At 67.4% G+C, this 922,746-nt stretch carries 801 protein-coding genes, 7 tRNA genes, 22 pseudogenes, 2 riboswitches and 1 other annotated feature (2 of these 833 running past the window's edge); of the genes and pseudogenes, 368 read left to right on the forward strand and 462 right to left on the reverse strand.

Going from position 1 to position 922,746, the window contains the following annotated elements; translation table 11 throughout:
- The 5 genes from mftE to mftA all read right to left on the reverse strand — a co-directional run.
- Positions 1 to 688 carry the 5' portion of a mycofactocin biosynthesis peptidyl-dipeptidase MftE gene (gene mftE / locus QXH22_RS08530; RefSeq protein WP_306242247.1) on the reverse strand. The gene continues 41 nt to the left of window position 1, outside the view, so 688 of the gene's 729 nt are visible here — the first part of the coding sequence; its start codon is at positions 686 to 688; its stop codon lies off the left edge, out of view.
- A gap of 219 nt (positions 689 to 907) precedes the next feature.
- Positions 908 to 2,083, reverse strand: a complete 1,176-nt coding sequence (gene mftD, locus QXH22_RS08535) for a pre-mycofactocin synthase MftD (RefSeq protein ID WP_306242248.1) — start codon at positions 2,081 to 2,083, stop codon at positions 908 to 910.
- A 2-nt stretch (positions 2,084 to 2,085) separates the two neighbouring features.
- Entirely contained in the window at positions 2,086 to 3,279 is a 1,194-nt protein-coding gene (gene mftC, locus QXH22_RS08540; protein WP_306275357.1) for a mycofactocin radical SAM maturase, read from the reverse strand.
- The gene (gene mftB, locus QXH22_RS08545; RefSeq protein WP_306242250.1) at positions 3,276 to 3,599 is read right to left on the reverse strand and encodes a mycofactocin biosynthesis chaperone MftB; all 324 of its coding nucleotides are present in this window, start codon (positions 3,597 to 3,599) and stop codon (positions 3,276 to 3,278) included. The genes mftC and mftB overlap by 4 nt, the downstream gene beginning before the upstream one ends.
- Positions 3,584 to 3,673: a mycofactocin precursor MftA gene (mftA, locus tag QXH22_RS08550; RefSeq protein WP_036352637.1), complete on the reverse strand. Its 90-nt coding sequence runs from the start codon at positions 3,671 to 3,673 to the stop codon at positions 3,584 to 3,586. Before mftA ends, mftB begins: the two co-directional genes overlap by 16 nt.
- Positions 3,674 to 3,783: 110 nt before the next feature.
- On the opposite strand from mftA, the gene mftR reads away from it, so the two are divergent.
- The 4 genes from mftR (at position 3,784) to QXH22_RS08570 (ending at position 7,280) form a co-directional block, all read left to right on the forward strand.
- A complete protein-coding gene (gene mftR / locus QXH22_RS08555; protein ID WP_306244434.1) occupies positions 3,784 to 4,377 on the forward strand; it encodes a mycofactocin system transcriptional regulator in 594 nt (197 codons plus the stop codon).
- Positions 4,374 to 5,423: a DUF2332 domain-containing protein gene (locus QXH22_RS08560; protein ID WP_306275359.1), complete on the forward strand. Its 1,050-nt coding sequence runs from the start codon at positions 4,374 to 4,376 to the stop codon at positions 5,421 to 5,423. The genes mftR and QXH22_RS08560 overlap by 4 nt, the downstream gene beginning before the upstream one ends.
- 67 nt (positions 5,424 to 5,490) lie before the next feature.
- A complete protein-coding gene (locus tag QXH22_RS08565) occupies positions 5,491 to 6,030 on the forward strand; it encodes an RNA polymerase sigma factor (RefSeq protein ID WP_306275360.1) in 540 nt (179 codons plus the stop codon).
- Positions 6,027 to 7,280 carry a VOC family protein gene (locus QXH22_RS08570; RefSeq protein WP_306275361.1) on the forward strand — a complete coding sequence of 418 codons (1,254 nt, stop codon included), beginning with the start codon at positions 6,027 to 6,029 and terminating at the stop codon, positions 7,278 to 7,280. The genes QXH22_RS08565 and QXH22_RS08570 overlap by 4 nt, the downstream gene beginning before the upstream one ends.
- On the opposite strand, the gene QXH22_RS08575 is transcribed toward QXH22_RS08570, so the two are convergent.
- The 8 genes from QXH22_RS08575 to QXH22_RS08610 form a co-directional block, all read right to left on the reverse strand.
- Positions 7,277 to 8,458 carry an NAD(P)/FAD-dependent oxidoreductase gene (locus QXH22_RS08575; RefSeq protein WP_306275362.1) on the reverse strand — a complete coding sequence of 394 codons (1,182 nt, stop codon included), beginning with the start codon at positions 8,456 to 8,458 and terminating at the stop codon, positions 7,277 to 7,279. The two genes, QXH22_RS08570 and QXH22_RS08575, sit on opposite strands and share 4 nt — an antisense overlap.
- A 25-nt stretch (positions 8,459 to 8,483) precedes the next feature.
- Positions 8,484 to 9,302 (reverse strand): mycofactocin-coupled SDR family oxidoreductase, encoded by an 819-nt coding sequence (locus QXH22_RS08580; protein ID WP_306242255.1) that lies wholly within the window; start codon positions 9,300 to 9,302, stop codon positions 8,484 to 8,486.
- 104 nt (positions 9,303 to 9,406) lie between these two features.
- Complete coding sequence (locus tag QXH22_RS08585) at positions 9,407 to 10,210, reverse strand: SHOCT domain-containing protein (RefSeq protein ID WP_306242256.1); 804 nt, start codon at positions 10,208 to 10,210, stop codon at positions 9,407 to 9,409.
- Positions 10,211 to 10,373: 163 nt separating this feature from the next.
- Entirely contained in the window at positions 10,374 to 11,564 is a 1,191-nt protein-coding gene (gene tuf / locus QXH22_RS08590) for an elongation factor Tu (RefSeq protein ID WP_055578873.1), read from the reverse strand.
- Positions 11,565 to 11,666: 102 nt separating this feature from the next.
- Positions 11,667 to 13,772 carry an elongation factor G gene (fusA, locus tag QXH22_RS08595; protein ID WP_306275363.1) on the reverse strand — a complete coding sequence of 702 codons (2,106 nt, stop codon included), beginning with the start codon at positions 13,770 to 13,772 and terminating at the stop codon, positions 11,667 to 11,669.
- 68 nt (positions 13,773 to 13,840) lie between these two features.
- Positions 13,841 to 14,311, reverse strand: a complete 471-nt coding sequence (rpsG, locus tag QXH22_RS08600) for a 30S ribosomal protein S7 (protein ID WP_036352615.1) — start codon at positions 14,309 to 14,311, stop codon at positions 13,841 to 13,843.
- Positions 14,311 to 14,685 (reverse strand): 30S ribosomal protein S12, encoded by a 375-nt coding sequence (gene rpsL / locus QXH22_RS08605; protein ID WP_007167812.1) that lies wholly within the window; start codon positions 14,683 to 14,685, stop codon positions 14,311 to 14,313. Before rpsL ends, rpsG begins: the two co-directional genes overlap by 1 nt.
- Positions 14,686 to 15,054: 369 nt before the next feature.
- The gene (locus tag QXH22_RS08610; protein WP_306242259.1) at positions 15,055 to 15,699 is read right to left on the reverse strand and encodes a TetR/AcrR family transcriptional regulator; all 645 of its coding nucleotides are present in this window, start codon (positions 15,697 to 15,699) and stop codon (positions 15,055 to 15,057) included.
- 231 nt (positions 15,700 to 15,930) lie between these two features.
- On the opposite strand from QXH22_RS08610, the gene QXH22_RS08615 reads away from it, so the two are divergent.
- Complete coding sequence (locus tag QXH22_RS08615) at positions 15,931 to 16,308, forward strand: DUF3060 domain-containing protein (RefSeq protein ID WP_371934172.1); 378 nt, start codon at positions 15,931 to 15,933, stop codon at positions 16,306 to 16,308.
- 42 nt (positions 16,309 to 16,350) lie between these two features.
- Positions 16,351 to 16,845, forward strand: coding sequence for a DUF3060 domain-containing protein (locus QXH22_RS08620; protein ID WP_306242260.1), 495 nt, complete (start codon positions 16,351 to 16,353; stop codon positions 16,843 to 16,845).
- On the opposite strand, the gene QXH22_RS08625 is transcribed toward QXH22_RS08620, so the two are convergent.
- The 5 genes from QXH22_RS08625 to QXH22_RS08645 are packed head-to-tail and all read right to left on the reverse strand — an operon-like array spanning position 16,842 to position 21,892.
- Positions 16,842 to 17,609 (reverse strand): crotonase/enoyl-CoA hydratase family protein, encoded by a 768-nt coding sequence (locus QXH22_RS08625; RefSeq protein WP_306275364.1) that lies wholly within the window; start codon positions 17,607 to 17,609, stop codon positions 16,842 to 16,844. The genes QXH22_RS08620 and QXH22_RS08625 overlap by 4 nt on opposite strands.
- Positions 17,606 to 18,328, reverse strand: coding sequence for a PaaX family transcriptional regulator C-terminal domain-containing protein (locus QXH22_RS08630; RefSeq protein WP_306275366.1), 723 nt, complete (start codon positions 18,326 to 18,328; stop codon positions 17,606 to 17,608). Before QXH22_RS08630 ends, QXH22_RS08625 begins: the two co-directional genes overlap by 4 nt.
- A gap of 4 nt (positions 18,329 to 18,332) precedes the next feature.
- Complete coding sequence (locus QXH22_RS08635; protein WP_306242263.1) at positions 18,333 to 19,271, reverse strand: crotonase/enoyl-CoA hydratase family protein; 939 nt, start codon at positions 19,269 to 19,271, stop codon at positions 18,333 to 18,335.
- Positions 19,268 to 20,896, reverse strand: coding sequence for an acyl-CoA dehydrogenase family protein (locus QXH22_RS08640; RefSeq protein WP_306275367.1), 1,629 nt, complete (start codon positions 20,894 to 20,896; stop codon positions 19,268 to 19,270). The genes QXH22_RS08635 and QXH22_RS08640 overlap by 4 nt, the downstream gene beginning before the upstream one ends.
- 60 nt (positions 20,897 to 20,956) lie before the next feature.
- Entirely contained in the window at positions 20,957 to 21,892 is a 936-nt protein-coding gene (locus tag QXH22_RS08645) for an alpha/beta fold hydrolase (protein ID WP_306275368.1), read from the reverse strand.
- A 261-nt stretch (positions 21,893 to 22,153) separates the two neighbouring features.
- Between QXH22_RS08645 and QXH22_RS08650 the strand changes: the two genes are divergently transcribed.
- A complete protein-coding gene (locus QXH22_RS08650; protein WP_306275369.1) occupies positions 22,154 to 22,819 on the forward strand; it encodes a TetR/AcrR family transcriptional regulator in 666 nt (221 codons plus the stop codon).
- A gap of 14 nt (positions 22,820 to 22,833) precedes the next feature.
- Here the strand turns inward: QXH22_RS08650 and QXH22_RS08655 are convergent, their stop codons facing one another.
- On the reverse strand, positions 22,834 to 23,589 hold the full coding sequence (locus QXH22_RS08655; protein ID WP_306275371.1) for a deoxyribonuclease IV: 756 nt from the start codon (positions 23,587 to 23,589) through the stop codon (positions 22,834 to 22,836).
- A 53-nt stretch (positions 23,590 to 23,642) separates the two neighbouring features.
- On the opposite strand from QXH22_RS08655, the gene QXH22_RS08660 reads away from it, so the two are divergent.
- On the forward strand, positions 23,643 to 25,595 hold the full coding sequence (locus tag QXH22_RS08660) for a neutral ceramidase (protein ID WP_306275372.1): 1,953 nt from the start codon (positions 23,643 to 23,645) through the stop codon (positions 25,593 to 25,595).
- A gap of 94 nt (positions 25,596 to 25,689) precedes the next feature.
- Here the strand turns inward: QXH22_RS08660 and QXH22_RS08665 are convergent, their stop codons facing one another.
- The 4 genes from QXH22_RS08665 to QXH22_RS08680 form a co-directional block, all read right to left on the reverse strand.
- Complete coding sequence (locus QXH22_RS08665; RefSeq protein WP_306242269.1) at positions 25,690 to 29,640, reverse strand: DNA-directed RNA polymerase subunit beta'; 3,951 nt, start codon at positions 29,638 to 29,640, stop codon at positions 25,690 to 25,692.
- A 53-nt stretch (positions 29,641 to 29,693) separates the two neighbouring features.
- Positions 29,694 to 33,179: a DNA-directed RNA polymerase subunit beta gene (locus QXH22_RS08670; protein ID WP_371934173.1), complete on the reverse strand. Its 3,486-nt coding sequence runs from the start codon at positions 33,177 to 33,179 to the stop codon at positions 29,694 to 29,696.
- 576 nt (positions 33,180 to 33,755) lie between these two features.
- Positions 33,756 to 34,760 (reverse strand): ABC transporter ATP-binding protein, encoded by a 1,005-nt coding sequence (locus tag QXH22_RS08675; RefSeq protein ID WP_306242271.1) that lies wholly within the window; start codon positions 34,758 to 34,760, stop codon positions 33,756 to 33,758.
- A 130-nt stretch (positions 34,761 to 34,890) separates the two neighbouring features.
- Positions 34,891 to 36,408, reverse strand: a complete 1,518-nt coding sequence (locus QXH22_RS08680; protein WP_306275373.1) for a carotenoid oxygenase family protein — start codon at positions 36,406 to 36,408, stop codon at positions 34,891 to 34,893.
- Positions 36,409 to 36,491: 83 nt separating this feature from the next.
- Here QXH22_RS08680 and QXH22_RS08685 point away from each other — a divergent pair, with 83 nt between their 5' ends.
- Complete coding sequence (locus QXH22_RS08685) at positions 36,492 to 37,172, forward strand: TetR/AcrR family transcriptional regulator (protein ID WP_306242273.1); 681 nt, start codon at positions 36,492 to 36,494, stop codon at positions 37,170 to 37,172.
- A gap of 75 nt (positions 37,173 to 37,247) precedes the next feature.
- On the opposite strand, the gene rplL is transcribed toward QXH22_RS08685, so the two are convergent.
- From rplL to QXH22_RS08715, 6 genes are all read right to left on the reverse strand, one after another.
- A complete protein-coding gene (rplL, locus tag QXH22_RS08690; protein WP_306242274.1) occupies positions 37,248 to 37,640 on the reverse strand; it encodes a 50S ribosomal protein L7/L12 in 393 nt (130 codons plus the stop codon).
- Positions 37,641 to 37,682: 42 nt separating this feature from the next.
- A complete protein-coding gene (rplJ, locus tag QXH22_RS08695) occupies positions 37,683 to 38,264 on the reverse strand; it encodes a 50S ribosomal protein L10 (protein ID WP_306242275.1) in 582 nt (193 codons plus the stop codon).
- A 235-nt stretch (positions 38,265 to 38,499) separates the two neighbouring features.
- The gene (locus QXH22_RS08700; RefSeq protein WP_306275374.1) at positions 38,500 to 39,423 is read right to left on the reverse strand and encodes an ROK family protein; all 924 of its coding nucleotides are present in this window, start codon (positions 39,421 to 39,423) and stop codon (positions 38,500 to 38,502) included.
- Positions 39,423 to 40,034: a malonyl CoA-ACP transacylase gene (locus tag QXH22_RS08705; RefSeq protein WP_306242277.1), complete on the reverse strand. Its 612-nt coding sequence runs from the start codon at positions 40,032 to 40,034 to the stop codon at positions 39,423 to 39,425. The genes QXH22_RS08700 and QXH22_RS08705 overlap by 1 nt, the downstream gene beginning before the upstream one ends.
- Complete coding sequence (locus QXH22_RS08710) at positions 40,022 to 44,200, reverse strand: NEW3 domain-containing protein (protein ID WP_306275375.1); 4,179 nt, start codon at positions 44,198 to 44,200, stop codon at positions 40,022 to 40,024. Before QXH22_RS08710 ends, QXH22_RS08705 begins: the two co-directional genes overlap by 13 nt.
- 9 nt (positions 44,201 to 44,209) lie before the next feature.
- Entirely contained in the window at positions 44,210 to 45,169 is a 960-nt protein-coding gene (locus QXH22_RS08715; RefSeq protein WP_306275376.1) for a YafY family protein, read from the reverse strand.
- 63 nt (positions 45,170 to 45,232) lie between these two features.
- Here QXH22_RS08715 and QXH22_RS08720 point away from each other — a divergent pair, with 63 nt between their 5' ends.
- The 10 genes from QXH22_RS08720 (at position 45,233) to QXH22_RS08765 (ending at position 54,727) form a co-directional block, all read left to right on the forward strand.
- Positions 45,233 to 45,754: a DinB family protein gene (locus QXH22_RS08720; protein WP_306275377.1), complete on the forward strand. Its 522-nt coding sequence runs from the start codon at positions 45,233 to 45,235 to the stop codon at positions 45,752 to 45,754.
- Positions 45,755 to 45,756: 2 nt separating this feature from the next.
- Positions 45,757 to 46,350 carry a DinB family protein gene (locus QXH22_RS08725; protein ID WP_306275378.1) on the forward strand — a complete coding sequence of 198 codons (594 nt, stop codon included), beginning with the start codon at positions 45,757 to 45,759 and terminating at the stop codon, positions 46,348 to 46,350.
- A 95-nt stretch (positions 46,351 to 46,445) separates the two neighbouring features.
- Positions 46,446 to 47,801: an AarF/ABC1/UbiB kinase family protein gene (locus QXH22_RS08730; protein WP_306242282.1), complete on the forward strand. Its 1,356-nt coding sequence runs from the start codon at positions 46,446 to 46,448 to the stop codon at positions 47,799 to 47,801.
- Between the two features lie 4 nt (positions 47,802 to 47,805).
- Entirely contained in the window at positions 47,806 to 48,711 is a 906-nt protein-coding gene (locus QXH22_RS08735) for an alpha/beta fold hydrolase (RefSeq protein WP_306242284.1), read from the forward strand.
- Positions 48,712 to 48,798: 87 nt separating this feature from the next.
- Positions 48,799 to 49,659 carry a cyclopropane mycolic acid synthase family methyltransferase gene (locus QXH22_RS08740; protein ID WP_306242286.1) on the forward strand — a complete coding sequence of 287 codons (861 nt, stop codon included), beginning with the start codon at positions 48,799 to 48,801 and terminating at the stop codon, positions 49,657 to 49,659.
- A gap of 141 nt (positions 49,660 to 49,800) precedes the next feature.
- Entirely contained in the window at positions 49,801 to 50,664 is an 864-nt protein-coding gene (gene mmaA2 / locus QXH22_RS08745; protein WP_306242288.1) for a cyclopropane mycolic acid synthase MmaA2, read from the forward strand.
- A gap of 149 nt (positions 50,665 to 50,813) precedes the next feature.
- Complete coding sequence (locus tag QXH22_RS08750) at positions 50,814 to 51,695, forward strand: cyclopropane mycolic acid synthase family methyltransferase (protein WP_306275379.1); 882 nt, start codon at positions 50,814 to 50,816, stop codon at positions 51,693 to 51,695.
- 132 nt (positions 51,696 to 51,827) lie between these two features.
- On the forward strand, positions 51,828 to 52,724 hold the full coding sequence (gene mmaA4 / locus QXH22_RS08755) for a hydroxymycolate synthase MmaA4 (RefSeq protein WP_306242291.1): 897 nt from the start codon (positions 51,828 to 51,830) through the stop codon (positions 52,722 to 52,724).
- A gap of 100 nt (positions 52,725 to 52,824) precedes the next feature.
- Positions 52,825 to 53,517, forward strand: a complete 693-nt coding sequence (locus QXH22_RS08760; protein WP_306275380.1) for a YciI family protein — start codon at positions 52,825 to 52,827, stop codon at positions 53,515 to 53,517.
- Positions 53,518 to 53,524: 7 nt separating this feature from the next.
- Positions 53,525 to 54,727 (forward strand): RNA polymerase sigma factor, encoded by a 1,203-nt coding sequence (locus QXH22_RS08765; protein ID WP_306275381.1) that lies wholly within the window; start codon positions 53,525 to 53,527, stop codon positions 54,725 to 54,727.
- Positions 54,728 to 54,861: 134 nt separating this feature from the next.
- On the opposite strand, the gene rplA is transcribed toward QXH22_RS08765, so the two are convergent.
- From rplA to QXH22_RS08825, 12 genes are all read right to left on the reverse strand, one after another.
- Complete coding sequence (gene rplA, locus QXH22_RS08770; protein WP_306242295.1) at positions 54,862 to 55,575, reverse strand: 50S ribosomal protein L1; 714 nt, start codon at positions 55,573 to 55,575, stop codon at positions 54,862 to 54,864.
- Between the two features lie 131 nt (positions 55,576 to 55,706).
- Entirely contained in the window at positions 55,707 to 56,138 is a 432-nt protein-coding gene (gene rplK, locus QXH22_RS08775; RefSeq protein WP_306242297.1) for a 50S ribosomal protein L11, read from the reverse strand.
- 68 nt (positions 56,139 to 56,206) lie between these two features.
- Positions 56,207 to 56,926, reverse strand: coding sequence for a transcription termination/antitermination protein NusG (nusG, locus tag QXH22_RS08780; protein ID WP_306242299.1), 720 nt, complete (start codon positions 56,924 to 56,926; stop codon positions 56,207 to 56,209).
- A gap of 31 nt (positions 56,927 to 56,957) precedes the next feature.
- Positions 56,958 to 57,419: a preprotein translocase subunit SecE gene (gene secE / locus QXH22_RS08785; protein ID WP_306242301.1), complete on the reverse strand. Its 462-nt coding sequence runs from the start codon at positions 57,417 to 57,419 to the stop codon at positions 56,958 to 56,960.
- A 121-nt stretch (positions 57,420 to 57,540) separates the two neighbouring features.
- Positions 57,541 to 57,613: transfer RNA gene (locus QXH22_RS08790), tRNA-Trp, on the reverse strand.
- A 123-nt stretch (positions 57,614 to 57,736) separates the two neighbouring features.
- Complete coding sequence (gene hadC / locus QXH22_RS08795) at positions 57,737 to 58,237, reverse strand: (3R)-hydroxyacyl-ACP dehydratase subunit HadC (RefSeq protein ID WP_306242303.1); 501 nt, start codon at positions 58,235 to 58,237, stop codon at positions 57,737 to 57,739.
- A 3-nt stretch (positions 58,238 to 58,240) separates the two neighbouring features.
- The gene (gene hadB, locus QXH22_RS08800; protein ID WP_306242305.1) at positions 58,241 to 58,669 is read right to left on the reverse strand and encodes a (3R)-hydroxyacyl-ACP dehydratase subunit HadB; all 429 of its coding nucleotides are present in this window, start codon (positions 58,667 to 58,669) and stop codon (positions 58,241 to 58,243) included.
- Entirely contained in the window at positions 58,656 to 59,135 is a 480-nt protein-coding gene (gene hadA, locus QXH22_RS08805; RefSeq protein WP_306242307.1) for a (3R)-hydroxyacyl-ACP dehydratase subunit HadA, read from the reverse strand. Before hadA ends, hadB begins: the two co-directional genes overlap by 14 nt.
- Before the next feature lie 48 nt (positions 59,136 to 59,183).
- Positions 59,184 to 59,351 (reverse strand): 50S ribosomal protein L33, encoded by a 168-nt coding sequence (gene rpmG / locus QXH22_RS08810; protein ID WP_036352522.1) that lies wholly within the window; start codon positions 59,349 to 59,351, stop codon positions 59,184 to 59,186.
- Positions 59,352 to 59,448: 97 nt separating this feature from the next.
- Positions 59,449 to 59,525 (reverse strand) — tRNA-Met (locus tag QXH22_RS08815).
- 32 nt (positions 59,526 to 59,557) lie between these two features.
- Positions 59,558 to 59,630: transfer RNA gene (locus QXH22_RS08820), tRNA-Thr, on the reverse strand.
- Positions 59,631 to 59,730: 100 nt separating this feature from the next.
- Positions 59,731 to 59,946 (reverse strand): type II toxin-antitoxin system VapB family antitoxin, encoded by a 216-nt coding sequence (locus QXH22_RS08825; protein ID WP_306242309.1) that lies wholly within the window; start codon positions 59,944 to 59,946, stop codon positions 59,731 to 59,733.
- Positions 59,947 to 60,031: 85 nt separating this feature from the next.
- Here QXH22_RS08825 and QXH22_RS08830 point away from each other — a divergent pair, with 85 nt between their 5' ends.
- The 3 genes from QXH22_RS08830 (at position 60,032) to QXH22_RS08840 (ending at position 62,491) form a co-directional block, all read left to right on the forward strand.
- Positions 60,032 to 60,748, forward strand: coding sequence for an MBL fold metallo-hydrolase (locus tag QXH22_RS08830; protein ID WP_306242311.1), 717 nt, complete (start codon positions 60,032 to 60,034; stop codon positions 60,746 to 60,748).
- 125 nt (positions 60,749 to 60,873) lie between these two features.
- Positions 60,874 to 61,743 (forward strand): hypothetical protein, encoded by an 870-nt coding sequence (locus QXH22_RS08835; protein ID WP_306242312.1) that lies wholly within the window; start codon positions 60,874 to 60,876, stop codon positions 61,741 to 61,743.
- Positions 61,744 to 61,795: 52 nt separating this feature from the next.
- Positions 61,796 to 62,491, forward strand: coding sequence for a crotonase/enoyl-CoA hydratase family protein (locus tag QXH22_RS08840; RefSeq protein WP_306275382.1), 696 nt, complete (start codon positions 61,796 to 61,798; stop codon positions 62,489 to 62,491).
- Between the two features lie 118 nt (positions 62,492 to 62,609).
- Here QXH22_RS08840 and QXH22_RS08845 read toward each other — a convergent pair whose 3' ends face one another.
- The 5 genes from QXH22_RS08845 to QXH22_RS08865 are packed head-to-tail and all read right to left on the reverse strand — an operon-like array spanning position 62,610 to position 65,978.
- The gene (locus tag QXH22_RS08845) at positions 62,610 to 63,644 is read right to left on the reverse strand and encodes a patatin-like phospholipase family protein (RefSeq protein ID WP_306275383.1); all 1,035 of its coding nucleotides are present in this window, start codon (positions 63,642 to 63,644) and stop codon (positions 62,610 to 62,612) included.
- Positions 63,645 to 63,654: 10 nt separating this feature from the next.
- The gene (cynS, locus tag QXH22_RS08850; protein ID WP_306242315.1) at positions 63,655 to 64,110 is read right to left on the reverse strand and encodes a cyanase; all 456 of its coding nucleotides are present in this window, start codon (positions 64,108 to 64,110) and stop codon (positions 63,655 to 63,657) included.
- A gap of 53 nt (positions 64,111 to 64,163) precedes the next feature.
- Complete coding sequence (locus QXH22_RS08855; protein WP_306275384.1) at positions 64,164 to 64,595, reverse strand: SRPBCC family protein; 432 nt, start codon at positions 64,593 to 64,595, stop codon at positions 64,164 to 64,166.
- Positions 64,595 to 65,428 (reverse strand): lysophospholipid acyltransferase family protein, encoded by an 834-nt coding sequence (locus tag QXH22_RS08860; RefSeq protein ID WP_306275385.1) that lies wholly within the window; start codon positions 65,426 to 65,428, stop codon positions 64,595 to 64,597. The genes QXH22_RS08855 and QXH22_RS08860 overlap by 1 nt, the downstream gene beginning before the upstream one ends.
- A 34-nt stretch (positions 65,429 to 65,462) precedes the next feature.
- Positions 65,463 to 65,978, reverse strand: coding sequence for a nitroreductase family protein (locus QXH22_RS08865; protein WP_306275386.1), 516 nt, complete (start codon positions 65,976 to 65,978; stop codon positions 65,463 to 65,465).
- Between the two features lie 97 nt (positions 65,979 to 66,075).
- Between QXH22_RS08865 and recC the strand changes: the two genes are divergently transcribed.
- The 3 genes from recC to recD are packed head-to-tail and all read left to right on the forward strand — an operon-like array spanning position 66,076 to position 74,431.
- A complete protein-coding gene (gene recC, locus QXH22_RS08870; protein ID WP_306275387.1) occupies positions 66,076 to 69,372 on the forward strand; it encodes an exodeoxyribonuclease V subunit gamma in 3,297 nt (1,098 codons plus the stop codon).
- Positions 69,372 to 72,674, forward strand: a complete 3,303-nt coding sequence (gene recB, locus QXH22_RS08875) for an exodeoxyribonuclease V subunit beta (protein WP_306276001.1) — start codon at positions 69,372 to 69,374, stop codon at positions 72,672 to 72,674. The genes recC and recB overlap by 1 nt, the downstream gene beginning before the upstream one ends.
- Positions 72,671 to 74,431 carry an exodeoxyribonuclease V subunit alpha gene (gene recD / locus QXH22_RS08880; RefSeq protein WP_306275388.1) on the forward strand — a complete coding sequence of 587 codons (1,761 nt, stop codon included), beginning with the start codon at positions 72,671 to 72,673 and terminating at the stop codon, positions 74,429 to 74,431. Before recB ends, recD begins: the two co-directional genes overlap by 4 nt.
- A 17-nt stretch (positions 74,432 to 74,448) precedes the next feature.
- Here recD and QXH22_RS08885 read toward each other — a convergent pair whose 3' ends face one another.
- The 5 genes from QXH22_RS08885 to QXH22_RS08905 all read right to left on the reverse strand — a co-directional run bounded on the left by QXH22_RS08885 (position 74,449) and on the right by QXH22_RS08905 (position 80,663).
- Positions 74,449 to 75,585 (reverse strand): MFS transporter, encoded by a 1,137-nt coding sequence (locus QXH22_RS08885; RefSeq protein ID WP_306275389.1) that lies wholly within the window; start codon positions 75,583 to 75,585, stop codon positions 74,449 to 74,451.
- Between the two features lie 110 nt (positions 75,586 to 75,695).
- Entirely contained in the window at positions 75,696 to 77,660 is a 1,965-nt protein-coding gene (locus tag QXH22_RS08890) for a choline/carnitine O-acyltransferase (protein WP_306275390.1), read from the reverse strand.
- Positions 77,657 to 78,796 carry a TauD/TfdA family dioxygenase gene (locus QXH22_RS08895; RefSeq protein WP_306242331.1) on the reverse strand — a complete coding sequence of 380 codons (1,140 nt, stop codon included), beginning with the start codon at positions 78,794 to 78,796 and terminating at the stop codon, positions 77,657 to 77,659. The genes QXH22_RS08890 and QXH22_RS08895 overlap by 4 nt, the downstream gene beginning before the upstream one ends.
- A 2-nt stretch (positions 78,797 to 78,798) precedes the next feature.
- Positions 78,799 to 79,284 (reverse strand): aspartate 1-decarboxylase, encoded by a 486-nt coding sequence (locus QXH22_RS08900; protein ID WP_306275391.1) that lies wholly within the window; start codon positions 79,282 to 79,284, stop codon positions 78,799 to 78,801.
- Positions 79,284 to 80,663: a methyltransferase domain-containing protein gene (locus QXH22_RS08905; RefSeq protein WP_306242335.1), complete on the reverse strand. Its 1,380-nt coding sequence runs from the start codon at positions 80,661 to 80,663 to the stop codon at positions 79,284 to 79,286. Before QXH22_RS08905 ends, QXH22_RS08900 begins: the two co-directional genes overlap by 1 nt.
- Before the next feature lie 862 nt (positions 80,664 to 81,525).
- Between QXH22_RS08905 and QXH22_RS08910 the strand changes: the two genes are divergently transcribed.
- From QXH22_RS08910 to QXH22_RS08930, 5 genes are all read left to right on the forward strand, one after another.
- Positions 81,526 to 82,890 carry a PPE family protein gene (locus QXH22_RS08910; RefSeq protein WP_306275392.1) on the forward strand — a complete coding sequence of 455 codons (1,365 nt, stop codon included), beginning with the start codon at positions 81,526 to 81,528 and terminating at the stop codon, positions 82,888 to 82,890.
- Positions 82,887 to 84,305: a PPE family protein gene (locus tag QXH22_RS08915; RefSeq protein WP_306242338.1), complete on the forward strand. Its 1,419-nt coding sequence runs from the start codon at positions 82,887 to 82,889 to the stop codon at positions 84,303 to 84,305. Before QXH22_RS08910 ends, QXH22_RS08915 begins: the two co-directional genes overlap by 4 nt.
- A 19-nt stretch (positions 84,306 to 84,324) precedes the next feature.
- Positions 84,325 to 85,398, forward strand: coding sequence for a hypothetical protein (locus QXH22_RS08920; RefSeq protein ID WP_306275393.1), 1,074 nt, complete (start codon positions 84,325 to 84,327; stop codon positions 85,396 to 85,398).
- 168 nt (positions 85,399 to 85,566) lie between these two features.
- Positions 85,567 to 86,295: a TVP38/TMEM64 family protein gene (locus tag QXH22_RS08925; protein ID WP_306242342.1), complete on the forward strand. Its 729-nt coding sequence runs from the start codon at positions 85,567 to 85,569 to the stop codon at positions 86,293 to 86,295.
- 56 nt (positions 86,296 to 86,351) lie between these two features.
- Entirely contained in the window at positions 86,352 to 87,623 is a 1,272-nt protein-coding gene (locus QXH22_RS08930; RefSeq protein ID WP_306242344.1) for an amidohydrolase family protein, read from the forward strand.
- On the opposite strand, the gene QXH22_RS08935 is transcribed toward QXH22_RS08930, so the two are convergent.
- Entirely contained in the window at positions 87,616 to 88,563 is a 948-nt protein-coding gene (locus tag QXH22_RS08935) for a class I SAM-dependent methyltransferase (RefSeq protein WP_306242346.1), read from the reverse strand. The two genes, QXH22_RS08930 and QXH22_RS08935, sit on opposite strands and share 8 nt — an antisense overlap.
- A gap of 142 nt (positions 88,564 to 88,705) precedes the next feature.
- On the opposite strand from QXH22_RS08935, the gene QXH22_RS08940 reads away from it, so the two are divergent.
- A complete protein-coding gene (locus QXH22_RS08940; protein ID WP_306275394.1) occupies positions 88,706 to 91,081 on the forward strand; it encodes a lysylphosphatidylglycerol synthase transmembrane domain-containing protein in 2,376 nt (791 codons plus the stop codon).
- Between the two features lie 9 nt (positions 91,082 to 91,090).
- On the opposite strand, the gene QXH22_RS08945 is transcribed toward QXH22_RS08940, so the two are convergent.
- Complete coding sequence (locus QXH22_RS08945; protein WP_306275395.1) at positions 91,091 to 93,721, reverse strand: GH92 family glycosyl hydrolase; 2,631 nt, start codon at positions 93,719 to 93,721, stop codon at positions 91,091 to 91,093.
- A gap of 161 nt (positions 93,722 to 93,882) precedes the next feature.
- Between QXH22_RS08945 and QXH22_RS08950 the strand changes: the two genes are divergently transcribed.
- The 4 genes from QXH22_RS08950 (at position 93,883) to QXH22_RS08965 (ending at position 99,034) form a co-directional block, all read left to right on the forward strand.
- Positions 93,883 to 94,572: an LpqN/LpqT family lipoprotein gene (locus QXH22_RS08950; protein ID WP_306242352.1), complete on the forward strand. Its 690-nt coding sequence runs from the start codon at positions 93,883 to 93,885 to the stop codon at positions 94,570 to 94,572.
- 181 nt (positions 94,573 to 94,753) lie between these two features.
- Positions 94,754 to 95,239, forward strand: coding sequence for a hypothetical protein (locus QXH22_RS08955; RefSeq protein ID WP_306242354.1), 486 nt, complete (start codon positions 94,754 to 94,756; stop codon positions 95,237 to 95,239).
- 157 nt (positions 95,240 to 95,396) lie between these two features.
- A complete protein-coding gene (locus QXH22_RS08960; RefSeq protein ID WP_306275396.1) occupies positions 95,397 to 96,800 on the forward strand; it encodes an alpha/beta fold hydrolase in 1,404 nt (467 codons plus the stop codon).
- 23 nt (positions 96,801 to 96,823) lie between these two features.
- On the forward strand, positions 96,824 to 99,034 hold the full coding sequence (locus tag QXH22_RS08965) for an FUSC family protein (protein ID WP_306276002.1): 2,211 nt from the start codon (positions 96,824 to 96,826) through the stop codon (positions 99,032 to 99,034).
- 2 nt (positions 99,035 to 99,036) lie between these two features.
- On the opposite strand, the gene QXH22_RS08970 is transcribed toward QXH22_RS08965, so the two are convergent.
- Positions 99,037 to 99,345, reverse strand: coding sequence for a hypothetical protein (locus tag QXH22_RS08970; protein WP_306242357.1), 309 nt, complete (start codon positions 99,343 to 99,345; stop codon positions 99,037 to 99,039).
- Positions 99,346 to 99,474: 129 nt separating this feature from the next.
- Here QXH22_RS08970 and QXH22_RS08975 point away from each other — a divergent pair, with 129 nt between their 5' ends.
- Both QXH22_RS08975 and QXH22_RS08980 read left to right on the forward strand, forming a co-directional pair.
- Positions 99,475 to 100,737: a cytochrome P450 gene (locus QXH22_RS08975; RefSeq protein ID WP_306242359.1), complete on the forward strand. Its 1,263-nt coding sequence runs from the start codon at positions 99,475 to 99,477 to the stop codon at positions 100,735 to 100,737.
- A 202-nt stretch (positions 100,738 to 100,939) separates the two neighbouring features.
- A complete protein-coding gene (locus QXH22_RS08980; protein ID WP_306275397.1) occupies positions 100,940 to 101,734 on the forward strand; it encodes a GAF and ANTAR domain-containing protein in 795 nt (264 codons plus the stop codon).
- On the opposite strand, the gene QXH22_RS08985 is transcribed toward QXH22_RS08980, so the two are convergent.
- The 9 genes from QXH22_RS08985 to QXH22_RS09025 form a co-directional block, all read right to left on the reverse strand.
- The gene (locus QXH22_RS08985; protein WP_306275398.1) at positions 101,698 to 102,651 is read right to left on the reverse strand and encodes an AraC family transcriptional regulator; all 954 of its coding nucleotides are present in this window, start codon (positions 102,649 to 102,651) and stop codon (positions 101,698 to 101,700) included. The genes QXH22_RS08980 and QXH22_RS08985 overlap by 37 nt on opposite strands.
- An 83-nt stretch (positions 102,652 to 102,734) precedes the next feature.
- Entirely contained in the window at positions 102,735 to 104,315 is a 1,581-nt protein-coding gene (fadD1, locus tag QXH22_RS08990; protein ID WP_306242364.1) for a fatty-acid--CoA ligase FadD1, read from the reverse strand.
- A complete protein-coding gene (locus QXH22_RS08995) occupies positions 104,315 to 104,731 on the reverse strand; it encodes a Zn-ribbon domain-containing OB-fold protein (protein WP_306242366.1) in 417 nt (138 codons plus the stop codon). The genes fadD1 and QXH22_RS08995 overlap by 1 nt, the downstream gene beginning before the upstream one ends.
- Position 104,732: 1 nt before the next feature.
- Positions 104,733 to 105,935: a thiolase family protein gene (locus QXH22_RS09000; RefSeq protein WP_306275399.1), complete on the reverse strand. Its 1,203-nt coding sequence runs from the start codon at positions 105,933 to 105,935 to the stop codon at positions 104,733 to 104,735.
- Positions 105,932 to 106,357: a MaoC/PaaZ C-terminal domain-containing protein gene (locus QXH22_RS09005; protein WP_306275400.1), complete on the reverse strand. Its 426-nt coding sequence runs from the start codon at positions 106,355 to 106,357 to the stop codon at positions 105,932 to 105,934. The genes QXH22_RS09000 and QXH22_RS09005 overlap by 4 nt, the downstream gene beginning before the upstream one ends.
- Positions 106,354 to 106,851 (reverse strand): MaoC family dehydratase N-terminal domain-containing protein, encoded by a 498-nt coding sequence (locus tag QXH22_RS09010; RefSeq protein WP_306275401.1) that lies wholly within the window; start codon positions 106,849 to 106,851, stop codon positions 106,354 to 106,356. The genes QXH22_RS09005 and QXH22_RS09010 overlap by 4 nt, the downstream gene beginning before the upstream one ends.
- Complete coding sequence (locus QXH22_RS09015) at positions 106,835 to 107,941, reverse strand: acyl-CoA dehydrogenase family protein (protein WP_306275402.1); 1,107 nt, start codon at positions 107,939 to 107,941, stop codon at positions 106,835 to 106,837. Before QXH22_RS09015 ends, QXH22_RS09010 begins: the two co-directional genes overlap by 17 nt.
- A 4-nt stretch (positions 107,942 to 107,945) precedes the next feature.
- A complete protein-coding gene (locus QXH22_RS09020) occupies positions 107,946 to 109,124 on the reverse strand; it encodes an acyl-CoA dehydrogenase family protein (protein WP_306275403.1) in 1,179 nt (392 codons plus the stop codon).
- Positions 109,125 to 109,227: 103 nt separating this feature from the next.
- The gene (locus QXH22_RS09025; RefSeq protein WP_306275404.1) at positions 109,228 to 110,253 is read right to left on the reverse strand and encodes a 1-aminocyclopropane-1-carboxylate deaminase/D-cysteine desulfhydrase; all 1,026 of its coding nucleotides are present in this window, start codon (positions 110,251 to 110,253) and stop codon (positions 109,228 to 109,230) included.
- 355 nt (positions 110,254 to 110,608) lie between these two features.
- On the opposite strand from QXH22_RS09025, the gene QXH22_RS09030 reads away from it, so the two are divergent.
- Together QXH22_RS09030 and QXH22_RS09035 are read left to right on the forward strand one after the other, a co-directional pair.
- Positions 110,609 to 110,812, forward strand: a complete 204-nt coding sequence (locus tag QXH22_RS09030; protein WP_055578804.1) for a cold-shock protein — start codon at positions 110,609 to 110,611, stop codon at positions 110,810 to 110,812.
- A gap of 313 nt (positions 110,813 to 111,125) precedes the next feature.
- A complete protein-coding gene (locus QXH22_RS09035; RefSeq protein ID WP_306276003.1) occupies positions 111,126 to 112,355 on the forward strand; it encodes a cytochrome P450 in 1,230 nt (409 codons plus the stop codon).
- Here the strand turns inward: QXH22_RS09035 and QXH22_RS09040 are convergent.
- A complete protein-coding gene (locus QXH22_RS09040) occupies positions 112,336 to 112,683 on the reverse strand; it encodes a hypothetical protein (protein ID WP_306275405.1) in 348 nt (115 codons plus the stop codon). The genes QXH22_RS09035 and QXH22_RS09040 overlap by 20 nt on opposite strands.
- Complete coding sequence (locus QXH22_RS09045) at positions 112,680 to 114,122, reverse strand: amidase (RefSeq protein ID WP_306275406.1); 1,443 nt, start codon at positions 114,120 to 114,122, stop codon at positions 112,680 to 112,682. The genes QXH22_RS09040 and QXH22_RS09045 overlap by 4 nt, the downstream gene beginning before the upstream one ends.
- A gap of 110 nt (positions 114,123 to 114,232) precedes the next feature.
- On the opposite strand from QXH22_RS09045, the gene QXH22_RS09050 reads away from it, so the two are divergent.
- The gene (locus QXH22_RS09050; protein ID WP_306275407.1) at positions 114,233 to 115,576 is read left to right on the forward strand and encodes a hypothetical protein; all 1,344 of its coding nucleotides are present in this window, start codon (positions 114,233 to 114,235) and stop codon (positions 115,574 to 115,576) included.
- Here the strand turns inward: QXH22_RS09050 and QXH22_RS09055 are convergent.
- The 3 genes from QXH22_RS09055 to QXH22_RS09065 form a co-directional block, all read right to left on the reverse strand.
- Positions 115,555 to 116,493: a carbohydrate kinase family protein gene (locus tag QXH22_RS09055; protein ID WP_306275408.1), complete on the reverse strand. Its 939-nt coding sequence runs from the start codon at positions 116,491 to 116,493 to the stop codon at positions 115,555 to 115,557. The two genes, QXH22_RS09050 and QXH22_RS09055, sit on opposite strands and share 22 nt — an antisense overlap.
- 23 nt (positions 116,494 to 116,516) lie before the next feature.
- On the reverse strand, positions 116,517 to 117,476 hold the full coding sequence (locus QXH22_RS09060) for a DNA polymerase domain-containing protein (protein ID WP_306275409.1): 960 nt from the start codon (positions 117,474 to 117,476) through the stop codon (positions 116,517 to 116,519).
- A 92-nt stretch (positions 117,477 to 117,568) separates the two neighbouring features.
- A complete protein-coding gene (locus tag QXH22_RS09065; RefSeq protein WP_306275410.1) occupies positions 117,569 to 117,757 on the reverse strand; it encodes a hypothetical protein in 189 nt (62 codons plus the stop codon).
- A gap of 88 nt (positions 117,758 to 117,845) precedes the next feature.
- On the opposite strand from QXH22_RS09065, the gene QXH22_RS09070 reads away from it, so the two are divergent.
- Entirely contained in the window at positions 117,846 to 118,649 is an 804-nt protein-coding gene (locus QXH22_RS09070; RefSeq protein WP_306242391.1) for a mycofactocin-coupled SDR family oxidoreductase, read from the forward strand.
- Positions 118,650 to 118,710: 61 nt separating this feature from the next.
- Entirely contained in the window at positions 118,711 to 120,279 is a 1,569-nt protein-coding gene (locus QXH22_RS09075; RefSeq protein ID WP_306242393.1) for a long-chain-fatty-acid--CoA ligase, read from the forward strand.
- A gap of 2 nt (positions 120,280 to 120,281) precedes the next feature.
- On the opposite strand, the gene QXH22_RS09080 is transcribed toward QXH22_RS09075, so the two are convergent.
- On the reverse strand, positions 120,282 to 122,393 hold the full coding sequence (locus tag QXH22_RS09080; protein ID WP_306275411.1) for a catalase: 2,112 nt from the start codon (positions 122,391 to 122,393) through the stop codon (positions 120,282 to 120,284).
- A 146-nt stretch (positions 122,394 to 122,539) separates the two neighbouring features.
- Here QXH22_RS09080 and QXH22_RS09085 point away from each other — a divergent pair, with 146 nt between their 5' ends.
- Positions 122,540 to 123,517 carry a YihY/virulence factor BrkB family protein gene (locus QXH22_RS09085; protein WP_306275412.1) on the forward strand — a complete coding sequence of 326 codons (978 nt, stop codon included), beginning with the start codon at positions 122,540 to 122,542 and terminating at the stop codon, positions 123,515 to 123,517.
- Positions 123,518 to 123,568: 51 nt separating this feature from the next.
- On the forward strand, positions 123,569 to 124,501 hold the full coding sequence (locus QXH22_RS09090) for an LLM class F420-dependent oxidoreductase (RefSeq protein WP_306275413.1): 933 nt from the start codon (positions 123,569 to 123,571) through the stop codon (positions 124,499 to 124,501).
- 15 nt (positions 124,502 to 124,516) lie between these two features.
- Here QXH22_RS09090 and QXH22_RS09095 read toward each other — a convergent pair whose 3' ends face one another.
- On the reverse strand, positions 124,517 to 125,938 hold the full coding sequence (locus QXH22_RS09095) for an NAD(P)/FAD-dependent oxidoreductase (RefSeq protein ID WP_306275414.1): 1,422 nt from the start codon (positions 125,936 to 125,938) through the stop codon (positions 124,517 to 124,519).
- A gap of 410 nt (positions 125,939 to 126,348) precedes the next feature.
- Here QXH22_RS09095 and QXH22_RS09100 point away from each other — a divergent pair, with 410 nt between their 5' ends.
- From QXH22_RS09100 to QXH22_RS09120, 5 genes are all read left to right on the forward strand, one after another.
- Positions 126,349 to 126,675, forward strand: a complete 327-nt coding sequence (locus QXH22_RS09100) for a hypothetical protein (RefSeq protein WP_306242404.1) — start codon at positions 126,349 to 126,351, stop codon at positions 126,673 to 126,675.
- An 11-nt stretch (positions 126,676 to 126,686) separates the two neighbouring features.
- Positions 126,687 to 128,030: a hypothetical protein gene (locus tag QXH22_RS09105; RefSeq protein WP_306275415.1), complete on the forward strand. Its 1,344-nt coding sequence runs from the start codon at positions 126,687 to 126,689 to the stop codon at positions 128,028 to 128,030.
- Positions 128,030 to 128,500, forward strand: a complete 471-nt coding sequence (locus QXH22_RS09110) for a hypothetical protein (RefSeq protein WP_306242408.1) — start codon at positions 128,030 to 128,032, stop codon at positions 128,498 to 128,500. The genes QXH22_RS09105 and QXH22_RS09110 overlap by 1 nt, the downstream gene beginning before the upstream one ends.
- Positions 128,501 to 128,677: 177 nt before the next feature.
- The gene (locus QXH22_RS09115) at positions 128,678 to 128,965 is read left to right on the forward strand and encodes a hypothetical protein (RefSeq protein ID WP_371934174.1); all 288 of its coding nucleotides are present in this window, start codon (positions 128,678 to 128,680) and stop codon (positions 128,963 to 128,965) included.
- Between the two features lie 55 nt (positions 128,966 to 129,020).
- Entirely contained in the window at positions 129,021 to 129,497 is a 477-nt protein-coding gene (locus tag QXH22_RS09120) for a hypothetical protein (RefSeq protein ID WP_306275416.1), read from the forward strand.
- A 21-nt stretch (positions 129,498 to 129,518) separates the two neighbouring features.
- Here QXH22_RS09120 and QXH22_RS09125 read toward each other — a convergent pair whose 3' ends face one another.
- A complete protein-coding gene (locus tag QXH22_RS09125; RefSeq protein ID WP_371934175.1) occupies positions 129,519 to 131,330 on the reverse strand; it encodes a long-chain fatty acid--CoA ligase in 1,812 nt (603 codons plus the stop codon).
- A gap of 108 nt (positions 131,331 to 131,438) precedes the next feature.
- On the reverse strand, positions 131,439 to 132,158 hold the full coding sequence (locus tag QXH22_RS09130) for a TetR/AcrR family transcriptional regulator (protein ID WP_306275418.1): 720 nt from the start codon (positions 132,156 to 132,158) through the stop codon (positions 131,439 to 131,441).
- Between the two features lie 155 nt (positions 132,159 to 132,313).
- Here QXH22_RS09130 and QXH22_RS09135 point away from each other — a divergent pair, with 155 nt between their 5' ends.
- The 4 genes and pseudogenes from QXH22_RS09135 to QXH22_RS30460 all read left to right on the forward strand — a co-directional run.
- Positions 132,314 to 133,144 carry a lysophospholipid acyltransferase family protein gene (locus tag QXH22_RS09135; protein WP_371934176.1) on the forward strand — a complete coding sequence of 277 codons (831 nt, stop codon included), beginning with the start codon at positions 132,314 to 132,316 and terminating at the stop codon, positions 133,142 to 133,144.
- A 70-nt stretch (positions 133,145 to 133,214) separates the two neighbouring features.
- Positions 133,215 to 133,979 carry a hypothetical protein gene (locus QXH22_RS09140; RefSeq protein ID WP_306275420.1) on the forward strand — a complete coding sequence of 255 codons (765 nt, stop codon included), beginning with the start codon at positions 133,215 to 133,217 and terminating at the stop codon, positions 133,977 to 133,979.
- A gap of 2 nt (positions 133,980 to 133,981) precedes the next feature.
- Entirely contained in the window at positions 133,982 to 134,605 is a 624-nt protein-coding gene (locus QXH22_RS09145; protein WP_306275421.1) for a TetR/AcrR family transcriptional regulator, read from the forward strand.
- Positions 134,606 to 134,619: 14 nt separating this feature from the next.
- A pseudogene (locus QXH22_RS30460) lies at positions 134,620 to 134,724 on the forward strand (tyrosine-type recombinase/integrase); the annotation flags it as partial.
- A 128-nt stretch (positions 134,725 to 134,852) separates the two neighbouring features.
- On the opposite strand, the gene QXH22_RS09150 reads toward QXH22_RS30460, so the two are convergent.
- Positions 134,853 to 134,936: transfer RNA gene (locus tag QXH22_RS09150), tRNA-Tyr, on the reverse strand.
- A gap of 68 nt (positions 134,937 to 135,004) precedes the next feature.
- Here QXH22_RS09150 and QXH22_RS09155 point away from each other — a divergent pair.
- Together QXH22_RS09155 and QXH22_RS09160 are read left to right on the forward strand one after the other, a co-directional pair.
- On the forward strand, positions 135,005 to 135,496 hold the full coding sequence (locus tag QXH22_RS09155; RefSeq protein WP_065131784.1) for a YajQ family cyclic di-GMP-binding protein: 492 nt from the start codon (positions 135,005 to 135,007) through the stop codon (positions 135,494 to 135,496).
- Positions 135,497 to 135,667: 171 nt separating this feature from the next.
- Positions 135,668 to 137,176 carry an NAD(P)/FAD-dependent oxidoreductase gene (locus QXH22_RS09160; protein ID WP_306275422.1) on the forward strand — a complete coding sequence of 503 codons (1,509 nt, stop codon included), beginning with the start codon at positions 135,668 to 135,670 and terminating at the stop codon, positions 137,174 to 137,176.
- On the opposite strand, the gene QXH22_RS09165 is transcribed toward QXH22_RS09160, so the two are convergent.
- Entirely contained in the window at positions 137,173 to 138,573 is a 1,401-nt protein-coding gene (locus QXH22_RS09165) for a trypsin-like peptidase domain-containing protein (protein WP_306242425.1), read from the reverse strand. The genes QXH22_RS09160 and QXH22_RS09165 overlap by 4 nt on opposite strands.
- Before the next feature lie 103 nt (positions 138,574 to 138,676).
- Between QXH22_RS09165 and QXH22_RS09170 the strand changes: the two genes are divergently transcribed.
- Both QXH22_RS09170 and QXH22_RS09175 read left to right on the forward strand, forming a co-directional pair.
- Complete coding sequence (locus tag QXH22_RS09170; protein WP_306242427.1) at positions 138,677 to 139,702, forward strand: NAD(P)H-dependent glycerol-3-phosphate dehydrogenase; 1,026 nt, start codon at positions 138,677 to 138,679, stop codon at positions 139,700 to 139,702.
- A 256-nt stretch (positions 139,703 to 139,958) separates the two neighbouring features.
- Entirely contained in the window at positions 139,959 to 141,476 is a 1,518-nt protein-coding gene (locus tag QXH22_RS09175) for a SulP family inorganic anion transporter (protein WP_306275423.1), read from the forward strand.
- On the opposite strand, the gene htpX is transcribed toward QXH22_RS09175, so the two are convergent.
- Both htpX and grcC1 read right to left on the reverse strand, forming a co-directional pair.
- Positions 141,477 to 142,340 (reverse strand): zinc metalloprotease HtpX, encoded by an 864-nt coding sequence (gene htpX, locus QXH22_RS09180; RefSeq protein ID WP_306242430.1) that lies wholly within the window; start codon positions 142,338 to 142,340, stop codon positions 141,477 to 141,479.
- An 81-nt stretch (positions 142,341 to 142,421) separates the two neighbouring features.
- Complete coding sequence (gene grcC1 / locus QXH22_RS09185; RefSeq protein WP_306242432.1) at positions 142,422 to 143,429, reverse strand: nonaprenyl/(2E,6E)-farnesyl/geranylgeranyl diphosphat synthase; 1,008 nt, start codon at positions 143,427 to 143,429, stop codon at positions 142,422 to 142,424.
- Between the two features lie 45 nt (positions 143,430 to 143,474).
- On the opposite strand from grcC1, the gene menJ reads away from it, so the two are divergent.
- The 3 genes from menJ (at position 143,475) to QXH22_RS09200 (ending at position 145,904) form a co-directional block, all read left to right on the forward strand.
- Positions 143,475 to 144,689 carry a menaquinone reductase gene (gene menJ, locus QXH22_RS09190; RefSeq protein ID WP_306244440.1) on the forward strand — a complete coding sequence of 405 codons (1,215 nt, stop codon included), beginning with the start codon at positions 143,475 to 143,477 and terminating at the stop codon, positions 144,687 to 144,689.
- 146 nt (positions 144,690 to 144,835) lie between these two features.
- The gene (locus QXH22_RS09195; RefSeq protein WP_306275424.1) at positions 144,836 to 145,522 is read left to right on the forward strand and encodes a class I SAM-dependent methyltransferase; all 687 of its coding nucleotides are present in this window, start codon (positions 144,836 to 144,838) and stop codon (positions 145,520 to 145,522) included.
- 46 nt (positions 145,523 to 145,568) lie between these two features.
- Positions 145,569 to 145,904: a DUF732 domain-containing protein gene (locus QXH22_RS09200; protein WP_065044621.1), complete on the forward strand. Its 336-nt coding sequence runs from the start codon at positions 145,569 to 145,571 to the stop codon at positions 145,902 to 145,904.
- A 121-nt stretch (positions 145,905 to 146,025) separates the two neighbouring features.
- On the opposite strand, the gene QXH22_RS09205 is transcribed toward QXH22_RS09200, so the two are convergent.
- Entirely contained in the window at positions 146,026 to 146,715 is a 690-nt protein-coding gene (locus tag QXH22_RS09205; RefSeq protein WP_306242436.1) for a demethylmenaquinone methyltransferase, read from the reverse strand.
- A gap of 65 nt (positions 146,716 to 146,780) precedes the next feature.
- Here QXH22_RS09205 and QXH22_RS09210 point away from each other — a divergent pair, with 65 nt between their 5' ends.
- Positions 146,781 to 147,605 (forward strand): SDR family oxidoreductase, encoded by an 825-nt coding sequence (locus tag QXH22_RS09210; RefSeq protein ID WP_306242439.1) that lies wholly within the window; start codon positions 146,781 to 146,783, stop codon positions 147,603 to 147,605.
- A 6-nt stretch (positions 147,606 to 147,611) separates the two neighbouring features.
- Here QXH22_RS09210 and QXH22_RS09215 read toward each other — a convergent pair whose 3' ends face one another.
- The 6 genes from QXH22_RS09215 to QXH22_RS09240 form a co-directional block, all read right to left on the reverse strand.
- Positions 147,612 to 148,757, reverse strand: a complete 1,146-nt coding sequence (locus tag QXH22_RS09215; protein ID WP_306275425.1) for a glycosyltransferase family 1 protein — start codon at positions 148,755 to 148,757, stop codon at positions 147,612 to 147,614.
- Between the two features lie 71 nt (positions 148,758 to 148,828).
- A complete protein-coding gene (locus QXH22_RS09220; RefSeq protein WP_306244441.1) occupies positions 148,829 to 149,308 on the reverse strand; it encodes a DUF3592 domain-containing protein in 480 nt (159 codons plus the stop codon).
- Between the two features lie 26 nt (positions 149,309 to 149,334).
- Positions 149,335 to 150,984 carry a 2-succinyl-5-enolpyruvyl-6-hydroxy-3-cyclohexene-1-carboxylic-acid synthase gene (menD, locus tag QXH22_RS09225; RefSeq protein WP_306275426.1) on the reverse strand — a complete coding sequence of 550 codons (1,650 nt, stop codon included), beginning with the start codon at positions 150,982 to 150,984 and terminating at the stop codon, positions 149,335 to 149,337.
- A 182-nt stretch (positions 150,985 to 151,166) separates the two neighbouring features.
- Complete coding sequence (locus QXH22_RS09230) at positions 151,167 to 151,955, reverse strand: alpha/beta fold hydrolase (protein ID WP_306242445.1); 789 nt, start codon at positions 151,953 to 151,955, stop codon at positions 151,167 to 151,169.
- On the reverse strand, positions 151,952 to 152,920 hold the full coding sequence (locus QXH22_RS09235) for an o-succinylbenzoate synthase (RefSeq protein ID WP_306242447.1): 969 nt from the start codon (positions 152,918 to 152,920) through the stop codon (positions 151,952 to 151,954). The genes QXH22_RS09230 and QXH22_RS09235 overlap by 4 nt, the downstream gene beginning before the upstream one ends.
- Positions 152,920 to 154,524, reverse strand: coding sequence for an amidohydrolase (locus tag QXH22_RS09240; RefSeq protein WP_306242449.1), 1,605 nt, complete (start codon positions 154,522 to 154,524; stop codon positions 152,920 to 152,922). The genes QXH22_RS09235 and QXH22_RS09240 overlap by 1 nt, the downstream gene beginning before the upstream one ends.
- A gap of 65 nt (positions 154,525 to 154,589) precedes the next feature.
- Between QXH22_RS09240 and fadD8 the strand changes: the two genes are divergently transcribed.
- The 4 genes from fadD8 (at position 154,590) to QXH22_RS09260 (ending at position 158,315) form a co-directional block, all read left to right on the forward strand.
- A complete protein-coding gene (gene fadD8 / locus QXH22_RS09245) occupies positions 154,590 to 156,191 on the forward strand; it encodes a fatty-acid--CoA ligase FadD8 (protein WP_306242451.1) in 1,602 nt (533 codons plus the stop codon).
- Positions 156,192 to 156,286: 95 nt separating this feature from the next.
- Positions 156,287 to 156,733, forward strand: a complete 447-nt coding sequence (locus tag QXH22_RS09250; RefSeq protein WP_306242453.1) for a nitroreductase family deazaflavin-dependent oxidoreductase — start codon at positions 156,287 to 156,289, stop codon at positions 156,731 to 156,733.
- On the forward strand, positions 156,730 to 157,416 hold the full coding sequence (locus QXH22_RS09255) for a hypothetical protein (protein WP_306242455.1): 687 nt from the start codon (positions 156,730 to 156,732) through the stop codon (positions 157,414 to 157,416). The genes QXH22_RS09250 and QXH22_RS09255 overlap by 4 nt, the downstream gene beginning before the upstream one ends.
- Positions 157,413 to 158,315: a 1,4-dihydroxy-2-naphthoyl-CoA synthase gene (locus tag QXH22_RS09260; RefSeq protein ID WP_306275427.1), complete on the forward strand. Its 903-nt coding sequence runs from the start codon at positions 157,413 to 157,415 to the stop codon at positions 158,313 to 158,315. Before QXH22_RS09255 ends, QXH22_RS09260 begins: the two co-directional genes overlap by 4 nt.
- Positions 158,316 to 158,348: 33 nt before the next feature.
- On the opposite strand, the pseudogene QXH22_RS09265 reads toward QXH22_RS09260, so the two are convergent.
- Positions 158,349 to 159,713 (reverse strand): annotated as a pseudogene (locus tag QXH22_RS09265) (HNH endonuclease signature motif containing protein); the annotation flags it as partial.
- 152 nt (positions 159,714 to 159,865) lie between these two features.
- Here QXH22_RS09265 and QXH22_RS09270 point away from each other — a divergent pair.
- From QXH22_RS09270 to QXH22_RS09305, 8 genes are all read left to right on the forward strand, one after another.
- Positions 159,866 to 160,747: an SDR family oxidoreductase gene (locus QXH22_RS09270; protein WP_306242461.1), complete on the forward strand. Its 882-nt coding sequence runs from the start codon at positions 159,866 to 159,868 to the stop codon at positions 160,745 to 160,747.
- A 15-nt stretch (positions 160,748 to 160,762) separates the two neighbouring features.
- A complete protein-coding gene (locus QXH22_RS09275) occupies positions 160,763 to 161,383 on the forward strand; it encodes a maleylpyruvate isomerase family mycothiol-dependent enzyme (protein ID WP_306275428.1) in 621 nt (206 codons plus the stop codon).
- A gap of 9 nt (positions 161,384 to 161,392) precedes the next feature.
- Positions 161,393 to 161,779: a VOC family protein gene (locus QXH22_RS09280; protein WP_306242465.1), complete on the forward strand. Its 387-nt coding sequence runs from the start codon at positions 161,393 to 161,395 to the stop codon at positions 161,777 to 161,779.
- Between the two features lie 118 nt (positions 161,780 to 161,897).
- A complete protein-coding gene (locus QXH22_RS09285) occupies positions 161,898 to 163,160 on the forward strand; it encodes an inorganic phosphate transporter (RefSeq protein ID WP_306242466.1) in 1,263 nt (420 codons plus the stop codon).
- Entirely contained in the window at positions 163,157 to 163,444 is a 288-nt protein-coding gene (locus QXH22_RS09290; protein ID WP_306242468.1) for a hypothetical protein, read from the forward strand. Before QXH22_RS09285 ends, QXH22_RS09290 begins: the two co-directional genes overlap by 4 nt.
- A gap of 60 nt (positions 163,445 to 163,504) precedes the next feature.
- Complete coding sequence (locus tag QXH22_RS09295) at positions 163,505 to 163,813, forward strand: DUF3349 domain-containing protein (RefSeq protein ID WP_306242470.1); 309 nt, start codon at positions 163,505 to 163,507, stop codon at positions 163,811 to 163,813.
- A 68-nt stretch (positions 163,814 to 163,881) separates the two neighbouring features.
- Positions 163,882 to 164,952 carry an o-succinylbenzoate--CoA ligase gene (menE, locus tag QXH22_RS09300; protein ID WP_306242472.1) on the forward strand — a complete coding sequence of 357 codons (1,071 nt, stop codon included), beginning with the start codon at positions 163,882 to 163,884 and terminating at the stop codon, positions 164,950 to 164,952.
- 27 nt (positions 164,953 to 164,979) lie between these two features.
- Positions 164,980 to 166,332, forward strand: a complete 1,353-nt coding sequence (locus QXH22_RS09305) for a hypothetical protein (protein ID WP_306242474.1) — start codon at positions 164,980 to 164,982, stop codon at positions 166,330 to 166,332.
- Here QXH22_RS09305 and QXH22_RS09310 read toward each other — a convergent pair.
- The 3 genes from QXH22_RS09310 to QXH22_RS09320 are packed head-to-tail and all read right to left on the reverse strand — an operon-like array spanning position 166,319 to position 169,899.
- A complete protein-coding gene (locus QXH22_RS09310; protein WP_306242476.1) occupies positions 166,319 to 166,987 on the reverse strand; it encodes a DUF2064 domain-containing protein in 669 nt (222 codons plus the stop codon). The genes QXH22_RS09305 and QXH22_RS09310 overlap by 14 nt on opposite strands.
- The gene (locus QXH22_RS09315; protein ID WP_306242478.1) at positions 166,984 to 167,634 is read right to left on the reverse strand and encodes a glycosyltransferase family 2 protein; all 651 of its coding nucleotides are present in this window, start codon (positions 167,632 to 167,634) and stop codon (positions 166,984 to 166,986) included. The genes QXH22_RS09310 and QXH22_RS09315 overlap by 4 nt, the downstream gene beginning before the upstream one ends.
- A 27-nt stretch (positions 167,635 to 167,661) precedes the next feature.
- The gene (locus QXH22_RS09320; protein ID WP_306275429.1) at positions 167,662 to 169,899 is read right to left on the reverse strand and encodes a hypothetical protein; all 2,238 of its coding nucleotides are present in this window, start codon (positions 169,897 to 169,899) and stop codon (positions 167,662 to 167,664) included.
- A gap of 456 nt (positions 169,900 to 170,355) precedes the next feature.
- Between QXH22_RS09320 and QXH22_RS09325 the strand changes: the two genes are divergently transcribed.
- The gene (locus QXH22_RS09325; RefSeq protein WP_306244443.1) at positions 170,356 to 171,873 is read left to right on the forward strand and encodes a hypothetical protein; all 1,518 of its coding nucleotides are present in this window, start codon (positions 170,356 to 170,358) and stop codon (positions 171,871 to 171,873) included.
- 4 nt (positions 171,874 to 171,877) lie between these two features.
- Here QXH22_RS09325 and QXH22_RS09330 read toward each other — a convergent pair whose 3' ends face one another.
- Both QXH22_RS09330 and QXH22_RS09335 read right to left on the reverse strand, forming a co-directional pair.
- Entirely contained in the window at positions 171,878 to 172,909 is a 1,032-nt protein-coding gene (locus QXH22_RS09330) for an NAD(P)-dependent oxidoreductase (RefSeq protein WP_306275430.1), read from the reverse strand.
- The gene (locus QXH22_RS09335; RefSeq protein ID WP_306242483.1) at positions 172,906 to 173,682 is read right to left on the reverse strand and encodes an S-methyl-5'-thioadenosine phosphorylase; all 777 of its coding nucleotides are present in this window, start codon (positions 173,680 to 173,682) and stop codon (positions 172,906 to 172,908) included. Before QXH22_RS09335 ends, QXH22_RS09330 begins: the two co-directional genes overlap by 4 nt.
- A gap of 34 nt (positions 173,683 to 173,716) precedes the next feature.
- On the opposite strand from QXH22_RS09335, the gene QXH22_RS09340 reads away from it, so the two are divergent.
- Both QXH22_RS09340 and fabH read left to right on the forward strand, forming a co-directional pair.
- The gene (locus tag QXH22_RS09340) at positions 173,717 to 174,595 is read left to right on the forward strand and encodes a 1,4-dihydroxy-2-naphthoate polyprenyltransferase (RefSeq protein WP_306275431.1); all 879 of its coding nucleotides are present in this window, start codon (positions 173,717 to 173,719) and stop codon (positions 174,593 to 174,595) included.
- A 61-nt stretch (positions 174,596 to 174,656) separates the two neighbouring features.
- On the forward strand, positions 174,657 to 175,670 hold the full coding sequence (gene fabH, locus QXH22_RS09345; RefSeq protein WP_306242487.1) for a beta-ketoacyl-ACP synthase III: 1,014 nt from the start codon (positions 174,657 to 174,659) through the stop codon (positions 175,668 to 175,670).
- 3 nt (positions 175,671 to 175,673) lie between these two features.
- Here fabH and QXH22_RS09350 read toward each other — a convergent pair whose 3' ends face one another.
- Entirely contained in the window at positions 175,674 to 176,009 is a 336-nt protein-coding gene (locus tag QXH22_RS09350) for a DUF4229 domain-containing protein (RefSeq protein ID WP_306242489.1), read from the reverse strand.
- Between the two features lie 46 nt (positions 176,010 to 176,055).
- Here QXH22_RS09350 and QXH22_RS09355 point away from each other — a divergent pair, with 46 nt between their 5' ends.
- A complete protein-coding gene (locus QXH22_RS09355) occupies positions 176,056 to 176,211 on the forward strand; it encodes a hypothetical protein (RefSeq protein ID WP_120791670.1) in 156 nt (51 codons plus the stop codon).
- Here QXH22_RS09355 and QXH22_RS09360 read toward each other — a convergent pair.
- From QXH22_RS09360 to hemL, 7 genes are all read right to left on the reverse strand, one after another.
- On the reverse strand, positions 176,208 to 177,518 hold the full coding sequence (locus QXH22_RS09360; protein ID WP_306242491.1) for a MinD/ParA family protein: 1,311 nt from the start codon (positions 177,516 to 177,518) through the stop codon (positions 176,208 to 176,210). The two genes, QXH22_RS09355 and QXH22_RS09360, sit on opposite strands and share 4 nt — an antisense overlap.
- Before the next feature lie 27 nt (positions 177,519 to 177,545).
- Positions 177,546 to 178,520, reverse strand: coding sequence for a c-type cytochrome biogenesis protein CcsB (gene ccsB, locus QXH22_RS09365; RefSeq protein ID WP_306242493.1), 975 nt, complete (start codon positions 178,518 to 178,520; stop codon positions 177,546 to 177,548).
- Positions 178,517 to 180,064 (reverse strand): cytochrome c biogenesis protein ResB, encoded by a 1,548-nt coding sequence (locus tag QXH22_RS09370; protein ID WP_306244444.1) that lies wholly within the window; start codon positions 180,062 to 180,064, stop codon positions 178,517 to 178,519. The genes ccsB and QXH22_RS09370 overlap by 4 nt, the downstream gene beginning before the upstream one ends.
- A gap of 101 nt (positions 180,065 to 180,165) precedes the next feature.
- On the reverse strand, positions 180,166 to 180,957 hold the full coding sequence (locus QXH22_RS09375; protein WP_306242495.1) for a cytochrome c biogenesis CcdA family protein: 792 nt from the start codon (positions 180,955 to 180,957) through the stop codon (positions 180,166 to 180,168).
- Positions 180,954 to 181,565: a TlpA disulfide reductase family protein gene (locus tag QXH22_RS09380; protein WP_306242497.1), complete on the reverse strand. Its 612-nt coding sequence runs from the start codon at positions 181,563 to 181,565 to the stop codon at positions 180,954 to 180,956. The genes QXH22_RS09375 and QXH22_RS09380 overlap by 4 nt, the downstream gene beginning before the upstream one ends.
- The gene (locus QXH22_RS09385) at positions 181,562 to 182,170 is read right to left on the reverse strand and encodes a histidine phosphatase family protein (protein WP_306242499.1); all 609 of its coding nucleotides are present in this window, start codon (positions 182,168 to 182,170) and stop codon (positions 181,562 to 181,564) included. Before QXH22_RS09385 ends, QXH22_RS09380 begins: the two co-directional genes overlap by 4 nt.
- Positions 182,170 to 183,489 carry a glutamate-1-semialdehyde 2,1-aminomutase gene (gene hemL, locus QXH22_RS09390; RefSeq protein ID WP_306275432.1) on the reverse strand — a complete coding sequence of 440 codons (1,320 nt, stop codon included), beginning with the start codon at positions 183,487 to 183,489 and terminating at the stop codon, positions 182,170 to 182,172. The genes QXH22_RS09385 and hemL overlap by 1 nt, the downstream gene beginning before the upstream one ends.
- 58 nt (positions 183,490 to 183,547) lie before the next feature.
- On the opposite strand from hemL, the gene QXH22_RS09395 reads away from it, so the two are divergent.
- The 3 genes from QXH22_RS09395 to QXH22_RS09405 are packed head-to-tail and all read left to right on the forward strand — an operon-like array spanning position 183,548 to position 186,031.
- Positions 183,548 to 183,943 carry a nitroreductase family deazaflavin-dependent oxidoreductase gene (locus QXH22_RS09395; RefSeq protein ID WP_306242502.1) on the forward strand — a complete coding sequence of 132 codons (396 nt, stop codon included), beginning with the start codon at positions 183,548 to 183,550 and terminating at the stop codon, positions 183,941 to 183,943.
- Positions 183,940 to 185,097 (forward strand): enolase C-terminal domain-like protein, encoded by a 1,158-nt coding sequence (locus tag QXH22_RS09400; RefSeq protein WP_306242505.1) that lies wholly within the window; start codon positions 183,940 to 183,942, stop codon positions 185,095 to 185,097. The genes QXH22_RS09395 and QXH22_RS09400 overlap by 4 nt, the downstream gene beginning before the upstream one ends.
- A gap of 10 nt (positions 185,098 to 185,107) precedes the next feature.
- On the forward strand, positions 185,108 to 186,031 hold the full coding sequence (locus QXH22_RS09405) for a ketopantoate reductase family protein (protein ID WP_306275433.1): 924 nt from the start codon (positions 185,108 to 185,110) through the stop codon (positions 186,029 to 186,031).
- Positions 186,032 to 186,167: 136 nt separating this feature from the next.
- Here QXH22_RS09405 and QXH22_RS09410 read toward each other — a convergent pair whose 3' ends face one another.
- Positions 186,168 to 187,697, reverse strand: a complete 1,530-nt coding sequence (locus QXH22_RS09410) for an FAD-dependent oxidoreductase (protein ID WP_306242509.1) — start codon at positions 187,695 to 187,697, stop codon at positions 186,168 to 186,170.
- Positions 187,698 to 187,958: 261 nt separating this feature from the next.
- Between QXH22_RS09410 and QXH22_RS09415 the strand changes: the two genes are divergently transcribed.
- Positions 187,959 to 188,228 (forward strand): WGxxGxxG family protein, encoded by a 270-nt coding sequence (locus QXH22_RS09415; protein WP_306275434.1) that lies wholly within the window; start codon positions 187,959 to 187,961, stop codon positions 188,226 to 188,228.
- A gap of 127 nt (positions 188,229 to 188,355) precedes the next feature.
- Here the strand turns inward: QXH22_RS09415 and QXH22_RS09420 are convergent, their stop codons facing one another.
- The gene (locus QXH22_RS09420) at positions 188,356 to 189,750 is read right to left on the reverse strand and encodes an amino acid permease (RefSeq protein WP_306275436.1); all 1,395 of its coding nucleotides are present in this window, start codon (positions 189,748 to 189,750) and stop codon (positions 188,356 to 188,358) included.
- Positions 189,751 to 189,895: 145 nt separating this feature from the next.
- Between QXH22_RS09420 and QXH22_RS09425 the strand changes: the two genes are divergently transcribed.
- Together QXH22_RS09425 and QXH22_RS09430 are read left to right on the forward strand one after the other, a co-directional pair.
- The gene (locus tag QXH22_RS09425; protein ID WP_306244446.1) at positions 189,896 to 190,723 is read left to right on the forward strand and encodes an alpha/beta hydrolase family protein; all 828 of its coding nucleotides are present in this window, start codon (positions 189,896 to 189,898) and stop codon (positions 190,721 to 190,723) included.
- 3 nt (positions 190,724 to 190,726) lie between these two features.
- Positions 190,727 to 192,859, forward strand: a complete 2,133-nt coding sequence (locus QXH22_RS09430) for an acyltransferase family protein (protein ID WP_306275437.1) — start codon at positions 190,727 to 190,729, stop codon at positions 192,857 to 192,859.
- Positions 192,860 to 193,116: 257 nt separating this feature from the next.
- Here the strand turns inward: QXH22_RS09430 and QXH22_RS09435 are convergent, their stop codons facing one another.
- The 3 genes from QXH22_RS09435 to QXH22_RS09445 all read right to left on the reverse strand — a co-directional run bounded on the left by QXH22_RS09435 (position 193,117) and on the right by QXH22_RS09445 (position 200,080).
- Entirely contained in the window at positions 193,117 to 193,812 is a 696-nt protein-coding gene (locus tag QXH22_RS09435) for an Rv0518 family GDSL lipase (protein WP_306244448.1), read from the reverse strand.
- A 214-nt stretch (positions 193,813 to 194,026) separates the two neighbouring features.
- A complete protein-coding gene (locus QXH22_RS09440) occupies positions 194,027 to 198,550 on the reverse strand; it encodes a PE family protein (protein ID WP_306275438.1) in 4,524 nt (1,507 codons plus the stop codon).
- Positions 198,551 to 198,850: 300 nt separating this feature from the next.
- Positions 198,851 to 200,080, reverse strand: a complete 1,230-nt coding sequence (locus tag QXH22_RS09445; RefSeq protein WP_306244450.1) for an acyltransferase — start codon at positions 200,078 to 200,080, stop codon at positions 198,851 to 198,853.
- 275 nt (positions 200,081 to 200,355) lie between these two features.
- On the opposite strand from QXH22_RS09445, the gene QXH22_RS09450 reads away from it, so the two are divergent.
- Positions 200,356 to 200,814, forward strand: coding sequence for an STAS domain-containing protein (locus QXH22_RS09450; protein ID WP_306275439.1), 459 nt, complete (start codon positions 200,356 to 200,358; stop codon positions 200,812 to 200,814).
- Here QXH22_RS09450 and QXH22_RS09455 read toward each other — a convergent pair.
- From QXH22_RS09455 to QXH22_RS09485, 7 genes are all read right to left on the reverse strand, one after another.
- Positions 200,798 to 201,040, reverse strand: coding sequence for a hypothetical protein (locus QXH22_RS09455; protein WP_306242523.1), 243 nt, complete (start codon positions 201,038 to 201,040; stop codon positions 200,798 to 200,800). The two genes, QXH22_RS09450 and QXH22_RS09455, sit on opposite strands and share 17 nt — an antisense overlap.
- Complete coding sequence (locus QXH22_RS09460) at positions 201,037 to 201,606, reverse strand: DUF3093 domain-containing protein (RefSeq protein WP_306242525.1); 570 nt, start codon at positions 201,604 to 201,606, stop codon at positions 201,037 to 201,039. The genes QXH22_RS09455 and QXH22_RS09460 overlap by 4 nt, the downstream gene beginning before the upstream one ends.
- A gap of 11 nt (positions 201,607 to 201,617) precedes the next feature.
- Positions 201,618 to 202,589 (reverse strand): porphobilinogen synthase, encoded by a 972-nt coding sequence (hemB, locus tag QXH22_RS09465; RefSeq protein WP_306242527.1) that lies wholly within the window; start codon positions 202,587 to 202,589, stop codon positions 201,618 to 201,620.
- A 79-nt stretch (positions 202,590 to 202,668) separates the two neighbouring features.
- Positions 202,669 to 204,333 (reverse strand): bifunctional uroporphyrinogen-III C-methyltransferase/uroporphyrinogen-III synthase, encoded by a 1,665-nt coding sequence (locus QXH22_RS09470; RefSeq protein WP_306275441.1) that lies wholly within the window; start codon positions 204,331 to 204,333, stop codon positions 202,669 to 202,671.
- 22 nt (positions 204,334 to 204,355) lie between these two features.
- Positions 204,356 to 205,303, reverse strand: a complete 948-nt coding sequence (gene hemC, locus QXH22_RS09475; protein WP_306244451.1) for a hydroxymethylbilane synthase — start codon at positions 205,301 to 205,303, stop codon at positions 204,356 to 204,358.
- Positions 205,304 to 205,316: 13 nt separating this feature from the next.
- Positions 205,317 to 206,678, reverse strand: a complete 1,362-nt coding sequence (locus tag QXH22_RS09480; RefSeq protein WP_306242529.1) for a glutamyl-tRNA reductase — start codon at positions 206,676 to 206,678, stop codon at positions 205,317 to 205,319.
- 100 nt (positions 206,679 to 206,778) lie between these two features.
- On the reverse strand, positions 206,779 to 207,051 hold the full coding sequence (locus QXH22_RS09485) for a glutaredoxin family protein (RefSeq protein ID WP_306242530.1): 273 nt from the start codon (positions 207,049 to 207,051) through the stop codon (positions 206,779 to 206,781).
- A 95-nt stretch (positions 207,052 to 207,146) separates the two neighbouring features.
- On the opposite strand from QXH22_RS09485, the gene QXH22_RS09490 reads away from it, so the two are divergent.
- Genes QXH22_RS09490 through QXH22_RS09500 form a run of 3 tightly spaced genes read left to right on the forward strand, consistent with a single transcriptional unit; the run spans position 207,147 to position 209,532 of the window.
- On the forward strand, positions 207,147 to 208,040 hold the full coding sequence (locus tag QXH22_RS09490) for an HAD family hydrolase (protein ID WP_371934214.1): 894 nt from the start codon (positions 207,147 to 207,149) through the stop codon (positions 208,038 to 208,040).
- Positions 208,041 to 208,084: 44 nt separating this feature from the next.
- A complete protein-coding gene (locus tag QXH22_RS09495) occupies positions 208,085 to 208,588 on the forward strand; it encodes a MaoC family dehydratase N-terminal domain-containing protein (protein WP_306242535.1) in 504 nt (167 codons plus the stop codon).
- Between the two features lie 20 nt (positions 208,589 to 208,608).
- Positions 208,609 to 209,532 carry a cyclopropane mycolic acid synthase family methyltransferase gene (locus QXH22_RS09500; protein WP_306242537.1) on the forward strand — a complete coding sequence of 308 codons (924 nt, stop codon included), beginning with the start codon at positions 208,609 to 208,611 and terminating at the stop codon, positions 209,530 to 209,532.
- An 88-nt stretch (positions 209,533 to 209,620) separates the two neighbouring features.
- On the opposite strand, the gene QXH22_RS09505 is transcribed toward QXH22_RS09500, so the two are convergent.
- The 9 genes from QXH22_RS09505 to QXH22_RS09545 form a co-directional block, all read right to left on the reverse strand.
- On the reverse strand, positions 209,621 to 210,703 hold the full coding sequence (locus tag QXH22_RS09505; RefSeq protein ID WP_306244452.1) for a lysophospholipid acyltransferase family protein: 1,083 nt from the start codon (positions 210,701 to 210,703) through the stop codon (positions 209,621 to 209,623).
- A complete protein-coding gene (locus QXH22_RS09510; RefSeq protein WP_306242539.1) occupies positions 210,690 to 211,835 on the reverse strand; it encodes an SDR family oxidoreductase in 1,146 nt (381 codons plus the stop codon). Before QXH22_RS09510 ends, QXH22_RS09505 begins: the two co-directional genes overlap by 14 nt.
- A gap of 67 nt (positions 211,836 to 211,902) precedes the next feature.
- Positions 211,903 to 212,004 carry a 30S ribosomal protein bS22 gene (locus QXH22_RS09515; RefSeq protein WP_003402602.1) on the reverse strand — a complete coding sequence of 34 codons (102 nt, stop codon included), beginning with the start codon at positions 212,002 to 212,004 and terminating at the stop codon, positions 211,903 to 211,905.
- A 178-nt stretch (positions 212,005 to 212,182) separates the two neighbouring features.
- Positions 212,183 to 212,434, reverse strand: coding sequence for a cell division/environmental response transcriptional regulator (locus tag QXH22_RS09520; protein WP_065044559.1), 252 nt, complete (start codon positions 212,432 to 212,434; stop codon positions 212,183 to 212,185).
- A gap of 139 nt (positions 212,435 to 212,573) precedes the next feature.
- Entirely contained in the window at positions 212,574 to 213,452 is an 879-nt protein-coding gene (proC, locus tag QXH22_RS09525; RefSeq protein WP_306242544.1) for a pyrroline-5-carboxylate reductase, read from the reverse strand.
- 31 nt (positions 213,453 to 213,483) lie between these two features.
- Positions 213,484 to 214,326, reverse strand: coding sequence for a thioesterase family protein (locus QXH22_RS09530; protein ID WP_306275442.1), 843 nt, complete (start codon positions 214,324 to 214,326; stop codon positions 213,484 to 213,486).
- Position 214,327: 1 nt separating this feature from the next.
- Positions 214,328 to 215,170, reverse strand: coding sequence for a sugar phosphate isomerase/epimerase (locus tag QXH22_RS09535; protein WP_306242548.1), 843 nt, complete (start codon positions 215,168 to 215,170; stop codon positions 214,328 to 214,330).
- Between the two features lie 16 nt (positions 215,171 to 215,186).
- A complete protein-coding gene (locus QXH22_RS09540) occupies positions 215,187 to 216,230 on the reverse strand; it encodes a hypothetical protein (RefSeq protein ID WP_306242550.1) in 1,044 nt (347 codons plus the stop codon).
- Positions 216,227 to 217,246 carry a Ppx/GppA phosphatase family protein gene (locus QXH22_RS09545; RefSeq protein WP_306242552.1) on the reverse strand — a complete coding sequence of 340 codons (1,020 nt, stop codon included), beginning with the start codon at positions 217,244 to 217,246 and terminating at the stop codon, positions 216,227 to 216,229. Before QXH22_RS09545 ends, QXH22_RS09540 begins: the two co-directional genes overlap by 4 nt.
- A 105-nt stretch (positions 217,247 to 217,351) precedes the next feature.
- Between QXH22_RS09545 and QXH22_RS09550 the strand changes: the two genes are divergently transcribed.
- Positions 217,352 to 218,131, forward strand: coding sequence for a hypothetical protein (locus tag QXH22_RS09550; protein WP_306242554.1), 780 nt, complete (start codon positions 217,352 to 217,354; stop codon positions 218,129 to 218,131).
- Positions 218,132 to 218,266: 135 nt separating this feature from the next.
- Complete coding sequence (locus QXH22_RS09555) at positions 218,267 to 220,075, forward strand: PE family protein (protein ID WP_306242556.1); 1,809 nt, start codon at positions 218,267 to 218,269, stop codon at positions 220,073 to 220,075.
- Between the two features lie 15 nt (positions 220,076 to 220,090).
- Here the strand turns inward: QXH22_RS09555 and QXH22_RS09560 are convergent, their stop codons facing one another.
- Positions 220,091 to 220,804: a FadR/GntR family transcriptional regulator gene (locus QXH22_RS09560; RefSeq protein ID WP_306242558.1), complete on the reverse strand. Its 714-nt coding sequence runs from the start codon at positions 220,802 to 220,804 to the stop codon at positions 220,091 to 220,093.
- A gap of 75 nt (positions 220,805 to 220,879) precedes the next feature.
- On the opposite strand from QXH22_RS09560, the gene QXH22_RS09565 reads away from it, so the two are divergent.
- From QXH22_RS09565 to QXH22_RS09575, 3 genes are read left to right on the forward strand one after another with little or no spacing between them, the layout of a single operon-like run.
- Complete coding sequence (locus tag QXH22_RS09565; RefSeq protein ID WP_306242560.1) at positions 220,880 to 221,830, forward strand: hypothetical protein; 951 nt, start codon at positions 220,880 to 220,882, stop codon at positions 221,828 to 221,830.
- Positions 221,827 to 222,168 carry a hypothetical protein gene (locus QXH22_RS09570; RefSeq protein ID WP_306242562.1) on the forward strand — a complete coding sequence of 114 codons (342 nt, stop codon included), beginning with the start codon at positions 221,827 to 221,829 and terminating at the stop codon, positions 222,166 to 222,168. The genes QXH22_RS09565 and QXH22_RS09570 overlap by 4 nt, the downstream gene beginning before the upstream one ends.
- Positions 222,165 to 224,042, forward strand: coding sequence for a GMC family oxidoreductase (locus QXH22_RS09575; protein WP_306242563.1), 1,878 nt, complete (start codon positions 222,165 to 222,167; stop codon positions 224,040 to 224,042). The genes QXH22_RS09570 and QXH22_RS09575 overlap by 4 nt, the downstream gene beginning before the upstream one ends.
- Here the strand turns inward: QXH22_RS09575 and regX are convergent.
- The 6 genes from regX to QXH22_RS09605 all read right to left on the reverse strand — a co-directional run bounded on the left by regX (position 224,039) and on the right by QXH22_RS09605 (position 230,086).
- Entirely contained in the window at positions 224,039 to 224,722 is a 684-nt protein-coding gene (regX, locus tag QXH22_RS09580) for a two-component sensory transduction protein RegX (protein WP_306242565.1), read from the reverse strand. The two genes, QXH22_RS09575 and regX, sit on opposite strands and share 4 nt — an antisense overlap.
- Positions 224,722 to 225,951, reverse strand: coding sequence for a cell wall metabolism sensor histidine kinase WalK (locus QXH22_RS09585; RefSeq protein WP_306275446.1), 1,230 nt, complete (start codon positions 225,949 to 225,951; stop codon positions 224,722 to 224,724). The genes regX and QXH22_RS09585 overlap by 1 nt, the downstream gene beginning before the upstream one ends.
- 134 nt (positions 225,952 to 226,085) lie before the next feature.
- Entirely contained in the window at positions 226,086 to 226,841 is a 756-nt protein-coding gene (locus QXH22_RS09590; RefSeq protein WP_306275448.1) for a phosphoglyceromutase, read from the reverse strand.
- Between the two features lie 22 nt (positions 226,842 to 226,863).
- A complete protein-coding gene (locus QXH22_RS09595; protein WP_306242572.1) occupies positions 226,864 to 227,388 on the reverse strand; it encodes a YbjN domain-containing protein in 525 nt (174 codons plus the stop codon).
- Positions 227,385 to 228,704 (reverse strand): D-inositol-3-phosphate glycosyltransferase, encoded by a 1,320-nt coding sequence (mshA, locus tag QXH22_RS09600; protein WP_306242574.1) that lies wholly within the window; start codon positions 228,702 to 228,704, stop codon positions 227,385 to 227,387. Before mshA ends, QXH22_RS09595 begins: the two co-directional genes overlap by 4 nt.
- A gap of 65 nt (positions 228,705 to 228,769) precedes the next feature.
- A complete protein-coding gene (locus tag QXH22_RS09605; protein WP_306242575.1) occupies positions 228,770 to 230,086 on the reverse strand; it encodes an ROK family transcriptional regulator in 1,317 nt (438 codons plus the stop codon).
- Between the two features lie 181 nt (positions 230,087 to 230,267).
- Here QXH22_RS09605 and QXH22_RS09610 point away from each other — a divergent pair, with 181 nt between their 5' ends.
- The gene (locus tag QXH22_RS09610; RefSeq protein WP_306242577.1) at positions 230,268 to 231,026 is read left to right on the forward strand and encodes an SDR family oxidoreductase; all 759 of its coding nucleotides are present in this window, start codon (positions 230,268 to 230,270) and stop codon (positions 231,024 to 231,026) included.
- Here the strand turns inward: QXH22_RS09610 and QXH22_RS09615 are convergent.
- Entirely contained in the window at positions 231,004 to 232,401 is a 1,398-nt protein-coding gene (locus QXH22_RS09615) for an Ig-like domain-containing protein (protein WP_306275450.1), read from the reverse strand. The two genes, QXH22_RS09610 and QXH22_RS09615, sit on opposite strands and share 23 nt — an antisense overlap.
- Before the next feature lie 43 nt (positions 232,402 to 232,444).
- Positions 232,445 to 233,539, reverse strand: coding sequence for a UDP-N-acetylmuramate dehydrogenase (locus QXH22_RS09620; protein WP_306242581.1), 1,095 nt, complete (start codon positions 233,537 to 233,539; stop codon positions 232,445 to 232,447).
- A 41-nt stretch (positions 233,540 to 233,580) separates the two neighbouring features.
- Between QXH22_RS09620 and QXH22_RS09625 the strand changes: the two genes are divergently transcribed.
- From QXH22_RS09625 to QXH22_RS09635, 3 genes are read left to right on the forward strand one after another with little or no spacing between them, the layout of a single operon-like run.
- Positions 233,581 to 234,132 (forward strand): DUF2505 domain-containing protein, encoded by a 552-nt coding sequence (locus tag QXH22_RS09625; RefSeq protein WP_306242583.1) that lies wholly within the window; start codon positions 233,581 to 233,583, stop codon positions 234,130 to 234,132.
- Between the two features lie 29 nt (positions 234,133 to 234,161).
- Positions 234,162 to 234,992: a carbon-nitrogen hydrolase family protein gene (locus QXH22_RS09630; protein ID WP_306275451.1), complete on the forward strand. Its 831-nt coding sequence runs from the start codon at positions 234,162 to 234,164 to the stop codon at positions 234,990 to 234,992.
- Positions 234,989 to 236,050, forward strand: a complete 1,062-nt coding sequence (locus QXH22_RS09635) for an LmeA family phospholipid-binding protein (protein WP_306242588.1) — start codon at positions 234,989 to 234,991, stop codon at positions 236,048 to 236,050. The genes QXH22_RS09630 and QXH22_RS09635 overlap by 4 nt, the downstream gene beginning before the upstream one ends.
- 1 nt (position 236,051) lies before the next feature.
- Here QXH22_RS09635 and deoC read toward each other — a convergent pair whose 3' ends face one another.
- The 6 genes from deoC to QXH22_RS09665 all read right to left on the reverse strand — a co-directional run bounded on the left by deoC (position 236,052) and on the right by QXH22_RS09665 (position 240,243).
- Complete coding sequence (gene deoC / locus QXH22_RS09640) at positions 236,052 to 236,723, reverse strand: deoxyribose-phosphate aldolase (RefSeq protein WP_306242590.1); 672 nt, start codon at positions 236,721 to 236,723, stop codon at positions 236,052 to 236,054.
- A complete protein-coding gene (locus QXH22_RS09645; RefSeq protein ID WP_306242591.1) occupies positions 236,723 to 237,166 on the reverse strand; it encodes a DUF2599 domain-containing protein in 444 nt (147 codons plus the stop codon). The genes deoC and QXH22_RS09645 overlap by 1 nt, the downstream gene beginning before the upstream one ends.
- A 3-nt stretch (positions 237,167 to 237,169) precedes the next feature.
- Positions 237,170 to 237,460 carry a DUF2516 family protein gene (locus tag QXH22_RS09650; protein WP_306242593.1) on the reverse strand — a complete coding sequence of 97 codons (291 nt, stop codon included), beginning with the start codon at positions 237,458 to 237,460 and terminating at the stop codon, positions 237,170 to 237,172.
- A gap of 147 nt (positions 237,461 to 237,607) precedes the next feature.
- Positions 237,608 to 238,246, reverse strand: coding sequence for a heparin-binding hemagglutinin HbhA (gene hbhA / locus QXH22_RS09655; protein ID WP_306242594.1), 639 nt, complete (start codon positions 238,244 to 238,246; stop codon positions 237,608 to 237,610).
- Between the two features lie 185 nt (positions 238,247 to 238,431).
- Positions 238,432 to 238,848 (reverse strand): helix-turn-helix domain-containing protein, encoded by a 417-nt coding sequence (locus QXH22_RS09660; RefSeq protein WP_306242596.1) that lies wholly within the window; start codon positions 238,846 to 238,848, stop codon positions 238,432 to 238,434.
- Between the two features lie 87 nt (positions 238,849 to 238,935).
- Positions 238,936 to 240,243 carry a DUF445 domain-containing protein gene (locus QXH22_RS09665; RefSeq protein WP_306244454.1) on the reverse strand — a complete coding sequence of 436 codons (1,308 nt, stop codon included), beginning with the start codon at positions 240,241 to 240,243 and terminating at the stop codon, positions 238,936 to 238,938.
- Positions 240,244 to 240,442: 199 nt separating this feature from the next.
- Here QXH22_RS09665 and QXH22_RS09670 point away from each other — a divergent pair, with 199 nt between their 5' ends.
- Together QXH22_RS09670 and pcaA are read left to right on the forward strand one after the other, a co-directional pair.
- Complete coding sequence (locus QXH22_RS09670; protein WP_306244455.1) at positions 240,443 to 241,156, forward strand: TetR/AcrR family transcriptional regulator; 714 nt, start codon at positions 240,443 to 240,445, stop codon at positions 241,154 to 241,156.
- Between the two features lie 164 nt (positions 241,157 to 241,320).
- Entirely contained in the window at positions 241,321 to 242,184 is an 864-nt protein-coding gene (pcaA, locus tag QXH22_RS09675; protein ID WP_306242598.1) for a cyclopropane mycolic acid synthase PcaA, read from the forward strand.
- A 51-nt stretch (positions 242,185 to 242,235) separates the two neighbouring features.
- Here the strand turns inward: pcaA and QXH22_RS09680 are convergent, their stop codons facing one another.
- The 4 genes from QXH22_RS09680 to QXH22_RS09695 all read right to left on the reverse strand — a co-directional run bounded on the left by QXH22_RS09680 (position 242,236) and on the right by QXH22_RS09695 (position 246,604).
- Positions 242,236 to 243,096 (reverse strand): cyclopropane mycolic acid synthase family methyltransferase, encoded by an 861-nt coding sequence (locus QXH22_RS09680; protein WP_306242600.1) that lies wholly within the window; start codon positions 243,094 to 243,096, stop codon positions 242,236 to 242,238.
- A 97-nt stretch (positions 243,097 to 243,193) separates the two neighbouring features.
- Positions 243,194 to 244,057: a 3-hydroxybutyryl-CoA dehydrogenase gene (locus QXH22_RS09685; RefSeq protein WP_306242602.1), complete on the reverse strand. Its 864-nt coding sequence runs from the start codon at positions 244,055 to 244,057 to the stop codon at positions 243,194 to 243,196.
- A gap of 159 nt (positions 244,058 to 244,216) precedes the next feature.
- Entirely contained in the window at positions 244,217 to 245,503 is a 1,287-nt protein-coding gene (gene aceA, locus QXH22_RS09690; protein ID WP_306242604.1) for an isocitrate lyase, read from the reverse strand.
- A 306-nt stretch (positions 245,504 to 245,809) separates the two neighbouring features.
- Positions 245,810 to 246,604: an acyl-[acyl-carrier-protein] thioesterase gene (locus tag QXH22_RS09695; RefSeq protein ID WP_306242605.1), complete on the reverse strand. Its 795-nt coding sequence runs from the start codon at positions 246,602 to 246,604 to the stop codon at positions 245,810 to 245,812.
- Positions 246,605 to 246,781: 177 nt separating this feature from the next.
- On the opposite strand from QXH22_RS09695, the gene ramB reads away from it, so the two are divergent.
- A complete protein-coding gene (gene ramB, locus QXH22_RS09700; protein WP_306242606.1) occupies positions 246,782 to 248,209 on the forward strand; it encodes an acetate metabolism transcriptional regulator RamB in 1,428 nt (475 codons plus the stop codon).
- On the forward strand, positions 248,206 to 248,772 hold the full coding sequence (locus QXH22_RS09705; protein ID WP_306242608.1) for a carboxymuconolactone decarboxylase family protein: 567 nt from the start codon (positions 248,206 to 248,208) through the stop codon (positions 248,770 to 248,772). The genes ramB and QXH22_RS09705 overlap by 4 nt, the downstream gene beginning before the upstream one ends.
- 2 nt (positions 248,773 to 248,774) lie before the next feature.
- Here QXH22_RS09705 and QXH22_RS09710 read toward each other — a convergent pair whose 3' ends face one another.
- From QXH22_RS09710 to QXH22_RS09740, 7 genes are all read right to left on the reverse strand, one after another.
- Entirely contained in the window at positions 248,775 to 249,068 is a 294-nt protein-coding gene (locus QXH22_RS09710) for a hypothetical protein (protein WP_306244457.1), read from the reverse strand.
- Between the two features lie 58 nt (positions 249,069 to 249,126).
- The gene (locus QXH22_RS09715) at positions 249,127 to 249,573 is read right to left on the reverse strand and encodes a hypothetical protein (protein ID WP_306242610.1); all 447 of its coding nucleotides are present in this window, start codon (positions 249,571 to 249,573) and stop codon (positions 249,127 to 249,129) included.
- Between the two features lie 271 nt (positions 249,574 to 249,844).
- Entirely contained in the window at positions 249,845 to 251,239 is a 1,395-nt protein-coding gene (gene lpdA, locus QXH22_RS09720) for a dihydrolipoyl dehydrogenase (RefSeq protein ID WP_306275453.1), read from the reverse strand.
- Positions 251,240 to 251,261: 22 nt separating this feature from the next.
- The gene (locus QXH22_RS09725; protein ID WP_306275454.1) at positions 251,262 to 251,909 is read right to left on the reverse strand and encodes a hypothetical protein; all 648 of its coding nucleotides are present in this window, start codon (positions 251,907 to 251,909) and stop codon (positions 251,262 to 251,264) included.
- Entirely contained in the window at positions 251,902 to 252,180 is a 279-nt protein-coding gene (locus tag QXH22_RS09730; RefSeq protein ID WP_306242616.1) for a putative holin, read from the reverse strand. Before QXH22_RS09730 ends, QXH22_RS09725 begins: the two co-directional genes overlap by 8 nt.
- Positions 252,181 to 252,199: 19 nt before the next feature.
- A complete protein-coding gene (locus QXH22_RS09735; protein WP_306275455.1) occupies positions 252,200 to 252,673 on the reverse strand; it encodes a DUF779 domain-containing protein in 474 nt (157 codons plus the stop codon).
- Positions 252,673 to 254,196 carry an aldehyde dehydrogenase family protein gene (locus tag QXH22_RS09740; protein WP_306242620.1) on the reverse strand — a complete coding sequence of 508 codons (1,524 nt, stop codon included), beginning with the start codon at positions 254,194 to 254,196 and terminating at the stop codon, positions 252,673 to 252,675. Before QXH22_RS09740 ends, QXH22_RS09735 begins: the two co-directional genes overlap by 1 nt.
- Before the next feature lie 55 nt (positions 254,197 to 254,251).
- On the opposite strand from QXH22_RS09740, the gene QXH22_RS09745 reads away from it, so the two are divergent.
- The 6 genes from QXH22_RS09745 to QXH22_RS09770 all read left to right on the forward strand — a co-directional run bounded on the left by QXH22_RS09745 (position 254,252) and on the right by QXH22_RS09770 (position 259,370).
- Complete coding sequence (locus tag QXH22_RS09745; RefSeq protein ID WP_306275456.1) at positions 254,252 to 256,282, forward strand: prolyl oligopeptidase family protein; 2,031 nt, start codon at positions 254,252 to 254,254, stop codon at positions 256,280 to 256,282.
- Positions 256,283 to 256,334: 52 nt separating this feature from the next.
- On the forward strand, positions 256,335 to 256,955 hold the full coding sequence (locus QXH22_RS09750; RefSeq protein ID WP_306242623.1) for a DedA family protein: 621 nt from the start codon (positions 256,335 to 256,337) through the stop codon (positions 256,953 to 256,955).
- A gap of 44 nt (positions 256,956 to 256,999) precedes the next feature.
- Positions 257,000 to 257,920 (forward strand): crotonase/enoyl-CoA hydratase family protein, encoded by a 921-nt coding sequence (locus tag QXH22_RS09755; RefSeq protein ID WP_306244460.1) that lies wholly within the window; start codon positions 257,000 to 257,002, stop codon positions 257,918 to 257,920.
- Positions 257,921 to 257,995: 75 nt separating this feature from the next.
- Entirely contained in the window at positions 257,996 to 258,454 is a 459-nt protein-coding gene (locus QXH22_RS09760) for a DUF5078 domain-containing protein (RefSeq protein ID WP_306275457.1), read from the forward strand.
- 35 nt (positions 258,455 to 258,489) lie between these two features.
- Entirely contained in the window at positions 258,490 to 258,702 is a 213-nt protein-coding gene (locus QXH22_RS09765; RefSeq protein ID WP_371934215.1) for a hypothetical protein, read from the forward strand.
- A gap of 344 nt (positions 258,703 to 259,046) precedes the next feature.
- A complete protein-coding gene (locus QXH22_RS09770; protein ID WP_065132712.1) occupies positions 259,047 to 259,370 on the forward strand; it encodes a hypothetical protein in 324 nt (107 codons plus the stop codon).
- Between the two features lie 36 nt (positions 259,371 to 259,406).
- On the opposite strand, the gene QXH22_RS09775 is transcribed toward QXH22_RS09770, so the two are convergent.
- From QXH22_RS09775 to QXH22_RS09785, 3 genes are all read right to left on the reverse strand, one after another.
- Entirely contained in the window at positions 259,407 to 262,340 is a 2,934-nt protein-coding gene (locus tag QXH22_RS09775) for an RND family transporter (RefSeq protein WP_306275458.1), read from the reverse strand.
- Positions 262,337 to 262,894 (reverse strand): MmpS family transport accessory protein, encoded by a 558-nt coding sequence (locus tag QXH22_RS09780; protein WP_306242633.1) that lies wholly within the window; start codon positions 262,892 to 262,894, stop codon positions 262,337 to 262,339. Before QXH22_RS09780 ends, QXH22_RS09775 begins: the two co-directional genes overlap by 4 nt.
- A 117-nt stretch (positions 262,895 to 263,011) precedes the next feature.
- The gene (locus QXH22_RS09785; protein WP_306275459.1) at positions 263,012 to 263,698 is read right to left on the reverse strand and encodes a TetR family transcriptional regulator; all 687 of its coding nucleotides are present in this window, start codon (positions 263,696 to 263,698) and stop codon (positions 263,012 to 263,014) included.
- Between the two features lie 250 nt (positions 263,699 to 263,948).
- On the opposite strand from QXH22_RS09785, the gene QXH22_RS09790 reads away from it, so the two are divergent.
- The 8 genes from QXH22_RS09790 (at position 263,949) to QXH22_RS09825 (ending at position 271,869) form a co-directional block, all read left to right on the forward strand.
- Complete coding sequence (locus QXH22_RS09790; RefSeq protein WP_306275460.1) at positions 263,949 to 264,371, forward strand: MmpS family protein; 423 nt, start codon at positions 263,949 to 263,951, stop codon at positions 264,369 to 264,371.
- An 83-nt stretch (positions 264,372 to 264,454) separates the two neighbouring features.
- Positions 264,455 to 267,283 (forward strand): RND family transporter, encoded by a 2,829-nt coding sequence (locus QXH22_RS09795; protein ID WP_306276004.1) that lies wholly within the window; start codon positions 264,455 to 264,457, stop codon positions 267,281 to 267,283.
- Between the two features lie 49 nt (positions 267,284 to 267,332).
- Positions 267,333 to 268,628, forward strand: a complete 1,296-nt coding sequence (locus QXH22_RS09800; protein WP_306275461.1) for an NAD(P)/FAD-dependent oxidoreductase — start codon at positions 267,333 to 267,335, stop codon at positions 268,626 to 268,628.
- Positions 268,622 to 269,329 carry a DUF1365 domain-containing protein gene (locus QXH22_RS09805; protein ID WP_306242642.1) on the forward strand — a complete coding sequence of 236 codons (708 nt, stop codon included), beginning with the start codon at positions 268,622 to 268,624 and terminating at the stop codon, positions 269,327 to 269,329. The genes QXH22_RS09800 and QXH22_RS09805 overlap by 7 nt, the downstream gene beginning before the upstream one ends.
- On the forward strand, positions 269,326 to 269,703 hold the full coding sequence (locus QXH22_RS09810; protein WP_371934177.1) for a class I SAM-dependent methyltransferase: 378 nt from the start codon (positions 269,326 to 269,328) through the stop codon (positions 269,701 to 269,703). The genes QXH22_RS09805 and QXH22_RS09810 overlap by 4 nt, the downstream gene beginning before the upstream one ends.
- A 20-nt stretch (positions 269,704 to 269,723) precedes the next feature.
- Positions 269,724 to 270,494 carry a DUF1295 domain-containing protein gene (locus QXH22_RS09815; protein ID WP_306244465.1) on the forward strand — a complete coding sequence of 257 codons (771 nt, stop codon included), beginning with the start codon at positions 269,724 to 269,726 and terminating at the stop codon, positions 270,492 to 270,494.
- Positions 270,495 to 270,539: 45 nt separating this feature from the next.
- Positions 270,540 to 271,103, forward strand: a complete 564-nt coding sequence (locus QXH22_RS09820; protein ID WP_306242643.1) for a sigma-70 family RNA polymerase sigma factor — start codon at positions 270,540 to 270,542, stop codon at positions 271,101 to 271,103.
- A 64-nt stretch (positions 271,104 to 271,167) separates the two neighbouring features.
- Complete coding sequence (locus tag QXH22_RS09825) at positions 271,168 to 271,869, forward strand: anti-sigma factor (RefSeq protein WP_306242645.1); 702 nt, start codon at positions 271,168 to 271,170, stop codon at positions 271,867 to 271,869.
- On the opposite strand, the gene QXH22_RS09830 is transcribed toward QXH22_RS09825, so the two are convergent.
- From QXH22_RS09830 to QXH22_RS09840, 3 genes are read right to left on the reverse strand one after another with little or no spacing between them, the layout of a single operon-like run.
- A complete protein-coding gene (locus QXH22_RS09830) occupies positions 271,851 to 272,714 on the reverse strand; it encodes a hypothetical protein (RefSeq protein WP_306242648.1) in 864 nt (287 codons plus the stop codon). The genes QXH22_RS09825 and QXH22_RS09830 overlap by 19 nt on opposite strands.
- An 11-nt stretch (positions 272,715 to 272,725) precedes the next feature.
- Positions 272,726 to 273,241 (reverse strand): mycothiol transferase, encoded by a 516-nt coding sequence (locus QXH22_RS09835; protein ID WP_306242650.1) that lies wholly within the window; start codon positions 273,239 to 273,241, stop codon positions 272,726 to 272,728.
- A gap of 9 nt (positions 273,242 to 273,250) precedes the next feature.
- Positions 273,251 to 273,625, reverse strand: a complete 375-nt coding sequence (locus QXH22_RS09840; RefSeq protein ID WP_306242652.1) for a VOC family protein — start codon at positions 273,623 to 273,625, stop codon at positions 273,251 to 273,253.
- Positions 273,626 to 273,672: 47 nt separating this feature from the next.
- Here QXH22_RS09840 and QXH22_RS09845 point away from each other — a divergent pair, with 47 nt between their 5' ends.
- The 3 genes from QXH22_RS09845 to QXH22_RS09855 all read left to right on the forward strand — a co-directional run bounded on the left by QXH22_RS09845 (position 273,673) and on the right by QXH22_RS09855 (position 277,414).
- Positions 273,673 to 275,406, forward strand: a complete 1,734-nt coding sequence (locus tag QXH22_RS09845) for an amidohydrolase family protein (protein WP_306242654.1) — start codon at positions 273,673 to 273,675, stop codon at positions 275,404 to 275,406.
- Between the two features lie 76 nt (positions 275,407 to 275,482).
- On the forward strand, positions 275,483 to 276,979 hold the full coding sequence (locus QXH22_RS09850; RefSeq protein ID WP_306242656.1) for a PPE family protein: 1,497 nt from the start codon (positions 275,483 to 275,485) through the stop codon (positions 276,977 to 276,979).
- Positions 276,980 to 277,000: 21 nt separating this feature from the next.
- The gene (locus QXH22_RS09855) at positions 277,001 to 277,414 is read left to right on the forward strand and encodes a pyridoxamine 5'-phosphate oxidase family protein (RefSeq protein ID WP_306242660.1); all 414 of its coding nucleotides are present in this window, start codon (positions 277,001 to 277,003) and stop codon (positions 277,412 to 277,414) included.
- 1 nt (position 277,415) lies between these two features.
- Here the strand turns inward: QXH22_RS09855 and QXH22_RS09860 are convergent, their stop codons facing one another.
- The gene (locus QXH22_RS09860) at positions 277,416 to 278,645 is read right to left on the reverse strand and encodes a TerC family protein (protein WP_306242666.1); all 1,230 of its coding nucleotides are present in this window, start codon (positions 278,643 to 278,645) and stop codon (positions 277,416 to 277,418) included.
- A 64-nt stretch (positions 278,646 to 278,709) separates the two neighbouring features.
- A complete protein-coding gene (groL, locus tag QXH22_RS09865) occupies positions 278,710 to 280,335 on the reverse strand; it encodes a chaperonin GroEL (RefSeq protein ID WP_306242669.1) in 1,626 nt (541 codons plus the stop codon).
- A 338-nt stretch (positions 280,336 to 280,673) separates the two neighbouring features.
- Here groL and QXH22_RS09870 point away from each other — a divergent pair, with 338 nt between their 5' ends.
- On the forward strand, positions 280,674 to 281,168 hold the full coding sequence (locus tag QXH22_RS09870) for a cupin domain-containing protein (RefSeq protein ID WP_306242671.1): 495 nt from the start codon (positions 280,674 to 280,676) through the stop codon (positions 281,166 to 281,168).
- Between the two features lie 17 nt (positions 281,169 to 281,185).
- On the opposite strand, the gene QXH22_RS09875 is transcribed toward QXH22_RS09870, so the two are convergent.
- Positions 281,186 to 282,649, reverse strand: a complete 1,464-nt coding sequence (locus QXH22_RS09875; protein WP_306242673.1) for an NAD(P)/FAD-dependent oxidoreductase — start codon at positions 282,647 to 282,649, stop codon at positions 281,186 to 281,188.
- A 54-nt stretch (positions 282,650 to 282,703) separates the two neighbouring features.
- On the opposite strand from QXH22_RS09875, the gene QXH22_RS09880 reads away from it, so the two are divergent.
- On the forward strand, positions 282,704 to 283,648 hold the full coding sequence (locus QXH22_RS09880) for an SDR family NAD(P)-dependent oxidoreductase (protein WP_306275463.1): 945 nt from the start codon (positions 282,704 to 282,706) through the stop codon (positions 283,646 to 283,648).
- Between the two features lies 1 nt (position 283,649).
- Positions 283,650 to 284,864: a gephyrin-like molybdotransferase Glp gene (glp, locus tag QXH22_RS09885; protein WP_306275464.1), complete on the forward strand. Its 1,215-nt coding sequence runs from the start codon at positions 283,650 to 283,652 to the stop codon at positions 284,862 to 284,864.
- On the opposite strand, the gene QXH22_RS09890 is transcribed toward glp, so the two are convergent.
- Positions 284,861 to 286,006, reverse strand: coding sequence for an MFS transporter (locus QXH22_RS09890; protein ID WP_306242679.1), 1,146 nt, complete (start codon positions 286,004 to 286,006; stop codon positions 284,861 to 284,863). The two genes, glp and QXH22_RS09890, sit on opposite strands and share 4 nt — an antisense overlap.
- Positions 286,007 to 286,133: 127 nt before the next feature.
- Between QXH22_RS09890 and QXH22_RS09895 the strand changes: the two genes are divergently transcribed.
- From QXH22_RS09895 to QXH22_RS09915, 5 genes and pseudogenes are all read left to right on the forward strand, one after another.
- A complete protein-coding gene (locus tag QXH22_RS09895) occupies positions 286,134 to 286,832 on the forward strand; it encodes a phosphatidylserine decarboxylase (RefSeq protein ID WP_306242680.1) in 699 nt (232 codons plus the stop codon).
- On the forward strand, positions 286,829 to 287,683 hold the full coding sequence (gene pssA / locus QXH22_RS09900) for a CDP-diacylglycerol--serine O-phosphatidyltransferase (RefSeq protein WP_306242681.1): 855 nt from the start codon (positions 286,829 to 286,831) through the stop codon (positions 287,681 to 287,683). Before QXH22_RS09895 ends, pssA begins: the two co-directional genes overlap by 4 nt.
- 1 nt (position 287,684) lies before the next feature.
- Complete coding sequence (locus QXH22_RS09905) at positions 287,685 to 289,847, forward strand: AAA family ATPase (RefSeq protein WP_306242683.1); 2,163 nt, start codon at positions 287,685 to 287,687, stop codon at positions 289,845 to 289,847.
- 83 nt (positions 289,848 to 289,930) lie between these two features.
- Positions 289,931 to 291,682: pseudogene (locus QXH22_RS09910) on the forward strand (PE family protein); the annotation flags it as partial.
- Positions 291,683 to 293,251: 1,569 nt separating this feature from the next.
- Positions 293,252 to 294,094 (forward strand): annotated as a pseudogene (locus QXH22_RS09915) (alkaline phosphatase family protein); the annotation flags it as partial.
- Positions 294,095 to 294,119: 25 nt separating this feature from the next.
- On the opposite strand, the gene QXH22_RS09920 reads toward QXH22_RS09915, so the two are convergent.
- Both QXH22_RS09920 and QXH22_RS09925 read right to left on the reverse strand, forming a co-directional pair.
- A complete protein-coding gene (locus QXH22_RS09920; protein WP_371934178.1) occupies positions 294,120 to 294,767 on the reverse strand; it encodes an LON peptidase substrate-binding domain-containing protein in 648 nt (215 codons plus the stop codon).
- Entirely contained in the window at positions 294,745 to 295,362 is a 618-nt protein-coding gene (locus QXH22_RS09925; protein ID WP_306275465.1) for a TetR/AcrR family transcriptional regulator, read from the reverse strand. Before QXH22_RS09925 ends, QXH22_RS09920 begins: the two co-directional genes overlap by 23 nt.
- A gap of 21 nt (positions 295,363 to 295,383) precedes the next feature.
- Here QXH22_RS09925 and QXH22_RS09930 point away from each other — a divergent pair, with 21 nt between their 5' ends.
- Positions 295,384 to 295,770 carry a hypothetical protein gene (locus tag QXH22_RS09930; protein WP_306242688.1) on the forward strand — a complete coding sequence of 129 codons (387 nt, stop codon included), beginning with the start codon at positions 295,384 to 295,386 and terminating at the stop codon, positions 295,768 to 295,770.
- Between the two features lie 21 nt (positions 295,771 to 295,791).
- Here the strand turns inward: QXH22_RS09930 and QXH22_RS09935 are convergent, their stop codons facing one another.
- From QXH22_RS09935 to QXH22_RS09950, 4 genes are read right to left on the reverse strand one after another with little or no spacing between them, the layout of a single operon-like run.
- Positions 295,792 to 296,922: a glutamate--cysteine ligase gene (locus QXH22_RS09935; RefSeq protein ID WP_306244467.1), complete on the reverse strand. Its 1,131-nt coding sequence runs from the start codon at positions 296,920 to 296,922 to the stop codon at positions 295,792 to 295,794.
- 25 nt (positions 296,923 to 296,947) lie between these two features.
- Entirely contained in the window at positions 296,948 to 297,649 is a 702-nt protein-coding gene (locus tag QXH22_RS09940) for a superoxide dismutase family protein (protein WP_306242690.1), read from the reverse strand.
- Positions 297,650 to 297,687: 38 nt separating this feature from the next.
- Positions 297,688 to 298,161, reverse strand: a complete 474-nt coding sequence (locus tag QXH22_RS09945; RefSeq protein WP_306242692.1) for a LytR C-terminal domain-containing protein — start codon at positions 298,159 to 298,161, stop codon at positions 297,688 to 297,690.
- A gap of 25 nt (positions 298,162 to 298,186) precedes the next feature.
- A complete protein-coding gene (locus QXH22_RS09950; protein WP_306242694.1) occupies positions 298,187 to 298,495 on the reverse strand; it encodes a DUF3263 domain-containing protein in 309 nt (102 codons plus the stop codon).
- Between the two features lie 276 nt (positions 298,496 to 298,771).
- Between QXH22_RS09950 and QXH22_RS09955 the strand changes: the two genes are divergently transcribed.
- From QXH22_RS09955 to QXH22_RS09970, 4 genes and pseudogenes are all read left to right on the forward strand, one after another.
- Entirely contained in the window at positions 298,772 to 299,368 is a 597-nt protein-coding gene (locus QXH22_RS09955; protein ID WP_306242696.1) for a peptide deformylase, read from the forward strand.
- Positions 299,368 to 299,865 (forward strand): annotated as a pseudogene (locus QXH22_RS09960) (GNAT family N-acetyltransferase); the annotation flags it as partial. The gene QXH22_RS09955 and the pseudogene QXH22_RS09960, both read left to right, overlap by 1 nt.
- A 139-nt stretch (positions 299,866 to 300,004) precedes the next feature.
- Positions 300,005 to 300,811, forward strand: coding sequence for an exodeoxyribonuclease III (locus QXH22_RS09965; RefSeq protein ID WP_306244469.1), 807 nt, complete (start codon positions 300,005 to 300,007; stop codon positions 300,809 to 300,811).
- 66 nt (positions 300,812 to 300,877) lie between these two features.
- A complete protein-coding gene (locus tag QXH22_RS09970) occupies positions 300,878 to 301,318 on the forward strand; it encodes a hypothetical protein (RefSeq protein ID WP_306242698.1) in 441 nt (146 codons plus the stop codon).
- A gap of 60 nt (positions 301,319 to 301,378) precedes the next feature.
- Here QXH22_RS09970 and QXH22_RS09975 read toward each other — a convergent pair whose 3' ends face one another.
- Positions 301,379 to 301,651: an Rv1535 domain-containing protein gene (locus tag QXH22_RS09975; protein ID WP_306242700.1), complete on the reverse strand. Its 273-nt coding sequence runs from the start codon at positions 301,649 to 301,651 to the stop codon at positions 301,379 to 301,381.
- Here QXH22_RS09975 and QXH22_RS09980 point away from each other — a divergent pair.
- On the forward strand, positions 301,622 to 301,903 hold the full coding sequence (locus QXH22_RS09980) for a hypothetical protein (RefSeq protein WP_306242702.1): 282 nt from the start codon (positions 301,622 to 301,624) through the stop codon (positions 301,901 to 301,903). The two genes, QXH22_RS09975 and QXH22_RS09980, sit on opposite strands and share 30 nt — an antisense overlap.
- Here QXH22_RS09980 and QXH22_RS09985 read toward each other — a convergent pair whose 3' ends face one another.
- The 3 genes from QXH22_RS09985 to QXH22_RS09995 form a co-directional block, all read right to left on the reverse strand.
- Positions 301,904 to 304,030, reverse strand: a complete 2,127-nt coding sequence (locus QXH22_RS09985; RefSeq protein ID WP_306275466.1) for a SpoIIE family protein phosphatase — start codon at positions 304,028 to 304,030, stop codon at positions 301,904 to 301,906.
- Positions 304,027 to 304,377 carry an STAS domain-containing protein gene (locus QXH22_RS09990; protein ID WP_306275467.1) on the reverse strand — a complete coding sequence of 117 codons (351 nt, stop codon included), beginning with the start codon at positions 304,375 to 304,377 and terminating at the stop codon, positions 304,027 to 304,029. The genes QXH22_RS09985 and QXH22_RS09990 overlap by 4 nt, the downstream gene beginning before the upstream one ends.
- A gap of 102 nt (positions 304,378 to 304,479) precedes the next feature.
- Positions 304,480 to 305,127 carry a PAS and ANTAR domain-containing protein gene (locus QXH22_RS09995; protein WP_306276006.1) on the reverse strand — a complete coding sequence of 216 codons (648 nt, stop codon included), beginning with the start codon at positions 305,125 to 305,127 and terminating at the stop codon, positions 304,480 to 304,482.
- 278 nt (positions 305,128 to 305,405) lie between these two features.
- Positions 305,406 to 305,515, forward strand: a riboswitch (TPP riboswitch).
- Between QXH22_RS09995 and thiC the strand changes: the two genes are divergently transcribed.
- The 3 genes from thiC (at position 305,506) to QXH22_RS10010 (ending at position 308,617) form a co-directional block, all read left to right on the forward strand.
- Complete coding sequence (thiC, locus tag QXH22_RS10000) at positions 305,506 to 307,158, forward strand: phosphomethylpyrimidine synthase ThiC (RefSeq protein WP_306242707.1); 1,653 nt, start codon at positions 305,506 to 305,508, stop codon at positions 307,156 to 307,158. Its footprint overlaps the riboswitch before it by 10 nt.
- A complete protein-coding gene (gene thiD / locus QXH22_RS10005; protein WP_306275469.1) occupies positions 307,155 to 307,985 on the forward strand; it encodes a bifunctional hydroxymethylpyrimidine kinase/phosphomethylpyrimidine kinase in 831 nt (276 codons plus the stop codon). Before thiC ends, thiD begins: the two co-directional genes overlap by 4 nt.
- Entirely contained in the window at positions 307,982 to 308,617 is a 636-nt protein-coding gene (locus tag QXH22_RS10010) for an alpha/beta family hydrolase (RefSeq protein WP_306242711.1), read from the forward strand. The genes thiD and QXH22_RS10010 overlap by 4 nt, the downstream gene beginning before the upstream one ends.
- On the opposite strand, the gene QXH22_RS10015 is transcribed toward QXH22_RS10010, so the two are convergent.
- Positions 308,514 to 309,794 (reverse strand): TetR/AcrR family transcriptional regulator, encoded by a 1,281-nt coding sequence (locus tag QXH22_RS10015; protein ID WP_306275470.1) that lies wholly within the window; start codon positions 309,792 to 309,794, stop codon positions 308,514 to 308,516. The two genes, QXH22_RS10010 and QXH22_RS10015, sit on opposite strands and share 104 nt — an antisense overlap.
- 188 nt (positions 309,795 to 309,982) lie before the next feature.
- Here QXH22_RS10015 and QXH22_RS10020 point away from each other — a divergent pair, with 188 nt between their 5' ends.
- The gene (locus QXH22_RS10020) at positions 309,983 to 310,330 is read left to right on the forward strand and encodes a hypothetical protein (protein WP_306275471.1); all 348 of its coding nucleotides are present in this window, start codon (positions 309,983 to 309,985) and stop codon (positions 310,328 to 310,330) included.
- A 6-nt stretch (positions 310,331 to 310,336) separates the two neighbouring features.
- On the opposite strand, the gene QXH22_RS10025 is transcribed toward QXH22_RS10020, so the two are convergent.
- From QXH22_RS10025 to QXH22_RS10050, 6 genes are all read right to left on the reverse strand, one after another.
- Positions 310,337 to 311,803: a peptidase gene (locus QXH22_RS10025; RefSeq protein WP_306242717.1), complete on the reverse strand. Its 1,467-nt coding sequence runs from the start codon at positions 311,801 to 311,803 to the stop codon at positions 310,337 to 310,339.
- Between the two features lie 86 nt (positions 311,804 to 311,889).
- Positions 311,890 to 312,354, reverse strand: coding sequence for a DUF4190 domain-containing protein (locus tag QXH22_RS10030; protein ID WP_306275472.1), 465 nt, complete (start codon positions 312,352 to 312,354; stop codon positions 311,890 to 311,892).
- 69 nt (positions 312,355 to 312,423) lie between these two features.
- Positions 312,424 to 313,896 carry a M28 family peptidase gene (locus tag QXH22_RS10035; protein ID WP_306275473.1) on the reverse strand — a complete coding sequence of 491 codons (1,473 nt, stop codon included), beginning with the start codon at positions 313,894 to 313,896 and terminating at the stop codon, positions 312,424 to 312,426.
- Complete coding sequence (locus QXH22_RS10040; RefSeq protein ID WP_306275474.1) at positions 313,893 to 315,395, reverse strand: M28 family metallopeptidase; 1,503 nt, start codon at positions 315,393 to 315,395, stop codon at positions 313,893 to 313,895. The genes QXH22_RS10035 and QXH22_RS10040 overlap by 4 nt, the downstream gene beginning before the upstream one ends.
- Positions 315,396 to 315,431: 36 nt before the next feature.
- Positions 315,432 to 315,869, reverse strand: a complete 438-nt coding sequence (locus QXH22_RS10045; protein ID WP_306242726.1) for a DUF2752 domain-containing protein — start codon at positions 315,867 to 315,869, stop codon at positions 315,432 to 315,434.
- Between the two features lie 4 nt (positions 315,870 to 315,873).
- Positions 315,874 to 316,215, reverse strand: a complete 342-nt coding sequence (locus QXH22_RS10050) for a CD225/dispanin family protein (RefSeq protein ID WP_055580426.1) — start codon at positions 316,213 to 316,215, stop codon at positions 315,874 to 315,876.
- 411 nt (positions 316,216 to 316,626) lie between these two features.
- On the opposite strand from QXH22_RS10050, the gene QXH22_RS10055 reads away from it, so the two are divergent.
- Both QXH22_RS10055 and QXH22_RS10060 read left to right on the forward strand, forming a co-directional pair.
- A complete protein-coding gene (locus QXH22_RS10055; RefSeq protein ID WP_306242729.1) occupies positions 316,627 to 317,130 on the forward strand; it encodes a serine/threonine protein kinase in 504 nt (167 codons plus the stop codon).
- Positions 317,131 to 317,200: 70 nt separating this feature from the next.
- Positions 317,201 to 317,719 (forward strand): serine/threonine protein kinase, encoded by a 519-nt coding sequence (locus QXH22_RS10060; RefSeq protein ID WP_306242730.1) that lies wholly within the window; start codon positions 317,201 to 317,203, stop codon positions 317,717 to 317,719.
- A gap of 6 nt (positions 317,720 to 317,725) precedes the next feature.
- Here QXH22_RS10060 and QXH22_RS10065 read toward each other — a convergent pair whose 3' ends face one another.
- From QXH22_RS10065 to thiO, 4 genes are all read right to left on the reverse strand, one after another.
- On the reverse strand, positions 317,726 to 318,484 hold the full coding sequence (locus tag QXH22_RS10065) for an SGNH/GDSL hydrolase family protein (protein ID WP_306242731.1): 759 nt from the start codon (positions 318,482 to 318,484) through the stop codon (positions 317,726 to 317,728).
- Positions 318,481 to 319,239 carry a thiazole synthase gene (locus QXH22_RS10070; protein ID WP_306275475.1) on the reverse strand — a complete coding sequence of 253 codons (759 nt, stop codon included), beginning with the start codon at positions 319,237 to 319,239 and terminating at the stop codon, positions 318,481 to 318,483. Before QXH22_RS10070 ends, QXH22_RS10065 begins: the two co-directional genes overlap by 4 nt.
- Entirely contained in the window at positions 319,232 to 319,429 is a 198-nt protein-coding gene (gene thiS, locus QXH22_RS10075) for a sulfur carrier protein ThiS (protein ID WP_306242734.1), read from the reverse strand. Before thiS ends, QXH22_RS10070 begins: the two co-directional genes overlap by 8 nt.
- Positions 319,426 to 320,430 (reverse strand): glycine oxidase ThiO, encoded by a 1,005-nt coding sequence (thiO, locus tag QXH22_RS10080; RefSeq protein WP_306275477.1) that lies wholly within the window; start codon positions 320,428 to 320,430, stop codon positions 319,426 to 319,428. The genes thiS and thiO overlap by 4 nt, the downstream gene beginning before the upstream one ends.
- Positions 320,421 to 320,538: riboswitch (TPP riboswitch) on the reverse strand. It overlaps the preceding gene by 10 nt.
- Before the next feature lie 30 nt (positions 320,539 to 320,568).
- On the opposite strand from thiO, the gene thiE reads away from it, so the two are divergent.
- Complete coding sequence (gene thiE / locus QXH22_RS10085) at positions 320,569 to 321,243, forward strand: thiamine phosphate synthase (protein WP_306275478.1); 675 nt, start codon at positions 320,569 to 320,571, stop codon at positions 321,241 to 321,243.
- A 44-nt stretch (positions 321,244 to 321,287) separates the two neighbouring features.
- Here thiE and QXH22_RS10090 read toward each other — a convergent pair whose 3' ends face one another.
- A complete protein-coding gene (locus tag QXH22_RS10090) occupies positions 321,288 to 321,782 on the reverse strand; it encodes an NUDIX hydrolase (protein WP_306275479.1) in 495 nt (164 codons plus the stop codon).
- 125 nt (positions 321,783 to 321,907) lie between these two features.
- On the opposite strand from QXH22_RS10090, the gene glnX reads away from it, so the two are divergent.
- From glnX to QXH22_RS10115, 5 genes are all read left to right on the forward strand, one after another.
- Positions 321,908 to 323,227: a protein kinase G-activating protein GlnX gene (gene glnX / locus QXH22_RS10095; protein ID WP_306242742.1), complete on the forward strand. Its 1,320-nt coding sequence runs from the start codon at positions 321,908 to 321,910 to the stop codon at positions 323,225 to 323,227.
- A complete protein-coding gene (locus QXH22_RS10100; RefSeq protein ID WP_306275480.1) occupies positions 323,224 to 324,189 on the forward strand; it encodes a glutamate ABC transporter substrate-binding protein in 966 nt (321 codons plus the stop codon). Before glnX ends, QXH22_RS10100 begins: the two co-directional genes overlap by 4 nt.
- The gene (locus QXH22_RS10105; RefSeq protein ID WP_306242746.1) at positions 324,189 to 326,489 is read left to right on the forward strand and encodes a serine/threonine-protein kinase PknG; all 2,301 of its coding nucleotides are present in this window, start codon (positions 324,189 to 324,191) and stop codon (positions 326,487 to 326,489) included. The genes QXH22_RS10100 and QXH22_RS10105 overlap by 1 nt, the downstream gene beginning before the upstream one ends.
- 149 nt (positions 326,490 to 326,638) lie before the next feature.
- Entirely contained in the window at positions 326,639 to 327,058 is a 420-nt protein-coding gene (locus QXH22_RS10110) for an Hsp20/alpha crystallin family protein (protein WP_306244473.1), read from the forward strand.
- An 11-nt stretch (positions 327,059 to 327,069) separates the two neighbouring features.
- Positions 327,070 to 327,288 (forward strand): hypothetical protein, encoded by a 219-nt coding sequence (locus QXH22_RS10115; RefSeq protein WP_306242748.1) that lies wholly within the window; start codon positions 327,070 to 327,072, stop codon positions 327,286 to 327,288.
- Positions 327,289 to 327,541: 253 nt separating this feature from the next.
- Here the strand turns inward: QXH22_RS10115 and QXH22_RS10120 are convergent, their stop codons facing one another.
- On the reverse strand, positions 327,542 to 328,405 hold the full coding sequence (locus QXH22_RS10120) for a hypothetical protein (protein WP_306275481.1): 864 nt from the start codon (positions 328,403 to 328,405) through the stop codon (positions 327,542 to 327,544).
- Between the two features lie 95 nt (positions 328,406 to 328,500).
- Between QXH22_RS10120 and QXH22_RS10125 the strand changes: the two genes are divergently transcribed.
- Entirely contained in the window at positions 328,501 to 329,805 is a 1,305-nt protein-coding gene (locus QXH22_RS10125) for a DUF1800 domain-containing protein (RefSeq protein WP_306275482.1), read from the forward strand.
- On the forward strand, positions 329,802 to 330,980 hold the full coding sequence (locus QXH22_RS10130) for a DUF1501 domain-containing protein (protein ID WP_306275483.1): 1,179 nt from the start codon (positions 329,802 to 329,804) through the stop codon (positions 330,978 to 330,980). The genes QXH22_RS10125 and QXH22_RS10130 overlap by 4 nt, the downstream gene beginning before the upstream one ends.
- Here QXH22_RS10130 and QXH22_RS10135 read toward each other — a convergent pair.
- The 3 genes from QXH22_RS10135 to fgd are packed head-to-tail and all read right to left on the reverse strand — an operon-like array spanning position 330,975 to position 335,206.
- Positions 330,975 to 332,120, reverse strand: coding sequence for an acetate kinase (locus tag QXH22_RS10135; RefSeq protein WP_306242756.1), 1,146 nt, complete (start codon positions 332,118 to 332,120; stop codon positions 330,975 to 330,977). The two genes, QXH22_RS10130 and QXH22_RS10135, sit on opposite strands and share 6 nt — an antisense overlap.
- Positions 332,113 to 334,185 (reverse strand): phosphate acetyltransferase, encoded by a 2,073-nt coding sequence (gene pta / locus QXH22_RS10140; protein WP_306275484.1) that lies wholly within the window; start codon positions 334,183 to 334,185, stop codon positions 332,113 to 332,115. Before pta ends, QXH22_RS10135 begins: the two co-directional genes overlap by 8 nt.
- Positions 334,186 to 334,195: 10 nt before the next feature.
- A complete protein-coding gene (gene fgd / locus QXH22_RS10145; protein ID WP_306242760.1) occupies positions 334,196 to 335,206 on the reverse strand; it encodes a glucose-6-phosphate dehydrogenase (coenzyme-F420) in 1,011 nt (336 codons plus the stop codon).
- A gap of 39 nt (positions 335,207 to 335,245) precedes the next feature.
- Here fgd and QXH22_RS10150 point away from each other — a divergent pair, with 39 nt between their 5' ends.
- Both QXH22_RS10150 and QXH22_RS10155 read left to right on the forward strand, forming a co-directional pair.
- Complete coding sequence (locus QXH22_RS10150; protein WP_306242762.1) at positions 335,246 to 335,998, forward strand: MBL fold metallo-hydrolase; 753 nt, start codon at positions 335,246 to 335,248, stop codon at positions 335,996 to 335,998.
- A 132-nt stretch (positions 335,999 to 336,130) separates the two neighbouring features.
- Entirely contained in the window at positions 336,131 to 336,439 is a 309-nt protein-coding gene (locus QXH22_RS10155) for a hypothetical protein (protein WP_306275485.1), read from the forward strand.
- 215 nt (positions 336,440 to 336,654) lie between these two features.
- On the opposite strand, the gene QXH22_RS10160 is transcribed toward QXH22_RS10155, so the two are convergent.
- The 6 genes and pseudogenes from QXH22_RS10160 to QXH22_RS10185 all read right to left on the reverse strand — a co-directional run bounded on the left by QXH22_RS10160 (position 336,655) and on the right by QXH22_RS10185 (position 341,918).
- Positions 336,655 to 337,974, reverse strand: coding sequence for an NtaA/DmoA family FMN-dependent monooxygenase (locus tag QXH22_RS10160; RefSeq protein WP_306275486.1), 1,320 nt, complete (start codon positions 337,972 to 337,974; stop codon positions 336,655 to 336,657).
- Positions 337,975 to 337,978: 4 nt separating this feature from the next.
- Positions 337,979 to 339,085 (reverse strand): LLM class flavin-dependent oxidoreductase, encoded by a 1,107-nt coding sequence (locus QXH22_RS10165; protein ID WP_306242765.1) that lies wholly within the window; start codon positions 339,083 to 339,085, stop codon positions 337,979 to 337,981.
- Positions 339,082 to 340,155, reverse strand: coding sequence for an LLM class flavin-dependent oxidoreductase (locus QXH22_RS10170; RefSeq protein WP_306242766.1), 1,074 nt, complete (start codon positions 340,153 to 340,155; stop codon positions 339,082 to 339,084). Before QXH22_RS10170 ends, QXH22_RS10165 begins: the two co-directional genes overlap by 4 nt.
- Complete coding sequence (locus QXH22_RS10175; protein WP_306242767.1) at positions 340,152 to 340,631, reverse strand: GNAT family N-acetyltransferase; 480 nt, start codon at positions 340,629 to 340,631, stop codon at positions 340,152 to 340,154. Before QXH22_RS10175 ends, QXH22_RS10170 begins: the two co-directional genes overlap by 4 nt.
- Positions 340,628 to 341,536: pseudogene (locus tag QXH22_RS10180) on the reverse strand (SAM-dependent methyltransferase). The gene QXH22_RS10175 and the pseudogene QXH22_RS10180 overlap by 4 nt, the downstream one beginning before the upstream one ends.
- A 10-nt stretch (positions 341,537 to 341,546) precedes the next feature.
- A complete protein-coding gene (locus tag QXH22_RS10185) occupies positions 341,547 to 341,918 on the reverse strand; it encodes a DUF3054 domain-containing protein (protein ID WP_306242769.1) in 372 nt (123 codons plus the stop codon).
- Positions 341,919 to 341,953: 35 nt separating this feature from the next.
- Here QXH22_RS10185 and QXH22_RS10190 point away from each other — a divergent pair, with 35 nt between their 5' ends.
- Genes QXH22_RS10190 through QXH22_RS10200 form a run of 3 tightly spaced genes read left to right on the forward strand, consistent with a single transcriptional unit; the run spans position 341,954 to position 344,988 of the window.
- Positions 341,954 to 343,153 carry an acyl-CoA dehydrogenase gene (locus QXH22_RS10190; RefSeq protein ID WP_306275487.1) on the forward strand — a complete coding sequence of 400 codons (1,200 nt, stop codon included), beginning with the start codon at positions 341,954 to 341,956 and terminating at the stop codon, positions 343,151 to 343,153.
- Complete coding sequence (locus tag QXH22_RS10195; protein ID WP_306275488.1) at positions 343,153 to 344,379, forward strand: serine hydrolase domain-containing protein; 1,227 nt, start codon at positions 343,153 to 343,155, stop codon at positions 344,377 to 344,379. The genes QXH22_RS10190 and QXH22_RS10195 overlap by 1 nt, the downstream gene beginning before the upstream one ends.
- 3 nt (positions 344,380 to 344,382) lie before the next feature.
- Positions 344,383 to 344,988, forward strand: a complete 606-nt coding sequence (locus tag QXH22_RS10200) for a hypothetical protein (protein ID WP_306242772.1) — start codon at positions 344,383 to 344,385, stop codon at positions 344,986 to 344,988.
- Here the strand turns inward: QXH22_RS10200 and QXH22_RS10205 are convergent.
- The 4 genes from QXH22_RS10205 to QXH22_RS10220 all read right to left on the reverse strand — a co-directional run bounded on the left by QXH22_RS10205 (position 344,985) and on the right by QXH22_RS10220 (position 348,956).
- Positions 344,985 to 346,451, reverse strand: a complete 1,467-nt coding sequence (locus QXH22_RS10205) for an HNH endonuclease signature motif containing protein (RefSeq protein WP_371934216.1) — start codon at positions 346,449 to 346,451, stop codon at positions 344,985 to 344,987. The two genes, QXH22_RS10200 and QXH22_RS10205, sit on opposite strands and share 4 nt — an antisense overlap.
- 201 nt (positions 346,452 to 346,652) lie before the next feature.
- Positions 346,653 to 347,540 carry a sucrase ferredoxin gene (locus tag QXH22_RS10210; protein ID WP_306275489.1) on the reverse strand — a complete coding sequence of 296 codons (888 nt, stop codon included), beginning with the start codon at positions 347,538 to 347,540 and terminating at the stop codon, positions 346,653 to 346,655.
- Positions 347,537 to 348,754 (reverse strand): cupin domain-containing protein, encoded by a 1,218-nt coding sequence (locus QXH22_RS10215; protein WP_306275490.1) that lies wholly within the window; start codon positions 348,752 to 348,754, stop codon positions 347,537 to 347,539. Before QXH22_RS10215 ends, QXH22_RS10210 begins: the two co-directional genes overlap by 4 nt.
- 10 nt (positions 348,755 to 348,764) lie before the next feature.
- Positions 348,765 to 348,956 carry a hypothetical protein gene (locus QXH22_RS10220; protein ID WP_306242776.1) on the reverse strand — a complete coding sequence of 64 codons (192 nt, stop codon included), beginning with the start codon at positions 348,954 to 348,956 and terminating at the stop codon, positions 348,765 to 348,767.
- Between the two features lie 237 nt (positions 348,957 to 349,193).
- Between QXH22_RS10220 and QXH22_RS10225 the strand changes: the two genes are divergently transcribed.
- On the forward strand, positions 349,194 to 350,402 hold the full coding sequence (locus QXH22_RS10225) for an IS110 family transposase (protein ID WP_371934179.1): 1,209 nt from the start codon (positions 349,194 to 349,196) through the stop codon (positions 350,400 to 350,402).
- A gap of 162 nt (positions 350,403 to 350,564) precedes the next feature.
- A complete protein-coding gene (locus tag QXH22_RS10230) occupies positions 350,565 to 351,980 on the forward strand; it encodes an NAD(P)/FAD-dependent oxidoreductase (protein ID WP_306242777.1) in 1,416 nt (471 codons plus the stop codon).
- Here the strand turns inward: QXH22_RS10230 and QXH22_RS10235 are convergent.
- Genes QXH22_RS10235 through purT form a run of 3 tightly spaced genes read right to left on the reverse strand, consistent with a single transcriptional unit; the run spans position 351,977 to position 354,896 of the window.
- Positions 351,977 to 353,170 carry an O-succinylhomoserine sulfhydrylase gene (locus tag QXH22_RS10235; RefSeq protein ID WP_306275491.1) on the reverse strand — a complete coding sequence of 398 codons (1,194 nt, stop codon included), beginning with the start codon at positions 353,168 to 353,170 and terminating at the stop codon, positions 351,977 to 351,979. The genes QXH22_RS10230 and QXH22_RS10235 overlap by 4 nt on opposite strands.
- A 56-nt stretch (positions 353,171 to 353,226) precedes the next feature.
- Entirely contained in the window at positions 353,227 to 353,646 is a 420-nt protein-coding gene (locus QXH22_RS10240; RefSeq protein WP_306242779.1) for a rhodanese-like domain-containing protein, read from the reverse strand.
- Entirely contained in the window at positions 353,643 to 354,896 is a 1,254-nt protein-coding gene (gene purT, locus QXH22_RS10245; RefSeq protein WP_306242781.1) for a formate-dependent phosphoribosylglycinamide formyltransferase, read from the reverse strand. The genes QXH22_RS10240 and purT overlap by 4 nt, the downstream gene beginning before the upstream one ends.
- Positions 354,897 to 355,089: 193 nt before the next feature.
- Here purT and QXH22_RS10250 point away from each other — a divergent pair, with 193 nt between their 5' ends.
- A complete protein-coding gene (locus QXH22_RS10250) occupies positions 355,090 to 356,418 on the forward strand; it encodes a PPE family protein (RefSeq protein WP_306276008.1) in 1,329 nt (442 codons plus the stop codon).
- Here QXH22_RS10250 and QXH22_RS10255 read toward each other — a convergent pair.
- Together QXH22_RS10255 and QXH22_RS10260 are read right to left on the reverse strand one after the other, a co-directional pair.
- Complete coding sequence (locus QXH22_RS10255) at positions 356,415 to 357,086, reverse strand: PaaI family thioesterase (RefSeq protein ID WP_306275492.1); 672 nt, start codon at positions 357,084 to 357,086, stop codon at positions 356,415 to 356,417. The genes QXH22_RS10250 and QXH22_RS10255 overlap by 4 nt on opposite strands.
- Complete coding sequence (locus QXH22_RS10260) at positions 357,083 to 358,381, reverse strand: adenylosuccinate synthase (protein ID WP_306275493.1); 1,299 nt, start codon at positions 358,379 to 358,381, stop codon at positions 357,083 to 357,085. The genes QXH22_RS10255 and QXH22_RS10260 overlap by 4 nt, the downstream gene beginning before the upstream one ends.
- Before the next feature lie 88 nt (positions 358,382 to 358,469).
- Here QXH22_RS10260 and QXH22_RS10265 point away from each other — a divergent pair, with 88 nt between their 5' ends.
- From QXH22_RS10265 to QXH22_RS10275, 3 genes are all read left to right on the forward strand, one after another.
- The gene (locus QXH22_RS10265) at positions 358,470 to 359,102 is read left to right on the forward strand and encodes a peptidase M50 (RefSeq protein ID WP_306275494.1); all 633 of its coding nucleotides are present in this window, start codon (positions 358,470 to 358,472) and stop codon (positions 359,100 to 359,102) included.
- 19 nt (positions 359,103 to 359,121) lie between these two features.
- Positions 359,122 to 359,874 carry a site-2 protease family protein gene (locus QXH22_RS10270; protein WP_306275495.1) on the forward strand — a complete coding sequence of 251 codons (753 nt, stop codon included), beginning with the start codon at positions 359,122 to 359,124 and terminating at the stop codon, positions 359,872 to 359,874.
- A gap of 65 nt (positions 359,875 to 359,939) precedes the next feature.
- The gene (locus QXH22_RS10275; protein ID WP_306275496.1) at positions 359,940 to 360,833 is read left to right on the forward strand and encodes a cation diffusion facilitator family transporter; all 894 of its coding nucleotides are present in this window, start codon (positions 359,940 to 359,942) and stop codon (positions 360,831 to 360,833) included.
- Here the strand turns inward: QXH22_RS10275 and QXH22_RS10280 are convergent.
- On the reverse strand, positions 360,830 to 361,243 hold the full coding sequence (locus QXH22_RS10280; RefSeq protein ID WP_306275497.1) for a DUF3151 domain-containing protein: 414 nt from the start codon (positions 361,241 to 361,243) through the stop codon (positions 360,830 to 360,832). The genes QXH22_RS10275 and QXH22_RS10280 overlap by 4 nt on opposite strands.
- 40 nt (positions 361,244 to 361,283) lie before the next feature.
- On the opposite strand from QXH22_RS10280, the gene QXH22_RS10285 reads away from it, so the two are divergent.
- Positions 361,284 to 362,111, forward strand: a complete 828-nt coding sequence (locus QXH22_RS10285; RefSeq protein ID WP_306242795.1) for a hypothetical protein — start codon at positions 361,284 to 361,286, stop codon at positions 362,109 to 362,111.
- A gap of 104 nt (positions 362,112 to 362,215) precedes the next feature.
- Here QXH22_RS10285 and fbaA read toward each other — a convergent pair whose 3' ends face one another.
- Positions 362,216 to 363,250 carry a class II fructose-bisphosphate aldolase gene (gene fbaA / locus QXH22_RS10290; RefSeq protein ID WP_306242797.1) on the reverse strand — a complete coding sequence of 345 codons (1,035 nt, stop codon included), beginning with the start codon at positions 363,248 to 363,250 and terminating at the stop codon, positions 362,216 to 362,218.
- A gap of 62 nt (positions 363,251 to 363,312) precedes the next feature.
- Here fbaA and QXH22_RS10295 point away from each other — a divergent pair, with 62 nt between their 5' ends.
- Positions 363,313 to 363,990, forward strand: a complete 678-nt coding sequence (locus QXH22_RS10295; protein WP_306242799.1) for a DedA family protein — start codon at positions 363,313 to 363,315, stop codon at positions 363,988 to 363,990.
- Here QXH22_RS10295 and QXH22_RS10300 read toward each other — a convergent pair.
- Positions 363,979 to 365,094: a glycoside hydrolase family 76 protein gene (locus QXH22_RS10300; protein ID WP_306242801.1), complete on the reverse strand. Its 1,116-nt coding sequence runs from the start codon at positions 365,092 to 365,094 to the stop codon at positions 363,979 to 363,981. The genes QXH22_RS10295 and QXH22_RS10300 overlap by 12 nt on opposite strands.
- Before the next feature lie 44 nt (positions 365,095 to 365,138).
- Between QXH22_RS10300 and eat the strand changes: the two genes are divergently transcribed.
- On the forward strand, positions 365,139 to 366,512 hold the full coding sequence (gene eat, locus QXH22_RS10305) for an ethanolamine permease (RefSeq protein ID WP_306275498.1): 1,374 nt from the start codon (positions 365,139 to 365,141) through the stop codon (positions 366,510 to 366,512).
- On the opposite strand, the gene QXH22_RS10310 is transcribed toward eat, so the two are convergent.
- The 9 genes and pseudogenes from QXH22_RS10310 to QXH22_RS10350 all read right to left on the reverse strand — a co-directional run bounded on the left by QXH22_RS10310 (position 366,478) and on the right by QXH22_RS10350 (position 375,672).
- Positions 366,478 to 367,692 carry a VWA domain-containing protein gene (locus tag QXH22_RS10310; RefSeq protein WP_306275499.1) on the reverse strand — a complete coding sequence of 405 codons (1,215 nt, stop codon included), beginning with the start codon at positions 367,690 to 367,692 and terminating at the stop codon, positions 366,478 to 366,480. The genes eat and QXH22_RS10310 overlap by 35 nt on opposite strands.
- The gene (locus QXH22_RS10315) at positions 367,689 to 368,351 is read right to left on the reverse strand and encodes an SRPBCC family protein (RefSeq protein WP_306275500.1); all 663 of its coding nucleotides are present in this window, start codon (positions 368,349 to 368,351) and stop codon (positions 367,689 to 367,691) included. Before QXH22_RS10315 ends, QXH22_RS10310 begins: the two co-directional genes overlap by 4 nt.
- Positions 368,352 to 368,364: 13 nt before the next feature.
- Positions 368,365 to 369,234 (reverse strand): MoxR family ATPase, encoded by an 870-nt coding sequence (locus tag QXH22_RS10320; RefSeq protein WP_306275501.1) that lies wholly within the window; start codon positions 369,232 to 369,234, stop codon positions 368,365 to 368,367.
- On the reverse strand, positions 369,231 to 369,815 hold the full coding sequence (locus QXH22_RS10325) for an NTP transferase domain-containing protein (RefSeq protein ID WP_306275502.1): 585 nt from the start codon (positions 369,813 to 369,815) through the stop codon (positions 369,231 to 369,233). Before QXH22_RS10325 ends, QXH22_RS10320 begins: the two co-directional genes overlap by 4 nt.
- A gap of 170 nt (positions 369,816 to 369,985) precedes the next feature.
- A pseudogene (locus QXH22_RS10330) lies at positions 369,986 to 370,681 on the reverse strand (XdhC family protein); the annotation flags it as partial.
- A gap of 8 nt (positions 370,682 to 370,689) precedes the next feature.
- Positions 370,690 to 373,098 carry an aerobic carbon-monoxide dehydrogenase large subunit gene (locus QXH22_RS10335; RefSeq protein WP_306275503.1) on the reverse strand — a complete coding sequence of 803 codons (2,409 nt, stop codon included), beginning with the start codon at positions 373,096 to 373,098 and terminating at the stop codon, positions 370,690 to 370,692.
- Positions 373,095 to 373,577, reverse strand: a complete 483-nt coding sequence (locus tag QXH22_RS10340; protein ID WP_306275504.1) for a (2Fe-2S)-binding protein — start codon at positions 373,575 to 373,577, stop codon at positions 373,095 to 373,097. The genes QXH22_RS10335 and QXH22_RS10340 overlap by 4 nt, the downstream gene beginning before the upstream one ends.
- A 5-nt stretch (positions 373,578 to 373,582) precedes the next feature.
- A complete protein-coding gene (locus tag QXH22_RS10345) occupies positions 373,583 to 374,473 on the reverse strand; it encodes a xanthine dehydrogenase family protein subunit M (RefSeq protein ID WP_306242815.1) in 891 nt (296 codons plus the stop codon).
- A gap of 32 nt (positions 374,474 to 374,505) precedes the next feature.
- Positions 374,506 to 375,672, reverse strand: coding sequence for an XdhC/CoxI family protein (locus tag QXH22_RS10350; protein ID WP_306242817.1), 1,167 nt, complete (start codon positions 375,670 to 375,672; stop codon positions 374,506 to 374,508).
- Between the two features lie 23 nt (positions 375,673 to 375,695).
- Between QXH22_RS10350 and QXH22_RS10355 the strand changes: the two genes are divergently transcribed.
- Both QXH22_RS10355 and QXH22_RS10360 read left to right on the forward strand, forming a co-directional pair.
- Positions 375,696 to 376,655 (forward strand): LysR family transcriptional regulator, encoded by a 960-nt coding sequence (locus QXH22_RS10355; protein ID WP_306275505.1) that lies wholly within the window; start codon positions 375,696 to 375,698, stop codon positions 376,653 to 376,655.
- Between the two features lie 144 nt (positions 376,656 to 376,799).
- Positions 376,800 to 377,015 carry a dodecin family protein gene (locus tag QXH22_RS10360; RefSeq protein WP_306242821.1) on the forward strand — a complete coding sequence of 72 codons (216 nt, stop codon included), beginning with the start codon at positions 376,800 to 376,802 and terminating at the stop codon, positions 377,013 to 377,015.
- A gap of 50 nt (positions 377,016 to 377,065) precedes the next feature.
- Here the strand turns inward: QXH22_RS10360 and QXH22_RS10365 are convergent, their stop codons facing one another.
- From QXH22_RS10365 to ttfA, 5 genes are read right to left on the reverse strand one after another with little or no spacing between them, the layout of a single operon-like run.
- Positions 377,066 to 377,710, reverse strand: coding sequence for a TrmH family RNA methyltransferase (locus QXH22_RS10365; protein WP_306275506.1), 645 nt, complete (start codon positions 377,708 to 377,710; stop codon positions 377,066 to 377,068).
- A complete protein-coding gene (locus QXH22_RS10370; protein ID WP_306242824.1) occupies positions 377,707 to 378,609 on the reverse strand; it encodes a hypothetical protein in 903 nt (300 codons plus the stop codon). The genes QXH22_RS10365 and QXH22_RS10370 overlap by 4 nt, the downstream gene beginning before the upstream one ends.
- Positions 378,610 to 378,614: 5 nt before the next feature.
- Entirely contained in the window at positions 378,615 to 379,163 is a 549-nt protein-coding gene (gene pyrE, locus QXH22_RS10375) for an orotate phosphoribosyltransferase (RefSeq protein WP_055580398.1), read from the reverse strand.
- Complete coding sequence (locus QXH22_RS10380; protein ID WP_306275507.1) at positions 379,150 to 379,923, reverse strand: SDR family oxidoreductase; 774 nt, start codon at positions 379,921 to 379,923, stop codon at positions 379,150 to 379,152. Before QXH22_RS10380 ends, pyrE begins: the two co-directional genes overlap by 14 nt.
- 6 nt (positions 379,924 to 379,929) lie before the next feature.
- Complete coding sequence (gene ttfA / locus QXH22_RS10385; RefSeq protein ID WP_306242827.1) at positions 379,930 to 380,790, reverse strand: trehalose monomycolate transport factor TtfA; 861 nt, start codon at positions 380,788 to 380,790, stop codon at positions 379,930 to 379,932.
- Positions 380,791 to 380,959: 169 nt separating this feature from the next.
- On the opposite strand from ttfA, the gene QXH22_RS10390 reads away from it, so the two are divergent.
- From QXH22_RS10390 to QXH22_RS10400, 3 genes are read left to right on the forward strand one after another with little or no spacing between them, the layout of a single operon-like run.
- On the forward strand, positions 380,960 to 383,860 hold the full coding sequence (locus QXH22_RS10390; RefSeq protein WP_371934180.1) for a PE family protein: 2,901 nt from the start codon (positions 380,960 to 380,962) through the stop codon (positions 383,858 to 383,860).
- A gap of 15 nt (positions 383,861 to 383,875) precedes the next feature.
- Positions 383,876 to 384,310 (forward strand): DsrE family protein, encoded by a 435-nt coding sequence (locus QXH22_RS10395; protein ID WP_306242830.1) that lies wholly within the window; start codon positions 383,876 to 383,878, stop codon positions 384,308 to 384,310.
- 17 nt (positions 384,311 to 384,327) lie between these two features.
- Positions 384,328 to 385,158, forward strand: coding sequence for an enoyl-CoA hydratase/isomerase family protein (locus QXH22_RS10400; RefSeq protein ID WP_306275509.1), 831 nt, complete (start codon positions 384,328 to 384,330; stop codon positions 385,156 to 385,158).
- Positions 385,159 to 385,163: 5 nt separating this feature from the next.
- Here QXH22_RS10400 and clpB read toward each other — a convergent pair whose 3' ends face one another.
- Entirely contained in the window at positions 385,164 to 387,710 is a 2,547-nt protein-coding gene (clpB, locus tag QXH22_RS10405) for an ATP-dependent chaperone ClpB (protein WP_306242832.1), read from the reverse strand.
- Between the two features lie 136 nt (positions 387,711 to 387,846).
- Between clpB and QXH22_RS10410 the strand changes: the two genes are divergently transcribed.
- The 3 genes from QXH22_RS10410 to QXH22_RS10420 all read left to right on the forward strand — a co-directional run bounded on the left by QXH22_RS10410 (position 387,847) and on the right by QXH22_RS10420 (position 400,540).
- Positions 387,847 to 389,007, forward strand: coding sequence for an FAD-binding oxidoreductase (locus QXH22_RS10410; RefSeq protein ID WP_306275510.1), 1,161 nt, complete (start codon positions 387,847 to 387,849; stop codon positions 389,005 to 389,007).
- A gap of 17 nt (positions 389,008 to 389,024) precedes the next feature.
- Complete coding sequence (locus QXH22_RS10415) at positions 389,025 to 389,915, forward strand: aldose 1-epimerase (protein ID WP_306242837.1); 891 nt, start codon at positions 389,025 to 389,027, stop codon at positions 389,913 to 389,915.
- Positions 389,916 to 390,034: 119 nt separating this feature from the next.
- Positions 390,035 to 400,540: a PPE family protein gene (locus QXH22_RS10420; protein WP_306275511.1), complete on the forward strand. Its 10,506-nt coding sequence runs from the start codon at positions 390,035 to 390,037 to the stop codon at positions 400,538 to 400,540.
- A 54-nt stretch (positions 400,541 to 400,594) separates the two neighbouring features.
- Here QXH22_RS10420 and QXH22_RS10425 read toward each other — a convergent pair whose 3' ends face one another.
- From QXH22_RS10425 to dnaK, 4 genes are read right to left on the reverse strand one after another with little or no spacing between them, the layout of a single operon-like run.
- Complete coding sequence (locus tag QXH22_RS10425) at positions 400,595 to 400,984, reverse strand: heat shock protein transcriptional repressor HspR (RefSeq protein ID WP_306242841.1); 390 nt, start codon at positions 400,982 to 400,984, stop codon at positions 400,595 to 400,597.
- Entirely contained in the window at positions 400,984 to 402,153 is a 1,170-nt protein-coding gene (dnaJ, locus tag QXH22_RS10430; protein ID WP_287039084.1) for a molecular chaperone DnaJ, read from the reverse strand. Before dnaJ ends, QXH22_RS10425 begins: the two co-directional genes overlap by 1 nt.
- A gap of 51 nt (positions 402,154 to 402,204) precedes the next feature.
- Positions 402,205 to 402,840 carry a nucleotide exchange factor GrpE gene (grpE, locus tag QXH22_RS10435; RefSeq protein WP_306275512.1) on the reverse strand — a complete coding sequence of 212 codons (636 nt, stop codon included), beginning with the start codon at positions 402,838 to 402,840 and terminating at the stop codon, positions 402,205 to 402,207.
- Positions 402,837 to 404,705 (reverse strand): molecular chaperone DnaK, encoded by a 1,869-nt coding sequence (dnaK, locus tag QXH22_RS10440; protein ID WP_306242846.1) that lies wholly within the window; start codon positions 404,703 to 404,705, stop codon positions 402,837 to 402,839. Before dnaK ends, grpE begins: the two co-directional genes overlap by 4 nt.
- A gap of 262 nt (positions 404,706 to 404,967) precedes the next feature.
- On the opposite strand from dnaK, the gene QXH22_RS10445 reads away from it, so the two are divergent.
- Positions 404,968 to 405,687: a YoaK family protein gene (locus QXH22_RS10445; RefSeq protein WP_306275513.1), complete on the forward strand. Its 720-nt coding sequence runs from the start codon at positions 404,968 to 404,970 to the stop codon at positions 405,685 to 405,687.
- Here the strand turns inward: QXH22_RS10445 and ngg are convergent.
- Positions 405,684 to 407,462, reverse strand: coding sequence for an N-acetylglutaminylglutamine synthetase (gene ngg, locus QXH22_RS10450; protein WP_306275515.1), 1,779 nt, complete (start codon positions 407,460 to 407,462; stop codon positions 405,684 to 405,686). The genes QXH22_RS10445 and ngg overlap by 4 nt on opposite strands.
- Positions 407,463 to 407,631: 169 nt before the next feature.
- Between ngg and QXH22_RS10455 the strand changes: the two genes are divergently transcribed.
- Together QXH22_RS10455 and QXH22_RS10460 are read left to right on the forward strand one after the other, a co-directional pair.
- The gene (locus QXH22_RS10455; protein ID WP_306275517.1) at positions 407,632 to 408,282 is read left to right on the forward strand and encodes a TetR/AcrR family transcriptional regulator; all 651 of its coding nucleotides are present in this window, start codon (positions 407,632 to 407,634) and stop codon (positions 408,280 to 408,282) included.
- Positions 408,282 to 408,941: an enoyl-CoA hydratase-related protein gene (locus QXH22_RS10460; RefSeq protein WP_306276009.1), complete on the forward strand. Its 660-nt coding sequence runs from the start codon at positions 408,282 to 408,284 to the stop codon at positions 408,939 to 408,941. The genes QXH22_RS10455 and QXH22_RS10460 overlap by 1 nt, the downstream gene beginning before the upstream one ends.
- Here the strand turns inward: QXH22_RS10460 and QXH22_RS10465 are convergent.
- Entirely contained in the window at positions 408,919 to 409,929 is a 1,011-nt protein-coding gene (locus QXH22_RS10465) for a DUF4185 domain-containing protein (RefSeq protein WP_306275519.1), read from the reverse strand. The genes QXH22_RS10460 and QXH22_RS10465 overlap by 23 nt on opposite strands.
- Before the next feature lie 18 nt (positions 409,930 to 409,947).
- The gene (locus QXH22_RS10470) at positions 409,948 to 410,835 is read right to left on the reverse strand and encodes a LysR family transcriptional regulator (protein WP_306242856.1); all 888 of its coding nucleotides are present in this window, start codon (positions 410,833 to 410,835) and stop codon (positions 409,948 to 409,950) included.
- Positions 410,836 to 411,037: 202 nt separating this feature from the next.
- Here QXH22_RS10470 and QXH22_RS10475 point away from each other — a divergent pair, with 202 nt between their 5' ends.
- The 3 genes and pseudogenes from QXH22_RS10475 to QXH22_RS10485 all read left to right on the forward strand — a co-directional run bounded on the left by QXH22_RS10475 (position 411,038) and on the right by QXH22_RS10485 (position 414,131).
- The gene (locus QXH22_RS10475; protein ID WP_306242858.1) at positions 411,038 to 411,985 is read left to right on the forward strand and encodes an amidohydrolase family protein; all 948 of its coding nucleotides are present in this window, start codon (positions 411,038 to 411,040) and stop codon (positions 411,983 to 411,985) included.
- A gap of 36 nt (positions 411,986 to 412,021) precedes the next feature.
- Positions 412,022 to 413,461 (forward strand): annotated as a pseudogene (locus QXH22_RS10480) (amino acid permease).
- Positions 413,462 to 413,564: 103 nt separating this feature from the next.
- Complete coding sequence (locus tag QXH22_RS10485) at positions 413,565 to 414,131, forward strand: hypothetical protein (protein WP_306242863.1); 567 nt, start codon at positions 413,565 to 413,567, stop codon at positions 414,129 to 414,131.
- 10 nt (positions 414,132 to 414,141) lie between these two features.
- Here QXH22_RS10485 and QXH22_RS10490 read toward each other — a convergent pair whose 3' ends face one another.
- The 4 genes and pseudogenes from QXH22_RS10490 to QXH22_RS10505 form a co-directional block, all read right to left on the reverse strand.
- Complete coding sequence (locus tag QXH22_RS10490; protein ID WP_306242865.1) at positions 414,142 to 414,891, reverse strand: alpha/beta hydrolase; 750 nt, start codon at positions 414,889 to 414,891, stop codon at positions 414,142 to 414,144.
- 370 nt (positions 414,892 to 415,261) lie between these two features.
- Positions 415,262 to 416,272 (reverse strand): annotated as a pseudogene (locus QXH22_RS10495) (dynamin family protein); the annotation flags it as partial.
- A 104-nt stretch (positions 416,273 to 416,376) separates the two neighbouring features.
- Complete coding sequence (locus QXH22_RS10500) at positions 416,377 to 420,114, reverse strand: IniB N-terminal domain-containing protein (RefSeq protein ID WP_306275522.1); 3,738 nt, start codon at positions 420,112 to 420,114, stop codon at positions 416,377 to 416,379.
- 277 nt (positions 420,115 to 420,391) lie between these two features.
- Positions 420,392 to 420,949, reverse strand: a complete 558-nt coding sequence (locus QXH22_RS10505; RefSeq protein ID WP_306242879.1) for an Rv0340 family IniB-related protein — start codon at positions 420,947 to 420,949, stop codon at positions 420,392 to 420,394.
- 211 nt (positions 420,950 to 421,160) lie between these two features.
- On the opposite strand from QXH22_RS10505, the gene iniR reads away from it, so the two are divergent.
- The 4 genes from iniR to QXH22_RS10525 all read left to right on the forward strand — a co-directional run bounded on the left by iniR (position 421,161) and on the right by QXH22_RS10525 (position 429,448).
- Positions 421,161 to 423,542, forward strand: a complete 2,382-nt coding sequence (iniR, locus tag QXH22_RS10510; RefSeq protein WP_306242881.1) for an isoniazid response ATPase/transcriptional regulator IniR — start codon at positions 421,161 to 421,163, stop codon at positions 423,540 to 423,542.
- Between the two features lie 168 nt (positions 423,543 to 423,710).
- Positions 423,711 to 426,734, forward strand: coding sequence for a (Fe-S)-binding protein (locus tag QXH22_RS10515; RefSeq protein ID WP_306275524.1), 3,024 nt, complete (start codon positions 423,711 to 423,713; stop codon positions 426,732 to 426,734).
- A 30-nt stretch (positions 426,735 to 426,764) separates the two neighbouring features.
- Positions 426,765 to 428,054: a pyridoxal phosphate-dependent aminotransferase gene (locus QXH22_RS10520; protein ID WP_306275526.1), complete on the forward strand. Its 1,290-nt coding sequence runs from the start codon at positions 426,765 to 426,767 to the stop codon at positions 428,052 to 428,054.
- 122 nt (positions 428,055 to 428,176) lie between these two features.
- Complete coding sequence (locus QXH22_RS10525) at positions 428,177 to 429,448, forward strand: PE family protein (protein ID WP_306242886.1); 1,272 nt, start codon at positions 428,177 to 428,179, stop codon at positions 429,446 to 429,448.
- Here the strand turns inward: QXH22_RS10525 and rfbA are convergent.
- From rfbA to QXH22_RS10540, 3 genes are read right to left on the reverse strand one after another with little or no spacing between them, the layout of a single operon-like run.
- Positions 429,445 to 430,311 (reverse strand): glucose-1-phosphate thymidylyltransferase RfbA, encoded by an 867-nt coding sequence (rfbA, locus tag QXH22_RS10530; protein ID WP_306242888.1) that lies wholly within the window; start codon positions 430,309 to 430,311, stop codon positions 429,445 to 429,447. The genes QXH22_RS10525 and rfbA overlap by 4 nt on opposite strands.
- Positions 430,312 to 430,326: 15 nt before the next feature.
- Entirely contained in the window at positions 430,327 to 430,701 is a 375-nt protein-coding gene (locus QXH22_RS10535; protein WP_306242890.1) for a nuclear transport factor 2 family protein, read from the reverse strand.
- 11 nt (positions 430,702 to 430,712) lie between these two features.
- Positions 430,713 to 431,468 carry a maleylpyruvate isomerase family mycothiol-dependent enzyme gene (locus QXH22_RS10540; protein ID WP_306275529.1) on the reverse strand — a complete coding sequence of 252 codons (756 nt, stop codon included), beginning with the start codon at positions 431,466 to 431,468 and terminating at the stop codon, positions 430,713 to 430,715.
- 152 nt (positions 431,469 to 431,620) lie between these two features.
- Here QXH22_RS10540 and QXH22_RS10545 point away from each other — a divergent pair, with 152 nt between their 5' ends.
- Positions 431,621 to 433,591: a PE domain-containing protein gene (locus QXH22_RS10545; RefSeq protein ID WP_306242895.1), complete on the forward strand. Its 1,971-nt coding sequence runs from the start codon at positions 431,621 to 431,623 to the stop codon at positions 433,589 to 433,591.
- A 49-nt stretch (positions 433,592 to 433,640) separates the two neighbouring features.
- On the opposite strand, the gene QXH22_RS10550 is transcribed toward QXH22_RS10545, so the two are convergent.
- Both QXH22_RS10550 and QXH22_RS10555 read right to left on the reverse strand, forming a co-directional pair.
- Positions 433,641 to 434,066: a tautomerase family protein gene (locus QXH22_RS10550; RefSeq protein WP_306242897.1), complete on the reverse strand. Its 426-nt coding sequence runs from the start codon at positions 434,064 to 434,066 to the stop codon at positions 433,641 to 433,643.
- 8 nt (positions 434,067 to 434,074) lie between these two features.
- On the reverse strand, positions 434,075 to 434,776 hold the full coding sequence (locus tag QXH22_RS10555) for an SDR family oxidoreductase (RefSeq protein ID WP_306275532.1): 702 nt from the start codon (positions 434,774 to 434,776) through the stop codon (positions 434,075 to 434,077).
- Between the two features lie 98 nt (positions 434,777 to 434,874).
- Here QXH22_RS10555 and QXH22_RS10560 point away from each other — a divergent pair, with 98 nt between their 5' ends.
- Together QXH22_RS10560 and QXH22_RS10565 are read left to right on the forward strand one after the other, a co-directional pair.
- A complete protein-coding gene (locus QXH22_RS10560; protein ID WP_306275533.1) occupies positions 434,875 to 435,360 on the forward strand; it encodes a helix-turn-helix domain-containing protein in 486 nt (161 codons plus the stop codon).
- A gap of 110 nt (positions 435,361 to 435,470) precedes the next feature.
- Positions 435,471 to 437,444: a PE domain-containing protein gene (locus tag QXH22_RS10565; RefSeq protein WP_306276010.1), complete on the forward strand. Its 1,974-nt coding sequence runs from the start codon at positions 435,471 to 435,473 to the stop codon at positions 437,442 to 437,444.
- A gap of 81 nt (positions 437,445 to 437,525) precedes the next feature.
- Here QXH22_RS10565 and QXH22_RS10570 read toward each other — a convergent pair whose 3' ends face one another.
- Positions 437,526 to 438,152: a ribonuclease T(2) gene (locus QXH22_RS10570; RefSeq protein WP_306276011.1), complete on the reverse strand. Its 627-nt coding sequence runs from the start codon at positions 438,150 to 438,152 to the stop codon at positions 437,526 to 437,528.
- Here QXH22_RS10570 and QXH22_RS10575 point away from each other — a divergent pair.
- The 5 genes from QXH22_RS10575 to QXH22_RS10595 all read left to right on the forward strand — a co-directional run bounded on the left by QXH22_RS10575 (position 438,070) and on the right by QXH22_RS10595 (position 444,565).
- A complete protein-coding gene (locus QXH22_RS10575; protein ID WP_306244556.1) occupies positions 438,070 to 438,354 on the forward strand; it encodes a hypothetical protein in 285 nt (94 codons plus the stop codon). The genes QXH22_RS10570 and QXH22_RS10575 overlap by 83 nt on opposite strands.
- Positions 438,355 to 438,465: 111 nt before the next feature.
- Positions 438,466 to 440,577 carry a hypothetical protein gene (locus QXH22_RS10580; RefSeq protein WP_306275534.1) on the forward strand — a complete coding sequence of 704 codons (2,112 nt, stop codon included), beginning with the start codon at positions 438,466 to 438,468 and terminating at the stop codon, positions 440,575 to 440,577.
- A 205-nt stretch (positions 440,578 to 440,782) separates the two neighbouring features.
- A complete protein-coding gene (locus QXH22_RS10585; RefSeq protein WP_306242905.1) occupies positions 440,783 to 441,901 on the forward strand; it encodes a hypothetical protein in 1,119 nt (372 codons plus the stop codon).
- A gap of 223 nt (positions 441,902 to 442,124) precedes the next feature.
- On the forward strand, positions 442,125 to 442,751 hold the full coding sequence (locus QXH22_RS10590; RefSeq protein ID WP_306275535.1) for a TetR/AcrR family transcriptional regulator: 627 nt from the start codon (positions 442,125 to 442,127) through the stop codon (positions 442,749 to 442,751).
- A 38-nt stretch (positions 442,752 to 442,789) separates the two neighbouring features.
- Positions 442,790 to 444,565 (forward strand): amidohydrolase family protein, encoded by a 1,776-nt coding sequence (locus tag QXH22_RS10595; RefSeq protein WP_306275536.1) that lies wholly within the window; start codon positions 442,790 to 442,792, stop codon positions 444,563 to 444,565.
- On the opposite strand, the gene QXH22_RS10600 is transcribed toward QXH22_RS10595, so the two are convergent.
- The 6 genes from QXH22_RS10600 to QXH22_RS10625 form a co-directional block, all read right to left on the reverse strand.
- Complete coding sequence (locus tag QXH22_RS10600; RefSeq protein ID WP_306275537.1) at positions 444,555 to 445,886, reverse strand: UDP-glucose/GDP-mannose dehydrogenase family protein; 1,332 nt, start codon at positions 445,884 to 445,886, stop codon at positions 444,555 to 444,557. The two genes, QXH22_RS10595 and QXH22_RS10600, sit on opposite strands and share 11 nt — an antisense overlap.
- A 76-nt stretch (positions 445,887 to 445,962) precedes the next feature.
- Positions 445,963 to 447,378 carry a hypothetical protein gene (locus QXH22_RS10605; RefSeq protein WP_306276012.1) on the reverse strand — a complete coding sequence of 472 codons (1,416 nt, stop codon included), beginning with the start codon at positions 447,376 to 447,378 and terminating at the stop codon, positions 445,963 to 445,965.
- Positions 447,379 to 447,520: 142 nt separating this feature from the next.
- Positions 447,521 to 449,281, reverse strand: coding sequence for a hypothetical protein (locus QXH22_RS10610; protein ID WP_306275538.1), 1,761 nt, complete (start codon positions 449,279 to 449,281; stop codon positions 447,521 to 447,523).
- 111 nt (positions 449,282 to 449,392) lie between these two features.
- The gene (dcd, locus tag QXH22_RS10615) at positions 449,393 to 449,965 is read right to left on the reverse strand and encodes a dCTP deaminase (RefSeq protein WP_306242912.1); all 573 of its coding nucleotides are present in this window, start codon (positions 449,963 to 449,965) and stop codon (positions 449,393 to 449,395) included.
- Positions 449,966 to 449,988: 23 nt separating this feature from the next.
- Entirely contained in the window at positions 449,989 to 450,660 is a 672-nt protein-coding gene (locus tag QXH22_RS10620) for a hypothetical protein (protein WP_306242914.1), read from the reverse strand.
- Between the two features lie 128 nt (positions 450,661 to 450,788).
- Positions 450,789 to 451,268 (reverse strand): SRPBCC family protein, encoded by a 480-nt coding sequence (locus QXH22_RS10625; protein WP_306275539.1) that lies wholly within the window; start codon positions 451,266 to 451,268, stop codon positions 450,789 to 450,791.
- Positions 451,269 to 451,298: 30 nt separating this feature from the next.
- Here QXH22_RS10625 and QXH22_RS10630 point away from each other — a divergent pair.
- Positions 451,299 to 451,372 (forward strand) — tRNA-Gly (locus QXH22_RS10630).
- A 250-nt stretch (positions 451,373 to 451,622) separates the two neighbouring features.
- Here the strand turns inward: QXH22_RS10630 and QXH22_RS10635 are convergent.
- On the reverse strand, positions 451,623 to 452,108 hold the full coding sequence (locus QXH22_RS10635; RefSeq protein ID WP_306275540.1) for a DUF456 domain-containing protein: 486 nt from the start codon (positions 452,106 to 452,108) through the stop codon (positions 451,623 to 451,625).
- 72 nt (positions 452,109 to 452,180) lie between these two features.
- On the opposite strand from QXH22_RS10635, the gene QXH22_RS10640 reads away from it, so the two are divergent.
- Positions 452,181 to 452,951, forward strand: coding sequence for an endonuclease/exonuclease/phosphatase family protein (locus QXH22_RS10640; protein WP_306275541.1), 771 nt, complete (start codon positions 452,181 to 452,183; stop codon positions 452,949 to 452,951).
- Between the two features lie 260 nt (positions 452,952 to 453,211).
- On the opposite strand, the gene QXH22_RS10645 is transcribed toward QXH22_RS10640, so the two are convergent.
- From QXH22_RS10645 to adhE, 3 genes are all read right to left on the reverse strand, one after another.
- Entirely contained in the window at positions 453,212 to 455,362 is a 2,151-nt protein-coding gene (locus QXH22_RS10645) for a serine/threonine-protein kinase (RefSeq protein WP_306275542.1), read from the reverse strand.
- Between the two features lie 309 nt (positions 455,363 to 455,671).
- Positions 455,672 to 456,895: a hypothetical protein gene (locus tag QXH22_RS10650; RefSeq protein ID WP_306275543.1), complete on the reverse strand. Its 1,224-nt coding sequence runs from the start codon at positions 456,893 to 456,895 to the stop codon at positions 455,672 to 455,674.
- 107 nt (positions 456,896 to 457,002) lie between these two features.
- Positions 457,003 to 459,639, reverse strand: coding sequence for a bifunctional acetaldehyde-CoA/alcohol dehydrogenase (adhE, locus tag QXH22_RS10655; RefSeq protein ID WP_306275544.1), 2,637 nt, complete (start codon positions 459,637 to 459,639; stop codon positions 457,003 to 457,005).
- A 124-nt stretch (positions 459,640 to 459,763) separates the two neighbouring features.
- Here adhE and mtnA point away from each other — a divergent pair, with 124 nt between their 5' ends.
- From mtnA to mug, 3 genes are read left to right on the forward strand one after another with little or no spacing between them, the layout of a single operon-like run.
- Entirely contained in the window at positions 459,764 to 460,729 is a 966-nt protein-coding gene (gene mtnA / locus QXH22_RS10660; RefSeq protein ID WP_306275545.1) for an S-methyl-5-thioribose-1-phosphate isomerase, read from the forward strand.
- A 33-nt stretch (positions 460,730 to 460,762) separates the two neighbouring features.
- Positions 460,763 to 463,360, forward strand: a complete 2,598-nt coding sequence (locus QXH22_RS10665; RefSeq protein ID WP_306275547.1) for an FAD-dependent oxidoreductase — start codon at positions 460,763 to 460,765, stop codon at positions 463,358 to 463,360.
- Positions 463,357 to 463,863 carry a G/U mismatch-specific DNA glycosylase gene (gene mug, locus QXH22_RS10670; protein WP_306242940.1) on the forward strand — a complete coding sequence of 169 codons (507 nt, stop codon included), beginning with the start codon at positions 463,357 to 463,359 and terminating at the stop codon, positions 463,861 to 463,863. The genes QXH22_RS10665 and mug overlap by 4 nt, the downstream gene beginning before the upstream one ends.
- On the opposite strand, the gene QXH22_RS10675 is transcribed toward mug, so the two are convergent.
- The 3 genes from QXH22_RS10675 to QXH22_RS10685 all read right to left on the reverse strand — a co-directional run bounded on the left by QXH22_RS10675 (position 463,864) and on the right by QXH22_RS10685 (position 468,100).
- Positions 463,864 to 464,964, reverse strand: coding sequence for a ferritin-like domain-containing protein (locus QXH22_RS10675; RefSeq protein ID WP_306242942.1), 1,101 nt, complete (start codon positions 464,962 to 464,964; stop codon positions 463,864 to 463,866).
- 183 nt (positions 464,965 to 465,147) lie between these two features.
- Positions 465,148 to 467,304 carry a hypothetical protein gene (locus QXH22_RS10680; RefSeq protein ID WP_306275548.1) on the reverse strand — a complete coding sequence of 719 codons (2,157 nt, stop codon included), beginning with the start codon at positions 467,302 to 467,304 and terminating at the stop codon, positions 465,148 to 465,150.
- 157 nt (positions 467,305 to 467,461) lie between these two features.
- Positions 467,462 to 468,100: a cutinase family protein gene (locus tag QXH22_RS10685; protein WP_306275549.1), complete on the reverse strand. Its 639-nt coding sequence runs from the start codon at positions 468,098 to 468,100 to the stop codon at positions 467,462 to 467,464.
- Positions 468,101 to 468,171: 71 nt separating this feature from the next.
- Between QXH22_RS10685 and QXH22_RS10690 the strand changes: the two genes are divergently transcribed.
- The 3 genes from QXH22_RS10690 to QXH22_RS10700 all read left to right on the forward strand — a co-directional run bounded on the left by QXH22_RS10690 (position 468,172) and on the right by QXH22_RS10700 (position 471,527).
- Positions 468,172 to 468,933, forward strand: coding sequence for a S9 family peptidase (locus QXH22_RS10690; RefSeq protein WP_306275550.1), 762 nt, complete (start codon positions 468,172 to 468,174; stop codon positions 468,931 to 468,933).
- A gap of 66 nt (positions 468,934 to 468,999) precedes the next feature.
- Positions 469,000 to 469,608: a TetR/AcrR family transcriptional regulator gene (locus tag QXH22_RS10695; protein WP_306242950.1), complete on the forward strand. Its 609-nt coding sequence runs from the start codon at positions 469,000 to 469,002 to the stop codon at positions 469,606 to 469,608.
- 38 nt (positions 469,609 to 469,646) lie between these two features.
- Positions 469,647 to 471,527, forward strand: coding sequence for a S9 family peptidase (locus QXH22_RS10700; RefSeq protein WP_306275551.1), 1,881 nt, complete (start codon positions 469,647 to 469,649; stop codon positions 471,525 to 471,527).
- On the opposite strand, the gene QXH22_RS10705 is transcribed toward QXH22_RS10700, so the two are convergent.
- The 4 genes from QXH22_RS10705 to QXH22_RS10720 all read right to left on the reverse strand — a co-directional run bounded on the left by QXH22_RS10705 (position 471,524) and on the right by QXH22_RS10720 (position 475,828).
- On the reverse strand, positions 471,524 to 472,621 hold the full coding sequence (locus tag QXH22_RS10705) for a helix-turn-helix transcriptional regulator (protein ID WP_306275552.1): 1,098 nt from the start codon (positions 472,619 to 472,621) through the stop codon (positions 471,524 to 471,526). The two genes, QXH22_RS10700 and QXH22_RS10705, sit on opposite strands and share 4 nt — an antisense overlap.
- On the reverse strand, positions 472,573 to 474,135 hold the full coding sequence (locus tag QXH22_RS10710) for an AAA family ATPase (RefSeq protein WP_306275553.1): 1,563 nt from the start codon (positions 474,133 to 474,135) through the stop codon (positions 472,573 to 472,575). The genes QXH22_RS10705 and QXH22_RS10710 overlap by 49 nt, the downstream gene beginning before the upstream one ends.
- Positions 474,136 to 474,247: 112 nt before the next feature.
- Positions 474,248 to 475,627 carry a cytochrome P450 gene (locus QXH22_RS10715; protein ID WP_306275554.1) on the reverse strand — a complete coding sequence of 460 codons (1,380 nt, stop codon included), beginning with the start codon at positions 475,625 to 475,627 and terminating at the stop codon, positions 474,248 to 474,250.
- A 12-nt stretch (positions 475,628 to 475,639) separates the two neighbouring features.
- Positions 475,640 to 475,828 (reverse strand): hypothetical protein, encoded by a 189-nt coding sequence (locus tag QXH22_RS10720; RefSeq protein ID WP_306242958.1) that lies wholly within the window; start codon positions 475,826 to 475,828, stop codon positions 475,640 to 475,642.
- 117 nt (positions 475,829 to 475,945) lie between these two features.
- Here QXH22_RS10720 and QXH22_RS10725 point away from each other — a divergent pair, with 117 nt between their 5' ends.
- The 5 genes from QXH22_RS10725 to QXH22_RS10740 all read left to right on the forward strand — a co-directional run bounded on the left by QXH22_RS10725 (position 475,946) and on the right by QXH22_RS10740 (position 482,519).
- The gene (locus tag QXH22_RS10725; RefSeq protein WP_306275555.1) at positions 475,946 to 476,971 is read left to right on the forward strand and encodes an AbrB family transcriptional regulator; all 1,026 of its coding nucleotides are present in this window, start codon (positions 475,946 to 475,948) and stop codon (positions 476,969 to 476,971) included.
- Between the two features lie 11 nt (positions 476,972 to 476,982).
- On the forward strand, positions 476,983 to 477,165 hold the full coding sequence (locus QXH22_RS30465; RefSeq protein ID WP_371934181.1) for a hypothetical protein: 183 nt from the start codon (positions 476,983 to 476,985) through the stop codon (positions 477,163 to 477,165).
- A 111-nt stretch (positions 477,166 to 477,276) separates the two neighbouring features.
- Positions 477,277 to 478,260: a TauD/TfdA family dioxygenase gene (locus QXH22_RS10730; RefSeq protein ID WP_306275556.1), complete on the forward strand. Its 984-nt coding sequence runs from the start codon at positions 477,277 to 477,279 to the stop codon at positions 478,258 to 478,260.
- Positions 478,261 to 478,332: 72 nt separating this feature from the next.
- Positions 478,333 to 481,560: an MMPL family transporter gene (locus QXH22_RS10735; protein WP_306275558.1), complete on the forward strand. Its 3,228-nt coding sequence runs from the start codon at positions 478,333 to 478,335 to the stop codon at positions 481,558 to 481,560.
- A 74-nt stretch (positions 481,561 to 481,634) separates the two neighbouring features.
- Complete coding sequence (locus tag QXH22_RS10740) at positions 481,635 to 482,519, forward strand: cyclopropane mycolic acid synthase family methyltransferase (RefSeq protein WP_306242963.1); 885 nt, start codon at positions 481,635 to 481,637, stop codon at positions 482,517 to 482,519.
- A gap of 6 nt (positions 482,520 to 482,525) precedes the next feature.
- Here the strand turns inward: QXH22_RS10740 and QXH22_RS10745 are convergent, their stop codons facing one another.
- Both QXH22_RS10745 and QXH22_RS10750 read right to left on the reverse strand, forming a co-directional pair.
- Positions 482,526 to 483,605, reverse strand: a complete 1,080-nt coding sequence (locus QXH22_RS10745) for a hypothetical protein (protein WP_306242965.1) — start codon at positions 483,603 to 483,605, stop codon at positions 482,526 to 482,528.
- A 9-nt stretch (positions 483,606 to 483,614) separates the two neighbouring features.
- Positions 483,615 to 484,295 carry a class I SAM-dependent methyltransferase gene (locus QXH22_RS10750; RefSeq protein ID WP_306275559.1) on the reverse strand — a complete coding sequence of 227 codons (681 nt, stop codon included), beginning with the start codon at positions 484,293 to 484,295 and terminating at the stop codon, positions 483,615 to 483,617.
- Positions 484,296 to 484,322: 27 nt separating this feature from the next.
- Here QXH22_RS10750 and QXH22_RS10755 point away from each other — a divergent pair, with 27 nt between their 5' ends.
- The 3 genes from QXH22_RS10755 to xylB are packed head-to-tail and all read left to right on the forward strand — an operon-like array spanning position 484,323 to position 487,926.
- Positions 484,323 to 485,156 carry an AraC family transcriptional regulator gene (locus QXH22_RS10755; RefSeq protein WP_306275560.1) on the forward strand — a complete coding sequence of 278 codons (834 nt, stop codon included), beginning with the start codon at positions 484,323 to 484,325 and terminating at the stop codon, positions 485,154 to 485,156.
- Entirely contained in the window at positions 485,153 to 486,547 is a 1,395-nt protein-coding gene (locus QXH22_RS10760; protein WP_306242971.1) for a mannitol dehydrogenase family protein, read from the forward strand. The genes QXH22_RS10755 and QXH22_RS10760 overlap by 4 nt, the downstream gene beginning before the upstream one ends.
- On the forward strand, positions 486,544 to 487,926 hold the full coding sequence (gene xylB / locus QXH22_RS10765) for a xylulokinase (RefSeq protein WP_306275561.1): 1,383 nt from the start codon (positions 486,544 to 486,546) through the stop codon (positions 487,924 to 487,926). Before QXH22_RS10760 ends, xylB begins: the two co-directional genes overlap by 4 nt.
- On the opposite strand, the gene QXH22_RS10770 is transcribed toward xylB, so the two are convergent.
- Positions 487,916 to 489,415 carry a bifunctional phosphatase PAP2/diacylglycerol kinase family protein gene (locus QXH22_RS10770; RefSeq protein WP_306275562.1) on the reverse strand — a complete coding sequence of 500 codons (1,500 nt, stop codon included), beginning with the start codon at positions 489,413 to 489,415 and terminating at the stop codon, positions 487,916 to 487,918. The genes xylB and QXH22_RS10770 overlap by 11 nt on opposite strands.
- Positions 489,416 to 489,449: 34 nt before the next feature.
- Positions 489,450 to 489,764 (reverse strand): hypothetical protein, encoded by a 315-nt coding sequence (locus QXH22_RS10775; RefSeq protein ID WP_306275563.1) that lies wholly within the window; start codon positions 489,762 to 489,764, stop codon positions 489,450 to 489,452.
- A gap of 95 nt (positions 489,765 to 489,859) precedes the next feature.
- Between QXH22_RS10775 and QXH22_RS10780 the strand changes: the two genes are divergently transcribed.
- On the forward strand, positions 489,860 to 490,090 hold the full coding sequence (locus QXH22_RS10780) for a hypothetical protein (protein WP_306242980.1): 231 nt from the start codon (positions 489,860 to 489,862) through the stop codon (positions 490,088 to 490,090).
- Positions 490,091 to 490,114: 24 nt separating this feature from the next.
- Here QXH22_RS10780 and QXH22_RS10785 read toward each other — a convergent pair whose 3' ends face one another.
- Positions 490,115 to 490,999: a family 16 glycosylhydrolase gene (locus QXH22_RS10785; protein WP_306242982.1), complete on the reverse strand. Its 885-nt coding sequence runs from the start codon at positions 490,997 to 490,999 to the stop codon at positions 490,115 to 490,117.
- A 132-nt stretch (positions 491,000 to 491,131) separates the two neighbouring features.
- Complete coding sequence (locus tag QXH22_RS10790; protein WP_306242984.1) at positions 491,132 to 492,145, reverse strand: NADP-dependent oxidoreductase; 1,014 nt, start codon at positions 492,143 to 492,145, stop codon at positions 491,132 to 491,134.
- Between the two features lie 48 nt (positions 492,146 to 492,193).
- On the opposite strand from QXH22_RS10790, the gene QXH22_RS10795 reads away from it, so the two are divergent.
- The gene (locus QXH22_RS10795) at positions 492,194 to 492,919 is read left to right on the forward strand and encodes a DUF3060 domain-containing protein (RefSeq protein WP_306242986.1); all 726 of its coding nucleotides are present in this window, start codon (positions 492,194 to 492,196) and stop codon (positions 492,917 to 492,919) included.
- A gap of 128 nt (positions 492,920 to 493,047) precedes the next feature.
- Here the strand turns inward: QXH22_RS10795 and QXH22_RS10800 are convergent.
- The 4 genes and pseudogenes from QXH22_RS10800 to QXH22_RS10815 form a co-directional block, all read right to left on the reverse strand.
- Positions 493,048 to 494,293, reverse strand: a pseudogene (locus tag QXH22_RS10800) (DUF222 domain-containing protein).
- Between the two features lie 177 nt (positions 494,294 to 494,470).
- Positions 494,471 to 494,893: a hypothetical protein gene (locus QXH22_RS10805; protein ID WP_306242990.1), complete on the reverse strand. Its 423-nt coding sequence runs from the start codon at positions 494,891 to 494,893 to the stop codon at positions 494,471 to 494,473.
- Between the two features lie 32 nt (positions 494,894 to 494,925).
- Positions 494,926 to 496,362 (reverse strand): hypothetical protein, encoded by a 1,437-nt coding sequence (locus QXH22_RS10810; protein ID WP_306242992.1) that lies wholly within the window; start codon positions 496,360 to 496,362, stop codon positions 494,926 to 494,928.
- 198 nt (positions 496,363 to 496,560) lie between these two features.
- Positions 496,561 to 498,471, reverse strand: a complete 1,911-nt coding sequence (locus tag QXH22_RS10815) for an Hsp70 family protein (RefSeq protein ID WP_306275564.1) — start codon at positions 498,469 to 498,471, stop codon at positions 496,561 to 496,563.
- Between the two features lie 194 nt (positions 498,472 to 498,665).
- On the opposite strand from QXH22_RS10815, the gene QXH22_RS10820 reads away from it, so the two are divergent.
- A complete protein-coding gene (locus QXH22_RS10820; RefSeq protein WP_306275565.1) occupies positions 498,666 to 499,172 on the forward strand; it encodes a nuclear transport factor 2 family protein in 507 nt (168 codons plus the stop codon).
- Positions 499,173 to 499,179: 7 nt separating this feature from the next.
- Here QXH22_RS10820 and QXH22_RS10825 read toward each other — a convergent pair whose 3' ends face one another.
- Positions 499,180 to 499,836: a L,D-transpeptidase gene (locus tag QXH22_RS10825; RefSeq protein WP_306242997.1), complete on the reverse strand. Its 657-nt coding sequence runs from the start codon at positions 499,834 to 499,836 to the stop codon at positions 499,180 to 499,182.
- Between the two features lie 43 nt (positions 499,837 to 499,879).
- Positions 499,880 to 500,545, reverse strand: coding sequence for a phosphatase PAP2 family protein (locus tag QXH22_RS10830; RefSeq protein WP_306242999.1), 666 nt, complete (start codon positions 500,543 to 500,545; stop codon positions 499,880 to 499,882).
- Positions 500,546 to 500,602: 57 nt separating this feature from the next.
- Here QXH22_RS10830 and QXH22_RS10835 point away from each other — a divergent pair, with 57 nt between their 5' ends.
- Genes QXH22_RS10835 through QXH22_RS10845 form a run of 3 tightly spaced genes read left to right on the forward strand, consistent with a single transcriptional unit; the run spans position 500,603 to position 503,179 of the window.
- A complete protein-coding gene (locus tag QXH22_RS10835) occupies positions 500,603 to 501,085 on the forward strand; it encodes a hypothetical protein (RefSeq protein WP_306243001.1) in 483 nt (160 codons plus the stop codon).
- A gap of 24 nt (positions 501,086 to 501,109) precedes the next feature.
- Positions 501,110 to 501,778: a 5,6-dimethylbenzimidazole synthase gene (gene bluB / locus QXH22_RS10840; RefSeq protein WP_306243003.1), complete on the forward strand. Its 669-nt coding sequence runs from the start codon at positions 501,110 to 501,112 to the stop codon at positions 501,776 to 501,778.
- Positions 501,779 to 503,179, forward strand: coding sequence for a sulfatase (locus QXH22_RS10845; RefSeq protein WP_306243004.1), 1,401 nt, complete (start codon positions 501,779 to 501,781; stop codon positions 503,177 to 503,179).
- Here the strand turns inward: QXH22_RS10845 and QXH22_RS10850 are convergent.
- Positions 503,168 to 503,950, reverse strand: a complete 783-nt coding sequence (locus tag QXH22_RS10850; RefSeq protein WP_306243006.1) for a trans-aconitate 2-methyltransferase — start codon at positions 503,948 to 503,950, stop codon at positions 503,168 to 503,170. The genes QXH22_RS10845 and QXH22_RS10850 overlap by 12 nt on opposite strands.
- 154 nt (positions 503,951 to 504,104) lie before the next feature.
- Here QXH22_RS10850 and QXH22_RS10855 point away from each other — a divergent pair, with 154 nt between their 5' ends.
- Positions 504,105 to 505,319 carry a S9 family peptidase gene (locus tag QXH22_RS10855; protein WP_306243008.1) on the forward strand — a complete coding sequence of 405 codons (1,215 nt, stop codon included), beginning with the start codon at positions 504,105 to 504,107 and terminating at the stop codon, positions 505,317 to 505,319.
- A 26-nt stretch (positions 505,320 to 505,345) separates the two neighbouring features.
- On the opposite strand, the gene eccE is transcribed toward QXH22_RS10855, so the two are convergent.
- The 14 genes and pseudogenes from eccE to QXH22_RS10925 all read right to left on the reverse strand — a co-directional run bounded on the left by eccE (position 505,346) and on the right by QXH22_RS10925 (position 523,346).
- Complete coding sequence (gene eccE / locus QXH22_RS10860; protein WP_306275566.1) at positions 505,346 to 506,323, reverse strand: type VII secretion protein EccE; 978 nt, start codon at positions 506,321 to 506,323, stop codon at positions 505,346 to 505,348.
- Positions 506,320 to 507,687 (reverse strand): type VII secretion-associated serine protease mycosin, encoded by a 1,368-nt coding sequence (mycP, locus tag QXH22_RS10865; protein WP_306244482.1) that lies wholly within the window; start codon positions 507,685 to 507,687, stop codon positions 506,320 to 506,322. The genes eccE and mycP overlap by 4 nt, the downstream gene beginning before the upstream one ends.
- Positions 507,688 to 507,731: 44 nt before the next feature.
- Positions 507,732 to 509,126, reverse strand: coding sequence for a type VII secretion integral membrane protein EccD (gene eccD, locus QXH22_RS10870; protein WP_306276013.1), 1,395 nt, complete (start codon positions 509,124 to 509,126; stop codon positions 507,732 to 507,734).
- 90 nt (positions 509,127 to 509,216) lie between these two features.
- The gene (locus tag QXH22_RS10875; RefSeq protein ID WP_306243012.1) at positions 509,217 to 510,080 is read right to left on the reverse strand and encodes an ESX secretion-associated protein EspG; all 864 of its coding nucleotides are present in this window, start codon (positions 510,078 to 510,080) and stop codon (positions 509,217 to 509,219) included.
- A 10-nt stretch (positions 510,081 to 510,090) separates the two neighbouring features.
- Positions 510,091 to 510,381, reverse strand: coding sequence for a WXG100 family type VII secretion target (locus QXH22_RS10880; protein WP_055580201.1), 291 nt, complete (start codon positions 510,379 to 510,381; stop codon positions 510,091 to 510,093).
- 26 nt (positions 510,382 to 510,407) lie between these two features.
- Entirely contained in the window at positions 510,408 to 510,701 is a 294-nt protein-coding gene (gene esxG, locus QXH22_RS10885) for a type VII secretion system protein EsxG (RefSeq protein WP_055580202.1), read from the reverse strand.
- Between the two features lie 104 nt (positions 510,702 to 510,805).
- Positions 510,806 to 511,114, reverse strand: coding sequence for a PE family protein (locus QXH22_RS10890; RefSeq protein WP_306243014.1), 309 nt, complete (start codon positions 511,112 to 511,114; stop codon positions 510,806 to 510,808).
- Positions 511,111 to 515,097, reverse strand: coding sequence for a type VII secretion protein EccCa (gene eccCa, locus QXH22_RS10895; protein WP_306243015.1), 3,987 nt, complete (start codon positions 515,095 to 515,097; stop codon positions 511,111 to 511,113). Before eccCa (QXH22_RS10895) ends, QXH22_RS10890 begins: the two co-directional genes overlap by 4 nt.
- Complete coding sequence (gene eccB, locus QXH22_RS10900; RefSeq protein WP_306275567.1) at positions 515,094 to 516,692, reverse strand: type VII secretion protein EccB; 1,599 nt, start codon at positions 516,690 to 516,692, stop codon at positions 515,094 to 515,096. Before eccB (QXH22_RS10900) ends, eccCa (QXH22_RS10895) begins: the two co-directional genes overlap by 4 nt.
- Positions 516,689 to 518,542 (reverse strand): type VII secretion AAA-ATPase EccA, encoded by a 1,854-nt coding sequence (gene eccA, locus QXH22_RS10905; protein ID WP_306276014.1) that lies wholly within the window; start codon positions 518,540 to 518,542, stop codon positions 516,689 to 516,691. Before eccA ends, eccB (QXH22_RS10900) begins: the two co-directional genes overlap by 4 nt.
- Before the next feature lie 195 nt (positions 518,543 to 518,737).
- Positions 518,738 to 519,785 (reverse strand): annotated as a pseudogene (locus tag QXH22_RS10910) (PPE family protein).
- A 38-nt stretch (positions 519,786 to 519,823) separates the two neighbouring features.
- The gene (locus QXH22_RS10915) at positions 519,824 to 520,720 is read right to left on the reverse strand and encodes a class I SAM-dependent methyltransferase (RefSeq protein ID WP_306243019.1); all 897 of its coding nucleotides are present in this window, start codon (positions 520,718 to 520,720) and stop codon (positions 519,824 to 519,826) included.
- 21 nt (positions 520,721 to 520,741) lie between these two features.
- Positions 520,742 to 522,367 carry a PPE family protein gene (locus QXH22_RS10920; RefSeq protein WP_306275569.1) on the reverse strand — a complete coding sequence of 542 codons (1,626 nt, stop codon included), beginning with the start codon at positions 522,365 to 522,367 and terminating at the stop codon, positions 520,742 to 520,744.
- A 73-nt stretch (positions 522,368 to 522,440) separates the two neighbouring features.
- Positions 522,441 to 523,346: an oxygenase MpaB family protein gene (locus QXH22_RS10925; RefSeq protein ID WP_306243023.1), complete on the reverse strand. Its 906-nt coding sequence runs from the start codon at positions 523,344 to 523,346 to the stop codon at positions 522,441 to 522,443.
- Between the two features lie 88 nt (positions 523,347 to 523,434).
- On the opposite strand from QXH22_RS10925, the gene QXH22_RS10930 reads away from it, so the two are divergent.
- Complete coding sequence (locus QXH22_RS10930; RefSeq protein WP_306243025.1) at positions 523,435 to 524,130, forward strand: TetR/AcrR family transcriptional regulator; 696 nt, start codon at positions 523,435 to 523,437, stop codon at positions 524,128 to 524,130.
- Here the strand turns inward: QXH22_RS10930 and QXH22_RS10935 are convergent.
- Both QXH22_RS10935 and QXH22_RS10940 read right to left on the reverse strand, forming a co-directional pair.
- Complete coding sequence (locus QXH22_RS10935; protein ID WP_306243026.1) at positions 524,057 to 524,602, reverse strand: hypothetical protein; 546 nt, start codon at positions 524,600 to 524,602, stop codon at positions 524,057 to 524,059. The two genes, QXH22_RS10930 and QXH22_RS10935, sit on opposite strands and share 74 nt — an antisense overlap.
- Before the next feature lie 17 nt (positions 524,603 to 524,619).
- On the reverse strand, positions 524,620 to 525,201 hold the full coding sequence (locus QXH22_RS10940) for a VOC family protein (RefSeq protein ID WP_306243029.1): 582 nt from the start codon (positions 525,199 to 525,201) through the stop codon (positions 524,620 to 524,622).
- Positions 525,202 to 525,269: 68 nt separating this feature from the next.
- Between QXH22_RS10940 and QXH22_RS10945 the strand changes: the two genes are divergently transcribed.
- From QXH22_RS10945 to QXH22_RS10955, 3 genes are all read left to right on the forward strand, one after another.
- Entirely contained in the window at positions 525,270 to 525,896 is a 627-nt protein-coding gene (locus QXH22_RS10945; RefSeq protein ID WP_306243030.1) for a TetR/AcrR family transcriptional regulator, read from the forward strand.
- Positions 525,833 to 527,008, forward strand: a complete 1,176-nt coding sequence (locus QXH22_RS10950) for an alpha/beta hydrolase (RefSeq protein ID WP_306276015.1) — start codon at positions 525,833 to 525,835, stop codon at positions 527,006 to 527,008. The genes QXH22_RS10945 and QXH22_RS10950 overlap by 64 nt, the downstream gene beginning before the upstream one ends.
- Before the next feature lie 83 nt (positions 527,009 to 527,091).
- Positions 527,092 to 529,281, forward strand: a complete 2,190-nt coding sequence (locus QXH22_RS10955) for an acyl-CoA dehydrogenase (RefSeq protein WP_306275571.1) — start codon at positions 527,092 to 527,094, stop codon at positions 529,279 to 529,281.
- 74 nt (positions 529,282 to 529,355) lie between these two features.
- Here the strand turns inward: QXH22_RS10955 and fadD2 are convergent, their stop codons facing one another.
- Entirely contained in the window at positions 529,356 to 531,107 is a 1,752-nt protein-coding gene (gene fadD2 / locus QXH22_RS10960; RefSeq protein WP_306243034.1) for a long-chain-fatty-acid--CoA ligase FadD2, read from the reverse strand.
- 69 nt (positions 531,108 to 531,176) lie between these two features.
- Between fadD2 and ligD the strand changes: the two genes are divergently transcribed.
- From ligD to QXH22_RS10990, 6 genes are all read left to right on the forward strand, one after another.
- On the forward strand, positions 531,177 to 532,412 hold the full coding sequence (gene ligD, locus QXH22_RS10965; protein ID WP_306275572.1) for a non-homologous end-joining DNA ligase: 1,236 nt from the start codon (positions 531,177 to 531,179) through the stop codon (positions 532,410 to 532,412).
- A 32-nt stretch (positions 532,413 to 532,444) separates the two neighbouring features.
- Positions 532,445 to 533,428: an ABC transporter substrate-binding protein gene (locus tag QXH22_RS10970; RefSeq protein ID WP_306243038.1), complete on the forward strand. Its 984-nt coding sequence runs from the start codon at positions 532,445 to 532,447 to the stop codon at positions 533,426 to 533,428.
- Positions 533,429 to 533,513: 85 nt separating this feature from the next.
- Positions 533,514 to 534,182 carry an allophanate hydrolase subunit 1 gene (locus QXH22_RS10975; RefSeq protein WP_306275573.1) on the forward strand — a complete coding sequence of 223 codons (669 nt, stop codon included), beginning with the start codon at positions 533,514 to 533,516 and terminating at the stop codon, positions 534,180 to 534,182.
- 10 nt (positions 534,183 to 534,192) lie between these two features.
- On the forward strand, positions 534,193 to 535,071 hold the full coding sequence (locus tag QXH22_RS10980) for a 5-oxoprolinase/urea amidolyase family protein (protein ID WP_306275574.1): 879 nt from the start codon (positions 534,193 to 534,195) through the stop codon (positions 535,069 to 535,071).
- Positions 535,072 to 535,095: 24 nt separating this feature from the next.
- Complete coding sequence (locus QXH22_RS10985) at positions 535,096 to 535,629, forward strand: GNAT family N-acetyltransferase (RefSeq protein ID WP_306243043.1); 534 nt, start codon at positions 535,096 to 535,098, stop codon at positions 535,627 to 535,629.
- A gap of 123 nt (positions 535,630 to 535,752) precedes the next feature.
- Entirely contained in the window at positions 535,753 to 537,150 is a 1,398-nt protein-coding gene (locus QXH22_RS10990) for a NarK/NasA family nitrate transporter (protein ID WP_306243045.1), read from the forward strand.
- Position 537,151: 1 nt separating this feature from the next.
- Here QXH22_RS10990 and QXH22_RS10995 read toward each other — a convergent pair whose 3' ends face one another.
- Entirely contained in the window at positions 537,152 to 538,963 is a 1,812-nt protein-coding gene (locus QXH22_RS10995) for a PE family protein (RefSeq protein WP_306243047.1), read from the reverse strand.
- Positions 538,964 to 539,376: 413 nt separating this feature from the next.
- On the opposite strand from QXH22_RS10995, the gene QXH22_RS11000 reads away from it, so the two are divergent.
- From QXH22_RS11000 to QXH22_RS11015, 4 genes are read left to right on the forward strand one after another with little or no spacing between them, the layout of a single operon-like run.
- A complete protein-coding gene (locus QXH22_RS11000) occupies positions 539,377 to 540,774 on the forward strand; it encodes a NarK/NasA family nitrate transporter (RefSeq protein WP_306244489.1) in 1,398 nt (465 codons plus the stop codon).
- 34 nt (positions 540,775 to 540,808) lie between these two features.
- Positions 540,809 to 541,954, forward strand: a complete 1,146-nt coding sequence (locus tag QXH22_RS11005; protein WP_306243049.1) for a uroporphyrinogen-III synthase — start codon at positions 540,809 to 540,811, stop codon at positions 541,952 to 541,954.
- Positions 541,951 to 542,655 (forward strand): sirohydrochlorin chelatase, encoded by a 705-nt coding sequence (locus QXH22_RS11010; protein WP_306275575.1) that lies wholly within the window; start codon positions 541,951 to 541,953, stop codon positions 542,653 to 542,655. Before QXH22_RS11005 ends, QXH22_RS11010 begins: the two co-directional genes overlap by 4 nt.
- Before the next feature lie 46 nt (positions 542,656 to 542,701).
- Positions 542,702 to 543,151: a hypothetical protein gene (locus QXH22_RS11015; protein WP_306243052.1), complete on the forward strand. Its 450-nt coding sequence runs from the start codon at positions 542,702 to 542,704 to the stop codon at positions 543,149 to 543,151.
- On the opposite strand, the gene nirD is transcribed toward QXH22_RS11015, so the two are convergent.
- Together nirD and nirB are read right to left on the reverse strand one after the other, a co-directional pair.
- Complete coding sequence (nirD, locus tag QXH22_RS11020; protein WP_306243054.1) at positions 543,148 to 543,516, reverse strand: nitrite reductase small subunit NirD; 369 nt, start codon at positions 543,514 to 543,516, stop codon at positions 543,148 to 543,150. The genes QXH22_RS11015 and nirD overlap by 4 nt on opposite strands.
- 24 nt (positions 543,517 to 543,540) lie before the next feature.
- The gene (nirB, locus tag QXH22_RS11025) at positions 543,541 to 546,102 is read right to left on the reverse strand and encodes a nitrite reductase large subunit NirB (protein WP_306243056.1); all 2,562 of its coding nucleotides are present in this window, start codon (positions 546,100 to 546,102) and stop codon (positions 543,541 to 543,543) included.
- A gap of 215 nt (positions 546,103 to 546,317) precedes the next feature.
- Between nirB and QXH22_RS11030 the strand changes: the two genes are divergently transcribed.
- Positions 546,318 to 546,767: an Hsp20/alpha crystallin family protein gene (locus QXH22_RS11030; protein ID WP_306243058.1), complete on the forward strand. Its 450-nt coding sequence runs from the start codon at positions 546,318 to 546,320 to the stop codon at positions 546,765 to 546,767.
- A 63-nt stretch (positions 546,768 to 546,830) separates the two neighbouring features.
- On the opposite strand, the gene QXH22_RS11035 is transcribed toward QXH22_RS11030, so the two are convergent.
- Positions 546,831 to 547,586: an isocitrate lyase/phosphoenolpyruvate mutase family protein gene (locus QXH22_RS11035; RefSeq protein WP_306243060.1), complete on the reverse strand. Its 756-nt coding sequence runs from the start codon at positions 547,584 to 547,586 to the stop codon at positions 546,831 to 546,833.
- A gap of 118 nt (positions 547,587 to 547,704) precedes the next feature.
- Between QXH22_RS11035 and QXH22_RS11040 the strand changes: the two genes are divergently transcribed.
- From QXH22_RS11040 to QXH22_RS11060, 5 genes are all read left to right on the forward strand, one after another.
- Positions 547,705 to 548,001, forward strand: coding sequence for a hypothetical protein (locus QXH22_RS11040; RefSeq protein ID WP_306243062.1), 297 nt, complete (start codon positions 547,705 to 547,707; stop codon positions 547,999 to 548,001).
- Positions 548,002 to 548,105: 104 nt separating this feature from the next.
- Positions 548,106 to 548,936, forward strand: a complete 831-nt coding sequence (locus QXH22_RS11045; RefSeq protein ID WP_306243064.1) for a hypothetical protein — start codon at positions 548,106 to 548,108, stop codon at positions 548,934 to 548,936.
- A 63-nt stretch (positions 548,937 to 548,999) separates the two neighbouring features.
- Complete coding sequence (locus QXH22_RS11050; RefSeq protein WP_306243066.1) at positions 549,000 to 550,925, forward strand: fumarate reductase/succinate dehydrogenase flavoprotein subunit; 1,926 nt, start codon at positions 549,000 to 549,002, stop codon at positions 550,923 to 550,925.
- On the forward strand, positions 550,925 to 551,671 hold the full coding sequence (locus QXH22_RS11055; protein WP_306243068.1) for a succinate dehydrogenase/fumarate reductase iron-sulfur subunit: 747 nt from the start codon (positions 550,925 to 550,927) through the stop codon (positions 551,669 to 551,671). Before QXH22_RS11050 ends, QXH22_RS11055 begins: the two co-directional genes overlap by 1 nt.
- Before the next feature lie 92 nt (positions 551,672 to 551,763).
- Positions 551,764 to 551,919, forward strand: a complete 156-nt coding sequence (locus QXH22_RS11060) for a hypothetical protein (protein ID WP_306243069.1) — start codon at positions 551,764 to 551,766, stop codon at positions 551,917 to 551,919.
- Positions 551,920 to 551,940: 21 nt separating this feature from the next.
- Here the strand turns inward: QXH22_RS11060 and QXH22_RS11065 are convergent, their stop codons facing one another.
- Both QXH22_RS11065 and QXH22_RS11070 read right to left on the reverse strand, forming a co-directional pair.
- Positions 551,941 to 552,429 carry a flavin reductase family protein gene (locus QXH22_RS11065; protein WP_306243071.1) on the reverse strand — a complete coding sequence of 163 codons (489 nt, stop codon included), beginning with the start codon at positions 552,427 to 552,429 and terminating at the stop codon, positions 551,941 to 551,943.
- Positions 552,430 to 552,435: 6 nt separating this feature from the next.
- Complete coding sequence (locus tag QXH22_RS11070) at positions 552,436 to 553,473, reverse strand: isopenicillin N synthase family oxygenase (protein WP_306243074.1); 1,038 nt, start codon at positions 553,471 to 553,473, stop codon at positions 552,436 to 552,438.
- Positions 553,474 to 553,676: 203 nt separating this feature from the next.
- On the opposite strand from QXH22_RS11070, the gene QXH22_RS11075 reads away from it, so the two are divergent.
- The gene (locus QXH22_RS11075) at positions 553,677 to 555,512 is read left to right on the forward strand and encodes an acyl-CoA dehydrogenase (RefSeq protein ID WP_306243076.1); all 1,836 of its coding nucleotides are present in this window, start codon (positions 553,677 to 553,679) and stop codon (positions 555,510 to 555,512) included.
- A gap of 399 nt (positions 555,513 to 555,911) precedes the next feature.
- Here QXH22_RS11075 and QXH22_RS11080 read toward each other — a convergent pair whose 3' ends face one another.
- Complete coding sequence (locus QXH22_RS11080; protein ID WP_306243078.1) at positions 555,912 to 557,219, reverse strand: acetyl-CoA C-acetyltransferase; 1,308 nt, start codon at positions 557,217 to 557,219, stop codon at positions 555,912 to 555,914.
- Positions 557,220 to 557,344: 125 nt separating this feature from the next.
- On the opposite strand from QXH22_RS11080, the gene QXH22_RS11085 reads away from it, so the two are divergent.
- Positions 557,345 to 558,709: a 3-oxoacyl-ACP reductase gene (locus tag QXH22_RS11085; RefSeq protein WP_306243080.1), complete on the forward strand. Its 1,365-nt coding sequence runs from the start codon at positions 557,345 to 557,347 to the stop codon at positions 558,707 to 558,709.
- Positions 558,710 to 558,711: 2 nt separating this feature from the next.
- Complete coding sequence (locus tag QXH22_RS11090) at positions 558,712 to 559,566, forward strand: MaoC/PaaZ C-terminal domain-containing protein (RefSeq protein ID WP_306243081.1); 855 nt, start codon at positions 558,712 to 558,714, stop codon at positions 559,564 to 559,566.
- On the opposite strand, the gene QXH22_RS11095 is transcribed toward QXH22_RS11090, so the two are convergent.
- Positions 559,563 to 560,828 carry a chloride channel protein gene (locus QXH22_RS11095; protein WP_306275576.1) on the reverse strand — a complete coding sequence of 422 codons (1,266 nt, stop codon included), beginning with the start codon at positions 560,826 to 560,828 and terminating at the stop codon, positions 559,563 to 559,565. The two genes, QXH22_RS11090 and QXH22_RS11095, sit on opposite strands and share 4 nt — an antisense overlap.
- Positions 560,829 to 560,942: 114 nt before the next feature.
- Here QXH22_RS11095 and QXH22_RS11100 point away from each other — a divergent pair, with 114 nt between their 5' ends.
- Positions 560,943 to 561,662 (forward strand): M15 family metallopeptidase, encoded by a 720-nt coding sequence (locus tag QXH22_RS11100; RefSeq protein WP_306275577.1) that lies wholly within the window; start codon positions 560,943 to 560,945, stop codon positions 561,660 to 561,662.
- Here QXH22_RS11100 and QXH22_RS11105 read toward each other — a convergent pair.
- Both QXH22_RS11105 and QXH22_RS11110 read right to left on the reverse strand, forming a co-directional pair.
- Positions 561,659 to 562,282 carry a TetR/AcrR family transcriptional regulator gene (locus QXH22_RS11105; protein WP_306243087.1) on the reverse strand — a complete coding sequence of 208 codons (624 nt, stop codon included), beginning with the start codon at positions 562,280 to 562,282 and terminating at the stop codon, positions 561,659 to 561,661. The genes QXH22_RS11100 and QXH22_RS11105 overlap by 4 nt on opposite strands.
- 42 nt (positions 562,283 to 562,324) lie before the next feature.
- Positions 562,325 to 563,506 (reverse strand): glycoside hydrolase family 3 N-terminal domain-containing protein, encoded by a 1,182-nt coding sequence (locus QXH22_RS11110; RefSeq protein WP_306243088.1) that lies wholly within the window; start codon positions 563,504 to 563,506, stop codon positions 562,325 to 562,327.
- Positions 563,507 to 563,680: 174 nt separating this feature from the next.
- Here QXH22_RS11110 and QXH22_RS11115 point away from each other — a divergent pair, with 174 nt between their 5' ends.
- Both QXH22_RS11115 and QXH22_RS11120 read left to right on the forward strand, forming a co-directional pair.
- The gene (locus tag QXH22_RS11115; RefSeq protein WP_306243089.1) at positions 563,681 to 563,854 is read left to right on the forward strand and encodes a DUF2613 domain-containing protein; all 174 of its coding nucleotides are present in this window, start codon (positions 563,681 to 563,683) and stop codon (positions 563,852 to 563,854) included.
- A 25-nt stretch (positions 563,855 to 563,879) separates the two neighbouring features.
- Positions 563,880 to 568,064, forward strand: a complete 4,185-nt coding sequence (locus QXH22_RS11120) for an alpha-(1->3)-arabinofuranosyltransferase (protein ID WP_306276016.1) — start codon at positions 563,880 to 563,882, stop codon at positions 568,062 to 568,064.
- Here QXH22_RS11120 and QXH22_RS11125 read toward each other — a convergent pair.
- On the reverse strand, positions 568,032 to 568,523 hold the full coding sequence (locus tag QXH22_RS11125) for a carbonic anhydrase (RefSeq protein WP_306243090.1): 492 nt from the start codon (positions 568,521 to 568,523) through the stop codon (positions 568,032 to 568,034). The two genes, QXH22_RS11120 and QXH22_RS11125, sit on opposite strands and share 33 nt — an antisense overlap.
- Before the next feature lie 177 nt (positions 568,524 to 568,700).
- Here QXH22_RS11125 and QXH22_RS11130 point away from each other — a divergent pair, with 177 nt between their 5' ends.
- Positions 568,701 to 570,140, forward strand: a complete 1,440-nt coding sequence (locus QXH22_RS11130) for a lipase maturation factor family protein (RefSeq protein ID WP_306275578.1) — start codon at positions 568,701 to 568,703, stop codon at positions 570,138 to 570,140.
- Here the strand turns inward: QXH22_RS11130 and QXH22_RS11135 are convergent.
- Positions 570,123 to 571,346 carry a PE-PPE domain-containing protein gene (locus tag QXH22_RS11135; protein ID WP_306275579.1) on the reverse strand — a complete coding sequence of 408 codons (1,224 nt, stop codon included), beginning with the start codon at positions 571,344 to 571,346 and terminating at the stop codon, positions 570,123 to 570,125. The genes QXH22_RS11130 and QXH22_RS11135 overlap by 18 nt on opposite strands.
- 413 nt (positions 571,347 to 571,759) lie before the next feature.
- Here QXH22_RS11135 and QXH22_RS11140 point away from each other — a divergent pair, with 413 nt between their 5' ends.
- Complete coding sequence (locus tag QXH22_RS11140; RefSeq protein WP_306243097.1) at positions 571,760 to 572,206, forward strand: hypothetical protein; 447 nt, start codon at positions 571,760 to 571,762, stop codon at positions 572,204 to 572,206.
- Here QXH22_RS11140 and QXH22_RS11145 read toward each other — a convergent pair whose 3' ends face one another.
- Complete coding sequence (locus QXH22_RS11145) at positions 572,207 to 573,853, reverse strand: acetolactate synthase large subunit (protein ID WP_306243100.1); 1,647 nt, start codon at positions 573,851 to 573,853, stop codon at positions 572,207 to 572,209.
- 77 nt (positions 573,854 to 573,930) lie between these two features.
- Here QXH22_RS11145 and QXH22_RS11150 point away from each other — a divergent pair, with 77 nt between their 5' ends.
- Positions 573,931 to 575,307 carry an NADP-dependent succinic semialdehyde dehydrogenase gene (locus tag QXH22_RS11150; RefSeq protein ID WP_306275580.1) on the forward strand — a complete coding sequence of 459 codons (1,377 nt, stop codon included), beginning with the start codon at positions 573,931 to 573,933 and terminating at the stop codon, positions 575,305 to 575,307.
- Positions 575,308 to 575,313: 6 nt separating this feature from the next.
- Here the strand turns inward: QXH22_RS11150 and QXH22_RS11155 are convergent, their stop codons facing one another.
- The 5 genes and pseudogenes from QXH22_RS11155 to QXH22_RS30475 form a co-directional block, all read right to left on the reverse strand.
- Positions 575,314 to 575,436, reverse strand: a complete 123-nt coding sequence (locus QXH22_RS11155) for a hypothetical protein (RefSeq protein WP_306276044.1) — start codon at positions 575,434 to 575,436, stop codon at positions 575,314 to 575,316.
- Positions 575,433 to 576,128: a TetR/AcrR family transcriptional regulator gene (locus tag QXH22_RS11160; protein WP_306275581.1), complete on the reverse strand. Its 696-nt coding sequence runs from the start codon at positions 576,126 to 576,128 to the stop codon at positions 575,433 to 575,435. The genes QXH22_RS11155 and QXH22_RS11160 overlap by 4 nt, the downstream gene beginning before the upstream one ends.
- Positions 576,129 to 576,204: 76 nt before the next feature.
- Positions 576,205 to 577,911, reverse strand: coding sequence for an acyl-CoA dehydrogenase (locus QXH22_RS11165; protein WP_306275582.1), 1,707 nt, complete (start codon positions 577,909 to 577,911; stop codon positions 576,205 to 576,207).
- 129 nt (positions 577,912 to 578,040) lie between these two features.
- A pseudogene (locus QXH22_RS30470) lies at positions 578,041 to 578,211 on the reverse strand (hypothetical protein); the annotation flags it as partial.
- A 927-nt stretch (positions 578,212 to 579,138) separates the two neighbouring features.
- Positions 579,139 to 581,114, reverse strand: a pseudogene (locus QXH22_RS30475) (PE family protein); the annotation flags it as partial.
- A gap of 258 nt (positions 581,115 to 581,372) precedes the next feature.
- Between QXH22_RS30475 and QXH22_RS11175 the strand changes: the two are divergent.
- The 4 genes from QXH22_RS11175 to QXH22_RS11190 are packed head-to-tail and all read left to right on the forward strand — an operon-like array spanning position 581,373 to position 586,310.
- On the forward strand, positions 581,373 to 582,353 hold the full coding sequence (locus QXH22_RS11175) for a phosphotriesterase-related protein (RefSeq protein WP_306243110.1): 981 nt from the start codon (positions 581,373 to 581,375) through the stop codon (positions 582,351 to 582,353).
- Positions 582,350 to 583,807 (forward strand): AMP-binding protein, encoded by a 1,458-nt coding sequence (locus tag QXH22_RS11180; RefSeq protein ID WP_306243111.1) that lies wholly within the window; start codon positions 582,350 to 582,352, stop codon positions 583,805 to 583,807. Before QXH22_RS11175 ends, QXH22_RS11180 begins: the two co-directional genes overlap by 4 nt.
- Entirely contained in the window at positions 583,807 to 584,550 is a 744-nt protein-coding gene (locus QXH22_RS11185; RefSeq protein ID WP_306243112.1) for a PP2C family serine/threonine-protein phosphatase, read from the forward strand. Before QXH22_RS11180 ends, QXH22_RS11185 begins: the two co-directional genes overlap by 1 nt.
- A gap of 5 nt (positions 584,551 to 584,555) precedes the next feature.
- Positions 584,556 to 586,310 (forward strand): DUF3488 domain-containing protein, encoded by a 1,755-nt coding sequence (locus tag QXH22_RS11190; RefSeq protein ID WP_306275583.1) that lies wholly within the window; start codon positions 584,556 to 584,558, stop codon positions 586,308 to 586,310.
- Between the two features lie 4 nt (positions 586,311 to 586,314).
- Here the strand turns inward: QXH22_RS11190 and QXH22_RS11195 are convergent, their stop codons facing one another.
- Positions 586,315 to 587,559, reverse strand: a complete 1,245-nt coding sequence (locus QXH22_RS11195; protein WP_371934182.1) for an acyltransferase family protein — start codon at positions 587,557 to 587,559, stop codon at positions 586,315 to 586,317.
- Between the two features lie 150 nt (positions 587,560 to 587,709).
- On the opposite strand from QXH22_RS11195, the gene QXH22_RS11200 reads away from it, so the two are divergent.
- The 4 genes from QXH22_RS11200 to QXH22_RS11215 all read left to right on the forward strand — a co-directional run bounded on the left by QXH22_RS11200 (position 587,710) and on the right by QXH22_RS11215 (position 597,250).
- Positions 587,710 to 588,975 (forward strand): DUF3068 domain-containing protein, encoded by a 1,266-nt coding sequence (locus tag QXH22_RS11200; protein ID WP_306243116.1) that lies wholly within the window; start codon positions 587,710 to 587,712, stop codon positions 588,973 to 588,975.
- Between the two features lie 51 nt (positions 588,976 to 589,026).
- Positions 589,027 to 590,730: a hypothetical protein gene (locus QXH22_RS11205; RefSeq protein WP_306244492.1), complete on the forward strand. Its 1,704-nt coding sequence runs from the start codon at positions 589,027 to 589,029 to the stop codon at positions 590,728 to 590,730.
- Positions 590,731 to 590,870: 140 nt separating this feature from the next.
- Positions 590,871 to 591,656: a YoaK family protein gene (locus tag QXH22_RS11210; protein ID WP_306243118.1), complete on the forward strand. Its 786-nt coding sequence runs from the start codon at positions 590,871 to 590,873 to the stop codon at positions 591,654 to 591,656.
- A gap of 368 nt (positions 591,657 to 592,024) precedes the next feature.
- Complete coding sequence (locus QXH22_RS11215; RefSeq protein WP_306275584.1) at positions 592,025 to 597,250, forward strand: PE family protein; 5,226 nt, start codon at positions 592,025 to 592,027, stop codon at positions 597,248 to 597,250.
- Between the two features lie 31 nt (positions 597,251 to 597,281).
- Here the strand turns inward: QXH22_RS11215 and QXH22_RS11220 are convergent, their stop codons facing one another.
- On the reverse strand, positions 597,282 to 598,436 hold the full coding sequence (locus QXH22_RS11220) for a glycosyltransferase family 4 protein (RefSeq protein ID WP_306243122.1): 1,155 nt from the start codon (positions 598,434 to 598,436) through the stop codon (positions 597,282 to 597,284).
- Positions 598,437 to 598,590: 154 nt separating this feature from the next.
- On the opposite strand from QXH22_RS11220, the gene QXH22_RS11225 reads away from it, so the two are divergent.
- Positions 598,591 to 598,947, forward strand: coding sequence for a WhiB family transcriptional regulator (locus QXH22_RS11225; RefSeq protein ID WP_306244493.1), 357 nt, complete (start codon positions 598,591 to 598,593; stop codon positions 598,945 to 598,947).
- Between the two features lie 5 nt (positions 598,948 to 598,952).
- On the forward strand, positions 598,953 to 599,441 hold the full coding sequence (locus QXH22_RS11230; protein ID WP_306244494.1) for a lipoprotein LpqH: 489 nt from the start codon (positions 598,953 to 598,955) through the stop codon (positions 599,439 to 599,441).
- 114 nt (positions 599,442 to 599,555) lie between these two features.
- Here the strand turns inward: QXH22_RS11230 and QXH22_RS11235 are convergent, their stop codons facing one another.
- Positions 599,556 to 599,936 carry a hypothetical protein gene (locus QXH22_RS11235; protein ID WP_306275585.1) on the reverse strand — a complete coding sequence of 127 codons (381 nt, stop codon included), beginning with the start codon at positions 599,934 to 599,936 and terminating at the stop codon, positions 599,556 to 599,558.
- Between the two features lie 20 nt (positions 599,937 to 599,956).
- On the reverse strand, positions 599,957 to 601,093 hold the full coding sequence (locus tag QXH22_RS11240) for a GTP-binding protein (RefSeq protein ID WP_306244496.1): 1,137 nt from the start codon (positions 601,091 to 601,093) through the stop codon (positions 599,957 to 599,959).
- 67 nt (positions 601,094 to 601,160) lie between these two features.
- On the opposite strand from QXH22_RS11240, the gene QXH22_RS11245 reads away from it, so the two are divergent.
- Both QXH22_RS11245 and QXH22_RS11250 read left to right on the forward strand, forming a co-directional pair.
- Positions 601,161 to 601,940: a class I SAM-dependent methyltransferase gene (locus QXH22_RS11245; protein ID WP_306275586.1), complete on the forward strand. Its 780-nt coding sequence runs from the start codon at positions 601,161 to 601,163 to the stop codon at positions 601,938 to 601,940.
- Between the two features lie 98 nt (positions 601,941 to 602,038).
- Positions 602,039 to 603,535 carry an aldehyde dehydrogenase gene (locus QXH22_RS11250; protein WP_306275587.1) on the forward strand — a complete coding sequence of 499 codons (1,497 nt, stop codon included), beginning with the start codon at positions 602,039 to 602,041 and terminating at the stop codon, positions 603,533 to 603,535.
- Positions 603,536 to 603,652: 117 nt separating this feature from the next.
- Here QXH22_RS11250 and QXH22_RS11255 read toward each other — a convergent pair whose 3' ends face one another.
- On the reverse strand, positions 603,653 to 604,435 hold the full coding sequence (locus tag QXH22_RS11255; protein WP_306275588.1) for a crotonase/enoyl-CoA hydratase family protein: 783 nt from the start codon (positions 604,433 to 604,435) through the stop codon (positions 603,653 to 603,655).
- A gap of 175 nt (positions 604,436 to 604,610) precedes the next feature.
- Here QXH22_RS11255 and QXH22_RS11260 point away from each other — a divergent pair, with 175 nt between their 5' ends.
- From QXH22_RS11260 to QXH22_RS11270, 3 genes are all read left to right on the forward strand, one after another.
- A complete protein-coding gene (locus tag QXH22_RS11260; RefSeq protein WP_306275590.1) occupies positions 604,611 to 604,754 on the forward strand; it encodes a hypothetical protein in 144 nt (47 codons plus the stop codon).
- Positions 604,751 to 605,371 carry a TetR/AcrR family transcriptional regulator gene (locus QXH22_RS11265; RefSeq protein ID WP_306243132.1) on the forward strand — a complete coding sequence of 207 codons (621 nt, stop codon included), beginning with the start codon at positions 604,751 to 604,753 and terminating at the stop codon, positions 605,369 to 605,371. Before QXH22_RS11260 ends, QXH22_RS11265 begins: the two co-directional genes overlap by 4 nt.
- Positions 605,372 to 605,540: 169 nt before the next feature.
- Positions 605,541 to 607,493: a PE family protein gene (locus QXH22_RS11270; RefSeq protein ID WP_306275592.1), complete on the forward strand. Its 1,953-nt coding sequence runs from the start codon at positions 605,541 to 605,543 to the stop codon at positions 607,491 to 607,493.
- Here the strand turns inward: QXH22_RS11270 and QXH22_RS11275 are convergent, their stop codons facing one another.
- The 8 genes from QXH22_RS11275 to QXH22_RS11310 form a co-directional block, all read right to left on the reverse strand.
- The gene (locus QXH22_RS11275) at positions 607,494 to 607,790 is read right to left on the reverse strand and encodes a hypothetical protein (protein WP_306275594.1); all 297 of its coding nucleotides are present in this window, start codon (positions 607,788 to 607,790) and stop codon (positions 607,494 to 607,496) included. It abuts the gene before it with no gap.
- Positions 607,787 to 609,274, reverse strand: a complete 1,488-nt coding sequence (locus tag QXH22_RS11280; RefSeq protein ID WP_306275596.1) for a class I adenylate-forming enzyme family protein — start codon at positions 609,272 to 609,274, stop codon at positions 607,787 to 607,789. Before QXH22_RS11280 ends, QXH22_RS11275 begins: the two co-directional genes overlap by 4 nt.
- 94 nt (positions 609,275 to 609,368) lie before the next feature.
- Positions 609,369 to 610,148: a crotonase/enoyl-CoA hydratase family protein gene (locus QXH22_RS11285; RefSeq protein WP_306243139.1), complete on the reverse strand. Its 780-nt coding sequence runs from the start codon at positions 610,146 to 610,148 to the stop codon at positions 609,369 to 609,371.
- 57 nt (positions 610,149 to 610,205) lie between these two features.
- Complete coding sequence (locus QXH22_RS11290) at positions 610,206 to 611,615, reverse strand: wax ester/triacylglycerol synthase family O-acyltransferase (RefSeq protein ID WP_306243140.1); 1,410 nt, start codon at positions 611,613 to 611,615, stop codon at positions 610,206 to 610,208.
- Between the two features lie 43 nt (positions 611,616 to 611,658).
- Positions 611,659 to 612,858 carry an alpha/beta hydrolase gene (locus QXH22_RS11295; protein WP_306275599.1) on the reverse strand — a complete coding sequence of 400 codons (1,200 nt, stop codon included), beginning with the start codon at positions 612,856 to 612,858 and terminating at the stop codon, positions 611,659 to 611,661.
- Positions 612,859 to 612,898: 40 nt separating this feature from the next.
- The gene (locus QXH22_RS11300) at positions 612,899 to 613,414 is read right to left on the reverse strand and encodes a hypothetical protein (protein WP_306243144.1); all 516 of its coding nucleotides are present in this window, start codon (positions 613,412 to 613,414) and stop codon (positions 612,899 to 612,901) included.
- The gene (locus QXH22_RS11305; protein ID WP_306243146.1) at positions 613,411 to 614,640 is read right to left on the reverse strand and encodes a molybdopterin-dependent oxidoreductase; all 1,230 of its coding nucleotides are present in this window, start codon (positions 614,638 to 614,640) and stop codon (positions 613,411 to 613,413) included. The genes QXH22_RS11300 and QXH22_RS11305 overlap by 4 nt, the downstream gene beginning before the upstream one ends.
- Entirely contained in the window at positions 614,637 to 615,299 is a 663-nt protein-coding gene (locus tag QXH22_RS11310; RefSeq protein WP_306243149.1) for an SAM-dependent methyltransferase, read from the reverse strand. Before QXH22_RS11310 ends, QXH22_RS11305 begins: the two co-directional genes overlap by 4 nt.
- A 212-nt stretch (positions 615,300 to 615,511) precedes the next feature.
- On the opposite strand from QXH22_RS11310, the gene QXH22_RS11315 reads away from it, so the two are divergent.
- Entirely contained in the window at positions 615,512 to 616,414 is a 903-nt protein-coding gene (locus QXH22_RS11315; protein ID WP_306275601.1) for an alpha/beta hydrolase, read from the forward strand.
- Here the strand turns inward: QXH22_RS11315 and QXH22_RS11320 are convergent.
- Both QXH22_RS11320 and QXH22_RS11325 read right to left on the reverse strand, forming a co-directional pair.
- Entirely contained in the window at positions 616,399 to 617,700 is a 1,302-nt protein-coding gene (locus tag QXH22_RS11320) for an amidohydrolase family protein (RefSeq protein WP_306243153.1), read from the reverse strand. The two genes, QXH22_RS11315 and QXH22_RS11320, sit on opposite strands and share 16 nt — an antisense overlap.
- The gene (locus QXH22_RS11325; protein ID WP_306275603.1) at positions 617,694 to 618,866 is read right to left on the reverse strand and encodes a CoA transferase; all 1,173 of its coding nucleotides are present in this window, start codon (positions 618,864 to 618,866) and stop codon (positions 617,694 to 617,696) included. The genes QXH22_RS11320 and QXH22_RS11325 overlap by 7 nt, the downstream gene beginning before the upstream one ends.
- A gap of 241 nt (positions 618,867 to 619,107) precedes the next feature.
- Between QXH22_RS11325 and QXH22_RS11330 the strand changes: the two genes are divergently transcribed.
- Both QXH22_RS11330 and QXH22_RS11335 read left to right on the forward strand, forming a co-directional pair.
- Positions 619,108 to 621,843, forward strand: coding sequence for a PE family protein (locus tag QXH22_RS11330; protein ID WP_306243156.1), 2,736 nt, complete (start codon positions 619,108 to 619,110; stop codon positions 621,841 to 621,843).
- 303 nt (positions 621,844 to 622,146) lie between these two features.
- Complete coding sequence (locus QXH22_RS11335) at positions 622,147 to 641,103, forward strand: PE family protein (protein WP_306275604.1); 18,957 nt, start codon at positions 622,147 to 622,149, stop codon at positions 641,101 to 641,103.
- 14 nt (positions 641,104 to 641,117) lie between these two features.
- On the opposite strand, the gene QXH22_RS11340 is transcribed toward QXH22_RS11335, so the two are convergent.
- Positions 641,118 to 642,107 (reverse strand): MaoC family dehydratase, encoded by a 990-nt coding sequence (locus QXH22_RS11340; RefSeq protein WP_306275606.1) that lies wholly within the window; start codon positions 642,105 to 642,107, stop codon positions 641,118 to 641,120.
- Positions 642,108 to 642,115: 8 nt separating this feature from the next.
- Here QXH22_RS11340 and QXH22_RS11345 point away from each other — a divergent pair, with 8 nt between their 5' ends.
- Both QXH22_RS11345 and QXH22_RS11350 read left to right on the forward strand, forming a co-directional pair.
- A complete protein-coding gene (locus QXH22_RS11345; RefSeq protein ID WP_306275607.1) occupies positions 642,116 to 643,336 on the forward strand; it encodes an acyl-CoA dehydrogenase family protein in 1,221 nt (406 codons plus the stop codon).
- Between the two features lie 111 nt (positions 643,337 to 643,447).
- The gene (locus QXH22_RS11350) at positions 643,448 to 643,834 is read left to right on the forward strand and encodes a CD225/dispanin family protein (RefSeq protein ID WP_306243165.1); all 387 of its coding nucleotides are present in this window, start codon (positions 643,448 to 643,450) and stop codon (positions 643,832 to 643,834) included.
- Here the strand turns inward: QXH22_RS11350 and QXH22_RS11355 are convergent.
- The 8 genes from QXH22_RS11355 to QXH22_RS11390 form a co-directional block, all read right to left on the reverse strand.
- The gene (locus QXH22_RS11355) at positions 643,819 to 644,766 is read right to left on the reverse strand and encodes an enoyl-CoA hydratase/isomerase family protein (RefSeq protein WP_306276018.1); all 948 of its coding nucleotides are present in this window, start codon (positions 644,764 to 644,766) and stop codon (positions 643,819 to 643,821) included. The genes QXH22_RS11350 and QXH22_RS11355 overlap by 16 nt on opposite strands.
- Positions 644,767 to 644,768: 2 nt before the next feature.
- Positions 644,769 to 646,292 carry a fatty-acid--CoA ligase FadD4 gene (gene fadD4 / locus QXH22_RS11360; RefSeq protein ID WP_306275608.1) on the reverse strand — a complete coding sequence of 508 codons (1,524 nt, stop codon included), beginning with the start codon at positions 646,290 to 646,292 and terminating at the stop codon, positions 644,769 to 644,771.
- 16 nt (positions 646,293 to 646,308) lie between these two features.
- Positions 646,309 to 647,529, reverse strand: coding sequence for a sodium:proton exchanger (locus QXH22_RS11365; protein ID WP_306275609.1), 1,221 nt, complete (start codon positions 647,527 to 647,529; stop codon positions 646,309 to 646,311).
- A 343-nt stretch (positions 647,530 to 647,872) separates the two neighbouring features.
- Complete coding sequence (locus QXH22_RS11370) at positions 647,873 to 648,772, reverse strand: PPE family protein (RefSeq protein WP_306243171.1); 900 nt, start codon at positions 648,770 to 648,772, stop codon at positions 647,873 to 647,875.
- 172 nt (positions 648,773 to 648,944) lie between these two features.
- Entirely contained in the window at positions 648,945 to 650,075 is a 1,131-nt protein-coding gene (locus tag QXH22_RS11375) for a PPE family protein (RefSeq protein WP_306275610.1), read from the reverse strand.
- A gap of 96 nt (positions 650,076 to 650,171) precedes the next feature.
- On the reverse strand, positions 650,172 to 652,001 hold the full coding sequence (locus QXH22_RS11380) for a phosphoenolpyruvate carboxykinase (GTP) (RefSeq protein WP_306275611.1): 1,830 nt from the start codon (positions 651,999 to 652,001) through the stop codon (positions 650,172 to 650,174).
- Positions 652,002 to 652,146: 145 nt separating this feature from the next.
- Positions 652,147 to 653,655 (reverse strand): hypothetical protein, encoded by a 1,509-nt coding sequence (locus QXH22_RS11385; RefSeq protein WP_306275612.1) that lies wholly within the window; start codon positions 653,653 to 653,655, stop codon positions 652,147 to 652,149.
- Positions 653,652 to 654,554 (reverse strand): hypothetical protein, encoded by a 903-nt coding sequence (locus QXH22_RS11390; protein ID WP_306244500.1) that lies wholly within the window; start codon positions 654,552 to 654,554, stop codon positions 653,652 to 653,654. The genes QXH22_RS11385 and QXH22_RS11390 overlap by 4 nt, the downstream gene beginning before the upstream one ends.
- A 145-nt stretch (positions 654,555 to 654,699) precedes the next feature.
- Here QXH22_RS11390 and trmB point away from each other — a divergent pair, with 145 nt between their 5' ends.
- Genes trmB through QXH22_RS11410 form a run of 4 tightly spaced genes read left to right on the forward strand, consistent with a single transcriptional unit; the run spans position 654,700 to position 659,594 of the window.
- Positions 654,700 to 655,461 carry a tRNA (guanosine(46)-N7)-methyltransferase TrmB gene (gene trmB / locus QXH22_RS11395; protein ID WP_306243178.1) on the forward strand — a complete coding sequence of 254 codons (762 nt, stop codon included), beginning with the start codon at positions 654,700 to 654,702 and terminating at the stop codon, positions 655,459 to 655,461.
- 4 nt (positions 655,462 to 655,465) lie between these two features.
- Positions 655,466 to 656,227, forward strand: coding sequence for an NYN domain-containing protein (locus QXH22_RS11400; protein ID WP_306243179.1), 762 nt, complete (start codon positions 655,466 to 655,468; stop codon positions 656,225 to 656,227).
- Positions 656,228 to 656,285: 58 nt separating this feature from the next.
- Positions 656,286 to 659,105, forward strand: a complete 2,820-nt coding sequence (locus QXH22_RS11405) for an MMPL family transporter (RefSeq protein ID WP_306243181.1) — start codon at positions 656,286 to 656,288, stop codon at positions 659,103 to 659,105.
- A 15-nt stretch (positions 659,106 to 659,120) separates the two neighbouring features.
- Positions 659,121 to 659,594: an RICIN domain-containing protein gene (locus tag QXH22_RS11410; RefSeq protein WP_371934183.1), complete on the forward strand. Its 474-nt coding sequence runs from the start codon at positions 659,121 to 659,123 to the stop codon at positions 659,592 to 659,594.
- Here the strand turns inward: QXH22_RS11410 and QXH22_RS11415 are convergent.
- Entirely contained in the window at positions 659,591 to 660,736 is a 1,146-nt protein-coding gene (locus tag QXH22_RS11415) for an AI-2E family transporter (RefSeq protein ID WP_306243183.1), read from the reverse strand. The genes QXH22_RS11410 and QXH22_RS11415 overlap by 4 nt on opposite strands.
- 126 nt (positions 660,737 to 660,862) lie before the next feature.
- Between QXH22_RS11415 and QXH22_RS11420 the strand changes: the two genes are divergently transcribed.
- On the forward strand, positions 660,863 to 662,038 hold the full coding sequence (locus QXH22_RS11420; protein WP_306243185.1) for a YbhN family protein: 1,176 nt from the start codon (positions 660,863 to 660,865) through the stop codon (positions 662,036 to 662,038).
- Here QXH22_RS11420 and QXH22_RS11425 read toward each other — a convergent pair.
- Entirely contained in the window at positions 662,035 to 662,595 is a 561-nt protein-coding gene (locus QXH22_RS11425) for a hemophore (protein WP_306275614.1), read from the reverse strand. The two genes, QXH22_RS11420 and QXH22_RS11425, sit on opposite strands and share 4 nt — an antisense overlap.
- Before the next feature lie 248 nt (positions 662,596 to 662,843).
- On the opposite strand from QXH22_RS11425, the gene QXH22_RS11430 reads away from it, so the two are divergent.
- Both QXH22_RS11430 and QXH22_RS11435 read left to right on the forward strand, forming a co-directional pair.
- Positions 662,844 to 665,777: an efflux RND transporter permease subunit gene (locus QXH22_RS11430; RefSeq protein ID WP_306275615.1), complete on the forward strand. Its 2,934-nt coding sequence runs from the start codon at positions 662,844 to 662,846 to the stop codon at positions 665,775 to 665,777.
- Positions 665,774 to 666,271, forward strand: coding sequence for an XRE family transcriptional regulator (locus QXH22_RS11435; protein WP_306243192.1), 498 nt, complete (start codon positions 665,774 to 665,776; stop codon positions 666,269 to 666,271). The genes QXH22_RS11430 and QXH22_RS11435 overlap by 4 nt, the downstream gene beginning before the upstream one ends.
- Here the strand turns inward: QXH22_RS11435 and QXH22_RS11440 are convergent, their stop codons facing one another.
- Both QXH22_RS11440 and QXH22_RS11445 read right to left on the reverse strand, forming a co-directional pair.
- Positions 666,272 to 666,961 carry a hypothetical protein gene (locus QXH22_RS11440; RefSeq protein WP_306243194.1) on the reverse strand — a complete coding sequence of 230 codons (690 nt, stop codon included), beginning with the start codon at positions 666,959 to 666,961 and terminating at the stop codon, positions 666,272 to 666,274.
- Positions 666,958 to 667,596, reverse strand: coding sequence for a hypothetical protein (locus QXH22_RS11445; RefSeq protein WP_306243195.1), 639 nt, complete (start codon positions 667,594 to 667,596; stop codon positions 666,958 to 666,960). The genes QXH22_RS11440 and QXH22_RS11445 overlap by 4 nt, the downstream gene beginning before the upstream one ends.
- 42 nt (positions 667,597 to 667,638) lie before the next feature.
- Between QXH22_RS11445 and QXH22_RS11450 the strand changes: the two genes are divergently transcribed.
- Positions 667,639 to 669,630, forward strand: a complete 1,992-nt coding sequence (locus QXH22_RS11450; RefSeq protein ID WP_306275616.1) for a M13 family metallopeptidase — start codon at positions 667,639 to 667,641, stop codon at positions 669,628 to 669,630.
- An 88-nt stretch (positions 669,631 to 669,718) separates the two neighbouring features.
- Here QXH22_RS11450 and QXH22_RS11455 read toward each other — a convergent pair whose 3' ends face one another.
- From QXH22_RS11455 to QXH22_RS11475, 5 genes are all read right to left on the reverse strand, one after another.
- Complete coding sequence (locus QXH22_RS11455; protein WP_306243199.1) at positions 669,719 to 671,974, reverse strand: molybdopterin-dependent oxidoreductase; 2,256 nt, start codon at positions 671,972 to 671,974, stop codon at positions 669,719 to 669,721.
- On the reverse strand, positions 671,967 to 672,548 hold the full coding sequence (locus tag QXH22_RS11460) for a TetR/AcrR family transcriptional regulator (protein ID WP_306275617.1): 582 nt from the start codon (positions 672,546 to 672,548) through the stop codon (positions 671,967 to 671,969). The genes QXH22_RS11455 and QXH22_RS11460 overlap by 8 nt, the downstream gene beginning before the upstream one ends.
- Before the next feature lie 96 nt (positions 672,549 to 672,644).
- Positions 672,645 to 673,640 (reverse strand): L,D-transpeptidase, encoded by a 996-nt coding sequence (locus QXH22_RS11465; protein WP_306243203.1) that lies wholly within the window; start codon positions 673,638 to 673,640, stop codon positions 672,645 to 672,647.
- A 132-nt stretch (positions 673,641 to 673,772) separates the two neighbouring features.
- Positions 673,773 to 675,029 carry an MFS transporter gene (locus tag QXH22_RS11470; protein WP_306243205.1) on the reverse strand — a complete coding sequence of 419 codons (1,257 nt, stop codon included), beginning with the start codon at positions 675,027 to 675,029 and terminating at the stop codon, positions 673,773 to 673,775.
- A gap of 115 nt (positions 675,030 to 675,144) precedes the next feature.
- Complete coding sequence (locus QXH22_RS11475; RefSeq protein WP_306243206.1) at positions 675,145 to 675,435, reverse strand: metal-sensitive transcriptional regulator; 291 nt, start codon at positions 675,433 to 675,435, stop codon at positions 675,145 to 675,147.
- A gap of 95 nt (positions 675,436 to 675,530) precedes the next feature.
- On the opposite strand from QXH22_RS11475, the gene ilvD reads away from it, so the two are divergent.
- Entirely contained in the window at positions 675,531 to 677,225 is a 1,695-nt protein-coding gene (gene ilvD, locus QXH22_RS11480; protein ID WP_306243208.1) for a dihydroxy-acid dehydratase, read from the forward strand.
- Positions 677,226 to 677,362: 137 nt separating this feature from the next.
- Here the strand turns inward: ilvD and QXH22_RS11485 are convergent, their stop codons facing one another.
- Positions 677,363 to 678,019 carry an O-methyltransferase gene (locus tag QXH22_RS11485; protein WP_306243210.1) on the reverse strand — a complete coding sequence of 219 codons (657 nt, stop codon included), beginning with the start codon at positions 678,017 to 678,019 and terminating at the stop codon, positions 677,363 to 677,365.
- Positions 678,020 to 678,146: 127 nt separating this feature from the next.
- Between QXH22_RS11485 and QXH22_RS11490 the strand changes: the two genes are divergently transcribed.
- Complete coding sequence (locus QXH22_RS11490) at positions 678,147 to 678,293, forward strand: metallothionein (protein WP_082658441.1); 147 nt, start codon at positions 678,147 to 678,149, stop codon at positions 678,291 to 678,293.
- Between the two features lie 34 nt (positions 678,294 to 678,327).
- Here the strand turns inward: QXH22_RS11490 and QXH22_RS11495 are convergent, their stop codons facing one another.
- Genes QXH22_RS11495 through QXH22_RS11510 form a run of 4 tightly spaced genes read right to left on the reverse strand, consistent with a single transcriptional unit; the run spans position 678,328 to position 682,541 of the window.
- On the reverse strand, positions 678,328 to 680,421 hold the full coding sequence (locus QXH22_RS11495; RefSeq protein ID WP_306275618.1) for a beta-glucosidase: 2,094 nt from the start codon (positions 680,419 to 680,421) through the stop codon (positions 678,328 to 678,330).
- Positions 680,418 to 680,912, reverse strand: coding sequence for a TIGR04338 family metallohydrolase (locus QXH22_RS11500; protein WP_306243214.1), 495 nt, complete (start codon positions 680,910 to 680,912; stop codon positions 680,418 to 680,420). Before QXH22_RS11500 ends, QXH22_RS11495 begins: the two co-directional genes overlap by 4 nt.
- Positions 680,909 to 681,658 (reverse strand): DUF2786 domain-containing protein, encoded by a 750-nt coding sequence (locus QXH22_RS11505; protein WP_306243216.1) that lies wholly within the window; start codon positions 681,656 to 681,658, stop codon positions 680,909 to 680,911. Before QXH22_RS11505 ends, QXH22_RS11500 begins: the two co-directional genes overlap by 4 nt.
- Positions 681,659 to 681,701: 43 nt before the next feature.
- A complete protein-coding gene (locus QXH22_RS11510) occupies positions 681,702 to 682,541 on the reverse strand; it encodes an alpha/beta hydrolase (RefSeq protein ID WP_306275619.1) in 840 nt (279 codons plus the stop codon).
- Here QXH22_RS11510 and QXH22_RS11515 point away from each other — a divergent pair.
- The 5 genes and pseudogenes from QXH22_RS11515 (at position 682,489) to QXH22_RS11535 (ending at position 688,435) form a co-directional block, all read left to right on the forward strand.
- Positions 682,489 to 683,597 (forward strand): annotated as a pseudogene (locus tag QXH22_RS11515) (sigma-70 family RNA polymerase sigma factor). The gene QXH22_RS11510 and the pseudogene QXH22_RS11515 sit on opposite strands and share 53 nt — an antisense overlap.
- A complete protein-coding gene (locus tag QXH22_RS11520; RefSeq protein WP_306275620.1) occupies positions 683,594 to 684,994 on the forward strand; it encodes an alpha/beta hydrolase domain-containing protein in 1,401 nt (466 codons plus the stop codon). The pseudogene QXH22_RS11515 and the gene QXH22_RS11520 overlap by 4 nt, the downstream one beginning before the upstream one ends.
- Before the next feature lie 21 nt (positions 684,995 to 685,015).
- On the forward strand, positions 685,016 to 685,741 hold the full coding sequence (locus QXH22_RS11525; protein ID WP_306275621.1) for a pirin-like bicupin family protein: 726 nt from the start codon (positions 685,016 to 685,018) through the stop codon (positions 685,739 to 685,741).
- 38 nt (positions 685,742 to 685,779) lie between these two features.
- A complete protein-coding gene (locus QXH22_RS11530) occupies positions 685,780 to 687,249 on the forward strand; it encodes a YhgE/Pip domain-containing protein (protein ID WP_306275622.1) in 1,470 nt (489 codons plus the stop codon).
- Positions 687,250 to 687,385: 136 nt separating this feature from the next.
- The gene (locus QXH22_RS11535) at positions 687,386 to 688,435 is read left to right on the forward strand and encodes a phosphodiester glycosidase family protein (RefSeq protein ID WP_306244503.1); all 1,050 of its coding nucleotides are present in this window, start codon (positions 687,386 to 687,388) and stop codon (positions 688,433 to 688,435) included.
- On the opposite strand, the gene QXH22_RS11540 is transcribed toward QXH22_RS11535, so the two are convergent.
- The 14 genes from QXH22_RS11540 to fadD5 all read right to left on the reverse strand — a co-directional run bounded on the left by QXH22_RS11540 (position 688,428) and on the right by fadD5 (position 703,900).
- Positions 688,428 to 689,105 carry a YoaK family protein gene (locus tag QXH22_RS11540; protein WP_306243225.1) on the reverse strand — a complete coding sequence of 226 codons (678 nt, stop codon included), beginning with the start codon at positions 689,103 to 689,105 and terminating at the stop codon, positions 688,428 to 688,430. The two genes, QXH22_RS11535 and QXH22_RS11540, sit on opposite strands and share 8 nt — an antisense overlap.
- Before the next feature lie 4 nt (positions 689,106 to 689,109).
- Positions 689,110 to 689,904: a mammalian cell entry protein gene (locus QXH22_RS11545; protein ID WP_306243227.1), complete on the reverse strand. Its 795-nt coding sequence runs from the start codon at positions 689,902 to 689,904 to the stop codon at positions 689,110 to 689,112.
- Positions 689,871 to 690,422, reverse strand: coding sequence for a mammalian cell entry protein (locus tag QXH22_RS11550; protein ID WP_306243229.1), 552 nt, complete (start codon positions 690,420 to 690,422; stop codon positions 689,871 to 689,873). The genes QXH22_RS11545 and QXH22_RS11550 overlap by 34 nt, the downstream gene beginning before the upstream one ends.
- A complete protein-coding gene (locus tag QXH22_RS11555) occupies positions 690,419 to 691,390 on the reverse strand; it encodes an RDD family protein (RefSeq protein WP_306243231.1) in 972 nt (323 codons plus the stop codon). Before QXH22_RS11555 ends, QXH22_RS11550 begins: the two co-directional genes overlap by 4 nt.
- Positions 691,387 to 692,148 carry an Mce protein gene (locus QXH22_RS11560; RefSeq protein ID WP_306275623.1) on the reverse strand — a complete coding sequence of 254 codons (762 nt, stop codon included), beginning with the start codon at positions 692,146 to 692,148 and terminating at the stop codon, positions 691,387 to 691,389. The genes QXH22_RS11555 and QXH22_RS11560 overlap by 4 nt, the downstream gene beginning before the upstream one ends.
- The gene (locus tag QXH22_RS11565) at positions 692,118 to 693,674 is read right to left on the reverse strand and encodes a virulence factor Mce family protein (protein WP_306243235.1); all 1,557 of its coding nucleotides are present in this window, start codon (positions 693,672 to 693,674) and stop codon (positions 692,118 to 692,120) included. The genes QXH22_RS11560 and QXH22_RS11565 overlap by 31 nt, the downstream gene beginning before the upstream one ends.
- Positions 693,668 to 694,822 carry a virulence factor Mce family protein gene (locus tag QXH22_RS11570; RefSeq protein WP_371934217.1) on the reverse strand — a complete coding sequence of 385 codons (1,155 nt, stop codon included), beginning with the start codon at positions 694,820 to 694,822 and terminating at the stop codon, positions 693,668 to 693,670. Before QXH22_RS11570 ends, QXH22_RS11565 begins: the two co-directional genes overlap by 7 nt.
- A 5-nt stretch (positions 694,823 to 694,827) precedes the next feature.
- A complete protein-coding gene (locus QXH22_RS11575) occupies positions 694,828 to 696,432 on the reverse strand; it encodes a virulence factor Mce family protein (protein ID WP_306275624.1) in 1,605 nt (534 codons plus the stop codon).
- Entirely contained in the window at positions 696,429 to 697,991 is a 1,563-nt protein-coding gene (locus tag QXH22_RS11580) for a virulence factor Mce family protein (protein WP_306275625.1), read from the reverse strand. The genes QXH22_RS11575 and QXH22_RS11580 overlap by 4 nt, the downstream gene beginning before the upstream one ends.
- Positions 697,988 to 699,028, reverse strand: coding sequence for a virulence factor Mce family protein (locus QXH22_RS11585; RefSeq protein WP_306243241.1), 1,041 nt, complete (start codon positions 699,026 to 699,028; stop codon positions 697,988 to 697,990). Before QXH22_RS11585 ends, QXH22_RS11580 begins: the two co-directional genes overlap by 4 nt.
- On the reverse strand, positions 699,025 to 700,353 hold the full coding sequence (locus QXH22_RS11590) for an MCE family protein (RefSeq protein ID WP_306243243.1): 1,329 nt from the start codon (positions 700,351 to 700,353) through the stop codon (positions 699,025 to 699,027). Before QXH22_RS11590 ends, QXH22_RS11585 begins: the two co-directional genes overlap by 4 nt.
- Before the next feature lie 4 nt (positions 700,354 to 700,357).
- Entirely contained in the window at positions 700,358 to 701,227 is an 870-nt protein-coding gene (locus QXH22_RS11595; protein WP_306243245.1) for an ABC transporter permease, read from the reverse strand.
- A 2-nt stretch (positions 701,228 to 701,229) separates the two neighbouring features.
- On the reverse strand, positions 701,230 to 702,033 hold the full coding sequence (locus QXH22_RS11600; RefSeq protein WP_306243247.1) for an ABC transporter permease: 804 nt from the start codon (positions 702,031 to 702,033) through the stop codon (positions 701,230 to 701,232).
- 214 nt (positions 702,034 to 702,247) lie between these two features.
- The gene (gene fadD5, locus QXH22_RS11605) at positions 702,248 to 703,900 is read right to left on the reverse strand and encodes a fatty-acid--CoA ligase FadD5 (protein ID WP_306275626.1); all 1,653 of its coding nucleotides are present in this window, start codon (positions 703,898 to 703,900) and stop codon (positions 702,248 to 702,250) included.
- Positions 703,901 to 704,058: 158 nt separating this feature from the next.
- On the opposite strand from fadD5, the gene QXH22_RS11610 reads away from it, so the two are divergent.
- Positions 704,059 to 704,754, forward strand: coding sequence for a GntR family transcriptional regulator (locus QXH22_RS11610; RefSeq protein ID WP_371934184.1), 696 nt, complete (start codon positions 704,059 to 704,061; stop codon positions 704,752 to 704,754).
- A gap of 5 nt (positions 704,755 to 704,759) precedes the next feature.
- On the opposite strand, the gene QXH22_RS11615 is transcribed toward QXH22_RS11610, so the two are convergent.
- Together QXH22_RS11615 and QXH22_RS11620 are read right to left on the reverse strand one after the other, a co-directional pair.
- Positions 704,760 to 705,197: an SRPBCC family protein gene (locus tag QXH22_RS11615; protein ID WP_306243253.1), complete on the reverse strand. Its 438-nt coding sequence runs from the start codon at positions 705,195 to 705,197 to the stop codon at positions 704,760 to 704,762.
- A 29-nt stretch (positions 705,198 to 705,226) separates the two neighbouring features.
- Entirely contained in the window at positions 705,227 to 705,694 is a 468-nt protein-coding gene (locus tag QXH22_RS11620; RefSeq protein WP_306275629.1) for a thioesterase family protein, read from the reverse strand.
- Positions 705,695 to 705,708: 14 nt separating this feature from the next.
- Here QXH22_RS11620 and QXH22_RS11625 point away from each other — a divergent pair, with 14 nt between their 5' ends.
- The gene (locus QXH22_RS11625) at positions 705,709 to 706,809 is read left to right on the forward strand and encodes an alcohol dehydrogenase catalytic domain-containing protein (RefSeq protein ID WP_306275630.1); all 1,101 of its coding nucleotides are present in this window, start codon (positions 705,709 to 705,711) and stop codon (positions 706,807 to 706,809) included.
- Here the strand turns inward: QXH22_RS11625 and QXH22_RS11630 are convergent.
- The 10 genes from QXH22_RS11630 to QXH22_RS11675 all read right to left on the reverse strand — a co-directional run bounded on the left by QXH22_RS11630 (position 706,799) and on the right by QXH22_RS11675 (position 716,989).
- Positions 706,799 to 707,719 carry an alpha/beta hydrolase gene (locus QXH22_RS11630; RefSeq protein WP_306275631.1) on the reverse strand — a complete coding sequence of 307 codons (921 nt, stop codon included), beginning with the start codon at positions 707,717 to 707,719 and terminating at the stop codon, positions 706,799 to 706,801. The two genes, QXH22_RS11625 and QXH22_RS11630, sit on opposite strands and share 11 nt — an antisense overlap.
- Positions 707,701 to 708,423: an SDR family NAD(P)-dependent oxidoreductase gene (locus tag QXH22_RS11635; protein WP_306275632.1), complete on the reverse strand. Its 723-nt coding sequence runs from the start codon at positions 708,421 to 708,423 to the stop codon at positions 707,701 to 707,703. The genes QXH22_RS11630 and QXH22_RS11635 overlap by 19 nt, the downstream gene beginning before the upstream one ends.
- Positions 708,420 to 709,160 carry an HpcH/HpaI aldolase/citrate lyase family protein gene (locus QXH22_RS11640; protein ID WP_306275633.1) on the reverse strand — a complete coding sequence of 247 codons (741 nt, stop codon included), beginning with the start codon at positions 709,158 to 709,160 and terminating at the stop codon, positions 708,420 to 708,422. Before QXH22_RS11640 ends, QXH22_RS11635 begins: the two co-directional genes overlap by 4 nt.
- The gene (locus QXH22_RS11645; RefSeq protein WP_306275634.1) at positions 709,157 to 710,125 is read right to left on the reverse strand and encodes a zinc-binding dehydrogenase; all 969 of its coding nucleotides are present in this window, start codon (positions 710,123 to 710,125) and stop codon (positions 709,157 to 709,159) included. Before QXH22_RS11645 ends, QXH22_RS11640 begins: the two co-directional genes overlap by 4 nt.
- Position 710,126: 1 nt before the next feature.
- Positions 710,127 to 711,299 (reverse strand): cytochrome P450, encoded by a 1,173-nt coding sequence (locus QXH22_RS11650; RefSeq protein WP_306276021.1) that lies wholly within the window; start codon positions 711,297 to 711,299, stop codon positions 710,127 to 710,129.
- A gap of 38 nt (positions 711,300 to 711,337) precedes the next feature.
- Positions 711,338 to 712,042 carry an NIPSNAP family protein gene (locus QXH22_RS11655; RefSeq protein WP_306275635.1) on the reverse strand — a complete coding sequence of 235 codons (705 nt, stop codon included), beginning with the start codon at positions 712,040 to 712,042 and terminating at the stop codon, positions 711,338 to 711,340.
- Positions 712,043 to 712,051: 9 nt separating this feature from the next.
- A complete protein-coding gene (locus QXH22_RS11660) occupies positions 712,052 to 712,588 on the reverse strand; it encodes a hypothetical protein (protein WP_306243266.1) in 537 nt (178 codons plus the stop codon).
- Between the two features lie 112 nt (positions 712,589 to 712,700).
- Complete coding sequence (locus QXH22_RS11665; protein WP_306243268.1) at positions 712,701 to 713,870, reverse strand: CaiB/BaiF CoA-transferase family protein; 1,170 nt, start codon at positions 713,868 to 713,870, stop codon at positions 712,701 to 712,703.
- 14 nt (positions 713,871 to 713,884) lie between these two features.
- Entirely contained in the window at positions 713,885 to 715,618 is a 1,734-nt protein-coding gene (locus QXH22_RS11670; RefSeq protein ID WP_306275636.1) for a PPE family protein, read from the reverse strand.
- 90 nt (positions 715,619 to 715,708) lie between these two features.
- Positions 715,709 to 716,989, reverse strand: coding sequence for an HNH endonuclease signature motif containing protein (locus QXH22_RS11675; RefSeq protein ID WP_306275637.1), 1,281 nt, complete (start codon positions 716,987 to 716,989; stop codon positions 715,709 to 715,711).
- Between the two features lie 48 nt (positions 716,990 to 717,037).
- On the opposite strand from QXH22_RS11675, the gene QXH22_RS11680 reads away from it, so the two are divergent.
- Positions 717,038 to 717,700, forward strand: coding sequence for a DUF427 domain-containing protein (locus QXH22_RS11680; protein ID WP_306243278.1), 663 nt, complete (start codon positions 717,038 to 717,040; stop codon positions 717,698 to 717,700).
- On the opposite strand, the gene QXH22_RS11685 is transcribed toward QXH22_RS11680, so the two are convergent.
- Genes QXH22_RS11685 through QXH22_RS11695 form a run of 3 tightly spaced genes read right to left on the reverse strand, consistent with a single transcriptional unit; the run spans position 717,676 to position 720,653 of the window.
- Positions 717,676 to 718,836, reverse strand: a complete 1,161-nt coding sequence (locus QXH22_RS11685; protein WP_306275638.1) for an acyl-CoA dehydrogenase family protein — start codon at positions 718,834 to 718,836, stop codon at positions 717,676 to 717,678. The two genes, QXH22_RS11680 and QXH22_RS11685, sit on opposite strands and share 25 nt — an antisense overlap.
- Positions 718,837 to 719,757, reverse strand: coding sequence for an LLM class F420-dependent oxidoreductase (locus QXH22_RS11690; RefSeq protein WP_306243280.1), 921 nt, complete (start codon positions 719,755 to 719,757; stop codon positions 718,837 to 718,839).
- A gap of 5 nt (positions 719,758 to 719,762) precedes the next feature.
- The gene (locus QXH22_RS11695; RefSeq protein WP_306243282.1) at positions 719,763 to 720,653 is read right to left on the reverse strand and encodes an acyl-CoA thioesterase II; all 891 of its coding nucleotides are present in this window, start codon (positions 720,651 to 720,653) and stop codon (positions 719,763 to 719,765) included.
- 131 nt (positions 720,654 to 720,784) lie between these two features.
- On the opposite strand from QXH22_RS11695, the gene QXH22_RS11700 reads away from it, so the two are divergent.
- Genes QXH22_RS11700 through QXH22_RS11710 form a run of 3 tightly spaced genes read left to right on the forward strand, consistent with a single transcriptional unit; the run spans position 720,785 to position 723,021 of the window.
- Entirely contained in the window at positions 720,785 to 721,603 is an 819-nt protein-coding gene (locus QXH22_RS11700; protein ID WP_306244506.1) for an SMP-30/gluconolactonase/LRE family protein, read from the forward strand.
- Between the two features lie 15 nt (positions 721,604 to 721,618).
- On the forward strand, positions 721,619 to 722,473 hold the full coding sequence (locus QXH22_RS11705) for a thioesterase family protein (RefSeq protein ID WP_306243284.1): 855 nt from the start codon (positions 721,619 to 721,621) through the stop codon (positions 722,471 to 722,473).
- Positions 722,470 to 723,021 (forward strand): TetR/AcrR family transcriptional regulator, encoded by a 552-nt coding sequence (locus QXH22_RS11710; RefSeq protein WP_306243286.1) that lies wholly within the window; start codon positions 722,470 to 722,472, stop codon positions 723,019 to 723,021. Before QXH22_RS11705 ends, QXH22_RS11710 begins: the two co-directional genes overlap by 4 nt.
- On the opposite strand, the gene QXH22_RS11715 is transcribed toward QXH22_RS11710, so the two are convergent.
- The 3 genes from QXH22_RS11715 to QXH22_RS11725 are packed head-to-tail and all read right to left on the reverse strand — an operon-like array spanning position 723,011 to position 726,230.
- A complete protein-coding gene (locus tag QXH22_RS11715; protein ID WP_306243288.1) occupies positions 723,011 to 724,366 on the reverse strand; it encodes an FAD-binding oxidoreductase in 1,356 nt (451 codons plus the stop codon). The two genes, QXH22_RS11710 and QXH22_RS11715, sit on opposite strands and share 11 nt — an antisense overlap.
- Before the next feature lie 2 nt (positions 724,367 to 724,368).
- Positions 724,369 to 725,118: a glucose 1-dehydrogenase gene (locus tag QXH22_RS11720; protein WP_306243290.1), complete on the reverse strand. Its 750-nt coding sequence runs from the start codon at positions 725,116 to 725,118 to the stop codon at positions 724,369 to 724,371.
- Positions 725,119 to 725,144: 26 nt separating this feature from the next.
- Positions 725,145 to 726,230 carry a diacylglycerol kinase gene (locus tag QXH22_RS11725; RefSeq protein WP_306243292.1) on the reverse strand — a complete coding sequence of 362 codons (1,086 nt, stop codon included), beginning with the start codon at positions 726,228 to 726,230 and terminating at the stop codon, positions 725,145 to 725,147.
- A gap of 87 nt (positions 726,231 to 726,317) precedes the next feature.
- Between QXH22_RS11725 and QXH22_RS11730 the strand changes: the two genes are divergently transcribed.
- The 3 genes from QXH22_RS11730 to QXH22_RS11740 all read left to right on the forward strand — a co-directional run bounded on the left by QXH22_RS11730 (position 726,318) and on the right by QXH22_RS11740 (position 730,277).
- On the forward strand, positions 726,318 to 727,214 hold the full coding sequence (locus QXH22_RS11730) for an alpha/beta hydrolase (protein ID WP_306243294.1): 897 nt from the start codon (positions 726,318 to 726,320) through the stop codon (positions 727,212 to 727,214).
- Positions 727,215 to 727,334: 120 nt separating this feature from the next.
- Complete coding sequence (locus QXH22_RS11735) at positions 727,335 to 728,768, forward strand: PE-PPE domain-containing protein (protein ID WP_306243296.1); 1,434 nt, start codon at positions 727,335 to 727,337, stop codon at positions 728,766 to 728,768.
- Positions 728,769 to 728,822: 54 nt separating this feature from the next.
- The gene (locus QXH22_RS11740; protein ID WP_306243298.1) at positions 728,823 to 730,277 is read left to right on the forward strand and encodes a PE-PPE domain-containing protein; all 1,455 of its coding nucleotides are present in this window, start codon (positions 728,823 to 728,825) and stop codon (positions 730,275 to 730,277) included.
- A 4-nt stretch (positions 730,278 to 730,281) separates the two neighbouring features.
- On the opposite strand, the gene QXH22_RS11745 is transcribed toward QXH22_RS11740, so the two are convergent.
- Positions 730,282 to 730,905, reverse strand: a complete 624-nt coding sequence (locus QXH22_RS11745) for a TetR/AcrR family transcriptional regulator (protein WP_306243299.1) — start codon at positions 730,903 to 730,905, stop codon at positions 730,282 to 730,284.
- Positions 730,906 to 731,079: 174 nt separating this feature from the next.
- On the opposite strand from QXH22_RS11745, the gene QXH22_RS11750 reads away from it, so the two are divergent.
- Positions 731,080 to 731,208 (forward strand): hypothetical protein, encoded by a 129-nt coding sequence (locus QXH22_RS11750; protein ID WP_197419735.1) that lies wholly within the window; start codon positions 731,080 to 731,082, stop codon positions 731,206 to 731,208.
- Positions 731,209 to 731,215: 7 nt separating this feature from the next.
- On the opposite strand, the gene QXH22_RS11755 is transcribed toward QXH22_RS11750, so the two are convergent.
- Positions 731,216 to 731,677 (reverse strand): nuclear transport factor 2 family protein, encoded by a 462-nt coding sequence (locus tag QXH22_RS11755; protein ID WP_306243301.1) that lies wholly within the window; start codon positions 731,675 to 731,677, stop codon positions 731,216 to 731,218.
- Positions 731,678 to 731,713: 36 nt separating this feature from the next.
- On the opposite strand from QXH22_RS11755, the gene QXH22_RS11760 reads away from it, so the two are divergent.
- The 8 genes from QXH22_RS11760 (at position 731,714) to QXH22_RS11795 (ending at position 744,680) form a co-directional block, all read left to right on the forward strand.
- Positions 731,714 to 732,934, forward strand: coding sequence for an acyl-CoA dehydrogenase family protein (locus tag QXH22_RS11760; RefSeq protein ID WP_306244507.1), 1,221 nt, complete (start codon positions 731,714 to 731,716; stop codon positions 732,932 to 732,934).
- Entirely contained in the window at positions 732,927 to 733,757 is an 831-nt protein-coding gene (locus tag QXH22_RS11765) for a tyrosine-protein phosphatase (protein ID WP_306243303.1), read from the forward strand. The genes QXH22_RS11760 and QXH22_RS11765 overlap by 8 nt, the downstream gene beginning before the upstream one ends.
- 65 nt (positions 733,758 to 733,822) lie before the next feature.
- Positions 733,823 to 735,475, forward strand: a complete 1,653-nt coding sequence (locus tag QXH22_RS11770; protein WP_306243305.1) for a PE-PPE domain-containing protein — start codon at positions 733,823 to 733,825, stop codon at positions 735,473 to 735,475.
- Between the two features lie 162 nt (positions 735,476 to 735,637).
- Entirely contained in the window at positions 735,638 to 737,308 is a 1,671-nt protein-coding gene (locus tag QXH22_RS11775; RefSeq protein ID WP_306243307.1) for a PE-PPE domain-containing protein, read from the forward strand.
- Positions 737,309 to 737,418: 110 nt separating this feature from the next.
- Entirely contained in the window at positions 737,419 to 739,008 is a 1,590-nt protein-coding gene (locus tag QXH22_RS11780) for a PE-PPE domain-containing protein (protein WP_306275640.1), read from the forward strand.
- A 97-nt stretch (positions 739,009 to 739,105) separates the two neighbouring features.
- Positions 739,106 to 740,752 carry a PE-PPE domain-containing protein gene (locus tag QXH22_RS11785; RefSeq protein ID WP_306275641.1) on the forward strand — a complete coding sequence of 549 codons (1,647 nt, stop codon included), beginning with the start codon at positions 739,106 to 739,108 and terminating at the stop codon, positions 740,750 to 740,752.
- Positions 740,753 to 740,858: 106 nt separating this feature from the next.
- Positions 740,859 to 742,703, forward strand: a complete 1,845-nt coding sequence (locus tag QXH22_RS11790) for a PE-PPE domain-containing protein (RefSeq protein ID WP_306243313.1) — start codon at positions 740,859 to 740,861, stop codon at positions 742,701 to 742,703.
- Positions 742,704 to 742,895: 192 nt separating this feature from the next.
- Entirely contained in the window at positions 742,896 to 744,680 is a 1,785-nt protein-coding gene (locus QXH22_RS11795; RefSeq protein WP_306243315.1) for a PE-PPE domain-containing protein, read from the forward strand.
- Positions 744,681 to 744,716: 36 nt separating this feature from the next.
- On the opposite strand, the gene QXH22_RS11800 is transcribed toward QXH22_RS11795, so the two are convergent.
- From QXH22_RS11800 to QXH22_RS11845, 10 genes are all read right to left on the reverse strand, one after another.
- Positions 744,717 to 745,010, reverse strand: a complete 294-nt coding sequence (locus QXH22_RS11800; protein ID WP_306243317.1) for a DUF427 domain-containing protein — start codon at positions 745,008 to 745,010, stop codon at positions 744,717 to 744,719.
- 16 nt (positions 745,011 to 745,026) lie between these two features.
- On the reverse strand, positions 745,027 to 745,407 hold the full coding sequence (locus QXH22_RS11805) for a PPOX class F420-dependent oxidoreductase (RefSeq protein ID WP_306243319.1): 381 nt from the start codon (positions 745,405 to 745,407) through the stop codon (positions 745,027 to 745,029).
- 78 nt (positions 745,408 to 745,485) lie between these two features.
- Positions 745,486 to 745,902 (reverse strand): cupin domain-containing protein, encoded by a 417-nt coding sequence (locus tag QXH22_RS11810; RefSeq protein ID WP_306243321.1) that lies wholly within the window; start codon positions 745,900 to 745,902, stop codon positions 745,486 to 745,488.
- A 53-nt stretch (positions 745,903 to 745,955) separates the two neighbouring features.
- Positions 745,956 to 746,924 carry an NADPH:quinone oxidoreductase family protein gene (locus tag QXH22_RS11815; RefSeq protein WP_306243323.1) on the reverse strand — a complete coding sequence of 323 codons (969 nt, stop codon included), beginning with the start codon at positions 746,922 to 746,924 and terminating at the stop codon, positions 745,956 to 745,958.
- Positions 746,925 to 746,929: 5 nt separating this feature from the next.
- Positions 746,930 to 747,790, reverse strand: a complete 861-nt coding sequence (locus tag QXH22_RS11820; RefSeq protein ID WP_306243325.1) for an SDR family NAD(P)-dependent oxidoreductase — start codon at positions 747,788 to 747,790, stop codon at positions 746,930 to 746,932.
- A 77-nt stretch (positions 747,791 to 747,867) separates the two neighbouring features.
- The gene (locus QXH22_RS11825) at positions 747,868 to 749,310 is read right to left on the reverse strand and encodes an aldehyde dehydrogenase family protein (protein ID WP_306275642.1); all 1,443 of its coding nucleotides are present in this window, start codon (positions 749,308 to 749,310) and stop codon (positions 747,868 to 747,870) included.
- Between the two features lie 278 nt (positions 749,311 to 749,588).
- Entirely contained in the window at positions 749,589 to 750,521 is a 933-nt protein-coding gene (locus QXH22_RS11830; protein ID WP_306244509.1) for a class I SAM-dependent methyltransferase, read from the reverse strand.
- A gap of 5 nt (positions 750,522 to 750,526) precedes the next feature.
- Positions 750,527 to 751,456, reverse strand: coding sequence for a class I SAM-dependent methyltransferase (locus QXH22_RS11835; RefSeq protein WP_306275643.1), 930 nt, complete (start codon positions 751,454 to 751,456; stop codon positions 750,527 to 750,529).
- Positions 751,457 to 751,519: 63 nt separating this feature from the next.
- The gene (locus QXH22_RS11840; RefSeq protein WP_306243331.1) at positions 751,520 to 752,155 is read right to left on the reverse strand and encodes a TetR/AcrR family transcriptional regulator; all 636 of its coding nucleotides are present in this window, start codon (positions 752,153 to 752,155) and stop codon (positions 751,520 to 751,522) included.
- A 2-nt stretch (positions 752,156 to 752,157) separates the two neighbouring features.
- On the reverse strand, positions 752,158 to 753,129 hold the full coding sequence (locus QXH22_RS11845) for a pirin family protein (RefSeq protein ID WP_306275644.1): 972 nt from the start codon (positions 753,127 to 753,129) through the stop codon (positions 752,158 to 752,160).
- Between the two features lie 86 nt (positions 753,130 to 753,215).
- Here QXH22_RS11845 and QXH22_RS11850 point away from each other — a divergent pair, with 86 nt between their 5' ends.
- Complete coding sequence (locus QXH22_RS11850) at positions 753,216 to 754,643, forward strand: chloride channel protein (RefSeq protein ID WP_306275645.1); 1,428 nt, start codon at positions 753,216 to 753,218, stop codon at positions 754,641 to 754,643.
- A gap of 59 nt (positions 754,644 to 754,702) precedes the next feature.
- On the opposite strand, the gene dps is transcribed toward QXH22_RS11850, so the two are convergent.
- Positions 754,703 to 755,242: a DNA starvation/stationary phase protection protein Dps gene (gene dps / locus QXH22_RS11855; RefSeq protein WP_306243336.1), complete on the reverse strand. Its 540-nt coding sequence runs from the start codon at positions 755,240 to 755,242 to the stop codon at positions 754,703 to 754,705.
- Between the two features lie 78 nt (positions 755,243 to 755,320).
- Positions 755,321 to 756,232 carry a DNA-3-methyladenine glycosylase gene (locus tag QXH22_RS11860; protein WP_306275646.1) on the reverse strand — a complete coding sequence of 304 codons (912 nt, stop codon included), beginning with the start codon at positions 756,230 to 756,232 and terminating at the stop codon, positions 755,321 to 755,323.
- A gap of 97 nt (positions 756,233 to 756,329) precedes the next feature.
- On the opposite strand from QXH22_RS11860, the gene QXH22_RS11865 reads away from it, so the two are divergent.
- A complete protein-coding gene (locus QXH22_RS11865; protein WP_306275647.1) occupies positions 756,330 to 756,713 on the forward strand; it encodes a nuclear transport factor 2 family protein in 384 nt (127 codons plus the stop codon).
- Positions 756,714 to 756,717: 4 nt separating this feature from the next.
- On the opposite strand, the gene QXH22_RS11870 is transcribed toward QXH22_RS11865, so the two are convergent.
- From QXH22_RS11870 to QXH22_RS11885, 4 genes are read right to left on the reverse strand one after another with little or no spacing between them, the layout of a single operon-like run.
- On the reverse strand, positions 756,718 to 757,092 hold the full coding sequence (locus tag QXH22_RS11870; RefSeq protein ID WP_306243341.1) for a DUF427 domain-containing protein: 375 nt from the start codon (positions 757,090 to 757,092) through the stop codon (positions 756,718 to 756,720).
- A 36-nt stretch (positions 757,093 to 757,128) separates the two neighbouring features.
- Positions 757,129 to 757,944: a class I SAM-dependent methyltransferase gene (locus QXH22_RS11875; protein WP_306275648.1), complete on the reverse strand. Its 816-nt coding sequence runs from the start codon at positions 757,942 to 757,944 to the stop codon at positions 757,129 to 757,131.
- 10 nt (positions 757,945 to 757,954) lie between these two features.
- A complete protein-coding gene (locus tag QXH22_RS11880; protein ID WP_306243345.1) occupies positions 757,955 to 758,971 on the reverse strand; it encodes an NAD-dependent epimerase/dehydratase family protein in 1,017 nt (338 codons plus the stop codon).
- The gene (locus QXH22_RS11885) at positions 758,968 to 759,474 is read right to left on the reverse strand and encodes a nuclear transport factor 2 family protein (RefSeq protein WP_306243347.1); all 507 of its coding nucleotides are present in this window, start codon (positions 759,472 to 759,474) and stop codon (positions 758,968 to 758,970) included. The genes QXH22_RS11880 and QXH22_RS11885 overlap by 4 nt, the downstream gene beginning before the upstream one ends.
- Positions 759,475 to 759,546: 72 nt before the next feature.
- Here QXH22_RS11885 and msrA point away from each other — a divergent pair, with 72 nt between their 5' ends.
- Positions 759,547 to 760,062 carry a peptide-methionine (S)-S-oxide reductase MsrA gene (msrA, locus tag QXH22_RS11890; protein ID WP_306243349.1) on the forward strand — a complete coding sequence of 172 codons (516 nt, stop codon included), beginning with the start codon at positions 759,547 to 759,549 and terminating at the stop codon, positions 760,060 to 760,062.
- On the opposite strand, the gene QXH22_RS11895 is transcribed toward msrA, so the two are convergent.
- Entirely contained in the window at positions 760,052 to 761,392 is a 1,341-nt protein-coding gene (locus tag QXH22_RS11895; RefSeq protein ID WP_306243351.1) for a cytochrome P450, read from the reverse strand. The genes msrA and QXH22_RS11895 overlap by 11 nt on opposite strands.
- 117 nt (positions 761,393 to 761,509) lie before the next feature.
- Here QXH22_RS11895 and QXH22_RS11900 point away from each other — a divergent pair, with 117 nt between their 5' ends.
- The 3 genes from QXH22_RS11900 (at position 761,510) to QXH22_RS11910 (ending at position 763,485) form a co-directional block, all read left to right on the forward strand.
- On the forward strand, positions 761,510 to 762,106 hold the full coding sequence (locus tag QXH22_RS11900) for a TetR/AcrR family transcriptional regulator (protein ID WP_306275649.1): 597 nt from the start codon (positions 761,510 to 761,512) through the stop codon (positions 762,104 to 762,106).
- Positions 762,107 to 762,232: 126 nt separating this feature from the next.
- The gene (locus QXH22_RS11905) at positions 762,233 to 762,445 is read left to right on the forward strand and encodes a molybdopterin-binding protein (RefSeq protein ID WP_306243355.1); all 213 of its coding nucleotides are present in this window, start codon (positions 762,233 to 762,235) and stop codon (positions 762,443 to 762,445) included.
- Complete coding sequence (locus QXH22_RS11910) at positions 762,442 to 763,485, forward strand: zinc-binding dehydrogenase (RefSeq protein WP_306275650.1); 1,044 nt, start codon at positions 762,442 to 762,444, stop codon at positions 763,483 to 763,485. The genes QXH22_RS11905 and QXH22_RS11910 overlap by 4 nt, the downstream gene beginning before the upstream one ends.
- Here the strand turns inward: QXH22_RS11910 and QXH22_RS11915 are convergent.
- On the reverse strand, positions 763,475 to 764,362 hold the full coding sequence (locus QXH22_RS11915) for an alpha/beta fold hydrolase (RefSeq protein ID WP_306243358.1): 888 nt from the start codon (positions 764,360 to 764,362) through the stop codon (positions 763,475 to 763,477). The genes QXH22_RS11910 and QXH22_RS11915 overlap by 11 nt on opposite strands.
- An 11-nt stretch (positions 764,363 to 764,373) precedes the next feature.
- Entirely contained in the window at positions 764,374 to 765,537 is a 1,164-nt protein-coding gene (locus QXH22_RS11920; RefSeq protein ID WP_371934218.1) for a sulfotransferase, read from the reverse strand.
- A gap of 100 nt (positions 765,538 to 765,637) precedes the next feature.
- Between QXH22_RS11920 and QXH22_RS11925 the strand changes: the two genes are divergently transcribed.
- Positions 765,638 to 766,210, forward strand: coding sequence for a TetR/AcrR family transcriptional regulator (locus QXH22_RS11925; RefSeq protein WP_306243361.1), 573 nt, complete (start codon positions 765,638 to 765,640; stop codon positions 766,208 to 766,210).
- Positions 766,207 to 767,310, forward strand: a complete 1,104-nt coding sequence (locus QXH22_RS11930) for a DUF1214 domain-containing protein (protein WP_306275652.1) — start codon at positions 766,207 to 766,209, stop codon at positions 767,308 to 767,310. The genes QXH22_RS11925 and QXH22_RS11930 overlap by 4 nt, the downstream gene beginning before the upstream one ends.
- A gap of 67 nt (positions 767,311 to 767,377) precedes the next feature.
- Here the strand turns inward: QXH22_RS11930 and QXH22_RS11935 are convergent, their stop codons facing one another.
- The 4 genes from QXH22_RS11935 to QXH22_RS11950 all read right to left on the reverse strand — a co-directional run bounded on the left by QXH22_RS11935 (position 767,378) and on the right by QXH22_RS11950 (position 771,296).
- The gene (locus QXH22_RS11935; protein ID WP_306243364.1) at positions 767,378 to 768,430 is read right to left on the reverse strand and encodes an LLM class flavin-dependent oxidoreductase; all 1,053 of its coding nucleotides are present in this window, start codon (positions 768,428 to 768,430) and stop codon (positions 767,378 to 767,380) included.
- The gene (locus tag QXH22_RS11940; RefSeq protein WP_306243366.1) at positions 768,430 to 768,945 is read right to left on the reverse strand and encodes an SRPBCC family protein; all 516 of its coding nucleotides are present in this window, start codon (positions 768,943 to 768,945) and stop codon (positions 768,430 to 768,432) included. Before QXH22_RS11940 ends, QXH22_RS11935 begins: the two co-directional genes overlap by 1 nt.
- Before the next feature lie 120 nt (positions 768,946 to 769,065).
- Positions 769,066 to 770,172 (reverse strand): acyl-CoA desaturase, encoded by a 1,107-nt coding sequence (locus QXH22_RS11945; RefSeq protein WP_306243368.1) that lies wholly within the window; start codon positions 770,170 to 770,172, stop codon positions 769,066 to 769,068.
- A 50-nt stretch (positions 770,173 to 770,222) separates the two neighbouring features.
- Complete coding sequence (locus QXH22_RS11950) at positions 770,223 to 771,296, reverse strand: ferredoxin reductase (protein WP_306243370.1); 1,074 nt, start codon at positions 771,294 to 771,296, stop codon at positions 770,223 to 770,225.
- A 70-nt stretch (positions 771,297 to 771,366) separates the two neighbouring features.
- Here QXH22_RS11950 and QXH22_RS11955 point away from each other — a divergent pair, with 70 nt between their 5' ends.
- Complete coding sequence (locus tag QXH22_RS11955; protein ID WP_306243372.1) at positions 771,367 to 772,053, forward strand: TetR family transcriptional regulator; 687 nt, start codon at positions 771,367 to 771,369, stop codon at positions 772,051 to 772,053.
- Here the strand turns inward: QXH22_RS11955 and QXH22_RS11960 are convergent, their stop codons facing one another.
- Genes QXH22_RS11960 through QXH22_RS11970 form a run of 3 tightly spaced genes read right to left on the reverse strand, consistent with a single transcriptional unit; the run spans position 772,054 to position 773,758 of the window.
- Entirely contained in the window at positions 772,054 to 772,365 is a 312-nt protein-coding gene (locus QXH22_RS11960; protein WP_306275655.1) for a hypothetical protein, read from the reverse strand.
- A 29-nt stretch (positions 772,366 to 772,394) separates the two neighbouring features.
- The gene (locus QXH22_RS11965; RefSeq protein ID WP_306243375.1) at positions 772,395 to 773,171 is read right to left on the reverse strand and encodes an SDR family NAD(P)-dependent oxidoreductase; all 777 of its coding nucleotides are present in this window, start codon (positions 773,169 to 773,171) and stop codon (positions 772,395 to 772,397) included.
- Positions 773,153 to 773,758 (reverse strand): GNAT family N-acetyltransferase, encoded by a 606-nt coding sequence (locus tag QXH22_RS11970; protein ID WP_306244510.1) that lies wholly within the window; start codon positions 773,756 to 773,758, stop codon positions 773,153 to 773,155. The genes QXH22_RS11965 and QXH22_RS11970 overlap by 19 nt, the downstream gene beginning before the upstream one ends.
- Before the next feature lie 85 nt (positions 773,759 to 773,843).
- Here QXH22_RS11970 and QXH22_RS11975 point away from each other — a divergent pair, with 85 nt between their 5' ends.
- Together QXH22_RS11975 and QXH22_RS11980 are read left to right on the forward strand one after the other, a co-directional pair.
- Complete coding sequence (locus QXH22_RS11975; protein ID WP_306275658.1) at positions 773,844 to 774,917, forward strand: F420-dependent hydroxymycolic acid dehydrogenase; 1,074 nt, start codon at positions 773,844 to 773,846, stop codon at positions 774,915 to 774,917.
- 62 nt (positions 774,918 to 774,979) lie between these two features.
- Positions 774,980 to 776,275: an acyl-CoA dehydrogenase family protein gene (locus QXH22_RS11980; RefSeq protein ID WP_306275660.1), complete on the forward strand. Its 1,296-nt coding sequence runs from the start codon at positions 774,980 to 774,982 to the stop codon at positions 776,273 to 776,275.
- A gap of 81 nt (positions 776,276 to 776,356) precedes the next feature.
- Here QXH22_RS11980 and QXH22_RS11985 read toward each other — a convergent pair whose 3' ends face one another.
- Entirely contained in the window at positions 776,357 to 776,812 is a 456-nt protein-coding gene (locus tag QXH22_RS11985) for a MaoC family dehydratase (RefSeq protein ID WP_306243381.1), read from the reverse strand.
- Between the two features lie 45 nt (positions 776,813 to 776,857).
- Between QXH22_RS11985 and QXH22_RS11990 the strand changes: the two genes are divergently transcribed.
- From QXH22_RS11990 to ag85C, 5 genes and pseudogenes are all read left to right on the forward strand, one after another.
- Positions 776,858 to 777,370: a metallophosphoesterase family protein gene (locus QXH22_RS11990; protein ID WP_306275663.1), complete on the forward strand. Its 513-nt coding sequence runs from the start codon at positions 776,858 to 776,860 to the stop codon at positions 777,368 to 777,370.
- A gap of 32 nt (positions 777,371 to 777,402) precedes the next feature.
- Positions 777,403 to 777,855 carry a MarR family winged helix-turn-helix transcriptional regulator gene (locus tag QXH22_RS11995; protein ID WP_306243385.1) on the forward strand — a complete coding sequence of 151 codons (453 nt, stop codon included), beginning with the start codon at positions 777,403 to 777,405 and terminating at the stop codon, positions 777,853 to 777,855.
- Complete coding sequence (locus tag QXH22_RS12000; protein WP_371934185.1) at positions 777,852 to 778,652, forward strand: ATP-binding cassette domain-containing protein; 801 nt, start codon at positions 777,852 to 777,854, stop codon at positions 778,650 to 778,652. Before QXH22_RS11995 ends, QXH22_RS12000 begins: the two co-directional genes overlap by 4 nt.
- Positions 778,642 to 779,467: pseudogene (locus QXH22_RS12005) on the forward strand (ABC transporter permease). Before QXH22_RS12000 ends, QXH22_RS12005 begins: the two are co-directional and overlap by 11 nt.
- Before the next feature lie 220 nt (positions 779,468 to 779,687).
- A complete protein-coding gene (gene ag85C, locus QXH22_RS12010; protein WP_306275666.1) occupies positions 779,688 to 780,728 on the forward strand; it encodes a diacylglycerol acyltransferase/mycolyltransferase Ag85C in 1,041 nt (346 codons plus the stop codon).
- An 87-nt stretch (positions 780,729 to 780,815) separates the two neighbouring features.
- Here the strand turns inward: ag85C and QXH22_RS12015 are convergent, their stop codons facing one another.
- The 3 genes and pseudogenes from QXH22_RS12015 to QXH22_RS12025 form a co-directional block, all read right to left on the reverse strand.
- Positions 780,816 to 781,496: a YoaK family protein gene (locus tag QXH22_RS12015; protein ID WP_306243393.1), complete on the reverse strand. Its 681-nt coding sequence runs from the start codon at positions 781,494 to 781,496 to the stop codon at positions 780,816 to 780,818.
- A gap of 60 nt (positions 781,497 to 781,556) precedes the next feature.
- Complete coding sequence (locus QXH22_RS12020; RefSeq protein WP_306243395.1) at positions 781,557 to 782,918, reverse strand: maltokinase; 1,362 nt, start codon at positions 782,916 to 782,918, stop codon at positions 781,557 to 781,559.
- A pseudogene (locus QXH22_RS12025) lies at positions 782,915 to 783,070 on the reverse strand (alpha-glucosidase C-terminal domain-containing protein); the annotation flags it as partial. The pseudogene QXH22_RS12025 and the gene QXH22_RS12020, both read right to left, overlap by 4 nt.
- Positions 783,071 to 783,141: 71 nt before the next feature.
- Here QXH22_RS12025 and QXH22_RS12030 point away from each other — a divergent pair.
- Positions 783,142 to 783,212 (forward strand) — tRNA-Ala (locus QXH22_RS12030).
- Between the two features lie 28 nt (positions 783,213 to 783,240).
- On the opposite strand, the gene QXH22_RS12035 is transcribed toward QXH22_RS12030, so the two are convergent.
- Together QXH22_RS12035 and QXH22_RS12040 are read right to left on the reverse strand one after the other, a co-directional pair.
- A complete protein-coding gene (locus tag QXH22_RS12035; protein ID WP_016895219.1) occupies positions 783,241 to 783,855 on the reverse strand; it encodes an isoprenylcysteine carboxylmethyltransferase family protein in 615 nt (204 codons plus the stop codon).
- 34 nt (positions 783,856 to 783,889) lie between these two features.
- Positions 783,890 to 784,486, reverse strand: coding sequence for a bifunctional 2-polyprenyl-6-hydroxyphenol methylase/3-demethylubiquinol 3-O-methyltransferase UbiG (locus QXH22_RS12040; RefSeq protein WP_016895220.1), 597 nt, complete (start codon positions 784,484 to 784,486; stop codon positions 783,890 to 783,892).
- Between the two features lie 82 nt (positions 784,487 to 784,568).
- Here QXH22_RS12040 and QXH22_RS12045 point away from each other — a divergent pair, with 82 nt between their 5' ends.
- Together QXH22_RS12045 and QXH22_RS12050 are read left to right on the forward strand one after the other, a co-directional pair.
- Positions 784,569 to 784,949 (forward strand): metalloregulator ArsR/SmtB family transcription factor, encoded by a 381-nt coding sequence (locus tag QXH22_RS12045; RefSeq protein ID WP_082658790.1) that lies wholly within the window; start codon positions 784,569 to 784,571, stop codon positions 784,947 to 784,949.
- Positions 784,946 to 785,671, forward strand: a pseudogene (locus QXH22_RS12050) (cation-transporting P-type ATPase); the annotation flags it as partial. The gene QXH22_RS12045 and the pseudogene QXH22_RS12050, both read left to right, overlap by 4 nt.
- A gap of 293 nt (positions 785,672 to 785,964) precedes the next feature.
- Here QXH22_RS12050 and QXH22_RS12055 read toward each other — a convergent pair.
- Both QXH22_RS12055 and QXH22_RS12060 read right to left on the reverse strand, forming a co-directional pair.
- The gene (locus QXH22_RS12055; protein ID WP_306275669.1) at positions 785,965 to 787,062 is read right to left on the reverse strand and encodes a tyrosine-type recombinase/integrase; all 1,098 of its coding nucleotides are present in this window, start codon (positions 787,060 to 787,062) and stop codon (positions 785,965 to 785,967) included.
- 11 nt (positions 787,063 to 787,073) lie between these two features.
- Entirely contained in the window at positions 787,074 to 787,775 is a 702-nt protein-coding gene (locus QXH22_RS12060; RefSeq protein WP_306275671.1) for a hypothetical protein, read from the reverse strand.
- A gap of 270 nt (positions 787,776 to 788,045) precedes the next feature.
- On the opposite strand from QXH22_RS12060, the gene QXH22_RS12065 reads away from it, so the two are divergent.
- Together QXH22_RS12065 and QXH22_RS12070 are read left to right on the forward strand one after the other, a co-directional pair.
- Positions 788,046 to 789,143 (forward strand): XRE family transcriptional regulator, encoded by a 1,098-nt coding sequence (locus tag QXH22_RS12065; protein WP_016895225.1) that lies wholly within the window; start codon positions 788,046 to 788,048, stop codon positions 789,141 to 789,143.
- 15 nt (positions 789,144 to 789,158) lie between these two features.
- Positions 789,159 to 789,488 (forward strand): hypothetical protein, encoded by a 330-nt coding sequence (locus QXH22_RS12070; RefSeq protein ID WP_016895224.1) that lies wholly within the window; start codon positions 789,159 to 789,161, stop codon positions 789,486 to 789,488.
- Positions 789,489 to 789,560: 72 nt separating this feature from the next.
- Here QXH22_RS12070 and QXH22_RS12075 read toward each other — a convergent pair.
- The 3 genes and pseudogenes from QXH22_RS12075 to cwsA all read right to left on the reverse strand — a co-directional run.
- Positions 789,561 to 790,796: pseudogene (locus QXH22_RS12075) on the reverse strand (heavy metal translocating P-type ATPase); the annotation flags it as partial.
- 115 nt (positions 790,797 to 790,911) lie between these two features.
- Positions 790,912 to 793,704: a PE family protein gene (locus tag QXH22_RS12080; RefSeq protein WP_371934186.1), complete on the reverse strand. Its 2,793-nt coding sequence runs from the start codon at positions 793,702 to 793,704 to the stop codon at positions 790,912 to 790,914.
- A gap of 151 nt (positions 793,705 to 793,855) precedes the next feature.
- Positions 793,856 to 794,284: a cell wall synthesis protein CwsA gene (cwsA, locus tag QXH22_RS12085; RefSeq protein WP_306275673.1), complete on the reverse strand. Its 429-nt coding sequence runs from the start codon at positions 794,282 to 794,284 to the stop codon at positions 793,856 to 793,858.
- A 125-nt stretch (positions 794,285 to 794,409) separates the two neighbouring features.
- On the opposite strand from cwsA, the gene QXH22_RS12090 reads away from it, so the two are divergent.
- A complete protein-coding gene (locus tag QXH22_RS12090; RefSeq protein WP_306244037.1) occupies positions 794,410 to 794,958 on the forward strand; it encodes a peptidylprolyl isomerase in 549 nt (182 codons plus the stop codon).
- A gap of 38 nt (positions 794,959 to 794,996) precedes the next feature.
- Here the strand turns inward: QXH22_RS12090 and QXH22_RS12095 are convergent, their stop codons facing one another.
- Positions 794,997 to 795,410 carry a PH domain-containing protein gene (locus QXH22_RS12095; RefSeq protein WP_306244035.1) on the reverse strand — a complete coding sequence of 138 codons (414 nt, stop codon included), beginning with the start codon at positions 795,408 to 795,410 and terminating at the stop codon, positions 794,997 to 794,999.
- 168 nt (positions 795,411 to 795,578) lie between these two features.
- Entirely contained in the window at positions 795,579 to 795,860 is a 282-nt protein-coding gene (gene crgA, locus QXH22_RS12100; RefSeq protein ID WP_306244033.1) for a cell division protein CrgA, read from the reverse strand.
- A 98-nt stretch (positions 795,861 to 795,958) separates the two neighbouring features.
- On the opposite strand from crgA, the gene QXH22_RS12105 reads away from it, so the two are divergent.
- Positions 795,959 to 796,702, forward strand: coding sequence for a DUF881 domain-containing protein (locus QXH22_RS12105; protein ID WP_306275674.1), 744 nt, complete (start codon positions 795,959 to 795,961; stop codon positions 796,700 to 796,702).
- A 35-nt stretch (positions 796,703 to 796,737) separates the two neighbouring features.
- On the forward strand, positions 796,738 to 797,424 hold the full coding sequence (locus QXH22_RS12110; RefSeq protein ID WP_306275675.1) for an aminodeoxychorismate/anthranilate synthase component II: 687 nt from the start codon (positions 796,738 to 796,740) through the stop codon (positions 797,422 to 797,424).
- Here the strand turns inward: QXH22_RS12110 and pknB are convergent.
- The 7 genes from pknB to QXH22_RS12145 all read right to left on the reverse strand — a co-directional run bounded on the left by pknB (position 797,402) and on the right by QXH22_RS12145 (position 807,395).
- Entirely contained in the window at positions 797,402 to 799,282 is a 1,881-nt protein-coding gene (gene pknB, locus QXH22_RS12115) for a Stk1 family PASTA domain-containing Ser/Thr kinase (protein ID WP_306275676.1), read from the reverse strand. The genes QXH22_RS12110 and pknB overlap by 23 nt on opposite strands.
- On the reverse strand, positions 799,279 to 800,517 hold the full coding sequence (locus QXH22_RS12120) for a serine/threonine-protein kinase (protein ID WP_371934187.1): 1,239 nt from the start codon (positions 800,515 to 800,517) through the stop codon (positions 799,279 to 799,281). The genes pknB and QXH22_RS12120 overlap by 4 nt, the downstream gene beginning before the upstream one ends.
- 115 nt (positions 800,518 to 800,632) lie before the next feature.
- On the reverse strand, positions 800,633 to 802,111 hold the full coding sequence (gene pbpA / locus QXH22_RS12125) for a D,D-transpeptidase PbpA (protein WP_306244025.1): 1,479 nt from the start codon (positions 802,109 to 802,111) through the stop codon (positions 800,633 to 800,635).
- Positions 802,108 to 803,520 carry an FtsW/RodA/SpoVE family cell cycle protein gene (locus QXH22_RS12130; protein WP_306244023.1) on the reverse strand — a complete coding sequence of 471 codons (1,413 nt, stop codon included), beginning with the start codon at positions 803,518 to 803,520 and terminating at the stop codon, positions 802,108 to 802,110. The genes pbpA and QXH22_RS12130 overlap by 4 nt, the downstream gene beginning before the upstream one ends.
- The gene (locus QXH22_RS12135) at positions 803,517 to 805,076 is read right to left on the reverse strand and encodes a PP2C family serine/threonine-protein phosphatase (protein WP_306244021.1); all 1,560 of its coding nucleotides are present in this window, start codon (positions 805,074 to 805,076) and stop codon (positions 803,517 to 803,519) included. The genes QXH22_RS12130 and QXH22_RS12135 overlap by 4 nt, the downstream gene beginning before the upstream one ends.
- Positions 805,077 to 805,155: 79 nt before the next feature.
- The gene (locus tag QXH22_RS12140) at positions 805,156 to 805,623 is read right to left on the reverse strand and encodes an FHA domain-containing protein (protein WP_055578126.1); all 468 of its coding nucleotides are present in this window, start codon (positions 805,621 to 805,623) and stop codon (positions 805,156 to 805,158) included.
- 125 nt (positions 805,624 to 805,748) lie between these two features.
- Complete coding sequence (locus QXH22_RS12145) at positions 805,749 to 807,395, reverse strand: DUF3662 and FHA domain-containing protein (protein ID WP_306275677.1); 1,647 nt, start codon at positions 807,393 to 807,395, stop codon at positions 805,749 to 805,751.
- A gap of 236 nt (positions 807,396 to 807,631) precedes the next feature.
- Here QXH22_RS12145 and QXH22_RS12150 point away from each other — a divergent pair.
- A tRNA-Leu gene (locus QXH22_RS12150) sits at positions 807,632 to 807,714 on the forward strand.
- 241 nt (positions 807,715 to 807,955) lie between these two features.
- Here the strand turns inward: QXH22_RS12150 and QXH22_RS12155 are convergent.
- A protein-coding gene (locus QXH22_RS12155; protein ID WP_142283916.1) for an IS3 family transposase occupies positions 807,956 to 809,217 on the reverse strand; the annotation gives its coding sequence in 2 pieces (ribosomal slippage) (positions 807,956 to 808,914 and positions 808,914 to 809,217; 1,263 coding nt in all).
- Positions 808,787 to 808,918 (reverse strand) — a sequence feature (AL1L pseudoknot). Its footprint overlaps the gene before it by 132 nt.
- Before the next feature lie 222 nt (positions 809,218 to 809,439).
- Here QXH22_RS12155 and QXH22_RS12160 point away from each other — a divergent pair.
- The 6 genes and pseudogenes from QXH22_RS12160 to QXH22_RS12185 all read left to right on the forward strand — a co-directional run.
- Positions 809,440 to 810,990 carry a class I SAM-dependent DNA methyltransferase gene (locus QXH22_RS12160; protein ID WP_306275678.1) on the forward strand — a complete coding sequence of 517 codons (1,551 nt, stop codon included), beginning with the start codon at positions 809,440 to 809,442 and terminating at the stop codon, positions 810,988 to 810,990.
- Positions 810,987 to 812,303, forward strand: coding sequence for a restriction endonuclease subunit S (locus tag QXH22_RS12165; RefSeq protein WP_306275679.1), 1,317 nt, complete (start codon positions 810,987 to 810,989; stop codon positions 812,301 to 812,303). Before QXH22_RS12160 ends, QXH22_RS12165 begins: the two co-directional genes overlap by 4 nt.
- A 44-nt stretch (positions 812,304 to 812,347) precedes the next feature.
- Positions 812,348 to 815,629 carry a type I restriction endonuclease subunit R gene (locus QXH22_RS12170; protein ID WP_371934188.1) on the forward strand — a complete coding sequence of 1,094 codons (3,282 nt, stop codon included), beginning with the start codon at positions 812,348 to 812,350 and terminating at the stop codon, positions 815,627 to 815,629.
- Positions 815,630 to 815,769: 140 nt separating this feature from the next.
- Positions 815,770 to 816,927: a hypothetical protein gene (locus tag QXH22_RS12175; RefSeq protein ID WP_306275680.1), complete on the forward strand. Its 1,158-nt coding sequence runs from the start codon at positions 815,770 to 815,772 to the stop codon at positions 816,925 to 816,927.
- A gap of 2 nt (positions 816,928 to 816,929) precedes the next feature.
- The gene (locus tag QXH22_RS12180; protein ID WP_306275681.1) at positions 816,930 to 817,781 is read left to right on the forward strand and encodes a hypothetical protein; all 852 of its coding nucleotides are present in this window, start codon (positions 816,930 to 816,932) and stop codon (positions 817,779 to 817,781) included.
- 189 nt (positions 817,782 to 817,970) lie between these two features.
- A pseudogene (locus tag QXH22_RS12185) lies at positions 817,971 to 818,768 on the forward strand (IS256 family transposase); the annotation flags it as partial.
- A gap of 6 nt (positions 818,769 to 818,774) precedes the next feature.
- Here QXH22_RS12185 and QXH22_RS12190 read toward each other — a convergent pair.
- Entirely contained in the window at positions 818,775 to 820,763 is a 1,989-nt protein-coding gene (locus QXH22_RS12190; protein WP_142283785.1) for a tyrosine-type recombinase/integrase, read from the reverse strand.
- The gene (locus tag QXH22_RS12195; protein ID WP_069435145.1) at positions 820,760 to 821,824 is read right to left on the reverse strand and encodes a tyrosine-type recombinase/integrase; all 1,065 of its coding nucleotides are present in this window, start codon (positions 821,822 to 821,824) and stop codon (positions 820,760 to 820,762) included. The genes QXH22_RS12190 and QXH22_RS12195 overlap by 4 nt, the downstream gene beginning before the upstream one ends.
- 113 nt (positions 821,825 to 821,937) lie before the next feature.
- On the opposite strand from QXH22_RS12195, the pseudogene QXH22_RS12200 reads away from it, so the two are divergent.
- A pseudogene (locus tag QXH22_RS12200) lies at positions 821,938 to 822,393 on the forward strand (transposase); the annotation flags it as partial.
- A gap of 4 nt (positions 822,394 to 822,397) precedes the next feature.
- On the opposite strand, the gene istB reads toward QXH22_RS12200, so the two are convergent.
- The 7 genes from istB to QXH22_RS12235 all read right to left on the reverse strand — a co-directional run bounded on the left by istB (position 822,398) and on the right by QXH22_RS12235 (position 828,546).
- The gene (gene istB / locus QXH22_RS12205) at positions 822,398 to 823,285 is read right to left on the reverse strand and encodes an IS21-like element helper ATPase IstB (protein WP_306275682.1); all 888 of its coding nucleotides are present in this window, start codon (positions 823,283 to 823,285) and stop codon (positions 822,398 to 822,400) included.
- Positions 823,282 to 824,958: an IS21 family transposase gene (gene istA / locus QXH22_RS12210; RefSeq protein WP_055578112.1), complete on the reverse strand. Its 1,677-nt coding sequence runs from the start codon at positions 824,956 to 824,958 to the stop codon at positions 823,282 to 823,284. The genes istB and istA overlap by 4 nt, the downstream gene beginning before the upstream one ends.
- Before the next feature lie 60 nt (positions 824,959 to 825,018).
- Entirely contained in the window at positions 825,019 to 825,141 is a 123-nt protein-coding gene (locus QXH22_RS12215) for a hypothetical protein (protein ID WP_306275683.1), read from the reverse strand.
- Between the two features lie 300 nt (positions 825,142 to 825,441).
- Positions 825,442 to 826,947: a hypothetical protein gene (locus QXH22_RS12220; protein WP_306275684.1), complete on the reverse strand. Its 1,506-nt coding sequence runs from the start codon at positions 826,945 to 826,947 to the stop codon at positions 825,442 to 825,444.
- A gap of 15 nt (positions 826,948 to 826,962) precedes the next feature.
- Positions 826,963 to 827,139, reverse strand: a complete 177-nt coding sequence (locus QXH22_RS12225) for a hypothetical protein (RefSeq protein ID WP_175364515.1) — start codon at positions 827,137 to 827,139, stop codon at positions 826,963 to 826,965.
- Positions 827,140 to 827,282: 143 nt separating this feature from the next.
- Positions 827,283 to 828,179, reverse strand: coding sequence for an ImmA/IrrE family metallo-endopeptidase (locus QXH22_RS12230; protein WP_306275685.1), 897 nt, complete (start codon positions 828,177 to 828,179; stop codon positions 827,283 to 827,285).
- Positions 828,180 to 828,207: 28 nt separating this feature from the next.
- On the reverse strand, positions 828,208 to 828,546 hold the full coding sequence (locus QXH22_RS12235; RefSeq protein WP_306275686.1) for a helix-turn-helix domain-containing protein: 339 nt from the start codon (positions 828,544 to 828,546) through the stop codon (positions 828,208 to 828,210).
- 131 nt (positions 828,547 to 828,677) lie between these two features.
- On the opposite strand from QXH22_RS12235, the gene QXH22_RS12240 reads away from it, so the two are divergent.
- From QXH22_RS12240 to QXH22_RS12250, 3 genes are read left to right on the forward strand one after another with little or no spacing between them, the layout of a single operon-like run.
- Positions 828,678 to 829,103: a hypothetical protein gene (locus QXH22_RS12240; RefSeq protein WP_306275687.1), complete on the forward strand. Its 426-nt coding sequence runs from the start codon at positions 828,678 to 828,680 to the stop codon at positions 829,101 to 829,103.
- Between the two features lie 2 nt (positions 829,104 to 829,105).
- Complete coding sequence (locus QXH22_RS12245; RefSeq protein WP_306275688.1) at positions 829,106 to 829,474, forward strand: hypothetical protein; 369 nt, start codon at positions 829,106 to 829,108, stop codon at positions 829,472 to 829,474.
- Between the two features lie 3 nt (positions 829,475 to 829,477).
- A complete protein-coding gene (locus QXH22_RS12250; RefSeq protein ID WP_306275689.1) occupies positions 829,478 to 830,980 on the forward strand; it encodes a ThiF family adenylyltransferase in 1,503 nt (500 codons plus the stop codon).
- 1,181 nt (positions 830,981 to 832,161) lie between these two features.
- Here the strand turns inward: QXH22_RS12250 and QXH22_RS12255 are convergent.
- Positions 832,162 to 834,291, reverse strand: a complete 2,130-nt coding sequence (locus QXH22_RS12255) for a helix-turn-helix domain-containing protein (RefSeq protein WP_306275690.1) — start codon at positions 834,289 to 834,291, stop codon at positions 832,162 to 832,164.
- Between the two features lie 639 nt (positions 834,292 to 834,930).
- On the opposite strand from QXH22_RS12255, the gene QXH22_RS12260 reads away from it, so the two are divergent.
- The 3 genes from QXH22_RS12260 to QXH22_RS12270 all read left to right on the forward strand — a co-directional run bounded on the left by QXH22_RS12260 (position 834,931) and on the right by QXH22_RS12270 (position 838,964).
- The gene (locus tag QXH22_RS12260) at positions 834,931 to 835,215 is read left to right on the forward strand and encodes a hypothetical protein (RefSeq protein WP_306275691.1); all 285 of its coding nucleotides are present in this window, start codon (positions 834,931 to 834,933) and stop codon (positions 835,213 to 835,215) included.
- Between the two features lie 849 nt (positions 835,216 to 836,064).
- Positions 836,065 to 837,183, forward strand: coding sequence for a hypothetical protein (locus QXH22_RS12265; protein ID WP_306275692.1), 1,119 nt, complete (start codon positions 836,065 to 836,067; stop codon positions 837,181 to 837,183).
- The gene (locus tag QXH22_RS12270; protein WP_306275693.1) at positions 837,180 to 838,964 is read left to right on the forward strand and encodes a hypothetical protein; all 1,785 of its coding nucleotides are present in this window, start codon (positions 837,180 to 837,182) and stop codon (positions 838,962 to 838,964) included. The genes QXH22_RS12265 and QXH22_RS12270 overlap by 4 nt, the downstream gene beginning before the upstream one ends.
- 361 nt (positions 838,965 to 839,325) lie before the next feature.
- On the opposite strand, the gene QXH22_RS12275 is transcribed toward QXH22_RS12270, so the two are convergent.
- The gene (locus tag QXH22_RS12275; RefSeq protein ID WP_306275694.1) at positions 839,326 to 840,357 is read right to left on the reverse strand and encodes a lipopolysaccharide assembly protein LapB; all 1,032 of its coding nucleotides are present in this window, start codon (positions 840,355 to 840,357) and stop codon (positions 839,326 to 839,328) included.
- A 311-nt stretch (positions 840,358 to 840,668) separates the two neighbouring features.
- Between QXH22_RS12275 and QXH22_RS12280 the strand changes: the two genes are divergently transcribed.
- The 3 genes from QXH22_RS12280 to QXH22_RS12290 all read left to right on the forward strand — a co-directional run bounded on the left by QXH22_RS12280 (position 840,669) and on the right by QXH22_RS12290 (position 843,942).
- On the forward strand, positions 840,669 to 841,976 hold the full coding sequence (locus QXH22_RS12280; protein WP_306243993.1) for an ammonium transporter: 1,308 nt from the start codon (positions 840,669 to 840,671) through the stop codon (positions 841,974 to 841,976).
- A gap of 58 nt (positions 841,977 to 842,034) precedes the next feature.
- Complete coding sequence (locus QXH22_RS12285) at positions 842,035 to 842,262, forward strand: YdeI/OmpD-associated family protein (protein ID WP_371934219.1); 228 nt, start codon at positions 842,035 to 842,037, stop codon at positions 842,260 to 842,262.
- Between the two features lie 198 nt (positions 842,263 to 842,460).
- Positions 842,461 to 843,942 carry a PPE family protein gene (locus QXH22_RS12290; protein WP_306275696.1) on the forward strand — a complete coding sequence of 494 codons (1,482 nt, stop codon included), beginning with the start codon at positions 842,461 to 842,463 and terminating at the stop codon, positions 843,940 to 843,942.
- Positions 843,943 to 843,945: 3 nt separating this feature from the next.
- On the opposite strand, the gene QXH22_RS12295 is transcribed toward QXH22_RS12290, so the two are convergent.
- The 4 genes and pseudogenes from QXH22_RS12295 to QXH22_RS12310 all read right to left on the reverse strand — a co-directional run bounded on the left by QXH22_RS12295 (position 843,946) and on the right by QXH22_RS12310 (position 846,611).
- Entirely contained in the window at positions 843,946 to 844,287 is a 342-nt protein-coding gene (locus QXH22_RS12295) for a GNAT family N-acetyltransferase (RefSeq protein WP_306275697.1), read from the reverse strand.
- Positions 844,284 to 845,273 carry a pirin family protein gene (locus QXH22_RS12300; RefSeq protein ID WP_306275698.1) on the reverse strand — a complete coding sequence of 330 codons (990 nt, stop codon included), beginning with the start codon at positions 845,271 to 845,273 and terminating at the stop codon, positions 844,284 to 844,286. Before QXH22_RS12300 ends, QXH22_RS12295 begins: the two co-directional genes overlap by 4 nt.
- Positions 845,274 to 845,295: 22 nt before the next feature.
- A pseudogene (locus QXH22_RS12305) lies at positions 845,296 to 846,082 on the reverse strand (acyl-CoA dehydrogenase family protein).
- Positions 846,083 to 846,182: 100 nt separating this feature from the next.
- A complete protein-coding gene (locus QXH22_RS12310; protein WP_306275699.1) occupies positions 846,183 to 846,611 on the reverse strand; it encodes a WhiB family transcriptional regulator in 429 nt (142 codons plus the stop codon).
- Between the two features lie 145 nt (positions 846,612 to 846,756).
- Between QXH22_RS12310 and QXH22_RS12315 the strand changes: the two genes are divergently transcribed.
- Genes QXH22_RS12315 through QXH22_RS12340 form a run of 6 tightly spaced genes read left to right on the forward strand, consistent with a single transcriptional unit; the run spans position 846,757 to position 850,779 of the window.
- On the forward strand, positions 846,757 to 847,533 hold the full coding sequence (locus QXH22_RS12315; protein WP_306275700.1) for a helix-turn-helix domain-containing protein: 777 nt from the start codon (positions 846,757 to 846,759) through the stop codon (positions 847,531 to 847,533).
- Complete coding sequence (locus tag QXH22_RS12320; protein WP_306275701.1) at positions 847,526 to 848,317, forward strand: C40 family peptidase; 792 nt, start codon at positions 847,526 to 847,528, stop codon at positions 848,315 to 848,317. The genes QXH22_RS12315 and QXH22_RS12320 overlap by 8 nt, the downstream gene beginning before the upstream one ends.
- A 15-nt stretch (positions 848,318 to 848,332) precedes the next feature.
- On the forward strand, positions 848,333 to 848,686 hold the full coding sequence (locus QXH22_RS12325) for a DUF4226 domain-containing protein (RefSeq protein WP_306275702.1): 354 nt from the start codon (positions 848,333 to 848,335) through the stop codon (positions 848,684 to 848,686).
- 49 nt (positions 848,687 to 848,735) lie between these two features.
- Positions 848,736 to 850,130 (forward strand): DUF4226 domain-containing protein, encoded by a 1,395-nt coding sequence (locus tag QXH22_RS12330; protein WP_306275703.1) that lies wholly within the window; start codon positions 848,736 to 848,738, stop codon positions 850,128 to 850,130.
- Positions 850,131 to 850,151: 21 nt separating this feature from the next.
- On the forward strand, positions 850,152 to 850,463 hold the full coding sequence (locus QXH22_RS12335) for an ESX-1 secretion-associated protein (RefSeq protein WP_306275704.1): 312 nt from the start codon (positions 850,152 to 850,154) through the stop codon (positions 850,461 to 850,463).
- Positions 850,464 to 850,473: 10 nt separating this feature from the next.
- On the forward strand, positions 850,474 to 850,779 hold the full coding sequence (locus QXH22_RS12340) for a DUF2694 family protein (RefSeq protein WP_306275705.1): 306 nt from the start codon (positions 850,474 to 850,476) through the stop codon (positions 850,777 to 850,779).
- Between the two features lie 3 nt (positions 850,780 to 850,782).
- Here QXH22_RS12340 and QXH22_RS12345 read toward each other — a convergent pair whose 3' ends face one another.
- Positions 850,783 to 850,926: a hypothetical protein gene (locus QXH22_RS12345; protein WP_306275706.1), complete on the reverse strand. Its 144-nt coding sequence runs from the start codon at positions 850,924 to 850,926 to the stop codon at positions 850,783 to 850,785.
- 91 nt (positions 850,927 to 851,017) lie between these two features.
- Here QXH22_RS12345 and QXH22_RS12350 point away from each other — a divergent pair, with 91 nt between their 5' ends.
- From QXH22_RS12350 to QXH22_RS12375, 6 genes are all read left to right on the forward strand, one after another.
- Positions 851,018 to 852,235, forward strand: coding sequence for a DUF5631 domain-containing protein (locus QXH22_RS12350; protein ID WP_306275707.1), 1,218 nt, complete (start codon positions 851,018 to 851,020; stop codon positions 852,233 to 852,235).
- 39 nt (positions 852,236 to 852,274) lie between these two features.
- Entirely contained in the window at positions 852,275 to 852,616 is a 342-nt protein-coding gene (locus QXH22_RS12355; protein WP_306275708.1) for a DUF2710 family protein, read from the forward strand.
- Between the two features lie 45 nt (positions 852,617 to 852,661).
- Entirely contained in the window at positions 852,662 to 854,152 is a 1,491-nt protein-coding gene (eccB, locus tag QXH22_RS12360) for a type VII secretion protein EccB (protein ID WP_306275709.1), read from the forward strand.
- 2 nt (positions 854,153 to 854,154) lie between these two features.
- The gene (eccCa, locus tag QXH22_RS12365; protein WP_371934189.1) at positions 854,155 to 858,249 is read left to right on the forward strand and encodes a type VII secretion protein EccCa; all 4,095 of its coding nucleotides are present in this window, start codon (positions 854,155 to 854,157) and stop codon (positions 858,247 to 858,249) included.
- Positions 858,250 to 858,330: 81 nt separating this feature from the next.
- On the forward strand, positions 858,331 to 858,636 hold the full coding sequence (locus tag QXH22_RS12370; protein ID WP_306275712.1) for a PE family protein: 306 nt from the start codon (positions 858,331 to 858,333) through the stop codon (positions 858,634 to 858,636).
- A 7-nt stretch (positions 858,637 to 858,643) separates the two neighbouring features.
- Complete coding sequence (locus QXH22_RS12375; RefSeq protein WP_306275713.1) at positions 858,644 to 859,801, forward strand: PPE domain-containing protein; 1,158 nt, start codon at positions 858,644 to 858,646, stop codon at positions 859,799 to 859,801.
- 136 nt (positions 859,802 to 859,937) lie between these two features.
- Here QXH22_RS12375 and QXH22_RS12380 read toward each other — a convergent pair whose 3' ends face one another.
- Positions 859,938 to 860,711, reverse strand: a complete 774-nt coding sequence (locus tag QXH22_RS12380) for a TIGR03084 family metal-binding protein (protein WP_306275714.1) — start codon at positions 860,709 to 860,711, stop codon at positions 859,938 to 859,940.
- Positions 860,708 to 862,036: an MFS transporter gene (locus QXH22_RS12385; protein WP_306244546.1), complete on the reverse strand. Its 1,329-nt coding sequence runs from the start codon at positions 862,034 to 862,036 to the stop codon at positions 860,708 to 860,710. The genes QXH22_RS12380 and QXH22_RS12385 overlap by 4 nt, the downstream gene beginning before the upstream one ends.
- Positions 862,037 to 862,137: 101 nt before the next feature.
- On the opposite strand from QXH22_RS12385, the gene QXH22_RS12390 reads away from it, so the two are divergent.
- Positions 862,138 to 862,746, forward strand: a complete 609-nt coding sequence (locus QXH22_RS12390; RefSeq protein WP_306244545.1) for a YqgE/AlgH family protein — start codon at positions 862,138 to 862,140, stop codon at positions 862,744 to 862,746.
- 26 nt (positions 862,747 to 862,772) lie between these two features.
- On the opposite strand, the gene QXH22_RS12395 is transcribed toward QXH22_RS12390, so the two are convergent.
- On the reverse strand, positions 862,773 to 863,123 hold the full coding sequence (locus QXH22_RS12395) for a hypothetical protein (protein WP_306243980.1): 351 nt from the start codon (positions 863,121 to 863,123) through the stop codon (positions 862,773 to 862,775).
- A 53-nt stretch (positions 863,124 to 863,176) separates the two neighbouring features.
- Positions 863,177 to 864,346: an LpqN/LpqT family lipoprotein gene (locus tag QXH22_RS12400; protein WP_306244544.1), complete on the reverse strand. Its 1,170-nt coding sequence runs from the start codon at positions 864,344 to 864,346 to the stop codon at positions 863,177 to 863,179.
- Between the two features lie 199 nt (positions 864,347 to 864,545).
- Here QXH22_RS12400 and leuS point away from each other — a divergent pair, with 199 nt between their 5' ends.
- The gene (gene leuS, locus QXH22_RS12405) at positions 864,546 to 867,419 is read left to right on the forward strand and encodes a leucine--tRNA ligase (protein ID WP_306275715.1); all 2,874 of its coding nucleotides are present in this window, start codon (positions 864,546 to 864,548) and stop codon (positions 867,417 to 867,419) included.
- Positions 867,420 to 867,424: 5 nt separating this feature from the next.
- On the opposite strand, the gene QXH22_RS12410 is transcribed toward leuS, so the two are convergent.
- From QXH22_RS12410 to QXH22_RS12455, 10 genes are all read right to left on the reverse strand, one after another.
- Positions 867,425 to 868,093: an SDR family oxidoreductase gene (locus QXH22_RS12410; protein ID WP_306243978.1), complete on the reverse strand. Its 669-nt coding sequence runs from the start codon at positions 868,091 to 868,093 to the stop codon at positions 867,425 to 867,427.
- Between the two features lie 39 nt (positions 868,094 to 868,132).
- The gene (locus QXH22_RS12415) at positions 868,133 to 868,627 is read right to left on the reverse strand and encodes a MarR family winged helix-turn-helix transcriptional regulator (protein WP_306243977.1); all 495 of its coding nucleotides are present in this window, start codon (positions 868,625 to 868,627) and stop codon (positions 868,133 to 868,135) included.
- Between the two features lie 79 nt (positions 868,628 to 868,706).
- Positions 868,707 to 869,447, reverse strand: coding sequence for an amino acid ABC transporter ATP-binding protein (locus QXH22_RS12420; RefSeq protein ID WP_306243976.1), 741 nt, complete (start codon positions 869,445 to 869,447; stop codon positions 868,707 to 868,709).
- Complete coding sequence (locus QXH22_RS12425) at positions 869,444 to 871,228, reverse strand: ABC transporter substrate-binding protein/permease (protein WP_306275716.1); 1,785 nt, start codon at positions 871,226 to 871,228, stop codon at positions 869,444 to 869,446. The genes QXH22_RS12420 and QXH22_RS12425 overlap by 4 nt, the downstream gene beginning before the upstream one ends.
- A 38-nt stretch (positions 871,229 to 871,266) precedes the next feature.
- A complete protein-coding gene (locus tag QXH22_RS12430) occupies positions 871,267 to 872,007 on the reverse strand; it encodes a GntR family transcriptional regulator (protein ID WP_306275717.1) in 741 nt (246 codons plus the stop codon).
- A gap of 102 nt (positions 872,008 to 872,109) precedes the next feature.
- On the reverse strand, positions 872,110 to 872,910 hold the full coding sequence (locus tag QXH22_RS12435) for an LLM class F420-dependent oxidoreductase (RefSeq protein ID WP_306275718.1): 801 nt from the start codon (positions 872,908 to 872,910) through the stop codon (positions 872,110 to 872,112).
- A 17-nt stretch (positions 872,911 to 872,927) separates the two neighbouring features.
- A complete protein-coding gene (locus QXH22_RS12440; RefSeq protein ID WP_306275719.1) occupies positions 872,928 to 873,845 on the reverse strand; it encodes an alpha/beta fold hydrolase in 918 nt (305 codons plus the stop codon).
- 227 nt (positions 873,846 to 874,072) lie between these two features.
- Positions 874,073 to 875,176 carry an inositol-3-phosphate synthase gene (locus tag QXH22_RS12445; protein WP_306243969.1) on the reverse strand — a complete coding sequence of 368 codons (1,104 nt, stop codon included), beginning with the start codon at positions 875,174 to 875,176 and terminating at the stop codon, positions 874,073 to 874,075.
- Between the two features lie 57 nt (positions 875,177 to 875,233).
- Positions 875,234 to 875,776, reverse strand: coding sequence for a PadR family transcriptional regulator (locus QXH22_RS12450; RefSeq protein ID WP_306243968.1), 543 nt, complete (start codon positions 875,774 to 875,776; stop codon positions 875,234 to 875,236).
- Between the two features lie 123 nt (positions 875,777 to 875,899).
- On the reverse strand, positions 875,900 to 876,775 hold the full coding sequence (locus tag QXH22_RS12455; protein WP_306275720.1) for a DUF1707 domain-containing protein: 876 nt from the start codon (positions 876,773 to 876,775) through the stop codon (positions 875,900 to 875,902).
- Positions 876,776 to 876,899: 124 nt separating this feature from the next.
- Between QXH22_RS12455 and QXH22_RS12460 the strand changes: the two genes are divergently transcribed.
- From QXH22_RS12460 to QXH22_RS12505, 10 genes and pseudogenes are all read left to right on the forward strand, one after another.
- On the forward strand, positions 876,900 to 877,334 hold the full coding sequence (locus QXH22_RS12460) for a DUF5318 family protein (protein ID WP_306243964.1): 435 nt from the start codon (positions 876,900 to 876,902) through the stop codon (positions 877,332 to 877,334).
- Positions 877,327 to 879,828: a transglycosylase domain-containing protein gene (locus QXH22_RS12465; protein ID WP_371934190.1), complete on the forward strand. Its 2,502-nt coding sequence runs from the start codon at positions 877,327 to 877,329 to the stop codon at positions 879,826 to 879,828. Before QXH22_RS12460 ends, QXH22_RS12465 begins: the two co-directional genes overlap by 8 nt.
- A complete protein-coding gene (locus QXH22_RS12470; protein ID WP_306275721.1) occupies positions 879,825 to 881,432 on the forward strand; it encodes a glycosyltransferase family 87 protein in 1,608 nt (535 codons plus the stop codon). Before QXH22_RS12465 ends, QXH22_RS12470 begins: the two co-directional genes overlap by 4 nt.
- On the forward strand, positions 881,432 to 882,070 hold the full coding sequence (locus tag QXH22_RS12475) for a DJ-1/PfpI family protein (RefSeq protein ID WP_306243960.1): 639 nt from the start codon (positions 881,432 to 881,434) through the stop codon (positions 882,068 to 882,070). The genes QXH22_RS12470 and QXH22_RS12475 overlap by 1 nt, the downstream gene beginning before the upstream one ends.
- A gap of 111 nt (positions 882,071 to 882,181) precedes the next feature.
- Complete coding sequence (gene rpsF, locus QXH22_RS12480) at positions 882,182 to 882,472, forward strand: 30S ribosomal protein S6 (protein ID WP_055578152.1); 291 nt, start codon at positions 882,182 to 882,184, stop codon at positions 882,470 to 882,472.
- A 69-nt stretch (positions 882,473 to 882,541) separates the two neighbouring features.
- Positions 882,542 to 883,060: a single-stranded DNA-binding protein gene (locus QXH22_RS12485; protein ID WP_306275722.1), complete on the forward strand. Its 519-nt coding sequence runs from the start codon at positions 882,542 to 882,544 to the stop codon at positions 883,058 to 883,060.
- Positions 883,061 to 883,103: 43 nt separating this feature from the next.
- Entirely contained in the window at positions 883,104 to 883,358 is a 255-nt protein-coding gene (gene rpsR, locus QXH22_RS12490; protein ID WP_065046023.1) for a 30S ribosomal protein S18, read from the forward strand.
- Positions 883,359 to 883,389: 31 nt separating this feature from the next.
- Positions 883,390 to 883,848 carry a 50S ribosomal protein L9 gene (gene rplI / locus QXH22_RS12495; RefSeq protein WP_306243955.1) on the forward strand — a complete coding sequence of 153 codons (459 nt, stop codon included), beginning with the start codon at positions 883,390 to 883,392 and terminating at the stop codon, positions 883,846 to 883,848.
- A 591-nt stretch (positions 883,849 to 884,439) separates the two neighbouring features.
- Positions 884,440 to 885,819, forward strand: coding sequence for a replicative DNA helicase (gene dnaB, locus QXH22_RS12500; RefSeq protein WP_306243953.1), 1,380 nt, complete (start codon positions 884,440 to 884,442; stop codon positions 885,817 to 885,819).
- Between the two features lie 377 nt (positions 885,820 to 886,196).
- Positions 886,197 to 886,657: pseudogene (locus QXH22_RS12505) on the forward strand (transposase); the annotation flags it as partial.
- Between the two features lie 78 nt (positions 886,658 to 886,735).
- Here QXH22_RS12505 and QXH22_RS12510 read toward each other — a convergent pair.
- Positions 886,736 to 887,170: a hypothetical protein gene (locus QXH22_RS12510; protein WP_306275723.1), complete on the reverse strand. Its 435-nt coding sequence runs from the start codon at positions 887,168 to 887,170 to the stop codon at positions 886,736 to 886,738.
- Between the two features lie 996 nt (positions 887,171 to 888,166).
- Here QXH22_RS12510 and QXH22_RS12515 point away from each other — a divergent pair.
- Positions 888,167 to 890,383 carry a glycoside hydrolase domain-containing protein gene (locus tag QXH22_RS12515; protein WP_371934220.1) on the forward strand — a complete coding sequence of 739 codons (2,217 nt, stop codon included), beginning with the start codon at positions 888,167 to 888,169 and terminating at the stop codon, positions 890,381 to 890,383.
- On the forward strand, positions 890,380 to 891,678 hold the full coding sequence (locus QXH22_RS12520; RefSeq protein WP_306275725.1) for a glycosyltransferase: 1,299 nt from the start codon (positions 890,380 to 890,382) through the stop codon (positions 891,676 to 891,678). Before QXH22_RS12515 ends, QXH22_RS12520 begins: the two co-directional genes overlap by 4 nt.
- Before the next feature lie 599 nt (positions 891,679 to 892,277).
- Here the strand turns inward: QXH22_RS12520 and QXH22_RS12525 are convergent.
- The 5 genes from QXH22_RS12525 to QXH22_RS12545 form a co-directional block, all read right to left on the reverse strand.
- Entirely contained in the window at positions 892,278 to 892,646 is a 369-nt protein-coding gene (locus QXH22_RS12525) for a hypothetical protein (protein WP_306275727.1), read from the reverse strand.
- A gap of 92 nt (positions 892,647 to 892,738) precedes the next feature.
- Positions 892,739 to 893,887, reverse strand: coding sequence for a CdaR family transcriptional regulator (locus QXH22_RS12530; RefSeq protein ID WP_306275728.1), 1,149 nt, complete (start codon positions 893,885 to 893,887; stop codon positions 892,739 to 892,741).
- Between the two features lie 125 nt (positions 893,888 to 894,012).
- Entirely contained in the window at positions 894,013 to 895,401 is a 1,389-nt protein-coding gene (locus tag QXH22_RS12535; protein WP_306275730.1) for a flavin monoamine oxidase family protein, read from the reverse strand.
- Positions 895,385 to 896,308: an alpha/beta fold hydrolase gene (locus QXH22_RS12540; protein ID WP_306275731.1), complete on the reverse strand. Its 924-nt coding sequence runs from the start codon at positions 896,306 to 896,308 to the stop codon at positions 895,385 to 895,387. The genes QXH22_RS12535 and QXH22_RS12540 overlap by 17 nt, the downstream gene beginning before the upstream one ends.
- Positions 896,301 to 897,845, reverse strand: coding sequence for an NAD(P)/FAD-dependent oxidoreductase (locus QXH22_RS12545; protein ID WP_306275732.1), 1,545 nt, complete (start codon positions 897,843 to 897,845; stop codon positions 896,301 to 896,303). The genes QXH22_RS12540 and QXH22_RS12545 overlap by 8 nt, the downstream gene beginning before the upstream one ends.
- A 245-nt stretch (positions 897,846 to 898,090) precedes the next feature.
- Here QXH22_RS12545 and QXH22_RS12550 point away from each other — a divergent pair, with 245 nt between their 5' ends.
- Positions 898,091 to 898,774: a transporter gene (locus QXH22_RS12550; protein ID WP_306275734.1), complete on the forward strand. Its 684-nt coding sequence runs from the start codon at positions 898,091 to 898,093 to the stop codon at positions 898,772 to 898,774.
- Positions 898,771 to 900,189 carry an FAD-binding oxidoreductase gene (locus tag QXH22_RS12555; protein WP_306275736.1) on the forward strand — a complete coding sequence of 473 codons (1,419 nt, stop codon included), beginning with the start codon at positions 898,771 to 898,773 and terminating at the stop codon, positions 900,187 to 900,189. Before QXH22_RS12550 ends, QXH22_RS12555 begins: the two co-directional genes overlap by 4 nt.
- A 48-nt stretch (positions 900,190 to 900,237) precedes the next feature.
- On the opposite strand, the gene QXH22_RS12560 is transcribed toward QXH22_RS12555, so the two are convergent.
- Positions 900,238 to 901,992, reverse strand: coding sequence for a PPE family protein (locus QXH22_RS12560; RefSeq protein WP_306275738.1), 1,755 nt, complete (start codon positions 901,990 to 901,992; stop codon positions 900,238 to 900,240).
- Between the two features lie 284 nt (positions 901,993 to 902,276).
- On the opposite strand from QXH22_RS12560, the gene QXH22_RS12565 reads away from it, so the two are divergent.
- Positions 902,277 to 902,792, forward strand: a complete 516-nt coding sequence (locus QXH22_RS12565; protein WP_306243927.1) for a hypothetical protein — start codon at positions 902,277 to 902,279, stop codon at positions 902,790 to 902,792.
- Here the strand turns inward: QXH22_RS12565 and QXH22_RS12570 are convergent.
- Positions 902,782 to 903,276 (reverse strand): TspO/MBR family protein, encoded by a 495-nt coding sequence (locus QXH22_RS12570; RefSeq protein ID WP_306275740.1) that lies wholly within the window; start codon positions 903,274 to 903,276, stop codon positions 902,782 to 902,784. The two genes, QXH22_RS12565 and QXH22_RS12570, sit on opposite strands and share 11 nt — an antisense overlap.
- Positions 903,277 to 903,384: 108 nt before the next feature.
- Here QXH22_RS12570 and QXH22_RS12575 point away from each other — a divergent pair, with 108 nt between their 5' ends.
- A complete protein-coding gene (locus QXH22_RS12575) occupies positions 903,385 to 904,113 on the forward strand; it encodes a hypothetical protein (RefSeq protein ID WP_306243923.1) in 729 nt (242 codons plus the stop codon).
- A 103-nt stretch (positions 904,114 to 904,216) separates the two neighbouring features.
- Positions 904,217 to 905,431 (forward strand): cytochrome P450, encoded by a 1,215-nt coding sequence (locus QXH22_RS12580; RefSeq protein ID WP_306275742.1) that lies wholly within the window; start codon positions 904,217 to 904,219, stop codon positions 905,429 to 905,431.
- A 22-nt stretch (positions 905,432 to 905,453) separates the two neighbouring features.
- Here QXH22_RS12580 and QXH22_RS12585 read toward each other — a convergent pair whose 3' ends face one another.
- On the reverse strand, positions 905,454 to 906,488 hold the full coding sequence (locus QXH22_RS12585) for a zinc-binding dehydrogenase (protein ID WP_306275744.1): 1,035 nt from the start codon (positions 906,486 to 906,488) through the stop codon (positions 905,454 to 905,456).
- Between the two features lie 105 nt (positions 906,489 to 906,593).
- Here QXH22_RS12585 and QXH22_RS12590 point away from each other — a divergent pair, with 105 nt between their 5' ends.
- A complete protein-coding gene (locus QXH22_RS12590; protein WP_306243917.1) occupies positions 906,594 to 907,370 on the forward strand; it encodes an SDR family NAD(P)-dependent oxidoreductase in 777 nt (258 codons plus the stop codon).
- Here QXH22_RS12590 and QXH22_RS12595 read toward each other — a convergent pair.
- On the reverse strand, positions 907,351 to 908,571 hold the full coding sequence (locus QXH22_RS12595) for a cytochrome P450 (RefSeq protein WP_306275746.1): 1,221 nt from the start codon (positions 908,569 to 908,571) through the stop codon (positions 907,351 to 907,353). The two genes, QXH22_RS12590 and QXH22_RS12595, sit on opposite strands and share 20 nt — an antisense overlap.
- A 154-nt stretch (positions 908,572 to 908,725) precedes the next feature.
- On the opposite strand from QXH22_RS12595, the gene QXH22_RS12600 reads away from it, so the two are divergent.
- A complete protein-coding gene (locus tag QXH22_RS12600) occupies positions 908,726 to 912,004 on the forward strand; it encodes a LuxR C-terminal-related transcriptional regulator (RefSeq protein WP_371934191.1) in 3,279 nt (1,092 codons plus the stop codon).
- Here the strand turns inward: QXH22_RS12600 and QXH22_RS12605 are convergent.
- Positions 912,001 to 913,092, reverse strand: a complete 1,092-nt coding sequence (locus tag QXH22_RS12605) for an aldehyde reductase (RefSeq protein WP_306243913.1) — start codon at positions 913,090 to 913,092, stop codon at positions 912,001 to 912,003. The genes QXH22_RS12600 and QXH22_RS12605 overlap by 4 nt on opposite strands.
- Before the next feature lie 134 nt (positions 913,093 to 913,226).
- Between QXH22_RS12605 and QXH22_RS12610 the strand changes: the two genes are divergently transcribed.
- A complete protein-coding gene (locus QXH22_RS12610; RefSeq protein WP_306275749.1) occupies positions 913,227 to 913,418 on the forward strand; it encodes a DUF4262 domain-containing protein in 192 nt (63 codons plus the stop codon).
- Positions 913,419 to 913,428: 10 nt separating this feature from the next.
- Here QXH22_RS12610 and QXH22_RS12615 read toward each other — a convergent pair whose 3' ends face one another.
- Together QXH22_RS12615 and QXH22_RS12620 are read right to left on the reverse strand one after the other, a co-directional pair.
- Positions 913,429 to 914,457: a fused (3R)-hydroxyacyl-ACP dehydratase subunits HadA/HadB gene (locus QXH22_RS12615; RefSeq protein WP_306243909.1), complete on the reverse strand. Its 1,029-nt coding sequence runs from the start codon at positions 914,455 to 914,457 to the stop codon at positions 913,429 to 913,431.
- An 86-nt stretch (positions 914,458 to 914,543) separates the two neighbouring features.
- Positions 914,544 to 915,212 carry a DUF998 domain-containing protein gene (locus tag QXH22_RS12620; protein ID WP_306275751.1) on the reverse strand — a complete coding sequence of 223 codons (669 nt, stop codon included), beginning with the start codon at positions 915,210 to 915,212 and terminating at the stop codon, positions 914,544 to 914,546.
- 78 nt (positions 915,213 to 915,290) lie between these two features.
- Here QXH22_RS12620 and QXH22_RS12625 point away from each other — a divergent pair, with 78 nt between their 5' ends.
- Positions 915,291 to 915,920 carry a TetR/AcrR family transcriptional regulator gene (locus QXH22_RS12625; protein ID WP_306275752.1) on the forward strand — a complete coding sequence of 210 codons (630 nt, stop codon included), beginning with the start codon at positions 915,291 to 915,293 and terminating at the stop codon, positions 915,918 to 915,920.
- Here QXH22_RS12625 and QXH22_RS12630 read toward each other — a convergent pair.
- Complete coding sequence (locus QXH22_RS12630; protein WP_306275753.1) at positions 915,902 to 916,528, reverse strand: dihydrofolate reductase family protein; 627 nt, start codon at positions 916,526 to 916,528, stop codon at positions 915,902 to 915,904. The genes QXH22_RS12625 and QXH22_RS12630 overlap by 19 nt on opposite strands.
- Positions 916,529 to 916,670: 142 nt before the next feature.
- On the opposite strand from QXH22_RS12630, the gene QXH22_RS12635 reads away from it, so the two are divergent.
- Positions 916,671 to 917,486 (forward strand): SDR family NAD(P)-dependent oxidoreductase, encoded by an 816-nt coding sequence (locus tag QXH22_RS12635; protein ID WP_306275754.1) that lies wholly within the window; start codon positions 916,671 to 916,673, stop codon positions 917,484 to 917,486.
- A 59-nt stretch (positions 917,487 to 917,545) separates the two neighbouring features.
- Positions 917,546 to 918,547, forward strand: coding sequence for a glycoside hydrolase family 6 protein (locus tag QXH22_RS12640; protein WP_306243900.1), 1,002 nt, complete (start codon positions 917,546 to 917,548; stop codon positions 918,545 to 918,547).
- A 19-nt stretch (positions 918,548 to 918,566) separates the two neighbouring features.
- Here the strand turns inward: QXH22_RS12640 and QXH22_RS12645 are convergent, their stop codons facing one another.
- The 4 genes from QXH22_RS12645 to QXH22_RS12660 form a co-directional block, all read right to left on the reverse strand.
- On the reverse strand, positions 918,567 to 919,928 hold the full coding sequence (locus QXH22_RS12645; protein WP_306243896.1) for a PE family protein: 1,362 nt from the start codon (positions 919,926 to 919,928) through the stop codon (positions 918,567 to 918,569).
- Positions 919,929 to 920,022: 94 nt separating this feature from the next.
- Positions 920,023 to 920,799: an SDR family oxidoreductase gene (locus QXH22_RS12650; protein WP_306275755.1), complete on the reverse strand. Its 777-nt coding sequence runs from the start codon at positions 920,797 to 920,799 to the stop codon at positions 920,023 to 920,025.
- Positions 920,796 to 922,352 carry an MFS transporter gene (locus QXH22_RS12655; protein ID WP_306275756.1) on the reverse strand — a complete coding sequence of 519 codons (1,557 nt, stop codon included), beginning with the start codon at positions 922,350 to 922,352 and terminating at the stop codon, positions 920,796 to 920,798. The genes QXH22_RS12650 and QXH22_RS12655 overlap by 4 nt, the downstream gene beginning before the upstream one ends.
- A gap of 76 nt (positions 922,353 to 922,428) precedes the next feature.
- A protein-coding gene (locus QXH22_RS12660) for a TetR/AcrR family transcriptional regulator (protein WP_306275757.1) crosses the window boundary here: on the reverse strand, positions 922,429 to 922,746 show its 3' portion. It continues 294 nt past the right edge of the window; only the last 318 of its 612 coding nucleotides appear in the window; its start codon lies off the right edge, out of view — the gene reads right to left on this strand; it ends in the stop codon at positions 922,429 to 922,431.

The raw sequence follows: 922,746 nt of genomic DNA on the forward strand, positions 1-922,746 counted from the left end.
TGCGCCGGACACAGTCGTCGACCATCTCGGCGAAGATCCGCTTCCCCTCGGCCGCGGTGGCCGTGGTCGGATCCCCCAGCACTCCGATGCGACTGACCGCGGCGACCCCGCCCCGTTGCATGGACGGCAACAACTCGCGCAGCGGCGCTTCGTTTCCGGCGAGCATGCGGTCGGTGTGCACGGCGCCCGGCGAGATGTGGAGCAACACGGAGGTTTCGGTGTGGCCGGCATGCGCATCGCCGCCAGCGCAGGCGCAGGCGCACCAACCGGCATCGCGGCCCTCGGCACGCAACCGGCCGACCGCCGTCCGCAACGCACTGACGTTGCCACCGTGACCGTTGACGAACACCAGCCGCTGGGCCCAGCAGGTGGCCGACCTTCCGTACTCCAGCAACAGCATGGTCAAGGCGTCGGTGCCGATCGAAATCGTTCCGGCGAAACTCTGGTGCTCACCGCTGGCGCCGTAAGCGATCGCGGGAGCCAACAGCCAGTCGAGACACTCACCCACGGCGCGGGCGACAGCCGCGGCGATCCGAGTGTCGGTGTCCAAAGGCAGGTGCGGACCATGCTGTTCGGTAGCCCCTAGCGGAATCAATATTGACGGCGATGCGGATATGGATAGTTGGCTCGACGTCGAATCCCCCAGTTCGCCGTGTACAGGCACCCGCCGATGGTAAGACGAATTCACCTGGCGTGCACCGATTGTTGCCCTATCTATCGATTTTTTTTTCCGCGATGTTGATCGATAGGCGAAATCGCTGCTCGTTTGCCACGACTGCAACGCCAGCACCAGATTCGGGCAACTGACCATTCCCGGGGCGCCGTCTCTGTGGTAGAGCGCAGCGCACGGAAAAGGCGGCTTCGCAATACGGCCAGACAATGCGTAATCCGGCCGATTACGGCGCGGTCAGCGCACGCCCAACTCCCGGGTGAACCCGGACGGGATCAAGATGTCGTCGGCGGTGAGGTCATGAATGGAGGAATGCCCGAGGCCCATCAGCGCGGAGTCGATACCGCCGCGCAGGATGTCTAGCACGTTCTCGACGCCGGCCTGGCCGGCCGCCGCCAGACCCCACAGGTAGGCCCGCCCGATCATCACCGCTCGGGCGCCCAGCGCCACGGCCTTGACGACATCACTCCCCCGGCGGATGCCGCCGTCGAGCAGCACCTCGACCTGGTCGCCGACGGCCTCGGCCACAGCGGGCAGCGCGCGGATCGACGCGGGCGTGCCGTCCAGGTTGTTGCCGCCGTGGTTGGAGACCGAAATCGCCGAAACACCGGCGTCCACCGCTCTTTTGGCGTCGTCGACGCGCATCACGCCTTTGAGCATGAAGGGACCGCCCCACAGTTCCCGCAGCCAGGCGATGTCCTCCCAGGTGGGCGGGGGTGTGCCCATCCATTCGCCGTACGCGGCGAAGAACGGTGGGCCCGGCTCGCCGCGGCGGCCCTGGTTGGGCACCCGCAGGTCCGGCGGCCGCATGGTCTTGCCGAAGTTCCACAGCCAGCGCGGTTTCGTGATCGCCTCCGGCGACAGCTTCAGGATGGTCTTCAGGTTCATCTCTTCGGGGATCTTGGGGCTGCCCCAATCACGCCCGTGCGAGAACGTCCAGTCGGTGGTGACGATCAATCCGACCGCACCCGCCGCCCGCGCCCGCTCCGCGCGCTCGGCGATCGCGTCCCGGCCGCCGAGCCAGTAGATCTGGAAGAAGATCTTGGGATTGGCGGCCACCACCTCCTCGATCGGCTTGCTGGCAAACGAGGACAGCCCCATTGCCGTGCCCCGGGCCGCGGCGGCGCGCGCGACGGCGACCTCGCCGTCCGGATCGACCGCTTGCACGCCGGTCGGTGAAATAAGCACCGGCATCGAAATGTCCTGGCCCATAACCGTGGTGGAGAGGTCGCGTTTCGCGCTCGCCCCGATGACGTGCGGGGCGAATCCGAGTTCACTGAATGCCGCCACATTGTCGGCAACAGTCACGCCTTTTTCGCTGGCGGAAATAAGCGACGAATAGACGGATTTCGGCAGCCGTCGCTTAGCGCGTTGTTGGGCAATCGCGACGGTTTCAAACCATTGGTCTGCCATGGTTATACGGGGCTTTCATTGCACAGCCGCGATGGCGGCCTCATGGACAGGGTCAACGGCACCGGGGCGCTGAGCCGCTTGCCGCGGGAGTGGTCGACGCGCGGCCGTGGCGTCTCACGCTCGGCTTCCAGCGCCGGCGCACCGTGGCCCTGTACGCACTCCGGGTCCGGGCCGTCCAGCGGCAGGCCGGTGAAGAACTTGGCAGCCATGCAGCCGCCGCGGCAGCTGTCGTAGTGCCCGCAACTGCCGCACGCTCCGGCGGACTGCGGCTCGCGCAGCTCCCGGAACAGTGGGGCGTTCTTCCAGACGTTTTCGAAACCCGTCCCAAACCCTGAGTCGGACAACACGTTTCCGGCCAGGAAGCGGTCATGGATGGCGAACGGGCAGGCGTACACGTCGCCCACCGGATCGATGAGGCACACCACCCGACCGGCCCCGCACATGTTCAGTCCGGCCAGCGCGCCCGGCGAGCCCAGCGGTGCCAGATGGAAGAAGGAGTCGCCGGTCAGCACCCCCTCGCCCTTGGCCACCAGCCAGTCGTACAGCTGCACCTGCTGGTCGGACGTGGGGTGCAGGTCCTCCCAGACGTCAGCGCCCCGCCCTGACGGCCGCAGTCGCGTGATGCGCAAAGTGGCACCGTAACGGCTTGCCAGCGCGGCAAACTCGTCGAGCTGATCGACATTGTGCCGGGTCACCACCACCGAGATCTTCGCGTCGCGGAACCCGGCGGCGGCGAGATTCTCCAGCGCCCGCACCGCCATGGCGAACGAGCCCGGACCCCGGACGGCGTCGTTGACTTCGGCAGTGGCGCCGTCCAGAGATATCTGGACATCCACGTAGTCGCTGGCCGCCAGCCGCGCCGCCACCTCCGGGGTGATGCGCACCCCGTTGGTGGAGAACTTCACCCCGACCTGGTGTTCGGTGGCGTAATCCACCAGCTCCCAAAAGTCCGGCCGCACAGTGGGTTCGCCGCCGCCGATGTTTACATAGAACACCTGCATGCGCTCGAGCTCGTCGATGATGTCCTTGCACTGACGCGTGGACAGCTCACCCGGGTCGCGCTTGCCTGACGAAGACAGGCAGTGCACACACGCCAGGTTGCAGGCGTACGTCAGCTCCCAGGTCAGGCAGATCGGCGCGTCGAGCCCGCGCTCGAACTGCTCGATCAGTGCGGGGACTCTGGCTGCGGTGGTCATTGTGCCTCCCGGGGTACCAACATGGTCGAACGGGCCAGCACGTCCAGTGCGTGCAGGTACGGGCCCTGGTCGGGGTCGTCCACTCCGGCGGCACGGCAAGCGGACCGCACGTCCGGGTGGTCGGCCAGTGACCGCACCACGGTCAGAATGGTGCGGTTCTTCAGGAACGACAGTTTGCGGGTGCCGAAGTGATACAGCAGCGCCCCAAAGGGTTCCGGCCGGATCGCCACCTGCGGATGCAGGCGCCAGCCAGTGTCCGGGTCGAACTGCGCGCTCTCCCGGGCCGGCGCGGGCGCGGCCACCGTCAGTAGACCCCGCACATGCCGTCGATGGAAACCTCTTCCACCAGCGTCTCGGTGACGAGTTCGGTCTCAGTCTGGTTTTCGTTGTCCATGACGATTGCCTTTCATCGAAGGGGTTCGACAATGATGGGTGGTGCCGGTCACAATCACGATCGTGGGTCAGAATATGGCATCGAGTGCCGAAACGGAAGGGCAGGGTCTGATGCTGCAGGGAACGCGAGTGGGCAGGCGCCGCTCGACGACACCGCTGCACATCACCGACGTCGCGATCGACCTGTTCGCCGCGCGCGGATTTGCCGAAGTCAGCGTCGACGACGTCGCCCATGCCGCCGGGATCGCACGCCGGACCCTGTTCCGCTACTACGCCTCCAAGAACGCGATCCCGTGGGGCGACTTCGACGCCCACCTCGAACAGCTGCAGGAACTGCTCGATGGCGTGGATCCACAGGTGCCGTTACGTGAGGCGTTGCGGGGGGCGCTGCTCGCGTTCAACACCTTCGACGAATGCGAGTCGGTCCGCCATCGCCAGCGCATGCGGGTGATCCTGGAAACTGCTGAACTGCAAGCATATTCGATGACAATGTATGCCGGTTGGCGGGAAGTGATCGCCGGCTTCGTGGCGCGCAGGTCGGGTGCCAGAGCGACGGACCTGATGCCGCAGACCGTCGCCTGGACGATGCTCGGAGTCGCGTTGAGTGCCTACGAACACTGGCTTCGGGACGAATCGGTTTCGCTGCCGCAGGCCCTCGGGAACGCGTTCGACGTGGTCGGCGCGGGCCTGGACTCACTCGAGTGAGCAACTCCGAACACCTGCTGCACACCCTGCGGTCGCAGGGCAGATTCTGCGCGCGATCCGGTTCGGCGATGTACGGCGAACTCTTCGACCTGGTGGCCGGCGACGTCGAAAGCGGCGGAGTGTTCGCGACGATCCTGGCCGGCCACGAGGACGCCTCATCGGGTCAGGCGGTGCCACTGCGGTTGCTCGGCGGGTTGCACCGGATGGTGCTCGACGGCCGGGCAGGGCAGCTGCGGCGCTGGTATCCCAGTGCGGGCGGAAGCTGGGACGCGCAGCGGGCCTGGCCCGAGATCCTGCTCGTCGCGGCTGAGCGAGCCGTGGAATTGCGTGCGGCGCTGCAGCACCCGCCGCAGACCAACGAGGTGGGCCGCTCAGCGGTGCTGATCGGCGGGCTGCTGCACCTCAACGGCGAGTCACGGCTTCCGATAAGGCTTTTCGAGATCGGCACCAGCGCGGGACTCAATCTGCGCGCCGACCACTACCACTACCGGTATGCCGGCAACCGCTGGGGACCGTCCGACTCTCCGGTGCTCATCGACGACGCCTGGCACGGCCAGCTTCCCCCTGGTGGCGCGCTGCAGATCGTCGAGCGGCGCGGGTACGACATCGCGCCTATCGACGTGACCGAATCCGGCGGGGAGCTGACCGTGCTGAGCTATGTGTGGCCCGACCAGCACGCCCGGTTGAAACGGTTGCGCGGCGCCATCGCGGTGGCCCGCCAGGTACCGGCCCAGGTGGAACGCCGGACGGCGGCCGACGCCGTCACCGGGCTCACCCTCGCCGACGGAGCGCTGACCGTGCTGTGGCACTCGATCGTCTGGCAGTACCTCTCCCCGGACGAACGCGCGACGGTGCGGGCCGGAATCGATGCGCTGGCGGCGCAGGCCGACACGCGCAGACCGTTGGCGCACCTCACACTCGAGCCGGCGCGCCAGGGTCCGGAGGGCACGCTGAAGTTCCTGGTGCGGGCCACCACATGGCCGGATGGCGAGGAACGGGTGCTGGCCGAGTGCCACGCCCACGGCGCACCGGTGCACTGGCAGTGATGGCAGTGCGGAAAAAATCTTCGGTCAGCCCGTCGGAGTTCGGTCCGCCACAACGACGTATAAGGATGTGAGCGCCCAACAGCACCGCCAGCGCGACGCCGCGAGCGCGCTGCTGGAGTTGTACGACGAGGCGCTGCCGGTGGTCTTCGGGTACTTTCTTCGCCGCTGCGGCGATCGCGGAACCGCGGAGGATCTGACCTCGGAGACCTTTCTGTCCGGGCTGCAAACAGCGCGCGCCGCGGCACGTGACGGTGACCCGTCGCCGATCGCCATGCCCTGGCTGATGGGGGTGGCGCGGCACAAACTGGCCGACCACTATCGGCGCCGGCGTGACCCGGTGCCGCTCGCCGATCCGGCGGAGCCGCTGGATTCAGCCGCGGTGAACAGCGGGGACTGGGACGCCGAACTGGACAGGTTGGTCGCCGAGAGCGTGCTGAGCAGGCTGAGCGACTCACATCGCGCGGTGCTCGTCCTGCGCTACATGGACGACTGCAGCGTCGGCGAATGCGCCGCACTGCTCGGGCGCACCGTGCACGCCACCGAGGCGCTGCTGGTTCGCGCCAAGAAGGCGTTCCGCAAAGAGTATCCGGAAGGGGGCACGTCATGAGTCAGCGCGATCCGCTCGACGTGCTGCACACCGAAGACCTTCCGGTGCAACCCGATCCGGGCTTCGCCGCGCGGCTGCGCAGACGGCTGGAGTCCGCACTGTCACTACCCGAAGGAGTTCTGATGAGTGGCACCACCACAACCGTTTCCGGATTGAACCAAGACTCCGCCGCGCCGCCTCGTCCGGCCGCACTCCCCTACCTGAGCGTGCGGGACGCCCGCGCCGCGATCGACTGGTACGCCGCGGCATTCGGCGCCGTGCTGGTCGGTGAAGCAATCGTGATGGACGACGGGCGGATCGGGCACGCCGAACTCGAAATTGGCGACGGTGTGCTGTACCTGGCCGACGAGTATCCCGAGTTGGGCCTGCGGGGTCCCGCGCCGGGAGCGGTGTCGGTCAGCCTGATGCTGCATGTCGGCGACACCGATGCGGCGTTGCGGCGCGCTCGCGAGCACGGCGCGACGGTGCAGCGGGAGATCTATGAAGGCCACGGCGCGCGCAACGCGACCATCGTCGACCCGTTCGGCCACCGCTGGATGCTGAGCGGACCGATGAGCACCCCCGGTATCAGGCAGGGTGACCTCGGCTTCATCTCGCTGTCGGTTCCCGACGTCGAGCGCGCCGCTGCCTTCTACTCCCACGTGCTGGGGTGGACCGTCGACGCCGCCTCGCACCGGGTGACCAACACCGAGTTGCCAACCGACATCCGCGCCGGCTCCGCGCCGGGCTTGTTCTGCTGCTACGCCGTCACCGACCTGGCGGCCGCGCGCGAGGCGATCACCGGCGCGGGCGGCAGCGTCGGCGAAACCCGTCGCACCGAGCACGGCACCACCCTGGACGCCACCGACCCGCAGGGCGCGTCTTTCGCGGTGTACGAGCCGGTCGCGGGCCGGGAACGCCCGGCGCTCAACGGATCTGGCCCTGGCGAGCTCTCCTACGTGACCTACGACGTGACCGACTCCGCCGGCTTCCGCGACTTCTACGGGCGGGTGCTGGGCTGGACCTTCGAGCCGGGCCGCGTCGCCGACGGATGGCAGGTGCAGGACGCCCATCCGATGTCGGGCGCGGCGGGCGGCAGTCCGCGACGCGTCACGGTGCCGATGTGGACCGTGGACGACATCGACGCCGCGGTGGCCCGGGTTCGCGAAGCCGGCGGCACCGTGCTGGACGAACCGTCACGTCAGCCCTACGGCCTGTCCGCCGAATGCACCGATGACCAGGGTTCCCGGTTCTATCTGGGGCAGTTCTAACCCTCTGCGCCCAGCATCTCCGAAATCGGCACCGCTGCGGCCACTTTGGCCCGCACCTTCATCACCTTGCCGGGCAACCCGCCACCGACAACTCCGACCAGGGCGCCGTCGCGTTCGTAGTACGCCAGGAACTTGCGGCCGTCGTCCTCGACGATGTGCACGGTGTCGTCGGCTTCGGGCTCGCCGAGGCACTGGATCTTGACGTCGTACTGGTCGCTCCAGAAGTACGGAACCACGACCGCCGAGGGCACCTCGCGGCCCAGCAGTGCGGGCACCACGACCCGGGTCTGGTCGGCCACGTTGCTCCAATGTTCCACGCGCACTTGGTGTCCCGTGGCATCACGCCAGGAGGCGACGTCACCGAGCGCCCAGACGTGCGGCGCGCTGGTACGCCCGGCCTCGTCACAGACGACGCCGTTGTCGACCTCGATACCGCTGCCTTCGAGCCAGCTCGTGGCCGGGTGCGAGCCGATGCCGACCACCACCAGGTCGGCCGACAGTTCCGTGCCGTCGGTGAGGACCACAGTCTGGACATGGCCGTCGCCGCGGACCTCGGCCACCCCGACGCCGGTGCGCACGTCGACGCCCTCGTCCCGGTGCAACCGGGTGACCAGCGCGCCGATCTGCTCGCCGAGCACCGACGCCAGCGGTGTCGGCTGCGGTTCCACCAGGACCACGTCCACACCGAGACCACGCAGGCTGGCCGCCACCTCGCAGCCGATGAAGCCCGCACCGATCACCACCGCCTTCTTGGCGGAGGACGCGTGGCTGCGCAACGCCATGCACTCGTCGAAGGAACGCAGCACCCGGATGCCCTCCAGGTCCGGAAGGCTCGGGATCCGCCGCGGCACCAGACCGGTAGCGATGACGAGTTCGTCGTAACCCAACGAGGTTCCGTCAGCCAGCGTCACCGTCTGTGCCGCGGTGTCGACACCGGTGGCCGCTTGGCCCAGACGCAGGGTGATGTCCTTCTCGTCGTACCACTCGCGTGGCTTGAGGGCCGTGTCGTCGATCTCGCTGCGCAACACCTCTTTGGACAGCGGCGGCCGGTCGTAGGGCAGGTGCACCTCGTCGCTGACGATGGTGACGGGGCCGGCGTACTCCGCGCGGCGTAGTTGCTCGGCAGTCCGGGCGGCAGCCAGCCCGCCGCCGACGATCACGATTCCGTGTGTGCTCACGTGGAGTTCATAGCACGGACGACAATCAGTACTTCAACGCGCCCTTGTCGACCGGGATTTGAGTGCCGGACAGGGTGCCCGACCCGTCACCGGCCAACCAGACGACGACGTCGGATACCTCGTCGGGTGACATAAAACCCTTGTACTGCATGGGCATTGGCGGGAAGGCGTGCACGAATCGGGGATGCTTGGCGAACACCTGCATCATCGCCTCGGGCTCGATCATCGGGGTGTCGACCGAATACGGGTGGATGGAGTTCACCCTGATGCCGTATTCGCCCAATTCGAGCGCCAAGGTATTGGTCAGGGCGGTCAGGCCGAACTTGCTTGCCGCGTAGTGGCCGTTGCCGGGCGTCGCCTTGAGGCCGGCGGCGGAACTGACCACCACGATCGAGCCGCCGTTGCCGGCCTCGATGATGGCGGGGATGGTGGCCCGCAGGGTGCGCCAGGTGCCGGTCAGGTTGACTCCGATGACGGTGTCCCACTGCTCGTCGGTGAGTTCCCAGACCCGGCCCCAGCCCAGCACCCCGGCGTTGGCGACCACGATGTCGAGGCGGCCGAACTGTTCGACCCCGTCGGCCACCAACTGGCGCACCGCCGCGTCGTCGCGCACATCGACCTGGCGGGCCAGCACTTTGCGACCTTCGGCCTCGACCGCGCGGACGGTCTCGGCAAGATCCTCCGGCGTCGCCGGCGGGTAGGTCAGGGTGCCTGACACCGGCCCGCAGATGTCGGAGGCGATGATGTCGGCCCCCTCCCGGGCGAGCCGGATCGCATGCGAACGTCCCTGGGCACGCGCGGCTCCGGTGATGAAAGCCACCCGCCCTTGAAGTGAATCAGCCACTGGTCCCCTTTCGCCGCTTGCCAGGCTAGCAGCGAAACTGAAACGTGTTCTAGTTAGGTAGCCCGATGGCTCGGTGCCGATCGGCGCTCGGTCAGATCTCGGCGTCAGATCTCGGCGATGATCTGGGCGCGCCGGCTGGCGTACTCCTGGTCGTTCACCACGCCGCTGGCGCGCAGCGAGTCAAGCTCCTGCAGCCGGTCGGCGATCGAGGCCTGCGGCGCCGCGGACGGGGCGGCCTGGCCCGCCTGCTGCTGACCGGCCCTGCGCACGACGGCGTGAATCTGCTGACGCAGACCCGGATTAGACCTGATGTCGACGATGCGGTTGAGGGGAATCCCGTTCGCCTTGAGCAGTTGCAGGATCTCCATCAACGGGCCCGCCTGGCCGCTCAGGTCGTAAGTGCGGTTGTCCTCCTCGACGGTGAACTGAGCCGGCACCAGCCCGTTGACCAAAGCGCTTCGCTCCCAATCGATTCGGTATTCGTTGGTGGTGGGGTCGACCAGGACGACAAGCTTGCGGGCCGTCAGGTTGCCCAGCCGCGTCACGCTCGCGATCACCCGGTCCTCGCTGTCGAACGGCGCGATCCCGGGCCCCGATACGTGCAGCTGCACCTTGACCACCGGCTGCTCGTTGATCCGGGTGCCCGTCTCGGCCAGACCGGTGATCTGGGCCAGGGCCAGCACCCCGGACTGTTCGAGCGCTTCGTTCTTGGCGGCGTTGTTGACGCTCCAATACGTCAACGCGATCGCCACCAGCACGTCGGCGACGGTGATCAGCAGGCCGACGTAGAACATCCACGACAGCAACTGACCGAAACCGAGGGTGAAGTAGACGACGAGGAAGATCGGTCCGACCAGGCCGCCGCACAACAGCACCAGCAGCTGCATCTTGATGTACCGCGCGAGCATGTGCATTCTCCCCTCACTGTGCTCGGGTCAGGCGCCCGAAAAGGTGATGACAGAGTAGCGCCGCGCGGCCTATACCGATCACAAGTTAGCGCGCCCAAAAGACGCAAAATCCCCCGAAAACCGCGGTTTTCGGGGGATTTTGCGTCTGGTTGCGCGGTGAGCGCTACTTGATGATCTTGGTGACCCGGCCGGCGCCGACGGTGCGGCCACCCTCACGGATCGCGAACCGCAGACCGTCGTCCATGGCGACGGGCTGGATCAGCTTCACCGAGATGTTGGTGTTGTCACCGGGCATCACCATTTCGGTGCCCTCCGGCAGCGTCACCACACCGGTCACGTCAGTGGTGCGGAAGTAGAACTGCGGACGGTAGTTGTTGAAGAACGGCGTGTGCCGACCGCCCTCGTCCTTGGACAGGATGTAGACCTGGCCCTCGAACTCGGTGTGCGGGGTGGTGGTGCCGGGCTTGATGACGACCTGGCCGCGCTCGACGTCCTCACGCTTGACACCACGCAGCAGCAGACCGACGTTGTCACCGGCCTGACCCTGGTCGAGCAGCTTGCGGAACATCTCCACACCGGTGACCGTGGTCTTTGTGCTGGTGGGCTTGATGCCGACGATCTCGACTTCCTCGTTCACGTTGACCACGCCGCGCTCCACACGACCGGTGACGACGGTGCCACGGCCGGTGATGGTGAAGACGTCCTCAACGGGCATCAGGAACGGCTTGTCGGTGTCGCGCACCGGGTCCGGGATCGACTCGTCAACCGCGTCCATCAGGTCCTCGACCGACTTCACCCAGGTCGCGTCGCCCTCGAGCGCCTTCAGCGCCGAGACCCGGACCACCGGGGCTTCCTCGTCGAAGTCCTGGGCGGCCAGCAATTCGCGGACCTCCAGCTCGACGAGCTCGAGCAGCTCCTCGTCGTCGACGGCGTCGGACTTGTTCAGCGCCACGAGGATGTAGGGCACGCCCACCTGACGGGCGAGCAGCACGTGCTCACGCGTCTGCGGCATCGGGCCGTCCGTCGCGGCGACCACCAGGATCGCGCCGTCCATCTGGGCGGCACCGGTGATCATGTTCTTGATGTAGTCGGCGTGGCCGGGGGCGTCGACGTGCGCGTAGTGACGCTTCTCGGTCTGGTACTCGACGTGCGCGATGTTGATCGTGATACCGCGCTGACGCTCCTCAGGCGCGTTGTCGATCTGGTCGAACGCCTTGGACTCGTTCAGGTCCGGGTACTTGTCGTGCAGGACCTTGGTGATAGCCGCGGTCAGGGTGGTCTTGCCGTGGTCAACGTGACCGATGGTCCCGATGTTGACGTGGGGCTTGGTCCGCTGGAACTTCGCCTTCGCCACTTTGTTGTCCTCCTGGACTGTTGGTGCTTAAAAAAGCAGTGTTGATTTTTCTTTGGTTTGCCGCGGTGCTAACCGCGTCAGCTTACTCGTCGGGGTTTTCGCTTATTCGCCGGTTGCCTTGGCGATGATTTCCTTCGACACGTTCGCCGGAACTTCGGCGTAGGAGTCGAACACCATGGAGTAGTTCGCCCGGCCTTGCGTCTTGGACCGCAGGTCGCCGACATAGCCGAACATCTCCGACAACGGCACGTGCGCCTTGACGACACGCGCCCCTGCCCGCTCCTCCATGGCCTGGATCTGGCCACGGCGGGAGTTCAGGTCGCCGATCACATCACCCATGTAGTCCTCGGGTGTGGTGACCTCGACGGCCATGATCGGTTCCAGGATCACCGGCTGTGCTTGTGCCGCAGCCTTTTTCAGCACCTGGGAACCGGCGATCTTGAACGCCATCTCGGACGAGTCGACCTCGTGGAAGGCGCCGTCCAGCAGGGTGAGCTTCAGGTTCACCAGCGGGTAGCCGGCCAGCACGCCGTACTGCATGGCGTCCTGCGCACCGGCGTCCACCGACGGGATGTACTCCCGCGGGATGCGTCCACCGGTGACCTTGCTCTCGAACTCGTAGGTCGCGCCGTCCTCGCTGACGAACGGCTCCAGGCTGACCTGGACCTTGGCGAACTGACCGGAGCCACCCGTCTGCTTCTTGTGGGTGAACTCGACGTTCTCCACCTTGCGGCGGATGGTCTCCTTGTAGGCCACCTGCGGCTTGCCGACGTTGGCCTCGACCTTGAACTCGCGGCGCATGCGGTCCACCAGGATGTCCAAGTGCAGCTCGCCCATGCCGCCGATGACGGTCTGGCCGGTCTCCTGATCCAGGTGCACCTTGAAGGTGGGGTCCTCTTCGGCGAGCTTCTGGATCGACAGGCTCAGCTTCTCCTGGTCGCTCTTGGTCTTGGGCTCGATGGCCACCTCGATGACCGGGTCCGGGAACGTCATGGACTCGAGCACGATCTGGTTGTTCGGGTCGGCCAGCGTGTCACCGGTGGTGGTGTCCTTGAGACCGATCACCGCGTAGATGTGGCCCGCCGACGCCGTCTCCACCGGGTTTTCCTTGTTGGAGTGCATCTGGAAGAGCTTGCCCAGACGCTCCTTCTTGCCCTTGGTGGCGTTGATGACCTGCGAACCCGAGTCGACCTTGCCCGAGTACACCCGGACATAGGTGAGCTTGCCGAAGAACGGGTGCGTGGCGACCTTGAACGCCAGCGCGGAGAAAGGCTCGTCGGTCGACGGCTTGCGCACGATCTCCTCGTCCTCTTTGCCGGGCGGGTGGCCGACGGCCGGCGGCACGTCCAGCGGCGAGGGGAGGTAGTCGATGACGGCGTCGAGCATCGGCTGCACGCCCTTGTTCTTGAACGCGCTGCCGCACAGCACCGGGTAGGCCTCGGAGTTGATCGTCAGCTTGCGGATCGCGCCCTTGATCTCGGCGACCGTGAGCTCTTCTCCGCCGAGGTACTTCTCCAGCAGCTCCTCGTCGGTCTCGGCGACCGCCTCGATCAGCTTGGTGCGGTACTCCTCTGCCTTCTCCTGCAGATCGGCGGGGATGTCGACCACGTCGTACTTCTCGCCCAGCTTGGCCTCGGCGCTCCACACCTTGGCCTTCATCTCGACCAGGTCGACGACGCCCTCGAAGTCACCCTCGGAGCCGACCGGCAGCTGGATCGGGATGACGTTGGCGCCGAGGCGCTCCTCCATGGTGCGCACGGAGAAGTAGAAGTCGGCGCCGATCTTGTCCATCTTGTTGACGAAGCAGATGCGCGGGACGTCGTATTTGTCGGCCTGCCGCCACACCTGCTCGGACTGGGGCTCGACGCCCTCCTTGCCGTCGAACACCGCGACGGCGCCGTCCAGGACACGCAGCGAGCGCTCCACCTCGACGGTGAAGTCGACGTGGCCGGGGGTGTCGATGATGTTGATCTGGTTGTCGTTCCAGAAGCAGGTGGTTGCCGCGGAGGTGATGGTGATCCCGCGTTCCTGCTCCTGCTCCATCCAGTCCATCGTGGCCGCGCCGTCGTGCACTTCACCGATCTTGTAGCTGATACCGGTGTAGTACAGGATGCGCTCAGTCGTCGTGGTCTTGCCGGCGTCGATGTGCGCCATGATGCCGATGTTGCGGACCTTCGTCAGGTCGGTCAGCACGTCCTTCTGTGCCACAGAAGTCTTCCCACTCTTTCGTTGCTCAGTTAGCTATCGGATGCGCCAGCGGGTTCCGCTGGAAGCCGTCACCAGCGATAGTGCGCGAAGGCGCGGTTGGCCTCGGCCATCTTGTGGGTGTCCTCGCGCCGCTTGACGGAGGCCCCCAAGCCGTTGCTGGCGTCCAGGATCTCGTTGGCCAGACGCTCGACCATCGTCTTCTCCCGGCGCTGCCGCGAGAAGCTGACGAGCCAGCGCAGTGCCAGCGTGGTGGACCGGTCCGGGCGCACCTCGACGGGCACCTGGTAGGTGGCGCCACCGACGCGGCGGCTACGCACCTCAAGGGCGGGCTTGACGTTGTCGAGCGCGCGCTTGAGGGTGATGACGGGGTCGGTGCCGGTCTTGTCGCGGGCCTGCTCGAGCGCACCATAAACAATGCGCTCAGCCAGCGATTTCTTCCCCTTCAGCAGAACTTTGTTCACCAACTGGGTGACCAGCTGCGACCCGTAGACCGGGTCGTTGACCAGCGGACGCTTGGGCGCGGGCCCCTTGCGCGGCATTAGCTCTTCTCCTTCTTGGCGCCGTAACGGCTGCGAGCCTGCTTGCGGTTCTTGACACCCTGGGTGTCCAGCGAACCGCGGATGATCTTGTAACGCACACCGGGCAGGTCCTTCACCCGGCCGCCACGCACCAGGACCATCGAGTGCTCCTGGAGGTTGTGGCCCTCGCCCGGAATGTAGGCCGTGACCTCAACCTGACTCGTCAGCTTCACACGGGCAACCTTCCGAAGCGCCGAGTTCGGCTTCTTCGGAGTGGTGGTGTACACGCGGGTGCATACGCCACGACGCTGCGGGCTGCCTTTCAGAGCCGCGGTTTTGACCTTGGCGATCTTGTCGCGACGACCCTTGCGGACCAGCTGCTGGATGGTTGGCATCTACCGGCTTTCTGTGTTGCTGTTCTTGTGGTGCTTGTCGAGTGCGCTGTTCAAAAGTTCCTGTACTGCAGTTATGCCCCTCCGCGGACTAACGTCATTACCCCGCGGCCGGGCGTGTCGCATGCGCTTGCCCGGAAAACATCATCCGTCGCATTGTGGACACGCGAATTGGCCCGGCATTTACGCCCGCTACTTCAGGCGCCGTTAGCCGCCAGGCACGAGGTCCCACAATACCCGCCCGGAGTCTGGCAGGTCAAAAACGGTGGCATCGCCCGCGCGAGCCGCACAGGTCCCCCAGGTGGCGCGACTGTGAAGCTGGCCGCACAGTCGCGTCCGAGCGTGAAGCTGGCCTCACGCTCGCGCCGCCGGCTAGGGCGTCTCCGCTGCCTGGACGGTGCGCCGATCCATGCCCGCCGCCAGCCGCAGCACCATGTCGGTGAACACGGCGTCGGTGTCGATCTCGTCCATGACTCCGGTCATTTCCAGCAGCACGAACCCGTGCATGGCCGACCAGAACTCCAGAGCGGCGTAGAAAGCCTCCTCGCCCTGCAGGCCGTAGGACGACAGCACCGCGATGACGGGGGCTGCCGCTCCCCGCGTCACGGCCGTGTACTCGGGATCGTCGCCGCCGAGCGGCATCCGGGTGAACGCGGAGTACCGACCGGGGTGATGGTGGGCATAGCTGCGGTAGGCGCCGGCCATCACCAGGACGGCGTCGTCGCGGGACCGTCCCTCCCCCACCCGGTTGAGCATCGTGATGATGTCGTCGATGACCCGGATGCGTACGGCACGGCGCAGATCCTCGAGGCTGTCGACGTGGTTGTACAGCGACGGTCCCTTGGTGCCCAGCTGGGTGGCCAGGGCGTTGATGGTCAGCGAATCCCAGCCCTCCCGGTCCAGGAAGGTCAGCGCGCCGTCGACGATGCCCTCGCGGCTCAGCTTTGCTTGACGGGCTCCCGGCTTGCCGGCGCGCGCACGGCCACCACCCGACGGTGGTTCCGGCTGAGCTGCCATGGCGATTCACCCTTCGGTTGGGATGGCCGGCCCCGCGCGCGCGGCGTCAGAGCTAACTAATGACTCTAGTTGACTGCGCCGTAGTCATCGGGTGCGGCGCTCCGTGGTCGCGCCGGCGCCGCGGCTTTGGCGAATAAATGCCCACGGGGCTGTCGTCACGCAGTTAAATGCACGTAATCTCAATCGAGGTCTGATCGAGCAGACCACCCACCCAACGAAGGGGGGCCCGCAGTGAAATGGACAGCCGCCGTGGGGACGCTGGCAGCCTGCGCCGCGACCGTGGTCGCCCTACCGGCCGCGCCGGCTCCGGTTGCGCACGCGAAGAACGGCGACACCCATATCACCGGGCAGGGCGTTGAGACGACGATCGACTGCGGCGACGCCACGCTCTTCGTCAACGGCACCAACAACATCGTCACCGCAAAAGGCAGCTGCTGGGCGGTCACGATGATGGGGACGGGCAACACGGTCATCGCCGACACCGTCGTCAACGACATCACCGTGTACGGGTACGACGGGACCGTGTTCTACAAGAACGGTGACCCGGTCGTCTGGGATCGCGGCCGCGAACTGGGCATGGTCAACCGAATCCAGCGTGTTGGGCCCTGAGCGAGTGTGACAGTTCTTTTTCACGGGAGGAATCGAGTAACCATGCGCGCCAAGGGAACTGCCAAGACATTCCGGGTGGCCGGACTTGCCCTGTCGGCGGCGGCGATCGCCGCGGCCGTCGGGTTGGCCGGCTGCAGTTCGACCGCCGGGCCGCCCGCGAGCAGCAGTTCGTCCTCGACGAAGTCGTCGACGACCACCAGCAGCGGGAGCGCGGAGACGACGTCGACCACCGGTGGCGGCCCCACCATCAGCACCTCGGTGCAGGTGGGCGACACCGTTGTCTACGCCTACGTGGGGCAGACCGCCACCATCTCCTGCGAAGAGGGCAAGTCACTGAACGTGACCGGCTCTGACAACACGCTGACCGTCAACGGCAACTGCGAGACGGTGAGCGTCGGCGGCACCAAGAACAAAATCACCCTCGACAAGGTCAACAAGCGCATCACGGTGCTGGGGATGGACAACACCGTCACCTACAAAGACGGCGACCCGGAGATCAACAAGATCGGCCCGAACAACACCGTCACCAAGGGTTAACTCGCCGGGGCGCCGTGCCGGCCGGCTCCGCCGGCGAAGCGCCCGGCGCCCTCCAGCGCCTCGGCGGAGACCCGGGAGATGCTCGCGAACTCCAGGTCCATCGCCGCAGACTCGGGCAGGCCCCACTGGTGCAGCGCCGACAGCCGGTCCGACCGCAGACACTGCTGCGGCAGCGCGGCGAGTTCGGCCGCCAACTCCTGGGCGGCCTGGCGCGCTTGGCCTTTGGGCACCACCCGGTTGGCCAGACCGATCGCCAGCGCCTCGTCGGCCTTGACGCCGCGGCCGGTCAGGATCATGTCCATCGCGCGGCTGTGCCCGATCAGGCGCGGCAACCGCACCGTTCCGCCGTCGATCAGCGGAACGCCCCAGCGCCGGCAGAACACCCCGAACACGGCGTCCTCCTCGGCGACCCGCAGGTCGCACCACAGGGCGAGCTCCAGGCCGCCGGCCACCGCGTAGCCGTCGACGGCGGCGATCACCGGTTTGGACAGCATCATGCGCGACGGTCCCATGGGGCCCGGGCCGGTGCGGTGCACCGAGTTGGCCTGCGGTGTGCCGAAGGCTTTCAAATCGGCTCCGGCGCAGAACGTTCCGCCCTCGCCGCACAAGACCGCCACCGAAGCGCTGTCGTCGCGATCGAACCGTTCGAACGCGGCGTACAGCGCGGCCGCCGTCGGGCCGTTGACGGCGTTGCGCGCCTCGGGCCGGTTGATGCAGACCGTGGTCACCGGGCCGTCGCGCTCCACCCGCACCACATCGCTCATGTCGCCTCCTGGAGTTGGGTCGTGTCACGCAGTTCCGCCAGTTCGGTGGCGAAGTCGTGGTAGGCCGCCCGCAATTGGGCACCGGGCCAGTCCGCGGGCAGCAGTTCGTCGGGCAGGATGGGGTCGGTATTGAGGTGACGCACGATGGCGGCGGCCACAACGAACCGCCCGGGCACGTCGGTCGCACGGTCCATCTCCGCCAGCAACCCGCGGCCCACGTCGGCCCACTGCGTCAGGTCCCACAATTGCCGGGCCAGCGCGGCCGGCGCGTCGTCGCGCGCCCGCAGCACCCGCACCCGGGCGGCGACATCGGGCGTCAAGTCCAGGCCGAGGTTGTCCGGACGCATCCAGACACCTTCCCGCAACTCGCTGAACCGCTTGTCGTGCATGGTGTTTCGCAAAGCCGCCCGGGTTCGCGGGTCGGTGCCGACACTGGTGACGACGACCACGTGCCAGTGCCCGCGCCAAGCGCGGGTACGCGGGCGCATCGCCTCGTCCTGCCGCCGCTGCCGGGCCAGCAGGCGGTCGGAGAGCCGATACCCGTCGGCTGACCGAATCAAGTCACCGGCGCTGACCATCCGGGTCAGCGCCACCCGTATCGTCGCCTCTTTGATACCGAAATCTGTTGTCAGCCTTATCAAGTCGCTGGCGGTGGCCCACGCGGGGTGGGCACCCAGCAGCACGCTGAGCACCACGGACCGGGCGGTCATCTTGCGCACGGCGCTACACCTGGGACGCTTTCCGGCCGTAATCACCGAAGGGTTCGTCGCGGTGTTTGACCGCGTCACGGAAGCCGTGCTCGACCGCATCCGCGACGAACGCGTGCCCTTCCGGCGTGTGCCGCGCCACCCCGTCGAAGACGGTGCTGACCATCCGGCTGGTGGCGACGCCCTGCTGCAGGAGCGGGGCATTGAGCGCGAGCTTGATCATGATCAGCTGATTGACCGGCAGGGCGGCGATCCTGGCCACCAGGCGTTCGGTGCGTTCGTCGAGCTCTGCCGGATCGGGCGCCTCGACCGCCAGTCCCCATTCGGCGGCCTGCGCGCCGGTGATGCAGTCACCGGTGAACAGCAGCCGTTTGGCCCGCTGGTCACCCAGGCGGTGCGCCCACAGGCCCGCAGCCGGAACACCCCAGACCCGGGTCGGCGGATAGCCGATCTTCGCGTCGGCGGCGGCGATCACCTGATCGGCGTGCAGCGCGATGTCGGTGCCGCCGGCCACACAGTAGCCGTGGATCTTCACCACCGTCGGCTTGTCGGCGTGCATCAGACTGGCGAACCCGCGCACGAACCGGCTCATCATCTGGTAGTCGATCATCGGGTCCCACGGCTGGTTCGGCAGGTGGTTGACCGCCTGCGTCTTCCCGTCCAGGACCGTGCCGTGATACCCGCCTTCCTGGCCCGACGAGCCGGTCCGGTCGGCGTAAGCGGACAGATCGAAACCGGCACAGAAGCCTTCGCCGCGACCGGAGACCAGGATGACGTGGACGTTCGGGTCGAGGTCGGCGCGTTCGACCAACGCCGAGAGCTCCAGCGGAGTGTCGGCGACGATCGCGTTGCCCTTCTCCGGCCGGTTGAAGGTGATGCGCGCAACCCGGTCGGTGACCTCGTAGGTCATCGTCTTCAGGTTGTCGAAGTCGACCGGCCTGATCGAGTGGGTCATCCCTTGACCAGCGCGCGCTCGATGATCGGCGCCAGGTCAAGGCCGCTCGGCATGGTGCCGAACGCGCCACCCCACTGGCCGCCCAGTCGGGTGGCCAGGAAGGCTTCGGCGACGGCCGGGTGGCCATGGCGCACCAGCAGCGATCCCTGCAGCGCCAGGCAGATGTCCTCGGCCACCTTGCGGGCCCGGTACTGGATGGTCTCCAGGTCGGCCAACTGCTCGCGCAACCGTTCGACGTGGGCGTCCTGCCTGGCGTCCTGGCCCGCCGTCTGGGCCAGTTCGTCGAACAGCACCTCGACCGACTCGGGCCGAGTTGCCATGGCGCGCAACGTGTCCAGTGCGCTGACGTTGCCCGAGCCCTCCCAGATGCCCATCAGCGGGGCCTCCCGGTAGAGCCGCGGCATGCCGGAATCCTCGACGTAGCCATTGCCGCCCAGGCATTCCAGCGCTTCCGCGGCGTGGGGGGTGGAGCGCTTGCAGACCCAGTACTTGCTGGCCGCCAGTCCGATGCGGCGTAACAGCGCCTCCCGCTCGTCACCCCGGACGGCCTTGTCGGTGGCGCCGGCCATGCGCATCGCCACCATGGTGGCAGCCTCGGCCTCCACCGCCAGGTCGGCCAGCACGTTGCGCATCAAGGGCTGGTCAATCAGATAGGCGCCGAACGCCTTTCGGTGTTGCGCGTGGTAGGTGGCGCGGGTCAGCCCGGTGCGCATGCTGGTGGCGCTGCCCAACGTACAGTCCAGCCGGGTGAGGTTGACCATTTCGATGATCGTCGGGACGCCGCGCCCCTCCTCGCCGACCAGCCACGCTGTGGCGTCGTCGTACTCGACCTCACTGGACGCGTTGGCATGGTTGCCGAGCTTGTCCTTGAGCCGCTGCAGGAACATCCGGTTGCGGGACCCGTCGGGCAGGATGCGCGGCAGCATGAAGCAGGACAGGCCGCCCGGCGCCTGGGCCAGCACCAGGAAGATGTCGCACATCGGCGCCGAGGTGAACCACTTGTGGCCCCGCAGACTGTAGGTGCCGTCCCCGTTGGGCGACGCCTGGGTGGTGCCGGCGCGCACGTCCGAACCGCCCTGCTTCTCAGTCATCGACATGCCCGCGGTGATGCCGGCCTTAGTGGCGGCGAGCTTCAGCTCCGGGTCGTACTCGCGGCTGGTCAGCAACGGCTCGTACACCGCCGCCAGTTCGGGGTTGAACCGCAGCGCGGGCACCACGGCGTACGTCATCGAGATCGGGCAGATGTGACCCGCTTCCACCGTCCAGACGGACGTCTTGGCGGCCCGCACCACGTGAGCGCCGGGCCGTTCGTCCGCCCATGGGGCGGCATGCAGTCCATGGGCGATCGCGGTGCGCATCAGTTCGTGATAGGCGGGGTCGTACTCCACCTCATCGACCCGGTGCCCCACCGTGTCGTGGGTGTGCAGGACGGGTCGGTTGCGGTCGGCCAGCTCACCCCAGCGCTGTGCCTCGCGGCTACCGGAGATGGCTCCCAGCTCGTTGACCTCGTCCAGACCCCACTGGCCGCCCTCCCGGATCAGCGCCTCGATGAGGACGGGAGAGGAAGCCGGGTTATGATTCTCGAGTGGCGGAACCTGGTTGGTGACGACGTGCGTGTCTGGCATGGCACCAATGTTACATTTCTCCGACAACCGCACAAGACCTGTAACGCCGTGTCGTCCCGGCTAGGCGACCCGGTCGCAGAACGCGCCCACCACCTCCACCGTTTCGCGCGGGGCCTCGAAGGGCCAGAAGTGCCCGGTGTCGAACAGATGCAGGCCGCTGCCGGGTGGCAGCATGGCCAAAATGGCTGGGTCTTCGTAGAATTCGCGCGGCTGCAGGGGGTCGTGGGCGCCCTGGAGCAGCAGCACCGGAGTGGTCCAGGACCGAATCAGCCGGGTGCGCCGGTCCACCCATTCCTGGCGAAACGACGACGAGTGGAAGTAACGGGGCACCGCGATCGCGATGCCGGGGTGGCTGAATTCTGCGAAGGTGCGCAGCAGGTCCTCCCGGGCGACCGGCCGTTCGGTGAGCCACTCATAGGCGGTTGCGGCGAAGCGGCGGGCCTCGCCGAGCATTGCCGGCGCATCGGGCGACTGCATCATCGACTGCTGCGGGTGCAGACTCGGATGCAGATGCCAGAAGTGTTGCTGCCCACGGGCATATCCGCGTACTCGATCGCCCATCGCCGCGACGAGATGGTCGCCGACCGGAGTACCCCGGTCATGCGTGACGAGGGTGAATTCGCCGACGCGCAGGGTGTCGAGCAGCGCGCCGAGCTGCTCGGCGACGCCGGCCTGCCGGTAGTCACCGCTGCGTTTGTCCGACTGCCCATAGCCTTTGAGGTCGATGGCCAGACAGTGGTAGCGCGTGCTGAGACCTTCCAGCGCGTAGTGCCATTGCCACCACGAGTCGGGCAGACCGTGCAGGAACACCACGGTATGCGCGGACGGTGCACCGGCTTCCACGACGTGCCATCGCACCGTTTCGCTGTCACCCGGCGCGTCGACGAACCTGTGTACGACAGTCACCTCGCCGAGCCGTTCCGTCTCGCCGTCGTCATTGGACCGGGCAGGTGGCATCTCGCCAAGCTCCGTGACGAGTTGCTCGGCAGCGAGCACCGCGGCGGTCAGTCCGTCTTGGATGTGCGTAACCCGTTGCGGCGGTTCGGTATACGCCAGATCCGCGATCGCCGTCATGATGCCGCGGATGGGGTTTGCCTGGAAACAGGTCGTTGCGCGTCGTCGAACATCATCGTTGCGCCTCCTTTATTGAAGATATCTTCACTTGCGAGGGATTTGTCAGTCAAGCGATAACTGAATAAATATTCAGATTCGAGGTAAGATTCGACCGAAACCCTCTCAGGACTGGAGCACAACGCGTTGGAGCCCGCTGGCACGCCGCCCAATCGCATTGAACGGCGCAAGCAGCGCACCCGCGCGGCGCTCATCTCCGCCGCGCAGGGCTTCATCGCCGACGGCACTCTGCAGGTGCCGATCCAGGACATCTGTCAGGCCGCCGATGTCGGGGTGGGTTCGTTCTACAACCACTTCGAGAGCAAAGAGCAGTTGTTCGACGCCGCCATCGACGCCGCCCTCGACGCGCATGGCGCACTGCTCGATGCGCTGACGGCGTCGATCGACGATCCCGCGGAAGTATTCGCTGTCAGTTTCCGGATCACCGGGCGCATGTTCCGCCGTCCGGAGAGCCGTATGGTTCTCAATCACGGGCTGGAACTGATCACCGCGGACCGGGGGCTGGCGCCGCGTGCCAGGCGCGACATCGCCGCGGCGACCGAGTCCGGAAGATTTCAGGTGGCCGACCCCAGACTCGCCATGGCGATCGCCGCCGGGGCGTTGCTGGGTCTGGGGCAACTGGTGCAGGCAGAACCGGAGCGCGACGCCGCCCAGACCGCCGACCAGGTCACGGAGGACCTGCTGCGGATGTTCGGGCTCCCGGCCGACGAGGCGCGCGAGTTATGCAGCCGACCAATGGATCTCGGGTGGATGGAGGCCGTCGAGCCGCCCGGCCGGCGCGTCACGAACTAGCCGGCTGCAAGCCCTCAGGCGACGATGTTGTCGCGCAAAAACGCAATGTCGTCCTTGCGGCCCTCTTCGGCCGTCTCGCAGATGACCGGGGCGTCCGCGGCCTTGACGACGGCCACCAGCAACTCGGGGTCGATCTGGCCGGTGCCGAAGTTGGCGTGCCGGTCGGCCCCGGAGCCGGCGGCATCCCGGGAGTCGTTGCAGTGCACCAGGTCGATGCGGCCGGTCAGCGCCTTGATGCGGTCGACGGCGTCGATGAGCGCCTCACCGGCCGCCCAGGCGTGGCAGGTATCCAGGCAGAAACCGATTCCCTTGTCGCCGATGCGATCCCACAGCCGGCCGATGGTGTCGAAGTAGCGGGCCATCGCGTGGTCGCCGCCCGCGGTGTTCTCCAGATAGATCTGCATGTCGGTATCCAGATAGTCCAGCGCCTTGGCCCAGCGTTCGAAGCCGGCCTCCATGTCGTTGTCGTCGGCGTGACCGCCGTGCACGATCACCGCTGTGGCGTTGATCGCCGCCGCGGCGTCGCACGTGTCCTGCAGGATCTTGCGTGACGGAATCCGGATCCGGTTGTTGGCCGACGCGACATTGATCAGGTACGGGGCGTGCACATACAGCGGCACGCTGGACGATTTCAGCGTCTCGGCGTCCTCGCGCGGCTTCGGCTTCTTCCAGCTCTGTGGATTGCCGAGGAAGAACTGCACCACGTCGGCGCCGTCTGCCTGAGCGGCGGCCAGGGGGTCATCTTGGTGGACATGTGAACCGATGAGCACTCGACCAGTCTAGTGAGGCCGGCGCGCGGGAGTCGCAGCATAAGGTGTTGAGCGTGACGGACGAGGCAACGCTTGTGGCGGGACTTTCGGTGGGGCTCTCGGTGGGGAGGGGCATCTCAGATATCACCGGCGAGGCCGCCGAATGCGGCATGCTCGGCTACGGCAAGACCGGTCAGCGCACCGCGGGAATCCATCTTCGGCTGCGGTCACGTGCATTCGTCTTCGCCGAACCCGGCGGCGCCCGGGTTCTGCTGGTGATAGCCGAATTGCCGCTGCCGATGCAGAACGTCACCGACGAGGTGCTGCGGCGGTTGGCGACGTCCTACGGCGACACCTATAACGCGCAGAACACGCTGATCACCACGACGCACACCCACTCCGGTCCCGGCGGCTACTGCGGACATCTGCTGTACAACCTGTCGACCAGCGGGTTCCGGCCGGCGACCTTCGCGGCAATCGTAGACGGGATCGTCGAATCGGTGCGGTACGCCCACGACGATCTGGCCCCGGCACAGGTGGCACTGTCGCACGGCGAATTGCACGGGGCGAGTGTCAACCGCTCCCCCGCCGCCTTCGACCGCAACCCGGCCTCCGACCGAGAGTTCTTCCCCGGCCGCATCGACCCGCACACCACGCTGCTGCAGATCGATCGCGGCGAAAAGACCGTCGGCACAATCCATTTCTTCGCCACGCACGGCACCAGCATGACCAACCGCAACCTCCTCATCTCCGGAGACAACAAGGGCTTCGCCTCCTATCACTGGGAGCGCACCCGCTGCGGCGCGGACTACCTCGCCGGCCAGCCCGACTTCATCGCCGCGTTCGCGCAGACCAACCCGGGCGACATTAGTCCGCACGTGGACGGGCCGATCGATTACGGGCCGTCCAGAGAAGACGAGGAACTCGAGAACACTCGCCGGATCGGTCTGTCCCAATTCGAGGACGCGTTCGGGCAGCTCGGCACGGGGACCCCGATCGGCACGAGCGTCGACTGCAGAGTCACCTACCTCAACCTCAGCGACGTCGAGGTGGGCGGGCAGTACACCCCCGACGGTCAACAGCGCCGCACCGGGCGGCCGACGATCGCCGCCGCGATGTTCGCCGGGACCGACGAGGGCGAGGGCTTTCCGGGATTTCAGCAAGGCCAGGGGCGAAACCCGTTCTGGGACAATGTCTCCCGCGGCATCTACCGGCTAGCCGGGAAGGTGCGGGCGGCCCAGCAGCCCAAAGGCATGGTGATACCGGCCCACCTGCTGAACAGGCTGCAGCCCTTCATCCAGGAGGTCGTTCCCGTCCAGCTGCTGCGGATCGGGCGACTGTATCTGATCGGCATCCCCGGCGAACCCACGATCGTGTCCGGTTTACGGCTGCGCCGGACGGTGGCGTCGATCGTCGGCGCCGACCTCGATGACGTGCTCTGCGTGGGGTACTGCAACGCCTATATCCATTACGTGACCACCCCCGAGGAGTACCTGGAACAGCGGTACGAGGGCGGCAGCACCCTGTTCGGCCGGTGGGAGTTGCCGGCGTTCATGCAGACTGTCGCCGGACTGGCCGAAGCCATGCGCGACGGCCGTCCGATGCCACCCACGGCACGGCCGAAGTCCCACAAACCCCGAAGCTGGCTGCGCGCCGCTCCCGCGGACACCGGCTCCTTCGGTGCGCTCCTCGACGAACCGAACGCGACCTACCGTCCGGGCGACTCCGCGGAGGCGGCGTTCGTCAGCGCGTTTCCCAACAACGACGTCCACCGCAACCGCACCTTCCTCGAAGTGGTCCACCTCGCCGGCAACGAGTGGGTGCGGGTGGCCGACGACGGCGACTGGTCGACCACCTTCCAGTGGCAACGCGAAGGGCGCAGCGGCTCACATGTCCGCATCCGGTGGAACATCCCGGAGGATGCGGCGCCCGGGCACTACCGCATCGTGCATCACGGGATGGCCCGCGACACCCACGGCAGGCTCGAACCGTTCCAGGCCACCACGCACGAGTTCACCGTGCGCTGAGTTCGGCCCGAGCTGGGGCACCACCCGCTTGCGGGGGAACGCAAAAGCCCCCACTTCCATCGGAAATGGGGGCCTTTGCGTCTGGTCGCGCTAGTTACCGGTAGTCGGAGTATCCGTAGTCGTCCAGCGGAACCGCAGCACCGGTCGCCTGGCCGAAGTCCGGGCTGTAGTACTGGTCCTCGTACGACGGGATCGTGTACGCGGCGGCCCGGGCCTCCTCGGTGGGCTGCACCTGGATGTTCCGGTAACGGTTGATGCCGGTACCGGCCGGGATCAGCTTTCCGATGATCACGTTCTCCTTCAGACCCTGCAGCTTGTCGCTGCGGCAGTTGATCGCCGCATCGGTCAGCACACGCGTGGTCTCCTGGAACGACGCCGCGCTCAGCCACGAGTCGGTGGCCAGCGACGCCTTCGTGATACCCATCAGCACCGGACGGCCGGCAGCCGGCTCGCCGCCCTCGGCCACCACCCGGCGGTTGGACGCCTCGAACTCCGCACGGTCGATCAGCGAGCCGGGCAGGAACTCCGTCGAGCCCGAGTCGATGATGGTGACCCGGCGCAGCATCTGGCGGACGATCACCTCGATGTGCTTGTCGTGGATCGACACACCCTGGGCCCGGTAGACCTCCTGGACCTCGCGGACCAGGTGGATCTGCACCTCACGCGGGCCCTGCACGCGCAGCACCTCGTGCGGGTCGGCCGAGCCTTCCATCAGCTGCTGGCCCACCTCGACGTGGTCGCCGTCGGCGAGCACCCGCTCGGAACCGTCCTCGTGCTTGAACACCCGCAGACGCTGACGCTTGGACAGCTTGTCGTAGACCACTTCCTCGCCGCCGTCGTCGGGAACGACGGTGATCTTGTAGAAGCGCTCGCCGTCCTCGAGGCGCACCCGGCCGGTGACATCGGCGATCGGTGCCTTCCCACGCGGGATCCGGGCCTCGAACAGCTCCTGGACACGCGGCAGACCGCCGGTGATGTCCTCACCCACACCACCCTGGTGGAAGGTACGCATGGTCAGCTGCGTGCCGGGCTCACCGATGGACTGGGCGGCCACGATGCCGACCGCCTCGCCGATGTCCACCAGCTTGCCGGTGGCCATCGAGCGTCCGTAGCAGGTGGCGCAGACGCCGGTACCGGTGGTGCAGGTCAGCACCGAACGCACCTTGATCTGCGTGATACCCGCGGCCAGCAGGGCCTCGATCGACGGGTCGCCGAGGTCCTCGCCGCGCGCGACGATGACATTGCCGGCCTCGTCCACCGCGTCGGCGCCCAAAGTCCGTGCGTACGCCGAGGTTTCGATGTACGGGTCACGGATCAAGGTGCCGTCCGGCTGACGCTCGGCCAGCTCGACGACGATGCCGCGCTCGGTCTGGCAGTCGTGCTCGCGCACGATCACGTCCTGGCTGACGTCCACCAGACGACGGGTCAGGTAGCCGGAGTCGGCGGTACGAAGCGCCGTGTCCGCCAGACCCTTTCGAGCACCGTGGGTGTTGATGAAGTACTCCAGCACGGTCAGGCCCTCGCGGAACGACGACTTGATCGGACGCGGGATGAACTCACCCTTCGGGTTGGTCACCAGACCCTTCATGCCGGCCAGCGTTCGGGTCTGGGTGAAGTTACCGGTGGCGCCCGACTCCACGATCGTGATGATCGGGTTGTCGCTCGGGTAGTGCTCCCGCAGCGCCTGGCCGACCTCGTCGGTGGCTTCCTTCCAGATCTCGACCAGGGCCTCGTTGCGCTCGTCGTGGTTCAGAGCACCACGCTGGAACTGCTTTTCGACCTTCTCCGCGCGCTCTTCGTAGGCGTCCAGAATCTCCTTCTTGCGCGGCGGCACCAGCACGTCGGCCATCGAGACCGTGACACCGCTGCGGGTCGCCCAGTAGAAACCGGCGTCCTTGAGCTTGTCCACGGTCTGTGCGACCACGATCATCGGGTAGCGCTCGGCCAGGTCGTTGATGATCGAGGCCTGCACCTTCTTGTGCATCTGCTTGTTCACGAACGGATAGCCCAGCGGCAGCAGCTCGTTGAACAGCACCCGGCCCAGCGTCGTCTCGGCCACCCAGGCGTCACCCGGCTGCCAGCCGTTGGCACCGAACAGCTCGGCCTCGCGCTCGGCGGGCGGACGCAGCTGGGTCAGCCGCACCTTGATCTTGGCCCGCACCGAGAGCACCCCGCGGTCGGCGGCCATGATGGCCTCCGCCGGCGAGGAGTAGACGCCGCTCTCCGACTGGTCCGTCGCGGCGGCCTGGAACTCGCCCTTATCGCCGGGAACCTCGGTGGTCAGGAAGAACAGCCCCGTCACCATGTCCAGACGCGGCATGGCCAGCGGCCGGCCGGAGGCCGGCGACAGGATGTTGTTCGACGACAGCATCAGGATGCGTGCTTCGGCCTGCGCCTCGGCGCTCAGCGGCAGGTGCACGGCCATCTGGTCACCGTCGAAGTCGGCGTTGAACGCCTCACACACCAACGGGTGCAGCTGAATAGCCTTGCCTTCCACCAGCATCGGCTCGAAAGCCTGAATGCCCAGCCGGTGCAGGGTAGGTGCACGGTTCAGCAGCACCGGGTGCTCGGCGATGACCTCTTCGAGCACGTCCCACACCTGCGGACGCTGACGCTCCACCATCCGCTTGGCGCTCTTGATGTTCTGCGCGTGGTTGAGGTCGACGAGCCGCTTCATCACGAACGGCTTGAACAGCTCGAGCGCCATCAGCTTGGGCAGACCGCACTGGTGCAGCTTGAGCTGCGGGCCGACCACGATGACCGAACGGCCGGAGTAGTCGACACGCTTGCCGAGCAGGTTCTGGCGGAACCGGCCCTGCTTGCCCTTGAGCAGGTCGGACAGCGACTTCAGCGGACGGTTACCCGGCCCGGTGACCGGACGGCCACGGCGGCCGTTGTCGAACAGCGCGTCCACTGACTCCTGAAGCATGCGCTTCTCGTTATTGACGATGATCTCGGGCGCGCCGAGGTCGATCAGCCTCTTGAGCCGGTTGTTGCGGTTGATCACGCGGCGGTACAGGTCGTTGAGGTCCGAGGTGGCGAACCGGCCACCGTCGAGCTGCACCATCGGACGCAGTTCCGGCGGGATCACCGGGACGGCGTCGAGCACCATGCCCATCGGCGAGTTGCCCGACTGCTGGAATGCGGCGACCACCTTGAGGCGCTTGAGAGCACGAAGCTTCTTCTGCCCCTTGCCACTGCGGATAACCTCACGCAGGTTCTCGGCCTCGGCGTCGATGTCGAAGGTCTCGATCAGCTTCTGGATCGACTCCGCGCCCATGGCCCCGGTGAAGTACTCGCCGTAGCGGTCCTGCAGCTCGCGGTACAGGTTCTCGTCGACGATCAGCTGCTTGGGAGCCAGCTTGGTGAAGGTGCTCCAGATGTCCTCCAGCCGGTCCAGCTCGCGCTGAGCCCGGTCGCGCAGCTGACGCATCTCGCGCTCGCCGCCGTCGCGAACCTTGCGCTTGGCGTCGGCCTTGGCGCCCTCGGCCTCCAGCTCGGCCAGGTCGGCCTCGAGCTTCTGGGCGCGGGCCTCCAGGTCGGCGTCACGCTGGTCCTCGACCGCCTTGCGCTCCACCATCATCTCGGCCTCGAGCGTGGACAGCTCGTTGTGCCGCATCTCGTCGTCGACCGCGGTGATCACGTACGCGGCGAAGTAGATGATCTTTTCCAGGTCCTTGGGGGCCAGGTCCAGCAGGTACCCCAGGCGCGACGGCACACCCTTGAAGTACCAGATGTGAGTGACCGGAGCGGCCAGCTCGATGTGGCCCATCCGCTCACGGCGCACCTTGGCGCGGGTCACCTCGACGCCGCAGCGCTCACAGATGATGCCCTTGAAGCGCACCCGCTTGTACTTGCCGCAGTAGCACTCCCAGTCGCGAGTCGGCCCGAAGATCTTCTCGCAGAACAGGCCGTCCTTCTCGGGCTTGAGCGTGCGGTAGTTGATGGTCTCCGGCTTCTTTACCTCGCCGTAGGACCACTGACGGATGTCCTCCGCAGTCGCCAGGCCGATTCGGAGTTCATCGAAGAAGTTGACGTCTAACACGTAACTCCCTTTCCCCTTGCGGGATTAGTGACTGAAAATCTGATTCAAGAAGATCAGGCAAGATCCTCGACAGACGCGGATTCGTTGCGCGACAAGTTGATTCCCAGGTTGGCCGCCGCCCGCTCAAGGTCTTCGTCCTCGCCCTCGCGCAGCTCGATGGCCGCACCGTCGGACGACAGCACCTCAACGTTGAGGCACAGCGACTGCAGCTCCTTGAGCAGCACCTTGAACGACTCGGGGATGCCCGGCTCGGGGATGTTCTCGCCCTTGACGATGGCCTCGTAGACCTTGACCCGGCCGACCGTGTCGTCGGACTTGATGGTCAACAGCTCCTGCAGCGTGTATGCCGCGCCGTAGGCCTGCATGGCCCAGCACTCCATCTCACCGAACCGCTGGCCACCGAACTGCGCCTTACCGCCCAGCGGCTGCTGGGTGATCATCGAGTACGGGCCGGTGGAGCGGGCGTGAATCTTGTCGTCGACAAGGTGGTGCAGCTTCATGATGTACATGTAGCCAACCGTCACCGGGTACGGGAACGGTTCACCGCTGCGTCCGTCGAACAGCACGGCCTTGCCGTCGCCGTTGACCATCACGTCGCCATCGCGGTTGGGCAGCGTGCACGACAGCAGGCCCTGCAGCTCCTCTTCCTTGGCGCCGTCGAACACCGGGGTCGACACGATCTGGTTCGGCTGAGCATGCCGGAGGTCCTCCGGCAGGTTGGCCGCCCAGTCCGGGGTGCCCTCGATGTTCCAGCCGGCCTTGGCCACCCACCCGAGGTGGGTCTCCAGGATCTGGCCGATGTTCATCCGTCGCGGCACACCGTGGGTGTTCAGGATGATGTCCACCGGGGTGCCGTCCGGCAGGAACGGCATGTCCTCCACCGGCAGGATCTTGCCGATGACGCCCTTGTTCCCGTGCCGTCCGGCCAGCTTGTCACCGTCGGAGATCTTGCGCTTCTGAGCGACGTAGACCCGGACCAGCTCGTTGACGCCGGCGGGCAGTTCGTCGTCGTCCTCGCGGGAGAACACCCGGATGCCGATGACCTTGCCGGACTCACCGTGCGGCACCTTCAGTGAGGTGTCGCGGACCTCGCGGGCCTTCTCACCGAAGATGGCGCGCAGCAGCCGCTCCTCCGGGGTCAGCTCGGTTTCACCCTTCGGGGTGACCTTGCCGACCAGGATGTCGCCGTCACGGACCTCGGCACCGATGCGCACGATGCCGCGCTCGTCCAGGTCCGCCAGCACCTCGTCGGAGACGTTCGGGATGTCCCGGGTGATCTCCTCGGCGCCCAGCTTGGTGTCGCGGGCGTCGATTTCGTGCTCTTCGATGTGGATCGAGGTGAGCACGTCCTCTTCGACGAGGCGGTTGGACAGGATGATGGCGTCCTCGTAGTTGTGACCCTCCCACGGCATGACGGCCACCAGCAGGTTCTTGCCCAGGGCCATCTCACCGTTCTCGGTGCAGGGGCCGTCGGCGATCACCTGACCGGCCTCCACCCGGTCGCCGGCGTCCACGATCGGCGACTGGTTTGCGCAGGTGCCGTGGTTGGAGCGGGCGAACTTGCGCATCCGGTAGGTGCGCCGGGTGCCGGCGTCGTGCATGACGGTGATGTAGTCCGCCGACACCTCCTCGATGACGCCGGCCTCTTCTGCCACGACGACGTCACCGGCGTCGATCGCCGCACGCAACTCCATACCGGTGCCCACCAGCGGTGCCTCGCTGCGCACCAGCGGAACCGCCTGGCGCTGCATATTGGCACCCATCAGGGCACGGTTGGCGTCGTCGTGCTCGAGGAACGGAATCATCGCGGTGGCCACCGACACCATCTGGCGCGGCGAGACGTCCATGTAGTCCACCTCGGACGACGGGACGTACTCGACCTCGCCCGCCTTGCGGCGGACCAGAACGCGCGGCTCGGCAAACCGGCCGCTCTCGTCGATCGGCGAGTTGGCCTGCGCCACCACGTGGCGGTCCTCCTCGTCGGCGGTCAGGTAGTGGATCTCATCGGAGACCACACCGTCGACCACCTTCCGATAAGGCGTCTCGATGAAGCCGAACGGGTTGACCCGCGCGTACACCGACAGCGAGCCGATCAGGCCGATGTTCGGGCCTTCCGGGGTCTCGATCGGGCACATCCGGCCGTAGTGCGACGGGTGGACGTCACGGACTTCCAGGCCGGCGCGCTCACGTGACAGACCGCCAGGCCCCAGCGCCGACAGACGACGCTTGTGAGTCAGACCCGACAGCGGGTTGTTCTGGTCCATGAACTGCGACAGCTGGCTGGTGCCGAAGAACTCCTTGATCGCGGCGACGACCGGCCGGATGTTGATCAGGGTCTGCGGCGTGATCGCCTCGACGTCCTGAGTGGTCATCCGCTCGCGGACGACGCGCTCCATGCGGGACATGCCGACCCGGATCTGGTTCTGGATCAGCTCGCCGACGGTACGCAACCGGCGGTTGCCGAAGTGGTCGATGTCGTCGGTCTCCACCGGCACCTCGGTGCCACCAGGGACAGTCATCGTGTGCTGGCCCTCGTGCAGGCGGACCAGGTACTCGATGGTGGCGACGACGTCTTCCTCAGTCAGCGTGGAGCTGGTGATCGGATCGCCGACGTGCAGGCCGAGCTTCTTGTTGACCTTGTAGCGGCCCACCCGGGCCAGGTCGTAACGCTTCTCCTTGAAGAACAGGTTCTCCAGCAGGGTCTGCGCGGACTCCTTGGTGGGGGGTTCGCCCGGCCGCAGCTTGCGGTAGATGTCCAGCAGCGCCTCGTCGGTGCCGGCGGTGTTGTCCTTCTCCAGCGTGCCCATCATGATCTCGGAGAAGCCGAACCGCTCGTGGATCTGCTCGTTGGTCCAGCCGAGGGCCTTGAGCAGCACGGTGACGGGCTGGCGGCGCTTGCGGTCGATACGCACGCCGACGGTGTCGCGCTTGTCGACGTCGAACTCCAGCCAGGCGCCACGGCTGGGGATCACCTTGACGCTGTGCAGCATCTTCTCGGTGGACTTGTCGATCGTCTCGTCGAAGTACACACCGGGCGAACGGACCAGCTGGCTCACGACGACACGCTCGGTGCCGTTGATGATGAAGGTGCCCTTCTCGGTCATCATCGGGAAGTCACCCATGAACACCGTCTGGCTCTTGATCTCGCCGGTGTTGTTGTTGATGAACTCGGCCGTGACGAACAGCGGAGCCGCGTACGTCATGTCCTTGTCTTTGCACTCGTCGACGGGCGCCTTGACCTCGTCGAAGCGAGGGTCGGAGAACGACAGCGACATCGAGCCGGAGAAGTCCTCGATCGGTGAGAGCTCGTCGAGCACCTCTTCGAGGCCGCCCTTGGGGCTGACCTCGCCGCGCTCCAGCGCGCGCTCTCGCCAAGCCTGCGAGCCGATCAGCCACTCGAATGAGTCGGTCTGAACGTCAAGCAGCCCCGGAACCTCGAGCGGTTCACGGAGCTTGGCGAATGAAACGCGGTTCGGCGCCCCAGGTACGGAGTTGTTTGAGCTCTGGCGGAAATCAGCCAAGATGCATCCTTCCAGCACCTCGTGCGACTAACGAGAGCTAGAAGTGAAAGCCGGTGCGACCCGGTGCCCACCAAAGCCTGTTCGCCGCAGATAATTGTGTCGGTTCGGCTGGCGGACGAACTGTCCGGATCTCACGCACGCACGTAGCTGAGCCGCGGGTTGGGGCTCAGGCTAAGACTGCGGTGTCTTTAGCGGCCAAGAGGCGATTGTGAGGTGGGCAGGAAGTAGCCAGCGCAACGTCCAACAATAGCGCAGACGCGCGCATTCCTCAAATACCCACAACAACTAGCGGTCATACGCCGTCCCCGGATCTTATGACGACCGATGGCGCTGGCTGGCGACCTCGAGTTGCCCAAGGACAGATACGACACATGCTGCCCAACAGATTGACCCGTTTAGGCCCCGTCGTCAAGGGGTGCACGCGGCAAGTTGTGGGAAGTTGTGGTTAATTCCCCGACGACCGCCCACCAGGTGAACAGCGCAAGGCAGCAGGGTATTGCAGTCTTCGCGAACCCCGCCCGCAGGACAAAAATCCCGCCGAGGGCAATTCGTCAGGGGAGCCAGTCCCCCGGGCTCAGGACGTTCGCTACGGGATCAGAATTCGTGCGACTGGTACTTGTGCGTGCCCTCGAGGTCGTCGAGGATGGCCGCCTGCGCGTCCTTGGGGAGCGTGTGCAGCATCGCCCGCACCCGGGCCTGACGACGGGCGACCGCCTTGCGCTCCGGCATCCCGGGCGACGCGACGATCTGCGGCGGCACGCCCTCGATCTCCTCCACACCGCCGGCGTGCTGACCGGCGTCGAGCGCGGCCTGCTCTTCGGCCATGGTGGCCTCGTCCTTCTCCTCGGACATACCGATCGGCCCGATCCGGCGGCCGTTGAGGAACTGCCGCACCACGGGTTCGTCGCTGGTCAGCAGCACCTCGCGGGGCCCGAACATGACCAGGTGCTTACGGAAGAGCATGCCCATGTTGTCCGGAACGGTCCGGGCGATGTTGATGTTGTGCGTCACGATGAGGATGGTCGCGTCGATCTGGGCGTTGATGTCCATGATCAGCTGGCTCAGGTAGGCGGTACGAACCGGGTCCAGACCGGAGTCCGGCTCGTCGCAGAGGATGATCTGCGGGTCCAGCACCAGGGCCCGGGCCAGGCCGGCACGCTTGCGCATACCACCGGAGATCTCACCGGGGAACTTCTTCTCGTCGCCGCCGAGACCCACCATCGTCAGTTTCTCCATGACGATGTCGCGAATCTCCTTTTCCTTCTTCTTGGTGTGCTCACGCAAGGGGAAGGCGGTGTTGTCGTACAGGTTCATCGAACCGAACAGCGCACCGTCCTGGAACAGCACGCCGAACAGGGTGCGGATCTCGTACAGCTCTTTCGCCGAGCACTCGATGATGTCGGTGCCGTCGATGATGATCGAGCCGCGCTCCGGGCGCAGCAGACCGATCAGTGACTTCAGGAAGACGGACTTGCCGGTACCCGACGGGCCCAGGAGAACGCTGACCTCCCCGGAGGGAATCTCGAGCGTGACGTCTTCCCAGATCCTCGAGGATCCGAAGGACTTCGTGAGTCCGTTGACCTCGATGCTGACGCCCATGGGAAATCCTTCCGTCAACGCGCAAATTCGCCACCAGGCCCCGTGTGGCTTGAGTCACTGTAGCGCACGCCCGGTACGCCGTAGCAGGGTTGCAAAGATAACAATCTGCGGCAGCTCAGGATCAGCCGCGTCAGCCCGCCGGCGCCCAGTTGCCGTGGAACCCCATCGGGACCCGCTGGGGCAGGTGCACGGTGGCGACCGACTCCAGCGTTTGGGCGTCCAGCAGCAGCAACTGACCCTCGTCCCTGCCGCGGTGGTAGCCGTACCCCATCAGGACCCCGTCGTCTTCCGCTTGGCCGCCGGTGCCGTCAGACGGGTTGGGCACAAATGACATCTCACCGATCACAAGTTCGGGGTCCAGCGACGCGACCTCACTCGAGCCGGTCGCGTAGTCGTGCTTGTACAGCGCGGTCACCATCGGCATGCCCTGCTGCTCGGCGAGATAGCCGTCGTCGACCCCGACGGCGTAGCCGAACCGGTGCCGGGCGCCCGTCAGGGTCTCGTTGATCCGGGGGAACTCCTGTGGCCGGTCGTCGCGACGTTCGGTGGACACCGATCCGGTGGCCAGGTTGATGGTCCAGCGCTCCAGCATCGGTTGGGTGTCTCCGGGACCGCGCCGGTCGTGGTCGAACATCCGCTCGTAACTGACCACGTCGAGCACCAGGTATTCCGAGCCGTTGCGGATTTCGGAGTAGGCGTTGAGCGGGTGATAGACGTAGCAGGGCGCGATATCGAACCAGCGCACATCACGGTCGGACCCCTCCCTCGGCATCACCCCGATGCGCGCGGGATACGACGTGTTCCACGCATACGGCATCCGGTCGGTCGGTTTGGGATTGCTGTTCAGCCGCGCCGCGATCGGGCCCGGTATCCGCAGGCGGCCTACCAGCGACTGCATCACCAGCTGAGCCGGCACGCTCAGCCAGCGGGGCACCTTGACCGGGAGCACCTGCCCCGGGTCGAACGTGACCGGCAGGTCGTAAATGACCACATATTTGTCGGTAAGCGAGAAGTCATGCATCATCGGCGACCCGCTCACGCGGATGTCGACGGTGCGACGGGCCCGTCCCTGGGTGTCGATCACCGAGTACTGCACCGTTCGCCCGCGGGCGAACGAGTAGGAGACGGCGTGCAATTCGCCGGTGTGCGGGTCGCGGTGCGGGTGGGCGGTGTAGCCGCCGTACAGCGTCCCGTCGAAGTCGCACGTCCCGATCGTGTCGAGTTCCTCGGTGAGCTCGTAATTGGCGACGCCGCCCTCCACCAGCGCCAGCGTGCGGCCGGCGTGCTCCAGCACGCTGGTGTTGGCACCCAGAGCCAGCAGGCCCGCCCTCGGGTCCAGCCGGGCCGGGGCCGGCTCACCGAGCTTGGCGGCCACCGATGCACTGCGCACCCAGCGGTTGCGGTACCAGCGGGCCTGCCCGTCCCGCAGTGACACCCCGTGGACCATCCCGTCGCCGCTGAACCAGTGATAGGTGGCCGGATTGACCTCCGCGGCGGGATTCGGCCCGTTGCGCAGGTAACGCCCGTCCAGATGCTCGGGTATCCGCCCGGTCACCCGCAGATCGGTGGCGGTGACTTCGGCCTTCACGGGCGCCAGAAAGTCCTCGAGGTAGGGGTTCCGGATTTCGGCCGTCTGCGTCACCGTCATGTCTGAGCTCCTATAACATTGTTATTTCAGCGTTATCGAAACCGTACGCCGCTGATCGTCCGATGGCAATATTGTGTGGCGAGATGACTACCGACCCGACCACCCGCAGCGTCCGCGACGACCTGCTGCACGCAGCCGTGGGGCTTCTCAACGACCACGGGCCCGACGCGCTGCAGACCCGCAAGGTGGCCGGCGCCGCGGGAACGTCGACGATGGCCGTCTACACCCACTTCGGCGGCATGCGTGAGCTCATCGCCGCGGTCGCCGAAGAGGGTTTGCGGCAGTTCGGCACCGCGCTGACCGTCGCGCAGACCGACGATCCGGTGGCAGACCTGATGGCCGTCGGCGCCGCGTACCGGCGTTACGCGATCGAGCGGCCGCACATGTACCGGTTGATGTTCGGCAGCACCAGTGCGCACGGCATCAAGGCGCCGGCGGGCAATGTTCTGACGCTCACCCTCGACGAGATCGAAAAGCAAGAATCCAGCTTCACGCATGTGGTGCGCGCCGTGCACCGGTCGATGCTGGCCGGCCGCATCACCGCCTCGGCCGCAGACGACGACGCCGCCGTGGTGGCGACCGCGGCCCAGTTCTGGGCGTTGATCCACGGCTTCGTCATGCTCGAGCTGGCCGGGTTCTACGGTGACGACGGGTCGGCACTGTTGCCGGTGCTCGCCGGTATGACGACGAATCTGCTTGTGGCTCTAGGTGATTCACCCGAGCTGGTGCACCGGTCCCGGCAGGCGCTGATCGCCGCCCGCTGAGTGGCTCCGGGCACGCAAACGCCCCCGGGGCCGGTGGGCTCCCGGGGGCGTTTGTGCACTGCGTTTGTGCAATGACTACTTGACGGTGACGCTGGCGCCGGCGGCCTCGAGCTTGGCCTTGGCCTCGTCGGCGGCCTCCTTGGAGACCTTCTCGAGCAGCGGCTTGGGGGCGCTGTCGACCAGGTCCTTGGCCTCCTTGAGGCCCAGACCGGAGACGATCTCACGCACCACCTTGATGACGCCGATCTTCTTCTCACCGGCGCCCTCGAGGATCACGTCGAACTCCGACTGCTCCTCGGCGGCCTCGGCGGGGGCACCGCCACCGCCACCACCGGCTGCCGCGACGGCGACCGGCGCGGCCGCGGTGACCTCGAAGGTCTCCTCGAACTTCTTGACGAAGTCCGACAGCTCCAACAGGGTCATTTCCTTGAACGCGTCGAGCAGGTCGTCGCTGGAGATCTTTGCCATGGTTTTTTCCTCCTGAGTTTCTCGGGTTTTTGGGTTTATGGGTTATTCGGCGGCTTCGGGGGTTGCCTCGGCGGCCTCGGCGGCAGGAGCCGCGGTGGTCGCGGGGGCTTCGGTGCCCTTCTTTTCCTGGAGGGCGGCCAGCAGGCGGGCCATCTGCGACGCGGGTGCGTTGAACAGCCCGGCAGCCTTGGCGAGGTTGCCCTTCATCGCGCCGGCCAGCTTGGCCAGCAGCACCTCGCGGGATTCCAGGTCCGCGATGCGCTCGACTTCGGCGACGGTCAGCGGGTGGCCGTCCATGTAGCCGCCCTTGATGACCAGCGCCTTGTGCTCCTTGGCGAAGGTCTTCAAAGCCTTGGCGGCGTCCACCGGCTCACCGGTGACGAACGCGATGGCCGTCGGGCCGGCGAACAGCTCGTCGAGGCCCTCGATTCCGGCCTCCGACGCAGCGCGCTTGATGAGGGTGTTCTTGGCCACCGCGTAGGTGGTCGACTCCCCCAGCGACCGGCGCAGCTCGGCCAGGTTGGCCACGGACAAGCCGCGGTACTCGGTGATGACCGTCGCCGTCGATGCCTTGAAGTGCTCTGTGATGTCTGCGACGGCGGTGGCCTTGTCAGCCCGGGCCATGCATACCTCCTACAAGTGTGGTGGCCACCGGAGGAACGACGAACGCCCCGGCGCAGGATGCGGCCGGGGCGTGAAAATCACCGGCGCGTGCGCCGGTGATGGTGCCTCGTCCTCCTGCGTGGGCCGCCGGGATGTTCCCGGACCTTCAACCGATTGCTCGGTGACCGACGGTCTTTGGTGGATCGGCACCACAATAGCGTGGGTCCCCGCGATCAGCCAAAACGCGTCCGGCCGCCTACAGCCCGACCAGTCGCGCGGCACCGATCAGTCCGGCGTCGCCCCCGAGGTCGGCCGGCACCACCCGCAGGCCGGCCAGGAAATCCAGGCGCGCGTACTCGGCCAGCGCACTGCGCAGCGGGTCGAACAGCAGGCCGCCGGACTTGGCCACTCCCCCGCCGATGACGACCAGGTCCAGGTCGCACACCGCAGCAACCGAGGCGATCATCGCGGCCAGCGCGCGGGTGCCGCGGGCGAAGGCCTGCAAGGCCACCTCGTCTCCGGCCGCGGCCGCCGCAGACAGTTCCCGTGCGCCGGCGCCCGCCGCTGCAGACCAGCCGTTGGCCCGCGCCCACCGCGTCATCGAGGGACCCGAGGCGATCGTCTCCACACAGCCGCGGCCGCCGCACGCACACGGCAGCCCGTCCGGATCGACCACCATGTGACCGACATGGCCGGCGTTGCCGGTGCGGCCGGTGTACGGCACCCCGTCGAGCACCAGGCCGCCGCCGACGCCGGTGGACACCACCATGCCCAGCAGGAAACCCGCGCCGCGGCCGGCGCCGATCCAGTGCTCCCCCAGTGCCATGCAGACGCCGTCGCCGCCCAGCCGGACCGGCACACCCGGCACCGCTGCCGCCACCCGGTCGCGCAGCGGGAACCCGCGCCAGGCCCGGATGTTGACCGGGCTGACGGTTCCGGTGGCCAGGTCGACGGGGCCGGCCGAGGCGATACCCACCCCCGCCACCGTTCCCCCGGCCGCACGCAACGCCTCGCCGACCATGGTGGCCACCGCATCCCACACCTGTTCTGCGCCGGCGCCGGACGGGGTGGGACAGGTGGCGTTGTAGACCAGCGTGCGGGTCGGGTCGGCGAGGGCGGCGGGGTCGGCGAGCCCGGCGGCGATCTTGGTGCCGCCGATATCGAGGCAGAGGGTGAGCATCAGTGTCGGTGGGTGTTGTCGGGCTGGCGCGGGTCGCCAGGATGTTCGTAGCCCGGTGCCAGCTGTACCAGCGCGGCGCGGCGGGCGTCCAGCCACACCCGGAATGCGCGCCGGCGCGCCGCTGCCAACAGATGATGGCTGATGGCCGACCGCACCTCCTCCAGCGGCGGCGCGGCGTCCGGGGGGACGCGCCAGCCGTGACTTCCGGCCTGCGATCGCGCGAACCGCAGTGGGTTGCGGGCGTGGTAGGCCGCGACGTCGTCGGCGCTGACCTCGACACCGGCGGTCACCTCGGCGAATAGAGCGCGTGCCCGCGGCTCGGCCAGCGCCGCCGCCGCGATGCTGCCGATCTCGAGCCGGGCGGTCACATCGGGCAGCAGATCGTCCTCGGGCGGGGCGCCGGTGCCGTCAAGACCACGGGCTGCGGCCTCCGCGGCAACCACCCGCTCGGTAACGAGCAGCTGCGTCAGCCAGCGCCGCAGCTGGCGGCCCTCGCTGGTGCCGGGTGCGGGCAGCGCGTTGGCCTGGGGGCCGCCGCGCAGCCGCGCTTCACGCGCGTCGACGTCGGCGACGACGACCGGAACGCCGGCCACGGTCGCTACAGATCGCATGTCACCATCACTTTCACCGCCGGGGAGTAGATCAGTCGGCCCGCGCAGCCGACCCGGACCAGAGCCCACCACTGCCCCGGATCCAGCCAGGCCGGCGGGCAGACATCGAAGACGAGTTCGACGTCTCCCAGCGCGGGCAGCTCAGCGCCGAGCACGGCCGGCCCCATCCACTCCCACGTTCCCCAGGGGCTGATCAAGTGCGCTTCGACGGCAAGGCCGGCCCGGGCACGGCTGGCGACGGTCACCGACAGCCGCGCCGTTTCCCCGGCGGCCACCGCTACCTCGGCGGGACCGTCGACGAGATACACGACGTCACCGCCGTCGTCACCGACATCCACAAACGCGACATCCTCGACCACCTGGCGCCACGCGGCCGGCACGTCGTCGTCGGTGACGCGCAACTGGGCCCGGATCGGGTACCGCCCGGCGGGCGCGTGGCCCGGGATCCCGACCACGACGTCGGTTTCCAGGTGGGCTCCGGGCTCCAGCGTGAACGGCGACGCCACCGGGCCGACCGACCAGCCGTCCGGACCCACCACGTCGACAGCGCCGCCGAGCGCGGCGTCGGTGCAGTCGCTGGCAACGGTCAGGCGCAACGTCACCTCACGAAGGTCCACGCCGGTGTCGACACTCACCTGCTGCGGGTGCAGGTGAGCCACCACCGGTAGCCCGCCCAGCGGCGCGGGACCGCGATTGTGCAGCCAATAGCGCGCGTACAGCGGCTGAGCCGGTTCGGTGTGCGGGGCCAGTGCCACCGGGTCGACGGGCACGGCCGCGACGTCGAGGCGTGCCAGCACGGTCGCGACCTGGTAGCCGTGCAGATCGATGCGGCGTTTGCGCCGTTCGGCCTCCTCCAGCAGGTTCGCCTCGGCGAGCCCACGCAGCGGGCCGAGGTCCGAGCCGACCACCACCCGCGCAGCGGCGCCGGTCGATTCCACGAGTCGCAGCGCGACGTCGCCGGGTGAGACGGGCCGGGCACTGCCGGCGGCCAGCGGGTTGCCGGCGGCCTTCAACGCCCCCACCTGCACCGCGTCGGCCGGCTCGACATGCAACAGGGATCCGTTCGCCGGCAACAAGCCGCGCTGTTCGCCCGGGGTGAGTGCCAGCAGCGGATTGGAGAACTGTGCGCTGCGGGCCGGGAGCCCGGTTCGGCGCCAGTCGCCGTCGCCGCAGATCAGCGCATAGTCGAAATGGTGCGTCCAGTGCTGCAACTGGAAGTTGGAGCCGTCGGGCGCCGTGCGGCGCGGTTCGTCGATCCAGGTTCCGGACGGCCAGCCGGTGCAGGACCGCATCAGGGCAGTGTGCAGCGTGCCGTCGACCTCCACCGCAAAGCTCGGCACGCCCCGGTTGAGCAAGGCGACGGTGTAATCCTCGAAAGGATCCGCTTTTGACGGAACCTGCTGCACGACAACAATTTCGGCGTCTGCAAGGTCCTCGGCGACGGCCGCGATCGCGGCGGCCAGGTTCCGTGCGCCGGCGCCGTCGATGATGAGCACCGGCACCGCGTCCGGCTCTCGCAGGTCGGCGTCGGGAACCCAGACGGCCGCCAGTCCCGTCGCCGCCGGCACCCACACCCGGGCCTGACCGCTCTGTGCGAGCTGCCGCTCGAGTTCGGCGGTGTAGGCGGGGTCGGCGGCGGCCAGTACCGCCCGGGTGAACGCATTGCGGGCGGGCCCGCCCAGGGCAATACGCGCGTCCGGCAGGTTGGAGTCGACGTCGAGATTGCCGTAGCGCGGCCTGCCGGCGCCGCTGCTGGTCGCCGTCACGCCGGCGCGCACCAGCGCGACCATGAGCTCGCGTGCCATCGGACCGGTCGCCGGCTCCGAGGGCGCCACCACCTCGGCGACCGATATCGCCCGGGTGGCACTCCCCACGCGGACGCGGGCCGCCGTGGACAGCCCGAACCATCCGTACGCCGGGTTGTCCAGCGTCCAAAGATGTTCGGCGGTATCCACGGACTGCTCACCGTCATGCAGCAAGGCAAAGCCGCGCCCGACGACGGCGTCCCCGACCTCGCTGACCGGCATGGCGCCGGACACCGGACAGGGCCAGCGCAGCCGCACCAACCGGTCCTCGCCCACGAATTCGTCGATGGTGGTGCGACAGTCGACACGGTCGGTGCCGTGCCACAGCGTCAGGGTCTGGGTGTAGCGCAGCAGGTCGCCGATCCGGCCGCCGACCACCAGTCGCTCACCGAGTGGTCCCCGGTACGCCTGCACGGTTGCCGTGAATTCCGAGCTGCACACCACCGGCCCGCGCGGCAGCAGATGCCAGGGGCCCTCACCCTGCGTCGGATGCGATGCGTATTCCTCGTAGACCGCGAGCTCGTTGCCCACCCGGCCGGCGGCGATCAACTCCCGGCCGTCGCGAACGAGCGACGCCACCGACCCGCCGCGTTGCGGATCGACGGTGAGCCGGTAGTACTCGTTGCCGATCCGGGCGCCGGCCACCGCCTGCCACCCCGCGGCGTGGTCGGTGGGCACCAGCCGGTAGGCCCGCCAGCCCAGCGATGGCACGTCTGTTGCCAGCCACGTCACCGATCGGCCGTCGTGCTCGACGTGCACGGGTAGCTCAGCGCCGTCGGAGTCCAGCACCCGTACGCCGGCAACCGGGGGATCCAGCCGGACCGTGACGACATCGCTGCGCCGCTGTGTCACCGGGTTCCACACCACCACCGAGTGCGCGGCATCGGCCACCAGACCGGACAGCAGCTCAAGTGCGGTGTCGCGGCAGGTGCTGCCCAGCTCCCACGCGTCGCGCCAGCCGGTGAGCAGGTCGAGATAGACCTGGTCGGATTCCGAGCCGGTGATGGCGTCGTGGTGAGCTCCGTACGCCAGCTGTACCCACGCCTTGGCAAACGCGGCCTGCGGGTACTGCGACCCGGTCAGCACCCCGGCGAACACCGCGAAGCGCTCGGCGTCCAGCACCGCATTCTCGGCGGCCCGGTTCGCCTGCTTGGTGTCGATGTAAGACACGTCCTTGCCGGTGTAGATCGGGTTCATGTCGCGGGTCTGCGGCGATGCGACCACAGAGCGTTCGGCGAGTTCGGCACGCACCGCCGCGAAGAACTCCCGGGGCAGCCCGCACACGAACCGCGGCCACGTGTAACGCGCTGCCCAGTCGCGGTGGATCTCGGTGACCCATTTGTTCGGCGGCGTGTAATCGGTGCCGACGGGCAGCAGCACGTTGCGGGTCAGCGCGACCTTCTTCAGCTGGTCGAACAGCGCGTAAGTGGCCTCCTCCGCCTCGGCCAGCGTGGTCGACGAGTCCATCCACCAGCCGGCCGAGTAGTGCGCCGGCATGTAATGGGTGAGCAGGCCCCGGCCGGACGGCGAGATCCATTCGAACTCGCTGGAGAACTGCATGCGGTCCACGTCGCCGCCGGAAGCCGGCCCCCACTGATGGTGCGGGCCCCGCGCCCACGAACTCGATGTCAGGCCGGCGTCAGCGGCCATGCCGGGGAACTGCGGGTCATGCCCGAAGACGTCGAGCTGCCAGGCGGTGGCCGGGTCGGCGCCGAGCACGTCACGCTGAAACCCGATGCCGTGCACCAGGTTCCGGATCGTGGTCTCGGGGCTGGTGAGGTTGGTGTTGGGTTCGTTGTAGGTGCCGCCCATCACTTCGAGCCGGCCCTGCGCCAGCAAGCGGCGCAGGTCGGCACGGTCCTCCGGGCGGGTGTCCCAATACGGCTTGAGGTAGTCGACCTCGGCGAGCACGAACTTGTACTCCGGGTCGCGGCGCGCCATCTCCAGGTGCGCGTGCACCAGTTCGAAGCCATTGGTCTGACGGGCTCGCCCGGGCGGGTCTTCGTGCCACTCGCTGGTGTAGGCGGCCTGGGTGTTCCACCAGACGGGGTCGTAGTGGAAGTGGCTGACCATGAACATGGTCCAGCCGGGTTCGGCCACCACGAAATCGAAGTCCAGGCTGATGCCGCCGGCCTGCACGCGCGCGGCGCGACGGCCACCGGCAACCGGGCCGTCCACCACGACCGGCACCTCGACCACCTCTTGGCCGGCCGTCGCGACCGCCTCACCACGCAGGCCGTCACCGTCCACGCGCAGCGTCGTCGCCCGGTCGCACCCGGCGACGCCGATGCGGGCCAGCTGCAGGGGCTGGTCCGGCGGGCCGACGAACAGCTCGGTCGATGCCGCCGAAACCAGTTGCATGACCGCACCTTACGGTGCGCCGCCCGCGCGACGAAGACGTTTGGCCACCGCACGCGCCGCCGTCCGCACCTCGTCGGGCTCCAGCACCTCGAAATCGGTGCCCACCATCGCGAAGTACACCACCATCCGCTGCGGGTCGTCACCTCCCGCCGTCACCACGCAGGCCTCGTCCCCGTCGGGCTCGACGGTCATCGACTGCGGCGAGAAGTGGCGCGCGACGGCGGAGGCCGGGACCGGGTACCGCACCCGGGCCACGTAGCGATAGGGCGCGGCGCTGATCGCGTGCCGGAGGAATTCGCGCGCGTCCGGCGCCTGCCGCGGGGTGAAGGTGCTGCCCGCCACCTGCGTCGCGCCCATCCGGTCCAGCCGCAGGGTGCGCCAGTCGCTGCGGTCGCGGTCGTAGGCCAGCAGATACCAGCGCCGGCCGGTGGTCACCAGTTGATAGGGCTCCAAGCGACGCTTGCTGGGGGCACCGTCGCGCGCGGTGTATTCGGCCGTGACGTGCTCATGATCGCGGCATGCGCGGGCCAGCGTCATCAAGGTGTCCGGATCCACCGGGCTGTCCACCGAATCCGGCGTCAGGGTGACGGTGGCCTCGTGCACCGCGGCCACCTGGGAGCGCAGGCGCGCCGGCAGCACCTGGTCCAGCTTGCTGAGCGCTCGCAGCGCGGAATCCCCCACCCCGGCCACGCTGCCGCCCGCGGCCAGCCGGAGACACACCGCCACCGCCACCGCCTCGTCGGGATCGAGCAGCAGCGGCGGCAACGCCGCGCCGGCGCCGAGCCGGTAGCCACCCCCGGCGCCTTTGCTCGCTTCCACCGGATAACCCAGCTCACGCAGCCGTTCGACGTCGCGCCGCACACTGCGGCCGGTCACCGATAACTGCCGGGCCAGTTCCTGCCCGGTCCACACCCGGCGCGACTGCAGCAGCCCCAGCAGCTGCAGTACACGACTCGTCGTCGCCGTCATGCCGCCAAGTCTGCCCCAGGTTTAGGACCAAAACTGTCCGCTATTGCTGAAATGCTCGCAGGCATGGCAGACCTGATCACCCAGTTGGCCGACCAACTCGACTGGCACTGGAACACGCAGTTGCGCCCCCGCCTGGACGGCCTGACCGACGACGAATACTTCTGGCGACCGGTGCCGGACTGCTGGACCGTCCATCCGAACGGTTCGGTGGACTTCAGTTACCCCAGCCCCAGCCCGGCGCCGTTCACCACCATCGCCTGGCGGCTGGCCCACGTGATCGTCGGAGTTTTCGCCATGCGCAACCACCACCACTTCGGTGGCCCGCCCGCCGACTACCAGAATTGGCAGTACGCCACCGACGCTGCGAGCGCCCTGCGGCAACTCGACGAGGAGTACGCGGCGTGGATCCGCGGGGTGCGCTCGCTGTCGGCCACCGACCTGGACCGGCCGTGCGGTCCGGCTGAGGGACCCTACGCCGAGCACACACTGAGCGAGCTGATCCTGCACATCAACCGGGAAGCCATCCACCACGGCGCCGAAATTGCTTGTCTGCGCGACCTTTACCTCCACACCCGAAAGGACTGATCATGCCCGCCCTCGCCCCCCCGGTCACCGACGAACGCAATGCCCTCCGCGAGTTCCTCGCCTACCACCAGAGCGCGTACTTCGCGGCGTCCTACGGCCTGACCGACGAGCAGGCCCGGTCGACACCGTCGGCCGGCTCGCTGTCGATCGGCGGCCTGATCAAACATGTCACCGGTATGCAGAAGATGTGGATGGCCAGGGTGGCCGCTGCCCCGGATGTTCCGCCGGCCGACTCGCGCTCGTTCGAGGAACGCTCTGCGCAGTACGCCAACGAGTTCGTGATGCTGCCCGGCCAAACTCTGGCGGGGCTGCTCGAGGCGTTCGCCGCGCAGAACGCCGAAACCCTGCGGCTGGCCGACACCGCCGACCTCGACGCCGCGGTGCCGGTGCCGCGTGAAGCTCCGTGGTTCCCCAAGGACGTCGCCGCCTGGTCGGTTCGCTGGGTGCTGCTGCATGTGATCAATGAATTGGCCCGTCACGCCGGGCACGCGGACATCGTCCGGGAAAGCATCGACGGCGCCACCATGTACGAGCTGATCGCCGCCTCGGAGAACTGGGAGCCGCAGGCCTGGCTGACCCCCTGGCAACCCGAATAGGGGCCTGCACATCCTCCGTTGGCCGGGCTTTTGCGACAGGTGAGGCGGCTCACGCAAATTTTCAATCGGCTCCCCCGATTTGGCACACTGCAGAAATGAGTTCCACTAAACACCGCGATGTGGCCAAGCTTGACCGGGTGCCGCTACCGGTCGAAGCGGCCCGGGTAGCTGTCACCGGTTGGCAGGTCACCCGCACCGCAGCTCGTGTGCTCACCAAGCTGCCGGGCAAGGGGCCGTGGCAACAGAAGGTCATCAAAGAAGTCCCGCAGACGTTCGCCGACCTGGGCCCGACGTATGTGAAATTCGGGCAGATCATCGCGTCGAGTCCGGGCGCGTTCGGCGAATCGCTGTCCCGCGAATTCCGCGGCCTGCTGGACCGGGTGCCGCCCGCCGACACCGACGAGGTGCACAAGCTCCTCATCGAGGAACTCGGCGACGAGCCGGCCAATCTGTTCGCCTCGTTCGAAGAGACACCCTTCGCGTCGGCGTCGATCGCGCAGGTGCACTACGCGACCCTGAAGACCGGCGAGGACGTCGTCGTCAAGATCCAGCGGCCGGGTATCCGGCGCCGGGTGGCCGCCGACCTGCAGATCCTGCAGCGCTTCGCTCAGGCCGTGGAGCTGGCCAAGCTGGGCCGCCGGCTGTCTGCACAGGACGTGGTCGCCGACTTCTCCGACAACCTCGCCGAGGAGCTGGACTTCCGGCTGGAAGCGCAGTCGATGGACGCCTGGGTCTCGCATCTGCACGCGTCTCCGCTCGGTAAGAACATCCGGGTGCCGCAGGTGCACTGGAATTTCACCAGCGAGCGGGTGCTGACGATGGAGCGGGTGCAGGGCATCCGCATCGACAACGTCGCGGCCATCCGCAAGGCCGGCTTCGACGGCACCGAGCTTGTCAAGGCGCTGCTCTTCAGCGTGTTCGAAGGCGGGCTGCGGCACGGGCTGTTCCATGGAGACCTGCATGCGGGCAATCTCTACGTCGACGACGAGGGCCGCATCGTGTTCTTCGACTTCGGGATCATGGGCCGCATCGATCCGCGCACCCGCTGGTTGCTGCGCGAGCTGGTGTACGCCCTGCTGGTCAAGAAGGACCACGCCGCCGCGGGCAAGATCGTGGTGCTGATGGGCGCCGTCGGCACGATGAAGCCGGAGGCCGAAGCCGCCAAGGACCTCGAGAAATTCGCCACCCCGCTGACCATGCAGTCCCTGGGCGACATGTCCTATGCCGACATCGGCCGTCAGCTGTCGACGCTTGCCGATGCCTACGACGTCAAGCTGCCCCGCGAGCTGGTGCTGATCGGCAAGCAGTTCCTTTATGTCGAGCGGTATATGAAGCTATTGGCGCCCAAGTGGCAGATGATGTCAGACCCGCAGCTCACCGGTTACTTCGCCAACTTCATGGTCGAGGTCAGCCGGGAGCATCAAGCCAACCCGCAAGCCAACGAGGTGTAGTGACGTGGATGTTCGCAGTGGCACCGCGGTATCGGGTGATCTGAAGCTGTACTACGAGGACATGGGTGACCCCGACCATCCACCCGTGCTGCTCATCATGGGCCTGGGCGCTCAGATGCTGCTCTGGCGAACCGAGTTCTGCGAACAACTCGTCAGCCGGGGCCTGCGGGTCATCCGCTACGACAACCGCGATGTCGGGCTGTCCACCAAAACCGAGCGGCATCCCGATCCGCAACCGCTGCCGACGCGGATGGCCCGCTCGTTCCTCGGGTTGCCCAGCCGGTCGGCCTACCGGCTGGAAGACATGGCCGACGACGCGGCAGCCCTTCTCGACCACCTCGACATCGACGCGGCACACATCGTCGGGGCGTCGATGGGCGGCATGATCGCGCAGGTCTTCGCCGCCCAGCACGCGCACCGGACCCAGACGCTGGGGGTGATCTTCTCCAGCAATAACCACCGGTTCCTGCCGCCGCCGGCGCCGCGCGCGCTGCTGTCGCTCATCAAGGGTCCCCCGCCGAACTCGCCGCGCGAGGCGATCATCGACAACTCCGTGCGGGTCAGCAAGATCATCGGCAGCCCGCAGTACCCGACACCCGAGGAACAGATGCGCGCCGAGGCCGCCGAAGCCTACGACCGCAACTATCACCCGTGGGGTATTTCCCAGCAGTTCAGCGCCATTATGGGCAGCGGTAGCCTGCTCCACTACGACCGGCGCATCAGCGCCCCGACTGTCGTGATCCACGGCACGGCGGATAAACTTATGCGCCCCTTCGGCGGCCGCGCGGTCGCGAAGGCGATCAACGGTGCCCGATTGGTGTTGGTCGACGGTATGGGTCATGATCTGCCCAAGCAGTTGTGGGGTCGCGTCATCAACGAGCTGACTAGCAACTTCGATGCCGCCGGTTGAACCCACAGCCGACGGCTCCGTGAGGCCCCTCAAGGGGTGTCACGCAAAAACTAGAGATGCAACGGTGTGCGCTGGAGGTGGTCCGATATGGCCGAACTAAGACCGTATTACGAAGAGTCGCAAGCGACGTACGACATTTCGGATGACTTCTTCGCGCTGTTCCTGGACCCCAACATGGTCTACACATGCGCCTACTTCGAGCGCGACGACATGACGCTCGAAGAGGCGCAGCTCGCCAAGCTGGATCTGGCCCTGAACAAGCTGAACCTGGAACCGGGCATGACGTTGCTTGACGTCGGCTGCGGCTGGGGCGGCGCGGTGGTGCGCGCTGTGGAGAAGTACGACGTCAACGTCATCGGCATCACGCTCAGCCGCAATCACTACCTGCGCAGCAAGGCCAGGCTGGCGGCGATTCCCACCACACGGCGCGCCGAGGCGCGGCTGCAAGGCTGGGAAGAGTTCAACGAGAAGGTTGACCGGATCGTCAGCTTCGAAGCCTTCGACGCCTTCAAGAAGGAGCGCTGGCCGGCATTCTTCGACCGTTCGTACGAGATTCTGCCCGGTGACGGCTCGATGCTGCTGCACAGCATCTTTACCCACGAGCAGACCTACTGGCGCGACCACGGCATCACCGTGACCATGAGCGATCTGCGCTTCTTCCGCTTCCTGGCCACCGAGATCTTCCCGGGCGGCGGCATGTGCGGCGAGGTCGACATCATCGACAATGCGAAGAACAGCGGATTCTCGGTCGGCGAAATTCAATATCTGCAGCCGCATTACGCGCGCACGCTCGACATGTGGGCGGCCAATCTGGAAGCCAATCGCGAGCAGGCGATCGCTATCCAGTCGGAAGAGGTATACGACCGTTTCATGCGGTATCTCACCGGCTGCGCGAATCTGTTCCGAAAGGGTCTGTCCAATGTCGCGCAATACACGTTGACGAAATAATAAAAGCACCGCTGAACAGCGCAGACGCTGTCGCGGTTTAGTAATGAGGCGCCGCGTCGGATAACATACTTGCGGCATGCACTGGGGGATGCTACGACGCATGCGATCGTGGGCCTCGGCTGGTCCGGAAAGGCAATACCAATGGCTGTGAAGCTGAAGCCGCACTTTGACGATGTGCAGGCACACTACGACTTGTCCGACGACTTCTTCAGGCTGTTTCTGGACCCGACCCAGACATACAGCTGCGCTTATTTCGAGCGCGACGATATGACGCTGGAAGAGGCGCAGATCGCCAAGATCGACCTGGCGCTGGGCAAGCTGGGCCTGCAGCCCGGTATGACGCTGCTGGATGTCGGCTGCGGGTGGGGCGCGACGATGCGACGCGCGATCGAGAAGTACGACGTCAACGTCATCGGGCTGACCCTGTCCAAGAACCAGGCCGCGCACGTACAGCGGACATTCGACGAGATGAACACCCAGCGCACCAGGCGGGTGCTGCTCGAAGGTTGGGAGCAGTTCGACGAGCCCGTCGACCGCATCGTCTCGATCGGTGCTTTCGAGCACTTCGGCCACGAGCGCTACGACGATTTCTTCGCGCTGGCGCACAAGGTTCTGCCGGCCGACGGCGTGATGCTGCTACACACCATCACCGCCCTGACCGGTACTCAGATGGCCGAACGCGGCATGCCGCTGACCTTCGAGGGCGCCCGCTTCGCCAAGTTCATCATGACCGAGATCTTCCCGGGCGGACGGTTGCCGTCGATCGAAAAAGTCGAGGAGCACTCCGCCAAGGGCGGCTTCACGCTGACCCGCCGCCAGTCGCTGCAACCGCACTACGCCCGGACGCTCGACCTGTGGGCCGCGGCCCTGGAGTCGCGGCGCGACGAGGCTATCGCGATCCAGTCCGAAGAGGTTTACGACCGCTACATGAAGTACCTGACCGGTTGCGCCGATTCGTTCCGGACCGGCTACATCGACGTCAACCAATTCACCCTGGAAAAGTAGTGCGAAGGCGACCAGAGTGACACATGACAGGTCGCCTTCCAATAAATCCCGGCATTGGTGAGTTCAAATGCGAGGGACGGGTCCCAGCGCGTGTAGGGTCCGGAGATGATCACCTCGCGGGGGGTGGGCCTGTCCCATCGGGAGGACATATGTCTAACAACTTAACTCGAGCCAGGAGCCGGCGAGAGAACAACGACGACGTCCAGGCGCACTACGACATTTCCAACGAGTTCTTCGAGCTGTTCACGGACCCGACCCGGACCTACAGCTGCGCCTACTTCGAGCGCGACGACATGACTCTGGAGGAAGCCCAGATCGCCAAGCTGGACCTGGCGCTGGGCAAGCTGGGGCTCGAGCCAGGGATGACCCTGCTCGACGTCGGCTGCGGCTGGGGTTCGACGATGAAGCGCGCCCTCGAGAAATACGACGTGAACGTCATCGGCGTGACCTTGTCCAAGAACCAGCACGCATACTGCGAGCGGCTGCTCGGCCAGGTCGACACGAACCGTTCGTACCGGGTTCTGCTGAGCGACTGGGCCGAGTTCAACGAGCCGGTGGACCGGATCATCACCATCGAGGCGTTGGAGCACTTCGGTTTCCAGCGCTATGACGACTTCTTCAAGTTCGTCTTCGACGCCCTGCCGGAAGACGGCAGAATGCTGCTGCACTCGATCACCGGTCTGACCGGGGGGCAGATCGTCGAGCGCGGCATGCCGGTGACGTTCGAGATGGCCCGGTTCATCAAGTTCATCGTGACCGAGATCTTCCCGGGCGGACGGCTGCCCTCGATCGAGAAGGTGCACGACCACGCGACGAAGGCCGGTTTCACCGTCGCCCACGTCGAGTCGCTGCAGCTGCACTTCGCCAGGACCCTCGACCTGTGGGCCGAAGCCCTTTCAGCGCACAAAGACGAGGCCATCGACATCCAGTCAGAAGAGATCTATGAGCGTTACATGAAGTACCTGACCGGTTGCGCCGAGTCCTTCCGGATCGGCTACATCGACTGCCACCACTTCACCTTGAAGAAGTAGACCTCCGCGGGCCCGGCGTGCAACCCTGAGCCGGTCAGCCGGTACCACCGGATCGGGTAGTGTTGCACGTCAAAGGTCTAGGCCCGCGCGCACGACCAGCCAGTGCCACATATTCAGGAGAACACCACAGCAATGGCCGATAAATCGACCGGTGCCATGACGAAGCCGACGCAGTTCGAAGACATTCAGGCGCACTACGACGTCTCCGACGACTTCTTCGCCCTGTTCCAGGATCCGACCCGGACCTACAGCTGCGCCTATTTCGAACCGTGGGACATTTCGCTCGAGGAAGCCCAGATCGCGAAGGTCGACCTCAATCTGGACCAGCTGGATCTCAAGCCGGGCATGACGCTGCTGGACATCGGCTGCGGCTGGGGCACCACCATGAAGCGCGCGGTCGAGAAGTACGACGTCAACGTCATCGGCCTGACCCTGTCCAAGAATCAGCACGCCCGCTCCCAGCAGGTGCTGGACGCGATCGACACCGATCGCTCCCGGCGGGTACTCCTGCACGGCTGGGAGGACTTCAACGAGCCGGTTGACCGGATCGTCTCCATCGAGGCGTTCGAGCACTTCGGGCACGAGAACTACGACGACTTCTTCAAGCGCTGTTTCGACATCATGCCCGACGACGGCCGGATGACCGTCCAGAGCAGCGTGAGCTATCACCCGTACGAAATGGCGGCCCGGGGCAAGCGGATCACCTTCGAGACGGTGCGCTTCATCAAGTTCATCGTGACCGAGATCTTCCCCGGTGGCCGGCTGCCGTCCACCGAGATGATGGTGGAGCACGGCGAGAAGGCCGGCTTCGTGGTCCCCGAACCGATCTCGCTGCGCCCGCACTACATCAAGACGCTGCACATCTGGGGCGACACCCTGGAGTCCAACAAGGAGAAGGCCGTCGAGGTGACCTCGCTCGAGGTCTACGAGCGGTACATGAAGTATCTGCGCGGCTGCGAGCACTACTTCGACGACGAGATGCTCGACGTGAGCCTGGTGACCTACCTCAAGCCGGGGGCGGCCGCCTAGCGCTACCGCGCACCGGGTCGGTCGGATCCGGGCTGCGCCGTTCGTCGAACCGGTAGAGAGTGGAGCACTGGGCTTCGCTCGCTACGGGAGGAAACGACGAATGCAGTATTTCGCTCTGTTGATCAGTCACGAGCGCGATCTGACGCCCACGGAACGCGCGGCCGAGATGGACGCCTACCATCGCTTCCATCACAGCACGGCGGCCGCCATCAGGGCCGGTGATGCCCTGCTCCCCGCTGCCGCCGGCGCGCGGGTGGACGGCGGCACGGACACCATCACCGACGGCCCGTTCGCCGAAGGCGCCGAGGTGGCATGCGGCTACTACCTGTTCGAAGCGGAGAATCTCGACGAGGCCCTCTCCTTCGCCCGCAACATTCCGGTGGCCACGCACGGCGCGGTGGAGGTGTGGCCGACCGTCCACTCGATCGAACCGACCCGCAAGCTCGAGGGCACTGACTGGCTTGCGCTGCTTCTGGAGCCGCCCGGCTCTGCCCACACTCCGGGCACGCCGGAATGGAATGCCGTGGCGGCCCGCCATGTCGAGTTCGCGGCAGCCGCGGGCGATCACATCGTCGGGGGCGCCGCCTTGCACGACCGCTCGACGGCGACAACCGTGCGGGTTCGCGACGGCGAGGTTCTCGTAACCGACGGTCCCTATGCGGAAGGCGCCGAGGTGGCCAACGGCTTTTATGTCCTCACCGCGGCAGATCGCGACGAGGCCGCCAAGCTGGCGTCGATGATTCCGGCATCCGCGGTGCAGCTACGGCAACTGGCCGGCATCTCCGGGCTGTAGCCACCGGATGACGACCCTGGACGGCGTCTTTCGGCGGGAATGGGGACCCGCCGTCGCAACCATCGCACGATGGTCGGGCGACCTCACGATTGCCGAGGATGCCGTCCAGGAGGCGTGCGCCGAGGCGCTGCGCAGCTGGCCCCGCGACGGCATGCCGGATCGTCCGGGCGGGTGGCTGATCACGGTCGCGCGCAATCGCGCCCGGGATCGGCTGCGCCGCGAATCCATCCGTCCAGAGAAGGAATTGGCGGCATTCGTGGAAGATTCCGGCTCCCCCGATCCGCACCAGGTGCGTGACGACGAACTGCGGATGATGTTCACTTGCGCGCACCCCGCGCTGGACCGCCGGTCACAGCTGGCACTCACGCTGCGGCTGGTGTCCGGACTGACGGTCGCCGAGATCGCCCGCGCCCTGTTGCAAACCGAGGCCGCCATCGGTCAACGAATCACCAGGGCCAAATACAAGATCCGGCACGCGAACATCCCGCTGCGGGTCCCGCCCGCCGAGCTGCTGCCCGAGCGCACGCCGCACGTACTCAGCTGCATCTATTCGGTGTTCACCGAGGGGTACTGGTCCACGGGGGGACCGTCGGCGATCCGCGACGAGCTGTGCGACGAGGGGGTGCGGCTGGCCGGTGAGCTGTGCACGCTGATGCCCCATCCGGAGGCGCACGCGCTGGCCGCCCTGGTGCTGCTGCACGATTCGCGACGGGCGACCCGGCTGGACGGCGACGGAGCCCTGGTGCCGCTGGACGAGCAGGACCGGCGCCGGTGGGACCGCGACCGGATCAACCGCGGCCTGAACCGGTTGCGGCAGGCGCAGGGATCGACCGGTCCATATCTGCCGCAAGCGGTGATCGCCGCGATACACGCGACAGCACCGTCCTGGGAGTTGACCGACTGGGCCGCGATATGCGCGGCGTACGACCGGTTACTGCAATTGACCGACTCACCGGTGGTGCTGGCCAACCGCGCCCTGGCGGTCGGTTTCCGCGACGGACCGGACGCAGGCCTGACCGCCCTCGACAAAGTGGCGCACGACCCGCGGCTGACGCGGTCGAATCTCGTCCCGTCGGTGCGCGCGGACCTGTTGCGGCGGGCCGGACGCGTCGACGAAGCCGTCATCTGGTATCGAAAAGCGTTGGAGGTCAACGCTTCTGAGCCGGGCCGCGCATTCCTGCGGCGGCGCATCAGCGAATGCGGCGGCTAGGTGGCCAAGTGGCCGGCTTGGGGCTCGCCTCGCGCCGACAGTGAATCTGACGACACGACACGCCGGTGGCGCGTCGCAGAGTTCACAGTCGACGTTCGCGGGGCTTACTGGCGCCGCTCACTCCGCCGCGGGGCTTACTCCGCCTCGGCGGCGAAGTTGCGGGTGATCGACGGGTCGACCGGGATACCCGGACCGGTCGTCGTGGAGACCGTCACCTTCTTCAGGTAGCGCCCCTTGGACGACGACGGCTTGTGCCGCAGCACCTCATCCAGCGCGGCGCCGTAGTTCTCCGCGAGCTTCTTCTCGTCGAACGATGCCTTGCCGATCACGAAGTGCAGGTTGGCCTGCTTGTCGACACGGAAGTTGATCTTGCCGCCCTTGATGTCGGCGACGGCCTTCGCGACGTCGGGGGTGACGGTGCCGGTCTTGGGGTTCGGCATCAGGCCACGCGGACCTAGCACCCGGGCGATCCGGCCGACCTTGGCCATCTGGTCGGGAGTGGCGATCGCGGCGTCGAAGTCCAGGAATCCACCCTGGATCTTCTCGATCAGGTCGTCACTGCCGACGACGTCGGCTCCCGCGGCCACGGCGGCGTCGGCCTTCTCGCCGACGGCGAAGACGGCCACGCGGGCGGTCTTACCGGTGCCGTGCGGCAGGTTGACCGTGCCGCGGACCATCTGGTCGGCCTTACGCGGGTCGACGCCGAGCCGGATAGCGACCTCGACGGTCGCGTCCTGCTTGGTGGACGAGGTCTCCTTGGCGAGCCGGGCGGCCTGCAACGGGGTGTAGAGGTTGTTGCGGTCCACCTTCTCGGCGGCGGCGCGGTATGCCTTACTCGTCTTGCTCATTTCGTATCCAATCTGGTGTTGGGTTCGTGGTGATGCGGGCCGCAGCTGGCCCTCCCACGCGTTCTCGGTCTGTGTTGCCGGACTCCTCCTCGGGCCGGAAGCGACCCGCATCGTGGTCCGACGGGGTGGAACTACTCGACCGTGATGCCCATCGACCGGGCAGTGCCGGCGATGATCTTGGCGGCCGCGTCGATGTCGTTGGCGTTGAGGTCCGTCTTCTTGGTCTCGGCGATCTCGCGCACCTGGTCCCAGGTCACCTTGGCGACCTTGGTCTTGTGCGGCTCCGCCGAGCCCTTGCCGACGCCGGCAGCCTTGAGCAGCAGCTTGGCGGCCGGGGGGGTCTTCAACGCGAAGGTGAAACTGCGGTCCTCGTAGACCGTGATCTCCACCGGGATGACCTGCCCGCGCTGGCTCTCGGTCGCGGCATTGTACGCCTTGCAGAACTCCATGATGTTGACGCCGTGCTGGCCGAGCGCGGGGCCGACCGGCGGCGCAGGGTTGGCCTGACCCGCGGTGATCTGCAGCTTGATCAGCCCGGTGACTTTCTTCTTCTTCGGGGCCATGAGTTTGTCCTACATTCCTTCCTAGTCTTGCAAAGTGCTGGGGTGCAAAGTTCTGGGATGCCCTGGGTCTAGATCTTCGAGACCTGGCTGAAGGTCAGCTCCACCGGAGTTTCGCGGCCGAAGATCGAGACCAGCACCTTGAGCTTCTGCTGTTCGGCGTTGACCTCGTTGATGGTGGCCGGCAGCGTCGCGAACGGTCCGTCCATCACCGTCACCGATTCGCCGACCTCGTAGTCGACCTCGAGAACGGGACGCTCCAGGCCGCCGGTCTCTGCCGCCGCAGCGGTGCTGGCCGCACCCTTGGTCGCCTTCTTCGCCGCGCCCGGCGGCAGCAGGAACTTCACCACGTCATCGAGCGAGAGCGACGACGGGCGTGACGTCGCGCCGACGAATCCGGTGACTCCCGGGGTATTGCGCACCGCGGCCCACGAGTCGTCGGTCAAGTCCATGCGGACCAGGATGTAGCCGGGCAGCACCTTGCGATTGACCTGCTTGCGCTGGCCGTTCTTGATCTCGGTGACCTCTTCGGTGGGGACCTCCACCTGGAAGATGTAGTCGCCGACGTCGAGGTTCTGCACCCGGGTCTCGAGGTTGGCTTTCACCTTGTTCTCGTAACCCGCGTAAGAGTGGATGACGTACCAGTCACCCGGCTTGCTGCGCAGCTCAGCCTTGAGCGCAGCGGCGGGGTCGACATCTTCAGCGGGGGCCGCCGCCGCGTCCTGCGGGGCGTCCGCTTCCTGCACATCGACCGCCTCACCCGCGGACGGTTCACCGTCGAACGTCGTCACGGTTCTCAGTCCTCTCTATCGCTCTCAAGTCTCAGCCGAACACCAACAGCACGAGCTTGCTCAGACCCAGGTCGGCGCCTCCTACCAGCGCCACCATGAACGCCAGGAAGACCAACACCACCGACGTGTAGGTCAGCATCTGCTTGCGGTTGGGCCAGATCACCTTCCGCATCTCGGCTACAACCTGCTTGAGGTAGTTGTAGACGAACACGAACGGATTGATCGAGCTGGATGAACCGGCTTTCTTCGGCTTCTTCGCCTTGTCCTTCTGCGTCGACTTAGCCTTCGAAGTCTTGGCGGACTTCGACGCGTCCTTCTTCGCCGAACCCTTCTCGGCGGCCTCCACGTCGGTCGACTCTTCGCCGTCCTCGGCCTCCACCGCGCGCACCCGGGACCGCTTTCCCGTGGGCCGCTGTGGCCGCGCCGCCGCCTTGGTCACCACGGCACCGCCGTCGCCTGCGGCGTCGTCGGCAACGTCGCCTTCGTCGCTCACCGCGTGCTCCTTCGTTCGCTAGCTATGTCGCGGGCCGTACCGCTCGAAGTGGCCACCCATCCCAGTGTCCACCATGGCACGCGAGTCAGATGGTCCGCCTCCTCATGCGGCTGACCCTCAGCAGGGGCGACAGGACTTGAACCTGCAACCTGCGGTTTTGGAGACCGCTGCTCTGCCAGTTGAGCTACGCCCCTATTTTCCGGGGCTTACATGACTCGCGCGCCCCCCGTTCGGCAATCGCGAACCGACGGACAGCGCGCTGGTAATGGGAAAACCCCGAGGTCCGAGTGTACATGGACGCGCGAGCCAGATACTAATTACCCGGTTCTGACGACCTGCCCGGATTCTTTGTCCCATTTGAGCTGGATGGAGTTGTCCCCCTCGTGGCCCATCAGGGTCGTGTAGGCCTCCAGGACCAAAACGCCGTCCTGGTTGTGACAGAAGTTCTTCGTCATGACGATGTCGGCGCCGAAGCGCTCGTTCACCGACTCGATGCGCAGGCTGCCATAGAGCTTGTCGCCGACGTATATCGGCTCGTGGTACACGAACTTCTGGTCGACCTGCACGATCTGCATGGTCTCGAAGCCGACGTCCACATTGCGGAAGAAATCGTCTTGGATCAGTTTCGCCAGGATCGTCACGAAGGTGAGTGGGGCGACGATGCGGTCGTAGCCGAGTTCGGCGGCCCCGGCCTCGTCGTGGAAAGCCTTATCGTCGGCCTTGATCGACCGGGAAAACTGGCGAACCTGCTCGCGGCCCACCTCGAAGTAATCGGGGTACTGCCAGCTCATACCGCGGATATCTGTTTTGAGGGCCATCCGCTAGGCCAGCTTCGCCGAGGCGACGGCCCGGCCGAAGATCTTCTTGCCGCCGGTGGTCGCCGTCAGCGCAATGGTCACGGACTTCGTCTCCGGGTCCACGGACTTCACCCGACCGCTGAACACCAACTCGGCACCTTTGCCGTCATTGGGCACCGGGACCACCGCGGTGAACCGCACGTTGTACTCGGTGACGGCACCCGGGTCGCCCACCCACGACGTGACGTAGCCGCCGCCGATGCCCATCGTCAGCATGCCGTGGGCGATTGCGGTGTCCAGGCCGACCATCTTGGCGATCTCGTCGTCCCAGTGGATCGGGTTCAGGTCACCCGAGACTCCCGCGTAGTTGACCAGGTCCTGGCGGGTCAAGGGGTAGACCCGCTCCGGCAGCTGATCACCCACCTTGACCGAACTGAACTCACGCAGAGGCATCCGCAAATCCTACTTCCCCGTCGTCACCGGCACGGCCCGCCAGTGTCGTGTATGTCTCTTGGACAATCTCACCGGCATCGTTGGTGATGATGTTCTTGGTCACGATGATCTGGGTGCCGTGCGCTTCCCGCACCGCATCCACGTGGACGTCACAGTAGAGCTTGTCGCCCGCCACGATCGGCTTGAGGAACTTCAGCACCTGGTCGACCTGGACGATCTGCTGGTCGGTGACAGCGATGTTGGCGTCTCTGAAGAATGCCGACTGGGCCTTGTAACCGAATACCGAAATGAAGCACAGCGGGGCCGCCAGGCCGTCGTAACCCAGTTCCGCTGCCGCGTCCTCACCGTAGAAAGCCGGCTCGTCATTCTGGACGGCAGTGGCGTACTCGCGGATCTTTTCCCGTTCCACTACGTAATGGTCGGGGTAGCGATAATGCATCCCGAGGATCTTTTCGGACAGGGCCACAGTTCTCGAACCTACCTAGTCGACGCTCTGTAATTGGGGTGCGCGCATTCAGCGCGTTTCGCGGTGCCCCTGGTGCTTGCCGCAGTTCGGGCAGAACTTTTTCAGCTCAAGGCGGTCCGGGTCGTTGCGGCGGTTCTTCTTGGTGATGTAGTTGCGGTGCTTGCACACCTCGCACGCCAAGGTGATCTTCGGCCGCACGTCGGTACTGGAAGCCATGACGGTTCTCTCTCAAATCTCTCGAAGTCTCAGTATTCGGTTGTCGTGCTTGTGGTGTCTCGTCGTACTTGTGGTGTCTCGTCGTACTTGTGGTGTCTGGTAGCGATGGCCGGACTCGAACCGGCGACCTAACGATTATGAGTCGTTCGCTCTAACCAACTGAGCTACACCGCCTCTGGGGCCGCGCACCTGCTCGGCGTCCGCCGAGCCCCCTAACGGAATCGAACCGTTGACCTTTTCCTTACCATGGAAACGCTCTACCGACTGAGCTAAGGGGGCCGTGCACCCGCAACGAGCAGACCTGCCGCGGGCCAAAAAGAGGGTACAGCCTGGCGCACAACGTCTCCAAACCACGTGCGCCTGACCCAGGTCCACCGGGTCAGCCCGTATCGCCCTCACGGTGCAGCGACCAGGCGCTGAGGTCACTGAACTCGTCGAAGTCGTCGTCATGGGATTCGGGGTCGGCGTTATCTGCCTCGTCGAGCATTGCCCGCATTGCCAGATTGACGGCCTCCCGCGCATCGGCCACGTGGTAACGACGAATGATCTCGTCCACCAGGTCGAGGTCAAGCAGGATTTCGACCCTCTTCAACATGGACCGATATTACGACTCCGGCGCAGGTAGGGACAGGTAAGAAGGCCAAGTTGGGCGTTTTTCGGCCTACCCATAGTCTGGTGGCGTGTCGAATTCGGACCGGTTGTATTTCCGGCAGCTGCTTTCTGGCCGCGACTTCGCGGCCAACGACGTGATTGCGGCGCAGATGCGCAATTTCGCCTACCTGATCGGCGACCGGGAAACCGGCGACTGCGTGGTCGTCGATCCCGCCTATGCGGCCGGGGATCTGGTCGACGCGCTCGAGTCCGACGACATGCACCTGTCCGGGGTGCTCGTCACGCATCACCACCCCGACCACGTCGGCGGCTCGATGATGGGATTCGAGCTCAAGGGGCTCGCCGAACTGATGGAACGGGTGAGCGTGCCGGTGCACGTCAACACTCACGAGGCGCTGTGGGTGTCCCGGATCACCGGGATCCCGATGAGCGACCTGACCAGCCATGAGCACCGGGACAAAATCAGTGTCGGCGACATCGAGATCGAACTTCTGCACACGCCCGGTCACACGCCGGGCAGTCAGTGCTTCCTGCTCGACGGACGGCTGGTCGCGGGCGACACCCTGTTCCTGGACGGATGCGGGCGCACCGATTTCCCGGGCGGCGATTCCGACGAGATGTACCGCAGCCTTCAGCAACTCGCGGCACTGCCCGGCGACCCGACGGTGTTCCCCGGTCACTGGTATTCGGCCGACCCGAGCGCCGCACTGTCGGAAGTCAGACGCTCGAATTATGTGTACCGGCCGGCCAATCTCGACCAGTGGCGAATGATGATGGGCGGCTGACGCCCGGCGAACACGGCCGGTCGTCATGTGCTCGCCCGATGACCCATTCAGCAATACACAGGAAGCCCCTTTACGATCAGTGCAGCTAAGTTCCAGGTCCGAGGATTAAGCGGAGGGTGGAATCCATGGGGTGGGTCCGGGGAAGCTGGCCGCAGGGCCGGCCCGAAAGCTGGCCTGAAAGCTGGAGAGGCATCGACACCATCGAGTCCAGCACCTGGTTGGCATGGGCAGCGTGGGCAGCGATCGCCCTCGGCGTCGTCGCCCTGATCTTCACCCATCGCCAGCTGCAGCGAAATCGGGCGCTGGCAGCGGAGAAGACGCGTCCTCACGTCGCGATGCTGATGGAGCCCCACGTCGCGGACTGGCATGTCATCGAGCTGGTGGTGCGCAACTTCGGTCGCACCGCCGCCTACGACATCCGTTTCAATTTCCCCAACCCGCCGACCGTCGCCGAATACGAGAATGCCTCCGACGGCTACGCGGACGTGGTCGAACTGCAACTGCCCCGCGAATTGCCGACGCTGGCTCCCGGTCAGGAATGGCGAATGGTCTGGGACTCCGCACTCGACCGCGCCGAAATAGGGCACGGCGTCGAATCGCGTTTCGAGGGCACCGTCACCTATTACGACCGCCCCGAGCAGCCGCGCGGATGGAAATTCTGGCAACGCGCCCGACGGCCGCTGGAGACCAAGGTGGTGCTGGACTGGGATGCCCTGCCACCCGTCCAGCGCATCGAGCTGATGACGACGCACGACTTGGCGAAACGGGAGAAGCAGAAGCTCGAACTGCTGCGCAACCTGCTGACCTACTTCCACTACGCCAGCAAGGAGACCCGCCCGGAGGTGTTCCGCAGCGAGATCGACCGCATCAACCGCGCTGTGCAGGAAACTCAGGACAGGTGGCGCACCCGGCAACTCGACGAGCCCACCGACGTGAGCCTGCGCTGGGGTGACGCCGAGAACGAGCTGGGAAAGCATCGCAGCCAGCGGGTGTAAGCCGGGGAGTCGCAATCTGGTTCAATCGACTCGCCGAGCGAAGGAGTAACCCATGAGCGGTCCGGTCGTCTACACCCACGACGAAACCATCGGGGTCATCCGGATGGACGACGGCAAGGTCAACGCACTAGGGCCGACCATGCAGCAGGCTCTCAACGACGCGCTGGACCAGGCCGACGCCGACAACGTCGGGGCGCTGGTGATCACCGGGAACCAGCGGGTGTTCAGCGGCGGCTTCGATCTGAAGATTCTGACCTCGGGCGAGGTACAGCCCGCCATCGACATGCTGCGCGGCGGATTCGAGCTGTCCTACCGGCTGCTGTCCTACCCCAAGCCGGTGGTGATCGCCTGCACCGGGCCCGCGATCGCGATGGGCTCATTCCTGCTGTGCTCGGGTGATCACCGAATCGCGGCCCATGCGTACAACATTCAGGCCAACGAGGTTGCGATCGGGATGGTGATTCCGTGGGCGGCTCTGGAGGTCCTGAAACTCCGGCTGACCCAGTCGGCCTATCAACAGGCCACCGGCCTGGCCAAGACCTTCTTCGGCGAGACGGCTCTCGCCGCCGGCTTCATCGACGAGATGGCGCTGCCCGACCGGGTGGTCGCCCGCGCCGAGGAGGCAGCTCACGAGTTCGCCGGGTTGAACCAGTCGGCCCACGCCGCCACCAAGTTGCGGGCTCGTGCCGATGCACTCAAGGCGATTCGCGCCGGGATCGACAACATCGAGAAGGAGTTCGGCCTGTAGGGAGCTGTCGCCTCAGGTTCTGATCAATTGATGAGCCAGGTGGTGCGGCCGCCCGAACAACCGCTGCAACACCGGCGCCTCCTCCGTGTTCAAGTCTGACACCGAATGCATCTCCACGTCATTGGAACTGGCGGAACCGCTCGAGATAGTCCACCCAGTTCCACGTCGAGAGAAACCTCTGCGCCGATTCGTAGCCCTTGTTGTAGAGCGCTTCCGCGTCCTTGCGCGAGATGCTGAAATCCAGGAAATTCACCGCGGTCGAGTCGACCCGGATGGCGCGGGCGCTCACCCATGGCTGGTTGAGGTAGGTCTGGTCATGCCCGACGAACATGGTCGTGATCAGCTGCTCGAGCAGCACCGACGGCGGACCGAGCAGTCGCAACGCACCGACCCCGGGAATCAGCTGCTCGTTCCCCTGGGGTAACTCCGGCACCACCGTGATGCCGAAGGTGGGCCAGCGCGGCGATTTGCAGTCCGGCCGGTCGAAGGAGTCGATAGGAAAATTGGACAGGACACCGCCGTCCACCAGGGTGGAGGTGCGCCCGGCCGCACTGGTCAACGTGACCGGCCGGAAAAAGAACGGGATCGACATCGATGCGCGCACCGCGTCGGCCACCGATTGTTCGTCGGGATCGAGTCCGTACAGCCGGCGGTAATCCCACGGCAGCCGCACCAGCTGACCGGTCGTCAGGTCGGCGACGGTGACCACCAGCCGGTAGCGCCGCTCGGCGGGCATCTGCCGGTCGCTCAATGCCAGATCGCCGAACGTCTGCACGCCCAGGTTCTTCAGCTCGCCACGGATCCAGTCGTGTGCGAAATCGCCTCTGTACATGCCATTTTCGCGCAGCAGGCCCCACGCTGGGCCGACGACGGGCAGGTGCCCGACCGGGCCGGTATCGCGAAACTTCTCGTACGGCAGCGTCAGGGCGAGCTCTCTGATCTGACCGACGCTCAGCTGGTCACCGTTGGACGCTGCGGCCAGCATCGATCCGACCAGCGAACCCGCTGAGACGCCGGAGACACGTTTGAGTGCGTACCCGGCCTCCATGACGGCGACCACGGCGCCGACCAGTCCGACACCCTTGACGCCGCCGCCCGAGAGAACCATGTCGACGGGTTTGCGCCGTGCGGTGCCGCTCCGCTGCTGCGCCATCAGCGTCCTTTCACTCCTGCGCCGAAGTCCATTGGTAGGGAAGGAATTTGCCGTCGAAGGTCACCACCACCCGGTCGCCCGATTCATGCGACTTCTTCTGCAGGTCGAGGCTGAAGTTGATGGCGCTCATGATGCCGTCGCCGAACTGCTCGTGGATCACTTCCTTGAGCGCACCGCCGTAGACCTGGAGTGCCTCGTAGAACCGGTAGATGGTGGGATCGGTGGGCACCGCAGTGGGCAGGCCGCCCCGCATCGGCGGTGCCGCCAGGACGGGAATAACGGACTCTGCCAACCCGAGCATTTCGGCCAGGACTTTGCCCTCGTCCACAGGGATCGGGTGCTGGCCCAGTAGCGCCGACGTCGTCCACAGCAGCGGCCTGCCGATGGCGTCGGCCAGTTGCTGCCAACTGAGGCCCTTAGACAGCCGGGCGATGACGATCTGCTCGGTGATCTCGTTTCTGTTCATCAACCCAGCATGCACGCTTGAGGTGACAGCGCATGACTCGGCTCGTGCACGCATCACTCGACAAGTCGCCGAAGGTTTTTCAGGCTTTCAGCCAGTGAACGCCCCACCCAGCGCGATGCGACGCGGTCGGCGATCAGGCCGAGCAGGCCGCCTTCGGAGTTGTATGCCAGGCGGAACGTGACCGCGGTTCGCCCCGGCCCCGCATCGCGCAGCCGGAAGCGGCCGCGCTGGGTCACACCGGTGATGTTGATCCAGGCCAGATCCCGCGCGGTATCGAGCTCCACCACTTCGGCGATACCTCCCACCGGGATCGAGCCGATCTTCCACAACACCGTGTACCGGGCGCCGACCCGTACCGGGCCCTCGGTCAGCGTCTCCCAGCGCTCCAGATGAGCCAGGAAGGACGGATAGCGATCCGGATCGCTGAGCACCTTCCACACGGCGTCCCGATCGGCGTTGACGACGATCCGGCGTTCGACGCGCATCAGCCGATCACCGGAAATCGCCGCTCGGCGGCCAGCCGATCGACACCGGCCTGCAGGCTGGCGATCACTTCGTCGTACACGGCCTGGTCGTCATCGTGGACCTCGATCGGCGCTTGCACCTCGATGACGATCTTCGCGGGCAACGGGATGTGTCCCAGCAGGTCACTGACGTTCAGCCCCCAGGGGATCGCCAGCGAGACGGGCACACTCTTGAGCCGGATCAACTTGTCCAGCATCAGCAGTCTGGCCAGCCACTGCGCGCGTCCGAGGAACAACGCCGTCTCCTGGCCGCCCACGCTGGCCACCGGCACGATAGGCACGCCGGTTTCGCGGGCGAGCCGCACAAAACCCTTGCGGCCACCGAAGTCGACGACGTGCCGTTGCCACGACGGGCGAAAGACTTCGTAATCGCCACCGGGATACACCAATACGGCCGCGCCCGATTCCAGTGCCAGACGGGCATTTTCAGGGCTGGCGGCTACGGTGCCGAATTTGCGGAGCCAGCGCAGCGGCGGATAGAGGGTGACCAGATTATGCGCTAGTTGATAGAAGGGGCGCTCCACCCCGAAGTACGAGCAGAAGGCCAACGTGAAGACGAACGTGTCGGGCGGCACGTTGCCGCCGCTGTGATTGCCGACCAGCAGCACGGGCCCGGTCGCAGGTATGCGATCGAGACCGCGCACGTCGGCGCGGAAATACAACGAGGCCAGCAACCAGGTTCCGGGCAGCTGGTCCCGGATGAAGTCCGGGTCGCGCTGGTCCAGGTCCGCTTTGGGGACCCGGCCCATGATCTGCTTGCCGGCCCATTCAAGGGCATCACTGACGCCGCCCATCGCTCAAGCCTGGCACACGGTGAGCCGAGCAGCGTCACCAGCGGCCACGATGAATCACTTCGGCAAACGGCCGCCGGTTCGGTTTGCGGATCGGCGTCAACGGTCGGTCAGCGGCGTAGCCGACACCGAGCAGGTAGGCGACCAGGTGGTCGTCGGGAATACCGAGGATGGCGCGCGCCTTCTCCTGGTCTCCCACCGACGAATGACCGGTGCCGATGCCGAGGTCGGTGGCCGCGAGCATCATCGCCATCGTCGCTTGACCGACGTCATATTGATCGACGACTTTTCTGCGCTCATCCGGTGGAACGGGGATCACCAGAACGATCGCCGCCGCGGCGCCGGCGATATGGCCGGCACCCATCCACACAGTTGAGAGTTCTTGCAGCTGAGCGTGATCGGTGACGACTACGAAGTCCCAGGGCTGGCGGTTCTTCGCCGAGGGCGCCCGCCAGCCTGCCTCGACGATGCGCTCCAGGTCGGCGTCGGCGACCGGCTGCGCCGTGTACTGCCGCACGTTGCGCCGGGCGCAAATCGCATCCCAGGTCTCCATGACGTCCTCCCGTTTCCCACGATCAGCCCGCTCCCGCGCCCCCTTTGTACACCCGGAGCGCCGCCGGTGTCGGAGGGGCGGTCTAGGGTGGCCCGCAATGGCGCTTCATCTCCACCGTGCCGAACGGACCGATCTGCTTGCCGACGGTCTCGGCGCCCTCCTGGCCCGGCCGCTGCCCGACCCTTTTGCGCAAGAGCTTGTTCTGGTGCCGGCGCGCGGGGTGGAACGCTGGCTCAGCCAACGGCTGTCGCACCGTCTGGGCGTTACCCCGGATCGTGGTGACGGCGTCTGTGCGGGCGTGTCGTTCCGCAGCCCGGCCTCGCTGATCGCCGAGATATCCGGCACCGTCGAGGAAGACCCGTGGTCTCCGGATGCCATGACCTGGCCGCTGCTGCAGGTGATCGACTCTTCGATGGCCGAGCCATGGTGCCACACCTTGGCAAAGCACTTGGGACACTTCGATATTGGCGACGAAGCCGACCTGCGCCGGGGACGGCGGTATGCGGTCGCGCGCCGGCTGGCCGGGCTTTTCGCCTCGTACGCCCGGCAACGGCCCGGACTGCTGATCGATTGGCTGGACGGCGACATCGACGACCTCGACGCCGACCTGCACTGGCAGCCGGAATTGTGGCGGGCGCTGGTCGCGGCCATCCCTGCAGATCCGCCGCACGTCCGGCACGGCAAGACACTTGCCCGGCTGCGCGAGGGGCCGGCCGCGCTACCGTCCCGCTTGTCTCTGTTCGGCCATACCCGGCTGGCGCACACCGATGTGGAGCTGCTGGAAGCGGTGGCCGTCCACCACGACTTGCATCTGTGGTTGCCGCACCCCAGCGACACGTTGTGGCAGGCGCTGAACGGGGTGCGCGGCACCGTGGCGCGGCGCGAGGACACCAGCCATCGGGAAGTCGGACATCCGCTGCTGGCGACGCTGGGACGGGATCTACGTGAGCTGCAGCGGAGCCTGCCGGCCGATCCCGCGACCGACGAGGCCCTCGGTGAGCCCGATCGCCGGGACACCTTGCTCGGCTGGCTCCAGGCCGACCTCGCCGCCAACGCTGCCCGGCCGCAGGGCCGCAGGCTGGCGGACGACGACCGGTCCGTACAGGTGCACAGCTGCCACGGGCCGGCCCGGCAGATCGACGTCCTACGGGAGGTACTGCTCGGCCTGCTCGCCGACGATCCGACGCTCGAGCCGCGCGACATCTTGGTGATGTGTCCCGACATCGAGACCTACGCACCGCTGATCGTCGCGGATTTCGGTCTGGGCGACGTGGTGGGCGGAGCACATCCCGGACACCGCCTGCGGGTTCGGCTCGCCGACCGCTCACTGCTACAGACCAATCCGTTACTGGGCGTGGCGTCGCAGGTGCTGGCCCTGGCCGGCGGCCGGGTCACCTCGAGTGAAGTGCTCAACCTCGCGCAGTCCGCCCCAGTGCGCGCCCGGTTCGGATTCAGCGACGACGATCTGGAGAACATCACCCGCTGGGTACGGCAGTCGAACATCCGGTGGGGCTTCGATCAGGAACACCGGATGCCGTTCGGGGTCGACTTCGTGCACAACACCTGGCGGTTCGGTCTCGACCGGGTGCTGGCCGGGGTCACCATGTCGGAAATGGCACACACCTGGATCGACTCGACGCTGCCCCTGGATGATGTCGGCAGCAACCGGGTCGAACTGGTCGGCCAGTTCGCCGAATACATCGACCGGCTGCAGCGGGTGGTCGACGCGCTGACCGGGGCGCGGCCCCTGCGCCAGTGGCTGACAGCCCTGGCCGACGGTATCGGGCTGCTGACCCACACCGGCGACGACGACGCCTGGCAGACCAACCAGCTGCAGCGCGAATTCGCCGACGTGCTGCGCACCGCCGGTGCCCGCGATCAGACACTGATGCGCCTGCCCGACATCCGCGCCCTGTTGCAGAGGCACCTTGCCGGTCGCCCTACCCGCGCCAATTTCCGCACCGGCACCCTGACGGTGTGCACGATGGTGCCGATGCGCTCCGTCCCGCACCGGGTGGTCTGCCTGGTGGGCCTCGACGACGGCGTCTTCCCGCGCCTCGGCGTCGTCGACGGCGACGACGCACTGGCCCGGCAACCGCGGACCGGTGAGCGCGACATCCGGTCGGAGGACCGCCAGTTGCTGCTCGACGCCATCGGGGCGGCAACCGGCAATCTGGTCATCACCTACACCGGCGCCAACGAATACTCGGGCCAGCGCCGGCCCCCGGCAGTCCCGCTGGCAGAGCTGCTCGACGCCCTGGACACGACCACCGACGAGCCGGTGCGTTCCCGGATCCTGGTCGAACATCCGTTGCAGCCCTTCGATGTTCGCAATGTGGAACGCGGTGCGCTGGTGCCCGGCGCGCCCTTCAGCTTCGACCCGACAGTGCTGCGCGCGGCTCGCTCCGCAACCGGCGAACGATCCGAGCAGCCGAGACTGATCAGCGGTCTGCTGCCGGCGCCACCGCCGGACGATGTCGCCCTCGCCGATCTCGTCGCGTTCTTCCGAGATCCGGTGAAGGGCTTCTTCCGGGCCCTCGAATACACGCTGCCGTGGGACGTCGACGGCGTCGAGGACGCCATGCCGGTCGACATCAACGCGCTGCAAGAGTGGACGGTCGGCGACCGGATGCTCAGCGACATCCTGGGCGGGCTGGCACCGGACGCCGCGCGGCAGGCCGAGTGGCGGCGCGGGACGCTGCCACCGGGTCAGCTGGGCTGGCGGAAAGTGACCGAGATCCGGGAGCAGGCCGCACTCCTGGCATCGGCGGCGCTGCGCCACCGCCGAACCGACAGCGCGACCTACGATGTCGACATCGATCTGGGCGGACGGCGCGTGACCGGCACCGTCTCACACGTGTTCGATGACCGCCTGGTGTCGGTGACGTATTCCAAACTCGATGGCAAGCACCTACTCCAGTCGTGGATTCCGTTGTTGGCGTTGCACGCTCACCAACCCGACCGCGACTGGTCGGCTTTCTGCATCGGCCGGCCGAAGCGGGGCACGACACCGCGCGAGGAACGTCTGGGACGCCCGGGGCAGGCCGCCCTCGAGGTGCTGCGTGATCTGGTGTCGATCTACGATGCCGGACGCCGCGAGCCAATCCCGTTGCCCATCAAGACGTCCTACGCCTGGGCAGTGGCGCGGCACAGCGGCGACGACCCGGTCCGGCAAGCGGATTACCGGTGGCGCAGCGGTCTTTATCCTGGGGAGGATCAAGATCCCGCGCAGGTACGGGCCTGGGGCCGCCACGCGAGGCTCAGCGATCTGATGCAACCGCTGCGCCCCGGTGAGCAACCCGCCGGAGAAGAGCACCGCCTGGGCGCCTTCGCCGTCCGGCTGTGGCTGCCGCTGTTGCAGGCCGAGATGCGCGCCGGACGGGGGCCGTCGTGATTCCACCGTTCGACCTCCTGGGTCCGCTGCCCACCGACCGGTCCACCACCGTGCTGGAGGCCAGCGCGGGCACCGGCAAGACGTTTGCGTTGGCCGGTCTGGTGACCCGCTACCTCGCCGACGGCCACGCGACGCTCGACGAGATGCTGCTCATCACCTTCGGCCGTGCGGCAAGTCAGGAGCTTCGCGAGCGGGTGCGCTGCCAGATCGTCGACGCGGTAGCCGCTTTCGCCGACCCGGCGATCGCCGACGGCAACGGTCTGGTGCAGCATCTGATCGACGGCACGGAGGAGCAACGCGACGCACGCAAGCAACGCCTGCGTGACGCTTTGGCGGGCTTCGACGCGGCCACTATCGCCACCACCCACCAGTTCTGCCAACTGGTACTCAAATCCCTTGGTGCCGCCGGTGATACGGATACCGGCGTCACGTTGCTCGAGGACCTCAACGACCTCGTCACCGAAATCGTCGACGATCTGTACCTGGTCCACTTCGGGCGGGACCGCGACGATCCCGCCCTGACTTACAGCGAGGCGCTGCGCATCGCGCGCACCGTCGTCGCCAACCCGTCGACCCAGCTGCGCCCGCGCGACCCGGAACCGGGATCGCGGGCCGCGGCCTGTGTGCACTTCGCGAAAGACGTTCTCGCCGAACTGGAAAAGCGCAAGCGACGTCGCGGGGTGTTGGGATACGACGACCTGCTCATCCGGCTGGCCGCAGCACTGGACACCGACGACTCGCCGGCCCGGGCCCGGATGCACCAACGCTGGCCCATCGTCATGGTGGACGAGTTTCAGGACACCGATCCGGTCCAATGGCAGGTGATCGACCGGGCGTTCAGCGGGCGGTCCACGCTCATCCTCATCGGCGACCCGAAGCAGGCGATCTACGCGTTCCGCGGCGGCGACATCGTCACCTACCTCAATGCCGCCAAGACCGCCGGGGACAAGCGCACCCTGGTGACGAACTGGCGCAGCGACAGCGCGCTCGTCGAGCGGTTGCAGGCCGTACTGCGCGGAGCCGAACTCGGTGACCCCGAGATCGTGGTGCACGACGTCGCGGCCTCGCACCGCGGTCATCGCCTCGCCGGCGCTCCGCACAACGAGCCGTTCCGGCTTCGGGTAGTGCGCCGAGCGACGCTGGGCCGCAAAGGTACCCAGAACCTGCCGATCGACGAACTGCGCGAACACATCGGCCGCGATCTCGCCGCCGACATCGGCGGGCTGCTGGCGAGCGAGGCGACGTTCGCCGGCAAGCCGCTGGAAGCCCGCGACGTCGCCGTCATCGTCGAGAGCCACAAAGACGCCCGCGCCTGCCACCGCGCACTGTCGGAGGCCGGTATCGCCGCCGTCTACACCGGAGACTCCGACGTATTCAGCTCCGAAGCCGCCGACGACTGGCTGTCGCTGCTGGAGGCGTTCGATCAGCCGCACCGCCCGGGCGTGGTGCGGGCGGCCGCGACCACCATGTTCTTCGGCAAGACGGCCGAAGACCTGACGGCCGGCGGTGACGCGCTCACCGACGAGGTCGCCGATACCTTGCGGGAGTGGGCCGACCACGCTCGCGAACGGGGCGTCGCCGCCATTTTCGAAGCGGCGCAGATGAGCGGCATGGCGGACCGCGTGCTGTCGTGGCACGGCGGAGAGCGGCACATGACCGACCTGGCGCACGTGACCCAGCTACTGCAGGAGGTGGCGCACCGCGAGCGCTATTCTCTGCCGGCGCTGCGTGATTGGCTGCGCGGTCAACGGGAGGAGCGGGCCGGCGCCACCGAACGCAACCGCAGGATCGACAGCGACGCCGCGGCGGTCCAGATCATGACGGTCTGGGTGAGCAAGGGCCTGCAGTATCCGGTGGTGTACCTGCCGTTCGCGTTCAATCGCAACGTGGGCGACCGCGACCTGGTGCTGTTCCACGACCGGGGTGAGCGCTGTTTACACATCGGCGGCAAGGACAGTCCCGACTTCGCCGCCGTGGAGAACCTGGGCCGCAAGGAAACGGCCAACGACGACAGCCGGCTGACCTACGTCGCGCTGACCCGGGCCCAGTCCCAGGTGGTGGCCTGGTGGTCACCGGCGCACGGCGAACCCAACGGCGGACTCTCCCGGCTGTTGCGTGGCCGGCGCCCCGGGGAGTCGACGGTTCCCGATCGCTGTGAACCGTTGAAGATCACCGACGACGAGGCCTGGGAGCGACTGCGGCAGTGGCAGGACGCCGGCGGGCCGGTCGTGGAAGAGTCCGTGATCGCGGCGGCACCAGCCGTATCCGGCCACCCCACGCCGTCCGACCTCGGCACCCGGCACTTCCACCGCCCCATCGACACGGCGTGGCGGCGCACCTCCTACTCGGGCCTGATCCGCGTCGCGGAGCAGACCGTCGGCGTGTCCAGCGAGCCGGAGCTCACCGAGCTCGACGACGAAGTCCACGACATCCCGCTGATCGCCGCGGCATCCGCAGCTGCTGTGCCTTCACCCATGGCCGAACTCCCCACCGGTGCGCAGTTCGGCACCCTGGTGCATGCGGTGCTGGAGACCAGCGATCCGTTCGCGGGCGACCTCGCCGCGGAACTCGAGGCACAGATCGGTGTTCACTCGACGTGGTGGCCGGTCGATGTGCCCACACCGCAACTCGCCGCCGCGCTGGTCCCGATGCACGACACTCCCCTGGGTCCACTGGCCGCCGGGCTGACGCTGCGGCAGATCGGCCTGCCGGACCGGTTGCGCGAGTTGGACTTCGAGTTTCCGCTGGCCGGTGGGGACGTTCGCGGCGCCGAGGTGGAGGTGCGGCTCTCCGACGTCGGGCGGTTGCTGCGCTCCCATCTCCCGGTCGACGACCCGCTGGCGTCCTACCCGGACCGGTTGATCGGCGACGCGCTGGGCGCACAGTCGCTGCGCGGTTACCTCAGCGGTTCGGTCGACGCGGTGCTTCGGGTTCCGCACGGTTCGGGTCACCGCTTTCTGGTCGTCGACTACAAGACCAACTGGCTCGGTGAGCCGGACCGGCAACTGTCCGCCGCCGACTACACCCCACATCGGATGGCCGAGGCCATGCTGCATTCGGACTACCCGCTGCAGGCGCTGTTGTACAGCGTTGTCCTGCATCGCTTTCTGCGCTGGCGGCAACCAGGCTACGAGCCGGCCCGACATCTGGGCGGTGTGTTGTATCTGTTCCTGCGCGGAATGTGCGGACCCGATACCCCGGTGATCGACGGCCATCCGGCCGGGGTGTTCAGCTGGGCCCCACCCGCAGACTTGGTGACCGAGCTGTCCGATCTGCTCGACGCCCGCAGGGCGGCGGCATGACGGCCGAGACGATCGATCCCGCCGACCGCCGGCTGGCCGTCAGTGCCACCGGACTGTTGCGCACCTTCAACGAGGCGGGCGTGCTCGAGTCCGCCGATGTGCATGTCGCACAGCGCCTTACGGCGATGGCACGAGAGTCTGACCCGTCGGTCGCGCTGGCACTGGCGCTGGTGGTGCGGGCACTGCGCACCGGATCGGTCTGTGTGGACCTGCGGTCGGTCCAGACGCAGGTCGGCATCGCAGACCTGCCCTGGCCGTCGGCGCCGGAATGGCTCGCGGCGGTGCAGGCAAGTCCGCTGGCCGGCCAACCGCCGGTACTGCGTGTGTACGACGGCAATCTGCTTTATCTGGACCGGTATTGGCGCGAGGAGCAGCAGGTTGCCGACGACTTCTCGGCGCTGCTGTCCACTGCCGGGCGGTCGAGGGTACCCGACATCGACCGGTTGTTCCCGGCGGGCTACGAGGAACAACGGGAGGCCGCCGGCATCGCCCTGCAGCAGGGCCTGACGGTACTGACCGGCGGGCCGGGCACGGGCAAGACCACCACGGTGGCGCGGCTGTTGGCGCTGTTCGCCGAGCAGGCGGAGCTGGACGGCAAGCCACCGCTGCGCATCGCACTGGCGGCGCCGACCGGCAAGGCGGCCGCACGGTTGCACGAGGCGGTCCAGCTACAGGTGAACGAGCTGGACCCGGTTGACCGACAACGGATCTCGGGGCTTAGAGCGACGACACTGCACCGGCTGTTGGGCCCGCGTCCGGATACAGCGACGCGGTTTCGTCATCACCGGGGCAATAGATTGCCGCACGATGTGATCGTCGTCGACGAGACGTCGATGGTGTCGTTGACGATGATGGCGCGGTTGCTGGAGTCGGTGCGGACGCAGACCCGGCTGCTGCTCGTCGGCGACCCCGATCAGCTGGCGTCCGTGGAGGCGGGGGCGGTGCTCGCTGACCTGGTGGACGGGCTGGGGTCGCGGGCCGGCGCGCGGGTCGCGGCGTTGCTGACATCGCATCGATTCGGGGAGTCGATCGGTCAGTTGGCATCGGCGATCCGCGCCGGCGATGCTGATCTCGCGATCGACCTGCTGCGGGCGGGCGGCGACCACATCGAGTGGATCGACACCGAAGACCCGACCGACCAGCTCCGGAAAGTGCTTGTGCCACATGCCCTGGCACTGCGGCAGGCGGCATTGCTCGGTGACGCGAACGCCGCTCTGTCGACGCTCGATGAGCACCGGTTGCTGTGTGCGCATCGCCGTGGGCGCTTCGGCATCGGACATTGGAACCGACAGGTGGAGCGGTGGCTGGTCGAAGCGACCGGCGACCCGATCTGGTCTTCCTGGTACGCCGGAAGACCGGTGCTCGTAACCAACAACGACTACGGATTAGGTGTCTACAACGGTGACACCGGGGTCGCCGTTGTCGCCGGCGCGGGCCAGCAGGGCGCGCTTCGAGCGGTGATCGCCGGGGCTGACGAACTCCTCGAATTCGCGACCAGCCGGCTGTCCGATGTCGAAACGATGCACGCGATGACCATTCACAAGAGCCAGGGCAGTCAGATCGACGAGGTGACTGTGCTGATGCCGCCGGAAGATTCGCGGTTGCTGACGCGGGAGTTGTTCTATACCGCTGTCACGCGGGCCAAACGGAAGGTGCGGGTGATCGGTCCGGAGGACGCCGTGCGGGCTGCGATCCTGCGGCGGGCGGTGCGCGCCAGCGGTCTGGCGCGCCGTCTCCGCACCGCCGGAGTGGATTGAATTGAGCGACGGGCCACCTATACGGCGCGTGGGACGAGCGAGACGCGAGCGATCGCGGCGAATACGCCGCAGGCCAGCGTTCCGAGGGCGACGATCAGGGTCGCGGCGCGGAACGACAGTTCTTGGACGAGGGCGCCGGCAAGCGGTGCGCCCGCCATCGCGCCCGCGCTGAAGCTCAGGTTGTAGGCAGCTGCACTCATCCCGGGTTGCTGAAAACCGCGCGCCTCGAAGGCATCTGCCAGGGCCGGCAGGATTGTGGCTACCATCGCGCCGAGACCTGCCCCGAGTAGCAACAGTGCAAGCGCTTGGCCCATCAGCTGGGCCGATTGACCCAGGAGCACCAAACCGACGCAGACGCCACCCCAGCCCGCCGCCAGCGTCCGCGCGCGGCGCCGGCAATCCGACACTCGTCCCGCGCCCTGCGAACTTGCGACGAAGCCCGCCGTCGTGAGCGCGAACAGCAGGCCGATGGTGGTGCCCGGCAGACGAAGCCGAGAGCTGAGGTCGATCGGCAGTGTCGCTTCCACACCGCCCAGCGCAAGCCCGGCCGCGAGGCTGGCCACCAGCCACGGCACGGCGGCCAGCGGCAGCCCGCGCAGACCGAACCGAATGCGGCAGTCCGTCGGTGGCAGGCGGTGCGCCGTGGACGGCAGCACCAGGATCAGCAACCCCCCCGCCGCGCCGGCCAGCAATGCGCCGAGAACGAATGGCGCACGGGGACCGTGCATCTCGAGCAGCAGCCCGCCAACCACGGGACCGATCAACAGGCCGAGCGCTGTCCCGATGCTCGCGGTCGCGACCGCGCGGCCGCGCTGCTCGCGTGCGAACGTCTCGACGAGCGTGGCGTAACCGGCCACCCAGATTGCTGCCGCCCCTGCGCCCTGCAGCATCCGGCACATCACCAGGGCGGCCAGGTCGCCGGCCAATCCGAACAGGAATGTCGCCAGAGTCAGGACAACAGCGCCGGTGAGGAACACCCCACGCGTGCCACGCCGGTCGACGAGCCGGCCCGCGATCGGCGTCGCGATGAAGTAGGCCAGCCCGTAGCAAGCGAAGACCGTCCCCACCTCAAAGGATTTCAGCCCGGCGGGCGCAGCCAGAGTCGGCAGCACGGGCACGACGATGCCGTAGATCAACATGTCGACGAAGAACATGCTCGCGACCACGCCGAGCAGCAATCGCGAATTCACCCGGCGGCGGTGTCGGTTGCGTCCGCCGGGACCTTGATGAGGAATCCACGCCCTCACCCGGGCTTCCCGCAGGCTCATGAGCGGCCCGCGGTGGCTGCTACCAGCGCGGCGGCTTCGTGTCCGCTAGCCACCGCCAGCATGTCGCGCACAGCTCTGTCGACGGCGTCGCGAAACCGCTGTGCGGACGTGTCCGGGCAGGCCGCCGATGCACTCACCAGCAAGTAAGTCCGCTCGTCTCCGACGAAGGCGTAGGACACTCCGTAGCCGGTTTGCGACAGCGGCAGGAATCCCACCCCCCGCGACGATGTCTCAGGCCGCCAGGCTGCTGTTTGACGCACCGGCGACTGCGATGTCGAGAGCTCGAAAGGCAGGTTCCATGCCGTGGTGCGGAACAGCTCGACGTCCGCACCGCTCAGCATCGCCTCCACGAGAAGCCCGAAAAGGTGGCGGTCGCAGCCGCGGCCCCGCATCGCAGACATCCGGTACGCGCGGTGGGCGTCCAGCGCTGCACGCAACAGTCGTCGACGCCGCTCGCCGCAAGCTTCCGGATCCGCCATGGACTCGACGAATGCAATGCTTTCCGCGGAGGCCGAACGAAGGCACTCGGTCCTGCCCGCCGCGAACAGCCGCGTGGTGGCCGTCTGGTAGGCGAGGCATGGCTTTCGTTCAGGATGCAAACGCGCGTAAGCGCGCTGAAAAGCCAGCTGCAGAAAAGAGTCGGGCGAGCAATGCTGCGCCTTGATGGCCCCCGCACCGATAGCAAGCTCGCCCGCAGATACTTCGACGTCGGCGATAAGCCTTTTCGCCGTCGCCGCCGCCGACTGCAGGGCAGCACCGAGCGGTGACCCGGGAGCCACCTCGAAATCGAGATGGCGCAGCGGAACTGCCGCGGGAAGTGGCGATTCCGCAAACAGGCTCACGTGACTTCCCTCGTGCAGCAACATCTCCTCGAGCAAGAGTGTGACCGCCTCGCCGTCCCCCCGGCTGTGCTCCATCAGCCCGCCCATGCGCCCGTTACGGAACACGACCACCTCCATGCCCTTGTCGAGCCAGCGGTTCGCTCCGTTGCCACACAGCATCGCGCGCCCCAACGCACTCATGCCCTCGGGCGCCTCGTCGTCAAGCACAAGAATGAACAACGCCCTCTCAATGCGGTCGAGATTGTCCGCGTTGCGCCCGCCGCCCTCGACAATTTCCGCCCTCACCCGCGCCCAGACGTCGCGTTGTTGGAGGGTGAGCGCGGCGATCGGCGGGGCAGGTTCTCGTGCGGCTGCCAGCCGGCGGATCTCGGTCAGGACCGCGAGCAGTTCTGCGTACGAGATGTCGCGCGTGCCGTCGTCGAACAGCACCTCGACCTCGAAAAGGTGCCCGTCAACCAGCACGATGATGCAACGCTGATCATCGAAGCGCCGGATCGTGTCGACGTCATCGCCCGGCAGGCGGACGGTTGCGAAACAGCTGCGGAGCTGCTTCATGCACAACGGGACGACGCCGCGCACACGCTGCGGACGGATGCCACCATCGGCGATCCTGCGGCGCAACGCCAGCAACGCAGTGCCCATCATGGCGGCGCGCTGCAACTGGGAAACACCGGTTCGGGGCAACGTCGCCGCATCGAGCGCGTAGCCGACGCTATGAATCAGTGAACGGCGGTCGATGAGGTAGGCATAGCGTTCCCAATAGTCCGCCAGCCAATTCTCCTGTGTGGCATGGCGTTCCTGGAGCCGAGCCTGCAACCGTGCGACCACATCGCTGGCCCGAAAGTTGTCAACGGCCGCCCGGAGTTCGGCGCGGCCGGCGGCATCGAGGAGCGGATCCACGGAGGCCGTGAAGATGCGAAGCGTGTCATCGATCTTCGGAACCGGAAGGCGTGGCAACACCGGCTGAAACTGCTCGACCGAACCGGGTCCGTGCCGCTCGGCGCTCAGCGCGGTCACGGCAGCACCCCACATCCGTGCCCGGCGCGATTCGGGCGCGTCCATCCACCCCTGCCAGGTAAGCAGTTTGCCTAGCAACCATCGGCGCGTGCTGCCGTTCATGAGGCCAGCTCCGCTCTGGGCATATCACGTTGCGCGAGCCGACGTTTCAAGTAACTGTATTGATTCGAGACGTCGTCGGCGGTGAGGTAACAACCCTCCAAGACTCGTCGTGCAACACCGTCGTGCTGCCCGTAGGCCCGGCGCGCGTGCAACACGCGACGGTTGTTGAAGATGACGATCTCACCGGGGCTCAGCCGCAGCGCCAACCGTGGGCAGTCGTCAACGGCCGCCGCAAAGGTCCGGTAGGCCTGCCGGTAGCGCAGCTCGTCCTCGGGAGCGCCAGCGAAAGGCCCTTCGAATGGCGGCGCCCAGTTCAGGGCGACCAGATTGGCGTGATCGTCCAGCGCGAGATGGGTTTTCCGGACCACCATGAGTTGGTCGCGGTTGATCGTCGCGAATGTCGCCCACACACTGCAGAGGGTGGCGAAGTCCTCGGGCGCCTCGGCCCGCACGCGTTCGGCGGCCGCCAGCCCATCGCAGAACAGCGTCTCCCCGCCGTGGACCTCGGCGGCGAACTCGACGCAGTGCAGAAGTTGCAGCCCAGGCGGGGTCTCGTACGCACACAAGTCCTGATGGAAGGGAAGAACGTCCGAGGTGTACGCGATGTTGGTCGGCCTGTCCTCAACACGCACCAGCCAGGTGTCGCCATAGATCGTCGGCATCACCGGCGCGATCTGTGCGGCGGTCGGCCCGACGACGCCGATCCGGGCAGGAGCACCTTCGAGCACCAGAATCCGGTTGTCCGCCAAGGCGGCAAGCCATTCGAAGACTTCAGCGGGCTCGGGGTTCGGGCGCCACCGTCTGCGTTCGACCGAAAGCGTTGCCCGGCTGCCGAATCCGAAAGGGAGGGGTCGACTCCGCCATCTCACGAACTCCACCAGATCGTCCTCGGTGAAGACACTGCGATGCCCGTCCTCGAAGAGGATCTCCACGACACCGTCCCGGTCACGCCGGCGGATGTCGAACTGCTCGCAGTCACTCACCGGCATACCGGTGCGCTGCCCGCTCTCCGTTCGACAGAGCGCGCACGGGCAGTGATTCCGCAGCCACCATGAGCTCACCTCGGCCGATATCCCGTTGACACTCAACTGAACGGAACCCACGGAAGTACCTGCCAGGTAGACCTCACTGCCCATCACTATGGCCCTTCAATGCTCAGCGGCTCGGTATCGAGCAAGAGATCAGGCTGGATCGGGACATCGCCGTGCACGCTTCGTACTCGGTAGCTGAGACCGTCCTCCTGTTGCTGAAGGATCTGCTCGAACAACGCTTGGGGATGATTGTCCGCATCGGCGAGCAGCACGCGCGCCACATGCGGCCCGCGGCGAAGTTCAGCGCCCGCGATCAGGGCGTAGCTGAAAATGATCAGGCGATCGCGGGGCTCGCACAGCATTGCCCCGCCCCCGTTGGGGCACACCCGCAGTGACCCGCGGGCCGCGGGGAGGACGTACGTCGACCACCGGTTGCCGTTCTCCAGGTTTACGACGTCAACTTCTTCCAGCGGCAGCATCCCGACCTGCTCCATCAGATCCATGTCTACCGCGATGCTCCCGACATAGTCGCGCTCGCAATGCGTTACGCGAACCTGGTGCAGCTTCGCGCGCAACAGCCTGACGCTGCCCATCAGACGACGTCCCACGTATCGCCGGGCTTTTGGTAGGCAATGACGTTCATCGGCTCGTCACCGAAGATCTCGTAGGAGTCGCGCGCAACGGCCTGATATCCGAGTTCGGCGAGTGTGTCGCCAAGCGCCAGATTCGCGAGCAGGTAATCGACGCGGACGGCGATGACGATCAGACCCCCCGGTTGAAGTACCCGGTCCAGTGCTGCCAGGTCGGCCGGGTCGGCGTGGGCGAAGGTGAATACCCCGACTGCCACGATCGCGGCGAAATGCCGCTCGGGAAAAAGTCGCGGCGCCTCGTCCAGTGTCCCGTGCACCAGCCACCGGTACACCCGCTTGGCCTGTGCCAGGGCGAGCATCCCGCGCGAACGGTCGAGTGCCGTGAGGTCGAGGTATCCGAGCCTGCGCAGTTCCTCGCCCACCAGACCGGTGCCGGCGCCCGCATCGAGCACTGGGCCCGAGCCGGCGGGCAGACATGCGGCCAGCAAAGCCGCGGCGCGGCGCGGATTCTCCGGATATCCGTCGCGGAGGTCGGCGTCATAGCTTGGGGCCCACGCATCGTATTTCTGCTCGAGGGTCACCCGTCGGTCCGGCTGGTAGATCCACGCCAGTTTGTCGACGACCTTCTCGCAGAGAAAGAAACCCCAACCGACGTGCGCGCTGTCCACCACCTCCGGAACTCTGCGATAGACCCTCGACAGGCTCGGGCAGGACGCCTGCGCAAGGTCCGCAAGCAACTCGTAGCTCCGGGCGAGATGCGGGCTCAGATCCCGGGTTTCGTACACGACGAAGCCGTGGCGGGTGAGGGCGTCAACATAGTCGTCGGCCGAGAAGGTGGGCTCGAACAACAACCGGTCGTAAATCACCTCGCGCGCAAGTTCGCTCACCGGCGTTCGCGGTGTCACCAGATCGTCGAATGCGAATATGCCGCCGGGCTCGAGTACTCGCATCACCTCGGCGAGCGCCGTCTCCCGCGCATGCACGTGGTACAGCACGGCCTGGCTGAAGACGTGAGTGAACGCGCCGTCGTCGAATGGCAGCGCCGAGGCCGAGCCGACAGTGAACTCGAGCCGCAAATCGGGATTCGCCGCCGCCAGGCTGCGGGCGCCGGCGATCCGGACCGCACTCAGGTCGATGCCGGTGACGGTCGCACCGGTCTGCCGTGCAAGCCAGGTGGCGACGGCCCCGTTGCCACAACCCAGGTCAAGGACACGCGATGTGGAGCAGATTCCGGCGGCCTTCAGCATCTCCTCGTTCCACCGCTGGCAGCCGGTCAGGAAGTCGGTGCGGTCGTCCTGAAAAATGCCCCAGTGCAGGCTGCCGCCTGGATCCCAGAATCCGCGGTACTTCGCGTCCTCCGAATCGTAGAAGTCCCGCGTCATGCCCTCCGTGAAGCCGCATGCCAATCCCGCAGGCGTGCGATCAGTGACCAGACGCGCAGTTGTCGATTTCACAAGTCAGACCTACTTTCAGCCACCACGATCCCTGCTCGACAGGTTCGGTTTTAGGCGGTCATATTCAGGGCACGGCAATAACGAGCGTCAGGCTTCACATGAGGCGAAGTATTCGGAACAAAGAATCGCCTATCACTCCTCCGAGCCGAGCTGCATCTCCGGCCTATCCATTACCCCCAGCGCTTCACATAGCGATATCGACGGCACCAACACTCCACGTGATCCAGCCGGATATCGGAATAGCGAGGAATTGCTATGTCGAAGTCGATGCCACTGCCGCAAAACAACGCGGAGCGCACCGTAACGCAGCGCCACTGAACCGAGTAGTCCCGGATCGAAAAAGCAGCGCATGAACTCACCTATCGCGGTCCCGGAAGGCGAATCTGACGGCATCCCGGCACCTTGTCTGTTCTGGCAGGTTGCAATATCGATACCACCAACATTCACCAGGTACAACGGTTTTCGACGCCCTGCATGCGACCCGTCTTAACGGAGCGACAAACGTCGACCATGCGACATAAGCGTCTTGGGGGCGTCATAGGCGTCTCAATCGGTGGCGCATCATGGACGTTTAACTCGTCTTGCTTTATCCAAATAGGAGCTCATCGAAAATTCTGATAAATAAGGTGCCCATGTGTATAGCTATCCGACCATCGAATGTGGTTTTCTGGACACCGGTTTGCACCCTGCGGCTATAGCGCTCAGCGAGCGCCCAGAGCTTCATGCGAGGCTGCCTGGAAGCAGGACATGAGAAGTTGATCGAGACCAGGTCGAATTTCGGGTGAGTGCAGTGGTCGATTTTGCGTTGTTACCGCCGGAGATCAACTCCCTGCGCATTTACACCGGTGCGGGGTCCGCGCCGCTGCTGGCGGCTGCCGCAGCGTGGGACGCGGTGGCGGCAGAACTCAATTCCACGGCATCGGCCTATCGTTCGGTGCTTTCCACCCTGACTGGCGGACCCTGGTTAGGCCCCTCGGCAAGTTCGATGATGGCGGCCACGGCACCGTACGTGTCGTGGCTGGACGTCACTGCCGCGCAGGTCGAGCAGACCGCCGGCCAGCTGTACGCGGCGGCGGCAGCCTATGACGCGGCCTTTTCGGCGACGGTGCCGCCGGTGGCGATCGAGGTCAACCGAGTCTTGATGGCGGCGTTGGTGGCGACCAACGTTTTTGGGCAGAACACTCCGGCGATCGCGGCCACCGAGGCGCAATACGCCGAAATGTGGGCTCAGGATGCGTCGGCGATGTACGGATATGCCGAGGCGTCCGCCGCCGCGACAAGGCTGACACCGTTCGGCTCGCCACCGCAGATCACCCAGGCGTCGACAGGTCTCGCGGTCACCGAAGCGACCGCTGCCGCGACCGGCTCGAGCACTTACCCGGCGCTGTCGGAGCTGCTTGCCGCCGTTCCAGGTGCCCTGCAGAATCTCGCGACGGCGGGAGCGTTCAATCCCGTCACATGGCTGGAAAGCGTGCTGGGCAGCCCCACCGGGACGGCGCTCAACGTACTCGCCGCGAATGCCGGAAACCTCAATCTCGTGTTCAGCGGATTCCTCTATTCATTCTCTGCCGGCTTGACCCTCGCGGGTACCTTGGGCGGGCTGGCAGCGTCGGCGGACGCGGCCGCTGCGGTGCCGCTCGATGCCGGGTCAACGTCCGTCCCAGCCACCTACACATCAACCGTCGGCGAATCAGTCGCGCTCGGGCGCAACGAGATTGGGACTTCGGCGAGCTTCGGGAACTCAGCGACGGTCGGAACGTTGTCGGTGCCGCCGTCCTGGGTTTCCGCTCCCGCGATTCGGCTGGCCGCCACGGCATTGCCGAGCACTGCCTTGACTCCAACCGGTGCCGCCGGACCGGAGTGGCTTGCCGGCGGCATTCCCCCGGTTGGCAGCGTGGTCAACGCTCCGCGTGGCGAGCAATCTCGTCTGCGATCCACGCCCGCCGCCAAAGTGGTCGCCGCGATGCCCGGGGAGCGCACCGCCGACGCGCGGAACGCGGTTCCGGCGGCACAGTCACAGCGCAGCATCGGCCATGCCGTCAGCACGCTCAGTGAGCACGAACGAGCAGAGCTGGCCAGGTTGCGTGAACAGATCACCGAAGTAGCGACCGAGCGAGACGCGGCTGCCCGCTTGATCAAAGAGGCGATGTTGTGAACGCGCTTCTGGACTTTGCGGCACTACCGCCGGAGATCAATTCCGCCCGGATGTATGCGGGCCCGGGCGCCGGACCGTTGGTGACGGCCGCGGCGGCATGGGCGGCACTGGGGGCGGAAATGGGTTCGACCGCCACCTCCTACCGCGCGGTGCTGGCTACGTTGACAAGCGGTCTATGGGCGGGCCCGTCGTCGACTTCGATGGCCGCAGCAGCGATTCCATACGTGTCCTGGCTGACAGCCACTGCCGCACAGGCACTGCAGACCGCGGGTCAGCTTGAATCGGCAGTGGCGGCGTACGAAGCGGCTTTCGCGGCGACCGTACCCCCGGTGGCCATCGAGGTGAACCGAGCATTACTGACATCACTGGTTGCGACAAACCTATTGGGACAGAACAGCGCAGCGATCGCGGCAACCGAGGCGCGGTACACCGAAATGTGGGCCCAGGATGCGACGGCAATGTACAGCTACGCCAGAGCATCGGCGGCCGCGACGAACTTGGCGCCGTTCGGTGCACCACCTCAGATCGCCGATCCTGCCGGAACAACCCGTCAGGGCGCCGCGATCTCCAAGGCCACTGCGGCCGCGACCGGCTCAAGCGCTCAGTCGGCAATGTCGAGCGTGCCCGAGTTGCTGAATAGCCTGTCCTCGGGATCGGTCGGCGCATCGAACTGGCTGTTGGCTTTGTTGAACAGCTACCCGATCCAGTCGTTCAACTCGCTGAGCGAGTTGACGCTGGGCTATCAGCTCCTCTCAGAGGGCATCAATTTCAACGCTTCTGGGGTCATCTTCACCCTTACACCGGCGTTGGCCCTGGGCGCGAGTCCGTTGATGTCCGCTCTGACGGCGCCGGCGGCCGCCGAGTCCGACGGGTTGGCGATGCACGACGAAATTGCCGAATTCGGAATCGGTTTGACCGGGGACGCGCCGGAGTCGGCGGGCACCGGCATAGCCCCTGTATCGGCCGGCCTGGGCGAAGCCGCGTCGGTCGGCAGGATGTCGGTACCACCGTCGTGGGGTGAATCCCCGGCGGTCCGACTGGCAGCGTCCGCTTTGCCGCTCGTCAGCGCTGACGGGTTGCCGCAGCTCGGCGATACCGGGGCCGCCTATTCCGGTGCGGCGGCCCCGTTGGGACCGGTTGTCAGCGCCGTCAACGCACCACGAGGTGATCAGACCCGCTTCCGCTCCGGGGTTCGCCACAAGGTGATACCGGCGTTAGGCGTCGAGCCCACCATGCGCGAGGACCCGGCCGCCCCATGGGTACAACCGACACCTCGCGGCGGCGACGACGACGACAGAATGAGCGAACGGGATGAACTGAACCAGTTGCGCAAAGCGTTTGCCGAAGTAACGAGGCAGCGGGATGTGCTCAAGCGCACGGCGGCAACAATTATTGCGGACGCGACGCAAAAATAGCTAATGGTGGGAGGCCTTCATGAGTGACATCAGCCCGGATCTCCTGCTCGATAACCTCTGCATTTCAGCCAAACACCCGTGGAGCATTATCGAGTTATCGACGACAAACGCACAACTTGCCGGTCTCTTTGCGGGATTCATGATCATCGCCCTGACTACGATAATCAGCAAGGAATGGGGCGCACCCGCGCCGGTTGAGAATGACGCGGGCACATCGCCGCCGAGGCCCCAGGGAACCCAGCAGCACGTGACACACATACTTGTTTTCTTGTCGATGGGCGTCATCATCCTGGTGCTTGACGCATACCTTTTCGGCTCCGTCCGTGCCACGAAACCACCTGCTGCCGAACGATTCCGGCCGATGGCGGCCACGGCGTCGAATTACGGGGGGAACCTTGACGGCGCACAGTCGGCGCAGCAGGTCTGCGCGTACTCCTGGGTGAAGTTCATGCCGGCGGCCGGGTTGCTGGCGTTGGGTGCGGCCATTCTCGGCGCCGGCCTGGCCTGGATGCTGGCTCGATATGCCGCGGATAGCGATGCCGAAGCGCAGAAATGGCTGACCGCACTGGGGAATATCATCGTGGGCATGATCCTCGGCGGCACCACGGCGCTACTGGTCTATGATTCCACGGTGTTCACCGAGGAAATGTATTATGAATTTTCTCAGATCGACCATGAAACAATGGTCACCGCGCTGGTATTCATATGGATTTTCGGCACCGTATTACTGATCGCTACAGTGTGCGCGGTTACCGCTCGAATAGTCGACCTGACACGCGAACGCGCCGATTGGCACGCTGTGCTGAATTTTCAGCTCAGATCCCTGCGAGTTCCCGCGGGGCTGACGGCCGCATACCTGTTCAGCGCGGTCGGCATCTCCGGCCTGTCGTCCATGTCTTCGACGCTCGCGGTCAATGCATGGACATCGCCCCACGCCAGGCTGTGGATTTCGATCATTCTCTGCCTGGTATTTCCAGGGGCGATCTATTTCTTCATCATGCGACTGATGCCCGGCGCACAGCGGCGTCGGCAGGCCCCGAGCCTGATTGCACCACCAACGCCCGTAGCAGGGAGCGTCCGCGACGACGCATGACGGCATCGGCCCACCGGATTCTCCGGTGGGCCCTCTCGCGTCTCCGGGTCGGTTCCCGACCGCGTTAAGCGACACTGAATCCGATGACTACCGCCAGCTCCGCAATTCGCGCGTCCACCACTTCGGGCACGGGCCGACCGGGCACGCTTCGGGCTCGGGCCGGCGACCATGGTTGACGACGACGGCACCGCAGGCACCTCCCGCCGACGCCACATCATCCGGCTCGTCGTCTTCGTAGCTTTCCTGCTCACCATGTTCTATCTGGTGGCTGTCGCGCGAGTCGTCGACATCGACGCGGTGCGGCGTACCGTTGCCGCGAGCGGACCGATGGCGCCGCTTGTCTACGTCGTCATGTCGGCCTTCCTCGGCGCCATCTTCCTGCCCGGTTCGATCCTCGCCGCGGGCAGCGGCCTGCTGTTCGGCCCGGGTTTGGGAATCGTCGTGACGCTCGGTGCGGCGATGGGCACGGCGATCGTCGCGAGCAGTGTCGGTCGTCGGGCCGGCCGGGACAGCGCACGAGTGCTCATCGGGCCCAAGCGGGCCGAACGCGTCGACTCGATCATCGAACGAGGCGGGTTGTGGGCGGTCGTGGGGCAGCGCTTCGTCCCCGGAATCTCGGACGCGCTTGCTTCCTACACATTCGGCGCCTTCGGAATTCCCCTGTGGCAGATCGCGATCGGATCGTTCATCGGTTCGGCGCCGCGAGCGTTCGTCTACACCGCGCTGGGCGCTTCGATTCGCGATCGCTCGTCGCCGCTGGCGTACGCGGCGATAGCGGTGTGGTGCGCCACCGCGATAATCGGCGTGTTCGCCGCGCGACACCTATACCGGCACTGGCGCAGCCACCCCGGCCCCGACGACGAAGATCGGGTGGCCGAGGATGCCGAAGACGAGTAGCGCCCGCACACCTACCGCCCCGGCCCGCAGATTCGCACTAGGCGACACTGAACGGGATGACTATCGACGAGCTCCGCATTTCCAACGTCAACATCTTCGACAGCGTCCAGGGCCGGGTCACCGGTCCGCACGACGTCACGGTTCGCGGCAGGCTCATCGCCTCGATCACGGCACCCACCGCCGCGCCTCCGGACGGCGACCCGGGCCCGACGATCGACGGCACCGGCAAGACCCTGATGCCGGGACTGATCGATGCGCACTGGCACGCGATGTTCACCACCATCTCCGCGTTGATGGCTCAGGTCAGCGAACTCGGTTACGTCTTCGCCCGGGCGGTCGTCAGCGCCGAAGAGACCCTGTTGCGCGGCTTCACCACCGTTCGTGATCTCGGTGGCCCGGTCTTCGGCATCAAGCAGGCGATCGACGACGGCACGATTCCCGGTCCGCGCATCTACCCTGCCGGTGGCTTCATCTCTCAGACCGGTGGCCACGGCGATTTCCGGATGCCGCATGAGGTGCCCCGCGGTGTCTGCGGCCACCTCAGCTACATCGAGATCATCGGCGCCGCCGTCATCGCCGACGGCGAAGCCGAGGTGCTGCGCGGCGCGCGGGAAATGCTGCGCCGCGGCGCCTCGCAACTGAAGCTGATGGCCGGCGGCGGCGTTGCCTCGGCTTACGATCCGCTCGATGTCTCCCAGTTCACCGAGGCGGAGATGCACGCCGCGGTGGAAGCCGCCGAGAACTGGGGCACGTACGTCACGGTGCACGCCTACACGCCCCGGGCGATCCGCACCGCGGTCGCCGCGGGTGTCCGTTGCGTCGAACACGGCCATCTCATCGATGACGAGACGGCCGCGCTGCTGGCAGAGAAGGACGTCTGGTGGTGTCTGCAGCCGTTTCTCGACGACGAAGACGCCGTCACGGTTCCACCCGCGAACGTGCCCAAATTTCAGCAGATGGTCAGCGGCACCGACACCGCCTACGAACTGGCGATCAAACACAACGTCAAGATCGCCTTCGGCACCGACACGCTGTTCGATGCGGGGCTCGCCAAACGCCAAGGCGCCCAACTGGCTAAGCTCACCCGCTGGTTCACTCCCGCAGAAGTGTTGCAGCAGGCCACTATTCGCAACGCCGAACTGCTCGCCATGTCCGGGCCCCGCAATCCCTACCCGGGGCGCCTCGGTGTCGTGGCCGAGGGCGCCCTGGCCGACCTCATCCTCGTCGACGGCGACCCGGTGGCCGACATCTCGCTGATCGCCCGGCCCGGCGAGGCATTCACCGCGATCATCAAGGACGGCCGGCTGGTCAAAGGGGCAGTCAGGTAGCCGAACGCACCGCTGACACGAACTGGGTGCGCGGCGAAGTGTCCTCGACCCCCTCAGGCACACCGCGCCCGTAGTCGGCCATCAGCTGCGGGGACTGCGTCACCGTCGCGTCCCAGCCGTGCCTGCGCAACCATTCGCCCACGTCCTCGCGCTCCTCGAAGTACCACAGCTCGTCGGTCCGGGGCATCTCGCGTCCGGGATCGAGCTTCGCCATCACCGCGCGCATCCGGTCGATCCGCTCACGCCGCTTCGCGCGCACGTCCTCATCCAGCCAATCCGGCCCGGGCGCCTCGACCGCGATCCTGCTGCCGGGCGCGGCGAGCCCCTGAATCCGCTCGAACAGCAACTCGTGGGCGGCAGCCGGCAGGTAGGGCAACAACCCCTCGACAGACCAGGCACTGGGCGCGGACGGGTCGAACCCGGCCTGTTGCAACACCGCCGGCCAGTCGTGGCGCAGATCCACCGCAACCGGGACGCGGTGGCACGTCGGCTGCGCCCCGTGCTCCGCCAACGTCGACGCTTTGAACTCCAGCACCTTGGTCTGGTCGAGTTCGTACACCGTCGTGCCATCCGGCCACGGCAACCGCCAGGCCCGCGCATCCAGGCCCGCCGCCAGAATCACCACCTGGGTGACGCCGGCCCGCGTCGCATCCAGGAAGAAGCTGTCGAAGAAGGCCGTGCGAGACGCCATGTAGTTCACCATCGACTGCATCTGGTCGGGCAGTTGCGGTTCCGCTTCCACCAACTCGTCCGGCAGGTCCGGTGCGGCGAACCAATTCCAGATCCCGTCGCCGACCACATTCAGGAAGACCCTCGCGAAAGGGTCTCTGATCAGCGGGTTTTGACTCTCGGTCTCCGCTGCGCGAGCCGCAGCCACGCCCAGCGCCGTCGCTCCCACGCTTTCGGTGATCTCCCAGGTGTCGTTCTCGGTGCGCACCACGCCCAGTCCTCCTACTCCCAACACACGCCAGTGCCGAGAGTACGTGAGCAGGATGTGAACCTGCTGGCACGTTAAGTTGTCGTAGAACAGCCGACAGAGGTAACCCGGAAGACGGATCCAAGGATCTCGAAGGACCCCGCACATGCGAGTTGACGGCCGCGACATCACCGTGTCCGGCAGCTTGCTGCAACCACTGACCCGACGCACCAACGACATCATCCGGCTGGCATTGGCCGCACTCTTCCTGGTTACGGTGGTCACCAGCTCCCTGATCACCCGCCCTCGATGGGTGGCACTGGAGAAGTCGATCTCCGAAATCGTCGGAGTCCTGACTCCCACCCAGTCCGACCTGGTGTACCTGGTGTACGGCATCGCGATCCTGGCGCTGCCGTTCGTGATCCTGATCGGCCTGATTCTGTCCCGGCAATGGAAGCTGCTGGGCGCCTACGGCGCTGCCGCGCTGATGGCCGTCCTCCCTTTGTCGATCAGCAGCAACCGCATCGCCGCGCCACGCTGGCACTTCGACCTGAACGACAAGCTCACCACGGTGCCGGCCCAGTTCCTCGACGACCCGCGCTGGATCGCCATGCTGGCCGCGGTACTGACGGTTTCGGGTCCCTGGCTGCCGGCCCGCTGGCGGCACTGGTGGTGGGCGTTGCTGCTCGCCTTCGTACCCATCCACCTGGTGGTGAGCGCCATCGTGCCGGCCCGCGCGGTGGTGGGTCTCTCGGTGGGCTGGTTCGTCGGGGCGTTCGTGGTTCTGGTCGTCGGCACTCCCGCTCTCGAGGTGCCGTTGGAGGGTGCCGTGCGCGCGATGGCCCGGCGCGGATTCCTGGTATCGCGGCTCGTGGTGGTCCGCCCGGGCGGGCCCGGGCCGCTGGTGTTGTCGGCCGAGTCCACCGAACCGTCCTCGCGCGCGGCGGTCGAGTTGTACGGCCCGCATCAGCGCAGCGGCGGCGCGCTACGCCAGCTGTGGTGGAAACTGCGGCTGCGCGGGTCGGAAACCGCGCCCCTGCAAACCTCCCTGCGGCGCGCGGTCGAGCACCGCGCGCTGATGGCCATCGCCATCGCGGACACCGGTGTCGCCAACACCTCGACGATCGCGCTTGCCGCCCTGGACCGCGGCTGGACGATGTATGCCCACCAGCCCGTGCAGGGAGTGCCGATCGACGAATGCGCCGGCGAGACACCGGTCGCCAGCGTCTGGGAATCCCTGCACGTCCTCTACGACCATCAGATCTCGCACGGCGACCTGCGCTGCAACGAGATCACGGTTGCCGACGGCAAGGTCCTCTTCGGCGGGTTCGGCGCCGCCGAGTACGGCGCCACCGATGCCCAGTTGCAATCCGACATCGCCCAGCTGCTGGTCACGACGTCGGCGCTGTACGACGCGGAGTCCGCGGTGAGCGCCGCGATCGCGGCCTTCGGCAAGGACAGCATCCTGACTGCATCGCGCCGCCTCACCAAATCCGCTGTGCCCAAACGAATTCGGCAATCGGTAGCCAACCCGAAGGCCGTGATGGCCGACGCGCGAGCGGAGGTGAAGCGCCAGACCGGGGCCGACCAGATTGAAACCGAGACGATCACCCGGTTCAGCCGCAGCCAGTTCATCCAGCTGGTGCTGATCGGCGCCCTGGTCTATGTCGCGTACCCCTTCATCAGCACCGTCCCCACGTTCTTCCACGAACTGCGGACCGCGAACTGGTGGTGGGCGTTGCTGGGCCTGTCGGTGTCGGCGCTGACCTACGTCGGTGCGGCGGGAGCGCTGTGGGCCTGCGCCGACGGTGCGGTGAGCTTCTGGAAACTGTCGATCATGCAGGTGGCCAACACCTTTGCCGCAACGACCACCCCGGCCGGGGTCGGCGGCCTGGCGCTGAGCACCCGGTTTCTGCAAAAGGGCGGCCTGACCGCACTGCGGGCCACCGCGGCCGTGGCCCTGCAGCAATCGGTACAGGTGATCGTGCACCTGACGCTGCTGATCTTGTTCAGCGCGGTGGCCGGAACGTCGACCGACCTGTCCCACTTCGTACCCAACGCCACGGTGCTGTACCTGATCGCCGGTGTGGCTCTGGGCATCATCGGCACCTTTCTGCTGGTGCCCAACCTGAGACGCTGGCTGGCAACCGAACTGCGCCCCAAGGTCGGGGAGGTCACCCGCGACCTCGCCGATCTGGCGCGCGAACCCAAACGTCTCGGCCTCATCGTATTGGGAGCTGCCGGAACCACTTTGGGCGCGGCGCTGGCGCTGTGGGCGAGCGTCGAGGCGTTCGGCGGTGGGACGACGTTCGTCACCGTCACGGTGGTGACGATGGTCGGCGGGACACTGGCTTCCGCAGCGCCCACCCCGGGCGGCGTCGGGGCCGTGGAAGCCGCACTGATCGGTGGGCTCGCCGCGTTCGGCGTGCCGGCGGCCATCGGCGTGCCGTCGGTGCTGCTCTACCGGGTACTCACCTGCTGGCTGCCGGTTTTCGTGGGCTGGCCGGTCATGCGCTGGCTCACCAAGAACGAGATGGTCTGAGCCTGAATACTATTCGCCTGAATCCGCTCTCGCGGCGTCGACCATGACGGTCAGATATCTGCTGCTTCCTCCCGCCGTCGCGGTCAGGAAGACCTGGTAATAGCCCTGGGGCACCGTCTTCGCCACGGTGATCGCAACATCCACCTTCGCGGCCCCGTCGCGCCCGAATCGTCCATTCGCCGGGGCAACTGTGATTCCCGGCGCGTAAGACATACCGGTAACGGTGTATTCGTCGACTCCGTCGATCATCCGCTGCGCGTCGAGCTGCAGCGTGCCCGTCGTCCCCGGCGCGATCGTGGCGACCGGACTTGGCGCGTTGACCGCGAAAGTCGAACTGCCGGCACCGAAGGACGGTGGCGCCGACAATTCGGCGGTGCCCCAGCTGTCGGGTCGGGCAGCGAGCGAGAACGCTACGTCACCCCCCGTGGTGATCAAAGATTCAGGGAGATAGGTCCGATCGCTCGGTTCACCGTTGAGGCGCAGACCTCTGATGTACTTCAGGCGGTTGAGACCCGATGCGCCCGGCGCGGTGATGCGGATGGATTGCCCTGTGGGCAGAGCGATTACAGCGCGATCGAACAATGGCGTGTTGACGGCGAGGACCGGGGTGCCCGGGATGATCGGATACATGCCCAGGGCGGCCCAGACGTACCAACTGGACATCGCGCCGAGATCGTCGTTGCCGGGTGCGCCGTCGGGCGTCGGGCCGAACAGCCCACGGACCCGGTCGACGGTGCGTTGCGTCTGCCAAGGCTCGCCGACGTAGTTGTATAACCACGGGACACCGAAACACGGCTCGTTACCGGCCCACAGGTAGGGCTCGTTCGGACCTTCGTTGAGGCGCTTGGTGAATCGATCGAGGCGCGCGGCGAACGCCTTTCGGCCACCCAGCGCGGTGACCAGGCCGCCGATATTCTGTGGCACCAGCCACAGGTACTGCTCTGCGTTGCCCTCGTCATAACCGGGCTGGCCGAACGCCGACCCGGACTCCCGAAAACCCGGACCCTCGCGGAAGAGCCCGCTCGGGCTGCGCGGCGAAATGTATCCGGTCGTCGGATTGAACAGGTTCTGCCAGTACTGTGCCCGGTCCTGGAACGCGGCGGCGGTCCGGTCGTCCCCCAGTGCGGCGGCGAATCGGGCGATGGCGAAATCATCGATCGACCACTCCAGAGTGATCGAGGCGCCGGGGCCGAACGCGGTGAGCTGTGGGAGGTAGCCAAGCTGCAGGTAGGCGCCGATCCCCGGACGCTCGACGTACCCGTCTACACCGGCACCACCGAGGGTCGCGCCACTGACCATGAAACGCAGGGCGGCCGCCGTGTCAAAGTCTCTGGCCCCGAACATGTACAGGTTCACGATCAGCGGGACCACGCTGTCGCCGGTCATCTGGCTTGTCGCGGCATTGGCCAGGGCCCACCGGGGCAGGGCGCCGCTCTGCTCGGCATCGGTCACCAGCGACTGGGCCATGTCACTGGCCTCCTTCGGGAACAACAGACCTTGCAGCGCGGCCAGGCTGCGGTAGGTGTCCCAGTCGGAGAAATTGGCGTACTGCGTACGGCCCGGCGCGACGGTGTGGATCGCGTTGTCGAACCCGATGTATCGGCCGTCGACGTCGTTGAAGGTGTTGGGATGCAGCAACGACCGGTACAGACAGCTGTAGAAGGTCGTCACGTCGGCGGGGCTGCGACTCGACACCGTGATCCGCGACAGCGCACCGTTCCAGGCACTGGTCGCGGCCGCGCGAACGCCGTCGAAGGTGCCGCGCTCGGCAGCCAGGTTCGCGCGGGCGCCCTCGATGCTCACATAGGAGATGGCGGTCCGTACCTCGAGCACGGCACCGGCCGGAAACAGCACGTAGCCTCCGCTGTACGGCGAATTAGCCTGACGGGCACCGTCATACACCGAATAACCGTCCCAGGTTCCGTAGGACAGGAACGGCTGGTTGAACTCCATCGCGAAGTACACCGTGTAGGTGTTCTGCTTGTCGCAGAACGAGCCGCTGGTCGCCCACCCGGTGATCGTGGTGTTGTCCTCGCCGAGCTGAATTGCCGCGCGCGAGTTGCCCGCCAGCGACGCACCCGAACGCACGTGCAGCAGCGCGGGCCGGTTGTCGCGCGGGAAGCTGAACCGTCCGAGGCCGGTCCGGGTGGTCGCGGTGAGTTCTGCCTTGACTCCGGTATCTGGAAAGCGGACCGTGTAGTAGCCCGGCACACCGGACTCCGTGTCGTCGTGGGCGATTCGATCCCACGCCGCCCACGGCCGGGAACCGACGGAGCTGGTGGTCGGCAGCATGGAGATGTCGCCGAAGGCGGGGCAGCCCACCGAGGCGTGGGTCATGCTGAATCCGGTGGCGCGGTCGTTGGCATGGTCATAACCGGCGTAGTTGTCGACGGTGTCAGGCGAGTACTGCACCATGCCGAAAGGCACAGTGGCGCCAGGAAAGTTGTTGATTTCCCCGACGATGTCGCCGCCGGTACCGGTGCCGACAAGAGTGTCGACGTGCTGCACCAGATTCGTCACCGCTGCGGGCTCGCCGTCGTAGGCAGTCGGTGCCAGCAGGAAAAACGGCACGAAGAGAGCCAGCACCGCGAGGGTGGCGGCGGTGGCCCTGAGGCCCGTTCGCGACCTTGAAGACCGCATAAATGTCTCTTACTGCACGCCGGCGGTTCCAGTGGCATTTTCGGCGAACGACTCACCCAGCGTATTCGGCAGATAATGACGACGAACTGCGCGCTTCGGCTACTCTCTTCTCCTACGTCACCGGCACAGATGCCGGTGCCACAACTTTGGAGATGCGAGAGATGAAGGACCTGACGGCAGTAGTCGCAACGGTGGCACTGAGCCTGACGCTGGTGGGGTGCCACTCCGAAACCAAGACCGAAGTCAAGACATCGACTTCGACGAGCACGTCCACCTCGACGTCGACGTCCACCTCCACGACGACGACCAGCGCAACGTCGGGCGCGCAGGCCAATAAGACCATTGCCGACTACATCCGGGAAGCCAACCTCAAAGAGGTGCCGGTGCACCACGGCGATCCCGGCTCCCCCACCATCAACCTTCCGGTGCCCAACGGCTGGCACACGGTTCCCGAAGGACAGGGCGCGCCCTACGGCGGCATCGTCTTCGACGCGCCGGCTGACCCCAATGACGCACCGACGATCGTGGCGATCGTGTCCAAACTGGAAGGCAACGCCGACCCCAAGAAGATCCTCGAATACGCGCCCGGTGAGTTGAAGAACCTGCCCGAATTCGAGGCTGGCAGCCCGAACGGGAAAGAGTCCACTCTCGGCGGCTTCCCGGCGTGGCAGTTCGGCGGGTCCTACACCAAGAACGGCAAGAAGCGCGCTGTCGCGCAGAAGACCGTCGTGATCACCGGCCCCAACGGCTTGTTCGTGCTCCAGCTCGACGCCGACGCGCTGGACTCCGAGGCCGGCCCGTTGATGGACGCCACCGCGGTGATCGACGACCAGACCACCATCACTCCCTAGTTCGAGAACGCAACGCGCCGCGGAGCCCGCACGCTCCGCGGCGTTTTGCTGGGCGGCCGCCGGGCCGCGTCGCCGAGCGTGAGCTGACGGCGAGATCCGGGCCCGATCGCCACCCTGTCTTCACGCTCGGCGACGTCGAGGCGTCTCCCGCAGCACCGCGCGATTGTCTACGGTGAAACGCATGACAGAACAGTCGTATGCGGTTGACGTCGGCCACCCCCCCTCAGCGTTGCTCAAAGCCGTCAACCCGGCGCTGGGCTTCCTGTTGGGGACCCCGCTCGGCGGGTCGCTGCGCACACAGTTCATGGTGCTGAATTTCTCCGGTCGCAAGTCGGGCAAGCAGTTCAAGCTCCCGGTGAGCGCGCACGTCATCGACGGCGACCTCTACGCGCTGGCCAGTGCCGCCTGGAAGTTCAACTTCCGCGGCGGCGGCCCCGCGCAGGTGGTCTACAACGGCACGACGACCGCAATGCGCGGCGAGCTCGTCGAGGACCGTGCCGTCACCCGCGATCTCTACGTGCGCGCCGCGCACTCCTACGACGTCAAGCGCGCGCAGCGTCAGATGGGGCTGAAGTTCCGCGATAACCGGATGCCGACGCCGGAGGAGTTCGGCGAGGCGATCGAACGGCTCAAGCTGTCCGCCATCAAGTTCATCCCGGCCGGCTGAGCAGCGACCTTTGCCCTTCTCACTACGTGCCGGGTGCCGGGCACCGGCTTACCTGGCAGCCGTGGTCCTTATCGCAGGTGTGCTCGGATGCTCCCACGGGTCAACCAGCCGAATCTCGTATGCGCCCGCGCCCTGCCCCCAACCGAACTTCCCGGGAGTGGCCCAGGCCGACCTGGGCGCCAACTACAGCTGCGGTTACCTCAGCGTGCCGGAGAACCGGGACGAGCCGCAGAGTCGAACGATCCGGATTCTCGTCGCGCGGGTGAAAGCCGCCAACAACGCACCCAAGGCCGACCCCATCGTGTTCTTGGCCGGCGGCCCCGGCGGGGCGGGGACGTTGAGCGCGCCGGCCGTGGTGGCCGGCGGGATGAACGCCGACCGAGACGTCATTTTCGTCAACCAACGCGGCACGTTACACAGCGACCCGCACCTGAGTTGCCCGGAAATGGACGACTTCACCACCCGCGCAGTGCAATTGGTGTTCCAGGCACCAGCGACCGCGGATCTGGACGCCGCCGCCGTTGCCGACTGCCGCAAGCGGCTGGCGTCTTCCGGTGCCGACTTCGCGGCGTATGACACGCGGGAGAACGCCGCCGATATCGCCGACCTGCGGGAGCAACTGGGCATCGAGCAGTGGAACGTCTACGGCGTCTCCTACGGCACCGACCTGGCTCAGCAGCTCCTGCGCGACCACCCCAAGGGCATCCGGTCGATGGTCCTGGATTCGGTGGTGGCACCGCAGGTGAACATCGTCGACCACTGGTGGGATGCGCCCGCCAGTGGCCTGGCCGCGATCTTCGTGGCATGTGCCAACCAGCCCGCCTGTGCGGCCGCGTACCCGAACCTGCCGACGGTGTTCCTCGACACCGTGAATGCGTTGAGCCGCAACCCGATCGAGGTGACCACCACGAACCCGGCGGGCCAGGCGACGCGGGTCACCATCGACGGGTCCAAGGTCGTGCCCCTGGTACTGGACTGGAGTGCCGATCCCGCCAAGGTCGTCGATATCCCACGGATGATCTACCAACTGTCCCGCGGCGACGGAGCCCTGGCCGGCACCGGGATAGCCGCCGCCGCGCCGTCGGGACCCGACCGCGGCCTCCTGGGCGCGGGGCTGGCGCTGGGCACCTACTGCCAGGAGATGGCCGCGTGGACCAACCCGGATCAGGCCCTGTCCCAGGCGCGACTGGCGATGCCCGGGCTGCCTGACTCGGTGTTGCGGATCACGCCCACCGGCAGCTGGATCTTTCGCGAGTGCCAGGCGTGGGGTCTGGGCCGGTCCGACACGGCGGACACCATTCCCGCCCTGAGCAAGGTACCGACCCTGATCCTGTCGGGTTCCTTCGATTCCAGCACCGCGCCGCAATGGGTGAAGGAGGTGACGCCCGGCCTGCCCAACTCCGTCGCATTGCGTTTTCCGGGCGTCGGCCACGGCGTCATCCCGAAATCGCCGTGCGCCCAACAGATCATGACGGCATTCCTGGACAACCCGCGCACCGATGTCGAGCAGTCCTGCATCGGCCAGATCACCATCCCGACATTCAGCCTGCCGCAGGGATGAAGACCGCCATCCTTCCCGCGTCGATGACCGAGCGCTACCAGTGGGCACGGACGTGGACCATCGGCTCCGACCCGGGCCTGTTGCGGCTACGACTGGCCACCCGCACCACAATCGCGCTGGCCTGCTCCCTGCTGGTGATGTCGGTGCTGACCCGCGCGGCCCACCAGCCGTTGACCGTCGCCCTGCTGGGCGCCGTGATCACCATGATCGCGGCACGATCGGTCAACGAGCCTGACCCACGCCAACAGCGGATCACGATGGCGTTGTTACCGGTGCCGGCGGCGCTGTCCATCACTGCCGCGGCCCTGCTGACCCCCTATCAATGGGTCAGCGACGTCGTCTTCGTGATCGTCGTGTTCGTCGCGGTGTACGTCCGGAGATTCGGGGCCCGCGGCCGGGCTCTCGGAATGGTCGCGTTCATGGCCTACTTTTTCAATCTCTTCCTGCGGGCGGGTGTGCACGAGTTGCCGTGGATGATCCTGGCCGTTCTGGTGGGCACCCTGTGCACCTTCGTCATGACCACCTACGTACTGCCCGACCGTCCAGAACGCGTGCTGCGGGCCACTATTCGCTCGCTACGGGCACGGATGGCGATCGTGGTTGACACCACGGCCGACGTCGTGCGTAACGGGCGCCTCGAGGAGCGGCGCCACCGGCGACTGCGCGTGCGCATCGCCCGACTCAACGAGACGGCCCTGATGGTGCAGGACCAGATCGAGGACAAGGCCAACCCTGCCGCGTTATGGCTCGGACACAACGGTGATCAGTTGGCTCCGTGGCTGTATGACGCCGAACTCGCTGTCGAATGGGTCGCGATCGCCGGTATCCGCGCGGCGTCGGAGGAAGCGGCAATCCCGGCAGCGATCCGAGGCGAACTGGCCGTCGCACTCAACCAGCTCGCCCTGGCCATCGGGGTACCCGATCCCGCCGGCCTGGCCCGGGCGGCGAACCAGGCGCAAGACATCCTGGATCGTCAGCCCGAACCACCCTGCGACTTCCCGCACGCCGCGGTACGCCGCCTTGCCCTGGCGATTGTCTCCGCGGCGACAGCGACCGCCGAGGTGCGGGAACAGATGGAGCACGCGGGTGCCGACGACGACACGACGCGGGAACCCGAGGAGGCCGCTGCCGAAACCGAGACCGACCCCGATTCCGAAGAGTCCCCGCATGAATTGCTCCCGACGACCAGGCAGGCCATCCAGGCCTCCGTCGCGGCGGCGCTGGCAATCATCACCGGCGACCTGGTGTCACCGGCGCGTTGGTACTGGGCGGTGATCGCCGCGTTCGTGGTGTTCGCCGGTACCACTACCTGGGGAGATACCCTCACCAAAGGCTGGCAGCGACTGCTGGGCACCGTGTTGGGCGTGCCGTGCGGCATCCTGGTGGCCACGCTCGTCTCCGGTGACCGCACCGCCTCGCTGGTCATGATCTTCGTCTGTTTGTTCTGTGCCTTCTATTTCATGCAGCTGACTCAGAGCCTGATGGCCTTCTGGATCACCACGATGCTCGCGCTGTTGTACGGGCTGCTCGGCCAGTTCAGCTTCGGCGTGCTGCTGGTGCGGATCGAGGAGACCGCCATCGGCGCCGTGATCGGTTGTGCTGTCGCAATTCTGGTGTTGCCCACCAACATCGGGACGGTGCTGCGCAAGGACACCCGCGACTTCCTGGCCGAACTGTCCGCTTTGATCGCGACCTCCATTGCGACCATGTTCGATCACGACCTACCGGAAAGTCCGACCGAGCAGGCGCGCCAACTCGACCGTAAGCTGCAACAGGTCCGGGCCACTGCCAAGCCGTTGCTGGCCGGCGTCGCGGGGTTCGCCGGCCGGCGCAGCATCCAGCGCCGGCTCCGGTTGTTCCGCGCTTGCGACCGCTACGCCCGCATTCTGGCCCGGCGCAGCGAGCAGTACCGCAACCCGGACTGTCCGCAGGAACTGGCCGGCGCGGTCACGGCGGCCGCCGATCAGATCAGGCACAACATCGACTCGCTGGTCGCGACGCTGGACGGCGCACACGCCGAGTCCGTCGTCTCAGCGGCCGACGCCCTAGACGCCGCCGAGGCGCTGGCCCGCCAACATGACAGCACCTTCAACCTGGCGGCGCCCGCGCCCGACACGCAACGACACCCCTCAGTGCTTCATCCGCTGCGTCAAATCGATCGCGCCATCGTCGCCGCCGCAACCCACCTCGACAACGATGCGGGGCTCAAGATGCCCGCGCCACAACGTAACTGATCTCAGTACGGCCACACCTTGCGGAGGATGTCGGCCAGCTCAAAGGTCACCTGTGTGAGCCTGGCCTGTATCTCGGGCCGTTGCTCCGGGGGCAGATTGTCCACCTCGCCCTGCACGATGGTCGCCTGCCGCTGCAGCTGCGCCAACTGCTGACTGCGCTGCGCCTGGGACAGGTTGTCCCAGTTCGCGTGCAGTTCAGAGGTCTGCCGTTGCAGCTCCTGCACGTCGGACTGCGCGTCCGCCTGCGCGGGACTCGCCGTCAGCAACGCACAGGCGGCCAGCCCCGCAATCACTATCGCCGGAATCTTCATGCCGCTCAGACTGCCGCGGCCGGCTTGTCCGATGTTCGCGGATTTCTTGCGAAACTCTTGCGCCGGGCGACGACAGCGTCGATACCATCGCAGTACCCCTCCTCCGAGGAGCTGCGAAGGAGCCACGCGATGGCCGCCCCAAACCTGCCGCCGGGATTCGATTTCACCGACCCCGACATCTACGCGCACCGATTGCCGGTTGAGGAATTCGCGGAGCTGCGCGCCACAGCACCGATCTGGTGGAATGAGCAGCCGATCGATCAGGGCGGCTTCGGCGACGGCGGCTACTGGGTGGTGAGCAAGCACCGCGACGTTCGCGAAGTCTCGCTGCGCAGCGATATCTTCTCGTCGGCCGAGAAGTCCGTGGTGCCGCGCTACCCGCCAGAGGTGGCGCAAGCGCAGATCGAACTCGGCCGGACATCGATGATCATGATGGACGACCCCGAGCACAGCCGGCTGCGCAAGATCATCGCGCGCGGGTTCACGCCGCGCGCTGTCGAACGGTTGCGGGCCGACCTGGCCGAGCGTGCCCGTCAGATCGCGACTCGCGCCGCCGCCGAGCGATCGGGTGATTTCGTGCGGCAGGTGGCCTGCGAGCTGCCGCTGCAGGCGATCGCCGGATTACTCGGGGTGCCGGCCGAGGACCGCGACAAGCTCTTCGACTGGTCGAATCAGATGATCGGCGCCGACGATCCGGAGTTCGCCGACCATGATTCACTGACCTCGGCAGCCGAAATGATGTGGTACGCCATGCAATTGGCCGAACGCAGGGCGTCAGAGCCCGCTGACGACATCGTCACGACGCTGATCCGGGCCGACGCCGACGGCCACCGGCTCACCGAGGCCGAATTCGGAATGTTCGTGGTCACCCTCGCCATCGCCGGAAACGAGACGACGCGAAATTCGATCACCCAGGGCATGATGGCGTTCACCGACTTCCCGGAGCAGTGGGAGCTGTTCAAAGCCCAACGCCCCGCCACCACCGCCGACGAGATCATCCGCTGGGCCACTCCCATCACCGCGTTTCAGCGAACTGCCCTGGCGGACACCGAACTTGGTGGAGTCGCCATCAAGAAGGGCCAGCGACTGGTGATGTTCTACCGGTCAGCCAACTTCGACGAAGACGTCTTCGACGACCCCTTCACGTTCAACATCCTGCGCAGCCCGAACCCACACGTCGGTTTCGGTGGCACCGGAGCGCACTACTGCATCGGCGCCAACCTCGCACGCATGACGATCGACCTGATGTTCAACGCGATCGCCGATACGATGCCCGACCTGGCCCCCGCCGGAGATCCCGAGCGCCTGCGCTCACCGTTCATCACCGGCATCAAGCATTGGCCGGTCGACTATCAGGGCGGGGACGGCGGGCGGCCGAAATGCGAAAAGTGAGCCGCAGGCAGAAATCCTCTCCGCGAAAAGCGTCCGGGGACCGGCTGACCGGCCTCGTGCACGAAAAGCTCGGTGTGACAACGTTTCCGTGCTGATCCGGGGTCTCGCATGGCGTCACCCGCAGGGGGCACGCGGCTTGTCGGGCCGATTGGTGGGCTGGGATAGTCAACCCGGATGCAGCCACCGAGCTCTGGAGGGGATCGTGAGGGGCCACGACGTCGGCTCGCGGTTATCGGAACAACCTGAACAGACTCTGTCGACCGAACGTCAGAGCATCTACGCGGTGCTGCGGAAAGTCGACGAGTTGCAGCGCAGCCGCGAGGTGGATTTCGGGAGGGTGCTGCGCGACATCATCGCGATCACGGTCGCGGCGGTGCCGGGTGCTCGGTACCTCGGGGTCACTGCCTTCGACGGCTGCGGGGCGGTTCGCACGTTGATCGCCAGTCATCGCGATGCCGCGTTGTCGGACACCGTGCAGCGTGAGGTCGGCGAGGGTCCGTGCCTGTCGGCGGCATGGGGGCGCCGCACCATCTGCATCGACGACCTGGCCGCTGATCAGCGCTGGCCGCGCTATCGCGACGTGGCACTGGAACGCACCGGTATCCGCTCGATGATCTCGTTCCCGCTGTTCACCGAGGAAGCCGCACCGCCCGCGTTCAGCGTGTACGCCGAATCTCGCTACGCCTTCACCGAGGAATCCGTTCAGCTGGGACTGATCTATGGGGCGCACACCAGCGTGGCGTGGAACGCGATCCGCAGTCGGCAGCACTTTCGCGCGGCGCTGGCCAGCCGGGACGTGATCGGTCAGGCCAAGGGCATCCTCATGGAGCGCTTCGATATCAACGCCGTGGGCGCCTTCGCGATGCTGCGCCGGTTGTCTCAGGAGTCCAACACCAAACTCGTGCACATCGCCGAGAAACTGATTCGGCTCGGGCGCGCCGGTGACGGGCCGGGTGACCGTCAGTGGCGCAACGTGTCGTGTGGCGAGCGTCCGTAGATCTCCCGGTAGTAGGCGGCGAACCGGCCGATGTGGGCGAAACCCCACCGATTGGCGATCTGCGTCACGGTGGTCGACTCGCGGGCGGCGCGCAGCAAGTCGTGGTGAGCACGGTGCAACCGCACCTTGCGCAGGTAGTCCATGGGCGTGCAGTCCAGGCGTTGCCGGAACATGTATTGCAGGGTCCGCGGCGTCACGTAGACATGTTCGGCGATATCGCTCAGCATGATCTCCCTGTGCGCGTTCTCCTCGATGAACGCGATGGCCCGTCGCAGCAGTACCGGCTTGGCGGCGTCGCGGCGATCGGTGGGAGTGGGCTCGAGCAGGGCGTTGCTCGGAAGGGCGGCCAGTACAGCGGCCGCCAAGTGAGCCGCAACGGTGCCGGTGACCAACGGCGACGTGCAGGCTTCCGGGTCGGACAGGACGTGATCCCGCAGATAGTCGATCAGGGCGCTCAGCCGCCGGCCGGCCGCGGCCGTGACCGGCCGATGACCCGTCAACCGCACCGGCGCACTGTGGGCGCCGGGGGCACTGCTTGCGGCGCGATCCAGCAACGCCGGATGGAATCCGGTGAGGTCGTAGTCGGCCTGACAGACCTGCCCGGAATAGGGCAGTTCGGGCGGGGAGAACAGCGTCAGGTCGCCGGGGGCGAACACATCCTGCGGTTCGCCGATGAAGTTCTCCTCGATCCGCCCCGAGTGCACCCGGCACAGCAGGATCTTCCCCAGCGGGTCGGCGTCGTAGCTCATGTCGTAACTGAACGACAGCTCGTCGAAGGTGACCGGGCCCGACCATCGCCGCTGAATGCGGGCGCGGCGGTTGTCGCCGGTGGCCCCGATGCGCATTTCGGTGTAGTTGCGCACCAGGAAGTCTTCCGTTTCGCCCAGGTCGCAGCTGTCAAAGTCAAGAGAATCCATTACCTACGCCACCTTCACGGGTCACCCCCATCTTGCCCAGTACCAGCAAGTACCTCAACCTGCCGCCGGTTCACCGGCCCGGGTCACTCGGGTGCAACGCGATAATCCCGCCCTCTGTCCGCCCGCGCCCACAGCACACCATCCCCTGCCCGGGGGCCCTCGGCGATGAGTTCCCGCTTGAGGACCTTGTTGGTGGCGGTCCGCGGAAGTGCCGCGGTGATCCGCACGTACCTGGGCCATGCTTTCGGCGACAAGTCGGCCTGCGACGCGAGGAAATCGCGGAACTGCCCTGGGGTCACCGTCGCCCCGTCGTTCAGCACGACCGCCGCCATCACCTGGTCGCCGACACGCTCGTCCGGCACCGCATACACGGCGACGTGGTTGATCTCCGGCAACCGTTGCAGCACCCGCTCGATGGGGCCCGCCGCCATGTTCTCGCCGTCGACCCGCATCCAGTCCGCAGTGCGCCCCGCCAGATAGATCCAGCCATCGGCATCGCGGTAGGCCAGATCGCCCGACCAGTACATGCCGTGGCGCATCCGCTCATCGGTGGCTTCGGGATCGTTGTAGTAGCCGGTGAATCCACCGGCACCGAAGGTGTTCACGAGTTCACCAACGGCCTCGTCAAAGTTGACGAGCGCACCGTGCCGATCGAAAACGGCTGGCGCGCATTCGGTCACGGTGTCCGAGTGGTACACGCTGACCCCGGGATATCCCCTGCCGATCGAGCCCGCAGGCGTGCCGTCCTCGCGCATCACGACGACGGCGAACTCGCTGGAGCCGAAGCTGTCCACCACCCGGCAGCCGAAACGTCGGGCGAACCTGTCCAGATCGTGTTCGGTGGCCTCGTTCCCGAACGCCGCGCGCAAGGGGTTGTCGGCATCGTCGGGCTGCTCGGGGGTGGCCAGTATCAAGGCCAACGGTTTGCCGACGTAATTCATGTACGTCACTCCGTGTCGGCGGATGTCAGCGAGAAACCGTGACGGCGAGAATTTGGCCGGCACCATCGTCGCGCCGCAGGAGATGGCCACCGCCCACCCCGCCGCGACCCCGTTGGAGTGGAACAGCGGCATCGCCAGGTAGCACACATCTGCCGCGGAAAGCTCGAACCGCTCGACCAGGCTCGCACCGCACATGACCCCCATGGCGTGCGCGAACCGGACGGCCTTGGGATCACCGCTGGTGCCGGAGGTGAAGATGATCACCACCGGATCGGCACCGCTCACCTCAACGGGCGTCAGAGGGTGCGCCGCTGCCACACCATCCGCATAACTGGCGCTGTCGACATCGATCACTGGCAGTCCGGTGAGCTTGAGACCGTCGAGCAGACCGCGGTGTTCGGAGTCGACGAGCAGAAGTTGGCAGTCGGCCCTGCCGACGTCGGTGGCCAGGCCCGCTCCGCGCCGGGTGGTGTTGACGCCGCACAACACATAGCCGCCCAGTGCCGCCGCCGCCATGGACCGCAGCATCGCCGGAGAGTTGCCGAGCAGCGCACCGACATGCAGGGGACGGTCGGTTGCCATCACGCCGAGCAGAAAGGACGCCTCCGCGGATGCCTCGGCAAGGTGCTCACGCCAGGTCCAGCGCCGGTCGCCATACGCGACCGCGACGCTGTCATCGTCGGTGCGGGAACGCAGCAGTTGCTGGATGGTTTCGAACGGCATTACCTGTCAGCCTCTTTGGTGTAGTACAGCAACGTCACCGGCTGACCGGGTACATCGTGGAACACCGGCGCCACCCGCATCCCGACCCGGATCTGCCCGGGCTCGACATCGACCAGCTCGGTACTGACGCGCGGTCCGGCATCCCACTGCACCACCGCGAGCAACTGCGGCAGACGATCCGCCCACGGCGGGCCGGTCGGCCGGCGCGCCACGGTGTAGGTGTACAGCGTTCCGGCGCCGTCGATGTCGCGCCACTCCAGATCGTCGGCGAGGGTACCGGGCGCCAGCGTGCGCGGGTAGAAGACGTATCTGTCCGACGACGGTGAATATTGGATGCGAATACGGTGTTCGCGCAATGCATCCCAGAACGGCTGGGAAACCGGTGTCGCCTCGGGCAGCGGGCGCGGCTCGGTCATGTCAGTCACCCCCCAGCACCAGCGCCACCTGTTCACTCATGATCCCGCCATTGCCGGTCACGAAGGCGGCGTTGCAGTCGTGCACTTGCGCCGCAGCGGCCCTGCCCATGATCTGGCGGGCCCCGTCGACCACATGGTGCATACCGCCGGCCATGCCGGCCTGACCGTAGGACAGTTGCCCGCCGGCGGTATTGAGCGGGAAGTCGCCGCCGAAGGTGAGGTCATGCTCGGTCAACCACCTCATGCCCTCCCCTTTGCCGCAGAATCCGGCGTCCTCGAGTGTCATCAGCACGGTGATCGTGTAACAGTCGTAGATCGATGCGACGTCGACGTCGCCGCGTCCGAGACCGGCCATCGCAAAGGCCTTTTCGGCCGCGCGGGCGATCGGTGTGCGCAGTAGGTCGTCGGCGTAGGTGGGCGTTTTGAATCGGATGTGCTCCCCGAAACCCTTGATCCAGACGGGCCGGTGGCGGGCCGTGCGGGCGATGTCGGCATTGGCGATGAGCACCCCGGCGCCGCCCTGAACCCGCATCACGGTTTCCAGCATGTGGATCGGATCGGCGATCACCGGACTGTTCAGCACGTCGTCGACGGTGATCGGTTTACCGTGGAACACCGCCGACGGATGGGCACAGGCGTTGGTCCGCTGATCGACCGCAATTTTCGCCAACGCGGATGCTTCGTAACCGTATTCGGCGGCGTAACGCTGCGCGATCTGCGCATACGGTGCGTTCTGGCCGACGTTGCCGTAGGGGATCTCGAACTCGGCCTGCGGTGAGCCGTAGTTGTTGCTGGACGCCCCGTACCAGCCCAGGGTGCGGGCAGCCCGGGTGTGGGACCGCGGAATCTCCTGTGACCCCGGTACCACCGCCAGAACCGCGTCACAGATGCCGATTTCGACCGCTGCAGCGGAGCGCCACACCATGCCTGCGGCGGTGGCGCCGCCCAGATCGACGCGATCGCCGAAATCCAGTGGAATGCCGAGATATTCCGACAGCGTGGCCGGTGCGAACATGTCGGACTCCGCAATCCCGTGGCACGACAAACCATTCACCACGTCGGGTTTCACACCGGCGTCCTCGATCACCAGCTTTGCCAGTCGTGCGTACTGATCGAGGGTGAACGAGGGCGGTCCGCTCTGCCGCTTCTCGGCCGGCAGCTCGGCGATGCCGATGATGGCGGCCTCGCCGCGCAGTCCGGTCACGGGGTGGGCCTGTACGGCAGCGACACCGTCGCGGTGCCCGGCATCAACACGTCGTCGCCGCGCCGGCAGAAGATGTCCAGATCCACCAGCTGATCCCGCTTCCCGGTGACCACACCGCCGAAACGCAGTTCCTGGCCGGGATAGGCGATCGCGCGATTCTGCACCGAGAACGACACCAGCCGCCCTGCTCCGCCGATCCAGTCGGTGAGTGCCCGTGACAACAGCGCCGCCTGCAAGGGACCTTGCACAAGCACATTGTCGTAGCCTTCAACGTCGCGGGCCCAATCCTTGTCGTAGTGGATGCGATGTCCGTTGTATGTCGCGGCGCTGAAGAAGAACATCTGCGTCTCGGTGACGGTGACGGCCAGCACCGGTACTGGAAAACCGGTTTCGACATCGTCGACGTACACCTGCCCGGTCATGCGGGCCTGGCGATCATCGACATGGTGGACTCGGCGATGAGTTCCCGGTGCTGGTTGTGGTATTCGCCGCGCCAGGTCACCAACACGAATCTCCCTGAGCGCCCCTCCTTCTCCACCATCGAATCGATGGTGCGGACCATCTCGATCTCGTCGCGGTGGTAGGCCGGCCCGTGGAAGGTGGTGCTTTCGCCGCCTGCCATCCGCCGGGGTGCCCGCGGAAACGCCAGGCTGCCGGTCACCGCGCCGGACGACCCGTCCGGGCGCAATTCACCGAGCGCGCTCACGCCAAGGATGGCGTATTGCAGAAACAACGGCGGACAGACTATGTCGCGGTACCCGTGCGCGCGCGCGTAGTCGGTGTCGAACCACAGGGGGTTGTGATCGTCAACCGCGGCGGCCCAGCGTTGCCAGTCCCGCCTGTTCACCTCGCCGGTCGCGGTCGCCACTACGGTGCCGACTCGCGCGGCGGACTCCGGGTCAATCAGACTGTCCATCGTCCCCTTCCCGATTCATTTCACCCTCAAGCCATTTGGCGGCCACGTCGGCCCCACCACCCCAGGTCGACAGGACCCTGGCCCGCTCGGAGAACAGGTGCAGGTCGGTGTCGACGACATATCCCATCCCACCGTGCAGCTGATGCGCGTCGAGGGTGATCTGCCTGACCGCGGCGGCGTGCATTCTGGCGATCGCGGTTTCCCGGGTGCCGGTGCGACCGCGACCGATCCAGAACACCGCAGACTGCGCACTCAGCCTGGCCGCCGAGAGCGCGATGCGCATATCGGCCACCAGGTGTTGCGCCGCCTGGAACGACGCAATCGGCCGGCCGAATTGCTCGCGCATCGTGGTGTAGTCGACGGTGCGCTGCACCACCGCCTCACCCACCCCGACTAGATCCAGGGATAGCAGTGCCACAGCGGCATTGGCGACCCGACGCAATGCGGTGCGGCAGATATCGACGCCCAGAACACGGTTGTCGTCGTCGACCGGCACCTCGTCGAACGTGACCGTCCCGGCTCGGTGGCCTCCTGCCATCGGCAGCGCTTCGACAGCGACCCCGGTCGTCGTCAGGTCCATCACGAAAACACCGGTCGCGGAATCGGTTTCCGCCGCAACGATGATCAGGTCGGCCTGGTCGGCGGCGGCGACGAAGTCGGCCATCCCGGACAACCGCCACCGGCCGGCCGCATCGGCGGCGGCGCGCAACGGCGAACCCAGTATGGACGCGTCGCGCGGGTTCCACAGCGCGGTCGTGGCGCGCGAGCTTCCTCGGGTCAGGCGCGGCAGCCAGGCCGCCCGCGCACCCGGCCCACCCAGCCAGTCGATGGCCAACGCGGCTCGCAACGTGCTGTGAATAACGTCAGGGCACAACGCACGGCCCGCCTCGAGGCAGAAGATGCCCAGATCGCTCAGCGTCCCGCCCGAGCCGCCGTACTGCTCGCCGATCGCCAGCCCGAGCAGCCCGGCCCGGGCAAGATCGTCCCACAGCTTCGGCGGAACATGCCCGCCGTCGAGTTTCTGTGCGGCCAACAGGCTCCGGCACATCGCGGCCAGATCGCGTTCATCCTGATCGGGGAGTAGTCGCACCCGATCACCGCCCGTAGGACGGCATGCCGTAACCGCGCTGGGCGATCACATCCCGCAATACCTCGTTGGTGCCGCCGCCGAAGCGCATCAATGGCGATACCCGATAGAGACGCTCGAAGAATCCGCCGAGCGGCGCCTGGACACTACGGTGTGCCAGCAGCCCGTCCGGGCCCAGCAGATCAAGCGCCAAATCCGCGATGCGCTGCCGCAGTTCGCTGGTGAAGATCTTCTCCACGCTCACCTCGACCGAGGGGATGCGTCCGCTGTCGAGCAGGGACGCCGCCTCGTATCCCATCAGCTTGGCGGCTTCGACATCTGCCTCCGCCTGCGCCAGGCGGCGACGGATACCGGCTTTGCGCGCCGGCACCGAGCCGTCGCGACACGGCTGGTGTGCCAGCTTCACCAGGTCGTCCAAGGCTCGGCGCAGATCACCCGCGTTGGTCAAGGCGCCCCGTTCGAGATCCAGCGCCCCGGTGATGTAGGTCCAGCCCTTGTTCACCTCTCCGATCAGGTTGCCGAGGGGGACCCGCACGTCGCGGAAGAACGTCTCGTTGGTGCGGTAGCCCGACCAGGCGTACAGCGGTCGGACATCGACACCCGGGCTGTCGATCGGAACCATGATCACCGAGATCCCGCGGTGCCGCTTTGCGTCGGGATCGGTTCGTACGCATAGCCATTCGTGGGTACAGCGCTGCGCTCCGCTGTTCCATATCTTGGAACCCGTGATAACCCATTCGTCACCGTCGCGAACGGCCCGGGTGCGCAGGCTGGCCAGGTCGGTGCCGGCGTTCGGCTCGGAATAGCCGACGGCGCAGACCAATTCGCCCCGGGCGATGGGCGGCAGGAACTCCTGCTTGTTCTGCTCGGTGCCGTGCCGCATGATCATCGGCGCTACCGAGGTGACCGTGAGATCAGGTCCCGGCACACCCCAGTACTCGAACTCGCTCATCAACAGGTGCTGGTGCATCGCGGTCAGGCCCAGCCCGCCGTACTCGCGCGGCCAGCTCAGTCCGAACCAGCCGCGCTCGCCGATCTTGCGGCGGAATGCCGTCAGCTCGCCACCCTGAAATTCGAGGTCATGCTCAGCCATCTCGGCACGCAGCGCCGGGGTGACGTTGTCCTGCAGGAACTGCCGCACGTCGGCCAGCCACGCCCGCTGCTCGTCGTCGAGCTCGAACTCCACCATCGCGACATTAGTCCGCCTGCGCTATTTCGCTACCCCCGGTTGCGGAAAGCGCGGATTTCGCGCCCGCGACCTGGGCGCGCGACGATTTCGAGCTGCCCGACTACGAGATGGGCCGGACCTGCCGAGGATCGGTTCCGCGCAATTGCGCCCGTGGACCGTTCGTGTGCAGATAAAGCGCCGGCCCATCGGGTAGTCGACCGCAGGCACGCAAGTCCAGCAGGGCCGCCATCGCTTTCGCGGTATAGACGGGTTCGAGGTCAAGGTGTTCTGCGTCGTGCGCAAGCCGCAGTGCCCGGGCGCCCTCGGCCGTCGGGTGGCCATAGCCCCGGCCGAGCCAGTCGCGCAGCAGCAGAAGGCGATCTCCCGGAGTATCAGCAACGTGCGCCCCGCGGCGCCGCAGCAGGCGTGCGGCGCGACCAGCGAGCGAGGTGATCGATCGGCGGTCCAGGCGCAGCGTGTCGTTGACGACGACGCCGATCACCGTCGTGCCAAGACCGGCCAGCGCCAATCCGAGATGCAGACCGGCGACCGTGCCGCCGGATCCCACGGCCACCACGACGGACGCCGGCTCCGGCAACGCGCCCGCGTCGACCTGCGCGGCGATTTCCAGTGCGGTCTCGACGTATCCGAGGACACCCAGTGGGGAAGATCCGCCGGCGGGCAGCAAATAGGGCCGGCGGTGGCGCAGATACAGGTAGGGCACCGCCGCCGCTGTCCGGAGCTTGTTGTGCGTGAGGTAGATGTCCGCGCCGCAGGCACGCAAGCGTTTCAGCTGAGCCGTGACATGCTCGTCGACCGGCTGATCGATCAGCGCAAGCGCGGTGCGCAGGCCGAACTCGCGGCCGTATAGTGCGGTCGCCAGGCCCCAGTTGGTACCGAGTCCACCGAAGGTCAGAATCGTTTTGCGCCCAAGCCTTTTCGCTTCAGGTAGCAGCCACTCCAGTTTGCGCACTTTGTTGCCGCCCCAGCCTCCGTTACCGTAGGCGCCGTCATCCTTGATCCAGAGCGGCGAACCGGCGCCGCCCAGGCCGGACAGCATGCGCACCGGCGTGGGGCCGTCGCCGAGGTGGGCGCGGTGCAGGGTGTCGCGCAGTCCGGGGCAGCGCTCGTACAGGTAGGTAGTCACGGGAAAATTGTGCTGACCGAGGGAATCGATGAGCCGACCGGCCCGACGTCGCACTATCGCGGTGACCGATTCGGCGCTTCGGTGCCGACGGCGCTCTCGTGGCTTCTTGCCGAAGCAAGACTGGCCTAACTTTCACCATGCCAGGCGGCGCGGAAGTAATGCGACGTGACTCCAAAAAGTGGCGAATTCCATTCCCTTGCAACGCTATTCGGCACAAAGGCGAATCCCGAAGTACCGAGATCTGCGACGAGACGATCAAACCTCAAGCACGAAGGGCAATGTCACCCAGGCAGCCGTGCTAGTGTCATGCGGGATGTTTTTCGGCATCCATCCAGAATGAGAGAGTAGAAAAAGTATGGCACAGGGGACTGTGAAATGGTTCAACAGCGATAAAGGTTTCGGATTCATCGCTCCCGACGGCGACACCGGAGATGTGTTCGTTCACTACTCCGAGATCAACGGGAATGGCTACCGGTCGCTCGAAGAGAACCAGCGAGTCCAATTCGACATCGGGCAAGGCGCCAAGGGGCCGCAGGCCACGGGAGTGACCGTCATATAACCCGACATTCTTCAAGTAGGGGCCGGCAGGCGACGTCCTGCCGGCCCTTACTCTATTCCGGGCGGATTTCGACCATACGCGATCCACCATCCCGTATGGCGACGCTGCTTCGCTCGGGTAAAACGAGCCGATAGATCCGTCACATCGGGTCAAATTCGTTGACAAGCGTCATACTGCGGCCATACATTATCTGACAGTTGTCCAGGCGGCCTGTGGACCCTGGGCCGCACTTCAGTGGCAGGTGGCGAGCGATGAAAAATTCCGCACCAGATCCGGGTCGCGCCAACTCGCCGGGCACACCGCCGGGGCGATCATGACTGTCGGCACCACTCCCCCAAGCGTTTTCGAGGCAGATCTGCCGACGCTGTCGTATGAACCCACCGAGACTCCGGCGGCCGTCTACCCGCGAATCCGGGAAGCGCAACGGCAGGCCCCCATCGCTCTGGGGCCGTTCGGACCCGAGGTGCTGTCATATCACCTGGTTCGTTCCGTGCTGCGCGACGGTCGTTTTCAGATCCCGCCGGGCCTGAACCTTGTTGTGCAAGGCATCACGTCTGGACCGCTGTGGGACAAGGTGATGAACAGCCTGCTGTGCCTGGAAGGTGACGCCCATCATCGGCTGCGCAGCCTGACGTCGAAGGCGTTCACACCCCGCGCCACCCTGCGCCTGCACGACACCATGGTGGCCGTGATGAACGATCTGATCGATCAGGTCGCGGACACGCGGCACTGCGACGTGGTCAACGACCTGGCCCGGCCCTACCCGGTGCCGATCATCTGCGCCCTGCTCGGCGCACCCCGCGAAGACTGGCAACGGTTTTCGCTGTGGGCCGACCAGATATTCAAGGCCTTCAGCTTCATCGCAGGCGTCAGTGAAATCGAGCCCGATGTCATGCGCGCCTGGGGCGAACTCGACGACTACGTCGACGAGATGGTCGCCCGGCGCCGGCACAGCCTCACCGAGGACCTGCTGTCGGAGCTTATCCGCGCCGAGGATGACGGTGACCGGCTCAATCCCGCCGAGTTGCGGATGCTCGCGGGAGGACTGCTGCTGGCGGGTACCGACACCACCAGGAATCAGCTGGCGGCGTCGGTGCACGTGCTGTGCGAGCACCCGGATCAGTGGGATTTGCTCGCGGAACGCCCCGAATTGGCGATGCGCGCCGTGGAGGAGACGATGCGCCACTCCCCCATCGCGTGCGGAACCCTTCGTCTGGTGACCGAGGATGCCGAGATCGACGGCTACCTCTTCCCGGCGGGCACCATGGTTCTGGTCAATACCGCTGCGGCCAACCGGGATCCGTCCGTCTACGACGACCCCGAACGCGTCGACATCACCCGCGAAGGGGCGCCGGCGATACTGACATTCGGTGGCGGCATTCATTACTGCCTCGGCGCCAACCTCGCCAGGCGCGAACTCGCCGAGGCGCTGACGGTGCTCACCGGCCGGATCCAGAACCCCCGTATCGTCGGCCCCGCTCCGTGGAAGCCGATGGTGAGCTTGAGCGGGCCGCTGAGCCTGCCTATCGCGTTCGATCCCTAGTCGCGGCCGCCAGCACCTCGTCGAGCTCAGCCAGCGGCCGCGCTTCTCCGCCGTCGACCGACGCGGTGAGTTGCCCGCAGTCCACAGTGACCTCATAACTCGCCAGGCCATCCGGGAAATGCCGCAGCCGCAAGGTCACCACCGCTGCGCTGCGCCAGTCCGCAGAGTCCAGGTGCCAGCACGGATCGGTCAGCTCCAGCACCGTCAAATCTGTTGCACGATCCACCAATTGAGGAGTATCGACCCATTGAAAGGCACGCACCTCAAGCTGTTCCACCCCGACGATGTAGCGACCGTCGGGCGAGGCGCTCCGGTCTTCGCGCGTCACGGAACCGCCGGGCGGTGAGACGACCACGGGTGAGCCGACTCCAGTTGGGAGGCAATCCGAATCAGCACGTCCTCACGTCCGTACGCGGCAGCGAGCTGAACACCGACCGGCAGTCCATCGGCGTTGCGGTACAACGGCAGGCTGATCGCCGGCTGGCCGCTCATGTTGAATGGCGGTGTGAATGCGGCGAACTCGCCGCCGCGGCGCATCGGCGCCGTCGGATGGTCCGGACTGTTCTCGAATTCGGCGAGCGGCAACGGCGGCTCGGCCACCGTCGGGGTCAGCAGCAGGTCCCAGCCGTCGGCCCACCATTGCTGCAGTGCACGGCGGAACGCATACACCGCGTTCTCTGCCGCGGCGTAATCCACCGCAGTCACGTGCTTTGCCCGTTCGATCAGCACCCAGTTGACCGGCTCGATGTCCTCGGCTGTGACCTCGCGGCCGAGGGTTTCGCTGAACCCGCGCGCGGCCATCGCCATCTGGGTGGCCCACAGCGCCATGAACTTCTGCTGCAAACTCGGATCCGCCAGCGCCGACGGCCATGCGGGTTCGACGATGTGGCCGAGGCCCTCGAGCATCGATCCTGCAGCGCGCACCGCGGAGACGCAATCTTCGTGCACGAATCCGCCGCGCGGGTGGATATCGAGCAGCCCGATGCGCAACCTCCCAGGGTCGGCACCCAACTCCTGCAGATACGGACGTTCCGGTGCCGGCGCGATCACCGTGTCGCCGACTCCGGGCCCCCGCACCGCGTCGAGCAAGCCCGCGGTATCCCGGACGGTGCGGCTGACGCACAACTCGACACCGAGCCCCGCTTCGGCCCGCTTCGGGCCCACGGTGATGCGGCCCTGGCTCGGCTTGAGGCCCACCAGCCCGCAGCACGACGCCGGGATGCGGATGCTGCCGCCACCGTCTGAGGCGTTGGCGAACGGCACCATCCCGACCGCGACCGCCGCGGCCGCCCCGCCACTCGAGCCGCCCGAGGTCCGGTCCAGCGCCCAGGGGTTACGCGTCGGCCCCCAGGCCAGCGGCTGGGTGGTCGGCAGGCTGCCCATTTCGGGACTGTTCGTCCGGCCGGCGATGACGAGCCCGGCCGCCTTGAACCGGGACACCAGAGTGGTGTCCGCGGCGTCGACCTTGCCGGCCTCTTTGAGCGCCACGTTGCCGTTGGACAGGGTCTGTCCGGCGAAGCTGGTGTAGAGGTCCTTGAGCAGAAACGGCACACCGCGGAACGGGCCGTCTGGAAGACCGGGGTCGGCAGCCACCGAGCGGGCGTGCTCGAACCACTCGATGACCACGGCATTCAGGGCCGCATTGGACTGCTCGATGCGTGTGATTGCCGCGTCCAGCAGCTCCCCCGGACTCACTTCTCCCCGGGCGACCAGCGCCGCCTGGTCCGTGGCGTCCATCCAGCGTGTTTCTTCGGCAAGAGCACTCATGATGTCGGGTCTATCACGGCGGGCGATTTCTTCCGCAAAGCGCTCGATTCGCCGTGCACAAAAAACGCCTTTAGGCTCACAGCACACATGACTTAGCGGGGGGAACGCTGATGAGGGTGCTGAACAGGCTGTTCGCGTCCGGCTACATACGTGCGCTGGTCGCGTTGCCGGCATGCCTCGGGATCGCCGCCTGCTCCACGTCAGCGACCGTCACACCGCCCGCAGCACAGACCACGCACACCACGGTCAAGCCGCCGCCCAACACCGTCGCGCCGCAGCCGCCGCACGTCAGCCCACTGGCGAAAGATTGGAAAACCTACGGCGACACGGTGTACTTCGGCTGCCCCACGGAATTCTCGACCAGCAAATCCGCTCTGGAAGATATCCGGCCCAAAGTCCTCGACCCGAAAACTGCCGACCTGATCATGCCGGCGGTGCCGATGGTTGCTGCCGGCGAGACTGTCACCGGCGCGATGTGCGCGCTGTCGAACAACGTCGGCGACATGAAGGTCGTCTACGTCGTCGCGACCGCCGTGCCCGGCCAGAAACCGGAGGCGGTCAAGGCCACCGCCTACCTGTTCGATCTCAAATCGAGTCAGCCGCTGGCAACCCGCGAGGTGCTCCCGCCCGGACCCGGGCTGAAGCTCGCCGCGGCCAAGGATTGGCGGCTGGCCCCGACCACCACCGGAGTGGCGTGGATCAACGCCTTCGACGATGCGCGGGGGACGCCGTCGCCTCCGAAAACCACGATCCTGTCCAATACCGATCTGGCCACCCGCTGGGAGGACCCCGAGCAGGCCCGGGTGTGGCAGGACGTGCTGTCATTCCAGCGCACTCCGGTGCCCGGTGGCCCGCTCGGCGCTGAATTGCGTTTGCCCACAGGGGAACCCGTCTACCAGGACAATGACGTGGCCACCGTGGACTCCGAATTATCGGACGGGCCGGACAGACTCGTGCAAATCACGCACTGGGACTCGCACAATCCGCCGGTCATGTCGACCACCTTCTACGACCTGACCGCCCGGGCTCTTGTGAAATTCGGTGATGCCGAGCGCATTTCGGGGGGTGGGCTGGCCGCCACCCTGTCGGACGGCAAACTCTTCGTCGACGGGCGCGGCTCGGCCGGTTCCCAGTTCGGCTACGGCGTCTGGAATCTGCGCACCCAGCACTGGGACCTGCTCACCGCACGCGACGAGGCCAAGAAGCAACCGATTTCGAAATTGGCGTTCTTCGGCGACCATCTGTACGTCACCAACACCGGCGGCACCTATTCCGTGCTCGCGCTGCCGGCGACCAACCCGGTCGCCACCAACTGGACCGAGCGACCGTTCGGACGCATTTCCGGCTGGACCCTGGTGTGCAGCGGCGAGACCGCACCCCAGCAGAACGGGGAATGCCGGGAGATCCTGTTGGTGCGCGACACCGACGGCCGCTACCCGGGCCCCTGGTTCTGAGTCAGGAAAGCGTCCACTGCCGCGAGGTCGTAGGACCCCGCATCGGTGCCGACGCCGCGCGCGACCTGCGCCGCGGTGGCGCATCCCAGACGGGCCGACTGCGCCAGGTCACGCCCCAGCGCGCGCCCGAGAATGAACCCCGCCGAGAACGCGTCGCCGCACCCGGTGGTGTCCACGACGTCGACCGGATGCGCGGGCACCGCAATCGTCTCCCCGGGTGTAACGACCAGCGCGCCCTGGGCGCCCCGGGTCACCGCGACACAGCCGGCACCGGCTTCCAGCAGGGCCCTGGCACCTGTCTCGAGATCGGCAGCGCCGGTAAAGCCGAGCACCTGCTCGTCGTTGGGTAGCAGGTAATCGGTGTGCGGCAGCGCCTCGACTATCCACGCCAGCAGGCCCGGGTTGCCACCGGCCAGGATGTCGACCGACGTCGACAGCCCGTTGCCCTTGGCGCGTGTGAGCAGTGTTGCGGCGGCGGCTCCGCCCAGGAACTCCGGTCCGCCGAGATGCAGGTGCGCGCCGCGGGCGATGTCGTCGAGATCGAGAGCGTCCAGGGTGAGCGTGGCGTTGGCACCCGGACAGTGCCAGGCGGGCCGGTCGCCGTTGGGACGTACCGGGATGACCGAGGCCGAGGTCTGGGTGGACGTGGTGCGCGCGATGCCGGCGGTGTCGACTCCGTTGGCCGCGAGCAGCCCGAGCAGGGTGTCACCGAGCGCATCGGTGCCGACGGCTCCGTAGGAGCGGACCCGGGCTCCCAGCCGGCTCAGCACCACGGCCGTGCCGCCCGCGGTGCCCGCCGGGGAGATCTTGATGGCCTCGACCAGCTGGCCCTCGGAGCCGTCCGGAATGGCGGTGACCCCCAGGACGTGAGTATCGAGAACGTGGACGCCGACGACGGCGATGTCGATCTGAGGCATCGCGCGATTGTCCTCCTTTGCGCTCACCCCTCGCGCGCCCGGCGCGCTCGGGCGCGTCGCTTCCCTTCGTGCATCGCGGCGACCCGCGCGACCGGGATGGAACGGCCTTGCTCGATGAGGTCGCTGGGCAGCCGTTGCGCCGCCGGCATCGACGCACGCCACGGGTCGCGCCCGGCAAGGGCTGCGATCGCCGTGTGCACCGTGAACTCGGCGGGGTTCACCCGGTCGAGGTCCGACCAGTCCAGCGGAAACGACACCGGTGTACCGGCGCGCAACCGGGGACTATAGGCGGCGGCGACCGTGGCGCCCCCGGCGCGCGTCGCATCGACGAAGACCTTGCCCGCGCGGTCCTCCATGATGAAAGCCGTTGTCGCCGAATCAGGATCGAGCGCTTCGGTGCGAGCGGCCAGCGCGCGGGTGGCCGCCGCGACGTCGTCGCCGGGCGCCTGGTCGTCGACCGGCACGAACACGTGTACGCCTTTGGCGCCACTGGTTTTGACCGCGCCGGCCAGGCCGCAGTCCCGCAGCGCCCGACGCACCAGGTGAGCCACCCTGACCACTGCGGCGAAGTCGCCCTCGGCTGGCGGGTCGAGATCGAGCACCAGGTGCGTCGGCCGATAAATGTTGTCGGCCAAGCCCAGCGCGGGGTGGTATTCCACCGCACGCTGATTGGCGAGCCACAGCAGGGTTCGACGGTCGTCGCACACCGGGTAGTGCACCTGGCGGTGCGATGCCTCGGCCCAGATGGCAACCGTGCGCACCCAGTCCGGTGTGTATTTCGGCACGTTCTTCTGCATGAACGGCGCCCGCCCACGCAGCACCCGCAGGACGGTGAGCGGCCGCCCGGCCAGCCCGGGCACCATTCGGTCGGCTACCGCGTCCAGGTAGTCGACCAGGTCGCGCTTGCTTGCGCCGGCATCGGGACTCAGCGGCTGGTCCAAGTTGGTGAGATCGATCCCCGCGCGCTGCTCCCCGGCGCTCATATGCAAAGCCTATGCGCTCGTTGCCGACCGGGGTCCGAACCGCCTGACGCGCGTTATCGTTGACCTTGCATGCAGTTCGTTCGAGGACAGAGTCAGATGATCGCAGCCAAGATGTTGATTGCAGCAGCGCTGACCGCGGGTTCGTTGATGGCCGCACCGCTGGCCCAGGCGAACTCTGGCCCCGGCGATCCGCCCTGTCCCCCCGCTGGATGCCAGCCGCCGCCGAAAGCCACCCCGCCACCAGTGCGGGGCGTGCTGGGATGCGTGCGCGGCGTCTGCATTCCGAACCCCCATCCGCCCTGGCAACGCCACTGATCTGAAGAGCGCCCGCCGCAATCGCATTCGCGCGCAGGGGATAACGTCTCGGCCATGGGTGCTTTGGATGGCCGGGTCGCGCTGATCACCGGAGGGGCCCGCGGGCAGGGCCGTGCACATGCGGTGGCGCTGGCGGCCGAAGGCGCGGACATCGCCGCCGCCGACGCGCCGGGGCCGATGGCCGGTCTCACCTATCCGCTGGGTACCGAGGAGGATCTGCGCGAGACCGCCAGGTTGGTCGAGAACCTCGGACGCCGTTGTCTGCCGCTCGCCGTGGACGTCCGTGACTCCGCGCAGGTCGCCGCGGCCGTCGACCAGACGCTGCACGAGCTGGGCAGCCTGGACATCGCCGTGGCCAATGCCGGCATCGTCAGCACCGGACCGCTGGACGAGGTCAGCGACCAGGTGTGGCAACAGCTCGTCGACACCAACCTGACCGGCGTTTTCCATACCCTGCGAGCCGTCATTCCCGTGATGCGTCGGCAGCGCTTCGGCAGGATCGTGGTGACTTCATCGATGGGTGGCCGGATGGGGATCCCGGATCTCGCCGCGTACAACGCCACCAAGTGGGGCATCATCGGGCTCGCCAAATCCGTCGCCCTCGAGGTCGCCAAAGAGGGCATCACCGTCAACGTCATCTGCCCGACCACCACCCAGACGCCGATGGTGCAGCCTGCCGGCGGCGACGATGTTCCCGACGATCTGGTGCGGCGCATGATGCGGGCCAACCCGATACCTCAACCGTGGCTGCAGCCCGAAGACGTCAGCCGCGGCGTCGTGTATCTGGTCACCGACCCGGGGGTCATCACGGGCAGCGTCCTGGAGGTCGGACTGGGCGGCAGCGCCCGCATACACTGATGTGCCTCCGCAAAGGGATGATGTGCTTACCAGTAGGCACCGGACGTGGAAGGCTCTTGACATGCCTGACCTAGCAGACCCCCGTTTTCTGGATGACCGCCTCGCGCACTGGGCCGCCACCAAGCCCGACGACGAGGCGATCGACTACCTGGACCGCAACTGGACCTGGGCGCAGTGGAACGACCGCGTGCGCCGTCTGGCCGGCGCGCTGAAGGCCTTCGGGATCAAGCGCGGCGATGTGGTGGCCTTCCTGGACAAGAACCATCCGGCGTGTGTCGAGTTGACCTTTGCCGCCGCATCATTGGGCGCGGCCAACGCGATCATCAACTTCCGGCTCGCGGCCGACGAACTCGACTACGTGCTCAACGACTCCGGGGCCAAGGTATTGATCGTCGGGGCGGAGTTGAAGCCGAGCATCGACAAGATCCGCGGCGACCTCACCCACGTCGAGCACGTCATCACGGTGACACCCGAAGGCGGCGACGCCGACGAGTATGAGGCACTGCTGGCCGGGGCGGCGCCGGCCAACCGCGCCGACGATGTCGAACCCGACGACGTGAGCATCATCATGTACTCCTCGGGTACCACCGGGCGCCCCAAGGGGGTGCAGCTGACGCAGGCCAACATGATCGCGCACACGGTCAACGCCCACGAAGGTTTCGAATTCGACCCCGGCGACAAGAGCATGGTGTCGATGCCGCTGTTCCACGTCGGCGGCTCGTCCTACGTGCAGTTCGGCATTCACGACGGGGTGCCGAGCGTGATGACGCGCGATGTCGACGGGATGACGCTGGCCGGGGCAATCCTCAAGGGCGCCAACCGAACATTCCTGGTGCCCGCGGTGCTGGCGAAGGTTCTGGAGTCCGGTGAGGACGCGGTGAAGCTGTTCGGCGCGCTCAAGACCTACTCGTACGGCGCCTCACCGATGCCGCTGCCGTTGTTGCGTGCGGCGCTGGAAGCCTGGCCCAACACCGACTTCATCCAGGCCTACGGGCTGACCGAATTGTGCGGTGTGATCAGCCATCTACTGCCCGACGCCCACCGTGCCACCGACCACCCGGAGCGGCTCAGCAGTGCGGGAACGCTGGTGCCGGGCGCGGAGGTGCGTGTCGTGGACCCCTACACGCTCAAGGACGTGGCGGCCGGCGAGCAGGGCGAATTGTGGTTCCGCTCAGCGCAGTTGATGAAGGGCTACCACAACAAACCGGAGGCGACGGCCGAGGCCATCACCGAGGACGGCTGGTTCCGCACCGGAGACATCGGCCGGGTCGACGACGGTGGCTACGTCTTCGTCGAGGACCGGCTCAAGGACATGATCATCTCGGGCGGCGAGAACATCTATTCGATCGAGGTCGAGCAGGTGCTGGCCGAACATCCGGCGGTGACGGAGGTCGCGGTGATCGGAGTGCCCGACGAGAAGTGGGGCGAGGTGGTCAAAGCCGTTGTCGCAGTGGAGGGTGAAGCCACCGAGGAAGAGATCATCGCGTTCGCCCGGGAACGGCTGGCCGCCTACAAATGCCCGAAAACGATCGACTTCGCCGATGAACTGCCGCGCAACCCGACCGGCAAGATCCTCAAGAAGGAGCTGCGCAAGCCGTACTGGGAGGGCCGCGACCGCGCGACCGTGTGAGGTCAGCGCGCCGGCGCGACCTCGGACGCCATCACGTCGATCGCCCGCTCCCACACCCGGTGCAGCCCAACCGCTTTGGTCAACGCCGCGGTGAACTTGCGGTCGATCTTGTCGGTAACCAGCACGCCGGGACCGTCCAACGGGATGCCCGCGGCCGTCAGTGCCGCCGTCCCGTCGCCCCATGCTCCGATCGGCTTGCAGTGCCGGTATGCCTCCTGCAGCAACAGAACCAGCTTCAGGTCGGTGGCCGGCTTCGTTCCGGCGGCCACCACCACCGCGTCGAACTCGATGGACCTCGCGGTCAGCAATGTCCGCTCGACGATCACACTGCGCCGACCGGCTTTCAAGACACCGCCGATCGGTGCGGTCACCAGTGGCGTGGCGTTGAGCCCCAGGATCGCGTCGACGAGTTTCGACACGCCACCGAGGTCGGAGTCGGCGCCGGCGATGATGCCGATCTTGCGGCCATCGATCGGGCCGGGGGTTTCCACCACCTGAGACAGGGCGGGCGAGAGCACAACATCCTTGGGCGGGTTGCCTTTCGGCACCGGCAGTCCCAGCCCGACGGCCACCTGTTTGCACAGGCCCGCGTCGACATTGGCAAGAACTTGCAGCTGCCGTTCCTTGATCGCCTGCTCGTAGCACTTGCCGAGTTCGAAGGTGAACGCCTCGACGATGTGCGCCTGCTCGACGGTGGACAGGCTGCGGTAGAACATCGCCGGCTGGGTGAAGTGATCCTCGAACGACGACGGGTTCTCCCGGACCGTCGGCCCCTGCACCTGGCGCGGCGTCTGCACGTATCCGCCCTCGTCGGCACCGGCGACCAGCGGCTCCCCGTCGTCGATGCTGTTGGGACGGTACGGTGCCTGCCCCGCGTGAATCGCCGTCTGGTGCATGCCGTCCCGCAGCATGTCGTTCACCGGGCAGTGTGGCCGGTTGATCGGTAGCTGGGTGAAGTTCGGGCCGCCGAGGCGGGTCAGTTGGGTGTCCAGATAGGAGAACAACCGGGCCTGCAGCAGCGGGTCGTTGGTCGGCTCGATGCCGGGTACCAGGTTGCCCAGGTGGAAGGCCACCTGCTCGGTCTCGGCGAAATAGTTGGTCGGATTGCCGTTGAGGGTCAGCTTGCCGATCAGCTGCACCGGCACCATCTCCTCGGGCACGATCTTCGTCGGGTCCAGCAGATCGATGCCCTCGAAACTGTCGGTGCCGTCGTCCGGCATGACCTGGATGCCGAGCTCGTATTCGAGCGGGGCACCCGCCTCGATGCCGTCGGCCATGTCGCGGCGGTGGAAGTCGGGATCGACACCGGCCGCGATCTGTGCCTCTTCCCAGACCTGGGAATGCACACCGGCCACCGGCTTCCAGTGGAATTTGACCAGGCTGGTTTTGCCCTTCTTGTTCACCAGCCGGAAGGTGTGGACACCGAATCCCTCCATGGTGCGATACGACCGCGGAATGCCTCGGTCGCTCATGTTCCAGAGCACGTGGTGGGTGGCCTCGGTGTGTAGCGAGACGAAATCCCAGAACGTGTCGTGCGCCGACTGAGCCTGCGGGATCTCCCGGTCGGGATGAGGCTTGGCGGCGTGCACCACGTCGGGGAACTTGATGCCGTCCTGGATGAAGAACACCGGAATGTTGTTGCCCACCAGGTCGAAATTGCCTTCGTCGGTGTAGAACTTGACCGCGAATCCTCTCGTATCGCGGACGGTGTCGGCCGACCCGCGTGAGCCCAGCACCGTCGAGAAGCGGCAGAACACCGGCGTCTTCTTGCCTTTGCGCGCCAGGAAGCCGGCCCTGGTCACCGACGCGGCGGTGCCGTAGGACTCGAACACGCCGTGCGCCGCGGCGCCGCGGGCGTGCACGACCCGTTCCGGGATGCGTTCGTGGTCGAAGTGGGTGATCTTCTCGCGAAGGTGGAAGTCCTCGAGCAGGGTCGGGCCGCGGTTACCGGCTTTCAGGGAGTGGTCGGTGTCGGGAAGACGCAGTCCCTGCGCGGTGGTCAGGTACCTGCCGCCCTGGGCCCGTGCGTCGTGGTCACCGACCTCTCCGTTGGTGTTGCCCGTGGCGCTGGTTCGCTTGGGGGCGGTCTGGTCGGGCTGGCGGCGCGGTGGCATGGCTGCTCCAAAGCTGGATCGTCGATTACGGGCGCTCGGGTACCCGGAACTTTCCGCCTTAAGCGGGAACGATTGACCGTTTGCGCGTGCGGGTACTTCCAGCGGCAGCCCTTGTTCCGGGCCCTGGCAGATTGAAGTGAGCGGCGATGGTCGGCTGGCTGGACAGATTGCAGCAGCGCAATCGCACCGTGGGTGTTGCCATCGCGGTGGTCTACAAGTACCTCGACGATCAGGGCGGCTATCTGGCCGCGCTGATCACCTACTACACCTTTGTGTCGCTCTTTCCGCTGCTGTTGTTGCTGACCACCGGCCTTGGGGTGCTGCTGGCCGGCAGACCCGACCTGCAGGCGCAGGTGCTGCAGAGCACGTTGAGCCAGTTCCCCGTCATCGGCAGTCAGCTGCACCAGCCTGAAGGTCTCAGCGGGGGCGCCGGCGCGGTCGCGGTGGGTATTGTCGGCGCCCTCTACGGCGGTTTGGGTGTCGGGCAGGCGCTGCAGAACGCCATGGATTCGGTGTGGGCGGTGCCGCGCCACGAGCGCCCCGATCCGATCCGGTCCCGCGTCCGCAGTTTCATCCTGCTGCTGGTGCTCGGTTCGGCGGCCCTCGTGACCACCTTGCTGTCCGCGATCGCGCACGTAACGGACGCACTCGGGCCATTCGGAAGAATCGGGGTCGCGCTGGCGGCGGTGGGCATCAACGCCGGGATCTGTCTGGTGGCCTTCCGGGTGACCACCGCACGGGAGCTGACCTACCGGCAGGTGCTCCCGGGAGCGCTTGCGGCGGCCGTCGTGTGGCAGATCCTGCAGTGGTTCGGCGCCGGTTACATCGGCCACGTGGTGAAAACCTCGAGTGCAACCAACAGCGTGTTCGCATTGGTCCTGGGAATGTTGGCGTTCCTGTTCCTGGTGTCTTCGACTCTGGTGCTATGTGCCGAGATCAACGTGGTGCTGGTCGAAGGATTGCACCCCCGTTCCCTGCTCACTCCGTTCACCGACGACGCGGATCTCACCCCCGCGGACCGCAAGACCTACACCAGGAAAGCCAAAGCCGAACGGGTCAAAGGCTTTCAGCGCGTCAGTGTCCGGTTCAACGATTCCAACCGTAAACCCACTGGCGTATCCTGAACCGACCGTGCCGCTATCACGTTGCGGTGCAAGCAGATACCGAAGGAACTCATGGACTTCCGCGCTTTCGTCGAGCCGCAGCAGGGTGCCACCTACGCCGACCAGCTGGCCGTTGCCCGGTCCGCCGAGGATCTCGGCTTCGACGCGTTCTTCCGCTCCGATCATTACCTGGCCATGAGCGGTGACGGCGGGCCGGGACCCACCGACTCGTGGGTGACGCTTGGTGCGATCGCCCGTGAGACGTCGCGCATCCGGTTGGGCACGCTGGTGACGTCGGCAACCTTCCGCTATCCGGGGCCGCTGGCCATCGTGGTGGCGCAGGTGGACGAAATGAGCGGTGGGCGTGTGGAATTCGGACTCGGCAGCGGCTGGTTCGAAGCAGAGCATCAGGCGTACGGGATACCGTTTCCGTCGGTACGGGAACGGTTCGACCGGCTCACCGAACAGCTCGCCGTCATCACCGGGTTGTGGACGACACCGAAGGGAGAGACCTTCGGTTACGCGGGCGAGCACTACACGATCGCCGACTCGCCGGCACTGCCCAAGCCGGTGCAGGACCCGCATCCGCCGATCGTGATCGGCGGTACCGGCGCCAAACGGACCCCAGCGCTGGCCGCCCGGTACGCGGCCGAGTTCAACGTGCCGTTCGCGACGATCGACGTGGTCGGCAAACAATTCCAGCGAGTAGCGGACGCCGTCGCGGCGGCAGGCCGCGCGCCCGATTCCATCGTCTACTCGAGCGCTTTCGTCTTGTGTGCCGGCCGCGACGAGGCTGAGGTGGCGCGGCGCGCCGCGGTGATCGGCCGGGAGGTCGACGAGATGCGCTCCAACAGCCCGCTGGTCGGCACGCCGTCCGAGATCGTCGACAAGCTGGGGCCGTGGAGCGAACTGGGCGTGCAACGCGTGTATGCGCAGGTGCTCGACATGTCGGATCTGGCGCATCTGGAGCTGTTGGCCAGTGACGTGATGCCGCAGGTGCGGTAGTCGCCGGTGCCGCCCTCAGGCGTTTCGGCCGAGTCTTCGCAGCGCTGCCCGGGCGGCGAGGTGGCCGCACATGCCGTGCACGCCGCCACCCGGTGGCGTCGACGCCGAGCAGAGATAGTAGGAGTCGACGCCGAGCCAATAGGGGTCGACCGCCAGTCGTGGCCGCGCAAAGAAGGCCCTGATGTCCATGGACCCACCGTTGATGTCGCCGCCCACATTGTTCGGGTTCACCCGTTGCAGGTCGCGGGGCCGGTGTTCGGCGACGGCCGCGATGCGGTCCCGGAAACCGGGCGCGAATCGCTCGACCTGCCGCAGTATCGCCGGGGTGGCATCGCCGGTGAAACCGTGTGGCACGTGCGCATAGGCGTAGATGGGTACCAGCCCGCCGGTGGCCCTGCCCGGGTCCATCAGCGCCTGCTGCGCGACGATGACAAAGGGGCGCTCCGGCAGCTGCCCTCTGGCGGTGGCACGTTCGGCAGCGACGACGTCCCGCTCGCTGCCACACACGTGCACGGTGCCGGCCCGGCGGGCTTCGGGGTTGGCCCATGGAACCCCTTCGTGCACAGCCAAATCCAGCTTGTAAGCCGCCGGCCCGTAGCGTTGCCTGCCCAACGCCCGACGCACCCGCACCGGCAGACGTGCACCAAGTAGCTTCGACGGGAGGCCGGGACCGGTGTCGAAAAACACCATGTCGTATCCCGTCAGCTGGCTCAATTCGCAAACGTCGACGCCGATTTCGATCCGGCCGCCGAGTGAACGCAGGATTCCGGCGAGCCCGTCCGCGAGTCGGGCGGTTCCACCGACGACACAAGGCCAGCCGTACCGGTGGGCAATCGCGCCGAACATCATCGCGAAGGCCGCGGTCGGCGGTCGGCTCAGCGGTACCCAGGCGTGCGCCGCGTTGCCGGCGAACAGGGCCCGCGCCTGCCGGGTACGAAACCAGCGGGCCATCGCCGTTGCCGGCATCATCGCTGGTAAACCGAACATTGCCAGGCGAACTGGTCGGTGCGGGACCTTGAGCACGGGCGACAACAGATCGTTGGCGAGTTCGTCATAGTTGCGGGCCAACGGACCGAACAGAGCCGACCAACGCCGGCCGTCAGCGCCGAGCCCCTCAGCCGTCTGCGGCAGGGAGCGGTACAGAACGCCGGCCGCGCCCCCATCGAGCGGATGCGCCAGATCGATGTCCGGCCACGCCCACCGCACACCATGCGATTCCAGGTCCAGCGATTTCATGAATGGCGATGACACCGCCGTCGGAACAATGGCCGCGCAGTGATCGTGCAGCAGACCCGGCAGCGTCTGCTCGCCGGATCGCAGACCACCGCCAACTGTCGTCGCCGATTCGACGACAGTGACGGTGATCCCTGCCCTGGCGAGGGTGATCGCCGCGGACAATCCATTAGGGCCTGAACCCACCACCAGGGCCGTGGTCATCGCGGACCCACCGACCGGTGGGCTTTCTTGGCGGCGACACCGTCGTGTTCATCGACAGCCAGCGGTACGCACACTGTCGGCATGGTCCACCCCCGGGCGCCGGATGTTGAACAGCGTACCGCTCACCACCCCGGCCGGCGTCGGTGAGCGATGCTCAGTGCGAAGTCAGTTGTCGTTGTTCACTTTTCATGCATACCGAGATTAGTGATTGCCAACCACTAACCCATCTGAGCGGAGGACGACCCGATCGCTTCTTGGTCACGCAGCAATTGCTGGCAGAGCGCGTGGTGCTCGCGAGCTGGCGGCAGGCATGCCGACTGTTCTTGGGGGCTTGAGTATCTGAAGTGACATGCCAATTCTGCCCGGTAGGCTTGGGCGACTTTCACTGAGTTCGTCGCGAGGAAATTGATGTGACGGGACAAGTCCTGCGAGCAGATCTGGAGGCGTTGGCGCGGTTGAAGCCGGACATCGACCGGTTGGCCGCCGAGGTAAGCCAGGGCGTGCCCGGGCTGATCATGATGGACGGAGTGGTCGACGCTGGAGCGGTGCCGTCTTTGGCTGCGGCCCAACAGATGTCGACGCGAACCTTGCCGGTGATCAGGGCTGCGGTGGCCGGTCGATTCACGAGGATCGCGGAGTTGATCGATCTGGCACGCCAAGGTTTCATTGCCAGCGAGGATGAGCTCCTGAACGTGGTTCATACGATGCCTACCCTGCTGCGGACGGCAGCAGGGTAGCGCTTTGCGTCATGTCGACCAAATCGCAGATCCTGCAGACCGACCCGCAGCGGGTACTCGACCTGATCGACGGTTGGATAACCAGCGTCGCGATGTTGGAGCAGCACGCGGAAGACTACCTTGGCCACGTGCAGCGTCCAGGGGGTTCCTACTGGGAAGGCGCAACCGCCGAAGCGGCCAAAGAGCTTTCCCGACAAGACTTTCAAGCTGTGGCGAAGCTCCGCGACACCATAGATCTTGCCGCCCGACAGATCAGCAACACGGTCAGTTCGTCATTAATGCCACCGCTGGCCAACGCCAAACAGATCATCGCCAACGCCGAGTCCAATCGCGGGGTTCACGTCAACGACGATCGGACCATCACCTACGACCCGCCGGAGGGCACCAACACGGTAGCTGCCGAGGCGAATGCCAGGATCGTGGCCGAAGCGGAGGCCGAGCTAAAGTCTGAAGCCGCAAAATGGTGGGCTGCGGAGAACGCCGTCGCAGACCAGATCGAGAAGGCAGAAACCGCTGCCGGCGACATCATCAACCTCGCCGCGGCGCTGCCCCGCAAATCACCCTCAACCGCCGCGACGGGCAAGCCTCGCATACAGCTCGTCGATCGGCACACTCCCCTGCCCGAGGATCCAGCGCCCATGCCGCCGACCGATCCGCGGATGACGACTGAGCAGGCCCGGGCTGCCTATGGCCAGCTGCAGGGAGAAATCAGTCACCACAATTCGAATCCGCCCCCGGCAAGCGACGCCGGCGCGGTGAATACCTACAACAACAATGCTGATGCGCTGAACGCCCGAAAGGCTGCGCTCGAAGCCGAACTGGGCAAATCGGAGACTGTGCCGGCGCAGAGATCGCACTTCGTGCCCGACTGGGCACACCCGGCACCTGAACACTTGCCGGTGCCAGCTAGCCATCGGTTCGACCTGAGCACCCCTCACGCGCAAGAGCTGGGGACCGATCCTGGCATCGGAGGAAGGTTCCGCCCTGGTGAAGCCGAGACGGGATTACGTGTGGAGGCCGAGCGCGGTATACAGCTGGTACGGAGTCCGCATGAGGGCGTCGACTGGATTGACCCTACGACTGGGAAAACTTACGATGCAATGGGCAATTTTGATCAGAGACATCTCAAAATGAACATATTCCTTCCTGAAATCGAGCGCCACGCCGCCAAGTCCGATTATGTTCCCGTGGATGTTTCTCAATTCAGCGCCGAGCAACGATCTATTATCAGACGATTCATTGTCGAACTTCGCAATCCGAAGGGTTTTCATAGTGGGAGACTACGGCAGTGTCGGGTGACATCTTCTTTCTTCAACATAACTGGTCGGGCTCAGGCGCGTCGGTCGAGTTTGTAATGGAGTTTTTGGCCAGCCGGGTGCGCGATCCCTCGGTAAGCGAAGAACTATCCGACATGATCCGGGACAACGTAGTCTTGCTGGACCTCAGCGATCCAGCATCTTCAGAACTGGTCGACCTTATCATCGACGAGTTACCAAACCATATCGCCACCTTGGAAGACACCCGGTTGCGAGATCATCTAACAAAAATATTCGCGAATCTACTTTGCTATGCCAGGGAGCAACGCAGCTATAACCGCGATCCAAGCCAAGACACATGTTTCACGATGGGCCCATACCCGGCGCGGTATTTTCGTTTGGACAATCTGATGTCATCAGCGCTGCGCCAGTTGACTAAGACGGACTTTGTCCGCATCGACGTGTCGGACTACACGACCGAGCAACGCGCTCTGGTGCGAGATTACGTCGACAAACTTGGCAATCCGCGGGTACTTGTCGTTGGGGATGATCGACCGACAACGCAGTAGCGACTCAAGTGGCAAAGATGAGGCGGATCTTTGAGTTCTGTTCGCAGCAAAATGCAACAGGTCCGACAGTTGTCAACAGCCGCGCGGTCGAGTCGCAACCTCTGCCACAGGTGACAAGCACTTTGGGCGGCACATGCAGGGAGTTTTGACCTGAGTGAAGCTGAGACAGGTTTGCGGGTGGAAGCCGAGCGAGGAGTCCAGCTTGCGCGAAGCCCGCACGAAGGTATGGACTGGATCGACATAAGGACCGGCAAAGCCTACGACGCGATCGGTAACTTCGACGGAAAATATTTGGATACGGATCAATTCCTCTCCAAATTAACCAACCATCTCGACAAAGCCGATTATGTACCTGTGGATGTGTCGCAATTCAGCGCTGAGCAGCGTTCGGACATCAGAAGGTTTATCGACACGCTCGGCAACCCGAACGTATTAATAGTGGGAGATTACGGCAGTCGCAGGTGACATATTATTTCTGCAACACCATTGGTCGAGTTCACGGGGTGCAGTCCTGTTCGTAATGGAATTTTTGGCCAGTCGTGTGCGTGACCCCTCGATAGGCAGGCACCTTGCCGACATGGCTCGAGCCAACGTCGACCTTCTAGACCTCAGCGATCCGTCGTCTGTCGAACTTGTCGACCTGATTGTCGAAGAATTGCCTGGCTATGTGGCACGTTTGCACAACGCCGAGCAACGTGAATACCTTTCGAGGGTTTTCGCTGACCGGTATAAATACGCCCGAGAGCAGCAGAATTACAACCAAGACCCATTACAAGATACTTACTTCACGATCGGGCCAAACCCAGCCAGGTATTTCCGCCTAGATAACCTCGAGCGGCGCATTGTCTCGCAATTGAGTAAAACGGACTACGTCCGTATCGACGTGTCGGAATACACTCCGGAACAACGCGCGCTGGTGCGCGAATACGTAAAGCACCTGGGAAACCAACGGGTGCTTATCGTGGGCGATGACGACGCAAGACCAATTGATTGGTAACGGATCGATACCCGCGGCTTTTCACACGTAGAACCCGTCGATAACCTGCTTGTTGTTCTGCTCGACCACCGCCCGCTTCAACTTGAGCGACGGCGTGAGTTCCCCTGTGTCGACTGACAATTCGTGATCGATCAGCTCCCATTTCTTGATGGTCTCCCATCGGTTGAGTTCGCTGTTGAGCTGTTGCACGTAGCCGTCGACCATCTCGCGCACCTTGGCGTTGCGGGTGAGCTCGGCGAACGACATCTCCGAAAGCCCTTGCTCCTGAGCCCATTTGGTCAGCGCGTCACCATCCAGGGCGATCAGCGCGACACAGTAATTGCGCGCTTCCCCGAACACGATGAACTGGCTGGCATACGGGCAGAGCGCCATGAACTTCGCTTCGATGGCCGGCGGTGCGACGTACTTGCCGCCGGATGTTTTGAACAGCTCCTTGATGCGGCCGGTAATGGTGAGGAACCCGTCGGAATCGAGGCTGCCGCGGTCGCCGGTGCGAAGCCATCCGTCCTTCGTCATCGCCTCTTCGGTCTTTTCGGGCAAATGGTGATAGCCGGTCATCACCAACGGACCGTGCAGCTGTATTTCCCCGTTGTCGCCGATGCGCACGTCCGTGCCGTCGAAGGGCAGGCCAACCGTGCCGAGCTTGTAGTTGTCGGGCCGGTTGATGAAGCCGGCGCCGGCGGATTCGGTGAGCCCGTAGCCTTCCAGGACGAGCACTCCGGCGGCGAGGAACCACTCGGCGATCTCCCGGTTAAGAGGCGCGGACCCGGAGACGAAGAATCGCAGCCGGCCACCGAAGACGTCGCGGACCTTGCTGAACACCAGACGGTCGAACAGCTGAACCTGAAGCTTGAGTGGCAGCGGCACCGACCTGCCGTCACGGCGCCGACGCGATACCTCAAGACCGACGCGGAACGCCTGGTCGAACAGCCGGGCCTTGATGCCACCGGCGCCCTGGCTCGTCATGACGATCCGGGCGTGCGCCTTTTCGAAGATGCGCGGCACCGCGGCCATGAACGTCGGTTTCACTGCGCCCATGTTCTCGACGATCTTGTCGACGCGACCGTCGACCGCGCTGACGAATCCGCAGGCGAGCTGGCTGGCGAGCAGCACCTTCCCGAACGAGTGGGCGAGCGGCAGCCACAGGACGTGCAGGTCGTCTTCGCCGAGGAGTCCCTCGTTGTGAATGAATTCCGCCGCCGACGTCCACGACCGGTGCGCCAGGCGCACTCCCTTCGGACGTCCGGTGGTTCCCGAGGTGTAAATGAGGGTGGCCAGCGACTCGCTGGTCACCGTGGCCGCGGCGTCAACGACCGACGTCGGATGTTCCTGGAGGTACGCGGCGCCGCGGCGGGCGAATTCGTCGAAGGTGATGACCCAGTCGCCGTCGCCCTCGCCGTCCATGACCACGACGAGGCGAACGTCCGGAAGGTCGCCGCGGTTCTCGGCGAGTTTCGCGACCTGCGAGGCGTCCTCGGCGAAGACGATCTGAGACTCCGAGTCGGCCACGATATACGTGGCGTCGGCCGCATGCGTGCTGGGGTACACGGTCGTCGTCGCCGCACCGGCGCACATGACGGCAAGGTCGGCCAGGATCCACTCGTAGCGGGTGCTCGCCATGATCGCGACGCGCTGTTCGGATTCGATGCCCGAGGCGAGCAGCCCTGCCGCGAGTTGCTGCACGCGATCGGCGGTCTCCCGCCAGGTCACCGACACCCACCGGTCGTCGCGCAAGTGCCGAAAAGCCTCCTTGCCGGCTGAAGCGCCGACTCGATCCAGGAACATCGAAGCCAGATTTGCCTTGGGTGCAGCGCTTACCGACGACACGGTCATCCCTTCGTGTTGGCCATCTCACTAGGAAGTATGAGAGCTGCCGACAATGCCAGCTACATCGCACCGGGGCAATGGTCAGCCGCAGGTTTGCGACAGGTTTCCTTTTGTTCAACCAGCCGAAGCATCGGGCTGGATCATCTGCAACGCGGCGACCCGGCCCTGCCGGAGAAACTCGATGACCTCAGCCGCGGTAACCCCGATCTGTTTCTTGTTGGCACGTTCAGGACCGAGCAGAGCGGTGACCGCGGCGCCCAGGACACCGAGAGCATCATCGACGACGACCGGAGCGGCGCCGACCAGCGACATCGCCACCCCGGTAATGAGTCCGTACAGCGCGAACGTCTGATCGGCAATGTCCCAATCGTTGCGCGCCAACGCATTTCGGCGCCAGATCGGAAGTACGGCCTTGAGCACCGCACCGGGTCCCAGCGCGTCGCGAAACGCCACGGAGCGCGGGTCGCGGGCAAGGACGCCGAGCAAGTCTTCATCCTGACTCTGCAGGGCGGCCACCAGTGGCTTGCCGGTCGCGATCTCCAGCATCAGCGGACAGAACTGCGACGGGCGGGCGAGATCGGGTTGCGCGGTAAGTGTCTGGATCAAATCGTCGAGAAGACCGAGGAAGCCGCGGCCGATCAGACCGATCAAGAGGTCTTCCTTGGTCGGCCAGTACAGGTAGACGGTGCCTTTCCCCACGTGTGCCCGCTGCGCGACATCGGCGACGGTGAATCCTTTTGCGCCCCGGCCGAGCAGGAGATCGTTGGCCGCCTCGAGCAGCCTGGCCGCCTTGGCCGAGTGCTGTTCGGGCAGCTCACTCGCGGATCCGCTCACGGGAGTGAATATATCCGCCCGCCCGCCTCCCCGACTAGGCATACTGACCATATTGGTCATTTGGTCAGTGTAGGGCTAGCATCGGATGCGGTGACCCCCGTGAGATGGGATGGAAGATGAGCGATTTGGTCGATCAGTCCGACCGCGTCAAAGCGATGCAGCAGGCGATCTTCGGCGTGGCCGATCGATTGAACCCGGTTGTGGATCTGTGCAAGCCCTACGTCGACGGGATGGACAACCTTCCGCGCGACGGCCGCTTCCTGCTGGTCGGCAACCACACTTCGTGGGGCCTGGGCGAGATTGTCCTGATCCCCTATTTCGTGCACCGCGAACTCGGCGTTCGGGTTCGCGGCCTCGCCTCCCGCACCCTGGCGCAACAGCGCGGCTTCACCGCCGATCTACTTGCCGCGGCCGGTGCAGTGGTCGGCAACCCGGAGAACGGCGCGGAATTGATGAGACACGGCGAAGCGCTCTTGGTGTTCCCGGGAGGCGGTCGCGAGATGCCGAAGTTCAAAGGCGAGGACTACCGGCTGTTCTGGGAGGGCCGTAGCGGCTTCGCGCGCCTGGCCATCGCCCACGACTATCCGATCATTCCGGTCGGACTGGTCGGCGGCGACGACATCTATCACAGCCTCGTGGAACGGAATTCCCGCTGGGGACGGGTCGGCCGCCTGTTCACCAAACATGTTCTGCGCCAACCCGAAGTCAACATCCCCCTCGTCAGAGGTCTCGGGCCGACGCTCGTCCCACGGCCGCAACGGATGTACATACGATTCGGCGCTCCGATCGACACGCGCAAACCGTCCCGCGTGCCGGCCGCCCAGTGGGAAGCCACCGTCAAACAGCGCAGCCAAACCGCACTCGAAACCCTGCTCGCCGATCTTCAGTTGCTCCGTGAAACGGACCCGTTCCGGAATCTGAGCCCACTGGCGTGGCGAAGCGCCGTATCCGGAGCGAGGCCGCGCGAGGACGCGCAGGCCGGTTGACGTCGTCGCCGGCACCGTATAGAACATGATTAATGTTCATGTTTTTGGATCTGGTCGTCGGAGATGCGCGATGAGCACCGGCCCCGACCCCAACCGCATCGGCGGCATCGAGTGGACTCGGCGCACCAAAGGCCGCCTCACTCGCCGCGAACAGCTGCAACTGCTCGGCGCGATCGTCAACAGCCAGCGTGACTACTTCCTCAACCGGCTGCGCGGCACCCGTCCCGGCACCAGGGCCCGCGCGACCGATCGCGAGATCCGGCCGCCCGACAGCCGCTTCGCACGCGAGGCAGAGGCCGCCGCGGCGGAACAGAGTCCGGTGATCGTCGGCCACAGCTACCGGTCGTGGATATTCGGGCGTGCGCTGGCCGACGTCGATGGCGTCGCCGTAGACGACGAATTGTTATACGCCGGTTGCCTTTTGCACGATCACGGCATCGCGCCCGTCGTGCCGGGTGAGGACTTCACCGTGCGCAGCGCCCGCCGTGCCATCGAGTGCGCCACGTCGGCGCAGCTCGATGATCAGAGGGCAACACAGTTGGCCGACGCCATCACCGTGCACACCACCCCCGGCGTCAGTGTCGAGCGCGACGGGCCGATCGGGTACTACATCCAGACCGGGGCCATGGTGGACATCGTGGGCAACCGCATATGGGACCTGTCCGCGCGCCTGGTCGACGACACCCTGGCCCGCTACGACAGGAGCGGTTTCACCCGAGAACTGGCAGCGCACTTCACCGCCGAAGCGAAAGCCGTGGGTCGCGGACGTTTCGCGCTGGTGCGCCGCTGCGGTTTCATTCCCCTCATGCACATGGCGCCGTTCGACCGGAAGTGAACATGTCCGGTCAAGCTCACCTGCGCCGCTCGCCAACCCAGCAACGCAGCCGCGCACGCGTCGAACGCATCCTCGACGCGGCCGCGGCGATCGTCGTCGAGCAAGGCCCGGACAGCCTCAAGGTCAGCGACATCGCCACGCGCGCCGGCGTTCCGCTGGGGACGCTGTATCAGTTCTTCGCGCGCAAGGACGACATCGTCTACGCGCTCGCGCAACGCTTCGCCGACCGCTTCGGCGACGTCCTTGAAACAACACTGGCCGATGCCGGCGTCGAGGCCGACTGGCGGGTGCTGCTCGACCGCCTGCTGGATGCCTACGCCGGCTTCTACCGCAGCGAACCGGCGCTTCGGGAGCTCTGGGTCGGCGCGCGCCTGAATCCGGACTTCATCCGCGCCGACCACGAACACAACAACACCCGATTCGCCGCAACGCTCGCCGACCTGCTGGGCCCTCGCGCACACGTGCCGCACGACGAACTTGCGCTGATGATCTACGTCAGCTGGGAGGCCAGCCAGGCTCTCCTTGAAACGGCTTTCCGTGTCGATCCGACCGGAGACCCGGCGATCATCGGGCAGGCCAAAGTCATGGCCGCTCGATATCTGTCCCCGGCGTTCGAAGAGCGTTAACAAACGGGATCCGGTTGCACGACCTGAGACACTGTTGCGCCAGTTTGGCCATCAACGAAGGCGCCAATGTCACAGTGGTCCAACGGCTTCTGGGCCATGAATCGGCGGCGCAGGCGTTAGACCGGTATGGCGACTTCGCTGATGATCTGGATGCAATCGCTGCCGCTTTCGATTCCGCCACGGACGCGCTGTGGACAGTTCCGGAGCGCGATCAAATCGCTCGCGCCCGAAACCGGCCCTCAACTGCTGGTGGCAGGTACTGGATTCGAACCAGTGTAGCTTTCGCGACGGATTTACAGTCCGCTCCCATTGGCCGCTCGGGCAACCTGCCGCCTAGCAGGGTACAACGACCGGGTAGACAGTTCACAAACGGGCAGCACTGAAGAAGGGACGCAGCGCATGGCGGACTCATCGTTCGACATCGTCAGCAAGATCGACCGGCAGGAAGTCGACAACGCACTCAACCAGGCCGCCAAGGAACTGTCCACGCGCTTCGACTTCCGCGGGACGGACACCAAAATCGCGTGGAAAGGCGAAGAAGGTATCGAACTGACCTCGTCCACCGAGGAGCGGGTCAAGGCCGCGCTCGACGTGTTCAAGGAGAAGCTGATCCGCCGCGACATCTCGCTGAAGTCCTTCGAGGCCGGCGAACCGCAGGCCTCCGGCAAGACCTATAAGTTGACCGGCACCCTCAAGCAGGGCATCAGCAGTGAGAATGCCAAGAAGATCACCAAGCTCATCCGCGACGAAGGGCCCAAGACGGTCAAGACCCAGATCCAGGGCGACGAGGTCCGGGTGACCAGCAAGAAGCGCGACGACCTGCAGGCCGTCATCTCGATGCTCAAGCAGGCCGACCTCGATGTCGCGCTGCAGTTCGTCAACTACCGGTAGCCGAGCCCGCGTCAGCGGCATCGAGCCTGCGTCAGCGGCGCGATTCTTCGACGAACTGCAGCCCTGAGCGCAGGCTCGACGCGAAACCCAAGAGCCGAAGGTCCCTGGCCCGACCAACCGGTGGGTGCCTACTCTGGTGACGGCATCCCCAGGAGACAAGCGAGGTTCACGATGACCGTGACTCCCCACCAGGCCGAGCACAAGCCATCCGAGACCGACTACGTCGACGTCCTCATCGTCGGCGCCGGCATCTCCGGCCTCGGTGCGGCCTACCGCATCCTGCAGCGCAACTCGGGGCTCAGCTACGCGATCCTGGAGCGGCGCGACCGGATCGGCGGCACCTGGGACCTGTTCCGGTATCCCGGCGTTCGCTCGGACAGCAGCATCTTCACGCTCAGCTTCCCGTACGAGCCGTGGACCCGCGAGGAAGGCGTCGCCGACGGCGACCACATCCGTGAGTACCTGTCGAACATGGCCCACAAATACGGCATCGACGAACACATCCGTTTCCACAGCCACGTCCGGGGCGCGGACTGGGATTCCGCCACCGACACCTGGACCCTCACCTTCGAGCAGGACGGCGTCAGCAAGCAGTGCCGCAGCCGGTTCGTGTTCTTCGGCAGCGGCTACTACGACTACGACGCGGGCTACACCCCCGACTTCCCCGGTATCGAGCAGTTCGCCGGCACTGTCGTGCATCCGCAGCACTGGCCGGAAGACTTGGACTACACCGGCAAGACGGTCGTGGTGATCGGCAGCGGAGCGACCGCGGTGACGCTGATCCCGTCGATGGCCGAAAAGGCCGGCAAGGTGATCATGCTGCAACGTTCGCCGACGTATCTGATTTCGGCGTCGAAGTACAGCAAGTTCGCCTGGCTCAGCCGAAAGCTGCTGCCCCGCAGAGCAGCTCACCTGACCATCCGCTTCTACAACGCACTGATGGAAGGGGTGCTGTGGTTCCTGTCGCGCAAGACCCCACCGCTGATCAAGTGGATGCTGCGCCGCAAGGCAATTCAGAACCTGCCGGAAGGTTATGACGTCGACACCCACTTCAGGCCCAAGTACAACCCCTGGGACCAACGGCTGTGCCTGATCCCGGACGCCGACCTGTACCAGGTTGTCGCCGACGGCCGCGCAGAGGTGGTCACCGATCACATCGACCGTTTCGACGCCACCGGCATCGTGCTGAAATCCGGGCGGCATCTCGACGCCGACGTCATCGTCACTGCCACCGGCCTGCAGTTGCTGGCCCTCGGCGGCGCCACAATCAGCATCGACGGCGTCGAGATCAACCCCAGGGACCGCTTCGTCTACAAGGCCCACATGCTCGAGGACGTGCCCAACCTGTTCTGGTGCGTGGGCTACACGAACGCGTCGTGGACGTTGCGGGCGGACATGACCGCGCGGGCTACCGCCAAGCTGTTGGCGTACATGGCCGAGCATGGCTACACGCACGCCAGCCCCCACCTTGGCGATGAGTCGATGACCGAGAAACCGGCGTGGGACATTCAGGCCGGTTACGTCAAGCGGGCGCTGCACGCGCTGCCGAAGTCGGGCACCAAGCGGCCGTGGAACGTGCGGCAGAACTACTTTGCCGATGCGATCGACTACCGCTTCGACCGTATCGACGAGGCCATGGTGTTCGGCCGGGCTGCCGACCGTGCCGCGCTGGCCGGTTAAGCGGACGCCCCGAGCGAAATTTTCTTGCCGCAGTTCGGGCAGAACTTCTCGGCGTGGTGATGCTGCGCGCCGCAGTTGGCGCAGAAGTGCGGCTCGTCATCCCCCGCCGGAGGAACCAGTCCCAGCGATCGCACCGTGCCGGCTGCGTCGTCGTCATCGGGCGGTGCGACCGCTTCGGTCTCGGCTTCCGCGCGTCGTTGCCGCCGGTTCCTGATCACCAGCACCGTCAACCAGCTGCCGACGATGAGCACGAGCAATCCGCCACTGGCGATGTACCACAACAGGTTTGACCGCTCGAATATCGATGTGTCGCCGTATTGCTGGCGCAGATTGGCCGCGCTGGTCTTGAGGTCGGCAGCACCGGGGTAGTCGGGCGAAAGCGTGAGGGCGAGGTCGAAGTCTTTGATGGCGTCGCTGTAGCGGCCCTCGTAGTAGTGGGTGAGTCCCTGGCGGTACGACTGGTCAGCGGGACCGAGCGTGCCCTTGACGGCCTTGGCCGCCATCATCGTTGCGAGCGTGTCCGCAGGCGCGATGAAGTTGAACGGCTGCGGTTCGCCGGCCGGGCCGAAGCTGTTGACGCCGATCACCTTTCCGCTGAGGTCGACGGTCGGGCCGCCGCTCATGCCCTCGGCGACGGCGGCGTCGATCTCATACACCGGGCTGGTTTTCACCTTCGACTTCTTGCTCACCTTGCCGCTCTTGTTGGTGGGGTCGAGCGACCGGCCGGTCAGCCGGGCGGTGGGTTCGGCGTATCCGACGGCCAGTACTGGTGTGCCGATGCCGACCGCGGCATCGGTGGTGAGTTCCGACGACGGCAGATTGTGTTTGTCCACCTTGAGCAGCGCAACATCGCCCTTGCCGATCGGCCGGAAATCGACGACGGTGGCGGGCATCTTCTCGGCGATCTTGGTGCCGGTGCCGTAGATCAGCGTGAGGTTCACCTGCGGGCCCTGACCAGCCAGTGTGCCTTCCACCCGCGCGTTCTTCGCCAGATAGTCCAGCGTCGCAAGCGGGTCCTGGCTCACTGGCGAGTCCGGATACTGTGCCTGATATTCGCCGACGGCCTTCTTGAGTATTTGCTCTTTCGCCGTATCGGGGTCGGCGCAGTGGCCCGCGGTGGCCACCCAGCCGTCGGGGTTGACGACGAATCCGGTGCAGTTCCACGTCACGACGAACGGAGCGTTCGAACCCGCGCCGAAGAACGACAGCGCCTTGCCGTCGGGCAGCCGAACCATGCCGTACGCCTCGGCGGCCAGGAACATGACGGCCGGCCGTATCCGCGCCGCCGCAATCTGTTCGGCGTTGGCCTGCGGCCGACCGTCGTCGGCGACTGCACTCGCGGGCCACGCCACCGAAACGACGAGCGCGACAGCGGCGAGCAATGCTCGGCATGACATCACTCCTTTACCTTTCCGGTGTCCGCACCTCAGCGGAAAGGGCCCGAAGTCCTCTGCCCGTGGGTCGTTGGTATTCGAGGTTCACCGCAATAGGGTGAAGTTCATGGCAGCTGAGAAGCGCGAACCCAATGTCGTTGTCCTCGGTGGCGGTTCCTGGGGCACCACCGTGGCCTCAATCTGCGCGCGCCGCGGGCCGACCCTGCAATGGGTTCGGTCTGAGGAGACAGCCAAGGACATCAACGAAAACCACCGCAACAGCCGCTACCTCGGCAACGAGGTGGCGCTGAGCAGCTCGCTGCGCGCCACCACCGACTTCGCCGAAGCCGCCAATTGCGCCGACGTTCTGGTCATGGGTGTGCCTTCGCACGGATTCCGCGGCGTGCTGACCGAGCTGGCCAAAGAACTGCGGCCCTGGGTGCCGGTGGTCTCCCTGGTGAAGGGCCTCGAGCAGGGCACCAACATGCGGATGTCGCAGATCATCGAGGAGATCTTGCCCGGGCATCCGGCGGGCATTCTGGCCGGACCGAACATCGCCCGCGAGGTGGCCGAGGGTTACGCCGCCGCCGCGGTGCTGGCCATGCCGGACCAGCACCTGGCCACCCGGCTGTCGACGATGTTCCGCACCCGGCGGTTCCGCGTCTACACCACCGACGACGTGATCGGCGTCGAGATGGCGGGAGCGCTCAAGAATGTCTTCGCCATCGCGGTCGGAATGGGCTACTCGCTGGGCATCGGCGAGAACACCCGGGCCCTGGTGATCGCCCGGGCACTGCGCGAGATGACCAAGCTGGGAGTGGCGATGGGCGGCAACGCCGAAACCTTCCCCGGCCTGGCCGGCCTCGGTGACCTGATCGTCACCTGTACCAGCCAGCGCAGCCGCAACCGTCACGTCGGCGAACAGTTGGGTGCGGGCAAACCGATCGACGAGATCATCGCGTCGATGAACCAGGTCGCCGAGGGCGTCAAGGCCGCGAGCGTCATCATGGAGTTCGCTGACGAGTTCGGGTTGAACATGCCGATTGCGCGCGAGGTCGACGCGGTGATCAACCACGGCTCCACCGTCGAGCAGGCTTACAGTGGCCTGGCCGCCGAGGAGCCCGGACACGAGGTGCACGGCTCGGGATTCTGACCCCAAGCGCCATCAGGCGCTGATCAAGTGCGGCGCATAGAAAATTTGCGTTCGCTATGCACCCCGCGCGTCCGGTTGCCGGTGCCAGCGGCCCACCCTACCGTCAGTCAGAGTCGGCAGACGAGCTGCCCGGAACATCGCCGTTTCGAGTGGAATCGTATTCGCTTGCGCCTCAGGGTGTTACGGCTACGGGATAGATCGCGATACGCGGCGGACGGCGCAAGATCCCCCGCTAGATCAAACGAGGGAGCCTCCGATGCGACAGACCGACGAGTCACGAAGCGAGCGATGGCGATCAGTCATCCGGCACGACCTGCCGGCCTCACTGGTGGTTTTCCTGGTGGCACTGCCTTTGTCGCTGGGCATCGCCATCGCCTCCGACGCTCCGGTGCTCGCCGGCCTGATCGCCGCGATCGTCGGTGGCGTCGCAGGCGGCGCCCTGGGCGGATCACCGTTGCAGGTGAGCGGTCCGGCCGCCGGCCTGACCGTGATCGTCGCCGATCTGATAGCCGAATTCGGCTGGGGCATAACTTGTTTCATCACAGCAGTCGCGGGCCTAATGCAGGTTCTGCTGGGGCTTAGCCGGGTAGCCCGTGCGGCGCTGGCGATTTCGCCCGTGGTGGTGCATGCGATGCTGGCCGGCATCGGGATCACCATCGCGCTGCAGCAAACCCATGTGCTGCTCGGTGGTGAGTCGCACAGTTCGGCATGGGCCAACGTGGTCGAGCTGCCGGCTCAGATCCTCGGAGCTCACCGCCCGGGGCTCTTCCTCGGGCTGCTGGTGATCGCGATCATGGTCGCGTGGCGCCGGGCCCCGGCGAAGCTGGCCGCCGTTCCGGGTCCGCTGGTCGCGATCGTGGTGGTGACCGTCATCTCGGTGGTGTTTCCGTTCACCGTTTCCCGGATCACCCTGGAAGGCTCGGTGATCGAGGCATTGCAGTTGCCCGCCATTCCGCACGGCAACTGGGGGGCGGTGGTGATCGGCATCATCACCGTCACGCTCATCACGAGCGTGCAGAGTCTGCTGACCGCCGTCGCCACCGACCGGATGCACAGCGGACCGCGCACCAATCTCGACCGTGAATTGATCGGACAGGGCGCCTCGAACATCGTCTCGGGCGCCATCGGTGGCCTGCCGATCGCCGGTGTGATCGTGCGCAGCTCAGCGAACATCAAGGCCGGGGCCAAAACGAGTGCCTCGACGATCCTGCACGGCTTCTGGATCCTGCTGTTCGCCCTGCCCTTCGCCGGGCTGATCGAAGAGATCCCCAGCGCCGCACTGGCCGGGCTGCTGATCGTCATCGGAATTCAGCTACTACAGCCCGCGCACATCGAAACCGCGGTGAAGACCGGCGATTTCGCTATCTACCTGGTGACCATCGTCGCCGTCGTCTTCCTCAACCTGCTGCACGGCGTCCTGATCGGCCTGGTCCTGGCCATCGCGATCACCGGATGGCGGGTGGTCCGCGCCAAGGTGGAGGCCATCCCGGATGCTGATCAGTGGCGCGTGACGATCGAGGGCGCCTGCACCTTCCTGAGCCTGCCGCGCCTGACTCGCGTACTGGCCGAGGTGCCCCGCGGCAGCACGGTGACCCTGCACATCGCCGTCAGTTACCTCGATCACGCTGCGCACCAATCGATTACCGACTGGCAGCAGCAGCATCAGTCCACCGGGGGAACGGTTCACATCGACGGACTACTCGAGCGCGGGCATCCGCCGCGCACAGCCGTGGTGTCGCTGGTCGGACGCGAAGCGCCCGAAGCGGCGGCTTGATCAGCCGCGTGCCATCTGCTCCAGCCGCCGGATGCGGTCCTCGATCGGCGGGTGCGTCGAGAACAATGACCCGATGCGCTCGCCGGCCCGGAAGGGGTTGGCGATCATCAGGTGAGCCTGGTTGGCCAGCTGCGGCTCCGGTGGCAACGGAGCCATCTGCACGCCGCCGGAGATCTTGCGCAGCGCAGACGCCAGGGCGAGCGGGTCGCCGGTCAGCATCGCCCCCGACTCGTCGGCCTGATATTCCCGGGAGCGCGACACCGCCAGGCGCACGACCGTCGCGGCGATCGGGCCGAGCAACGAAACCAACAGCATCGCAAAGGGATTGACGCCACCTTCACGGTTACCGCCGAAGGCGCCGAACCACATGGCCATGTTGGCCAGGGCGGTGACCACCGACGCGAGCGCACCTGCCACGCACGAGATCAGGATGTCGCGGTTGTAGACGTGCGACAGCTCATGACCCAGAACGGCACGCAACTCGCGCTCGTCGAGAATCCGCAGGATGCCGGTGGTGCAACAGACGGCTGCATTGCGCGGATTGCGGCCGGTGGCGAATGCGTTGGGCGCGTTGGTGTCGCTGATGTACAACCGCGGCATGGGCTGATGGGCGGCGGTGGCCAGCTCGCGCACGATCCGGTACATCGCGGGGTACTGCAATTCCGACACCGGTACGGCGTGCATGGCGCGCAACGCCAGCTTGTCGCTGTTGTAGTAGGTGTAGACGTTGATCCCGACGGCGAACAGGGTCGCGATGATGAGGGCCGTCCTGCCGAACAACGCGCCGACGAACACGATCATCGCGGACATACCGACCAACAGCAGGAAGGTCTTCAGCCTGTTGGCATGCGGATGCCAGGTCATGAGTGGGTGTCCTCCTACGAGTTGATTACAGCCGAATAACGCGTGGGAGGACGGTTCAGGTTCCGATCCGTGCGGATCGGTTCAGCCGTGCCGGCTGACGGTGTAGTCGACCAACGCCTGCAGCGCGTCGCGGCCGGGCGATTCGGGCAGCAGGCTCAACTCGTGGTGGGCCCGGTCGGCGTACCCCGCCAGCGTCTGCTTGGCCTGGGCCATGCCGGGCGATTGGCGCAGCAGGGCCAGCGCCTCCAGCACCTCGTCGTCGTTGTGGATGGGTCCGGCAAGCAGTTCGCGCAGTCGCGCGCCGTCGGGCTCCGTCTGCTGCAGCGCGTAGAGCATCGGCAGCGTTCGCACACCTTCGCGCAGGTCGGTGCCGGGCACCTTGCCGGACTCGTCGGACTCGCTGTCGATGTCGATGATGTCGTCGGCGATCTGGAATGCGGTGCCGACGATGCCACCCAGTCGGCTCAGCCGTTCGATCTGGTCGTCGTCGGCGCCGGAGAACATGCCGCCGAACCGGCCCGCGGCGCCGATCAGGCTGCCCGTCTTCTCGTGGACCACCCGCAGGTACTGCTCGATGCGGTCCACCCCTTCGGGGGTGCCGCGGGTCTCCCGCATCTGACCCGTCACCAGCTCGGCAAATGTGTCGGCGACGATCCGCACGGCCTCTGGCCCCAACCGCGACACCAATCGCGACGCCGTCGCCAGCAGGTAGTCGCCGGCCAGGATGGCGACGTTGTTGCCCCAGCGCGCGTTGGCACTGGGCGCTCCACGACGGACCTCCGCCTCGTCCATCACGTCGTCGTGATACAGCGTCGCCAGGTGAATCAGCTCCACCACGGCCCCGGCCAGGGTCACGTCCGCGTTGTCCGGATCCGGGCCGGTTTGTGCGGACAGGACCGTGAACAGGGGGCGGAACCGCTTGCCGCCGGCCTGGAACAGATGCAGCAGCGATTCGGTCATCACCTCGTCGGAACCGCGCAGCTCAGCGTCCATGAGTTGCTCGACCCGCGCGACACCGTCTCGCACAGTCGCGGCGAATCCGGCGTCGCCGAAGTCAACGCCCGCCACCACCGTCGCCGGAGTTCTCATTCGACCAACATACTGGTGGGCGTGGAGAACGCAGTCCCCAGAGCCCTGCGCGCGCAGGTGGTGGTGGTAGGCGCCGGACCGGCCGGGTCGGCGGCGGCTGCCTGGGCCGCCCGGGCGGGCCGGGATGTCCTTGTCATCGATTCGGCCAGCTTCCCCCGCGACAAAGCCTGCGGCGACGGGCTGACACCGAGGGCCATCCTCGAGCTGGAGCGGCTGGGCTTGGGCGACTGGCTGTCCAGCCGCATCCGGCACCACGGCCTGCGCATGAGCGGTTTCGGCGGCGAGGTGGAAGTGCGCTGGCCGGGCCCGTCGTTCCCGCCACACAGCAGCGCGGTGGCCCGCCTGGAGCTCGACGACCGGATCCGCAAGGTCGCCGAGGAATCCGGGGCGCGCATGCTGCTGGGAACCAAAGCGGTTGGGGTGCATCATGACTCGTCTCGGCGGGTGACATCGGTGACATTGGCCGACCGCACCGAGGTGGTGTGCGATCAGCTGATCGTGGCCGACGGTGCGCGCTCGTCGCTGGGCCGCAAACTGGGCCGGCGCTGGCATCAGGAGACGGTGTACGGCGTCGCCGCCCGCGGGTATCTGGCCACGCCACGCAGCGACGACCCGTGGCTGACCTCACATCTGGAGCTGCGCTCCCCCGACGGCGCCGTGCTGCCCGGCTACGGCTGGATCTTCCCGTTGGGCAATGGCGAAGTGAACATCGGCGTGGGGGCGTTGTCGACGACCAAGCGGCCGGCCGATCTGGCGCTGCGGCCGCTGATCTCCTACTACACCGACCTGCGGCGCGACGAATGGGGATTCGAGGGCCCGCCGCGGGCGGTGGCGTCGGCGTTGCTGCCGATGGGGGGCGCGGTGTCGGGGGTGGCCGGACCGAACTGGATGCTGATCGGCGATGCCGCGGCATGCGTGAACCCGCTGAACGGCGAGGGCATCGACTACGGGCTGGAGACGGGGCGGCTGGCCGCCGAAATGCTGGAATCGCCCGACTTTTCCCACTTGTGGCCGGCACTGCTGACCGACCACTACGCACGCGGTTTCTCGGTGGCGCGCCGGCTGGCGTTGCTGCTGACCTTCCAGCGGTTCCTGCCGGCGACCGGGCCGATCGCGATGCGCTCCACGACGTTGATGCGCATCGCCGTGCGGACGATGGCCAACCTGGTCACCGACGAGGACGCCGACTGGGTGGCCCGGGCGTGGCGCGGCGGTGGGCGGGCTTCGCGGCTCATCGACCGCCGCCCGCCGTTCAGTTAAGGGCCCCCAGTCGCGCCGAGCAGACACAAAATCGCACGATTTGGCGCCGCGCCGTGCGATTTCGCGTCTGCTCGCGCCATGTGGGTGACCTTCGCTCGCATATCAATCTGATTGACATATATCAGGCGGGTTGATATCTTTTGGGTATGACTTCACCAATGGATCTCCAGTTCGAACAGGCCTACCGAGGCGAATCCAGCGAGCTCGGCGAGGGCGCCCGCCCGCCGTGGAGCATCGGGGAACCTCAGCCCGAGTTGGCCACCCTGATCGAGCAGGGCCGCTTCCGCGGCGACGTCCTCGACGCGGGCTGCGGGGAGGGCGCCATCTCACTGGCGCTGGCCGAGCGCGGACACACCACCGTCGGCCTGGACGCCTCCCCCACCGCCATCAAGCTGGCCACCGCCGAAGCGCAGCGGCGCGGACTGGCGAGCGCCAGCTTCGCGGTCGCCGACATCAGCGACTTCAGCAGCTACCCCGCCGGGTTGACCGGCCGGTTCCAGACGATCGTCGACTCAACTCTTTTCCACTCGATGCCCGTCGAGTTGCGCGAGGGCTACCAGCAGTCGATCGTGCGCGCCGCGGCGCCGGGCGCGTCGTATTTCGTGCTGGTCTTCGACAAGGCGGCGGTAGCCGAGGGGCCGATCAACGCGGTCACCTCCGACGAGCTGCGGGAGGTCGTCTCCAAGTACTGGGTGATCGACGGCATCCGGCCCGCGCGCATTCACGCGCAGTTGCCCGCGGATGTGCCGGCGATGTCCGGCTTCGAGGCCCGTGACGAATCCAGTGGCCGCAAATCGGTCGGCGCCTGGCTGCTATCAGCCCATCTGGGCTGATAGCGGACCTGATCGCAAACCTCGTTCCAGGTGTATAGTCCGCCTAATGAAGGCATTTAAGCTGGGTGCTTTCGCGGCCATGGCGGTCGCCGCCATCGGAGTGGCGGCACCCGCCCAGGCCGACGACTACGACGCCCCGTTCAACGCTCAATTGCACACCTACGGCATCTACGGCCCGCAGGACTACAACGCCTGGCTGGGCAAGATCAGCTGCCAGCGCATCGAGCGCGGCGTGGATGGGGATCCCTACAAGTCGGCCACGTTCCTGCAGCGCAATCTGCCGCGGGGCACCACCCAGGGACAGGCTTTCCAGTTCCTCGGCGCGGCGCTCGACCACTACTGCCCCGAGCAGGTCGGCTTTTTACAGCGGGCGGGTACTTAACGCGCTCGGATTACCGAGGCTGTAGATCTGCAGAGGAAGTGCGAGTGGATCCCTGCAAGAACGCAGGCTCGGCGCACGCGGTGCGTCGCCCGTCCTGCTAACGGAAGCTCACCCTCCCGAGTCAGAGCGGCTTGTACGCGGCGTGCAACGCCACAATCCCACCGGTGAGATTGCGCCACCGCACCGCCGACCACCCCGCGCGCACGATCTCCTGTGCGAGGGCCTCCTGGTCGGGCCAGGCCCTGATCGACTCCGCCAGGTAGACGTACGCGTCGGGATTGCTGGACACCGCGCGCGCCACCCGCGGCAGCGCCTGCATCAGATACTCCTTGTACGCTGTCGCGAACAAAGGGCTTGTGGGAGTGGAGAATTCGCATACCACCAACCGGCCGCCGGGCCGGGTGACGCGGGCCATCTCGCGCAGGCCGGCCGGGAAGTCGGCCACGTTGCGCAAGCCGAAGCTGATCGTCACCGCGTCGAACACGTCGTCGGCGAACGGCAACCGGGTTGCGTCGCCGGCGACCTTGGGCACAGCACGGGCGCTGCCCGCCCCGAGCATGCCGACCGAGAAATCCGCCGCTACGCACCACGCCCCGGACTTCGCCAACTCGACCGTCGACACCGCGGTGCCTGCGGCCAGATCCAGCACCTTCTGCCCCGGCCCGATCTTCAGGGCCGCGCGGGTGGCACGCCGCCAGAAGCGGTCCTGGCCCAGCGAGAGCACGGTGTTGGTGATGTCGTATCGGCGGGCGACCCCGTCGAACATCGACGCGACGTCCCGGGGATCCTTGTCGAGGTCGGCGCGGCTCACGCCTGAAACGCTACCCGTCCGCCGAATGGGGGAATTCGTCGCCGGTCGATGCGTTGCAAGACTGCGTGAGCGAAAAAGTTTGGTTTATCACCGGTACATCGCGAGGTTTCGGACGAGAGTGGGCCACCGCCGCCCTGAAACGTGGCGACAAGGTGGCCGCCACGGCGCGCAACACGGCATCCCTGGACGACCTGGTCGGCCAATACGGCGACGCGCTGTTGCCGATTCAGCTCGACGTCACCGACCGGGATGCGGACTTCGCGGCCGTCAAGCAGGCCCATGACCACTTCGGGCGCCTGGACATCGTGGTGAACAACGCCGGTTACGGTCAGTTCGGGTTCATCGAGGAAGTGTCCGAACAGGACGCGCGCGACCAGCTCGAAACCAACGTGTTCGGCGCCCTGTGGATCACCCAGGCCGCTTTGCCCTACCTGCGGGCGCAGCGCAGCGGGCACATCATTCAGGTGTCGTCGATCGGCGGCATCACCGCGTTCCCCGACGTCGGCATCTACCACGCCTCCAAATGGGCGCTGGAAGGTTTCTCGCAGGCGCTGGCGCAGGAGATCGCACCGTTCGGCGTGCACGTCACGCTGATCGAACCCGGCGGCTTCGACACCGACTGGGCCGGATCGTCGTCCCGGCGGGCCGAGCGCCTGCCGGACTATGCCGACGTCCACGCCAAGCAGGACGAGTGGCGCAGCAAGCGGTGGGCCAGCCCCGGTAATCCGTCGGCATCGGCGGAGGCGTTGCTGAAGGTGGTGGACGCCGACGAGCCGCCGCTGCGGGTGTTCTTCGGGGCCACCCCGTTGGCGACGGCGAAAGCCGACTACGAAAACCGGCTGCGCACCTGGGAGCAGTGGCAATCGGTGGCCGAGTTGGCGCAGGGCTAGCGGGATTCAGGCCCGACGACGCGGGAAGGCCCGCACCCCGGCCGCCGGCGACAACACCGCCTCGTAGTGACCGAGCAACTCGTCGCAGATCACCGGCCAGCTGCGCCCCAGCACACTGCGCCGGGCGGCCTGCGAATAGCGCTGCCGTTCGGCAAGCAGATGCGCGACGGCACCGGGTAGCCGCGCCTCGAACTCGGCCACCGGCAGCAGCAGGCCGGTGCGGCAGGGTGCGACGAGGTCGCGCGGGCCGCCGGCGTCGGGGGCGATGACCGGCAACCCCGACGCCAGCGCTTCCTGCACGACCTGACAGAACGTCTCGTGCTCGCCGGGATGCACGAAGACGTCCATGCTCGCGTACGCCGCGGCGAGTTCGTCACCGTACAGCGCACCGGTGAAAACCGCTGCGGGCATTGACTTCTCGAGTTTGGTCCGATCAACACCGTCACCGACGATCACCAGCTGCACGTTGCCGGCGCCCGCGAGCGTAGCGAGCCGTTCCACGTGCTTCTCCGGGGCGAGCCGACCGACAAAGCCGACGACCGGCCGGCCGTTGGGAGACCAATGCCGGCGCAGCCTCTCGTCGCGGGCCGACGGCGCGAACCGGATCAGGTCAACACCGCGCGCCCACCGGTGTACGCGCGGGAAGCCCTGCGCGGCAAGACTTTCCATGGTTGGTGTGGACGGCGCCAGAGTACGGTCGGCGCGGCTGTGCAGGTGCCGGAACCAGGCCCAGGCGGCGCGGGTGGTCATCGGGATGCCGTAGCTCGCCGCGAAACCCGGCACGTCGGTCTGGTAAACGGCCACCGTCGGGACACCGAGCCGGCGCGCGGCCAGCATCCCTCCGTAACCGAGCAGCGCCGGTGAGGCCAGGTGCACGACGTCAGGATCGAATCCCCGCAGCACCCGCAGCAGGCGCGGGGTGGGGACGCCCAGCGGAAGCGTGGTCACTTTGGGGAACATCCGCGACGGTGTCCGGTGGATCCGGACGCCGTCGTAGACGCGGTCGGCGCGGGATTCACCGGGCGGGTTGTCCGGGGCGATGACTAGGGCTTCGTGACCGGTACGACGCAGATGCTCGAGAACCCGGACGACCGAGTTACTCACACCGTTGACCTGAGGCAGGAACGATTCGGCGACGATTGCAACGCGCACGCCACCACACTGGCAGCAGCGACTGTCGACCAGGTTGCCGCGGGGAATACGCGACGCGAAATCTGATCGCGCTATGACTCGGCTTGGTTCAGCCGCTTGTCCAGCACAGCCAGCAGGATCAACGCCCCCGCACCGATCAGCCAGGCCACCACGGCGATCGATCCCGCCGGGATGATCGCCAGGCCCGCGTTGCGGTGCTGCACCCGAACCAGATTCGGGTCCTTCTTGTTGTATTCGACATAGATCCGCATGCCGGTGGCCAATTCGGACGGGTACAACACGCCGAGTTCCGGCCGATAGGTGACGCGGTCCGGGGTGACGAACTCGATAGTCGAACGTCGTGGCCCGGCGCTGAGCACCTCCGCCTGGGCGACGCCCATATTGCGTTTGATCGCCAGGTCGTTACGCCACGCGCCCGCCACCAGCAGGATCGACTGCAACGTGACGAGCAGGATGACGATCAGCACGGCGATTCGCGCCCACCGCACCACCATTCGGGGCCGGGTGTCCGGCAGTTCCTCCGTGGTGCCGTGAATCAGGATGCGCAGCACCTGTTTCGGCGCGACAGTGAGTCTTCTCACAGAGCGGCCTTGATGGCTGCGTGCAGCCGCCGCAGCGACGACCGGTCGGCCTTGACCTCCAATACCCGCATACCGCCACCGGGCTCGTCGAGAGCGGCCGCCAGCTGGTCGAGTTCTATCTGTCGGCTCTCTACGTGGTACGCGCGGCACAGCGCGCCGACGTCCACGTCGTGCGGGGTGCCGAAGATCCGGGCCGACACGTCCGAGAACCTCGGGTCGCCCTGCTCGAGCAGTTCGAAGATGCCGCCGCCGTTGTCGTTGGACACCACGATGGTCAGGTTTCGCGGGGTCGGTTCAGTAGGCCCGATCAGCAACCCCGAACTGTCGTGCACGAACGTCAGGTCACCGATGAGCGCGACGGTGCGCGGCGGGTCCTCGGGGTTGCCGATCCGCTCATACGCGAGCGCGGCTCCGATGATGGTGGATACGGTGCCGTCGATGCCGGCCACGCCACGGTTGGACCGCACCTGGATCCCACGATTGTCCAGCCCGGCCAGTGCGGCGTCACGAACCGGGTTCGACGCACCGAGTACGAGCTGATCCCCGAGGTGCAACGCATCGGCGACCGCGGCGGCCACGTGCAGGCCGGTGGTGAGCGGGTGCTCGGCAAGTTGGCCCCGCACTGCAGCGACGGCGTGCCGGTTGAGTTCGGCGCAGCGGCGCAGCCACGCCGGGTCGGGAGCTCCGGTGGTGATTGCCCGGGTGCCGTTGGCCTGCGAGTTGCCTGACACGTCGGGCCAGCGCGGCCCCGTCGTCAGCGCGAACACCGGCACTGCCGAATCGGCAAGCAGCGCCGACACCGGGCGGTGCAGCGTGGGGCGGCCCAGCATAATCACCTGTTGCGGGTGCAGCAGCGGCAACGCCAGGGGATGCAGCGGGTTGGCGACAGGTGGCGCCGTGGGCTCCGCGACGGTCGGCAGCGCGGCCAGGTTGGGGTGCACACCCGCGCCGTGGCCGGCGACGACGACCGTATCGGGCGTGAGGTCGATCTCCAGCGGTTGATCGAAGGTGACCGGTGGCGTGTAGGTCCACGGCCTGCCGTCGGGGCGCCCGGCCGGAGTGGGCGCATTCACGCGCTCGGCGTCCGGTACCAGAGGTTCGCGCAGCGGGATGTCGAATTGCACGGGCCCGGCATTGGCCGTGCGAGAACCCTTGGCGGCCACCAACACTCGGCAGGTCGCCGAGCGCCAGGCGGCGTTGAGAGCGGGCAACCGCTCGGCCGAGCCCTCGGCCAGGCCCAGGCTGATGGTGGCCCGCACCTGAGAGCCGAAATAGCCGAGTTGTTCCATGGTCTGGTTGGCGCCGGTGCCCAGCAGCTCATACGGCCGGTTGGCGGACAGCACGATCAGCGGCACCCGGGCGTAGTTGGCCTCGACCACCGCCGGTCCGAGATTGGCGACCGCGGTGCCCGACGTCATGGCGATGCAGACCGGCGCGTTCGCACCGATAGCCAGGCCGATGGCCAGGAAACCGGCGGTGCGCTCGTCGATACGCACGTGCAGCCGGAGCCGGCCCGCCCGGTCGGCGTCCTGCAGTGCGAAGGCCAGCGGCGCGTTGCGTGAGCCGGGACACAGCACCACGTCGCGCACGCCGCCGCGAATCAGTTCGTCGACGACGACGCGCGCCTGGGTCGTCGAGGGGTTCACCTCTACAGGGTGTCACAGCCGGCGACCGGTTACGGAGCGAGCCGATCAGTTGGATCTGCGGTTATGCCGCTGGCCGATGGCGACGTCTTTGCAGGTTTCACCATCGCGCGACAGCTCGGCTCCGGGGGATGGGCGAGGTATACCGGATCGAGCGCTTTGACCCGGTTTAGGACCTTCGGCAATCAGGCCGTCGTGCCGGCGAAGAACTTCAGCATGGCCGCATTAACCGCCTCCGGCCGCTCCAAAAAACCCAGGTGCCCAGTGTCGGGGACCTGCAGGTAGCGGCCATTGGGAAGCGCGTCGGCGACCTCGCGTCCCAAATAGGGCGGCGTGATGACGTCGTCGGAGAAGCCGATGACCAGCACCGGAGCCGCGATATTGCGGTACGCGGGCAACCGGTTGGTCTGCGGGGCGATGTCGAGCTGGCAGCGGTAGCCCGGGGTGAGCTTGGTCGGCCACATGCTGAACATCGCGATCCAGTCGGCGATGGCCGCGTCGTCGTTCAGGGTTTTGCGGGAGAAGTTCTCCACCAAGCGGGTTTTCGCGTCATAGGTGGCGGGCAGCCCGACGCCGGCGGCGTCGAGGTCCGCCTCGGCCTGGTGGAAGAACTGGCGGGTACGGTCCAGGCGCCCGCGGGTGGCCATTAACACCGCCGAGCTCACCAGTTCGGAGCGGACCACCATCAGTTCCTGGGCGATGTAGGAGCCCATCGACACCGCGACGATCCGTACCGGACCGACCCCCAGCGATTCGATCAGCGCCGCGGTGTCAGCGACCACGGTCTGGGTGGTGAAGCCTTCGGCGTTTTCGGTGGCGCCGATTCCGCGGTTGTCGAAGGTGACACACCGGTAGCCGGCCGCCAGAAACGCCGGCACCTGGTGCAGATGCCAGGTGCGTCCCGCACCGCCGCGACCGGAGATGAAGACAACCGGCTCACCGGTCCCCTTGTCGTCGTAAGCCAGGTTGATCACCCGATCGACGGTACAAGCAACGGGTAGCAGGCCTTGACCCGGTCGATCCACCACTGTCGCCGATGCACCGGCGCGCTCAATGCAGCGAGCCGGGCAGGATCTGGCGTCACCGGGCCCACCGGAAGGAACCCGTCGACGGGCACGACCGGATCGGTGACGTCATCGACGAACAGCCTGCCGGTGCCCAGTCCGCAGGCGTGACGTAACTCCGGCAGCGCCGCCGCGGCCGCCAGACCGCGGCTGATCCCGACCGCCGAGTCCAGGGCGCTGGACACCACGATCGGGATGTCGATCTGCGCGGCGACTGCCAGCATCGGCGAAATGCCGCCGAGCGGAGCAACTTTGAGCACCGCGACGTCGGCGGCGCCGGCCCGCACCACGGCCAGCGGATCGTCGGCCTTGCGGATGCTCTCGTCGGCGGCGATGGGGACGTCGACCCGCGCACGCAGTTCGGCGAGTTCGGCGACAGTGGCGCAGGGCTGTTCGACGTACTCCAGCGGGCCGTCGGCGGTCAGCGCCGAGATGGCCCGCACCGCCTCCTCGACACTCCACCCGCCGTTGGCGTCCACCCGAACTGTCAGCATCAGCCCCCGGACGGCATTGACCCGGGCGACGTCGTCGTCAAGGCTCTGCCCCGGCTCGGCCACCTTCACCTTGGCGGTGTGGGCACCGGGAAATCGGGCCAGCACGTCGGGCACCTCGGCGGCCTCGATGGCCGGCACCGTCGCGTTGACCGGGATGCGGTCGCGTCGTACCGGCGGCGGCTCGCCGTAGGCAGCCTCGATCGCCGATGCGAGCCAGTGCGCGGCCTCGGGTGGTTCGTATTCGACGAACGCCCCGAATTCGCCCCACCCGGCCGGGCCCTCGATCAGCGCCAGTTCGCGGGTGGTGATGCCGCGGAACCGCACCCGCATCGGCAGCGCCACCACGTGCAGGCGATCCAGCAGCTCCTGCAGATCGGGCATCACTGCCCGTAGACCTGCCTACCGGCCAGGAACGTCGCACGCACCTCGAGGTCGGCGATCTGCTCGGGAGGCACCGCCCGCGGGTCGGCCGACAGCACCACCAGATCCGCGTACTTGCCGACCTCCAGCGAGCCGGTCACGTCGTCGGCGAACAACTGCCAGGCGGCGTCGATGGTCTGGGCCCGGATCGCCTGGTCGACGGTGAGCCGCTCCTCGGGCGCGAGCACCCGGCCGCTCGGCGCCACCCGGGTGGTGGCCACGCTGATGTTGCGCAGCGGTTCCTCGGGGGTGACGGGCGGGTCGTTGTGCAGCGAAATGCGCATGCCGGTGGCCACGGCCGAGCCGGCCGGCATCCAGCGGGATCCGCGCTCCGGCCCGAACAGCCCGTCGACGATGACGTCGCCCCAGTAGTGGATCTGGTCGACGAAGATGCTGCACGTGACGCCGAGCGCGGCGGCGCGCTGCAGTTGCTCGGGCCGGATGGCGCCGACGTGCTCAAGGCGCAGCCGGTGGTCGTCGCGGGGATGGTGCCGCAGGACTTCTTCATAGACGTCGAGGATGGTGTCGACACCTGCGTCGCCCTGCACGTGGCACGCCATCTGCCAGCCCTTGGGGAAGTACGCCCCGACGATTTCGCGCAGCTGCTCTTTGGTGTAGTTGGCGCAGCCGCAGGAACCGGGCGTGATGCCGGCCGAGCGGGTTGCGTCGGTGTCCAGATAGGGAAACGACAGGGCGATGTTGCCGATCCAGGGTGAGCCGTCGACCCAGATCTTGATGCCGACCTGTCGCATCAGGTCGTCGCCCTCACCCGGCGTGGCGTCGGTGGACATCTGGGCGTTGGAGACCTCGTAGGTGCGCAGCCGCACGGTCAGGTCGTTGCGCAGCTGCTCGATCAGCGGGTTGAACTTGGGGTCGAAGGCCATCTCCGAGCAGGTGGTCAGGCCGGCGCGGTTCAGGCGCGCACATTCGGCGCGCAGCATGTCCGGGTAGTTGCCCGCCTGGATCGCCCCGCCCAGCAGCGGGAACACGGCGCCGATCTCTTCGGCGGTGCCGTCGAGGTCGCCGTTCGCGTCATGGCCGTACTTGGCGCCCTTGGGATCGGGTGTGTCCCGGGTGAGGCCGTTGAGTTCGGCGGCGCGCGAGTTGAAGTACGCCTTGTGGCCGGAGTTGTGGATGATGACCAGCGGACCGTCCGGGGCGATGTCGTTCAGCCAGCTCAGCGTCGGGTCGGGAAGGCCGGGCTGCAGCAGGGCGTCCCAACCGTTGAGGTAGGCGCCGTCGGCTCCCCGGCGCGCGGCCTCGTTCCGGATCGTCTCGACGACGTCCTGCGGGTCGCGGATGGTGACCGGGCGGATGTCGATGATCCGGTCGGACAGCGCGATCGCCTCCATCAGGGGATGCCCGTGGGCCTCGATGAATCCCGGCATGACGCAGCCGTCGCCGATGTCGATCGTGCGGGTGTCCGGCCCGATGTACCGGGCGACGTCCGCGCGGTCCCCCACCGCGATGATGCGGCCGTCGGCGATGGCGAGCGCCTCGGCGGTGGGGCGATTTTCGTCGACGGTCAGTACGGTTCCGGTGATGACCGTGTCAGCGGCGTTCATGTGGGCAAATCCTACTGACCGAGGGCGCGAAAAAGCGGAATTGCAACACGTTCTAGTCTTGGGATATGAGTGTCGATTTGTTGCGCAACCCGACTCACAACGGCCATCTGCTCGCGGGCGCACTCAAGCGCCACAAGAACCGTCCGGTGCTCTTCCTCGGCGACACCACGCTCACCGGTGGTCAGCTCGCCGAACGAATCAGCCAATACGTGCAGGCATTCGAGGCCCTCGGCGCCGGTTCCGGCGTCATGGTCGGGCTGCTGTCGCTCAACCGGCCCGAAGTTTTGATGATCCTCGGTGCCAGTCAGACGCAGGGATACCGGCGTACCGCCCTGCATCCGCTCGGCTCACTGGATGACCACGCCTATGTGCTCTCCGATTCCGGCGCCAGCGCGCTGATCATCGACCCCAACCCGATGTTCGTCGAACGCGCGCTCGGCCTGCTGGAGAAGGTCGACTCGCTCAAGCAAATCCTGACCATCGGACCCGTCCCTGAAGCGTTGCGGGGGGTGGCGGTTGACCTTTCCGCCGAGGCGGCCAAGTTCGAGCCCAAGCCCCTGGTGGTCGCCGACCTGCCACCGGACAACATCGGCGGCATGGCCTACACCGGCGGCACCACCGGCAAGCCCAAGGGCGTGATCGGCACCACCGGAAACATCGCCGCCATGACCCAGATCCAACTGGCCGAATGGGAATGGCCCGAGCACCCGCGGTTTCTGATGTGCACCCCGCTGTCGCACGCGGGCGCCGCCTTCTTCACTCCCACCGTGGTCAAGGGCGGCGAGATGGTGGTGCTGGCCAAGTTCGACCCGGCCGAAGTGTTGAGAGTCATTGAAGAACAACGCATTACGGCCACCATGCTGGTGCCGTCGATGCTGTACGCGCTGATGGACCACCCGGATTCGCACACCCGGGACTTGTCCTCGCTGGAGACGGTCTACTACGGCGCCTCGGCGATCAACCCGGTGCGGCTGGCGGAGGCGATCCGCCGCTTCGGGCCGATCTTCGCGCAGTATTACGGCCAGTCGGAGGCGCCGATGGTGATCACCTACCTGGCCAAGGCCGACCACGACGAGAAGCGGCTGACCTCCTGTGGACGTCCGACGCTGTTTGCGCGGGTGGCGCTGCTGGGCGAGGACGGCAAGCCGGTGCCGCAGGGTGAGCCGGGCGAAATCTGCGTCAGCGGGCCACTTTTGGCGGCCGGCTACTGGAACAAGCCCGAAGCGACGGCCGAAGCGTTCAAGGACGGCTGGCTGCACACCGGCGATATGGCCCGCGAGGACGAGGACGGGTTCTACTTCATCGTCGACCGGGTCAAGGACATGATCGTGACCGGTGGGTTCAACGTCTTCCCGCGCGAAGTCGAGGATGTGATCGCCGAGCACCCGGCCGTCGCGCAGACCTGCGTGGTCGGTACGCCCGACGAGAAGTGGGGTGAGGCCGTCACTGCGGTGGTGGTGCTGCGCGCCGACGCGGCCACCGACGAGGCGTCGATCGAGACGATGACCGCGGAGATTCAGGCGGCGGTCAAGGAGCGCAAGGGCTCGGTGCAGTCACCCAAACGGGTGGTGGTCGTCGACGCGCTGCCGTTGACCGGGCTGGGCAAGCCCGACAAGAAGGCGGTGCGGGCGCAGTTCTGGGAGGGCGCCGGCCGCGCGGTGGGCTAATTCTCTGTGCCGAGCGTGAAGCTGGCCGCACATTCGCTGCCGAGTGTGAAGCTGGCCGCACATTCGGCGACGCCACGGTGGCTACGCTGGCGAACATGAGCGAGCACATCAAGCCACCCTGGTGGCTCAAGCCGCTGAACAAGGTGTTCATCCAGATGTCGAAGCTGGGCATGAACTTCGGCGGAGAGAGTCCGGTGGTGTTGACCGTGCCGGGCCGAAAGTCCGGCAAGCCGCGCTCGACACCCATTACGCCGATGACCTTGGACGGCAAGCAGTACGTGGTGGCCGGGTTCCCGGGCGCCGACTGGGTCCAAAACGTCAGGGCCGCAGGCGAAGTCACGCTCACCCGCGGGCGCCAGAGCGAACGTGTCCGACTGGTCGAACTCTCCGCCGCCGACGCCAGACCGGTGCTGCGGGCGTTCCCCACCGAGGTGCCGACCGGCGTGGGATTCATGAAGCGTTCCGGCCTCGTCCAGGACGGCCGTCCTGACGAGTTCGAGGCACTCGCCGGGCGCTGCGCCGTATTCCGCTTCGACACATGACGCTGCGTGTACTGGTCACCGCTACGCTCGCCGCGGCCTTCTGCATGGCCGGGGTGCCGCGCGCGACGGCCGCACCGGGGTGCCCGGCCGGCGGCACCCCTCCCCCGCCCGGCGCCGCTACCCGACAGATCGGCGACGTCGACGGGGACGGCCTGCCCGACACCCTGTGGGTCGGCAAGTGGCAAGGACCGGAGGGCGCCATGACGCGCGCCGTCGGGATCGCCACCGCCAGCGGGGCCGACAGCGATGTCCCGATTGTTTCCGCCAGCCCGATACCGTTGCGCGCGTTAGCGATTGACGTGCAGAACGGGCATCAGGTGATCGCCAGCCTGGGCCGCAGCGCCCCGCTGTACACCTTCGCCGAGTGCCGCTTGCAAACCGTCGTCGATAGTCACTATGGCAGGCCGTTCGTGTTCGACCTGGAGAATCTGGCGGGCAACGGCACCGGCGTGGGCTGCGGCGACTTCGGCGGTGAACGTCACCTCGTGGCACTGCAGGCGCTGGACAGCGGCGGTCGGTGGACCGTGCGACGCACCGAGATCGACCTCAACGGGCTGTGGGCCGCCACGGGTGCATCCGATACCCTGACGGCCGCGTCAGCGCACGACCCCGTGGTGACGACCGCCCAGACGATCAGTTGCGGCGAGCGGACCATCGACCAGGATGGAGTTCAAGAGCCTTGAGTGACAACCCTTTTGACGCCGCACAGTGGCGACTCGTCGATGGCTTCGACGATCTGACCGACATCACCTATCACCGCCATGTGCGCGACGCGACGGTGCGGGTGGCGTTCGACCGTCCCGAGGTGCGCAACGCATTCCGGCCGCACACGGTCGACGAGCTCTACCGGGTGCTCGACCACGCGCGGATGTCATCGGACGTCGGCGTGGTGTTGCTGACCGGCAACGGGCCCTCACCCAAGGACGGCGGCTGGGCGTTCTGCTCCGGCGGGGACCAGCGCATCCGCGGGCGCAGCGGCTACCAGTACGCCAGCGGCGAGACCGCCGACACGGTCGACGCCGCGCGGGCCGGCAGGCTGCACATCCTTGAGGTGCAACGGCTCATCCGGTTCATGCCGAAGGTGGTGATCTGCCTGGTCAACGGCTGGGCCGCCGGTGGTGGTCACAGTCTGCACGTGGTCTGCGACCTCACCCTGGCCAGCCGCGAGCACGCCCGCTTCAAGCAGACCGACGCCGATGTCGGGAGCTTCGACGGTGGCTACGGCAGCGCGTACCTGGCCCGTCAGGTGGGCCAGAAGTTCGCCCGCGAGATCTTCTTCCTCGGCCGGACGTACACCGCCGAGCAGATGCACCACATGGGGGCGGTCAACGACGTGGTCGACCACGGCGCGCTGGAAACGGTTGCGGTGCAGTGGGCGGCCGAGATCAACGCCAAATCGCCTCAGGCACAACGCATGTTGAAGTTCGCGTTCAACCTGCTCGACGACGGGCTGGTGGGCCAGCAGCTGTTCGCCGGGGAGGCCACCCGGCTGGCCTACATGACCGACGAGGCCGTCGAGGGCCGCGACGCGTTCCTGGAGAAGCGCCCGCCGGACTGGAGCCCGTTCCCGCGCTACTTCTGAGCAACTTCTGAGCCGAAGCCCGCGATACGGCACATCGTCATCCCCGTCGGGTGTGAGGGGCCGTTCCGGGTGGTGCATGCAGTTGGTGCGGGGCCGCCCAAAGTCTAGGTGTTTGGGTGGGATCCATTCGGCGATGCCGTGGATGTTGCGGCGGGTGGTGTATTTGTGGAGTTCGACGAGGCGGTTGTCTGGTGGGCAGGCGAGTGCTAGTTCGTCGATGTGGGTGCGGCGGGTGTTGATCCAGCCTTCGAGGTGGTGGACCTGGGTCCAGTAGCCGGGCACGGTGCAGCCGGGGCGGGTGCAGCCGCGGTCTCTGGCCAGCAGGGTCAGGCGTTGTTCGGGGGAGGCCAGGCGTTTGCCGTGGTAGAGGGCCAGGGTCTTGTCTTTGTCGAAGATGGCCAAGTAGTGATGGGCTGGCGAGGCCAGCCGGATGACGTCGGACATGGGCAGCAGGGTGCCTCCGGCGGTCAGGGCTCGTCCGGCGCCGGCTTCGAGTTCGGCCAGGGTGGTGGTGACGACGATGGTGGTGGGCAGCCCGTGGTGTCGGCCCAAGGTTGTGGATTCCAGCAGCGTGCGCAGTCCGGTGTGCAGGGCGTCGTGGGTGCGTTGGGCGTGGGTGCGGGTGTCGCGGTCGACCGCGTCGGCGGGCGCTTTGCCGTCGGTGACGGGGTGTTCGTCGTCTGGGTTGCACATGCCGGGGGCGCCGAGTTTGGCGACGACGGGTTCCAGGGTGGCGCGCAGTTCGGGGGTGATCAGCCCGCGGATCTGCGACATGCCGTCGGGTTGCTGGCGGCCGATGGTGATGCCGCGCGTGCGGGCTCGCTCGGGTTGCTCGGGCAGGAAGTCGCCGTCGGGTTTGAGGCAGTCTTTGAGCACGCGGGCGTACTCGGCCAGTTCGTCGGGGCGAAAGCCGCTGGCGGCCAGGGCCAATTGGCGTTCGGCGTAGTCGCGGGTGGCGGCGTCCACGGCATCGGGCAGCGTGGCGAAGAATTTGCGGATAGCGGCGATGTTGGCGTCGCTGAGGTGGCCGCGGCGTTGCGCGGCGGCGGTTGCGGGCAGCACCGGGGCTAACGGCTCGCCGGTCAGGGCGCGGCGCGGGCCCAGGTCGGCGGCCTCGGCGATCAGCCGGTTCGCGTCGGCTTTGGAGATCCGCAGCCGGTCGGCCAATGCCTGCCCCAGGTTGCCGCCCAACTCCTCGTTGGTGGCCTCTGTCGTGAGTTGGTTGATGACCCGGTGGCCCGGGACGCGCAGCTTACGGATCACCCGGTGCACGCCCTCGATGATGCCCAACAGCCCCGCGGTATCGGGGGCCTCAAAAGTCAGCTCGCACAAGCGCTCCGCACATGCCTCGAGCCCGCCGAGGACCTCGGCGATCTCCGCTGGCGAACTCGATGGCATGCCCCAATCCTACGAAGGGGCACCGACAACCTTCGGAACTGAAAATGGTTGATGCGCAAGCAGAAACGCCATCACGCCGCACTGTTAGTCCACGCTCTGCTACTCCGGCAGGCGCCCGGCGCGGCCGTCGAAGGCCCGCCTAGACTCCCACCGTGAGTAAAAGTCCGCTGCGCCGCTTGACCGATCAGATCGTGCTGGCCAGCATGCGCCCGCCGGTGACGCCCCAGGTGCTGCTCAACCGGCCGGCGATCAAACCCATCGACCTGCAGGGCAAGCGCATTCTGCTCACCGGCGCGTCGTCGGGCATCGGGGAGGCGGCGGCCGAACAGTTCGCCGAGCGCGGCGCCACCGTCGTCGTCGTCGCCCGGCGCCGTGATCTGCTGGACGATCTCGCCGACCGGATCACCACCGCGGGCGGCACGGCGTTGTCCATTCCCTGTGACTGCTCCGACATGGACGCCATCGACAACCTGGTTGCCGAGGTCGAACAGCGCATCGGTGGCATCGACATCCTGATCAACAACGCCGGCCGGTCCATCCGCCGGCCGCTGGCCGAATCGCTGGAACGCTGGCACGACGTCGAGCGCACCATGGTGCTCAACTACTACGCTCCGCTGCGCCTGATGCGCGGGCTGGCGCCCGGCATGATCGAGCGCGGCGACGGCCACATCATCAACGTCTCCACGTGGGGTGTGCTCAACGAGGCTGCACCATTGTTCTCGGTGTACAACGCGTCCAAGGCGGCGTTGACCTCGGTCACCCGCATCGCCGAAACCGAGTGGGGCCCCAAGGGGGTGCACTCCACGGCGCTCTACTACCCGCTGGTGGCCACCCCGATGATCGCGCCGACCAAGGCCTACGAAGGCATGCCGGCACTGACATCGGAAGAGGCGGGCCAGTGGATGATCACCGCGGCACGCACCCGCCCGGTGCAGATAGCGCCCCGGATGGCCATCGCGGCCAAGGCCCTGAACACCGTCGGGCCGCGCTGGGTCAACACGTTGATGCAGGCCCGCAACAACCAACACGCCTGAGCCGAGGAGGGTGCCGTGACAGACATCTGGACCACCATCGCCGCCGAGCGAGGCGCCCTCGCCGATGACCTGACCGTGCTGACCCCCGCGCAATGGGACACGCCCTCCCTGTGCGCCAAGTGGACGATCCGCGATGTCGTCGCCCACCTGTCCGCCACGGCATCGATGACCGCGGTGAAGTTCTTCGCCGGCATGGCCAAGGCAGGCTTCAGCTTCTCCAAGTTCTCCAGTAAGCAGCTCGAGGAGCACCGCGGCCCCGACCCGGCCGCCACGCTCGCCGACTTCCGTGGCCTGGTTCACTCCACCTCGGCGCCGCCCGGTCCCCAGGTTTCCTGGCTGGGCGAGATCGTGATTCACGGTGCGGACATCCGGCGCCCGCTCGGCATCGCGCATGCTTACCCGCCGGACGCGGTCCGCCAGGTAATCGACTTCTACAAGGGCTCAAACATGCTCAGCGGCGCCAAGAACCGCATCTCCGGTCTCGCGCTCCGCGCCACCGACCAGGACTGGCGGCACGGACGGGGCGAGGCGGTCGAAGGGCCGCTGCTATCGCTGCTGCTGGCCATGACCGGGCGCGCTGCGGCCTGCGCCGACCTGACCGGCCCGGGCGTGGCGACCCTGCGCGACCGGTGCTAGACACGATGCATGGAGATCCTGGCAAGCCGCATGCTGCTCCGACCGGCGGACTATCAACGCTCGCTGGCCTTTTACCGCGACGAGATCGGGCTGGCGATCGCCCGTGAATACGGCGCCGGCACAGTGTTTTTCGCCGGCCAGTCGTTGCTGGAACTGGCCGGCTTCGGCGAACCGGACCATTCCAACGGTCCGTTCCCCGGGGCGCTGTGGCTGCAGGTGCGCGACCTGGCGGCAACCCAGGACGAGCTGCGGGGCCGGGGCGTGCCGATCGCCCGCGAGGCCCGTCGCGAACCGTGGGGCCTGCATGAGATGCACGTGACCGATCCCGACGGCGTCACCCTGATTTTCATCGAGGTTCCGCAAGGTCATCCGCTGCGCGCGGACACCCGGCAGTGAGCGGGAACGAACCGATGGTGAACTGATAGGTAACATCTGGCGACGACTCGCGATATTCCTGCATTTCCCCTAGTCATTCGTTCGACAAGGGATACTCCGACCACAAGAATCAGGGCCTGTGAACATTCAGCTGTTCCTCTTGATCATCGTCGTGATCACCGCACTCGCATTCGACTTCACCAACGGGTTCCACGACACCGGCAACGCCATGGCGACCTCCATCGCCAGCGGCGCACTGGCGCCGAAGGTGGCGGTGGCACTCTCCGCCGTGCTGAACCTGATCGGCGCCTTCCTGTCCACGGCCGTCGCGGCGACGATCGCCAAGGGACTGATCGACGCGAACCTGGTCACGCTGGAGTTGGTGTTCGCCGGCCTGGTGGGCGGGATCGTCTGGAATTTGCTCACCTGGCTGCTCGGCATTCCGTCGAGTTCCTCGCACGCACTGATCGGCGGCATCGTCGGTGCGACGATCGCGGCGGTCGGCGGGCACGGGGTGATCTGGAAGGGCGTGATCTCCAAGGTCCTCATCCCGGCGGTCATCGCCGCGCTGCTGGCGATCGTCGTGGGCGCCGCCGCCACCTGGCTGGTTTACCGCATCACCCGCGGCACGTCCGACGCGCGCACCGAGGCGGGCTTCCGACGGGGTCAGATCGGATCGGCGTCGCTGGTCTCGCTCGCACACGGCACCAACGACGCGCAGAAGACGATGGGTGTGATCTTCCTGGCCCTGATGTCCTACGGGTCGGTCAGCAAAACATCGTCCATGCCGCCGCTGTGGGTCATCGTGTGCTGTGCGCTGGCGATGGCCGGCGGTACCTACCTGGGCGGCTGGCGGATCATCCGCACGCTGGGCAAGGGACTGGTCGAGATCAAGTCGCCGCAAGGGATGGCAGCTGAATCATCATCGGCCGCAGTCATTCTGCTGTCGGCCCACTTCGGGTACGCGCTTTCCACCACTCAGGTCTGCACCGGCTCGGTGCTGGGCAGCGGGGTGGGCAAGCCGGGCGCCGAGGTCCGCTGGGGGGTCGCGGGCCGAATGGCGACCGCATGGCTGGTCACGCTGCCGCTGGCAGGTCTGGTCGGGGCGGTCACCTACTGGATCGTGCACTTCATCGGCGGCTACCCCGGCGCGATCGTCGGCTTCTCGCTGTTGATCGCGGTCGCGGCCACCATCTACCTGCGGTCGCGGCGGGTGAAGGTCGACCACAAGAACGTCAATGCCGACTGGGAGGGCCACCTGACGGCCGGTCTGGACGGCGCCGACGAACACGAGCTGCCGCCCCCACCGCCGCCACCCGGTCCGATGCCGCCGACACCGCCAACACCGCCGGCACGTCAGTACGGCTCCGACGGCCAGATCCCCGCCCGGAACGCCTCATGAACGCCTGGTTCAACTACGGAGCGACGGTGAAGATCCTCGTCTTCAGCCTGCTGGCGGGCGCCGCGCTACCGGGGCTGTTCGCCTTGGGCGTCCGATTGCAGGCCGTCGGCAGCGGCAGCCTGAGCGCCGACGGGATCGCCGGCAAGCAGCGGCCGTTGCTGACTGCCGCCGCCTGGCTGATCTACGCGGTAGTTCTCGTGGTGGTCATCCTCGGTGTGCTCTACATCGCCAGAGACTTCATCGCCCACCACACCCACTACCCGTTCCTGGGCGCCAAACCGTAACGCGGAGTTCCTCATCGACCACGTTTTTGTGCTGGTGCGGGGGGGTAAGTTGATCGCACAATGAACCGTTTTCTCAGTTCGATCGTCTCGTGGCTGCGAGCGGGGTATCCGGACGGCATTCCGCCGACGGATTCCTTTGCCGTGCTGGCGTTGCTGGCCCGCCGCTTGACCAACGACGAGATCGTCACGGTGGCCAACGAGCTGATGCGGCGCGGTGAATTCAACATCGACAAGATCGACATCGGCGTCGCGATCACTCAGCTCACCGACGAACTGCCCGCACCGGACGACGTCGAGCGCGTCCGGAAGCGGCTGGCCGCCCAGGGCTGGCCCCTCGACGACATGCGCGACAACGGAGACCACGCATAGCCACCCTGCGGGCACTGAGTGTCTCACCGGGTTCGGCGACCCGGCAGCTGCTACCCGCGCTGCAGCGGGTGCTCGACGGCACGGATTCCGCACTGGTCGCCGCGCCGGAGCACGGCTTCGAGTCCGCGGTGCGCGGCCTGCGGGTCGGTGAGGAGATCGACGACGACGTCGCCCTGGTGGTGACGACGTCGGGGACCACCGGCGCACCCAAGGGGGCGTTGTTGACGGCGGCCGCGCTGCGCGCGAGCGCGTCGGCGACCTACCGTCGACTCGGCGGACCGGGGCGCTGGCTGCTGGCCATACCGCCGTACCACATCGCGGGGCTGCAGGTGCTGATCCGCAGTCTGCTCGGAGGCTCGGAACCGGTCGAGCTGGATGTCTCGGCCGGCTTCGATGTAAACGAATTACCCAGCGCGGTAAAACGTTTGGGCTCCGGGCGGCGGTACACGTCGCTGGTTGCGGCCCAGCTGGCGAAGGCGCTGGCCGACCCGGCCGCCACAGTTGCGCTGGCGGAATTGGACGCGATCCTGTTGGGCGGTGGGCCCGCTCCCAAACCGGTGCTCGAGGCCGCCACCGCGGCCGGCATCACGGTGGTACGCACCTACGGAATGAGCGAGACCGCGGGCGGCTGCGTCTATGACGGCGTCCCGCTGGACGGGGTGAAACTGCAAATCCGCGACAAGGGCCGCATCGCGCTGGGCGGCGTCACGCTGGCCAAGGGCTATCGCAACCCGGTCGATCCGGACCCGTTCGACGCGGGCTGGTTCGTCACCGACGACCTTGGATCCCTGGATGATTCGGGTGTCCTGACGGTGCTGGGCCGGGTGGACGATGCGATCAGCACCGGCGGACTGACCGTCCTGCCGGGACCGGTCGAGGCGGCGCTGTTCACCCATCCCGCAGTAGCCGACTGCGCCGTCTTCGGGCTCGACGATCCCCGGCTGGGCCAGCGGGTCGCCGCGGCGGTCGTGCTCCGCGCCGGATTCTGCGCGCCGACGCTGCAGGAGCTGCGCGACCACGTCGGGCTGACGCTGGACGCCACGGCCGCACCCCGGGAGTTGCAGGTGGTCTCCGAGCTGCCGCGCCGCGGCATCGGCAAGGTCGACCGCCGGGCGCTGGCGCGGCGCTTCGGTCAATAGGCTGCTTTCTTTCAATAGGCTGCTGGTGTGAAGATCGCGCGCCGGGAAACACTGGCGGTCGCGACCGCGGCCGTGCTGGTGGCTGCCGCGTTCGTGCTGCCCCGGATGAACGTGGGCGTCAAGCCACGGTCGGATATCGGGCTGGAGCGGTTCGCGATGCGCGCCGGCGCCGCGCCGATCTTCGGCTACTGGGACATCCATTTCGGATGGGGCACCGCGGCGGCGATCGTCATCGCGGCCGCCACGGTGTTGTGGGGTCCCGTTGCGGCACAACGTCTTTCCTGGCGTGTCCTGCTGGCCGGCAGCTGGGCAACCGCGGCCGCGTGGGCGTTTTCGCTGGCGATGATCGACGGCTGGCAACGCGGCTTCGCGGGCCGCCTGACGACCCGGGACGAATACCTCTATGAGGTGCCGGGGATCACCGACATCCCGGCGACACTGCGGACCTTCGCGAGCCGGATCGTCGACTTCCAGCCGCATTCCTGGACCACGCACGTCTCCGGTCACCCGCCGGGCGCGCTGCTGACTTTCGTGTGGCTGGACCGGATCGGCCTGCACGGCGGAGCCTGGGCCGGGCTGTGGTGCCTGCTGGTGGGTTCCAGCGCCGCGGCGGCCGTGCTGGTCGCCGTCCGCGCACTGGCCGGTGAGCGGACCGCACGCCGCGCAGCCCCGTTCGTCGCGGTGGCCCCGACAGCAATCTGGATCGCGGTGTCGGCCGACGGCTACTTCGCCGGTGTCGCGTCCTGGGGCATCGCGCTGCTGGCGCTGGCAGTGCACGGCGGCGTCCGGTTTCCGGCGCTGGTTGGCTCGGCCGCCGGGCTGGTCCTGGGCTGGGGGATCTTCCTCAGCTACGGCCTGGTGCTGATCGGGTTGCCGGCCCTTGCGGTGCTGCTTTCGGCGGCCGACTGGCGGGCGGCGCTCCGCGCGCTGGGGCCGGCCGTGCTGGCCGCGGTGGCCGTGGCGGCCACCTTCGCCGTCGCAGGGTTCTACTGGTTCGACGGCTACACCCTGGTGCAGCAGCGCTACTGGCAGGGCATCGCCAAGGACCGGCCGTTCCAGTACTGGAGTTGGGCCAACCTGGCGTGCGTGGTGTGCTCGATCGGGTTCGGGTCGGTGGCAGGCATCACCAGGGTGTTCGACGCCGCCGCCGTCCGGCGACGCTCCGGCCTGCACCTGCTGCTGCTGGCGACGCTGGCGGCGGTCATCTGCGCCGACCTGAGCATGCTGAGCAAGGCCGAGACCGAGCGGATCTGGCTGCCGTTCACCGTGTGGCTCACCGCCGCACCGGCGCTGCTACCGGTGCGCTCCCACCGGGCCTGGCTGGCCGTCAACGCCGCCGGGGCGCTGGTGCTGAACAGCATCATCTTCACGAACTGGTAGCCACGCCCTCGGTGATGCGGGCGAAGCGGCTGCCCGGCTCACACGCCTGACGCATCGCGGCGAGGTCCTCGATCACGTCGATGTCGGCCAGCGGCTGCACCATAGCCACATCAATCCCATTGTCCCGCAGGGCTTTACACGTCAGGTCACCAGTGTCGGACTGCGACATCGGGATACCCCGCAGACACTGAGCGGCAGCCGGATCCTGCACCCCGAGCACCCACCAGCCACCGTCGAGCGCCATTCCCAGCACCGCCATCGACTCGGTCAGCGTGCGGGCGCACTCGGACAGCAGTTGCGCGCTCACCTGCGGCGTGTCCATCCCGATCTGCAGCACCGGGTAGCCGGCGGTGCCGGCGTCGGCGTGCGCGTTGGCCAGACGGTCGGCGAAATCGTCGCCGCGCTGTCCGATGACGGTGAACGCGCCGAGCCGCTCCCGGATCTCGGCCGATGCGGCAGCGTTGTCCAGGTCACCGGTCAGGGCCACCACCCGGGCGGCCACCGGCGCCGCGACCACCGCGTCCAGCGTGTCGAGCAGCGCGGCGGCGGCGATCTCGGCGGCCATATGATCGCCGACCGTCGCGGCCAGCCGGGTCTTGGCGCGTCCGGGCTCGGGGGCTTTGGCGACCACCAGGACAGTGACCGGCACAGTCACGAAATCACCTTCCAGAAGTCCAGGATCGCGGTGATGCTGCCCCGCAGGGATCCGCTGACCTTGGATTTGCCGCCGGTGCGCGGGCCGTAGCTGACGTCGAGTTCGACCACCCGCCAGCCCGCGGCCGCGGCGCGAACCAGAAGTTCCAGCGGGTAGCCCGATCGCCGGTCCTCGACGCCCAGATCCAGCAGCGCCTGACGCCGGGCCACCCGCATCGGCGCGATGTCGTGCACCGGCAACCGGTGGCGGGTGCGCAGCCGCCAGCTCATCACCACGGTGCCCACCCGGGCTACCCACGGCCAGTGCAGGCCGGGCACCGGGCGGCGTCGCCCGGTCACCATGTCGGCTCCACGGTCCAGCTCGGCGACCAGCCGGGGCAGGTCACCGGGATCCATCGAGCCGTCGGCGTCGATCACCGCGACGATCGGTGTGGTCGCGGCGACCACACCCGCATGAACGGCAGCGCCGTACCCGGGCCTCGACTCGGCGACCACCCGGGCGCCGTGGCGGGTAGCCACCGCCGCGGTGCCGTCGGTGCTGTTGTTGTCCACCACCAGCGCCTGGTACCCGGGCGGGATGGCGTCGAGTACCGCCGGCAAAGACTCTTCTTCGTTGAGGCAGGGCAGTACGACAGTCACATCGGACATGAGAAATCCTGACGTCGCGGGGTCAGCTCACCGGGGACCGCTGCCGCCGCTGCCGCCGCTGCCGCCACTGCCGCCGCTGCCGCCTGATGGCGGCTTGGGCGCCTGCTGCGTCGGCGGCTTCGGGGCCACGGTCTGCGGTGCCTGGGTCTGCGGCGCCTGGGTTCTCGGCTGCGGCGCCTGCGTGGGCTGCGGCGCATACGTCGGCTGCGGTGCCTGCGTCGGCTGCGGCGCATACGTCGGCTGCGGGGCTGCGGTCGTGGGCTGCGGCGCGTAGGTCGTAGGCGCGGGGGCTGCGGTGGAGGGCTGCGGCGCGTACGTGGTGGGCGGAGTAGTCACCACCGCCGTGGTCGGCGGCGTCGTCGCCGCCGTCGTGGGCGGCGTGGTTGGAGGTGTCGTCGGCGGCGTGGTCGGCGGAGTCGTGGGTGGCGTCGTCGGAGGTGTCGTCGGCGGCGTGGTCGGCGGAGTCGTGGGAGGCGTCGTCGGAGGTGTCGTCGGCGGCGTCGTGTACTGCGTCGTCGGCGGCGTGGTCGGCGGCGTCACGATGGGCCAGGTCGGCATGCCCGGCTGCCAGCCCGGGTACGGCGGAATGAAGATCGGCACCGGCAGCGGCGCCGGAACCGGGACCGGGGCGGCCGGCTCGGGCACCGGTGCGGGAGCGGCGGGCGCCGGACGCGGAACGTTCTGCACGGCGGGAATGCTGCCGCCCTGGAAACCTGCGGTGGGCAGATCGGGCGGCGGCGGGGGCACCGGCGCCTGCTGCTCGGTCGGCAACAGCGGCATGAACTTGCCCGGCTGGGCGTTCTGGTGTCCTTCGACGGGCAGCGTGGAGGCGGTCGGGCGGACGGTGACCGCCACCGCGACGGCCAGCGAAGCGAACCCGAGCACGGCGAACCCCATCACCGCGTTGCTGATCAGCAGTCGCCTGAGGTTGTGCGGCTTCCCGCCGGCCGCCTCGGGGTCGTCCTCGTCGAACCCGTCGTCGTACTCGTCGTAGCCGTCCCCGTAATCGCCGAAGCCATCGGTGTCGACCGGAAGAATGTCGTACTCGCTGGCCTGCGAATAGGCCAACTGTTCGTCACCGCCGCCAGGTTGGCCGGCGTCGGGCGAAGACACTCCGGGATCCAGGAAGGCGGTGGCATCGCCCGGGACCTGCGCCGCCATGGTGGCATCCGGAGAGGCGGTCGGAGCGGCCATGGTCGCATCGCCGGCAAACCCCTGGTGCCCATGTGCCTGATTGGCCAGGCCAGGGTGCGCCATCGTCGCGCCCAGTCCCGACGCATCCGGCGAGGACGTGGGACCGCCACCGGGTCCGCCGGCCGACAGACCAGGCGCATCCGGGGACGACGTGGGCCCGCCACCGCCGGACAGCGACGGTTGCGCCATCGTCGCGGCCCACCCGGAGGCGTCCGGGGACGACGTGGGACCACCACCCGGTCCACCGGCGGACAATCCCGACGCGTCCGGGGACGACGTGGGCGCGCCACCGGGGCCACCGGCCGACAATCCCGACGCGTCCGGGGACGACGTGGGCGCGCCACCGGGCCCGCCGCCGGCAAATCCCTGCTGACCCATCGGAGCGTTGAGCGACGAACCCGCGACGCCGGCCGGCCCGTCGGCAGGTATCACCGGAGCAGCCATCGTCGCATCGGCCGCAGCACCCTGGGCCAGCGCGAAGGTGGAATCGGGCGGGATCTGCACGCCCATCGTCGAGGCAGATTGCAGGTGGTCGGCGAACATCGCGGTCTGCTCGGGCGAGCTGCCCACCACCAGCACATCGTTGGGGCTGCCGGCCTGCCCGGGAATCTGGGCCATCAGCGTGTCGAACGTCGCACCCGGGTCGTTCTCCACCGGCGTCGACGCCAACACGGTCGGCGGCGAGTCCGGATCCCCCGAGACCGCGAAGCTTGCCGTCTCATTACCGATCAGCAGCACCGCGGCAGCGGCCCGTCCCGGCCCCAGCAGCGCGCCGGCCGCCTTGGACTCCGAAACCACCTCGACGTTGGGAACGCGCGCATAGTCCAGCGCCTGACGCAGTTGGTCGGCCCGGAACTGGTCCGACCACACCAGGCGGGTGGCCACCAGCCGGTGCCCTTCGTCAGCCAGCAACCGATTGGTGCCGACCACGGTTTCGGTCAGGTCCGCGACAGGGTCAGCCGAGAGCTCCACCGTCGACTGGTCGAGCACCTGGCTACCGCGGGCGGCCGCCTCTACCAGAGCCAGGCGTGCGACCTGGCCGGTGACGGCCACCCCCAACACGACATCCATTTACGGCTCCCCTTCGGCTGGCTACCCCAGAACCAGCAATGTCCCGGCTTCACTACACTTTGTACCGTCGGCAATATCCATTATTCGGGCGTTAAGGCAACCCCCATGAGCGCAGCGTAATCGGATTCCCACCCCCTAGGGATGCTCACCAACGATCCCGTACACGTTCATAACCTGTTCACAGCCACTGCCGTACATCCGAATGGAGAATATGTTCGCAAGGGAACAACGCAGCGGGCCCGGCAGGGGGTTCCCTTGTGCCACCACTGAACCTGCCCCAGCAGTACCCGACCTCGATCCCTGGGGGGCATCGTGAGCCTGAACACCGATGACACGCCGACCGGCCCCATCGTGGGTGCACGACCGGCGGCCCCCGGCCCGCCGGGTAACAACCGGCCAGGTCAGGGCCCACAACCTGGCAATTCGCTCGCACAGCGGCGCAACGCTTTCCGCGATATGGCCGCCCTTCTGCTCCTGCTGCTCGCCCTGGTGTTCCCCTGGAATCTGTACTTCGGCCTGGGGGTCCCCGACAGCAGCCTGCTGTGGTGGGGGCTGCTCGCGTCGGTGACACTGCTGTCGCTGCTCTCGCTGGTGGTGACACGCGGTCAGAAGGACACGGGCGCGAGCGCGCGGCTGCGACTCATCCTCAACGTTCCCTACCTGCTGCTGGTCGTGGGTTTCGTGGGTTACGACGTCGTCGAATCGATCATGTCGGGTGGCACCGTGCACGTGCCGGGCGGCGTCGGACCGGGCGGCTGGCTGGGCGCTGCTGGCGCACTGCTGGCAGCGCAACCGGCCCTGACCACCCCCACCATCGAAGAGACGCGCTACGAACGCTGGCTGCGCGGCGCCCGGTTACTGGGCTACGTCTCGATGTTCGGCGCGTCGTTGAGCGCCGGCTTCAACCTGTGCTGGCGGATCCGCTATGCGCTGCAGAACGCAGGCGGCTCGGAGGCGTTCGGCACCCGTAATACGACGGTCATTCTCAGCGCGGTGGTTTACGGCGTGGTCGCCCTGGCAGCGGTGTTGGTGGCCTCACGCTGGATCCTGCGCAACACCCCGGCATCCCGGTTCGCGATCTTCGCCCTGGGCGTCTCGTCGCTGCTCGCCGGCATGCTGGTGTGGGCCATGCCGGCCGGCCGCGAGATCGACGCGTTCCACGGCATCGCGCAGAACACCTCGACGGCGGGTGTGGGCTACGAGGGGTACCTCGCCTGGGCGGCGGCAGCGGCCCTGTTTATGCCGCTGACACTCTTCAGCGGCCCGGAGGTGTACCGGGACCGGGAGGTGTGGCGCAACGCGATCCGCAAAGGCCTGACGCTGATCGTCGTCTGGTGCTTCGGTTCGGCGCTGATGCGAATCACCGATCTGCTGGTCGCAGTCATGCTGAACTACCCCACCTTCCCGTACAACTCCCTGACGCTGGCCACCTTCGATGTGATGACCGGGGTGCTGGCGCTGTGGCTACGCGTCAGACTGGCCTCCGGGGCACTGCGGTCGCGGTTGATCACGTGGCTCGGCGGGCTGGTGTTCACCCTGGCGGTGTCCCGGGTGATCCTGGGCGTCGTGCTGGCACCGCGCTTCGAGCAGGCGGCGTCGGTCAGCCCGGTCTACGGCAACGATCTGGCCCAGCAGATCACCAGCACCTTCGACGTGACGCTGTGCGGCCTGTCCCTGTTCATCCTCGGGGCGATCATCGTCGCGGCACAGATCCGCAAACCGCGGCGCCGGCGGCGGCCGATTCAGCGTCCGGTCGCCGGCAACCGTCCCCCGGCCCCCATCCCGACCCGCCCGGGTGCTCCGCCGCCGCCGTCGGAGGCCAGGACGACACAGTTCGGGGCTCCCCGGACCCAGCACGAAGCACCCACCACGGTGCTGTCGGCGCCCGGCCCCGCGCCGCGGATCTTCCGTTCCAGCGAGACCACCGGACCGGTGCGCCCGAAGATCTTCCGGCCCCCGAACAACCCCTCGTAGTCGGCTACCGCAGCGGAGCGAACGCGAACTCGCGCAATCCCCGCTCCGGTTCGACGGCCGCCCGGAAACCCAGCACGTCGGCCGCCCGGGCGGGGTCGGCGACGATGTGTCGCACGTCCCCACTTCGGTACTGCCCGGTGACCACGGGTGACAGGTCGCCACCCCGCGCCCGGCACAACGCCTCAGCCACCTCCCGGATCGAGATGGGGCGCCCGGAGCAGACATTGGCCGCGGTGAATCCGCCCGGGCTTGCGGTCATCGCGGCGAGGTTGGCCGCTGCGATGTCATCGACGTGCACGAAGTCACGCATCTGACCGCCGTCTTCGAACACCCGCGGCGGTTCTCCCTTTTCCAGCGAGGAGCGGAAGATGGCGGCCACGCCGGAGTAGGGCGTGTCGCGCGGCATTCCCGGTCCGTAGACGTTGTGGTAGCGCAGCGCGACTACCGAACCGCCGGTGGCCTCCGCCCACGCCAGCGCGTAGTGCTCCTGCGCGGTCTTGCTCGCCGCGTACAGGCTGCGGGGGCGCAGCGCGGCGTCCTCGTCGACCAGTTGCCAGCCGACGGGTTCGCCGCAGTGGGGGCAGCGATGCTCGAAGTTCCCGGCATCCAGGTCGCTGCGCCGCCGTGGCTGCGGGTCGACCGGCCCGTGCTCCTCACACCGGTAGCGGCCTTGCCCGTAGACCACCATCGACGACGCCAGCACCAGGCGCGAGACGCCGGCGGCGAACATCTGTGCCAGCAACACCGTTGTGCCGAAATCGTTGTGCCCGCCGTACTCGGGCGCATCGGCGGCGTTCACCCCGGCGCCCACCATCGCGGCCTGATGACACACCAGGTCGACCCCGGCCAGTAGCGGGGCGAGGGCATCGGCATCGCGGACGTCGACCCGGTGACACCCCTCCGGCAGGACTGCGTCCGGACCGTGCGCCGCGGGCAGCAACACGTCGACGCCCACCACCTCATGACCGGCGGCCTTCAGCGCCGCGTCGACCCGGGAGCCGATGAATCCGGCCGCGCCGGTCAGCAGCACCCTCATGGCAGCTCGAACGGCAACGGGACCCCGGCGTGCTGCAGGCAGTGTGTGCAGGTGCGCTCGGCCGCGACGCCACTGATCGCGGAGCGCACCAACTGCTTGAACATCTCGATGTTCTGCCCGAACTCGGCGAACACATCGACGCCCTTCACGCCTTCACCGACGGTCACGCCGGCATCCACGTCGGTAATCAAGGCTATTGCGGCATAACATAATTCGAGTTCCCGGGCGAGGATGGCCTCCGGATACCCGGTCATGTTGACCAGGCTGAAGCCGGCCGCGGCGAACCACTGGCTTTCCGCGCGGGTGGAGAACCGGGGCCCCTGGATCACCACCATGGTCCCGCCGTCGACCACGTCGGGCAGGGCGGTGACCGCGGCGCGCAGCGTCGGGCAGTACGGGTCGGCGAAACTGGTGTGCACCCCGCCGGTGTCGAAATAGGTGTCGGCCCGGCCGCTGGTGCGGTCGACGAGCTGGTCGGGCACCACCACCGCGCCCCGCTCGATCCGGGGGTTCAGGCTGCCGACCGCGCAGGGCGCGAACACCCGCCGGACGCCCAGCGCACGCAGCGCCCACAGGTTTGCCCGGTAGGGGACGGTGTGCGCCGAGTACTCGTGCTTGGCGCCGTGGCGCGGCAGAAAGGCGACCTCATGCCCGCCGACGGCGCCGATGGTGATCGGGGCGCTGGGTTGCCCCCACGGGGTGTCCGGACGGACGGTGCGGGTGTCCGAATCGAAGAACGTATAGAAGCCGGTACCGCCAATCACTCCGAGCACCCGCGCAATCTTATGCATAGGGCAGGATGCGGTGGTGGCCAGTTTTGCCCAGTGGATCTCTGGAGCGCGCCCGCGCACGCTGCCGAACGCGGTAGGCCCCGTGATCGCAGGCACTGGCGCGGCCGCGTGGCTGCACGGCGCGGTGTGGTGGAAGGCGCTGCTGGCGTTGGCTGTGGCCCTGTCGTTCATCGTCGGCGTCAACTACGCCAACGACTACTCCGACGGCATCCGCGGCACCGACGACGAGCGTGCCGGCCCGGTGCGGTTGGTCGGTTCGCGGCTGGCGGCCCCGCGCGCGGTGCTGACCGCGGCGCTGGTGAGCCTCTTCGTCGGGTGCGTGGCCGGACTGGCCCTGGCCCTGGTCAGCGCCCCGTGGCTGATCGCGGTGGGCGCCGTGTCGGTGCTGGGGGCGTGGCTCTACACCGGCGGGTCCCGGCCTTACGGCTATTCCGGTCTGGGCGAGGTCGCGGTATTCGTCTTCTTCGGCCTGATCGCGGTGCTCGGCACGCAGTACACGCAGGCCCTGCGGGTCGACTGGGTGGGTCTGGCACTCGCGGTGGGCATCGGGGCGCTGTCGTCATCGGTATTGGTGGCCAACAACCTGCGGGACATCCCGACCGACTCGCAGTTCGGAAAGATCACCCTGGCGGTGCGCCTGGGCGACGGCCGCACCCGCGTGCTCTATCACACGCTGCTGGCCGTCCCCGGTCTGCTGACGCTGGTGCTGATGCTTGCGACGCCGTGGTGCGCGGCCGGGCTGATCGCCGCGCCGCTGGCTTTGCGGGCCGACAGTCCGGTGCGGTCCGGCCGCGGCGGGCCGGAGCTGATCCCGGTGCTGCGTGACACCGGGCTGACCATGGTGGTGTGGTCGATTGCGGTGGCTGCCGCGCTGACGTACAGCGGGCACGCCTAGAGTCGATCACGGCCCCGGCGGCATCAGGGAAGTTGCCGCGGCGGCGGGAAGGACACGGGTAATGACGGAGATCGCCACGGTCAGTGGCCCCACGAACGTCGGACTGCTCAGTGTCGGGGCATACCGTCCCGAACGTGTCGTCACCAACGACGAGATTTGCCAGAACATCGATTCGTCGGACGAATGGATCTACTCGCGCACCGGAATCAAGACTCGCCGGTTCGCCGCTGACGACGAATCCGCTGCCTCGATGGCGGCCGAAGCGTGCCGGCGGGCACTCAAGAACGCCGATCTGAGTGCCTCGGACATCGACGGCGTGATCGTCACCACCAACACCCACTTCCTGCAGACACCGCCGGCAGCCCCGATGGTCGCGGCGGCCCTGGGCGCCAAAGACGTTCTGGGCTTCGATATCTCAGCGGGCTGCGCTGGGTTCGGCTACGCGTTGAGCACGGCGACCAACATGATCCGCGGCGGGGGTGCCCGCAGGATGCTCGTGGTCGGCACCGAGAAACTGTCCCCCACCATCGACATGTACGACCGCGGCAACTGCTTCATCTTCGCCGACGGCGCCGCCGCGGTGGTGGTGGGCGAGACACCGTTCCAGGGCATCGGACCGACCATCGCGGGCAGTGACGGTGAACAGTCCAGCGCGATCCGGCAGGACATCGACTGGATCACCTTCGCGCAGAACCCAAGTGGCCCACGCCCATTCGTGCGGCTGGAAGGTCCGGCGGTGTTCCGCTGGGCGGCCTTCAAGATGGGAGACGTCGGGCGGCGGGCTCTGGAGGCAGCGGGCGTCGGACCCGACCAGATCGACGTATTCGTGCCGCACCAGGCCAATACCCGCATCAACGACCTGCTGGTCAAGAACCTGCAATTGCGACCGGACACCGTCGTTGCCAACGACATCGAGAACGCCGGGAACACGTCGGCGGCGTCCATCCCGCTGGCGATCGCCGAACTCATGGACTCCGGAGCCGCCAAACCGCAGGACCTCGCCCTGCTGATCGGATACGGCGCCGGCCTGACCTACGCCGCGCAGGTGGTGCGACTGCCGCTGCACAGCGACTGAGCGCTACTCCTCGGGTGTGACGGCCTCGCCGCGCAGTCGGGCCTGTAACTGCTCGCGTTCCCGTCGGCGGCGCTCTCCGGCCACCGCCAGGGTCGCCGTCGCGCGCTGCCGCAGCGGGCTGAACACCCACATGCCCAACGGCATCGAAATGATCAGACCGCCCAGTGCGGCAACGAAAAGCGGGAAATCGGCCACCCCGACCAGACGGGCGAGTCCGTAGATGGCAGCGGTGACCACACCGAACAGCAGCAGCCGGGCCGTCACGTACAACAGGACTGCGACGACGCTCCGGCCGGCGGCTGAGCGGTCACCGGTCTTGTCGTTAGGCGCTTCTGGCACAGCTTGAGCCTACGGCGCGGGTATATTTGCCCAAAGGAGGTGTCGAGTGCTTTACCTGCTCGTCGTCCTTGTTCTGGGGACGTTGATCTATCTCGGCTGGCGCGCGGCGCGGTCGCAGACCAGCCCGCCGAAGACCCGCGTCATCGGGCCCGACGACGATCCGGAGTTCTTGCGACGACTGGGCGATAACAAGCCGCGCTAGACGAAGTTCGGATTGGTGCGCCGCTGGTCGGCCGGGAAACCGTCGGCGACCACGGCAGCCAGCTCCGCGACCGCCTCACGGGTGTCGCGCTTCATGCGGTCCAGGCTGATTTCGGCGCCTTCCTCCAGGTGAGCGTCGAAGGGCACCACCCGCACTGCGCGGCACCGCCGGGCGAAGTGCTCGATCACCTTGTCCATGTCCACCTTGCCGGAGCGTGACCGCACCGCGTTGATCACCGCGACGGAGTTGCGCACCAACTCTTCGTAGCCGTGCGCCTCCAGCCAGTCCAGAGTCGCCGAGGCGCTGCGGGCGCCGTCGATCGACCCGGAGGCGACGACGATCAGCACGTCGGACTTCGACAGCACCGCCGACATCGTCGAGTGGAGCAGTCCGGTGCCGCAGTCGGTGAGCACCAGGCCGTAGAACCGTTCCAGGATGTCGAGGGTGCGGGTGTAGTCGTCGCCGTTGAACGCCTCGGAGACGGCCGGGTCACTCTCGGAGGCCAGCACTTCGAGCCCGTCGGAATTCTGCGAGGTGTAACCGCGGACGTCGCTGTAGCGGTCGATGCTGTCCGCGTCACGCAGCAGGTGCCGGACGGTCGCCGGCGTCTCGAGCGGGACCTTCTGGCTCAGCGTGCCGCGGTCGGGGTTGGCGTCCACCGCGACCACCCGGTCGCCCCGGACGGACGCGAAGGTGGACCCCAGGGATGCGGTGATGGTGGTCTTGCCCACGCCGCCCTTCAACGACAGCACGGCGATGCGGTAGCAGCCACGCAGCGGCCGGTTGATCTGAGCCACCAGGTTGTTGTGGCGGGTCGCGCGCGGACCCTCACCGAGGTTGATCAACTGTCCGGACAGCACGTAGAGCGCCCGGCGCCAGCCCTCTGATGGTGGCGGCTTGACGGGCCGCAGCAGGACGGTGGTGGACAGCTCGGGATATGGCGCATGCGGCAGCGGCTCCGGCCGGAACTGGGGCCGCTCGGGCGCGCTGGGGGCCTCGGGTGGTCCGGGGTAGTACGCGCCGTAGGCCGTCGGGTCCACCCGGGTGACGCCGGAAACCGGTCCGGTCGACGGGCCGGGGTCCCACTGGGGACGCTCGCGTTCGACGGTCTGCTGGGGTGCGGGGCCCGCCTCGACGGCAGGGCTACGCCGCTCGGTGCGGAACCCGCTGAACGCGCGGGTAGGCGCGTCGCCGACCGGGTCTGCCGGCTTGAACTGCGCGGTCGGCTGATCCGGGCTAGCCGGGGTTTCTCCGTTGCCCGGGTGAACCCGCGGCGCCCCCGCGCCGGGTGTCGGGTGCTCTGACACTCCTACTCCCCCTCTCTCTCGCGTTGGTCAGCCCACGCCCGCATAGGAGTGCAGGCCGACCGTCACCAGGTTAACGAAGAACAGGTTGAAGACCATGGCGACGAAGCCCGCGACATTGATCCAGGCCGCCTTGCGATCGCGCCATCCTGCCGTTGACCTGGCGTGGAGATACGCGGCGTACACCACCCATGCGATGAACGACACCGTTTCCTTGGGGTCCCAGCCCCAGTACCGGCCCCAGGCTTCCTCGGCCCAGATCGCGCCGAAAATGACGCCGAATCCGAATACCGGGAAGGCGAAGATCGTGGTGCGGTAGGCGATCCGGTCCAGCGTCTGCGCATCGGGGAACCGCTGCACCAGCCGCGGCAGCCGGCCCTGGGCGCCGGGATCACCGAACCGCGACGTGCGCAACAGGAACAGGATGCTGGAGATGCCGGCGACCATGAACACCCCGGACCCGAGGCTGACCACCGACACGTGGATGGGCAGCCAGTAGGACTGCAGGGCGGGCATCACCGGTGCGGCGTTGGTGTAGAGCCAGCGTCCGGACACCGTCAGCAGGATCAGGATCGGCAGCAGCAGAAAGACCCACAGCGGACGGTACTGGGGCCGGCGCAGCACGACCGCGCCCGCGATCAGCCCTGACATGCAGGTCAGGTTGATGAACTCGTACATGTTGCCCCACGGCACCCGCATGGTGGCCAGCCCGCGCAGCACGATGCAGACGAACAGCAGGCCGATGCCCAGGTACAGCACCGCCAATCCGGCCCGGCCGACGCGTTCGTCCAGCGGCCGCTGTGGTGCCTCCGCGACGATGCCGGGCGCGGCGCTGTCGGTGGTCACAGTCGCGGCGCCGACGGCGACGGTTTCGAGCTTGCGGGCGCGGACGTAGGCAAGCTCGTAGGCCAGCAGCAGCAGCGCCACCACCAGCGCCACTACGGCCGAGGTGAACGCCCAGTCGGAGTACCGGGCCAGACCGATGTTGATGTGCTGGGTATTCATGTGACGTCCACTTTCGTTTCGGCTCGTTCGGCATCTGGGACTGCGCCAAACCCGGCCACCAACCGCTCGGTCAGCCGCTCGAACTCGTCGCCCCATCCGGAGTTGTCGGTACGAGCCAGGCCGCCCAATTCGACGTCAACGGTATCCGCAGTGGGCGTGAGGCGAACCCACACGCGGCGCCGGCGTACCAGCAGTGACACCAACAGTCCGGCCATCATCGTGATGGCGAAGACCAGCACCCAGACCTGTCCGGGGTCGTGCGAGACCTGCAGGTTGACGAACGGCACCGCACCGTCGAAGCGGACCGTCGTGCCGGCCGCCGGCCCCTGGTCGATCCGGACCTGTTCACCGACGCGCAGGTTGACCCGCTTCTCCTTGGTCAACCGGCCCTGTTCGATCAGCCGCGGGTCGAGGTTGAACAGCGACTGGGGCCGCCCGGTGTCCAGTCCGGTGTCGCCCCGGTAGATGTCGATGGCCACAGCCGGGTCGTTGAGCGCCGGGAACCGCGACGACAGCAGCGCGCCGTCGAGCTGTTCGGTGGGCGCCAGCAGGCCCTGAATCGCGATCTCGTGTTGCCGTCGCTCCTCGGCGGTTGGATAGCTGCCGGCCGGCGGATCGATGCGCGCCACGCCGGAGGACAGCAGGGTCTGCGGGTTATCGGGCCGCCACTGCACGGTCGAGGTGCGGGTCTGACCGTTGGGGAACGTCACGGTGAAGGTGGGGGCGTAACCGTGGCCCTGCAGGTACACCCGGTTGCCGCCGATGCGCAGGGGGTGGTTGACCTCGAGCCGGTAGGGCCGCCAGGTGTTGGACGTCAGGTCGTCCCCGGCCTGGTAGGCGATGTCGGCCGCGAACGAGGTGGCCTGCCCGGACGGCAGGTAGTTCGCTTGAAAGTTGTTGACCCGCAAGCAGATCGGGTGCAAAGACGTGCCGTCGACGGTGTTGCCGGCGCGGAACGAATCGAACGCTGCCGGCGTCGCCGAACAGAATCCGGGTCCGCCGTCGGCGATGACGATCACGTTGCCCTCGTAGCCGAACAGCTTCCCCGCCGCGACGGCGACCAGCAGACCGAGCAGCGAGAAGTGAAAGACGAGGTTGCCGAACTCCCGCAGGTAGCCCTTCTCGGCGGAGACTTCGACGGTGTCACCGGTACGCCGCGTGGTGGTGCGCCACCCGCGCAGCCGGTCGGTGACCGTCGTGGCCAGGGCTTCCGGGTCGCCCACGGCCCCTGCCCGGGCATGCTTGGGCAGTCTGCTCAGATTGCGTGGCGCGGCCACCGGCCTCGCCCGCAGGCTGCGGGCGTGCTCGACGATCCGCGGGGTCAGGCAGCCGACCAGCGACACGAACAGCAGCACGTAGATAGCCGTGAACCAGAAGCTGGAGAACACGTCGAAGGCCTGCAACTCGTTGAGCCACGGCCCGATCACCGGATGCGTATGCAGGTATTCGTCGACTTTGCCGGCGTTGAGGCTGCGCTGCGGCAGCAGCGCTCCGGGGATCGCGCCCAGGGCAAGCAGGAACAGCAGCACCAGCGCGGTGCCCATCGACGTCAACGACCGCCAGGTGTTGCGCACCTTCCCCGCGACCAGACGCAAAAACCCCTGGGAGCGGGCGCTCCGAGGTTCTTTTGTGTCTGCTCGCACCATCAGATCGGCAGCCTCACGTCGGAGACGAAGGCGTCACGCAGCCACGACACGAAGTCGTTCCACACCCCGGTGACCAGGGCCGCGCCCACCGCGATCAACAACACGCCGCCGAACACCTGGATCGTCCGGGTATGGCGGCGCAGCCAGCCCAACCCGGCCATCGCACTCGCCGAGCCGAACGCCAGCAACACGAACGGGATGCCCAGCCCCAGGCAGTACGCGATCACCAGCGCGATCCCACGGGCCACGTTGGCGCCGTCGGTGGCGGAGGCCACCGTGATCACCCCGGTCAGCGTCGGGCCCAGGCACGGCGTCCAGCCCAGCGCGAACACCGCGCCCAGCAGTGGCGCTCCCGCGACCGAGGTCCACTGCCGCGGGCTGAACCGGGCCTGCCGCTGCAGAGCCGGGATGAGCCCGACGAACACCAACCCCATGACGATGGTCAGCACGCCGCCGACCCGCTGCAACAGCAGCTGATTGGTGATCAGCGTGGTCGTCATGCCGAGCACGACGACGGTGCCCAGCACGAACACCGCGGTGAACCCGGCGACGAACAGCGCCGCCGATCCGGCGACCCGCCAGCGTGCGGTGGGCGGCGCCTTCAGGGTGCCGGCACCGTTGCCCGCCGGCTCGCCCTCTTCGACGCCCACCACCGCCGCCAGGTACGACAGATAGCCCGGCACCAGCGGCACCACGCACGGCGACGCGAACGACACCAGTCCGGCCAGTAGGCAGACCCCGAGTGCCACCACCAGTGGCCCGGCGGAGGCGATGTGGGCGAAACCGGTCACTGCGGTCCCGACGTCGGGGCCGGAGCTTCGGCGGCGATCCGCTGGACCACCGGCTGCAGGTCCTCCGCGAGCAGTTCGCGCAGGAACACCGCAGCTACCCGGTGTTGCCGGTCCAGCACCAGCGTCGAGGGAATCACGGTGGTCGGGTACTTGCCACCGAAGGCGATCAGGGTGCGCATCGGCGGGTCGTAGATCGACGGGAACGTCACATGCCGGTCGTTGACGAAGTCCTGAGCCGCCTCGCGGCTGTTGTCGCGGACGTCGATCCCGAGAAACGAGACGCCCGAATCACGAGTCGCGTCATACACCCGTTGTAGCTGGCCGATCTCGGCCCGGCACGGGCCGCACCACTGGCCCCACACATTGATGACGACGACCCGGCCGGGAAAGTCGTTCAGCGAGAGGGTCCGCGCCGGGTCGGTCAGGCTGGGCCCGGACAGGGCGCCCGGCCGGCCCCGGCTTTCCGGCGGGTTGTAGAAGATGTCGGTCTTGCCGCCCGGGGACACGAACTCGAAGGTCCCGCCCTGCGCGACGGCATCCTTCCCGGAGCAGCCCGAGAGCAGCCCCGCCACCACCATTGCGGTGACCACCCACCGCCCTACGTTCATCCGGCCGCCGGTTCTGCGTACTCCACGTCGACCAACCGGTCGCCTTCGTAGACCAGCGACGTCACCGACGCCAGCCCACACTCCCGCCGGCGCGGGTCGTGCCAGAGCCGTCGGCCCGTCACGTGCATTCGCAGCGTCCATACCGGCAACTGGTGGCTGACGCAGACCGCCTCGTGGCCGGCGGCACGCGCCCGCGCCTTGTCCGCCGCGGCCGCCATCCGGGCGGCGATCTCGGCATACGGCTCACCCCAGGACGGGGTGAAAGGGTTGCGCAGCTGCCACCACACCCGCGGGTCGCGCCAGGCGCCGTCACCCGGACTCACCTTGCGGCCTTCGAAGAAGTTGGCCGATTCGATCAGGTCGGGGTCGGTGTCCACCATCAGGTTGTGCCGGGCGGCGATGGGTGCGGCGGTCTCCTGGGCCCGCTGCAGGGGCGAGGCGATCACTGCGACGATGTCGCGGTGCGCCAGGTAGTCGGCGACCGCGGAGGCCTGTGCGGCACCGTTCTCCGACAAGCGGAAACCGGGCAGCCGCCCGTAGAGGATGCCGCTGGGGTTGTGCACCTCGCCGTGCCGTATGACGTGGACCCGGGTCTGTTCGGCCATCAGGTTCGTTCCTCCTGTGCCGCGGCGGCGGCCGCGGCGGGTAGCGCGTCGGCGATCCGCTCGAAGGCCGCGTCGTCCAGAGCGGCCGAGACGAACCACGCCTCGAAGGCGCTGCACGGTGGGTAGACGCCCCCCTCGAGCAGAGCATGAAAGAACGGCGCATAGCGCCAGGTCTGGCTGGCCCGCGCGGATGCGAAGTCGGTCACCGGTGTTTCGGTGAAGAACACGCTGAGCATGCTGCCCCCACGCTGAATCTGGTGCGCAACACCGGCATTCGTCAGCGCGTCGGCGAGCAGGCCGGACAGCCGGTCGGCGTTGGCGTCCAGTGCGGCGTACACGGAGTCGTCCGCGGCGCGCAAGGTGGCCAGCCCGGCCGCCATTGCCACCGGGTTACCCGACAGCGTGCCGGCCTGGTACACCGGCCCCAGCGGGGCCAGTCGCTCCATCACCTCGACCCGGCCGCCGAACGCCGCGGCGGGCAGGCCGCCGCTCATCACCTTGCCGAAGGCGAACAGGTCTGCATCGACGGGATCTATTCCGTACCAGCCACTGCGGCTCACCCGGAATCCGGTCATCACCTCGTCGACGATCAGCAGCGCGCCGTGCTCGGCGGTGATCGCGCGCAGCGCCGCGTTGTAGCCCGGTGCCGGCGGGACCACCCCCATGTTGCCGGGGCTGGCCTCGGTAATCACCGCGGCGACCTGCTCCCCGAACCGGGCAAAGGTCTCCTGAACCGCATCAATGTCGTTGTAGGGCAACACGATCGTGTCGGCTGCAGCCGCCCCCGTCACGCCGGGGGACGACGGCAGACCCAGGGTGGCCACCCCCGACCCCGCGTCGGCCAGCAACGCATCCGCATGCCCGTGGTAGCAACCGGAGAACTTAACGATCTTGGGCCGGCCGGTGAAGCCGCGGGCCAGCCGGATGGCACTCATGGTGGCCTCGGTGCCGGAGTTCACCAGCCTGAGGCGCTCGACGGGGGCGACGCGTCCGATGATCTCGGTGGCCAGTTCGGTCTCGGTAGGAGTCGGTGCCCCGAATGAGAGTCCGTGCGCAGCGGCCTTGGTGACGGCGTCGACGACGGCGGGGTAAGCATGCCCCAGGATCATCGGCCCCCAGGAGCAGACCAGGTCGACGTACGTGTTGCCGTCGGCGTCGGTGAGCCGGCAGCCGTGTGCCTCGGTGATGAACCGCGGCGTGCCACCCACCGCGGTGAACGCGCGCACCGGCGAGTTCACCCCGCCCGGTATCACCGCGCAGGCGTTGGCGAACAGCTGCGCCGAGGCGCGCACCTGCGCGGTTGCCTGGTCAGTCCCCATGCTGACCAGTGTCCCAGCCGTGCCGACAGGATCAACTACAGGGTGTAAGAGTTACGTCATGCAACTACCCCAATGGCTGGCGCGCTTCAATCGCTACGTCACCAATCCCATCCAGCGACTGTGGGCCGGTTGGATCCCTCTGCACGGCATCCTGGCGCATGTCGGCCGCCGCTCGGGCAAGCAGTACCGCACTCCGTTGGTGGTGTTCACGGCCGACATCGACGGACGGCCCGGGGTGGTGATCATGCTGACCTACGGGCCGGACCGGGACTGGCTGAAGAATCTCAAGGCGGCCGGCGGCGGACGTTTGCAGCGCTACGGCAAGACCTTCGGGGTCACCGACCCGCGCGTGATGACCAAGCTCGACGCGGCGCCGTATGTCACCCGGGGGTTGCGGCCGGTGTTCACCCGGCTGCCGTTCGAGCAGGCCGTGCTGCTGGCCAAAAGCGAGTGACGCAACTCACCGAGATCCGGGAGCGGGCCGTCGCGCTGCAGGGCAGCCCGGCGAACGCGCTGGTCAACTTTGCCGGTCACACCGTCTCGCTGGTAGCGCTGATCGGCGTCCACGGCGGGAGACGCGTGGTCGGTGTCGCGTTCAACTCGATCGGCAGATTCGCCCAGAGTGGGATCCTGCGGGACCGGATGATTCCGCGGGTGCTTGCGGCACCGCCGGACACGCTGCTGGACGGCTCGGGACGGCTCGACCCGGCGGCGGTGCTCGCCTGCGCGCTGCGCGACGAGAAACCGGGTGGGCACGGTGACCGCGCCGCCGCGGCCGCCGCCCTGGAACTGGCGTGCTGGGACCTCAACGCCAAACTCGACGACGAACCCGCCTGCGTGACGGTGGCGCGCAGCTTCGGCCGCGAACCACAGAAGTCGGTTCCGGTGTACGCCGCCGGGGGCTATTACTACCCGGGCGCCGGCCCGGACGCCTTGCGCGACGAGATGCGGTCCTACCTCGACCAGGGGTATGACGCGGTGAAGATGAAGATCGGCGGCGCGCCACTCGCCGACGATCTGGCCCGGGTGGACACCGTCGTCGACGTGCTCGGCGACGGCGGCCGCGTCGCGGTGGACGCGAATGGGCGGTTCGACCGGTCGGCGGCCACCGAGTGGGCCGCGGCGCTGGCCGGCTACCGGTTGCGCTGGTACGAAGAGCCGGGCGATCCGCTGGATTTCGAGCTCAACCGCGCGGTGGCGGACTGTTACGGCGGCGCGATCGCCACCGGGGAGAACCTGTTCTCGGTGCCCGACGTGGTCAACCTGGTCCGGTATGGGGGCATGCGGTCCGGCCGGGACATCTTCCAGATGGATGCCGGGCTGAGCTATGGCCTGACCGAGTACGCGCGGATGCTCGAGGTACTCGAAGCGCACGGGTTCGACCGCCGCTTCGCCTACCCACACGGCGGCCACCTGATCAATCTGCACATTGCCACCGGACTGGGTTTGGGTGGCTGCGAGTCCTACCCTGGTGTCTTCCAGCCGTTCGGGGGCTACTCAGAAGGCTGCGCGGTGCGCGACGGCAGGATCACGCCGACGCAGGCACCGGGCTTCGGGCTGGAACTCAAGCACGGCCTGGCCGAGGCGATCGCCGAACTGACAGCTTAGGAGCACAGCGATGAAAGTGGCGGTAATCGGCTGCGGTGCAATGGGTTCCATCTACGCCGCCAAACTCGCCGCCGCGGGCAACGAGGTACTGGTCGTCGACCGGCACCAACCGGGCATCGACCAGATCGCCCGGCACGGCCTGCGGGTCACCGGGCCGGATTACGACCAGACGGTGCAACTGCGGGCTAACACCGTCGCGCCGGCGGAGACCATGGACCTGATCGTGCTGGCGGTCAAGGCCGCTGACGTGGCGACCGCCGCGCGGCAGGCCGTTCCGATGCTGGGCGACAAGACGTCGGTTTTGACCATTCAGAACGGCCTGGGCTCAGCGGACACCGTCGCCGACATCGTGGGCGACCAGCGATTGGCCGTCGGGATCGCCAGCGGGTTCGGCGCCGCCCGGGTGGCACCCGGACATGTGCGCCATAACGCCATGCGCGCCATGCGTTTCGGAGCCTATTCCTCGCTGCCCCCGTCCACGGTCGAGTCGATCGCACAGGCCTGGGCCGATGCCGGATTCGACGCCGCGGCAGTCACGGACATCGCGGCAATGCAGTGGGAAAAGCTGATCTGCAATGTCGCCTACAGCGCGCCGTGTGCGCTGACCGGAATGACGGTCGGCCAGGTCATGGACGATCCGGAGATGGGCCCGGTCAGCCGGGCCGCGGCCAAGGAAGCGTGGCGGGTGGCCTTCGCTTCGGACATCGACATCAAGGTCAGCGACCCCGTCGAACATGTCCGCACCTTCGGCGCCGGCATGCCGGACGCGAAGCCCTCGGCGCTACTGGATCACGAAGCACGCCGAGTCAGCGAGATCGACGTCATCAACGGCGCGGTACCTCGCCAGGGAGCACGCGTGGGGGTCGACGCCCCGGTCAACGCCACCCTCACCGCGCTGGTCAAGACGATCGAACGGGGTTGGGCCACCGGGTGATTCACGGCATAGGCCGCCCTCCACCGGAATCCCCCGGCGACCGGGGAGGACACTGACTTCGCGCAATACGCAGCGGCACTTGGCGTTCCGATGCGCTGGGTGGGCGCCGCGACGCCAGTGTGCCCCCGGTGCTGGATCACCTAGACCTGGTCAGGTCCGTTGTGGCAGGGCCCTCGAGCAGGGTGCCGTCCGGCGCGAACCGCGACGCGTGCAGTGGGCACTCCCATGCCTGGTCAGCATCGTTCCAATTCACGATCCCGCCGAGATGGGTGCAAACGGGAGACACCGTGTGCTCCACACCGTCGACCACACACCGCGCCTGCAGGTTCCAGGGCGGCCCGCTGACGACCCCGCCGGACTTGGGACTGGATCGCCCGATTCGCGTCGACGGCGTGACCCAGCCTCGGGCCAGGTTGAATCCCACCTCAAGGTTCGCGCTCAAAGCAGTGGTCACTCCGGCCAATTCGTGCGGACTCCAGCTGGCAAATGCGCCTGCCCAGTCCATCCGGCCGCCCAGAATGCGACTAGACAGCGCCAGCGCGGCCGCCGGTCCGTTGGTCATCCCCCATTTGTTGAAACCGGTTGCCACGAATATCTTTTCGTTGTTCGGCAGAATCGGTCCCACGTAGGGCAGCTGATCGATCGGCGTGTAGTCCTGCGCCGACCAGTAATGGGTCTGCTCGGCTCCGGGGAAATGTTCGCGGGTCCACCCGTCGAGTTCGGCGAGCGCCACCGAAGGACTTTTCTTGCGTCCCACCGGGTGTCCGGCGCCTCCGACGATCAGCACCTCCCCGTCCGGGGTCGGGGCATAGCGGACGGAGCGGGTCGGCGAGTCGGCCGAGATCATCATCGCCCGGGTGATCGGACCCGGCACCCGGTAAGCCATGCAGTAGGACCGGCTCGGTTTCAGCCGGGCGAAGTAACCACCCCGGTCGAGAATCGGGATGCCGGTTGCCAGCACGAGTTGCCGGGCGAACACCTCGGAGTCCGCCTCGGTGCCGTCCGCGGTCTGTTCGCCTGCGCCGGTGTTGACGTGCAGCCTGAGCCCATCACCACTGCTGGACACTTTGCGCACCCGCGCACCCTCGGCAAGCCGTCCGCCGCGATCGAGCAGTTCGACGACCAGACTGTCCAGGAAAGGGACCGGATCGAACTGCGCCTGCTCAGGCAGTCGCACGCCGCCGTGAAACGGAAAGGGAACCTCCGCACGGTCGTCCCACGTCACGGGCAGCCCGACAGCGCTGCACGCGAGCCATTCCGCGCGCGCCGCAGGCACACCCCGTGCCGATTGCGCGTAGGTGTACGCGTCCTCCCGTTGCACATCAATGTTGTGAGTGTCGCAGTGGTGCAGCACCCATTCCATACCTTCGCGATTGCCCTCGACATACGCCCTGGCGGTGCTTCGGCCATGCCGCGCAAGGATTTTGCTCAGGTGTGTGCTTTGCAGCAGGCTCATCTTGGCAGTGGTGTTTCCGCTGGCTCCGGCGGCCACTGACCGTGCCTCTAGTACCAGCACATCCTTGCCGGCACGGGCCAGCAGCACCGCTGTAATCAAGCCGGTGATACCGGCCCCGACCACTACGACATCGGCGGATCCCCCAACGGATTCGGAGGTTCGGCCGTCCCACGGTTTTTGGCCGCGGTCAGCTAACCACAATGACACCATGGCTTAGGAAGTACCCACCGCGATCGGCGCGAAACAGCGTGCGTTGTGCCGCGCGGGCGTCTGCACAGTATCGCTATTTCGCTGTGCAACAGAATTTTTCGCTATTCGTCGATTTCGCGGAGACGACGTTTCACCCGATCTTGCCGGGGTACCAGTGCACCGCGGCGCCGGAGTCATCCACTTCGCGCCGACGACAGACGAACTAGATCAAACTGGTTCGGATCCGCTTGCGGCCGTTCGCGGCCGAAAGGAGTACATGACATGCGTAACACGATGGCTGCCGGCTGCGCCGCAACCGCACTTCTGTTCGGGGGAGCTGGTGTGGCAAGTGCCGCCGTCGACCAGGCTCCCGTTCCCTCCGCAACGACCACCACGCTGGCCGACACCGACAACACCAACCAGCACAGTGACAACACCGGACTGTGGGGACTCGCCGGCCTCCTGGGTCTGGCCGGGCTCGCCGGGCTCAAGCGTCGCAACACCACCGACGCCGCGATCCAGCCGACCGCCACCCCCCGGCCCCCGGCCTGACGCCTTTATCAAGCGCCCTTGTCAGCGGACCCCGCTGACAAGGGCGTTTGCCTGCCCGGGCTGTTGCGTATGAGTCTCGACCCGATCTGGCCGGTTACCCCTGCAACGGTGGCCCACACTGACGGGATCAGCCCCGTTCGTCAATTCGATTGCGCGTCAGATTATTACGTCGAACATACGGCGTCAGGAAGTACACCGCCGCCACCACGACCCAGGACAACAGACTCAGCCAGAGCTGGCTTCGCGTGCCCGGGTTGAACGCCATCTGCACAAGCACCGCAACGATTCCCAGCACTGTCAGGATGGACAGCACCGGGAACAGCCACATCTTGACGCGCAGATCCTCCGGAGAAGTCCTGCGCCGCAGGATGATCTGCGAGAGAGCGATGAGCAGGTAGACGAACAGGATCACGGCACCGGACGAGTTGAGCAGAAACAGAAACACCGTGTTCGGTGACAGCCAGGCCATCAACACACACAGAAAGCCGACCAGCGAAGAACACACGATCGCGGTCGCCGGGACACCGCGACTACTGAGCCGGACCAGCCGCGCCGGCGCTTCATTGCGCCCGGCAAGCACGAAGAGCATCCGGGATGCGGTGTACAGCCCCGAGTTCAGACAGGACAGCACCGCAGTGAGCACCACCGCATTCATGATCTGGTCGGCCCCGGGCAGCCCCATGCGCCGCAGCGCCGCGACGTACGGCGAGGCGCCGAGTTCGACCGAGTCCCACGGCATGATGATGACCAGCAACAGCACCGACCCGACGAAGAAGACGACGATTCGGGCGACCACCGACCTTGTCGCCCGCGCGATAGCCCGCGCGGGATCACGGCTCTCGGCAGCGGCAATGGTGACGACTTCGGCCCCGACCATGGAGAAGATCACCACCACAATGGCCGCGAACACCGCGGCGACTCCCTTGGGGAAGAGACCACCATGGGAGGTCAGGTTGGAGAAATCCATCTGACGGCTGGGCAGCAGCCCGAAAACGAAGGCCGCCCCGACCCCGAGGAAAATCACGATCGTCGCGACTTTGATTCCGGCGAACCAGAATTCGAACTCTCCGAAGGACGACACCGAGAACAGGTTGGTGGCGGTCATCAGCACCATCAGGCACAAGGCGGACAGCCACAGCGGCGCCGGGAACCAATAGTTGAGCACCTTGCCGCCGGCAACCGCTTCGAATCCGACGACGATGACCCAGAAGTACCAGTACAACCAGCCGACGGAGAATCCGGCCCACCCGCCCAGCGCGGTCGCGGCGTAATCGGCGAACGACCCGGTCGACGGGTTCGCCGCCGCCATCTCACCCAGCATCCGCATCACCAGGACGATGAGCAGCCCGCAGATCGCGTAGGTCAGGAACGCCGCCGGACCGGTCTCCTTGATCACGACCCCTGAGCCGACGAACAATCCGGCTCCGATCACCCCGCCGATGGCGATCATGCTGAGCTGTCGCTGCGAAAGTCCTTGCTTCAGCGTGGCTCTGTCGTCCCCGTCATGCCGGTCGTCCGCCATCACCGGACGCTAGCAGTTGCGGCGGCGCTGGATCACGCCGTCGTTACGAGTGCCTTGCAATACGGCGTGGCAGGGGCGTCAAATGCCGGTACGCGCGGCATGATTGACCACCGTGGCCGACCTGACCCGCCGTTCGGTGCTGCGCATGGGTGCCGGCGCCGGCGCCGGTGCGGCCGGCGCCTGGGCCCTGAGCGCGCTGCTCGATCCGCTCACCACGCTGGCCGCGCCCGCCGCGCCCGCGCCGTTCGACCCGCCCACCGCAGGCAAGACGCTGCCCACCAAACTCACCGGCTCGTTCGTGTCGGCCGCCCGCGGCGGCATCACAACCAACTGGGTCATCGCCATGCCGCCGGGACAGACCAAAATGCTGCGGCCGGTGATCGCACTGCACGGCAAAGACGGCGACGCAAACATGATGCTGGACTGCGGCGTAGAGGATGCGCTCGCACAACTGGTCAGCGAGGGCAAGCCGCCGTTCGCGGTGGTCGGTGTGGACGGCGGGGCCAACAGCTATTGGCACCGGCGCGTCAACGGTGAGGACTCCGGCACCATGGTGCTCGAAGAGCTGCTGCCGATGCTTACGTCGATGGGCATGGACACCTCACGGGTGGGTTTCCTGGGCTGGTCGATGGGCGGGTACGGCGCGCTGCTGCTGGGCGCGCGGCTGGGGCCGGCCCGCACCGCGGGCATCTGCGCGATCAGCCCGGCGCTCTACATGTCCTATATCGGCAGCGCGCCAGGGGCATTCGACAGCATCGACGACTGGAACCGCAATACCGTATTCGGCCTGCCGGTGCTCAACTCGATTCCCGTCAGGGTCGACTGCGGCATCGGCGACCGCTTCTTCTTCGCCTCGAGCCAGTTCGTGAGCCAGCTCAAGCAGAAGCCGGCCGGCAGTTTCTCCCCTGGCGGCCACGACGTCGACTACTGGCGGGCGCAGCTGCCCGCCGAACTCGCCTGGATGGCGACCTGACCCGTGAAACAGCAGGACCGCGCCCCGTTCCGTCCGGACATCGAGGGTCTGCGCGCCGTTGCCGTGATCGCCGTCGTGCTCTACCACGCGGGAATCCCCGGTATTGCCGGCGGCTACATCGGCGTGGACGTGTTCTTCGTCATCTCCGGCTTCCTGATCACCGGATTGCTGTGGCGGGAAGTGCAGGCCACCAAAAGCGTTGCACTGGGCCGTTTTTACGCCGCCCGCGCCCGACGGTTGCTACCGGCGGCAGCCACCGTCGGCGTAGTGACCGCCGTCGTCGCTGCGGCTGTCCTGCCACCGTTGCAGGCCCGCCGGGTGTTCATCGACGGCATCGCCAGCATGCTCTACGTCGGCAATTACCGCTTCGCCGCGCAGGGCACCGACTACATGATTTCCGACCTGCCTCCCTCACCGTTCCAGCACTACTGGTCACTGGGCGTGGAGGAGCAGTTCTACCTGTTGTGGCCGGCATTGATCATCGCCACGGCGTGGCTGGCGCGCCGCATGGCCGGCGGCAGCATGCCGCGGCATGCGCCTTACCTGGTGGCGTTGACGCTCGTGGGCGCGGCATCGCTGGCGGCCGCGGTGATCTGGACCCGCACCTCGCCCCCGTGGGCGTTCTTCTCGCTGCCCACCCGGGCCTGGGAGCTGGCCGCCGGTGGCCTGGTTGCGCTGACGATCAACCAGTGGAAGCGACTGCCCCTGCTGCCCGCGACCGTGGCGGGTTGGGGCGGTCTGGTGCTGATCCTGCTGACTTCTACACAGCTGGGTCCCCACACGCCCTACCCCGGCACCTCGGCGTTGCTGCCGGTGCTGGGCACCGCCCTGGTGATCGGCGCCGGTTGCGTCACCGGCGGTTTGGGCGTCGGCCGGGTGCTGTGCCCGCCGGTGATGCGGGCGATCGGCCGGGTGTCCTATTCCTGGTACCTGTGGCACTGGCCGGTCCTGCTGCTGCTGCCGCCCCTGCTGGGTGATCCGGGCGGGTTGCCGGGCAGGCTGGCTGCGACAGCGGTGTCCGCCGGACTGGCTGTGATCACGATGCACGCCGTCGAGAATCCCGGCCGGTTCGCCGCGGCGTTGCGCCGTTCGGCGAAGGCCAGTCTGGCCGTGGCCGGTGCCGCCAGCGGAGTCGCCGTGTGCGCGTGCGCGGTCTTGCTGACCGCCGTGCCGGCGCCGGTGGGACACGGCGTTGCCGCTCCGCAGGCCCGAATCGTCGCGCTGCCACCCGCTCCCGATCCACAGGTCGCTCCGCAGCAAGCGGCGGTCCGGCAGGCATTCGCCCAGGCGCGCGAGATGCTCGCGGTCGCTGCCGCACAGCACGCCGTGCCGTCCAACCTCACTCCGACGCTGGCCGCGGCGCCGGCGGACAAGGCCGCGGTGTTCGTCAACGGCTGCATGCGGTCCTGGCGTGACGTCGGACAAAGCGAATGCGCTTCGGTCAAAGGGGACTTAAGCGGGGACGGGTCAACCCCCACCGTGGCGCTGATCGGCGACTCGCACGCGGCGATGTGGGATCCGGCGCTGCAGCAGGTCGCCGAGCAGCGGCACTGGCGCCTGGAGACCATGGCCAAGGTCACCTGCCCCTTCCTGGACATCCCAATCGTCAGTCCCTATCTGGGGCGCAAGTACAGCGAGTGCGAGCAGTGGCGTGGAGAGATCGTGAACCGGCTGGCGGCCAAGCCGCCGCAGCTGGTGATCCTGAGCATGAGCCGGCGCTACCACGCCGACTTCAGCTTCGCCTCCTACGACCCGGCGTGGATCAAGGCCCTGGCCACAGTGGTGGCCCAGCTGCGCGGGATGGGATCGCGGGTGCTGGTGCTGGGCCCGGTCGCCGACCCGCAATCGTCAGCGCCGACGTGCCTGTCCGCTCATCTGGACGACGCCGGCGCCTGTGCACCGGCGCGAGCGGCGGCGGTCAACGGCGACGGCATCGGCGCCGAACAACGAGTGACGACCGCAGCCGGCGGCTCCTACGCGGACCTCACCGACCTGTTCTGTAGCCCGGAGCGCTGCCCGCTGATCGTCGGGAACACCCTCGTGTTCCGCGACGACAACCACGTGACCACCGAGTACGCACAGCTCCTGGCTCCCGTCATCGGCGCATTGGCCGATCGAGCCATAACAAATGAATGACACGACGGTGGATTATCAGCGAATGAACCATGCGATGGCCGCGAACGTGATACCAATAGAAGGGTTTTGGAGGTTTTTGAAATGAGTCCGATGCTGGTGGTCCTGCTTTCAGCAGCCGCGCCGGTAGCCGGGCTTGGTCTATTGCAATTGCAAGCGCGCCTTGAACGTTGGGATTACGAGAGGCACGCAGAAGACTGAAGCCGCGGCGGCGCAACTGAATACGTTGAGCGGCGGACGCCGAGGCGTCTCACCTAGATTCACCTAGACAGTTGCCAGCGAATGAGCGGCGCCATCTTCTCCGCCATGTACTCATGCCCCGCATCGTTGGGGTGCACGCCGTCTGCTCCGATCAGATCCGGCCGGTCCACGAACCAGCGGTCCCCGATCGGGTCGACGAAATCCGCGCCCGCGGCCCATGCGGCACCGGCCAGCACGTCGCGAATCACCAGTACCGGCACCGGCACATCGGCCGTCGGCCACGGCGGTCCGACCACCAGGAACCGCGCCGCCGGCGCCCGCCGCCGCGCCAGAGCGAACGTGGCATGGACGCGTTGGGCCAGCAGCACCGGGTCGACGTCCTGGTCGTTGCGGGAGCCGAAGAACACCACCAGGACGTCTTCCGGCTTGACCGCCCTGGCGGTCAGGTCCTGGAAGATGCTGCCGTGGTCGCCGATCGTCCCGTACCCGGCTCTGCCCTCGGCGGCCACGTCACTGGCGATGCGCAGGCCAGGGGCGGTGAGCGTGCGCCACGTGCGGGCGGTCCACGATTTCGGGCCGATGCCGCCCTCGTCGGTGCCGGTGGTATAGGAGTCGCCGATCACAGCGACAGGTTTGAGCCGCAGGTCCAGCGTCAGCGTCCGGTACGGCCGGTCCTGGACCGGTTGGAACAGGCATGGCAAAGCCAGGGCCACCAGCACCCCGAGTCTGATGGCGAAGGTGGCCAGCCGAGTCACTGCGACCTCCACTGTCAACACCTGGAAGGGATCTACCTGAAATCGTACGAGCGTCCGGCGCGAACACGCGGTTGACTCGCTTGCGGCGCCGGCCTTGCGTTCTGGGACTTCGGGTTTCGCCTTCCGTCGTAGTCATGGGAGGCCGCAACATTGTCTCGCGCCATTCATCGGCCCGAACCTGGGGTGCGAGGCACCGTCACTGGCAATCCGTACCTCAGAAACGGAGCCGGCCTAGCCCTCCGGTTCCACCGGCACCGCCTAAACCACCCACAATGCCCGGGTCGCCGTCGACGCTGTCGGTGGGGGGTTTGCCGGGACCGCCAGGGAAACCTGCATCGCCGTTGTTACCGCCAGTGCCGCCGGTGCCACCAAGCCCACCGAAGGCGCCGCTGGAAGAGCTCAAGGGTGAGTTGGAACCATTGCCGCCAGTACCACCGCTGCCTCCGGGTCCACCATCACCGCCGCGCAACGTTCCGTCGCCGCCGTCGCCGCCGTTGCCGCCCTTCCCGCCCGTCTGCGCAGTGTTGATCCCGCCAGAAGATCCGCCGGTCCCGCCGGTGCCGCCGACGCCGCCGTCGCCACCGATGTAACCGATGCCTCCGGCACCGCCTCGGCCACCACCACCGCCCTGGTAGACCAGGATGCCGTCCTGGCCTTTACCGCCATTGCCGCCGGCGCCGCCACCACCGCCGTTGCCTTGAATTCCAGTGCCACCCTGTTTGCCGATGCTGGAGCCCGTGCCACCGGCACCACCATCGCCACCGAAGTTGCCGGAGCCGCCCTTGCCGCCCCATCCACCATTGCCGGGCCCGACCGTACCTGTCGCGTCGTAGGCATTGCCGCCGCGCCCGCCGCGGCCACCGTCGCCGCCCAGACCACCGGCGCCACCGTCCCCTCCTGCACCATCAATACCCTTGCCACTCAGGCTGATTCCGCCGTTGCCGCCGATACCGCCACGGCCGCCTTTCCCGCCCAGACCGCCTGAGCCGGCCGATACACCGTCATGTTGGCTGACAGTCCCGTTTTCACCGTTGCCGCCGGCGCCGCCTGTGCCACCATCGCCTCCGGCGCCCCCAGCCCCCCCGGCCCCGCCGTTGCCGGCCAGGCGGCCGCCGTTGCCGCCCGCGCCGCCGTTACCGCCATTACCACCGTTGTAGCCTGTTCCGCCCGCCGGAACGGCGGTCTGGCCGTGTACGACCGTCGCGCCCGCCTTCCCCTGATCGCCCACACCGCCGTTTCCGCCGCGCCCCCCGGCGCCACCGTTTCCGACCGCGCCGCCGTCGCCGCCGCGGCCGCCATTGCCGCCGTTGCCGGAGTTGACGCCGTCACCAGCGAAACCATTCTCACCGGCCCCGCCGTTGCCACCGTTGCCGCCGCCGGTAGGGATAGCTCCGTTGGCTCCGACATTGCCCTTGCTGGAGCCGTTGCCGGCGAATCCGCCCTGGCCACCCTGGCCGGGGTTACCGCCATTGCCGCCGTTGCCTCCGTTGCCGCCATCGAATCCGGATTGTCCACGTGCGCCGTTGCCGCCGTCGCCGGCGAAGCCTCCGGTACCGCCGGTGCCGCCGTCACCGCCAACACCTCGCTGGCCGTTTCCGTTGGTACCGATACCGCCTTGGCCGCCGCCACCGCCGGCGCCACCCTGTCCGCCGATGCCGCCGTCGCCACCGTTCATACCGTCCGAACCTGGAAGGCGGCCATTGGCTCCGGTGCCACCGCGCCCGCCGATGCCGCCCTCGCCGCCCTTGCCGCCGACGCCCCCGTCACCGCCGCGACCGCCCAAGGTTCCGCCGTTGCCGCCCTTTCCGCCGTCCCCACCCAGGCCGCCGAGACCACCGGTGCCACCGGTGCGGCCGCTGCCGTCAGCATTTTGCCCGCCGTCAGCGCCGCTGGCGCCCAATCCGCCCTGACCTCCGGCCCCACCTGCGCCACCGTTGCCATAGGTCCCGCCGTTGCCACCTGCCCCGCCCGTGCCGCCAACGCCGGCTATGGCGAGCGAGTCTGCGCCCTTACCGCCGTTACCACCGTTGCCGCCGGTGGTCGGCACGCTGCCATCCGCACCCCTGTCGGCGTAGGTGCCGCCGCCGCTTGACCCGCCGGCGCCGCCCTTGCCACCGGTACCCGGGTTACCGCCGTCGCCCCCGCGGCCGCCGGCGCCGGAATTAACGTTCCAGGCACCGTCCGCGCCCTTGCCGCCATTACCGGGTGTACCGCCGTTTCCACCGGCGCCGCCCTTACCGCCAATCCCGTGTGCACCTGCTGCACCAGCGTTCGCCGTACCAGCGGCCCCGCCGTCGCCGCCGGCGCCACCCTGACCGCCATTGCCTCCGCTGACACCCTTACCACCGTCGGCCCCCGCTTTGGAGCCGGCGAAGCCGTCAAAACCGATGCCGCCGTCGGCTCCTCTGCCGCCGTTGCCGCCACTACCACCGCTACCGGCATTACCCTGCTCAGTTCCGCCGTTGCCGCCCGCCCCACCCGCGCCGCCGGCACCGCCGGGACCGCCATTACCGGGGGCAAAGCCACCTGTAGCCGGGCTGCCGGTGGCGCCGTCGCCGCCACGGCCGCCGGTGCCTCCGCTGCCATGGCTGCCGCCATGTCCACCGGCGCCGCCTGCCCCACCGTTGGTACCGGACAAACCGGCGTTGGCACCGTTACCACCACTGCCGCCGTTGCCGCTGGCGACAGTCATTCCGTCCTTGCCGCTGGCGGCCCGCTCGGTGCCACCGCTGCTCCCGCCAACTCCGGCGGTGCCGCCCCTACCGGCGTCGCCGCCGTTTCCGCCCGCTCCCCCGTCGCCGTTGTTGAGGAACTCCTGCCCATCGGCTCCGGCGCCGCCGTTTCCGGCGATACCGCCGGCCCCGCCGTCACCGCCTTTTCCGCCCACTCCGTGAACACCACTCTGACCTGCGGCGTTGAAGCCTCCGGCGCCTCCATCGCCCCCTGCGCCGCCCGCTCCGCCGTTACCACTGGCGGTGCCGTCTGCGCCCCTGGCACCGGGCGATGCTCCGGCAGCTCCGTTGATTCCGTTGCTACCCGACCCACCGCTGCCGCCATTGCCGCCGGCCCCACCGGCTCCGGCCGTCCCGGCCAGTGATCCGCCGTTGCCGCCCGCGCCGCCGGCGCCGCCGTCACCGCCGATTCCGCCGTGGACGGGCGTGGCGCTGAAAGTCGCGTACGAAGTGCCCGCTGCGCCGTTACCGCCGTCGCCGCCGGTGCCGCCATTGCCGTAAGCGCCGCCGTGGCCGCCCATGCCGCCGGCTCCGCCCTTGCCGCCCGCTGCGGTGGCGTCGGCACCACGGCCGCCGATCCCGCCGTTGCCGCCGCTGCTGGGTGCGGCACCGGAGGCACCGTGGGCGGCCCGGACGCCCTCGGCACCGAAACCGCCGAGCCCACCGACACCACCGGCGCCGGGGTTACCTCCATTTCCACCGTTGCCCCCGGCTCCGGCATTTATGTTCGCGTCCCCGGCCGCGCCGGCTCCGCCATCGCCGGCGCTGCCACCGATGCCACCAGCGCCGCCCACGCCGCCGGCACCGTGTCCTGCTGCCGCGGCGAAGAGGCTGTTGATCAGCCCCCCGGCACCCCCGGTTCCGCCGGATCCTCCAGCTCCGCCGTTGCCGCCGCTACCACCGTCCTGGCCATTGAAGCCCGGCGTAAACATGGCCAGGCCGTCACCGCCGGAGCCGCCGGCACCGCCCTGACCTCCGGCCCCGCCGATGCCTCCCACGCCGAAGAGTCGCGAACCGCGACCGCCAGTTCCGCCGACACCGCCATCGCCACCGGAAGTTCCGAACAGACCGGCACCGCCATCGGTGCCGTTGACCCCATTGCCGCCGGCGCCGCCGGCACCACCATCGCCGTACAGCAGCCCGCCAGATCCACCATGGCCACCACTGCCACCGCGGCCGATCAGGCCCTTGCCGGCGCCGCCAGCGCCTCCGGCACCGCCATTGCCAAACAACCCGGCGTTACCGCCTCGCCCACCAGAACCAGCATCGAGGCCGGTCCCGCCGTCGCCGCCGTCCCCGTACAGCCACCCACCCGCTCCGCCGCTGCCGCCTTGACGGCCGGCGCCACCGGCGCCGCCGTCGCCGAAAAGCCCGGCGGAACCACCGCCGCCACCGCTACCGCCGAATGCCGCCTGCCCGCCGGCACCCCCGTTGCCGTAAAACAGACCCCCGGCGCCCCCTCTGCCAGGTGCCGCGCCCAATCCGGCGGCACCGCCCGCTCCGCCGTTGCCAAACAGGCCGGCGGCACCGCCGTTACCTCCAGCCTGACCCGTCGCGCCCGAGCCACCGGCGCCACCGTTGCCGATCAAGATCCCGCCAGCAGCACCGGCCTGTCCGGTGCCCGGCGCGCCGTCGGCACCGTTGCCGATCAATGGCCGGCCCACCAAGTTCTGGGTCTGCGCGTTTACGGCGGCAAGCAGTCCTTCGCCCGCCAACTGAAGCTCGTTGGCCGCTTCAGCTGCCGCGTAAGCGGCAGCTGAAGCATCGAGCGTCTGGACGAACTGGCTCTGCAGAGCAGCCAGTTGCTTACTCACGGCCTGGTATTCCCGGGCATGGTCGCCGAACAGCGACGCAATTGCCGTCGATATCTCGTCCTGAGCCGCAGGCAGCAGCGCTGCCGTGGGGAACGCGGCGGCAAGATTGGCCTGGTTCACCGACCACGCGACCCGGCTCAGCTCCCCGGCCGCCGCGGACACCCACGGGGCAGACGTGATGAAAAAGGACATGGCGAACCCTCTCCGACAAGCCACCGTGCGGCGATGTCCGACTTCTGGAAGGCTCGACTGCCGTCGATCGGAACACGTCGCTACGGCCACAACGCCGCACGCAGCGACGTTGCCGGAGGCAAGGATAAGCAATAAACTGCGTCGACGTTAATAAATTCGATGCATTCACAGATAAGATCCACGAATGCATACAAAGTGAGTTCGTGTGCCGAATCCCGCGCAGTCAAAGCTGCCGGGAGGGCCATCACCAGCTGCGCATGACCTGCCGATTCAGGCTCAGTTCCTGCGGGGGCAGGCCTCTCACCCCGCCCGCGGCGTCACCCCGGACAACGCACCATCGATCGGATGCCGCTTGGCGATGGGCGAATCGTCCGGCTGAGTCCCCGCAGGCGCGGCTCTGGCGCCGATCATCCTGCGCATCCAGCGCCGGGCCGGCTCCTCAACAAAGTGGTACATCAAGCTCGATAGCAGCAACGCGATCACGATCAGCCCGATCACGTTCCATTTCCATGGGTTGTCCTGGGGCGTGATGTCGAACTGCAGCACCGCCCAGCCCCACACGGTGTGCACCAGCTCGTGAACCATGTACAGGCAGAACGAGATCTCCCCGCCGTACACCATCAGTCGCGTCGACAGCACCCAGGGCAGGCTGCCGAGGCCGATGGCCAGCGTGATCACCAGCGGCACGAACAGCACGTCCACCACGCCGCCGCTGTCCACCACGCCGCTGATCGGGTGCGCATCGAACCAGTAGAGGATTCCCACCATCGCGGCCACGAGAACGAGCGACAGGTAGCCGGCCACGTATCGGGCCCGGGTACTGAGCCGCAGCCTGCGCACCGCGGCACACGCCAGCGCGCCGGCGATGAACTGAGTGACGATGCGCGGCAGCCAGCTCCACGGCGTGTAGAAATAGCCGCTGGCCAGCAACAGCACGACCGGCGGCAGACACGCCGCGAAGGCCAGCACCATCAGGCTCCGCGCCCGGGTAGTCCGCTCGAACCGCAGGATCACCAGCACGATCACGCCGAACAGTAGGTAGGCCAGCCATTCCGCGCTGATCGACCAGGCCGGCCCGTCCCAGCTGGTGTTGTCGAAGAACGGTTCGAACCACAACTGCACCAGCAGGACCTGACGGACGTAGCTGATCGCGGTGAGGTCCCTTACCTCGGGCAACGGCACGTGCCCGACGTGCAGGCTGAGGATGACGATCAGGGCGGCCAGGTGCATGGTGAGCAGGTACACCGGCCAGACTCTGGCCAGCCGCAGCCACAGGAAGTGCACGGTGGCGCGCGTCGACCATTCCCCGCCCATCCGGTCGAGGTAGTTCCAGGTCAGTACGAAACCGCTGAGAATGAAGAACAGGTCGACGCCCTGGGCGCCGCAGTTGAGCACCGGCGCCAGGTTCTCGCGAAACTCGGGCGAGACATCGGTCAGCATCGGACGGAAGTGGAAGAGCACCACCCACAGCGCCGCGATGATGCGCAGTCCGGTCAGGGCCTTGATCTCCCCGCGGATTGCAGCCTTCATCTCTACGCTGGGCACGACGTTCTTCCCGCCTGGACTCTTGCTGTCTGCTGTTTCTTGCGTCAATTCACCGGCCAACCGAAGCGTTCTCGCCCGCTCACAAGCCCCCCGACTAGCAACCGGCAGCCTAACAGCGCAGCCCTGCGGCCGGTGGACGAGCCGCTTCTTAGCAAAGAGTTAGTCGTGGCTACCGGTCCCCTTAGGTTTAGCGGGCACTTTAGAGTGCAGGGTTCGGTCGGCTCACTGGTCGGCCCACCGAGGGGAAGTGGGGCTCTTTGATGACTACCGCGATCACACGACGCGTTTCGAGCACCGCCGACTTTTCGGGTGCAATCGACCTCAGTGGCGCCCAGATTCGGGCTCATTGCCGGCACCTGGCCACCGTGGTGACCATCAGCGGCGAGATCGATGCCGTCAACGTCGACCAAATCGGCGAGCACGTGCGGCGTTTCGTGCTCAGCGACAATCCCGTGGTACTCGATCTGAGCACCGTTACCCATTTCTCGTCGGCCGGGATCGCACTTTTCAGCGTCGTCGATGAGGAATGCCGAGCCGCCGGCGTGGAGTGGATGGTCGTCGCCAACCCCGTCGTCAACGCGCTGCTGGGCGACTGCGGCGACCCCGCCGAGGCGCCTTTCCCGGTGACCCGTTCGGTTCATGAGGCGCTGCGCTACCTGGCCGACGGCATCAACTGGCGCCGCCAGTTGGTTCTGCCGCTGGTCAAGAAGTCGGCTTAGCCCGCCGGAGCCGGATCAGGCCGAGGACGGCGAAAATTCCGGCGACGGACGCCAGCAACAGTGTCAGCACCAGTTGCTGCGGGTCGTAGACCACCGACATGGTGGTCGGCTGCCCGTCTGCGACGGGCGCCACGGCGATCGTCGACCGTGTCTGCAACCAGCTGAACCCCGTGGCCACCAGGGCGGCCGCCGCCAGCGCCAACTCCACTATCGCGCGGGTCGTCACAGGATCGACTCGTTGTCGTCGTCGAACGGGTCCATCTCGTCGGCAACCTCGGCGACGTAGGGACCGACCCGCCGCTCCACCAGCGGCGTGAGGGCGTCACGCAGGTGGCGATGCCGGCGCGCCCACGCCTGCGCGGTGCGCCCGCCGGTGAGCTTGAGTCCAATGCCGTAGCGGCCACGCGGCACCCCCACCAATTCGCCCAGCGCCCGCGCCGACTGCCACCTGGCCAGCGGCTTGTCCGATTTCACCGAGTTCTCGGCCTCGGGGAACACCTTGAGGATCTCGCGCACCAGGATGGTTTCGGTGCCCTGGCGCAGAGCGTCTTCGGTCAGCTCGACCGAGGTGTGGATCCGCGCAGCCTTGACCTGCAGCGCCACGAACGCCGACACCAAGACCAGGAAGACGGACGGAACGAGGAAGGAGATCGGGACGTGGTTGACGTGCTGGATGTAGATCAGCGAGGCCGCCGACAGTGGTCCCGCCAGCACCCAGTACCAGCTCGCACCGGACTCGTAGAACAGGGGCTTGTCAGCGGGCTTGTCCCCCCGCTCGTCTGCAGATTCCATGTGCGCCTCCGTCACGCCAGCCACCTCGCCGCGTCGGCGGCCCAGTAGGTCAGCACGAAGTCAGCCCCCGCACGTCGGATACTGGTCAACGACTCCAGTGCCGCGGCACGTTCGTCGATCCAATTGTTGGCCGCCGCCGCACAAATCATCGCGTACTCTCCCGAAACCTGGTAGGCCGCCACCGGCACCGGGGAGACGCCGGCGGTTGCCGCCAGCACGTCCAGGTACCCCAGCGCGGGCTTGACCATGACCATGTCTGCGCCTTCGTCGAGATCCAGCCCGACCTCGCGCAGCGCCTCGCGCGCGTTGCCCGGCTCCTGCTGATAGGTGCGCCGGTCACCGGACAGGCTGGAGGCCACGGCCTCGCGGAACGGGCCGTAGAACGCCGAGGCGAACTTGGCGGCGTACGCGAGGATCGCGACGTCGGAGTAACCCGCGGCGTCCAGGCCGTCCCGGATCGCCCCCACCTGGCCGTCCATCATGCCGCTCGGACCTACCACATGCGCACCCGACTCCGCTTGTGCCACAGCCAATTCCACATAACGAACCAAGGTGGCGTCATTGTCCACCCGGCCCCGCTCGTCGATCACCCCGCAGTGCCCGTGCTCGGTGAACTCGTCCAGACACGTGTCGGCCATCAGGACGGTGGCGTCGCCGAGATCCTTCGAGAGATCCCGCAACGCCCGGTTGAGGATGCCGTCCGGATCGGTGCCGGCCGAGCCTGCCGCGTCCTTGTCCTGCGCACAGGGCACACCGAAGAGCATGAGTCCACCGACACCGGCGGCGACCGCGTCGGCCGCGGCACTGCGCAACGAGTCGCGGGTGTGTTGCACCACACCCGGCATGGAGGAGATCGGCCGCGGTTCGTCGATGCCGTCGGCGACGAACATCGGCAGCACCAAATGCCTTGGCTCCAAGGACGTTTCGGCCACCAGGCGACGCATCGCCGGGGTGGAGCGGAGCCGGCGCGGCCGCTGCCTCATTCTTGTCCGGCGACTCTGCGTTGAGGGCGGAGGTCACTCGCACACTTGCGCCACTCACGCAGAGTCAACGCAAGATGAGTCATCGCCGGCGGCTCTTTTTGCGCGGCGGCGGCAGGGCGCCTTCGGCGCGCAACCGAGCAGCGTGCTCGGCCAGCGCGTCGACCAGGGGACCCACCGCGGCGGTCTCCGGCTGGACATCCACCCGCAAGCCGAACTCGGCCGCGGTCTCGGCGGTCTTGGGCCCGATGCAGGCGATGATGGTCCGCGCGTGCGGCTTGCCGGCGATGCCGACAAGGTTGCGCACGGTGGAGCTGGAGGTGAAGCACACCGCGTCGAAGCCACCCGTCTTGATCATCTCCCGGGTGGACGCCGGCGGCGGGGCAGCCCGCACGGTCCGGTAGGCGGTCACGTCCTCGATCTCCCAGCCACGCTCACGCAGGCCCTCGGCCAGCGTCTCGGTGGCGATGTCCGCACGCGGCAGCAGCACCCGGTTCACCGGGTCGAAAATGCTGTCGTAGGGCGGGAATTCGTCGAGCAGGCCCATCGACGACTGCTCCCCGGACGGCACCAGCTCGGGACTGATCCCGAAGGCGCGCACCCGGTCTGCCGTCGACTCACCGACGCAGGCGATCTTGACACCGGAGAATGCGCGGGCGTCCAGACCGAACTCGCCGAACTTCTCCCACACCGCACGGACCGCGTTGGTCGAGGTGAACACCACCCACTGGAACCGGCCGTCCACCAGGCCCTTGACCGCACGCTCCATCTGCGCGGGGCTGCGGGGCGGCTCCACGGCGATGGTCGGCACCTCGATGGGCAGCGCGCCGTACGACGTCAGCCGCTCGCTCATCTCGCCGGCCTGGTCCTTGGTACGGGGCACCAGCACGGTCCAGCCGTACAGGGCCCGGCTCTCCCACCAGTTCAGCTTGGACCGGCTGGCCACCGTCTTGCCGATGGTGACCACCAACGGGCCGGTCAACGGTCCGGCCGGGTCCGTTCCGCCGCCCAGGACGGCCGGATCGGTCAGGCCCTGCAGCGTGGTTTCCACCGAACGCTGCTGGCAGGTGGTGCCCTGCGCGGTCACCACGCACGGCGTGCTGTCGGACAGCTCATGGTCGATCAGGGTGCGCGCAGCGTCAGCCAGATGCGACGCCGTGGCCTGCAGAATCAGCGGGCCGGGCGCGGCGGCCAGCGCCTCCCAGTCGACGTCCCCGCGCACGTCGGCGACGGTGTGCGAGGAGCCCAGCGGCAACCCGGCGTAGGTCGGCACCGCACTGGTCGCGGCCAGGCCGGGCACGATCTCGACGTGCAGGTGAGCGCGAGCGACGGCGTTGACCTCGGTGATCACCGCGTCCACCGACAGCGGGTCGCCGGCCACCAACCGGACCACGTCGGCGCCCGAGCGGGCTTCCGCGGTCAGCGTTTTCGCGACCTCGGCGGGATCGCCGAGCGCGGGACGCACGTCCGGGCCTTCCGAGATCACCGCGGCGGCGGTTTCCGGGCTGGACGAACCGGCGGCGGTATCCGCGCTGGCCGGCGCCGTCTCGGCGGGGGCCGGGCCGGACACCGGAGGCAGATCCTTGCCGATCAGCGCCAGCACCGCCTCGGGCACATCGGGGTCAGTGAACACCAAGGCCGCGTTCGCCAGCACCGTGGCAGCCCGGGTGGTCAGCAGCCCGGGGTCGCCAGGACCGGAGCCCACGAACGTGATCCGGCCCGGTGTCGGCTTACGCCCTCGCGTCATCGTTGTCGCTCCCAAGTCTCTTTCAACTTCCTCGCGCGGGGTCTTCCCGCGCTCCCCTCATCAACTCTGCGGCGCCCAGTTCGAACAGCTCCGCGGCTACCGAGATGCCCAACTCCCGTGCCCGATCGGATCTGCCGATGCCAGACGCGCGGATCACATCGGATCCGTCGAGTGCCGCCACGCAGCCGCGCAGCGACAGCTCTTCGAAGACCCGCCCCTCCTCATCGATGGACTCGACCACTTCCGCGATCGCGCCCACCGGTGCCGAGCAACCGGCCTCCAATTCGGCGAGCAGGGTGCGCTCCGCGGTGACCGCCGCACGTGTGTCGGCGTCGTCCAGTTCGGCCAACACCGCCGCCAAGCGACTGTCGTCGGACCGGCATTCGACGGCGAGAGCTCCCTGAGCAGGTGCTGGCAACATCTGCACCGGCTCGAGCGTCTCGGTGACGTCGCCGAGACGGCCCAGTCGGGCCAACCCGGCCCGGGCCACCACGACGGCGTCAAGATCACCACTGCTTACCCTGTTCAACCTGGTATCTAGGTTGCCTCGTAGGGGGCGGATTTCCAAACCGAGACCCAGTGCTCTAAGCTGTGCGGCCCGCCGCGGCGACGACGTCCCCACCAGCGACCCGGCCGGCAACTCTCCGAGCACCAACCCGTCGCGGGCCACCAGGGCGTCGCGGGGGTCGTTGCGCGGCGGAATGGCCGCGATGGTGAACCGGGGGTCTTCGGCGGTCGGCAAATCCTTGTGGGAGTGCACCGCCGCGTCGACGCGGCCCTGCTCCATCGCCTCGCGCAGTGCGGTGGTGAAGACGCCCACACCCAACTCTTCGATCGGTGCCGACGACCGGTCCCCAATTGTGCTGATCGTCACCAACTCGGCGGGATGGCCGTTGGCGATGAGAGCGTCCCTGACGGTCGCGGCCTGGGTGGTGGCCAGCAGGCTGCCCCGAGTGCCTATCCGGATCACGTGTGCCAATCGGTCACTCGGCCGCAGGGTTGTCGAATTCCGTTGCCAGAACCTGCAATTCACCGGCGGTGGCAACAGCGTCGACAGCGGTTTGTTCCAGTTCGAAGAGTTCGCGCAGCGCCTCGGCGTAACTGTCGCCGCCGGGTGCGCTGGCCAGCTGCTTGATCCGCACCGTGGGTGCATGCAGCAGCTTGTCCACCACTCGGCGCACCGTGCGGGCCACCTCTTCGCGTTCGGCTGAGTCCAGGCCGGGCAGCCGGTTGTCCAGGCGCAGCAGTTCGGCCTCGACGACGTCGGCGGCGCGCTGGCGCAGCGCGGTGACGGTCGGGGTGACCTCGGCCATTCGCTGCCCGGTCAGGTAGGCCGCCACTTCCGCGGCGACGATGTGGCGCGCCGCGTCGACATCGGCGGCCGCCGCATGCGCCGACGGTTCGTGTTGCACCCGGTCCACGTCGACTACCAGGACGCCGGGCAACCCGGCCACTGCCGGGTCGACGTCGCGGGGCATTCCGAGATCGCAGATGATCAGGGGTTTTGCAGCCTCGTCCCGGCGCGCGTTGACCAGGCCGTGGTGTACGTCGGCCAGCGAGATCACCGGGCTGACGGCTCCGGTACAACTGACCACCACGTCGGCGTCGGCCAGCGCCTCGGCGAGCCGATCCAGCGTCAGCGCCTCGGCCGGCACGCCGGACGCCTCGATCCGGTCCGCCAGCCGGGTGGCCCTGGCCAGCGACCGGTTCAGCACATGCACCCGGCCGATGCCCGCGCGCGTCAGGTGGGCGGCCGCGAGGGCGCCCATCGCTCCGGCGCCGACCACCACGGCAGTCTTGCCGGTGAGCGTGCCCAGCTTGCGTTCGGCGATGTCCAGCGCGACCGACACCACCGAGGCGCCGGCGGCGTCGATCGCCGTCTCGGAGTGCACCCGCTTGCCCACCGACAGCGCGCGCTGGGCGAGCTCGTGCAACACCCGACCGACCGCGCTGTTGGCCTCCGCAGAGGCGTAGGCGCGGCGCACCTGCCCCAGTACCTGCTGCTCGCCGACCACCGCCGAATCCAGACCGCTGGCCACCGCGAACAGGTGCTCGACGGCAGCCTCGCTGTAGCGCACGTAGGCGTGCTTGGTCAGATCGCTCATCGGGAGCCCGGAGTACTCGGCGAGCACCTGCCCGACCACCGATAGTCCGCCGTGGAACGCCTCGACCACGGCGTAGACCTCGACACGGTTGCACGTCGAGAGCACCATGGCCTCGCTGACCAGCGGCGACTGCAGCACCGAGTCAACGATCTTGACCTGATCGGACTCATCGATACTGAGTTGTTCCAGCACGGAGACCGGCGCACTGCGGTGCGAAACCCCGAAGAGCAGGATGCTCACGGCAGCATCACCTGGCCCGCTCCCTTGCAGCGTCGGAAAGTGAACTACTACCTACGGTAGACGGTTGTCAGGTGGGCTACCAAATAATCAGCGCTGACGGTCACCGGGCCGTAAGGTCGGCACGCAACCGCGGCTCGTCGATCTCCCAGTAGCTGTGCTCCCGGCCGTCCAGCAGGACCACCGGCAGCCGATCTCCGAATTCGGCTCGCAGCCCGGGATTTCCCGCCTGCGCCTCGGCGTCCACGTCGGTGCTGTCCAGATCGAAGCCGAGCTCGTCGGCCAGTTCGGCCAGCCGCGCATGAACCCGGTCACAGATGGCGCAACCGGCGCGGGTCAACAGGTGCACCTGCGGTCGGCTCGCGGACGTGACCATGGCCACCAGTCTGACATTTGCCTGGCTGTGGACGGATAGGGTTGATGTCGGCTCGACAGCTACCCAGCGACTTGGAGGTTTGGCTCATGTCTTCCATGGCTTCCTCTGAACCCGTGAGCGGTCGCGTCGACCTGGAGTCGCTGGCAGCCGATGCCAGCGCCGAACGTGCCCTGGCCGACATCGCGGCCAATGAACCGAGTGACCGTCCGCAGCCGCCCATCGACCTGACCGCAGCCGCGTTCTTCGACGTCGACAACACCCTGGTCCAGGGCTCGTCGGCGGTGCACTTCGGCCGCGGGCTGGCCGCCCGCGACTACTTCACCTACCGCGACGTCCTCGGATTCGTCTACGCCCAGGCCAAGTTCCAGGTACTCGGCAAGGAGAACAGCAACGACGTCGCGGCCGGAAGGCGCAAAGCGCTGGCCTTCATCGAGGGCCGGTCGGTCGACGAGCTGGTGCGCCTCGGAGACGAGATTTACGACGAGATCATCGCCGACAAGATCTGGCCGGGCACCCGCGAGCTCACCCAGATGCACCTCGACGCCGGTCAGCAGGTGTGGCTCATCACCGCCACCCCCTACGAACTCGCGTCGACCATCGCCCGTCGGCTGGGCCTTACCGGTGCCCTGGGCACCGTGGCCGAATCGGTTGACGGGATCTTCACCGGCCGGCTGGTGGGCGACATTCTGCACGGCACCGGCAAGGCCCATGCGGTGCGTTCGCTGGCCATCCGGGAGGGCCTCAACCTCAAGCGCTGCACCGCTTACTCCGACAGCTTCAACGACGTGCCCATGCTGTCCCTGGTGGGCACCGCGGTCGCGATCAATCCCGACGCCCGACTGCGCAGCCTGGCCCGGGAACGAGGGTGGGAGATCCGCGACTTCCGGACCGCCCGCAAGGCCGCCCGCATCGGTGTGCCGTCCGCTCTGGCGCTGGGAGCGGCGGGTGGCGCACTGGCCGCGTTGGCGTCCCGCCGTCAATCACGCTGATAAGCTGCGCCGCTGAGCTAACTCTTCGATCGGAAAGCAGCGTCATGACAGTTCCCCAGGGAGCCGAAGGAATCATCGGTAAGCACTACCGGCAGGAAGACTACTTCGTGGTGGGGCGCGAAAAGATCCGTGAATTCGCCCTTTCGGTCAAAGACGACAACCCGATTCACCACAGCGAAGCCGTCGCCGCCGAGGCCGGCTACGAGGCGCTGCCCGCCCCCCTGACGTTCCTGGCCATCGCCGGGCGGCGTGTTCAGCTCGAGATCTTCACCAAGTTCAGCATCCCGATCAACATCGCCCGAGTCATGCACCGCGACCAGAAATTCAAATTCCACCGGCCGATCGTGGTCGGCGACGAGTTGCACTTCGACACCTATCTCGACTCGGTCATCCAGTCCCACGGAACGGTTCTGGCCGAAATACGCAGCGAGGTGACCGATGCCGAAGGCAAGCCGGTGATCACCAGTGTCGTCACCATGTTGGGCGAAGCAGCCCAGCATGACTCGGACGCCGAGGCGACGGTGGCCGCAATTGCATCCATTGGATAGCGGCAGGTAGCGTCGGATTAATGACAGAAGGCACAACGGGTGGCACCCAGCTGCATCCGCCGGTCGAGGCGGTGCAGTCGCACTACGACCGTTCCAACGAATTCTTCAAGCTGTGGCTCGACCCTTCGATGACCTACAGCTGCGCTTACTTCGATGAGAACCCCAACATCGATGAGCCGCAGACCAAGACGCTCGAAGAGGCACAGTTCGCCAAGCGCAAGCTCGCGCTGGACAAGCTCAACCTCGAGCCCGGGATGACGCTGCTCGACATCGGCAGTGGCTGGGGTTCGACGATGCGGCACGCCGTCGAGCACTACGACGTCAACGTGATCGGCCTGACGCTCAGCGAGAACCAGCTCGCGCACTGCCAGCAGAAGTTCGACGAGATGGACAGCCCGCGCCGCAAAGAGGTGCGCTTGCAGGGCTGGGAGCTGTTCGACGAACCCGTCGACCGCATCGTGTCGCTGGGAGCGTTCGAGCACTTCGCGGACGGCGCCGGCGACGCGGGCTACGAGCGGTACGCCACGTTCTTCAAGAAGTACTACAGCTTGCTGCCCGATGACGGCCGGATGCTGCTGCACTCCATCGTGGTGCCCACCGCCGAAGAGGGTAAGGCGATGGGACTGAAGACGACGATGACCCTGCTGCGCTTCATCAGCTTCATCCTCCGGGAGATCTACCCCGGTGGGAAGTTGCCACAGGTGGAGCAGGTCGACCGTTACTCGACCGAGGCCGGCTTCAAGATCGAGCGCCACCACTACATCGGGAAGAACTACGTTCCGACCCTGAACACGTGGGCCGACGCGCTGGAAGCCAACAAGGAGCGGGCCATCGAGCTCAAGGGTGAGCAGGAGTACGAGACCTTCATGAAGTACCTGAGGGGCTGCTCGGACCTGTTCCGCGACGGCTACACCAACGTTTGTCAGTTCACCCTGGTCAAGTAACTCCACTCGCTGCGCGAGCAGACGCGAAAGCCCCGGTTTCAGAACGAAATCGGGGCTTTTCCGTCTGCTCGCGTGACTTTGGGCGGCCTCAGCCGAGGAAGATGTTGCGACGACCGGCCAGCAACCGGTACAGCGTCTGCTGGATCGTCTCGCGGACCTGATCGGTCAGTTCGAAGGTGACCATCGGGTCCTCGGCGTCGCTGGGCGAGTAATCGGCAGTCTGGATCGGCTCACCGAACGCGATCCGCCACTTGGACGGCAGCGGCACCAGGCCGGCGGGGCCGGCCAACGGGAACAACGGCGTCACCGGGAAGTAGGGCACACCCAACAACCGCGCCAGCAACTTCACATCGGTCAGCATCGGGTAGATCTCTTCGGAGCCGATGATCGAGCAGGGCACGATCGGCGCCTTGGTACGCAGGGCCGCCGAGACGAATCCACCGCGACCGAACCGCTGCAACCGGTAGCGATCCTCGAAGCGCTTGCCCAGCCCCTTGTAGCCCTCCGGGAACACCGCGGTCAGTTCGCCGGACGCCAGCAGCCGGTGGGCGTCAGTCGTGCAGGCCATGGTGTGACCCGCTTTTCGGGCCGCCGAGCCCACCACCGGCAGGTCGAACACCATGTCGGCGGCCAGCAGGCGCAGATCGCGCTGTGCCGGGTGTTCGTCATGCACGGCAACCGACAGCATCAGACCGTCGAACGGCAGCACTCCGGCGTGGTTGGCCACTACCAGTGCCGCGCCCTCGCTCGGGATGTTCTCGATACCGCTGACCTCGACCCGGAACCACGAGTTGAAAAAGAACCTCAGCAAAGGCCGCACGATCGCGTCGTTGAAGTGCGGATCGAATCCGAATTCGTCGACGCTGTAATCGCCGATCAGCCGCTGCCGGAAGAATCCGGCAACGGCGGCGACGCGCTGAGCGAGGTCGTTGAGCGGCGCCTCACCGGAGGACGACCCGCCGGTCGCGCGGCGGTGCTCGTCTATCTCGCGGACGACGGCAGCAAGCTCTTCAGCCGATGCGGCACCGTTCGGATCGGAGAGCAGCGAGGGATGCTGACGGGTGGCGTCCGTGCGTTGATCGGCACGGCGGCGTGCCGCTACGCGACCCCGATTGCTGTGCAGTGGAATAACATTCGCTCTGGTTTCACCCGCCACGTTATCTACCCAAATCTATCTGCGACCCCGCCCACGGAATGGGACTTCGGCTTCCCCAGCGCTGCGCCACCGCTATGGCACGACCCTCCCAGGAGCGTACCCGATGCGGGTCGATTATGGGAGTCAAGTTGCGCCCGCGGACGTAGTCGTCAAACGCCTCTGCCGTAGACCATTTCGGCTGGTAGCCGAGCTCCGAACGCATTCGGGTGGTATCCATTACGCGGCCATAGCTGAGGTACGCGAACTGATCGCGGCTGATCTCGTTATAACGGTTGGCACGTCGCAGTGAATCGAGGGCCCACACACCGAAACCGGGTACTGGCAAGGGAATTCGTCCGGAACGACGAATCGCCTGCGACAGCATGATGATTCCGTCGGCGCCGATGTTGAAGGTGCCGGCCCTACCGGCCATCGCCGCGCGCTCCAGCGCGCCCAGCGCGTCCTGCTCGTGCAGCAACTGCAGCCGGGCGTCGCGGCCGAACATCGTTGGCACCAAAGGCCCCGCGAGGTAACGCGACAACGAGGTGTCCATCGCCGGGCCGATCATGTTGGCCAGCCGCAGGATGGTGACCGCGATATCGGGCCGCCGCCGGCCCAGCCCCCGGACGTATCCCTCGATGTCCAGACTGTCCTTGGCAAACCCCTCGCGGAAGGGTCGGCGGCTGCTGCTGTCCTCGGTGAACATCACCGGGTCGTGCGGGCTCGAGCCGTAGACCTCCGAGGTCGACTTCAGCACAACCCGGCGCACCGACGGTGCCTTCTGGCAAGCGGCGAACAGCTGCATCGCGCCCATCACGTTGAGTTCCTTCAACGCCGCGGTGCCGCCCGACCGCGGTGCGTACGACGCGGCCGCCGCATGCACCACCGTGTCGACTTCGCCGTTCCGAATCACCTTTGCGATGAAGGGGTTCCGGATGTCGGCACGGACGAACTCCGCGCGGCCCATCCGACGCAGCATGTCTTTGCTCGGCGCGATCGCATCCACCGCGATGACCCGGTTGATCAGCGGGTTCTGCACGAGACGCGCGGTCAGATAGCCGCCCAGGAACCGGCATGCGCCGGTGACCAACACCACCTTCGGGTAGTGCACCGTGTCTGCGTCGGGCTGCTGACCGCCGGCTCCGCCGCCCTCGTTCGACGAATCCACCTTGACAGCCTAACGACGAGGAGAAACGGAAGCGTTACGGACGGGTGACCATACCCGCGGGCTGCGCTTACTTGCCAAGTTTTCTGCGCTGTACCCGCGTGCGACGTAGCAGCTTGCGGTGCTTCTTCTTCGACATACGCTTGCGCCGCTTCTTGATTACTGAACCCATGAACTCCGCTATCTCACCGGCCGTCTAAGACCTCGAAAAAGGACCCAGCCACCTTACCGAACCCGGGGGCCGCAACACCAAACCGGCTTGGGCCGTCGGCCTCAGCGCGGGGATCCTGAACTCATCGAGGCTGGTCGAGCGCGCGTCAGGCGTGCGCCGCAACCGCCTACCCGGCGTCTTACCCGGCGTCGAAGTACGACGTCTCCAGCATGTCGTGGACCGCCTTGGCGTGGACCCGGAAGGACCGCCCGACCCGAACCGCCGGCAGCTCACCGTTGTGCACCAGGCGGTACACCGTCATCTTCGACACCCGCATCAAGGCGGCCACCTCGGCGACGGTGAGGAATTGTGTCCGGGACTGGGCGGCGTCGGCGGATCCGGCCGCCTTACCTGCAGAATCCCGTGCCGACGGCCCATTCGTTGACGTCATCGCAACCCAATCGTGTCAGGCCCGCGCAATGCCAGCGGCTTCCCCTCCGCTGGCACCCACTCGGGCATACAAGAGGAGAATAGCGGGACTAGTGGGGTTACTGGTACTGGTGAGAGACAATCGGTTCAAATTTCTTGAATTATTCCGATGTAATTCTCAGCTGCTCAGAGCGGTTTTTCGCCGCCTGGACCGCCGCGTCGACCGCCACCCGGAATCCGCCGCGTTCCAGCGCGCGCAGCCCGGCCGCGGTGGTGCCCCCCGGTGAGGTGACCGACGCCCTCAGCTGTGCCGGCGAGGTGTCCACTCGCAGGCCGATCGGCTCACCGTCGGCCGGCCGGCCACCTTCGTCCATCCGCTCGAGCAGCATCGCTGCCGATCCGGCCATCGTCTGCGCCGCCAGGTCCGTGGCCACCTGACGGCTCAACCCCACCGCGACCCCGGCGTCCACCAGGGCCTCGACGAGCAGGAAGAAATACGCCGGACCCGATCCCGACACCGCGGTCACCGCGTCCAGTTGCTGCTCGGGGACCGTGAGCACCCCGCCAACCGCGTCGAAAAGGTCGGACACCTCGTCCAGTTGCTCAGGGCTGACGAACCTGCCCTTGGCCAGCGCGGTGACCCCGGCGCCGACCAGCGCCGCCGCGTTGGGCATCGCCCGGATCACCGGTGTCCCGGCCGGCAGCTTGGACTCGAAGTAGGAGATGCCGACGCCGGCCGCCACCGTCACGAACACCTGCTCGGCACTGTCGTGCTCGGCCGCGGCTGCCGCGTCGGCGAGGTCGTCGATCACCGCCTCGACATCGGCCGGCTTGACCGCCACCACCACGAACGTGGCGTTCTCGGCTGCATCCTTGACCGACGCCGCCACCAGTACGCCATAGGTATTCGACAGGTACTTCGCCCGGTCGGGCATTCGTTCGGCCACCACCAGGTCTTTGACCTGCCGGCCTGCCCGCAGCAGGCCGGACAACAGTGCCTCGCCGATACTGCCGCCGCCGATAATCGCGATTCTTGCCATGCCGGAGAGCATTCCAGACACAGCGGCCGTGCTACCGGGCAGGCAGCCCGGGCGGTACGAGGGCCAATTGGCGGGCCTGCACCACCAGCCGGCCCAACCGGTCGACGACGATGTGGTCCTCGTCGAACCAGTCGTGCCCGATCTCGAGACACGTGGCGACGATGCGCAGCCAGCCGTCGGCGGGCAGGGACCGAAGCAGGGCGGTGAGCTGAACGGTGGGCGCCCAGCCGGTCCGGTCCACGGCGAAGGTCACCGGCGCTGACAGGTCGCCGCACATCAGCGCGAAGAGCCCGTCCGGGGCAACGTCACGCGGACGCGCCCACATCTGGAGCAGCGGCGGACGCCCGTCGCCGGTCGGCTCCATCGTCGACAGCACGGGGCGGATGTCGCAGCCCGCGCCCAGGTGCACCAGGCCGGCCAGTCGGTGGCCCGGCCCGATCGGCTCCAGATCCTCCGGCGGTTCAGGTGGCATCAGATCCAGCACCGGGTTGGCCGACAGCAGCGGCTCGCTCTCGCCCGGCAGATGGTGTTCGGGTTCGCCCAGGGTCACGACGGCGTGCACCGCGGCGCGCCCGCCCTGGACCAGCTCCACATCGGCCACGGTGATCCGGCGGCCGCGCTTGCGTGCGGTGGTCACCAGTTGCACCGGGCCCGGATCGGGGGCCGAAAGGAAGTTCGCGGACACCGCAACCGGATGCAGGTTGTCCCCGCCGTACGCGGTCCGAGCGGCGTTGGCACACAGCGCGATCATCGCGCCGCCGTGCACCTTCGGGCCGATGGTCCAGTTCTTGTCGAGGGCGCCCTCGTACACCTGGCCGTCCGGGCCCGTGTCGACTTCGCGCAGCGCCATGGCCGCGGTGAACAGTGCACCCATGTCAGCGCAGCAGATTTGTGCGGGCGAACTGCAACGACTCGACGAGCATGGCTTCGCGCTCCGCGGCCGACCGTGCTCCCGAGGTGGACACTTCCAGCACCACGTGACCGGTGAAATCACTCGCGGCCAGCAGCTGGCACACCTCGGCGGTCGGTTGGGTGCCGCGGCCAGGCACCAGGTGCTCGTCGGCGGGCAGGCCGCTGCCGTCACACAGATGCAGATGGACCAGTCCCGATCCCATCCGCTGCGCCATCTCCAGCGAGTCGGTGCCGGCGGTGGAGGTGTGCGAGAGGTCCAGCGTGTAGTGCGCGTGATTGCCGTCCAGCGGGTCGTAGGACGGCGCGAACGCCGAGATCGCCGGGCCCGGCCCGCCGCCTCGCCGGCGCATCCGCTCGCGGCTCTGATCACTGCCGAAGAACCGGTCGGCACGGAACGGGAACATATTCTCGACGGCCACCATGACGCTGCTGGATTCTTCCAGGGTCCGGACCTGTTCGCGAAATCCCTCGGCATACCGCCGTTGCCACCGGAACGGCGGATGCACGACGACGGTCTGCGCGCCGAGCTGTTCGGCGGCACGCACGCTGCGGTCCAGCTTCACGATCGGATTGGCGCCCCACACCCGCTGTGAGATCAGCAGGCAGGGGGCGTGCACGGACAGCACCGGGACGCCATAGCGCCGTGACAGCCTGCCGATCGCGTCGATGTCCTGGCTGACCGACTCGCCCCACACCATCAACTCGACGCCGTCGTAGCCGAGTCGGGCCGCGTACTCGAACGCGGCCTCGGTTCGCAGGGGGTAGACCGAGGCCGTCGACAAGCCGACTTTGATTGCTGGGCGCACTGTGTGCCTGAGGCGCCTAACCGGTCTGCAACAGAGCCATCGGTCCGAGGGTGATCAGCGCACCCACCGCAACCGCGATCAGCGTGCTGGCAATGTCCTCGGTCTTCCGGACCACCCGCACACCGACCACCAGGCCGAGGATCACCAGCACCGAAAGCACCAGCGCCACGATCGAGTTCCACCGCCACAGCTGGTCGAACGCGATGAACAGACCCGCGCCGAACGCAACGGCCAAGATGGACTGCAGCACGGTGAGCGCCGCACGGCCCAGTGCCGCCGCGGTGCTGCCGGAGCGGCGCCGCGGCGCTGCCACCCCGGAGTCGACGTCTCGCTCGTCCACTGCCGGGCGCTCGCTGCGCCGTCGGGCCACCTCGTCGGCGATCGACTGTCCGCCGAACAGCGTGTGCTCGGCGCCGTCCTCCGGCTCCTGCAGGTAGGAGCGCACGTATGCGGAGTCCTCGACGGACTCCTCGGCCTCGCTGATCTCGCTGTCCAGGACGTCGACCGAGGCGTCGGTGTAGTGCCCCACCGGGTCCGGGCTCATGCTGTCGGCCCCGGACTGTTGCGTGTCGGAGTCGCGGACGTCGTCCAAGTGCCGCACCGGGCGCGGGTATTCGCTGCGCTCCGGTCCGGTCCGGCGGGTGGCGATCGGTTCGGACTTGGGCCAGCGCGGCTCGGGCTCGGCCCAGTACGGGGTCTTCGGTTCCGGCTCGGGGGCGGCGACTGTGCCCTGTTTCGAGGCCGGTTCGGGAGTCCGTTCGACGACGGGTTCGGGAGCGCGTTCGACGACGGGTTCGGCAGCCCGTTCGACGACGGGTTCGGGCGCGGGTGGGGCGGCCGGTGCGGGCGCCGGCACGTCCCGCTTGACGGGCGGCGGCGCCGGCGGACGGTCGTCGCGGATGATCGGGATCTCGCCGGTCAGTTCGGCAACGGTCACCGAATCGTCACCACGCCGGCGGCGGCGCCGGCGCGTGACCGCGGGAGCTCCGATGGTTCCATTCCTGGCCAGCAGTTCGGCCACCGAGATCTGCTTGGTGTCCTCGGAGTCTGGTTCGGTCATGGTTTGTTGCCTCTCGATCGGTTAGGCGAGTTCCGATCAACCAACTGACGTCCAGCATCCCGCACCGACGTCTCCACCAGTGCCGTTCCGTCGGCTTCGGCATCGAGTTTGCGCAAGATGAGACCCTCCCGTAGCGCCCACGGGCAGATATCCACCTGATCGATCGACAGCGCTCGCATGCTCGCCTCCGCCACCAGAGCGCCTGCGACGATCTGCGGTGCCCGCTCGGCGCTGACTCCTTCCAGTTCTGCCCGGTCAGCGGTCGTCATCCTAGAGATGAAAGATATGAGTTGTCTGAGGCCGTTTGCTGTGAGCGTCCGCTTCACCCGCGGACCGGCCGCCGACGGCGCGGCGCCGGTCAGGCGCGCCAGGGAGCGGAACGTCTTGGACGTGGCCACCGCGAGATCCGGCGTGCCGGCGTCCAGGACCGTCGCCGCGGCCTCGGACAGCTCGGCATCCAGCCAGTCGCGGAGCATCCCCACCCGGCGCCGGCCGGGTGGGTCGTCGGGCAGCCACTCGCGGGTCAACCGTCCCGCGCCCAGCGGCAGCGACATCGCTACCTCGGGCTCCTCGTCCACTCCGCTGGAGACCTCGAGTGAGCCGCCACCGATGTCGAGGTTGACGATGCGCCCCGCACTCCATCCGAACCAGCGCCGTACCGCCAGGAACGTCAGGCGCGATTCGTCGACGCCGCGCAGCACCTGAAGCTCGACACCGGTCTCTTTCCGGACCCGGGCCAGCACGTCGTCGGAATTCTCGGCGTCCCGGACGGCGGACGTCGCGAACGCCATCAACTCGGCACACCCGGAGCTGACGCCGATCTTGGCGAACTCGTCGATGGTGGACACCAGTTTGTCGGCGCCGCGCTTGGTGATCCGGCCCGAGCTGTCGGTGGCCTCGGCCAGGCGCAGGGTGGCCTTGGTGGAACTCATCGGCGTCGGATGCCCACCCCGGTGGGCATCGACCACCAGCAAGTGGACGGTATTACTGCCCACGTCCAACACACCCAATCGCACGGATCAAACCTAGTCGGGCTGGCCACGGGCCCGTATCGCGACCCGCTGCGCGGCGCCCCACCCGGCCGCCCTGCGCTACCGGAATCGTGGACTAACGTTGCACCCGTGGCGAACTGGCGGCCCGGACAAGAGGTCGATCTGGACTTCACCCGCGAATGGGTGGAGTTTTACGACCCGGACAATCCCGAACATCTCATCGCGGCCGACATGACGTGGCTGCTGTCGCGGTGGACGTGCGTGTTCGGCACACCGGCGTGCCAGGGCACCGTGGCCGGCCGCCCCGACGACGGCTGTTGCTCCCACGGCGCCTTTCTGTCCGACGACGACGACCGCGCCCGGTTGGACGACGCGGTGCAGAAGCTGACCAAGGACGACTGGCAGTTCCGCGACAAGGGCTTGGGCCGCAAGGGCTATCTGGAGCTCGACGAGAACGACGGCGAACCGCAATATCGCACCCGCAAACACAAGAACGCCTGCATCTTCCTGAACCGCCCGGGGTTTCCCGGCGGCGTCGGATGCGCACTGCACAGCAAAGCCCTCAAGATAGGCGTGCCGCCGCTGACGATGAAGCCCGATGTGTGCTGGCAGCTGCCGATCCGGCGCAGTCAGGACTGGGTGACCCGGCCCGACGGCACGGAGATCCTCAAGACCACCGTCACCGAGTACGACCGCCGCGGCTGGGGTTCCGGCGGCGCGGACCTGCACTGGTACTGCACCGGCGACCCCGCCGCCCACGTCGGCGCCAGCCCGGTCTGGCAGAGCCTCGCCGACGAACTCACCGAGCTTCTCGGCGAAAAGGCTTATGCCGAGCTTGCCGCAATGTGCAAGCGGCGCAGCCAATTAGGACTTGTTGCGATCCATCCGGCCACCCGGGCCGCCGAGTAGACACGGCGGCTTTTCAATGTGTTTGCCGAATTTGGTCGCGGCTCAGCCCCACCGCACTAGTATCCGCTGATACTGCAGGGCCCGTGCCGGGTCGCATTCGGGTTGCACCACGGCCGGCGGATCAGGGAGGCGAACGTGTCTTTCATGCTTTCCGTTCCAGACGTCGTGGCATCAGCAGCGGCTGACCTGGCCCGCCTGGGTTCAACAATCCAGGACGCCAACAGCGCCGCGGCGGCCACCACCACCCGGATGCTGCCCGCAGCCGCCGACGAGATATCGACGGCGGTGGCGGCGTTCTTCGGTGAACAGGGGCTGAGTCAACAATCCCTCGCCTTGCAGGCCGCCGCATTTCACGAGCGATTCGTCCAGGCTATGTCGGCAGGGGCGGCGTCGTACGCGACCGCTGAAACGGCCAACGCCGGCCCGCTGCAACTGCTGCTCGATGCCATCAACGCGCCTACCCAGACTTTGCTGGGACGGCCGCTGATCGGCAACGGCGCGGCAGCGCCGGCCGGCAGCGGACAAAACGGCGGGGACGCCGGGATTTTGATCGGTAACGGCGGAAACGGTGGATCGGGCACCCTCAATCAGGGCGTGGCCGGCAACGGCGGCAATGGCGGAGCCGCGGGCCTGTTATGGGGCCGCGGTGGCAACGGCGGGGCGGGGGCGGCCAGCGGAAACCAAGCCCCCGGTGGTGCCGGAGGCAACGGCGCCGCGGGTGGATTCTTCGGCAACGGCGGCAACGGGGGCGCCGGCGGCCGCGGTGGTCCCGGTGATATCGGCGGTGTCGGCGGTGCAGGTGGCGCCGCCGGGTTCTTCGGCACCGGGGGCAACGGGGGCGCCGGCGGCGGCGGTGGCGGTGCCGGTGGCAACGCCGCCGTCGGTGGAGCGGGCGGCCGGGGTGGCTTGTTCTTCGGCGACGGCGGCGCGGGTGGTAATGGCGGCGACGCCCTGGCCGTAGGTAACGGCGCCGATGGTGGAGCCGGCGGCTTGGGCGGGCGCTTGTGGGGTAACGGCGGAGCCGGCGGGGCCGGCGGCAGCGGCGGCAATGTCGCCGGCGTCGGCGCAAACGGCGGGGCCGGCGGCGGCGGTGGACTGCTGTTCGGTGACGGTGGCGCGGGCGGCGGCGCCGGGATCGGATTCAACGGGTTGCCCGGCGCCGGCGGCAGCGGCGGAACCGCCGGCTTCCTGATCGGCAACGGCGGCGACGGCGGATTCGGCATCAGCGGCGGCGCTGCCGGTAAAGCAGGGGTGCTGATCGGCAACGGCGGCGACGGCGGGGTCGACACGGGCCAGTCCGGCACCAGCGCCGGATTTCTCTTCGGCAACGGCGGCGCCGGTGCCAATGCCTTGGCCGGTGGCAGCGCCGGCGGCAACGGCGGAAACGGTGGCCTGATCGGCGATGGTGGAGTTGGCGGCCGGGGAGCCAACAGCACCGCCGGTGCCGGCGGTGGTAACGGCGGAAACGGTGGACTGCTGTACGGCAACGGAGGGGTCGGCGGAAACGGCGGGACTGCCTCAGGAATCGGCCAGACGGGGGGCGGCGGCGGCCGGGGCGGCGCCGCCACCGGCTTGTTCGGCTCCGGGGGTGCCGGTGGACTCGGCGGCAACGCGAACGGAGCCAACGGATTCGGTGGCGGCGGCGGAGCCGGCGGATCCGCCCAGGGCTTCGGCAACGGTGGTAGCGGCGGAGCCGGCGGCAACGGCGGCAACATCGTCGGCGGTGGTGGCGCCGGCGGCGACGCCAAGTTCATCGGCAATGGCGGGGCCGGCGGCAATGCGGGGACCGGCGGCGCTATCGGCGCGGCCGGAGGCGGTGGCGGCAACGTATGGCTGATCGGCAACGGCGGCAACGGGGGCAACGGGTTCGCCCTGTCGCCCGGGGGCACCGGCGGAACCGGTGGGCTGCTGTACGGCCAGTACGGGACGAACGGCACACCCTAGCGGCGGTTGTCCCTGCTACGAGTCCCGGTAGGCCGCGATCATGCGCAGCGCGCTGGCGTTCAGGTACGCCTCGACGGCGCCCGCAGCACCCTCCGCGTCGCTGGCGGCCACCGCGTCGGTGATCGCCTGCAAGTCGGCGATCACCGGATCCGCGTCGTCGTAGGCGCGGGTGAGTTCGTGTTCGCGTCCCCCGAAGGCATCTTCAACCCAGCGGTACAGCAAACCCAGCGCACGGTTGCGGGTGCTGTGAATGAGGACGTGGAAGTAGGCCAGGTCCGCCGCTTGCCGCGCGGCTGAGGTCTCCGCCGTACGGACGTCGTCCAGCGCGGCGGCCAGCGCCTGGCGGTCCTCCGGCTTACCCCGCTGGGCAGCCAGCCGGCCGATCACCGGCCCCAGCGCCGCGCGGATCTCGAGCAGCTCCACCAGAAACTCCGGTCCCAGCTTGCGAACCAGGGCTTCCACCACCGCCGGGTGGGTGAGGCCCGCCGGATCCCGCACCACGCTGCCGCTGCCCTGCCGGACTTCGATCAGGCCCATCTGCTGCAGGCGGGCCAGACCCTGCCGCAGCGAAGTGCGGTTGACACCGAGCTGGTCAGCGAGGTCGCGCTCGGGCGGCAACGTCGACCCGGGCGGGAACACGCCGTCGAGGATGGCGTCGGCGATCGACGCGGCGATCTGCTCATCGACGCGCTGACGATCGGGCGGGGGCAGCGGGATTGATTGGTTCATTGGCTCAACCAATATAGTATGGTGGCGGCTGAACAGGCACAACCCCGGGCAGCGTGTCCCGATGGAGGTAATGCAGTGGACGACGAAATGCGATCGGCAGCGGCGCCGCGCTGGCGCGGCGCGCCAGGACGTCTCGAGGTGTGGTACGCCACCCTCTCCGACCCGGTGACCCACGCCGGCCTCTGGGTGCACTGCGAAACGGTCGCGCCGACGGCCGGCGCACCCTACGCCCACGGCTGGGTGACCTTGTTCCCGCCGCAGGGACCGCCGCGCACCGAGCGCTTCGGGCCTGAACCCGTCCAACCGGCAACCGGCACAACGTGGTTCGAGGCCGCCGGCGCCCTGGTGGGCCCCCAGCGTCTTACCGGACGCGCACGCTCGCTGACCTGGGACCTCTCCTGGAAGGACACGGCCGCGCCGCTGTGGACGTTCCCACGGGTGGCCTGGGAACGCGAAGTGCTGCCAGGCGCCCAGGTGGTGCTGGCACCCACGGCCGACTTCACCGGTTCACTGACCGTCGACGGCGCCGACCTGGCCGTCGACCGCTGGCGTGGCAACGTCGCCCACATCTACGGCCACGGCAACGCCAAGCGCTGGGGATGGATCCACGCCGACCTCGGAGACGGCGACGTCATGGAAGCAGTCACCGCGGTGTCGCACAAACCCGGGCTGAACCGGCTCGCCCCGCTGGCCTTCGTTCGCTTCCGGATTGACGGGAAAGACTGGCCCGCAAGCATTCTGCCGTCCCTGCGGATGCGGACGACGCTCGATCTGCAGCACTGGCAGATGGAAGGGCGCATCGGCCGGCACGCGGTCTTGATTCGGGTCGACCAGCCCCCGGAGCGTTGCGTCAGCCTGCAATACACCGATCCCGATGGCGGCACCTGCGTATGCACCAACACCGAGCAGGCCGATGTCTACGTCGAGTTCGGTGACCGCCGCTGGTCGGTGCAGGGCACCGGCCACGCCGAAGTCGGCCTGAGCGGACAGCAGGCACCGCCCGTCAACGAAAGGATCCCGTCATGAGTTTCGCTCTCGACCCACCGTTGCTGTTCGCCTCCGGGATGCTCATCGAGCGGCGGCTGCCCCCCGAGCGCCGCGACGTCGCCGAGGCCGCGGTGCTGGGCGTGTTCTTCGCCGGTTCGTTCGGCCTCTACAACAACGTCCCCGGACTCGGCTTTCTGTGGCGGCCGTTCCGCGCGCAGAACGGCCGTGATTTCATGTGGAACTCCGGCGCTTTCAGCCTCGACACCACCGAGTTGGACTGGCCGGCGCACGCCGCGGCCGGCGGCATCTTCGCCACCTACCCGTTCTTCCTCAAGCTCGGGCGCGCCCTCGGGCGGCGGGTTTCCGCACGCTCATGAGCAGGTTCGCGGATCGTGTCAGCCGCTCCTCGATAGCGTCCTTCGGCACCGCACTGCTACCGCAGGAGCATGGCGGGCCAACCTCGGCAGAGTTCGCCGAGCGCGTCGACCGGTACCTGTCGCGCATCCCCGCCACCTCGCGGCTGGCGGTGCGGACCGGGTTGTTCTCCCTGGCAGCGGCGAGCTATCTGACCACTGGACGGTCGATGGCGCGACTGGGCCCCGGCGAACGCGAGCAGGTGCTGCACCGCATCGCGGCGCTGAACGCCGAAGCGGGCGCCGCGGTCGAGGGCATGAAGGTGATCAGCCTGCTGGCCAACGGCGCGGATACCTATGCGGGAGAACTGCTGTCACGCGCCCAGGACGACGCTGCGGTGCGCCCGGACGCGGTTCTGGACGTCACCCGCTCGGTGGACAGTGCCTCCGTCGTCACCACCGACGTGGTGATCGTCGGATCCGGCGCCGGCGGCGCGATGGCAGCCCGGACCCTGGCCCGGGCGGGACGCGGCGTCGTCGTGCTCGAGGAGGGCCGGCGCTGGACCGTCGAGGAGTTCCGCACCACCCACCCGATCGACCGGTACGCCGGTCTGTACCGGGGCGCCGGCGCCACCGTCGCGCTGGGACGCCCGGCGGTGGTGCTGCCGATGGGACGTGCGGTGGGCGGCACCACGGTGGTGAACTCGGGCACCTGCTACCGACCGCCGGATGCCGTGCAGCGACGCTGGCGCGACGAGTTCGGCCTGGCCTTCGCCGACCCGGACCGGTTGCGGGTGCACCTCGACGAGGTCGAGAGCACGCTGCAGGTTGCCCCCGTGCCGCTGGATGTGATGGGCCGCAACGGAAATCTCCTGCTGGACGCGGCGGGTTCGCTGGGCTGGCAGGCGGCGCCCATTCCGCGCAATGCGCCGGGGTGTGACGGGTGTTGCCAATGCGCCATCGGGTGTCCGCACAACGCCAAATTCGGGGTGCACCTCAACGCGCTGCCCCAGGCGTGCGCCGCCGGGGCGCGCATCATCTCCGAAGCGCGCGTGCAGCGGGTGCTGGTCGAAGGTGGTCGCGCTCGCGGCGTGCGGGCCCGCCGGCCCGACGGCACCGCGATCGACATCCTCGCCGACACGGTGATCGTCGCGGCCGGCGCAACGGAGACGCCAATGCTGTTGCGCCGCAGCGGTATCGGTGCACACCCGCGGCTGGGCCGCAATCTCGCGCTGCACCCGGCGTCGGTGCTGGCCGGACGGTTCGAGGATGACGTGTACGCGTGGCGGGGCGTGCTGCAGAGCGCGGCGGTCCACGAGTTCCATGAATCCGACGGTGTGCTGATCGAAGCCACCTCCACACCACCGGGAATGGGGTCCATGGTGTTCCCGGGCTACGGCGCGGAGCTGCTGCGCTGGCTCGACCGGGCGCCTCAGGTGGCCACCTTCGGCGCGATGGTGGCCGACGAGGGCGTCGGGTCGGTGCACTCAGTACGCGGTGAGACGGTTGTCCGCTACGACATCGCTCCGGCCGATGTCGCCAAGTTGAAGGTGGCGCTGCTGGCCATCGGGAAACTGTTGTTCGCCGCCGGCGCGGTCGAGGTGCTCACCGGTCTGCCCGGTGCCATGACGGTCAAGTCGGAGGACGAACTGGCAGACCTGCTCGCGCGCACCAACCCTCGGGCCCTGCACCTGGCCGCTTTCCACCCGACCGGGACGGCGGCCGCCGGGTCCGACGAGCAGATTTGCCCGGTCGACAACGCCGGCCGACTGCGCGGTGTCGACGGCGTGTGGGTGGCCGACGCGTCGATCCTGCCCAGCTGTCCGGAGGTGAATCCTCAGGTCTCGATCATGGCGCTGGCGCTGGCGGTTGCCGACGAGGTGGTTGCGGCGCGCTAGCCCTCGAGCTTGTAGCCCAGTCCGCGCACCGTGACCAGGTGCACCGGATTGGCGGGGTCGGCTTCGATCTTGGAGCGCAGGCGCTTGACGTGCACGTCGAGCGTCTTGGTGTCGCCGACGTAGTCGGCACCCCACACCCGGTCGATCAACTGTCCCCGGGTCAACACCCGCCCGCTGTTGCGCATCAGGTATTCCAGCAGGTCGAATTCCTTGAGCGGCAACGTGATTGCGTCGCCGTTCACCGAGACGACGTGCCGTTCGACATCCATCCGGACCGGACCGGACTCGAGGATTCCGTCGCTGATTTCCGAGTCGTCATCACCGCCGCGGCGCAACACCGCCCGGATCCGGGCGATCAGTTCGCGGGCCGAATACGGCTTGGTCACGTAGTCGTCGGCGCCCAACTCCAGCCCGACGACTTTGTCGATCTCGCTGTCGCGGGCGGTCACCATGATCACCGGCACACCCGAGCGGGCACGCAATTGCTTGCACACGTCGGTTCCCGACATGCCGGGCAGCATCAGGTCCAGGAGCACGATGTCGGCGCCGGACCGGTCGAACTCGGCCAGGGCCGAGGGCCCGTCGGTCACCACCGTGGCCTCGAAGCCCTCCTTGCGCAGCAGAAATGCCAGAGGGTCGGCCAACGACTCCTCGTCTTCCACAATCAATACGCTCGTCATCAGCGGCTCAGTTCTTCCTCTCGTTGTGCCCTGGACCTGATGTCACGGCCCAGCAGTTGCTCAGGTTCTTCGCCGGCCGGCGCGCCAGTCGCACCGAAGGCGGGGATGGACAGCGTGAACGTCGACCCGGTCCCGGGCTTGCTCCACACGCCGATGCTGCCGCCGTGGTTGGCGGCGACGTGCTTGACGATCGCCAGCCCCAACCCGCTGCCCCCGGTGGCGCGCGAGCGCGCCTTGTCGCCGCGGAAGAAGCGCTCGAACACCCGCTCCTGGTCCTCCAGCGCGATGCCGATCCCGCGGTCGGTGACCGCGATCTCGATGTTGTCGCCGCGCCGGCGCCGGCTGATCGACACCAGAGATCCGCGCGGAGAGTAGGCGATCGCGTTGGACACCAGGTTCGCCAGCGCCGTGACCAGCAACGTCTGGTCGCCCAGCACCTGCAGACCGGTGGGTGCGTCGGTGCGGATCTCGATGTTGGCGTTCTCCGCGGCCACCTTGTGCCGCGAGATCGCCTCGGACACCACGGTGTCGACATCCACGTCCGTCACGTTGGACAACCGCTCGGCGCCCTGCAGGCGCGACAGCTCGATCAGCTCGGCGACCATGTCGCCCAGGCGGTTGGCTTCGATGAGCACCTTCTCGGCAAAACGGCGCACCGTCTCGGTGTCATCGGCAGAGGCCAGCAGCGCTTCGGCCAGCAGCGTCATGGCACCGACCGGAGTCTTGAGCTCGTGGCTGACGTTGGCCACGAAGTCGCGCCGGGTCGCCTCCATGCGCGCGTAGTCGGATTGGTCGTGCACGAATACCACCGCGAACCTGCGGTCTTCCTCGCTGAGCAACCGGGCGTGTCCGTGCACCGACAGTCCGGACCGGCCTCCCGGTCGCTTGACCGGTGCCAGGTCGAACTCCACGTCGTCGCCGCTCAGTGCCTGCTGCGCGGCCTTCCATGCGGCGTCGTCGAGCTGGCGGTCTCGCACCAGACCGAGTTCCTTGGCGCGATCGTTGAGGTACACGACGTCCCGGTGGGTATCGACCACCGCGGCACCCATGGGCATCAGGGCGACGATTCGCTGCAGCATCTGGGCGACGGTGATACCCGTCCAGTCGGTGGCGGCACGCTGGCGGTTCCCCCCCGCCTGCCGCGAGACCCGGGCTCCCACCACGATGCCTACGGCCAGTGCCAGCCCGGATAAAACCCCGGCCAGCAACAGTGCCGAGAACACAGTCACATACAAAATCCTACAAATCGGGTGAACTCTGCCCTAGCGGAGCACGGCTAATTCCGGACAAGTCACACGCCGCGGCACAGGTGTTCCGCTGCCGTTAACGCGATGTTCAGCAAACCGTTCGTCGCGGGCCGCAATCAGCCTTTCGCCGCGCCCTGGCTGGCCACCGCCGCGGCTCCGGCGGCGGCGGCCTCCGGGTCCAGATAGGTCCCACCAGGGACCTTTGGGCGCAGGCCAGCGTCGAGGTCGTAGCGAAGCGGTATGCCTGTCGGGATGTTCAACCCCACGACGTCGTCGTCGGACATCTGGTCGAGGTACTTGACCAGCGCCCGCAGCGAATTGCCGTGCGCCGCGATGAGCACCGTCTTCCCGGTGCGCAGATCCGGAACGATGACGTCGGTGTAGTAGGGCAGGAACCGGGCCACCACGTCGGCGAGGCATTCGGTGAGCGGCCCGCCGCCGATGTTGGCATAACGGGGGTCGGCGTCCTGGCTGAACTTACTGCCCTTTTCGATGGCCGGCGGCGGCGTGTCATAGCTGCGCCGCCAGGCCATGAACTGCTCTTCGCCGTAACGCTCTTTCGTCGCGGCCTTGTCCAGGCCCTGCAGTGCGCCGTAGTGGCGCTCGTTGAGCCGCCAACTGCGGTGCACCGGGATCCACAACCGGTCGGCGGCGTCCAGTGCCAGGTGCGCGGTACTGATCGCGCGCCGCAGCAACGAGGTGTAAAGCACATCGGGCAGCAGACCCTGCTCGGCCAGCAACTCGCCACCGCGTACAGCCTCGGCGCGGCCCTTTTCCGTCAGGCCGACGTCAACCCAGCCGGTGAAGAGATTGAGGGCGTTCCATTCGCTCTCGCCGTGGCGCAGCAGTACCAGCGTGGCAGTGTCTCCCATGCGGGAAAGTCTCTCACGGGGCCTAGGTTCCGTCGCCGTTCACATCTTCGTCGTCGATCAGATGCGCGAACGCCTGCAGGTTCTTCAGCGACTCGCCCCGGGACACCCGCCATTCCCATTCTTTTTGAATCGACGATCGAAAGCCCAGCTCCAACAGCTTGTTGAAGTCGGTATCCACCGCCTCCAGCACCTGACCCAGCACGCGGTCGATCTCCTCGGAGTCCACGGAGGCCAGCGACATCCGGCCGACGAGGTAAATGTCGCCGACTTTGTCGAGGGTGTAGGCGACGCCGTAGAGCCGGCGGTTGCGCTTGAGCAGGAACCGGTAGACGCCCTCGTGGTTCTCATCGGGCTTGCGGCACACGAACGCCTCCACCCGCACCGAATGCTCGCCGATGCTCAGGATCGTGTTCGTCTTGAGCCTGCGCTCACCGGGCAACTCGACGATGATCCCCGGGAGGCCGCCGCGCGCGCCGTCGTGCTTGGAATACCTCAACTCGCTGGCCTGCAGCGCGTCTTCGATGATCCGCTGGACTTCCGCGGTCATGCACCCACCCCCCGACGTGCGGTCCAACGACGGGGCTTGCGTTTGGCGACAAGCTCACGCACCCGGCGCTGACGTCCCGCGCTGAAATCGTCGATCGCGCGCCGATAGCTGGCCAGCAGCGCGTCGGTGGTGTTCTCCCAGGAGAACGTCGCGGCATGCTTGGCCGCCGCCCTGCTCATCACCCAGCCCTGCGGGCCGGCGCTGACCCGCAGCAGGTGGTCGATCGCGTCCGCCCACTGCCCCACCTCGTGCCCGGCGACCAGCGTGCCGGTAACGCCGTCACGCACCGCGACCGGCAACCCGCCGACCGCGGCGGCGACCACCGGCGTCCCGCAGGCCTGCGCCTCGACCGCCACCAAGCCGAACGACTCCGAATAGCTGGGCACCGCAACCAGGTCGGCCGCGTGGAACAAGGTGGCCAGATCCGAGCGGGACTGCGGGGGCAGGAACGTCACCCGCGAGGCGATACCGAGTTCCTCGGCCAGGTGCGCCAAGCCGTCGGGAGACGCCAGCCCGCTACCGGAGGGCCCACCGGCCACGATGATGCGCACCCCCGGCAGTCGCGCGGCCGCACGCAGCACGATGTCGGGCGCCTTCAGCGGCTGGATGCGCCCCACGAAGGCCACCACCGGCTCGTCGAGCGCCAGTCCCAGTGCGGCCCGGGCAGCCGTGCGGTCGCCCGGCCGAAAAACTTCCAGGTCCACGCCGGGATGCACCACGTCGATCCGGGCCGGATCCGCGCGGTGCAACGAGATCAGTTGGCGCGCTTCGTCTTCGGTGTTCACGATGAGCCGGTCCGCCTCGTCGACGACCTGCTGCTCGCCGACCGTCCGCAGCGGCGGCTCGGCGGTGTCGCCCGCGGCGAGCGCCGCGTTCTTCACCGCGGCCAGCGTGTGCGCCGTGTGCACCAACGGAACCGCCCACCGGTCACGCGCCAACCAGCCGACCTGACCGGACAGCCAGTAGTGCGAGTGGACGATGTCGTAATAACCCGGTTCATGCGCGGCCTCGGCGCGCAGCACGCCCGCGGCGAAGGCGCACAGCTGGGTCGGCAGGTCGTACTTATCGAGACCCTCGAACGGCCCGGCTACCACGTTGCGGACCAGCACGCCGGGCGCGGCTCGCACCACCGGTGGGTCCGCCGAGGCGGTGGCCCGGGTGAAGATTTCCACCTCGATGCCGCGCTTGGCGAGATGTAGCGCGCTTTGCAGCACGTAGACGTTCAGGCCGCCGGCGTCACCGGTGCCGGGCTGCGCCAGCGGGGAGGTGTGCACCGCGAGCAGGGCAACCCGGCGTGGTTCGTCGTCGTACCGCACACTGTCATCTTTACAGCACGCACCGCGGCGTCAGCCCACGCGCATGACTTGGGCAGATCAGACGCCTATTTGGCGATGGCCGTGGGCTCGGAGTCGACGAGCCGGCTACCCAGCGCTCCCGAGCGGCGCATCGCGCCCAGCGGGTCGGCATACAGCCCGTCCAGTGAGACGATTCCCGCCCCGGCCTCCTGCACGCGGTTACCGAAGGCCGTGACGCGGATGTCGCGCGGCGCCAGCACCGAACGCTCGGTGAAGGCGGCCTCGACCTCCGCCATGCCCTCGGGATATTCCGTGAACGCCTGACCGCCGACCACCACTTCGTCGGGATTGAGCATGTCGCGCAGCAGCGCCACTGCCCCGCCGAGCACCCGCGCCCGCTCCGACAACAGTTCCCTGGCCTGCTCGTTGCCGGCCCGCGCCACCCGCAGCAGGTCCGCCATCGCGGTCGTCGAGGCACCGGGACGGTTGGCGGGAGCCACCCCAGGCAGGATCCGGAGCCGACGGGCGGCGGCCAGCACCGCCTCGTCGCTGACCGTGGCTTCCAGCTGTCCCGAACCGCCCAGCAACTCCGATTGCACCGGCAGCGGCGCAATGGTGCCCGGCCCACTCGCCGGGCAATGCACGCGCCCGTCGATCACCAGCGCATAGCCCACAGTTTCACGGGCGTACACGTACAGGCTGGTCGACGTACCGGGCGCGAATCTGCGCATTCCCAGCAGCAGTTCGGCGCCCGCCATGGCGTCCACGTGGGACGCCACCGAGACCGGCAGGCCGAGCGCATCGGCCAGCACCGGCCCGACAGGAGCCTGCCGCCAGCCCAGTCGGGGGTGGTCCACCAGACCGGTTGCGCTGTCCACGGTGCCGCCGATCGCCACGCCGGCCCACAACGCGCGCCGCCGGTGCCAGCGGCGCAGATAGCGACTGGCGCTGTGCGACAGCGACGTCAGCGCGGAGCCCGCGGCGTTGAGTGGCGTCGGAGTCTCGACTGTGTCCAGCGTGCGGCCGAACAGGTCGGTGGCCACGATGCTGGTGGTGCGCGCACCGATGTGAATGCCGAGGGTGACGAAGGGCTCGTGGTTCACCTCGACCGGAACCCGCGGACGCCCGATCGCTCCGGAGACCGCCAAGTCGGCGCGTTCACGCAGGAGCCCGGCATCGAGCAACGCGATGACCTGGCGGTTCACCGTGGCGATGCTCAGCGAGGTGACGTTGGCGATGACGTCGCGGCCGACGGGTCCGCGCAACCGTACGGCGCGAAACACCGACGCCGCGGCGGAGTCCGACAGGTGCAACGCCGGAGGCACGACCTGGCGGTATGCCCGCAACGGTTCGTTAAGCCCCGTGCGGCTGTGCGATTGGTGGGTGAGAGTAGTCGAGTGCACTGGCAGTCCTTTTACGAGTTCCTATGGCCGGGTCCCTGGCCACACCCGCGACTTGCGTCAGTTCAGGCGCGGCAAAGTGCGCGACAACAACACGCGCCCGCGTGGAGACACGCGGTCGTCGTGCGGAACGAGGCACTGCAGTACACACCGAAAATTTAGCACGTTTATTAGAGTTGTCCCGATGAGTTCCCCCGACCCGCAGAAACCCGTCGCCGTGGTGACCGGAGCCAGTTCCGGGATCGGCGAGGCCACTGCGAAAGTCCTTGCCGCACAAGGCTTTCATGTGGTTGCAGTGGCACGCCGGGCAGACCGGATCCACGCATTGGCGACCGAGATCGGTGGCACCGGCGTTGTGGCCGACGTCACAAAAGACGATGACGTGGCAGCGTTGGCCAGCGGACTTGACCGGGTCGACGTGCTGGTCAACAACGCCGGCGGCGCCAAGGGTCTGGCCCCGGTCGCGGATGCCGACATGGAGCACTGGCGCTGGATGTGGGAGACCAACGTGCTGGGCACCCTGCGAATCACTCGGGCCCTGCTGCCGAAACTGATCCAGTCCGGCGACGGACTGATCGTCACCGTGACTTCGATTGCGGCGCTTGAGATTTACGACGGCGGGGCGGGCTACACGGCAGCCAAGCACGCGCAGGGCGCCCTGCACCGCACGCTGCGCGGGGAACTACTGGGAAAGCCGGTGCGGCTCACCGAGATTGCCCCCGGCGCGGTGGAGACCGAATTCTCGCTGGTTCGGTTCGACGGCGACGAGCAACGCGCGGATGCTGTCTACACGGGGATGACGCCGCTGGTGGCCGCCGACGTCGCCGAGGTCATCGGGTTCGTGGCATCGAGGCCCCCACACGTGAACCTGGACCAGATCATCATCCGGCCCAGAGACCAGGCTTCGGCAACCCGGAAGTTCAACCACCTGGCCCAGAACTAGGCGCGGTCGTACTGGTCGTCGTCGTGGTGGTCGTCGTCGGGGTCGTCGGGGTGCCCGAGAGGCTGGGCGCCGTTGACGGGGTGGCCGGCGCCGTGACGGGGATCTGGGTGCCCGGAGCGCGTCCCGACGGCGCCGGCAGCGCCGACATCGACAACCAGGTGTCCCAGTCCACTGCCCAGTCCCAGATGTCGCCGTCGGCGTAGGAGAGCTGGATGGAGCTGCCGGTCACCTCGACCGGGTCGCCGTACATCGCCGTCGGGAAGTACTCCGCGGCGTCGGCCGTCGACAGGTTGATACAACCGTTGGTCACGTTGCTGTTGCCCTGGGCACCGGCACTCGACGGGTTGGCGTGGATGAACTCGCCGTTGTTGGAGATCCGCACCGCCCAGCGCTCGTGCACGTTGCTGTAACCGGCGGCGGGATTGGACATGTAGAAGTCGGCGTATTTCTCGGTGACTACGTGGATACCGTTGCGGGTGACGTTGCGGGCCTTGTCGGCCTCGCCGTAGCTGCACGGGAAGTCCATGATCACGCCGGCGTCGGTGACCACCTGGATCCGGTGCGAGGAGACCTCCGCCTTCACGACCTGCCGACGGCCGATCTGGATATTCAGCGACATGTCCTGCAGCCCGTAGGCACCGTCGCCGAACGGCAACCCGTAAAACTTCGCGTCGACGTTGACGGTGGTACCGGCCGGGTAGTACTCGCGCGGCCGGTAGTGGATGCGGGCGCCCTGGGACTCATCGGGCAACCACGCCCAGCTGCCCTCGACCGGCGGGTTGGTCTTGATGGTCAGCGCCCGCTCGACGGCGGCCTTGTCGCTGATCGGTGAGTCGAACTGGATGATGATGGGTGCAGCGACCCCGACGGTCTGGCCGTCGGCCAGCTGGAAGCCGCCGTCGATCTTCTTCTTCGGCGTCACGGTGATGAACTTGCCCGCCACCGGGATGGTCTTGCCGTCGTGGCCCACGGCCGACCCACTCCAGTTATAGGTGGTGTCGTAGCCCAGCGGCTCGGTCGTCATGAACACGGTGCGGTCCTGGTTGAACGTGCCCGCGACGGGCTTTCCCGCCGAGTTCGTCAGGGCGACCTTCTGGAACCACCCGTCGGTGACCGTGACGCTGATCGGCGCGATGGGCACCACATCTTCGGTGGCGTTCGCCGGCTGGTAGGTCAGCTTGGGCGCAGCCGGCGGCTCCTTCTCGGACTGCGGAGTGATCTTGCCGCCCGCACACGCGGCCAGGACGCTCGGCGCGAACACCCCGAGGCCGATAGCCGCCAGAGCCGCGCGCCGATTGATCGGCCCCTGGCTCGAAGGGGTGCTGGAGGTGGTCACAAACGACAAAGATACCGGGCGAGATGCCCTCTCCCCCACTGCGAAGATGCATAGCGGGATGTCTCGCGCCCGAAAATAACAGCTACAACGCGCATCCGACCAGGACAGGCTCGGGTTCCAGTGTGATACCAAACACGTCACGAACTCCGTCACGAACGGTGCGCGCCAGTACTATCACGTCCTCCGCGGTGGCATTTCCGCGGTTGGTGAGAGCGAGGGCGTGCTTGGTGGACAGCCGGCACGGCGCGTCCTCGCCGGGAAACCCTTTCCCGAAACCGGCGCGTTCCACCAGCCAGCCCGCGGCCAGCTTGACCCCGTCCGGCGCCGGGTAGTTCGGGACCGGCCCCGCGGTCGCTGCCGCCAGCCGCGCGTAGTCCTCCGGCGCGACCACCGGGTTGGTGAAGAACGAGCCCACGCTCCAGGTGTCGTGATCGTCGGCGTCGAGCACCATTCCCTTGCGGGCGCGCAGCGCCAGCACCGCCTCGCGAACCGAACGGGGGTCGCTGCGCTCCCCGGCGGCGACACCCAGCGCCGCGGTCAGCTCCGCGTAGCGCAACGGCGCGCTGCGGCCGGAGCCATCCAGCGCGAACTCGACGTCCAGCACGATGGCGGGCAGCTCGAGCCCGTCGGCCCGCTTGAGCACGCTGGTGCGGTACCCGAACCGCAACTCCTCGGCGGGCACCCAGCGCACCTCGCCGCTGTGCCGATCCAGCAGCCTGACCCGGGTGATGGTGTCCGACACCTCCACGCCGTACGCACCGACGTTCTGCACCGGCGTCGCCCCGGCCGAGCCGGGGATGCCCGACAGGCACTCCAGCCCGCCCAGGCCGTGTTCGATGGACCGCACCACCACGTCGTCCCACACCGCACCCGCTCCGGCGCGCACCAGGGTGCCGTCGACGTCGATGCCGGTGTTGGCCAACCGGACCACGGTGAGGTCCGCCAGCCCATCGCCGATCACCAGATTAGAGCCGCCAGCAAACACCAAGACGGGGCCACCATCCGAGCCGTGAGCTTGCGAATCCAGCGCCCGCAACACGGCGATCACCTGATCGCTGCTGTCACAGGTGATTACGCGCCGCGCCACTGGACCCACCCGCAGCGTGGTCAACGGCGCAAGCGGCACCGACTCCGCCACGTGCGCGCCGGCAAATAACGATCCGACTTCCCGCTTCATGTGCTCCGTTTCATGGCCCCGTAACGGTAGCGTTTTCTGTTATGCCGCGTTCATTCGACATGTCGGCCGACTACGAGGGCACCGTCCGAGACGTCCACCAGGCCTTCCATGACTTGGCTTATTGGGAGGGACGGCTCGCCGAAACCCCGGTCGACGTTGCCAGCTTGGAGTCGATGCGAATCGGTGGCGAGTCCGGCGATGACGGCACCATTGAGGTCATCACGCATCAGACGATGCTCAGTCAGAACCTGCCCGCGCTGGTCACGCAGCTGCACCGAGGCGACCTGTGCGTGCGGCGCGAGGAATCATGGGGCCCCATCCGGGACGGCATCGCGACCGCGTCCATCGCCGGATCGATCGTCGGTGCGCCGGTCAACCTGTGGGGTACGGCGCTGCTACAGCCGGTCGCCGAATCCGGCAAGGCCCGGATGACGCTGCAGCTCACCATCCAGGTACGCGTCCCCTTCATCGGCGGAAAGCTGGAGCGCATCATCGGCAACGAACTCGGCCAGCTGGTGACCATCGAGCAGCGCTTCACCACGCTGTGGCTGACCAACGGGGGCGAAGCTACGTCGCGCAACGGGACCGGCTGACCACCCTCCGGTTGCCTAAGCTGGCGTTCATGCGAATCGCTGTGGCCCAGATTCTCAGCGGCACCGACCCCGCCGCAAATCTGCAGCTGGTGCGCGACTACGCCCAGCGCGCCGCAGACGGCGGCGCCCGCCTGGTGGTGTTCCCGGAAGCCACCATGTGCCGGTTCGGGGTCCCGTTGGCGCCCATCGCCGAGCCGGTCGACGGCCCATGGGCCGACGGGGTCCGACGGATCGCCGCAGACACCGGCATCACCGTGGTCGCGGGCGTGTTCGCACCGTCCGGCGACGGCCGGGTCACCAACACCCTGATCGCGGCCGGGCCCGGCACGCCCAACGAGCCGGACGCACATTACGACAAGATTCACCTCTACGACGCATTCGGATTCACCGAATCGCGCACCGTGGCGCCCGGGTTGCAACCGGTGGTGATCGAGGTCGACGGCGTCCGGGTGGGTCTGACGCTGTGCTACGACATTCGATTTCCCGCGCTCTACACCGAGTTGGCCGACCGCGGCGCCGAGCTGATTGTGGTGTGCGCGTCCTGGGGCTCCGGACCGGGCAAACTCGAGCAGTGGACGCTGCTGGCCCGCGCGCGGGCATTGGATTCGACCTGCTTCGTCATCGCCGCCGGCCAGGCCGACCCGGGCGACGCCGTGAGCCGTTCGGGGGCGCCCACGGGCGTCGGAGGCAGCCTGGTGGCGTCGCCGTGGGGGGAAGTCGAGGCGTCTGCCGGCTCAGAGCCGCAACTGATTCTCGCGGACCTCGACCTCGACAAAATCGCGAAGGCCCGGGACAGCATCGGGGTGCTGCGCAACCGCTCCGACTTCATTCATATCGATAGGGCAGAATCGCGAACGTGACGACTCCGCAGGGACCACGCAACGAAGGCCCATCAGGATGGGCGCGTCCGGGCGACCAGGGACCACTGGGCCGGCCGCCGGCCCCCGCGGATCCCTCAACCGGGCGACTGCATCCCGGCGACCCGCGCGGAGGACTAGGACAGCAGCCGCCGTCCACTCCGCCGCCGCCGTCGCAACAGGCTGAGGCCACCGACCACATGGCCGCCGCGAGCGCCGACACCCGGCGGATAACCCCCACTCCGCCACCCATGCCCGGCGGTGACCGCACCACACCGATCGCGCAGCCGACAGACGAGGCCGGCGAGGTCAAGAAGAAGAAGCGCTCGAGGCGCGACCCGCTGGCCATCCTGCTGGTCCTGATCATCGTGTTCTCGCTGGTGATCGCGGGTTTGATCGGCGCCGAGCTCTACGTCCGCCATGAGGCCAACAACAAGGTCGCAGCGGCGACCGCATGCGTGGTGAAGGACCAGGCCACCGCGTCGTTCGGGGTGACGCCGCTGGTGTTGTGGCAGGTGGCCACCGACCATTACACCAACATCAAGATCGAGACGGCCGGTAACCAGATCCGCGACGCCAAGGGCATGAAGCTGCAGCTCAACATCCAGGACGTCAACATCGAGAACAAGCCCGATTCCAAGGGCACGATCGGCGCGCTGGACGCCACGATCACCTGGACCGCCCAGGGCATCAAGGAGTCGGTGCAGAACGCGATCCCGATTCTGGGTGAATTCGTCACCAGCAGCGTGGTCACCCACCCCAAGGACAACACCGTCGAACTCAAGGGCATGCTCAACGACATCGTCGCCAAGCCGGTGGTGACCGCCAATGGCGGCATCGAGCTGCAGATCGTCAGTTTCAACACGCTGGGCTTCTCGCTGCCCAAGGAGTCCGTGCAGTCGACGCTGAACGACTACACCTCGAGTTTGACCAAGAATTACCCGCTCGGTGTCAAGGCGGAGAGCATCGAAGTCACCGACACCGGCGTGGTGGCCAAGTTCGCCGCCCGCAACGCCACCATCCCGACCGGCAACACCGACCCCTGCCTGGCCGATCTGTAAGTTAACCCAGGCCGTCCAGTACGGCCCGGGTACCGGACAGACCCAACCGGGTCGCTCCGGCGTCCACCATGGCGAGCGCGTCGGCGGCGGTACGGATGCCGCCGCTGGCCTTGACGCCCAACCGACCGCCCACCGTCGCGGCCATCACCTCGACGGCGTGCACCGATGCGCCGCCGGAGGGATGAAACCCGGTTGAGGTCTTGACGAAGTCGGCGCCGGCTTCCTCGGACACCCGGCAGACCGCAGCCAGGGTGTCGTCGCCGGCGAAGGCAAGCAGCGCCGCGGACTCGACGATCACTTTCAGCACGGCGCCGGTTGCGGCGGCGCGTACCGCGGCGACGTCGGCGCGTACCGCGTCGAATCGGCCGGCCAGTGCCGCCCCGACGTCGATGACCATGTCGATCTCGACGGCACCGGCAGCCACCGCCGCGGCCGCCTCCTGAGCCTTGATCGTGGACAGATGCTTACCGGACGGAAAGCCGGCTACCGCGGCAACCCGGACACCCCGCCCGACGGCGACCGGCACCATCGACGGGGAGACGCACACGGCGTAGACGCCGAGGTCGGCGCCTTCGGCAACCAGAGCGGCTACGTCGGCGTCGGTGGCCTCCGGTTTGAGCAGGGTGTGATCGACCAGTGCGGCGAGCTGGTCACGGGTCAGTGGGCCGCTCATCAGAAGGGCTCCTCCGCGGCACCCGGATTACAGCGGGACGCGACCATCTCGGCGTCGTCGACGACCGGGCGCCAGGGTTCGAGGTTCCAGCTGGTTTTGCCGGGCTGCGCGATCTCGGCGAACTGCCAGTGGCAGACGAACTGCGCGCGCATGCCCGGTGTGTCGGCGTCAGGTGATCGCGCCAGCACCTCGGACCAGGCCTCGTCAGCGGCGTCCGGATAGGCGCCGGTGGTTCCCCACATCCGGGCCGTAGCGCGCCCCGCGGGCGTCGGATAGACCCGCAGGCTGGAATGCCCGCCCCAGTCGGCCCATTGGGTGTGATCCACGAAAGGTGGCGCATACGACGCGCCCGCCGGGCCCCCCGTGCCGGGTTCGGCCTGTGCGGGCGCAGCGCCCAGCAGCGAAATGAGCGCCGCCGCCGGCGCCACCAGCACGACCTTCATCCGCTAGCGCGACTTGCCCTGCACTTCGAGAAGCTTGGGACGCACGTCGACCAGGTACACGCCCGTGGCGACCGCGGCCGCCGCGATGGCCATCACACCGAAAATGCCGTACAGGATGGTGATCAGCGCGATCGCGCTTCCGAGGATCACCAGCCACAGGGGCTTGGTCTGCTTGTCGGCGGCGGTATATGCGTCTGAGCGCTGCAACGCGGCGTGTACAAACGCGTACACCGTCACCACGGCGACGGCGACCCACAGAACGAACATCACGGTACCTACGGCTTGCACGCTCATAAGACTATGCGGGCCGCCGCAAAAACGTCGACTCCAAGTCGCCGACCAGCGGCGACTTGGAGTCGAGTGGTGTTTCTCTGGTCCAAGCCGCCCGATCCTGCGGCGACTTGGAGTCGAGTGGTGTTTCTCTGAGCCGGTTACCCGGACTTACTTCTGGGTGACCTTCTTGGCCGGAGCCTTCTTGGCCGGAGCCTTCTTGGCCGGAGCAGCCTTCTTGGCCGGAGCAGCCTTCTTGGCCGGGGCGGCCTTCTTGGCCGGAGCCTCCGCCTTCTTCGGCAGCTCGATGCCGACCAGCTTGGCGGCACGCTCACCGACGGCGCGGGTCTGCGTCGCAACGGTGCCCAGCGCCTCCTGAGTCAGCTCCACGGCCTGGTCGACGTAGCCCTCGGCACGAGCCGAAGCGTCCTCGAAGGCCGACTGGCTGCGCAGCCGCTCGAGAGCAGCCTCGCCGCGCTCGACCAGCTCGTTGTACCGGCTGGTGGCAGCCTCGACGTAACCTTCCGCAGCCTTGCGCAGCTCGTCAGCGGTGAAACGCTCGCGCAGCTCGGTCAGCTGCTCGGGCAGGTCCTCCTGCAGCTTGGTCAGGCGAGCACGGCTCTCCTCAACGCGGCTGCGGGTGTCGGTACGGGTCTCCTCGGCGCGCTCACGCAGCGTGGTGCGGGTCTCCTCGGCGCGGTCGCGCAGAGTCGCGATCAGGTCGTTGACGGTGGCCAGGGCCAGGTCGGCGGCACCGAGCGCGGCCAGCAGCGGCGCTTTCAGGTCCTCAATGTTCGTGTTCTCAGCCATGATGTTTCCTTTCTTTGATTTCGATATCGGGGTTAGTGCTAAATGGTTGAAAATTGGGGCAAGTTCGGCTCCTCTGGGCAGGAAATGTCAAGACCCGCGGATTGACACTGGTGCGCGACTTGCCGGAAACCTCCTGGTGGTCGGGTCGGTCGGGACCGATGACTTCCGTGTCATCCAGATCACTGTCAGTCGTCGTCGGATTCGCTCGGACACTCCTCACGATTCGCCTCGTTCTGCTGCGTGAAGGACGCGTAGATATCCAGCAGAACCTGCTTCTGACGCTCGGTGATAGCTGTGTCGGTGACGATGGCGTCCCGCACCTGACTCGTCTCGCTGGGCTCGAGAATCCCGGCCCGTACATAGAGAACCTCAGCCGAAACCCGCAGCGCTTTGGCGATCTGGGCCAGAACGTCGGCCGACGGCTTGCGCAGCCCACGCTCGACCTGGCTCAGATAAGGGTTGCTGACACCCGACCTTTCGGCAAGCTGCCGCATCGAGACCTGAGCGGTCTCACGCTGCGACCGGATGAAGCTGCCGATGTCGGAGGCCACGTCAGAGGCTTTTGTGGACACCTTGGTGCCCAGCTTCTCCTCCGGCGTCATCGGTTACTCCTGCGTCAGATTTTGTTTGCTTACGCCCACCAGGGTACGGAGGAGTGCTTGCTATTGCAAGCAGTCTGTTAGCACTTTTCAGAAGAGCAGCTGCGCGATGGCATAGATGGCCAGACCGGCGAGCGCGCCCACCACAGTCCCGTTGATCCGGATAAATTGCAGGTCACGGCCCACATGCAGTTCGATTCGGCGGCTTGCTTCCTGCGCGTCCCAGCGCTCGATCGTCTCGGTGATGATCGCTGTGATCTCCACCCCATATTGCGAAACGAGGTGCTGAGCGGCCCGAACCATCCACCCGTCGACCTTGTCGCGGAGCCCCGCGTCATCCCGCAACGAGGCCCCGATGCGGATCACCGTGTCGGCGATCCGGGTGCGCAACGTGCTGGACGGGTCGTCGACGCCCTCGAGCACCAATCGCTTGAGGGTGGTCCATGCCGTCTCGGCGGCTCGCGCCACCTCGTCGCGGGCCATCAATTGCTCTTTGACGGCGTCGGCGCGCGCGATCGTGTCGCTGTCGTTCTGCAGGTCGTCGGCGAATTCGAACAGGAAGCGCGTAGCTGATCGACGCAGTTCGTGGTCGGGGTTACGCCGCACCTTGTCGGTGAAGTCCATCAGCTCGCGATGGATCCGATCGCCCACCAGGTGGTCGACAAAGCGCGGTGACCAGGTCGGCGAGTCACGCTCGACGACCCGCTGAATCACCACCCCGGCATTCAGAGACCACTGGAACGCACGGTCGGCCAGCAACTGGATCAGGGCTTCCTGACGATTCTCGACCAGCAGCGTCTGCAATACCCGGCCCACCGGCGGACCCCACTGTGGCTCGGCGATGCGGCGCACGATCATCCGGTCGATCACCTGCTGGACGTCTTCGTCCCGCAGCAGCTCGACCAGCACGCGCAGCACGGTCGACACCTCGCCGGCCACCCGTTGCGCATGCGCAGGCTCGCAGAGCCATTTGCCCAGCCGACTGGGCACCTGGGCGTCGCGCAGCTTGGTCTCGACCACCTCCGCCGAGAGGAAGTTCTCCCGCACGAAGGTGCCCAGGCCCTCGCCGAGCTGGTCCTTCTTGCGCTTGATGATGGCAGTGTGCGGGATCGGAATCCCCAGCGGATGCTTGAACAGCGCGGTCACCGCGAACCAGTCCGCCAGGGCGCCCACCATGCCCGCCTCCGCCGCAGCGCCGACGTAACCGACCCACACCGGCGCGGTGCCGTGCGCATTGGCCCACCGGCACACCAGGAACACCACGGTGGCGCCGATCAGAAAACTCAGCGCCACCGCCTTCATCCGGCGCAGCGCCGCGCGCCGCTGCGCGTCCGCCTCGGAATCGGCGCCGGCGAATGACTCCGCAAAGGATGTCCGATTCCCCCGCCCGCCGCCCATTCCCGGCCCCGGCGGCGGAGCCGGGGGTGCCGCTGCCGGCAAGGCTCTGTGTGCCACCAGACCATCATCCGCTATCGAAACCACCGGTTAGTGTTACCCACACTGTTCGGAAGCCTCACGCAGTCCGGTCGCTCGGGCATCCGGGCGCCCGCAAGCCGTAGTATCGATGCGTCCAGGTAGTGAATGGGAATCGGCGACATTGGCACAACACATCCCGGCTCGGACTGATAAGACCGATGGCCGCAAGCGACGCTGGCACCAGCACAAGGTGGACCGCCGCAACGAGCTGGTCGACGGCACGATCGAGGCGATTCGCCGGCAGAGCCGCTTTTTGAGCATGGATGAGATCGCGGCGGAGATCGGGGTCTCGAAGACCGTGCTCTATCGCTACTTCGTCGACAAGAACGACCTCACGACCGCGGTGATGATGCGCTTTGCGCAAACCACCCTGATTCCCAACATGGCCGCGGCGCTGTCGTCGAGTCTGGACGGCTACGAACTGACCCGTGAAGTGATCCGGGTGTACGTCGAAACCATGGCCGCCGAGCCGGAGCCGTACGGCTTCGTGATGGCCAACAGTTCGGGCAGCAAAAGCAAGGTGATCGCCGATTCGGAACGGATCATCGCCCGCATGATCGCGGTGATGCTGCGCCGCCGCATGCGCGAGGCCGGCATGGACGTGGGCGGCGTCGAACCGTGGGCATACCTGATCGTCGGCGGTGTGCAGTTGGCCACACATTCCTGGATGTCGGATCCGCGGATGAGCAGCGACGAGTTGATCGACTATCTGACGATGCTGAGCTGGAGCGCGCTGTGCGGAATCGTCGAGGCAGGCGGGTCGCTGGAGAAGTTCCGCGCACAACCGCACCCGTCCCCGAGCGTGCCCGCGTGGGAGCAGCTGAAACAGGGGTGACCGCACTCCTGTGCGGGCCTTAGCCGACCCAGGTGTGACGTAAGGAGTGCAAGCGCACCCCTCGGCAGCGGTTAGCATTCAGAGAATGCATCGGGGGCGCTGCAGATCCGACTGATCGATTTTTGTCCGGGAGCACCCCGACAAACAGAAAGGCTGACATCGCAATGGCCGTGCAGCTAACGCCCCATTTCGGCAACGTGCAGGCGCACTACGACCTGTCCGATGAGTTCTTCCGCCTCTTCCTGGACCCCACCCAGACGTACAGCTGCGCGTACTTCGAGCGCGAAGACATGACGCTGGAAGAGGCTCAGCTCGCCAAGATCGACCTAGCGTTGGGCAAGCTCAACCTGGAACCCGGGATGACGCTGCTGGACATCGGCTGTGGCTGGGGTGCCACGATGCGACGTGCTATCGAGAAGTACGACGTGAACGTGATCGGGCTGACGCTCTCGGAGAACCAGGCCGCCCACGTCCAAAAGAAGTTCGACGAGATGGACACGCCCCGCACCCGGCAGGTACTGCTCGAGGGGTGGGAAAAGTTCCACGAGCCCGTCGACCGCATTGTCTCGATCGGCGCATTCGAGCACTTCGGCCGTCAGCGTTACCCGCGCTTCTTCAAGATGGCCTACGAGGCGCTCCCGAGCGACGGCATCATGTTGCTGCACACGATCGTGCGGCCCACATTCAAGGAAGCCAGGGCCAAGGGCCTGCCACTGACGCATGAGATCGTGCATTTCAGCCAGTTCATCCTGGCCGAGATCTTCCCCGGCGGTTACCTGCCCACTGTTCCGGTGGTCGAGGAGCAGTCCGCAGCGGCGGGGTTCTCGATGAAGCGCATCCAGTCCCTGCAGCAGCACTACGCGCGGACGCTGGAGATCTGGGCAGCCGCCCTCGAGGCCAAGAAGGATCTGGCCATCGCGATCCAGTCGGAGAAGGTCTACGACCGCTACATGAAGTACTTGACCGGGTGCGCCAAGTTGTTCCACGAGGGTTACACCGACATCTGCCAGTTCACTCTGGCGAAGTAGCCCGCACGGGGTCTCCGCGGAGCAGGACTCGCGGCGACCCCGGCGCCGGCATCACTTGACCAGCGTGAACTGTCCCACGTTGCAGATGCCCCGACGGAAGAAGTCTTCACAGCCCGTCAGATAGTGCATGTATTTGTCGTAGATCTCTTCGGACTGCAACGCGATCGCTTCGTCCTTCTTGGCCGCCAAATTCTCGGCCCAGATGTGCAGGGTCCGCTCGTAGTGCTCGCCTAGCAAATGGACTCTCTCCACCGAAAATCCCACCAGCTTCGCCAACTTATGAATATCTTCCTGGGCCGGCAACTGTCCGCCCGGGAAAATTTCCTTTCCTATGAAACGCATAAAACGCAGATCAGTCATCGTCACCTTGACACCACGCTCATGCTGCTGCTTCTGCGTGTACGCCAAAATCGTGTGCAACAGCATCCGCCCGTCGGCGGGGAGAATGCTGTGAGCACGCTCGAAGAACGTCGCGTAGCGCTCTGCCTTGAAGGCCTCGAAGGCGCCAATGGTTACGATGCGGTCGACGTTGTCGTCGAACTCTTCCCACCCTTGCAGGCGGACCTCGATGGTCCGATTGGTGGGGATCTTGGCCAGCCGCTTCTTGCTGTACTCAAACTGGTTGCGGCTCAACGTAATACCGATGACGTTGACATCAAACTTCTCGACCGCGCGTTGCAGCGCACCGCCCCAGCCACAGCCGATATCGAGCACTGTCATGCCGGGTTCGAGGTTCAGCTTCCCCAACGCGAGGTCGAACTTGGCGTTGGACGCCTCCTCGAGGGTCATATCTTCCCGCTCGAAGTAAGCGCAGGTGTACGCCATTGTTGGATCTAGAAATAACGCGAAAAACTCATCGGAAACGTCGTAGATAGATTGTGATTCTTCATAAAACGGCTGCAAATCGCCCATGCTCCGCTAATACCCTCTCGTCTGTAGCCGAGAGGATACCTCATTCACAGTACGACTGCCGTACTTTCGTGCAACGGATATTGCCCGCCGCGCATTCTCAGTATGTGTAGAAGCCTCTACCAGACTTTTTGCCCAGCAGGCCCGCCTCGACCATCCGCTGCAACAGTGGCGGCGGTCCGTACAGCGGCTCTTTGAACTCGTCGTACATCTTGTCCGCGATCAGCTTCAGCGTGTCCAGTCCCACCAGGTCGGACAGCTTCAGCGGCCCCATCGGGTGCGACAACCCGGCCACCACCGCCTTGTCGACGTCTTCAACCGTCGCAAAGCCGGCCTCGACCATCCGGATCGCCGAGAGCAGATAGGGCACCAGCAGGGCGTTCACCACGAAACCGGATCGGTCCGAGCAACGCACAACCTGCTTGCCCAGTACTGCACTGGCAAACTCCTCGGTGCGCGCGGCAGCATCTTTGTCGGTGACTAGCGTGCTGACCAACTCGACCAACGGCAGCACGGGCACGGGATTGAAGAAGTGCAATCCCAATACGCGCTGGGGATTTTTGGTGGCGGCAGCAATCTTCATGATCGGGATGCTGGAGGTGTTCGACGCCAGCACGGCCTGCGGGTCGGTGACCACGCGGTCCAACTCGGCAAACACCTGAGCTTTCACCGTCTCGTCTTCGACGATGGCCTCGATCACCAGCTGCCGGTCGGCCAGGTCGGCGAGATCGGTGGTGAAGGTCAACAGGCTCAGCGCGCGGTCGCGCTCCCGCTCGGTGACTTTGCCGGCGCTGACGCCGCGCTCCAGCGATTTCATGATGCGATTGCGGCCCGCGGTGATCAACGCGTCGGTGGTCTCGAAGACCGTCACGGCGACGCCCGCCCGTACCGATACCTCGGCAATACCGGACCCCATCTGCCCAGCCCCGATCACACCCACTCGCTGGATAGCTGCATCGCTCACTGTTGTCTCTCCCGAGTCTGTGGTTGCACCGGAATAGGCCCCGCCCAGGTTGCCTGGGCGGGGCCTACTGTACTCAATCGTCTGTCGCGAGCAGACGCAAGCTCGCATCAAATGGGCTGCAGAAGTGCGAGTTTGCGCCTGCTCGACGAAGGAATCAGATCAGTGAAACTGGCCCTCTTCGGTCGAGCCGGCCAGAGCCGTCGTCGACGAAGTCGGGTCGACGGTCGTGGCGATCCGGTCGAAGTAACCGGCGCCCACCTCGCGCTGGTGCTTGGTGGCGGTGTAGCCGCGCTCCTCGGCAGCGAACTCGCGCTCCTGCAGCTCGACGTACGCGCTCATCTGCTTGCGGGCGTAGCCGTGGGCCAGATCGAACATCGAGTAGTTCAGGGCGTGGAAGCCGGCCAGCGTGATGAACTGGAACTTGAAGCCCATCGCACCGAGCTCCTTCTGGAACTTGGCGATCGTGTCGTCGTCGAGGTGCTTCTTCCAGTTGAACGACGGCGAGCAGTTGTAGGCCAGCAGCTGGTCGGGGAACTCGCTCTTGACGCCCTCGGCGAACTTCTTGGCCAGCTCCAGGTCCGGGGTACCGGTCTCCATCCAGATCAGGTCGGAGAAGGGTGCGTAGGCCTTGGCGCGGGCGATGCAGGGCTCCAGACCGTTCTTGATGCGGTAGAAGCCTTCGTTGGTGCGCTCGCCGGTGATGAACGGGCGGTCCCGCTCGTCGACGTCGGAGGTGATCAGCGTGGCGGCCTCGGCGTCGGTGCGCGCGATGACGACCGTGGGAACGCCAGCGACGTCAGCCGCCAGACGGGCCGAGGTCAGGGTGCGGATGTGCTGCTGGGTGGGGATCAGCACCTTGCCGCCCAGGTGGCCACACTTCTTCTCCGAGGCCAGCTGGTCTTCCCAGTGCGAACCCGCGACACCGGCGGCGATCATCGCTTTCTGCAGCTCGTAGACGTTCAGCGCGCCACCGAAGCCGGCCTCACCGTCGGCGACGATCGGAGCCAGCCAGTTGTCCACCGAACGGTCGCCCTCGACCTTGGCGATCTCGTCGGCGCGAAGCAGTGCGTTGTTGATGCGACGCACGACCTGCGGCACCGAGTTGGCGGGGTAGAGGCTCTGGTCGGGGTAGGTGTGGCCGGAGAGGTTGGCGTCACCGGCGACCTGCCAACCCGACAGGTAGATCGCCTTCAGGCCGGCGCGGACCTGCTGGACGGCCATGTTGCCGGTCAGCGCGCCCAGCGCGTTGACGAAGTCCATCTCGTGCAGCTGCTCCCAGAGCACCTCGGCGCCGCGGCGGGCGAGGGTGTGCTCCTCGACGACGTGACCCTGCAGCGCCACGACGTCCTGCGGGGTGTAGGTGCGCTTGACGCCCTTCCAGCGGGGGTTGTGGTCCCAGTCGTGCTGGATCTGCTCAGCGCTCTTCGGGGTGCCGACTTCGGACATGGGGCTGCTCCTTACGGTCATTCTTTGACTGAAATTTGCTTGCGATGGGTCTTGCGATGAAGCAAGCCACCGCGGTGCGGATCGAAGCTAGAGGTTTAACTTCGCCTCGACTTCACTGATGTGCTAACTCGACCATGGCACAGTGCATTCCCGCTGGTCCACCCATTTCACTTGCGAATTTTGGCTATGACCTGTGGTCATTTTGCGAAGGTTGCGAAGCTGGCGAACTACTGAACCGGTTCAGAAGCTACCGGCCGGTAACCGAAACCTGCAGGTCATCGGCAATTTACCGGGACGCTTGTCCGGTTAAAGAGTGAACAGCGCGGCGACGGCTTTGGTCTCGTCGCCGACCGCATATGTGAGCGTTGTAACAGTCCGGTCCGCGAGCTCGGAACCGAACTGGTCGGTCGAACCGGCGGGGTGCACGTGCGAGATGATCTCCAGCTTGTCGCCCAGCGCGACGGGCGCCTCGTGCTCGATGGTCACGCGCAGGGGCAGTGTCATCAGCTCGGGGTGGGAGGCCAGGTAGTCCTCGACCACGCTCCAGTAGACCGAGTTGTTCATGTGGTCGAACAGGTCGATGTCGGTCACCCGCACGGGGAACTCGTGGATCTCGGTTGCGTCATCGCGGCCACCGGGCTTGAGGTAACCCTTCCAGCGCAGCCGCTCTACCGTGGTGGTCTTGTGCAGACCGGCGAGGAAGTCGTCGGCGATGCGCGCCGGCATCTCGGTTTCCTTGTTCACGTGGATCCAGAACGCCTCGGACTCGATCAGCCCGCCTTTGCGTCCGTCGATGCGGACCCGCATCTCGCACCACCGGTTAGAGGTGCCCGAACACCAGCGCCGGCAGCGCAGCATGTCCTGGAACTCGATGGGGCGGATCAGGTCCACCATCGTTCGCCGCACGATCCAGAGCGGATGGGTCTCCTCGAAGCCCATCTCACGCAGCTGGTCCTGCCCGATGTCCTGGATGTGCCGGCATGCCGCGTCTAACCGCAACCGCCCGGTTCGGTCGATGTCACCGACGCGCAGCGGCCACTCGCGATCGAAGACATCGGGGCTACCGTCGGGCACCGGCATCAACTTTTTGTCCAGGCTCACGGCGCTGCTCCCCGTTTCCTCCTCGTGCGAAAACCAGGTTAACCCTGGGGACTTCGAAGCGAATCATGCCAACGACGCCTGCTAAAGACCAATCGCATCACCGGTGGCCATACCGGTGTCGAGCCGCCTGCCAAGTCTGCAAAGCAAGTCTTCGCAACCACGACTACGCTGGTCAGAGTGTCTAAAACGTTCGTCGGCGCGCGCGTGCGCCAGCTTCGCAGCGAACGCGGATTCAGCCAGGCCGCGTTGGCTCAGATGCTCGACATCTCACCCAGTTATCTCAACCAGATCGAGCACGACGTCCGCCCCCTGACCGTGGCGGTGCTGCTGCGGATCACCGAGGTGTTCGGGGTGGATGCCACCTTCTTCGCCTCCCAGGACGACACCCGCCTGGTCGCCGAGCTGCGCGAGGTGACCATGGACCGCGACCTGGACATCGAGGTGGACCCGACCGAGATCGCCGAGATGGTCAACACCCACCCGAGCCTGGCTCGCGCGATGGTCAACCTGCACCGGCGCTACCGGATCACCACCGCCCAACTGGCTGCCGCCACTGAGGAGCGCTACTTCGACGGCAGCAGCGGGAGCGGGTCGATCACGATGCCCCACGAAGAGGTGCGCGACTACTTCTACGAACGCCAGAATTACCTGCATGAGCTGGACACCGCGGCCGAGGAACTCACCGTCAAGATGCGGATGCACCACGGGGATCTGGCGCGGGAACTGACCCGCCGGCTCACCGAGGTTCACGGAGTCCACATCACCAGGCGCATCGATCTCGGCGACACGGTGCTGCACCGCTACGACCCTGCGACCAAGACGCTGGAGATGAGCAATCACCTTGCCTCCGGGCAGCAGGTGTTCAAGATGGCGGCCGAGCTGGCCTACCTCGAATACGGCGACCTGATCGACACCATGGTCACCGACGGCAAATTCACCAGCGACGAGTCGCGGACGCTGGCCCGGCTGGGGCTGGCGAACTACTTCGCCGCCGCCGCGGTGCTGCCCTACCGCCAGTTCCACGACGTCGCCGAGAATTTCCGCTACGACGTCGAACGGCTGTCGGCCTTCTACCAGATCAGCTACGAGACCATCGCGCACCGGCTTTCCACGTTGCAACGCCCCTCGATGCGCGGCGTACCGCTGTCATTCGTCCGGGTCGACCGCGCCGGCAACATGTCAAAGCGTCAGTCCGCCACCGGGTTTCACTTCTCCTCCACCGGCGGCACCTGCCCGTTGTGGAACGTCTACGAGACCTTCGCCAACCCCGGCAAGATCCTGGTGCAGATCGCTCAGATGCCGGACGGGCGCAATTACATGTGGGTGGCCCGTACCGTCGAACGGCGCGCGGCCCGGTATGGTCAGCCCGGAAAAACCTTCGCGATCGGGCTCGGCTGCGAACTTCGTCATGCGCACCGACTCGTCTACTCAGAGGGGCTGAGCTTGTCTGGGGACCTGAAAATGATTGCTACGCCGATCGGCGCGGGTTGCCGGGTGTGCGAACGCGACAACTGTCCGCAGCGGGCGTTCCCGGCGCTGGGCCGTGCGCTCGATATCGACGAGCACCGCAGCACCGTCTCCCCCTACCTGGTCAAGCAAGCATGACCGGCAATCAGGTCGCCCGCATCCCACCCGGCCGGTTCCGCCAGCTGGGTCCGATCAACTGGGTGGTCGCGAAGCTCGCCGCGCGCAAGGTGGGCGCACCCGAGATGCATCTGTTCACCACGCTCGGTTCCCGCCAGGGCCTGTTCTGGACGTGGGCGATCTATTCCGGGCGCCTGATGCGGGGACGGTTGCCGACCATCGACACCGAGCTGGTCATTCTGCGGGTCGGCCATCTGCGGTCCTGCGAATACGAACTGCAGCATCATCGCGGGATGGCACGCAAAGCGGGGTTGGACGCCCAGACGCAGGCCACCATCTTCGCCTGGCCCGAGGCACCACCGGGAGACGGGCCCCGCAAGGTGCTCAGCGCCCGCCAGCAGGCGCTGTTGAACGCGACCGACGAGCTGATCAAGGACCGCACCATCTCCGAGGAGACCTGGCGGCAACTGGCGGCTCACCTCAACCGCGCCCGGCTGATCGAATTCTGCATGCTCGCCACGCAGTACGACGGGCTGGCCGCAACGATCACCGCACTGAGGATTCCGCTGGACAACCCGCGGTAGCGTCAGAGATACAGGTTGGCCAGCACGGCCAGGGTCAGCGCCACGGGAAGCACCGGAACACCGAAGGCGAACGCAGACCATCCGTATCGGCGACGCCAGCGCATCAGCAAGCCGCAGATCACCGCGCCGACCGCGATTGCACCCGACACCACCAGCACCGCCAGGCTCCATGTGCCGACCGTCGTGAGATCGTCGCCGATGGTGATCGCAGCCAGCCAGAGGACGTAGCCGACGAGCAATCCCCCGATCGCGCCGACCACGACCGCACTGTGCCGCGGCTCCTCATTGCGGGACATGAACACCTGGCGATGGTATCTCCCGCCGCGGTGAGCGGCCGCCGCGGAAGGTCTGCGGTCAGCCGATCGGGGTGAGGGTGAACCTGTCGTGGTGGTCATCGAGGGTGCAGGGCGCCACCGATGAGGGGTGGGCGAAGTCCACTTCGCCGGTGAGCGTGGCCGGGTCCCACCATTGCGTGACGTTCACCGGATGACTGCGGCCGCCGAGTACGAGTTCACCGATGAAGTAGGAAGGGCATTCCAGGCCGTCCATGATGATCCGGTTGCTGACATAGCGGCCGTTCTCCAGCCGGGCGTCGAAGCTGCGGCCCGACCCGGTGGTCACATGGGCGACGCAGGCGGGGCTGCAGGTGGTGGTGATCGTCCACGTGCCCGAGTCTCCGTCCTCGTCGGCGTAGTGGTAGACACCGTTCATCGTCGGATTCTCGGCCGCGGCCTGTGGTGCCGCGCCCAGCCCCAACCCGAAGAGTAGAGCGATTGACGCGGGAAAAATGTTGAACCTCATGTGTTTCGGCCCTCAGGTTGTTGGAGCGGCGGAGCGGACGAGGCAGCCAGCGACGGCGAGTTTCCTCGCCGACGCACCCGCACCGCCCCACCTAACACGAAAGGTAGATTACGAAAAATTCTTCGTCAATGAGCCGCGGGTACTCCCTGGGCGTATTCATAGAAAGCCGTTGGCTACCGAATGCTGCGCTGCGCTTGGGGACACCACGAATCCGCGCAGGCCGCGGCCGAAAGGACGACCCGCCACCCACGCTCACCCGCGATCGCGAGTTCTAGAAATTGATCATGTGCCCGATCAGTCCGTGGAAGCACTCCTGCAGCGCCTCGGACATGGTCGGATGCGTGTGCACATTGCGGGCCAGTTCGTTGGCGGTCAGGTCCCACTTCTGCGCCAGCGTGAGCTCCGGCAGCAGCTCGGAGACGTCGTGACCCACCAGGTGCCCACCGATGAGCTCCCCGTACTTGGCGTCGGCGATCAGCTTGACGAAGCCGCTCGGGTCGCCGACACCGTGCGCCTTGGCGTTGGCGGTGAACGGGAACTTGGCCACCACCACGTCGTAGCCTTCGTCGCGAGCCTGCTCCTCGGTGAGGCCGAAGCTGGCGACATTGGGCTGACAGAACGTGGCGCGCGGCAACATCCGGTAGTCCCCCAGCGCCAAAGTCTCTGCGCCGGCGATGGTTTCAGCCGCCACGACACCCATCGCCTCGGCGACGTGGGCCAGCATCAGCTTGCCTGTGACATCGCCGATGGCGTAGATGTGCGGCACGGAAGTCTGCATGTAATCGGTGATGCCGATCGCCTTGCGGTCGGTGAGCCCCACTCCGGCTTTGTCCAGCCCGTAGCCCTCGACGTTGGGCGCAAAGCCGATGGCCTGCAACACTTTCTCGGCTTTGAGGTCCTCACTCTTGCCGTCCTTGCTCACCGACACGGTGACCTCGGAACCATTGTCAGTGATGGATTCCACCTTGGTGCCGGTGAGGATCTTGATGCCCAGTTTCTTGAACGCCTTCTCGATCTCCTTGGAGGAGTCGGCGTCCTCGTTGGGCAGCGCCCGGGGCAGGAACTCGACGATGGTGACGTCGACGCCGTAGTTCTTCATCACGTACCCGAATTCCATGCCGATGGCGCCGGCGCCGGCGATGATCACCGACTTCGGAAGCTCGCGGGTCATGATCAGCTTCTCGTAGGTCACCACGTTTTCCGACAGCGACGTGCCCGGAACCAGGCGAGTGCTGCTACCGGTGGCGATGATGGCGTTGTCGAACGTGACCTCTTCGGTCCCGCCGTCGTTCAGCTCGACCGAAATCGTGTTGGCATCGGTGAACCTGCCGTACCCGTGGATCTCGGTGATCTTGTTCTTCTTCATCAGGTAGTGCACACCGGCCACCCGGCCGTCGGCCACCTTGCGGCTGCGGTCGAACGCCACCCCGAAGTCGAAGGTCGCCTCTCCGCTGATGCCGAAGGCTTTGGCTTCCTTGGTGAAGATGTGGGCGAGCTCGGCGTTGCGCAGCAACGCCTTCGACGGGATGCAACCGACGTTGAGGCAGACGCCGCCCCAATACTTCGGTTCGATGATTGCGGTGTTCAACCCGAGCTGTGCGGCACGAATGGCTGCTACGTATCCGCCGGGACCTGCTCCGAGAACGACGACGTCATAGTGGGTCACGGCCCTAACCCTAATCGCCCAATTATTCGGGCACTACGCCCATCACACACGGCGTGGTCACCCGCTCGCAGTAGTACGACCCGTACAAGGGTGCCGCGGCAGCGACGGAGGCGAACGGCGCCGACATCACAGCGACGGCCAGAGCGGCGACCAGGGGCTTGGATTGCACCATCGCCAGAACCGGGCCGGCCACCGCGCAAGCCAGCACGTACACGAACGTCGCGAACACCGGTGGCGTCTTGTCGATGGTGTGGTACCACCAGTAGAACAGGCTGAGCCCGAAGACCGCCGCGAAGAACCACACCCCGAACAGCACCAGGACCAGCTTCCACCATTTCAGGTAGAGGTAGCGGCCGGGAACGGCGATCGGCCCGGGCGCCTCGGCCAGCGCATCCGGCCCGGCGTCCGGCTGAGCCACCGCGGCCGGCGTCACCGGCTTCGGCTCCTCCTCGACGGGCGCCGGTCCGGCATTCTTGACCGGCTCCTCTTCGAGGCCGGCCAGCGGCAGAAACGGTTGGGAGTCGGTGTCGAAATCCGGAACGAACGGCACGGACGGTTCACCGGCGTCGTACCTGGGAGCGACCGGCAGTTCGCCGGAGTCGAAATCGGGCACGAAAGGTTCGGTGCCCGGGCTGGACTCGCGGTCCTGCTCGGTCTTCTTCTCAGCCATGGGAGACCACCTGCATGGCGACGAGCATGCCCAGCCAGCCGGGTCCCAGCGCCAGGATGGCCGCGCCGAGCATGGTCACCCATCGACGCCCGGAGAACAGGATCACCGACAGTCCGACCAGGGCCGGGACCCCGACCACCAGCGCAATGGCGATGTCCGGCCGCACCCGGGCGTGTATCAGCAGGCTCGACGCCACCGCCAGCAGCTGCCCCACCGCACTGCCCGCCAGCATGGCGCTGGCCAGCAGCCACGCGCGCGGAAGGGGGATCACGGTAGACGACCTTACTGAACTACCGAGGCGGCGCTGGGCACGTCCCCGGCGAGTTGTCGGTCACAAGATGGCCTCGTATCGACGGCCTTTCGCCACGCTCGTAGGCCGCGCCCGTGATCACCGGTTGCGCTTGCAGCTCCGCACTTTCGGTCTCGGTGAAGACCCGGCCGCGGCTGAGGAATCGCATCCCCTCCGGCGCTTCCAGGCTGAAGCCGCCGCCGCGGCCGGGCACCACATCGATGACCAGTTGGGTGTGCTTCCAGGTCTCGTACTGCGGGCCGGAGATCCATACGGGAACGCCTTCGGCGCCGACGTCGAGAACGCCCAGCAGGACGTCGCGGTCGCCCACCAGGAAGTCCCCGCGCGGGTAACACATCGGCGACGACCCGTCGCAGCAGCCACCGGACTGGTGGAACATCACCGGTCCGTGCCGGTCCTGCAAACGCTCCAGCAGTTCGGCGGCGGAGGCGGTGATGAGCGCCCCCGGGATCATCAGAAGAAGCCCTGCGCCTTCTCGGAGTAGGACACCAGCATGTTCTTGGTCTGCTGGTAGTGCTCGAGCGCCATCAGGTGACCTTCGCGCCCGAAGCCGGACTGCTTGTAACCGCCGAATGCCGAGTGCGGCGGGTACACGTGATAGCAGTTCACCCAGACCCGCCCGGCCTTGATGTCGCGCCCGGCCCGGTAGGCGGTGTTGCCGTTGCGGCTCCACACACCCGCCCCCAGACCGTAGAGGGTGTCGTTGGCGATCCCGATCGCGTCGTCGTAGCTGTCGAACGGGGTTACCGCCACTACCGGTCCGAAGATCTCTTCCTGGAAGATCCGCATCTTGTTGTTGCCGCTGAAGATCGTCGGCTGCATGTAGAAGCCGCCGGACAGGTCGCCGCCCAGTTCGGCACGCTCGCCGCCGGTGATGATCTTGGCGCCTTCGCCTTTGCCGATCTCGATGTAGGACAGGATCTTCTCCAACTGGTCGTTGGACGCCTGGGATCCCAGCATGGTCTCGGAGTCGAGCGGGTCACCCTGCCGGACGGCCTTGGTCCGGATCGCGGCCAACTCCAAAAACTCGTCGTGGATATCGGACTGCACCAGGCTGCGCGACGGGCAGGTGCAGACTTCGCCCTGGTTGAGGGCGAACATGGTGAAGCCTTCCAGCGCCTTGTCCTGGAAGTCGTCGCCGGCGGCCATCACGTCGGAGAAGAAGATGTTCGGGCTTTTGCCGCCGAGTTCCAGGGTGACCGGGATCAGATTCTGCGAGGCGTACTGCATGATGAGTCGCCCGGTGGTGGTCTCCCCGGTGAAGGCGACCTTGGCGATCCGGTTGCTCGAGGCCAGCGGTTTACCGGCCTCGGCACCGAAGCCGTTGACGACGTTGAGCACTCCCGGCGGCAGCAGGTCACCGATCAGCGACATCAGGTACAGGATCGAGGCCGGGGTCTGTTCGGCTGGCTTCAGCACGATCGCGTTGCCGGCCGCCAGCGCCGGTGCCAGTTTCCACGCGCCCATCAGGATCGGGAAGTTCCAGGGGATGATCTGCCCGACGACGCCGAGCGGTTCGTGGAAGTGGTAGGCGACGGTGTCGTCGTCGATCTGCGACAGGGCGCCCTCCTGGGCCCGGATGGCGGCCGCGAAGTACCGGAAATGGTCGGCGGCCAACGGAATGTCGGCGGCCAGCGCCTCGCGGATGGGCTTGCCGTTGTCCCATACTTCGGCCACCGCGAGCGCGGCGGTGTTCGCCTCGATACGGTCGGCGATCTTGTTCAGAATCGCGGCCCGTTCGGCTGGCGATGTCTTGCCCCAGGCCGGTGCCGCACCGTGTGCGGCATCCAGCGCCTTCTCGATGTCGGTTTCGTCGGACCGCGGAATTTCGCAGAACGGCTGGCCGGTCACCGGCGACGGGTTCTCGAAGTAGCGGCCCGCGGCGGGCGCGACCCACTCGCCGCCGATGAAGTTCCCGTACCGCGACTCATACGACATCAGCGCCCCGGAAGTCCCCGGACGTGCAAAGACAGGCATCTGTTCGGCTCCTCGTTAGTTCATGTAATACAGCTCACACTACCGCTGGGCCAGAATGGCTTCCATGCCATCTGAGACTGCCGACGACCCCTACCTCTGGCTCGAAGACGTCACCGGAGAGGAGGCACTGGATTGGGTGCGCGCCCGCAACGAGCCGACCAAAAAGGAGTTCTGCGACGCCGAGTTCGAGACGATGCGCACCGAGGCGCTGGAGGTGCTCGACACCGACGCCCGGATCCCTTACGTGCGCCGGCGGGGGGACTACCTGTACGACTTCTGGCGCGATGCCAAGAACCCCCGCGGCCTGTGGCGGCGCACCACGCTGGAGAGCTACCGCACCGACTCGCCCGAGTGGGATGTGGTGATCGACGTCGACGAGTTGGGCCGTGCGGACAACCGGAACTGGGTGTGGGCCGGCGCTGAGGTGATCGAACCCGAGCTCACCCGAGCCCTGGTCAGCCTTTCGCCGGGCGGCTCGGATGCCGTCGTTGTGCGCGAATTCGACATGGTGACAAGGGAATTCGTTGCCGGCGGGTTCGAGTTGCCGGAGGCCAAGTCACAGATCGGGTGGGACGACCCGGACACCGTCCTGGTGGGCACCGACTTCGGCCCGGGCTCGATGACCGAATCCGGTTATCCGCGAATCCTCAAGCGGTGGCGGCGCGGCACGCCACTGGCCGAGGCGGAGACGATTTTCGAGGGCGAGCCCACTGACGTCAGCGCGGGCGGCTCGAAAGACCGCACGCCGGGCTTCGAACGTACCTTCATCGGCCGCTCCCTGGACTTCTGGAATCGCCAGCGCTACGAGTTGCGCGGCACCGAACTCATCTCCATCGACGTGCCGACGGACGCCAGCAGCATGTCGGTGCACCGCGAGTGGTTGCTGGTCGAGCTGCGCACCGACTGGACCGTCAATGACACGACCTATCGCGCCGGTTCCCTCCTGGCCGCCAACTACGACGAATTCATCAGCGGCGCAAGAGATCTCACGGTGGTGTTCGAGCCCGATGAACACACCTGCCTCTACTACCACGCCTGGACGAGGGACCGGCTGCTGCTCGTCACGCTGGCCGACGTGGCCAGCCGGGTGGAGATCGTCATTCCGGGAACCTGGCAGCGCGAGCCGCTGTCGGGTTTGCCCGAGTCGACGAACACCGTGATCACGGCCGCCGACGACACCGGCGACGAGTTCTTCCTGGACTCCAGCGGATTCACCGCCCCGTCTCGGCTGTTGCGCGGCACCGGCACCGACGGCCTCGAGCCGATCAAGTCGGCGCCGTCCTTCTTCGACGCTGAAAACCTTTCAGTCGAACAGCATTTCGTCACGTCGCAGGACGGCACCTCGGTCCCGTACTTCGTGGTCCGCCCCGCAGACACCACGGGACCGACCCCCACCCTGCTCTACGGCTACGGCGGCTTCGAGACCTCGCTTACTCCCGGCTACAGCGGGGTGCTGGGCCGGCTGTGGCTGGCCCGCGGCGGTACCTACGTGCTGGCCAACATCCGCGGGGGCGGGGAGTATGGACCGGGCTGGCACACCCAGGCGATGCGCGAAGGGCGGCACAAGGTGGCCGAAGACTTCGTGGCTGTCGCCGACGATCTGGTCCGGCGCGGCATCACCACGGTCGGCCAACTCGGCGCCCAGGGCGGCAGCAACGGCGGCCTGCTGATGGGAATCATGTTGACCACGTACCCGGAGAAGTTCGGCGCGCTGGTCTGCAGCGTGCCCCTGCTGGACATGAAGCGCTACCACCTGCTGCTGGCCGGCGCCTCCTGGGTGGCCGAATACGGCGACCCGGACAACCCGGAAGATTGGGCGTTCATCTCCGAATACTCGCCGTACCAGAACATTTCGGCGGACCGGAAGTATCCGCCGATCCTGCTGACCACATCCACCCGCGACGACCGGGTGCATCCCGGCCACGCCCGCAAGATGACCGCCGCCCTCGAGGCCACCGGCCACCGGGTCTGGTACTACGAGAACATCGAGGGTGGACACGGCGGCGCCGCCGACAACGAGCAACTCGCGTTCAAGTCGGCGCTGAGCTACTCATTCCTGTGGCGGATGCTGGCAACCGACACGTAGCTGTGACGGTTACAACGTCTAGCTGCAAGCAGCATCGGGCACCCTGGAACCCATGTCCGCGCAACTGCCGGGAATCTTCGACACGCTTGCCCCCAGCCTCGACAGGTACGGGTACGCGGCGATCGGGGTTCTGGTGGGGCTGGAAGGGATCGGAATACCGCTTCCAGGCCAGCTGATCCTCATCGCGGGTGGTATCTACGCGGCCAGCGGCCATCTGACCCTGGTCCCGGTACTGGTCGCAGGGCTGCTCGCGGCGATGGGCGGGGACAACGCCGGCTATGCCATCGGCCGCTACGGTGGCCGTGAGCTGGTGCTGCGGTTCGGTCCGTATGTGCTGCTCACGCCGGATCGGCTGGCCAAGGCGGAGCGCTTCTTCGCCAGGCGCGGCCATCTGGTGGTCTCCCTCGGGCGCTTCGTCGACGGACTCCGCCAGGCCAGCGGCATAGCCGCGGGACTGGCACGGATGAATTGGCGCCGCTACCTGGCCTACAACGCGCTGGGCTCCGCGGTGTGGGTGGCCGTCTGGGTGCTCGCCGGATATCTGGCCGGCAACCACATCGAGACGCTCTATGCCGCATTCCAGCGCTACGGCATCTACCTGCTGGCCACGTGCGCAGCCGTCGCGTTCGCCGTGGTGGCCGGGCTGGCGATGAGACGTCGCCAGCAGGCTTGACACCATAAATCCGCGCGGCTTCGCTTCTGTTCATGCCTTCTGTCATGCCGTCTCGGGAGCCCGAATTCGAAACGCTGCTGTACTCGAGCAAGGGTCCGGTGGCCACGATCACCCTCAATCGACCCGAGCAGCTGAACACGATCGTCCCGCCGATGCCCGACGAGATCGAGGCCGCCATCGGCCTGGCCGAACGTGACCACGACATCAAGGTCATCGTGCTGCGCGGCGCCGGACGGGCCTTCTCCGGCGGTTTTGACTTCGGCGGAGGCTTCCAACACTGGGGCGAGGGCATGATGACCGACGGCCAGTGGGATCCGGGAAAGGATTTCGCCATGGTCAGCGCGCGCGAGACCGCGCCGACGCAGAAGTTCATGGCCATCTGGCGGGCTTCGAAACCGGTGATCGCGCAGGTGCACGGCTGGTGCGTCGGCGGGGCCAGCGACTACGCCCTGTGCGCCGACATCGTGATCGCCAGCGAGGACGCGGTGATCGGCACCCCGTACAGCAGGATGTGGGGCGCCTACTTGACCGGCATGTGGCTGTACCGGCTGAGTTTGGCCAAGGTGAAATGGCATGCGCTGACCGGTCGGCCGCTGACCGGCGTACAGGCCGCCGAGGTGGAACTGATCAACGAGGCGGTCCCGTTCGAACGGCTGGAGGCCCGGGTCGCCGAGGTCGCGGCGGAGCTGGCGCAGATCCCGTTGTCGCAGCTGCGGGCACAGAAGCTGATCGTCAATCAGGCCTACGAGAACATGGGCCTGGCTTCCACCCAGTTGCTGGGCGGCATTCTCGACGGCCTGATGCGCAACACCCCCGACGCGCTGGACTTCATCCGCACCGCCGAGACGCAGGGTGTGCGGGCTGCGGTGGAGCGCCGGGACGGCCCGTTCGGCGACTACAGCCAGGCTCCCCCCGATCTGAGGCCGAACCCGTCACACGTGATAGTTCCTGATCGCGAAGGGTAGTAAGATCGACTAGGAAATCGATTAGGAAATCGCCGTCGGAAATTTTTGAAACCACGAAAGTGTTACGAAATCATGATGTCTCGGCTGAGTAACGGCCTGCGTGCAGGCGCTTTTCTCCTTGCTCTCGCGATCGCCGCGGTGGCCTTCCCGACGGCGGTCATTCCGGTAGCCAAGGCCGATTCCACGGAGGATTTTCCGATCCCTCGCCGGATGATCGCGACCACCTGCGACGCTGAGCAGTATCTGGCGGCCGTGCGGGATACCAGCCCGGTGTACTACGAGCGGTACATGATCGACTTCAACAACCATGCGAACCTGCAGGAAGCGACGATCAACAAGGCGCACTGGTTCTTCTCGCTGTCACCGGCGGAACGCAGGGACTACTCGGAGAACTTCTACAACGGCGACCCGCTGACGTTCGCCTGGGTCAATCACATGAAGATCTTCTTCAACAACAAGGGCGTGGTCGCCAAGGGCACCGACGCCTGCAACGGCTACCCGGCCGGCGACATGTCGGTCTGGAACTGGGCGTAAGCAACGTGCGCGCACGCAAGCTCATCGCCGCAGCGATGATGACGGCGGTCGCTCCCCTCGCGATCGCGTTCAGCAGTAGTCCCGCGCACGCCGATACCGATCTCGGCAAACAATGCTCACCGGAGGGCGCGAAGGTCTGGGGTAAGCCCGGCCCCATCTACTGTGAGCGCCAGGCGGACGGCCAGTTGCAATGGGTCTCCATTCCGGTCTCCGCACTGTGCGTGGCGTTCTGCGTCAACCAGCCCTAGGGGCGCCTTGAGACCGAGCGAGCCGAGGCCCGTTCCGGACCCTTCCCACGGGATCCGCTAGCAGATTTTTTTGATTCTGTCCTGAGATTGAGAAGCGGAAATTTCATCCGTTCAGAGGCCGTTCCCGGGGCTCTTCCGACCCGATGACCTGCGGGCTAGCGCTAGGTGGCACCGAAAGTACGGTTTCGGCGGAGCGTTGCAACCGCCCGTCCATGCATAAATCATCGTCCGGGCCCTTGCCGCGGCGGGTCAAACGAACCCATAATGGACCTCCGGCCAGCCAGACATCGGCTCGATCTGCGAGTGATGGTTGTGACTGAGTTCCGGAAGCTGGAGGACATCGCATGAGCCAAACGACTGGCAATGGCATCCCTGGCACGCTCGCGGCCCTGGACTGGCAGACCATCACCTGTCAATTCGAAGCCGGCTGCACCAACCGGGCAACTCACATCGTCCACCGGCACGCGGTGGATGAATGCAATCACCCCCACGTCGACCCGTTCGGAAACATCGTCGAGATCGTCTGCATAGCGTGCCTGTGGCGCGCGGAGGCCGAGATCCTGGTGCAGGTGGGCCAGCTCAGACGCTCATCGGGTGCCTACTGCCTGACGTGCGGGGCCCCGGTCTCGGAGTTGAGCGACATCATGCGCGACGTCGTCGCGCTCTAGAAAACACACCCTCACCAGCGCCCTGCGCCAGCCGCGCTAACGCCGTGTCACCACTCCGGCCGCTGGTTGTTCGTCCACGTCGCTGCCGATGAGTTCACGCACCGCCGGACGAGGTCCGTAGGGTCGTAGCATGGTGCTGGCCGGCCGTGGGCGCACGTGCTGCGGCCACCAGAACCACCGCCCGAGCAGGGTGGCCAGCGACGGCGTCATGAACGATCGCACGATCAATGTGTCGAACAACAGTCCCAGTGCGATCGTCGTACCCACCTGGGCCATGACTTTCAAAGGGCTGAAGGCGAACGTGCCCATGGTGGCGGCGAACACCAGACCTGCGGCGGTCACCACCGAGCCCGAACCCGCCATCGCGCGGATGGTCCCCGTCTTGAGACCGGCATGGATCTCCTCCTTGAACCGCGATATCAGCAGCAGGTTGTAGTCGGAGCCGACCGCCAGTAGCAGGATGATCGCCATCGCCAGCACCATCCAGTGCAACTTCATGCCCAGGATGTACTGCCAGAGGAGCACGGAGAGTCCGAACGAGGCGCCCAGCGACAACAGCACCGTGCCGACGATCACGACGGCCGCCACGACACTTCGGGTGATCACCAGCATGATGATGAAAATCAATGTGGCAGCAGATATTCCGGCGATCAGCAGGTCGATGTTCGAACCATCGTGCATGTCCTTGTACGTCGCCGCGGTGCCGCCGAGGTAGACCTTGGCTCCCTCCCAGGGTGTTCCCTTGATCGCCTCGTGCACGGCCCGCTTGATCGGTTCGATGAGGTTGATGCCTTCCGGGGACGCCGGGTCGCCTTCATGCGAGATGATCAACCGGACCGCGTGCCCGTCCGGTGAGATGAACTGTTTGAGACCCCGCGCGAAATCCGGGCTCTGGAACGCTTCCGGCGGAAGGTAGAACGTGTCGTCGTTCTTCGCCCTGTCGAACGCGTCCCCCTCGGCGGTGGCGTTATCGGCCTGCGCCCTGGCCTGGTCGTTGAGACCCGTCGTCGTCGCATAGTTCGACATGATGGTGTCGAGATTGCGCTGCTGGCTTTCGATCTGCGGGGGTATCAACGCGACGAGCTTGGGCTGAATCGCATCCAGCCTGTCCAGGTTCTGGCTTAGGGCCAGGATGTTCTGCGCCACTTGGTCGATGCCGTCGAGCGCATTGAAGATGGACCGCAGCGCCCAGCAGATTGGGATGTCGAAACAGTGCTTCTCCCAATAGAAGTAGCTGCGGATCGGTCGGAAGAAGTCATCGAAGGTGGCGATATCGTCGCGCAGCGCCTCGGTGATCTTCACCGTTTCCTTGGTGAGCTTGGTGGTTTCGTGCGTCGTGTTGCTGAGGTCCTGGGTGACCTGCATCTGCTCACGCAGCGTGGCCATCGTCTTGCGCAATTCGCCCGCTTGGTTCAGCAGGTTCTTGGCCTGCTCATCCTGGAAGTGTTCGGTCTGCTGCCGCCCGGCGGCCTGGGCGCCAATCTGAAAACCGAGGGTGCTGTGGTCGAGTGGCGTGCCCAATGGCCGGGTAATGGTCTGCACCCGGCCGATGCCGGGGATGTGAAAGACCGCCTTGGCGACCTTGTCCAGCACCAGGAAGTCGGCCGAGTTACGCAGGTCGTGATCGGTCTCGATCATCAACAACTCAGGATTGAGCCGAGCCTGGTTGAAGTGCCGGTCGGCGGCCGCGTAACCGATGTTGGCGGGGGTGTCCTCGGGCAGGAAGTGACGGGTGTCGTAGTCCGTCTTGTAGCCCGGCAGAGCGATCAGACCGACCAGGGCAACCGCGATCGTGACCGCGAAAACCGGTGCGGGCCAACGGACGATCGCGGTGCCGATGCGGCGCCAGCCCCGAGTCTGCAGCTTTCGCTTCGGATCGAGAAGTTTGAAGAACGACGCCACGGTGAGTACCGCAGGCCCCAGCGTCAAGGCCGCGAGCACGGCCACCAACATGCCGATGGCACACGGTGCGCCAAGTGACTCGAAATACGGCAATCGGCAGAAGCTCAGGCAGTACATCGCGCCGGCGATGGTCAGGCCCGACCCGAGCACGACGTGCGCGGTGCTGTGGAACATGGTGTAGAAGGCTTGTTCGCGAGTCTCCCCCAAGCCACGGGCCTCGTGGTAGCGGCCGACCACGAAAATCGCGTAGTCCGTACCGGCAGCGATCGCCATCAACACCAGCAGGTTGTTGGCGAACGTGGAGAGTCCGATGATCTCGTAGTTGGCCAGCAGGGCAACCACGCCGCGGGCTGCCAACAGTTCGACGAAGACCATGAACAACACGGCCAGGACGGTGATGAGCGAGCGGTAGACGAAGAGCAGCATCACGAAGATCACCAGGATCGTGACCAGGGTGACGATCGCGACGCCTTTCTCGCCGGCGTGGGACTGGTCGGCGAACAGCGGACCCGCGCCGGTGACGTAAGCCTTGATGCCCTGCGGGGCCGGCACCGAGTTCACGATCTTGCGGACCGCGTCGGCGGACTCAGCGGACAGGCCACCGCCCATGTTGCCGGCGAGGTAGACCTGAACGTAGGCGGCCTTCTGGTCGTGGCTCTGGGACCCCGCGGCGGTCAAGGGATCGCTCCAGAAGTCCTGCACGTGCTGAACGTGTTTCGTGTCTTCCTGGATTCGCCGGACGATCTCGTCGTAGTAGCGGTGCGCCTCGGCCCCCAGCGGTTTGTCGCCCTCCAGCACGATCATCGCCGAGCTGTCGGAATCGAACTCCTTGAACGTCTTACCGACCCGCATCATCGACTGGAACGACGCCGCATCGGTGGGGCTCTGCGACACCGAATGGGTCTTGGCGACGGCCTCCAGCTGCGGCGCAACGGTATTGGTCACCACGACTATGCCCAGCCACACCAGCACAATGGGCAGTGCCAGCCGATGGATCATCCGCGGTAGGAACGGCGGGATCAGCGGCTGGTCGACGCGCGGCGGCGGAGCCTCGGTGGTCTCGCTCATGCGGACTTGTCCAGGCAGTAGACGAAGGCGTTGACGGTCTCGCTGGGGGGCGACTGATTCGGCGCCTTGACGATGTCACCCTTGCCGTCGTTGTTGTTGACGAGGAACCGGCAGGCGATCCAGCTGCCGTTGCCTTGCGCCATCAGGTTGGCCGGGATCCCGGGTTTCGTTGACTTCAATTCCGTCTTCCACGGTAGGGGCACATTCAGAGCCTGCTGCGGATGGGAGTTCTCATCGAGATACGTGATAGTCGCGGTGCTGCCGGGCGAACCCCAGACCTCGAGGGTGATGGTCTTGGGATTGAACTGATCGATGACGTCACCGGAGGAGCCGCCACCGAACGAACCGCTGTGAACACCGAAGATCCCGTGCAACCGGTAGACCGCGAACCCCGACAGCGCGACGACGGCCAGCACGGTGAGGATGAGCCAGAACCGGCTGGCTACGCTCATCAGACCTTTGCGCTTGGCCCGTGGGCGAGTCGCCGTCTTGCCTTCGCCGCCAGCAGAATCCGGGGTCGTCAACGGTTCGGTCCTTGGCTCAGTCGTCGTCATGGGCGCGTCCTAACCAGTGACGAGAGCCGCCAACCAATTAGCCTGTATGTCAACTTAGCCTCTCTAACCTAATCCACAAACTGTAGGAAGTCTCGGCAGGCGGGCTTGTCATCGGGTTCATCGGGACCCCGGAAGCGAGCCGATGCAGGTTGCGGTGAGCACGCGGGTGAGGGCAGACCCGAAGTCCATGTTCCATTCGGCCGGCAGCACCTCGGGATCTTCCTTGTAGACGTCCGAGATCCGCTCCGGCGGATTTGAGATCTGCCAGAACGCCGCGGCCAGCGAGTAGGCCGCGATGAGGATGTCGAAAGCGCCCGACCGGCCGAGCTCCGGCAGCGCCTGCTCGATCGCGTCGGCGAGCGCGATCGCTGCGGCGGAAATGGTTCGCCGAATCTCGATGACCCGTTCGATCTCGACTTCGTGTTCGAGATGAAGGTGCAGGTTGGCCAGCAGGTCGCAGAAAAGCGGGTCAGCGGCGAGGCCGTCGGCCAGTGTTTCGGCCACCCGCTCGGCGGTCATCGGTCCGGACGCAGCCAAGCTCTCGCACACCCTGCCCGACCACCGCACCCAACCTTCGGCGGCCAGATGCAGCAGCACCTCCTTGTGGGAGGTGAAGTACCGGCGCACCGCCGAATAGTGGATGCCCGCGCGGCTGGCCACCGCCGTCAATGTCACTGACGCGACACCGGTTTCCGACGCTATCGAGCGCGCGGCTTCCACCAGCGCCGCGGCTCGCTGGCGCTTGTTCTCTTCGGTGCGGGCGCGCCGGAAACTGAGTTGCGCCACCGGCCGAGGATAACGCACACACTGTGATTTGCGGAGGAAAATCGTCGTTTTACGCACGCGATATGCCTTAGAATCGGCCCCTTAACGGAAGGAGCCCGCCTCGGCCCCGACGCCTCCGTGTTTTACTTAGGTAAGGCTAATTGTGTTCGCGATGCGTTGTCCCAGCTGCGCAGTGCGACCGGTCGAATGAAGACGCAAGCGTCTCCTAGGGCGGGTATCGTCCGACCTGAGCGATGCCCAACGGTGAAAGGGACCTGAGATTTTCAAGGTGCTGTCGCGCGTGTGGATTCCACTCGTGATCGTGGCGGTGTTGGTGACCGCCGCCTTCATCGTGAACCGGGTCCATGGCTACTTCGGTTCGGAGAAGCGGGCGTCGTACGCGGACAGCAACCTGAAGAACCCAGAACCGTTCAACCCCAAGCGAATCACCTACGAGGTATTCGGCCCGAGCGGCACAATTGCCGACATCAGTTACTTCGACGTGAACGCCGACCCGCAGCGCGTGGACAACGCGCGGCTGCCCTGGTCGCTGCACATCAGCACGACCAAGGCGGCAATGGTGGGCAACCTGATGGCCCAAGGTGACAGCGACAGCATCGGCTGCCGAATCCTGATCGACGACGAGGTCAAGTCGGAGCGAATCTCCAACGAGGTCAACGCCTTTACCTTCTGCCTGGTCAAGTCCGCGTGAGTACTACCTTGGACTACCGAGCCGACGACCGCCCGGGCGGGCCTGCCGTCGAGACGCCTCTCCACCGCCCCTTCATCCCGCGGATGATCCACGCCTTCGCGGTGCCGATCATCCTGTTCTGGGTGCTGGTCGTCGTCGGGGTGAGCCTGCTTGTTCCGTCATTGGAAGTAGTCGGGCAGCAGCGCTCGGTGTCGCTGAGCCCCAAGGACGCCCCGTCGTTCGTCGCCCTCAAGCGGATCAGTCACGTCTTCAAGGAAGGCGAGACCGACAGCGTCGCGATGATCGTGCTGGAGAGCGAACAGCCCCTCGGCGACGCTGCGCACAAGTACTACGACGATCTGATCCGCAAGCTGCGTGCGGACAAGCACGTGCTGAGCATCCAGGATTTCTGGGGCGATCCCCTGACCGCGGCGGGTGCGCAGAGCAACGACGGCAAAGCCGTCACCGTCCAGCTGAACCTCGCCGGCAATCAGGGTGAGCCGCTGGCCAACGAATCCGTCGAGGCCGTGCGCAAGGTCGTGGACGCCAACCCGCCACCGCCCGGCCTCAAGGCCTATGTCACCGGGGCCTCGGCCCTGGCCGCAGACCTGCAGCACAGCGGCGACCGATCGATGGCCAAGATCACGATCACCACGGTTGTGGTCATCCTGTTCATGCTCATGTTCATCTATCGATCGCCCCTCACGGTGATCCTGTTGCTGGTCACCGTCGGTATCGAACTGAGCGCGGCCCGGGGCGCGGTCGCCATACTCGGGACCAACGCGCTCATCAGCCTGTCCACCTTCGCCGTCAGTCTGCTCACCTCGCTGGCGATCGCAGCCGGCACCGACTACGGCATCTTCATCATCGGCCGATATCAGGAAGCCCGGCAGGCCGGTGAGGATCGGGAAACCGCGTTCTACACGATGTATCACGGCACCGCCCACGTCATTCTGGGATCCGGTCTGACGATCGCAGGCGCGACGCTGTGTCTGGGCTTCGCCCGCATGCCCTACTTCCAGACGCTGGGTATCCCATGCGCGGTCGGCATGCTGATCGCGGTGCTGGTCGCCCTGACGCTGGGTCCGGCCGTGCTCGTCGTCGGCAGCCGGTTCGGCGTATTCGACCCCAAGCGGGTGCTCTCGGTCCGGGGCTGGCGCCGGGTCGGTACGGCCGTCGTGCGCTGGCCACTGCCGATTCTCGCCGTCACGTGCGTGATCGCGCTGATCGGCCTGATCACCCTGCCCGGCTACAAACCCAGCTACGACGACCGCGCCTACCTACCCAGCTTCATCCCGGCCAACCAGGGCTTCGTCGTCGCCGACCGACACTTCTCCCAGGCTCGGATGAAGCCGGAGATCCTGATGATCGAGTCCGATCACGACATGCGGAATCCGGCCGACTTCCTGGTTCTGGACAAGTTGGCCAAGGGCATTTTCCGGGTGCCCGGGATATCGCGTGTGCAGGCCATCACCAGGCCGGACGGCACCCCGATGGACCACACGTCGATACCGTTCCAGATGAGCATGCAGAACGCCGGTCAGATGCAGGCCGTTAAGTACCAGCGCGACCGGATGAACGACATGCTCAAGCAGGCCGATGAGATGAGCAAGACCATCGCCCTGATGCAGCGGATGTACGGCCTGATGACCCAGCTGACCGGGGTCACCCACAAGATGGTCGGCGACACCGAAGAGATGCAGCAGATCACCCGGGAGTTGCGCGACAAACTCGCCAACTTCGACGATTTCTTGCGGCCGATCCGATCATATTTCTACTGGGAAAAGCACTGCTACGACATCCCGGCCTGCTGGTCGTTGCGGTCGGTCTTCGACGCCCTCGACGGCATCGACCAGATCGACGAGAAGCTGGACGTTCTGGTCGGCGACATCAAACAGCTCGACGTGCTGATGCCGCAGATGATCGCCACGTTCCCCCCGATGATCGACACCATGGTCAGCATGCGAACGATGATCCTGACCATGCACAGCACCATGTCGGGGATCTTCGACCAGATGGACGAGATGAGCGACAACGCGACGGCGATGGGCCATGCGTTCGACGCCGCGAAGAACGACGACTCGTTCTATCTGCCCCCGGAAGTGTTCAAGAACGCCGACTTCAAGCGCGCCATGAAGAACTTCCTGTCCGCCGACGGGCACGCGGCGCGGTTCATCATCCTGCATCGGGGTGACCCCGCCTCGGCGGAGGGCATCGCGAGCATCGACAAGATCCAGACGGCCGCAGAGGAATCGCTCAAGGGCACCCCCCTGGAAGACTCGAAGATCTACGTCGCCGGAATGGGTGCCGTCGTCAAGGACATCTCCGAAGGCGCCAAGTGGGACCTGGTGATCGCCGGGATCTCGTCGCTGTGCCTGATCTTCATCATCATGCTGATTCTGACCAGGGCCTTCGTGGCGGCCGCGGTGATCGTCGGCACCGTCGCGCTCTCGCTGGGCGCCTCCTTCGGTCTCTCGGTGCTGGTGTGGCAACACATCTTCGGCATACCGCTGCACTGGCTGGTGCTGGCGATGTCGGTGATCGTGCTGCTCGCCGTGGGGTCGGACTACAACCTGTTGCTGGTCTCGCGTTTCAAACAGGAGATTCATGCCGGCCTCAATACCGGGATCATTCGTTCGATGGGCGGCACCGGCAAAGTCGTGACCAATGCGGGGCTGGTCTTCGCGTTCACGATGGCGTCCATGATCATCGGCGACGCCCGGATGATCGGGCAGGTGGGCACCACCATCGGCCTGGGTCTGCTGTTCGACACGCTGATCGTGCGGGCCTTCATGACGCCCTCGATCGCGGCGCTGCTGGGCCGCTGGTTCTGGTGGCCCATCCGGGTGCGGTCCCGCCCCGCCCGTAGCCCCAGACTCCCCCGCGAGGAGCCGGTCACCGAGAGGTCACCGGCGTTGACCGCCGAGCGCTAACCCGTCCGCGCACCTCCATCCGAGCGCGGCGGGGCTCCGAATACTAGGTGTGCAGCCACCAGATGGACGATCGGTAGCGGTCATCGGCAGTGGGGTCGCCGGGTTGACGGCCGCCTACCTGCTGTCCGCCCGCGACCGCGTCACGCTGTACGAGGCCGACACCCGCCTCGGCGGCCACGCGCACACCCACTTCGTCGATGACGGCCACGGCCGGTTGACCGCGGTCGACTCCGGCTTCCTGGTGTACAACGAGCGGACCTATCCCACGTTGTGCCGGCTGTTCGGCGAACTCGGGATCGCCACGCAGGAGTCGGACATATCGATGTCCGTGCGTGCCGACGACCTCGAATACGCCGCGGCCCTGGGCCTTCGGGGACTTTTCGCGTGTGCGCAGTCCCTGCGCCCCCGGTATCTGCTGATGCTGGCCGAGATTCTGCGCTTTCACCGGGCGGCGACCCGACTGCTGCGCGACGAGCCTGCCGGCGACGAACTGGAAACGCTCGACGGGTTCCTGCGACTGCACCGGTTCTCGGCTTATTTCGTCGACCACTTCATCACCCCGTTGGTGGCCGCGGTGTGGTCGTGCACCGGTGACGACGCATTGCGCTATCCCGCCCGCTACCTGTTCGCCTTCCTCGACCACCAGGGCATGCTGTCGGTTTTCGGATCGCCGGCCTGGCGCACCGTGACCGGCGGTTCGGCCACCTACGTGCAGGCCATCGCGGCCCGCCTGGACGAAGTCTCGACCGGAACCCCGGTACGTCTGCTGCAACGGCTGCCGGACGGCGTGCTGGTCCAGGCCGGTGACCGTCCGCCGCGGCGCTTCGACGCGGCCGTCGTCGCCGTCCATCCCGATCAGGCGCTGCTGTTGCTCGACGATCCGACACCGTGGGAGCGCGCCGTCCTGGGAGCGATCCCCTACTCGACCAACCGTGCCCTGCTGCACACCGATGAATCGGTGCTGCCGCGGCACCGCCGCGCCCGCGCGTCCTGGAACTACCTGGTGACACCCGGTCACGAGCAGGTCGTCGTCAGCTACGACGTCAGCCGGTTGATGCGGCTCAACGGAACCCGCCGCTTTCTGGTCACTCTCGGCGGCCGGGATCGGGTGGACCCGTCGGCGGTGCTCGCCGAGATGACCTACAGCCACCCGTTGTACACCCCAGAATCCGTTGCTGCACAACGACTTCTACCAACTCTGGACGACGACCGGGTGGTATTCGCCGGCGCCTACCACGGGTGGGGGTTCCACGAGGACGGTGCCGCCTCCGGGGTGCGGGCCGCCCAGCGGCTGGGCGCGGACTGGCCCGCGGCGCCCGACCGGGAAGCGGTCCTGGCATGCTGACCCCCGCGATCTACCGCACCACGATCAGTCACAACCGGCAGGTTCCGGCGCAGCACTCGTTCCAGTACCGCAGCTACAGCTGGTATGTGGACATCGATCAGCTCCCCGCGGTGCCCTGGTGGCTGCGGCCTTTCGCACGGTTCGACGCCGCCGACCATCTGGCGGGAACCGGCGCCGCCGCGGACACGTCGTTACGCCGGCGGCTGGAGGCCTTCTTCGCCGAGCATCAGACCGCCATGCCGGACGGCCGGATCACAGCGCTGCTGCAGGCACGCGTTCTCGGTTACGTCTTCAACCCGCTGAGCATCTTCTGGTGCCACGACCGTGATGGCCGGCTGTGCCACGTGGTCGCCGAAGTGCACAACACCGACGGCGAAGGCCATGCCTATCTGCTCCCGCCGGCCGATACGCCGGTGCTGGTCAGCGAGCAGTTCTACGTGTCTCCGCTCAACCCGGCCGACGGGCACTATCTGGTGCTGGCCCCGTCGCCCGAGCACGAGGTCGACGTCATGGTGTCGCTGCTGCGGCAGCGCCGGCCGACCTTCACCGCCACCCTGCGCGGCGAGCGGCTCCCTGCGACGAGCGGGAAGCTAACGGCTCTTCAGGTCCTGTCTCCGCTGGCTCCGCTGGCGGTGGCCGCACGGCTCCGGGCTCAGGGGATCAGACCGCGGTTACGACGAGTCCCGGCGGTCGCGCGATGACTGTTCAGAGTATCGAAAAGCCCTTCGCGGCAATCGATTCCAGTCGCGGGCCGGCGATTCCGGCCACTCGCACCACACACACCTGGATTCAGCAGTACATTTTCCCTGGCGGACTGTTGCCGTCTGTCGCGGCCATCGTCGAGATCCCCGAGCGCCACACGAGCTTGTGCTCCGTCGACGTGGTCTCGCTGCGGCGGCGTTACGCCGAGACGCTGCGGCTGTGGCGCGAGCGCTTCGGACAGCGTCGTAACGAGTTGGCACGCTTGGGATTCGACGAGGTGTTCGAACGCATGTGGGAGCTGTATCTGGCGTACTCCGAAGCGGGGTTCCTGGACGGCTACCAGTGGACGTTCGAGCGGAGGGGGCTGCGGTGAGCGAGAGCGACATCCTGGCGGTGACCGGTGCCTGCACCCTGGCGGTGGCCGTGGTTCATTCGGTCACCTTCGCCATCGGCCGCAAGGTCGGCCGATACAACGTCGTCGACGTCGCATGGGGCATCGGCTTCGTCGTGGTGGCGGCGGTGGCGGGGCTGGTCGGCCACGGGGATCCGACCCGGCGTTGGCTGCTGTTGGCGCTGGTGTCGATCTGGGGTCTACGGCTGAGCTGGCACATCCACCGCAAGACCGCCGGGCACGGCGAGGATCGCCGCTACGCCGACCTGCTGCGGGGCGCTTCGGTGGGCCAGGTGGTGCGCAAGGTCTTTCTGCTGCAGGGCTTTCTGACGCTGTTCATCTCCTTCCCGCTGCAGCTGTCGGCAGTCACCGGCCCCACGCCCACCCCGTTGCTGGCCGTCACCGCAGCGGGTGTGGCGGTCTGGCTCCTCGGATTCCTCTTCGAAGCGCTCGGGGACCGGCAACTGCGCGACTTCAAATCCGACCCGGCTCACCGCGGGCTCATCATGGACCGCGGTCTGTGGTCGTGGACGCGGCATCCCAACTATTTCGGCGATGCCTGCGTGTGGTGGGGATTGTGGCTGATCACGGTCACCGGATGGGTTCCGCTGGCCACCGCGGTGTCGCCGTTGGTGATGACGTATTTCCTGGTGGACGTGAGTGGGGCCCGGCTGACCGAGAAATACATGAAGGGGCGTCCGGGGTTCGCCGAATACCAAAAGCGGACTGCTTATTTCGTTCCCCGGCCACCCAGAATGGTGCGTCAGTCATGACCGGCATAGCGGGCAGGGCCGTTGCTGGCGTTAGGCTACCGATCGATGACCGGACCGCTGCAGCCCAGCAGCGACCTGGACGCCTTGTTGCGCCGGGTCGCACGGGGGGACAACGCTGCCTTCGCTGCGTTCTACGACCAGACGAAAACCCGGGTGTATGGCCTGGTGAGCAGGGTGTTGCGGGACGCCGGGTACAGCGAAGAGACCACCCAGGAGATTTATCTCGAGGTGTGGCGGACGGCCTCGGACTTCGACTCCACCAAAGGGTCCGCGCTGGCCTGGCTGCTGACCATGACTCACCGGCGCGCGATCGACCGGGTGCGCAGCGAGCAGGCGGGCACTGTGCGCGAATCACGCTACGGCGTAGCCAATCTGGAGCCGGCCACCGATGTGGTCGCGGATACGGCGATCGCCGGCGACGAACGCCGTCGGGTGGCGCAATGCCTGGAGGGACTGACCGATACGCAGCGGCAGTGCATCGAGCTGGCCTACTATGGCGGACTCACCTACGCCGAGGTGTCGCAGCGATTGGCCGCGAACCTGTCGACCGTCAAGTCGCGAATGCGCGATGCGCTGCGCGGCCTGCGCAACTGCCTGGATGTGCCATGACCGCGCCGACGACGCAGAGGGGGCACCTCCCGGGAAGACGAAGCGATGCTGAGGAGCGCCGCTTGTGAACGAGCCGACCGATTTCGACCTACTTGAACTGGCGACCCCGTACGCGCTGCACGCCATGTCCGACGCCGAGCGTGCCGACATCGACCGGCGGGTCGCCGCCGCGCCGACCCCGGTGGCCGCCGCCTTCCACGAGGAAGTGCGCGCCGTCCGAGAGACGATGGCGCTGCTGTCGGCGACCAGTACCGCCGAACCACCCGGCGAGCTGCGCTCGGCGGTGCTCGCCCTGACCGCGCCGCCGGCCACGCCGCTGGGCCGTTCCCGTTGGCGCACAGCGGTTTTCGCCGCTGCGGCGGCGGTGGCTGTGGGACTGGGCGCCTTCGGCCTCGGGGTGGTCATGCGGCCGTCACCGACGCAGACGGTCGCCGAACAGGTGCTGACGGCTCCCGATGTTCGCACCGTCTCCGGCCCGCTGGGCGCCGGGACGGCCACCGTGGTGTTCTCGCGTGACCGCAACGCCGGTGTGCTGGTGATGAACAACGTGCCGCCACCCTCCCCCGGCACCGTCTATCAGATGTGGCTGCTGGGCGCCAACGGCCCCACGTCGGCGGGGACCATGGGAACGGCCGCCGTGTCCCCGTCGACCAGGGCAACGCTGGACAACCTGGGCAGTTCCACCGCGCTGGCGTTCACCGTCGAACCTGGTACCGGATCGACGCAACCGACCGGCGCCATCCTGGCTCAGCTGCCGCTGCGCTGAGACTTCCTGCTGAACAAGCCGCCGAGCATCGCGGTGATCACGCCCAGAGCGACCAGACCCACACCGGTGAGCAGCGTGATGTTGAGCCAGAGGTGCATGCTGCTTTCCGCGTGCCCGACCATCACATCGGCCATCCGCCGGATGTCCCCGGTCGTCCGATTGAGCGCCTCGTTCAGTGAGCGCTTGCCGATGTCGATGCCCGCCCAGCCGGCCGCGCCCACCAACAGCGCCGAGATACCCAGAGCGGTCAGTCCCCGGCCACGGCTGCGCGCGGCAACCACCGTCAGGAAGGCGAACAGCGCCGTCAGCGCGGCCACACCGATACTGACCCACGGCCCCCACACCTCGGCGCGGTGGAATTGCCCCTGCCGCAGCGGCTGGCCCACCGGCACCGTCAGCGGGACCTTCAGCGTCGCGGGAACCTGCACGTTGTAGGTGGCCAGCTGCTGCTGAATCGCGGTGTCCTTGAGCATCGGCGCAACGTCGACCACCCACTGCTCGTTGCCCCCGGGCTGCGGCGCGCTGAACAACCAGCCGTGCGCGGCGCGATTCACCTGGGCGAACAACGGCGGAAAGGAGGAACCTGCGGTGAATGCGGCCGCCACATCGTGCACCGTTGCTCCGTCGACAGGGCGCCCGCCGCGTTCGTTGATCAGTGTCATTGCTCGGGTGGTCAGCTCAGAAGCCATCGCGGACTGCAGCGCCGGGTCGCGGGCCGCCTGTTCAGCCAGCACGGCGTAGCCGTCTTCGTCAACGATGGTCGCCTGTGTCCATGCCGCGGGAACCGCCACCGCCAACCCGGCCGTGGCGATCAACCAGCACAACGCCGTCACGAGGAACCGCACGGGTTGGAACCCTACTGGGCGATCCCCCGCAGATAGGCGGCTTGGCCGAGATGCTGAGCACAGTCGTCGATGATGCTGACCAGCCGTGCACTCGCGGTGACCGGCGGATCCCAATGGGTGTCGACGATTCGGGCGAGTTCATCGGCGGTGACCGTCGCGACGTATTCCACAGTGAGCAGGTGCACGGCGTGGTAGTAGCCCAGCAGCAGGTCGACCGGTGCGCGGACCTTGGCCACCTCGTCGGCGCCGTGGCCGTAGCCGGTGTCGTTGCGCGGCAGGTCCAGATTGAAGCGGTCCACCCACCCGTCGCGGGTCCAGACCTGCTCCACGCCGGCCACGTCGGCAAGCTGAAGATCCTGGACCCGCGCGCTGTGCCACAGCAGCCAGGCGATGCTGTTGGCCTCGGGGGTCGGCCGGTAGTCGGCGACCTCGTCGGTGAGTCCGTTGCACACATCTCCGGCATGCTCGATCAACCGGGTGAATGCATCGCGCAACAGTTCGCGGGCCGCGTCGTCGGTTCCTGCCATACGTCGACGCTACGCTTGCGCGCCGTGCCAGACCGCTTCGACGTTGTTGCCGTCCGGGTCTCGCACGAAGGCGCCGAAGTACCCGGGATGGTATTCCGGCCAGAGCCGCGGGGCATGCAACGACTCGGCGCCCAGGCTCACCGCCGCCTCGTGAAATGCGCGCACCGCCGCCTCGTCGGCGGCCTGGAATGCCAGGTGCACCTCCCGGTTCGGCCCCAGGGCCGAGCCGTCGGCGATCCAGAAATCCGGCTTGCCGTCACGCCCGTAGCCGATCGCCACGCCGAAGTCCATTTGCCGTGAACAGCCGAGCACACCGAGCACAGTGTCGTAAAACCGCTGGGCGGCGGGGTAATCGGCACAGTTGATTCCCATGTGGTCAATCACATGCCGAATCCTGGCACGAGCCACCGACACGGTCGTAGATTAATTAGATGACCTACGACCTTCTGATCCGCAACGGCACCATCGTGGACGGACTGGGAGGTGAACCCTACGTCGGCGACATCGCGGTGCAGGACGGGCTGATCGCGGCGGTCGGCGCCCTGAACGGCGCCGGCGCGACGAAGGAGATCGATGCGACCGGCCTGCTCGTCACGCCGGGCTTCGTCGACCTGCACACCCACTACGACGGCCAGGCCATCTGGTCGGACCGGTTGACGCCGTCCTCGGCGCACGGCGTGACCACGGTGGTGATGGGCAACTGCGGCGTCGGCTTCGCACCCTGCCGCCAGGAGGACCACGACGTACTCGTCGACGTGATGGCCGGCGTCGAGGACATTCCCGGGGTGGTCATGACCGACGGCCTGCCGTGGACCTGGGAGACCTTCCCGGAATACCTCGACGCGCTGGAGTCCGGCACGCGAGACATCGACGTCGCCGCCTACCTGCCACACTCTCCGCTGCGCGTCTACGTCATGGGCCAGCGCGGCGCCGACCGCGAGCCGGCGACCCCTGAGGACCTGGCCAAGATGCGCGCGCTGGCCACCGAGGCCATCGAAGTCGGGGCGCTGGGATTCGCCTCCTCCAGGCTCACCATCCACAAGACCGAGAGCGGAGCGCCGATTCCGAGTTATGACGCGGCCCGTGAGGAGATCGAGGAGATCGCGCGGGGCGTCGTCGACGGTGGCGGCGGCTTGCTGCAGTTCGTGCCGGACATCCCGGCCGGGGGGTACCAGCCGGTGCTGCAGACAGTGTTCGACGTCGCCGAGGACGTCGGGCTTCCGGTGACGTTCACGCTGGTGGTGGGCAACGCCGGGGATCCGACATGGCCGGACGCCATCACGATGATCGAGAAGGCGAACAGTGTCACCGATGAGATCCGGGTGACCGCGCAGTTGTTGCCGCGTCCGATCGGGCTGATCATCGGGCTGCAGCTGACGGCCAACCCCTTCGTGCTCTACCCGAGCTACCGCGAGATCGCGCACCTGCCGCTGGCCGAGCGGGTCGCCGAGATGCGCAAGCCCGAGGTGCGCGCCAAGATCCTGGCCGACAAGCCGGGCGCGGGTCATCCGATCCTCTACGTGGCCCAGATGTGGGACTGGATTTTCCCGCTGGACGACAACCCCAACTACGAGCCGGACCCGGCCGACAGCATCGGCGCGCGGGCCCGGGCCCGCGGTGTCAACCCGATGGAAGAGGCCTACGACCGGCTTCTGGACGACGACGGCCGGGCCATGTTGCTGGTCGCCACCAGCAACATGGAGGGCAACTCGCTGGACACCGTGGGCAAACTCCTGCACCGCGACGACGTGGTGCTGGGATTGGGCGACGGGGGTGCCCACTACGGCATGATCTGCGACGCCAGCTACTCCACTTACTTCCTCACCCACTGGGCGCGTGACCGTAGCTCGGGGCGATTCAGCGTGGCCGAAGCAATCCGTGAACTGACCTCGGTGCCGGCCCGCATCGCCGGCCTGGCCGACCGCGGTCGCATCGCCGTCGGCTTCAAGGCGGATCTCAACGTCATCGACCACGCCGGGCTGCGGCTGCACAAGCCGGTCATCACCTACGACCTGCCGGCGGGTGGACGCCGGCTGGATCAGACCGCCGAAGGCTACGTCGCCACCGTGGTCTCCGGAGAAGTGATCGCCGAGAACGGTGTGCCCACCTCCGCGCGCCCGGGCAAGCTGGTCCGCGGACGCCGGCCCGCGCCGGTTGCCGTCTGACGGGCCGCTGCGAATTAACGGTAGCGGGTTACCCGATACGCCCACGGTAAAAGGCTGTGCCGGGTAAGTTTGGGTGGTGACAAGCCCGCATTTCGCGTGGTTGCCGCCAGAGATTAACTCGGCATTGATGTTTGCCGGTCCCGGCGCGGGACCGCTACTTTCTGCTGCCTCCGCATGGGGCGGTCTGGCCGAAGATCTCGCTTCAGCGGTGTCGTCATTCAGTTCCGTCACCCAGGAGCTGACCAGTGGATCATGGCAGGGCGCCTCGGCGGCCGCCATGATGGTCGTCGCCACCCAGTACATGAGCTGGCTCAGTGCAGCCGCGGTTCAGGCCGAGCAGGCGGCCGCGCAGGCCGCCGCGACGGCGGTCGCGTTCGAGACGGCGGTGGCCGCCACCGTGCAGCCCGCGGTGGTGGCGGCCAACCGCGGTCTGGTGCAGATGCTCGCCTCGACGAACTTCTTCGGCATGAACTGGCCGGCCATCATGGACACCGAATCCGCCTACGAGCAAATGTGGGCGCTGGACGTGGCTGCCATGGCGAACTACCACTTCGACGCGTCGGCGGCGGCCGCTCAACTGGCGCCCTGGCAGCAGGTCCTGCGCAACCTCGGCATCGACATCGGCAAGAACGGCACCATCAACTTCGGCTTCGGCAACACCGGCAGCGGCAACATCGGCAACAACAACGCCGGCAACTACAACTTCGGTATCGGCAACAGCGGCAGCGGCAACGTCGGCGCCGGCAACAGCGGCAGTGGCAACCTCGGCATCGGCAACACCGGAAACAACAACCTGGGTCTGGGGAACTTCGGCAGCAACAACCTGGGCATCGGCAACACCGGTAGCGACGTCCTGGGCATGGGCCTCACCGGCGACAAGCAGTTCGGCTTCGGCGGGTTCAACTCGGGCAGCGGCAACACCGGATTCGGCAACTCCGGCACCGGCAACACCGGCTTTTTCAACTCCGGCAACGGGAACCTGGGCCTGGGCAACTCGGGCTCCCTGAATACCGGCCTGGGCAACTCGGGCAGCGTCAACACCGGGTTCAGCGGATCGATGGGCTACCTCGGCTCCGGACTGCAGAACGCCGGCCTGGGTGGCACCGGCCTGGAGGCGGGCCTGGCCAACTCCGCGCACTACGCCACCGGCGGCCTGGGCACGGCGGCGCTGAGTTCGGGGCTGCTCAGCTCGGCCCTGGCGAATACCGGCGGCCTGCACACCGGCCTGGCCGGAGCCTTGAACTCGGGCCTGAGCAGCACCCCGATGGTCGCCCCGGCATCCGCGCCGGCGGCAGCCGTCGACAGCGGCGCTCAGGGATCGGTCTCGGCCAACCCGACCAGCAGCCCGGCCGCCAACGCAGGCCTGCGGACCTCGGCCAGCACCCCGGTGACGGGCTTCGTCAACCCCAGCACCAGCGACCCGGGGGTGCGGACCACGCTCGGTCGCGAATCCGGCATCGGTGCCCCGAGCCTGCCCAACTCCGGCATTCCGAAGTCCAACTTCTACCCGGCGGCCGAGCGCGACACCGGCGACCAGAGCCGGGTTATCCAGTTCCCGATCCGCACCGAGTAGCCACGCGCCTATCCTCGATTCGTGGCTGCAAAGACCAAACCGGTCGACTTCCAGCGGTTGGCGGACACCCTGCCGGACTATCCGTTCGCCTATCTGATCACCGTGGACGACGACTACCGCGCGCATACCGTGACCGTTGAGCCGGTGCTGCGTGACCTGGCGGTGCTCGATGTCGGGCTGATCGGCGGGGGAACCCGGAACAACCTGGCACATCGCAGGGACGTCACGCTGGTATGGCCGCCGCCGGCACCGGGCGGCTATTCGCTGATCGTCGACGGCCACGCTGAGATTTCCGATGCCGGCGCCGACACGGTGCGCTGCGACGTGACCCCCACGCGCGCGCTGCTGCACCGCAATGCCGATTCTCCTTCGGCAGCCAAGGGCTGCCTGCACGACTGCGTCGTGTTCTCGCTGCCGGCCGACGCCGGGTCGTAGCCTACGAGGTCAGTCCCTTGCGGACGAACGGCTGGGCTTCGCCACGCTCGACGGCCTCGTCGTGTTTATCGGCCGCGCGGTCGAGCAGTTCCCGCAGTGCCGGCTCGTCCCGGACCAACTGACGGTACTTCGGCTTCATGTCCATGATCTGATCGCGCTCGGCAAGCAACTTGTTGAAGATGCGTTCGCGTTCCTCGGGGTCGTGGGTGTACTCCGAGTCCAGATAGGCCGTCGCGTGCCGGCGGGCGTTCGCAATCGCCGTCATCGCCTTGCCCTTGTTGCTCAGCAGGGAGGCCACCACGGTGACGATCAGGACACCGACGATCACGGTCAGCGACGTCCAGGTGCTGATCTCGATGACTTTCACCGGCTCACCGCCGTTGATGAACGGGACGTTGTTCTCGTGCAAGGCGTGCAGGATCAGCTTGACGCCGATGAGGCCGAGAATCCCCGCCAGTCCGTAGGACAGGTAGATGAGCCGGTCCAGCAAGCCGTCGACCAGGAAATACAGCTGCCGCAGACCGAGCAGTGAGAACGCCGTCGCGGTGAACACGATGTAGACGTGCTGGGTGAGGCCGAAGATGGCCGGGATCGAGTCCAGCGCAAACAGAATGTCCGTGCCCCCGATAGCCACCATGACCAGCAGCATCGGCGTCATCGCCCGCTTGCCGTCGATGGTGGTGAACAGCTTGTCGCCGTCGTAGTGCTCGCTGGTGCGGATCACCTTCTTGGCCAGCCGGATGACGAAGTTGTCGGCTTTGCGATCGTCGTCGTCGTGGTCGTTCTTCAGCACACTGCCCGCGGTGAGCAACAGGATCAGGCCGAACAGGTAGAAGACCCACGCGAACGCATTGATCAGCGCCGCGCCGAGAAAGATGAACCCGGTACGGGCGATCAGGGCGAAGGCGATCCCGAACAACAGCACCTTCTGCTGGTCCTCACGCGGGACCCGGAAGCTGGCGATGATCACCAGGAAGACGAACAGGTTGTCGACCGACAGCGCCTTCTCCGTGACGTACCCGGCGAAGTACTCCGGACCCGCCTCCCCGCTGCCGAACAAGAGCAGGCCGACGCCGAACAGCACGGCGACGCCCACGTAACCCGACGACCACAACGCGGCTTCCCGCAGCGTCGGGACATGCGCCTTGCGGACGTGGAAGACGAAGTCGAAGGCCAGCAGGCCCACGATCGCCACGATGGTCAGGGCCCACACCCAGTCCGGAACGTCCATGACTACCCCCTATCACACGAAAAAGCCCGGCTCCCTTGGAGGAGCCGGGCTTCTCGTTGACCTCTTAGAAGTCCATACCGCCCATGCCACCGGTCGGGTCGCCCGCCGGAGCGGCCGCCTTCTCCGGCTTGTCGGCCACGACGGCCTCGGTGGTCAGGAACAGGCCCGCGATGGACGCCGCGTTCTGCAGCGCCGAACGGGTCACCTTGACCGGGTCGGCAACGCCGGCCTTGAGCAGGTCCTCGTACTCACCGGTGGCGGCGTTCAGGCCGGTGCCGGCGGGCGAGTTGCGAACCTTCTCGGCCACCACGCCGGGCTCCAGCCCGGAGTTGAAGGCGATCTGCTTCAGCGGAGCCTCGAGCGCCACGCGCACGATGTTGGCACCGGTCGCCTCGTCGCCCGAGAGGTTCAGCTCGGCCAGGGCCGGAGCCGACTGCAGCAGGGCCACGCCACCACCGGCGACAATGCCCTCCTCGACGGCCGCCTTGGCGTTGCGGACGGCGTCCTCGATGCGGTGCTTGCGCTCCTTGAGCTCCACCTCGGTGGCAGCGCCGGCCTTGATCACCGCAACACCGCCGGCCAGCTTGGCCAGGCGCTCCTGCAGCTTCTCGCGGTCGTAGTCGGAGTCGCTGTTCTCGATCTCGGCGCGGATCTGGGCCACCCGGCCGGCGATGGCGTCGGGGTCACCGGCGCCCTCGACGATGGTGGTCTCGTCCTTGGTGATGACGACCTTGCGGGCCTTGCCGAGCAGCGAGATGTCGGCGGTCTCGAGGGACAGACCGACCTCTTCGCTGATGACCTGACCACCGGTGAGGATGGCCATGTCCTGCAGCATCGCCTTGCGGCGGTCACCGAAGCCGGGAGCCTTGACGGCCACCGACTTGAAGGTGCCGCGGATCTTGTTGACGACCAGGGTCGACAGCGCCTCGCCCTCGACGTCCTCGGCGATGATCAGCAGCGGCTTGCCACCCTGGATGACCTTCTCCAGCAGCGGCAGCAGGTCCTTGACGGTCGACACCTTGCTGGACACCAGCAGGATGTAGGGGTCCTCCAGGACGGCTTCCTGACGCTCGGCGTCGGTGACGAAGTAGCCCGAGATGTACCCCTTGTCGAACCGCATGCCCTCGGTGAGCTCGAGCTGCAGGCCGAAGGTGTTGGACTCCTCGACGGTGATGACGCCCTCGTTGCCGACCTTGTCCATCGCCTCGGCGATCAGGTCACCGATCGACTGGTCGCCCGCGGAGATGCCCGCGGTGGCCGCGATCTGCTCCTTGGTCTCGACGTCCTTGGCCGAGGAGAGCAGGGTCTGGGTGACCTTCTCCACCGCCTTCTCGATGCCGCGCTTCAGACCCAACGGGTTGGCACCGGCAGCGACGTTGCGCAGGCCTTCCTTGACCAGCGCCTGCGCCAGCACGGTGGCCGTCGTGGTGCCGTCACCGGCGACGTCGTCGGTCTTCTTGGCGACTTCCTTGACCAGCTCGGCGCCGATCTTCTCGTACGGGTCCTCCAGCTCGATCTCCTTGGCGATGGACACACCATCGTTGGTGATCGTGGGGGCGCCCCACTTCTTCTCGAGGACGACGTTGCGACCCTTGGGGCCCAGCGTCACCTTTACCGCGTCGGCGAGGGCGTTGAGGCCCCGCTCGAGGCCGCGACGGGCCTCTTCGTCGTACGCAATTGTCTTGGCCATTGCGAAGTGATTCCTCCGGATTGGGGATGATACGGGCTGACCAATGGTGGGCCACCCCGTTACTTACGCTGGCCGGGCGCAGTGCCCGCGACGGACGGTCACAGCGGTTTGTCGCTGGACCTCACCGTCCCGACCTAGCACTCGCCTATGTCGAGTGCCAACGTCATTATTAGCACTCGCCTATGCCGAGTGCAAGATCGCCCGGGGCGTGGACCGCCGCGTTCGCCGTGGGCTGAAGCGCCCGTTGTGAAGTACCCGACGCGTCACCGGCGTGGCGCGTCGTGAAATTCATGCTCGGCGGAGGGAATCCTGCCGCCCGCACGGGGCACACTGGAGCGATGTCCCTGGTAGTGCCGCCTTACCCCCCGCCGCGATACACCAAAGCGGAACCGGAGGTCAGCGCCTGGCTCAAGCGGGCCGACGAACCGCCGGACTATGAGAACTTCGGGGTCAAGTACCACTACCTGGCCAATCAGCAGGCCACCGACGGCTACTACGGCCTGTACCGCGTCGACATCGCTCCGGCCGGCGGCGGGCCGGGCCCGCATTTCCACCGTGCGATGTCCGAGGCCTTCTTCGTGTTGGCCGGCACCATGCGTCTCTACGACGGGCGAGACTGGGTCGACGCCCGCCAGGGCGACTTCCTTTACGTCCCGCCCGGCGGCATCCACGGGTTCCGCAACGAGATGGACGAACCTGCATCGATGCTGATGCTCTTCGCGCCGGGTGCACCGCGCGAGGCCTATTTCGAAGGGTTCCCGGCGCTGGCCGACATGACCGACGACGAGCGGCGCGAGTGGTTCGCCGCGCACGACAACCACATCATCGAGTAGCAGATACCCCGCGAGGGTCAACTCAGCAGATAGTCGCCGGCGACCATCGCGCGGGTGCGTTCGAAGAACGTCCGGCCGCTGAACGGAAGCTGGGTCACCACTTTGCCGCTGGGATGCCGGTAATAGCTGTTGCAGTTGGCCAGCCACACCTTGCCTTCCATGGCGGCCTGTAGTTCGTCGTTGTAGCGCCGCTGGGCGGCCTCGGTCACCACGACCGCGCGCGCCCCCCGCTGCGCGACTGTGTCCAGGATGTGCCGGATGAAGGTCGTCTGCGCCTCGTGGATGTACAGGATCGAATTGACCCCGTTGGTATTGGGCCCATAGAGGGTGAACAGGTTCGGATATCCGGCCACCATCGTGCCGAGGTAGGCCTCGGCGCCGTCACTCCAGTCGTCGCGCAGCCGGCGGCCGCCCTCGCCGTAGACGTCGATGCTGGCCAGGTAGTCGGCAGCCTTGAACCCGGTGCCGTAGATGACGGTGTCGACCCGGTGTTCGACTCCATCGACGGTGCGCACGCCGTGCTCGGTCAACTCGGCGATCGAGGTGGTCTCCAGCTCGACATGCGGCAGCGCGAAGGTCGGATACCACTCGCGGGACTGCAGCGGCCGCTTGCAGCCCACCGGGTAGTCCGGTGTGAGTTTGGCCCGCAACACCGGGTCCACCACTTTGCGCATCAGGTAGCTGCGCGCCAGCTCGGTCTGCTCGTGGGTCTGGGCCGCGTCGACGTCGAAGCTGGACGACTCGTAGGACGCAAAGGCCTCCTCGCGCAGCTTGCGGGCCTCGGCCGGATCGCGCTCGAACAGCTCGTGCTGCTCGGCGGTGAACGGGAAGTCGAAGCGTGGCGCGATCCAGATCGGGGTCCGCTGGAACACCGTCAGGTGAGCGGCCTGCGGTGCGATCGCCGGCACGTACTGCACGGCACTGGCGCCGGTGCCGATCGAAGCCACCCGCTCACCGGCCGTCGACCTGGTGTGATCCCAGCGGGCCGAATGGAACTGCCGGCCGCGGAACCGTCGCGCACCCGGAATGTCCGGCACGTGCGGAACGTCGAGCATGCCGACCGCGCTCACCACGTAGTCGAACTCGTGCTCGTCACCGTCCTCGGTCTGCAGCGTCCAACACCGGCCGGACCACCGCGCCGTGCTGATCGAGGTCCCGCACCGCAGGTGGGGTTCCAGCCCATGGTCGGCGGCAACCCGTTCGAGGTAGGCGAGGATCTCGGGCTGGTTCGCATAGGTCTTGCTCCAGCGGGGATTGAGCGCGAAGGAGAACGAATAGAGATGCGACGGCACATCGCAGGCCGCACCGGGAAAGGTGTTGTGCCGCCAGGTCCCGCCGAAGCCGTCGGCGCGATCGAAGATGGTGAAGTCGTATCCGCCGGCAGCGAGCTGGATGCCCATCGCGATACCGCCCGCGCCGGCGCCGATGATGCCCACCGACGGCCGGCCTGGGGAATGACGTTGGCGCATCCCGGTAACCACGTTCTCAAATGTACGTGCCGCCGCGCCGGGGTTGCGCGTGAGTATGTTCGGGCCATGGCTTCCAACAGCATTCAAGACCGCAAGTGGACGACCGCCGACATCCCGGACCAGAGCGGGCGCACCGTGGTCGTCACCGGCGCCAACACCGGGCTCGGCTACCACACCGCTGCCGCCCTGGCCTTCCCCGGTGCCCACGTGGTGCTGGCGGTACGCAACCTGGACAAGGGCAACGCCGCGCTGTCCCGGATCGTCGCCGCCAAGAACGATGCTCAGGTCACGTTGACCGAACTCGACCTCAGCTCGCTGGCGTCGGTGCGCCGGGCGGCCGACGAGCTGCGCAGCGCCTATCCGCGCATCGATCTGCTGATCAACAACGCCGGCGTGATGTGGACGCCGAAGGAGCTGACCGCGGACGGTTTCGAGTTGCAGTTCGGCACGAACCATCTCGGGCACTTCGCGTTGACCGGGCTGCTGCTCGACCACCTGCTCGGCGTGCGCGACTCCCGGGTGGTGACGGTCAGCAGCCTCGGCCACCGTATGCGCGCCGCGATCCACTTCGACGACCTGCAGTGGGAACGCAGCTACAGCCGGATCGGCGCGTACGGACAGTCGAAGCTGGCCAATCTGCTGTTCACCTACGAGCTGCAGCGCCGGCTGTCGGCCGCCCAGCAAGCCGGGAAGGCGCACACCATCGCCGTCGCCGCGCACCCGGGCGGCTCGGCCACCGAACTGGCCCGCAACGTCCCCCGTATCCTGCGGCCACTCAACGCGCTCGCACCGTTGCTCTTCCAGAGCGCGGAGGCCGGTGCGCTGCCGACGCTGCGTGCGGCCACCGACCCGGCGGTCGAAGGCGGTCAGTACTACGGCCCGGACGGTCTCGGTGAGCAACGCGGGCACCCGATGCTGGTGCAGTCCAGCGCGCAGTCGCACGACGCAGAGCTGCAACGCCGGCTCTGGAGTGTCTCCGAAGAACTCACCGGCGTGAAGTTCCCGGTCTGACATGCGTTCCGTCACCGAGCATCAGCACGCGATCGCGCAGATGATCGCGGCCCGTCCCGCCGTCAACGCGGCCCTGACCGACGCCCTGGGCCTGGCGCTGGCCGGGGACGTCGTCGCGCCGTTGTCGCTGCCGGTCTTCGACAACTCCGCGATGGACGGCTATGCGGTGCGCGCCGAGGACACCGCGGGCGCGACGCCCGAGCACCCGGTGGTGCTGCCGGTCGCCGAGGACATCCCGGCCGGCCGCACCGACGAGCTGACCCTGCAACCAGGCACCGCGCACCGGATCATGACCGGAGCACCGCTGCCGGCCGGCGCGACGGCCATCGTGCCGGTAGAGGCCACCGACGGCGGCGCGCAGTCCGTGCAGATCCGGCAGCATTCCGAGGCCGGCAGACACATCCGCCGGGCCGGCGAGGACGTCGAGGCCGGCACCATCGTGCTCACGGCCGGCGAGGTGGTGACACCGGCCGCCCTCGGACTGCTTGCCGCGCTGGGGCTGGCCGAGTTGCCGGTGGTCCCGAGGCAACGGGTGCTGCTGATGTCCACCGGATCCGAACTGGTGGCACCGGGCACCCCGCTGCGGCCCGGACAGATTTACGAGTCCAACTCGGTGATGCTGGCGGCCGCGGTCCGGGAAGCCGGCGCCGACGTGGTTGCCACCGCGACCGCCGGTGACGACGTCGCGCAATTCACCGCGATCCTGGACCGGTACGCGGCCGACGCGGACCTGATCATCACCAGTGGAGGCGTCAGCGCCGGCGCTTACGAAGTGGTCAAGGACGCCTTTGGTCCCCACGGCGTGCAAGGCGGTGAAGGCGTGGCGTTCGTCAAGGTGGCGATGCAGCCGGGCATGCCGCAGGGCGCGGGTTTCGTGGCGGGCACACCGATCGTCACGTTGCCCGGCAACCCGGTCAGCGCGCTGGTGTCCTTCGAGGTGTTCATCCGGCCGGCGCTGCGCACGGCGATGGGGCTGCCGAACCCCGAGCGGCCGAAGCGGTCCGCGGTGCTCACCGAGGCGGTGACGTCGCCGCGTGGCAAGCGGCAGTTCCGGCGCGCCATCCTGGACGCCGCCGCGGGACAGGTCACCAGCTACGGCCCGCCGGCGTCGCATCACCTGCGCTGGCTGGCCTCCGCGAACGCACTGTTGGACATTCCGGAAGACGTGGTGGAGGTGCCGGCCGGCACCGAACTGCAGGTGTGGGACCTGAGCTAATTCCGGTGGAATTCGTCGGCCGCATCGAAAGCGGAGGTGGCCGCGATCGCCGCAGCGGCGACCGAGAGCACCACCGGAATGGTGACCAGTGCTGCCGAGAGACCGGCCCACTGAGCGAGGTGGCCGATCAGCGGCGGGCCGAGCAGATAGCCCACCCAGCCCGTCGCGGCGACCAGGGCGATCGCCGAGCCGCCGCTGCCGGCCGAATAGGCGGCGCTGAATGCCGTGGGCACCAACAGCGCGACCCCCGCCCCCACGCCGGCGAACCCGATCACGCTGACCACCGGATCGGCAGCGATGAGCGTGATGCTCATGCCGACGGCGGCGACCAAAGCCAGCGCCGGCAGCAGCCGGCGCGCCGGGACGCGGGCGTGCAGGCGCAGGGCACCGAACCGGATGACGACCATCGCCAGGGTGTAGGCCGCATAGCTCAGCGCTGACACCCCGGCGCCGGCGCCGACGACGTCGTGCACGTAGTTCGCCGACCAGTCGGTGGCGGCTCCCTCGCACAGGAACGACGCGAATGCCACCGCCGCCAGAATCGCCACCATCGGGGTCCAGGTGCGCCCTCGCCCTTCTGCTGCTGAGTCGACGTTGTCGTCGACGGTCAAGCGCAACGTGAGCGGCCCGACCAGCACCAGCACCACGGCCCCCAGCACCACAAGCTGTGGTTCGAGCCCGATGCCGACGCTGACGCAGGCCGCACCGATCAGCGCACCCAGCAGCGCACCCACGCTCCACATGCCATGGAACCGGGCCATGATCGGGGCGCGCGCCAGCCGCTCGACGGTGCCGGCCTGGGTGTTCATCGCGACGTCCAGCGCGCCCTGAAACCAGCCCCACAGCATCAGGCTCAGAAAAAGCCACCAGCCTGATGTGGCCAGCCCGACCGTCATCGCGGCGAACGCATAGCCGGTGAGCAGCCCGGGCACCAACCGGCGGCTCCCCCAGCGCGGCAGCGCCCAGTGGCTGCACAAGGTCGCCGCGACCGAACCGAGGGGCGCCCCGAACAACGCCGTTCCCAGTGCCCCGTCGGACAACCCGAGGGCCGCCTTGACCTGCGGGATATGGGCTGCCCAGGACGAGAACACCACGGCGTGAGCGACGAACGTCGCGGTAACGCCGATCTTTGCCCGGCGCAATGCCGCGGTATTGAGGCATGGGGTCGGAATATCGGACTCCTAGAAACAAGCAGGCTCGCTGTCTACTTTCCCTGCCCGGGGCCCAACGAACCACGCCGCCGATACACGCATACGTAAGATGACCCGCGTGGCACGACGCCCTGGCTCTTCTCAAGGTCCCGCTCACCTGATCGAGTTGGTGCGCGACACCGTTCCCCCGGTACACCCGGGCGGGCGGCCGTTCATCGGTGCGGGCCTGGCCCTGGCCGCGATCGGATACCGGCACCGGTGGCTGCGCCGGACCGGCCTGTTGGCGGCCGGCGCCTGCGCGGGGTTCTTCCGGCACCCGACGCGGGTGCCGCCCACCCGGCCCGGCGCCGTTGTCGCGCCCGCCGACGGCACGGTCTGCGTGATCGACACCGCGGTCCCGCCCGCCGAACTCAGCATGGGTGACGTGCCACGCCCGCGGATCAGCATCTTTCTGTCCATCCTGGACGTCCACGTACAGCGGGCACCGGTGAGCGGTGAGGTGATCGCCGTCCAGCACCGTCCGGGCAGTTTTCTTTCCGCCGATCTTCCCGAGGCCAGCGAGGCCAACGAGCGCACCAGCGTCCGCATCCGGATGGACAACGGCGAGGACCTGGTCGTCGTCCAGATCGCCGGTCTCGTCGCACGCCGCATCGTCTGCGACGCGCACGTCGGCGACCGGCTCGCGATCGGGGAAACCTACGGACTGATCCGGTTCGGCTCGCGGCTGGACACCTACCTGCCGCCGGGAGCCCAGCCGATCGTCACCCTCGGCCAGCGCACGCTGGGCGGCGAGACCGTCCTGGCGGAGCTCTCATGATCAACAAACCACGGGTCCGGCGCACCGAGGCGCTGCACCTGCTGCCCAGTGCCATGACCGTGCTGTCCATCTGCGCCGGCCTCACCTCGATCAAGTTCGCCCTCGACCACAAGCCGATCCCCGCAATGGCGCTGATTGCCGTGGCCGCCATCCTCGACGCGCTGGACGGCCGGGTAGCTCGCATCCTCGACGCACAGTCCCGGATGGGCGCCGAGATCGACTCGCTGGCCGACTCGGTGAACTTCGGCGTGACCCCGGCCCTGGTGGTCTACGTGACGATGCTGTCCAAGTGGCCGGTCGGCTGGGCGGTGGTGTTGCTGTATGCGGTGTGTGTGGTGTTGCGACTGGCCAGGTACAACGCCCAGCAGGACGACGGGACGCTGCCGCCCTATGCCAAGGAGTACTTCGTCGGAATGCCCGCCCCGGCCGGCGCGGTGTCGATGATCGGGACGATCGGCCTCAAACTGCAGTTCGGCGAGGGGTGGTGGACGTCCATCTGGTTCCTGGGCCTATGGATCACGGGAACCTCGCTGCTGATGGTCAGTGCGATCCCGATGAAGAAGTTCCACACCCTGGCCGTGCCGCCGAACTGGGCGGCCCCACTGCTGGCGGTGCTGGCCATCGCCGCCGCGGCCGCGGTGCTGGCGCCCTATGTTCTGATCTGGATCATCATCATCTCCTACGTGTGCCACATCCCGTTCGCGGTGCGCAGCAAGCGCTGGCTGGCCAAACACCCGGAAGCGTGGGAAGACGACAACAAGCAACGACGCGCCGCCCGGCGCGCGACCCGACGCGCCCAGCCGCACCGACGGTCGATGGCGCGGCTCGGGTTGCGCAAGCCGGGCAGGTGACGTGACCCGGCCCAATCAGCTCGCTCTCACCGCGCGGCTGAACACGTCCGCGGTCGACTCGCGCCGCGGTGTGGTCCGGCTGCACCCGAGCACCATCGTCGCGCTGGGCATCCGGGAGTGGGATGCGGTGTCACTCACCGGGTCTCGCACCACCGCCGCAGTGGCGGGCATGGCTACCGGCGACATCCCGATCGGCATCGTGCTGCTGGATGACGTCACACTGTCCAACGCGGGGCTGCGGGAAGGCACCGAGGTGATCGTCAGCGCGGTCACCGTCTACGGGGCGCGCACCGTGACGCTGAGCGGTTCGACGCTGGCCACGCAGTCGCTGTCCCCGGCGACGCTGCGCCAGGCCCTGCTGGGCAAGGTGATGACGGTCGGCGACGCGGTGTCGCTGTTGCCGCGCGACCTGGGCCCCGGCACGTCGACGTCGACCGCCACCCGCGCGCTGGCGTCGTCGGTCGGGATCAGCTGGACCTCCGAGCTGCTGACCGTGACCGGTGTCGACCCGCACGGACCGGTCAGCGTCCAGCCCAACACGCTGGTCAGCTGGGGCACCGCCGTCCCCGACACATCCCGGCTGATCCCGGCCGTCGACGTCTCGACCCCGGAGATGCAGGTCGAGGAGCTCAAGGGGGCGCAGCCGCAGGCGGCCAAGCTCACCGAGTGGCTCAAGCTCGCCCTGGACGAGCCGCATCTGTTGAAGTCCCTGGGCGCCGGCACCAATCTCGGTGTCCTGGTGTCGGGGCCCGCCGGTGTCGGCAAGGTGACGCTGGTCCGTGCGGTGTGCGCCGGGCGCAGGCTGGTCGAGGTGGACGGCCCGGCCATTGGCGCACTGGCCGCCGAGGACCGGCTGCGCGCGGTGTCGACAGCGGTCACCACGGTCAGTGACGGCGGTGGGGTGCTACTGATCACCGACGTCGACGCCCTACTGCCGGAAGCTCCCGACCCGGTCGCCGCGCTGATCCTCACCGAGTTGCGCAAGGCCGTGGCCACCGACGGCGTCGCGGTGATCGCCACAACGGCGCGACCCGACCAGATCGATGCCCGACTGCGCTCCCCGGAGTTGTGCGACCGTGAACTGGGCCTGCCGCTGCCCGACGCCGGAACCCGCAAGGCGCTGTTGGAGGCGTTGCTGAAGAAGGTGCCCGTCACCGAACTCGATCTCGACGAGATCGCCTCGCGGACACCAGGTTTCGTCGTCGCCGACCTGGCGGCGCTGATGCGCGAAGCGGCGCTGCGGGCCGCGTCGCGGGCCAGCGCCGACGGCCAGCCACCCAAACTCAGCCAGGAGGATCTGATCGGCGCGCTGTCGGTGATCAGGCCGCTGTCCCGCTCGGCCAGCGAGGAGGTCACCGTCGGCAGCGTGACGCTGGCCGACGTCGGCGACATGGTGGAGGCCAAACAGGCGTTGACCGAGGCGGTGCTGTGGCCGCTGCAGCACCCGGACACCTTCTCCCGTCTCGGCGTCGACCCGCCACGCGGGGTGCTGCTCTACGGCCCGCCGGGCTGCGGCAAGACCTTCGTGGTCCGCGCCCTGGCCAGCACCGGCCAGCTGAGCGTGCACGCCGTCAAAGGCTCCGAGCTGATGGACAAATGGGTGGGCTCCTCGGAGAAGGCAGTCCGCGAATTGTTCCGGCGTGCAAGGGATTCCGCACCGTCACTGGTTTTCCTCGACGAGGTGGACGCGCTGGCGCCGCGGCGCGGCCAGAGCTTCGACTCGGGCGTGACCGACCGTGTGGTGGCCGCGTTGCTGACCGAATTGGACGGGATCGACCCACTGCGCGACGTCGTCGTGCTGGGCGCCACCAACCGGCCGGATCTGATCGACCCGGCACTGCTGCGTCCGGGCAGGCTGGAGCGGTTGGTGTTCGTCGAACCGCCCGACGCCGATGCCCGGCGCGAAATCCTGCGCACCGCAGGCAAATCCATTCCGCTGAGCTCCGATGTCGACCTGGATGCGGTGGCTGCCGGACTGGACGGATACAGCGCGGCGGACTGCGTGGCCCTGCTGCGCGAGGCCGCGCTGACGGCGATGCGGCGCTCCATCGACGCCGCCGACGTCACTGCGGCCGACCTGGCCGCCGCCCGGGAAAAGGTGCGGCCCTCGCTGGATCCGCTGCAGATCGAGTCGTTGCGCGAATTCGGCCGACAGGCGCCGTAGGACACGGCAGCCCAGGTCTTCGCATTATGGATTTTCTGAAATATATTTAGCCGTTCAGCTCGCCCCAATGATGGGAGCCGCAGATGTCGACTTTTCTGATCGCAGCACCTGAGGCTCTGGCCGCGGCGGCGGCGGATTTGAGTGGGATCGGGGAGGCGGTCAGGAAGGCGACGGCGTCGTGGGCGCCGTCGACCACGTCGGTGGCGGCGGCCGCCGCTGATGAGGTGTCGGCGGCGATTGCGGGGTTGTTCGGTAATTACGCGCAGACGTTTGTGGCGCTGGATGCGCAGGCGGCGGTCTTCGAGGCGCAGTTTGCCCAGGCGTTGAGTGCGGGGGCGGGCGCGTATGCCAGCGCGGAGGCGGTGAATCTGTCGGCGCTGCAGAACGTGGATCTGCATGCGCTGGGCGAGCAGCTTTTGGCTCCGATCAACGGTCCGGTGGTCGCGTTGACGGGGCGTCCGCTGATCGGCAACGGCGCCAACGGCGCTCCCGGGACCGGCGCCGGCGGCGGCGCCGGCGGCTGGCTGCTGGGTGACGGTGGGGCCGGCGGGTCCGGGCAGGCCGGTTTAGCGGGTGGGGCCGGCGGGGCCGCGGGACTGATCGGCAGCGGGGGATCCGGCGGCGCCGGAGGTATCGGAGGTGGAACCGGCGGCGCCGGCGGCGCCGGGGGCTGGCTGCTGGGTACCGGCGGGGCCGGTGGGACCGGCGGATTCGTGGTGGCCGGGACCGCGGGTGCAGGCGGGGCCGGTGGGGCCGGCGGCTTGTTCGGCGCGGGCGGGGTCGGCGGGATCGGCGGGCTTTCTGACACGGGTGCCGGCGGGACTGGTGGAACCGGTGGAGCCGGCGGGTTGCTCGGCGGGCTGGTCGGGGCCGGCGGCGGGGCCGGTGGCGCCGGCGGAGCCGGGGCTGTCGGCGGCATCGGTGGGACCGGTGGAGCCGGGGGCCCGCTGTTCGGCGCCGGCGGTGGCGGCGGCACCGGCGGGTTGGGGCTGACCGGGGCCGGCGGAGCCGGCGGGACCGGCGGCGCCGCCGGCCCGGTGTTCGGCAACGGCGGCGCGGGTGGGACCGGGGGCACCAGCATGCTCGGAGACGGCGGCGCCGGCGGAGCCGGCGGGCACGCCGGTGCGCTGGGCTCCGGGGGTATCGGCGGGGCCGGCGGGGTCACATTCGGCGCGGGCACCGGCGGCCACGGTGGGGCCGGCGGGGATGCTGGCTGGTTCGGGTTCGGCGGGGTCGGCGGGGCCGGAGGCTTCGCGGGCGCCGGGGCCGGCGGGGCCGGTGGAGCCGGAGGAGCCGGAGCGCTGCTGGTCGGCAGTGGCGGGGCCGGCGGAGCCGGCGCTCAGGGCGCCCCGCTCAACGCGGGCGGGGCCGGCGGCCCCGGCGGCAAAGCGGTACTCCTCGGCCTCGGCGGGGTCGGCGGCGTGGGTGGGCTGGGCATCGTGGCCGGCGCCACCGGCACCACCGGCGCCAACGGCCTGCTGCTGCCCGCCGCGGCGCTCAACGTGATCAACACCCCGAGTGTGGCGCTGACCGGGCGCCCACTGATCGGCAACGGCGCCCCGGGTGCGGCCGGCACCGGCGCCGCTGGCGGTCCGGGCGGGTGGCTGCTCGGCGACGGTGGAGCCGGCGGGTCCGGCGCCAACGGCATCCCCGGTGGACCTGGCGGTGCCGCCGGGCTGTTGGGCACCGGCGGGACCGGCGGGGCCGGTGGATTCGGTGCCACCGGGGTCGGGCGCGCGGGCGGCCAGGGCGGCAACGGCGGGCTGTTCTTCGGCACCGGCGGCAGCGGCGGGGCCGGCGGCGCCGGCGCCCCGGCCGGGGTCGACGCCAACGGCGGCGGTGGTGGAGCCGGCGGGACCGGTGGGCTGTTCGGCGGCGGGGGCGCGGGCGGCAGCGGCGGCATGGCCGGGGCCACGACCGCGGGTCTGCGCGGCGGCGGCGGCGGGGTCGGCGGGGCCAGCGGCGCCTTCAGCGGGCTGCTCGGCGCCACCGGCGGAGGCGGCGGGGTCGGCGGCGCCGGCGACATCGGCGGTCCCGGCGGGGCCGGCGGCCCGTCCGGCATCAGCGGTTCGATCTTCGGCGGCGGCGCCGGCACCATCGGCGGCTCGCTGATCGGCGCCGGTGGCGCCGGCGGTGACGGCGGCATCGGCATCACGACCGCCGGCCCCGGCGCGGCCGGGGGCGCAGGCGGACAGTTCATCGGCACCGGCGGGGCCGGCGGGGCCGGCGGCACCAGCCAAGCCGGCGCCAGCGGCCTGGGCGGACCCGGCGGCACCGCCGGCCTGCTGGGCTCCGGCGGTGCCGGCGGGGCAGGCGGCGCCGGATTCCTCGGCGGTCAGGGCGGGATCGGCGGCAACGCGAATCTGCTCGGCGTAGGCGGGGCAGGCGGTGCCGGCGGAATCTCCGTCGCAGGCCCCGGCGGCGCCGGCGGTTACGGCGGAACCGGCGGCTCACTACTGGGCAACGGCGGTTCCGGAGGACCCGGCGCAGAAGCCGCGCCCGGCCAAAGCGGCGGCCGCGGCGGCATCGGCGGCAACTCGGTGCTCATCGGCAACGGCGGCAACGGCGGCAACGGCGGCTACTCCCCCACCCTCAACCTGCTCGGCCGCCCCGGCACCATCGGCACCGGCGGCTGGCTCGCCGGCCACAACGGCATCCCCGGCCTGCCCATGAGCCCCAACCTGCTCGTCAACGGCAGCTTCGAATCTGCCAGCCCGTCCATAACGGGCTTCAGCTCGGTGACCATCCCCGGCTGGACGGTCACCGGCACCCCGACGATCATTCCCTACGGCACCGCGCTCACTTATCCCTCGCCGACGTCGACTCCGTTCCCGACGCTGCCGAATTTCCTGGGCCTGGGCTTCCCCGGCAACCCTTCCCCGGGCGCGGGCAGCAACTTCGCCGGCGGCGGTCCCGTGGCCACGTCGTCGATCAGCCAGACCGTCAATCTGGCCGCCGCAACGGCCAACATCAACACCGGCACCGTCCCCTATACCCTCAGCGGACTGCTCGGCGGCTACCTCCTGGACCCGTCCTCGACCTCGGTCCAGGTCACCTTCCTCAATGCCAACGGGGTCGCGCTGGGGACCGGCTCGATCGGGCCGGTGTCGACGATCGACCGCCTGGGGATGACCGGATTCCAGGCCCGCGATATCTCCGGCACGGTCCCGGTCGGCACCACCTCCGCGGTCGTCACCGCGACCTTCACCGACCGCAACCCGATCCTGGGCAACTACAACGGCGCCTTCGCCGACAACCTGTCGTTCACGGTCGGCGACCCCACCCTGGCCGCGCCGGTGCTCACGGTGCCCACGTCGAACGTCGGCCAACTCGACCACGTCTACCTGATCTACATGGAGAACAAGGGCGCCGCCGACATCCTGGGCAGCGTCAACGCTCCCTACCTCAACAGCCTGCTCAACTCCTACGGCTACGCCAACAACTACTACGCACTGGGCCACCCCAGCGACCCGAACTACTTCCGGATCATGGGCGGATCGGACTTCGGCCTGATCTACAACCCCACCTCGCCGTCCATCAACGCCCCCAGCCTGATGGAAGCCATGGACAACGCCGGTATCTCGTGGGTGGGCTATGCGCAGGGAATGCCGTATCCGGGCGCCATCGTGTCGTCCGGGGACTACGCCGTCGACGCGCTACCTTTCGCCCAGTTCACCTACGTCTACAACAACCCCAATCCGGGCTACCTGCAGACCCACCTGCAGCCGCTGACACAGTTGAGCATTGACCTACAGTCCACGGCAACCACCCCGAGGTTCTCGTGGATCGCAGCCGACGGTTCCTACAACATGGAAGGTCCGGTCGATTTCCCGACCGGTGCAGCGAATTGGCTTGCCAGCCAGCTCACCAACCACCAATACAACGTCGCGGCCGGCGACCACTTTCTCCAGCAGACGGTCTCCACCATCCAGAACTCGGCGTCGTGGAACACCAACAATGCGAACGCGAAGTCGGCGATCATCATCACGTTCGACGAGGACTACAACAACTTGTCCCTGGGCATCGGCAACCAAGGCAACCTCATCAACACGGTGATCATCCCGAACGACGCGGCCGTGACGTTCGGAGGCATGCAATCCGGGCACTTCGTCACCAACACCCGCTACGACCACTACGGCCTGATGTCGACACTCGAATACGCGTTGAGTCCAACCGCGGGAACGCCGCTGACCACGCTGACCTACAACGACAAGTACGCCATACCGTTGAACGATTTCTGGACCTGATAGTCGAGGCCGCCCCTCGGGTCGATCACTCCGACAACTGAAACTCCACCATCGCGGCAACCGAGTCCACCGCGTCGAGCAACGCGGCCAACCGGTCCGCGGCCGACGGTGCCGACAGGACGGCGTAGCGGTCGGCCGGTCCCATCGGTACCCGAGATGCCAACGCGTACAGCAGGTGTGACAGCTCGGCGCCTTCTTCGTAGTCGAATACCGCGTCCCGGCTCGGCAGTTCAGCACCCTGCATCTCGGCGATCCGCTCGAACAACGCCCACACCCGGTCCTCGGCGTCGAGGAACGCGGCGGGGGTCAACGGCGGCCCGGGCTCGTCGGGCCACACCTGCACCCGGGCCCGCGGGTAGGGGTCGTCCGGCAACCACTGCAGCACTTTGATGCGTTCGCCCATCCGGCACTGCAGGGCGTAGCGGCCCGCGCCGGCGTCGGCGTAGTCGACGATGGTCGCCAGGGTGCCGACGTCGCAGCGCGCGTCCCCCCCGCCGACTTCGCGGCCGCGGGAGATCAGCACCACGCCGAAGCGGGGGTCGGGGTTGTCCAGGCAATCCCGAACCAGCGCGGCGTAGCGGGGTTCGAAGATGCGCAACGGCAGATCCTCATCCGGCAACAGCGCCGATTCGAGGGGAAACATCGCCACATCAAGTGATTCCATCCGCCTCATCCCCTTTCTCCCCATAACTATGCAGCACCGCGCGGGCGGCAGCCGCGACATCGGCTTCCAGCCAATCCGGCATCGGATCGTCCTGAGCGTGACGACGCACCACGGCATAGGGCAGATCGGAGACGGCGCGGTACACCGCGTCCTGAGCCCGCGGCTCGCCGCTGCCGTAGAGCCGGTGCGTCAACTCGTGCATCCGCTGGGTCAGCGGCGCATTCATCGCGGCCAGGGTCTCCCGGAATTTGGTGTCGGAGTGGCCGTCGACCAGGTCGGCCGGCCGGATGGTCAGCAACAGTCGCGCGTCGTCGGGAAACTCACGTGCGAAGGCGATGGCAGACACGGCCATGGCCACGGCGTGGTCCACGGCGGTGTCGCCGGTCGCCGCGAGCGCGCGCTGCTGGAACCGGTCCAGCGCCCGCAACCAGGCGGCCATCACCACGCCGTCGCGATTGCCGAAACGGTGGTACAGCGTGCCGGCCGGGGCGCCGCTGGCTTTGGCTATCGCCGCGACGCTGGCCGCCCGCGGGCCGGCCGTGAGCACCAGCGCCCGGGTCGCATCCAGAATCAGGTCGGTTTCGTGCTTCCGCGGAGGTGCCACGATCTAGTATGGTCCTTCTATATGGAACGATTACCCTATATCGATGAGCATGCTATCGCGATACCCGCCTCCCCGGCACAAGCCTGGGCCGCGCTGCTGGCCAAGACCTGTCGCGATCCCGCAGACCCCCGCACTGTTCCCCTCGGCTTCGCCCTCGAGGAGGCCACCCCGCCGCGCCGGCTCGCACTAAAGGGCCGCCACCCGTTCGCGGCCTATCGCCTGGTGTACGAGCTGGACCCGGACGGCGGCGGAGTCCGGTTGCGCGCGTTGACATTTGCCGCTTTCCCGGGCTTGCGCGGCAAGGTGTACCGCGCACTGGTCATCGGCAGCGGGGCCCACCGGATCGTGGTGCGCCGGATGCTGCGGCGGATCGCCGCCCGTACCCACGGAAATCGAGTGTGCGTCTGAGAACACTCGAATTCGCGAGGGTCAGATATCGAGCTCGGCCACCAGTGCGTCGACGACCGATCGCAGATCGCCGTCGTGCTCCTCGGCCACCCGCCGCTGCCGTTGATAGGACGCACCGCGGCGCGGGATGTCGGCCACCGCCGCCAATTCGTCAGAACACTTGAGCGACTTGGCAATCGGTTCCAACCGATTCAGCACGTCATCGAGGTCCTCGGTGACCAGCCGCTCGTTGCTGTCGGCATCCAGGATGATCACCGCGTCCAGCCCGTACCGGGCGGCGCGCCACTTGTTCTCCTGCACATGCCAGGGCGGCATGGTCGGCAGCGGCTGATCGGCCTCCAGGCGGCGGTCCAGGTCGACGATCAGGCAGTGCGTCAACGCGACCAGCGCGCCCAGCTCCCGCAGATTGGACACGCCGTCGCAGATCCGCACCTCGAGCGTGCCCAGATGCGGGGACGGCCTTACGTCCCAACGGACTTCGTCGACGTGGTCGATGATCCCGGTCTTCTTCTGGTCGTAGACGAAGCCCTCGAACTCAGACCATTTCTGAAATTGGAACGGCAGCCCAGCGGTGGGCAGCTGCTGGAACATCATCGACCGATTGCTCGCGTAGCCGGTGTCCTCTCCGCCCCACCACGGCGACGACGCCGACAGCGCCAGCAGGTGGGGGTACTGGTTGAGCAGGGACGACATGATGGGCATGACCTTGTTGGCCGAGGAGATCCCGACGTGCACGTGCACGCCCCAGATCAGCATCTGCCGGCCCCACCACTGGGTGCGCTTAATAAGCTCGGCGTAACGCGGTGCGTCGGTGAGCTTCTGGTTGGACCACTGCGCGAACGGGTGGGTGCCGGCGCAGAACAACTCCATGCCGCGGTCGCGCACGATCCGGCGGGCCGGGCCCAGAGTGTTGCGCAGGTCCTGCATCGCCTCGGCGGCGTTCTCGCAGATGCCGCTGACCACTTCGACCGTGTTGCGCAGCAATTCCTTGTGAACGCGCGGGTTTTCACCGATCTCGGCGATGACCGCGGTTGCCTCGTTGCTCAGGTCCCGGGTGCCGGCGTCGACGAGTGCGAACTCCCACTCCACACCCACGGTGGGCCGTGGCGAACGAGCGAAGTCGATGTGGCTGCGCGCCCTGCTGGTGGGCAGGTTCCCCAGACCGTTGACCGGGCCCTTACCCGGATCCAATGACACCGCACGCCACCCGCTTGCCGGCGTCACCGGTTGTCATCGTCGTCTCGTCAGGACCGGGCGTTCCGTCGTTCTGCTTGTAACGATCGGCCGGGATGTTCGCGAAGTTGTCGGCGCCGGCATGGATGATGATCGCGGTCTTGGCTCCGGAGGTCAGGTCGTCCATGGTGAAGGCGTCCGTGGTGGTCACCAGCATGCCCGAGCCGTCCTTGCGCACCTGCAGCGGCGGCAGGTCACCGCTGGAGTGGCCACTGGGTCCTCCGGGCAGCTGCAGGTGCCCACCCGCGGACAGGAAGTCGCCGGGTGCGCCACCGTTGGGGGCCACGGAGTTGGCCTCACACTTGCCCACCTTGTGCAGGTGCATGCCGTGGAAGCCGGGCGAGAGCGCGCCGGTGCCGGTCGTCGCGACCGTCACGGTGGCGTAGCCGTTGCCGAACTCGAACTTCGCCGTGGCGATCTGCGCGCCGTCGGGACCCTTCAGCACCGTCATCAGCATCTGGGCCGACGCGCCCGCCTGCGGACTGGGCGTCGCCTCCTGATGACCGGAGGTCGACGGCGCCGAGGATCCCGTCCAGACCGACGGGGTCGTACCCGGAGTCGTCGTAGCGTGCTGGGGAGAGGAGCAGGCGCTCAGCAGAGCGACAGACGTTACGGCTGCGACTTTCAAACCGGCAGGCTTAGGCATAGCGGAGAGCCTAGCGTGGCGACGGTCTGGAATCAGCGTCAACCCATCACCAAAACGATGACGCCCGGCGGCTGGTCGGAAAGTGCCGAGATCCGCTTTTCCACCGGCGCTCCCAGCTTCTTGCCCACCGCGTCGGCGGTAGCCTTCTCACTCTCTTCGCCGTAGTAGACGGTGGTCGCCGTGACGTCGGAAACGGAGAGGTTGGTCACCTCGGTCACCTTGAACCCGGCGGCCTTGAGCTCGTCGGCCGTCGACTTGGCGATGCCTTCCTTCGACGAGATGTTGTACACCCGCACCTCGGCCTCGTTGGCGGCTGCCGGCTTGGCGCTGGTCGACGAGGATGGCGCCGTGGTGACCGACACCGTGCTGACCGGCGATGCGTCGTCGTCGGACTTCCCCGAGGAGTCCAGGGCCTGCCAGCCGAGCAGCAGGAAGATGACGCCCAGGAACAAAAGCACCATCACCATGGCCCGCAGGGGAAGCCCGGAAGAGTCGGGTACGCGCTCGTTCATCGAGCCCACTGTAGCCGGGGGGCCGTCAGGTCACCTCGAAGCCGAGTCGGCGGGCCGCGCGGGCCTTCTGACGGCTGGCCCGCAGCCGCCTCAGCCGCTTCACCAGCATCGGGTCGGCCGCCAACGCCTCCGGGCGGTCGACGAGCGCGTTGAGGACCTGGTAGTAGCGCGTCGCCGACATCGAGAACAGCTCTTTGATGGCGTCCTCTTTGACGCCCGCGAACTTCCACCACTGACGTTCGAACGCCAGGATGTCGTGTTCGCGACGGGTCAGCCCATCGGCGACCTCAGCGTTGTCCCCCGATCGATTTGCCCGCGCCATGGCGCTGTCCATATCGCTTCCCCTGGACCCTTCCGGCGAAAACTCGATTGAATCGAATGACCTGACCTAGATCGGGGGCATTCTCCGGCGATTATTGAAACACGCCGCATTCTGCTGGGCCGGAAACCAGACCCGCGCGTCGGCCGAGTTGCTTTGGAATACGCGGCCTCTCCGCGTTCCAGGATGCCTGGCAGACGGGCTCGACGGTCCCGCCCCCGTCGGATTGGTCACACTTGCCGCGCGGCCCGTTCCGGACCGTGCCGATCGCACGCCTTAAGCTAGCCGACCATGGCCGTCGTACCCATCCGCATCGTGGGCGATCCCGTCTTGCACAACCCGACAACGCCGATCACGGTCGGCGCCGACGGATCGCTCCCGGCCGATCTGCCCACGCTGATCAAGGACATGTACGACACGATGGACGCCGCCCACGGCGTCGGCCTGGCCGCCAACCAGATCGGCTTCGGGCTGCGGGTGTTCGTCTACGACTGCTCCGACGACCGCGGGCTGACCAACCGCCGCCGCGGGGTCGTGGTCAATCCGGTACTGGAAACCTCCGAGATCCCCGAGACGATGCCGTCCGCCGGCCACGACGACGACGAGGGGTGCCTGTCGGTTCCGGGCGAGTCCTTCCCCACCGGACGTGCCGACTGGGCCCGGGTCACCGGCCTGGACGGCGACGGAAAGCCAATCTCCATCGAGGGCACCGGCCTGTTCGCCCGCATGCTGCAGCACGAGACCGGACACCTGGACGGTTTTCTCTACGTCGACTGCCTGATCGGCCGGCACGCCCGGGCTGCCAAACGGGCCATCAAGTCGCACGGCTGGGGTATTCCCGGCCTGTCCTGGCTGCCGGGCGAGGGACCCGACCCGTTCGGTCACTGATGTTCTCGTGGCCGGCCCTCGGTACGCGGGTGACGGTGCGGTACCGCCGGCCCCCCGGGTCGGTGCCGCCACTGACGGACGCGGTGGGCCACCTGTTGGCCACCGACCCGACGGTGCGGGTGCAGACCAAGTCCGGCGCCGTGGTCGAGGTCGCCCCGGCCGATGTCACGGCACTACGCGTGCTGACCGGCGCGCCGGTCCGCACCGCCGACATCCGCCGGCTCGAGTGCACCGCTGCGACGGATGCACCCGGTACCGAGCAACAGTGGCTGGAGGGCTGGCTACTGCGCGCACACGGCCCCAACCTGGCCGGTAATTCCGCAGTGCCACTTGACATTTCGGCTCACTCCGGCACCATAGCGGAGATCTTCGACTGGTACGACCAACGCGGACTGACCCCGCGACTGCTGATCCCCGACCGCCTACTGTCACCGCCCCCGGGCCTGGTCTGCGAGCTCGTCGAGCAGCTCCTGGTCCGCAACACGACAGCGGAGGCCCCGGAGTACATATGCCTTCCGGAAGCCGAATCCACCTCCGCAGCAGTGCAATCAGGCTTCCGGCTGCACCATCGCCGCCGCTACCTCGTCCGCCCCTGACCCGCGCCACTGATAGGAGACTCACCTCATGTCCGAAGTCTTGCGGCTGGCCACCTGGAACGTGAACTCGATCCGCACCCGCCTGGACCGCGTCGTCGACTGGCTCGATCGCGCCGAGGTCGACGTGCTGGCGATGCAGGAGACCAAGTGCTCGGACACCCAATTCCCCGCGCTGCCACTGATCGAGCGCGGCTACGAGGTGGCACACGTCGGTTTCAACCAGTGGAACGGCGTGGCGATCGCGTCCCGCGTCGGACTTCAGGACGTGCAGGTCGGGTTCGACGGTCAACCGGCCTGGAGCGGCAAGCCCGACGTGGCCGCGGCGTCCGAGGCCCGGGCCGTGGGCGCCACCTGCGGCGGCGTCCGGGTATGGAGCCTGTACGTGCCCAACGGCCGTGCGCTGGACGATCCGCATTACGCCTACAAGCTGGAATGGCTTGCTGCACTTCGCAATACGGCCGAAAGCTGGCTGCGCACGGATCCGTCGGCGCCCATCGCGCTGGTCGGCGACTGGAACATCGCACCCACCGACGAGGACGTCTGGAGCACCGAGTTCTACCAGGGCTGCACGCACGTCTCCGAACCGGAGCGACAGGCGTTCAACGCGATCGTCGACGCCCAATTCACTGACCTGGTGCGGCCTTTCACCCCGGGACCGGGGGTGTACACCTACTGGGACTACACCCAGCTGCGCTTTCCGAAAAGGCAGGGCATGCGGATCGACTTCATCCTCGGCTCACCCGCGTTGGCTGCCCGGGTGGTGGATGCGCAGATCGTGCGCGACGAACGCAAGGGGAAAGCGCCCAGCGACCACGCACCGGTGCTCGTGGACCTGCGTAGCAGCTGAGAATCTCTGGTCATGCGGGCGGTAGGGGGGTATACAAACAGGAGAAACTGAGGGCAGGGAGGCATCATGGGTGTCGTCGATCAAGCGCTGCGGGGCGTGGGGCGAACGGTGAGTCGCGCCGCGACGGCGACAACGTCCGCCGCCGGGGCAGTCGGCGGGGCAGCCGTCAACGGCATCGTCGGCGGCGTCAAGGGCGCCGCGGAGGGCATCCAGCAGGGCCTCAGCACCGGAAGCAAGTCCACGCCGGCGGCGGCGCTGGCCATCGGCGCGATCGGCGCGGCAGGTCTGGTGGAATGGCCGATCCTGTTGGCCGTGGGCGGCGGCGCTCTGCTGCTCCGGAAGCTCAGTCACTCACCCGAGCCGCCGGTCCAGGCCGCGCAGCCGGCGAAGGCCAAGCTCGCGCCGGTCCCCGACGAGCCGCCGGCCAAGAAAGCTCCCGCGAAAACGGCGGCGAAGAAGACGGCGGGCCGCCGGGCCGGCCCCACCGGCCTGCGCAGCACCAACTGACCCTGCGCAGCACCAACTGACCCTGCGTAGCACCAACTGGCGAGGCGTCGATTCAGCTCATCAACCGGTTGCCCGGCGGTACGTCGGCTGCGCGGCGACCAGCCGCGGCTGCCGCCGCTCGGCCGTCCCGACCTCCAGCACGCCAACACGCCACAACAGCGCATAAAGTTCGGTTAGCGGCCCCCTCAGCAACACCGCGAACGACGCAGCGAGCGGGTCGGTCGGGTGTTCTGTCGTCGTCATATCTCCGACGGTGACCGCACCAACCGGCAGGATGGCAAATCCGACGTTACCGAAAGGCAAATGATGGCGGAAAAGAAAGAACGCCGGCACACTCCGCAGCGAGAGGCTGTGGACCGGATCCGGTCGGCACACACCTTTGCGGTCAACCTGCCAATCGTGGGGCGGGTGACGGTGCCGCCACCCGAGCAGCTGGCCTATTTCGGTGGGCTTATCGCCCTCACCGCCTTCGAGTTGATCGACTGGCCCGTCGCCCTGGTGATCGGCACCGGCCACCTGTTGGCCAGTAATCACCACAACCAGATCCTGGAGGAGATCGGCGAGGCGCTCGAAGAGGCCGATTAATCAGCGGGCACTGTCGAAGCGCAGCGTCACCCGGGTTCCGCCGGCGGTGCGCACGGTTTCCACCTGGTCGGCCAGGCCGCTGATCAGGGTGAGCCCACGGCCCCGCCGCCGGCTTCGCCGGCTGGCCGACGAGTCACCTACCCAGCGGCCGGAGTCACTGACGCTGATCGACACCCCGTCGTGGCGCAGAAACGCCTCGATCGACACCGTTTTGCGGGCCTCGCCCCCGCTCCCGTGCTCGATGGCGTTGGTGACGGCTTCGCTCACCGCCAGCAATATCTCCTCTGCCCGGCCGACATCCCGGCCGCCGGCCGTCGTGACCAGCCACTCCCGCAGCCGGATCCGCACCTCGGGAACGTGGTCGGAGGTGGCCGGCACCACCGTGGCGAAACTGCGGCTACCCGCATGCCGCGGCCGCACGGCGAGCACCACCACGTCGTCGCGGTAGCCGCCCGGCGGAGACATCCGGCGCAGCAGCTCGGCGCACACTGATTCGACGGGCAGGTCGGCGCACTCGGCTGCTGCGGCCCTGAGTCGCTCGAAGCCTTCGTGCAGCGTCTCGCCGGCCCGCTCTATCAGACCGTCGGTGTAGAGCAGGATCAGACTTCCCGGCGGCAGATCAGCGGTCGCGGTCACCGCCGTGTCCCCCGCTGCACTGGTCGCCACCGGCGCCCGGCGCCCCGCTTGCAGGTAAACGGGACTGCCTTCCGGGCGGACCAGCAACGGATACGGATGTCCCGCACAGAGATAGCTGATGCGCGCCGGTTGCACGCCGGTGTCGATGGCCGCGTAGGCGACGGTGGCGCAACGTGCACCGGCCACGGTCTGCGCATAACGGTCCAGGGCGCCCAGCACACTGGCCGGGTCGGCGGCGGTCAGCGCCGACACGGTGACCGCGGCGCGCAGCCTGCTCATCACGATCGCCGCCGGCAGACCGTGGCCCACCACGTCACCCACCGATATGCCGATCCGGTCGGGATGGTCGAGCGCGGTGGCCGAGAACCAGTCACCACCCACTCGCATCACCTCGCCCGCCGGCTGGTAGACGGCCGCAACCACCGCGGCGGTCGACCCGCGGTCCAGGTCCAGCAGGTGCTCCTGGAAGTCCACGGCGATGCGGTGTTCACGCGAGGCCAGCCGGATCCGGTCCAGCGCCGACTGGGTGATGTCGGCGGTTCGGGCGAACAACTCCAGCTCGGAGTCCGCAAAGCGGCGCGGCTGGCGCCACAACAGGGTGAGCACGCCGACCACGCGTCCGCTGCCGGCCCGCAACGGGTGCGCCACACAGGCCCGGACGCTGCCCGCGGTGTCGTTCACCGCGTGGCTGTAGCGCGCGGGCAGATCAAGGGTGTCGGGGATGATCATCCGCTGGCCGGTCACGATGACGTCGACGCCCACCAGGGGACTGTCCAGCCTGGCAACGTGGTAGCGGTCGCGCAGTTCGGCCGGCAGAGCCCCGCCGAATTCGAACTGGACATGGTCCTCACCGTCGACAACCACGCCGATCGCCGCGGCGGCGGCATCGCCGCTGGCGAACGGGGAGCGCAACACCGCGTCCAGCAGAGCGGCTATCGAGTCTGCCCGCTGGACCGCGGCGTCCAGCTGCAGCAGGCCGGGCGACTGCTCGGCGCGCTGCCGGGCAACCGGGCCGGCCGCACCGGTGACCGCGGCCGTCACCGCACTGACCGCTCCGTCACCGCCCAGTACCGGATTGACGGCGAACGTGAAGTGCCGCACCGCCGAACCACCTACAACCGGCAGCATCAGGCCGTGCGACAAGGTCGCGACGCCGGTTGACAGAACGCCATTGAGGATCGGGCCGATCTGATCCCACTCGTCCCGCCACAATTCGCGGGCCGTCTGGCCCAGCGCCCCGGGGTGATCGTCACCCAGCAGCGTGAGATAAGCGTCGTTGTGCCAGACGAACAGCTCAGCTGCGTGCAGAAACACGATGGTGGGCGACCCCGACGTGAGGGCATTGGCCACCGTTGTGCGTATCTCGGACGTCCATCCCCGCGGCGGACCGAGCGGATGGGCGGCCCAATCGAAGTCGGCGAATCTCCGCCCCATCTCGCCACCGAGCGTGACCGCAGTCTTGAGGTCAGCCGGCAGCGAGAGAGGGTTCATCGTTGCAACGCGTCAGACACTGTCGGATAGATCTCGAAGATTCGGTCCAGCTCGGTCACCCGGATCGGCTGCAGCACCTGCGGGTGGTCGGCCACCAGCCGGACCACCGTCCCGGCGGCCCGGCCCGCCTCGTGGCAGTCGAGCACCGCGTTCAATCCGGCGCTCCCGAAAAAGTTCACCGCCTGCAGGTCGACGATCACCAGACGCCGCGGGTGCGTCCTGGCGACGTCGAGTGCAGCGGCCAACTGATCGCGCAGGTAATCAGCGGTGCTGGAGTCGACGTCGCCCTTGACGAGCACGATTACCGCCTCCTCGCCCGACTCATACGCGACCTCCAGCAACTCCATTCGTTACCCGCCTAAATGTGTCAAATTTCGGCCGGTGGTTAAGGTGCGGATGCCCGAATCCGCTACCTTTCCCGTCCCAGGTAGGTGGAGCCTAACGCCGGGTCAGCGTGCGGAATCCTCAGGGATGCGCTCGTGCACCGTGAGCAACAGGTGGTCGAACTGACTCTGGGCGACGGTGGACGGGTGGTCCAGGGAGCTGACCTCATCCAGCAGCTGCTTGGCCAGCTCGCGCAGTTTGGTGTTCGTCTCCTGCGATCGCCACTGCAGCACCCGAAAGGCCTGCTCGGGACTCACCCGGTAGACGTACATCAGCACACCCTTGGCCTGCTCAATCGCCGCGCGGTTCTCGAACAGGTCCGGCAGGGCGTCGTCGAGCACCTCCTGACGCGCCTGGTCGAAGCTGTTGGTGAGGTCGATGTAATGACCGGCGGTGCCCAGCACGGCCCCGTTGTCGTCCAGCATCCGGTCGGCCACCACGATCGCGTCGTGCACCGTGCCTGCGGTGTCGATGAACCGGTGCCGACTCGAGAACGGCTCCCCGGACCGCAGCGCATAATCCAGCAGATCCTGCACGTGGGCGCGGTCGTCGGGATGCTTGTGGGACATCAGCAGCTTGGTCGTGGGTTCCACGGCGTCCGGCTCGTACCCGTGCATCCGGGCCATCTCGTCGGACCACTCCCAGCGCTGTCCGACGAACCAGAACCGGAAGCTGCCGACGTTCAGGTAGGGCCGGGCTCCGGCCGGCAGCACAGGACTGGCAGACTGCTCGCGACCATCGCTCTGCACCCGGCCATCATCCCATCACGTCCCGGCCGCGGCCACCTCACCTTTCGGCTACCGCGCGACGACCTGACCAGGCCCGTTCAATAACCATGCGGTAAGTCCGCAACTCTTCCCGGCGACAGTGAGCGCATGTCGTCGGTGATCACAGCTCCCGGTGGCAGCGGCGGCGCGACCTCCGCGCCGGGCTCCGGCGGTCGCCTGAAGACAGGGTGCGCCGCCCTGCGCTAGCGTGGGGGAATCCAACCGAAAATTCACGCGGGAGCGCAACCCTTATGCGCTGAGAGGACGGCTGGGGCCGTCGACCGTACGAACCTGACCGGGTAATGCCGGCGTAGGGAGATAGCGATGACTGTGACCGTTGAACCGTCAGCACCGTCCGTAACCACCGGCCCGATTGCCGGCAGCAGCAAGGTCTACCGGGATCTGGAAGGCTCGGAAAGCGTTGCCGGGATGCGCGTCCCGTTCCGGCGCGTGCACCTGTCCACCGGTGACCATTTCGATCTCTACGACACGTCCGGGCCTTACACCGACTCGGACGCCGTCATCGACCTGAACGCCGGCCTGCCGCCGCGGCCGGGTGTGGTGCGCGACCGCGGCACCCAGCTGCAGCGTGCGCGGGCCGGGGAGATCACCGCGGAGATGGCGTTCATCGCCGCCCGCGAAGGCATGCCCGCGGAACTGGTGCGTGACGAGGTCGCCCGCGGCCGTGCCGTCATCCCGGCCAACCACAACCACCCCGAAAGCGAGCCGATGATCATCGGCAAGGCCTTCGCGGTCAAGGTGAACGCCAACATCGGCAACTCGGCCGTCACGTCCTCGATCGCCGAGGAGGTCGACAAGATGGTGTGGGCGACCCGCTGGGGCGCGGACACCATCATGGACCTGTCCACCGGCAAGAACATCCATGAGACCCGCGAGTGGATTCTGCGCAACTCGCCCGTACCGGTGGGCACCGTACCGATCTACCAGGCGCTGGAAAAGGTCAATGGCGACCCCACCGAACTGACCTGGGAGCTGTACCGCGACACCGTGATCGAGCAGTGCGAGCAGGGCGTCGACTACATGACCGTGCATGCCGGCGTGCTGCTGCGTTACGTCCCGCTGACCGCCAAGCGGGTCACCGGCATCGTGTCGCGCGGCGGCTCCATCATGGCGGCCTGGTGCCTGGCACATCACCGGGAGTCGTTCCTGTACACCAACTTCGAGGAACTCTGCGACATTCTGGCCCAGTACGACGTCACCTTCTCCCTGGGCGACGGCCTGCGGCCGGGCTCGATCGCCGACGCCAACGACGCCGCGCAGTTCGCCGAGTTGCGCACCCTGGGCGAGCTGACCAAGATCGCGAAAGCCCATGGCGTGCAGGTGATGATCGAGGGTCCCGGGCATGTCCCGATGCACAAGATCGTCGAGAACGTGCGACTGGAAGAGGAGCTCTGCGAGGAGGCTCCCTTCTACACCCTCGGCCCGCTGGCCACGGATATCGCGCCGGCCTATGACCACATCACGTCGGCGATCGGCGCGGCCATCATCGCCCAGGCCGGCACCGCAATGCTGTGCTACGTCACCCCTAAGGAGCACCTGGGTCTGCCGGACCGCAAGGACGTCAAGGACGGCGTGATCGCCTACAAGATCGCCGCACACGCCGGCGATCTGGCCAAGGGCCACCCGCACGCACAGGACCGCGACAATGCGTTGTCGCAGGCGCGTTTCGAGTTCCGCTGGAACGATCAGTTCGCCTTGTCCCTGGACCCCGACACGGCCCGGGAGTACCACGACGAGACGCTGCCCGCCGAGCCGGCCAAGACCGCGCACTTCTGCTCGATGTGCGGGCCGAAGTTCTGCTCGATGCGCATCACCCAGGACGTGCGGGACTTCGCCGCCAAGCACGGGCTGGAAACAGAAGAGGACGTCGAGGCGATGCTGGCCACCGGCATGGCCGAGAAGTCGCGTGAATTCGCCGAGCACGGCAACCGGGTGTATCTCCCGCTCACCCAGTGACTTTCCTGCCCCTGGCGCCGCCGGGAACGACGCCGCTGCGGGTGCTGACCATCGCCGGATCGGATTCCGGCGGAGGTGCCGGCATCCAGGCCGACATGCGCACCATCGCGCTGCTCGGCCTGCATGCCTGCGTTGCCGTCACCGCGGTCACCGTCCAGAACACATTGGGCGTCAAGAGTTTTCACGAAACCCCTGACGACGTGGTGGCCGCGCAGATCGAAGCGGTGGTCACCGACATCGGCATTCAGGCCGCCAAGACCGGAATGCTGGCGTCGTCGGCCATCATCGAAGCGGTGGCGCGCACCTGGCGCGGGCTGGGCCTGACCATGCCCCTGGTCGTCGACCCGGTATGTGCGTCCATGCACGGAGACCCGCTGCTTGCCGCCTCCGCACTGGATTCGCTTCGCACTCAACTGTTTCCGATGGCCACCCTGGTGACACCCAATCTGGACGAAGTGAAACTGCTGGTCGATATCGACGTCATCGACACCGATTCCCAGCGCGCGGCCGCCCAAGCACTGCACGCCCTGGGCCCGCGCTGGACCCTGGTGAAAGGCGGGCACCTGCGATCGTCGGAGCGCAGTCGCGACCTGCTCTACGACGGCGTGGACTTCTACGAATTCGACACGCAACGACTGCCCACCGGCAACGACCACGGCGGCGGCGACACCCTGGCGGCGGCGATCGCCTGTGCGCTGGCGCACGGACACCAGATGCCCGACGCGGTCGCCTTCGGGAAGCACTGGGTGACCGAATGCCTGCGAGCCGCTTATCCGTTGGGCGGCGGGCACGGCCCGGTGTCGCCCCTGTTCCGGCTGCACTCATGAACGTCAACGACATCGACGGCATCGCCCACGAACCAGCCGGCACACCGCTCGGCGTGGCGGTCTTGACCCATGGGGCCGGCGGAAACCGGGATTCCGCTCTGCTGCAACGAATTTGCGACGAGTGGGCACGGCGGGGCTGGCTGGCGGTGCGCTACAACCTGCCCTACCGCCGGCGCCGCCCCAAGGGCCCGCCGTCAGGTTCGGCGATGGCCGACCAGGCCGGCATCGTCGAGGCGATCGAGTTGTGCCGCACCCTGGCCGGCGGACCGCTGATCGCCGGAGGACACTCCTACGGCGGCCGGCAGACCTCGATGGTGGTGGCCGCCCTGGAAGTCCCGGTTGACGTGCTGACGCTGTTCTCTTACCCGGTTCACCCTCCGGGCAAGCCGGAGCGCTCCCGCACCGAGCACCTGCCCCGCATCACGGTGCCCACAGTTTTCACCCACGGCACCTCCGATCCGTTCGGGACCATCACCGAACTGCGTGCCGCCGCGGCACTGATCCCGGCGCCCACCGAGATCGTCGAAATCACCGGCGCCCGGCACGATCTCGGCTCGAAGAGCCTCGACGTCCCCGCCCTTGCGGTCGACGCGGCGCTTCGTCTGCTGCACTCTCCGGGCCGAAAAGCGTGATCTCCATCAGCTTCCGCACGCACGCTTGCAGGTAGGCCGACTCACCCATCCGGCCCAGGTCCACCACCAGCGCCATCGCGGCGTGTACCAGGAACCGCGCCTGCGCCGGGCGCAGCGACGGCCGGTCGGCCGTCATCAGCCGGACCCACGAATCGATGGTCGACAGCTGTACGTTGTGCAGCAGCAGCTGATCGGCGGGCGTCAGGTTGGTCCGCTCGGTGTAGTAGACGGCGCCCAGTTCGGGGTTGGCGAACGACGTCGCCACGTACGCCTCGATCAGCAGCGTCAGGGCGTGCCGCGGTTCGGTCAGCGCACCGACCACCGGCGACAACTGAGCGGAAACCCGGTCGGCCGCCCGGCGTAATCCGGTCGCCAGGATCTCGCATTTGCCGGAGAAGTACCGGTAGATCCCGGACACCGGCACACCCGCCGCCTTGGCGATCTGAGCCATGCTGGTCTCGGCATAGCCGCGCTCTGTGAACAGCATCATCGACGCGTGCAGCAGCGCTTCGTAGACGCCGGCATCCTCGGTGAAGAGTCGCCAGGACGCGGCCCGCGGAACGACGTCGTGCGGCTGCGGGAGTTCGGCGGCGAGGACCGCGGACGCCGCCGCGCCGAACAGTGCCCGGATCTGATCGGCCGGCAGCCGCTCCGAGTGGTCGACGATGCTGCCGATCACGCTGAGCACACCGGCCGACAACAGCCACCGCTGGTCTGACCGCAGTTCCGGACGAATCGTCTTCAGCGGCTGCTGAATCCGGCGGTTGATCAGCTTCAGCTGCTCGGTCAGCTCGGCTTGGTCCTCCGCGCGCAGGTAACGCGCCTGCCAGCGGTACAGGCCACCGGACGCGCGGTTGTCCAGGGCTGCGTCGATGAGTCCGGCGATGATCCGCTCCTGCGTGAGCCGCGGGTCTTGATCGGCGTCGTGGCCGAGGTCGGTGGCATCGACCAGTTGGCGGCTCAGTGTCAGCACCGCCTCCCGGAACAGGTCGTACTTGCCCGCGTAGTGGCGGTACAGAGCGGGAGCGGACACCCCGACCTTGGCGGCGATGGTCTCCATGCTGACGGCGTGGTAGCCCTGGGCGCTGAACGCCTCGGCCGAGGCGCGGGCGATCTGGGCCTTGCGGTCTTTCGGCCGCCGGCGGACTTCGGGCGCAGCGCTCGACGGGCCGGACACCGCCTCACTTTAGCCGGAATCACACCGCCCCAAACCAGCGAAAACTACCCGAGCGCCGGAATCTGGATTAACATAGCCCCCTATTGAGGGGTGGTCCGATGGTTGGTCCAGCTGCTGGCCATCGGGCTTATCAATCAGCAACCATGCCTTCGCCGCACATCACTCATTAACATCTTCGGGGAGACGTTGTGAGCCGACGCCAGCTGCTCATCGGTGCCGCCGGCCTGGCCCTCGGGCTCATCGGCCTGGCGGCGCTGTGGTTTCCGGTCTACCTGGACCGCTTCGACGGCTACGGCATGCAGATCGACTGCGGTAACGGACTCGGTGTCCACCTGTCCCTGGCACGCGCCGACGACGGCGGCGCGGCGTCCCAGTGCGGCAGTGCCATGCTGGTCAGGCGGGTGTGGGCGATCCCCACGGTGGCGGTCGGAGCGATGCTGGTGGCCTGGTTCGTGGCGCAGTGGGCCCGCAGTGAGCAGACGAGCCCCGAGGATGCCGAGCCACAACACCACGTGCCGCATCCCGAGATCGCTTGACGCTGATCAGCCCGGGTAGCGGGAGAAGCACCCGTCCATCTCGCCGCCACCCACCCCGGCGCGGAACGCCGCGATCCGGGTGAAGCCGGCGGGGACGCTGATGCCGTCAGCGTCGCTGGCGACGATGTGGTTGGTGAGCAGCCCCGCTACGGCTTCGTCGAGGTCACCCGCCGTCAGTACCAGCGAATTGCCGGACGGCAACTCGATGTTCGACGCCATCTTGCGGTGCGCGAAGCCGGTGAGGCAGGCCGTGCGCAGCGCGGTCCACGGGCTCTGCATCGCCTGCCCGCGCTCGTGCTGCACCGCCAGCGCGTACCGGGACATCACGATCGACAGCGCGGTGTCGTCGCCCTGCGGCAGGCTGTGTTCCTTCTCTCCGGCTACTTTGCCCATCGTCGCCAGCGCGGGCAGATCCACGCTGATCGTGTTGGTGGCCGGGCAGTAGGACGCCGGCGGGCTGGGCTTGGCGTCCGAGCAGCCGCCGGCCTTCAAGACGAGCGTGGGCGGACTTTTGGGCGAGAAGATCTTGCCCATCAACTCCATCAAGGTCTTGAGGGTGTCTTCGGTGATCTCCACCTCGCCGGTCTCCGGGTTTCCACCGGTGTCCAACCGCAGCGCGGTCGGAAGATCGCCGCGTCGTTGCTCGACTTCGGCCTTGTTGATCGCCGCGCAAGCCGAGGTGCCCGTGATGAAGCCCATCTGGAAGGCGCTGACCCGGTCCAGTGCGGAGCCGTGCTCGTCATCGTTCTGGGAGTCGGCGTCCATTACCGGGTCACGCGTCGTGATGATCCCCGCGAGGACATGGTCGAGACCGTCGGCGGTGCTGATGTTGAAGCGTGGCGACTTACCGGAGGCCACGTTGTACATGTAGACGCCGGCGAAGCAGTCGGCCTGCTGCTCGCGAACGATGGTCGGGTCTTTCCTGGTGACCAGCTTGGCCATGGTCTGCAGCGCGTGCCCGAACTCGTGGGCCAGCACGCCGTTCACCGACATGTCGCCGAAGTACTTCTGGGCGACCGCCATGAATACGCCGCGGTCCCAGGCGATCATGTTGCACCGGGAGGTGAAGAAGGCGTTGACGAGGTCGTAGGTCTCGTTGTGGCAGACGATGGGGCTGTTCGGGTCGTTGGAGTCATACGACACCAACTTGTCGACGGGCTTGAACGACCCTTGCAGCGGTGCGGTGTAGTTGTTCTGCCAGTACTCCTCGATGTCGTTGATCGACAGCAGGGACAACTTGTCGATGGGCCCGTTGTTGGTGTTCAGCACGGTGCCTGTCGGTGCCGGTCCATTCGGTTTGGCCCCGCTGGGCCCATCGGTGGCCGGCAGCCCGCCCACCCGGAACGGATCGTTGAGGATCGACACCGCGCGTCCGGTGACCATGGTGGTACAGCCGGCCACCACCAGCACCGCGGACAGACAAGCCGTCAGGGCCCGTGCCGACGCGACCACCCTGCGCGAGCGCAATTTCATCCGATCAACCCCGTCCGCCGCCTGCACCGAAACTCATTCTAAATGGGCCGCAACCCGATAACCGGCACTTGGTGCCGCGACGCTTCCTATGCCGGGACTGGCCCCGAGAATGCTTGCCGCCCAAGGTCGATCAGTATCGCCGCGTCCTGTGCATTGCCGGAATTCGACGCCGTGAGGACGATCGCCAGGAAGAAGTAGAGCAGCATGATCGCCACCCCGACCCCACCGATGATGGTGCCGGCCAGCGCCAGCCCGCGCCCGCCCTGCCCGGTCTGCTTGATCTGGTTCAGTGCGATCAGACCGAACACGATGCCGAGGATCGGCCCGATGCCGCAGACCCAGCCCACCAGGGAGGACACCAGCGACGCGATGGCCATCGGGTTGGTGGTGCTCGACGGCGGCGGGGGGTAGCCGTAACCCGGTGCCGGATAGCCGTAACCCTGCGGCGGCGGGTATCCGCCCGGCGGCTGGTATCCGCCCCCAGGCTGGTATCCGCCCGGCGGCGGGTAGTCACCCGGTGGCGGCGGATAGCCCGGCGGTTGATCCGTCACAGGAAACCTCCTACGCGAAATGACGCTCTCGTCTGCGGTGATCTGGCCTGAGCCCGCAGCACACTCTACTCAGGAAACCCGGGTCCGATGGCGTTTGTCGTGCGGGGTCACGCCGTTGACGCCCCCGATCGACTCCGCATAGGTGCCGACCGCGAATGCCACCCCGGACCCCATCACGGCCAGCGCGTCGCGGTTGATTGCGTCGACGGTGTCGCGGGGGCCCTGATAATTGGGATCGAACGCGGCGCCCGGCTGTCCGCCCCACAGCCGTGCCTGCACCGTCGTTTTCGTCTGGGAGGCACCGGTGTTCATGCCTCCCACCGGCACACCGGCGACCAGGAACGGGTGGTAGTCGGTCCTGGTGTTCAGCGGCATGTCGGCCGGCCGTTTTCCGGCCAGGTTCAAGTAGCCGGCCAGGGTGCGCTCGATTCCGGCTGACCCTTCTGGAATGTCCGACGACGCAACGCCCGTCCCGGCCGGGCCGGACTGGTCACCGTCGTCGGTGAAGAATCCGGGGTTGGGCGATCCCAGCATGTCGAAGTTGAGGTACAGGGCGATGTCGTTGAGCGCGTCGTTGTCCAGCCCGAACACGTAATCCATCGAACCGTTGAGTCCGTTCTCCGCAGCACCCCAGAACGCGAACCGCACCGCGTTGGAGACCGGCGGCAGCGGGCCCAGCTGTAGCGCGGTCTCCAGCACCGCGGCCACTCCGGAACCGGCGTTGTTGATGCCCGGACTGTCAGCCGGGCTGTCCAGATGGGTGCCGACCATCACCACCTCATGGGCCGACCCGGTTTTGGTCTGGGCCACGACGTTTCGCGAGACGATCTTGACATTCTCCGCATCCAGCACCAACCGCACCGACGCGCCCGAGCGCGCCAGCGCGGCCGCCCCGTTGGCACCCACCACCGCGACCGGCACCGTCAGTTGGTTGTAGTAGCCGGCGTTGAACAGGGTGGCAGGCGCCCCCTGACCGGTGGGCTGGCTGGTCACGATCACCGCTGCAGCGCCCTTGGCCACCGCGGCGTTCTGCTTGTCGACCACCGAGCAGCGGGTGTCGTCGACGACGGCGATCGCGTCTTTGGGCAACGCCGCCGCATAGTCTGCGGCCGTACAGCCGGCCGCTTGGCTGGGGCGCACCGGCTGGCCGGTCAAGCCGCCGGGCGGTGTGCGCACCAGCAGTGAAGCCTGGTCCACAGCAAAAGCGCGGCCGCCGACCGTCACGGCCGGCTTGCCCTCGGACACGTTGCGGATTCGCTCGAACTGCGGCGTGGAAACGTCGAACCCCTTGGCACGCAATGCTTTCACCACATAGTCGACGCTCGCGTCATATCCCGGTGTGCCCGTCGTCCGGTTCCCCTTGTTCGCGTCGGCGATCTGCTGCAGCGCGCGCAGGTGGACGAACATGCCTTCCGTGGTCACCTTCGCAGCCAGCGAACGCCCGGGGTCGGGCGCGGCGGCCGGCTGGTGCGCCGTCGGGCGAGTCGTCGTGCACGCTGCAATGAGAAACGCCAGAAGCAGGACAGCGAGCGAACGTGTCATGGCTTGGCGAGCACGTGCCGCACCCGGTCTTCCATGACCGGAACACCGTTGCGCCCGCCCAGATCCTGGGCGTAGACCGCCACGACATAGGCGACGCCGCCACCCTGGATGCCCAGCGACGTCCGGTCGATGTGCTCGAGATTGTCGCCCTTCTGGTGATAGTTGGGGTCGAACGGCTCGTCCGCCTTGCCGCCCCACAGCTTGGCCTGGTCCTGGGACATCTTGACCTCGGCGCCGGAAAACAGCCCACCCGACGGGATGCCCGCCAGCGTGAACCCGTCGTAGTCGGAGCGGCCGTCGAAAGAGGTGTCCTGGGCGGTCTTTCCAGCCTGCTTCAGGTAGGCGACGAGGGTGCGCTCGATACCGGCCGACCCCTCGGGCACCACCGGCTGGCCACGCTGGTCCATCGGCAGCGACTGGTCCCCGTCATAGGTGAAATACCCGGGATTAGGCGAAGCCAGCATGTCGAAGTTCAGGTACAGCGCGATGTTCTTGAGGCCCTCGACGTCCAGCGATTCGACGTAGTTGCGGGATCCGATCAGCCCCAGCTCTTCGGCGCCCCAGAAACCGAACCGCACCGCATTGTGTACCTGCGGCGAATTGCCAAGTTGCACAGCGGTTTCCAGGATCGCCGCCACCCCCGACCCGTTGTCGTTGATGCCTGGGCCCTCCGGCACGCTGTCCAAATGTGCGCCGGCCATCACCACGTCGGTCGGTGATCCGGTCTTGGTCTGCGCGATCACGTTCCGGGCCTTGAAGCTCTGCGTGTTCGCGGCCAGTTTGATCGTCGCCGGGCCGGACTTGGAGCGTAGCTGGAAGCCAACCGATTTGGTGACACTGACCACCGGAATCTTCACCTCGGTGTTTGCTCCGAGCGTGCCGCCCATCGACTGCTCGTCGACGTTGTCGACGACGATCAGGGCTGCCGCGCCGCGCTGGGCGGCCGCGTCTTCCTTCTGCGCGAACTGGCAGCCGCCACGATCGACAACCACCACCGCGTCTCGCGTCGGCAGCTTGTCGTAGTCGGCCGGCGCGCAACCAGGGCTGTCGCCGGGGGGCGCGAACAGCAGCGGCCCCGTCACGCCGGCCTCGGAGGTGCCGAGGCTGTATTCCAGTGCCCGCGCGTCCGCGGTCAGGTCGCCGGCTGACACCGAACCCTTTTCGGAGTGGAAGACCCGAGCCGAGAACTCAGGTGTCTGCACGTCAAAACCGCTCTTGCGCAACGTCTCGACGACATAGTCGACGCTGGCCTCATAGCCCGGAGTGCCCACCGCACGCGTGCCGTTGTTCGCATTGGCGATGTCCTGCAGCTTGGTCAGGTGCGCCATCATCGCGTCGGTGGTGACTTTGTTGCGGATCGTGTTCGCGAACTCGCCCGCCGCCTGCCCGCCTCCGCCGGACCCGGCCTGGTTGGACCCCCGCCCGCAGCCCACCGCCAGGAATGCGACGATCGCAACGGCCGCCAGCACCGCCGTAATCATCTTCGTTTTGTGCACCATTGCGCCCACGTTAGACCAGAGGCGCGGCAGGCAATCTCACACGTACAGCGCGCTGAATGGGGCAAAGGGCAGATTTCGCACCACAAACCAGGCCACCACCAGCGACAGGGTCACGATGGCGGCCCAGCGATTGTGCTGCCAACCCCGGATCCGCCGGCCGGCCAGCCGGCCGTACGTCCACGCCAGGTACGCCCAGACCAGGAGTCCGACGGCCACCAGGCCGAGCGCGTTGAACTTGGCGGCCGCCAACACATCACCGTGCATGAGGCTGTACAGCATTCGCATGCTGCCGCATCCCGGGCAGTCGATACCCAGCAGCGCTTTGGTGGGGCAGGTTGGCAGCGGACCGTTCGGGGTCGTCGGGTCACCCAGCCAAATGCCGGCGCACGCCACAGCCGAGGCTGCGGCCACGAACACTGGGGCGCTCAATCGCGCACCCAGTTTCGCGGGCACCGACCCTTGGCGGGTCACCATCGGATCAGCCCAGGCTCAGTGCGTCGACCATCATCATGGCCGCCGAGCTGGTGTCGGTGTTCATCGCACCCAGCGCGATGATGACGCCGTAGATGACGGCGCCGACCACGCCGGCGATCACGGAGTACTTCACGAACTTCTTGGCGCTGTCTGCCGCCGCCTGTGCCTCGGCGTACTGACCCTGCGCCCACAAACCACTGACCTGCGTCGACTTGACGATCGCCACGATCCCAAGAGGCAGACAGCAGAACAGCGTCGCAAGGATCGACCAGACCAGGTAGTTGTCGGGCTGCTGGCCTGCCGGCGGCTGCTGCGGCGGGTAACCGGGAGGCGGTGGTTGTGTCATGGATTCTCCAGATCGAAATAGTTAGCTGGCGTGAAGCGAGGCTTACCATACCGGAGAGCAGTCTCGACGGCATCACCAATCTGAAATTGCTTTTGGGGCACCTCCGGCGCCGTCCCGGCGGTCGCGCCGGCACGGTGCTGCGGTGCCCCGGTAGCGGCGTCAAACCCCTTGCTAGAGCGTGATTTCCGGCCGCGGCGCCCAGCCGTATGAGTGGCCGCCGGATCTTCCGGCGCCGGTATTGATCGGTGCCCACACAGACAATTGCCGACGGAATGTATTGGGTTTCCGGGGCATAGCTCTACGATGCCAATTGGCATGAAAGCCCTGTTCTATGGCGAGTTTGAGAAATACACTCACCGATATCAAAGCAGTCGCAGGTGTCGGTCCGCCGACGTGTAAGGAGCCAAGGAGTTGTCTCACCTCAACACGGTGCTGCGCGCCGCCACGGCAGCAGCCCTCATGGGCGGCTTTGCCTGGCTAGGCACCGCCACGGCGAATGCCGACCCGAATGACACACTCGCCGGCTCCCTGTCAAAGGGCTACTCGATGAGCAACTGCACCGCCAAAGAGCCTCCCGCGGGTGTGCTGGCCGCCATCAACTGCGGACAGAACGCCGACGCCGCCGGTCCGGTCAAGGCGACTTACCTGCTGTACAACAACACCGGTGACCTCAACGGCGGTTTCACCGCCAGCATCAAGGACGAAAGCCTGACCGCCTGCGGCGACAGCGGACAGTCGCCCACCACGTGGCACACCGGCAGCGCGGGCGCCACTGCCGGACAGGTCGCCTGTGGGACCTATCAGGGTGCCGCCGAGATCATCTGGACCACCGACGCCAAGAATGTGCTGAGCTACATCCGGGGATCCAACACCGACGTGCAGGCGCTCTACCAATGGTGGCGCACCAACGGCTGATATTCGTTCGGCCGCAGAGACTTCCAGTGTGTCTGCGGAGCATTTCCTACAACCCTGAAGGAGCTGGAAAATGACCTATTTGAAGAACGCGCTGCGGGGCGTCACCACCGCGGCACTCGTCGGTGGTTTCGCCTGCACGGGCGTCGCCACCGCGTCCGCCGACCCCACCGACGCCTTCGCCGGCTCGCTGTCGAAGGGCTACTCCTCCAGTAACTGTGCCTCACAAGCGGTTTCCGAGGTGCAGTCGGCGTTCCCGACGGTGCAGGCGGTACTGGCCTGCGGGCAGAACTCCGACAGCAGCGGACCGGCCTCGGCGAAGTACTTCCAGTTCCCCAACAGCGCCGACCTCGCCAGCGCATTCACCAAACTCATTGGCAGCGACACGCTTACGAATTGCGGCGACGCGAAGTCGCCGACCGTGTGGCACCAGGGCAGCTCCACCGACTCAGCCGGCCAGGTGGCCTGCGGGACCGATGACGGTAAGGCCGAGGTCATCTGGACCGTGGACGCCAAGAACGTGCTGGCCTTCGTGCGGGCATCGGGCGGCGACACCTCCTCGCTCTACCAGTGGTGGCGCACCAACGGCTGAGCCCCGTTACAGCCGGCTCACTATCAGGTCAGCGACCGCCCGCATCCCCGCCTCGTTGGGATGTAAGGGAGCCGGCCGACCCGGCAGCGGCACACCGGATTTCACCGTCCAGGGTTGTCGCGACCACGCATGATGATCGCGGCTGGCCGCCGCGGCGGACACGACTTCACAGTCGGTCGCCGCGGCGGCCTTTGCCGTCAGATGCTCGAGAGTGGCGGCCACATGCCGGCCCAGATCGGCATGTTCGCCAGACAGCGGCGGCGCCGCCTGCCCGGCGGGCGGCAGCAGCGTGAGGTAGTCGACGAACAGTACCCGGGCCCGCGGGGCTCGCCCACGGATGGAGCGGCCCACCTCGCACAGCGAGTCGAACACCCGGCCCAGTGCCAGCTCGCGGGCATCGCGGTCCAGCAGATCGCTGATGCGGCCGCCGATCAGCGGCAGATGCCGGGTGACCGACGGCAGTGAGGCCGCCATCAGCAACGGCACATAGCCGACGTCATTGCCGCCGATGGTGACCGTCACCAGCGCTTCCGATCCGTCCAGCGCCGCGAGCTGCGGCGGCGCACCGTTCTGCCGTTCCGCCAGCACATGTTCGGTGGTGGCCCCCGAGTAGGTGACGTCGGTCAACTCGAGGCCGGCACGGGTGGCGACCAGATGCGGATAGTTGCGCGCCGAGCGGCCCGACCGCCATGGCGCACCGTCGGCACGCGGCCGGATACCGGGACCGGCGGCCATCGAACTACCCAGCGCAACATAGCGATTCATTTGGCGGGACTGGAAGCTTGGGCCCAGAAGCGCTTCGGGATCCGCCCGGCGCGGCGCGCCAGAAAACCCGCGGTGACCCCGGCGGCCATCGCCGCGGCCATCGCCGGCGGGTCGGTGGCGCGAGTGACCGCGGTGGCCAACAGCACGGCGTCACAACCCAATTCCATCGCCAGCGCCGCGTCGCTGGCGGTTCCGATTCCCGCATCCAGCACCACCGGGACACCGGCCCGGGCGACGATCATCTCGATGTTGTGCGGATTGGTGATGCCGAGCCCGGTGCCGATCGGCGAGCCCAGCGGCATCACCGCCGCGCAACCGGTGTCCTCGAGCCGTCGGGCCAGCGCCGGGTCGTCGTTGGTGTAGGGCAGGACCACAAACCCGTCATCGACCAATTGTTCTGCGGCACACACCAATTCGACCGCATCGGGCAGTAATGTGCGCTCGTCGGAGATCACTTCGAGCTTGACCCAGTTGGTGTCCAGCGCCTCGCGGGCAAGTTGGGCGGTCAGCACGGCCTCGGCGGCGCTGCGGCACCCGGCGGTGTTGGGCAGCGGGGTGATGCCCAACCGGTTGAGCAGGTCGAGCAGCCCGGTGCCGCCCTCGGCGTCGACCCGGCGAATCGCCACGGTGGTCAACTCGGTTCCGGAGGCGATCAGCGCCTCCTCCAGCACCGACAGGCTGGTCGCCCCGCCGGTGCCCATGATGAGCCGGGACGCGAAGCTGCGGTCCGCGATCGTCAGTTTATGGTCAACCACCTTGCACCGCCGTCACCACCTCTAATCGCGCGCCATCGAAAAGCGTTGTGGCCCAGGATGAACGGGGCAGCACCGCGTCGCCCATCGCGACCGCGACACCGCGCTCCGGAAAACCCAGCGAGGTCAGCAGAGCGCCCACCGTGGTTCGGTCGTCCACCTCGACCTGTTGCTCGTTGACCACCACGATCATGAACTGGCCCCCACCGGAAGGAGTTCGGCCACAATTCGTTCGGCGGTCCACGGGGCCAGCAGGAAGCCCGACCGGCCGTGGCCGGCGGCCACCAGGGTCCGCTCGTCGAGTCGCCGCACAATGGGCAGGTTATCGGGCGTCATCGGCCGCAGGCCAGCAGCACATTCGGCCAACTCGTACTCGCCGAGCGCCGGCATCACCGCGCACGCGTCGTCGAGCAGGTCACGTACGCCCGACACCACCGGCGCGGTGTCCCTGCCGTGCTCGTACTGGGTGGCACCCACCACCACGCCGTCCGCCCGCGGCACCAGGTAAACCTGACGCCCGTGCACGCGGGCCCGAACCACCCGGCCCAGCAACGGCATACAGCCCTTGCGCCAGCGCAACCGCAGCACTTCGCCCTTGACCGGACGCACCTGCAGGCCGGGCCACAATGAGGGCGCATCGATCCCGTTGGCGATCACCACCGTGTCGCCGTCCGCCGCACGCAGGTCGCCGACGGGTGCCGCCCACCGGACGCCGAGCCGCTCGCAGTCCCGGGCCAGCGCCTCGACGACGGCCCGGTTGTCCACCGCCAGCTCGGTGGGTGCCTGGAAACCATGCCGGATGCCTTGCGCCAGTAGCGGTTCCACGTCGCGGGCGGCCGACTCCCACACCACGGGGTGGCCCTGCTGCGACAACCAGTCGGCCACGGTGCGCAGATCGGCGACGTCGGCCCGGTCGACGGCCACCACCAGCGATTCGCGTGCGGTCACCACCGCCGGGTCCAGCCCGTCCAGGAAGCCTTCGCGCCACAGCCGCAGCGACTCCAGACCCAGCCGCAGCAGCCGTTCCTCACCGGGCCAGCCTTCGCTGTGCGGCGCGAGCATCCCGCCGGCCACCCAGGAGGCACCCGGTTCCTGACTGCGGTGCACCGTCACCGGCAAGCCGGCCCGGGCCGCGCGGCGCGCCACTGACAGCCCGATGACGCCGCCGCCGATCACGGCGACCGAATCCGGCATCCTGTGCTCCCTTCGCCGGCATGACCCGGATCAGGTGTGACGGTAAGGGCAGGTCCGCAGTGCCCACTCTCAGCCCCGCTGGTGCCCGGGACTCCCGTGTGTTCTTCAGACTCCACGCTAGCGCGCTAACGTCGCGGTGTGCAGGACCCCCTTTCCCGTCTCGTCACGGCACGGCTGTACCTGTGCACCGACGCGCGCCGCGAGCGCGGCGACCTGGCCGAATTCGCCGACGCCGCCCTGGCCGGCGGGGTCGACATCATCCAGCTGCGGGACAAGGGCTCGCCCGGCGAACGCCGGTTCGGCCCGCTGGAGGCACTCGACGAGCTGGCAGCCTGCGAAATCCTGGCCGCTGCGGCCCGCCGGCACGGCGCCCTGTTCGCGGTCAACGACCGCGCCGATATCGCCCGCGCCGCCGGCGCCGACGTGCTGCACCTCGGTCAGCGCGACCTGCCCCTGAACATCGCCCGGGACATCGTCGGACCCGGCACCCTGATCGGCCGGTCCAGCCACGACGCCGGCGAGGCAGCAGCGGCGGCCGCTTCCGCAGTCGACTATTTTTGCGTCGGGCCCTGCTGGCCCACCCCCACCAAACTGGGACGCCCGGCACCGGGGCTGGACCTGGTTCGCGCCGCTGCCGACCTGGGCACCGACAAGCCCTGGTTCGCCATCGGCGGCATCGACTCCCAACGGCTGCCGGAGGTGCTGGCCGCCGGAGCCCGCCGCGTCGTGGTGGTGCGCGCCATCACCGCGGCTGCCGATCCGAAAGCCGCCGCCGAACAGCTCAAACGGGCACTGACCACGCGCCCAGAGTGAATCTGGCGACGCACCAGCGGCGTGTCGCGTCGCCAGATTCACTCTCAGCGCGCCAGCGGCAGGCTGGCAAGCACGGTGCGCAGCCGGTCCCAGCTCGCCGCGAATCCCGGATGCAGCGGCAATCCGGCCACCTCGTCCTCGCCCACCCAGCGCAGCTCCGCGCTTTCCCGGTTGGGGACGGTCGCCAGCAACTCCCCCGCGTCGGCGACCACGGTGGTGTAACTCCACAGCGTGCCGCCCACGCCCGCGACTTCCGCGGTCACCAACGTGGTGCGCACCGTCAGCCGCTCGGCCACCAGGCCCGCCTCCTCCTGCGCCTCCCGCACCGCGGTCTGCTCGGGGGTCTCGTGACTGTCCCGGGCACCTCCCGGCAGACCCCAGGTACCGCCCTGATGGCTCCACACCGCCCGGTGCTGCAGCAGGACCGCGGGGGTCCCGTCCGGCAGCGGTGCCCGCAGTAGCAAGCCGGCCGCGCCATAGCGGCCCCAGTAATGGGCGCCGCGCTCGGAGATCACCCACCCGTCACCGTCGCCCTGCACGGATTCAGGATATGCACGCGACCCCGGTTAGGTAATTGGTCACGCCTCCCCCCATCCGCCGCGAGATGCTCTTAGAATTCGCTTATACGGGTTCGTAATATGGCCGAGATGAGGTCCGAGCAGACGTGACGGTTGAGCTGGCGCATCCGTCGACCGAGCCGATGGGATCGCGCTCGCCCGCCGAACCGGCCCATCCACGCTGGTGGTTCATCTCCACCACGCCCGGGCGCATCCTGACCATCGGCATCGTGCTGGCCGCTCTGGGCGTGTCGAGTGCGTTCGCCACCTCCACCACGATCAACCATCGCCAGCAGGTGCTGGCCACCGTGCTCGAACACACCGAGCCGCTGTCGTTTGCGGCCGGCCGGCTCTACACCACGCTGTCGGTGGCCGACGCCGCGGCCGCCACGGCGTTCATCGCCCAGACCGAGCCGCGGGCCGTGCGACTGCGCTACGAGCAGGCCATCACCGACGCGGCGGTCGCGGTGACGCGCGCCTCCAGCGGCTTGACCGACGAGACCCTGGTGCAGCTGCTGGGCCGGATCAACGCCGAACTGGCCGTCTATACCGGGCTGGTCGAAATCGCCCGCACCAACAACCGGGCGGGCAACCCGGTCGGCTCGTCGTACCTGTCGGAGGCCTCAGGGCTGATGCAGTCCCGGATCCTGCCCGACGCCCAGCAGCTCTATCAGGCGACTTCGGCCCGGGTGGACAGCGAGACCACGGCGTCCACGCAGATCCCGGCGCCCGTCATCCTCGTCGTCACCACCACGGTCGCGTTCGGCGCGTTCGCCCATCGCTGGCTGGCCCGGCGCACCCGGCGACGGGTCAATCCGGGCCTGGTCGTGGGCGGTCTCGGTATTCTCATCATGGTGGTCTGGGTGGGGACGGCACTGACAATCTCGACGACGGCCAGCCGCAGCGCCAAGGACACGGCGGCCGAGTCGCTCAAGACCGTGACCAACCTGGCCATCACCGCCCAGCAGGCCCGGGCCGACGAGACGCTGTCGCTGATCCGGCGCGGCGACGAAGAGGTCCGCAAGCAGGCTTTCTACCAGCGCATCGATGCCATGCACCACCAGCTGGACGCCTACATGGCGCGGCGCGACGCCGTCGACAAGCCCGACCTGCAGGGCGCCGACCAGCTGCTGGTGCGCTGGCAGCAGGCCAACGACCGGATCAACGCCTACATCTCGGTGGGGAACTACCGTGCCGCCACCCAGGTCGCGCTCGGCAAAGGCGAGGACGACTCCACCCCCGCCTTCGACAAACTGGACGAAGCCCTGACCAAGGCGATGGAGCAGAGTCGCAACCACCTGCGCAACGACGTCCTGAACGCCAAACGCGGCCTGGCCGGGGCGCAGGTCGGCGCGGTGGTGCTCAGCCTGGGCGCGGCGATCGCGGTGGCGCTGGGCCTGTGGCCCCGGTTGAAGGAGTACCGGTGATTGCGCGCCGGGCCGCCGCGCTGATTGCCTCGGCGATCCTGCTGGCCGGTTGCGGGCACTCCGAGCCACTGAAGGTCGAGGTGACGCCCACGCTGCCGCTGCCGACTCCGGTCGGAATGCAGGAGCTGCCGATGGAAGCCCCGCTGCCGCCGGACAACACCAGCCAGGACTGCAATCCGACCGCCAGCCTGCGGCCGTTCCCCAACCGCCCCGATGCCGACGCCGCGGTGGCCAACATCCGCGCCCGTGGCCGGCTGATCGTCGGCCTCGACATCGGCAGCAACCTGTTCAGCTTCCGCGACCCGATCACGGGCGAGATCACCGGTTTCGACGTCGACATCGCCGGCGAGGTGGCGCGCGACATCTTCGGCGGGCCTTCGCACGTCGAATACCGCATCCTGTCGGCCGACGAGCGCATCACGGCGCTGCAGAAGTCACAGGTCGACGTCGTCGTCAAGACCATGACCATCACCTGCGAGCGACGCAAGCTGGTGAACTTCTCCACCGTGTACCTCGATGCCAACCAGCGCATCCTGGCTCCGCGGGACTCGGCGATCGCCAAGGTGTCCGACCTGTCCGGCAAGCGGGTCTGTGTGGCCCGGGGTACCACCTCGCTGCGCCGCATCCGCGAGATCACGCCGCCGCCGGTGATCGTGTCGGTGGTCAACTGGGCCGACTGCCTGGTGGCGATGCAGCAGCGCCAGATCGACGCGGTGAGCACCGACGACTCGATCCTGGCCGGCCTGGTGGAAGAGGACCCCTACCTGCACATCGTCGGGCCGAACATGGCCACCCAGCCCTACGGCATCGGCATCAATCTGGACAACACCGGATTGGTCCGGTTCGTCAACGGCACCCTGGAACGGATCCGCACCGACGGCACCTGGAACACGCTGTACCGCAAGTGGTTGACGGTGCTCGGCCCCGCCCCCCTGCCGCCGCAGCCGAGGTACGTGGACTGATGGGCAAGCCGGCGCAAGAGGACGAACTGGGCCAGGAAGAAGAGTCTCCCGGCACGCAGCCGGTCGGCCAGCAGGAGGAGGCGCAGACCGGGGTGACCGCGACCACCGGCCGGCCACAGGCGACCCAGGCACTGTTCCGGCCGGACTTCGACGACGACGATGAAGACGACTTCCCGATCTCGCTGGGCAGCGTCGACACCCAGCCCCAGGACCGGATGTCGGTCGCCACCCGGGCGCTGCCACCCGTCCGCCAGCTGGGCGGCGGCCTGGTGGAGATCCCGCGGACCCCCGACATCGATCCGCTCAAAGCGTTGATGAAGAACCCGGTGGTGCCGGAGTCGAAGCGCTTCTGCTGGAACTGCGGACGGCCGGTAGGCCGCTCCGGCTCGGAAGGCAAAGGCACCTCCGAGGGCTGGTGCCCCTACTGCGGCAGCCCGTATTCGTTTCTGCCGCAATTGAATCCGGGCGACATCATCGCCGGTCAGTATGAGGTCAAGGGCTGCATCGCGCACGGCGGCCTGGGCTGGGTCTACCTGGCGCTGGACCACAACGTCAACGACCGGCCGGTGGTGCTCAAGGGTCTGGTGCATTCCGGCGACGCCGAGGCTCAGGCGATCGCGATGGCCGAGCGGCAGTTCCTGGCCGAAGTGGTGCACCCGTCGATCGTGCAGATCTTCAACTTCGTCGAACACAGCGACAAGCACGGCGACCCCGTCGGCTACATCGTCATGGAGTACATCGGCGGGCAGTCGCTCAAGCGGGGCCGCGGCGAGAACCTGCCGGTCGCCGAGGCCATCGCCTACATCCTGGAAATCCTTCCCGCCCTGAGCTATCTGCACTCCATCGGCCTGGTCTACAACGACCTGAAGCCGGAGAACATCATGCTCACCGAAGAACAGCTCAAGCTGATCGACCTGGGCGCGGTGTCGCGGATCAACTCGTTCGGCTACCTCTACGGCACGCCGGGCTATCAGGCTCCGGAGATCGTGCGGACGGGGCCCACCGTCGCCACCGACATCTACACCGTGGGCCGCACGCTGGCGGCCCTGACGATGAGCCTGCGCACCCGAAATGGCCGCTACGTCGACGGACTTCCCGAAGACGATCCGGTGCTCGCCCAGTACGACTCGTTCGCGCGGCTGTTGCGCCGCGCGATCGACCCCGATCCGCGACGGCGGTTCACCAGCGCCGAGGAGATGTCCGGCCAGCTGATGGGCGTGCTGCGGGAGGTGGTGGCCCAGGACACCGGCATCCCGCGGCCCGGGTTGTCCACGATCTTCAGTCCCAGCCGCTCCACGTTCGGGGTGGACCTGCTGGTGGCGCACACCGACGTCTACCTGGACGGCCAGGTGCACTCGGAGAAGCTGACCGCCAAGGAGATCGTCACCGCGCTGTCGGTGCCGTTGGTCGACCCGACGGACGTGGCCGCCCCGGTGCTGCAGGCGACGGTGCTCTCGCAGCCGGTGCAGACGCTGGATTCGCTGCGCGCGGCCCGCCACGGCTCGCTGGACGCCGAGGGAGCCGACCTCAGCGAGTCGGTGGAGCTGCCACTGATGGAGGTGCGCGCCCTGCTGGACCTGGGCGACGTCAGCAAGGCCACCCGCAAACTCGAGGATCTGGCCGAGCGGGTCGGCTGGCAATGGCGGCTGGTCTGGTACCGCGCGGTGGCCGGTCTGCTCACCGGCGACTACGACTCGGCGATCAAGAATTTCACCGAGGTGCTCGACACCTTCCCCGGCGAGCTGGCGCCCAAACTCGCGCTGGCTGCCACCTACGAACTGGCCGGCGAACCGGACGAGCACAAGTTCTACCAGACCGTGTGGGGCACCAACGACGGCGTGATCTCGGCCGCGTTCGGCTTGGCCAGGGCCCGTTCGGCTTTGGGCGACCGCAGCGGAGCGGTACAGACATTGGACGAAGTACCGCCCACCTCAAGGCATTTCACCACCGCACGGCTGACCAGTGCGGTGACGCTGTTGTCCGGGCGATCCCAGAGCGAGATCACCGAGGAGCAGATCCGCGACGCCGCGCGCCGGGTGGAAGCCCTGCCGCCCACCGAGCCCCGGGTGTTGCAGATCCGCGCGCTGGTCCTGGGTGGCGCGATGGACTGGCTGCAGGACAACCGGGCTAATAATCAAGCCAGCACGAATCACATCCTGGGGTTCCCGTTCACCGACCACGGACTGCGACTGGGCGTCGAGGCGTCGCTGCGCAGCCTGGCTCGGGTTGCCCCGACGCAGCGCCACCGCTACACCCTGGTCGACATGGCCAACCAGGTGCGGCCCACCAGCACGTTCTGACCCGTACTTCTACGCGCGCAACGGGATTGAGAAAAATGTCGGTATCAGTGTCTTGCGTTCGGATGCTCGGCGTGGTATCTCAAATGTATGCCTTTTGGCACATATTTACTTCGGCTTTGACACCACATTAGGAGTTGGAGGTGGCGACGATGCTGATGCGAACCGATCCGTTCCGTGACTTCGAACGCTTCACCCGGCCGGTGTCGGGGACGGCGTCCCGTCCGTCGGTGATGCCGATGGACGCGTGGCGTGACGGCACGACATTCGTCGTGGAATTCGACCTACCCGGCATCGATGCGGATTCGTTGGATCTCGACATCGAGCGCAACGTGGTCACAGTGCGGGCGGAACGCCCCGAGATCGACCCTGGCCGGGAGATGCTGGCCAGCGAACGTCCCCGCGGAGTCTTCAGTCGTCAGTTGGTGCTGGGCGACAACCTCGACACCGAGAAGATCGAGGCGTCCTACGACACGGGAGTGCTGACGCTGCGAATTCCGGTGGCCGAGAGGGCGAAACCCCGCAAGATCGCGGTCGGGCGGAGCAACGGACATCAGGTCATCAACGCCTGAGAGGTCCGGCGATGACCAGTCTGTTGATGCCGGCTGAGCTGGACCTGGACGCCTTGGACCCTGAAGTCGCCGAGCTGATGGCCGAGGTCGAGGCGATCTTGTGTGCGGCCGTGGCGGTTGATCGCCGGCGGCCCGCGCCGCCGGTGTCGGCGTCCATGCCGCTGACGCCGCGGCGGGGACCGGCATATCCGGTGCGTGCCGTCCAGCGCAGCCCTCCGGCTTCCCCGTGAACACCCGTGCAACCGAGCAGCGAAAGGCAGGTGATGGCATCTCAATAGACCCAGCCGAGCGGCCCGCACCCCGGCCCTACGAGTGAGTGTGCTCTTTCCTCAAGCACGCCAAGCCTATTCGGGCGCTGAAGGCCGGGGCGGGCGTCGGCCGCCTTTTGATTTTCCGCTTTCCCTTTCCATCGAGTGTGCGGCTACCGTCGAAATCCTGGCGGATCTCGACGGTAGCCGCACTGTCAAAGCAGCAGGCGCACAGTCACACTCGCGAACGTTCCGCGGCCGCCTCGAGGGCAGCACGGACGCGTCGCACAATCGCGGCTGGATCGTTCTCCGCGACCACGCGAACGACGATCCATCCCATCCGCTCGAGCATTTCCAGACGCCTGATGTCTTTCACGTACTGCCGCCGGTCGGTACGGTGCTGATCTCCGTCGTATTCGACCGCGACCATCGACTCCGGCCAGCCCAGATCCAGGTAGGCCACCGGAAAGCCGTCGGCGCCCGGTACCGGAATCTGCGTCTGCGGCCGCGGGAAACCGGCATCGATGAGCAACAGCCGCAGGTAGCTCTCCCGCGGCGACTGCGCCCCGGCGTCAACCAGCTCGAGCGCCGTTTCCAAACGCCGCAATCCGGGCGAGCCGGGATGCCGCTGCACGATGGTCACTACGTCGTCGGTCTTGAAATCCGTTGCGCGAGCTAGGGCATCGAGCCTCGCCACCGCCGACCGAACGGCACCGCGCCGGCCGATGTCGAATGCGGTGCGCTCCGCGGTGGTGACGGCAAGGCCGCCGAGCACCTGGACTTCACCGTCGAGCAGCACATCGCGCCGAGTCAGCACGCCATGCGGCGCCCGCGCGTTGGGGTGCACCAGCTCGATCGGCAGGTCGTCAGGAATCCACCTCGCACCGTGTAATGCGGCTGCGGCCGCACCCGCGACCGTCCCCTTCCGCCGCGACCACAGCCACGCCGCGACAATCCGCTGCTGCAGCGAGGGCTGCAGGCCTCTTGGCACGTAGACGTTCGGGAACACCGCCCAGTACCGCTTACGCAGCTGATGCCAGTTCAGCGTTCCGCACGCCAGAGCCTCGCTGCCGATGAACGGGCCCGGGATATCGCTCATGCCGGCACGCTCGCATTGCACCCGGGTGCGGCGCATACCTGCATCCACAGCCACACTCAGCGAAAACATAGGTTCGGACGCGACAGTGGTTCACTATGGCCGGGCAGTCCCCACGGTGGATCATGACGGCCCGCGCCCTACGCAGGAGCGGGTTCGGCGTCACCGGCGCCGAGGTCGACGCGGTCGTCACGCAGGACTGGTCGAGCTACATAGACGCCGCCCTGGCCACCGACCCCGACGCCGACCGCGGCGCGCTCGCCACCCCCATACTGTCGCTGCCGCCCCCGCAACCGCCCGGCAAAGGCGCGACCACAGCAGCGCGGACGCAGTACCGGCGCCGGCTCTCCGAACAGAACGACGAACTGACCCGGTGGTGGCTGCGTCGCATGACCGCCGTCGAGCTGCCGCTACACGAGAAACTGACCCTGTTGTGGCACAACCACTTTGCGACTTCCGCGCAGAAGGTGCGGATCGCGGCGTACATGGCGGCGCAGAATCAGAAGCTGCGCACCCTGAAGCTGGGCGACTTCCGCACGCTGGCGTACACGATGCTCACCGACGCCGCGATGCTGCGCTGGCTGGACGGGCAACTCAACACGGCCAAAGCCCCGAACGAAAACCTGGCCCGGGAATTCATGGAGCTGTTCACCCTCGGCCACAGCAACGGCTACACCGAGGACGACGTGCGCGAAGGCGCACGTGCGCTGACCGGGTGGACGATCAGCGACGGAAGGGCGGTGTTAGCCGCCCGCCGTCACGACCCCGGACCCAAAACCCTCTTCGGGGTCACCGCGGGCTTCGACGCCGCCGGTTTCTGCGATGCGGTCCTGGCCCGCCCCGGCTCCGCGGCTCACGTTGCGGGGCGCCTGTGGCAACAACTGGTGTCCGACGAACCGCCGTCCCCGTCGGCGCTGGACCGCATCGTCGCCGCCTACGGACCCCAGCGCGACCTCAGGGCCCTGACCCGCGCCGTCCTCACCGCCGACGAGTTCACCGGCGGCCGCGCGACCGTCGTCAACACCCCGGTCGAGTGGCTGATCGGGGTGATCCGCGCGCTCGGGAATCCCGGCGACCACGACAAGCTGATCGAGAGCACGCTCAAGGCGCTGGGCCAGCGCCCCTTCTTCCCCACCGACGTCAACGGCTGGCCGCGGGGCCAGGTCTGGCTGTCCACCGCGTCGGCCCGCACCCGTTGGCGCGCCGCGCTTCAACTCGCCCGCGCGGCGGACCTGTCGGCGATCGAAAGCACCGCCGCCGGCGACCGCATCGACGCGGTCGGATATCTGATCGGTGTGGGCGCGTGGACCGACCGCTCTGCGGATGCATTGCGCCCCTTGGTCCGTAGACCGGCGCAGCTGGTCGCCGCGGCCGTCAACACCCCGGAGTACCTGACCTCGTGAACCGCCGCAAATTCCTGATAGCCGGGGCCGGCGTCGGCGCGCTCGGCCTGTTGTCCGGCACCGTGGCGGTCGGCTGGGACGACCTGCTGCACGCGGCACAGGAGCGACCGCTGGCCGACGACGCCGGGGTTCTGGTGATCGTCACCCTCTACGGCGGCAACGACGGCATCAACACTCTCATCCCCTACGCCGACAACGCCTATCACGACGCCCGCCCGGAGCTGGCCTACGCCGCCGAAGACGTGTTGCACCTCGACGACCGGCTGGGACTCAACCCGGCGATGCGGGGGCTGGCCGAGCTGTGGACCAAGCGGGAGCTCGCGATCGTGCGCGGGGTGGGTTATCCCAAACCCGATCACAGCCACTTCCGGTCCATGGACATCTGGCAGACCGCGTCGCCGTCCGAGCCGGTGGCCACGGGCTGGATCGGGCGCTGGCTGGATGCCACGGGTGACGATCCGCTGCGCGCGGTGAGCGTCGGCAGCGTGCTGCCGCTGCTGTCCGTGGGCGAAAAGCAAACCGCCGCAGCACTGTCCACCACGGACACCGGCCACCGAGACAACGCTTTCCGGCCGACCATCCAGACCCTGAGCGCCGACGACCCCGGCGACACCCCAGCGATGTCCGCGGTCCGCCGGTCCTATCGCGCCGCGCTGTCGACGGACGCGGCGTTCGAGAACCTGACGGCAGCCCAGTCCGACAACGCTCTGGCCGGCCGGCTGGGCATGGTGGCCGCCGCGATCACGGCCCGGGTGCCGGCACGCGTGTACATGGTGCACCTCGGGGGCTTCGACACCCACGCCGACGAACGCGGCACGCAGCAACGGCTGCTGCAGACCTTCGACGAAGCCCTCACCCCGTTCCTGCAGCAGATGGCCGGCGACCGGTGCGGCCGCAACGTCGTGGTGCTCGCGTACTCGGAGTTCGGTCGCCGGGTGGCCGCCAACGCGTCGCAGGGCACCGACCACGGCACCGCCGGGCCGGTGTTCGTCGCCGGTGTCCCGGTCAAAGGCGGATTCTACGGCGAAGAGCCCAGCCTCACCGACCTTGACCACGGAGACCTGAAGTACCGCACAGACTTTCGGGACATCTACCACGAGCTGCTGGTTCGGACGCTCGGCACCGATCCGGTCCCCGCGGTGGGCGCCGGCCGCACCAGCCTGGGTTTCCTATAGCAGGCTCACGCAGTCCCGGGCGATCGCGAGTTCCTCGTTGGTCGGCACCACCAGCACCGCGATCCGGGAATCAGCCGCCGAGATCAGGCGCGCCCCGGAAGCCGCCTCGGCATTGCGTTGCTCGTCGAGCTCTATTCCGAGTTCGTCCAGCCCCGCCAATGCATCCCGGCGCACGATCGCATCGTGCTCGCCGATCCCGGCGGTGAAGCTGATTGCGTCGGTGTGCCCGAGCACAGCCAGGTAGGCGCCGATGTATTTGCGCAGCCGGTGGATGAACACGTCGTACGCCAATTTGGCTGCGGCATCGCCGGATTCGATCATCGTCCGCAGCCGCCGGAAGTCCCGCTCGCCGGACAGGCCCAGCACCCCGGACCGCTTGTTGAGCATTGACTCGATCTCGTCGACGTCCATCTTGGCTGTGCGCCACAGGTAGCTGAAAACGCCCGCGTCGATGTCGCCGCTGCGGGTGCCCATCACCAGGCCCTCCAGCGGTGTCAACCCCATCGACGTCTCGACCGGATGTCCGCCCGCGACGGCGGACGCCGATGCGCCGTTACCCAGGTGCAGCACGATCTGGTTCAGTTCGCCGGGCGGCCTGCCCAGGAAGGCCGCGGCCTGACGGCTGACGTATTCGTGTGAGGTGCCGTGGAATCCGTAGCGGCGGATCTGCCACTTCTGCGCGAGGTCGCGGTCGATGGCGTAAGTGGCGGCGGCCTCCGGCAGGTGATGGAAGAAGGCCGTGTCGAACACCGCGATGTGCGGGACGTCGGGCAGCAGCTTGCGTGCCACCTCGATGCCCTGCACGGCGGGCGGATTGTGCAGCGGGGCCAACGGCGACAGCTCGCCCAGCTCGCGGATCACCTCGTCGTTCAGCAGTGTCGGAAGGTGAAAATGGTTGCCGCCGTGCACCACTCGATGCCCGACCGCCGCCAGCCCACACCGCTGCAGGTCGATGCCGTCGTCGTCCAGCATCTCGAACGCGCGGCGCAGCGCCGCTTCGTGGTCGGGGATCGGCGACGAGGGCTCGCCGATCTGTTCGACGGTGCCGCCCGCGCGTGATTCACCGGAATCGGGGTCGACGAGCTGGAACTTCAGCGAGGAGGATCCGGAGTTCACCACCAGGACCAGACGCTCACTCATGGATGCCCTGCGCCTGAATCGCGGTGATGGCAACGGTGTTGACGATGTCCTCGACGAGCGCGCCCCGGGACAGGTCATTGACCGGCTTGCGCAGGCCCTGCAGCACCGGACCGATCGCGATGGCCCCGGCGGAACGCTGCACCGCTTTGTAGGTGTTGTTGCCGGTGTTCAGGTCGGGGAAGATCAGCACGGTAGCGCGGCCGGCCACCGGCGAGTCGCTCATCTTGGTCGCCGCAACCGACGGGTCGACGGCGGCGTCGTACTGGATGGGACCCTCGACGAGCAGCTGCGGATCCCGCGAGCGCACCAATTCGGTTGCCTTCCTGACCTTCTCGACATCGGCACCGGATCCCGAGGCGCCGGTCGAGTAGGACAGCATGGCCACCCGCGGCTCGATGCCGAACTGAGCGGCCGTCCGCGCCGAGGAGATCGCAATGTCGGCCAGCTCTTCGGTGGTCGGGTTGGGGATGATGGCGCAGTCGCCGTAGGCCAGCACGCGGTCCGGCAGGCACATCAGGAAAATGCTGGAGACCGTGGACACGTCGGGCACGGTGCGGATGATCTGCAGTGCCGGGCGCACGGTGTGCGCGGTGGTGTGCACCGCACCGGACACCATCCCGTCGACCTTGCCGTTGTACACCAGCATGGTGCCGAAATACGTTGCGTCGTTCATGACTTCGCGGGCCTGCTCGAGCGTGACACCCTTGGCCTTGCGCAGCTCGGCGTATTGTTTGGCGAACTGCTCGTGCAGATCGCTGCTGCGTGGGTCGATCACCGTCGCGTCGTCCAGGCTGACGCCGAGTTCGGCTGCCCGCGAACGCACCTGGGATTCGTCCCCGAGGATCGTCAGGTCGGCGACGGAGCGCTGCAGCAGCCGTCCGGCCGAGCGCAGGATCCGGTCGTCCTCGCCTTCGGGCAGCACGATGCGCTGACGGTTCGCCCGGGCCCGCTCCTGCAACTGGTGGGTGAACATCTGCGGCGTGATGACCGTCGGGATCGGGATGGTGAGCTGCTCGAGCAGGTCGTCGACGTCGACGTGCCGGTCCATCAGCTGCAGTGCGGTGTCGATCTTGCGCTGCGAGGAGGCGGTGACCCGGCCGCGGGCCGTGGCCGCCGCACTGGCCGTGTCGTAGGTGCCCAGCGCGGTAGCAATGATGGGTAGCCGCAGCCGCAGCCCGGCGACCAGGGCCGCGATCGAGGGGTGCAGGTCGAACCCGCCGTTGAGGATCAGGCATGACAGCGACGGAAACCCATCCGCCGCATGGGCACTGGCGACCGCGAGCACCACGTCCGAGCGGTCGCCCGGGGTGATCACCGCCATCCCTTCGCGCAGCCGCTCGAGGCAGTGGTCGGCCGTCATGCCGGCGACCATGACGCCCATCACCTCGCGCTGGGCCAGTTGTTCGTCACCGCGAACGGTCGTCCCTTTCACCGCTCTGGTCAGCTCGGCCACCGTCGGCGCGGCCAGCAACGGCTCCTCGGGAAGTACGTAGGCGCGTGGCGTGAATTTGCGGAGCGCCTCCGCGACCGCCTGCATCTCATCCGGCTCGCACCGGTTCGCGACGACGGCTGCCGTGTGCGCCCGCTGAGCCGACAGTTCGGCCAGGCACACCTCGACGACGCTGGCGACCTCGTCGGGAGTGCGACCCTTGCCGCGCACCGTGAGCAGCACCGGGGCGCCCAGATTGACCGCGATGCGGGCGTTAACCGAGAGTTCGGCCGGGCTGGTGACGTCGGTGTAGTCGCTCCCGACGATCACCACCGCATCGCAGTGCTCCGCCACCGCGTGGTAGGCGTCGACGATGGTGGCGATCGCGGCGTCGCTGTCGTCGTGCAGTTGCTGGTAGGTGACGCCGACGCACTGTTCGTACGTCAGGCCCGCCGTGGAGTGCTCGAGCAGCAGCTCCAGAATGTAGTCGCGGTCCTCGCCATCGAGACGCGTAATGGGCCGGAACACACCGACTTTGGCGACGGTGGCGGCCAACCGGTGCATCAGCCCCAGCGCGATCGTCGACTTGCCGGTCTCCGATTCCGGCGCCGCGATGTAGATGCTGGAGGCGGGCACGGCTGGCGTGTCAGCCAAGTTTCCGGAGCCGCGGTGCCAGGTCCTTCTCGAACAACTCCAGGAACCGTCGCTGGTCATGCCCCGGCGCATGGAACACCAGGTGGTTCAGACCCCACGACACGTACTGGCCGACCTTCTCGACGGCCTCGTCGGGGTCGGAGGCGACGATCCAGCGCTTGGCGATCTGCTCGATGGGCAGCGCGTCGGCGGCCTTCTCCATCTCGATCGGGTCGTCGATGCTGTGCTTCTGCTCGGCGCTCAGCGACAGCGGCGCCCAGAACCTGGTGTTCTCCAGCGCCAGATCCGGATCGGTGTCGTAGGAGATCTTGATTTCGATCATCTTGTCGATGTCGTCGTCAGATCTGCCCGCCGCCGCTGCACCCTCCAAAACGGCCGGTATCAGCTTCTCGGTGTAGAGCTCCTCGCCCTTGCCGGAGGTGCAGATGAAACCGTCGCCCGCGCGACCGGCGTACTTGGCCACCGCCGGACCTCCAGCGGCGATGTAGACCGGCACACCGCTCTCGGGCACGTCGTAGATGGAGGCGCCTTTGGTGCGGTAGTACTCGCCGTCGAAGTCGACGCGGTCACCACGCCACAGCTCGCGCATCAGGCGCACCGACTCGCGCAGCCGGGCGAAGCGCTCCTTGAACTCCGGCCAGTCGCCCTCGTAACCGGTGGCGATCTCGTTGAGCGCCTCGCCGGTGCCGACCCCCAGGAAAACACGGCCCGGATACAGGCAGGACATGGTGGCGAACGCCTGCGCGATGACAGCGGGGTTGTACCGGAAAGTCGGCGTGAGCACCGAGGTGCCCAGCTGCAGCCTTTCGGTGCGCTCGCCGACGGCGGTCATCCAGGCGAGCGAGAACGGAGCGTGCCCGCCCTTGTGCCGCCAGGGCTGGAAGTGATCGCTGACGGTGGCGCTGTCCATGCCGTGCCCTTCGGCGAGGACGGCCAGTTCCACGAGTTCACGAGGTGCGAATTGTTCAGCGGACGCCTTGTATCCCAGTTTCAGTTCAGCCACTAGTCTTTTCTACTCCTCGCGGCTTTTAGGCTGATAGCCATGTCCGGGCACACACAGCTTGTTCAGATCACCGACAAGGTCCACCTCGCTCATGGCCCCGCGGTCAACTGGACGCTGGTCACCGACGACACCGGAGTCATGCTGATCGACGCCGGCTATCCGGGCGACCGCGAGGAGGTGCTGACCTCGCTGCGCACGCTGGGGTACGGGCCGGGCGACGTGCGGGCGATCCTGCTCACCCATGCCCACATCGACCACATGGGATCCGCGATCTGGTTCGCCGCCGAGCACGGCACGCCGGTCTACTGCCACGCTGACGAGGTCGGCCACGCCAAGCGGGACTACCTCGAACAAGTGGCGATTCACGATCTGGCACTTCGCATTTGGCGGCCGCGGTGGGCGGCGTGGACGGTGCACGTGGTGCGCAGCGGCGGGCTGATCCGCGACGGGATCCCCGGCACCCGGCCGTTGACACCGGACATCGCCGCCGGGCTGCCCGGCCACCCGCAGCCTGTCTTCAGTCCCGGACACACCAACGGTCACTGCTCGTATCTGGTGGACGGGGTGCTGGCCAGCGGCGACGCACTGATCACCGGCCATCCGCTCATTCGCCACGACGGGCCCCAGCTGTTGCCCGCCATCTTCAGCTACAGCCAACAGAACTGCATCAAGACACTGTCGGTACTGGCGCAGGTGGAGACCGAGATTCTGGCACCCGGCCACGGGCCGCTCTGGCGTGGCCCGATCCGCGAAGCGACAGACGCCGCCCTGCGCAAGGCAGGCGCCGCCTGACCGACGACGACAGGTGCCCGATCTGCGTGAACACGAAAGTTGGGATCGGTAGCCGCGTCGCGGGTGTTGATTTGGCCGGGAGATACGACCCTGCCGCGCCTACGCTGGCGCGCACACAGAGAGGGACACATCATGGCCAACACGGTGAAGCGGACTCTCACCGGCGTTCTGATCACTGGGTTCGGCGCAATCGCCACTCTGGGGCTCACCGCCCTGGGGCCGGGTGCCGCGACCGCACACGCGGATCTGAGGTACGACCCTGTCGGTCACGGCACCTGGTGCCCAGGAGATCCCGTGTGGTCGCAGATCCGGGACTTGGCGGCAGGCTGGGACATGAACACCTGCCACGAAGTGCACCAGGTATCCGGAGGGGTATGGGCCGAGGGGCCACTTCCGGCGGGCACCTTTGTCTGCCCACCGATCTCCTTCATGTGCCCCTGAGCAGGGCGAGCGGTCACTCGCCCAGCTCGCCGGTCGCGAACATGATTGCACCGCAGACGAATTCGTCATCCTGAAACAGCAACTCGTACGTCATTCCCATCACCTCCTCACCGCTCACGCTGGTGAGAAAATAATATCCTGACGCAACTATTGCTGTATGCACTATTTTTCGGGCTCGGAATGCTCTGCGCGGCAACGCACGCCGCGCGGGTCGGCTACGGCCGGCTCAGCCCCAGGTTTTCCCGCAGCGTCGCACCTGGATACTCGCGCCGGAACGCGCCCCGCTCCTGCAGCAACGGAACCACCCGGTCGACGAACTCGTCGAGGCCGTGCGGTGTCAGGTGCGGCACCAGGATGAAGCCGTCGCAGGCGTCGGCTTGCACGTAGCGGTCGATCTCGTCGGCGATGTGGGCGGGGGTGCCGACGAACTGCTCTCGGCTGGTCAAGGCGATCACCAGCTCGCGGATCGACAGGTTCTCCGCCTGGGCCCGCTCCCGCCAGCGCCGCGCCACCGCGACCGGGTCGCCGTGGCGCACCCGCCCCTGGGTGATATCGCTGTCGACAACCGGCTCGACGTCGGGCAGCGGACCGTCCGGGTCATAGCCGGAAAGCTCGCGGCCCCATACCTGTTCGAGCATGCCGATGGCGGTCGCCCCGCTGACCTGCTGGCGGCGGATGTGGCGAGCCCTGTCCCGGGCTTCCTCGGTGGTGTCCCCGATGACGAAAGTGGCCGCCGGAAAGACCTTGAGCTGATCGGGATCCCGGCCGAACGCCCGGGCCCGCCCCTTGACGTCGGCGTAGTAGCGCCGGCCGTCTTCGAGGGAACCGTGCAGGGTGAACAGGGCGTCGGCATACCGGGCGCCGAACGAGCGGCCCTCGTCGGAATCGCCCGCCTGCAGCAGGATCGGATGGCCCTGCGGGCCGGCCGGCAGCGTGGCGAAACCCGTCACGTCGAACTGCGAACCGGTGTAGTCGACGCGGCGGATTCCCGCGGGGTCGACGTAGACACCGTCCTTGCGCACCACGGCATCGGGCGCCCAGCTGTCCCAGAACTTGCGGGCCACGGTGACGAACTCCTCGGCGCGCCGATAGCGTTCGGCGTGCGCGAGGTAGCCACCCCGGCGAAAGTTCGCACCGGTGAAGGCATCCGACGAGGTGACGATGTTCCAGCCGGCACGGCCGTCCGACAGGTGATCAAGCGTCGCGAATTGCCTTGCCACTTCGAAGGGTTCGTTGAAGGTGGTGTTGATGGTGCCGGTGAGGCCGATGCGGTCGGTCACACCGGCCAGCGCCGCCAGCACGGTGAAGGTGTCCGGACGCCCCACCACGTCCAGGTCGTGGATTCGGCCGCGGTGCTCGCGCAGCCGCAATCCTTCGGCCAGAAAGAAGAAGTCGAACAATCCGCGTTCGGCCGTGCGAGCCAGGTGCACGAACGATTCGAACTCGATCTGGCTGCCCGCGGTCGGGTCGCTCCACACCGTGGTGTTGTTGACGCCCGGGAAGTGGGCCGCGAGATGAATCGGCTTGCGGGTCATGGGGTCATGCCCAGCTACCGGCGATCAGCTCGTGCGACCGCAGCCGGTCCTCGTGGCGGTGGGTGACGGAGGTGACGACGAGCTCATCGGCCCCGGTGACCCGTGCCAGCGCCTGCAACCGTTCGGCCACCTCGTCCGGGTTACCGACGAATCGTGTTGCGAGACGGTCCTTTACCAGCTCGTACTGCTCGTCGGTGAGTGGCCCGCAATCCTCCGGCGCCGGGTAGGGCATGGCACCCACGCCGGTCCGGATCGAATAGACCCACTGGCCGTAGCCGGCGGCCAGGCGTTGCGCGGTCTCGGTGTCGTCGGCCACAACGACGTCCGCCGACACCACCACGTACGGCTCCGTCAGCGCCGGCGACGGCACGAAGGTGTCGCGGTAGGCCTCGATGGCTTCCAGCGCAGTGGCCGGCGTGATGTGATAGCTCGCCACGAACGGCAGTCCCAGTGCGCCGGCGACCCGGGCGCTCTGCCCCCTGGTGCTGCCGAATATCCACGGCCGCAACGAGCTTCCCTCACCCGGCACCGCATGCACGTCGAATCCGTCGACCCGGTAGCTGCCGTCCAGCAGGGCCAAAATGTCGTCCACCTGCTCGGCGAAGTCCGGGGATATCGCCTCGGGCTGCTGCAGGATCTTCATGGTGGCCGCCAGCCGTTCGAGATCGAGCATCCCCCGCAGGTCGAACGGTGTCGGAATCACCACACCGTCGACTTCATGCCAGACGCGCGGTGGCCGTGGCTCGCGTGGCTTCTTCGGTGCGCTTTCCTGGGAACGACGCTGCCCGGACCGCCCGACGCCGAGGTCGATGCGCCCCGGGTAGAAGGCCTCGAGCATGCCGAAGTTCTCGACGACCGCGACGGCGGTCGTGTAGCCCAGTTGCACCGCTGCCGCTCCGACCCGGATCTTGTTGGTGGCGGCCGCGATTTGACCGATCAGCACGGCGGGCGACGAGCTGGCGACTCCGACGAAGTGATGTTCGGCGATCCAGTAGCGCCGGTAGCCCCACCGCTCGGCGTGCTGCGCCAGGTCGATGGTGTTGTGCAGAGCGGCGGTCACGGTGCTGCCGGAGCTGATCGGCGCCAGGTCAAGGATCGACAACGGAATCATGGGCGCACCGCCGAATACCGGTTGACCGCCACCGGCAGCCCGAGTCGCTCGCGCAGCGTCTCGCCGTCGCGGTACTCGGTGCGAAATACGCCGGCGCGCTGCAAGCGGGGCACCACCTCGTCCACGATCACCGGGAGGTCGGTGGCGTGCACGGCGGGACGGAGCCGGACCCCGTCCACGCCCTCGTCCCGCCAGCCCGTCACCATGTCCGCCAATTCTGCCGCGGTGCCGCCCCAGACCAGTGTGTCGGACCGGAAGTCGGTTTCGCCGTGGAACGAAACCACAATGTCGGCAAAGATTTTCAGTCGCTCTCCGACGTCGCGGACTTCCGTCACGAGGCTTTGCAGCGACGTGTCAGTGGGCGTGACGAAGACGACGTCGGCGGCATCGGCCGCGAATTCGTAAACGGGTGTGGCATGGGCGAGGACGGCGATCACCGGCTGGCCCTGCGGGGGCCGGGGCGTGATCGACGGTCCCTTGACCGAGAAGAACGGCCCGGCGAAATCGATGTAGTGCAGCTTGTCCCGATCGATGTAGCGGCCGCCGGCGACGTCGCGGATCACCGCGTCGTCCTCCCAGCTGTCCCACAACCTGCGCACCACCTCGACATAGTCCCGGGCTTCGGGGAACAGGTCCTCCGGCCGCACGGTCCGCCTGCCGAACAGCGCCGCCTCGTGCGTGGTGACGCTGACCCGCGGCTGCCAGCCGGCCCGTCCGTGCGAGACATAGTCAAGGGTCGCAATGGCTTTGGAGACGTGAAACGGCTCGGTGTGGGTGACGGTCGCCACCGGGATCAGCCCGATGTGCCGGGTGGCGGGCGCGACGCGCGCGGCGGTCAGCACGGCGTCCGCACGCCCGGCCAGCCGTTGCGGGTCGATGCGCTCGCGGCGACCGGGCTGCGGCATGAGCGAGTCGTCGATGGTGAGGAAGTCGAGCAGGCCGCGTTCGGCGGTGACCGCGAGATCGGCCCAGTATCCGCCGCTGAGCACCGAGCGGGTTTCGCTCGTCAGCGCCCAGGCCTGCGTGTGCCAGCCGTAGCCGTCCAGCGCGACGCCGAGATGAAACGTCATGCGAGCACCTTCAGGAATGCGATGGGAAACACCGGACCGTGCGACGGCAGCGGCTCGGACAACCGCGTGTACCCGGTCGCTTCGTACAGCTCCTCGGCCTCAGGCTGACGGTCGCCGGTGATGAGGTACACCCTGGTGTAACCGCGCGAGGCGATCTCCGATTCCAGCGCGGCCAGCAGTGCCCGGGCGTAACCGCGGCGGCGGTGATCGTGGTGCGTCCAGACCCTTTTGAGTTCCGCGGTCTCGGCGTCGAACCGGCAGAAGGCGCCCCCGGTCACCGGTTGCCCGTCAACCAGGCCGATCAGCATCCCGCCGTGTGGAGGTGAGAACTCGCTTTCCGGGCCGTCCACAAGCCATTCGGCGATCCGTTGCGGATCCGCGCCGTACCGCTGCGCGTACTCGTCGGCCAGCTCGGCCAACAGCGGCTGGGCGAGCGGATCGTCCAGGCTGGCCGGTACGAAGCGCAGCCCGGTCACCGGCCGGCCAGCGTCGCGGTGACGTAGCGGGGGGTGATCGCCAGATCGTGCCGGCTGACCCGCCGGCGCCCCGCCAGGCCGGCGGTGGACAACAACTCGATCAACGTGCGTTCGCTGGTCTGCCACCCGTGCGCCTCGAGGTTCTCTGGGAGAGAACCGAATTCGGCGGAGTAGGTCAGTTTGCCCAGGTCGATGTCCAGGCCCTCCTGGCGCCAACCCTCGATGAACGCGCGGCCCTCCTGCAGCTGCACGTCGGTCCAGGGCATGTGGTCGGCGGCAAACCAGCTGCCGGCCGCGCTGGACGCGCTGACCTGATGCAGCAGCCGATCCTGCGCATCCGGCGGCAGGTATCCGATCAACAGGTTCTCGGCAATCCAGACCGTCGGTTGGCCGGGGTCGAATCCGACCCGCTGCAGCGCCGTCAGCCAATCGTCGCGCAAGTCCACTCCCACCGCGCAGCGATGCGCGGTCAGCTTGCCACCCAGGTCCCGCAGCACCTGCGCCTTGAAATCCATCACTCCCGGCTGGTCACACTCGTACACCGTGGTCCCAGGCGGCTACCACAAGCGGTATGCCCTGGTGTCCAGCCCGCAGCCCAGATTGACCGCTTGCCGGATTCCCGCCCGCGCGGCCCTGGTCAGATACTCGTCGAGGAACCGGCCGTGCAGGGCAAGGATGTTGAGCATCCCGTACATGACGGGGTCGCCGCCGCCGTCGGTGGCGTATTGCTCGTCCTCGATCAACCGGATGAAGTACTCGACCCCCGCGGCGCGCACCAGCGCCTCGGCGAACGGATCGTTGATCAGGCCCTTGTTGGTTCCCACCGCCCGGGCGACCGCACCGAACGTCGCCGTCATCCCGACACCGGTCGCCGGGTCCCAGCTATCGCCGTCGGTGCGTACCATCTAGCCCGGCTCAGCCGTCCGAGCGACGCCGTGCGGCGAGTAGAACGATGGCCCGCCAGCCGAGCAGGAACACGGCGGTCACTGTCGAGGCGACCACCACGAAAGCCCCCGCGACACTGGCTGAGCTGGCTTTACGCAGCAGCATGCCAACCACCACCGTCGAGATCCAGACGATCACCCCGGTGGGCGCCACCGCCGTCGGCCGGCGCCACCCGCGGGACAGCAGCCAGCCCAGGGCCGTCCCACTCAGAAACGGCCAGGCCGTGGTCGCCAGCCCCCCGACATTGACGCCTTCGTCATGGCTGCGGCGCCCGAGAGCACAGAAAACGAGCACGGCCGCCACGTCCATACCGAGCCACGCCAGCCCCCGCCGCGGTTGCATGCAGCGAGACTACCGGGCGGGGGCAGGATTGAACCATGAGCACCGATACCCATGACCGGAAGCCCCCCGCTTTCGACGCCTTTGACCCGCTGGGTCTGGACGCCTCGCTGTCCAGTGACGAGATCGCCGTGCGTGACACGGTGCGGGCGTTCTGCGCAGAACAAGTGATCCCTCACGTCGGTCAGTGGTTCGAGGACGGCGACCTGCCAGTGGCCCGCGAACTGGCCAAGCAGTTCGGCGAGCTGGGACTGCTGGGCATGCACCTGGAGGGCTACGGTTGCGGCGGCGCCTCCGCGGTGCACTACGGCCTGGCCTGTCTGGAGCTGGAGGCCGCCGACTCCGGGGTCCGGTCGCTGGTGTCGGTGCAGGGGTCGCTGGCGATGTTCGCGATCTGGAACAACGGCTCGGAGGAACAGAAGCAGCAGTGGCTGCCCGGTATGGCGGCCGGTGAGCTGATCGGGTGCTTCGGATTGACCGAGCCCGATGCGGGGTCAGACCCGGCGGCGATGAAAACACGCGCGAAGCGCGACGGTTCGGACTGGGTACTCAACGGGCGCAAGATGTGGATCACCAACGGCTCGATCGCCGACGTTGCGGTGGTGTGGGCCGCCACCGACGAGGGGGTCCGCGGGTTCATCGTCCCGACCGACACACCGGGGTTCTCCGCCAATACCATTCACCACAAGCTGTCGCTGCGCGCGTCGATCACCAGTGAGTTGGTGCTCGACGACGTCCGGTTGCCCGACGAGGCGATGTTGCCCGGCGTAGTGGGACTCAAAGGGCCACTGGAGTGCCTGTCGGAGGCGCGTTACGGCATCGTCTGGGGGTCCATGGGCGCGGCGCGTTCAGCCTGGCAGTCCGCACTGGAGTACGCGACCGAGCGCACCCAGTTCGGTCGCCCGATCGCGGCGTTCCAGCTGACCCAGGCCAAGTTGGTCGACATGGCGGTCGAACTGCATAAAGGCCAGTTGTTGTCGCTGCACCTGGGCCGGCTCAAGGACAGCGTCGGCCTGCGGCCCGACCAGGTGAGCTTCGGCAAGCTCAACAACACCCGGGAGGCGATCGAGATCTGCCGCACCGCACGAACCATATTGGGCGGCAACGGGATATCACTGGAGTACCCGGTGATCCGGCACATGGTCAACCTGGAATCGGTGCTGACGTATGAGGGCACCCCCGAAATGCATCAACTGGTCCTCGGCCAGGCGATCACCGGCATCAGCGCCTTCCGCTGATGCGACTGATGCGACGCCTCGGGGTCGCCGCCGCCCTGGTGTTGCTGGCCGGGTGCGCGGTGCCCCGCGTCGTGCCCCCGGCACCGCCGGGGGCTACCGCGGCCAAGGCCGATGCGGTGATGCGGATTGTCCGCGACTTCATGGGGCAGGCGCACCTGCGCGCGGTGATCGTGCGGGTGACGGCCAACGGCCGGGAGGTGGTGACGGGTGCCGCCGGTGAGTCGATCACCGGGGTGCCTGCCGGTGCGAACATGCACTTTCGCAATGGTGCAGTGGCGATTTCGTATGTGGCGACGTTGCTGTTGAAACTGGTTGACGAGATGAAGGTGAGCCTGGAGGACAAGTTGTCCAAGTGGCTGCCCGACTTCCCGCACGCCGACCGTGTCACGCTGGGCCAGCTGGCGCAAATGACCTCGGGCTATCCCGACTATGTGATCGGCAACAACGCCTTCAACAACGCTCTCTACGCGAATCCGTTCCGGCAGTGGACCACTGCGGACATTCTTGCGCAGATCTCTTCGCGGCCACTGCTCTACGAGCCGGGAACCAACTGGAACTACTCGCACACCAACTACGTGCTGCTGGGGATGGCGCTGGAAAAGGCGACCGGTCACGACATGCCGTCGCTGTTACAGTCCAAAGTGCTTGCCCCGCTGGGCCTTACGGAGACTGCCAACTCGGATACTCCCGCCATTCCGGATCCGGTCCTGCACGCGTTCAGCTCCGAGCGGCGGGAATCTCTGAAGATTCCGGCGGGTGTGCCGTTCTACGAGGAGTCGACGTTCTGGAACCCGTCCTGGACCATCACCCACGGCGCGATCCAGACCACCAACATCTACGACATGGAGGCCAGCGCGGCGGGCGTCGGGTCGGGCCGGTTGCTGTCTGCCGAGTCGTACAAGAAGATGGTGTCGACAGAGCTGCGCGGCAAGACGCGACCCCAGCCGGGTTGCCCTACGTGCTTCGATCAAAGTGATGGATACACCTATGGTCTCGGGATCGTGATCTCCGGCAACTGGTTGTTGCAGAACCCCATGTTCGCCGGCGAGGCCGCCGTGGAGGCGTACCTGCCGTCGCAGAAGGTGGCGATCGCCGTCGCGGTCACCTACGCGCCCGAAGCATTCGACGAACAGGGCAACTACACCAATCAGGCCGACATCCTGTTCCGCAAGATCGGCGCCGAGCTGGCGCCCAACGACGCCCCACCCATGCCACCCGGGAGGTAGCCGATGAGAGTTGTTGCACGCCTTGCCCTGATCGCCGCGTTGTGGCTGGGGCTTGCGCCGACGGCAGCCGCCGACCCCGCCGGCGGGCTGCCGCCGATGACTTCGACCGGCAGCGGACCCGTCATCGGCGGCGGTGGTAACGCGAGTGCAATCTCGCAGCAGCTGTTCACCTTCCACGACCCCAACGTGCAGGAGGTCGACGGGTCCGATGCGGCGCAGTTCATCAATGCCGCCGCCGGCCTGACGAACCGTGACCTCGCGACCGTTTTCCAGCCCCTGCAACGGGCACTGGGTTGCCAAACGAACGGAGCCGGCTTCGGAGCGCGCGCCTATCGGCGGGCCGACGGGCAGTGGGGCGGCGGGATGCTGGTGATCCCCAAGAGCGGCGTTTCGGATGTCGATGCGCTCACGGCATGTGCGAAGTCCAGCTGGCGCCGGGCGACGATGGGCACGCCGACCTCGATGTGCAACAGCGGATGGAGTTACCCGCCATACAGTTTCACCCACAAGGGCGAGGGTTATTTCGTCCTGCTGGCCGGAACCAACTCGGACTTCTGCAATCCTCCGAATGCGAACTTCCGGAGCAACGCGAGCGCCTGGCCCACCTAGAACGGTGGGGGTTCGTCGTCGGGTGGGCCGGTGGCGGTGATGCGGGCCTGGCGGTTGGCGCGGCGTTCGGCGGCGACGCGGGCGGCGCGGTCTTGGGTGCGGGTGCGGCGGCGGGTGGGCATCATCGCGGTGCGTTCGGCGCAGTCGTCGGCCGGTGGGGTGGTGTGGGCTTCGGGGGCGGGCATGCCGCCCACGGCGTGGCACAGGCTGGGAAACAGCAGCGCGCTACCGGGGGTGGTGACGTGGGTGTCCCCGCCCGGGGAGGTCAGGATCAGGGTGCCGTCGGCGAGTTGCTGCTCGGTCCAGCCCCAGAACGTTTTCATCAAATGGTGCGCGCGGCAGTAGCACTTGAGGTTGCCGGCATGGGTGGGCCCACCCTGGGCGTAGGGGATGGTGTGATCCAGGTCGCAGCCGGTGGCCGGTACCTCGCAGCCGGGCCAGCGGCACGTCAGATCCCGGGCCCGCACGAAATCGGTCAATCCCTGCGAGGGGGTGTAGTGGGGTTCAGGGGCGGCGTAGCCGGGATGGATCAACGGCACCTGGTTGGCGGTCAGCGCCAACTCGGCCAGCAGTTCAGGGGTGATGAGGTCCTGCCCGCCCAGTAGGTAGGCGGGGTTGTCGGCGTGCCCGTTGAGGGTGGCTTGTTCGGCGATCACCTGGATCACCACCGGGCCGGCGGGCTTGCTGGCGGCGGCGGTGCAATCGGGGCGGCCGCATTCACAGCCCAGCCGGGTCGCCGCAGCGGCCAGCGCCCCCAACGCATCAGCGCGGCGCTGGGCGGCGGTGCGCGGATCATGCGGGCACACCGTGGCCGCCAACACCGTCAGCCGCGCCTCCACGGCCCGGGCGTCGGTGCTGCGCAACCGGCCCTCGATCGGGCAGATCCCGTCGGCCGGCGGACCGATCCACACCTCCCGATCAGCCTGCGCTTCTTTGCGGCGGCGCAGCGCATCCACATCGGCGCGGGCCACGATCGCATCGACCTTCTTAGCCAGCCGCCCCCGGCTCAACGACGGCCAGCGCGTCACCCGCGCGGCGATCGCGGCGTCCACCGCCGCCAGCACCTGCGGGTCCTCGATCAGATCGGTACGGAACACAATCGTCGAGAACGCCTCCAGATCGATATCCCCGGCACACAACACCGCGCCCACCTGCGGTAGCCGCTCACGCATCGCCCGGGCATAGCGCACCTTGGTCTCCGCCCGGGCCTGACTGATCTTCAACCCCGCGGCCACCTCCCCAGCCACCGCCTTCATCGTGTCGATCGCCCAGTCCTCCCGCTCCCCACCCCGGGCCAACCGGTAGGCGAACAACTCCCCAATCGCCACCAACTCCGCGGCCGCACCCTGATTGACCCAGCGCGCCGCGGCACCGATCCGCGCCATCCAGCCCACCGACTCCTCAGTCGCCACGGCCAACACCTGACGACGCACCACCGACTCGCGCCAGCGGGCATCCCACACCGCCCACTCCCCCACCGTCGGCGACCGGGGACCCGGTGTCTCCCCGGAGGGAGCGCCGCCACTGGATGATTCGAACACGTGTTCGATAGTAGCAGAATCTACTGACTCAAACTTTCTGGCAGGGCTGCATCTTGTGGATAACCGCGGCGGGGACTGATAGGGGCGCAGTTCGCGGGCCGAAACCCCGCTTGCCCCAACGGCTCAGGACGACGTCACCGAAGCCAACGCATACGTGCGCACCGGACCGGCAACTGACGCGCGACACATGGAGAACAGCGGCTCGGACATCCGCTCGACCAGGACGACCTCCACGGGACCCGGTTCGGCCGCGAGCACCACGTGAATGCCGTCCGGCCGGTGCTCAACGCTGAGCGGGGACAGGATGCTGATCCTGTTGTCCCCCAGCGCTTCACGAGCGAAGTGCTGGGCAGCCTGGACGGCATGCGGCAGGCAGGTACGCCCTCGCAGGTACCGGTGGTCCAGTCGCCCGTCGAGATACAACCGCACCAGGCCGGCGGCGTCGGTGGAATCGACCCGTCCGTAGCACAGTCCCTCGGGCAGTACCAGCATCGTCGCCGCGAATCGGTCACCGCCCAAATGCGAGCATTCCCAGACGAATTCGGGATACTGCGCTGCGATGGCGGCCGCCGCTGAGCGGCCCCGCACCGCGCAGCACTGGTCGTGCTTGCCATGCGCACACACCGCGACCAGCGGCCCGGCCACCCGCTCACCGTCAGAGCCGTCCAGCGCGATGTCCAGATAGTCACGGGGCCCGTCGACCTCGCCGTGGTACAGCGCCTCGCTGCCCTCGTCACAGTGAGCGATGAACCATCGCCACCGCGGTGTCGCGGGACGACGCCCGGGGCGACGTATCGCGGTGACACGCATCCGTGCCGCCTCGATCCGGCGACAAATCGCGCGCCCGAGTTCGCGGTCGATGATCGACGGTGAGTTCAGGAACGCCGATTGTCCCCAGCCGCCACACAATTCGAGCATCGCCCAGGAATGACCGGCCGATGCGGTGCCATACAGCGGGTCATCCCGGATCAGAGATTGATCGCTGCACGGAGTGCGCCGCGGCGCGTTCATCCCTGCTCTGGTCCGACCGGCACCACCACTGCCTCGCGCAGCAACCGGCGGATCAGCACCGTCGAGTCGGCGCGATCCAGGCCGGGCAGGGTGTCGGCGTCTGCGACGAGCCCGCGGTGCAGCGCCTCGATCGCGGGCGCGCACGAGTCGGGGAACGTCATGGTCCGGTCCGGCAATCGCAGGACTACCCGGCCGTCTTGGATCTGCCGGGTGCCGATCAGTCCGTGGCGCCATCGAACGGCTGTCGCGCCGGCGCGTTCGGCCGCGTCCAGGGAGGCAAGCACCTGGACCGGGGCGGGTCTGGTGCTCTCGGCGTGCCGGTCGGACAGCCGCGCGGCCGCGGCGTCGCTGAGATTATCGGCCCGATCACGCATGACGCCGACCAGCCGGGCCATGATCTTGCTTGCGGTGGCGGCCATTTCGTCACGGTTCGTCGCATCGATGCCCATCGCCAGCGGGCTTCTGAACTCGACATCGGAGGCGAGAGTGTCCACCACCGCACGCACCACGTCGAGGTTCGTCATCGCGGACACCCCGATGGTCAGATGGATCGACGTGGCCTCCTGCGAACGGGCGGAGTGCACCCAACCACGGGGCAGGTACAGCGCATCGCCGGCTGACAGCACGGTGTCGATGACCGGCTCGTCATCAACGCGTGCGGCAATGGCCTTGCGATGCTGTGTCCACGGTTGCGACGGTAGTGGGTGCTCATGCACGGGCGCGTGGACGGTCCAGTGTTTCTCGCCCGCCGCTTGCAGGATGAACACGTCATGCACGTCGTAGTGCGGGTCGAACCCGCGGCTGCCCGGCGGGGTCACGTAGGCGTTGGCCTGCACGGGATGGCCCAGGTCGTCGACCATGGACCGGACGAAGTCGATCATGGGCGGCCACAACCGGTGTAGTCCCTGCAGGACGATCGTCGCGCCGGCGGCGAACTCGGCCAGCACCTTGGCCGAATCCACCTGATCGGGCATCTCGGCGCCGAAGCCGGCCGGGCCGGTGTAGCAGTCCCGGGCCAGTACGTCGCCGGTTTTGGCCATGCGCAGAAATGGCGTGCGTACCCCACGCCGGCTGATCAGCTCGTCGACCGCGGACGGCGACAGCAGATCACTGAAGTCGCGGGGCAGCGAGTCGGCGCGGCTGAGCAGCGGCCTACGGCCCCAATGCTGGGTTGCGAACAACCCAGCATCGGTGCCGATGCAGCGATTCAACATCTAGCGGCGGTCACGCAGTCCCGTCGGCTCCACCATCGTGGCCTTCGGGGTTGGAGCCACCGTCGGCGGTACCTTCGCCCCCCGAGCTTTCGCTCGCGGTGCCGTCGGCTCCGCCGTCGTGGCCTTCGGGGTTGGAGCCGCCGTCGGCCGTACCTTCGCCGCCGCCGCCAGAGGTGGTGATGTCGTCGTCGTCGAGTGCCATGAAGATTCCTTACCTTTCTTGCAGGGTGTTCGTTGCCGTCGGCCGTAGGCTTCGAATCGCCCAGGGGCAGCGGGTATGGCTTTCATGTGGTCGCCATCGTTGATGGCCGAAGGAGATTGGCCGCCTGTTGTCCCGCGACGACTCGACCGCTAATTGAGAGATGCGATTTGATCGCTGTGTAAGGACGTGACGGCGTGGTCGTCTGCTGGGTTGGTCGGACCGATAGCGAGCAGGGAGGTGGTTGTGGCACAACCGTTGTGGGCTGGGGTTGATGGTGGGAAATCGGACCACTATTGCGTGGTCATCGATGCCGACGGGAAGCGGCTGCTGTCGCGGCGGGTGGCCAATGACGAATCCGCGCTGCTGGATCTGATCGGCGCGGTCCAGACGCTGGCTGATGGTGGTGAGCTGACCTGGGCGATCGATTTGAATGCCGGTGGGGCGGCATTGCTGATCACCTTGCTGATCGCCGCCGAGCAACGGCTGCTCTATATTCCGGGGCGCACCGTGCACCATGCCTCGGGCGGTTACCGCGGGGAAGGGAAAACCGACGCTAAAGACGCCGCCGTGATCGCCGATCAGGCGCGGATGCGCCGCGACCTGCAACCGCTGCGAGCCGGGGACGACATCGCTGTGGACTTGCGGATCCTCACGGCCAGGCGCACCGATTTGGTGGCCGATCGCACCCGGGCGCTCAACCGGTTGCGCGCCCAGCTGCTCGAATATTTCCCTGCCCTCGAGCGTGCCTTCGACTACAGCGCCAGCAAGGCCGCGCTGACCCTGCTCACTGGGTATCAAACACCCGACGGGCTGCGTCGCGCCGGTGCCGCCCGGCTCGCGCTCTGGCTGCGTAAGCGCAAGGCCCGCAACGCCGATGCCATTGCCGCTGCCGCTATGGAGGCGGCTAACGCCCAACGCACCGTCGTACCCGGACAGCAAGTGGCCGCGGCCTTGGTGGCCCGGCTGGCCGAGGAGGTGATGGCCCTCGACACCGAAATCGGCGACACCGAAGCGATGATCGAGGAGCGATTTCGCCGCCACCGCCACGCCGAAATCATCCTGAGTTTGCCCGGCTTCGGCGTCACCCTTGGTGCCGAGTTCCTGGCCGCCACCGGCGGGGACATGAGCGCTTTTGCTAACCCCGACCGCCTGGCCGGCGTCGCGGGGCTGGCCCCAGTCCCGCGCGACTCCGGACGCATCAGCGGCAACCTCAAACGCCCCCGCCGCTACAACCGACGTCTGCTGCGGGCCTGCTACCTGGCTGCCCACATCGCCATCCGCACCGACCCGGCATCGCGGACTTACTACAACCGCAAACGCGCCGAGGGAAAACGCCACACCCAAGCCGTGCTTGCCCTTGCCCGACGACGCCTCAACGTCCTGTGGGCAATGCTGCGCGACCACAAGCCATATCAACCCACCGCACCTAGCGCTGCGGCGGCTTGACAACTTCATTGAGAATCTCCTTCTTTCTCGGGGGTCACGCCTCGAGGGTGTTCACGCGCGGGGCGCCCGCTAAACGCTACGTCGATCTGCAGATGTCGGGCGACTTTCGGCTGGTTGAGTCGTACGGTAGATGCGCTGCAGTGACCCGACTGAAGGAGGACCATGACGCCCCCACCCGCCGAAGCCTCGACTGCCGAGAAACGCCATCACGTCGTCATCATCGGAAGCGGCTTCGGCGGCCTGAATGCGGCCAAGTCGCTCAAGCGGGCCAACGTCGACATCACGCTCATCTCGAAGACGACCACCCACCTGTTCCAGCCGCTGCTATACCAGGTGGCGACCGGCATCTTGTCCGAAGGCGACATCGCGCCGACCACCCGGCTGATCCTGCGCAAGCAGAAGAATGTGCGGGTGATCCTGGGTGAGGTGAGCGGGATCGACCTCGCATCCCAGACCGTCACGTCGAAGCTGATCAACATGGAGACGGTCACGCACTACGACAGCCTGATCGTGGCCGCCGGCGCTCAGCAGTCCTACTTCGGCAACGACCACTTCGCCACCTTCGCCCCGGGCATGAAGACCATCGACGACGCGCTGGAACTGCGCGGCCGCATCCTCGGCGCTTTCGAAGCCGCCGAAGTCGCCACCGACCCCGCCGAACGCGAGCGCCGGCTGACGTTCGTCGTGGTCGGGGCCGGACCCACCGGCGTCGAACTCGCCGGTGAGATCGTCCAGCTCGCCGAACGCACCCTGGCCGGAGCGTTCCGCACCATCACACCCAGTGAGTGCCGGGTCATTCTGCTCGACGCCGCACCCGCCGTGTTGCCGCCGATGGGTCCGAAGCTGGGCCTCAAGGCACAGCACAAGCTGGAGAAGATGGACGTCGACGTCCAGCTGAACGCGATGGTGACCGCGGTCGACTACAAGGGCATCACGGTCAAGGAGAAGGACGGCACCGAACGCCGCATCGAATGCGCCTGCAAGGTGTGGGCGGCCGGCGTGCAGGCCAGCTCGCTGGGCAAGATGATCGCCGAACAGTCCGACGGGACCGAAACCGACCGTGCCGGAAGGGTTGTCGTGGAGCCCGACCTCACCGTCAAGGGGCACCCGAACGTCTTCGTCGTGGGCGATCTGATGTCGGTGCCCGGAGTACCCGGAATGGCCCAGGGCGCGATCCAGGGCGCGAAGTACGCTACCGGCATCATCAAGAACGTCGTCAAGGGCAAGGACGACCCGGCCGCGCGAGAGCCGTTCCAGTACTTCAACAAGGGCAGTATGGCGCTGATCTCCCACTACAACGCCGTCACGCAGATCGGCAAAGTGGAGTTCGCGGGATTCTTCGCCTGGCTGGCCTGGCTAGGGCTGCACCTGGCCTACCTGGTCGGCCACCGCAACCGCATTGCCGCCATGTTCTCCTGGGGCCTGGCCTTTTTGGGCCGCACCCGCGGCCAGATGGCCATCACCAGTCAGATGATCTACGCGCGAGTCGCGGTGAACTGGGTGAAGGAGTACGCGGAAGAAGGCACGCTGGCCGCCGCCGAACGCGCGGAAGCCGCCGAACAGCGGGCAGCCGGCTAACTCAGGGCCTGGTCGATATCGGCGATCAGATCGTCGGTGCCTTCCAGGCCGACCGAGATGCGGACCACGCCGTCACCGAGCCCGATGGCGGCGCGGCCATCCGGCCCCATCGCGCGGTGCGTCGTCGTAGCCGGATGTGTGACAAGCGATTTCGTGTCGCCGAGATTGTTGCTGATATCGATCAGCCGCAACTTGTTCAGCACCTCGAACGCACGCTGCTTCGCGGCGTCTTTGGCGGCCGCCAGCTCGAACGTGACAACCGTTCCACCGCCGGACATTTGACGCTTGGCCAGGTCGTACTGCGGGTGCGACGGCAGGAAGGGGTAACGCACCCAGTTCACGGCGGGGTGGCCTTGCAGGAACTCCGCGATGCGCTGCGCCGAAGCGTTGCTGTACTCGACGCGAACCGCAAGTGTTTCAAGGCCTTTGAGCATCACCCAGGAATTGAATGCGCTCATCGCCGGACCGGTGTGGCGCATCAGCTTCTGCACCGGACCGTCGATGTACTCCTTGTCGCCGAGAATGGCGCCGCCGAGCACCCGGCCCTGACCGTCGATGTGCTTAGTGCCCGAATACACCACCACGTCGACCCCGAGCGGGAAACCCTGCTGCAGCAGGGGCGTCGCGAAAACGTTGTCCAGCACCACTTTTGCACCCGCAGCATGCGCCAGCTCAGTGACCGCCGCGATGTCGACGAGCGACTGCATGGGATTGGACGGCGTCTCGAAGAACACTGCCTGGGTTGGCTTCGACAGCGCCTGTTCCCACTGGGCGAGGTCGTCGCCGTCGACGAAAACGGTCTCCACACCCCACCGGGGCAGAATCTCGTTGCACACCACGAAGCAGGAGCCGAACAGACTGCGCGCCGCCACCAGTCGGTCGCCGGCGCCCAGCAGCGCGCCGAGGGAGACAAACACCGCGGCCATGCCGCTGGCCGTCGCGAACGCAGCCGGCGCACCCTCGATCAGGCGCAGCCGTTCCTGAAACATCGTCACGGTCGGGTTGCCGTAGCGGGAGTAGACGTAGTGCTCCACCTCGCCGGTGAACGACTGCTCGGCGACCTCGGCGGAGGGATAGACATAGCCGGACGACAGGAAGATCGCCTCGGAAGTCTCTTCGAACCCGGAGCGCGTCAGTCCGCCGCGCACACCGATGGTCTCTTGGCTCACGCCGTCGGGGAGTTCTTTCATGCCGCTGATTAACCCTGTTACTAGCCCTGTTGCTAACCCTGTTACTAGCCCTGTTACTAACCTTGTTTCCAGGGCAGGCCGACCGCGCGCCAGCCCGTCTCACCGCGGTGGCCGTGCGCGTCGAGCTGACCTTCGAACCCGTCCAGCACGTTATAGGACGGTGTGAAACCGGCCTCGGTCGCAACTTCGGCCGCCCCGATGGAACGGTTGCCCGAGCGACACAGGAACACCACGGGGCGTTCGCCCTCGCCGGCGGACGGGATCTTGTCCTGCAGTTCGGCCAGGAAGTTGTTGTTGTGCTGACCGTTGGATTTGTTCCACTCGACGTAGACCACGTCGCGGCCCAGACTCGACAGATCGGGAACCCCGACGAAGCGCCACTCGGCGTCGGTGCGCACATCCACCAGCACAGCCTGAGGATTGTCGCTGAGCAATTTCCACGCCTGCAGCGGCGTGATGTCTCCTGCGTAACTCACCCGCGTGAGTCTCGCACATCCAAGCGGTTCGCCACGTCGCGGGCGCGATCGCGAGCGGCCGTCACCTCCGGCGCGGTGGCCAGCGTGACGCCCCACTTGTCCGGCACTGAGGCAGGTTGCAAGGCAGGTTGATCGTCGGTCACCGAACCGAACACTCGCAGGTCGCTCTCGGGCACCGCCAGGGCGGCGGCCAGCACGTCGCCGCTGGGCGCCACGCCGGGCGTCAGCGGCCCGTGATCGATCAGCCGGGCGGCGCCGGGCGAGACCATCATGGTGTCCACAGCAACTCCCAGAACCGCCCTTGCCTGCAGCTCGAAGATGGAAAGTCGCTGGCTACGCAGTGTCACCCAGGCACTGTCACTCGGACCGGCAGTCACCTCAGCGAAGTACACCTCGTCGCCGTTGATCATCAGTTCGACGCTGAAGACGCCGCGTCCGCCCAGCGACTTGACGATGCGGGCGGCGATCGACTTCGCCGCGTCCACGGCGGCGGTGGTCATGTGCTGCGGCTGCCACGATTCCAGCGCGCCGTTCTCGTCGCTGTGGTGACCGATGGGTGCGCAGAACTCGATGACCGGCCCGGACGGGCCCTCGGTGCGCACCACGATCAGCGTGACCAAAAACTCGACGTCCACTACGGTCTCGGCCCACACCCGACCGCCCGGGCTGGCCAGTTCCCATGCCTTCGCCACTTCCTCGGCGCCCCGGACCACCGATCGGCCAGACCCGTCGACGGCCTTCACCAGCAGCGGATATCCGGCGTGCGCGGCAACCGCCTCGAGCTCGGCGAGTGAGTCGACGAACCAGAACGGCGCGGTGGGCAGGCCCAGCTCGTCGGCGGCGAGCCGGCGCAGACCCTCCTGGTCTGCTGTCAACCGCACGGCGCGGGCGCCCGGCACCAATTCGGCGGACTCCTGGGCTTCGAGATCGTCGAGGACTGCCACCGCGGCGGCGGCCCCGGCCGGACCCTGGAAGGCGCCCGGAAGTGTCACCACGAAGTCCGGCTGCAGTGCCGCCACGACAGCCGTCAGCTCTTCGGCGTCGGTCAAGGTATCGGCGTCCGCGGTGATCACTTCGGAGCCCAGCCGCTGCAGGGCCACCGCCAGCTCCTGCCCGGACTCGTCGGACCCGAGCAGCATCACCCGCGGGCCGGCTTCGGCTTCAACTTCGGTTTCGGACTCGGCCTCGGCGGGTTCGTCGACGGCCCACGTCGTCGTGCCCTGTTGTTCTTCGGTCACGCCGTCAGTCACGCACTCAAGGATAGGTGCGGCGGCGCGGGGAAGGCCGCGCCGGGACTCATTTCCTGAATTTGTGTGTAACTGTGCGTGAACGATTAACTGTTTCGGGGAGAGGAGTGTGCATGTCAGTCGTAACGACCCCGCCGGAGATGATGAGTGCTGCCGCCCTGCCCTGTTCAGGAACGAGGTGTAGCGCGTGCTGACTATGCAATTCGGCGCGCTACCTCCTGAAATCAATTCGGCCCGGATGTATGCCGGCCCCGGGTCGGCGCCATTGATGAAGGCGGCGCTGGCGTGGGAACGGCTTGCCGAGGAACTGAACTCGACGGCCGAGTCCTACGCCTCGGTACTCGCCGGCCTCACCAGTCAGGAGTGGCTGGGTCCCTCGTCGCTGACGATGGCAGCGGCGGCGGCCCCCTACGTGGCGTGGATGCGCGGGACCGCAGCTCAAGCCGAGCATGCGGCGGCGCAGGCCCTCAGCGCCGCCAACGCCTACGAGGCGGCATACGCGGCCATCGTGCCGCCGGGAGCCATCGCGGCCAACCGCAGCGCCACCGTCTCGCTGGCCCGGACCAACATCTTCGGGCAGAACACTCCCGCCATCGCGAGCGCCGAAGCGGACTACGGCGAGATGTGGGCCCAGGACGTCGTCGCGATGGACGGCTACGCCGGCAATTCGGAGGCCGCCTCCCAGTTCGCGCCGTTCACCCTGCCGCCGGTGACCACCAGCGAGGGCGCGGTGGTCGAGGAGGTGGACGCGGCCGCGGCCCTGACGCAGCCCGTCGGCACCGCGGCCCTGACGCAGCCCGTAGCCGCCGCCGCGGCGGCACCGGCCGCACCCGTGATCCCGCTGCCGAACCCGTTCCAGGACCTCGACCTGCTGGTCCTGACCACCGCGGGCCTCGCGGGTGCCAGTCTGGTCGTCGCACTGGGGCAGTACAGCGAAGAGGTCCGCAGCGACCAGATCGAAGAAGAGGAGCTCGAACAGGGCAACGAGCTGGCGGAAGAAGGCCTCGGGAACGAGGCTTATACCGCCACCGCAGAGCCTGCTTTTTCTCCGGAGCGGTTCGCGGCGGCGCCGCTGGGGGCCGAAGCCGCCGCCCTTTCCGGAAGTTCCGCGAACCTCAACGGCCTGTCGGTGCCGCAGAGCTGGTTCATGGCGCCGGCGGCGCGGCAGGTCGCGGCGATGTTCCCGAGCGGCACCCCGATGTACGTGGCCGCGGCCGACGACGGCGGCTACACGGGCATGGCGGCCGCAGGTCTGGCAGGAACCAGCGTGGCGGGCCTGGCGGCTCGGGCCGGATCGTCGGCGACACCGGCGCAGGCCGCACCGGCTGCCGGCGGGTCCCCCGGGAGTGCCGCCACCAGGCCGGCGGCCAACACCCCCGCCATCCCCGCCGCGGCGGCCGCAGCGCAGTTTCCCGGATTGCCGCAGGGACTGCCGCCGGGCGTGGTCGCCAATCTGGCGGCGACGCTGGCGGCTATTCCGGGCGCGACGATCATCGTGGTGCCGCCGAATCCCAACCAGGGTTAAGGCTGGCCGGGCAGCAATCGCACCATCAGGCCGTTACCCTCGGCCAATACCGTCTCCGCGGCCCCGTCCGAGATCTGGACCAGTTCCGCCGACACGAACGCTTTGCGGCCCTCGATCCGGGTCACCCGCCCGCGGATGGTCAGCGGAACGTCGATGGGCGTCACCTTGCGATAGTCGACATGCAGGAAAGCCGTTCGGCTGATCGGCCGTCCCGCGGCGTGCGAGACCATGCCGAAGGTGTGGTCGAACAGCAGCGGCAACACGCCCCCGTGCACCGCCCAGTTGCCGCCGACGTGGAACCGGGTGAAATGCCCAATCATCTCCACACCGTCCGGCGCGTAGCGGGTGAGCTTCCAGGGCGGCAGCAGCAGGCTGCCCATGCCCGGCAGGTCGGGGGTGCGCCCGGCCGGAGACTTGCCCGCGTCGGCCTCGAACGGCTGCAGCAATTCCATCAGGGCGACGGCACGCTCGGCCGCCTCGTCCCATACGTCGTCACCCGGGTCGGCGGACACGGCCAGGTCCTGCAGCCTGCGCATGGTCGCCACGAACTTGCCGAACCCCGGCCCGGGACTGGCGGGCCCGTATTCCGGAAAGCCGCCGTGGTGTTCGTATTCGGGATCTTCGTCGAAGGGATCACCCTGCTCGCCGAGCGACGTGTAGTGCGTCACGCGGGGGCCGCCAGGATGTCGCGCCGCACGATGGTCTGATCCCGGCCCGGGCCCACTCCAATGCACGAAACATGAGCTCCGGCAAGCTCTTCCAGCCGCAATACGTAGTCGCGGGCCTTCGCGGGCAGGTCTTCGAACTCGCGCGCGGCGGAGATGTCTTCCCACCACCCGGGCAGCTCCTCGTAGACCGGCGTGGCGCGGCACAGGTCGCTCTGGGTCATCGGCATCTCCGGCGTGCGCTTGCCGTCGATCTCATAACCGACGCAGACCGGCACCGTCTCCAGGCTGGACAGCACGTCGAGCTTGGTCAGGAAGTAGTCGGTGATGCCGTTGACGCGGGTGGCGTAGCGGGCGATGACGGCGTCGAACCAGCCGCAACGGCGTCGGCGGCCGGTGGTGACACCGAATTCGCCGCCGGTCTTGGACAGGTACTCGCCGTTCTCGTCGAATAGCTCGGTCGGGAACGGGCCGGAACCCACGCGGGTGGTGTAGGCCTTCAGGATGCCCAGCACCGTGCCGATCCGGGTCGGTCCGATGCCCGAGCCCACTGCCGCGCCCCCGGCCGTCGGGTTCGACGACGTCACGTACGGGTACGTGCCGTGGTCGACGTCCAGCAGCGTGCCTTGCGAACCTTCCAGCAGCACCGTCTCCCCCGCGTCCAGGGCGTTGTTCAGCAGCAGCCGGGTGTCGGCGATCCGGTGCTGGAACCCCTCGGCCTGATGCAGCACCGCTTCGAGGACCTGATCGGGCTCGAGGGCTTTGCGGTTGTAGATCTTGACCAGGATCTGGTTCTTCAGTTCCAGGGCGGCCTCGATCTTGTGCTGCAGCTGCGCGTGGTCCAGCACGTCGGCGGCCCGGATGCCCATGCGCGCGATCTTGTCCTGGTAGCACGGACCGATGCCGCGCCCGGTGGTGCCGATCTTCTTGCTGCCCATGTAGCGCTCCGTGACCTTGTCGATGGCCACGTGGTAGGGCATCAGCAGGTGCGCGTCGGCGGAGATCAGCAGCTTCGAGGTGTCGACGCCGCGCTCTTCCAAGCCCCTGAGCTCGTCGAGCAGCACCCCCGGGTCGATCACGACACCGTTTCCGATGACGTTGGTGACGCCGGGAGTGAGTACCCCCGACGGGATCAGGTGCAGGGCGAAGTTCTCGCCGGTCGGCAACACCACAGTGTGCCCGGCGTTGTTACCGCCCTGGTAGCGCACCACCCACTGCACTCGTCCACCGAGCAGATCAGTTGCTTTACCTTTGCCCTCGTCACCCCACTGGGCGCCGATGAGGACGATTGCCGGCATGACGTGCTCCCAACTCGTCTGGCAGGTTGGGCCGCTTATTGTGGTCCAGCCGGTGACCTACCCTACCGAGCGGTTCCCGAGGAGTGTCATGAATGCGGGTCAGAACGCGCCGGGTGTTGCGGTATCGGTGGCTGACGCCGGTCTCCTGCCGCGTGGGTTGCGGGGTCTCCCGGTGCAGGAAAGCGGTGAGATCGGCGGCTGCCGCCGCCTGATTGTGGTGGGTTCCGATGCCGATCTGGCGGCCATGCTGACGCGGCTGCTGCGCGCCGAGCGGCTCGATGTCGAGGTGGCCTACGTGCCGCGACGGCGCACCCGCGCCACCCGGATCTACCGGTTGCCGGCCGGGCGCCGGGCAGTCGCGCGCGCGTTGCGCGGTAGCGCGGGCCGGGTGCCCCTGATTCGGGACGAGACCGGGACGGTGCTGGTCGGGCGGGCCGAGTGGGTGCCGAGCGACGGTGCGGTAGCGATCCGGGGTGAGGCCGTGGTCGACGACACCGTGCTGTTCGACGGCGACGTGGCCGGGGTGTGGATCGAGCCGACGCCGGCGCTGCCGGGCCTGCGGGCCGCCGTCACCGGGAGGTGGGCCCGCTGGGTCAGCGGGCGCGCCGCCCAGCTGGGCACGACGGGCGCCGCGCTGGTGCGCGACGGGGTCCCGGCGCCGCGAGCGGTGCGCCGCTCGGCGTTCTACCGCCATGTCGAGGGTTGGCTGCTGGTTCGGTAGTTGCAGTAGTTTCCCAGGGATGCGACCCAGCCCGATCTTCCTCGGCCTGGTCGGATTGACGGGCGTCGGTGCGGCGCTGGCCTGGTCGGCCGGATCGGTGGTGCGGCCGCTGGCCTACGCCGGAGTGTTCATCTTCGTCATCGCCGGCTGGCTGGTGTCGCTGTGCCTGCACGAATTCGGACATGCCTACACCGCCTGGCGCTTCGGCGACCACGACGCGGCGGTACGCGGTTACCTGAACTTGGATCCGCGCCGCTACAGCCACCTTGGGCTGTCGCTGGTGCTGCCGATCGTGTTCATCGCGCTCGGCGGGATCGGCCTGCCCGGTGCCGCGGTCTACCTGCAAACCTCGTTCATGAAGCCCGGGCGACGCACGCTGGTGAGCCTGGCCGGGCCGGCGATGAACCTGGTCCTGGCGGTGCTGCTGCTGAGCGCCACCCGGATCTTCTACGACCCAGCGCACCTGGTGCTCGCGGCGGGACTGGCGTTTCTGGGCTTCTTGCAGGTCACCGCGGTGGTGCTGAACCTGCTGCCGGTGCCGGGCCTGGACGGCTATGACGCCGTGGAGCCGCACCTGAGCCCGCAGACCCAGCGTGCGGTCGCACCGGCCAAGCAGTTCGGTCTGTTCATCCTGCTGGTCGTGCTGCTGGCCCCCGGCCTGAACCGGTGGTTTTTCGAAGTCGTCTACTGGCTCTTCGAACTGTCCGGGGTGCCGCCGCGGCTGTCGATGGCCGGTGGTGCGCTGACCCGGTTCTGGAGCTCTCTGGGCTGAGCCCTGCCGTCGCGGCACAACACGGCCTTGCCATATATGCGTGTTTACGCATATATTGCTGGACCATGGGCGCCGGACACAGTCACACCCCCGCCGAGGCCGATTCGCAGCGCATGATCCCGCGGATGATCGCCGCCGCGGGCATCCTGGCGACCTTCTTCGTCATCGAACTGACCACCGCGTTGCTGATCAACTCGATCGCCCTGCTGGCCGACGCGGGCCACATGCTCACCGACGTCGTCGCGGTGTTCATGGGGCTGGTAGCCGTCATCCTGGCCCGACGCGGCAGCTCGTCCGCGGCACGCACCTACGGCTGGCATCGCGCCGAGGTGTTCACCGCGGTGGCCAACGCCGTGCTGCTGGTGGGTGTTGCGGTGTTCATCCTCTTCGAGGCGATCGAGCGGCTCGGCAGCAAGCCGTCGGTGCCCGGCCTGCCGATGATCGTGGTGGCCCTGGCAGGTGTGGCCGCCAACTTCGCAGTGGCGATGCTGTTGCGGTCACACTCCGAGGCGAGCCTGGCGGTCAAGGGCGCCTACATGGAGGTGGTCGCCGACACGGTCGGCAGCATCGGGGTGTTGATCGCCGGCGTGGTCACCGTGACGACGCACTGGCCGTACGCCGACGTGGTGGTGGCGGTGCTGGTGGCGCTGTGGGTGTTGCCCAGGGCCATCGCCCTGGCCCGGGCCGCTCTGCGGATCCTGTCGGAGTCCTCACCGGCGCACATCGACGTCGACGAACTGCGTTCGGCCCTGGGCGGACTGGACGGCGTGACCGACGTGCACGACCTGCACGTCTGGACGCTCTCACCCGGCAAAGACATGATGACCGCGCACCTGACCAGCACCGCCGACTCGGCGCAGGTGCTCAGCGACGCACGGGCGCTGCTGTCAGCCCGTGGCCTCGACCACGCCACCGTCCAGATCGACTGCCCGGACGGCCACTGCGAGGAGACGTTCTAGAACCCGAGGGCCTGGCGGGCCGCCGGGTCGCAGTCGTCGAGCAGGTCCAGGCAGCGGTTGTACTCGTCGGTCTCCCCGATGGCGTCCGCGGCACGGGCCAGCGACGCCACACACCGCAGGAATCCACGGTTGGGCTCGTGTGCGTAGGGCACCGGGCCGAAACCCTTCCAGCCGTTGCGACGGAGCTGGTCCAGGCCCCGGTGGTAACCGGTCCGGGCATAGGCGTACGCGGTGATCGCCCTGTCTTCGGCCAGCGCCTCTTCGGCCAGTGCGGCCCACGCCACCGACGCCGACGGATGAGCGGCGGCGACGATCCCCGGCTGCTCGCCGGCGAGCAGCTCGGCCTCGGCCTCGCTGTCGCCGGGCAGCAGAATCGGATCAGGTCCCAGGAGGTCACCGGAGCGCGTCATGGCGCCCATTCTGCCAATGCGGCTCGGTTAAGCTGCACGCATGCCCAACGCACCCGAGCCAGACCGCGACGGCACAAAATCCAGCGGCAAAACGGACGCTGAGCGTGACCCCGACGCCGAGCCGACCGAAGCCCACCACCTGATCGCCGGCGACTCGGACTCCGAGACCCAGGCCATCGCCACCCGCAACCCGGACGAGAGCTCCGAGGCGACCCTGCCGGACGGCCAGCCCGAGCGGCGCTTCACGGCCCCCGGTTTCGACGCCAAGGAAACCCAGGTGATCGCCACTTCCCAGGACGCGGCCACCGAAGCTTTCCAGACCCGTCCCGCCGCGGGCAGCACACCGGCGCCGCCGCCCCCGCCGTTGCCGCCGAAGACCGCTGTTCCGCAATCGATTCCGGCGCGCAGCGGCGGCAAGCCGGGTGCCAAGCAACGCAACTGGGGCTGGGTGCTGGCGGTCGTCGTCATCGTCCTGGCCCTGGTGGCCATCGCCATCTTCGGCACCGTCCTGCTCACCCGCAGCAAGCACGCGAAGGCCTCGCAAGAGGACCAGGTGAAGCAGACCATCCAGAACTTCGACATCGCGGTGCAGCGCGGCGACCTGACCGCCCTGCGCACCATCACCTGCGGCACCACCCGCGACGGGTATGTGGAGTACGACGAGAAAGCCTGGTCAGAGACCTATCAGCGGGTTTCGGCGGCCAAGCAGTACCCGGTGATCGCCAGCATCGACCAGGTCGTCGTCAACGGTCAGCACGCCGAGGCCAACATCACCACGTTCATGGCCTACGACCCGCAGACCCGCTCCACCCGCAGCCTGGACCTGCAGTTCCGCGACGACCAGTGGAAGATCTGCCAGTCCAACTAGACGTCCTCATCCTTCTTAGCGCTCATCCTTCTTCGCGCCGAACGTGTTGTGAGGGCGGTTTTTTCCCGATTTTTCCGCCTTGAGTGCACGCTCGGCGAATCAACTCAGCCCCCGAGGGACTTGCCGGCGCAGTGCAGGTCGTTGCAGGCCTCGATGACACGCTCGGTCATGCCGGCTTCGGCCTTCTTGAGGTAGCTGCGCGGGTCGTAGACCTTCTTGTTGCCGACCTCCCCGTCGACCTTCAGGACGCCGTCGTAGTTGGAGAACATGTGCGCCGCGATCGGCCGGGTGAACGCGTACTGGGTGTCGGTGTCGACGTTCATCTTCACCACGCCGTAGCGCAGCGCCTCTTCGATCTCCGACTTCGCCGAGCCCGAGCCGCCGTGGAACACGAAATCGAACGGCTTGGCGTCATCGCCCAGGCCCAGCTTGGCCGCCGCGACCTTCTGGCCCTGGTCCAGGATGTCCGGGCGCAGCTTGACGTTGCCCGGCTTGTACACGCCGTGCACGTTGCCGAACGTGGCGGCCAGCAGGTAATGACCGTGCTCGCCGTGGCCGAGTGCCTCGATGGTCTTCTCGAAGTCCTCCGGGGTGGTGTAGAGCTTGTCGTTGATCTCGTTGGCGACGCCGTCCTCTTCGCCGCCTACCACGCCGATCTCGATTTCCAGGATGATCTTGGCGGCCGCGGCCTGCTTGAGCAGTTCCTGCGCGATCTCCAGGTTCTCGTCGATCGGGACCGCCGAGCCGTCCCACATGTGCGACTGGAACAGGGGGTCCTTGCCGGCCGACACGCGTTCTGACGAGATGGCCAGCAGCGGACGGACGTAGGTGTCCAGCTTGTCCTTGGGGCAGTGGTCGGTGTGCAACGCCACGTTGATCGGGTACTTGGCCGCGATGATGTGGGTGAACTCGGCGAGCGCGACGGCGCCGGTCACCATCTCCTTGATCCCGAGGCCGGAGCCGAATTCCGCGCCACCGGTCGAGAACTGGATGATGCCGTCACTACCGGCGTCGGCGAAGCCCTTGATGGCTGCGTTGATGGTCTCCGAGGAGGTGCAGTTGATGGCCGGGAACGCGTACGCGTTCTCCTTGGCACGTCCCAACATCTCGGCATAGATCTCGGGCGTTGCGATAGGCATGGAGGACTCCTTGTACGGAACTTGGTCAGCTCAGTATTGCAACGCCGGTATGTTGAAGCACCATGAGCACCACCGTGACCGCGTCCGGCAGCATCCTGGACCCGATGTTCTGGATCGGCCCGGAGGGTCTGTTCGCCTCCGCGGTGCTGCCGACCATCCTCGTCATCGTCTTCGTCGAGACGGGGTTACTGTTCCCGCTGCTGCCCGGTGAATCGCTGCTGTTCACCGGCGGCTTGCTGGCCGCCAAGGGGACTCTGGACATCTGGATCCTCGCCCCCGCGGTCGCGCTGGTCGCCGTGCTGGGCGACCAGACCGGATACTTCATCGGCCGCCGCATCGGCCCAGCGCTGTTCAAGAAGGAAGATTCGCGGTTCTTCAAGAAGCACTACGTGACCGAGTCGCACGCCTTCTTCGAGAAGTACGGGTCGTGGGCGATCATCCTGGCCCGGTTCATGCCGTTCGTGCGCACGTTCACCCCGGTGATCGCCGGCGTGTCCTACATGCGCTACCCGGTGTATCTGGCATTCGACATCGTCGGTGGCGTCCTGTGGGGCGGTGGCGTGACCGTGGCCGGCTACTTCCTGGGCACGGTGCCGTTCGTCAACCAGAACCTGGAAAAGATCATCCTGGCCATCCTCTTCGTGTCGATGATCCCGGCGTTCATCGCGGCCTGGCGCGGCTACCGGTCCCGCCGCAACGCGCCGGCACCGACACCGGACGAAGTGCCGCTATCCGACTGACTTGACCATCGCGACGTTGTGCGCGGCCTCCATCAGCATCCAGCCGCCCAGCTGCACCGACAGGTCCCGCTCCGGTATCGACGAACCGTTCACCGCGCCCTCGACGAACTGCGCCTGCTGACCGCCGGCCGTCGGTATCTCGGCGTCGCGGTCCCAGAAGGCGCCGAACACCGGTAGGCCGTCCACCGTCTGGCGGTAGTCCCACGCCGACTTCGCCGACGACAGCACGATGTCGCGAGCGGTCTCACGGGCGGCCTTGTCCTCGGCGGAGTCGCCGGGCAGGTCGGTGGCGACCAGGGCCAGGTAACGGGCGGTGATGCCGCCGAATAGGCCGCCGTCGCCACCTCCGGCGCTCTTGAGCACACCCCGGGGCGCCATGTGCTCCTTGACCGCGGCCACCAGCCGGTGCACGCGGGGCCGGTGCCGGTCGTCATGGGTGCGCTTGGCCAGCTCGACCTCCAGCCCGAGCACCACACCCTGGCAGTAGGTGTACTGCGCCCGCACCAGCGAGCCGTCCTTGATGCCGTCCAGCACCAGGTGGGTCTCCGGGTCGATCAGGGTTTCGTCGATCCAGTCGGCCATCTGCTGGGCGCGCCGCAGGTGCCCCTCGTAGCGGGCCAGGAAGATCCCCGCCGGGCCGTTACCGGGGGCGTTGAAGAACTGATCCTGCTTGCGCCAGGGGATGCCACCGCCGTCCTCGGGCACCCACGCGTCGACGAACTGCTTGGCCAGGGTGTGCAGGGCGCGGCTGCGCTCGACGCCGACCAGACGTCCGGCGCGCTCCAGGGCCAGCGCCAGCCACGCCATGTCGTCGTAGTAGCTGTTGGTCCAGCGCAGGGTGTTGCGCAGCCGGTGCGAGCGGATCTGCCGGCTGATGCGGGTGCGACGCTCCGGCTGCGGGTCGCGCAGTTCGGCGTCGATCAGGCAGTCCAGCAGGTGCGCCTGCCACCAGTAATGCCAGGTGCCGAACATCCGGTCCTTGCGGTCCGAGGGCCAGGCCACCACACCCAACTGGGTGCCGGGCAGGCCCCACAGCCGTCGCAGGTTCCGTTGCGTGACGGCGGTTTCGGAAGTGGCGGCCCGGTTCGCCCATACCTGATCCATACCTGCCGATCCTGCCCTACGGTTTGCGGTGACGGGAGGGCACCTTGGACGGGCACGCACAGTCGCCGGACTACCTGGAGAAGAGACAGCTGCGGACCGGTACGGCCGGGTGGTTGCTGCTTGCCGGACTGGGCGTCAGTTACGTGGTGTCCGGCGACTATTCGGGCTGGAACTTCGGGCTGGCGCGCGGCGGGTTCGGCGGGCTGGTGATCGCTACCGCGGTGGTCGCCGCCATGTACCTGGCCCTGGTGCTGGGAATGGCCGAGCTGTCCTCGGCCCTGCCGACGGCCGGTGGCGGGTACACATTCGCGCGGCGGGCACTCGGTCCGTGGGGCGGGTTCGCGACCGGTACCGCCGTGTTGCTCGAGTACTCGATCGCGCCCGCGGCCATCGCCACGTTCATCGGCGCGTACGTGGAGTCGCTGGGACTGTTCGGCATCCGCGACGGCTGGTATGTCTACCTGGCGATCTACGCCCTGTTCATCGGAATCCACCTGGCCGGTGTGGGCGAAGCGCTGAAGGCGATGTTCGCCATCACCGCCGTCGCGCTGGCGGGCATCGCGATCTTCGCCGTCGCCGCCGCCGGTCGCTTCAGACTGGCGAATCTGACCGAGATCACGCCCACGCACGCCGTCGGCGCATCGTCCTTCCTGCCGCACGGCTACCTCGGGGTGTGGTCGGCACTGCCGTTCGCCATCTGGTTCTTCCTGGCGATCGAGGGGGTGCCACTGGCCGCCGAAGAGACGGCGCACCCGGCCCGCAACGTGCCGCGCGGCATCACCGCGGCGTTCGCGGTGCTGCTGGTGACCTGCGTGCTGGTGCTGCTGCTGACCACGGGTTCCGGCGGCGCACAGGCGATGTCGACGTCGGGTAACCCGCTGGTGGCGGCGCTGGGGTCAGCGGGGGCAGCCAGGGCGGTCAACTACATCGGACTGGCCGGCCTGATCGCCAGCTTCTTCTCGATCATCTACGCGTACTCGCGGCAACTGTTCGCATTGTCCCGGGCGGGCTACCTGCCGACGGCACTGTCGATCACCAACGCGCGGAAGGCCCCCACCCTGGCGCTGGTCGTTCCCGGCGCGATCGGGTTCGCGTTGTCGCTGACGGGCAAGGGCGATCTGCTGCTCAACATGGCCGTCTTCGGCGCCACCCTGAGCTACGTGCTGATCATGGTGAGCCACATCGTCTTACGCAGCCGGGCACCCGAACTCGACCGTCCGTACCGGACTCCCGGCGGCAGAGCCACCACCGGTTTCGCCCTGCTGGTCGCCGCGCTGGCGCTGGTGTCCACGTTTCTGGTCGACGGCGTGGCGGCGCTGTGTTGCCTGACGGCCTTCTGTGGCTTTCTGCTGTATTTCGGCTTCTACAGCCGGCACCGGGTGATCACCAGCGCCCCGGACGAGCGACTGGCTGAGTGAGCATCGCCAGAACTTCTTGCAGCGCGGTCAGCGTGTTTCCCGGCAGAAACACATCGCAGAAGGGCAGCGCCGCGGCCATCGAACCGGTCAGCGGTCGGTAATCAGGTTGCGCGGCACGGGGGTTGAGCCATATCAACCGGTGGGCACGGCGGCGCAACCGGGTCATTGCGTGCTCGAGCACCTCCGGCGGATCGCTGTCCCAGCCGTCGGAAGCGATGATCACGACGGCGCCGCGCAGTGCGTTGCCGTGGCCGGCCGTGGTCAGCAGGGCGTTGATGCTGCGGCCGATGAATGTGCCGCCGTAGCGGTCGGCCACTCGGGCATTGGCACGGTCCAGCGCCGCCTCGGCGGAGCGGTGTGACAGCACCGAGGTGAGACGGGTCAACGACGTCGAGAACGCGAACACCTCGGGCCGGATCGCCGTCTGGCGCATCATCACCGCCCGCATCAGATGCAGGTAGACCGTCGCGAAGGGCTGCATCGACCGGCTCACGTCGCATACCAGCACCACCCGGCGCGGCCGGCGGCGCGGACGGGTTCTGGCGAGGTTGATGGTTTCCCAGCCGGTCGCGCGCGACGCGTTGATGGTCGCCCGCAGGTCGATCCGGCGGCCGTGGGAGCTGGGCCGGGATCGCAGGCTGCGTCGGGTGGGCCAGTGCGGCAACGATTCCCGAAGCCACGCGCCGAGCAGCCGCAGATCGTCGGGATCGAACCGGTCGAAGGGCTCGTCGGTGAGTGCGGCGATGCGGCTGGGCACGAACTCGGGCAATCGGATCCCGGACTCGCCATCGCCGGATTGGCCGGCGGTGCCGCCGGCCCAGGGCAGCGTCTGGTTCACGGCGCCGGACCGGCTGCCACCGCGGTGCACGACCCCGGCCGCCGGGGTGCGTGGTCCCGGCAGCGGCAACGACGGGCTGTCCCGCCGATCGGGCGCGCCGGAGCCGAAAACGGCCGCGAACACCGCGTCGAAGGCGACCAGATCGTCCATCCGGTCGACCAGGCTCAGCCGCGCGGCCCAATACAGCGACGACCGGTCATGGGGCGCCAGGTGCTGCAGCGCCTGCACGAAAGTCGTTTGGCCACTGGCCGATACCGACACGCCCGCGCTGCGCAGCCGTGCCACCAGTGCGGCCGCGAACGCCGCCAGGTCGACACCGCGCAGCAGCGCCGGGGCGCTCACTCGCGGTTGCGCCGCCGCAGCAGCCAGATCAGGGCCAGCACCGCCAGCACCGCGGCCGCTACCGCGCCGTACTTCTTGAGTTGGTCTCCGCCGGCCAGTTCGAGCAGATCGATGGGCTCGGGCTCGGGCGCCTGCCGGGTCCCCGGCACGGGATTGGCCGGCCAGGCCGGAATCGCTTCTTCGCCGTTGGGCACAGCCGCGACCTCGGCGCCGCCCTGTGCCGCCAGCTCGGCTTCCAGGGATTCCACGAACTGTCCCAACAACTTCTCCGACACCTGCTGCAGCATGCCGCTGCCGAACTGCGCCAGCTTGCCGACGATCTTGAGGTCGGTATCGACGGTCACGTTGGTGCGCTCGCCCGCGGCCTGCAGTTGCGCGGTGACGGTGGCCGCCGCGTTGCCGGTTCCGCGTGCTTCTTTGCCCTTGGCGTCGAAGATCGCGCGATGTTGCGCGCGGTCCTGCTCGATGAAATGCACCTTGCCGGTGAATTCGCTGGTGACCGGCCCTACCTTGACCTTGACCTTGCCCAGGTAGTCCTCGCCCTCGTGGCCGACCAGTTGCGCCCCCGGCATCAGCGGGATCACCCGTTCCAGATCGCAGAGCACGTCCCACGCTTCTTCGATGGGCGCGCTGACGGTGAACTGGTTGGCGATCTTCATCGTGAGAGTCCTTTCATGTTCGGCTGTATTCCACCAATGCATCGCGGATCGCAGTGCGGTCGTCGGGCGTCTTGGCCAATGCACCCAAGCTGATCGCCGCCGACTCGTCGACCAGATCGGAGACCCCGAGCGCGACCAGGGCGGCGACCCAGTCGACGGTCTCGGCGATCCCGGGCGGCTTGTCCAGATCGAGTGCTCTGGCGGCGCCGATGAATTGGGTGGCACGCTCGATCAGCGGCGCGGTCGCCCCCGGTACCGTGCGGCGCACGATCGCGGCGGCCCGGGCCGGTTCGGGGTAGTCGATCCAGTGGTACAGGCACCGGCGCCGCAGCGCGTCGTGCAGATCACGGCTGCGGTTGGAGGTGAGGACGACGATCGGCGGACGCTCGGCGGCGAACGTGCCCAACTCGGGGACGGTGACCGCGGCCTCACCCAGAAACTCCAGCAGCAGTGCCTCGAATTCGTCGTCGGCGCGATCGATTTCGTCGATCAGCAGCACCGGCGGCGTCGGTCCGCGGTGGCGCACGCATTGCAGTATCGGGCGGTCCACCAGGTAGGCCTCGGTGTACAACTCGCCTTCGGTCATCGCGGCACCGCTGGCCTCGGCCAGCCGGATGGACAACAGTTGTCGCTGGTAATTCCAGTCGTAGAGCGCCTCGCCGGCGGTCAGGCCCTCGTAGCACTGCAGCCGGATCAAGGGCGTATCAAGCACCGTCGCAAGCGTTTTGGCAGCGGTGGTCTTACCGACGCCGGGTTCGCCTTCCAGCAGCAGTGGCCTGCCGAGCTGTGCGGCCAGGTAAATGGCCGACGCGGTCCCGGTGTCCAGGAGGTAGTCGTGTGCGTCGAATCGGCGGACGACGTCGTCGGGGCCGGCAAACGTCATGGCGCGGTCGCCAACAGTCGCTGATAGTCCTCCCAGGTGTCCACATCGAGTGGAACGGGCCGGTCGACCTGCAGGTGGCAAACCGGGTAACGGCCTGACTCGATCAGCTTCCACACCCCCTTGTCGCCGTGCAGCTGCGCGAGGTCGCCGAACACGTTGCGGCTGAACCAGAATGGGTGTCCGATCCCGTCGGTGTAGCGGCAGACCACGATATCGCCGCCCTCGGCGCTGATCCGCCGCATGTCGGCCGGGTCGACCCCGGGCTGGTCGCCGAGCATCAGCACGATGCCGCCCGACCGCGGATCCACCTGGCCCAGAGCCACCCGCAGCGATGCCGAGCATCCGGTGCCGAAGTCGTCGACGCTGACGACGTCGAGCCCGTCCAGTGTGACCTTGTCGCGAACCAGGTGCGCGGCGCCGCCCAGGGTGATGATCAACTGATCGAAGCCGGCGGTCCGCGCGACATCCAGCGTCGCGCCCAGCAGAGTCGTATCTCCAAGGGGCAGAACCTGTTTAGGCTGGCCGAGGCGGCGGGAGGCGCCCGCGGCCAGCACCACACCGGTGACGAACGGCACGCTCATGAGCCCTGCCGCTCGGCGAAGGCGGTGCGGCAGCCCGAGCAGCAGAACCAGTAGTCGGTGCCGGCCACCAGCAGGTGTGGGGTGTCCGGGCCGGTACTCACGGTCATGCCGCACAACGGGTCGACGGCCGTACTCGGCGCGGAGTCGGTGCGCACCGCGCGGGTGAGCGTGCCGCCGCGCAGCGCGGCGATGAGTTCCGCGGCGATCGCCACGGCGATCTCCGGTGGCGTCTTGGCTCCGATCGCAACCCCGACCGGGGTGTGAATACGGGACAGTTCGTCGTTGGCGAGGTCCAGGGTGCTCAGTATCGAGGCACCGCGCACCTTGCTGGCCACCAAACCGATGTAGCCGACTCCGTGATCGATTGCGGCGCGGATGATCTCGGCTTCCGGGCCGCCGTGGCTGGCGATCACCACGGCGCTGGCGTCGGCCAGGTCGGCGTCCCGGCACGCGTCGTAGCCGAGCACCCCGCACACCGTGATCAGGGCGTCGGCGATGGGGGTCTCCCCGTAGATGCGGATCAGCGGCGCGGGCAATTGCGGCGTCAGAAAGATCTCCAGCGAGCCGCCGGACAGGCACGGGTTGACCACCACGCAGGCCCCGGGCGCCTCGGGGAAGTGCACGTCGCCGTCGGGCAGCACCCGCAGCAGCACACTCTCGCCGGCCTGCAGCACGCCCAGCGCGGCCTTGCGGACCGAGTTCTGCGCGCACTGACCGCCAACGAATCCCTCAATGGTGCCGTCTGGCAGAAGGATTGCCTCGTCGCCCGCGCGTGCGGAGGTGGGCTGCTCGGCACGCACCACCGTCGCGTGCACGAACGGTGTTCGTGCATCGCGCAATTGCTGCGCTCGTTCGCTGATTCTCATCGCGCGGGTCAGATCGGCGGCCTGGCCCGGCCCTGCATGGCCTCCCACACCCGCGACGGCGTCAGCGGCATGTCGGCATGCCGAACCCCGAACGGTGCCAACGCATCCACCACCGCGTTGACCACGGCCGGCGGCGAGCCCACGGTGGCCGATTCACCGATGCCCTTGGCGCCGATCGGGTGGTGCGGCGACGGAGTGACGGTAAACCCGGTTTCCAGGTGCGGCACCTCCTGCGCGGTCGGAATCAGGTAGTCCATCAGCGAACCGCCCAGGCAGTTGCCGTCTTCGTCGAAGGCGATCATCTCCATCAGCGCCATCCCGATGCCGTCCACGATGCCGCCGTGCACCTGCCCCTCGATGATCATCGGGTTGATCCGGGTGCCGCAGTCGTCGACGGCCAGGAACCGCCGCACCTTCACCACGGCGGTGCCCGGATCTACGTCCACCACACAGAAATACGCGCCGTACGGATACGTCAGGTTCGACGGGTTGTAGCAGATCTGCGCGTCCAGGCCACCCTCGATACCCTCGGGCAGATCACCGGCGCCGTGCGCGCGCATCGCGATGTCCTGAATGGTCACCGACGCGGCCGGGTCGCCCTTGACGTGGAATGTGCCCTTCTCCCATTCCAAGTCGGCCACCGAGACTTCCAGCATGCCCGACGCGATGATCTTCGCCTTGTCGCGGACCTTGCGCGCCACCAGCGCCGCCGCCGCCCCCGACACCGGGGTGGACCGGCTGCCGTAGGTGCCCAGGCCGAATGGGGTCTGATCGGTGTCGCCGTGCACCACGTCGATGTCCTCGGGCGGGATGCCGAGTTCCTCGGCGACGATCTGGGCGAACGTCGTCTCGTGCCCCTGGCCCTGGGTCTGCACCGAAAGGCGCACCACCGCTTTGCCGGTCGGGTGCACGCGCAACTCACACCCGTCGGCCATGCCCAGACCGAGGATGTCCATGTCCTTGCGCGGGCCGGCGCCCACCGCCTCGGTGAAGAAGGACATGCCGATGCCCATCAGCTCGCCGCGCTGGCGCTTCTCGGCTTGCTCGGCGCGCAGTGCGTCGTAGCCGATCATGTCCATGGCCTTGCGCATGGTGGTTTCGTAGTCGCCGGAGTCGTACACCCAGCCGGTCTTGCTGGTGTACGGGAACTGGCTCGGCCGCAGCAGGTTTCGCAGCCGCAGTTCGGCCGGGTCCATCTTCAGGTCGAAGGCCAGGCAGTCGACCAGCCGCTCCACCAGGTACACCGCCTCGGTGATGCGGAACGAGCACGCGTAGGCGACACCGCCGGGCGCCTTGTTGGTGTATACCGCGGTCATGTGGCAGTAGGCGGCCTCCAGGTCGTAGCTGCCGGTGAACACCCCGAAAAAGCCGGCCGGGTACTTCACCGGCGCCGCGGTGCCGTTGAACGCGCCGTGGTCGGCCAGCACATTGGTGCGGATCGCCAGGATCTTGCCGTCGCCCGTGGCCGCGATCTCACCGACCATGATGTAGTCGCGGGCGAATCCGGTCGAGGTGAGGTTCTCGCTGCGGTCCTCCATCCACTTCACCGGCTTGCCCAGCACCAGCGAGGCGACGATCGCGCACACATAACCGGGATAGATCGGCACCTTGTTGCCGAAACCGCCGCCGATGTCGGGCGAGATGACCTGGATCTTGTGTTCGGGCAGACCCGCGACCAACGCGTACAGCGTGCGGTGCGCGTGTGGGGCCTGGCTGGTGGTCCACAACGTCAGCTTCCCGGTCACCGGGTCCAGATCGGCTACCGCACCGCAGGTCTCCATCGGCGCCGGGTGCACCCGCGGATAGACGATCTCCTGCGTGACCACCACGTCGGCCTTCGCGAAGACCGCGTCGGTGGCGGCAGCATCACCGGTCTCCCAGTCGAAGCAGTGGTTGTCGGTCTTGCCCTCGAGGTCGGTGCGGATCACCGGAGCCGACGGGTCAAGCGCCTTACGGACGTCTACGACGGGGTCCACCGGGTCGTACTCGACGTCGATCAGTTCCAGCGCGTCGCGCGCCGAGTAACGGTCCTCGGCGACGACGAACGCCACCTCCTGACCCTGGAAGCGCACCTTGTCGGTCGCCAGCACGGCTTGGACGTCGTTGGACAGCGTCGGCATCCAGGCCAGGCCCTTGGCCGCCAGGTCGGCGCCGGTCACCACCGCTTTGACCTTCGGATGTGCCTGCGCCGCAGTCACATCGATGCTGACGATGTTCGCGTGCGCGAACGGCGACCGCAGGATCGCCAGGTGCAGCATCCCGGGCAGTACGACGTCGTCGACGTAGCGGCCGCGGCCCCGGATGAACCGCGGGTCTTCCTTGCGGAGCATCCGCCCGTAGCCGCAGGGCTTCTGGTCGTTGTCCGCGGTGTCTTCGGGGGATGGAGGAAGGGACGCACCCTCTTTGAAAGTCGTCATGATGTCGTCGCCTCGGTCGTGGAGTGCTGCGCGGCCCATTGAATGGACCGCACGATCGTCGTGTATCCGGTACAGCGGCAGATCTGCCCGGAGATCGCTTCCCGGATCGTCTCCTCGTCGGGATCGGGGTTGCGGTCCAGCAGCGCGCGGGCGGTGATCATCATTCCCGGTGTGCAGAAACCGCATTGGAGTCCGTGACAGCGCATGAACCCTTCCTGGACGGGGTCCAGGGTGCCGTCCGGAGCTGCCAGCCCTTCTACGGTGCGCACGCTGTGGCCGGACGCCATGACGGCCAGCATGGTGCAGGACTTGACGGGCACGCCGTCGACGTCGACCACGCAGGTTCCGCAGTTGCTCGTGTCGCAGCCCCAGTGAGTTCCGGTGAGGCGCAGCTGGTCCCGCAGGAAGTGCACCAGCAGCATGCGGGGTTCGACGTCGGCGCTGACCGGTTCGCCGTTGACGGTCATGTTCACCTGCATGGTGATCAATTCCCTTCGGGTTCGGGCTGATTGCGCACGCGCTGCACGGCGCTGCGCAGGGTTCGGATGGTCAGTTCGCCGGCCAGGTGCCGTTTGTAGTCGGCGGTGCCGCGGACGTCGGTCACCGGTTCGCAGGCCTGCCCGGCCAGCCGGCCGGCTTCGGCGAACGTCTCCTCGGTGGCCGGCCGGCCCACCAGTGCCGCGGACAATTCGGCGAGCGCGGCCCGGTCCGGGTTCACCGCGGTCAGCCCCACCCGGGCGGCGGCGATCTCGTCGCCGTCCAGCGTGACGGCCGATCCGGCGGCTGTCACCGCCCAGTCACCGACCCGTCTTTCCACCTTGGCGTATGCACTGGAGGTTCGGTGCCGCAACGGGATTCGTGTTTCGATGAGTATCTCGTTCGGGGCGACCGCGGTCTCGTACGGGCCGATCAGGAAGTCGTCGATCGCGATCTCGCGCTCCCCCGAAGGTCCCCGTACCAGGCACACCGCGTCGAGCACTTCGCACACCGTGGACAGGTCTTCGGCCGGGTCTGCCTGGCACAGCGAACCGCCGAGAGTGCCCCGGTTACGCACCACCGGGTCGGCGATCACCCGCTCCGCGTCGCGGAAGATCGGGCACACCGCGGCCAGGGTGTCGGATTCCAGGATCTCCCGGTGGCGGGTCATCGCGCCGACCCGGACCAGCGTCGGATCGGTGATCACGTAGCCCAGCTCGGGCGCCAGGTCGTTGATGTCGATCAGGTATTCGGGGTTGGCGATGCGCAGCTTCATCATCGGCAGCAGGCTGTGCCCGCCGGCGACCACCCGCGCCTCCTCCCCCAGCCGGTCCAGCAGTCCGATGGCGTGGTCGACGCTCGTCGCGCGTTCGTATTCGAAGGGCCCAGGTACTTGCATGCCGAGAAGTGTCTGCCTGCGGCCCGGGGGCGTCAATGACGAGTCAAGTGATCCGTTAACTCGCCCTCGACCTGCGGCTCCGCCGCGTCGTGGTGGATCCGGCCGCCGATCTCGGCCAGCGGCCGCCCGCCCCCTCCCCACCGCCGCGCGATGATGTCGGCGGCGATCGAAACAGCGGTCTCCTCCGGCGTGCGGGCACCCAGGTCCAGCCCTATGGGACTGGACAACCGGGCCAGTTCGGTGTCGCTCAGCCCGACCGCCCGCAGCCGTCGCATCCGGTCGTCATGGGTGCGGCGCGATCCCATCGCCCCCACGTATCCGACGTCCAGGCGCAATGCGATCTCGAGGACCGGCACGTCGAATTTGGCGTCGTGGGTCAGCACGCAGATCACCGTCCGCCGGTCGACCGCTCCCGCTTGCGCTTGCGCGGCGAGATAGCGGTGTGGCCAGTCGACGACGACCTCGTCGGCGGTCGGAAAACGGGCCGGGGTGGCGAAGACCCGGCGCGCGTCGCACACGGTGACGCGATAGCCCAGGAACGTGCCCTGCCGGGCCACGGCCGCGGCGAAGTCGATCGCGCCGAAGACCAGCATCCGCGGACGCGGCGCGAAACAGGACACGAAGACCTGCATGCCCTCGCCGCGACGCTGACCGTCCGGCCCGTACTCCAGGATCCCGGTGCGGCCCAGGGCGAGCAGGCCGCGGGCGTCGTCGGTGACAGCGTCGTCGGCACGTGCCGAGCCGAGTGAACCTGCGGTGCCGTCCGGAGCGACCACGATGCGGCGGCCGACACACTGCGCGTCGGTATGGGCGATGACGGTCGCGACGGCCACCGCCCGGTGTGCGTCGATGTCCTGCGCCACCGCGCCCAGTTCGGGGAACGTCTCCTGCGACACCGCCTCGACGAAGATGTCGATCACACCGCCGCAGGTGAGGCCGACCGCGAACGCATCATCGTCACTGATCCCGTAGCGCTCCAGCCGCGGCGTCCCGCTGGCCGCGACCTCGGTGGCCAGTTCGTACACGGCGCCCTCGACGCACCCGCCCGACACCGATCCGCTCACCGAGCCATCCGGCGCTACCACCATCGCGGCACCCGGTTGCCTCGGCGCCGACCGCATGGTCCGCACCACGGTCGCCAACCCGGCGGTGCCACCCGCGCGCCAGATCGACATCAGATCGGCAAGCACGTCACGCATGCTCTCAACGTAGGCTCATCGGCATGACCCCGGCTCAACTTCGGGCCTATTCGGCGGTGGTGCGACTGGGCTCGGTGCGCGCCGCTGCCGCCGAACTCGGCATGTCCGACGCCGGAATCTCGATGCACGTCACCGCATTGCGCAAAGAGCTCGACGACCCGCTGTTCACCCGGACCGGGGCCGGGCTGGCGTTCACCCCCGGCGGCCTGCGGCTCGCCAGCCGGGCGGTGGAAATCCTCGGGCTGCAACAGCAAACGGCCATCGAGGTCACCGAGGCCGCGCACGGCCGGCGGCTGTTGCGCATCGCCGCCTCGAGCACCTTCGCCGAGCACGCCGCACCGGGACTCATCGAGTTGTTCTCGTCGCGGGCCGACGATCTGTCGGTGGAGTTGAGCGTGCATCCGACGAGTCAGTTCCGCGACCTCATCCGGTCGCGGGCGGTGGACATCGCGATCGGGCCGGCCAGCGAGAGTTCTGGTAGCGCCGATCTGTTCGTACGCCCGTTCCTGAAGTATCAGATCATCACCGTGGTGGCACCGAAAAGTCCTCTTGCCGTGGGTGTTCCGACTCCTGCGCTGCTCCGCCAGCAGCAGTGGATGCTCGGGCCGTCGGCCGGCAGCGTGGACGGCGAGATCGCAAACATGTTGGGCGACTTGGCGATTCCGGAGTCACAGCAAAGAATCTTCCAGAGCGACGCCGCGGCGCTGGAAGAGGTGCTGCGGGTCGGGGGCGCGACGCTGACCATCGGCTTCGCGGTGTCCAAAGACCTTGCCGCCGGCCGGTTGGCGCATGTGACCGGGCCGGGGCTGGACAAGGCCGGCGAGTGGTGCGTGATGACCCTGGCGCCGTCGGCGCGTCAGCCCGCGGTGTCCGAACTCGTCCGCTTCATCACCACACCGCGCTGCATCCAGGCGATGATCCGCGGCAGCGGCGTGGGCGTGACGCGGTTCCGGCCGAAGGTGCACGTCACCTTGTGGAGTTAGCCGCGTCGAGTGTGCACCGGCGACCTCGCCCGTGCGTCCACCGCGGCAGAATCGCCGAACTCGCGATGCCCTCGCACACTCGAATCCACGCGCGCACACCCGATGCGGGTATCTCGGCACGAAGTAGCTATACGCTTTACCCCCATGAGCGTGTACAAGGTGATCGACATCATCGGGACCAGCCCCACGTCATGGGAGCAGGCGGCAACCGAGGCGGTGGAGCGGGCGCGGGAGAGCGTCGATGACATCCGGGTGGCCCGGGTCATCGAGCAGGACCTGGCCGTGGACGCCAGCGGCAAGATCACCTACCGCATCAAGCTCGAGGTCTCGTTCAAGATGAGACCCGCCAGGCCGCACTAGCAGGACACCGCCGGGACGGCCGGAAGCGACGGCCTGCCCGGCTGAGAGCGCTACCAGGCGTGCGTCAGATCGGCGTGCTGCCGAATCCAGGCGTGCATCGCAATGCCCGCTGCCACACCGGCATTGATGCTGCGGGTCGACCCGAACTGCGCGATCGATACGGTCAGTGCCGCGCCGGTGCGGGTGTCATCGGTGATGCCCGGACCCTCCTGGCCGAATACCAGCAGACAGTCCCGGGGCAGCGAGGTCTCTTCCAGCCTGGTGGCACCGGGGACGTTGTCGACGGCGACCACGGCCAGACCCGCCGCGGCCGCGAACTCCATCAGTTCGGCGGCGCTGTCGTGGTGGCACAACCGCTGATACCGGTCGGTCACCATCGCCCCGCGGCGGTTCCACCGGCGGCGGCCGACGATGTGCACGGTATCCACGGCGAAGGCGTTGGCGGTGCGCACCACCGAGCCGATGTTGGCGTCGTGCCCGAAGTTCTCGATCGCGATGTGCAGGGGGTGCCGGCGACGGTCGATGTCGGCGATGATGGCTTCCCGGGTCCAGTACCGGTAGGCGTCGACGACATTACGAGAATCGCCGTCGCGCAACAAATCTGGGTCATAGCGTGGGTCGTCGGGCAGCACTCCGGCCCAGGGTCCGACGCCGGTCGCGGGAGCTCCCCATTCGGTGGGCCCGGGCTCGCTCACTTGGCGGTCCACACCGCGGCGTGGGTGCCTTCGATCGACACGGTCGCATACAACAGCGCCTGACTGATCTCGCCCTGGGTGCACAACGATGCGTTGAGCTGAATCGAGTCCCGCGAGTCGTCGGGCAGCACCAGCACCGACGACCCGTAGGCCGCGCAGGCCGGGCTCAACCCACGCCCGGGCAGACTTGGGGCCGCGACCAGCATGAGAGGTCCACCGCGACGGGCGGATTCGTCCCGGTACTGGGCCCCGATGGCGCCGGCTTCCAGGTTCAGCAACATGTAGCCGTCGCCCTTGAACGCCCCCGGGTCACCCAACTGCGCCTTGTTGATCGGGAGACCGTCGGCCCGCCATGCCGACACGTTGGTGGACTTGACCACCAGACCGGTGTCGTTGACGTTCGTCGGCGGCAGGCCCACCGGAAATGGCGCTGCGTACGCCGCCGAGGTACCGGCGATCCGATCGTGGGGCGAGTAGCTGTAGACGCCCCGCACGGCGCTGCGCTCCTTCAGCGGGCCCAGACAGACCGTGCCGGTCAGCCGGTCCGGCAATGTTTTCGCGGGCGAGCTGATGTCGGGCACCTTGGTGATGGCGTCGTCACAGCTGCCCAGCGCGTTGACTTCCATCGGATGCGACAGCGCGCCGTAGAGACCGAAGCGGATGTCTTCGGCCTTGGCGCGCGGCGCTTTTGGATCCGCAGGCGATGCGTCGACATCGACCAGCACGTAGTCCTGCGCCCACCGCAGATTCGACACCGACATGTTCCAGCCCAGCACGGCCAGCGATTCACCAATCCGGGCGCTGGGGGCTCCGAAGACCCGGCCGGACCGATCCGAACCCGAACAACTCACCGCACAGCACAAGGCCAGCGCGAAAACCAGCGCATCGCGAACGCGCACGCGGCCTAGCCCAGCCCCAGATCGGCGAGTCCCAGCACGCTGCGGTAGGGCACACCCTCGGCTTCGATCGCCTCGGCGGCTCCGGTGGCGCGGTCCACCACGGTCGCCACGCCGATCACCTCACCGCCGGCGTCGCGGACGGCGCGCACTGCCGTCAGCGCGGAGCCGCCCGTGGTGCTGGTGTCCTCCACCACCAGCACCCGCTGGCCCGACACCTCGGATCCCTCGATAAGTCGTTGCATCCCATGGGTTTTCACCGACTTGCGGACCACGAATGCGTCGATCGGGCGACCGGGCGCATGCATGATGGCGGTCGCCACCGGGTCGGCGCCCAACGTCAGCCCACCGACCAGTGCGTAGTCCCAGTCCTGGGTGATCTCCCGCATCAGCCGGCCGATGAGCGCGGACGCCCGATGATGCAGGGTGGCGCGGCGCAGGTCGACGTAGTAGTCGGCCTCCTTGCCCGAGGACAGGGTGACCCTGCCGTGCACCACTGACAGCCGGCGCACGAGTTCGGCAAGCTCGGCCTTGGCCTGCGGATCAGGTCCGGCCACGACCACCACCGAATCGTTTGGTGAACAGCATCGCCAGCCGCCGCGGCATGGCCCGGCCCGTGCTGACCAGGAATTTGTATTGGACGCCCGGCACGACGACGACCTTGCCACGTGCGATGTCGGCAAGGCTTTCCCGGACCACGTCGTCGACTTGCAGCCACATGAACGACGGCACCTGCGCCATGTCCAATCCGGCGCGACTGTGGAATTCGGTGTGCACGTAGCCGGGGCACACCGCGTGCACACCAACGCCGGTGCCCTGCAACCCGTTTGCGAGTCCTTCGCTGAACGAGATGACCCACGCCTTGGACGCCGAGTAGGTCGAGCCCCGGCCGGGCAGTAGACCGGCAACGCTGGCGATGTTGATGACGGTGCCGGTTGCCGCGTTCATCATGGCCGGCAGCGCGGCACGAGTCAGGTGCATAACGGCGGCGACATTGACGTCGAGTTGCCTCTGCAGGTCCGCCGGATCGGTCGCCCAGAATTCGCCGGACATCCCGAAGCCGGCGTTGTTGACGAGCACCTGCACTCCCGCAGCCAGCCGGTCGGCCACTTTGTCACGGTCGGCGGCGTCCGCAAGATCCGCGGCCAGGATTTCGATGTCGCCGGCCTGGGATTGCAGTTCGCCGGCCAGTTCCTCGAGGCGTTGTGCGTCGCGGGCGACCAGCACCAGGTCATAGCCGTCGCGGGCGTAGCGGCGCGCGTATCCGGCTCCGATGCCGGACGTGGGCCCAGTGATCAGCGCAACAGGTCGAGGCATGTGCTCTCAGTGCTGGTAGTTGCTGGCCTGCTGGCCGTTGCGTCCCGTTCGCGGCGGACGCCGGACGCCTTCGGTACGGCTCTCCTCGCGGGCAACGGGCTCCGCGGCGCGACGAGCGGCATCGGGTATGACCCCGGCGGCCGGGTCCACCTGGGCGTGACGCTGCGGAAGTTCCGCGCGGGCGGCCGGGGCCAGCGGACGGCCGGGGGACGCGTTGCGGCGGCCTTCGGACTCGCCTTCCTCCTGCGGGGTTTCCGCAGGCAACGGCGGCAATACCCGTAGTAGGTCGTTGAATTGGCGCACCGTTCGCAGACCTTCGTCCCACTGCGCACGTGTGCTGGCGATCGGCATGGCGACCAGGGTCCAGTTCTGCTCGTTCCACATGATCTCGGCGCAGTCCGGCGCGGTGTGCGCGAAGGTGACCATGCGCCGGTCGCAGGCCCGCCGGGCGGCGTCGAGATTGGTGGAGTAGACCATGCGCGGACCGATGGCGCCGAGCAACCAGATATCGCTCTCGCGCGGCTCCTTGAGCCCCTTGAGCCGCAGGTCGACGACGACGTTGGTGCCCACCTTGCGGTGCAGCGCGATGACCGTCGCGACCTCCTCGAGGTCGAAGATGTAGACGGCTTCGCCGCGGATCTGGCCCAGCACGACGTTGTGGGCGGGGACGTCGCCGACCGTCGACATCACGCCGCGCTTCCAGCGGTGCAGGATGTCGGTCGATTCGCGTTCGTAGTCGAAGCCGTGCGAACGCGCCCATGACCTGCGGCGCCTGCTACGGCCGCGGCGCCGATCGATATCGACGTACAGCAACACCGCCGCACCGACGAAGCACAGTGCGGAGAGCGTGAACCAGAGGGGGACCATCCCCAACAGAGTATCTGCTGTGTGAGCCGAACAGAGAATCCGACCAGGTCACAACCCAATCACAGGACGCTACACACCGAATTCGGCTTTGCGAACCAGAACGGCGCTCTAATGCGGTCTGACCTGCGGAAGTCTATTCTCACTTCCGCGTCAGTTCGGGCTTGGTGCAATGAGGAGGATCCTCGTGTCTTTGATCGCGGTGCCGGATGTATTGACGGGGGCAGCAGGGGATATCGGGCGGATCGAGGCGGCGCTGGCCGAAGCCGGCGCGGCGGCCGCGGCTCCGACCACCGGGCTGACCGCCGCGGCCGGTGACGAGATCTCGGCGGCCATCGCGGCACTGTTCGGCAATTACGGACGTCAGTATCAACTCCTGAGCACCCAGGCGGCGACGTTTCACCGGCAATTCGTCCAGGCACTCAGCGGCGCCGGACTGGCCTACGCCGGCGCCGAAGCGGCCAACGCATCGCCGCTGCAGCTCATCGAACAGGTGATCAACGCCCCCACCCAGGTGCTGCTCGGGCGGCCGCTGATCGGCGACGGCGCGGACGGCACCGCCGCCAACCCCAACGGCGGGGCCGGGGGTCTGTTGTGGGGCAACGGGGGCAACGGCTACTCCCAGAGCGGCGCAGGGCTGACCGGCGGAGCCGGCGGCGCCGCCGGGCTGATCGGCAACGGTGGCGCCGGCGGCACGGGCGGCCCCGGGGGCACCGGCGGCGCGGGAGGCTCCGGTGGCTGGCTGTACGGAAACGGCGGTGGCGGCGGTGCCGGTGGTGCGGCCGTCCTGGCCGGCGGGAACGGCGGTGACGGTGGCGCCGGAGGTGCGGCCCGGCTGTTCGGCGCCGGAGGCGTCGGCGGGGCCGGCGGCGCCGGTGCGGCCGGGTCCACCGGTGGTGCCGGCAGTGCCCTCGTTCCCGACGGCGGCGCCGGGGGCTCGGGCGGCAATGGCGGCAGCGGTGGCACCGGCGGAAGTGCCGGCCTGTTCGGTACCGGCGGGGTCGGCGGCGCCGGCGGGGCCGGTGGCACGGGCGGATCGGGCGGGTCCGGCCATGACGGGGCCGTGGGCCCGGTCCGCGGTGCCGACGGGTCCGACGGTGGCAGCGGTGGCGCCGGGGGCACCGGTGGCACCGGCGGCGCGGGCGGCGCGGGCGGCGCCAACGCGTTCGGGCAGGTGGCCGGCCAGGGTCTCGGCGGAGCGGGCGGAAACGGGGGCAGCGGTGGTGCGGCGGGCAACGGTGGCACCGGTGCCACCGGGATCGCGACGGTCAACAGCGGTGTCGGCGGCTCCGGCGGCCACGGCGGCGACCCGGGTCTAGGCGGGCAGGGCGGCGCCGGTGGCGCCGGATTCGTCGCCGGCGCGCACGGAAGTGCCGGACTCACGCCGACCAGCGGTGGTGACGGCGGGGCCGGGGGCACCGGCGCGGACGGCACCACGCCGGGGGCGAACGGGGCGGCCGGCGGTCGCGGTGGCGACGGCGGACGCTACGGCAACGGCGGGGTCGGCGGCATCGGCGGGAACGGCGCGAACGGGGCGGCCGGCGGCACCGCGCCGACCGGCAATGGCACCGACGGCGGCAAGGGCGGCAATGGGGGCAGTGGCGGCGCGGGCGGCAATGGGGGCGCGCAGGGCGGCGGCGGTGGGGTCGGCGGAGCCGGCGGCCACGCGGGCGCGGGAGGGGCCGGCGGTGACGGTCTGAACGGCGCCAACGGCGCCGCCCCCGGCCTGAACGGTGCCGACGGCGGCAACGCCGGCAACGGCGGCAACGGCGGTCAAGGTGGCGATGGGGGTTCTGGTGGCAGCGGCTCGACCGGCCAAGCCGCCAGCGGCGTAGGCGGCGCCGGCGGGCACGGTGGCAAAGCAGGAACGCCGGGCACTGGCGGCAACGGCTCAACCGGCACGAGCGGACCTCCCACTAACCCGATTGGCGGCACCGGCGGCAATGGCGGGAATGGCGGCAACTCCGGGGTGGGCGGCATCGGCGGGGCAGGTGGCTCAGGCGCCAACGGCAAGGCCACTGACGGCCTCAACGGCACCGCAGTCACCGCCGGTCAAGGCGGCAAGGGCGGTGACGGCGGCGGCTATCAGGCCAACTCCGGCACGGGCGGCAACGGCGGCAGCGGTGGCGACGGCGGTGACGGTGGTAGCTCCGCGGCCGGGGGTGCCGGTGGAGCCGGCGGACAGGGAGGCGGATTCGGCGCCGGAGGAAGTGGAGGTGACGGTGGCGCCGGCGGCAAGGGCGGCAACGGTATTGCCGGCGGCAATGGCGGCACCGGTGGCTCCGCGGCCGGGACCGCATTCTCGCCCGTCCTCGGTGGGGACGGCGGCAACGGTGGCAACGGCGGAAACGGCACCGCCGGCCCGGGCGGCAGAGGCGGAGACGGTGGCACCGGCGGCAACTCCGGGGTGGCAAGTGGCGGAACCGGGGGCCAGGGCGGGAACGGCGGCACCGGCAATGGTGGTGATGGTGGTGACGGCGGCAACGGCGGCGCCGGCGGCTGGAGTGGCACCCAGAGCAACAGGGCCGGTAGCGGCGGCGCGGGCGGAAACGGCGGGGCCGCAACCAACGGGATGGGCGGTACGGGCGGGGTCGGCGGGGACGGCGGGGATGCGTTCAGCTCCGCGGCCGGCGGTACCGGGGGCAACGGAGGCATCGGGGGTGCGGGCGAGGGCGGTGGCAATGGCGGGGCGGGCGGCAACGGCGGAGACGCGAGAAACCCGCAGGCCCCGGGCGGCGCTGCCGGCTCCGGCGGCACAGGAGGGCTTGGCAAGGGTGCCAGCACCGGCGGGGTCGGTGGGCAAGGCGGCATTGGAGGCCAGGGCGGCACTGGCACCGCCACCAATCCCGGCGGCAACGGCGGGAAGGGGGGCACGGGCGGTACCGGCGGCATCTCAGAGTTAGGTAACGGCGGCGCTGGAGGTGACGGAGGCTTCGGCGGTGCCGGCGGTCCGGGGAAAGGCCTGCCTGGCCAGGGCGGCGGCATCCCGACCGAAGGCAAAGATCCAATCGGGAAGAATGGCGGCGTCGGCGGCACCGGTGGATCCGGCGGCAAAGGTGGCGGTCAGCCCTGACAAGAGGAGTAGCTGATGGCGGCGAAGGAACTGCACATCGACGTCCCGGTCGAACTCGACGAGGTGAAGGTGGTGTTCAGCGTGGCCTCGCTGACGTTCGAGGGCGATATGCCGGCCGTGCTGTTCCACGCCGGCATCGTCATCGCCGATGCCGCGGCATGGAAAGTGAAACCAGACGTGGTCGTGGTGTTCCACACGAACGCGGGCCACGTCACCCTGGACGACCAGACCTACAACACGAATCGGCACGTCGCGACCGGCAATCCGTACAAGGCGGTCATCGAAGGGCTGATCGCCAAGGGCGCGCAGGTCGAACTGTGCGGCGCCACCGCCCGGGCCATGGGCTGGGGCAACGCCGATCTGATTCCCGGCATCAAGGTCAACCGCAACGCGATGGCGCGGCTCACCCAGCTGGTGCAACAGGGGTTTGTGAAAATCACGGAGGCGTAAAAGGCTTAGGGGGGAGCATGACTTATCCGGGTTACCGGCTCATCCGGGTCGCCAGCGCAGACGGGATCTGCCGGGCCACCGTCGACAACCCGCCGATCAACCTGCTGGACATCCCGTTGATGCAGGAGATCGTCCGGCTCACCCGGGAGGTGGCGGCCGACGACGAGGTGCGGGTGCTGGTGGTCGACTCGGCCGATCCCGAGTTCTTCATCGCGCACGCAGACGTCGGCATGATCCTTGACCTGCCGGTCGAGGACACCGGGCTGCACGACGAGCTCAGCCCGTTCCACGCCGCGATGGAGAGCTTCCGGACCGTGCCGAAGGCCACCATCGCCGTCATCGAGGGCATCTGCCGCGGTGGCGGCAGCGAATGGGCGGCGGCGTTCGACATGCGCTATGCCGCGCTCGGCAGAGCGGTCTTCGGCCAGCCGGAAGTCGCGCTCGGGATCATTCCCGGCGGCGGCGGCACCCAACGCCTGCCCCGGCTGATCGGCCGCGGACGGGCGCTGGAAGTGATTCTCGGCGGCATGGACGTCGACGCCGCGACCGCGGAAGCCTGGGGGTATGTCGACCGCGCGTTACCGCCCGATCAGCTGAGGCGGTTCGTGGACAGATTGGCCCGGCGCATCGCGTCGGCTCCGGCGACGGCGGTCGCGGCCGCCAAGCGCGCCATTGATGCAGCGGGTGCGGCGGCCGGTGATTTCGACACCGGCCTGCGGGTCGAGGACCAGCTGTTCCGCCAAACCCTGGCCGAGCCGGCGGCGCGCAAACTGCTGCAGACAGTCATCGAGGCCGGCGCCCAGACCCGAGAATTCGAGCTGGGCAACCGGCCCCGACAGACTGATTAGCGGTCTCAGCCCAGGATCAGCGAGTCGCCGTCCGGGCTGACGTTGACGGGCACCACGTCGCCGTCGTGCACCTCGCCGGCCAGCAGCAGCTTGGCCAGCTGGTCGCCGATCGCCTGCTGCACCAACCGGCGCAACGGCCGGGCGCCGTACACCGGGTCGAAGCCCCGCTGCGCCAACCACTGCTTGGCCGGCAGCGACACCTCGAGCTGCAGGCGCCGCTGCGCCAGCCGCTTGTCCAGCTGAGCGAGCTGGATGTCGACGATCTGGACCAGCTCACCGGGCTCGAGGCCGTGGAAGATGATCACGTCGTCGAGCCGGTTGATGAACTCCGGCTTGAACGCCGAGCGCACCGCGGCCAGCACCTGCTCCTCGGTGCCTCCGGATCCCAGGTTGGAGGTCAGGATCAGGATGGTGTTGCGGAAGTCGACCGTGCGGCCCTGACCGTCGGTCAGCCGGCCCTCGTCGAGCACCTGCAACAGCACGTCGAACACGTCCGGGTGGGCCTTCTCGATCTCGTCGAACAGGATCACCGTGTACGGGCGACGCCGCACGGCCTCGGTCAGCTGACCACCCTGGTCGTAACCGATGTAGCCGGGGGGCGCACCGACCAGCCGGGCCACCGAGTGCTTCTCGCCGTACTCGCTCATGTCGATGCGGACCATGGCGCGGTCGTCGTCGAACAGGAAGTCCGCCAACGCTTTTGCCAGCTCCGTCTTACCCACACCGGTGGGGCCGAGGAACATGAACGAGCCGGTGGGCCGGTTCGGGTCGGCGACGCCGGCCCTGCTGCGGCGCACCGCGTCAGACACGGCCTGCACGGCCTTCTTCTGGCCGACGACGCGCTTGCCCAGCTCGTCCTCCATGCGCAGCAGCTTGGCGGTCTCGCCTTCGAGCAGCCGGCCGGCGGGAATGCCCGTCCACGCCGACACCACGTCGGCGATGTCGTCGGGACCGACCTCCTCCTTGAGCATCACGCCCTCGCGGGCCTCCGCATGCGGCAGAGCGGCGTCGAGTTTCTTCTCGACCTCGGGAATGCGGCCGTACCGCAACTCGGCGGCCTTGGCCAGGTCGCCGTCGCGCTCGGCGCGCTCGGACTCCCCGCGCAGGACTTCGAGCTGCTCCTTGAGCTCGCGGACGATGTCGATGGCGTTTTTCTCGTTCTGCCATCTCGTCGTCAGCTCGGCCAGCTCTTCCTTTTTGTCGGCCAGCTCGGCGCGCAGCTTCTCCAAGCGCTCCTTGGACGCGGCATCCTCTTCTTTGGCCAGCGCCATCTCTTCGATTTCCAGCCGGCGCACCAGCCGCTCGACCTCGTCGATCTCGACGGGCCGGGAGTCGATTTCCATCCGCAGCCGGCTGGCCGACTCGTCGACCAGGTCGATGGCCTTGTCCGGCAGGAAGCGGGCGGTGATGTAGCGGTCACTCAACGTGGCCGCGGCCACCAGCGCGGAGTCGGTAATGCGCACGCCGTGATGCACCTCGTAGCGGTCCTTGAGCCCCCGCAGGATGCCGACGGTGTCCTCCACCGACGGCTCGCCGACGAACACCTGCTGGAAGCGCCGCTCCAAAGCGGCGTCCTTCTCGATGTACTTGCGGTACTCGTCGAGCGTGGTCGCGCCCACCAGGCGCAGTTCGCCGCGGGCCAGCATCGGCTTGATCATGTTGCCCGCGTCCATCGCCGATTCGCCGGTCGCGCCGGCGCCGACGATGGTGTGCAACTCGTCGATGAATGTGATGATCTGCCCGGCCGAGTTCTTGATGTCGTCGAGCACGGCCTTGAGCCGTTCCTCGAACTCACCGCGGTACTTCGCGCCGGCCACCATCGAGCCCAGGTCCAGGGAGATGACGGTCTTGTCGCGCAGGCTTTCCGGCACGTCACCGGCGATGATGCGCTGCGCCAGGCCCTCCACGATGGCGGTCTTGCCGACGCCGGGCTCACCGATGAGCACCGGGTTGTTCTTGGTGCGGCGAGACAGCACCTGCACCACCCGGCGAATCTCGTTGTCACGTCCGATGACCGGATCGAGTTTGCCCTCGCGGGCGCGGGCGGTCAGGTCAGTGGAGTACTTCTCCAGGGCCTGGTAGGTGGCTTCCGGGTCGGCGCTGGTCACCCGCGCGCTGCCGCGCACCTTGACGAACGCCTCCCGCAGGGCCTGCGGGGATGCGCCGTGGCCGGTCAGCACCTTGGCGACCTCGGAGTCACCGGTGGCCAGCCCGACCATCAGGTGCTCGGTGGAGACGAATTCGTCGTCCATCTCGGTAGCCAGTTGCTGGGCGGCGGTGATGGCCGCCAACGACTCACGGGACAGCTGCGGCTGCGAACTGGAACCGCTGATCTGAGGCAGCTTGTCCAGCAGGCGCTGCGCCTCGGCGCGGATGGTGGCGGGGTCTACACCGACAGCCTCCAGCAGTGGTGCGGCGATCCCGTCGTTCTGCGTCAGCAGCGCCATCAGCAGATGCGCGGGCCTGATTTCGGGGTTACCGGCCGCCGAAGCAGCCTGCAGCGCCGACGTCAGGGCCGCCTGTGTCTTAGTTGTCGGGTTAAAAGAGTCCACGACCCCTCCGTTCTTATGCGTAGGTAAAAATCTTCTCGCGTACTCCAACGCCGTCAAGGTTGAGTCTGTTCCGCTCAACTCTAACTTTTTTCCCGGATCCGCGCGAGGGCCGGGCACGCGCCTAGAATCGGCGTCCGTGGGGCTCGAGGACCGGGAAGCGTTACAGGTGTTGCGCGACGCCTTCAGCCCCGACGACACCGGGCTGGTGCACCGCTTCTACACCCAGTGGTTTGCCCTGGACAACTCGGTGCGCGACCTGTTCCCACCCGAAATGAGCGGCCAGCGTGCCGCTTTCGCCCAGGCGATGCACTGGCTGTACGGCGAGCTCGTTGCCCAGCGGGCCGACGAGCCGGTGGCCTTCCTGGCCCAGCTGGGCCGCGATCACCGCAAGTACGGCGTCCTGCCGGCCCACTACGAGACGCTGCGCCGGGCGTTGTACTCCAGCCTGCGCGGCCACCTGGGCAGCGCCTGGACCGGCGCGGTCCAAGAGGCCGCTGACCAGTCCCTCAACCTGTTCGCCGGGGTGATGAGCGGTGCCGCCGACTCCGACGACGCGCCCGCCTGGCTGGACGGCACCGTCATCGAACACAACCGGGTATCCCGCGACCTGGCCGTCGTCCGGCTACACATGGACCGCCCGCTGCACTACCACCCCGGGCAGTACGTCAATGTGCAGGTTCCGCAATGTCCGCGCCGCTGGCGCTATCTGTCCCCCGCCATCCCCGCCGACCCGGGCGGTGGCATTGAGTTCCACGTCCGCATCGTGCCCGGCGGCCTGGTGAGCAACGCGATCGTCGGCGAGACCCGGCCCGGCGACCGGTGGCGGCTGTCCGGCCCGCACGGCGGCCTGCATGTCGACCGCGACGGCGGGGACGTGCTGATGGTCGCCGGCAGCACCGGCCTGGCTCCGTTGCGAACGCTGATCATGGACCTCAGCCGCTTCGGAGTGAACCCGAGGGTGCATCTGTTCTTCGGTGCGCGCTACCGCTGCGAGCTCTACGACCTGCGCACGCTGTGGCAGGTGGCGGCGCACAACCCGTGGCTGTCCGTCTCACCGGTATCGGAGTACAACAACGACCCGGCTTGGGCGGCCGACTACCCCGACCTGTCGCCGCCCCGGGGGCTGCACGTACGCCAGACGGGCCGGCTGCCGGAGGTGGTCACCAGGTACGGCGCCTGGGGCGACCGGCAGATCCTGATCTGCGGCGGCCCCGGGATGGTCCGCGCAACCAAGGCCGCGCTCATCGCCAAAGGTGCTCCGGCGCGCAACATTCAGCACGACCCACTGTCGCGATAGTTCCTCAGGAGGATCTGGTGCACGTCGTCACGCTGCGCGACCCGTCGTCATCGGTCGAGGCCCGGTTCGTGCCCAGTGCGGGAATGATCGGCACCTCGCTGACCGATGCGGGCGTGGAGTTGCTCGGCCAGCGGAGGGGGCTCGAGGCATATCTCGAGAACGGCAAGACGATGGGCATTCCGGTGCTGTATCCCTGGGCAAACCGGTTGAGCGCCAATACATATGAGGCCGAGGGCGTGACGGTGAGGCTGCGGCCCGGTGAGCACGGGGTGCGAGCAGACCCCGCGGGGTTGCCCATCCACGGCGTGCTGGCCGCGTACCCGGGGTGGCGCGTGACATCCGAGTCGGCCAGTGAACTCAGCGCCGAGCTGGATTTCGGCGGCGACGAGCGACTGCTGGCCAGCTTCCCTTATCCCCACGTGCTCACCGTGACGGTGGGACTCGCCCAGCGGACTCTGACCCTGCGCACCACCGTGACGCCGACGGGTGATCGCGCCGTCCCATTGTGCTTCGGCTACCACCCGTACCTCCAGCTGCCGAACACCGACCGCTCCGAGTGGGTGATCGAGACGCCGCCGCTGCGCCACCTGTCTCTGGACGACCGCGGACTGCCGACCGGCGAGGCCGTCGCGCAACCCGCCCGCTCGCAACGACTTGGCACTGACACGTTCGACGACGCCTACGACAGCGTCGGCGAGGGCGCCGTCTTCGCGGTGAGTGCCGGCGCTCGCCGCATGGAGGTGTGCTTCGAGCAGGGCTACACCGCGGCGCAGATCTTCGCGCCCCCGGGTGAGGACGTGATCTGCTTCGAGCCGATGGCCGCCCCGACGGACGCATTACGCCGGGGCGGCTATCGAAAAGCCGGCTCCCGCGACGCGTTAAGTGCCGCATTTTCCATCCGCGTCTGACGCTGCGAAACTTCTCCGAATTTTTTCAGAATCAATCGGACATTCTTGTCCGACAGCTGTTGAATAGTCATCTGCCTTCGCCGCATCGGTGGCGGTCCTGTGTCGGATAGGGACGGGTGATGAGTTTCGCGGTACTGCCCCCCGAGATCAATTCGGCACGACTGCTCTTCGGGGCCGGGCTGGATCCGATCCTGCGTGCCGCGATGGCGTGGGATGCCTTGGCCGCCGAACTGGGCATGGCCGCGTCCTCTTTTTCCTCGCTCACGTCGGGGCTGGTGGGGTCGTCGTGGCAGGGCGCATCAGCGATGGCCATGGCAAGCGCGGCGGCCCCCTACCTTGGCTGGCTGAGCAGCGCCGCCACCCAGGCCGAACAGGCCGGGGCCCAGGCCCGGGTTGCCGCAGCCGCATTCGAAGCGGCTGTGTCGGCGACCGTCAATCCGCTCATCATCTCGGCCAACCGCAACCAGTTCGTCTCGCTGGTCCTGTCCAACATCCTGGGCCAGAACGCACCGGCAATCGCGGCGGCCGAGGCCGTCTATGAGCAGATGTGGGCTCAGGACGTGACCGCGATGTTCAACTACTACACCGGTGTCGCGTCGGCAGCTGCCGGATTGAATCCCTTCCCGACCGGTTTGCAGGACCTGCTCGGTGCGTCGCCGGCCGCCTCTGTGCCGCTTCTGGACGCGATCTCGGCGGCCGCCGGCCGAACCTTCCGCAATGTCGGCCTCGCCAATATCGGTGAAGGCAATATCGGCAATGGCAACATCGGTGACCTTAATTTCGGTTCCGGGAACATCGGCAACAGCAACATCGGCAGCGGGAACCTCGGCACCGGGAACTTCGGCTTCGGCAATGTCGGGCCGGGTTTGACCGCTGCATTCAACAACATCGGCTTCGGCAATACCGGCAGCGGCAATATCGGCATCGGCAACACCGGCAACAACAACATCGGCTTCGGCAACACCGGCAACGGAAACCAGGGCATCGGGCTCTTCGGGAACGCGTTATCGGGATATGGCGGCCTGAACTCGGGCACCGGCAATGTCGGTCTGTTCAACTCGGGCACCAATAACTTCGGCATCGGAAACTCCGGCAACGGAAACTTCGGCATCGGCAACTCCGGTACCAGCTTCAACACCGGAATCGGAAACTCCGGAGAGGCCAACACCGGCATCTTCAACACCGGAATCGCCAACACCGGATGGAGCAACAGCGGCAACTACAACACCGGCTTCTTCAACCCGGGCAACAGCAATACCGGCGGCTTCAATCTGGGCCGCTACAACACCGGCTTCTTCAACGATGGCAATTACAACACCGGTTTCTTCAACCCGGGCAACGTCAACACCGGCGCTTTCAACACCGGCAATTACGACAACGGGTTCCTGTGGCGTGGTGATAATCAGGGCCACTTCCTGACCAACGGTCCGGGTTTCTTCAACTCCACGACCACCCCGTCGTCCGGCTTCTTCAACAGCGGCGACGGCGCCGCATCCGGGATCTTCAACTCCGGTGCCAACAACTCCGGCATCTTCAACAGCTCGGAAGGCGCTGTCGGGGCATCCGGTATCGCCAACACCGGCACCTTCATCTCGGGCATTCTCAACAAGGGCAACACCGTATCCGGCCTGAACAACTCGAGCTTTCTGGACTTCGCGACGCCGGCATTCATCTCGGGCGGCTTCAACAACGGCAACAATATTTCCGGCTTCTTCGGCGGGCCGTCCGCGGGCACCAACTACGGCTTTGCCAACGTCGGGCGCAGCAACTGGGGTTTCGGCAACGTCGGAAACAGCAACTACGGCAACGGAAACCTCGGCGACTCCAACATCGGTTTCGCCAACCTCGGCAGCGAAAACCGCGGCTTTGGCAACCTCGGCAGCTTCAACTGGGGTGGCGGTAACGTCGGCAACCAGAACTTCGGCAATTACAATATCGGTCTCTCCAATATCGGCTCCGGCAACTTCGGCAATTTCAATTACGGGCTGAGTAACCTCGGCAGCTTCAATGTCGGCTTCGGCAACGCCGGTAATTCCAACCAGGGCTTCGCCAACACCGGCAGCAATAATGTCGGATTCGGCAATACCGGCAACAACAGCTTCGGGATCGGTCTCAGCGGCGACAACCAGTACGGCATCGGCGCCCTGAACTCCGGCGTGGGCAACCTGGGCCTGTTCAATTCCGGCAGCAACAACGTCGGCCTGTTCAACTCGGGATCCGGCAACGTCGGCATCGGGAACTCGGGCACCGCGAACGCCGGATTCTTCAACGCCGGCGTCGGCAACTGGGGCGCCGAGAACCCCGGTACCGGCAACACCGGCATCGGCAACACCGGCCTGTACAACACCGGCTGGGGAAATGCCGGCAACGTCAACTCCGGTCTGTTCAACCCCGGGAGTTACAACACCGGCTCCTTCAACATCGGCCACACCAACACCGGCGACTTCAACGTCGGCAACACCAACACCGGCAGCGTCAACCCGGGCAACATCAACACCGGCTTCTTCAACATCGGCGATGTCAACACCGGCCTGCTCAACAGCGGCAATTTCAACAACGGCTTCTCCCAGAGCGGCAACAACGCCGGCCAGATCGCGGTGAACCTCTCCTACACCACGCCCTACATCCCGGTCGACATGTCGATGGTCATTCCGGTGAATATGCCGATGACCCTCGGCGGCATGGTGATTCCGGTAACCGTGGCCGGAACCGTTTTCCCCCAGACGTTCTACCTGCCGGTGCCGTTCGTCGCGCCGCAAGGGCTCTTCTACTTCGGACCGGTCAACCTCGGCGGCTCGTCGATCACGGCTCCCCTGGTCACCCTTTCCATCGGTGGACCGACGACAAGCATCCCCATCACGATCAAAGGCGCCCTGGAAAGTCGCACGATCACCTTCCTCGACATCCCGGCGGCCTCCGGCATCGGCAACACGACCGCCAACCCGTCGTCGGGTTTCTTCCACTCCGGCGCCGGCGGCTCCTCAGGTATCGGGAACATCGGCGGCAGCATGTCGGGCATCTGGAACAGCGGCGTCGCGGCACTGGGCGTGTCGGGCTTCCAGAACTACGGGTCGCTGGTGTCGGGCTGGGCGAACCTGGGCAACAGTGTGTCCGGCTTCTACAACACCAGCCTGGCCGGCCTGGTCAATCCCGGGAACGTTTCCGGCCTGTTCAACTCCGGCCTCGACATGAGCGGACTCTTCAACACCCCGACTGGGCCGGCCTTCAACGTCGGCCTGAACAACTTCGGCGCCAACAACTTCGGCGGCGGCAACGTCGGCAGCCTCAACATCGGCAGCGGCAACTGGGGCAACTCGAACTTCGGCTTCGGCAACATCGGCGGCCTGAACTTCGGCAGTGGCAACATCGGCGACGGTAACTTCGGATTCGGCAACGCCGGTGCCGGGCTGACCGACGGCAACTACAACTTCGGCTTCGGCAACCTCGGCAGCCGCAACTTCGGCTTCGGCAACACCGGCGACTTCAACATCGGCTTCGGCAACACCGGCAACAACAACATCGGCATCGGCCTCACCGGCGACAACCAACAGGGCTTCGGAGGCCTCAACTCCGGGGTCGGCAACAGCGGCTTCGGCAACTCCGGCACCAACAACGTCGGCATCGGCAACACCGGCAACGGCAACTGGGGCATCGGCAACAGCGGCAACTTCAACACCGGTATCGGAAATGCCGGCAGCATCAACACCGGGCTGTTCAACACCGGCGTGGTCAACACCGGCATCGCCAATATCGGGAACCACAACACCGGGCTGTTCAACTTCGGAGACACCAACACCGGAATCGGCAACCGCGGTGACTTCAACACGGGCCTGTACAACAGCGGCAACTACAACACCGGTCTGGGCAATTCCGGCGACATCAACACCGGAGGTTTCGCCACCGGCGACCAGAGCAACGGCTTCCTCTGGCGTGGCGACCGGTTAGGGCTGTGGGGCGCTCACTACGCCATTCATGTCCCGCAGATCCCCGCGCACGTCGACATTGAGGCGCCGATCAACATCCCGATCACGGCGGGCTTCACCAACACCGTCTTCAGCGGCATCCGGCTGGAGGATGTCAACTTCGGCGCATCAGTGAGCATCGGCCCACTACCGATCGCCACGGGCAAGATCAACGCGGTGCAGATCCCGCAGGTCATCATCACCGGGCCCGCGGTCAACTTCCAGATCGGCAAACTCGACGGAACGACGAAAGTCACCATCCCCGCCACGGCCAGCATCGGCCCCGTCGACTGGACGCTCATCAATCTGCCGGTGCATACCGGCTTCTTCAACACCACCGACAACGCCTCGGGTTTTCTCAACACGGCCGTCGGCGGCACCGTTTCCGGTGTCGGCAACATCGGCGCCAACATTTCCGGCTTCCAGAACTTCGGCAGTGTCGCGGTCTCGGGCTTCAAGAACTACGGCACGCTGTTGTCCGGCATGTCGAACCTGGGCGACACCATATCGGGGATCGTCAACACAGGCACGGTGGCGCCGGCCAACCTCTCCGGCATCTACAACGTGGGCGCCAACTTCGCCGGCGCATTCTTCACCCAGATACCGCCGCCCGGAGAGTCGATCTTCAACCTGGGTCTGGCCAATGTCGGGCACAACAACATCGGCTTCGGCAACGTCGGCGACAACAACATCGGCTTCGGCAACGTCGGCGACAACAACATCGGCTTCGGCAACCGCGGCCTGGCCAACCTCGGATTCGGCAACCTCGGCGACGGCAACGTCGGTCTGGCCAACTTCGGCAACCTGAACAGCGGCTGGAGCAACCTGGGCAACTCCAATGCCGGATTCGCCAACGCCGGCAGCGTCAACCAGGGCTTCGGCAATGCCGGCAACACCAACACCGGCCTGGCCAACACCGGCGACGGCAACGTGGGAATCGGGTTCACCGGCAACGGCCAGCAGGGCTTCGGGGGCTGGAACTCCGGCACCGGCAACACCGGCCTGTTCAACTCCGGAACCAACAACACCGGGTTCTTCAACTCCGGCAGTGACAACAACGGCATCGGCAACACCGGCACCGGAAACTGGGGCATCGGCAACAGCGGCCACCTGAACACCGGTTTGTTCAACCCCGGCGAACTCAACACCGGCTTCTTCAACACCGGCCTGCTCAACACCGGCATCGGCAACACCGGCATCGGCAACTCCGGCAACTTCAACGCCGGCAACTTCAACACCTTCAGCTTCAACACCGCCAACTACAACACGGGCTGGGCGAACGCCGGCGACTACAACACCGGCCTGGGCAATGCGGGCGGCGTCAACACCGGCGCCTTCAACGTGGGCAGCTTCAACAACGGCATGTTCTGGCGGGGCGACTACCAGGGCCTGTGGGGCTACAGCAGCAGCACCAGCATCCCGGACACCGCGATCCCGCTGAACTTCCGGGTGCCGGTCAATGTCGACATCCCGATCACCGGCACCCTCGGCATCCTCACCGTCCAGGGCTTCACCATCCCGGCGGTTGACGTCACCACCACATTCTTCGAGTTCATCAGCGTCAACGCCGTCCACGTCAACCCGATCCCCATCCCGAACATCCGCATCGGCCTGCCTGCGATCACCGTCAACATCGGCACCTCCGCCGGCCCCATCATCGATGTCCAGGGCAACGGCGGCCTGCTTCCCATCAAGATTCCGTGGATCGACATCCCGCTGCGGCCGGGTGTCATGAACCTGACGACGTCTCCGTCGTCGGGCTTCTTCAACACCGGCAACGGCGTCTCCTCCGGGTTCGGCAACTTCGGTGGCAACGTGTCGGGCTTCTTCAACACAACCGCCGGGACCTCCGGCATCTCGGGCTACAAGAACTTCGGCGACTTCCTGTCCGGCGTCTCCAACTTCGGCCACACCGTCTCAGGTGCCTTCAACACCGGCCTGACCAACCCGGCCAACATTTCGGGCATCGAGAACATCGGCCACGACATCGCCGGGTTGTTCAACAACAACCCGGTCACCAACATCGGCTTCGCGAATCTCGGCCTGCAGAACATCGGCGCCGGCAACCTCGGCAACGGCAACGTCGGCTTCGGCAACGTCGGCAACGGCAACTTCGGTCTGGGCAACGTCGGTGACGGGAACGTCTTCAACGGAAACCTGGGCAACGGCAACACCGGCTCGGGCAACCTCGGCAACCTCAACATCGGCCTGGGCAACCTGGGGATCGGCAACCAGGGCTTCGGCAACAACGGCAATTTCAACATCGGCTTCGGCAACACCGGCAACAACAACATCGGTATCGGCTTGTCCGGCAACGGCCAGCAGGGATTCGGCGGCTGGAACTCCGGCAGCGGCAACATCGGACTGTTCAACTCGGGCAGCAACAACGTCGGGTTCTTCAACTCCGGGACCGGCAACGTCGGTATCGGCAACTCCGGCACCGCCAACATCGGCCTGGGCAACGCGGGTATCGGCAACTACGGCCTGTGGAACCCCGGCACCGGCAATACCGGTATCGCCAACGCGGGCACCTTCAACACCGGCCTGTTCAATACGGGCACCACCAACACCGGCATCGCCAACCCGGGTGACTACAACACCGGCTCGTTCAACACCGGCAACGTCAACACCGGCGACTTCAACCAGGGCAACTTCAACACGGGCAGTTTCAACACCGGCGACTTCAACACCGGCTTCGGCAACTCTGGCAACGTCAACACGGGTCTGCTCAACGGCGGCAACTACAGCAACGGCATCCTGTGGCGGGCCGACTACCAGGGCCTGTGGGGCACGCACCAGGAGTTCAGCATCCCCGAGTTCCCGGTACTCAACCTCGACATCAACATCCCGATCTACCTGCCGATCAAGGTCGACCTGGGCGCGCTGCTGCTCAACGGGTTCACGTTCCCGCGACTCACCATCAACGCGATCGGCATCACCAACTTCAACATCGGGCCCATCCAGATCCCGAGTGTCGGCGGCACCCTGCCGAAGATCAACGTCGATATCGGCAAGCCCGACGGTTCCACCGTCATACCGATCCAGATCCGCAGCCACCTGGGACCCATCCGCATCGTTTTCCTCGACATCCCCGCGACCCCCGGCTTCGGCAACACCACCGCCACCCCCTCGTCAGGCTTCTTCAACAGCGGGGCCGGCACGGTGTCGGGCTTCGGCAACCTGGGCGCCAGCGTGTCGGGCTGGTGGAACGGCACCAGCACCATGGTCTCGGGCATCCAGAACTTCGGAAACATGTCCTCGGGTTTTGCCAACCTGGGCCACACCGTGTCCGGGATCTACAACACCAGCACGGCCGGGATGGCGACGCCGGCCAACCTCTCGGGTCTCTACAACATCGGCACCGACGTGGCGGGTTTGTTCCGCAGCCCCACCGACACCATCTTCAACGTCGGCCTGGCCGATCTGGGCAAGCTCAACCTCGGCAGCGGCAACATCGGGGACTTCAACCTGGGCAGCGGCAACCTGGGCAGCCACAACTTCGGGTTCGGCAACCTGGGCGACGCCAACTTCGGGTTCGGCAACATCGGCGCCGGAAACCTCGGCTTCGGCAACGCCGGGCCCGCCCTGACCGAGGCCCTGAACAACATCGGCTTCGGTAACACCGGCAACGGCAACTTCGGCATCGGCAACACTGGCGACGGCAACTTCGGGTTCGGCAACACCGGCAACAACAACATCGGCATCGGGTTGTCCGGCAACAACCAGATCGGGTTCGGCCCGCTGAACTTCGGGGCGGACAACAGCGGCCTGTTCAACGTGGGCATCGGCAACTCCGGACTGGCCAACGCCGGCAACTTCAACCAGGGCTGGGCCAACACCGGCAACAACAACATCGGGTTGTTCAACACCGGCGACAACAACATCGGCATCGGGCTCACCGGCAACGGCCAGAGCGGATTCGGCTCACTGATGTCGGGGGCAGGCAACACCGGGTTCTTCAACTCCGGCCACGGCAACACCGGCATGTTCAACTCCGGCTCGGGCAACACCGGCTACTTCAACTCCGGCACCGGCAACACCGGCATCGGCAACATGGGCATCGGCGGGGTCGGCATCGGGCTGTCCGGGAACAACCAGGTCGGCATCGGCGGCACCAACTCCGGCAGCTTCAACATCGGGCTGTTCAACTCCGGCACCGGCAATGTCGGCTTCGGCAACTCCGGCACCGGCAACTGGGGCATCGGCAACACCGGCACCAACAACACCGGCATCGGCAACTCCGGCACCTTCAACACCGGGCTGTTCAACACCGGCAACTTCAACACCGGCCTGGCCAACCCCGGCAACTACAACACCGGCCTGTTCAACATCGGCAACTTCAACACCGGCATGTCCAACACCGGCCATTTCAACACCGGCTACGCCAACCCCGGCGACTACAACACCGGCCTGGCCAGCTCCGGGAAGTTCGGCACCGGCGGCTTCATGACCGGCACCGCCAACAACGGCTTCTTCTGGCGCGACGACATGCAGGGCCTGATGTCCGCCAACTACACCATCGTCGTCGAGCGCGTCAACGCCGTGCTCACCGTCGACGCGCCACTGCACATCCCGATCACAGGCACCATCACCAACGTCAACGTCCCCGCAATCACCATTCCGCGGTTCGACGCCCGGGGCAGCCTCGACCTCGGCATTTTCAAGGGCACCGTCATCGCGCCGTTCGGGCCGATCACCATCCACGGCGGCGACATCAACGCGGCATCGAACACACCCATCACCATCAACTTCGGCACTCAGCCCGCGATCAACATCGACATCGGCAGCCCGGACCCCAACAACCCGACGATCATCCACCTGCTCGGGCTGGGCGGCGGCGGACCCGCCTACCTGCCGCTTATCGACATGAAGCCGACGCCGGGCTTCCTCAACGCCACCACTGGTTTCTCGTCGGGCTTCCTGAACTGGGGTACCGGCAATGCCTCGGGCCTGTTGAACTTCGGCAACAACTCCGGCATCTACAACGTCGCCACCGGGGTGATCGGAAACTCCGGGCTGCAGAACTTCGGATCCATGCAGTCCGGCTTCTCCAACCTCGGCAACACCCTCTCGGGCTGGCTCAACACCGGCGGCGGCATCCCGGCGAACATCTCCGGCGCCCAGAACTTCGGCGTCGACCTGGCCGGCTTCTTCCGGGACGGCGTCAACCAGACGACCTTCAGCCTCGGCGTGGCCAACAACGGCTTCTACAACCTGGGCAACGCCAACCTGGGCGCCTACAACCTGGGCAACGCCAACATCGGCACCTTCAACCTCGGCGGCGCCAACATCGGCAACCTCAACATCGGCTGGGGCAACATCGGCGACCAGAACTTCGGACCTGCCAACATCGGCTTCGGCAACGTCGGCTTCGGCAACTCCGGTCTGGGATCGCTGCCCGCCGTCCAGAACCTCGGCTTCGGCAACACCGGGACCCTCAACATCGGCTTCGGCAACACCGGCACCAACAACATCGGCTTCGGCAACACCGGTGACGGCAACATCGGCATCGGCTTGGCGGGCAACGGCCAGGTCGGCTTCGGCGGCTGGAACTCGGGCAGCGGCAATGTCGGCCTGTTCAACTCCGGCACCAACAACGTCGGGTTCTTCAACTCCGGTGAGGGCAACTGGGGCATCGGGAACTCCGGCCACTTCAACACCGGGATCGGTAACACCGGTCAGGTCAACAGCGGCTTCTTCAACACCGGCCTGGTCAACACCGGCTTCGGCAACTCGGGCAATTTCAACACCGGCATCGCCAACTCCGGCAACGTCAACACCGGCAGCTTCAACCCGGGCAACTACAACACCGGCGGCTTCAACCCGGGCAACTACAACACCGGCTGGATCAACAACGGCGACTCCAACACCGGCATCGGGAACTACGGCGACTTCAACACCGGCGGGTTCAACGGCGGCAACTACAACAACGGGTTCTTCTGGCGGGGCGACTACCAGGGCCTGGGCGGGTTTCACTACGAAACCACGATCCCGCAGATTCCCTACGACTACAGCATTGCGGGCGACATCGAGATCCCGATCAGCGGAACCATCAACGCCGTCACCCAGGACTTGTTCACGATCGCGAAGTTCGACATCCCGATCAGCCTGGAAGTCACGATCTGCATCATCTACATCCCGTTCGTCGGCTGTGTGCTGAGCGGCACGCTCCCGGCGATCCCGATCACCACTCAGCAACTGGGCGGATGGACCATCGACCCCAGCGTGCTGAACCCCGAAACACCGCTGGTCTTCAACTTCTCCAACCCCCTCAGCATGGCCGGCAACGGCGGTCTGGGACCGTTCACCTTCGGCTTCGGCTACCAGCAGGCTCCGGGATTCTTCAACTCAGGTCCGGTGCCGTCATCGGGGTTCTTCAACTCCGGCGGTGGCGGCGCCTCGGGCTTCTTCAACGTGTCCGACGGCGCCGTGTCCGGTATCGGGAACGCGGTCAAACAGGTGTCCGGCGCGCTCAACGCCGGCGGCGTCGACCTATCGGGCTTCCAGAACTTCGGCACCCTGGAATCCGGGTGGGCGAACCTGGGCAACTTCTTGTCCGGCTTCTACAACACCAGCGTGCTCGACACCCTGACGCAGGCCTTCGTCTCCGGGGTCGGCAATGTGGGCAAAGAACTCGCCGGAATCTTCGGCGAGAGCCCGTAACTCACCGGCGCGAATCGATTGCGCCGTTCGCTCGCCCGCTACCGCCGGCTCCGCTCACCGGCGCGAACGGGGCTGCCAGACGACCAGCGCCGTGCTCTTCGGCACCACCGCGACCTCGCGGCGCTGGTTGGCGCGCAACACCGCCAGTTCCTCGGCCATCTCCTTCAGCCTGGACTGCAGCGCCTCGACCTGATTGGTCAGTTCGATGATGCGCTTGATCCCGGCAAGGTTGACGCCTTCGTCCTGGGAGAGGCGCTGCACCTCGCGCAGCAGGTTCACATCATGCTCGGAGTAGCGCCGCCCACCGCCCGGGGTGCGCTGTGGGCTGACCAAGCCGAGCCGGTCATACGTGCGCAGGGTCTGCGCATGCATGCCGGCCAGCTCGGCAGCCACCGAGATCAGGAAGGTCCGCGATTCCTCACTCTTCTTCGGGTTCATCGCCATCAGCGATTACCTGCCCATCCAGCCCTTGGGTCGAAGCCACTGGAACGTTCGGCCGCCGCATAGGCTTCCAACGCCTCCTGGGCGGCACCCTCCAGGTTCGGCGGAACGGCCACCTTGACGGTGACGAGCAGGTCGCCGCTGCCGCCGCTGCGCTTGGGCACACCACGCCCACGCACCCGCAGAATACGGCCGTCTGCGGTGCCCTTCGGCACCCGGACGCCGACTTTACCGTCCAGCGTGGGCACCGAAAGCGTTGAACCCAAAGCTAATTCGGTAAAGCTGACCGGGACGGTGACGGTGAGATCGTCGCCGTCACGGCCGAACACCTTGTCGGGACGGACGTGGACGGTTACGTACAGGTCGCCCGACGGTGCGCCACGCAGCCCGGCCTCACCCTGTCCGGCCAACCGGATCCGCTGCCCGTCCTCGACGCCCGGCGGAATCCGCACGTTGATGGTCCGGGTACGGGTGGTGGCGCCGTTGCCGCCGCATTCTTCGCACGGGTGCTCGATGATCGAACCGCTGCCCCGGCATTCGGTGCAGGGCTCGGAGAAACCGAACGCGCCCTGATTGCGGCTGATCACACCCGCGCCGTTGCAGTTCGGACACACCTTCGGGCTGGTGCCCGGACGTGCGCCGCTGCCGTGGCAGTTGGTGCACGGCGCCGGACTGGTCAGCCGCAGGGGCATCGCCACTCCCTTGGCGGCCTCGACGAAATCGAGTTCCGTCTCGGTCTCCAGGTCGTTGCCCCGGCGCGGCCGACTGGGCCGGGTGGTGCCACCTCGCCCGAACAGGCCGCCGAACAGGTCGCCGATGTTGGCGCCGCCGGACCGGCCGGCGGCGTCGAACAAGTCGTTCAGGTTGAACTCGGCGCCATCACCACCTCCGCCGAAGCCGCCGAAGTTACCCGCATCGAACCGACGGCCACCAAAGCCGCCGCCGGCGAACAGCCGGCGGGTTTCGTCGTACTCTTTGCGCTTCGCTTCGTCAGACAAGACGCTGTACGCCTCAGAAACTGCCTTGAACCGTTCGGCTCCGGCGGGGTTCTTGTCCGGATGCAGATCGGAAGCCAGCTTGCGGTACGCGGTCTTGATCTGCTTGGCGTCGGCATCGGAGGGGACGCCAAGCTCCTTGTAGAAGTCTTTCTCGACCCACTCACGCTGAGCCATACCGCGTCACCTCCTTACCTTTCTTCTTGATTCTGTGCCTTGAAACGGGAATTAGTCACCGGAGCCGTCGGCGTTGTCGCTCGTGTCGGCCGGCCCGGTTGTATCGGCATCGCCCGGGTTCTGCCCGGAGGATCCGTCGGCGACGGTGTCGACGACAGCCACCAGCGCGTTGCGCAGCACGTGCTCGCCGAGTTGGTAGCCCTGCCGCATTACGGTGCCGATCACCGGTTTGGCATCCGGGCCGCCGCCGCCTTCGTGTTGCACGGCCTCGTGCAACACCGGGTCGAAGTCCTCGCCTTCTTCACCGAATGGCTTGAGCCCCAAGCCGTTCAGCACGTTCATCAGTTTGTCGGCCACGGCCTTGAGCGGACCGGACTCCAGATCACCGTGCTTACGCGCCCGCTCGATGTCGTCCACCGCATGTAGCAGTTCACCGACCACCGCGGCCCTGGCCCGGTCGGCCGCGGCCTGCTGGTCGCGCATCGCCCGCTTGCGGTAGTTGGCGAAGTCCGCCTGAACCCGTTGCAGGTCTTTGGTCAGCTCCGCCACCTTGTCCGATGAATCGCCGGGAGCCTGCTCTCCCGGCGCCGGAGCGCCGGGAGAGCCCTGCCGTACTTCACCAGTTTCGGGATCGATCCGCCGTTTGTCGGTGACCGTCACCGGTTCCTGTGGGTACTCGTCGGTCACTTGGACTCCCGGTCGTCGTCGACCACCTCCGCGTCGACGACGTCGTCCGAGCCGCCCTGGTCAAACCCGCCACCGGGCTGACCGCCGCCGGCGGCACCACCTTCGGCCTGGGCCGCTTCGTAGATCGCCTGCCCGAGCGCCTGGGACTCCTGGCCCAGCTTCTCCATCGCCGACTTGATCGCGCTGATGTCGTCGCCACCCAGGGCCGCCTTGGCCTCGCCGACCGCGGCTTCCACCTTGCTCAAGGTGTCCTCGGGAACCTTCGAGCCGCCCTCGGCTTCTCGTTGTTCTTTGACGAACTTCTCCGTCTGGTAGACCAGCGTCTCGGCCTGGTTGCGGACGTCGGCCTCCTCGCGACGCTTGCGGTCCTCGTCCGCGTGCGCCTCGGCCTCCTTGATCATCCGGTCGATCTCTTCCTTGGAGATGCCGGAGCCCTCCTGGATGCGGATCGTGTTCTCCTTGCCGGTGCCCTTGTCCTTGGCCGTGACGTGCACGATGCCGTTGGCGTCGATGTCGAAGGTGACCTCGATCTGGGGCACACCGCGCGGAGCCGGGGCGATGCCGGTCAGCTCGAAGCTGCCGAGCAGCTTGTTGGCCGACGCCATCTCGCGCTCACCCTGGTAGACCTGGATCTGCACCGACGGTTGGTTGTCGTCGGCCGTGGTGAAGGTCTCCGACCGCTTGGTGGGGATGGTGGTGTTGCGCTCGATGAGCTTGGTCATCACGCCACCCTTGGTCTCGATACCCAGGCTCAGCGGTGTGACGTCAAGCAGCAGAACGTCTTTCACCTCACCCTTGAGGACACCAGCCTGCAGCGCAGCACCCACGGCGACGACCTCGTCAGGGTTGACGCCCTTGTTGGGCTCCTTGCCGCCGGTCATCTCCTTCACCAGCTCGGTGACCGCGGGCATACGGGTCGAACCGCCGACCAGTACCACGTGGTCGATGTCGCCCACCGAGATGCCGGCGTCGGCGATCACCGACTGGAACGGCTTGCGGGTACGGTCCAGCAGGTCTTGGGTGATGCGCTGGAACTCGGCCCGGGTCAGCTGCTCGTCGAGGAACAACGGGTTCTTGTCCGCGTCCACGGTGATGTAGGGCAGGTTGATCGAGGTGCTCTGCGAGCTGGACAGCTCGATCTTGGCCTTCTCGGCGGCTTCACGAAGCCGCTGCATGGCCATCTTGTCCTTGGTCAGGTCGATGCCGCTGGTGCCCTTGAACTTCTCCACCAGCCAGTCGACGACGCGCTGGTCCCAGTCGTCGCCACCGAGGTGGTTGTCACCGCTGGTGGCACGTACCTCGACCACACCTTCGCCGATCTCGAGCAGCGAGACGTCGAAGGTGCCGCCGCCGAGGTCGAAGACCAGGATGGTCTGTTCCTTCTCGCCCTTGTCCAAGCCGTAGGCCAGCGCGGCCGCGGTCGGCTCGTTGACGATGCGCAGCACGTTGAGGCCGGCGATCTGGCCGGCGTCCTTGGTCGCCTGACGCTGGGCGTCGTTGAAGTAAGCGGGCACGGTGATCACCGCGTCCGCGATGTCCTCGCCCAGGTATGCCTCAGCGTCGCGCTTGAGCTTCATCAGCACGCGGGCGCTGATTTCGGGGGCGGTGTAGTTCTTACCGTCGATCTCAATGGACCAATCGGTACCCATGTGCCGCTTGACCGAGCGAATGGTGCGGTCCACGTTGGTGACCGCCTGGTTCTTGGCGGGCTGGCCAACCAGAACTTCGCCGTTGCGCGCGAACGCGACGACGGAAGGAGTCGTCCTCGAGCCCTCGGAGTTAGCGACGACGACGGGGTCGCCACCCTCCAGAACCGAGACGACGGAGTTGGTGGTCCCGAGGTCGATGCCGACCGCACGAGCCATAGTGATTCCTCCTGAATGTGTAGAGCATCTGTATTGCACTATGCTGAGTGAACCCCGCTCAAGACTGCTCCGGTGGACGCTCTGCTGTCAACCCAGACTTGAGTCTGATTCACTCAACTTGTCGATCATGCTAACGGTGTCGCCGCGGAGTTTGTTCCCCGGGTCCTATGCGAGCTCTATGAAAGCGGCAGGAATCGGCGTTTCGCCAGGTGACCCGATGGTTAGACTCGGCGAAGAGTCAGCTTTTGGGGGGAAGCGAATCATGTCAGCGAACAGTCGCATGCTTGCCTACAGCTCCCTGCTGGCGATGAATGCAGGCTGGGTCAACGCGGTGGCGATCCTCATCATGGCCGTCCCGGTGGGCAACTTGACCGGAATCACCACCCAGATCGGCATGGACCGGGCCCACCCCTGGCGATACGAAAGCCACGTCCTGTTCGCGATCTTGCTGGGGTTCCTGATCGGGGCCGCCATCGCGGGAGCGCTGCTTGCCTCCAAGCGGATGCCGATCGGCAATCGGCACGCCGCCGTGCTGTCGATTCAGGCCTCACTGCTGCTGCTGGCCGCCGCCGGCATCGAAGAGTCCGACGTCAAGTCCCTGATCCTGGGATCCGGCATCGAGGAGACCGCGGTACAGGCTTTTCTGGCCGCCGCCGCGCTCGGTCTGCAGAACGGGCTGACCTCCAGCTTTCGCGGGATGGCGGTCCGCACCACCCATTTCACCGGCACCGTCACCGACCTGGGGCTCATGTTGGGCCGCAGCCGTCAGGAGGGCATCGACAAGTGGAAGGCGGCAATCCTCTCCGCGACGTTGTTGCTGTTCCTCACCGGCGCGGTCGTCGGCCTGATGGCCGGTGCCCGCATCGGCGGCCATGCTCTTGTCGTTCCGGCGACGATCTGCCTGGTGCTGGCGGCTATCGGTATGGTGCGCAGCCGCAGGCGGCGCGAGCAGCCCATCACCGCTGAACCGGTCAGCGCTTAGGAATTCGAGCGCGACTCTTCCGGAGTCCACGGCAGCGGCGGCCGGGGCTGGCCGGGAAACAGGAAGTCGACGAACGACGCCACCGTCGGTTGCGGTTCGTGGTTTGCCAATCCCGGCCGCTCATTGGCCTCGATGAAGGAGTAGTCGGCGGCACGGACGTCGGGGACCAGGAGGTCGATACCGGCCACCGGGATCCCGATGGCGTCGGCCGCATTGACCGCCACCCGGCACAGTTCCTCGTTCACCGTGCCGGTCACGTCGTGCAACGTCCCGCCCTGATGCAGGTTGGCGGTGGCGCGCACCCGCAGCACCGTGCCCTCCGGCAGCACATCGTCCAGCTGCCAGCCTTCGTTGCGGACCGTCTCCCGCGCGAGGTCGTCGAGCGGGATGCGGGACTCGCCTTCGGTGGCGGCAGAACGCCGCCGGCTTTCGGCCTCGATCAACTCGCGCACACTGTGCCTACCCGTGCCGATGACCTCAGGCGGCACCCGCAACGCGGCCGCCACCACCCGGCCGTCGATCACCACCAGCCGCAGGTCGTCGCCATGCACCCGCTTTTCGATCAGCACTTCCGGGTCCTGCTCCCGGGCCCGCGCCAACGCCGCGGCGAGCGCCTCGGGACCCTGGCCGGCAGTCACCCCCACGGTGATGCCCTTGCCCTGCTCCCCCCGGCACGGTTTGATCACCGCCTCGTCAATCTCGTCGAGGAACGCGTAGTCGTCCTCGTCGAAAGTGGCCAGCCGCGCCGGCGGAACCTCGATGCCCGCCGCCTGCACCAGACGCCGGGTCAGCCGTTTGTCATCGCACCGGCACATCGCGATCGCCGAGGTGTACTCGGACAGCGACTCGCGGGTGACGACGCTGCGCCCGCCGTGAGTGAGGCGCATTTCACCGGTCTCGGCATCCAGGATCTCGACCCGGATGCCACGGCGGAGGGCCTCTTCGGCGATGATCCGCGCGTAGGGGTTGAGGTCGTCAATGGTTTCCGGCGGCGAGGTGAACAACGGCTCGTTGATGGTGTTCTTGCGCTTGACCACCAGCACCGGGACGCGGCGGAAACCGATCTTCTCGTACAGGCCGATCGCGGCGTCGTTGTCGTGGGCGACCGAGAGGTCGAGGTAGGCCCGTCCCTGCTCGCGGAACCGGTCGGCCATGGCGAGGGTCAACGCCTGCCCGATGCCCGGCAGCGCAGCGGCCGGGTCGACCGCCAGCGTCCACAGGCTCGCGCCCCGCTCGGGATCCGCGAAAAGAGCCTCGTGGTCGACACCCGTGACGGTGCCGATCACCGCACCGTCGTCGTCGCGCACGGCCACCAGGTACGTCACCGCGTCGACGTGCAGATGGTTGTGCCAGATCGTCTCGACCGGCGCTGGAACCATCCCACAGCGCACAAAGACGCGGTTCATGGCGTCGGCCTCGGCCGGGGACCGCAAGGTGCGCACCGTGACACCTTGCGGCGCAGTGGCCGAGTCCGTGTGCTCGGCGAAGCGCAGCCGGTAGGTGTGACTGGGGTCGATGAACAGTTCGGTAGGCGCCTGCGCGACCACGATGTGGGATTCGCGCGCGTAGATACACACATCCCGGCGTCCCGGCGCCTCGTTGCGCAGCGCTTCGACGAGCGCGGCTGAATCGGCGAACGTCTGGCCGAATATGATTCGGCCCCAACCGAGTTCGAGCTCAACCTGCCGCGCGGACACGTCGGCCGGGTGCGAGGCGTCGTGGAGGTTGAGTGTGATGAACTCGGGATGATCTTCCGCGACACCCATGGCGCTCATCCGGCTGGCCCCGTGAGGCCGGCCGCGCCGCGGCCGCGCGGCAACTCCGATCGACTAATCATGATCGGCGTTGTTTACCCATTTTCCCGCGATTGATCACCGATCCCGGCTCCCGCCCCGCCCCGCCCCGCCAGAGTATTAGAGCATTTGCTCTGTTACTATGCCGGTCATGCCGCGCCCCCGAGTCCACGACCCGGATACGGTGCTCGATGCCGTCGAGTCGCTGGCCGTCGCCTCCGGACCGGCGGCAGTGACCATCCGGGCGATCGGTTCGGCCGTCGGCGTCTCCAACGGCGCGCTGTATCACACGTGGGGTTCGCGGGCGGGCCTGCTGGCCCAGGCCTGGCTGCGGGCGGGCCGCCGGTTCCTGCAGGCACAGAACGCACTGGTCGACGCGGCCTTGTCGGCGCCGGACCCCCAGGCCGGCCTCGAGGCAGTGGCGGCCGCCGCGGACGCACCGGCGGCCTTTGCCGAGCAGCACCCGGACTCGTGCCGGCTGCTGCTGACGTTACCGCGGGAAGAGCTGATCGATCCCGATCTACCGGCCGAAATCATCGCTGAGATAAGGGATCTCGAAGCGCGGCTGGTCGGCCTGATGATCCGGCTGGCACGCGCGGTCTGGGACCGCAAGGACGCCGCCGCGGTGGATGCGATCACGATCTGCATCGTCGACCTGCCGACCGCGATCCTGCTGCGCCGCGACCGCCTGGGCAGCACGACGGCGCGCGAACAGCTGCGCGCCGCGGTGCGCGCCGTGCTGCACATCGAGCCACCGATACGCCAACCCGAAAGACCGCACTCCGAAAGGAAGAACCAGTGATCAGCCTGCGCTACGACGAGAAGATCGCGATCCTCGATCTCGGCGACGACGAGAATCGTTTCTCCCCAAGCTTTCTCGACGACATCAATGACCACCTCGATGAGATCGAAGCCGGTGGCGCGCACGCCCTGGTCACCACCGCGACCGGAAAGTTCTACACCAACGGGCTCGATCTGGACTGGCTCTTCGCGCACGGCGAGCAAACCCAGTGGTACGTGAGCCGGGTCCAGGATCTGCTGGCACGGATGCTCACGCTGCCCATGCCCACCGCGGCGGCGATCGTCGGTCACGCATTCGGCGCCGGGGCGATGCTGGCCGTTGCCCACGACTTCCGGGTGATGCGCGACGACCGCGGGTTCTTCTGCTTCCCCGAAGCGGACATCAACATTCCGTTCACCGACGGCATGGCCGCGCTGATCCAGGCCAAGCTCACCCCGCAAGCCGCGGTCGCCTCCATGACCACGGGACGGCGCTTCGGCGGAACCGACGCGGCGACAATCGGTATCGTCGACGCCACCGCGGGCGAGGGCGCCGTAACGACCGCCGCGCTGGAAATGCTGCGCCCCCTGGGCGCCAAGGACCGCGGCACTCTGGGTGCGATCAAACAGACCATGTTCGGCACGGCCGCCCACACGCTCAGAGCGGCCGCCGACGGCTGACATTGGCAAGGACCAGCTGGGTGTTGTAGGGCGCCCCGACCGGCACGCCGTGCCCGTCGGCCTGCGTATTCCATTGACTGGCAAATATTTTCATCCGGCCCAGAGTGGATCCGGGAACAATGTAGCCGCCATAGTTCTGGGCTACGAAGTTCGGGCCGGCCGGGTCGCTCTGCTGCATGAGCACCGTTCGAACGCCCGCGCTGAAGATGTCGGTGGGCCTGTCCGCGACCCACACCTCCACCGTCCCATCGGGCCCACTGCGCACGTTGAATCCTGCCAGCACTGCGCAACCGTCGACCTCCCGGAAGCTCAGCTCGCCGAAACTGTTGGGGCTGATGACAGTTGGGGCCCGTCCCGGCCGGCCCCAGGCTGCATGGTCGCCGCGCACGTAGGGTCGCCACGACGAGCGGTCGGTGAACGCATCGGGGTCAGCCCGGTAGAGCGTTACGCCCCGGCTGCGGTCGAAGGCATCGGCGACGATGTACACATAACCGTCGGCGGCCTGGTAACCGCTGATCTGCGACTGGCCACTGTCGGCGTAGCTGCCGGGACGCCAGGAACCTTTGACCGGCTTCCAGCCGTCGGCCGGGCGATCGGTGACTTCCACCAGCCACGACCCGCCCCTGGCCCGCAGGTCCTCGGTACCGACCACCAGCATGTACGTCCGGCCGCCGACCAGCACGCTGCCCGCGGGCAACGTGTTCATGCCGCGCGCCTGACGAGGCGGGATAAAAAGCGGGTTGGGACTACCGCGCGGCCCGGTGAGCGGCGCACCGAAGTGCGGGTGGCCGGCGGCGTCGAAGGTCACCGGCACCGCCACGGACGGGTAGTGCGGGTGGGTGCCCACCCGGTCGCCGCCGAACGAATCCCCGAACACGGCCACATAGGACCCACCGGGCAGTTGAACGACCTCGCCCAGGTCGGCAGCGCCGATGCCGGGCACACCACCGCGGGCGCCGGTCCCGGCGATCGGACCGAGATTGCGCACCTCGCCATGGCGCATCGCTTACGTTCGCTCTTCGATCAGCGACAGCAGCGCCCGGACCGCCGCGCTCGCCGGGCGCGTGGCCGACGTCGCGACGTAGAGCCGCCAACACAGCTCGTGGTCGGCGACCGGCACGGTCACCAGACCGTCGTCGTCGATGTCGTCGAGAATGGTCCAGCTCAGAAACCCGATGCCGAGCCCGTTGCGGATGTAGGCGGCCGCGGTGCCCAGATCGGCGACCTCCAGGGTGACCGTCCGGTCCACCCCGGCGGCAGCGAACGCTTTGTCGATGACGATCCTGGTGCCGTACCCCGGCGGCGCGTCGACGAACGACATGCCGGCCAGTTCGGCCAGTGTCACCGACGAACCGGTGGCCAGCGGATGGTCGGCGGGCACCACCAGGTGCAGCTTGACGGCGGCTACCAGTTGCGCGTTCAGGCCGGCCGGCACGTCGCCGGGAAAGACGAGGAAGGCGATGTCCAGATCCCCGTCACGCAGTTGCCGTTCCAGCCCCGTCGTGCCGGCGCGGGCCGCGCGCAGCTGTACCCGAACCTCGGGGTGACGGGCATGCAAGTCTGCCAGCACAGTGGGCAGGTCGATCACGTTGATCGAGGTCAGCGTGCCGACGGTGACGGTGCCCCGCACAGCGCCGCGGGTGGCGTGCACGGCGTCCTTGGCGGCCGAGGCGGCGTCGAGGGTGGCGCGGGCGTGCGGCCGCAGCTGTTCACCCGCCGGTGTCAGGCGCACCCCGGCCGGCCCGCGGATGAACAGGTCGGCACCGAGTTCGCGTTCCAGCGCCCGGATGGTCGCCGACACCCCGGACTGGACGACGTGTAGCCGTTTGGCCGCCCGGGTGAAGCTCAGATTGTCCGCAACAGCGAGGAAGTACTCCAGCTGACGCAGTTCCACCCAGGAATTATCACCATTTGTGCTGGTGTCGATCAAGAAATTTCGCTGGCAGTGATCGCAGGGTCCGGCGTACCTTCGGCCCGGTGGAGGTCACCGAAATGCGCTGCTTATCGCGATGCGAAGAGCACCGATTCGCGGGTAGCGGTCGGGGCCGTGCCGGCCGCGCATCCCGCGGTGGGCCCGCGCGGGTATCGGAGGCATGATGCGCACCATCGCACTCGAAGAGCACTACGCCACAACGCCATTCCTGAGCGGACCGGGCAGCTGGCTGAAATCGCAACCCACCATTTGCGAGGCGCTCGTCGACCTCGGCGAGACCCGCATCAAGGCCATGGACAGCGCCGGCATCGACGTGGCCGTGTTGTCCCTGGTCGCCCCCGGCGTCGAGCAGCTCGACGGTCCGGCGGCCATCCGGTTGGCCCGAAGCTGCAACGACGAGCTCGCAGCGGCCGTACAGCGGTATCCAGAGCGGCTGGCGGGTTTCGCCACCCTGCCGATCAGCGAGCCCGACGCGGCGGCCACCGAACTCGAGCGCATGATCGGCAACGGCTTCGTCGGCGCGGTGGTCAACGGCCACTGCCGGGGCGTCTATCTCGACGACCCGCACTTCGAGCCGGTCCTCGACCGCGCCGCGGCCCTGCGGGTTCCGATCTATCTGCACCCGACCGTTCCGCCCCCGGCCGTCGTCGAATCCTGCTACGCCGGGTTCACCGAAGACGTGACCTTCGCGCTGGCGACGGTGGGATGGGGCTGGCACATCAACACCGGCACCCACGTGCTGCGCCTCATCCTCGGCGGCGTGTTCGACCGGCACCCCGAACTGCAGGTCATCATCGGCCACATGGGAGAGGCGCTGCCCTTCATGGTGCCGCGATTCGACGCCACACTGCGCCCGGAGCTGACCGGTCTGCGGCGTCCGGTCAGCTCCTACCTGCGGGAGAACCTGACCTATACGTTCGCCAACTTCAACAACGAGGCCACCTACGCCAACCTGATGGCCCAGATCGGGGTAGACCGAGTGGCCTTCTCCACCGATCACCCTTTCGGGTCCATGACCGCCGCACGCGGCTTCCTCGACCGGCTGCCACTCACCGACGACGAGCGGGCCGCCATCAGCCACCGAAACGCCGAGCGCCTGCTGGGGCTGTGAACTGCCGGCGCGCTGAGGGTGGGATAGCCTGACGCGATGGCAGCGCCCGCGCGCGCGTTGGACCGCGAGGACGCGGGTTACCACAAGGCGCTCAAGAACCGGCAGATTCAGATGATCGCCCTGGGCGGCGCGATCGGAACCGGGTTGTTCCTCGGCGCCGGCGGGCGGCTCGCGTCGGCCGGCCCGGGGTTGTTCATCGTTTTCGGCATCTGCGGCGTCTTCGTGTTCCTGATCCTGCGCGCCCTCGGTGAGCTGGTGCTGTACCGGCCGTCGTCAGGTTCGTTCGTGTCATACGCGCGTGAATTCTTCGGCGAGAAGGTAGCTTTCGCCGCCGGCTGGATGTACTTCCTGAACTGGGCGATGACCGGCATCGTGGACACCACCGCGATCGCGCAGTACTGCCGCTACTGGAAAGTGTTTCAGGTCGTCCCGCAGTGGACACTGGCGCTGATCGCGCTGGTCGTCGTCGTGTCGATGAACCTGATCTCGGTCAAGCTGTTCGGTGAGCTGGAATTCTGGGCCGCCCTGGTCAAGGTGCTGGCACTGGTGACGTTTCTGATCGTGGGCACCGTCTTCCTTGTCGGCCGGTTCAAAGTCGACGGCCACGACACCGGGTGGTCGCTGTGGAGCAGCAACGGCGGCCTGCTGCCGACCGGTCCGCTGTCACTGCTGCTCGTCACCTCAGGAGTGGTATTCGCTTACGCCGCAATCGAACTGGTTGGCATCGCGGCCGGCGAGACCGCGGAGCCGGAGAAAGTCATGCCGCGGGCGATCAACTCGGTGGTATTCCGGATCGCGGTCTTCTACATCGGGTCGACGGTGCTGCTGGCCCTGCTACTGCCCTACACCGCGTACAAGGACGGCGAGAGCCCGTTCGTGACGTTCTTCAACAAACTCGGTATCTCGTGGGGCGACGACCTGATGAACCTGGTGGTGCTCACCGCGGCGCTGTCGAGCCTGAACGCCGGCTTGTATTCCACCGGACGGATCCTGCGGTCGATGGCCATCAACGGCAGCGGCCCCAAGTTCACCGCGCCGATGTCCAAGAACGGCGTGCCGTTCGGCGGCATTCTGCTGACCGCCGGGATCGGCCTGTTCGGCATCGCGCTCAACGCCGTGACTCCCAAACACGCCTTCGAGATCGTGCTGCACATCGCCGCGACCGGCGTCATCGTGGCCTGGGCGACGATCGTTGCCTGTCAGCTACGGTTCGACCAACTGGCCAAAGCAGGGGAAGTGGAGCGCCCGGCGTTCCGCATGCCGCTGTCGCCCTACACCGGGTAGGTCACGCTCGCCTTCCTGGCCGGTGTGCTGGTGTTGATGCTGTTCGACAAGGTGTACGGGCGCTGGATGCTGGCCGCCATGGCGTTCGGCGTCCCCGCCTTGATCGGCGGCTGGTTCGTGGTGCGGGGCCGGGTGCGTGACGCCGCAGCCGAGGCCGAAGCCGATGCTGAGGCCGAAGCCGACGCCGGGTAACGCTTTGCCATCGGCGCCGTTCCAAGCGCGCGTCACTGCGATGACTCGGGTCTTCCCGTGCGTAATCTGACTTCTGATATCAGATGTCCCCGGGAGTAGTGCGTTGCGGTTTTTGCAGAAGGCTGGGTGGGTTCCGCTCGCCGTCACCGTGCTGATCGCCGGATGCAGCACCACCATCGACGGCAGGCCGGTGGCCAGCCCAGGTGGCCGGGGTCCGGCCGAACCTACGTTCCCGACGCCCAGACCCAGCGCCTCTGCCCCGGCGGCACCGACTACGCCCATCGCGCTGCCGCCCACCAACCCTCCGTCGACCAACCCGGCGCCCGGCACAATCACGCTCAAACCCGATCAGAACGGCTACGTCTTCATCGAGACCAAGTCGGGCATGACGCGCTGCCAGATCAACAAGGAAAGCGTCGGCTGCGAGGCGCCGTTCACCAACTCACCTCTGAAGGACGGTGAGCACGCCAACGGCGTCCACATCACCTCCGACGGAAACGTGCAGTGGGTGCTCGGCAACCTGGGTGCCATCCCCACCGTCACGATCGACTACAAGACGTATGACGCGCAGGGCTGGACCATCGTCGCAACCAAAGAAGGCACCCGCTTCTCCAACAACGGCACCGGACACGGCATGTTCGTCAGTGTCGAGAAGGTGGACACTTTCTGAGCGCTGACCGTCAGCCGATGGTCCGCGCAAACCACTCGAGGACGGGCGGCGCCACCTGGTCCAGCGCCGACTCGGCGATGATCCAGTGCGGAAGCCCGGAATGGACCTGGTGTTCGGCGCCGTAACGCTTGGCGATCTGCCGTGAGGCCGACGACGCGACGTTTCGGTCCTCGCCCGCGCTGACGCAGAGCACCGGGCACGTCACTTCGGACGCGTTGACCCGGGTGACGGATGCTCCGACCAGCATCTGCCGGTAGACCCTGCCGGAGTCGCGAACCAGCTGCGGTACCAGAGCATCCTGTTCGGCGGCCGGCAGCGTGCACAGCGGGACTTCGCGCATCGTCCGCGGCGACGGCAGAATCGGCCTGCCCGCCAGGATGCTGGGCATCAGCGGCGCCAGGTGCGGAAGGGGTTTCAGCTGCGGCCACAGGATTCCGGGCGGTACCGAGGCCAGCAGCACCACGGCACGGGGATCGCGCGCGGCCGCCAGTTTCTGGGCAAGTAGGCCCCCCAGGCTGTGACCGATGATGACCGGTGGTGCAGCGAGCCCGTCGTAGACGCGCAGGACAGACTCGTAGAGCTCACCGATGCCGCTGCGGCGCAGCACGGCGTCGTCGGACGGTTCCCGCCCCGGCAATGCCGGTGCAACGCAATCGAATCCAGCCTCGCCGAAGAAGTCGGTCCAGGGCTTGAGCAGAGACGGACGCCCGAATGCTCCGTGTATGAACAGGACCGGCGGGCGTGGGTCGTTCGGCGCCATCGGCGATTACATCCTTTCCAAGGATTCTTGCGAGAACTGGGTCTACACATGCAGACACCGCAGGTGCGGGAAATTCATCGCCAGGTTCGTCGCCCGCTGCCCTTGCCGGTCCGCACCGACCTATAACATCGGAACCGTGGCACGTTACGGCCCACCAGACGACTTCAACAACCAGCCCACCCAGTACGGCGGCTACGGCGGACAACCCCCTCAGGGCCCGCCTCCGGGAGGGCCGCCCCAGGGACCTCCTCCCTACGGCCGGCCGCCCCAGGGTCCGCCGCCCGGTCCCCAGCATCAGCCGACGGTAGAGGGACCTCCGCCACCCGGCGGCACGCCGCTACAGAACCAACCGACGGTGGAGCACTCGCCGCACGGCCAGCCGCTGCAGGGCATTCTCGGCGTCGCGCTTGCGTCGCTGCAGATCACTTGCCAGTCGATCGCGCAGGCCGGGATCGTTGACCGACGACAGTTCCGATCCTGCCGCCATGGTCAATTGGTCTGCGGCAGAGCGGATGTCGTTGAGCACCTCGTCACGCACCCGGTCGTTTTCGCGGGTGAGCACCTTTTCGCTCAGGAATTTGACCACGGCCGGGAAATTGGACTCGTCGTTGAGTTCCTTATCGTTGAGACTCACCGCGTGGCTGCGCAGCAGCGACGAGACCGGGATGATCGGCAACGGCACCCGGGCGCGCTGCAGGTGATTGGCGTTGGCGTTGACGACCTGGCGCCAGTGCGGATACAGGTCGGTCTTGGTTGCAACGATCACCCCGACCGGGCAGATCTGGTGCGCCTTATGCAGGAACCACATCTCGGGTTCGGTGAACTCCTGACTGGCGTCGCTCACCATGAGCATCGCGTCGGCATCGGGCAGCAGACCGAGGGTCGCCGAGAGGTGCGGCTGCCCGTGGCCGCCCACGCCGGGGGTGTCGATGAACACCAGGCCGCCCTGCAGCAACGGGCTGGGCGCGCCTATCTCGACCCGCAGCACTTGCCGTCCGGTGGCCTGGGGCGCCCGGCGCAGATCAGCGTTGATGTCCTCGACCGGGATGTCGACGGTCGTTGTTTCGCCGTTGGGTCCCGCGGCGAGGACGAGCCGGGCCGACGGCTGCGCGCTGTAGCTGACGACGGTGATCACCACCGTGGCTTCGTCGTCACCCACCCGGGCGACCGGCAGATTCAGCAGGGAGTTGAGCAGCTGACTCTTGCCTTGCTTGAGCTGCCCGGCAATGACGACGCGGATGTTGGGGTCGGTGATCCGCTGCCTGGCCCGACGCAGCCGTTCCACCAGATCACCGCGTTTGTGCAGCTCAGCGAGGGCGATCGTGTGATCGATCAGTTCCACGATCACGCTGACCCGACGCGGGTCATCGGGTTGTGTCACCGTGCTGCCCCACTTTCTTGCGGTCGCGGTCTGTCAGATCAAGGTATGCGGACAAACCGGCGGGGACCATGATGGTCCCCGCCGGATTGGTTCGGTTCTATCGATCAGAACCCGTGGTGGTCGGCCGGACCGTGCGACGCCGGCGGCTCGGTGTGCGCGGGCGGGGTGTGCGGAGCCGGGTCGTGGCCGAACACCGACGGGCTCTGCGGCTCGTGGTGCGTCGGCTGCGGCTGCTCAACCGGCTGGTGCTGCTGCGGCGTGAACACCGGGCCGTGGTCGGCCGGGGCCGGGTGAGTCGGCGCGGGCGTGTCCGCCTGCGGGGCGGGCGTGTGCGGCGTGTTGATCACCGGCGGGTTCGCACCGCCGTGGCCGGTACCTGCACCGCCCTGTCCACCCGGCGTCTGGATGACCGGGCCGTGGCCACCGCCGGCCGGAGGTGTCGTGCCGCCGGTGCCGGCACCGCCGCCGGTGATGACGGGTCCCTGGCCGGACGGGAAGGTCGGGTTGTGGTCGCCCGGGGTGACACCCCCGCCGGCACCAGCACCGGCACCCGCGCCTGCGCCAGCACCTGCGCCGGTGCCTCCGGGGTTGACCCCGCCCGCACCCGCGCCACCCGCGCCGACACCGCCACCGAGCGTCGTGCCTTCCTGGCCGAGGATGTCGCCGTGTCCGCCCGCCCCGGCACCACCGTGGGCGCCGGGCCCGGTCGCGACACCGCCGGGTCCGGTGGCTGCGCCCGGTCCGGTTGCCGCGGCACCGGGTCCGGTGGCCACGGAGCCGCCGCCCGCTCCCGCCGCCGCGACGCCGCCGGGACCGGCCTGCGCGCCGGCACCGGCGCCAGCGGCACCGGAGACGCCGACGGGCTGCGGAGACGGGTGGCCGGCCAGCGGGGTGTTCCCGCCGCCACCGATGCCGAGCCCCGCGCCGCCGGCTGCGCCGGCCTGGCCACCCACGCCGACACCCCCCATCGCTCCCGCGACGTGGGGCGTGGCAGCGCCGTTCAGCGCCGCGCCTTCACTGGCGATCAATCCCGCCTGGCCGCCGGCGCCCGCGATGCTGCCTGCGGTGGCGGCGTGTCCACCAAGTGCCGCCTGGCTGGCAAGACCCGCTTGGCTGGAAAGGCCTGCCTGGCCTGCGAGACCCGCCTGACCGGCCATGCCGGCCTGGCCCGCGAGACCCGCCTGGCCAGCGATGCCGGCCTGACCGGCGAGACCGGCCTGACCGGCGAGACCGGCCTGACCGGCGAGACCGGCTTGCGCACCGGCAGCCGCGCCGGCCGGACCACCAGCGGCGATTCCACCGCCGAGGCCACCACCGAGCACACCGCCAGCCTGCGCGCCGGCACCTAGAGCTCCCCCAGCCTGGGCGCCGGCCCCCACGGCGCCACCCAAGCCGCCGCCAATCGCACCGCCGGCCTGACCACCGACAGCACCACCAATGCCGCCGCCCAGGCCACCAGCGACCGCGCCACCAACCTGACCACCAGCACCAACCGCGCCGCCAACCTGACCACCGACAGCACCACCAATGCCGCCACCAACCTGACCACCAGCACCAATCGCGCCACCAACCTGGCCACCAGCACCGATACCGCCGCCCAGGCCACCACCAATCGCACCACCAGCCTGACCACCGACAGCACCACCGATACCGCCACCAACCTGACCACCAGCACCAATCGCCCCGCCGACCTGACCACCAGCACCAATCGCGCCACCAACCTGGCCACCAGCACCGATACCGCCGCCCAGGCCACCACCAATCGCACCACCAGCCTGACCACCGACAGCACCACCGATACCGCCACCAACCTGGCCACCAGCACCGATCGCCCCGCCGACCTGGCCACCAACGCCTACCGCGCCACCAACCTGGCCACCAGCACCAATGCCACCGCCCAGGCCACCACCAATCGCACCACCAGCCTGACCACCGACAGCACCACCGATACCGCCACCAACCTGACCACCAGCACCAATCGCCCCGCCGACCTGGCCGCCAACGCCTACCGCGCCGCCAACCTGACCACCAGCACCGACACCGCCACCCAGGCCGCCGCCAGCCTGACCACCGACAGCACCACCAATGCCGCCACCGACCTGACCACCAGCACCGATACCACCGCCCAGGCCACCACCAATCGCACCACCAGCCTGACCACCGACAGCACCACCAATGCCGCCACCAACCTGACCACCGACAGCACCACCGATACCGCCACCAACCTGACCACCAGCACCAATAGCGCCACCGACCTGGCCGCCAACGCCTACCGCGCCACCAACCTGACCACCACCACCAATGCCGCCACCCAGGCCACCACCAATCGCACCACCAGCCTGACCACCGACAGCACCACCGATACCGCCACCAACCTGACCACCAGCACCAATCGCCCCGCCGACCTGACCGCCAACGCCTACCGCGCCACCAACCTGACCACCAGCACCGATACCACCGCCCAGGCCACCACCAATCGCACCACCAGCCTGACCACCGACAGCACCACCGATACCGCCACCAACCTGACCACCAGCACCAATCGCCCCGCCGACCTGACCGCCAACGCCTACCGCGCCACCAACCTGACCACCAGCACCGATACCACCGCCCAGGCCACCACCAATCGCACCACCAGCCTGACCACCGACAGCACCACCGATACCGCCACCAACCTGACCACCAGCACCAATCGCCCCGCCGACCTGACCGCCAACGCCTACCGCGCCACCAACCTGACCACCAGCACCGATACCACCGCCCAGGCCACCACCAATCGCACCACCAGCCTGACCACCGACAGCACCACCGATACCGCCACCAACCTGACCACCAGCACCAATCGCCCCGCCGACCTGACCGCCAACGCCTACCGCGCCACCAACCTGACCACCAGCACCGATACCACCGCCCAGGCCACCACCAATCGCACCACCAGCCTGACCACCGACAGCACCACCGATACCGCCACCAACCTGACCGCCAACACCTACCGCGCCTCCAACCTGACCACCAACACCAACCTGGCCACCGATACCGCCCCCAATCGCACCGCCGACACCAGCGCCGAGGCCGCCACCGACTCCCACGCCTCCGCCCAAACCAGCACCAACCTGGCCGCCCAAGCCGACTCCGCCGCCAAGCCCCGCGCCGGCGCCGATACCGCCGACTACGCCGGCCTGGGCACCGATCTCGGCCTGCACGCCGAAGCCGACACCCGCCTGAGCGCCGACCCCCACTCCGGTTCCGACACCGGCGCCCAGTCCGGCGCCGATTCCGGCCTGAACACCAAACCCAACCTCGAGTCCGGCCTGGGCTCCGACGCCGACTCCACCCGTCGGCTCGACGAAAGCCAGCCCGGGAGCGGGGCCGACGAGGCCCGTCTGCACGCCCAACCCGGTCTGACCCACCAGGCCGGCGTTGACGCCGTTCGCCAGACCCACGCCGACATCGGTCGCAACGGCGCTGGCCAACCCGACACCGGCATCCGCGGCGATCAGACCCGCATCCGTGGCAACAAGGCCCGCGTCGCTTGCGACGAGCCCGGCATTGCCGAGAACCGGTGCGGCGTCTTGTGCGATGAAACTGGAGACAACGCCCGGTTCCGCCGACGGGATCGCGAAGCCGTGCTGATCAGCCACCGCCTGCTGCAGGGCGCCGATCGGGTCCTCGGAGGAGACGACCGCCCCGGGGACTGCGCTGGCCACGGCCGAGGAAACCTCAGCGGGTGACACGTTGATGAGTCCGGCATTGGTCATGGCCTGCCCGGGGGCAGCGACGAAAGACTGTGCTGCCTCTTCACTCCGGAACAGGCTCAGGATGTAGTCCACCAGCGAGGTCATCTTCATTTCCCTTCAATCGAAACCGTGAAGTTGTTCGCCGAAGTGACCGGCGCTCTGTCATAAACCGTATGGATTCCGCGGCTCCCCCAAATCGGGGTCAGTTCCCCCAGCCGACCCGGTGCCGACCGGGATATGCGGGGATGCCCCATTAGGGGATTAGGGGAAATGCGCAGGCCCCCATTCCCGCGCTGAAAACACCCCCGTGTACAGCATTTCTGCACGTCAACACTAGTGGCCGAGGGTCACAGACGCCAGGCCGATCAATAACGAAGAAAAGTCAGCCCTGCAGCCCGTGGCTGTCGAAGCCGTGATGATCAGGCTGCGCATCGTGTGCGTGGGCGTCCGGGTGGATCACCGAGTGGTCCCAGATTCCCGCGTCGTGCGGCGGGAAGCCACCGTGGTCGAATGCGATATCCGGCGCTGCACCGCTTGCGAGCAGCGTCGACGGTTCAGGATGACTCAACGCCACCGAGGGCGGAGTGGCCGGCACGTCGACAGGCAGATGGGCAGCCGGTTGATGGATTACGCCGCTGAACGCGTCATGTTGCGGCGCAGGCACGGGTGTGTGGGGCGTGAACGCGTCGAACGCCGCCGTTGCCGCGCCGCTTGCCCACACGTTGCCGTGGTCTGCCGCGGGCATGCCGGCCACCCCACCAGCGGGCCCGGCCATCGACAGCGAATCCGACACCATCGGAATCAGGTTGTTGACATCGACGCTGGTCACATCAGTCAGGTGGGCGTCGGCGATAGCTTGGGCGGGGTTAGCGGCGTAGCGCGCAGCGGCCTCGGGATCCCGCACCAGCGAGATCACGAAGTCGAGCAAGGAGTTTGCCATCACCCACCTCCCTGCGGCACGGGCCCGCCTAGATTCAGCACTAGCAAGATGCTATCCGCTGAGCTCGCCCCTGTGTTCGGTGCGAACCCCGCCCACCCCCGGCCATCATTAGGGGGTGGCACGTTAGGGGAATAACCGGGCTACGGGGCTCGGGCCGCTATGGTGGGAAAGCCGCTGTTGTCGGGCACGGGAGCACACAGGGGGTCCGAGTTTGAGCGACTCGCTCCACGACGATCTCGCGAACGCCTCGTCCGAGGCCGTCAAGGCGATGATCGTCGGAGGCATCGGTAGCGGCAAGACGACGCTGTTGGCCAACGCCCGCGACACTCTGCTCCGCGCCGGCCTTCCAGTGCTCACCCGCCCGCCGCGAACCGACGACCCGCCCGAAACGGCCTTCGTCATCGATGACGCCCACCTACTCACCGACGCAGAGCTGCTCACACTCAGCGAACGCGTCGGCGATGGGCGCGCGACGGTCGTCATCGCGTCAGAGGCGCACGAACAGCGCGCGGCACTGCGTTCGTTGACCACAGCTATCGCACGCGAACGACCGCGCATCGTGTTGGGCCGGCTGCCGGTCGCCGAACATCAATCGGACTACACCGGGGGCTTGCCGTTTCTCGTGCACGCGGTGACGGCAAGCGGTCAGCCGCAGGCGGCCAGGGTCGCGCTGATCGAGCGATTGCGCCGGATCGACGAATCCGACCTCGACGCGCTGCTCATCATGTCGCTGACCCACGAGCTGGGCGCCGCAGATCTGGCTGCAGCTCTTGGCATTTCGGCGATGGATGCCAGGGCGCTGGCCGACAGGGCACACGCCAGCGGATTGGTCGAGCCGTCACACCCGCCCGCGTTCCTGCAGCTCGTCCATGATTGCGTCGCGCAGGTCGTCGGCAACGCCCACCACCATGAAGTCGAAACATCTTTGCTGCGTTCACAACTGGACATCTCAACCGTGTCCCCCGAGTTCGCGCTGCGACTGGCCGAGCACGGCCTGCGCGACGAACGCTTGTCCGCCGTCCTTTCCCGTCGGGCCGGCGAAATCCGTGGCGACGCTGCCCAAGCCGCGCGGTTGTATCGGGCGGCGGTCAAGATCGGCGCTGCCGGCCTGACACCGCGGCTCGGTGACGCGCTCGCCCTCAGCGGCGATTGTGCTGCGGCCGCATCATTGGCCGACGGTCTGTTGGACTCGCCAGACTTCGCCGAACGCGCTGCGGCCGTGCGGATCGCCGCCAGCGTCGCGGTCCATGACGGCAACTCCGCTCAGGCGGCCGAACTGTTCGGCTGGTTGGGTCCGTACCCGGACTCGGTGGTGGGATCTGCTGCCGCGATCGTGCTTGCCGCGACGGGCGACCTCGCCACCGCCCACGCGGCGGTGCGACTCAAAGACTCCGGCCCGCCGACGATTGCCGCACGCGCAGCCCGCAACCTGGCCGAAGGCCTGCTGCTGACCATGGACAAGCCCTACCCCACGGCCATGGCCAAGCTCAGCGGTTCCATCGCGGTCGAACAGCCGATCGGCGAAGCTTTTCCGGACAGTCCAGCAGCAGTCGTCACCCTGGCGGCAATTCACGGCGGCGACCCGGTGCGCGCCCACAGTGTGATCGGACGAGCGGTGCGGGCCGAATCGGAAGCCTTGTTCAAGCACCGGCACCTACTCCTCTGCGGCTGGATCAAGATGCAAGACGGCCTACTGCCGGCGGCCGGCGCCGACGTCGCCGCGGTTCCTGGTGCGATCCTGCACCGTCGAGACGCGCTGTGGGCCGCCGCCCTGCAGACCGCGATCGCGCGCCGAAGCGGCGATACCGGTGGGCTGCAGAAACATTGGTATGCAGCCGTCGAGGTGCTCGCAGACTATTCCCTGGACCTGTTCGCGCTGTTGCCATTGGGCGAGCTGTGGGTCGCCGCCGCACGCATGCGCCAAGTCGACCAGTTGCAGCACACCCTGGATGACGCGTTCAGCCTGCTCAACTCCCTGGGCAACCCGCCGCTGTGGTCGGTTCCGCTGCACTGGGCCGGCGTACACGCCGGAATCCTCGCCAACTCACCGGAATACGTCGCACCCCATGGGCAGGCCCTCAGCGCCGCGGCCGCGCACAGCACCCTGGCCCAGGCGCTCTCGGTTGCCGGACGGACGTGGCTGCGCGTGCTTGCGGGACAGGTGGACGCGGACGAGGTAGGTGCGGCGGCACGGTCGTTAGCCCATGTCGGATTGACCTCCGACGCCACCCGGCTCGCCGGCCAGGCCGCGCTACAGACATCCGATCCGCGAGTGGCCGGAGCCATGCTGCAACTTGCCCGCGACCTCAAGGTCAGCTTGGGTTTTGTCGAGGCGCCCGGCGCGGAGGGACAGCCGGAGCCCACCACGTCATCACCCCGCCAGCCGAGCTCGGGATCGCCGTTGTCTGACCGCGAGCGCGAAGTCGCCGAACTACTGCTACTCGGCCTGCCCTACCGCGATATCGGAGGTCAGCTGTTCATCTCGGCAAAAACCGTCGAGCATCACGTGGCCAGGATCCGTCGTCGCCTCGGCGCCGGCTCACGCTCGGAGATGCTGTCGATGTTGCGGACGATGCTTGCCCCGCAAAGCTGAGGTGTACGCCTGATCACACCCCGCATCGCTGGGCTGGTGATCTGCGCAAACTTAGGTTTGCCTACCTCGCGGCCAGAGTCCCGGAGATGTCAGTATTAGCTGGTTGACTAGCAAAGGCGCTCCCGCGCCTCATCGCATCTAAATGACGACGAATCGAGGTGGCCTTCGGTGACCACGCAGACCCTCATCCGGCTCATCGTGGGCTTGGGCATGACCGCGGTCGTGGGCGCACTGGCGCTCAAGCGCGTCTGGTGGTTGTACAAGCTCGTCATGTCCGGCCAACCGGTCTCGGGACGTACCGACGACATCGGCACCCGTGTCTGGACACAGATCTCCGAGGTGTTCGGACAACGCAAGTTGCTCAAGTGGTCAATCCCCGGTTTGGCGCACTTCTTCACGATGTGGGGCTTCTTCATCCTCGTCACCGTGTACATCGAGGCCTACGGCACCCTTTTCCAATCCAATTTCCACATTCCGATCGTCGGCCGGTGGGACGCCCTGGGCTTCCTGCAGGACTTCATCGCCCTCAGCGTGGTCTTCGGCATCGTCACATTCGCGATCATCCGATTGCGCTCTGAGCCCAAGGAATACGGCCGCCAATCACGGTTCTACGGGTCACACACCGGAGGGGCGTGGCTGATCCTGTTCATGATCTTCCTGGTCATCTTGACGTTCGCGATCTTCCGCGGCGCCTCGGCGAACACCGGAACTCTCCCCTACGGCGGCGGCGCCTTCTTCTCCCACGCCATGGGCACGCTCATGAACCCGTTGGGCACAACCGCCAACGAGTGGATCGAAACCGTCGCCCTGTTGGCCCACATCGCCGTCGCGCTTGTCTTCCTGCTGATCGTCCTGCACTCCAAGCACCTGCATATCTTCCTGGCACCCATCAACGTCACCTTCAAGCGATTGCCGGACGGGTTGGGCCCGCTGTTGCCGCTGGAGGCCGACGGGAAGCCTATCGACTTCGAAAACCCGCCCGACGACGCCGAATTCGGCCGCGGCAAGATCGAGGACTTCACCTGGAAGGGGATGCTCGACTTCGCCACCTGTACCGAGTGCGGTCGATGCCAGTCGCAGTGTCCCGCCTGGAATACCGGCAAGCCGCTGTCCCCCAAGCTCGTGATCATGGACCTCCGCGATCACTGGATGGCCAAGGCGCCCTACATCCTTGGTGAGAAGAAGGCAGAACCGCTGGAAGGTCTGGACCTTGAGACCGTCCACGAAGAGGGCCATCACGTTCCCGAATCGGGTTTCGGCCGCGTGCCCGGGCACGGACCCGAGCAGGCCGCGCGTCCCTTGGTCGGCACTGCCGAACAGGGCGGTGTGATCGACCCCGACGTGTTGTGGTCCTGCGTGACCTGCGGCGCCTGCGTCGAACAGTGCCCGGTGGACATCGAGCACATCGACCACATCGTCGACATGCGCCGCTACCAGGTGATGATGGAGTCCGAGTTCCCCTCGGAGCTGTCCGCGTTGTTCAAGAACCTGGAGAACAAGGGCAACCCGTGGGGCCAGAACGCCGCCGACCGCACGTCGTGGATCGACGAGGTTGACTTCGACGTCCCCGTTTATGGCGAAGACGTCGAAAGCTTTGCGGGATACGAGTACCTGTTCTGGGTGGGCTGCGCCGGCGCCTATGACGACAAGGCGAAGAAGACCACCAAGGCTGTCGCCGAACTGCTGTCCATCGCCGGCGTCAAGTACATGGTCCTGGGCACCGGAGAGACCTGCAATGGCGACTCCGCGCGCCGCTCGGGCAACGAGTTCCTCTTCCAGCAGCTGGCGCAGCAGGCCATCGAAACCCTGGACGGGGTGTTCGAAGGCGTGGAGACCGTCGACCGCAAGATCGTCGTCACGTGCCCGCACTGCTTCAACACTCTCGGCAAGGAATACCGGCAGCTCGGCAGCAACTACACCGTCCTGCACCACACCCAGCTGCTCAACCGGCTGGTGCGCGACAACAAGCTGGTGCCGGTGAACTCCGTCTCCCAGGACATCACCTACCACGACCCGTGCTACCTGGGCCGCCACAACAAGGTCTATGAAGCGCCGCGCGAGTTGATCGGTGCGGCGGGAGCCAACCTCACCGAGATGCCGCGCCATGCCGAGCGCAGCTTCTGCTGTGGCGCCGGCGGTGCTCGCATGTGGATGGAAGAGCACATCGGCAAGCGCATCAACCACGAACGCGTGGACGAGGCGTTGGCCACCAACGCCACCACTGTCGCGGTCGCCTGCCCGTTCTGCCGGGTGATGGTCACCGACGGCGTCGGCGACCGGCAGGAAGAAGCGGGCCGCAGCGGCGTCGAGGTCCTCGACGTGGCCCAGGTGCTGCTCGCATCGCTCGACCGCGACAGCGCCAAGCTGCCCGAAAAGGGCACCGCCGCCAAGGAGGCCGAAGAGCGGGCCGCCAAGGTGGAGAAGGCCGAGCCCAAGGCCAGCGCGGCCGCGCCCGCAACGGCACCCGTCGAAGCACCGGCCGAGGAGGCCGCCGAGCCTGCCGAAAAGCCCGCCGCCGCAACGCCGGCGGCTCCGGTCAAGGGTCTGGGTATGGCAGGCGGCGCCAAGCGCCCCGGCGCCAAGAAGGCACCGGCAGCTGCCGCAGCGCCCGCAACGGAGGAAGCCGCCGCGCCGGCCGCCCCCGCCAAGGGACTCGGCATGGCCGCCGGCGCAAAGCGTCCCGGTGCCAAGAAGGCCGCCCCGGCCGAAGCCGGCAAAGCCACCGAGGCGCCCGCCGAGGCTGCATCTACCGAGTCGGCCACCCCGGCCGCGCCCGTGAAGGGTCTTGGCATGGCTGCCGGCGCAAAGCGTCCCGGCGCCAAGAAGGCGGCCCCCGCGGCGGCCGAGCCGGCCAAGGCCGAGCCCGTCAAGGCGGAGGCGGCGCCCGCGCCTGCTGAAGCTCCTGCCGAGCCGGCCAAACCGGAAGTGCCGGTCAAGGGCCTGGGTATCGCGGCCGGAGCCAAGCGGCCGGGCGCCAAGAAGAGCGCGCCTGCCGCACCTGCTGCACCTGCTGCACCTACTGAGACCGCCAAGCCGGCGGAGCCGGAAGCGGAGGCGGCGGAGCCGGAAGCAAAGTCGGAGCCCGCACCGTCGGCTGAGTCCAATGGAGATTCTGCTGCCCCGGCCGCACCGGCGGCGCCGGTCAAGGGCTTGGGCCTGGCCAAGGGTGCGCGCCCGCCGGGTAAGCGCTGATCACGGTTTTGCACCGATCAGCAAATTTCGGTGGACAGCGATGGGACCATGGTTGACGTGACTACTCACCAGCTGCCCGCGCACTCCACCGGCCATCACCGGCAGCGCGTGTTCGCGCAGTCGTCCAAGTTGCAGGACGTGCTGTACGAAATTCGCGGTCCGGTACACCAGCACGCCGCGCGGCTGGAAGCCGAGGGGCATCGCATCCTCAAGCTCAATATCGGCAACCCGGCGCCCTTCGGCTTCGAGGCGCCCGACGTGATCATGCGCGACATGATCCAGGCGCTGCCCTATGCCCAGGGGTATTCCGACTCCAAGGGCATCCTGCCGGCGCGCCGCGCGGTGGTCACCCGCTACGAACTGGTCGACGGCTTCCCTAGGTTCGACGTCGACGACGTCTATCTGGGCAACGGGGTTTCTGAGCTCATCACGATGACCCTGCAGGCCTTGCTGGACAACGGCGACCAGGTTTTGATTCCGGCACCGGACTACCCGCTGTGGACGGCGTCGACCTCGCTGGCCGGCGGCACGCCGGTGCACTACCTGTGCGACGAGACCCAGGGCTGGCAGCCCGACATCGCCGACCTGGAGTCCAAGATCACCGAGCGCACCAAGGCGCTGGTGGTGATCAACCCGAACAACCCGACGGGTGCGGTGTACAGCCGCGAAATCCTCACGCAAATGGTCGCTTTGGCACGCAAGCACCAACTTCTGCTGCTCGCCGACGAAATCTACGACAAGATCCTCTACGACGACGCCAAGCACATCAACGTGGCATCGCTGGCACCCGACATGCTGTGCCTGACCTTCAACGGCCTGTCCAAGGCCTACCGGGTCGCCGGATACCGGGCCGGCTGGCTGGCGATCACCGGACCCAAGGACCACGCCAGCAGCTTCATCGAGGGAATCAGCCTGCTGGCCAACATGCGTCTGTGCCCGAATGTCCCGGCGCAGCACGCAATTCAGGTTGCGCTCGGCGGCCACCAGAGCATCGAAGACCTGGTGCTGCCCGGCGGCCGCCTGCTCGAGCAGCGCGACGTCGCGTGGAACAAGCTCAACGAGATCCCCGGTGTTTCATGCACCAAGCCGGAGGGCGCGCTGTATGCCTTCCCGCGACTCGATCCCGAGGTGTACGACATCGCCGACGACGAACAGCTCGTCCTGGACCTGCTGCTGCAGGAGAAGATCCTCGTTACCCAGGGCACGGGATTCAACTGGCCCGAACCGGATCACCTGCGGATCGTCACCTTGCCGTGGGCGCGTGACCTGGCCAAAGCCATCGAGCGCCTCGGTAACTTCTTGACCAGTTACCGACAGTAAGCCGTGCGGCCAAGCGAGTCCGAAGGTACAACCCATTAGAGGCGAAATGCCCTATTGAGCCTGACGCCGATGCGCGACGCTTCAATCCCCTGAGTCGATGTTGACCTGGTCGGGAGGAAGCAATGTCGTATGTGGTGGTGCCACCGGAGATGGTGGCAGCGGCGGCAACAGATTTGGCGAATATCGGTTCGGTACTCAGCGACGCGAATGCTGCCGCTGCTGCCCCGACGATGGGCGTGCTGGCGGCGGGCGCTGACGAGGTGTCGGCGGCCATCGCGGCCCTGTTCACGGCACACGGGCAGGCCTATCAGGTGTTGAGCGCGCAGGCGGCGGCGTTCCAAGCTCAGTTCGAGGCAACCTTGACCGCGGGTGCGAATGCGTATGCGACTGCGGAGGCCGCCGCCGCGGCGCCTCTACAGCCCCTCCTCGACCTCATCAATGCGCCCACGCAAGCTCTGTTGGGGCGCCCCCTGATCGGCAACGGCGCCAACGGGGCCCCAGGCACCGGGGCCAACGGCGGAGACGGCGGGATCCTGATCGGTAACGGCGGGGCCGGAGGCTCCGGCGGACCTGGCCAGAACGGCGGCAATGGCGGTGGTGCCGGGCTGTTCGGCACTGGTGGCGCCGGCGGCGCCGGCGGAATCGGCAGGACGACGGGCGGCGCTGGCGGCGTCGGGGGATGGCTGTGGGGTACCGGCGGCACCGGCGGAGCCGGCGGTATGGCATTGGCCGGGGCTGGCGGAAACGGCGGGATGGGCGGGACCAGTGGGTTGTTCTCGTTCTCCAGTGGCGGCACCGGCGGCCCCGGCGGGTACGGAGTCACCGCCGGCGGGAACGGCGGCGATGGGGGTAATTCCGGGCTGTTCGGCATCGCCGGGGCAGGCGGCACCGGCGGACCCACGACCACAGGTGTAGGCGGCTTCGGCGGGAACGGCGGCACGGGGCTGTTCAACAACGGCGGGGCCGGCGGCACCGGCGGTTTCAGCACCAGCAACGTCGGCGGGGGTGGCGGAGTAGGTGGACTGGGACTGCTCTCCAACGGCGGGGCCGGCGGGATCGGCGGTGACAGCGTCACCGGCACCGGCGGAGTCGGCGGGGTAGGCGGTGGCGGCTTGTACAACGGCGGCCCAGGCGGGGCCGGGGGGACCGGCGTGACCGGTGGGACCGGCGAAAGGGGCGGCAACAGCGGATTCTTCGGCAATGGCGGCAACGGCGGGGCCGGCGGCACCGGCACGGTGACGGGCGGGAACGCCGGTTATGGCGGTGCCGCCGGGCTGTTCGGCGACGGCGGCAATGGCGGCAACGGCGGGGCCGGCCCTACGAAGGGGAGCCCCAACGTCGGCGGCCCCGGCGGAGTGCTGTTGGGCGCGAACGGGTTGAACGGCTTGGCTTAGTTGCGTTCCAGCAAGTCCAGGAGATAACCACCGTAGCCGGACTTGACCAGGCTCTGACCCCGTCGCGCCAGCTGCTCGTCGTCGATCCAGCCCAACCGCCACGCGACTTCCTCGGGAACGCTGACCTTCAGCCCCTGCCGCAGTTCCAGCGTTCGAACGAAATCGGCTGCGTCCAGCAGGGAATCGAAGGTACCGGTGTCCAGCCACGCGGTACCGCGGGCCAGCACCTCGACGGCCAGCCGGCCGCGATTGAGGTAGATCTGATTGACCTCGGTGATCTCGTACTCGCCGCGCGCCGACTTCTTCAGACCCTTGGCGATCTCGACCACGTCGTTGTCGTAGAAGTACAGACCCGGAACCGCGTAGTTCGACTTAGGGGTGGCCGGCTTCTCCTCCAGCGACACCGCCATACCCCCCGCATCGAACTCGACCACGCCATAGGCCGACGGGTTGGCCACCCAGTAGGCGAAAACTGCTCCGCCCTCAATGGATTGGAACCGCCTCAGGCTGGTGCCCAGCCCCGGTCCGTAGAAGATGTTGTCCCCCAACACCAATGCCACCGAATCGTTTCCGATGTGGTCGGCGCCGAGCACGAATGCCTGGGCAAGGCCGTCGGGGCGTTCCTGCACCGCGTAGGTCAGGTTGATCCCGAATTGCGTTCCGTCGCCGAGGAGTCGGTGGAAACCGGGCGCGTCATGCGGGGTGGTGATCATCAGGATGTCGCGGATCCCCGCCATCATCAGCGTCGTCAGCGGGTAGTAGATCATCGGCTTGTCGTAGACCGGCAGCAACTGCTTACTGATGCCCATGGTGATCGGATAAAGCCGGGTGCCCGAGCCGCCCGCCAAGATGATCCCGCGCATACTGACTCCTCAGCCTCAGTCGACCCGATCGTTCTCGGTGAGTTCGGTCGCCGCCAGCGCCGAGGCCAGGTCCGCGTGACGGAACACCGACGTGACGTGGTCGTGCACCACGCGGAATGCCGACGCGGTCGTCGACGCGTTGAACGGTTTGTTGCGATCGCTGATCTGCTGTTCGACGACCACGATGCCGTCGTGCACATACATCCGGCCCAGTTCTGCCCTCGCCGTCAGCGACGTGACCCACCGGCGCAGCGCGTCGTGCCCCTGAAGTGCCCCTTGTGCGTCACCGATTTCGATGTCATCGCTGGACAGAGCGACCAGGGTATCGATGTCGGCGCTGTTCAGAGCGTCATGCCAGGCGAGCACCGTGGCGATCTCGGAGGTGGTCATGAGCAGCAAGTCTAGAGAGGCGTGCGGTCCAGCCATCTCTGCCATACGGCTTCGTCACCGAAAACCGCGATACCACTGCCGGCGAGCGGCACGCGGCGTGTCATCGCCAACAACAGTTCAGTGGCCGTACCGCGCAGTGCGACGGTGCCTTTGCCGTGTTCGTGCGACCACCTGACCACGACTTCTTCTACGGCTACCGTCCATTCGCCGGCATCGCCCAGGCCCGGATCGGTGGCGTGCAGATGCAGGGTGTCGCCACCCTCCAGGGGGAGCGCCGCACCGTCCTTTCCGGCCTGGATCACGATGCGTTCCAGGAACTCGTCGATCCCGTCGGCCGCGACCTCGGCATCGAGGGCAAAGTCAGCGCCCACCGCCAGGGCAGCGTCCGCACGATGGACGGCGTTCTCGTGAAGGCGGCGGCGGATCCACCACTTCGCCGGCCGGGGACCGAGGAACGTCCAGACCGGGGTTTGCGCTCCGGTCGCTTCGACCGCATCGACCAATCGCTGCGCGCCGCCGCTCAGCCACGAAATCGCCTCGTCCAGGTCCGGGGGCGGCTTACCCTCTTCGACACTGCGGAAATCGAGGAAGCTGTCCATCCGGTCGCGGACGATCTGCGCGGCCCACCGGTCGCCGCGCCCGACGTGGCGGAACAGTTGGTCGAGCGTCCAGCCCGGACAGGTCGGCACCGGTGTCGACTGATCGGCACCGCGGATCAATTCGCCGAGAGCCCGGGTTTCTTCGAGGTAGGCCGACGCGTAGTCCACTGGGGTGACGCTACTCGCGATGTGTATAGACGGTCACGGCGTCCAGTCGCGTCACCAGTCGATGTGCCTGCTTGGCGAAGCGACGGCGTCGGGTAACTTATGACCACCGTCACACCGTCCGACTAGTCACGAAGCTGCCCGGGAGGACCACGATGTCGTATCTATTCGCCACACCGGACCTGATCGTGACCGCGGCGGCGGACGCGGCGAGTATCACCACCTCGCTGACGACGGCGAACCTGGCGGCATTGAATTTGACCAGCCCGCTGGCCGCCGCTGCCGGTGACGAGGTCTCAGCCGCGATTGCCTCCCTGTTTTCCGGCTACGCCCAGGAGTACCAAACGCTCAGCGCGCGGGTGGCGGCGTTGCAGGACCAGTTTGCGCAGGCGCTACGTGCCGCCGCCGGGGCGTACGGCCTCGCCGAGGCGGTCAATGCCGGCCCACTGCAGGGCGTGGCCGACGAAATCCTGGGTGCGATCAACGCTCCGACAAACCTCCTGTTGGGGCGTCCGTTGATCGGCGACGGGTTCGACGGCGTGCCCGGTACCGGTCAAGCCGGTGGCGACGGCGGGATCCTCTGGGGCAACGGCGGCCGGGGCGCGTCGGGCGGACCGGGTCAGACCGGCGGGCGCGGCGGCAGTGCCGGCTTGATCGGTAACGGTGGTGTCGGCGGCACCGGCGGCATCCGAGGCGGAGTCGGCGGTGGCGGCGGCACGGGCGGGTTGCTGTGGGGCAGCGGCGGGGCCGGGGGCCTCGGCGGTGTAGGCGGCGGGACCATTCTCGCCGGACCGGGTGGAATCGGCGGCCGCTCATTGTCCTTCTTCGGCGCCCCCGGCGCGGCCGGCCACACCGGGACGTACTACCCGGACGTGAACTTCGCGACTCCGCAAGAGGCCGCCCTACTACTACTGACCACCCCAGATGCGAACTTCCTGTTGATCGGCACCGACGGCACCAATCTGAGCAGGATTCTCGCCGATCCCCTCGGCACCCCGAATTTCCACGCGTTGATGGCGCAGAGTGTCACCTCAGCGTCGACGATCGTCGGGCACACCACCGTGTCGAACCCGTCCTGGACGACCATTCAGACCGGCGTGTGGAGTGAGACGGCCGGCGTGGCCAACAACATCTTCACGCCGTGGACGTATGACGACTGGCCAACCGTGTACAACCAACTCGAGGCCGTCTATGGCAACGAGATCAACACCACGGTGATCGCGGACTGGGACGTGATCACCGACATCGCCGGCGCCGGCTCGCACCGCGCCGACAACATCGTCTTTGTCCCGCAGATCCCGGGTGACACCGATTGGCTGGCGACGTCGACGCTAGTCGGCGAAAAAGCCCAGGCCGCGATAATGGCCGCCGACCCGACCAAGGGCAATCTGATCTTCTCGTACTTCACGGGTCCGGACATCAACGCGCATGCATACGGCGGCGATTCGCCCCAGTACGCGCTGGCACTACGGAACATGGACGCCAACCTTGGTTCCCAAACCCCCGGCGGTGGGGGCATGTTGGGGGCGATTTACGACTGGGAGGCCCTGCACGGCGAGCAATTCTCCGTGCTCGTGGTGACCGATCATGGTCAACTGGGGCCGGCGCAGTTCGGCGGCATCACCCACGGCTTCCAATCACCCTTGGAGACAGCGTCATTCCTCATCTGGGACCAGGCTGGCAATGACCTGCGGGACGGATGGATCAACAACTCTTGGCAGATCGTCAGTACGACGCCGACCATCATGGATCAATTCGGCCTTCCGACGCCGGCGTACATGCAGGGTGCGCCGCTGACGTCCTCCGTCTTCGACGGCACCTACGTCAATCCCGGCACCAACTTGTTCAGTGCGCTCAGCGCCGACTTCGCGGCGCAGGGTTATCCCGATCCCGTGAACACTGCGGTTCTGACATCACGCACTCTCGCCGCCTCGGTTCCTTATCTTGCATTTGAGCCGATAGCCGACATCATCCATTCGGTGCCGAGCTTCTTGCAGGTGCCCGTCTCGTGGATCGGTGCGGGCGTCTACCAATCGCTCAACATCCCCGCACAGGTCTGGGTCCGACTCACCGGCGTGACGGGCAACGAAATAATTCCGCCGATTCTCAACCCATTCCTGAACTGAGCGTCGACCGGCCACTGGCGCCGCCGCTGAGCCCGAAGGCCATCGCCATTCAGTAGGCAGAAGCGACATTGGCTCGCGCCCATGCCTTTTCGGCGTCAGATCCGCCCGGCGGTGGAACCAGACCGTTGATCATCCAGAGCTCCTCGCTGGTTTCGTCGACGTGAAACTCCCAGTGCAGGCCGGGCCGGGCCTCGGCGAGCGGGGACAGGATGCCGTTGATCCAGCGGGTGATCCGCTGCCGGTCGGCGGTGCTGTTCGAGTGCCGCGCGATGTGATCGATCACGACACGCACACCTACCGGTGTCGGCTCACCGCCGACGTAGAAGTCTTCGGTTCTGGTCTCCTTGAACAACGTGATCACGTAGAACCGGGGCAGCCCGGCCTTCACGTAGTGATCGGTGATCCGGGTTGCCAGTTCGCGCTTCTCGGCGTCGGTGAAGACTCCCGGGGTATGGTGAATCGTCCACAGCGGCATGATGATTCCTAACGGGCCGGGGTAAAGGCCAGGTTCTCCACCGGGCCCGACAGTGCAGCTTTGACGTTTACGGTCACGTCGTCGACGAGAACCTCGACGGCACCGGCTTCCAACCCGTCCACGATGCGTCTGGCCACTTCGGCCGGTGTCGTCTTCTGCATCGGGATGTCGGCGACCATGTCGGTGTCGATGAATCCGGCATGCACGCCGACGACCTGGGTCTCTTGTGAGGCCAATTCCAGTCGCAGCGAGTTGGTCACCGACCAGATCGCGGCTTTGGACGCGCCGTAGGCGCCGCTTCCGCCCAGCCAGGACAGCACCGAATGCACGTTGACCACCGCTCCCCCGCCGTTGGCAGCCAGGATCGGCGCGAAAGCCCGAGTCACCCGCAACGGCCCGAACACGTTGATGTCGAACGTTTCCGTGACGTGATCGAAGCTTCCCGTCAGCAGCGAATCGGGGATGAGGATGCCGGCGTTGTTGATCACGATGTCGGCATCGCCTGCTATCCGGGCAAGTGCTGCGACCGAGTCCGCGTCGCGGACCTCGAGTTCACGGGTGACGACCTGCGGGCGGTCATCGGTGAAGGAGCTTCTGGCGGTGGAGTAGACCTTCCGTGCCCCGCGCGCCAGCACCTCGTCGACCAATGCCGCACCCAGCCCGCGCCGGCCTCCCGTCACGACAACCACCTTGTCGGCCACTGCAACCATCTCGCACTTCCCTTCATCCGATCTGACTAACGATTTCGTTATCTAGATACAAGCACGCTATCCTGGGTAACGCAATCGTTAGTTATGTGAGGTGCGCCATGGATTTCGAGAAGAGGCTGCGCGACCGCACGAAGTGGTCGATCGGCGAGGGGTGCCCGATGGCGAAAACCCTCGATCTGCTGAGCACCAAGACCACGTTTCTGGTCCTGCGCGAATGCTTCTACGGCACGACACGATTCGAGGACTTCGTAGACAGGATCGGCGCCTCGGCGCCGGCCGTGTCGCGGGCGGTGAAGCAGCTGGAGGCCGCCGGGATTATCGAGCGGGCGCCCTATCAGGAACCGGGCCACCGGGTTCGCGACGAGTACCGCCTGACTCCGGCCGGCAAGGATCTCCTACCCGTGCTTCTCGCGCTGGCGCAGTGGGGAGACAAGCACCTACACGGCGGCCGCGGTCCGCTGCGTTTCGTCAACGCCACGAGCGGTCGGCCACTGGAGGTGCGGGTCACCGACGAATCAGGCTGTGCGGCAGAGGATCCCGATGAGATCCAGATCCGGGCCAATCCGGCTTTCCGACGGCGGTAGGACAGCGGGTTACCCTGCACTGGCAAGGTGTGCATGCCCTGACGAGGTACATTATGAGCTCCGTCACTTCCTTCGAAGGCGCCGAGAAGCTATCGGGTGGGAGGACCGCCATGTCGCATCTGGTCGCTGCAACCGAGCTGTTGGCGGCCGCCGCGGCCGACGCAGCGGGCATCAGCTCCTCGCTGCGGACCGCGAACCTGGTGGCAGCTGTCCCGACCAGCGCATTGGCGGCTGCCGCCGGTGACGAAGTGTCGGCGGCGATCGCCTCGCTGTTCTCCGGCTACGCGCGGGAATACCAGGCGCTCGGCGCGGACATCGCGGCGTTTCATGAACAGTTCGCACAGGCGGTGCGAGCCGCGGGTGCGGCCTACGGCGTCGCCGAGGCGGCCAATGCGGGCCCGCTGCAGGCCGTGGCCGATAACGTCCGGGCCGCGATCAATGCGCCGACAAATTTGCTGTTTGGTCGCCCACTGATCGGCGACGGGTTCAACGGCACCCCCGGCACCGGGCAAGCCGGTGGTGACGGCGGGATCCTGTGGGGCAACGGCGGCGCGGGTGCCTCCGGTGGCCCGGGCCAAGCAGGAGGCCGCGGCGGTAATGCCGGACTGGTTGGCAACGGTGGCGTCGGCGGCACCGGCGGTATCCGGGGCGGGGCAGGCGGCACCGGCGGCACGGGCGGGTCGTTGTGGGGTAGCGGCGGAGCGGGCGGCACAGGTGGTGTCGGCGGCGGCACCATCGCCGCGGGGCCCGGCGGGATCGGCGGCCGGGCATGGTCACTGTTCGGTGCCCCGGGCGCGACCGGCAACACCGGGATGTACTACCCGAACGTGATGTTCGCGTCGCCGGAAGAGGCCGCCCTGCTGCTGCTGGCCACGCCGGACGCGAACTTCCTGCTGATCGGCACCGACGGCACCAACCTGGCCAAGATACTGGCCGATCCCCTGGGGACCCCGAACTTCCACGCACTAATGCAGCAGAGCGTCACCTCGGCGTCGACGATCATCGGACACACCAGCTTCTCCAACCCCTCGTGGACGACCATTCAGACTGGGGTGTGGGGCGAAACAGCCGGCGTGAGTAACAACGTCTTCACTCCCTGGACGTATGACGACTGGCCGACCGTCTACAACCAGCTCGAGGCCACCTACGGCGACGAAATCATTACCACGGTCATTGCCAACGGCACCGGGGGCATAGCCGAGATCGCCGGAGCCGGCTCGCACCCCGCCGACCACATCGAATTCGTTCCGCAGGTCCCGGGCGACACGGACTGGCTCGCGACGCAGGACCTCGTCGGCCAGAAGACGCGAACCGCCATCTCGCTGGCCGATCCGGACAAGGGCAATCTCATTTTCTCGTACTTCGCAGGTGTCGATCACGTGGGCCATGAGTACGGCGGCGACTCGCCTCAGTACGCGATGGCTCTTCGGAACCTGGACGCCAATCTCGGTTCCCAAACCGACGGCGGTGGCGGCTTGTTGGGGGCGGTATGGGCATGGGAGAACGCGAATCCCACCGAGGAATGGACCACCCTGGTCGTCACCGATCACGGTCACATCGGGCCCGACCAGTTCGGCCGCGGGCACGGCTTCCAATCACCCAGCGAGACAGCAACGTTCCTCATCTTCGATCAAGCTGGCAACGATGCGCGGGACGGGTTCATCAATAACTCGTGGCAGATCGTCAGTACGACGCCCACGATCATGGATGCATTCGCCATTCCGCCGCTGCCCTACATGCAGGGTGCACCCCTGACGTCCCCCGCCTTCGGGGGCACCTACGTCGATCCCGGTGTCAATCTGTTCAGCGCGCTCAGCGCCGACTTCGCCGCACAGGGTTTCCCCGACCCTCTGACCGATGCGACTCTCGTGTCGCGGACCATCGCAACATCGATTCCCTATCTGGCATACGACCCGATAGCCAACATCGTCCACTCGGTGCCCAGCTTCCTGCAGGTACCGGTCTCGTGGATCGGTGCCGGCGTCTATCAATCACTTAACATCCCCGTACAGATCTGGGTCCGGCTCACCGGCGTGACCGGCAACAAAATCATCCCCCCGATTCTTAATCCATTCCTTCCCTAGCTGATTCGACCTTGCGTCGAGCCTCGGGCGTCAAGCGCCGGCAGTCGGCGATCCCGGGTGCACAGTTCGCGCTGCTCCAATTCATGGCACGCGCCCAGACCGACAGCCGGCGGGTATGGTCGGCCCTTTGCCCAGCGCGTCGCTCAGCGTCACTGTTCGGCCATCGTGTCCAAGTTCGGCGACCGGCGGAAACGACAGGCGGACCTCGTAAACTACGAGTCCTTCCCGTTCAACGCTGCGACACTTCAAACCAACACGGGCGCCGGACCCCCTGCCGAATTCAGCATCGACGCGGTCACGTACCACGTCGGCAGATAACTGCCCGCCCGCAGCCGTCTCGAAGACCGGATCAAGGGTTTTCCTGACCTGTTCGGTGAGCGATATGGCGTTGCCGAAATAGGCAACCGGCGTGACACCTGAACACGTTCCATGCCGGTACCACTCGTGTGGGGCTACGGCCGTGGCGTCCGACATTATCGACTGCAATTGCATTTGAACGTCCTCAGGCAGAGTCAGTGTGGGCGATTTGTCAGCGGGCGATCCAGCGGGACGCCCAGCGACATGTCCTGGCACGCCGCAAAATTGCTCGCTAGCCGGCTGCGGCCAAAGTCCGTGGAGTATCAACGTGCGCCCCATTTTTCTGACGTGCCCGTTTGCGCAGCCGGGACTGGAGGACGCCACCTTGCAAAGACTGGGCGCCCATGTCATCACCAGCAGGCTAGAGGTGCTATTTCCGGGGTCGTTCACCGGCGACCCGGGCGAGCGATCGGCGGCCACAAACCTGAAGACGATGACCGCGGCGACCACCGCCGCCAATCCGGCCGATACGGAAATTACGGCTACGTCGCCCCGCTTCATGCTGCAATCTTCTCAAGAAGGCTTGTCCTCAGAAACGGGCGATCCGGCCTGATGTAATGCGCAAAATGGCTCACCACAATCATGCGGCGCCGTTATGGACGACAGAAAGGTCTGAAATCACCATTTGCATGAACTGGGCTGAAGGGCCAGCCAGGGTTCCCGTGTGTTCGTGAAACTGCGTCCGACGGCTCGGGCAAACGACATCGACCGTTGGTTCGACCGGACGGCACGCCGGCAAAACCATGCCGTTTCCCTCTTCGCGAGCCTTCTCACCGGCACGATCTTCGCGTACTTCCGCTACCGTCTGCGTTACGCACTGCTGCTCGATACGGCGCGATTCCTAGTCCACGCCATCGAGTTTCTGATCCTTCTCGCAAGCCTCGGCAGGCTCGCCGCGTTCACTATCGTCATCCTGCGCATCGGCAGCCTCATCGTCAGCGGCGGCTGGTGGGGGCTCCTTGAGATCATGCGGGAGCGTCTCAGAGCGTTCTCCCAGTCCGGAGAGCGGGATGCAGCCGAGCGCGAGATCGGCAGTTGGCTCGTCCTCTCGATGATCGCGGCATCCGTCTTGACAATCGTTGGCGGCATCGCACTGGCGGCTCAGCTACCGTCCGGCCACGATCCGGTCGGACTTTTCTATGCCTTCCTGATCATCCTGGAAACTGCGGTGCGCTTGACGGTCCGGGTGCTGCATTCCGGCATATATGCCACGCGGCGAATTTACCGACCTTTCTGGTCGTTGCTAGCGCCAACGGTCGTGCAGCTAGTGGTGCTCGGCGCCGGCTTCTATTGGTACCCGACCGCGGCAATCATCATCGCGATCGTTACGTCAAATGCGATCGGCATCTGGATCACCGTTCACTACACGCTCAGAATTTATAGGATCATGGGCCTTCGGCCGAAATCCGGCGCGGCTCGAGAAGGTTTCCGAGCCCTTCCGCGGATACCGCCCTGGCTAGCGTTGAAGACGACCACGGCGGGACTCGGTCTACGCGTCGACGCCCTGGTCGCTCTCACCTTGCTGGGCATTTACCGGACCGACGCCCGAGCTCTCGACTTGACTATGGGCGTGCCGGCCTGGCGGCATGTCGACACCGTGCAATTCTTCTATCTGATCCTGCCATTGTTCCGTGGCGCATACGAGGGCTCTGGTCTCTTCTATTTCGACTTCGCCCGGCTACGGCACATCCCGGCGCTTCGCGACTTTCAGCTCAACTTTTTCCACAAACTGTTATTGACGACGCCCTTCATCTCTTTTTACTTCTGGTCACTCGCCGCTGCGCTCGGGCTAATTGTTCTGCACGACATACCAATCAGCTTCGCGCTGTCCCTACTGCCCCTCTTCGTCATTCGCAGCGTCGTCGGCATCTACCAGATCCGCTTGTTTGCCGAGGGTTATTTCGGCACGCTCATCGCAACGGTCGCGTTGTGGCTGGCGTTGCTGGGGCTTGTCTGGCTTGACCCGCACCCGGTCTCCGATTTCCTTGAGGTAACGGCCGCCATGGTCACGGTTCTCGTCGTTCTCATCAACCTGCAGCACCTTCGGGACCGTCGTGCCCCACCGCTTCCCACCCTGCTTGCGTTGGGCGACTGGATGCGGGAACTCAGCCACGAGTCGGGACCGCTGCTCGTCGGCAAGATCTCGATCCCCGAGTGGATCCCAACGAAACAGAGATCCGCTGCGGTCAAGCTCATGCAGGAAACATTTGATGGCCAGGGATATATTGCGTTCCGGTCGCCGACGAACCTTTTCTATTACAAACGAACCTCGAACGGCGACAGTGAATCCCACCCTCATTTGGCGCTCCAAGCGGCCACTGGCGGCGCGGCAAACCGCGGGAAATCCTTGCGGGCGCCTGTGACGAACGGACGGGACGCACTGAACCGGCTCTGCGCCGACGAATGGATAACGCCCCTGGATCAAACGGCGCCGGATGGCCCACAGAGCCTGCCCCTGAAATTTCGCACACTCTTCACTGACGGCATTGTCTTCGACCTGGATACGCTGGAAGGCACACGGGACATGCGCAGACTTGAAATGGGACTGCTGGCGAGGGCATTACCAGCCGCAGTGAATTGCCTTGAAGACGGTGTCAGCGTTGTCACGCTATCAGGGCGCTTTCTCACTCCGGTCTTTCACCAGGGAAAATTGCGCTTGCTGTTCGTGCTGCCGCACGATCCCGAAGCTGCACTATTCGACAGCTGGATGCAAATCGTCAAGGACTGGCATCTTCGACTGGGCAACGCAGACACCGCGGGGTGTCGTGATAGCTGAAGCGGTCGACATCGAGAAGCAACTCGCGGAACCGAGAACATATGACGACGTCATCATGCGAATTTTCGCGAAGAGACGGCAGCGTGGCTTGGCATTCAGTGAGGCGGGCGGGGGTGTCACATATTTCAGCACTGCAACTGAGCGAAGGGCGCTTGCGAGGGCGATAGCCCGCAGTGTTGCCAGCGGCGAATACCGTCCGCAGCCCGTGGACCTTCGTTTCCGCGAATACAACGGTAAGCTTCGCGCGGTCCATCTACCAGCCTTCATCGACCACGTGGTCGGCTCGGCACTTTTTCAGCTTCTTTCTCACAACGCGCGCTGCCATGGCCTCCCAGGCGTCTATTCGTACCTGCCCGGCTTGACGAATGTTGCCGCCACGCGGGCACTTGCCGGTTTTGTTCGTGCTCATCGCAAGCGGGTGGGGGTGAAGGGTCCGCCGCTTTATGTCCTCCAGTCAGATTTCGAACACTACGGCGATGATCTGCCCGTCGGCCCGGGCGCGGCGCTGTGGCGAATCCTGCGAGAAGTCGCAACACTCGGAAGTCCCGCCGGCGAACTGGGGCCGGAAGTCTGGGATCTGATCACATCACTGGCCCGCCCCGTGGTGCGGGACCGGGACGGCACCGAGTTCACCCGGCTGTACGGCACTGCGATGGGAACCCCGCTGGTACCAATCATCGGGAATCTCGCGGTCATACCCATGGACGCCGCAATCGTGGCGATTGACGGAATTTTCTACGCCCGTTACAACGATGACTTCATCGTGGCCCATCCGGACCTTGCCGCACTTCACGAGGCAGATGCACGAATTGATGCACTGCTCGGCGACTTGGGAGTCAAGCGAAAGCCCACAAAGGAATTCCGCACCGCCCTCAGCGGAAGTGGGCTGTCCTGCGCATCGGATCCCACCTACCGCGGGCGCGACCGCATTGACTGCCTTGGACTGTCGGTCACCCATGCCGGCACGATGACCCTGGCGCCAAATCGACTGCGCCGCTTCATCGGACGCATTGCCACCCGGATCGATGCCGCCTCGTCCGCCCTGGCGCCGTTGCCGGTCAGCGAGCGAGCGCGTCATCTCGTGCTGGCCACCAACGTCATGCTGGACGCTGCGAGCCCGTTCGCGGTTCCCGGCCTGCACGGTCTCCTTCAAACGACAACTGATCGGGGGGTCCTCAAAGACCTGGATTTCCGCATCGCACGAAAGATCGTGCAAGTCGCCACCGAACGGCCGGGGGTGCGCGGATTTCGTGTGCTGTCGCCGGCGGCCCTGCGGCGTGACATGGGCTTGGTATCGCTCGTCCACCTGCGGAATTTGCGGTGACAGCCGCGAGGTGATTAGTTCTTTCCGAGGGCGCGGACCCCGCTTTCGGGCGGTCGTTTCGAGGGACCACAGAGGTCGAGGCTTTCGGTTCCTCACTGTTGTGTTTTTTCCCGCGCCCTCTTTTTTCGCTTCCAACCGCCAAGCCCGGGGCCGGCGACCGCAGCCTCTCGTCGGCCCACAACGGATTCGGTGGAAGCCTCGCTCAGACCGTATCCTGTCAGCCATGCGCACCCACGGGTGGAGTGGTGCGAGGCCCGCGACCGACGACGAGGCAATCGAACGCATTCTCGACGCCGCCAGCGACGCCATCGAACAGCGCGGCGGCGACCTGCGGATCGCTGATGTGGCGCGCACGCTGGGCGTATCCCGCCAGACGGTCTACAACTACTTCCCGGGTACGAACACCCTCATCGAGGCCGCCGCCACCCGTTCCGGCATGCGGTTCTGCGAAATACTCTCGAAGCACCTCGCCGGTATCACCGATCCGGTCGAGGCGCTGGTGGAGAGCCTCGCGTTCACCCTGGAATGGCTGCCCAGCGACAAGCACATCCAGTTGATGCTGCTTCGCGATTTCACCAAGGCGTCCGCCGGCATCACATCCGACATAGGGATCAAGTTCAGCCACGGCATTCTGGCCGGGTTGGACGTCGACTGGACGCAGTTCGGTCTCGCGGATGCCGACTTGGACGACCTCGCCGAATACACGCTGCGAATTCTGCAGTCCTTCACCATCGACCCCGGCCGGCCGCCACGTACCGGCGAGGTGCTGCGCGCATACATGCGCCGCTGGGTTGCGCCGGTGTTGAACGCGGAGATCACCATCAACCAGCCGCCCAGCACCCTGAGCTGACGTTATCGGTAAGCTGTCCAGTCTAGTGAGGTGGTCACATGACTTTCGACGCAGTGGTCGTCAACGGCAGGTGGTTCGACGGCAGCGGTGCGCCCTCGGCGATCCGCAACATCGGGATACGTGACGGCCGCGTGGCCGCCGTCTCCCCCGCTCCACTCGACACCGCGGGATGCCCGAACGTCATCGATGCCGAAGGCAAGTGGGTAATACCGGGCATCATCGACATCCACACCCACTACGACGCCGAGGTGCTGGCCGCGCCGGCCCTGTCGGAATCCGTGCGGCACGGTGTCACCACCATCGTGATGGGGTCCTGCTCGCTGTCCACCGTGCATGTCAATGCCGGTGAAGCCGCCGACCTGTTCGGGCGGGTGGAGGCGATCCCACACGAGCACGTGGTGCGCATCGTCGGTGAGCACAAGTCATGGACCAACCCGCAGGAGTACATCGACGCGCTGGAGTCGCTGCCACTCGGGCCCAACGTGACGGCCTTCATCGGCCACTCCGACATGCGGACCGCGGTGATGGGCCTGGACCGGGCCACCCGCGAAGACGTCAAGCCCACCGGCGCCGAGCAGGCCCGGATGGAACAGATGCTGGACGAAGCGCTGGATGCCGGTTTCCTCGGAATGTCCTCGCAGCAGCTGCTTTTCGACAAGATCGACGGGGACACCTGCCGGTCCCGCACGCTGCCCTCGACCTATGCCAAGGGCCGCGAGCTGCGGCGGCTCAAGTCACTGCTGCGACGAACCGGCCGCGTCCTGCAGTCCGGTCCGGACATCAGCCACCCGCAGAACATCGTCTCGCAGGCGCTGCAATCGCTGGGCATTCGTCGGCCGCACCTGAAGACCAGCCTGCTGGCGGCGGCGGACATGAAGTCGGCGCCGGGCTCCATCTGGCTCACCAGCGCGCTGGCCGCTCTGGTGAACCGGTTCGGCGGAGACTTCCGCTTCCAGCACCTGCCGGTGCCCTTCGAGGTGTACGCCGACGGCATCGACCTGGTCGTGTTCGAAGAATTCGGCGCAGGCGCGGCCGCGCTGCACCTCAAGGACGAACTCGAGCGCAACGAGCTCATGCGCAACGAGGAGTACCGCCGGCAGTTCCGGAAGGACTACGACACCAAATTCGGCCCACGCGCCTGGCACCGGGACTTCTTCGACGCCGAAATCGTCTCCTGCCCCGACGAATCGGTGGTGGGCAAGTCGTTCGGCCAGGTCGGCGTGGAACGCGGCGGCCTGCACCCGGTCGACGCCTTCCTCGATCTGGTACTCGAACACGGCAGCGCGATCCGCTGGCGCACAACGATTTCTAACCACCGCCCGAAGATGCTGCGCCGACTGGCCCAGATGCACGGCTTACAGGTCGGGTTCTCCGACGCCGGCGCCCACCTGCGCAACATGGCCTTCTACAACAGCGGCTTGCGGTTGCTGCGGCATGTGCGCGACGCCGAACTCCAAGGCCGCCCATTTCTGTCGGTCGAGCAGGCGGTGCACCGGCTGACCGGTGAACTGGCGGACTGGTACGGGCTGGATGCCGGTCACCTCCGGGTGGGCGACTGGGCCGACCTGGTGGTCATCGACCCGCAACGGCTCGACGACTCGCTGGACGCCTATCACGAGGCGAAAGTCGATGCTTACGACGGTCTTTCACGAATGGTGAACCGCAACGACGCCACGGTCGAAGCCGTCTTCGTGTCGGGTCGCGAGGTGTTCCGCGACGGGCAGCCGACCGAGATTCTGGGGCGCGAGCGCACCGGAGGCTTCCTGCGCGCAGACGGACGGCCGCGTAACGTGCCGCAGGCCGTTACCGCGTAGGTCGCCGCGCTCCGAGCCGGAACACCCGCCAGCCTGCCCGCTCCCAGCGGCCCACATCCAGGCAGTTGCGGCCGTCGACGACGACGCGGGCGCGTACCCGGTCGGCAAGGGAGTCGGGGTCGAGGTCGACGAACTCGCGCCACTCTGTCAGCACCAGAACGGCATCCGCGCGTTCACACGCCTCTTCGACCGACACCGCGTAGGTCAAGGTGGGGAAAAGCCGGTTGGCGTTGTCGAGCGCCTTGGGGTCGTAGACGTTCACCGCGGCGCCATTGAGCTGCAACTGGCCGGCCACGTTGAGCGCGGGTGAATCCCGGACGTCGTCGGACTCCGGCTTGAAAGCCGCGCCCAGCACCGCGATATTGGCGCCGAGCAGCGATCCGCCACAGGCGGCGGTGGCCAGTTCGACCATTCGGGTCCGGCGCCGCATGTTGATGCTGTCGACCTCGCGCAAGAAGGTGAGGGCCTGGTCGGCGCCCAGCTCCCCGGCCCGTGCCATGAACGCGCGGATGTCCTTCGGCAGGCAGCCACCACCGAAACCCAAACCGGCATTGAGGCATTGGCGTCCGATCCGCGGATCGAACCCGAGCGCGTCGGCCAGCAGGCTCACGTCGGCGCCTGCCGCCTCACACACTTCCGAGATCGCATTGATGAACGAGATCTTGGTTGCCAGAAAGGCATTGGCCGAGACCTTGACGAGCTCGGCGGTCTGCAGGTCGGTGACCAGGAAGGGCACCCCCGCATTAAGCAGCGGCTCGTACAGCTCGCGTACCACCGCCTCGGCCCGGGCAGAATTCTGTTGCACACCAAGCACAATCCGGTCCGGGTGCAGCGTGTCGTGGACAGCGTAGCCTTCGCGCAGGAACTCCGGGTTCCAGGCGATTTCGACGTCCACCCCGTCGGGTGCCAGTCCGGCGGCCCGCTCGCTCAGTTCAGCCGCCGTACCCACTGGCACAGTCGATTTGCCGACGAGCACCGATGCCCTGGTGAGTCGCGGCACCAGCGCGTCGATGACGGCATGCACGTGCCGGACGTCGGCGCCGTACTCGCCCTTCTTCTGCGGGGTGCCGACGCCCAGGAAATGGACATCGGCGAAGTCGGCAGCCATGTCATAGTCGGTGGTGAATTGCAATCGGCCCGCAGCGAGGTTGGCGGTCAACAGCTTTCGCAGGCCGGGTTCGTAGAAGGGAATGTCGCCGCCGGCCAGCTTGGCGACCTTTCCCGGGTCGATGTCAACGCCGACGACCTCGTGTCCCAGCTCTGCCATCCCGACAGCGTGGGTGGCGCCCAAGTATCCGGTGCCGAAAACGGTGCATCGCATACCACCGTGTGTAGGTGTCCGCGATGAGCGAACCGCATCGTGACGCTGAACGGCAGATGACGGCTACCCGGCGAAATCAGATGCCGGGGATCCCGGGGATGTTGAATCCGCCGCGGCCGCCTCCGCCCTTGCCACCTTTGCCGGGACCGCCACCGCCGGGAAACTTCGGACTGGGGCCCTTGCCCGCGCCCGGACCACGGTCGTCGTCACCGCCGCGCCCGCCACCGCCACCCGGGCCGAGGGGGAACTGCGGCGTGAAGATCTGCGGCAACTGAGGGATCGGAACCGGTACCGGGACCGGCGCAGGTGCGGCGGGAACCGGAGCGGGCGCCGGAGCCTGGATCGGCGCAGGCGCTGGTGCTTGTGGTACCTGCACGGGGACCTGCGGCGCAGGCGCCTGCTCAGGCACCGGGGCAGGAGCCTGGGGCGCCGGAGCGGGGGCCTGCTCGGGAACGGGCGCGGGAGCCTGGGGTGCCGGCGCGGGCCCCTGCTCGGGCACGGGCGCCGGCGCCGGTGCCTGCGGCGCCGGGGTGGGCGCGACGAGTGCCTGCCCCGGGTCGGGGCGGGTGCTCGATGTGCCGCGGATACTCACGGCCAGCGAGACGACCAGCGACGCGACCCCGACAACGAAGATCGACAACAGCACACTGCCCAGCAGCCCAATCGGCCGGCGACCCTCCGCTTTCGGCTCGTCGTGGTCAGGGTCGACGGCGCTGTAGGCCAGCGCCCCTTCCGCCGCGTTCGCGTTGTCGAAGTACGCGGGGTCAAGCGCAAACGGCGGGTAGGCGCCGGTGCCGGGGTCCTGGGCATAGGCGCGGGCTGCCGTCGATGCCGACAGCAACGGCGTGTTGGCCGAGGCGAGCGCCGCGCCCCACGCCAGTGCCGTCTCGGGCTCCTCGGGCAGGGTCACCGGAAGTGTGGTCGCCGCGTCGAGAGCGGGCTTGATGAGAGGGACGTCGACGCCGGAGCCGACGACGAAGACTGCGTCGGGATGGGTCGCCAGCGTCTCGGCCCTGGACACCAATTCGGTCAACCGGGCCACCGCGGCGTCATCGTCCGCGGGTAACGGTTGCGTCTGGATGTCGGCGACCGACCCGTCGGCGCTGTTCACCACGGCCAGCGTCGCGGTGTCGGGTTCGATGAACAGCAACGCCGTCTGGGCGTAGTTGGTCTCGTTGCCGACCGAGTGGGCCAGCGCGGCGGCGGCGAGGAACGCCGACACGAGCATGACGTTCTCGATCTTGCGGCTGGCCAACGCGTCGCGCAGCTCGGCCGCCTGGGCAGGGTCGCGCCAGGTCACACCCGTGGAGGCCAGCTGGTAGCCGCCCTCCGCTGCCCCCTCGCGGGTGCCGAGTATGGCCGAGATGACTTGGTCGGCCGCGTTGAAGGTGGGCGCGTCTTCGGCCCTGACGTCGATGCTGTCTTCATCGACCAGGGCGCCGTCGCCGTTTTCGCCTTCGACCAGCACCATCCGAACTGCGGTTGGTGCCATCGACACGCCGAGTACGGTGTCCAAAGCTCCCCCAAAATAGACTGTGCGGATTCCCCAACCCGTACTTCTAACGGTACCCGCGCACCGCTTTCATACCCATTTGAGTTTGCTTTGTAGGGAAACTCACAGCCAGCGGAGCCGGCTACCTGCGCCCGCCTCCGCCACCACCGTGACCGCCGCCACCGCCCCCTCCGAAGCCGCCGCCGCCCCCACCGAAACCGCCGTGTCCGCCGCCGGGGATACCGCCGCCGATGGGGCCATGGCCACCTGATCCGCCGCCGCCGAAGGGACCTTGGCCGCCGGGGCCACCCCCGCCGAACGGGCCACGCCCACCGCCGCCACCGAACGGGCCCTTGCCGGGGGCACCTGGGCCGCCGCCGAAGGGACCCTGACCGCCGGGACCACCGCCACCGAACGGGCCTTTGCCGGGGGCACCTGGGCCGCCGCCGAAGGGGCCTTTGCTGCCTGGGGCGCCACCGCCACCGAACGGACCCCCGCTACCGGGGCCACCGCCGCCGAACGGGCCTTTGCCTGGGGCACCCGGCGCGCTTCCACCGCCACCGAAGGGCCCTCGGCCCGGATTGGGCACCACCGGCGCCTGCGGGATCTGGATGACCGGCACCTGGGGAATCGGAATGATGGGGGCCTGCGGAATCGGATTCTCGATGCGCGGCGGTGACACCGGCGCGCGCGGCACCGGCAGCTGAGGTTGCTGGCGCGGCACCTGGATGGGCGCCTGAATGGGCGGCACCACGATCGGGATAACCGGCGGAACGACAACCGGGTCGGGTAGCCGAGGAGCGGGAAGCTCCGGAGCGGGCAGTGCCGGTGCTGCGGGTGCCGGGATCACGGGAGCCGCTTGTGCCGGTTCGATCGGCGCCGGTGCGGCGGCCGGGATTTGCGGAGCGGCGACGCGTGGCGCGGCGGTCGGCAGGTCGATCTTGTGCTGGGGCGCGGCGACCTCCGTTTGCACGGCCTCGGGCTGCATGGGTGCGACGAAGTGGTTTTCGTTCGGTTTTGGCTGCAGGGCCACCGTCGGACGAATGTTGATGGCCAGCGCCACTTCCAGAGCGATGACGGCCGCGCACGCGACCACCGCCAGACCACTACCGAGCAGCAGTGCGGGCCGGCGCTTCGCCGATGTCTCCCCGGCGATGTCGTCTTCGTCGTCGAACTCGGGGTCGAACTCGGGCACTTCGGGAAGCTCGTCGCCCACTTGCGCGTAGGCCAGCGCGGCGGTGGTGGCCGCGAACAGCGGAGAACTGCCCGAGGCCAGCGCGGCGCCGCGGGCCAGTGCCATGTCCGGCTCCTCGGGCACGCTGACCGTCAGCGCCGTTGCCGCATCCAGCACGGGCTTGATCATCGGCACGTCGACGCCTGATCCCACCACGTAGATGCCGTCCGGGCGGGCGCGCATGGTCTCGGCGGTTGCTACCAACTCGGCCAGCTCGGTTACCGCGGCGTCGTCGTCCTCGGCCAGAAACTGGCGCCGCACGTCGCACAGCGAGCCGTCCCGGGAGTCCACCACGGCCAGGGTGGCGCTGTCGGGCTCGACGAACAGAACACCCGTGCGCTCGTAGCCGACGGCGGCGCCGACGGACTGCCCCATCGCGACCGCGGCCAGGAAGGCCGAGACCAGCATGACGTTCTCGACTTTGTGGGCAGCCAGGGCGTCGCGCAAGGCGGCCGCCTGTGTCTGATCGGTCCAGCTAACACCGATGGAAGCCAGCCGAAGACCTGCGTCACCGGCGCCTTCACGGGTGCCCAGGATCGCCGCCATCACCCGGTCGGACGCACATGTGGCGGCCGTGTCACGGGCTAGCCGGAAGCTGTCTTCTTCGACGATGGCGCCATCGGCGTCCTCACCCTCGACCAACGCCATCCGCACGGCCGAAGGTGCCATCGAAACCCCGAGTACGACGTCCAAAACCCCTCCCAAGGTTTATCGGTCTGCGGAGGGAAACACGGCACGCGGCCGCCGAATTCCATTGTGGCCCCGGAGGCTATGTGCCAGCTAGGTGGTTCGTATGAAGTTCAAATACGACCGCGACGGTGTCGGGCCCCGCTGACCCTGATACTTCGAGCCTACTTGCGAACTGCCGTAAGGATGTTCGGACGGGCTGGTCAGCCGCAGAAGACATAACTGGCCGATTTTCATCCCCGGCCACAGGGTGATCGGCAGGTTGGCCACGTTGGACAGTTCCAGGGTGATGTGCCCGCTGAAGCCCGGATCGATGAAGCCGGCAGTGGAGTGAGTCAGCAAACCCAGGCGGCCCAGCGACGACTTGCCTTCCAAGCGTCCTGCCAGATCGTCTGGCAGCGTGCAGAGTTCCAGGGTCGAGCCGAGCACGAACTCGCCGGGGTGCAGGACAAACGGCTCGCCGGGCGCGGGTTCGACCAGACTTGTCAGCTCATCCTGCTGCTGCGCAGGGTCGATGTGGGTGTAGCGGGTGTTGTTGAAGACCCGGAACAGCGAGTCGAGCCGGACGTCGATGCTGGACGGCTGAACCAGGGCATCGTCGAACGGGTCGAGGCCCAGTCGACCAGCGGCGATTTCGGCCCTGAGGTCACGGTCGGAGAGCAGCACCCGACGAGCGTAACCGCCCCCGGTTAGCGGACGTAGATTTCGTCCCCGGTGGGATAGCCACCGCCGGTGGTGGTGACGTGCACGTGGTCGTAATGGCCGTAGCCGCCGGACTGGGCGCCGCCGCCTGGCGTGTAGTAGGTACCGCGCCAGATTGCATCCTGGATGCCGAAACGGTCGGCGTTCTGCAGCACGAAGGTGACGATGGCGTTGCCCAGCTCGATACCCTCATCCGAACTGGGGTTCGGGATCATCACGTCGAGCGCCAAGCCTTCGGGGTGCCACCGCAGTGCGTCGGGCCGGACGCCGCCGATCTGGTGGATCTCGGGGAACAGCGCGCTGATTGCGCGCTCCACCAAAATGGTTCTCACCTGCAGCCCCGCCTCCGGGGCGACGCCCATGGGCAGGATGCGAGATCCCGCGTTGGCCCGCGACCGATCGGCCCGCGAGCGCTGAGCCGGCGCCATCTCGTCGATGCTGAATTTCAGATGGGAGGTGTCGATGGTGGAGCCCGGCGCGGCCGCGGCGAGTTCTATGCAGCACTGGGTTTCGGCGAACATCGGCTTCACTTCAGCGCGCGGGGGGCCCGCGGGACTGACATCTCCGGCCACCGCGAAGTAGACAGCGGCAGAGGCGAGGCCCGCAGCCAGCACTGCGGGCGATTTCCGCGGCTTCCTAGCTAACTCGTGCCTGCCCACGGGACGTCACAATACGAGGTTACGGATGATAACGAAAGGGTAAACATCACATTTTTAGGATTTGCATTAATTCACAGTCTTAACGACTTCTCGAATTACACACTTGTGATTCGCGCCGTCGGATGTAGTCAGCCGACCAGCCAGTCCGACAGCTCCTCGAGCATCTGGCGCGCGTAGCCCCGCCAGAACCAACCGAAGGCCGGCAGGGCGGACGCCGCCACGCGCGACCGGGGAAACATGGTGTAGCGCCACGTGATTCGCGTGCCGGTGCCGGCCGGGGCGAAGAGGAATTCGCCGTCGATCTTGGTGAGCAGGCCGGCGAGGGGTCCTTTGAAGTCCGCGATCTCGTATATCCACGCGCGCGGTTCGTCGACGCGGACGACGGTCTCTCGAATACTGCCCCACGGTCCCAACTCGAGGACCCGCGTCTGACCGGGGGTACCGCGCCAGTCTTCGGCGTCGCGCCCGCTCACCGCCAAGATCGGGGGAATCGGCCCGTACCTGCGGCGGAACATGGCCGGCACGTCCATCTCGATGATCCCGCGGAACGCCTGCTCAGGCGCGACGGGGAGGGTTCGGAATTGTTCGACCCGCACACCATTCGACATCGACCGATGCTAGCCTTTCTGGGCGACAGCGCCGATGTAGTTCAATGGCAGAACATCAGCTTCCCAAGCTGAATACGCGGGTTCGATTCCCGTCATCGGCTCCAAGCGAAGTCAGCGCTATAGATCCGTACTGCATCCGTTCGCAGACAAGGTGTCTTGACCCTCGCCTGACCGTCGCTCCGTCAGACGCTCACGCCGAATCTGTTTGCTGGCAAGACCTTTCCAGACCGATCGCGCCATCAACCAACGGCTCGGCAACAACACCATGAATCTCGGCGTGCACATCGGCTTCGTACCTAGGGTTGCCCGAGGAGAGCGCGAAGTCCTTGGAGTAGAACGCTCTCAACGCGGCGCCTACTGGGTCAGGTACACCCCGGCCACCCACGCGACGGTGGCGAGCATGGCGGCAGCTAGCTCGACACCCATCGACAACGCGACACCTTTCACGGCGTGCTTCGTCGAGGTCCATGCCAGGCGCTGGTCTCCGCGGGTGGCGAGCTCGGCCACGTAGACACCTAGCACGAAGCCGATCAGCAGGCCGATCACCGGGATCACGAAGAAACCAATAATGCCCACCACCGCGCCCGCCACCAAACTCAGCGTGCGCACGTCGGCGGCCCGCATGCGCTTCACGGGCCAGGTGTATTTGATCAATGTCGCCACACCGAGCAACACGGCCACCACGCCGAGGGTCACCCACGCGGTGATGTTGTTCTCGACGACGGCCCACACCACGATCGCGCCGAATACCAGCAAGGTGCCCGGCAACAGCGGCACCACGATTCCGATGATTCCGACGGCGATCGCGAGTGCTACGAGGACGATGCCGGCAGCACTCATGTTCTCAACGTATCTCTGCGTAGAGGTCGTGCCACATACGATCGGGATGTGACGTCCCCTGATCAGGACGATGTGCTGACGGTGCTGACGTTGAACATATGGGGCGATCACCTGTGGGAGGAGCGCAAGCACGCGCTCGTCGACTGGCTCACGGAGATTCGCCCTGATGTGGTCGCGTTGCAGGAGGTGACGCGATCGCCAGAATTGTGTGAGGCGACGTGGCTGGCCGAGCAGACCGGGATGGACGCGGTGTACGCCGCCGCGTACGTCCGCCCGGGCCGCGGCGATTTCGGCAACGCGGTCCTGAGCCGCTGGCCGATCGTCGGCTCGCGGTCGCTCCAGCTGACCCTGGCGGGGGCAAATATCGAGCCTCGCGGCGCGCTGACCGTCGATGTCCGCGTTCGCAACCGTCTCGTGTCGGTCACCTCGACCCATTTGTCTTACCGGTTCGACGAGGGCTGGGTGCGCGAGGCGCAGGTCCGTCAGCTCGCCGATTTCGTCGGGACGGGCTCCGGCGATTTCCCCCCGATTGTCTGTGGCGACTTCAACGCCCGCCCGGAATCCCCCGAGGTGCTATTCATCGGCGGCCTCCTGTCCGACGCCTTCGAGGTGGCCCATCCCGGTGAGCTTGGCTTCACCTGGAACAACATCAACCCGTACACGGCGCAGGATCCGACACCAGATCAGCGCATCGACTACATCTTCGTAGGCATGCCCACCGCTGACGGCGCGGGCAAGGTGCTCGACGCGGACGTTGTGTGCGACGCGCCGCGCCGCGGTGCCTGGCCCAGCGATCATTTCGGCGTCGTCGCCCAATTGGCGTGCCCTGCACCCGGGCAATAATCGGACGAACCACTTTGCGTCCGCGAGACCGCTAGGAACATTCCCAAGCCCACAGCGCCAACTAGTGGGGTGTCTCGGCCAGGTCCGGACCGGACGGGGCGCGTGGGACGAAATCCTCTAGCAGACGTCACGCAGCCGCTTAACGCTTTGTCCTACCGATAGGTCGATGAGGACCAGGTGGGAGGATCGGAATGTCTGCCGTAATCGCGACGCCGGAACTGATGCCGGCGGCGGCAACGGAGGCTATTTCCGGCTGCCCTTCACTGCTTGGTGCCCTCGAAAGTGCCGCTGCAAGTAGTCGGCTGCCATACTCCGTCGCGAATGAAAGTGCTGCCGCCCTGGGTGACGAAGACACCTCGCATTGTGCTGTCACGAAAGCTGAGCACGAAAGATCCGTCGACGTTAATTGTGCCGGTGAAGGCGGTCCCAGATGTATGAACCAGGGTCAGACTGCTTCCTTGGTGGCTAACGGTGACGGTCGCATCCCGGGGTGCCGTTCCACAGGAACCGGCTTGGAAGTGCAAGAGGTAGGTGCCGTCGATCTCGGGTTGGGTCGGCCCCGTTCCGGCGCCGGGCGTGGTGGGCGCGGGTTGGGGTGGCGGAACCGGTTGGCTGCGTGGGGTGTCGGCAGTGCCGGCAGTGCCGGCGGGCCGATTGAAAGGCTGGCCGGTAACCACGTCGACCAGAACAAAGATGCTGATGGTCGCCGGACTGGGCTGGACCGCGGCGAGTGCCGCGGGACGATAACCGGCCCAGGCGGCGCCGACGGGCTCCGGATCGCCGGTCAAAGCGATCGGCTCAGTCAGGGGATTGCCGCAGTAGCAACGGACCCGGGGAACCCCGTGGGCGTCGACGAACACCCCGGTGCCCGCTTGAAAGACCGATTGCACGGTGGTGGGATTTGTTCCGTCGAATCCGTGATTAGTAACCCGGGTGTCCAGCCGCAACAGGACCGGGGTCAGTTCGCGTAGGTACGTCGGGATGTCGGCGGCCGTTAGCGGGTGCGCGCCGCTCCAGAACAAGCTCGGGTCGGTGTTGAGTGCAGCCACGAAGGCGCTGGCCTGAGCGGGATGGCCGCCCAGGAAGCCGATCATTTTGTCGCGATCGCACTCGGCGTTGTTGAGGGTGCCACCGTACAGGCCCTCGCGGTCACCGGGCAGCGACTGGGTGGCCACCGGGGTCCCGTCGCCGTGGGGCGGCAGGGTGGGCGGCGGCTGGGTGCTGCTCGGCGGCGCCGAGCCCGCGGGTGGCATGAACGGATTCGCCCCGGGGTCGGTGGCCGCAGCTAGGACTAACTCGGCGCCAGTCGCTTTGGGCGACAGGATATTACGGAGTAACACCGCACCGGCACCCACAGCCACGATGAGCAGCACCACCAGGGACGCCATCAACCACTTACGTTTCCAGAGGGTCACCGGTCGCGCCGCATCGGCGCGCCCTCGAGGACGTGTATCGCGGTGTGGGGATGGGCCATGGCGCAACTGGGTGGAAACCTCCCCAGGTGCGCCCGCGCGAACCGTGCAGGTCGATGACCGCATGGTCATGCCATCTGCCGACTCCAGCGCGCGTTGCGCAGCGCCGGCCAGGGCGGCACATCTCGGATAGCGGTCATCACGGTTCTTTGCCATGCCACGTTGGATCACCGCGTCCATTCCCGCCGGGATGCCGGCCTGCTGCGCGGCAGGGGATTGGCTGGGTAACGGGACGGGCAGATGCAGATGTCCGTACATCCACTGCTCGGGGCTGCGGCCCGGGTAGGGCACCGATCCGGTCAGCAGGTGGTAGAGGGTGCAGGCCAGGGCATACTCGTCGGCCCGAGCATCCAGGACAATGGAGGGGTCGAACTGCTCGGGCGCCGCGTACTGCAGGCTGCCGGTGAACGTGCCGGTCGCGGTGAGTCCGGACTGGTCGTGTAGGGCTTTGGCAATGCCGAAGTCGGCGAGCAGGACTCGTTCGGGTTCTCCTCCGATGGGTCGGGCGAGCAGGATGTTGGCGGGTTTGACGTCGCGATGTAGCACGTCGGCGCTGTGGGCGAAGTCCAGCGCCTTGGCGGTCTCGGTGATGATGCGCACAGCGCGTGCCGCGGACAACGGTCCCTCGCATACCGCTTCGGCAGCGTCGGAGCCGTCGATGTATTGCATCGCGATCCACAGTTGCCCGTCCTGGTCGCCGCGGTCGTAGACGGCGACGATATTGGGATGGTCCAGACGTGCTACGTGGTCGGCCTCGCGCAGGAAACGAGCACGGAGTTCGTCGTCGGTCGTCGCGCGGCTGAGTAACTTCAGCGCGACAAGTTTCGGCAAGTTGGGGTGGCGGGCCAGATAGACCGCGCCCATCCCGCCGACACCAAGAAGCCGCTCGACGACGTAGCCGGCGAAGACCTGACCAGGTCGCAACTGTTGGTGCGCCATGAGTACCGCCTCACCGGGATGATTGCCAGTTCATCCTGTCACCCGCGGCCCTCAGCATCGCCCTTTCAACCGCATTCTCACACCCACGTTTGATGACGGAGCGGATCAACGCATGCTGATGCAGCGGCCGGTGACGCGCGCGCTGTCGTTGATTTTCTGGAAGGCGTTGTGAAACAACAAGTCTGAGTCGCGCTCGGGACGCAACATGTGATACCACCCATCGCGCAGTCGACACGTCCGCTGGCAGCTCAGCACGGGGTCGGTGTGCCGGCACCTCCCAATCGGCTCCACGATGTGCAAGGACGCCCGCTATCGCGGCGGAAGATCCGTCGCAAGCCGCAGTGCGTGGATCGCTTGGCCGAAGCCGCGGTCACGCGACGCCGCATGCAGCAGAAGCGCCTCGCCGCCGCCTTGCCAGGGCCAGCACGCGAATGCACCGCCGCGCACGGTGTCGGGCCTGTCCATAGGTCCCCAAGGCCGAGAGTCAGACGGTGCACCGACATAGTCGTCGTGCCAACCGTCGTCGACCCATTCGCCCCAACCCAGCATCAGAGTCCCGAACGGCGCACGAGCCTCATCCGGACCACCGTTGAGAATCCGCTCGGTCCATGCTTCGGGCCGCTCTGCTCCGCAGATCCAGGATTGCCGGCCACCGTCGCGCGCAACCCATTCCCATTCGGCCTCGGACGGCAGACGCAGTCCGCACGCCTCTACCGCGGCCGCCGCCTGCCAGCTGTTCTGCCGCAGGACGCCGTGGACGTTGGCGTCGTCTCCCTCGATCGCCAGGATCGCGGCATGCCGTGCCAACAGCGGTGTCTCCGCGCAGAGGAACGGCTCGACCGTAACCGGGTGCGCCGGGGCCGCGTGCGCGGCGAAAAATTCAGCGCTTTCGGCAACCTCGTCGCCCAGCTCATCAAGTTCTGCCAGCTCGGCCTCCGTCATACCCAGCGTCATCTGCCCGCCGGGCACGACCACGAAATTCAGGTCGCCGCGTTCGAAGCGCACCCGGATCACGGCGTCGCCGACGTCGGGAACGGGCGACCAATCTGCGCCCAAGGCTCCGGCCAATTCCAGGGCGAGGCGGTTACGTAGCGCTGCGTCACTCACGGCGCCCTCCGCAAGCTCGGGCCACTGCGACGCGGCCGACGTACGGTCGGATACCGGTCTCGGTCGCGGCGGCTCGGCCGGCAACTGCTTGAACAGCACCTCGTACACATCGTCCTCCCAGGACGGCTCGGCGTACGCCGGCGTTCCGGGTTTCGACTCCGGCGGTTGCCACTGCGCACGGGTCGGGCAACCGACGGCCGCAGCGGCTCGATCCTGCGCGTCTTCGGATAGTTCACCAAAGATGTGGTGGGGATAGCGCAGCTTCGAAAGGTACTCGGCGGCTAGGGCTTCCGCGGTGGTAAGTGCTGTGTCAATAGGCGCCGAGAGCTGCCAGTCGGCAAAGTTGCCGGCGATCGCCCGCAGATCTTCTACCCCTGCTGCTGAGATGCCACTGACAAAATTCGGCCAAGTTCCTTCTGACGACACAGGCTGCGATGCTAACAGCCCCTGGCCGCGGCACAGGATGATTCACGCTGCGCCACAGTGGAATACATGAATTCATTCACGACGGCCTCGCTATCGGCCGGCGGCGGTCATCCGGTAACCCCGTAATAACCCGCCCGCAGCAACTCCGTGATCTCACTGACCAGCGGCATCCGCGGGTTGGTCCGGTTGCTGAGGTCCTCGAATGCCGTCATGGCCAACACCGGCAGCGCCGCGAGGAACTCCTCTTCGACGACACCGATGTCCCGCAGTGAGCGCGGCATGTCGACCTGACGCAACAGGTCCTCGACTCCCCGGAACAAGCGGCCGCGGCACTCCTGCGGCTCGTGGCCACCGAAGATTAGCTGGCCGATCTGGGCGTATTTGTCGGGAGCGATGTAGGCCGAGTAGCCGGGCGCCGGCATGAATTTGGTGGGCAGGCTTGCGTTGTAGCGCAGCACATGCGGCAGGAAGATCGCGTTCGCCCGCCCGTGTGCGATACCGAATTTCGCGCCGACGGCGTGGGCCAGCGCATGGTTCGTTCCCACGAAGGCATTCGAGAACGCGAGCCCGGCCAACGTCGCCGCGTTCGCCATGTCGGTGCGCGCGGCCAAGTCGTCGGGATCGTGATATGCCCTGGGCAATCCCTCGAAGATCAGCCGCGCCGCCTGCGCGCACAACGCGTCGGTGTATGGCGACGCGAAGATCGAGACCGCCGCCTCCAGCGCGTGCGTCAACGCATCGATACCGGTGTCCGCTGTCAGAACCGGCGGCATCGACGACGCCAACTCCGGGTCGATGATCGCCAGCTCAGGCACCAGGCTGTAATCGACCAGCGTCTCCTTCCGGCCCTGCACGGTCAGCACCGCTGCTGGCGAGACCTCCGAGCCGGTGCCCGAAGTCGTTGGTATGGCGACCAATTGGAGTCGGTGCCGGTCGGTCGGATAGTCGGCCACCCGCTTGCGTGGGTCGAGGAACGGCATGGTCAACTCGTCGAGGGTCTTCTCCGGATGCTCGTAGAACAACCGCATCGCCTTGCCGGCATCGAGCACCGAACCGCCACCCACGGCGATGAGAACCTCGGGTTGCACCCGTTCCAAAAGTTCGACGCCGCGGCGGATCGTCGTCTCGTCCGGCTCCGGGGTCACTTCGCTGAACACGTGCACGTGCCGGGTGCGCATCTTGCCGCGCAGCAGGTCGACCACACCCCGCTCGTCGCTGACGGCGTCGGTGACCACCACGACGGCGTCGCAGTCCAGCTCGCGCAGGTTCTCCAGCGCGCCGGCGTTGAAGTAGGTGTTGGACGGGACCCGGAACCACTGCGGCGGGGTGCGGCGCTTCGCGACCGTCTTGATGTTCAGCAGCTGCCGATAGTTGACGTTCTCGGTGGTGCTCGACCCTCCCCATGTTCCGCATCCGAGCGAGAAGGTCGGGGTCAGATTGTTGTAGACGCCACCGAGCGCGCCGACCGCGGTCGGCGCGTTCACCAGGATCCGCCCGGTGCGGACGGCCGCGCTGTAGGCGTCGATCACCGCCTGATCGTTGGAGTAGACGGCCGACGTGTGGCCCAGCCCGCCGTGTTCGGTCACCATGACCGCGACGTCGATGGCGTGTTTGACGTCGCGTGCCCGAACCACGCCGAGCACGGGCATCAGCTTCTCCTGCAACAGCGGGTGTACGGCGAGTTCGTCGAGGTCCGCCGGCAACGGGGCCAGCAACACTTTCACCGTCGGGGGCACCGAAAAACCCGCCCGCGCAGCAAGTTCCGGCGCCTTCTGGCCCACCGCATCGAGCGAGACCTTGTCGCCACAACCGAACGCGAATCGCGTTATGGCGGCGGCTTCGTCGTCGGTGAGCACCCGCGCGCCCATCCGCTCGAACTCGGCGATCATCGCGTCATACACCTCTTCGTCGATGATGCAGGTCTGCTCGGCGGGGCAGATAACCGACGAGTCAAAGGTTTTCGAGATGAGGATGTCGACGACGGCACCCTTGATGTCCGCGGTCTTGTGGGCGTAGATGGGCGCATTCCCGGGGCCCACGCAGAGGCCCGGTTTCCCGGTGGCGCTCGCCAGCGCCACGATCTTGGGTCCACCGGTCACCCAGATGAAGTCGACCTGCGGATGTTTGAACAGATAGTGCGTCACCTCATGGGCAGCGTCGGGAATCACCTGCAGCGCCCCGACCGGCATCCCGGCGGCTTCGGCCGCCTCGCGCAGGATTTCGACGCTGCGCTCGCAGCACCGCACGGCATACGGTGACGGCCGGAACACGATGGCGTTGCGTGTCTTCGCGGCCACGATCGCCTTGAACAGCACCGTCGAGGTCGGGTTGGTCACCGGGGTGATGGCGAGCACCACGCCAATGGGTTCGGCGACGTGGACGATGTTGTTCTCGATGTCCTCGTCAACCACGCCCACCGACTTCTTGTCACGGAGATAGTCGTGGAGGAACTCGGTCGCCACGTAGTTCTTCACGACCTTGTCCTCGAAGACCCCGAACCCGGTCTCCTCGATCGCCAGGCCCGCCAACTCCGCTGCGGCACGCAGCCCGGCGCGCACCATCGCCTCGACGATCCGGTCTACCTGGGTCTGATCGAGCTTGCGGAATTCGGCGGCCGCGGCCGCGGCGGTGTCGACGATGGCGTCGATCTCTCGGCGGCGGCGGTCGTCGTTGTCCAGTGCGTCGCCGTCGCCGGCGTTAGTCGCGGCCGCGGCCAGCGGAGCCGCCCCCAGTTTCGTCGACATGGGTGACCTTCCTGATCGTCCTGCGGTGCCATCGTCGGCCAGCGCCACCGAAGTGGATAGAGGATTAAGTCCGTCCCGACTCGGGGCTGCAGTCACCTCATCGGCGCGAGCTAGGGTCACCAACGTGCGCAGAACCATCGACTGGGACGGCGACGCGGTCACGATCATCGACCAGACCGCGCTGCCCGCCGAATACCGCATCCTCCGACTGCGCACCGTCGACGAGTTGATCGACGCGATCCGCCGCCTGGCGGTCCGTGGCGCTCCGGCTCTCGGCGCAGCGGGGGCACTCGGAGTGGTGCTCGCCGCCCGCGAGGGAGGCGACGTCCGGGCCTCGGCCGAACGGGTCGCCCACGCCCGACCGACGGCCGTCAACCTCAGCTGGGGAGTCGAGCGCGCCCTGCGCAAGCTCGGCGAGGGCACCGAATCCATACTGGCTGAAGCGCTTTCCATCCTCGACGAGGACGAACGCCTCAACCGCGCCGCGTCCGGCCACGCCGCCGAGATCGTGCTCTCGCTCTCCGACCGCCGTCCGCTGCGGCTGCTCAGCCATTGCAATGCCGGCCACCTCGCGACGGTGGCCTGGGGCAGCGCACTCGGCGTCGTATGGCATCTGCATCAGCGCGGGCTGGTCGAATCGGTTCTGGTCGATGAGACACGACCGCTGCTGCAGGGGTCCAGGCTGACGGCGTGGGAACTGGCACAGGCCGGTGTGCCCTACCGGGTACAACCGGACAGCGCCGCGGCGGCAGCGATGGCACGCGGCTTGGTGGACTGCGTGCTGGTCGGTGCCGACCGAATCGCCGCCAACGGCGACGTCGCCAACAAGATCGGCACCTACGGCCTGGCCATCGCCGCCCGTCACCACAACGTGCCACTCGTCGTGGTCGCGCCGTCGTCCACCATCGACGCCTCGCTACGCTCCGGCGCCGAGATCGCCATCGAGGAACGCGCGCCCGAAGAGCTGAGGGCCTACGCCGGCGTCACCATCACTCCACCGGACGCAGAGGCATTCAACCCGGCCTTCGATGTGACCCCGGCCGAGCTGATCACCGCCGTCGTCACCGAGCACGGACAATTTCACCCCTAAACAAACCGCCTCCGAGTGGTCATGATGATTCACATGGCTGATCAACACTCCAACCCCGACGTCGTGGTTGTAGGCGCCGGCTTCGCCGGCCTGTACGCCGCCTACCGTCTTCGGCTCGCGGGTCTGTCGATGCGGATATTCGAGGCGGGCGACGACATCGGGGGCACCTGGTACTGGAACCGCTATCCCGGCGCACGGGTCGACATTCCCAGCGTCGATTACATGTTCAGCTTCGATGCGGACTGGGCGCGCGACTGGCAATGGTCGGAGAAGTACGCCACCCAACCCGAGATTCTGCGTTATCTGAACCACGTCGCGGACAAGCACGATCTGCGTCGCGACATCCAGTTCGGCACGCGCGTCACCCATGCGCACTGGGACGACGACTCATCCAGCTACCGCGTGCGCACCGATCAGGGTGAGGAAGTCACCTGCCGCTACCTGGTGATGGCGACGGGCTGTCTGTCGGTACCGAAGGATCTCGACATCGACGGCGTCGAAAACTTCACCGGCGAGACGTATTTCACCAGTCGCTGGCCCCATGAGCCCGTCGACTTCACCGGTAAGCGCGTCGGTGTCGTCGGGACCGGCTCGTCGGGCATTCAGTCAATTCCGCTGATCGCCGCGCAGGCAACAGAGTTGGTGGTCTTCCAACGCACGCCGTGCTTCTCGATTCCCGCCCAGAACGGCCCCGTTTCGCCGGATAAGCTCGCGGAGATGGCCGACGAATCGGCCTATCGGCAGGCGGCGAAATACTCCTTCGGCGGGGTGCCGGTGGAGCGCACCATCACCCCAGCATTCTCGGTGTCCGCCGAGGAACGTCAGGAGCGCTACGAACGCGCCTGGCAGCGTGGTGAGCTACTGGAAGTACTCAACCTCTACGCCGACGTGATGAGTAACCCGTTGGCCAACAAAGACTTTGCCGACTTCATTCACGGCAAGATCCGCGGAATCGTGCGGGATCCGCAGACAGCCGAGACGCTATGCCCCAAAACGTATCCGGTCGGCGCCAAGCGGCTGTGCCTGGACACCAACTACTACGCCACCTTCAACCTGCCGCACGTTCGGCTGGTGAATCTGCAGGATCAGCCGTTGGTGGGCGTGACCCGCGACGGAATCGATACGGTCGGTGAGTCTTTCGAGTTCGACGCGATTGTCTTCGCCACCGGCTTCGACGCGATCACGGGCGCTGTGGCGGCCATCGACATCGTCGGCCGCGACGGACTTGCACTCAAGGAGAAGTGGTCACACGGCCCGAACACCTACCTGGGCCTGATGACCGAGGGATTCCCCAACCTGTTCCTCATCGCGGGCCCGCAGAGCCCCTCGGTGCTGTCGAACATGGCGGTGTCCATCGAGCAACACGTGGATTTCGTCGCCGACGCTTTGACGTATCTGCGCGACCACGGCTTCGACCGGATCGAGCCCACCAAGCTCGCCGAAGCAGGGTGGATGCAGCACGTCGACGACGCCGCATCCATAACCCTTTTCCCGCAGGCCAATTCGTGGTACGTCGGGGCAAACATACCCGGTAAGCCGCGCACCTTCATGGCCTACGCCGCCGGTGTCGACTTCTACCGGGTGGCGTGTGACGAGGTGGTCGCCGGCGACTACCTGGGCTTCGCGCTGTCCGGACCTGGCGGTGCGCAGTGCAACGACGGCGTGGTGCGTCGCCTGCAACCCGACGTGCAGATGGTCCTCGAGCAGATGGCGCTGCTGGAGTTGCCGCCACTGGAGTCGATGCCGGCCGAGCAGGCACGCGCCTTCATGAACGAGATGAACCTGGCCCGGCCACCGGGCCCGGACGTCGGCGAAGTCGTCGACGGAACGCTGCCCGGGGCCGCCGGACCGCTGGCCTACCGTCTGTACCGACCTGCCAGCCCGGGCCCGCATCCCGTCGTCGTGTACTTCCACGGCGGCGGTTGGGTTCTCGGCGACCACGCCTCCGACGACCCGTTGTGCCGGGACCTGTGTGTACGCACCGATGCGCTGATCGTGTCGGTGGACTACCGGCACGCACCGGAGCACCGCTTCCCGGCCGCGCTCGAGGACGGCTGGGCGGCAGCGCGGTGGGTTGCCGAGCACGCGCAGGAACTCGGCGGTATCCCCGGTCGACTCGCGGTGTGCGGTTGGAGCGCCGGGGCTGGCATCGCCACGGTGGTGTGCCGGCTGGCCAGGGACACCGGCTGGCCGGCGATAGTCGGCCAGGCGCTGATCACGCCGGTCGTCGATTCCGATCTGAGTCGCGCCTCCTACACCGAGAACGCCGACGGCTACGGCCTCACCGCCGCGTTGATGCGGTGGTTCTTCGATTACTACGCCGACCCGGACCTGCGCGAGGACCCGCGAATCGCGCCGCTACGCACCCCCGACCTGTCCGGCCTGCCGCCGGCGCTCGTCGTCACAGCGGAGTTCGACCCATTACGGGACGAGGGCGACGCGTACGCGGAAGCGCTTGCCGCAGCCGGTGTTTCGACACAGCACGTGCGGGCGCGCGGGCACACGCACCTGTCGCTGTCGATGGTCGACGTGGTCGTCTCCGGCGCCCCGATCCGGGCCCAGATCGCCGACGCCCTACGCGGGTTCTTCGCGACCGACGCCGCGAAGAGCGCGGCGTTGGTCCAGGGTTGACCGGATACGACTCGGACATCCTGGCCGACGGCCTCGACGTCATCTTCTGCGGCATCAACCCTGCTGTCACCGCGGTTGCCGACGGTCACAACTTCTCCAGCCGCAGCAACAGGTTCTGGCCGGTGCTGCACCTCGCCGGGTTCACCGACGAGCGGCTACGCCCGCAGGAGGAGCGCCGCCTACTCGAATATGGTTGTGGCATAACAGCTGTGGTCAGCCGGGCGACCAGACGAGCAGACGACATATCACGCGCGGAGTTCCGGCAGGCGCGTCCGGAATTCGAGGCGAAGATGCGCCGCTGCGCACCGCGGGTCATCGCGTTCCTGGGCAAGCGGGCCGTGTCGGCAATGACCGGCACATCCGTCGTCGACTGGGGCCGTTACCCCGGCCAAGTCGCGGGCACGACGGCCTGGATCCTGCCGAATCCCAGCGGGCTCAATCGGACTTTCAGCCTGGACGCCTTGGTCGCTGCCTACGCGGAGCTCCGGCAGGCGCTGGTCTGATCAGCCCGCGCCCGCCGCGATCACCTGGTCCACCTCGAGCGCCCGTTCGGCCATCTCGGCGTGCGCCTTGTCCAGCGCCTCGGCCTGATCTTCGTCGGCTTTCATCAGCGCCTCGATGTCGAAGGACGACATCTCGTGAACGCCCATGTCGCGGAAGGCTTTCTGCACCTTGTCGCCCCACAGTCCGATGTCCTTCACGATCGGCACGATGCGGCTGAACAGGTGTGAGCGGAACTGGATCATCAGCGGTGACTTGTCGACCCACTCGGCGCACTCTTGGACGTTCATGCCGAGGGTCTCGAACACCTCCTCGCCGCGGAAGCGGTCGCGCATCAGATAACAGGCGTCCACGACGAACTCCTCGCGCTCGTCCCGCTCGGCGTCGGTCAGTGCGGAGTAGTAGTCCTTGAGCGAGATTCGGCCGAACGCGACGTGCCGGGCCTCGTCCTGCATGACGTAGGCCAGCACCTGCTTGGCCAGCGAGTCCGGCGCCGCCATGTCACGCAGCACACCGAAGGCGGCCAGTGCGAGCCCTTCAATGAGCACCTGCATACCCAGGTAAGGCATGTCCCAGCGCGAGTCGCGCAGGGTGTCGTCCAACAGCGCGGTCAGGTTCTTGTTGATCGGGTAGACCAGGCCGATCTTTTCCTGGAGGAATCGCGAGAACGCCTCGACGTGCCGGGCCTCGTCCATGGTCTGGGTGGCCGCGTAAAACTTGGCGTCCAAGTCCGGCACGACCTCGACGATCTTGGCCGCGCACACCATCGCCCCCTGCTCGCCGTGCAGGAACTGTGAGAACTGCCAGGCCTGGAAGTGCTGGCGCATCTCGGCGCGACGCGCCTCGTCGGCGGCGTCCCACATCGGGCTGCCGAACAACGGATTGAACTCGTCGGGCAACCCGATCGGGTTGTGCGGGTCCACGTCCTGGCCCCAGTCGATGCGCAACTGCGCATCCCACTGCTTGTCTTTGCCCTTTTGGTAGAGCGAGAGGAGCCGGGCGCGGCCCTCGTCGTACTCCCAGGTGAAGCGTGCATCGCCGGCACTGGGGACCGCCCACGAGTAGGGCGTGGGCACGTCGGTGTACATGTCCCGTGTGGTCATGTGCTGCCACCTCTCTCCGCGGTATGACCAGTGGTCATATGACCTGTATCACAGGGTGCCTCGCGTCAGGCAGCACGTCAAGCAATTGATCTTTCTGCGGATCAGACGTTCGCGCAGATGACTTCGGGAGGGTTGCCAAGCTCCGGCCACTCAGCGCCAGGCAGCCCTGATAGCCGGCCCCGGCTAGCTCTTTCCGCCGCCGGAGCTACCGCTGGAGCTGCTGCCGCCGATGGAGCTGCTGCCGCCACCGCCCAGCGAACCACCACCAAACGAGCCACCACCAAAACCACCGCCAAACGAGCCGCCACCCAACGAGCCGCCGCCCAACGTGCCGCCGCCGCCCAACGAGCCGCCGCCCAGCGAGCCACCGCCCAACGAGCCGCCGCCCAACGAGCCACCACCCAACGAGCCACCACCGCCCAACGAGCCGCCGCCCAGCGAGCCACCACCGCCGCCCAGGGAGCCACTGTCACCACCCGGTGCGCCACCGCCGGTAAGCGAACCACCGCCGGTGACAGACGCGCCGGCTCCGGGGATCCCGGCACTTCCGCCGCCGGTGATGCCGGGGATCCCGGCACTGCCCCCGCCAGTGGTCAGAGGCTCCTGTGCCGGAACGCTCAGTGAGCCTGGCAACTGGGGCGCCGCCGGCGGCACGTCCTGCCCCGGTACGCCAAGGCCAGGTGACGCGGGAACCGGCGGCGTTTCCAGACCCGGGAGACCGGGGACCGCCGGAGCATCAGGTGCTGGAACATTCACGGGCAGTTGAGGTTCGGGGACGCGAACCGGCGGCGGAGCCACCGGAACAGGCCTGGGCGGCTGCGATACCGGAACATATGTCGGCGGCTGGGTCACCGGAACCGGCGTTGGCGCCTGGGTCACCGGAACCGTCGTCGGGGCCTGGGTCACCGGAACCGTCGGCTGCGTCACCGGAACCGTCGTCGGAGACTGCGTCACCGGAACCGTCGGCTGCGTCACCGGAACCGTCGTCGGAGACTGCGTCACGGGAACCGTCGTGGGGGGCTGCGACGTCACCGGAACCGTTGTGGGGGGTGGCGATGTCACCGGAACCGTGGTCGGCAGTTGGCGCGGAGGCACGGTCGGGGCCGTACTGGGCGGCTGCACCACCGGCAACGGCAGCAGTATCGGGTAGTTGGGGTAATCGACGTCCGGCGTCCGGGGCGGCACGGGATTCGGCATCAGAACGGGCAACGCAAGAAGTGCGGGCGCCACCCCTGGCGAGTCTGCGGGCACCACCGCAGGAGGCGAGGGCAAGAGAGCGTCAGTGGAAGGCAGTTGCGCCGTCGGACCCGAGGGGCGCATCGCCGTCGGTCGTGGAGCCGCCGCGACGGCCGCCGGCGCCAGAGGCACCAGCGGCGCCTGCACGAGGCGATTCTGGCCCGGAATGTGCTGCAGACCCACCGCTGCCGGCCGGATACCGAGCGCCAACGAAACTTCCAGCGCCACAACAGCACTGATCACGGCCACCGCTCCGACGCTGCCCATCATCACAAACGGCCTGCGTTGCGGCAACGTCTCGTCCAGACCATCTTCATCGGTGGTCCCCAGCACCGTCGTCGGCGCGTCCGCCTCGTCATCGGGTGCGACGCTATAGGCGATGCGCTCCAACGTCACCGCATCAGGGTCCGCCTCCACCGCATCGGGGACCCGCGCGTAGGCGAAGGAGTCGGTGGCCAAGGCGTACAGCGATGTGTCGACAGAGGCCAGGGCGGCACCCCGGGCCAGCGCGGTCTCCGGCTCTTCGGGCACGATCACCGCAAGCGGCGTCACCGTCTCGAGTTTCAGTTTGATCAGCCCGATATCCACACCCGAACCTATGAGGAAGATGCCATCCGGCCGGGTGTCGAGTGTCTCGGCCCACGCGATCAACTCGGTCGGTGTGGTGATGGCGCCGACACCGTGCAGCGGCTCGCTCCGGATGTCGGCGATCGCCGCTTGATCGGTGTCGATCACGCCCAGGGTCGCACTGTCGGATTCGACGAACAGCACCGCCATGTGCTCACTGTTGATCGCCTGCGCGACCGCTTGAGCCAGGGTCGTCGCGGCGACGAACGGCGGGGTGAGGGTGACGTTGTCGAGGTCGCACACGGCCAGCGCATCGTCCAGCGCGCGAGCGTCTGACTCGTCCGTCCAGGTCACGCCGACCGATGCCACCCGGTTGCCGGACGCAGCCGCGGCTTCGTAGGCATCCAAGATCGCCGCCACCACATGGTCGGTTGCTGAGCCGACACTCACGTCCACCGCGAGCTCACGCTCCTCGATGGTGACGCCATCGGCGTTTTGCCCTTCGACCAGCACCATACGAACGGTTGCAGGTGTCATCGATAGCCCGATTACGATGTCCACTTTTTCTCCAAATGCGTTAGCCGGCGAGTCCCGGTCCCAGTCGTGTCAACCGCGACACTCGCAGATCAAAAATATCACCGCATCGGATTCATCGCCGTACCCAGAAGTTAGGTTTTAGCTGAGAATTCAGGCGCTAAAGCCGGCCGGCCACAAAGCCGGCAGCCTGATCGACCAGCCCGGAGTCTATGTAGGACGGCTGCAGATGCGACGGCCAATTCGTCCCTCTGCCACAGATGGGGTCGCCGGGCGCGCACTGGTCGATCGTCTTTCCCGCGAAGGCCGGTGACAGTCCACGGGTGCCGTTGCCGAACAACGCGACCGCCGCGACATGCTGGTCCACGCCCGGCGGCAAGGGGTTGGTGAACCCGAACAGCGGTCGCCCGCCGGTCACCAGGTCGGCCACCTCGGCTCCGAGCGAGTAGCCACCGAGTACCAGTCGGGTGTTGGGACAGTCTCTGGCCATGGATTGGACGTGGGCACTCATATCGTTGGCGCCGCTGCCGGTGGTGATGTTGGCCGGATAGTTCACCCCGTAGACGCCGACCGACAAGCGCGTCTTGCCCCGCAACGAATTGACCAGCGCATCGCCGACAGCACCGACGCCGGGTGGTTCCTCGCGGCCGCGGGCGAAAACCACCTCGACGTCCGGGCAGGCCGCCGATGCAGTTGCCTGCAACGGCGCCGGGGCGATGGTCAATCCGAAACCCAGCAGGATGGCGGTCACCAGGCCGAGGGCAGCATGCGCGCCTGGCGTTGTCGCGACAAGCCTCATGACGCGATGCTACGGATCTGGCCGACTATGCGTCGAACCGCTCGGGACAGCGGCCGTGTTAGATCTCCTGCATGGGCGAACGTGTGACGTTCCAAAGTTCGACGGGGCCGAACCTGGCGGGAATCATCGATGTGCCGGAGGGCGAGGTGCGTGGCTGGGGAGTATTCGCGCACGGCTTCACTCTCGGCAAGGAGTCGCCTGCCGCCGCCCGGATCTGCAAGCAGCTGGCCGCCGACGGGATCGGCATGCTGCGCTTCGATGCGCTGGGTCTCAGTGGCTCAGAAGGAGATTGGGGCGACGGGTCGTTCACCGTCAAGGTCGACGACATCGTCAAGGCGTGCGAGTTCATGGCCGAGCGCGGAACGCCGGCCGACATTCTGGTCGGTCATTCGTGGGGCGGCGCCGCCGCACTCGCCGCCGCCCGGCAATCGCCGGGGGTGCGGGCGGTCGTCACGGTCGCCGCGCCCATCGACCCGAGTCACGTCGAAAAGCATTACGACGCAGTGGTTGACCGCTGCCTGTCCGAGGGCAGTGCCGAGTGGATGGTCGGCGGGCGAACGCTGACCCTGAAGCGGGCATTCGTCGAGGACGTCCGCGCGGCGCACCTGCACGACAAGATCAAGGGTCTGCGGTTGCCGCTGTTGATCCTGCACTCTCCCACCGACAACACGGTCGGCATCGCAAACGCCACCGAGATCTTCCGCTTGGCGCGCCACCCGCGCAGCTTCGTCTCGCTGGAAGGCTCCGACCACCTGCTCACCGCGCGGGGTCAGGCTCGCCGGGCCGCCCGCATCATCGGCGCGTGGGCCGACGCGTACCTCGACGACGACTAAAACTTGACTCGCCCTGTCACTTAGTGACACATTGGTGCTGTCACTAAGTGACAGGGGGTGGAGGACATGGCGCACGGCGAGGCCCGGCTACAGGTATCGCGCCACGCCTGCGAATTGTTCTGGCAGCACGGGGTGTCAGGGACGACCGGTGACGACATCGCCGCCGCCGCAGGACTTTCCACCCGGACGATCTGGAGGTACTTCCGGTCGAAGGAGAGCTGCGTCGAACCGGTACTCGCCAAGACGACGCACCGATTCATCGCAGTACTGGACCGGTGGCCGCCTGAGCTTTCGCTGGGCGAACACATGGCCGCCGACGCGATCGCTCACCCGTTCACCGAACAGGACATCGCCGACGAGGTGAGTGCGATGCGAATCGCCAGCATGACGGCGGCCGAACCGGCACTGCGTACGGCTTACCTGATGGTCCACGACGAACTCGAACGAGGCTTCATCCCTGTCATCGCCAAGAGACTGCGGATGCATCCCGAGGATCTCACGGTCCGGCTGTGCGCAGCGGCGGTGACGGGTGCGCTACGGGTGATCGACGAGGACGTGAGCACCGCAGTCGTAGCTCGGGGCGAAGTGATCAGCCCGCAGCAGACGCTCACGCTCATCGACCGGGCGATTCTCGACGCGACCAACGGGCGCATCGGTGGAACGACGCTCGATTAGCTCGAAATTCCCTGCAAGGCAACACAAGGAGTCGCCACATGGCACTGCCCGAACCGATCTCCGTCGAGGACTTTTTTCGCCCTCCCGTCCGCGCCGGAGCGACCATCTCGCCGGACGGAACCCGGATGGCCTACCTCGCCCCGTGGCGCAACCGACTGAACGTGTGGGTGCAACCGGTGGACGAAGGCGAGCCGGCTCGCTGCGTCACCGCTGACGAAACCCGTTCCGTACTGAGCTACGAATGGACCGACAACCCCCGCTGGCTGCTGTATCTGCAGGACCGTGGCGGAGACGAGAATTGGCACGTCTTCCGGGTCGACCTGGACGATCCCGAAGCCGCGGCCGTGGACCTCACGCCCTTCGATGGCACCAAGGCGATCTTGGAGAACCCGGGCGGACTGTCCGGCAAGGCCATCGTGCATCTGAACAAGCGCAACATCGCCCTGCTGGACGTCTACGAACTCGACATCGCCACAGGCGAACTCACCCTGCTCGCCGAGAATCCCGGGCAGGTCGCGGGATGGCTCACCGGCCGCAACGGCGCCCTCTTCGCCATGGCACTCACCGCGGCCGGTGATGTGGAAGTTCACCAATGGGACGCCGTATCGGGGTCGCTGCGGCGGATCGCGACCTATGACGGCGCCGACTACACTCTCGGCGTCTTTCCGATGGTGGCCACCCCTGACGGAACAGGACTCTGGATAGGGTCCAACGCGGGCACTGACCGCACGCGACTGGTCCGGCTTGACGTAGCCACCGGCACCGAAACCGCCGTAGACAGCCACCCGACGTATGACCTGGACTCCCGGGGCCTGGTCCTGCCCCTCGTCCCGCAACCACTGATCCAACACCGACGTACCGGCGAGCTTCTCGGCGCACGGTATCTGGGCGCGCGACAGGTCATCAGGCCGCTCGACCCACTGTTCGCCGAGGTCCTGACGAGCCTGCAGACGCTGTCCGAGGGTGAGATCGGGGCGCTGTCGTCGGACGAGAGCGGACTGCGGTGGATCGTCAGCTTCAACCACGACCGCGACCCTGGACGGACCTACTTCTATGACCATGCCACCGGCCGAATCAGGCTGCTGTTTCGGCCCTTCCCGCACCTCGACCCTGAGCAGTTGGCACCGATGACACCCGTGACGATCCTGTCGCGCGACGGACTGGACCTGCCTTCGTACCTGACGCTGCCCATCGGAGTGGAACCGAAGGGACTTCCGCTGGTGCTGCTCGTGCACGGCGGGCCGTGGGCCCGGGACTGGTGGCGGTTCGACCCGGAGGTGCAACTCCTCGCCAATCGCGGATATGCGGTGCTGCAAGTCAACTTCCGCGGCTCAACGGGATTCGGCAAGGCATTCGTCAAGGCCGCGGTCGGGGAGTTCGCGGGCAAGATGCATGACGACCTGATCGATGCGGTGAACTGGGCCGTCGCGGAAGGTTACGCGGACCCCGCCCGGGTCGCCATCTTCGGCGGCTCCTACGGCGGATACGCCGCCCTGGTCGGCGTCACCTTCACCCCGGACGTCTTCGCGGCAGCCATCGACTATGTCGGTATCTCCAGCCTGGCCAACTTCATGCGCACACTTCCGCCGAGCGCTCGGCCTCATCTGGCCAACAACTGGCACCTGTTTGTCGGCAACCCGGAAGATCCGGTGCAGGAGGCGGACATGTTGGAGCGCTCGCCGATCACCAAGGTCGAACGAATCAGGACGCCGTTGCTGGTTGCGCAGGGCGCCAACGACGTTCGCGTTGTGCAGGCCGAGTCCGACAATCTGGTGGAGGCGCTGCGGGCGCGCGGGGTCGAAGTGGAGTACCTGGTCAAAGAGGACGAGGGCCACGGTTTTCTCAACCCGGAGAACCTCATCGACTTGTACGAGGCCGTTGACCGGTTCCTCGAACAGCACCTGGGCGGTCGGGCTTAAGCCCGCGGTTTCAGCAACGCAGCGAGTTCCTCGCGGCTCGACACACCGGTCTTGGTCATCGCCCGGTAGATGTGGCCTTCGACAGTGCGTACCGACAGGGTCAGGCGCTCGGCCACCAACCGGCTGGGCAGGCCCTCCCCGAGCAGCATGACGATCTCCCGCTCACGCGAGGTGAACGGCACCGGCACGCTGGCCTGTCGAAGCGCCGGGGTGCGGGCGCCGCCGCACCGCTCGGCAAGTGCGTCGGCGCGCGTCGAGCAACTCAGCGCCGACCCCCGTAAGTCTTTGTGGCGAAACACAATCGCAGCGTGCGCGGCAGCGTCCAGCGCGGCGATGAGATCGCCCATAGCTTCGAATTCCTCTGATACCGAGGACAACTCGGACCCGTCACCTGCCGCCAGCGCAGCGGCGAGGCGAGCGGCCGCGGCGACGCGCGGACCTTGCACCGTCGACTCCAGTTCGCGCAGCCGCGCCGCCGTCGACCCCTCGCCGAATTGCGCAGCGGTCTGCAGGCACAGCACCTCCGCAGCGAATTGACCGTTGGCAGCTGCTTGTTCGGCCGCGCGGACCGCGATCTCGACCGCTTCACTCAGGGCGCCCTGGCAGGCGCAGACCCACGCTCGCGCCAGGTCAGCCTCGTAGTCGACGAATCTCCAGCTTCGATGACGCTCGGCTTCCACGGCACTCAGTGCGGCCGACGCTTCGCCGGCCAGACCGCACATGGCCAGTGTGACGGTGAGGGGAATCAGATAGCGATAGCGAAAACCGTTGGAGTCGCCGCTGAAAAGCTCGACGACGGTCTGCAAGAGGCGACGTGCTTCATCCAGGCGGCCGGATGCCGCGGCGGCCCGGCCCACGATCGCGGCACCCAGCAGCTGGGCCACGCCCGGAACGTTTACGGTCTGCTCACGCTCGTGTTCGGCCAAGGCAGTGGCCTGCGACAGGTGACCGCTGAGCAGGCGGGCCCCGAGATGACGGTCGGCGATGATGAGCCTCATGTGGGCAGCGGTGGCGGTGCGCTGCACGCACGCATAACCCACTTCGGCTATCCGGTCCGCCTCGCCGGCGTGGCCCGCATCCCCGTGTGCGACCACCAGCGCCCACGCCGCGGCCGAACTGATGATGCCGGGCAGGCGCGCTCCAAGTCGACGCCATCGCCCTGCGCTATCGCCTTGTCGGGCTGCGCCATCGACGCCCAGTAGACGGTCAGATAGGCATCGCTCCAGCTACGGGTCAACGCCGTACCCAGGTGTGCGGCTTCCTCGAACAGCTGGCGGGCGCCGTCCGGATCGGCCAGCCCCCACAGCTTGTTGAAGCCCCGATGGCCGAGCAGGTACACGCGATCCTCTTCCGCGAGACCGTCGGTCGGTGTCGCGGCCACCGCGGCATCGGCCTCCGCACCGCGTCCCTGCCACGCCAGGGCGAAGGAGCGGATGTTGTAGGCCGCCACGCCACAACCGGCGCGAATTGCGGCTGCCGCCAACCGATCCGCCAGCGGAGCATCGGCCAGGAACATCGCCCCTTCCGCGGCTCGCAGAAGTAGTTCCGCGTCCGGCGCGAGATCGGAGTCGACGCTCAACACGGCGCGCCGCACCACCGTTCGCACCTCGTCACGGTCGTCAGACGCGGCCAGCTCCGTAGCGACCCGGCCCCGCAGCCGTCGCAGCCGGGTAGCTGCGGCCCGCGAGCGACGCAGTTCGCCGTACAGCGGATGAGCGAGCCGGACTTCCACACCCCCGTCGACCGGACCGATCGCGATCAATCCCCGTACGTCGGCCTCCTCGATGGCCGCCGCATCCACTAACCGCGACAGGGACTTCAGCTCCAGTGGCTCCCCCACCGCCAGCGTGTCCACCACATCGCCAACGGCACCGGGCAATGCACCCATGCGTGACTCGATCAACTCGGCCAGACTCGGCGGCACCACCGGGTCGCCCGTCCATCGCCAGTAGCCACCGTGTTGCGCCAATCGTCCGTCGGCCAGTTCCGTCTCGACGATGTTGCGCAGATAGAGCACGTTGCCGCGGGTCAGCTTCCAAAGGCGGTGTGAGACATCCGGATCCACGGGACCGTTCAATGCCGCAGATAACAGCCTGGCCGTCTCGTCGGCCGACAACGGCTGCAGATCGAGTCGTTCGAACTCGGATCCCCACACCTCCTGCAGCGCGGCAGGCACCGGCTCACCGCTGCGGATCGTCAGCACCAGTTTGGCCGACCGGCGCGCGACAATCTGTTGCAGCACGAACACCGACAAGTCATCGAGCAGGTGCGCGTCGTCGACGACGATGACCACCGCAGCGCGTTCCGGTGTCGCCGTCAGCGCCTCGATCATGTCGCGGACGAGGTGCACCAGCTGCCCGTCGCCCGGCTCGGGCAGCCGCGCCCAGGCAGCGAAGGCCCCCAACGGAAGCGATCGCGCCGACGCGCTGGCGACCGCCCGCCGGGTGACGCACCCACGAAGCCCGGTGAGTGAGTCACCGGCGAGCCGACTCTTTCCGACGCCGGGCGCACCGCAGACCAGGACCCCCGGGGTGCGCGGATCGGAAATCGCGGACTGGATGACCGCGACCTCCTGTGCCCGGCCGGTCAGCGGCCAACTCAGACGCACCCGGTTAGCCTAGGAGAGTCGGCACCTGCGCACAGCGGAACAGCCGACACGCCCTACAGGTCACCTGATCGACTCCCCGAAGTCGGCACCCTGTTGCAGGGAATAACGCATTTCACACACGGCTGCGAACGGCGACTTCGGCGTAAATGGGTGCGGCGGCCACCACTGTGAACGGCGTTGCCAACGGGAAGTCATCGCCTATCGACTCGATTCGCGCCGCGCGAATGATCGTGGCCAGTGCCAGGGTCGCCTCGAGCATCGCGAAGTGGTCGCCGATGCACGAGCGCGGTCCACCGCCGAACGGCAGATATTGCCAACGGCTGCGGCCCTTGGAGCGTTCGGGCAGGAACCGATCGGGGTCGAATGTCAGCGGATCGTCCCACAACTGCGGATCGCGGTGCAGGGCATAGAAGTCGACCACCGCGACGGTGCCGGCCTCGATCCGGTAACCGTCGACGGCCAGGTCCGTGTTGAGCCGCCGCGGTGTTCCCGCGGCAGGCGGACAGAGCCGCAACGCCTCGTGGAGCACCCGCACGGTGTAGCCGAGCTGGGGCACGTCTTCGGGACGCAGCGGCCGGTGCCCCAGCGCCGTCACTTCGGCAAGGACCTGCTCTTGGAGGTCCGGATGGTGACCCAGCGCCCATAACGCGTAGGTCAGGGTGGTGGAGGTGGTGTCGTGCCCGGCGAGCATGAACAGCACCAGCTCATGGCAGATCTCGGCGTCGCAGAGCCGGCGCCCGGTGGCCGGATCGGTCGCGGCAACCAGCGCGCGTACCAGTGGTGCATCGAGCGAAGGATCGGCACGAACGGCACCGAGGATCTCGGCGGCGAGCCGGTGCAGGTAGGCGTTGGCGGCACGCGCCCGCCGCTGACCAGCGGTGGGCAACCAGTGCGGCAGATTGACCGGCCTCGCTGCGCGGTCGGCAGCCCACCCGAGTGCGTCGCGCAACGCCGGGCCGATGGCGTCGGCCCGGTTGTCGAGATCCAGGCCCAGCACCGAGCGCCCGAGCGCCCGCAACGTCAGTACCCGGCACTCGGCGTCCAGGTCGACCGTCTTGGCGTCGGCCCAGCGGTCGACCACCGACTGTGCTGCCGCTGCCATGTGCCCGGCGTAGCGTGCCACGTGGTGTTTGGTGAACATCGGCTGCAGGGTGCGGCGCCGCGGCAACCAGCGCTGGTGGGGCAGGTTCAACAGGTTGCCGCCCATCAGCCGGTACATCTGCAGCATGGCGGGCGTGGGACCCCGGTCGGCGATCTCGTCGGTGCGGCCCAGCACGTCGCGGGCGCCCTGGGGTGAGGCGATCACCACTATGGTCGGGACCAGCCATCGCGGTCCCAACGCGATTCGGGTCACAGGCCCGCCCGCGTCGATGAGCTGCTGGATACCGTCGATGTAGGAGCGCACCGCCTGCATCTGCTTTCGGTAGGGCAACGGATTCCTCGGGGCCTGGGGCAAGGCCGCGAGGTCCGCCTGTTCGATAGCCAGGGTCATAGTGGGGCTCCTTTACTTCTGCAGGGCAACAAGTTTCGCTTCGGCGACCCGATAGAAACCGTCGAGAAAGGCGTTCTCGACGCCGACGTACTCGCAGATCACCTCCGGCGCCACACCGGCGTCACGCAGCCGCAGCGCCAACGAGTACGGCAACGGCAACCTGCGTAGTGCCCGCTCACGCTCGGTGAGTTCCTCGGCCATCGGCCCAGCGTGCGCCGGTGGCGGCGGCCCGGATTGAGTAGGCCGGTACCTAACTTGAACGGCACCCTGTACTGCGTTTCAAGAATCCGCCAAGGCGCCTGCTGAACGCTCTGCACCATGAACCCGATTGACCTTCTCTTCGTGGCCATTGCCTGCGGGGCCTTCGCCTGGTCGATGGCGCGGTATGCGCCCAAAGCCGTGCCGGGAATCGGCCTGGCCGCACAGGGCGTGCTCGGCGTGTACACCGGGCTGATGGTGCGCGACATCTCGTTCGCCGCACTGGGCTCGCACTGGCCGATCGTCGTCGCGGTCGCCGTCAGCACCCTGGTCCTCAGCGTCGCGGGCGGTGCGTTACTCGGCCTGCACCGCGACATCACGCCGCTGACCGGCGGCCTCGCGCTGGTGGCCGGAGGCTCAGCCGGACTGGTCGCCATCGCCCGCGAACTCGGCGGAGACGACCGGGTCGTCGCGGCAGTCCAATATCTGCGCGTTGCCCTGATCACCGCCGCCATGCCCGTCGTCGCCACGGCGTTCTACCACAGCACTCCGTCCCACGCCGCCCAGGTCACCGAGAGCGGTTCTCTGCCTTGGTATGTCACGCTTCCGCTGATCGCCTCGATCGTGCTGGTCGGCGCGGTGGCCGGTCGCCGACTGCGGTTGCCCGGCGGTGGGCTGATCGGCCCGATGGTGATCACCATCGGCCTGGAGTTCGCCGGCCTGGCCAAGGGACTCGCGGTTCCGATGCTGTTGTTCCAGGCCGGAATCGTGTTGATCGTGCTGCAGACGGTCTTGGCGCTGGACCGGGAGTCGCTGCGGGCGATTCGCCGGATCCTGCCCGGCGCGTTCGCCCTGATCATGGTCCTGAATGTCGCCGCGGCCGGCCTCGGCGTGGTGCTCGCCCACTCGGCCGGCCTGAGCATGCTCGACGGGTACCTGGCCACCAGCCCCGGTGGGGTTTACGCGGTGCTCGGCACCGCCGCAGGTTCGGGCTCCAACGTGACGTTCGTGATGGCGTCCCAGGTCATTCGGGTGGTGCTGATGTTGGTCGCCGCACCGTTCGTGGCCAAGATGTTCATCCGCTTCACGCCGCACCGCGCCCCCGCGGCCCGGGTGCGCCCCGAACTGGTCCCCGTCACCGCTTGATCAGGGCGTCGGTGAGCGCCCCGGTGATGAAGGTGCGCGCCGGGACGTCGCACCCGATAGCCGAGGACCCCGCCGCGCAGGTCGAGTTGGCAAGAGCGGAAGCAGAACTCCGTTCCGCGCGAGCACTTGTCCTCGACGAGGCCAGGCCAACGCGTCTTTTTCAGTCCGGCTGCCCTGAAGCGCTACGCCGCTGACCGCTTCCAGATCGCCCAGCCGAGCTGGCTCGTCTAACTCCAAGAATTTCTCAAGCGACTCTCGCCAAGCTCATAGAAACGCATCTCGGCCGGACGAGAGGGGATGAAGAGATGCTCACATCGAATGGCACACAGCAGCAGGTAAGCCGGCGGCGGCCGATCGCCGCACCGACGGTGTGGGATCACGCCGGCTTGGACGCCTGGGACTACATGATCGCCGTCGAGCCGCAGCACGCCGCGGCCTGCCTGCGCATCCGCGACCGGCTGCGCCGTCGCGGCCGGCGCCTGCAAACCATTGTGGCATCGGACTTTCAGGAGCCCGAGCTGGTGGAGATCGCCGGCGGGATCCGGCACTGCCTGCGCCTGGGCCCGGGGTTCTGCGTGCTGCGCGGCCTGCCGCTGCAGGACTGGTCGGACGAGGAAGCCTCGATGCTGTACTGGGGCCCGGGCACCTATCTGGGCGGCCCGCAACCGCAGAACCGCCAGGGCGACCGCGTCTACCTGGTGCAGGACACCGGTCAGACGCTTGCCGAGGCGCGTGGTTCTAAAACCAACTCGGAGTTGATCTTTCACACCGACTCAGCCTGCGCCTACGCCGGCAGCCGGCCCGACGTGCTCGGCCTGCTGTGCCTGCGCAAGGCGGTGTCCGGGGGCGAGTCGGTGATGGTCAGCGGCCACACCGCGTACAACGCCCTGCTGGCGACGAATCCCGAACTGGTGGAGGAACTTTACGGCGAATTCTGCTTCGACCGCTCGCACGAGACCCAGCCGGGCGAAGACCCGTTCACATACGGCTCGGTGTTCACCGACACCCGCGAGGGTGTCCGCATCCGGTACAACCGTCTGCACATCGAACTGGGCCACTACCGCAGCGGCCGGCCCATGACCGACCGCCAGCGCCAGGCACTGGACGCTCTGGACCGGGCCCTGAACGACCCGGCTCACCACGTCGAATTCACCCTGAACCCCGGGGACGTCTTCTTCGCCGACAACCACGCGACGCTGCACAACCGCCGCAGCTTCGTCGATGCACCCGAGGCCGACGCGCGACGCTGCCTGGTCCGCCTCTGGCTGGCCGGCGAGCCGCGCAACTGACAGCAGCGGACCTTTAGAAAGCCCCAAGGCCGGCGCGACAGACTCCTGCCATCAAGGGGAAAGGCGAGGGACATGTTGAGGCACTTGGCCACCTTTACCGTGCGGCGCCCGAAGGCGGTGCTGGCGGCGGTCCTGGTTCTGCTCGGCATCAGCGTCGTGCTCGGCGGCTCGGTGTCCGACAAGCTGGGGACGGGCGGTAACACCGACCCGGCCGCGGAATCGTCGCAGGCCGAGGAGTTCCTGGACCAGCATTTCGGCACCACTTCGAACCTGGTCATCCAGCTGCTTCCGCACGAGGGCACCGTCGAGGCGCCCGATGTGGCACCGGTACGGGACCGCGTGCTGCGGCTCATCGCCTCCGAACCCAAGGCAAAGGTCACCAGGGCCTTCGGTGACGAGGGCGCCGGCGATCTGCGCAGCAAGGACGGCCGCTCCGGTCTGATCCTGGTGCACGTCGGCGGAACCGCGGACGAGGCCGCGGACACGGCCAAGCGGATCATCGCCCACCTGCCCACCGACCCGAACATCACCGTGCGCGCCGGCGGTGCGCTGGGCGTGCAGCAGGAGATCCGGGACAAGGTCAAGCACGACCTCAAGACGAGCGAAAGCATCGCCGTGCCCATCTCGCTCGCGGTGCTGGTGGTCGTGTTCGGCGGTCTCATCGCCGCGGCGCTGCCGGTGGTGGTCGGCGTCGTCTCGATCGTCTCGACCCTGTCGGTCCTGCTGCTCATGACGACGATCACCGACGTGTCCGTGCACGCCCTGACGGTCACCACCGCATTCGGGCTCGGGTTATCGATCGACTTCGGCCTGCTGATGGTGTCCCGGTTCCGGGAGGAAAGTGCCAATGGCAAGGGGCACCATCAGGCCATCATCGCCACAGTCAACACCGCCGGCCGGACCATCCTGTTCAGTGCGGCGACGGTGACGCTGGCGATGACCAGCCTGCTGGTGTTCCCCACCTACTTCCTGCGGTCGGTCGGGCTGGCCGCCACCGCCACCGTCCTGCTGTCGGCGTTCAGCGCGATTGTGGTGCTGCCGGCGCTGCTGACCCTGCTCGGCAAGCGTGTCGACTCGCTGGCCGTCATCCGCCGCAAGGTGCCGCTGTCGGCCGACTCGCTGTTCTGGCGGCGTTTCGCCGAGGTCGTCACCCGGCGCCCGCTGCTGTACGCGTTGCCGGTGGTCGCGGCGCTGCTCGCGCTGGGAGTCCCCTTCCTGCACGCCCAGTACGCCACCCCCGACGAGCGCGCCCTGCCCACTGAATCCAGTGCCCGTCTGGTGGCCGAATCGCTGCAGCACGACTTCACCCTGGATCCCTCCCAGGCGATCACGCTGGTCACCCGCAACGACGCCGACGTGCTCGCCAAGCTTGCCGCCGACGTCTCGGGCATGGACGGTGTCGTCCTGGTCAACGGCCCCATCGGCCGGTACGAGCACGGCCAGCCGGTGGGACCGACGCCGGCCGCATCCGGGGCCGGCTACGCGTTCGTCTACCTGTCGGTGCAGGCGGACTCGGACACGGCCCAGCACCTGTTGCACGACATCCGCGCGAAGATCAGCGGCCACCAGGTCGAGGTCGGCGGTCCGACCGCCACCCTGATCGACAGCCGCGCCGCGATCGCCGACCGGCTCCCCCTGGCCATCGGCTTGATTGCCGTCGCCACCTTCATCCTGCTGTTCCTGTTCACGGGCAGCGTGGTGGTGCCGGTGAAGGCGCTGCTGCTGAACCTGCTGGTGCTCAGCGCGGTGCTGGGTGTCCTGGTCTGGGTCTTCCAGGACGGCCACCTGGCGGGGCTGCTGGGATTCACACCGGCGCCGCTGAACCCGTCGATGGTGGTCCTGCTCTGCGCCATCGCCTTCAGCTTGTCCGTGGACTACGAGATCTTCCTGCTCAGCCGGATCAAGGAGGCCCGCGACTCGGGCTTGTCGAACGACGCGTCGACCGTCATCGGGCTGGGCCGGGTGGGCCGGATCGTGACCAGCGCCGCGCTGCTGCTGACCATCACCCTGATCTCGTTCGCCAACGGATTGTCGTTCATGAAGATGTTCGGCATCGGCACGGCGCTGGCCGTCGTCATCGACGCGACGATCATCCGCGGCGTCGTCGTGCCGGCATTCCTGCGGGTTGCCGGTGACCTGAACTGGTGGGCGCCGCGACCGCTGCGCTGGTTGCACTCTCGCATCGGCATCAGCGAAACCCCTGCCCCAGAGGACACTCCGGCGCACGTCCCAGGGGACACCCCGGAAGCCGCAGCAGCGGCGCCGGCCGAAGACCTCGCCGTCGCGGCCGCGCTCCAAGCGGCCGGGGAACACGTCTCGGCCGGGCCGTCGACCGTGCCATCGACTGAGGTCGAAGTCATCCCCGGTGCGCACTTGGTGGCCAACGTCAACGGCACCGTCATCGTGGTGGCCCACCGCGAGCGGACGGCGCTCACCGAGAACTCCGTCGCCGCGCAGCAATTGGCGGCCCTCTCCGAGATGGTCCGGCGGACCGACCCGGAGAAGCTGGTCAGCGCCTTCGCCAAGCTCTCCCGCCAGCCCTGGACCCACACCCTGGTCGACGTCGGCATCGTCACGCCCACGTCGGCCGGCCTGGAAATCCTGCTCTGCGGCAGCATCACCGTCGTGCTCGACGAGGGCGACGACCGGACGCTGCTGCACGGCCGCGGTCGCCTGGTGCACTACTCGGTGCCGATGCCCGCGGTGGCCGCCGTCATCGCCGTCGACGGATTGGGGCAGCGCTCGCGCGCGGGTGTCCAGCCGAACGGCGTGTACCGGATCGCCGACGGCACGGTGCCGGGCGACGGAGCCATCCTGCGTCCGACGCAGGCCGGGTATGCGCCGTCGGTGGCTTCGCCGCAGACCAAGCGGTGGGCCGTCCTTGAAGACGGTTCCCGTTTCGAGATCAACCGCGACTGCGTCATCGGCCGTGACCCGCACGGGTCGGCCGCCGCGCAGCGCGGGCTGCGCCCGGTGACGCTGGAGGATCCGGCCGGCCTGTTGTCCCGGGCCCACGTGGAGGTCTGCATACTCGGCGGCGAGGTCATCGTCGTCGACCGCGGCTCCACCAACGGCGTGTACGTCCGCGAGCCGGGGCAGCCCGGGTGGACCCGGATCACCCCGTGGGAACAGGTGATATGGCGGCCCGACTCCTACATCCAGATCGGTGGCCGGATCCTTCGGCTACACGACGGAACCGTCCCGGTTTCCGGGCGTGGACCGCGCGTCGCGATGCATCATCACGTGTCGCGGGAGCCGCTTCCCGGCCGCGCGTCCGCAGCGGTCTCCCGGAAGGGTTAGCATGGTCTAGGTCAATCGGGCTTGGATCACGCGACGCTACGCTCGACGGGGGAGTCGAGTCGAAAGTTGCCCTAATGCCTGAGAACAAGAATGAATCCGATACTTTGAAGCCATATTTCGAGGACGTCCAAGCGCACTACGACCTCTCCGACGAGTTCTTCAAGATCTTCCTGGACCCGACGCGCACCTACAGTTGCGCATATTTCGAGCGCGACGACATGTCGCTCGAAGAGGCGCAGATCGCCAAGGTGGACCTCTCACTCGGCAAGCTCGGATTAGAACCCGGCATGACGCTGCTGGACATCGGTTGCGGCTGGGGTACGACGATCATCCGCGCGCTCGAGCAGTACGACGTGAACGTGATTGGCCTGACGTTGAGCCGCAACCAGCAAGCGCACACCCAGCGACGGCTCGACGAGCATCCCAGTCCGCGCAGCAAGCGCGTGCTGCTGCAGGGCTGGGAACAGTTCGACGAAAAAGTGGACCGGATCGTATCCATCGGCGCCTTCGAGCATTTCGGGCGTGACCGCTACACCGACTTCTTCGCGATGGCCTATGAGGCGCTTCCCGCCGACGGTGTGATGCTGCTGCACACCATCATCCAGCCCAGCGAGGAGGAGTTCGCCGAACGCGGGCTGCCGATCACCATGACCAAGCTGCGGTTCATGAAGTTCATCATGGACGAAATCTTCCCGGGCGGAGACCTCCCCGCCGCCAAGACCGTCCAGGAGCACGCCGAGCGAGCGGGCTTCTCGCTCAACCGGTTGCAGCAGCTGCGCCCGCACTACGCCCGTACCCTCGACATCTGGGCCAGCGCGCTGGAAGCCAACCGCGACGAGGCCATCGCCGTTCAGTCGCAAGAGGTTTACGACCGGTACATGAAGTACCTGACCGGGTGCGCCGACCTGTTCCGCGAGGGTTACACCGACGTCGCGCAGTTCACCCTGGCCAAAGGCTGACCCCGGTCATTCGTTGCGGATGCAGTCGTAGGTGAGCGGGACGTCAGCGCCGAGGTTGACAACTTCGAACTCCTCCACGCCGATGTTGTTGAAAGACTGTGCCGTGATGCCCAATTCGGACCACTTCTTACTGCTCGTCCGATCGTCGGCGAAAGTGAGCGGCACCTGACCGCCGTCGGCGAGCAGCATGCCGTACTTCTTGAGCGCGGCGATCACCACCCGCTCGGAGGCGGAGAAGTGTGACTCGTCGAAACCGGCGCGCAACCGGAACCGCACGCCGTAGGGCGGCGCATTAGGGTCGGTGCTGGCCGGCCCGCCTGCATGGGTAGCAGGCCGGACGTAGACGCCGGCCTTCATCCGGTCATTGGGGAGAATGAAGCGGATCGCGTGATTTATTGCGCCGGAAGCGACTTCGTCGGCAGTGGGGGTCATGGCCGCGATCGGGAAACCCGCCGCGTCCGCACTGGTGCACTGGTCGCCGCGCAGGGTATCGGGATAGTCCCTGGTGAGGTCCCAGGTGAAAAAGCCTTGCGCCGTAAGGTCTTCCCCGGACCGGCCACCGTGGTAGATCTCATAGAGCGTGTGCCGGCCCCGGTCGACGACCAGCAGATGGCAGTCTTCCTGGCCTTGAGTGGCACCGCTGGTGTCACACGTGAGACTGGACGAACCTTCGAAGTAGGCGTTCGCCGGCACCGGCATCTCGGCGGGTACGGAGTCGCAATCCGGCCCGTCGTAGCAGTATTCGTCGGTGCCGACCACCTGCATCCGGCGCGCGTTACCGTCGGCGAAGAACACCGGGATGGAGAAATCCGCCTGCAGCCCTCCGGTTCCCCAGCCGCCCGCCGCGCTCAGCGCATGAATGATCGCATCCGAGCGGCCCGACTTTGCGGCGCCGGAGACATCGACGTTCCACGGCACCGCCGTGCTGAACAGCACCCCGGCCGGCACCGGCGTGTTGTGAGGTGCGGAGCCGGCACCGGGCGGCGCGTCCGAACTCGAGGTCGGTGGTTTCGAGTGGCAGCCGGCAACCAGAACGGTCGCCGAACACAGGATCGCCAGCGCCTTTGCCGGTCGCGCAAGGTACATCGTCTGACATTAGCGGCTCGCCTGGTCCGCCGAAACCGGTCGCGTTGCCCGGTACAGGGAGATGGACCCGGAAACAGTCCTGGTCGCCGACACTTCGGCGACATCGGCGAAACCGGCCCGCGCGATCAACCCCGGCAGGATTCCGTCCGCGTTGGGTTGGGTGTCCTGTTTGCCGTCGGCGAACTGCACGATCCGGAAACCCAGGCGCATCAGTGCATCGCGCTGTACCCCGAAGTCGGCGATCACGAGTTCGCCGCCGGGCCGCAGCAGTGCGAACATGGTGCCGATGATCGCCGTCTTCATCGGCACCGGGCATTGATGCAACACCAGGCTGGACACCACCTTGTCGGCGATGCCGGGTCCGATCCGCTCGACGGCCCGGTCACCCATGGCCTGAACGAACTCGACCTCGACTCCGGCCCGGCGCACCTTCGCTTCTGCTATCGCCAGCACCTGGGGGTCGGGGTCCACCCCGACGACTCGGGCGTCCGGCTGCTGCTGCTTCATCCTTATCGCCAATGATCCTGTGCCACAGCCGATATCGACGACAGTGTCACGCGGCTTCAGTGCGAGCTGCGCGATGGCGGCGCATCGCCACCGGTCTTCGCGCGTGAGCAGCGCGATCACGGCGTCGTAGTACCTGGTGTACTTCGGGTTTCCCGCGGCGGGCGTAAACGACTGCGCTGACATGACACTCAGTCGTACCATCGGAGAGTCATGACATTCTCTGCACAGACGGCCACAGTCTTGTCCTGCGCGGACACTCCGGTATTGATCGATATGCGGCAGGGTGGCGCCTGCAGGGCCGGCGCGTTCGTCTACGAGGGCGAGCGCGTCACGACCGCGCGCCACGCCCACGACCTGCACCAGCTGGAGTACGTGGTGCAGGGCGTCCTGGAAGTGGAGACCGATGCCGGCGCGTACGTGTTGTCCGAGCGGCAGGCCGCGTGGATCCCAGCGGGGCTGGGACACATCAGCACCATCGACACCCGGGTGCGCTCGGTCTCCATATTCCTGCACCCGGTCTACCTGCAGCCCAGCCGGCCGGGCGCCGGGATCGTGATGGTCTCGCCCCTGATCCGGCAGATGATCATCTACTCCTGCCGGTGGCCCATCAACCGGGATTCGTCCGACCCGGTGGCCGAGGCGTACTTCCACTGCTTCGCCGAGTTACTGGCCGAGCTGCTGGCTTCGCAGAGCCCGTTCAGCCTCCCGACGACCACTCATCCGCAACTCGCCCTGGCGTTGAAGCACACGCGGAATACGTTGTCGGACATTACTATTGATGACGCCGCCGCCGCTGCGGGCATGTCGTCACGTTCGTTGCGGCGATTGTGTCATCGCGAGTTGCAGATGACCTGGCGCGACTACACGCAACAAGCCCGCCTGATGCGGGCGGCGGCGCTGCTCGCCGACTCGGAGTTGAGCGTGCTGCAGGTCGCCACCCGGGTCGGCTTCGACAGCGCCAGCTCGTTCACCCGGGCATTCCGAAGCGCGTGGGGCCTGCCCCCGTCCGCCTACCGTCGCCACGGCAGCGAGTTTCCGGCATGAAACTCAACGCACAGAACCTGAGCGCGCTGCAGATTCCGAAACCCACCTACGATCGCAGCCGGATCAAGGTGGGCATCGTGCATTTCGGTGTCGGCGGCTTCCACCGCGCCCATCAGGCCATGTACGTCGACCGGCTGCTCAGTCAGGGGACCGCACGCAAGTGGGGAATCTGCGGGGTCGGGGTGCTGCCCCGCGACCGCCGGATGCGCGACGCGCTGCGCGACCAGGATCATCTGTACACCCTGACCCTGGCACATCCCGACGGCACCCGGGAACCTCGAATTATCGGCTCTATCATCGACTTCCGCTATGCGCCAGATGATCCCGAGTCGGTGATCGAGCTGCTCGCCGATCCCGGCGTACGCATCATCACGCTGACCATCACCGAAGGCGGATACAACGAACCGCTGAGTCCCGTCTTCGCTCTGGTGACCGAGGCGCTGAACCGGCGGCGCCTGCGCGGCCTGAAATCCCCCACCATCGTGTCCTGCGACAACATCGTCGGAAACGGGCACATCGCCCGGCAGGCGTTCACCTCCTACGCCGAAACGTCCAATCCCGCACTCGCACAATGGATGGACGAGAACACCAAGTTTCCGAACTCGATGGTCGACCGGATCACACCGGCCACCACCCCCGACGTGATCGAAAGCCTGACAACCGAATTCGGAGTCGACGACGCCTGGCCGGTGATCACCGAACCCTTCGCCATGTGGGCCCTCGAGGACGACTTCGCCGACGGGCGGCCACCCCTGGACCGGGCCGGCGTCACGTTCGCCGAGGACGTGTCCCCATACGAAGCGATGAAGCTGCGGCTGCTCAACGCCAGCCATCAAGGCCTCTGTTACTTCGCATATCTGGCCGGGTACCGCTTAGTGCACGACGCCGCCCAGGACCCGCTGTTCGCCGAATTCCTCTGGCGTTATATGGATTGCGAGGCGATGCCGACACTCACGCCGGTGCCCGGGCTGCGGGAGTTCAAGGATGGGCTGCTCCCCCGGTTCGCCAACGCCCACGTCCGCGACACGGTCACCCGCCTGTGCGCCGAATCGTCGGACCGGATCCCCAAGTGGCTGCTGCCGGTGGTCCGCGACAACCTGCGCTCCGGCGGCCCGGTGCAGTTGTCCGCGGCCATCGTCGCCAGTTGGGCCCGCTACGCCGAGGGGGTCGACGAGCAGGGCCGCCCGATCGACGTGGTGGATCCGCGGGCGGAAACGCTGATTCCGATCGCCCGCTCGCAGCGCACCGATGCTTCGGCGTTTCTGGCCAACAGGTCCATCTTCGGCAATCTGATCGAGGAACCCCGCTTCGTGGAGCCCTATCTGTGGACGCTGGACTCGCTGCACCGCGACGGCGCCCGCGCGACGGTCGCGAAGCTGTTGCGAACGTGACCCTGGTCGCCGGCATCGACTGCTCGACCCAGTCCTGCAAGGTTCTGGTGTGCGACGCCGATACCGGCGCGGTGCTTCGCCAGGGCCGGGCCGCCCACCCCGACGGCACCGAAATAGACCCGGCCGCATGGGAATCGGCGGCGGGGCAGGCGATCGCCGCGGCGGGCGGATTCGACGACGTGGCAGCGGTATCGGTCGGCGCACAGCAGCACGGCATGGTGTGCCTGGACTCCGCCGGTGCAGTCGTGCGCCCCGCGCTGCTGTGGAACGACGTGCGCTCGGCTGGGGCAGCACGCGACCTGGTGGACGAACTGGGCGGACCGCAGGAGTGGGCGCACGCCGTCGGACTGGTACCACTGGCCGCGGTCACGGTCGCGAAACTGCGCTGGCTCGCCGACCACGAACCTCACCACGCCGACCGCACGGCGGCGGTGTGTCTGCCGCACGACTGGCTGACCTGGCGGCTGCGGGGCGAGTCCGACCCTGCGGCACTGACCACCGACCGCAGCGACGCCAGCGGCACCGGTTACTTCGACGCCGAGACCGGCCGGTACCGCGCCGACCTGCTCGAACTGGCGCTGCGGGGGCGCAGTCCGGCACTGCCACGCGTGCTGCGTCCCTCCGAATCAGTCAGCGGTGCAACACTGTTCGGAGCCGGCCTGGGTGACAATGCCGCCGCGGCGCTGGGCCTGGGCGCGGTAACAGGCGACGTGATCGTCTCGATCGGAACCTCCGGTGTGGTGTGCGCCGTGGCCACCGCTGCGGTACGTGACGATCAAGGTTTTGTGGCCGGGTTCGCCGACGGCACCGGCCGTTACCTTCCCCTGGTGTGCACGCTGAACGCGGCGCGGGTGCTCGACGCGGCGGCGAGGATGCTGCGGGTCGACCACGACGAGTTGTCCCGGCTGGCACTTTCGGCGCCACCGGGCAGTGCGGGCCTGGTGCTTGTCCCCTATCTGGAAGGTGAGCGAACACCCAACCGGCCCAACGCCAGTGGCGCGCTGCACGGGCTTCGGGTCGCCAATGCGACGCCGGCCAACCTGGCCAGGGCGGCGGTCGAGGGCATGCTGTGCGCACTGGCCGAGGGCCTCGCCCAGCTCACCGCGCACGGCGTCAGCGTGCGCCGCCTCCTGGTGATCGGTGGCGGGGCGCAATCACGCGCGGTGCGCGAGATCGCGCCGAGCGTGTTCGGCATGCCCGTATTGGTGCCCACCCCAGCCGAATACGTCGCTCTGGGTGCGGCGCGGCAGGCGGCCTGGGCATGCAGCGGATCAGCGGAACCGCCCGCCTGGTCACCACCCGCGGCACGCGAGTATGCGGCCGACGCCGCACCGTGGATACTCGAGCGCTACGCGCAGGTGCGAGATCTCACCGAATGAGCGGAAGCGGGCGGTAGACCGGCAGGGCGCGGTACTTCGAGGCGAAGGTGGCTTTGTCGTACTTTTCGCCTATCTCGCCGTCATGGGCCACCACGGTGGGTCCGTCGACGGCGGTGAAGGTGAACTCCGGCACCTGCATCTCGTGGTAGAGCGGGCTGCGTTCCAGCCGGCCCAGCGCCAGTGCGCTCAGGATCCTGGTCCTGGCCAGCCGGCGACCGGTTTCCAGAATGCGCACGTCGATCAGGCCGTCGTCCATCCGGGTGCGCCGTGACGGCGCGAATCCCGTTGGCAGATAAAGCGAATTGCCGATGAACATCAGGGAGGTCTGCAGCGTCTTGTTGTCGTAGCTGATGCGCACGGGCTGGCCGTTGAGCAAGGTGTGCAGCATCGCGTACATGCCGGCCAGCGGCTTGCCGATGCGCTTCTCGAGCTTCTCCCGCTCTTGGACGAAGGCGGGATAGGCGCCGATGCTGGCGGTGTTGACCACCATCTGACTCTCGTTGAGGCACATCATGTCGACGTAGGCCACGCTGCCACGCCGGATCGCCTCGATGGTCTTGGCGGTGGAGTCGCAGCCGATGTCCTTGGCGAAGTGGTTGAAGGTCCCGCCCGGGAACACGGCCAGCGGCACACCCGCGTCGGCAGCGACCGCCGCAGCCGCGGCGACGGTGCCATCGCCCCCGCCCACCGCCAGCACCTCGGCGCGCTCGGCGGCGTCGCGCAACACCTGCACCGGGTCGTCATCGGGGTCGAGTTCGACGATCTCCGCTGCGGACAGCTGGTCGCGAACCTCCTCGGCGACGCGGGCACCGCTGCCGCTGTTCGACGCCGGGTTGACGACCAGCACCACCCCGGCGCCGTCGGGACGTTCCGGGACGTCCGCCCGCAGTGGTTCGGTTTTCGGCAACGCGGTCTCGACGATCGGCGGGACCAGCCGGCTACCCAGCACGGCGATGCCGGAGCCGATGCCGAATCCGATGACGACATCACCCGGGTAGTGCGCGCCGACCGCCACCCGGGACAACCCGACCAGGCTGGCCAGCAACGCCAACCCGAAACCCAGCGTTGGGTTCTCCAGGCCCACCCCGACGGCGAATGCGGCGGCGCTGGCGGAGTGCCCCGAGGGCAACGAATTCGACGTCGGGCGTCGCCGCACCCGCCGGACCAGCGGCACCGAATCGTAGAGCGGACGCGGCCGCCGGCGGACCCGCTTGGCGACCTGATTGGTCACCAGGCTGGTGACGCCCAGCGACACCAGCCCGCGCGTGGCGCCGCGCTGCGCCGAGTGCTTGCCCGATGCGAGCAACAACGCGCCGATCGCAAACCACAGCTTGGAATGGTCGGCGGCCCGGGTCAGCGGCGGCATCGCCTTGTCGAGCAGCGGAGTGGGGCTCTCGGCGACCGCCTCGAACAGTTCGCGATCGAGAGCGCCCAAACCACGGGTGATCTGTTTGACGCTACGCAGCGGTCGTATCGGCCGTTCGCTCATTGGCTCCACCCTAACGGTGGCGGGTGGCAGAACCTCACGGCCGCTCACCTTTTCGGCGCAGCGTCCAGGCCGGCACCCAGTGCGTCACCGACTTCTGCCGGGCGCCGAACTCCACCGGGTAGGTCACCAGCCCCCACCAGTCGCCCTGTTCGCATAGCCCCCAGCAGCTCAGCCTGCCTTCGACGACCTTGTGCAACTGCAGGCCGTTCGGGTGATAGCGGCCGGAGCGGTGCGGCTCGCGCGGGAACAACACCGTCAGATCCACCAGCACCGGCACCGACGGCCGTACCGGGCGGAAAGGTCCGCGGAGCGGTTGCCCGTTGTACCCGATCGACGCGAGCCGCCCCATTTTTCGATCATACGTTCGAACGGGGTGTGGTCACAGTTTCGGTTTCGCCGGATCGGGCAACACGAGAGGCAACAGTGTCTGAAGGGGGCTCGAAGATGAAGACCATGTTCGCTGCCGGGATTCTGACGGCCGGCGCCGCGCTGCTCACCACCGCAGTAGCCGTAGCCAACGCCGATGAAGTGCAGGTCGAAGGCAGTTACGCGACGCTAGCGGCCTGCCAGGCGGACGGCCCGCACGTGGAGATCACTCACAACGACGGGGCTTACACCCACTGGGACTGCCGCCAGGGCGACGATGGGCTCTGGTACCTGCACCTGTCGAACTAGGGCACACCCGTCGAAACTCGGGCGTCAGAAGACGCGCACCCAGTCGACGAGCATGTCCTGCGGGTAGCTGCCGGCGGCCGGGTCGCCGCCGCCTGAGCCACCGACGGCCAGGTTGAGGACCGGGAACACGGTGTAGTCCGGGTCGTTGAACGGCCACTCCTTGAAGGGCTCGTCCAGGTTCTCGATACCGGTGGCCGGGACCGAGAAGTACGGGGCCATGCCGTCGGCATAGTCCACCCAGAAATACATCCCGGTGACGTCCCACTTGACGCGCCAGTTGTGCCAGCCGCCGTCGACGCCGATCGGGTTGGTCTCGAACGCGGTGCCGTCGGGGTTGGCGTGCACGGTGGTGCCCGAAGGCCACGTGCCGTTGCCGTACCACTCGATCAGGTCGATCTCGCCGCTGCGGCCCGGATCGTCGTTGGACAACCACCATGCCGGCCACATGCCCGGAGCCAGGCAGTTGAATTTAATCCGCGCTTCCCAGGTGGTGCCGACGCCGCCGCGCCACAAGCCGTGCACCAGGCCGCCGAAATAGCCGCCGTGGCCATCGTGGGTGGCGCGCAACACCAGGTTGGAATTGCCGTCCAGGAACACATTCTGGCGGCTGTCGCGGTACTGCCCCCAGAACTGCGGCTGGTCGAATCCGACGGGATTGCGGATCGGCGTCCGGAAGTTCGAGATCGCCCACTTACCGGGGTCGGGTGCAGAACCGGCCGGTCCGTCGAACTCGTCGTGCCAGATGAATCCACCGGCCGCTCCGGCCGCGGGGGCGGCCGGCACCGGCGCTGGGCCGGCGGGTGCGGCCGGCCGGGACGGGCTGGCGTTTGCTATCGGGGCCGCGGTCGCGGCCGCCAGTGCGCTGAATCCCGCCATCATGAGCATGCGGCGACGGTCCATCTGTGGCATGGCATGGAAGATAGCAGCCCGCTGCGCGTTGCGTTGACTCCGGCGAGGCGGTGTCTGCGTCGCTCCAGGTCAGTGCGGCAAGCTTTTCGCACGGTGGCCACCGGATGACGTCACGTCAGCGCGGGCGTGGACTCAACCCGGCTCGCTGATCTTGACCAGCGTCTTGCCGATATTCGCCCCGGTGAAAAGTCCGTTGAGAGCGTCGACGCACTGTTCGATGCCGTCGTAAATGGTCTGTCGGTGCCGCAGGCGCCCCTCGGACTCCCACTGGCGCAGGTTGGCGAACGCCTCGTCGAAGCGGCCCCACTGATCGAGTGCGTTGAAGCCCTGCATGGACGCGGTCTTGGACAGCAGATTCACGTAGTTGGCCGGTCCCGGGTGCTCGCCGGTGAGGTAACTGGAGATGACACCGCAGAGCACCACGCGCGCCTTGGACGCGATCCGGCCCAGCACCGCGTTGAGGATGGGTCCGCCGACATTGTCGAAATAGACGTCGACGCGACGCGGACAGTGCTCTTTGAGTCCGGCCACCACGTCGTCGTTCTTGTAGTCGATGCACGCGTCGAACCCGAAGTCCTCGACCACCGCCCGGCACTTCTCGGGGCCGCCCGCGATACCCACCACCCGGGCGCCGGCGATCTTGGCGATCTGCCCTGCGACCGAGCCGGTGGCGCCCGCCGCGGCGGAGACCACCACGGTCTCCCCCGGTTGCGGGCGGCCGATGTCGGTCATGCCGAAGTAGGCGGTGGCGCCCGTGGGCCCGTACACCGACATGATGGCCAGCTGGTCGTCCTCGCCCGGGATGGGTGTGCTGAAGATGTCGTCGCGGATGACCACATACTCCTGGAAGCCGGTCAGCGTGGTGACGATGTCGCCGACAGCGTAAGCAGCGCAACGTGATTCGACGACTTCGCCGATTCCCGCCGCCCGGATCACCTCACCCAGCTGCACCGGCGGCAGGTAGCTGGGCTGGTCGTCGAGCCAGGTGCGCAGAGCGGCGTCGATGCCCACGTAGGTGGTGCGCAGCAGAGCCTCGCCGTCGGCGAGTTCCGGCGCCGGACGGGTGACCAGCTCGGTGTCGTCCGGCTGCACCAGACCGGAGGGGCGGCGGCGCAACAGGATCTGGCGATTCGGCAACTCGGGCACGACGCCGAGCCTATTCCGCGACGTCGCCGATATGGGAGCATCTCAGGCATGAAACCAGAGGATGACCCGGAAGCCCGGATCCGGGAGCTGGAGCAACCCCTGGCTGATCAGGCACGCGCCTCCGAATCGGGCTACGGTCTCGGCTCCGCCGGCGGTTACGACTACCCGCCTCCTCCGCCGGGGCCGGTACCGCCGCCCATGCCGTCCAACATGCCCCCGCCGGGCTACGGCTACAGCAGCCCGTACTCCTCCGGCAGCACCCCCCGGTCATCATCGGGCATGCGCTGGTTCTGGATCCTGGCCGCGGTCGGCGTCCTCGGCGTGCTTGTGCTGGTGGGTGGCATCGCCGCCTACGCCGCCCACCAGTTCTCTCACGACGACCTCGTCGTGCCGTCCCCGACCGAGAGCACCTCGGAGTCGCCCGGCACCGTGCCGAGCCGGACCGCACCCTCCACCGGCAAGACGCACGCGCCGAGCGCGGGTCCGTCCCCGTCGGCCACCGCACCGGCCGGCGAGGAGGTCACGATCTCGGGCATCAACGAGAACAAGACCGTCGCCTGCACCGGCAATGTGATCAACATCAGCGGCATCTCCAACACGGTGACACTCACCGGCCACTGCGCGACGGTCAATGTGTCGGGCCTGCAGAACGTCGTCACCGTCGACAACGTGGACACCATCGAAGCCGCCGGGCTGAACAACAAAGTCGTCTATCACTCCGGCTCGCCGAAGATCAGCAAGAGCGGCAGCGGGAACGTCGTCGAACAGGGTTGACTCAGGTCAGGCAACCCGGGCGCTCGGCGTGACACGCCGGTGCGCCGATGCGCCGATGCGCCGATGCGCACATTAACTCTATGCGCCGCAACATGTTTGAGCCTCGACCCGTGGCTGACAGAAGGGCTTTAGTTGGTGGTGGGTGGTGGTTTGGGTTCGAAGGGGGTGTACCACTTCCATTGGGCGCGTTCGCCACTGGGCCCGCGGTAGGGCGGGACCTGGGGTGGGGTGCTGGTGGGTGGGCGGGCCAGGGACCCGGGGCGCAGGATGTCGCCGTCGCGGTCGGTCACGGTCAGGTGCTCGGCGTCACCGGAGATCGTGATCTCCCCGCGGTGATGCAACCGATGGTGATACGGGCAGACCAACCAGGATCAGATTGATCAGCTCGGTGGGGCCACCGTGCTCCCAGTGCCGGATGTGATGAGCATGCAGGCCGCGGGTCGCCCCACAACCGGGCACCGCGCAACAGCGGTCGCGGTGCTCCAACGCACGGCGCAACCGCCGGTTGACCGTGCGAGTCGTCCGCCCGGCCCCAATCGGCCGGCCCTCGCGCTCGAACCACACCTCACAGGTGGCATCACAACTCAGGTACTGGCGCTGGCCCTCCCTCAACAACGGGCCCAGGTGCAGCGCGCCCGCGGGCTTGTCGACATCGACGTGCACCACCACCGTCGTGTGCGCGGCGTGCGGACGCGCGGCAGCCTCGGCATCCCAACCCGCCTCCACCAGCCGCAAGAACGCATCCAGCGTGTCCGGCATCGGCGGCGCCGACTCCGACTCACCGCGTTCGGCGCGATCACTCTTCCATTCGGCGACCAAGGCCTCCCGATGCGCGCCCAGCGCCGCCTCAAACGTCGCCGCCTCGGTGTGCGGCAACGTGATCCGCCAGCACGTGGACTCCTCAGTGCCGGTCTTGACGATCGCCGGCTGCCGGCGCGGATCAGGCTTAGGACGCGGCTCACACTTGATCGCGGTCCGCAGCTGATTGACCGAGGCATGCCGCGCCAACTGCTCATAATGAGCATCCGAGCCGTCCCCAGCCCGCGCCGCGATCACCCCCACCTGATCCAGCGACAACCGCCCCTCCCGCAAACCCGCCACACACCGCGGAAACTCCGCCACCCGATGCGCCACCGCCGTCACCGTCTGCGCGTTCGCCGGCGAACACCCCAACTTCCACGCCACCACCGCCGCCACCGACCGCGCCCCCGTCATCCCACACAACCCGTCACGATCCAACTCCGCGACGATCTCCACAATCCGCCCATCAATCGCGTTGCGCTGCCCCGCCAACTCCGCCAACTCCTCAAACAACACATCCACACGCTTCACCGCAGGCCTCTGAAAAGAGCCCGCCAAGGCCGTCACCGACATAACCCCATCCTCCCAACGGGGTACGACATCGAGATTCTGTGTGAGTCCGCGATTCGCCGTGGCCGCGACAGTCAGCCGCCGTGCCGCTGACCGCACAACATTGCGTACAGATCGAGGCCGCGGAGATGGCTACCTGTTCGGCGCTGCCCCGATATTCGGCAAGACGACCGGCAGAGACTACGCAGGATCGCTGTCTGCGTCTTTGGCCGGGGCATCCGTCGGATCGTCGAGCACGCTGACCGCGATGCCGTACGGCAGGAACCGCACCTTGCGCTTGGGGTCGGTGTTGTTCTTGTTGGCGCGCAGCGCGTCGAGTTCGTTGGCGTAGACCTGCTCGACCCGGGCGCCGCCGTCGGCGTCCACCGTGTAGATGGCCCAGACGCCGTCACCGGCCTCACCGGTGGTTTCGGGTTCCGGGCGGCTGCGGCGGGAGAGGTCCTCAAAGAGCAACGACCAGCCCGGGCGCCCGCCGGGCGACCCGACATATCTGCTGATCCGCTCGAACGCATCACGCAGACCCTCGGTGCCCTCCCGGATCACCCGATCGAAATCCTCGGGATCGAACCCGAAGCCGCCGCCCGATCCACCCTTATCGCTCATAGGCCCAGTCTGCGCTCAACCCGGCGGTTCCGCTACGGCCCCGGCTCCGCGGGCGGGGCCGGTGGCGGTGGCGGGTTGATCGGGATCGGAATCGACACGAACGGCAGGTGCAGGTACATCGTCATGACCGGAGTCGGTGGCGCTGCCGGCGCCGGGGCGGCCGGTGCGGGCGCCGCCGGCGGCGGCGCCGACGGCGGGGCAGCCTGTTGCACCGGCGCCTGCACCGGTGGGGCCGCCTGCTGGGTGGGCTGCCGGCGCGGCGCGGGCGCCACATAAGCCGGCGCCTGCGCGGGCCGGGTCACGGTCTGCGGCGGCGCCTGCTGAATCACAGGTGGCGCCGGGGGCGCTGCCGCGACCTGCACGGGCGGCGGCGGGACCGGCGTGGCGCTCGGCGGCGGTGGTGCCGCGCTGGGGGCAGGCAGCAAAACCTGAGCCGGCAATTCGGTGGCGGGCGCCTGGGCCGCCGGTGTCTCGACGCTCTGACGCGGACTGGGCTGCTGGGCCGCGGTCGGGCGGACATGCGAGCCCAGCGAGACGATCAGCACCCCGGCCACCACCGCCGCGACTCCGGCGATGGCCGCACTCACCAGCACCAATGGCTTGCGCCGGGTGTCGGTCTCGGGTTCGGCGGCCGGGTCGGTCTCCTCGTCCACCGCGCTGTAAGCCAGCGCGCCTTCACTGACTCCGGCCATGGCGCAGACATCGAGGTAGCTGGGGGTGAGCGCGCGGGGATTCACCTCACCGGTGCCCGGATCCAGCGCGTAGGCCAGTGCGGACGTCGAGGAAGCGAACAGCGGCGCATTCGCGGATGCCAGCGCGGCGCCCCTGGCCAGCGCCATCTCCGGCTCTTCGGGGCAGCTGACCACCAACGACGTCGCGGCCTCCACAGCCGGCTTCACGCCGACGATGTCGACGCCACATCCGATGAGGAACACGCCGTCGGCCCGCGAACCCGGCGCGTCCAGCCCGGCGACCATCGTCACCAGCCCCGCCGCCGGCGATTCCTCGCTCACGGACTGGCGGTGCAGGTCGACGATCGAGCCGTCGGCGATCTCGACGACGGCGAGCGTGGCGTTGCCGGCCTCGACGAACAGCATCGCGATGTGCTCGTAATCGAGGGCGGCGCCCACCGTCTGCGCCAACGCGGCCGCGGCGAGCAGCGGCGACACCAGCATCACACTGCCGACCTCGCGCGCGGCGAGCTCGAGCCGCAGCGCGGCGACCTCGGTGGGGTCCGTCCAGGTGACGCCGGTGGAGGACAGCTGATAGCCGCCCTCGGCCGCGCCTTCCCGGGTGCCCACCAGCGCGGCGATCACCCGGTCGGTCGCCGCGTCACCGCCGTCTGGGCCCTCCTGGGTAGTGACGTCGATGCTGTCTTCCTCGACGGTCGCGCCGTCAGCATTCGCGCCCTCGATCAGCACCATCCGGACTGCTGAGGTCTCCATCGATACCCCAAGCACGATGTCCATAACCCCTCCAAGCCATGTGCAAGCTGGTCACGGGGTCTAGGCGGACCGGCGCACCGCGCGGGCCGCCGTCGACAGATGTCCGCCCCACTGCTGGAGCGACCGATTCAGCTGGCCTGTATGCAGTTTGCCAGCTCAAACCCTACTCGCGCACATCGAGGCAGGGAGCGATTCCTATGAAGCTCAAATGAGAAGCGCCGGTCAGGGACCCCCTGGCGAGGAGAACGGGTTCTGCGGATTGGCGTTCTGCGGCACCTGGTTGGCGGGGGCCTGGTTGGCTGGCACCTGGTTGGCCGGCACCTGGATCGGGATCGGCAGCGGGAGCAGTGGGACGTGCAGCCACTGCGTCGTCATTTTCACCGGCGGCGGCTCCGAGGTGGCGGGGGCCTCTGCCGCGCTGGGCGCCTCGGCCGCGCTGGGCGGCTCGCTGGTGGAGGGCGGCTCGGAGGTGGGCGGCGTGGTGGTGGCGACGGGCGGGTGTGTGGTGGTGGGCGGCGGAGCCGGCCTGGTCGTCGTCATGGCGGGAGACGGTGGAGGCGGTGGTGGGGGCGGCGGCGTCTCGACACTGGTAGGTGCAGCCGCACTGGGAACCGCCGCCTCGGTGGGCGGTGGCGGCAGCGGACTGGGGGCTGCCGGACTGGTCGGGATCGGATTGGGCAACTTCGCGCTCGGCGATACCGGCGGGGGTGCGACGGTGGGCACGATCGGCGCCGGGTGATGAGTGTGACGTTGCTCGACGGCGGTCAGCGTGATCGCAACCCCGCCGACCGCGGTCATCGCGACCGCGGCGCACAGACCAATCAACAACTGCGACACCCGCAGCCGCCGCCGCGGCGCCTTGGGCGGGTCGATGATGTTGAGCCGCATGGAGAAGCAGGGGCCGTCTTCGTTGTAGGAGTCGCCCTGGAAGGGGGTCGGCACCTCGGGGAACTCGGTCTGCGACCAGGCCAGCTCGCGATCGGTCAACGCGTCCTGGTCGATCACCATCACGTCGCCGGCCGGAAGGTCGATCACGCTGGTGCCGGCGGCCTTGGCGCCCGCAGCCAGCAGCCCGATGGAGGTCCGGGTCCGCAGGTCCATCAGGTCATTGCGCGTCGCCATCAGCAGAGCACCTTTGGCGGCCGCACTCACCGGGTCCGACGCGGTCAGCACCGGCAGCCGAGTGTGGAACGAAAGGCGTTGGCTGACAAGCGGAATGTTGGCACCGCCTCCGACAGTCACCACCGCCGCCAGGTCGGCGAAACTGGAATTGTTGCGGGCCAGCATGTCATCGAAGGCGTAGATCAGGCCGGTCAGCCGGTCGGCGATCAGATCGTCGAACCTCTCCCGGGTCAGCTCGAGCGCGGCGCCGGCGCCAGAGAGCTCCGCCGCCAGTTCCGTGACGGCATCGGTGGACAGCCGCTCCTTGGCCTCCCGGCACTGCTCCCGCAGCGCACCGAGCTGACCGAGAACCGCGGTGCCGGCCGTGTCGATGTCCCCGTGACCCAGCTCGTCGATCATGTGCAACAGCAGCGCCTGGTCGATCTGGTTTCCGGAGAAGTCGTCGTAACGCATTGTGGCGCTGACGGGTTCGAACTCATCCTTGGTTTCCAGCAGCGTGACGTAGGTGCCGGAGCTGCCGAAGTCGAGCAACCCCACCACACCCCCGGTGGGCACGCCGACCTCCGCGTTCACCGCCGTCAGAGACGCGATCGCATCCGGCACCAGCCTGGGCGCCATCCCGCTGCGGACGAACCCCACGTGGGTTCGCAGGGCGTTGCGCAAGGCTTGCACGGTTGCCGGTTTCCAGTGCGCCGGAACGGCAATCGTGATGTCGGCGGAACTCGCATCGGCACCGACGGCGACCACCATCGCGTCGAGCGCCTCGACCGTCAGCAGGTCGGGGTCATGCGCGGATCCGTCCGGGGATATCAGCGCCACGGAGTCGCCGATTCGTTCCACGAAGGCACTCATCAGGGTGCCGGGATCGGCCGAATTCTCGCCGAACACACCAAGTTTCGGGGCGCAGTGCGGATACAGGGTGAGCACAGCGCGACGGATGACCGGAGAACTTCCGTTCGCCGCCGCAACCAGGTTCATGGTCCCGATCGACAACCCCAGCGGGTCGTACATATAGCCATGCTTTCGTCGATAGGGGTCGGTAGCCAGCGTTAACCTTAGCCGCGGAGTTACCGAATGTGGTTCGGCGGCAACGTCATTGGTATCTGGTCGATGCCGTGTCGTCATCGAAAAGGTATGTTCGGCACCATTGACAAAGCGCCTCCCGTCGCGTCGCGTCCCGGCCCTCCCGCAGCCCGGCCGGCGCGGTGTGCTGCAATGAGCCGGTGAGCCTCTCCGAATACCCCGTGGCAGACATCGAAGCGATCAAACAGGTCAAGTACCGCTACCTGCGGGCGATGGATACCAAGCACTGGGACGACTTCGCCGAGACGATGACCGAGGACATCGTCGGGGCCTACGGCTCGTCGCTGGGCAAGGAACTGCACTTCGACAACCGCAAGGACCTGGTGGAGTACCTGAGCTCAGCCATGGGGCCCGGTGTCGTCACCGAGCACCGGGTGAATCACCCGGAGATCACCGTCGACGGCGACACGGCCTCGGGCATCTGGTATCTGCAAGACCGGGTGATCGTGGCCGAATTCAACTTCATGCTGATCGGTGCGGCGTTCTACCGCGACCAGTACCGGCGCACGCCGGACGGGTGGCGGATCAGCGCGACCGGCTACGACCGCACCTACGAGGCGACGATGTCGGTGGCGGACCTGAAGTTCAACGTCAAACCCGGCCGTGCCCGCGCGGACGTGAGCGAATAGCGTTCGCCTACTTCGCGATCGCGATCACCGCGCCGGGGCGCAACCACTTGATGATCGACACCAGCGTGGCGTCGTCGATCGCGACGCAGCCCTCGGTGGGCCCGCCGTCAGTTGTGTGAAAGAAGAACGCGGCACCACCGCCGGGCACCTTGTTCTTGTTGACGCCCATCACTACCGCGTGCTTGTACTGCGGGATCTGCAGATTCTCGCTTTCGGCGGTGTCGAAGGGACACTGCGCCTTCTGGCACACCTGCATGCTGTTGAAGGTGGGGCTGTGGTCGTCACCGCTCCACCAGTGGTTCGGTCCGACCTGCGTGTAGGGCAGGCCCCCACCGGGATTCGGTGCGGTGCCGAATGCCGAGTCCAGGCTGTACACACCCATCGGGGTGGCCGGGTAGCCGCTCTTGGCCTGCGGCGCCATACCCGCCGAGCCGACGTGGGTGGGGATCCCGGTCTTCAGCGGCTGCCAGCCGGCCGCGGTGCGTTGATAGATGTCCATCTTCGCGTTCGACCCACCGGTCGACACCACCGAAACCACCTGTGTCGCATTGCCGACGGAGTTCGCGAACCAGGGATTGCCGGCGGCCCCGGCCACCGGTGCGAACATGCCTGCCACCACGAACGCGCACACGACAGCACAAAGCTGAGCGAGCAGTCGGCGCATGCATCAATCGTCAGACCCGCCGTAGCGCAGGGTCAAGTAAAGGTTAAGCCCCGGTTGGGTCACGGGGCTGTGACCCGGGCCGAAAACCCCAGAGACACAACATGAAATACACATAGCCCAGCGCCCAGCCGGCGATCACGTCCGAGGGGTGGTGCACGTTGAGCGCCACCCGGGCCACCCCGACGATGAACACGCCCAACCCGGCCAGCACCATCAAGACGATCCGTGCCTGCCCGCTTTTCACCACCGGCAGCCCCAGCGCCAGCAGCGCCAGCAGACTGCACATCGCCTCCAGCGCATGCCCGGACGGAAACGACGTCTCGGACGCGTACACCAGGGCGGTGGTGGGTCGCGGACGCCCGGCCAGATTTTTGGCCACCAGGGTGATGAACCCGTTCAGCGGCCCGCACAGCATCAGCAGCAGCGCCATCCGCACCCGTCGTCGCACCAGCGTGAACACCATGGCCGCCAAGGTCACCAGCCGCAGCGGAATCGGGCCCAGCACGAAGGACACGATGACCCAGAACCGCACCCAGCCCGCGTGCTTGATCCCGATGTCGTGCGCCGGGTTCAGCAGCGCCCAATCGAAATCGTGCAGCCAGACCCAGTGCTGCCGGTGGCCCACCCACAGCGCGGCGTAGAGCACCACCGCCGCGAAGGCCAGCCATGCAGACCACGAAAGGCGCTGGACAATTCGTGGGCTGGTCATCGGCTACATCGATACAGGCTCGGTGCACCGAACGCCAATCGGACACATACTGGCGTCATGCCCGTGATTCTTCGTAGGTTGTTCGGCGTCGGTAAGTTGCCCGCGGAGCTGCATGCGCAGGTGGAGGCCGAAGGCCTCATCCATCTCGCCGAGTTCGTCGCAGTCACCAGGCGGTTCAGCGGCTCCATCCCGGGTCTGCGGTCCCAGGGCAGCATCGCCAGTTACGTGGGGTCCCTTGCGTTCACCGAGCAGCGGGTGCTCGCGACGATGTCGGTGGTGCCCAAACTGGCCGGGCGGGTCGTGGACGTCCGCTGGGACGAAGCGCAGGTGGGTGCGGCGAAGGCGGAGATTTCCGCGACCGGATTACAAGTCGACCTGGACACCGCCGCGGTCGACGAACGGTTCCACGGTCATCTCTCGCTGCATTTCAAGGACTCCCTGGACGAGGATGTGCTGGCCCGCCTGCCGCGGCGGTCGCTGGCGTTCGACGTGCCGCCCGAATACGTGTTCCGGGCGGTGGGCGTCAGCTACAGCCCGTGACGGCCACGTTTCTACGATGACCGGATGACCGATTACGCGTATAGCGCGGCCGAGCGGCGCGCCGTGTACCGCGTGATCGCGGAACGACGCGACATGCGCCGCTTCCGTCCGGGCGCGCGGGTTCCCGAGGAGGTGCTGAGCCGGCTGCTGCAGGCCGCGCACGCGGCACCCAGCGTGGGTCTGATGCAGCCGTGGCGTTTCATCCGGATCACCGACGGTGACCTTCGACGGCGCATTCACGGGCTCGTCGACGAGGAACGCAAGCTCACCGGCGCGGCGCTGGGCCAGCGGGAGGCCGAGTTCCTGGCCCTGAAAGTGGAAGGTGTGCTGGAGTGCGCAGAACTGCTGGTGGTGGCGCTGTGCGAGGACCGGGAGACGCACATCTTCGGCCGGCGCACGCTGCCGCAGATGGATCTCGCGTCGGTCTCCTGCGCGATCCAGAACCTGTGGTTGGCGGCACGCTGCGAGGGCCTGGGCGTCGGCTGGGTGTCGCTGTTCGATCCGCACCGGCTGGCGGCGTTGCTGGGCATGCCCGACGGCGCCGAACCGGTGGCCATCCTGTGCGTGGGGCCGGTGCCGGAATTCCCGGAACGCCCGGCGCTGGAGCTCGACGGCTGGACGACGGCGCGACCGCTGCCGGAGTTCGTCTCGGAAAATCAATGGCAGACTCCTCAGAACGAAAGGACGGTGTGAATGGGTGACTCGGCAACAGCCGCGCAGAATGTCCTGCTCGTGCACTGGCACGACCTCGGGCGCTACCTCGGTGCCTACGGCCACCCGGACGTGTCGAGCCCACGACTGGACCAGTTGGCCGCCGAGGGCATCCTGTTCACCCGGGCCCATGCCACGGCGCCGCTGTGCTCGCCGTCGCGCGGCTCGCTGTTCACCGGCCGCTACCCGCAGAGCAACGGCCTGCTCGGGTTGGCCCACCACGGTTGGGAATACCGCACCGACGTGCGGACCTTGCCGCAAATACTTTCCCAATCAGGTTGGTATTCAGCACTTTTCGGTATGCAGCACGAGACGTCATATCCCAAGCGGCTTGGTTTCGACGAGTTCGACGTGTCGAACTCCTACTGCGAGTACGTGGTGGAGAAGGTCGGAGAATGGCTGCAGGACAGCCCTGCTGACCTGTCCGGCCAGCCATTTCTGCTGACGGCCGGCTTCTTCGAAACCCACCGGCCCTACCCGCACGATCGCTACGAACCGGCCGACAGCGCGAGCGTACAGTTGCCGGACTACCTGCCGGACACACCGGAGGTACGCGGCGACCTGGCCGACTTCTACGGGTCGATTACCACCGCGGATGCGGCGGTGGGCCAGATTCTGGACACGCTGTCGCAGACCGGTCTGGACGCCAGTACCTGGGTGGTCTTCTTCACCGACCACGGCCCGGCATTCCCGCGCGCCAAGTCCACCCTCTACGACGCCGGAACCGGCATCGCACTGATCATCCGGCCACCGACCAGCCTGGGCGTGGCGCCGCGGGTGTACGACGAATTGTTCAGCGGCGTCGACCTGTTGCCCACGCTGCTGGGCCTGTTGGGCATCGAGGTGCCCGGCGACGTCGACGGCGTGTCGCACGCGGACGCGCTGTTGGCACCCGAAGAGGTCGCTCCGGTGCGCGATCACGTCTACACCACGAAGACCTACCACGACTCCTTCGACCCGATCCGTGCGATCCGCACCAAGGACTACAGCTACATCGAGAATTACGTCCCCCGGCCGCTGTTGGACCTGCCATGGGACATCGAGGAGAGCCCGTCGGGAATCGCAGTCGCTCCGTTCGTCAGCGCGCCCCGGCCCGAGCGCGAACTCTACGACCTGCGAACGGACCCGACCGAGACCACGAATCTGCTGGCCGGCGATTCTCCGGGTGACTCCGATGACGTCGCGGCCGATCTTGCCGTCCGGCTGCACGATTGGCGTCAGCGCACCGGTGACGTGATTCCCTCGGAGTTCGCCGGCACCCGGATCTCGGTGCGCTACACCGAAACGTATCTGAAGATCCACCGCTCGGCAGCGACCAGCCGCTCGGCGATCGCGGTCGACCGCGGCATCGAAGACGAGGTCGAGCCCGGGTTAACCAGTTGAGCGGCGGCCGTCCACCTGCGCCACGATGAACAGCCGGCGGAACGGGAAGATCGTGGTGCCGTCGGCGCGGGGCGGATAGGCGTCGTCGAGCAACGGGATCAGCTCCTGACGGAACTGGTCGAAGCCTTCGTCGTCAAGGCGCTCGCGCACCGGCACCAGCGCGGTGCCGGTGATCCATTCCAGCACCGGGTGCTCGCCGGTGAGCTGATGCAGATAGGTGGTCTCCCACGCGTCGACGCGGCAGCCCGCATCCATCAGCAGATCCGCGTAATGGGTGGGCGGGTGGACCACAGCGCCCACGCGAAACGGTATGTCGCGCATGATCTTTGCGTACGGCTCACGGCGCGCCAGCGCACGCACGGCGGCGTGCGACGGAGTGTCGAAATTGCCCGGGATCTGAACCGCGATCCAGGATCCGCCCGGAAGCTGACCGACCCACTTGAGCAGCAGGTCGGAGTGCTCGGGCACCCAGTGCAGCGCCGCGTTGCTCACCACGACGTCGGTGTCGGGCTGCGGCTTCCAGTTGCGCAGGTCGGCGGTGACGGCATCGATCCCGCGTTCGCGGGCCGCGGCCACCATCTCCGGAGAGCTGTCGATGGCCTCGATCACCGCCTGCGGCCAGCGCTTGGCCAGGTACCGGGTCAAGTTGCCGGGACCGCAACCGAGGTCGACCACCCGCCGCGCCCGGTCCGCGCCCACCCGCGACACCAAGTCGTAGAACGGCCGGCTGCGATGATCCGCAAAGGCCAGGTAGACGTCGGGATCCCACATATCGGTCCTCCTGATCGACACCTGCACTTAAGGGTGTCACCAACAAACCGTATTACCGGACGGCCCCCCAATGCGCGTCGACCGGGTGCCAATTATTGACGAGCATGTCGAAAGGCCCCGCATCCGCCACAATCAGCGCGTTACGATCGGGAAGATGTCTGAGATCTCGGACCTGGTCGGTGACACCGACCCGATCAGTCCTCCACTGCCCATCCCCGACGTACCCGGCGCCGACGTCGGCGCCGAGGGATTGCCTGCCCGCTCGACTCTGTCGCCCCGCCAGCGGGTGGTGGTGGAGGCCTCGGCGATCAGCGATGTCGCACTGCGCACAACGGCATCGGCGCTGCTGGCCGCCACCGTGGCTCCGGTCGTCGTCAGCAGCAATCTGCGGCGCGGCGATTCTGCCAGCGAGCGTGACAAGTTGAAGTTCTACGCCGAGCTCGGCGCCGAGCGTGACCCGCGCCTGTCCTTCCCGGCTCCGCTGGAACCGCCGAAAAACGTGACCCGGCATGCCAGTCCGCTCGCACAACGGGTCGCGCTGGCCACCATCGACAACATCTCGTTCCCCAGCAGCTTCCGGGCGATAAACCCCGCCATGCGCAAGCGGTGGAGCGCGCTGCCGGCCAACAACGTGGTCTGGGCCCAACATTGGCGCCACGACGACGGGCCCCGCCCCACGCTGTGTGTCATCCATGGGTTCATGGGGTCCTCGTATCTGTTCAACGGCCTGTTCTTCTCGCTGCCCTGGTATTTCCGGTCCGGCTACGACGTGTTGCTGTACACGTTGCCGTTTCATGGCAAGCGCGCCGAAAAGCACTCGCCGTTCAGCGGTTTCGGCTACTTCGCCAGCGGGCTGAGCGGTTTCGCCGAGGCGATGGCGCAGGCCGTGCACGACTTTCGCTCCGTCGTGGACTATCTGCAGGGCACCGGTGTGGAACGGATTGCGCTGACCGGACTTTCACTCGGTGGCTACACGTCGTCGCTGATCGCCTCCGTCGACGACCGGCTCGAGGCCGTCATCCCCAACTGTCCCGTCATCACACCCGGTGATCTCTTCGACGAGTGGTTCCCGGCCAGCACACTCATCAAATTCGGCAGGTGGCTGACCAGCATCAACAACGAGGAGTTGCAGGCCGGGCTGGCCTACCACGGCCCGCTGAACTACCAGCCGCTGCTGTCCAAGGACCGCCGCATGATCATCACCGGTCTCGGCGACCGGATGGCCCCACCCGAGCACGCGGTGGCGCTGTGGAAGCACTGGGAACGGTGCGCGCTGCACTGGTTCCCCGGCAGCCACGTGCTGCACGTCAGCCAGCTGGACTACCTACGCCGGATGACGCCGTTCCTGCATCAGTTCATGTACGACTAGATCAGTTCAGGTACGGCCAGATCAGGTCAGATACGACTAAGCGCCTCGGACGGGCCTTGCGCAGTCGGCCAGTCCAACCGCTCCAGCAGGTCGGCGGGCGCCTCGGTGTGACCGTCGAGCCGTCGCGTCGACAGCGGGTCCAGCGTCTGCAACGCCGGCCGCTGGTTGCCCCGCTCCAAGGTCAGGCCCGCGACCGGGGCGGTGCCGCCCGGTGCGGCATCGGTACGCAACGCACATGCCGCGGCAACCGTGCGGTGGGTCCCCGCGTCCGCGATCTCCAGGGCCGTCCAGGTCTCCCGGGCCTGCTGCTCCCGAACCGCGGCCAGCGTCACTCCCAGCCCGTCGTCTGCTTTGACCCGATATGCCGCAACATAATCCGAGCCACTCAGCTGCACCGCGCTCCACGTCTCGCGGGCAGTCTCCCCGGACTCGAACGCCAGCACCTCCGGGACGTCCTCGGCGGCAACGGTATTGGCGTCGAATCCGACCTCCCGCAGGTGATCGGCCAGCCGGCGGGCGGCCACCTCGGCGGTCTCGTGCAACGGGATCCGGGCCGAGCGGGCCTGCAGCGCGGCCAGGTTGTCGACGGCCGACACGGTCAACCCGATCCAGGTGTCGGTGGCACCGGATGCGTTGTGGCGACTGGTGATCCGGATGCTGTCCGCGCGAATGCCATAGCAGTTCAGGTAGCGCGCGATCAGCGGCAGCGGCAGCGCAGCCGAGGACGCCGGTCCCAGCCGCAGCAACGCGGTGGTGCGGGTGTTCGCATCGGGCTCGGGCACCGGTCTCCCACCGCGGCGGACGATGGCCAGCCGCCGGCGCAGGATCGTGGTGAAGTGCAGTCCGCGCCACCACCCGAACAGCAGGATCACCGCCACCGCAGCGATGCCGATCAACCAGTAGGCGCGGGTGGACTGCCAGGGGTAGGCCATGGCGGCCGGCACCACTGCCAGCAGCGCCAGGGTGACCCGGGCGGCACCCGGTGCGGGAATCGAGTGGCTCACGGGGTGGTGGACTCCTTCCGGCGGCGAACTACCGCCACCGTCGCTGCGGTGATGATGACGAGCAGCGTCAGCACGCCGGCTCCGGCCAGTGCGACGTTGCGCGGTGTGGTGTCCTGCGGCGCCGGTGGCTGCGGGACTGCGACCGGCTTGACCGAAGCCGGCGCCGGGGCCCCGCCTGCCGGCGACGGCAGCTGCCAGGTCAGTGCCGCGACGGCATCCAGCGTGCCGGCCCCGACGACGTTCGACGGATCCCGCGGACCGTTCTGGGCGGTCGCCGTGAGGCGGCGCACCACCTCGGCGGCGGGTAGATCGGGGTACTTGGCACGGACCAGCGCGGCGACCCCGGAGACGTAGCCGGCCGCATAGCTGGTGCCGCTGAGGGGGATCAGCTGTTGATGGTCGTCGGGCAGGCCGTTGGCCAGTCCGCCGCCGTCGGCGTTGCTCACCGACGCGATGTTCTCCCCGGGCGCGGCGATGCCGACCCACGGGCCGGCCATGGTGAACTTCGAGGGCCGGCCGTCCGGCGACACGGACGCCGCCGACAGCACGTACGGCTGCCACCAGGACGGGACCGAGACCGACGTGACGCCCGCCCAGTTGCGCGGATCGCTGGGGCGGCTCAGGTCGGTCAGCGGGTTCGATTCGCACGACGTGCCGCCGGCGACCGATCCGGTCGGGCCACTGTTGCCCGCCGCGGCCACGATCACCACATCCTTGTCCACCGCCGCATACTTGATCGCCGCTCCCAGCTCGGCCTGATCCACGGCGCGGTCGGCCGGCAGGCAGGTGATCGCGGAGATGTTGATGACCCGGGCGCCGCGATCGGCCGCATGCACGATGGCGCGCGCCAGGGCTTCGATGTCGATGGCCGCCCGCGCCAGCGTGGGGTCGCCACCGGGGGTGCGCGGCGAGAACTTGGCCGACGTCACCCGCAGCGACAGCAGCCGCGCCGCGGGCGCCACACCGGAGAAGCCGTCGTCTCCGGGCTGGCCGGCGACGATGCCGGCGACCAGCGTGCCGTGCCCGTCGCAGTCGGTCAGCCCGTCGGTGGCCTCCACGAAGTCACCGCCGGCCTCGACATTGCTCAGCCGCGGACCCGGCCGCACGCCGGTGTCGATGATCGCCACCAACTGGCCCTCGCCCCGGGAAAACTGCCACGCCGCAGGGAGATTCAGCATGGACTGGCTTGGCGTCGGCGTGCCCGGGTCGCTGCCGGGGATGACGCCGGAGACGCTGCACGGGCCGCGCTGCTCCATTGTCTGCGCCGGACCCGGCGTCCCGCTCGGCGGCGGTGCCGCCGCGTCCACCACCGGCGGGCTGATCGCCAGCGCCGGCGGCGCCGCCGCGATCACCGGGGCCTGCATCAGCGCCAGAACCGCTGTGCAGCAACCCAATCCAGCGGCACGTCTCATCGATTGAGCACCCAGGCGAACAGACCGACCAGGAACGCCATCACCGGGATCAGCGACGCGTCGAGCCCGGCCGCGACGAAGCCGACCAGTCGGCGCAGCGGCAGCGAGTAGCTGTCCGGCGACGCGATCGACGGGTTCAGCGCCACCACGATCCAGACCAGCACGAGCACCACCAGCACCAGCACCGCCACCAAGGCTCCGGTGAAACGTCCGGTCGCGGCGTAGAACACCGACAGCACACCGGCCACCAGGAACGGCTGGGCCAAAAGCCACGCCTTGCACGCCGCCGAATCCCATACCCGGGCCCGCAGCGCGGCCGCCAGCGAGGCCGCCACCACCACATACCAGCCCGCGACGCTCAACGTCTCAGGTCGCAGCGCGATCGCCACGGATCCGAGCACACCCAGCACCACGGCGGCAGCGATGAAGCCGTTCTGATGCGCGTCGCTGATCCGCACCCGGCGCGGCAGGTCCTGCAGCACCCGCAACGACGGCGCGGACGGCGTGGGGTCGCCGGGCGCCGGGATGACCGGCAGCGGGAAGCGCGCCCACAGCGCCGACAGTTGAGCCGCCTGGATGGTGATCAACAGGGCCGCGACGATCAGCCCGCAGCCCAGGGCGAGAATCGGCAGCCGCCAGAGCATCTCGGCCCCGGCCGCCAGCGCGACGGTCAGCCCGACCACCGCCGAGGCGGTGAAGAAGCCGACGGCGCGCTCCCGCTCGGTGCTGGGAACGATCAACGCGATCAGCGACCACGCGGCGACCCCGGCCGCGCCCAGCAGCACCTGCGCCGCTCCGAATTTGCCCGGCACCGCCAGCGCCAGCGCGGCGGCGATCGGCACCAGCGCGGTGATCGACAGCGCAACGCCGGTGCGGGGAGAGCGCCCGGTGCTGAGCAACCCGGTGATCGCGATGACGGCGGCGAGCGCACTGACCGCGACCAGCCCGACGAGGGCGCCGGTCGCCACCCGGTGGGCGACCGACAGGCCGGTGGCCACCAGCGCGACACCGATCACCGCGGCTACCGCACCGCGCTGAATCTGCTTGGTGCCCCATGGGTTACGTCGCGAGGCCGAGAAGATCATGGCGGCGTCGGCGATGTCCTCGACAATGCCTGGCGCGGCCGGGCCCGTCGGAACCGGCTGCAGCGCAAGCAGATCCCCGTCGACCACGCCGACGGTGTCCAGGCTGGCGTCCAGACTGAACGGCGCTCCGCCGATGGGCGCCAGGCTCAGGTAGGGGGCGGCCGAAGCGCCATCGGCACTGTCGCCGTTGCCGGGGACCACCAGGCGCTGTACCGCCGGCAGGATTTCACGCAGCGGCAACTCGGTAGGCAATGCCATCTCCGTCAACCGGCTGTCCGCGAATATGGCGACGCGGACGATCGGCATGACGGTGCCGGACGTCACTGAACCCACCAAAGCTGCTGGGGCCGTTGCTGGAACATCGTGCTCTCTTTCTGCTTGCTGTCTATGCCTTGTTTATGCGTTCGCCTGGGTGGAGAAGTCTCGCGATAACCGGTGACCGGGGAACCATTCCCCGTCCGGCAGGAAGGACGTGAGTTGCTCGATCGCGACGGCGGTCGCGAACGGCGTGCCGGGACTGAATGTGGAAACCCACTCGCCGTCGAAGGCGCGGGAAGGACTGACCAGCACCCGCCCGGCGGTGGTGTCGATGATGCTGAGCCCGACCTCGGTGGTGGCGTGCCGGCCGTCTCGGTTGCAGCCGGCCACGATCTCGACGTAGCTGCGCGGACCGGTGAACACCGACTCCACCACCGCGCGCGCTGACGCCGGAATACCCAGATAGTCGAGAACTTCGGCGAGCGGCGCCCCGGCCCGCAGCCGCTCGTCGGCCCGGGCCCCCACCCGGGTCGGCATGCTGAACTCCTCGAACCTGGCCGGCGGCCGTTGCATCAATCCCACGCCCAGGACGGGCACCAGCGCGCGCGGGTCGTCGATGTCCATCGCGGTGAACGTGACCAGTTGCGCGCTACGCAGCGCCACCACGGTGGCGCCGGCCCGCTGCGCGACGATCCCGCGCAGCATGTCGCCGGCGTCGGTCACCGAACTGGGCCCCAGGTAACGCAGGTCGAGCCAGCGGTCCGGGAAGCACACCACTTTGATCCAGTCCGCGATCACCGGAGTGATGACGCCGTCCGGCGTCATCACTCCCATCCGGGTCAGCTCGTCCTTCTGACGGTCGAAGAACGCGGTTCGTTCCGCGGCATCGCGATACGGAGTGGTGATGGCGAGCACCCAGGGAAAGCTGCCCGCCCCAGCGGTTTCCGCAATGAACCACGCCTGATCTACCGTCAGCTCAACGGCATTGGGCGAAGCGTCCATCTACGTGCGGCTAACCGCCCCACTTGGCGGCTTCGGCGGCGTCCCGGGCCATCATCGACATGGTGTTGGCTTCATGGGTGCTGGCCATCGCCTGGTATGCACGCACCAGGTCCTCCATGGCCTGGTTCCACTGCACCTGCCACGCCTGGTACGTCACCCCGGTGTCACCCTGCCAGGCGTTCTGCAGCGCGGCCTGCTCGGCCGAGATGTCGGCGCCCAGGCCCTGCAAGGTGCCCGCGTAACCCGACATGTCCCCGGCGTGGGCGAGCATGGCCGGGTAGTTGTACATGATCTGCGACATGATTGATCCCTTCCTGAAAGCCGGACTCAGAAGCCGGTGTAGGACGAAGCGGCCGCGGCGTCGGCGGCCACATAGGTGCCGGCAGCCTCGCCCAGGTTGGCCTGCGCGATGTCCAGCAGGGTGTTGACCCGCGCCGCTACCTCCACGAAGCGGGCGTGGGCAGCCTGAAACGCCGCCGAGGACTCGCCCTGGTGGAACGCCTGCGCCGACATGGCCGCCTGCTCGGCCTGACCGATCGTGTGCCGCATCAGTCCGGCCTTGGCGCTGAACGCCGACTGCGACGACACCAACTGCGGAATATGAGCGTCCAACAAACTCATAGATCTTCCTTCCCTAGATGTGAATCAGAATTCCTTGCGTGGTAAGTGATCTCGCTGACTTCCGGCTCCCCCTTCCTCGCGTTCCCACTCCCCCGAAAAGCTCATCAGCCGCCGGCCATCCCGTAGGTCGCGGCGGCCGCCGCGTCACCGGCCAGGTAGCTGGCGCCGGCGTCGCCGACGCCGACACCGGCGCGCCCCAACTCCTCGACACCCTGGGCGGCGACCGCGGTGTGCTCCTGGCCCTGGGCGCTGAAACCGGCGGCGGTCTGCAGCGACACCGGGTCGGCCGCCGGCGGAACCACCGCGGTGATCAACGGCGCCGCGCTGGCATGCGCGGCAGCCAGTCTCGCCGTCAGCGCCTCGACCGCGGCGCTGGCGGCGGCCAGTCCCTCCGGAACTACTCGCAACGTCATGACTGACTTCCCTCCTGTTGCGTATCACCAAATAACGCGGCCGCACCGACCATCGGATTGACCAATTGCACAAATGTCGGAGTATCGCTGTCCGACAGCAGGATTCCGCGGCCCGCGGGTAGCCGGCTGAACCGCTGTCCGCGGATCTTGCCGCTGTCCTGCGGGTTGCCGGCCAGCATCAGCGTGGTCGCCTGCAGGTCGTTGAATCTGCGCAGCAGCGGGTTGGTCATCAACGCGTGCGCCGACCCGGACGCCCGGCCGGTGACGATCACCCGCAACCCCAGGTCGCTGGCCTGACCCAGCAGCCCGATCAGCGGGCTCCAGGGGCGCTGGCCCACATAAGGTCCGCTGGTCGCCGCGGAATCGGGGACCTGGTCGACGTCGTCGATGATCAGGTAGTGGGTGTGGCCCTGATAGGTCCAGCGCGACAGCTCCGCCGGCGACAGGCCCGCAGGCGGGCGCCGGGACTCGATGATGTTGGCCAGCCCGATCATCGCCGGGGTGATCCGGTCGATGTTGGCGGTGTACTCGTTGTCCGGGAACAACGGTTCGTCGACCAGGTGCAGTCGCCGGTCCAGCACGGTGAAGGCCACCGAGTCGGGAGTCGAATTCTCCCGGACGGTGCGGATGATGTGACGCAGCAAGGTGGTCTTGCCGGACTTGCTGTCGCCGAAGACCATCAGCAGCGGCTGCTCGGCGAAGTCGTGCACCACCGGTGCCAGGTCCTCCTCGCGCTGGCCGATGACGATCTGTTCCGGGCCGCGGTAGAGCGCGCCGACCGCTTCGGGAGCCAGGTTGCTGGGCAGCAGGCGCACCGGCGGCGCCGTCTGGCCCGGGTAGCGCGCGTTGATCACCGGTATCTGGTCCAGTTCCGGTTCGGCGAACAGGAAGTGCTGGGCGGCCATGGTCAGGCCGCGTCCCGGTTGGTCATGCGGGATGGCCTCGGCCGGACGGTGCAGCGCACCCGTCACCCGCACATTGCTGTCGCGTGCATCGTGCAACTTGAGCTCGAGGCGCAGCCCGAGGCCGTCGCGCATCGCAAGGGGCACCTCCAGCCAGCTCGGGGTGGTGATGACCACGTGGATGCCGTAGGCGAGTCCACCGTTGACCAGCTCGGTCACCCTGGCCAGCAACGGGTTTCGGGTGTTGAACTGGTCGACGTTGTCACGTCCGAAGCCGTAGAGGTTGTCGATGACCAGGAAGACCTCGCCGAAACCGTCATCGGTCACGGAGCCATTGCCGTTGCCCTGCTTGTCGCGGAACGCCTCGCGCCGCTGCCGGGCCAGCAACAGCTGCTCCAGCTCGCCGAACGTGCGGCGGATGCGTTCGGGCTCCAGCGCCGAGGCAACGGTGCCGACGTGCGCCAGGCCCTCCAGCGCGCGGAGTTGTCCGCCGCCGTAGTCCAGGCAGTAGAACGTCACGTCGCGCGGCGTGTGCAGGCTGGCCGCCGAGAGGATGAACGTTTGCAGCGCAGTCGATTTCCCGGACTTGGGACCACCGTGGATCACCATGTTGCCGGCCGAGGAGGTGGCGTCGAAGACCAGTGGGTCGCGGCGCATCTCGAACGGCTTGTCGACCTCGCCGAGCGGCCAGCGCCACTGCCGCGCCGGCACACCGGCACGCGCCAGTGCCGCCGTCAGCGGGATCGGTTCGTCCAGCGGCGGCAGCCACAGCTGCGGCGCCCGCGGACCATACCCGGCCAGCTGCTCGCCGATGGTCGCGATCAGCTTGCGCGGCGGGCCGACCACCTCGTCCTCGCCGGCACCCGAGATCACGGTGCCCGGGTCCGGCTCGACCGCTCCGGCGGGGAACAACTTCGGCTCCGGAACCGTCTGAACCACCAGGGTTTTCGCTGCCTGCGGAGGCTCGTAGATGCCGTCGACGTAGGTCGACCGGAACTTGATCGGGGCCGCACCCGGCGCCGGAACCAGGAATCCGATGCCCTTGTGCTCCTTGCCCGATTCGATGTGATAAGCGTCTTCCACACCGATGATCTGGCGAGACACGCTGGGGCTGGCCACCTTCAGACCGATCCGGTACGAGGTGTTCTTGTCGATGTCCTTGATCTTCCCGACATCTAGCGTCTGGGAGGCGAACAGGATGTGGATGCGGAACGAGCGGCCCTTACGCGCCACATAGTCGAACAGCTCCGCGTACTCCGGGTGGTCGGCGAGCATCAGGGTGAACTCGTCGGCCACCACGAAAAGTGTCGGGATGGGCGCCAGATCATGCCCATTCGCGATCGCGGCCTCGTACTCGGTGACCGAGTTGAACGCGCTGCCCTGCACCTTGCGGCCGGCCTCGCGCAGCAGCATCTCCCGGCGGGCCACCTCGCCGCGCAGCGTGTCGGCGAACCGGTCGGCCAGTGACTTCTTCTCCGCCATGTTCGAGATCACGGCGACGACCTGCGGGAAGTTGCGGAAGCTGTCGGCCCCGGCCTCGCCCTTGAAGTCGGCGTAGATGACGATCAGCCGATCCGCCGAGTGAGTTGTCAACAGCGACAGCAGGATCGACATCAAGGTCTGCGACTTGCCGGAACCTGTCATACCGATCATCAGGCCGTGCGGACCCATCCCGCCCTCGGCCTCGTCCTTCAGGTCGAACATCAGCGGTTCGCCGGTGGCGGTGACACCGATCGGGACGCGCAACTCCTCGTCCCGGCTCCGCGGCGCCCACAGCGCGGGCACATCCAGCCGGGATGCGTCCGAGATACCCAGCAAGGTGGTGAAATTGGCGCCGCGAGTGGCTGCCGAACGCAGCCCGGTGTGGGTCGGGTTGGAATCCCAGCGCGACAGCCGGCGCGCGAGGTGGGCGGCTTCGTGCCCGCTGAACTCGTCGGCTGCGTCGATGTAGGGCTGCCAGCCACCGGTCTGCCACCGTTCGATGGCTCCGTCGGCGACCCGCAGAATCGGCTTCTCCGGGTCGGAGTACTGCTCGCGGTGCGGCGCCGTGTCCGAGAAGTGCACGACCGTGACGCCGGCACGGGCCGAACCGAGCGCCGAGACCTTCAGGTCATAGTCGGGGTCGTCCACCACGATCAGCAGGTGCCGCAACGCATCTACCGCCCGGCCGGTGAACGCCGGGCGGTCGTCCAATGCCGGAGCGAGCAGATCCGCCAGTTCGTCGGCATCGTCGGTCAGGTAACGGGCCGGGCCGACACCGTCGACCTGGCCCGGGATGTCCACGTGCGGCAACCATTTCAGCCACGACCAGTCGTCGCCCTCCAGGTCGCGGGTGGCCAGCGCCACGCCGAGCACCGTCGGGTCGTGCCAGGTGACCGCCTGAGCGATCCAGGCCCGTACCGCTGCCCGCGCCTGCTCGGCGTCCCCCAGCACCGTGATGCGGGAGACCTTGGTCAGGTCGATTCCCGTCGGTATGTCGCGAACCGTGCGCTGAGTGTCGAGCAGGCTGCGTAATGCACTGTGCGACACCGGTTCCAGGTCGATCTCGTCGGCGGTGTCGTTGACCCGCAGCGCGGTGGCCAGGGGAGCCGAGTGGCGACCGGCCCGCAGTACCAGGAAGTCCGGGTCGTGCGGGTCGCGCTCCCACTGGCGACGCGACCCCGGTACGGCGGCCAGCGCCTTGGGCTCCGGGTGCGACCACTGCGCCGCGGCCCGCTGCTCGGCGGCCTGCGCGCGGATGTTGTCCCGCACCACCGAGAGGTAGCGCAGATAGTCGGCCCGTTCGGCATCGACCTCCTCGGTGCGCATCTTGTTGTCATTGCCCCGGTAGAGCGCGGTGGCGGCCAACAACAGTACGAACGGGAAGAACAACGTCTGCGGTGAGATCACCTTCATGCCGGTGGCGAACAAGGCCACGATCATGCCGACGATCAGAATCCCGATCAGGTACGGCATTGCGCGGCGGAACAGCGACGGCGGAATCGCCCGCGGCAGTTCCGGCGGTGCCTCGATGGTGATGGTGCCTTTGCGGGCGGCGGGCGGCGTCAACCGCCGGCGCGCCTCGAAGATCAGTCTGCTCATCGGGGCTCCCCTTCGGCGGTTACCGGGTGGCCCGGCCGGCTGTCGGGCGGCAGGCCGTCATGCGCCAACAGCGCATCGGCGCGCGACAGTGTCGGACCGGGTGCGAACAAGGACAGGATGGACCACGGGATGCTCAGCGGCGGCGACGCAAGACCAAGAGCCTCAACCGCTTTGCTGCGGCCGGTGGCTCCCGGGCGGCCGTCGGACTCGGTGTCGATACCGAACCGGACCCCGGTGTCGGAGACCCAGAACAGCGACCCGGTGGCGGGCGCTGTCGCGCCGCCGCCGACGGTCTGGGTGAAGTATCCGGAGCCCGGCGTGATCGCGACTTTGGCTCCGCCGCCGACCAATTCGACGGTTCGCAGTCCCTCCGGCACCGGAAGCGCCGATCCCGACAACAGACTCAGCGAGCTGGTGGCGGCTCCGGCGGGCTTGCTCCAGAAGGCACAGGTGACCGGATTGCTGGCCGGGTTCACCAGCGTCACCGGCTGTGCCGGATACCGGCCGGTGTCCAGCATCCGCGACACCGGCAGCTTCGCGATCTCATCGGCACCCAGGCGTGGAGGTTGTTGCAGCCCATAGGAATTCGTGTTGCGCAGGATGGACGCCAGCACCGGTGAGATCGGTTGCAGCCCGTCGGGCAGCACCGCGTAGTAGCTGACGGTGTCCGAAGCGCTGCGGTCCACGGCGTAGGACACCACCACCCCGCCGATCGGCGCGGGCACGGCGAAACCGGCCGGGGCACCGGCATTGGGGATGGGCGGCGCAGCCAGCGGTGGCGACTCGGGAATCGCATTGAACAGGCCCGCTGCCACCGGCCGCGCCGCGGGCACGTCGGTGCCCAGGCCGAGAGCATTGGTGACGGCGTGGTCGGCCAGGTCGATGCGGCTGCGCTTGCCGTCCCACAACACCCAGGTGCTGTTGCCGTTATCCACCAGGATCACCTGGCCGGCACTGATCGTGGCCGCGCGGGAGCCGTCGCTGTAGGGCGCTCCGGCGATGACGGTCACACCGGTGTTGCGGGCACCGCGCCCCGGCTGCCCGCTCACCGCATCGCACACCGTCCAGGCGGCGTCGCGAGAGGTGTTCTGCACCATCCGCTCCGGGGCACCCGGAATGCCGATCAGGTTGCCGCGCGGAAACCGGTCCAGCTCAGCACTTTTCACCGTGGTCGGGTTGACCGGCTGGCCGGCGATCAGGCGGGCCGAGGTGAGGTTGAGCACCGGGTGCAGCTGATCCCCCACGCGCACGTAAAGCGCTGCGGTGGACCGGTCGGCCAGCACGGTGTTGCTGCCCACCTGCCCGTTGGGCCGGATCAGCGAGAACACGAAGCAGCCGAGCAGCCCGGTGACCAGCAGCAGTACGCCCATCAGCACCGCACGCGACTGGGTACGCAGCGGGTCGACCAGCATCCTGGTGTCGTGCAATGCAATTCCGGAGGCGATGCGTCGCATCACGAACCGCCACCCGGTCACCTGGTGGCGCGTGACGAAACCACGGCGGTAGTGCACCTGGTCGGGGTTTTCGTTGACCGGCGTGCGAGAAGCGAAGGAACGCCGCTCGTCGCGCTCGTCGTCGTACTCGCTCTTGCTCATGCCGGCACCGACAGTCCCAGCCCGCGCAACAGCGGGGCGACGGTGTTGCGGACGTCTTGCGCGGTGATCGTCATCAGTTCCTCGTCGGTGAATTCACCCGTGCCGGCTTGTTCGGAATGGTCGAGCCGGAATTCGCGCTCCTCCTCGGAGCGTTCGACCACGTTCCGGACGAACCGGCCGTTGCCGGCGATGTCGAGGTTGCGCCGCGCGATCCCGTTGCTGTCGGGCGACGACGTCTCGGCCAAGTGGGTGAACAGCCGCTGCATATCGTCCAGGGCGGCCTGCTCGAACACGCTGTCCCGTTGCTGCGCCATGAGATTGGCGATCTCGGTCAGTTCGGACGGCTGGTAGGACGGGAAGTCGATGCTGCGGGTGAAGCGGGACCGCAGCCCCTCGTTGGTGTCGAGGAACTTGTCCAGGTCTGCGCGATACCCGGCGATGATCACCACCAACCGGTCGCGGTCGTTCTCCATGCGCGCCAGCAGCGTGTCGATGGCAACCAGTCCGAAGTCGTTCTTGGCTCCGGTGGCCACCAACGCATACGCCTCGTCGAGGAACAGCACGCCATCCAGGGCGCTGTCGATGATCGCGTTCGTCTTGGCCTCGGTTTCACCGATGTGCTGGCCGATCAGGTCCGCTCGGTGCACCTCGCGGATGTTCTCGCGCTTGAGCAGGCCCAGGCCGCAGTAGATCTTGGCGACGACACGGGCGATGGTGGTCTTACCGGTCCCGGGCGGGCCGGCGAACACCAGGTGGTGGGTGCGTTGGGCGACGGTGAGACCACGCTGCTGTCGCAGCACGGCCATCGCTACGGAACTCTTCAGCCGGGACACCTGGTTCTTGACCTCGTCCAGACCGATGAAGTCGTTGAGCTGAACCTCGGCCTCTGCCAACAGGGTGGCCTTGCGCTCGCGGGCGCCCGGGTCGACGAAATCGGCGTCACTGGGCTCGGTTTCGGCGTCCCACGGGTCGATGCGGGCGTCGATGCGCGCCGCGGTGGTGGTGACGATCCCGAAACTCGGATCGGACAGCGCCTGCTCGATCTCCGCATTCTCCGGATTGGCCGCGTACAGCTCGTGCAGCACTTCGCTGGCCGCTTCCTCGTCGACGTGCGCGCGCAGCGCCAGCGCCTTGGCCAGCGCACCGTCGACCGCGGCGACGGCGATGGGGCCTTCGGGCTCTTCCAGATAGGACAGCGCCGGAGCGAACATGCCCAGTCGCGCCAGCGCGGTGCCCAGCGTGATTTTCACCGCGTGCGCGAAGGCCTCGTCGAGGTCGGTGTCGTTGACGATCGGGGTCAGCAGCTTGACCACGTCCGACCAGCGCTCGGCGCGGTAGTGAATGACGACCGAAATCCAGCGGGCCTCACGCGATTTGGGGCGGCGCTCGCTGATGCGGCTGACGATCTGGTCGGCCACCGCGAACTGGCGCTCGGCCGCCAGCGAGGCCGCGTAGGCGAGGTGGAAGTCGTCGGGCGTGGTGGCCCGGAACTGTAGATACAAGCCGGTGTCGTAGCGGAACCCGAGTGCCCCTGGCGCGAGTTCGACCTGACGCTGCAGTACGCCGGCTGTGGCGGCGGTCCGCGAGACCTGTTCCAGCACATGCTTGGAGGTGTCACCGGCGGCAGCCAACCCGGTCCATGCATCGCACTGCTCGTGCGCGACACGGGTCAGCGCACTGAAGCCTGAGCGCGCCGCACTCAGATCTGCCGGTCGCTTCCGCTCGTAGACCGCGATACCGAGGGCCCGACAGCAGGTGGCAAACCTACTGAGGACGTCTTCGTCGACTCTGCCGTCCGTCCGGGATGCTCGGGGCGCAGCCGCCAGCATGCCTATATCACCGCGTTCCACGCCCGCGCCGTCTCCTGAAGTCAAGGTCGCCATTGGCGAAATCCGCCCGAGGTTAGCCACACGAAGTTAGCATTCCCTAAGCTAACTGTCGAGGCGGCCCGTTCCGCTCGATTTACCACTCGGACTCCCGTCTCAAAGCTGCTGACCTGCGCATTTTCCGCGGCTGGAGATGATGCGAGGCCAAGGTACTGAAGCTTACTGAATATGATTTTCATTAACAACACCGGGGTGGGGTGGCTCTCGGCCCGGCGCCCAGGTACGCGGCAGGATCGGCGCCACCGGCGCACCGATGAACCCGTCGGCGCTCAACTGCGTCAGGCCCGCGGCGTCGGCGGCGGTCCCCCGGGCAAGCGTTCCGGCGAAGCCGAGGGTTCCCGCGCCCGACCCCGACTCGGCGCTCAGGAACTCGTGGCGGTGTCCACGGTCGGGCAGCGTCGCGCGGGCCCGCCGGCGGGCCCGGTCTTTCCCGCGCTCCGGGGCCGTGATCGCCGCCGGCGCAGCGACCTCGTCCGGCGCTACCGCCCTGCGGCGGGCACTGGTGCTCATTGCCGATCCGAAGCCTGTCCCCGATCCGCCGACCAGGTAGGGATAACCGGCCGGTCCCACACCCGGCGGCGTCGGCGGCGGGGCTGCCATCGTCGGAAGGGTCGGCGTGGTCGGCCACCAGGATCGGGGGCGCCGCGTCGGCCGGCGCCGCCGGTGCCACCGCCGCATCGGTGACCGCCTGGTAAGCGGTCATCGTGTCAGCGGCCTGGATCCACATCCGGACATAGTCGGCCTCATTGACCGCGATGGGAATGGTATTGATCCCGAAGAAGTTTGTTGCCACCAGCGCCGAGTGCACGACATGGTTGGCGGCGAGTTCGGCCAGGGTCGGCATGGCGGCCAGCGCGACGGTGTAGGCGGTCGCGGCGGATTCCTGCCGCACGGCGGTGTCCGCGCTGGTTGCGCCGGCCCGCTGCAGCCACTGCAGATACGGCACATGCGCGGCCGCGTACCGCGCCTCCGTCGGCCCCTCCCAGGCACCGGCCTGCACTGCCGCGAGCAGACCGGCAAGTTCGTCGGCAGCCGAGACGTACCCGGCACTGAGCGAGCGCCACGCCTGCGCGGCCGTCAGCCAGCCCGACGGTCCTGGGCCGCTGCTGAGCTGGGCCGAATGAATCTCGGGCGGGAAGGCCCCCCACGGCACAACCGGCACGGACAGGTAGTCGGGGATACGTCGGGAAAAGTTCCCGACATACATCAACTTCTTTTGCGACTCACAGAAACCGCAGCCGTCCGCTACGGCTTGGCGGCGCTCACCAGCGTATTGCGGGCGAACATCGGGGCTGCCTCGGATCCGGGCTCGGGTACCGGCCGACCGACCTCCCGCAGGTAGTCGTTCAGGGGTGTTCCGATCGCCGTCCAGCCGTGCTCACCGAACCAGTCGGCGGCGGGCGCGCAGCGTTCGTTGTAGACCAACTGGAAGAAGGGGCGCTCCTCCCCGGCGGCGCGTTCCTCTTCCACCTTGGCCTGGAACTCTTCAGGAGGCATCGGGGCGCCGTCCTCGACGGCGACGTGGCTGCCGAGGGTGGCCAGCGCGTCGATGCCGGTGAACAGCTGCTCCTGCGCGGCGGCCGGCAGATAGATCAGTAGCCCTTCGGCGATCCAGGCGGAAAACAGCGTGGGATCAAAGCCGTTGTCCTGCAACGCCGCCGACCAGTCGTCGCGAAGGTCTACGGCGATCTCTCGGCGCTGGGCGCGCGGCTGCACGCCATGCTCGGCGAGCACCTCGCGCTTGAACTCGAGAACTTGCGGTTGATCCAGCTCGAAGATGGTGGTGCCGTCCGGCCACGGCAATCGGTAGGCCCGCGAGTCCAGTCCGGCCGCGAGGATCACCACCTGACGCGCCCCGGCTGCCGCCGCACGGTGGAAGTAGGCGTCGAAGTACTTCGTGCGAGCGGCCTGGAAGTTGACGAAGTGCTGACCGAAGTCATCGCTGAGCAGCTCATGGTCAGGCGCGTTGCCGTCGAGTACGTCGGCCCAGGAACCGCCCACTGCCCGGCAGAACAGTTCGGCATACGCGTCGACGACCAGCGGGTCCGGCTTCTTGGCCTCTAACGCCCGCGCGGTCGCGACGAACAGCGCCGTCGACCCCACGCTCGTTGTGATGTCCCAGCTGTCGCGTTCGCTTCGCACTCAACCGACCCTACGCGCGGCTCACGCCCCGTCGGGATCCCAGGTGCGCGGCAACATCGGCGCCCTCGGCCGGCCACCGAATTCGTCGTCAACCAGTGTGGCCAGCCCCGACGCGTCGGCGACGGATTCGCTGCGCACGGTGCCGGTGAATCCACCGAAACCACCGGCGCCGGTCCCCGATGCCGCGGGCCCGGCGTCTGCTGCCCAGTCCGGGTCAACGCCCACATTCATATCGGCGAACTCGTCGCCGTGATCGCGCGCCGCCGCACGCCGGCGACGTCGCTCCCGTGCCTGCTCGCGTGCGGACGCCGCGGCCGCCGCAGCAGCCAGGTCGGGCTCCGGAGCCTTTCTGCTGGCACTGGCACGCGCACTCATGCCCGAACCGAATCCGATCCCGGGTCCGCCGCCCACCAGGAAGGGGAAGCCGGTGCCGGCAGCCGGCCCGGCGGCCGGTGGTGCGGTCCCCACGCTGGTGACCGTGCTGGTGACGGTGGCCGTCGTCGGCGCCGGCGCGGCAGGTGCCGCGGAGGCCACCACGCTGGGAGCGGGTCCCGCGACGGCGATGGCAGGTGTCGCCGCAGCGACGGGCGGCACGACCGCGGCGACCGTCGCGGGCGGTATCCCGCCGAGTCCGGCCAGCCCGGCCAAGCCGCTCACCGCACCGAGGTTGGCGACGGCGCCGCCGATTGCAAAGGACAGCAGCTGCGGGGATTGCAGCAGCGGAACCAGCTGAGCCAGGTGCGTCGGCCAGTCGAACTCGGCGAGTTGGACGACGTACTCGATCGCCCCGGCGGGGTTGGTGAACAACTGCTGGACGAAAGTCTCGAACTGCTGGCCGAACTCGAGGGAGCGCGCCACCCACCACATGGGTTGGGTCGCGTCGGCGATGTCGTGCATGTGGACGCCGTTCAGCGTCCCCTCCAGGGGGTCCCAGTCGATCTGGCCGCCGGTGATCGCCCGCAACAGGTCGGCAACCAGGTAGTCCAGCGGGGTGGGGTCCCCGTGGTCGTGGTCTTCGTGGCCGTCTTCGCCATGATCGTGGTCGTCCCCGTGGTCGTCTTCGGCATGATCGTGGTCATCGCCGTGGTCGTCGTCCCCGTGGTCGTCTTCGGCCGCCACGATCTCCGGCGCCGGAGCGGTGGCCGGAGTCGAGGCCGCGGCGGCGCTCGACACCGCGTCGTAGGTCGCCATCGTGGTGGCTGCCTGGATCCACATCCGCGCGTAGTCGGCCTCGTTGAGGGCGATCGGGATGGTGTTGATGCCGAAGAAATTGGTCGCGATGAGCACACCGTGTATCGCATGATTGGCGGCCAACTCCACCATCGTCGGCATCGCCGCCAGCGCACTGACGTAGGCGGCGGCCGCGGTCTCGTGTTGGGTGGCCGCCTGGGCGCTGGTGAAACCAGCCTGCGTCAGCCACGCCAGGAAAGGCTGGTGCGCGGCAACATACTGCGCCGCGGTCGGCCCCTCCCACGCCCCGCCCTGCACCGCCCCCAGCAGCGCCAGGAGTTCGTCGGCCACCGCGGTGTACTCGGTGCTCAACGCCGTCCACGCCGCCGCCGCGGCCATCAACGCGCCGGGCCCGGGGCCGGCGCTGAGCAGCGTCGAATGCACTTCAGGCGGAGCCGCCATCCAGACCGTGGCCATCACAACACTCCTCCATCGGCGAACACCGACTTCGGACGTTAACGCTTTTGATAATCGTTTTCAATACGGGGCGCTACACGAGCGGCCGGCCCGTCCTGATCCGCCGATCCAGGTCCCAGAGCATCAGGTTGAACGGAAACTGCCGAACCACCTTCGGAACCAGGCCGTTCACGGCGCCGATCACCGACATCAACCCGTCGAACTGCCGCTGCTTGGCGTCGTTCCAGGGCAGCCGCATCTCGTCGCGAAATCGTTGCGGCAGGAAGCCGGTGGTGATCAGCAGCGCGACGTTTTCCAAGGGAGCACGCATCCAGGCGGGCAGCGGCACGCCCTTGATCCGGGCTACCGCGATCGGGTAGAGGAATTCCCGGACGGTGTCGTCGATGTGCACCTTATCCAGTGATTCCTGCCAATACTTGTCGAAGGCCGCTACATCCGCCGGCCACATCTCCACCGGCACCTGCAGGGTGGTGCCGATCGACATGCCCTCCTGGTACAGCCGGTCGGCTTCTTCGGCGGTCAACTCACCGACGAACGTGCGATAAATGTCGATGCCGCCCTTGAAGATGCACGCCGCAACCCATAACTGCAGGTCCGGATCGAAAGCGTTGTAGGACACCGGACTATCGGGAGTGGAGTAGACCTGCGCGTGGGCGCGGTTCACGGCGCGGCGGAAGGCCGCCTTCTGAGTGTCGGTGCCGGCGTTGGCGACCGCGATGTAGGTGAACGTGGTGCGGGCCCGCTTGATGGGATGGCGGTCGATGCGCCCGCTCTCGACGCGACTCTCCGCCACTCCGTGCCCGACGCCGGGGCGTGACAACTCCATGATGACGTTGGCCGGCCCGGCCAGTAGCGCCACACCCATCAGGCTGTAGTCCTCAGCCAGCCGTCGGCGGGTTCTACCGTCCGGCCGCGGATTGTCGGAGATCGGGCGCTCCACGTGCGGAAGGCGCTGGCGCACCGTCTCTTGAATGGTCATTGTCGACTCCCGGCCATTGCACCTTAATTTGACAACGCGTGTTTCCTGATATTGTCCGGTACAGCATGCCGATGTCAAGATGGACACCATGACGCCGCCGAGCGCACGGCCCTACCGGGGCATCGACGCGACCGAACGTCTTGCGGCGCGCCGCAACCAACTTTTGGAAGCGGGTCTGGACCTCCTGGGTTCGCCCGACGACCCAGAGCTGACGGTCCGCAGCGTCTGCCAACGTGCCGGGTTGTCCGCCCGGTACTTCTACGAGAGCTTCAGCGACAAGGACGAGTTCGTCGAGCGCGTCTATGACTGGGTGATCGCCAAGCTCGCGGTCAACATCACGTCCGCCGCTGCGACGGGGCCGCCGGATGAACAGGCCCGCGCCGGGATGGGCGTCGTGGTGCGCAGCGTCGCCGAGGACGCCCGCATCGGCCGTCTGGTGTTCAGCACCAAGATCGCCAACGCCGTGGTGATCCGCAAACGGGCCGAATCCAGCGCACTGTTTGCGCTGGTGACCGGTCGGCACGTGATCGACATGCTGCGCGCACCGGAGAACGAGCGGGTCAAGGCGGCAACACACTTCTCCGTCGGCGGGGTCGGGCAGACACTGAGCGCCTGGCTGGATGGCGAAGTGAAGATGGAGCCCGACGAACTCGCCGACCTCCTGGCCTCGATGCTGGTCGAGCTGACCGAACCCAGCCTCTACCAGCCGACTAGGGCATCAACGGCACCTGCCACACCCGCATCTCGGGGTGCAGCCACAGACGCAACCACGTCAGACGCATGATCCGCAGCGCGCCGGAGATCAGCAGATAAGCCATCGGCGCCTGGATCAGCATCGCGGTGACCACAGACAAGGCGGCGTCCTCCGGCTTGGCGGTCATCAGGTCGAACCACCCGTCGCAGATCAGCAACACACCGGTGGTGAACCCGGTGAGCACGATCAACTGCCGGCGCAGGAACGCCAGCACCGCGGTGGCAGCCATGAACCCGAGCAGCAGGATGTCGAAACCGATCCAGGTGGCGGGCCAGTTGTGGGCCACGTACTTCTGCGGAAGCGTGACCGACAGGTAGCCGATCCACGGGATCATCACGATCAGACCGCCGACGATCAGACCGAGCCGGATCCGCCGCATCCGCGCCAGGGTCTCCGGATCCTCCAGCTCGCTCACCGGCTTCTCCAGCCGGGTGATCAACTCCCGTCGCTGCTGCGGGCTCAGCGCCTCGATCTGTTCGTCGGAAAGAATGCCCTCGGTCACGCTCAAAGTATCGGGGGCTAGCGGCCCGCCGTCACCGGCGGGCGGCGATCGGCCGCGGTCCTGGGCACCGCCGGGGTATCGGCTTCGGTGAATTCCCTTACCCAGCAGGCGAATTCCAGCATGATGCCGTCGGGGTCCTGGAAATAGAAGGAGCGTACGTACACCCCGGGGTGCACCGTGGCCGACACCTGCATCGGGCTCTCATCATGGTTGAGTACGGGTCCGACCCGCACGCCCTTGTCTTTCAGACGCTGCCGGTAGGCGTCGAATTTGTCGGCCGGCACGTGAAACGCGAGGTGGTTCATCGTGCTGACCGCGCTGGTGATGTCCCCGAGGCCGGGCAGGGCGCCCGGCGACGAGATGCCCGGCACCCGGTCGGCCGCCTCGGCGAACCAGAAGAACGCGACGCAGTCGCCGTTGCCGGCGTCGAAGAAGAAGTGCTGGCCCGCGCCACCGGGCAGGTCGAGCGACTTGATCAGCGGCATGCCGAGGACGTTGCTGTAGAAGTCCACCGTGCGCTGCATGTCCGAGCACACCAGCGCGACGTGGTTGATACCGCCGAGTTCGAACTCGCTGTTGGTGTTGTGCGGCTTGATCATGGTGCGGCTCCCCTGGTTATGATCCGTACCTGAATCTAACATCAGATTCAGATCCCGGGAGGTGCCAGGTGACCGCGGCAGAACGGGCGGAGCCCCAGTTCCCCACGCACCGCGGGCGGCGTACCCAGGCCGCTATCGACGCCGCCGCCCGAACGGTGATCGCACGCAAAGGCATTCTGGCGACGACCATCGCCGACATCGCGGCCGAGGCCGGCCGCTCGGCGGCGTCGTTCTACAACTACTACGACTCCAAAGAGGCGATGGTGCGCCAATGGGCGCTGCGCTTCCGCGACGAGGCCGGCGAACGCGCACTGGCGGTGACCGAGCACGGGCTGTCCGAGCGCGAGCGGGCACACCAGGCCGCTGCCGCGCACTGGCACACCTACCGGCACCGGCTCGCGGAGATGATCAGCGTGTCGCAACTGGCGATGGTCAACGCGGACTTCGCCGAGCATTGGGCCGAGATGTGTTCGATCCCAATCTCATTCATCGCAGACTCGGTCCGGCGCGCGCAGCGGCAAGGCTACTGCCCGCAGGACGACCCGCAGTTGCTGGCCGAGGCGATCGTCGCCATGTTCAACCAGTTCTGCTACATCCAGCTCACCCGCCCGGACCCGCCGGACGACGAGGCCTGCATCCGCACCCTGGCCAACATCTACTACCGCGCCATCTACAGCGAGGAGCAACGCCCTTGACCGAGATCATCCGCGAGTTCATCGGACTGCCGTCGCGCACCGCCGGACGGGCCGGCGCCGGCGGGCACCCCTGTCAGGGTCTCTACCACCACGCCGCCGGGCAGCGGCCGAAGGTCGCGATGATCGCCACGCACTATCAGATCGACTTCTCCGAGCACTACATCGCCGAGTACCTGGCAGCGCGCGGCATCGGATTCCTGGGTTGGAACACCCGGTTCCGCGGCTTCGAGAGCAGCTTCCTGCTCGATCACGCCCTGGTCGACATCGGCGTCGGAGTGCGCTGGCTACGAGACGTTGCCGGCGCGGAAACGGTTGTGCTGCTCGGAAATTCGGGCGGCGGTTCACTGATGTCGGCGTATCAGTCGCAGGCGGTCGAGCCGAACGTGACGCCGCTGGAGGGCATGCGGCCCGCCGACGGTATCACCGAACTGCCGGCCGCCGACGGCTACGTCGCCACCGCCGCCCATCCCGGGCGGCCCGACGTCCTCACCGCCTGGATGGACGGTGCCGTCATCGACGAAAATGATCCCGTTGCAACGGATCCCGAGCTGGACCTGTTCAACGAGCAGAACGGTCCGCCGTATTCGCCGGAGTTCGTGCAGCGCTATCGGGCGGCACAGGTGGCGCGCAACCACGCCATCACCGACTGGGCCGAGGCCGAACTCACCCGCGTGCGCGGCGCCGGCTTCTCTGACCGCCCGTTCACCGTGATGCGCACCTGGGCGGACCCGCGCATGGTCGACCCGACCATCGAACCCACCAAACGCCAACCCAATTCGTGTTATGCCGGCCCGCCGATCAAAGCCAACCGCTCCGCCTTCGGGATCGCCGCGGCCTGCACGCTGCGCAACTGGCTGGGTATGTGGAGCCTGCGGGTGGCGCAGACCCGGGCCGAGCCGCACCTGCATCGCATCACCTGCCCGGCGCTGGTGATCAACGCCGAAGCCGACACCGGCGTCTTCCCGTCCGACGCCCAGCGCATCTTCGACGCACTGGCCGGCACCGACAAATCGCAGGCCGCCATCGACACCGATCACTACTTCACCACCCCGGGCGCCCGCGATCAGCAGGCCGACACCATCGCCGAGTGGATCGGGCAGCGCTGGCCCTGAGCCGAACCGCTGTCGTCAACCAACCCACTGGTTGTTAGCTTGGAAGGTGCTTGGCCGAAACGGACCCGATGGGAAGGCGACCAATGCCGATCGCGATCACCCCTGAACATCAAGACCTGGCCGATTCAGTGCGGTCCTTCGTGGCGCGGGTAGCGCCGTCCGAAGTGCTGCATGCGGCGCTCGAGACGCCTTCAACAGAACTCGACAATCCGCCGCCGTACTGGCAGGCAGCCTCCGAGCAGGGCCTGCAGGGGGTGCACCTGGCCGAATCCGTCGGCGGCCAGGGCTTCGGCATCCTCGAGCTGGCCATCGTGCTCGCCGAATTCGGTCACGGCGCGGTGCCGGGACCGTTCGTGCCGTCGGCGATCGCCAGCGCGCTGATCGCCGCGCACGACCCCGACGCCAAGGTGCTCGCCGAACTGGCGTCCGGCGCGGCCATCGGCGCCTATGCGCTGGACTCGGGACTGACGGCCACCCGGCAGGGCGACGTCCTGGTGATCCGCGGCGAAGTCCGCGCGGTGCCCGCGGCCGCGCAGGCCTCCATCCTGGTGCTGCCGGTCGCCATCGACAGCGGGGAAGAGTGGGTGGTGCTGCGCTCCGACCAGCTCGAGATCAGGCCGGTGCGAAGCATCGACCCGCTGCGGCCCGTCGCCGATGTCTGCGCCAACGCGGTCGAGGTGGGCGACGACGTGGTGCTGGCCGACCTGAGCATGACCAAGGCCCACGCGCTGATGACCACACTGCTCTCGGCCGAGGCGGTGGGGGTGGCGCGCTGGGCGACCGACACCGCGTCCGCCTACGCCAAGATCCGCGAACAGTTCGGCCGGCCGATCGGCCAGTTCCAGGCCATCAAGCACAAGTGCGCCGAGATGATCGCCGACACCGAGCGGGCCACCGCCGCGGTGTGGGACGCGGCCCGTGCTTTGGACGAGACGGGCGAGGACACCCACGTTGCCTTCGCAGCGGCCGTGGCGGCGACACTGGCGCCGGCCGCCGCGCAGCGGTGCACCCAGGATTGCATTCAGGTGCACGGCGGCATCGGCTTCACGTGGGAGCACGACACCAACGTGTACTACCGCCGCGCCCTGTTGCTGGCGGCCTGCTTCGGCCGCGCCTCGGAGTACCCGCAACGCGTGGTCGATACGGCCACCACCACCGGCATGCGCGCGGTGGACATCGATCTGGATCCCGACACCGAAAAACTGCGCGCCGAGATCCGCGCCGAGGTAGCCGCCTTCAAGGAGATGGACCGCGAGGCGCGCAAAGTCGCGATCGCCGAGGCCGGGTGGGTGCTCCCCTATCTGCCCAAGCCGTGGGGCCGGGCATCGAGCCCGGTCGAGCAGGTCATCATCGCCCAGGAGTTCACCGCCGGGCGGGTCAAGCGGCCGCAGGTCGGCATCGCCGCCTGGATCATCCCGTCCATCGTCGCGTTCGGTACCGAGGAGCAGCAGCAGCGCTTTCTGCCTCCGACCTTCCGCGGCGAAATGGTCTGGTGCCAACTGTTTTCCGAGCCCGGCGCCGGATCCGACCTGGCCGGCCTGTCCACCAAGGCGACCAAGGTGGACGGTGGCTGGCGCATCACCGGCCAGAAGATCTGGACTACCGCGGCGCAATTCTCCCAGTGGGGCGCGCTGCTGGCGAGAAGCGATCCAAACGCCCCAAAGCATCAGGGCATCACGTACTTTCTGCTCGACATGAAGAGCGAGGGCGTGACGGTCAAGCCGCTGCGCGAGCTCACCGGGCAGGAGTTCTTCAACACCGTCTACATCGACGACGTGTTCGTGCCGGACGAGTACGTGCTGGGCGAGGTGAACCGGGGCTGGGAGGTCAGCCGCAATACCCTTACCGCCGAACGGGTTTCGATCGGCGGTAGCGACCTGAACTTCTTGGCCAGTCTGCCGCAGTTCGTCGAGTTCGTGCGGGACGGCCACTTCGACCAGGTCGCGCGGCACCGCGCCGGCCAGTTGATCGCCGAGGGGCACGCCGCCAAGGTGCTGAACCTGCGGTCGACGCTGCTGACCCTGGCCGGCGGCGACGCGATGCCCTCAGCCGCAATCTCCAAGTTGCTGTCCATGCGAACCGGCCAGGGCTACGCCGAATTCGCGGTGTCGTCCTTCGGCACCGACGCGGTCATCGCCGATCCGAATACCCCGCAGGGCAAGTGGGGTGAGTTCCTGCTGTCCAGCCGGGCCACCACCATCTACGGCGGCACCTCGGAGGTCCAGCTCAACATCATCGCCGAGCGCCTGCTCGGGCTCCCCCGCGACCCCTAGCCAAGAGGCGCGAGCAGACGCGAAGTCGCGTGAATTCGGCACGAATAGCGCGACTTCGCGTCTGCTCGCCAGTGTTAGTCGGCCTTCTTCTCGGCGTCCTTGGCGAGGTCCTTGGCCTTGTCGTTGGCCTTCTCCTTGTCGGCGTCGGAGTCGACGTCCAGCTCGCGCAGTTCGCGCTTGAGGATCTTGCCGGTGGGGTTGCGCGGCAACTCGTCGAGGAAGATGACCTCGCGCGGCACCTTGTACCGGGCCAGCTCCTCTTTCACGTGCTTCTTGAGCGTGTCCTCGTCGACGTCCGAGCCGTCCTTCTTGACCACGAAGGCACGCAGCCGGTGGCCCCACTCCTTGTCCTCGACGCCGATCGCGGTGGCCTCCACCACCTCGGGATGCCCACTGAGGCAGTCCTCGACCTCGGCCGGGAACACGTTCTCGCCGCCGGAGACGATCATCTCGTCGTCGCGGCCGCTGACGTACAGCAGGCCGTGCTCATCGAAGTAACCGACATCGCCCGACGACATCAGGCCGTCGATGATCTGCTTGTGACCGCCGCCGGTGTAGCCCTCGAACGGGAAGGCGTTGCCGACGAAGATCCGCCCGACCTCGCCCTGCGGCTTCTCCTTGCCGTTGTCGTCGAGGATCTTGACCTTGACGCCCTTGACGACGGGACCGACGGTCGCCGGGTTCTTCTCCAGATCCTTCGGCCCGGCGATGGTCGCGAAGGCGATCTCGGTGGAGCCGTACATGTTGTAGATGACGGGGCCGAAGTCTTTCAGTGCGCGCTGCGCCAGCTCGGCGCCCAGCTGTGAGCCGGACACGAAGATGATCTTCAGGTGTGACAGGTCGGGCTTCTTGTCCATCTTCTCGATCGTGTCGAGCAGCCGCGACAGCATCACCGGCACCACGACCATCGCGGTCGCCTTGTGCTTCTCCAGGTCTTCCAGGACCATCGGCGGCTTGAACTTGCGGCGCAGCACCAGCGTCGAGCCCAGGAACATCGCGATGGTGGCGTGCAGGTAGCCGAGCGCGTGGAACATCGGCGCGGGCAGCGAGGTGATCTCGTTGGCCTTGAACGGGACATGCGAGAGGATGCCGCCCACCGGCGCCAGCGTCGGCGGGGTGCTGCGGTTGGCGCCCTTCGGCGTGCCGGTCGTTCCGCTGGTCAGGATGATGATCGACGCGTGCTTGCTGGCCTTGGGCGCCGGTTCCTTACTGCTGCGCTCGATCAGCTCGGCCAGGGTCTCGTCGGTGCTGCCTGAGTCCTCGTCGCTGTCCGGATTCGTGCCCAGCGCCCGCAACTTGCCGAGCTCCGGCTCGGCCTTGCTGACGACCTTGGTGTACTCGTCGTCGTAGATGATCACCTTGGCGCCTTCGCGCTCGGAGACCTCTTTGACCTGCGGCCCGGAGAATTCGCTGTTGAGCAGGATGATGCGGGCGCCGGCCCGGGCTGCGCCATAATTGGCGATGACGAACCACCGGGTGTTGCGGGCCAGGATGGCCACCCCGTCCCCGCCCTTGACGCCCATCTCGATCAGGCCGTTGGCCACCGCGTGGGCGGCCTCGTCCAGCTCCTGGTACGTCATCGAGCCCTCTTCGTCGATGACGGCCCGGGCATCGGGATGGCGGCGGGCGTTGAGCGAAGGCAGCATGCCGAACTCGCCCCACTTGGCGATGTCGGCCGCCATGGCGGCAGTTTTGAGCGGCGACTCGATCTTGAACGCGCCCGCTTCGAAGATCTTGCGCACGTAGTGCAGTTCGGCAGCGCCGCGTTCGACGTACTGCTGAATCTTGGCAGGGATCTGCCCGGGCAGGTCGCTGAGGTTAGGCATGTTCCTCACCATATGTGACGGAGGTCGCAAAGCGATCGGTAGGTTTCCACCGAATTACCATCGAGTTCTATGACCAAACCCGTGTCGGTGGACGTGGGCGGCCGCGAGGTCAGCGTCACGCATCCGGACAAGGTCGTATTTCCGGATCGGGGCACCACCAAGCTGGACCTGATCCGCTACTACCTGAGCGTGGCCGACGGCGCCCTGCGCGGGGTTGCCGACCGGCCGATGATTCTCAAGCGCTTCGTCAAGGGCATCACCGAAGAGGCGGTGTTCCAGAAGCGCGCGCCCGCCAATCGACCGGAGTGGGTGGACGTCGCCACGTTGCGGTACGCCTCCGGCACCTCGGCCGACGAGACCGTCATCCACGACGCCGCGGGACTGGCCTGGGTGATTAATATGGGTTGCGTCGACCTGAACCCACATCCGGTGCGCGCCAACGATCTCGAGCACCCCGACGAGCTGCGGGTGGACCTGGACCCGATGCCCGGCGTCGACTGGCGCCGCATCGTCGAGGTGGCGATGGTGGCCCGGGAAGTGCTCGAGGATCACGGCCTGACGGCCTGGCCGAAGACGTCGGGATCGCGCGGCTTCCACGTCTACGCCCGCATCGCCCCGCACTGGCCGTTCGCCAAGGTGCGGTTGGCCGCGCAGACCGTCGCGCGCGAGGTCGAGCGGCGGGTACCGGATTTGGCGACCAGCCGGTGGTGGAAGGAGGAACGCGAGGGCGTGTTCGTCGACTTCAACCAGAACGCCAAGGACCGCACGGTCGCGTCGGCGTACTCGGTGCGTGCCACCCCGGACGCGCGGGTGTCGACGCCGCTGCGCTGGGACGAGGTCCCCGACTGCCGCCCGGAAAAGTTCACCATCGCCACCGTTCCCGGCCGGTTCGCCGAGATCGGGGACCCCTGGGCCGGCATGGACGACGTGAGCGGCAGCTTGGAGCAGTTGCTGGGGTTGGCCGAGGAACTCGGCCCGCCGGAGAAGGCGCCGCGCGGCGCCAAGAAGTCCGCCGACGGCAGGCGACAGTCGGTGATGCCGCTGATCGAGGTCGCCCGCACCAAGACCAGGGACGAGGCGATGGCCGCGCTGGACACCTGGCGGGACCGGCATCCCGCCGCGGCTGCGCTGTTGCAGCCGGTCGACGTGCTGGTCGACGGCATGCGCGGGCCCAGTTCGATCTGGTACCGGATCCGCATCAACCTGCAGCACGTGCCCGCCGGGCAGCGTCCGCCGCAGGAAGAACTGATCGCCGATTACTCCCCTTGGGACGGCTATAAACCCGCGCCCCGGCCACGTAACTGACGGCCCGGTGAGACACGCGATACTCTCACGCTGTGCAGCAGCAGGGATGGAGTCGGCGCGGATTTTTGCAGGCCGCCGGGTTTGCCGGGCTGCTTGCTGCGTGTTCCGACCCCAAGCCGGCGCCCGGATCGGCCGGCGGCGGCTCGGTGACAGTAACCCATCTGTTCGGTCAGACCGTCGTCAAGGAACCGCCCAAACGGGTGGTGAGCGCCGGCTACACCGAACAGGACGACCTGTTGGCCGTCGGTGTGGTGCCGATCGCCGTGACCAACTGGTTCGGCGATCAGCCGTTCGGGGTGTGGCCCTGGGCACAGCCGAAACTCGGTGCGGCACAACCGGTTCTGCTGAACCTGGATAACGGGATACAGGTGGACCAGATCGCCGGCCTCAAACCGGACCTGATCGTGGCGACGAATGCCGGCCTGGACGCCGACACGTACCAGAAGCTGTCCGCGATCGCACCGACCATCGCCCAGTCCGACGGCGACGCGTTCTTCGAGCCGTGGAAGGACCAGGCCACCGCGATCGGCCAGGCCGTGTTCCAGGCCGACCAGATGAAGTCGTTGGTCAACGCGGTCGACGGCAAATTCACCGATGTGGCGCAGAAGAACCCGGCGTGGAAGGGCAAGAAGGCGCTGCTCATGCAGGGCCGACTCTGGCAGGGCACGGTCGTGGCGACCGTGGCGGGTTGGCGCACCGACTTCCTGAATCAGATGGGTCTGGTGGTGGCCGACAGCATCAAGCCCTACGCCACCGACCACCGGGCGGTGATACCGCGCGATCACATCAAGGACGTGCTGGATGCCGCCGACGTGGTGATCTGGTCGACGGAGAGCCCCGAGGAGGAGCAGGCGCTGCTGGCGGACCCGGAGGTGGCCGCGGCGCAGGTGACCGCGCAGAAGCGTCACATCTTCACGGGCAAGGACCTGGCCGGAGCGATCGCGTTCGCGTCGCCGCTGAGCTATCCCGTGGTCGCCGATCAGCTGCCCCCGCAGTTGGCGAAGATCCTGGGTTGATGGCGCTCTGAGCATTCGCTAAGGCAGCTCTGGCAGTGCCCAAAATCGCTCGCACGCGGCCGGAACCCGGAGCTACCGTCGAAAGATGAGTGTGACGGAGATCACCGATTTCTCGGGGGGCCTCGACGTGGTAACCACCGTGGCCGACTACGGCGACCAAGCCCTGATCCTGCAATGCGACAGCACCAGCGAGGTTTTGGCGTGGACGGAGGCACTGCGGGGGGCGCGGTTGCCGGGTGTTGTCGACGTCGTCCCAGCCTCGGTCACCGTCCTGGTGAAACTCGCCGGACCGCGATTCCAGGGCGTCACCCGCCAGCGCATCAGACGGTTGCGGGTGGCCCGCGGAGAAATGGGGGCCGACGCCGGCGACCCGGCCGACGACATCGTGATCGATGTCGTCTACGACGGTCCGGACCTGGCCCACGTCTCCCGCCACACCGGCCTGAGCCCCGCGCAGGTCATCGACGCGCACACCGGCACCCGGTGGCGGGTGGGGTTCGGCGGGTTCGCTCCCGGCTTTGCCTACCTGATCGGCGGTGACGAGCGCCTGCGCGTGCCCCGTCGCGCCGAACCGCGGACCTCGGTGCCGGCCGGCGCCGTGGGGCTGGCCGGCGAGTTCAGCGCGGTCTATCCGCGGCAGTCACCGGGCGGCTGGCAGATCATCGGTCACACCGACGCGGTGTTGTGGGACATCGATCGCCGCGATCCGGCACTGCTCACGCAAGGCCGCTGGGTGCGGTTCCGGGCCGGGTGAAAGGCACGTCATGACCACCACTCTGGAAATCCTGCGCACCGGACCGCTGGCGGTTCTCCAGGACCTCGGCCGCGCCGGCCTGGCACACCTCGGCGTCGGCCCGTCCGGGGCCGCCGACCGCCGCTCGCACACGCTGGCCAACCGGCTGGTCGCCAATCCCGACGACCGTGCCACCGTGGAGGTGACGTTCGGCGGTCTGACCGCCCGGGTGCGGGGAGGCGACCTGGACATCGCCGTGACGGGTGCCGACACCGATCCCACCGTCAACGGAATCATGTTCGGCACCAACAGCATTCACCACGTCCGGGACGGGCAGGTGATTTCGCTGGGCACGCCGCGGGCGGGTTTGCGGACCTATCTGGCGGTGCGCGGGGGCATCTGCGTGACACCGGTGCTGGGCTCGCGCAGCTACGACGTCATGTCGGCGATCGGCCCGTTGCCGTTGCAGGCCGGCGACGTGCTGCCGGTCGGCGAACACACCGACGACTACCCCGAACTCGACCAGGCCCCGGTGGCCGCCTTCACCACCGACGCGGTCGAACTGCTGGTGATACCGGGGCCGCGCGACGACTGGTTCGCCGACCCCGACACCCTGGTCCATACCGACTGGGTCGCCTCGGACCGCAGTGACCGGGTAGGCATGCGCCTCGTCGGGCGTCCGCTGCGCCACCGCGAACCGGACCGGCAGCTGCCCAGCGAGGGCGCCACCCGCGGCGCGATCCAGGTTCCACCCAACGGGCTGCCGGTGATTCTGGGCCCCGATCACCCGGTCACCGGCGGTTACCCGGTGATCGGCGTGGTGGTCGACGAGGACATCGACAAGGCCGCCCAGGTGCGGCCCGGACAACATGTGCGACTGCACTGGGCGCGGCCGCGGCGGACAGACTAGGGCCGGCCTGGTAGAACAAGCACCGTGCACACCGCACGCCTGGTCCACACCGCCGATCTGGACACGCACACGCGCCAGAGCATCTACCAGATGGTCACCACGGCATTCGCCGGCGACTTCACCGACACCGACTGGGAACACACGCTGGGTGGGATGCACGCGCTGGTCTGGCACCACGGCGCCATCATCGCGCATGCCGCGGTGGTGCAGCGGCGGCTGATCTACCGGGACCACGCGCTGCGTTGCGGATACGTGGAAGGCGTTGCGGTACGCGAGGATTGGCGCGGCCAGGGGCTGGTTCACGCGCTGCTCGACGGTGTCGAACAGGTGATGCGCGGCGCCTACCAACTCGGCGCCCTCAGTTCCTCGGACCGCGCCCGCGGGCTGTATTCGGCCCGCGGCTGGTTGCCCTGGCTCGGCCCGACGTCGGTGCTGGCTCCCACCGGCCCGGCCCGTACTCCCGATGACGACGATTCGGTATTCGTCCTGCCGGTGAGCGTCAACCTGGACACCTCCGCGGAGCTGATGTGCGATTGGCGCGACGGAGACGTCTGGTAAGCCTCACACCGCGGGTCGCGGTGCGGTGAGCTGAAGTTCACACGCCCGGGTCGCTGACGGAAGCTCCCGGGCAACAATGCATTTCTAGCGTGAGCGGCGAGGTCGATGACGTTAGGAGTCTTCATGTTCGCCCGCCGTTCGCACGTTATCTCCGATTGGGATCCCGAAGACGTGGTTGCCTGGGAGGCGGGCAACAAGGACATCGCCCGGCGCAACCTGATCTGGTCGGTGCTCGCCGAGCATGTCGGATTCTCCATCTGGTCGATCTGGTCGGTGATGGTGCTGTTCATGCCGGCGTCGGTGTACGGATTCTCCGCCGGCGACAAGTTCCTGCTGGGTGCCACGGCGACGCTGGTCGGTGGCTGCCTGCGATTCCCCTACACCTTCGCCACAGCGAAGTTCGGCGGCCGCAACTGGACCGTCTTCTCCGCGGTGGTGCTGCTGATTCCGACCGTCGGAACCATTGCGCTGCTGGCAAATCCAGGGTTGCCGCGGTGGCCGTATCTGGTGTGCGCCGCGCTGGCCGGACTGGGCGGCGGCAACTTCGCCTCCTCCATGACCAACATCAACGCGTTCTATCCGCAACGACTCAAAGGCTGGGCGCTGGCACTCAATGCCGGTGGGGGCAACCTCGGGGTTCCGATGATTCAGCTGGTCGGCCTGCTGGTGATCGCGACACTCGGCGACCGCCGGCCGTACTGGGTCTGCGCGGTGTACCTGGTGCTCCTGGCGGTGGCCGGGATCGGCGCGGCGCTGTACATGGACAACCTCAAGCAGTACCGCATCGAGCTCGACACCATGCGCAAGATGCTTGCCGAGCCGCACACCTGGGTCATCTCCGCGCTTTACATCGGCACCTTCGGCTCGTTCATCGGGTTCTCCTTCGCGTTCGGTCAGGTGCTGCAGATCAACTTCATCGCCAGCGGCCAGAGCACCGCTCAGGCCTCCCTGCACGCCGCCCAGATCGCATTTCTGGGACCGCTGCTGGGCTCGCTGTCGCGCGTGTACGGGGGCCGGCTCGCCGACCGCATCGACGGCGGGCGGGTCACGCTGAGCGCGTTCTGCGCGATGATCCTGGCAGCCGGAATTCTGGTAAGCGTCAGCACTTTCGGCGAGCACCGCACCGGGCCGGCGCCGGCCTCGATGATGATCGGCTACGTCGTGGGCTTCGTGGCGCTGTTCATCCTGTCCGGCATCGGCAACGGCTCTGTTTACAAGATGATCCCGTCCATCTTCGAAGCGCGCAGCCACTCAATGCCGTTGAGTGAGACCGAACGACGGCAGTGGTCGCGTTCGATGTCCGGCGCCCTGATCGGCTTCGCCGGAGCGGTGGGTGCGCTGGGCGGTGTCGGCGTGAATCTCGCACTGCGCCAATCGTATTCGAGCAGCGGGACCGCCACATCGGCGTTCTGGGTCTTCGTCGGATGCTACATCGCCGCTGCACTGCTGACCTGGCTCATCTACGTGCGCAGGCCGTTGACCTCGGCCACTGCCGGCCGCACCGGCCTTGCCTACGTGTAGCTCACGCGCGCTTGACTGTCGGGCCGGGGTAACCGGTAGTGCCGTCGGCTCCGTCGAAGTCCGGGGTGCTGAGCCCGTCGGGTCCGGCCATGCCCTCGTAGCCGACAGACCCGAGCCCCAACCCGGCAGCACCACCGGTACCGGCGCCACCCCGCGAGCCGCCGGCACCCCCCGCTCCGCCGTCACCGAAGCTGCCGGCCCCGCCGTCCCAACCGACGAGGCCGCCGCGTCCGCCGGCACCGCCGGAACCACCGTTGCCCCCGTCGCCTCCGTCGCCGCCGTGGCCGGCGTCTCCCCCGCCACCGCCGAAGCCGCCGAACGCGATGCCGTCGGGTGCACCGACGTTGCCGCCGGCCGCACCATTCCCACCGGTGCCACCCGTACCGCCGATGCCGCCGGCACCGCCGGCGCCACCGTGGCCGCCGACTCCACCGTCGCCGACCAGCCAACCGCCGGCACCGGCATTCCCACCGGCGCCGCCGGCGCCACCCTGGCCACCGTGACCTCCCTCGCCGCCACCGCCGCCCCGTCCACCGAACCCGGCGAACGCGTTGCCGCCGGAGCTGTAGGCGGCGTTCGTCGAAGACGAGTCAATCGGATAGTGCCCGCCGCCGTTACCACCGGATCCGCCGCTGGAACCGTTTCCGCCACGGCCACCGAAGCCGCCGAGGCCGCCATCGCCGCCGTTGCCGATCAACAATCCGCCACGGCCCCCTGCACCGCCGGCGCCGCCGGCGCTGCCGGCCTGTCCGTCCAGACCGACGCCACCGTCACCGCCCTTGCCACCGAAGGCCGCGACGGCCCCACCGTCGACGGCGCGGGCGTAGCCGGCAGTACCGCCGTCGCCGCCACTCGCCCCGCCGGCACCTCCGGTACCGCCTTTACCTCCGCTTCCGGAGATGGCGTCGGCTCCTGTGGTGAGGCCCGGGGTTTTGGTGACGTCAGCGCTGCCCCCGTTACCGCCGTCGCCGCCATTGACGCCGACGGTGCCGGGCGAGCCGGGGGAACCGAGGCCACCCCTGGCGGCTCCGGTCTGACCGACCTGGTTACTCATGCTGTCCTCGCCATTGAGGCCCGGGTCGGTCACCGATGCCGGGTTGACGGCGTCTGCGCCGGACATCCCGGCACCGCCATGACCGCCGTTACCACCTGTGCCGAACAGCCCGGCGCTTCCACCGGACCCTCCGTTGCCACCAGCCATGCCGACCGACGTCGATGCGCCGCCGCTGCCGCCGTTGCCGCCTTGGCCGTAGAGCCATCCGCCGCGGCCGCCGGAGCCGCCATTGGCACCCGCACCGCCGGCACCGCCCGCGCCGCCGCTGCCGATCAGTCCGGCCGCGCCGCCCGCACCGCCGGCCTGGCCAGACCCACCCGATCCGCCGTTTCCGCCGTTGCCCCAAAGGATCCCGCCTGCGCCGCCGTCGGCACCCGAACCGGCGGCGCCGTCAGCGCCGTTACCGATCAGGGGTCGGCCCATCGCCGCCTCGGTGGGCGCGTTAACCGAATCGAGGAGGTGCTGCAGCTGCGCTACGCCGGCCCCCTCGGCGCGCTCGTACAGGTTGCCGTTCGAGTTGAGCGCCTGCACGAACTGGTCGTGCAACGTCGACAGCTGAGAGGAAAGGCTCTGATACGTCTGACCATGACCGGAGAACAGCGACGCGAGCGCCTGCGACACCTCGTCGGCGCCGGCGGCGATGACGTGTGTCGTCGGAGCCGCGGCCGCCGCATTCGCCCAACGCAGTGCCGAACCGATGCCGGCAAGATCAACCGCTGCTGACGAAATAGCCTCTGGGGCAACGACTAGATACGACATTTGTGATCCGTTCCCTCGCTGTTGCGGCCGATGTCTGGGCCCGCCCACCACTCTCGTGTGGCGCGCGCCACACGTCTCTACGCCGGCTGGGGGATTGGGGGGATGAAGTTCTCTCCCCCAACTGGTGGAGCGCCGTCAGCTGGCAGTGCGGCGCTCACCACGCGTCGGCAGGGGTCGCGAAACTCCCATTCGGCGCTGACACCGGCCGCCAGTGTGTAGCGAATCTCACTCGAATTGACCACATTTCGTGGCTTACAGCGATCTGCCAGAAAACTGGAACGCAACTTTCAGTCCCTGGCGGCCCTTTTGAGTTGACTGCCTTCGGCGCCCGATGTGAGCATCGAAACCAACGTCGGCGCAACCCTCTTCACTTCATGGTGCCCATCGCGGCGCCCGGAAAGGTCAACCAGCCTATGGGCCGCAACCACCGCATCGCGGACTGGAATCCCGAAGACATCAAGGCATGGGAGGCCGGGAACGACAAGATCGCCAGGCGCAATCTGCTCTGCACGGTGGCCGGCGATCACGTCGCGTTCTCCATCTGGACGCTGTGGTCGGTCATGACCCTGTTCATGCCCGCCTCGGTATACGGATTTTCGGCCGGCGACAAACTGTTGCTGGGCGCCGTCGCCACCCTGGTCGGCGGCTGCGCGCGCATCCCATACACCCTGGGCATCGCCCGCTTCGGCGGCCGCAACTGGACGACGTTCTCGGCATTCGTGCTGCTGATCCCTACCGGTCTGACGATCGCGCTGCTGTCCCATCCCGGCCTGCCGCTGTGGCCATATGTGTTGTGCGCGGCCATGACCGGACTCGGCGGCGGCAATTACGCGGCGTCGCTGGCCAATGTGAACGCCTTCTATCCGGAGCGGCTCAAAGGGTCGGCGCTGGCCGTCAACGCCGGGGTGGGAAACCTCGGGGTGGCGGTGATCCAACTCGCGGGGCTGTTGGCCTTCGCCATCGCCGGTCACCAGGCTCCGTACTGGGTGTGCGCGGTTTACCTTGTGCTGCTGGCAATTGCCGGTATCGCCGCGGCGCTGTTCATGGACAATCTCGAGCATGGCGTCGAGCTGAACACGTTGCGCTCGGTGCTCTTCGTACGGCACACCTGGGTGATTTCGCTGCTCTACATCTGCACCTTCGGATCATGGATCGGGTTCGCATTCGCGTTCGGCCAGGTGTTGCAGGTCAACTTCTCCGAACATGGCGAGACGGTCAAGCACGCCTCGCTGCACGCCGCTCAGATCGCCTTCGTCGGACCACTGTTGGGCTCGCTGGCGCGGATCTACGGCGGCCGGTTGTCAGACCGCATCGGCGGAAGTCGCGTGACCCTGGGAGTGCTCGGCGGCATGATTGTGGCCGCCGGATTACTCGTGGCCATCAGCACCCATGACGACATCGCGCCACGCAGTGGCAGTCTCACCCTGATCGGCTATGTGCTGTGCTTCATCGCATTGTTCATCCTGGCCGGCATGGGCAACGGGTCGGTGTTCAAGCTGATCCCGTCCATCTTCGAGGCACGTAGCCGCTCTCTGAACGTCGGCGAGGCCGAGCGGCGGCACTGGGCACGCGCCATGTCGGGTTCGCTGATCGGCTTCTGTTCAGCAGTGGGCGCTCTGGGCGGAGTAGGCATCAACATGGCGCTACGCGAGTCGTACTTGCACAGCGGCACCGAAACATCGGCTTACTGGATGTTCCTGGCGTCCTACGTCTTCGCCGCGTGGCTCACCTGGGTGATGTACGTGCGGCGTCCCGCCACAACTGTGACGAAGAACGCGGAAGAGGGCAATGCTGCAGCAATTGCCAGGTAACGCTTCGGAAATGAGCCTGGCATACAAAGGACATATGGCCCAGTCACCTTCTGCGCCACTCACCGGCTACCGGATCGCAGTCACCTCAGCACGCCGCGCCGAAGAGCTGTGCGCACTGCTCAACCGCCATGGGGCGGAGGTCTTCGCCGCACCCGCAATCAGCATGATCGCGCTGCCCGACGACGACGAATTGCACAGCAACACCGCAGCTTTGATCACTACTCCGCCCGACATTCTGGTGGCCCACACCGGCATCGGATTTCGCGGTTGGGTGGCGGCCGCCGAGGGGTGGGGTCTGGCGACCGAACTGATGGATGCCCTGGCGTCGGCGCGGGTTATCTCACGCGGCCCCAAAGCAACCGGTGCGTTGCGTGCCGCCGGACTCCGTGAGGAATGGTCCCCGGAATCCGAATCGTCGCACGAGGTCTTGGAATATCTGCTCAAGACGGGAGTCGCCGGCAAGCGTATCGCCGTCCAGCTGCACGGCGCGGCCGACGGGTGGGACCCGTTCCCGGAGTTCCTCGGCGGGCTGCGCGCAGCGGGCGCCGAGGTGGTGCCGATCCGGGTATACCGTTGGAAGCCAGTGCCGTTGGACGGAGAGTTCGATCAGCTTGTCACCGGCATCGCCCGGCGTCAGTTCGACGCCGTCAGCTTCACGTCGGCCCCCGCCGCGGTTGCGGTGCTGGAACGCAGCCGCGATCTGGGTATCGAAGACCAGGTACTGGCCGCATTCCGCAGCAGTGTGCATGCGATGTGCGTCGGCCCGGTGACATCCCGGCCGTTGATCAGGCAAGGTGTGCCGACATCGTCGCCGGAACGAATGCGGCTGGGAGCCTTAGCTCGCCATATCGCCGAGGAATTGCCGCTACTCGGCTCGTGCAGCGTGCACGCCGCCGGCCACCTGGTGGACATCAGGGGAACCTGCGTGCTGGTCGACGGATCGGTCAAGACGGTGTCGGGTTCGGGCATGGCGATACTGCGGGCACTGGCCCACCGGCCCGGAGATGTGGTGGGGCGCGCCGAACTGCTCCGGGTGTTGCCCGGCAACGGCGGCGACACACACGCGGTGGACACCGCCGTGCTTCGGTTGCGAACGGCGTTGGGCGACAGGAACATCGTCGCTACCGTGGTCAAGCGGGGATACCGGCTGGCCCTCGATGGAGAGCATGACGCCGCATGAGCCTGATCCTGACCGCCCACGGCACCCGCCGGCAGGCCGGTGTCGCCATGATCGGTGACCTCGCTGCTCGGGTGGGTGAAATCCTCGACCGCAGCATCATGGTGGCGTTCGTCGACGTAGTGGGACCGACCCCCAGCGAGGTCCTGTCGAATCTGCCCGGGGGACCAGCAATCGTGCTGCCGGCGTTCCTGTCCCGCGGCTATCACGTCCGTGCCGATCTGCCCGCACACATCGAGGCCAGCGGCCACCCGGACGTCCTCGTCACCCCCGCGCTCGGGCCGAGCCGGGATATCACCCGCCTCATCTATCAGAACCTGGTGGAAAGTGGTTGGGCTCACAGTGATTCGGTGATCCTGGCCGCGGCCGGCACGTCAGACCGGCGCGCCCGCGCCGACCTGGACCAAGCGGCAGCGTTGCTGTCGACCATGACCGGCTCGCCGGTGGCACTGGGTTTCGCCGCCACCGGCAGTCCTCACATCCGCGACGCCGTCACCGACGCGCGCCGCCGGGGCGCGCGTCGCGTCGTGGTGGCGTCCTATCTGCTGGCCGACGGTCTGTTTCAGGAGCGCCTGGACGACTGCGGCGCCGACCTTGTCACGCGGCCGCTGGGCACCCATCCAGAACTTGCCGGCCTGGTGGCCGGGCGGTTCCGTCACGCCGCCGTCCGGTCCGGCGGGGCGCTGTACCAGCGGACGGCGTGAGCAACGACACTTGATGTTTGCGGGCATCGTGGGTAATCCTGGCAACATGGTCCGTAACGAAGAGCCCTCGCGAGGACTCCTCGACGATGTGGCGAAGATGCTCCGTTTGCCGTTTCGGACGCCAGAGTTCATCGACCGCATTTTCACCGGCAGCGTCAACCAGGTAGGACGCCGCACGCTTTACATGCTGATCACCACGTGGGATGCCGCCGGTGGCGGGCCTTTTGCCGCGAGTGCGATCGCATCCACCGGTCTGTCGAAGACCGCCGAGGTCGTGCAGTCGATGCTGATCGGTCCGGTGTTCAACCCGTTGCTCAAGATGCTGGGCGCCGACAAGATCGCGGTGCGGGCCTCGTTGTGCGCCTCGCAACTGGTCGGGCTGGGAATCATGCGCTACGGCGTGCGCTCCGAGCCGTTGCACTCGATGACGGTGGAACAGCTGGTGGACGCGATCGGCCCGACGATGCAGCGCTACCTCGTCGGAAAGATCGACTAAGCGGCCATCCGCACGGCGAACCGGCCGACCTGGATACGGCCGTCAGCGGTAACCCGCACCGGGTAGACCGGCACCGACACCCGCTCGTCGTCCAGGCAGGTACCGTCGTCGAGCGCGAAAGCCTGCTTGAGGATCGGCGATTGGACCACGGCACGGCCGGCGCGATCGCCGACGATGCCGCGGGACAGCACCGCCGCGCCCGAGAACGGGTCGATGTTGCCGATTGCGTGCAGCGTTCCGTCGTCGAGGCGGAACAGCGCGGCCTGCGCGCCGTCATCGAGCAGCACCCCGACTCCGCGTCCCGCAATGAGGTGGTCGTACGCGCAGGCCGTGGTCCATGCCTGGATGTCGTTGACGATGGTCATGATTCATTCCCTCCCTAGCTAGAGCTATCCGCGAATCCGCGGGATACCAATGGGCACAGGCACTTTGCGCCCAGAACGTTCGGTGAACGTCACCGTCGGGTCGACGGCACCGGGGGCGTTGACGAACGAGACGAAGCGCGAGAGCTTGTCCGGATCCTCCAGGACGCCCTTCCATTCGCACTGGTAGTTCTCGACGTGCCGTTCGATGGCCGCCTCGAATTCCGCAGCCAGGCCCAGCGAGTCGTCGCACACCACTTCACGTATGTGGTCCAGACCGAGTGATTCCACCCACGGCGCGGTCCGCTGCAACCGGTCGGCCGTGCGGATGTAGTACATCAGGAACCGGTCGATGTAGCGGACCATTGTCTCGGTGTCCAGGTCGCCGGCCAGCAGTTGGGCGTGCTTGGGGGTCATCCCGCCGTTGCCGCCGACGTAGAGGTTCCAACCCTGCTCGGTGGCGATGATGCCGACGTCCTTGCCGCGCGCCTCGGCGCACTCACGTGCGCAACCGGAGACGCCGAGCTTGATCTTGTGCGGAGCCCGCAGTCCGCGGTAGCGCAGTTCGAGGTCGATGGCCAGCTGCACCGAATCCTGTTGCCCGTAACGGCACCAGTCGCTGCCGACGCAGCTCTTCACCGTCCGCAGCGCCTTGCCGTAGGCATGGCCCGACTCCATCCCAGCGTCGACGAGCCGCTTCCAGATCGCCGGCAACTGGTCCACCCGGGCGCCGAACATGTCGATCCGCTGGCCGCCGGTGATCTTGGTGTAGAGCCCGAAATCCTGGGCGATCTGACCGATCAGGATCAGGTGCTCGGGCTTGATGTCGCCGCCGGGCACCCGCGGAACCACGGAGTAGCTGCCGTTGCGCTGGATATTGGCCAGGAAGTGGTCGTTGGAGTCCTGCAGGGCGGCCTGCTCCCCCTCCAGAATGTGGTCCGACCCGGTGGAAGCCAGGATGGAGGCGACGACGGGTTTGCAGATGTCGCAACCTTTTCCGCGGCCGAAGCGCTCCAGCAGACCGGAGAAGGTGCGGATCTCGGTGGCGGAGATGATCTGGAACAGCTCCGCCCGCGACTGGGAGAAGTGTTCGCACAGCGCCTTGGACTGCTCCACACCCTCGGCTTCGAGCAGCTGCTTGAGCAACGGCACGCAGGACCCGCACGAGGTGCCCGCCGCGGTGCACGCTTTGAGCGCCGGAACGTCGGCACAGCCGTCGGCGATGGCGCACTTCAGGTCACCCTTGCTGACGTTGTTGCAGGAGCAGATCTGAGCCGAATCCGGCAGTGCGCCAATGCCCAGCGCTCCGGCCGCACCGGGCGACCCGGCGGGCGCGATAAGAGCCAATGGGTCCCCGGGCAATTCACTGCCGACCATGGGACGCAGCACGCCGTACGCCGACGCGTCTCCCACCAGTACGCCGCCGAGCAACGTCTTGGCGTCGTCGGAGAGCACCAGCTTGGCGTAGGTGCGGTTCACGGCGTCGTTGATGACGACCTCGAGGCAGTTCTCGGTGGTGCCCATCGCGTCGCCGAAGCTGGCGACGTCGACGCCGAGCAGCTTGAGCTTGGTGGACAGGTCCGCCTCGGGAAATTCCGCGGTGCCGTCGACCAACCGGTCGGCCACCACTTCGGCGCTGGTGTAACCCGGCCCGACCAGGCCGTAGCAGCGGCCTTCGATGGCGGCCACCTCGCCGATCGCGTAGATGTCCGGATCGCTGGTGCGACAGGCCGAGTCGGTGAGGACGCCGCCCCGGGGGGCGATGTCCAGGCCGGCGGCACGGGCCAACTCGTCCCGCGGCCTGATACCGGCGGCGAAGATCACCAGTCCGGCGTCGATCACCCGGCCGTCCGAGAGCCGCACCGTCAGCGATTCGGCACCGTCCGAATGCGTCACGGGCTCAATGGATTCGGTACCGGTACCGACGTGGATGTCGATCCCGAGGTCGCCGATCATCCGGGCCAGCAGCGCGCCGCCGGCCTCGTCGATCTGCTGGGCCATCAGGCGCGGCATCATCTCGACGACGTGCGTCGGTAATCCGAACTGGCGCAACGCGTTGGCGGCCTCCAGCCCCAGCAGCCCACCGCCGATGACCACCCCGGACTCGGCCCGGCCGGACTCGACCGTCCGCTGGGCGCAGGCGCGGATGGCGTCCAGGTCATCAAGGGTGCGGTAGACGTGGCAGGACGGCAGGTCGTGACCGGTGACCGGCGGGACGAAGGCATAGGACCCGGTGGCCAGCACCAGCACGTCCCAGGGGTGGATCCCGCCGTCTGCTGTGACCACTACCTTTGCGGCGCGGTCGATTTCGGTGACGCGGGTGTTCAGCAGCAGTCGCACCTGCGAGTCACCGGCGTAGTCATTGCCCGGCAGGGCCAACAGGGTGCGATCCCAGCTTTCGGTGTACGAGGTCAGGCCGACGCGGTCGTAGGCGGCGTCCGCCTCTTCGGCCAGCACGGTGATCCGCCACGAGCCACTGCTGTCGCGGGCGCGCAGCGCCTCGACGAACCGGTGACCGACCATCCCGTGGCCGACCACGACTACACGCCGGGCAGCAGCGCGCGCGGGAGTACTTCCGGCAGAGGACATGTCACGAGACTACGAAGCCGATGTTGCGGGGAATGTCGCCAAATGTGACGCATTCATCACGCCGTCCTCACAGCTGGCAATCGCCTGTGTGACGATGTTCGCTCCCGGCGAACGCGCAGGTGGAACTTAAGCGTGGTTCGCTCATGTTTTATCGGGTAGCCGACCACCACAGCGTCGGACACAGCTAACTCACAACGAAGATCAAGGAGTCACCCATGAGCAATCTCGCCTTGTGGTCGCGTCCGGCGTGGGACACCGACCGGTGGCTGCGGGACTTTTTCGGTCCGGCGTCCGCCGACTGGGCCCGAACCGTTTCCGAGCCTACGACCAGCGGCTTTAACCCCGCGGCCGAAATCCTCAAAGACGGCGAGGACGCGGTAGTGCGGTTGGAACTGCCGGGAGTGGACGTCGAGAAGGACGTCAACGTCGAGGTGGACAAGGGCCGCCTGGTCATTCACGGCGAACACCGTGACGAACACGCCGAAGAAGAGCACGGCCGCACGCTGCGGGAGATTCGCTACGGGTCGTTCCGCCGGTCGTTCCAGCTGCCGGCGCACGTCACCGGCGACGCCATTTCCGCGTCGTACGACGCCGGAGTGCTGACCGTGCGGGTCACCGGCGCCTACGCCGGGGCGCAGCCGCAGCGCATCGCCATCACCAAGTAGCGCGACCAGACACAAAGACCCCGGCACGCCCGGCGTGTCGGGGGCTTTTGTGACTGCTCGGCATCAGCGCCAGCGGGCGAGCAATTCGTTGGCGCGGGCCGACAGCGCGGACTGCAAGAACGGGCCGAAGCTGATCCGGGCCACACCGAGCGGGCCGAACGAAGCCGGGTCGTCCTGGTCTGGCACCGCGATCGCGTTGACCGGCAGGGGCAAGTCAGTTGCCAAGCGCCGCAACGTCTCCGGGTCATGACGGGCCACCGGGTAGAGCACGTCGGCACCGGCTTCGGCGGCCTCGGTGAGCCGTGCCACGGCCAGCTCGACCCGGTCCTCGGGGTCGCCTTCCTGGCGTAGGAACACGTCCGTTCGCGCGTTGATCACGACGTGCACGCCCGCCGCGTCGGCGGCGGAGCGCAACTCACCCACCAACCCGGCGTGCTCGGCCGAGGACCGCAGGCGTCCGCCCTCGGAGTGCACGGTGTCTTCGATGTTCAGCCCGACGGCACCAACGCCCAGCAGGCCCTCGATCAGCCGCGCGGCCGGCAGTCCGTAGCCGGACTCGATGTCGACCGAGACCGGCAATTCGACCGCCGCGGTGATCTGCGCGACCCGGGCCAGCACGTCGTCGAACGACATGCCCTCGCTGTCGGGTTTGCCAACCGAGTCGGCCAGCGGGTGGCTGCCCACCGTCAGTGCCGCGAATCCGGCCGCTGCGGCCAACTTCGCCGACCACGCGTCCCACACCGTGGGCAGCACCACCGGGTTCCCCGGTTGATGTAGCTGCAGTAGCACCCGGGCCTGTTCGGCCAATTCCAGCGGCATGGGCACAAAGTCACTTTCTCGGCAGCGAGACTCAACTTGTCCGGTGTCCGGCTCCGACAGCGGATAGTATCGACTGGCGTACTGTGATCCGTAACACCTTCGGCCCGGGGAGCATCGTTTGTCCACTGCCACTGAACTCACCGAACTGCACGACCTGATGCGGGGGCTGCGGCGGTGCGTAACCTCGCTGAAGTCGCGGTACGGGGACAATCCCGCGACACGGCGCATCGTCATCGACGCCGAACGAATCCTCACTGACATCGAATTACTCGACAACGATGTCGCCGAATTGGACCTGACGAGGGCCACGATCTACCAATCCAGCGAGAAGATCGCCATCCCGGACACCCAGTACGACACCGACTTCTGGCGCGATGTCGACGACGAGGGTGTCGGAGGTCACAGCAGGTATTAGTCGCCCCGACTGCGAGGCCCAACTGAGAAGCCCGACTAAGGAGCGGGCGTTCATTCTGTGTACCCTTCGAGCTACAGCCCGTTCGAAGAGGAACAACACATTAGATGAGCGCACCAACGGCGAGCCGTTCTGAGTCCGGCGTCTTTTCAGCTACCCGCGCCCGGATTGGGCAGAAGACCCTCCGCACCGACAGGTGGTGGCTGCAGCCGCTGAGGATCAACCTCGGCTTCGCTGCATTCGTCATCTACGCGACAGCGCGGGCTTTCCAGCAGGACTACTTCTACGTACCGAAGTACCACTACCTGACGCCGTTCTATTCTCCGTGCGTCAGCAAGGCCTGCGGTGAGGCCAGTGAATTCTGGCCGCAGATTCTGCCGGATGTGTGGTGGCTGCCGTACGCGGCGCTGACCCTGCCGTTCCTGCTGCTGTTCCGGTTGACCTGCTACTACTACCGCGGCGCCTACTACCGCACGGTCTGGCAGTCGCCCACCGCCTGCGCGGTGGCCGAGCCCCGCGTCCACTACACCGGCGAAACCAAGTTCCCGCTGATCATCCAGAACACCCACCGGTATTTCTTCTACATCGCCGGCATCATCTCGGTGATCAACACCTGGGACGCCATCGCCGCCTTCCACAGCGAGGACGGCCCGGGCGGATTCGGTTTCGGCTTGGGCAATCTCGTGCTGCTCGGCAACGTCATCATGCTGTGGACCTACACGCTGTCCTGCCACTCCTGCCGGCACGTCACCGGCGGCCGGCTCAAGCACTTCTCCAAGCACCCTGTGCGGTATTGGATCTGGACTCAGGTCAGCAAAATCAACGAGCGGCACAAGATGTACGCGTGGATCACGCTCGGCACCCTGATGTTCACCGACTTCTACATCTTGCTGGTGTCCAGCGGCACCATCTCCGACTTGCGATTCATCGGCCATTGAGTCGGCCGCTGACAGCCCGTCGGTCGAATCGCGAACGAAAATCCATAATTTGAGCGAGGTTTCATGGTTGAGGTCGAAAGGCACGCGTACGACGTTGTCGTAATCGGTGCCGGCGGCGCAGGGTTACGCGCGGTCATCGAAGCGCGCGAACGCGGCCTGAAGGTCGCGGTGGTGACCAAGTCCCTGTTCGGCAAGGCCCACACGGTGATGGCCGAGGGTGGCTGCGCTGCGTCCATGGGCAACGCCAACCCGAAAGACAACTGGCAGACCCACTTCGGCGACACCATGCGGGGTGGCAAGTTCCTCAACAACTGGCGGATGGCCGAGCTGCACGCCAAGGAGGCGCCGGACCGCGTCTGGGAACTGGAGACCTACGGCGCACTCTTCGACCGGACCGCAGACGGCCGGATCAGCCAGCGCAACTTCGGCGGGCACACCTACCCGCGGCTGGCCCACGTCGGTGACCGCACCGGCCTGGAGCTGATCCGCACCATGCAGCAGAAGATCGTCTCGCTGCAGCAGGAGGACTTCGCCGAGTTCGGTGACTACGAGGCCCGGATCCGGGTGTTCGCCGAGTGCACGGTCACCGAGTTGCTGAAGGACGGTGACGCGATCGCCGGGGCGTTCGGCTACTGGCGCGAGAGCGGCAACTTCGTCCTGTTCGAGGCGCCCGCGGTGGTGCTGGCGACCGGCGGCATCGGCAAATCGTTCAAGGTCACCTCGAACTCGTGGGAGTACACCGGCGACGGGCACGCGCTGGCGCTGCGTGCCGGTGCGACGTTGATCAACATGGAGTTCGTCCAGTTCCATCCGACGGGCATGGTGTGGCCGCCGAGTGTGAAGGGGATCCTGGTCACCGAGGGTGTCCGTGGCGACGGCGGAGTACTGAAAAATTCCGAGGGAACCCGGTTCATGTTCGGCTACATCCCGCCGGTCTTCAAAGGGCAGTACGCCGAAGACGAGCAAGAGGCCGACCAGTGGCTCAAGGACAACGACTCGGCCCGTCGTACCCCCGACCTGCTGCCCCGCGACGAGGTGGCACGCGCGATCAACTCCGAGGTCAAAGCCGGCCGCGGCACGCCGCACGGCGGGGTCTACCTGGACATCGCATCCCGGCTGACCCCGGCGGAGATCAAGCGCCGGCTGCCGTCGATGTACCACCAGTTCATGGAACTGGCCGAGGTCGACATCACCAAAGAGCCGATGGAGGTCGGGCCCACCTGTCACTACGTGATGGGTGGCATCGAGGTCGACGCCGACACCGGCGCGGCCAAGGTCCCCGGACTGTTCGCCGCGGGTGAATGCTCCGGCGGCATGCACGGCTCCAACCGGCTGGGTGGCAATTCGCTGTCCGACCTGCTGGTCTTCGGCCGGCGCGCCGGGCTGGGGGCGGCCGACTACGTGCGGGCCCTGAAGAGCCGCCCGTCGGTCTCCGACCAGGCCATCGACGCCGCAGCGAACTTCGCCCTCAAGCCGTTCGCCGGCCCGACCGACGGCTCGGCTCCGGAGAATCCCTACGCACTGCAGATGGATCTGCAGCACGTGATGAACGACCTCGTCGGCATCATCCGCAAAGAGGAAGAGATCACCCGCGCCCTGAAGCTGCTCAAGGAGCTGTGGACGCGGTACCAGAACGTCCACGTCGAAGGTGGACGCCAGTACAACCCGGGCTGGAACCTGGCGATCGACCTGCGCAACATGCTGATGGTCAGCGAGTGCGTGGCCAAGGCGGCGCTCACGCGTACCGAGAGCCGGGGCGGACACACCCGCGACGACCACCCGAGCATGGATTCCAGCTGGCGAAACACGCTGTTGGTGTGCACGGAGGCCTCGCAGGATGAGGTGGAGACCACCGGCGACCACATCAACATCACCCGCCAGGAGCAGATCCCGATGCGGCCAGACCTGCTCGAGCTCTTCAAGGTCTCCGAATTGGAGAAGTACTACACCGCGGAAGAGCTGGCCGAGCACCCGGAACGGAGAGCGTAATGGCGTACAACGCGAGCATGCGGGTCTGGCGCGGCGACGAAAGTGGCGGTGGGCTCGAGGAATTCACCGTCGAGGTGAACGAGGGTGAGGTGGTCCTCGACGTCATCCACCGCCTGCAGCAGACTCAGACGCCCGACCTCGCGGTGCGCTGGAACTGCAAGGCAGGCAAGTGCGGGTCCTGCTCGGCGGAGATCAACGGCAAGCCGCGCCTGATGTGCATGACGCGGATGTCGACGTTCGAGGAGAACGAGGTCGTCACCGTCACGCCGATCCGCACCTTCCCGGTGATCCGCGACCTGGTGACCGATGTGTCGTTCAACTACGAAAAGGCGCGCGAGATACCGTCATTCACCCCGCCCAAGGAGTTGCAGCCGGGCGAGTACCGGATGGCCCAGGTCGATGTCCAGCGGTCGCAGGAGTTCCGCAAGTGCATCGAGTGCTTCCTGTGCCAGAACGTCTGTCACGTCATCCGTGACCACGAGGAGAACAAAGAGGCATTCGCCGGTCCGCGCTTCCTGATGCGGATCGCCGAACTCGACATGCACCCGCTGGACACGGTGGACCGGCAGAAGCAGGCTCAGGAAGAGCACGGGCTGGGCTACTGCAACATCACCAAGTGCTGCACCGAGGTTTGCCCCGAGCACATCAAGATCACCGACAACGCGCTGATTCCGATGAAAGAACGGGTCGCCGACCGCAAGTACGACCCCGTCGTCTGGCTGGGCAATAAACTTTTCCGTCGCTGAGCTCTGTTAGCGTTCACCGGCCCGGGGTACAACCGTAGGTGTTGACCCCGAACCGGGGTTCAGCACTGCCCGCGATAGGAAGGCAGGTTGCGATGCCAGAAGCTGCAAGCATCAATGAAATTCGCACCGCGATCCGGGAACTGACGGTTCGAGCGGACCTCGCGCACAAAGAAGGTCGCCACGATGACGCGATCGAGATCGAACAGCGCATCGCCGGCTACCGGGCCGAATTGGGCGAGCGGCCCTAGAACGGGTTGCGCCCGGTGGCGCTAGACGCCGAGGCGCCGAAAAACGCTGCGATGGAAGACGATCGGAGCCACCTCGGCGTCCACGGTGACCTCGCTGACCCGTAGCACGACGATGGTGTGGTCGCCGGCCGGGATCAATTGCTCGATCGCACTTTCCAGCCACAGCGCGGTGCCTTTGATGAAGACGGCACCGGACTCGCGGGATTCGGTGTCCAGCCCGGCGAACCGGTCGCCGGTCTTGGCGGCCAGGGTGCGGGCGGCCGCATCGTGCGCCTCGCCGAGCACGCTGATGCCGAGCATCGGCGCGCTCTTGAGCCTGGGCCAGGTGGTCGAGGTGTTCTGCACGCAGAAGGACACCAGCGGCGGCTCCAGCGACACGGGCACGAACGTGCTGGCGGCGAGGCCTTCGCGTACGCCGTTCACCTCGGCGGCTATCGCGATGACCCCGGACGGGAAGTGGCCGAAAGCCTCACGCAGTGACGTCGGCGTCAGCTTGTTGTTCACACTCACCGGACTTCATTCGCTCCTCGAGCCGAGAACGGGATTCTCGCTTTCGACCCTACCCGGCGCGTATCCGTGTGCGGCAGCCACATCCGGGTGTGCGCGCACCCGGCTCTTCCAGGCATTGCGGCCGTAGACGGAGTGGATCGGATCCGTCGGGTCGGGCGCCGGGCGCGCGCGTTCGGCCAGCTCGGCGGGCAACGACAGCACCGGCAACTGCGCCTGCAGCGCCGGGTTGAAGAAGTAGGGCACCGAGATCCGCTCGGCACCCGCGTCGGCCAGATTCACCCGGTGTTCGGTGGCACGCAGGTAGCCCCCGGTGGCCACCTCGAGCAACTCACCGATGTTGACGACGAAAGCGCCGTCCACCGGTGGGACGTCGACCCAGCGATCCTGCCCCGGAGACCGTCGTACCTGCAGGCCCCGGCTGCCCGGCTCGGCCAGCAGCAGCGTGAGCACCCCGGAGTCCTTGTGAGCGCCGACGCCCTGCGGGGATGCGGCGTGCGCCGGGTACCGGATGATCTTGATCAGCGTTGCGGGCCGGTCGGCAAAGGCCTCGTCGAAGACGTCCGGCGGGGCGCCGAGGGCGGCCGCCCAGTGCCGCAGCAACGTGCGCGCTACGCCGGACAACGCAGCATCCCACTGCGCGACGATGCCCGGCAGATCAGGCATGGCGGCCGGCCACTGGTTGGGGCCCTGCAGCCATAGATAGTCGGGCCGGCCGGGTCCGCCGATGGGCGGACGCTCCGGGCCGATGTCGATCTGCTCGCGCCAGTCGACTTCGCCCCGGGTCAACTCCCCACCCAGCCGGGTGTAGCCACGGAAGTGCGGGCTGCGCACCATCGCGATGGCATCCTTCTCGGCCTGCGGCAGCGCAAACAGCCGCCGCGCCGCATCGAGCACCCGGGCCACCAGCCCGGCGGGAACCCCGTGACCGAGCAGATAGAAGAAGCCCACCTCGTGTGCGGCCCGCCGCAGACTGGCGCGCAGCCGGTCGGAATCGGCCCCCAGATCCACTATCGGAAGGGCCGTGACGCTCCCCACATTCGACATCCGCTCCATCATCGCCGCAGGTAAGCAGGTATGCCAGGGCTGCGATCAGCCGTATCCCAACCGGTTGGTTAGTTAGACCGTGAAATGTTCCTCACATCGACTTGCGTTGAACAACGAAGCCGAGATATTTTAACGGTGTTACTGGTGGGTAACTTAGACCTAGTACCCAACCACAGGTGGCATTCTCAACGAGGAGGACCGTAGTGAGCCACTACAAGAGCAACGTTCGTGACCAGGAATTCAACCTGTTCGAGGTGCTGGGTGTTGACAAGGCCTTAGGCCAGGGTGAATTCAGCGACCTGGACGCCGACACCGGCCGCGAGATCCTGGCGGAGGTGGCCCGGTTGGCCGAAGGGCCCGTCGCCGAATCTTTCATCGAAGGTGACCGCAACCCGCCGACCTTCGACCCCAAGACTTTCTCGGTGACCCTGCCGGAGTCGTTCAAGAAGTCCGTCAACGCGGTGATCGACGCCGGCTGGGACAAGGCGGGCCTCGACGAGGCGCTGGGCGGCATGCCGATGCCCAAGGCGCTGATGTGGGCCATCAACGAGCACATCCTCGGCTCCAACCCGGCAGTGTGGATGTACGCCGGCGGCGCCGGTTTCGCCCAGATCCTCTACCACCTCGGTACCGAGGAGCAGCGGAAGTGGGCCGTGCTGGCCGCCGAGCGGCGCTGGGGTTCGACCATGGTGCTGACCGAGCCGGATGCCGGCTCGGACGTCGGCGCCGGCCGCACCAAGGCTGTCCAGCAGGAGGACGGCACCTGGCACATCGACGGTGTGAAGCGCTTCATCACCTCGGGTGACTCCGGCGACCTGTTCGAGAACATCTTCCACCTGGTCCTGGCCCGCCCCGAGGGTGCCGGCCCGGGCACCAAGGGACTTTCGCTCTTCTTCGTGCCCAAGTTCCTGTTCGACCCCGAGACGGGCGAGCCGGGCGAGCGCAACGGCGTGTACGTCACCAACGTCGAGCACAAGATGGGCCTGAAGGTTTCGGCCACCTGTGAGCTGTCCCTCGGCCAGCACGACAAGCCCGCCATCGGCTGGCTGGTCGGCGAGGTGCACGACGGCATTGCGCAGATGTTCGAGGTGATCGAGCAGGCCCGCATGATGGTGGGCACCAAAGCCATCGCCACCCTGTCCACCGGATACCTGAATGCGCTGGAGTACGCCAAATCCCGCGTCCAGGGTGCCGACCTGACCCAGATGACCGACAAGACGGCTCCCCGGGTCACCATCACGCACCACCCCGACGTGCGCCGGTCGCTCATGACCCAGAAGGCATACGCCGAGGGCCTGCGGGCGCTGTACCTGTACACCGCCACGTTCCAGGACGCGGCGGTCGCCGAGGCGGTGCACGGGGTGACCCCGGAGCTGGCCGCCAAGATCAACGACCTGCTGCTCCCGATCGTCAAGGGCGTCGGCTCCGAGCAGGCTTACGCCAAGCTCACCGAGAGCCTGCAGACCTTCGGTGGGTCCGGCTTCCTGCAGGACTACCCGGTCGAGCAGTACATCCGGGACGCCAAGATCGACTCCCTGTACGAAGGCACCACCGCCATCCAGGCGCAGGACTTCTTCTTCCGCAAGATCGTGCGCGACAAGGGCGTGGCCCTGGCGCACGTGTCGGGCGAGATCCAGAAGTTCGTCGACAGCGAGTCCGGCAACGGGCGGCTCAAGAGCGAGCGGGCGCTGCTGGCCAAGGCACTCACCGACGTCCAGGCGATGGCTGCCTCGCTGACCGGCTACCTGATGGCCGCTCAGGAGGACGTCACCAGCCTGTACAAGGTGGGCTTGGGTTCGGTGCGGTTCCTGATGAGCGTCGGTGATCTGGTCATCGGCTGGTTGCTGCAGCGTCAGGCCGCCGTGGCGATCGAGGCCCTGGACGCCGGAGCCGACGGTGCCGAGCGGTCCTTCTACGAGGGCAAGATCGCGGTCGCGTCGTTCTTCGCGAAGAACTTCCTGCCGCTGTTGACCAGCACCCGCGAGGTGATCGAGACCCTGGACAACGACATCATGGAGCTCGACGAAGCCGCTTTCTGAGTAGCTACGACGAAAATCCCCCCGCTGCGGCGGGGGGATTTTTGCGTTTGGCGGCAATTCCGTTGGGCCCGCCGGCGCGACACTGACACCACACACACGACACGCCGTGAAGGGTGTGCGCACGTTCAATCTCGGCGCAAGCGCCGGGTCACATAGCGGGGTGCGGGACGGAGCGGCCGGAACGCAAAAAGACCGCCGCTGGATCCCCTCACTCCAGCGGCGGCCCTTCTCGTTCGCCCGTCCACGCTGACCGGCAATCGATCCAGGGATTGCCCCGCGTTGCCGTCGGGGTCGGGGGGTCAGACCACAACACGGGGCTATCCGTTCGAGCGGTTACCCATATGTGCGCGTGCCTAACCAAATAAATCCAAAATTTGACCGGTGATTTTCAGCACGCCGTCAGGCCTCGAGAATCGCTGCCACGCCCTGTCCGCCCGCCGCGCAGATCGAGATCAGCGCGCGCACCTGGCCGCCCGTTTCGGCCTTCTTCTGCGCCAGTTGCTTGGCCGTCTGCGCCAGGATGCGCCCGCCGGTGGCCGCAAACGGATGCCCCGCGGCCAGTGACGACCCGTTGACGTTCAGTTTGGACCGGTCGATGGAGCCCAGCGCAGCGTCGAGCCCCAGCCGCTCCTTGCAGTACTCCTCGGACTCCCACGCCTGCAGGTGCGCCAGCACCACCGAAGCGAACGCCTCGTGGATCTCGTAGAAGTCGAAATCCTGCAGGCTCAGGCCGTTGCGCGCGAGCAGGCGCGGCACCGCGTAGGTGGGCGCCATCAACAGTCCGTCATAACCGTTGACGTAGTCGACGGCGGCGGTCTCGGAGTCCACCAGGAAGGCCAGCGGCGCCACGTTGTGGTCGGCCGCCCACTGCTCGGTGGCCAGCAACGCCACCGAGGCGCCGTCGGTCAGCGGGGTCGAGTTGCCGGCGGTCATGGTCGCGTCGCCGGCCTTCACCCCGAACACCGGGCGCAGGGTGGCGAGCTTCTCCGGACTGGAATTGGGCCGCAGGTTGTCGTCGCGGTACAGGCCCAGGAAGGGCGACACCAGGTCGTCGAAGAACCCGCGGTCGTAGGCGTCGGCCATGTTGCGGTGGCTGGCCGCGGCCAATTCGTCCTGGTCGACGCGCTTGATCCCCATCTCCTTGGCGGTGACTGCGGCGTGCTCGCCCATCGACTTGCCGGTGCGTGGCTCGCTGTTGGCCGGGATCTCGATACCCAGGTTGGCCGGCAGGGTGCCCACCAGCTTCAGCCGCTGCACGTTGGACTTGGCACGCCGCAGCTTGAGCAGGGTGCGGCGAAGGTCGTCGCCCAGTCCGATCGGCGGGTCGGAGGTGGTGTCCACGCCCCCGGCCGCCGCAACGTCATAGCGGCCCGCCGCAATGCCGTCTGCGGCCGCGATGGCCGCCTGCAGACCGGTGCCGCAGGCCTGCTGGATGTCGAAGGCCGGAGTGTGCGGGTTCAGTTCCGAACCGAGCACGCATTCGCGCATGAGATTGAAGTCACGGCTGTGCTTGAGCACCGCGCCACCGACCACCGCGCCCAGGCGCTCGCCCCGCAGGTTGAACCGGTCCACCAGTCCGCCCAGGGCCGCGGTGAACATGTCCTGGTTGGACGCGTCCGCGTAGGCGCCGTCCGAGCGTGCGAAGGGGATGCGGTTGCCGCCGAGTACTGCGACGCGGCGCTTGGTCTGGTCACTGGCAGGGGCCACTGTTGTCTCCGTCGATCGCCGGTAGTCCGGGGGGTTAGTTTTGGGGTATCAGCGTTTCGCAGGCAATACTACCCAGTGTTCTTACTCTCAAGTAAGTTCCTCCCCTGACACGGAAGGCAAGCTCAGTGGCACCCAAGGTCTCGCCCGATCTGTTCTCCCAGGTGGTCAACTCCGGCCCCGGATCGTTCCTGGCCAAGCAACTTGGAGTCCCTCAACCCGAGACGCTGCGCCGGTACCGGCCCGGCGACCCGCCGCTGGCCGGGTCGCTGCTGATCGGCGGTGCGGGCCGGGTTGCCGAGCCGCTGCGGGCGGCGCTGGACTCCGACTACGACCTGGTGGGCAACAACCTGGGCGGACGATGGGCGGACTCGTTCGGCGGCCTGGTGTTCGACGCCACCGGCATCACCGAGCCGACCGGCCTCAAGGCCTTGCACGACTTCTTCACTCCCGTCGTGCGCAACCTCGGCCCGTCGGCGCGGGTCGTGGTGGTAGGCACCACGCCCGACGCGATCGAGAGCCCACACGAGCGCATCGCTCAACGCGCACTGGAGGGCTTCACCCGCTCGGTCGGCAAGGAACTGCGCCGCGGCGGCACCTCGGCGCTGGTGTACCTGGCGCCGGACGCCAAACCGGCCGCCACCGGCCTGGAATCCACCATGCGGTTCATCCTCTCGGCCAAGTCGGCCTACGTCGACGGCCAGGTGTTCTACGTCGGCGCGGCCGACTCGACGCCGCCGGCCGACTGGGACCGGCCGCTGGACGGCAAGGTCGCGATCGTCACCGGGGCCGCGCGCGGCATCGGCGCCACCATCGCGGAGGTGTTCGGCCGGGACGGCGCCCGCGTGGTCGCGATCGACGTGGAGTCGGCCGCCGAGGCGCTGGCGGAGACCGCGAGCAAGGTGGGCGGCACCCCGTTGTGGCTGGACGTCACGGCCGAGGACGCGGTCGAGAAGATCTCCGAGCACCTGCGCGACCACCACGGCGGCAAGGCCGACATCCTGGTGAACAACGCCGGCATCACCCGCGACAAACTGCTGGCCAACATGGATGACGCCCGCTGGGACGCCGTGATTGCCGTCAATCTGCTTGCGCCGCTGCGGCTCACCGAAGGACTGGTGGCCAACGGCACCCTCGCCGACGGCGGCCGGGTGATCGGGTTGTCGTCGATCGCCGGGATCGCGGGCAACCGCGGCCAGACCAACTACGGCACCACCAAGGCCGGCATGATCGGCATCACCCAGGCACTGGCTCCGCAACTGGCCGAAAAGGGCATCACCATCAACGCGGTGGCGCCCGGCTTCATCGAGACCGAGATGACGGCCGCCATCCCGCTGGCCACCCGCGAGGTGGCCCGCCGAATGAACTCGATGCTGCAGGGCGGCCAGCCCGTCGACGTCGCCGAGACCATCGCCTATTTCGCGAGCCCGGCCTCGAACGCCGTGACGGGCAATGTGATCCGGGTCTGCGGCCAGGCGATGATCGGGGCCTGACAGTGAACCAACCCAGTGGGCTTCGCAACATGCTGCGGGCAGTGGCCGGGGCGCTGCCGGTAGTGTCCCGGTCCGACCAGCTGCCCAACCGCACCGTCACGGTCGAGGAACTGCCGATCGACGCCGCGAACGTGGCCGCTTACGCGGCGGTCACCGGGCTGCGCTTCGGCAACAACGTGCCGCTGACGTATCCCTTCGCGCTCACCTTCCCGTCGGTGATGTCGTTGGTGACCGGCTTCGACTTCCCGTTCTCCGCAATGGGTTCGGTGCACACCGAGAACCAGATCACGCAGTACCGGCCGATCTCGGTGACCGACACGGTCGGCGTGCGGGTGCACGCCGAGAACCTGCGCGAGCACCGCAAGGGTCTGCTGGTCGACCTGGTCACCGACGTCAGCGTCGGCAACGAACCGGCGTGGCACCAGGTGACCACCTTCCTGCACCAGCAGCGCACCAGCCTGTCCGACGAGCCCAAGCCGCCGCCGCAGAAGCAGCCCAAGCTGCCGCCGCCGTCGGCGGTGCTGCGCATCACCCCGTCGCAGATCCGTCGTTACGCCGCAGTCGGCGGCGACCACAATCCGATCCACACCAACTCGGTGGCCGCCAAGCTGTTCGGCTTCCCCACCGTCATCGCTCACGGAATGTTCAGTGCCGCAGCGGTCTTGGCAAATATCGAAGCCCACTTCCCGGATGCCGTGCGGTATTCGGTGCGGTTCGGCAAGCCGGTGCTGTTGCCGGCGACCGCGGGGCTCTACATCGACGAGCGCAAAGTCGATGGGCAAGACGGATGGGAGTTGTCGCTGCGCCACATCTCCAAGGGCTACCCGCACCTGACGGGGACGGTTCAGCCCCTCTAGCCCGCCCGGTCGTCCAGCCGCCTGCGACGCCGGCGCAGCGCGAGCGTGTCCAGGGCGTGCGCTCCGACCGCGGTGACGGCGAACACGAGCAGCATCCAGATCGGCGGCCGCGCCAACTCCCAGACGAACAGCGCCGCCCAGATCGGCGAGCGCTGCGTCACCGCAAGCACCCCGGCGGCGGCGCCCAGCGAGATCACCGGCCCGTGCAGGTGCGTTCCCGCCACCTGATTGAGGCTCAGCACCAGCAGGGTCCCGGCCGCCGCCCCGGTGGCCAGCGACGGGGTGAGCAGGCCGCCGGCGCCGCCGGCGCGCAGGAACAGCGCCGTCAGCACCGGTTTGAGCGCCAGGATGACGGCCGCTGATGCCAGTGTCATGCCGGAGGCGAGGCTGACGGTGAGCACGCTCTTGCCGTTGCCGGGCAGTTCGGGCCACCAGTGCGAACAGATTCCGGTCAGCAACCCGGCGCCGGCCAGGGCGGGGATCAGCACCCAGGATCGGATGAGTTGCGCCGGGCGCGCTGCGGCGATGATCTTGTTGAACACCCAGCCCACCGCGAAGGCGACCGGCGCCAGGGCCAGCCCGTGCGCACTCAGCAGGTACGCGGATTCCGCACTGGGCCAATGTAGTTCGTTCTGGTCGTGGGTGACCGCCGAGCCGACCGCGACGGCCAGGCTCGACGTGATCAACGCGGCGCCGACAGCGCGCAGCCGCCAGGTGTTCAGCAGGATCCGCAATGTGAAGAGCGCACCGGCCAGCGGGACTGCGTACACCGCGCCGAGCCCGGCGCCGGCGGCGCAGGCCAGCAGGATCTCCCGGTCGCCCGGCGACAGCCTCTTCAGCCAGGACGTGCCGAAATCGCCTAGCACAGCCGCGAATTGGCGCGGCGCGCCTTCGCGGCCCAGGGAGGCGCCGGAGCCGACCAGGACCACCTGAAGCAGGGCGTCGATGCTCCAGGTCAGCCGCGGCACCCGTTCGTGCCGGGCGATGGTGCCCGCCAGCGGCGGCACCGGCACTCGGCGCCGCAGTAGCCACCAGCCCAGGCCGGCCAGTGCCGCGCCGATCATAGGGCCCACCGCCCGCCGGACCGGGCTGCTGCCGGTGATCCCGTCGAGCAGCGAGCCGAAAGTGTAGTGATACGTGAGGTGTTCGACCGAACGCAGCACCACCGTGGTGGTCAACCCGGCCAGACCGGCCAGCAGGCCCACGATGACGACCGCACAGAAGAAGGCACAGAAATAGTCCGGGCCGGGCTTGCGGGGCACGCCTGCCGACAATACGGCCACCGAAGCGGTTGCGCACCGGTTGCCGGCGGTCCATGATGACGCATGTTTGCCAGGGTCCGGCCGGTCGCCGGCGCCGTTCTGCTGGTCGCGCTAATGACAGCCAGGCTCCCCGTCGCCCGGGCCGAACCGGCCGCCTTCGTGGTGCTGCAGGACGTCGACCCGACGATCGAGGCGGATATCCGCTACTACACACCACACAACTTCACCGGCGATCCGGTCGACGGCTATCGCGCCCCGCTGTGCATTCTGACCCGCGTGGCAGCGGAAGGGCTGCACCGCGCCCAGCAGCAGCTGATCCCACGCGGCTACACGCTCAAAGTGTACGACTGCTACCGGCCGCAGCGGGCCGTCGACGACTTCGTCAGGTGGGCAGGCGATCTCGCCGATCAACGGATGAAGGCCGAGTTCTACCCGCGCGTCGACAAGGCGGTTCTGTTCCGCAACGGATACATCGACTCCCGCTCGGGGCACAGCCGGGGCAGCACCGTCGATCTCAGCGTGGTACGGCTGCCCGCCGCGCCGACCGCGCCGTATGTTCCGGGCCAGCCGCTCGTCGATTGCACGGCCCCGGCAGCGGCGCGGTTCCCCGATGACTCGATCGACATGGGCTCGGGTTTCGACTGTTTCGATCCGCTCGCGCACACCCAGGCGATCCAGGGGTACCAGCTGGAGAATCGGATGCTGCTGAAAGATGTTCTGCAGCAACAGGGCTTCGTCAACTATGCGAACGAATGGTGGCACTACACCTATCAGCCGGAGCCCTACCCGGACACCTACTTCGACTTCCCAGTCGACCGGTCCTCGGTTTCCTAGCCGATGACGGCGCCGGACCCTTCGCGATCGGGCGGCGCCCCCCGCAGGCCGGCCCAGAACAGGTCGATCATCATGGCGGCGGCGGCATCGACGTCAATGTCACCGGTGCTCAGCCGGCTGGCCACCGCCTCACCGGCGCCCACCAAAGCCACTGCCATGATTTCGATTTCGGCGTCCGAGCGCGGGCTGCGGGTACCGGCCCGCACCAGCCCAGCCACCAGTTCGATGATCTGCTCGCGGCCCTCTCGCACGGTGTGGGCGAACGCCTGCGAGCTGGTGGCCTGGGTGTACATGACGATCCAGGACGCGCGGTTCTCGTCGATGTAACGCAGGAACGCGACAATAGTGTTGCGCAGCAGATCTTTTGGACTCTGCGTGAAGTCGATATCGGCGCGCACCGCGTCGATGAAGCGGCTCATCTCCCGGTTCAGGCAGGCGCCGAAGAGGTCTTCCTTGGAGCCGTAGTAGAGGTAGAGCATCGGCTTGGAGATCTCGGCGGCTGCGGCGATCGTGTCCATCGACGTCTCGTGGTAGCCGTTGACCGAGAACATCTGTACAGCGGCATCGAGCATCTGCTGCTCGCGGACAGCACGCGGTAACCGCTTGGTACCACCCGCCATTGCTATCCCCTATCTATTCCCATCAAGGGTAAGCACTTTCCGTCAGCGGCCACACTGGGCCGTAACGCCCTTCATGGCCGCCACCCGGACCAGCGAGGCGTCCACCTGCTGCACCGGCAGATCGCCGGCGTTGACCGCCTGCTCGAGCCGGTCGAGCACGGCGGGCACCTCCTTGGTGGTCACCCACAGCGCGATGTCGGTGCCGGCCTGCAGCGTCTTGAGCACCGCCTCCGTCACCCCGAACCGGTCGGAGATGGCCGCCATGCTGGACACGTCGTCGCTGAACACCGGGCCGTTGAACGGCGGTCCGCCGTAGCCGGTGCCGCCGCGCAGCAGGTCGAGCGCGGCCTTGCTCAGGCTGGCCGGGTCACTGCCGGTCAACCCGGGCACCTGCATGTGACCGACCATCACCGCCACCGGGATGGCGTTGAGCAGGGTGCGGTACGGCACCAGGTCGTTGGCGATCAGGTCCGACAGCGGCGGCGTGGTGACCCCGCCGGTGTGCGAGTCACCGGAGCCGTGGCCGTGCCCGGGAAAGTGCTTGAGCACCGGCAGCAGCTTCGCGTCGCGCAGACCCTGGGCGTAGGCGCCGGCGTATTCGGTTACCTTCGCCGGATCCGCGCCGAACGAGCGGTCGCCGATCACGCTGTCGTCGGGCTCGTCGGTCACGTCGACCACCGGCGCGAAGTCGACGGTGAAACCGAGTTCCTTCATCTTGCGGCCCCGGGTCAGTGCCAGGTCGTGCACCTGCTGGGCCGTCATCGTCTGCGCCATCTCCTTGGCGGTCGGGCCGCGGCCGTCCAGCAGCGTCCGCAGCCGCGACACCCGGCCGCCCTCTTCGTCGACCCCGACCGCAAGCGGCAGCGGACTGGCGGCGTTGGCGATCTCGGCCAGCGGGCCGGGCAGCATGCTCAGGTCGGTGTCACTGCCGATGAGGATGCCGCCGACGTGGAAGTCGGTGACCACGGCCCTGGCATCGGCGGCGTCACGCACCCCGACCATCAGCAGCTGGGCCAGCTTGTCGCGCAGGTTGGGGATCTTGCCCGGGACGTCGGGCGGGTCGGCGCACACCCGGGGACCCGGCGCAGCCGCCGGGGTGGAGCTGGAACTCGGGGAGCCGGAGCTGCTGGTGGCCGACGACTTCCCCGGCTTGGTCCCGCCGTGGCAGGCGACGACCAGCATCGACGCGGCGGCAAGGACGGCCAGGGTGCGCGGAAAAGCCATCCGGACATGCTGTCACGGGCGTTTCACCGCCGGGTTCTGGGGGCGTGGTGGTGACGCTCGCCGTCTCGGGTGGTGACGGGGCGCCCGCTCAGCCGGAACCGGTGCCGGTGGTGATGTCCACGGTGGTCCAGTACGGCGACCGATGCCCGACGTCCTTCTGCTAGGTTCGGGTACATGAACCGGATCGTCGCGCCCGCTGCCGCCAGTGTGGTTGTCGGCCTGCTGCTCGGCGCGGCCGCGGTCTTCGGCGTCACCTTGATGGTCCAGCAGGACACGAAGCCGCCACTGCCCGGGGGCGATCCGTCGTCATCGGTGCTCAACCGGGTCGAGTACGGCAACCGTAGCTAGCGAACCGAAGGGCGAGCTTTCGGCCCTGTCGCGTCGCTGGCTGCTGTTGGTCGGAGCCGTATCGCTGGCTCTGTCGTTCCTGCAGTCACCTGGCCAGGTCTCCCCCGACACCAAACTGGACCTCACCGCCAACCCGCTGCGCTTCCTCGCCCGTGCCACCAACCTGTGGAGCAGCGACCTGCCGTTCGGCCAGACGCAGAACCAGGCTTACGGCTATCTGTTTCCGCATGGCACGTTCTTCCTGATCGGCCACGCGCTCGGCGTGCCCGGCTGGGTCACCCAGCGCTTGTGGTGGGCGCTGCTGTTGACGGTGGGTTTCTGGGGCATGCTGCGGGTCGCCGAGGCTCTGGGCATCGGCAGCCCGAGCTCCCGGCTGCTGGGCGCCGTCGCGTTCGCGCTGTCGCCGCGGGTGCTGACCACGCTGGGATCGATCTCCTCGGAAACGCTGCCGATGATGCTCGCGCCCTGGGTGCTGCTGCCGACGATTCTCGCCCTGCGGGGTGATTCACGGCGACCCGCCCGGGTGCTGGCCGCACAGGCGGGGATCGCGGTGGCGCTCATGGGCGCCGTGAATGCGATCGCGACGCTGGCCGGTTGCCTGCCGGCGGCGATCTGGCTGGCCGCGCACCGGCCCAATCGGCGCTGGCTGCGCTACGCCGCGTGGCTGGCGGTGGCGCTGGTGCCGGCGGTGCTGTGGTGGGTGGTGGCGCTGAGCCAGTTGCGCGGCGTCAGCCCGCCGTTTCTGGACTTCATCGAATCCTCGGGCGTGACGACGCAGTGGTCGTCGCTGGTGGAGCTGCTGCGCGGAACCGACAGCTGGACCCCGTTTGTGGCGCCCACCGCGACGGCGGGGGCGCCGCTGGTGACCGGGCCGGTGGCGATTCTGGGCACCTGCCTGGTAGCCGGGGCCGGGCTGGCCGGGTTGGCCGGTACCGCGATGCCGGCCCGCGGCCGGTTGGTCACGATGCTGCTGGTCGGCGTGACGTTGCTGGCCGTCGGCTACAGCGGTGGGCTGGGATCGCCGGTCGCTCATCAGGTGCAGACGTTCCTGGACGGCGCCGGCACCCCGCTGCGCAACGTGCACAAGCTGGGGCCGGTGGTGCGGATTCCGCTGGTGCTCGGTTTCACACACCTGCTGGGCCGGATTCCGCTACCGGGCAGCGCGCCCAAGGCGACGTGGCTGGCCGCGTTTGCTCATCCGGAGCGGGACCGCCGGGTGGCGGTGGGGATCGTCGCGCTCGTCGGGCTGATGGTCAGCACCGCGCTGGGCTGGTCGGCACGCCTGACCCCGCCCGGCACGTTCAGCGCGCTGCCCGACTACTGGCATGAGGCGGCCGACTGGCTCACCGCCCACCGGGACGGGCGGGTGCTGGTGGTGCCCGGCGCTCCCTTCGCGACCCAGGTGTGGGGCACTAGTCACGACGAGCCACTGCAGGTACTGGGCAGCAGTGCCTGGGGGGTACGCGACTCGATTCCGCTGACACCGCCGCAGACCATTCGCGCGCTGGATTCGGTGCAACGACTGTTCGCCGCCGGGCGGTCATCCGCCGGCCTTGCCGACACCCTTGCCCGACAAGGCATTTCGTATGTGGTGGTGCGCAACGATCTGGACCCCGAATCGTCGCGGTCAGCCCGGCCCATCCTGGTGCACCACGCCATCGCGGGGTCACCGGGGCTGACCGAGGTGGCCCAGTTCGGGGCCCCGGTGGGCCCCGGACTGCTGGCCGGCTTCGTCAACGACTCCGGGTTGCGACCGCGGTACCCGGCCGTGCAGATCTACCGGGTGGGCACCAACGGCAATGCCGGCGCGCCCTACTTCACCGACGCTGCGCGACTGCCCCGCGTCGACGGTGGGCCCGAAGTGCTGCTGCGGCTGGACGAACGACGGCGGCTGCTGGGCGGGCCGCCGCTGGGTCCGGTGCTGATGACGGCCGACGCCCAGGCCGCCGGGCTACCGACGCCGGTGGTCACCGTCACCGACACCCCGTTGGCCCGCGAGACCGACTACGGTCGCGTCGACCTGCACTCGTCGGCGATCCGGGCACCGGGAGACGCCCGGCACACCTTCAACCGGGTGCCGGACTACCCCGTCCCCGGCGCCGACACCGTCTACGGGAGCTGGACCGGCGGCCGCATCACGGTGTCGAGTTCGTCGTCGGACGCCACGGCCCTGCCCGATGTCGCGGTGGCGACCTCCCCTGCCGCCGCCGTCGACGGCGACCCGGCCACCGCCTGGGTGTCCAACGCCCTGCAGGCCGCCGTCGGACAGTGGCTCCGGGTCGATTTCGATCATCCGGTGACCAACGCGGTCCTCACCCTCACACCTAGCGCATCGGCCGTCGGCGCGCAGGTGCGCCGCATTCTGGTGGAGACGGCCAACGGCAGCACCACGTTGCGGTTCGACGAATCCGGCAAGCCGTTGAGCGTCGCACTGCCGGTCGGTGAGACGCCGTGGGTGCGGATCACCGCCGCCGGCACCGATGACGGATCGGCCGGGGTGCAGTTCGGGATCACCGACCTGACGGTCACTCAGTACGACGCGTCCGGTTTCGCCCATCCGGTGCAGTTGCGCCACACGGTGTCGGTGCCGGGGCCGCCGCCCGGCGCGACGATCGCGGGCTGGGACCTGGGCGCCGAACTACTGGGCCGGCCCGGTTGCGCGCCGGGACCTGTCAGCATGCACTGCGCGGCGTCGATGGCGCTGGCCCCCGAGGAGCCGGTCAACATGAGTCGCACCTTGACGGTGCCGGCCCCGGTATCGGTGACGCCGACGGTGTGGGTCCGCCCGCGGCAGGGCCCCAAACTGGCCGACTTGATCGCAGAGCCCAATACCGCTCGGGCGTACGGAGATTCGGACCTGGTCGAGGTGCCCGGCTCGGCGTATGCGGCGACCGACGGCGATCCGGCGACGGCCTGGACAGCTCCGCAGCGGGTGGTGCAGTACAAGACGCCCGCGACGCTCACCCTCAAGCTGCCGCGGGCCACCGAAGTGACCGGGCTGCGGCTGGCGCCCAGCCGCACGACGCTGCCCGCCCATCCGACCATGGTGGCGGTGGATCTCGGCGACGGGCCGCAGGTGCAGGCGGTGGATCCGGGCCGCGACGTCCAGACGCTGACACTGCACCCCCGGGTGACCGACTCCGTCACGGTGAGCCTGCTCGATTGGCAGGACATCATCGACCGCAACGCGCTGGGCTTCGACCAGCTCAAGCCACCCGGGCTGGCCGAGATCGTGGCGCTGGGCGCCGACGGCAACCCGATCGCGGCGGCCCGCGGTGGCGCAGCCACGCGCTCGCGGGAGGTTTTCGTCGACTGCGAACACGGTCCCGTGCTCGCGGTCGCGGGCAGATTCCTGCACACCTCGATCCGGACCACGGCGGGGGCCCTGCTGGACGGTGCGCCGATCGCGGCGCAGCCCTGTGAACCGGGGCCTATCGAGTTGCCGGCAGGCCGGCAGGAGTTGCTGATCAGTCCGGGGGCGGCTTTCGTAGTGGACGGCGCGTGGCTGCCCGTGCTGCCCCAATCACCAGCTGCACCAGTCATTTCCGCCGAGCTTGGAGCCTGGGGAGCGGCCCGGCGTGAGGTGCGGGCGCCGGCCTCGGGAAGCGAGCGGGTGCTGGTGATTCCGGAGAGCATCAATCCCGGGTGGGTGGCCCGCGCGAGCAACGGAGCGCGTCTGACGCCGGTGGCGGTCAACGGGTGGCAGCAGGGTTGGGTGGTGCCCGCCGGAGCCGCGGACACGATCACGCTGACCTTCACCTCGAATGCGATCTATCGAGCCGGTCTCGGTGTGGGGTTGAGCTTGTTGCCGCTGCTGGCGGTGCTGGCGTTCTGGCGGCGCAGAGTCGGGGGCGACGACGGGCCGCCGGCGGCACCGTGGCGTCCCGGCCCCTGGGCCGGGGTCGCCGTGCTCGGAGCGGGGGCGATGATCGCCGGTCTGCCCGGCGCTCTGGTGGTCGGGGCCTTGCTCGCCGTGCTGCATGTCGCGCCGGACCGGTGGCGCGAGGGGCTGGCGGTCGGCCTGAGCGCCGGTGGCATCGTGTTGGCCGGCGCGGTACTGTCGCGCCATCCGTGGCGCTCGGTCGACGGTTACGCGGGACATTCGGCCAGTGTTCAACTGCTGGCGCTGATTTCGCTCGCCGCGGTGGCTACCTCGGTGGTGGTAATGCCACGGCGGTCAAAGACTGCGGGGCCCGATCTGCTCCACTGAGCCGTCGAGCGCCATCAGCCAGGTCTCTACGTCGATTCCAGGATGGCGGCGCAGCGCCTCCTCGCGGAACGTACCGAGAATCCGTTCGTGCGTGGCCGTCTCACGTTCCGGGGTTGAGATCGCATCGGGGCCGTAGGCGATCTGCACCGCGCCACAGTCGCGATGGTTGACCACGAAAATGCCGTTGATCGAGTGCAATTCGATGGATGCAGCCAGGTTGTCCCAGAACGTGTTGTGCCACGCCTCCCAGTGCTGGGACACCGCGCCCGCTGCGGCACCGGCCAGAGCGAACTGGCTGTACCGGTTCACCAGGCCCCGTCCCAGCATGTACTCATTGGTGGGATTCACGAACCGAGGGTCGATGCACATCAACAGCATGGCGTCATAGCTCGCCGGCGGGATCTCCGGTGCTGCCGCGGCTCTCGGCGCAGCCGCGGCCGCCGCTCCCAAACCCGCCATCGCCAACATCCGGCGACGGCCGACAACGCGGTTTAGGAATTCAGCTTTGTGCAATTCTCTGCTCGACTTTCTGGCGCCGGAAAGAGCGGACGATACGACGCAGAGGACCATACAGGTGAATCGGGGCGCGCTATGCGAAATTGCACGTAGTCGCCATAGTCCGAGGAGTTGTGGGCCATGAACTGGTTTTCGGCACCCGAATATCGGCTGGGTGCACTGGTCCTGGAGCGCGGCGTTGCCGCGATCTACCTCGTTGCGTTCGTGGCGGCGGCGCGGCAGTTCCGGGCCCTGATCGGGGAGCGCGGGATGCTGCCGGTGCCGGTGCACCTGGCGAAACGCTCGTTCTGGCGGGCGCCGAGCATCTTTCACCTGCGCTATTCCGACCGGTTGTTCGCCGGGGTGGCGTGGTTCGGCGCGGCCTTGGCGGCCGCGACGGTCGGCGGGCTGGACCTAGTGCCGTTGTGGGCGGCGGTGGCGATGTGGGCGACGCTCTGGGTGCTGTATCTGTCGATCGTCAACGTGGGCCAGGTGTGGTACGGGTTCGGTTGGGAGTCCCTGCTGCTGGAAACCGGTTTCCTGATGATCTTTCTGGGCAACGCGCAGGTGGCTCCACCCGTGCTGACGTTGTGGTTGGTGCGCTGGCTGTTGTTCCGCGTCGAGTTCGGCGCGGGGCTGATCAAGATGCGCGGCGATTCCTGCTGGCGCGATCTCAGTTGTCTTGACTATCACCACGAAACCCAGCCGATGCCGGGCCCGTTGAGCTGGTTCTTCCATCACCTGCCCCGGCCGCTGCATCGAATTGAAGTAGCGGGCAACCACTTTGCACAGCTGGTGGTGCCGTTCGGATTGTTCGCCCCGCAACCCTTCGCCAGTATCGCGGCTGCCGTTATTGTCGTCACCCAGCTGTGGCTGGTGGCTTCGGGTAACTTCGCCTGGCTGAACTGGCTGACGATCTTTCTGGCGTTCAGCGCCGTCGACGTCGGTTCAGTGGCCGTGTTGGTGCACGTTGGCGCCTTCGGGGCCGTGCCCCATCCCCCGGTGTGGTTCGTGGTGCCGGTGATCGCTGTGACCGCGCTGATGCTGGTGCTGAGCTACTGGCCGGTCCGCAACATGCTTTCGCCGGGCCAGCGGATGAATATGTCCTTCAACGCCTTTCATTTGTGCAATACCTACGGCGCGTTCGGCAGCATCAGCCGCATTCGTCAGGAGGTGGTGATCGAAGGCACCGCCGATGCGTCGATCGGTGCTGAGACCGCCTGGCAGGAATATGAATTCAAAGGCAAGCCCACCGCGTTGCGGCGACTACCGCGCCAGTTCGCGCCCTACCATCTGCGACTGGACTGGTTGATGTGGTTCGCCGCCATCTCGCCCGGTTACGCGGTGGCGTGGATGACCCCCTTTCTGCACCGGCTGTTGCGCAACGACCCGGAGACCTTGAAGCTGTTGCGCCGGAACCCGTTTCCGGATTCACCGCCGCGGTACGTGCGCGCGCAGCTGTACAAGTACCGGTTCACCACGCCCGCCGAGCTGCGTCGCGACCACGCCTGGTGGCACCGGACACTGATCGGCAGCTATGTGCCGCCGATGTCGTTGCGGTCGTCAGTTCAGGACAAGTGAGCCGTGGGAGAAGTACGGGCCGGCCCCGGGCGTCAGCGATGAATAGCCGCTGTTGACGATCGGCTGCAGAAATGTGTTCAGACCGTTGACGATTGGCTGCGGGACGCCGAGTTGCTGCAGCGGCAGCAGCATCGGCAGCGTCGGTGACGGAATCATGTAGGTGGTGATGGTGCCGCCCAGCGGAGTGAGGACGCTGGACACCGTGACGGTGTCCGACATCGACGCGTATGCCGTCTGGTTGTGGTAATAGGCCGTCCCGAACAGTGAGTTGACGACTGCCGGGATGTTCCACGGCCGGTCCGGCGGATTGGCCCAGGCGTCGTACTGGGAGAACACCACGCTGACGTCGTACTGGGTATTTGTCAGGGCCTCCACCGTGTAATTCACTATTGGCACCGTGAACCCGTTGGGCAGGTAGGTCTGCATCACGCCGAGTTCCGGACTGGCGAACAGGGCGAACTGCAGTGCGCTGGGCGGCGGGGCGCCCGTCGGGTTCGCCGCCAGGTAGGCCAACTCGCGGTTGACGACCAGGGTTCCCTCCGACAGTGCGGCGATGCGCACCGGCGAGCCACTGCCGTTGACGAACGCGTTCATGATCTGGTCGTTGAGCGCCCGCTGCCCGAATGCGACGGCGTCGTTGACATCGGGAGCCGCCAGGCTGCCGCTGAGAAGGCCCATGCTGGCCGGATAGTTGACGATCTGAGCGAGTGTCCCGGCGAACCAGTTCTGCCCGATGGCGTGGTTGATGAGTTCGTAGCCCTGCAGGATCGACACCGAAAGCGGGCCCGGGACGCTGCCCCCGTACAGCAGTTGACCAAGGTAGGGAAGTCGGGTGAGGAAGTTGGGTAGATAAAGGGGCCCCGCGCCGGGGACGGCGATCCTGGTTCCCGCGGCCGCGTTCGGCACGGCCGACACGTGTCCGGCGTTGGCGATCTCGGTTGTCACGTATGCGTTCGCACTTGCCGCCAGGCGCAGTATCAACCGCTCCTGATACTGAACCGTCTGCGCGGCCACCGCCTGATAGTCGCGGCCGAACGTACTGAACAGCGTCGCCACGGCCGTGGACACCTCGTCTTCAGCCGCGGCCAGCAGCGATGTGGTGGAACGCGCGGCCGCAGCGCCGGCCGCGGTGACCGCGGAACCCACGGCGGCCAGGTCTTCGGCGGCAGCAGTCAGGAAGTCAGGCGCCGCAACGACATACGACACATCTGCCTCCCTGCGGGGGCCGGTTCAGGACGGGGTCGTCGCCAGATTACTCACCGGACGTTATTCATCCTCGCGAATCCGGGAAATTCGGGACTATTTCCTGAAAGAGGAGCGGAAGCCGATCCGGGACTTCCGCGCTTCTTTTCCCGGCATTTAGGTAATCTGCTTTTCGGCTGCCGTCCTCATCATCGGGCGCCAGAGCTTCTCGGGGTAATAAAATGTATTCATTCGCGGTTGGCCGTGGTCCACGTGGGCTCATTGAGTCACCGACAAGACCGGCTCGCCGGCAAAGCCGAAACCCGTTGCCATCAATGGCGATACCCCATAGGAAACTCATACCCGCCAACCTATATACGAACTTTGTTTCGTAATCTACGCTTCATGATATCCGGCCACCTCTGAAAGGGCACGACATGAAGGGCACGATGATCGCAGCTGCGGCGGCGCTCGCAACCATCCTGACAACCAACGCCGCACCCGCCCGGGCCGAGGTCCCGAACTTAGCCGGTGTGTACCTCTACGCGGACGAGGACGGCGACACCGGAATGTGGACCATCAGGACCACCTGCACACCCGACTGCGTCGCTCACGTCACGACCTCTTCAGGGCGCAGCTTCGATGCCGCGCTGGTCGATGGGCGCTATATCAATACCCGGACCATTCCCGGCGGAGTGACCTGCCCGGGTCATACCGCCGGCGACTTCGGCCGCTGGATCCCCGCCAGCGAGCATCCGGTTACCGTCACGCAATGGTGGGACCCGGTGACGCTGACCGGCGAGGTGGATTTCTTCAACGACGCGGCGCCGTGCGCTCTGGCCGACCACCGGGACAGCTTCAGGCTGACGAGAATCGACCGCTGATTACAGTGTCTCGTCCAGCTCGCCCAACCGATCGGTGAGCCGTAGGTTCTCCGAGTAGTCGACCGGGCATGCGATCAGGGACACCCCGTCGTCGTCCAGCGCAGCGCGCAGCGTCGGAAGCAGCTCCTCGGCGCTGGAGATCCGATATCCCTTGGCGCCGAAACTTTCCGCGTACTTCAACACATCGGGATTGCCGAACGACACGTAGTGGTGCTCGCCGAGTTCGAGGTCCATCTTCCACTCGATGAGCCCATATCCGCCGTCCTCCCAGATCAACACGACCAGCGGGATCTTCTCCCGCACCGCGGTCTCGATCTCCTGGGAGTTCATCAGGAACGCGCCGTCACCCACCACCGCCAGCACCTTCGACTCGGGCTGGGCCAGTTTCACCCCCAACGCACCGGGCAGGGCAAAACCCATGGTGGACAGGCCGTTTGAGATCAGGCAGGTGTTGCGCTGATAAGTCGGGTAGAGCCGGGCCATCCACATCTTGGTGGCGCCGGTGTCGACCAGCACCACGTCGCTGCGCCCCAGCGCCGCCCGGGTGTCGGCAACCACCCGCTGCGGCGCCAACGGGAACCGCGAATCACGTTGTCCCCGAGTGAATTCCTCGTCGAGTAACCCCGACCCGGGGACCTCGACGTCGTCGAAGCGGCGCCCGTCCAGCGCGTCGGCCAATTGGTTCAGCGAGTCGCTGATGTCGCCGATGATGCCGACGTCGACCGAGTAGTGCGCGTCAACCTCCGCCGGGAAACGGTGGATGTGGATGATCTTCTTGTCGGCCTGCGGGTTGATGCGGACCGGGTCGAACTCCTGCAACTCATAGCCGACCGCGATGACGACGTCGGCGTTGTCGAACCCGAAGTTGACGTAGTCGTGCCGCATGAACCCCAGGGTTCCGATGGCGTTCGGATGGTCGTCGGGCATCACGCCCTTGCCGTGAAAGCTGTTGGCGACCTTTACGCCAAGCTGTTCGGAGAACCGCACCAGTGCCTCGGTCGCGTCGCTGCGTGCGGCACCGTGCCCGGCCAGCACCACCGGCCGCTGTGCCGTACGCAGGATGTCGACCGCGCGCGCCACCTGGCGGGCCGCCGGCGCGTCCGCGCGAACGACGTTGCGCGGCAGCGGCGCCAGCTCGGGATAGTCGGCAGCATCCGCGTCGATATGTTCGGGCACCGCGAGATACACCGCAGCCGGCCGTTCGGTCTCGGCGACCTTGAACGCTTTGCGGACCATCTCCGGTATGGCCCTGGGGGTCGGCACCGCGGCCGACCACCGGGTGATCGGGGCGAACATCGACACCAGGTCGACGTACTGGTGTGACTCCTTGTACTCGCGGTCCTGACCCACCTGCGCGGAGATGGCGACCATCGGTGTGCTGTTGGTGGTGGCGTCAGCGACGCCGAGCTGCATGTTGATGGCACCCGGACCCAGCGTCGCCGACACCACGGCGGCGCGGCCGGTGACCCGGCCGTACATCTCCGCCATGAACGCCGCGGCTTGTTCGTGCCGGGTCAGGATGTAGCGGATGTCGGAGGCGGCCAGCGCCTTGATCAAGCGGATGTTCTCCTCGCCGGGTATCCCGAAGACGACCGAGACGCCCTCGTTTTCCAGGCACTTGACGATCAGCTCAGCCGCTGTGGACATCCGCTACCTCTCTGTTTCGTTGCTAGTGGCAGGCTAGTTGTTGGACGGTTCACGACAACCCTGACAGGAGGGCCAGCGTGCCCATCGCCACCATCAACCCGGCCACCGGCGAAACAGTCAAAACCTTCACCCCCGCGACCGACGACGACGTCGAAGCAGCGATCGCGCGCGCCTACGCACGCTTCCAGGACTATTGCCGCAACACCACCTATGCCCAGCGTGCCGAGTGGGCAAACGCCACCGCCGACCTGCTCGAAGCCGAGGCGGACGACACCGCGGCCATCATGACTCTCGAGATGGGCAAGACGCTGGCCAGCGCCAAGGCCGAAGTGCTCAAGTGCGCCAAGGGATTTCGTTACTACGCCGAGAACGCCGAGGCGTTGCTCGCCGACGAGCCGGCCGATGCCGGCAAGGTGAACGCATCCCGCGCGTTCACCCGCTACCAGCCGCTGGGCGTGGTACTTGCGGTGATGCCGTGGAACTTCCCGCTGTGGCAGGCCGTGCGGTTCGCGGCGCCGGCGCTGATGGCCGGCAATGTCGGCTTGCTCAAGCACGCGTCCAACGTCCCCCAGTGCGCGCTGTACCTCGCCGACGTCATTGCCCGCGGCGGCTTCCCGGACGGCTGCTTCCAAACGTTGCTGGTCGCCTCGGGTGCGGTTGAGAAGATCCTGCGCGATCCCCGCGTCGCCGCCGCCACGCTGACCGGCAGCGAACCGGCCGGGCAGTCGGTGGGCGCCATCGCCGGGGACGAGATCAAGCCGACCGTGCTGGAACTCGGTGGCAGCGACCCGTTCATCGTGATGCCGTCGGCGGATCTGGACGCAGCGGTGAAGACGGCGGTCACCGGCAGGGTCCAGAACAACGGGCAGTCCTGCATCGCCGCTAAACGCTTCATCGTCCACACCGACATCTACGACGAATTCCTCGACAAGTTCGTCGCCCGGATGCAGGCGCTGAAGGTCGGTGACCCCACTGACCCGGACACCGACGTCGGGCCGCTGGCCACCGAGTCCGGCCGCGACGAGATCGCCCAGCAGGTCAAGGACGCCGCCGCGGCGGGCGCCACAATCCGCTGCGGCGGCGAGACTCCCGACCGGCCGGGCTGGTTCTACCCGCCGACGGTCATCAGCGACATCACCAAGGACATGGCGCTCTACACCGAGGAGGTGTTCGGCCCCGTCGCGTCGGTGTACCGGACCGCCGACATCGACGAGGCGATCGAGATCGCCAACGCCACCACCTTCGGGCTGGGGTCGAACGCCTGGACCGAGGACGAGGCCGAGCAGCAGCGCTTCATCGACGACATCGTGGCCGGCGCCGTCTTCATCAACGGCATGACGGTGTCCTATCCGGAGCTGCCGTTCGGCGGCGTCAAGCGGTCCGGCTACGGCCGCGAGCTGGCGGGCCTGGGAATCCGGGAGTTCTGCAACGCCAAGACGGTGTGGGTGGGGTAGCGCCCCTCAGACCGCGGCCAGCGCGCGCTCGTCTTCGTCGGCGAAGTCGTCCTCGAGCTGCACCGGCGAGTAATCGAGGTCGATCTTCAAGCCGCCCGCCACCATCGAACCGGTATGGGTGCGTGTCACGTGACCTCCTGTGATCGGGCCGGGTTCGGGGCCTGGCCGGCGGCCGAACGCGGCGCGGAGAACGCGTCCGACAGCACCGCGACGAGTCGGCGCACGGCGAGCGCCGGTTGTTCGGGAGTGGGCTCGTCCAGACCGAGGATCGGGTCCAGACCGCGCATGTAGGGCGCCAGCGCCAGGTGCGGAAAGATCATCAGCAACAACGACAACAGCGCGTCGGTGTCGGAATCGGCACGCAGATCGCCGCGCCGGTGTGCCTCGGTCACCAGCGGGCGCAGCACCTCCAGGTAGTGCCGGTGGATGACGTTGCGGACGCTGATGCGCGCGTCGGTGTCGACCTCCAGCGTCGCCGCGGCGTGCAGTGCGCGCTCACGGGGATGCTCGGCGTAATAGGCGACCCAGACGTCCAGCAGATCGGTCAGGAACTCGAAGAACGGCCTGCTCGGATCGAGTTCGCGGATGGTGCCCTCGATGTAGGCCCGCACGCGCTGGCTGCCGACGTCGGCGATGTAGGCGTAGAGGTCACGCTTGTCCGCGAAGTACTGGAAGAGGCTGCCCTTGGCGACGCCGGCGCGCCGGGCGATGACGTTGAGGCTGCCATTGGAGAACCCATGGGCACCGAACTCGGCCTCCGCCGCCTCGATGACCGCGGCCCGGCGGGCCGGGTCGACACGTGCCCAGGTAACCGTCGGCATTGGCCTCCCCTCGCCGTAAATGACCACTGGTCATTCTACTGTGAGCCAGTTCACAGTCAAGGCGCGTCAGCGTGCGTCAGGGGCGCATCTCGTACGCCCCGTTGAGGGGCAGCACGAATTCCTTCCACACGGTGTCGTAGCGCGCCGGATCGTTGGCCGGACGGCGAATCATGCGCAACGCGAACTTGGCCTGTTCGTCGGTGGTGGCGGCCTTGTCGTGCAGCTCCACGGCGTAGGTATTGAAGTCGCGGACCAGCAGCCCGAAGATCTCGTCGAGCAGCGCCTCGTCCACTCCGGACAACGGGGCTTCCTCCAGGATCAGCTGCGCGTACGGCACCAGCGCGAAGATCTGTCCCACACCGAAGGCGAAGTCGATGTCCTTCTGCTGCGCCGCATCCGGGGTGGCGCCGGCCAGCATCTCGGCCAGCACGTCGATCTGCTGACGCAGCAGCGCGACGTTCGGCAGGTGCCCGTAGCTGTCGAACGGCGCCCGCCAGTCGTGGAAGCGGACCTTGCCCAGACCGCCGGTGGGTCCCTGGTTGAACAGGAACGTGTCGTCGGCGTCGTCGTCGCGGCGGCCGATCAGCGGCAGCGCGCCGTCCGGAGCGAACAGGAAGTTCGGCATGAACTTGGCCAGCAGCCCGATGTTGATGTGGACGGTGCCCTCCAGCCGGGGCAGCAGGCCGATCTCGCGGGCGACGGTCTCGAAGAAGGTGTCCTTCTCGACGCCCTTGGCCGCGATGACGTCCCACAGCGCGGTGATCACCCGCTCGCCCTCGCTAGTCACCTTGGCCTTGGTCAGCGGGCTGTACAGCAGGTAGCGACGGTCCTCGGCCGACGCGCTGCGCATGTAGTCCGAAGCCCGGGCGCACACCAGCCGCATGGCGACGAGCCGCGCGTAGGCGTCGGTGAACAGCCGGCGGACGTGGCTGAAGTCGGTGACGACGGTGCCGTACAGGTGCCGGTTGGCGGCGTGGTTGATGGATTCGTAGAAGGCGTGCGTGCACATGCCGACGGCGCCCCAGCCGAGGTTGTACTTGCACACGTTGACCGTGTTCAGCGCGGCGTGGAAGGCGCCCATGCCGCGGTGCAGCAGGTCGGCCTCGGTGACGGGGTAGTCGTGCAGCGCGTAGTTGGCCACGTAGTTCTGCGAGTTGACGACGTTCTTCTTGCACTCGTACCGGTCGTCCTGGGAGTCCGCGGCGAAGAAGACGTACTCCGGCGAACCGGAACCGTCGTCGATGCGGCCGAACGTCGAAACCATCCGCGCGACGTTGGCGTTGCCGATGTAGTACTTCTCGCCGTTGGCGACCCAGCCGTGCTCGGACGGCGTGAGGATCAGATCGGTCTGATAGACGTCGGCGCCGTGCGTCTGCTCGGACAGGCCGAAGGCGAACACCTCACCCTGCTCCAGCTGGGCGGCGGCCTTGCGCTTGGCGTCCTCGTTGTCGCTCATCCAGATCGGGCCCAGACCCAGGGCGGTCACCTGGAAGGGGTACCAGTAGCTCAGGCCGTAAAAGCCGATGATCTCGGCGAATTCGCTGATCCGGTAGGTGTCCCAGCGGCAGTCGGCCGCGCCGTACTCGGCCGGCGTCATCAGCGAGGCGAAGATGCGGTTCTCGGCGATGTGGTTGAGGAAGTCGGAATACCAGACGCGCTCGTGGTCGTCGTGCTTGAGCTTCGCCTTACCCCGGTTCTCGAAGAAGTCCACCGTGGCCTGCATGATCTCCCCCGACCGGGCATCCGGGTACTTGCGTTGCAGTTTGTTGGGATTGAGCAGCATGACGGTGGCTCCAGAGCGATTTCGGATTGAGGACGGGTAGACCGTACTTCAATACCTGCTCACCCGTACAAAAACCCGGTGGGAGATGGGTCAGACGTGCGCTGGCGAGACCCGCGCAAGGCCGGATCAGCCGCCGGCCCCGCCGCTGCCACCGTCCCCGCCGGCCCCGCCGTTCACGGGATCGCCCACGGGTAGTCGTCCGGGCTCGCCGGGCAGGCCGGCACTGCCCTGGTTGCCGCCGGTGCCGCCGGTACCGCCACCGCCCCCGGTGCCGCCGGGCGCGAAAGCGCTCGGCGTGATCAAACCCGTACCCCCCTTGCCGCCGGCGCCGCCGACACCGCCGGCACCTCCGCTACCGCCGGGGATGACGGTATCGCCACCGGCGCCGCCGTCACCGCCGCGCCCGCCATTCCCGGCGTACTCGGTGATCTCGAAACCGTTGTTGCTGAACGCGTTTCCGCCGTCGCCGCCGCTACCGCCCCGGCCGCCGGTGCCCCCTTCGATGGTGCCCGCGCCGCCGGTGCCGCCCTGCCCGCCCGCGCCGCCGCGGGAGCCGAACGAGTCGATGCCGCCGGTGCCGCCGCTACCGCCGGTCCCGCCGATCAGTCCCTGCCCGCCGTCGCCGCCGCGTCCGCCCGCTCCACTGGGCCCGCCGAACCGGTACGCGTTACCGAAGTTGCCGCCGCTGCCACCGCTGCCACCGCCACCGCCGTTGCCGGCGAGGCCGTCGACACCGCCCTGGCCGTTGGTGACTCCGGTTCCGCCGTTGCCACCGGCGCCGCCGGAACCTGCGCTGCCACCGTCACCACCCTGTCCGCCGGCACCGACCCGCTGCAGCAGGCTCGCGTCGATTCCCTTGCCACCGGCGCCGCCAACGCCGCCGGTGCCGCCTCGTCCTCCGGCGCCGCCGCTGCCGCCGCCGCCGTGCAGCGACCGTCCGCCGTCGCCGCCGATACCACCGGTGCCACCCACACCGCCGGTGCCGCCCCGCTGACCATCGGGTCCGGCGATCAGGGTGCCCGTTCCATCGGCGCCGGTGATCCCCGCGCCGCCACTGCCGCCGTTGCCGGCGGCCCCGCCCCGACCGCCATCGCCGTAGTCGGCGTCCCCGCCGCGACCTCCCAGACCGCCGCTACCTCCGGTGCCGCCCCCGCCGACGGCATGTCCGCCGTCGCCGCCGGTGCCGCCGTTGCCACCGTTGCCGTAGCCCAGAGCGTGTCCGCCGGACCCGGCGTCGCCACCCGCGCCACCATCGCCTGCCCGCGCGCCGCCCGTGCCACCAGCACCGCCGTGGCCACCGTCACCGCCTTGGCCGGCAGTGGACGGGTCCCCAGCATGGCCGTCGCCGCCGTGCCCCCCAGCACCGCCGTTGCCGTACGTCCCGCCGTGGCCGCCGTCTCCGCCATCGCCGGCGGGGCCGGACCCAACCAGGCCGTTGGCACCGTTGCCGCCCGCGCCACCGTTTCCGCCGCTGGTGGGAGTGATTCCGGTTGCTCCTTGGACCGGGAAGCGGGCCCCGAAGCCACCCGCGCCACCGGACCCGCCCAAACCGGGGTTTCCGCCGTCACCGCCCCGCCCACCGCGGCCATTGTTGACGGCCATGTCCCCGTCCTGCCCGTTGCCGCCGTCGCCGGGGGTGCCGCCGTTCCCGCCGTCACCACCAGCTCCGCCGAAGCCGTAATTGCCCCAGGAACCGGCGGTCGCGGCGCCTCCGGCGCCACCCTTGCCACCGGCACCACCAGAACCGCCGTTGCCTCCGTCAGCTCCATGACCACCATCGGCACCCGCATCGGCGCCGTCGGCACCCGCCAGGCCGTTGCTGCCCGCGCCGCCCCGGCCGCCCTGGCCGCCCCAGCCGCCGGCCCCACCGTCACCGGCTTTCGTCCCACCCGCGCCGCCGGCACCACCGGCACCACCGGCGCGCCGCCATCGGTCGCGGTGCTACTCGGCGCCGCCGAGACGCCGGCCGCGCCGTCCCCACCCGGGCCGCCTCGGCCGCCGTTGCCGTAGAGGCCGCCGTTGCCGCCGGCGCCACCCGCAGCGCCGGTTCCTCCGGGTGTGATCGCGTCGGCACCAAACCCGCCTGCTCCGCCATTCCCTCCGCTGGTGGGTGAGAATCCGTACTGTCCGTTCGCTGCGACGACATTATTGGCGCCCAGTCCCCCGGCGCCGCCGGCACCGCCGAGGCCCGGGTTTCCGCCGTCGCCGCCGCGCCCGCCGACACCGTCGTTGACGGTGAAACTCCCGTAACGCCCGTCTCCGCCATCGCCCGCGGCGCCGCCGGCACCGCCGACACCACCGACCCCACCCGCTCCGTGGCCATTCGCCTGATTCAGCGCACCGCCGCTGCCGCCGGCGCCCCCGGCGCCGCCGGCGCCACCATTACCGCCATGTCCACCGTTGCCGCCGTCGGCGCCGAAAGTGACACCGTCGGCACCCCTGAGGCCATCTCCGCCGGCCCCTCCGGCGCCGCCGGCACCGCCGGCCCCACCGAGCCCGGTCATCCAGTTCCCCGCGCCGCCGGTGCCGCCGGCCCCGCCCTGGCCGCCCTGGCCGCCCGGGCCGATCGCGGCGCCTCCGAGTCCGCCGACTCCACCAGCGCCGCCGTTACCGTTCAACCAGCCCCCGGCGCCGCCGTTACCGCCCCGGGCGCCGGTCCCGCCGGCCATCGCGGCAGCGCCTCCGGCTCCACCAGCACCGCCGTTGCCGAGCATCCCTGCGGCTCCGCCGTTGCCGCCGTTCTGGCCGGGAGCACCCGAGCCGCCCGCGCCTCCGTTACCGATCAACAGCCCGCCCGCCCCGCCGGCCTGGCCGGTACCCGGTGCACCGTTGGCGCCGTCACCGATCAACGGCCGGCCCAGCAAGGCCTGGGTCGGTGCGTTGAGGACCCCCAACACTCCGGACTGCGCCAGCTGTAGCGCGTTGCCGGCCTCCGCGCCGGCATAGGCCCCCGCGCTGATGCCCAGATTCCGCACGAACTGCTCGCAGAAGGCGCTCATCTGCGCACTCACGGCCTGATATTGCGTGCCGTGGGTGGCGAACAACGCCGCGACAGTCGCGGAAATCTCGTCTTCGGCGGCGGGCAGCAATGTCGTCGTCGAAAAAGCCGCAGCGCTATGCGCCGCGCTCAGCGCCGAACCGAGTCGGGCCAGGTCCGAGGCTGCTCCGGCTACCCATGAGGACGAGACGGACACAAACGACATAAGACCCACCATTCGAAGACGCCCGACGCTCTGTCGCGGGGCGACGGTAACGCGCCGCGAACAGGCACGTCAACGAAAAAATATGTAAACGTATGAGATGCATATTCAAATACGATGTGGTAACGGATCGTTCTAGCGGTGGCCTGAGCACCTGGCTGAGCATCGTCGAAGACGACGCGGAAACGTTCGGCGAAGACACTTTCCGCCGTTCCTTACGAGGGCTTAAAAATGCCTCCGCGGCGACCTAGCATCAAAGGCGTGTCAGAACTAAATACCGCCCGGGGAACCCTCGATACCGCCGATCTCGGCGTCACGCTCATGCACGAGCACGTGTTCATCATGACCACGGAAATAGCGCTGAATTACCCCGAAGCCTGGGGTGACGAAGAGAAACGGGTGGCCGACGCCGTAGCCCGCCTCAACGAGCTGAAGTCCCGCGGCGTGGACACCATCGTCGACCTGACGGTGATCGGACTCGGTCGCTATATCCCGCGCATTGCGCGCGTGGCGGCCCAGACCGAGCTGAATATCGTTGTGGCGACCGGGCTTTACACCTACAACGACATTCCGTTCCGGTTCCACTACGAAGGGCCGGGCGGCATGCTCGACGGCCCCGAGATCATGACCGACATGTTCGTCCGCGACATCGAGCAGGGCATTGCCGATACCGGCATCAAGGCCGGCATCCTCAAATGTGCCACCGACGAACCCGGCATCACCCCGGGCGTCGAACGGGTGTTGCGGGCGGTCGCCCAGGCCCACAAGCGCACCGGCGTTCCGATCTCCACCCACACCCACGCCGGACTGCGGCGCGGGCTCGAGCAGCAGCGCATCTTCGAAGAGGAAGGCGTGGACCTGACCCGGGTGATCATCGGACACTCCGGCGACAGCACCGACGTCGGCTATCTCGAAGAGCTGATCTCCGCCGGGTCGTATCTGGGAATGGACCGGTTCGGCATCGACGTGATCCTGCCGTTCGAGGAGCGGGTTCAGATCGTGGCGACCATGTGCGAGCGCGGGCACGCCGACAAGATGGTGCTCTCGCACGACGCCAACTGCTACTTCGACGCGCTGCCCGAGGCGCTGGTTCCGCAGATGGCGCCGAATTGGCACTACCTGCACATCCACAACGACGTCATCCCCGCGCTCAAGCAGCGCGGCGTCACCGACGAGCAGATCCACACCATGCTCGTGGAGAACCCGCGCAAGATCTTCGATCGCCAGGGCGCCTATCAGTGACGGTCCCGTCGATCGGAACCCAGATCTCGCAGCTGGCCGCGCGCGCCCCCGACGAGCCGGCCGTCAGCTGCGACGGCAGCACCATCACCCGCCGCGATCTCGACCTGTCCACCAACCGCTTGGCCCGCGCCTACGCCGAGCGCGGCGTCGGGGTCGGCGACTACGTGACGATCGTGCTGCCCAACTCCGTGGAATGGATTCAGGCGGCGGTGGCGTGCTGGAAGTTGGGGGCAGTGCCGCAGCCGTTGTCGCCGCGACTGCCCCAAGCGGAGTTCGCCGACCTGTTGGGGTTGCGCCCCTCAGCCCTGCTGGTGGGCCGCGATCATCCCGGAACACCCAGTGTGCCAAAAGGTTTCGCGCCAGCGGCCTCGGATGCACCGCTTCCTGAAGCGGTGTCGCCGTGCTGGAAGTCGATGGCGTCGGGCGGCAGCACCGGGCGGCCGAAGCTCATCGAGGCCGGCGGCGACAGTCGGGTCCCGCCGGCGATCGGCTACCCGCTGGGCATGCAGGAGGGCGACACCACGCTGGTGCCGGTGCCGCTGACGCACAACACCGGGTTCACCACCGCCCTGATCGCGCTGATCATGCGCCAGCACCTGGTGTTGATGAGCCGGTTCGACCCGCACGAATTCCTGGCGACGATCGGGCGCCACCGCGTCAGCTTCCTGGTCACCGTGCCGACGATCATGCAGCGACTGCTGCCGGTGTACCGGGCCGATCCGGAATCGTATGACCTGTCCTCGCTGCGACGGTTGTGGCACCTGGCCGCACCGTGCCCTCCGGCGGTCAAGCAGGCCTGGATCGACCTGATCGGGCCCGAGAAGGTCTGGGAACTCTACGGCGGCACCGAGTTACAGGCGTTGACCTTCATTTCCGGCGACCAGTGGCTGACGCACCCGGGCTCGGTCGGGCAGGTGGTCAGCGGGGAGATGAAGGTACTCGACGACGACGGCAATGAATGCCAGCCCGGCGTAGTCGGCGAGATTTACATGCGTCCGAACCCCGGCAGCGCGCCGACGTATCGCTACATCGGCTCCACCGCGAAGTCGCGCGACGGCTGGGATTCGCTGGGCGACCTCGGTTACTTCGACGACGAAGGCTTCCTGTATCTGTCGGACCGCCGGGTCGACATGTTCACCGCCGGAGGCCGCAACGTCTACCCGGCCGAGATCGAGAACGCGCTGTCGGCTCACCCAGAAGTGTTGTCCTGCTTAGTGGTTGGGGTTCCCGATGACGACCTGGGCCAGGTGCCCTACGCGCTGGTGCATACCCTCGACGGATCCGGCCTGGACGCCACGGCCGTGCGCGAATTCGTCGGGGAACGGCTGGCGGCCTACAAAGTGCCCCGTATCGTGGAGTTCGTCGACGCGCCACTGCGCGACGACGCCGGCAAGGCGCGTCGCTCCGCGGTGCGCGACACCATCATTGCGCGATTGCAGGTTGGGGGCCCGTGATGGATGCCACCCGGTATTCGGCGTTGAGCGACGTCGGGTGCGAGCGGTCCGACAACCAGGACCGCTGGGGCGCCGATCCCGACCAGCGCCTGTTCATGGTGGCCGACGGCGTCGGCGGCAGCCGGGACGGGGCGCTGGCCGCCCAGACCATGGTCGACATCCTGCCCCGCTATGTCGCCCACCATCTTCCGTCCGATCAGCGCGACGCGGCGAATGGGCCGGAGCGTCTGGGCCGGGCCATCGCCGAACTGTCCGACGATCTGCACTCAAAAGCACAGACCGATGCCAGGTACGCGGGAGCCAACAGCACCCTGGTCGCGCTCGTCGTCGTCGGGTCGCGTGCGTTGGTCGCCCACCTGGGTGACAGCCGCGCCTATCTGCTGCGCGACGGGCAGCTGACCCAGCTCACCCGTGACCACACCCTGGTGCAGTCGCTGGTGGATGCGAATCAGGTCCAGGCCGAGGACGCCGGGAACCTGCGGGTGCGCAATGTGGTGACGCGGTACATGGGAATGAAGCCGCCGGCCAAAGCCGACTCCAGCGCTCAGGACCTGTCGGACGGCGACCGGATCCTGTTGTGCAGCGACGGTTTACACGGCATCGTCAAGGAACCGACGCTGACCCGGATTCTGGGCAAGTACGACGATCCCGGCGAGGTGTGCGCCGCGCTGATCGCCGCGGCCCGGGGCGAGGGTGCGCCGGACAACGTCACCGCGCTGGTGGTCGACGTTTCCGGCTCGTAGCCCGGGTGACCGTCCTTCGGCGGTGGACCACCGGGTGCCGCGGCGGCCTCACGGTGTTCGTCTGCTACCTGCTGGCGGCCGTCGTGCTGACCATCGGCGCCTGGCGCAATCCGATGTCCGGCTGGGCCGGCGGCTGCTGCGATCAGGAGCAGACGATCTGGTACCTGGGCTGGGCGCCGCACGCCCTCGCGCACGGGCACAACCCGTTCTTCACGACGCAGATCGGTGCGCCCGCCGGGGTCAACCTGATGTGGAACACCCCGATGACACTGCTCGGGCTGCTCGGGTGGCTCCCGGCGAAAATCGGCGGCCCGATCTTCGGATTCAACGTGCTGATGGTGCTCGGCGTCGCCCTCAGCGGCTGGACCGCATGGCTGGCGATTCGGCGCTGGACCGGCGACGGCCCCGGCCCCATCGTCGGTGGCGCGGTGTACGCCTTCTCTCCCTACATTGCCTCGCACGCCGCGCTGCACCTCAATCTCGCATCGGCCTGGGTTCCCCCGCTGGTGCTGATCGCCATCGACGACCTGCTGGTGACCCGGCGCCGACCGCCCTGGCAGGCGGGGGCGGCGCTCGGCTTGCTGGCAACAGCACAGCTGCTGATCGCGGCGGAGATGCTGGCGACCGGCGTCGTGGCCGTCGCGGTGCTGACTTGCGTGCTGGCCCTGGTCGGCCGGTCGCACCGGCGCGACGCACTGCCCCGGCTCGTTCCCGGCCTGGCGGTTGCCGTGCTGGTCTTCCTCACGCTTTCGGCCTGGCCCCTGATCATCCAGTTCTTTGGACCACAACGCATCACCAAGCAGGTTCAGGACCCCAAGACCTTCTCCACCGACCTGCTGAACCTGGTCATTCCGACGCCGTATCAACTGATCGCCCCGCAGGCGGCCACCCGGGTGTCCGAGCACTTCAGCGGCCTGTACCACGAGGCGACGGCCTATCTCGGCCTGCCGCTGCTGGTCATCCTCGTCGTCGTGGCCGTCCGGCAGTGGGGCGACCAGCGAATCCGCGTCGCGAGTGGCACCGGCGGTCTGCTGCTGGTGCTCTCGCTCGGACCCTGGCTGCATATCGGCGCGGAGGCGGTGGACGTCCCGCTTCCCTGGCTGCCCTTCAGCACGCTGCCACTGCTGCGCCACGTGCTGCCGGGGCGCTTCACGCTGTTCGTCTGGCTGGCGGTCGCGGTGATCGTCGCGTTGGCCCTCGCGCGGGCGACCCGGCTGGCCCCGCGCCCCAGGGCGCAGTGGCTACTCGCGGTGGCCGCGGCGATCGCGGTGATCATCCCCGCTCCGCTCCAGCGGATGCCGTTCTACACTCCCGCCTTCTTCCGGACGTGGGCGAGCCACCACATCGGGTCCGACGAAACGGTGCTCGTCGCGCCGTATTTCCGCGACCCACAGGGCCGGGCCGCACCGATGCTGTGGGCGGCGGAGACCGACTACGGGCTGCGCATGCCGGAGGCCTACGCCTACATGCCGCAACCGGACGGTGGGACCCGGCCCGGGCCGCCCGCGACGCGGCTGTTCTCGGTGATGGTGGCGATTCAGGAAGGCACGTCGCTGGTGGCGCGCGGTGAGATTCGCGACCAGGTGAGCGCCGATCTGGCGCGGGCGGGAGTGCGCCACGTGATCGTCGGGCCGACACGCGGGTGGCAGGAGATGATCGCCTTCTTCAGCGATCTTTTCGGTCGGGCGCCCGACTACGTCGGCGAGATCGCAATCTGGCGCGACGTCGATGTCCAGGGGGTTGTCGCGCCGCCGCCCTGAGCCGCTAGGGCGCGACCGCGTCCGCCTCGATGTCCTGCGACTCGGTGTTGCGTTCGCGTTTCTCCCAGCGACGCAACGCTTCCCGGCACGGCGACTCGACCAGCGCGTAGCTCACCGCGGCGATCGCGATTCCGAACACCAGGGTCAGTGCCAGCACCACCGGCATGTGGCCGTTGAATGCGAAGATGCCGAGCACCGGGAACACCATGTCCAGCGCGGCCAGGTGCCAGATGAACAGGCCGTAGGACCAGCGGCCCAGGGTCACCATCACCGTGCTGCCCAGCAGCCGGTGCGCAGTGTGCGGCCGGTCCAGCACCAGCGGCGCCAGCAGAGCGAAAGCCACCACCGACCCCATCGCGGTCTTCACCGAGAACTGCAGCGCGCTGCTGGGCACCAGACCCGCCGGCCCCGCCAGCGGCGAGGCCGCCACCAGGTAGGCCGACACCGCGATCGCTGCCATCAGGATGCGGCCCACTTTTTTGGCAGCCAGCCGGTGGATCCACCCGAGCGGAGTGTGCACCAACTCAGCCAGGATCATGCCCGCCGCGAACCAGGAGAAGTAGGCGGGCGGCCAGTTCAGCGGATTCGCGCCGGGGCCGCCGCCCAGCACCGCCAGCGGCAGCCAGCCCCACGCCCAGCTCAGCGCACTCAGTGCGGCGATGACGGGCAGCCGCGCACCGACCGGAATCCGGCGCGCGAGCCACGCCAGGATCGGCAACGCCAAATAGAAGGTCACCTCCACCGACAGGCTCCACATCTGCGTGAGGCCGCCGGTCAGCGTCAGGGGCACATAGATCTGGGTGAGCGTCAGGTTGGCCAGCCAGACCGTCGGACTGGCGTGGTTGGAGTCGGGCAGCAGGGTCAGGATCACCACCACCGCCACCAGGTAGGCCGGCATGATGCGGACCACCCGGGAGCGCAGGTAGTGCCCGGTGCGGGGACGCGGTTTGAGGTCGCGTTCGGCCGCGGCGTGCCCGCGCCACAACAGGAATCCCGACAAGGCGAAGAACACCGCGACGGCCAGGTCGAAACGGCCGAACAGACGGCCGTCGATGCCGCTGGAATGCCCCGTCTGAAAGGCCACGTGGGTGATGACCACGCCGATGGCCGCACAGGCGCGCATTCCCTCGACGGCGGGCAGGAAGTTGCGGGTGCCACCCACCTGCAGGCCGTCAGTCACGGTCCCAGTTTGCCTGTGCGTGTTGCCGGCGGCAGCGGGTACACCTCGGGCCGGGCCGGGTCCGTACATTGGGCCCTGGGTTCGCGCCTAGGTTCATACGGAGCGGCACCGCGTTCTCCTGTTAGGGTCGAACGGGTTTGCCTCGCTGCTTGGTCAGGTCAAAGCGGGTCGCGACCGGTGTGTCCCGGACGAACTCATGGACAGGGAGGTCACAGCAACGTGAACCGAGCAGTCATGTTGCGCATCGCCGCATGCGGAACTATCGGTCTCGGAGCCGCACTGCTGATCGCCGCGTTGTTGTTGTCCACCTACACCAGCAGCAGGGTCGCGAAGATCCCGCTCAACCTGGACGCGACGCTGATCAGCGAGGGCACCGGAACCGCGATCGACGCCGCCTCCCTGTCCACCGACCGGGTCGTCGTCAACCAGAACGTCCCCCTGGTCTCCCAGGAGCAGATCAGCGTCGAAGCGCCCGCCAACGCCGACGTCGTCACCCTGCAGGTCGGGTCGTCCGTCCGGCGCAGCGACAAGCAGAAGGACAGCGGGTTGATGCTGGCCATCGTCGACACCGTGACAGTCAACCGGAAGACGGCAATGGCGGTCTCGGACGATTCCCACCCGGGCGGCTACGTGCAGAAGCCGCGCGGCATCGGCGACGAGAACCCGCCGACCGCGATGCCGTTGCGGCACGAGGGCCTGGCCTACCGCTTCCCGTTCAACACCGAGCGCAAGACCTACCCCTACTTCGACCCGATCGCCCAGAAGCCGTTCGACGCCAACTATGACGGCCAGGAGGACGTCAACGGCCTGAGTACCTACCGGTTCACGCAGAACGTGGGCGTTAACAGCGAGGGCAAGCTGGTGGCCCCGATCACCTATCCGTCGCTGTACGGCGGCAACGAGGACGGCAAGATCACCACGAGCGCGTCGATGTGGGGTGTGCCCGGGGAACCGAACGAGCAAATCACCATGACCCGCTACTACACCGCCAAGCGCACCTTCTGGGTGGACCCGGTGTCGGGCACGATCGTCAAGGAAACCGAGCAGGCCCACCACTACTACGCCCGCGACGCACTCAAGCCCGAGGTGACGCTGGTCGACTACAAGCTCACCTCGACTCAGGAGACGGTGGAGTCGCAGGTCAACTCCGCGCGGGACGAACGCGACCGGGTGGCCTTGTGGTCACGGGTGCTGCCGATCACGTTCACCGCGATCGGGCTGATCGCACTGATCGGCGGCGGCGTGCTGGCCTCGTTCAGCCTTCGCACCGAGAGCGCATTGACCGACCCGAGCCTGGATCGCGACGACACCGACTTCCTGCGGCGGGCGGGGCTCGAACCTCCGACTCCGGGAGCGGAAGCCGAAACCGAGAAGATTCCCGCCCAGCGACCTGATCTGGTCGAGGACGATCCGAGTCCACTGGATCCCGATCCGCCGAAAGATCCGCCGGAGGGTTCGGAGTCTCCGCCGACCGAAAAGACCTAGCCCGTGCGGGCCAGAATGGCCCGAGGAGGAGCCGGGCAATCCAGCCAACGCATGCGGGCCTGGATGGCCCGGCCGGCGTACGCCCTCGCTCTGTCGCTGCTGGTGGCCGGGCCGCTGTTGGGTCCCGGATATCTGCTGCTGCGCGACGCGGTGTCCACTCCGCGGTCCTACCTCTCTGACACCGCACTCGGGTTGACGGCCGCGCCCCGCGCGACGCCTCAGGACTTCGCGGTGGCGCTGGCGTCACACGTCCTCGACGGCGGTGTGGTGGTCAAAGCGCTTCTGGTGCTGGGCCTGTGGCTGGCTGGCTGGGGTGCGGCGCGGTTGGTGGCGGCGGTGCTGCCCGAGGCTTCGGGTGGCGGCGAATTCGTCGCGACCACGGTGGCGATCTGGAACCCCTACGTCGCCGAGCGGCTGCTGCAGGGCCATTGGAGTCTGCTGGTCGGCTACGGCTGCCTGCCGTGGGTGGCGACGGCGATGGTCGGATTGCGCTGTGGTGACGCGGGCTTCTGCGGGCTGGCTTTCTGGATCGCGCTGGCCGGGCTGACACCGACCGGGCTGATCCTGGCCGCGACGGTGGCGCTGGTATGCGTGGCTGCGCCCGGGAACGGACGGCCACGGTGGCTGTCTGCCGTGGCGGCGTTGGGCTGCTCGGTGGTGGGCGCGCTGCCGTGGCTGGTTGCCTCACTGGCCGGGTCGTCGTTGCGGGTTGGCAACGAGGCCGGCGTCGACGTCTTCGCCCCCCGAGCCGAGCCGGGTCTGGGCACCCTGTTGAGCCTGGCCGGCCTGGGCGGGATCTGGAACGGCGACGCGGTCCCCACCTCGCGGACAACGCTTTTCGTGGTGGCAGCGGCCACCGTGCTGCTGGGGGTGGTCGCGGTGGGACTGCCGGTGGCGGTGCGGCGACCGGCCGCCCGGCCGCTACTGCTGCTCTCGGTGGCGGCCGTGGTGTTGCCGGCCCTGCTGGCGACCGGCCCCGGATTGCACGTGCTGCGCGCGGCGGTGGACGCGGTGCCGGGCCTGGGGGTGCTGCGCGACGGCCAGAAGTGGGTGGCGCTGGCGGTGCCCGGCTACTGCCTGGCGGCTGCCGGCGCGGTGGTGACGTTGCGCCGGTGGCTGCCGTCGACGGTCACTGCGGTGGTGTGCTGCCTGGTGTTGGTGCTGGTGCTGCCCGATCTGGCCTGGGGGGCGTGGGGCAGGGTCGCCCCGGTGCGCTACCCGCAGGGGTGGACGGCGGTGAGGGCCCGGATCAACGCCGAGCCCGGTGCCGTCGCCGTCCTGCCCACCGGGACGATGCGGCGCTTCTCCTGGTCGGGGCCGGCTCCGGTGCTCGATCCGCTGCCCCGCTGGGTCCGTGCCGATGTGCTGAGCACCGGCGACCTGGTGATCTCCGGAGTGACCGTGCCGGGGGAAGGCGACCACGCCCGGGCCGTGCAGCAGTTGCTGCTGTCCGGGCAGGAGCCTTCGAAATTGGCCGCGGCGGGGCTGGCATGGCTGGTGGTCGAGTCGGGCAGCCCCGGCGACATGGGTTTCAGCCCACGCACCGTCTCCTCTCTGACGCCGGCCTACCGGGACAACGACATCGCGCTGTACCGCATAGGCGGCCGCAGCGCGGGCGCACCGGCGTCTCACCGCCGGTGGGTCCTGCTCGCACATTTCGCCTGGCTGGCTCTGCTGGCGGCCGGCGGGACGGGGTTGGCACTGCGCACGGTCGCCGACCGCCGCGCCAGAGTTCCTGGCGCAAATCACCAATGAGTTACGGCGACAATGCGTTTCGGCTCATATCCCGATCGTGGTTCTGGCCAAATTCATACGAAACTTTATTGATGAAGCAGATTTCGCTATATAGCCTTCTTTACGGAGCTACGACAACCGCCGTGCCGTAAAGGAACCTGATGCAACTCGACCGCACCACTCGACCCTCGTCGTCGGGCAAGCGAGCCCAGGGATTGTTGCTCGGCTATAGCGGCGCCCTGGCCTTCGTCGCCGGCTTCGTCAACGCCGTCGCCCTGTTGTTGCTGGCCTTCCCGGTCGGCAACCTCACCGCCGTCACCACCCAGCTCGGCATGAACACCGCCAACCCACTGCTGTACGAAGGTCACATCCTGGCGGCGATCCTGCTGGGATTCTGGTTCGGCGCCTTCATCGCAGGGGCCATCCTCGGCCACAGCCACCACCTACCGGGCCCCCGGCACGCCGCGGTGCTGACCGTCGAAGCGATCCTGCTGATCCTTGCCGCACTCGGCGTGGAGGAGACCCAGGTCAACGCGTTGATCGAGTCGCTCGGAGTCGAGCAGACGGCAGTGCAGGCGTTGCTGGCCGCCGCCGCACTCGGCATGCAGAACGGCTTGACATCCAGCTTCCGCGGGATGGCGATCCGCACCACCCACTTCACCGGCACCGTGACCGACCTCGGGTTGATGCTCGGCCGGGCCCGACGGCAGGGCATCGAGAAGTGGAAGGCCGCCGTGCTCTCGCTGACTCTCGTGCTCTTCCTGGGCGGCGGGACCGCCGGCCTGCTGATCGGCACGTCACTCGAGGGCTACGCCTTATTGGTGCCGGCGGCGCTGTGCGCCACGATCGCCGCGATGAGCGCTTGGCCGTTCCGTGGCCGGACCCGGTTTATGACAGCCTGGCAGGCACCGCGGCGCGTCAGCCAACCCGCAGCGGTCAGCGCCTGATCGCCGGCACGGCCGACGTTACGGAGTCGGCCGGCACCTCTTCAGGCACACCCCGGGCCGCGCATGCAGGACATGCGAAGGCATCGGTGACCTGGTGCCAGCGGATGCGCGGGGATGCACCACTGCTGCGAACGTGACCTAATCACGTGGCGCGGACGCCCTGGTCGATCGCGCGTTTCGTGACGATTCAAGCCACTCACCCATCTCCGATTTGTTTACAAATCAGATTATTTTGAGTATGGGATCCGTAATCGCATCTTTCCGCTTATGCTCACCGGACACGGAGCGCTCGCCTCCCGGTCAGGGTCCCGTGCCGCCTGTGGGACCTGTCCCGACAGCACGTCGAGCGCGGAAAGTGGGTGTCTCAGATGTCGTTTGTGTCGGTGTCTCCGTCATGGGTGTTGGCGGCTGCTTCGGATGTGGCGCGGATTGGGTCGTCGGTGAGTGCGGCGAATGTGGCGGCGGCGGTGTCGACGACGGTGGTGGTGCCGGCGGCGGCTGATGAGGTGTCGGCGGCGATTGCGGCGTTGTTTGGGGATCACGCCAGTCAGTACCAGGTGGTTGGGGCGCAGTTGGGTGAGTTTCATGCCCAGTTTGTGCGGGCGTTGACGGCTGGTGCGGGGGCTTATGGCGTGGCGGAGGCGGCTAATGCTGCGGGGCAGGTGTGGGAGTCGGGGGTGTTGGGGGTGGTTAATGCGCCGACGATGGCGTTGGTTGGGCGGCCGTTGATCGGCGATGGCGCCAGTGCGGCCGCGGGTACCGGTCAGGCTGGTGGGGCTGGGGGGTTGTTGTGGGGCAATGGCGGCAATGGCGGTTCGGGGGCGGCGGGTCAAAACGGAGGCGCTGGTGGGGCGGCGGGTCTGATCGGGCGTGGCGGGGCTGGCGGTGCTGGTGGTGTCGGGCTGGCCGGTGGCGCGGGTGCCAGCGGGGGCAGCGGTGGGGCTGGGGGCTGGTTGTGGGGTAACGGCGGGGTTGGTGGGGCTGGTGGTGTCGGTGGTAGTGGGCTGACGGCGGGGGCGCAGGGCGGTATGGGTGGTGCCGGGGGTGTGGGTGGTGCCGGTGGTTGGCTGACTGGGATCGGTGGGGCCGGCGGTGTCGGGGGTGCCGGGGGTGCCGGGGGTGCGGGGCTTAACGGTGCTGATGGGGTTGGCGGCGGGGCCGATGGCGGCAACGGGACCCATGGTGGCAACGGCGGGATCGGCGGGTCCGGCGGGGCCGGGGGCAGCGGCGGATTGCTGAGCAAATTGTTCGCTCCCGCAGCCGGGCAGGGTGCGGGGGGCGTGGGGGGTGATGGCGGTGCCGGCGGGGCCGCGGGAAACGGCGGTGCCGGCGCTGTCGGGGATATTGCGGTTAACGGTGGCGCGGGTGGGCGTGGTGGTGACGGGGGCAATCCCGGTGTGGGCGGCGCGGGTGGGGTTGGTGGCCTGGGTGCTGGTGGTGTGCGGGCTGGCGGCGGTCAGGCGGGGGCTTCGCCGACCAGTGGTGGTGATGGGGGTTGGGGTGGGCGCGGCGCGAACGCGGTGGATCCCGGCGCCAGTGGTGGAGCGGGTGGGGCCGGGGGTCACGGTGGCCTGTACGGCGATGGCGGTTGGGGCGGTTGGGGCGGCACCGGCGGTGTGGGTGGCGCCGGTGGCACCGGTGGCCTGGGTGGTGACGGTGGTACGTACGGCAACGGTGGCTGGGGTGGATTCGGCGGTGTCGGTGGGGCGGGCGGTAACGGCGGTCACGGCGGTGTCGGCGGTCAGGGCGGCATGTATGGCTCCGGGGGCTGGGGTGGCGCCGGAGGTGAGGGTGGCACCGGGGTGGCCGGTCTCAACCACGGCGCCGGTGGGCATGGCGGGGCGGGCGCGGTCGGCGGTGCCGGCGGGTTGTACGGCGATGGCGGTAATGGTGGGTGGGGTGGTTATGGCGGGGCGGGTGCCGCACCGCTGGCCGGTGCTGATCCCGCTGATGGGGGTGTGGGCGGCAACGGTGGCTCCGGTGGAGCCGGTGGGGCTGCGGGTGCGTTGGGTGGGAACGGCGGTATCGGCGGTGAAGGCGGCCGTGGTGGAAACGGCGGGTCCGGCGGTGGCGGCGCGCGTGGTGCTGACGCGCTGATTGCTGGTGGTGATGGTGCTCACGGTGCCAGCGGTGGCAATGGCGGCGCGGGTGGCATCGGCGGCAACGGCGGCGCGGGTGGCGCCTCGACTGTCGGGACGGTCGGGGCCGACGGGGCCGGCGGCGCCGGCGGCGACGGCGGCAATGGCGGGGCGGCCGGTGACGGTGGCCGCGGCGCCGACGGGGTGATGAGTGTCAACAACGGCGCCGGCGGGCGTGGCGGGAATGGCGGCAACCCGGGCGTGGGTGGCGCGGGCGGGGCTGGCGGTGTGGGCGCTGAGGGCACCCAGACGGCCGGTGGCAACGGCGGATTGTCCGCCACCAGTGGTGGTGACGGCGGCGACGGCGGCCGGGGCGCGGACGCGATCGTGCTCGGCGGTAAGGGTGGCGCTGGTGGCTCCGGCGGTGACGGCGGGTTGTACGGCAACGGCGGTCACGGTGGTGCCGGCGGCAACGGTCAGCAGGGTACGTCCGCCGTGGCCAGCAGCCTTACCGCCCAGGGCCAGAAAGGCGGCGCCGGCGGCAACGGCGGCGCCGGCGGCGCAGGCGGAGCCCTCGCCGGAGACGGTGGAGCCGGAGGCGCCGGAGGCAGTGGCGGTCAAGGCGGGAACGGCAGTAATGGCCTCAACGGCGCCGACGGAGTGGGCCAGGGCGCTAACGGGACCAAAGGCGCAACTGGCGGCAACGGCGGGGCCGGCGGCGCCGGTGGTAACGGCGGTGCTGGGGGTGCCGCGGTGGCCGGGCAGGCCGGGATCCACGGCGCAGGGGGTGTGGGCGGCGATGGCGGAAATGGTGGAACCGCCGGCAACGGCGGCAACGGACGCGACGGCGTAATCGGCTTCAATGGCGGCGCCGGTGGGCGCGGCGGCGATGGCGGCAATCCCGGTGTCGGCGGAATCGGTGGTACGGGCGGCCTGGGCGCCGACAACATTCACGCAGCCGACGGTCAAGCAGGAGGCTCCCCGACCGTCGGCGGCAACGGAGGCAACGGCGGCCGTGGCGCCGACGCGGTGGCCATAGGCGGTGTGGCCGGTCACGGCGGAGCAGGCGGCAATGGCGGCATCTATGGCAACGGCGGTAATGGTGGCGCCGGCGGGACCGGCGGAACCGGCTCCCTCGGCAGCGCCGGCGGTGTCCTGGCCGATGGCACGGGCCTGGCCGGCGGCATCGGCGGACTTGGCGGCCGCGGCGGTGACGGCGGACTCGGCGGCAAGGGCGGCAGCCTGGGTGGCCACGGCGGTGACGGCGGCGCCGGCGGAGCCGGCGGAGTCGGCGGGCAGGGTGGTGCCGGCGGAAACGGTGCCAACGGTCCCACGCCCGGCTCCGATGGGGGCACCGGCGGCAACGGTGGTGACGGCGGCCAGGGCGGTGCGGGTGGGACCGGCGGACTGGGCGGGGCCGGCCTTGACGGTTCCGGCGACCGTGGTGCCGGTGGCGCCGGCGGCGCCGGCGGTAAGGGCGGCATCGCCGGCAACGGCGGCAACGGAGCCGAGGGGCATTACCAGATCAATGGCGGCAAGGGAGGCAACGGCGGCAATGGCGGCAACCCAGGCTCCGGCGGCCAGGGCGGATCCGGTGGCATCGGAGCGACCAACGGAAACACCGGCGCCACCGGGTACACCCCCACCCAGGGCGGCAACGGCGGCAACGGCGGCAACGGCGCAAACTTCCAGCCCCGAGGCGTCGATGGCGGCGCCGGCGGCAACGGCGGCCACGGCGGCTCCTACGGCAACGGCGGGCGTGGCGGCAGCGGCGGCGTCGGCGGGCTTGGCACCAGTGGTGTCGATGGCGGGGTCGGCGCGGACGGTGAAGACGGCGGCTTCGGCGGCCGCGGTGGCGACGGCGGTTCCGGCGGCAACGGTGGCGCGCTAGGCGGCCATGGCGGCGATGGCGGTTACGGCGGGGCCGGCGGCGGCGGCGGCTCCGGCGGAAACGGCGGGGTTGGTGCCAGTGGAGCAGCCTTCGGCGCTAACGGCGGCGACGGCGGCAACGGAGGCAACGGCGGTTTCGGCGGCGCTGGGGGCAACGGCGGTTCAGGCGGGACCGGCATGAGCGGCAACGGCCAACGTGGCCCCGGCGGTTTCGGCGGCAACGGCGGCAGCGGCGGGATAGCGGGCGATGGTGGCGCGGGCGCCGACGGGCACCCGTGGGTCAACGGCGGCAACGGCGGCAACGGCGGCAACGGCGGGAATCCGGGCACCGGCGGCAAAGGGGGCGTCGGTGGCCTCGGCTCCACCACAGGCGGCACGGGTGCTACCGGCGCCAACCCCACCAGCGGCGGCAACGGCGGCAACGGCGGCAACGCAGCCGACGGCAACGGCAACTTCAACCCCAACGGTGGAGTCGGCGGCAACGGCGGCAACGGCGGTGACGTTGGCGATGGGGGCACAGGCGGTAATGGCGGTAACGGGCTGAACGGCACGCAGGGGCCCAGCGGATCCTCCGGTTTCAATGGATTCAACGGTGGCGCCGGTGGCAAAGGCGGCAACAGCGGCACCGTGGCCGGCAACGGCGGCAATGGCGGCGCGGGAGGAAAGGGCGGTAGCGGGGGGACTGGCGGAAACGGCACTCTCGGTACCGCCGGAACCGATACCTCGATCAACGGTGGCCGAGGCGGCGACGCCGGCGGCGGCGGACTCGGCGGATCCGGCGGCGCAGGAGGTGATGGCGGCCGAACCCTCAACGACATCGGCATCGACGGTGTCGGAGGCGCGGGGGGCAGCGGCGGCGCCGGCGGCAGCGGCGGCAGGGGCGGCAACGGCGGTAACGGCCACAACCTCACAACCAACGGGGGTGCGGGCCTGGGCGGTAACGGCGGCATCGGTGGCGACGGCAACCTGGGTGGAGCGGGCGGCCGTGGCGGCAGCGGTTCACTGATCGGAGCCGATGGTGCAACGGGCCTCAGGGGCAATGGCGGGGCAGGCGGCAATGGGGGCAACGGTGGCAACAGCGGCACCACACCCCTGCTGCCCGCCAACGGCAACCACGGCGGGCGGGGAGGAGACGGCGGCTCAGGCCGCATAGGTGGCGACGGCGGCACCGGCGGCACCGGCGGTAGCGGTGACGACTACAGAGCGGGCACGGGTGGCAATGGGGGAGGCGGCGGTAGCGGCGGCACCGGCGAAACGCAAGGCGGCAGGGGTGGCAGCGGCGGCACCGGCGGGAGCGGGGGCAACGGCGCAGACGCCATGAGCGTTGTCGCGGGCGGTAAGGGCGGGAATGGCGGATCGGGTGGTGCCGGAGGCTCCACATATGCCACCGGCTTGGGTGGTGCCGGCGGCGACGGCGGGAAAGGCGGCAAAGGCGGCAACGGCGCCCGAGTCATTCCCGGCGGCTCCGGCGGCGAGGGCGGGGCCGGCGGTCAAGGTGGGAACCAGGGTGAGTTCGGCTCAACCGGCGGTCCCGGCCAATCGCCCACCAGGGACGCCGACGGGATGGGCGTAGGAGGTGACGGAGGTGCTGGCGGCGACGGCGGCGCGGGCCGATTGAGCGAGTAGTTGTGACCCGGCCCCTGCTCTGCGGGTCTTTTCAGATCACGCCGCTGACGTACCGTCCGGCTTGGACGGCCACCAGGACAGAGCGCAGCGCTTCGGCGCTCTGCCGCCAGGAGAATTCGGCGCTGCGCACCTGCGCCTTCGCGCCCAACTGCTCGCGCAGCACGTCGTCGGACAGCAACTGTTCGAGCCGGTCCACCAACTCGGCGCGGTTATCCACGAGCACGCCCGTGACGCCGTCGATGATCGAGTCCGACAGTCCGCCCGAGGACCGGTAGCCGATGGTCGGCACGGCGTGCTGGCCGGCCTCGACCACCGCGAGGCCCCAGCCCTCCTTGCGCGAGGGCAGCAGCTGCACCCAGGAGCTTTGCAGCACATGGTGTTTGGTCACGTCGTCGACATGGCCGTGAAAAGTCACCGCATCGGCGATGCCCAGGTGGTGCACATGCTCGACGAGCCGCTCGCGCCACCATCCACCACCCACGACGTCCAGATGCAGGCCCGGGATCCGGGCGCGCAGCACCGCAACCGCGTCCAGCGCGTCCTCGATCTGCTTGTGCGGCACCAGGCGCGACAACACCACCACCCGCGGCGCGGCCGACCGCGGGCCGGCCATTGTCTGGATCGGCGCCTCGTCAAGACCGTTGCGCACCACGGCAATCCGCTCGCCGCCCACGCCGAGCGCCACCAGGTCCCGCGCCGACGGCAGGGACACCGTCACGTACTGGTTCGCCCGGTGCACCCGCGGAGACAACGTCGATTCGACGAACCAGCCCACCCGGGACAGCACCGGACCGGCGACCGGCCACTGCTCGCGGTGGCAGTGGTGAACCAGCACCACCGCCCGCCGGCCGTAGATCAGCCGCGCCAGGAAAGGGAGTCCGTTCTGCGTGTCGACGACGACGTCCGGTTTGACGCGACGCAGCGGGCCCATCCCGAGTTTGGCCAGGGCCATCGCCAGCATCGCCCAGATGTAGACCGTGTAGCGACCGCCGGAGCGGCTGATGCGCACGCCGTCGACGATCTCGCGTCGGGCGGCGCCGGGATAGCGGGCGGTGCGCAGTGTGACAGTGACGCCGGCAGCGGCGAGCTGGGCGCCGATGCGCTGCAGGTAGGTCTCGCTGCCGCCGCCCTGCGGGTGGCCGGTATCGCGCCAGCACAGCAGCAGGACGGATCGCAGGTCAGACATCGAGGACCAGCCTAACGGGCGCGGCCTGGCCGGGCAGATGCCCGATGGCGAATGGCCGCGGACCCGCCTCGATTTTAAAGTCGTTTTAGCATCTGATGCGTTGATGTATCATATAGACATCTGCCCGCACCGGGCACGCTCAGAAAGGGACGACATCGTGTCACGATTCGCGCTGGCCTCTTCGCCGACGGCGCTCGACCAGGATCGCGCCGCCCGGCGCGCAACCGCGTCGGAGGAGCCCGACTGGCGCATCCGGGCGCTGTGCAGGTCCGGTGACCCCGAGCTGCTGTTCGTCAGCGGGGCAAAGCAACGTGAGGTGGCGTCGATCTGCCGGAACTGCCCGGTCAAGTGGGAATGTGCGGCCGATGCGCTCGACAATAAGGTGGAGTACGGCGTCTGGGGCGGCCTGACCGAGCGCCAGCGCCGGTCCCTGCTCAAGAAGTACCCCGAGGTCGATTCCTGGGCCACCTTCCTCGCCCGGCACCAGACCCACCGCCGGGGTTCGCGTTGACGACAATGCTGATTCAACGCCGCCGCGGACCGATGGCCGCACTCGCCTGCACGGCCGCGCTGACCGCCGGCCTGACCGGGTGCAGCCGCGTGAGCTTCTTTCCCTCCGTCGACAGGCCCACCATCACCTATCAGGGCGGCGCCATGGCCGAGACCAACGACGCCGACGTGGTTGTCGACGGCCAGCAGCACAAAGTTGACGGCAAGATCGCCTGCATCGCCTTCGCCGGCGGGGAAACGATGATCTCCATCGGCACAGAACCAGTCGCCGTCAAAATCACGTTGGCCAACAACCGCGATGCGCCCAGAGTGCGAATGGTGATCCTGCAGAACCTCATCGGCTACACCCTTTTCGTGATGGACCCGCCGGAAAAGGGTGAGGCGTCGGTGAGCCGGGATGGCAACCGCTACATCATCGGTGGCATGTCCTGGGGGCTCGACTCCCACAACGACGACGTCAAGAAGCCCTTCCGAATCCAGTTCACCTGCCCCTGATCGCCACGTCGCCCGTAGGGTGTGCCGAGCGAGGCGACCTTCGCCGGCGGCCGGGTCGTCGACATCTGCCTATCCCCAACCGCGAGTGTGCAGCTGTCGCGGTCCCGGACCCGTTCAGTTGCGCTCGGTAGCACGCCGCACTCCCAGCTGATGCCGATTGAGGCGAGACGGCAACGGTGAGTTCTCCCATTGGCCGCCGGCCACCCAATCTCGCAGGATCGCCGCCTCTATCTGGTTGGTGATGGGACCGATCCAGTACGGCGCCCCGGAGGCCGTCCGATCATGGGTGCATGGCTGCAGCAACGCCATCACGCCGCATCCAGCTGGCCGGGATGCGCACTTCAGTGGTCCGAGCATGCATTCCGCAGAGACGAGCATGCCATGCGGACAGCGCCGCACTATCGGCAGCAGTTCCTCGATGACCGGGACGTCCTGATGTGTCGCGCATGCGTTGCACACAACGACGGTGAAAGGACGTGCATTGCCGTCAGTCATGCGTCGCGCCCTTCTACGTCTCAGTGGCTGTGGGAGGTTTCCCAGACCGGCAGCGGATCGGGGTAGGATCGCCAGGCCAGCGGCCCGGTCGCCATTTCCGGGTCGGTGAGCAGAGCCGCTTCCAACAGCCCCAGGACCCGCTCGCGGTCTAGCCGGATACCGATGAACACGATCTCCTGGCTGGGGCCCATTTCGGCCGACGACCAGTACTGCGCGGGCTCGAGGACGAGATTCGGGCCAGCCTGCGACCAGATCGCGGCGATGTCTGAGCGACTGGCAATCCAGCAGAACCCCTTGCTGCGCAACAGTCCGTGCAGCTCGTTGATTGCCGAATCCAGGCGCTGGGGGTGGAACGGCCGGTTCGCCCGGAAGGTGAGGCTGCTGATGCCGTATTCCTCGGTCTCCGGGGTGTGGCCACTGGCAATCTCCTCGTCCCATCCGGGGGACTCAGCCGCCGCGACCGGGTTGTAGAGCCCGGTGTCAAGAACTTCACCGAGGTCGACGACGCCCTTGACGGTACGCAGGATCTTGGCCGTCGGGTTGAGCCGACGTAACGCCGACTCGACGGTGCCCACCGCGCGCGGGCTGACGAGGTCCGTCTTGTTGAGCAGCAAGACATCGGCAAACTCCACCTGATCGACCAGCAGGTCGGAGATGCTGCGGCCGTCGCCTTCCGCGGCCGCCAGATTGCGCTCGTGCAGGGCGTCGCCGCGGACCAGCTCGGACAGGAAGGTGGAGGCATCGACGACGGTCACCATCGCATCCAGGTTCGCCACCTGGGAGAGGCTGGACCCGTCGTCGAACTGCCAGGCGAAGGTGGCAGCGACCGGCATCGGTTCTGAGATGCCGGTCGATTCGATCACCAGGTTGTCGAAGCGCTGGTCGGCCGCCAGCTTGCCGACGGTGTCCAGCAGGTCCTCACGCAGCGTGCAGCAGATGCAGCCGTTGGTCAGCTCGACCAGCGACTCCTCGGTTCGGTCGAAATGGCCCTGACCAGCAACGAGCGCCGCATCGATGTTGACCTCGCTCATGTCGTTGACGATGACCGCGACGCGCCGTCCCTCCCGGTTCGCCAGGATGTGGTTGAGCAGTGTGGTCTTGCCTGCCCCGAGGAACCCGGACAGCACCGTCACCGGCAAGCTCTTATTGATAATCATTTTCATTAAGGGCAGATGGTAGCGGCCTCGACGAGTCTTGTCGAAAGCGCGTCGTAGGGTGTGCCGCGTGGCCCGTCCTGCACCGTCAACCGACGTGTTCGCGCGACGCGCGACGCTGCGCCGGTCGGTTCGGCTGCTGTCGGAGTTCCGCTACGAGCAGCCCGATCCCGCACGGTTTTACGGCGCGCTGGCCGCCGACACGGCCGCGATGGTGACCGATCTGTGGCGGGGGCTGCGCGGCGAATCCCCCGCGGGTTGCACCCTGCTGGACGTCGGTGGCGGGCCCGGTTACTTCGCGTCGGCATTCACCGGCGCCGGAATCCGCTACATCGGCGTCGAGCCCGATCCTCGCGAGATGCATGCGGCCGGACCATGCACCTCCGGCGGGTCGGGCACCTTGGTGCGGGCATCGGGCATGGCGCTGCCGTTCGCCGACGACTCCGTCGACGTCTGCCTGTCGTCCAACGTCGCCGAGCACGTGCCGCGGCCCTGGCAACTGGGCAACGAGATGCTGCGGGTGACCAGGCCGGGCGGACTGGTGGTGTTGTCTTACACCGTCTGGCTGGGACCGTTCGGCGGGCATGAGATGGGTCTGACCCACTACCTCGGCGGCGCCCGGGCCGCCGCCATGTACGAACGCAGACACGGCCACCCAGCCAAGAACAACTACGGATCGTCGTTGTTCGCGGTGTCCGCTGCGGACGGCTTGGCGTGGGCCCGCGCCACCGGGTGCGCCGTCGCGACTTTCCCTCGCTACCACCCGCGATGGGCCTGGTGGGTGACCTCCGTACCGGTGCTGCGCGAGTTCGCGGTGAGCAATCTGGTGTTGGTCCTCTCGCCGCAATAATGGAACATGTTCTAATCTCGCGTCGGCTTGGGTAGGGTGGCGCCCATGAGCCTGCTCGCGACGATGCGGGGCGGTGCGAAGAGGAGGAGCGGCCCACAATGACGACGATCAAAAACGACCCGACGACCAAGAGCGACACCACCGAATACGACAAGCTGTTCATCGGCGGCAAATGGACGGAGCCGGCGACCTCCGAGGTCATCGAGGTGCACTGTCCGGCCACCGGCGAGTACGTCGGCAGGGTGCCGCTTGCCACGGCGGCCGACGTCGACGCCGCGGTCGCCGCGGCCCGCGCGGCATTCGACAGCGGCCCGTGGCCCTCGACTCCGCCGAAGGAGCGCGCCGCCGTCATCGCCAAGGCTCAGCAACTGCTCGAAGAACGCAAGGAACTCTTCGCCAAGTTGCTCGCCGACGAGACCGGGCAGCCGCCGATGACCATCGAGACCATGCACTGGATGGGGTCGATGGGCGCGATGAGCTTCTTCGCCGGCCCGGCCGCCGACCAGGTCAAGTGGCGCGAGATCCGCAACGGCAACTACGGCCAGACCATCGTGCACCGTGAGCCGATCGGCGTGGTGGGCGCCATCGTGGCGTGGAACGTGCCGCTGTTCCTGGCCATCAACAAGCTGGGCCCCGCGCTGCTGGCGGGCTGCACGGTGGTGCTCAAGCCCGCAGCCGAAACTCCTTTGACGGCGAATGCTTTGGCCGAGGTGTTCGCCGATGCGGGGTTGCCCGAAGGGGTGCTGTCGGTGGTGCCCGGCGGTATCGAGACCGGACAGGCACTGACCTCCAACCCCGACGTCGACCTGTTCACCTTCACCGGCAGCTCGGCCGTCGGCAAGGAGATCGGCAAGCGCGCCGCGGACATGCTCAAGCCGTGCACCCTGGAGTTGGGCGGCAAGTCGGCGGCGATCGTGCTCGAGGATGTCGACCTGGCCTCCGCGGTCCCGATGATGGTGTTCTCCGGGATCATGAACACCGGCCAGGCCTGCGTCGGGCAGACCCGCATCCTGGCGCCGCGTTCGCGGTACGACGAAATCGTGGAAGCGGTCAGTGCTTTCGTGCAGGCGCTGCCGGTGGGGCCGCCGTCGGACCCGAACGCGCAGATCGGTTCGCTGATTTCGGAGAAGCAGCGCGCCCGGGTCGAGAGCTACATCGCCAAGGGCATCGAAGAAGGCGCCCGCGTGGTGTGCGGCGGCGGACGGCCCGAAGGGCTGGACAACGGGTTCTTCGTGCAGCCCACGGTGTTCGCCGACGTCGACAACAAGATGACGATCGCCCAGGAGGAGATCTTCGGCCCGGTGCTGAGCATCATCCCCTACGACACCGAAGAGGACGCGATCAAAATCGCCAACGACTCGGTGTACGGATTGGCCGGCAGCGTGTGGACGACCAACGTGCCCAAGGGAATTGAGATCTCGGAGAAGATCCGCACCGGAACCTACGCGATCAACTGGTACGCGTTCGACCCCTGCTGCCCGTTCGGTGGTTACAAGAACTCCGGTATCGGGCGGGAGAACGGGCCCGAGGGTGTCGAGCACTTCACGCAGCAGAAGAGCGTGCTGATGCCGATGGGCTACACGGTCGAGGGTTAGGGCGGGCCAGGCCTCTCGTGCTGGCCCGGTGGCCGTCGAGTGTGAATCACGCTACGCGACACGCCGATTGGACGTCACCGGATTCACATTCGACGCTCGGCTGCGGTGGTTACAGGGTCAGCGGCCGGAGAAGCGAGCCTGCCGTCGTTCGACGAATGACTGCACACCCTCCGCGGCGTCTTCGCTGGCGAACAGCGCGGCAACGTCCGGGCGCAGCCGTTCGATCGCCGCCGCCTCACCCCGCTCGCGGGCCAGGTGCGCGGAGGCCAGCGTCGCCCGCACACCCAGCGGCGCGGCGCGCTCGGCTATGGTCTGCGCAATCTCCCGGGCCCGCGCCAGGGCCGCCGCCCCGTCCTCGGCGACCTCCTGCACCAGGCCGATCCGGTGCGCCTCCGCGGCGTCGAACTCGTCGCCGGTGAGCAGCCAGCGCATGGCGTTGCCCCAGCCCGCCTCCCGCGGCAGCCGGATGGTCGCCCCGCCGAACGGGTAAATGCCACGCTGCACTTCCAGCTGCGTGAAACGGGTTCCGGCCGCGGCGATCCGGATGTCGGCGGCCAGCAACAGCTCGATGCCCAGCGTCATGCACCAGCCCTGCGCGACCGCGATCAGCGGAGTGGTCCACGCGCCGTCCAGACGCCACGGGTCCCGTCCACCCTCGGGCATCGGCGATTCGCCCGACGCGATGCCGGGTCCGACGTCGACCAGGTCCAGTCCGGCGGTGAAGTGGTCGCCGTGTGCAAACAGCACCCCGGCTCGCACGTCCGGATCGGATTCCAGCAGCGCGTAGGCGCGCGACAGGTCTGCCAGCATCTCGCGGTCGAACGAGTTGCGCTTGTGCGGACGGTTGAGGCCGATCAGCAGGACATGTCCGTCCCGCTCGAGGGACACCGTGTTGGTCATGGCACGAGTGAACCGCAGAAATATGAATTATGCAATAGTGCATAACGCAGATTCCGCGGGAGATCTCAGATGGATAGCGAGTGTTTGCTTGCTAACCGCCGGTATTATATGCTGATTAGCATATTCATGAGCCGGTCCCCGGCACATGAACGCAACACACCTGCGGGGAGCAGCCATGTGGATTCTCGAGCTCAACATCGCCGGCCATACCTTCACCCGCGAAATGCCTGACCTGCGCCGCCGTCCGTTACGGTTCAGCGCCCGCCACCTGCACTGGCCCGCCGTCCGGCACCACCACGAGCCGTCGCACGCCGCATGACACCCGCCTCCACCAAGCGGGTCAGCACCCGGGACAAGATGGTGATCAGCGCCGCCCATGTAATGCGGGAACGCGGTGCCGCGGGAGTGACCATCGACTCGGTGCTGGCGCGTAGCGGCGCACCGCGCGGATCGGTGTATCACCACTTCCCCGAGGGCCGCAATCAGATCCTGAACGAGGCGCTGCGCTATGCCGGCGACTCCATCACGGCCAACATCGACAACGCGGTGGACCGCGGCGCCAAGGCGTTGCTACGCGAATTCGTCGAATTCTGGGAACGTTTGCTGACCGAGTGCGACTTCACCGCGGGGTGCCCGGTCGTCGCGGCCGCGATCGGGTCGGCCGACGAGGAACTCGAACTGTCCACCGAAGCCGGTCTGATCCTGGGCCGCTGGTGCACCGCCCTGAGCCGGGCATTCGTCACCGACGGATTCGACGACGCGGACGCCGCCTCGCTGGCCGTGATGTCAATATCCGCCCTGGAAGGCGCGATCGTGCTGTGCCGCTCCACCCGCAGCGTCATCCCACTGCGCCAGGTGGGCGATCAACTCCAATTCCTGATCAAGGCAAGAGAATTCGTTCGCCGCAATGGATTGGACGACACGCGCGGACGCTGACGCAATCCGGATGAGGGAATTCGCTGAGTGGCTTTACCCGGAATCCCTGCAGTGTTTGCGACACCGGTATCTATCAACTTTGCGAGAGTTTATCAAAACATGCGATGAGCTGCGGAGATCGCGTTAAAATCACGCGGAGTCCAGGGACGCCCCATCGGGAGGTAATCGGATGTCGTATGTCTTCGCGTCAACAGACTTTGTGAATGCGGCGGCAGCCGATCTGGCGAATATCGGATCGTCGATAACCCAGGCGAACGCACTTGCGGCATTACCGACCTCATCGGTTTTGGCGGCGGGCGCAGACGAGATCTCCGCGGCGGTGGCAGCCCTGTTCGGTATGCACGCGCAGGGCTATCAGGCACTCAGCGCGCAGGCGGCGGCCTTCCACGAACAGTTCGTGCAGGCGATGGCGGCTGGGGCCAACGCCTACGCGGCGGCCGAGGCGGCGAATCTCGGGCCGCTGCAACCGCTGCTCGACGTCATCAACGCGCCGACCCAGGCATTGCTGGGCCGCCCACTGATCGGTAACGGGGCCGACGGGACGGCGCTCAACCCGAACGGCGGCGCCGGCGGCCTGCTCTACGGCAACGGCGGCAACGGATTCAACGGCGCTGGCGGCAGGGGCGGGGATGCCGGGTTGATCGGTAACGGCGGCCGGGGCGGCTCCGGCAACGACGGCGTACCGGCCACGCCCGCCGGCACCGGCGGCGCCGGGGGCACCGGCGGGTGGCTGTACGGAAACGGCGGTGCGGGCGGCGCAGGCGGCAGCAACGTCGGGGCCGCCGCCGCCGGCGGCGGCAACGGCGGCCGCGCCTGGCTGCTGGGCAGCGGCGGAGCCGGTGGGGCCGGCGGGGACGTCGGGGGGTTGGTCCTGACGCCCGCCGGGAACGGCGGCACCGGCGCGGCCGGCGGATTCCTCTGGGGTAACGGCGGGGCCGGCGGCGCCGGCGGCAGCTCCGTCACCCTGGGGAGCCCCGCCACCGCGGGTATCGGCGGCAACGGCGGCGATGCCTTCCTGTTCGGTAACGGCGGCGCCGGTGGGAACAGCGGGATCGGCGCCACCAACGGCTTCGGCGGCAACGGGGGCAGCGCCGGACTGTTGATCGGCAACGGCGGCGACGGCGGCACCGGATTTGTCGGCGGAACTGGCGGCCTCGCCGGCAGGGCCGGCCTGCTCATCGGCGACGGCGGCAATGGTGGCAGCGGGGGTGTAGGACAGGCGGGCGCTAACGGCGGGTTCCTGTTCGGCAACGGGGGCGACGGCGGCAGCGCCGTGCCGAGCGCTATCGGCGACGGCGGGTTCGGTGGCCGCGGCGGTGACGCCGGGCTGATCGGCACGGGCGGCAACGGCGGCTGGGGCGGCACCTTCAACGGCCTCGGCGCGCCGGGCAACGGCGGCGCGGGCGGCGCCGGCGGCAACGGCGGGCTGCTCTTCGGGAATGGCGGCTGGGGCGGGCCGGGCGGTGCCGGCGGCGCGAGCAATCCCTTCGGCCCGGCCGGTCACGGCGGCGACGGGGGCCAGGGCGGGTCCGCCAGGCTGTTCGGTAGCAGCGGTACGGGCGGTCACGGTGGGGACGGCGGCGGGGCCACCGGTGCTACCTCTGTCGCCGGTCGCGGCGGCAACGGCGGCAACGCCGGCAGCAGCGGGATCATCTCCGGCAGCAATGGCGCCGGCGGCGCCGGCGGCAACGGCGGCATCGGTAGTGCCGGGGCCGCCGGTGGCATGGGCGGGAGCGGCGGTCACGGCTCCAACAGCAAGCTGATCGGTTTGGGCGGGGACGGCGGGTTCGGCGGGGCCGGCGGCACGGGCACCGCGGTCGGGGCCGGCGCGGCCGGCGGCCAAGGAGGCGGTGCCGGTGACGGCGGCATGTTGTTCGGCAGCGGCGGCTGGGGCGGCTATGGTGGCGCCGGCGGCCAGAACCTCGGCGGCGCCGGCACCTCCGGCGGTCCCGGCGGCAACGGCGGTACCGGCGGCAACGCCTTCTTCATCGGCAACGGTGGACCCGGCGGAGGTGGCGGTACCGGTGGCACCGGCTTCACCACCGGCACCGGCGGCACCGGCGGCAAGGGTGGCACCGCCGGACCATTCGGGAAGGCCGGCGCAACCGGACCGAACGGCTAGTCAGTCGCTGGCGGGCAGCGGCTTGACCTCTTTGAGAGCCAGCTTGGTGTCGCCGACGCTGAGGCTGCCTGCGCCGGGCTTGGTCACCAACACCTCGGCGCCCGTCTCGTCGACGTAGCGCTTACCCATCACGCTGCCGTCGGCGAACGCCGGGTCGAGCTCTCCGGAGCGCTCGGCGCCCATCTCCACCATCGGCGCCCCGCCGCAGCGCAGGTCGTCGAGGCTGTCCGCGCTGCGGACGACGATGACTTGGGTGTCACACACCTGGCTGGCCAGGCGGGTTCCGTTCTTGATCATGATTGCGCCCCTGCTAGGTTCTCGATGATCTCCCGGCGAAGTACCTTGCCGGTGGCGGTGGTCGGCAGCTCGTCGCGAAACACTACCCGGTCGGGCGTGCGTGACCCCCGCAAACTCTTTCGGACATATTCGCGCAGTTCCTCGGGGTCGGGATCGACGCCGTCACGCGGGACCACCACGGCGACGATCGCCTGACCCCACTGCGCATCCTCGACTCCGACCACCGCGACGTCGCGCACGTGCGGGTGCTCGATGAGCACCTCCTCCAGCTCCGCCGGGGCGATGTTCTCACCGCCGCGGATGATGGTGTCGTCGCTGCGGCCGCCGATGAACAGGTATCCGTCCTCGTCGATCATGGCGATGTCTTTGGTTGGGAACCAACCGTTTTCGTCGAGCACCGAGCCGATGCCGGTGTAGCGGCCGGACACCTGCTCGCCGCGGACGAACAGCTCGCCGGTCTCCCCCGGACCCAGCACGGTGCCGTCCTCGCCGCGGATCTCCACCTCGATGCCGGGAACCGGCCGGCCGACGGAGCCCAGCCGCCTGGCGACCGCGGCATCGGCGGCGGTGTGCGCGGCGCGATGGTCGTCGGGGGTCAGCACCGCGATCGTCGAACTGGTTTCGGTGAGGCCGTAGGCGTTGACGAACCCGACATCCGGCAGCAGCTCGAGGGCCCGGCGGACCAGTGGCAGGCCGACTTTCGAGCCTCCGTAGGCGAGGTTGCGCAGCGCGGTCAGCTTGTGCTCGCCGGTCTCCAGCACCGCGACGATGCGGTCCAGCATGGTCGGTACCACGGTCGCGGTGGTCACTCGCTCGTCGTTGGCCAGCCGCACCCACTCGTGGGGGTCGAAGTTGGCCAGATACACCATCTTTCGGCCGGCGTACAGGTTGGACAGCGCGGCGCCCACGCCGGCGATGTGGTAGGGCGGCACACAGATGAGCGCGGCGTCCTCTGTTGCGGCGGAGTCGAATTCGACCGTCCCGGTGATGTAACTGGTCAGGTTGTTGTGGGTGAGCTCGACTGCCTTGGGTTGTGACGTGGTGCCGGAGGTGAACAGCACCACGGCCACCGAGTCCGGGTCGGCGAACTCCACAGCTGCTTCGGTACTGCGGGCCAGCGCGAGGAACTCCTCGGAGCTCAGCGCCCGGGCGTCGCCGATCATGGCGCGATAGCGCTCATCCACGATCACCAGCGGTTCGGGCAGCCGGTGGATCAGGGCCTGAATGCCTTCGGCCGAGAGCCGGTAGTTGAGCGGAGTGAACGGCAGTCCGGCTCGCGCCGAGGCGAAGAGCAGCAGCGGCAGCAAGGCGCCGCCGGTGCCGACGTACACGACGTGCTGCGCGCCGGAGGTGGCCAGCACTCCGGCGCCGCCGTCGGCCAGATCGCTGAGCTGCTGCGTGGTCAGCCGCAGATCCCCGGCCACCAGCGCCGTGCGCTCGGGATTACCCGACGCAGCCATCTCCAGCAGCAGCGAAACGCTCATTCCTCGATCCCTCTAGGATCCACGACCGTTACAAATCTTGCCGATAGTGTAACCCATGCCGAGGGAGTGCCGGCGCCCGGCCGACGTTGAGCGGTTACGTGCCCGTCCAGCGCGGCGGACGCTTCTCGGCGAAGGCGATCGCGCCCTCTTTCGCGTCGTTCGACATGAAGATCGGCGCGAGGATCTCGATCTGCTTGGTGAACCGGTTTTCCAGTGTCCAGCCCTTGGATTCGGTGATGATGCGCTTGGTGGCGGCCACCGCCAGCGGACCGTTGGCGGTGATCTTCTCGGCCAGCGCGATCGCGGCGTCCAGCGCCCCGCCCGGTTCGGCCAGCACGTTGACCAGGCCCAGCTCGTGTGCGCGCTCGGCGGACAGCTGGTCACCCGTCAGCGCCAGCTCCATGGCGATCGCATACGGAATGCGCTCAGGCAGCCGCAGCAATCCGCCGCCGCCGGCCACCAGGCCACGCTTGACCTCCGGGATGCCGAACGCCGAATTATTGGCTGCCACAATCAAATCCGTGGCCAGCGCGAGTTCGGTGCCACCAGCCAGCGCGTAACCCTCCACCGCCGCGATCAACGGCTTGGCGGGCGGGCGCTCGGTGAAGCCCAGACCCCGCCCGGCGATCGCGACGTTCTCACCGCGGGCGAAGGCCTTGAGGTCCATGCCTGCGCAGAAGGATCCGCCGGCGCCGGTCAGGATCGCCACCGACAGGTCGGGGTCTTCGTCGAGGCGGTCCATCGCGTCGGCCAGCCCCTGACTGGCCGCGGCATTGATCGCGTTCTTGGCCTTGGGACGGTTGATGGTGATGATCAGGATCCGGTCCCGCTTTTCGGTCAGGACCTCGGGTTCGGTGTTAGCTTCGTCGCTCACAGTGCGATGGTAGCCGTCGGCCGGCGTGACGGATCGGCCGGTCGATGTAACGACGGGTCAGGCCTGCGCCATCGCCTCCGCGACGACGGTCAGATCTTCGGAAAGTCCAGCTGCCCTGCGTATTTCGACGAATTCGGCGATCATGGCCTCGGTCACCTCGTGCGGGTCGTCGAGGGTGGCGCCGTCGGTCAGGACCGAGATGTTGAGTTGGTCGACGTAGCTCCACACGGTGATGTTCAAGCCGCTGCCCGCGGTCAACGGCCCCACCGAATAGATCTCGGTGACCAGCGCACCGCCCACCCGGCCGCGTTCCCGCGGACCCGGCACATTGGAGATGTTCAGGTTGAGGACCTTGTTCTGCCCGTCGCGGCTGGACAGCCAGCGGAACATGGCCTCGGTGCCCGACGGCGGCCAGTAGGCGGCCCAACGGCTGATCAGTTCCGGCCCGAGCAACTGGTGGCTCTCCTTGGCGGACACGGCGTTGTCGTGCGCGGCCGCCACCCGCTGCAACGGGTCGTCGAGGTCCGAGGGCAGCGCGACCATCATGCCGCTGAAGTAGTTGCCCGAGATCCGCTCCGGGTCGAAGTTGAAACTGACCGGCACCGACGCCAGCAGCGGTACCGCCTTGCCGTCATAGCGCAGCAACAGCTGGTGCAGGGCGCCGCTGGACAGGGCCAGCACCATGTCGTTGATCGTGGCACCCAGCTTCTTGCCGGTCTCTTTCACGTCGGCCAGCGCCAGGGTGGCGGTGGCGAACCGGCGCTCCGGGGTGAGCATGTGGTTCATGAATGTCGGGGGCGGGGTGAACGGCATGGTCAGCTCCGGCGAGAGTTTGCGGGAACTGCGCCGCACCCGCCGGATGCCTTGCGCGGTATAGCGGACTGTGGCGGGGATGCGTTTGATGTGCCGCATGTGGTCGACGAACGCGGTGTTGATCAGCTCGCGTTTGCTGGGCGCCGGGTCCGGCGTGTACGAGCTCACCTGCGGCGTCGGCATGAGGTCCATGCCGTGGGCCATCAGGTTCGCCGAGGCGACCCCGTCGGCCAGCGCGTGGTGGATCTTGAGCACCACGGCGATACGGTCGTTGGCCAGGCCCTCGACGAAGTACATCTCCCACAACGGGTGGGAGCGATCCAGCGGTGTGCTGGCGATCTGGCCGACGGCCTCGTCCAGTTCGCGGCGGCCGCCCGGAGCGGGCAGGCGCCACGGCCGGATGTGGTATTCGAAGTCGACGTCGCAGTTCTCCCGCCACATCGGGTGGTGGAACTTGTACGGGACGTCGATCAGCTGATAGCCCAGCGGAACCAGCTTGTCCATCCGCCCGGCGATGACCTGACGGAAGGCGTCGATGGTGAAGCCGCGGCTCGACGGATCGAGTTCGATGACGGCGACCTTGATGGTGTGCATGTGCACGTTCGGCGTCTCGCTGTACAGCAGCACGGCATCCCAGCCGGTGAGCCGCTTCACCGCAGTCCCCTACCCATAGCGCGACCTTACAATCGGCTCGCGCTCAGATGACCTCTTTGGCGAACTGTGTCCGGGTGCGGTGCACCTGGTTGAGGAACAACGCGGTGGCGTGGGCCATCGCACCCGCGCGCGGCCCGTCGAGCATGTCGAAGCCGTGACCTGCCCCGGGCAACTCGACGTAGCTGACGAGTGAAGCCGAGACCGAACGCAGCCGGTCGACGAAGTCGCGCGCCTGCGCCACCGGGATCACGCTATCGCGGCTGCCGTGAATCACCAGGAATGGCGGTGCATTTCGGTGCACCTGGGCGATCGGCGAGGCGGCGCGGAACATCTCCGGGTGCCGCGCGATGGACCGCTGCACCACCACGCGCTCCAGGAATTGCACAAACCGTTCGCGTTCCGGCGTCGATCGGTCCTCCCAGCAGTAACGACCGTAGATGCCGACTACCGCGTCCACCGAGCTGTCGGCGCCGTCGGGCAGCTCTGCCTGGTACGTCGGGTCATCGTCGGTGAGACCGGCCAGCGCGGCCAGGTGCCCGCCGGCCGAACAACCGGCCACAGCGACGAAGTTGCGGTCGCCGCCGAACCTGTCGACGTTGGCCCGCGCCCAGGCGATGGCGGTCTTGACGTCGGTGATGTGTCGCGGCCAGCGGTGCTGCGGGGAGACCCGGTAGTTGATCGCCAGGCACACCCAGCCCTGTTCGGCCAGGCGCGACATCAGCGCGGTCCCCTGCATCTGGGTGCTGCCGTGCACCCAGGCGCCGCCGGGCACGAAGATCAGCACGGGGGCGGGCTCGGCGGGCAGGTCCTTGCGCCGCCACACATCGAGGGTCTGAACGGGTTGGTCCCCGTAGTGGACACCGCGGCGGTGCAGGTACTTGCTGCGGCGCAGCGCTTCCCAGAACGGCGGCGTGGGGTTGGCGGCCGGCCATTCGGCGTCCAGTTCCTCGGGCGACACCGTCCCGCGCAGAGCCGCGATCGACACCTCGTTGGTGCTCTCACGTTCGCGGCGCCGCAGTTCACCGCTGCCCGGAGCGAAGCGGCCCTTGGCCGACGCGGACACCAGTTCGGGGGCGAACCGCATGCCCCACAGGCTCATCGCGGCGATGGTTCCCAACGGCTCCAGGCTCTTGCCCACCAGCGGCAGCGACGCCCCCGCCCTGCTCATGGCCAGTAGGTAGTCGGCAGGACCGGCCCGCAACATCCTTTTGACGCAGGATTTGGACTGTCCGGTCGCCGTCATGCTGGGGAGCGTACCCCTACTGACCGGTAATAACCCAGCATTATCCGGTTGCTTTCTCGGGTTCCGGGATCCGCCGCCGCGCCACCAGGAGCCGCGCGACGTACGCGAGCGCGCTGCCGGCAAACATCGCGGCGACCAGCAGCAGCCACCGTCCCAGAAACGGCTGCTGGGTCTGACCGGTTGCCGCATGGAACGTGTCGGCGCCCTGTTCGATGATCCCGGGTAGAAAGACCAGCAGGGTGAGCCCAGCACCCAGGGCCGGGACGCGAATGTAATTGCGCACCGTAACTTTCGGTGACCGCCGGTGGATGCCCGGCAGCCGCCCCAGGACCGCGTCGGCCAGCGCGTAGAGCGGGAACAGCACCAGGTCGTGGAAGATGACGGCGGCGGCGAACCACACCGCCACGGACTGCCACCACCTGTCCGGATTCCACAGCGCGGTCGGCCGCAGCGCGATCAGCACGTAGCCCAGCAGCGCGAAACCGGCCACCATGGTCAGCAGATGCAGCGGATGCGCCCCGTAGTAGCGCGCGAAAAGTGTTGGCCGGTAGGTCATTTCACCTCAAAATCGATGGCGGTGACCCACTTGGTGTTATGCACACCGGGCAGCGCGGGAACGATAATCCGGGCCGGATAGCCGTGGTCCAGGGGCAGGTCCGCGCCGTCGACCCGCAGCGCCAGCAACGCATCCGGGTCGCCGACCTGGTTCGCCGCCAGGGTGGCTTCGCCGAACGCGCCGCCCCGCTGCAGCGACCGCACGTGCGCCGACCCCGGCGACGGCACCCCGGCCACCCGCGCCAACTCCGCCAGCGGCACGCCGCTCCAGGTCTGCACCGTCGACCAGCCTTCCACGCAGGCGATCGGCAGCCTCGCGGTGCGCTGCGGCAGCCGCGTCAGCGCGGCGCGGTCCAGCACCACCTCGGCTGGCCCGCCGCGCAACGTCAATCGCCACCCGGGGCCCACCGCTTCCGGCGTGATGCCGGCGACGGAGGCGGTCTTGTTGACCGGGAAGTCCCGGCCCCGCCCCCGCGGCACCAACAGAGCCACGCTGCGCGCGGGCCCGCCGAGTGTCTGGCCGACGGTCAGCACCGCCAGCAGCAGCACACCGGAGCCGACCAGCCCCAGCGCACCGCGCCGGCTCATCGTCGGCGCGGCCGGCTCGTCGGCCACCAGCCCGGTGTCGTCGGGAGGCTGAGCGCGAGTGCCGGTCACGTTGGTGCGCAACACTTCTCGCCACGACATTGATCGCAGCCCGGCGATCATCCGCGGGATCTTGACCGCGATGTGCATCAGGAAACCGATGATGAACACCCAGGCGCCGAAGTAGTGCGCGTCGTAGAAGCTGAACCCGAAGATGTAGTCGTACTGGATGTTGAGCACGCCGGTGACGATCTCGAACAGCACCCCACCGACGAGCATCAGCAACGACACCCGCTCGATCAGCTGGGCCGGCGTCCGGGCCGGCGGCCACGCGAACAGCTTCGGTATCACCGACCACAGCTTGGCCAGCACCACCGGGATGATCAGCAGGCCCAGACCCACGTGCAAACCCTGAGTCAGCCGGTAGAGCCAGGACGGACGGGTGGGCCAGTCGAACAGCGGCAGTCGCAGCCAGCCGACGTCGGCGGGAATGGCCTGACCGAGTTGCGGACCGTAGGCGATATAGGACAGCAGGCCGGTCAGAATGATGATGGGCAGGGCAACCAGCAGCACCAAGCCGAACACCGACGTCAGCCAAGGGCCGCGCAGTGGGCTGGTAAAGCGAGGTACCCGAGGTTTCACAACGCAGCCAGCGTTGCGATAACCCTCCCGCCGATCATCCGCACGCCGGTAAGCGTAAGTCCAACTTGCGCCGCGAGCGAGGCGGCGCTGTCCACGCCGACCGAGGCCCACCGGAACCACGGCCCCACCTCGCGTCCGGACTCCAGCCGGACCCAGCGGCCCTGGATGCCGATGGCCCGGGTATCGAACTCGGCGACACAGCGCCCGCCGCGTCCCAGCAACTCCGCGGCCCGGCCCAGGATGCGCCGCGGGTCGCCGCCGAGGCCGACATTCCCGTCGACCAGCAGCACCGTCTGCCAGCGGCCGGTGCCGGGTAGCGGCTCGAACACGTCGCCCAGCAGGGCCGGAGCGCCGCCGCGGCTCGCGAGCTGGATCGCGGTCACCGAGCGGTCGATACCCAGTGCCGGGATGCCCCGCTGCACCAGGCGGGCGACCAGGCGCGCCGGGCCGCATCCGAGCTCGATGGTCGGGCCGGCGCACATCTGGGCGACGGCCTCGTCGAATGCCTCGTCGGATGCGCGCTCGCCGTCGCCTTCGTGAGCGGCGCGGTCCGCGGGGCTCAACCAGCGGTGGGCGGGGAGCAGCCGCACTTCGCCGTCGTCGTGCCGGATCCAGCAGCGCTCGCCGACGAGGGCCCGCTCATACAGATTTCCCAGCATTCGCACGCTCCTCGCACATCGTGATCGACCACGTTGCGCGAACGCGCAGCGGCCGCTGGCAAAACCGCGTCCACCGACAAACCCATCGATACCCCAATCCGAGGCCGGCTACACACGCCGTTGTCAAGAGTTACGCGCGGCGAACGCGAAAGTCCATGCCGACTATTCGGTGCCGAAGCACGCTGGGATGGCACCGCTTGGATACTGGGCTGATGCCCTTGAATGACGACGTCCACCCCGATCTGCGACGGATCGCGCGTTTTGCGCCGCGGCGCATCGTCGGCCCGCGCACACTGCCGCTGATGCGCCGCGCGACCCGGCTCGGTCTGGGCCGCACGCCCCGGGACGTCGAAGTGCTGACGCTGGCATCGGGCACCGGCGTCCGGCTCTACCGGCCCGCGGGCGGCGACGGGCCGACGCCCGCGCTGTTGTGGATTCACGGCGGTGGATACGTGGTCGGTTCGGCCCAGCAGGACGACCCGGTGTGCCGCCGTTTCAGCAGAGCGCTGGGGATCACGGTCGCGTCGGTGGACTACCGGCTGGCACCCGAGCACCCCTACCCCGCCTCGCTGGAGGACTGCTATGCGGCGCTGCGGTGGCTGGCCGGCCTGCCCGCGGTGGACCCGGGCCGGGTGGCGATCGGCGGAGCCAGCGCCGGCGGCGGGCTCGCGGCCGCCCTGGCGTTGCTGGCGCGCGACCGCGGCGCAATCAGCCCGGCGTTCCAGCTGCTGGTGTACCCGATGCTGGACGACCGCAGTTCATCCGCGCCGGCAAACCCCCGTCACCGGCTGTGGGATCCCCGGGCCAACGAGTTCGGTTGGACCTCTTATCTCGGCGGAGCCGACCCGGCCGTCGCGGTGCCCGCCCGGCGCAGCGACCTCGGCGGCCTGCCGCCGGCCTGGATCGGCGTCGGAACTCATGACCTGTTTCACGACGAGGACATCGAGTACGCCCGCCGCCTGGTCGAGGCCGGGGTGCCGTGCCAGGTGGACCTGGTGCCGGGCGCCTTCCACGGATTCGACTTCGTGGCTTCGAAAGCCCCGGTGGCGCAACGGTTTTTCCGTTTGCAGTGCGATGCGTTGCGGCCGGCCCTGTTCAGTCACATCGCGAAGTAGACGAGTTCGCCCCGGATCAGCGTCGCGGCCACCAGCCCCGCATCGAGTTCCCCCAGCACCGCGGCGGGCGGCTCGGACAGCACACAGAGGTCGCCCGGTTCGCCGATCTCGACGGTGCGCGGCCGGTCCGGGCGATCCGACCAGCCCAGGAACATCGTCAACGCCGTCCTGGCCGAGACACGTTCGCGCGCGTTGAGCACCTGGCCGCTGGGCGTGGTGCGCCACACCGCGGCCCGCATCGCGGCCCACGGATCGCCGTCGCCGAACGGCATGTCGGTGGACAGCGCCACGGAAATGTTCGCCTCGAGCAGTGAAGCGACCCGCCAGAGCTGCCCCTGCTCGTGTTCCGGTACCTCGGCCAGGTACTGATCACCGCGCTCGGCAACGAAATTGGGCTGCGTCACCACGGTGACACCGAGGTCGGCCAGGTCGGCCAGGTTGTCGTCGGGCACCACCGCCGCGTGTTCGATGCGGTCGAACGGATGGCTGCCGGCGGCGCGCAGGGCGGCGATCGTGACGACGAGTTGCGCCGCGGTCACACAGTGCACGGCGACCGGCTGCCCGGAGCGGTGCCGGTCACCGATCCACTCCGTCAGGGCCTCCAGGTCGAGGCGGTCGTCGTGCAGGATCTTCTTGCCGGGCACCAGCACTCGCACCCCGGGCCGGAACTGGCCGCTGCGGTGCGCCATCATCAGCGACACCAGACCTTCGACGTCGAGGTCGGGCGTGGCGTCGGTGACCCCGGTGACCCCGGTGGCGGTGATCCGCCGGCTCAGTTCGGCCAGGTCGGTTTCTCGGCGCTGCAGCGCCTTCGACCACGGATCGGCGCTGCGCAGCCGGCCGTCGGGATGGCCGGCGAGCCCGACGCGACCCAGCGCCGCGGAGTTGAGCATCCACAGTGCCCCGCTGCGGTGCTGGACGCGCACCGGAACGTGGGCCCGGACGGCGTCGAGCACCGTCCGGTCCAGTTCCCCGGCCACCGATTCGTGGTAGCCCACGGCGCGGATCCACCCGTCCGGACCCGGCACGGCATTCGAAAGCGCATGCGCCAGTTGGTCTTTGGTTCGCACAGCGGGCGGCCCGACGGACAGCGAGTCCAGTGCCGACGCGGCCGAATGCAGGTGCACGTGGTGGTCGTGCAGGCCGGGCAGCACGGTACCGCCCCCGGCGTCGAGTACGCCCTCCCCGGGCCGCGGGGTCAGGTCCGGCCGCACGTCTTCGATCCGCGCACCCGCCCGGATGTCGGTGGTGGTCCCGTCCAGCAGGGTGGCCCGCTTGATCAGCATGAGCGGCCTCGCCGGCCGGCGACCAGGTGTCGCACCGCGTCGTTGTCGGCCCCCAGGACGGCGGCGGTAGCAGTGACATCGGGCGCCCGCGGCGCCAGCACCGGCCGGTCACGGCCCGCGGAACAGAGCGGCAGCGCGGCATAGGTCGCGGCGACCGCGGCCATGGCCATCTCCACCAGCTCGCCGCCGCCGCGGTTCTGCGACTCCTGCACCGCCCGTGCGGCCTCCAGCCCGGTGAGCGGGTCGGCGATGGCGTCCCCGCAGAACACCGGTCCCGCGCCCACCAGCCCGCCGGCCACCGCGGCGTCGTCGCCGAACGCCGGTCGCCGCGACTGCGGCCCATGTCCGGTGATCCGCAGCCAGGTACGGCCGGCCCGCGGCGGGATGTCGTCCGGCCCCAGGCGCCGGCGCGCCAGCGCGTCGGGCCGCGACCCCTCGATCACCACGTCGGCGACCGTCAGCAGCTCCCGCAACTCGCCGGCCTGCCGGTCGAAGTCCAGGCAGTAGGACAACTTGCCGCCGTTGATCCAGTCGAAGAACATCTGGTTGCCGGCCCGGGTGCCGTCGGGCCGGGTGGGACTTTCCACCTTGACGACGGTAGCGCCCGCCCGGGCCAGCAACCTTCCACACAACGGGCCGGCCCACATCGAGGACAGGTCGGCCACCAGCAGACCGGCCGGGCCGGTGCCTGTCGCGCGCGGCGCCGTCTGCCGTATCCGCGGCGGTGCCGCGGCGCACTCCCCGAGGACGGCTGCGGGGATATCCAGCAGCTCCGCTCGCTCGACGATCAGTGCTGCCGGCGCAGCCGCCGCCCAGCGGTGCAGCGCGGGCCAGGGATCGTCAGCCACCGCGTCGGCCGACAACAGCGCGGGCACGGCGGCGACGTCGTCGGGGCGGGACAGCGTGATCGCGCACCAGCCGTCGCGTGCCGCAACGAGGTGGGTGGCACCGCCGGCCGACACCCGTCCGGCGCGGCGCAGCCCGAGCAGGCCGGCGCGCCCGGTCAGCCAGGTGGCGGCATCCGGGGCGAGGCGCGCGGCGTGATCGAGCACGTGGGCGCGGGAGAAGTCGGGACGCACCGTGGGCAGACCGGTCAGGTAGGCCAGGCCGCTGCGCCCCCACTCACGGGCGCAGTCGGCGGCACACCGGGCCGGAACCGAAGTCACCCCACCATGGTTGCTCGCAGCCGGTGCCGCAGGACTGCGGGGCCGGGTAGTCCCCCGCGTGTCACAGATGCAGCTCGGCGGACCTTTCCGAGACTATTAGGATGAGTTAACCCCTATTTGACGTGAATATAGTTTGTTGTCGACGTTTTCCCGCTATGGTTCGTATCGGCTTAGCCGATCAACATGACCGGGGGACATGACACGACCTCTCTGGTCGTGACCTAGCTAGTGGGCGGTTCCCATGTCTTACGTAATTGCGTCGCCGGACGTGCTGTCGGGCGCGGCTTCGAATCTGACGGGCCTCGGGGCCGCGCTGGAACGCGCCAACGCGGCCGCGGCGTCCTCCACCACCGAGTTGCTCGCGGCGGCACAAGACGAGGTGTCGGCCGCGATCGCCGCGCTGTTCGGCAGCCACGGCCAGGCCTACCAGACCGTCAGTGCGGAAGCGGCCGCCTTCCACGCCCGGTTCATCCAGGCCCTGTCGTCGGGCGCCAGCGCTTACACCGCGGCGGAGGCCGCCGCCGCGTCGCCGCTGCAGCCCCTGATCGACCTGATCAACCTGCCCACCGAGACACTGTTCGGCCGGCCTCTCATCGGTGACGGAGCCGACGGGCTCGACGGGACCGGCGCGGCGGGCAAGCCCGGCGGCTACCTGTACGGCAACGGCGGAAAAGGCGGCTCGGGTGCGCCCGGCTCAGCGGGCGGAGCCGGTGGTTCAGCCGGACTGATCGGTCATGGCGGCGCCGGAGGCGCCGGCGGGAACTCGGCGACCGGCGCCGGCGGAGCCGGCGGGGCCGGCGGCAACGGCGGTTGGTTGTACGGCAACGGCGGCGCCGGCGGCGCCGGTGGCAACAACACCGGCGGCGTGGGCACCGGCGGCCTCGGCGGGGTCGGTGGCACCGCCCGGCTGATCGGCAGCGGCGGAGCCGGCGGGGCCGGCGGATCCAGCGTCAGTGCCGACGGTGCGATCGGCGCCGCCGGTGGTGGCGGCGGTCTGCTGTACGGCAACGGCGGGGCCGGCGGGGCCGGCGGCAGCGCCACGGGCAACGGTGCCGGTGGCGCCGGTGGCGCCGGAGCCAACGCCGGGTTGTTCGGAAACGCCGGATTCGGCGGCGACGGCGGTGACGGCACCCTGCTCGGCGCGGGCGGCGCGGGCGGGTCCGGCGGCAACGCCGTGCTGGGCATCGCGGGTTCGGGCGGAGCGGGCGGTGACGCCGCCGGCACCGGAGCCGGCGGAGCCGGCGGTATCGGCGGCAATGCCTGGCTGGTGGGCCTGGGCGGGCACGGCGGAGCGGGCGGAACCAGCGCGGGCGCCGACGCCGGCGCCGGTGGTTCCGGTGGTGCCGCAGCACTGATCGGTTACGGCGGCAACGGCGGGGCCGGCGGCAGCAGCTCGGGCGGCTTCGGTGGCGCCGGGGGCGCGGGCGCCGCCGGTGGCCTGTTGATCGGCAGCGGCGGGGTGGGCGGCAACGGCGGTGCCAACCTGGGCGGCAGCGGCGCCGGTGGAGCCGGCGGGGCCGGCGGCAACGCCTGGCTGCTGGGTGAGGGAGGCTCCGGCGGTTCCGGGGCCGGCAGCGTGAGCGGGGTCGGTGGGGCGGGCGGCGCCGGAGCCAACGGCGGCGTCCTGATCGGCACCGGCGGGTCCGGCGGACACGGCGGATCGACGACATTCCTGAACGGCACCGCAGGCAACGGCGGTACTGCGGGTAACGCCTGGCTGTTCGGCCGGGGCGGCATCGGCGGCAGCGGCGGGAGCAGCACCAGCGGCCTCGGCGGCAACGGAGCGGGCGGCGGCAATGCCGGGTTCCTGCTCGGCAACGGCGGCGCCGGCGGCAACGGCGGGGCCGGCGGAGCGGGCGACGGCATCGGCGGCGGCGGCGGAAACTCCTGGCTGCTCGGCAACGGCGGCCACGGCGGTAACGGTGTGATCGGCGGCACCGCGGGCAGGGCCGGGTTCCTGATCGGCAACGGCGGCGACGGCGGCACCGCCCGTGCCGGCGCCAACGGCGGCCTGCTGTTCGGCGACGGCGGCAACGGCGGTAACGGCGGCGTCGAACTGCCCTCCGCCGGTGGTGCCGGCGGCCGGTCCTGGCTGCTGGGCAGCGGCGGCCACGGCGGGGCGGGCAGTGCCGGCGTCCTCGCCATCGCCGACGGCAACGGCTTCGCCGGCGGCAACGGCGGCGCGGCGGGACTGCTGTTCGGCTTCGGGGGTAACGGTGGCACCGGCGGCGCCGGGCTGGTCACCATCCCCGGTTCCGGCAACGGTGGCGCCGGTGGCGCCGGCGGTGACGCGGGATGGATCTGGGGTATCGGCGGCGACGGCGGCACGGGCGGCGCCGGCGGGACCGGCACCTTCCTCGCGACGGCCGGCCACGGTGGCGCGGGCGGCAACGGCGGCACCGCCCGCATCTTCGGCACCGGCGGCAACGGCGGCGCGGGCGGCAGCGGAGGCGACCACAACGTCAGCGCGGCCGGCGGCGACGGAGGTCAGGGCGGCAATGCCGGGGGTAGCGGATTCATCTACGGCAACGGTGCGTCCGGTGGTGCCGGCGGCGCAGGCGGGGCCGGCGGACCCGGCGCGACCGGCGGAACGGGCGGCAACGGCGGCGCAGGCGCATCGACGCTGCTGCTGGGCAACGGTGGTGGCGGCGGCGCCGGAGGCGCGGCAGGCGACGGAAGCAATGCCGCCGGTGCGGGTGCAGCCGGTGGCTACGGCGGCGCCGCAGGCAACAGCGGATTCATCTTCGGCAACGGCGGCGCCGGCGGCGTCGGCGGCGCCGGCGGCGACAATCTGAGCCCGCAGCCGGGTGGACCTGGCGGCAACGGCGGCGGCGGCGGTAGCGCCACCATCATCGGCAATGGCGGAAACGGTGGCGGCGGCGGCGCCGGTGGTATCGGCGCTCCGGTCGGGACCACCGGAACCGGTGGCGGCGGCGGCCGTGGCGGCATCTTCGGCCAGCCTGGGACCGCGGGATAGCTCCCCGATATCCAGCCTGCGTCGGAACTATCCGTAAACCGAAGGCAGGGTCGGTACCGCGCGTCATAGCAAACTCACATTTTGGTGCCCGCCCTGGGCCGTTAAGCGCCGTCTGGATGTCTCAAGTGTGGCCCAGACCACTTTTTAGAGACTATTTTGATGATTTACGCTGTTTTTGGACAAAAGTCAGTATGGTCTCAGGGTTTTACAGCTATCGTCCGTATCGGCCTGGCCGATCAGCATGACCTGGGGACATCAAAGGCGACCTCTTAGGTCGTGACCTAGCTAGTGGGCGGTTTCCCAATGTCATACGTAATTGCATCTCCGGATGTGCTCTCAGCCGCGGCTTCGGACCTCGCCGGTCTCGGGTCCACGCTGGAGCGCGCCAACGCGGCTGCGGCGGCCTCCACCACCCAGTTGCTGGCCGCGGCGCAAGACGAGGTGTCGACCGCAATCGCCGCGCTGTTCGGCAACCACGGGCAGGCCTATCAGACGGTCAGCGCCCAGGCCGCCGCGTTCCACAGCCAGTTCCTGCAGAGCCTGTCTTCGGGCGCAAGTGCATACGGCCTGGCCGAGGCCACCAACGCCGCGCCGCTGGCCGGGCTGGAGCAGGCGGTGCTCGGCGCAATCAACGCCCCCACGCAGATCTTTCTCGGTCGCCCGCTGATCGGTGACGGAGCTAACGGCAGTACTCCCGGTGCGGCCGGTGGCGCGGGCGGATTGCTGTACGGCAACGGCGGCTCCGGCGCCGCGGGCGCAGCCGGGCAGGCCGGCGGTGCGGGCGGTAGTGCCGGATTGATCGGCAACGGCGGGGCCGGCGGGGCCGGCGGTGCTTCGACGATCGGCAACGGCGGCGCCGGCGGTGCGGGCGGCAGCGGTGGCTGGCTGTACGGCAGCGGTGGTGTCGGTGGAGCCGGCGGCGCCAACCTCAACGCGCTGGGCACCGGCGGCGCCGGTGGCGCCGGCGGCCGGGCCTGGCTGATCGGCGCGGGCGGAACCGGCGGCGCCGGCGGAACCGGCGCGAACGGCGGCTGGGGCGCGGCCGGCGGCAACGGCGGCTACCTGTACGGCGACGGCGGGACTGGCGGGGCCGGTGGCGGCAACACCAGTCCGACCGGCGTCGGCGGGAGTGGCGGCCGCGGCGGCGACGCGTACTTGTTCAGCAACGGTGGAGCGGGCGGATCCGGCGGTGCCGGTCCGACCGTGGGCGGTCAGGCCGGGTTCGGCGGCCACGGCGGCCACGGCGGTCTGCTCACCGGCAGCGGCGGTGCCGGTGGTGCCGGCGGCATGGGTGCGACCGGCGGCGGCGGTGGAGCGGGCGGCGACGCAGGATGGCTGTCCGGCGGTTCGGGCGGCGCCGGCGGCGCCGGCGGCATCGGTCAGACGGGCAACGGAGGCCTGGGCGGGGCCGGGGGCTCCGGCGGGCTCTACGGCGCCGGCGGTGCGGGCGGTACCGGCGGTGCCGGCGCGGCGGTCGGCGGCACCGGTGGGCTGGGTGGTAACGCGGGCTGGCTGCTGGGCACCGGCGGCACCGGTGGCAGCGGCGGCGCCAGCGGCGCCGGCAACCCCGGCGGCACCGGCGGCGCCGGAGGCAACGGCGGATGGCTGTACGGCAACGGCGGGGTCGGCGGTAACGGCGCCAACGGCGGCGCGGGCTCGACCGGCATCAACGGTGGCACCGGGGGTAACGGCGGTGCGGGCGGCCGGGGCGGCCTGCTCTTCAGTGACGGCGGCAACGGCGGCAACGGCGGGGTCGGCGGCAAGGGCGGGATCGGTACCCAGGGCGCCAACGGGATCGACGGAACCTATCCCGGCGGCAACGGCACCGACGGCGGCGACGGCGGCATCGGCGCTATCGGCGGTAACGGCGGTAACGGTGGCGCGGGCGGCCGCGGTGGCCTGCTGTTCGGCGAGTCCGGCATCACCGGCCGTGGTGGGGCCGGCGGTGACGGCGGCACGGGCGGCATCGGCGGCAACGGCGGCAACGGCGCGGCGGGCAACGCCGCCAACCCCAACGGCGGCAACGGCGGCAATGGCGGCAACAACGGCGTCGGCGCCGCCGGCGGCACAGGCGGTTCCGGATCGGTCGTCGGGGCACACGGCAAGGCCGGCACCACGATCACCGGCACCGGGGGTAACGGTGGAAACGGTGGGGCCGGCTACGACGCGTCCCTGGGTTCGGTCGCCGGCGCCAGTGGCGGCAACGGCGGTAGCGGCGGCCACGGCGGCAATTACGGCAACGGCGGCGCCGGCGGGGCCGGCGGTAACGGTGCGGCCGGCAAGGCGGGCGTCAACGGGATCAACCCCGGCGACAGCGGCACCAGTGGCTTCGCCGGTGGGTCCGGCGGTAGCGGCGGTGCCGGCGGCAACGGCGGTTCCATCTCCGGCAACAGCGGTGCCGGCGGTGCCGGCGGTCACGGCGGCGCCGGTGGCGCCGGTGGCATCGGTGTCGACGGCAAGGACGGCGCGGCCGCGGGTCAGGCCGGCCAGTCCGGTGGCAGCGGTGGCGACGGGGGGTCCGGCGGCAGCGGTGGGGCCGGCGGCAAGGCCGGCACGGTGCTGGGCAAGGGCGTCGCGGCTGCGTCGGGCGCCGGTGGCGCCGGTGGTGACGGTGGCGCGGCCGGGCGGCCCGGCGACGGCGGCGTGGGCGCGGGCGGGGACGCCAACCACATCGACGGCGCCGCGGGCGGCAAGGGCGGTAACGCCGGGATCGCGGGCGCGGGCGGCAGCGGCGGACAGAACGGCAGCGGTGCCGGCACCGGCGCCAAGGGCGCCGACGGCGCCGCGGTGGTCGGTCCGGCCGGCTCCGGTGGCGACGGCGGTGCGGGTTACAGCGCGACCGTGGCCGGTGCCAACGGCGGCAGCGGTGGCGCGGGCGGCGACGGCGGAAACATCGGTAACGGCGGTAACGGTGGCGCCGGGGGCAACGGCGCGGCAGGCGCCAACGGCATCACCGGTGTGAGCGCGGGCGACAGCGGCACCAATGGCCTGGCCGGCGGTAAGGGCGGCGACGGCGGTGCCGGTGGCGCGGCGGGCGGCGCGGGCACTCATGGCGGCGCCGGCGGAGCGGGCGGCCAGGGCGGCGGGGGCGGCAAGGGCGGCAGCGGTGTCGACGGCTCCGGTGGCATCGCCACCAACGGCGATGGCGGCGCCGGCAAGGCCGGCGGCAATGCCGGTAGCGGTGGCGCCGGCGGCGATGGCGGTAAAGGCGGCGCCGCGGGCGGAACCGGCCTCGGCGGTGCGGCCGGAACGGCCGGCAGCGGTGGTGCGGCGGGCAGCGGCGGCGACGCCGGTGTGGCAGGCAAGGGTGGCGCAGGCGCCGGCGGCGCGAACGGTGCGGCCGGGGTCAACAACGGCGCGGGCTACGCCGGCGGTGACGGCGGTGCCGGTGGTAAGGGCGGCGACGGCGGTAAGGGCGGCATCGGCGGGGCGGCCGGCACCGGTCTCGGGGGCGGCGCGGGCGCCAACGGCAATGGTGGCGCGGCCAGCAGCGGCGGCGCCGGCGGCGCGGCCGGCAGCGGTGGCGCGGGTGTGGACGGCGCCAACGGCACGGCCGGGGTCAACAACGGCGCGGGTGTGGCCGGCGGCGACGGCGGTGCCGGCGGCAAGGGCGGCGCCGGCGGGACCGGCGGCACCGGTGGCCAGGCCGGTGGATCCGGTGCGACTGCGGGCGTTGACGGCAAGGGCGGCGCCGGCGGACAGGGCGGCAACGCGGGCACGGCCGGTGACGGTGGTCGTGGCGCCGATGGCGTGACGGGCCTCGTCGACGGCGGGGCGGGCGGCAAGGGTGGCAACGCCGGCGCGGTCGGCGCCGGCGGCGCCGGTGGCACCGGTCCGGCCGGCGCCGGCGCGACCGGTCTCAGCGGGCTGGGCGCCAACGGAGGCGACGGCGGCGCCGGCGGCAACGGTTTGGCCGGATCCAACGGGACCAACGGTGTGGGCGCGGGCGCCAGCGGCGGCAATGGTCAGGCCGGCGGCCGGGGCGGCGACGGCGGGGCCGGCGGCACGGCCAGCGGCTCGGGCACGCACGGCGGCGACGGCGGCGACGGTGGCGTCGGCGGCACCGGCGGCAAGGGCGGCAGCGGTGTGGATGGCGGCAACGGGCAGCTCGGCAACGGCGCCGGACAGAACGGCCAGGCCGGCGGCAACGCCGGGGCCGGCGGCGACGGCGGAGCCGGTGGTAAGGGTGGCGACGCCGGCAGCGGCGGCACCGGTGGCGGGTCCCAGGGCAAGGCGGGCAGCGGCGGCGCGGCGGGTGGCGGCGGCGACGCGGGTACCGCGGGCAAGGGCGGTAACGGAGCCGGCGGCGCGAACGGCGTTGCCGGGCTCAACAACGGCGCCGGCTACGCCGGTGGCGACGGCGGAGCAGGCGGCAAGGGCGCCAACGGCGGTAACGGCGGCGCCGGCGGTCAGGCCGGTGCCGGCGTGGGCGGCAGCGCGGGCAAGGACGGCAACGGCGGTGCGGCCAGCAGCGGTGGCGCGGGTGGCGCGGCCGGGGCCGGTGGCGCCGGCGTCAACGGTGCCAACGGCACCGCCGGGGTCAACAACGGCGCCGGTGTCGCCGGCGGCGACGGCGGGGCCGGCGGCAAGGGCGGCGACGGTGGTGTCGGCGGGACGGGCGGCAAGGCCGGTGGTGGCACCGGTAGCGCCGGCGCCGACGGCTCCGGCGGCGCGGGCGGTCTCGGCGGCAACGCCGGCACCGCCGGTGACGGTGGCCGCGGTGCCGATGGCGTGACCGGCGCCATCGACGGTGGCGAAGGCGGTAAGGGCGGCAACGCCGGCGCGGTCGGCGCCGGTGGCGCCGGCGGCCTGGGGCCGGCCGGCAACGGCGCGAACGGGCTCGCGGGGTCCGGCGCGAACGGCGGTAACGGTGGTGCCGGCGGTAACGGTCTGAACGGTGTCAACGGCACCGACGGCGTCAATGCCGGTGACAGCGGCACCAACGGTCAGGCCGGCGGCAAGGGCGGCGACGGCGGTGCCGGTGGCACGGCCAGCGGCTCGGGCACCCACGGCGGCAGCGGTGGGGCCGGCGGTAAGGGTGGCCAGGGCGGCAAGGGCGGCAGCGGTGTCAACGGCGGCAACGGGGTTGCCACCGACGGCGCCGGGCAGGCCGGTCAGGCCGGCAGCAACGCCGGCAGCGGTGGTGACGGCGGAGCCGGCGGCAAGGGCGGCGATGCCGGCAGCGGCGGCACCGGCGGCGGCGTCGCGGGCACCGCGGGCAGCGGTGGTGATGCCGGAAGCGGCGGCGCGGCCGGAATCGCCGGCAAGGGCGGCATCGGTGCCCACGGTCACGACGGCACCGCCGGGGTCAACAACGGCGCCGGCTACGCCGGCGGCGACGGTGGAGCAGGCGGCAAGGGCGCCAACGGCGGTAACGGCGGCGCCGGCGGTCAGGCCGGTGCGGGCGCCGGCGGCAGCGCGGGCAAGGACGGCAACGGCGGCGCGGCCAGCAGCGGTGGCGCCGGCGGGGCGGCCGGGGCCGGTGGCGCCGGTGCCAACGGCGCCAACGGCACTGCCGGGGTCAACAACGGCGCCGGTGTCGCCGGCGGCGACGGCGGGGCCGGCGGCAAGGGCGGCGACGGCGGCACGGGCGGAACCGGCGGCAAGGCCGGCGGTGGCTCCGGCAGCGCGGGTACCGACGGCAAGGGCGGCGCGGGCGGTCTGGGCGGCAACGCCGGCATCGCCGGCGACGGTGGCCGCGGTGCCGATGGCGTGACGGGCGCCATCGACGGTGGCGCAGGCGGCAAGGGCGGCAACGCCGGCGCGGTGGGCGCGGGCGGCGCCGGCGGCCTCGGTCCGGCCGGCAACGGTGCCAACGGAGTCGCGGGGGCCGGCGCGAACGGCGGCAACGGCGGTGCCGGCGGTAACGGTCTGAACGGTGTCAACGGCACCAACGGCATCAATGCCGGCGACAACGGCGGCAACGGCTTTGCCGGTGGCCGGGGTGGCGACGGCGGTGCCGGCGGCACGGCCAGCGGAGCGGGTACCCACGGCGGCGCCGGCGGCGCCGGCGGCCAGGGTGGCACCGGCGGTCAGGGCGGCTCCGGTCTCAACGGCGGCAACGCGGTGGCCGGAGAAGACGCGTACGGCACCGGTATCGGCGGGGGCCAGGCCGGCGGCAACGCCGGAGCCGGCGGCGACGGCGGAGCCGGCGGTAAGGGCGGTGACGCCGGCAGCGGCGGCACCGGCGGCGGTGTCGCGGGCATTGCAGGCAGCGGCGGCGCGGCCGGTAGCGGTGGCGCGGCAGGTACCGCGGGCAAGGGCGGCAACGGCGCGAGCGGCGCCAACGGGGTGGCCGGAGTCAACAACGGTGCCGGTTACGCCGGTGGTGACGGCGGCGCCGGCGGTAACGGCGCCAACGGCGGTAACGGCGGCGCCGGTGGTCAGGCCGGCGCGGGCGCCGGCGGCAGCGCGGGCAAGGACGGCAACGGCGGCGCGGCCAGCAACGGCGGTGCCGGCGGCGCGGCCGGCAAGGGCGGCGCCGGTGTCACCGGCGCCAACGGGGTGGCCGGTGTGAACAACGGCGCCGGTGTCGCCGGTGGTGACGGTGGGGCCGGTGGCAAGGGTGGCGCCGGCGGCACGGGCGGAACCGGCGGCAAGGCCGGCGGCCTCACCGGCAGCGCCGGCGCCGACGGCTTCGGCGGGGCCGGCGGCAAGGGCGGCAACGCCGGCACGGCCGGCGACGGCGGCCGCGGCGCCGACGGGGTGACCGGGGCCATCGACGGCGGGGCCGGTGGCAAGGGCGGCAACGCCGGCGCGGTGGGCCAGGGCGGCACCGGTGGTGCCGGCGCAGCGGGCAAGGGCGCGGACGGCTTGGGCGGCTCCGGTGCCAACGGCGGTAACGGTGGTGCCGGCGGTAACGGTCTGGCAGGGGCGAACGGCACCGACGGCGTCAACGCCGGCGACAGCGGCACTAACGCTCAGGCCGGCGGCAAGGGCGGCGACGGCGGTGCCGGTGGCACGGCCAGCGGCTCGGGCACCCACGGCGGCAACGGTGGCGCGGGTGGCGTCGGCGGAACCGGCGGCAAGGGCGGCTCGGGCATCAGCGGTGCCCTCGGGCAGGTCACCAACGGTGCCGGCGGCAACGGCCAGGCCGGCGGCAACGCGGGCAGCGGCGGCGACGGCGGCGCCGGCGGTAGGGGCGGTGACGCCGGCAGCGGTGGCACCGGTGGCGGTGTCGCGGGCAACGCGGGCAGCGGCGGCGCGGCCGGTAGCGGTGGCGCGGCAGGTACCGCGGGCAAGGGCGGCAACGGCGCGAGCGGCGCCAACGGGGTGGCCGGAGTCAACAACGGTTCCGGTTACGCCGGTGGTGACGGCGGCGCGGGCGGTGCCGGCGCCAACGGCGGCAAGGGCGGCGCCGGCGGCGCGGCCGGTGTGGGCGCCGGCGCCAGCGCAGGCGCCAACGGCAACGGCGGCGCGGCCAGCAACGGCGGCGCGGGCGGCGCAGCGGGCTCCGGCGGTGCCGGTACCACCGGCGCCAACGGAGTGGCCGGAATCAACGCGGGCGCCGGCCAGGCCGGTGGCGACGGCGGCGCCGGCGGCAAGGGCGGCGCCGGTGGCACCGGTGGCACCGGCGGTCAGGCCGGCGGTGCCGGCGCCACCGCGGGCGCCGACGGCAAGGGCGGCGCAGGCGGTCAGGGCGGCAACGCCGGCACGGCCGGTGACGGTGGCCGCGGCGCCGACGGCACCAGTGCGTTCGTCGACGGCGGGGCCGGCGGCAAGGGTGGTAGCGCGGGCGCGGTCGGCGCCGGCGGGACCGGCGGTTCCGGACCTGCGGGCAAGGGCGCGGACGGCCTGGGCGGCTCCGGTGCCAACGGCGGTGACGGCGGCGCCGGCGGTAACGGCGCGGCCGGGGCCAACGGCGAGAACGGCGTCAACGCCGGCGCCAATGGCACCAACGGTCAGGCCGGCGGCAAGGGCGGCGACGGCGGCGCGGGCGGCGACGGCGGCGCGGGCGGCACGGCCAGCGGCGTCGGCACCCAGGGCGGCGACGGCGGGGCAGGTGGTATCGGCGGGACCGGCGGCAAGGGCGGCTCGGGTGTCGACGGCAACAACGGCATCGCCAGCACCGGCGCCGGCGGCAACGGCCAGGCCGGCGGCAACGCCGGGGCCGGTGGTGACGGCGGCGCCGGCGGTAAGGGCGGCGCGGCCGGCAGCGGTCCCACCGCCGGCAAGGCCGGCGACGGCGGCGCGGCCGGCAGCGGTGGCGCGGCAGGCACGGCGGGCAAGGGCGGCGCAGGCGCCGTCGGCCACGACGGCATCTCCGGGATCAACAGCGGCGCCGGCTATGCCGGCGGCGACGGCGGCGCGGGCGGCAACGGCGCCAACGGCGGCAATGGCGGCGTCGGCGGCGCGGCCGGTGTGGGCGCCGGCGCCAGCGCAGGCGCCAACGGCAACGGCGGCGCGGCCAGCAACGGCGGCGCGGGCGGCGCAGCGGGCTCCGGCGGTGCCGGTACCACCGGCGCCAACGGAGTGGCCGGAATCAACGCGGGCGCCGGCCAGGCCGGTGGCGACGGCGGCGCCGGCGGCAAGGGCGGCGCCGGTGGCACCGGCGGCACCGGCGGTCAGGCCGGCGGTGCCGGCGCCACCGCGGGCGCCGACGGCAAGGGCGGCGCAGGCGGTCAGGGCGGCAACGCCGGCACGGCCGGCGATGGTGGCCGTGGCGCCGACGGCACCAGTGCGTTCACCGACGGCGGAGCCGGCGGCAAGGGCGGCGATGCCGGCGCGATCGGCGCCGGCGGCAAGGGCGGCAGCGGGCTGGCCGGCAACGGCACCACCGGCGCCGACGGCACCGGGGCCAATGGCGGCAAGGGCGGCGACGGCGGTAACGGCGCAGCCGGCGCTGCCGGCAAGAACGGCGTCAACGCCGGCGACAGCGGCGCCAACGGTTCGGCCGGCGGCAAGGGCGGCGACGCTGGTGCCGGCGGCACGGCCAGCGGCAAGGGCGTCGGCGGCACCGGCGGGCAGGGCGGCACCGGCGGTACCGGTGGCTCCGGCGGCTCCGGCGTCGACGGCGGTAATGGCGTGGCCGGCGTCAACAGCGGCGCGGGCCAGGCCGGCGGCAACGCCGGTGCCGGCGGCACCGGCGGTGCCGGCGGTCGAGGCGGCGATGCCGGCGGCGCAGGCACCGGTGGCGGCACGGCGGGCAAGGCAGGCAGCGGCGGCGCCGCCGGGTCCGGTGGCGACGCGGGCCTCGCCGGCAAGGGCGGCATCGGCGCTGCCGGCGCCAATGGTCTGGCCGGCGTGAACGGTGGAGCCGGCACTGCCGGCGGCAACGGCGGTTCTGGCGGTAACGGCGCCAATGGCGGCAACGGCGGCGCCGGCGGCGCGGCCGGCACCGGGACCGGCGGGACCGCGGGCGCCAACGGCAGCGGCGGCGCGGCCAGCAGTGGCGGTGCAGGCGGCGCGGCCGGCAACGGTGGCGCCGGAGTCAACGGCGCCAACGGCGTGGCCGGCGTCAACAGCGGAGCCGGCGTGGCCGGTGGCGACGGTGGTGCCGGCGGCAAGGGCGGGGCCGGCGGGACCGGTGGCACCGGCGGGTCGGCCGGTGGCGCCGGGGCGACGGCCGGCGCCAACGGCAAAGGCGGCAACGGCGGTCAGGGCGGCAACGCCGGCACTGCCGGTGACGGCGGCCGCGGCGCCGACGGCACCAGCGCGTTCGTCGACGGCGGCGCAGGCGGCAAGGGCGGCAACGCGGGCGCGGTAGGCCTCGGCGGTACGGCGGGTAGCGGCGCGGGTGGCAGCGGCACCAATGGAGCCGGCGGCTCTGGGGCCAATGGTGGTCGCGGCGGTGCCGGCGGTAACGGCGCGGCCGGCGCCAACGGCAGCAACGGCGTCAACCCCGGCGACAGCGGCACCAACGGTCAGGCCGGCGGTAAGGGCGGCGACGGCGGTGCCGGCGGTACGGCCAGCGGCGTCGGGACCACCACCGGCAACGGTGGGGCCGGCGGCCAGGGTGGCGCCGGCGGAACGGGTGGCTCCGGCGTCGCCGGTGCCAGCGGCACGACGACCACCGGAATCGGTAACGCCGGACAGGCCGGCGGCAACGCCGGCGCCGGCGGCGCGGGCGGCGCGGGTGGCGCCGGCGGTGCAGCCGGAACGCCGGGCACGGGTATCGCCAAGGGCATCTCCGGCAACGGCGGCTCGGGCGGTAACGGCGGAGCTGCCGGGACGGCCGGCGCGGGTGGCGCCGGGGCCAACGGCGCGAACGGCGTCTCCGGCGTCAACAACGGTGCCGGCTACGCAGGCGGTAATGGCGGCGCCGGCGGTAACGGCGCTGCGGGCGGCAAGGGCGGCAACGCCGGCGCGGCCGGCGGCACCGGAGCCAGCGCAGGCAATAACGGCAGTGGCGGCGCCGGCAGCAACGGTGGCGCCGGCGGCGCGGCCGGATCGGGCGGCACCGGCATCACCGGCGCCAACGGACTGGCCGACTCCAGCAAGTACGGCAACGGCATCGGCGGCGGCCAGGCCGGCGGCGACGGCGGTGCCGGTGGCACCGGCGGCAAGGGCGGCGCCGGCGGTGGCGGCGGAGCTGCCGGCACGGGTGGTAGCGGCGGTTCCGCGGGCGCCAACGGCAGCGGCGGCGCCGGCGGCAAGGGCGGCAACTCCGGCGCGGCCGGCAGCGGCGGCGACGGCGCGGGCGGCACCGCGACCAACCCCAACGGCGGCGCCGGCGGGGCCGGCGGTAACGCCGGGGCCACCGGCGCGGGTGGCGCCGGCGGCGCGGCGGGCAGCGGCGGCACGGGCGGCAGCAACGGCAGCACCGGCGGCACCGGCACCGGCGCCAACGGCGGCAACGGCGGCGCGGGCGGCAACGGTATCGCCGGCACAGCCGGCCCCAACGGCGTCAACGCGAACAACCCCAACGGCACCGACGGCACCGCAGGTGGCAACGGTGGGGCCGGTGGCGCCGGCGGTAAGGGCGCCGGCAGCGGCTTCAAGGGCGGCACCGGCGGCCTGGGCGGTAACGGCGGCGTCGGTGGCGCCGGCGGCAGCGGCATCGACGGCAGCAACGGCGTGGCCACCACCGGCATCGGCGGATCGGGCACGGCCGGCGGCAACGCCGGTAACGGCGGCGCCGGCGGCAGCGGCGGCGCGGGCGGCGCCGCGGGCGCGGCCAACGGCAGCGCCGGTGCGGGCACCGCGGGCAGCGGCGGCAACGCCGGCAAGGGTGGCAACGCGGGCACCGCCGGCAACGGCGGCAACGGCGCGGCGGGCGCCAACGGCACCTCGGGCTTCAACAACGGCGCCGGCTATGCCGGCGGCGACGGTGGCGCCGGCGGTAAGGGCGGCAACGGTGGCGCCGGTGGCACCGGCGGAGCGGCCGGTGCCACCAACGGCGGCACCGCGGGCACCGCGGGCACCAACGCCAATGGCGGCAACGCGAGCAACGGTGGCGCCGGTGGCGCGGCCGGAGCCGGCGGCACCGGTATCACCGGGGCCAACGGCGTCAGCGACCAGAACAACTACAACAACGGCATCGGCGGCGGCCAGGCCGGTGGCGACGGCGGCGCCGGTGGCACCGGTGGAGCCGGTGGAGCCGGCGGTAAGGGCGGAGCGGCCGGCGGAGCCGGGGCAACCGCAGGCACCAACGGCAACGGCGGCATCGGCGGCAAGGGCGGCAACGCCGGCACACCCGGCAGCGGCGGCAACGGTGCAGCCGGCACCAGCACCAACCCGAACGGCGGCGCGGGCGGCAACGGCGGCAACGCCGGTGCCGTCGGCAAGGGCGGTGCCGGTGGCACCAACGGCGGCGGTGGCACCGCGGCCAGCGGCGCCAACGGCACCAACGTCACCGGTCCGGTCGGCAATGGCGGCAACGGCGGCAGCGGGTTCAACCCGCAGGCTGCCGGAGCCAGCGGCGGCAACGGCGGGGCCGGCGGTGACGGCGGCAACTACGGGAACGGCGGCAACGGCGGGGCCGGCGGCAACGGCGTGGCCGGCAACGACGGCAGCGCCGGGGTGAAGGCGGGCGACAGCGGCGGCAACGCGCAGGCCGGTGGATCCGGCGGCGACGGTGGCCGCGGCGGCAAGGCCGGGGTGAACTTCGGCAACGGCGGCGCCGGCGGGGCCGGCGGCAGCGGTGGCAACGGTGGCAACGGCGGGACGGGTCAGGACGGCGCAGCCGGTGTGGCCGGCGTCAACAACGGCGCCGGCGGCGCGGGCGGCAACGGCGGCAACGGCGCCAGCGGCGGCAACGGCGGCAACGGCGGGGTCGGCGGCACCTCGACGAAGGGCAGCGCCGGCGCCTCCGGCGCCGGTGGCAACGCCGGCAACGGCGGCAATGCCGGAACGCCGGGCAACGGCGGCATCGGCGCCGCGGGCACCGCGACCAACCCGAACGGTGGCGCCGGCGGTAACGGCGGCAACGTGGGCACCGTGGGCGCCGGCGGAACCGGCGGCAGCAACGGCAACGGCATCGGCACCGGCAAGTACGGGATCGACGGCGCGACGCCGCTGACACCGGTCGGCAACGGCGGCGCCGGCGGCGCCGGATTCACCTCGACGGCTGCCGGAGCCAACGGCGGCGACGGCGGTGCCGGCGGCAAGGGCGGCAACTACGGCAGCGGCGGCGCCGGCGGCGACGGCGGTAACGGCGTGGCGGGCGCGGTCGGCAAGGACGGCGTCAGCCCGGGTGAAAACGGCGGCACGGGCCAGGCCGGCGGCGCCGGCGGCAAGGGCGGCGCCGGTGGCGACGCCGGCACCAATCTCGGTGACGGTGGCGCCGGCGGCAACGGCGGGACCGGAGCCAACGGCGGCACCGGCGGCACTGGTCACGACGGCGCCAACGGCGTCTCCGGCCTCGACGAGTACGGCAACGGCAAGGGCGGCGGCCAGAACGGCGGCAACGGCGGCAACGGTGGTGTGGGCGGCAACGGTGGCACCGGCGGCGCCGGCGGCAAGGCCGGCCTGTACGGCACCGCCGGCACGGTCGGCAACGGCGGCAACGCCGGCAACGGCGGTGCCGCGGGCGCGTCGGGCAGCGGCGGCAACGGCGCGGCCGGCATCGCCGGCAGCACTGCCGGCGGCAACGGCGGCAACGGCGGCAAGGTCGGGACCGCGGGCGGCGGCGGAACCGGCGGCCTGGACGGCGGCGGCGACCCGAGCGGCGCGAACGGGACCGCGGGTGCCGCCTTCACCGGTCCGTCCGGCAACGGCGGTGACGGCGGCGTCGGCTACACCTGGGCGCCCAACGCCACCGACGCCAACGGCGACGGCCTGGCCGGCGGCGCAGGCGGCCAGGGCGGTAGCGGCGGCAGCAACGGCAACGGCGGCAAGGGCGGCGCCGGCGGTAGCGGCTCCAACGGTGCCAACGGCATCAACGGGTCCAACACCGGCGACTCCGGAACCAACGGCGGCAAGGGCGGCGCCGGCGGCGCCGGCGGCGCGGGCGGCGCGGGCGGCAACACCATTGGAAACGGCGGTGACGGCGGAGTCGGCGGCAATGCCGGCAGCGGCGGCAACGGCGGCAACGGCGTCGACGGTCACGACGGCGTGGCCAACTCGAACAAGTACGGCACCGGCATCGGCGGCGGCCAGAACGGCGGCAACGGCGGCACCGGCGGCCTGGGCGGCGACGGCGGCACCGGCGGCAAGGGCGGCACCAGCGGACCTAACGGTGTGGCGGGCGCGGGCGCGGCCGGCGGCAATGCGGGTAACGGCGGCAACGGCGGCCTGCAGGGCAACGGCGGTAACGGCGCGGCCGGTACGGCGGCCAACCCCGACGGCGGGGCCGGCGGCAAGGGCGGCAACCCGGGCACCGGCGTGAGCGGCGGCACCGGTGGTGCCGGCGGCGCCAACGGCAGCGGTTCGGGCTCCGGCGCCAAGGGTGCCAACGGCAGCGGCGGCAGCACCCCGACCGGCGTCGGCGGCAACGGCGGTAACGGCGGCGACGGCTACAACGCCACCACGCCCGGCGCCAACGGCGGCAAGGGCGGTGCCGGTGGCGACGGCGGCCTCTACGGCGACGGCGGCACCGGCGGCAACGGCGGCAACGGCGCGGCCGGCAAGGCAGGCGCCAACGGCACCATCGACGATCCCAACGGCGCCAACGGCCAGACCGGTGGCAGCGGCGGGGCCGGCGGAGACGGCGGCAACAGCGGCACCCTGAACGGCAAGGGCGGCGCGGGCGGAAGCGCCGGCAAGGGCGCGGCCGGCGGCGCCGGTGGCAACGGCCTCAACACCAACGTCGGCGAGGGCGGCAACGCCGGCAACGGCGGCGACGGCGGACTCGGCGCGGCCGGCGGCAAGGGCGGCAACGGCTACCTGGGCGGTGGCAAGGGCGGCGACGGCAGCGACCCCGGCGCCGGCGGCAGCGCCGGCACGCCCGGCACCGGCCCCGGCGGCAGCGGCTCCAACGGCAAGGCCGGCACCACTCCCACCAGCCCGACCGGCAACGGCGGTAACGGCGGCAACGCCTTCGGCGTCCCGGGTGCCGGACAGACCGGCTACGCCGGCGGCGACGGCGGCAACGCGGGGGCCTACGGCAATGGCGGCAACGGCGGGGACGGGTTCACCGGTGGCACCGGGGTGACCGGCACCACCGGCCCGACCGGCGGCACCGGCGGCGTCGGCGGTACCGGCGGCGACGGCGGCGCGGCCGGCAAGGGCGGCAACGGCGGCACCATCGCCGGCAACAGCGGCAACGGCGGCAAGGGCGGCGACGGCGGGGCCGGCGGCGTCGGCGGCAAGGGCGGCGCCGGTGACCCCAACTTCGTCATCAACGGCGGCAACGGTGGCAACGCCGGCAACGGCGGCACCGGCGGCAAGGGCGCCGCGGGCGGCAACGCCGGCACCGTCACCAACGGCACCGTCGGCAACGGCGGCAACGCCGGCAACGGCGGGGTCGGCGGCGTCAGCGGTATCGGCGGCACCGGCGCGGCCGGCACCGCGGCACACCCGACCGGCGGCAACGGCGGCAACGGCGCCAACCCGGGCAGCGGCGGCACCGGCGGTACCGGCGGCACCGGCCTGAACCCCGGCGGCAACGGCAGCACCGGCGCCACCCCCACCACCATCGCCGGCAACGGCGGCACCGGTGGGGCGGGCTGGAATTCCACCGACCCGACCAAGGCCGGCGGTGACGGCGGCGCCGGCGGTAACGCCGGGCAGTACGGCACCGGTGGCACCGGCGGCAAGGGCGGCAGCGGCGCCAAGGGCATCACCGGCACCGACGGCAACGCGCCCGGCGTGGACGGCGGCAACGGTGGCAACGCCAGCGCCGGCGGCAACGGCGGCAAGGGCGGTCTCGGCGGCACCATCGGCGGCGACGGCGGCGCCGGCGGTGCCGCGGGTGACGGCGGCGACGGCGGAACCGGCGGCAACGGCGGCAACGGCATCAACGGCGGCAACGGCGGCAAGGGCGGTGGCGGCGGCAACGGCGGCGCCGGTGGCAAGGGCGGCGAAGGCGGTCAGCCCTCCGCCCCCGGCTATAAGGCAGGCAACGGCGGCGCCGGCGGCAACGGCGGTAACACCGGGGTCGGCGGCAACGGCGGCGACGGCGGCAACGGCACCTACGCCAACCCCAACGGCGGCAAGGGCGGTGACGGCGGCACCATCGGCACCGGCGGCGCACTCGGCAAGGGCGGCACCGGCTTCACCAACGGGGCCGACGGCAAGGCCGGCTCCGTCCCGGCCGGCACCGCCGGTAACGGCGGCAAGGGCGGCACCGGGTTCAGCTACAACCCGCTGACCGACCCGGGCAAGAACGGCGGCAACGGCGGAGCCGGCGGCAACGGCGGCACGATCGGCAACGGCGGCCAGGGTGGCGCCGGCGGCAACGGCACGGCCGGCAAAGCCGGTGTCAACGGCGTCCTGCCCGGCAGCAGCGGCACCAGCGGCCAGGCCGGTGGTTCCGGCGGCAGCGGCGGCGCCGGCGGTAACAGCGGCACCCTGGCCGGCAACGCCGGCAGCGGCGGCGCGGCCGGCAACGGCGCGGCCGGCGGCAGGGGCGGTAACGGCGTGAACGGCCGGTCCGGCCTGCCGGGCGTCAACAGCGGCGCCGGCCAGGCCGGCGGCAACGGCGGCGACGGTGGCAACGGCGGCGCCGGCGGCAACGGCGGCACGGCCGGTGCGCTGCTCAACGGCAGCGGCCTCGCAGGCACCGACGGCACCGGCGGCAACGGCGCCAACGGCGGCAGGGCCGGCACGCCCGGTAACGGCGGCACCGGCGCGGCCGGCACCGTCGGCAACCCCAACGGCGGCAACGGCGGCAACGGCGGCAACGCGGGCAAGGCCGGGACCGGCGGCAGCGGCGGCACCGGATCCACGCCCGGCACCAGCGGCACCAACGGCGCCTCGGTCACCGGGCCGGCCGGTAACGGCGGCCAGGGCGGGGCCGGCTACAACCCGCTGACCAGGGGAGCCAGCGGCGGCAACGGCGGCAACGGCGGCGACGGCGGCAACATCGGCAACGGCGGAAACGGCGGGGCCGGAGGCAACGGGGTCGACAGCATCCTGAACGGCGCCAACGGCACCAAGTCCGGCGACTCCGGCGGCAACGGCCGCGCCGGGGGCTCCGGTGGCGCCGGTGGGGCCGGCGGCAAGGGCGGCTCCATCTCCGGCAACGGCGGCCAGGGTGGCGCCGGCGGCAACGGCGGCAACGGCACCGCGGGCGGCAACGGCGTGTCCGGCGGCAACGGTGTCGCCGACGTCGACCAATACGGCACCGGCATCGGCAGCGCCCAGAACGGTGGCAACGGCGGCGTCGGCGGCGCCGGCGGCAACGGTGGCAACGGCGGCGTCGGCGGCAAGGCCCAGGGCGTCGGAACCGATGGCAGCGACGGCACCGGCGGCAACGGCGGCAACGGCGGCAAGGCCGGCACCCCCGGTGACGGCGGTAAGGGCGCCGACGGCACCGTGACCAACCCCAACGGCGGTAACGGCGGCAACGGCGGAAACGAGACCGCGGGCAAGGGCGGCACCGGCGGCACCTCCAACACCAAGGCGGGCACGGCCGGCACCGACGGCGGCACCGTCGGCGGCGCCACCGGCAATGGCGGCGCCGGCGGCAACGGCTACAGCCAGACCGTCGCCAACCCCGGCACGGCCGGTGGCAACGGTGGTGCCGGCGGCAGCGGCGGCAACCACGGTAACGGCGGCGCGGGCGGCAACGGCGGCAACGGGTCGGCCGGCACCGCCGGTACGGCGGGCGTCGGAGCGGGCGCGAGCGGCACCGACGGCACCGCCGGCGGCGCGGGCGGCAGCGGTGGCGCCGGTGGTAACGGCGGTACCGATTTCGGTAACGGCGGCAAGGGCGGCAACGGCGGCATCGGCGCCGCCGGCGGCAACGGCGGTGACGGCGTGGCCGGCTCGGCCGGGGTGGCGGGCGTCAACAACGGTGCCGGCCAGAACGGCGGCAACGGTGGCACCGGCGGCGCCGGCGGCAACGGCGGCTCCGCGGGACTCGGCGGCAAGGCGCTCGGCACCGGCACCAACGGCACCGACGGCAACGGCGGCAACGGCGGCAACGGCGGCAAGGCCGGCACCCCGGGCGACGGCGGCAAGGGTGCCGACGGCACCGCGGCCAACCCCAACGGCGGCAAGGGCGGCGACGGCGGCGCCGCGATCGTCGGCAAGGGCGGCACCGGCGGCTCCAACAGCGGCGGCAGCGGCACCACCGGTAGCAACGGCAGCGACGGCGCCGGGTTCGTCAGCCCGGTCGGCAACGGCGGCAACGGCGGTAACGGCTTCACCCAGACCAGCACCGCGGGCGCCAACGGCGGCAGCGGCGGCGCCGGCGGCAACGGTGGGACCTACGGCAACGGTGGTACGGGCGGCAACGGCGGCAACGGCTTCGCCGGGTCGAACGGCGGCAGCAATGTCAACGGTCAGGCCGGTGGCAGCGGTGGCGCTGCGGGAGCCGGCGGTAACGGCGGCACCATCTCCGGAAACGGCGGAGCCGGCGGCATCGGCGGTAACGGCGCCAATGGTGGCACCGGCGGCAACGGCACCAACGGCACCACCGGCGTCCAGGGCGTCAACAACGGAGCCGGCACCAACGGCACCAACGGTGCGACCGGCGGCGCGGGTGGTAACGGCGGCGCCGGCGGCATGGGTGGTACCGCCCTGGGCACCGGCACCAACGGCGCCATCGGTGCCGGCGGCAACGGCGGCAACGGCGGCAACGGCGGCACCGCCGGGGCCGGCGGCAACGGTGCGGCGGGCACCTTCGCCAACCCCGACGGTGGCCGGGGCGGTGACGGCGGCAATGCCGGCGCCGGCGGCGCGGCCGGCAAGGGCGGCCTGAACGGCAACGGCAGTGGCGCGGGCACCAATGGCACGGCCGGCGCCACGCCCAACACCCAGACCGGCAACGGCGGGAACGGTGGCGCGGGCTTCAGCTACAACGCGGCCACCGATCCCGGCAAGGCCGGCGGCAACGGCGGCGCCGGTGGCAACGCCGGCCAGTACGGCACCGGCGGCAACGGCGGCAACGGTGGCAACGGCACCGCGGGCACGGCCGGCACGGCCGGCGTCAACCCGGGCGACGACGGCACGATCGGCCAGGCCGGTGGAGCCGGTGGGCAGGGCGGGGCAGGCGGCCTCGGCGGCACCGTCGCCGGCAACGGCGGCACCGGCGGCAACGGCGGCACCGGTGGCAACGGCGGCGCGGGCGGCAACGGCGCGGCCGGTGACCCCACCTTCGGTGTGAACAACGGCGCCGGCGGTAAGGGCGCCAACGGCGGGGCCGGCGGCGCGGGCGGATCGGCCGGCGCCGGCGGCAACGCCCTCGGTACCGGCAACGGCGGGGCCGGCGGCAACGGCGCCGCAGGCGGGACCGGCGGCGCGCCCGGAACGGGTGGCAATGGCGCAGCGGGTGACGCGGGCAACCCCGACGGTGGCAACGGCGGCAACAGCGGCACCGGCGGCAAGGGCGGCAGCGGCGGCGCCGGCGGCGACGGCGGCAAGGGCGGTGCCATCTCGGGCAATGGCGGTAAGGGCGGCAACGCCGGTAGCGGAGGCGCCGGCGGCAATGCCGGACTCGGCCAGACCGGCGGCCTCGGCGGCAACGGCGGCGGCGCCAACGGTAACGGCGGCAACGGCGGTAAGGGCCCCGACGGCGGCGACGGCGGCGACGCCGGCACCGTCGGTAACGGTGGCGCGGCCGGCGGTGGCGGCAGCGCCGGCGGCAACGGCAACGGCGGCAGTGGCGGCAGCGGCGGCAACGCCGGCAACGGCGGCAACGGCGGCGTCGGGGTCGGCGCAGGGTCACCCGGCAAGAGCGGCGACAACGGGAACAACGGCAAAGCCGGCAACTGACCGGCCCGGCGGGTCTAGAACTGCAGCGCGCTGAAGCGCCAGTCCAGCACCTGCCGGTCCGGCTCGCCGGTGGCGTAGACCAGCGACCGCAGCCCCAGTACGCCCGAGTCGGCCGATTCGACGTGCAGCTCGCTGTACAACGTGTCGCCCTCGTGCACCGGGCCGGTGTGATCGCAGGACTCCCAGCCCAGCACCGTGACCAGGTTCGGCAGCAGCCGGTTGGCCTGCGCGAACGCCAGCCCTATGGTGTGTCCGCCGTACACCAGCCGCTGCCCGCCAACCCGCGAATCATGGTGCGTGGCGGCGATATTCAGCGTGAGCCGGGCCAGCTCGGGAGCGCTGCTGACCACGTCGGCGGTGCTGCGCAGCACCGTCCCCGCCAGGCCGGGGTCGAAATGCGGCCCGGGCACCTTGCGGCGGAACGCCTCGCCGTTCCAGGCTTCGGTCGGGCGGACGCCCGGCGGTGTCGCCACGAAAGCAGCCAGATCGTCGGTGCGGGTCGCGGCGTCCCCGGGCGTCCAGTCCGGGCCGGCCGGCAGCATTGCGCAGCGGTAGAAGTCCAGCACCAGCTGATCGGCCTGGTCGATCGTCGTCATGCGCAGCGTCGCCATGCCCGTGGGCGCCCGGCCCGGCTTGGCCGTGTTGGCGCGCAGACCCACGACTTCGGTTCGGGTGTACAGGGTGTCACCGATCACCGGAAACCGGTGGAACGTCAACCCGCGGTAGAACAGGTTGGCCCTGACCCGCTGAGTGGCCACCGTCGACTGCCCGATCGCCACGTCGCACACCAGTCCCGGGTGCGCCAGCGCGGCCGGCGCCCCCGTTACCGCGAAGCACAGGTCGGCGTCCAGCGCCAACCGCAGCCGGTCGCCGATGATGGCCTGGTGGGCGGCGGCCAGGCCGGGCGACAGCGTGGCCGAAGGCGCCCAGTCGAACGCCTGCCCCACGAAGAGGTCGTCGAAATAGGGCCCGCCTGCGCGCACCGCCGTATACCCGTCTGTCACGAGTTGTCATGCTGGCAGGCTGTCTCAGCGAGGGTCAACCACGCCCGACCCAGAGAGGGGTGCCGGCAGTGAGCACTGAACTCAACGACGACGAAGCGATGCTGGTGGCCACCGTGCGCGCGTTCATCGACCGCGACGTGCGGCCCACCGTGCGCGAGGTCGAGCACGCCAACGCCTATCCCGAGGCCTGGATCGAGCAGATGAAACGTATCGGCATCTACGGCCTGGCCATCGACGAGGAGTACGGCGGTTCGCCGGTGTCGATGCCGTGCTACGTCGAGGTCACTCAGGAACTCGCACGCGGCTGGATGAGCCTGGCCGGCGCGATGGGCGGGCACACCGTCGTCGCCAAGCTGCTGACCCTGTTCGGCACCCCGGAGCAGAAGCGAAAGTACCTGCCGCCCATGGCGACTGGTGAACTGCGGGCCACGATGGCGCTCACTGAGCCGGGCGGTGGCTCAGATCTGCAGAATATGACCACCACCGCACTACCGGCCACCGACCCGGATACGTTGATGGTCAACGGTTCCAAGACGTGGATCAGCAATGCACGTCGCTCCGGACTGATCGCGCTGCTGGCCAAGACCGACCCGAACGCCACCCCGCGACATCGGGGCATCTCGGTGCTGCTGGTCGAGCACGGGCCGGGCCTGACGGTGTCGCGGGATCTACCCAAGCTCGGGTACAAGGGTGTCGAATCATGCGAACTTTCCTTCGACGACTTCCGGGTTCCGGCGTCTGCGGTACTGGGAGGCGTTATGGGAGCAGGCTTTTCGCAGATGATGAAGGGCCTGGAGACGGGGCGGATCCAGGTGGCCGCACGCGCGCTGGGCGTGGCCACCGCGGCGCTGGCCGACGCGCTCGAATACGCCCAGCAGCGCGAGAGTTTCGGCCAGCCGATCTGGAAGCACCAGGCGGTCGGGCACTATTTGGCTGATATGGCAACGAAACTCACCGCCGCCCGTCAGCTCACCCACTATGCCGCGCGCCGCTACGACAGCGGCGAGCGGTGCGACATGGAGGCGGGCATGGCCAAGCTGTTCGCCTCGGAGGCGGCCATGGAGATCGCGTTGAACGCCGTTCGCATCCACGGCGGCTACGGCTACTCCACCGAATACGACGTCGAGCGTTATTTCCGTGACGCGCCCCTGATGATCGTCGGCGAGGGCACCAACGAGATCCAGCGCAACGTGATCGCCGCGCAGCTGGTGTCACGCGGCGGCATCTGACCGCGACGGGGGGTCCGTTTCGCACTGCCCGCGTGCCGTGGGGTGCGCTATATTTGCCTGACTTCGCCGCGAGGCACCAGCAAAGTGGCGACCCAAGGGAAGGCAGCGGCCATGAGTTATCCGTCGGACCCGTACGGCGCCAACCCGGGTTGGCAGGGCCAGCCGCCGCCGAGCTACGGCGGGCCGCCCGCGTACGGCGCCGGACCGGAACCGGACAACTACCTGGTGTGGGCGATTCTGAGCACGGTGCTGTGCTGTCTGCCGGCCGGCATCGTGTCGATCGTCTACTCCACCAAGGTCTCCGGACTGTGGGCACAGGGGCGCTACGGCGAAGCCCAGGAAGCCTCCCGCAATGCCAAGAAGTGGGCGATCATCAGCGCCATCGTGGGTGCGGTGGTGATCGTGGTGTCGATCATCCTCTACGTCGTCCTGATCGCGGCGGCCGTCTCGATCGACAACCACATCCAGACGACGTACACCACCTATTCCGGGTACTGAGCAAAGCCGATCGCGTCCACCAGACCCCACGCCCGCGCCGTCTGCGCCTCGACGGTGTGACCCGAGAGCACGAGATATGCGGTGCGCCAACGGCCTATCCGCCGGGTGACACTGACCGTGCCGCCGGCACCGGGTAACAACCCCAGGCTCAACTCGGGCAGTCCGAATACGGTGTCCGGCGCCGCCTGCACCCACCCGCAGAATGCGGCCATCTCCAGCCCGCTGCCCAGCACCCGCCCGTGCACCTGAGCGCGACAGGCCCGGCCGAGCCGGCCGGTGAGTTCGTCGAGCACCAGGGCAGGACTGTGCCGGGTGCGCGCCAGGTGGGCGCTGGCCGGGTCGGCGAAGGAGCCGAACTCGGCGAGGTCTCCCCCACTGCAGAAGGACGGACCGTTGCCGCCCAACACGATTCCGGCGATCGACGGATCGAGCTGCGCGACGGCCAGTGCCTCCAGCAGCGCCGCACGCGTGCCGGTGCAGAAGGCGTTGTGCCGGTCCGGGCGGTTGAAGCTGATGCGCAGGATGTCGTCGTCGCGTTGCACCGTAACGGGTTCGGCGCTGTCCGGGACCCGCGCCGGTCCGCGCTGGGACAGCCAGCGGGCGAATTCGGGTCCGGCCTGCAAGGTCGAATAGGCCAGTGACTCGGTGACCAGACCGCCCAGCGTGGCGCCGGCCGGGTCCAAAGAGCGCAGTACGTCGTCGCAGACCGCACTGGCGATCGGCCACTGTTGGCAGCGTTGCGTCAGCTCGGACAAAACCCGCGGCACCGAATCCACGGTGACCACCCGGGGATCGTCACATCGGTGCTCGGACAGCGTGAAAGTCGCTGTGTCCAGCCAGTACTCGCTGTGCGGCGACCCGTGGGCGACGATCACACCCGGCGGCGCCGCCACATCGGGCTCCGGCGCGCTGGACAGATCGACCACCCGCAGGGTCACACCGAATACTTCTCGATCAACTCGTTCTTGTAGAGCTTGCCGGTGTCGGTACGCGGCAGCTGCGCCTCGAACGCAATCGACCGCGGACACTTGAAGTGCGCCAACCGTTCTCGCAACCAGCCCGACAGCTCCTCGGCGAACGCCTCGTTGGCATCAGCCGGGTCGACGGTCTGCACCGCCGCCATCACCCGCTGGCCCATCTCGTCGTCGGGAACGCCGAATACGGCCGCGTCCAACACCTTCGGATGGGTGACCAGCAGGTTCTCGGTCTCCTGCGGATAGATGTTCACCCCGCCGGAGATGATCATGTGGTGACGGCGGTCGGTGAGGTACAGGTAGCCCTCTTCGTCGAGAAACCCGATGTCCCCGACCGTCATCCAGCCGTGCGTGTCCCGCGACGCGGCGGTCTTCGACGGGTCGTTGAGGTACTCGAACGAATACCCGCCTTCGAAATAGATCTCGCCCGGATGACCGGGTGGCAACTCTTTGCCGTCGGGCCCCAGGATGTGCAACGCGCCGGACATCGGTTTGCCGACCGAGCCGGGATGGGCCAGCCAGTCCTCGGCGGTGATCAGCGTCGAACCGATCGCCTCCGAGGAGGCGTAGTACTCGTCGACGATCGGCCCCCACCACTCCATCATCTGCTTCTTGATCAGCACCGGACACGGCGCGGCCGCATGCATGACCCGCTTCAAACTGGACAGATCGTACGAATTACGCACCGCTTCCGGCAGTTTGAGCATCCGCACGAACATGGCCGGGACGAACTGCCCGTGCGTCACCCGGTGCCGCTGGATCGCGTCCAACGTCCCCTCGGGATCGAACTTCTCCATCACCACGGTGGTCAGGCCGGCCGCCTGCACCGTCAGGGACCACACCGACGGCGCCGTGTGGTACAACGGCGCGGGGCTCAGGTAGACCGTGTCGGGGTCCATCCAGAACCCGACCAGCGCCGACATCATGCCCGGCGCGTCTTCCGGCGGCACATGCGGCAGTTCACGTTTGATGCCTTTGGGCCGGCCGGTGGTGCCCGAGGAGTATTGCAACAGGTCACCCTCGATCTCGTCCGGGATCGGGGTATCCGGTTGATCCGCAACGCATTCCGGATAGCGCTGCCAGCCCTCCAGGGCACCGTCGGCGAGCAGCAGCACATCGGGCAGACCGTTGGGCAGATGGTCGCCGAGCCCCGCGCACACGTCGCGCAGCGCCGCCGACCCGACGATGGCCCTGGCGTTGCTGTTGTCGATGATGTACGCCGCCTCGGCCGCGGTCAGATGGGTGTTGATCGGCACGTAGTACAACCCGCTGCGCCGCGCCGCCCACATGACGGCGTGCATGTGCTCGTTGTTCTCCATCAAGATGGCGATGGCGTCACCCTCGCGCAGCCCGGCCTGCCGGAAGTAGTGCGCCAGCCGGTTCGCGCGGGCCTCGAGCTCACCGAAGGTCACCACGGTGCCGGACGGGTACAGGATGACGGCGGGCTTGTCGGGATGAGCCAGCGCATGCGGGCGAATCTGCATGGCTGAACTCTACGAGTCAGCCGCGCAACGGTGCGCGCAGCGTGGGCAACACCTGCCGGCGGTTCACCACCAGCGCGACCACGGCGACCATCGCATACACCCCGCTCAGCGCCAGCCGAGCCTCGGTCGAGGCGACCGGGAACTGCACCAGGAACAGCGTCAGCAACGCCCACGCCGTGCAGCGGTGGAAGCGCAGCGCCAGGATCAGCGCCACCCCCATCAGGGTCTGGGTCGCAGTCAGCAGCATCTCTTCGACCTGCCGGCCGTCCAGGACCAGCTGGTCGGCGCCGCCGCCTACCAGGTGGGCAATCGGCAACGAACCCACCAGCAGCGTCCACTGGTTGACCTTCGAGGAGATCAGCGTCGCGATCGCGGCGGTGCCCTTGCCGCGGCTGGCGAAGATGATCGCGATCACGAACTCCGGCGCTTCCGAAGCGAGCGGCGCCAGCCACTGCACCAGCAGGAACCGGTCGACACCCAGCTCGGTGCCGGCGCCGATCAGGCTCTCCGCGAAGGGTTTTGCGCACGCCAGGATGACCCCGGCGGCGACGGCGAACAGGGTGATGACCGCGGCGCGACGGGCCCGCTCCGGTAGCCCACCCAGGGCCGCGGCGGTGCCCATCAACTCGGGCTCCTCCACGGCGCCGCGGCTGAGCTTGTAAAGGTAGAAACCGAACCAGGCCAGCAGTGCGACGCCCAGGGTGATGTGGATACGGCCGGTCGCCGGCACGAGGAAGGCGACGATCCCCGCGACGAGCAGGAACCCCAGTTCCACCCGGTTGCCGCGCTCGAGCCGCAGCGCAGCCGTCGGCCCGCCCGTCCTGCGCGCGACCCACAGCGCCACCAGCACCACCACCGGCCAGCCCAGGCCCATCAACAACCGGTTGGAGCCGGTCATATTGGCCGCGGCGTACTGGGTGTACTCGGCGTGCGAGCCGGACTGGTAGGCGTAGTAGAGGTCGACGGCGTATTCGGGCAGCACGGCGATCAGCGCCAGCACCGCGATGGCCAGGCCGCCGGACACGTCGAGTTGCGCCGCCTCGGCCGCCCAGGCCAGCAGGAAACTCGCCGCGACGACGGCCGCGCCGTAGACGACCAGCGACAGCACGGGTGCGGGATGCAGCCCGGCGCAGCGCACGACGAGCGCGGGAGCGATGAAGATCGCGGTGGTGAGCAGCGAGCGCAGCAGCAGGTCTGCGGGTGTCCGGGTCCGACGGCGTTCGGCGATCAAAGCCATTAGCGTCCTTCGGTTCCTGCGGTCCGGGGCCCCGTCGGCGGTGGCGAGACTTCGGACCGACGTTGTGTCGGCCGAAGGTCTCGCTCGCCGGAAAACTCCCCGGTGGATGACCGGGCGACCGAAGCCGCCAGTATGTCGACCATCCGCAGCCGCCGGTAACCAGGCCGGCGATCTGGAACTACTCCCCTTCGCTACCCCGAGGCTAACCTTATTTGGATCGTCTGGCAACTTAGCGAAGCTACGAGTTTCTCGATGTCGGTGACCTGTATTTGCTGATCAACTAGGTATAATTTTGTTTTCGTTGACCCGAAACTATGGATTTGGCAAACCCCAACAATCCGGGTCAGCCTTGCACCGTCGGCCGAACGTTACGGATGTAGTCCAAGTAGTCGGGCGGGTAGCCAAGCCGGATGAGGCGATCCCTGAGGCTCTCGCCAAACTCGGATGACGCCAGGATCTCGAGGTCTTGGCCGACCAACTGCGCCGGCACACTCGCGGTTCTGGCCAGGACGTTGCCCGCGGCCTGGGCGTCGTAGGCGATGGCCGAACCGACCTTCTGCACCGCCGGCATGACGCGACCGGCGCTCAGATCCGCGCCCGCCTCCGTCGCCATGTCCCTGGTGAATCGTGCCGCACCCGAGATCTCGGCCGCGTTCGCCGTCGCCGTGGCAGCCAGAGTCGCACCGTTCGCCGCGTTCAGCCGGCCGACGAGGGTGCTGACATCCGCCAGGTCCTTCTGCCACGGGGCAATTTGCGCCGCCGCCGCTGAGGCTGCACCGTGGTAGCTCGCGAGTGCGGACACATTCTGGGCCCACAGCTCGTCATACGCACCCTCGATGGCCGCAATCAGCGGACCGTTGAGACCCAAAAAGTTCGACCGCACCGCGGACACGAACTGCACACGATTGGTTCGCACCGTCATCGGATGCGCCACGGCGGCTTTCGCCGCCTCGAAAATCCCCGCTACCGCGTTGGCCTGGGTGGCAGCGGTGGCGGCACGGGTCGCCGCTTCGCCGAGAAAACCCGCATATTTGGCGGCCACTGCCGTCATCGCCACCGACGAGGGCCCCTGCCAAGGACCACCAGCTAACCCGGCAGTCACCGACCCGAAGCAATCAGCAGCGCTGCCCAACTCGTCGCTCAAGCCGGTCCACGCCGCAGCCGCACCCAGCATCGGCCCGGATCCCGCACCGGAATACATTTGCGCCGAGGTGATTTCGGGTGCCAATACCGCAAAGTTCATCGGTGGATCCTCTCGCATCCGGCAGCCCCCGTGCCGATAGCAAGAAATCCTACGACCAAACCGTGCGCAAAATTAACGTTTCCGCAAACTAGTCTTTTCAGCTACACCGGCGGCACTGATGGCGGTGTCGACCCTGGCGACCCTGGCGGCCCTGACGGGCTGACCGGCCGCGTCAGCCGGGCAGCACGGCGGCCGCTGCGGGCGCGCCGGTCAGGTACCCGATGTCTTCACGAATCAGTTCCGCCGGCAACGAGAGATCTTCGATGCCCAGGCGCGCCACGGTGTCCGCATCGTAGGCAACCGCAGCGGCGACATCCCTGGCCGCGGCAACTGGATCGCCGCCCACGACGGCGGCCTCCGCTGCCCGCAGGCTGCTTTCCGTCACTGCCGCCGCGCTCGACAGCTGCACCTGGTTGTCGCTGACCACGCGACCGATTGTGGCCGCGTCCATCTGCAGCAGGCCGCCGAGGTCGGCGGCCGGCGCGGTGGCCGGGGGCCTGTTGCCGGGCGCCGCCAGTATCTCGATGTTCTTGGAAACGATCTGCCCGGGCAGGGCGGCGTTCTCGACGAGCAACCGCCCGGCCGTCTGTGCGTCATAAGCGACTGCCGAGCGCAACGGCCCCCACAAGCGTCCCGGACCGAAGCGCGCTTCGACGAACGCCTTATTGACAGCGTCCCGGGTGAAGCGCGCCGCGTCGGCGATCTCGGCCGAGTTGGCCGCTGCCCGGGCCTCGATCATCGCCTTGTCGGTTTCGACCACCCGGCCGATGCGCGCGCCGAAGTCACCCAGCGCCTCCTGCCACGGCGCGATCTGGGCGGCCGCCGCCGAGGCTCCGGTGTGGTAAGCCGCCAGCGCGGACACATTCTGGGCCCAGAGTTCGTCGTATGCGCCCTCGATGGCGGCGATCAGCGGAAAGTTGAGGCCGAGGAAATTGGACCGGATTGCCGAGACGAATTGCATGCGGTTGGCCCGCACCGCCATCGGATGGGCAACGGCCGCCTTCGCGGCCTCGAAGACGCCCGCCACCGCCTTGGCCTGGGTGGCCGCCGTTACTGCGCGGGTTGCCGCCTCGGTCAAAAAGCTTGTGTACCTGGTGGCCACCGTCGTCATCGCGGCCGCCGCCGGACCCTGCCAGGGGCCGCCGGTCAATCCCGCGGTCACCGACGCGAAAGAGTCTGCGGCACAGCCCAACTCCTCACCCAATCCGGACCAGGCCGCAGCGGCGCCCAACATGGGTTCGGAGCCTGCGCCGGAATACATCTGCGCCGAAATGACTTCGGGTGCCAGCACCGCAAAGTTCACCAGTGGACCCCTCTCGCGTTCGAGTGTCGACAGCGAGGGATCCTACGACGCAGCGCAGCGGAAATTTACGTTTCCGCAGAACCGGTGTGCCAGCTGCTACTCCGCTTCGCGCAACCGCTCCTTGAGCGCGTCGAACTCGTCGCGAATGCCGGTGGGCAGCTTCTCGCCGACGAATTCCAGCCACTCCTCGATCAGCGGGATCTCCTCCCGCCACTCGTCGGTGTTGACCTTCAGCGCCTCGGCCACGTCCGCGGCGTCTGCTTCGAGCCCGTCGAGGTCCATGTCCTCCACTGCGGGGACCGTGCCGATCGGGGTGGTGCGCCCGCCGGCCTTGTGCTCGATGCGGTCGACGATCCACTTCAGCACGCGGCTGTTCTCGCCGAAGCCCGGCCACAGGAAGCGGCCGTCGTCGCCACGGCGGAACCAGTTGACGAAGAACACCTTCGGCAGCTTGGAGTCGTCGGCGTTCTTGCCCAGGTTGATCCAGTGGCCCAGGTAGTCACCGACGTTGTAGCCGAGGAACGGCAGCATGGCCATCGGGTCGCGTCGCACATTGCCGACCTTGCCCTCGGCCGCGGCGGTCTGCTCGCTGCCCAGGGTGGCGCCGATGAACACGCCGTGCTGCCAGTCGCGGGCCTCGGTGACCAGCGGAACCGTCGTCTTGCGGCGGCCGCCGAACAGGATGCCGGAGATCGGCACACCCTGCGGGTCGTCCCACTCGGGGGCCAGGATCGGGCACTGCGACATCGGGGTGCAGTAGCGGGAGTTGGGGTGGGCCGCGTTGGTCTCCGTCTCGCGGAAGTACCAGTCGTTGCCCTTCCAGTCGATCAGGTGCTGCGGGTCGCCTTCCAGGCCCTCCCACCACACGTCGCCGTCGTCGGTCAGCGCGACGTTGGTGAACACGGTGTTGCCGCCGGCGATGGTGCGCATGGCGTTCGGGTTGGACTTCCAGTTGGTGCCCGGCGCGACGCCGAAGAAGCCGAACTCGGGGTTGACGGCGTACAGACGGCCGTCCTTGCCGAACCGCATCCATGCGATGTCGTCACCGAGGGTCTCGGCGCGCCAACCGGGGATGGTGGGCTGCAGCATCGCCAGGTTCGTCTTGCCACACGCCGACGGGAAGGCCGCGGCGAAGTAGTACGCCTTGTTCTCCGGGGAGATGAGCTTGAGGATCAGCATGTGCTCGGCCAGCCAGCCCTCGTCGTGGGCCATGGCCGAGGCGATGCGCAGTGAGTAGCACTTCTTGCCCAGCAGCGCGTTGCCGCCGTAGCCGGACCCGTAGCTCCAGATCTCGCGGGTCTCCGGGAAGTGGGTGATGTACTTGGTGTCGTTGCACGGCCACGGGACGTCCTGCTGGCCCTCCTCCAGAGGCGCACCCACCGAGTGCAGTGCCTTCACAAAGAAGCCGTCGTCGCCGATCTTCTCGAGCGCGGCCTGGCCCATCCGGGTCATGGTGCGCATCGAGACCACCACGTACTCCGAGTCGGTGATCTCGACACCGAGCTTGGGGTCCTCGGCACCCAGCGGACCCATGCAGAACGGCACCACGTACATGGTGCGGCCGCGCATGGAACCGCGGTACAGGTCCGTCATCAGCGAGCGCATCTCGCTCGGGTCTTTCCAGTTGTTGGTCGGACCGGCGTCGATCTCACGCTCGGAGCAGATGAAGGTGCGGGACTCGACGCGGGCGACATCGGACGGGTCGGACAGCGCCAGGTAGGAGTTGTGGTGCTTCTCGGGGTTGAGCCGCTTGAACGTGCCCGCCGCGACGAGCTGGTCGGCGAGCCGCTGGAACTCCTCCTCCGAACCGTCGGTGAACACCACCCGGTCGGGCTGGGTGAGTTCGGCAACCTCCTGCACCCAGGACAGCAGCCCCTGATGGTTGGTGGGTGCGGTGTCCAGGCCGGGGATGGTCGCTGAGGTCATCGAACTCTCCTGAATTCTGCTGCTCGGTATTCGTCTGTTTCAGTGGCATGCGTGTTCAGCACACTTAACGCTTTCTTATTCAGATTATCGCGCATCACTTGTCGCGTAAGTCCCAGGAGGGTATAAGCCTGCTCACAAGACCGATTCAGAAAGGTCTGTTTTCGTAGCGCAGCGAGGTTTCGGCCCGGACAATCCCCCGCCCCGTCGGTGTACCCGGTTCGCCGAGTTCTGCACGTACCGCGGTGAGCGCGGCCTGGATGGTCGGCATTTCGCGGTCGCGCACCGCCGCGGCGCGGGCGGCGGCCAGGGCATGCTCACGCAGTTCGCCGTCGATGGCGCTCACGTGGTCGGTGACCCGCACGTTCTCGGCGTCGTCGTGCGCGGCGACCGCAGTGCTCAAGAGGGATTCGGCGGCCAGGATCCGGCTGGCCACCAGCTGTTCGGCGACCGAACGCAGCGACGACGTCGCCTCCCCCACCCAGCGGTCGAGCACCGCGCGGTCGCTGAGCAGGCTGCGGACGGTGACCACCCACGCCGTCGTCGCCAGTCCCAGCGCCACGCAGGCCGCGATCCCGGCGGCCGTCAGCCCCGGGTGCAGGCCAAGAGTCAGCCCGGAGATCAGCCGGCTCAGCGTCAGCGCCACGCCGAGCCCGAACACGGCGCCGAAGACCATCAGCAGCCGCATCTCGAGGCGGCGCGACTTCAGTGAGGGGGCCGACACCGGGACGGCCGGCGCGGTGGGGGGCGGCAGATCCAGCGGAACGCCCATGGCCGCCGCGACCTCGGCGAGGTGAGCGTCGGCACCGGCGGCGATCTCCCCGGCCACTTCATCGAGCCGCACCTGGGCGGCCGCGGCGAACCGGGGGACCTGGCGCCGGGACAGTGCCGCGACGTCTTCCTGCAGTTCGCCGCGCAGCGCCGCGGTCTGGTTGCGTACCGAGTAGGACAGCTGGACCCTGGCCTGCTGGAGCTGTCCGCGCAGCGTGATGGTGCGTTCGGATCGTGACTGGCGACGCTGCCGCAGGGCCGCGCTGCGCTGGTCGCGCAAGGCGTCGACCCGGGCCTGCCGGCCGGCGCCGTCGGCGTCCCGGTCGAAGCGCCGCGCCACCGTCTGCAGTCGCGACTCCCAGGCCCGCAACCGGTTGCGTCGGCTCAGATCGGAATCCGCGAGCTGGGCCACGAGGGTGACAACCAGGTCGTCGACCTGCGGCGCGCCCACCTCCGGTGCGGCGGCGACGCCCACCCACGGCGCCTTGGCGTAGCGGGGCCCGTGCGCGGCCAGCGTGTCCCGGTTGGTGTCGAGCACGTCCCGCCAGCCGAGATGCACGTCGATCTTGGCCACCACGGCCACCACCGCGTCGGTGTTCTCCGCCGCGGCGTCGAGCAGCATGCAGTCCGACGCGGTCATCGGAGCCGAGGCCGACACCACGAACACCACGCCCAGCGGCGCGTCGCCGGTTCCCAGCTCTCCCGACTCGACGAAGGTGCGCTGCGGAACGCGTTCCCGCAGCGCGGCCGCCACACTGCTGACCCCGGCCAGCCACGGGCCCGTCACCAGCACCACGTCGCGCCGCCTGATGGCCGGCGCTCCGAGCTTCGGCCCGACGGCCGCCACCACGGCGTCGACCCGGGCCACGGGATCGTCGCGGCTCACTGGGGCTCCTGACCGGCGGCCCACAGGCGCAGGGCCCCCCTGGCGATGTCCACACCGCAGGCGCGGTGCACGCCTCCCGGCGCCGAACGGGTGTAGCGCTGCCAGTGCTGCGCGCGGCGCAGCGGCGCTGCGGGGCCGGGCGGCAGCCCGCAGGCCTGCGCGGCCTCCAGCGCGGCGCCCATCCGGGCGATCACGGTGTCGTCGGCGTTCAGAAACGCATCTACGGCCGGATCACCGACCGCCAGCGCTTCCAGTTCGGTGACGGCATCGAGAATCCGGCGATAGCGCGCCGGTGCTCCGGCGGCGACGATCCGGCCGACGACCTCGTCGACCCCGCTGACCCGGCGCCATAGCGCCCGCACCTGCTTCGGGCCGCTGCCCTGCCGCAGGGCGGCGACGGCCAGCGCGATCCCGAACAGGTCCACTCCTGCCAGCAGCTCCCGCGGAATCGCCGCCGGTGCCGGGTCCGCGGCCAGCGCACGCAACGCCGCCCAGCGCGCCGCGCCTGGATCATCGAGCGCGGCCAGGGCCAGCAACCCGCTCATCGGCAGCACCGGCACGCCGAGCAGCGCAGAGAACTCCGGGCACCGCGCGCTCGCCGCCGCCATCGGTCCGTCGCCGCCGAACCCGGTGAGGTCAGCCTTGTTCAGCACCGCAAGCACCGCACCCGAGGCCGAGTCCTCGGGCTTGACGACTTCGGCGATGACCTGAACGTCGAGGTCCGCCCCGCTTTCGACCACCGTGAACCACCGGCCGAGGGCGCGCGCCACCGTGCTGCAACCCACCCCCAGGCGTCCGCGGACCCGCACCCGCAGCGGCGCCGCGACCCGTGCGGCGATCGCCGCAATGCGCTGGTCAGCGGCCCTCCGGGCGAATTGCGTCAGCTGGTCGACGAAAATGTGCTGCCCCCTGTTCCCTGCATCCGAACCCCGCCCCGAATGGTGACATCTACCTCGGCCGCGCGCGAGCCAGGCATCCCCCGATACCAGCCGAAGGCAACTGTTGGGTATCAATCTGGACCACAGGCGGCTACACCCGGCCTTCATGGGCCACCATGGACGGATGCATGCGCAACCCGGGGTTGGGTTACGGCCCGACGCGCCCTGGGGCTATCTGCCTGCCACGAGTTTCCGGTCTCGGCGTTCGGCTCTGTCCGAGGCTCAGCGCCAGACCTGGGAGCGGCTGTGGCCGCAACTCGGCCGACAGGCCGACGACACCCCGCCCGGCCAGGGCGCCCCTCTGGATACCGAGTCCTGGTTCGGCCGCCGCGCCCCGCTGGTGCTGGAAATCGGGTGCGGCAGCGGCACGTCAACACTGGCCATGGCCCAGGCCGAGCCGGATATCGACGTGATCGCGGTCGAAATCTACCGACGGGGCCTGGCGCAGCTGCTGTGCGCCATCGACGCCGAGCAGGTGAGCAACATCCGGCTGATCCGCGGCAACGGGATCGACGTGCTCAAAGACCTGCTCACTGCGCAGTCGCTCATCGGAGTCCGGGTCTTCTTCCCGGACCCGTGGCCCAAGGCACGCCACCACAAACGCCGACTGCTGCAGCCCGGCACTGTTTCCCTCATCGCCGATCGGCTACTCCCCGGTGGTGTGTTGCACGTCGCAACCGACCATCCCGGTTACGCCGAGCACATCGAGGAGGTGGGTGCGCAGATGGAAGCCCAGTCCCGGTTCGTCCGTGCCGGCACCGACTCCGAATCACTACCGATCTCCGTGAATCGTCCCACCACCAAGTACGAGACGAAGGCTCAAGAAGCGGGCAGCCACGTCTGCGAGTTCGTATGGAAGCGGATTTGAGCACATGAGCATTACTGAAGAAGTGGCCACCGACACCTCGGCAACCTCCGATACGCCCGGATCGCTGGCACCCATCCTGGCGCCGGAACTGGCCCCCGATGTAGCCAAGGACGGACTGGCCAGTTTGGCCAAACCGGTCAAGCGGGTCCTGCTGGTCTGGGACGCCCCGAACCTGGACATGGGACTGGGCTCCATCCTGGGACGGCGCCCGACCGGGGTGGAGCGCCCCCGGTTCGACGCCCTGGGTCGCTGGCTGCTGGCGCGAACCGCTGCGGTCGCGGCCGGACTCGGCGCGGCGCAGGACGTCCGGGTCGAGCCGGAGGCGACGGTGTTCACCAACATCGCACCGGGCAGCGCCGACGTGGTGCGGCCCTGGGTGGACGCGCTGCGCAACGTGGGTTTCGCCGTCTTCGCCAAGCCCAAGATCGACGAGGACAGCGACGTCGACCGGGACATGCTCGAGCACATCGACCAGCGCTACAAAGAAGGTCTCGCGGGTCTGGTGGTGGCCTCCGCCGACGGTCAGGCATTCCGAATACCGCTGGAAGCCGTGGCCCGCGCCGGAACCCCAGTTCAAGTGCTCGGATTTCGTGAACACGCCAGTTGGGCGCTAGCGTCGGATACCTTGGAGTTCGTCGACCTGGAAGACATTGCAGGTGTTTTCCGGGAGCCACTGCCGCGGATCGGCCTAGATTCGCTACCTGAGCAGGGAGCTTGGCTGCAGCCGTTCCGGCCGCTGTCATCGCTGTTGACCTCGCGTGTGTGACAACCAAACATCTATACGCGGGTCTTTAAAGATCTTGAAGATCCAGTAAGGAGCTTACGTGTTCGCCTGGTGGGGTCGAACTGTGTACCGGATCCGGTACATCGTAATCGGGGTCACGGTGGCTCTGTGCCTGGGCGGTGGCATCTTCGGTCTCAGCCTGGGCAAGCACGTGACGCAGAGTGGTTTCTATGACGACGGCAGCCAGTCGGTCAAGGCGTCGGTGCTCGGCGACCAGGTCTACGGCCGCGACCGGACCGGCCACGTCGTGGCCATCTTCAAAGCGCCCGACGGCAAGACCGTCACCGACCCGGCGTGGTCGAAGAAGATCACCGATGAACTCAACAAGTTCGTCGCCGACCACCCGAAAGAGGTGTTCGGCTGGGCCGGGTATCTGCGGGCCCCCGACAGCACCAGCTCGGTCATCAAGGGCATGGCCACCGACGACAAGAAGTACACCTTCGTCTCGATCCCGCTCAAGGGCGACGACGACGACACCATCCTGACCAACTACAAGACCATCGAGCCGGCGCTGCAGAAGCTCGACGGCGGCACCGTCCAGCTGGCCGGCCTGCAACCGGTCGCCAGCGCGCTGACGGGCACCATCGCCACCGACCAGCGCCGCATGGAGGTGCTGGCCCTGCCGCTGGTGGCGGTCGTGTTGTTCCTGGTCTTCGGCGGCGCGGTCGCCGCCTGCCTTCCCGTCATGGTCGGCGGGCTGAGCATCGCCGGTTCGCTGGGCATCCTGCGGTTGATCGCGATGTTCGGACCGGTGCACTTCTTCGCCCAGCCGGTGGTCTCGCTGATCGGTCTCGGCATCGCGGTGGACTACGGGTTGTTCGTGGTGAGCCGGTTCCGCGAGGAGATCGCCGAGGGCTACGACACCGAGGCCGCGGTGCGGCGCACGGTGATGACTGCGGGCCGCACCGTGGTGTTCTCGGCGGTGCTGATCGCCGCCTCAGGCGCCAGCCTGTTGTTGCTGCCGCAGGGCTTTGTGAAGTCACTGACCTACGCCCTGATCACGGCCGTCTCGCTGGCCGCGATCCTGTCCATCACGCTGCTGCCCGCCTGCCTGGGCGTTCTCGGCAAGCACGTGGACGCGCTCGGTGTGCGCACCGCTTTCCGGGTTCCCTTCCTGCGCAACTGGAAGGTCTCGCGGGCCTACCTGAACTGGCTTGCCGACCGCCTGCAGAAGACCAAGACCCGCGAAGAGGTCGAAGCGGGCTTCTGGGGCAAGCTGACGAACTTCGTCATGAAGCGCCCGCTGGCGTTCGCGATCCCGATCGTCGTGGGCATGATCTTGCTGATCATTCCGCTGGGCAACATGTCGCTGGGCGGCATGAGCGAGAAGTATCTGCCGCCGAACAACGCGGCGCGCCAGTCGCAGGAACACTTCGACAAGCTCTTCCCCGGCTACCGGACGAATCCGCTGACGCTCGTGATCGAGTCGACCAACCATCAGCCCGTCACCGACCAGCAGGTTGCGGACGTCCGCAGCAAAGCCATGCAGATCAGCGGGTTCATCGAGCAGGACAACGACCCGTCGAACATGTGGCAGGAACGCCCCCAGGCACCGGGCGGGTCCAAGGACCCTTCTGTCCGGGTGCTGCAGAACGGGCTGCTCAACCCCGCTGACTCGTCCAAAAAGCTCGAAGAGTTACGCGCGATAACGCCGCCCAAGGGCATCGAGATACTCGTCGGCGGGACGCCGGCGCTGGAACAGGACTCGATTCACAGCCTGGTGGACAAGGCGCCGCTGATGGTGTTGGTGCTGATCAGCACGACCATGGTGCTGATGTTCCTGGCTTTCGGATCGGTGGTATTGCCGATCAAGGCGGCGGTGATGAGCGTGCTGACGCTCGGGTCCACGATGGGCATCCTGACCTGGATATTCATCGAAGGTCATGGCGCCGGACTGCTGAATTTCACGCCGACGCCGCTGATGGTGGTGATCATCGCTCTGGTGGTCGCAGTCGGCTACGGCCTGGCGACGGACTACGAAGTGTTCCTGGTCTCCCGCATGGTCGAGGCCCGCGAGAACGGGATGTCCACCCAGGAATCGATCCGCATCGGTACAGCCACCACCGGTCGCCTGATCACCGCGGCCGCGCTGGTCCTCGCGGTGGTTGCGGGTTCGTTCGTGTTCTCCGATCTGGTGATGATGAAGTATCTGGCGTTCGGTCTGATGGCGGCGTTGCTGCTGGACGCGACCGTGGTCCGGATGTTCCTGGTGCCGTCGGTGATGAAGCTGCTCGGTGACGACTGCTGGTGGGCACCGCGCTGGATGCGACGCCTGCAGAACCGCATCGGCCTGGGTGAGATCCAGTTGCCCGACGAGCGCAAGCGGCCGGCCACCAAGACCCGCCCGCCGGTGACGGCCGGACTGGTGGCAGCCGGTGCCGGGGCGTCACGCAAGCCGCACGACCCGACGCACCCGGCCGCACTGACACGGGCGGCCCAGCCGGAGCTGGCACCCGCGCCCGCGGCGCCCTCCCCGCAGGTTCCAGTGCGGGCCACTCCCGCCACCGAGCCACCCACGGCCCGCCTGTCGGCGCCCGGGGCGACCCGCAACGGCCCGGCACCGCGGCCGGCCGGCCGTGGCCCCGCATCCAAGAACGCGACGCCACCGTCTGCCGGCGAGACCAACAAGATGCCGGTGGCAGGTAGCCGTCCGGATCCCACTCCCGCCCCGGATCCGGCCGACAAGACCGCCGCCCTGCCGGTCCAGCGCGCCGAGGGCGACGACTCCGACACGGCCACCGAGAAGCTGAATTCCCGCGGTATCCAGGAGGACAGCACGGTGGACACGTCGCGCCGGCGGCGCACCGGTGGCGGTGGCCTGTCCGCGCAGGACCTGCTGCGTCGCGAGGGCCGGCTCTAGGGGTTATTCGGGGCTATGCACAACTTTCGATCGATCAGCGGTGCCTTCGCAGCAGTTGTCGCAGCCGCCGCAATGTCGGGCATCGGCGGACTCCGCGCCGCTCCCGCCCACGCCGACGGCCCCGTCCAGGTGCAGAGCCGGATGGGCAATGTGTGCTTGGACGCACCGGACGGCAGCTGGCTGACCGCGGTGGTGATCAATCCCTGCAACGGCTCGGACAATCAGCGCTGGAATCAGAACGGCGCTCAGCTGGAGAGCGTGGCATTTCCGGGGAATTGCCTGACATCGCCGAACGAGGATCGGTGGACGGCGCACCTCGGGCCCTGCCTGAACTGGTTCAACCAGCAGTGGAACCCCCAGCCCAACGGCCACATCATGATCAGCCTGGACGGGTGCCTCACGGCCCTGGGCGGACCCAACCCCGGGACGTGGGTCTCCACCCGGTTCTGTGGCGGCGACGTCGACCAGGGCTGGAATCTGGTGCCCTAATCGTCGGGTCTGTCGGGCTTGTCCGGTTTTGCCTGCAGGATCGCCGACACCTCGTCGTTGTCCTTCTGGCTTTCCGCCTCGGCCTCCGGATCGGAGGCCAGCAGCACCTGCATCGCGTTGTTCAGGAACGCCACCGTCGGAACGGACAGCAAAGCGCCGACGATGCCGGCCAGCACCCCGCCGGTTGAGATCGCCAGCACCACCGCCAGCGGGTGGATCGACACTGCACGGCCCATCACCAGCGGCTGCAGGATGTGCGCCTCGAGCTGATTCACCACGACCAGCAAGCCGAGTGTCAGCAGCGCGTACAGCATCCCCTTGGCCAGCAGTGCCACCACCACGGCCAGCAAACCTGACACCAGGGCACCGATCAGCGGTACGAACGCACCCAGAAACACGATGGAGGCCAGCGGCAGCGCCAACGGCACCCCCATGATCGCCAACCCGGCGCCGACCCCGGCCGCGTCGGTCAGCGCGACCAGGAAGGTGGCCCGGATGTATCCGGTCAGGGCGCCGTACCCGGCGTGACCGGCCGCGTGCACGCGATCGCGGACGTGGGCCGGGAAGATCTTCTGCACGTACTGCCAGATGTTGCGGCCGCCGTACAGGAAGAAGATCAGCGTGAACAGCACCAGCACGGCCGCCGTGACCAGCTCGGTGATGGTGGCGGCCGTGGACAGCGCGCCGCTGGTCAGCTTGGCCTGATTGTTGCGCAGGGCTTCGATCGCGGCGTTGCCCGCGTTGTCGATCTGCTCGCGGCGCAGGTGGGCCGGTCCCTCGATCAGCCATCTGCGGCTGCTGTCGATACTGTGCTCCACCTGCTTGACCAGGTCGGGCACGCCGACGATGAACTGGCTGACGACGAAAGCCAGGATGCCGCCCAGGATCGCGAACCCGCTCAACAACACCACCGTCACCGCGGCTCCGCGCGGCAGGCCATGCTCGTCCAGCCAGTCCACCGCCGGCACCAGCAAAGCGCTGAGCATCAGCGCCAGCAACACCGGCACCACGATGACTTCGAGCCGGTCGACCACCCACAGCAGGGCGACGGCGGCCGCGACGATCACGAGCAGTCGCCAAGACCACGCTGCGGTCTTGCGCACGAGAGGGCTGACCGCTTCGTCGTCCAGATTTGCCGGCATCAAGCCAGCCTAGCCGGGATGTCCCGCAAATCCGGCCGCCACGATCCGGTCACGACCTCAGAACAACGCCGACACGTCGGCGACGTGCAGCGATGCGTCGGGCACCGGCACGGCTACCCTAATGCGATGTCGTCCGACGCCGGTGCCCGCAAGTTTGCGGGACTACGCCTCGCCCGGGGCGAGAAGGCTGCGCGCGGCAAACACTGGTGGCTGCGGTGGGTGGTGTTGTCCGTCGTCACGATCGTGCTCGCCGTCGAGGTGATTCTCGTGCGCGATCAGCTGGCCAAGGCATGGACGAGTCTGTTCGAAGCCAACTGGTGGTGGCTGGTCGCCGCGATGGTGGCCGCGGCGGCGTCGATGCACAGCTTCGCCCAGATTCAGCGCACGCTGCTGCGTTCCGCCGGAGTCCACGTCAGGCAACTGCGCTCGGAAGCGGCCTTCTACGCGGCCAATTCGCTGAGCACGACGCTGCCCGGCGGCCCGGTGATATCGGCGACGTTCCTGCTGCGTCAGCAGCGCATCTGGGGCGCCTCCACCGTGGTCGCGTCGTGGCAGCTGGTGATGTCGGGCGCGCTGCAGGCGGTGGGGCTGGCCGTGCTGGGGTTGGGCGGGGCGTTCCTCCTGGGCGCCAAGAACAACCCGTTCTCGTTGCTGTTCACCCTCGGCGGTTTCATCGCGCTGCTGTTGTTGGCGCAGGCGGTGGCGTCGCGCCCGGAACTGATCGAAGGGATCGGCAGCAAGGTGCTGTCGTGGGTCAATTCCATTCGCGGCAAACCAGCCGAGACCGGTCTGGAGAAGTGGCGCGAGATCCTCATGCAGCTCGAGTCGGTGAGCCTGAGCCGGCGCGACCTCGCGGTGGCGTTCAGCTGGTCACTGTTCAACTGGGTCGCCGACGTCGCATGCCTGGGCTTCGCGGCCTACGCCGCCGGCGATCACGCGTCGGTCGCCGGACTGACGGTCGCCTACGCGGCGGCCCGCGCGGTGGGCACGATTCCGCTGATGCCGGGTGGCCTGCTGGTCGTGGAGGCCGTGCTCGTCCCCGGCCTGGTGTCCAGCGGCATGGGACTGCCGAACGCGATCTCGGCGATGCTGATCTACCGGCTGATCAGCTGGCTGTTCATCGCCGCGGTCGGCTGGGTGGTGTTCTTCTTCATGTTCCGCACCGAGAAGCTCAGCGAATCCGGTTCGGACGACGACCCACCCACCGATCCCGAGCTCCGGGTACCGGACGTCAGGGCCTTCGCCGACCCGGCCGACTCGGCGTTGCAGGGACCGCTGCCCCCACTGGACCCGGCTGGTTAACCGCCCGGCTTCGGCGCGGGCGCCGGCTTGGGCGCACTGGTCGGCGCGGCGACGGCGGGCACGCCCGGCACCGGAGCGGCACCGGCAGGCGCCGGACCCGGCAGCGGCGCCGCCGGTGCACCGCCACCACCCGGCAGACCGGGCAGGCCGCCCTGGGCCGCCTGCACCATGGTGAGCGCCTGCGGCAGCGAGATCGGCAGCTTGCACTGGGTGCCCAGCTTGTTCAGCGGGTTGGCCAGCCCTTGCATGTCGAGCGCCACCTTGGGATTCGCCTCGAAGTACGCCTTGATCGTGCCCAGCGACTGCGGCCCAGCCTGATCCTGCAGGGCGCTGGTCATCACCTGGTTGGTCTCCGGGTGCGAGTCCAGGTAGTCCCCCATCGACTTGGAGACCGAACCGATGGTGCGGGCCACCTCGCTGGCCGCGCACGGGTCCGTCGATCCCGTGGCCGCCGGCGCCTGCAGAACGGCGCTCCCGGCACAGGACAGGCCGGTGGCGGCCACGACGGCGAACAGCCCGCGGCGCAGGAACGGCCCCTGGAACGGCGTAGATGGCATGGATGACTCCTCACGATTCGCCGCCCGAAGTCCCCCCACGGCGGCCACAGACATCCTGCCATCCCGCCCGGCGGGGTCGCCAATTCACGCTGGGCGCGCAGGTCGATCACGACTTAACAACGATCCCGGCAAACGGGTGTCGTCGCAGCTCAGCACACGATAAGCAAAGCTAGGACTCCGGGCTCTCGGGTAGGCTCGCGGGCACGTGCTGCGCAAGAAACACGGGGAGATAGAAAATCCAGCAGTTCATGATGCGGCTGAGCCGCAACCTGCGCAGATACCGCTGGTTCGTCTTTGCAGGCTGGCTGCTCGCCCTGGTTCCGGCGGTTTATCTGGCCATGACGCAGTCGGGGAATCTGACCGGCGGCGGGTTCGAGGTTGCCAATTCCCAGTCGCTGGCCGTCCACGACCAACTCGTGGAGCAGTATCCCGAGCTGGGGGCATCGCCGTTGGCCCTGGTGGCCGCCCCCCGCGCCGACGCCACCTACCAGGACATCAACGACGCGGTCGCCGAGCTCAAACGCATCGCCGGCGAGCTTCCCGGCGTCACCGAAGCGCCCAACCCCACCCAGCGCCCACCCCAGCCTGACCGGCCCTACGTGGTGTCCCTGCATCTGGACGCCCGCAATCCCGGCACCAGCGACGTCGCCAAGAAGCTGCGGGAACGGGTCGGCATCCAAGGCGACCAGTCCGGGCAGACCGCCAACGGCCGGGTCCGGCTCTACGTCATCGGGCAGGGGGCGCTGAGCGCCGCGGCCGCCGCGAACACCAAGCACGACATCGCCAAAGCCGAGGAATGGAACCTGCCGATCATCCTGATCGTGCTGCTGGCGGTGTTCGGCTCGCTGGCTGCCGCGGCGATTCCCCTGGCGCTGGGTGTCTGCACCGTCGTGGTGACCATGGGCCTGGTCTATGCGCTGTCGATGCACACGCCCATGTCGGTGTTCGTGACCTCGACGGTGTCCATGTTCGGCATCGCGCTGGCCGTCGACTATTCGCTGTTCATCCTGATGCGGTTCCGGGAGGAACTGCGCACCGGCCGCCAGCCGCAGGAGGCCGTGGACGCGGCGATGGCCACCTCCGGTCTTGCCGTGGTGTTGTCCGGGTTGACCGTCATCGCCTCGCTCACCGGCATCTACGTGATCAACACCCCGGCGCTGCGTTCGATGGCCACCGGCGCCATCCTCGCGGTCGCGGTCGCGATGTTGACGTCGGCGACGCTGACGCCGGCGTTGCTGGCCACGTTCTCCCGGGCGGCGGCCAAGAGATCGCCGCTGCTGCACTGGTCACGCCGGCCGGAGAGCACGGTGTCCCGGTTCTGGACGCGCTGGGTCACCTGGGTGATGCGCCGGCCCTGGATTTCCGCGCTGGCGGCCTCGGCGGTGTTGCTGCTGATGGCGGCGCCGGCGCTGTCGATGGTGCTGGGCAATAGCCTGCTGCGCCAGTTCGACTCCTCCCACGAGATCCGGGCCGGGGTGGCCTCGGCGTCGCAGGCCCTCGGCCCGGGCGCACTGGGTCCCATCCAGGTTCTGGTGACCTTCCCCGAGTGGCCGCAGGGACAAGACGCCGTGCCGGTGCGTGCGCAGAAGCTCGCCGCGCTGCGCGAGAAGATGGCGCAGGGGCCCAACGTCGCCTCGGTGAGCCCGCCGCAATATGCCGACGACAACAAGAGCGCCCTGCTCAACGCGGTGCTGTCGGTCGATCCGGAAGATCTGCGCGCCCGGCACACCGTCGACTGGATGCGCAGCCAACTGCCGAGGGTCGGGGGCGACGCCCAGGTCTCCGTGGGCGGCTCGACCGCGCTGATCAAGGACTTCGACGGGCGGGTGGCGCAAACCCAGCCGCTCGTGCTGGGCTTCGTCGCGCTGATCGCTTTCATCATGCTGCTGCTCTCGGTGCATTCGGTGCTGCTGGCGCTCAAGGGCGTGCTGATGACGCTGCTGTCGGTGGCGGCCGCCTACGGCAGCCTGGTGATGGTCTTCCAGTGGGGCTGGGCCGAGGCACTCGGTTTCCCGCACCTGACATCGATCGACAGCACCGTTCCACCGCTGGTCCTGGCGATGACGTTCGGGTTGTCCATGGACTACGAGATCTTTCTGCTCACCCGTATCCGGGAGCGTTTCCTGCAGACCGGCCACACCCGCGACGCGGTGGCCTACGGCGTCAGCACCAGCGCGCGCACCATCACCAGCGCGGCGCTGATCATGATCGCGGTGTTCTGCGGGTTCGCCTTTGCGGGCATGCCCCTGGTTGCCGAGATCGGTGTGGCGTGTGCCGTCGCGATCGCGGTCGACGCCACCATCGTGCGCCTGGTGCTGGTGCCGGCGCTGATGGCGATGTTCTCGAAGTGGAACTGGTGGATACCGGGCTGGCTGGGTCGCATGCTGCCGTCGGTTGACTTCGACCGGCCGCTGCCCGACGTCGATCTCGGCGGCGTCGTCGTCATCCCCGAGGACATCACCGCCGCGATCGCCCCCAGCGCCGATCTGCGGGTGGTGATCAAATCGGCCGCTAAGCTCAAAAACCTTGCGCCCGATGCTATTTGCGTCGCAGACCCGCTGGCGTTCAGCGGTTGCGCCCGCAAGGACGGCCCGGAATCGGCGGAGGCCGACACGGTGGCGCTGGCCACCGGTCCGGTCGGCAAGGTCAGTCTGGCGGCCCGCAGCAGCATCGCCCGGGCCATGTCGTGGTCCGATCGCCCGGTCCATCCGGTCACCTTGTGGCGCGGGCGCCTTTCGGTGGCCCTCGACGCGCTGGAGAGCAAAGGCACCCGGAACGGATTCCGCCGCAGCAGCCCGGTGGAGACCACCAACGTGCAACTGCCGACCGGTGACCGGCTGCTGATCCCGACGGGGGCGGAAACGCTGCGGTTCAAGGGTTACTTGATCATGAGCCGTAACAGCAGCCGCGATTATGCCGATTTTGCTGACATGGTCGACGCAATGGATCCGGAGACCGTCGCGATGGTGCTGGCCGGGATGGACAGGTATTACTGTTGTCAGCCTCTCGGCTCGTCTTCGCAATCGCAACGGATGGCCACCGAGCTGGTTCGCCGGCTCGCGGATCCTGATCCGTCCGATCTGGACGAGGATTGGCCCGAACCCGATGCGAGGGCAGACTGGGAGGAGGTCAGGCAGCGCTGCCTGTCCGTGGCCGTGGCAATGCTGGAGGAGGCGAGGTGACGTTGGCTGCCGACCAGCGAAATCCCGCGCCTGCTGCGCAAGTGCGGCGACCCGACACTGACCAGCCGGTGGAGTTCTGGTCCACCGCGGCGATCCACTCCGCCCTGCAGAGCGGCGACATCGCCACCTGGAAGCGCATCGCCGCCGCCCTCAAACGCGACCCCTACGGCCGGACGGCCCGTCAGGTCGAGGAGATTCTGCGCGGCACCCGGCCCGTCGGCATCGCCAAGGCGCTCTGGGAGGTGCTCGAGCGCGCCCGTACCCATCTCGAGGCCAACGAACGCGCCGAGGTGGCGCGGCACGTGAAGCTGTTGATGGACCGGTCCGGCCTGGTGCAGCAGGAGTTCGCCTCGCGCATCGGGGTAGCTCCGGAGGATCTCGCGACCTACCTCGATGGCAGCGTCAGCCCGTCAGCCTCACTGATGATCCGGATGCGCCGGTTGTCCGACCGGTTCGTCCGGGTGAAGAACGAGCGGTCGGCCAACTCCAACTAGCTAGCGTGAGTTGATCGGGACGATGTCCTGCACCAGCCAGTCGTTGCCGCGCTTGCTCAAAGTGACACGGACCGCCGGGGCGGCCTGACTGGGCGGCTGGCCGGGGGCGTTCTGGGTGACCCGCATGATCACCGCGACGCTGGCCGCGGACGGCCCGATGGCCTCGACACCGGCCGCCAGCGTGGACGCCTGCGCGGTGACCTTGCGCTGCAGCAGGTCCGCGCTGGTCTTGGTGTACTCCTCTTTGAACTTGCCTGCCTTGTCCGGCACCATCAGCGACGCGGCGCGCTCGATCGAGGCACCCGGCGCCGTCGGCGAGAACGATGCCACCGCCTCGGCCACGCCTGTGGCGACCTGAACCACCGCGACGGAGTCCTTCTTGAAGTCGTCGTCCTTGGTGGTCCAGTGCGTGTATCCGGTCAGCACCGCGGCGCACAGGGCCACGGCCGCCAGGAAGGCAACGGCCAGCCGCAGCCCCGGTGCGTCGTCGTCGGTGCCGACCGTGACCGCGTCGCGGCGCAGCAGCCAGAAGTTGATCACGACACCCTCGACGACCAGCAGCGCCAGCGCGGCGGCCACCGCGACCCACCAGCGCGGCCAGGCCAGCACCGCGCCGATCCCGAACAGCGCGACCAGCGCCGCCAGTGGTGCCAGCACATCGAAGGCCGCCAGCCGCCATGCGTTCCTCATCGGATCGACTCCAGCTTGGAGATCAGCATCTTGTTGTCCACGTTGGACACGTCCAGGCGCAGGTTCCAGTGCACCACCTGCGGTTTGGCGCCGGCGTTCTCGCTGACCGAGGTGGCGACCAGCATCACCGAGTCGGTCCGGGTGGCGAACGCCGGGAGTTTCGTCGTCACCACCGGCCGCGGGGAGCCGGGCACGGTGTCCAGATCGCGGTGCACGGTGTCGATCGCCACCGCCTCGATCTGGCCGGCGCTCTTGGCCTGCAGCTTCTCCACCACCTTCCGGTAGTCCATGATCGCGGCCTCGAAGTCGGTGTTCAGCTGGCCGACCGTACCGTCGTGCAGCCGCTGCAGGCTGGCGTCGATGTTCCCGACGTTCATGTTGATCAGGATCTCGGTCCAGTCGGCCGCGGCCGCCATCACCCGGGACAGATAAACGCGCTCGCCCGAGTCGTCCCGGTGGCCGAACCAGATCAGCCCGCCGAGGACCAGCGCCGCCACCGAGATGAGGCCCAGCACGGTGGAGGCGATGCCGTAGGTGGAGAACACCCGGGCGTCATCGTCGGTGTCGTCGTCGGTATCTACAGCGTCTTCGGCGTCTTCTGTGTCGTCGATGTCTTCGGCGTCCTGGTCAGGCATGGTGCGATCGTTGCACCCGAAAAGAGATGGAAGGATGGCGGGGTGACAGTAGAGGCCATCCGCTCGGGCATCGACCTGAGCTACGTCGACGCCGCCGCCCGCCCCCAGGACGACCTTTTCGGCCACGTGAACGGGCGCTGGCTGACCGAGTACGACATCCCCGCCGACCGCGCGACCGACGGGGCTTTCCGGACCTTGTTCGACCGGGCCGAAGAGCAGGTGCGCGACATCATCGTGCAGGCCAGCGAGAGTCAGGCCGCACCGGGGACCGACGAGCAGCGGATCGGCGACCTCTACGCCAGCTTCCTCGATGAGGACACCGTGGAACGACGCGGCCTGCAGCCGCTGCTCGACGAACTGACCGCCATCGACGGCGCGGCGGACCGCAGCGCGCTCGCGACCCTCATCGGCGCCCTGCAACGCACCGGGGTAGGCGGCGGTGTCGGGTTCTACGTCGACACCGATTCCAAGAACTCCGCCCGCTACCTGGTGCACTTCTCCCAGTCGGGCATCGGCCTGCCGGACGAGTCGTACTTCCGCGACGAGCAGCATGCCGCCGTGCTGGCCGCCTACCCGGGCCACATCGCCCGGATGTTCAGCCTGGTCTTCGGGGGCAGCGCGGAGGATCACGCCGAAACGGCCGCCCGCATCGTGGCGCTGGAGAGCAAACTGGCGGCCGCGCACTGGGACGTGGTCAAACGCCGTGACGCCGAGCTCACCTACAACCTGCGCACCTTCGCCGAGCTGGAGGAGACATCGGGCTTCGACTGGTCCGGATGGGTGAGCGGCCTGGGCATCACGCCCGAGGCCGTCGCCGAACTGGTTGTCCGGCAACCGGATTACCTCAGCGCCTTCGCCGATCTGTGGAGCGGTGAAGACCTCGAAGACTGGAAGAGCTGGGCCCGGTGGCGCTTGATCCGCGCCCGCTCGCCGTGGCTGACCAGCGAGATGGTCGAGGCGGACTTCGACTTCTACGGCCGCCGGCTGACCGGCACCGAGCAGATCCGGGACCGCTGGAAGCGGGCGGTCGCACTGGTGGAGACGCTGATGGGCGACTCCGTCGGAAAGCTCTATGTGGAACGGCATTTCCCGCCGGGGGCCAAGGACCGCATCGATGCGCTGGTGGCCAACCTGCGGGAGGCGTACCGGATCAGCATCAGCGATCTGGACTGGATGACACCCGAAACCCGCCAGCGGGCGCTGACCAAACTCGACAAGTTCACCGCAAAGGTCGGCTATCCGGTCACCTGGCGCGACTACTCCGCGCTGGTCATCGACCGCGACGACCTGTACGGCAACTTTCAGCGCGGCTACGCCGTCAACCACGACCGGGAAATGGCCAAGCTCGGCGGACCGGTCGACCGCGACGAGTGGTTCATGACTCCGCAGACCGTCAACGCCTACTACAACCCGGGGATGAACGAAATCGTTTTCCCCGCAGCCATTTTGCAGCCTCCTTTCTTCGACGCCGAAGCCGACGACGCGGCCAACTACGGCGGTATCGGAGCGGTGATCGGGCATGAGATCGGGCACGGATTCGACGACCAGGGCGCCAAGTACGACGGTGACGGCAACCTGGTCGACTGGTGGACCGACGCCGACCGCACCGAGTTCGCGACCCGCACCAAGGCGCTGATCGAACAGTACGAGGCGTACACACCGCGCGCGCTGGCCGACCACCAGGGCCCACCACACGTCCAGGGCGCCTTCACCGTCGGCGAGAACATCGGCGACCTGGGCGGCCTGTCGATCGCCCTGCTGGCCTACCAGCTGTCGCTGCAGGGCGAGCCCGCTCCGGTGATCGACGGCCTGACCGGCGTGCAGCGGGTGTTCTTCGGCTGGGCTCAGGTGTGGCGGACGAAATCGCGTGATGCCGAGGCAATTCGGCGGCTCGCGGTGGACCCGCACTCGCCGCCGGAATTCCGGTGCAACGGCGTCATCCGCAACGTCGACGCGTTCTACGAGGCTTTCGACGTGTCAGAATCCGACGAGCTGTTCCTGGAACCGCCGCGGCGCGTCCGTATCTGGAACTAGCGTTTCCGGCGCGAGCAGGGCGCCCTTTCCTGCGCGAGCAGGGCGCCCTTTCCTGCGCGAGCAGACGCGAAATCGCACGAAAACGCAGCTATGCGTGCGACTTTGCGTCTGATCGCCGGGGTGCGCCGACCGTTTCGATCCGCGCGGGCACATGCTTGTGCCAGGGCGTGCCCGCGTACGGGTCGCGCCACTTGGTCGACGTCAGGGCGTTCGGGGCCACCCCCGGTATCACGGTGCGGCCGTCCTCGCCGACATAGTCCAGCCCGAAACCGTTGGGCAGGGCCGCATGTCCGGGCAGCATGGTCTCGGTGATCTCGACGGTGGCCTCCGCGCTGCCGGCCGCCGTGGTGATGCGCGCCCGGCCGCCGTCGTCGAGACCGAGCGCCTGGGCGTCCTCGACGCTGACCCGCAGCGCCCCGTCGGCGTCGCGCTTGCGCCAGGACGGGTCGCGGAAGATGTCGTTGGCGGTGTAGGCGCGCCGCTCCCCCACCGACAGCACGATCGGCAGCTCGTCGCTGGTCAGGCGCTCCGGCGCCGTCGCCAAAGCCGTTATGCCATCCAGCATTTCGGGTATTTCCAGGGCGATCTTGCGGTCGCTGTGACTGATCAGCGCGAAGTCGTCCTCGTAGTTGTGCACCGTGAAGGTGATCCCGGATCGGCCGTGCAGGATCGCGTCGAACAGCGCGTTGCCGTCGGCGTGCCCGGCTCGCCGCACGGCGTCGGGGTACGTCATCGCCGTCTTCTGGGCCTGACCCCACAGCGCCGCCGCGCCGGCCATTCCCTCCGGCAAGGTCGGACCCAGCGTCTCGTACAACACGTACGGCAGCACCCGGGCCAGTGCCGGGTTGCCCGCTACCGCGCCGAAAAACGCCTCGGTGTACACCTGGCGACCCTGGGCGGCGGCTTCGCACAACGGCCGCAGATCGTCGTCCGAGACCACTCCCAGCGCGCGCACCAGCCGCGCCCAGATCTCGGGTTCGGGCAGCGTCCCGGGCAGTGGCGGAAACAGGGGATGACGCAATTGCATTGCGTTGTGCGGGAATTCGAGGTTGAAGAACGTGCACTCGGGCTTCTCGAACTGGGACGCCGCGGGCAGCACGTAGTGCGCCAGCCGGGCGGTTTCGGTCATCGCGACATCGACGACCACCAGCAGCTCCAGCGCCTGGAACGCTTCGCGGCACGCGGCCGAGTCGGCCACCGAGTGGGCCGGGTTGCTGCTTTCGACGATCATGGCCCGGAACCGGTCCGGGTGGTCGGTGAGGATCTCCTCGGGGACGACGTTGCACGGCACCAAACCGGAGATGATCGGCGCTCCGGTCACCGGCGTGCGTCCCGAGACGGTACTGAACAGCGGCGCGAACGACGAATGCAGATGCTGTCCGCCCTTTTTCGCGAAATTGCCGGTCAGGATCCACAGCAGCTTGTTCAGGTAGGAGCACACGGTACTGTTCGGCGCCTGTTGCACGCCGAGGTCCTCGAACACCGCCACGCTGCCGGCCGTGCCGATGCGCCGTGCCGCCGCGCGCAGCAATTCCTCGTCGACTCCGCAGCGCTGGGCGTACTCGGCGACCGGAACGTCGGCGAGCACCCCGCGCACCGTCGCTACGCCGTGCACATGCTCGGCGAGAAACGCTTCGTCACAGAGGTTTTCCTGCACCAGCACCGCGGCCAGCGCAGCCAGGCACCAGGCGTCGGTTCCGGGCCGCACCCGCAGATGGAAGTCGGCCATCTTCGCGGTGTCGGTGACGACCGGGTCGATCACGATCATCGACCGTCGCGGATCCTTGGCGATCTCGTTGAGCACCACCCGAGCCCGGGGGAAACTCTGTGACATCCAGGGGTTCTTGCCGACGAATACCGATACCTCGGCATGTTCGAACTCGCCGCGGGTGTGCCCACCGTAGAGTTGCCCGTCGACCCACGCCTCGCCGGTTTTCTCCTGCGCCAGCGCGTTTGAGCGGTATTTGGACCCCAGCGCCTTGAGGAACGCGCCGCTGTAGGCGCCACCGAGGTGATTGCCCTGGCCGCCGCCGCCGTAGTAGAAGATCTTGTCGCCGCCGTAGGTGTCGCGGATGTGCTTGAAGCCCTCGGCGATCTCGACAATCGCGGTGTCCCAGTCGATTTCCTCGTAGCTGCCGTCAGCGCGCCGGCGCAGCGGTGAGGTCAGCCGTCCGCGGCCGTTCTGATAGTGATCCAGCCGCAGCGCCTTGTTGCAGGTGTATCCCTGCGACGCCGGATGCTCCTTGTCGCCCCGGATCCGGGCCAGGGTGCGGCCGTCGGTCTGCACGACGATGCCGCAGTTGCACTCACACAGGATGCACGCGGTGGGCTGCCAATCACTCATGGGGCAGATTCCTTTCGAACAGCTCACGCAACTGACGGTGCACGAGGTCCAGCGGCGCCAAGTCGCGTCGCACCCGCGCGAGCAGCAGCGCGCCCTCGAGCGCAGCCGTCGCGAACTCCGCGAGCTCACCGGCGCGCTCCGCGGCGATGCCGTCGGCGGCGAAGCGCGCGGCGATCAGGTCCGACCACCGGTCGAACACCGCGGCCGCATGCTCCACCACGGGCGCCATCCGGTCCCGGTCGTCCTTGTCGAAGCCCGCTTCCACCGACACGGCCGCGATCGGGCAGCCCGCGCGGAAATCGGTGGCCAGCAACTGTTCCCGGTATTTGGCGATCAACGTGTCCAGCAGCGCAAGACCACTGTCGGCCTCCGTGATGACCGAGGCGATGTGTTCGCCGGCGAAATCGACCGCCTCACACAACAATTGCGTGCGCCCGCCCGGGAAGTGGTGGTAGGCCGAGCCGCGCGGGGCGCCACTGTGCGCCAGCACATCGGATATCGCGGTCGCCCGCGCACCGCGCTCCCTGATCAGCAGGGCGGCGGACACGACCATCCGCTCACGGGGACTTCGCATATGTATGATGCTATACATAATTTGAGCCCGCGGCCAGACGCAAAATCGCCCCTTCCGAGGCGGAAAGGGCGATTTGCGACTGCTCGGTGGAACTGGCTACAGCTGCCAGTCCGAGGCGCCGTCAGGCTTGTTGTAGGTCCCGACGGAGTTCTTGACAACGATCGGGTCACCACTTCCGAAGTTGTCGAAGAACCACTTCGCGTTGGCCGGGCTGAGGTTGATGCAACCGTGGCTGACGTCGCGCTTGCCCTGGTCGGCCACCGACCACGGCGCACTGTGCACAAAGTTGCCGCTGTTGTCTATCCGGACGGCATCCGACACGGTCACCTTGTACCCATTCGGCGAGTTGACCGGGACCCCGTACGTCGAGGAGTCCATCACCACCGTCGGCATCTTCTCCAGCACGTAGTAGGTGCCGTTCGGCGTCTGGTGCCCACCGGAGGCCATCCCCATGGACATCGGGAAGGTCTGCTGCACCACGCCGTTGCGGGTGATCGTCATCTGGTGCGTGGCGTCGTCGGCCGTCGCGATCAGCGAGTCGCCGGTACGGAAACTCGACTTGGTACCCGCGGCGTCGATGTTCACCGCCGTGTTGGCCGGCCAGAAGCTCAGCGGGCGCCAGCGCAGCTGCGACGGCGTCATCCAGTAGAACTTGCCCGGCACCGGCGGAATCGACGAGATGTGCACGGCACGCTCAGCCATCGCCTGGTCGGCGATCGGCACCTGGAAGTTGATGATGATCGGCTTGGCCACGCCCACCATCGCCCCGTTGACCGGGTTGAAGGACGGCGGCCGGAACGGCGGTTCGCCGACGAACGGCGTCGGGTCCTGCCCGGCCACCGGCCCGGAGGCCACCGGCACCGCGGCCGGGTCGCCCGGGGGGACGCCGAACGGGTCGGGCAGCGGCGGCAGCGCGATCGGCTCCGGCGCGGGCGGCTCGACGGGCGCAACCACCGGGCCCGGGTCGCCGGGCACATCGTCCGGGTCCGCCAGTGCCGGGCCAGCGCCCATCACGAGCACCGCGGCCACTCCGAATGCGTTGAGAGCGGCGACGAGGCCAGCCCTCGTGCGGCCCCTCATCGAGCGCGACATACTCTTTCCCTCCGGTCACCTACGTCAAGACCTGAACTGGCCCCAGTGTGGCACAGCAAAACCCCCGCTTAGCCATTCGACGAACCCGCCGCAGCCGTTACCAAGCCCAGTTCAGGGCGCTGACCTGCGACGTTAGCCGTCCTGTGAAATTGCCGTATCTGCCGTCTCAGGCGTATCGACGATCGGGCGAACCGCCGCCATCGCCAGCAGCGCGGCACCCATCAATCCGGCCGACGCGGTGAGCATCATCGCCACGCTGCGCTCGTACAACAGCCCGCCCGCCAGCGAGCCCGCCATGATGCCCACCTGGAACGCCGTCACGTACAGTCCCGAGGCACCGTCGGGGTCATCAGCCCCGGCGCGCATCGCCGCGGACTGCAACATCGGCGACACCGCCGTGGCCATGGCGCCCCACAGCACGATCGCCGCCGTCCCGACCACCAGCGCCGTCGTCGCCGAGCGTTGCCAACCGAACGCCAGCGCACTCAGCAGTGCCAGCGCGGCGGTCAGGCCGGCCATGCAGACGATGATCGCGCCCTTCGGGCGGCGGTCCAGCGGCCGCGCCACCAGTGCCACCGAGAGCACCCCGGCGATTCCGTAGGCCGCGAGCAGCCACGCGACATTGGGTCCCCGCACTCCCACGACCTGGCGGACGATCACCACGATGTAGGTGTAGGAGACGAAGTGTCCGGTGACGCCGATCATGGTGATCAGGCTCACCATGATCAGCCCGCGGTTGCGGTGATGCGTCGACCGCCGGCCCACGTACTGCAACTGGTCGGTGGTCAGCCTCATCGAGGGCAGCACCAGCCGCGCCGCCACCGTCACCAGCGCGGCCGCGACGGTGACGCACACGGCCGCCAGGCGCCAGCCCCACATCAGGCTCAGTGCCGCGGTCAGCGGGCTGCCGATGACCAGCGCCAGGCTCGTCCCGACGTAGATCGACATGGTGGCGCGCCCGGCGTGGCTGGGCGGCACCAGGCGGGTGGCGATCGGTGCGATCACCGACCACAGCAGGCCGTGCGTCACCGCGCACAGCACCCGGCCGCCCGCAAGCACCGCGAAGCTGGGCGCCAGCGCCGAAATCAGCTGCGAGACCGTCAAACACACCAGGCTGAGCAGCAACGTGCGGCGCCGTGGCCAGTGTGCGGTCCAGCGCACCAGCGGAACCGTGGTCAGGGCGGCCACGAACGCATACCAGGACAGCAGGGTGCCGACGAGCACCACGCTCACGTTGAGGTTGCGCGCGATCGCCGACAGTGCCCCCACCGGCAGCAGCTCGGCGGTCACGTAGATAAAGGCCGCCGCCGCGAGCACCGCAAGCTGAACCGCGATCCGTGGCGTCCACGTTCGTGCGGTTGCGGCGATGGTTCCCGATTCGGCAGTCATGTTGTTCGTCGGCACACCGTCCTCGTGCCGAGGTGGCTTACGGACAGATTGCGCCGTGATCACCGTACGCAACGTATCCGGGCTTTACCCAAACATTGCGTGTCAACACGCCCGGTCAGGAGCGGACGAGGCGCGCGATGGCGGCCGACGCTTCGGCCAGTTTCTCGTCGGCCTCCGGGCCACCCTCGGCCACCGCGCGGGTGACACAGTGATTCAGGTGCTCGTCGAGCAGGTTGAGCGCCACCGAACGCATCGCGCTGTTCACAGCGCTGATCTGGGTGAGCACATCGATGCAGTACTTGTCCTCTTCGATCATGCGCGCGATCCCGCGTACCTGACCCTCGATGCGACGCAGCCGCTTGGCGTAGTTGTCCTTCTGCTGCGCGTATCCGTGCGGTGCCGTCATCTGCTCTCCCCAACGCCGTCTCATACCCCAACGGGGTATCACCTTGCGATGATAAACGATTTTGGCGGGATGCCGCCGCACCGCATACTTGCTGCATGCCTGAACCCGACATCAAGCCCCGCAGCCGCGACGTCACCGACGGCCTGGAGAAGGCCGCCGCACGAGGAATGCTCCGCGCGGTAGGCATGGGGGACGAAGACTTCGCCAAGGCGCAGATCGGGGTTGCGTCGTCGTGGAACGAAATCACCCCGTGCAACCTGTCGCTGGACCGCCTGGCCAAGGCGGTCAAGGAGGGTGTCTTCGCCGCGGGCGGCTACCCACTGGAATTCGGCACGATCTCGGTGTCCGACGGCATCTCGATGGGACACGAGGGGATGCACTTCTCCCTGGTCTCACGTGAGGTGATCGCCGACAGCGTCGAAACGGTGATGCAGGCCGAGCGACTGGACGGCTCGGTGCTGCTGGCCGGCTGCGATAAGTCGCTGCCCGGCATGCTGATGGCCGCCGCGCGGCTGAACCTGGCATCGGTGTTCCTCTATGCGGGCTCGATCCTGCCGGGCGTCGCCAAGATGTCGGACGGCAGCGAGCGCGAAGTCACCATCATCGACGCGTTCGAGGCGGTGGGCGCCTGCGCGCGCGGCCTGATGAGCCGCGAGGACGTGGACGCCATCGAGCGGGCGATCTGCCCAGGCGAGGGCGCCTGCGGCGGCATGTACACGGCCAACACCATGGCCAGCGCCGCCGAAGCGCTGGGCATGTCGCTGCCGGGCAGCGCCGCGCCCCCGGCGACCGACCGCCGCCGCGACGGGTTCGCCCGCCGCAGCGGTCAGGCCGTCATCGAACTGCTGCGCAAGGGCATCACCGCCCGCGACATCCTTACCCGGGAAGCGTTCGAGAACGCGATCGCGGTGGTGATGGCGTTCGGCGGCTCGACCAACGCCGTGCTGCACCTGCTGGCCATCGCCCGTGAGGCCGAGGTCGAGCTCTCCCTCGACGACTTCACCCGGATCGGCAAGCGGGTGCCACACCTGGCCGACGTCAAGCCCTTCGGCCGGCACGTGATGTCGCACGTCGACCACATCGGCGGCGTGCCGGTGGTGATGAAAGCCCTGCTGGACGCCGGTCTGCTGCACGGCGACTGTCTGACCGTGACCGGCAGGACCCTCGCGGAGAACCTGGCCGACATCGCCCCGCCGGACCCGGACGGCAAGGTGCTGCGCGCGCTGGACAACCCGATCCACCCCACCGGGGGCATCACCATCCTGCGCGGATCGCTGGCCCCGGACGGCGCGGTGGTCAAGTCGGCCGGCTTCGACTCCGACGTGTTCGAGGGCACCGCACGGGTTTTCGACGGCGAGCGGGCGGCCTTGGATGCACTCGAGGACGGCACCATCACTCACGGTGACGCCGTGGTGATCCGCTACGAAGGACCAAAGGGCGGTCCCGGCATGCGGGAGATGCTCGCCATCACCGGTGCCATCAAGGGCGCCGGGCTGGGCAAGGACGTGCTGCTGCTCACCGACGGCCGGTTCTCCGGCGGAACGACGGGGTTGTGCGTCGGGCATATCGCCCCCGAGGCCGTCGACGCCGGCCCCATCGCCTTCCTGCGCGACGGCGACAGGATCCGCCTCGACGTGGCCAACCACACCCTCGACGTGCTGGTCGATCCGGACGAGTTCGACGCCCGCCGAACGGGGTTCACTCCCCCGCCGCCGCGCTATAAGACCGGCGTGCTGGCCAAGTACGTCAAGCTGGTCGGCTCGGCCGCCACCGGGGCGGTCTGCGGCTAGCACGGCGCGTGTGCGTCCACCGCGGCGCGTGTGCGTCCACCGCGGCGCGTGTGCGTCCACCGCGGCAAATCCGCGAATTCCGCACAGCTGACGCACACCGGATGCGGTCAGCGCACACCCGATGATCGGCGCGACAGCTAGCGCACCAGCGCCACCGCGAAGCCGTCCCACCCCTTGCCGCCGACCGTCTGCAGGACGGCGGTGTCCAGGTGCGGGTGCTCGCCCATCAGCTGCAGCGTCCCGCGGGTCGCCGCGACCCTGACGTCGTCGGACTCGGTCAGCACCTTGCCGCCGCGAATCACGTTGTCCACCACCACGACCGTGCCGGGCCGTCCGAGCCTGATCGCCCAGTCCAGGTAGGCGGCGTTGTTCTCCTTGTCCGCGTCGATGAACACCAGGTCGAATGGACCGCCCGTCACGGTCGGCAGCGAGTCCAGAGCGGCCCCGACCACCACCTCGACCCGATCGCCCACGCCGGCCCGGTCCAGGTTGGCCCGGGCCAGCTCGGCGCGCCGCGGGTCGAATTCCAGTGTCACCACCCGTCCCTGCGGGCCGGCGCCGCGCGCGAGCCAGATCGTGCTGTAGCCGCCCAGCGTGCCGAGTTCGAGGATGCGCCGCGCCTGCATGGCCGAGGCCAGCAGGCACAGAAACTTGCCCTGCTGCGCCGACACCGCGATGCGCGGCAGGCCGGCCGCGTCGCTGGCCTGCACCGCCGCTTCCAATGCCGGGTCCGGTCCGATCAGCGTGCTGTCCAGAAATGCGTCGACAGCTTGCGGGTTTGCTTCTGCGGGCATGACCAACGCTAACTCGTGGCCGGGCCGCCCCGCCTAAATACCTGCCCCGGATTGTTTACCCGTACCCCCAAGGGGTATATGCTGGGAGTCGGATCAACCGTCCACAGAAGATGAAGGTGATATCGAAATGGCAACTCACGAAGCTGGAACCGAATTGACCTGTGGCCACGAGGGCTGTGGCTGCCGCGTGCGCGTCGAGGTCCCCTGCCACTGCTCCGGCGCCACCGAGCCCTATCGCTGCACCTGCGGCGAGGCCCTGGTCCCCGTCCAGTAGAACCGCCGGCCGGTCGTGCGTCCGGACGCGCCGCTCAGCGCCCGAACGTACGGCCGGCCAGCTCCACCTGCGCCGACAGCGTGAGGTCCACCGCCGAGGCTCCGACCGCCACCGTGTGTTGACCGGGCGTGATGCGCCAGCTTCCGTCGGCATAGCGCGCCAGCAGACGCGGATCTGCCTCGATGGTCAGCCGGCGAGACTGCCCGGGTTCGAGGTCGACCCGCTCAAATCCCAACAGCCGCAACCGGGCTTCGCCCGGTGTCGCGGTCAGGTACACCTGTGGGACATCGGCCCCGCTGCGGTCACCGGTGTTGACGACGGTGACCGCGACCCGCACGGTGTCTCCGCCGACCACCTCCAGATCGCGGTATTCAAAGTTGCTGTAGGACAACCCGTGTCCGAACGCGAACAGCGGGGCCTGCCCGGTGCGGGCGAACCATCGGTATCCGACGTCGGCGCCCTCCGAATAGTGGATGGTCGTCGGCGACCCGAGCTGCGGACGCGGCGTCTGACCGAGGTCCGCCGGGAAGCTGATCGGTAACCGGCCCGACGGGTTGACTTGTCCGGCAAGGATTTCCGCAATAGCCCGGCCGCCCTGCTGGCCCGGGTACCAGGCCGCGACGATCGCGCTCACCGACTCGCGCCAGGGCATCGCCACCGGGTTGCCGGTCTGCAGCACCACCACGGTATTCGGGTTGGCCGCGGCAACGGCGGAGATCAGTGCGTCCTGGCCCCACGGCAGCGATAGGTCGGCCACGTCGAATCCCTCGCCTTCGGCCCGGGTCGCGAACACGATCGCGACGTCGGCTGCCCGCGCCACCGGCACCGCCTCGGCCGGGCTGATACCGGGATCGAATTCGATGTGCGCCTGCGGCAACAGCTTCCGCAGTTCCTCGAGCGGGCTCGAGGGCAGCAGGTACAGATTGCGCATCCCCGCCTCGAGACCCGTACCGCCGATCGGGATCACCCCGGCGTAGCCGCCCGGCGGTACGACGGTGCTCGAGCCGAAGCCGGCCGGCACCCCGCGGTGGGCGTATCCGCCGATGACGGCGATCCGGCCGGCTGACAGCGGCAGCGCCCCGCCGTTCTGCAGCAGCACGATTCCCTGCCGCGCAATATCCAGGGCAATGTCGTTGTGCGCGTTGATGTCCGGATCCGGCGCGGGACCCCACTTGTCGACCCCGACCGCGAACATCGATCGCAGGATCCGCCGGACCATGTCCGACAACCGCTCTCCGGAGAGCCGCCCGTCGGCGTGGGCGGCGCGCAGCGGCGCGCCGAATGTCTCGGCCTGCCACAGCAGCGCGTCGATCTGGGCTCCGCACTCCTGGTCGAGACCGTGCAACGCGCATTCCCAGCTCGGTGTGCCACCCCAGTCCGACATCACCCAGCCGGGAAATCCCCACGCCCCTTTGAGCACATCGTTGAGCAGCACGGCATTGGCAGCGGCATAGTCGCCGTTGACCTTGTTGTAGGCCGCCATCACCGCGCCGGGCCGGCCGCGCTCGATGGCGATCTCGAAGGCCAGCAGGTCGGATTCGCGGTGTGCGTCGGGATCGATGACCGCGTCCAGCCAGTGCCGGTTGGTCTCGTTGCAATTCAGCGAGAAGTGCTTGGTGGTGCAGATGACGCCGTGCTGCTGGATTCCGGTGATCTGCTCGGCGGCCATGGCTGCGCTCAGCAATGGGTCTTCGGAGAAGTATTCGAAGTTGCGACCGTTGCGCGGGTCGCGGGCCAGGTTCATCGCGCCCGCCAGCTGCACGTTGAACCCGCGGCTGCGTGCCTCGATGCCGATCAGGGAACCCGCGGCCCGGGCCAGCTGCGGATTGAAACTGGCCGCCAGTGCCAACCCCGCCGGCAGCGCCGTTGCGGTATCGCCCGGCCGGAAACCGGGATTGGTCACGCCGAGTCCGGCGTCACTCATCCGCAGTGCCGGAACCCCCAGCCGCGCGATCCCCGGCACGTATGCCGCGCTCATCGGGACGTCCGGCGGGATCCGTTCGTCATGCAGCGGCCACATGTCGCCGGCGCCCATCACGCCCACCAGCAGGGTGAAGCGCTCGTCGTCGGTCAGCGCGGCCTCGACCTCCCGCGCCCGCGCGTCCGGGTCGTCCGTCGGGAAGCTCATCGCACACCCTCTTTCGCGTACACGACACGCAGCACGTGGCCGAGTTCGGGACCCATCACCAGCTCCGTCAGCGTGCACATCGTCGACACGAAGTCAGGCCCGTGGGGCGGTGGCACCCGGCACAGATGATGCGCCACCTCATGCAGTATGACGAGTTCACGCATCGCCCAGTCCGCGGTGTCGCGGTCGGGAACCGCGATAGTGCCTGCCCCGTCCCGGTTCTCGTAGTGCGCGGACGTGGCACCGCGGCGCGCCCGCACGCGCAGGCCGGACACGTCCGGCCACTCCCGGCGCACCGCCGGCAGGGCCAGCACGTCGTCGACGTAGCGCTGCACGGACGACATCGACGCGAAGCGTCCCTCCGGCGGCAACGTCAGCTGGGTGCCGAAGAAATCCACGCTGCGCGATCCGTGCTCGGCGGCACGGTCGAACATGACCCGCACGAATTCCTCAGCCGCGTAGACCTTGGCGCGCTGGGAATCGCGGCTCAATGGCCCAGCGCGGTGCGCGCCCCGGGCAACTCGGGACTGCTGCCCAGGCGCGCCCGCCGGCCGGCCCGGTCACCGGCCCGCCGCGCCGCCGAGGAATACCCCGCGGTGGCCCGGCTGGCCTGCCAGGTGCCGCGGGCCCGCGACGTCTCGCGGTAGTGGTCGCGCAGCTCGACTTCCTTGTCCCGCAACGCGATGGCGGTGCCGGGTGCACGCCGGCGGTCGTTGGTCACTTCCTGCCTGGCCTGCTCGCGCGCCTCCGCCAGTCGCTGCCCGACGCGGGCGCCGAACGCCAGCTGGAAATTGAGCCGGGCGGTGATGGTCGGCGTCGGCCGGTGGTCGCCCGTGGCCAGGTAGGCATCGGAGGCCCGGACCATCTGCACCACCAGGCTCGCGTAGAGGGCGTGCGTCGCGTCGATGTCTTCGGCGAACCCGTAGGCGTACACGAAGGTCGAATTCGACGCGATGTCGCAGCGCACGTCGTTGGCCGCCGCGATCAGCACGAACAACTGCACATAGGTGCGGAGCCCGCGGGTACCCGCGGCGCCGATCGTGATGGTGCGCTGCGTCGGGGCCTGCGCCGCCGAACGGTTGGCGGAGTGAGACCGTGCCACCGCAAGATCGATGGAGGAGGCCGTCGCCAGGCGCTGCGCGGCGGTCATGAACGCCTCGGCCTCGTGCGGGTTGTCGGTGCCTTCAGCCTGACGCAGCAGTGCCGCAATACGGGACAGCATCTTGTCGTCGGTCATGCGGCCAAACTAGCGCAGCGGCAGGACAACCCCGCTCGACGATTCACAGGCGCAGGTTGAGCCAGGACACCACGTCGTCGAGCACCTGATTCTGCTCGGGCTCGTTGAAAACCTCGTGGAAGAGCCCGGCGTATTCCTTCAATTCGACGTCGGCGGAACCCACACAGTCCACCAGGCGGCGGCTTCCCTCGATCGGCACCAGGGCGTCACCCGTGCCGTGCACCACCAGCAGCGGCGTCGTCAGGGCGGGGGCCCGCTGCGGCATCGTCTCGCCCACCTGCAGCAGTGCGCGGCCCAGCCCGGCCGGCACCTTGCCGTGGTACACCAGCGGGTCGGTGTTGTAGGTGTTGACCACCTCGGGGTCGCGGGAGATCGCATTGAAGTCCAGCGCCTCCACCGGCAGGCCCGGGGTCAGCACACCCAGCACCTTGGCCGCCAGCGCCACCACCCGGGGCACCATGTCCTGCGCGGCGACGGCCGGCGCGGACAACACCATCAGGTCGTAGTTGTCCGGGCGTTCCACCCCGTAGGCGAACACGATGGCACCGCCCATGCTGTGCCCGAGCACGACGCGGGTCAGGCCCGGGTTCTCCCGGGTCGCGACCCCCACCAGCGTGTCGAAGTCACCGGTGAATTCCGAGACGTCGCGCACCATCACCCGCTTGCCGCCGGAGCGGCCGTGACCGCGGTGATCGAGTGCGTAGGTGATCAGCCCGGCCGCGCCCAGTCGCTGCGTCACGTGGTCGTAGCGACGGGCGTGCTCGCCGAAACCGTGGGCGAGGATGACCACCGCGCGCGGCGGCACGTCAGGAGTCCACACGTCATAGACGATGGGCACGCCGCCGACGCCATCGAAAGTCCGTTCAGTGCGGGTGGTAGTCATCACGGGCAGCTTACGTCCTGTAGGGCCACTCCTCGCGCGGTGTTGTCACACAATCTGCGTAGTCTCGGACGGGTGAGTGTGCTCACCGAAAATTCCGCCTCCCACCCCGGCGGAGACTTCTCCGCCCACGCCGAACCGTACCGCCGTGAACTGCTCGCCCACTGTTACCGGATGACCGGGTCGTTGCACGACGCCGAGGACCTGGTCCAGGAGACGCTGCTGCGGGCCTGGAAGTCCTTCGACCGGTTCGAAGGCAAGTCCTCGGTCCGCACCTGGTTGCACCGGATCGCCACCAACACCTGCCTCACCGCGCTGGAAGGACGTGGGCGCCGCCCGCTGCCGACCGGCCTGGGCAACGCCCGCTCGGACCCGACGGCCGATCTGATCGAGCGCGCCGAAGTGCTCTGGCTGGAGCCGCTGCCCGATGCCCAGGACCCGAAGGATCCAGCGGTGATCGCCGAGTCGCGGGAATCGGTGCGGCTGGCGTTCATCGCCGCGCTTCAGCACCTGTCGCCCCGGCAACGGGCCGTGCTGTTGCTGCGCGACGTGCTGCAGTGGAAGGCCGCCGAGGTCGCCGAGGCGATCGGCACCACCACCGTCGCGGTCAACAGCCTGCTGCAGCGTGCGCGAACCCAGCTGGACGCGGTCGCGCCCAGCGCTGACGACCCGCTGGCGGCTCCCGATTCGTCCGAGACGCAGGACCTGCTGGCCCGCTACATCGACGCGTTCGAGACCTACGACATCGACCGATTGGTGGATCTGTTCACCGCAGAAGCGATTTGGGAGATGCCGCCCTACACCGGCTGGTACCAGGGGGCGGCGGACATCATCACGCTCATCCACACGCAGTGCCCGGCAGAACATCCGGGCGACATGCGCATGATCCCGATCACGGCCAATGGACAGCCGGGCGCGGCCATGTACATGCGTGCCGGCGATCGGCACGTGCCGTTCCAGCTGCACGTCCTGGACGTCAGGCCAGGCGGTGTCTCGCACGTGGTCGCATTCCTCGACGGATCGCTATTCGCCAGATTCGGCCTGCCGGACGCGCTGTGAACGCCCTGCCCGCCGTCACGCCAGTGCCGGGCCGGCCCTCGATCCTGTTGGGCGCGTTCGACATCGGCAGCGTCGGTTATCGCGCACAGGAGTTCTTCATCTCGGGCAGCGCCTCGTCCTACGCCGCGGAGCAGCCCTTGGGGCCGGACGGCAGCTGGCGCGTAACCGCCTCGGGCACAGCCGATTACACCACCCGCGTGGTGGTCCTCACCCCCAACGACGCGGCGGACTTCAACGGCACCGTGCTGGTCGAGTGGCTCAATGTCAGTGGCGGTATCGACGCGCCGGCGGTATGGATGATGGCCCACCGGGAGGTGATCCGCGCCGGCTACGCCTACGTCATGGTTTCGGCCCAGAAGGTGGGCGTGGACGGTGGCGTGAGCATGCTCGGAATCGACATGTCGCTGAAGAGCCAGCGACCCAAACGGTATGCCGGCCTGAGCCATCCCGGTGATGTGTTCGCTTACGACATGTTCTCCCACGTCGGCGGCCTGGTCCGCGACACCGGTGGCATCCTGGGCGACCTGACCGCCGAACACGTTGTCGCCGTGGGTGAGTCGCAGTCGGCGATGTTCCTCACCAGCTACATCAACGCCGTCGACCCGATCGCTCAGCGCTACGACGGGTTCCTGGTGCACTCCCGGTTCGGGCCTGCGGCGCCCCTGGACGACGGTTCCATCTTCGACGAACTGCAGTCCGACAGGTCGCAGGCGGTGAAGTTCCGTCCGGACCTGCGTGTGCCGGTGATGACGATCATCACCGAAACCGACCTCTACGGTGCGGGGCGCCAGGGTTATTACGCGGCCCGCCAGCCCGACAGCGACTCGCTGCGGGTATGGGAGATCGCCGGCGCCGCGCATGCCGACAACTACACGATTCAGGTAGCGCCCATCGACTCCGGTTCCGCGCCAATCGAGGACCTGGTGGCGGCCTACGCACCCACCGACACCCTGATGGGTCAGCAACTCGACCACTACATCAACTTCGGCCCGCAGCACCACTATGTGGTGCAGGCATCGCTGGCGGCGCTGACCGCCTGGGTCAGCACCAGGGCGGCACCGCCCAGCGGCCCGCCACTGGACGTCCGCGTCGGCGCCCGCCCGGAGCCGGCGCTGGACGCCCACGGCATTGCCACCGGCGGGATACGCACCCCGTGGGTCGACGTCCCGCTCGCCCGCACATCCGGCGTCGGCGCCGGGGAAAGCGTCATGTCGTCGATTTTCGGTTCCGGCGAGCCTTTCGACGACGAGACGGTGCGGCGCCTCTACCCCGGCGGCGCCGACGAATACCTTGGCAAGTTCAGCGCGGCGCTCGACGCCGCCATCGGGTCCGGATTCATCCTGGCTGCCGATCGCGACGAAATCCTGCAGCTCGCCGGCGCCACTTTCCCGGCGTGAAACAGCGTTACTGTGGGAGCCATGCCTGCCACCGTGGATATCCGGCGAGCAGCCGATCGCGGCCGCACCACCACGCCATGGCTCGAGTCGCGGCACTCCTTCTCCTTCGGCGACCACTACGAGCCCGAGAACACACATTTCGGGCTGTTGCTGGTGAACAATGACGACATCGTCGCGCCTGGAACGGGTTTCGACACCCACCCGCACCGGGACATGGAGATCGTCACCTGGGTGCTGGAAGGCGAACTGGCACATCAGGATTCCACAGGCAATCACGGTGTGATCTATCCCGGCCTGGCCCAGCGAATGTCGGCCGGCAGCGGCATCCTGCATTCGGAGAAGAACGGTTCACCAACCCGGCCAGTGCATTTCGTGCAGATGTGGGTGATTCCGGACGAGACGGCCATCACACCGAGCTATCAACAGGACGAGATCGGCAATCAGCTGGACAACGTCGGCTTCGTCACGGTCGCATCGGGAATACCGGGACGTGACGCCGCTCTGAAGCTGCACAACCGCGCCGCCGCGCTGCACGTCGCGCGCCTGAATTCCGGCGACTCGATCCCTCTCCCTTCCGCGCCTTACCTGCACGTATTCACCGCGCGCGGTCGCCTCGCCATCGAGGACGACGGTGAGCTCGCCGGCGGAGACGCGGCCCGGTTCACCGACCCGGACGGCCGGCGGCTCACCGCGCAGCAGCCTTCCGAAGTGCTGGTCTGGGAGATGCACGCGGCACTCGGCGGCTGACCGACACATTAGAGTGGGCTCGACACACAGGAGCCGCCATGTCTCAGAAGCACGCCAAGCACGCAGCACCCAAACCGAACCGGAACACCACGCAACTCCGTAAGGTGCGGTTCTGGCTGGCGCCGATCCTGATCACCCTGGCTCTCATGTCGGCGCTGGCCGCGCTGTATCTGGGTGGCATCTTGAACCCAACCACCAACCTGCGTCACTTCCCGATCGCGGTGGTCAACCAGGACGCCGGGCCCTACGGCAAGCAGATCACCGACGGCGTGGTGGCCGGCCTGGACAAGGAGAAGTTCGACGTCCGGGTGGTGTCCGCGGCGGAGGCCAAGCAGCTGCTGGACCGGGCACAGGTGTACGGCGAGATGGTGATCCCGCCGGGCTTCTCGTCGAAATTGCGCGACCTCGGGGAAAGCGCCGTCACCGCCAACCGCGCCGAACGGCCGACGATCACGATCTCGACCAACCCGCGGGCCGGTACGCTCGGCTCGAGCATCGCCGGTCAGACCCTGAATCAGGCCGCATCGGTCGCGAACAGTAAAGTCGGCGAACGACTTTCGGCCGACGTGGCGGCGCAGACCGGCGGCGCGCCGCTGGCGGGCGCCTCGATGCTGGCGCTGACCAGTCCGATCGACATCAAGTCGACCGTGTACAACCCGCTGCCCAACGGCACCGGAAACGGGTTGTCCGCCTTCTACTATGCGCTGCTGTTGTTGCTCGCCGGCTTCACCGGCAGCATCGTGGTGAGCACCCTGGTCGACTCGATGCTGGGTTACGTACCAGCCGAATTCGGCCCCGTCTACCGCTTCGCCGAACAGGTCAACATCTCGCGGTTCCGCACGCTGCTGGTCAAGTGGGGGCTGATGGTCATCCTGGCGCTGGCCACGTCGGGGGTGTACATGGCCATCGCCTACGGGCTGGGGATGCCCATCACGCTCGGCTGGCAGCTTTGGCTCTTCGGGGTTTTCGCGATCAGCGCGGTCGGCATTACGTCGAGTTCGCTGATCGCGGTGCTGGGCTCGATGGGCCTGCTGTTCAGCATGCTGGTCTTCGTCATCCTCGGGTTGCCGTCGGCCGGCGCCACGGTGCCCCTGGAGGCGGTACCACCGTTCTTCCGCTGGCTGGCCAAGTTCGAGCCCATGCACCAGGTGTTCCTCGGCGTACGCTCGCTGGTCTATCTCAACGGGCACGGCGATGCCGGACTGCGCCATGCGCTGATCATGACGTCGATCGGCCTGGTGATCGGTCTGTTGCTGGGCGGCATCATCACCCGCCTGTACGACCGCAAGGGCTTCCACCGGATTCCCGGCGCGATCGAGCACGCGATCGCCGCCGAGCACCAGGCACACCACCAGCGCGAGAAGGCCCGCGAAGCCGAGGTGACCACCGAGCCGGGCACCGAGGCGACCACCGAGACCGAATCGGAGCCGGAGCCCGACGCCGCGTCCGAGCCGGTCAGCGTGCCCGAACCGCAGGCCGCTTCCGAAAGTGCCAGTGGGCAAACGTAATTCGACTGCGGCCGGACTGACACCGGCCTGTTACTAAAGTTGACAGTGTGACGGATGTGGCTGATCCTTGGGAAGTTGCTTCCCCGGGCTGAAAGGGCTTCCCGTGCCGACGCCAGCTGCCGTCTTGCGCAGACTCATGGCAAGCTGTGCCGCCCTGACATTGTGCGTCGCGCTGGCGAGCACGAGCGGGCAGCCTGTCGCATACGCCGCTGACGCCCGCGAGTTGCTCGAGCAGGCGATAGCCAACACCAAGGGCTCGTACCTGGTCTACAACTTCGGCGGTGGGCATCCCATGCCGCTATTGGACGGCTCCGGTCACGGGTACGAGATGAACAACGGCGGCCATTTGATGATCATCAAACAGGCCTCCACTCGGCTGCAGCCGCATCTGCTGGTGGACAGTCACCAGGGTGACCAGGCCCGGTGCGAGAACAACGCCGGCGCCCGCACCGGCGAAGGGCTCATGCAGGCCTCCGAGATCTACGCGCCGTTGCAGGCCTGGCAGCGGATGGGCCAGCCCACCATCGCGATCAACGCGAATTTCTTCGACGTGCGCGGGCAGAAGGGCGGTTCCTGGCGCGAGACCGGGTGCAGCTCGCCGCTGGGCGCGTTCGTGGACAACACGCGCGGGCAGGGCCGTGCGAACCAGGCGGTCACCGGCACCGTCGCGTACCCCGGCAAGCAGGGCCTGTCCGGCGGCGACGAATCCTGGACGTCGTTGACGACGATGATCCTGCCGGCCGGCGGTGCGCCATACGTGTTGCGCCCCAAGGGAAGAGAGGACTATGACCTGGCCACGCCGGTGATCGCGGACCTGCTGAACAAGAACGCGAAGTTTGTCGCGGTGGCCGGCATCGGGTTGCTGTCGCCAGGCAACACCGCTCAGCTGCACGACGGCGGTCCCAGCGCGGCGCGTACCGCCCTGGCCTACGCGAAGCAGAAGGACGAGATGTACATCTTCGAGGGCGGCAACTACACCCCGGACAACATCCAGGACCTCTTCCGCGGCCTGGGCAGCGACACCGCGATCCTGCTCGACGGCGGCGGCTCGTCGGCGATCGTGTTGCGCCGTGACACCGGGGGCATGTGGGCCGGAGCCGGGGCGCCCAAGGGTTCGTGCGATACCCGGCAGGTGCTGTGCGACTCCCACGAGCGGGCTCTGCCCAGCTGGTTGGCGTTCAACTAGCTTTCGGCCCGAACCGGAAGATCAGCATGCTGGTGCCCACCACGGCGGCCGCCAGTCCCAGCACCGGGGCCACGGCCACCCGGGTGATCGTCGCACCGATCATCGCGCCGGCGCACATCGTCAAAACCACGCCGTAGCGCAACTTTTCGCGGGCGCCGGTGCCCCCGGCCAGCCGGCTGTCAACGCCCAGACCAACGATGGTCGACGTCAGCACCGTCGTGGTCAGCTCTTGAATGCCGAACTGTCGCGCGGTGGAATGCTGCAGACCGAACACGATCGCCATGCCACCGATCAAAAACAGCTTGGTGTTGTCGCCGTACCGGCACACACCGGTCCCCGCCATCGTCGCCAGGATGCTCAACAGCACCACCTCGATGCTCAACGCCGTGGTGAGCCAGCGACGGGTCCGCTCTCCGAAACGGCGCACCAGCCTGCCGCCGAGGATGGTGCCGGCGACGAAGGTCGGGAAGGCGACGACAACGGCGGTCAGGTCGACGCTCGAACGCGGCGCGAACCAGAAGCCGAAGAAGATCACATTGCCCGTCATGTTGGCAACGAACACGTGCCCGAGCTTGAGGACGGCGATCGCGTCGGCGAGGCCGGTCGCGAACGTCAACAGCAGCAGCGCCGTGACTGTCGACCGCTCGGATACCGGAGAGACGACGGGCACGCGGCTACAGCTGCGGAGTTACATCCAGCGACGTGATGGTGGTCATCCTCGTCACCAACCAGCGGTCGCCGTCGCGCTTCATCGACATCCGGTACGACAGGTACTGCAGCGACGGAATGTTCTTCTTCAGCGGCGTGGTGGCGGTGGTATTGGTGTAGACGATCACGGTGGCGTTCGAACCTTCGAGTGATTCGACCGCGACCCCGGTGACCTCGGTGGAGTTGGTGATCTTCAGCTGCTTGTTGGGTCCGACGACCTTTTCTTCGACGAACTTGCGGTATTGCGCGCCGAAGTCGCCGGTGAGGTATCTGCCCGCGCGGTCGGCGAGGGTGTCCATGTTCTCCGGGGTGTAGCTCCACAGCGTGGTGATCGCATTGGCCGCTGCCCGCGCCACCTTTAACTTGACGTCGATGGTGGCCTGCTCGGCCAGGTAGGGCTGAACCATCGCCGCCGCGAACGCCGAGGACCCGACGAACAAGGCTGCCACCAGCGCGACGACCGCCGCCGCCAGGCGCCCGGTCTTCTTCCTCTTCTTCTTCTCTTTGGCCGGCTTGGCCGGGGTGGATTCGGAGGCTGCCTCGGCTGTTTCGGCCGACCCAGCGGCATCGGTCTCAGTTTCGGTCGGCTCCGAATCCGAGTCCGTCGAATCACTGTCTGCCGCTTGGGTTTCCGCGGCCGTCTCGGATGCTTCGGATGCTTCGGATGCCGTGGTCGCCGCGGCCGTCTCGGGTGCCTCGACGGTCTCGGTGTCGGTCTCGGTGTCGGTCAGATCACTTGCTGCAGGTTGCTGATCTTCCACTGATTCCCTTCCTGCCTAGCGGTCGCCGACCAACGATTGGTGTTCTCGTAGACCTGTTTTCCGTCCGGCGACTTGGAGGTGACGTCGGTGGCCACCAACACGGTCACGCTGCCGTCGTCATTCCACCGCTCCACACCGGCTTCCAGCACCGTCCCGGTCGACCGCTCGGCGCGGGCGACCTGGAACAGGATTTCGTTCGCCTTGTCCGTGTACTGCTTGGCGAAGTCGCCCGTCGCCTGGGCCAGCACCCGGTCGATGTAGTCGTTGGCATGGAACGGATCGATCGAGGTGAACCCGGTCATGAACCACTTGACGTAGTTGACGGCCTGGGTCTCGCGCTCCGCGGCACGGTCCCGCGAGTGGTGATCGACCAACATGAAGGTGGACAACGCGATCGCTGCCACCATCACCACCGACGCGGCCGTCGAAACGACCGGCAGCAGCCACCGTCGCGGCGGAACGGACTGCGGGACGAGGAGCGGTTCCTCGCCGGGTTCGAACTTGCGGCGTGGACTCATTTGCCTTCTCCGGCGGGCTTCGGCTTGGCCAGCACCGTGAGGTCGTCGACCAGCCAGCGGCCGTCGCCGCTCTTGATGAACTTCACCCGCACGCTGGCGGTGATGTAGCGGGTCTCCTGCCCTTCGCCGCGGCGTCCCTGCAGGAACAGCAGCATCGTCGCGCTGTATGGGGTGGCCTCCAGCACCGAGTTGGTGGAACCCCAGTACTCGTTGATGACGGGATGGCCCTTCTCGACCACCTCTTGTTGCGCCGCCAGACTCTTCCGATACCTGTCGGTGGTCAGGTTCAGGGCGCGGGCGAAATCGTCATGCAGATTCTTCGGGTCGTAGGTCAGCATCTGGGCGACGATCTTCGGTCCCTGCGTGGAGATTTCGGCCCGGGTCCGGTCGGCAGCCTGGGCCCGGTAGTAGACGACGCCGTAACCCACGCCCGCACCGCCGACACACAACACCGCGGCGGTCACCAGCGCGGCCGCCGTCCACTTGCGCACCTTGTCGGCCTGCTCAGGCGGCACGACGCGGAGCACCTCGGTACGCAGCAGCATGTCGGCGAAGGTGCGGCGCTGGGAATCCCAGAGCGGCCAGAACCACCCCACCAGCAATGCGGCGGTGTCGAGCAGGTGTGCCAGGTCGCGCAACAGCAGCCACCACGGGCTGACGTCCGTGCCGTCGCGGCGGGCCACCGCGATGCCGAACTGGGCGCGGCCCAGGCTCCACCCGGTGACGGTCGGCAGCAGCAACCGATTGACCAGCACCGCCAGGACGGCGAGCGCGCACACCACCATGCACACCCACCACCACGCGCGATAGGGCGGCAGCGTGAATGAAACCAGGGCCATCGTGGTCGCCACGGCCAGGCCGGCCAGCACGTCGATGGAGAACGCCGCTACGCGCACATGCCAGGGCGCCAAGGCCTTTTCGGGTAAGTCCTGGGCGGCGGTCCGGGTCTTTTCGACCACCACCGTCACTTCGTCACCTGGTCGAGCTTCGAGATCTTGTAGGTACCGTCCGTCGGGGCCATTCGTACCCGCAGGCGATAACCCGTCTCCTGGTTCTGCTGCTGATCGTTGGAGACGCTGATACGCAGGGCGATCAGGATGTCGACGGAGCCGTCCGGGTTGTTGCGCTCCACGGCTGCACGCATATCGGACACCTTGAGGTGCACGTTTGCGGCCTGGTATGCCTGCACCAGCATGCTGCTGTAGAGCAGCGCCTGCGTGCGGTACTGATCGGTGCCGCAGTCGACGATCTTCTGCTCACTGGCCGCCATGCTGCTGATGTCCGGCGCCTGCGTCGCGGCGACGCAGTCTTTCGCCACATTCAGGGCCGCCGCGTCATTGCGCTGCAACGCCGCGATGTCCCGGTGCGCACGCAAGGCGTAATAGCCGCCGAATCCGACGCAGCCGGCCAAGATCAGCAGCACAGCCGCGATGCCGAGCAGCCAGGCTCGACCCACCCGGGATTTACGCCGTTCGACGGCCGGCTCCCCCGCCGGCTCAGCGTCGGTCGCCTCGGTGTCGGTCACCTCGGTGTCCGTCGCCTCGGTGTCCGTCGCCTCAGTGTCCGTCGCTTCGGCCTCGGCTTCGGTCGAACCCTCCGCCGTCACGGCACTGGTCGCCTCGGCTCCGGACTCGGATTCTTTCGAATCCTCGTCCGTCACCGGGGTGACCAGCGATTCGTCCTCGTTGATGGGGTTCAGCTGGCTGGTGCCAGCATCTCCTTCCATCCGTCGTCTCCTGTTTTCATCGAGTTTGCGACGGAGTATTTGACCCCGTCGGGCCCTACCAGCTCACCACTCTGCGGACTGTAAACCGCAGAGGGGGGCCCGCCCGGAGTGTAGACGCAGGGGTTGGGCTGTTGTCCGTTGCACTGCACCGCGCCCGTACCGGGCCGGGTCAGCGGGTCGCTGATCGGCGGCGGCGTGCCTCCCGGCGGGAGTCTGTCCGCCGGCGCCGGGTTCATTCCGTTGTTCACCGACGGCGCGGGAACCACCAGACCCGGCTTGACCGGCTGGTCACACCGCGCGGCGGGCGCCGGGCAGCTCAGCAGCTGGTTCGGGTCGCCGTACCAGGGGTTGGTGCCCGCCGGCTCATACGGCTTGGTGCTACGGCATTCACGCGGCGTGGCGGCCCGCTTGCCGGGCACGTCCACACACGGAATGTTGCGCGAGCCACGCACGCTGTTGGCCGGGGTGTCCATCGGGATCTTGCAGTACGTCCCGACCGGCAGCGGCTCCATGCTGGTGTCGGCGAACGACCGCCACTGCTCAGCCGGGATGAAGCCGGTGAGGCAGGGGGGCGGCTGGTTGATCGCCAGCGCGAGGTCCAGGGCCGCCATGTTCGGGAACGGCGCGGCCACCGTCTGCGCGATCGACGCTCCCTGCGGCAGGAACACGAGGACCTGCTCGAGACCCTTGTGGTACCGCTTCAGCAGGTCGAACACGACCTCGAGGTTGGCCAGCGTCTGCGGCAGCGAGTCACGGACGTCGGTGAACACCTCATTCACCTGGTCTGCCGTCGGCGCGGCTTGGGTCAGCACGCTGCGTAGGTGCTGATCCTCTTGCGCACTCTGGGCGGCCAGCGTGTTCAGGTTGCGGGCCCAGCGCTCGATCGCGCTGCCCGAGTCGACCTGGCTCTGCAGAATCGGCCCGGAGTTCTGGATGATGTCGTTGACATCGTTGATCTGGGTGTGGAAATCGCCCACGATCGCCTGCGTGGCGTCCACCAGCCGCTGCAGGGCCGGTCCGAGGCCACCGACCGCGAGTGCGGTCTCGTCGAGCAGCTTCGGGATCTTCTCCTTCGGCAACACGGCGAGGCCGCGGTTCGCGGTGTCCAGCGCCGGCCCGATCTCGCTGGGCACGGTGCCCTTAGTGATGGTCTGACCCGAGGCGAAGAACTTCCCCGGATTGCCGTTCGACACCAGGTCCACGTACTGCTCACCGACCGCCGACACCGAGTGCACGTTCGCGGTGGCGTCGACCGGGACCTTGTAGCGGCTGTCGATGCTCAACGTCGCCTTGGCCCCCCACGGGGTGGGTTCCACCTCAGTCACCTTGCCGATGGTGATGCCGCGGTAGGTCACGTTGGCCGTCGGGTACAGACCGCCGGATGCCGGCAGGTTCGCGGTCAGCTCGTAGCGCCCGATCCCCACCAGGGTGGGAATCTGCAGGTAGTAGATGCCCAGCACGGACAGCGCAACCACCGTCAGTGTCAGGAAAATCCACAGCTGGCGCTTGATGAAGGGTGTCAGCATTGGCCTCGCTCCGCCCTTTCCACCAGCGGCCCGCCCGGTGCGTCGTTCGGGTTCGACGTGTAGCGAACGTCGGGGATCATCGTCTCCGGGTCACGCCCGAACGACTGCTCCAGGGCCCGCAGGGCTCCGGAGAAACCGGTTCCGGTCAGTACCGCGTTGTCCATGGCGCTGTAGGTCACGTCGAGCGTGGCCGACACGTTCTGGTAGTCGCCGCGGAAGATCTTCGGCACCGCATCGATGTCGAACGGCTGCGTCAGGATCAGCTTCAGCGCACCGATCAGGTATGGCGAGCCGCGGCCGAGTTCCCGCAGCGGGCACTGCAGCGACTCCAGGTCGGTGTGCAGGTTGCCGCGGGCCTCCGACAGGTACTGGTCGGCGGCACCGCTGAGCCGGCCTACCGAGTCGACCGCGTTGATCAGCAGGTTCTTGGTGTCCGCGAAGTGCTTGATCAGCGGCGGGAAGTCGGTCAGCACCCGCTCCAGCACGTCGTTGCGGTTACCCACGTAGCTCAGCAGGCGGTTCGTCGAGTCGATGGCATGGGTGATGTCATCGCGCTGCTCGTTGAGCTGCCGGGTGAAGGTGTCCAACCGGTTGAGGAAGCCGCGAATCTGATCGCCCCGGCCGTGGAAGATCGCGTAGATCTCGTTCTGCAGCACTTCCAGGTTGGGGATGCCGCCACCGCGCAGGATCAGCGACACTACCGCCAAGGTCTGCTCGATGTTGGGGTACGCCGACGAGTTCTTCAGCGGGATGGTGTCGCCGTTGCGCAGCTGTCCCGACGGATTCTCCGGCGAGATCAGCTCGACGTGCTGGGAGCCCAGCAAGCTGGTCTGGCCGATCTTCAAGATGGCGTTCTTGGGGAGCTTGGTGTCCTTCTTCAGCCCCAGCGTCAGGGTGGCGATCCAATTCTTCAGCTCGATCTTGCGGATCGAACCCACCTCGACGTCGGCGACCATCACCTTGCTGTTGCCGTTGATCGCCAGGGTGTCCGGCACCTGCGCATAGACGGTGTAGGAGTCGCTGCCGCTACCCGGAGCCCCGGGGATGGCGACCTGCGAAATGCCTTTCCAGCCACAGGAACTCAGCATCAGGGCGGCCACCAGCAGCACCAGCACCTGCCAGGTGCCGCGGCGGATCCTGCCAAGCATGCCTATCACTGACCCCCTCCTACCTCAGCTGGCAGCGGTGCGCCGACCGCTGCGGCCGGTCCCGGCGCCGGCGTCGGGGCCACCGGACCCGGGAGCACCCCCGGGCCGGGCGCCGGCGGCGGTATCGGTACCTGCGCCTGCAGGCCGATGGGCGGCAGCACCGGGTACTCGTCGTAGGCGTTGGGCGGTCCCGGCGGTGTCTGCAGGGTGGATTGGACCGGCTGAATGTCGGGTCCGCCCATCAGTTCGGCCAGCGACTCAGGGGTCATCAGGCCCGCCGTGATCGGGCCGACCTGCTGTCCCTGCATGCCCGGTGCGACGATCCAGCCCGGCTGGGTGTTCTTGTGCGACGTCGGGGTGTCCGGCACCCAGATACCGGGAACGGTCGTGTCCTTGTAGCCGGGCGGCGGCTGCAGCCGCGGCTCGGAGTAGGCGACGTGCTTGGGCAGGATCTCGGTGGTGTTGAACGCGTTAAGCCCGAACGGGAAGTAGTTGAACTTGATCGCGTCCAGCACCGGTGCCAGGTACTGCGCACAGAGTTCTGCGGACTCCTGGTATCCCAACCGGCTGCCGGCCTGCACCGAGCTGCAGATGAACTGCATCGGGTTGGCGAAGCTGGTGATCTCCGGCACATAGACCACCGAGCCGTGTGCGGGGTGGTAGATCTGGGCCACGTTCGCCGCGGCCGTGGGCAGCACGTGCAGCGCGGTTTCCAGCCCGTTCAAGGGTTCCGGTTGCAGCAGCGTGTTGGTCACCGTCGCCAGGTTGTTGACGTCGTGGGTCAGCACCTCGCGGTTCTTGTCCAGGAAGGGGCGCACGGTGGTCAGCAGGCTGTCGAGCTGCCGCAGCGCACTGGCGAGCGCCTGGTCGGAGCTGGCGAGCCGGCCCGTGACGTCGGCCAGATTCTGGTTCAGTGCGACGAACTGCTTGTCGTCCTGGTGCAGTGCGTTGACGAACAACGCCAGACTCTTGACCACGGCGAAGAAGTCACCGCGTCCTTCGTTGAGCGCGGTGAGCGACCGCGACAGGCTGTCCAAGGTGGTGTTGAGCTGCTTGCCCTTACCTTCCAAACCGTTGGCGAAGGAATTGATCACCTCGCCGAACGGGCCGGTCGGCTGCGCCTCGGTCGGACCGAGCTTGGAGATGATGTTGGTGATGCTGTTACGCAGCTCGTCCCACTCCACCGGCACCTGCGTGCGTTCCATCGGGATGACCGCATTGTTGGCCAGCACCGGGCCACCCTTATAGGGCGGCTCTAACTGGATGGCGCGCGACGCCACCAGCGTCGGGTTCAAGATCACCGCGGAGGCGTTGGCCGGAACCTTGTACTGGTTCTCGTAGTGGAAGGTCACTTTCATCTTGTCGCCGGCCGGCTCGATCTTGTCGATGAGACCGACCTTGAGGCCCATGATCTGGACCTTGTCACCGGCATACAGAGCGTTGGCGGCCGAGAAATACGCCACCACTGTGTTGTTGGTCAGCTTCTTGTAGAGCTGCCAACCCACGAATGCGGCAACCAGCGCCAGGATCACGATGAGCGTCCCGATGATGACCGTGGCCCGAGACATCCGTGGCAACCGGATGTTGCGGATGTCAAAGATGGTGCTCAATTCTGGCTACCTCCCGCTGCGCCACTACCGCCCGAACCGCCCGGGTTGATGAACGGTGCCGGCAACTGGTTCCCCGGCCCGGGCGGGGCCGGCGGGCCCGGGGGGAGCCCCGGTGCGAATGTCGATGGTGGTGCTACCGGTCCCGCCGGTCCCAGAGGCTCGGTACGAGCACCCGGTGGGGCGTTGGGCGGCAACGGAACCGGCGTACCCGGGGCACTCGGTGCCGGGTCGCCCGGACGTCCGGCGATCGGGATGCCGGGCGCGTCCTGCACGCCGTTGGGGTTGGGCGGCGACATCTGGACGTCCAGCGGCGCCGGGAAGCCCGGACCACCGAACGGACCGATGGCGGTGCCGGCACACGGCAACGGGTTCGCCGGGCTGGGGATACCGTCGGCTGCCGGCGTGTACGAGCACGGGGAGCCTGGAGGCACCGCCGGTCCCGGGTGCTCCGGGGTCCCTTCCAGCACCAGCGGTCCAGGCGGCGGCGCGCCATTGGGGAACCGGGTGCCATTCGGGTCCGGGAACCGGTAGGCGGGCAGGCCGGCGCTGCGCCAGAAGTCCTCGGGGCTCAGACCGCGCTTCTTGAACGCGGCGTCGATGAACGGCTGGAGGATCTGGCCCGGGACGAGGTTGTGGATGACCACCTTGAAGAACGGTCCGGAGGCGATCGACTCGTTCAGCGACGGCAGGAACCCGCCGACCATCAGCAGGCCGTTGGCCAGGTCCTCTTTGCGTTCCATCAGCAGGTCGCTGACGGTACGCAACTGCTCCAGCACGTGGTTGAGGTTCGGGTTGTCGTTGATGAAGCCCTGCACCTGCGTGGAGAACGCGGCGACATTGCCCAGCAGCGCGTCGATGGCGCGGCCCCGCTCGTTGAAAGCGGCCAGCAGAGTCTTGGCGTTGACCAACAGCCGGTCCACCTGCTGGCTGCGGTCACCGAGCACGCTCGCCACCTGGTTGGCCTGGGCCAGCAGGTGCTTGATCTCCTCGTCGCGCTTGCCGAGGGTGTCGGAGAACTTGGCGACGCCGTCGAGTGCGGGGCTCAGCTGCGGGTACGTCTGGTCGATGGTCTCCGAGAGGACGTGCAGCGACTTCTTGACCGTGTCGATGTCCCAGCCGGTCGCCGCCTTGGTGACGTCCAGGAAGGCGTCGTAGATCTGGTAAGGCGTGGTGCTCTGGCCCAACGGCAGGGTGCCGTTCGGGCGCAGCGGCTGGTTGCCGCGGGCCTCGATCTCGAGGACCTTCTTGCCCAGCAGCGTGTCGGTCCGGATGTTGAGCCGGCTTTCGGTGCCGATGCTCTCGGTGCCGATGGAGAACTTCATCAGGATGTGGTCACCGTCGATGCTGATGGCCTCGACCTTGCCGACGTCCATGCCCGCGATGCGGACCTTGTCACCCTTGCTGATGCCACCGGTGTCGGTGAACTGCCCGAAGTAGCTGGGCTTGGCCATCAACATCGGCACACTGGTGAAGCTCTGGCCCACCCCGATGACGAGCAGCGTCACCAGGATGCCCATCAGTCCGATCTTGAGGCGGTTGGGCGGTTCCAGCGTTCTCATTGCGGCGCGCACCTCCCGGTCGGCTGGTGGAAGAGGCGAACGGTGCGAACCGGTCCACCAGCCTGCAGGCCGTTGATCCGGAGGCTGATGTCGCAGGAGTAGAAGTTCACGAAGTCGCCGTAGGAGCCGATGGCGCGCCCGATCGAGTTCAGCGCGGTGGGCACCTTGTGCAGGAAGTCGTTGAGCTGCTCCCGCTGGTCGATCAGCGGCTGCTGCACCGCGTCGAGGTAGTTGATCGCCTTGTGTAGCAGCGCGCGGTCCTCACCCAGCAGATCGGCCACCGTACCGGCGGCGTTGCTGATGTTCGCCGTCCCGCCGGCCAGGGAATCCCCGTGGTCCTTCAACCCGGTGATGAGCACCTCGAGGTTGTTGACGGTCTGGTCGAAGTCCTTGCGGTGACGAACGGTGGTGTCCAGCACCTTGTTCAGGTTCGTGACCACCTCACCGATCGCCTGGTCCCGCTCGCCCAACTGCGAGGTGACCTGCGCGGTCTGCTGCAGGATGTCGTTGATAGTGCCCCCCTGACCCTGGAACACCGTGATCAACGCCGAGGCGATGGTGTTGACCTTGTCCGGGTTCAGCGCCCGGAAGATCGGCTTGAAGCCGCCGATCAGCGCATCGAGGTCGAGCGCCGGTGTGGTGCGCGACAGCGGGATGAATCCACCCGGCTGCATGACCTTGTCCTGGCCGTCGCCCTCACCGCGCTTGAGCTCGAGGTAGCGGTTGCCGATCAGGTCGAGATAGCGGATCGACGCGGTCGTCGACTGATACAGCGGAATCGAGCGGTCAACGTCGAAGTTGACCCGCACCCGCTTGCCTCCGTCGAGCAATTGGAGGTCCTTGACCTTGCCGATCTCCACCCCGGAAGCGCGCACGAACTGGCCGGCCCGCAACCCGCTGACGTTGCTGAACTCGGCGGAGTAGGAGTTGGTCCGGTCGAAGCGGATCTGACCGAACACGATGATGATCATGATGCTGAACATCAGCAGCACCACAGCGAAGACGCTGAGCTTGACGAGCGTACCGGTGATTTTCATGGGTTGATCGTGTTATCCCCTACCTGACGGCCCCAGACGTACTCGAGCACGTAGGGCGACCCGACCTCCAAGTGGTTATAAGGCGCAAGGCTGTTGCCGGTGTCCATCACCAGTTCCGGCGCCGGCCACAGCTGCCGCGTGATCTGCTGCCAGCATCCGGGGGCGCCGCCCGGTCCGCCGTGGGCGTTCACCCGGGGCAGGTTCTCCGGGTAGGTGTACGGGTTCGGCGCGCCGCCGACCAGTCCGGCCGCCAGGCCACCGACCTGCGAGAGCAGCAGCGGAACCAACGACACCGGGTTCAGCAGTAGGCCGAGGGCGGAAAGGATCTGGGAGTGGCTGTTCAGCGAGTAACCGTTGCCGCCCAGGAACTGGTAGGCCTTCGGCTCGATGTCGTGGTAGTTGTGCAGCGTGCAGTACAGCTCCGGGCTGTAGGTGTCGAGTAGCTGCGCGGTGGGCACCAGGTCGGCGGCGCCGCGGGCCAGGTAGGGGCCGCCGCGCTCGAAGATGTCCGCACCGGTGTTGCCGAATCCGGCCGCCGCCAGCAGCGCCTGGTCCAGGTCCTTCTGCTGCGCGTTGATCGTGCGCGCCGTCGGCACCGAGTTGTTCAGGAAGTCGATCAGGTCCGGCGCGGCGTCGGCGTAGACGTCGCCGAGTGCGGCCAGCTGCTGAATGTCGCGGCGGGCCTGGGGCATCTGCGGGTTGATGTCGTCGAGGATCTGGTTGCCGTTGACGATCGACTGGCCGAACCGGTCACCCAGTCCGGTCAGGGATTGCGCGGCGGCGCTCAGCGTCAGGTTCAGCTTGACCGGGTCAACCTTTTCCGAGATCGAGGTCAAAGTCTGGAACAGAGTGTTGATCTCGGTCGTCACGCCGGAGGCGTTGATCACGCTGTTCGGCCCGAGATGACCTCGCGAGATGATGTTGCCTTTGTCATCTTTGGGCGTGGTCAGCGATATGTACTTGCCGCCGAACACCGTCGTCGCCTTGATCTGCGCGTCGACGTTCTCCGGGACCACCCCATTAGCGCCGAGGAATTCCGGATAGATATCCAGGGAAAATTTTGCGGCCGGCTTGCCGTCGCGGCTGATCTCCTGGATCTTGTCGACCCGACCGATCTGAACCCCGTTGTAGGTGACCTTCGAACCCGGATCCATCACCAGCCCGGCTCGGTCGCTGTACATCGTCAGCTTCGCCTTCTGGGTGAAGTCACCGCGAAACTGTAGGTAGACGACTGAGAGCACAAGTAGCAGAACAAGTACGGCCGAGATGCCGATCAGCTTGTACGGCGGGTTCTTTACCTTGTTGACCTTCCCCGGACTCGTCATGGCGCTACACCGTCAATGCGAAGTTGGGGTTGACGCCGTAGAGCGCCAACGCGGCGGACAGAACAACCACTTGAACCGAGATCAGGGAGAACCGCATGGATCGGCCGACCGCCTCGCCGACCCCGACCGGTCCGCCGCCGGCATTGAACCCGTAGTAGCAGTGGGTCACCATCACGATGCCCGCGATGATGATCGCCTCCAGGAACGACCAGAACACGTCGTCGGGGCGCAGGAAGGTCCGGAAGTAGTGTTCGTAGGTGCCGCTCGACTGCCCGTACAACAGCGTCGTCACGACCTGCGGGGAAAGAAAAGCCATAATCATCGCCAGCGCGTAGAGCGGGATGATCACCACCAGCCCGGCGACCACACGGGTGGAGGTCAAATAGGAAATGGACTTGATCCCCATGACTTCCAGCGCGTCGATTTCCTCGCTGATCCGCATGGCACCCAGCTCGGCGGTGGCACCGGCTCCCACTGTTGCTGCCAGCGAGATTCCGGTCACCACGGGGGCGGCGATTCGCACGTTGATCAGCGCGGAGAAGAACCCCGTGAAGGCCTCGACACCGATGTTGCCCAGCGTGGCAAAGCCCTGGATGGCAATCAGCGAGCTGCCGGACAACGTCACAAAGCCGACGATCGCGGCAGTACCGCCGACGACCGCCATGGCGCCGGTGCCCATCCCGATCTGAGCGATCAGCCGCAGGGTCTCCTTGCGGTAGTAATGAATCGCATGCGGGATCTGCCCCAGGCTGGTCAGGACGAACCACGCGAGCTGGCCGGTCTCGTCCAGCCCCCGGGTCACCGAACCCGCGTACTTGTTGACGTTGGCCGCCGCCCGCGGGAACCGCTGGCGGACTACCGCTGCTGTCGACATCGTTAGTGCCCCGTCCCGAATCGCACACCGATCGTGGTCAAGATGACGTTCACCGCATACAAGGCCACCACGCACAACACCACGGTCTCGTTAACCGCCGTGCCCAGCCCCTTGGAGCCACCGCGCACCGTCAACCCGCGGTAGCAACCGACCAGCCCGGCGATCAACCCGAACGTCGCCGCCTTGACCATCGCGATGATCACCTCCGGCAGACCAGTGATCGTGGTCAGCGTCGCCAGATACGCCCCACCGGACACGTTCTGCAGGTACACCCCGAACAGGTAGCCACCAACCAGTCCCACCGTGATCACCAAAGCGTTGAGCAGCGTCGCGACCACAGTCGCCGCGATCACCCGGGGCACCACCAGCCGATGAATCGGGTCGATGCCGAGCACTTCCATCGCGTCGATCTCTTCACGGACGGTGCGCGCACCCAGATCAGCGCAAATCGCCGTCGAACCGGCACCGGCCACCACCAGCACCGTGGTCAAGGGACCGAGCTGGGTGACCGCCGCAATAGCCGCTCCCGCACCAGAGAGGTCGGCGGCGCCGAACTGCGACAGCAGCACGTTGAGTGTGAAGATCAACAACACCGTCAGCGGGATCGACACCATGATCGTCGGCAACAACGCCACTCGCATGATGAACCAGCACTGCAGGACCAACTCGCCCCACTGAAACGGCCGCCGGAACAAAGCCCGCCCCGTCAGCACGCACATCCGGAAGAACCCGCCGATCAAAGTCAGCGGCGACTCGAATCGATCGCGCAGGAATCCGGCCAGATGCGGCCGAGTGGATGTCGTCACGATTGCCCCTTCACATTGGGGCCGCTCGTGTCGCGGCGCCGCGGCGATTGGTGTCGCACGCCTCCTCCTTGCCCCGACCCTAAGTGTGTGACCAACGGCTCCCTACCCGCAGGTAGTAACGGAGACCACAGGAATGTACCCGATGGTTGCCCAGGTGTGTATAGCAACTCAACAATTGACATTCCGTCAGCACCCAGCAAACATATCGACCCCGTCAACTTTCCTCTTTGATGGCAGATTGTGTTGTGGCAGAGCGATTCTCGGAGGCGTCGCCGCCGCCGTAGCGCAAACGCAGTTCGGTTTTGAGCACCTTCCCGGCGGGGTTGCGCGGCAAGGCGTCCACGATCTCGAGCGCCTTGGGGTGCTTGTACCGGGCGAGCCGCTCGGTCAGGTACTCATCTAGCTCTTCGATCCGGAGGTGGCCTTCCGTTACAGCGGCGACGGCGACCGGAACCTCGCCCCACCGCGCGTCGGCCCGGCCGATCACCGCGACCTCGACGATGCGCTCGTGACTGGCCAGAACGTTCTCCACTTCGGCGCAGTAGATGTTCTCCCCGCCGGAGATGATCATGTCCTTCTTCCGGTCGACCACCCAGACGTAGCCCTCGGCGTCCATCCGGACCAGGTCGCCGGAATGGAACCAGCCGCCGGCGAACGCCTCCGCGGTGGCCTCCGGATTGTTCCAGTAGCCACTCATCAATGTCGGTGCGCGGTAGACGATTTCGCCGACCTCGCCGACCGGCACGTCGTTCATGTTGTCATCGACGACGCGGGCGGCGACCGTCGGGATCACCCGGCCGACCGATCCCCGCTTACGGATGGCGTCGTCGCCGAGCAGCATGCAGGTCACCGGCGACATCTCGGTCTGGCCGAACGCGGCCAGGATCTGGGTGCCCGGAAAAATCTCGGACATCTGACGCAGCAACACATCTGGCGCCGGTGCCGCCCCCCATGACATCACTCGCAACCGCAGGTCGCGCGGCCGTGCCTGCTGCTCGGCGCACACCGCCTGCCACTGCGCGGGAACCAGGAATATGCCGGTGACCTTCTCGGCTTCCAGCACGTCGAGGAGCTGGCCGGGTTCGAACGCGCCGAGCGGATAGATCACGGTCGGCAGACCGAGCAGCATCCCGGACAGCATGTTGCCGATGCCGGCGATGTGGAACAGCGGGACACCGATGAAGCCGACGTCGTGATTGAGGTCGACACCGCTGGTGTACAGCATGGTCATGGTCTGGCCGGTGAGGTTGGCGTGGGTGAGCACCGCGCCCTTGGGCCGTCCGGTGGTTCCCGACGTGTACATGATCAGCGCCGGAGAGTCGTTGGGGATGTCCACCGCAGCGGGCATATCGCCCGCCTCATTCATAAGTTCTTCATAGAAGAGGACGTCGTCGGCGGCGGTGTCTCCCGCGACGACAACCGTATCCAGCAGTGGAGCGATGTTCCGCACACCGATGGCCACCGGCGCGAGGACGGCCTCGGTGACCACCACCCGCGCCCCGCTGTCCTCGACCAGGAAGGCGATCTCGGCGGGGGTGAGCCGGAAGTTCAGCGGCACGGCGATCGCGCCCAGCATGTTGGCGGCCAGCACCGACTCGACAAACTCGGGGCGGTTGAGCATCAACACCATCACCCGGTCGCCGGGGCCGACGCCGCGCCGGTTCAGCGCGCCGGCCAGCGCGGTGACGCGACGCGTGAGGTCCGCCCAGGTCAGCGTGCGGCCCAGGAACCGCAGCGCCGGAGCGTCCGGCTGCATCATCGCGTGCCGCTTGAGCTGGTTCACCCAGTTCTGGCGGCGAGCACGATACGGCTGCTCGAGCGCTTCGGTGTGGGCCTGCATCGGTTGGCCGGCCAATTGGGCGGTCAATATGCCTTCCCTTCACTTGCGCACCGCTTGCGTCAGGCTGATATTTGATAAAACATGTGTTGTCTGGGTCACATTAACAGCCGCTGAGGTCGCTAACAAGCCCTCAGCCACGACTTGAGCCAATACCGCAATGCCGCTGAAAGGGCCTGGCAGGCCACGTGAATGCACCTTTATCGGCTACACCTCGACGGCGCCGGCCGATGCGCCGGGCCCAGCTCTCCGATGAGGTCGCCGGGCACCTGCGGACCGCGATCATGTCGGGGACGCTGCGTCCCGGCACCTTCATCCGTCTCGACGAGACCGCCGCACAGCTCGGTGTGAGCATCACGCCGGTGCGCGAGGCCCTGCTGAAGCTGCGCGGCGAGGGCATGGTGCAGCTGGAGCCGCATCGCGGTCACGTGGTGCTGCCGCTGACCCGGCAGGACATCGACGACATCTTCTGGTTGCAGGCGACCATCGCCCGGGAATTGGCCGTCGCCGCCACCGAGCGCATCACCGAACGGGAGCTGGCGGAGCTCGAGCGCATCAACGACCTGTTGGCGACGGCCGTCGGCCATGGCGACACCGAGGCGATCACCTCGCTGGAGTTCTCCTTCCACCGGGTGTTCAACCAGGCGAGCGGACGGATCAAGCTGTCCTGGTTCCTGCTCAACGCCGCCCGCTACATGCCCGCGCAGCTGTACGCCGCCGATCCGGTGTGGGGTGAGTCCACCGTCGACAACCACCGCCGGTTGATCGCCGCACTGCGCAACCGTGACGCAGTTGCGGTGGTCGAACACACGGTCTGGCAGTTCACCGATGCCGCCCGACGGCTCACCGAAGCGCTGGACCGGACGGGGATCTTCGCCTCGTAGTTGGGTTAGCCGGCCAGTTGCTCGGCGCGCTGCTTGACGTTGGCAGCCAGTTGGTCCAGCACGTTGCCCAACAGCATCTTCACCATGGGCGCGGGTACCGGCATGCTGGGCTCGACGTCGATGTCGACGGTGAGCAGGCTGTTGACGCCGGTGGCCACGACGCTGAAGAGCTGCTCCTGCTTGGCGAACAGGTCCCCCTGCTGCATCACGGTCTGAATCTGGTTCTCACCCGGGTAGTACACCGCGTGGATATAGACGCCTTCGAAACCGTTGACGTTGGTGTCGAGGCGGACCTGGCTGGGGCGGCCGTCGTCGTAGCGCGCGAGGATCCAGGCGCCTTTGACGCCTTCATTCCATTCCGGGTAGCGCTCGATGTCGGAAACGATGCCCATGATGGAGTCTGCGTGGGCGTCGACCTCGACTGTCTTGCTCATAACTGCCATTGGCGAAGCATACGTGCGCCCGCGGGCGCTCAATCAATGACGGCGTTGGACAACAGAGAGCGGATGGCGCCGGGAATCGGGACTGGTCGGCGGCTGCCGCGATCGACATAAACATGCACCCAGTGCCCCAGTGCGGCGATGGGCACAGGCGCGTCGTCGTCGCCCTGATCCGCCTTGAAGACGCCGAGGCGGTACGTGACGCTGCTGCGGCCCAGCCGGGTCACCGCCAGACCCACCGCGAGACGCTCGGGGAACGCCAGCTCGGCGAAATAGCGACAGCCCGATTCCGCGACGATGCCCAGCTCGGGAATGGTGAGCGGGTCGACGCCGGCTTCGGTGGCGATCCAGGCGTTGATCGCGGTGTCGAACAGTTGGTAGTAGACGGCATTGTTGAGGTGGCCGAACATGTCGTTGTCGGCCCAGCGCGTGAGCACCGGCCACAGCACCGGGAAGTCGGCGCTGGTGAGGCCATCCGGGGCGGCTGGCATTGAGCTCATGGTTGTATTCCAACATGATTCAGATCCGCGGCGCGGTGCTGGAGCGTATCGGTGCGCCACGCCCCTATGCGCGGTCGCTGCCCATCAGCATCTCCGATCTCGACCTGCAGGACCCTGGCCCGGGCGAAGTGCTGGTGCGCATCGAGGCGGCGGGGGTGTGCCACTCGGATCTGTCGGTGGTCGACGGCAACCGGGTGCGGCCGGTGCCGATGTTGCTGGGTCACGAAGCGGCCGGCATCGTCGAAGCGCTCGGCGACGACGTGGACGATCTGCGGATCGGTCAGCGGGTGGTGCTGGTGTTCCTGCCCCGGTGCGGCCACTGCCCCGCCTGCGCCACCGACGGCCTGACACCGTGCCAGCCTGGCAGCGCCGCCAACAACGCGGGGACGCTGCTCGGCGGCGGCCTCCGCCTGAGCCGAGACGGCGGCCCTGTGTATCACCATCTCGGTGTCTCGGGGTTCGCGACGCATGCGGTGGTCAATCGGGCCAGTGCTGTTGCCGTGCCCGACGATGTGCCTGCCGACGTGGCCGCGCTGCTCGGGTGTGCGGTGCTGACCGGGGGCGGCGCCGTACTCAATGTCGGCGACCCGCGACCGGGTCAGTCGGTCGCGGTGGTCGGACTCGGCGGCGTGGGGATGGCCGCCGTGATCACCGCGTTGACCTATGCCGGGGTCCGCGTCATCGGCGTCGACCAGGTAGCCGAAAAGCTGCGCGCTGCAGAGGCTTTGGGCGCGCACGAGACGTACACTCCGGAGCAGGCCGAGGGCGTCAAGGCGGATGTGGTGGTGGAAGCCGTCGGCCACCCCCGCGCGCTGGAGACCTCGATCGGGCTGACCGCCCCGGGCGGACGCACCGTCACCGTCGGGCTGCCCCGCCCGGACGCCCGGATCAGTGTGTCGCCGCTGGGTTTTGTCGCCGAGGGCAGGGCGCTGATCGGTAGTTACCTCGGGTCGGCGGTGCCCAGTCGCGACATCCCCCGGTTCGTGGCGCTGTGGCAGTCCGGCCGGTTGCCGGTGGAGTCGCTGGTGTCGTCGACGATCGCGTTGGACGACATCAACGAGGCGATGGACCACCTGGCCGACGGTACCGCGGTGCGCCAGCTGATCAGGTTCTGAAGGCCGCCGACAGCGCTGCGCCCTGCAGGGCGAACAGTCGCTGCGACGCTGCCCAGTCGGGAAGCAGCGAGTCGAATCCGTGACAGGCGCCGGAGAATACGTGCAGTTCCGTCGGCACCCCGGCCTGCCGCAGCCGCTGCGCGTACTCCACCGCCTCGTCCCGGAACGGATCGATCTCGGCGCAGGTGATCAGGGCCGGCGCCAGGCCGGCCAGGTTGTCCCGCCGGGCCGGCGCAGCCGCGGGCGACGGTTCTTGCCCGGCCAGGTAGTGCTGCCACATGAGATCAGCCCCTTCGCCGTCGAAAGCAGGCGTACAACGGAATTCGGTTCGCGACGCGGTGGGCCGGTCGTCGAGCACCGGCTGGTGCAGCAGCTGGAAGACCACCGGCGGCAATTCGCCGTCGGCTGCGCCGTGCGCCAGGCACGCGGCCAGCGCGCCACCGGCGCTGCTGCCTGCCACTGCAATCCGGTCCGGATCGATGCCCAGCTGAGATACATTGCGCGACAGCCATTCCAGCACGCTCCTGGCATCGTCGAGCGCCGCCGGGAAGGGGTGTTCGGGTGCGAGGCGATAGTCCACCGACACCACCGAACACCGGGCACGGCGGGCCAGTTCCAGGCACTGCCGGTGGTCGGTGTCGAGGTTGCCGAGCGCGAAACCGCCTGCGTGGCAATAGACGACGGCCGGCGCCGGCGCCGTACCGCCGTGGTAGACGCGCACCGGCACCTCACCGGCGACCGCCCGGTCGATGCACACCCCGGCGGTGTCCGGGCGCGCTTCGGAGCGACGCTGGTTCATCGACTCCCGGATTAGGGGTATGGCTTCGGCGGTGAACACCGTTCGGTTGACCGCGACGGCACGTAGCGCCGGGTCGAGGCGCTCGCCGAAACTCACCGGATCTGTAGGCATTGCCCACCGTCGACGACGAGTTCGGACCCGGTGATGAACGACGCCTCTTCGGAGACCAGAAACGCTACTGCATCGGCGATTTCGGCGGGCCGGCCCAGCCGGCCGAACATCGCCACCGCGGCCAGTCGCTGCTGGATGGCGTCATCGAGCATCGGGGTGGCGATCGGACCCGGGAAGACCGCGTTGACGCGGATGCCGGCCGGCGCGAGTTCGGCCGCGGCGGTCTGGGTCAGGCCGCGCAGCGCCCACTTCGCCGAGCCATAGGCGCAATGTTGCGGGAACGGCCTGATCGCTCCGGTGCTGCAGATGTTGACGATCGCTGCGCCCTCGGCCACGCGCAGGTGTTCCAGCGCGGCCTGGATACCCAGGAATGCGCCCAGACAGTTGACCCGCCAGGAGTTCTCGAAATCCGCGGCGGTCTCGTCGGCCAATGCGGCGCGGTGCAGCACACCGGCGTTGTTCACCAGCGTGGACAGTCCCCCGAATCGCCGGACAGCGGCGCCGACGGCCGCGTCCCAGTGTTGGGCATCGGTGACGTCCATCGGTATCGCCAGCACACCCAACCCGTCTGTTGCAGCGTCGAGTTCGTCGCCCCGCACGTCGCACGCCGCCACCTGGTAGCCCTTGCCGAGAAGTCTCCGCACAATCGCCCCGCCCTGACCCCCTGCGGCGCCCGTGACCAGTGCCACCTTGGTGCTGCTCACTCGGCCGTCGCCTCGCGTAGGTGTTCCGCGGCGCCTCGGCGCAGCGCATGCGATTCGGAGGCGAGGGTGATCATCTGAAAACCCAACTGCGCCAGCCTCTTCCCGGTCAAGCCGTCGCTGGCATGGATTCCGGTGACCAGTCCGGCGTCGGTGGCGACCCGGTGGATGCGGCCGATGGCCTGCAGAACGCGGTCGTTGCGCGTCGCCCCCGCCACATCGGTGCCCATCGAAATCGCCAGATCGGCCGGTCCTATGTAGATTCCGGTCAGGCCGTCGACCGCGCAGATGTCCTCGATACCGGAAACCGCTGCGGCCGTTTCGATCATGGCGAAGACGGCGGCCCTGGCCCCCAGCGCGGCGGGGTCGTGGCCGAGGCTCGCCCGCAGCGGGCCGAAGCTGCGAACGCCGGCCGGCGGGTAGCGGGTGGCAGCCACTGCCGCGGCGGCCTGCTCGGCCGACTCGATCATCGCGATGATCACCGCGTCCGCCCCGGCATCGAGCACCCGGCCGATGGGAGCCGGGTCTGCATTGGGCAACCGGACCGCGGTGGCGATCGGGACGTGCTCGAGGTGCCGCAGCATGGCAGCCACCGCAGCATCGTCGAGATAGCCGTGCTGGGCGTCGAATCCGACATAGTCGTAGCCGGCGCGGGCGAACTCCTCAGGCCCGATCAGCGTGGGGCCGGTGACCCAACCACCCCAGAGGGGCGTGCGACCGCCCTGCTGCAGGACGCTCATCCGGCGATCGCAATCTTCACGCGTGCGGGGTCGGGGCGACACGCCAACTCGAATGCCGCTTGCACGTCGTCGACGGCGAAGGTGTGGGTCAAGTAGGTGCCGAGCAGGTCGGGATGCTCGGCGGCGAACTTGCCGGCCAGCTCCAGCATCCGCCGCCGGTCCAGTGTCACACCGGATTTCAGCGTCAGGTTATTGCGCAGCAGGGCGCGCATGTCGATGGGGTACGCGTCGTCGTCGGCGACGCCGAAGTAGAACACGGTGCCACCCGGGGCGGCGGCGCCGATGCCGTGCCCCAGGGTGGCCACCTGATGACCGACCGCCTCGATGACCACGTCCGCCCGGTCGCCGGCCGCGAGCTGACTCACCCACCGGTCACTGGTGGCCCGCACCGAGTCGTCGACACCGTAGGTGCCCGAGAGGTTTTCGCGGTCGACGGGGTCGATCCCAGTGACGCGCCGGGCTCCGGCGGCTTTGGCGACGTAGGAGAACAGCAGCCCGATCGATCCCTGTCCGATGATCGCCACGTGCCGGCCGGTGAGCTCCGGAAGTTGCTCGCAGGCATACAGCACGCAGGCCAGTGGCTGTAGACCGACTGCCTGCGCCGGCGTCAGCGCCGCGTCGTAGGGCGCCAGGCCGTCACCGTCGCTGACGACGTATTGCATCAGGCCGTCGAATCCGGAGGCCCACCCGACGACCAGGTCGCCGGGGCGGTGGTCGGGATGGCGGCTGGCGAGGACTTCGCCGGCGACCTCGTGGATCGGAAAGCCGTCCTTCTCCGCGGCACTGCGACCGTCGTCACCGGGAAGGCGTCCCTTGGCGCCACGGAATCCGGGCAGGTCGCTGCCGCACACCCCGGCGGCCTGAAACCGCAGCAGCACCTGACGATCCGCGAGATCCCCGGCCGTCTTGTCCGGTATCGAGGTGCGCTGGAACTCATATGGCGCGACGATCCGGTAGGACCACACCTCAGACCTCCACCGGGATCTTGTTCCAGCCCCATTGGAAGCTGGACGGCAGCCGGGTGGCCCGATCACCGTCGATACTGAATTCCGGCACCCGGCGCAGCCATTCCTCCACCAACACAGCGACTTCCAGTCTGGCCAGATGGTAGCCGATGCAGAAGTGCTGGCCCCGGCCGAACGCGAGGGACCGCTTGATCGGCCGGTCCCAGATGAATTCGTCGGGCTCAGGATATTCGCGTTCGTCGCGGTTCGCCGAGGCCAGCAGTGTGATCACCCGCTGGCCGGGGTTGATCGTCTGCCCGTGGAGGGTGAAGGCTTTGCGGGCGGTTCGGGCGAACCACTGGGCCGGCGCGCAGTACCGGATCATCTCCTCGCGCGCGATCGGTACGGTGGCGGCCGGGTCGGCGCGCACCGCTTTCATCTGCGCGGGTCGCCGGCTGAGCTCCCACAGGCCGTGTGCCACGATCTTCGGCACGGTTTCGGTTCCGCCGATGAAGATGCACAGCATCTGGGTGGCGACCTCGACGTCGGTGAGCGCGCTGCCGTCGGGCAGGTGATAGCCGAGCAGTCCGTCGACCACCGGCAGGTCGCCGGCTTCGCCGTCGCGGCGACGTTGCACCACCGGCACCAGGAATTGCAGATAGTTCGGCCTGGACTCGGCAGTGTCGACACCCTCGCCGGGCTCGGCCAGGCTGCCCGCGTTGACCGCCGCCAACACCTGGGGCGCGAGATCCGTTGACAGTCCCAACAGTTCGCACACCATCGAGGCCGCCACGATGCCACCGTAGTCCTGGGTGAGGTCGAAAGAACCCTGCGCCAACAGCAGGTCGAGTCGTTCGTTGGCCAGTTCGCGGATCCGTGACCGCAGTGCCGTGACGGACCTGGGCCGCAGCGGCTGGGAGTGTGCGCGGCGGATCTCACCGTAGAGGTCCGTGTCGAACACCGCATGGAACGGCAGTGGATGCAACGGCGGGTCGGCGACCGGGCCGTTATTGTGCTGCGCCAGAACCGATGCCGGCGGCAGGGTTCCCTCCGAGGCGACGAAGGTGCCGTCGCTGACTTCCAGTATCTGCCAGATGTCTTCGAACCTCGAGACGGCGAAGGTATCCCACTGCGGCATGTAGTACACCGGGTACTCATCGCGCAGGATGCGGTAGTAGGGAAGCGGATTCGCCATCACGTCCGCGTCGAATGGATCGTAGGAGAAGTCCTGCGTCACTGCAGTGGCGACGGCGGTAGAGCCTGCAGAATGGAGTCTTCCCAACCGTCGCGCAGCGCCGGCGCGACGCTCATCCAGGTGACGATTTCCGCGGGTGGGCTGTCCTTCCAAGACGGATAGTGATTCGCGAAGCACTCCCAGCCGCCTTCGAGTGCCCAATAGTGGATGACCTCGTTGAAGCGGAAGGTGGTGGTGAAGGACCCGAGCCAGTGTTTACCGGTGCGCTCCGACCAGGGCACGTAGAGCCGTTCCAGCTCGCGGATGTAGTCGTCCTGCCGACCTGGCTTGGTTTGCATGATCTCCTGAATCACCAGGGACGCATCGAAATTGGCTTCTCGCAGCGCGGCCAGGCTCCTGTTGCTGGGTCCGGCGTACATGATCCGGCCCTCCCCCGAGGCGCCCATGTCGCTCAGATACGCGGACCATTTGCCGGCGGTCGCCTCGTGACTTCCACCGCGGGCCTGCGCGGCGCCGATCCTGGCGTAGTCCGCGAATGCGTCGATCTCCCAGATGATGGTCACCTGCGGCCAGTGACCGTTGTACGGGGTGGTTTCCCAGATCGAGTACAACCGGGCGCCGAGTTCTTCCATCATCGGCTGATAGGTGTCGACAAACACTTCGGTGAAGTCCCCGCCGCGCCCGGACCCCAGGTTGATCGTTTCGTGCAGATACAGCAGCGTGTGGCGATGGTACTTCTTCATGCTGTTGGGCTAGCCCAGCCAAGCCGAGTCGGTCACCAGGGTTTCAGTGGAATCTATTGACTCATAGGACATTCCGACCGCACGAAGCGCCTGGGCCTTGAACGCCCGGGCTGCGGCGGTCAGCGTGTAGCGGGTCCTGGTGAGGCCGCGGTCCGCACCGAGAGGCCAGCCTTCGCCCCACAGCGCGACTTCAGTCAACCGGCTGGCTACCGCCTTGCGCACCAGCGCGCGAACGCGCTCGTCGGCCGCGAATGCCTTCACGCTGACGGCCAGGCCCTGGCCCATCGGTCCGGATACGTCGAAGTCCGCGTCCAGCACCCGAAGTCCCAGCACTCGCAGCGGGCGGGTGTCGCACCCGTGCGGCAACAGCACGTTCACCTGCCAACCGGCCATCACCCGGTCATACAGCCAGCCGCCGGCGCCGTGAACGACGTCGTCGGTGCCGACGGCGATGACGTCGAGGCGGTGACGCAGCACCTGGCCGTCGGGCCGGGCCCGTTGGGTCGTGCCCCTACCCGGATGAATATCGAACGTTGGAGTAACCATCGATCCGTTCCTAATGCCACGCCCCCCGCAAATGGCGTGGCTCGTCGCGCTTGCCATGGGCCGTCACCAAGCGTGACATTTTGGCTTAGTTTTGTAAAGCTTCGCTGCGCGTTCAGGGCCGCCGGCGGGCGTCGAGTTCGGCCAGAACCTCATCGGTGTGCTGGCCGAGTTGCGGTGCCACAGAACGCGGTGAACTGGGCGTTCCGTGGAAATCGGCAGGGGTGGCCACCATCGGTACGATCGCGTCTCCGTCCGGCACATCGACGATGCCGCCAGCGGCGTGGAATTGTTCGTCGGCCACGATGTCCTCGAGCGTGTTGATCGGCGACCAGAAGAAATCCGGTTCGGCGGCGAACAGGTCCGCCCATTCGTCCAGCGACTTGGTCGCGAAGATCTCATCCAGTGCGGCGATCAGCTGGACCGCGTTCGCCGCGCGCCCGCGCGCGTCGGCATAGCGCGGGTCGCTCAGCCAGTCGGTGCGACCCACCACCCGGCAGAGGGCCGGCCAGTGGCGGTTCACTTCCAGTCCGACGATCCAGAACCGTCGGCCGTCGCCGGCGGCATAGTTGTTCATGCACGGGTTGGCCATGCTGGCGCGTTCCCCGATCGCGATCGGCTGTCCGGTGAGCAGGTAGGTGTTCAGATCGAAGCTCACCGTGTAGGCACCCTGGCGGTAGAGCGACGTTGACACCAGTTGCCCGGCACCGGTGCGCTCGCGGGCCAGCAGTGCCGCACAGACGGCGCCGGCCAGGGTCATGCCCGCGGAGTGATCGCCCATGCCGCCGCGCTGGAACGGCGGTGTGTCACCGGGCCGGGTGAGCAGATGGGCGATCCCGCCCCGCGACCAGAACGCCGCGACGTCGTAGGCGGCGCGGTCGGCATCCGGCCCGGTTTCGCCGTACCCGGTGATCAGGCCGTACACCAGGCGGGGGTGATCGGCGGCGAGCGTGTGGTAATCCAGTCCCAGCCTTTTCAGCGCGCCGGGCCGCACATTGGTGATGAAAACATCTGCGTCCGAGAGCAATTCGAGCGCCGTGCGCCGGCCGCTGTCGGTGGTCAGGTCCAGCACCACGCTGCGCTTGGACCGGTTGTCCATCTCGAACGGCGGGTTCACCCCGAGGTCGCAGCCCAGCATCCGGCCGAACATCCGGCCGGGGTCTCCCGTCGGCGGTTCGATCTTGATGACATCGGCGCCCCAGTCGGCGAGGATTGCGGCCGCCGCCGGCCCGGCAACCCAGACTCCGAGTTCGACGACCTTGATGCCCTGCACTGGTCCCGCCATGACTGGGACCTTAATCACCCCGCATTCATCACCAATTGCCCGAGGCTCAGGATGCCCGAGTTGGCGGTCCCCGTGTTGAACATGCCCGAGTTGAACCCGCTCAGCACGCCTGCCGGGAACGGGCCCACGGCGCCGGTGACAGCGGTGTTGAAGAAGCCCGAGCTGACGCCCGATGACTGCAGCGCCGCGACGATCGTGTTGAAGAAGCCGGATACTCCGTGACCGGCGTCCCCGCCGTTGTTGCCGAACCCCGAGATTCCGGCACCGGTGTTGCCGAACCCTGAGTTGGCGACGGCGCCGATGCCGACGTCACCCGCATCGGTGTCGATACCGAAGCCGGTGTTCACATTGCCTGCATTCCCGAAGCCGGTGTTGACGTGGCCGGAATTGCCGAAGCCCGTATTGGTCTCACCCGAGTTCCAGAACCCCGTGTTGAGGTTGTTGCCGTTCCAGCCGCCGGTATTGATCGAGCCCGCGTTACCCCAGCCGGTGTTGAGCAGACCCGAATTGAAGAACCCGACGTTGCCCGCGCCGGCGTTGCCGAAGCCGAGACTGCCGGTCCCTGAGTTTCCGAATCCGAAGCTGTTGATCTGGCCCGGATAAACGGTATTGGTGCCCGAGCTGAAGATCCCGATGTTGCCGCTACCGGAATTGAAGAAGCCGATGTTGTGGTCACCCGAATTGAACAGGCCGATGTTGCCGTTGGCGAACAGCCCGGCCAGGTCGATGCCCACCCGGCCGTTGCCGACCAGTCCGATCCCGATGTTGCCATTGCCACTGTTGCCGAAGCCGAAGTTTCCGACGCCGGTGTTTCCGGCTCCCACGTTGCCGTTGCCGGTGTTCCCGCCGCCGATGTTTCCGTTACCGAGATTCCCCAGACCGACATTGTCGCTACCGGTGTTACCCATGCCCACGTTGTTGTTGCCGGCGGTCGTTTGAAAAGTGAAGAGGTTCGGATTGGACAGGTCGGTGGGGCCGCCGTTGCCGAAGCCGATGTTCCCGTTGCCGAAATTGCCGAAGCCGATGTTCTTGTTGCCGTTGTTGCCGCCACCGACGTTGAAGCTGCCATTGTTGCCGCCGCCGATGTTGTAGTTGCCCGACTGTGGCGGCACCAGTTCGGTGTTGTCGGTGCCGCTGTTGCCGATGCCGATGTTTCCGGTGCCGGTGTTGCCGTGTCCTATGTTCGCGTTGCCCCTGTTGCCGATCCCCAGGCTGGGCAGGTTCTGCAGGAACCGTTGCAGATCAATGGGCAACTGCGCCGCCGCGGCCGATGCGCCTGCGTAATAGCCCGTCATCGCTTCGACGTCCGCGGCCCACATCTGCTCGTAACGCCCTTCGGCGGCCATGATCGCCGGCGCGTTGAGCCCAAGCCAGTTGGACCTGATCAGCTGGACGAAAGAATTTCGGTTGGCCGCCACTGCCAGCGGATGGATTGTCGCGGCCCGGGCGGCCTCGAACACATCGGCCACCGCCCTGGCCTGTTCGGCCGCACCTGCCGCCTGGGCGCATGCCGTCCTCAAGAAATCCGCATAGGGCGCGGCCGCCGCGGTCATCGCTGCCGCTGCCGCTCCCCGCCAGGAGCTACCGGTCAGGTCGGCGGTCACCGTCGAGAAGGACGATGCCGCCGTTCCCAACTCCGTTGCCAGACCGTCCCAAGCCGCCGCCGCATTCAGCATCGGCGCCGACCCCGCGCCGCTGAACATCAGCAGAGAATTGATTTCCGGCGGAAAGGTAACGAAGTTTGCCACGATTGACCCCCTTGTCAGGCGGAACTCTCGAGTACCCGCAGAGGACGGTACGCCTGCGCCCGCGTCAATAAAGCCTTTTCGTACGAAAGGCTAGGCAGCGTGCAGGTCGATCACGGTGATGCCGAGGGCGTCCTCCATTTCGCTGATATGGGTGACGGTGTAGATCGGTGGGGCGGTGGATCGGTAGCGCGCTTTGGTGGGGGTTTGGTGTTCGGTGGTGTGGTGGCCGTTGTGGTGGTGGGCGGTGACGGTCCAGCCGGGTGTTTCTTTGGTGTAGTTGCAGCGTTCGCAGAGGCCTTGTCCGTTGGTGGCGGTGGTGGGTCCGCCGTGTTTGACCGGTTGGATGTGGTCGCGGTGGCGGATGGGGGCATCGCAGTAGGGGGTGCGGCAGGTTTGGTCGCGCAGGTTGATGAAGGCGGCCAGGGCGCGGGGGAAGGCTCGGGCGCGCGATTCCATGGCTACCAGGGCACCGGTTTGGGGGTTGGCGTAGAGGCGGCGCAGGGTGGCCAGTGCGTGGTGATCGGCCAGCGCGGCGTTGAGCCATGTGCGGGCCACCTCCGCGGGGATGGGGCCGTAGCCTTCGAGCAGGGCGGCGTCGTTGGCGCCGCCGAGCAGGGCCCGGTCGGAGATGACGACGTTGAGGGCGATCGGTGCGGGGGTGGTGGCGGGGGTGGCGGTGAGGCGTTCGAAGGCGGTGTCGGCCATGACTTGGCCGCGGGTGCGGTGGTCGACGGTGGTGTCGGCGGCGCGGCGTAGTGCGGCGTAGATCCCGACTCCCTGGGCCACGGGCAGCAGGATGCTGACCCAGGTCATGGTGTCGGGGGCGGGGCGGATGGTGACGGTGCGGTCCTGGGGGGCTTTGGCGGCGCGCTCGACGACGGCGCGGGCGTCGCGGCGGTAGGCGATTGTTTTGGCTGCGGCGATGATCCGTTTGTCCCCGAGGCCGTGCAGTGCGGTGGTGTCGGCGCACAGTTCGCGGTCCAGTGCGCGGCGGTCTTCGACGTCCAGGCAGGCCGATTCGCGCACGATGAGGGTGGCCCGCCATTCCGAGAGCACCCCGTGTTCCAGTGCGGCCAGGGTGTGGGGCATCTCGTGGACGAGGGCTTTGGCGAACCCGAGGTGCCGTCCCCCGCGGGCCGGGGAGTCGTGGCGGGCCAGCGCGACTTCGCTGGCCACTCCGCGGCCCCGCTGGGCCGCGGGGACCCCGGCGGCGGATTCTGCGGCGCGCCGGGCGGTGTCCAGGGCGGCGGCGGCGCGGGCCTGTCCGGCGGCGGCGGCGGATTTGAGTTGCTCCAGCGCCTCGATGCGCGCGACGAGTTCGGCTTCGGTGGCACCGGGGTCCACCTGCGAGAACTGCGCGAAGTCGAACACATGTTCGATAGTACCACGATGCGGGGATCTCCGCCGTACCCTTGCAGAATGAGCCTGGTAGCCGGTCGCGGCCCACTCAGCGGCGACCCCGCCGGCCGATTCGCCCCTCCCATCCCGCACGACGTCGTCTACATCGAGCCACATCCGCGTCGGGTTCAGGCCCTGCACAACGGACGGATCGTCATCGATACCGAGAGCGCACTGATGGTGCACCGGCGCAGCCACCCGCTCAGTTATGTCTTCCCCGAAGGCGTAATCACCGGCCTCCCAACCGAACCCGAGCCGGAAGCGCCGGGATACGTCCACGTGCCCTGGACCGCGGTCGACGCCTGGTTCGAGGAGGGACGCAAACTCGTGCATTACCCGCCCAACCCGTATCACCGTGTCGACTGCCGGCCGACGCGCCGAAGGCTGCGAGTATCGCTTCACGGCACACTGCTGGTCGACACCGACGACACCACAATCGTCTTCGAAACCGCGCTCGAGCCAAGGCTTTACGTGGCTCCCCACCATGTGCGTACCGAGCTGCTACGCCGAACCGACACGTCGACGTACTGCAACTACAAGGGGTACGCGACGTATTGGGCGGCACTCGACGGCGACGAGGACATTGCCTGGACCTACGCCGAACCGTATCCCGAAAGCCAGCCAATAGCAGAGCATTTCAGCTTCGACCACGCCAAAGTTCAGGTCGAGGCCGAACTCCCGTAGGCCGGGCGGCCCAGCCGCAGTTCGTGCTGGGCGATCATGTTGCGGAAGACCTCCAGCGAACCGCCGTAAATGCCCATCGGCAGCGCCAACCGGAAAAGGTGCTCGGCCGAGCCGTCGTCGGCGGATCCCTCGGTATCCGTCGGCAACGCCGCCGCCGGCCCCAGCATGTCCATCAGGTCCGCCGAGATGTCGCGCATGGTCTGGCCGATCGCGACCCGTCCGAACATCCCAGGGCTGGACAACGCCGCTTCCGTCCGCGCGAAACTGCGCCCCAGGCGATACAACACCGACGAGTCGTCCACGTCCGCGACAGCGGCCACCCGGTCGACCGCTTCGGCCATCAACACGCCGTGACCCGCCATCGCCGCGACGTCCTGCAGCCCCTCGGCATCGGGTTCGGTCAACCCGTGCTCGGAATCCAATGCGGCACGCATCACCGTCCATCCGCCGTTGACCTCACCGATCCGGTACAGGTCTTCGACGCGCACGTTGCTGTAGAAAACGATATTCGTGCGGTCACCGTCGAGGGTACGAATGCCCTGAATCTCGATGCCCGGTGAATCCAGCGGCACCAGAAACATCGTCAGGTTCCGATGTTTCGGTCCCTGCGGATCGGTGTTGGTCAGCAGGAAGACGTACTTCGCGTTCTGCGCGTTCGAGGTGAAAATCTTGGAGCCGTTAATGATCCAGCCGTCTGCGTCCCGTACCGCACGGGTCTTGCAGGTCGCGACGTCTGAGCCGCCTTCGGGTTCGGTGTAGCCGAGAGATAACCGCACCTCCCCGGACAGCACGCCCGGCAGCACCATCTCCACGAGCTCGGGCACCGCGAACTGCTGCACGAGATGCGCGACGACGGACGTCGTGCCCCAGTGATACCAGGGGGTATGAGCCCGCGCGATCTCCAGGTTGAAGATGCGACGACGGACGGCGCTGAACCCGCCGTCCGCTTCCGGCTTCCAGTCCGACGCCAGGAAGCCGGCTTCGCCCAGCGCCAAATGCACGCGCTCGTCGAAGTTTTCACCCAAGTCGCGATTTCGCCGGCGCACCTCGTCGGTCACGTGCTCCGTGATGAACGCGCGCATCCGGTCATAGAAAGCCCGGTCGTCGTCCGACAACGGCACGACAGAGAAGTCCATTCAGATCACGTCGATCACCAGAGAACGGAACCGGTCCATCGTTTCCAGCGCATGCGCCAGGCTGTCACCGGGCAGATGCGCGGATACCCACGTAACGCCCAGTGCGGCAAGCTCTTCCAGACCATCCAGGTAGGCGTCGGCGTTGAAGTCGTCGCCGGCCGGATTGCCGCCCGCGAAGTTGCTGAAGGTGATGTCGACCGTCGACCAATCCTTACCCACCGCGTCGCAGCGCCTGCGGAGATCGCCGATTCCGGCGGCCAGTGACTCCATCGAGTCGATGACGGCGGTGCCGGCGGTACGCGCCAGTCCGGCGGGGGCCGGGAAGGGACACCAGCCGTCTCCGTATTGCGCAACCCGTTGGCGGGCCGTTCCGGTATTGCCGCCGATCCAGATCGGCGGATGCGGCCGGCTCACCGGCAACGGGTGGGCGGTGATCCCGCGCGCGGTGAAATGCTGCCCCTCGAAGGAGATGTCGTCGGACGTCCAGATGGCCCGGATTGCCTGCAGCGATTCCTCGAACAACTCGGCACGCTTGTCATAGTCCACGCCCAGAGCGGCGAATTCCCGCCGCAGATAACCCACGCCCACCGCAAGGGTGAACCGGCCATCGGACAGCAGATCCAGCGTCGCTCCGGATTTGGCCACCACGAACGGGTTTCGGTAGGGCAGCACCACGATGTTCGGAATAAGACGCAACGTGGAGGTTCGTGCTGCCGCAAAGCCAAGAGCCACAAACGGATCCAGTGCGTCGTGGCCGCCCGCCTCCAGCCAGCGCTGGGAAGGGGCCGGATGGTCGGTGAACCCGAACCCGTGGAACCCGGCCTTCTCCGCCGCCGCCGCCACCGTTGCGATGCCGTCTCCGCTGACCAGCTCCGGGTTGTACGGATGGCTGTGCATCGGATGAGTGATGGTGAAACGCACGGGAATTAGAACCGGGCCGCAGCGTTGATCGAGGTGTCACTGGTGCGCAGCGGGCGGATCAGCGCCTCCTGGGCGAAGGAACACAGCAGGTCGCCGTCTTCGGTATGCACGGTGCCGCGCACGTACGACATTCCCGCACCGACCTGCGTGCTCTCGTGGCTGTAGAGCAGCCAGTCGTCCCAGCGCACCGGCTCGTGGAACGACACGAAGATCGACATCGGCGCGGTCGACACCGTGAGGTGCGCTTGGGCAGTGCCGATACCGGGATGCGCCCGCATGGTGGTCGAAATGCCCAGGTGGCCGGTGAAATACGCGAGCAGTGCCTTCGCCAGATCGTCTCGCTCCGGGATGGGATCGTAGTGCAGCCATGCGTACAGTTCCGGCGGACCGACCTCGTCCGGGCTGTTCACATCGACCACGTCGACCAGGCGCAGTTCCCGACCGGCCATCGGCATCTCGACAACGTTGGCTTCTGCCGGCGACGCGACGTCAGGACGGGTCAGGTGATGACGGATGACGTCATCCGTCGGAACGTCGGTCAGCACCGTGACGCTCACACATCGCCTGCCGCCCTGCAACACCGAGATGATCGCCGTTGCGGTGGAGCGGCCTTCGTTGAGCACATCGAGGAGGAGTTCGATGGGCGGCCCCACCATCACCGCGCGGGCGAACACCGCGTGCGCCGAGCGCACGGACTTGCCCTCAAATCGCTTCGCGGCGGCCACAATCGCCTGAGCGACCACCTGCGTACCCTCCACCACCTGCCGGCCGTCCTGCCCGGCCAGCCCGGTGTCGGCGGTGAACCGATCTGGGCCCTCGGGCCGCACCTCGAAGAGATCCAGCAGGCTCTCCACCGACCACTGGACCTGTTCAGACTCTGTCGTCAACGCGCTCACCCCTTGTTCCGGCAGCTCACGGCTCAGCGTGACATTTCGTGCAAAATTTGTAAAGCTCGTACCGAGCCATGCCCGCGTTGACAGCGACGCCTGTGGTGCATGACACTTTGGCAGTGATTTGTAAAGGCTCGCTGGCGCCGACCCCGCTCGCCGACGGCTTTTGCTTCGGTGAGGGCCCGCGCTGGTTCGAGGGCCTGCTGTGGTTCTCCGACATGCTCGGCGAAGCCGTGCACACCTGCAACTTGCGCGGCTCGCTCACCACGCTGCCACTGCCGGGTCATACACCGTCAGGACTGGGTTTCCGTCCCGACGGATCGCTGCTCATCGTGTCCACCGAGGACAAGAAGGTGCTCCGGTACGACGGCGAGACCGTGGAGCCCGTTGCCGACCTGTCCGCCCTCGCACCCGCGAGCCTCGGCGACATGGTGATCGACAACCTCGGACGCGCCTACATCGGGTCCCAGGCGTTCGAGGGCGGCACCGTCATCCGGCTGGACACCGACAACAACGCGACCGTGGTGGCGACCGACCTCGACTTCCCCAACGGCATGGTCATCTCGCCGGGCGGCGATACCCTGATCGTCGCCGAGTCCACCGGCCGCCGACTCACCGCGTACACCGTCGACAAGGACGGCGGGCTCGCCGGCCGGCGCGTCTTCGCCGACGGCCTGGACGGCCCGCCCGACGGCATCGCGCTCGACGCCGAGGGCGGGGTGTGGGCGGCGATGACCCTGGCCCACCAGTTCGAGCGAATCACCGAGGGCGGCGACGTGACCGACCGGATAGACCTGGGCGACCGGGCAGCCATCGCCTGCACGCTCGGCGGTCCGGAGCGGCGCACCCTGTTTCTGCTGTCGAGCACCGATGCTTATCCCAAGCGACTGGTAGGCACCCGCTCGGCCAGGCTGGACGCGGTGCGGGTGGACATTCCGGGCGCCGGCCTGCCCTGACCGGAAAGGGGGATGATGACCGACTCGTACTACGAGCTGATCCAGGATATTCCAGACGCCGACGCGCAGGGCGAGAAATTCCGCGCCACCGACCTGGCCCGCGGCACCTGGTCGTCCTCGATCCAGCACGGTGCGCCGGTGTCGGCGTTGCTGACGCGTGCGCTGGAACGTTGTGAGCGGCGCGACGACACCCGGCTGAGCCGCGTGGTGATCGACCTGCTCGGCGCGGTCCCGGTGGAAGGGGACCTGTGGGTCCGTTCGAAGCTCGAACGCAGCGGCAGGCAGATCGAGTTGGTCACCGCCGAGATGCTGGCACTGGGACCCGACGGTGAACCGCGACCGGTGGCCCGGGCCAGTGGATGGCGGCTGCAGCACGTCGACACCGCGGCGGTCGCCCATGCGCCGATGCCGGCGCTACGCCCCCTGTCGGAGGCGCGGGACCGCAACCTGAAGGCAAGGAACTGGGACCGCAACTACGTCCACAGCCTGGAGTGGCTGTGGTTGACCGTTCCGATGACGCCGGGCCCGGGTGAATCGTGGATCAGGCCCGTCGCGGACCTGGTCGCCGGTGAAACCATGACGCCGCTGGAGCGCTTGTTCGCGGTGGCCGATTGCGCCAACGGCATCGGCAGCAAGCTGGACATCACCAAGTTCACCTTCGTCAACACCGATCTGGCCGTGCACGTCTTCCGGGTTCCCGACGGTGACTGGATCGGCATCCGTGCGGAAACCAGCTACGGCCCGGACGGCATCGGCACCACAATCGGAACACTGTTCGACCAGCAGGGTGCGGTCGGCGCCATCCAGCAGTCGGTGCTGGTGCGGCCCCGGCCGCCCAAGCGGAACCCGTTGGGAGAGAACGAGTCATGAGCCAGCCGTCGCCGGTGAGCGAAAGCATGGAGAACGACACCTCGACCCGCCAGCGGATCCTGGCCGCCACCGCGGAAGTACTGGCCCGCAGCGGCAAGACCAAACTCAGCCTGTCCGAGGTCTCAGCGCAGGCCGGGGTATCGCGCCCCACGCTCTACCGCTGGTTCGCCTCCAAGGAAGAGCTGATGTCGGCGTTCTCCAAATACGAGCGCGAGAATTTCGAGAAGGGGCTGGCGAAGGCGACGGCCGGGCTCAAGGGCGTCGAAAGGCTGGACGCGGCTTTGCGATTCATCGTCGACTATCAGTACTCGTACTCGGGCGTGCGCATGGTCGACATCGAGCCCGAGCATGTCCTGCCGCAGATGTCCGGCGTCATCCCGGAGATGCGGGAAGGGCTGCAACGTCTTCTGCCCGGGCCCAACGCCGCGGTGAAGGCCGCCACCGCGATCCGAATCGCCATCTCGCACTACGTCGTTCGCAGCGACGATGCCGACCAGTTCCTGGCCCAGCTGCGCCACGCCGTCGGCATCAAAGGAACTACCGACTGAACAGCACCGCCGCGTTGAGGTAGCCGGTCGGGTCCAGCGCCGCCTTCACGGCGCGCATCGCGGCGACATCGGCCTCCTGCCGGGACATCCCCAGGTAGGGCCTCTTCACTGTGCCGACACCGTGCTCAGAACTGACGTTGCCGCCGCAGCCGGAGATCAGCTCCATCATCTCGGCATACAGCGCCGGCTCGTGCTCCGCCGGGAAGCGCAGCACGTTCAGGTGCAGATTGCCCTCCCCCACATGGCCGAACAACACCGGCAGGGCCTCGGGCACGCGGTCACCGATCAACGTCACCGCGTCGCGGGCAAACCCGTCGACGGCCGGCAAGGGCAGCGACACATCGAATTTCAACGGCGGCCCGTACACGCCGAGCACCTCGTTCAGCGACTCACGCAGCCGCCACAACCGTTGTTGCGCAACAGTATCCACGCCAACCGCCGGTTCACCGCACATCTGCACACCATCCAGCAGCCCCGCCAGTCGCTGCGTCTGGTCGTGGTCCGCCGCCAGCTCCACCAGGAGCAGCCAGTCGCCGGCGACCGGCGCCCCGACCCCCAGCTGATCGCGCGTCAGCGCCGCGCCCCGGCCGTCGATCAACTCCAGCGCTGCGATCCCGTCCACTTCGGCGAACGCCCGGCCCGCCTCGACCAACGCCCCGAGCTCGGCGAACCCGCAGACCGCCGTCACCCGGTGCGACGGCGTCGGGTGCAGCCGCAGGTCCAGCGCGGTGATGACGCCCAGAGTGCCCTCGGCGCCGACGAACAGCGACGGCAGATCGTAGCCGGTGTTGTCGCTGCGCACCCGGCTGTGCCGGCGCAGCACCGAGCCGTCGGGCAGTGCCACGTCCAGGCCGATGACCTGCTCCCCCATGTTCCCGTACCGGACGGTGCGCAGGCCGCCGGCGTTGGTGGAGGCCATGCCGCCGATAGTCGCGCTGTCGCGGGCGGCCAGGTCGACGCCGAACACCAGGCCCGCCGCCGCGGCGACACCCTGCACCGTCGCCAGCGTGGCCCCGGCGCCGGCCGACACCCGGCGCTCGACCGCATCGACTTCGCCGACAGCACAGAGCCTTTCGGTGGACAGCAGCACGTCGTCGTGCTCTGGCACCGTGCCGGCCACCAGCGAGGTGCGACCGCCCTGGACCGTGACGTGCGCGCCGGCATCGCGGCACACCCGGAGCACCGCGGCGACCTCGTCTGCCGATCCCGGACGGACCAGCGCGCTGGCCTTGCCGCGATACCGGCCGGTGTGGTCGACGCTGCGGCCCGCCAGGACGTCGGGGTCGGTGACGACCTGATTCGAGCCCACCACCTCGGTCAGGAGGACGGTCAGGCTCGACGGCATGCTCAGAACTGCTTGTGCGGAACGTCGGTCACCAGACCGCCGTCCATGATGAACTCGCTGCCGGTGGCGTAGGACGCTTCGTCGCTGGCGAGGAACACGACGAACGTCGCGACTTCGCGCGCCTCGGCCGGCCGGCCCAACGGAATGGTGACCATGTCCTCGGGCAGGTGCGCGGTCATCGGGGTGCGGATGAAGCCGGGGTGCACCGAATTCACCCGGATGTTCAACGGCGCCAGTTCCAGGGCTGCGGATTTGGTGATACCGCGCACCGCCCACTTCGACGCGACGTAGGGATGCACCATTGGCGCGCCGCGGATCCCTTCGATCGAAGAGATGTTGATGATGGAACCGCCGCCGGCCTCGGTCATCGGGTCGACCACCGAACGCATGCCCAGGAAGGTGCCGGTCAGGTTGACGTCGAGCACCTGCTGCCACTTGTCCATCCGGAATTCGCGCAGCGGCCCGGCCGCGACGATGCCGGCGTTGTTGACCAGCACGTCGAGCTTGCCGAACTCACCGACAGCAGTGGCGACCGCGGCTTCCCACTGGTCGAGTTGCGTCACGTCGAGATGGACATAGCGTGCCGCATCACCCAATTCAGAGGCCAGCGCTTTGCCCTCGTCGTCGCGGATGTCACCGATCACCACCTTGGCGCCTTCGGTGACCAGCAGCCGCGCATCCTCGGCGCCCATTCCCCGGGCCCCGCCGCTGATCAGCGCGACCTTGCCTTCGACCCGTCCCGGTCGTTCCATCGCAGCCGGTTCCTTTCCCTAGACCACTAGTTGGGTGTGAAGAGTCCTTTTCCGGTGACTAACGGCAGGTCCAGCGTGCTCCTGATGCCGGGCGGCGCCGCGATCACATCCGGAATGGAATTGACGATGCGGCCGGCGGCACCGGCGATCGCCGCATGGTTGTGATCACCCTTGCGGCTGGTGGGCACAATGTCCACGGCGTAAGACGGCTCCCCGGTGATCTCCACCCGGTAGGAACCGGTTCCCGCCGCGGGCTGACGCAGGTCGGGGCGCAGATCGGGACGCAAACGGGTGATGTGCTCGATGACGATCGCCGGGCGGCCGTTGACCATCCCACGGATCTCGAACTGCAGCACGGCCAGGGTGCCCTTCGCCACGCGCCCGACCGCGATGTCGAAGTCTTCGGGAGCGGGCTCACGCTGGTAAGACTCGGTGATCTCGTCGACCTCGATGCCCAGGCCGGCCGCCAGCTGACGGATCGCCGTCCCCCACGCGATACTCAGCACACCCGGCTGCAGCAACATCGGAATCTCGTCCAGCGGACGGGCGAACCCCATGTAGTGCATGACCTCGGCGCCGTTGTAACTCGCGTAATCGTGTATCTCCATGCACCGCACCGCTTCGATGCGCTGGCAGGTGCCGGCGAGCGCGAAGGGGATCAGGTCGTTGATGAAACCGGGGTCGACGCCGGTGATAAAGATGCTCGAATTCCCTTGCTGTGCAGCAGCTTCCACGCGCCCGATGTACTTCTCCGGTATCACGCCCCACGGATACTGCAACAGCCCCGGCGAGGAACCCACGACATTGACACCGGCGGCCAGGATCCGCATCACGTCGGCCATGGCGTCGGGCAACCGGGTGTCGCCCATCGCGCAGTAGACGATGCAGTCGGACTGCTCGGCGAGCAGCGCGTCGAGGTTGTTCACGGCCAGCACGCCGGTCTCGACGCCCGCGTCCAGACCGACCCCGCACAATTCGCCGGCGTCGCGTCCCACCTTCTCCGGCGTGGACACGCACACTCCGGTGAGTTCGAATGCCGGGTTGGTGATGAGCTGGGCCAGAGCGAGGCCGCCGACATTTCCGGTGCCCACATGGGCGACGCGAATCGCCATGAGTGTCCTCCGTCCCCACAACGCTGTAGCTTTTCTAGACAGTAGTCCATAATTTTTCGGGCCTTTCGGCGGCACTATTGTTGCGCTATGCCGCCGCGCGAAGACGTCTCGTTCACCTCCGGCTCAGACCGGATCAGCGCCTGGCTGTACCGACCCGAGATCCCGGGCCCGGTGCCACTGCTGGTGATGGCACACGGCCTGGGCGCGGTGCGCACGATGCGACTCGACGCGTACGCCGAGCGGTTCGCCGCGGCCGGTTACGCCTGCCTGGTCTTCGACTACCGCAACTTCGGCGACAGCGAAGGCCGGCCGCGCCAGCTCCTCGACGTCAACCTGCAGCTCGCCGACTGGGCGGCGGCCGTCGACTTCGCGCACACCCTGCCCGGAATAGATCCGGATCGAATTGCGCTGTGGGGCACATCTTTCGGGGGCGGCCACGTCATCGCGTCAGCGGCCCGGCTGCCCGGTGTCGCCGCGGCGGTGGCACAGTGCCCGTTCACCGACGGCCTGGCGTCCATCAAAGCGATCAACCCCGTGACCGCCGCCCGGGTCACCGCGCTGGCGATACGCGACCTGCTCGGTGCCCGCCGGGGCAAGCCTCCGGTCATGATTCCGACCGCAGGCATGCCGGGCGAGGTCGCCGTGATGACCGCCCCCGATGCCTATTCGGGCTACCTGAGACTGGTGCCCGAGGGCGTGGAGTTGCGCAACGAGATCGCCGCCCGCATCGGGTTGAAGGTGCTTTTCTACCGGCCCGGCCGCAGCGCCGCCAAAATTCCGTGTCCAATCCTGTTCTGCGTGTGCCAAACCGATTCGGTCGCACCGGCGGGGCCGACGCTGCGTTATGCCGCCAGGGCACCGCGCGGCGAAGTCAAGATCTACCCCGAAGGCCATTTCGCCATCTATGTCGACGATGCATTCGAGCGCGTGATCGCCGACCAGATCGCCTTTCTCGACAAACACCTGCAAACCGTCGGCAATTAACTGCCGAAACGCCGGAATTCCCGCGCGCACAGTTCTACTCTCTGGTTCATACCTAACCCGCAGTTGCGGGTAGTGCGCGCCGGGCCGGGACGGGGACCGGTCAATGGGAAGGACGGGGAGATGTCGTACCTGCTCACTGCCCCTGAGACACTCGCGGCGGCGGCGACCGACGTGGACGGGATCGCCGCGGCGATCCACGCCGCCAACGCCGCCGCGGCTGGTCGGACCTCAGGACTGCTGGCTGCCGCAGGTGACGAAGTCTCGGCCGCGATCGCGGACCTGTTCAGCGCGTACGGCGACGAATACCAGGCGGTTATCAAGCAGGCCTCGCTGTTCCAGGATGAATTCACCAGAGCCCTGTCGAACGCCGCGAGCGCCTACACCCAGGCCGAAGCGCTGAACGGCGCGCTGCTCAACGGCATGCAGTCGCTGCTGACGCAACCCCCGACCGCCGCCGCGGCGGCGACGCTGACGCCCCCGATCACCGCACTGATCATGGGCGGCACCAACAATCCGATTCCCAACGCCAAATACCTCACCAATGTCTTCAACCGGTACATCAAGCCGCTGTACCCGGGGGCCAATCCCCTCGTGCTGCCAACTCCCGAGCAGTTCTGGCCCGTCACTCCGGACCTGGGCAATATGACGTACAACCAATCGGTCGCCAAAGGCGTGTCGATACTGAACAACGCGATCAATGCGCAGCTCGCCGCCGGCAATGACGTCATCACGTTCGGCTACTCGCAGAGCGCCTCGATAGTCAACAACCAGATACTCAACCTGATGGCGGCCGGCTCACCGCACGTCAACGACCTGTCGTTCATTTTGGCCGCCGCCGGCAATAACCCCAATGGGGGCCTGCTGTCCCGCTTCCCCGGTTTCTACATTCCGTTCCTGGACGTGCCGTTCAATGGTGCGCTGCCGGCCGGCAACCCCTACGAGACCTACGTCTACACCGCGCAGTACGACGGCGTCGCGCACACTCCGCAATACCCGCTCAACATCCTCGCCGACATCAACGCCGTCATGGGTTACTTCTACGTGCACGGCAATTACCCGTTGACCTCGGCGGCCGACATGGCGAATGCGGTTCTGTTGCCCACGTCGCCGGGGTACGCCGGCAACACGCAGTACTACATGTTCCTGACGCAGGACCTACCGCTTTTGCAGCCCATCCGGGATATTCCGTACGCCGGTCCGGTGCTGGCCGACCTCATACAGCCCCAGTTGCGAGTCATGGTCGACCTCGGGTACTCCGACTACGGATACGCCGATCTACCCACTCCGGCAGGGCTGATCAACATCCCCAACCCCTTCAATGTCGCCTATTACCTGGCCAAGGGCACCTTGCTGGCGCCGTATGGTGCGGCGGTGGAGATAGGCGTGCAGGCCGGTCTGTGGGGACCCGAGTACTTCCCGAACGAGTATCCCTGGGTTCCGTCGATCAACCCAGGGCTGAATTTCTACCTCGGCCCGCAGCTCAGCCAACCGCCGGTAACCGCACTGTCCCTGCTCAGCGGTACTCTCGGGGACGTGCTGGAAATCCTCGGCTGACCGGATCGCGCCGAACTTCCTGCCCATCAAGCGGGCCCATAGCAAGATCGCAGCATGAACCTGTCGACCGCGCCCAGTTTTCTAGCGTCGGCCGCTGCGGACCTGGGTCGCATCGGCACGACCGTGGAAAACGCTTGTTCCGCGGCGACCGTCCGGACCTCCGGGCTCATGCCGGCCGCCGGCGACGAGGTATCGGCGGCCATTGCCGGTGTGTTCAGCGCGCACGGGGACCAGTACCGCTGGGCCGCAAGCCGCGTTGCCAAGTTTCACAGCGAGTTCACCAGGGCCCTGGCTGACGCTGCCACCAATTACGTGCAGGCCGAGTGGCGCAACGCCGCCCTCCTGAGCAACGCGACCCAGGGCACCTCCGGCGCCGGAGCGGGCGCGCTGACCATCGCGCCGTCGCCGCTGCTGGCAAACCCGATCACGGCACTGATCATGAGTGGCACCAGCAATCCGACACCGTCGCTGAAGTACATCAACGAGATCAACACCAAATACATTCAGCCGTCTTTCGCGGGTGCGATCCCGCAAGGCCTTACGACGCCCGAGCAACTGTGGCCGTTGACGCCGAGAATTGGTGACCTGACGTTCAACCAATCGGTGGCCCAAGGCGTGACGATTCTCGACAACGCGATCAAAGCAGAACTGCTCGGCGGCAACGATGTGGTGGCGTTCGGTTTTTCACAGAGCGCGTCGATCGTCCACAACGAGATCGTCAACATGATGGCCGCGGGAGCGCCGCATCCCAACGATCTGGCCTTCATGATGATCGGCTCACCCAACAATCCCGGCGGCGGAATCCTCGCCCGCTTCCCCGGCTTCTACATCCCGGTCATGGATGTGTCGTTCACCGGTGCGACGCCCGCGAACACTCCCTACGAGACGACCATCTACACGGCCCAGTACGACGGTGTCGCTCATGTTCCGCAGTACCCGCTCAACGTGCTGGCCGACCTCAACGCGATGATGGGCTACTTCTACGTGCACAACGTCTACCCGACGGTCACGCCGGCCGAATTGGCCAACGCGGTACCGTTGCCGACCTCACCGGGGTACACCGGCCACACCCAGTACTACATGCTCTTGACGCAGGATCTGCCCTTGGTGCAGCCCATCCGCGACATCCCCTACGTCGGTCCGCCGCTGGCCAATTTGATCCAACCGCAACTGCGGGTTCTGGTGGATCTGGGTTACGCCGACTACGGGGTGGGCGCCAACTACGCCGACATACCGACCCCGGCCGGATTGCTTTCGGTTCCCAACCCATTCACCGTCTCCTACTACCTGCTCAAGGGAGCGGTGCAGGGACCGTACGGCGCTGTGGTGTCGATCGGCGAGGAAGTCGGTTTCTGGGGGCCGCAGTACTATCCCGACAGCTATCCGTGGGTGCCATCGGTCAATCCGGGCCTCAACGTCTTCATCGGCCAACCACAGGTGACCGCGCTGTCCTTGCTCAGCGGCGCGCTGGGGGATGTCTTCCGCACCATCCCGCCGATCTTCAACTAACCCGTCAGGGTCCCAGCGGCGCGGTGGTGCGGATCGCCTCGTCGCGGATCAGTCCGCGCAGTAGCGCGGTGCTGAACTCCGCGGCGATCTCCTTGGCGGAGCGCCGGCCGCTCGGCCGCAGCCACCGGTAGCTGCCCAGGGTCATCCCGATATAGCCCAGCGCCACCACGTGCGAGTCGCACTCGTAGAACTCGCCGCTGGCGATGCCCCGGTCGATCAGACCGTGCACGTGCTCGTAGACCTGCGCTTCCTTCTCGCGGACCTCGGCCACCTGCTCGGTGGTGAACCACTCGGTGATGTAGGGCTGCTCCTGGAAGTAGACGGCGGCGCGCTCGGGATTGCCCGCGATGCCGGTGAGCAGCCGGACGGTGTACTGGTACAGCGCTTCGCGGGCGGTCCAGGACGGGTCGTCGTGGACAGCGGCCAGCGTCCCCTCGGCCGCCTGGCGGTAGATGTCGAACAGGATCAGCGCTTTGCTCGCGTAGTAGTGGTAGACCGTGGCCTTGTTCAGCCCGATCACGTCGGCGACGTCGTCCATCCGGGTGCCGTGATAGCCACGGGCGGCGAACAGCTTGGTGGCGACGGCCAGCAACTCCTCACGGCGGGTCAGGCCACTTCCGGATGCCATCTCTACTCACCCTCGTCACTGCCGGTATGGGGCCCGGACGACCCCCCACACGACTGATTATCAATCAACTAGTTGGACAGTTTAGGCAGGACCGCGCCTGTCGCAGCGACGCGGATAGGACTAGACTCGCGAAACAGACGCAATGGGGGAGTCGATCAGCAGTCGAGAGGTGGAGTGATGGACCCGAGTCCTGACTACGACGGAAGCGACGAGATCGAGTTTTTCTTCAGCTATCTCACCTGGGGTCTGCGCGGCGTTGAGTCCGGAAACGGTTACCCGCCGCCCAGCTACCCGCCGGTCTAGCCGCCGGTCACCACAGCGGAAAATCCACGCCCTGCTCCGACGCGGGGCGTGGCCCGAATAGCCTGCGATCGGATTCGGCGATCGCCACATCATTGATGCTGGCTTCGCGGCGCGCCATCAGCCCGTCCGCGGTGAATTCCCACAACTCGTTGCCGTAACTGCGGTACCACTGACCATTCGCGTCGTGGCACTCGTATTGGAAACGCACCGCGATGCGGTTGTTCTGGAAACTCCACAGCCCCTTGCGTAGCGAATAGTCGAGTTCGCGTTGCCACTTGCGGGTCAGGAAGGCGACGATCTGCGGCCGCCCGACAATGTGCTCGTCGCGGTTTCGCCACTGCGAGTCGACCGTGTAGGCCAGGCTGACCCGCTCCGGATCGCAGGTGTTCCAGGCGTCTTCGGCGGCCTGAACTTTCTGCAGCGCCGTCTCGAGGGTGAACGGTGGAAACGGGGGGCGGGCTTGCGTCATACCGGGTGTCCTATCGTGGCGGTCATGGACTTCGCAATGTCGGCCAAAGCCAGTGATTACCACAAACGACTGTCCGACTTCATGACCGAACATGTCTTTCCCGCAGAGGCGGACTACGACAAGCACCGCCACGAGGCCGGGCCGAACGACTTCAGCGTGCCACCGGTCATCGAGGAATTGAAAGTCAAGGCCAAAGAACGCGGGCTGTGGAACCTATTCCTGCCCGCCGAGTCGGGGCTGACCAACCTGGAATACGCGCCGCTGGCCGAGTTGACCGGCTGGAGCCTCGAGATCGCCCCCGAAGCTCTGAACTGCGCGGCGCCCGACACCGGCAACATGGAGACCCTGCACCTGTTCGCCACCGAGCCGCAGCGTAAGCAGTGGCTGGAACCCCTGCTCAACGGCGAGATCCGCAGCGCGTTCTCGATGACCGAGCCGGCGGTGGCCAGCAGCGACGCGCGCAACATCGAGACCTCGATCGTGCGTGACGGTGCCGACTACGTGATCAATGGCCGCAAGTGGTGGACGTCGGGCGCAGCCGATCCGCGCTGCAAGATCCTGATCGTGATGGGCCGCACCAATCCCGACGCGGCCAGCCACCAGCAGCAGTCGATGATCCTGGTGCCGATGGACACCCCGGGTGTGACGGTGGTGCGGTCCACCCCGGTCTTCGGCTGGCAGGACCAGCACGGCCACTGCGAGATCGTCTACGACAACGTCCGGGTGCCGGCGACCAACCTGCTCGGCGAGGAGGGCGCCGGTTTCGCGATCGCCCAGGCGCGGCTGGGACCGGGCCGCATCCACCACTGCATGCGGGCGCTGGGCGGGGCCGAGCGCGCGCTCGCCTTGATGGTCAACCGGGCCAACAAGCGGATCGCGTTCGGCCGCCCGCTGGCCGACCAGGGCCTGGTGCAACAAGCGGTTGCCAAGTCCCGCAACGAGATTGACCAAGCCCGGCTGCTGTGCGAGAAAGCGGCGTGGACCATCGACAAGCACGGCAACAAAGCCGCGCACCTGCTGGTCTCGCAGATCAAGGCAGTAGCGCCGCAAGTGGCCTGCGACGTCATCGACCGCGCCATCCAGGTGCACGGTGGGGCGGGAGTCAGCGACGACACCGTGTTGGCCCGGCTCTACGGCTGGCACCGCGCGATGCGAATCTTCGACGGCCCCGACGAGGTGCACATGCGCACCATCGCGCGCACCGAGCTGGGCCGCGAGCAGTCCGCGCTCGCGGTGGCGGTCACCAGTCGTGGCTGAAACATCGCGGGAACTGTCCGGCGCGTGGAACTTTCGCGACGTCTCGGATGCGACGGCCAGTCTCCGCCCGGGCCGGCTGTTCAGATCCAGCGAACTGAGCGGCCTGGACGACGCCGGCCGGGCGGTGTTGCGCAGCTTGGGAATCACCGACGTCGCCGACCTGCGCTCCACCCGCGAGGTCACCCGGCGCGGCCCGGGCCGGGTGCCCGACGGCGTCGACATCCACCTGCTGCCGTTCCCCGATCTCGCCGACGACCAGTCGGGCACCGACGATGAAGCGCCGCACGAGAGCGCGTTCAAACGGTTGATGACCGAGGGCGACGCCGACGACTCCGATGAGGCCATCGAAGCGAACGCGGTGCGCTACATGACCGAGGAGTACCGCGAATTCCCTACGCGCAACGGCGCCCAACGCGCGGTGCACCGGGTGTTCACGTTGCTGGCCGCCGGCCGGCCGGTTCTCACCCATTGCTTCGCCGGCAAGGACCGCACCGGTTTCGTGGTCGCGACGGTCCTGGAAGCGGCCGGGCTGGATCGCGACGTCATCATCGACGATTACCTGCGCAGCAACGAAGCCGTACCGCAGCTGCGCCAGCAGATCACCGAGATGATCGCGCAACGCTCAGACGTCGAACTGACGCCCGAGGTGATCACCTTCACCAAGGCCCGACTGTCCGACGGAGTTCTCGGCGTCCGTGCCGAATACCTATGGGCGGCATGGCAAACGATCGACGAGTCGTTCGGATCGCTGGACGCCTACCTGCGCGACTCGGGCATCACCGAGACCGACGTGGCGCGGCTGCGGGACGCACTCCTGGGCTGAACGACGCGTCTATGAGTCAGGCCAAAGGCCAGACACCGTCCCCGAATCGCTCTACCCTCACGTGAGTGTCTTACGTATTGACGCAGCCGGCCGCGTTGGCAGCGGCAGCGACGGAGTTGTCCGGTCTCGGCACGGCGATTGGTGAGGCTGCCGCGGCCGCAGCAGCTCCCACGACGGGACTCATGAGCGCGGCCGCCGATGAGGTATCGGCGGCAATCGCCAACTTCTTCGGGCTGTACGGCTGGGAATTCCAGACGGCCAGTGCGAGGCTCGGGACCCTGTATCAGGGGTTGGTGCAGAACCTCACCTCCACGGTCGACTACTACGTCAACGCCGAGGCCATCAACACCGCTCAGCTTCGGCAAAGCGTGACAAGCGGGCTCTACCGACCCACCTCGCCGCCGGTATTCCCGCCATTCACCGGGGTGACTACCGCGATTGCCATGGGCGGCACCGGAACTCCGATTCCCGGACCCACGTACCTCAACGCCGTCAACCAACTCTTCATCCAGCCCAATTCGCCTGGCGCCATTCTGACGTCGCTGGTCACCCCCGAGCAGCTGTATCCGATCACCGGTGTGCGATCACTGATCTTCGCCAGCTCCGTTCAGCAGGGCCTGCAGATACTCGACACCGCGGTGTGGGACCAGCTCAACGCCGGCAACCATGTCACCGTCTTCGGCTACTCGCAGAGTGCAGTCATCTCGTCGCTGCTGATGGGGCACTACGCGTCCCTCGGGCCCAATGCGCCGCTGCCCAGTCAGCTCAGTTTCGTACTGACCGGCAACGAGATGAACCCCAATGGCGGCATCCTGGCCCGCATACCCGGCCTGGACATTTCGACCGTCGGCCTGCCGTTCTACGGCGCGATGCCCAACACCCCTTATCCGACAACCACTTACACGCTCCAATACGACGGCTTCGCCGACTTCCCGCGGTATCCGCTCAACATCGTGTCGGACATCAACGCCGTCTTCGGCATCATCACGGTCCACACCACCTACGCGGACCTCACGCCGGCTCAGGTCCAGTCGGCCACGCTGTTGCCCACCACGGGAGCGACGACCAACAAGTGGTACATGATCGACCATCCCAACCTGCCGCTGCTGGATCCGGTGCGGGCCATCCCCGTTATCGGGGAACCGATTGCGGCACTGGTGCAGCCGAACCTCAAGGTGATCGTCAACCTCGGCTATGGCGACCCGAACTTCGGCTACTCCACCAGCCCGGCCGACGTCCCGACGCCGTTCGGCCTGTTCCCCGAAGTCCCGCCGGGGGTTATTGTCGACGCCTTCGCCAGGGGCACCCAGCAGGGCATCAACGATTTCCTCGCCGTCACGCCGCGGGCGCTGACGACGGCGCCGGTCATCGCACCGCCCGGGTTCCCGCCGCTGATTCAGGCCTACCTGGCACCGCCACCGCAGGTGCTGCCGCCGACACCGGTCAACATCGCCAACACGTTCGCGTCAGTGGTCTCCACCGGCTACTCGGTGCTGCTGCCGACGGCAGACCTGCTGACCGCCTTCGCGACCACCATGCCCGCCTACGACTTGACGCTGTTCCTGAGCCAACTGGCGCAGGGCAACCTCCGGAGCGCGATCGAACTGCCACTCGCGGCCACCGCGGGACTGGCGGCGCTGGGCGGCATGATCGAGTTCATCGCGGTCGTGGAGGCCGCCGCGGACATCGTCCAGGACTTGCAGAGCATCGGCCTGTAGCTCATAAAGAATTCACAAAATCTCCAAATATATTGGCACCGGCGCTATTACACCATTGTCAAAGAGTCCGAATTCCGGACAACCATAGCTGCGCTGTCCTAACCTGAATTCGGGAACTGACCAAGATTCACCCTTGGTCACAGGGGGATGGGGTGGGCAATCATGTCTTTTCTGGCTGAGCCGGGAATCATATCGTCGGTCGTGGCGGATATCGGGGGCATAGGTTCCGCGGTGAGCGCGGCGTCCGCCGCCGCGGCGGCACCGACCTCCGGCCTGTTGGCCGCGGCGGCCGACGAGGTATCTGAGGCCGTCGCGAATTTCTTCGGCTCGTACGGCCAGGAGTTCCAGGCTGTCGTCGGCCAGGTCGAGGCGTATCACGCGCAGTTCCAACAGAACCTGGCCGCGGCGGCGAACGCTTACGTCAACACCGAGGCCGCAAGCGCGGCCACGTTACAGGGGCTGCTGGGCCTGCCCCCTGCCGCCGCGTTCACCCCACCGCCGCCCGCGTTCCCGGTCACCAATCCGCCATTCAGTACATTTCCGACCGCGGTGTTCATCGGCCCCACCGGGGTCCCGATACCGCCACCGGAATACGCCACGCTGGCGAATCTCCTGTACGTGCATGCCAACAACCCGAACCAGGCACTGCCGATCCTGTATACGCCCGAAGAGCTGTACCCGATCACCGGCGTCAAGAGCCTGACGCTGAACCAATCCGTTTCCGAGGGCCTGACAATTCTCGGAAACTATGTTCAGAATCAAATAGCAAACGGTCCCTTGACCGTTTTCGGCTACTCCCAGAGCGCGATCATCTCGTCGCTGTACATGCAACAGCTGGCGTCCCAGGGTTTTCCGATTTCACCGGCGGACCTCAACTTCGTGCTGGTCGGCAACGAGATGAACCCCAACGGCGGCATGCTGGCACGTTTCCCGAACCTGACGCTGCCGACGCTGGGTCTCGACTTCTACGGAGCGACCCCGTCCAACACGCCCTACGACGTGGCCATCTACACGCAGGAGTACGACGGCTTCGCCGACTTCCCGCGGTACCCGCTCAACTTCATCTCCGATCTCAACGCGGTGTTCGGCATCGCCACGGTGCATACGAAATACCTGAGTCTTACTACCGCCCAAGTCAATAGCGCCGTTCAGCTGCCCACGTCCCCGGGCTATTACGAAAACGGCGGCAAGACGTATTACTACATGATCCCCACCGAGGAACTGCCGCTACTCACGCCACTGCGTGCCATACCGGTGATCGGCAACCCGCTGGCCGCCCTCATCGAACCCAACCTGGAAGTGATCGTGAATCTGGGTTACGGCGATCCCTACCACGGTTATTCGACGAGTTACGCCGACGTGCAGACGCCGTTCGGCTTGTTCCCGGACGTGAGCCCGGGCACCGTCGCCGAGGCCTTGGCGGCCGGAACGCAGCAGGGCATCCATGATTTCAGCGCCGAACTGCAGGCGCTGGCCGCGCAGCCGCTCACGTTGCCCACGTTCGTGCCGCCGCAACCGACGGACATCCTCGCGACACTGGCCGCACTGCCGTCGCCGGAGAAGATCGTGAACACCGCGGCCACGGTCATCTCGACGGACTACGCCGTGCTCCTGCCCGCGGCCGACACCGCTCTCGCGTTCGCCACCTCGTTGCCTCTGTACGACTCGCAGCTTTTCCTGAGCCAACTCGCGCAGGGCAACCTCATCAACGCGATCGGCTACCCCATTGCGGCGGACGTCGGCCTGGCCACGATCGCCGGCATCGTCCAGTTCCTGGTCATCTCGAAGGCGATCTCACAGAACATCAGCGATATTCGGGCTCTCATCCCCTGACGCCCGGCGCTCGCTGATGGCGCGAAAACGCGGACAGAGTCAGCGGCTTCGTCATACGCTGGCGGCCAATCTGACCGAGACCACCGCCTTCGACGGGGGAAGAGACGCCAATGACGAATCTGCTCGTCGCGCCTGAGTTCATCACGACGGCAGTCACCGACATTGCGAACATCGGTTCGACGGTCAGTGCGGCAAGCGCAGCCGCCGCAGCGCCGACGACCGGCCTGCTGGCCGCGGCCGCCGATGAGGTGTCGGCGGCGATCGCGAATTTCTTCGGCACGCACGGGCAGGAGTTCCAGTCGTTCGTCGGACAGGTCGAAGCATTTCAATCCTCGTTCCGGCAGACCCTTGCCGACGCTGCCAACGCCTACGTGCAGACCGAAATCGCCAGCGCCGCGGCAATTCCGCCCTTCCCGGCGAATCTGACCTCGTTGTTCGTCGGGCCGACCGGTGTGCCCATCCCGTCGGAGGCCTACGTCCTCAAGGCGAACGAACTGTACGTCCGCTCCCTCAACACTTTGCAGGCGCTCTACACCCCCGAGAACCTGTATCCCATCACCGGCGTGAAGAGCATGACGCTGAACCAGTCGGTGGTCGAGGGCCTGACGATCATGGACAACGCGATCACCAGTCAGCTGGCCATCCCGGGGAACAGCCTCACCATTTTCGGCTACTCCCAGAGCGCCATCATCGCCTCGCTGGAGATGCAGAAGCTGGCGGCGATGGGCTCGCCCTATGTGGGCCAGCTCAACTTCGTCCTCGTCGGCAACGAGATGAACCCCAACGGCGGGATGCTGGCGCGGTTCCCGGGCCTGACGCTGCCGACGCTGGGGCTGTCGTTCTACGGGGCCACGCCGTCGGACACGCTGTACCCGACGGCCATCTACACGCAGGAGTACGACGGGTTCGCCGACTTCCCGCGGTATCCGATCAATTTCATCTCCGACCTCAACGCGGTGATGGGCATCGCCACCGTGCACGTGAAGTACCTGGACCTCACCCCGGCGCAGGTCGACAACGCCATCAAGCTCACGACGTCACCGGGCTACACCGGCGTGACCGATTACTACATGATCCCCACCGAGCACCTGCCCCTGCTGGCACCGCTGCGCCTGACCTCCGTCATCGGCAATCCGCTCGCCGCCCTCATCGAGCCGAATCTGAGGGTGATCGTGAACCTGGGCTACGGCGACCCGTACCACGGCTACTCGACCAGCCCCGCGGACATCCGCACGCCGTTCGGTTTGTTCCCCGATGTCAGCCCGGGCACCGTCGTCGAAGCGCTGGCCGCCGGAACGCAACAGGGCATCCACGACTTCACCGCCGAGCTGCAGGCGCTGGCCGCACAGCCGATCACCTTCCCCTCCTTCGCCCCGCCACAACCGGCAGACCTGATGGCGACGCTGGCCGCGCTGCCATCTCCGGAGAAGATCGTGAACACGATCGCCACCGTCATCTCGACCGACTACGCCGTGCTGTTGCCGACCGCCGATACCGCCCTCGCTTTCGCGACCACCATGCCGCTCTACGACACACAACTCTTCTGGAGCCAGCTGCTGCAGGGCAACCTCATCAACGCCATCGGGTATCCGATCGCTGCCAACGTCGGGCTGGCCACCATCGCGGGCATCGTGGAATTCCTGGTCATCGCGAAGGCGCTGTCGGAGAACATCAAGGACATCAGCGCCCTGATTCCGTGACATTCTGGCCGAATGACGTAAACGCCAGACAGTTTCGGAACGTGCCCTTACGCTTGCGCGAAAGCTTTGCGGGGTCGTGGGGAGAGGAACTGCGCTGATGTCGTTATTGCTGGCGGAGCCACAGGCGATGGTGGCTGCTGCCGCCGACATCGAAGGGATCGGGGCGACACTGAGCGCGGCCAGCATGGCCGCGGCGGCGCCGACGTCGAACGTGCTCGCCGCGGCCGGTGACGAGGTGTCGGCGGCCATCGCAAACCTGTTCGGCACCTTCGGGCGCGAATACCAGGACGTCGTAACGCAATTCGAGGCGTTCCACAACGAGTTCCAGCGCACTCTGGCTGCCGCGGGTTCGGCCTACGTACAGGCCGAGGCCGCCGCTGCCTCAGCCCTGGGCGCAGCGTTCGCGCCGCCGGCCCAGGCGGCGACCGCGGCCGCGATCCCGTGGGTGCCCAACGACATCTCGTTGATCCTGAGCGGCACCGGCGTTCCGATCGTCACCGCCGACTTCATCCAGAAGGCGAGCAAATACGTCGGTGGACCGACCATCTTCCAAGGGCTGAACACCCCGGAAGAGCTCTACCCGCTGACCGGCGTCCGCAGCATGTACTTCAACAAATCGGTCCAGATCGGACTGACCACCCTGGACAACGCGGTTTACCAACAGATCACCGGCGGAAACTCCGTCACCGTTTTCGGCGTTTCACAGAGCGCGGTCATCTCGTCGCTGTACATGCGCAATCTCGCGGCCGGTTTGTCGAATTTCGGCGCCACCCCTCCTCCGGCGAACATGCTGAATTTCGTCTTGACCGGTAACGAGATGAACCCCAACGGCGGTCTGCTGTCCCGCTTCCCGGGTCTGGTGATGTCGAGCCTGGGGCTGGAGTTCTACGGATCCACGCCGTCGGACACCATTTATCCGGTCCGCAATTACACGCTCGAATACGACGGCTTCGCCGACTTCCCCCGATATCCGCTCAATCTCATCTCCGACCTGAACGCGGTAGCGGGCATCGTCTACGTCCACCCGCAGTACGTGAATCTGACCCAGGCTCAGATCGATGCCGCCATTCCGCTGCAGACGTCGCCGGGGTACAACGGCAACAGCCAGTACTTCATCCTGCCGACCCAGCAACTGCCGCTGTTGCAGCCGCTGCGCGCCATCCCGGTCATCGGAAATCCGCTCGCCAACCTCATCGAGCCGAACATGCGCGTGCTGGTGAACCTCGGCTATGGCGACCCGAACTACGGGTACTCCACGAGTCCCGCCGATGTCCCCACACCGTTCGGCCTGTTCCCCGAAGTCGCGCCGGGCACCGTGTTCGACGCGCTGGCGACCGGCACCCAGCAGGGCATCAACCACTTCAGCGCCGACCTGCAGGCGATGGGCAGCCAACCGGTTACCGCGCCGACATTCGCACTGCCCTCGCCGACCGAGATCGGGGCCAGGGTGGCCGCGCTGCCGACACCACAGGAGATCGCCAACACGGTGGGATCGATCGCCTCGACCAACTACGCCGTCCTGCTGCCCACCGCGGATATCGCCACGTCGGTGCTGACCTCGCTGCCGGCCTACAACGCGGCGCTGTTCACCGAGCAACTGGCGCAGGGCAATCTGATCAACGCGATCGGACTCCCGATCGCCGCCGACGTCGGCCTGGCCACGGTGGCCGGTGCGGTCGAGTTCCTGGTGCTCACCGAGGCGGTCGTGAACACCCTCAAGGATATTCAGTCGCTGGTCGCATGAGACTGACCGTCCCAAAAAATATTTAGCTCAGAAAAGCAGTATGCGCGCGGCGTGACCGTTCTACTCTGACACGTGGAATTACCCTGGCCGTGAAGGGAATTAGCCGATGTCGTATTTGACGACGCAACCGCAACTGCTGAGCTCTGCCGCCGAGAACCTCGCCGGCATCCGGACCGCCCTCACCGAGGCCAGCGCTGCGGCCGCCGGTCCGACCACCGGTCTGGCCGCCGCCGCGGCCGACGAGATCTCGGCCGCCGCGGCGCAGCTGTTCGGGACGTTCGGTCAGGAGTACCAGCAGGTCATCGGTCAAGCGGCGCTGTTCCACGAAGAGTTCAACCGTGCCCTGGCGGCGGCGAGCCTCACCTATGCCGAAGCGGAGATCGCCAACGCGGCCCAGGTCCTGGGCGGGGCTGGCGGATTCGGCGCGGCCGCGTCACCGATCGAGGCGCTGCTCGCTCCGGTGCTGGCTCCGCTGCAGCCGCTGCTCGCGCCGGTCCAGTCGCTGTTCGCGCCACTGCTCGCCCCTGCCACGAGCGGCGGCGGCACGATCATTCCCTCGGTTCCTATTTCGCCGACCGGGCCCTACAACGTCGCGTTGATCATGGCGGGCAGCGGCACACCCATACCGCCGCCGTCGTATCTGACCGACATCCGGCCCTGGATCACATCCGCCTTCAACGTGCTCAACCCCACGTCGATCCCGCTGAACACTCCCGAGGGCCTGTATCCGCTGACGGCGATCAAGGACCTGACGCTCCAGGTTTCCGTCGACCGCGGCGTGACCATCCTGGATAACGCGCTGTTCGGACCGACCGGGCTGATCACCGCTGGACAGAAGGTCGCCGTTCTCGGGTACTCGCAGAGTGCCGTCATCTCTTCACTGGAGCTGCGCAACCTCATCGCGGCGGGCAGCCCCAACACCGCGGACCTCAGCTTCACGCTGCTGGGCAACCCGATGAACCCGAACGGCGGCCTGCTCGCGCGCTTCCCCGGTCTTTCCCTGCCGGCAATCGGCCTGGATTTCTATGGCGCCCAGCCGAGTGGCTCCGGCTACCCCGTCAACACCTTCACGCTGCAGTACGACGGGTACGCCGACTTCCCCAAGTACCCGATCAACTTCCTGGCAGACCTCAACGCGTTCCTGGGCATCCAGACCGTTCACGGCACATACCCCAACCTGGACCCGAACGCGCTGCCTCCCGGCTACAACCTCGTTCAGCTGCCGGTCTCCCCCGGCAACAACGGCCTCGACAACTACTACATGATCACCCAGCCGGGTCTGCCGCTGCTGTCACCGATCAAGGGCATCCCGGTGATCGGGGCACCCCTGGCCGCCTTGCTAGAACCGAACCTGACCTACCTGGTCAACTGGGGCTACGGCGACCCGCACTACGGATACAACACCGGTTATGCCGACGTGCCCACGCCTTTCGAAGTGCTCCCGCCCATCCCGACCAACTTCTTCGGTGACCAGATCTACCTCGCCGGACAGGGAGTCAACGGGTTCACGAAGGCCATCGGCGCCACGGCGCTGCCATCGGCGGCCAGCCTGGCCGACCTGCTGCCGGCCGGCGGCGGCACCGGACTGTCACTGCCGTTCTCGTTGCCCAGCGCGACCGCCTCGCCGGTCAACAGCTTCTTCGACGCGCTGAAGTCGGCGAACACCAACATCACCACGGCAATCACCAGCGCGGCCGCCGACACCTACGCCGTGGCACTGCCGACGGCGGACATCATCAACACGCTGGTGACCACGGTCCCGTCCTACGACCTGAACCTGTTCCTGGACGGCATCCAGCAGGCGTTCAACGGCGATCCGGCGGGATTGTTCAACGCGATCGGTAAGCCGATCGCCGCGAATGTTGCGGTCGGAACTCTCGCCGGTGGTTTCGAGTTCATCGTGCTGCTCGACGCGTTCCAGAATGTGCTCGGCGACCTCGCTGGCGCCTGAGTTCTCGAGCGGCTGTGCGACCCCGAATGTCGTTGTAATGGCGGACTTTGAGTTCCTGAGGTAGATGTTCGGATCCATCCGCCGAATCGCGATACTTACGCGGACGTCAATGTAGGCTGACGCCTATCGGCCGTGCCGGCGAGATGACGTGTGGCGCCGTCGACATAGGTCGCCGATGCGAAGGATTGGCCGATGACGTATCTGAGTGTGGAACCGGACCTCATCGCCGCGGCCGTGGCAGATCTGGCAAACGTTCGCGGTGCGGTCGTCGCGGCAAACGCCGGCGCAGCCGCCGAGACGGTCGGCTTCGCGGCCGCGGCGGCCGACGAGGTGTCGGCCGCAATCGCGAAATTCTTCGACACATACGGCCGGGAGTGTCAGCTGCTGATGGGGCGGGCGGCGGAATTTCACGCCAACTTCGCCCGGGGCCTGACAGCTGGTGGGCTCGCCTACCTGGAGACCGAAATCGCCAATGCCTTTGCAGGCGTGCTCTATTCAGAAATTTCGCCGTTCCGGTCTCTGCTGACCAGCATGGCCACCGCTCCGGCGGCCGCCGTCACCCTCGTCATGGGCGCCAGTGGCTATCCGATCCCGATTCAGGACTACATCCAAGGGCTCCCGCCGCTGTACATCGACCCCTTCTTCCCCGGTGGCCCCAACATCGGTATCAACACTCCGGAGGGTCTCTATCCGCTGACCGGCGTCAAGGACCTGACCTTCGACGTCTCAGCGGCACGTGGTTTGACGATCCTCAACAATGCGATCAATCAGGCCTTCGCCGGGCTGCCGGCCGGCAGCAACGTGAACGTCTTTGGCTATTCGCAGAGCTCGGTCATAGCTTCGATGGAGATGAAGGCGCTCAATCCGGGCAACGTATTCGGAGCCGGACCGAACTTGAACTTCACGCTCGTCGGCAACCCCTCCAACCCCAACGGCGGCCTGCTGACTCGATTCCCGGGACTCAGCCTGCCCAGTCTGGGACTGACCCTGTTCGGTACGGCAACGCCGGACAATTCCTTTGCCACCAACATCTTTACCAGGGAGTACGACGGATTCGGCGACTTCCCTCAGTACCCACTCAATATCGTGTCCGACATCAACGCGTTCCTGGGCATCATCGAGTTGCACGGCAGCTACCCATTCCTGTCCCCCGAGCAGCTGACGGTACCGCCCGCGGGTACCGCCGTGGAGTTGACGAACACGGTCGGGCCCGTCTCCACGCACTACTACATGATCCGCACCGAAAACCTGCCGATTCTGTCTCCGCTTCGCGCTATCCCGGTAATCGGCCATCCGCTGGCCTCGCTGATCGAGCCCAACATGCGTGTCATCGTCAATCTCGGCTACGGAAGCACGACGCAGGGCTGGTCGCCGGATCCACCGAATGTCCCCACCGGTTTCGGGGTGATCCCTCCGGTCAGTCCACTCGAGATCGCGCAGGCTTTGGGTGCCGGGACGCAGCAGGGGATTAGCGATTTCGCGGCCGACATCAGGGCCATGATCGCCTCGCCACCTGCCGTTCCCGTACCGGATATGCCAACAATCCTGCAGTCGATCAACACCGGCGGCACCACCCTGGCCAACGGGTTGTCCTCGACGCTGTCCTCGCCGGACAGTTTCATCGCGTCCGTACAGGCGGCGAACAACTACGTCACCAACGGGATATCGACGTCGGCCTCGGCGGCCGTGGCGACGTTGCTACCGACGGCGGACGTCGCCAACGCGATGGTGACCTCCGTGCCCTCCTACAACATCAACATCATGCTGACCGGGGCAGAGATGATCGCCGACGGAGATCCGCTGGGCGGCAGCATCTATGCCCTCGGCGGACCGCTGGCCGCCAATGTCGGCCTGTTAACCCTGTTCGCCGGCTTCGAGGTCCGCGTTTTCCAGCACGCGCTCTCCCAGATCATCAGCGCGTGGACGGGTGCGCCCCCGCCGTCGACGGCGGTCGGCGCGTTCGGAACGGCGTTCTGAAGCACCGTCACACGTAGCGCCCGGGCAGAACGGGCGTTATTCCTCCTCGCCTTCGATCCGCACGCCGTGCCAGAACGCGACATGATTCTTGATCTTGCGCGCCAACGGACTCGGCTTCGGGTAGTACCAACCCGCGTCGGCGTTGACTTCCCCGTCGACGCGCACGTCGTAGTAGTGCGCAACACCCTTCCACGGGCACAGGGTCGAGGTCTTGCTGTCGGTGAAGTACTCCCGCCGCAACGACTCCGGCGGGAAGTAGTGATTGCCCTCCACCCGAACCGTCCGCGGCGCCTCGGCCAGTACCGCGCCATTCCACACTGCTCGAATCATGTTGCCAGCAAACCGATCACACGTTTCGGGCTTGCAGTTTCGGCGACTCCGGATCGAGGCCCCACGCCAAGACCCGCCGCGGATGGATGCGGATCATCGCGCCACCGTCGGTCGACAGCGCCTCGCCCTGCCCACGAATTTCGAGACCGCGCGGACGCCACGGATCGATGCTGGCGAGGTCGTCGAGCACCAGGGACACCCGCGGATTGCTCTCCACGTTGCGCAGTTTGCGGCTGCCCGCCATCGCCTTTCCGCCGATGTCGATGGTGCCCAGTTCGGCGTTGTAGGTGAACCGCACCGGCCGGACTTGCGGGGAACCTTTGGGTGTTACCGTCCCGAGTCTGCCGAGGCGCTGACTGGCCAAGTACTCGAGTTCGGTGTCGGTGAATACCGCCATGTGCTTGCTCCTTTTGGCTAAAGAACGAAGCGGAGTGGCGACAGTTTAGGAGCGGACACTCTTGCCGGTCAATGATCCTCAGCCGAGGTACTGATCGTCGCTGACCTGCTCCAGCCAGTCGACGAAACGCCCGTCGACTTCGTCTTGAATGGCGATGTGGGTCATCGACGAGCTGTCGGTGGCTCCGTGCCAGTGTTTGATCCCGGCGGGGGTCCAGACGACATCGCCGGGGTTGATCTCCTGCCGGGCGCCACCCCACTGCTGCACCCAGCCGGTGCCCTCGACCACGATAAGCCGCTGTCCCGCCGGGTGCGTGTGCCACACGCTGCGCGCACCCGCGGCGAAAGTGAGCTGTCCGGCATGGGATTTCGAGGAACCCGCCGGCCCGAACAGCTGCTTCATGGTGACATCGCCGGTGAAGAATTGTTCCGGCCCCGGCATGGCCGGGCGCTCTCCCTCATGAGTGATCTGCATGTCCGGCTCGTGTTCGTGCATGGCCCGTCCTCCTCCGGTGAGAGATACCGGTACAGAGAATAGGGACGCGCAGCCTAAGGCTCCAGAACGACTTTGCCGAGCACGCCGCCGTCGTCCAGACACTGCAGCGCGGCACGGGCCTCCGAGAGCGGATAACGCTGCGGCGGAGGCGGTTTGAGCCCGAGCGAGACCAACTGGTTGAGGCCCGAGGAGAACAGCACCGCCGAGCCGGGGACCTTGTTCAGGTATTCCCCCCACGCCACGCCCAGCACGCCGATGTTGCGCAGCAACAGGCGATTGACCGTCAGAGTCGGGACACTGCCCGCGGCGAATCCGATGACCAGCAGCTTGCCGTCGATGGCCAGCGCGCGGATCGCGTCGTCGAAGGTCCGGCCGCCGATCGGGTCCACGACGATGTCGACGCCCTGGCCGTTGGTGTACTCGTGTACCTGCTCCACCCAGCCGTCAGTCAGGTGCAGCACCCGGTCGGCACCGAGCGCGGCGACGTAGTCCATCGCGGTTTCGCGGTGCACCACCCCGATCACCTGGCTCGCGCCCATCGCCTTGGCGATCTGGACGGCGGCCGTGCCCACCCCACCGGCGGCGCCGAGCACCAGCACCGTCTGGCCGGGGCGCATCACCGCGCGGCGGGACAGCGCGAAGTACATGGTGTTGTAGTTGACCAGCAGCGACACCGCTTCGGCGTCGTCGAGCTCGGTGGGACTGCGGATCACGTGCGAGACCGGAACGGCCACCTGCTCGGCGTAGCAGCCCAGCACCCCGAAAGCCGAAACCCGTTCTCCCACACGGAAACCCGAATCAGCTGGGGCCGACCGCACCACCCCGGCACATTCCATGCCGGGGACGAACGGCGGCGGCAGCTTCAGTTGATATTTGCCCTTGGTCAACAGCAGGTCCGGGAAGCAGACGCCCGCGGCGCGTACCTCGATGACGATGTTGCCACCGCCATCGGATACGTCGTCGATGTCTGTATAGACTAAGCCGGCTGGCCCGGAAAGCTCTTGAACAACAGCGGCTTTCATTAAAGTTAGAGCTTGAATCCAGCTTTGGTCGCCGCCGAGAGGTCGGTGATCTCACCCCAGTGGTCCGCGACATCCTGAACCGTGGGCGGCTTGTCAAAGTTGGCGCCCTCGTTGCCGAACAACGCCACGCGCTGCACTTTGCCGCCGCCGACGACGAACACCGATCCGTTGTCGGCGTTCTCCTCGGTGCACAGGTAGGCCACCACCGGCGCGACGAACTCCGGCGTCAGCTTCTCCAGCACCTCCTTGGGCATGATGTCCTCGGTCATCCGGGTCGCGGCAATCGGGGCCACGGCGTTGGAGTGGATGTTGTACTTGGCCCCCTCCAGCGCCAGCGTGTTGATCAGGCCCACCAGGCCCAGTTTGGCTGCGCCGTAGTTGGTTTGGCCGAAGTTGCCGAACAGGCCGCTGGTCGAGGTGGCGACCACGACCCGGCCGAAGCTCTGCTCGCGGAAGTGCGGCCACGCCGCGCGGATGACGTTGTATCCGCCGTACAGGTGCACCTTGAGGACGGCGTCCCAGTTCTCCGACGTCATCTTGTGGAAGGTGCCGTCCCGCAGGATGCCGGCGTTGCTCACCACACCGTGGACGGCGCCGAACTCGTCGAGCGCGGTCTTGATGATGTTGGCGGCGCCGTCCGCCTCGGCGACGCTGTCGTAGTTGGCCACCGCGCGACCCCCGCCGTCCCGGATCTCGGCGACCACCTGGTCGGCCATCGCCGAGCCGGCGCCCGTGCCGTCCCGGGCTCCGCCGAGGTCGTTGACGACCACGCTGGCGCCCTCCCGGGCGAGGGTGAGGGCGTACTCGCGGCCCAGTCCCCCACCGGCTCCGGTAACTACGACGACACGATCCTGCACTCCGGGCATCAGTTTCCTCTCTGGTGGCTATCAGGGTTGAGCGCCGGCACCAGGGACCTGGTGCCGGCGAGGGCGAAAGTCGGCGGCTAGAACAGCTTGCGCGCCAGCTTGAAGGCCCGCTCGGTGTACGGCGGGTAGATCATGGCGGAGAAGTCGGGGCGGGTCGGCTTGGTCAGCACCGACTTGCGGTGGCTGAACTCGTCGAAGCCCCACTTGCCGTGGTAGGCGCCCATGCCCGACGATCCGACGCCACCGAACGGCAGCTTGGCCGTCGACACCTGGAAAGCGAGGTGGTTGATCAGCATGCCGCCGGCGGGCACCTCTTTGATGAACCGCTCGCGGGTCGCCTTCGACTTGGTGAACAGGTACGCCGACAGCGGCTTGGGCCGGGCGTTGATGAAGGCGATGGCCTCGTCCAGGTTCTTGACGGTCAGCACCGGCAGGATCGGCCCGAAGATCTCGTTCTGCATCAGCGACCCGTCCGGAGCGGGGTCGACAACCACGGTCGGCTGGATCCGCAGGCTGGACGCATCGCGCTTGCCGCCAACGGCGACCTTCGACGTGCCGTCCGCCTCGGCCTCGGCGATGTAACCGCTCAACCGGTTGAACTGGCGCTCGTTGACGATGCGCATGCCGTCCTGGTTGTCCTTGGAACGGAACTTGGTGATGGAAGCGGCGATCTTGTCGACGAGTTCGTCGCGGATCGACGCGTCGGCCAGCACGTAGTCGGGTGCGACGCAGGTCTGTCCGGCGTTGAGGATCTTCAGCCAGGCGATGCGCTTGGCTGCGACGTCCACGTCGCCATCGGCCGCGACCACGACCGGGCTCTTGCCGCCGAGTTCCAGGGTGACCGGCGTCAGGTGCGGAGCCGCGCCCTCGTACACCTTGCGGCCGATCTCGGTGCCGCCGGTGAACATCACGCGGTCCAGGCCCTGCGCGATCAGCTCCTGGCTGACCATGCCGTCGCCCTCGACCACCGCGACCGCGTCCTTGTCCAGGTACTTCGGTACCAGCTCGGCCATCAGGTGCGACGACGCCGGGGCCAACTCCGACGGCTTGAGGATGACGGCGTTGCCCGCGGCCAGCGCACCGACGGCGGGACCCAGCGTCAGGTAGAACGGGTAATTCCAGGCGCCGATGATGAGCACGGTGCCGTACGGCTCGTACTCGACCCAGCCCCGGCCGGGCAGCTGCGGCGCCTCCAGCAACAGATACTTGCGGCGCATCCACTTCTTGAGCTTCTTCGCCGCATACTTGGCCTCGCCGGCGGTGGTGGCGATGTCGGCGATGAATGCCTCGACGTGGTTGCGGTCGAGGTCCTCGGCCAGCGCGGCGGCGATGGCGGGCTCGTTCTCCTCCACCAGCTTCGTCAGCTGCTCGAGCTGGTGCTTGCGCCACTCGTAACTGCGGGTGCGCCCGGTGGCGAAAGTTTTGCGGAGCCGGGCCACGGTGTCGGCGACACTCGGTTGCGTGGCCGCGTGCCCGTTGGTGGGCCCGGTGGCGGCTTTCGGCAGGGAATCGGTGGTCATCGTTGTCCTTCCTTCCCCGAGGTGCCCGCAGCAGGTCGCGCGCGGTCGCTCATCGGTGATAACCGCGATCCTAGCCATCCGGCCCGGACAGCAATAGGACGGCAACCGGAAAGATCCGGTCAGGACTTGATTGCGACCACGAAGCCGTTCTGAAATGGTCCTGGCTCTTCTTGCGGTGGCCTGCCCAAGCGGATCGCCTCCTCGCGGGCGGTGACCGATTTGGTCGGTGTCGAGACCAGCAGGTCAGCGAACTCGTCCCGGATCAGCGGGGACTCGCATTACTGCCGCTCCGCCGTCACGAATTCGGAGAAGGCGTCCTTGTCGTCGGCCATCGGCACTTCGGCGACCCAGCGCCCCAGTCGCTGCATCTCGTCGCCGGAGCTCACGGCGGAGGCGCGCCAGCCGTGCTCGTTGAGCCAGTCGGCGACGGGCGCCCGATGCTCGTCGCGGTACATGAGCTCGCCGACGTCGATCGTCTCCTCCAGACCGATCCCCTCGGCGATCTTCTTGAACCGCTCCCGCATCTGCTCGCGCCGCTCGTCGGCGTGCGACGCCGCCGTCTCGGCGGCGATCCGGCTGCCCGGCGGGCTCAACTCGCCGACCAGGGTGAACAGCCTGTCCTGCGCCTCCGCGGGCAGGTACATCAGCAGACCCTCGGCCAGCCACGCGGTGCGCGCGCTCGGGTCGAAACCCGCCGCACGCAAGGCGGCCGGCCAATCCTGCCGAAGGTCAATGGCCACCGCGCGGCGGTCGGCCGACGGAGTCACACCGTTGTCGGCCAGGGTCGTGGACTTGTATTCGAGTACCTGCGGTTGGTCGATCTCGTAGACGGTGGTGCCGGCCGGCCAGTCCAGCCGGTAGGCGCGCGAGTCCAGACCGGACGCCAGAATCACCACCTGGCGGATGCCGGTGGCGACGGCGTCGGCGAAGAACGTGTCGAAGAAATTGGTCCGCACCGCCTGATAGCCGCGCATGTGCCGGACCATGGCGGCAGCTTCGGCGTCCAGCGTCTCCACCTTGGCCGCGACAGCCGGATCCAGCATGGCCTCCCACAGCACACCAGCGTTGGCGTTGGTGACCAGGAGCTTGGCGTACGGGTCGCGGATCAGCGCGTCGGGCTGTTCGGTCTCGACCGCCCGGGCCGCGGCGACCATCACCGCGGTGGTTCCGACGCTGGTCCTGATGTCCCAGGTGTCGTCGTGGCTGCGCAGCGTGCTCATTCGCGTACTCCTCGGATCAATCTGCTGGTGATGGCCTCATCGATCAGGTCCTGCGGTACCGGCCGGCCCAAACGAGCCATCTCCCGGTGGTTGTCGACACTGTGCACTTGCCAGCCGTGCTCGGCCAGCCACTGTGCAGGGTCGGAGCGGTGCGGCTCGTGATAGGTGAGTGCCTCGACGTCGACATCCAGACCCAGCCGGTCGCGCATCCGGTTCCACCGCTGTTTGTTACCGGTCAGCTTCAGGTTGAAGGCCTCGACGGCGAGCTGACTGCCCGGTGCGCTGAGCGCGGTGCACATCTCGAAAAGCCGGTCCTGCGCATCGCTGGGCAGATAGGCCAGCAGACCCTCGGCCAGCCATGCGGTGGGGCGGTCCGGGTCGAAGCCGGCGCCGGTCAGGGCGGCGGGCCAGTCATCGCGAAGGTCGACCGCGACGGCGCGCCTGGTCGCCGCGGGCTGCGCGCCGTGCGAACTCAGAATCCCGGCCTTGTACTCCAGCACCTTGGGTTGGTCAATCTCGTAAACCGTTGTGCCCGAGGGCCATTGCAGTCGGTAAGCCCGCGAGTCCAGGCCCGCGGCGAGAATCACGACCTGCCGGATGCCGGCCCCCGCAGCAGAAGCGGCGGTTTCGAAGAACTCGTCGAAGTAGTGGGTGCGAACCGCTTGATAGTCGCACCCGATGCGATGGATCCGCCGGCCGTGCTCGTCGCCGTCGAGCCATTCCATCTCGGCGTCGGCTAACCGGGCCCACGCCGGGCCTGCCGGGGACACCAGAAGTGCGGCGAACTCGTCGCGAATCAGGGGGTCGGGTCCGGCGGTCTCCACCGCGCGGGAGGCGGCAACCGCCAGCGCGGTGGCGCCGACACTTTCGGTGATGTGCCAGCTGTCGCCGGCTGTCCGTAGCGAGGGCGAGTCCAGATCAGTCATGACCCGACTATGCTACCTAATAAGTTAGGCAACCTATACGCTTTGTGCGTCAGGTCACCGGGATCAGACCTGGGCCCGCCACAGCGTGCCGGCGATCAACTGCTGCAGCGTTCCCAGGATGTTCTCCACTTCGGAGTAGCTGCCCACGAACCCGGCATAGAACCCGACACCGCACAACATCATCACCAGTGCCTCGGCCAGCACGGCCGCGTCGGTGTCGGGGGCGAGTTCACCGCTGGCAATGGCGTCGTCGATCGCCGAGACCAGGAACTCCCGGGTGATCGATATTGCGTCGTTGTCGTCCCGCCTCAACTCGGGGTGCCGTTGTGACTCCAGTACGGCCGTACTCAAAAATGCTGCGGTGCTGGGATTTTGAGCATCAGCCTCCGAAGCGACGGCGATGAAGGCGGCGAGCCGGCCGGCCAGGGTCGAGGCGCAGCGTGCCCGTTCGATACCCGCGAAGACGACGAGTTCGTTGGTCCGGTCGGCCACTTCGGTGTACAGCACCCGCTTGCTGGGGAAGTAGTGGTTGATCGCCGGGCGGGTCAGATCGGCCCGCACGGCGATCGCCTGGAACGTCGCTCCGTCGTACCCACGTTCGCTGAACACTTGACGCGCAGCCCTGACGATGCGCTTTCGTGTGTCATCTGCTTTTGCGGCGGGGGGACGCCCGGGTCCCCGACTTGCCAGTTGAGGCATTACTAGAGTGTGCCACCGCCACGGTGCGGCATCAGAGCGTTCGGCGGGATGCTACGGAACTTGCCAGCTTGGTAATCCTCCAGCGCCTCGATCACCTCGGCGCGCGTGTTCATCACGAACGGCCCGTAATGGAACACCGGCTCCCGGATGGGCCGTCCGCCCAGCAGCAACACGTCCAGCGGCTGCGCCCGGTGCGGTTGTGCGCTCACCGTGATCCGGTCCCCCGGCCCCAGCACGGCCAGCTGACCCTGCTTGACGGGATGACCGACCGGGCCCACCGACCCCTGTCCGGAGAGCACGTACACCAGGGCATTGAAGTCGCGGCCCCACGGCACATTCAGTCGAGCGCCGCTTTCGATCGTCGCGTGCGCCATGGTGATCGGCGTGTGTGTCACTCCCGGCCCACAGTGGCCGTCGATCTCCCCGGCGATCAGACGGATCAGCGCCCCACCGTCGTCGGAGGACAGCAATGCCGAGTCGGTGCCCTCGATGGCCTGGTACCGGGGTGCGGCGAACTTGTCGCGCCTCGGCAGATTCACCCAGAGTTGAATGCCGTGGAAGACACCTCCGCTGGTGACCATCTCGGCGGGCGGGGTCTCGATGTGCAGGATCCCGGATCCCGCCGTCATCCACTGCGTCGCGCCGTCACCGATCAGGCCGCCGCCGCCGTGGGAATCCTGATGGGCAAACTTCCCGTCGATCATGTAGGTGACGGTTTCGAACCCGCGGTGCGGGTGCCAGTCGGTGCCGCGCGGCTCGCCTGGCTCGTAGTTCACCTCACCCATCTGATCCATGTGGATGAAGGGGTCCAGCGCGGCGGTGCTGACCCCGGCGAAGGCACGGACCACCGGGAATCCCAGTCCTTCATAGCCCCGGGGACCGGTGGTGACCGATCGGACCGGCCTTTCGGTATCCGCCGGCCCGGCCGGGTTGACCCGCGGTAGGGCGAGTGTGTCTGCGGTGATAGCGGGCATGTGGGGCCTCCTCCAACTTGAGTTACCCCTATTAACCGGACCGCGGTCCGTTTATTCCGTGTCCCGGAGCTGCTAACCTCCGGGACATGCCGGAGGAGCCGAACGAGGCGCCCCCTGAGTCCGCCGGCGGCCGGTTCGGCGCCTCCATCCGAAACGCGGGCTACCTGCCCAAGTGGTTTCTGCTGGGCACCACGATCGGGGTCATCTCCGGCCTGGGCGCCGTCGTCTTCTACCTGGCTCTCACGTACACCGGCGAATTCCTGCTCGGCTATCTCGCCGGCTATCACGTCCCTACGCCGCTGGGCGAAGGGGGCCGGCGCGGGTCGAACGGGTTCATCCGGCCGTGGGCCATTCCCCTGGTGACGACGGGCGGTGCACTGCTCTCGGCGTTCGTCGTCGCCAAGTTCGCACCGGAGGCCACGGGCCACGGCACCGACGAGGCCATCGAGGCCGTGCACACCGATCCCCGCGCCATCCGCGCCCGGGCCGTCCTGGTGAAACTGGTGGCCAGCGCGCTGACCATCGGCTCCGGAGGCTCGGCCGGACGCGAAGGCCCCACGGCGCAGATTTCCGCCGGCTTCTCCTCGCTCCTCACGCGCCGCCTGGGCCTGTCCGATGAGGACGGCCGGGTAGCCGTCGCACTCGGCATCGGGGCGGGTATCGGGGCCATCTTCGCCGCGCCGCTGGGCGGGGCGGTCCTGGCCGCGTCCATCAGCTATCGCGACGACTTCGACTACCGCAGCCTGATACCCGGCTTCATCACCTCCGGCACGGCCTATGCGGTGCTCGGGTCCTTCCTCGGGTTCGATCCACTCTTCGGCTACATCGACGCTGAATACCGCTTCGAGCGGGCCTGGCCACTGCTGTGGTTCGTGGTGCTCGGTGTGGTGGCGGCGGCAGTGGGCTACTTGTATGCGAGGTTCTTCCACTCGACCGTCGCGCTCGTGCGCCGGCTGCCGGGTGGCCCGATCCTCAAGCCCGCGGCGGGCGGGTTGGCGGTCGGGCTGCTGAGATTGGTGATTCCGCAGATCTTGGGCAGTGGTTACGGCTGGGCCCAACTGGCGGCCGACCGCGACTCACTGATGTCCATTCCGCTGTGGATCATCCTCGTCCTGCCGGTCGCCAAGATCGTCGCGACGTGCCTGTCCATCGGCTCGGGCGGGTCAGGCGGCCTGTTCGGGCCCGGGATCGTGATCGGCGCCTTCGTGGGGGCGGCGATCTGGCGTCTCGGCGACCTGGCCGGACTTCCCGGTGTGCCGGAGCACCCGGGGATCTTCGTCGTCGTCGGGATGATGACCTGCTTCGGCAGCGTCGCGCGTGCGCCGCTGGCGATCATGATCATGGTCGCGGAGATGACGGGGTCATTCTCCGTGGTGCCTGGCGCGATCCTGGCCGTCGGCATCGCGGCGCTGCTGATGTCGCGGACCAACGTCACGATCTACGAGGCACAGCGGCTCGATCGGGCGGCAGCCGAAGCCGAGCGCGCGCAGGGCGATGCGCCGAACGTGAACTGACGGCGAGATTTTCGCGATTTTCTCGCCGTCAGTTCACGTTGGGCGTCTGCCTTGAGTGGCTACCGCGCCGCGTCGGCGGCGCTCTTTTCCGAGGTGGCGCCTTCGTGGGCCAGCTTGCCGCCGGCGCTCTCCAGGTGCGCACGGACGAACCACTGGAACTTCTCCAATTGCCCGGCCTGCCCGATCAGCAGATCCTGGGTGACCTGGTCGAGTTCGTCGGTCTCGTCGATGGCCTTGCGGATGTCCTCGATGACACCGGTGTAGACCAGGTCGAGCGCGGCCAGGTGGGCCTGGACGGTGTCGCGCCCCACCGAGTAGTCATCCCAGTCCCGGTCGTTGATGATGGCGTTCGGCGTGCCCTTCGGCGAAGCGCCCAGTGCCGCGATGCGCTCGGCCACGTCGTCCGCGTAGCCGCGCACCGCGTCTACCTGCGGGTCGATCATCTCGTGCACGCCAATGAAGTTGGGGCCCACCACATTCCAGTGGATGTGCTTGAGCGTCAAGTGCAGGTCGTTGTAGGTGCTGAGCTGCCGCTGCAGGATTTCGGCGAGCCGCGCGCCCTGCTTGTCGCTGAGCCCCGGAATCGTGAACTGCGTCATTGGATTTCTCCCTGAAATCTTTCGTTTGATGTCCTTTCTGCGAGTACCCGGTGAGGGAGGCGCTAACCCTGAGCCACGTCACAGTGGATGGATCTGCTGCACCGGCAGACGAGGCCCGCGTCGCGGTTCGTAGGCCAGGCCGCTGGCTTCCAACACCCGCACCACCCGGTGCCGGTGCGGCCGCATCGGTTCCAGCAACTCGAGCATGCCGGCGTCGTCGAGCGGGCGTCCGATCAGCGTCCAGCCGATCATCTTGGAGACGTGGTAGTCGCCGACCGACAGTGCATCGGCGTCACCGAACGCCCGCTGCGCGGTCTCGGCCGCGGTCCACACTCCGACACCCGGCAGCGACATCAGCGCCTGCCGCGCCTGCTCCGGCGGCAACCTCACCAGCCGTTCCAGCGACGACGCGCGTCGCGCACACCCCACCACCGTCTGGGCGCGTCCCGGATCGACGTTGGCGCGGTGAAACTCCCACGACGGGATGTAGCGCCACGCGTCCGCGGACGGCAGTACCCGCATACCGTCCGGTGCCGGCCCCGGTGCCGGGGTGCCGTACTTGGTCACCAGCAGCCGCCAGGCCCGGAACGCGTCGGCGCCGGGCACCCGCTGCTCTATCACTGCCGGGATCAGCGCTTCCAGCACCTGACCGGTGCGCCCCAGTCGCAGGTGGGGCACCTTGCGGTGGGCGGCGGCCACAGTCGGCTCCTGCGGCTGGAAATCCGACGCGTCGTCCTCGGCACCGAGCATCGCCGGAAACAACTCGGCGAACTCCGTCGCACCGGCACCCCAGGCCTGGCAGCGGGCCGTGTCGCGACCGACGCGGGTGATGCGCGCCGTGACCGGCCCGCTGGGCAGCAGGCTCGTCCGCCAAATGGAGCCGTCGCCACCGGCCCGGAAACAGGGGTCGCCGCGGCCTCGCCGCAGCGGCGCGAGGGTATGCCCGAAGCCGCCGGCCCCGGGAAACGTGACGTCGCGTGTGGTCTGCACCTCGATGACTCTTCCTACCGCACGGCACCGACCGAAGCCCGCGTTGATTGACCGTCAACTGTCCGCCGAGACAGGATGGGCCTGTGATGTTGCCGTGATGACGCCTTTCGACGACCCACAGGCCGAACTGGCATGGATGTTCCTGCAGAGCATGTGCGAGGGCGGAGACCTCGACGAAGGCTTCCAGCTGCTCAGCGACGACTTCACCTACTGGACCATCATCACGCGTGAGGAGTGGAACAAGGAGACCCTGCGGCGCGTCGTCGAACGGCGCAAGCAGGTCCTCGAGATCAACATCGATCTGCGGCGCTGCGTCAACGAGGGCGAGACGGTGGTGGTCGAAGGGCAGGTCTACGGCGCCACCGCCGACGGCACCGAGTACGACAGCCCGTTCGTCTGCATCTTCGACACCCGCGACGGCATGATCGTGTCACTTCGCGAGTACACCGACACCCAGGCGCTGGCGCGGGTGTTTCCCTGACCTGTTAGCCGACGGTGATCTCGGCTTTGTTCGGATAAAACGCGACGTGCCCGGCGATCGCCCCGACCGCGGGGTAGGGCTGTTCGTAGGTCCAGATCGCGTCCTTGACGGTGTCGCCGGCCGAGGTGGTCACGCTGTAGTAGCTGGCCTCACCCTTGAACGGGCAGTAGCTGGTGGTGTCGGTCCTGGTGATCCGCTCCTGCACCACATCCGTCAACGGAATGTATTGCACCAGAGGTAAAGTCGCCTCCTGCAAGCCCAGCGCGGCGGTGGTGTCGGCGACCAGTTCACCGTTGACGCGTACCTGGACGCGGCCCTGCGTCGGCTCGATCGTGATCGGGTGACCTGCGTTCGGTTCTTTGATTTCCGGATGGCTCATGCGAAGTGCAACGCCGTCGGGGCGCCGGCATTCCCGTCAGTAGGCATAACGGTGATACTGCGCCATCGTCCGCAACACCGGCACCCGCGCCATCATCCGGCCCATCCACCTGAACACGGGGGGCACCAGGTCGAAGGTGTCGCTGTCGAACACCGATTCCCACGCCACCAGCCGGACACCCGGAACCGCATCGAGGATGTCCGACGGTCCGTCGATCCCCCAGTACAGGGTCGACCCGGAGCGGCGGACCACGGAGTTGATCATCTGCGTGCGAATACCAAACGTGTTGAACGCGTCGAATTGCAGTTCGCCGCAAGGGAATCGGTCGACCACGCGGCGCAACAGCGGCAGACCGTCGGCCTTGGTCAGATACATCGTCAGACCTTCGCCGAGGAACAGGGTGGGACGGTCGGCTGGTATGTCGGCCAGCCAGTGCGGGTCGGTCACCGAGGCCGCGACCGTGCGGCAGTGCTCGCGAGGGGGATAGAGCCGCTCGTACAACTCGATCACCGCCGGGTAGTCGATGTCGTACCACCGCACGCCCGGGCCCGGATCGAGCCGATGGACCCTGGCATCCAGGCCGCAGCCGACATGCAGCACCGTCGCCTCGGGATGGGCGGACAGAAACTGCCGGGTCCAGTTGTCGAAATGGGCGCTGCGCACCGCTACCGACGGGGCCCGCCGCGCGGTGATAGTCGTTGCGGCCCAGTCGTAGTCGATGCGTGCCACGGCCGCCTTCGCGTACTCGTCGTGCAGGATCGACGTGGGCGAGTCGGCGTCGAGCGCCTTGGCATACAGCGTCGCGAGCATGGTCTGAGGTGGCCCGTGGAGGTCCACGTGAACACGTTCCATCACCCCGAGCCTATTCGGGTGCGGCAGCCTTCTTCGCGGCCTTTCGCATACCGGCCCAGAAGCGGGCCGCCTCCCGGATCGATTCCTCCACCGGCCGTGGTTTCCAGCCCAGTTCGCGTACCGCCTTGCTGTGGTCGACCGGGGCTTCGGCCCGCATCATCCGCACCGAGTCGAGGCTCAGTTCGGCGTCCTTGCCGGTCAGCCGGGCCCGCAGGCTGCCGAACGCGCCCAGGGCATAGAGCACCGGCACCGGTATCGACCGCTGCGGTGGCCGGACCCCGGCCTCGTCGGCCGCGATGCGCACCACGTCGGACAGGGCCATCATGCGTTCGGAGATCAGGTACTTCTCGCCGTTGCGGCCGCGCTCGGCGGCCAGAATCATTGCCCGGGCCGCGTCGTCGACGCCGACCACCTCCAGCTGGATGCCGCTCATCTGGAACGGCAGCTTGCCGAAGACGGCGCCGGCGATGAAGGCGCCGTGCGGCGTGCGACCCCAGTCGCCGCTGCCGTACGTGGTCGAGACGCACATCGCGACGGCCGGCAGGCCGTAGTCGGCGACGTAGCGCATCACCAGGTCCTCGGCCTGCACCCGCGACTGGACGTAGGGGGTGACCTTACGTGCGCCGATCCGGTCGGCTTCGGAGGCGACGTGACCGTGCCGGCGGTCCACCGAGGCATACGTGCTGGTGAAGACGAACCGGTGCAAATCAAGCTCTTTCGCGACGTCGAGCACGTTGCGCAAGCCCTCGACGTTGGTGCGGAACAGCGGTGCCGGGTCGCGCAGCCAGGCGCGGGTGTCCACCACGCAGTAGTAGACGTCGTCGCACCCGTCCATGGCTTCGCGCACCGTGGCGGTGTCGAAGATGTCGCCCTGAAACCTCGTCACCTCAAGGTCGTCGATCGCGCGGGTGTTGGCGGTGGGCCGCACCATCACGCGCACGTCATGGCCGTCCTCGACCAGCAGGCGGGTCACGTGCGACCCGAGGAAACCGTTGGCACCGATGACCAGTTTCGGCTTACCGCTCACTGCGCTCCCCCGTATTGCTTCATGAAGGCGGCGGCGTCGTCGTCGAGGTTGCCGCATTCCTGCGCCTTGCGGCACCACTTCAGCGCGGCCTGCACGAAGCGCAGCGGGTTGTAGATGTCTTCCTGGCGGCGCCACAGGCCGTCGCCGGCGTAGGTGATGATCGAGATGTTGGTCGCGGTGATCACGCTGCCGTCGCCCGGGTCGCGCATCGGGTTGTCGAGTTCCATGATGATCCGCCCGGTCGGTTCGTCGATGACCGACCACAGTGACGGGAACTCCACCATGTGGCTGCCCGGGAATGCCGTCATGGTCCGCTTGATCCAGGTGCGGACCTCGTCTCGCCCGTGCATGGTGCCGGCCGCGTGCTCGATGTATTCGACATCGGGGGTGTAGTGCTGCACCCAGGCGTCCCAGTCGTGCGTTTCGGCGGCTCTGGCCACGGTCTGTTCGAACTGCGCGAAGGCCGCCGCCAGTTCACTTTTGGGGAATTCCGGGCCGCTCACGAGCCGTTACACCTCACGGGCGGAGTGTAGCCTGGGGGCGTTATCGGCCCCGGGCCGGTTAGGAGGACAGCAATGACGAGCACGCAAAAGGCCATCCTCGCGGGTGGCTGCTTCTGGGGCATGCAGGACCTGATCCGCAGGCAGCCCGGTGTGGTCTCCACCCGCGTCGGCTACAGCGGTGGCGACGTGCCCAACGCGACTTACCGCAACCACGGCACCCATGCCGAGGCGGTGGAGATCGTCTTCGACCCGTCGGCCACCGACTACCGCACCCTGTTGGAGTTCTTTTTTCAGATCCACGACCCCACCACGAAAAACCGCCAGGGCAACGATCGCGGCATGAGCTACCGCTCGGCGATCTTCTATCTGGACGACGAACAGAAGCGGGTGGCGCTGGACACCATCGCCGACGTCGAGGCGTCCGGATTATGGCCGGGCAAGGTGGTCACCGAGGTCAGCCCCGCGGGCGACTTCTGGGAGGCCGAACCCGAGCACCAGGACTACCTGCTGCGCTACCCCAACGGCTACACCTGCCACTTCGTGCGGCCGGGCTGGAAGCTGCCGCGACGGGCCAAGGCTACTCAGTAGCTTCGGAAGGAAGGCGCCTGACCACAATTTGGCCGCCGTCTTTCGGCACGAACGCCACCCCCCGGCCGTGCCACGCCTCGTCCGGCGCGGTGGTGGGTTCGATGACGAACTGGCGCAGCACCGTTCGCAACACCACGTCCATCTCCATGTTGGCGAATGCGGCGCCCACGCAGCGCCTGGTGCCGCCACCGAACGGGATCCAGGCGAACGCGGGCGGTTTGTGACCGATATACCGTTGCGGATCGAAGCGCCCGGGGTCGGGGAAGACGTCCGGATTCTGGTGTATCCGGCCGATATTGACGATGATCGAGTACCCACGCGGTATCACCCACTCACCGAGTCGGTAGGTCTCCGGGTAGACGTGCCGGCCGGCGAGGTCGATGACCGTCCGGGCCCGCTGCACCTCGAGAATCGTGGCCTGCCGCAGCTCACTGCCGCCGTTGCGGGCTTCTTCGACGAGATCGGCCAGCAGCGCGGGGTGGCGGGTGATTCGCTCGAAGGCCCACGCCAGCGTCGAGGCGGTGGTTTCGTGTCCGGCGGCCAGCAGCGCCAGCAGTTCGTCGCCAATGTCCTTGCGGGACATCACCGAGCCGTCGTCGTAGGTGCTGCGCAGCATCAACGCCAGCACGTCGGTGCGATCGGCGAAGTTGGGATCTGAACGTTCCCGGTCGATCAGTTTGTCGATGACCACGTCATACTTCTGCCGGAATTCCGACAGCCTGCCCCACGGACTGAATCGACCATAGTCGCGCTTGGGCTTGGGTACCGCGGCGAGCCGGGAGCCCAGCGTCACCCACGGCGGAATGATCGTGCGCAACTCGTCGAGTTCTGCTCCCTCGGCACCGAAGACCGCGCGCAGGATGGCGTTCAGGGTGATGTGCATCATCGACGGCAACGTCGCGAACGACTGCCCCTGCGGCCAGCCGGCAGCCTCGCGCAGCGTCTCCTCCTCGATGATCGCCTCGTAGTTCTTCATGCTCTTGCCGTGGAAGGGGGGCGCCAGCAGACGGCGCCGACGGCGGTGGTCGTCACCTTCGAGCCCGAAGACCGATCCCGACCCGAACATCCGGCTGAGGTTGGGCTGGATGTTGCCGAGTTCATCCGGGCTGGTGGTGAAGACCTGTTTGGCCAGCTGGGGATCCGACACCATCACCATGTGGCCGTACATCGGGATGTGCATGGTGACGGCGGGGCCGTAACGTTCGGTCACACGTCGCAGCATCCCCTTGCGCGAGAACGCGAAGATCATGCCTTGCAACAGCTTCGGGATACGGGTGGCCGGCGGCAGCTTGACTTCGGACACTGCGCGGGCATCGATTGCTTGGCTCACGGAAGTGCGACTCCCTACGTTATGCCCCCATACCGAGGGTTGGTACTGCGGTGTACCAAGGGCTTTCCCTGTACGGTACTCTGTGGTACCAAAGGTGACAAGCGAAGGGCCCCGACCGTGACCGCTCTGGCTGATGACGGGGAACCCGATCCGTTCCGGCAGCGGCTGCTCGACGGCCTGGCCGCGTCGATCCGCGAACGCGGGTATCGCGCCACGACGGTCGCCGACATCGTCCGGCATGCCCGTACCTCCAAGCGCACGTTCTACGACCAGTTCACCAGCAAGGAACAGTGTTTCCTCGACTTGCTGCGGGCCGAGATCGAACTCCTGGCCGAGGACATCCGGATGGCGGTCGACCCCGACGCCGACTGGCATCAGCAGATCCGCCAGGCCGTCGAGGGCTATGTCGGCAACATCGAGTCCCGGCCGGCCATCACGCTGAGCTGGATTCGCGAACTGCCCTCGCTGGGCGACTACGCCCGCCCGGTTCAGCGTCAGGGACTCGAGCTGCTGACCGGCCTGCTGGTTAATTTGAGTGGGAGTCCGGGATTTCAGCGCGCGAACCTGCCGCCGCTGACCGTTCCGCTGGCAGTGATCCTGGTGGGGGGCTTGCGGGAGTTGGTGGCGCTGGCCGTCGAGGACGGCCGGCCGGTGCGGGAGATCGTCGAACCGGCCGTCGACGCCTCCGTTGCGCTGCTCGGGCCGCGACACTGAAATGCCCTGCTTCCAACGCATTTGAGTGTGCCTCTACGCCGATACCAGCGCGGGAATCCCGTGCTGGACGCACACTCGACGCCGTGCCCGCACACTCGACCGCCGGGGCGGGGCTACGCTCCAACGATGCGCCTCTCCACCCGCAATCAACTGAAGGGCACCGTCACCGAGGTCAACCTCGGCAGTGTCATGGCGATCGTCAAGATCCGATTGGACGGCGGCGATCAAATCGTCACGTCGTCGATCACCAAAGACGCCGCACTCGACCTCGGGCTCGAAGTCGGCCAGCAGGCGACGGTATTCATCAAGTCCACCGAAGTCACGATCGGCGTCGAATGACGGCCACCATGCGCGCCGAGCGCTTCTACGCCGACACCAAACGCGTTGTGCTGGAAGATGTTCCCATCCCCGAGCCCGGGCCGGGCGAAGTCCTGGTCAAGGTGGCGTTCTGCGGGATCTGCCACTCGGACCTGAGCCTGATCAACGGAACGTTCCCGGCCCAGGCGCCGGTGGTGACCCAGGGCCACGAAGCCTCGGGCACCATCGCCAAACTCGGGCCGGACGTGACCGGCTGGTCGGAGGGCGACCGCGTGGTGGTCGCGGCCGGGCGCCCCTGCCTGACGTGTCCGAACTGCCGTCGCGGCGACCTGTCGAACTGCCTGCGGATCCAGTTGATGGCGTTCGCCTATGACGGCGCGTGGGCCGAGTACACGATGGCGCAGGCGGTGGGTCTGACCCGGGTACCCGACAACGTTCCGCTGGAGCAGGCCGCCATCCTGGCCGACGCGGTGTCCACGCCGTTCGGCGCCGTGGTCCGGACCGGCAAGGTCGCGATCGGGGAATCGGTCGGGGTATGGGGCGTCGGCGGGGTCGGCACCCATATCGTCCAATTGGCCAAGCTGGTAGGCGCGGTGCCGGTGATCGCCCTCGACATCAACCCGGCCGTGTTGGACCGCGCGCTGGAAATCGGGGCCGACTATGCCTTCGACACCCGAGACGACCAGTTGCAGGACAAGATCGCCGAGGTCACCGGCGGCCGGAAACTGGACGTCGCGTTCGACGCCGTCGGACTGAAGGTGACGTTCGAGCAGGCGCTGGAATCGCTGACCGCCGGCGGCCGCATGGTGGGCGTGGGCATGAGCGCGGAGTCACCGACCGTCGGGCCCACCGCGATGTTCGGGCTGAGCCGCAAGCAGGCGCTCGGGCATCTCGGCTATCAGAACGTCGACATCGAGACCCTGGCCAAGCTGGTTTCCTATGGGCGCCTTGATCTTTCGCGATCCATCAGCCAGGTCATCCCGCTGCAGGACATCCACGCCGGCATCGAGATGCTGGAGCGCCAGGAGGGCAACCCGATCAGGATCCTCGTCAAGCCCTGAGAAACGCGCGCAGCCTGTCGAGCACCAGATCGGGACGCTGGCTGACGATCCAGTGGCCCACGCCCTCAACCAATTCGACCTCGAAATCGGTGATGTGGTCGGCATATCCGTCGATCAGGTCGGGCGTGATCACCGGGTCCTCGACACCGGAGAGCCAGCGCACCGGCACCTCGACCCGCGCGTCATCGAATTCCCCTCGCATCCAGCGCAGCATCTCTCCGGTCTGGAATGACCGGTACCACCGGGACCCGGCCTCGGCGTGCCCGGGCTGGCGCATGCAGTCGATATAGAGCCGGATGTCCTCGTTGGGCATTGCGAAGCCGCCGCCGACCCAGCCGAGCAGGAGACGGGCGAAGCGCGCCTTGGGATCGCTGAGCAGTCGCGGCCCGATCACCGGAAGCGAGATCGGGATCTGGTACCAGAGTCGCCAGATGTTGCGGACCGACGACAGATCGCGCTTCACCCAGGGCGCGACGGTGTTCATCCCGAAGAAGCCAGTCACCCGGTCGGGGTGGCGCAGCATAAGAATGAAGGCCACCGGCCCGCCCCAGTCGTGCGCGGCGAGCTTGACCGTGGCGATGCCGAGTTTGTCCAGCACCGCCAACAGGTCGCCGGCCATCTCGTCCTTGGTGTACGTCGACCGTGGCGCGGAACTCCAGCCCGCACCGCGCAGGTCGGGGCACAGCACCCGGTAACCATCGGCGGCCAGCGGGCCGATCAGCGCGTGCCACTCCCACCAGTTCTCGGGGAAGCCGTGCACCAGCATCACGGCCGGTCCGTCGGTCGGGCCGGCGTCGGCGACATGGATGGTGACACCGTCGCCGACATCGATGAACCGGTGTTCGACGCCCTCGAGGACGGGCAGGGAGATGGTCATGGTCAAAGAACCTACGTCAGGAATCGCTCGACGTAGGGCGCGAACCGGGTTCGCAGGTCGTCTTCGGCGAGCCCGAACATCTCGTATGACGTGGCCACGGTGCCCAGCCGCCCGCGCTGATGACCGGCCAGGTAGCCGCTGATGGCCGTGCGCGCCGCGTCGATGAAGGGTTCGCCGGCCAGCGCGTAAACCCGCTCGGCCGTGCCGAGTTCGTCGGCCATGAAGTCGTCGAAGCGGACGTCGACGGTACGGTCCGGGCCGATCACATCGCGATCCCGAACCAGCGCATTGAGCATCTGTTCGAGGCGGTCGATCCAGTACCCGGCAATCTCCTCGACCGGAACCGGGGCGCGGTGCATGCGCGCGGAATAGGTGATCATCGCGACCATCGACAGCGCAACCGGCACCGGGTCTCGGTGGGTGAAGACGACGATGCTGTCCGGGAAAACGCGATTGAGCACCGGCACCTGTTCGAGATGCTGGGGCGACTTCAACAACCAGCGCTCGCCGCCGCGCAGGAACTGCATCGCCCTGAGTTGGGTGGCGAGATAGTGGTAGTGCGGCGTCTGATCGTGGGACTGGTAGTAGTCACGCCAGGCGGGAACATGGGCCAGCGTCTCGAACAGCATCGTCGAAAAGTCGTTGGCCAGCAGCTGGATTTCTTCGTGGACGTGATCTGTGGTCATCTCATGCATGAGCGCGAAATGCGGCATCACCAGGTTGATCACACTGACTGCAACGTCCATGCGTGCGCGCCGCGGATCCGGCTCGGTGCCGGTTTCCGACGGCAGCGGAAAGGGTTCGTTGCTCTCCCAGTAGGGCATGGTGCGGAAGGTGGGCGCCGAGGCCAGCAGGTTGTGCAGGTGAGTGGTGCCGGTGCGCGGCAGTCCGGCGATCACCACCGGCGAGCGCAGTTCGATGTCGTTGATCTCGGGGTGGCGGCGCAACAGGTCGGCCAGCAGCAGCCGGTTCTTCAGCAACTGCAGCAGCTGCCCATAGAAGTTGACCACCCCGGCCGGGTGCAGTCCGTCGATGTCGCGCAACGCGGATAGGTAAACGTCGAGCCGTTCCCGGTAGTCGGCCGGACCGAAATCGTGCAGCCCGGTGTCGGCACTTGCTTTGGCGCACAACGCCTCAGCATCCAACGGACAGTCGGGCGCCAACGCGGCCATCATGTCCAGGATGGGCTGCGCTTCAGCGCTGAAGCGGGGCTCGGCCAGGTCTGTCAAGCGAACGGGTTCGGTCACGGCGACTTATGTTACTCTGAGTTTCGTAATGGTAGAAGAGTCTGGCCGGCCCCGCGATCCGCGCATCGACGCGGCGGTCCTGAGCGCCACCGTCGAGTTGCTGGCCGAGACGGGTTACCCGGGGTTGCTGGTCTCCGCGATCGCCGGGCGCGCCGGCACCAGTAAGCCCGCGATCTATCGGCGCTGGGCGAGCAAAGCGCACCTCGTGCACGAAGCGGTGTTCCCGATCAGCGCCTCGACCGAAATCCCCGACACCGGCTCGCTGCGCCAGGATCTGCGCGAAATGGTCTGCCGCACAAGGGACGTACTGAGCACTCCGGCCGCCAGGGCGGCACTGCCCGGCCTCATCGGCGAGATGGCCGCAGACCCCACCCTGCATTCGGCGCTGCTGGAGCGTTTCGCCGGCCTGATCGGCGGCGGGCTCCACGACCTGCTCGCGAAGGCTGCGGCACGCGGCGAGGTTCGCTCCGACGTGACCGCCGCCGAGCTCGCCGAAGCGGTGGCCGGCGTGACACTGCTCGGCCTGCTCACCCGAGTGGAACTCGACGACACCTGGATCGACCGCACTACGACGTTGCTGCTGAGAGGAATTGGCGCATGACGCACGAATCGACGACGGCCTGGCGAGAGCTGGTCGCCACCCTGGGCGAACTCGACCGTTCCTTCCTCGAGGGCGATCGTGCCGTGACAGACGACCGGCATGTCGCCGACGGGTACCGCATGCTCGGCGCCACGCTCGGGGTGGCGCTGGACAGCTACCTGTTCCCGGAACCGGGTCGCCCGCAGTTCGTCGCGGTGAACACCCCGTTCCGGCGAGATCGCCGATGGGGCGGCGACAATACCGACGCCTATTACTACATGTGCCCGGTCGACCCGGACCGCCGTTACCGCATCAGCGGCAATAAGGGTGACAGCGTGTACTTTTCGGTGACGGCGTACAACGAGCCGTCACCGGGCGCCTGGTCGGACCGCGTGGTTGCGATCGTCCGCGACACCGACCTCGACATCGACGCCGACGGCAACTTCTCCTTCGAATTCCCACCGACACCCGACGCTGCGGCCCTGATGACACGCGACTACCAGGCTGACCCGCTGACCGGCCGCCCCGTCGTCTGGAATATCGAGGCGCTCGACGGGCCCGAACCGATCCGGCACGGCGACTCAGAAACCGCGGCCCGGTTGCGCGCGGCAACCACGTGGTTGCGCACCATGTTCGCCATCGTGCCGCTGCCGGTCGGGACGCGCGCCGACGACGCTCATGCACTCGGCCACGAAGTCGCGCACGCCGCAAACGAATTCGCGGATCCCTACCAGGTTCCGGATGCCAACTTCGGCTGGTCGGCGCGCGATGCCTGCTACGCCTACGGCAGTTTCGTACTCGGGGAGGACGAGGCGCTGGTCATCACGCACCGCCCGCCGCCGTGCCGGGTCTGGAACATGGTGGTGTGGAACCAGTTCATGGCCACTTACGGCGCTTCGGACGCACGCTGCTCGGTCAACGGGCACAGCGCCGTGCCGAACGCTGACGGGTCGGTGACAATCGTCTTGTCGGCTGCGGGGACGGCTCATCCCAATTCGCTGGCCACACTGGGCTATCCGCGCGGGAACCTGGCGTTCCGCTGGTTCCTCGCCGACTCGGTACCGGCGCGTCCGGAGGTACAGCTGGTCAAGGTGTCCGAGGCGCCGACCACGCCCGCTTGACCCCTCGCCGAGCGTGAAGTGGGGCCGGGAAAATCACCAAAAAGCCACCCTCAGTTCACGTTCGGCGCTACGTGGCGCGCACCAACTCGATCGCCCGGCCCAGCGTGTCGAGCTTCTCGCCCAATGTCTCGCCCGCCGGATAGAGCCGCACCGTGGTCACCCCCGCATCGCGCCACACCGCCAGCCGGGCGCGCACCATCTCCTCGGTGCCGATCAAGGTGGTGGCAAGCACCATCTCGTCGGTGATCAGCGCGGCGGCTGCGGGCCGGTCGCCGGACTGCCAGCGTTCCCGCACCGCGGCGGCCACCTCGCTCCAGCCCTGCCGGCTGTAGGCCTGGTTGTAGAAGTTGGTGCTGGCCGAGCCCATTCCGCCGAGACTGAACGCGAGTTCCGACTTACGTCCGGCCACCATCTCGCGCAGGACGTCCTCGTCCGCCGCGAAGGCGACCTCGGCGCCCTGGCAGATGTCGAGGTCGGCGCGGGTGCGACCGGATGCGGCCAAACCCTCGTCCAGGTGGGCGAAGTAGGCCTGGTCGGCACCCTCGGGAACGAAGCTGGTGCCTAACCAGCCGTCGGCGAGTTGCCCGGTGAGTCGCAACATGGCCGGCGACAGAGTGGCCAGATAGATGGGAATCGGGTGTTCGGGTCGGGTGGACAACCGCATCGGTTTCGCCTCGCCGCCTGGTCGGGGGATCTGGAATTCCCGGCCGGAGTAGGAGATTTTGCCGCCCTGGAAGACCTGCCGGACGATCTCGACGGTCTCGCGGATGCGCGACAACGGCCTGTCGAAGGCGATGCCATGCAGGCCTTCGATCACCTGCGGCCCCGAGGCACCGAGGCCCAGCAGGAAGCGGCCCCCGGACAGGTTGGACAACGTGATCGCCGTCTGGGCGACCAGCACCGGCGACCGGGTACCGACTTGCATGACGCCGGAACCGAGCAGCATCGTGTCGGTGCGGGCCGCGAGATAGCCCAGCGCCGACGGGGCGTCAGCCCCCCACGCCTCGGCGACCCAGCACATGTCGAGCCCGAGCCGTTCGGCCTCGACCACGAAATCCACGGTTTCGGCCACGTGCGCGGTTGGGGCCGCGGACAATTCGACCGTGGTCGCAGTCCGCATCACCGCACCCCGTGCTCGGCCAGCCTCTTGATCGCCGCCAGCGTCTTGTCGATCGCGGCCTCGAACTCCCGCAGCCGGACGAACACGATCTTCTGTTCCTTGTCCGGCATCGCATCGATGGCGTTGGACAACCCCGAACGGCCGGGACCCATCTGCGTCCAGAACGAGAGCACGGTGCCTCCGTCGCGGGGGGTCAACCGGAATCGCCAGGTGGCTGCTGGGTATTCGGGTTCACCGACCGCCCAGGCGAATTCGCGGGGCCGGTCGAAGGAAACGATGTGTGACGTGGTGCTCCAGCGCCCGAACGCCTCGTGCTCGTTGTGCCCGACGAACCGGGCTCCGATCCGGGGTTCGCTGACTCCGTCCAGCCACGACACCGATTGCAGCTCGTTGCTCAGGGTCGGCATCAGCTCGATGTCGGAGACCAGGCTCCAGACCCGTTGCGGCTCGGCGTCGACCCAGGTCGAGGATTCCACCGTCGGTTTGTCCGCATAGCGCGCGCCGGTCCACTCCATTCGGCCCATTCTCCACCCAAGTCCACCCGAAAACGCAGTGAGACTGCGCCCAGGGATACCCGATGTCGAAATGACACACCCTGGGCGCAGTCTCGGCGCCGTCAGCTCAGGCTCGAACGGTTATGCGGCCACCAGCTCCAATTCGGCCGGAGCGGATTCCTTCGGCCGCCGGTGCCACGAGTCCGGAACGCTCAGCCGGATGATCTTGCGCACCACGGTGCCGAACTGCTTGAGCAGCGGTCCTTTGTTGTAGGGGATGCCGTAGCGCTCGCAGATCTCCTGAACCTCCGGCGCGATCTCCGCGTACCGGCGGGCCGGAATGTCCGGGAACAGATGGTGCTCGATCTGGTGTGACAGGTTGCCGGACATCACGTGGAAGAACTTGCCGCCGGTCAGGTTCGCCGAGCCGAGCACCTGGCGGAAGTACCACTGGCCGCGCGACTCGTTCTCGGTCTCTTCCATGGTGAATTCCTGCGTGCCCTCCGGGAAGTGGCCGCAAAAGATGATCGTGTAGGCCCACACGTTACGCATCAGGTTCGCCGTGAGGTTGCCGGCGAAGACGAACGGCGCGAACGGCCCAGCCAACAGCGGGAAGGCCACGTAGTCCTTCAGTGTCTGACGACGGACCTTCCGCCAGATCTCGCGCAGCGTGTCGCGCTTGTCTCGCAGCGTGATCTCTCCGGCGCGGATCCGCTCGGTCTCCAGCTCGTGCAGCGCCACTCCGTATTGGAACAGCACCATCAGCAGGAACGCGTAGACCGGGTTGCCCAGGAAGTACGGCTGCCAGCGCTGGTCCTCGCTCATCCGCAGGATGCCGTAGCCGATGTCGCGGTCCATGCCCACGATGTTGGTGTGGGTGTGGTGCATGTAGTTGTGCGAGTGTCGCCACTGGTCCGACGGGCAGGCGCTGTCCCACTCGAAGTCGCGGCCGGAGATGGTCGGGTCACGCATCCAGTCGTACTGGCCGTGCATGATGTTGTGACCGACCTCCATATTGTCCAGGATCTTCGCGAAGCCCAGCATCGCGGTGCCGAACAACCAGGTCGGCGGCAGGAACAGCAGCGCACGCCCGCCGACCTCCAGGGCGCGCTGGGCCTTGATGACCTTGCGGATGTACTCCGCGTCCTTTTCACCAAGGTCGGCCATCACCCGTTCCCTGATGGCGTCGAGCTCCCTGCCGAAGGCGTCGGCCTGCTCCTTGGTCAGCGTGATCTTGTTCTGCGACATGGCTTTTCCTCCTTGAAGTGTGTGTTGACTAAAGGGCTGTTGGAGTGCTGCTAGAGGGCCAGGTCGACGTCGCCGACCGGAACGGTGACGCAGATCTGCACGTCCTCGTCGGGGGCGGTGGAGACGGCGCCGGTGATCAGATTGCGCACGGTGCCGGAGGTCTTGCGGCGCGTGCAGGTGTGGCAGATGCCCATCCGGCATCCGTTCTGCGGCTTGAGGCCGGCCGATTCGGCCTGCTCCAACAGCGACCGCCCGTCATCGGTGACGTCGACCTTGCTGTCGGCGAAAGTGACCCGGCCACCGGTCGGGTTGGCCGGCGGCTCGAACACCGGCGGCACGAAACTTTCAGTGAACACATTTTCACAGAGTCCCTTGACGGCATCGACCAAAGCGTCTGGCCCGCAGACGAACACCGCGTCGGGCGCCTCCATCGCGGCGGCCAGATGCTCGGCGCCGAAACGGCCTTTCAGATCACCCGAACCCGAACGGGTGAAGCCGTGCAGGACCCGAACCCCGCGCATCGCTGCCAGTTCCTCGCGGTAGCACGCTTCCTCGGGGGTGCGGGCGTAGTGCACGAACGCGAGCTCGCCGGCATGTCCCCGCGCGACCAGTGTGCGCAGCATCGCCAGCACGGGCGTGATTCCGCTGCCGCCGGAGATGAACAGGATGCGGCGGGGCAGTTGCTCTGGCAGTACGAAGTCACCGCCGACGCCGTCCAGGCCGACCACCATGCCGCGGCGGGCCCGCTCGTACAGGTAGCTCGACACCAGTCCGCCGTCGTGCACACCGACGGTCAGCTCGATCTCCGTGCTGCCCTCGACGTTTGCCGGGGAGTAGCACCGCGAGTGCATCCGCCCGTCGATCTCGACGGTCACGTTCACGAACTGGCCGGCCCGGGCGTGGTGGCGCTCAGTGAACGCGGCGTTCGGCGCCAGCGTCAGGGTGACGCTGCGCGGGGTGGTCCGCCGCACGTCGACCACCTTGGCGCGGGCCTCACCGGAGGTCCACGTCGGCGTCACGAGCTCGGTGTACCGGTCGACGCCGTGCGGGCCGGTGAGCAGATCAACGAGGTCGGAACTCAGGACTCGCTTGGCGATCGTCCGAGTGAAAGTTTGAGTGAACATGTGTACACCGTGACACCGGTCGGTGCAGGTGGTCAAGGGTTTTCACCCGTTCTGTGTTACGGTTCACATAGTGAACAGTCGTACTCCTAGCTCACACTCGCGGCGGTCGAGCCGAGAACGGGGGCGCGAAAGCTCCCGTGATACGCCCTCGCGCGAGGAACGCAAAGAGGCAACCCGGCGGGCGATCATCGCCGCGGCGCTCAAGGCACTCAACGACCGCAGTTTCAGCAATCTGAGCCTGCGTGAGGTCACCCGGGAGGCGGGCATCGTTCCGGCGGCCTTCTACCGGCATTTCGAGTCGATGGAGGCACTCGGCCTGGTGCTGATCGACGAATCCTTCCGCAGCCTGCGCGACACGCTGCGCGGGGCCCGGGCCGGCAAGCTGGACCCCAGCCGGGTGATCGAGTCCTCGGTGGAGATCCTGATCGGCAGCGTCGCCGAACAGCGCGAGCACTGGCGCTTCATCTCACGCGAGCGCTCCACCGGAGTGTCCGTGCTGCGCTATGCGATCCGCACCGAGATCAGGCTGATCGTGTCTGAGCTGGCCACTGACCTGGCCCGGTTTCCCCGGTTGAACGAGTGGAGCACCGAGGATCTCAACGTGCTGGCAAGCCTGTTCGTCAACGCGATGATCGTCACCGCCGAGGCCATCGAAGACGCGCAGAGCGCCGAAGCGCTGGAAGACATTCACCGCACCGCGGTCAAACAGCTCCGGATGATCACCATCGGGGTCGCTTCATGGAAGAGCGAACCCTGATCAGACCTCGTTCTCGTCAACGACCTGGAACAACGAGGGTCCGTCCTCGGGAACACCGTCGATCTGACCGCGGTGGGCGCGGCCCGGCATGTCATCGACCGGCTCGACATCCGGGATGACATCGGGCTCCTCTTCGGCGAGCCGCTGGTCCAGCGACTCCCCCTCGCGCTCTTCCCGCGCGGTCATGCCGAACTTGTCGGCCTCGCTCCAACCCTCGGGCGGATCGACGACGATGTCTCCGTCATCGTTGAGCAGCTCGTCGGAGTCGGTGGACTCGGACGGGTCCAGGGTGTTGTCGGGACCGGTTTCCATAGCCGCATTATTTCCCACCGGCGGTGCGGCTAAACAGACAGCGGGAACCCACCGCTGACCTTGAGGGTTTCGCCGGTGATGAACGACGCATCGTCCGAGCACAGGTAGAGCATCGCCGCCACCACGTCGTCCATCGTGCAGAGCCGGTGCACCAGCTGAAGGTCGTGGACGTAATCCTCGACCAGCGGTCGCGGCACATCGGCGAGTGCGCTCTCGGTGTTGGTCATTCCGGGCGCAATCGCGTTGACGCGGATCAGGTCCGGTGAGAGCTCGGAGGCAAAGGCCACCGTCAAGCCGCGCACCGCCAGTTTGGACACCCCGTAGGGGGTACTGCTGGAATAACCGGCCGCCGACGACATGTTCAGCACCACCCCGCCACCACGGCCGCGCATCGAATCACGGCACGCCAGAGTGCAATTGATGACTCCCATGACATTGACGTCGAACATGCCGCGCAGGTCCGCACGGGAGAGGGCGCCGAACGGCTGGTTGTACTTCATCAGGTGGCGGCCGGCGTTGTTGATGAGAATGTCGACGCCACCCAATGTTTCGGTCGCAACCGCCACCGCGGCGTCGACCTGATATTCGTCGGCCACGTCGCAGGGCACCGCGATCGACTGCGCCCCTTGCGATGTCAGTTCGGCGGCCACCTGGGCGGCACTCGCGATGTCGATGTCGGCGATCACAACGCCGGCCCCACGAGCCGCGAGCGCCCGAGCGAAAGCGCGCCCGAGCCCGGCGGCCGCGCCCGTGATGAACGCGGTTTTGCCGGCGAACGCCTGCCCAGTCACTGCGGGTCGCGCCACATCGGCCACAGCGTCGGACCACCGTCGGGAATCGTGATCTCCCCGGTTACCCGGAAGCCGAAACGTTCGTAATACGGCACGTTTTCAGGCTTGGAGGACTCCAAGTAGGCGGGGCAGTACTCGGCGTCGCAACGCTGCAACCGGGACCGCATCAGCACCTGCCCGAAACCCCGGCCACGGACATCCGGGTCGCTGCCGACGACCGCCAGATACCAATGCGGCTCTTCCGGATGCGCGCGTTTCATGATCTCCTGCAGCTCACGGCCCCGCTGGGTTCGCGTACCGAACGCCCGCAGGAAGGTGGGCAGCTGCGCCAGTTCCGCCCAGCGTGATTCCCGCCATTGATTCGGCGGATCCCATAGTGCGGCCGCACCGATGTCCGCTCCTTCGCAGGCCACCTCGACGCCGCCGCGCGGCAGATGGTGATGGCGGGTCATCGTGGCGAACACCCGGCCCAGGTGCTTCCGCCGCGCGTCATCGTCGGGCAGGATCCACATCGTGACCGGGTCGTCGAAGAAGGCGCGGCCCAGAGTGCGGCTCAACTTGCGAAGGTCAGCTTTTTGCGCCGGGCGCGCCTGCGGAGTCACCTCACTCACGGTAGGTGGCTGAGGTGAGGCACGCCAGCCTGTGCGCTGAAGGTGTGGGGGCAGGGGGCGAGGGTATTCCGATGCCATGACCGGTATCTCGAGAAGGGCGATGGCGCAGCTGGCCGCCGGAATGGGCGTGGCCGCTGCCGCCGGGCTGTCCGGTTGCCAGTCACGGCAGGCGCCCGGGTCCGCGCAGCCGCGGGATGTCGGATTCGTGTTGTCCCACGAGCAGTTCCGCACCGATCAACTGGTCTCGCAGGCGCAGGCCGCCGAGAACGCCGGGTTCACGTACGTCTGGGCCAGCGATCATCTGCAGCCGTGGCAGGACAACCAGGGCCACTCCATGTTCCCCTGGCTGACGTTGGCACTGGTGGGCAACAGCACCAGCCGGATCTCCTTCGGCACCGGGGTGACCTGCCCGACCTATCGCTACCATCCGGCCACCGTCGCGCAGGCATTCGCGTCACTGGCCATCCTCAGTCCGGGCCGGGTCTTTCTGGGCCTTGGCACCGGTGAACGTCTCAACGAGCAAGCCGCCACCAACACCTACGGCAACTACACCGAGCGTCACGACCGGCTGGTAGAGGCGATCGGATTGATCCGGCAGCTCTGGAGCGGGGAGCGAATCTCCTTCGAAGGCAAGTATTTTCAGACGAACTCGCTGAAACTGTACGACGTGCCCGCCGCGCCGCCGCCGATCTTCGTGGCCGCCGGCGGACCCAAGAGCGCAACGCTGGCCGGTCGGTACAGCGACGGGTGGATCGCCCAGGCGCCCGATATCACGAACGCGAAACTGCTCGCCGCGTTCAACGCGGGCGCGCAGCAGGCAGGTCGCAACCCCGCCACCATGGGCAAGCGTGCCGAGTTGTTCGCCGTCGTCGGTGACGCCGCAACCGCCGCGCGCGCCGCGGCGCTGTGGCGATTCACCGCCGGCGCCGCCGATCAACCCAACCCCGTCGAGATCCAGCGCGCCGCCGAGACGAATCCGACCGAGAAGGTGCTCGGCAATTGGACCGTGGGCACCGACCCGGCTGTGCACATCAACGCCGTGCAGGCGATTCTCGACGCGGGTGCCGTGCCGTTCCTGCACTTCCCCCAGGATGACCCACACACCGCGATCGACTTCTACCGCACCAGCGTGCTGCCCGAACTGCGCTGATCCTACGATGGTGTGACTCAACGATGCCGGCGCAGCGCTGCGCCGGGGAACGGTGGCCAACCGTGTGGGACTTCGAAACGGACCCGGAATACCAGGCCAAGCTGGACTGGGTCGAGAAATTCATGGTCGAGGAACTCGAACCGCTCGATCTTGTCGCGCTCGATCCGTACGACAAGCAGAACGCCGAGATGATGGCGATCCTGCGGCCGTTGCAGCAACAGGTTAAGGAACAGGGGCTGTGGGCCGCCCATCTGACGCCCAAACTCGGCGGGCAGGGCTTCGGTCAGGTGAAACTCGCGTTGCTCAACGAGATCCTCGGACGTTCCCGATGGGCGCCGTCGGTATTCGGTTGCCAGGCTCCCGATTCGGGCAACGCCGAGATTCTGGCGCTGTTCGGCACCGAGCAGCAGAAGGCGCGCTATCTGCAGCCCCTGCTGGACGGCGAAATCACCTCCTGTTACTCAATGACCGAACCACAGGGTGGTTCGGACCCGGGACTGTTCGTCACCTCGGCGACCCGCGACGGTGACGACTGGATCATCAACGGCGAGAAGTGGTTCTCCACCAACGCAAAACACGCGTCGTTCTTCATCGTTATGGCTGTCACCAATCCGGAGGGCCGCACGTACGAGAAGATGTCGCTGTTCATCGTGCCGGCCGAGACACCGGGCATCGAGATCATCCGCAATCTCGGTGTGGGCGCCGAATCCTCCAAACGCGCCACCCACGGCTACGTTCGCTATCGCGACGTCAGGGTGCCCGCCGATCACGTCCTCGGCGGCGAGGGGCAGGCGTTCATGATCGCGCAGACGCGCCTCGGCGGCGGCCGTATCCACCATGCGATGCGCACAATCGCCTTGGCGCGCCGCGCTTTCGACATGATGTGCGAGCGCGCGGTGTCCCGTCAGACCCGGCACGGGCGACTGTCCGACTTCCAGATGACCCAGGAGAAGATCGCCGACAGCTGGATCCAGATCGAGCAGTTCCGGTTGCTGGTGCTGCGCACCGCGTGGCTGATCGACAAACACCACGACTACCAGAAGGTGCGTCGCGACATCGCGGCGGTGAAGGTCGCGATGCCCCAGGTTCTGCACGATGTGGCGCAGCGCGCCCTGCACCTGCACGGCGCGCTCGGCGTGTCCGACGAGATGCCGTTCGTCAAGATGCTGGTGGCCGCCGAATCGCTGGGCATCGCCGACGGCGCGACCGAGTTACACAAGATGACCGTGGCCCGCCGCACCCTGCGCGAATATCAGCCTGTGACAACGCCTTTCCCGTCACAGCACATACCGACGCGCAAGGCCGAAGCGGAGGCGCGACTGGCCGCCCGACTGGAGCACTCCATCGCCGAGTTCTGACGCACCTGTCCCCGCGAGCAGACGCGAACTCGCACTATTTCGGCAGCCCGCGTGCGATTTTGTGTCTGCTCGCGAGGAAAGTCAGCTGATGTAGCGGACGATGCTCTCGGCCACGCAGGCTGGCTTGGCCGAGCCCTCGATCTCGACGGTGGTCGACACCACGGCCTGCACCGCGCCGTTGCCGACGTCGTCGACGCTGACCAGTGAGCTCGTCGCACGCACCCGCGACCCCACCGGCACGGGGGCCGGGAAGCGAACCTTGTTCAGGCCGTAATTGATCGCCAGTTTGATGCCCTTGACGGTGTACATGTCGTGCTGCAGCCGCGGCAGCAGCGACAGGGTCATGAACCCATGCGCGATGGTGGTCCCGAACGGCCCCTTCGCGGCTCGTTCCGGGTCCACGTGGATCCACTGGTGGTCACCGGTCGCGTCGGCGAACAGGTTGACCTCCTCCTGACTGATCGTCACCCAGTCGCTCTGTCCGATGGTCTCCCCCGCCGCCGCGGCGAGGTCGGCGACTGACTCGAAGGTGCGCATGGTCTCTCCTCTGGTCCTGATGGCGCCCGGGTATGCATAGAACTTATGCGGCTCCTGCTGATCACCGACACCCACGTCCCGAAACGCGCCCGCGACCTTCCCGCGCCGGTATGGGACGAGGTCGCCGCCGCCGACGTCGTCATCCACGCCGGCGACTGGGTGACGCCGGACCTGCTGGACCGACTCGAGGACGCGTCCGCCCGGCTGATCGCGTGCTGGGGCAACAACGACGGCGACGAACTGCGGTCCCGGCTGCCCGAGCGCGCGGACGTGGACCTGGGTGGACTGCACTTCACCGTCGTGCACGAGACAGGCGGCGCCGCAGGCCGCGACGCGCGGATGTCTCGGCTCTACCCCGAGACCGACGTGCTGGTGTTCGGCCACAGCCACATCCCATGGGACACCACCACAACCACCGGACTGAGGCTGCTGAACCCGGGCTCGCCGACCGATCGGCGCCGGCAACCGTTCTGCACGTACATGACGGCCACGGCGGACCAGGCCAGCGCCCAGCTCGACGTGACGCTGCACCAGCTCCCTGCGGTGCGCCGGGAATAAATAGCTCGACTACAGAGCTATTATGGACCGTGGTGGAAACCAAGACCGATGTGGTCGCTGACCTGCCGCGGATCCTCGGCAGGTTTCGTCGTCAACTGCGCCGGGCCGCAGGCACCGGATATCCGGCCGGGCGGCTCTCCGAGTCGCAGGCCGAATTGTTGCGCCTCGTCTCGCACCGCCCGGGAGTGTCGGTCAGCGTCGCCGCCGCCGAATTGGGCCTCGTGCCCAACACCGCCTCCACCCTGGTGTCCAAGCTGTCCTGCGCGGGATTGCTGGAACGGACGGCGGACCCGGACGACCGACGGGTGAGCCGGCTGCGGCTCACCGAATCGGCTCAGCACGTGATGGACGCGACGGCGGCAACGCGCCGGGCCGTGCTCGCCGACCTGGTCGATGAGCTTGACGACGACCAGATCGGGGTATTGGCCAAGGGGCTGGAGGTGCTCGAAGAGATGACCAGGAAGCTGCAGGAGCGATGCACATGACAGACGCAATCGATTGCCGGCACCTGACCTATCGCTATGGCCAGCACACGGCCGTCGACGACGTGACTTTCACGGTGCGGCCAGGCGAGACCATGGGTCTGCTCGGCCCCAACGGTGCCGGCAAGACAACGGTGGTACGGGTGCTGACCACTCTGGCGCCGGTCCAGCACGGCGAACTGCGCATCTTCGGACTGGATGCGAAAAGCCAGACGATCGATATACGAAGCAATATCGGCTATGTGCCACAACAACTTTCCATTGAGACGACGTTGACCGGCCGGCAGAACGTGACCTGGTTCGCCAGGCTGTACGGCGTCCCGCGGGCCGAGCGGACCCAGCGTGTTGAACAGGCGCTGGCCGCAATGGATCTGCTCGATGTGGCCGACAAGCCCGCATCCAGCTACTCCGGCGGCATGGTGCGCCGTCTGGAAGTGGCGCAGGCCCTGGTCAACCGCCCCTCGCTACTGGTGCTGGACGAACCGACCGTCGGCCTGGACCCCATCGCACGCGACGGTGTCTGGACGCAGGTCCGCCGGATGCAGGAGCAGTTCGGCATGACTGTGCTGTTGACCACCCACTACATGGAAGAAGCGGACGCGTTGTGCGACCGGGTCGCACTGATGCATCGCGGCGCACTGCAGGCCGTGGGCAGCCCTGAGGAGTTGAAGGCGGCCCTGTCGCCGGAGGCCACGCTCGAAGATGTCTTCCGCCACTATTCGTCGGCCGGTCTCACCCAAGACTCGTCAGATATCAGCGAAATCCGGGCCGTCAGAAGGGTGGCCCGCCGTGTCGGTTGATCACACCCCCCCATTCACCTTCGAACTAGTTCGCGCTCCACACGGATTGGACAGGGCCAGAGCGACATTGAGCCGCATCGGCGCGTTCGCGATCGTGGAACTGCAGAAGTTGCGGCACGACCGGACCGAGCTCGTGATGAGGATGGTGCAGCCAGCGCTGTGGCTGCTGATCTTCGGCACCACCTTCAGCCACCTGCGCGTGATCGACACCGGCAACGTCAGCTATCAGGCGTTCCTGGCCCCCGGCATCATCGCCCAGTCGGCATTGTTCATCTCCATTTTCTATGGCATCCAGATCATCTGGGACCGTGATTCGGGCGTCCTGGCAAAGCTGATGGTGACGCCGGCGCCCGCCTCGGCCCTGATCACCGGCAAGTCGTTCGCTGCCGGGGTGCGGTCGGTGGCACAGGTGGTCGGCGTGCTGGCGCTGGCCTACGCGACAGGCATCGGGCTTACCGTCAATCCGCTGCGGATTCTGGCGGCGATGGTCGTCGTCATGCTCGGCGCGGCGTTCTTCGCCTGCCTGTCAATGACATTGGCCGGTCTGGTGCGTAACCGTGATCGCCTGATGGGTATCGGTCAGGCCATCACCATGCCACTGTTCTTCGCCTCCAATGCGCTGTATCCGGTTGACGTCATGCCGGGCTGGTTGCATGCCCTGAGCAAGGTCAACCCGCTCAGCTACGAGGTCGACGTGCTGCGCGCGCTGTTGATCGGCACCCCATTCCACCTCGTGGACGTCATCGTGCTGCTGGTGGCGCCGGTCGTCGGAATCGTCACGGCGTCAACATTTTTTGCGGCGCCTCGTCGCATAGCGCATCCAGCGGCGTACCAGAAGGCGACGATACCCTTCCGGTGGCCATTCGTTACCCGACGGTGACCGGCTGAACTGGTATCCGGCCCGACTCCCAATCGTTAGCCAACCGCGACAAAGTTCTCCGGCCACGACGGGCTCGCCGGGCCCGTCGTCTGTGTTTCACTCGCCCAAGAACAGATTCCACGAGTGGCAGATGAAAGTTGGGATGGGTAGAAACGATGAAATTCGTTGAAAGGCTGTGTGGCGCAGCGGCAACCATACCTCGACGGTTGGCTTTCGCCGCTATGGGTGCTGCCCTGCTGACCGGTCTCGTCAGCGCGGTCGGCGGTTCGGCCACCTCGGGCGCGTTCTCCCGCCCGGGGCTGCCGGTCGAGTATCTGCAGATCCCGTCGCAGGCGATGGGTCGCAACATCCGGGTCCAATTCCAGAGTGGCGGAGCGCATTCGGTCCTCCTGCTGGACGGCCTGCGTGCCCAGGACGACTACAGCGGCTGGGACATCAACACCCCCGCATTCGAGGAGTTCTACAACTCCGGCCTCTCGGTGATCATGCCGGTCGGCGGGCAGTCCAGCTTCTACAGCGACTGGTACCAGCCCTCACAGGGCAACGGGCAGAACTACACCTACAAGTGGGAGACCTTCCTGACCCGGGAGATGCCCGCGTGGCTGCAGGCCAACAAGGGCACCTCGCCGGTCGGCAATTCGGTTGTGGGCCTGTCCATGTCGGGCAGCTCGGCGCTGGTGATGGCGGCCTACTACCCGCAGATGTTCCCCTACGCCGCCTCGCTGTCGGGCTTCCTCAACCCCTCCGAGGGTTGGTGGCCGACCCTGATCGGGCTGGCGATGAACGACTCGGGCGGCTACAACGCGAACAGCATGTGGGGACCGTCCTCTGACCCGGCCTGGAAGCGCAACGACCCGATGATGCAGATTCCGCGCCTGGTCGCCAACAACACCCGGATCTGGGTCTACTGCGGCAACGGCACTCCCAGCGACCTCGGCGGCGACAACATGCCGGCGAAGTTCCTCGAAGGCCTGACGCTGCGCACCAACCAGCAGTTCCAGCAGACCTACGCGGCCAACGGCGGACGCAACGGGGTGTTCCAGTTCCCGGGCAACGGCACCCACTCCTGGAACTACTGGAACCAGCAACTGATGGCGATGAAGCCCGACATGCTGCAGGTGATCAACGCGGTCAACGCCGCGGCCCCTCCGCCACCGGCACCGGCGCCCGCCGGTCCTCCCGTCGCGGGCACCTGACGGGTTGCCACCAGAGCCACATCGGCAGCAGCGCTACGGCCAGCGCTGCTGCCGATGTTCCTTTTCGGAAGGTAGCAGCGCCCCCGATTAATCCAGCAACCCGCGTCGGTCGGCGTGCAGGTAGGTGTAACACGTGGTCACCAGACACACGACCGCGGCGACACCGAGCATCTGAGTGCCGCTGACCACCAAGCTGATCGCCCCGCCGATCGCCGCGCCCAGCATGAACGTCGCGAGCATCATGAAGTAGCCGAACCAGTCCTCGATCCGCCCCCCGGCCATGTGACGTTCGATGCCCTGGCCCATTTTCACCAGCGTGCCCGTCACGTAACTCAGCGGAATAGAGACTTCGCCGTCCTTGACGAAAGAAGTGTTCAGCGCGCCGATCCCGAAGACCACGAACATGATCGGCACGAAATCGAGCAGGGTCTGCTCCCACCCGCCCAGCACGATATCGAGGGCCGTCGCGAACACCAGACAAAAGGTGGTCAGCACCGTCGGACCATGCGGGTGCTCGGCCCAGAACCGGCGCCGGCACACCGACGAGACGATCACCCCGGCCACGAAACACAGCAGCAGCGTGCCCGCACTCAATGACAGGGTCACGTCGTCCCGGAACACCCCCAGCACGGCACGCTGGGCATTTCCGGTCATGAACGTGACGAAGTACCCCTCTGAGTGGGTGAATGCGGTGGCTCCGAGCACCCCGGCCAATGCGGCCAGCACCCAGGCCAGTCTCGCTTCGCTGTCGTACATCTCTTTCTGCACACGAGCATGCTTCCAGAGCGACGCGACTTGGGCACCCCAAAGGGCATAGCCGACCTCGAGTCAGGCCGTCGTCAGACGTGCGATCGAGCGCAGCGGTATCGGCAGCCAGGTAGGCCGGTGCCGTGCCTCGTATCCGGTCTCGTAGACCGCCTTGTCGAGCTCATAAGCGGCCAGCAGCAGCGCCGAATCGCGCGGGTCGATCCCGGACGCGGCCGCGTAGCCGTCGCAGAACGCGGTGCGGTTGCGCTCGACCCATTCCCGGGCCCGCGCCGCCTTCTGCTTGTCCGCCGCGTTCTCCACCAACGGCCCGTAGGCCGCGTACTCGAAGGACCGCAACACCCCGGCGACGTCGCGTAACGGTGAATCCGGTGCACGCCGCTCCTTCAGCGGCTGGCCCGGCTCACCTTCGAAGTCGATCAGCACCCAGCTCTCCGGGGTTCGCAGCACCTGTCCCAGGTGCAGGTCGCCGTGCACCCGCTGCACGGTGATCTGCTCGTCGGCCAGCTTGCCGAACCGCTCCTCGATTGTCGCGGCGTACTGCTCGAGTTCGGGCACCGTGGCCACGGCCGCGCTGAGCCGCGACAGCACATGGTCCAGCGGAAAGACCGTCTGCGACGTCCCGAGGGTCTCGGCCAGGGTGGCGTGCACCGACGCCACCGCCTCGCCGAGCCGATAGGACTCGCCGGCGAAGTCACCGCCGACCTCATGGGCGTAGAGGTCACCCTCGGCAAACAGATCGCGGACGCTGGCGGTGGCCATCGCCCAGCCCTCGGCCGCGTTGGCCGCGAACGCGGTGACCATGCCCAGCGGCGACGACGCGTCCGGATCGCCCGCCGCGCCCACCTCGTAGGCGCCGAGCAACTTCGCGACGTGCGTGTTGCCCGCGCGGCCGAGCACCCGGTTGAGCTCGATGTCGGGGTTGATACCGGGGCTGACCCGCCGGAACACCTTGAAGATGGCGCACGGTGCCCGGTCGAAGATCACGCTGGTGTTGCTCTGCTCGGCGTCCGAGACCCGCGGATAGGCGTCCAGCGGCAATCCGGCGCCGGGCTCTTTGGAGAACCTGACCTGGCTTTCGGACTCGCCCCGCACGGCCGCGGAGTCGATCAGCGACAGCAGGAACTGCGCGGCCGACGGGTCGTACAGCGCGTCGAATGCCGTGTGATCTTCGGCCGAACCGATGGTGGCCAGGGTGCTGTACTCGGTGACCGGCTCGGTGTCCCAGCCCACGATCACCTGGTAGCGCTCGGTGAAGCCGTCGGCATAACCGACGTCGACCAGCACCAGGTCCAGGTTCGTGCGCAGCGGGACCACCAGCGATACGTCGGCGGTGGACAGTTGCCGGTTGCGCCCGGCGTACCACCGTTGCTGGGGGAGCCAGTCCGCCCACGGGAGGTTTGCGGGCATTGTCGGGCGGGTCATCGGTTCTCCTCCGAAGCGGACAGCTGGAACCAGTAGAAACCGTGTCCCGGGAGCGTGAGCAGATAAGGCAGGTGCCCGATCCGGGGAAATTCCACCTGTCCGGTGAGTTCGATTGGGGTGTAGTTGTTCCACTGCTGCAGGTTCAATTCGATTCTTATCTCTAGGAGAGGTAGATGAAAGTGGGTGTGACCAGCGGTGATACCGCCACGGTCATATCCATGACGGGGCCATAGTTCAACGGTAGAACGGGGCCTTTGCAAGGCTCAAATCGGGGTTCGATTCCCCGTGGCTCCACCTTTGGTCGGTACGGCCGGCGGTGACACTACGCCCGTCTGATCCGCCCGATGCCGGGCAGGAACCGGTCGACAGCCTCACAGTAGTCGCGGTAGGCCTGGCCGTGGGTGGCGGTGAGGTAGGGCTCTTCGATCAGGCGGACCTGCAGTTGACTACCGATGATGATCATCACGACGCCGGCGAGTGCAATACCGTTGGGAACCGCAAAGGTTAGTCCGATAACCATGACGTTGATCGACGTGTAGATGGGGTTGCGCACGATCGCGAAAATGCCGGTGGTGACCAGTGGCGGGCGTTCGGTGGGGTCGACAGTGGTGCGCCACGAAGATCCCATTGCGCGTTGGGCGCCGAACGCGGCGAACACGCCCAGTGCGGCGAGCATGATGCCGGCGACGCGGCTGGGCCCGTGGTCCAACAGTGGCACTGGCTGCAGGCCCAGCAGTTCGGCGATGGGGGCGGCGATGCCGGGCAGCAGCATGCCGGAGGCCAGGGTTCCTCGGGCCCACCACTGTTTGGGTGTGCGAGGGATGCGGATGCCGCTGTCGCCGGTGCGATGGCGTTGAATACGGGCTCGCACGTAGCCGTCGAGCAGCCAGAAAGCCGCGACGAGGAGCAAGGCGATGATGGCGTACATCGCGGACATCGTGGTCGGCTTTCGTGGTCGCGGGGGTGGCAGGTCAGATCTTTCGGGCGGCCCCGATGAAGAGGAGCCCGCGAAGGTGGTGTTCGATGCGGGCGGTGCCGTGCAGGCCGTGGCGGGCCAGTTCAGCGGCGAATTCGTCTGACTCGAAGCGGTTTTCGCGTGGGTGCACGGTGAATGTGCGGAACGCCCAGGTGTCGAGCATGCGGCGTGGAACTTCCTCGAACAACAGCAGCCCACCGGGGCGCAACACTCGGGCGATCTCGGCGACGGCCAGCTGCCAGTGCGGGACGTGGTGGATGATGCCGAAGTCAACGACGGTGTCGTGGCTGGCGGTCGGCTGATGGATGTCGCAGACATCGCCGACTGACAGGGATACGGGCCTGTGATGGAGGCGTTTGCGGGCGAGCTCGACCATGGTGTCGTCGAGGTCGAATGCGGTGACGTGGCGGGCCTGGAGCCGGTCGAGGATGACTTCGGAGCCGACACCTCGTCCGCAGCCGGTCTCGAGTACGTCCTGGCCGGTGAGGTCGCCACCGGCGAGGCGGCGAAACCATGCGGCTTCCCGATGGTGTTGATGGGCAGCCCGAATCGGGTTGTTCATCGCTGCCCGTTCGATGGTGTTGAGCTTCACCGCGCCACCTCAGCCTTCATCAATCGCAAGCGCTGTCATCGACTAATTCCGATCAATCTATGTTGTAGGCTATCATCGCGATATGTCGATGAAAAGTATGGGTGCTGCGCCGCCGAGTGCATCGCGCGACGAGTTGGCGGGGGCGGTGGCGTTGTTTCACAGTCTGTCCGATCCCACCCGGTTGGCGATCGCCCGCCGCCTAGCTGGTGGTGAGGCTCGGGTGGTGGATCTGACCGGTGAGTTGGGATTGGCGCAATCGACGGTGTCGTCGCATCTGGCGTGCCTGCGCGACTGTGGGCTGGTGGATTTCCGGCCCCAGGGCCGCGCCTCGGTGTATCGGCTGGCCCGGCCGGAACTGCTGGACATGTTTCGCGAGGCCGAGGCGGTGTTGGAGGCGACCGGCAACGCCGTCGCCTTGTGCCCCAACTACGGCCACCCGACTGAACGGAAGGTAGCGCGATGAGCGAGGCGTGCGGCTGCGGCAGCGACGACCGCAACGAAGGCGAGCAGGAACCCGAACGGCTCTGGGAGATCACCGAACTACGCGCGGCCGCAGCCGCGGGGGTGGTGCTGCTGGCCGGCTATGCGGTCGGCTGGTCCGGCGGCCCCCATGTGGTCGAAATCGGCCTGTATGCGCTGGCGTTGGCGATCGGGGCCTACACGTTCGTACCCTCGACGCTGCGCCGGTTAGCGCAAGGCAAGATCGGGGTCGGCACGCTGATGACGATCGCTGCCATCGGCGCGGTGATCCTCGGCGAGGTCGGCGAAGCCGCCATGCTGGCGTTCCTGTTCTCCATCAGCGAGGGCCTCGAAGAATACTCACTGGCCCGGACCCGCCGGGGACTGCGCGCGTTGTTGGCGCTGGTGCCCGACGAGGCCACCGTCCTGCGCGACGGCGCCGAAATCACCATCCCGCCAGCGGAGTTGCGGGTCGGTGACCGGATGCTGGTCAAGCCCGGCGAACGGGTCGCGACCGACGGCACCATCACCTCGGGGCGCACCGCACTGGATGTCTCGGCCATCACCGGCGAATCCGTTCCGGTGGAGGCCGGACCCGGCAGTGATGTGTTCGCCGGATCGATCAACGGCACCGGGGTGCTCGAAGTCGAGGTCACCTCCAGCGCTGCTGATAACTCGTTGGCCCGCATCGTGGCGATCGTGGAGGCTGAGCAGTCCCGCAAGGGCCGCCGACGGGTTGGGCTTCGAAGGTTGCCCATGCGGTGAAGTCGGCGGGCTGGCCGGCGCGGAACCATTGGAAGTAGTGCGCGTAGCACAATCCGCGCCGCTCGGCGCCTGCGGAGTGGGGGCCGCCCAGCCAGTACCGCTCGCTGTTGCATGCGTCGACGGCGCAGGGGTCCGCCGCCTGGCGGCGGCGGTCTCCGGCCGGTTCGACCACCTGCCACGTCGGCTGACACCACGGCCCGTCGGGTACCCGTAGCGGCGAACGGCGGCCTCTGCGCGTGGAGTCAGGGTGGGAATCAATGTTTCTCATGGCCTGCCTCGCGCTGCGGTGGCGCCCACACCAGCTGCTCGGTGCGGCGCAATCGGTCTGCCAGATCGTCGCTGGCGAGGTGGATGTAGACGTCGGCGCTGGCGGCGTGCGACTGGCCAAGCCGGGCAGCGATCTCAGCCAACGTCCATCCGGCCTTGGCCAGCGCAGTTGCGTGGGTATGGCGCAGCATGTGTGGGTGCAGCCCGTCAAGGCCCGCTACGGAGCCGATGTGCTCGATGATCTGGTAGGCGTTCGAGTACGACAGCGGCCCGCCGACCGGGGGCCGGGACAGGTTGACGAACACGTAATCGCTGTCCAGGTCGGAGATCTCACTGAGGAGGTAAGCGGCGTACAGGTCGAAGAACCGGCGGGGCGCGGCCACCGCGAATTGCGCTCGCTGCTTTGACAGCGCCCCGTTGGCGTTGTCCTCCCGGCGGCACACCTGCACTCGCTTGCGCATCGGGTCCAGGTCGGCGTGCCGTAGGCCTAACGCCTGCCCGACCCGCAGGCCCAGGTCATAGAGCGCGGAGAGCAGCAGCCGGTCGCGGTGGGTCGACGCCGCCGCCAGCAACGTCGCGAAGTCGGCCTCGAAGTCGATCAGCTGCACGGTCTCTGCCGGCTGCTTGCCCGGCCGGGTCAACCGGGAGACCGCGCTGGGGTGGCGTTGCTCGATGTGGGCCAGGAAGCTGTGTGCCCGGCGCGGGAGCCGCGACGGGTTGCGGGTCAACACCAGATCCTGCGGTCCGCGGCCTTCGACGCGGTGGAACTCGTAGAACTCGCGCACGGCCGCGCTCACCGCTTTGACCGTTCCCGGCGCCCGGCTACCGGACCGGGTCGGCAGCGGGGGCAAACCGGCCGACAGCGCCCCCACGAAATCACACAGTGCGTCGAATACTACGGCGTCCCAGTCGATTCCGCGTGCGCCCAGCCACCGGTAGAACAAGCTCAGGTGGCGCGCATACGAGCGGACGGTGTTCTGCGACCGGCCGATCGCACGCAGCCAGTGCAGGAACTGCTCGACCTCCCCGACCGGTAGGCCTGAAGCGTCTACGACCGTCCACGACGCCCGTCCGTGGATGGTCACCGGTGCCGCCTTCACTCGGCATCCCGGGTTTCCTCGGGGCGCCGGGGCCGCACCTGGATGTCGGGCCGCAGGTCTTCCTGCGGTTGGCGGGCCGGCATCGGCGCGGCTGCGGCGGTGTCGGCAGGAAGTGCCCCGGGCAGCCACTTCATGTCGCGCTTGCGCCACGTCGCGTATTGGGCCTGCACCTTGGCCATCGGAACCTCGAAGCGGTCCCAGTCGACGCCCGGCGCGCTGACCCAGATCCGGCGGATATGGGTGTCGGTGACGATGTCGTAGTCCCAGGTCAGCTCGCAATGGGTGGGATCGCCGATCAGGCCCAGGGTCGCCGAATCCTGGGTGAAGAACGCGGTCCGCCGCGGGGTGGTCGGTTCCATCTCGTTGTGGTGGATCATCATGTGCGTCTTGCCGCGGCTGTTGATCTCGGGCCAGCGGTAGGGCTTGACGACCGTGTGTCCGGGTGGATGCATGCCGCGGGTGCTCAGCCACACATCGGTGCCCGCCGCGACGGCGGCCGCAACATATGTGCCGCGCCCGAGCCCTTGCATCACGGTTCGCAGATGTGCGGAGTGCCGGGCCAACAAGGCGTTCCAGTCATCGACGGCGGCCAGCAGCATCGCCCCCACCCCGACCGCCACCTGGTTGAGCAGCCGTCGGGCCTCCTTGCGGGAGACCGGACGGTCGGGTGTGTTGGGTTGATCCATCGGAGCTGTCACGACCCCGCCTTTCAGCCGAAAACCTTGCATAGAATCGTGCGGACCGGGGTAAAGTTTGAGGCCGGAAGACACGCCGATCGCATACGGAGCAGCCGGTCTGCAGGCGTCACGGGCTGGAGTTGCGCTATCGTCACACCAGCCACACACGCCCCACGTCCGTTAGTGGGCGTGAACTGGGAAAACGCAGATCAAACGGTGTTTCTGCGCGAATTCGCGGCGGCGGCGGGCTAGTGTCGAAAGACAGCACCGAGACGGTTGGGGAGGCGATCTGTGACGGCACCGGACCCGTACGACGACGCGGCGAACAGCGTGATGGTGCAGTTGACCCGGTTGTCGCGTGGGTGGTCGAAAAAGCGCCTGGCCGACGAGGCCGGGGTGTCGGCCTCGCACGTCAGCAGGGTCGAGGCGGGGCTGCTGCCCCTGGCAGGGAAGGCCTTGCTCGACTACGCGCAGGCCATGGAATGCCGCCCGGAAGCGCTGTGCGTGCCCTTCACCCGGTCCCCGGCCCAGGGCAGCCACTTCCGGGCCAACCTGAGTGCGGCCGAGTGGAAGCGTGACCGCGTGTGGGCGCGCGCGAATCTTGTCGCGATGCGGATCGGCCGCCTGGTGTCCCGCGCCGACATCAACCCCAAGCTTGCGCTTCCCGATCTCGACCCGGCCGACTACGCCTCCGAGCTCGGAGAGATCACCGTCGCCCAGGTTCTGCGCCGCCTGTGGCGCGTCGCCGGCCCGATCCGCTCGATGACCGAATTGCTCGAAGCCGCAGGGGTGTTCGTTGTGGTCGATGGTTTCCTCGACGACGAGATCGACGCGGTGACCCTGCGAGCAAGCGAGTATCACCCGCACCTGGTGTACGTCAACGCGGCCCGGCCGCCCGACCGCATGCGGATGACGCTGGCCCACGAACTCGGCCACCTGGTCATGGATGCGATGACGCTGGTCAGCCCCGCCGAGGCCGAGCGGCGGGCCAACAGTTTCGCCGCCGAGTTCCTCGCCCCCATCGCCGACATCGGCTTTGACTTGGACCGCGTGTCAGTGCGGGCCGTGCATGAACTCGATGAGCTGCGCCTCACCTGGGGTGTGAGCGCGTCGTCGCTGGTCGTGCGGGCCCGCGAGCGAGGTGTGCTCTCCGACTACCAGTACCGCTCGATGTTCCGGCTGCTCAACGAGACCGGCCGCATGTATGGCCCCCGCCCCGGCGTGGCCGAGGAGATGCCCCGTCTCGTCGGCGACGTACTCGGCCAACTCGCGGCCGGCGGCTACACCGCCAGTGAACTCGACGACATTACGCTGCTCACCGGCGCGCAACGCGGCGCGCTCTTCGGCGTAAGCGACAGGCCCGGCGCCCGGCACCTCACGATGGTCTAAACACCGGGCGCGATCGTGGGCTGGAATCGCACCCCGGTCCGCGACGAGCAGTGGAAAGCGCCGGTCCACTGGACCAAGCAGGGGCAAGCCCTTGAGCAGGACCACGCCGCAGGCGGCCGCCGATGCCGTGTGGTGAACGACAGTGGTGGTGCGCTCGGACGGGTCGTCCTGCGGCGCAGATACCTGCGTATCTACGCCGAACTGCGGTGGCAGACCAACAACAAAGAATGCAGCACGTACCTCTGCCAGGTATCAGGCAAGAGCCGAAGCGCAAACCTGGCGGCCGCCTGGCGGCGAGCGCACAGTCTCGGCCTGACCGCTGCCGGCCGTGACGCAAAGGCGTGATAAGTCATCGGCAAACACCACACCTTGCTGACCTCCTCGCCTGGCTGGTTACGCGATGGATGATGCCGGTGGTCAACGCGATATCGCGGAGGCGGCTACTTCGGCCACCGGATCATGGTCCCGGCCTGGCTGTGCCAGTGGTTTGGTGCGCCCGGCCCGGACACCGTTGGCGATGACGACGATTTCGGCGAGTTCGTGCACCGCGACGACCGCGGCCAGGCCGAGCACACCGGTGAGGGCGAGCGGGATGAGCACTGCGATCAATCCCAGTGAGAGGCCGACGTTTTGGAGCATGATGCGCCGGGCTCGCCGCGCGTGGGCCAGGGCCTGGGTGAGGTGGCGCAGGTCTTCACCCATGAGGGCGACGTCGGCGGTTTCGATGGCCACGTCGGTGCCCATCGCACCCATCGCGATCCCCAAATCGGCGGTGGCCAGAGCGGGGGCGTCATTGACGCCATCACCGACCATGGCCGTCGAGGAGCGTTGGCGCAGTTGACCGATCAGCGCCGCCTTGTCTTCGGGCCGCAGATCGGCATGCACCGTATCGATCCCCACCTGGCGGGCCAGGGCTTGGGCGGTCGCTTGGTTGTCGCCGGTGAGCATGGCGACCTGATAGCCGCCGCGGCGCAGGTGTTCGACGACCTGGGCGGCTTCGGGCCGCAGTTCGTCGCGCACCGCGACCGCCCCAATGACCTGACCGTTGTCTTCGACCAGCACGGCGGTGGCGCCGGCGGCCTGCATGGCCGCGACGTGTTCGGACAAGGGTCCGGGGTCGAGCCAGCCGGGGCGCCCGAGCCGTAGCCGGTGGCCGTCACGGTGGCCGAGCAGTCCGGCCCCGGTCACCGCCTCCACATCCTCAGCTGGTTGGACCGGCCCCTCGGTGGCGGCGAGAATCGCTGCAGCCAGCGGGTGTTCGCTGCGGGCCTCCAACGCCGCCGCCACATCTAACACGTGGTCGCGGCTGTTGCCGTTGGTGGTGGCGACGTCGATGACGGTGGGCTGGTTGGCGGTCAGGGTGCCGGTCTTGTCTAGCGCGACGGTGCGCACCGCGCCGAGGGCTTCCAGCGCGGCGCCGCCTTTGACGAGGACGCCGAGCTTGGAGGCGGCGCCGATCGCGGCGACGACGGTGACCGGCACCGAGATGGCCAGCGCGCACGGGGAGGCGGCCACCAGCACGACCAGGGCACGTTCAATCCACACCAGCGGATCACCCAACACGGAACCGATGGCGGCGATCAGCGCGGCCGCGACCATGATCGCCGGAACAAGCGGTTTGGCGATGCGGTCGGCCAGGCGCTGGCTGGCACCTACGCCAAGCCGCGGCCCCGTCGTAGACGTCGACTCCACACGCCGCTCACCTAGAGATATCGATTCCCCTAGGCTCCACAAATCGAGAGTTTGCGACGGTGACCGCCCTCGACGCTTACGGTGACCCCGTCCCGCCGCTTCCCCCGGAACCTCCACCTCCGCCACCGCCCCCTACATAGTCGGTAGGCGGACTCCCTGGAACGCCTCCTACTCCGGGATCGCCCGCACTTCCCTGGTTGCCGCTCGAACCTGTGCCACCGGTGCCGCCGGTGCCGCCCGCCCCGCCGCTTCCCCCGGTGCCGCCGGGCAGGCCGATCAGGCCGGCGTAGCCGCCGGTGCCGCCCAGGCCTCCGCCGCCTCCGGTCCCGCCGGTGCCGCCGGAGCCGAGCACGCTGGAGCCACCGATCCCGCCGTCGCCGCCTTCGCCACCGGTCCCGCCGTCGCCGCCGGTGTTCAGCCCGAACAGGCCCGAGGCGCCCGCGGCGCCCTGGCCGCCTTGACCGCCCTCGCCACCCATACCGCCCGAGTGACCGCCGACGGTACTTGCGCCGCCCTGCCCACCGCTGCCCCCGGCGCCGCCGGCGCCCGGGGCGCCGACGTCGCCTGTCGGTTGGCCGAAGTACGACGCGGTGCCGCCGACGCCACCGGCTCCTCCGGTGCCCCCCGTCCCCCCTTTACCTGCGGTGTGGCTCCCGTCGTCGGCGCCACCTACGCCGCCGGTCCCGCCGGCGCCGCCGGTGCCGCCCGCGCCGCCATCACCCTGGATCCCGCCGCCGACTCCCTGATTGTTGCCGGCCAAACCTCCTTGACCGCCCAAGCCACCCGCGCCGCCGGCGCCACCGTCGCCCCCGATCGGGCCCGCACCGCCGGCCCCGCCCGCACCCCCCTGACCGCCGAGCCCGCCACTGCCGGCGGCGTTGCCGGGGACGGTGGTGAAGCCGCCCTGTCCGCCGGCCGCCCCCCTGCCGCCGTCGCCACCGGTGCCCGCGGTGCCGCCCGAACCGCCGTTGCCGGCCGCGCCGCCGTCACCACCACGGCCGCCGGCCCCGCCGTTGCCGCCATCGCCGGCATTGTTGCTGCCGTCGTCGAACGGGCCATTGCCACCCAGGTTGCCGAAGCCGCCATATCCCCCGTGGCCGCCGCTGCCGTTGATCGCGCCGGGGACAGCGTTTCCGCCTGCGCCGCCGTTTCCGCCTGCGCCGCCCTGCCCGCCGTCGGCGGCCGTGCCTCCGGTAAAGATCATGCCGGCCGTGCCCCCGTAACCGCCCGGCCCACCGGCGCCGCCGGTGCCCGCGGTATGGCCAACGGTGACGGTGTTCCCGCCTGCGCCGCCGTTTCCGCCTGCGCCGCCTGCGCCGCCGGACCCCGCCGTGCCGCCATCACCACCCGGGCCGAAGCTGGTGCCCCACCCGCCGCTGCCGCCGGTGCCGCCCGCACCACCGTCGCGGCCGGCGTGCCCTGCGCCCGTGCCGTCGTCATCGGCCCCGGCGCCACCGGCGCCCCCGGTGCCACCGGTGCCGCCGGTGCCGCCGGTGCCGGCGCGGCCCGCATGGCCCTCGGCTCCCGCGCCTGTCCCAGCCGCACCGCCGCTGCCGGCCGCCCCGCCGGCGCCGCCGGTCCCGCCCGTGCCTCCATCCACACCCAGCAGGACCCCTGAGCCACCCGTCCCTCCCGTGCCACCACCACCGCCGGTGCCACCGAGCCCGCCGGCTCCATTGACGCCGCCAACACCTGCGCTGCCGCCAGTCCCGCCGGTGCCGCCGGCGCCACCGGCGTGACCGGTGCCGCCCATGTTTGTGCCGGGAAGTGCGTTGATCCCGGCATCACCCGCTCCGCCGGCTCCGCCGGCCCCGCCAGTGCCACCTACCCCCGCACTGCCAGCCTGACCCCCCGAGCCGGACAGCGCTCTGCCGCCGGCTCCGCCGGCCCCCGCGTCGCCTCCTACTCCACCGACACCACCCGCCCCGCCGTCGACGCCGTGGCCAACCCCACTGCCACCGGCCCCGCCATGACCACCCGCGCCGCCCATCCCGCCATTTCCACCGGCTCCCCCGGAGCCGGGCAGCATGACGTTGCTGGGACCACCGGCCCCGCCGGTCCCTCCAGGCCCACCGCTGGTACCGGGATCGCCGGTTATTCCCGCGGCGGTCGCTGCGGCACCGGGTGCGCCCGCCCCGCCCGTGCCGCCCGCGCCCCCGGCACCGCCGACGCCACCAAACGCATAATTCGGTCCGCCGACTCCGCCCGTACCGCCAACCCCGGCCGGGATGCCGACGGCGCCGGGTCCGCCCGTCCCACCGGCTCCACCGTTGCCTCCGGCCCCGGTTAGCAGGCCGCCGCCGCCGCCGGCGCCGCCCACGCCACCAGCCCAGCCGGCATGGTCGGCGGCCCCGCCAGCGCCACCGTTTCCACCGCGTCCGAACAGACCGGCTGACCCGCCGTTGCCGCCGGGTCCACCGGGAACGCCCGACCCGCCGTTGCCGCCGTTGCCCCACAGGATCCCGCCCGCGCCGCCCGACTGTCCCGAACCGGCGACCCCATTGGTGCCATCTCCGATCAGGGGTCGCCCCGCGAAGGTGAAAAAGGGTGCGTTGATGATGTCCAGCAGGCTTTGCAAGGGCGCAGCCGCCGCAGCCTCCGCAGTGGCATACGAACCCGTCGCGTCGGCCAAGGCCTGCACGAAGCTCTCATGGAAGGCCGCGACCCGGACGCTGAGCGCCTGATATTCCCGGCCGTAGGTGGAGAACACCGCAGCGACAGCCGCCGACACCTCGTCGGCGCCCGCCGCCAGCATCGCAGTCGTGTCCGCTGCCGCCGCGGCGTCGGCGGCGTTGAGCGCCGCCTGGATGCCGGCCAAATCACTTGTGGCCGAGGATAATAGGGCAGGTATTACGTTCACAAACGACATGTCTGTCCACCCGGAAGGTCGTTGGGCTCACTTGGACGAGACCGTCGCGCAGTGCTGGATCCCGCACGCCTCCAGGCTCCGCGCCTCACTCGGGGAGGGCTTCAGTAGTCGGCTACTCAAGCAGATAAGCCGTGCTACCGGACGCGGTTCCCTAGGGACGCGGCTGCACGTCCACGCTGGGCGGGCGAGGTGAAGGCTCCGGCTTCGACGAGCGCCGCACCACGCTGAAGGCGACCGCGCCACCGGCCAGAACCACGACGGTCGCCGCTCCCGCGATCAGCCACGGCTTCTTGCTGTGGCGCTGGTTGCGGCGCGCCTCCTGCAGCAGCTGCGGCAGATTGGCGGCCACCTCCTGCGCAGCCGCGAGCTCTTGCACGATCGTCTCCTGGGCAGCGGCGAGCTCCCGCGCCAGCCGGCCTTCCCGGTAGCGGCGGCGCACTTCCGACGCGGTCGACTGGGCCGACTGCACCCCGAGACCGACCACGCCGCGGGTGACGTCCACGGGTCCCACCGCCGAGTAGGTCAGGCCCCGGGTCAGCCGCTCACGTGGGGTCAATGAGGCATCCGCCTTCTGGCTCATCTGCCGCCTTTCGATGTATCGCGCAAGTTCTACGCAGTCCTATCAGGTACCGAGGCCCTGGAGCTAGAGGCTGAGTGCCGTTGGCGTGCCGCCGACGGCACCGGCTGCGGGACGGGCCACACGTAGTGGCAGACTGTGACCCCGTGACTAACAGCCCCATTCAGACCGCTACCGCCACGCTGCACACCAACCGCGGAGACATCAAGGTCGCCCTGTTCGGGAACCACGCGCCCAAGACCGTCGCCAACTTCGTCGGCCTGGCGCAGGGCACCAAGGAGTACTCCACCCAGAACGCCTCGGGTGGACCGTCGGGGCCGTTCTATGATGGCGCGGTTTTCCACCGGGTGATCCGGGGCTTCATGATTCAGGGCGGCGACCCGACCGGAACCGGCCGCGGCGGCCCGGGCTACAAGTTCGCCGACGAGTTCCACCCCGAGTTGCAGTTCGACCGGCCGTACCTGCTTGCGATGGCCAACGCCGGCCCGGGCACCAACGGCTCCCAGTTCTTCATAACCGTCGGCCCGACCCCGCACCTCAACCGGCGCCACACCATCTTCGGTGAGGTTGTCGACCCCGACTCGCAACGAGTCGTCGACGCGATCGCCACGACGGCCACCGACGGCAACGACCGCCCCACCGAGCCCGTCGTCATCGAGTCGATCACCATCTCCTGACGCACTAGTAACGCGGACGCTCGCCGGACCGGGAAACGCTACCCCGCGTAACCCGCGTCCGTGAGCGCGTCCAGCACGTCCAGCGGATCGGTACCCAGGTCCCAGCGGGACAGGATGAGCAGCCCGCCGTCGACGGTTTCCAGCTCGAGTAGCCGGATCCTGCGCCCGTGCCGGCGGAACTCCGAGATCCGAATGATCTTGATGACGTCGCGTCGCAATAACTGCGTGCGGAACCAGCCGCGCACCGCCAACCCCTCGGGCGTGATTGCCAGCTTCGGCCGGGCGCGCCACGATGCCGCAGCAAACAACAACAGGCCCACCGCGGCGATCCCCGCGATGACCCGGCCCGGTGGATCTGTGACCAGCGTCACAGCGGCGATAGCCAGTACTGCGCCACCGATGCCACAACCAGCGATTCCCGCCGTCTGAGGCGCCCACTCAGTTTGCTGCATGCGCTACCAGCACCCCCTTACCACGGCAGACGCGGTTATCCACAGACGCTATCAACAGTGGGGATGAATCACACGCGTGTGATTGGGTGGCAGCAAGGTTGCTGGGACGCCATCGGATGGACCGCGAAATGAATGCATTACGTGTGCGTCAACCCCGGTGCCGGCCGCTCAGTGCCAGCGCATCGTGAGCAACAACCCGGTGATCATGAACGCGAAGGCGATCGCGTAGTTCCACGGGCCCAGTTGCGCCATCCAGTGCAGCCACGTCGGCGCCTGCGGACCGTAGGCCGCCAACTGGAAGACCATCAGCCACACCAGGCCGATCAGCATCAGGCCGATGAACAATGCGACGAACCACACGCTCGACGGCCCGACCTTCACTTTCACCGGAGTGCGGCTGACCGCGGTGACAGTGAAGTCGTTCTTCTTGCGGACCTTCGACTTGGGCATGTGTACCTCAGATACCTCAACAAAGAGCGGGACGGGTGCAACGATTACGGTTGCATGCAGGTAGAGCTCGGATATGAGACTAGCCCACAGGAGACACCATGGTTGACCGGCGCCGTTCGCCGTGGCGCTTCGGTGTCCCGTTGGTCTGCCTGCTGGCCGGACTGCTGCTGGCTGCCACGCACGGCGTCTCCGGGGGCGCGGAGATCCGCCGCAGCGACGCGCCGCGCCTGGTCGACCTGGTGCGCGAGACGCGTTCCTCGGTCGATCACCTGGATGCCGAGCGGGAGGCGCTGACCAGGAAGATCGACGCCGCGCACGGCCGGTCCTCGGACGTCGCGCTGAAGGCAATGCTCAAGCGGGCCGCCGAGCTGGCCGGTGATGCCGACATGAACCCGGTGCACGGCCCGGGCCTGGTGGTCGTCCTCAACGACGCCCAGCGCGACGCGAACGGGCGGTTCCCGCGCGACGCCACCCCGGATGATCTGGTCGTACACCAGCAGGACATCGACGGGGTGCTCAACGCGTTGTGGAGCGCCGGCGCCGAGGCGATCCAGATGCAGGACCAGCGGATCATCGCCACCTCGGTCGTCCGGTGCGTCGGCAACACGCTGCTGCTCAACGGCCGCACCTACAGCCCGCCCTACTCGATCACCGCGATCGGCGACGCGACGGCCATGCAGGCCGCGTTGGCCGCCGCTCCCCTGGTGACGCTGTACAAGCAGTACGTGGTGCGCTTCGGCCTGGGCTACCGGGAGGACGTCAAGTCCGACGTGGCGGTCGCCGGGCATGCCGAACCGGTGCGGCTGCACTTCGCGCAGCCCATCGGTCCGATCGGCTACTGACGGCGGCCCTGCGCAGCGGACGGTAACCTGTCACGATGCGGATCCTGGTCGTCGACAACTACGACAGCTTCGTGTTCAACCTGGTGCAGTACCTGGGCCAGCTGGGCGTCGAGGCTGCGGTGTGGCGTAACGACGACACCCGGCTCGCTGACGCCGACGCCGTTGCGAGCGAATTCGACGGCGTCCTGCTCAGCCCCGGTCCCGGCACCCCGGAGCGGGCCGGCGCTTCGATCAGCCTGGTGCGTGCGTGCGCCGCCGCGAACACGCCGCTGCTCGGTGTCTGCCTGGGACACCAGGCCATCGGCGTGGCGTTCGGGGCCACCGTCGACCGCGCCCCGGAGTTGCTGCACGGCAAGACCAGCAGCGTGTTCCACGCCAATGTCGGTGTGCTGCAAGGACTCCCAGACCCTTTTACGGCCACGCGGTACCACTCTCTGACCATCCTGCCCGAGTCCCTGCCCGCCGAGCTGGAGGCCATCGCACACACCCAGAGTGGGGTAATCATGGCGGTGCGGCACACGTCGTTGCCCATTCACGGCGTCCAGTTCCATCCCGAGTCGATCCTCACCGAGGGCGGCCACCGGATGCTGGCCAACTGGCTCAGCTACTGCGGCTGGGCGCGGGACGACACCCTGGTGCGCCGGCTGGAGAACGAAGTGCTCACCGCCATCCGGCCGCACTTCCCCACCGACTCGGGAGCTACTGACCGAACTTCAGCGTGATCACGCCGTCGCGGTTCACGCCGCTGCCCGCTGACGGGCTCTGATAGACCACCTTGTTGTGCAGATTGCCGCCCGCGTCGACGTCGGGTCCCTTGTCCAGCACTCCGGTCCAGCCCAGCGCCCGCAATCGCGGTTCGGCATCGGTCCAGAACATGCCTGAGACGTCGGGCATGATGAACTGGTTGCCCTTGGAGACCTGCAGTTCGATGACGGTGTCGATCGGCAACGTCTCGCCCTTGGCGGGATTGGTGCCGATCACCTCACCTGCCGGCCGGGGGCTGTCCACCTGAGTCTGGGTGATCTTGGTGAAGCCGTAGACGTTGAGGTTCTTCTGCGCGACGTCCACCGTCTGGCCCGTGACGTCGGGGACCTGCTTGGTCTCCGGACCCGAGCCCACGATGATCGTGATGACGTTGGTGATGGCCGAAGTCTGGTTGGCCGGCGGGTTGGTCCCCACGACCTTGCCCTGCAATTCCGGGGTCGACGGCGAGTTCGATTGCTTGAACTTGTTGAATCCCGCCGCGGTGAGCTTCTTGACGGCCTCGGAGTACGTCAGCGAGGACACGTCGGGCACCTCGCGCTGCTCGGGCCCGGTAGAGACATTGATGGTGATCTCGTCGCCGGCGCCCACCGAGGAGTTCGCCGCCGGATCGGTGCCGATGACGTGATCCGGCAGGATCTGCGAGTCGGGCCGCTGCTGCGTGCGCGTCTTGAAGCCCTTGTTCTGCAGCGCCACGATCGCATCGGCCGACGTCTGGCCGCGCACGTCGGGCACCTGGACACTGCGGGTGTTGCCGCCGAACGTATTGATGGCGATGGTCACCACGATCGTCAACACCGCCAGGACGGCGACCACCGCGACCCACCGGCCCACCGAACCGGCGCCGCGGTCACGGTCGGAGTTGTCGAAGTTCTGGCGCGGCAGCGGGTCGGTGCGCGGACCCCCGTGCGGCCCGCCCGAGGATGACATGAATGCCTTGCGTTCTGCGCCGCTGAGCACCTTGGGCGCCTCCGGCGTTTCACCGTTGTGCACCCGGACCAGGTCGGCGCGCATCTCCGCCGCGGTCTGGTATCTGTTCTCCGGGTTCTTGGCGAGCGCTTTGAGCACGACGGCGTCGAGGTCCGCGGAGATTCCTTCGTGGCGCTCCGAGGGCGGAATCGGGTCTTCACGCACGTGCTGGTACGCGACCGATACCGGTGAGTCGCCGGTGAAAGGTGGCTCGCCAGTGAGCATTTCGTACAGAACACAGCCCAGCGAGTAGACGTCGGAGCGGGCGTCGACGGAGTCGCCGCGGGCCTGCTCGGGCGAGAGATACTGCGCGGTCCCGATCACCGCGGCGGTCTGGGTGACGCTGTTGCCGCCGTCGGCGATCGCGCGGGCGATACCGAAGTCCATCACCTTCACCGCGTTGGTGGAGCTGATCATGATGTTCGCGGGTTTCACGTCGCGGTGGATGATGCCGTTCTGATGGCTGAAGTTCAGCGCCTGGCAGGCGTCCGCGATCACCTCGATGGCCCGCTTGGGCGTCATCGGACCCTCGGTGTGCACGATGTCGCGCAACGTGACGCCGTCGACGTACTCCATGACGATGTAGGGCAACGGCCCGGCCGGGGTTTCCGCCTCGCCGGTGTCGTACACCGCGACGATGGCCGGATGGTTCAGCGCCGCGGCATTCTGCGCCTCCCGCCGGAAACGGAGGTAGAAGCTGGGGTCGCGGGCCAGGTCAGCGCGCAGCACCTTGACCGCGACGTCGCGGTGCAACCGCAAGTCACGGGCGAGGTGAACTTCGGACATCCCTCCGAAGCCGAGGATGTCGCCCAGTTCGTAGCGGTCGGACAGATGCCGAGGGGTGGTCATCGAGGTTTCTCATATCGGGCCGGCGAGGCGTGCAGTACAGAATTACCGGTTAATGGACTTTCCGTCCAGTTGAAACCGGAGTTAGGTGCCGGCCCGATCTGCGCGCTGCCGGTGTTGGTGACCGTCGGCGGCGGAGACGGCTGATTGTCCGCCTTGGAATTGATGACGATCAGCACCGCGATGATGATTGCCAGCGCGCCCAGCACACCGGCGGCCCACAGCAGCGCCCGCTGGCCCGAGGAGAACGTGCGACGCGCCGGCGGCCGGTGTCCGCTGGCGGCGCGGCGTGGCGCGGTGGTCCGGGTGGCGGGAGCGGGAGCGATCCGTGCCGGGGTGGCCGACGGGATGGACGCCGGGGCGGCCCGCCCCGGCGGCGGCGACTGGCTCGGTCGCGGCGGACGCCGCCCGGCCCGAACCGCGGCCACGGCGTCGGCGAAGGGCCCACCGCTGCGGTAGCGCTGGCTGGGATTCTTCACCAGCGTGATCTCGATCAGTTCCCGCACGTTGGGCGGCAGATCGGCGGGCAGCGGGGGCGGCGGCTCTTTGATGTGCTTCATCGCCACCGTCAGCGCACCGTCGCCGGTGAACGGGCGCTTGCCCGAAACAACCTCGTAGCCAACGACTCCCAACGCGTACACGTCACTGGCGGGGGTGGCGTCATGACCCAGCGCCTGCTCCGGTGCGATGTACTGCGCGGTGCCCATCACCATGCCGGTCTGGGTCACCGGTGCCGCGTCGACAGCCTTGGCGATGCCGAAGTCGGTGATCTTGACCTGTCCGGTGGGGGTGATCAGGATGTTGCCCGGTTTGACGTCGCGGTGCACCAGCCCGGCGGCGTGCGCGACCTGCAGGGCGCGACCGGTCTGCTCGAGCATGTCCAGTGCGTGCCGCAGCGACAGCCGGCCGGTGCGCTTGAGCACCGAGTTCAACGGTTCACCGTTGACCAGCTCCATCACCAGGTAGGCCGTGCGGCCTTCCCCGTCCATCGCGCTCTCGCCGTAGTCATGCACCTGCGCGATGCCGGGATGATTGAGCATCGCGGTGGTGCGCGCCTCAGCGCGGAAGCGCTCGATGAACTCCGGGTCCTGCGAGAACTCCTGCTTGAGCACCTTGACCGCGACGCGCCGGCCCAGGCGGCTGTCCACCGCCTCCCACACCTGGCCCATGCCACCGGTGGCGATGAGCCGCTGCAGCCGGTACCGGCCGGACAGCGTCACCCCAACGCGGGGACTCATGTTTCGCCTCGCTCCGGTCCGATCGCACAGTGGCGACCCGCGGCACCCGGCTTCGCCGCGCTTGCGATCGCCACGGCACGTTCCGTCGCTGCGATCCTCACTCGCCTATGGCGACTCATGGTCCCCCTTGCAAAGCAGCTTCGATCACTGCCCTCCCGATGGGCGCGGCCAGCGCGCCCCCGGTCGCGGACAGGCGATCGCCACCGTTCTCCACGAGCACCGCCACGGCAATCTTGGGAGCCTGCGCCGGAGCGAAGGCGATGTACCACGCGTGCGGTGGAGTATGCCGCGGGTCGGTGCCATGCTCGGCGGTACCCGTCTTGGATGCGATCTGCACGCCGGGGATGGCCCCTTTCTGCTGTGCGACTTTCTCGGCGCCGACCATCAGCTCTGTTAGCTTAGCGGCGACCTGCGGCGACACCGCGCGCCGCTGCTGGTACGGGGCCGTGGTGCTGATATTGGCCAGATCCGGCCCCTTGAGGCTTTCTACCAGGTACGGCTGCATCATGACGCCACCGTTGGCGATGGTCGCGGCCACCTCCGCATTCTCCAGCGGGGTCAGCGCGACGTCCTTCTGCCCGATGCTGGTCATCCCCAGCGCGGCGGCGTCCGGGATCGCGCCGACGGTGGATTCGGCAACCTGCAGCGGAATCGGATCGGGCGCGTTGTCCAGCCCGAACGCGTGCGCCATGCTGCGCAGCGCGTCGGTTCCGGTGGTGAGCCCGAGCTGCACGAACGCGGTGTTACAGGACTTGGCGAACGCCTCGCTCAACGACACCGTCTCGCCGGGGCCACACGGGGTGCCACCGTAGTTCTCCAACGTCGCCGTGCTGTTGGGCAGCGGGATCCTCGCCGCGGCCGTCAGCTGCTGCGTCTCGGTCGCCCCGGCCTGCAGTGCCGCCGCGGTGGTGATCACCTTGAAAGTGGACCCCGGCGGATAGGTCTCCGAAATCGCCCGGTTGATCAGCGGGTTGTCCGGATTGTCGCGCAGGCTCTGCCAGGTCTGCGCCTGCACGTCGGCGTCGTGCGACGCCAGCAGATTGGGGTCGTACGACGGCGACGACACCAGCGCCAGAATCTTGCCGGTGGACGGTTCCAACGCGACAACGGCGCCCTTGCAGGGCAGGCCCGCGCAGCCCTGCTGCATCGCGTCCCATCCCGCCTGCTGGATGCGCGGGTTGATCGTCGTGTCGACGTTGCCGCCGCGCGGGTCGCGCCCGGTGAAGAAGTCCGCCAGGCGACGCCCGAAGAGCCGCTCGTCGGACCCGTTGAGCAGCGAGTCCTCGGCCCGTTCCAGGCCGGCGCTGGAGTAGCGCAGCGAGTAGAAACCGGTGACCGGCGCGTAGGCCGCCGGATTGGGATACACCCGCAGGAAACGGAACCGGCTGTCGGTGGCAACCGAATACGCCAGCAACTGGCCTCCGGCGATGATCTGGCCGCGCTGGCGCGAATACTCGTCGAGCAGCACGCGCTGGTTACGCGGATCGGCCCGCAACCCGTCAGCCGTGAAGACCTGCGTCATCGTGGCGTTGAGCAGCAGCAGCACGATCAACGCCATCACGGTCATCGAGATTCGGCGCAGCGAGGTGTTCATACGCGCTCGATCACCTCGGTACTGGCCGCCGCGATCGGTGCCTTCTTGCGCGGGCGGGTACGCAGCGGACGGCGGGCGCCGTCGGAGATTCGGGCCAGAATGCCGAGCAGCACATAGTTGGCCAACAGCGACGAGCCGCCGTAGGACATCCACGGCGTGGTCAACCCGGTCAGCGGGATCAGCTTGGTGACGCCGCCGACGACGATGAAGAGCTGAATCGCAAGCGTCGAGGCCAGGCCGGCGGCCAGAAGCTTGCCGAAGCTGTCGCGGGTGGCGATCGCGGTGCGCATGCCGCGAATGATGATGATCGTGTACAGCATCAAAATGCTGGCCAGGCCCACCAGGCCCAGCTCTTCCCCGAACGCGGCGATGATGAAGTCGGTTGAGGCCGCGGGAACGGTGTCGGGCTGGCCGTTGCCGAGTCCGGTGCCGAAGATGCCGCCGGTGGCGAAGCTGAACAGCGCCTGCACCATCTGATAGCCGGTGCCATCGGGGTCGGCGAACGGGTCCAGCCACGTCTGCACGCGAACCCGCACATGGGCGAACAGGTGATACGCCACCAGGCTGCCGCCGGCGAACAGCACCAGGCCGAGCATCACCCAACTGAACCGCTGCGTGGCCAGGTACACCACGACGAGAAAGGACGCGTACAGCAACAGCGACGTGCCGAGGTCCTTCTCGAAGACCATGACGCCGACCGAGATCACCCAGGCGGCCAGCAGCGGGGCCAGATCGCGCGGCCGGGGCAGGGTCAGGCCCAGCACGTGCTTGCCCGCACTGGTGAACAGGTTGCGCTTGGCCACCAGCACCGCGGAGAAGAAGATCAGCAGCAGAATCTTGGAGAACTCAGCGGGCTGAATCGAGAAGCCCGGCAACCGAATCCAGATCTTGGCGCCGTTCTGCTCGGACAGCGACGCCGGCAGCAGCGCAGGTATCACCAGAAAGATCAGACCGGCCAGGCCGCAGATGTAGCCGTAGCGGGCGAGCTGACGGTGGTCCTTCAGGAACGTCACCACCAGCGCGAACGCCGCGACGCCGAGCAGAGTCCAGAGCATCTGCTGATAGGCGCTGGGATGCCCGTGCCGGCTGCCCTGCTTGTCCACCAGGTCGAGGCGGTGGATCATCACCAGCCCGAGTCCGTTGAGCAGCGCCACCACCGGAAGCAGCAGCGGATCGGTGTAGGGCGCGAAGCGCCGGATCGCCAGGTGCGCGATGCCGAACAGGCTGAGGAACCCCAGCCCGTAGGTGGCGAGGTCCCAGTGCAGCCCGCGCTCTTGGTTGGCCTCCACGATGCACAGCGCGGCGATGGTGATCACCGCGGCGAAGCACAACAGCAGCAACTCGGCGTTGCGCCGGGTGGGCAACGGAGGGGTCACCGCTACCGGTGCCGGCAGTTCCGTTGTGGTCATGCCGCGGGTCGGCAATCGGCCTGCTGTGGCGGGTTCTCGCTCGTGGTCGGCGCTGTGCTGTTGGGCGTGGTCGACGACGGCGCAGCAGGCGCGGCCGAGGTGGTGCTGGGGCGGGTCGAGGGTGTGGTGGTGGAAGCGGAACTCGGTGCCGAACTCGGCGCCGAGGAGGGCGTGGTCGATTGGGTCGCGGAGGCCGGCGAGGACGGCGTGTAACTCGATTCGGGTGTCCCGCTGCTGTTGGTGGACGGGGCCGACGGCTCCGGCGCCGAGGTGGCACCCTGGGGACACTTCGGGCGCAGCGATTTGGCGAGCTGCTGCAACTGTTTGCGGGCGCCGTCGAGGGTGTCGGACGGCAACTGCCCGGCCTGCACCGACGCCCGCGCGGGGCCGTTCAGGTAGTCGACCTTCATCAGGTGGCAGTTGCTGCGCTCGGGCGGCTGGCTGGGACTGATGTCGGAGATCTCGTCGTTGGCGCTGAGGCAGCCCAGCGAATAAACCTCATGCAGGGACAGCCCCAGCAGCGAGCCCTGGATGCCCCGCATGATGGCGACGGTGCCGTTGTAGTCGGCGACGTAGTAGTTGTTCCGGATGACCGCGCGGCTGATCAGCAGCCCGGCGATCAACACCAGGGTCAACAACCCGACCACCAGCCCGATCCGCTTGCGTGACCAGCGGCGCTTGGGCGGCGCCTCGACCTGCGGGGCAACCCGTTTGGTGACCTCGCCTTTGCGCGGGCCGATCGCCGAGGCGCGCCCCGCCGCGGTGTTGGGCAGCGTCAACTGGTCGTCGTCACCGTCGCCGGATACGGCGCCGGCCAGGATCGGTTGGGTCTGACCGAACTCGTCGTCGACGACGTCGGCGACCACCACGGTGACGTTGTCCGGGCCGCCACCGCGCAGTGCCAGCTCGATCAGGCGGTACGCACTTTCGGCGACATCGGGAATCTGCAGAGCTTCGGCAATGGTGTCGTTGCTGACGGGGTCGGAAAGGCCGTCGGAGCACAGCAGGTAGCGGTCACCCGCGCGTGCCTCGCGCATGGTGAGGGTGGGTTCGACCTCATGCCCGGTCAACGCCCGCATGATCAGCGAGCGCTGCGGATGGCTGTGCGCCTCCTCCGCGGTGATGCGCCCTTCGTCGACCAGCGTCTGGACGAAGGTGTCGTCTTTGGTGATCTGAGTGAGCTCGCCGTCGCGGAACAGGTAGCCGCGCGAGTCGCCGATGTGTACCAGCCCGAGGCGGTTGCCGGCGAACAGGATGGCGGTGAGCGTGGTGCCCATGCCTTCGAGGTCGGGTTCCATTTCGACCTGTGCGGCGATCGCGGCATTTCCGGCCCGCACCGCCGAGTCGAGCTTGGCCAGCAGGTCGCCGCCCGGCTCGTCGTCGTCGAGGTGGGCCAGGGCGGCGATCACCAGCTGAGAAGCGACCTCACCGGCCGCGTGCCCCCCCATGCCGTCGGCCAGGGCCAGCAAGCGTGCGCCGGCATAGACCGAGTCTTCGTTGTTGGCGCGTACCAGGCCGCGATCGCTGCGGGCGGCATATCGCAGGACCAGGGTCACGGGCGCAACTCTCCCCCGCTAGCGGGTGGTGCCCCCACGACCCCGGCTACCCAGACGGAATCGTCGTCGTAGGCGCGGGTCACGGGCGCAACTCTATTGCGGTCTTGCCGATCCGAACCGGCGTACCTATGGGAACTCGCACAGCAGTTGTCACTTTGGCCCTGTCGAGGTAAGTGCCGTTGGTCGATCCTAGATCTTCCACATACCATTCGGAGCCGCGCTGAGACAGCCTGGCATGCCGAGTCGAGGCGTAATCGTCAGTTAATACCAAGGTTGAGTCGTCCGCGCGGCCGATGAGCACCGGCTGCCCGCTCAACGTGATCCGAGCGCCTTGGAGCGCCCCTTCAGTCACAACCAGATACCGGGCCGTGTCGCGGCGCTGCCGCGACGGCAGCAGGTTGCCGCGCAGCGTCAGCCCGCGACGCACCATGACCGCGCCGGTGGGCGCGTAGATGTCGGTGCGCAGAATCCGCAGCACCGACCAGATGAACAGCCACAACAGCATCAAGAACCCGGCACGCGTCAGTTGCAGTACCAACCCCTGCATCCGGCGGTCCTTTCCGTCCCGGCACTGCCCACCCCGCGCACCTGATGCCGTGCACCTCAGCAAAGTCACCATACTTCGACGGTGACCGACGCGGGGAGATGCGCGGCAGCTTCCGGTCAGTGGGTTCAGTGAATGCGGACGATGATCTCGGAATGACCCAGGCGGATCACATCGCCGTCAGCCAGCTGCCACTCCTGCACGGGGGCGTTGTTGACGGTGGTGCCGTTGGTCGAGTTCAGGTCGGAGAGCAACGCGACCTGACCGTCCCAGCGGATCTCCAGGTGCCGGCGTGACACACCGGTGTCCGGCAGCCGGAACTGGGCGTCCTGGCCGCGGCCGACGATGTTGGAGCCGTCGCGCAGTTGGTAGGTGCGGCCGCTGCCGTCGTCGAGCTGCAGGGTGACCTGTGCCCCGACGGCGCCGTAGCCGCCCTGGCCGTAACCGCCATAGCCGCCCGCCGCGCCGTAATCCTGCGTCGGAGGCTGGCCGTAATCGGGAGCCGACGGCTGACCGTAGTCGCCGTACTCACGGCCGGCCGGTTCGCCGTAGCCTTGCGGCTCGGCGTATCCGCCCTGCGGCGCATACCCGCCGGGCGCCGACGCCTCGGCGTACTGGGTGTAGTCGCCGCTGCCGTAGTCCTGGCGACCGTAACCGCCGCCCTGCTGGTAGCCCTGGTCCTGACCGTAACCGCCACCCTGCTCATAGGACGGCCGCTGCGGCTCGGGGGGCGCCGCCGGCGCGCTGGGTGCGCCGTACCCCTCGTCCTGGCGGGCCGGCTCCCGGCCGTAGTCGCCGTAGCCGCCGCCATAGCCCTGCTGGCCACCCTGGGGCTGGCCGTACCCGCCCTGCTGGTAGCCCTGGTCCTGGCCGTACCCGCCCTGACCGCCGTAACCGCCGGCGGGCGGGCCCTGCGGCGCCGCGGGCGGAGGTGCTTCGTAGGTGGGGGCGTAGTTGCTCTGGCCCTGGTCGCCGTAACCGCGCTGGTCGCCGTAACCGCGCTGCTCGTAGCCGCCCTGGTCGCCATAGCCGCGCTGGTCGCCGTAGCCGCCCTGGGGCTGCCCCGGAGGTCCGCCCTGCGGCTGGCCGTAACCGCCCTGACCCTGGCCGTAGCCACCTTGATCCTGGTAGCCGCCCTGACCGTAACCACCCTGCTGGGGCGGCGGGTAGCCCTGCTGCGGCGGGTAGCCGCCGGGCTCCGGCGGATAGGGGGGCTGGCCACCCTCCTGCGGCCGCTGGTAGCGGTCGTCGTAGTACTCGTCGGGCCGCCCCTGCCCCTGGCCGCCGCGGTAGCCTGGATTGTCAGTCATCGGTCGTACTCCTGGTTCTGCGCCAAACGCATGATGTGATTGTGGCTGGGCGGAATCGGTAGTCGTCGGGCGGGGCTCGACGTCGGGGTTGACAGTCCCGCGGGCGCGGAACTGGCCGGTGTGCAGGTTCGAGGCCTGCTCGAACCGGACGACCACTTCACCATACGTTTGCCACCCCTGTTCCCGGATATAGTCCGCCAAGTACCGAGCAAAAGCGTTCGACGTGAGCTCCGGGTCGCCGCCCAACTTCTCGAAGTCGTGCACACTGAGGGTAATGATGTATTCGTTGGCTGCCAAAAGGCGATTTCCCTGCAGGGACCGGACGCTGTCGGCAGCCTCGCGGCGCAACAGGGCTTCCACCTCTTGCGGCACGATCGATCCCCCGAAGACCCGGGCAAACGCATCACCAACTGTCGATTCGAGTTTGCGCTCGATGCGCTGAACCAGCCCTCGTTGGCTACCCATTTTTGGCGCTCGCCTCACTACTGTGCACGGGGACGTCGACCGAAGGTCGCAGAGCTCGGCCCGGTGACGTATTAACCGTCAATCGTATCGGGCCAGCGTGAGGCGGCGGCACCGTCAGAATCCTGAGAATCACATCGATACTGTTCAGAGACCTTGGTGGGCGTCAAGCGCGGTGGCCCCCGACCGCACGGTTGGGGTCTGCGGCCTCTACAGTGATATGGTCCTCCGGTTGTTTCGGGCGAGTGGCGGAATGGCAGACGCGCTGGCTTCAGGTGCCAGTGTCCTTCGGGACGTGGGGGTTCAAGTCCCCCTTCGCCCACAGAGAGGAGTTCTACGAACTCCAGGCACAAAGGTCACGAACCAGAAATGGTTCGTGACCTTTGTGTTTGGAGGGCTAGATGTACCCTGCGGTGCCGGTTGTGCCGTAGCGGGACTTTGACGCGTGAATCCCCAGCGAGATCGTTGCTCGGTCCGGCAAGGCCCATCCGTTGCATCGCAACCCTAGGCCTTCGACACAGGTTCGGAACCCTGAATCGCCCTGGTTCTGCCGGAGACTCGGGCTATTGGATTCCGATCAGTGGTTGGTCGGTCCGTTGTGCATCGTAGAACGCGGCTTCGAACTCGACCGGTGGAATGTCGTTGAGGTAGCCGTGGAGGCGGCTGGTGTTGTGCCAGTAGACCCAGCCCAGGGTGGCCAGCTCGACGTCCTCGACGGTCCTCCACGGCGCGCTGCGGGCGGGCCCGTAGATCAGCTCGGCCTTGTAGTAGCCGTTCACCGTCTCCGCCAGAGCGTTATCGAAGCTGTCCCCGATCGACCCGATCGAGGGGACCGCACCAATCTCGGCGAGCCGCTCGCCGTAGCGGATGGACGTGAACTGCGATCCTGCATCGGAGTGACATGTCAAGCCCGCCAACAGGTTTCCGCGTGACCAACGCGCCATCTCCAGCGCATCGAGCACCATCGTGGTGCGCATGTGCGTGGCGACTCGCCAGCCGACGATTATCCTGCTGAAGGCATCGATGATAAAGCAGACGTAGGCCACCCCAGCCCAGGTCGGCACGAACGTCAGATCCGTCACCCAGAGCTGATTCGGCGCGGTCGCAGTGAACTTCCGCCCTACCAGATCGGGGTGTCGCGCCGCGGCGGGATCCGGCGTGGTGGTGCGTACGCGTTTGCCGCGCCGCGCCCCTGCGATGCCGGCGGTACGCATCAGCCGTGCGACCTGATCCCGGCCGACGTCGTGGCCGGCCCGACGTGCCGTTTTCCACAGCTTGCGGGCCCCGTATACCCGGTAGTTGTCCTCCCAGAGTCCTACCAGGACCGGCCCAAGCTCTGCGTCGCGTTGGGCGCGCGCTGACGGGGCACGGGTCTTGGTGTCGTAGTAAGTGCTCGGGGCCATCGACACCCCTGCAGATCGCAGGACGGTGCAGATGGGCTCGACCCCGAACTCCTCGCGGTGGGCGTCGATGAAGTCCACTATTTCTTGTGTTGGCGGTCGAGCTCCGCCCCGAAGAAACTCGCCGCTCGCTTCAGAATTTCGTTGGCGCGCTTGAGTTCTCGGTTCTCTTGTTCCAGCTCCTTGATCCGGGCAGACTCCGCGCTGGACACCCCGGGAGCGTACTCGTCGTCGATGTCGGCTTGGCGCACCCAGGAACGCACCGACTCCACGCCGTACCCCAACTGGCGAGCCACCCGCGACACCGTGCCCTGCTCGGTGCCCAACTCGGCGCGCAGGGCTCGGACCATCCGCACCGCAGCGGCCTTTTCCTCCGGGCTATAGCGACGCGCCGTGGGCTTCCCAGACGACTGTTCCTTCGGCATACCTGCATCCTCGTTTCCAAGGTCAGGAGCCTCCGGGATTTCCAGGGCGATTCACCCAGGGATCCTGGCCGAGTTAAGCCCGTCGCCATGCGATGATCCGCGGAAAGATGGCCGTTGGCGCCCGCAAGTTGTTTCAAATCTGCGCGCGGGGTGGCCAGCCATATACGTAGGCAGGGGATCGTTCGGGGGCGGGGCGCCTCGAACCGAGAGAACGGGACGTGATTGAAGACGACTGACCTCGCCAAAGTGCGCAATACGCTGTGGGCCGCGGCTGACGAGTTGCGAGCGAACTCCAAGTTGACGCCGGTCCAGTATCGCAATCCGGTACTCGGCTTGGTGTTCCTCGCCTACGCGGAAAACCGTTTCGAGGCCGTCCGCGGTGAGGTTGAGTCGAAGGCGTCCGCTCGCAACCCCGCGACGCCCGCTGACTACAAGGCCAAGTCTGTGCTGTACGTGCCGGAGGAATCGCGACTGTCGTACCTCAACGACCTACCGGAGGGGGACGACATTGGCAAGGCAGTCGATGAGGCGATCAAGGCGATTGAAGCCGCCAATCCCGAACTCAAGGACATTCTGCCGCGTGGCTACCAGAAGCTCGAACGGTCTACTCTGATCGAGCTGCTGCGCTTGTTCGCGCCGCTACCCACACAGCTCGAAGGTGACGCCTTCGGCTTCATCTACGAAGACTTCCTGTCGAATTTCGCCGCGCAAGAAGGTAAGGGCGGTGGCGAGTACTTCACGCCCTATTCAATCGTCCGGCTGATCGTGGAGATTCTCGAACCGTTCGCAGGCCGCGTCTTTGACCCCGCTTGCGGATCAGGTGGCATGTTCGTCCAATGCGCGAAATTCGTTGAGCGTCATAATGACTCGGCGAACCGCAAGCTCTCTATCTTCGGTGCGGAGAAGACCGACGACACTGTGCCGCTGGCTAAGATGAACCTCGCGCTGCACGGGCTCTCCGGTGACATTCGGCAAGCCAACAGCTACTACGAAGACCCCCACCAGGCGGTCGGCGTCTTCGACTACGTAATGGCCAACCCGCCCTTCAACGTCGACAAAGTCAAGAAAGAACAGCTCGCTGGTGACAAGCGCTTCCCCTTCGGAATTCCCAAGCCCGACAACGCCAACTACCTCTGGATTCAGCAGTTCTATGCGGCGCTCGGGCCGAAGGGTCGCGCCGGATTCGTCATGGCCAACTCAGCGGGCGACGCGGGGCATTCGGAAAAGGAAATCCGTAGGCAGATCGTCGAATCTGGTGCGATAGACGTGATGGTCGCGATCAGTTCCAACTTCTTCTACACGGTTACTCTCCCCGTAACCCTCTGGTTCTTGGACAAGGCCAAGGCGGGGACGCAGCGCGAGGACGCTGTGCTCTTCCTTGATGCCCGGCATACCTACCGGCAAATCGACCGCGCCCACCGCGATTTCACGGAGGAGCAGATCGAATTCCTCGCAAATGTCGTGCGTCTTTACCGTGGCGAAGCCGTCGAGACCGTCGCGGGTAGTGAAGTGCTACTCAAGGAGCACTTCCCCGACGGCAAATATGTAGACGTCGCCGGACTCTGCAAGGTGGCGACGCGTTCCGAGATCGAAGACCAGGGCTGGAGCCTGAATCCCGGCCGCTACGCCGGCTCCAAGGTTGTGGCTGAGAACGATGAGGACTTCACAGCGAAACTCGAAGAGCTATTTGAAGAATTCACCCGATTAAGCGATGAAGCAGACGGTCTGCGCGCCAAGGTTGATGCCGCCGTGCAAGGGATACTCGACGCATGAATGTCGGTGACCTTGTGGATGCGGGTTTTGCTGAGATCAAGACTGGGCCCTTCGGGACCCAACTGCGAGCTTCCGACTACGTGAGCGTAGGCCGACCGGTTCTAAATGTTCGCAACGTGGGGTTCGGCGATGTCCGACCCAGGGATCTGGAGTATGTCGGTGAGGAGACCGCCCAACGCCTGTCGACCCACCTGCTGAAGGTGAACGACATAGTTTTTGGCCGGAAGGGTGCAGTTGAGCGCCACGCCTTCATTCGCGATGAATTCGATGGGGCGATGCAAGGCAGCGACTGCATTCGACTACGAGTCTCGGATTGTTCACCGATGCCAGCACGCTTTATCACCTTCGTCCTTCGAACCAAGCAGCACCAGTCTTGGATGCATTCGTTTTGCTCGCACGGCGCAACGATGGCGTCACTAAACCAAGACATTGTTCGACAGATTCCTTTGCCTGAGATTGACGCGAGTTACCAAGAATTCGCTGTCGCAGTGCTTCAAAATATTGACGACCTGATCGAGAACAACCGGCGGCGGGCCGAGGTGCTGGAGGAGATGGCGCGGGCCATCTACCGAGAGTGGTTTGTGAAGTTTCGTTACCCCGGCCACGAAGACGTCCCGCTCGTCGACTCCACCCTCGGCCCGATACCTGAAGGGTGGACGGTAGGCACAATCCAGTCAGTGGCGTCCGGCGATCGATACTCCACGACGAGTGGACCTTTCGGTTCAAAGCTGGGGCGGAAGGACTACCAGGCCGACGGGGTTCCGGTGATTCGCGGAGCGAACCTTCGGGTCGGCGGTGGCTTTGATGAGACCGACTTCGTGTTTGTGTCGGAAGTCAAAGCCGCCGAGCTTCGGTCGGCCATGGCAGTGCAAGGCGACATACTGGTCACTCAGCGCGGGACTTTGGGTCAAGTAGGCCGTATTCCACGAGGTGCCCGATTCGATCGTTACGTCCTCTCCCAAAGCCAAATGAAGCTGACAGTCGACGAAGAGCGCGCAGCTCCATACTTTATTTATGCACAACTGTGTTCGGAGCGGGCGATACAGCGGTTTATCGCGCAAGCAATGACTGCTGGAGTTCCCCATGTGAATTTGAGACTGCTGCGCGAGTTCAGCATCATCCTTCCGCCGCGCCGGCTCCAGTACCTGTACTCCGATTCGGCTCTGCCGTTGGCTAATCTGGCCGTGAGTCTGGAACGCGAGAACCAGCGCCTCGCTGTGATACGCGACCTTCTGCTGCCCAAGCTTGTCAGCGGAAGGATCGACGTCTCCGCACTCGACCTCGATGCACTGGTGGGGGATCGAGTGGCGTGATGATGGCAAGGGGTCCAGAGTACGACTACGTCGAGAAGCCCAGCATGGACTTACTGGCCGAGCTCGGCTGGACCCCGGTCGATGCCTTCCACGAAACCCTTGGCGCCGAGGGCACGCTCGGACGTGATTCGCAGCACGACGTGATTCTGACCCATCGCCTGAGCTTAGCGATGCGGAAGCTCAATGCCGAAGGCGTGCCCGACCTCGTGATCAACGAGGCGATCGAGGCGCTGACCAAAGACCGTTCGGTGATGGACCGGGTCCGTGCCAACTCTGAAGTCTATGACCTGCTGCGCGACGGCTACCAGGCAGAGTGGATAGATGACAATGGAGACAAGCAGATTGGGATACTGCGGTACCTCGATCTGCGGGACTCTACAAACAACGACCGGCTGGCCGTTCAGCAAATGTGGGTGAAGGGCCCCTTGCACAGCCGTCGCCTCGACGTTGCCCTGTTCGTCAACGGCGTACCGCTAGCAGTGCTGGAGTTCAAAGAGCCGAATGCGCCGGTCAAGTCGGCCTACGACGACAACGTCACCGACTACCGCGATACCATCCCGCAGCTCTTCATACCAAACTGTCTTGTCCTGCTGTCCAACGGAAGCGAGGCGAAAGTCGGGTCGACATATGCCCCGTGGGAGTACTTCTCGGACTGGAAGGTTATCGACGCCTTCGGGGCACGTAGCGAGATCGCATTGCAGACAGCTCTACGAGGCACCTGCGATCCTGCGAACCTGCTCGACCTGTTCGAGAACTTCGTCGCCTACATGGAACGCCCTGGCGGATTAATCAAGATCGTCGCGCGCTCGCACCAGTACCTCGGCGTCAACGCTGCGATCGAGAATCTTCATCGGGCGCGCGCAGTGCACGACAAACGCCTCGGCGTCTTCTGGCATACCCAGGGATCGGGCAAGAGTCTGTCGATGCTGTGGTTCACCCAGAAGGTGCTCCGCCACGTCCGCGGCAAGTGGACATTTGTAATGGTTACTGACAGAACCGAACTCGATACACAACTCCACGGAGAGTTCACCGATGCCGGCGCAATCCCGGCCGAAGCACGAGTCCACGCAGACTCCATCGCGCACCTGCGTGAACTGCTGGCAGCCGACCACCGCTACGTCTTCACGCTCATCCAAAAGTTTCAACCGTCCAAGAGCGAACGTGAGATGCCGGTGCTGTCCGATCGGTCCGACATCATCGTCATCACCGATGAGGCACACCGCAGTCAGTACGACACCCTTGCGCTCAACATGCGGACCGCGCTCCCGAACGCCTCGATGATGGGCTTTACCGGAACCCCGCTGATTGCTGGCGAAGAGCAGGCGACACGTCAGCAGTTTGGTGAATACGTCAGCATCTACAATTTCGGCGACGCCGTCGATGATGGCGCCACGGTCCCGCTCTACTACGAAAACCGCATCCCAGAGCTACAACTGACGAACGTCGAGTTCGCAGACGAACTCGACGCCCTCCTGGAGGAAGCCGAGCTCGATGAAGACGCGGAGGGTGCGCTGGCACGCAAATTCGGCACCCAGTACACCCTGCTGACCCGTCCCGAACGCCTGAAAACCCTCGCTAAAGACCTCGTCTCACACTTCGTTGGACGTGGATTCTCCGGCAAGGCAATGTACGTCGGCCTCGATAAAGCCGCAGCGGTAAGGATGCACGACCTCGTCCAGGAAGCATGGGCCGAACACCTCGCGGACCTGCGACGCCAGCACGACGCGCTGCCAGAGCTCGAGCGTCCGTGGCTGGCATCGCGGATTGAGCTGATCGAAACCACCGACATGGCAGTCGTGGTCTCGCAAAGCCAGAACGAGCTGAAGATGCTCGATGACCTCGGCCTCGACATCCGACCCCACCGCGAGCGGATGAACCGCGAAGACCTTGCCGAGAAATTCAAAGACCCAAACGACCCATTACGGCTCGTATTCGTATGCGCCATGTGGATGACCGGCTTTGACGCCCCCAGCGTGTCGACCGTCTACCTCGACAGGCCGATGAAAAACCACACCCTCATGCAGACCATCGCTCGCGCCAACCGCGTCTTCCCGGAGAAGGACAACGGTCTCATTGTCGATTACGTCGGAGTCTTCCGGAACCTGGAGAAGGCTCTCGCCATCTACGGTGCCGCCGAGGAGGGGGAATCGCCTATTGAGATCATCGATGCCCTCGCGGGTGAACTCGACGCCGCCGTCGCAGATCTGATCGCCTTCTGCGCGGGCGTCGGCGTCGATCTGATCGCAATGCGCGATGCTGAGGGCTTCGACCACGTTGCCAAACGGGACGCCGCGGTCGAAGCGGTGTTGGTTGACGAACAGACCCGCAACGACTTCACGACTAAGGCTCGACAGGTCCGTCGTCTATTCAAGGCACTGCTCCCAAACCCGAAAGCGGCTGTACAGCAACGCAACGTCGCTGCGATCCGGGTGTTGGCCGAGCGCATCCACGAAGTCACGAAGCCGCCGACACCTGACATTGGAGTTGTCGCCGACGCTGTAGACGCCCTGCTGGATCGATCGGTGGGGGCCGAGGAGTACGTCATCCGCGCTGCTGCCGAGGGCAGTGAACCGGACCCACTGATCGACATATCGCAGATCGATTTTGATGGACTCGCAGCGAGACTGGCCGGCCGCAAGCGCGCAGAGACGGACAGGATGGCGCAGCTCCTTCGGCAGCAAGCCATCGGCGCGGCGTTGCGGAACCCGACGCGCTACGAGCTGGTCGAGCGTATCGAGCAGCTGATTGCTGACTACAACGCGGGCAGCGTCAATATCGATGAGTATCTGCGTCGTCTCATCGAGCTTTCGAGGACTCTCACGTCTGAAGAGGAACGAGCGGTTCGCGAAGGCATGACCGAGGAAGAACTTGCGATCTTCGACCTCCTCACTCAACCTGATCCCGTGCTCACCGCCGAGGAGCGGGAGAGAGTTCAGGCGAGCGCGAAGACACTGCTCCAGCATCTGCATGACAAGCTCGTCCAGGACTGGCGACGCAAGGTCGACGTGATGAACGACGTCAACAGCACCATCCGCCACATACTTGACGAGGGATTACCCGAGGCGCCCTACACAGTCGATGTCTTCCGCGAGAAGGTTCAGCTCGTATACGACCATGTTCTGAGTGCGTACGGAGATGACGGTGAGAGTGTGTACACCAGATGCGTAGACGTCGGCTTCCCACCTCAGACAACGGGGCAGGTGCCTTTGGGTCCAATTGATGTAGACAAGATCGCCGATGATGTCGTGGCGCGCATACATACAGATCCCGCCTTCGCCGAGCATGTCGCGCGACAGCTGCTGGACCGGCCGGATGCGGCCGTCTGACGAGTTACTAGTTCACGACGACCTGGCAAGCAAAGTTCGGGTGGTTGCGGTATCCCCTTTCGATCCTTGCTCTTGACCATTCCTCTGTTAACGGAAGGCCGCTCATGAATGAGCCTGTAGGCACAGGTGATCGGGTCCCTGTGGATGCGATTCACGATGCCCGAATTGACTGCTACTCCGTCATGACCCAGATGGCGATCGGCGATTATCTGCAGGTCGTCGCGAAGCCCCTTGCCAACCAAGGGGGGATCGAAGGACAACGCGCTGTCCTGGGCACGACAACGGCTCGTCGGATACGCGACCGTATGGTTTCGGACCTTGTGAAAGGGACGGTGCTACCGCCAATCGTCATCGGTGTTGTCGTCGACGGGTCCACATTCAAGGAGTTGCCACCCCCGGACTACGACGCTCTCCGCATGATTTTGACGAGCGTCCCCGGCGAGGCCGTTTCTATCATCGACGGAATGCAGCGTACCGCCGCTTTGCGCGCGGCAAGTGATAAGGATGAGTCAGTGCTCAGCCGGCCGATTCGAGTCGAGTTCTGGTTGACGGAGAGTGTGCGTGCTCTGATCTATCGCATGCTGGTGCTTAACACCGGCCAAGTGCCCTGGACCCTTGATCGTCAGATCGCCGTGGTGTTCGCATCGATGCTTGGAGAACTCCGGGAACGAGTACCCACGATTGAGAAGCTGATCACCCCGGATGAGCCGGGGCGCAGGGTGGGCGCCGCGCAACTAAGGTTCGACTCGATTGTCGAGATGTACATGGCGTTCTCCTTGCGGAAGGCAACGATAGACACCAAGGAGCAGGTCTCGGACGAGTTCTCCCGACTGGACTTTGTCGAGAACCTGGACGATGCCAACTTTCAGGATCAGTTCTACGAGGTGCTTCGCATGCTGGTCGATCTCGACAAGGCCTTCGCGCGCGCCACGTCAACTGATGATGCTGGGCTAAGCGGGCGCCAGGTGTTCGACAGGCAACCAGCGCGCATCGGATTCGCTGTTGCGCTCGGGATTAAGATCATCGGCCGTCCGGGCGAGGAACGCGATTCTGAGCAGAAAGCGTCCGCCTTGAATCGGCTCAAGTCCGAGCATGCAGCGTTTCTCGCCAAACTTGAGTCGCTGGATGATCAAGACCTCCGCGACTTCCTCCGCCTCGATGTTCTCGAGGAAGTCCTTGATAGGCGCGTTGGTCAAGTCGGGCGCTATGAACGCGGAGTCTTTCAAGAGGCCTTCAAAGTGCTCGTCGATGAGCACTTCGACGTGGTGTCTATGGAGATTTGCTGGCGGGCGGCATAGCGGTGTCACGCAGTGCCAAGGACACCGCAGCCACGATTTTCGGGAAGCTTGGTAAGTACGCCGCCGATCGCGGAACGTCGGTCCCCGACGGAGAACGCTACATTTTTCTCGATGAGACCGAGTACGACGTTCTCGTCGCGTCCAGACGGGTCGCGCACTTGAAGTTCGGACGAGCCCAAGCCGCCGCTCTCATCAAGGCACCGGCCGGCGAAGTGCTGGCGCTCGCGGGGTTCGATGCCGAGGGCTTGGCCCGGGCGGAGCGGATCAGAGAGGTCGACCTATCCCCCGGACTCGTGGTCGCGATGCTTGCCGACCTTGAGGTAGACCCTTCAGTCAGTCCCGCGCTGGTCCTCAACGTCGTTGCAGCAGGGAGCAAGGACGACGCCGAATATCAAGGTCATGATGTCGCCGACGTAATGAAGCTCTATCCACCTTTACGCATGTTGGAGATCGACGACGACGTGGCCGGCACACCGAACTTCCATGCCAACGTCCTCGCCGTCTGCGCGAAACAGGGCGCACATGGTAATGGGTGGATCGAACCGGACCTCGCGGAAGAGCTCGCGTTGCTCGCGGAGCAGCGGGTTGCCGGCCTTCCGTACGAGTTCCTGACCCGAGCGGTGCTCGACCTCAACCCATCTAATCTGTTTCTGGCTTTGTACCGCTGTCTAGAAGCTACCTATGCATACGCCAAGGCCACGGAATTGGCGAGCACTCTCGGGATAGATGGGTCTTGGGTTGACGTTGCGCGGGCACTTGGCGACACGCTCAGCTGGTACCCGCGCCATGATCAGTCGCTGGCCGCAGTGCTCGCGATGCCGACGGTTGACGCCACCGTCTCTATGTCAACCTGACTCAGGACCACTGTGACGGCTTGATTCGGGACCACCTCGGCGAGGAGGTGGTGGCGGTTGCGTCCACCAAGGTGGTGTACGAGTCGGGCCTGATGAGCGGTACCGGCGTGTCGTAGCCGAATGAATGAAGGTCATCGCGTGATTCTTCGAGAGACCGACCAAAGTCACTCGAGCAAAGGAATCGACGCGATGACCACTGCCCACGATATCGACCTGCCTATGGTGCTGGCGGAACGACTCACCACGACCCACCCCGACGTCCTGCGCGAGCTGTTGACCACGTTCATCCATACCCTGATGGGGGCCGAAGCTGACGCCTTGTGTGGAGCGGGTTATGCCCAGCGCAGCAGTGAACGGACCAACTCTCGCAATGGGTATCGGCACCGTGACTTCGATACTCGGGCGGGCACATTGGACCTGGCGATCCCCAAGTTGCGCCACGGTTCCTACTTCCCGGATTGGCTACTGGAACGCCGCAAACGGGCCGAGCGGGCGCTGACCACGGTGGTGGCCACCTGCTATCTGCTCGGAGTGTCGACGCGGCGGATGGACAAGCTCGTCGACAGCCTGGGCATCACTAGCCTGTCCAAGTCCCAAGTCAGCGTGATGGCCAAGGAACTTGACACCGCTGTGGAAGCGTTTCGGACCCGCCCGCTCGATGCCGGCCCGTATACGTTCCTGGCCGCTGATGCCCTGGTGCTCAAGGTCCGCGAAGGCGGGCGGGTGGTCAACGTGCACGCCTTGATCGCCGTGGGAGTCAACGTCGAGGGTTACCGCGAGATTCTGGGCATCGACGTCACCACTGCCGAAGACGGGGCCGGTTGGTTGACGTTTTTGCGCTCGCTGGCCGCGCGGGGCCTGTCGGGGGTCAAACTGGTCACCAGCGACGCGCACGCGGGTCTGGTCGCCGCGATCGGGGCCACCTTGCCCGGAGCGGCCTGGCAGCGGTGTCGCACGCACTACACGACCATTAACCGGCCCTCATGGCTGGAGTCAAGAAGGCAGGTCGGTCGAGGGGTCGCGGCGTAGGCGTTGAAGGTGTTGATCGAGGCTGGCCGCGACACGCTGGTGCCGGGCGGCTTCGTCGTGCCAGCCGCGGGCTTGGGCGTCGGCCTGCAGGGCGCGGATGTCGTTGAGTTGCGCATTGATCGTCGAGGTTCCCGCCGGGTCGGGGACGAAAAAGTCGCACTGTTCGCAGATATTGGCGTAGGGGCAAGGCCCGGCGGCTTGGGGGCGCGCGCAGAAGCCGTGCGCGAGTCGGGTTTTGAGCATCTCGGCGTGCAGCCAAGCGACTTTGTCCGGTATCGGCGGTGCGGCGTTGACGGCGGTCAGTGGGAGCAGTTGTCCGGCGCGGACCTTGTCCATCGCCACCTGGTAGGCACTGCGGATGGTAGGCGTGGCGAGTTTGGCGTAGCGTAGCGTCATCTCGGGCGTGACGTGACCCATGAGCGCCATCAGCGCGGGTAACCCGATGCCGCCATTGATCAGGCTGGTGCCGAAGGTATGCCTTAGCTGGTGTGGGGTGACGTGCAGCAGCTTTCCGTCGCGGCCGCGCAACTCGGCGGCGGCGACCGCGTCAATCAGGCCCTTGCGCAGCCGGAATGACGTTGGGCGGCAACCGTGCTCGACGAACAGGAACTCAGTTAGCCGACCGCCGCGGGGGTGGGGCAATGCGCGCTGGCGGCCCCGCTGGGTGATCCAGGCGTCGATCATCTGCACGATGTCCGGATCCAGCGGCACCATGCGTTCAGAGTTGAGCTTGCCGACCGGAACCCGTAGCCAGGTGCCATGCCCGGCGAAGTCCAGTAGGCAGTCCAGTTCCAAGTCGAGCAGTTCGCCGATGCGCATGCCGGTGGCTCGTAACAGCAGCAGGCCGGTACGCACGAGTGCGTCATCGAGGTTGGCGACGGCGGCCATCAGCGCACGGTCGGTGTCTGGGGTCAGTGCCCGGGGCAGCGCGTCGGGGGTGCGTGGGATGTCGGCGTAGAACAGCAGCCGCCGCGGCGGGGCTGATGGCCAGCCCCAGCCGGCGATGTCTTCGAAAAAGCAGCGCAGATCGACCACGTCTTGGTGGAACACGACCACGCCGATGGTGCGGTGCTCGCGGTTCTTGCCGCGCCACGGCCGGGTCCGTGCCCATGCCAGGTAGGGCTCAATGTGGCGGGTCCGTTCGATCTCCTCCAGTCGGGTCACCTCGGGGTGGTGCTCAGCGAGGTAGTCGAAGAACACCCGCAACGCCTTGGTCCGCCCGACCACTGTGTAGGGGCGCAGCGTGGTAGTGATCGTCTGCACGTAGCGGACGACCTCGACACGGATCAGTGGCTGGCGGACACCGGCGGCGTGCACGGGTGGCCCGACCGCCACCGGGCCGCTTTGCCGCGGCGGGGTGGTCAGGCTACCGAGCTGGTAGCAGGCCTGCTGCAAGCCGAACAGGCGGGTGCGGGCGTGGTGACGCGCCGAAACCGACAGCGCGGCCAATCCATCCAGTTGTCCAAGCACAGCGGCGAAGTCGTCCTCGGTCAGCTCCCGGACTCGCTTTCCCGCGTGCAGGCAGATCGTCGAGGCGGCCAGCAGCCCGACCTGCCGCCGCCAGTTGCTGCTCCAGCCCAGCACCGCAGCGGCTTCGGCGACCGCGGCCACGTTGTCCGGCTCGTGGGCGGCCCACTCCACCGGCAACCCACATCCGCCGGGTTTGGCCAACAACAACTCCACATCCGGGACCAAGTGCCGCTGCACGAAACACCACGAGATGAACGGCCAAGCTTTCAGCCGGTGCAAGTCGGTCAGCCGGGCCGGAGTGGGCCGACGCATCCACACTGCCAGATCGGGAAAGCGCTGCACGAAACGTCGTGCACTGCGATGCCGCGCGGACCGCTCACTCGCGCACAGCCGCATCGTGTCGACCTGCGCATCATAGGCGGCGATCAGCTCGGCTGCGCTGCGCACCGGTGCGCTATCAGCCGCAATGACCGCGACACTCACCACGGCGATTCCCTCCGCGCGGCGCTGTACTCGGCGGCCAGAGTCTCAGCCGACAGATGTACGTACTTTCCCGTCGTCTCGGGGCTGGCGTGCCCCATCAAATCCCGCAGCACCAGCAGATCGATCCCGGCCGCGGCCAATTGTGTGCCGTAGGTGTGCCGCAGCCGGTGAGGGCGCACCCGGGCCGCGCCCGAGCGAGCGCGGTGGGTGCGAAAGATCCGACGCATCCCCGCCTCAGTCAACGGCTGTCCTGCGGTCGGCCCGCGCAACACGACAAAGCACTGCTCGGTCGCGCAATCAGCTGGCCGCTCAAGCCGCAGATACGCAGCCAGTTCAGCGAAAAACGGCCGGTCCACCGGCACCACCCGTTCCCGGCTGCCCTTGCCGACTACCCGCACCTGCCGGCGCCCGACGTCCACCTCAGCCAACAGCAAACCGCGGACCTCGGCGGCACGTAATCCGCCCAGCAGCATCAGCAGCACCATCGCGCGGTCACGGTGGGAGGCCAGGTCGCTCAGGAATGCCTCAATCTCGGCCAGCTCAAGGCTTTCCGGCAGTAGCCGCTGCTGGCGCACCAGTCGCCCGCCCGGCCTTGAGTGGCGAGCCGGGATATGCCCCAGCATGCCCCTCCGCGCCCGAAGCCCACTGGTGCGTCGTGGCGCCGGCACCGGACTTTTCACCACCACGCCGGTGATCACCGCGAACTCAAACAGCCCCCGCACCGCAGCGATCCTCCGGTTCTGTGTTGCCGGGGCGGCACCCCGCCGCTCGGACAACCGCACCACCGTCGAACCCGCAGTGCGCTTGGGCTGAATCTGCCAGTCCAGATAGTCGAACAAGTCGCTCGGCCGCACCTGGGCCAGACCAACGCCCTGCCCAGCGAGGAACCGCAGGAAATTCAACGCGTCATACGCATATGCGCGCCGCGTAGCCCGGGCGAAGTTCCTGCCCTTCAGGTGTGCCAGAAAACGGTTCACCAGCTCGAGGTCGTCGTGCTGCCCACCGGCGACATCACCGGCAACGAAGAAGACATCTCCATCGCCAGCTACCCGAAGCCCCATCGGCACCTCCAACAGCCGAAGCCACCGACCTCCAGTGTCAGCACCCCGACGCCTTGCTGGTGGGACCCCGCACACACCGAGCGTGTCGCCCCGATGAGGGCCGGTTAACGGATAATCTGATGGCCGTCACGCCCAAAGCGTCGTGGCCGTGGGTCAAGACGCTTCTGCATTCGGTGTTCGATCAACCCGACGCTGAATCCGTTGCCGCCCAATATGATCGGATCATCGACGCGTTGGAAGACAAGTTGCCCAAGACCGCTGAACACCTTGAGGCCGCACGTGCAGACTTACTGGCATTCACGGCGTTTCCCAAGCAGATCTGGCGACAGATCTGGTCGAACAATCCCCAGGAGCGGCTCAATAAGGAAATCCGTCGCCGCACCGACGTCGTCGGCATCTTCCCCGACCGCACCGCCCTGATCCGCCTCGTCGGCGCCGTGCTCGCCGAACAACACGATGAATGGGCCGAATCCCGCCGCTACCTCGGCCTCGAAGTCCTCAGCAAATCACGCACCGACCAGACCCAGCCAACCCAACAGGAGGACACCCCCGCAGCACTGACCGCCTAAACAACTACGACGAAGAATCACACGACGACGTCGTACACCACGTCCCTGGACTTGACCGTGGTGGCTCAGGCGTCTTCGTAGGCTGTGATCGCGAGCTGCTACCGCGGGTATGGCTGAGCCGGTATGAGGTGGTGCCGGTTTCGATGATGGTGCCGTGGAAGGTGAGTCGGTCGACGATCGCGGCGCAGAGTCGGGGGTCGGTGAAGGTTTTGGTCCAGCCGGAGAAACTCTCGTTGGATGCGATGGCTACTGACGCCTTTTCCTCGCGTTCAGTGAGTACTTGGAACAGCAACTCCGCGCCCCGGCGGTCGAGTTCCATGTAGCCGAGTTCGTCGATACATAAAAGATCGACGCGGCCGTAGCGGGCGATCGTGCGGGCGAGTTGCTTTTCATCGGCGGCCTCGACGAGTTCGTTGACCAGTTTGGTCGCCAGTGTGTAGCGGACGCGGAAGCCTTGCTCGGCGGCGGCGGTGCCCACACCAATGAGCAGGTGGGACTTGCCGGTGCCCGAGTCGCCGATCAGGCAGAGCGGGTCGCCTCGGCGTATCCAATCGCCTTGGGCGACGGTATGTACGGTGGCGGCGTTGATGTTTGGGTTGGCGTCGAAATCGAAGTCGCCCAACCATTTCTGACGTGGAAACCCGGCCGCTGCGACTCGCCGCAAGGTGGATCGGCGGTCCCGGTCATCGCATTCGGCCAGGAGCAGTTCGGCGAGGAAGCCGTGGTAGGTGAGCTGTTCACGCTCGGCGACTTTCACTGCTTCGTCGATCACCGCACGCACGGTCGGCAACCGCAGGCGTCGGCATGCGGAATCGACGGCGGCTTGGGCCGCTTGTGGGGTCATCCCGCGTTGGCGGCGCAGGGTGTTGGTGACTTTCGTGGCCGTGCTCATGATCCAGTCGTTCCTTCCATTCCGTCACCGGGTGGCGGTGTTGGGGGTCTGCGTTGGAGCAGCTCGTCGTAGGCCGCGACGTCAGGCAGCGGCCGGGTGTCGGGTGGCAGGCCGGCGATCACGGTCGCTGGATCAGCCAGGCGGCGCTGGGTCAGACTGACGACCCGGTAATCGACGGTATTGGCATGGTTACCGGCGTGACGGTCTGATTCGAGACCACCACCGGCGGCATGCAGGCGTGCTTCGACCGCGACCACATCCGCTGAAACGGCACCGACCGACAGGGCGGCGTGGATCCCGGCGATCACATCGGTAGCGCGCATGCTGCGGTGCAGCAGCAGCACGTCGATTAGCGAGCGAGTCCCGCCAGCATCGCCGTCGACGCGGCGGGCCTGCTGCCAGAACGCCTCGTGCGCTGCGGTGAAAGTGCCGGCGGCGCGGGCCTGAGCAAGCGCGGTGGAGCCGGGCAACGCGCCGGGTTTGCAGTGCAACACCTCCAGATAGTGGTCGAGGTTGATCGATTGCCCGTTGCGGGTCGTGACGCGTTCATGGCGTGCGGCGATAGTGCGGCCGTCGAAGACGACCAACTCCGAGGCCCGCAGCGACACCCTGACTTTGCGTCCGATCAACCGGGCGGGAACCGAGTACTTCGCCGACCGCGCCGTGATCAGCGCCGACCGGTCCACCCGTGGATGCAGCACCAGCCCCGGGTCGAACCGCTCGGCAGGCAGAGCGGCGAGATGTTCTCGTTCGGTCTGGAAGTCCTGGCCCACGGTGTGCAGCCGGCCGGTGACCCGCCGATGATCCTCACGTGCTTCGCAGCGGCGGATGTAGTCGTTGAGCTCTGACAGCGAGTCCACTTCCGGCATGGGCGTGAGCCAGGTGCGGCGGAAACGTCCGATCTCGCCCTCGACTCCGCCTTTCTCGTGGGCGCCTTTCACTCCCGGCTGGCAGTAGAACGGGTCGAACCCGTAGAACGATCTGAACAGCACCCACCGGTCGTTCTCGACCCTGCCCCGACCGCGGCCGAACACCACCGAGGTGACCGCAGACTTCAAGTTGTCGTAGCGGATATGGCGCACCGGGATGCCGCCGATCACGTCGAATGCTTCGATGTGGCCTTCGAGGAACGCCTCCTGCGACTGAGTCGCATACACCCGATGGACTGCCTTGCCGGACATCGACATTCGGAAAACGAACATGTAGCAGCGGGTTCTGACACCAGCGAGGATGACGTGAACCTCGCCGAAATCAACCTCAGCTTCAGCGCCGGGCGGGTGTTCCTGCGGCACGAACGCTTCCTGCGCCTGCTTACCGGACTCGGCGATGATCTCCGCACGACGGACCCGGACATAGTCACGCACCGACGAATACGACACATCCTCAACGCCGTGTTCATCGGCCAGACGATTGCAAATCCTTGTCGCAGTGTGGCGTTGCTTGCGGGGCGCATCCAGATCGGTCCGCAGCATCGCATCAATCGCAGGTTTGAGCGGGCCCAGTTTCGGCGACTCCCGCACCGGTGTCTTCCGCCTCGGCGGCTCCGGATTCGCCAACGCGTGCCGGACCGTATCCCGGCCAACCTTGTACTTACGAGCAAGCGCCCGAATACCCAAACCCTCGACCCGGGCGTCCCTACGTATCTGGGCGAACAGCTCCACACGACTTCCCATCCGGAACCCTCCGACAGCGAGCCAATAATCGACACGCCAACCGTCGAGGGTGGTCCTGAATCAAACCGTCACAACACACCGGTCTGAAAGAAGGTGGTCCTGAATCAGGCCGTCACACCGGTCCTGAATCAAACTGTCATAGCCACCACCGACCTCGAAGCCTTGGCCCTCGCGTTCGGCCATGACGCGGATAGTGACACTGCGTCGATTCGCGTTGCCATGGGGTTGAGGGAGCTACGAAACAGTCTCGTTCACTACGGTCCGACGACCCGGCAAGTAGCCATCCCTAGCGACTGGAACGGGTTGTGCGCCCCGCTAGCCCGAGTCGTGGCCAGTGTCTTCGCGCACGCGTACGCGACTCCGGCACCAGCAGAGTAGCTATCCAGCTTCATCACGCGCACAACTGACGACGGTCGAGACCCCGAGCTCATCGTTCGCTGACAACACGTACCGGCGAGCGGATGCTTTGACTGAGGGAAGCGGTCAGGGAGTACCGATGCCGCCGCTGTTATACGGCTGGGCGTCTCCGGTGATGGGGAACCGGATGTCGCCGTTGGTCTGCTGTAGCCACATCACGCCATGGATGTGAAGCGCGATTTCCTGTGGGTCGTGGTCCGATGACGTTGCGTCGAGCACCGCTTCGCCCACGACGCAGGGTTTTCCTGCTTTGCGTAGCTGCCGGTCGATGGCTTCTACAACCCATATGAACCGCGGGAAGCGGGCCAGTCGGTATTCGGTTTGGATCGCCTCGGACGTGGTCCTGGCGGCTAGGTTGGCTTTGAAGTCGTTGGAGCGGATGGCGTAGGTGCGTAGGGCAAGCTGCTTGACGTTGATGAGGTCCTGCAGCGGAGTGAAGGGGAGGGGATCGCCCGCTGCGCTTGCAATTTGGTTCGAGGCGCTAAGCAGGAACTGCCCGCCTTTTCGCTCGGCCGCTTCGGGGGCTAGCCAGAGCTTGTCTGGTACAGGCACGTGCATGGTGCGCCACGGCCCGTAGGACTTGCCCGTACGTTGGTCCACGTCGTTGAGCACATCGTGGACGAGGAGGTAGGGGCCGGCTTGGTCGTCGTGGCGAATGAACTCGATCCAGCCGGGCTGTGGTTGGTTGGATCGGCGATAGCCACACAGAATGAAAGCGTGATTGTGGGTGCCGACCAGGATGGGGTTTCCGGAGTTCAGGTGCCGGCATGCGACAGCGACGATCCGATGGTCCCAAGTTCCAGCTAATTGAGGTGGGCCGGTGGGATCGGTTGATTGCCAAGGCAATTGCGGGCTGGGCAACTCGCCCACGAGGTAGTACATGGCGGGAATCTCAAATGTGCGAAATAGTTCGCTGAGTTGCATCACAGTGAGTCCGCCGGTCGGGAGCGCCCGGTTCGGTTGCAGGCTGGCGTCGGCCTTCAGAGAGAAGTCGGCTTTGGTGCGCCTGGGCGTGTCGCCACGCAGAACAGCAGTGAAGTGGCACATCCATGCGGCTGCCTGCGCGCAGGCGCCAAGTTGGGCGTCTTGCTGTGCGAACGGCACTCCACGAACCGGTAGTTGCTGCCCGAAGAAGTTCACGTATTCGGTCACCGACGTGCGGACCGCTGACTCAAGGTCTTCTGGGGGCTTAAGAAGAGCTCGAGACACCAAGCCTGTCGCTGCAGGGCGCACAACCACGTAGCCGATGTAGCCGTGATCGGCGTCTAGTCGCCACAGTGACTGTGATTCAAGGTGTTTGCTGAAGAAATGTAAGCGGTGGGCCGAGTCGGGGACATCAGCGAACTGGCGTGCGTAGTAGGCCGAGAATTCGCTGCGGTAATCGATGTCCAAATACCGGGTTTCGATCACAAGCGTTGCAGCTCCGTGCGAGCGTGCTACCTCAACGCAGCGCTGTAGTGGTAAGTCGTTGAGCGATCCTAGGTAGCGGGATAGCGCGGCGTCCCATTCAGCATTCGTGGTCGGGTGATGGACCTCGGCCGGATCTGGGTCGTTCCAGCCCGTCAGCTGCATAGTTTTTGCCTTCGGTCAGGCTAATCGCAAACTTGCCGAGGCGGTTTCAGCGTCCCGCCGAAGGTCGGCGAGCTTCGCGAGATCCTCGTTGAGCTTGTGTTTCTCACTGGCGCTGAGCAGATCGTTCGGATTGGAGGGCAGCTGAGCGGTCGTGTCGTTGGTGGACAGTTGCGGCAGCACTGCTTTAGACATCGGATTTTCCTTCTCCAGCTTGCGTTGTTCGAGCGTACGGCATGTAACCACGTGGGGCTGACATCTTTGTATCCGTGAGATGGCTTCGCCGCGGTGAGCTGGACTGGGCTGGATTGACCGAGTCGCGGCGTGACCTCACCGTTTCAGCCCACCACGAGACGCGGTCGAGCTCGGTGGCGTGCGATGAACGATTCCTTGGTGGGCAACCACAGCAGCACGAATACTCGGTAGGTGTTGCTGAACGACTGAACCTTCACCGTTGTCATCTCGGCATTGCGGTCGTTTAGGCCCCAGGAGAGGTTGATGTCAGTCGATCCTGGCAACCCCAGAGGGGCTAAAAAGCCATGCCTACTCGAATCTAACCGGGCGGGAAAGCGATTGGCCCCGTAGCGCTGCGTCCACGCTTTGGATTCCACCAGTTCGTAGCGGCGGTATGTCGGAGGAATGTCGATCAAAGGCTTGAGATCGATCACTAGCCCGCATACCGGACTGGCATTGCTCTCGATCCAGCGTCGAAAAGTTGCGTGGATCGAGGCGCCGAAAAGGGTGGATAACTGGACCGGCGTCGTGATGTCGATCGGATAGTCGCGCGCCATCCGCGTGAGCAGATCGAGCTGAAACAGCAGTTCAGCGCCTCCCTGGTTGGCTTCGCGTTCGAAGGTGAACTCAACACTGGGCAACAGCGTGCGTGTGGTGTCGCCCAGAACGAGTAAATCGCGTTGCCAGGGGAGTGCATCGTGCATCGCCTCGTGGCATCGCACAAACTGTCGCTGCGCTGGATGGTCAACCGACGGGCTGACGTGTAGCACCCGTTCCCGCCGGTCGAGTGCTCCGCGGATCTTTCGCCCTGCTGCACGCAGTATTTTGCGCAGCTCGCGGGGAGCTTGCGCGATCTTGCTCTCCGACAACACGTAGTCATCCGACTCGAGCAGTCCGCAGCTGGCGATGATGTCGTCTACGGGCGTCGGGAGCCGTTCGGCTACGTCCGCTTTACGCAGCACCGTTTGCGCGACTTCACGAATGTCGTCGAGGTTCTCCAACGGCCCGATCATGGTCCTCCAATGCTCATTAGCGTTGGTCCCGAAGCAGAGCAATGAACGCGGCGACTGCCTTGCGTTCCTCGTCGGACAGATCTGAGCTGCTCAAGGCATGGTCAAAGGTATTGGCGGCTAGAACGCCGCCCGCTTCGGGCACGACGTAGCCGGCCAACTCCATCAACACGGCATAAGGAATGTCGAGCACTGCCGAGAGTCGGTGAAGCACGTTCGGATTCGGTTGTTGAACGTCGCCGCCCTCCAGCTTCTGCAGATAGGCGATCGAGATTTTCGCCGGCTCAGCGACTGCCTTCAACGACAGTCCACGAATTCGTCGGACTTCGTGCAATCGATCGCCCAGCGGGTTGCCCATCTCGACCACCTTCTATTTATACCATGGTGGTGTTAATTCACCACAGTGTTGACAGGAGCCGTAGATTTCCACTACGGTGTAATTCTGATACCAGAGTAGGCGGTATCGCCTCGTGAAGAAAGGTCACCAGCATGACGACGCACGACACCCGGATACGATTTACGCTCGACAATCGCCAGTTCACGACGATCGACGGCGACCAAGAAGCAGCGTCCCTGCTGCGACTGGCTGGGCGTGACCCATCCCACTTCGACCTCGCCCGCGTCGATGACGAGGGCGACGAGACATTCTTCCGCGACAGCGACATCGTGCGGATCCACCCCGGCGACACCTTCGTCAGTCGGCCCGTGTTGCCCTTCACGATCGACGGCATGAGCTACACCACCCACGACGAGGACCAAGAGGTTGCCGCCTTGCTGCAGCTGGCCGGCGTTGACCCCGACAAGCACTACCTGGCGCGAGTTGGCGAAGCCACGCACCTTAATCCCGCCGAGCTGGTCACGATCCACGCTGGTGACGAGTTCGTCACCGTTCGCCACGCCAGTCCGGTGGCATAACGGTGACCGACGCTCGCCATGGTCCCGACCGGTTCCTGGCAGACCTCGCCGCCGCGGGAGTGCCAGGACACCGGGAGGGACCCGCCATCGTCTACACCGTCGTGCCGGCGACCGGATCACTGGCCGGGAGTCAGATCGACACCGCAGTCAGCCTAAGCGAGTTACAGTCGTGGCCCACCGTGGTCCCGCACTGGCTGCACTTCCGCGAAGCAATTACCTTCCCGCACACCAACACCGACACCAATGACTGCCTAGCTGGCTGGCTGCGGCACTCGCGTGATGTCGGGCATTGGGACACCTCCGCTCCACCCGCCCGAACTTGGCTAGCCCACGTTCGGGGGGTGCTCAGCATGGCGACGAAACAGGAGTAAACGATGAGGTACTCAGTAGCGATGACCGAGGCGGTAGCTGAACAAGCGCGTCAACATCTGTTACGGCCCGATGGACAAGAAGACGTCTGCTTGGCGACGTACACCGTCTCTACCGGCAAGCACCGAACGACGTACCTGGTGACCTCACTGGTGCTACCTAGAGCCGGCGATCGCCTGATCCACGGCAATGCCTCGTTCACCGGTCCGTACCTACTGCGCGGTGCCGCACACGTAGCCAATCAGGACTGCGGTCTGGTCATGTTGCACTCGCACCCGGGCGGAACAGGCTGGCAACGACTCAGCTCGACCGACTACGACACCGAACTCGGTTATGCCCACCTCGCCCACCAATACACCAGAGGTCCGCTACTCGGGATGACACTCGCCGGCACCGACAACACGTGGTCAGCGCGCCTATGGGAACCGGGGGAGACATCGCCACACTGGGCAGAGGCCGTTCGCGTCGTGGGACCCATGCTGAAACTGTCCTGGAACGACGACCTTCGACCGCCGCCACCTCGAACCCCAGCCCAGGTACGCACAGTGTCCGCCTGGCCGGCCTCCCAGGATTCCATTGCGCGCCTGCGTGTCCTGGTCGTCGGAGTCGGGAGCGTCGGCTTGGACGTAGCCCAAAGGCTCGCCGCCACTGGCATCACCGATATCGGCGTCATGGACTACGACATCGTCAAAGAACTGAACCGGGATCGGATGATCGGCGCCACCCGGGCAGACGCACGTCGACGCCGACTCAAGGTCGACGTCGCTTATCGCCAGATGCTCATCGCGGCAACAGCGCAACGACCGCAGTTCAGGCGTTACCCCATGAGCATCTGCACCCCCGAGGGGCTGGCTCACGCGCTGGACTACGACGTCATCGTCTCCTGCGTGGATCGCCCATGGCCGCGCGTGGTGCTCAATACCCTTGCTTACGCCGACCTGATCCCGGTGATCGACGGTGGCCTCACGCTGGCAGTCTTCCCCGATGGACACATGCGCACGGGCAGTTGGCGCGCCCACACTCTGGTTCCGGGACGGCCCTGCATGCTGTGCACCCGACAACTCAACCCGACCGACATCCAGCTCGATCGTCAAGGCCTACTTGATGATCCCAGTTACATCGAGCAGTCCGGCCGCGAGACGGACTCTGGGGCACCGAATGTCGCCGCCTACTCCGCGTCAGTCAGCGCGGCACTGCTCGCGCAGTTCGTCAGCCTGACCGTGCACCCCGGCCGCCGAGGTGTCCCATCACCACTTCAGTACGTGCTCTCAACTCACAGCTTGCACGCGCTAACCGACACCACTGGCCAGTTCTGCCAATACGAACTCGACACGGCGATCGGCGATGGCCGAACCCCCTTGTTACTGCCGGAAGAGCGCCACTCGGATGGCCCGAGACGTCCAACTTTCGGCTTGCGACGGCATCGGGCCAATGTGAGCTCGCCTTTACCGGCTGCAATGCGTTGGTTTCACTCCGCTTTTGGCCGAGTGTTGAGCTGGCGGCCATAGGATGAGGTAGCACAACAGTCGCCAGAGGGCTTGCCTCGGCGCGGGTCTCTCCGTGGCCGTTCCGTGCGCCGAGCGGTCGGCAGCAGCGTTCGCCCTACTTGCTTTTCGCCAAGCATCCCGCCTGGATCAAGCGCCAGCACGCCAGCGCACTCGAACAGGAGTACATCCATAGTTTGGCCGACGCCATGCAGTGGGCCTTTCACGACGCTGCCCCCGGTCTTGAGCCCACGTGCGCTGGAATGGCTGACTTCAACGCAACGGAGTGACCAACGGCCGTGACACCATCTTCGCGGCACCTAACACAACTAAGTGCCGCTTCGGTGGTCGCTATCCGGATCGCGGATGTCGTGCCCGACTCGGTCTTGGTCCACGTTCCAGTCGGAATCCTTTGGTCCATTGAATAATTCGGCTATGTCAGACCATGCCCGCCACTCGCGTGATGTCGGAGGCGTTTCGGACGCCACGTCCCCGCCTCCTTCTGTAGCCCATGACTGCCTCAACCGATACCCAGAGTAGCGGCGTAGGTCACGGCAATGCCAACGTCGCGCCGGTGACGGGTTTCGGAACCTGGACCACGAAGTCGGCGACACCCCGAATACTGTTGTGCAGGTATGGCATCTGGTAGACGACGACGTCGAAGTCCCCGTCGAACGGGTTGCCGGACCGCCGGACTTACGCTTCGAAGGACTCGCCGTTGGCCTTGTCAGGCATCTGCACGATCTTCTTGCCCTGCAGGGCGTAGTCGTCCAGGCACTGCCGCTCGGGCTGGTAATCCCTTGGTGCACAACAAGTCTGCGAAGGATCCGAACACCGACTCCGGCCGCACCATGATCCCGTCGTCCACCCGGCCGCGCAAGGTCAGATAGTGCGGGCAGTCAAGCCACGCCGTCACCTTCGACGGCGTGAGAACGCGCTGCGAGAAGTGGGTCCGGAACAATGGCGCTTCCTGTACAGCAAGGCCTCCCAATGTCTCCACTTCCAACTCATCGCAGCGCCAGACGCAGGCTGACAACGGATACGACACCGCCGATCCGATTGACAGCCTGATTGGGTCCCGCGTGCGCCGCGACGCATGGTGGTTCAAGCAATGGCTGCCGAACGGGGCCTTTCTCTACGGCTGCAGAGCTAGGCTGTGTCGATACGGGGATCGGCGGACAGCAAACACCCCTGCGCCGCTGCGTCTACTCGGCATCGAAGATCGCTGACACACGTTCGCATACGGTCTGCCATTCGCGATCGAGCACACCAAGGATGTCTTGTTCGACTTTTGCCTGATTGTCCTCTCCGAACCATGAATTCTGCCGCCGCGCGACCCGGTCGCGGTAGCCGGCCCCCAGACCCCACTCGCCGCTCAGTTGCGCCCAAAGCACCTGTGCTCGCTGAAGTTCCACGGTGTATAGGGCGCCCCCCGCCACCTGCATTTTCTTGAGCAGTTCGTCATAGGACTGATCCATAAGGCGAAGCGCTTGGGTGAGAAGTTCGGATGCCTCGGGATGAGTGCTGAGCAAGTTGCTGCAGATCCCTTTGAACTCCGTCCTCCAATCGCGGAGCGAGGCAACTGCCACACGCCGAGCGCCGAAGCCGAGTTGATGCGAGTAGCTCAGTGAGTACCATTCGCCTTCGCGCTTGATAGCTGCGTTGAGCGTGCTTGCGTGCGCCTGGCGAATTTCTGCCATCAGCAAGTCATGTACGTGACCGGTAACCGGAGGAGGATCGACGTGGTTTCGGAGCCAAGTCTCGACTTGTCGGCTTGCCTCACGTTGAACCTCGATGACCTGCTGCATATCAACGTTCGCCAGTAGTTCGTTCGCGCTGGTAATGACGGCCCGAAGGTCGCGGCGGAAGCCGTCACGCGTGCTCTCCACCCGCTCAAAGACGAATGACTTCAGCCGCTGTGGATCATCCGAAAAGGAGTTAAAGAACTCGATGGGAAGTTCTTCCATGTCGTATGGCGATAGGGCGGTTCGCACCTGTTCCCCCTTGAGTTCGTATCCCTCCTCGTCAGATTCGGCGCGAATGCCGGCTTCGTCTTTTACCGCAAGCGCTTCGCTAGGGCGCGCCAGAATGAGAACTCCCGCATGTGAGTCGACTTGCGGATTTCCGATCGCGCGCGCTCGCTCGAGGAGATGTTGGACCGACTGCTCTGGGGCGTCGTTGAAGCCTGAGCACAAAACTGACACCGTGTGGCTGTCGAGAAGGTGCTCCTCCAGATCGGCCCGTGCAATCAGCTGATCTATTCCCCGGGTGTCGACGATATCGATCGTGAGCTCGCCGGCATCCATCAGCTCCGGAACGATGAGGTCGACACGCCGAGGAAGCGAGAACTCGGCGTGACGCCCGTTGTTGATCTGCTCGAAAGTTTCTCTCAGCCACTCCAGCGGTCGCTTGGATGACGTGGGTTCGAACCAAATCTCCCGGCGGTCACGACGCGGCAACTCCATCAAAGACAGAATCTCGACGACTAAATCTCGCGACGAAGGCAGCTGTGCCGCGAGATCCTTCGCAGGGTCCATACGAACAGGCTTGCCGTTCTCGTCTTTTCGTCGGCGCACCCTTAGTCCGCTCATGTTCCTGATAGCCCGCTCGATCTCCCGAGGAACAGAATGCAGAGTGTCACCATCGCCAGCACCGGCCTCTGACTCATCCATGCCGCGCCGCAACTGGTCGGCAAAGTCGGCGACATCAGCGCGGATTTCCTCTGTCGTCCGCGGCGTGACGATAACCCCGTACTCTGGGCCGGCTTTGAGACTCACCTCGCAGACGGTGACGCCGCCGCCGCCCGTTTCGAGCACCGGAGCCGACTGCCCGTCTCCCGTGTCAACTTCGAGCCCCGTCGCCTTGCAGATGGCGGTGGACTTGCCGATGCCGATCGCACCGAGAAATGCAACGTTGTGCTGTCGCCGGCGAATTCGTTGAGCGGTCCGTCGGATGTCGGCCTGGTATTCATTTATGCGCTTGAGGAAGGCCGGCCGGATTTCTTCGTCGGAAGCCTGCGCGTCGAGTTCTTCCATCACCTGTTCGGCATCCCACAGAAGTTGGTGGTCCGCGTGGTCAAGCGGCGGGGCCGGGAGGTGCTTCCACTGCCTCGTTACGATTCCAGCCAGTGCTGCGGCCTCCGGTGTCCCGATAGCGGACAGGACGTCGGCAAGTTCGCCATCCGCGAGTTCGCGTTCCCCCGCCTCGACTCTCGACAACACGGCCGGACTCCAAGTAACCCGTCGTGCCAATTCGGACTGCTTCAGCCCTGACTTCTCACGCAACTGAGCAATTCGACGCCCGAGGGCGTTCGCGCCAACGTCTGTAGTGCTCACCAATACACCCCATCTACTTGATAGCTTGCAACAAGCAAGCAGCAAGCTTTCGCGTTAAGCAAGAGTTGATAGCGAAACGTTTCATGTGCTGAGCGTGAGGTGCACCGTCCCTATGGCCTGCGCAGAGCGGTGGGCGCCGCCGGACCGTGCCGCACCGATGTCGTGGGGCCATCGGTGCGGTGCGGTCGACCTGATCGGAGCGCTCATTACAGGTCCGATGCACGACCCGGCCACCATGGGCCCTAGTCGGCCCAGGGGCGGCCACTCCAGTCCGACGGCACGTGCGCGGTGATCCGATCGGTGAGTAGGTCGCGCTGGGGCTCGGTGTCCTCGATGGCGTAGGCCGGCACGAACACCTCGCCGTCCGCGCCGGACAGGTGCAGCCATTCCGGTGAGCTCGCGGTCGTAACCGGGGTGATCTGGCCGCGCTCGTTGGTGGTGGACGAGGTCGGAGATCACCGTGACCCCGGGCGGCGGAATTCTCACTAATCCCGGCGCGCGCCGCGGCCGGCTTGAGACCAGCACGGCCGATAGCCGTCTGGCGGTGGGCGCCGCCTGGTCGACCCCTTGGGGTGCGGTGCCGAGGTGCTCCTTGTCCGTCTCGCAACCTTGTCACTCCTGCAGGCGAGACTGGCGCGTATGACGGATACCGAACGACAGTGGCGGCATATCTGCGAAGTGTGCGGGGTGGAGGAGATCCTGACCCCGGCCGAAGCGTTCGATCTCGGGTGGGACTATCCGCCGCGCATGGGCCAGTTCGGTGTCGTCGGGCCCCGATGTTGTCCTCGATGTCCGAACGTGAGAACGGGGTGGTGGGCTCTGGCGATCGATGGCTACACCGAGGACATGCTGACCGACATGCAGTGGGCTACCGTCAGGCGTATCGCCGGTGAACCGGACTCAGTTGCTGTGGTTGATGATTGAACGGAATCGTCAGATCTGGCGACGAACGAAGCTGCGTGTCTGTGTCCCGTCCTAGCTCTCGCCGTTGTCGATGCGTCAGAGCCGGCGACACGCGCGCAAAATGCTGTTTGCGAAGAGTTCTCCGAAGCCGTAGTTGGATGTTCTGATCTGCATTGTCGAGTCCCGTGCGCAGGAACTAACGGCGGTCGCGAGTTCGATGAACCCTAACGCGTTGCTTGCTCATATTCGGTCGAAATATGTTATTCAGCAACGAGTATGCGCACAGAGCGCGCACATAGAGTGGAACCATGACCTGAACCGGGGCCATCCTCACTGCCACGGCGCCTAGCTTTCGAAGTTTACCACATACGGTGAACGTTTACACCGATTGTTGCGAGAAGCCCTCAACAGCAACGTTTTCAGCGTGACAGGTCGGTTAATCTACGGCCGGGAATCTCTCGACAAATCTCCGGGACTCGATGGGAGCTGCGATGGGCAGGCCACGGAACGGGCGCGCCTTTCACGGGTGCGAGTCGAGTTCAGCTTGCCACCGGCAATCGCCGAAGCCGTCTACACGTACGCGGACTACGCCGACATCACGTTGTCGCAGGCCGGCAGTGAACTCCTGAAGCTGGCGCTGAGCCAGAGGGGAATCGATCGTGGGGAGCCTATCGACAATCTACTGAATCCTGTTGTACCCGGCCCGAAGTCGGGAGGCCAACCGATCATCTAGCTTACGTGCGATAACGGCAGTTCCCGCGGCATATGCCGCCCAGAAACGCCGAAAGCCGGGCGGCAACCCGGCTTTCAGACCAACAAAGAGTTCTGAGGCTCTTCTAAACCTCCAAGGAGGACTGTGTTCATTTCAGCGTGCCCACGCACGATTGTCAACCAACCACGCTGCGCGATCGGCAGTGGTCGCTGATGGCCCGATTCAAGAAGTTCACCACGGCGGATGCGTCGGTGACGGTTCCTCACGAGGCACCGCCCGAGCCGCTCCTGGAAGCTGCATCGGCGTTCATGCAACGCGCCGCCCTGACGCCGGTGCCGGAGCCGGGTCCCGATCTCGAGAAGCGCATGGCCACGCTCACCACGATCACGATCCGTTACCCGGACCCCGAGATCGCCAGGGAAGCGGTTCTGGAGGCCGCCAAGGTCCAATGCATGACTGAGTTCACCACCGCAGCGACCGACAAGAAGTCGTGCGCTGAGGTGGCAAGGCATCTGGCCTGGGCCGCAGTCGGTGGCGTCGTCGACGCCAAGAGAGCCCTCAAACGCGGACCTGTCGACGAGCGACTGGAGGTCACCGGAGCGCAGAGCCCCCGAGGTCATCGGCAAGTCCGTCACGTCCTCTACACCGCGGGACGCTTGTTCCATCCCCGGGAGTACCCGCCAGAGCGGGTAACGCCGGTGGCGCGGACGAAGCGGAAGGCAGCCAGTTACGACGAGATCCGCTCCTTCTACAGGGTCGTCTGGGAACTGCCCACCCCGCTGGGGATGCGAGCGCTGGCGTTGGCGGATCTGAGCTACGGCGTCGGTGCCCGCGCGGCCGACTTCAAGGTCCTGCGCGGAACGGCGATTACGACCGTGCGCTCACATGGCCGCGCGATCTGCGTCGTCGCCCTGCCTAACACCGCCGGCGGTGCACGGCAGGTACCGGTCCTGGAACCCGGCATCAACTCCCGGCTCATCGAATTGGCAGCCCGAGTCGGCGACGGCCTAGTGCTGGCCCCTAACGCCGAGTTCGCTGAACGCAACATCGTGAATCGCATCAGCGAGAAGCTGACCAACAAGGGATATCCACCCGTCAGAGCGGCGGCGCTGCGCAACCGGTGGATTCTCGATATGGCCGAACGACGCATACCCACGGCGATGCTGTTGCAGCTAGCGGATGTTGCGGACCTGAGAGTGTTGAGTGATCTACGAAAGGAACTGCCGCACTTCAAAATCCGGCACGCGATCACCATCCAGCAGGAGAGCCTGCGATGATCGCCGCACGCAAACCTGAGTGCATCATCGCCGACGACCTCTTCAACTACGCCCGCCACTTGGTGTGGGAATCCGGGGTAGCCGAACTCATCGACGGTCAACACCCCCATCGTCGTGAGGCGGTCGGACGACGCCGACAAGGCATCGCCTATACGACCACCGCGGTTCTGGTCTCGCTTCTGATCAGGGTCATTATGAAACGCCCTCCCACACTGACGGGCATCCTGCAGACGATGACGGAGCTCACCGCGGCCCAACTCACCACAGTCGGCATGCACGACCAGGATTGCTCGCGGATCTGGCGACAACACCATGCCGAGTACAAGCGCTTCACCGCCTGGTGGACACGCAGACTCAGGCCTTTCGATTCCTGGGCTGACCTGCCGGCCCGGCGCATGACCAATGCCCAGTATCACGCCCGCCTCAAAAAGCGCACCGACGAGCAACGCGAGCATGCTGAACGCGCCGCACGACTTGTGCACCTGGCCATCAACCGCCTCGTTGCGGCGTCCGTGGAGGTCAAGAACCCCGAAGGCTGCCGGGGAGACCTCGTCGTCGACGGCACCCTCTACCTCGTCGCCAAACAAGACGGCACGATCGGCGTCGCCGACGACAAGATGCGCGGCGCCGTACCGAGTGCGAACTACCACGTGCGCGACCGCAAGGCTGCGGCCAGCGACGGCACAGGCGCCACCTGCCAGGTCACCTATGCGGGGATGACCCTGGAAATGACCGCACTGACCCGCATCGGTAGACCCACGGCGATGCACGCCGTGGGCCCGGTCTTCGTCGGCATCGCCATCCACTACGGAACCTCAGGAAGCCCGGAAGGCATGGCCGATGCGCTCGAACAGGCAGAGGCCAACGGCCTGACCGGACGTCCCAAAGGTGCCCGGGCTAGGTGGCCCTTCATGACATCGGACATGGCCTACAACACGAAGGACAAGACTGCCGACATCCTGCTCGAACGTCGATACAACTTCGTCGGCCGGTTCCCCAAGGGCTGGGGGATCGAATGCCCCTCGACGAAACCTGCCGGGGCGCCCGCCTCCGAGCCCGAACCGGGCGCTCTCCAATGGGCCGGGGCGTTCTTCTGCCCCGCCGTCCTGGCGAAGATCAAAGGCCACAGCGCACCGAAGATGGAGCACCTTCTAAGCAACGATCAGTTCCGCCTCCACGACAAGCGGTTGCGGCGCATCCTGCCCTACCTCATGGGCTACAACTCACGGCCCTTCTACGCGCAAGGCGGGCACGGCAGGCCTGTTCTGGGTCGCTCACGCAAGCAGGTGGTGAAGGTCAAACTGGTCTGTCCGGCGGCGCTGGGGAACGTCACCTGTCCACTCAAACCCGAATCCATGCAGTACGGCCGTCGCGGAGTCCCGGTCGCGGAGCCGACCTGGCAGGCCCACGAACGTGGATGCTGCGCCAAGTCCAGCGTCATGGTCACCCTCACCCCGGACCAGTTCAAGCGCGCGCAATGGGATCTGGTACCCGGGAGCTGGGAACACGCGGTGTACTTCGAGGCAGCTCGCGCGCTGACCGAGCAGCGGTTCAGCCATCTCAAGTCCGCCCACGTGACGGGGCTGAGGCAGCTCACCGACGGGCCGCGACGCGACCCGATGATCAAGCTGATCCTGGCTATGGCCGTCATCGCCTCCAACCGGGAAAGCCAAACAAACTTCGACCCCGCCAAAGTCAGGGAAGAGTCCATCGACATTCGGATGCGTCAGCTCGCCGCCGACCTCGGCCACGAACCCGCCCGCACACCCCCACGAACCTAAAAGCAACTCCGCACGATGGACCGCGCCCAACCAGCGCGGTCCATCGTCATGTCCGCAGCCGGAGAAAGTCGATGGAATGAAACGTCGCGATTTCACCGAACCGCCACAGAACGCCCGCTGCCAGTGGAAACGTCAGGTGCATAGTTTGCGAGGAGGAGCGCTGATGCCACCAGGCGCGACTGAACGAAGGCCAGTGCGGCACCACCGAAGTTGTCCTCTGACCCTGGATAAAGTCCGTGGAAAAATCGCAAGAAGTCGGTGGAATCAACCGCCAGGTTGGTCCTCTGAGCTGCATTTGAGATCCACATACAGATTTCCCCGGCCATAGGCCGGGGTTTTTTGTTGCCGCAGGCCGGGCCGGTCAGTCGCCTCCCTTCCAGCCCGCGACCGCAACGAGTAGCGCCGCGATGAGCAGCACCACCGCGGCGATCATCAGCCCCGGTGTCCGCAGGCCGAGGGTCAGCGGTGTCGCGACCGCAAGGGTGCCGAATGCGATCACCAGTCGCACGACGAGCATCGGCTGCGCTTTGAGCACCGAGGCCCGTGCGCGCCCGGGGATCTCCCGCGCCGCTCGGGCCGACCACCCCAGCAACGTCAGCAGCACGACGATGCCGCAGGCGGCCAGCAGGCGGAATACCAACCGTTCGCCCGCGTCGATGTCCGAGGCGGTGCCTCCGACGGCCGCGACGAAGCAGAGCACCACGCTGGTCAGGGTCGTCCACCTCAAGGGGGTCCGCAGCGCCGCCCCCACACTGCGTCGGGCGACGGTGCCGAGTGCAGGGTCCATGCGGGCGGCGCCGAGGAAACCACGCAGCGCGGCCCGCCAGCGACCGCTGTCGAGGTGGTTGACGGCGATGTTGTGCACCGCTGACGCGTACCCGGGTTCCAGGCGCAGAGCTTCGGCATAAGCCGCGTTCGACTCGTGCCACCGACGCGTCTTGCCCAGGATCAGTCCACGCTGGAAGTGAATGTCGGCGCTGTCCGGCTCGAGCCGTTGCGCCTCGGTGATCGCGCGGAGCGCCGGCTCGTACTGCCAGGCCCGGAACAGCACGAAGGCATAGGTGTGGTGCGTGCGGGATTCGTCAGGCGCGGCAAGCACGGCCCGATGGGCGACTTGCAACGCAGCGTCACGCTCTTCGAGTCCGGCCAGGGCGAGCGCGTACACGCACATGGCCTGCACATGACCGGGCGCGACCGATAACGCTGCCTGTGCACTGAGCTCCGCCCGCTCGGGCTCGTCCATCCGCAACTGGGCGCGCGCCAGTTCGGTCAGCAGGTCCGGATCGTTGGGAAGGTGTCGCAACGCCGACATCAGAACCTCGACCGCGCGTTCATTGTTGCGCGAAGCCAGGTACGTACGGGCCAGAAAGAGCGCGTCGTCGCCCGTTGTCACGGAACGTTCTCCGGGAGCTGGCCGGGTGTCAGGCGTTGCTGCGCCAACCGCGTTGTGGCGACACCGAATTGGTCAGGCACGGGGCGCCCGGGAAGCTGCGGCCCGACCGACGTCATGAGGCAACACCGTACGCGGACCGGGACGTGCCCCAGACGGAGTTCATAGTCACCGGCGTCCCACCCAGCCCGTTCCTACCGGTCGATCCACGGGTAGTGCCAACGCCCGTATCCGCCACGATCGGCGCCGTCTACGGTCTATCTGACAAAACCGCGCCGACACCGCCGTCGGCGACGATCCGAGGAGCCACAGAGTTGAACATCGATCCCGCGGCCACCGCGTGGTTGCTCGCCAGCACCGCGCTCGTCCTGCTCATGACCCCCGGCCTGGCGATCTTCTACGGCGGCATGATGCGCACCACCGGGGTGCTCAACATGATCATGATGAGCTTCATCTCGATACCGCTGGTCACCGTGGCATGGCTGCTGGTGGGCTACAGCCTGGCCTTTTCCGACGGCGGGGCGGGCGGCTTCCTGGGCGGACTGGCCCATGCCGGGATGAGCGGCATCGGGCCGGAAACCCTGCACGGACAGGTCCCCGAGCTGCTCTACGCGACCTTCCAGTTGAGCTTCGCGATCATCACGGCAGCGCTGGTCAGTGGCGCCATCGCCGACCGCGCCAAGTTCGCCGCCTGGATGGTGTTCGTCCTGGTCTGGTCGGTGGCGGTCTACGCGGTGGTCGCGCACTGGGTGTGGGCGCCCACCGGCTGGCTGGCCAAAATGGGCGTGCTGGATTACGCGGGTGGCCTCGTCGTCGAAATCGTCTCGGGCTCTTCGGCTTTGGCGTTGGCGCTGGTGCTCGGGCCGCGCATCGGCTTCAAAGTCGAAGCCATGCGCCCGCACAACCTGCCGTTCGTGCTGCTCGGGGTGGGATTGCTGTGGTTCGGCTGGTTCGGGTTCAACGCCGGCTCCGCACTGGCCGCCAACGGGCTGGCGTCGGCGATCTTCCTGAACACCCTGGTGGCCGGCTGCCTGGGCATGCTCGGCTGGCTCACGGTAGAGCAGTTCCGCGACGGAAAGCCCACCACCTTCGGTGCCGCCTCCGGTGTGGTGGCGGGACTGGTGGCGATCACGCCCTCGTGCGGCACGGTGAACACGCTGGGCGCCGCCGTGGTCGGGCTGGTTGCCGGCGTGGTGTGCTCCTACGCGATCCTGGTCAAGTTCAAGCTCAACTACGACGACTCCCTGGACGTGGTGGGCGTGCACTTCGTCGGCGGTGTGGTCGGCGTTTTCCTGATCGGCCTGCTCGCCACCGCGGTGATGACCGGCGGCCCGAAGGGGCTCTTCTACGGCGGCGGGCTGGGCCAGCTCGGCAAGCAGTCGCTGGCGATGGTGGTGGTCGCGGTGTACGCCTTCGCCGTGAGTTTCATCCTCGGCAAGCTGATCGACCGGGTGATGGGATTCCGGCTCAGTGCCGCGGACGAGAAGAGCGGCATCGACCTCAGCGAGCACGCCGAGACGGCCTACCCCGAAGGGGTCTACGGCCACCAGGCGCCCCGCCGTCCGACCATCGGCGACCGCGACGAATCCCGGCCGCGATCGATCGACGACGAAGACGAATAGGGCCGCTAATCTGACCAACGTGAGCAACAAGCAAGTGCCGGGCGGCGTCGTGCACGAGATGCCCACCGACCTGCGCAAAGCGTTGGTCGCCAACGCGACGGCGTTGGAACTGTGGAAGGACATCACCCCGCTGGCTCGCAACGAGTTCATCTGCTGGGTGGAGGACGCCAAACAGGCGGGGACCCGCGAGCGCCGCATCCGGCGCACCCAGGAGGAGCTCGAAGAAGGCAAGCGACGGCCCTGCTGCTGGCCCGGATGCAAACACCGCGAGCGCAACGGCAAATAGGGCACTGTGTGGCGGCCCCGTTGCTCGCTCCGGTCGTCGAACGCTAGTGTTTGGTTAGGCGATCCTAATCTGGTAACCCCCTCTTCGCCGGTTTAGGGTCACGCCCGCTGCGCCACCGCCGTGGTCGCAGCGTTCCGTAGGGAAGGACCAGTCGCTGATGGGTGTGACGCCGAGGGGGTGGCCGGCGGTGAGTACGCCGTGACGTCGCCGATCTGGCTGGCCTCACCCCCCGAAGTCCATTCGGCGCTGCTGTCCAGCGGGCCGGGCCCGGGGGTGCTGGTGGCAGCCGCGGGTGCGTGGCAGGCGCTCAGTGCCGAGTACGCCGAGGCGGCTGCCGAGTTGCTGGGTGTGCTGGGTGCAGCCCAGAGTTCCTGGCAGGGGCCCAGCGCCGTGCAGTATGTTGCCGCGCACGCGCCGTATCTGGGGTGGCTGACGCAGGCACAGGCAGCCAGTCAGGCCGCTGCAGCCCAGCATGAGGCCGCCGCCGCGGCCTATACGACCGCGCTGTCGCTGATGCCGACGCTGCCCGAGTTGGCCGCCAACCACCTCGTCCATGGCGTGTTGGTGGCGACGAACTTCTTTGGCATCAACACCATTCCGATCACCCTCAATGAAGCCGACTATGTCCGGATGTGGCTGCAGGCCGCGGCCGCGATGGGCGGCTACGAGGCAGCGTCGGCAGCGGCGGTGGCGGGTGTGCCACCCACGTCCCCGGCGCCGACGGTCGTCAAGGCCGATGCACCCGCTGGCACCGGCCAGCTCGCCGCGGCCGCTCCGGCCGCCGATTCCGGTAACCAGCTCAACCTCGCCGACATCATCGCCCAGTTGCTGCAGCAGTACGTGCAGCTGATCCAGCAGATCTATGAACCCATCACCAACTTTCTGCAGAACCCGGTGGGCAACACCTTCCAGCTGATCACCGACTTCCTGACGAACCCGGCGCAGGCGCTGACCACCTGGGGCCCGTTCCTGTTCGCCGTCATCTACCAGGTCGTGACGTGGATCGCGGCGAGCCTCACCTACCCCCAGCTCCTGCTGGACCCGTTGCTGTCGATAACCCTGGGTGTGGTGATCGGGGTGGGTTACGAGTACCTGCAGCAGCTTCCGGTCGCGGTGGCCGAAGGTGCGGAAACGCCGGCCGTGGCGGTCAACGCCCCGAGTCATTCGTCGAATTGGCCGCTGGCGACCCTGGCCCCGACGGTCGCCGGACCGGCCGGCGCCCCCGCCGGCTCAGCGGCCTCGTCGGCCGGATCGGCGCCGGCATCGGCGACGCCCGCTCCGGCTGCATCGGCCGTGCCGTACGCCGTCATCGGAATCGACCCGGGCGAAGGATTCACGCCGACCTTCCGCGAGGGATCCAGCGCCAAGGCGCCGGCGCAGGGTATCCCGGCCGCCGCTGCGGGCGTGGCTGCCCGGGATAAGCGCCGGTCCCGACGTAAGCGCACGGCCACCATGCCGGAGCACCAGTACGCCGACGAGGTCCTCGACTACGACCCGGGGCCACCCGATGAGCCCGTGGTCACGGCGTCCGGCAACGGTTCCGGGGCGATGGGTTTCACCGGCACCTCGGCCAGGACCGATACCGTCGCGGCGGGGCTGGTGACCTTGCCCGCCGACGAATTCGACAGCGGCCCAACCGTTCCGATGCTGCCCAACACGTGGGGGCCGGAAGGACGGTGAGTGTCAGTGGCTCGGCTGTGTGTTGACCCAGCCGACGACTTCGGCGGTCACGGGGTCGGTGATGTCGTTGTATTCGGGATGCTTCTTGAGCACCGTCACCACCATGGAACACACCGGGACGATCCGCTTGCCGTCTGCGCGGGTGGCCTGCAGCGCGTCCTCGAGCAGTAGCGTCGCCAACCCACGCCCGCCGTATGCGGGATCGATTTCGGTGTGGTGAAAGACCCGCTGATCGCCACGGTCGGCGAACTCGGCGAAGCCGACATCCTGGCCGGCGACGGCGATCGTGTAGCGCCGGTCCTCCGCCCGGATGTCGACCTCTGCGCCGGTCTTGTCTGTTGTCATGTGCGCTCCTTCGTGTGCGGAAGTGGCCGGGGGACGAGCCTGGTGGTGGGCATCGGTGGGGCGGGCAGTCGGCTGACCGAACCCTGGTAGCCGCGGACGGCGCCGAACCGCTCATCGCCGTCCTGCCAGAGCTGTCGGTAAGAGACGATCTCGTCGTGGCTGCGCCCGACGAAGTTCCACCACATCACCAACTCTTCGCAGAACGGAGCACCCCCGAGTACCAGGACCCGGGCGGGGCGCTCGCCCACATTGCGCAGCCGCAGTACGGAATGACCAGGGGCCTGGTATCCCAGGTCGGCAACCGACAGCGGAACTTCATTCAGCGCGACGTCTCCCTCGTCGGACAACACCGCGTGCTCGAACGTCGGGTCGATCTCGAATTCGAGGTCCGCGTGGCCGTCCAGGTCAACCTGAGCACCCAGCAGCGGGGTGAAAGTTGTTACCGGCGAACGACTTCCGGCCAACTCACCGAGGAAGACCGACGCCCGCGCCCCTGGTACGGACACAGGTTCGGGTCGGTAGTGCGCGAAGTCGCGGCCGGTGTCGCGCGCCGCATCCGGTAGTGCCAGCCACAACTGGGCGCCGTGCAGCGCTCCGCCGCCGACCGCGACCTCGGAGTGACAGATGCCCCCACCGGCCGTCATCAGATTGAGCTCACCGGGCCGCACCATGGCATGTACGCCGGCGCTGTCGCGGTGCTCCACCTCCCCGCTGAACAACCAGCTCACCGTCTGCAGGCCGGTGTGCGGGTGCGGCGGAACATCCATCCGCGCGGCACTTCCGGTCACGGGCCCGTAGTGGTCGACGAAGCACCAGGCGCCGATCAGTGAGCGCTGCCGCTGCGGCAGGGTGCGTCGCACCGGCATCGCCCGCGGCCCACCCAGGGGAACCTCCCGTGCCGCAAGGATCTCCACCGCCGGAATGTTTCCCGCGACCTGCCTAGCGCCGCAAGCAACTTCGACCGGGGCGGTCTCCAGGTTGCTCACTCTGGCGACCTTACTCGCCGAATCACCGGCCGGGTGGCTGCAGCGCCTTCATGGCGACCCGCATCACCGGCTCTGGGATCCGGTCTTTGAGCGCCAGGGCTCTGTCGGCTGCCCGCGAACGCAGTGGTGTACCCCTGCCGAACATCCGGTTCAAGGGGCCGCCGGTCGGCTCGACCGTCACGTGCAGGGGCGGGACATCGACGGAGGAACCCAGCGCATTGGAGATGACCATCCGCTGAATCTCGCTGGTGCCCTCAAAGATTTTGTACAGCTTGGCATCTCGATACCACTTCTCCACCGGGTGATCGGTGATGTAACCCCAGCCGCCCATGGTCTGAATGGCCCGCTCGGTGGCTTTGACCGCGACCTCACTGGCGGCGAGTTTGGACATGGAGCCTTCGCCGCGCTCGAAGGGGACGCCGTTGGCCGCCATCCAGGAGGCACGCCACGTCAGCAACCGGGCCGCGTCGATCTGAGTCGCCAAGTCGGCCAACGGAAATGCGATGCCCTGATTGTCGATGATGGGTCCGCCGAACGCTTCTCGCTCCGTGGCGTAGGCCGTCGCGTACTCCAGGGCGGCGCGCGCGATCCCTATCGCTTGTGCCGCCACCATCGGCCGGGTCTGTTCGAAAGTGCCCAACGTGGCGGATCCGGACTTCTTGGCGGGCGGCCTCCTCCAGCACGGGCCAGGGAAACTCCTGGCGCTGGTCGTATTCCAGTGCGACGGGCCGCATCACCTGCTCGGCGAACTCATGGGTTCGCCGGGCCAGATCATGTTGAGCTGCGGTCGGGGTGACGTCGAATGTCATGAGTGCGCCTCTCGAAGCCCGAGCCCGGACGGGGCTGCTGTCGAGCGCCGTATACCCCGGCTGTCGGCCAGCTATCCCCTGACTTGGCTCGTTGCACGGGTCAGGCGGCTGAGCGCGGACCCAGCTGGGCGGCGGGAAGATGCACGACCACTCCGCTTGCCGGGATTCTGTGGGTTGTCCGCTCGGCTTCCCGGCGCGCCAGCAGTGCCGCATTCTCGGGCAGCTCGCGGGCGTTGATCTCACCGGCGGCGATGCGCCGAAGCACCTCGTGGGCGTGGGCGAGTTGCTCGCGCTTGCGGTACTGCCCGCCGGGCAGCTTGACGCCGGCCCAGACGCCGTACTCTTCGCGGTGCTTGATCGCATACCCCGCGCACAGGCGTTGTTGCGCGAGCGGGCACCGGCGCAGGCACTGCACCCGCGCTTCAATCGCCGACCGCTCGTAGACGCGTGCTTTCGCGGCACCGTCGCCGCCGTCGTCGTCGGGGTAGCCGAACCACAGTTCCGGGTTTGATGTGCAGGGGTTCGCCATGTTCGGGCCTCCTTGTTCCTCCTGAAACGTAGGCGAAAGCGTATACAAAACAACCCCGGCGAGGCAAGCAAAACAGTGATAAAAACGTATACACAACGACGCCGCAGCGGCTGTGTAATATTTCGTCCATGGCTGGGAGCCCGCCGTGAGCCGCGAGGCCGCCGGTGCGGCGATCCGCGCGCTCCGCGAATCACGCGACTGGTCTCTGGCGGACCTCGCCGCCGCCACCGATGTGAGCATCATGGGGTTGAGCTACCTCGAGCGCGGCGCCCGAAAACCCCACAAAAGTACTGTTCAGAAGGTTGAAGATGGGCTCGGCCTGCCACCGGGCACGTACGCGCGCCTCGTGGTCGCCGCGGATCCCGAAGCCGAGCTCACCCGTGTGCTGACGGCTCGGCCGCCGGCACCCATGGCCGCGCGAAGCCCGGGCGAGGTCGCCGTCGAGCGCCACAGCGACACCGACGTGCTCGAAGAGTACGCCGAGGCGCAGCTGGAAACGCTGCGTTCCCTCATCGACCGCACGCCGGCGAAAACATCAAACGAATATGAGACGTATATTCTGACCGTGGTCGCTCAGTGCGTGAAGGCGGAGATGCTGGCCGCCAGTTCGTGGCGGGTGGCGGTGAATGCCGACACCGATTCGGCGGGCCGCCTCATGGAGCATCTGCAGTCGCTCGAAGCTACCCGCACTGCCCTGCTGGAGCGATTGCCGACAAGCCTGAGCGCGCGCTTCGATCGGGCATGCACGAGATCGTCGCTTCCGGATGCGGTTGTCGCGGCTCTGATCGGCGTCAGTTGTGAGGATGTGTGGGACATCCGGAACCGGGGTGTCATCCCGTCCGGAGCTATCCCCCGGGTGCGCGCGTTCACCGAGGCGCTGCGCGAACCCGCACCAGACGAGGGCGGGACGAACAGTGAGTGAGCCCGAACTGGAGGTACTGCAGCGTGCCCACCAACTCTTCGCCGGTACCAGTCCCGCGGTGGCGCTGGGCGCCGTGCCGGCCCCCGAATCCAAATACGTTGCGGGCCCGAGTGATTACCAGCGCGCCGCGAACCGCAGCCACGTCATCCTGACATCGGCGGCACACACGGACGCGGCAGTAACGAGCATCATCGCCGGGGCACGGCGGGACAGGGCGGTTGCGCGCGGGCTCACCGGCGCCGTCGTCGACGAGGCCCGCGCCGACGCCACGGTCACGCCGGCCACGCCGCTGGCCCAGCGCGAGGCGCTGCGTCGGCGGGTGGCCCGGCTACGAGCCCAGCGGGCCCACATCCTGGCCGCGCAGGGCCGGGCGCGGAGTCACGCCGGAGCATTGCGTGCGCTGCGGTATCGCGTCGCCCACCACGGTGTCCGTCCCTCGTCGGCGCACGGTCGCGCTGATGTGGCGGTACGGGCCGCGCTGTCCCGGCTGGGGTGCCCCTACGTCTGGGGTGCCACCGGACCCCATCAGTTCGACTGCTCCGGATTGGTCCAGTGGGCGTATGCACGGGCCGGGGTACACCTCGAGCGCACCACCTATCAACAGATCAACGACGGGATTGCGGTCCCGCGCTCCCAGGTTCAACCGGGCGATCTCGTCTTTCCGCACTCCGGCCATGTGCAGATGGCCATCGGCAACAATCTGGTGGTCGAAGCCCCCTATTCGGGTGCCTCCGTCCGGATCAGCCGGCTGGGGCCGAATGTGGCGATCCGGCGGCCCTGGTAGGAGAAGGCTGAGACCATGTCGGACCAAGCGGGATCCTCGATCGACGCAATCGCCGCTCGCCAGGCCGAGCTGACGACGCGCCTGCGCAGGGCGACCGAGGCCGACCGGGTGCTGACCCAGACGCTCGCCGAGGCACACGAGTCCCTGCGGGACAGCGTTCGCCGGCTCGATGCGATCGCCGCCGAGATCGAGGACGCGCGCCGCCTTGCGGTCGATGCGCCATTGGCGGCGCGGGAGTTTCAGCGTTTTCTGCTGGCCAAACAGCGCGAGATCTCCGCCGTCGTGACCGGAGCCCGTGATATGAGCCGCGCCAAAAGCGCTGTGCTGCAAGGGTTGCGGTCACAGTACGGCCAGTCCTCCACACGGTGAATTGTCGAGGCTGCGGTACCTGGGTACTGTCCCGCGGCATGGAGGGCCCGTGACGATCTACCAGGACCTCGCGGACACGATGCGACTGATTCAGGAGCGCACCGGCGACCCGGTGGCATGGATGGCCGGGTTGACGCCGGACGACCGGATCGCCGCCGTATCGCCCCTGACGAGCGGTGCGCAGCTCGCCGAAATCCTGGCGAAGATCCGCCGGCAGCACCCGGATGTGTTCCCCGTAGCGGCCGCGCCGCCGCCGGATCGCGCCGACGGCGACGCGGCCAGGGCCATCGCCGACGCGGAAGCCGCTCTGGCCCATCAGAATTCCGTGACATCGCAGCTCGACCTGCAGGTGGTGGCGGCGATTCTGAATGCGCACCTGACCACCGTCGAAGGCCGAGATGCGCTGACCAAACTGCAACAAGAGATCGAGACCGCCGTCGCGACGCGGTCAGATCTCGATACGCCCGCCGGCGCACGGGATTTCCAGCGGTTGCTGATCGGCAAGCTCCGGGATATCCGCGAAGTCGTCGCGACGGCGAGTCTCGACGACACATCGAAGTCGGCCTTGATGGCTGCGTGGACTTCGCTGTACAACGCGTCGAAGAACACCGCGGAGACATCCCCCCGCGTACGGGGTGTGGCACCGCCGCCATCGGCGAACCCGCACCCCGCGAGCCCACAGCCGGTCACTAACGCCGCCCCGGATCCCTTGCTCGACTCGTTGTTGCTCGGTGACCCGGGGCCGGAACCGGCCGGCATGGCGGAGTCGGTGCCCGCCGCGGTATCCCCTGCGGCGAACCCACCCGGCACAGGTGGTGGAGGATCACCGGCGGGCGCGCCGATGCCCGCCACGGGCGCACCGGCCGGTTTTGCCCTGCCCAGCCTGCCGACTGGCGGCACCGGCCGGAACTCACGGGCGCTCGACGACGGGCTGTTCGACGACGACCCGATCGACCGGGAGTCAGCTCAGGACAAGAAGCGGGATTCCCGCGATGAGGAGCACGGGAATGACGAGCATCGTGAGCCTGGCGCGCAACATCCCGAACCGCCCGCGGAGGGGCCGACCACGGTCACCTTGCCCACCGGCGAGACCGTCACGGCGGCCAGCCCGCAACTCGCCGCGGCGATCAAGGCCGCGGCCGGCGGCACGCCGATCGCCGAAGCATTCCAGCAGCAGGGCATGACCATCCCGCCGCCTGGCACCGCGGTCAGTGTTCCCCTCGATCCCTCCCGCGTCGAGCCCGGCGACATCGGCATGTTCACTGATCGGCACGCGCTTGCGCTCGGGGGCAGCAAGGCGCTGCTGGACGGCCAAATTCAACACATCTCGACCGTGACCGGCCCGAGCTTTCTAGGCTGGCAGCACCCGCCGGCGCCGGCCACCCAAACTCCCGCGCCGGCCACCCAGGCACCGACACCTACGCGGCCCTCAGCGATGGCCTAGTCGCAGAACAGGAGACAGCGGATGGCAGATCGAATTCATGTGGTGCCGGCGCACTTGCGCGACGCAGCGGCCCACCACCAGCAGACCGCCGAGCAGCTGCGGGCCCTGCCCGGGTCCCATGCGGCGATCCAGGAGAGCCTGGACTCTCTCGGGCCGATCTTCAGTGAACTGCGTGAGGCTGGCCGGGAACTTCTCGAACGCAGGCGGCAGTGCTACGAGCAGCAGGCGAACGACCACGCCGACATCGCTCAGAACCTGCACACCTCAGCGGCCATGTGGGAGCAACATGAGCAAGAGGCCGCCGACAAACTCGGCGGCATCCTCGACGGATGACTCGACAGTCATGACCGACGCCAATCCCGCATTCGACACCGTGCATCCCAGCGGACACATCCTGGTGCGCTCATGTCGAGGTGGATATCTGCACAGCGTCGCGCTCAGTGAAGCGGCCATGGAGACGGACGCCCAAACCTTGGCCGAGGGCATCCTGCTGACCGCTGACGTCTCGTGCCTCAAGGCGCTGCTGGAAGTGCGCGACGAGATCGTCGCGGCCGGGCACACCCCTTCGGCAGAGGTGCCCACAGACGCCGACCTGGATGCTGCGATCGAGAAGTTGCTCGAGCACAGGCTGCGCCGCCGCAGCGACTGACGACTAGAGCAGCCAGGTCCTCGCGGTTTCGGGATCGGGTGCAATCGCGGTGGGTGGCTCGATCGGGTTGTCGCCGAACAACTCTCGTGCGCGACTGAGCAGCGAGCGCACCTCATCGAGTTGCTGCTGCAGCGCGGAATCGGCCATGCGCACACGCTACCCACGCCATGTCGGCCACACAATTCACCGTCCGCTGCAGCCGCCGGGACGGCTCGCTGTGTACCGCTACGCTTAGCCGGTGGGGATTTTCGGCCGGATCACGGCGCGTCAGCGCCTGCGCAGAGCGACCCAGGAATCGCTGTCGGTGCCCACATTCAGTGCGCCGCTCGACTGCACACCCTGGGTGATCGGCGGACTGTGGCCTGAAGAGTTGTCGGCCGGCAACTCCGAAACCGCAATCCTGGCCGGATATCTGAAGACGGATCTGCAGCGGATCGCCGGCGCCGCCAACGATGATTTGCGGGCCATCGGCAGAGCCGGAATGGATTATGCCGCCCGCCGCGACGCCGAAGCGAGAGTGATCGACGAGGCTCGCGACCTGGCAGTGCGACGAGTCGAGTCGACGATGCGCCAGCTGCGACAGCTACGACAGGACCCTGAACCGGCCAGAGACATGGACAAGACGCAGGTGCTGCCGGCCATTCGCGACGAACCGCCGCCCCAGCGAGAGGACGGGAAGTACCCGCCCGGGTCGATGGACACGACGCAGGTGCTGCCGGCCATTCGCGACGATCCGCCCGCTCCCCCGCCCCCGAGCCGGGACGGGCAGCACCCGGCTGAGCCCCCGGAAAGCCCCGCCGAGACCGACGATGATCGGTTGCAGCACCTGCTGGCGTTTGTCGCCCGTCAGGAGCCGCGCCTGAGCTGGGCCGTCGGCGAGCGTCCGGACGGCACGACAGTGCTGGTCACCGACCTCGCCCACGGCTGGATTCCGCCCGGCATCGCCCTGCCTGAAGGCGTCCACCTGCTCGAACCCCAACGTCGTAGTGGTCGCGCGGCAGACTTCCTGGGCCCCACCACCCGCGTGGTGACCTACACACCCGGCGATCCGGCTCGGTGGTCGAGCGGCGCCCCCGACCCGCAGCCGTCAGTGCAGCCATTTGCGCTGCCCGCCGTCGAGGACCTGGACTGGGAGCTGCGGGTGGCGACACACTGGCGCGAGGGCCTGCCCCGCCTGGTGAACACCATGGCCAAAGCGGTCGCGTCCGGCGCAGACATCGCCGAGCAAGAGGTCGACCTGCTGCGGGTGCACCTGGACACCGTCCGCTACCAGGTGCTGGCGCAGTACCCGGACGCCGACCCGGCGCAACTGCTCAACTGCATGTTGCTGGCCGCCGTCGACGGCCGGGTGTCCGGGGACCCGGTTTCGGCGAACTATCACCTCGCCTGGTTCGTGAAACTGGACTCCGCCCCGGCCGGCAACCGGGGCGAGAACCGACCGGAAACGACCGACTGAGTATGAATTGACGCTGGTCGGGGCCATCGACATACTGTCATGGTGTCGGGGCCGGGTCCTTCCAGGGAGCTCAGCGACCGAAGCTCCGGAAGCGATGCGGACCTCGTCGACGCGGTTCTTCGTGAACTGAGCGAGGCGGCTGACAAGTGGGAAGCACTCGTCGCACAAGCTGAGACCGTCACCTACAGCGTGGATCTCGGTGACGTGCACGCGGTGGTGAACTCGGACGGCCGTCTGCTCGAGTTGACGTTGCACCCGGACGTGATGACCGGCTACGCCCCCGGCGAGCTGGCCGACAGATTGAACCTCGCGATCGCAGCGCTGCGTGAAGAGGCGGAAGCCGAGAACCAGGCACGGTACGGCGGCCGCCTGCAGTGGTGACGGGTACGGAATCGGGTCCGTACCGGTCACCGGAAGGAGAAGACTGTGCCACTCAATCTGTCCAATAGGGACCAGAACTCGGGCCATCTCTTCTATAACCGTCGGCTGCGCGCCGCGATCACGCGCTTCTCTGTCCGGATGAAGCACGACGACCGTAAACAGCAGGCGGCGGTCGCCCTGTCGATGGTCCTGGTCGTCATCGGTGTCGGCTGGATGGCTCTGCTGCACATCATGAAGCCGGCCGGCCTGGTGGCGGGGTCGGCGATCGTCGGGAACCGGGATACCGGGGCCATCTACGCGAAGGTCAACGGGCGGCTGTATCCGGCGCTGAACCTGACCTCCGCACGGTTGGTCGTCGGCAGTGCCGCGGCTCCGACCTGGGTGACGGCAAGCGAAATCGCCAAATACCCGACCGGCCCGATGATCGGCATTCCCGGTGTGCCGGACAGCCTGCCTATCACGGCCGGCGCCGTGTCGGCGTGGGCGGTGTGTGACACCGCGCCGACCGGCACTCGGGGCAGCGCGACGCCACCGGTCGTCACGGCGATTGCGGGAGCGCTGACGCCGCTGGACAGAGCGACGGTGACGGGTCCCAAGCAGGCACTCCTGGCGACTCACCGTGGCGCGACCTACGTGATCTGGGGTGGACAACGATCCCGTATCGACCCGACCGACCGGTCCGTGACATTCAACCTGGGCCTCGATCCCGGGGTCACGTATCCGATCGAAGTGTCCAACGCCCTCTTCGATGCCATGCCCGCTACGGAACCGCTTGTTTCGCCGACCATTCCGGAGTCTGGTACCCCATCGCGGTGGTTGCCCGAGGCCAAGGTGGGCAGCGTGCTCCAATCGCGCGACGCCGGCGGAACGGTCAACGGCTTCTACGTTCTACTGCCCGGCGGGGTGCAGAAGATCACCAGCTTCGTGGCAGATCTGTTGCGTACCAGCGATTCACAGGGCTCGACCGCGCCCCTCCTGATAGCCCCGGACAGACTGATCCACATCCCCGTGGTAGACGTCCTCAATGTCGACTACTACCCGTCCGGCAAGCTGGAATTCGTTGACACCAAAGCAAATCCCGTGATCTGCGTGGGATGGGAGAAGCAAGCCTCCGATCCGCAGGCCAGGGTCACCGTCGTCTCGGGCCGGGGTCTGCCGGTGCCGATCGGCATGGACTCTCATCTGGTGCATCTGGTGCGCGACGACCGCAACCCGGAGTCCACCGAGGCCGACCAGACATTGATCCTGCCGGGCGCGGCGAACTTCGTCGCGACGACGAGTGGTGTAGTGACCGCCGGTAGCCGGGAAAGTCTGTATTGGGTGTCACCGCAAGGAGTCCGCTACGGCATCCAATCGGATCCCCGAACCCTGCAGGCGCTCGGACTCGATCCACGACTGGCCGTGCAGGCACCCTGGCCACTGGTGCGCACCTTTGCACCCGGCCCAGCGATCGGTCGCGACGCCGCGCTGGTAGCCCGCGATGCGGTGTCGGTCGGCGGTGCGCTGGCACCGATCCCGGACAGCAGCGGGAGTTAGCGGTGTCCAAACGAGGATTCGTGCGACCCAGGCGCACCCCCCCACCGAACGTGCCTCCGGTGCGGGTGGCAGTCGCTGCGCCGTTGGCACTGCCCGAACGCGAGCCGCGCAACATCCTGCTGATGATCGCACTGCCCGCTCTGCTGGTCGGGATCGTCGGCACGCTGGTCGTGATGTACGCATCCGGGGTCAGATCGTTGCAGTCGGGCTTCTTCCCGATGATCGGTCTGGTCGGTTTCGGTGCGCTGATGTTCGGTGGGAGGTTCGGGCGAGGGCGCCGAATCAGTTGGGGTGAACTGGAAAAGCAGCGCCGCAGCTATCTGCGTCAGCTCGACGACGATCGCGAAGAAGTCCAGCGGGCCGCGCGGGAGCAACGCCAGAGCCAGCTGTTCGTGCACGCAAACCCGCGGCAACTCGACACCGTGATCGGTGGTCCGCGGATGTGGGAGCGGCGCCCCACCGATCCGGACTTCCTCGACGTCCGGTTGGGTGCCGGTGTCCAACAGGCCAGCGAGTCAGCGGTCTCGCTGCAGTGGCCCGACGTTCCGGTCGGCGAGGAGCTGGAACCGGTAACCGGTGGTGCCCTCCGCGATTTCATCTTGGAACAGAGCAAGATTCGCGGCATCGGGAAGGTGCTGAGCCTGCGGTCAAAGCCTGGGTTCAGCTTCACCGCGGACGATCCGGGTGAACTGCACGCTCTGATGCGGGCGGTGCTGTGCTCACTCGCGGTCTACCACAGCCCCGACGACGTGAAGCTCATGGTGGTCACCCGCCATCCCGAGCAATGGCAATGGCTGGTCTGGCTACCGCACAACCAGCACGACGAGATGTTCGACGCGTGCGGACTGCGCCGCCTTGTCTTCGCTTCTCCGACCGAACTGGAAGAGGCGCTCGACGCCGAATTGCACCGTAAGGGCCGCGGTCCCTGGTCACCGCCGGTGACCGCCAGCCCGACATCCATGCCCTCACCTATGGAGGCGACGACGCCGTCGTTGGGCCCGCACTGGGTGATCGTGGATGACAACGTGGGCACCCCAGAACAGTGGGAAGGCGTGACCGGGCAGAAGGGAATGGCCGGAATCACGGTGTTGCGGCTGGCAACTCGCGTGGGCGTCGGCGTCGGCTTTGCCGAAGAGAGCCAGCGGTTCGCGTTGCGCGACGGCCGGCTGATCCACCGCAACACCTTCTATGCCGTCGCCGACACCCTGGCCGACAGCACCGCCAGCCGGTACGCACGTGCCCTGGCCCGCTGGTCACCGACGAACGCCGGTGAGCTCTCCGAAACCGACAGCCAGGCAGGCGAATTGCTGCGGGCCCTCGGTATCAGCGATCCGCGGAACCTCGACGTCGACCGCCTCTGGGCCGAGAGCCGGGGCCGGGGGGATCCGAAGTGGGCGATGGTGCCGGTCGGCGTCCGGCAAGGCGGCGATCTGCAGTATGTGATCCTGCGCGCCAAGGACTTCGGTGGATACGGCTTCCACTCCGTGGTGATCGGCACGTCAGGTTCCGGTAAGTCGGAATACTTCCTGTCCTTGTGCAGCGGGATCGCGCTGACGCACTCGCCGGAGACATTCATCGTGATCTTCGTCGACATGAAGTTCGAGTCAGCCGCCCAGGATCTACAGGGCTTTCCGCACGTCGCCGGATCGCTGTCCAACCTGGGCAAGGATGATCGCCATCTGGCCGAGCGGATGCGCAAGGCGATCAACGGTGAGATCGCCCGTCGTTATCGACTTCTCAAGGACGCCGGAGCCCGTGATGCCAACGAGTACGAGGAGATGCGGTTGGCCGGAAGGGATCTCGAGCCGATTCCGATCCTGCTGGTGATCATCGACGAGTATCTCGAGTTGTTCATCCACCACCCGGAGTGGATCGACCTGGTGATCCACATCGGGCAGGAGGGCCGTGGCTGCAACGTCTTCTTCACCCTCGGCGGCCAGCGTCTCGACCTGTCGTCACTCAGTAAGGCCAAGAGCAACATCGCATTTCGAGTCGCGCTGCGCGCCGAGACCGCCGAGGACTCCCGCGATGTGATCGGTAGCGATGCTGCGCTGCACCTCCCGTCACAGGAGAACGGCTACGCGCTGCTCAAGGTCGGACCTCGCGACCTGGAGCAGTTCCGGTGTTTCTACGTGTCGGCACCGTTCGTGGTTCCAAAGCCGGCGCTGAATGTGAACAAGACGGTGGCAATGAGCTTTTCGCAGCCCCGTGCCTACACCTCGGACTATCAGCCGCTGAGTGAATCCGACAGCGCGGCCCTGGAAGTCGCGGATGCGCCCGAAGAACCCGACGAGTTCCTGTTCCACCCCGACGGATTCCGCAAGAAGAAGCTCGTCGACGTCGTCCGCGAATCGCTCGTCTCGCATCCCGCGCGCCCACCGCACCAAATCTGGCTTCCCCCTTTGGAAATCAGCGAACCGGTCGACGCGCTGGTAGCCCGGTGGCGGGGCCGCCCGTGGCATGTCGACTACGGCCAGAACCCCGGTCTGACCTTCCCGCTGGGAATCGTCGACATTCCCGAGGAACACGATCAGCGTGTGCACGCGATCAACGCCGAGATGGACAACGTCATGGTGGTCGCGACGGCCCAGCGAGGCAAGTCCACCACCTTGATGACGCTGATGACCTCGGCCGCCTTGATGTATCGACCGGAACGGGTCACCTTCTTCTGCATAGGGGCGTCCCTCTACCCGGTCGAAGACCTGCCGCATGTGGCATCCGTGGTCAGCCCAACCGACCGTGAGGGAGTGTCCCGGACCATCGCCTCGATCGAGGGTCTGATTCTGGCGCGTGAGGCCGCGTTCAAGAGGTATCAGATCGACATCTCCGAGTTCCGGGACCGGCGGTTCGGCCCAGACCGCGAGGCCGGCGGGCGCACCGCCACCACTGACCCCGACGACAAATTCGGCGACGTCTTCCTCGTCGTCGACAACTTCAGCGACCTGTACGACAAGGACGCCGCGATGGGAGAACGGGCTATCGCCATCGCCCGTCAGGGGCTCTCGTACGGGGTGCACATCATGACCACCGCGACGGCGTGGCTTATCGGGCAGAAGCAGCAACTGGTCAACGTCTCCAACGCCCGCATCCAGCTGCGGCTGAGCAATCCCGACGAAACGCAGATGGGCGAGGGATTCGAGCGCAAGAAGGCTGCCCGCAACACCCTGGACCGTCCCGGGTTCGGGCTCACGCGGGAGGGCTTCGAATTACTGGTCGGGGTGCCCGAGGTGGTGGGGCCCGACGGAGAGCGGGTCGCGACGCGCGACATCGGCGCACTCATCGCCGATCTGACCGGCGCCGGGCGGGTCGAGAGCCTGGCCAGACTGCCCGAACGGATTGCGCTCGGTGATGTGGCCGGTGCCTTCGCGGGCAGCGCCGGGGACGCCGACCCGTTGACCCTTCCGTTCGGCATCGGCGAGACCGCGCTGCAGCCGGTGGCGCTGCCCGCTCGGGCGGTGCCCAACATGCTGGTGGTGGGTCGCCAGTCATGCGGAAAGACAACGGCTTTGGCAGCGCTGGGACAGATGATCGTGGCCCGGTGCACGCCCGAGCAGGCGCAGATCACCATCATCGACCCGAAGACCTCGCTGATCGGCAGGATCCAGGGTGAGCACGTGCGGGCCTATGCCTACACCGCCGATGACATCGACGCGGTGATAGCTGAGCTGACGCAGCTGCTGCGCGACCGCCTGCCGCCCTCCGGCCTGAGTCAGGAAGAGCTACTCAACCGCAAGAGCTGGGACGGCCCCCACCACTTCGTCCTGATCGACGACGAGCAGGAGCTCCGACCGCACGGTGTGCTGGGCAAGAATGCGGCGACGGCGCCGCTGTGGGCATTGATCGAGCGCAGCCGGGAGATCGGCCTGCACGTCCTCGCGTCGCGGTTGCCCGGCAACTGGGCGGGTGTCTCGGTCACCAACCCGTTCCTGCAGAAGATGACGGGATCGCGCGCCCCCACCCTGTTCATGGACAACGACCCGGCGGCGGTGAAGGTGTTCGGCAGGACGAGCGCCCAACAGCTCCCGCCGGGCCGCGGATTGTTGGTCACCAGCGACGGTGTGATCGAAGGAGTGCTGGTCGCAGAGCCGCAAACGTGAATCGACAGGCGCCGAGCCTCAACCTAGACTCAGCGCAACTTGTCGCCGGCACTGCCCGGCGGGATCGAATGAGAGGTGACGATGGGCGGATTTTTCGGCATGGTGCCGGGCGCTGTCGACATGTCGGCGGCGGCCGAGGCGGGCATCAGCGAAGGGATGGCCGCGACGACAGCGGCCGGTGCGGCCGCACTCACCGGAGTCTTGCCGATGGCGACTGACGCCGACTCGATCGAGTTCGCGGCGGCCCTCAATGCCGCCGGAGCCGCTTATCTTGGGACGGCTGCCGAGCACGTCGGGCAGCGAGTGGCCTTCGCGGGAGCGCAAGGTCTTTCCTCGGCCACCGCTGTTGCCGCCGAGGCCGCCAACGCGGGCGCCGTCGGACTGTAGAGCGCCGATGCCGGATCCCCGATGGAGCGGGCCGCCCGAGGTCGTCGCGGCAATCTTCGAGGCCGGCTCCCCCGCCTCGGTGATCGCCAACAATGTCGTCTGGGTGACCGAGACCGCCAACAACGAGCTGTCAGCAGGTCTGTCCACCGTCAACACCCTCGCCACCCAGGCGCAGTGGCAGGGCGTGGGCTCCGCCGCGTCGACGGTGGCCGCGACGGGACTCAACGCCGGACTGCAGACGCTGGTGGGCTGGACCGCTGAGAAGATCAACCTCACGCAGGCCGCGGTGGAGGCTTTCATGCTCGCCCGCTCGTCGGTCATTCCATCGGTGGTCTCGCAGACGAACCGCGACGAGTGGGGTGTCCTGAACGCCACGAATTGGTTCGGCCAGAACACGCCGGGGATCGTCGAGCGGGACGGTGAATACTTCGGCGAGCACTGGCCGCACAACTCCGGGGTGGGCTGGGCGTACTCCGCTGCGCTGAGCGCCTTGATCGCGGCGTTGGCGGTACCGCCGCCGATCGCGCCGATGGGTGCTTCACCGGCCGCGCCGGCCGCCGCAGCAGAAGCCGTGGCCCAGGCCGCGGCGCAGACCGGCATGCAGAACGCGGTTCAGGCGTCGGGTCAGGCCGCGCAGACGGCCGGCCAGGGCGCGTCCTCTCCGGCCGAGGCGACCGGGCAGCTGGGTTCGCTCATGCAACAGCCGATGCAGCTGGTGTCGGGGGCCACCGAACCGCTCAAGGAGATGCTGCAGGCGCCGATGCAGGCCATGCAGGGCGTCAGCAGCCTGCCGCAAAGCATGGCGCAGGTGTTCGGTGGCATGTTTCCCGCTGCGGGGGCGCCGGGTGCGGTGGCTGCCGGTGAACCCGTGGTCGCGGCCGGCGCTGGCTCGGCAGGCGGTGGCATCGGGGCGGCGGGCGGATTCCCCGGCGCCGGACTGACCAGTTACACCCGGCCCACCAGCAGCTTCGAGCCGGAGACCGGTGGGAAACCGACCAGCCTGCGGGCCGGAGTGCTCAACGCTGCCGAAGTGCGCGGCCCGACGGTCTCGACCGGCGGCGCGCCGCTACCCATGACGCCGGCCGGCATGCTGGCGCGCGGTGGCGAGGGCCGAGACGACGGCAAAGACGTGCCGCGCGCTCGCGTCGTCGTCGACCCTCGTTAGGCACGCTCGGCGGGGGCAGAGCCTCAGGATCGCCCGACGCTCGGCTGAATGGCGCCGGCTCTCTTCGCGCGCTGCGCGCGCTCATCGCCCGACGCTCGGCTGAATGGCGCCGGCTCTCTTCGCGCGCTGCGCGCGCTCATCGCCCGACGCCGGGCGGGCCCGCGAAGGCCTGGGCGATCTGCACCCATCGCTGGGCGTCCTCCCCCATCGCCCTCACGTCCAGCGTCGCCGGCGGCCGCCGCTGGGTGACCAGGTAGCAGAAGTCCTCCGCCGAGCCCGTGACACGCTGGGCCGCGTCCGCCGGCCCCCAGGACCAGGTGTCGCCGCCGGGTCCGCGCAGCTCGACGTAGAACGGCTCACTGGGTGGCGTCAGGCCGTTGACGACGAACGCGTAGTCGCGGGCCCGCACGCCGATATGCGCGATCGAGCGCAACCTGTCCGTCGGCACCGGCGTGACACCCAGGGCATCGGCGACATCGAGCCCGTGCGCCCAGGTCTCCATCAACCGGGCCGTGGCCATCGACGACGCGCTCATGGGCGGGCCGAACCACGGCAACTTGCGGCCGTCCTCGACGCCCAACAGGGCCTTGTGCAACCGCCGACGGGTGTCGCGCCAGTCGGCAAGCAACTCCGCGGGCGGCAGGGCCGCCAGCTCCTCGGCGCCCGCATCGACGAACCCGATCGGATCGGCGGCGGCCGCGGCCAGCGTTTCACCGAAGGCCGCCTCGTCGGTGACCGACTGCAGCGACACCCGGTCGGTCCACAGCAGATGCCCGATCTGATGGGCGATGGTCCAGCCCGGTGCCGGCGTCATCGTCGCCCAGCTTTCTGCAGGCAGCGGTGCCACCAGCGCGTCCAGGTCGTCACTCTCCGCTTCCAGATCAGCGACAAGTGCAGCCAAACCGCTCATCCCAGTACCTCCCTCGCACGCCCCCGGCGGCCGACCAGGCTGTGCACCAGCAGCCCCATCAGATAGATCACCGAACCGAACAACGCGAAGGCGGGTGCGCGCCCGTCGTCGGGAATGAATATGGCGGCAATGGTGACCGAGGCGATGAACGACACCCAGAACAAGGCGTCCTGGACGGCGAACACATGCCCGCGCAACGCGTCGTCGACGTCGATCTGCATCGCCGAGTCGGCACACAACTTCACCACCTGGCCGGCGACACCCAGCAGGAAGCCGCACACCACCATTACCGGCAGCAGGAGCCCGGCGCCGGCCGTCTGAATGACGGCCGCGGCGATCAGGGCACCGTTGGCCGTCGCGAAACGGCCCCAGCGCCGGATCAGCACCGGGGTCAGCAGGTTGGCCAGAAAAGCCCCCAGACCCGTGGCGGCGAAGAACACCAACGCAGTTCCCAACCCGTCGCCGTCCACATTCTTCATGTGGTGCACCAGCAGCAGGATCAGCAGCGAGTTGATGCCGACGACCATGCGGTGCGCAGCCAGCCCGGACAACGCCGCGGCCACCGACGGCAGCTGAACCACCGTGCGGACTCCGTGCAGCCAGCCGGTGATTACGGCGTACACCGCCGAACCGTGAATTGCCCGCTTGGTGTCGTCCGGGCCGAGGACCCGCGGTGCGAACCGCAGCGACAGCAGCAGGGCCAGTGTCACCGGAACCAGCGCGGTAAAGATGACCGCGGCCGCGCCGTGATCGCCGGCGCCGCCGAGCCACCGCGGCAGCAGCATGAAGTTTGCGCCCAGGAAGGCGGCGACCGCACCGGCCGCGGTGGCCACCGAGTTCATCGTGACGACCTGGGGCCTGGGCACGACGTGCGGCAACGACGCCGACAGACCGGATGCCACGAACCGCGCCAAGCCGTTCGCGAGCAGCGCGGCGCACAGCAGCACCCAATCGCCGGCGCCGACCGCGAGAATCGTGCCGATCGCGGCGATGAAGCACAGCCGCGCACTGTTCGCGCCGACCAGCACCAGCCGCCGATCCCACCGGTCCATCAGCGCGCCGGCGAACGGCCCGAGCAATGAGTAAGGCAGGAACAACACCGCGAACGCCCGTGCGATCGCCAGCGGATCAGCGGCCCGGTCGGGGTTGAACAGCAGCGCGCCGGCCAGCCCCGCCTGGAACAGGCCGTCGCCGAACTGACTTGCCATGCGCAGCTGCATAAGTCGCCAGAAGTCGGGCAGTGCGCGCACCGACCGCCACAGTTCGACGGGTGCGCTTGCCTGCATCCGGGTGCGAATCACTGAACCCACTTCCACGATCGGCACAGGCAAGGACGGGTCGGCTCTGCACCGTCCCAATCACAGTACAAATCTTCGCCGAGCGCGGCTGTTTGCACCGGCGATCGGGCATCTGGTGCGATGATGTGATAGTGGCGCAGCACGAAGATCCCGACGACTATGTCGCACCGGCCGCCCAACGGGTGCGGGCCGGTACGTTGCTGCTGGCCAACACCGATCTACTGGAGCCGACGTTTCGGCGCAGCGTCATCTACATCGTCGAACACAACGAGGGTGGCACGCTCGGTGTGGTGCTGAACCGGTCCAGCGAGACGGCGGTCTACAACGTGCTGCCGCAATGGGCCAAGCTGGCCGCCAAGCCCAAGACGATGTTCATCGGCGGGCCGGTCAAGCGGGACGCCGCCCTGTGCCTGGCGGTGCTGCGCATCGGTGCCGAGCCCGACGGAGTTCCGGGGTTGCGGCACGTCGCGGGGCGCATGGTGATGGTGGATCTCGACGCCGAACCGGATCTGATCGCGCCGGTGGTGGAAGGCGTGCGGATCTTCGCAGGCTACTCGGGTTGGACCATCGGCCAGCTTGAAGGCGAAATCGAGCGCGACGATTGGATTGTGTTGTCGGCGTTGCCATCTGACGTGTTGGCACCGCCGCGGGCGGACCTGTGGGGGCAGGTGTTGCGCCGCCAGCCACTGCCGTTGGCCATGCTGGCCACACATCCGATCGACCTCAGCCGCAACTGATCAACCGATCGAGCCCGTGCGGCGCGTCAGTGGCAGGACAGCGTGCAGGCCCCACAGCTGCCGGCACATCCGGCCGGTTCTACCGGGGCCGCCTCGCGGCGCAGTGCATACTTCGCGCTCTGCATCGAACCGGTGGCCAGTGTGCCCAGGGCACCCAGGATGCAGACGATCACCACGACCAGCGCGGTGTGCGGCGATGCGGCCAGCGCTACCACTCCCCCAGCGCCCAGCATCACCGCGGCGGCGAACTGGGTGGGTGCCATCGAGCGCAGCGCCAACTGGGTGGCGTCAGTGGTGGGCGTATGCGACAGAGACCAGATACCGAAAGCGGCTGACGCTATGGCCGCACACACGCACACCACGCCCGCGATAAGCATGCGCTAACCATACGAGCCCGCCGATCGTTCCGCGCGCCGGGCTCCACAGGTAGCTAGTGCGCCGGTGCCGGCGTCAAGGTGACCAGGGGCGGCTCGACGGGTGCCTGGCGGGGAGCCGGAGCCGTCCGCGGGGCAGCCGGCGCAGCGGGAGCGGGGGCAGCCGGAGCAGCAAGGGCAGGGCCAGCCGGAGCAGCGGGGGCGGCCGGCGCGGCGGGGGCAGCCGGTCGGGCGGGCGACTGGGGTGCGGGAGGAGTGGCGGCGGCTCCCGCCCCGGCCGGCGCCGGTGCCTGACCGCCCACCCCGGGTGTCGCCACCCGGAAGCCGCTGACGATGGCGTCGGTGGCGGGGGCGTCGCTGACGGCCTGGGACGCGGCCGTGGTCACCGACAGTGAAACCAGGTACTTGTCCGATCCGGAATTGGCCAGCACATGACGCCGTGAGGTGTTCAGTGTCATGTCGTTCTCGCGGTAGGTGCCTTCGATGACCGAGGACGGGAAGCTGCCGAGGCTGGTCAGCGACGCGTTTGTGGTCTGCCATGCGAGCAGGCGCTGACTGTCCACGAAGCCGTGGCTGATCGCCTCGGTGGCGTCGAAGTCACCGATCAGCTTGTACACCACGACCTGCGCATTCGACGTGTACACGCTGTTGCCACCGACGCGGTCGGCGATCACCACGAACGCGTCGGGCACGTTCGGGTCGGGCACCTGGGTCCAGCGTGGCGGCATCGGCACCGTGATGTCGAGTGCCTTGAAGCCCAGCGGGCGTTGCGCCTCGAGCTTGACGCCCTTGCCTTCCAGGTATTCGCGCAGCGTGCCCGTGGTGGCCGGAGTGACCGCCGGGGGCTGCGGAGCGGCGGCGGCGGGCGCCGGCGCGGTGGCCGGAACAGCCGCCGGTGCCACCGCGGGAACGGGCGCGGCCGCCGCCGGAACGGGCGCGGCTACCGCCGGAACGGGGGCGACGGCCGGCGCCGGCATTTGCATCGGCAGGGGCAGCTGGGCCGGAGCCTGCGCGGGCGCGGGCGCGAACCGGTTGACACCCCCCGGGAACACCCCGGAGCTCTGCCCCGGCGTGGTCGCCGGCTGCATGGGTACCGGTCCGGGCAGCGAGGGCTGGGGGACCAGGGGTTCCGCCGATGCGGTACCACCCGTGATCATCACGACGCCGACGACACCGACGGCCACGCCACCCACGAGTGCTCGCCAGCTGCGCGCGATCTGCTTCATCTCGATCGGTCCCTCCGCAATAGCCGGGGCGTCACTGCCCACCATCGAGGCCGAATGTAACCGCTGCTCAGCGGTGCCGACCATGCTCGAAATAGAGCTGGGATGAACCTCTGATCGCTGCGCAACGGAACCGATACCAACCCGTGCCCGACGGCCTCGGCGCGGCCGCTTCCGGACCGGCCCTTATACCCTGTTGGGCGTGACAGAATCGCCGACCGCCGGACCCGACGCGGACGCGCCGCGGTACCGCTACACCGCCGAGCTCGCGGCCGGGCTGGAACGCACCTGGCAGGACAACTGGGCTCAGCTGGGGACGTTCAACGTGCCCAACCCGGTCGGCTCGCTGGCGCCCGCGGACGGTTCGAGCGTTCCCGACGACAAGTTGTTCGTGCAGGACATGTTCCCCTACCCGTCGGGGGAGGGGCTGCACGTCGGCCACCCGCTGGGTTACATCGCCACCGACGTCTACGCCCGCTATTACCGGATGACCGGCCGTAACGTGTTGCACGCGTTGGGCTTCGATGCATTCGGTCTGCCTGCCGAGCAGTATGCGGTGCAAACCGGCACCCACCCGCGCACCCGCACCGAGGCCAACGTCGTCAACTTCCGGCGGCAGCTGGGCCGGCTGGGCCTCGGCCACGACAGCCGCCGCAGCTTCTCCACCACGGATGTGGACTTCTACAAGTGGACGCAGTGGATCTTCCTGCAGATCTACAACGCCTGGTTCGACACCGCCGCCAACAAGGCCCGCCCCATAGCCGAGCTGATCGACGAGTTCGACTCCGGTGCAAGGCTTCTCGATGACGGGAGGCAGTGGGCGGAGCTGTCGGCGGGGGAGCGGGCCGATGTGGTCGACGGGTACCGGCTGGTATACCTCGCCGACTCGATGGTGAACTGGTGCCCGGGTTTGGGGACCGTGCTCGCCAACGAAGAGGTCACCGCCGACGGACGCAGCGACCGCGGCAACTTCCCGGTGTTCCGGAAGCGGTTGCGGCAGTGGATGATGCGGATCACCGCCTACTCCGACCGGTTGCTCGACGACCTGGACAGCCTGGACTGGCCGGAGCAGGTCAAGACCATGCAACGCAACTGGATCGGGCGCTCGACGGGCGCCACGGCGTTGTTCGGCACGACGAAAGCCGACGGTACCGCCACCGACATCGAGGTTTTCACCACCCGGCCCGACACCCTGTTCGGCGCCACCTACCTGGTACTGGCACCCGAGCATGAGCTGGTCGACGACGTGGTCGCCGCCGGCTGGCCCGATGGGGTACAGGCGGCCTGGACCTACGGCGCTGCCACCCCCGCCGAGGCGGTGGCCGCCTACCGGCGTGCCATCGCGGCCAAGTCGGACCTCGAGCGTCAGGAAAGCAAGGAGAAGACCGGAGTCTTCCTGGGCAGCTATGCCACCAACCCGGCCAACGGCGAGCAGGTGCCGATCTTCATCGCCGACTACGTGCTGGCCGGTTACGGTACCGGGGCGATCATGGCCGTGCCGGGGCACGACCAGCGCGACTGGGACTTCGCCCACCAGTTCGGCTTGCCGATCGTCGAAGTCATTGCCGGCGGCGACATTTCACAGGCCGCCCATTCCGGTGACGGTGTTTTGGTGAACTCCGGGTTCCTCGACGGCAAGAGCGTCGCCGACGCCAAACAAGCCATCACCGAGCGGCTGCAGGCTGAGGGGCGGGGTCAGGCCCGCATCCAATTCAAGCTGCGCGACTGGCTTTTCGCACGCCAGCGGTACTGGGGTGAGCCGTTCCCGATCGTCTACGACGCCGACGGGCGCGCCCACGCACTCGACGAAGCCGCATTGCCGGTGGAGCTGCCCGACGTGCCCGACTATTCACCGGTGTCGTTCGATCCCGACGACGCCGACAGCGAGCCGTCACCGCCGTTGGCGAAAGCCACCGACTGGGTGAACGTCGAATTGGATCTCGGCGACGGCCCCAAGCCCTACACCCGCGACACCAATGTGATGCCGCAATGGGCCGGCAGCTCGTGGTACGAGCTGCGATATACGGACCCGCACAACTCGGAGCGGTTCTGCGCCAAGGAGAACGAGGCATACTGGATGGGTCCGCGGCCGGCCGAACACGGGCCGGACGACCCGGGCGGCGTCGACATGTACGTCGGTGGCGCCGAACACGCGGTCCTGCACCTGTTGTATTGCCGCTTCTGGCACAAGGTTCTGTACGACCTCGGCCACGTCAGTTCCCGGGAGCCGTACCGCAGGCTGGTCAACCAGGGCTACATCCAGGCCTTCGCCTACACCGACGCGCGCGGATCGTATGTGCCAGCCGAGGAGGTGATCGAGCGCGACGGCGGCTTCGTCTACCCGGGACCGGACGGCGAGATCGAGGTCTTCCAGGAATTCGGCAAAATCGGTAAGAGCCTGAAGAATTCGATCTCACCGGATGAGATCTGTGACGACTACGGTGCCGACACCTTGCGGGTCTACGAGATGTCGATGGGGCCGTTGGACGCGTCGCGGCCATGGGCCACCAAGGATGTCGTCGGTGCGCATCGCTTCCTGCAACGGGTGTGGCGGCTGGTGATCGACGAGGAGACCGGCGAGATCCGGGTGGCCGACACCGAGCTGCCCGCCGAGACACTGCGCGCGCTGCATCGCACCATTGCCGGTGTGTCGGAAGACTATGTGGCACTGCGCAATAACACCGCCGCCGCCAAGCTGATCGAATACACCAACCATCTCACCAAGCAGTACCGCGACGGGGTACCGCGCGCCGCGGTGGAGCCGCTGGTGCTGATGTTGGCACCGCTGGCCCCGCACATGGCCGAAGAACTGTGGCTGCGGCTGGGCCACACCACGTCGCTGGCGCACGGCCCCTTCCCGGTGGCCGACCCCGCCTACCTGGTGGACGACACGGTGGAATACCCGGTGCAGGTGAACGGCAAGGTGCGCGGCCGGGTGGTGGTGGCCGCTGATGCGGCCAAGGACGCGGTGCAGGCCGCGGCGCTGGCGGACGAGAAGGTGCAGGCGTTCCTTGCCGGGGCTACGCCACGCAAGGTGATCGTGGTGCCCGGCCGGATGGTGAACCTGGTCGTCTGACCGGTTCAGCCGCGCGGACGGATCACCACTTCGTGCACGTGACCGTCCCGGGGCGTGGCCACCACGTTCGCCACCACCCCGGCGACGGTCTCGGGGCGAAGGAACTTCGACGGGTCGTACTGGCCGCCCTCATAGGCCACCAGCTCGCGCTGCATGTCCGTGTCCACCCGGCCCGGGTGCACCGATGTCACGAGCAGTGCGGGCTCGTCGGCGCGCAACGAATCCGCGAAGGCGCGCAGCGCGAACTTGCTGGCCGAGTAGGAGGCCATGCCCGGCGACACGTTGCGCCCCGATCCGGAGTTGATGAACACCACCCGGCCGCGGGCCTGGCGTAACGCCGGCAACAGGGTCAGCGTAAGGGCCACGGCGCCAAAGACATTGACGCTGAAGGTGGCCCGCCATTCGTCGACATGGGACTCCTCGACCCGTCCGGGGATGGAAACCCCGGCATTGTGCACCAATACGTCGAGTTCGTCGATCACCTCGCAACTGGCTTCGATCGAATCGGTGTCGGTCAGGTCCAGCGGAAACGTGGTGGCGCCCAGGCGTTCAGCGACGGTGTCCAGCCGCGCCGACGGCCGGCCGGCCAGCAGCAGCGTGTGAGTCGGGGCCAGCGCCGTCGCGATGGCGGCGCCGATGCCGCCACTGGCACCGGTGATGAGTGCGGTCGGCATGGTTCAGGAGTTACCAATCATCATGGGTAACAAACACTTTCACGCCTCGTCCGGGGCAGCCGCGGGGGCGGCGGCTTCGCCGCTGGCGAGCCGGGCCAGGGGAGCCGAGGCCTCCAGCAGAATGTCCAGGTCTGACTTGGGCAGTTGGCTGAGCATCGCCGCCAGCGCGGCGTGCCGGTTGGCCAGCGACTCGTTGTGCACCGCGCGGCCTTGCGGCGTGATGTCGACCAGCACCGCACGCAGGTCCGACGGGTCGCGCGAACGCTTCACCAGCCCGATCTTTTCCAGCCGGCGAATCGCGACCGTGGTGGTCGGGGTGCGAACCCGCTCGTGCGCGGCCAGGTCCGTCATTCTGATCGGACCCCGATCGAGCAGGGTGATCAGGATCGAGAGCTGGGCCAGCGTCAACTCTCCGGCTACCGCGGTATTGGTCGGATCGCCGCGGCGCAGAATCGTGGACAGCTTGGACAGGGAACGGTGCAAACCTTCCGCCAGCTCCGACACCTCCGGGGCTGTGGGTTCGCTGTCCGCCATAAATCGGCAGTCTAACCCGCCATGCCCGCAGTCGGAGAGAATGCGCTACGCGGGCGTGCCTCTCCGAGAAAACGCCGGGTCACAGCACCTGCGACAGAAACCGCTGCAGCCGCTCGGTCTCGGCGGCGTCGAATATCCGCCCCGGCGTCCCGGACTCGACGACTTTGCCGTGGTCCATAAAGACGACGGCATCGGAGGCCGAGCGCGCGAAGCCCATTTCATGGGTGACCACCACCATCGTCATCCCGTCGGCCCCGAGATCGGCGATGAGTTCCAGAACGCCCTTGACCATCTCGGGATCCAGCGCCGAGGTGGCCTCGTCGAAGAACATCACCTGCGGCGCCATGGCCAGTGCGCGCGCGATCGCCACCCGCTGTTGCTGACCGCCGGACAGGGTGCCGGGACGGGCCCCGGCCTTGCCTTTGAGTCCGACCCGGTCCAAGTGGTGCAGGGCCAGCTCCCGGGCGGCGTCGGCGGGCAGCCGGCGCAGCTTGCGCGGTGCCAGCGCGACGTTTTCCAGCACGCTGCGGTGCGGGAAGAGGTTGAAGTGCTGGAACACCATGCCGATGCGCTGGCGCAGCTCGTTGGGGTCGTCACGAAGCACCGATCTGCCGTCCAGCAGGATGTCGCCGCTGTCGGGCTCGTGCAACCGGTTCAGGACCCGCAGCAGCGTCGATTTGCCGGAACCCGACGGTCCGATCACGGCGGTGGTGGTACCCGCAGGCACCTCGAGGCTCACTCCGCGCAACACCGCATTACCACCGAGAGTCTGATGAATATCCCTGGCGGACAGGGAAACCGTGGCGCGGGGGACGGTCACGTCATCTCCGTACCGATGGTCGAGGTGACGACTTCCGGAGGATCCTCGGGCTCGAGTCTGGCCCGGCCCCGGCGCAGCCGGGCGTCGATGTGATTCACCAAATGGGTGAGTGGCACCGTCAGAATCAGGTAGCAGATGCCCGCCGCGACCAGCGGTGACAGGTTGCCGGTTTGCGCGTTGAGATCGCGGCCCACCTGGAACAGCTCACGCTGGTTGGCGATCAATCCCAGGAAGTACACCAGCGCCGAGGCCTTGAGCAGGGCGATGAATTGGTTGACCAAGGCCGGCAGCACCCGTCGCACCCCTTGCGGCACCACCACCAGCCGCATCGCCGCCGAGTAGCTGAAGCCCAGCGCGCGGGACGCCTCCAGCTGGCCGGGGTCGACGCTCTGGATCCCGGAACGCAGAATCTCTCCCACATAGGCCCCGGCCATCAGGCCCAGGGCGACGATCCCGAGCGGGTAGGGGTTGTTGTCGGTCAGCCCGCCCACCACCGGACCTACTCCCAGACCGATGATCAGGATGATCACCACCTCGGGCAGCCCGCGAAAGACGTCGGTGTAGACCCGGGCCGGCCAGCGCAACCAGCGTTTGTGGGAGATACCGGCGACGGCCAGGGCCATGCCGATGGCCAAGCCGATGACGCCGGCGCTGCCGGTCAAAATCAGGGTGTTGGGCAGGCCGGTGGTCAGCAGGGTGGGGATGGCCTGCCGGTACATGTCCCAGTCGAGGAAAGAATCGCGCAGCTGCTCCAGCGTCGACTTGGGTGCCGCCGCCTGCATCGGTTTGCGGTGGTGCGCGGCGGCGATCGCGGCGAAATCGGGCAGCTTGGGCACCGCGGCCGCTTTCGATCCGGGCTTCCAGCCCGGGGGCAGGGTGCGGGGCACCCACTTGCTGTACAGGTCGTCCCAGGTGCCGTCCGCGATCACGGCGTCCAGCCCGGAGTTCAGGGCATCGACCAACGGCTGATTGTCCTTGGCGACCGCATAGGCGACGAAGTCGTCAGTCCCGAAGGTGTTGGCGACGATCATCGCCGGATCACCCGGCCGGACCGCGGTGGACGCTTGGTTGGCCGGCGCCACCCACGCGTCGATCTGGTGGGTCTTCAAGCTGGCGTAGACGGTCGCGAAGTCCGGGTACTTCACCGGCTGCAGGTGCAGGGTGTCCACGACGTAGGTCTCTTCGACCGTGCCCTGAACTACTCCGATACGCTGCCCGGCCGCCAGGTCGGTGAACTTCTTGATCGCCGAACCCGGCGGCACCACCAGGGAGTAGAAGCCGAAGTCGTAACCATTGGTGAAGGCGACCGTGTGCCGCCGCGCGTCGGTCGCTTTGACCGATGACGAGCCCACGTCGAAGCGCCGCGATGCCACCTGGGCCAACAGCCCGGAGAAATCGGTCCCGACGAACCGCACCTGCAGGCCCAGCTTGCCGGCGATGGCGCGCAGCAGCTCATTGTCGAAGCCGGTGAAACGGCCCGTGGCGTTGATGCAGGTGCTGGGCGGGGCGTCAGAGAGCGTGCCCGCCACCAGGGTGCCGGGCGTACCCAGGCCCAGGGACGCGGGATCCACGGAACTCAGCGGCACGACGGACGGGGTGGTGTCGGTGTCGTCGGGGGAGTCAGCCCCGGCACGAGACGACGTCAGGTCATCGGGCAGGACGGTGGCGCTCTCCACTCCCGGCGGTGCGCACTGATTGCGGTCCGCGAGTGCGGGCGCCGCGCACGCCAGACCGGCCACGATCAGGATCGGCGCCACCAGCGCGAACAGTTTCGCCCCCATCACCGCCACCGTATCGAGAGCCCGGCGGGGTGCGGCGCTCAGAGCACCATCGGCGACCGCTCGGCGGTGTGGTCGGGATCAGGGGGCACCGGCAGGACCGCCACGTTGGCATCCGGACGGTCCTCGCGTGGCGTGAAGACACCGCGGCGGCACAACTCCGCCACCATCGTCTTGGCCATCAGCTCCGAGCGGCCGATGCAGGCGGCCCGGGCGGCTTCCGGGTCGCGCCGGTGCATGGCGGCGTTCTCTTCTTCGTAGAACGGCAGCATGTCGTCGCGACTGTGCTGGTAGGTCATGAAGAACACGCGCGGGATGAGGTTCTGCGACGCGCGGATGGTGGCGTGCAGTCGCGGCCCGGCGTACTCGTCGTTGACCACCCGCCGGTACTCCCAGGCGATCTCGGCGAAGTTCCGTGGCTCCTTGGCGGTGCGCAGCGAACGCATCAGGGCATCGAGTTCGCTCAGGATGCGCGGTGTGGGGTTCGCCGCGGCCCGTGCGGAGGCGATGCCGTTGAGCAGGCCGTCGAGTTCGTGGTGTTCCAGGACGGTCGACTCATCGAATCGCTCGACGAACGCGCCGCGGTGATATCGGGTGGAAACGATGCCGTCGTGCTCCAGCTGGACCAGCGCCTCCTGGATGGGCACCCGACTGATACCCAGATCCTGCGCGATCTCATTGCGGTCCGCCCGGTCGCCGCTGCGCAACTTACCGGTCAGCACCAAGTTGAGCAGGTGCTGTACCACCTGGTCTTTTTCTTTGATCCCATACTTCTTAGGCATCAGTTTCTTACATCTCTTTTCAGCCACCCGACGGCCTCTATGCGCGGCCAGTTTCTCACGACTGAGCGGGTACGTTGAGACGTTTCGCAGATGAAGCGCGGCTTAAGCCGAACTGTCTCGCCACCGGCAGAGGGCTTCGGCGTCCGAAAGGTCGTAATCGGGTCCGTCGCAGCCGACGGTCAGCATCGTGACACCCAGCCCGGCCAGCGCTTCGGCGTTACCGATCACCTCTGAGCCGTGGCCGGCGGACGCACTGCGTTCGATAGAGGCCGGGTCGCGGCCGACAGCTTCGCAATGGCGGGTCAGCACCGCAGATTTGGCCGGGAACTCGTCGGCGGAAGCGAAACTGTGCCAGATGTCGGCGTGTTCGGCGACCAGTCGTAGCGTCTTGCGCTCACCGCCGCCGCCGATCAGGACCGGGATGTCCCGGGTCGGCGCCGGGTTCAGGTGCTCCAGCCGCGACTTGATGCGCGGGAGCGCGCCCGCCAGGTCGTCGAGTCGGCTGCCCGCGGTGCCGAACTCGTAGCCGTACTCGTCGTAGTCCTTCTGCTTCCAGCCGGAGCCGATGCCCAGGATGAGGCGACCGCCGGAGATGTGGTCCACGGTGCGGGCCATGTCGGCCAGCAACTCGGGGTTGCGGTAGGAGTTGCACGTCACCAGGGCGCCGATCTGGATGCGGGACGTCTGCTCAGCCCAGGCTCCGAGCATGGTCCAGCACTCGAAGTGGGCCCCGTCCGGATCGCCGTAAAGCGGGAAGAAATGGTCCCAGTTGAACGCGACGTCCACGCCGATGTCTTCGCAACGCCGGACGGCATCGCGGATCTGGTCGTAGTGCGGGGCGTGCTGGGGCTGCAGTTGCACGCCGATGCGGATGGGAAAGTCGGGGAGCACGGGGGAGGTCATACTCACCACCGTAGGCGTCAGGACCTGTCGATCACCGTGCGCACGAGATCGATGAGGGCGCGCGGCTGATCACTCTGCACCGAGTGGCCGGAGTTCTCGACGACGTGCGCGCCCTTGAAATGCGTTGCGCGCCTGCTGAGTTCGTCGACATCGTCGTTGTTGACGAAACCCGACGAGCCGCCACGGATGAGTGTCACCGGTGCGGACAGCGCGTCGACGTCGTCCCACAACGTGCTGAAGTCCGGGAAGACCCGGATGGGGTCGTAGCGCCAGGTCCAGTTGCCGTTGTCCAGCCGGCGCGAGTTGTGGAAGACGCCGCGGCGCAATGCCTTCACCTCACGGTGCGGCGCGGCGGCGATCGTCAGGTCCAGCATGGCCTGAAAGCTGGGGAACTCCCGCTCGCCGTGCATCAGCGCGACCGTGCCCTGCTGCTCCTTGGTCATCTCGGAGTGGCGCTGCAGGGCGGACGGGGTCACGTCGATGAGCACCAGTTCGTTGATCAGCTCCGGCGCCAGCGCCCCGAGCCGGATACCCGTCAGGCCGCCGAGCGACATGCCGACCAGCAACTCGGCGCCGGGGGCGAGATCCCGCAGGACCGGCGCGAGTGCGTCGGCGTTGTGGTGCGGCGAGTAGTCCCCGTCGTCCCGCCAGGAGGAATGGCCGTGCCCGGGCAGGTCCACCGCGAGCGCGGGTTCGCCCAGGCCGACGATCACCGTGTCCCAGGTGTGCGCGTTCTGACCGCCGCCGTGCAGGAAGACGACCCGCGGCTCGGACCCACCCCAGCGCAGTGCGCTGATATCGCCCGCGGTTACCCGCTCGACTGTCGGCAGCGGGCCCGAAACACCGGCCTGTTCGGCGTTTTCGGCCAGCAGGTCGAACTCGGAGAGCCCGGCCAGGTCGTCGGTGTTCGGGTGGTTGTGCGCGGCGTCGGTCACGCCACCGACTCTACGAACTTCTGCCTGACCAGCGGAAGCTACCTAGCTTAAGAGCGTGCGTCGAGGCTGCAAATCTGCAGCAAAAGTGCGAGTGGCGGCCTGCCAATCTGCAGGCTCGGCGGCGTGTCACCCCTGGCGCACGCGCCTGCTCGCCCACCCTGTAAATCTGCAGCAAAAGTGGGGGTGCCGGCCTGCGAATCTGCAGGCTCGGTGAGTCACCCCGCGATTCAGCCCTCGTTGATGAACTCTTCGAGCTGCGTCCGCGCGATGTCGTCGGCCAGCTGCTCCGGCGGGCTCTTCATCAGGTACGCCGACGCCGGGATCACCGGTCCGCCGATGCCGCGGTCCTTGGCGATCTTGGCGGCGCGGACGGCGTCGATGATGATGCCGGCGGAGTTCGGCGAGTCCCACACCTCGAGCTTGTACTCCAGGTTCAGCGGCACGTCACCGAAGGCGCGGCCTTCCAGGCGCACGTAGGCCCACTTGCGGTCGTCGAGCCAGGCGACGTGGTCCGACGGTCCGATGTGGACGTTCTTGTCCTCGACCTTGCCGGCCAGCGAGCCGGTGAGGTTGGACGTCACGGCCTGGGTCTTGGAGACCTTCTTGGACTCAAGGCGCTCGCGCTCGAGCATGTTCTTGAAGTCCATGTTGCCGCCGACGTTGAGCTGGTAGGTGCGGTCCAGGGTCACGCCGCGGTCCTCGAACAGCTTGGCCATCACGCGGTGGGTGATCGTCGCGCCGACCTGGCTCTTGATGTCGTCACCGATGATCGGCACGCCGGCATCCTTGAACTTCTTGGCCCACACCGGGTCTGAGGCGATGAACACCGGAAGTGCGTTCACGAACGCCACCCCGGCGTCGATGGCGCACTGGGCGTAGAACTTGTCGGCCTCCTCAGAGCCCACCGGCAGGTAGGACACCAGCACGTCGACCTTGTTGTCCTTGAGGACCTTCACCACGTCGACCGGCTCGTCGTCGGAGAGCTCGATGGTGTCGGCGTAGTACTTGCCGATGCCGTCGAGGGTGGGTCCGCGCTGGACGACCACGTTGGTGGGCGGCACGTCGGCGATCTTGATGGTGTTGTTCTCCGAGGCGTAGATCGCGTCGGAGAGGTCGAACCCGACCTTCTTGGCGTCCACATCGAAGGCGGCGACGAACTTGACGTCGCGGACGTGGTACGGGCCGAACCGGACGTGCATCAGACCGGGGACGGACGAGGTGTCGTCGGCGTTGTAGTAGTACTCGACGCCCTGAACCAGCGAGGACGCGCAGTTGCCGACGCCGACGATGGCGACTCGTACTTCGGTCGACGCCTGTGTGTTCTCACTCATTGGGGCGTTCTCCTAACCTTCGTTAACTTCAGTGGTCTTGGTGTTCTTCGGGTTTCGTTACGTCTGTTCCACGGCATTGGGCGCTGCCCGTTCCGCCGCGATGAGCTCGTTGAGCCACTTGACCTCACGCTCGCTGGACTCCAGCCCGAGTTGATGCAGCTGACGTGTGTAGCGATCAAAAGAGCTGCTGGCCCGCGCGACTGCTTCACGCAGGCCTTCCCGGCGCTCCTCAACCTGACGGCGCCGGCCTTCCAGGATGCGCATGCGCGCCTCCGCCGGAGTGCGGTTGAAAAACGCGAGGTGCACTCCGAAGCCGTCATCGGTGTAGTTGTGCGGACCGGTGTCGGCGACAAGTTCGGTGAACCGCCGGCGGCCCTCGTCGGTCAGCTGGTAGACGCGCCGGGCCCTTCGTACGGGAGTGCCCGCGGGAGCCGCGTTCTCGGCGATCAGCCCGTCGGCCTGCATCCGCCGTAACGCCGGGTACAACGACCCGTAGGAGAATGCGCGAAAGGCGCCGAGCAGCCCGGTCAGCCGTTTGCGCAACTCGTAGCCGTGCATGGGTGACTCGATCAGCAACCCCAGAATGGCGAGTTCCAGCATCGATTCACCTCCCTTTTGCGCGGCTTGTTACGACGATTCGACGTCTCGCGTCATAGTATCGCTCCGATATATTAGCGACAACAGCACCGCCCGTTAATGCGCTGTTAGTCACACTGGCGAGCGTCAGCTCACGTAGTTGACGCGCTTGACCGTGCCGTCACCGGCCAGCTCGATGTAGCCGCTGCCGTAATCGCTGGAGACGTAGATGGTCAGCGACAGCGCGCCGGGCGTGGTCGGGTCTTTGGCCGGTTCCACGATCAGATAGATCGACTTGACGTCCTGCTGTTTGATGCCGACGGTCTCGGGTGCCCCGCGCAGAATGCCCACCACGGTCTTGACGTCGAACTTGCCCAGGTCGACGAGGGCGACGTCGGTGCTGCTGTTGCGCGCCGAGCTGGTCGGATCACCCCATCCGCCGCGGTAGTTGTAGTCCAAGACCCGGCGATCGTCGGTGGGATCCTTGCGGTCGATCGAGGCGTAGTCGGGGTAGACCAGCAGCCGGTAGCCCATGGTGTCGCCGAAGCGTTTGCGGGTCTGCTCCAGCAGGCCGGTCAGTCCACCGAGCGACTGCAGTTGCTTCGGGGGAGTCAGCACCACCGCCGCAATGCCGTCGGACTTGGCTCCGGGATCGGAGGTGAAGTCCAGCGGAGAGGTGGTGTTGCCGTACAGGCCCCACCCGATGCCGATCCCGAGCAGCACCGTTACCGCGAACGACGCCGCGGCCAGTCCCAGGCCGCTGCGCCTGGCCTGCAACTTGAGTTTGGGCATCTGCGCAGGCTGTTCGCTCTCGGCGGACTGCAGATCGTCCACCAGATGCTGCAGGTCACCGAGAGTGACGGCGTTGGTAGCGGCGCTGACACGCTCGCGGTGCTCCTCCATCGACAATTCGCCGTCGTTGAGTGCCCTGTCGAGAATGGTGCAGGCATCCTGACGGTCGCTGTCCTTGGCCCGTGTCGTCATCGATCCGCCACGAGCAGGTGCGCTCAACCATTTCGCCACGGGATGATCGTAGAAGTCCGGTCTCGGACCGGCACAGCCTGTGATCACCGGATACCTGCGCACCCGCGCGACAACAGCCTGAGTTGCGTGTCGGTGCCGGGGGCGGCGACGTACTCTGGTCAGCGTGCGACTGCAGCGACAGGTGGTGGACTACGCGCTTCGGCGGCGCTCACTGCTGGCCGAGGTGTACTCGGGACGCACCGGCGTCTCCGAGGTCTGCGACGCGAACCCCTATTTGCTGCGCGCCGCAAAGTTTCACGGGAAACAAAGCCAGGTGATGTGCCCGATCTGCCGCAAGGAGCAGCTCACCATCGTGTCCTGGGTTTTCGGCGAACATCTTGGTGCTGTGTCGGGTTCGGCGCGCACCGCCGAGGAACTCGTACTGCTGGCCACCCGGTTTTCGGAGTTTGCTGTGCACGTGGTGGAGGTGTGCCGGACCTGCAGCTGGAACCACTTGGTGAAGTCCTACGTCCTGGGTGCGGCAGTGCCCGCCCACCCACCACGGGGTTCGGGCGGCAAGCGGACGGCGCGCAATGGCGCCCGCACGGCCAGTGAATAGCGGAGGGCGCCACCACCAGTCGTCCAGCGACAAACCGGATGAGTCGACGACAGCGGATGGCGGCAGACACTCCGGCGGTGAGCAGCGGGGCGCTCCACCGCCCCCGCGCCGTCCGGTGCCCCCCGATGACCGGCTGACCACTGTCATCCCGGCCGTGCCCGACGACCGCCCGAGCCGGCACGCCGACCCCATCGACCAGGTGAAGGCCGCGCTGGAATCGCCAGTGTCGCCGCCCCCCGATCCGGTCGGCCAGGTCAAGGCCGCGCTGGACGCCCCGCCGTCCCGCCCCGGACGGGACCGGCTCAGCGGCCAGCGCCGTCCACCGGGCGGACCGCCGCCGTCGGGTCCCGCCGGCTCGGCGCGCGGGCCGCGGCCCAGGCCGAACTGGTCCCAGCAGATCAATTGGCGCTGGGTGCGGCGCTCGCTGTACCTGAGCCTGGCGGTGCTGATCCTGCTGCCGATCGTCACCTTCACGATGGCCTACTTCATCGTCGACGTGCCGCGACCGGGAGACATCCGCACCAATCAGGTGTCCACGATCCTGGCCAGCGACGGCAGCGAGATCGCCAAAATCGTTCCGCCCGAGGGCAACCGGGTCGACGTCAATCTCAGCCAGGTCCCGGTCCATGTGCGCCGGGCGGTGATCGCCGCCGAGGACCGCGGCTTCTACTCCAACCCCGGGTTCTCCTTCAGCGGATTCGCCCGGGCGGTCGGCAACAACCTGTTCGGGGGAGACCTGCAGGGCGGCTCGACGATCACCCAGCAGTACGTCAAGAACGCACTGGTCGGCTCCGCGCAGCACGGGTGGAGCGGCCTGATGCGCAAGGCCAAAGAGCTCGTCATCGCCACCAAGATGTCGGGGGAGTGGTCCAAAGACGATGTGCTGCAGGCTTATCTGAACATCATCTACTTCGGCCGCGGCGCGTACGGCATCTCCGCGGCGTCCAAGGCCTACTTCAACAAGCCCGTCGAACAGCTCTCCGTCTCCGAAGGCGCGCTGCTGGCCGCGCTGATCCGCCGTCCGTCCACCCTGGACCCGGCCGTCGACCCCGACGGGGCGCTCGCGCGGTGGAACTGGGTCCTCGACGGCATGGTGGAGACCAAGGCGCTATCCGCCGATGACCGCAAGGGTCAGGTGTTTCCCGCGACGGTGTCGCCCGATCAGGCCCGCGCCGAGAACCAGACCACCGGTCCCAACGGGCTGATCGAACGACAGGTCACCAAGGAACTGCTCGAGCTGTTCAACATCGACGAGCAGACCTTGAACACCCAGGGCCTGCAGGTCACCACCACCATCGATCCGCAGGCTCAGCAGGCCGCCGACAAGGCGGTGTCGAAGTACCTCGACGGCCAGGACCCCGACATGCGCTCGGCGGCGGTCTCCATCGACCCGCGCACCGGGGCCGTCAAGGCGTACTACGGCGGATCCAACGCCCTGGGCTTCGACTTTGCGCAGGCCGGCTTGCAGACCGGGTCGTCGTTCAAGGTGTTCGCCCTGGTGGCCGCGCTCGAGCAGGGCATCGGCCTGGGCTATCAGGTGGACAGTTCCCCGCTGACCGTCGACGGCATCAAGATCACCAACGTCGAGGGCGAGAGTTGCGGCACCTGCAACCTGGCCGAGGCGCTGAAGATGTCACTGAACACCTCCTACTACCGGCTGATGCTCAAGCTCAAGGGTGGCCCCCAGGCCGTCGCCGACGCCGCGCACCAGGCCGGGGTCGCCGACAGCTTCCCCGGTGTCCCGCACACGCTGTCCGAAGACGGCAAGGGCGGCCCGCCCAACAACGGGATCGTGTTGGGGCAGTACCAGACCCGGGTGATCGACATGGCCACGGCCTATGCGACGCTCGCCGCCTCCGGCATCTATCACCGGCCACACTTCGTGCAGAAGGTGGTCAACGCCGAGGGACAGGTCCTGTTCGACGCGAGCACCGCGGACAACAGCGGCGACCAGCGCATCCCGAAGGCGGTGGCCGACAACGTCACCGCGGCGATGGTGCCGATCGCCGGGTACTCCCGCGGCCACAATCTGGCCGGCGGCAGGCAGTCCGCGGCCAAAACCGGCACCACCCAGTTCGGCGACACCACCTCCAACAAGGACGCCTGGATGGTCGGATACACGCCGCAGCTGTCCACCGCCGTGTGGGTCGGCACCGTCAAGGGTGACGAGCCCCTGGTGAACGCCTCCGGTGGAGCGGTGTACGGCTCCGGACTGCCCTCGGACATCTGGAAAGCGACCATGGACGGTGCCCTCAAGGGCGCCCCGAACGAGACGTTCCCCAAGCCGACGGAGATCGGCGGTTACGCGGGCGTGCCCGCGGCGCCCCCGCCCCCGCCGCCGGCCCCGCCGTCGGAGACGGTCATCCAGCCCACCGTCGAAGTGGCGCCCGGCATCACGATTCCGGTGGGCCCGCCCACCACGATCACCGTGCCGCCGCCCGGTGGGCCGGCCCCGCTGCCACCGCCGTCCGACGTCCCCCAACCGCCCCCGTGAGCGAGCGCACCACCATCTCGCCACGGCCACTGGCCGCTGACCGCCGTAGTGCTGACAACCGAGACTGCCCCAGCCGCAATGACGTTCTGGGTACCGCGCTGGCCAACGCGATCGGCGGACCCGTCGGCCGGCATGCGCTGATCGGCCGCACCCGCATCATGACCCCGGTGCGGGTGATGTTCCTGCTCGCCCTGGTGTTTCTGGCGCTGGGCTGGTCGACCAAGGCGGCGTGCCTGCAGAGCACCGGCACCGGGACAGGCGAGCAGCGAGTCGCCAACTGGGACAACCAGCGGGCCTATTACGAACTGTGCTACTCCGACACGGTGCCGCTCTACGGCGCGGAGTTGTTGAGCCAGGGCAAGTTTCCGTACAAGTCGAGTTGGATCGAGACGGACGGCAGCGGCACGCCGCAGATCCGCTACGACGGCCAGATCGCGGTCCGCTACATGGAATATCCGGTGCTGACCGGTGTCTACCAGTACGCGTCGATGCGCTTGGCCAAGGCGTACACCGCGGTGAGCAAGATCCTGCCCGTTCCGGTAGTCGCCGAAGTGGTGATGTTCTTCAATTTCGCCGCGTTCGGCTTGGCGCTGGCCTGGCTGTTCACCGTCTGGGCCACGGCGGGTCTGGCGGGTCGCCGGATCTGGGATGGCGCCCTGGTGGCCGCGTCTCCACTGCTGATCTTTCAGATTTTCACCAATTTCGATGCATTGGCAACGGCTTTCGCGATGGGCGGCCTGTGGGCCTGGGCCCGGCGCAAACCCGCGCTGGCCGGCGTGCTGATCGGTCTGGGCGCCGCGGCGAAGCTCTATCCGCTGCTGTTCCTGGGACCGTTGCTGGTGCTGGGCATCCGGTCGGGACGGCTGCGCGATGCCGGTCGCACCACGCTGATCACCGCGGCGACCTGGCTGGCAGTCAATCTGCCCATCATGGTGCTCTATCCGCGGGGGTGGTCGGAATTCTTCCGGCTCAACACCCGTCGCGGAGACGACATGGACTCGCTGTTCAACGTGGTGAAATCGTTCACCGGCTGGCGCGGATTCGATCCGAAACTGGGCTTCTGGGAGCCGCCCACCGTACTGAACAGCGTCGTCGCCGCGCTGCTCGTATTGTCCTGCGCGGCAATCGCGTACATCGCATTGACCGCTCCACAGCGGCCCCGGCTGGCGCAGCTGGCGTTCCTGGTGATCGCGGCCTTCCTGCTGACCAACAAGGTCTGGAGCCCCCAGTTCTCGCTGTGGCTGGTGCCGTTGGCGGTGCTGGCTGTGCCGCACCGCCGCGTTCTGTTGGCGTGGATGACGATTGACGCGCTGGTGTGGGTGCCCAGGATGTACTACCTGTACGGCAACCCCAACCGATCGTTGCCGCTGCAATGGTTCACCACGACTGTGCTGTTGCGCGATATCGCGGTAATGGGGTTGTGCGCCTTGGTTATTCGGCAGATCTACCGCCCAGCCGAGGATCTGGTGCGCTGGCAGGGCCGGGTCGACGATCCCGCGGGCGGCTGCTACGACCTGGCACCGGACAACCCGCCCGCCTGGCTGCCGTCGTGGTTGCGTCCGGCCCGGCGCCCGCGGGCGGTGCCTGAGTTGGCCGGGCAGTAATGCAGGTCGCCATCCCGGTGTTTCCGCGTTTCACCGCACTCGATGCCATCGGGCCTTACGAAGTGCTGCAACGCATTCCGTCGGTCGAGGTGGTGTTCGTCGGCCAGCGGCGCGGTGAGATCCGCACCGAGAACGGCATGCTGGGGGTTGCCTGCGATGCCACGTTCGACGAGGTCGCCACCCCCGATGTGGTGGTGTTCCCCGGCGGCATCGGGACGCGGGCACTCGTCAACGACGAAGCCATCCGCGGCTGGCTGCACACCGTGCATCCGGGTACCAGGTACACCACGTCGGTATGCACCGGCGCGTTGTTGTTGGCCAGCGCCGGTCTGCTGAACGGCTTGACGGCGACGACCCATTGGCGCGCCGCCGACGACCTGAACCGGTTGGGGGCGCGGTACGTGCCCGAACGCGTCGTCGAGCATCTGCCGCAGCGCATCATCACCGCGGCGGGAGTGTCCAGCGGGATCGACATGGCGTTGCGGCTCGTCGAGCTGTTGTTCGACCGGGTCGCCGCCCAAGCCGCCCAGCTGCTGATCGAGTACGACCCCCAGCCGCCGTTCGACTCCGGCGCATGGGCCAGGGCTGACGAGGCGACGCGCGCCAGGGCGCTCGAGTTCGCGCAGTCGCGGAAGTGAATTTCGGGTCCGCCCCGCCATCCGGTAGCCTGGGGCGGTTGCCGACGCAGGCGACCCTCCTGCCACGGAGGTTCCGTGGCCGCACAGACCAGAGGAGGTGATGAGGTCCCTATGCGTCCATACGAAATCATGGTCATCCTTGACCCCACGCTCGACGAACGCACCGTTGCCCCGTCCCTGGAGACGTTTCTGAACGTCGTCCGGAAAGACGGTGGATCGGTCGAGAAGGTCGACATCTGGGGCCGGCGGCGGCTGGCGTACGAAATCGCCAAGCACGCTGAAGGCATCTACGTTGTCATCGACCTGAAGGCCGCCCCCGCGACGGTTTCCGAGCTCGACCGCCAGCTGAGCCTGAACGAGTCGGTGTTGCGCACCAAGGTGATGCGCACCGACAAGCACTGACAGCCCTGTCGGAGCGGTTGCCTAGGCTCAATTCCATAACCATCCACCAGGCGGACCCAGGAGGCATTCATGGCTGGTGACACGACAATCACTGTCGTAGGAAACCTGACCGCTGACCCCGAACTGCGGTTCACACCGTCGGGTGCGGCCGTGGCCAACTTCACGGTGGCATCCACCCCGCGGATCTACGACCGCCAGAGTGGGGAGTGGAAAGACGGCGAGGCGCTGTTCCTGCGCTGCAACATCTGGCGCGAGGCCGCCGAGAACGTGGCCGAAAGCCTGACCCGCGGAGCCCGGGTGATCGTCACCGGTCGCCTCAAGCAGCGGTCTTTCGAGACCCGCGAAGGCGAGAAGCGCACCGTGGTCGAGGTTGAGGTCGACGAGATCGGGCCTTCGCTCCGGTACGCGACCGCCAAGGTCAACAAGGCCAGCCGCAGCGGCGGCGGCGGGGGCTTCAGCGGTGGTGGTGGCGGCGGCGGTTCACGGCAGTCATCGCCGGCGCAGTCCGGCGGCTCCGGTGAGGACCCGTGGGGCAGCGCCCCGGCCTCGGGTTCGTTCGGTGGCGGCGACGACGAACCGCCCTTCTGACCTCGAATAACTTTCACAGCACAAGAACGGAAAGATTGACACCATGGCCAAGTCCACCAAGCGGCGCCCGGCTCCGGAAAAGCCGATCAAGGCGCGCAAATGCGTCTTCTGCGCCAAAAAGGGCCAGAACATCGACTACAAAGACACCAACCTGCTGCGCACGTACATCAGCGAGCGCGGCAAGATCCGGGCCCGTCGGGTTACCGGTAACTGCGTGCAACACCAACGGGACATCGCGGTCGCGGTGAAGAACGCCCGCGAGGTTGCGCTGCTGCCCTTCACCTCCTCGACGCGCTGATCACCGCGCCTCCAACGAAAGTCATTAAACGATGAAGCTGATTCTCACGGCTGACGTCGACCACCTCGGTTCCGTCGGCGACACGGTCGAAGTCAAAGACGGGTACGGCCGCAACTTCCTGCTGCCCCGGGGTCTGGCGATCGTCGCCTCGCGCGGTGCTCAGCGGCAGGCCGACGACATCCGTCGCGCCCGCGAGACCAAGACAGTCCGCGACCGCGAGCACGCTAACGAGATCAAGACCGCCATCCAGGCGCTCGGCTCGGTCTCGCTGCCGGTGAAGACCGCCGCTGACAGCGGCAAGCTGTTCGGCTCGGTCACCGCCGGCGACGTGGTGGCCGCGATCAAGAAGGCCGGCGGCCCGAACCTGGACAAGCGGATCGTCCGGATGCCCAAGGCCCACATCAAGGCTGTCGGTACCCATCCGGTGGTGGTGCACCTGCACCCGGAGATCGACGTCGAGGTCGCCCTCGAGGTCGTCGGCCAGAGCTAACCAGATCTACCCCTCACCCGGTGTGGCCGTCGCGGCTGCACCGGGTTTTGGCTTGCCCAGAATTTGCCAGAGTTTCATGTGAATTCGGCCTTTCGCGGAGCGGTATTCTGGCGAACTTTTCCGAAGGTGCCCGGCCGGGGTCGCCGTAACCGCGCATTAACTCCCCGACAACGTCAGCGAAAACCAACACGCCCGACGCGATAACCTGCGCCGACACGCCGGAGAGATTCTTGTCCACATGAATTTGACCGCGTTGTATGGCGGTCAGCAGCAGTGATGGACAAAAACCACGTAATGATCCACAGGTACTCCACACCCCGTTCAACATTGGTGTTCAACGATATGCACACTCAATCCACAGCTTCATGAACAGGCGCTGTTGGAGTCCCGTCCAGCAACGTTTACGTTTCATCCCGGCGCTAGACGACGTGGCTTCGGCCACTCGTGCGACGGGCGGCGACGATGCGGGCCAGCGGCCGGCGGAGAAGCCGGCCCACTCGAGCAGGGGGGCGGGTGTCGGTGGCTTGACTTACGCTCTGAATATCAGCGATCGAATGTATGTTCGGTGTTTGAGTCGGAGGGAGGTGGTCCGTGGCGGTCGTCGATGACATGCCTCACCCGGGGATGGATACCCCGCCGCCGAGTGAGGACTACGGTCGCCAGCCTCCTCAAGATCTCGCCGCAGAGCAGTCGGTGCTGGGCGGGATGCTGCTGAGTAAGGACGCCATCGCCGACGTCCTGGAGCGCGTGCGGCCCAGCGACTTCTACCGACCCGCCCACCAGAACGTCTACGACGCCATCCTGGATCTCTACGGTCGTGGTGAACCGGCCGACGCCGTCACTGTCGCCGCCGAATTGGACCGGCGCGGGCTGCTGCGCCGCATCGGCGGCGCGCCGTATCTGCACACCCTGATTTCCACCGTGCCCACGGCGGCCAACGCCGGCTACTACGCGGGCATCGTCGCCGAGAAGGCGCTGCTGCGGCGTCTTGTCGAGGCCGGAACCCGGGTGGTGCAGTACGGCTACGCCGGTGCCGACGGCGCCGATGTCGCCGAGATCGTCGATCGCGCTCAGGCCGAGATCTACGAGGTAGCGGAGCGACGCACCTCGGAAGACTTCGTGCCATTGGAAGATCTGTTGCAGCCGACGATGGACGAGATCGACGCCATCGCCTCCAACGGCGGCATCTCACGCGGTGTGCCGACCGGCTTCACCGAACTCGACGAGGTGACCAACGGGCTGCACGCCGGCCAGATGATCATCGTGGCGGCGCGGCCTGGTGTGGGGAAGTCGACCCTGGGCCTGGATTTCATGCGCTCATGCTCGATCAAGCACCGGATGGCCAGCGTCATCTTTTCCCTGGAAATGAGCAAGACCGAGATCGTGATGCGGCTGCTGTCGGCGGAGGCGAAGATCAAACTGGCCGACATGCGTTCGGGCCGCATGACCGATGACGACTGGACCCGCCTGGCGCGCCGGATGAGTGAAATCAGCGAGGCGCCACTGTATATCGACGATTCACCCAACCTGACCATGATGGAGATCCGTGCGAAGGCGCGCCGGCTGCGGCAGAAGGCCAATCTGAAGCTGGTTGTCGTCGACTATCTCCAGCTGATGACGTCGGGCAAGAAGGTTGAGTCGCGGCAGATCGAAGTGTCCGAATTCTCAAGGCACCTGAAGCTTTTGGCGAAGGAGCTCGAGGTCCCGGTGGTCGCGATCAGTCAGCTTAACCGTGGCCCGGAGCAGCGCACGGACAAAAAGCCGATGCTTTCGGACCTTCGCGAGTCGGGCTCACTGGAGCAGGACGCGGACATGGTGATTCTGCTGAATCGCCCCGACGCGTTCGAGCGCGACGATCCGCGCGGGGGAGAAGCAGACTTCATTCTGGCCAAACACCGTAACGGCCCCACCAAGACGGTGACCGTCGCTCATCAGCTGCACTTGTCGCGGTTCGCCAACATGGCGCGGTGAGAGCCGCCCCGTTGTAGGGTCTCGCGCCGCGGTTCAAAATCTCACGGGCGACGTCCAGAGGATTTCAAATTTGAAGCGGCGGTGAGACAACGCCGATCAACCGGTTCTCAAAAAATGTGTCATCGTCTCAGTTCCGATGTCATCTGAATGTCTAAAGATCTCATTCGATGTCAGTTAGTTCTGATCCAAGCGCGCGATGCGTCGGCGCGGCGGGTCCAGGGGTTGGCGTACACCAGCGGTCGGGCGTTGTGGGTTCTCATCCAGTAGGAAGAAATGCGTTGTACGTCAACGGTATTGGCGTTGTCGTCAAGCGTAAGCAACATAGCGGCTGGTCTCTCGGCGGCGTGGCGCATGGATGTCAGGGGAGGTCCATCGACGCCACCAACTTGATGGCCATCACCCCTAGGAGTTCATGGCTATGGGTTAAGGCGCTGCTGCGCTCGGTTTTCGACCAGTCCGACGTGAATCCGTTGGGGCGCAATATGACCGGATCATCGAGGCCTTGGCCACACGCTGCCCAAGGTCACCGACCAGCTCGAAGCTGCTCGCCCTGACCTGCTGGCATTCACCGTGTTTCCCGCGCGGATCTGGCGCCAGATAGGTCCAAAAATCCCGAGAGCGGCTTGGTGAAGGAATCCGCCGACGCACCGATGTCGTCGGCATCTTCCCCAAGCGCGATGCTTGGATCCGCCTTGTCTGCGCCGTCCTGGCCGAACACCACGACCAGTGAGCCGGATCCCGCCGCCACCTCGGCCTTGACGTCCTCAGCAAGTTCCGTTTCACCACCACCGCAACACCGGACAGCAGGGCGGACCTGCAGCACCAGCCGCCTAAGTAGGACAATGAGAAATCACACGACGGCGCCTTACATCACGTCTCTGGACGTGACCAGCCCGACCACTGTGAGCGTCGGGTCTCACCTGACGACACACGGGAAGGGGCTCACCCGGGAACGACGTCCGAGGCTTGTGCCCATGATGTCGGTCCTGCCTACCTGCAAACCCCGTCCTGCAGGAGATTCGGTGACCATTGTGGTGAAATCGCGTGGCGCTGCTTGTCCGGTCCGGATGGACGAGGCGGCTGCGGTGATCAGGTTGTAGAAGGCTACGGTCAGCCAGGTCGAGGTCAGGTCGGGCCAGAAATCGCCGTCTCGTTGGCCGCGCAGGAAAAGCCCCTTGAGCGCCGACGGCATCAACGCATCGAACACCTGATCTTGAAGCCCCTGTTCGAGGTCGTAGACATCGGCGCGGGTGATCGGCTCGTCCAGAATGTCAATGATCTCGGGTAGCAATGCGCTGAGTTCGCCGCGCGGAAGCGGGGTTTCGCCGTAACCGGGCGTCAGCGGCTTCAAAGCTTGGGCGGCTGCTGCTTTGCGAGATACGCCTTCACCGCCGCTGATCGACGGTGGCCAGGGGGGACGACACGGCCCTCTAACTTGGCCGACGCCTTCGTTGCCCGCACCCCGGATCTCTTGACGGCAGCCTTCGACACCACCACCTTCTTGGGTGTCTTGCGTTCCATCACGGCACCTCCTGCGGGGCCTCGACTTGTAGCTTTATCGTACTGGCATACACCGACGATGATGACGACGTACGCCCAGGTCAGAAGCTGTCGACAGCGCTCGGGTCGTCAATGCTTGATATTCCCTCGGCGGCTGCACTCGGTGTTGCGAGCCAAGTCGCGTAGTTCTGCTGCTAACAGCTGATGTTTCGTTTCATCCGTAGGAATTGAAGCGGTTCGTGAGACAACAAGTCGTGCAACGTCCGTGAGAAAAACCACAAAACCACAGGTCAAACCCATCACCAGACGCAGTCGAACTTGAGAACCTACAATTATGGCGCTGTAGGTTCTCAAGTTTGACTGCACCTTCTCAAGTTCGGCTGCACGAAGACAGCACTTATGCGGTCAACTTGAGACATGCCGAGTAGGGCTGCACCGGATCGCATTCGCGAGGTGAGACAGTCGATTCGTGTCCGGTGCTGGACGGGCCGGTGATGCGACGGCTTCCGTGGCACCGCGGGCAGAAGCACGCTCGAGCACCTACTGGTCATCGACCGAACGCACTGAACTGCTAATGGCCATTGAAGTCGAGAACCTACTCCCCGGACACGGCCGGCTTCCGGGGCTTTGGCGACCCCCCGTTCCAAGGAGGGCACAGGAGGGCACGTTGAAGACTTACCTGTCCCTGGGCGTCTTCTACGCGTGTCTGTGGCCGGTGGTCGCCGAGGAAACGTGAACGCCGGGCCGCGGCGTCGTTCGCCCGACCCAAGGAGTTCACACGGCGGAAACCCGTGATCGCCGCGCGACTATATAGCCTGCCCCCATCCTCGAACACATTGATCCCTTCATCGGCACCGCCGCGACGCAGCTACCGCCGCCGCGGGACCTCGCTGCGACCTGGTGGTGGCCGAAGCCGCAGGTGGGCAACACCCACCCCGGAGCGGTCTCCCCGTTCGGCATGGTGTCCGCCTGCGCGTACTCCGGTGCCTACCCGACCGGTTACGGCCGGTACCCCAAGATCACCGAGGGACTGCCGACGGAGATCTTTGCCGAGACCCAGGCGTCGGGGTTCACGCACTTCCAGCAGTCCGGCACAGGGGCGATTCGCAAGTACTACAACTACGCCCGAGTGACGCCGATGCTGGACCCGCTGGACAACCTCGGGACCGCGTGGGCGCTCCACGCCGAGACGTCGTCGCCCGGGTACTACGCGGCGACCCTCGACAACGGCATCCGGTGCGAGATCACCGTGGGGGACAAGGTGGCGGTTCACCGCTACACGTTCCCCGAGCACCGCAACGCCCGCGTCGTGCTCGACCTCTCGTGCGGCGGCTTGGTGATCGAGCACGGTCGGACGGTGCCGCTGCGCGCGCAGGTCGAGAACCTTGGCCGCGGCAAGGCGCAGGGCACCGTGGTGATGGAGGGGGTGCCGCTCTCGGTCGCCGTCGAGGTCGAGGCCCCCGGTTGGCGCCAGATGCTCTGGCACGACAAGCGACTGATCGAAGGGGGCACCCGGCTCGACTTCGACTACATCCGCCCGACCACCCTGCGGCCGTTCGGGCTGTTGTTCATGGGGCCGGCCCAGGCGGGGACCGTGATCGAGGTCCGGATCGGGTTCTCCCTGCGCGGCACCGAGCAGGCAACCGACAACCTGCGCACCGAGTGCGATAGCGGCAAGCACGCCTTCAGCGTCGTCCGCGCCCGGACCCGGAAGAAGTGGAAGGAACACCTCGACCTGATCCAGGTCGAAGGTGGCTCCGAGGCGCGCCGTCAGGTCTTCGGGACCGCGCTCTACCACTCCCTGATCAAGCCCTGTTTCGGTGACGACGAGTCCCCGTTCTGGCCCAACAGCGGGCCGTTCGCGTTCGACGTCTGCACCATGTGGGACATCTACAAGACCCAGATCCCGCTGCTCATGGCGATCGTGCCGGAACGGGCCGCGGACCTCCTGGAGTCGTTGATCCGGGTCTGCGAGGAAGAGGGCAACTTCCCGGTCGGCTACCGGATGGCCCGCGGGGCGGACCGGTTCTTCCGGCAGGCGAGCGCGTTGGCCCACACCGCGCTTGCCGACGCGCAGGAATTGAACCTGCGGGAGATCGACTGGAGTTGGGCCCTGGTCCACATGGTCGACGACCTGCGGCGGATGTACGGCGAGGACTTCATTGAGAAGGGCATCGTCCACCCCATCACCCACACCCTCGACCTCGCCTACGCCCACTACTGCACCGCCAAGGTCGCCCGCGCGGTCGGGGACACCCGGCTCGCCGTGGAGTCCGAGGAGCGTAGCGCGGGTTGGGTGAACGCGTTCGACGCCTCGAACGGCCTGTTGAAGGACTCGGAGTACTACGAGGGCGGTAAGTGGAACTACTCGTTCCGGTTGATGCACGACATGGCCGGGCGGATCGCTCTTGCCGGCGGGGACGAGGCCTTCGTCGGCATGCTCGACGCCTTCTTCGGCTACTGCGCCGAACCGGTGACCCAGCCGGGCATCGAACCGAAGCCCGCCGAGATGGAGTTCGGCTACGCGCTCAACCGGTTCGAGGGATTGAACAACGAACCGGACATGGAGGCCCCGTGGGCCTACCACTATGCCGGCCGACCCGACCGGACGGCCGAGGTGGTGCACGCGGCGCTGACGTGGCAGTTCGGCACCGGCCCCGGTGGCCTGCCCGGTAACGACGACAGCGGCGGCCTATCCGCCTGGTACGTGTGGGCGTCGCTGGGGCTCTTCCCAGTGGCCGGCCAAGGTCTCTTTTTGGTGAACACTCCGGCTTTCGAGCGTTCTCGCTTACTGATCCGGGGCAAAGATTTGACCATCACGACCAGTGGATTCGTCGAGCAGCCGATCGGGTCCGACGGCATCGACTCGACTCCACCGGTGCAGTACGTGCAAGCCGCAACGTTCAACGGCACACCGCTTCACGGAACCTACATCTCTGCCGAGGAGCTGCACGCAGCAGGAACGCTGCACATCGAGCTGGGTCCGGAACCCAGTTCGTGGGGCCGGTCGGAGAGACCTCCGTCGGCCCGTGGTCCCGTCCCAACGACCCAGGGGGCACCATGAAGCGTCCTTTTCGTCGTCTCGTCATCATCGTCCGAGCCGACCCGGTCATCTGCGGCCACAGCGGCGAGGCCCGTAACCTCGCCGAGGTCGCGCTGAAGCGCGGGTTCGACGACGTTCGACTGTTGACGTGGCCGATTCCCGTATTGGAAGCTGCGGGACTCCCGTTGAAACCGTTGGATCGCCTGCAGGAGTACAGTCCCGGCATCACCGTCGAGCGGCCCGAACCGGTCGGTGACTACCGCGTCCCAGACGGTCGCTACCTGGCCGGCCTCACCGGGCGCCTGGTGGAACTGCTCACCGACGGTGTTCCGACGACCTGCCTGTCGATGTACCTGATGCCGCACACCACGGTGGTCGGGGACGCGGTAAGCGCGGCCGCCGCGGCAGGTCTCGACACGGATGTCACCACGATCGCGAAGGCGGTCGGGTCGGATGTCACGAATGTGATTCGCAACTGCCTGCTCGACGGGGCGGTCGGTGCCGCGATCGCGCTGATGGCCCGCTACCTAGGCAGCGACCGGGTCGTCGCCGTGTCGGAATACACGAAGGACGAGATCGTTGCCGCGGCAACTGAACTCGACGAACGCGCCGGGACCCGGTTCGCGCAGGAATGCCGCGATCGGATCGAGACCAGCTACCCGGCGATCGACACCGGGGCGTTCCTCGACCTCGACGAGGACGCCGTCGAGGCGGTCCTGGCCAGTCGAGGGCTCGAGCGCAACGGCTACGTTCTGTTCCTGTCCCGGGTCGCTCGGGCCAAGGGTGTGGACGATCTGATCCACGCCTACCGCGATTCCGCTGCGGCGGAGAAGGTCAAGCTCGTCGTCGCCGGCACCGGACCGCAACTGCAGGAGTACCAGGACCTGGCGGCGGGGGACGATCGCATCGTCTTCCTGAGTGACGTGGACGACGACGAGAAGCCGCTGCTGATGCGCGGCTGCGCGGCCTACGCCCTGCCGACGCGGCCGGAACCGGAGTTCGTCGAGACCTTCGGGATCGCGCTGGCCGAGAAGATGCTCGCGGGCGGTGGCCCCATCATCACCTGCCTGACCGGTGGGACCGGGGAAGCGGTGGGCAACACCGCGTTCATCGTGCCGCACAGCGACCGGGCGGCGCTCGCGGAAACCATCGACCAGGCGATCTCGTTGCCGGAGTCCGAGCGACACGCGATGGAGATGAGAGCGCGGCAGCACGCTCTGACCTTCGATCGGTTCCGGGTCTTCGACGACATGTTCGGGACGAGCGAGGCGCCGGGGTACATCGGGCCGGCCGAGTTGGCGGCTACCGGCACCTGAACGGGCCCCTCCGCCGTCGAGCGGTACACGGCCGCCGCGGCGTGCCCCAGGATCAGGCGTGGATCGAGTCGTTCTCCGAACCACAGCGAGGCCGAGTGGCCGCAATTGCAGACGATCGCCGAGTCGTCGCTGATCGAAGCCCAATTTGCAAGCGCGAGAACGGAATACAATTCCGTGAGGCTGGCCTGAGACGCGCCGCGCAAACCTGGACGGGATCGCGTCCGTGAGGTGCCCGCCGCCAGCGATGCCACCGAATTGGGGGGCAAGTCTCAGCGCGTCGTTAGTGCCGACATGCCACTCGGTCGGCGGGCCGGTCCGCCCAGCATGATTTCGCTGCCGACGATCAACCAGGCGCAGCCGTTGGCACCGACACGTGGGAAACAGCATAAATCGAAGGCCATCCCAGAGTGGTGCCTGTCATCGGTGTAGGAAATGACGCCTTTCGTGAGACAAACCGAGGTGCACTTGCCGTCAGACGATCCACAAAGCGCCTGGTCAGTCGCTGCTGGGGATGTCGACGCGGGTGAGAACCTACACCCCCGCACGTCTATTGCTGCCAGCCGCACCGGTTCCTTCAGCGGACCTCACGACCGCCGCAACTACGCCTGACCCAAACTCGGACGGTAATCAGCCGCCTCGGCCTCGGCAGCAAGCAGTGCACCGAGCTCACCCTCCTGCTGGGCAACAAACACCCCGATCACCTGCCGGCATACCTCCGGCACGCTCACCCCACGCATATCCGCAATACGTTTCAGCCCGAGCAGCATTGTCGTAGACACGTGAAACTGCACAGCGAACTGACCGCACGAACCATCCTCAGGCAGCAACCCCGGACCCACCACCGCAGGGTCATCCACCCCGTACTCGTCCACCTCTGCACGCCGAGCTCGCTCAACAACCCCACCACTGGCGCCGCCACCAACGCCGTCGGCCGGGTCCCGGAACTCCTCATGACTGAACAAACCCATTCCGCCTACGCTAGACCTCGCAGAATTCTCAGGCCGCCAACCCGGCGACGCCGGCCGCGAGAGACCAACACACCACCAACTGCTCCCTCAGCTCAGAAGGGTGCGGCTGCCGCAATATTCGGCGCAATATCCAGCACCAGGAGTGCAGCGGCGACATGGGTTGGGTTGTCTTCCACTTTCACCACGGAGAGTTCGTTGGCGCGTGAGACCCGACGCTCGACAGTGTTGCGGTGGGCGTACAGGTTGGCCGCTGCCCGAGTGGTATTGAAGCCGCACTGCACGTAGGTCAGCAGCGCCTGGCGCAACGCTTCGTCTGCTTCGGCCAACGGTCCGAGAGTTTTGGTGACGAACCGTTGTGCGCTGACTCGGTCCTTGGTGAGGCTGTCGACGAGCTCGACGTCGGCGTACGCCGTAAAGCGCCGGTCGGATCCGAGCCGCACCACCAACGACTGGGCCGCCAGGGCGTCCTGGTGGCTAGACCTGAATCCTTCGAGTCCGTGCCCCGGCCTTCCGACCGCCACTTGAATGCCCTTCGCCTGCGCCGCCACCTTCTCGACATAGTGGAGATCCGGAGCGCCGGGCCCTGATAGCCAGACCCAACGCGAGGTAGTACTCGCACGGGCCACCAGGACGCTCCGACCTGCCGAAGCGGAATTCACGGCCGCGACCACCTCGTCCAACGCGCCGGCCTGCTGAGGTTCGTCGGTCCACGCGACGAGGCCGACGTGCGGGCGGTTCATCCGGTATCTCAGGCGGGCCTCCGCAAGATCCTCGGTCATGGGCGCGCCACTGGCGATCAGTTGGATCAGCGCGATCGCGTCGGCATCCGCGTTACCCATCGCGGCCGCAAGGCTGGCCTCGCGCAAGGCTGAGACCGAGTCGATGGCGTACTGCACCAACGACTTCGCCGACACGTCGAGCACGTCCACCAAGACGTCGGAGTTGCCATAGCGTGCCACGCATTCTTCGAGCCATCGGCGCCAGCCGACGTCAAGCGCCACCCGCCATCCGCCGGCGAAATCGGGTGCGATACCGCGGGATACGAGGTCGCGAATGTACGCCGCGATCCTGGGGCCGATGTAGGGCTCGACCCGCTGCCCCGGATGCTGGATGTTCGAGGTAAGCCACTGGACAAGATCGGAGTGGTTGAGGTGGCGGTCCTCCTCGACGAGCGATGCATCCGGGAGCAGCGCAGGTTCGTATTGCACCATGAGGGCGGCTGACGCGATGTCGTCGGTCACGGCGTCCGTGTCCGCCATGAGCTGCTGGCACAGTGACCGGATCGCTTCTGCGACCTCGCGGTTGGGCAGGGCCCACAGTTCCTCCATGTCGACAGTCTCCCCTGATCGCCACCAGTCGGGGAGCCTTACACCGGGGCCGGCTCCTCCACGTTGAGTAGCTGGGTGACCCGCTCGGCGGCCCGCAGACCGGTCAGCACGGCGCCGTTCATGCATCCGGCCCACTCGCCTGCGGTTTCAGTGCCGGCCCAGTGGATGCGCCCGTGGGGTTCGGTGAGGGCGCTGGCGTAGCTCGTCGACGCGTAGGGCGCTACCGCGGGATTCGGTCCGCCAGGGGCGAATGCTTCTGTGCCCCAACAATGGTCGATGTAATCGATGGGGCTGCTCGCTCGGTTGCCGTACAAATCGACCATCTGCTGGATGACGCGGCTGCGTCGAATGTCCGGGCCGAAACCGTCGAATGTGCGGGGGTCGCAAAACGCCATCAAGACGCCCGGCCCCCCATCACCGGGCGACACGTCGAAGGTGATGAACACCGTCCCGGCGTCGATCAGTGCCTCGCCGGAAAGTCCGTCGGTCCGCCAGAACGGCGTCTCATAGGCGACGAACGCCTTGCTGAGCGCGCCCATGCGCCACGTCTTTGTGAGTCCCGCGGCCTTTTCCGGGAGCACGGGTTCGAACGCGATGTCGCCGCGGTGGGCGGGGGCCGTGGTGACGATCGCGTATCGGGCGTTGACTCGCGTCGAGTCGGTGCACACCATAACGCCGTTGTCGTCTTGGGTGATTCGTCGAACGGGCGCATCCACAACCACACTGTCGCCGAGTTTCTCGGCAAGCCGTCTGGCGATCTCTTGCGTGGTTTCGTTGAATCGGTCTTGCTGCTGCCCGCCCTCGACGTCCAGCATGTGGTCGATCCCACCCGCGGCGCGGATGTAGCGCAACACATGAAGTAGCGAGACGTCTTCCGGGCTGGCGCCCCACTGCACCTTGCTGACGATGGTCATCAGCGCACGCGTGCTGGCCCTGGCGCGTTTGCGATCGAGCCACTTGCCGAAAGAGATCGTGTCGAGCTGCGCGGCGTCTGGGGATTCCCAGGCGGCGTCGACGTTGATGGTCGCCACCAGTTTCTTCAAATGCATGCTCATGCGCGCCATGTCCACCATGGCTGCCGGTGAGATCGCGGGAATGTTGGCTTTGTAGGTCTGGCGCCGTCCATCCATCCACAGAACGTTGCGGCCCTGGTTGAACTGACCGCTCGTGGTGCATCCCACGCGCGTGGCGAGGTCGCGGATCGCTGTGTGCCGTCGCGCGACCCATGTCGCGCCCAGGTCGACCTTGACCCCGGCCACCTCACCGGTGAACGATCGGCCACCGACGCGGCTACGGCCTTCGAGGACCATGACCGACCGGCCCATGCTCGTCAGGCGATCTGCGGCACTCAGGCCGGCGAAGCCGGCACCGACGATCACGACATCGACGGATGCGACGTCAGCGCCGTCCTTAGGAAATTTCGACACGGCTTCCTCCTTGGTTGACGCGGTCCGCGTGCTGTGAGACGTACTGGGTAATCGGGCCCACCAGGGCCCTGGGAATGTGATGGCCCATCCCGGGGATGACGACGTGCTGTGCCGATCGGATTGCGCTGACGGTTGCGGTGCCGCCGCTGGGATTCACCATCCGGTCTCGATCGCCGTTGATGACCAGCGTTGGAGCGACGATCCGGCGCACCTGTGCGGTGCGGTCTCCGGAGGACTGGATTGCCTGAATCTGGCGGGCCACGCCGGCGGCCTGGTCGCCGCCGCTGCGATCCCAGCCGCGCGCTGCGACTGCGGCCTCTTCGGCGTCATCGATGGGGTACGCCGATCCGGCGATGTGGCCGGTGATGCGCAGGTGGGCGCGGACCGCTGCGGTTCTGGTTCTCGCCGGCGGGCCCATGAGCAGGCGGATCGTCGACAGAGCCGGTTGGCCGACCTTGCGCGACCCGGTGGTCGAGTAGATGGAGGTCAGGGACAGGACTCGCTGAGGCTCGGTCGCGGCTATCGTCTGCGCGATCATTCCTCCCATCGATCGTCCAACCAGGTGAACGTGAGCGATCCCGAGATGGTTGAGCACACCGACGCAGTCGTCGGCCATGTGCGCCAGCGAGTAACCGTCACTGCGCGGGCAGCCAAGAACCTGACGCCACATTCGGGGTGGCGGCGTTGCGACGAACGTGGACTGACCGACGTCCCGGTTATCCATGATGATGACCCGAAAGCCTTGGGCGACAAACGATCCGACGAAAGTGTCGGTCCAGACGGTCAGATCCTCGCCCAGCCCGGCGATCAGCAGGAGTGTCGGGTCGTGCTGAGCGCCGAAATCGCGGAAACAAATCGTCGTCCCGGACGGTAGGGCAGCGTACTGGTCGCCTGCGTTGTCAGACATGTGCCGGCCGGCTCTGTGCACGCCGCGAAGTCGACTGGCTGGTGCCGAAATCGAGGTTCTCGTCGGCCACCGGACCACGCAGTGCTTTGGCGTCCTCCTGGTAGGACATCGCCATCCGCCAGGGTGCGGCCGGCCCCTGTTTGGGCAAGATCTTCGCGCCACGCTTGGCGTAACCGGATTGGAGATCCATGACTGGCCTGCGGTCCATGCCCGGAAGGGGGATCGGGACCGCCCGGTCGTATCCGTGCGCATCCATGTGCTTGACCAGGTCGATGAAGTACCGGCACATCAGGCTGATCTTCAGGGTCCAGGAAGACGTCGTGTAGCCAATGGCCATCGCCCAGTTCGGGATTCCGCTCAGGAGCATCCCGCGGTAGCAGAACGACTGGGCGATGTCGACCTGCTGCCCGTCGACCATGATCGGCATGCCGTCGAAAAGCTGCATGTTCAGCCCGGTCGCGGTCACGATGATGTCGGCTACCAGCTCCTCGCCCGACGCCAGCACAATTCCGTGCTTGCTGAATTTCACAATGGAGTCAGTGACGACGGAGGCGCTACCGGAGCAGATCGCGTCGAAGAAGTCGCCGTCGGGCGCCGCGCACAGCCGTTGGTCCCATGGGTCGTACGGCGGGTTGAAGTGCTTGTCAACGTCGAACCCCACGGGGAGGCGCCTGATGTTCTCGCGCCGGATCAGCCGCCGCCCCGTCTTCGGAAACGCCCTGAGACCCTTCACGATCGCCCGTTCGACCCAGATGTTCTTGAATCTCGTCGCCGCGTAACCCCGCTTGGCGCCAAGAAGTTTCGTGAGCGCGACAGCGACACGGTCGACGCGGGGAATCGCCATGATATAGGTCGGGGTGCGCTGCAACATCGTCACGTGTTGCGCGGCGGCGGTGCCGGTCAACATCGCCGGCACCATCGTGACTGCGGTTGCGCCGCTGCCGATGATGACGACCCTTTTGCCGCTGTAGTCGAGATTCTCCGGCCAGTGTTGGGGGTGCACCACCAAACCCTCGAAGGCCTCACGTCCCGGAAACTCCGGTGAGTAGCCGTGGTCGTAGCGGTAGTAACCGGTGGCTGCGAAGACCCATCCCGCACGGATGGTCTTCGCGATGGTCAATCCCGTTGCGGGGTCGGTGATTTGAACACTCAGCGTCCACTTCGAGTCCGCTGAGGACCACTCCGCCCGCACGACGCGTTGGTTGAACCGGATGAGGCGCCCCAGGTTGTTCTCGTCAATCGTTTCCTGGAGGTACTCCCGGATCAGGTGCGCGTCGGCGATCGCCGAGTCATGGCGCCACGGCTTGAATTCGTACCCGAAGGTGTGGAGGTCGGAGTCCGAGCGAATACCCGGATACCGGAAGAGGTCCCAGGTGCCGCCAATGTTGTCGCGGCCCTCGAGCACGATCAGGGACTTGTGCGGGAGTTCGCGGCTGAAATACGTTGCCGCACCGATCCCCGAGATTCCCGCTCCGATAACGACGATATCGAATTCTCGGTCGAACTCCTCGACCGGGGTGACTGGATCTGCTGCCATCGCTGCCAACTCCTCGCTGTTCCCTGCTTGGTGCATCGACTCTCGCCAACCGGCGCCCTCGGTCACAACGACAACGCGCACCGGCTTTGAACAGGACTGGTGCAACGTGCACCGGTGCGATCGCCAGGAGAAGCGACGGGTGCAACGTGCACCTCCCATCGCCAAAGCAGGTGCGCGCTGTCGTTGTGACTGCGATTGCGGCTGGCGACAGTTGAGCCAACTGCACTGCGAAAGGAGTCGCGGCAATGAAGGAATACGTCTTCCTCATCGCCAATGTCTGGTTGGTTGTCGTCGGCTATTTCCTCGGGTGGAAATTCATCCGGAATTACGGCAACTACCTGCTCGGCCTGGAATGTTTTGTCGTCGGGATATCAGCCACCAACTTCCTGGTTGGGTCGCTACTCGGTGCAACCGCAGGCATCCCCTTCCAGATTTCGTTCTTCCTCGACGCGTTCTCACGGTCGGTCGGCTTCACGCTCATCCTGGTATTGGGGCTCATGGTGGTTACGCACCGCTACAAGCCGACCATTGCCGTCGAAATCGGCGTCTTCGGACTCGCCGTCGCCGCCGGCCTGTGCCTCCGGAAGTTCCACGACGAGACACTCCACGTCATACCGGCGACGTTCTACGTCGTGGTCAACCTGCTGACCACGGTGTTCCTCACCTACTTCGTCGTGCGGCTCTGGGGCATTGGCGAAAAACGACTGGCCATCTGGGCGGCGTCTGTCACCGCCGCGGCGACCGCCATTGCGATCACCTATGACTTCTTCCCCTTCGCCTTCGACGACGAGAACCGCACGTTCTTCTACACCGCCGCGCTTGCCACGTGGGGAGCCCAGGGCGTCGTCTACTACCTCGCGTACCGCGCGCTGCACGCCCACCTGACGACAGATGTTGAACCGACACAGAAAGTGAGTGCGCTGTCATGACAATCGACGAAGTGGAGTACAGCACCTTCAGCGGCTGGATCGACCCGCCCACCGACGTCCGGCCCGCCCTGATCGGCGACCTCACGTGTGATGTCGCAGTGATCGGTGGCGGTATGGGCGGCATGGCGACGGCACTTCGGCTCGCCGAGCGCCAGCAGGATGTGGTGCTCTTGGAGGCGGAGTTCTGCGGTTACGGGTCCAGCTCCCGCAATGGCGGACAGATCGCGGGCGCGCCGGGTGGGGACCTGCGGCTGCTCAAGCTCTTCTACCCCAACCAGATTCCGGGCATGGTCCGGCTGGCCGACAACGCGGCACAGTTCGCCGAAGGCCTGATCCGGGACCACGACATCGACTGCGATTACGAGCCCAACGGGATGGTGTTCGGCGCAGTGTCGCGCGTCCAGATGCTTCGAGTCCGTGCCTGCGCCGCGATTCTGAGGGGCGCGGGCGGCCGTGGACATGTCGGCACGAGCGAGGAGCTGGGGATTCCTCGCGCGTTCGTCGGGGGGATGCGCGAGGGCGTTGGTGGGATGTTGAATCCCGGCAAGTTGAGCCGCGGTGTCCGGCGTGCGCTGTTGTCGACATCGGCTCGGGTATTCGAGCAGACCAAGGTCACCGATGTCTGGCGAGACGGCGGAAAGGTCGTGATCTCGACCCCTCGTGGCACAGTTCGTGCGAACAAGGTAGTGCTCGCGACGAACGCCTACTCCGGCGAGTGGGACATCACTCCCAAGCGTCTTTCGGTGCCCGCGTGGATCATCGAGGTGGAAACGGAGCCGATCGCGCCGGAGCGCCTCGCCGCACTGGGATGGAGCAGCCGGTCGGGAGTGGTGACGCAACACCAGATCATGGAGAACTACCGCCTCACCGAGCGCAACACCATAGTGTTCGGCGTCCGACGCCTCGAGCGCGGCAAGAAGTACCCGCTCCCGGTGAAGGCGCCCGATCCGGGGCTCGTCAAGGAACTCGCTACCGCTTTCGCGACGCGGTTTCCTTCCCTGGCCGACGTGCGAGTCGCGCGGGCATGGGGAGGCTGGATCGCGATCACCTCGTCCTGGCTTTCGATTGCCGGACAGCTCGGCGACAATGTCTTCTACATGCTCGCGTGCAACGGTCATGGGCTGACCCAGGCGCCGTACGTCGGGTCGCTCATCGCGGACCTGATCGTCGACGGAAAGCGGCACGAGGATCTTCAGGGCATCTGGAAGGACGAGCCCAAGTTTCCTCCCTTCGTGATGCTGGGCCGGCTCGGACTGCGCACCGTCTGGGCGGTGGACCGCCTCTGCGATCTGTTCAACGGCAGCAAACGCAACGCCCGTCGCGCTGCCGCCCGGTGTGCTGAACCTGAGTCGGTGGCTGTTGTCGAAATGTCCACGCCGACAACGCTTCTACCTCCGGCAAACTACCCGCAGTAGTGTTACGGCAAATGGAAACGAGGGGCGACGCTGGGCGCCTGCCCACGGTCAGCTCGGGCGGATCGCCAGCTTGCTCAGACTGAACATGAACGAATTGCCGATGCCGGAATTGAAAAGACCCGAGTTGAAGCCGCTGAACCAGCCCGCCGGGAAGCCGCCGATGGCGCCGGTGAGGCCGGTGTTGAAGAAGCCCGAGCTCACCCCGTTGATGATCCCGCCCCCGCTGGCCGTGTTGAAGAATCCCGACATGCTTCCGCTCTCAAACCAGGCCTGCGGGTCGGCGCTGTTGCCGAATCCCGAGGCTCCGCCGCGAGCGTTGTTGCCGAACCCCGAGTTGCCCGTCGCGCCGACGGCCACTGATCCCTGATCGATGGCGCTGCCGAAACCGGTGTTCAAGGTGCCGGCATTCCACGCGCCGGTATTGGAGTGACCGGAATTGCCCCAGCCGGTGTTGGTCTCCCCTGAATTGAGGAATCCGGTATTGACGTTGTTCCCGTTGAGGGCACCGGTGTTGATCGACCCGCCGTTACCGAAGCCGGTGTTCAACAGACCGGAGTTCCAGAAGCCGGCGTTGCCGGCGCCCGCGTTGCCCACTCCGAGGTTGCCGGTGCCAGAGTTACCGACGCCAAGGCTGTTGAGCTGTCCGGGAAATACGGTGTTTGTGCCGGAGCTGAACATGCCGACGTTGCCGTCGCCGGAGTTGAAGAAGCCGACGTTGTTGTGGCCGGAATTGCCGAAGCCGATATTGCCGTTGCCGGAGTTGAGCAGCCCTGCCAAGTTGATACCCACCTGGTTGTCGCCGGTGAGGCCGATGCCAATGTTGTTATTACCGGTATTGCCGAACCCGAAGTTGCCGGTGCCGGAGTTCCCGGCCCCGACATTTCCGCTGCCGGTGTTCCCGCCGCCCACGTTCCCCTCGCCGCTGTTGCCCAGGCCGACGTTGCCGTTACCGGTGTTACCCATGCCGATGTTGTTGCTGCCTCGGCCCGCGTGGAAGGTGTACAGGTCGGGATTGTTCAAATCGGCCGGGCCGCCATTACCGAAGCCGATGTTCCCGTTCCCATTGTTGCCGAAGCCCCAGTTGCCGACACCGACATTGCCGGCGCCGACGTTGCTGTTGCCCTGGTTGCCACCACCGACGTTGTTGTGACCCGACTGCGCGGACGTGAGCGAGCTGTTTCCGTCGCCGCTGTTTCCCATCCCGATGTTCCCCGAGCCGGTGTTACCGCTGCCGATGTTGCCGTTGCCTTTGTTCCCGAAACCCACGTTGGGCAGGTTCTGGACGACTTGCGCCAGTGCGCTTGGTAATTGCTCCGCCGCGGCCACCGCTCCGGCGTGATAGCTGAGCATCGCTTCAACATCGGTGGCCCACATCGCTTCGTACTGTGCCTCGGCGGCCATGATCGTCGGCGTGAGCAGCCCGAACCAATTTGACCGAACCAGCTGCCCAAATGCTCTGCGGTTGGCCAAGATTGACAACGGATGCACTATCGCGGCCCGCGCGGAATCGAACGCGCTGCTCACCATCTCCGCTGCGCGGGAGGCTCCAGCAGCGTGGCTTGCGGCCTCACTCAAGTACGCCGTGTACGGAGCGGCGGCATTCACCATCGCCGTCGCGGCTGGGCCCGCCCATGCCTCGCCCGTCACCCTGGTGATCACCGAGGAAAAGGACCCGGCCAGCTCCTCCAAAGCCTCGGCCAGGGAGGCGTAGGCGCCACTCGCCGCTGCCATCGGCGCCGATCCCGGACCCGTCAGAAGCAGAGCGGAAATGGTTTCCGGCGGAGCCGTCAGAAAACTAGTCACGGTAGAACCCCCATCACTTCCGGCCGCACCCGTCGAAAGCGGTGCCGCAATGGTTTCCGTCGACACGATGCGACTGTGACCCGGAGTCTTCGGTAGGGTGCTCAACTCTGACTGAGTAGTGGGGTACTCGACTTTCTGCCCTGGCTTCTTAGTTTGGGCCGGCGCACCCCGGCCCTCCGATGACACCGGCATCGCGCCACAAGCCGTCTCGACTTGTCAGAGGGCGGGTTTAAGCTACGGGCCTGTTTCGAGGCCGGGTTTCAGGGGTCCGGAGAGGAGTAATGATGGCAGCCAGGGTGTTCCGGGAAGACGACGATAACTACCTGGACTGGCTCGCTCCGCACCGCGATCCTCCCCGCGCAGGAATCCCTCGCTCCGTCGACATCGTGCGCGATGCCGTCAAAGCCAGTGGTGGACTCGGGGAGCCGTGGTGCGTCGACGGGGACGGTGCGATACGCGTCGGCAATTTGATGCTCGTGATCGAAATGGATGACCTCGGCTGGATGATGATGGCATACGCGATCGACGGCGCAGAGGCGGACTTTCGCTCAGTAGTCGCTGCGGAAAGCGGCAACCCTGTGCGGGTGCTCACCGATTGGCTGCGAGCCGCGGCGGGCACGATGAGTTGGAAGCGCGTCGAGTCGGGCGTGTACAGCTCCGGCGGTTATGTTGTCGGCAGGCTTGATACCGGGGAATGGTTCGCCGAAGGTCCTGGCGTTGATCAGTGCTTCGACCACAAGAACGATGCGCAGGCTGCGTGCGCGGCTGCCCGCAGTCATGCCGGACTGGTCAGTTATTGAGTTGCCACACAGCGAAATTCAGGCAGAGGGCGAACGTAGTCCAGAGAAGGTAAGGCACCAATAGCCATCCGGCGACGGCGCTGCGGCGAAAGAACAGCACGACAGTAGCCACCAATAAGACCCACAGAATGGTGATGTCGATCAATGCCACGCCGCGCCAGCCGAGCCCGAAAAACAAGGGGGTCCAGGCGGCGTTGAGGGCCAGCTGTCCGCAGTAGGCGCCCAGAGCACGCCGCGTTGCGCTGATGGGCCCACTGCGCCACACCAACCAGGCCGCCACCGCCATCAGCACATAGAGGGTGGTCCATACCGGCCCGAACAACCAGGACGGGGGTGCCCAGGACGGCTGCTTCAGCCGGCCGTACTGTTCGGCGCTGTTGGCGGCGGTCAGCCCACCCACCGCGGAGGTGAGTGCCACCACGAGCAAGGACAAGCCGAGTGCGACGACGTTCCTGGCGCCCCCGCGGTTGGCGACATCTACCATGCGACCACGGTAGCGACTGCGTTCGGCCGCCGAAGGCCGGGTGATGGAACCACCGATCCCTTTGCCGGGATTGCCCACGGAGACGGCACCGAGCCATACACTTTCCGCGTGAACATCACCAAGCTCATCGCCGACGTAGCAGCAGTGCCTGTGCGGGCCGGCGTCGCGGTGGCCGACGCCGGACTCGCCGCCGCGGCCATGGCGCTCGGGAGTGTGAAAGAGGCCCTGGGTGAGGATGGCCCGAAGACGGTCGACCCGATCACCGACCTCTTTCCGCTGCGGGGCGCACTCGTCGGTGCCAATCGCGTTGCCGAGTTGACCGAGAATGACCGGGCGATGGGGCGCGCCCTGGTCCGCGGCGGCCCGGCCGACAAGCTGATGCGGGAAGGTGGTGTCGTCGACCTGTTGACCGCGCCCGGCGGATTACTCGACCGGATCACCGTCGAAGGCAGTGCGCTGGAACGGATCCTGGAGCCCGGTGGGCTCGCAGATCGGCTGCTCGCCAAGGACGGGCCGTTAGAGCGGATGTTCGCCGAGGACGGCATTGTCGAGCGGTTGTTCGCCGAGGACGGCATCATCGACACGCTGCTGGCAAAGAATGGACCTCTGGAACAGTTCGCCGAGACGGCGGAAATCTTGAGTCGGTTGTCGCCCGCCGTCGAGAGGTTGACGCCTACCGCCGACACACTCGAGGCCGCGGTCGACACCATGAACAGGATGGTCAACTCGCTGAGCGGCATCTCCGAACGCCTTCCGCGGCGGCGGGCGACGCGGACGGCTGTGCGTGCGAAGCGGACCGTGGACCAGGAAGCCATCGAAGAGTCAGCCAAGGGCTGAGGGCGCCTCTCCTCGGACTCGCCCGCTGACTCACCACCGTCACCGGAGCTAATGTTGCGCAAGGGTCGGACGACATAGCCCCCGAGTTGCTACCGTCCACGCCATGACCGCCAGCATCGATCCCGTCGACTTTTTCGGCGACGCGGCAATTCAGGATCCGTACCCCCTGTACGCCCGGCTGCGGAACGACGGCGGGGTTCACCGCGTCGGCGATTCGGCCTTCTACCTGGTCAGTAGTTGGCCGGCGATCACCGACGTGGTGAACCGGCCCGAGGTCTTCTCCTCAAACCTGACGGCGACGATGACCTTCCGGTCAGACGAAGGGGTCGTCCCGTTCCCGATGGACGGCGTGGGCGGGCGCACCCACATCCTGGTCACCGCCGACGACCCCGTACACGCCGCACACCGCAAGTTGATGCTCGGGCAGTTCACGGCCAAGCGTGTGCAGTCGCTGCAGCCGCTGATCGCTGAGATATTCGAGAGTCTCTGGGCTGCGGAGACCGATGACGGTGCCGTCGAGTGGATGGACGCCATCGCGAACCGTTTGCCGATGATGGTTGTCGCCGAACTGATCGGTGTCCCCGAAGCCGACGCCGACCAGCTGGCGCGATGGGGTTGTGCCAGCACCCAACTTCTCGACGGCCTGATGTCCACCGACGAACTGGCCGCGTCCATGTCCGCCATCAGCGAGCTCAGCGCCTACATCTCAACGCGCCAGCAGGTGGCCGCGACCAACCCGGGTGACGACTTGATGGGCGTGCTGGCCAGGGCCTGCGCGGCGGGCGACCTCGACACCTTCACCGCGCTGTTGATCCTGGTCTCGTTGTTCAGCGCCGGCGGCGAGTCGACGGCATCGCTGTTGGGCACCGCGATGGCGATCCTGGCCACCGACGCCGACCTGCAGAAGCAGCTGCGCGCCCAGCCGGATCTGCTCGGGGTGTTCATCGAGGAGACGCTGCGGCTCGAGCCGCCGTTCCGGGCGCACTATCGCCACGTTCTGGCCGACACCGAACTGGCGGGCACCGCACTGCCCCAGGATTCCCGGGTGCTGCTGCTGTGGGGTGCGGCCAACCGTGACCCCGACCATTTCGAGAACCCTGACGACTTCCGGTTGGATCGTCGAATCAGCAAGGGGCACATGAGTTTCGGCAAAGGTATTCACTTCTGCCTGGGCGCGCCGCTGGCCCGGCTGGAAGCGGTCACCGTGCTGCGGATGCTCTTGGAGCGCACCGAATGGATCGATGCCGCCGAGGTTGGTCCGTGGTTGCCCAGTGTGCTCGCACGCCGTCGCGAGTACCTGCATCTGACCTACAAGTAAGGGCCGGCCAGCCCCCCTCGCGTCAGGAAACGGTCACCATCACCTTGCCGCACTCGCGGCTCTCGGTGAGCAGTTGCAGTGCCGCGTCGACACTGCCCAGCGGGAATCGGTGAGTGATCAGAGCCGAGAGATCCCGGCGGGCCAGCAGGTCGACGGCGTCACCGAACCGGGTCGGGTACTCCATCGAGCCGCGGATCGTCAGCTCCTTCATCAGGACGCTGAGGAAATTGACCGGCACCGGCGCGTAATGCAGGGCCACGACACTGATCCGCGCGCCGGGACCGGCCCGGTCGATGAGTTCGGTCAGCACCGCATCCGACCCGGTTGCCTCGATGAAAGCGTCCGTCGCAGGGGCGTGTCCATAGGTCAGCGACCGGGTGCCGTGCAAGCGCCGCAGTTCCCGCCAGACCTTGGTGTCGTTGGGATCGATCGACGCCGACGCACCGAGACTCTCGGCCAGACGGCGGCGCTCCGCCGACGGGTCCACCCCGACGATGCCGCTTACGCCGCGGTCGGCCAGCGCGGCGATAGCAGCTAAACCGATTGGGCCGCAACCGAATACCGCGACTTTGTCGCCCGGAGCGACGTCAGCCTGCTCGGCGGCGTGCATGCCTACCGCGACCGGTTCGGCGAGCGCGGCGACGTCCATCGGCATGCCATCGGGAATCGGGAAGAGCCGTTCGCCAGCGGCGGCATCCCGGACCAGCACCACGTCGGCCAGCCCGCCGGCCGCGCTGCCGCCACCGATTCGTCCCGACACGTCGTTGCCGGGATGGACGACGACCCGCTGTCCGGGCGCCACGCCGGTGACCTCCGCGCCGACCTCTCGCACTACGCCGGAGAACTCGTGCCCGAGCGGCATGGGCGCGCCGCCCGGTCCGGCCAGACCGCCGAGGCGGATGTAGCTGAGGTCGCTGCCGCAGATACCGCAGGCGTGGACTTCGACCAGCGCGTCCCGCGGCCCGCAGGGCGGCAGCTCGACGCAATCCAGCGACACCGTCCCCGGCGAATGGATGCGAACCTGCTGGATGCTGGGACTCAATGGCACAGAGCTCATGTGCCCGGGAGATTATGCGCAACGGGTGTCCGGGGCAAGCTCCGTTCGGTTATGGATGCAGATCAGGCACGGAGGAGCCATCCGCGAGTGACGTACTGTGCTCACGTGGATATCAATGGAGCTAGCGCAATCGTCACCGGTGGGGCCTCGGGTATTGGGGCCGCGACCGCCCGTCAACTCGCCGCCAAGGGTGCCCGAGTCGTTGTCGCCGACTTGCAGGCAGAACGCGGGCAGGAACTCGCGCACGAGATCGGCGGGGTGTTCGTCAGCGTCGACGTGACGAACACCGAGCAGATCGAGGACGCCGTGAACACGGCGACCGACCTCGGCCCGCTGCGGGCGCTGGTCAATTCCGCCGGCGTCGGCTGGGCCCAGCGCACCATCGGCAAGGACGGCGAGTTCGCCTCCGCACACAACCTGGACGCCTACAAGAAGGTGCTCGCGATCAACCTGGTGGGCACCTTCGACTGCATTCGATTGGCCGCGACGGCGATGAGTCGCAACGAGCCCACCGAGAGCGGCGAGCGCGGCGCCATCGTGAACATGACCAGCGTCGCCGCCTTCGACGGCCAGATCGGTCAGGCGGCCTACTCGTCCTCCAAGGGCGGCGTCGTCGGCCTGACCCTGCCGGTGGCACGCGACCTGTCCGCGGTCGGCATTCGCGTCAACACCGTCGCGCCCGGCCTCATCGACACCCCGATCTACGGCGAGGGCGAACACTCCGAGGCATTCAAGGCGAAGCTGGGTCAATCGGTGTTGTTCCCGCACCGCCTGGGCAAGCCCGACGAATTGGCCTCCATGGTCATCGAACTGATCACCAACTCGTACATGAACGCCGAGGTGGTCCGCGTCGACGGCGGCATCAGGATGCCACCGAAGTAGGTCCTACCGGATCGAATTCCATCAAAAGCGTTGTCGGACCGGATATTCCGACCATGGGCTTCCATGGCACAATACCGATCCGGCGCGGTCGCCGGATGCGGCTGGTTATCACCCGCAGCGCCTCGACGAGCTCGACTCGGGCCAGGTGCGCCCCGAGGCAGTAGTGGACGCCGCCGCCGAACGTGAGGATCGGCGGCGGCGCGGTGCGGGTGATGTCGAGGCGGTCGGGATCGTCGTAGACGGCGGGGTCCCGATTGGCCGAAGCCGTGTTCGCCATGACGCACGTCCCGGCCGGGATGAGAAAGCCGTCGAGTTCGACGTCTTGGGTGGCGACGCGGACGGTGGTGAGGGCGATCGGGGTGTGCCGGATGAGTTCCTCGACGGCTTGCGGGGCCAACTGCGGGTTCTCGGCCAGCAGCGTCCATTGGTCCGGATGATCCGCCAGCACCTGCACGGCCGCGGCCAACTGATTGCGGGTCGTGTCGGTGCCGGCGTTCAGCAGAATCACGACCAGGTTGACCAGCTCGTCGTGCGTCAGGTGTTCGCCGTCGTCCTCGACGCGGATCAGTTCAGAGATCAGGTCATCGGTCAGGCACTGTCGCCGCGCGGCGATCAGGCCCTCGACGTAGGACTCGAGTTGTTCCCAGGCCCGCAGAATCGCCGGCGCCTGCTCGGCGACGTTGACGCCGAAGGCCTTGCTGACGTCGTCCGCCCAGCGGGAGAACAGGTGCCAGTCGGCGCGTGGTGCACCGAGAAGCGCGCAGATGATCGGCACCGGGAAGGGGCGGGCCAGGTCCGCGACGACGTCGCAGCGGCCGGCCGGGCAGGCATCGACGAGTTCGGTCATGACCTCGACGCACGCCGCGCGCATGCGTTCCGCCGCGCGGGGAGTGAAGGCACGTGACACCAGTCGGCGCAGCCGGTGGTGTTCAGCGCCGTCGAGGCTGATCAGAAGTTTCGTCACCCGGTCCCAAACCGGTCCGGACGTGATGCCCTGCACCACGAGGCCGGCGCCCTGCGGCATGGCGAAGCGGGTGTCGCGCAGGACGGTGCGCACCAGGTCATAGGTGAGAACCTCGGGGCCGTAGGGGCTCATTGCGATCGGTGACTGCTGCCGCGCCGATCGAAGGATGCGGTGAGCTGTCTCGGGGTCCGGAGCATCGTCGTAGCAGATCGCCGGTATCTCAAGGTCCATGGTCATGGCGTTGACTTTCGGCGGGAGCCGCTCACCGGGCATCGGCCAAGATGCCGAAATCCGACACGTGTGCAGACGCGTACGTGTCGATGCCGCAGCGGTCACCGCATTAGCCAATTGGCGGATGTTTTGCGCCAACTGGCCGAGCACGCTGGCTACCATGAGCGAAATCGACTGGAGCGACGTAGGCATGAGCGAGCTGCCAACCGGAACGGTGACGTTGCTACTGGCTGACGTCGAAAGCTCAACACAACTCTGGGAGACCGAGCCCGACGCCATGGTCGCGGCCATCGCCCGCCTGGACCAGTCGGTCTCCGACGCGGTTACCGCTCACGACGGGGTCCGGCCGGTCGAGCAGGGTGAGGGCGACAGTTTCGTCATCGCATTTGCCCGCGCGTCGGATGCCGTGGCCTGCGCTGTCGAGCTGCAGCGGGCGCCGCTGGCGCCGATCAAGCTGCGCATCGGCATTCACACCGGCGAGGTGCGACTGCGCGACGAAGGCAACTACGTCGGACCGGCGATCAACCGCACCGCACGGTTGCGCGACCTCGGCCACGGCGGCCAGACCGTATTGTCGGCCACGACCAGCGAATTGGTCGTCGACCAACTCCCGGCCGAGGCATGGTTGACCGATCTCGGCAGCCATGTCCTGCGCGGTCTGCCGCGGCCCGAACGGGTGGTGCAGCTGTCTCATCCCGACCTGCGTAATGACTTTCCGCCGCTACGCACCGAAGGCCCGAGCCGCACCCATAATCTCCCACCGCAGCTGACGAGTTTCATTGGGCGCCAAGCGGAAATAGCGAGCCTCCGAGAAGCCTTGGCTGCCGCGCGGTTGGTCACGCTGACCGGGGCCGGGGGTGTGGGCAAGACGAGGCTCGCCATACATGTTGCGGCCGAGCTGGCGGGCGGGTTCCGCGACGGCGTCTGCTACGTCGACCTGGCCCCGATCACCCATCCCGATGTCGTGACGGTGACGGCGGCACGTGCGCTGCGGCTACCGGACCAACCGGGCCGGTCCACGATGGACACGCTGCTGCGGTTCATCGGCGAGCGGCAGATGCTGATTGTCCTGGACAATTGCGAGCACCTACTCGATGCCAGCGCTCGCCTGGTCACCGAAATGCTCTCGGCCGCAGCGGGTATCACGGTGATAGCTACGAGTCGCGAACCGCTCGGAGTGACCGGTGAAGCGACCTGGCAGGTCCCATCTCTGGCGCTGGCCGACGATGCCATCGCGTTGTTCACCGACCGGGCCCGACTTGCACGGGCCGGCTTCAGCGTCAGCGACGACCACGTAATCGCCGAGATCTGTGCCCGCCTTGACGGCATGCCTCTGGCGATCGAACTGGCAGCGGCCCGGGTGCGCAGTCTGTCCTTGACCGAGATCCTCGACGGACTGCACGATCGCTTCCGCTTGCTGACCGGCGGATCGCGTACCGCCGTCCGGCGTCAGCAGACGTTACGCGCTTCGGTGGAATGGTCGCACGCGCTGCTGACCGAACCTGAACGGGTGCTCTTCCGCCGACTCGCGGTATTCCTGGGCGGATTTGACCTCGAGGCAGCTCAGACAGTCGCCAGTACCGGGGACATGGAGCGTCATCAAGTGATGGATCAGCTCACGCTTCTCGTCGAGAAATCACTCGTCGTGGCCGAAAACACTGGTGGCCGAATGCGTTACCGGTTGCTAGAGACGGTGCGGCAGTACGCACTCGAGAAGCTCGGTGAATCGGGAGAGGGCGACGAAATTCGCTATCGCCACCGCGACTACTACACCGCGATGGCCGGCTTGCTCGATGCACCTGGACGCACTGACTACGAGCAGCGCATTGAGCAGGTCGAAACCGAGATCGACAACCTTCAAGGCGCATTCGGCTGGAGCCTCGAGAACTCCGACAAAGGGCGGGCGCTGGAGCTCGCGTCATCACTGCAACCGTTGTGGCACAGCCGCGGTCGGATCCTGGAAGGATACGCGTGGTTCGACGCCGCGCTCACCGACGGCGCGGACCCCCCAGGGGTCGAAGCCGCGACGCTGGCCCGCGCCCTGGCTGACAAGGCCGTGCTTGCCACTTTTGTCGGTTACAGTGTGGCGCCCGCTCAGCGGGCGCTGGATGTCGCACGTGAACTTGACGATCCGGCCCTGCTGGCTAGGGTCTTGATGGCGTGCGGCATCGTCGCAGGCTACCTCTACGACGCCGACGCGGCGACGACGTACTACGCCGAGGCGGTTGGACTCGCGCGCGCAATCGATGATCAATGGAGGCTGAGCCAAATCCTTGCCCAGCAGTCGAATACGGCTGTCATGCAGGGTGACCCGGCCGCGGCGCAAGCGACCGCGGAAGAGGGGTACGCCCTCGCCGTTGCCGTGGGCGATCGGTTCGGCACGCGACAGTGCCGCCTCAGTCTCGGATGGGCCCTACTGATGCGGGGTGATCTGTTAGACGCCGTAACGTATTTCGATGCTGCCGTAGCCGATTGTCAAGCGGCACACGATGACTTTCTCGCGGCGTCAGGCCTCATGGGCCTTGGTGTTGCGCACGCGGCGCGGGGGGAGGTCAAAGCGGCCGCGGCGGCAGGGGAAGTTGCGCAGCAGTCCGTCTCTGGTCTCGGCGAGTACTTTCTGGGATTGGGCTACGTGGCGTCAGCACAAGCGGCACTGGCCGGCGGCGATGTTGCGGCAGCTCAGGTCGCAAGCGAGGCGGCCTGGCGCTACCTCAAAGTTGCGCAGCCCAATTTGGCAGTGGCACAACGTGGCTTCAATGCCATCGAGGCGGCTCGGGCCCAGGGTGACCTCACGAACGCCCGCTTGTGGGCCGACGAAGCCGTCGCCGTAGCGACGGGCTGGCACCGGGTGGCGGCACTATTGGCCCGAGCCCGACTGGCGGACACTCAAGGGCAGCGAGACCAGGCGGAGCGCGACGCCCACGACGCGCTCGCCTGCGCAGCGAGCAGCGGCGTCCACCTACACCTGCCAGATATTCTTGACGTGCTGGCCGGTCTGAGCGTGGACGTCGAAAATTTGCGAGCGGCAAGGCTTTACGGTGCGGCCGAATCACGCCGCCGGCGTACCGGCCAGGTGCGGTTCAAGGTCCATCAGGCGGAGTGCGAGGCGTCGATCACCAAACTGCGAGATGCGATGGGCCAGAAAGATTTCGACGCAGCATGGACAGAAGGCGCCGCACTCTCCACCGAAGAAGTGATCAGCTACGCCCAGCGCGGCCGCGGCGAGCACCGACGCGCGTCCAGCGGCTGGGAGTCCCTGACCCCGGCCGAACTCGACGTCGTCGGATTGGTCACCGAGGGCCTGGGCAACAAGGACATCGCCGCCCGCCTCTTCGTTTCACCGCGAACGGTCCAAGCCCACCTCACGCATGTCTACACCAAGCTGGGCATCTCCTCGCGCTTCCAGCTCATCCAGGAAGCGGCGGCGCATGCCGACTAGAGTTTGGAGATTCCCGGAATGCGGTGGACCAGACCATCGTCGAGCATCTGCTGGAAGTGGTCGGTGATGGTCTGCTCGACCGGTCGGTAGGTCAAACCCAGCTCCTTGCGGCTGCGGGTGTTGTCGAATGCCAGGGGGTAGCCGACGTTGCGGTCGATGAATTTTCTGGTGAGTCCGACAACGGGAGCGATGGCCTTGAAGATCACCTTCGGTGCCGTCGTCCTCGGGAACGCGTAGAACGGGCCGAAACCCCGGCGCAGCACCTTGCCGATTTCCAGGAAGGTCAGAGTGTCGGCGTTGGTGATGTACCGTCCATGCGCCTCCGGGGTGAAACCAGCGAGCAGGTGGGCTTGTGCAACATCGCGAACATCGACTAGGCCCGTGGCCATGTCCGGCGCCCCGGCCAGCATGGTGCCGTCGTAGAACTGCTTCATCGTGCTCAGGCTGGCCGAGTCGCTGGCACTGGTCAGCGACGGGCCGAGTACCAAGCCGGGATGAATGGTGACCATGTCCCACCGGTCCTGTGCCTCCTGGTAACGCCAGGCCTCCCGCTCGGCGACCGTCTTGGAATAGGGGTACGGCTGGTGGTCGGCACTGCTGGTGGTGTTCCAGTGCTCCTCGGTGAAAACGCCGTGCGGGACATCCTGTGACTCGCGGGCGTCGCCGTAGATCGCGACCACGCTGCTGGTCAGTACCACGCGCTTGACGCTGTCGGTGCGGTTCACGGAATCGAGCACATTGCGGGTGCCCTCCAGCGCCGGACGGACCAACGCCTCTTCGGCGTCGGTGAAGCCGGAGATCAGGAACGGCGAGGCGGTGTGCATCACGAGCTCACACCCCTGCATCGCCTCGTCGAAACTGCCGGTCTCGAGGAGGTCGGCCTTGAACAGCTTCAACCGGCCGGGATGGTCGTCGGAGAGCTTGTGCAGATGCTCGAGGCCCGACGTCTTGTTCGGATTGCGCACCGTGCCGTGGACGGTATGCCCGGCTTCGAGCACCGTACGCACGATCCAGCTGCCGATGTAGCCGCTGGCGCCCGTGACAAGCACCGGCGCAGCAGGGTCGATGGTGGTCGAGGATCGGCTCATGGAGGGTGGTTCCTCTCTTGCGGGTGCATTGCAAAATGCTTCTGTTCGGACCCTAGCGTGATGGGCCCCGCGGACCTAGCGCCCGTCGCCCGGCATGCGACGGTCCGATCGCCGAAAACCTCGAGTTGCGTTCATTGACAAAGAAATTCGAGGTCGAACACCCCGTTGTCCACCTGACATTCGCGGTTCGGTTACGCGAGGCGCCTATTCGCGCGTTTCAACTGGTCTGGACCGATGATCGCCGCCGTTGGCCGTGGGACCGCGGGTGGAGCCACGGCAGGCTCCGGCAACCGGTCCTGGGCGTCCGCACCCCGCTGACCGGATGACAACCCAGCCTCAGCGGAAGCGGACGTTCATCGTCGCCAAACCGAAGATCTTCCGTCCGGCGGACTTTGCACCGACGATGATGACACCAGTGCGGGTGTCGGGGTCCAAAGACTTGATCCGGCCACTGAATTCGATGTCCGCGCCCTCGATGGCCGACACGATGGCGGGCTGCGACAGCCGCACCGCGTAACGGGTCACCGCACCGGGGTCGCCGGTCCAGGCGGAGGCGAAGCCGGCACCCAGGCCCATGGTGAGCATGCCGTGGGCAATGACGTCGGGCAGGCCGGCCGCCTTGGCCAGGGTTTCGTCCCAGTGGATCGGGTTGGCGTCACCGGCCACGCCGGCGTAGTTCACCAGGTCCCCGCGCGACAACGTGGTGTGGCGCACCGGTAGTTCGTCGCCGACGTTCAGCTCGTCGAAGGACGGCGTGCCGGGCGTGCGCGCCGTGTCCTCGGCGAGCCGGACCTCACCCTCGGGGCGCACCGTCTTGACGTAGGCGGCATCGGCTTCGCCGGTATCGAGGATGTTGACGTCGTGCATCATCGCTTTCTGCACGGCCAGCTTGACAGCCGGATCGAAATCCTCGGCGGTGATGCCGACGACCGTCGTGTGCAGGGTGTGCACCCGCTCGCCGGCCGTATCGGTGTAGGTGTTGGTCACGGTGATCATGTCCCGGCCGGCAATCCTGCGCACGGACGTCAGTTCGACATCGATGCTCAGCTCGTCGCCGGCCACGATCGGGCGGTGCTGCTCGAAGACTTCCTCGGTCTGCAGGTAGGTGTCGTAGCCGACGACAACGGACTCGAACATGCGGCGATTGCAGGTCATGCCCGGCACCGACGTGAACGTCAACGGGGCGACCAGACCCGAATACCCGAGCTCGGCAGCGGCGTCGACGTCCCAGTGCGCCGGGTGATAGTCCTGCACCGCGCGGGCGTACTCGCGTACCTTCTCGCGGCCCACCTCGTAGGTGTAATCCATCTGGTAGTAGTGGCCGACCCGAGATTCGAGCGTCGACGCCTCCGCCGCTGTGGTCATAAGTGTTTCGCCCAACTGTTCTATCGGCTTGTTGGTCGAGGCCGACCCCAGCACCCTAGCGCGCCGACTCCGATCAAAACCCGCCGCTATGGCTGGCCGACGCCCCGGTACAGCCGGACCGAGATCGCCGACAGCCAGATCCACGCGAGCACGACAGCCGCGGTGAAGGCCAGAATCGAAGCCGGACCGCCGGCTCCGGAAGACAGCGCGAGGAAGGTGCCCGCGAACACCGCACCTGTGACGCGTGAGAACCAGGCCCACCCAGTGGCACCCGGCACTTGCGCGAACCATCCGCCGAGCACGAAGCACGAAGCGACCAGACAGAGGAAGCCGGCGCCCGCGACGGCGAAGTGCATCATGCCGTGCCAGCTGAGGTGACCGACGCCCGGAGGTGTGCCGGGCGGAAACCCGTCTGACGGGTCGGCGCGGAAGCCTGAGGCGACCATCAGGGCCAGCCCGTAACCACCGAGCAGGCCGGCCGCCCACGCCGAGCGCCGTCCGGGGCCGAGTGCCCGCCTGACGCCGACGGCCGCGGCGATCGTCATCGCGCCGGCGACCAGGAACGTCGCGACCTGTATCCATCCCAGATCACCGTTAGCGAGCTGACTGGCGGCGTGGCGGGTCGGGTCGTACCCATCGCGGGTCGCCGCCTGAACGGCGACCGACACCACATAGACGGGACCCGCGATGACGCCGTAGCCGAGCAGAGACTTCGTGACACGATCGGCAAGAGGTGGGCAATCGGTACTGGTCACGGCGGCCTCCATGTCAATATGGAACTAGACCGTACAGTACTCAAAACTAGACTGTCCAGTACTAAACGAAGGGTCGGCATGACCGAGCCAGTGGGCCGTTCGGCGCGCAAGCGGAAGAGCATCCTGTCCGCGGGCCAGGAGTTGTTCCTGGCCGGCGGCTACCACGGCACCAGCGTCGATGCGATCGCCGCGTCGGCCGCAGTGTCGAAACAGACGGTGTACAAGCACTTCGGCGACAAGCACGAATTGTTGATGGCCATCGTCGACGAGACTCTCGAGACGACGGTGTCGGCATTTCTGGACCGGGTGTCGGCGCTGGCGGAGACCACTGATCTGGAGCGGGATCTGACCGCGCTCGCCGGTGACTACCTGCGCGCGGTCCTGCAGGAACCCGTCGTGCAATTGCGCAGACTGGTCGTCGGCGAAGCCAACCGCCTGCCCGAGCTTGCGGCGCTCTATTACGACCGCGCGCCGCGCCGCATGTTGGCGGCCTTCGCCGAGTGCTTCGCCAGACTGGACCGGCGCGGGCTGCTTCAGATCCACGAACCCGACACCGCCGCAGAGCATTTCGCGTTCCTGGTGGTCGGCCGGTGCATCGATCAGGCGCTGTTCTGCGGCGGACCGGCGGTGGAGTCCGGCCTCGACGTCGACCATCAGGCGCAGGCCGCGGTGCGGGTTTTCCTGGCCGGCTACCGGGCCGCAGTCTGACGCGCGCTCATGTCACCGGTCGCGGGCGTGCCGTCTACGAGCTCGTAACGCAGCTGCACCGTGCCGGTCGGGCCGGCCACCGGCGGTTCCAGGAGCCTCAGGTTCGTCGGTACCGCGCCGCCGTCGAACACCTTCTTTCCGACGCCGAGCACGATCGGGTGCACCCAGAGGTCCAGGCGGTCGAAGAGCTTTTCCCGCAGCAAGGTTTGCACCAGGTTCAGGCTGCCCACCACTGTGATGTGCTCATGCCGGTCCCGGATCTCGCGCACCGCGCCGGCCAGGTCCCGGCTCAGCTGTGTTGACCCCGCCCACGGGAGGTCGGGCCGGCCGCGCGATGCCACGTACTTCGGCACGCTGTTGAACAGCGTGGCAATCGGCCCGTCCTGTTGATGCGGCCAGTAGGCGGCGAAGATGTCGTACGTCCGCCGGCCGAGCAGCAGCGCGTCGGTGCCCTCGTAGGCGGCGACGACCTGCGCACCGCTGGTCTCGTTCATCAGCGGCGCCTGCCAGCCGCCGAAGGGAAAGCCGTCCGGGTCCTCGTCCGGACCGCCGGGTGCCTGCCCGACCAGGTCGAGGGTGGAAAACAGCTCAATGTGGATGTGGCCCATGACTTTTCCTCATCTGCACGCGATATCTCGGTCAACGGGTCAGACCAGCGAACGTCGCCAAACTCATCGCCCCGGCAGCCGATGAGATAGAACGGTAGGAGCTACCCGTTGCTTCACCGACGATGCCCAGAGGAGCTCAGTCATGCAATCCGTCAAAGGCACCAACGTCCTAGTCACCGGCGCCGCCATGGGCCTCGGCAAGCTGTTCGCCACCCAGGCCGTCAAAGAGGGCGCAGCGTCGGTGACCCTGTGGGACGCGAACGAGGCGGCGCTGAAGGAGACCGCAACCGAGTTGGAGGCGGCTGGGGGCACCATCCACTACGACACGGTCGACGTCACCTCACAGGAGCGGGTCGCCGAGGCCGCCGAGCAGGTCCGTAGCACCGTCGGCACAATCCACGTGCTGTTCAACAACGCCGGCGTCGTGCGGGGCAACGGCTACTTCTGGGAGAACGAGCCACGCGACTTCACACTCACCGTCGAGGTCAACTCCATCGGCCCGATGCTGGTCGCCCGGGAATTTCTGCCGGCCATGATCCAGTCGGGCGCACAATGCCGGCTGGTCAACATCGCATCGTCGGCCGGACTCAACGCCATTCCGCGGATGGCCGCATATGCGGCGTCCAAGTGGGCGGCGATCGGCTTCTCCGATTCCGTGCGGCTCGAGCTGGAACAGGCCGGCCACGACCAGGTGAAGATCACCACGGTCTGCCCGACCTACATCAACACGGGCATGTTCGACGGCGCCAAAGGCATCCTGTTCACCCCCATGCTCGAGCAGGAGGACGTCGTCGCTGAGACGTGGAAGGCGATGCTGCAGGGCAGCCCGTTCGTCGTCATTCCGTGGACGTCGAAGATGAACAAGGTGCTCAGCGCCGTGCTGCCGATCCGGCTGCGCGACTTCTACCTGCGCCGCGTTGGCGTCTACAACTCGATGGACGAGTTCAAGGGGCACTGAGTCCGAGCCGTCGCCGAGGATTGGCGATTATCACAATTCGGCATTATTTTACTGGCGTGATGTCAACAGCTGCGCGCGCAGTTTCCCGCTGGATCGCTCCTTTCCTGACGGTCACGGCCGTCGCGGCCACGGCTCTGTCGGCCGGCCTGACGCAGTCCGCCCCGGCGCTGCGTCTGGTCGATTCGTCGAATCCGCTGGCCGGACAGTCCTTCTACGTCGACCCGGCGTCGGCGGCGATGGCGGCCCACAATGCCAATCCGGGAAGTGCGCAGCTGACGGCCATCGCCAACACCCCGCAGGCGTACTGGCTCGACCAGGCGTTTCCGGCCGGTTCGGTCGGCGGGCGGGTCGCGAGCTACACCGGCGCCGCGCAGGCCGCCGGCAGCATGCCGATCTTCGCGCTGTACGGAATCCCGCATCGCGACTGCGGCAGTTACGCCTCGGGTGGCTTCGCCTCCGGTGCGGACTACCGCGCGTGGATCGACAGCATCTCGTCCGGCCTGGGCGGTTCGCCGGCGGCGATCATTGTCGAACCCGACGCCCTCGACATGGCCGACTGCCTGTCGGCCGACCAGCGTCAGGAACGCTTCGACCTGATCCGCTACGCGGTGGACACGCTGACCCGCGACCCGGCCGCCGCGGTCTACGTCGACGGCGGGCACTCGCGCTGGATGAGTGCCGAGGAGATCGCCAACCGGCTCAACCAGGTCGGTGTGACCCACGCGCGTGGGTTCAGCCTCAACGTCTCGAACTTCTTCAGCACCGATGAAGAAACCGGCTACGGCGAAGCCATCTCGGGGATGACGGGCGGTGCGCACTACGTGATCGACACGTCGCGCAACGGGGCCGGGCCGGCGCCCGACTCCGCGCTGAGTTGGTGCAACCCGTCCGGCCGCGCCCTGGGCACCCCGCCCACCACGGCGACGGCGGGCGCGCACGCCGACGCCTACCTGTGGGTCAAGCGTCCCGGTGAGTCCGACGGGTCGTGCAACGGCGGCGCGTCGGCGGGCCACTTCGTGAGCCAGTACGCCATCGATCTGGCCCAGAACGCGGGTCAGTAAACGTCTGGGCTGACCTCACTCAGGCAGGCGTCAGCCCCGGTGCCCCGTTAGGGCCGAACAGCAGATAAGCCCCGAACCCGCCGGGTGCGCCGATGCCCGGAGTGGCTCCGATGCCCCCATTGCCGCCATGGCCGCCGATGCCGAACAGGATGCCGCCGTAGCCACCCTGTCCGCCGTTGCCGCCCACTGCCAGGTTGGCGGCACCGAAGCCGTTCCCACCGGCGCCGCCGAGCCCGAAGACGATGCCGCCGAGGCCACCAAGCCCGCCTACTCCGCCTTTGCCCCCGACATCCGCAGCCCCGCCGTTACCGCCGGCCCCGCCGAGGCCGAAGAAGGCCCCGCCGTCGCCGCCGAACCCACCGGGCCCGCCCGTCCCGGTGCCCAGCGAAGCGCCGCCGACCCCGCCGGCGCCGCCGAAGCCGAGCCACTGACCGGCGCCGCTGCCGCCCTGCCCGCCCTGCCCACCGGTGGTATTGCCGACGGCGTCGCCGCCGGCACCGCCGTCGGCCCCGGTGCTGATCAGGTTGAACAGGATGTTGCCGCTGCCACCGGTACCGCCGAGGCCGGGAACGCCACCGTTGAAGGGGGTGGCTCCGCCGGCACCCCCGGTGCCGCCGGCGCCGTAGAGCAAGCCCAGGGCGTCTCCGCCGAAGCCGCCCCAGCCGGCGACGAAGCCGCGTCCGCCCGCACCGCCGACGCCACCGTTGCCGAACAGGAACCCGCCGCCGCCACCATCGCCGCCGTCGCCGGCGACCCCGGTACCGCCGGCTCCGCCGACACCGCCCGCGCCGCCGTTGCCGAACAGCCCGACTGCGTTGCCGCCGTTACCGCCGAAACCCGCGAAGCCATTGGGAACGGCGCCTCCGGCCCCGCCGCGGCCACCGTTGCCGAACAAGAAGCCACCGTCGCCGCCACGACCGCCGTTCTGTCCGGCCGCCCCCGACCCGCCGTTACCGCCGTTTCCCCACAGCAATCCACCGTTCTGTCCCCTCGCGCCGGTTCCGTCGACACCGTCGCGACCGTCGCCGATCAACGGGCGCCCCAGCAGCGTCTCGGCGACCCCATTGACCTGATTGAGGAAGTTCTGCAGCGGATTGGCATTGATGGCCTCGGCACCGGCGTAGGAACCGGCGCCCGTTGCCAGCAGGTGCACGAAGTGCTGGTGGAATTCCGCTGCCCCGGCGCTGAGCGCTTGGTAACCGCGCGCGTGCTCGTTGAAGATCGCCGCGACAGCAGCCGACACCTCGTCGCTGCCCGCAGCCAGCAACGCCGACGTCGGGCCCGCCGCCGCGGTGTTGGCCGCACCGATCGAGGACCCGATGGTCCCCAGATCAGCGGCAGCCGCCGTCAAGAACTCCGGAACCGCTGTGACAAAGGACATTTCGACCTCCGAACCGACGCGGTCATCGCCCGAGGATCACCGCATGTCAGAAAAGCGTAGGGCCGCTCCGGGGTGAAATTCCGCGGAAACTTTTTCAGCGCCGCATCGAGGCCATCACGCGGCCCAGAATCATCGACCTGATCCCGCGGGGAAGCAGCTTCAGGGAGGCCGTCAGGACCTTTGCCTGCGGTCCCGGTACGACGGTCACCCGTCGCCCCAGCGCTGACCACATCGCGTTGGCCACCGCTTCGGGAGCGGCGGCCGACTTCATCGTCAGGCCCGCCCGTGCTGCGAAGCCGGTATGTACCGGTCCGGGTGCCACCGACAGCACGTCGACGCCGCTGGGCTTGAGTTCACGGTGCAGGCCCTCGGCGAGGCTCTGAACGTACGCTTTGGTGGCCGCGTAATTCGCCTGGCCCGGCACTCCCTGCCAGCCGAGGATGGACCCGAACAAGACAATCCCGCCGCGTCGCTGTCTGGTCATGCGGGCGGCGAAGGCCTGCGCGAGCTGTGCGACGGCGGTGACGTTGACGGCGATCATCTCCAGTTCGTCCGAAGTGGCCGCGTCAGCGAACGGTCCGGCAGTCCCGAATCCGGCCGCCAGCGCGGCCAAGCCCACCTCCAACCCGTTGGTCGCATCCAAAAGTGCTGCCGGTCCGGATTTTTGACCGAGGTCCACGGCGACCACCTGGGTCTTGACCCCGTAGGACCGCTCCAATTCATCGGCCAACTCCTGCAGCCTCGCTTCGCTGCGGGCGACCAGCGTGACATCGAGGCCCTCTGCCGCAACGCGTTTGGCGATGGCGCGGCCGATTCCGTCGCTGGCTCCGGTGATCACCGCCCATGGTCCGTACTGGTCGCGCCCGCTCATGCCCGGCTCCCGACCGGGTGTGCCGGCAGCACGGCGAGTACGAAGAAGGCTCCGGCCAGGCAGACCGCCGCGGCGGTCAGGCAGCCGGCGCTCATCCCGGACAGGAAGGCGTCGCTGACGGTGGTGCGGACGGTGTCCGCTATCGAAGCGGGAGATTGGCCCGCCACGGCCAGACCCTGGGCCAGGCCCTCCTGCGCGACGGATCGCGCCGGTTGCGGAAGGTGCTGCAGCGCTCGACTTTCGGTGAGGTGGCGGATGTAGAGGGTGGAGAAGACGCTGCCGATGACCGCCACGCCGAGAGTGCCGCCCACCTGGCGGGTGGCGTCGTTGACGGCCGACCCGGCGCCGGCCTGCTCGGGACGCACCACACCCATGATGGAGTCGGTGGCCGGGGCGGTGGTCAGGCCCAGGCCACCGCCCAGCAGTACCATTTGCGCGGCCATCTCGAGGTAGCTGACGCTGAGGTCGCAGGTGCTGATCCAGGCGAAGGACGCGGCCATCATCAGCAGGCCAAGGAAGACAACGGCTTTGGTGCCGACCCTGCTGACGGCCAGCCTGGTCCCGAGGACAGATCCGATGGCGATCGACACCGCGACCGGCAGGATGCGCACACCGGTGCCCAGCGGTCCGAAGCCCTGCAGCTGTTGCATGAACTGCGTGATCAGGAAGATGAACCCGAACAAGGCGAAGAACGCCACGGTGACGGCCCCGCTGGCCGCGCTGAAACGCAGATTGGTGAACAGCGTGACGTCGATCAGCGGGTCGGCTTGCCGCCGCTCCCACAGCGCGAAGCCGATGCCGGCCACGAGTGCCACGGCGAAGCCGGCCAACGTCCGTACCGAGCTCCAGCCCTGTTCTGGCGCTTCGATGATGGTGTAGACCAACGAGCCCAGCATGACCACCGAGAGCACCAGCCCGCCACGATCGAGGCGCGATCCAGGGTCAGGCGTGGATGCCGGGATGACGACGGGCGCAGCGAAAGCCGCTGCGAGCGCGATGGGCGCCAGCGCCAGGAAAAGGCTTCCCCACCAGAACACTTCGAGCAGCGCGCCGCCGAGTATCGGGCCGATCGCCACGCCGAGGCCGGTCACCGCGCCCCACAGGCCGATCGCGACCGCTCGCTGACGAGGTTCGCGGAATGTGTCGGTGATGATGGCCAGCGTGGTCGGATAGATCAACGCGGAAGCCACTCCCATCACCACCCGCATCGCGATCAGGGATCCGGTCGTCGTGCACAGTGCCGCGCCGGCGCTGCTCAATGCGAAGAGCACGAGCCCGGCGATCAGGGTCCCGCGGCGGCCGAACTTATCCCCGACGGTGCCGCCGGCCAACACCAGCGCGGCGAACGCGAGATTGTAGGCGTCGACGATCCACTGCAACCCGCGCGTGGACGCGCCGAGCGCCGAATTCAGGGTCGGCAGCGCAACATTGACGATCGTGGTCTCGACATTGATCGCCAGAGAGGCGACCAGCACGACGGCCAGCACGGCGGCGGGACGGATCCGCACGGGTGGCGACTCGACCGGGGAAAGCTCGGGGGCATCGATACTCATCAGGGGTCCGCCTTATGTTGACAGCAATAACATCGGCAAGCATGACATCGCAAGTTATCGGTGTCAACATTTGCGCCTAGCGGATGCCGCCTTCGATGGTGTCGAGCAGGCGGTCGGTGATCAATTTCTTGCGGGCGGCGTCCGCAGCTGCCAGCGGCCCGTCCAGATATAGCGAGGCCAGACCGTGTACGGCCGCCCAGGCGGCCTCGTCCAGGCCGTCCCGCCGGCTCGGGGTCAGCACGCCGGTGGCGACCAGGTCGTCGATGCAGCGGCTGAGAATGTAGAACGGGTGACGGTCTGTTGCGACGGTCGAGTCGGTCTCCTTGGGCCCGTCTGGGGCGAATGCCGTTCGGAATAGGCCAGGTTCGGCGAGGGCGAAGTCCACGTAGGCCTG

Source organism: Mycobacterium sp. TY814 (assembly GCF_030755175.1).
Classification (GTDB): Bacteria; Actinomycetota; Actinomycetes; order Mycobacteriales; family Mycobacteriaceae; genus Mycobacterium.

Excerpts from the sequence above, each read along its gene's own strand:
- mftD (WP_306242248.1), bottom strand. The coding sequence starts at position 2,083 with ATGGCAGACCAATGGTTTGAAACCGTCGCGATTGCCCAACAACGCGCT.
- mftC (WP_306275357.1), bottom strand. The coding sequence starts at position 3,279 with ATGACCACCGCAGCCAGAGTCCCCGCACTGATCGAGCAGTTCGAGCGC.
- mftA (WP_036352637.1), bottom strand. The coding sequence starts at position 3,673 with ATGGACAACGAAAACCAGACTGAGACCGAACTCGTCACCGAGACGCTG.
- mftR (WP_306244434.1), top strand. The coding sequence starts at position 3,784 with ATGCTGCAGGGAACGCGAGTGGGCAGGCGCCGCTCGACGACACCGCTG.
- QXH22_RS08570 (WP_306275361.1), top strand. The coding sequence starts at position 6,027 with ATGAGTCAGCGCGATCCGCTCGACGTGCTGCACACCGAAGACCTTCCG.
- QXH22_RS08585 (WP_306242256.1), bottom strand. The coding sequence starts at position 10,210 with ATGCTCGCGCGGTACATCAAGATGCAGCTGCTGGTGCTGTTGTGCGGC.
- rpsG (WP_036352615.1), bottom strand. The coding sequence starts at position 14,311 with ATGCCGCGCAAGGGGCCCGCGCCCAAGCGTCCGCTGGTCAACGACCCG.
- rpsL (WP_007167812.1), bottom strand. The coding sequence starts at position 14,685 with ATGCCAACCATCCAGCAGCTGGTCCGCAAGGGTCGTCGCGACAAGATC.
- QXH22_RS08610 (WP_306242259.1), bottom strand. The coding sequence starts at position 15,699 with ATGGCAGCTCAGCCGGAACCACCGTCGGGTGGTGGCCGTGCGCGCGCC.
- QXH22_RS08620 (WP_306242260.1), top strand. The coding sequence starts at position 16,351 with ATGCGCGCCAAGGGAACTGCCAAGACATTCCGGGTGGCCGGACTTGCC.
- QXH22_RS08625 (WP_306275364.1), bottom strand. The coding sequence starts at position 17,609 with ATGAGCGATGTGGTGCGGGTGGAGCGCGACGGCCCGGTGACCACGGTC.
- QXH22_RS08635 (WP_306242263.1), bottom strand. The coding sequence starts at position 19,271 with ATGACCCACTCGATCAGGCCGGTCGACTTCGACAACCTGAAGACGATG.
- QXH22_RS08640 (WP_306275367.1), bottom strand. The coding sequence starts at position 20,896 with ATGCCAGACACGCACGTCGTCACCAACCAGGTTCCGCCACTCGAGAAT.
- QXH22_RS08675 (WP_306242271.1), bottom strand. The coding sequence starts at position 34,760 with ATGGGCGTCAGCATCGAGGTCAACGGACTCACGAAGTCCTTCGGATCC.
- QXH22_RS08680 (WP_306275373.1), bottom strand. The coding sequence starts at position 36,408 with ATGACGGTGACGCAGACGGCCGAAATCCGGAACCCCTACCTCGAGGAC.
- QXH22_RS08685 (WP_306242273.1), top strand. The coding sequence starts at position 36,492 with ATGACTACCGACCCGACCACCCGCAGCGTCCGCGACGACCTGCTGCAC.
- rplL (WP_306242274.1), bottom strand. The coding sequence starts at position 37,640 with ATGGCAAAGATCTCCAGCGACGACCTGCTCGACGCGTTCAAGGAAATG.
- rplJ (WP_306242275.1), bottom strand. The coding sequence starts at position 38,264 with ATGGCCCGGGCTGACAAGGCCACCGCCGTCGCAGACATCACAGAGCAC.
- QXH22_RS08700 (WP_306275374.1), bottom strand. The coding sequence starts at position 39,423 with ATGCTCACCCTCTGCCTCGATATCGGCGGCACCAAGATCGCCGCCGGG.
- QXH22_RS08705 (WP_306242277.1), bottom strand. The coding sequence starts at position 40,034 with ATGCGATCTGTAGCGACCGTGGCCGGCGTTCCGGTCGTCGTCGCCGAC.
- QXH22_RS08710 (WP_306275375.1), bottom strand. The coding sequence starts at position 44,200 with ATGCAACTGGTTTCGGCGGCATCGACCGAGCTGTTCGTCGGCCCGCCG.
- QXH22_RS08715 (WP_306275376.1), bottom strand. The coding sequence starts at position 45,169 with ATGACGGCGACGACGAGTCGTGTACTGCAGCTGCTGGGGCTGCTGCAG.
- QXH22_RS08720 (WP_306275377.1), top strand. The coding sequence starts at position 45,233 with ATGGCAGACCTGATCACCCAGTTGGCCGACCAACTCGACTGGCACTGG.
- QXH22_RS08725 (WP_306275378.1), top strand. The coding sequence starts at position 45,757 with ATGCCCGCCCTCGCCCCCCCGGTCACCGACGAACGCAATGCCCTCCGC.
- QXH22_RS08730 (WP_306242282.1), top strand. The coding sequence starts at position 46,446 with ATGAGTTCCACTAAACACCGCGATGTGGCCAAGCTTGACCGGGTGCCG.
- QXH22_RS08740 (WP_306242286.1), top strand. The coding sequence starts at position 48,799 with ATGGCCGAACTAAGACCGTATTACGAAGAGTCGCAAGCGACGTACGAC.
- mmaA2 (WP_306242288.1), top strand. The coding sequence starts at position 49,801 with ATGGCTGTGAAGCTGAAGCCGCACTTTGACGATGTGCAGGCACACTAC.
- QXH22_RS08750 (WP_306275379.1), top strand. The coding sequence starts at position 50,814 with ATGTCTAACAACTTAACTCGAGCCAGGAGCCGGCGAGAGAACAACGAC.
- mmaA4 (WP_306242291.1), top strand. The coding sequence starts at position 51,828 with ATGGCCGATAAATCGACCGGTGCCATGACGAAGCCGACGCAGTTCGAA.
- QXH22_RS08760 (WP_306275380.1), top strand. The coding sequence starts at position 52,825 with ATGCAGTATTTCGCTCTGTTGATCAGTCACGAGCGCGATCTGACGCCC.
- QXH22_RS08765 (WP_306275381.1), top strand. The coding sequence starts at position 53,525 with ATGACGACCCTGGACGGCGTCTTTCGGCGGGAATGGGGACCCGCCGTC.
- rplA (WP_306242295.1), bottom strand. The coding sequence starts at position 55,575 with ATGAGCAAGACGAGTAAGGCATACCGCGCCGCCGCCGAGAAGGTGGAC.
- rplK (WP_306242297.1), bottom strand. The coding sequence starts at position 56,138 with ATGGCCCCGAAGAAGAAGAAAGTCACCGGGCTGATCAAGCTGCAGATC.
- hadC (WP_306242303.1), bottom strand. The coding sequence starts at position 58,237 with ATGGCCCTCAAAACAGATATCCGCGGTATGAGCTGGCAGTACCCCGAT.
- hadB (WP_306242305.1), bottom strand. The coding sequence starts at position 58,669 with ATGCCTCTGCGTGAGTTCAGTTCGGTCAAGGTGGGTGATCAGCTGCCG.
- rpmG (WP_036352522.1), bottom strand. The coding sequence starts at position 59,351 with ATGGCTTCCAGTACCGACGTGCGGCCGAAGATCACCTTGGCGTGCGAG.
- QXH22_RS08825 (WP_306242309.1), bottom strand. The coding sequence starts at position 59,946 with ATGTTGAAGAGGGTCGAAATCCTGCTTGACCTCGACCTGGTGGACGAG.
- QXH22_RS08835 (WP_306242312.1), top strand. The coding sequence starts at position 60,874 with ATGGGGTGGGTCCGGGGAAGCTGGCCGCAGGGCCGGCCCGAAAGCTGG.
- QXH22_RS08840 (WP_306275382.1), top strand. The coding sequence starts at position 61,796 with ATGAGCGGTCCGGTCGTCTACACCCACGACGAAACCATCGGGGTCATC.
- QXH22_RS08845 (WP_306275383.1), bottom strand. The coding sequence starts at position 63,644 with ATGGCGCAGCAGCGGAGCGGCACCGCACGGCGCAAACCCGTCGACATG.
- cynS (WP_306242315.1), bottom strand. The coding sequence starts at position 64,110 with ATGAACAGAAACGAGATCACCGAGCAGATCGTCATCGCCCGGCTGTCT.
- QXH22_RS08855 (WP_306275384.1), bottom strand. The coding sequence starts at position 64,595 with ATGCGCGTCGAACGCCGGATCGTCGTCAACGCCGATCGGGACGCCGTG.
- QXH22_RS08860 (WP_306275385.1), bottom strand. The coding sequence starts at position 65,428 with ATGGGCGGCGTCAGTGATGCCCTTGAATGGGCCGGCAAGCAGATCATG.
- QXH22_RS08865 (WP_306275386.1), bottom strand. The coding sequence starts at position 65,978 with ATGGAGACCTGGGATGCGATTTGCGCCCGGCGCAACGTGCGGCAGTAC.
- recC (WP_306275387.1), top strand. The coding sequence starts at position 66,076 with ATGGCGCTTCATCTCCACCGTGCCGAACGGACCGATCTGCTTGCCGAC.
- recD (WP_306275388.1), top strand. The coding sequence starts at position 72,671 with ATGACGGCCGAGACGATCGATCCCGCCGACCGCCGGCTGGCCGTCAGT.
- QXH22_RS08885 (WP_306275389.1), bottom strand. The coding sequence starts at position 75,585 with ATGTTCTTCGTCGACATGTTGATCTACGGCATCGTCGTGCCCGTGCTG.
- QXH22_RS08890 (WP_306275390.1), bottom strand. The coding sequence starts at position 77,660 with ATGAACGGCAGCACGCGCCGATGGTTGCTAGGCAAACTGCTTACCTGG.
- QXH22_RS08895 (WP_306242331.1), bottom strand. The coding sequence starts at position 78,796 with ATGGGCAGTGAGGTCTACCTGGCAGGTACTTCCGTGGGTTCCGTTCAG.
- QXH22_RS08900 (WP_306275391.1), bottom strand. The coding sequence starts at position 79,284 with ATGGGCAGCGTCAGGCTGTTGCGCGCGAAGCTGCACCAGGTTCGCGTA.
- QXH22_RS08905 (WP_306242335.1), bottom strand. The coding sequence starts at position 80,663 with ATGACGCGGGACTTCTACGATTCGGAGGACGCGAAGTACCGCGGATTC.
- QXH22_RS08920 (WP_306275393.1), top strand. The coding sequence starts at position 84,325 with ATGAGTGACATCAGCCCGGATCTCCTGCTCGATAACCTCTGCATTTCA.
- QXH22_RS08925 (WP_306242342.1), top strand. The coding sequence starts at position 85,567 with ATGGTTGACGACGACGGCACCGCAGGCACCTCCCGCCGACGCCACATC.
- QXH22_RS08930 (WP_306242344.1), top strand. The coding sequence starts at position 86,352 with ATGACTATCGACGAGCTCCGCATTTCCAACGTCAACATCTTCGACAGC.
- QXH22_RS08940 (WP_306275394.1), top strand. The coding sequence starts at position 88,706 with ATGCGAGTTGACGGCCGCGACATCACCGTGTCCGGCAGCTTGCTGCAA.
- QXH22_RS08945 (WP_306275395.1), bottom strand. The coding sequence starts at position 93,721 with ATGCGGTCTTCAAGGTCGCGAACGGGCCTCAGGGCCACCGCCGCCACC.
- QXH22_RS08950 (WP_306242352.1), top strand. The coding sequence starts at position 93,883 with ATGAAGGACCTGACGGCAGTAGTCGCAACGGTGGCACTGAGCCTGACG.
- QXH22_RS08955 (WP_306242354.1), top strand. The coding sequence starts at position 94,754 with ATGACAGAACAGTCGTATGCGGTTGACGTCGGCCACCCCCCCTCAGCG.
- QXH22_RS08965 (WP_306276002.1), top strand. The coding sequence starts at position 96,824 with ATGACCGAGCGCTACCAGTGGGCACGGACGTGGACCATCGGCTCCGAC.
- QXH22_RS08970 (WP_306242357.1), bottom strand. The coding sequence starts at position 99,345 with ATGAAGATTCCGGCGATAGTGATTGCGGGGCTGGCCGCCTGTGCGTTG.
- QXH22_RS08975 (WP_306242359.1), top strand. The coding sequence starts at position 99,475 with ATGGCCGCCCCAAACCTGCCGCCGGGATTCGATTTCACCGACCCCGAC.
- QXH22_RS08985 (WP_306275398.1), bottom strand. The coding sequence starts at position 102,651 with ATGGATTCTCTTGACTTTGACAGCTGCGACCTGGGCGAAACGGAAGAC.
- fadD1 (WP_306242364.1), bottom strand. The coding sequence starts at position 104,315 with ATGCCGTTCGAAACCATCCAGCAACTGCTGCGTTCCCGCACCGACGAT.
- QXH22_RS08995 (WP_306242366.1), bottom strand. The coding sequence starts at position 104,731 with ATGACCGAGCCGCGCCCGCTGCCCGAGGCGACACCGGTTTCCCAGCCG.
- QXH22_RS09005 (WP_306275400.1), bottom strand. The coding sequence starts at position 106,357 with ATGACCGGGCAGGTGTACGTCGACGATGTCGAAACCGGTTTTCCAGTA.
- QXH22_RS09010 (WP_306275401.1), bottom strand. The coding sequence starts at position 106,851 with ATGGACAGTCTGATTGACCCGGAGTCCGCCGCGCGAGTCGGCACCGTA.
- QXH22_RS09030 (WP_055578804.1), top strand. The coding sequence starts at position 110,609 with ATGGCACAGGGGACTGTGAAATGGTTCAACAGCGATAAAGGTTTCGGA.
- QXH22_RS09035 (WP_306276003.1), top strand. The coding sequence starts at position 111,126 with ATGACTGTCGGCACCACTCCCCCAAGCGTTTTCGAGGCAGATCTGCCG.
- QXH22_RS09045 (WP_306275406.1), bottom strand. The coding sequence starts at position 114,122 with ATGAGTGCTCTTGCCGAAGAAACACGCTGGATGGACGCCACGGACCAG.
- QXH22_RS09050 (WP_306275407.1), top strand. The coding sequence starts at position 114,233 with ATGAGGGTGCTGAACAGGCTGTTCGCGTCCGGCTACATACGTGCGCTG.
- QXH22_RS09055 (WP_306275408.1), bottom strand. The coding sequence starts at position 116,493 with ATGCCTCAGATCGACATCGCCGTCGTCGGCGTCCACGTTCTCGATACT.
- QXH22_RS09060 (WP_306275409.1), bottom strand. The coding sequence starts at position 117,476 with ATGAGCGCCGGGGAGCAGCGCGCGGGGATCGATCTCACCAACTTGGAC.
- QXH22_RS09065 (WP_306275410.1), bottom strand. The coding sequence starts at position 117,757 with ATGCAGACGCCGCGCACGCATCCCAGCACGCCCCGCACTGGTGGCGGG.
- QXH22_RS09070 (WP_306242391.1), top strand. The coding sequence starts at position 117,846 with ATGGGTGCTTTGGATGGCCGGGTCGCGCTGATCACCGGAGGGGCCCGC.
- QXH22_RS09075 (WP_306242393.1), top strand. The coding sequence starts at position 118,711 with ATGCCTGACCTAGCAGACCCCCGTTTTCTGGATGACCGCCTCGCGCAC.
- QXH22_RS09080 (WP_306275411.1), bottom strand. The coding sequence starts at position 122,393 with ATGCCACCGCGCCGCCAGCCCGACCAGACCGCCCCCAAGCGAACCAGC.
- QXH22_RS09085 (WP_306275412.1), top strand. The coding sequence starts at position 122,540 with ATGGTCGGCTGGCTGGACAGATTGCAGCAGCGCAATCGCACCGTGGGT.
- QXH22_RS09090 (WP_306275413.1), top strand. The coding sequence starts at position 123,569 with ATGGACTTCCGCGCTTTCGTCGAGCCGCAGCAGGGTGCCACCTACGCC.
- QXH22_RS09095 (WP_306275414.1), bottom strand. The coding sequence starts at position 125,938 with ATGACCACGGCCCTGGTGGTGGGTTCAGGCCCTAATGGATTGTCCGCG.
- QXH22_RS09105 (WP_306275415.1), top strand. The coding sequence starts at position 126,687 with ATGTCGACCAAATCGCAGATCCTGCAGACCGACCCGCAGCGGGTACTC.
- QXH22_RS09110 (WP_306242408.1), top strand. The coding sequence starts at position 128,030 with ATGGAGTTTTTGGCCAGCCGGGTGCGCGATCCCTCGGTAAGCGAAGAA.
- QXH22_RS09120 (WP_306275416.1), top strand. The coding sequence starts at position 129,021 with ATGGAATTTTTGGCCAGTCGTGTGCGTGACCCCTCGATAGGCAGGCAC.
- QXH22_RS09125 (WP_371934175.1), bottom strand. The coding sequence starts at position 131,330 with ATGACCGTGTCGTCGGTAAGCGCTGCACCCAAGGCAAATCTGGCTTCG.
- QXH22_RS09135 (WP_371934176.1), top strand. The coding sequence starts at position 132,314 with ATGCAGCAGGCGATCTTCGGCGTGGCCGATCGATTGAACCCGGTTGTG.
- QXH22_RS09140 (WP_306275420.1), top strand. The coding sequence starts at position 133,215 with ATGAGCACCGGCCCCGACCCCAACCGCATCGGCGGCATCGAGTGGACT.
- QXH22_RS09145 (WP_306275421.1), top strand. The coding sequence starts at position 133,982 with ATGTCCGGTCAAGCTCACCTGCGCCGCTCGCCAACCCAGCAACGCAGC.
- QXH22_RS09155 (WP_065131784.1), top strand. The coding sequence starts at position 135,005 with ATGGCGGACTCATCGTTCGACATCGTCAGCAAGATCGACCGGCAGGAA.
- QXH22_RS09160 (WP_306275422.1), top strand. The coding sequence starts at position 135,668 with ATGACCGTGACTCCCCACCAGGCCGAGCACAAGCCATCCGAGACCGAC.
- QXH22_RS09165 (WP_306242425.1), bottom strand. The coding sequence starts at position 138,573 with ATGTCATGCCGAGCATTGCTCGCCGCTGTCGCGCTCGTCGTTTCGGTG.
- QXH22_RS09170 (WP_306242427.1), top strand. The coding sequence starts at position 138,677 with ATGGCAGCTGAGAAGCGCGAACCCAATGTCGTTGTCCTCGGTGGCGGT.
- QXH22_RS09175 (WP_306275423.1), top strand. The coding sequence starts at position 139,959 with ATGCGACAGACCGACGAGTCACGAAGCGAGCGATGGCGATCAGTCATC.
- htpX (WP_306242430.1), bottom strand. The coding sequence starts at position 142,340 with ATGACCTGGCATCCGCATGCCAACAGGCTGAAGACCTTCCTGCTGTTG.
- grcC1 (WP_306242432.1), bottom strand. The coding sequence starts at position 143,429 with ATGAGAACTCCGGCGACGGTGGTGGCGGGCGTTGACTTCGGCGACGCC.
- QXH22_RS09195 (WP_306275424.1), top strand. The coding sequence starts at position 144,836 with ATGACTTCACCAATGGATCTCCAGTTCGAACAGGCCTACCGAGGCGAA.
- QXH22_RS09200 (WP_065044621.1), top strand. The coding sequence starts at position 145,569 with ATGAAGGCATTTAAGCTGGGTGCTTTCGCGGCCATGGCGGTCGCCGCC.
- QXH22_RS09235 (WP_306242447.1), bottom strand. The coding sequence starts at position 152,920 with ATGCCCGATCTGCAGGAGCTGCTGGATCGCCTGCACGTGGTGGCGCTG.
- QXH22_RS09240 (WP_306242449.1), bottom strand. The coding sequence starts at position 154,524 with ATGAACGCCGCTGACACGGTCATCACCGGAACCGTACTGACCGTCGAC.
- fadD8 (WP_306242451.1), top strand. The coding sequence starts at position 154,590 with ATGAGTGTCGATTTGTTGCGCAACCCGACTCACAACGGCCATCTGCTC.
- QXH22_RS09250 (WP_306242453.1), top strand. The coding sequence starts at position 156,287 with ATGAGCGAGCACATCAAGCCACCCTGGTGGCTCAAGCCGCTGAACAAG.
- QXH22_RS09255 (WP_306242455.1), top strand. The coding sequence starts at position 156,730 with ATGACGCTGCGTGTACTGGTCACCGCTACGCTCGCCGCGGCCTTCTGC.
- QXH22_RS09280 (WP_306242465.1), top strand. The coding sequence starts at position 161,393 with ATGGAGATCCTGGCAAGCCGCATGCTGCTCCGACCGGCGGACTATCAA.
- QXH22_RS09290 (WP_306242468.1), top strand. The coding sequence starts at position 163,157 with ATGAACGCCTGGTTCAACTACGGAGCGACGGTGAAGATCCTCGTCTTC.
- QXH22_RS09295 (WP_306242470.1), top strand. The coding sequence starts at position 163,505 with ATGAACCGTTTTCTCAGTTCGATCGTCTCGTGGCTGCGAGCGGGGTAT.
- QXH22_RS09315 (WP_306242478.1), bottom strand. The coding sequence starts at position 167,634 with ATGTCCGATGTGACTGTCGTACTGCCCTGCCTCAACGAAGAAGAGTCT.
- QXH22_RS09320 (WP_306275429.1), bottom strand. The coding sequence starts at position 169,899 with ATGGATGTCGTGTTGGGGGTGGCCGTCACCGGCCAGGTCGCACGCCTG.
- QXH22_RS09325 (WP_306244443.1), top strand. The coding sequence starts at position 170,356 with ATGGCCGCCCTTCTGCTCCTGCTGCTCGCCCTGGTGTTCCCCTGGAAT.
- QXH22_RS09330 (WP_306275430.1), bottom strand. The coding sequence starts at position 172,909 with ATGAGGGTGCTGCTGACCGGCGCGGCCGGATTCATCGGCTCCCGGGTC.
- fabH (WP_306242487.1), top strand. The coding sequence starts at position 174,657 with ATGACGGAGATCGCCACGGTCAGTGGCCCCACGAACGTCGGACTGCTC.
- ccsB (WP_306242493.1), bottom strand. The coding sequence starts at position 178,520 with ATGAATACCCAGCACATCAACATCGGTCTGGCCCGGTACTCCGACTGG.
- QXH22_RS09370 (WP_306244444.1), bottom strand. The coding sequence starts at position 180,064 with ATGGGCACCGCGCTGGTGCTGCTGTTCCTGCTTGCCCTGGGCGCGATC.
- QXH22_RS09380 (WP_306242497.1), bottom strand. The coding sequence starts at position 181,565 with ATGAACGTAGGGCGGTGGGTGGTCACCGCAATGGTGGTGGCGGGGCTG.
- QXH22_RS09385 (WP_306242499.1), bottom strand. The coding sequence starts at position 182,170 with ATGGCCGAACAGACCCGGGTCCACGTCATACGGCACGGCGAGGTGCAC.
- hemL (WP_306275432.1), bottom strand. The coding sequence starts at position 183,489 with ATGGGGACTGACCAGGCAACCGCGCAGGTGCGCGCCTCGGCGCAGCTG.
- QXH22_RS09395 (WP_306242502.1), top strand. The coding sequence starts at position 183,548 with ATGCAACTACCCCAATGGCTGGCGCGCTTCAATCGCTACGTCACCAAT.
- QXH22_RS09405 (WP_306275433.1), top strand. The coding sequence starts at position 185,108 with ATGAAAGTGGCGGTAATCGGCTGCGGTGCAATGGGTTCCATCTACGCC.
- QXH22_RS09410 (WP_306242509.1), bottom strand. The coding sequence starts at position 187,697 with ATGGTGTCATTGTGGTTAGCTGACCGCGGCCAAAAACCGTGGGACGGC.
- QXH22_RS09415 (WP_306275434.1), top strand. The coding sequence starts at position 187,959 with ATGCGTAACACGATGGCTGCCGGCTGCGCCGCAACCGCACTTCTGTTC.
- QXH22_RS09420 (WP_306275436.1), bottom strand. The coding sequence starts at position 189,750 with ATGGCGGACGACCGGCATGACGGGGACGACAGAGCCACGCTGAAGCAA.
- QXH22_RS09425 (WP_306244446.1), top strand. The coding sequence starts at position 189,896 with ATGGGTGCCGGCGCCGGCGCCGGTGCGGCCGGCGCCTGGGCCCTGAGC.
- QXH22_RS09440 (WP_306275438.1), bottom strand. The coding sequence starts at position 198,550 with ATGTCCTTTTTCATCACGTCTGCCCCGTGGGTGTCCGCGGCGGCCGGG.
- QXH22_RS09445 (WP_306244450.1), bottom strand. The coding sequence starts at position 200,080 with ATGAAGGCTGCAATCCGCGGGGAGATCAAGGCCCTGACCGGACTGCGC.
- QXH22_RS09450 (WP_306275439.1), top strand. The coding sequence starts at position 200,356 with ATGACTACCGCGATCACACGACGCGTTTCGAGCACCGCCGACTTTTCG.
- QXH22_RS09460 (WP_306242525.1), bottom strand. The coding sequence starts at position 201,606 with ATGGAATCTGCAGACGAGCGGGGGGACAAGCCCGCTGACAAGCCCCTG.
- hemB (WP_306242527.1), bottom strand. The coding sequence starts at position 202,589 with ATGAGGCAGCGGCCGCGCCGGCTCCGCTCCACCCCGGCGATGCGTCGC.
- QXH22_RS09470 (WP_306275441.1), bottom strand. The coding sequence starts at position 204,333 with ATGACGCGAGGGCGTAAGCCGACACCGGGCCGGATCACGTTCGTGGGC.
- QXH22_RS09485 (WP_306242530.1), bottom strand. The coding sequence starts at position 207,051 with ATGGTCACGTCCGCGAGCCGACCGCAGGTGCACCTGTTGACCCGCGCC.
- QXH22_RS09490 (WP_371934214.1), top strand. The coding sequence starts at position 207,147 with ATGGCTTCCTCTGAACCCGTGAGCGGTCGCGTCGACCTGGAGTCGCTG.
- QXH22_RS09495 (WP_306242535.1), top strand. The coding sequence starts at position 208,085 with ATGACAGTTCCCCAGGGAGCCGAAGGAATCATCGGTAAGCACTACCGG.
- QXH22_RS09500 (WP_306242537.1), top strand. The coding sequence starts at position 208,609 with ATGACAGAAGGCACAACGGGTGGCACCCAGCTGCATCCGCCGGTCGAG.
- QXH22_RS09515 (WP_003402602.1), bottom strand. The coding sequence starts at position 212,004 with ATGGGTTCAGTAATCAAGAAGCGGCGCAAGCGTATGTCGAAGAAGAAG.
- QXH22_RS09520 (WP_065044559.1), bottom strand. The coding sequence starts at position 212,434 with ATGACGTCAACGAATGGGCCGTCGGCACGGGATTCTGCAGGTAAGGCG.
- proC (WP_306242544.1), bottom strand. The coding sequence starts at position 213,452 with ATGGCAAGAATCGCGATTATCGGCGGCGGCAGTATCGGCGAGGCACTG.
- QXH22_RS09530 (WP_306275442.1), bottom strand. The coding sequence starts at position 214,326 with ATGGGTGCACTGTTCACCGCGGCCATGGCGCTGCGCGAAGTCGACACG.
- QXH22_RS09540 (WP_306242550.1), bottom strand. The coding sequence starts at position 216,230 with ATGACCGAACCAGACTCCGAGGACACCAAGCAGATCTCGGTGGCCGAA.
- QXH22_RS09560 (WP_306242558.1), bottom strand. The coding sequence starts at position 220,804 with ATGAACCAATCAATCCCGCTGCCCCCGCCCGATCGTCAGCGCGTCGAT.
- QXH22_RS09570 (WP_306242562.1), top strand. The coding sequence starts at position 221,827 with ATGAGTTTCGCTCTCGACCCACCGTTGCTGTTCGCCTCCGGGATGCTC.
- QXH22_RS09575 (WP_306242563.1), top strand. The coding sequence starts at position 222,165 with ATGAGCAGGTTCGCGGATCGTGTCAGCCGCTCCTCGATAGCGTCCTTC.
- regX (WP_306242565.1), bottom strand. The coding sequence starts at position 224,722 with ATGACGAGCGTATTGATTGTGGAAGACGAGGAGTCGTTGGCCGACCCT.
- QXH22_RS09590 (WP_306275448.1), bottom strand. The coding sequence starts at position 226,841 with ATGGGAGACACTGCCACGCTGGTACTGCTGCGCCACGGCGAGAGCGAA.
- QXH22_RS09595 (WP_306242572.1), bottom strand. The coding sequence starts at position 227,388 with ATGACCGCGGAAGTCCAGCGGATCATCGAAGACGCGCTGCAGGCCAGC.
- QXH22_RS09610 (WP_306242577.1), top strand. The coding sequence starts at position 230,268 with ATGAGTTCCCCCGACCCGCAGAAACCCGTCGCCGTGGTGACCGGAGCC.
- QXH22_RS09620 (WP_306242581.1), bottom strand. The coding sequence starts at position 233,539 with ATGAAGCGGGAAGTCGGATCGTTATTTGCCGGCGCGCACGTGGCGGAG.
- QXH22_RS09625 (WP_306242583.1), top strand. The coding sequence starts at position 233,581 with ATGCCGCGTTCATTCGACATGTCGGCCGACTACGAGGGCACCGTCCGA.
- QXH22_RS09630 (WP_306275451.1), top strand. The coding sequence starts at position 234,162 with ATGCGAATCGCTGTGGCCCAGATTCTCAGCGGCACCGACCCCGCCGCA.
- deoC (WP_306242590.1), bottom strand. The coding sequence starts at position 236,723 with ATGAGCGGCCCACTGACCCGTGACCAGCTCGCCGCACTGGTCGATCAC.
- QXH22_RS09645 (WP_306242591.1), bottom strand. The coding sequence starts at position 237,166 with ATGAAGGTCGTGCTGGTGGCGCCGGCGGCGGCGCTCATTTCGCTGCTG.
- QXH22_RS09650 (WP_306242593.1), bottom strand. The coding sequence starts at position 237,460 with ATGAGCGTGCAAGCCGTAGGTACCGTGATGTTCGTTCTGTGGGTCGCC.
- hbhA (WP_306242594.1), bottom strand. The coding sequence starts at position 238,246 with ATGGCTGAGAACACGAACATTGAGGACCTGAAAGCGCCGCTGCTGGCC.
- QXH22_RS09660 (WP_306242596.1), bottom strand. The coding sequence starts at position 238,848 with ATGACGCCGGAGGAGAAGCTGGGCACCAAGGTGTCCACAAAAGCCTCT.
- QXH22_RS09665 (WP_306244454.1), bottom strand. The coding sequence starts at position 240,243 with ATGGGCGGCGGGCGGGGGAATCGGACATCCTTTGCGGAGTCATTCGCC.
- pcaA (WP_306242598.1), top strand. The coding sequence starts at position 241,321 with ATGGCCGTGCAGCTAACGCCCCATTTCGGCAACGTGCAGGCGCACTAC.
- QXH22_RS09680 (WP_306242600.1), bottom strand. The coding sequence starts at position 243,096 with ATGGGCGATTTGCAGCCGTTTTATGAAGAATCACAATCTATCTACGAC.
- aceA (WP_306242604.1), bottom strand. The coding sequence starts at position 245,503 with ATGTCCGAAGTCGGCACCCCGAAGAGCGCTGAGCAGATCCAGCACGAC.
- QXH22_RS09705 (WP_306242608.1), top strand. The coding sequence starts at position 248,206 with ATGACCGGCAATCAGGTCGCCCGCATCCCACCCGGCCGGTTCCGCCAG.
- QXH22_RS09710 (WP_306244457.1), bottom strand. The coding sequence starts at position 249,068 with ATGTCCCGCAATGAGGAGCCGCGGCACAGTGCGGTCGTGGTCGGCGCG.
- QXH22_RS09715 (WP_306242610.1), bottom strand. The coding sequence starts at position 249,573 with ATGAGGTTCAACATTTTTCCCGCGTCAATCGCTCTACTCTTCGGGTTG.
- QXH22_RS09725 (WP_306275454.1), bottom strand. The coding sequence starts at position 251,909 with ATGGCTGAGAAGAAGACCGAGCAGGACCGCGAGTCCAGCCCGGGCACC.
- QXH22_RS09735 (WP_306275455.1), bottom strand. The coding sequence starts at position 252,673 with ATGATCCCGGGGGCGCTCATCACCGCCTCCGCCGCCGAACTGCTGGAG.
- QXH22_RS09740 (WP_306242620.1), bottom strand. The coding sequence starts at position 254,196 with ATGCCTGTCTTTGCACGTCCGGGGACTTCCGGGGCGCTGATGTCGTAT.
- QXH22_RS09745 (WP_306275456.1), top strand. The coding sequence starts at position 254,252 with ATGGCTTCCATGCCATCTGAGACTGCCGACGACCCCTACCTCTGGCTC.
- QXH22_RS09750 (WP_306242623.1), top strand. The coding sequence starts at position 256,335 with ATGTCCGCGCAACTGCCGGGAATCTTCGACACGCTTGCCCCCAGCCTC.
- QXH22_RS09755 (WP_306244460.1), top strand. The coding sequence starts at position 257,000 with ATGCCGTCTCGGGAGCCCGAATTCGAAACGCTGCTGTACTCGAGCAAG.
- QXH22_RS09760 (WP_306275457.1), top strand. The coding sequence starts at position 257,996 with ATGTCTCGGCTGAGTAACGGCCTGCGTGCAGGCGCTTTTCTCCTTGCT.
- QXH22_RS09765 (WP_371934215.1), top strand. The coding sequence starts at position 258,490 with ATGATGACGGCGGTCGCTCCCCTCGCGATCGCGTTCAGCAGTAGTCCC.
- QXH22_RS09770 (WP_065132712.1), top strand. The coding sequence starts at position 259,047 with ATGAGCCAAACGACTGGCAATGGCATCCCTGGCACGCTCGCGGCCCTG.
- QXH22_RS09775 (WP_306275458.1), bottom strand. The coding sequence starts at position 262,340 with ATGAGCGAGACCACCGAGGCTCCGCCGCCGCGCGTCGACCAGCCGCTG.
- QXH22_RS09780 (WP_306242633.1), bottom strand. The coding sequence starts at position 262,894 with ATGACGACGACTGAGCCAAGGACCGAACCGTTGACGACCCCGGATTCT.
- QXH22_RS09795 (WP_306276004.1), top strand. The coding sequence starts at position 264,455 with ATGATCCACGCCTTCGCGGTGCCGATCATCCTGTTCTGGGTGCTGGTC.
- QXH22_RS09805 (WP_306242642.1), top strand. The coding sequence starts at position 268,622 with ATGCTGACCCCCGCGATCTACCGCACCACGATCAGTCACAACCGGCAG.
- QXH22_RS09810 (WP_371934177.1), top strand. The coding sequence starts at position 269,326 with ATGACTGTTCAGAGTATCGAAAAGCCCTTCGCGGCAATCGATTCCAGT.
- QXH22_RS09820 (WP_306242643.1), top strand. The coding sequence starts at position 270,540 with ATGACCGGACCGCTGCAGCCCAGCAGCGACCTGGACGCCTTGTTGCGC.
- QXH22_RS09835 (WP_306242650.1), bottom strand. The coding sequence starts at position 273,241 with ATGGCAGGAACCGACGACGCGGCCCGCGAACTGTTGCGCGATGCATTC.
- QXH22_RS09845 (WP_306242654.1), top strand. The coding sequence starts at position 273,673 with ATGACCTACGACCTTCTGATCCGCAACGGCACCATCGTGGACGGACTG.
- QXH22_RS09860 (WP_306242666.1), bottom strand. The coding sequence starts at position 278,645 with ATGGACGTTCCGGACTGGGTGTGGGCCCTGACCATCGTGGCGATCGTG.
- groL (WP_306242669.1), bottom strand. The coding sequence starts at position 280,335 with ATGGCCAAGACAATTGCGTACGACGAAGAGGCCCGTCGCGGCCTCGAG.
- QXH22_RS09870 (WP_306242671.1), top strand. The coding sequence starts at position 280,674 with ATGTCCCTGGTAGTGCCGCCTTACCCCCCGCCGCGATACACCAAAGCG.
- QXH22_RS09880 (WP_306275463.1), top strand. The coding sequence starts at position 282,704 with ATGGCTTCCAACAGCATTCAAGACCGCAAGTGGACGACCGCCGACATC.
- glp (WP_306275464.1), top strand. The coding sequence starts at position 283,650 with ATGCGTTCCGTCACCGAGCATCAGCACGCGATCGCGCAGATGATCGCG.
- pssA (WP_306242681.1), top strand. The coding sequence starts at position 286,829 with ATGATCAACAAACCACGGGTCCGGCGCACCGAGGCGCTGCACCTGCTG.
- QXH22_RS09920 (WP_371934178.1), bottom strand. The coding sequence starts at position 294,767 with ATGAGGCGGATGGAATCACTTGATGTGGCGATGTTTCCCCTCGAATCG.
- QXH22_RS09930 (WP_306242688.1), top strand. The coding sequence starts at position 295,384 with ATGGAACGATTACCCTATATCGATGAGCATGCTATCGCGATACCCGCC.
- QXH22_RS09940 (WP_306242690.1), bottom strand. The coding sequence starts at position 297,649 with ATGCCTAAGCCTGCCGGTTTGAAAGTCGCAGCCGTAACGTCTGTCGCT.
- QXH22_RS09945 (WP_306242692.1), bottom strand. The coding sequence starts at position 298,161 with ATGAACGAGCGCGTACCCGACTCTTCCGGGCTTCCCCTGCGGGCCATG.
- QXH22_RS09950 (WP_306242694.1), bottom strand. The coding sequence starts at position 298,495 with ATGGACAGCGCCATGGCGCGGGCAAATCGATCGGGGGACAACGCTGAG.
- QXH22_RS09955 (WP_306242696.1), top strand. The coding sequence starts at position 298,772 with ATGGCCGTCGTACCCATCCGCATCGTGGGCGATCCCGTCTTGCACAAC.
- QXH22_RS09970 (WP_306242698.1), top strand. The coding sequence starts at position 300,878 with ATGGGTGTCGTCGATCAAGCGCTGCGGGGCGTGGGGCGAACGGTGAGT.
- QXH22_RS09980 (WP_306242702.1), top strand. The coding sequence starts at position 301,622 with ATGATGGCGGAAAAGAAAGAACGCCGGCACACTCCGCAGCGAGAGGCT.
- QXH22_RS09985 (WP_306275466.1), bottom strand. The coding sequence starts at position 304,030 with ATGAACCCTCTCTCGCTGCCGGCTGACCTCAAGACTGCGGTCACGCTC.
- QXH22_RS09990 (WP_306275467.1), bottom strand. The coding sequence starts at position 304,377 with ATGGAGTTGCTGGAGGTCGCGTATGAGTCGGGCGAGGAGGCGGTAATC.
- thiC (WP_306242707.1), top strand. The coding sequence starts at position 305,506 with ATGACTGTGACCGTTGAACCGTCAGCACCGTCCGTAACCACCGGCCCG.
- QXH22_RS10010 (WP_306242711.1), top strand. The coding sequence starts at position 307,982 with ATGAACGTCAACGACATCGACGGCATCGCCCACGAACCAGCCGGCACA.
- QXH22_RS10025 (WP_306242717.1), bottom strand. The coding sequence starts at position 311,803 with ATGAAATTGCGCTCGCGCAGGGTGGTCGCGTCGGCACGGGCCCTGACG.
- QXH22_RS10035 (WP_306275473.1), bottom strand. The coding sequence starts at position 313,896 with ATGACACGTTCGCTCGCTGTCCTGCTTCTGGCGTTTCTCATTGCAGCG.
- QXH22_RS10040 (WP_306275474.1), bottom strand. The coding sequence starts at position 315,395 with ATGGTGCACAAAACGAAGATGATTACGGCGGTGCTGGCGGCCGTTGCG.
- QXH22_RS10045 (WP_306242726.1), bottom strand. The coding sequence starts at position 315,869 with ATGGTGACCCGCCAAGGGTCGGTGCCCGCGAAACTGGGTGCGCGATTG.
- QXH22_RS10050 (WP_055580426.1), bottom strand. The coding sequence starts at position 316,215 with ATGACACAACCACCGCCTCCCGGTTACCCGCCGCAGCAGCCGCCGGCA.
- QXH22_RS10060 (WP_306242730.1), top strand. The coding sequence starts at position 317,201 with ATGACCTATTTGAAGAACGCGCTGCGGGGCGTCACCACCGCGGCACTC.
- QXH22_RS10065 (WP_306242731.1), bottom strand. The coding sequence starts at position 318,484 with ATGAATCGCTATGTTGCGCTGGGTAGTTCGATGGCCGCCGGTCCCGGT.
- thiS (WP_306242734.1), bottom strand. The coding sequence starts at position 319,429 with ATGATCGTGGTGGTCAACGAGCAACAGGTCGAGGTGGACGACCGAACC.
- thiO (WP_306275477.1), bottom strand. The coding sequence starts at position 320,430 with ATGCCGGATTCGGTCGCCGTGATCGGCGGCGGCGTCATCGGGCTGTCA.
- QXH22_RS10105 (WP_306242746.1), top strand. The coding sequence starts at position 324,189 with ATGGGCAAGCCGGCGCAAGAGGACGAACTGGGCCAGGAAGAAGAGTCT.
- QXH22_RS10110 (WP_306244473.1), top strand. The coding sequence starts at position 326,639 with ATGCTGATGCGAACCGATCCGTTCCGTGACTTCGAACGCTTCACCCGG.
- QXH22_RS10115 (WP_306242748.1), top strand. The coding sequence starts at position 327,070 with ATGACCAGTCTGTTGATGCCGGCTGAGCTGGACCTGGACGCCTTGGAC.
- QXH22_RS10120 (WP_306275481.1), bottom strand. The coding sequence starts at position 328,405 with ATGAGCGATATCCCGGGCCCGTTCATCGGCAGCGAGGCTCTGGCGTGC.
- QXH22_RS10125 (WP_306275482.1), top strand. The coding sequence starts at position 328,501 with ATGGCCGGGCAGTCCCCACGGTGGATCATGACGGCCCGCGCCCTACGC.
- QXH22_RS10135 (WP_306242756.1), bottom strand. The coding sequence starts at position 332,120 with ATGAGTGAGCGTCTGGTCCTGGTGGTGAACTCCGGATCCTCCTCGCTG.
- QXH22_RS10150 (WP_306242762.1), top strand. The coding sequence starts at position 335,246 with ATGTCCGGGCACACACAGCTTGTTCAGATCACCGACAAGGTCCACCTC.
- QXH22_RS10155 (WP_306275485.1), top strand. The coding sequence starts at position 336,131 with ATGGCCAACACGGTGAAGCGGACTCTCACCGGCGTTCTGATCACTGGG.
- QXH22_RS10160 (WP_306275486.1), bottom strand. The coding sequence starts at position 337,974 with ATGACCCGCAAGCCGATTCATCTCGCGGCCCACTTCCCGGGCGTCAAC.
- QXH22_RS10165 (WP_306242765.1), bottom strand. The coding sequence starts at position 339,085 with ATGATTCCGTTGTCGATCCTTGACCTGGCGCCGATCAGCTCCGGCAGC.
- QXH22_RS10170 (WP_306242766.1), bottom strand. The coding sequence starts at position 340,155 with ATGACGTTTCATCTCGGCGTCGCGCTGGACGGCTACGGCTGGCACACG.
- QXH22_RS10185 (WP_306242769.1), bottom strand. The coding sequence starts at position 341,918 with ATGCAACCGCGGCGGGGGCTGGCGTGGCTCGGTATGGACGTGGCGGCC.
- QXH22_RS10190 (WP_306275487.1), top strand. The coding sequence starts at position 341,954 with ATGAGCACCGATACCCATGACCGGAAGCCCCCCGCTTTCGACGCCTTT.
- QXH22_RS10195 (WP_306275488.1), top strand. The coding sequence starts at position 343,153 with ATGCGACTGATGCGACGCCTCGGGGTCGCCGCCGCCCTGGTGTTGCTG.
- QXH22_RS10200 (WP_306242772.1), top strand. The coding sequence starts at position 344,383 with ATGAGAGTTGTTGCACGCCTTGCCCTGATCGCCGCGTTGTGGCTGGGG.
- QXH22_RS10210 (WP_306275489.1), bottom strand. The coding sequence starts at position 347,540 with ATGAACGCGCCGCGGCGCACTCCGTGCAGCGATCAATCTCTGATCCGG.
- QXH22_RS10215 (WP_306275490.1), bottom strand. The coding sequence starts at position 348,754 with ATGTTGAATCGCTGCATCGGCACCGATGCTGGGTTGTTCGCAACCCAG.
- QXH22_RS10220 (WP_306242776.1), bottom strand. The coding sequence starts at position 348,956 with ATGGCACTCGACGACGACGACATCACCACCTCTGGCGGCGGCGGCGAA.
- QXH22_RS10230 (WP_306242777.1), top strand. The coding sequence starts at position 350,565 with ATGACGCCCCCACCCGCCGAAGCCTCGACTGCCGAGAAACGCCATCAC.
- QXH22_RS10235 (WP_306275491.1), bottom strand. The coding sequence starts at position 353,170 with ATGAAAGAACTCCCCGACGGCGTGAGCCAAGAGACCATCGGTGTGCGC.
- QXH22_RS10250 (WP_306276008.1), top strand. The coding sequence starts at position 355,090 with ATGCAATTCGGCGCGCTACCTCCTGAAATCAATTCGGCCCGGATGTAT.
- QXH22_RS10260 (WP_306275493.1), bottom strand. The coding sequence starts at position 358,381 with ATGCCGGCAATCGTCCTCATCGGCGCCCAGTGGGGTGACGAGGGCAAA.
- QXH22_RS10265 (WP_306275494.1), top strand. The coding sequence starts at position 358,470 with ATGAATGCGGGTCAGAACGCGCCGGGTGTTGCGGTATCGGTGGCTGAC.
- QXH22_RS10270 (WP_306275495.1), top strand. The coding sequence starts at position 359,122 with ATGCGACCCAGCCCGATCTTCCTCGGCCTGGTCGGATTGACGGGCGTC.
- QXH22_RS10275 (WP_306275496.1), top strand. The coding sequence starts at position 359,940 with ATGGGCGCCGGACACAGTCACACCCCCGCCGAGGCCGATTCGCAGCGC.
- QXH22_RS10280 (WP_306275497.1), bottom strand. The coding sequence starts at position 361,243 with ATGACGCGCTCCGGTGACCTCCTGGGACCTGATCCGATTCTGCTGCCC.
- QXH22_RS10285 (WP_306242795.1), top strand. The coding sequence starts at position 361,284 with ATGCCCAACGCACCCGAGCCAGACCGCGACGGCACAAAATCCAGCGGC.
- fbaA (WP_306242797.1), bottom strand. The coding sequence starts at position 363,250 with ATGCCTATCGCAACGCCCGAGATCTATGCCGAGATGTTGGGACGTGCC.
- QXH22_RS10295 (WP_306242799.1), top strand. The coding sequence starts at position 363,313 with ATGAGCACCACCGTGACCGCGTCCGGCAGCATCCTGGACCCGATGTTC.
- QXH22_RS10300 (WP_306242801.1), bottom strand. The coding sequence starts at position 365,094 with ATGGATCAGGTATGGGCGAACCGGGCCGCCACTTCCGAAACCGCCGTC.
- QXH22_RS10315 (WP_306275500.1), bottom strand. The coding sequence starts at position 368,351 with ATGAAGATCGCCAACCAGTTCACCGTCAGCGCGCCCATCGAAGAAGCG.
- QXH22_RS10320 (WP_306275501.1), bottom strand. The coding sequence starts at position 369,234 with ATGACGTTTGCCGGCCCCGACGACGTCGTCCGCCGATTCGACGCACAC.
- QXH22_RS10325 (WP_306275502.1), bottom strand. The coding sequence starts at position 369,815 with ATGAGCGTGCCGTTCGTCACCGGTGTGGTGCTGGCCGCGGGCGCCTCC.
- QXH22_RS10335 (WP_306275503.1), bottom strand. The coding sequence starts at position 373,098 with ATGACGACTTTCAAAGAGGGTGCGTCCCTTCCTCCATCCCCCGAAGAC.
- QXH22_RS10340 (WP_306275504.1), bottom strand. The coding sequence starts at position 373,577 with ATGCAGGTGAACATGACCGTCAACGGCGAACCGGTCAGCGCCGACGTC.
- QXH22_RS10345 (WP_306242815.1), bottom strand. The coding sequence starts at position 374,473 with ATGCAAGTACCTGGGCCCTTCGAATACGAACGCGCGACGAGCGTCGAC.
- QXH22_RS10350 (WP_306242817.1), bottom strand. The coding sequence starts at position 375,672 with ATGCGTGACGTGCTTGCCGATCTGATGTCGATCTGGCGCGCGGGTGGC.
- QXH22_RS10355 (WP_306275505.1), top strand. The coding sequence starts at position 375,696 with ATGACCCCGGCTCAACTTCGGGCCTATTCGGCGGTGGTGCGACTGGGC.
- QXH22_RS10360 (WP_306242821.1), top strand. The coding sequence starts at position 376,800 with ATGAGCGTGTACAAGGTGATCGACATCATCGGGACCAGCCCCACGTCA.
- QXH22_RS10380 (WP_306275507.1), bottom strand. The coding sequence starts at position 379,923 with ATGCCTCGACCTGTTGCGCTGATCACTGGGCCCACGTCCGGCATCGGA.
- ttfA (WP_306242827.1), bottom strand. The coding sequence starts at position 380,790 with ATGGTCCCCCTCTGGTTCACGCTCTCCGCACTGTGCTTCGTCGGTGCG.
- QXH22_RS10390 (WP_371934180.1), top strand. The coding sequence starts at position 380,960 with ATGAGGAGGATCCTCGTGTCTTTGATCGCGGTGCCGGATGTATTGACG.
- QXH22_RS10395 (WP_306242830.1), top strand. The coding sequence starts at position 383,876 with ATGGCGGCGAAGGAACTGCACATCGACGTCCCGGTCGAACTCGACGAG.
- QXH22_RS10400 (WP_306275509.1), top strand. The coding sequence starts at position 384,328 with ATGACTTATCCGGGTTACCGGCTCATCCGGGTCGCCAGCGCAGACGGG.
- QXH22_RS10420 (WP_306275511.1), top strand. The coding sequence starts at position 390,035 with ATGAGTTTCGCGGTACTGCCCCCCGAGATCAATTCGGCACGACTGCTC.
- QXH22_RS10425 (WP_306242841.1), bottom strand. The coding sequence starts at position 400,984 with ATGGCGATGAACCCGAAGAAGAGTGAGGAATCGCGGACCTTCCTGATC.
- dnaJ (WP_287039084.1), bottom strand. The coding sequence starts at position 402,153 with ATGGCTCAGCGTGAGTGGGTCGAGAAAGACTTCTACAAGGAGCTTGGC.
- dnaK (WP_306242846.1), bottom strand. The coding sequence starts at position 404,705 with ATGGCTCGTGCGGTCGGCATCGACCTCGGGACCACCAACTCCGTCGTC.
- QXH22_RS10445 (WP_306275513.1), top strand. The coding sequence starts at position 404,968 with ATGTCAGCGAACAGTCGCATGCTTGCCTACAGCTCCCTGCTGGCGATG.
- ngg (WP_306275515.1), bottom strand. The coding sequence starts at position 407,462 with ATGAGCGCCATGGGTGTCGCGGAAGATCATCCCGAGTTCATCACACTC.
- QXH22_RS10455 (WP_306275517.1), top strand. The coding sequence starts at position 407,632 with ATGCCGCGCCCCCGAGTCCACGACCCGGATACGGTGCTCGATGCCGTC.
- QXH22_RS10475 (WP_306242858.1), top strand. The coding sequence starts at position 411,038 with ATGCGCACCATCGCACTCGAAGAGCACTACGCCACAACGCCATTCCTG.
- QXH22_RS10490 (WP_306242865.1), bottom strand. The coding sequence starts at position 414,891 with ATGGCGCCGAACGACCCACGCCCGCCGGTCCTGTTCATACACGGAGCA.
- QXH22_RS10500 (WP_306275522.1), bottom strand. The coding sequence starts at position 420,114 with ATGACCTCGCTGGTGGACTACATCCTGAGCCTGTTCCGGAGTGAAGAG.
- QXH22_RS10505 (WP_306242879.1), bottom strand. The coding sequence starts at position 420,949 with ATGGCAAACTCCTTGCTCGACTTCGTGATCTCGCTGGTGCGGGATCCC.
- QXH22_RS10525 (WP_306242886.1), top strand. The coding sequence starts at position 428,177 with ATGTCGTATGTGGTGGTGCCACCGGAGATGGTGGCAGCGGCGGCAACA.
- rfbA (WP_306242888.1), bottom strand. The coding sequence starts at position 430,311 with ATGCGCGGGATCATCTTGGCGGGCGGCTCGGGCACCCGGCTTTATCCG.
- QXH22_RS10535 (WP_306242890.1), bottom strand. The coding sequence starts at position 430,701 with ATGACCACCTCCGAGATCGCCACGGTGCTCGCCTGGCATGACGCTCTG.
- QXH22_RS10545 (WP_306242895.1), top strand. The coding sequence starts at position 431,621 with ATGTCGTATCTATTCGCCACACCGGACCTGATCGTGACCGCGGCGGCG.
- QXH22_RS10550 (WP_306242897.1), bottom strand. The coding sequence starts at position 434,066 with ATGCCGCTGTGGACGATTCACCATACCCCGGGAGTCTTCACCGACGCC.
- QXH22_RS10555 (WP_306275532.1), bottom strand. The coding sequence starts at position 434,776 with ATGGTTGCAGTGGCCGACAAGGTGGTTGTCGTGACGGGAGGCCGGCGC.
- QXH22_RS10560 (WP_306275533.1), top strand. The coding sequence starts at position 434,875 with ATGGATTTCGAGAAGAGGCTGCGCGACCGCACGAAGTGGTCGATCGGC.
- QXH22_RS10565 (WP_306276010.1), top strand. The coding sequence starts at position 435,471 with ATGTCGCATCTGGTCGCTGCAACCGAGCTGTTGGCGGCCGCCGCGGCC.
- QXH22_RS10570 (WP_306276011.1), bottom strand. The coding sequence starts at position 438,152 with ATGACATGGGCGCCCAGTCTTTGCAAGGTGGCGTCCTCCAGTCCCGGC.
- QXH22_RS10590 (WP_306275535.1), top strand. The coding sequence starts at position 442,125 with ATGCGCACCCACGGGTGGAGTGGTGCGAGGCCCGCGACCGACGACGAG.
- QXH22_RS10595 (WP_306275536.1), top strand. The coding sequence starts at position 442,790 with ATGACTTTCGACGCAGTGGTCGTCAACGGCAGGTGGTTCGACGGCAGC.
- QXH22_RS10600 (WP_306275537.1), bottom strand. The coding sequence starts at position 445,886 with ATGCGATGCACCGTTTTCGGCACCGGATACTTGGGCGCCACCCACGCT.
- QXH22_RS10605 (WP_306276012.1), bottom strand. The coding sequence starts at position 447,378 with ATGGCACCAACCGCAGTTCGGATGGTGCTGGTCGAAGGCGAAAACGGC.
- QXH22_RS10610 (WP_306275538.1), bottom strand. The coding sequence starts at position 449,281 with ATGGCACCTTCGGCCGTGCGGATGGCGTTGGTCGAGGGTGAGGACGCC.
- QXH22_RS10625 (WP_306275539.1), bottom strand. The coding sequence starts at position 451,268 with ATGTCGAATGGTGTGCGGGTCGAACAATTCCGAACCCTCCCCGTCGCG.
- QXH22_RS10635 (WP_306275540.1), bottom strand. The coding sequence starts at position 452,108 with ATGAGTGCTGCCGGCATCGTCCTCGTAGCACTCGCGATCGCCGTCGGA.
- QXH22_RS10645 (WP_306275542.1), bottom strand. The coding sequence starts at position 455,362 with ATGGCGCACCAACAGTTGCGACCTGGTCAGGTCTTCGCCGGCTACGTC.
- adhE (WP_306275544.1), bottom strand. The coding sequence starts at position 459,639 with ATGTCGACGAAACTGGGGGCGGCTCCGCTGGCCGCGGCCGCGACTAAC.
- QXH22_RS10665 (WP_306275547.1), top strand. The coding sequence starts at position 460,763 with ATGGCTGATCAACACTCCAACCCCGACGTCGTGGTTGTAGGCGCCGGC.
- QXH22_RS10675 (WP_306242942.1), bottom strand. The coding sequence starts at position 464,964 with ATGACCACACGGGACATGTACACCGACGTGCCCACGCCCTACTCGTGG.
- QXH22_RS10680 (WP_306275548.1), bottom strand. The coding sequence starts at position 467,304 with ATGACACCTGCAACCGTTCGTATGGTGCTGGTCGAAGGGCAAAACGCC.
- QXH22_RS10685 (WP_306275549.1), bottom strand. The coding sequence starts at position 468,100 with ATGAGGCTTGTCGCGACAACGCCAGGCGCGCATGCTGCCCTCGGCCTG.
- QXH22_RS10690 (WP_306275550.1), top strand. The coding sequence starts at position 468,172 with ATGGGCGAACGTGTGACGTTCCAAAGTTCGACGGGGCCGAACCTGGCG.
- QXH22_RS10695 (WP_306242950.1), top strand. The coding sequence starts at position 469,000 with ATGGCGCACGGCGAGGCCCGGCTACAGGTATCGCGCCACGCCTGCGAA.
- QXH22_RS10700 (WP_306275551.1), top strand. The coding sequence starts at position 469,647 with ATGGCACTGCCCGAACCGATCTCCGTCGAGGACTTTTTTCGCCCTCCC.
- QXH22_RS10715 (WP_306275554.1), bottom strand. The coding sequence starts at position 475,627 with ATGACCCTGGCTATCGAACAGGCGGACCTCGCGGCCTTGCCCCAGGCC.
- QXH22_RS10720 (WP_306242958.1), bottom strand. The coding sequence starts at position 475,828 with ATGGCCGAGGAACTCACCGAGCGTGAGCGGGCACTACGCAGGTTGCCG.
- QXH22_RS10725 (WP_306275555.1), top strand. The coding sequence starts at position 475,946 with ATGAACCCGATTGACCTTCTCTTCGTGGCCATTGCCTGCGGGGCCTTC.
- QXH22_RS10730 (WP_306275556.1), top strand. The coding sequence starts at position 477,277 with ATGCTCACATCGAATGGCACACAGCAGCAGGTAAGCCGGCGGCGGCCG.
- QXH22_RS10735 (WP_306275558.1), top strand. The coding sequence starts at position 478,333 with ATGTTGAGGCACTTGGCCACCTTTACCGTGCGGCGCCCGAAGGCGGTG.
- QXH22_RS10740 (WP_306242963.1), top strand. The coding sequence starts at position 481,635 with ATGCCTGAGAACAAGAATGAATCCGATACTTTGAAGCCATATTTCGAG.
- QXH22_RS10745 (WP_306242965.1), bottom strand. The coding sequence starts at position 483,605 with ATGTACCTTGCGCGACCGGCAAAGGCGCTGGCGATCCTGTGTTCGGCG.
- QXH22_RS10750 (WP_306275559.1), bottom strand. The coding sequence starts at position 484,295 with ATGTCAGCGCAGTCGTTTACGCCCGCCGCGGGAAACCCGAAGTACACC.
- QXH22_RS10755 (WP_306275560.1), top strand. The coding sequence starts at position 484,323 with ATGACATTCTCTGCACAGACGGCCACAGTCTTGTCCTGCGCGGACACT.
- QXH22_RS10760 (WP_306242971.1), top strand. The coding sequence starts at position 485,153 with ATGAAACTCAACGCACAGAACCTGAGCGCGCTGCAGATTCCGAAACCC.
- QXH22_RS10770 (WP_306275562.1), bottom strand. The coding sequence starts at position 489,415 with ATGAGCGAACGGCCGATACGACCGCTGCGTAGCGTCAAACAGATCACC.
- QXH22_RS10775 (WP_306275563.1), bottom strand. The coding sequence starts at position 489,764 with ATGGGGCGGCTCGCGTCGATCGGGTACAACGGGCAACCGCTCCGCGGA.
- QXH22_RS10780 (WP_306242980.1), top strand. The coding sequence starts at position 489,860 with ATGAAGACCATGTTCGCTGCCGGGATTCTGACGGCCGGCGCCGCGCTG.
- QXH22_RS10785 (WP_306242982.1), bottom strand. The coding sequence starts at position 490,999 with ATGCCACAGATGGACCGTCGCCGCATGCTCATGATGGCGGGATTCAGC.
- QXH22_RS10795 (WP_306242986.1), top strand. The coding sequence starts at position 492,194 with ATGAAACCAGAGGATGACCCGGAAGCCCGGATCCGGGAGCTGGAGCAA.
- QXH22_RS10805 (WP_306242990.1), bottom strand. The coding sequence starts at position 494,893 with ATGAGCGATAAGGGTGGATCGGGCGGCGGCTTCGGGTTCGATCCCGAG.
- QXH22_RS10810 (WP_306242992.1), bottom strand. The coding sequence starts at position 496,362 with ATGGACATCGTGCTTGGGGTATCGATGGAGACCTCAGCAGTCCGGATG.
- QXH22_RS10815 (WP_306275564.1), bottom strand. The coding sequence starts at position 498,471 with ATGTACGACCCGCTGGGGTTGTCGATCGGGACCATGAACCTGGTTGCG.
- QXH22_RS10825 (WP_306242997.1), bottom strand. The coding sequence starts at position 499,836 with ATGCGCCGACTGCTCGCTCAGCTTTGTGCTGTCGTGTGCGCGTTCGTG.
- QXH22_RS10830 (WP_306242999.1), bottom strand. The coding sequence starts at position 500,545 with ATGACCAGCCCACGAATTGTCCAGCGCCTTTCGTGGTCTGCATGGCTG.
- QXH22_RS10835 (WP_306243001.1), top strand. The coding sequence starts at position 500,603 with ATGCCCGTGATTCTTCGTAGGTTGTTCGGCGTCGGTAAGTTGCCCGCG.
- bluB (WP_306243003.1), top strand. The coding sequence starts at position 501,110 with ATGACCGATTACGCGTATAGCGCGGCCGAGCGGCGCGCCGTGTACCGC.
- QXH22_RS10845 (WP_306243004.1), top strand. The coding sequence starts at position 501,779 with ATGGGTGACTCGGCAACAGCCGCGCAGAATGTCCTGCTCGTGCACTGG.
- QXH22_RS10850 (WP_306243006.1), bottom strand. The coding sequence starts at position 503,950 with ATGTGGGATCCCGACGTCTACCTGGCCTTTGCGGATCATCGCAGCCGG.
- QXH22_RS10855 (WP_306243008.1), top strand. The coding sequence starts at position 504,105 with ATGTCTGAGATCTCGGACCTGGTCGGTGACACCGACCCGATCAGTCCT.
- mycP (WP_306244482.1), bottom strand. The coding sequence starts at position 507,687 with ATGCAGGCCCCGGTGATCGCGGCGGCGCCGCCGGCGCTGGCGATCAGC.
- eccD (WP_306276013.1), bottom strand. The coding sequence starts at position 509,126 with ATGCCGATCGTCCGCGTCGCCATATTCGCGGACAGCCGGTTGACGGAG.
- QXH22_RS10875 (WP_306243012.1), bottom strand. The coding sequence starts at position 510,080 with ATGGACGCTTCGCCCAATGCCGTTGAGCTGACGGTAGATCAGGCGTGG.
- QXH22_RS10880 (WP_055580201.1), bottom strand. The coding sequence starts at position 510,381 with ATGTCGCAGATCATGTACAACTACCCGGCCATGCTCGCCCACGCCGGG.
- esxG (WP_055580202.1), bottom strand. The coding sequence starts at position 510,701 with ATGAGTTTGTTGGACGCTCATATTCCGCAGTTGGTGTCGTCGCAGTCG.
- QXH22_RS10890 (WP_306243014.1), bottom strand. The coding sequence starts at position 511,114 with ATGACGTTGCGAGTAGTTCCGGAGGGACTGGCCGCCGCCAGCGCCGCG.
- eccCa (WP_306243015.1), bottom strand. The coding sequence starts at position 515,097 with ATGAGCAGACTGATCTTCGAGGCGCGCCGGCGGTTGACGCCGCCCGCC.
- eccB (WP_306275567.1), bottom strand. The coding sequence starts at position 516,692 with ATGAGCAAGAGCGAGTACGACGACGAGCGCGACGAGCGGCGTTCCTTC.
- QXH22_RS10920 (WP_306275569.1), bottom strand. The coding sequence starts at position 522,367 with ATGGCCACGGTCTGGATGGCGGCTCCGCCTGAAGTGCATTCGACGCTG.
- QXH22_RS10925 (WP_306243023.1), bottom strand. The coding sequence starts at position 523,346 with ATGACCATTCAAGAGACGGTGCGCCAGCGCCTTCCGCACGTGGAGCGC.
- QXH22_RS10930 (WP_306243025.1), top strand. The coding sequence starts at position 523,435 with ATGACGCCGCCGAGCGCACGGCCCTACCGGGGCATCGACGCGACCGAA.
- QXH22_RS10940 (WP_306243029.1), bottom strand. The coding sequence starts at position 525,201 with ATGATCAAGCCGCACAACACCAACAGCGAGTTCGAACTCGGCGGTATC.
- QXH22_RS10955 (WP_306275571.1), top strand. The coding sequence starts at position 527,092 with ATGCCGATCGCGATCACCCCTGAACATCAAGACCTGGCCGATTCAGTG.
- fadD2 (WP_306243034.1), bottom strand. The coding sequence starts at position 531,107 with ATGCCTAACCTCAGCGACCTGCCCGGGCAGATCCCTGCCAAGATTCAG.
- ligD (WP_306275572.1), top strand. The coding sequence starts at position 531,177 with ATGACCAAACCCGTGTCGGTGGACGTGGGCGGCCGCGAGGTCAGCGTC.
- QXH22_RS10975 (WP_306275573.1), top strand. The coding sequence starts at position 533,514 with ATGAGTGTGACGGAGATCACCGATTTCTCGGGGGGCCTCGACGTGGTA.
- QXH22_RS10980 (WP_306275574.1), top strand. The coding sequence starts at position 534,193 with ATGACCACCACTCTGGAAATCCTGCGCACCGGACCGCTGGCGGTTCTC.
- QXH22_RS10990 (WP_306243045.1), top strand. The coding sequence starts at position 535,753 with ATGTTCGCCCGCCGTTCGCACGTTATCTCCGATTGGGATCCCGAAGAC.
- QXH22_RS10995 (WP_306243047.1), bottom strand. The coding sequence starts at position 538,963 with ATGTCGTATCTAGTCGTTGCCCCAGAGGCTATTTCGTCAGCAGCGGTT.
- QXH22_RS11000 (WP_306244489.1), top strand. The coding sequence starts at position 539,377 with ATGGGCCGCAACCACCGCATCGCGGACTGGAATCCCGAAGACATCAAG.
- QXH22_RS11005 (WP_306243049.1), top strand. The coding sequence starts at position 540,809 with ATGGCCCAGTCACCTTCTGCGCCACTCACCGGCTACCGGATCGCAGTC.
- QXH22_RS11010 (WP_306275575.1), top strand. The coding sequence starts at position 541,951 with ATGAGCCTGATCCTGACCGCCCACGGCACCCGCCGGCAGGCCGGTGTC.
- QXH22_RS11015 (WP_306243052.1), top strand. The coding sequence starts at position 542,702 with ATGGTCCGTAACGAAGAGCCCTCGCGAGGACTCCTCGACGATGTGGCG.
- nirD (WP_306243054.1), bottom strand. The coding sequence starts at position 543,516 with ATGACCATCGTCAACGACATCCAGGCATGGACCACGGCCTGCGCGTAC.
- nirB (WP_306243056.1), bottom strand. The coding sequence starts at position 546,102 with ATGTCCTCTGCCGGAAGTACTCCCGCGCGCGCTGCTGCCCGGCGTGTA.
- QXH22_RS11030 (WP_306243058.1), top strand. The coding sequence starts at position 546,318 with ATGAGCAATCTCGCCTTGTGGTCGCGTCCGGCGTGGGACACCGACCGG.
- QXH22_RS11035 (WP_306243060.1), bottom strand. The coding sequence starts at position 547,586 with ATGCCGCTGGAATTGGCCGAACAGGCCCGGGTGCTACTGCAGCTACAT.
- QXH22_RS11045 (WP_306243064.1), top strand. The coding sequence starts at position 548,106 with ATGAGCGCACCAACGGCGAGCCGTTCTGAGTCCGGCGTCTTTTCAGCT.
- QXH22_RS11050 (WP_306243066.1), top strand. The coding sequence starts at position 549,000 with ATGGTTGAGGTCGAAAGGCACGCGTACGACGTTGTCGTAATCGGTGCC.
- QXH22_RS11055 (WP_306243068.1), top strand. The coding sequence starts at position 550,925 with ATGGCGTACAACGCGAGCATGCGGGTCTGGCGCGGCGACGAAAGTGGC.
- QXH22_RS11060 (WP_306243069.1), top strand. The coding sequence starts at position 551,764 with ATGCCAGAAGCTGCAAGCATCAATGAAATTCGCACCGCGATCCGGGAA.
- QXH22_RS11070 (WP_306243074.1), bottom strand. The coding sequence starts at position 553,473 with ATGTCGAATGTGGGGAGCGTCACGGCCCTTCCGATAGTGGATCTGGGG.
- QXH22_RS11100 (WP_306275577.1), top strand. The coding sequence starts at position 560,943 with ATGACAGCCAGGCTCCCCGTCGCCCGGGCCGAACCGGCCGCCTTCGTG.
- QXH22_RS11105 (WP_306243087.1), bottom strand. The coding sequence starts at position 562,282 with ATGGCGGGTGGTACCAAGCGGTTACCGCGTGCTGTCCGCGAGCAGCAG.
- QXH22_RS11110 (WP_306243088.1), bottom strand. The coding sequence starts at position 563,506 with ATGGCTTTTCCGCGCACCCTGGCCGTCCTTGCCGCCGCGTCGATGCTG.
- QXH22_RS11115 (WP_306243089.1), top strand. The coding sequence starts at position 563,681 with ATGAACCGGATCGTCGCGCCCGCTGCCGCCAGTGTGGTTGTCGGCCTG.
- QXH22_RS11125 (WP_306243090.1), bottom strand. The coding sequence starts at position 568,523 with ATGGCGGGTTTGGGAGCGGCGGCCGCGGCTGCGCCGAGAGCCGCGGCA.
- QXH22_RS11130 (WP_306275578.1), top strand. The coding sequence starts at position 568,701 with ATGAACTGGTTTTCGGCACCCGAATATCGGCTGGGTGCACTGGTCCTG.
- QXH22_RS11140 (WP_306243097.1), top strand. The coding sequence starts at position 571,760 with ATGAAGGGCACGATGATCGCAGCTGCGGCGGCGCTCGCAACCATCCTG.
- QXH22_RS11145 (WP_306243100.1), bottom strand. The coding sequence starts at position 573,853 with ATGTCCACAGCGGCTGAGCTGATCGTCAAGTGCCTGGAAAACGAGGGC.
- QXH22_RS11160 (WP_306275581.1), bottom strand. The coding sequence starts at position 576,128 with ATGCCGACGGTTACCTGGGCACGTGTCGACCCGGCCCGCCGGGCCGCG.
- QXH22_RS11165 (WP_306275582.1), bottom strand. The coding sequence starts at position 577,911 with ATGCTGCTCAATCCCAACAAACTGCAACGCAAGTACCCGGATGCCCGG.
- QXH22_RS11185 (WP_306243112.1), top strand. The coding sequence starts at position 583,807 with ATGGATGCCACCCGGTATTCGGCGTTGAGCGACGTCGGGTGCGAGCGG.
- QXH22_RS11195 (WP_371934182.1), bottom strand. The coding sequence starts at position 587,559 with ATGTACGGACCCGGCCCGGCCCGAGGTGTACCCGCTGCCGCCGGCAAC.
- QXH22_RS11205 (WP_306244492.1), top strand. The coding sequence starts at position 589,027 with ATGCGGGCCTGGATGGCCCGGCCGGCGTACGCCCTCGCTCTGTCGCTG.
- QXH22_RS11210 (WP_306243118.1), top strand. The coding sequence starts at position 590,871 with ATGCAACTCGACCGCACCACTCGACCCTCGTCGTCGGGCAAGCGAGCC.
- QXH22_RS11215 (WP_306275584.1), top strand. The coding sequence starts at position 592,025 with ATGTCGTTTGTGTCGGTGTCTCCGTCATGGGTGTTGGCGGCTGCTTCG.
- QXH22_RS11220 (WP_306243122.1), bottom strand. The coding sequence starts at position 598,436 with ATGTCTGACCTGCGATCCGTCCTGCTGCTGTGCTGGCGCGATACCGGC.
- QXH22_RS11230 (WP_306244494.1), top strand. The coding sequence starts at position 598,953 with ATGCTGATTCAACGCCGCCGCGGACCGATGGCCGCACTCGCCTGCACG.
- QXH22_RS11235 (WP_306275585.1), bottom strand. The coding sequence starts at position 599,936 with ATGACTGACGGCAATGCACGTCCTTTCACCGTCGTTGTGTGCAACGCA.
- QXH22_RS11240 (WP_306244496.1), bottom strand. The coding sequence starts at position 601,093 with ATGATTATCAATAAGAGCTTGCCGGTGACGGTGCTGTCCGGGTTCCTC.
- QXH22_RS11250 (WP_306275587.1), top strand. The coding sequence starts at position 602,039 with ATGACGACGATCAAAAACGACCCGACGACCAAGAGCGACACCACCGAA.
- QXH22_RS11255 (WP_306275588.1), bottom strand. The coding sequence starts at position 604,435 with ATGACCAACACGGTGTCCCTCGAGCGGGACGGACATGTCCTGCTGATC.
- QXH22_RS11260 (WP_306275590.1), top strand. The coding sequence starts at position 604,611 with ATGTGGATTCTCGAGCTCAACATCGCCGGCCATACCTTCACCCGCGAA.
- QXH22_RS11265 (WP_306243132.1), top strand. The coding sequence starts at position 604,751 with ATGACACCCGCCTCCACCAAGCGGGTCAGCACCCGGGACAAGATGGTG.
- QXH22_RS11270 (WP_306275592.1), top strand. The coding sequence starts at position 605,541 with ATGTCGTATGTCTTCGCGTCAACAGACTTTGTGAATGCGGCGGCAGCC.
- QXH22_RS11275 (WP_306275594.1), bottom strand. The coding sequence starts at position 607,790 with ATGATCAAGAACGGAACCCGCCTGGCCAGCCAGGTGTGTGACACCCAA.
- QXH22_RS11280 (WP_306275596.1), bottom strand. The coding sequence starts at position 609,274 with ATGAGCGTTTCGCTGCTGCTGGAGATGGCTGCGTCGGGTAATCCCGAG.
- QXH22_RS11295 (WP_306275599.1), bottom strand. The coding sequence starts at position 612,858 with ATGACGGCGACCGGACAGTCCAAATCCTGCGTCAAAAGGATGTTGCGG.
- QXH22_RS11300 (WP_306243144.1), bottom strand. The coding sequence starts at position 613,414 with ATGACCTACCGGCCAACACTTTTCGCGCGCTACTACGGGGCGCATCCG.
- QXH22_RS11310 (WP_306243149.1), bottom strand. The coding sequence starts at position 615,299 with ATGCTGGGAAATCTGTATGAGCGGGCCCTCGTCGGCGAGCGCTGCTGG.
- QXH22_RS11315 (WP_306275601.1), top strand. The coding sequence starts at position 615,512 with ATGCCCTTGAATGACGACGTCCACCCCGATCTGCGACGGATCGCGCGT.
- QXH22_RS11320 (WP_306243153.1), bottom strand. The coding sequence starts at position 617,700 with ATGCTGATCAAGCGGGCCACCCTGCTGGACGGGACCACCACCGACATC.
- QXH22_RS11330 (WP_306243156.1), top strand. The coding sequence starts at position 619,108 with ATGTCTTACGTAATTGCGTCGCCGGACGTGCTGTCGGGCGCGGCTTCG.
- QXH22_RS11335 (WP_306275604.1), top strand. The coding sequence starts at position 622,147 with ATGTCATACGTAATTGCATCTCCGGATGTGCTCTCAGCCGCGGCTTCG.
- QXH22_RS11345 (WP_306275607.1), top strand. The coding sequence starts at position 642,116 with ATGCTGGCAGGCTGTCTCAGCGAGGGTCAACCACGCCCGACCCAGAGA.
- QXH22_RS11350 (WP_306243165.1), top strand. The coding sequence starts at position 643,448 with ATGAGTTATCCGTCGGACCCGTACGGCGCCAACCCGGGTTGGCAGGGC.
- fadD4 (WP_306275608.1), bottom strand. The coding sequence starts at position 646,292 with ATGCAGATTCGCCCGCATGCGCTGGCTCATCCCGACAAGCCCGCCGTC.
- QXH22_RS11365 (WP_306275609.1), bottom strand. The coding sequence starts at position 647,529 with ATGGCTTTGATCGCCGAACGCCGTCGGACCCGGACACCCGCAGACCTG.
- QXH22_RS11370 (WP_306243171.1), bottom strand. The coding sequence starts at position 648,772 with ATGAACTTTGCGGTATTGGCACCCGAAATCACCTCGGCGCAAATGTAT.
- QXH22_RS11380 (WP_306275611.1), bottom strand. The coding sequence starts at position 652,001 with ATGACCTCAGCGACCATCCCCGGCCTGGACACCGCACCCACCAACCAT.
- trmB (WP_306243178.1), top strand. The coding sequence starts at position 654,700 with ATGGGCCACCATGGACGGATGCATGCGCAACCCGGGGTTGGGTTACGG.
- QXH22_RS11400 (WP_306243179.1), top strand. The coding sequence starts at position 655,466 with ATGAGCATTACTGAAGAAGTGGCCACCGACACCTCGGCAACCTCCGAT.
- QXH22_RS11410 (WP_371934183.1), top strand. The coding sequence starts at position 659,121 with ATGCACAACTTTCGATCGATCAGCGGTGCCTTCGCAGCAGTTGTCGCA.
- QXH22_RS11415 (WP_306243183.1), bottom strand. The coding sequence starts at position 660,736 with ATGCCGGCAAATCTGGACGACGAAGCGGTCAGCCCTCTCGTGCGCAAG.
- QXH22_RS11420 (WP_306243185.1), top strand. The coding sequence starts at position 660,863 with ATGTCGTCCGACGCCGGTGCCCGCAAGTTTGCGGGACTACGCCTCGCC.
- QXH22_RS11425 (WP_306275614.1), bottom strand. The coding sequence starts at position 662,595 with ATGCCATCTACGCCGTTCCAGGGGCCGTTCCTGCGCCGCGGGCTGTTC.
- QXH22_RS11430 (WP_306275615.1), top strand. The coding sequence starts at position 662,844 with ATGATGCGGCTGAGCCGCAACCTGCGCAGATACCGCTGGTTCGTCTTT.
- QXH22_RS11440 (WP_306243194.1), bottom strand. The coding sequence starts at position 666,961 with ATGAGGAACGCATGGCGGCTGGCGGCCTTCGATGTGCTGGCACCACTG.
- QXH22_RS11445 (WP_306243195.1), bottom strand. The coding sequence starts at position 667,596 with ATGCCTGACCAGGACGCCGAAGACATCGACGACACAGAAGACGCCGAA.
- QXH22_RS11455 (WP_306243199.1), bottom strand. The coding sequence starts at position 671,974 with ATGAGTGATTGGCAGCCCACCGCGTGCATCCTGTGTGAGTGCAACTGC.
- QXH22_RS11460 (WP_306275617.1), bottom strand. The coding sequence starts at position 672,548 with ATGCGAAGTCCCCGTGAGCGGATGGTCGTGTCCGCCGCCCTGCTGATC.
- QXH22_RS11465 (WP_306243203.1), bottom strand. The coding sequence starts at position 673,640 with ATGTCGCGCTCGATGAGGGGCCGCACGAGGGCTGGCCTCGTCGCCGCT.
- QXH22_RS11470 (WP_306243205.1), bottom strand. The coding sequence starts at position 675,029 with ATGACTGCCGAATCGGGAACCATCGCCGCAACCGCACGAACGTGGACG.
- QXH22_RS11475 (WP_306243206.1), bottom strand. The coding sequence starts at position 675,435 with ATGACGGCACCGCACGGATACGCGCAGCAGAAGGACAACTACGCCAAG.
- ilvD (WP_306243208.1), top strand. The coding sequence starts at position 675,531 with ATGCCTGAACCCGACATCAAGCCCCGCAGCCGCGACGTCACCGACGGC.
- QXH22_RS11485 (WP_306243210.1), bottom strand. The coding sequence starts at position 678,019 with ATGCCCGCAGAAGCAAACCCGCAAGCTGTCGACGCATTTCTGGACAGC.
- QXH22_RS11490 (WP_082658441.1), top strand. The coding sequence starts at position 678,147 with ATGGCAACTCACGAAGCTGGAACCGAATTGACCTGTGGCCACGAGGGC.
- QXH22_RS11495 (WP_306275618.1), bottom strand. The coding sequence starts at position 680,421 with ATGAGCTTCCCGACGGACGACCCGGACGCGCGGGCGCGGGAGGTCGAG.
- QXH22_RS11505 (WP_306243216.1), bottom strand. The coding sequence starts at position 681,658 with ATGACCGACGACAAGATGCTGTCCCGTATTGCGGCACTGCTGCGTCAG.
- QXH22_RS11510 (WP_306275619.1), bottom strand. The coding sequence starts at position 682,541 with ATGACTACCACCCGCACTGAACGGACTTTCGATGGCGTCGGCGGCGTG.
- QXH22_RS11525 (WP_306275621.1), top strand. The coding sequence starts at position 685,016 with ATGCCTGCCACCGTGGATATCCGGCGAGCAGCCGATCGCGGCCGCACC.
- QXH22_RS11530 (WP_306275622.1), top strand. The coding sequence starts at position 685,780 with ATGTCTCAGAAGCACGCCAAGCACGCAGCACCCAAACCGAACCGGAAC.
- QXH22_RS11535 (WP_306244503.1), top strand. The coding sequence starts at position 687,386 with ATGGCAAGCTGTGCCGCCCTGACATTGTGCGTCGCGCTGGCGAGCACG.
- QXH22_RS11550 (WP_306243229.1), bottom strand. The coding sequence starts at position 690,422 with ATGAGTCCACGCCGCAAGTTCGAACCCGGCGAGGAACCGCTCCTCGTC.
- QXH22_RS11560 (WP_306275623.1), bottom strand. The coding sequence starts at position 692,148 with ATGGAAGGAGATGCTGGCACCAGCCAGCTGAACCCCATCAACGAGGAC.
- QXH22_RS11565 (WP_306243235.1), bottom strand. The coding sequence starts at position 693,674 with ATGCTGACACCCTTCATCAAGCGCCAGCTGTGGATTTTCCTGACACTG.
- QXH22_RS11570 (WP_371934217.1), bottom strand. The coding sequence starts at position 694,822 with ATGCTTGGCAGGATCCGCCGCGGCACCTGGCAGGTGCTGGTGCTGCTG.
- QXH22_RS11580 (WP_306275625.1), bottom strand. The coding sequence starts at position 697,991 with ATGAGAACGCTGGAACCGCCCAACCGCCTCAAGATCGGACTGATGGGC.
- QXH22_RS11585 (WP_306243241.1), bottom strand. The coding sequence starts at position 699,028 with ATGAAAATCACCGGTACGCTCGTCAAGCTCAGCGTCTTCGCTGTGGTG.
- QXH22_RS11590 (WP_306243243.1), bottom strand. The coding sequence starts at position 700,353 with ATGACGAGTCCGGGGAAGGTCAACAAGGTAAAGAACCCGCCGTACAAG.
- QXH22_RS11595 (WP_306243245.1), bottom strand. The coding sequence starts at position 701,227 with ATGTCGACAGCAGCGGTAGTCCGCCAGCGGTTCCCGCGGGCGGCGGCC.
- QXH22_RS11615 (WP_306243253.1), bottom strand. The coding sequence starts at position 705,197 with ATGGCAGTTATGAGCAAGACAGTCGAGGTCGACGCCCACGCAGACTCC.
- QXH22_RS11620 (WP_306275629.1), bottom strand. The coding sequence starts at position 705,694 with ATGAGCTCAATGCCAGCCGCCCCGGATGGCCTCACCAGCGCCGACTTC.
- QXH22_RS11625 (WP_306275630.1), top strand. The coding sequence starts at position 705,709 with ATGATTCAGATCCGCGGCGCGGTGCTGGAGCGTATCGGTGCGCCACGC.
- QXH22_RS11630 (WP_306275631.1), bottom strand. The coding sequence starts at position 707,719 with ATGCCTACAGATCCGGTGAGTTTCGGCGAGCGCCTCGACCCGGCGCTA.
- QXH22_RS11640 (WP_306275633.1), bottom strand. The coding sequence starts at position 709,160 with ATGAGCGTCCTGCAGCAGGGCGGTCGCACGCCCCTCTGGGGTGGTTGG.
- QXH22_RS11650 (WP_306276021.1), bottom strand. The coding sequence starts at position 711,299 with ATGGCGAATCCGCTTCCCTACTACCGCATCCTGCGCGATGAGTACCCG.
- QXH22_RS11655 (WP_306275635.1), bottom strand. The coding sequence starts at position 712,042 with ATGAAGAAGTACCATCGCCACACGCTGCTGTATCTGCACGAAACGATC.
- QXH22_RS11660 (WP_306243266.1), bottom strand. The coding sequence starts at position 712,588 with ATGGTTACTCCAACGTTCGATATTCATCCGGGTAGGGGCACGACCCAA.
- QXH22_RS11665 (WP_306243268.1), bottom strand. The coding sequence starts at position 713,870 with ATGGCGGGACCAGTGCAGGGCATCAAGGTCGTCGAACTCGGAGTCTGG.
- QXH22_RS11680 (WP_306243278.1), top strand. The coding sequence starts at position 717,038 with ATGAGCCTGGTAGCCGGTCGCGGCCCACTCAGCGGCGACCCCGCCGGC.
- QXH22_RS11685 (WP_306275638.1), bottom strand. The coding sequence starts at position 718,836 with ATGGACTTCTCTGTCGTGCCGTTGTCGGACGACGACCGGGCTTTCTAT.
- QXH22_RS11705 (WP_306243284.1), top strand. The coding sequence starts at position 721,619 with ATGACCGACTCGTACTACGAGCTGATCCAGGATATTCCAGACGCCGAC.
- QXH22_RS11710 (WP_306243286.1), top strand. The coding sequence starts at position 722,470 with ATGAGCCAGCCGTCGCCGGTGAGCGAAAGCATGGAGAACGACACCTCG.
- QXH22_RS11715 (WP_306243288.1), bottom strand. The coding sequence starts at position 724,366 with ATGCCGTCGAGCCTGACCGTCCTCCTGACCGAGGTGGTGGGCTCGAAT.
- QXH22_RS11720 (WP_306243290.1), bottom strand. The coding sequence starts at position 725,118 with ATGGAACGACCGGGACGGGTCGAAGGCAAGGTCGCGCTGATCAGCGGC.
- QXH22_RS11725 (WP_306243292.1), bottom strand. The coding sequence starts at position 726,230 with ATGGCGATTCGCGTCGCCCATGTGGGCACCGGAAATGTCGGCGGCCTC.
- QXH22_RS11730 (WP_306243294.1), top strand. The coding sequence starts at position 726,318 with ATGCCGCCGCGCGAAGACGTCTCGTTCACCTCCGGCTCAGACCGGATC.
- QXH22_RS11735 (WP_306243296.1), top strand. The coding sequence starts at position 727,335 with ATGTCGTACCTGCTCACTGCCCCTGAGACACTCGCGGCGGCGGCGACC.
- QXH22_RS11740 (WP_306243298.1), top strand. The coding sequence starts at position 728,823 with ATGAACCTGTCGACCGCGCCCAGTTTTCTAGCGTCGGCCGCTGCGGAC.
- QXH22_RS11745 (WP_306243299.1), bottom strand. The coding sequence starts at position 730,905 with ATGGCATCCGGAAGTGGCCTGACCCGCCGTGAGGAGTTGCTGGCCGTC.
- QXH22_RS11755 (WP_306243301.1), bottom strand. The coding sequence starts at position 731,677 with ATGACGCAAGCCCGCCCCCCGTTTCCACCGTTCACCCTCGAGACGGCG.
- QXH22_RS11760 (WP_306244507.1), top strand. The coding sequence starts at position 731,714 with ATGTCGGCCAAAGCCAGTGATTACCACAAACGACTGTCCGACTTCATG.
- QXH22_RS11775 (WP_306243307.1), top strand. The coding sequence starts at position 735,638 with ATGTCTTTTCTGGCTGAGCCGGGAATCATATCGTCGGTCGTGGCGGAT.
- QXH22_RS11780 (WP_306275640.1), top strand. The coding sequence starts at position 737,419 with ATGACGAATCTGCTCGTCGCGCCTGAGTTCATCACGACGGCAGTCACC.
- QXH22_RS11785 (WP_306275641.1), top strand. The coding sequence starts at position 739,106 with ATGTCGTTATTGCTGGCGGAGCCACAGGCGATGGTGGCTGCTGCCGCC.
- QXH22_RS11790 (WP_306243313.1), top strand. The coding sequence starts at position 740,859 with ATGTCGTATTTGACGACGCAACCGCAACTGCTGAGCTCTGCCGCCGAG.
- QXH22_RS11795 (WP_306243315.1), top strand. The coding sequence starts at position 742,896 with ATGACGTATCTGAGTGTGGAACCGGACCTCATCGCCGCGGCCGTGGCA.
- QXH22_RS11800 (WP_306243317.1), bottom strand. The coding sequence starts at position 745,010 with ATGATTCGAGCAGTGTGGAATGGCGCGGTACTGGCCGAGGCGCCGCGG.
- QXH22_RS11805 (WP_306243319.1), bottom strand. The coding sequence starts at position 745,407 with ATGGCGGTATTCACCGACACCGAACTCGAGTACTTGGCCAGTCAGCGC.
- QXH22_RS11810 (WP_306243321.1), bottom strand. The coding sequence starts at position 745,902 with ATGCACGAACACGAGCCGGACATGCAGATCACTCATGAGGGAGAGCGC.
- QXH22_RS11815 (WP_306243323.1), bottom strand. The coding sequence starts at position 746,924 with ATGAAAGCCGCTGTTGTTCAAGAGCTTTCCGGGCCAGCCGGCTTAGTC.
- QXH22_RS11820 (WP_306243325.1), bottom strand. The coding sequence starts at position 747,790 with ATGCCCGGAGTGCAGGATCGTGTCGTCGTAGTTACCGGAGCCGGTGGG.
- QXH22_RS11825 (WP_306275642.1), bottom strand. The coding sequence starts at position 749,310 with ATGACCACCGATTCCCTGCCGAAAGCCGCCACCGGGCCCACCAACGGG.
- QXH22_RS11835 (WP_306275643.1), bottom strand. The coding sequence starts at position 751,456 with ATGACTGATCTGGACTCGCCCTCGCTACGGACAGCCGGCGACAGCTGG.
- QXH22_RS11840 (WP_306243331.1), bottom strand. The coding sequence starts at position 752,155 with ATGCCTCAACTGGCAAGTCGGGGACCCGGGCGTCCCCCCGCCGCAAAA.
- QXH22_RS11845 (WP_306275644.1), bottom strand. The coding sequence starts at position 753,129 with ATGCCCGCTATCACCGCAGACACACTCGCCCTACCGCGGGTCAACCCG.
- QXH22_RS11850 (WP_306275645.1), top strand. The coding sequence starts at position 753,216 with ATGCCGGAGGAGCCGAACGAGGCGCCCCCTGAGTCCGCCGGCGGCCGG.
- dps (WP_306243336.1), bottom strand. The coding sequence starts at position 755,242 with ATGACGCAGTTCACGATTCCGGGGCTCAGCGACAAGCAGGGCGCGCGG.
- QXH22_RS11865 (WP_306275647.1), top strand. The coding sequence starts at position 756,330 with ATGACGCCTTTCGACGACCCACAGGCCGAACTGGCATGGATGTTCCTG.
- QXH22_RS11870 (WP_306243341.1), bottom strand. The coding sequence starts at position 757,092 with ATGAGCCATCCGGAAATCAAAGAACCGAACGCAGGTCACCCGATCACG.
- QXH22_RS11875 (WP_306275648.1), bottom strand. The coding sequence starts at position 757,944 with ATGGAACGTGTTCACGTGGACCTCCACGGGCCACCTCAGACCATGCTC.
- msrA (WP_306243349.1), top strand. The coding sequence starts at position 759,547 with ATGACGAGCACGCAAAAGGCCATCCTCGCGGGTGGCTGCTTCTGGGGC.
- QXH22_RS11905 (WP_306243355.1), top strand. The coding sequence starts at position 762,233 with ATGCGCCTCTCCACCCGCAATCAACTGAAGGGCACCGTCACCGAGGTC.
- QXH22_RS11910 (WP_306275650.1), top strand. The coding sequence starts at position 762,442 with ATGACGGCCACCATGCGCGCCGAGCGCTTCTACGCCGACACCAAACGC.
- QXH22_RS11915 (WP_306243358.1), bottom strand. The coding sequence starts at position 764,362 with ATGACCATCTCCCTGCCCGTCCTCGAGGGCGTCGAACACCGGTTCATC.
- QXH22_RS11920 (WP_371934218.1), bottom strand. The coding sequence starts at position 765,537 with ATGATGGCCGCGTTGGCGCCCGACTGTCCGTTGGATGCTGAGGCGTTG.
- QXH22_RS11925 (WP_306243361.1), top strand. The coding sequence starts at position 765,638 with ATGGTAGAAGAGTCTGGCCGGCCCCGCGATCCGCGCATCGACGCGGCG.
- QXH22_RS11930 (WP_306275652.1), top strand. The coding sequence starts at position 766,207 with ATGACGCACGAATCGACGACGGCCTGGCGAGAGCTGGTCGCCACCCTG.
- QXH22_RS11935 (WP_306243364.1), bottom strand. The coding sequence starts at position 768,430 with ATGCGGACTGCGACCACGGTCGAATTGTCCGCGGCCCCAACCGCGCAC.
- QXH22_RS11940 (WP_306243366.1), bottom strand. The coding sequence starts at position 768,945 with ATGGAGTGGACCGGCGCGCGCTATGCGGACAAACCGACGGTGGAATCC.
- QXH22_RS11945 (WP_306243368.1), bottom strand. The coding sequence starts at position 770,172 with ATGTCGCAGAACAAGATCACGCTGACCAAGGAGCAGGCCGACGCCTTC.
- QXH22_RS11950 (WP_306243370.1), bottom strand. The coding sequence starts at position 771,296 with ATGTTCACTCAAACTTTCACTCGGACGATCGCCAAGCGAGTCCTGAGT.
- QXH22_RS11960 (WP_306275655.1), bottom strand. The coding sequence starts at position 772,365 with ATGGAAACCGGTCCCGACAACACCCTGGACCCGTCCGAGTCCACCGAC.
- QXH22_RS11975 (WP_306275658.1), top strand. The coding sequence starts at position 773,844 with ATGACCGGTATCTCGAGAAGGGCGATGGCGCAGCTGGCCGCCGGAATG.
- QXH22_RS11985 (WP_306243381.1), bottom strand. The coding sequence starts at position 776,812 with ATGCGCACCTTCGAGTCAGTCGCCGACCTCGCCGCGGCGGCGGGGGAG.
- QXH22_RS11990 (WP_306275663.1), top strand. The coding sequence starts at position 776,858 with ATGCGGCTCCTGCTGATCACCGACACCCACGTCCCGAAACGCGCCCGC.
- QXH22_RS12000 (WP_371934185.1), top strand. The coding sequence starts at position 777,852 with ATGACAGACGCAATCGATTGCCGGCACCTGACCTATCGCTATGGCCAG.
- ag85C (WP_306275666.1), top strand. The coding sequence starts at position 779,688 with ATGAAATTCGTTGAAAGGCTGTGTGGCGCAGCGGCAACCATACCTCGA.
- QXH22_RS12020 (WP_306243395.1), bottom strand. The coding sequence starts at position 782,918 with ATGACCCGCCCGACAATGCCCGCAAACCTCCCGTGGGCGGACTGGCTC.
- QXH22_RS12035 (WP_016895219.1), bottom strand. The coding sequence starts at position 783,855 with ATGTCCGCGATGTACGCCATCATCGCCTTGCTCCTCGTCGCGGCTTTC.
- QXH22_RS12045 (WP_082658790.1), top strand. The coding sequence starts at position 784,569 with ATGTCGATGAAAAGTATGGGTGCTGCGCCGCCGAGTGCATCGCGCGAC.
- QXH22_RS12080 (WP_371934186.1), bottom strand. The coding sequence starts at position 793,704 with ATGTCGTTTGTGAACGTAATACCTGCCCTATTATCCTCGGCCACAAGT.
- cwsA (WP_306275673.1), bottom strand. The coding sequence starts at position 794,284 with ATGAGCCAGAAGGCGGATGCCTCATTGACCCCACGTGAGCGGCTGACC.
- QXH22_RS12095 (WP_306244035.1), bottom strand. The coding sequence starts at position 795,410 with ATGCAGCAAACTGAGTGGGCGCCTCAGACGGCGGGAATCGCTGGTTGT.
- crgA (WP_306244033.1), bottom strand. The coding sequence starts at position 795,860 with ATGCCCAAGTCGAAGGTCCGCAAGAAGAACGACTTCACTGTCACCGCG.
- QXH22_RS12105 (WP_306275674.1), top strand. The coding sequence starts at position 795,959 with ATGGTTGACCGGCGCCGTTCGCCGTGGCGCTTCGGTGTCCCGTTGGTC.
- QXH22_RS12110 (WP_306275675.1), top strand. The coding sequence starts at position 796,738 with ATGCGGATCCTGGTCGTCGACAACTACGACAGCTTCGTGTTCAACCTG.
- pknB (WP_306275676.1), bottom strand. The coding sequence starts at position 799,282 with ATGACCACCCCTCGGCATCTGTCCGACCGCTACGAACTGGGCGACATC.
- QXH22_RS12120 (WP_371934187.1), bottom strand. The coding sequence starts at position 800,517 with ATGAGTCCCCGCGTTGGGGTGACGCTGTCCGGCCGGTACCGGCTGCAG.
- pbpA (WP_306244025.1), bottom strand. The coding sequence starts at position 802,111 with ATGAACACCTCGCTGCGCCGAATCTCGATGACCGTGATGGCGTTGATC.
- QXH22_RS12130 (WP_306244023.1), bottom strand. The coding sequence starts at position 803,520 with ATGACCACAACGGAACTGCCGGCACCGGTAGCGGTGACCCCTCCGTTG.
- QXH22_RS12140 (WP_055578126.1), bottom strand. The coding sequence starts at position 805,623 with ATGCAGGGGTTGGTACTGCAACTGACGCGTGCCGGGTTCTTGATGCTG.
- QXH22_RS12145 (WP_306275677.1), bottom strand. The coding sequence starts at position 807,395 with ATGGGTAGCCAACGAGGGCTGGTTCAGCGCATCGAGCGCAAACTCGAA.
- QXH22_RS12165 (WP_306275679.1), top strand. The coding sequence starts at position 810,987 with ATGAATGTCGGTGACCTTGTGGATGCGGGTTTTGCTGAGATCAAGACT.
- QXH22_RS12170 (WP_371934188.1), top strand. The coding sequence starts at position 812,348 with ATGGACTTACTGGCCGAGCTCGGCTGGACCCCGGTCGATGCCTTCCAC.
- QXH22_RS12195 (WP_069435145.1), bottom strand. The coding sequence starts at position 821,824 with ATGGGGCTTCGGGTAGCTGGCGATGGAGATGTCTTCTTCGTTGCCGGT.
- istB (WP_306275682.1), bottom strand. The coding sequence starts at position 823,285 with ATGAGCACGGCCACGAAAGTCACCAACACCCTGCGCCGCCAACGCGGG.
- istA (WP_055578112.1), bottom strand. The coding sequence starts at position 824,958 with ATGGGAAGTCGTGTGGAGCTGTTCGCCCAGATACGTAGGGACGCCCGG.
- QXH22_RS12215 (WP_306275683.1), bottom strand. The coding sequence starts at position 825,141 with ATGGCCGAACGCGAGGGCCAAGGCTTCGAGGTCGGTGGTGGCTATGAC.
- QXH22_RS12220 (WP_306275684.1), bottom strand. The coding sequence starts at position 826,947 with ATGCAGCTGACGGGCTGGAACGACCCAGATCCGGCCGAGGTCCATCAC.
- QXH22_RS12225 (WP_175364515.1), bottom strand. The coding sequence starts at position 827,139 with ATGTCTAAAGCAGTGCTGCCGCAACTGTCCACCAACGACACGACCGCT.
- QXH22_RS12235 (WP_306275686.1), bottom strand. The coding sequence starts at position 828,546 with ATGGGCAACCCGCTGGGCGATCGATTGCACGAAGTCCGACGAATTCGT.
- QXH22_RS12240 (WP_306275687.1), top strand. The coding sequence starts at position 828,678 with ATGACGACGCACGACACCCGGATACGATTTACGCTCGACAATCGCCAG.
- QXH22_RS12250 (WP_306275689.1), top strand. The coding sequence starts at position 829,478 with ATGAGGTACTCAGTAGCGATGACCGAGGCGGTAGCTGAACAAGCGCGT.
- QXH22_RS12260 (WP_306275691.1), top strand. The coding sequence starts at position 834,931 with ATGACGGATACCGAACGACAGTGGCGGCATATCTGCGAAGTGTGCGGG.
- QXH22_RS12270 (WP_306275693.1), top strand. The coding sequence starts at position 837,180 with ATGATCGCCGCACGCAAACCTGAGTGCATCATCGCCGACGACCTCTTC.
- QXH22_RS12285 (WP_371934219.1), top strand. The coding sequence starts at position 842,035 with ATGCCCACCGACCTGCGCAAAGCGTTGGTCGCCAACGCGACGGCGTTG.
- QXH22_RS12295 (WP_306275697.1), bottom strand. The coding sequence starts at position 844,287 with ATGACAACAGACAAGACCGGCGCAGAGGTCGACATCCGGGCGGAGGAC.
- QXH22_RS12310 (WP_306275699.1), bottom strand. The coding sequence starts at position 846,611 with ATGGCGAACCCCTGCACATCAAACCCGGAACTGTGGTTCGGCTACCCC.
- QXH22_RS12325 (WP_306275702.1), top strand. The coding sequence starts at position 848,333 with ATGTCGGACCAAGCGGGATCCTCGATCGACGCAATCGCCGCTCGCCAG.
- QXH22_RS12335 (WP_306275704.1), top strand. The coding sequence starts at position 850,152 with ATGGCAGATCGAATTCATGTGGTGCCGGCGCACTTGCGCGACGCAGCG.
- QXH22_RS12340 (WP_306275705.1), top strand. The coding sequence starts at position 850,474 with ATGACCGACGCCAATCCCGCATTCGACACCGTGCATCCCAGCGGACAC.
- QXH22_RS12345 (WP_306275706.1), bottom strand. The coding sequence starts at position 850,926 with ATGGCCGATTCCGCGCTGCAGCAGCAACTCGATGAGGTGCGCTCGCTG.
- QXH22_RS12355 (WP_306275708.1), top strand. The coding sequence starts at position 852,275 with ATGGTGTCGGGGCCGGGTCCTTCCAGGGAGCTCAGCGACCGAAGCTCC.
- QXH22_RS12370 (WP_306275712.1), top strand. The coding sequence starts at position 858,331 with ATGGGCGGATTTTTCGGCATGGTGCCGGGCGCTGTCGACATGTCGGCG.
- QXH22_RS12375 (WP_306275713.1), top strand. The coding sequence starts at position 858,644 with ATGCCGGATCCCCGATGGAGCGGGCCGCCCGAGGTCGTCGCGGCAATC.
- QXH22_RS12380 (WP_306275714.1), bottom strand. The coding sequence starts at position 860,711 with ATGAGCGGTTTGGCTGCACTTGTCGCTGATCTGGAAGCGGAGAGTGAC.
- QXH22_RS12395 (WP_306243980.1), bottom strand. The coding sequence starts at position 863,123 with ATGCTTATCGCGGGCGTGGTGTGCGTGTGTGCGGCCATAGCGTCAGCC.
- QXH22_RS12400 (WP_306244544.1), bottom strand. The coding sequence starts at position 864,346 with ATGAAGCAGATCGCGCGCAGCTGGCGAGCACTCGTGGGTGGCGTGGCC.
- QXH22_RS12410 (WP_306243978.1), bottom strand. The coding sequence starts at position 868,093 with ATGCCGACCGCACTCATCACCGGTGCCAGTGGCGGCATCGGCGCCGCC.
- QXH22_RS12415 (WP_306243977.1), bottom strand. The coding sequence starts at position 868,627 with ATGGCGGACAGCGAACCCACAGCCCCGGAGGTGTCGGAGCTGGCGGAA.
- QXH22_RS12425 (WP_306275716.1), bottom strand. The coding sequence starts at position 871,228 with ATGGGGGCGAAACTGTTCGCGCTGGTGGCGCCGATCCTGATCGTGGCC.
- QXH22_RS12430 (WP_306275717.1), bottom strand. The coding sequence starts at position 872,007 with ATGCCTAAGAAGTATGGGATCAAAGAAAAAGACCAGGTGGTACAGCAC.
- QXH22_RS12435 (WP_306275718.1), bottom strand. The coding sequence starts at position 872,910 with ATGACCTCCCCCGTGCTCCCCGACTTTCCCATCCGCATCGGCGTGCAA.
- QXH22_RS12445 (WP_306243969.1), bottom strand. The coding sequence starts at position 875,176 with ATGAGTGAGAACACACAGGCGTCGACCGAAGTACGAGTCGCCATCGTC.
- QXH22_RS12450 (WP_306243968.1), bottom strand. The coding sequence starts at position 875,776 with ATGCTGGAACTCGCCATTCTGGGGTTGCTGATCGAGTCACCCATGCAC.
- QXH22_RS12475 (WP_306243960.1), top strand. The coding sequence starts at position 881,432 with ATGCAGGTCGCCATCCCGGTGTTTCCGCGTTTCACCGCACTCGATGCC.
- rpsF (WP_055578152.1), top strand. The coding sequence starts at position 882,182 with ATGCGTCCATACGAAATCATGGTCATCCTTGACCCCACGCTCGACGAA.
- QXH22_RS12485 (WP_306275722.1), top strand. The coding sequence starts at position 882,542 with ATGGCTGGTGACACGACAATCACTGTCGTAGGAAACCTGACCGCTGAC.
- rpsR (WP_065046023.1), top strand. The coding sequence starts at position 883,104 with ATGGCCAAGTCCACCAAGCGGCGCCCGGCTCCGGAAAAGCCGATCAAG.
- rplI (WP_306243955.1), top strand. The coding sequence starts at position 883,390 with ATGAAGCTGATTCTCACGGCTGACGTCGACCACCTCGGTTCCGTCGGC.
- QXH22_RS12520 (WP_306275725.1), top strand. The coding sequence starts at position 890,380 with ATGAAGCGTCCTTTTCGTCGTCTCGTCATCATCGTCCGAGCCGACCCG.
- QXH22_RS12525 (WP_306275727.1), bottom strand. The coding sequence starts at position 892,646 with ATGGGTTTGTTCAGTCATGAGGAGTTCCGGGACCCGGCCGACGGCGTT.
- QXH22_RS12540 (WP_306275731.1), bottom strand. The coding sequence starts at position 896,308 with ATGTCTGACAACGCAGGCGACCAGTACGCTGCCCTACCGTCCGGGACG.
- QXH22_RS12545 (WP_306275732.1), bottom strand. The coding sequence starts at position 897,845 with ATGGCAGCAGATCCAGTCACCCCGGTCGAGGAGTTCGACCGAGAATTC.
- QXH22_RS12550 (WP_306275734.1), top strand. The coding sequence starts at position 898,091 with ATGAAGGAATACGTCTTCCTCATCGCCAATGTCTGGTTGGTTGTCGTC.
- QXH22_RS12555 (WP_306275736.1), top strand. The coding sequence starts at position 898,771 with ATGACAATCGACGAAGTGGAGTACAGCACCTTCAGCGGCTGGATCGAC.
- QXH22_RS12565 (WP_306243927.1), top strand. The coding sequence starts at position 902,277 with ATGGCAGCCAGGGTGTTCCGGGAAGACGACGATAACTACCTGGACTGG.
- QXH22_RS12570 (WP_306275740.1), bottom strand. The coding sequence starts at position 903,276 with ATGGTAGATGTCGCCAACCGCGGGGGCGCCAGGAACGTCGTCGCACTC.
- QXH22_RS12580 (WP_306275742.1), top strand. The coding sequence starts at position 904,217 with ATGACCGCCAGCATCGATCCCGTCGACTTTTTCGGCGACGCGGCAATT.
- QXH22_RS12585 (WP_306275744.1), bottom strand. The coding sequence starts at position 906,488 with ATGAGCTCTGTGCCATTGAGTCCCAGCATCCAGCAGGTTCGCATCCAT.
- QXH22_RS12595 (WP_306275746.1), bottom strand. The coding sequence starts at position 908,571 with ATGACCATGGACCTTGAGATACCGGCGATCTGCTACGACGATGCTCCG.
- QXH22_RS12600 (WP_371934191.1), top strand. The coding sequence starts at position 908,726 with ATGAGCGAAATCGACTGGAGCGACGTAGGCATGAGCGAGCTGCCAACC.
- QXH22_RS12605 (WP_306243913.1), bottom strand. The coding sequence starts at position 913,092 with ATGAGCCGATCCTCGACCACCATCGACCCTGCTGCGCCGGTGCTTGTC.
- QXH22_RS12615 (WP_306243909.1), bottom strand. The coding sequence starts at position 914,457 with ATGACCACAGCGGCGGAGGCGTCGACGCTCGAATCTCGGGTCGGCCAC.
- QXH22_RS12625 (WP_306275752.1), top strand. The coding sequence starts at position 915,291 with ATGACCGAGCCAGTGGGCCGTTCGGCGCGCAAGCGGAAGAGCATCCTG.
- QXH22_RS12630 (WP_306275753.1), bottom strand. The coding sequence starts at position 916,528 with ATGGGCCACATCCACATTGAGCTGTTTTCCACCCTCGACCTGGTCGGG.
- QXH22_RS12635 (WP_306275754.1), top strand. The coding sequence starts at position 916,671 with ATGCAATCCGTCAAAGGCACCAACGTCCTAGTCACCGGCGCCGCCATG.
- QXH22_RS12640 (WP_306243900.1), top strand. The coding sequence starts at position 917,546 with ATGTCAACAGCTGCGCGCGCAGTTTCCCGCTGGATCGCTCCTTTCCTG.
- QXH22_RS12645 (WP_306243896.1), bottom strand. The coding sequence starts at position 919,928 with ATGTCCTTTGTCACAGCGGTTCCGGAGTTCTTGACGGCGGCTGCCGCT.
- QXH22_RS12650 (WP_306275755.1), bottom strand. The coding sequence starts at position 920,799 with ATGAGCGGGCGCGACCAGTACGGACCATGGGCGGTGATCACCGGAGCC.
- QXH22_RS12655 (WP_306275756.1), bottom strand. The coding sequence starts at position 922,352 with ATGAGTATCGATGCCCCCGAGCTTTCCCCGGTCGAGTCGCCACCCGTG.